This window comes from Pseudomonas neuropathica (assembly GCF_051174785.1).
GTDB lineage: Bacteria > Pseudomonadota > Gammaproteobacteria > Pseudomonadales > Pseudomonadaceae > Aquipseudomonas > Aquipseudomonas neuropathica_A.
The window spans coordinates 679,894-1,602,639 of sequence record NZ_CP195111.1 but is presented as its reverse complement, the minus strand read 5'-3'; the positions used below and the strand labels follow the sequence as shown (position 1 = coordinate 1,602,639).

The 922,746-nt window shown below is 59.2% G+C and carries 781 protein-coding genes, 6 tRNA genes, 3 rRNA genes and 5 pseudogenes (1 of these 795 only partly in view); 408 read left to right on the top strand and 387 right to left on the bottom strand.

From position 1 onward, the window contains the following. Positions 1–29 precede the first annotated feature (29 nt). Together ACRRSD_RS07195 and ACRRSD_RS07190 are read left to right on the top strand one after the other, a co-directional pair. Positions 30–1,340: an MFS transporter gene (locus tag ACRRSD_RS07195; protein WP_435037638.1), complete on the top strand. Its 1,311-nt coding sequence runs from the start codon at positions 30–32 to the stop codon at positions 1,338–1,340. A gap of 62 nt (positions 1,341–1,402) precedes the next feature. Then, the gene (locus tag ACRRSD_RS07190; RefSeq protein ID WP_311882384.1) at positions 1,403–2,206 is read left to right on the top strand and encodes an IclR family transcriptional regulator; all 804 of its coding nucleotides are present in this window, start codon (positions 1,403–1,405) and stop codon (positions 2,204–2,206) included. Here ACRRSD_RS07190 and ACRRSD_RS07185 read toward each other — a convergent pair. Next, on the bottom strand, positions 2,203–3,255 hold the full coding sequence (locus ACRRSD_RS07185) for an NAD(P)-dependent alcohol dehydrogenase (protein WP_435037637.1): 1,053 nt from the start codon (positions 3,253–3,255) through the stop codon (positions 2,203–2,205). The genes ACRRSD_RS07190 and ACRRSD_RS07185 overlap by 4 nt on opposite strands. A 192-nt stretch (positions 3,256–3,447) precedes the next feature. On the opposite strand from ACRRSD_RS07185, the gene ACRRSD_RS07180 reads away from it, so the two are divergent. Next, the gene (locus tag ACRRSD_RS07180) at positions 3,448–4,338 is read left to right on the top strand and encodes an AraC family transcriptional regulator (RefSeq protein WP_034155325.1); all 891 of its coding nucleotides are present in this window, start codon (positions 3,448–3,450) and stop codon (positions 4,336–4,338) included. Between the two features lie 183 nt (positions 4,339–4,521). Here ACRRSD_RS07180 and ACRRSD_RS07175 read toward each other — a convergent pair whose 3' ends face one another. Next, positions 4,522–6,186 (bottom strand): electron transfer flavoprotein-ubiquinone oxidoreductase, encoded by a 1,665-nt coding sequence (locus tag ACRRSD_RS07175; protein ID WP_064120345.1) that lies wholly within the window; start codon positions 6,184–6,186, stop codon positions 4,522–4,524. 552 nt (positions 6,187–6,738) lie between these two features. Between ACRRSD_RS07175 and ACRRSD_RS07170 the strand changes: the two genes are divergently transcribed. From ACRRSD_RS07170 to ACRRSD_RS07125, 10 genes are all read left to right on the top strand, one after another. Further along, positions 6,739–7,488, top strand: coding sequence for an electron transfer flavoprotein subunit beta/FixA family protein (locus tag ACRRSD_RS07170; protein WP_007908338.1), 750 nt, complete (start codon positions 6,739–6,741; stop codon positions 7,486–7,488). 2 nt (positions 7,489–7,490) lie between these two features. Continuing rightward, on the top strand, positions 7,491–8,420 hold the full coding sequence (locus tag ACRRSD_RS07165; RefSeq protein WP_034155324.1) for an electron transfer flavoprotein subunit alpha/FixB family protein: 930 nt from the start codon (positions 7,491–7,493) through the stop codon (positions 8,418–8,420). Between the two features lie 80 nt (positions 8,421–8,500). After that, complete coding sequence (locus ACRRSD_RS07160; RefSeq protein WP_435037636.1) at positions 8,501–9,322, top strand: substrate-binding periplasmic protein; 822 nt, start codon at positions 8,501–8,503, stop codon at positions 9,320–9,322. 9 nt (positions 9,323–9,331) lie between these two features. Then, on the top strand, positions 9,332–9,688 hold the full coding sequence (locus ACRRSD_RS07155; RefSeq protein WP_435037635.1) for a DUF4398 domain-containing protein: 357 nt from the start codon (positions 9,332–9,334) through the stop codon (positions 9,686–9,688). Then, positions 9,685–10,497, top strand: coding sequence for an OmpA family protein (locus tag ACRRSD_RS07150; protein ID WP_435037634.1), 813 nt, complete (start codon positions 9,685–9,687; stop codon positions 10,495–10,497). Before ACRRSD_RS07155 ends, ACRRSD_RS07150 begins: the two co-directional genes overlap by 4 nt. 202 nt (positions 10,498–10,699) lie before the next feature. After that, the gene (locus ACRRSD_RS07145) at positions 10,700–12,139 is read left to right on the top strand and encodes a PLP-dependent aminotransferase family protein (RefSeq protein WP_016985994.1); all 1,440 of its coding nucleotides are present in this window, start codon (positions 10,700–10,702) and stop codon (positions 12,137–12,139) included. 78 nt (positions 12,140–12,217) lie between these two features. Then, a complete protein-coding gene (locus ACRRSD_RS07140; protein WP_435037633.1) occupies positions 12,218–12,688 on the top strand; it encodes a translation initiation factor 2 in 471 nt (156 codons plus the stop codon). Positions 12,689–12,854: 166 nt separating this feature from the next. After that, a complete protein-coding gene (locus ACRRSD_RS07135) occupies positions 12,855–13,109 on the top strand; it encodes a YkgJ family cysteine cluster protein (RefSeq protein WP_435037632.1) in 255 nt (84 codons plus the stop codon). A gap of 41 nt (positions 13,110–13,150) precedes the next feature. Next, on the top strand, positions 13,151–13,756 hold the full coding sequence (locus tag ACRRSD_RS07130) for an START domain-containing protein (protein ID WP_122597194.1): 606 nt from the start codon (positions 13,151–13,153) through the stop codon (positions 13,754–13,756). A 301-nt stretch (positions 13,757–14,057) separates the two neighbouring features. Further along, positions 14,058–16,151, top strand: coding sequence for an LTA synthase family protein (locus tag ACRRSD_RS07125; protein WP_435037631.1), 2,094 nt, complete (start codon positions 14,058–14,060; stop codon positions 16,149–16,151). Positions 16,152–16,225: 74 nt separating this feature from the next. Here the strand turns inward: ACRRSD_RS07125 and ACRRSD_RS07120 are convergent, their stop codons facing one another. Then, positions 16,226–16,384, bottom strand: a complete 159-nt coding sequence (locus ACRRSD_RS07120) for a DUF3309 family protein (protein WP_169432680.1) — start codon at positions 16,382–16,384, stop codon at positions 16,226–16,228. A 323-nt stretch (positions 16,385–16,707) separates the two neighbouring features. Between ACRRSD_RS07120 and ACRRSD_RS07115 the strand changes: the two genes are divergently transcribed. The 3 genes from ACRRSD_RS07115 (at position 16,708) to csrA (ending at position 18,238) form a co-directional block, all read left to right on the top strand. Continuing rightward, a complete protein-coding gene (locus tag ACRRSD_RS07115) occupies positions 16,708–17,523 on the top strand; it encodes an SDR family oxidoreductase (RefSeq protein WP_077574042.1) in 816 nt (271 codons plus the stop codon). Positions 17,524–17,586: 63 nt separating this feature from the next. Then, complete coding sequence (locus ACRRSD_RS07110; protein ID WP_008088571.1) at positions 17,587–17,919, top strand: YnfA family protein; 333 nt, start codon at positions 17,587–17,589, stop codon at positions 17,917–17,919. A gap of 133 nt (positions 17,920–18,052) precedes the next feature. Beyond that, positions 18,053–18,238, top strand: coding sequence for a carbon storage regulator CsrA (gene csrA, locus ACRRSD_RS07105; protein ID WP_095120541.1), 186 nt, complete (start codon positions 18,053–18,055; stop codon positions 18,236–18,238). A 5-nt stretch (positions 18,239–18,243) separates the two neighbouring features. On the opposite strand, the gene ACRRSD_RS07100 is transcribed toward csrA, so the two are convergent. The 5 genes from ACRRSD_RS07100 to ACRRSD_RS07080 form a co-directional block, all read right to left on the bottom strand. Next, positions 18,244–18,471 carry a YheU family protein gene (locus ACRRSD_RS07100; protein ID WP_003199186.1) on the bottom strand — a complete coding sequence of 76 codons (228 nt, stop codon included), beginning with the start codon at positions 18,469–18,471 and terminating at the stop codon, positions 18,244–18,246. A 179-nt stretch (positions 18,472–18,650) separates the two neighbouring features. Further along, positions 18,651–19,841 (bottom strand): osmoprotectant NAGGN system M42 family peptidase, encoded by a 1,191-nt coding sequence (locus tag ACRRSD_RS07095; protein ID WP_038364408.1) that lies wholly within the window; start codon positions 19,839–19,841, stop codon positions 18,651–18,653. A gap of 175 nt (positions 19,842–20,016) precedes the next feature. Beyond that, positions 20,017–21,765 (bottom strand): N-acetylglutaminylglutamine synthetase, encoded by a 1,749-nt coding sequence (ngg, locus tag ACRRSD_RS07090; RefSeq protein WP_435037630.1) that lies wholly within the window; start codon positions 21,763–21,765, stop codon positions 20,017–20,019. A gap of 3 nt (positions 21,766–21,768) precedes the next feature. Next, a complete protein-coding gene (locus ACRRSD_RS07085) occupies positions 21,769–23,541 on the bottom strand; it encodes an N-acetylglutaminylglutamine amidotransferase (RefSeq protein ID WP_435037629.1) in 1,773 nt (590 codons plus the stop codon). A 142-nt stretch (positions 23,542–23,683) separates the two neighbouring features. Beyond that, positions 23,684–25,261, bottom strand: coding sequence for a dermonecrotic toxin domain-containing protein (locus ACRRSD_RS07080; RefSeq protein ID WP_435037628.1), 1,578 nt, complete (start codon positions 25,259–25,261; stop codon positions 23,684–23,686). A gap of 339 nt (positions 25,262–25,600) precedes the next feature. Here ACRRSD_RS07080 and ACRRSD_RS07075 point away from each other — a divergent pair, with 339 nt between their 5' ends. Then, positions 25,601–30,424, top strand: coding sequence for an NEL-type E3 ubiquitin ligase domain-containing protein (locus ACRRSD_RS07075; RefSeq protein ID WP_435037627.1), 4,824 nt, complete (start codon positions 25,601–25,603; stop codon positions 30,422–30,424). A 3-nt stretch (positions 30,425–30,427) separates the two neighbouring features. On the opposite strand, the gene mnmC is transcribed toward ACRRSD_RS07075, so the two are convergent. Continuing rightward, the gene (gene mnmC / locus ACRRSD_RS07070; protein ID WP_435037626.1) at positions 30,428–32,407 is read right to left on the bottom strand and encodes a bifunctional tRNA (5-methylaminomethyl-2-thiouridine)(34)-methyltransferase MnmD/FAD-dependent 5-carboxymethylaminomethyl-2-thiouridine(34) oxidoreductase MnmC; all 1,980 of its coding nucleotides are present in this window, start codon (positions 32,405–32,407) and stop codon (positions 30,428–30,430) included. 172 nt (positions 32,408–32,579) lie between these two features. Between mnmC and pap the strand changes: the two genes are divergently transcribed. Further along, complete coding sequence (pap, locus tag ACRRSD_RS07065; RefSeq protein ID WP_435037625.1) at positions 32,580–34,094, top strand: polyphosphate:AMP phosphotransferase; 1,515 nt, start codon at positions 32,580–32,582, stop codon at positions 34,092–34,094. 103 nt (positions 34,095–34,197) lie between these two features. Continuing rightward, positions 34,198–35,382, top strand: a complete 1,185-nt coding sequence (locus ACRRSD_RS07060; protein WP_435037624.1) for a thiolase family protein — start codon at positions 34,198–34,200, stop codon at positions 35,380–35,382. A 139-nt stretch (positions 35,383–35,521) separates the two neighbouring features. Here the strand turns inward: ACRRSD_RS07060 and ACRRSD_RS07055 are convergent, their stop codons facing one another. Beyond that, complete coding sequence (locus ACRRSD_RS07055) at positions 35,522–35,716, bottom strand: DUF6316 family protein (RefSeq protein ID WP_435037623.1); 195 nt, start codon at positions 35,714–35,716, stop codon at positions 35,522–35,524. Positions 35,717–35,926: 210 nt separating this feature from the next. On the opposite strand from ACRRSD_RS07055, the gene ACRRSD_RS07050 reads away from it, so the two are divergent. Beyond that, complete coding sequence (locus tag ACRRSD_RS07050; RefSeq protein WP_435037622.1) at positions 35,927–36,886, top strand: DMT family transporter; 960 nt, start codon at positions 35,927–35,929, stop codon at positions 36,884–36,886. A gap of 137 nt (positions 36,887–37,023) precedes the next feature. Here the strand turns inward: ACRRSD_RS07050 and ACRRSD_RS07045 are convergent, their stop codons facing one another. Beyond that, on the bottom strand, positions 37,024–38,418 hold the full coding sequence (locus tag ACRRSD_RS07045; protein WP_435037621.1) for a class II fumarate hydratase: 1,395 nt from the start codon (positions 38,416–38,418) through the stop codon (positions 37,024–37,026). A gap of 193 nt (positions 38,419–38,611) precedes the next feature. Here ACRRSD_RS07045 and ACRRSD_RS07040 point away from each other — a divergent pair, with 193 nt between their 5' ends. The 7 genes from ACRRSD_RS07040 (at position 38,612) to ACRRSD_RS07010 (ending at position 46,447) form a co-directional block, all read left to right on the top strand. Further along, positions 38,612–39,133: a DUF2059 domain-containing protein gene (locus tag ACRRSD_RS07040; protein ID WP_435037620.1), complete on the top strand. Its 522-nt coding sequence runs from the start codon at positions 38,612–38,614 to the stop codon at positions 39,131–39,133. Positions 39,134–39,145: 12 nt separating this feature from the next. Beyond that, positions 39,146–39,445, top strand: coding sequence for a BolA family protein (locus tag ACRRSD_RS07035; RefSeq protein ID WP_064391455.1), 300 nt, complete (start codon positions 39,146–39,148; stop codon positions 39,443–39,445). Positions 39,446–39,546: 101 nt separating this feature from the next. Continuing rightward, positions 39,547–40,488: a rhodanese-related sulfurtransferase gene (locus tag ACRRSD_RS07030; RefSeq protein WP_435037619.1), complete on the top strand. Its 942-nt coding sequence runs from the start codon at positions 39,547–39,549 to the stop codon at positions 40,486–40,488. A gap of 35 nt (positions 40,489–40,523) precedes the next feature. Continuing rightward, positions 40,524–41,126 carry a DsbA family protein gene (locus ACRRSD_RS07025; protein WP_435038481.1) on the top strand — a complete coding sequence of 201 codons (603 nt, stop codon included), beginning with the start codon at positions 40,524–40,526 and terminating at the stop codon, positions 41,124–41,126. Then, the gene (locus ACRRSD_RS07020) at positions 41,119–42,945 is read left to right on the top strand and encodes an ABC transporter ATP-binding protein (RefSeq protein WP_435037618.1); all 1,827 of its coding nucleotides are present in this window, start codon (positions 41,119–41,121) and stop codon (positions 42,943–42,945) included. Before ACRRSD_RS07025 ends, ACRRSD_RS07020 begins: the two co-directional genes overlap by 8 nt. 201 nt (positions 42,946–43,146) lie before the next feature. Next, a complete protein-coding gene (locus ACRRSD_RS07015; RefSeq protein WP_435037617.1) occupies positions 43,147–45,606 on the top strand; it encodes an EAL domain-containing protein in 2,460 nt (819 codons plus the stop codon). A 79-nt stretch (positions 45,607–45,685) separates the two neighbouring features. Then, complete coding sequence (locus ACRRSD_RS07010; protein ID WP_371857736.1) at positions 45,686–46,447, top strand: TenA family transcriptional regulator; 762 nt, start codon at positions 45,686–45,688, stop codon at positions 46,445–46,447. A 136-nt stretch (positions 46,448–46,583) separates the two neighbouring features. Here the strand turns inward: ACRRSD_RS07010 and ACRRSD_RS07005 are convergent, their stop codons facing one another. From ACRRSD_RS07005 to ACRRSD_RS06985, 5 genes are all read right to left on the bottom strand, one after another. After that, positions 46,584–47,510 (bottom strand): GGDEF domain-containing protein, encoded by a 927-nt coding sequence (locus tag ACRRSD_RS07005; protein WP_435037616.1) that lies wholly within the window; start codon positions 47,508–47,510, stop codon positions 46,584–46,586. Between the two features lie 361 nt (positions 47,511–47,871). After that, positions 47,872–48,612, bottom strand: a complete 741-nt coding sequence (locus ACRRSD_RS07000; RefSeq protein ID WP_025113079.1) for a YciK family oxidoreductase — start codon at positions 48,610–48,612, stop codon at positions 47,872–47,874. 76 nt (positions 48,613–48,688) lie between these two features. Further along, positions 48,689–49,360, bottom strand: a complete 672-nt coding sequence (mupP, locus tag ACRRSD_RS06995; protein ID WP_095048567.1) for an N-acetylmuramic acid 6-phosphate phosphatase MupP — start codon at positions 49,358–49,360, stop codon at positions 48,689–48,691. Between the two features lie 4 nt (positions 49,361–49,364). After that, on the bottom strand, positions 49,365–50,063 hold the full coding sequence (ubiG, locus tag ACRRSD_RS06990; protein ID WP_435037615.1) for a bifunctional 2-polyprenyl-6-hydroxyphenol methylase/3-demethylubiquinol 3-O-methyltransferase UbiG: 699 nt from the start codon (positions 50,061–50,063) through the stop codon (positions 49,365–49,367). A 56-nt stretch (positions 50,064–50,119) separates the two neighbouring features. After that, positions 50,120–51,454 carry a TRZ/ATZ family hydrolase gene (locus ACRRSD_RS06985; protein ID WP_435037614.1) on the bottom strand — a complete coding sequence of 445 codons (1,335 nt, stop codon included), beginning with the start codon at positions 51,452–51,454 and terminating at the stop codon, positions 50,120–50,122. Positions 51,455–51,562: 108 nt separating this feature from the next. On the opposite strand from ACRRSD_RS06985, the gene mtnA reads away from it, so the two are divergent. From mtnA to ACRRSD_RS06890, 19 genes are all read left to right on the top strand, one after another. Further along, the gene (gene mtnA, locus ACRRSD_RS06980; RefSeq protein WP_435037613.1) at positions 51,563–52,639 is read left to right on the top strand and encodes an S-methyl-5-thioribose-1-phosphate isomerase; all 1,077 of its coding nucleotides are present in this window, start codon (positions 51,563–51,565) and stop codon (positions 52,637–52,639) included. A 423-nt stretch (positions 52,640–53,062) separates the two neighbouring features. Next, positions 53,063–55,837 (top strand): DNA gyrase subunit A, encoded by a 2,775-nt coding sequence (gyrA, locus tag ACRRSD_RS06975; protein ID WP_435037612.1) that lies wholly within the window; start codon positions 53,063–53,065, stop codon positions 55,835–55,837. Between the two features lie 223 nt (positions 55,838–56,060). Beyond that, positions 56,061–57,146 (top strand): 3-phosphoserine/phosphohydroxythreonine transaminase, encoded by a 1,086-nt coding sequence (gene serC, locus ACRRSD_RS06970; protein ID WP_435037611.1) that lies wholly within the window; start codon positions 56,061–56,063, stop codon positions 57,144–57,146. Next, positions 57,146–58,240, top strand: coding sequence for a prephenate dehydratase (pheA, locus tag ACRRSD_RS06965; protein ID WP_007908404.1), 1,095 nt, complete (start codon positions 57,146–57,148; stop codon positions 58,238–58,240). The genes serC and pheA overlap by 1 nt, the downstream gene beginning before the upstream one ends. A gap of 13 nt (positions 58,241–58,253) precedes the next feature. Continuing rightward, a complete protein-coding gene (gene hisC / locus ACRRSD_RS06960) occupies positions 58,254–59,366 on the top strand; it encodes a histidinol-phosphate transaminase (protein ID WP_435037610.1) in 1,113 nt (370 codons plus the stop codon). 28 nt (positions 59,367–59,394) lie between these two features. Then, complete coding sequence (locus ACRRSD_RS06955) at positions 59,395–61,602, top strand: bifunctional prephenate dehydrogenase/3-phosphoshikimate 1-carboxyvinyltransferase (protein ID WP_435038480.1); 2,208 nt, start codon at positions 59,395–59,397, stop codon at positions 61,600–61,602. Next, positions 61,599–62,288 (top strand): (d)CMP kinase, encoded by a 690-nt coding sequence (cmk, locus tag ACRRSD_RS06950; RefSeq protein WP_435037609.1) that lies wholly within the window; start codon positions 61,599–61,601, stop codon positions 62,286–62,288. Before ACRRSD_RS06955 ends, cmk begins: the two co-directional genes overlap by 4 nt. Before the next feature lie 119 nt (positions 62,289–62,407). After that, entirely contained in the window at positions 62,408–64,090 is a 1,683-nt protein-coding gene (rpsA, locus tag ACRRSD_RS06945; protein WP_053122458.1) for a 30S ribosomal protein S1, read from the top strand. Between the two features lie 205 nt (positions 64,091–64,295). After that, positions 64,296–64,574, top strand: a complete 279-nt coding sequence (locus ACRRSD_RS06940) for a hypothetical protein (RefSeq protein ID WP_007908433.1) — start codon at positions 64,296–64,298, stop codon at positions 64,572–64,574. Positions 64,575–64,726: 152 nt separating this feature from the next. After that, entirely contained in the window at positions 64,727–65,023 is a 297-nt protein-coding gene (gene ihfB / locus ACRRSD_RS06935) for an integration host factor subunit beta (protein WP_003189779.1), read from the top strand. A gap of 30 nt (positions 65,024–65,053) precedes the next feature. Next, on the top strand, positions 65,054–65,293 hold the full coding sequence (locus ACRRSD_RS06930) for a lipopolysaccharide assembly protein LapA domain-containing protein (protein WP_435037608.1): 240 nt from the start codon (positions 65,054–65,056) through the stop codon (positions 65,291–65,293). A gap of 223 nt (positions 65,294–65,516) precedes the next feature. Further along, positions 65,517–66,593 carry a dTDP-glucose 4,6-dehydratase gene (rfbB, locus tag ACRRSD_RS06925; RefSeq protein WP_435037607.1) on the top strand — a complete coding sequence of 359 codons (1,077 nt, stop codon included), beginning with the start codon at positions 65,517–65,519 and terminating at the stop codon, positions 66,591–66,593. Further along, positions 66,590–67,483 carry a dTDP-4-dehydrorhamnose reductase gene (rfbD, locus tag ACRRSD_RS06920; RefSeq protein ID WP_435037606.1) on the top strand — a complete coding sequence of 298 codons (894 nt, stop codon included), beginning with the start codon at positions 66,590–66,592 and terminating at the stop codon, positions 67,481–67,483. Before rfbB ends, rfbD begins: the two co-directional genes overlap by 4 nt. Further along, positions 67,480–68,370 (top strand): glucose-1-phosphate thymidylyltransferase RfbA, encoded by an 891-nt coding sequence (gene rfbA, locus ACRRSD_RS06915; RefSeq protein ID WP_435037605.1) that lies wholly within the window; start codon positions 67,480–67,482, stop codon positions 68,368–68,370. The genes rfbD and rfbA overlap by 4 nt, the downstream gene beginning before the upstream one ends. A 55-nt stretch (positions 68,371–68,425) precedes the next feature. Further along, entirely contained in the window at positions 68,426–69,349 is a 924-nt protein-coding gene (locus ACRRSD_RS06910) for a glycosyltransferase (protein ID WP_435037604.1), read from the top strand. After that, positions 69,346–70,308 carry a UDP-glucose 4-epimerase family protein gene (locus ACRRSD_RS06905; protein WP_435037603.1) on the top strand — a complete coding sequence of 321 codons (963 nt, stop codon included), beginning with the start codon at positions 69,346–69,348 and terminating at the stop codon, positions 70,306–70,308. The genes ACRRSD_RS06910 and ACRRSD_RS06905 overlap by 4 nt, the downstream gene beginning before the upstream one ends. Then, positions 70,305–71,333 carry an MraY family glycosyltransferase gene (locus tag ACRRSD_RS06900; protein ID WP_435037602.1) on the top strand — a complete coding sequence of 343 codons (1,029 nt, stop codon included), beginning with the start codon at positions 70,305–70,307 and terminating at the stop codon, positions 71,331–71,333. Before ACRRSD_RS06905 ends, ACRRSD_RS06900 begins: the two co-directional genes overlap by 4 nt. A gap of 392 nt (positions 71,334–71,725) precedes the next feature. Beyond that, positions 71,726–72,880: a class I SAM-dependent methyltransferase gene (locus ACRRSD_RS06895; protein ID WP_435037601.1), complete on the top strand. Its 1,155-nt coding sequence runs from the start codon at positions 71,726–71,728 to the stop codon at positions 72,878–72,880. A gap of 648 nt (positions 72,881–73,528) precedes the next feature. Continuing rightward, entirely contained in the window at positions 73,529–74,605 is a 1,077-nt protein-coding gene (locus ACRRSD_RS06890) for an acyltransferase family protein (RefSeq protein ID WP_435037600.1), read from the top strand. 571 nt (positions 74,606–75,176) lie between these two features. On the opposite strand, the gene ACRRSD_RS06885 is transcribed toward ACRRSD_RS06890, so the two are convergent. The 5 genes from ACRRSD_RS06885 to ACRRSD_RS06865 form a co-directional block, all read right to left on the bottom strand. Further along, positions 75,177–76,274: a hypothetical protein gene (locus ACRRSD_RS06885; protein ID WP_435037599.1), complete on the bottom strand. Its 1,098-nt coding sequence runs from the start codon at positions 76,272–76,274 to the stop codon at positions 75,177–75,179. A gap of 2 nt (positions 76,275–76,276) precedes the next feature. Beyond that, positions 76,277–79,993: a GT99 family glycosyltransferase N-terminal domain-containing protein gene (locus ACRRSD_RS06880; RefSeq protein WP_435037598.1), complete on the bottom strand. Its 3,717-nt coding sequence runs from the start codon at positions 79,991–79,993 to the stop codon at positions 76,277–76,279. Further along, complete coding sequence (locus ACRRSD_RS06875) at positions 79,990–81,297, bottom strand: ABC transporter ATP-binding protein (RefSeq protein ID WP_435037597.1); 1,308 nt, start codon at positions 81,295–81,297, stop codon at positions 79,990–79,992. The genes ACRRSD_RS06880 and ACRRSD_RS06875 overlap by 4 nt, the downstream gene beginning before the upstream one ends. Further along, positions 81,287–82,105, bottom strand: coding sequence for an ABC transporter permease (locus ACRRSD_RS06870; protein WP_435037596.1), 819 nt, complete (start codon positions 82,103–82,105; stop codon positions 81,287–81,289). The genes ACRRSD_RS06875 and ACRRSD_RS06870 overlap by 11 nt, the downstream gene beginning before the upstream one ends. A 668-nt stretch (positions 82,106–82,773) precedes the next feature. Beyond that, positions 82,774–83,757, bottom strand: a complete 984-nt coding sequence (locus ACRRSD_RS06865) for a glycosyltransferase family 2 protein (protein WP_435037595.1) — start codon at positions 83,755–83,757, stop codon at positions 82,774–82,776. 436 nt (positions 83,758–84,193) lie between these two features. On the opposite strand from ACRRSD_RS06865, the gene ACRRSD_RS06860 reads away from it, so the two are divergent. The 4 genes from ACRRSD_RS06860 (at position 84,194) to fabF (ending at position 88,949) form a co-directional block, all read left to right on the top strand. After that, positions 84,194–86,188 (top strand): polysaccharide biosynthesis protein, encoded by a 1,995-nt coding sequence (locus ACRRSD_RS06860; RefSeq protein ID WP_435038479.1) that lies wholly within the window; start codon positions 84,194–84,196, stop codon positions 86,186–86,188. Between the two features lie 110 nt (positions 86,189–86,298). Further along, complete coding sequence (locus ACRRSD_RS06855) at positions 86,299–86,634, top strand: ComEA family DNA-binding protein (RefSeq protein WP_435037594.1); 336 nt, start codon at positions 86,299–86,301, stop codon at positions 86,632–86,634. 214 nt (positions 86,635–86,848) lie between these two features. Then, positions 86,849–87,652 (top strand): SDR family NAD(P)-dependent oxidoreductase, encoded by an 804-nt coding sequence (locus ACRRSD_RS06850; RefSeq protein ID WP_212621346.1) that lies wholly within the window; start codon positions 86,849–86,851, stop codon positions 87,650–87,652. A 22-nt stretch (positions 87,653–87,674) separates the two neighbouring features. Further along, positions 87,675–88,949, top strand: a complete 1,275-nt coding sequence (gene fabF / locus ACRRSD_RS06845; RefSeq protein WP_435037593.1) for a beta-ketoacyl-ACP synthase II — start codon at positions 87,675–87,677, stop codon at positions 88,947–88,949. Here fabF and ACRRSD_RS06840 read toward each other — a convergent pair. The 3 genes from ACRRSD_RS06840 to eat form a co-directional block, all read right to left on the bottom strand. Next, a complete protein-coding gene (locus tag ACRRSD_RS06840) occupies positions 88,946–89,500 on the bottom strand; it encodes a TetR/AcrR family transcriptional regulator (RefSeq protein WP_038364332.1) in 555 nt (184 codons plus the stop codon). The genes fabF and ACRRSD_RS06840 overlap by 4 nt on opposite strands. A gap of 137 nt (positions 89,501–89,637) precedes the next feature. Further along, a complete protein-coding gene (locus ACRRSD_RS06835) occupies positions 89,638–89,805 on the bottom strand; it encodes a DUF2897 family protein (RefSeq protein WP_095120497.1) in 168 nt (55 codons plus the stop codon). A 129-nt stretch (positions 89,806–89,934) separates the two neighbouring features. Further along, entirely contained in the window at positions 89,935–91,299 is a 1,365-nt protein-coding gene (eat, locus tag ACRRSD_RS06830) for an ethanolamine permease (RefSeq protein WP_110720399.1), read from the bottom strand. Positions 91,300–91,698: 399 nt separating this feature from the next. On the opposite strand from eat, the gene kdpF reads away from it, so the two are divergent. The 6 genes from kdpF (at position 91,699) to ACRRSD_RS06800 (ending at position 100,093) form a co-directional block, all read left to right on the top strand. Continuing rightward, the gene (gene kdpF, locus ACRRSD_RS06825) at positions 91,699–91,788 is read left to right on the top strand and encodes a K(+)-transporting ATPase subunit F (protein WP_007899818.1); all 90 of its coding nucleotides are present in this window, start codon (positions 91,699–91,701) and stop codon (positions 91,786–91,788) included. A gap of 8 nt (positions 91,789–91,796) precedes the next feature. Further along, positions 91,797–93,491 (top strand): potassium-transporting ATPase subunit KdpA, encoded by a 1,695-nt coding sequence (gene kdpA, locus ACRRSD_RS06820; RefSeq protein ID WP_122597149.1) that lies wholly within the window; start codon positions 91,797–91,799, stop codon positions 93,489–93,491. Between the two features lie 10 nt (positions 93,492–93,501). Further along, entirely contained in the window at positions 93,502–95,565 is a 2,064-nt protein-coding gene (gene kdpB / locus ACRRSD_RS06815) for a potassium-transporting ATPase subunit KdpB (RefSeq protein ID WP_435037592.1), read from the top strand. A gap of 456 nt (positions 95,566–96,021) precedes the next feature. Further along, positions 96,022–96,567 (top strand): potassium-transporting ATPase subunit KdpC, encoded by a 546-nt coding sequence (gene kdpC / locus ACRRSD_RS06810; RefSeq protein ID WP_435037591.1) that lies wholly within the window; start codon positions 96,022–96,024, stop codon positions 96,565–96,567. Between the two features lie 130 nt (positions 96,568–96,697). Beyond that, positions 96,698–99,349 (top strand): DUF4118 domain-containing protein, encoded by a 2,652-nt coding sequence (locus ACRRSD_RS06805; RefSeq protein WP_435037590.1) that lies wholly within the window; start codon positions 96,698–96,700, stop codon positions 99,347–99,349. Between the two features lie 48 nt (positions 99,350–99,397). After that, positions 99,398–100,093 (top strand): response regulator, encoded by a 696-nt coding sequence (locus ACRRSD_RS06800; RefSeq protein ID WP_127929259.1) that lies wholly within the window; start codon positions 99,398–99,400, stop codon positions 100,091–100,093. 119 nt (positions 100,094–100,212) lie between these two features. On the opposite strand, the gene ACRRSD_RS06795 is transcribed toward ACRRSD_RS06800, so the two are convergent. Next, positions 100,213–101,250, bottom strand: coding sequence for a patatin-like phospholipase family protein (locus tag ACRRSD_RS06795; protein WP_150793023.1), 1,038 nt, complete (start codon positions 101,248–101,250; stop codon positions 100,213–100,215). A gap of 216 nt (positions 101,251–101,466) precedes the next feature. Between ACRRSD_RS06795 and ACRRSD_RS06790 the strand changes: the two genes are divergently transcribed. The 3 genes from ACRRSD_RS06790 to ACRRSD_RS06780 all read left to right on the top strand — a co-directional run bounded on the left by ACRRSD_RS06790 (position 101,467) and on the right by ACRRSD_RS06780 (position 103,618). Continuing rightward, positions 101,467–101,745, top strand: a complete 279-nt coding sequence (locus tag ACRRSD_RS06790; RefSeq protein WP_016770894.1) for a hypothetical protein — start codon at positions 101,467–101,469, stop codon at positions 101,743–101,745. Positions 101,746–101,824: 79 nt separating this feature from the next. Next, positions 101,825–102,589 carry a CHAD domain-containing protein gene (locus ACRRSD_RS06785; RefSeq protein WP_435037589.1) on the top strand — a complete coding sequence of 255 codons (765 nt, stop codon included), beginning with the start codon at positions 101,825–101,827 and terminating at the stop codon, positions 102,587–102,589. A 234-nt stretch (positions 102,590–102,823) separates the two neighbouring features. Then, complete coding sequence (locus ACRRSD_RS06780) at positions 102,824–103,618, top strand: acyl-CoA thioesterase (protein ID WP_435037588.1); 795 nt, start codon at positions 102,824–102,826, stop codon at positions 103,616–103,618. 1 nt (position 103,619) lies between these two features. Here ACRRSD_RS06780 and ACRRSD_RS06775 read toward each other — a convergent pair whose 3' ends face one another. The 3 genes from ACRRSD_RS06775 to ACRRSD_RS06765 all read right to left on the bottom strand — a co-directional run bounded on the left by ACRRSD_RS06775 (position 103,620) and on the right by ACRRSD_RS06765 (position 106,698). Then, complete coding sequence (locus ACRRSD_RS06775; RefSeq protein WP_034155260.1) at positions 103,620–103,985, bottom strand: terminase; 366 nt, start codon at positions 103,983–103,985, stop codon at positions 103,620–103,622. A gap of 213 nt (positions 103,986–104,198) precedes the next feature. Next, positions 104,199–105,680, bottom strand: a complete 1,482-nt coding sequence (locus ACRRSD_RS06770) for a methyl-accepting chemotaxis protein (RefSeq protein WP_435037587.1) — start codon at positions 105,678–105,680, stop codon at positions 104,199–104,201. Between the two features lie 211 nt (positions 105,681–105,891). Then, positions 105,892–106,698, bottom strand: coding sequence for a TatD family hydrolase (locus ACRRSD_RS06765; protein ID WP_435037586.1), 807 nt, complete (start codon positions 106,696–106,698; stop codon positions 105,892–105,894). A 236-nt stretch (positions 106,699–106,934) separates the two neighbouring features. On the opposite strand from ACRRSD_RS06765, the gene ACRRSD_RS06760 reads away from it, so the two are divergent. The 3 genes from ACRRSD_RS06760 to ACRRSD_RS06750 all read left to right on the top strand — a co-directional run bounded on the left by ACRRSD_RS06760 (position 106,935) and on the right by ACRRSD_RS06750 (position 109,461). Continuing rightward, on the top strand, positions 106,935–108,356 hold the full coding sequence (locus ACRRSD_RS06760) for a transglycosylase SLT domain-containing protein (protein WP_435037585.1): 1,422 nt from the start codon (positions 106,935–106,937) through the stop codon (positions 108,354–108,356). 112 nt (positions 108,357–108,468) lie between these two features. Continuing rightward, positions 108,469–108,903 carry a DoxX family protein gene (locus ACRRSD_RS06755; RefSeq protein ID WP_435037584.1) on the top strand — a complete coding sequence of 145 codons (435 nt, stop codon included), beginning with the start codon at positions 108,469–108,471 and terminating at the stop codon, positions 108,901–108,903. Between the two features lie 249 nt (positions 108,904–109,152). Beyond that, positions 109,153–109,461, top strand: coding sequence for a class I SAM-dependent methyltransferase (locus ACRRSD_RS06750; RefSeq protein WP_435037583.1), 309 nt, complete (start codon positions 109,153–109,155; stop codon positions 109,459–109,461). Between the two features lie 6 nt (positions 109,462–109,467). Here the strand turns inward: ACRRSD_RS06750 and greB are convergent, their stop codons facing one another. Genes greB through ACRRSD_RS06735 form a run of 3 tightly spaced genes read right to left on the bottom strand, consistent with a single transcriptional unit; the run spans position 109,468 to position 113,187 of the window. After that, positions 109,468–109,965 (bottom strand): transcription elongation factor GreB, encoded by a 498-nt coding sequence (gene greB / locus ACRRSD_RS06745; RefSeq protein WP_003226818.1) that lies wholly within the window; start codon positions 109,963–109,965, stop codon positions 109,468–109,470. A 34-nt stretch (positions 109,966–109,999) separates the two neighbouring features. Further along, the gene (locus ACRRSD_RS06740; RefSeq protein ID WP_435037582.1) at positions 110,000–112,504 is read right to left on the bottom strand and encodes an ABC transporter permease; all 2,505 of its coding nucleotides are present in this window, start codon (positions 112,502–112,504) and stop codon (positions 110,000–110,002) included. After that, the gene (locus tag ACRRSD_RS06735) at positions 112,504–113,187 is read right to left on the bottom strand and encodes an ABC transporter ATP-binding protein (protein ID WP_007908572.1); all 684 of its coding nucleotides are present in this window, start codon (positions 113,185–113,187) and stop codon (positions 112,504–112,506) included. The genes ACRRSD_RS06740 and ACRRSD_RS06735 overlap by 1 nt, the downstream gene beginning before the upstream one ends. Positions 113,188–113,197: 10 nt before the next feature. On the opposite strand from ACRRSD_RS06735, the gene ACRRSD_RS06730 reads away from it, so the two are divergent. The 3 genes from ACRRSD_RS06730 (at position 113,198) to ACRRSD_RS06720 (ending at position 115,324) form a co-directional block, all read left to right on the top strand. Continuing rightward, on the top strand, positions 113,198–113,803 hold the full coding sequence (locus ACRRSD_RS06730; RefSeq protein ID WP_435037581.1) for an arylesterase: 606 nt from the start codon (positions 113,198–113,200) through the stop codon (positions 113,801–113,803). Between the two features lie 57 nt (positions 113,804–113,860). Then, the gene (locus tag ACRRSD_RS06725) at positions 113,861–114,154 is read left to right on the top strand and encodes a hypothetical protein (protein WP_007908575.1); all 294 of its coding nucleotides are present in this window, start codon (positions 113,861–113,863) and stop codon (positions 114,152–114,154) included. A gap of 198 nt (positions 114,155–114,352) precedes the next feature. After that, on the top strand, positions 114,353–115,324 hold the full coding sequence (locus ACRRSD_RS06720; RefSeq protein ID WP_435037580.1) for a L,D-transpeptidase family protein: 972 nt from the start codon (positions 114,353–114,355) through the stop codon (positions 115,322–115,324). A 126-nt stretch (positions 115,325–115,450) separates the two neighbouring features. Here the strand turns inward: ACRRSD_RS06720 and oprI are convergent, their stop codons facing one another. Beyond that, complete coding sequence (gene oprI / locus ACRRSD_RS06715) at positions 115,451–115,702, bottom strand: outer membrane lipoprotei OprI (protein ID WP_003199355.1); 252 nt, start codon at positions 115,700–115,702, stop codon at positions 115,451–115,453. 638 nt (positions 115,703–116,340) lie between these two features. Here oprI and ACRRSD_RS06710 point away from each other — a divergent pair. Further along, on the top strand, positions 116,341–116,622 hold the full coding sequence (locus ACRRSD_RS06710; RefSeq protein WP_003226804.1) for a GNAT family N-acetyltransferase: 282 nt from the start codon (positions 116,341–116,343) through the stop codon (positions 116,620–116,622). Positions 116,623–116,682: 60 nt separating this feature from the next. Here ACRRSD_RS06710 and ACRRSD_RS06705 read toward each other — a convergent pair whose 3' ends face one another. Together ACRRSD_RS06705 and ACRRSD_RS06700 are read right to left on the bottom strand one after the other, a co-directional pair. Beyond that, positions 116,683–117,759 carry a 3-deoxy-7-phosphoheptulonate synthase gene (locus ACRRSD_RS06705; protein WP_016985505.1) on the bottom strand — a complete coding sequence of 359 codons (1,077 nt, stop codon included), beginning with the start codon at positions 117,757–117,759 and terminating at the stop codon, positions 116,683–116,685. Positions 117,760–117,889: 130 nt separating this feature from the next. Then, positions 117,890–118,333 (bottom strand): PilZ domain-containing protein, encoded by a 444-nt coding sequence (locus tag ACRRSD_RS06700; RefSeq protein WP_102900378.1) that lies wholly within the window; start codon positions 118,331–118,333, stop codon positions 117,890–117,892. Here ACRRSD_RS06700 and ACRRSD_RS06695 point away from each other — a divergent pair. The 5 genes from ACRRSD_RS06695 (at position 118,332) to cysB (ending at position 122,303) form a co-directional block, all read left to right on the top strand. Then, a complete protein-coding gene (locus ACRRSD_RS06695) occupies positions 118,332–118,718 on the top strand; it encodes a thioredoxin family protein (protein ID WP_435037579.1) in 387 nt (128 codons plus the stop codon). The genes ACRRSD_RS06700 and ACRRSD_RS06695 overlap by 2 nt on opposite strands. Continuing rightward, complete coding sequence (locus tag ACRRSD_RS06690) at positions 118,718–119,686, top strand: putative 2-dehydropantoate 2-reductase (RefSeq protein ID WP_435037578.1); 969 nt, start codon at positions 118,718–118,720, stop codon at positions 119,684–119,686. Before ACRRSD_RS06695 ends, ACRRSD_RS06690 begins: the two co-directional genes overlap by 1 nt. 22 nt (positions 119,687–119,708) lie before the next feature. Further along, positions 119,709–120,614 carry a 5'-nucleotidase gene (locus ACRRSD_RS06685; RefSeq protein WP_038364294.1) on the top strand — a complete coding sequence of 302 codons (906 nt, stop codon included), beginning with the start codon at positions 119,709–119,711 and terminating at the stop codon, positions 120,612–120,614. 97 nt (positions 120,615–120,711) lie between these two features. After that, positions 120,712–121,215 (top strand): universal stress protein, encoded by a 504-nt coding sequence (locus ACRRSD_RS06680; protein ID WP_435037577.1) that lies wholly within the window; start codon positions 120,712–120,714, stop codon positions 121,213–121,215. Positions 121,216–121,328: 113 nt separating this feature from the next. Then, positions 121,329–122,303 (top strand): HTH-type transcriptional regulator CysB, encoded by a 975-nt coding sequence (gene cysB, locus ACRRSD_RS06675; RefSeq protein ID WP_007908591.1) that lies wholly within the window; start codon positions 121,329–121,331, stop codon positions 122,301–122,303. A gap of 10 nt (positions 122,304–122,313) precedes the next feature. Here the strand turns inward: cysB and ACRRSD_RS06670 are convergent, their stop codons facing one another. After that, positions 122,314–122,796, bottom strand: coding sequence for a GreA/GreB family elongation factor (locus ACRRSD_RS06670; protein ID WP_435037576.1), 483 nt, complete (start codon positions 122,794–122,796; stop codon positions 122,314–122,316). A 2-nt stretch (positions 122,797–122,798) separates the two neighbouring features. Then, positions 122,799–123,206, bottom strand: coding sequence for a hypothetical protein (locus tag ACRRSD_RS06665; protein WP_095120479.1), 408 nt, complete (start codon positions 123,204–123,206; stop codon positions 122,799–122,801). 124 nt (positions 123,207–123,330) lie between these two features. Here ACRRSD_RS06665 and earP point away from each other — a divergent pair, with 124 nt between their 5' ends. Together earP and ACRRSD_RS06655 are read left to right on the top strand one after the other, a co-directional pair. Then, the gene (earP, locus tag ACRRSD_RS06660) at positions 123,331–124,473 is read left to right on the top strand and encodes an elongation factor P maturation arginine rhamnosyltransferase EarP (RefSeq protein WP_435037575.1); all 1,143 of its coding nucleotides are present in this window, start codon (positions 123,331–123,333) and stop codon (positions 124,471–124,473) included. Positions 124,474–124,521: 48 nt separating this feature from the next. Then, positions 124,522–125,091: an elongation factor P gene (locus tag ACRRSD_RS06655; RefSeq protein ID WP_007908599.1), complete on the top strand. Its 570-nt coding sequence runs from the start codon at positions 124,522–124,524 to the stop codon at positions 125,089–125,091. Between the two features lie 183 nt (positions 125,092–125,274). On the opposite strand, the gene ACRRSD_RS06650 is transcribed toward ACRRSD_RS06655, so the two are convergent. The 4 genes from ACRRSD_RS06650 to ACRRSD_RS06635 all read right to left on the bottom strand — a co-directional run bounded on the left by ACRRSD_RS06650 (position 125,275) and on the right by ACRRSD_RS06635 (position 128,549). Beyond that, positions 125,275–126,285, bottom strand: coding sequence for an alpha/beta hydrolase (locus tag ACRRSD_RS06650; RefSeq protein WP_435037574.1), 1,011 nt, complete (start codon positions 126,283–126,285; stop codon positions 125,275–125,277). 34 nt (positions 126,286–126,319) lie between these two features. Continuing rightward, positions 126,320–126,739, bottom strand: coding sequence for an organic hydroperoxide resistance protein (locus ACRRSD_RS06645; protein ID WP_435037573.1), 420 nt, complete (start codon positions 126,737–126,739; stop codon positions 126,320–126,322). Between the two features lie 325 nt (positions 126,740–127,064). After that, positions 127,065–127,520 (bottom strand): MarR family winged helix-turn-helix transcriptional regulator, encoded by a 456-nt coding sequence (locus ACRRSD_RS06640; RefSeq protein WP_435038478.1) that lies wholly within the window; start codon positions 127,518–127,520, stop codon positions 127,065–127,067. A gap of 72 nt (positions 127,521–127,592) precedes the next feature. Next, positions 127,593–128,549, bottom strand: coding sequence for a LysR family transcriptional regulator (locus ACRRSD_RS06635; RefSeq protein WP_435037572.1), 957 nt, complete (start codon positions 128,547–128,549; stop codon positions 127,593–127,595). A 111-nt stretch (positions 128,550–128,660) separates the two neighbouring features. Here ACRRSD_RS06635 and ACRRSD_RS06630 point away from each other — a divergent pair, with 111 nt between their 5' ends. Continuing rightward, the gene (locus ACRRSD_RS06630) at positions 128,661–129,410 is read left to right on the top strand and encodes a sulfite exporter TauE/SafE family protein (RefSeq protein WP_435037571.1); all 750 of its coding nucleotides are present in this window, start codon (positions 128,661–128,663) and stop codon (positions 129,408–129,410) included. Here ACRRSD_RS06630 and ACRRSD_RS06625 read toward each other — a convergent pair. Beyond that, positions 129,400–130,254 carry a LysR substrate-binding domain-containing protein gene (locus ACRRSD_RS06625; protein WP_007908606.1) on the bottom strand — a complete coding sequence of 285 codons (855 nt, stop codon included), beginning with the start codon at positions 130,252–130,254 and terminating at the stop codon, positions 129,400–129,402. The two genes, ACRRSD_RS06630 and ACRRSD_RS06625, sit on opposite strands and share 11 nt — an antisense overlap. A 97-nt stretch (positions 130,255–130,351) precedes the next feature. Here ACRRSD_RS06625 and ACRRSD_RS06620 point away from each other — a divergent pair, with 97 nt between their 5' ends. Further along, positions 130,352–130,567, top strand: a complete 216-nt coding sequence (locus ACRRSD_RS06620) for a DUF1127 domain-containing protein (protein WP_038364272.1) — start codon at positions 130,352–130,354, stop codon at positions 130,565–130,567. Positions 130,568–130,631: 64 nt separating this feature from the next. Further along, on the top strand, positions 130,632–131,858 hold the full coding sequence (locus ACRRSD_RS06615; protein ID WP_435037570.1) for a winged helix-turn-helix domain-containing protein: 1,227 nt from the start codon (positions 130,632–130,634) through the stop codon (positions 131,856–131,858). A 98-nt stretch (positions 131,859–131,956) separates the two neighbouring features. Here the strand turns inward: ACRRSD_RS06615 and ACRRSD_RS06610 are convergent, their stop codons facing one another. Further along, positions 131,957–133,303: a class II 3-deoxy-7-phosphoheptulonate synthase gene (locus ACRRSD_RS06610; RefSeq protein ID WP_034155236.1), complete on the bottom strand. Its 1,347-nt coding sequence runs from the start codon at positions 133,301–133,303 to the stop codon at positions 131,957–131,959. A 153-nt stretch (positions 133,304–133,456) separates the two neighbouring features. Here ACRRSD_RS06610 and ACRRSD_RS06605 point away from each other — a divergent pair, with 153 nt between their 5' ends. Beyond that, a complete protein-coding gene (locus ACRRSD_RS06605; RefSeq protein ID WP_435037569.1) occupies positions 133,457–134,212 on the top strand; it encodes a spermidine synthase in 756 nt (251 codons plus the stop codon). 108 nt (positions 134,213–134,320) lie between these two features. Here ACRRSD_RS06605 and ACRRSD_RS06600 read toward each other — a convergent pair whose 3' ends face one another. After that, positions 134,321–135,112 (bottom strand): crotonase/enoyl-CoA hydratase family protein, encoded by a 792-nt coding sequence (locus ACRRSD_RS06600; RefSeq protein ID WP_435037568.1) that lies wholly within the window; start codon positions 135,110–135,112, stop codon positions 134,321–134,323. 423 nt (positions 135,113–135,535) lie between these two features. Here ACRRSD_RS06600 and ACRRSD_RS06595 point away from each other — a divergent pair, with 423 nt between their 5' ends. Beyond that, positions 135,536–137,209, top strand: coding sequence for a DEAD/DEAH box helicase (locus ACRRSD_RS06595; RefSeq protein ID WP_008088238.1), 1,674 nt, complete (start codon positions 135,536–135,538; stop codon positions 137,207–137,209). 105 nt (positions 137,210–137,314) lie between these two features. Here the strand turns inward: ACRRSD_RS06595 and ACRRSD_RS06590 are convergent, their stop codons facing one another. Next, on the bottom strand, positions 137,315–138,082 hold the full coding sequence (locus tag ACRRSD_RS06590; protein WP_435037567.1) for a DODA-type extradiol aromatic ring-opening family dioxygenase: 768 nt from the start codon (positions 138,080–138,082) through the stop codon (positions 137,315–137,317). Positions 138,083–138,185: 103 nt separating this feature from the next. On the opposite strand from ACRRSD_RS06590, the gene ACRRSD_RS06585 reads away from it, so the two are divergent. Next, a complete protein-coding gene (locus tag ACRRSD_RS06585) occupies positions 138,186–138,833 on the top strand; it encodes a thiopurine S-methyltransferase (protein WP_435037566.1) in 648 nt (215 codons plus the stop codon). 197 nt (positions 138,834–139,030) lie between these two features. Here the strand turns inward: ACRRSD_RS06585 and htpX are convergent, their stop codons facing one another. Both htpX and ACRRSD_RS06575 read right to left on the bottom strand, forming a co-directional pair. Continuing rightward, on the bottom strand, positions 139,031–139,918 hold the full coding sequence (gene htpX, locus ACRRSD_RS06580) for a protease HtpX (RefSeq protein ID WP_007908619.1): 888 nt from the start codon (positions 139,916–139,918) through the stop codon (positions 139,031–139,033). Positions 139,919–140,221: 303 nt separating this feature from the next. Continuing rightward, positions 140,222–141,433 carry a pyridoxal phosphate-dependent aminotransferase gene (locus tag ACRRSD_RS06575; RefSeq protein ID WP_007908620.1) on the bottom strand — a complete coding sequence of 404 codons (1,212 nt, stop codon included), beginning with the start codon at positions 141,431–141,433 and terminating at the stop codon, positions 140,222–140,224. Positions 141,434–141,657: 224 nt separating this feature from the next. Between ACRRSD_RS06575 and msrB the strand changes: the two genes are divergently transcribed. The 3 genes from msrB (at position 141,658) to ACRRSD_RS06560 (ending at position 143,107) form a co-directional block, all read left to right on the top strand. Then, entirely contained in the window at positions 141,658–142,053 is a 396-nt protein-coding gene (gene msrB, locus ACRRSD_RS06570) for a peptide-methionine (R)-S-oxide reductase MsrB (RefSeq protein WP_435037565.1), read from the top strand. Positions 142,054–142,163: 110 nt separating this feature from the next. Next, entirely contained in the window at positions 142,164–142,649 is a 486-nt protein-coding gene (locus tag ACRRSD_RS06565) for a glutathione peroxidase (RefSeq protein WP_007908624.1), read from the top strand. Then, on the top strand, positions 142,646–143,107 hold the full coding sequence (locus ACRRSD_RS06560; RefSeq protein WP_435037564.1) for a MarR family winged helix-turn-helix transcriptional regulator: 462 nt from the start codon (positions 142,646–142,648) through the stop codon (positions 143,105–143,107). The genes ACRRSD_RS06565 and ACRRSD_RS06560 overlap by 4 nt, the downstream gene beginning before the upstream one ends. Here the strand turns inward: ACRRSD_RS06560 and ACRRSD_RS06555 are convergent. After that, positions 143,091–145,412 (bottom strand): response regulator, encoded by a 2,322-nt coding sequence (locus ACRRSD_RS06555; protein ID WP_435037563.1) that lies wholly within the window; start codon positions 145,410–145,412, stop codon positions 143,091–143,093. The two genes, ACRRSD_RS06560 and ACRRSD_RS06555, sit on opposite strands and share 17 nt — an antisense overlap. A gap of 166 nt (positions 145,413–145,578) precedes the next feature. On the opposite strand from ACRRSD_RS06555, the gene ACRRSD_RS06550 reads away from it, so the two are divergent. Together ACRRSD_RS06550 and ACRRSD_RS06545 are read left to right on the top strand one after the other, a co-directional pair. Then, complete coding sequence (locus ACRRSD_RS06550) at positions 145,579–146,469, top strand: ATP-binding protein (RefSeq protein ID WP_038364248.1); 891 nt, start codon at positions 145,579–145,581, stop codon at positions 146,467–146,469. Continuing rightward, on the top strand, positions 146,466–146,948 hold the full coding sequence (locus ACRRSD_RS06545) for a GAF domain-containing protein (RefSeq protein WP_401044197.1): 483 nt from the start codon (positions 146,466–146,468) through the stop codon (positions 146,946–146,948). The genes ACRRSD_RS06550 and ACRRSD_RS06545 overlap by 4 nt, the downstream gene beginning before the upstream one ends. Here the strand turns inward: ACRRSD_RS06545 and ACRRSD_RS06540 are convergent, their stop codons facing one another. The 8 genes from ACRRSD_RS06540 to ACRRSD_RS06505 form a co-directional block, all read right to left on the bottom strand. Beyond that, positions 146,949–149,894, bottom strand: coding sequence for an HD domain-containing phosphohydrolase (locus ACRRSD_RS06540; RefSeq protein ID WP_435037562.1), 2,946 nt, complete (start codon positions 149,892–149,894; stop codon positions 146,949–146,951). A gap of 47 nt (positions 149,895–149,941) precedes the next feature. Continuing rightward, on the bottom strand, positions 149,942–153,586 hold the full coding sequence (locus ACRRSD_RS06535; protein ID WP_435037561.1) for a transporter substrate-binding domain-containing protein: 3,645 nt from the start codon (positions 153,584–153,586) through the stop codon (positions 149,942–149,944). Between the two features lie 8 nt (positions 153,587–153,594). After that, a complete protein-coding gene (locus ACRRSD_RS06530; RefSeq protein WP_038364238.1) occupies positions 153,595–154,221 on the bottom strand; it encodes a response regulator transcription factor in 627 nt (208 codons plus the stop codon). A 357-nt stretch (positions 154,222–154,578) separates the two neighbouring features. Beyond that, positions 154,579–155,907, bottom strand: coding sequence for a deoxyguanosinetriphosphate triphosphohydrolase (locus ACRRSD_RS06525; protein ID WP_077573918.1), 1,329 nt, complete (start codon positions 155,905–155,907; stop codon positions 154,579–154,581). A 76-nt stretch (positions 155,908–155,983) separates the two neighbouring features. Further along, the gene (locus ACRRSD_RS06520) at positions 155,984–157,147 is read right to left on the bottom strand and encodes an EAL domain-containing protein (protein WP_435037560.1); all 1,164 of its coding nucleotides are present in this window, start codon (positions 157,145–157,147) and stop codon (positions 155,984–155,986) included. 121 nt (positions 157,148–157,268) lie between these two features. Beyond that, positions 157,269–157,607, bottom strand: coding sequence for a hypothetical protein (locus ACRRSD_RS06515; RefSeq protein WP_435037559.1), 339 nt, complete (start codon positions 157,605–157,607; stop codon positions 157,269–157,271). Further along, positions 157,604–157,990, bottom strand: coding sequence for a phage holin family protein (locus tag ACRRSD_RS06510; protein ID WP_016985474.1), 387 nt, complete (start codon positions 157,988–157,990; stop codon positions 157,604–157,606). The genes ACRRSD_RS06515 and ACRRSD_RS06510 overlap by 4 nt, the downstream gene beginning before the upstream one ends. A 2-nt stretch (positions 157,991–157,992) precedes the next feature. Beyond that, positions 157,993–158,307: a DUF883 family protein gene (locus tag ACRRSD_RS06505; RefSeq protein ID WP_038364228.1), complete on the bottom strand. Its 315-nt coding sequence runs from the start codon at positions 158,305–158,307 to the stop codon at positions 157,993–157,995. Positions 158,308–158,610: 303 nt separating this feature from the next. Between ACRRSD_RS06505 and ACRRSD_RS06500 the strand changes: the two genes are divergently transcribed. After that, the gene (locus ACRRSD_RS06500) at positions 158,611–159,819 is read left to right on the top strand and encodes an ammonium transporter (RefSeq protein WP_435037558.1); all 1,209 of its coding nucleotides are present in this window, start codon (positions 158,611–158,613) and stop codon (positions 159,817–159,819) included. On the opposite strand, the gene ACRRSD_RS06495 is transcribed toward ACRRSD_RS06500, so the two are convergent. Next, positions 159,816–161,528 (bottom strand): cation:proton antiporter, encoded by a 1,713-nt coding sequence (locus ACRRSD_RS06495; protein WP_435037557.1) that lies wholly within the window; start codon positions 161,526–161,528, stop codon positions 159,816–159,818. The genes ACRRSD_RS06500 and ACRRSD_RS06495 overlap by 4 nt on opposite strands. A gap of 208 nt (positions 161,529–161,736) precedes the next feature. Between ACRRSD_RS06495 and ACRRSD_RS06490 the strand changes: the two genes are divergently transcribed. The 3 genes from ACRRSD_RS06490 (at position 161,737) to ACRRSD_RS06480 (ending at position 163,363) form a co-directional block, all read left to right on the top strand. Further along, a complete protein-coding gene (locus tag ACRRSD_RS06490) occupies positions 161,737–161,973 on the top strand; it encodes a glutaredoxin family protein (RefSeq protein ID WP_150792975.1) in 237 nt (78 codons plus the stop codon). A gap of 111 nt (positions 161,974–162,084) precedes the next feature. Next, positions 162,085–162,402 carry a transcriptional regulator gene (locus tag ACRRSD_RS06485; RefSeq protein WP_003226726.1) on the top strand — a complete coding sequence of 106 codons (318 nt, stop codon included), beginning with the start codon at positions 162,085–162,087 and terminating at the stop codon, positions 162,400–162,402. Positions 162,403–162,472: 70 nt separating this feature from the next. Next, positions 162,473–163,363, top strand: a complete 891-nt coding sequence (locus ACRRSD_RS06480) for a pseudouridine synthase (protein WP_435037556.1) — start codon at positions 162,473–162,475, stop codon at positions 163,361–163,363. 80 nt (positions 163,364–163,443) lie between these two features. On the opposite strand, the gene ACRRSD_RS06475 is transcribed toward ACRRSD_RS06480, so the two are convergent. Then, a complete protein-coding gene (locus tag ACRRSD_RS06475; protein ID WP_007908660.1) occupies positions 163,444–163,665 on the bottom strand; it encodes a YgdI/YgdR family lipoprotein in 222 nt (73 codons plus the stop codon). 78 nt (positions 163,666–163,743) lie between these two features. Continuing rightward, positions 163,744–164,346: a molybdenum cofactor guanylyltransferase MobA gene (gene mobA / locus ACRRSD_RS06470; protein ID WP_435037555.1), complete on the bottom strand. Its 603-nt coding sequence runs from the start codon at positions 164,344–164,346 to the stop codon at positions 163,744–163,746. A gap of 81 nt (positions 164,347–164,427) precedes the next feature. Between mobA and moaB (ACRRSD_RS06465) the strand changes: the two genes are divergently transcribed. Continuing rightward, complete coding sequence (gene moaB / locus ACRRSD_RS06465; RefSeq protein WP_007908664.1) at positions 164,428–164,967, top strand: molybdenum cofactor biosynthesis protein B; 540 nt, start codon at positions 164,428–164,430, stop codon at positions 164,965–164,967. Continuing rightward, positions 164,951–166,177, top strand: a complete 1,227-nt coding sequence (locus ACRRSD_RS06460) for a molybdopterin molybdotransferase MoeA (protein WP_435037554.1) — start codon at positions 164,951–164,953, stop codon at positions 166,175–166,177. The genes moaB (ACRRSD_RS06465) and ACRRSD_RS06460 overlap by 17 nt, the downstream gene beginning before the upstream one ends. 60 nt (positions 166,178–166,237) lie before the next feature. On the opposite strand, the gene ACRRSD_RS06455 is transcribed toward ACRRSD_RS06460, so the two are convergent. Continuing rightward, entirely contained in the window at positions 166,238–166,546 is a 309-nt protein-coding gene (locus ACRRSD_RS06455; protein WP_435037553.1) for a hypothetical protein, read from the bottom strand. Between the two features lie 313 nt (positions 166,547–166,859). Here ACRRSD_RS06455 and yegS point away from each other — a divergent pair, with 313 nt between their 5' ends. After that, positions 166,860–167,777, top strand: coding sequence for a lipid kinase YegS (gene yegS / locus ACRRSD_RS06450; RefSeq protein WP_435037552.1), 918 nt, complete (start codon positions 166,860–166,862; stop codon positions 167,775–167,777). On the opposite strand, the gene ACRRSD_RS06445 is transcribed toward yegS, so the two are convergent. From ACRRSD_RS06445 to ACRRSD_RS06435, 3 genes are all read right to left on the bottom strand, one after another. After that, a complete protein-coding gene (locus tag ACRRSD_RS06445) occupies positions 167,761–168,420 on the bottom strand; it encodes a response regulator (protein ID WP_435037551.1) in 660 nt (219 codons plus the stop codon). The genes yegS and ACRRSD_RS06445 overlap by 17 nt on opposite strands. Further along, the gene (locus ACRRSD_RS06440; RefSeq protein WP_435038477.1) at positions 168,417–169,310 is read right to left on the bottom strand and encodes a sensor histidine kinase; all 894 of its coding nucleotides are present in this window, start codon (positions 169,308–169,310) and stop codon (positions 168,417–168,419) included. Before ACRRSD_RS06440 ends, ACRRSD_RS06445 begins: the two co-directional genes overlap by 4 nt. 487 nt (positions 169,311–169,797) lie before the next feature. Next, positions 169,798–170,265, bottom strand: a complete 468-nt coding sequence (locus tag ACRRSD_RS06435) for a hypothetical protein (RefSeq protein WP_435037550.1) — start codon at positions 170,263–170,265, stop codon at positions 169,798–169,800. Between the two features lie 454 nt (positions 170,266–170,719). Between ACRRSD_RS06435 and ACRRSD_RS06430 the strand changes: the two genes are divergently transcribed. Continuing rightward, positions 170,720–171,655: a chemotaxis protein CheV gene (locus ACRRSD_RS06430; RefSeq protein WP_038364198.1), complete on the top strand. Its 936-nt coding sequence runs from the start codon at positions 170,720–170,722 to the stop codon at positions 171,653–171,655. Positions 171,656–171,844: 189 nt separating this feature from the next. Beyond that, on the top strand, positions 171,845–172,651 hold the full coding sequence (locus tag ACRRSD_RS06425) for an MOSC domain-containing protein (RefSeq protein ID WP_435037549.1): 807 nt from the start codon (positions 171,845–171,847) through the stop codon (positions 172,649–172,651). 73 nt (positions 172,652–172,724) lie between these two features. Here ACRRSD_RS06425 and ACRRSD_RS06420 read toward each other — a convergent pair whose 3' ends face one another. The 8 genes from ACRRSD_RS06420 to ACRRSD_RS06385 all read right to left on the bottom strand — a co-directional run bounded on the left by ACRRSD_RS06420 (position 172,725) and on the right by ACRRSD_RS06385 (position 182,075). Then, positions 172,725–173,009, bottom strand: coding sequence for a pyrimidine/purine nucleoside phosphorylase (locus ACRRSD_RS06420; RefSeq protein WP_003226701.1), 285 nt, complete (start codon positions 173,007–173,009; stop codon positions 172,725–172,727). A 105-nt stretch (positions 173,010–173,114) separates the two neighbouring features. Next, on the bottom strand, positions 173,115–173,657 hold the full coding sequence (locus ACRRSD_RS06415) for an exonuclease domain-containing protein (RefSeq protein WP_435037548.1): 543 nt from the start codon (positions 173,655–173,657) through the stop codon (positions 173,115–173,117). 70 nt (positions 173,658–173,727) lie between these two features. After that, positions 173,728–175,689 (bottom strand): acetyl/propionyl/methylcrotonyl-CoA carboxylase subunit alpha, encoded by a 1,962-nt coding sequence (locus ACRRSD_RS06410; RefSeq protein WP_435037547.1) that lies wholly within the window; start codon positions 175,687–175,689, stop codon positions 173,728–173,730. A 117-nt stretch (positions 175,690–175,806) separates the two neighbouring features. Then, positions 175,807–176,604 carry an enoyl-CoA hydratase/isomerase family protein gene (locus ACRRSD_RS06405; protein WP_435037546.1) on the bottom strand — a complete coding sequence of 266 codons (798 nt, stop codon included), beginning with the start codon at positions 176,602–176,604 and terminating at the stop codon, positions 175,807–175,809. Next, the gene (gene atuD, locus ACRRSD_RS06400) at positions 176,601–177,758 is read right to left on the bottom strand and encodes a citronellyl-CoA dehydrogenase (RefSeq protein ID WP_064120215.1); all 1,158 of its coding nucleotides are present in this window, start codon (positions 177,756–177,758) and stop codon (positions 176,601–176,603) included. Before atuD ends, ACRRSD_RS06405 begins: the two co-directional genes overlap by 4 nt. Positions 177,759–177,788: 30 nt before the next feature. After that, the gene (locus tag ACRRSD_RS06395) at positions 177,789–179,405 is read right to left on the bottom strand and encodes an acyl-CoA carboxylase subunit beta (protein WP_435037545.1); all 1,617 of its coding nucleotides are present in this window, start codon (positions 179,403–179,405) and stop codon (positions 177,789–177,791) included. A gap of 3 nt (positions 179,406–179,408) precedes the next feature. After that, positions 179,409–180,278, bottom strand: coding sequence for an SDR family oxidoreductase (locus tag ACRRSD_RS06390; protein ID WP_435037544.1), 870 nt, complete (start codon positions 180,276–180,278; stop codon positions 179,409–179,411). Positions 180,279–180,290: 12 nt separating this feature from the next. After that, positions 180,291–182,075, bottom strand: a complete 1,785-nt coding sequence (locus tag ACRRSD_RS06385; RefSeq protein ID WP_435037543.1) for an acyclic terpene utilization AtuA family protein — start codon at positions 182,073–182,075, stop codon at positions 180,291–180,293. A gap of 184 nt (positions 182,076–182,259) precedes the next feature. Between ACRRSD_RS06385 and ACRRSD_RS06380 the strand changes: the two genes are divergently transcribed. From ACRRSD_RS06380 to ACRRSD_RS06370, 3 genes are all read left to right on the top strand, one after another. Further along, on the top strand, positions 182,260–182,883 hold the full coding sequence (locus ACRRSD_RS06380; RefSeq protein WP_322844290.1) for a TetR/AcrR family transcriptional regulator: 624 nt from the start codon (positions 182,260–182,262) through the stop codon (positions 182,881–182,883). Between the two features lie 92 nt (positions 182,884–182,975). Further along, positions 182,976–183,773, top strand: coding sequence for a substrate-binding periplasmic protein (locus tag ACRRSD_RS06375; RefSeq protein ID WP_435037542.1), 798 nt, complete (start codon positions 182,976–182,978; stop codon positions 183,771–183,773). 86 nt (positions 183,774–183,859) lie between these two features. Beyond that, the gene (locus tag ACRRSD_RS06370; protein ID WP_435037541.1) at positions 183,860–184,873 is read left to right on the top strand and encodes a GNAT family N-acetyltransferase; all 1,014 of its coding nucleotides are present in this window, start codon (positions 183,860–183,862) and stop codon (positions 184,871–184,873) included. 135 nt (positions 184,874–185,008) lie between these two features. Here ACRRSD_RS06370 and ACRRSD_RS06365 read toward each other — a convergent pair whose 3' ends face one another. Beyond that, positions 185,009–185,563 (bottom strand): RNA polymerase factor sigma-70, encoded by a 555-nt coding sequence (locus ACRRSD_RS06365; protein WP_016985448.1) that lies wholly within the window; start codon positions 185,561–185,563, stop codon positions 185,009–185,011. Between the two features lie 371 nt (positions 185,564–185,934). Here ACRRSD_RS06365 and ACRRSD_RS06360 point away from each other — a divergent pair, with 371 nt between their 5' ends. Both ACRRSD_RS06360 and ACRRSD_RS06355 read left to right on the top strand, forming a co-directional pair. After that, entirely contained in the window at positions 185,935–198,933 is a 12,999-nt protein-coding gene (locus ACRRSD_RS06360; RefSeq protein WP_435037540.1) for a non-ribosomal peptide synthetase, read from the top strand. Positions 198,934–199,127: 194 nt separating this feature from the next. Next, on the top strand, positions 199,128–199,943 hold the full coding sequence (locus ACRRSD_RS06355) for an alpha/beta fold hydrolase (RefSeq protein ID WP_435037539.1): 816 nt from the start codon (positions 199,128–199,130) through the stop codon (positions 199,941–199,943). 103 nt (positions 199,944–200,046) lie between these two features. Here ACRRSD_RS06355 and dsbG read toward each other — a convergent pair whose 3' ends face one another. Genes dsbG through dsbD form a run of 3 tightly spaced genes read right to left on the bottom strand, consistent with a single transcriptional unit; the run spans position 200,047 to position 203,407 of the window. After that, a complete protein-coding gene (gene dsbG / locus ACRRSD_RS06350) occupies positions 200,047–200,817 on the bottom strand; it encodes a thiol:disulfide interchange protein DsbG (protein WP_435037538.1) in 771 nt (256 codons plus the stop codon). Next, positions 200,793–201,674 carry a prolipoprotein diacylglyceryl transferase family protein gene (locus ACRRSD_RS06345; protein ID WP_435037537.1) on the bottom strand — a complete coding sequence of 294 codons (882 nt, stop codon included), beginning with the start codon at positions 201,672–201,674 and terminating at the stop codon, positions 200,793–200,795. The genes dsbG and ACRRSD_RS06345 overlap by 25 nt, the downstream gene beginning before the upstream one ends. Then, entirely contained in the window at positions 201,674–203,407 is a 1,734-nt protein-coding gene (gene dsbD / locus ACRRSD_RS06340) for a protein-disulfide reductase DsbD (protein WP_435037536.1), read from the bottom strand. The genes ACRRSD_RS06345 and dsbD overlap by 1 nt, the downstream gene beginning before the upstream one ends. A gap of 153 nt (positions 203,408–203,560) precedes the next feature. Here dsbD and ACRRSD_RS06335 point away from each other — a divergent pair, with 153 nt between their 5' ends. The 5 genes from ACRRSD_RS06335 to ACRRSD_RS06315 all read left to right on the top strand — a co-directional run bounded on the left by ACRRSD_RS06335 (position 203,561) and on the right by ACRRSD_RS06315 (position 208,127). Next, positions 203,561–204,241: a response regulator gene (locus ACRRSD_RS06335; protein WP_007908710.1), complete on the top strand. Its 681-nt coding sequence runs from the start codon at positions 203,561–203,563 to the stop codon at positions 204,239–204,241. Beyond that, on the top strand, positions 204,241–205,563 hold the full coding sequence (locus tag ACRRSD_RS06330) for an ATP-binding protein (protein WP_435037535.1): 1,323 nt from the start codon (positions 204,241–204,243) through the stop codon (positions 205,561–205,563). The genes ACRRSD_RS06335 and ACRRSD_RS06330 overlap by 1 nt, the downstream gene beginning before the upstream one ends. Positions 205,564–205,778: 215 nt before the next feature. Beyond that, a complete protein-coding gene (locus tag ACRRSD_RS06325; RefSeq protein ID WP_435037534.1) occupies positions 205,779–206,264 on the top strand; it encodes a GNAT family N-acetyltransferase in 486 nt (161 codons plus the stop codon). 142 nt (positions 206,265–206,406) lie between these two features. Beyond that, positions 206,407–207,819, top strand: coding sequence for an aspartate aminotransferase family protein (locus ACRRSD_RS06320; protein ID WP_435037533.1), 1,413 nt, complete (start codon positions 206,407–206,409; stop codon positions 207,817–207,819). An 83-nt stretch (positions 207,820–207,902) separates the two neighbouring features. Then, complete coding sequence (locus ACRRSD_RS06315) at positions 207,903–208,127, top strand: MbtH family protein (protein WP_038364139.1); 225 nt, start codon at positions 207,903–207,905, stop codon at positions 208,125–208,127. 187 nt (positions 208,128–208,314) lie between these two features. Here the strand turns inward: ACRRSD_RS06315 and ACRRSD_RS06310 are convergent, their stop codons facing one another. The 8 genes from ACRRSD_RS06310 to ACRRSD_RS06275 all read right to left on the bottom strand — a co-directional run bounded on the left by ACRRSD_RS06310 (position 208,315) and on the right by ACRRSD_RS06275 (position 214,569). After that, positions 208,315–209,220 (bottom strand): metal ABC transporter substrate-binding protein, encoded by a 906-nt coding sequence (locus ACRRSD_RS06310; RefSeq protein ID WP_435037532.1) that lies wholly within the window; start codon positions 209,218–209,220, stop codon positions 208,315–208,317. Beyond that, positions 209,221–210,120: a metal ABC transporter permease gene (locus tag ACRRSD_RS06305; RefSeq protein WP_007917717.1), complete on the bottom strand. Its 900-nt coding sequence runs from the start codon at positions 210,118–210,120 to the stop codon at positions 209,221–209,223. Continuing rightward, positions 210,120–210,830, bottom strand: coding sequence for a metal ABC transporter ATP-binding protein (locus ACRRSD_RS06300; RefSeq protein WP_435038476.1), 711 nt, complete (start codon positions 210,828–210,830; stop codon positions 210,120–210,122). Before ACRRSD_RS06300 ends, ACRRSD_RS06305 begins: the two co-directional genes overlap by 1 nt. 134 nt (positions 210,831–210,964) lie before the next feature. Further along, positions 210,965–211,894 (bottom strand): metal ABC transporter substrate-binding protein, encoded by a 930-nt coding sequence (locus tag ACRRSD_RS06295; RefSeq protein WP_093435032.1) that lies wholly within the window; start codon positions 211,892–211,894, stop codon positions 210,965–210,967. Positions 211,895–211,929: 35 nt separating this feature from the next. Further along, entirely contained in the window at positions 211,930–212,505 is a 576-nt protein-coding gene (locus ACRRSD_RS06290) for a DUF6162 family protein (protein WP_435037531.1), read from the bottom strand. Then, positions 212,502–212,834 (bottom strand): hypothetical protein, encoded by a 333-nt coding sequence (locus ACRRSD_RS06285; RefSeq protein WP_102900422.1) that lies wholly within the window; start codon positions 212,832–212,834, stop codon positions 212,502–212,504. The genes ACRRSD_RS06290 and ACRRSD_RS06285 overlap by 4 nt, the downstream gene beginning before the upstream one ends. Further along, entirely contained in the window at positions 212,831–213,373 is a 543-nt protein-coding gene (locus tag ACRRSD_RS06280; protein WP_102900423.1) for a thiamine pyrophosphate-binding protein, read from the bottom strand. Before ACRRSD_RS06280 ends, ACRRSD_RS06285 begins: the two co-directional genes overlap by 4 nt. Continuing rightward, positions 213,370–214,569, bottom strand: coding sequence for a PepSY-associated TM helix domain-containing protein (locus ACRRSD_RS06275; RefSeq protein ID WP_435037530.1), 1,200 nt, complete (start codon positions 214,567–214,569; stop codon positions 213,370–213,372). The genes ACRRSD_RS06280 and ACRRSD_RS06275 overlap by 4 nt, the downstream gene beginning before the upstream one ends. Before the next feature lie 407 nt (positions 214,570–214,976). On the opposite strand from ACRRSD_RS06275, the gene leuC reads away from it, so the two are divergent. Then, positions 214,977–216,395, top strand: a complete 1,419-nt coding sequence (gene leuC, locus ACRRSD_RS06270; protein ID WP_435037529.1) for a 3-isopropylmalate dehydratase large subunit — start codon at positions 214,977–214,979, stop codon at positions 216,393–216,395. Continuing rightward, complete coding sequence (gene leuD / locus ACRRSD_RS06265; protein WP_435037528.1) at positions 216,392–217,006, top strand: 3-isopropylmalate dehydratase small subunit; 615 nt, start codon at positions 216,392–216,394, stop codon at positions 217,004–217,006. The genes leuC and leuD overlap by 4 nt, the downstream gene beginning before the upstream one ends. Positions 217,007–217,132: 126 nt before the next feature. Here leuD and ACRRSD_RS06260 read toward each other — a convergent pair whose 3' ends face one another. The 4 genes from ACRRSD_RS06260 to soxR all read right to left on the bottom strand — a co-directional run bounded on the left by ACRRSD_RS06260 (position 217,133) and on the right by soxR (position 220,247). Then, entirely contained in the window at positions 217,133–218,083 is a 951-nt protein-coding gene (locus tag ACRRSD_RS06260; protein WP_435037527.1) for a LysR substrate-binding domain-containing protein, read from the bottom strand. A 24-nt stretch (positions 218,084–218,107) separates the two neighbouring features. Further along, a complete protein-coding gene (locus ACRRSD_RS06255; protein WP_435037526.1) occupies positions 218,108–218,983 on the bottom strand; it encodes an alpha/beta fold hydrolase in 876 nt (291 codons plus the stop codon). Positions 218,984–219,232: 249 nt separating this feature from the next. Next, positions 219,233–219,691: a VOC family protein gene (locus tag ACRRSD_RS06250; RefSeq protein ID WP_435037525.1), complete on the bottom strand. Its 459-nt coding sequence runs from the start codon at positions 219,689–219,691 to the stop codon at positions 219,233–219,235. Between the two features lie 103 nt (positions 219,692–219,794). Then, positions 219,795–220,247 carry a redox-sensitive transcriptional activator SoxR gene (gene soxR / locus ACRRSD_RS06245; RefSeq protein ID WP_435037524.1) on the bottom strand — a complete coding sequence of 151 codons (453 nt, stop codon included), beginning with the start codon at positions 220,245–220,247 and terminating at the stop codon, positions 219,795–219,797. A gap of 93 nt (positions 220,248–220,340) precedes the next feature. Here soxR and ACRRSD_RS06240 point away from each other — a divergent pair, with 93 nt between their 5' ends. Further along, positions 220,341–220,694 (top strand): antibiotic biosynthesis monooxygenase, encoded by a 354-nt coding sequence (locus ACRRSD_RS06240; protein WP_435037523.1) that lies wholly within the window; start codon positions 220,341–220,343, stop codon positions 220,692–220,694. On the opposite strand, the gene ACRRSD_RS06235 is transcribed toward ACRRSD_RS06240, so the two are convergent. From ACRRSD_RS06235 to msuE, 4 genes are all read right to left on the bottom strand, one after another. After that, positions 220,691–221,794: a sigma-54 interaction domain-containing protein gene (locus ACRRSD_RS06235; protein ID WP_435037522.1), complete on the bottom strand. Its 1,104-nt coding sequence runs from the start codon at positions 221,792–221,794 to the stop codon at positions 220,691–220,693. The two genes, ACRRSD_RS06240 and ACRRSD_RS06235, sit on opposite strands and share 4 nt — an antisense overlap. 36 nt (positions 221,795–221,830) lie before the next feature. Beyond that, the gene (locus ACRRSD_RS06230) at positions 221,831–223,018 is read right to left on the bottom strand and encodes an acyl-CoA dehydrogenase family protein (RefSeq protein ID WP_435037521.1); all 1,188 of its coding nucleotides are present in this window, start codon (positions 223,016–223,018) and stop codon (positions 221,831–221,833) included. A 109-nt stretch (positions 223,019–223,127) separates the two neighbouring features. Further along, positions 223,128–224,273, bottom strand: a complete 1,146-nt coding sequence (ssuD, locus tag ACRRSD_RS06225) for an FMNH2-dependent alkanesulfonate monooxygenase (RefSeq protein ID WP_435037520.1) — start codon at positions 224,271–224,273, stop codon at positions 223,128–223,130. Between the two features lie 10 nt (positions 224,274–224,283). Next, positions 224,284–224,847, bottom strand: a complete 564-nt coding sequence (msuE, locus tag ACRRSD_RS06220) for an FMN reductase (protein ID WP_016985421.1) — start codon at positions 224,845–224,847, stop codon at positions 224,284–224,286. Positions 224,848–225,236: 389 nt separating this feature from the next. Here msuE and ACRRSD_RS06215 point away from each other — a divergent pair, with 389 nt between their 5' ends. The 4 genes from ACRRSD_RS06215 to ACRRSD_RS06200 all read left to right on the top strand — a co-directional run bounded on the left by ACRRSD_RS06215 (position 225,237) and on the right by ACRRSD_RS06200 (position 229,447). After that, on the top strand, positions 225,237–225,494 hold the full coding sequence (locus ACRRSD_RS06215; RefSeq protein ID WP_007917547.1) for a hypothetical protein: 258 nt from the start codon (positions 225,237–225,239) through the stop codon (positions 225,492–225,494). Positions 225,495–225,595: 101 nt separating this feature from the next. Further along, positions 225,596–226,210, top strand: a complete 615-nt coding sequence (locus ACRRSD_RS06210; protein ID WP_095113070.1) for a LysE family translocator — start codon at positions 225,596–225,598, stop codon at positions 226,208–226,210. Positions 226,211–226,415: 205 nt separating this feature from the next. After that, entirely contained in the window at positions 226,416–227,582 is a 1,167-nt protein-coding gene (locus ACRRSD_RS06205; RefSeq protein ID WP_435037519.1) for an aminotransferase class V-fold PLP-dependent enzyme, read from the top strand. A 56-nt stretch (positions 227,583–227,638) separates the two neighbouring features. Further along, complete coding sequence (locus ACRRSD_RS06200) at positions 227,639–229,447, top strand: M24 family metallopeptidase (protein ID WP_435037518.1); 1,809 nt, start codon at positions 227,639–227,641, stop codon at positions 229,445–229,447. 43 nt (positions 229,448–229,490) lie between these two features. On the opposite strand, the gene ACRRSD_RS06195 is transcribed toward ACRRSD_RS06200, so the two are convergent. Both ACRRSD_RS06195 and ACRRSD_RS06190 read right to left on the bottom strand, forming a co-directional pair. Beyond that, complete coding sequence (locus tag ACRRSD_RS06195) at positions 229,491–230,087, bottom strand: 2-hydroxychromene-2-carboxylate isomerase (protein ID WP_435037517.1); 597 nt, start codon at positions 230,085–230,087, stop codon at positions 229,491–229,493. Positions 230,088–230,122: 35 nt separating this feature from the next. Then, a complete protein-coding gene (locus ACRRSD_RS06190) occupies positions 230,123–230,851 on the bottom strand; it encodes an SDR family oxidoreductase (RefSeq protein WP_435037516.1) in 729 nt (242 codons plus the stop codon). 91 nt (positions 230,852–230,942) lie between these two features. Between ACRRSD_RS06190 and ACRRSD_RS06185 the strand changes: the two genes are divergently transcribed. Beyond that, positions 230,943–231,500: a TetR/AcrR family transcriptional regulator gene (locus ACRRSD_RS06185; RefSeq protein ID WP_435037515.1), complete on the top strand. Its 558-nt coding sequence runs from the start codon at positions 230,943–230,945 to the stop codon at positions 231,498–231,500. 7 nt (positions 231,501–231,507) lie between these two features. On the opposite strand, the gene ACRRSD_RS06180 is transcribed toward ACRRSD_RS06185, so the two are convergent. Then, entirely contained in the window at positions 231,508–231,789 is a 282-nt protein-coding gene (locus tag ACRRSD_RS06180; protein WP_007917561.1) for a hypothetical protein, read from the bottom strand. 168 nt (positions 231,790–231,957) lie between these two features. Beyond that, on the bottom strand, positions 231,958–232,845 hold the full coding sequence (gene rhtA / locus ACRRSD_RS06175; protein WP_435037514.1) for a threonine/homoserine exporter RhtA: 888 nt from the start codon (positions 232,843–232,845) through the stop codon (positions 231,958–231,960). A gap of 611 nt (positions 232,846–233,456) precedes the next feature. On the opposite strand from rhtA, the gene ACRRSD_RS06170 reads away from it, so the two are divergent. The 6 genes from ACRRSD_RS06170 (at position 233,457) to mrdA (ending at position 240,879) form a co-directional block, all read left to right on the top strand. Next, positions 233,457–234,993 (top strand): 16S ribosomal RNA (locus ACRRSD_RS06170). Between the two features lie 162 nt (positions 234,994–235,155). After that, positions 235,156–235,232, top strand: a tRNA-Ile gene (locus ACRRSD_RS06165). Between the two features lie 30 nt (positions 235,233–235,262). Further along, a tRNA-Ala gene (locus ACRRSD_RS06160) sits at positions 235,263–235,338 on the top strand. A gap of 247 nt (positions 235,339–235,585) precedes the next feature. Continuing rightward, positions 235,586–238,479: ribosomal RNA gene (locus ACRRSD_RS06155) — 23S ribosomal RNA — on the top strand. Positions 238,480–238,648: 169 nt separating this feature from the next. Continuing rightward, positions 238,649–238,764: ribosomal RNA gene (rrf, locus tag ACRRSD_RS06150) — 5S ribosomal RNA — on the top strand. Together the 16S, 23S and 5S rRNA genes with 2 tRNA genes alongside form the textbook arrangement of a ribosomal RNA operon. Before the next feature lie 222 nt (positions 238,765–238,986). Next, a complete protein-coding gene (gene mrdA, locus ACRRSD_RS06145; protein WP_435037513.1) occupies positions 238,987–240,879 on the top strand; it encodes a penicillin-binding protein 2 in 1,893 nt (630 codons plus the stop codon). A gap of 58 nt (positions 240,880–240,937) precedes the next feature. Here the strand turns inward: mrdA and ACRRSD_RS06140 are convergent, their stop codons facing one another. The 4 genes from ACRRSD_RS06140 to ACRRSD_RS06125 form a co-directional block, all read right to left on the bottom strand. After that, the gene (locus ACRRSD_RS06140) at positions 240,938–241,609 is read right to left on the bottom strand and encodes a hypothetical protein (RefSeq protein ID WP_435037512.1); all 672 of its coding nucleotides are present in this window, start codon (positions 241,607–241,609) and stop codon (positions 240,938–240,940) included. Between the two features lie 85 nt (positions 241,610–241,694). Beyond that, a complete protein-coding gene (locus ACRRSD_RS06135) occupies positions 241,695–241,901 on the bottom strand; it encodes a helix-turn-helix domain-containing protein (protein WP_016983714.1) in 207 nt (68 codons plus the stop codon). A 9-nt stretch (positions 241,902–241,910) separates the two neighbouring features. Beyond that, the gene (locus ACRRSD_RS06130; RefSeq protein WP_435037511.1) at positions 241,911–242,516 is read right to left on the bottom strand and encodes a hypothetical protein; all 606 of its coding nucleotides are present in this window, start codon (positions 242,514–242,516) and stop codon (positions 241,911–241,913) included. A gap of 303 nt (positions 242,517–242,819) precedes the next feature. Continuing rightward, entirely contained in the window at positions 242,820–243,458 is a 639-nt protein-coding gene (locus tag ACRRSD_RS06125; protein WP_435037510.1) for an NAD(P)H-dependent oxidoreductase, read from the bottom strand. A gap of 112 nt (positions 243,459–243,570) precedes the next feature. Between ACRRSD_RS06125 and ACRRSD_RS06120 the strand changes: the two genes are divergently transcribed. Beyond that, positions 243,571–244,011 (top strand): MerR family transcriptional regulator, encoded by a 441-nt coding sequence (locus ACRRSD_RS06120; protein WP_435037509.1) that lies wholly within the window; start codon positions 243,571–243,573, stop codon positions 244,009–244,011. 71 nt (positions 244,012–244,082) lie between these two features. Here ACRRSD_RS06120 and ACRRSD_RS06115 read toward each other — a convergent pair whose 3' ends face one another. Together ACRRSD_RS06115 and ACRRSD_RS06110 are read right to left on the bottom strand one after the other, a co-directional pair. Further along, positions 244,083–244,487, bottom strand: a complete 405-nt coding sequence (locus ACRRSD_RS06115; protein ID WP_435037508.1) for a lysozyme inhibitor LprI family protein — start codon at positions 244,485–244,487, stop codon at positions 244,083–244,085. Positions 244,488–244,544: 57 nt separating this feature from the next. Next, positions 244,545–245,465, bottom strand: coding sequence for an ADP-ribosylglycohydrolase family protein (locus ACRRSD_RS06110; RefSeq protein WP_435037507.1), 921 nt, complete (start codon positions 245,463–245,465; stop codon positions 244,545–244,547). A 196-nt stretch (positions 245,466–245,661) separates the two neighbouring features. On the opposite strand from ACRRSD_RS06110, the gene ACRRSD_RS06105 reads away from it, so the two are divergent. Next, the gene (locus ACRRSD_RS06105) at positions 245,662–246,150 is read left to right on the top strand and encodes an SRPBCC family protein (protein WP_093433632.1); all 489 of its coding nucleotides are present in this window, start codon (positions 245,662–245,664) and stop codon (positions 246,148–246,150) included. Then, the gene (locus ACRRSD_RS06100; protein ID WP_435037506.1) at positions 246,137–246,952 is read left to right on the top strand and encodes an aminoglycoside phosphotransferase family protein; all 816 of its coding nucleotides are present in this window, start codon (positions 246,137–246,139) and stop codon (positions 246,950–246,952) included. The genes ACRRSD_RS06105 and ACRRSD_RS06100 overlap by 14 nt, the downstream gene beginning before the upstream one ends. A 325-nt stretch (positions 246,953–247,277) precedes the next feature. On the opposite strand, the gene acnA is transcribed toward ACRRSD_RS06100, so the two are convergent. After that, positions 247,278–250,019, bottom strand: a complete 2,742-nt coding sequence (gene acnA / locus ACRRSD_RS06095) for an aconitate hydratase AcnA (RefSeq protein WP_435037505.1) — start codon at positions 250,017–250,019, stop codon at positions 247,278–247,280. Between the two features lie 222 nt (positions 250,020–250,241). Here acnA and rlmM point away from each other — a divergent pair, with 222 nt between their 5' ends. Together rlmM and tusA are read left to right on the top strand one after the other, a co-directional pair. Beyond that, positions 250,242–251,315: a 23S rRNA (cytidine(2498)-2'-O)-methyltransferase RlmM gene (rlmM, locus tag ACRRSD_RS06090; protein WP_435037504.1), complete on the top strand. Its 1,074-nt coding sequence runs from the start codon at positions 250,242–250,244 to the stop codon at positions 251,313–251,315. 182 nt (positions 251,316–251,497) lie between these two features. Further along, a complete protein-coding gene (gene tusA / locus ACRRSD_RS06085) occupies positions 251,498–251,749 on the top strand; it encodes a sulfurtransferase TusA (protein ID WP_007910424.1) in 252 nt (83 codons plus the stop codon). 133 nt (positions 251,750–251,882) lie between these two features. Here tusA and ACRRSD_RS06080 read toward each other — a convergent pair whose 3' ends face one another. After that, entirely contained in the window at positions 251,883–253,292 is a 1,410-nt protein-coding gene (locus ACRRSD_RS06080; protein ID WP_435037503.1) for an MATE family efflux transporter, read from the bottom strand. Between the two features lie 159 nt (positions 253,293–253,451). Here ACRRSD_RS06080 and pdxB point away from each other — a divergent pair, with 159 nt between their 5' ends. Next, the gene (pdxB, locus tag ACRRSD_RS06075) at positions 253,452–254,594 is read left to right on the top strand and encodes a 4-phosphoerythronate dehydrogenase PdxB (RefSeq protein WP_435037502.1); all 1,143 of its coding nucleotides are present in this window, start codon (positions 253,452–253,454) and stop codon (positions 254,592–254,594) included. Positions 254,595–254,761: 167 nt separating this feature from the next. Here the strand turns inward: pdxB and ACRRSD_RS06070 are convergent, their stop codons facing one another. After that, a complete protein-coding gene (locus ACRRSD_RS06070) occupies positions 254,762–254,941 on the bottom strand; it encodes a PA1571 family protein (RefSeq protein ID WP_435037501.1) in 180 nt (59 codons plus the stop codon). A 256-nt stretch (positions 254,942–255,197) separates the two neighbouring features. On the opposite strand from ACRRSD_RS06070, the gene ACRRSD_RS06065 reads away from it, so the two are divergent. Further along, positions 255,198–257,003 carry an ABC transporter transmembrane domain-containing protein gene (locus tag ACRRSD_RS06065; protein WP_435037500.1) on the top strand — a complete coding sequence of 602 codons (1,806 nt, stop codon included), beginning with the start codon at positions 255,198–255,200 and terminating at the stop codon, positions 257,001–257,003. Between the two features lie 81 nt (positions 257,004–257,084). Here ACRRSD_RS06065 and ACRRSD_RS06060 read toward each other — a convergent pair whose 3' ends face one another. After that, positions 257,085–259,013: a transglycosylase SLT domain-containing protein gene (locus ACRRSD_RS06060; RefSeq protein ID WP_435037499.1), complete on the bottom strand. Its 1,929-nt coding sequence runs from the start codon at positions 259,011–259,013 to the stop codon at positions 257,085–257,087. A gap of 214 nt (positions 259,014–259,227) precedes the next feature. Here ACRRSD_RS06060 and ACRRSD_RS06055 point away from each other — a divergent pair, with 214 nt between their 5' ends. Continuing rightward, entirely contained in the window at positions 259,228–261,150 is a 1,923-nt protein-coding gene (locus tag ACRRSD_RS06055) for an ATP-binding cassette domain-containing protein (protein ID WP_435037498.1), read from the top strand. A 174-nt stretch (positions 261,151–261,324) separates the two neighbouring features. On the opposite strand, the gene ACRRSD_RS06050 is transcribed toward ACRRSD_RS06055, so the two are convergent. Further along, positions 261,325–261,762 carry a universal stress protein gene (locus ACRRSD_RS06050; protein WP_435037497.1) on the bottom strand — a complete coding sequence of 146 codons (438 nt, stop codon included), beginning with the start codon at positions 261,760–261,762 and terminating at the stop codon, positions 261,325–261,327. 103 nt (positions 261,763–261,865) lie between these two features. On the opposite strand from ACRRSD_RS06050, the gene ACRRSD_RS06045 reads away from it, so the two are divergent. The 7 genes from ACRRSD_RS06045 (at position 261,866) to ACRRSD_RS06015 (ending at position 270,271) form a co-directional block, all read left to right on the top strand. Continuing rightward, entirely contained in the window at positions 261,866–262,303 is a 438-nt protein-coding gene (locus ACRRSD_RS06045) for a hypothetical protein (protein WP_435037496.1), read from the top strand. A gap of 527 nt (positions 262,304–262,830) precedes the next feature. Continuing rightward, entirely contained in the window at positions 262,831–264,978 is a 2,148-nt protein-coding gene (fadB, locus tag ACRRSD_RS06040) for a fatty acid oxidation complex subunit alpha FadB (protein WP_435037495.1), read from the top strand. 29 nt (positions 264,979–265,007) lie between these two features. Then, complete coding sequence (fadA, locus tag ACRRSD_RS06035) at positions 265,008–266,183, top strand: acetyl-CoA C-acyltransferase FadA (protein ID WP_007910465.1); 1,176 nt, start codon at positions 265,008–265,010, stop codon at positions 266,181–266,183. A 98-nt stretch (positions 266,184–266,281) separates the two neighbouring features. Continuing rightward, entirely contained in the window at positions 266,282–266,518 is a 237-nt protein-coding gene (locus ACRRSD_RS06030) for a DUF1653 domain-containing protein (protein ID WP_007910467.1), read from the top strand. Between the two features lie 114 nt (positions 266,519–266,632). Further along, on the top strand, positions 266,633–269,263 hold the full coding sequence (gene topA / locus ACRRSD_RS06025) for a type I DNA topoisomerase (RefSeq protein ID WP_435037494.1): 2,631 nt from the start codon (positions 266,633–266,635) through the stop codon (positions 269,261–269,263). Between the two features lie 143 nt (positions 269,264–269,406). Beyond that, positions 269,407–269,931: a DUF6586 family protein gene (locus ACRRSD_RS06020; RefSeq protein WP_435037493.1), complete on the top strand. Its 525-nt coding sequence runs from the start codon at positions 269,407–269,409 to the stop codon at positions 269,929–269,931. 106 nt (positions 269,932–270,037) lie between these two features. Continuing rightward, positions 270,038–270,271 carry a hypothetical protein gene (locus ACRRSD_RS06015; RefSeq protein WP_007910471.1) on the top strand — a complete coding sequence of 78 codons (234 nt, stop codon included), beginning with the start codon at positions 270,038–270,040 and terminating at the stop codon, positions 270,269–270,271. A gap of 90 nt (positions 270,272–270,361) precedes the next feature. On the opposite strand, the gene sulA is transcribed toward ACRRSD_RS06015, so the two are convergent. Beyond that, entirely contained in the window at positions 270,362–270,835 is a 474-nt protein-coding gene (gene sulA, locus ACRRSD_RS06010; RefSeq protein WP_038369380.1) for an SOS-induced cell division inhibitor SulA, read from the bottom strand. Positions 270,836–270,845: 10 nt separating this feature from the next. Next, on the bottom strand, positions 270,846–271,454 hold the full coding sequence (gene lexA, locus ACRRSD_RS06005; RefSeq protein ID WP_003226590.1) for a transcriptional repressor LexA: 609 nt from the start codon (positions 271,452–271,454) through the stop codon (positions 270,846–270,848). Between the two features lie 230 nt (positions 271,455–271,684). Between lexA and ACRRSD_RS06000 the strand changes: the two genes are divergently transcribed. The 4 genes from ACRRSD_RS06000 (at position 271,685) to ACRRSD_RS05985 (ending at position 277,614) form a co-directional block, all read left to right on the top strand. Next, positions 271,685–272,392 carry a TetR/AcrR family transcriptional regulator gene (locus tag ACRRSD_RS06000; RefSeq protein WP_016986747.1) on the top strand — a complete coding sequence of 236 codons (708 nt, stop codon included), beginning with the start codon at positions 271,685–271,687 and terminating at the stop codon, positions 272,390–272,392. A gap of 158 nt (positions 272,393–272,550) precedes the next feature. Next, positions 272,551–273,561: a beta-N-acetylhexosaminidase gene (nagZ, locus tag ACRRSD_RS05995; RefSeq protein WP_435037492.1), complete on the top strand. Its 1,011-nt coding sequence runs from the start codon at positions 272,551–272,553 to the stop codon at positions 273,559–273,561. 12 nt (positions 273,562–273,573) lie between these two features. Beyond that, entirely contained in the window at positions 273,574–274,311 is a 738-nt protein-coding gene (locus ACRRSD_RS05990; protein ID WP_007910483.1) for an S-methyl-5'-thioinosine phosphorylase, read from the top strand. A 9-nt stretch (positions 274,312–274,320) separates the two neighbouring features. Next, complete coding sequence (locus ACRRSD_RS05985) at positions 274,321–277,614, top strand: SNF2-related protein (protein WP_435037491.1); 3,294 nt, start codon at positions 274,321–274,323, stop codon at positions 277,612–277,614. A 169-nt stretch (positions 277,615–277,783) separates the two neighbouring features. Here ACRRSD_RS05985 and ACRRSD_RS05980 read toward each other — a convergent pair whose 3' ends face one another. The 3 genes from ACRRSD_RS05980 to mfd are packed head-to-tail and all read right to left on the bottom strand — an operon-like array spanning position 277,784 to position 284,527. Next, positions 277,784–280,474 carry a DEAD/DEAH box helicase gene (locus ACRRSD_RS05980; RefSeq protein WP_435037490.1) on the bottom strand — a complete coding sequence of 897 codons (2,691 nt, stop codon included), beginning with the start codon at positions 280,472–280,474 and terminating at the stop codon, positions 277,784–277,786. Between the two features lie 11 nt (positions 280,475–280,485). Then, positions 280,486–281,067, bottom strand: a complete 582-nt coding sequence (locus ACRRSD_RS05975) for a CsiV family protein (protein WP_435037489.1) — start codon at positions 281,065–281,067, stop codon at positions 280,486–280,488. A 10-nt stretch (positions 281,068–281,077) separates the two neighbouring features. After that, on the bottom strand, positions 281,078–284,527 hold the full coding sequence (mfd, locus tag ACRRSD_RS05970; RefSeq protein WP_435037488.1) for a transcription-repair coupling factor: 3,450 nt from the start codon (positions 284,525–284,527) through the stop codon (positions 281,078–281,080). Positions 284,528–284,881: 354 nt separating this feature from the next. Between mfd and ACRRSD_RS05965 the strand changes: the two genes are divergently transcribed. Continuing rightward, entirely contained in the window at positions 284,882–286,345 is a 1,464-nt protein-coding gene (locus ACRRSD_RS05965) for a glyceraldehyde-3-phosphate dehydrogenase (RefSeq protein ID WP_095189136.1), read from the top strand. Positions 286,346–286,516: 171 nt separating this feature from the next. Here ACRRSD_RS05965 and ACRRSD_RS05960 read toward each other — a convergent pair whose 3' ends face one another. After that, entirely contained in the window at positions 286,517–287,818 is a 1,302-nt protein-coding gene (locus tag ACRRSD_RS05960) for an MFS transporter (RefSeq protein WP_435037487.1), read from the bottom strand. Between the two features lie 116 nt (positions 287,819–287,934). Between ACRRSD_RS05960 and ACRRSD_RS05955 the strand changes: the two genes are divergently transcribed. Both ACRRSD_RS05955 and sthA read left to right on the top strand, forming a co-directional pair. Then, positions 287,935–288,921, top strand: a complete 987-nt coding sequence (locus ACRRSD_RS05955) for an FAD:protein FMN transferase (RefSeq protein ID WP_435037486.1) — start codon at positions 287,935–287,937, stop codon at positions 288,919–288,921. A gap of 197 nt (positions 288,922–289,118) precedes the next feature. After that, positions 289,119–290,513: a Si-specific NAD(P)(+) transhydrogenase gene (gene sthA / locus ACRRSD_RS05950; protein ID WP_016986738.1), complete on the top strand. Its 1,395-nt coding sequence runs from the start codon at positions 289,119–289,121 to the stop codon at positions 290,511–290,513. A 42-nt stretch (positions 290,514–290,555) separates the two neighbouring features. Here sthA and ACRRSD_RS05945 read toward each other — a convergent pair whose 3' ends face one another. Continuing rightward, positions 290,556–291,278 carry a glycerophosphodiester phosphodiesterase gene (locus ACRRSD_RS05945; RefSeq protein ID WP_435037485.1) on the bottom strand — a complete coding sequence of 241 codons (723 nt, stop codon included), beginning with the start codon at positions 291,276–291,278 and terminating at the stop codon, positions 290,556–290,558. Positions 291,279–291,292: 14 nt separating this feature from the next. Beyond that, the gene (locus tag ACRRSD_RS05940) at positions 291,293–291,874 is read right to left on the bottom strand and encodes a PilZ domain-containing protein (protein ID WP_038362242.1); all 582 of its coding nucleotides are present in this window, start codon (positions 291,872–291,874) and stop codon (positions 291,293–291,295) included. A gap of 94 nt (positions 291,875–291,968) precedes the next feature. Here ACRRSD_RS05940 and ACRRSD_RS05935 point away from each other — a divergent pair, with 94 nt between their 5' ends. From ACRRSD_RS05935 to ACRRSD_RS05925, 3 genes are all read left to right on the top strand, one after another. Then, positions 291,969–293,219, top strand: coding sequence for a lipoprotein-releasing ABC transporter permease subunit (locus ACRRSD_RS05935; protein ID WP_435037484.1), 1,251 nt, complete (start codon positions 291,969–291,971; stop codon positions 293,217–293,219). Beyond that, on the top strand, positions 293,212–293,910 hold the full coding sequence (lolD, locus tag ACRRSD_RS05930) for a lipoprotein-releasing ABC transporter ATP-binding protein LolD (protein ID WP_435037483.1): 699 nt from the start codon (positions 293,212–293,214) through the stop codon (positions 293,908–293,910). The genes ACRRSD_RS05935 and lolD overlap by 8 nt, the downstream gene beginning before the upstream one ends. Positions 293,911–293,973: 63 nt before the next feature. Next, positions 293,974–295,218, top strand: coding sequence for a lipoprotein-releasing ABC transporter permease subunit (locus ACRRSD_RS05925; RefSeq protein ID WP_077573828.1), 1,245 nt, complete (start codon positions 293,974–293,976; stop codon positions 295,216–295,218). Positions 295,219–295,340: 122 nt separating this feature from the next. On the opposite strand, the gene ACRRSD_RS05920 is transcribed toward ACRRSD_RS05925, so the two are convergent. Beyond that, positions 295,341–296,690 carry a heavy metal sensor histidine kinase gene (locus tag ACRRSD_RS05920; protein ID WP_435037482.1) on the bottom strand — a complete coding sequence of 450 codons (1,350 nt, stop codon included), beginning with the start codon at positions 296,688–296,690 and terminating at the stop codon, positions 295,341–295,343. Continuing rightward, the gene (locus ACRRSD_RS05915; protein WP_077573826.1) at positions 296,690–297,370 is read right to left on the bottom strand and encodes a heavy metal response regulator transcription factor; all 681 of its coding nucleotides are present in this window, start codon (positions 297,368–297,370) and stop codon (positions 296,690–296,692) included. The genes ACRRSD_RS05920 and ACRRSD_RS05915 overlap by 1 nt, the downstream gene beginning before the upstream one ends. 164 nt (positions 297,371–297,534) lie before the next feature. On the opposite strand from ACRRSD_RS05915, the gene copI reads away from it, so the two are divergent. Together copI and queF are read left to right on the top strand one after the other, a co-directional pair. After that, positions 297,535–298,062: a copper-resistant cuproprotein CopI gene (gene copI, locus ACRRSD_RS05910; protein WP_435037481.1), complete on the top strand. Its 528-nt coding sequence runs from the start codon at positions 297,535–297,537 to the stop codon at positions 298,060–298,062. A gap of 61 nt (positions 298,063–298,123) precedes the next feature. Further along, complete coding sequence (gene queF / locus ACRRSD_RS05905) at positions 298,124–298,954, top strand: NADPH-dependent 7-cyano-7-deazaguanine reductase QueF (protein WP_435037480.1); 831 nt, start codon at positions 298,124–298,126, stop codon at positions 298,952–298,954. Between the two features lie 188 nt (positions 298,955–299,142). Here queF and ACRRSD_RS05900 read toward each other — a convergent pair whose 3' ends face one another. Both ACRRSD_RS05900 and ACRRSD_RS05895 read right to left on the bottom strand, forming a co-directional pair. Further along, positions 299,143–299,406, bottom strand: coding sequence for a DUF4404 family protein (locus ACRRSD_RS05900; RefSeq protein WP_435037479.1), 264 nt, complete (start codon positions 299,404–299,406; stop codon positions 299,143–299,145). A gap of 108 nt (positions 299,407–299,514) precedes the next feature. Continuing rightward, on the bottom strand, positions 299,515–300,135 hold the full coding sequence (locus tag ACRRSD_RS05895) for an HAD family phosphatase (RefSeq protein WP_435037478.1): 621 nt from the start codon (positions 300,133–300,135) through the stop codon (positions 299,515–299,517). Between the two features lie 198 nt (positions 300,136–300,333). Between ACRRSD_RS05895 and ACRRSD_RS05890 the strand changes: the two genes are divergently transcribed. After that, the gene (locus tag ACRRSD_RS05890; protein ID WP_038362262.1) at positions 300,334–301,023 is read left to right on the top strand and encodes an MlaA family lipoprotein; all 690 of its coding nucleotides are present in this window, start codon (positions 300,334–300,336) and stop codon (positions 301,021–301,023) included. A gap of 52 nt (positions 301,024–301,075) precedes the next feature. Here the strand turns inward: ACRRSD_RS05890 and ACRRSD_RS05885 are convergent, their stop codons facing one another. Further along, positions 301,076–301,375, bottom strand: coding sequence for a PilZ domain-containing protein (locus tag ACRRSD_RS05885; RefSeq protein ID WP_435037477.1), 300 nt, complete (start codon positions 301,373–301,375; stop codon positions 301,076–301,078). Positions 301,376–301,649: 274 nt separating this feature from the next. Here ACRRSD_RS05885 and rssB point away from each other — a divergent pair, with 274 nt between their 5' ends. Further along, positions 301,650–302,831 (top strand): two-component system response regulator RssB, encoded by a 1,182-nt coding sequence (rssB, locus tag ACRRSD_RS05880; RefSeq protein ID WP_122842790.1) that lies wholly within the window; start codon positions 301,650–301,652, stop codon positions 302,829–302,831. Continuing rightward, positions 302,831–303,313: an anti-sigma factor antagonist RssC gene (gene rssC, locus ACRRSD_RS05875; RefSeq protein ID WP_003226553.1), complete on the top strand. Its 483-nt coding sequence runs from the start codon at positions 302,831–302,833 to the stop codon at positions 303,311–303,313. The genes rssB and rssC overlap by 1 nt, the downstream gene beginning before the upstream one ends. Before the next feature lie 191 nt (positions 303,314–303,504). Here rssC and tal read toward each other — a convergent pair whose 3' ends face one another. Next, the gene (gene tal / locus ACRRSD_RS05870; protein WP_038362268.1) at positions 303,505–304,431 is read right to left on the bottom strand and encodes a transaldolase; all 927 of its coding nucleotides are present in this window, start codon (positions 304,429–304,431) and stop codon (positions 303,505–303,507) included. A gap of 202 nt (positions 304,432–304,633) precedes the next feature. After that, a complete protein-coding gene (locus tag ACRRSD_RS05865) occupies positions 304,634–305,590 on the bottom strand; it encodes a cellulase family glycosylhydrolase (protein WP_435037476.1) in 957 nt (318 codons plus the stop codon). 293 nt (positions 305,591–305,883) lie between these two features. On the opposite strand from ACRRSD_RS05865, the gene ACRRSD_RS05860 reads away from it, so the two are divergent. From ACRRSD_RS05860 to ACRRSD_RS05825, 8 genes are all read left to right on the top strand, one after another. Beyond that, positions 305,884–306,324: a low molecular weight protein-tyrosine-phosphatase gene (locus tag ACRRSD_RS05860; RefSeq protein WP_435037475.1), complete on the top strand. Its 441-nt coding sequence runs from the start codon at positions 305,884–305,886 to the stop codon at positions 306,322–306,324. A gap of 39 nt (positions 306,325–306,363) precedes the next feature. Beyond that, positions 306,364–308,592 carry a polysaccharide biosynthesis tyrosine autokinase gene (locus tag ACRRSD_RS05855; RefSeq protein WP_435037474.1) on the top strand — a complete coding sequence of 743 codons (2,229 nt, stop codon included), beginning with the start codon at positions 306,364–306,366 and terminating at the stop codon, positions 308,590–308,592. A 40-nt stretch (positions 308,593–308,632) separates the two neighbouring features. After that, complete coding sequence (locus ACRRSD_RS05850) at positions 308,633–309,715, top strand: glycosyltransferase (RefSeq protein WP_435037473.1); 1,083 nt, start codon at positions 308,633–308,635, stop codon at positions 309,713–309,715. Between the two features lie 15 nt (positions 309,716–309,730). After that, positions 309,731–310,843, top strand: coding sequence for a polysaccharide pyruvyl transferase family protein (locus ACRRSD_RS05845; RefSeq protein WP_034156412.1), 1,113 nt, complete (start codon positions 309,731–309,733; stop codon positions 310,841–310,843). Next, positions 310,840–312,072 carry a phosphoribosylaminoimidazole carboxylase gene (locus tag ACRRSD_RS05840; protein ID WP_435037472.1) on the top strand — a complete coding sequence of 411 codons (1,233 nt, stop codon included), beginning with the start codon at positions 310,840–310,842 and terminating at the stop codon, positions 312,070–312,072. Before ACRRSD_RS05845 ends, ACRRSD_RS05840 begins: the two co-directional genes overlap by 4 nt. Continuing rightward, positions 312,063–313,166, top strand: a complete 1,104-nt coding sequence (locus ACRRSD_RS05835) for a hypothetical protein (RefSeq protein WP_007910541.1) — start codon at positions 312,063–312,065, stop codon at positions 313,164–313,166. Before ACRRSD_RS05840 ends, ACRRSD_RS05835 begins: the two co-directional genes overlap by 10 nt. 12 nt (positions 313,167–313,178) lie before the next feature. Further along, the gene (locus ACRRSD_RS05830; protein WP_435037471.1) at positions 313,179–314,225 is read left to right on the top strand and encodes an acyltransferase family protein; all 1,047 of its coding nucleotides are present in this window, start codon (positions 313,179–313,181) and stop codon (positions 314,223–314,225) included. A gap of 129 nt (positions 314,226–314,354) precedes the next feature. Beyond that, positions 314,355–315,485, top strand: a complete 1,131-nt coding sequence (locus ACRRSD_RS05825; RefSeq protein ID WP_435037470.1) for a GDSL-type esterase/lipase family protein — start codon at positions 314,355–314,357, stop codon at positions 315,483–315,485. Positions 315,486–315,613: 128 nt separating this feature from the next. Here ACRRSD_RS05825 and ACRRSD_RS05820 read toward each other — a convergent pair whose 3' ends face one another. Continuing rightward, positions 315,614–316,024 (bottom strand): mannose-1-phosphate guanylyltransferase, encoded by a 411-nt coding sequence (locus tag ACRRSD_RS05820; protein WP_435037469.1) that lies wholly within the window; start codon positions 316,022–316,024, stop codon positions 315,614–315,616. 29 nt (positions 316,025–316,053) lie between these two features. Continuing rightward, positions 316,054–316,887 carry a UTP--glucose-1-phosphate uridylyltransferase GalU gene (gene galU, locus ACRRSD_RS05815; protein ID WP_007910549.1) on the bottom strand — a complete coding sequence of 278 codons (834 nt, stop codon included), beginning with the start codon at positions 316,885–316,887 and terminating at the stop codon, positions 316,054–316,056. Positions 316,888–317,277: 390 nt separating this feature from the next. Between galU and galE the strand changes: the two genes are divergently transcribed. The 6 genes from galE to ACRRSD_RS05785 all read left to right on the top strand — a co-directional run bounded on the left by galE (position 317,278) and on the right by ACRRSD_RS05785 (position 323,477). Next, positions 317,278–318,294, top strand: a complete 1,017-nt coding sequence (galE, locus tag ACRRSD_RS05810) for a UDP-glucose 4-epimerase GalE (RefSeq protein ID WP_435037468.1) — start codon at positions 317,278–317,280, stop codon at positions 318,292–318,294. A 230-nt stretch (positions 318,295–318,524) separates the two neighbouring features. Beyond that, on the top strand, positions 318,525–318,761 hold the full coding sequence (locus tag ACRRSD_RS05805) for a hypothetical protein (RefSeq protein WP_007910552.1): 237 nt from the start codon (positions 318,525–318,527) through the stop codon (positions 318,759–318,761). A gap of 144 nt (positions 318,762–318,905) precedes the next feature. Beyond that, complete coding sequence (locus ACRRSD_RS05800; RefSeq protein ID WP_052178248.1) at positions 318,906–319,967, top strand: polysaccharide biosynthesis/export family protein; 1,062 nt, start codon at positions 318,906–318,908, stop codon at positions 319,965–319,967. An 11-nt stretch (positions 319,968–319,978) separates the two neighbouring features. After that, a complete protein-coding gene (locus ACRRSD_RS05795) occupies positions 319,979–320,644 on the top strand; it encodes a YjbF family lipoprotein (protein ID WP_435037467.1) in 666 nt (221 codons plus the stop codon). Next, positions 320,644–321,402, top strand: a complete 759-nt coding sequence (locus ACRRSD_RS05790) for a capsule biosynthesis GfcC family protein (protein ID WP_435038475.1) — start codon at positions 320,644–320,646, stop codon at positions 321,400–321,402. The genes ACRRSD_RS05795 and ACRRSD_RS05790 overlap by 1 nt, the downstream gene beginning before the upstream one ends. Further along, a complete protein-coding gene (locus ACRRSD_RS05785) occupies positions 321,399–323,477 on the top strand; it encodes a YjbH domain-containing protein (protein WP_435037466.1) in 2,079 nt (692 codons plus the stop codon). The genes ACRRSD_RS05790 and ACRRSD_RS05785 overlap by 4 nt, the downstream gene beginning before the upstream one ends. Before the next feature lie 753 nt (positions 323,478–324,230). Here the strand turns inward: ACRRSD_RS05785 and ACRRSD_RS05780 are convergent. From ACRRSD_RS05780 to ACRRSD_RS05770, 3 genes are all read right to left on the bottom strand, one after another. After that, entirely contained in the window at positions 324,231–325,625 is a 1,395-nt protein-coding gene (locus tag ACRRSD_RS05780; protein ID WP_435037465.1) for an undecaprenyl-phosphate glucose phosphotransferase, read from the bottom strand. Positions 325,626–326,014: 389 nt separating this feature from the next. Further along, on the bottom strand, positions 326,015–326,647 hold the full coding sequence (locus ACRRSD_RS05775) for a winged helix-turn-helix domain-containing protein (protein WP_435037464.1): 633 nt from the start codon (positions 326,645–326,647) through the stop codon (positions 326,015–326,017). Between the two features lie 279 nt (positions 326,648–326,926). Further along, on the bottom strand, positions 326,927–327,667 hold the full coding sequence (locus ACRRSD_RS05770; protein ID WP_435037463.1) for a winged helix-turn-helix domain-containing protein: 741 nt from the start codon (positions 327,665–327,667) through the stop codon (positions 326,927–326,929). A 505-nt stretch (positions 327,668–328,172) separates the two neighbouring features. Between ACRRSD_RS05770 and ACRRSD_RS05765 the strand changes: the two genes are divergently transcribed. After that, the gene (locus ACRRSD_RS05765; protein WP_435037462.1) at positions 328,173–329,006 is read left to right on the top strand and encodes an undecaprenyl-diphosphate phosphatase; all 834 of its coding nucleotides are present in this window, start codon (positions 328,173–328,175) and stop codon (positions 329,004–329,006) included. Here ACRRSD_RS05765 and ACRRSD_RS05760 read toward each other — a convergent pair whose 3' ends face one another. The 4 genes from ACRRSD_RS05760 to ACRRSD_RS05745 all read right to left on the bottom strand — a co-directional run bounded on the left by ACRRSD_RS05760 (position 329,007) and on the right by ACRRSD_RS05745 (position 333,844). Next, positions 329,007–329,429: a DUF2388 domain-containing protein gene (locus ACRRSD_RS05760; protein WP_435037461.1), complete on the bottom strand. Its 423-nt coding sequence runs from the start codon at positions 329,427–329,429 to the stop codon at positions 329,007–329,009. A 27-nt stretch (positions 329,430–329,456) separates the two neighbouring features. After that, on the bottom strand, positions 329,457–330,443 hold the full coding sequence (dusA, locus tag ACRRSD_RS05755) for a tRNA dihydrouridine(20/20a) synthase DusA (RefSeq protein WP_435037460.1): 987 nt from the start codon (positions 330,441–330,443) through the stop codon (positions 329,457–329,459). 327 nt (positions 330,444–330,770) lie between these two features. After that, positions 330,771–333,497: an nSTAND1 domain-containing NTPase gene (locus tag ACRRSD_RS05750; protein ID WP_435037459.1), complete on the bottom strand. Its 2,727-nt coding sequence runs from the start codon at positions 333,495–333,497 to the stop codon at positions 330,771–330,773. Between the two features lie 101 nt (positions 333,498–333,598). Further along, complete coding sequence (locus tag ACRRSD_RS05745) at positions 333,599–333,844, bottom strand: hypothetical protein (RefSeq protein ID WP_435037458.1); 246 nt, start codon at positions 333,842–333,844, stop codon at positions 333,599–333,601. A gap of 1,074 nt (positions 333,845–334,918) precedes the next feature. Here ACRRSD_RS05745 and ACRRSD_RS05740 point away from each other — a divergent pair. Next, entirely contained in the window at positions 334,919–335,281 is a 363-nt protein-coding gene (locus ACRRSD_RS05740; RefSeq protein ID WP_064120708.1) for a DUF6124 family protein, read from the top strand. Positions 335,282–335,365: 84 nt separating this feature from the next. Here the strand turns inward: ACRRSD_RS05740 and ACRRSD_RS05735 are convergent, their stop codons facing one another. The 3 genes from ACRRSD_RS05735 to ACRRSD_RS05725 form a co-directional block, all read right to left on the bottom strand. Further along, positions 335,366–336,781, bottom strand: coding sequence for an amino acid permease (locus tag ACRRSD_RS05735; RefSeq protein ID WP_435037457.1), 1,416 nt, complete (start codon positions 336,779–336,781; stop codon positions 335,366–335,368). A gap of 127 nt (positions 336,782–336,908) precedes the next feature. Beyond that, positions 336,909–337,961, bottom strand: a complete 1,053-nt coding sequence (locus ACRRSD_RS05730) for an ornithine cyclodeaminase (protein WP_435037456.1) — start codon at positions 337,959–337,961, stop codon at positions 336,909–336,911. 50 nt (positions 337,962–338,011) lie between these two features. Continuing rightward, a complete protein-coding gene (locus ACRRSD_RS05725; RefSeq protein WP_435037455.1) occupies positions 338,012–339,046 on the bottom strand; it encodes a histone deacetylase family protein in 1,035 nt (344 codons plus the stop codon). A gap of 119 nt (positions 339,047–339,165) precedes the next feature. On the opposite strand from ACRRSD_RS05725, the gene ACRRSD_RS05720 reads away from it, so the two are divergent. Continuing rightward, on the top strand, positions 339,166–339,666 hold the full coding sequence (locus tag ACRRSD_RS05720; protein ID WP_093433799.1) for an Lrp/AsnC family transcriptional regulator: 501 nt from the start codon (positions 339,166–339,168) through the stop codon (positions 339,664–339,666). A gap of 119 nt (positions 339,667–339,785) precedes the next feature. Further along, positions 339,786–339,998, top strand: a complete 213-nt coding sequence (locus tag ACRRSD_RS05715) for a hypothetical protein (RefSeq protein WP_435037454.1) — start codon at positions 339,786–339,788, stop codon at positions 339,996–339,998. Between the two features lie 3 nt (positions 339,999–340,001). Here ACRRSD_RS05715 and ACRRSD_RS05710 read toward each other — a convergent pair whose 3' ends face one another. The 6 genes from ACRRSD_RS05710 to ACRRSD_RS05685 are packed head-to-tail and all read right to left on the bottom strand — an operon-like array spanning position 340,002 to position 345,453. After that, positions 340,002–340,793, bottom strand: coding sequence for a transporter substrate-binding domain-containing protein (locus ACRRSD_RS05710; protein ID WP_435037453.1), 792 nt, complete (start codon positions 340,791–340,793; stop codon positions 340,002–340,004). Positions 340,794–340,852: 59 nt separating this feature from the next. Further along, on the bottom strand, positions 340,853–341,722 hold the full coding sequence (gene copD / locus ACRRSD_RS05705; protein WP_435037452.1) for a copper homeostasis membrane protein CopD: 870 nt from the start codon (positions 341,720–341,722) through the stop codon (positions 340,853–340,855). A 3-nt stretch (positions 341,723–341,725) separates the two neighbouring features. Then, entirely contained in the window at positions 341,726–342,100 is a 375-nt protein-coding gene (copC, locus tag ACRRSD_RS05700; protein ID WP_435037451.1) for a copper homeostasis periplasmic binding protein CopC, read from the bottom strand. Between the two features lie 31 nt (positions 342,101–342,131). Then, entirely contained in the window at positions 342,132–343,001 is an 870-nt protein-coding gene (locus tag ACRRSD_RS05695; protein WP_435037450.1) for a copper resistance protein B, read from the bottom strand. Between the two features lie 11 nt (positions 343,002–343,012). Beyond that, positions 343,013–344,719, bottom strand: coding sequence for a copper resistance system multicopper oxidase (locus ACRRSD_RS05690; RefSeq protein ID WP_435037449.1), 1,707 nt, complete (start codon positions 344,717–344,719; stop codon positions 343,013–343,015). Between the two features lie 53 nt (positions 344,720–344,772). Next, positions 344,773–345,453 carry an FMN-dependent NADH-azoreductase gene (locus ACRRSD_RS05685; RefSeq protein ID WP_435037448.1) on the bottom strand — a complete coding sequence of 227 codons (681 nt, stop codon included), beginning with the start codon at positions 345,451–345,453 and terminating at the stop codon, positions 344,773–344,775. A 99-nt stretch (positions 345,454–345,552) separates the two neighbouring features. Between ACRRSD_RS05685 and ACRRSD_RS05680 the strand changes: the two genes are divergently transcribed. Beyond that, on the top strand, positions 345,553–346,407 hold the full coding sequence (locus ACRRSD_RS05680) for a LysR family transcriptional regulator (RefSeq protein WP_435037447.1): 855 nt from the start codon (positions 345,553–345,555) through the stop codon (positions 346,405–346,407). Positions 346,408–346,413: 6 nt separating this feature from the next. Here ACRRSD_RS05680 and ACRRSD_RS05675 read toward each other — a convergent pair whose 3' ends face one another. After that, on the bottom strand, positions 346,414–346,884 hold the full coding sequence (locus ACRRSD_RS05675; protein ID WP_095114243.1) for a hypothetical protein: 471 nt from the start codon (positions 346,882–346,884) through the stop codon (positions 346,414–346,416). Positions 346,885–347,049: 165 nt separating this feature from the next. Here ACRRSD_RS05675 and ACRRSD_RS05670 point away from each other — a divergent pair, with 165 nt between their 5' ends. The 4 genes from ACRRSD_RS05670 to ACRRSD_RS05655 all read left to right on the top strand — a co-directional run bounded on the left by ACRRSD_RS05670 (position 347,050) and on the right by ACRRSD_RS05655 (position 349,607). Beyond that, a complete protein-coding gene (locus tag ACRRSD_RS05670) occupies positions 347,050–347,715 on the top strand; it encodes a ribonuclease T2 (RefSeq protein ID WP_435037446.1) in 666 nt (221 codons plus the stop codon). A gap of 136 nt (positions 347,716–347,851) precedes the next feature. Beyond that, positions 347,852–348,349 carry a PAAR domain-containing protein gene (locus ACRRSD_RS05665; RefSeq protein WP_435037445.1) on the top strand — a complete coding sequence of 166 codons (498 nt, stop codon included), beginning with the start codon at positions 347,852–347,854 and terminating at the stop codon, positions 348,347–348,349. 3 nt (positions 348,350–348,352) lie between these two features. Further along, positions 348,353–349,081: an alpha/beta hydrolase gene (locus ACRRSD_RS05660; protein ID WP_435037444.1), complete on the top strand. Its 729-nt coding sequence runs from the start codon at positions 348,353–348,355 to the stop codon at positions 349,079–349,081. A gap of 10 nt (positions 349,082–349,091) precedes the next feature. Continuing rightward, positions 349,092–349,607, top strand: coding sequence for a hypothetical protein (locus ACRRSD_RS05655; RefSeq protein WP_435037443.1), 516 nt, complete (start codon positions 349,092–349,094; stop codon positions 349,605–349,607). Positions 349,608–349,624: 17 nt separating this feature from the next. Here ACRRSD_RS05655 and ACRRSD_RS05650 read toward each other — a convergent pair whose 3' ends face one another. Continuing rightward, on the bottom strand, positions 349,625–350,482 hold the full coding sequence (locus ACRRSD_RS05650; protein WP_435037442.1) for a LysR substrate-binding domain-containing protein: 858 nt from the start codon (positions 350,480–350,482) through the stop codon (positions 349,625–349,627). Between the two features lie 109 nt (positions 350,483–350,591). Between ACRRSD_RS05650 and ACRRSD_RS05645 the strand changes: the two genes are divergently transcribed. The 3 genes from ACRRSD_RS05645 (at position 350,592) to ACRRSD_RS05635 (ending at position 353,830) form a co-directional block, all read left to right on the top strand. Continuing rightward, entirely contained in the window at positions 350,592–351,296 is a 705-nt protein-coding gene (locus ACRRSD_RS05645) for a haloacid dehalogenase type II (RefSeq protein ID WP_435037441.1), read from the top strand. Between the two features lie 12 nt (positions 351,297–351,308). After that, the gene (locus ACRRSD_RS05640) at positions 351,309–352,082 is read left to right on the top strand and encodes an aldolase (RefSeq protein ID WP_435037440.1); all 774 of its coding nucleotides are present in this window, start codon (positions 351,309–351,311) and stop codon (positions 352,080–352,082) included. Positions 352,083–352,258: 176 nt separating this feature from the next. Further along, positions 352,259–353,830, top strand: a complete 1,572-nt coding sequence (locus ACRRSD_RS05635) for a sensor domain-containing diguanylate cyclase (RefSeq protein WP_435037439.1) — start codon at positions 352,259–352,261, stop codon at positions 353,828–353,830. A 186-nt stretch (positions 353,831–354,016) separates the two neighbouring features. Here the strand turns inward: ACRRSD_RS05635 and ACRRSD_RS05630 are convergent, their stop codons facing one another. Next, entirely contained in the window at positions 354,017–354,316 is a 300-nt protein-coding gene (locus ACRRSD_RS05630; RefSeq protein ID WP_077573787.1) for a hypothetical protein, read from the bottom strand. Positions 354,317–354,502: 186 nt separating this feature from the next. Between ACRRSD_RS05630 and ACRRSD_RS05625 the strand changes: the two genes are divergently transcribed. Beyond that, positions 354,503–354,943, top strand: coding sequence for a carboxymuconolactone decarboxylase family protein (locus ACRRSD_RS05625; RefSeq protein WP_435037438.1), 441 nt, complete (start codon positions 354,503–354,505; stop codon positions 354,941–354,943). 136 nt (positions 354,944–355,079) lie between these two features. On the opposite strand, the gene ACRRSD_RS05620 is transcribed toward ACRRSD_RS05625, so the two are convergent. The 3 genes from ACRRSD_RS05620 to ACRRSD_RS05610 all read right to left on the bottom strand — a co-directional run bounded on the left by ACRRSD_RS05620 (position 355,080) and on the right by ACRRSD_RS05610 (position 358,639). Further along, positions 355,080–356,672 carry a DHA2 family efflux MFS transporter permease subunit gene (locus ACRRSD_RS05620; RefSeq protein WP_435037437.1) on the bottom strand — a complete coding sequence of 531 codons (1,593 nt, stop codon included), beginning with the start codon at positions 356,670–356,672 and terminating at the stop codon, positions 355,080–355,082. Further along, a complete protein-coding gene (locus tag ACRRSD_RS05615; protein ID WP_435037436.1) occupies positions 356,669–357,778 on the bottom strand; it encodes an HlyD family secretion protein in 1,110 nt (369 codons plus the stop codon). The genes ACRRSD_RS05620 and ACRRSD_RS05615 overlap by 4 nt, the downstream gene beginning before the upstream one ends. Positions 357,779–357,874: 96 nt before the next feature. Continuing rightward, entirely contained in the window at positions 357,875–358,639 is a 765-nt protein-coding gene (locus ACRRSD_RS05610; RefSeq protein WP_435037435.1) for an AraC family transcriptional regulator, read from the bottom strand. A gap of 99 nt (positions 358,640–358,738) precedes the next feature. Here ACRRSD_RS05610 and ACRRSD_RS05605 point away from each other — a divergent pair, with 99 nt between their 5' ends. The 3 genes from ACRRSD_RS05605 (at position 358,739) to ACRRSD_RS05595 (ending at position 366,276) form a co-directional block, all read left to right on the top strand. Beyond that, on the top strand, positions 358,739–359,872 hold the full coding sequence (locus ACRRSD_RS05605) for an MFS transporter (protein WP_435037434.1): 1,134 nt from the start codon (positions 358,739–358,741) through the stop codon (positions 359,870–359,872). A 108-nt stretch (positions 359,873–359,980) separates the two neighbouring features. Further along, positions 359,981–361,708, top strand: coding sequence for a ShlB/FhaC/HecB family hemolysin secretion/activation protein (locus tag ACRRSD_RS05600; protein WP_435037433.1), 1,728 nt, complete (start codon positions 359,981–359,983; stop codon positions 361,706–361,708). A gap of 98 nt (positions 361,709–361,806) precedes the next feature. Beyond that, a complete protein-coding gene (locus tag ACRRSD_RS05595; protein ID WP_435037432.1) occupies positions 361,807–366,276 on the top strand; it encodes a hemagglutinin repeat-containing protein in 4,470 nt (1,489 codons plus the stop codon). A gap of 158 nt (positions 366,277–366,434) precedes the next feature. Here ACRRSD_RS05595 and ACRRSD_RS05590 read toward each other — a convergent pair whose 3' ends face one another. Then, on the bottom strand, positions 366,435–370,328 hold the full coding sequence (locus tag ACRRSD_RS05590; RefSeq protein WP_435037431.1) for an amino acid adenylation domain-containing protein: 3,894 nt from the start codon (positions 370,326–370,328) through the stop codon (positions 366,435–366,437). A gap of 750 nt (positions 370,329–371,078) precedes the next feature. On the opposite strand from ACRRSD_RS05590, the gene ACRRSD_RS05585 reads away from it, so the two are divergent. From ACRRSD_RS05585 to ACRRSD_RS05535, 11 genes are all read left to right on the top strand, one after another. Then, the gene (locus ACRRSD_RS05585) at positions 371,079–371,453 is read left to right on the top strand and encodes a c-type cytochrome (protein ID WP_435037430.1); all 375 of its coding nucleotides are present in this window, start codon (positions 371,079–371,081) and stop codon (positions 371,451–371,453) included. A 117-nt stretch (positions 371,454–371,570) separates the two neighbouring features. After that, on the top strand, positions 371,571–372,749 hold the full coding sequence (locus ACRRSD_RS05580) for a 4-hydroxybenzoate 3-monooxygenase (RefSeq protein WP_435037429.1): 1,179 nt from the start codon (positions 371,571–371,573) through the stop codon (positions 372,747–372,749). A gap of 46 nt (positions 372,750–372,795) precedes the next feature. After that, positions 372,796–373,509, top strand: a complete 714-nt coding sequence (locus tag ACRRSD_RS05575; RefSeq protein WP_435037428.1) for a glutamine amidotransferase-related protein — start codon at positions 372,796–372,798, stop codon at positions 373,507–373,509. 89 nt (positions 373,510–373,598) lie between these two features. Next, positions 373,599–374,201, top strand: coding sequence for a LysE family translocator (locus tag ACRRSD_RS05570; RefSeq protein ID WP_435037427.1), 603 nt, complete (start codon positions 373,599–373,601; stop codon positions 374,199–374,201). A 29-nt stretch (positions 374,202–374,230) separates the two neighbouring features. Then, positions 374,231–375,043: a glutamate racemase gene (murI, locus tag ACRRSD_RS05565; RefSeq protein ID WP_435037426.1), complete on the top strand. Its 813-nt coding sequence runs from the start codon at positions 374,231–374,233 to the stop codon at positions 375,041–375,043. Between the two features lie 91 nt (positions 375,044–375,134). After that, positions 375,135–375,746 carry a glutathione S-transferase family protein gene (locus tag ACRRSD_RS05560; RefSeq protein WP_435037425.1) on the top strand — a complete coding sequence of 204 codons (612 nt, stop codon included), beginning with the start codon at positions 375,135–375,137 and terminating at the stop codon, positions 375,744–375,746. Positions 375,747–375,887: 141 nt separating this feature from the next. Beyond that, complete coding sequence (locus ACRRSD_RS05555) at positions 375,888–377,411, top strand: anthranilate synthase component I family protein (RefSeq protein WP_435037424.1); 1,524 nt, start codon at positions 375,888–375,890, stop codon at positions 377,409–377,411. Next, entirely contained in the window at positions 377,392–377,997 is a 606-nt protein-coding gene (locus tag ACRRSD_RS05550; protein WP_435037423.1) for an anthranilate synthase component II, read from the top strand. Before ACRRSD_RS05555 ends, ACRRSD_RS05550 begins: the two co-directional genes overlap by 20 nt. A 101-nt stretch (positions 377,998–378,098) precedes the next feature. After that, positions 378,099–378,590, top strand: a complete 492-nt coding sequence (locus tag ACRRSD_RS05545; RefSeq protein ID WP_134177000.1) for a sigma-70 family RNA polymerase sigma factor — start codon at positions 378,099–378,101, stop codon at positions 378,588–378,590. 40 nt (positions 378,591–378,630) lie between these two features. Next, positions 378,631–379,614, top strand: a complete 984-nt coding sequence (locus ACRRSD_RS05540; protein WP_435037422.1) for a FecR family protein — start codon at positions 378,631–378,633, stop codon at positions 379,612–379,614. 98 nt (positions 379,615–379,712) lie between these two features. Then, positions 379,713–382,139: a TonB-dependent siderophore receptor gene (locus ACRRSD_RS05535; RefSeq protein WP_435037421.1), complete on the top strand. Its 2,427-nt coding sequence runs from the start codon at positions 379,713–379,715 to the stop codon at positions 382,137–382,139. Positions 382,140–382,224: 85 nt separating this feature from the next. Here ACRRSD_RS05535 and ACRRSD_RS05530 read toward each other — a convergent pair whose 3' ends face one another. Then, a complete protein-coding gene (locus ACRRSD_RS05530; protein ID WP_435037420.1) occupies positions 382,225–383,376 on the bottom strand; it encodes an MFS transporter in 1,152 nt (383 codons plus the stop codon). Positions 383,377–383,748: 372 nt separating this feature from the next. Here ACRRSD_RS05530 and ACRRSD_RS05525 point away from each other — a divergent pair, with 372 nt between their 5' ends. Next, positions 383,749–384,729, top strand: a complete 981-nt coding sequence (locus ACRRSD_RS05525; protein ID WP_435037419.1) for a diaminopimelate epimerase — start codon at positions 383,749–383,751, stop codon at positions 384,727–384,729. Positions 384,730–384,918: 189 nt separating this feature from the next. Here ACRRSD_RS05525 and codA read toward each other — a convergent pair whose 3' ends face one another. The 5 genes and pseudogenes from codA to ACRRSD_RS05500 form a co-directional block, all read right to left on the bottom strand. Beyond that, entirely contained in the window at positions 384,919–386,166 is a 1,248-nt protein-coding gene (codA, locus tag ACRRSD_RS05520) for a cytosine deaminase (RefSeq protein WP_435037418.1), read from the bottom strand. Positions 386,167–386,182: 16 nt separating this feature from the next. Beyond that, positions 386,183–387,454 carry a cytosine permease gene (gene codB / locus ACRRSD_RS05515; RefSeq protein WP_435037417.1) on the bottom strand — a complete coding sequence of 424 codons (1,272 nt, stop codon included), beginning with the start codon at positions 387,452–387,454 and terminating at the stop codon, positions 386,183–386,185. Positions 387,455–387,698: 244 nt separating this feature from the next. Beyond that, positions 387,699–388,510: pseudogene (locus ACRRSD_RS05510) on the bottom strand (alpha/beta fold hydrolase). Between the two features lie 213 nt (positions 388,511–388,723). Further along, positions 388,724–389,080: a 6-carboxytetrahydropterin synthase QueD gene (gene queD, locus ACRRSD_RS05505; protein WP_007915588.1), complete on the bottom strand. Its 357-nt coding sequence runs from the start codon at positions 389,078–389,080 to the stop codon at positions 388,724–388,726. An 85-nt stretch (positions 389,081–389,165) separates the two neighbouring features. Then, on the bottom strand, positions 389,166–390,245 hold the full coding sequence (locus ACRRSD_RS05500) for a patatin-like phospholipase family protein (RefSeq protein WP_435037416.1): 1,080 nt from the start codon (positions 390,243–390,245) through the stop codon (positions 389,166–389,168). A gap of 243 nt (positions 390,246–390,488) precedes the next feature. Here ACRRSD_RS05500 and ACRRSD_RS05495 point away from each other — a divergent pair, with 243 nt between their 5' ends. Genes ACRRSD_RS05495 through ACRRSD_RS05480 form a run of 4 tightly spaced genes read left to right on the top strand, consistent with a single transcriptional unit; the run spans position 390,489 to position 393,090 of the window. Next, positions 390,489–390,797, top strand: a complete 309-nt coding sequence (locus ACRRSD_RS05495; protein WP_435037415.1) for a PepSY domain-containing protein — start codon at positions 390,489–390,491, stop codon at positions 390,795–390,797. After that, positions 390,797–391,108 (top strand): PepSY domain-containing protein, encoded by a 312-nt coding sequence (locus ACRRSD_RS05490; protein WP_038362521.1) that lies wholly within the window; start codon positions 390,797–390,799, stop codon positions 391,106–391,108. The genes ACRRSD_RS05495 and ACRRSD_RS05490 overlap by 1 nt, the downstream gene beginning before the upstream one ends. Before the next feature lie 3 nt (positions 391,109–391,111). After that, a complete protein-coding gene (locus ACRRSD_RS05485; protein WP_397482382.1) occupies positions 391,112–391,780 on the top strand; it encodes a response regulator transcription factor in 669 nt (222 codons plus the stop codon). Beyond that, entirely contained in the window at positions 391,777–393,090 is a 1,314-nt protein-coding gene (locus ACRRSD_RS05480) for a sensor histidine kinase (protein ID WP_435037414.1), read from the top strand. Before ACRRSD_RS05485 ends, ACRRSD_RS05480 begins: the two co-directional genes overlap by 4 nt. Positions 393,091–393,340: 250 nt before the next feature. Here ACRRSD_RS05480 and ACRRSD_RS05475 read toward each other — a convergent pair whose 3' ends face one another. After that, positions 393,341–394,096 carry a methyl-accepting chemotaxis protein gene (locus tag ACRRSD_RS05475; RefSeq protein WP_371262551.1) on the bottom strand — a complete coding sequence of 252 codons (756 nt, stop codon included), beginning with the start codon at positions 394,094–394,096 and terminating at the stop codon, positions 393,341–393,343. A 102-nt stretch (positions 394,097–394,198) separates the two neighbouring features. Continuing rightward, positions 394,199–394,345, bottom strand: a pseudogene (locus tag ACRRSD_RS05470) (HAMP domain-containing protein); the annotation flags it as partial. Between the two features lie 1,398 nt (positions 394,346–395,743). On the opposite strand from ACRRSD_RS05470, the gene ACRRSD_RS05465 reads away from it, so the two are divergent. The 3 genes and pseudogenes from ACRRSD_RS05465 to ACRRSD_RS05455 all read left to right on the top strand — a co-directional run bounded on the left by ACRRSD_RS05465 (position 395,744) and on the right by ACRRSD_RS05455 (position 398,941). Beyond that, on the top strand, positions 395,744–397,060 hold the full coding sequence (locus tag ACRRSD_RS05465) for a Na+/H+ antiporter family protein (protein ID WP_122598902.1): 1,317 nt from the start codon (positions 395,744–395,746) through the stop codon (positions 397,058–397,060). A 198-nt stretch (positions 397,061–397,258) separates the two neighbouring features. Then, positions 397,259–398,035 (top strand): annotated as a pseudogene (locus ACRRSD_RS05460) (cache domain-containing protein); the annotation flags it as partial. Positions 398,036–398,119: 84 nt separating this feature from the next. Then, positions 398,120–398,941, top strand: coding sequence for a methyl-accepting chemotaxis protein (locus ACRRSD_RS05455; RefSeq protein ID WP_409077500.1), 822 nt, complete (start codon positions 398,120–398,122; stop codon positions 398,939–398,941). Between the two features lie 238 nt (positions 398,942–399,179). On the opposite strand, the gene ACRRSD_RS05450 is transcribed toward ACRRSD_RS05455, so the two are convergent. Further along, complete coding sequence (locus ACRRSD_RS05450; RefSeq protein ID WP_435037413.1) at positions 399,180–400,115, bottom strand: LysR family transcriptional regulator; 936 nt, start codon at positions 400,113–400,115, stop codon at positions 399,180–399,182. 113 nt (positions 400,116–400,228) lie between these two features. Here ACRRSD_RS05450 and ACRRSD_RS05445 point away from each other — a divergent pair, with 113 nt between their 5' ends. The 3 genes from ACRRSD_RS05445 (at position 400,229) to ACRRSD_RS05435 (ending at position 402,484) form a co-directional block, all read left to right on the top strand. Next, positions 400,229–400,714, top strand: a complete 486-nt coding sequence (locus ACRRSD_RS05445) for a DMT family transporter (RefSeq protein WP_016987941.1) — start codon at positions 400,229–400,231, stop codon at positions 400,712–400,714. Between the two features lie 3 nt (positions 400,715–400,717). Further along, entirely contained in the window at positions 400,718–401,170 is a 453-nt protein-coding gene (locus ACRRSD_RS05440; protein ID WP_435037412.1) for a DMT family transporter, read from the top strand. 1,149 nt (positions 401,171–402,319) lie between these two features. Further along, on the top strand, positions 402,320–402,484 hold the full coding sequence (locus ACRRSD_RS05435; protein WP_007919030.1) for a metallothionein: 165 nt from the start codon (positions 402,320–402,322) through the stop codon (positions 402,482–402,484). Positions 402,485–402,509: 25 nt separating this feature from the next. Here the strand turns inward: ACRRSD_RS05435 and ACRRSD_RS05430 are convergent, their stop codons facing one another. Together ACRRSD_RS05430 and ACRRSD_RS05425 are read right to left on the bottom strand one after the other, a co-directional pair. Then, on the bottom strand, positions 402,510–402,782 hold the full coding sequence (locus ACRRSD_RS05430) for a hypothetical protein (protein WP_435037411.1): 273 nt from the start codon (positions 402,780–402,782) through the stop codon (positions 402,510–402,512). 39 nt (positions 402,783–402,821) lie between these two features. Beyond that, complete coding sequence (locus tag ACRRSD_RS05425; protein ID WP_007919026.1) at positions 402,822–403,049, bottom strand: DUF6555 family protein; 228 nt, start codon at positions 403,047–403,049, stop codon at positions 402,822–402,824. 136 nt (positions 403,050–403,185) lie between these two features. Between ACRRSD_RS05425 and ACRRSD_RS05420 the strand changes: the two genes are divergently transcribed. The 3 genes from ACRRSD_RS05420 to ACRRSD_RS05410 all read left to right on the top strand — a co-directional run bounded on the left by ACRRSD_RS05420 (position 403,186) and on the right by ACRRSD_RS05410 (position 405,353). Next, a complete protein-coding gene (locus ACRRSD_RS05420; protein ID WP_435037410.1) occupies positions 403,186–403,968 on the top strand; it encodes an AraC family transcriptional regulator in 783 nt (260 codons plus the stop codon). 225 nt (positions 403,969–404,193) lie between these two features. Continuing rightward, positions 404,194–404,367 (top strand): DUF1427 family protein, encoded by a 174-nt coding sequence (locus ACRRSD_RS05415; RefSeq protein WP_007969534.1) that lies wholly within the window; start codon positions 404,194–404,196, stop codon positions 404,365–404,367. 29 nt (positions 404,368–404,396) lie between these two features. Then, positions 404,397–405,353: a quinone oxidoreductase family protein gene (locus ACRRSD_RS05410; protein WP_435037409.1), complete on the top strand. Its 957-nt coding sequence runs from the start codon at positions 404,397–404,399 to the stop codon at positions 405,351–405,353. Between the two features lie 122 nt (positions 405,354–405,475). Here ACRRSD_RS05410 and ACRRSD_RS05405 read toward each other — a convergent pair whose 3' ends face one another. Together ACRRSD_RS05405 and ACRRSD_RS05400 are read right to left on the bottom strand one after the other, a co-directional pair. Continuing rightward, positions 405,476–406,498 carry a purine-nucleoside phosphorylase gene (locus ACRRSD_RS05405; protein WP_435037408.1) on the bottom strand — a complete coding sequence of 341 codons (1,023 nt, stop codon included), beginning with the start codon at positions 406,496–406,498 and terminating at the stop codon, positions 405,476–405,478. A 15-nt stretch (positions 406,499–406,513) separates the two neighbouring features. Then, on the bottom strand, positions 406,514–407,473 hold the full coding sequence (locus ACRRSD_RS05400) for a nucleoside-specific channel-forming protein Tsx (RefSeq protein WP_122598670.1): 960 nt from the start codon (positions 407,471–407,473) through the stop codon (positions 406,514–406,516). A 513-nt stretch (positions 407,474–407,986) separates the two neighbouring features. Here ACRRSD_RS05400 and ACRRSD_RS05395 point away from each other — a divergent pair. The 3 genes from ACRRSD_RS05395 to mnmH all read left to right on the top strand — a co-directional run bounded on the left by ACRRSD_RS05395 (position 407,987) and on the right by mnmH (position 420,841). Then, positions 407,987–418,510, top strand: coding sequence for an autotransporter-associated beta strand repeat-containing protein (locus ACRRSD_RS05395; RefSeq protein WP_435037407.1), 10,524 nt, complete (start codon positions 407,987–407,989; stop codon positions 418,508–418,510). Between the two features lie 193 nt (positions 418,511–418,703). Then, positions 418,704–419,738 carry a selenide, water dikinase SelD gene (gene selD, locus ACRRSD_RS05390; protein ID WP_435037406.1) on the top strand — a complete coding sequence of 345 codons (1,035 nt, stop codon included), beginning with the start codon at positions 418,704–418,706 and terminating at the stop codon, positions 419,736–419,738. Further along, positions 419,738–420,841 carry a tRNA 2-selenouridine(34) synthase MnmH gene (gene mnmH, locus ACRRSD_RS05385; RefSeq protein ID WP_435037405.1) on the top strand — a complete coding sequence of 368 codons (1,104 nt, stop codon included), beginning with the start codon at positions 419,738–419,740 and terminating at the stop codon, positions 420,839–420,841. The genes selD and mnmH overlap by 1 nt, the downstream gene beginning before the upstream one ends. A 119-nt stretch (positions 420,842–420,960) precedes the next feature. On the opposite strand, the gene ACRRSD_RS05380 is transcribed toward mnmH, so the two are convergent. Beyond that, complete coding sequence (locus tag ACRRSD_RS05380) at positions 420,961–421,635, bottom strand: hypothetical protein (protein WP_016985322.1); 675 nt, start codon at positions 421,633–421,635, stop codon at positions 420,961–420,963. A 344-nt stretch (positions 421,636–421,979) separates the two neighbouring features. Here ACRRSD_RS05380 and ACRRSD_RS05375 point away from each other — a divergent pair, with 344 nt between their 5' ends. After that, complete coding sequence (locus tag ACRRSD_RS05375; protein ID WP_435037404.1) at positions 421,980–422,678, top strand: glutathione binding-like protein; 699 nt, start codon at positions 421,980–421,982, stop codon at positions 422,676–422,678. Positions 422,679–422,838: 160 nt separating this feature from the next. Further along, the gene (gene hemB, locus ACRRSD_RS05370) at positions 422,839–423,813 is read left to right on the top strand and encodes a porphobilinogen synthase (RefSeq protein ID WP_435037403.1); all 975 of its coding nucleotides are present in this window, start codon (positions 422,839–422,841) and stop codon (positions 423,811–423,813) included. Positions 423,814–423,937: 124 nt separating this feature from the next. On the opposite strand, the gene ACRRSD_RS05365 is transcribed toward hemB, so the two are convergent. Both ACRRSD_RS05365 and ACRRSD_RS05360 read right to left on the bottom strand, forming a co-directional pair. Further along, a complete protein-coding gene (locus ACRRSD_RS05365; RefSeq protein ID WP_435037402.1) occupies positions 423,938–425,473 on the bottom strand; it encodes an FAD-dependent oxidoreductase in 1,536 nt (511 codons plus the stop codon). A 312-nt stretch (positions 425,474–425,785) separates the two neighbouring features. After that, a complete protein-coding gene (locus ACRRSD_RS05360; protein WP_435037401.1) occupies positions 425,786–427,990 on the bottom strand; it encodes a TonB-dependent receptor in 2,205 nt (734 codons plus the stop codon). A gap of 273 nt (positions 427,991–428,263) precedes the next feature. Here ACRRSD_RS05360 and ACRRSD_RS05355 point away from each other — a divergent pair, with 273 nt between their 5' ends. After that, the gene (locus tag ACRRSD_RS05355; RefSeq protein WP_435037400.1) at positions 428,264–429,355 is read left to right on the top strand and encodes a DUF1615 domain-containing protein; all 1,092 of its coding nucleotides are present in this window, start codon (positions 428,264–428,266) and stop codon (positions 429,353–429,355) included. 70 nt (positions 429,356–429,425) lie between these two features. Here the strand turns inward: ACRRSD_RS05355 and ACRRSD_RS05350 are convergent, their stop codons facing one another. From ACRRSD_RS05350 to ACRRSD_RS05295, 12 genes are all read right to left on the bottom strand, one after another. Then, positions 429,426–429,866, bottom strand: coding sequence for a phage infection protein (locus ACRRSD_RS05350; RefSeq protein WP_435037399.1), 441 nt, complete (start codon positions 429,864–429,866; stop codon positions 429,426–429,428). A gap of 133 nt (positions 429,867–429,999) precedes the next feature. Continuing rightward, on the bottom strand, positions 430,000–430,692 hold the full coding sequence (locus tag ACRRSD_RS05345) for an anti-sigma factor (protein WP_435037398.1): 693 nt from the start codon (positions 430,690–430,692) through the stop codon (positions 430,000–430,002). After that, positions 430,689–431,222, bottom strand: coding sequence for a sigma-70 family RNA polymerase sigma factor (locus ACRRSD_RS05340; protein ID WP_435037397.1), 534 nt, complete (start codon positions 431,220–431,222; stop codon positions 430,689–430,691). The genes ACRRSD_RS05345 and ACRRSD_RS05340 overlap by 4 nt, the downstream gene beginning before the upstream one ends. Before the next feature lie 165 nt (positions 431,223–431,387). Beyond that, on the bottom strand, positions 431,388–431,909 hold the full coding sequence (locus ACRRSD_RS05335; protein ID WP_435037396.1) for a DUF3455 domain-containing protein: 522 nt from the start codon (positions 431,907–431,909) through the stop codon (positions 431,388–431,390). 156 nt (positions 431,910–432,065) lie between these two features. After that, positions 432,066–433,712, bottom strand: coding sequence for an ABC transporter ATP-binding protein (locus ACRRSD_RS05330; RefSeq protein ID WP_435037395.1), 1,647 nt, complete (start codon positions 433,710–433,712; stop codon positions 432,066–432,068). Between the two features lies 1 nt (position 433,713). After that, complete coding sequence (locus ACRRSD_RS05325; protein ID WP_102902438.1) at positions 433,714–434,736, bottom strand: ABC transporter permease; 1,023 nt, start codon at positions 434,734–434,736, stop codon at positions 433,714–433,716. Next, positions 434,736–435,800 (bottom strand): microcin C ABC transporter permease YejB, encoded by a 1,065-nt coding sequence (locus ACRRSD_RS05320; protein ID WP_093433925.1) that lies wholly within the window; start codon positions 435,798–435,800, stop codon positions 434,736–434,738. Before ACRRSD_RS05320 ends, ACRRSD_RS05325 begins: the two co-directional genes overlap by 1 nt. A 1-nt stretch (position 435,801) precedes the next feature. Next, positions 435,802–437,667 carry an extracellular solute-binding protein gene (locus ACRRSD_RS05315; RefSeq protein ID WP_435037394.1) on the bottom strand — a complete coding sequence of 622 codons (1,866 nt, stop codon included), beginning with the start codon at positions 437,665–437,667 and terminating at the stop codon, positions 435,802–435,804. Between the two features lie 86 nt (positions 437,668–437,753). Continuing rightward, positions 437,754–440,465 (bottom strand): TonB-dependent receptor, encoded by a 2,712-nt coding sequence (locus ACRRSD_RS05310; protein ID WP_435037393.1) that lies wholly within the window; start codon positions 440,463–440,465, stop codon positions 437,754–437,756. A gap of 207 nt (positions 440,466–440,672) precedes the next feature. Next, entirely contained in the window at positions 440,673–441,074 is a 402-nt protein-coding gene (locus ACRRSD_RS05305) for an ExbD/TolR family protein (protein ID WP_007918272.1), read from the bottom strand. After that, positions 441,074–441,760, bottom strand: coding sequence for a MotA/TolQ/ExbB proton channel family protein (locus ACRRSD_RS05300; protein WP_371748312.1), 687 nt, complete (start codon positions 441,758–441,760; stop codon positions 441,074–441,076). The genes ACRRSD_RS05305 and ACRRSD_RS05300 overlap by 1 nt, the downstream gene beginning before the upstream one ends. A 67-nt stretch (positions 441,761–441,827) precedes the next feature. Further along, a complete protein-coding gene (locus ACRRSD_RS05295; protein ID WP_435037392.1) occupies positions 441,828–442,640 on the bottom strand; it encodes an energy transducer TonB in 813 nt (270 codons plus the stop codon). Between the two features lie 1,192 nt (positions 442,641–443,832). On the opposite strand from ACRRSD_RS05295, the gene ACRRSD_RS05290 reads away from it, so the two are divergent. After that, positions 443,833–444,456 carry a glutathione S-transferase N-terminal domain-containing protein gene (locus ACRRSD_RS05290; protein ID WP_435037391.1) on the top strand — a complete coding sequence of 208 codons (624 nt, stop codon included), beginning with the start codon at positions 443,833–443,835 and terminating at the stop codon, positions 444,454–444,456. A gap of 132 nt (positions 444,457–444,588) precedes the next feature. Here ACRRSD_RS05290 and ACRRSD_RS05285 read toward each other — a convergent pair whose 3' ends face one another. Continuing rightward, positions 444,589–445,029: a CBS domain-containing protein gene (locus tag ACRRSD_RS05285; protein ID WP_435037390.1), complete on the bottom strand. Its 441-nt coding sequence runs from the start codon at positions 445,027–445,029 to the stop codon at positions 444,589–444,591. Between the two features lie 198 nt (positions 445,030–445,227). On the opposite strand from ACRRSD_RS05285, the gene ACRRSD_RS05280 reads away from it, so the two are divergent. Beyond that, entirely contained in the window at positions 445,228–447,588 is a 2,361-nt protein-coding gene (locus ACRRSD_RS05280; protein ID WP_435037389.1) for a DNA polymerase II, read from the top strand. On the opposite strand, the gene ACRRSD_RS05275 is transcribed toward ACRRSD_RS05280, so the two are convergent. Further along, entirely contained in the window at positions 447,553–448,023 is a 471-nt protein-coding gene (locus tag ACRRSD_RS05275; protein WP_435037388.1) for a DUF1810 domain-containing protein, read from the bottom strand. The two genes, ACRRSD_RS05280 and ACRRSD_RS05275, sit on opposite strands and share 36 nt — an antisense overlap. Before the next feature lie 25 nt (positions 448,024–448,048). Continuing rightward, on the bottom strand, positions 448,049–448,870 hold the full coding sequence (locus ACRRSD_RS05270; RefSeq protein WP_435037387.1) for an aldo/keto reductase: 822 nt from the start codon (positions 448,868–448,870) through the stop codon (positions 448,049–448,051). Positions 448,871–449,183: 313 nt separating this feature from the next. Between ACRRSD_RS05270 and ACRRSD_RS05265 the strand changes: the two are divergent. The 8 genes and pseudogenes from ACRRSD_RS05265 to ACRRSD_RS05230 all read left to right on the top strand — a co-directional run. Then, positions 449,184–451,298 (top strand): annotated as a pseudogene (locus ACRRSD_RS05265) (RHS repeat-associated core domain-containing protein); the annotation flags it as partial. Next, positions 451,288–451,770: a DUF4265 domain-containing protein gene (locus ACRRSD_RS05260; protein WP_435037386.1), complete on the top strand. Its 483-nt coding sequence runs from the start codon at positions 451,288–451,290 to the stop codon at positions 451,768–451,770. The pseudogene ACRRSD_RS05265 and the gene ACRRSD_RS05260, both read left to right, overlap by 11 nt. 163 nt (positions 451,771–451,933) lie before the next feature. Further along, positions 451,934–452,299 carry an immunity protein Imm33 domain-containing protein gene (locus ACRRSD_RS05255; RefSeq protein ID WP_435037385.1) on the top strand — a complete coding sequence of 122 codons (366 nt, stop codon included), beginning with the start codon at positions 451,934–451,936 and terminating at the stop codon, positions 452,297–452,299. Positions 452,300–452,384: 85 nt separating this feature from the next. Further along, positions 452,385–452,630, top strand: coding sequence for a PAAR domain-containing protein (locus tag ACRRSD_RS05250; protein WP_435037384.1), 246 nt, complete (start codon positions 452,385–452,387; stop codon positions 452,628–452,630). 35 nt (positions 452,631–452,665) lie between these two features. Continuing rightward, positions 452,666–453,807 (top strand): IS3 family transposase gene (locus tag ACRRSD_RS05245; protein WP_435034309.1). Its coding sequence is split into 2 segments (ribosomal slippage): positions 452,666–452,927 and positions 452,927–453,807, totalling 1,143 coding nucleotides; the frame shifts between segments, so codons are not numbered across the junction. A gap of 220 nt (positions 453,808–454,027) precedes the next feature. Then, positions 454,028–458,728, top strand: a complete 4,701-nt coding sequence (locus ACRRSD_RS05240) for an RHS repeat-associated core domain-containing protein (RefSeq protein ID WP_435037383.1) — start codon at positions 454,028–454,030, stop codon at positions 458,726–458,728. Between the two features lie 8 nt (positions 458,729–458,736). After that, positions 458,737–459,369: a hypothetical protein gene (locus ACRRSD_RS05235; protein ID WP_435037382.1), complete on the top strand. Its 633-nt coding sequence runs from the start codon at positions 458,737–458,739 to the stop codon at positions 459,367–459,369. A gap of 494 nt (positions 459,370–459,863) precedes the next feature. After that, positions 459,864–460,310, top strand: a complete 447-nt coding sequence (locus ACRRSD_RS05230; RefSeq protein WP_435037381.1) for a hypothetical protein — start codon at positions 459,864–459,866, stop codon at positions 460,308–460,310. 217 nt (positions 460,311–460,527) lie between these two features. On the opposite strand, the gene ACRRSD_RS05225 is transcribed toward ACRRSD_RS05230, so the two are convergent. Continuing rightward, positions 460,528–461,676 carry an aldose epimerase family protein gene (locus ACRRSD_RS05225; RefSeq protein WP_435037380.1) on the bottom strand — a complete coding sequence of 383 codons (1,149 nt, stop codon included), beginning with the start codon at positions 461,674–461,676 and terminating at the stop codon, positions 460,528–460,530. A gap of 358 nt (positions 461,677–462,034) precedes the next feature. Between ACRRSD_RS05225 and ACRRSD_RS05220 the strand changes: the two genes are divergently transcribed. The 3 genes from ACRRSD_RS05220 (at position 462,035) to ACRRSD_RS05210 (ending at position 465,201) form a co-directional block, all read left to right on the top strand. Further along, positions 462,035–462,784, top strand: coding sequence for a hypothetical protein (locus ACRRSD_RS05220; protein WP_435037379.1), 750 nt, complete (start codon positions 462,035–462,037; stop codon positions 462,782–462,784). A gap of 197 nt (positions 462,785–462,981) precedes the next feature. Further along, on the top strand, positions 462,982–464,196 hold the full coding sequence (locus tag ACRRSD_RS05215) for an MFS transporter (RefSeq protein ID WP_435037378.1): 1,215 nt from the start codon (positions 462,982–462,984) through the stop codon (positions 464,194–464,196). A gap of 219 nt (positions 464,197–464,415) precedes the next feature. After that, on the top strand, positions 464,416–465,201 hold the full coding sequence (locus ACRRSD_RS05210; RefSeq protein WP_007918673.1) for a sulfite exporter TauE/SafE family protein: 786 nt from the start codon (positions 464,416–464,418) through the stop codon (positions 465,199–465,201). Here the strand turns inward: ACRRSD_RS05210 and ACRRSD_RS05205 are convergent. Continuing rightward, a complete protein-coding gene (locus tag ACRRSD_RS05205; RefSeq protein ID WP_435037377.1) occupies positions 465,183–465,656 on the bottom strand; it encodes a GNAT family N-acetyltransferase in 474 nt (157 codons plus the stop codon). The genes ACRRSD_RS05210 and ACRRSD_RS05205 overlap by 19 nt on opposite strands. Positions 465,657–465,865: 209 nt before the next feature. Between ACRRSD_RS05205 and ACRRSD_RS05200 the strand changes: the two genes are divergently transcribed. Next, positions 465,866–466,429, top strand: a complete 564-nt coding sequence (locus ACRRSD_RS05200; protein WP_435037376.1) for a DUF4174 domain-containing protein — start codon at positions 465,866–465,868, stop codon at positions 466,427–466,429. A gap of 176 nt (positions 466,430–466,605) precedes the next feature. Here the strand turns inward: ACRRSD_RS05200 and ACRRSD_RS05195 are convergent, their stop codons facing one another. Next, entirely contained in the window at positions 466,606–467,790 is a 1,185-nt protein-coding gene (locus ACRRSD_RS05195; protein WP_435037375.1) for an AAA family ATPase, read from the bottom strand. A gap of 423 nt (positions 467,791–468,213) precedes the next feature. Between ACRRSD_RS05195 and ACRRSD_RS05190 the strand changes: the two genes are divergently transcribed. Both ACRRSD_RS05190 and ACRRSD_RS05185 read left to right on the top strand, forming a co-directional pair. Next, positions 468,214–468,540 (top strand): DUF6124 family protein, encoded by a 327-nt coding sequence (locus tag ACRRSD_RS05190; protein ID WP_435037374.1) that lies wholly within the window; start codon positions 468,214–468,216, stop codon positions 468,538–468,540. A gap of 16 nt (positions 468,541–468,556) precedes the next feature. Next, complete coding sequence (locus tag ACRRSD_RS05185) at positions 468,557–468,823, top strand: hypothetical protein (RefSeq protein ID WP_141130127.1); 267 nt, start codon at positions 468,557–468,559, stop codon at positions 468,821–468,823. A 92-nt stretch (positions 468,824–468,915) separates the two neighbouring features. Here the strand turns inward: ACRRSD_RS05185 and ampC are convergent, their stop codons facing one another. Continuing rightward, positions 468,916–470,082, bottom strand: coding sequence for a class C beta-lactamase (gene ampC / locus ACRRSD_RS05180; protein ID WP_435037372.1), 1,167 nt, complete (start codon positions 470,080–470,082; stop codon positions 468,916–468,918). Positions 470,083–470,242: 160 nt separating this feature from the next. Between ampC and ACRRSD_RS05175 the strand changes: the two genes are divergently transcribed. Next, entirely contained in the window at positions 470,243–471,115 is an 873-nt protein-coding gene (locus ACRRSD_RS05175; protein ID WP_435037371.1) for a LysR family transcriptional regulator, read from the top strand. Positions 471,116–471,244: 129 nt separating this feature from the next. Here ACRRSD_RS05175 and gudD read toward each other — a convergent pair whose 3' ends face one another. Both gudD and ACRRSD_RS05165 read right to left on the bottom strand, forming a co-directional pair. Next, the gene (gene gudD / locus ACRRSD_RS05170; protein WP_435037369.1) at positions 471,245–472,588 is read right to left on the bottom strand and encodes a glucarate dehydratase; all 1,344 of its coding nucleotides are present in this window, start codon (positions 472,586–472,588) and stop codon (positions 471,245–471,247) included. A 36-nt stretch (positions 472,589–472,624) separates the two neighbouring features. Then, positions 472,625–473,971 carry an MFS transporter gene (locus ACRRSD_RS05165; protein WP_435037368.1) on the bottom strand — a complete coding sequence of 449 codons (1,347 nt, stop codon included), beginning with the start codon at positions 473,969–473,971 and terminating at the stop codon, positions 472,625–472,627. 346 nt (positions 473,972–474,317) lie between these two features. Here ACRRSD_RS05165 and ACRRSD_RS05160 point away from each other — a divergent pair, with 346 nt between their 5' ends. Together ACRRSD_RS05160 and ACRRSD_RS05155 are read left to right on the top strand one after the other, a co-directional pair. Further along, positions 474,318–475,031, top strand: coding sequence for a FadR/GntR family transcriptional regulator (locus tag ACRRSD_RS05160; RefSeq protein WP_435037366.1), 714 nt, complete (start codon positions 474,318–474,320; stop codon positions 475,029–475,031). A 92-nt stretch (positions 475,032–475,123) separates the two neighbouring features. Continuing rightward, on the top strand, positions 475,124–475,357 hold the full coding sequence (locus tag ACRRSD_RS05155; RefSeq protein WP_435037365.1) for a hypothetical protein: 234 nt from the start codon (positions 475,124–475,126) through the stop codon (positions 475,355–475,357). Between the two features lie 162 nt (positions 475,358–475,519). Here the strand turns inward: ACRRSD_RS05155 and ACRRSD_RS05150 are convergent, their stop codons facing one another. After that, positions 475,520–476,416: a DMT family transporter gene (locus ACRRSD_RS05150; RefSeq protein WP_435037364.1), complete on the bottom strand. Its 897-nt coding sequence runs from the start codon at positions 476,414–476,416 to the stop codon at positions 475,520–475,522. Positions 476,417–476,517: 101 nt separating this feature from the next. On the opposite strand from ACRRSD_RS05150, the gene ACRRSD_RS05145 reads away from it, so the two are divergent. Beyond that, positions 476,518–477,384: a LysR family transcriptional regulator gene (locus ACRRSD_RS05145; protein WP_435037362.1), complete on the top strand. Its 867-nt coding sequence runs from the start codon at positions 476,518–476,520 to the stop codon at positions 477,382–477,384. A gap of 83 nt (positions 477,385–477,467) precedes the next feature. Here ACRRSD_RS05145 and ACRRSD_RS05140 read toward each other — a convergent pair. Next, a protein-coding gene (locus ACRRSD_RS05140; protein WP_435037361.1) for an IS3 family transposase occupies positions 477,468–478,609 on the bottom strand; the annotation gives its coding sequence in 2 pieces (ribosomal slippage) (positions 477,468–478,348 and positions 478,348–478,609; 1,143 coding nt in all). Positions 478,610–478,961: 352 nt separating this feature from the next. Beyond that, a complete protein-coding gene (yegQ, locus tag ACRRSD_RS05135) occupies positions 478,962–480,293 on the bottom strand; it encodes a tRNA 5-hydroxyuridine modification protein YegQ (RefSeq protein WP_435037360.1) in 1,332 nt (443 codons plus the stop codon). Between the two features lie 200 nt (positions 480,294–480,493). Here yegQ and ACRRSD_RS05130 point away from each other — a divergent pair, with 200 nt between their 5' ends. Beyond that, on the top strand, positions 480,494–481,555 hold the full coding sequence (locus ACRRSD_RS05130) for an AI-2E family transporter (protein ID WP_435037359.1): 1,062 nt from the start codon (positions 480,494–480,496) through the stop codon (positions 481,553–481,555). Here ACRRSD_RS05130 and ACRRSD_RS05125 read toward each other — a convergent pair. From ACRRSD_RS05125 to ACRRSD_RS05115, 3 genes are all read right to left on the bottom strand, one after another. Continuing rightward, positions 481,552–481,734, bottom strand: coding sequence for a hypothetical protein (locus ACRRSD_RS05125; RefSeq protein WP_007917359.1), 183 nt, complete (start codon positions 481,732–481,734; stop codon positions 481,552–481,554). The genes ACRRSD_RS05130 and ACRRSD_RS05125 overlap by 4 nt on opposite strands. 102 nt (positions 481,735–481,836) lie before the next feature. Continuing rightward, entirely contained in the window at positions 481,837–482,031 is a 195-nt protein-coding gene (locus ACRRSD_RS05120) for a hypothetical protein (protein ID WP_016984641.1), read from the bottom strand. A gap of 230 nt (positions 482,032–482,261) precedes the next feature. Further along, positions 482,262–482,621, bottom strand: coding sequence for a hypothetical protein (locus ACRRSD_RS05115; RefSeq protein WP_007917357.1), 360 nt, complete (start codon positions 482,619–482,621; stop codon positions 482,262–482,264). A 256-nt stretch (positions 482,622–482,877) separates the two neighbouring features. Between ACRRSD_RS05115 and ACRRSD_RS05110 the strand changes: the two genes are divergently transcribed. Continuing rightward, positions 482,878–483,696: a shikimate 5-dehydrogenase gene (locus ACRRSD_RS05110; RefSeq protein WP_435037357.1), complete on the top strand. Its 819-nt coding sequence runs from the start codon at positions 482,878–482,880 to the stop codon at positions 483,694–483,696. Positions 483,697–483,884: 188 nt separating this feature from the next. Further along, on the top strand, positions 483,885–484,403 hold the full coding sequence (locus ACRRSD_RS05105) for a cupin domain-containing protein (RefSeq protein ID WP_368968038.1): 519 nt from the start codon (positions 483,885–483,887) through the stop codon (positions 484,401–484,403). Between the two features lie 135 nt (positions 484,404–484,538). Here the strand turns inward: ACRRSD_RS05105 and ACRRSD_RS05100 are convergent, their stop codons facing one another. Continuing rightward, positions 484,539–485,186 (bottom strand): YceH family protein, encoded by a 648-nt coding sequence (locus ACRRSD_RS05100; RefSeq protein WP_435037356.1) that lies wholly within the window; start codon positions 485,184–485,186, stop codon positions 484,539–484,541. 125 nt (positions 485,187–485,311) lie between these two features. On the opposite strand from ACRRSD_RS05100, the gene ACRRSD_RS05095 reads away from it, so the two are divergent. Further along, positions 485,312–485,821 (top strand): DUF1993 domain-containing protein, encoded by a 510-nt coding sequence (locus ACRRSD_RS05095; protein ID WP_435037355.1) that lies wholly within the window; start codon positions 485,312–485,314, stop codon positions 485,819–485,821. 337 nt (positions 485,822–486,158) lie between these two features. Here ACRRSD_RS05095 and sstT read toward each other — a convergent pair whose 3' ends face one another. Further along, entirely contained in the window at positions 486,159–487,391 is a 1,233-nt protein-coding gene (sstT, locus tag ACRRSD_RS05090; protein ID WP_435037354.1) for a serine/threonine transporter SstT, read from the bottom strand. A gap of 336 nt (positions 487,392–487,727) precedes the next feature. Between sstT and ACRRSD_RS05085 the strand changes: the two genes are divergently transcribed. Next, positions 487,728–488,891: an MFS transporter gene (locus tag ACRRSD_RS05085; protein WP_435037352.1), complete on the top strand. Its 1,164-nt coding sequence runs from the start codon at positions 487,728–487,730 to the stop codon at positions 488,889–488,891. Here ACRRSD_RS05085 and nhaR read toward each other — a convergent pair. Continuing rightward, a complete protein-coding gene (gene nhaR, locus ACRRSD_RS05080) occupies positions 488,886–489,785 on the bottom strand; it encodes a transcriptional activator NhaR (protein ID WP_435037351.1) in 900 nt (299 codons plus the stop codon). The two genes, ACRRSD_RS05085 and nhaR, sit on opposite strands and share 6 nt — an antisense overlap. A gap of 133 nt (positions 489,786–489,918) precedes the next feature. On the opposite strand from nhaR, the gene ACRRSD_RS05075 reads away from it, so the two are divergent. Then, complete coding sequence (locus ACRRSD_RS05075) at positions 489,919–490,161, top strand: hypothetical protein (RefSeq protein WP_122597351.1); 243 nt, start codon at positions 489,919–489,921, stop codon at positions 490,159–490,161. A gap of 29 nt (positions 490,162–490,190) precedes the next feature. Then, positions 490,191–490,940, top strand: a complete 750-nt coding sequence (locus ACRRSD_RS05070; protein WP_007917342.1) for a TerC family protein — start codon at positions 490,191–490,193, stop codon at positions 490,938–490,940. A gap of 263 nt (positions 490,941–491,203) precedes the next feature. On the opposite strand, the gene ACRRSD_RS05065 is transcribed toward ACRRSD_RS05070, so the two are convergent. After that, positions 491,204–491,374: a hypothetical protein gene (locus ACRRSD_RS05065; RefSeq protein ID WP_435037350.1), complete on the bottom strand. Its 171-nt coding sequence runs from the start codon at positions 491,372–491,374 to the stop codon at positions 491,204–491,206. Positions 491,375–491,608: 234 nt separating this feature from the next. Between ACRRSD_RS05065 and ACRRSD_RS05060 the strand changes: the two genes are divergently transcribed. From ACRRSD_RS05060 to ACRRSD_RS05050, 3 genes are all read left to right on the top strand, one after another. Then, on the top strand, positions 491,609–492,280 hold the full coding sequence (locus ACRRSD_RS05060; protein WP_435037349.1) for a peptidase C39 family protein: 672 nt from the start codon (positions 491,609–491,611) through the stop codon (positions 492,278–492,280). An 89-nt stretch (positions 492,281–492,369) separates the two neighbouring features. Further along, complete coding sequence (locus ACRRSD_RS05055) at positions 492,370–492,576, top strand: DUF6021 family protein (RefSeq protein ID WP_122597353.1); 207 nt, start codon at positions 492,370–492,372, stop codon at positions 492,574–492,576. A gap of 12 nt (positions 492,577–492,588) precedes the next feature. Beyond that, a complete protein-coding gene (locus tag ACRRSD_RS05050) occupies positions 492,589–492,795 on the top strand; it encodes a hypothetical protein (RefSeq protein WP_435037348.1) in 207 nt (68 codons plus the stop codon). 53 nt (positions 492,796–492,848) lie between these two features. Here ACRRSD_RS05050 and pbpG read toward each other — a convergent pair whose 3' ends face one another. Both pbpG and folD read right to left on the bottom strand, forming a co-directional pair. Further along, positions 492,849–493,787, bottom strand: a complete 939-nt coding sequence (gene pbpG, locus ACRRSD_RS05045) for a D-alanyl-D-alanine endopeptidase (protein ID WP_435037347.1) — start codon at positions 493,785–493,787, stop codon at positions 492,849–492,851. A gap of 231 nt (positions 493,788–494,018) precedes the next feature. Beyond that, a complete protein-coding gene (folD, locus tag ACRRSD_RS05040; RefSeq protein WP_038362797.1) occupies positions 494,019–494,873 on the bottom strand; it encodes a bifunctional methylenetetrahydrofolate dehydrogenase/methenyltetrahydrofolate cyclohydrolase FolD in 855 nt (284 codons plus the stop codon). Between the two features lie 275 nt (positions 494,874–495,148). Here folD and ACRRSD_RS05035 point away from each other — a divergent pair. From ACRRSD_RS05035 to ACRRSD_RS04990, 10 genes are all read left to right on the top strand, one after another. Continuing rightward, positions 495,149–495,225 (top strand) — tRNA-Arg (locus ACRRSD_RS05035). Between the two features lie 32 nt (positions 495,226–495,257). After that, positions 495,258–495,333: transfer RNA gene (locus tag ACRRSD_RS05030), tRNA-His, on the top strand. 56 nt (positions 495,334–495,389) lie between these two features. Then, positions 495,390–495,474 (top strand) — tRNA-Leu (locus ACRRSD_RS05025). Positions 495,475–495,551: 77 nt separating this feature from the next. Beyond that, a tRNA-His gene (locus ACRRSD_RS05020) sits at positions 495,552–495,627 on the top strand. 402 nt (positions 495,628–496,029) lie between these two features. Further along, complete coding sequence (tig, locus tag ACRRSD_RS05015; RefSeq protein WP_134178293.1) at positions 496,030–497,340, top strand: trigger factor; 1,311 nt, start codon at positions 496,030–496,032, stop codon at positions 497,338–497,340. 93 nt (positions 497,341–497,433) lie between these two features. Next, positions 497,434–498,069, top strand: a complete 636-nt coding sequence (clpP, locus tag ACRRSD_RS05010) for an ATP-dependent Clp endopeptidase proteolytic subunit ClpP (RefSeq protein WP_007951559.1) — start codon at positions 497,434–497,436, stop codon at positions 498,067–498,069. A 112-nt stretch (positions 498,070–498,181) separates the two neighbouring features. Next, positions 498,182–499,465, top strand: a complete 1,284-nt coding sequence (gene clpX, locus ACRRSD_RS05005; RefSeq protein WP_003223632.1) for an ATP-dependent Clp protease ATP-binding subunit ClpX — start codon at positions 498,182–498,184, stop codon at positions 499,463–499,465. 163 nt (positions 499,466–499,628) lie between these two features. Next, on the top strand, positions 499,629–502,025 hold the full coding sequence (lon, locus tag ACRRSD_RS05000) for an endopeptidase La (protein ID WP_435037346.1): 2,397 nt from the start codon (positions 499,629–499,631) through the stop codon (positions 502,023–502,025). A 148-nt stretch (positions 502,026–502,173) separates the two neighbouring features. Beyond that, positions 502,174–502,446 (top strand): HU family DNA-binding protein, encoded by a 273-nt coding sequence (locus tag ACRRSD_RS04995; RefSeq protein ID WP_003183171.1) that lies wholly within the window; start codon positions 502,174–502,176, stop codon positions 502,444–502,446. Between the two features lie 228 nt (positions 502,447–502,674). Further along, positions 502,675–504,546, top strand: coding sequence for a SurA N-terminal domain-containing protein (locus ACRRSD_RS04990; protein ID WP_435037345.1), 1,872 nt, complete (start codon positions 502,675–502,677; stop codon positions 504,544–504,546). 631 nt (positions 504,547–505,177) lie between these two features. On the opposite strand, the gene ACRRSD_RS04985 is transcribed toward ACRRSD_RS04990, so the two are convergent. Beyond that, on the bottom strand, positions 505,178–506,383 hold the full coding sequence (locus ACRRSD_RS04985) for an MFS transporter (protein WP_435037344.1): 1,206 nt from the start codon (positions 506,381–506,383) through the stop codon (positions 505,178–505,180). A 118-nt stretch (positions 506,384–506,501) separates the two neighbouring features. Here ACRRSD_RS04985 and ACRRSD_RS04980 point away from each other — a divergent pair, with 118 nt between their 5' ends. After that, complete coding sequence (locus ACRRSD_RS04980) at positions 506,502–507,401, top strand: LysR family transcriptional regulator (RefSeq protein WP_435037343.1); 900 nt, start codon at positions 506,502–506,504, stop codon at positions 507,399–507,401. Positions 507,402–507,493: 92 nt separating this feature from the next. Continuing rightward, on the top strand, positions 507,494–508,348 hold the full coding sequence (locus ACRRSD_RS04975; protein WP_435037342.1) for a DUF2242 domain-containing protein: 855 nt from the start codon (positions 507,494–507,496) through the stop codon (positions 508,346–508,348). A 410-nt stretch (positions 508,349–508,758) separates the two neighbouring features. Here the strand turns inward: ACRRSD_RS04975 and ACRRSD_RS04970 are convergent, their stop codons facing one another. Beyond that, positions 508,759–509,799 carry an AraC family transcriptional regulator gene (locus ACRRSD_RS04970; protein ID WP_435037341.1) on the bottom strand — a complete coding sequence of 347 codons (1,041 nt, stop codon included), beginning with the start codon at positions 509,797–509,799 and terminating at the stop codon, positions 508,759–508,761. A 3-nt stretch (positions 509,800–509,802) separates the two neighbouring features. Next, on the bottom strand, positions 509,803–510,933 hold the full coding sequence (locus ACRRSD_RS04965) for a carbon-nitrogen hydrolase family protein (RefSeq protein ID WP_435037340.1): 1,131 nt from the start codon (positions 510,931–510,933) through the stop codon (positions 509,803–509,805). Positions 510,934–511,141: 208 nt separating this feature from the next. Here ACRRSD_RS04965 and ACRRSD_RS04960 point away from each other — a divergent pair, with 208 nt between their 5' ends. Together ACRRSD_RS04960 and ACRRSD_RS04955 are read left to right on the top strand one after the other, a co-directional pair. Next, positions 511,142–513,181 carry an NADPH-dependent 2,4-dienoyl-CoA reductase gene (locus ACRRSD_RS04960; protein ID WP_242207563.1) on the top strand — a complete coding sequence of 680 codons (2,040 nt, stop codon included), beginning with the start codon at positions 511,142–511,144 and terminating at the stop codon, positions 513,179–513,181. Positions 513,182–513,406: 225 nt separating this feature from the next. After that, complete coding sequence (locus ACRRSD_RS04955) at positions 513,407–514,333, top strand: 1-aminocyclopropane-1-carboxylate deaminase/D-cysteine desulfhydrase (protein ID WP_435037339.1); 927 nt, start codon at positions 513,407–513,409, stop codon at positions 514,331–514,333. Between the two features lie 3 nt (positions 514,334–514,336). Here ACRRSD_RS04955 and ACRRSD_RS04950 read toward each other — a convergent pair whose 3' ends face one another. The 3 genes from ACRRSD_RS04950 to ACRRSD_RS04940 form a co-directional block, all read right to left on the bottom strand. Further along, entirely contained in the window at positions 514,337–514,885 is a 549-nt protein-coding gene (locus tag ACRRSD_RS04950; RefSeq protein ID WP_414869024.1) for a cytochrome b, read from the bottom strand. A 190-nt stretch (positions 514,886–515,075) separates the two neighbouring features. Then, positions 515,076–515,903, bottom strand: a complete 828-nt coding sequence (gene phnX / locus ACRRSD_RS04945; RefSeq protein WP_435037338.1) for a phosphonoacetaldehyde hydrolase — start codon at positions 515,901–515,903, stop codon at positions 515,076–515,078. A 145-nt stretch (positions 515,904–516,048) separates the two neighbouring features. Continuing rightward, complete coding sequence (locus ACRRSD_RS04940; RefSeq protein ID WP_435037337.1) at positions 516,049–517,158, bottom strand: 2-aminoethylphosphonate--pyruvate transaminase; 1,110 nt, start codon at positions 517,156–517,158, stop codon at positions 516,049–516,051. A 112-nt stretch (positions 517,159–517,270) separates the two neighbouring features. Between ACRRSD_RS04940 and ACRRSD_RS04935 the strand changes: the two genes are divergently transcribed. Next, positions 517,271–518,131 (top strand): LysR substrate-binding domain-containing protein, encoded by an 861-nt coding sequence (locus tag ACRRSD_RS04935; protein ID WP_435037336.1) that lies wholly within the window; start codon positions 517,271–517,273, stop codon positions 518,129–518,131. Between the two features lie 95 nt (positions 518,132–518,226). Here the strand turns inward: ACRRSD_RS04935 and ACRRSD_RS04930 are convergent, their stop codons facing one another. Continuing rightward, positions 518,227–519,099: a LysR family transcriptional regulator gene (locus ACRRSD_RS04930; RefSeq protein WP_122600513.1), complete on the bottom strand. Its 873-nt coding sequence runs from the start codon at positions 519,097–519,099 to the stop codon at positions 518,227–518,229. 282 nt (positions 519,100–519,381) lie between these two features. On the opposite strand from ACRRSD_RS04930, the gene ACRRSD_RS04925 reads away from it, so the two are divergent. Together ACRRSD_RS04925 and ACRRSD_RS04920 are read left to right on the top strand one after the other, a co-directional pair. Next, positions 519,382–520,707 carry an MFS transporter gene (locus ACRRSD_RS04925; RefSeq protein ID WP_435037335.1) on the top strand — a complete coding sequence of 442 codons (1,326 nt, stop codon included), beginning with the start codon at positions 519,382–519,384 and terminating at the stop codon, positions 520,705–520,707. A 72-nt stretch (positions 520,708–520,779) separates the two neighbouring features. After that, on the top strand, positions 520,780–522,171 hold the full coding sequence (locus ACRRSD_RS04920; protein ID WP_435037334.1) for an FAD-dependent oxidoreductase: 1,392 nt from the start codon (positions 520,780–520,782) through the stop codon (positions 522,169–522,171). Between the two features lie 47 nt (positions 522,172–522,218). On the opposite strand, the gene ACRRSD_RS04915 is transcribed toward ACRRSD_RS04920, so the two are convergent. Further along, positions 522,219–523,616: a type VI secretion system Vgr family protein gene (locus ACRRSD_RS04915; protein WP_435037333.1), complete on the bottom strand. Its 1,398-nt coding sequence runs from the start codon at positions 523,614–523,616 to the stop codon at positions 522,219–522,221. A 221-nt stretch (positions 523,617–523,837) separates the two neighbouring features. On the opposite strand from ACRRSD_RS04915, the gene ACRRSD_RS04910 reads away from it, so the two are divergent. Beyond that, positions 523,838–524,542, top strand: coding sequence for a YebC/PmpR family DNA-binding transcriptional regulator (locus ACRRSD_RS04910; RefSeq protein WP_007917279.1), 705 nt, complete (start codon positions 523,838–523,840; stop codon positions 524,540–524,542). A 111-nt stretch (positions 524,543–524,653) separates the two neighbouring features. Here ACRRSD_RS04910 and ACRRSD_RS04905 read toward each other — a convergent pair whose 3' ends face one another. Together ACRRSD_RS04905 and zapE are read right to left on the bottom strand one after the other, a co-directional pair. Further along, complete coding sequence (locus ACRRSD_RS04905) at positions 524,654–525,967, bottom strand: leucine-rich repeat-containing protein kinase family protein (protein ID WP_435037332.1); 1,314 nt, start codon at positions 525,965–525,967, stop codon at positions 524,654–524,656. Between the two features lie 213 nt (positions 525,968–526,180). Further along, entirely contained in the window at positions 526,181–527,311 is a 1,131-nt protein-coding gene (zapE, locus tag ACRRSD_RS04900) for a cell division protein ZapE (RefSeq protein WP_435037331.1), read from the bottom strand. 287 nt (positions 527,312–527,598) lie between these two features. Here zapE and ACRRSD_RS04895 point away from each other — a divergent pair, with 287 nt between their 5' ends. From ACRRSD_RS04895 to ACRRSD_RS04865, 7 genes are all read left to right on the top strand, one after another. Further along, on the top strand, positions 527,599–528,120 hold the full coding sequence (locus ACRRSD_RS04895) for a Csu type fimbrial protein (protein WP_435037330.1): 522 nt from the start codon (positions 527,599–527,601) through the stop codon (positions 528,118–528,120). Between the two features lie 100 nt (positions 528,121–528,220). Then, a complete protein-coding gene (locus tag ACRRSD_RS04890) occupies positions 528,221–528,754 on the top strand; it encodes a Csu type fimbrial protein (protein WP_435037329.1) in 534 nt (177 codons plus the stop codon). A gap of 20 nt (positions 528,755–528,774) precedes the next feature. Then, complete coding sequence (locus tag ACRRSD_RS04885; protein ID WP_034154702.1) at positions 528,775–529,311, top strand: Csu type fimbrial protein; 537 nt, start codon at positions 528,775–528,777, stop codon at positions 529,309–529,311. Between the two features lie 4 nt (positions 529,312–529,315). Then, positions 529,316–529,816 (top strand): Csu type fimbrial protein, encoded by a 501-nt coding sequence (locus ACRRSD_RS04880; protein ID WP_435037328.1) that lies wholly within the window; start codon positions 529,316–529,318, stop codon positions 529,814–529,816. 33 nt (positions 529,817–529,849) lie between these two features. Further along, entirely contained in the window at positions 529,850–530,638 is a 789-nt protein-coding gene (locus ACRRSD_RS04875; RefSeq protein ID WP_435037326.1) for a fimbrial biogenesis chaperone, read from the top strand. A gap of 80 nt (positions 530,639–530,718) precedes the next feature. Beyond that, on the top strand, positions 530,719–533,076 hold the full coding sequence (locus ACRRSD_RS04870) for a fimbria/pilus outer membrane usher protein (RefSeq protein ID WP_435037325.1): 2,358 nt from the start codon (positions 530,719–530,721) through the stop codon (positions 533,074–533,076). Next, a complete protein-coding gene (locus ACRRSD_RS04865) occupies positions 533,073–534,044 on the top strand; it encodes a Csu type fimbrial protein (RefSeq protein WP_435037324.1) in 972 nt (323 codons plus the stop codon). Before ACRRSD_RS04870 ends, ACRRSD_RS04865 begins: the two co-directional genes overlap by 4 nt. 123 nt (positions 534,045–534,167) lie before the next feature. Here ACRRSD_RS04865 and ACRRSD_RS04860 read toward each other — a convergent pair whose 3' ends face one another. Further along, a complete protein-coding gene (locus ACRRSD_RS04860; RefSeq protein WP_435037323.1) occupies positions 534,168–534,923 on the bottom strand; it encodes an anti-sigma factor family protein in 756 nt (251 codons plus the stop codon). Beyond that, entirely contained in the window at positions 534,920–535,426 is a 507-nt protein-coding gene (locus ACRRSD_RS04855) for a sigma-70 family RNA polymerase sigma factor (RefSeq protein WP_108225617.1), read from the bottom strand. The genes ACRRSD_RS04860 and ACRRSD_RS04855 overlap by 4 nt, the downstream gene beginning before the upstream one ends. Before the next feature lie 157 nt (positions 535,427–535,583). Here ACRRSD_RS04855 and ACRRSD_RS04850 point away from each other — a divergent pair, with 157 nt between their 5' ends. Together ACRRSD_RS04850 and ACRRSD_RS04845 are read left to right on the top strand one after the other, a co-directional pair. Then, positions 535,584–536,690 carry a catalase family peroxidase gene (locus ACRRSD_RS04850; RefSeq protein WP_435037322.1) on the top strand — a complete coding sequence of 369 codons (1,107 nt, stop codon included), beginning with the start codon at positions 535,584–535,586 and terminating at the stop codon, positions 536,688–536,690. Then, on the top strand, positions 536,687–537,232 hold the full coding sequence (locus tag ACRRSD_RS04845; RefSeq protein ID WP_435037320.1) for a cytochrome b: 546 nt from the start codon (positions 536,687–536,689) through the stop codon (positions 537,230–537,232). Before ACRRSD_RS04850 ends, ACRRSD_RS04845 begins: the two co-directional genes overlap by 4 nt. Here ACRRSD_RS04845 and ACRRSD_RS04840 read toward each other — a convergent pair. Together ACRRSD_RS04840 and ACRRSD_RS04835 are read right to left on the bottom strand one after the other, a co-directional pair. Beyond that, a complete protein-coding gene (locus tag ACRRSD_RS04840) occupies positions 537,229–538,422 on the bottom strand; it encodes an MFS transporter (protein ID WP_435037319.1) in 1,194 nt (397 codons plus the stop codon). The two genes, ACRRSD_RS04845 and ACRRSD_RS04840, sit on opposite strands and share 4 nt — an antisense overlap. Before the next feature lie 148 nt (positions 538,423–538,570). Beyond that, positions 538,571–539,722: a M14 family metallopeptidase gene (locus ACRRSD_RS04835; protein WP_435037318.1), complete on the bottom strand. Its 1,152-nt coding sequence runs from the start codon at positions 539,720–539,722 to the stop codon at positions 538,571–538,573. 96 nt (positions 539,723–539,818) lie between these two features. On the opposite strand from ACRRSD_RS04835, the gene ACRRSD_RS04830 reads away from it, so the two are divergent. Continuing rightward, entirely contained in the window at positions 539,819–540,037 is a 219-nt protein-coding gene (locus ACRRSD_RS04830; protein WP_435037317.1) for a hypothetical protein, read from the top strand. A gap of 164 nt (positions 540,038–540,201) precedes the next feature. Here the strand turns inward: ACRRSD_RS04830 and ACRRSD_RS04825 are convergent, their stop codons facing one another. Beyond that, the gene (locus tag ACRRSD_RS04825) at positions 540,202–540,540 is read right to left on the bottom strand and encodes a DUF6124 family protein (RefSeq protein WP_038362714.1); all 339 of its coding nucleotides are present in this window, start codon (positions 540,538–540,540) and stop codon (positions 540,202–540,204) included. A gap of 130 nt (positions 540,541–540,670) precedes the next feature. On the opposite strand from ACRRSD_RS04825, the gene ACRRSD_RS04820 reads away from it, so the two are divergent. Next, positions 540,671–541,330: a LexA family protein gene (locus ACRRSD_RS04820; protein ID WP_435037316.1), complete on the top strand. Its 660-nt coding sequence runs from the start codon at positions 540,671–540,673 to the stop codon at positions 541,328–541,330. A gap of 40 nt (positions 541,331–541,370) precedes the next feature. Here ACRRSD_RS04820 and ACRRSD_RS04815 read toward each other — a convergent pair whose 3' ends face one another. From ACRRSD_RS04815 to ACRRSD_RS04800, 4 genes are all read right to left on the bottom strand, one after another. Beyond that, complete coding sequence (locus ACRRSD_RS04815) at positions 541,371–543,320, bottom strand: acetyl/propionyl/methylcrotonyl-CoA carboxylase subunit alpha (RefSeq protein ID WP_435037315.1); 1,950 nt, start codon at positions 543,318–543,320, stop codon at positions 541,371–541,373. Then, positions 543,320–544,135 (bottom strand): gamma-carboxygeranoyl-CoA hydratase, encoded by an 816-nt coding sequence (locus ACRRSD_RS04810; protein WP_435037314.1) that lies wholly within the window; start codon positions 544,133–544,135, stop codon positions 543,320–543,322. Before ACRRSD_RS04810 ends, ACRRSD_RS04815 begins: the two co-directional genes overlap by 1 nt. 117 nt (positions 544,136–544,252) lie before the next feature. After that, positions 544,253–545,860, bottom strand: coding sequence for a carboxyl transferase domain-containing protein (locus ACRRSD_RS04805; protein WP_435037313.1), 1,608 nt, complete (start codon positions 545,858–545,860; stop codon positions 544,253–544,255). A gap of 12 nt (positions 545,861–545,872) precedes the next feature. Beyond that, a complete protein-coding gene (locus tag ACRRSD_RS04800; RefSeq protein WP_077573652.1) occupies positions 545,873–547,036 on the bottom strand; it encodes an isovaleryl-CoA dehydrogenase in 1,164 nt (387 codons plus the stop codon). 298 nt (positions 547,037–547,334) lie between these two features. On the opposite strand from ACRRSD_RS04800, the gene ACRRSD_RS04795 reads away from it, so the two are divergent. After that, a complete protein-coding gene (locus ACRRSD_RS04795) occupies positions 547,335–549,032 on the top strand; it encodes an AMP-binding protein (protein WP_435037312.1) in 1,698 nt (565 codons plus the stop codon). A gap of 667 nt (positions 549,033–549,699) precedes the next feature. Here ACRRSD_RS04795 and ACRRSD_RS04790 read toward each other — a convergent pair. From ACRRSD_RS04790 to ACRRSD_RS04780, 3 genes are all read right to left on the bottom strand, one after another. Further along, complete coding sequence (locus tag ACRRSD_RS04790) at positions 549,700–550,599, bottom strand: hydroxymethylglutaryl-CoA lyase (protein WP_435037311.1); 900 nt, start codon at positions 550,597–550,599, stop codon at positions 549,700–549,702. Positions 550,600–550,747: 148 nt separating this feature from the next. Then, positions 550,748–551,149 (bottom strand): MerR family transcriptional regulator, encoded by a 402-nt coding sequence (locus ACRRSD_RS04785; RefSeq protein WP_093434160.1) that lies wholly within the window; start codon positions 551,147–551,149, stop codon positions 550,748–550,750. 197 nt (positions 551,150–551,346) lie between these two features. Further along, on the bottom strand, positions 551,347–552,276 hold the full coding sequence (locus ACRRSD_RS04780; RefSeq protein ID WP_016986544.1) for a LysR family transcriptional regulator: 930 nt from the start codon (positions 552,274–552,276) through the stop codon (positions 551,347–551,349). Between the two features lie 157 nt (positions 552,277–552,433). Between ACRRSD_RS04780 and ACRRSD_RS04775 the strand changes: the two genes are divergently transcribed. Beyond that, positions 552,434–553,663 carry an acyl-CoA dehydrogenase gene (locus tag ACRRSD_RS04775; protein WP_093434163.1) on the top strand — a complete coding sequence of 410 codons (1,230 nt, stop codon included), beginning with the start codon at positions 552,434–552,436 and terminating at the stop codon, positions 553,661–553,663. A 130-nt stretch (positions 553,664–553,793) separates the two neighbouring features. On the opposite strand, the gene ACRRSD_RS04770 is transcribed toward ACRRSD_RS04775, so the two are convergent. Then, positions 553,794–555,128 carry a substrate-binding domain-containing protein gene (locus tag ACRRSD_RS04770; RefSeq protein ID WP_435037310.1) on the bottom strand — a complete coding sequence of 445 codons (1,335 nt, stop codon included), beginning with the start codon at positions 555,126–555,128 and terminating at the stop codon, positions 553,794–553,796. A gap of 189 nt (positions 555,129–555,317) precedes the next feature. Next, complete coding sequence (gene xthA, locus ACRRSD_RS04765; protein WP_435037309.1) at positions 555,318–556,130, bottom strand: exodeoxyribonuclease III; 813 nt, start codon at positions 556,128–556,130, stop codon at positions 555,318–555,320. 292 nt (positions 556,131–556,422) lie between these two features. Between xthA and ACRRSD_RS04760 the strand changes: the two genes are divergently transcribed. The 3 genes from ACRRSD_RS04760 to ACRRSD_RS04750 all read left to right on the top strand — a co-directional run bounded on the left by ACRRSD_RS04760 (position 556,423) and on the right by ACRRSD_RS04750 (position 562,538). Next, the gene (locus ACRRSD_RS04760; protein WP_435037308.1) at positions 556,423–557,073 is read left to right on the top strand and encodes a GNAT family N-acetyltransferase; all 651 of its coding nucleotides are present in this window, start codon (positions 556,423–556,425) and stop codon (positions 557,071–557,073) included. 66 nt (positions 557,074–557,139) lie between these two features. Then, positions 557,140–558,867 (top strand): autotransporter assembly complex protein TamA, encoded by a 1,728-nt coding sequence (locus ACRRSD_RS04755; RefSeq protein WP_435037307.1) that lies wholly within the window; start codon positions 557,140–557,142, stop codon positions 558,865–558,867. Then, complete coding sequence (locus ACRRSD_RS04750) at positions 558,864–562,538, top strand: translocation/assembly module TamB domain-containing protein (RefSeq protein WP_435037306.1); 3,675 nt, start codon at positions 558,864–558,866, stop codon at positions 562,536–562,538. The genes ACRRSD_RS04755 and ACRRSD_RS04750 overlap by 4 nt, the downstream gene beginning before the upstream one ends. 205 nt (positions 562,539–562,743) lie before the next feature. On the opposite strand, the gene ACRRSD_RS04745 is transcribed toward ACRRSD_RS04750, so the two are convergent. The 8 genes from ACRRSD_RS04745 to ACRRSD_RS04710 form a co-directional block, all read right to left on the bottom strand. Next, complete coding sequence (locus ACRRSD_RS04745; protein WP_435037305.1) at positions 562,744–565,230, bottom strand: fimbria/pilus outer membrane usher protein; 2,487 nt, start codon at positions 565,228–565,230, stop codon at positions 562,744–562,746. Between the two features lie 85 nt (positions 565,231–565,315). Further along, positions 565,316–566,065, bottom strand: a complete 750-nt coding sequence (locus ACRRSD_RS04740; protein WP_435037304.1) for a fimbrial biogenesis chaperone — start codon at positions 566,063–566,065, stop codon at positions 565,316–565,318. A gap of 74 nt (positions 566,066–566,139) precedes the next feature. Further along, the gene (locus ACRRSD_RS04735; RefSeq protein ID WP_435037303.1) at positions 566,140–566,727 is read right to left on the bottom strand and encodes a fimbrial protein; all 588 of its coding nucleotides are present in this window, start codon (positions 566,725–566,727) and stop codon (positions 566,140–566,142) included. A gap of 108 nt (positions 566,728–566,835) precedes the next feature. After that, the gene (locus ACRRSD_RS04730) at positions 566,836–567,483 is read right to left on the bottom strand and encodes a response regulator (RefSeq protein ID WP_435037302.1); all 648 of its coding nucleotides are present in this window, start codon (positions 567,481–567,483) and stop codon (positions 566,836–566,838) included. Positions 567,484–567,505: 22 nt separating this feature from the next. Next, positions 567,506–570,667: an ATP-binding protein gene (locus ACRRSD_RS04725; protein WP_435037301.1), complete on the bottom strand. Its 3,162-nt coding sequence runs from the start codon at positions 570,665–570,667 to the stop codon at positions 567,506–567,508. 87 nt (positions 570,668–570,754) lie between these two features. Then, a complete protein-coding gene (locus ACRRSD_RS04720; protein ID WP_435037300.1) occupies positions 570,755–571,942 on the bottom strand; it encodes an EAL domain-containing response regulator in 1,188 nt (395 codons plus the stop codon). Further along, complete coding sequence (locus ACRRSD_RS04715; protein WP_435037299.1) at positions 571,929–574,742, bottom strand: ATP-binding protein; 2,814 nt, start codon at positions 574,740–574,742, stop codon at positions 571,929–571,931. Before ACRRSD_RS04715 ends, ACRRSD_RS04720 begins: the two co-directional genes overlap by 14 nt. 91 nt (positions 574,743–574,833) lie before the next feature. Further along, positions 574,834–575,838, bottom strand: coding sequence for a fimbrial protein (locus ACRRSD_RS04710; protein WP_435037298.1), 1,005 nt, complete (start codon positions 575,836–575,838; stop codon positions 574,834–574,836). A gap of 312 nt (positions 575,839–576,150) precedes the next feature. Here ACRRSD_RS04710 and ACRRSD_RS04705 point away from each other — a divergent pair, with 312 nt between their 5' ends. The 4 genes from ACRRSD_RS04705 (at position 576,151) to ACRRSD_RS04690 (ending at position 581,006) form a co-directional block, all read left to right on the top strand. Further along, positions 576,151–576,633 (top strand): MarR family winged helix-turn-helix transcriptional regulator, encoded by a 483-nt coding sequence (locus tag ACRRSD_RS04705; protein ID WP_095189882.1) that lies wholly within the window; start codon positions 576,151–576,153, stop codon positions 576,631–576,633. Then, positions 576,623–578,092, top strand: coding sequence for an efflux transporter outer membrane subunit (locus tag ACRRSD_RS04700; protein ID WP_435037297.1), 1,470 nt, complete (start codon positions 576,623–576,625; stop codon positions 578,090–578,092). The genes ACRRSD_RS04705 and ACRRSD_RS04700 overlap by 11 nt, the downstream gene beginning before the upstream one ends. Before the next feature lie 15 nt (positions 578,093–578,107). Then, the gene (locus ACRRSD_RS04695) at positions 578,108–579,310 is read left to right on the top strand and encodes an efflux RND transporter periplasmic adaptor subunit (protein WP_123594175.1); all 1,203 of its coding nucleotides are present in this window, start codon (positions 578,108–578,110) and stop codon (positions 579,308–579,310) included. A 166-nt stretch (positions 579,311–579,476) separates the two neighbouring features. Next, on the top strand, positions 579,477–581,006 hold the full coding sequence (locus ACRRSD_RS04690) for a DHA2 family efflux MFS transporter permease subunit (protein WP_007912465.1): 1,530 nt from the start codon (positions 579,477–579,479) through the stop codon (positions 581,004–581,006). Positions 581,007–581,227: 221 nt separating this feature from the next. On the opposite strand, the gene lpxH is transcribed toward ACRRSD_RS04690, so the two are convergent. Both lpxH and ACRRSD_RS04680 read right to left on the bottom strand, forming a co-directional pair. Further along, a complete protein-coding gene (gene lpxH / locus ACRRSD_RS04685; RefSeq protein WP_034154735.1) occupies positions 581,228–581,974 on the bottom strand; it encodes a UDP-2,3-diacylglucosamine diphosphatase in 747 nt (248 codons plus the stop codon). Further along, the gene (locus ACRRSD_RS04680; protein ID WP_435037296.1) at positions 581,971–582,477 is read right to left on the bottom strand and encodes a peptidylprolyl isomerase; all 507 of its coding nucleotides are present in this window, start codon (positions 582,475–582,477) and stop codon (positions 581,971–581,973) included. Before ACRRSD_RS04680 ends, lpxH begins: the two co-directional genes overlap by 4 nt. Before the next feature lie 250 nt (positions 582,478–582,727). Between ACRRSD_RS04680 and ACRRSD_RS04675 the strand changes: the two genes are divergently transcribed. The 3 genes from ACRRSD_RS04675 (at position 582,728) to ACRRSD_RS04665 (ending at position 587,497) form a co-directional block, all read left to right on the top strand. Further along, on the top strand, positions 582,728–584,425 hold the full coding sequence (locus ACRRSD_RS04675; protein WP_435037295.1) for a glutamine--tRNA ligase/YqeY domain fusion protein: 1,698 nt from the start codon (positions 582,728–582,730) through the stop codon (positions 584,423–584,425). Between the two features lie 21 nt (positions 584,426–584,446). Further along, positions 584,447–585,829, top strand: a complete 1,383-nt coding sequence (cysS, locus tag ACRRSD_RS04670; protein WP_077573639.1) for a cysteine--tRNA ligase — start codon at positions 584,447–584,449, stop codon at positions 585,827–585,829. A 450-nt stretch (positions 585,830–586,279) separates the two neighbouring features. Further along, positions 586,280–587,497, top strand: coding sequence for an MFS transporter (locus ACRRSD_RS04665; RefSeq protein ID WP_435037294.1), 1,218 nt, complete (start codon positions 586,280–586,282; stop codon positions 587,495–587,497). Between the two features lie 305 nt (positions 587,498–587,802). Here the strand turns inward: ACRRSD_RS04665 and ACRRSD_RS04660 are convergent, their stop codons facing one another. Continuing rightward, positions 587,803–589,641: a sigma-54-dependent Fis family transcriptional regulator gene (locus ACRRSD_RS04660; RefSeq protein ID WP_435037293.1), complete on the bottom strand. Its 1,839-nt coding sequence runs from the start codon at positions 589,639–589,641 to the stop codon at positions 587,803–587,805. 381 nt (positions 589,642–590,022) lie between these two features. On the opposite strand from ACRRSD_RS04660, the gene ACRRSD_RS04655 reads away from it, so the two are divergent. Genes ACRRSD_RS04655 through ACRRSD_RS04630 form a run of 6 tightly spaced genes read left to right on the top strand, consistent with a single transcriptional unit; the run spans position 590,023 to position 595,987 of the window. After that, on the top strand, positions 590,023–591,117 hold the full coding sequence (locus ACRRSD_RS04655; RefSeq protein WP_007912480.1) for an ABC transporter ATP-binding protein: 1,095 nt from the start codon (positions 590,023–590,025) through the stop codon (positions 591,115–591,117). Further along, positions 591,117–592,226 (top strand): ABC transporter ATP-binding protein, encoded by a 1,110-nt coding sequence (locus ACRRSD_RS04650; protein ID WP_038362660.1) that lies wholly within the window; start codon positions 591,117–591,119, stop codon positions 592,224–592,226. Before ACRRSD_RS04655 ends, ACRRSD_RS04650 begins: the two co-directional genes overlap by 1 nt. Then, positions 592,223–593,089 carry a carbohydrate ABC transporter permease gene (locus ACRRSD_RS04645; RefSeq protein WP_007912484.1) on the top strand — a complete coding sequence of 289 codons (867 nt, stop codon included), beginning with the start codon at positions 592,223–592,225 and terminating at the stop codon, positions 593,087–593,089. The genes ACRRSD_RS04650 and ACRRSD_RS04645 overlap by 4 nt, the downstream gene beginning before the upstream one ends. Positions 593,090–593,119: 30 nt before the next feature. Then, the gene (locus tag ACRRSD_RS04640) at positions 593,120–593,914 is read left to right on the top strand and encodes a carbohydrate ABC transporter permease (protein ID WP_371042959.1); all 795 of its coding nucleotides are present in this window, start codon (positions 593,120–593,122) and stop codon (positions 593,912–593,914) included. A 10-nt stretch (positions 593,915–593,924) separates the two neighbouring features. Continuing rightward, positions 593,925–594,197 (top strand): DUF2160 domain-containing protein, encoded by a 273-nt coding sequence (locus ACRRSD_RS04635; RefSeq protein WP_007912485.1) that lies wholly within the window; start codon positions 593,925–593,927, stop codon positions 594,195–594,197. Between the two features lie 47 nt (positions 594,198–594,244). Next, positions 594,245–595,987: an ABC transporter substrate-binding protein gene (locus ACRRSD_RS04630; protein WP_064389298.1), complete on the top strand. Its 1,743-nt coding sequence runs from the start codon at positions 594,245–594,247 to the stop codon at positions 595,985–595,987. Positions 595,988–596,292: 305 nt separating this feature from the next. Here ACRRSD_RS04630 and ACRRSD_RS04625 read toward each other — a convergent pair whose 3' ends face one another. The 24 genes and pseudogenes from ACRRSD_RS04625 to ACRRSD_RS04510 all read right to left on the bottom strand — a co-directional run bounded on the left by ACRRSD_RS04625 (position 596,293) and on the right by ACRRSD_RS04510 (position 624,203). Next, the gene (locus ACRRSD_RS04625) at positions 596,293–596,496 is read right to left on the bottom strand and encodes a type II toxin-antitoxin system prevent-host-death family antitoxin (RefSeq protein ID WP_435037292.1); all 204 of its coding nucleotides are present in this window, start codon (positions 596,494–596,496) and stop codon (positions 596,293–596,295) included. Positions 596,497–596,892: 396 nt separating this feature from the next. Beyond that, positions 596,893–597,920: pseudogene (locus tag ACRRSD_RS04620) on the bottom strand (heavy metal sensor histidine kinase); the annotation flags it as partial. Between the two features lie 49 nt (positions 597,921–597,969). Further along, positions 597,970–599,433, bottom strand: a complete 1,464-nt coding sequence (gene nuoN / locus ACRRSD_RS04615) for an NADH-quinone oxidoreductase subunit NuoN (RefSeq protein ID WP_007920173.1) — start codon at positions 599,431–599,433, stop codon at positions 597,970–597,972. A gap of 7 nt (positions 599,434–599,440) precedes the next feature. Next, a complete protein-coding gene (nuoM, locus tag ACRRSD_RS04610) occupies positions 599,441–600,973 on the bottom strand; it encodes an NADH-quinone oxidoreductase subunit M (RefSeq protein WP_007920174.1) in 1,533 nt (510 codons plus the stop codon). A 39-nt stretch (positions 600,974–601,012) separates the two neighbouring features. Then, on the bottom strand, positions 601,013–602,866 hold the full coding sequence (gene nuoL, locus ACRRSD_RS04605; RefSeq protein WP_038362640.1) for an NADH-quinone oxidoreductase subunit L: 1,854 nt from the start codon (positions 602,864–602,866) through the stop codon (positions 601,013–601,015). After that, on the bottom strand, positions 602,863–603,171 hold the full coding sequence (gene nuoK, locus ACRRSD_RS04600; RefSeq protein ID WP_003223790.1) for an NADH-quinone oxidoreductase subunit NuoK: 309 nt from the start codon (positions 603,169–603,171) through the stop codon (positions 602,863–602,865). The genes nuoL and nuoK overlap by 4 nt, the downstream gene beginning before the upstream one ends. 3 nt (positions 603,172–603,174) lie before the next feature. Next, positions 603,175–603,675, bottom strand: coding sequence for an NADH-quinone oxidoreductase subunit J (gene nuoJ / locus ACRRSD_RS04595; protein ID WP_007920176.1), 501 nt, complete (start codon positions 603,673–603,675; stop codon positions 603,175–603,177). A 9-nt stretch (positions 603,676–603,684) separates the two neighbouring features. After that, positions 603,685–604,233: an NADH-quinone oxidoreductase subunit NuoI gene (gene nuoI, locus ACRRSD_RS04590; RefSeq protein WP_007920177.1), complete on the bottom strand. Its 549-nt coding sequence runs from the start codon at positions 604,231–604,233 to the stop codon at positions 603,685–603,687. Between the two features lie 11 nt (positions 604,234–604,244). Further along, entirely contained in the window at positions 604,245–605,252 is a 1,008-nt protein-coding gene (nuoH, locus tag ACRRSD_RS04585) for an NADH-quinone oxidoreductase subunit NuoH (RefSeq protein ID WP_007920179.1), read from the bottom strand. After that, positions 605,249–607,963, bottom strand: coding sequence for an NADH-quinone oxidoreductase subunit NuoG (gene nuoG / locus ACRRSD_RS04580; RefSeq protein ID WP_435037291.1), 2,715 nt, complete (start codon positions 607,961–607,963; stop codon positions 605,249–605,251). Before nuoG ends, nuoH begins: the two co-directional genes overlap by 4 nt. A 136-nt stretch (positions 607,964–608,099) precedes the next feature. Further along, a complete protein-coding gene (gene nuoF / locus ACRRSD_RS04575) occupies positions 608,100–609,455 on the bottom strand; it encodes an NADH-quinone oxidoreductase subunit NuoF (RefSeq protein ID WP_007920184.1) in 1,356 nt (451 codons plus the stop codon). Then, positions 609,452–609,949, bottom strand: coding sequence for an NADH-quinone oxidoreductase subunit NuoE (nuoE, locus tag ACRRSD_RS04570; protein WP_007920186.1), 498 nt, complete (start codon positions 609,947–609,949; stop codon positions 609,452–609,454). Before nuoE ends, nuoF begins: the two co-directional genes overlap by 4 nt. A gap of 2 nt (positions 609,950–609,951) precedes the next feature. After that, positions 609,952–611,736, bottom strand: coding sequence for an NADH-quinone oxidoreductase subunit C/D (gene nuoC / locus ACRRSD_RS04565; protein WP_007920189.1), 1,785 nt, complete (start codon positions 611,734–611,736; stop codon positions 609,952–609,954). Positions 611,737–611,810: 74 nt separating this feature from the next. After that, a complete protein-coding gene (locus ACRRSD_RS04560) occupies positions 611,811–612,485 on the bottom strand; it encodes a NuoB/complex I 20 kDa subunit family protein (RefSeq protein ID WP_003223809.1) in 675 nt (224 codons plus the stop codon). Between the two features lie 10 nt (positions 612,486–612,495). Beyond that, positions 612,496–612,909, bottom strand: coding sequence for an NADH-quinone oxidoreductase subunit A (locus ACRRSD_RS04555; protein WP_003223812.1), 414 nt, complete (start codon positions 612,907–612,909; stop codon positions 612,496–612,498). Between the two features lie 643 nt (positions 612,910–613,552). Further along, on the bottom strand, positions 613,553–614,878 hold the full coding sequence (gene aceA / locus ACRRSD_RS04550; RefSeq protein WP_007920195.1) for an isocitrate lyase: 1,326 nt from the start codon (positions 614,876–614,878) through the stop codon (positions 613,553–613,555). 473 nt (positions 614,879–615,351) lie between these two features. Further along, on the bottom strand, positions 615,352–616,113 hold the full coding sequence (locus ACRRSD_RS04545; protein ID WP_435037290.1) for a secretin N-terminal domain-containing protein: 762 nt from the start codon (positions 616,111–616,113) through the stop codon (positions 615,352–615,354). Between the two features lie 243 nt (positions 616,114–616,356). After that, on the bottom strand, positions 616,357–616,782 hold the full coding sequence (locus tag ACRRSD_RS04540; RefSeq protein ID WP_034155132.1) for a GNAT family N-acetyltransferase: 426 nt from the start codon (positions 616,780–616,782) through the stop codon (positions 616,357–616,359). Continuing rightward, positions 616,775–617,944: a JmjC domain-containing protein gene (locus tag ACRRSD_RS04535; protein ID WP_435037289.1), complete on the bottom strand. Its 1,170-nt coding sequence runs from the start codon at positions 617,942–617,944 to the stop codon at positions 616,775–616,777. The genes ACRRSD_RS04540 and ACRRSD_RS04535 overlap by 8 nt, the downstream gene beginning before the upstream one ends. A gap of 86 nt (positions 617,945–618,030) precedes the next feature. Continuing rightward, on the bottom strand, positions 618,031–619,401 hold the full coding sequence (gene purB / locus ACRRSD_RS04530; protein WP_016987412.1) for an adenylosuccinate lyase: 1,371 nt from the start codon (positions 619,399–619,401) through the stop codon (positions 618,031–618,033). Positions 619,402–619,528: 127 nt separating this feature from the next. Continuing rightward, positions 619,529–620,152 carry a high frequency lysogenization protein HflD gene (gene hflD / locus ACRRSD_RS04525; protein WP_435037288.1) on the bottom strand — a complete coding sequence of 208 codons (624 nt, stop codon included), beginning with the start codon at positions 620,150–620,152 and terminating at the stop codon, positions 619,529–619,531. Then, positions 620,149–621,273, bottom strand: coding sequence for a tRNA 2-thiouridine(34) synthase MnmA (mnmA, locus tag ACRRSD_RS04520; RefSeq protein ID WP_435037287.1), 1,125 nt, complete (start codon positions 621,271–621,273; stop codon positions 620,149–620,151). Before mnmA ends, hflD begins: the two co-directional genes overlap by 4 nt. Positions 621,274–621,332: 59 nt before the next feature. Continuing rightward, on the bottom strand, positions 621,333–621,779 hold the full coding sequence (locus ACRRSD_RS04515) for an NUDIX hydrolase (RefSeq protein ID WP_038362629.1): 447 nt from the start codon (positions 621,777–621,779) through the stop codon (positions 621,333–621,335). A 198-nt stretch (positions 621,780–621,977) separates the two neighbouring features. Then, positions 621,978–624,203: an NADP-dependent isocitrate dehydrogenase gene (locus ACRRSD_RS04510; protein ID WP_435037286.1), complete on the bottom strand. Its 2,226-nt coding sequence runs from the start codon at positions 624,201–624,203 to the stop codon at positions 621,978–621,980. A gap of 481 nt (positions 624,204–624,684) precedes the next feature. Between ACRRSD_RS04510 and icd the strand changes: the two genes are divergently transcribed. Then, positions 624,685–625,941: an NADP-dependent isocitrate dehydrogenase gene (gene icd, locus ACRRSD_RS04505; protein ID WP_034155137.1), complete on the top strand. Its 1,257-nt coding sequence runs from the start codon at positions 624,685–624,687 to the stop codon at positions 625,939–625,941. A gap of 77 nt (positions 625,942–626,018) precedes the next feature. Here icd and ACRRSD_RS04500 read toward each other — a convergent pair whose 3' ends face one another. Further along, positions 626,019–626,300, bottom strand: a complete 282-nt coding sequence (locus ACRRSD_RS04500; protein ID WP_435037285.1) for a cold shock domain-containing protein — start codon at positions 626,298–626,300, stop codon at positions 626,019–626,021. 224 nt (positions 626,301–626,524) lie between these two features. Between ACRRSD_RS04500 and clpS the strand changes: the two genes are divergently transcribed. Continuing rightward, complete coding sequence (gene clpS, locus ACRRSD_RS04495; protein WP_011334948.1) at positions 626,525–626,908, top strand: ATP-dependent Clp protease adapter ClpS; 384 nt, start codon at positions 626,525–626,527, stop codon at positions 626,906–626,908. Between the two features lie 30 nt (positions 626,909–626,938). Further along, positions 626,939–629,209, top strand: coding sequence for an ATP-dependent Clp protease ATP-binding subunit ClpA (clpA, locus tag ACRRSD_RS04490; RefSeq protein WP_016987404.1), 2,271 nt, complete (start codon positions 626,939–626,941; stop codon positions 629,207–629,209). A 1,086-nt stretch (positions 629,210–630,295) separates the two neighbouring features. Here the strand turns inward: clpA and infA are convergent. The 4 genes from infA to trxB form a co-directional block, all read right to left on the bottom strand. Further along, positions 630,296–630,514, bottom strand: coding sequence for a translation initiation factor IF-1 (infA, locus tag ACRRSD_RS04485; protein ID WP_002553999.1), 219 nt, complete (start codon positions 630,512–630,514; stop codon positions 630,296–630,298). Positions 630,515–630,626: 112 nt separating this feature from the next. Then, on the bottom strand, positions 630,627–631,334 hold the full coding sequence (locus tag ACRRSD_RS04480; protein WP_007908064.1) for an arginyltransferase: 708 nt from the start codon (positions 631,332–631,334) through the stop codon (positions 630,627–630,629). 57 nt (positions 631,335–631,391) lie between these two features. Continuing rightward, complete coding sequence (aat, locus tag ACRRSD_RS04475; RefSeq protein WP_435037284.1) at positions 631,392–632,072, bottom strand: leucyl/phenylalanyl-tRNA--protein transferase; 681 nt, start codon at positions 632,070–632,072, stop codon at positions 631,392–631,394. A gap of 63 nt (positions 632,073–632,135) precedes the next feature. Next, on the bottom strand, positions 632,136–633,095 hold the full coding sequence (gene trxB / locus ACRRSD_RS04470) for a thioredoxin-disulfide reductase (protein ID WP_435037283.1): 960 nt from the start codon (positions 633,093–633,095) through the stop codon (positions 632,136–632,138). Between the two features lie 297 nt (positions 633,096–633,392). On the opposite strand from trxB, the gene ACRRSD_RS04465 reads away from it, so the two are divergent. The 6 genes from ACRRSD_RS04465 to cysG all read left to right on the top strand — a co-directional run bounded on the left by ACRRSD_RS04465 (position 633,393) and on the right by cysG (position 641,024). Continuing rightward, a complete protein-coding gene (locus ACRRSD_RS04465) occupies positions 633,393–635,801 on the top strand; it encodes a DNA translocase FtsK (RefSeq protein ID WP_034155142.1) in 2,409 nt (802 codons plus the stop codon). A 66-nt stretch (positions 635,802–635,867) separates the two neighbouring features. Further along, on the top strand, positions 635,868–636,488 hold the full coding sequence (gene lolA, locus ACRRSD_RS04460) for an outer membrane lipoprotein chaperone LolA (protein ID WP_127928929.1): 621 nt from the start codon (positions 635,868–635,870) through the stop codon (positions 636,486–636,488). Positions 636,489–636,636: 148 nt separating this feature from the next. After that, positions 636,637–637,959, top strand: a complete 1,323-nt coding sequence (locus ACRRSD_RS04455) for a replication-associated recombination protein A (protein WP_435037282.1) — start codon at positions 636,637–636,639, stop codon at positions 637,957–637,959. Then, a complete protein-coding gene (crcB, locus tag ACRRSD_RS04450) occupies positions 637,959–638,333 on the top strand; it encodes a fluoride efflux transporter CrcB (RefSeq protein ID WP_095118232.1) in 375 nt (124 codons plus the stop codon). The genes ACRRSD_RS04455 and crcB overlap by 1 nt, the downstream gene beginning before the upstream one ends. Positions 638,334–638,348: 15 nt before the next feature. Beyond that, complete coding sequence (serS, locus tag ACRRSD_RS04445; protein WP_038369693.1) at positions 638,349–639,629, top strand: serine--tRNA ligase; 1,281 nt, start codon at positions 638,349–638,351, stop codon at positions 639,627–639,629. Then, positions 639,630–641,024, top strand: coding sequence for a siroheme synthase CysG (gene cysG, locus ACRRSD_RS04440; protein ID WP_435037281.1), 1,395 nt, complete (start codon positions 639,630–639,632; stop codon positions 641,022–641,024). Positions 641,025–641,141: 117 nt separating this feature from the next. Here cysG and ACRRSD_RS04435 read toward each other — a convergent pair whose 3' ends face one another. From ACRRSD_RS04435 to ACRRSD_RS04400, 8 genes are all read right to left on the bottom strand, one after another. After that, a complete protein-coding gene (locus ACRRSD_RS04435) occupies positions 641,142–642,143 on the bottom strand; it encodes a glutathione S-transferase family protein (RefSeq protein WP_435037280.1) in 1,002 nt (333 codons plus the stop codon). Between the two features lie 91 nt (positions 642,144–642,234). After that, on the bottom strand, positions 642,235–643,239 hold the full coding sequence (locus ACRRSD_RS04430; RefSeq protein ID WP_435037279.1) for a glycosyl transferase family protein: 1,005 nt from the start codon (positions 643,237–643,239) through the stop codon (positions 642,235–642,237). Further along, complete coding sequence (locus ACRRSD_RS04425; RefSeq protein WP_102899345.1) at positions 643,236–643,571, bottom strand: TusE/DsrC/DsvC family sulfur relay protein; 336 nt, start codon at positions 643,569–643,571, stop codon at positions 643,236–643,238. Before ACRRSD_RS04425 ends, ACRRSD_RS04430 begins: the two co-directional genes overlap by 4 nt. Continuing rightward, positions 643,568–643,861 (bottom strand): sulfurtransferase complex subunit TusB, encoded by a 294-nt coding sequence (gene tusB, locus ACRRSD_RS04420; protein ID WP_435037278.1) that lies wholly within the window; start codon positions 643,859–643,861, stop codon positions 643,568–643,570. Before tusB ends, ACRRSD_RS04425 begins: the two co-directional genes overlap by 4 nt. Beyond that, entirely contained in the window at positions 643,861–644,217 is a 357-nt protein-coding gene (gene tusC, locus ACRRSD_RS04415; RefSeq protein ID WP_435037277.1) for a sulfurtransferase complex subunit TusC, read from the bottom strand. Before tusC ends, tusB begins: the two co-directional genes overlap by 1 nt. 1 nt (position 644,218) lies before the next feature. Further along, positions 644,219–644,611, bottom strand: coding sequence for a sulfurtransferase complex subunit TusD (gene tusD, locus ACRRSD_RS04410; protein ID WP_435037276.1), 393 nt, complete (start codon positions 644,609–644,611; stop codon positions 644,219–644,221). A 200-nt stretch (positions 644,612–644,811) separates the two neighbouring features. Further along, on the bottom strand, positions 644,812–645,516 hold the full coding sequence (locus ACRRSD_RS04405; RefSeq protein WP_435037275.1) for a YoaK family protein: 705 nt from the start codon (positions 645,514–645,516) through the stop codon (positions 644,812–644,814). Between the two features lie 24 nt (positions 645,517–645,540). Further along, positions 645,541–645,870, bottom strand: coding sequence for a DUF6388 family protein (locus tag ACRRSD_RS04400; RefSeq protein WP_435037274.1), 330 nt, complete (start codon positions 645,868–645,870; stop codon positions 645,541–645,543). Between the two features lie 134 nt (positions 645,871–646,004). Between ACRRSD_RS04400 and ACRRSD_RS04395 the strand changes: the two genes are divergently transcribed. Then, on the top strand, positions 646,005–646,355 hold the full coding sequence (locus ACRRSD_RS04395; protein WP_435037273.1) for a hypothetical protein: 351 nt from the start codon (positions 646,005–646,007) through the stop codon (positions 646,353–646,355). A 116-nt stretch (positions 646,356–646,471) separates the two neighbouring features. Here the strand turns inward: ACRRSD_RS04395 and ACRRSD_RS04390 are convergent, their stop codons facing one another. Continuing rightward, positions 646,472–646,897: a GNAT family N-acetyltransferase gene (locus tag ACRRSD_RS04390; protein WP_137219238.1), complete on the bottom strand. Its 426-nt coding sequence runs from the start codon at positions 646,895–646,897 to the stop codon at positions 646,472–646,474. A gap of 148 nt (positions 646,898–647,045) precedes the next feature. On the opposite strand from ACRRSD_RS04390, the gene ACRRSD_RS04385 reads away from it, so the two are divergent. From ACRRSD_RS04385 to ACRRSD_RS04375, 3 genes are all read left to right on the top strand, one after another. Next, entirely contained in the window at positions 647,046–647,483 is a 438-nt protein-coding gene (locus tag ACRRSD_RS04385; RefSeq protein ID WP_435037272.1) for a hemerythrin domain-containing protein, read from the top strand. 221 nt (positions 647,484–647,704) lie between these two features. Further along, positions 647,705–648,334: a lytic polysaccharide monooxygenase auxiliary activity family 9 protein gene (locus ACRRSD_RS04380; RefSeq protein WP_435037271.1), complete on the top strand. Its 630-nt coding sequence runs from the start codon at positions 647,705–647,707 to the stop codon at positions 648,332–648,334. Between the two features lie 43 nt (positions 648,335–648,377). Then, positions 648,378–649,436, top strand: a complete 1,059-nt coding sequence (locus ACRRSD_RS04375; protein ID WP_435037270.1) for a chitinase — start codon at positions 648,378–648,380, stop codon at positions 649,434–649,436. A 69-nt stretch (positions 649,437–649,505) separates the two neighbouring features. Here ACRRSD_RS04375 and ACRRSD_RS04370 read toward each other — a convergent pair whose 3' ends face one another. Next, positions 649,506–649,925 (bottom strand): DUF6896 domain-containing protein, encoded by a 420-nt coding sequence (locus ACRRSD_RS04370; protein ID WP_435037269.1) that lies wholly within the window; start codon positions 649,923–649,925, stop codon positions 649,506–649,508. Further along, positions 649,922–654,700 (bottom strand): RHS repeat-associated core domain-containing protein, encoded by a 4,779-nt coding sequence (locus tag ACRRSD_RS04365; RefSeq protein ID WP_435037268.1) that lies wholly within the window; start codon positions 654,698–654,700, stop codon positions 649,922–649,924. Before ACRRSD_RS04365 ends, ACRRSD_RS04370 begins: the two co-directional genes overlap by 4 nt. A gap of 189 nt (positions 654,701–654,889) precedes the next feature. On the opposite strand from ACRRSD_RS04365, the gene ACRRSD_RS04360 reads away from it, so the two are divergent. Then, the gene (locus ACRRSD_RS04360; protein ID WP_435037267.1) at positions 654,890–655,477 is read left to right on the top strand and encodes an NUDIX domain-containing protein; all 588 of its coding nucleotides are present in this window, start codon (positions 654,890–654,892) and stop codon (positions 655,475–655,477) included. 97 nt (positions 655,478–655,574) lie between these two features. Here the strand turns inward: ACRRSD_RS04360 and ACRRSD_RS04355 are convergent, their stop codons facing one another. Beyond that, entirely contained in the window at positions 655,575–656,090 is a 516-nt protein-coding gene (locus ACRRSD_RS04355) for a methylated-DNA--[protein]-cysteine S-methyltransferase (RefSeq protein ID WP_435037266.1), read from the bottom strand. Positions 656,091–656,243: 153 nt separating this feature from the next. On the opposite strand from ACRRSD_RS04355, the gene ggt reads away from it, so the two are divergent. The 5 genes from ggt (at position 656,244) to ACRRSD_RS04330 (ending at position 661,126) form a co-directional block, all read left to right on the top strand. Next, a complete protein-coding gene (gene ggt, locus ACRRSD_RS04350) occupies positions 656,244–657,971 on the top strand; it encodes a gamma-glutamyltransferase (RefSeq protein WP_435037265.1) in 1,728 nt (575 codons plus the stop codon). Positions 657,972–658,037: 66 nt separating this feature from the next. After that, the gene (locus ACRRSD_RS04345) at positions 658,038–658,571 is read left to right on the top strand and encodes a cysteine hydrolase family protein (protein WP_435037264.1); all 534 of its coding nucleotides are present in this window, start codon (positions 658,038–658,040) and stop codon (positions 658,569–658,571) included. A gap of 198 nt (positions 658,572–658,769) precedes the next feature. Continuing rightward, on the top strand, positions 658,770–659,783 hold the full coding sequence (locus ACRRSD_RS04340; protein WP_435037263.1) for a lysozyme inhibitor LprI family protein: 1,014 nt from the start codon (positions 658,770–658,772) through the stop codon (positions 659,781–659,783). 120 nt (positions 659,784–659,903) lie between these two features. After that, positions 659,904–660,362: a GNAT family N-acetyltransferase gene (locus tag ACRRSD_RS04335; RefSeq protein WP_435037262.1), complete on the top strand. Its 459-nt coding sequence runs from the start codon at positions 659,904–659,906 to the stop codon at positions 660,360–660,362. Between the two features lie 128 nt (positions 660,363–660,490). Then, positions 660,491–661,126, top strand: coding sequence for a hypothetical protein (locus tag ACRRSD_RS04330; RefSeq protein WP_038365169.1), 636 nt, complete (start codon positions 660,491–660,493; stop codon positions 661,124–661,126). 41 nt (positions 661,127–661,167) lie between these two features. Here the strand turns inward: ACRRSD_RS04330 and ACRRSD_RS04325 are convergent, their stop codons facing one another. After that, positions 661,168–661,713: a hypothetical protein gene (locus ACRRSD_RS04325; RefSeq protein ID WP_435037261.1), complete on the bottom strand. Its 546-nt coding sequence runs from the start codon at positions 661,711–661,713 to the stop codon at positions 661,168–661,170. Between the two features lie 53 nt (positions 661,714–661,766). After that, positions 661,767–662,084: a DUF7693 family protein gene (locus ACRRSD_RS04320; RefSeq protein ID WP_435037260.1), complete on the bottom strand. Its 318-nt coding sequence runs from the start codon at positions 662,082–662,084 to the stop codon at positions 661,767–661,769. A gap of 157 nt (positions 662,085–662,241) precedes the next feature. Between ACRRSD_RS04320 and ACRRSD_RS04315 the strand changes: the two genes are divergently transcribed. Continuing rightward, the gene (locus tag ACRRSD_RS04315; RefSeq protein ID WP_435037259.1) at positions 662,242–663,687 is read left to right on the top strand and encodes a SulP family inorganic anion transporter; all 1,446 of its coding nucleotides are present in this window, start codon (positions 662,242–662,244) and stop codon (positions 663,685–663,687) included. 561 nt (positions 663,688–664,248) lie between these two features. Here the strand turns inward: ACRRSD_RS04315 and ACRRSD_RS04310 are convergent. Beyond that, positions 664,249–664,761, bottom strand: a complete 513-nt coding sequence (locus ACRRSD_RS04310; protein WP_435037257.1) for a carboxymuconolactone decarboxylase family protein — start codon at positions 664,759–664,761, stop codon at positions 664,249–664,251. Between the two features lie 281 nt (positions 664,762–665,042). Here ACRRSD_RS04310 and ACRRSD_RS04305 point away from each other — a divergent pair, with 281 nt between their 5' ends. Then, positions 665,043–665,858 carry a cupin domain-containing protein gene (locus ACRRSD_RS04305; RefSeq protein ID WP_435037256.1) on the top strand — a complete coding sequence of 272 codons (816 nt, stop codon included), beginning with the start codon at positions 665,043–665,045 and terminating at the stop codon, positions 665,856–665,858. Positions 665,859–665,861: 3 nt separating this feature from the next. Here the strand turns inward: ACRRSD_RS04305 and ACRRSD_RS04300 are convergent, their stop codons facing one another. Continuing rightward, entirely contained in the window at positions 665,862–666,755 is an 894-nt protein-coding gene (locus ACRRSD_RS04300) for a DMT family transporter (RefSeq protein ID WP_435037255.1), read from the bottom strand. 89 nt (positions 666,756–666,844) lie between these two features. Between ACRRSD_RS04300 and ACRRSD_RS04295 the strand changes: the two genes are divergently transcribed. From ACRRSD_RS04295 to ACRRSD_RS04285, 3 genes are all read left to right on the top strand, one after another. Continuing rightward, the gene (locus tag ACRRSD_RS04295; RefSeq protein ID WP_435038474.1) at positions 666,845–668,176 is read left to right on the top strand and encodes a PLP-dependent aminotransferase family protein; all 1,332 of its coding nucleotides are present in this window, start codon (positions 666,845–666,847) and stop codon (positions 668,174–668,176) included. 52 nt (positions 668,177–668,228) lie between these two features. Beyond that, positions 668,229–668,615 (top strand): c-type cytochrome, encoded by a 387-nt coding sequence (locus ACRRSD_RS04290; RefSeq protein ID WP_435037254.1) that lies wholly within the window; start codon positions 668,229–668,231, stop codon positions 668,613–668,615. An 82-nt stretch (positions 668,616–668,697) separates the two neighbouring features. Further along, positions 668,698–668,991: a hypothetical protein gene (locus ACRRSD_RS04285; RefSeq protein WP_435037253.1), complete on the top strand. Its 294-nt coding sequence runs from the start codon at positions 668,698–668,700 to the stop codon at positions 668,989–668,991. Here the strand turns inward: ACRRSD_RS04285 and ACRRSD_RS04280 are convergent, their stop codons facing one another. From ACRRSD_RS04280 to ACRRSD_RS04270, 3 genes are all read right to left on the bottom strand, one after another. Beyond that, the gene (locus ACRRSD_RS04280; RefSeq protein ID WP_435037252.1) at positions 668,992–670,635 is read right to left on the bottom strand and encodes a sensor domain-containing diguanylate cyclase; all 1,644 of its coding nucleotides are present in this window, start codon (positions 670,633–670,635) and stop codon (positions 668,992–668,994) included. A gap of 148 nt (positions 670,636–670,783) precedes the next feature. Beyond that, positions 670,784–671,185 carry a hypothetical protein gene (locus ACRRSD_RS04275; RefSeq protein WP_435037251.1) on the bottom strand — a complete coding sequence of 134 codons (402 nt, stop codon included), beginning with the start codon at positions 671,183–671,185 and terminating at the stop codon, positions 670,784–670,786. Positions 671,186–671,343: 158 nt separating this feature from the next. Then, the gene (locus ACRRSD_RS04270; protein ID WP_435037250.1) at positions 671,344–671,907 is read right to left on the bottom strand and encodes a chorismate mutase; all 564 of its coding nucleotides are present in this window, start codon (positions 671,905–671,907) and stop codon (positions 671,344–671,346) included. A 200-nt stretch (positions 671,908–672,107) separates the two neighbouring features. On the opposite strand from ACRRSD_RS04270, the gene ACRRSD_RS04265 reads away from it, so the two are divergent. Next, complete coding sequence (locus ACRRSD_RS04265) at positions 672,108–673,463, top strand: MATE family efflux transporter (protein WP_435037249.1); 1,356 nt, start codon at positions 672,108–672,110, stop codon at positions 673,461–673,463. A 73-nt stretch (positions 673,464–673,536) separates the two neighbouring features. Beyond that, positions 673,537–674,094: a YceI family protein gene (locus ACRRSD_RS04260; protein WP_435037248.1), complete on the top strand. Its 558-nt coding sequence runs from the start codon at positions 673,537–673,539 to the stop codon at positions 674,092–674,094. A 9-nt stretch (positions 674,095–674,103) separates the two neighbouring features. Here the strand turns inward: ACRRSD_RS04260 and ACRRSD_RS04255 are convergent, their stop codons facing one another. Further along, positions 674,104–674,589, bottom strand: coding sequence for a hypothetical protein (locus ACRRSD_RS04255; protein ID WP_435037247.1), 486 nt, complete (start codon positions 674,587–674,589; stop codon positions 674,104–674,106). Between the two features lie 151 nt (positions 674,590–674,740). Between ACRRSD_RS04255 and ACRRSD_RS04250 the strand changes: the two genes are divergently transcribed. Continuing rightward, entirely contained in the window at positions 674,741–675,427 is a 687-nt protein-coding gene (locus ACRRSD_RS04250; protein WP_435037246.1) for a GNAT family N-acetyltransferase, read from the top strand. Positions 675,428–675,490: 63 nt separating this feature from the next. On the opposite strand, the gene ACRRSD_RS04245 is transcribed toward ACRRSD_RS04250, so the two are convergent. Then, entirely contained in the window at positions 675,491–675,931 is a 441-nt protein-coding gene (locus tag ACRRSD_RS04245; RefSeq protein WP_435037245.1) for a hotdog fold domain-containing protein, read from the bottom strand. A gap of 163 nt (positions 675,932–676,094) precedes the next feature. Here ACRRSD_RS04245 and ACRRSD_RS04240 point away from each other — a divergent pair, with 163 nt between their 5' ends. Beyond that, positions 676,095–676,727, top strand: coding sequence for a TetR/AcrR family transcriptional regulator (locus ACRRSD_RS04240; RefSeq protein ID WP_435037244.1), 633 nt, complete (start codon positions 676,095–676,097; stop codon positions 676,725–676,727). Between the two features lie 182 nt (positions 676,728–676,909). Here ACRRSD_RS04240 and ACRRSD_RS04235 read toward each other — a convergent pair whose 3' ends face one another. After that, the gene (locus ACRRSD_RS04235; protein ID WP_435037243.1) at positions 676,910–677,545 is read right to left on the bottom strand and encodes a TetR/AcrR family transcriptional regulator; all 636 of its coding nucleotides are present in this window, start codon (positions 677,543–677,545) and stop codon (positions 676,910–676,912) included. An 86-nt stretch (positions 677,546–677,631) separates the two neighbouring features. Here ACRRSD_RS04235 and ACRRSD_RS04230 point away from each other — a divergent pair, with 86 nt between their 5' ends. After that, positions 677,632–678,219, top strand: coding sequence for an NAD(P)H-dependent oxidoreductase (locus ACRRSD_RS04230; protein ID WP_435037242.1), 588 nt, complete (start codon positions 677,632–677,634; stop codon positions 678,217–678,219). A 103-nt stretch (positions 678,220–678,322) separates the two neighbouring features. Here the strand turns inward: ACRRSD_RS04230 and ACRRSD_RS04225 are convergent, their stop codons facing one another. Together ACRRSD_RS04225 and ACRRSD_RS04220 are read right to left on the bottom strand one after the other, a co-directional pair. Further along, complete coding sequence (locus ACRRSD_RS04225) at positions 678,323–679,441, bottom strand: P1 family peptidase (protein ID WP_435037241.1); 1,119 nt, start codon at positions 679,439–679,441, stop codon at positions 678,323–678,325. A gap of 160 nt (positions 679,442–679,601) precedes the next feature. Beyond that, the gene (locus tag ACRRSD_RS04220; RefSeq protein ID WP_435037240.1) at positions 679,602–680,717 is read right to left on the bottom strand and encodes an extracellular solute-binding protein; all 1,116 of its coding nucleotides are present in this window, start codon (positions 680,715–680,717) and stop codon (positions 679,602–679,604) included. Between the two features lie 110 nt (positions 680,718–680,827). On the opposite strand from ACRRSD_RS04220, the gene ACRRSD_RS04215 reads away from it, so the two are divergent. Further along, positions 680,828–681,607, top strand: a complete 780-nt coding sequence (locus ACRRSD_RS04215) for a helix-turn-helix transcriptional regulator (RefSeq protein ID WP_435037239.1) — start codon at positions 680,828–680,830, stop codon at positions 681,605–681,607. Positions 681,608–681,745: 138 nt separating this feature from the next. Here ACRRSD_RS04215 and ACRRSD_RS04210 read toward each other — a convergent pair whose 3' ends face one another. Next, on the bottom strand, positions 681,746–682,687 hold the full coding sequence (locus ACRRSD_RS04210) for a class I SAM-dependent methyltransferase (protein WP_435037238.1): 942 nt from the start codon (positions 682,685–682,687) through the stop codon (positions 681,746–681,748). A gap of 199 nt (positions 682,688–682,886) precedes the next feature. On the opposite strand from ACRRSD_RS04210, the gene ACRRSD_RS04205 reads away from it, so the two are divergent. Then, positions 682,887–683,300: a response regulator gene (locus ACRRSD_RS04205; protein WP_435037237.1), complete on the top strand. Its 414-nt coding sequence runs from the start codon at positions 682,887–682,889 to the stop codon at positions 683,298–683,300. Between the two features lie 69 nt (positions 683,301–683,369). Further along, entirely contained in the window at positions 683,370–684,035 is a 666-nt protein-coding gene (locus ACRRSD_RS04200; RefSeq protein ID WP_435037236.1) for an HAD family hydrolase, read from the top strand. A gap of 126 nt (positions 684,036–684,161) precedes the next feature. Here ACRRSD_RS04200 and ACRRSD_RS04195 read toward each other — a convergent pair whose 3' ends face one another. After that, positions 684,162–684,821 carry a methyltransferase family protein gene (locus tag ACRRSD_RS04195; RefSeq protein ID WP_435037235.1) on the bottom strand — a complete coding sequence of 220 codons (660 nt, stop codon included), beginning with the start codon at positions 684,819–684,821 and terminating at the stop codon, positions 684,162–684,164. Between the two features lie 218 nt (positions 684,822–685,039). Further along, positions 685,040–685,936: a LysR substrate-binding domain-containing protein gene (locus ACRRSD_RS04190; RefSeq protein WP_435037234.1), complete on the bottom strand. Its 897-nt coding sequence runs from the start codon at positions 685,934–685,936 to the stop codon at positions 685,040–685,042. A 113-nt stretch (positions 685,937–686,049) separates the two neighbouring features. Here ACRRSD_RS04190 and ACRRSD_RS04185 point away from each other — a divergent pair, with 113 nt between their 5' ends. The 3 genes from ACRRSD_RS04185 to ACRRSD_RS04175 are packed head-to-tail and all read left to right on the top strand — an operon-like array spanning position 686,050 to position 688,298. Next, positions 686,050–687,072: an aldo/keto reductase gene (locus ACRRSD_RS04185; RefSeq protein ID WP_435037233.1), complete on the top strand. Its 1,023-nt coding sequence runs from the start codon at positions 686,050–686,052 to the stop codon at positions 687,070–687,072. Beyond that, positions 687,069–687,866 carry an SDR family NAD(P)-dependent oxidoreductase gene (locus ACRRSD_RS04180; protein WP_435037232.1) on the top strand — a complete coding sequence of 266 codons (798 nt, stop codon included), beginning with the start codon at positions 687,069–687,071 and terminating at the stop codon, positions 687,864–687,866. The genes ACRRSD_RS04185 and ACRRSD_RS04180 overlap by 4 nt, the downstream gene beginning before the upstream one ends. A gap of 21 nt (positions 687,867–687,887) precedes the next feature. After that, a complete protein-coding gene (locus ACRRSD_RS04175; protein ID WP_435037231.1) occupies positions 687,888–688,298 on the top strand; it encodes an SRPBCC family protein in 411 nt (136 codons plus the stop codon). Between the two features lie 131 nt (positions 688,299–688,429). Here the strand turns inward: ACRRSD_RS04175 and ACRRSD_RS04170 are convergent, their stop codons facing one another. Beyond that, entirely contained in the window at positions 688,430–689,824 is a 1,395-nt protein-coding gene (locus tag ACRRSD_RS04170; protein WP_150793667.1) for a sensor histidine kinase, read from the bottom strand. Continuing rightward, on the bottom strand, positions 689,802–690,485 hold the full coding sequence (locus ACRRSD_RS04165; protein WP_095118280.1) for a response regulator transcription factor: 684 nt from the start codon (positions 690,483–690,485) through the stop codon (positions 689,802–689,804). The genes ACRRSD_RS04170 and ACRRSD_RS04165 overlap by 23 nt, the downstream gene beginning before the upstream one ends. A 307-nt stretch (positions 690,486–690,792) precedes the next feature. Here ACRRSD_RS04165 and ACRRSD_RS04160 point away from each other — a divergent pair, with 307 nt between their 5' ends. The 6 genes from ACRRSD_RS04160 (at position 690,793) to hcnC (ending at position 697,254) form a co-directional block, all read left to right on the top strand. Further along, on the top strand, positions 690,793–691,722 hold the full coding sequence (locus ACRRSD_RS04160) for a hypothetical protein (RefSeq protein WP_435037230.1): 930 nt from the start codon (positions 690,793–690,795) through the stop codon (positions 691,720–691,722). A gap of 292 nt (positions 691,723–692,014) precedes the next feature. Next, on the top strand, positions 692,015–693,358 hold the full coding sequence (locus ACRRSD_RS04155; RefSeq protein ID WP_435037229.1) for a hypothetical protein: 1,344 nt from the start codon (positions 692,015–692,017) through the stop codon (positions 693,356–693,358). A 139-nt stretch (positions 693,359–693,497) separates the two neighbouring features. Beyond that, entirely contained in the window at positions 693,498–694,037 is a 540-nt protein-coding gene (locus ACRRSD_RS04150; RefSeq protein WP_435037228.1) for a hypothetical protein, read from the top strand. Positions 694,038–694,278: 241 nt separating this feature from the next. Further along, on the top strand, positions 694,279–694,596 hold the full coding sequence (gene hcnA / locus ACRRSD_RS04145) for a cyanide-forming glycine dehydrogenase subunit HcnA (RefSeq protein ID WP_435037227.1): 318 nt from the start codon (positions 694,279–694,281) through the stop codon (positions 694,594–694,596). Further along, on the top strand, positions 694,593–696,002 hold the full coding sequence (gene hcnB / locus ACRRSD_RS04140) for a cyanide-forming glycine dehydrogenase subunit HcnB (RefSeq protein WP_093441066.1): 1,410 nt from the start codon (positions 694,593–694,595) through the stop codon (positions 696,000–696,002). Before hcnA ends, hcnB begins: the two co-directional genes overlap by 4 nt. Then, a complete protein-coding gene (hcnC, locus tag ACRRSD_RS04135) occupies positions 695,995–697,254 on the top strand; it encodes a cyanide-forming glycine dehydrogenase subunit HcnC (RefSeq protein WP_435037226.1) in 1,260 nt (419 codons plus the stop codon). The genes hcnB and hcnC overlap by 8 nt, the downstream gene beginning before the upstream one ends. 146 nt (positions 697,255–697,400) lie before the next feature. On the opposite strand, the gene ACRRSD_RS04130 is transcribed toward hcnC, so the two are convergent. Continuing rightward, a complete protein-coding gene (locus ACRRSD_RS04130) occupies positions 697,401–699,209 on the bottom strand; it encodes a monovalent cation:proton antiporter-2 (CPA2) family protein (protein ID WP_435037225.1) in 1,809 nt (602 codons plus the stop codon). A gap of 250 nt (positions 699,210–699,459) precedes the next feature. On the opposite strand from ACRRSD_RS04130, the gene ACRRSD_RS04125 reads away from it, so the two are divergent. Beyond that, the gene (locus ACRRSD_RS04125; RefSeq protein ID WP_435037224.1) at positions 699,460–700,374 is read left to right on the top strand and encodes a LysR family transcriptional regulator; all 915 of its coding nucleotides are present in this window, start codon (positions 699,460–699,462) and stop codon (positions 700,372–700,374) included. Here the strand turns inward: ACRRSD_RS04125 and ACRRSD_RS04120 are convergent. Together ACRRSD_RS04120 and ACRRSD_RS04115 are read right to left on the bottom strand one after the other, a co-directional pair. Then, positions 700,364–701,134: a substrate-binding domain-containing protein gene (locus tag ACRRSD_RS04120; protein ID WP_175553900.1), complete on the bottom strand. Its 771-nt coding sequence runs from the start codon at positions 701,132–701,134 to the stop codon at positions 700,364–700,366. The two genes, ACRRSD_RS04125 and ACRRSD_RS04120, sit on opposite strands and share 11 nt — an antisense overlap. A 12-nt stretch (positions 701,135–701,146) precedes the next feature. Continuing rightward, positions 701,147–702,439 (bottom strand): MFS transporter, encoded by a 1,293-nt coding sequence (locus ACRRSD_RS04115; RefSeq protein ID WP_095048013.1) that lies wholly within the window; start codon positions 702,437–702,439, stop codon positions 701,147–701,149. A 486-nt stretch (positions 702,440–702,925) separates the two neighbouring features. On the opposite strand from ACRRSD_RS04115, the gene ACRRSD_RS04110 reads away from it, so the two are divergent. Beyond that, positions 702,926–703,234 carry an RcnB family protein gene (locus tag ACRRSD_RS04110; protein WP_435037223.1) on the top strand — a complete coding sequence of 103 codons (309 nt, stop codon included), beginning with the start codon at positions 702,926–702,928 and terminating at the stop codon, positions 703,232–703,234. 106 nt (positions 703,235–703,340) lie between these two features. Here the strand turns inward: ACRRSD_RS04110 and ACRRSD_RS04105 are convergent, their stop codons facing one another. After that, complete coding sequence (locus tag ACRRSD_RS04105) at positions 703,341–703,652, bottom strand: protealysin inhibitor emfourin (protein WP_435037222.1); 312 nt, start codon at positions 703,650–703,652, stop codon at positions 703,341–703,343. A gap of 14 nt (positions 703,653–703,666) precedes the next feature. Continuing rightward, positions 703,667–704,713, bottom strand: coding sequence for a M4 family metallopeptidase (locus ACRRSD_RS04100; protein ID WP_435037221.1), 1,047 nt, complete (start codon positions 704,711–704,713; stop codon positions 703,667–703,669). Between the two features lie 142 nt (positions 704,714–704,855). Between ACRRSD_RS04100 and ACRRSD_RS04095 the strand changes: the two genes are divergently transcribed. Further along, complete coding sequence (locus tag ACRRSD_RS04095; RefSeq protein WP_435037220.1) at positions 704,856–705,194, top strand: FKBP-type peptidyl-prolyl cis-trans isomerase; 339 nt, start codon at positions 704,856–704,858, stop codon at positions 705,192–705,194. 34 nt (positions 705,195–705,228) lie between these two features. Beyond that, positions 705,229–705,642, top strand: a complete 414-nt coding sequence (locus ACRRSD_RS04090) for a hypothetical protein (RefSeq protein WP_435037219.1) — start codon at positions 705,229–705,231, stop codon at positions 705,640–705,642. Between the two features lie 139 nt (positions 705,643–705,781). On the opposite strand, the gene ACRRSD_RS04085 is transcribed toward ACRRSD_RS04090, so the two are convergent. From ACRRSD_RS04085 to ftrA, 3 genes are all read right to left on the bottom strand, one after another. Beyond that, entirely contained in the window at positions 705,782–706,051 is a 270-nt protein-coding gene (locus tag ACRRSD_RS04085) for a hypothetical protein (protein ID WP_435037218.1), read from the bottom strand. A gap of 2 nt (positions 706,052–706,053) precedes the next feature. Beyond that, positions 706,054–706,434 (bottom strand): DUF6124 family protein, encoded by a 381-nt coding sequence (locus ACRRSD_RS04080; protein WP_016984247.1) that lies wholly within the window; start codon positions 706,432–706,434, stop codon positions 706,054–706,056. A gap of 438 nt (positions 706,435–706,872) precedes the next feature. Beyond that, positions 706,873–707,847: a transcriptional regulator FtrA gene (ftrA, locus tag ACRRSD_RS04075; protein ID WP_435037217.1), complete on the bottom strand. Its 975-nt coding sequence runs from the start codon at positions 707,845–707,847 to the stop codon at positions 706,873–706,875. Between the two features lie 101 nt (positions 707,848–707,948). Here ftrA and ACRRSD_RS04070 point away from each other — a divergent pair, with 101 nt between their 5' ends. The 4 genes from ACRRSD_RS04070 to ACRRSD_RS04055 all read left to right on the top strand — a co-directional run bounded on the left by ACRRSD_RS04070 (position 707,949) and on the right by ACRRSD_RS04055 (position 711,717). Continuing rightward, positions 707,949–708,377 carry a rhodanese-like domain-containing protein gene (locus ACRRSD_RS04070; RefSeq protein ID WP_007915056.1) on the top strand — a complete coding sequence of 143 codons (429 nt, stop codon included), beginning with the start codon at positions 707,949–707,951 and terminating at the stop codon, positions 708,375–708,377. Positions 708,378–708,727: 350 nt separating this feature from the next. Further along, the gene (locus ACRRSD_RS04065; RefSeq protein WP_414869155.1) at positions 708,728–709,507 is read left to right on the top strand and encodes an ABC transporter substrate-binding protein; all 780 of its coding nucleotides are present in this window, start codon (positions 708,728–708,730) and stop codon (positions 709,505–709,507) included. A 200-nt stretch (positions 709,508–709,707) separates the two neighbouring features. After that, the gene (locus ACRRSD_RS04060) at positions 709,708–710,820 is read left to right on the top strand and encodes a succinylglutamate desuccinylase/aspartoacylase family protein (RefSeq protein WP_435037216.1); all 1,113 of its coding nucleotides are present in this window, start codon (positions 709,708–709,710) and stop codon (positions 710,818–710,820) included. A gap of 180 nt (positions 710,821–711,000) precedes the next feature. Continuing rightward, positions 711,001–711,717, top strand: coding sequence for an alpha/beta hydrolase (locus ACRRSD_RS04055; RefSeq protein WP_435037215.1), 717 nt, complete (start codon positions 711,001–711,003; stop codon positions 711,715–711,717). On the opposite strand, the gene ACRRSD_RS04050 is transcribed toward ACRRSD_RS04055, so the two are convergent. Both ACRRSD_RS04050 and ACRRSD_RS04045 read right to left on the bottom strand, forming a co-directional pair. Beyond that, positions 711,707–712,264, bottom strand: a complete 558-nt coding sequence (locus ACRRSD_RS04050) for a hypothetical protein (protein ID WP_435037214.1) — start codon at positions 712,262–712,264, stop codon at positions 711,707–711,709. The genes ACRRSD_RS04055 and ACRRSD_RS04050 overlap by 11 nt on opposite strands. A gap of 84 nt (positions 712,265–712,348) precedes the next feature. Next, on the bottom strand, positions 712,349–713,122 hold the full coding sequence (locus tag ACRRSD_RS04045; protein ID WP_435037213.1) for a hypothetical protein: 774 nt from the start codon (positions 713,120–713,122) through the stop codon (positions 712,349–712,351). A 147-nt stretch (positions 713,123–713,269) separates the two neighbouring features. Between ACRRSD_RS04045 and ACRRSD_RS04040 the strand changes: the two genes are divergently transcribed. After that, a complete protein-coding gene (locus ACRRSD_RS04040; RefSeq protein WP_435037212.1) occupies positions 713,270–713,806 on the top strand; it encodes a chalcone isomerase family protein in 537 nt (178 codons plus the stop codon). Positions 713,807–713,878: 72 nt separating this feature from the next. Further along, on the top strand, positions 713,879–715,198 hold the full coding sequence (locus tag ACRRSD_RS04035; RefSeq protein ID WP_435037211.1) for an Nramp family divalent metal transporter: 1,320 nt from the start codon (positions 713,879–713,881) through the stop codon (positions 715,196–715,198). 128 nt (positions 715,199–715,326) lie between these two features. Here ACRRSD_RS04035 and ACRRSD_RS04030 read toward each other — a convergent pair whose 3' ends face one another. Further along, positions 715,327–716,430, bottom strand: a complete 1,104-nt coding sequence (locus ACRRSD_RS04030) for a cytochrome P450 (RefSeq protein WP_435037210.1) — start codon at positions 716,428–716,430, stop codon at positions 715,327–715,329. 79 nt (positions 716,431–716,509) lie between these two features. Between ACRRSD_RS04030 and ACRRSD_RS04025 the strand changes: the two genes are divergently transcribed. The 3 genes from ACRRSD_RS04025 to ACRRSD_RS04015 all read left to right on the top strand — a co-directional run bounded on the left by ACRRSD_RS04025 (position 716,510) and on the right by ACRRSD_RS04015 (position 719,536). Continuing rightward, positions 716,510–717,268 carry an ArsR/SmtB family transcription factor gene (locus ACRRSD_RS04025; protein WP_435037209.1) on the top strand — a complete coding sequence of 253 codons (759 nt, stop codon included), beginning with the start codon at positions 716,510–716,512 and terminating at the stop codon, positions 717,266–717,268. Between the two features lie 148 nt (positions 717,269–717,416). After that, positions 717,417–718,637, top strand: coding sequence for a putative DNA modification/repair radical SAM protein (locus tag ACRRSD_RS04020; protein ID WP_077573477.1), 1,221 nt, complete (start codon positions 717,417–717,419; stop codon positions 718,635–718,637). Then, positions 718,634–719,536 carry a TIGR03915 family putative DNA repair protein gene (locus ACRRSD_RS04015; protein WP_435037208.1) on the top strand — a complete coding sequence of 301 codons (903 nt, stop codon included), beginning with the start codon at positions 718,634–718,636 and terminating at the stop codon, positions 719,534–719,536. The genes ACRRSD_RS04020 and ACRRSD_RS04015 overlap by 4 nt, the downstream gene beginning before the upstream one ends. 208 nt (positions 719,537–719,744) lie before the next feature. Here ACRRSD_RS04015 and ACRRSD_RS04010 read toward each other — a convergent pair whose 3' ends face one another. From ACRRSD_RS04010 to ACRRSD_RS03990, 5 genes are all read right to left on the bottom strand, one after another. Continuing rightward, the gene (locus tag ACRRSD_RS04010; RefSeq protein WP_435037207.1) at positions 719,745–720,764 is read right to left on the bottom strand and encodes a branched-chain amino acid aminotransferase; all 1,020 of its coding nucleotides are present in this window, start codon (positions 720,762–720,764) and stop codon (positions 719,745–719,747) included. 255 nt (positions 720,765–721,019) lie between these two features. Next, the gene (lpdA, locus tag ACRRSD_RS04005; protein ID WP_435037206.1) at positions 721,020–722,393 is read right to left on the bottom strand and encodes a dihydrolipoyl dehydrogenase; all 1,374 of its coding nucleotides are present in this window, start codon (positions 722,391–722,393) and stop codon (positions 721,020–721,022) included. Between the two features lie 7 nt (positions 722,394–722,400). Further along, the gene (locus ACRRSD_RS04000; protein ID WP_435037205.1) at positions 722,401–723,669 is read right to left on the bottom strand and encodes a dihydrolipoamide acetyltransferase family protein; all 1,269 of its coding nucleotides are present in this window, start codon (positions 723,667–723,669) and stop codon (positions 722,401–722,403) included. Continuing rightward, complete coding sequence (locus ACRRSD_RS03995; protein ID WP_003224000.1) at positions 723,670–724,728, bottom strand: alpha-ketoacid dehydrogenase subunit beta; 1,059 nt, start codon at positions 724,726–724,728, stop codon at positions 723,670–723,672. A 1-nt stretch (position 724,729) separates the two neighbouring features. Beyond that, positions 724,730–725,965 carry a 3-methyl-2-oxobutanoate dehydrogenase (2-methylpropanoyl-transferring) subunit alpha gene (locus ACRRSD_RS03990; protein ID WP_435037204.1) on the bottom strand — a complete coding sequence of 412 codons (1,236 nt, stop codon included), beginning with the start codon at positions 725,963–725,965 and terminating at the stop codon, positions 724,730–724,732. A 185-nt stretch (positions 725,966–726,150) separates the two neighbouring features. Here ACRRSD_RS03990 and bkdR point away from each other — a divergent pair, with 185 nt between their 5' ends. Then, on the top strand, positions 726,151–726,639 hold the full coding sequence (bkdR, locus tag ACRRSD_RS03985) for a Bkd operon transcriptional regulator BkdR (protein WP_007915088.1): 489 nt from the start codon (positions 726,151–726,153) through the stop codon (positions 726,637–726,639). Positions 726,640–726,642: 3 nt separating this feature from the next. On the opposite strand, the gene ACRRSD_RS03980 is transcribed toward bkdR, so the two are convergent. Next, the gene (locus tag ACRRSD_RS03980) at positions 726,643–727,500 is read right to left on the bottom strand and encodes a tyrosinase family protein (protein ID WP_435037203.1); all 858 of its coding nucleotides are present in this window, start codon (positions 727,498–727,500) and stop codon (positions 726,643–726,645) included. A gap of 125 nt (positions 727,501–727,625) precedes the next feature. After that, positions 727,626–728,489 carry an MBL fold metallo-hydrolase gene (locus ACRRSD_RS03975; RefSeq protein WP_435037202.1) on the bottom strand — a complete coding sequence of 288 codons (864 nt, stop codon included), beginning with the start codon at positions 728,487–728,489 and terminating at the stop codon, positions 727,626–727,628. A 91-nt stretch (positions 728,490–728,580) separates the two neighbouring features. On the opposite strand from ACRRSD_RS03975, the gene ACRRSD_RS03970 reads away from it, so the two are divergent. The 3 genes from ACRRSD_RS03970 (at position 728,581) to ACRRSD_RS03960 (ending at position 731,057) form a co-directional block, all read left to right on the top strand. Further along, positions 728,581–728,922: an ArsR/SmtB family transcription factor gene (locus tag ACRRSD_RS03970; protein WP_007915092.1), complete on the top strand. Its 342-nt coding sequence runs from the start codon at positions 728,581–728,583 to the stop codon at positions 728,920–728,922. Positions 728,923–729,002: 80 nt separating this feature from the next. Beyond that, positions 729,003–730,247, top strand: coding sequence for an FAD-dependent oxidoreductase (locus tag ACRRSD_RS03965; RefSeq protein WP_435037201.1), 1,245 nt, complete (start codon positions 729,003–729,005; stop codon positions 730,245–730,247). Positions 730,248–730,256: 9 nt separating this feature from the next. Then, positions 730,257–731,057, top strand: coding sequence for a sulfite exporter TauE/SafE family protein (locus ACRRSD_RS03960; RefSeq protein WP_435037200.1), 801 nt, complete (start codon positions 730,257–730,259; stop codon positions 731,055–731,057). 116 nt (positions 731,058–731,173) lie between these two features. Here the strand turns inward: ACRRSD_RS03960 and ACRRSD_RS03955 are convergent, their stop codons facing one another. The 6 genes from ACRRSD_RS03955 to ACRRSD_RS03930 form a co-directional block, all read right to left on the bottom strand. Beyond that, the gene (locus ACRRSD_RS03955; RefSeq protein WP_127928758.1) at positions 731,174–732,454 is read right to left on the bottom strand and encodes a TRAP transporter large permease; all 1,281 of its coding nucleotides are present in this window, start codon (positions 732,452–732,454) and stop codon (positions 731,174–731,176) included. Beyond that, positions 732,454–732,981, bottom strand: coding sequence for a TRAP transporter small permease (locus tag ACRRSD_RS03950; RefSeq protein WP_102899272.1), 528 nt, complete (start codon positions 732,979–732,981; stop codon positions 732,454–732,456). The genes ACRRSD_RS03955 and ACRRSD_RS03950 overlap by 1 nt, the downstream gene beginning before the upstream one ends. Positions 732,982–733,057: 76 nt before the next feature. Beyond that, the gene (locus ACRRSD_RS03945) at positions 733,058–734,029 is read right to left on the bottom strand and encodes a TRAP transporter substrate-binding protein (RefSeq protein ID WP_435037199.1); all 972 of its coding nucleotides are present in this window, start codon (positions 734,027–734,029) and stop codon (positions 733,058–733,060) included. A 64-nt stretch (positions 734,030–734,093) separates the two neighbouring features. After that, positions 734,094–734,987 (bottom strand): SMP-30/gluconolactonase/LRE family protein, encoded by an 894-nt coding sequence (locus ACRRSD_RS03940; RefSeq protein ID WP_435037198.1) that lies wholly within the window; start codon positions 734,985–734,987, stop codon positions 734,094–734,096. 30 nt (positions 734,988–735,017) lie between these two features. Further along, on the bottom strand, positions 735,018–735,842 hold the full coding sequence (locus tag ACRRSD_RS03935) for an NAD-dependent epimerase/dehydratase family protein (RefSeq protein ID WP_435037197.1): 825 nt from the start codon (positions 735,840–735,842) through the stop codon (positions 735,018–735,020). Positions 735,843–736,124: 282 nt separating this feature from the next. Continuing rightward, positions 736,125–737,420 carry an OprD family porin gene (locus ACRRSD_RS03930; protein ID WP_435037196.1) on the bottom strand — a complete coding sequence of 432 codons (1,296 nt, stop codon included), beginning with the start codon at positions 737,418–737,420 and terminating at the stop codon, positions 736,125–736,127. A 294-nt stretch (positions 737,421–737,714) separates the two neighbouring features. Between ACRRSD_RS03930 and ACRRSD_RS03925 the strand changes: the two genes are divergently transcribed. Together ACRRSD_RS03925 and ACRRSD_RS03920 are read left to right on the top strand one after the other, a co-directional pair. Continuing rightward, on the top strand, positions 737,715–739,370 hold the full coding sequence (locus ACRRSD_RS03925; protein WP_435037195.1) for an MFS transporter: 1,656 nt from the start codon (positions 737,715–737,717) through the stop codon (positions 739,368–739,370). Next, positions 739,367–740,509: an HlyD family secretion protein gene (locus tag ACRRSD_RS03920; RefSeq protein ID WP_102899266.1), complete on the top strand. Its 1,143-nt coding sequence runs from the start codon at positions 739,367–739,369 to the stop codon at positions 740,507–740,509. The genes ACRRSD_RS03925 and ACRRSD_RS03920 overlap by 4 nt, the downstream gene beginning before the upstream one ends. Positions 740,510–740,624: 115 nt before the next feature. On the opposite strand, the gene copD (ACRRSD_RS03915) is transcribed toward ACRRSD_RS03920, so the two are convergent. Further along, positions 740,625–741,482: a copper homeostasis membrane protein CopD gene (gene copD, locus ACRRSD_RS03915; RefSeq protein WP_435037194.1), complete on the bottom strand. Its 858-nt coding sequence runs from the start codon at positions 741,480–741,482 to the stop codon at positions 740,625–740,627. 3 nt (positions 741,483–741,485) lie between these two features. Further along, on the bottom strand, positions 741,486–741,848 hold the full coding sequence (copC, locus tag ACRRSD_RS03910; protein ID WP_007950238.1) for a copper homeostasis periplasmic binding protein CopC: 363 nt from the start codon (positions 741,846–741,848) through the stop codon (positions 741,486–741,488). 139 nt (positions 741,849–741,987) lie between these two features. Between copC (ACRRSD_RS03910) and ACRRSD_RS03905 the strand changes: the two genes are divergently transcribed. Further along, entirely contained in the window at positions 741,988–742,608 is a 621-nt protein-coding gene (locus tag ACRRSD_RS03905) for a TetR/AcrR family transcriptional regulator (RefSeq protein WP_038365564.1), read from the top strand. Positions 742,609–742,818: 210 nt separating this feature from the next. On the opposite strand, the gene preA is transcribed toward ACRRSD_RS03905, so the two are convergent. From preA to hydA, 3 genes are all read right to left on the bottom strand, one after another. Continuing rightward, entirely contained in the window at positions 742,819–744,093 is a 1,275-nt protein-coding gene (preA, locus tag ACRRSD_RS03900) for an NAD-dependent dihydropyrimidine dehydrogenase subunit PreA (protein WP_435037193.1), read from the bottom strand. Next, positions 744,094–745,461 carry an NAD(P)-dependent oxidoreductase gene (locus ACRRSD_RS03895; RefSeq protein WP_435037192.1) on the bottom strand — a complete coding sequence of 456 codons (1,368 nt, stop codon included), beginning with the start codon at positions 745,459–745,461 and terminating at the stop codon, positions 744,094–744,096. Positions 745,462–745,617: 156 nt separating this feature from the next. Next, a complete protein-coding gene (gene hydA, locus ACRRSD_RS03890; protein WP_122843432.1) occupies positions 745,618–747,057 on the bottom strand; it encodes a dihydropyrimidinase in 1,440 nt (479 codons plus the stop codon). Positions 747,058–747,683: 626 nt separating this feature from the next. On the opposite strand from hydA, the gene ACRRSD_RS03885 reads away from it, so the two are divergent. Continuing rightward, a complete protein-coding gene (locus ACRRSD_RS03885; protein WP_435037191.1) occupies positions 747,684–749,168 on the top strand; it encodes an NCS1 family nucleobase:cation symporter-1 in 1,485 nt (494 codons plus the stop codon). A gap of 135 nt (positions 749,169–749,303) precedes the next feature. Continuing rightward, the gene (locus ACRRSD_RS03880) at positions 749,304–750,587 is read left to right on the top strand and encodes a Zn-dependent hydrolase (RefSeq protein ID WP_435037190.1); all 1,284 of its coding nucleotides are present in this window, start codon (positions 749,304–749,306) and stop codon (positions 750,585–750,587) included. 186 nt (positions 750,588–750,773) lie between these two features. On the opposite strand, the gene ACRRSD_RS03875 is transcribed toward ACRRSD_RS03880, so the two are convergent. Both ACRRSD_RS03875 and ACRRSD_RS03870 read right to left on the bottom strand, forming a co-directional pair. Beyond that, positions 750,774–751,640: a CAP domain-containing protein gene (locus tag ACRRSD_RS03875; RefSeq protein ID WP_435037189.1), complete on the bottom strand. Its 867-nt coding sequence runs from the start codon at positions 751,638–751,640 to the stop codon at positions 750,774–750,776. 88 nt (positions 751,641–751,728) lie between these two features. Next, positions 751,729–752,499: an alpha/beta hydrolase gene (locus tag ACRRSD_RS03870; RefSeq protein WP_435037188.1), complete on the bottom strand. Its 771-nt coding sequence runs from the start codon at positions 752,497–752,499 to the stop codon at positions 751,729–751,731. Positions 752,500–752,612: 113 nt separating this feature from the next. On the opposite strand from ACRRSD_RS03870, the gene ACRRSD_RS03865 reads away from it, so the two are divergent. Beyond that, positions 752,613–753,557, top strand: a complete 945-nt coding sequence (locus tag ACRRSD_RS03865) for an aldo/keto reductase (RefSeq protein ID WP_435037187.1) — start codon at positions 752,613–752,615, stop codon at positions 753,555–753,557. A 19-nt stretch (positions 753,558–753,576) separates the two neighbouring features. Here the strand turns inward: ACRRSD_RS03865 and ACRRSD_RS03860 are convergent, their stop codons facing one another. Next, positions 753,577–754,470, bottom strand: coding sequence for a LysR family transcriptional regulator (locus ACRRSD_RS03860; protein ID WP_435037186.1), 894 nt, complete (start codon positions 754,468–754,470; stop codon positions 753,577–753,579). A 97-nt stretch (positions 754,471–754,567) separates the two neighbouring features. Here ACRRSD_RS03860 and ACRRSD_RS03855 point away from each other — a divergent pair, with 97 nt between their 5' ends. Then, positions 754,568–755,044, top strand: coding sequence for a (R)-mandelonitrile lyase (locus ACRRSD_RS03855; protein ID WP_435037185.1), 477 nt, complete (start codon positions 754,568–754,570; stop codon positions 755,042–755,044). Positions 755,045–755,293: 249 nt separating this feature from the next. Here ACRRSD_RS03855 and paoC read toward each other — a convergent pair whose 3' ends face one another. The 4 genes from paoC to ACRRSD_RS03835 all read right to left on the bottom strand — a co-directional run bounded on the left by paoC (position 755,294) and on the right by ACRRSD_RS03835 (position 761,111). Next, entirely contained in the window at positions 755,294–757,492 is a 2,199-nt protein-coding gene (gene paoC / locus ACRRSD_RS03850) for an aldehyde oxidoreductase molybdenum-binding subunit PaoC (protein WP_435037184.1), read from the bottom strand. Next, positions 757,489–758,445, bottom strand: coding sequence for an FAD binding domain-containing protein (locus ACRRSD_RS03845; protein WP_435037183.1), 957 nt, complete (start codon positions 758,443–758,445; stop codon positions 757,489–757,491). Before ACRRSD_RS03845 ends, paoC begins: the two co-directional genes overlap by 4 nt. Beyond that, entirely contained in the window at positions 758,442–759,065 is a 624-nt protein-coding gene (gene paoA / locus ACRRSD_RS03840; RefSeq protein WP_435037182.1) for an aldehyde dehydrogenase iron-sulfur subunit PaoA, read from the bottom strand. Before paoA ends, ACRRSD_RS03845 begins: the two co-directional genes overlap by 4 nt. 291 nt (positions 759,066–759,356) lie before the next feature. Continuing rightward, entirely contained in the window at positions 759,357–761,111 is a 1,755-nt protein-coding gene (locus ACRRSD_RS03835; protein ID WP_435037181.1) for an L-lactate permease, read from the bottom strand. Between the two features lie 243 nt (positions 761,112–761,354). On the opposite strand from ACRRSD_RS03835, the gene ACRRSD_RS03830 reads away from it, so the two are divergent. Then, positions 761,355–761,558 (top strand): hypothetical protein, encoded by a 204-nt coding sequence (locus ACRRSD_RS03830; protein ID WP_007918829.1) that lies wholly within the window; start codon positions 761,355–761,357, stop codon positions 761,556–761,558. Between the two features lie 56 nt (positions 761,559–761,614). Here the strand turns inward: ACRRSD_RS03830 and ACRRSD_RS03825 are convergent, their stop codons facing one another. Beyond that, complete coding sequence (locus ACRRSD_RS03825) at positions 761,615–761,890, bottom strand: hypothetical protein (RefSeq protein ID WP_435037180.1); 276 nt, start codon at positions 761,888–761,890, stop codon at positions 761,615–761,617. 301 nt (positions 761,891–762,191) lie between these two features. Between ACRRSD_RS03825 and ACRRSD_RS03820 the strand changes: the two genes are divergently transcribed. Together ACRRSD_RS03820 and ACRRSD_RS03815 are read left to right on the top strand one after the other, a co-directional pair. Next, a complete protein-coding gene (locus ACRRSD_RS03820; RefSeq protein WP_435037179.1) occupies positions 762,192–763,274 on the top strand; it encodes a hypothetical protein in 1,083 nt (360 codons plus the stop codon). Positions 763,275–763,276: 2 nt separating this feature from the next. Then, positions 763,277–763,630, top strand: a complete 354-nt coding sequence (locus ACRRSD_RS03815; RefSeq protein ID WP_435037178.1) for a DUF1428 domain-containing protein — start codon at positions 763,277–763,279, stop codon at positions 763,628–763,630. Between the two features lie 163 nt (positions 763,631–763,793). Here ACRRSD_RS03815 and ACRRSD_RS03810 read toward each other — a convergent pair whose 3' ends face one another. Continuing rightward, on the bottom strand, positions 763,794–763,988 hold the full coding sequence (locus tag ACRRSD_RS03810) for a hypothetical protein (RefSeq protein ID WP_435037177.1): 195 nt from the start codon (positions 763,986–763,988) through the stop codon (positions 763,794–763,796). A gap of 107 nt (positions 763,989–764,095) precedes the next feature. On the opposite strand from ACRRSD_RS03810, the gene thpR reads away from it, so the two are divergent. Then, on the top strand, positions 764,096–764,617 hold the full coding sequence (gene thpR, locus ACRRSD_RS03805; RefSeq protein WP_435037176.1) for an RNA 2',3'-cyclic phosphodiesterase: 522 nt from the start codon (positions 764,096–764,098) through the stop codon (positions 764,615–764,617). A gap of 244 nt (positions 764,618–764,861) precedes the next feature. On the opposite strand, the gene ACRRSD_RS03800 is transcribed toward thpR, so the two are convergent. The 5 genes from ACRRSD_RS03800 to ACRRSD_RS03780 form a co-directional block, all read right to left on the bottom strand. Beyond that, positions 764,862–765,959 (bottom strand): polyamine ABC transporter substrate-binding protein, encoded by a 1,098-nt coding sequence (locus tag ACRRSD_RS03800; RefSeq protein ID WP_435037175.1) that lies wholly within the window; start codon positions 765,957–765,959, stop codon positions 764,862–764,864. A 98-nt stretch (positions 765,960–766,057) separates the two neighbouring features. Continuing rightward, the gene (locus ACRRSD_RS03795; RefSeq protein ID WP_038365610.1) at positions 766,058–766,933 is read right to left on the bottom strand and encodes an ABC transporter permease subunit; all 876 of its coding nucleotides are present in this window, start codon (positions 766,931–766,933) and stop codon (positions 766,058–766,060) included. After that, on the bottom strand, positions 766,930–767,811 hold the full coding sequence (locus tag ACRRSD_RS03790) for an ABC transporter permease subunit (protein ID WP_371042493.1): 882 nt from the start codon (positions 767,809–767,811) through the stop codon (positions 766,930–766,932). Before ACRRSD_RS03790 ends, ACRRSD_RS03795 begins: the two co-directional genes overlap by 4 nt. 29 nt (positions 767,812–767,840) lie before the next feature. After that, a complete protein-coding gene (locus ACRRSD_RS03785) occupies positions 767,841–768,983 on the bottom strand; it encodes an ABC transporter ATP-binding protein (RefSeq protein ID WP_007919249.1) in 1,143 nt (380 codons plus the stop codon). 366 nt (positions 768,984–769,349) lie between these two features. Further along, entirely contained in the window at positions 769,350–770,111 is a 762-nt protein-coding gene (locus tag ACRRSD_RS03780) for a gamma-glutamyl-gamma-aminobutyrate hydrolase family protein (protein WP_435037174.1), read from the bottom strand. A 282-nt stretch (positions 770,112–770,393) separates the two neighbouring features. On the opposite strand from ACRRSD_RS03780, the gene ACRRSD_RS03775 reads away from it, so the two are divergent. The 4 genes from ACRRSD_RS03775 (at position 770,394) to ACRRSD_RS03760 (ending at position 776,078) form a co-directional block, all read left to right on the top strand. Beyond that, positions 770,394–771,770, top strand: a complete 1,377-nt coding sequence (locus ACRRSD_RS03775; RefSeq protein WP_007918694.1) for a glutamine synthetase family protein — start codon at positions 770,394–770,396, stop codon at positions 771,768–771,770. 282 nt (positions 771,771–772,052) lie between these two features. Next, positions 772,053–773,543: an aldehyde dehydrogenase gene (locus ACRRSD_RS03770; protein ID WP_435037173.1), complete on the top strand. Its 1,491-nt coding sequence runs from the start codon at positions 772,053–772,055 to the stop codon at positions 773,541–773,543. Positions 773,544–773,592: 49 nt separating this feature from the next. Then, on the top strand, positions 773,593–774,876 hold the full coding sequence (locus ACRRSD_RS03765; protein ID WP_016987688.1) for an NAD(P)/FAD-dependent oxidoreductase: 1,284 nt from the start codon (positions 773,593–773,595) through the stop codon (positions 774,874–774,876). 653 nt (positions 774,877–775,529) lie between these two features. Then, a complete protein-coding gene (locus tag ACRRSD_RS03760; protein WP_007950154.1) occupies positions 775,530–776,078 on the top strand; it encodes a cupin domain-containing protein in 549 nt (182 codons plus the stop codon). Positions 776,079–776,228: 150 nt separating this feature from the next. Here ACRRSD_RS03760 and ACRRSD_RS03755 read toward each other — a convergent pair whose 3' ends face one another. After that, the gene (locus ACRRSD_RS03755) at positions 776,229–777,212 is read right to left on the bottom strand and encodes a hypothetical protein (RefSeq protein WP_435037172.1); all 984 of its coding nucleotides are present in this window, start codon (positions 777,210–777,212) and stop codon (positions 776,229–776,231) included. Between the two features lie 127 nt (positions 777,213–777,339). Next, on the bottom strand, positions 777,340–778,173 hold the full coding sequence (locus ACRRSD_RS03750; protein WP_435037171.1) for a hypothetical protein: 834 nt from the start codon (positions 778,171–778,173) through the stop codon (positions 777,340–777,342). A 378-nt stretch (positions 778,174–778,551) separates the two neighbouring features. On the opposite strand from ACRRSD_RS03750, the gene ACRRSD_RS03745 reads away from it, so the two are divergent. Beyond that, a complete protein-coding gene (locus ACRRSD_RS03745) occupies positions 778,552–778,836 on the top strand; it encodes a hypothetical protein (RefSeq protein ID WP_095113590.1) in 285 nt (94 codons plus the stop codon). A gap of 76 nt (positions 778,837–778,912) precedes the next feature. Here ACRRSD_RS03745 and ACRRSD_RS03740 read toward each other — a convergent pair whose 3' ends face one another. Further along, positions 778,913–779,344: a hypothetical protein gene (locus ACRRSD_RS03740; protein WP_435037170.1), complete on the bottom strand. Its 432-nt coding sequence runs from the start codon at positions 779,342–779,344 to the stop codon at positions 778,913–778,915. A 166-nt stretch (positions 779,345–779,510) separates the two neighbouring features. On the opposite strand from ACRRSD_RS03740, the gene ACRRSD_RS03735 reads away from it, so the two are divergent. The 3 genes from ACRRSD_RS03735 to ACRRSD_RS03725 all read left to right on the top strand — a co-directional run bounded on the left by ACRRSD_RS03735 (position 779,511) and on the right by ACRRSD_RS03725 (position 781,503). Next, positions 779,511–779,900, top strand: coding sequence for a hypothetical protein (locus ACRRSD_RS03735; RefSeq protein ID WP_435037169.1), 390 nt, complete (start codon positions 779,511–779,513; stop codon positions 779,898–779,900). Positions 779,901–779,915: 15 nt separating this feature from the next. Further along, positions 779,916–780,338 (top strand): HD domain-containing protein, encoded by a 423-nt coding sequence (locus tag ACRRSD_RS03730; protein ID WP_435037168.1) that lies wholly within the window; start codon positions 779,916–779,918, stop codon positions 780,336–780,338. A 142-nt stretch (positions 780,339–780,480) separates the two neighbouring features. Next, complete coding sequence (locus ACRRSD_RS03725; RefSeq protein ID WP_435037167.1) at positions 780,481–781,503, top strand: AbrB family transcriptional regulator; 1,023 nt, start codon at positions 780,481–780,483, stop codon at positions 781,501–781,503. A gap of 290 nt (positions 781,504–781,793) precedes the next feature. On the opposite strand, the gene ACRRSD_RS03720 is transcribed toward ACRRSD_RS03725, so the two are convergent. Beyond that, a complete protein-coding gene (locus ACRRSD_RS03720; protein ID WP_435037166.1) occupies positions 781,794–782,570 on the bottom strand; it encodes an NAD(P)H-dependent oxidoreductase in 777 nt (258 codons plus the stop codon). 85 nt (positions 782,571–782,655) lie between these two features. Here ACRRSD_RS03720 and ACRRSD_RS03715 point away from each other — a divergent pair, with 85 nt between their 5' ends. Continuing rightward, positions 782,656–783,549: a LysR family transcriptional regulator gene (locus ACRRSD_RS03715; RefSeq protein ID WP_435037165.1), complete on the top strand. Its 894-nt coding sequence runs from the start codon at positions 782,656–782,658 to the stop codon at positions 783,547–783,549. Positions 783,550–783,805: 256 nt separating this feature from the next. Then, positions 783,806–784,591 (top strand): DeoR/GlpR family DNA-binding transcription regulator, encoded by a 786-nt coding sequence (locus tag ACRRSD_RS03710; protein ID WP_435037164.1) that lies wholly within the window; start codon positions 783,806–783,808, stop codon positions 784,589–784,591. Positions 784,592–784,724: 133 nt separating this feature from the next. Here the strand turns inward: ACRRSD_RS03710 and ACRRSD_RS03705 are convergent, their stop codons facing one another. The 8 genes from ACRRSD_RS03705 to ACRRSD_RS03670 all read right to left on the bottom strand — a co-directional run bounded on the left by ACRRSD_RS03705 (position 784,725) and on the right by ACRRSD_RS03670 (position 792,811). After that, a complete protein-coding gene (locus ACRRSD_RS03705) occupies positions 784,725–786,008 on the bottom strand; it encodes an NAD(P)/FAD-dependent oxidoreductase (RefSeq protein ID WP_435037163.1) in 1,284 nt (427 codons plus the stop codon). Positions 786,009–786,157: 149 nt separating this feature from the next. Further along, entirely contained in the window at positions 786,158–787,522 is a 1,365-nt protein-coding gene (locus ACRRSD_RS03700) for a glutamine synthetase family protein (RefSeq protein WP_435037162.1), read from the bottom strand. A 409-nt stretch (positions 787,523–787,931) separates the two neighbouring features. Beyond that, positions 787,932–789,275, bottom strand: coding sequence for a chromate efflux transporter (chrA, locus tag ACRRSD_RS03695; protein WP_435037161.1), 1,344 nt, complete (start codon positions 789,273–789,275; stop codon positions 787,932–787,934). Between the two features lie 369 nt (positions 789,276–789,644). Then, entirely contained in the window at positions 789,645–790,106 is a 462-nt protein-coding gene (moaE, locus tag ACRRSD_RS03690) for a molybdopterin synthase catalytic subunit MoaE (protein ID WP_435037160.1), read from the bottom strand. 2 nt (positions 790,107–790,108) lie between these two features. Further along, positions 790,109–790,360 carry a MoaD/ThiS family protein gene (locus tag ACRRSD_RS03685; RefSeq protein ID WP_435037159.1) on the bottom strand — a complete coding sequence of 84 codons (252 nt, stop codon included), beginning with the start codon at positions 790,358–790,360 and terminating at the stop codon, positions 790,109–790,111. Further along, the gene (gene moaC, locus ACRRSD_RS03680; protein ID WP_435037158.1) at positions 790,357–790,842 is read right to left on the bottom strand and encodes a cyclic pyranopterin monophosphate synthase MoaC; all 486 of its coding nucleotides are present in this window, start codon (positions 790,840–790,842) and stop codon (positions 790,357–790,359) included. Before moaC ends, ACRRSD_RS03685 begins: the two co-directional genes overlap by 4 nt. Beyond that, positions 790,839–791,684 carry a formate dehydrogenase accessory sulfurtransferase FdhD gene (gene fdhD, locus ACRRSD_RS03675; protein WP_435037157.1) on the bottom strand — a complete coding sequence of 282 codons (846 nt, stop codon included), beginning with the start codon at positions 791,682–791,684 and terminating at the stop codon, positions 790,839–790,841. The genes moaC and fdhD overlap by 4 nt, the downstream gene beginning before the upstream one ends. A 227-nt stretch (positions 791,685–791,911) precedes the next feature. Then, positions 791,912–792,811 (bottom strand): LysR family transcriptional regulator, encoded by a 900-nt coding sequence (locus ACRRSD_RS03670; protein ID WP_435037156.1) that lies wholly within the window; start codon positions 792,809–792,811, stop codon positions 791,912–791,914. Between the two features lie 289 nt (positions 792,812–793,100). On the opposite strand from ACRRSD_RS03670, the gene moaB (ACRRSD_RS03665) reads away from it, so the two are divergent. Beyond that, the gene (gene moaB / locus ACRRSD_RS03665) at positions 793,101–793,640 is read left to right on the top strand and encodes a molybdenum cofactor biosynthesis protein B (protein WP_038365659.1); all 540 of its coding nucleotides are present in this window, start codon (positions 793,101–793,103) and stop codon (positions 793,638–793,640) included. Beyond that, positions 793,637–794,842: a molybdopterin molybdotransferase MoeA gene (locus ACRRSD_RS03660; protein WP_435037155.1), complete on the top strand. Its 1,206-nt coding sequence runs from the start codon at positions 793,637–793,639 to the stop codon at positions 794,840–794,842. The genes moaB (ACRRSD_RS03665) and ACRRSD_RS03660 overlap by 4 nt, the downstream gene beginning before the upstream one ends. A gap of 679 nt (positions 794,843–795,521) precedes the next feature. Here ACRRSD_RS03660 and ACRRSD_RS03655 read toward each other — a convergent pair. Together ACRRSD_RS03655 and moaA are read right to left on the bottom strand one after the other, a co-directional pair. After that, positions 795,522–796,418 (bottom strand): bestrophin family protein, encoded by an 897-nt coding sequence (locus ACRRSD_RS03655; protein ID WP_435037154.1) that lies wholly within the window; start codon positions 796,416–796,418, stop codon positions 795,522–795,524. A 35-nt stretch (positions 796,419–796,453) separates the two neighbouring features. Continuing rightward, positions 796,454–797,452, bottom strand: a complete 999-nt coding sequence (gene moaA / locus ACRRSD_RS03650; protein WP_435037153.1) for a GTP 3',8-cyclase MoaA — start codon at positions 797,450–797,452, stop codon at positions 796,454–796,456. Between the two features lie 354 nt (positions 797,453–797,806). Here moaA and ACRRSD_RS03645 point away from each other — a divergent pair, with 354 nt between their 5' ends. The 4 genes from ACRRSD_RS03645 to ACRRSD_RS03630 all read left to right on the top strand — a co-directional run bounded on the left by ACRRSD_RS03645 (position 797,807) and on the right by ACRRSD_RS03630 (position 802,829). Further along, a complete protein-coding gene (locus ACRRSD_RS03645; RefSeq protein WP_435037152.1) occupies positions 797,807–800,131 on the top strand; it encodes an FdhF/YdeP family oxidoreductase in 2,325 nt (774 codons plus the stop codon). Positions 800,132–800,237: 106 nt separating this feature from the next. Beyond that, positions 800,238–801,653: a cytochrome ubiquinol oxidase subunit I gene (locus tag ACRRSD_RS03640; protein WP_435037151.1), complete on the top strand. Its 1,416-nt coding sequence runs from the start codon at positions 800,238–800,240 to the stop codon at positions 801,651–801,653. Between the two features lie 17 nt (positions 801,654–801,670). Next, complete coding sequence (gene cydB, locus ACRRSD_RS03635; RefSeq protein WP_368969029.1) at positions 801,671–802,687, top strand: cytochrome d ubiquinol oxidase subunit II; 1,017 nt, start codon at positions 801,671–801,673, stop codon at positions 802,685–802,687. Then, positions 802,674–802,829, top strand: coding sequence for a DUF2474 domain-containing protein (locus ACRRSD_RS03630; RefSeq protein WP_081265204.1), 156 nt, complete (start codon positions 802,674–802,676; stop codon positions 802,827–802,829). Before cydB ends, ACRRSD_RS03630 begins: the two co-directional genes overlap by 14 nt. A 362-nt stretch (positions 802,830–803,191) precedes the next feature. On the opposite strand, the gene ACRRSD_RS03625 is transcribed toward ACRRSD_RS03630, so the two are convergent. Then, on the bottom strand, positions 803,192–804,043 hold the full coding sequence (locus tag ACRRSD_RS03625; RefSeq protein ID WP_435037150.1) for a CAP domain-containing protein: 852 nt from the start codon (positions 804,041–804,043) through the stop codon (positions 803,192–803,194). 199 nt (positions 804,044–804,242) lie between these two features. On the opposite strand from ACRRSD_RS03625, the gene ACRRSD_RS03620 reads away from it, so the two are divergent. Then, on the top strand, positions 804,243–804,863 hold the full coding sequence (locus tag ACRRSD_RS03620) for a cell wall hydrolase (RefSeq protein WP_435037149.1): 621 nt from the start codon (positions 804,243–804,245) through the stop codon (positions 804,861–804,863). Here the strand turns inward: ACRRSD_RS03620 and ACRRSD_RS03615 are convergent. Next, complete coding sequence (locus tag ACRRSD_RS03615) at positions 804,860–805,747, bottom strand: LysR family transcriptional regulator (RefSeq protein ID WP_435037148.1); 888 nt, start codon at positions 805,745–805,747, stop codon at positions 804,860–804,862. The two genes, ACRRSD_RS03620 and ACRRSD_RS03615, sit on opposite strands and share 4 nt — an antisense overlap. 103 nt (positions 805,748–805,850) lie before the next feature. Between ACRRSD_RS03615 and ACRRSD_RS03610 the strand changes: the two genes are divergently transcribed. Further along, on the top strand, positions 805,851–807,263 hold the full coding sequence (locus ACRRSD_RS03610; protein ID WP_435037147.1) for an MFS transporter: 1,413 nt from the start codon (positions 805,851–805,853) through the stop codon (positions 807,261–807,263). A 51-nt stretch (positions 807,264–807,314) separates the two neighbouring features. On the opposite strand, the gene ACRRSD_RS03605 is transcribed toward ACRRSD_RS03610, so the two are convergent. The 4 genes from ACRRSD_RS03605 to ACRRSD_RS03590 all read right to left on the bottom strand — a co-directional run bounded on the left by ACRRSD_RS03605 (position 807,315) and on the right by ACRRSD_RS03590 (position 810,622). Continuing rightward, a complete protein-coding gene (locus ACRRSD_RS03605; protein WP_435037146.1) occupies positions 807,315–808,721 on the bottom strand; it encodes a heavy metal sensor histidine kinase in 1,407 nt (468 codons plus the stop codon). Continuing rightward, positions 808,718–809,389: a heavy metal response regulator transcription factor gene (locus ACRRSD_RS03600; protein WP_016985270.1), complete on the bottom strand. Its 672-nt coding sequence runs from the start codon at positions 809,387–809,389 to the stop codon at positions 808,718–808,720. Before ACRRSD_RS03600 ends, ACRRSD_RS03605 begins: the two co-directional genes overlap by 4 nt. Before the next feature lie 9 nt (positions 809,390–809,398). After that, complete coding sequence (locus tag ACRRSD_RS03595) at positions 809,399–809,656, bottom strand: DUF2790 domain-containing protein (protein WP_435037145.1); 258 nt, start codon at positions 809,654–809,656, stop codon at positions 809,399–809,401. Between the two features lie 255 nt (positions 809,657–809,911). Continuing rightward, entirely contained in the window at positions 809,912–810,622 is a 711-nt protein-coding gene (locus ACRRSD_RS03590) for a murein L,D-transpeptidase catalytic domain family protein (RefSeq protein WP_122607626.1), read from the bottom strand. Between the two features lie 151 nt (positions 810,623–810,773). On the opposite strand from ACRRSD_RS03590, the gene ACRRSD_RS03585 reads away from it, so the two are divergent. Next, complete coding sequence (locus ACRRSD_RS03585) at positions 810,774–812,390, top strand: L,D-transpeptidase family protein (RefSeq protein ID WP_435037144.1); 1,617 nt, start codon at positions 810,774–810,776, stop codon at positions 812,388–812,390. Between the two features lie 3 nt (positions 812,391–812,393). Here the strand turns inward: ACRRSD_RS03585 and ACRRSD_RS03580 are convergent, their stop codons facing one another. The 4 genes from ACRRSD_RS03580 to ACRRSD_RS03565 all read right to left on the bottom strand — a co-directional run bounded on the left by ACRRSD_RS03580 (position 812,394) and on the right by ACRRSD_RS03565 (position 815,809). Then, on the bottom strand, positions 812,394–812,909 hold the full coding sequence (locus ACRRSD_RS03580; protein WP_435037143.1) for an HvfX family Cu-binding RiPP maturation protein: 516 nt from the start codon (positions 812,907–812,909) through the stop codon (positions 812,394–812,396). A 356-nt stretch (positions 812,910–813,265) separates the two neighbouring features. Then, a complete protein-coding gene (locus ACRRSD_RS03575) occupies positions 813,266–813,895 on the bottom strand; it encodes a DNA-3-methyladenine glycosylase family protein (RefSeq protein WP_435037142.1) in 630 nt (209 codons plus the stop codon). A 1-nt stretch (position 813,896) separates the two neighbouring features. Further along, complete coding sequence (locus ACRRSD_RS03570) at positions 813,897–814,694, bottom strand: isocitrate lyase/PEP mutase family protein (protein WP_435037141.1); 798 nt, start codon at positions 814,692–814,694, stop codon at positions 813,897–813,899. Between the two features lie 32 nt (positions 814,695–814,726). Next, positions 814,727–815,809 (bottom strand): bifunctional transcriptional activator/DNA repair enzyme AdaA, encoded by a 1,083-nt coding sequence (locus tag ACRRSD_RS03565; protein WP_435037140.1) that lies wholly within the window; start codon positions 815,807–815,809, stop codon positions 814,727–814,729. A 181-nt stretch (positions 815,810–815,990) separates the two neighbouring features. On the opposite strand from ACRRSD_RS03565, the gene ACRRSD_RS03560 reads away from it, so the two are divergent. Beyond that, positions 815,991–816,404 carry a VOC family protein gene (locus ACRRSD_RS03560; RefSeq protein ID WP_435037139.1) on the top strand — a complete coding sequence of 138 codons (414 nt, stop codon included), beginning with the start codon at positions 815,991–815,993 and terminating at the stop codon, positions 816,402–816,404. Here the strand turns inward: ACRRSD_RS03560 and ACRRSD_RS03555 are convergent. Continuing rightward, complete coding sequence (locus ACRRSD_RS03555; protein ID WP_435037138.1) at positions 816,401–817,021, bottom strand: LysE family translocator; 621 nt, start codon at positions 817,019–817,021, stop codon at positions 816,401–816,403. The genes ACRRSD_RS03560 and ACRRSD_RS03555 overlap by 4 nt on opposite strands. Before the next feature lie 275 nt (positions 817,022–817,296). Here ACRRSD_RS03555 and ACRRSD_RS03550 point away from each other — a divergent pair, with 275 nt between their 5' ends. From ACRRSD_RS03550 to ACRRSD_RS03540, 3 genes are all read left to right on the top strand, one after another. Next, entirely contained in the window at positions 817,297–817,911 is a 615-nt protein-coding gene (locus tag ACRRSD_RS03550; protein WP_435037137.1) for a biliverdin-producing heme oxygenase, read from the top strand. Next, complete coding sequence (locus tag ACRRSD_RS03545; protein WP_435037136.1) at positions 817,908–820,145, top strand: ATP-binding protein; 2,238 nt, start codon at positions 817,908–817,910, stop codon at positions 820,143–820,145. The genes ACRRSD_RS03550 and ACRRSD_RS03545 overlap by 4 nt, the downstream gene beginning before the upstream one ends. A gap of 197 nt (positions 820,146–820,342) precedes the next feature. After that, positions 820,343–820,930: a LysE family translocator gene (locus tag ACRRSD_RS03540; RefSeq protein WP_122600306.1), complete on the top strand. Its 588-nt coding sequence runs from the start codon at positions 820,343–820,345 to the stop codon at positions 820,928–820,930. 117 nt (positions 820,931–821,047) lie between these two features. Here ACRRSD_RS03540 and ACRRSD_RS03535 read toward each other — a convergent pair whose 3' ends face one another. The 8 genes from ACRRSD_RS03535 to ACRRSD_RS03500 form a co-directional block, all read right to left on the bottom strand. Further along, positions 821,048–821,356 (bottom strand): antibiotic biosynthesis monooxygenase family protein, encoded by a 309-nt coding sequence (locus tag ACRRSD_RS03535; protein ID WP_435037135.1) that lies wholly within the window; start codon positions 821,354–821,356, stop codon positions 821,048–821,050. 22 nt (positions 821,357–821,378) lie between these two features. After that, positions 821,379–822,362: a zinc-dependent alcohol dehydrogenase family protein gene (locus ACRRSD_RS03530; protein ID WP_435037134.1), complete on the bottom strand. Its 984-nt coding sequence runs from the start codon at positions 822,360–822,362 to the stop codon at positions 821,379–821,381. A 61-nt stretch (positions 822,363–822,423) separates the two neighbouring features. After that, positions 822,424–822,726 carry an ArsR/SmtB family transcription factor gene (locus tag ACRRSD_RS03525; RefSeq protein WP_007910618.1) on the bottom strand — a complete coding sequence of 101 codons (303 nt, stop codon included), beginning with the start codon at positions 822,724–822,726 and terminating at the stop codon, positions 822,424–822,426. Between the two features lie 191 nt (positions 822,727–822,917). Next, positions 822,918–823,751: a helix-turn-helix domain-containing protein gene (locus ACRRSD_RS03520; RefSeq protein WP_435037133.1), complete on the bottom strand. Its 834-nt coding sequence runs from the start codon at positions 823,749–823,751 to the stop codon at positions 822,918–822,920. Positions 823,752–823,786: 35 nt separating this feature from the next. Further along, a complete protein-coding gene (locus ACRRSD_RS03515; protein ID WP_435037132.1) occupies positions 823,787–824,290 on the bottom strand; it encodes a VOC family protein in 504 nt (167 codons plus the stop codon). 294 nt (positions 824,291–824,584) lie between these two features. Continuing rightward, complete coding sequence (locus ACRRSD_RS03510) at positions 824,585–825,253, bottom strand: class I SAM-dependent methyltransferase (protein ID WP_435037131.1); 669 nt, start codon at positions 825,251–825,253, stop codon at positions 824,585–824,587. A 103-nt stretch (positions 825,254–825,356) separates the two neighbouring features. Beyond that, positions 825,357–826,130: a carboxymuconolactone decarboxylase family protein gene (locus ACRRSD_RS03505; RefSeq protein ID WP_435038473.1), complete on the bottom strand. Its 774-nt coding sequence runs from the start codon at positions 826,128–826,130 to the stop codon at positions 825,357–825,359. A gap of 298 nt (positions 826,131–826,428) precedes the next feature. Further along, positions 826,429–826,794: a DUF6124 family protein gene (locus ACRRSD_RS03500; protein ID WP_435037130.1), complete on the bottom strand. Its 366-nt coding sequence runs from the start codon at positions 826,792–826,794 to the stop codon at positions 826,429–826,431. A gap of 553 nt (positions 826,795–827,347) precedes the next feature. Between ACRRSD_RS03500 and ACRRSD_RS03495 the strand changes: the two genes are divergently transcribed. The 3 genes from ACRRSD_RS03495 (at position 827,348) to ACRRSD_RS03485 (ending at position 828,340) form a co-directional block, all read left to right on the top strand. Next, positions 827,348–827,494 carry a hypothetical protein gene (locus ACRRSD_RS03495; protein WP_163004822.1) on the top strand — a complete coding sequence of 49 codons (147 nt, stop codon included), beginning with the start codon at positions 827,348–827,350 and terminating at the stop codon, positions 827,492–827,494. Between the two features lie 6 nt (positions 827,495–827,500). After that, positions 827,501–827,677, top strand: coding sequence for a hypothetical protein (locus ACRRSD_RS03490; RefSeq protein WP_435037129.1), 177 nt, complete (start codon positions 827,501–827,503; stop codon positions 827,675–827,677). A gap of 270 nt (positions 827,678–827,947) precedes the next feature. Further along, positions 827,948–828,340 carry a GFA family protein gene (locus ACRRSD_RS03485; RefSeq protein WP_435037128.1) on the top strand — a complete coding sequence of 131 codons (393 nt, stop codon included), beginning with the start codon at positions 827,948–827,950 and terminating at the stop codon, positions 828,338–828,340. Positions 828,341–828,482: 142 nt separating this feature from the next. Here the strand turns inward: ACRRSD_RS03485 and ACRRSD_RS03480 are convergent, their stop codons facing one another. Then, positions 828,483–829,313, bottom strand: coding sequence for an alpha/beta fold hydrolase (locus tag ACRRSD_RS03480; RefSeq protein ID WP_435037127.1), 831 nt, complete (start codon positions 829,311–829,313; stop codon positions 828,483–828,485). A 266-nt stretch (positions 829,314–829,579) separates the two neighbouring features. Here ACRRSD_RS03480 and ACRRSD_RS03475 point away from each other — a divergent pair, with 266 nt between their 5' ends. The 4 genes from ACRRSD_RS03475 to ACRRSD_RS03460 are packed head-to-tail and all read left to right on the top strand — an operon-like array spanning position 829,580 to position 833,821. Next, entirely contained in the window at positions 829,580–830,035 is a 456-nt protein-coding gene (locus tag ACRRSD_RS03475; RefSeq protein ID WP_003224136.1) for a (2Fe-2S)-binding protein, read from the top strand. Positions 830,036–830,057: 22 nt separating this feature from the next. Then, positions 830,058–832,220, top strand: a complete 2,163-nt coding sequence (locus tag ACRRSD_RS03470; protein ID WP_435037126.1) for a molybdopterin cofactor-binding domain-containing protein — start codon at positions 830,058–830,060, stop codon at positions 832,218–832,220. A gap of 1 nt (position 832,221) precedes the next feature. Beyond that, the gene (locus tag ACRRSD_RS03465) at positions 832,222–832,800 is read left to right on the top strand and encodes a hypothetical protein (protein WP_435037125.1); all 579 of its coding nucleotides are present in this window, start codon (positions 832,222–832,224) and stop codon (positions 832,798–832,800) included. A 55-nt stretch (positions 832,801–832,855) separates the two neighbouring features. Further along, positions 832,856–833,821 (top strand): diguanylate cyclase domain-containing protein, encoded by a 966-nt coding sequence (locus ACRRSD_RS03460; protein WP_435037124.1) that lies wholly within the window; start codon positions 832,856–832,858, stop codon positions 833,819–833,821. A gap of 201 nt (positions 833,822–834,022) precedes the next feature. Here the strand turns inward: ACRRSD_RS03460 and ACRRSD_RS03455 are convergent, their stop codons facing one another. Then, on the bottom strand, positions 834,023–834,448 hold the full coding sequence (locus ACRRSD_RS03455) for a VOC family protein (RefSeq protein ID WP_435037123.1): 426 nt from the start codon (positions 834,446–834,448) through the stop codon (positions 834,023–834,025). Positions 834,449–834,558: 110 nt separating this feature from the next. On the opposite strand from ACRRSD_RS03455, the gene ACRRSD_RS03450 reads away from it, so the two are divergent. Beyond that, the gene (locus tag ACRRSD_RS03450) at positions 834,559–835,413 is read left to right on the top strand and encodes a LysR family transcriptional regulator (RefSeq protein ID WP_435037122.1); all 855 of its coding nucleotides are present in this window, start codon (positions 834,559–834,561) and stop codon (positions 835,411–835,413) included. A 166-nt stretch (positions 835,414–835,579) separates the two neighbouring features. Here ACRRSD_RS03450 and fabI read toward each other — a convergent pair whose 3' ends face one another. From fabI to gloB, 9 genes are all read right to left on the bottom strand, one after another. Beyond that, positions 835,580–836,374 (bottom strand): enoyl-ACP reductase FabI, encoded by a 795-nt coding sequence (gene fabI / locus ACRRSD_RS03445; RefSeq protein ID WP_007910591.1) that lies wholly within the window; start codon positions 836,372–836,374, stop codon positions 835,580–835,582. Positions 836,375–836,393: 19 nt separating this feature from the next. Then, the gene (locus ACRRSD_RS03440) at positions 836,394–838,004 is read right to left on the bottom strand and encodes an ABC transporter ATP-binding protein (RefSeq protein WP_435037121.1); all 1,611 of its coding nucleotides are present in this window, start codon (positions 838,002–838,004) and stop codon (positions 836,394–836,396) included. Position 838,005: 1 nt separating this feature from the next. After that, positions 838,006–839,025, bottom strand: a complete 1,020-nt coding sequence (locus ACRRSD_RS03435) for an ABC transporter permease (protein ID WP_064587187.1) — start codon at positions 839,023–839,025, stop codon at positions 838,006–838,008. 1 nt (position 839,026) lies between these two features. Continuing rightward, positions 839,027–840,100: a microcin C ABC transporter permease YejB gene (locus tag ACRRSD_RS03430; RefSeq protein ID WP_435037120.1), complete on the bottom strand. Its 1,074-nt coding sequence runs from the start codon at positions 840,098–840,100 to the stop codon at positions 839,027–839,029. 4 nt (positions 840,101–840,104) lie between these two features. Continuing rightward, a complete protein-coding gene (locus ACRRSD_RS03425) occupies positions 840,105–841,946 on the bottom strand; it encodes an extracellular solute-binding protein (protein WP_435037119.1) in 1,842 nt (613 codons plus the stop codon). Beyond that, positions 841,943–843,775 (bottom strand): extracellular solute-binding protein, encoded by a 1,833-nt coding sequence (locus ACRRSD_RS03420; protein WP_435037118.1) that lies wholly within the window; start codon positions 843,773–843,775, stop codon positions 841,943–841,945. Before ACRRSD_RS03420 ends, ACRRSD_RS03425 begins: the two co-directional genes overlap by 4 nt. A gap of 414 nt (positions 843,776–844,189) precedes the next feature. Continuing rightward, a protein-coding gene (locus ACRRSD_RS03415) for an IS3 family transposase (protein ID WP_435034309.1) occupies positions 844,190–845,331 on the bottom strand; the annotation gives its coding sequence in 2 pieces (ribosomal slippage) (positions 844,190–845,070 and positions 845,070–845,331; 1,143 coding nt in all). A gap of 144 nt (positions 845,332–845,475) precedes the next feature. Next, on the bottom strand, positions 845,476–846,939 hold the full coding sequence (locus tag ACRRSD_RS03410; RefSeq protein WP_038366034.1) for a transglycosylase SLT domain-containing protein: 1,464 nt from the start codon (positions 846,937–846,939) through the stop codon (positions 845,476–845,478). Positions 846,940–847,038: 99 nt separating this feature from the next. Continuing rightward, on the bottom strand, positions 847,039–847,806 hold the full coding sequence (gene gloB, locus ACRRSD_RS03405) for a hydroxyacylglutathione hydrolase (protein WP_435037117.1): 768 nt from the start codon (positions 847,804–847,806) through the stop codon (positions 847,039–847,041). Positions 847,807–847,872: 66 nt separating this feature from the next. On the opposite strand from gloB, the gene ACRRSD_RS03400 reads away from it, so the two are divergent. The 5 genes from ACRRSD_RS03400 (at position 847,873) to ACRRSD_RS03380 (ending at position 853,196) form a co-directional block, all read left to right on the top strand. Next, on the top strand, positions 847,873–848,631 hold the full coding sequence (locus ACRRSD_RS03400) for a class I SAM-dependent methyltransferase (RefSeq protein ID WP_038366031.1): 759 nt from the start codon (positions 847,873–847,875) through the stop codon (positions 848,629–848,631). 91 nt (positions 848,632–848,722) lie between these two features. Continuing rightward, complete coding sequence (gene rnhA, locus ACRRSD_RS03395) at positions 848,723–849,193, top strand: ribonuclease HI (RefSeq protein WP_007910572.1); 471 nt, start codon at positions 848,723–848,725, stop codon at positions 849,191–849,193. A gap of 216 nt (positions 849,194–849,409) precedes the next feature. Continuing rightward, positions 849,410–850,168, top strand: a complete 759-nt coding sequence (gene dnaQ / locus ACRRSD_RS03390) for a DNA polymerase III subunit epsilon (protein WP_435037116.1) — start codon at positions 849,410–849,412, stop codon at positions 850,166–850,168. 143 nt (positions 850,169–850,311) lie between these two features. Then, positions 850,312–852,567: an Orn/Lys/Arg decarboxylase N-terminal domain-containing protein gene (locus ACRRSD_RS03385; protein ID WP_435037115.1), complete on the top strand. Its 2,256-nt coding sequence runs from the start codon at positions 850,312–850,314 to the stop codon at positions 852,565–852,567. Between the two features lie 14 nt (positions 852,568–852,581). Next, entirely contained in the window at positions 852,582–853,196 is a 615-nt protein-coding gene (locus ACRRSD_RS03380; protein ID WP_102899182.1) for a GNAT family N-acetyltransferase, read from the top strand. On the opposite strand, the gene ACRRSD_RS03375 is transcribed toward ACRRSD_RS03380, so the two are convergent. Next, positions 853,162–854,055 (bottom strand): LysR substrate-binding domain-containing protein, encoded by an 894-nt coding sequence (locus tag ACRRSD_RS03375; protein WP_435037114.1) that lies wholly within the window; start codon positions 854,053–854,055, stop codon positions 853,162–853,164. The two genes, ACRRSD_RS03380 and ACRRSD_RS03375, sit on opposite strands and share 35 nt — an antisense overlap. 85 nt (positions 854,056–854,140) lie before the next feature. Then, positions 854,141–854,371 (bottom strand): hypothetical protein, encoded by a 231-nt coding sequence (locus ACRRSD_RS03370; protein WP_007910567.1) that lies wholly within the window; start codon positions 854,369–854,371, stop codon positions 854,141–854,143. 184 nt (positions 854,372–854,555) lie between these two features. Between ACRRSD_RS03370 and ACRRSD_RS03365 the strand changes: the two genes are divergently transcribed. Together ACRRSD_RS03365 and ACRRSD_RS03360 are read left to right on the top strand one after the other, a co-directional pair. Beyond that, entirely contained in the window at positions 854,556–855,113 is a 558-nt protein-coding gene (locus tag ACRRSD_RS03365; protein WP_007910565.1) for an NADPH-dependent FMN reductase, read from the top strand. A 170-nt stretch (positions 855,114–855,283) separates the two neighbouring features. After that, positions 855,284–856,567 carry an arsenic transporter gene (locus ACRRSD_RS03360; protein ID WP_435037113.1) on the top strand — a complete coding sequence of 428 codons (1,284 nt, stop codon included), beginning with the start codon at positions 855,284–855,286 and terminating at the stop codon, positions 856,565–856,567. A gap of 129 nt (positions 856,568–856,696) precedes the next feature. Here the strand turns inward: ACRRSD_RS03360 and ACRRSD_RS03355 are convergent, their stop codons facing one another. Further along, positions 856,697–857,647, bottom strand: coding sequence for a DUF1853 family protein (locus tag ACRRSD_RS03355; protein WP_435037112.1), 951 nt, complete (start codon positions 857,645–857,647; stop codon positions 856,697–856,699). 115 nt (positions 857,648–857,762) lie between these two features. Between ACRRSD_RS03355 and ACRRSD_RS03350 the strand changes: the two genes are divergently transcribed. Genes ACRRSD_RS03350 through pepN form a run of 6 tightly spaced genes read left to right on the top strand, consistent with a single transcriptional unit; the run spans position 857,763 to position 864,280 of the window. After that, a complete protein-coding gene (locus tag ACRRSD_RS03350) occupies positions 857,763–858,653 on the top strand; it encodes an NAD(+) kinase (protein ID WP_003224174.1) in 891 nt (296 codons plus the stop codon). Next, a complete protein-coding gene (locus tag ACRRSD_RS03345) occupies positions 858,653–859,624 on the top strand; it encodes a metallophosphoesterase (protein ID WP_435037111.1) in 972 nt (323 codons plus the stop codon). Before ACRRSD_RS03350 ends, ACRRSD_RS03345 begins: the two co-directional genes overlap by 1 nt. Further along, a complete protein-coding gene (locus ACRRSD_RS03340) occupies positions 859,621–860,490 on the top strand; it encodes a rhomboid family intramembrane serine protease (protein WP_435037110.1) in 870 nt (289 codons plus the stop codon). Before ACRRSD_RS03345 ends, ACRRSD_RS03340 begins: the two co-directional genes overlap by 4 nt. Before the next feature lie 34 nt (positions 860,491–860,524). Then, positions 860,525–860,785: a YeaC family protein gene (locus ACRRSD_RS03335; protein ID WP_007919229.1), complete on the top strand. Its 261-nt coding sequence runs from the start codon at positions 860,525–860,527 to the stop codon at positions 860,783–860,785. Further along, entirely contained in the window at positions 860,782–861,612 is an 831-nt protein-coding gene (locus ACRRSD_RS03330) for a DUF2797 domain-containing protein (RefSeq protein ID WP_007919231.1), read from the top strand. The genes ACRRSD_RS03335 and ACRRSD_RS03330 overlap by 4 nt, the downstream gene beginning before the upstream one ends. Positions 861,613–861,622: 10 nt before the next feature. Beyond that, complete coding sequence (gene pepN, locus ACRRSD_RS03325) at positions 861,623–864,280, top strand: aminopeptidase N (RefSeq protein WP_435037109.1); 2,658 nt, start codon at positions 861,623–861,625, stop codon at positions 864,278–864,280. A gap of 260 nt (positions 864,281–864,540) precedes the next feature. On the opposite strand, the gene katG is transcribed toward pepN, so the two are convergent. Then, positions 864,541–866,811 carry a catalase/peroxidase HPI gene (katG, locus tag ACRRSD_RS03320; protein WP_435037108.1) on the bottom strand — a complete coding sequence of 757 codons (2,271 nt, stop codon included), beginning with the start codon at positions 866,809–866,811 and terminating at the stop codon, positions 864,541–864,543. A 334-nt stretch (positions 866,812–867,145) separates the two neighbouring features. Between katG and ACRRSD_RS03315 the strand changes: the two genes are divergently transcribed. Beyond that, entirely contained in the window at positions 867,146–869,182 is a 2,037-nt protein-coding gene (locus tag ACRRSD_RS03315; protein ID WP_435037107.1) for a TonB-dependent receptor, read from the top strand. Positions 869,183–869,308: 126 nt separating this feature from the next. On the opposite strand, the gene ACRRSD_RS03310 is transcribed toward ACRRSD_RS03315, so the two are convergent. Beyond that, the gene (locus ACRRSD_RS03310) at positions 869,309–871,519 is read right to left on the bottom strand and encodes an LTA synthase family protein (protein ID WP_435037106.1); all 2,211 of its coding nucleotides are present in this window, start codon (positions 871,517–871,519) and stop codon (positions 869,309–869,311) included. Between ACRRSD_RS03310 and ACRRSD_RS03305 the strand changes: the two genes are divergently transcribed. Beyond that, positions 871,484–871,663 (top strand): hypothetical protein, encoded by a 180-nt coding sequence (locus tag ACRRSD_RS03305; protein ID WP_435038572.1) that lies wholly within the window; start codon positions 871,484–871,486, stop codon positions 871,661–871,663. The genes ACRRSD_RS03310 and ACRRSD_RS03305 overlap by 36 nt on opposite strands. Before the next feature lie 268 nt (positions 871,664–871,931). Then, positions 871,932–872,948 carry an ABC transporter substrate-binding protein gene (locus tag ACRRSD_RS03300; RefSeq protein WP_435037105.1) on the top strand — a complete coding sequence of 339 codons (1,017 nt, stop codon included), beginning with the start codon at positions 871,932–871,934 and terminating at the stop codon, positions 872,946–872,948. Between the two features lie 36 nt (positions 872,949–872,984). Here ACRRSD_RS03300 and ACRRSD_RS03295 read toward each other — a convergent pair whose 3' ends face one another. Beyond that, on the bottom strand, positions 872,985–873,182 hold the full coding sequence (locus ACRRSD_RS03295) for a helix-turn-helix transcriptional regulator (protein ID WP_435037104.1): 198 nt from the start codon (positions 873,180–873,182) through the stop codon (positions 872,985–872,987). Next, a complete protein-coding gene (locus ACRRSD_RS03290) occupies positions 873,179–873,553 on the bottom strand; it encodes a hypothetical protein (protein ID WP_102899169.1) in 375 nt (124 codons plus the stop codon). Before ACRRSD_RS03290 ends, ACRRSD_RS03295 begins: the two co-directional genes overlap by 4 nt. Before the next feature lie 234 nt (positions 873,554–873,787). On the opposite strand from ACRRSD_RS03290, the gene ACRRSD_RS03285 reads away from it, so the two are divergent. Next, a complete protein-coding gene (locus tag ACRRSD_RS03285; RefSeq protein WP_435037103.1) occupies positions 873,788–874,282 on the top strand; it encodes a hypothetical protein in 495 nt (164 codons plus the stop codon). Between the two features lie 78 nt (positions 874,283–874,360). Here ACRRSD_RS03285 and ACRRSD_RS03280 read toward each other — a convergent pair whose 3' ends face one another. The 4 genes from ACRRSD_RS03280 to ACRRSD_RS03265 all read right to left on the bottom strand — a co-directional run bounded on the left by ACRRSD_RS03280 (position 874,361) and on the right by ACRRSD_RS03265 (position 877,825). Then, complete coding sequence (locus tag ACRRSD_RS03280) at positions 874,361–874,840, bottom strand: copper chaperone PCu(A)C (protein WP_435037102.1); 480 nt, start codon at positions 874,838–874,840, stop codon at positions 874,361–874,363. Next, the gene (locus ACRRSD_RS03275; RefSeq protein WP_008079652.1) at positions 874,840–875,445 is read right to left on the bottom strand and encodes an SCO family protein; all 606 of its coding nucleotides are present in this window, start codon (positions 875,443–875,445) and stop codon (positions 874,840–874,842) included. The genes ACRRSD_RS03280 and ACRRSD_RS03275 overlap by 1 nt, the downstream gene beginning before the upstream one ends. 157 nt (positions 875,446–875,602) lie before the next feature. Next, positions 875,603–876,997 carry an efflux transporter outer membrane subunit gene (locus tag ACRRSD_RS03270; RefSeq protein ID WP_435037101.1) on the bottom strand — a complete coding sequence of 465 codons (1,395 nt, stop codon included), beginning with the start codon at positions 876,995–876,997 and terminating at the stop codon, positions 875,603–875,605. Positions 876,998–877,030: 33 nt separating this feature from the next. Then, the gene (locus tag ACRRSD_RS03265) at positions 877,031–877,825 is read right to left on the bottom strand and encodes a helix-turn-helix transcriptional regulator (protein WP_435037100.1); all 795 of its coding nucleotides are present in this window, start codon (positions 877,823–877,825) and stop codon (positions 877,031–877,033) included. A gap of 478 nt (positions 877,826–878,303) precedes the next feature. On the opposite strand from ACRRSD_RS03265, the gene ACRRSD_RS03260 reads away from it, so the two are divergent. The 6 genes from ACRRSD_RS03260 (at position 878,304) to ACRRSD_RS03235 (ending at position 920,097) form a co-directional block, all read left to right on the top strand. Continuing rightward, the gene (locus tag ACRRSD_RS03260; RefSeq protein WP_435037099.1) at positions 878,304–884,714 is read left to right on the top strand and encodes an amino acid adenylation domain-containing protein; all 6,411 of its coding nucleotides are present in this window, start codon (positions 878,304–878,306) and stop codon (positions 884,712–884,714) included. Positions 884,715–884,971: 257 nt separating this feature from the next. Further along, the gene (locus ACRRSD_RS03255) at positions 884,972–897,988 is read left to right on the top strand and encodes an amino acid adenylation domain-containing protein (RefSeq protein WP_435037098.1); all 13,017 of its coding nucleotides are present in this window, start codon (positions 884,972–884,974) and stop codon (positions 897,986–897,988) included. Continuing rightward, entirely contained in the window at positions 897,985–915,813 is a 17,829-nt protein-coding gene (locus tag ACRRSD_RS03250) for a non-ribosomal peptide synthase/polyketide synthase (protein WP_435037097.1), read from the top strand. The genes ACRRSD_RS03255 and ACRRSD_RS03250 overlap by 4 nt, the downstream gene beginning before the upstream one ends. Before the next feature lie 66 nt (positions 915,814–915,879). Next, positions 915,880–917,028, top strand: a complete 1,149-nt coding sequence (gene macA, locus ACRRSD_RS03245; protein ID WP_435037096.1) for a macrolide transporter subunit MacA — start codon at positions 915,880–915,882, stop codon at positions 917,026–917,028. A gap of 2 nt (positions 917,029–917,030) precedes the next feature. Continuing rightward, positions 917,031–918,989, top strand: coding sequence for a MacB family efflux pump subunit (locus ACRRSD_RS03240; protein WP_435037095.1), 1,959 nt, complete (start codon positions 917,031–917,033; stop codon positions 918,987–918,989). A 631-nt stretch (positions 918,990–919,620) separates the two neighbouring features. Further along, positions 919,621–920,097 carry a DUF6124 family protein gene (locus ACRRSD_RS03235; protein WP_435037094.1) on the top strand — a complete coding sequence of 159 codons (477 nt, stop codon included), beginning with the start codon at positions 919,621–919,623 and terminating at the stop codon, positions 920,095–920,097. A gap of 201 nt (positions 920,098–920,298) precedes the next feature. On the opposite strand, the gene ACRRSD_RS03230 is transcribed toward ACRRSD_RS03235, so the two are convergent. Both ACRRSD_RS03230 and ACRRSD_RS03225 read right to left on the bottom strand, forming a co-directional pair. Beyond that, entirely contained in the window at positions 920,299–921,045 is a 747-nt protein-coding gene (locus ACRRSD_RS03230; RefSeq protein ID WP_435037093.1) for a response regulator transcription factor, read from the bottom strand. 135 nt (positions 921,046–921,180) lie between these two features. Next, positions 921,181–922,746, bottom strand: the 3' portion of a protein-coding gene (locus tag ACRRSD_RS03225; protein WP_435037092.1) for a sensor domain-containing diguanylate cyclase. It continues 21 nt past the right edge of the window; the window shows 1,566 of its 1,587 coding nt (coding positions 22–1,587); the start codon falls outside the window, past its right edge — the gene reads right to left on this strand; the stop codon is at positions 921,181–921,183.

Sequence of the window (922,746 nt, the reverse complement as noted above, 5' to 3'; positions counted from 1 at the left end):
CTCAATAAACATAAAAAGAGGCTCTCCCCATGCAACCGCAAACCCTCACCGGGCAGGCGTCTTTAGTCACGCCTAGCCGCAAGCGGTTTTTCATCATGGTGTTGCTGTTTATCACCGTGGTCATCAACTACCTCGACCGCAGCAACCTGTCGATTGCCGCACCGGCGCTGACCAGTGAGCTGGGCATCGATCCGATTCACGTCGGCCTGATCTTTTCCGCGTTTGGCTGGACCTACGCGGCCATGCAAATCCCCGGCGGCTGGCTGGTCGATCGCGTGCCGCCGCGCATTCTTTACAGCGTCGCATTGCTACTGTGGTCGCTGGCCACGGTGATGCTCGGTTTCGCTGCGAGTTTCATCGCGTTGTTTGTATTGCGCATGGCGGTCGGTGCGCTGGAAGCGCCGGCCTATCCGATCAACAGCCGTGTGGTGACAACATGGTTTCCCGAGCGTGAACGCGCCACGGCTATCGGTTTTTACACGTCGGGGCAGTTCGTCGGTCTGGCATTCCTGACCCCGGTGCTGGCCTGGTTGCAACATGAATTCGGCTGGCACATGGTGTTCGTCGTGACCGGTGCCGTCGGCATCATCTGGGCGGCAATCTGGTACGCGGTGTATCGCGAGCCACGGGATTTCAAAGGTGCCAACGAGGCGGAAATCGACCTGATCCGCGAGGGCGGTGGTCTGGTCGATATTCAGCAAGAGTCGGCCAAGGTCAAAGCCAAGTTCAGCTGGACCGATTTGGGCATCGTCCTGACCAAACGCAAGTTGTGGGGCATCTACCTCGGCCAGTTTTGCCTGAACTCGACGCTGTGGTTTTTCCTCACCTGGTTCCCGACCTATCTGGTGAAATATCGCGGCATGGACTTCATCAAGTCCGGCCTGTTGGCGTCGCTGCCGTTTCTCGCCGCGTTCATCGGTGTGCTGTGTTCGGGGTTCTTTTCCGACTTCTTGATTCGTCGCGGCTACACCGTCGGGTTCGCGCGCAAGTTGCCGATCATTGGCGGGCTGCTGATTTCCACCTCGATCATCGGTGCCAACTTCGTTGAGTCGACGCCGCTGGTGATTGCCTTTCTGGCGCTGGCCTTCTTCGGCAACGGTCTGGCCTCGATTACTTGGTCGCTGGTCTCGACGCTCGCGCCGGCGCGGCTGTTGGGGCTGACCGGCGGGGTGTTCAACTTCATCGGCAACCTGTCGGCGATTGCTACGCCGATCGTCATCGGTTTCCTTGCAAGCGGCGATTCGTTCGCCCCGGCGATCACCTATATCGCGGTTCTCGCCTTGATCGGTGCCTTGTCCTACGTGTTGCTGGTCGGCAAGGTCGAGCGTATCGAGTTGTAGTGGTCTGCGTCGGGCGACCATAATGCCGCCCGTTCCCTCGCTCAAACGGTAAAAGGCTGGATATGCAGGAAGACGCCCCGGAAAAAACCAAGGACGCCGCGCCCACCGGCACGCAAACGCTGTTGCGCGGCCTTGGTGTGGTGCAAGCGGTGGCCAGTGGCGCCCGTGATCTTAAAGAGATTGCCCGGCTGATCGGCACCACGCGCAGCACCACCCATCGTCTGGCCAGTTGTCTGGTTGATGAGCGCTACCTGCGCGTGGTGCCGCAAGTCGGTTATCTGCTGGGGCCGAAGCTGATCGAGCTGGGTTTTCAGGCCCGCGAAGAGTTGCCGCTGGTGACCTTGGCCGGGCCGTATCTGGACGAGTTGTCGGCGCTGACCGGCGATACGGTGCACTTGGGCATTCGTGAAGGCGACGAGGTGCTGTATCTGCTGAAGAATCCGGGGCGAAATGGCCCGGAAATGCGTTCGCGGGTCGGCCATCGCATGCCGTTGGCGCGCACCGGGATTGGCAAGGCGTTGATGCTCGATGACTCGCCGCAGGATTGGCAACGGCTGTACGACATCAGCCTGCCAGCGGGTGGGAAAAGTCAGTTCTGGCCTCAGCATCCCCAGCAGTCGTGGGAACAGCTTGAGCAGCGCATGACCGAGTACGTCGCCGGTGGCTATGCCTTCGATCTGGAGGACAACGAACCGTCGATCCGCTGCGTGGCGGCGCCGATTCGCGATGCGAGCAAGGGCATCGTGGCGGCGATCAGTATCGCCAGCACCGTGCCGTACATGCCGCTGGAAAAAATGGCCGAGCTGATTCCCCTGATTAAAGGGGTCACAGCCCGGTTGTCGGCAGAGCTAGGCCTGAAGGTTTAAACCTTGAGCGTCGCCATGTCGATCACGAAACGGTACTTCACGTCGCCGGCGATCATGCGCGCGTAAGCCTCGTTGATCTGGCGGATGTCGAGCATTTCGATGTCGCAGGTGATGTTGTGTTCGGCGCAGAAATCCAGCACTTCCTGGGTTTCAGCGACGCCACCGATCAACGAGCCGGCCAATACGCGACGGCTCATCACCAGTTTGCCGGCGTGTACCGGTGGATCAATCGGTTCGATCAGACCGACCAGAATGTGCACGCCGTCGAAACGCAGGGTGTCGAGGTACGGGTTGAGATCGTGCTGCACCGGAATGGTGTCGAGCAGGAAGTCGAAGTAACCGGCAGCGGCTTTCATCTGTTCGGCGTCGGTGGACACGATCACGTGATCGGCACCCTGACGACGACCTTCCTCAGCCTTGCTCGCCGAGCGGGTGAACAGCGTGACTTCGGCGCCCATGGCCTTGGCAAACTTGATGCCCATGTGGCCCAGACCGCCCATGCCGAGAACCCCGACCTTGTCGCCAGCCTTGACGCCGTAGTGCTTGAGCGGCGAGTAGGTGGTGATGCCGGCACAGAGAATCGGTGCGGCGCTGGCGAGGGCCAGTTTTTCCGGGATGCGCACGACGAAGTGTTCACTGACGACGATGCTGTCGGAATAACCGCCCATGGTGTTGCTACCGTCGACCCGATCCGGGGTTGCATAGGTCATGGTCGGGCCTTCGAGGCAATATTGCTCAAGGTTCGACTGGCACGCTTCGCAGGTGCGGCAAGAGTCGACCATGCAGCCAACGCCGACCAGATCGCCGACTTTGTGTTGAGTGACATTCGCACCGATCGCGGTGACTTTTCCGACGATCTCATGGCCAGGCATCAACGGGTAAACGGCGATGCCCCATTCGTTGCGCGCCTGGTGGATGTCGGAGTGGCAGACGCCGCAGTAGAGAATCTCGATGGCAACGTCGTCGGCGCGCGGGCTGCGACGTTCGAACTTCATCGGGGCGAGGGGAGTGGTGGCCGATTGGGCGGCGTAGCCGATGGCGGTGTACATATGAAACCTCGCAAAAGCAGTGACAGGTGAGGCGGCGCATTTTGGGCGTCGACTGACCGGTCGGCCATGACGATTCCTCCGGGTCTCATGCCTAATCCTCCGGCATACGGGTTTGATCGGTCGCATTGGCAAAAGGATCTGCGATGATGTTTTCATCCCCTGTTTCCGTGATTTTTTGTGAAGAACAATACGATGCAATTGACCCGTCATCTTGATGCCAATGCGCGCCTGGTTTCGCTGATCGAACCGCTGGCGCTGCGCGATGGTTACTCGCCGACCGGGTTGCCCGGTGTGCAAGTGTTGCGCGCCAGTTGCGACGTCGCCCGTGGCCCGCACATTTACGAGCCGAGCCTGATGATCATCGCCCAGGGCAGCAAACTGGCGTTTCTCGGGCCACGCACCATGGAGTATGGCGCCGGGCATTATCTGATTCAGGCGCTGCCGGTGCCGTTCGAGTGCGAGACATTTGCCTTGCCGGATGCGCCATTGCTCGGGGTGTCGGTGGCGATTGATCGGGTGTTGCTCGGTGAGTTGGTGCTGGCCATGGGGCTGGCGCCGGGGCGGCATATTCCAGCGCAGACACCGGAGTCGATGACCTCGGTGGTGCTTGACGATGCCATGCGTGGCTGTGTCGAGCGTTTGCTCAGTTGCCTGCACGATCCACTGGAATGCCAGATTCTCGGGCCGGCGCGGGTGCGTGAGTTGTTGTTCGTGGCGCTACGTGGACCGCAGGCGGATGTGCTGCGCGCGTTGGTGGAGCAGCAGGGACAATTTGCGCGGGTGGCGGCGTCGATCAGTCATCTGCACGCGCATTACACCGAGCCGTTGAATGTCGAGACCCTGGCCGGTTGCGCGAACATGAGCGTGTCGACCTTTCATGAGCATTTCAAACGCAGCACGCTGTTGTCGCCGGTGCAGTATTTGAAGCGTTTGCGCTTGTTGAAGGCGCAGACGTTGCTGGTCGCCGAAGGCTTGGGTGTGGCGCAGGTGGCGCATCGGGTGGGGTATCAGAGTACGTCGCAGTTCAGCCGTGAGTACAAACGCTACTTTGAGCGCAGCCCGGGTGACGAGCGCGCTGCCTGATTCGACGATAATCCCGTGTGGGAGCGAGCCTGCTCGCGAAGGCGGTGTATCAGTCGACATCATTGTTAATGACACACCGCTTTCGCGAGCAGGCTCGCTCCCACAGTTGTTTTGTGGTGTCAGAGGAATCGTGGGCAACAAAAAGGCCCCCGATGCGGGAGCCTCGTTGTTCAGCGGTTCGACTTACATATTCGGATAAGTCGGGCCGCCAGCGCCTTCCGGCGTGACCCAGGTGATGTTCTGCGAAGGGTCCTTGATATCACAGGTCTTGCAGTGCACGCAGTTCTGGGCGTTGATCTGGAAGCGCTTCTCGCCATCTTCCTTGGTGATCACTTCGTACACGCCGGCCGGGCAGTAGCGCTGCGCCGGCTCGTCGTACAGCGGCAGGTTCTTGCTGATCGGAATGCTCGGGTCGGTCAGCTTCAGGTGGCAAGGCTGTTCTTCCTCGTGGTTGGTGCCGGAGATGAATACCGAGCTCAGTTTGTCGAAGCTCAGTTTGCCGTCCGGCTTCGGATAATCGATCTTCTTGCAGTCGGCCGCGAGCTTGAGGCAAGCGTAGTCCGGCTTGGTGTCATGCAGGGTGAACGGCAGTTTGCCGCCGAAGATGTTCTGATCCAGCCAGTTGAAGCCACCACCGACGATGGCGCCGAACTTGTGGATTGCCGGGCCGAAGTTGCGGCTGGCGAACAGTTCGTCGTAGAGCCAGCTCTTCTTGAAAGCGTCCACATAAGTGGTCAGCTCTTCAGTGCCGTCCTTTTCCGCGAACAGTGCGTCAGCCACCGACTCAGCGGCGAGCATGCCGGACTTCATCGCGGTGTGGCTGCCTTTGATCTTGGCGAAGTTCAGGGTGCCGAGGTCGCAACCGATCAGTGCGCCGCCCTTGAAGACCATTTTCGGCAGCGAGTTCAGGCCACCCTTGCAGATGGCGCGAGCGCCGTAGCTGATGCGCTTGCCGCCTTCCAGGTACTGCGCCAGCACCGGGTGATGCTTGAGGCGCTGGAACTCGTCGAACGGCGACAGGTAAGTGTTGCTGTAGGAAAGATCGACGATCAGACCGACTACCACCTGGTTGTTTTCCAGGTGATAGAGGAACGAGCCGCCGGTGTTTTCGGTGCCCATGATGTCCAGCGGCCAACCGGCGGTGTGCACCACCAGGCCCGGTTGATGTTTGGCCGGGTCGATTTCCCAGATTTCTTTCAGGCCGATGCCGTAGTGCTGAGCGTCGGCATCGCTGTCGAGGTTGTAGCGCTTGATCAGTTGCTTGCCGATGTGGCCACGGCAGCCTTCGGCGAACAACGTGTACTTGCCACGCAATTCCATGCCCGGGGTGTACAGGCCTTCTTTCGGATTGCCTTCGCGGTCGACGCCCAGATCACCGGTGATGATCCCGCGCACCACGCCTTGCTCGTCGATCAGCGCTTCCTGAGCGGCGAAGCCCGGGTAGATTTCGACGCCAAGGTTCTCGGCCTGCTGGGCGAGCCAGCGGCACAGGTTGCCGAGGGAAATAATGTAGTTGCCTTCGTTGTGCATGGTCTTGGGCACAAAGAAGTCAGGAATCTTCTGCGCGCTGTCGGCGTTTTTCAGCACGAAAATATCGTCGCGGGTCACTGGTGTGTTCAGCGGTGCGCCGAGTTCTTTCCAGTCCGGGAACAACTCGTTCAGAGCGCGTGGTTCGAACACGGCACCGGACAGGATGTGTGCGCCGACTTCGGAGCCTTTTTCGACCACGCAGACGCTGATTTCCTTACCGGCTTCGGCGGCCTTCTGCTTCAGACGGCAGGCGGCGGACAGGCCAGCGGGGCCGGCACCGACGATGACCACGTCGAATTCCATGTATTCGCGTTCCACAGGCTATCTCCTACTCAAGGCTCAACAGTTTTTTTTCTAATTTGGAGGTTTGATGTCGCATCCGCTATTCCTTTACGTTAACGTCAAGGGGAATATTGGAGAACAGACCTTTCTCTCTAGGCGGCGCATTATATCTACACCACTCCGAGCGTCCAATACAAACGTTTGTTTGAATCGGCTCCAGCCCAGAGAAATCAAAGAAGCGCGGCTTATGAATGGTCATTTTGCTGTATTGACCGGAATAGGCGTTCCGGTCAAGATACGGGCGGTTTTGCGCTCGTCGTAGGCAGACTGGCGGTTTCAAGAGCACGTCTAAAGACAGGGCACAGGCGGTTGAGAGTGATGCGCAGCGCAGTCTGGCGCGCAGTTTACACAGCGTGAGGATCAATGACTTGTCGGTCACCACTGACGAACGGTCGCACCCCCCTTCACATCGTGGAATCACTTCGCACCCCGGTCGGCGTTTTTAGAGGTGCCCTTTTAGCCTGATGAGCATCAACCGCCAGGTTCGCCTAGGCGACTTTCTTTTCACCGGAGAGTAACGAGGAATCCATGAAGGTTCTTGTAGCTGTCAAACGCGTTGTGGATTACAACGTCAAGGTTCGCGTCAAGGCGGACAATTCCGGCGTCGATCTCGCCAACGTCAAGATGTCGATGAACCCGTTCTGCGAAATCGCAGTGGAAGAAGCCGTACGCCTGAAAGAGAAAGGTGTTGCGACTGAAATCGTCGTCGTCTCCATCGGCCCGACCACCGCTCAGGAGCAGCTGCGTACCGCACTGGCTCTGGGTGCCGACCGTGCCATCCTCGTCGAATCCGCTGAAGATCTGACCTCGCTCGCCGTGGCCAAGCTGCTCAAGGCTGTGGTCGACAAGGAACAGCCGCAGCTGGTGATCCTCGGCAAGCAGGCCATCGACAGCGACAACAACCAGACCGGCCAGATGCTCGCTGCACTGAGCGGCTACGGTCAGGGCACGTTCGCCTCGAAAGTCGAAGTCTCCGGCGACAGCGTTGCCGTGACCCGCGAAATCGACGGCGGGGCGCAGACTGTTTCGCTGAAACTGCCGGCAATCGTCACCACCGACCTGCGTTTGAACGAGCCGCGCTACGCGTCCCTGCCAAACATCATGAAAGCCAAGAAGAAGCCTCTTGAAGTGCTGACTCCGGACGCTTTGGGCGTTTCCACCGCCTCCACCAACAAGACCCTGAAAGTCGAAGCGCCGGCTGCACGCAGCGCAGGCATCAAGGTCAAGTCGGTGGCTGAACTGGTCGAGAAACTGAAAAACGAAGCGAAGGTAATCTAAAAATGACTATCTTGGTAATCGCTGAACACGACAACAAAGTGCTGGCCCCGGCCACACTGAACACCGTGGCTGCTGCTGCCAAAATCGGCGGCGACATCCACGTTCTGGTTGCTGGCCAAGGCGCTGGCGCCGTGGCTGAAGCCGCGGCGAAAATCGCTGGTGTGAGCAAAGTCCTCAACGCTGACAACGCCGCTTACGCGCATCAGCTGCCGGAAAACGTTGCTCCGCTAGTAGCCGAGCTGGGCGCTGGTTACAGCCACATCCTGGCTGCCGCTACCTCCAACGGCAAAAACATCCTGCCGCGCGTTGCTGCGCAGCTGGACGTTGACCAGATCTCCGAGATCATCTCGGTAGAAAGCGCTGACACCTTCAAGCGTCCGATCTACGCCGGTAACGCCATCGCTACCGTTCAGTCGACCGCTGCGATCAAAGTGATCACCGTGCGTGCCACCGGTTTCGACCCGGTTGCTGCTGAAGGTGGTTCGGCTGCTGTTGAAGCAGTTGCTGCTGCGCACAACGCCGGCACTTCGAGCTTCGTAGGCGAAGAACTGGCCAAATCCGACCGTCCGGAACTGACCGCTGCCAAGATCGTCGTTTCCGGCGGCCGCGGCATGCAGAACGGCGACAACTTCAAACACCTGTACGCTCTGGCCGACAAGCTGGGCGCTGCGGTGGGTGCTTCGCGCGCCGCCGTCGACGCAGGTTTCGTACCGAACGACATGCAGGTCGGTCAGACTGGCAAGATCGTTGCGCCACAGCTGTACATCGCCGTCGGTATCTCCGGCGCGATCCAGCACCTGGCCGGTATGAAAGACTCCAAAGTGATCGTTGCGATCAACAAGGACGAAGAAGCGCCGATCTTCCAGGTGGCCGATTACGGTCTCGTGGCGGATCTGTTCGAAGCAGTCCCTGAGCTGGAGAAGCTGGTCTAATCCAGCGGCTTCACTTATAAAGAGCCCGACCTTTTGGTCGGGCTTTTTTTTGTCTCGGATTTGAGTGGGAGCTTTTTGCCATGGATCTGCGCTGCGGATGGTTGTTGGGATTGGCTTTGTTGCCCGGTTTGGCCATGGCCGCTGGCAAGTGCGAGCGCCTCGTCGTGACCGGTAGCCCGGATGCACCGCCGTATCTGTGGCAGGACCCGCAGAATCCGAAACAGTTGATCGGTGCCAGCGCCGACCTGTTGCAACAAGTCGCCAAGGATCTCGGCATCAAAGTCGAGTTGCTGTACGCCGGCAAACGTTCGCAAGCCCTCGACGAAGTGCGCAGCGGACGCATGGACATGCTGGCGGATGCGCCGCTGACCTTCACCGAGCTGGAAAACCTCGACTACATCCATCCGCCGCTGTTGGAAAACGACTACCTGGTGTGGACGCGCAAAGGCTCGACCCTGGTCTACAGCGAAGCCAAAGACCTGCACGGCCACGCGGGTGCGCTGTCGGAAAAGTCTCGAATCACCCAGGCATTCGGCACTTTCGCCGAGCAGAATCTGACCCTGACCAAGACAGCCAACCTGACCCAGGCCCTGCAGAAATTGCTCCTCGGCGAAGTGGAATACGTACTCGCCGGGCGCTACTCGGGCATGGCCGCCGCGCAGGCATTGGGCATGGCCAATGACCTGCTGGCCTTCGAACAACCGATCGACCGCCCGGGCCTGTTCCTCGCGGTTTCCCACAACTCGGCGTGCAACGATCCGTGGTTGCGCGGACAGCTAGCCAAAAAGATGACAGAATTGCCCGCGTCCGGACTGACGGAAGCCGCGCTGCAACGCAACATCGAGCGCTGGAAGGCGCAGCAGCAACAGCCGCAACAACCTGTCAGTGCCCCAAAACAGTAGGGATTCTTAGTGAGTATTCGACCTCTTTTCGCGGCTGTGGCCGTTCTGGCTCTGGCCGGTTGCGCAACCGATCCGGCACCCATCGAACAAATGCGCCTGACCGAGCAAGCCATCTCCCAGGCCAAGGCTGTTGGCGCTACTGCCGACGAAGTGCCGGAAATGAAACTGGCCGAAACCAAATACAACCGCGCCAAAGGCAACATGGCTGACGAGTCCTACCGGAATGCGCGCATGCGCTCCGAGCAGGCGGAACTCGATGCACGTCTGGCCGAAGCCAAAGTGCTGACGCAAAAAAGTGAAGAGCAGGTGAATGTGCTCAATACCCGCATTGTCCGACTGCGCAAGCAACTGGGAGATGCCCGATGAGCCTCAAGTCAAAAGTCCTCGGCGGTCTGATTCTCGCCGGTTGCGCCAGCCTGTATGGCTGCGCCGGTCAACACAGCGAATCCGCGCTGCAAGAAGCCAGCGCCGACTTCCAGAAGGTCAAGGAAGACTCCAACGTGCTGCGCATCGCACCGAAAGATGTGATCCGCGCCGGTGAGTCGCTGGCCCGTGCCGATCGCCTGTCGACCTACTGGGGCAGCGGTTCGGACGTGGTGCATTACGCCTACCTGAGCCAGCGCTACAGCGAGATCGCCCGCGAGCATACCAATCAGGTACTTAACGAAGAGCGTGCGGCCAAGCTCGAACTGGAACGTCAGCGTCTGCAACTGGCCCTGCGTGAGTCGAAATTGCTGAGCGTGCAGCAGCAGGGTAAATGGCTCGAAGAGCAGATCGTCGCACTGGCCACCACGCAGACTGATCGCGGTCTGGTGATGACCCTCGGCGATGTGCTGTTCGACACCGGTGAAGCAGAGCTGAAAAACTCGGCCAATCGCGTGGTACTGAAGATTGTGCAGTTCCTGCAACTGAACCCGAAACGCGTGGTGCGCATCGAGGGCTACACCGACAGCACCGGCGGCAAACAGGAAAACCTCAAGCTGTCTCGTGACCGCGCGCAATCGGTCGCGGACGTGCTGATGGACCTGGGCATCGACGACAAACGCATTCAGGTCGAAGGCTACGGCGACGAATACCCGGTGGACGCCAACGCTTCCGAGCGCGGGCGAGCACAGAACCGTCGCGTGGAAATAGTCTTCTCCGACGAAAAAGGCCAGCTCGGCGCCGCCCGTTAAGGGTTGCGTCTCTGGAAAGCCCGGGCTGTCATGCAGTGCCGGGCTTTTTTACATCTGTCGAATGGCTCGCAAATCAGTACAGTCAGGGGCAGACACCGCACTGTATGGTCGAGTAATGTGGTAACTGTCCCAGTACACTTCTAAACTGTTCCGGTATTGTTTCACACAAGAATAAAATGCCCGTGAAATCGAGTGCTGCGTCATGACCAATCTCTTGCTCTATCAACGTATTGCTCAGCAACTGGCCGAAGACATCCGCCGTGGTGTCTATCAACCGGGGGAGCGCGTGCCTTCGGTGCGCAAGATGAGTTCGCAGCTCAACGTCAGCCATGCGACGGTGTTGCAGGCCTACGCCAATCTCGAAGATCAGGGCTTGATCCGCGCACGTCCGCAGTCTGGTTATTACGTACACCAGACGCCTGCGCTGACTGCGCCGACGCCGGACATTGCCCGGGTCGAGCGACCGGGTCTGGTCACGCGCAGCAGCATCATTCAACAGGTTCTGGTCGAATCGCGCCGTGAAGGCGTGTTCCCGCTCGGTGCCGCCGTGCCGAGTGTCGATTACCTGCCGGTGCGCGCACTGCATCAGCAATTGGCCAAAGTCACCCGTTTCCATAGCCCGCGCGCCTTCAGCTACATGTTCAGCCCCGGTTTTGAACCGCTGCGCCGCCAGGTGGCGATCCGCATGCGCGATGCTGGCGTGGTGGTCGATCCGTCAGAAGTGGTGATCACCCACGGTTGCGTCGATGCCCTGCAGATGTCGTTGCGCGTACTGACCCGCCCGGGCGATCTGATCGCCGCTGAGTCGCCGACGTATTACGGCCTGCTGCAACTGGCCGATCTGCTCGGCTTGAAGGTCATCGAAATTCCTAGTGATCCCGCCACCGGCATGAGCCTCGAAGCCCTGCAACTGGCGGCCAACCAATGGTCGATCAAAGCGCTGGTGCTGACCACGCGCCTGAGCAATCCGCTGGGCGGCACCATGCCCGAAGAGCGGCAGAAGCAGTTGCTGCGGCTGGCTTCGGATTTCGATATTCAGATTGTCGAAGATGATATCTATGGCGAACTGATGTTCGAGCAAGGCAAAACCAAAGCGCTCAAGGCTTATGACCGATTGGATCGGGTGATCTACTGCTCAAGTTTTTCCAAGACCTTGTCACCCGGTGTGCGCATCGGCTGGATGATCGCTGGCAAGTATCAGCAGGAAATCCAGCGCTTGCAGACCTTCAGTACGCATTCGGCGTGCAGCGTGACGCAAATGGCGATTGCCGCCTATCTGGAAAACGGCGGTTATGACCGGCATTTACGGTACATCCGCCAGGAATACCGGAAAAACCTCAGCGCCTTTCAGTTGGCGGTGCAGCAGTACTTCCCCGAAGGCACGCAAATGACCCGGCCCACGGGCGGTTTCATCCTTTGGGTGAGTCTGCCGGGCAGGGTCAATACACAAGAATTGCATGTGCGTGCGTTGCAGCAGGGCATCAGCATCGCGCCGGGGCTGATCTTCAGCAATACCGAGCAGTTCAACCACTGTATCCGCCTGAATTGCGGGATTCCGTGGAATCGCGAGGCGGAGCGGGCGTTGATGACGCTGGGTCTGTTGGCGACTCAACTGTGTCAGGAAACAGCTGGCGGATTCTGAACGGGCGGTGGGTGATGCTTGTCTTGTGGCGTTCAACAAGCGAGCATATGGCCCTCTGCCGTTAGTGTCGTTGGGTCCATGAAAGCGATTTTTGCTGCTGGTTGGGTTTTGCTGGGTTTGCTGATAATCGGGCATGCGCCTGTCGTCGTGGCCGCTGCCGTTCAGGAAAAACCGGCTGCGACGAGTCCCGCGAAAAAAGCCACGGTTGCGCAGAAGGCCGTTCCCGCCAAGAAAGCCCAGCAGAAAGTCATCAAGAAGCGCAAGCCAGTCGCCTCGAAATCGAAACCCGCCAGTGAAGTGGTAAAAACCAAGTTGCCGTCGGCCAAACTCGATTTGAGCCTGCCCAAGGACATGGTCGAGGAATTGAAGCCCCAGGGCACGGTTGAAATGCCCAAGCGCGAGCCGATCCTGCCGCAGATGTTTGGCGAGAAAAACAACGGATTCCAGCTCAACGGCCGCTTGCTCAGCAACGAAATGCAGTTGCAACTGCGCAACGAAGAACGTCGCGAAGTCGAAGGCGCGGCGCTGGATTTCGAATTCAAACAGTAAAACCAAGCCATCTGTGACCCGCAGACCAGACGCTTTGTCGGAGACTGGTCAGTCACATTGAGTTATCGCTAAAAACCCCGGTTCAGGCAATTTGAAACAGCCGTTTTAGCGGTTACTCTGTTCCGTGTCTCTTTTACACATCGCCCGTCGCGAGGAATTGTTCGTCATGAAATGCCGTGAAGGCTGTGGCGCTTGCTGCATTGCCCCTTCCATCAGCTCGCCGATTCCCGGCATGCCTGATGGCAAACCCGCCGGCGAACGTTGCGTGCAGCTCTCGGTCGAAAACCTGTGCAGCATTTTCGGCCGCCCGGAGCGCCCGGCAGTCTGTTCCGGCTTCTCGGCTGATGTCGAAGTCTGTGGCAGCAGCTCGGAAGAAGCGATCAGGTTGATCGGCTGGTGGGAGCAAATGACGGCGGCGTGATGTGTCAAACGAACGGAACTTCAACAATAAGGAATAAGACTATGGGTTCGCTGCATCGTATCGCTGTGTTGTGTGGTTTGACCGCTGTGCTGGCCACGTCCGTCGCTCAGGCTGAAGACTGGAAAGTCGCCAAGAACGAGGACGGCATCAAGGTTTCCCTGAGTGAAGTGCCGGGTTCGGACTACAAGTCCTATCAGGGCGTCGCACTGATGAAAACCACCGTCGCCAAACTGCGCGCACTGCAGGAAGACGTCGCTGGCGCCTGCGCCTGGATTCACGAGTGCAAGACCCAGAAACTGCTCAAGCACGAAGGCGACAAGAGCTGGACCTATAGCCAGTTCAATACGCCTTGGCCGGTAACTCCGCGTGACTCGGTGATCGAAGTCACCACCGTCGAAGGCGCCGACGGCAGCCTGACCCGCAACCTCAAAGGTCTGCCGACGTACGTTCCTGAAGAAAAAGGCTTTGTCCGCGTGCAGCAGGTCAAAGGCTTCTGGAAGTTCGTACCGAAGGGCGACCAGGTTGAAGTCACTTATCAAGTGCACACCGAACCAGGTGGCAGCGTGCCGGCAATGGTTGCCAACAAGTTTGTCGTCGATGCGCCGTTCAACACCCTCAAAGCTTTGAAAGAGCGCGCCGAGAAGTAATCGGCCGGCATTCAGAGAAGCGCCCCGACCGATTCGGGGCGTTTTGTTTTGTATCTATATTGTGTTTCCAGATATGCGTTGCACGAAATTTTCACAAAGTGTTCCCGACAATTCTCCCGCGCTGTTTGCCCGCTGCTGTAAATGAAAGTGTCTGGCGGCGGGGCAGTAATCAATGGCAATGGTGCGGGTGATCGTGCAACATTTGCGCACTGCGCAAGCCCCGGGGTCGGGAATGACCAATAGAGGGCATGGCGCCGCTGTATTTTTTGCAACTTCAACTTCCAATGGGTCCTAAAACGACATGGCAAACCCGGACGCCCTGAATCAGCAGCGATCTTCTGCTCGCCTGCTGCAACCGACCGTCAAATCGCATCTGGCCTACACGCTGCTTTGTGCACTGGTCATGATGGTGATGTTTTCCGTGCTGCGCCTCGCGCTGCTGGTCTACAACCGCGAGATGATCCTCGACACCCCGGCTTCGACCTTCCTCGAAGCCTTCGCCAACGGCCTGCGCTTCGACCTGCGCCTGGTGGTTTACCTGTGCATTCCGCTGGTGCTGGCACTGTTCAGTGCCCGCGCCATGGCTGCGCGCGGTTTCTTCCGTCTGTGGCTGACCATCGCTTCGAGCATCGCGCTGTTCCTCGGCCTGATGGAGATGGACTTCTACCGCGAGTTCCACCAGCGCCTCAACGGTCTGGTGTTCCAGTACGTGAAGGAAGACCCGAAAACCGTGATGAGCATGCTCTGGTACGGTTTCCCGGTGGTGCGCTACCTGCTGGCGTGGGTCATCGGCACTGTCATCCTGACCCTGGCGTTCAAGGGCGCTGACCGTGCCACCCGTCCGCGCGGGCCTTTCAGCGGCGGCAGCGTCAGCAGCCGTCAGGTCGCGCCGTGGTACACCCGTCTGGCGGTGTTCGTGGTCTGCCTGCTGATCTGCGTGGTTGCCGCTCGTGGCACCCTGCGTCAAGGCCCGCCGATGCGCTGGGGTGACGTGTACACCACCGATTCCAACTTCGCCAACCAGCTTGGCCTCAACGCCACGCTGTCGCTGATCGAGGCCGCCAAGTCGCGCATGGGCGAGGATCGCGACAACATCTGGAAAGCGACGTTGCCGCAAGAACAAGCGCAGAAAATCGTGCGCGACATGCTGCTGATGCCAGACGAAAAACTGGTCGATGCCGATATTGCCGCCGTGCGCCGTGATTACACGCCGCCGGCCGACAAGACCCTGCCGATCAAGAACGTCGTGGTGATCCTGATGGAAAGCATGGCCGGTCACTCGGTCGGTGCATTGGGCGCGCCAGGCAACATCACGCCATACCTGGACAAACTGTCGAAGGAAGGCCTGCTGTTCGACCGCTTCTTCTCCAACGGTACGCACACCCACCAGGGCATGTTCGCGACCATGGCCTGCTTCCCCAACCTGCCAGGTTTCGAATACCTGATGCAGACCCCGGAAGGCAGCCACAAGTTGTCCGGCCTGCCGCAGGTGCTCAGCGCCCGTGACTATGACGACGTGTACGTCTACAACGGCGACTTCGCCTGGGACAACCAGTCGGGCTTCTTCAGCAACCAGGGCATGACCAACTTCGTTGGCCGTAACGACTTCGTCAACCCGGTGTTCTCCGATCCGACCTGGGGTGTGTCCGACCAGGACATGTTCGACCGTGGTCTGCAGGAGCTCAAGGCGCGGGAAAACGGCAAGCCGTTCTATGCGTTGCTGCAAACCCTGTCCAACCACACGCCGTACGCCTTGCCGACGCCATTGCCGGTCGAGCGCGTGACCGATCGTGGCAGCCTCAACGAACACTTGACCGCCATGCGCTACTCCGACTGGGCGCTGGGTCAGTTCTTCGAGAAGGCACGCAAAGAGCCGTACTTCAAGGAAACCCTGTTCGTCATCGTTGGCGACCACGGTTTCGGCAACGAGCGCCAGATTACCGAAATGGACCTGGGCCGCTTCAACGTGCCGATGCTGATGATTGCGCCGGGCATCCAGGAGAAATTCGGTACCCGTGACCACACTGTGGGTACGCAGATCGACATCGTGCCGACCATCATGGGCCGTCTCGGTGGCGAAGTGCGTCATCAGTGCTGGGGCCGCGACTTGCTCAACCTGCCGGAAGGCGACACCGGTTTCGGTGTGATCAAACCGTCGGGCAGTGAGCAGACCACCGCCATCGTCACGGCCGACCAGATCCTGGTGTTGCCGAGAGACAAGGACATGGGGCCGAAGATGTGGCAGTACCAGTTGGGTGCCAACCCGCACGCCGAAGTCGTTCCGAATGCACCGCGCACCGCCGAGTTGAAACTCAAGCTGGAAGCGTTCCTGCAAACGGCGACCAAAAGCCTGATGGATAACACCGCGGGCGTCGTTCACGGCAAGCCGGATTGATCGCTAGCCGACAATAAAATCCGCGCAATAAAAAAGAGGCCCTGAACAGGGCCTCTTTTTTTACGCTTGAATCGTTATATCCGACCGAGTAACAGCAGGACCAACAGCACCACCAACACCACGCCGATAATGCCCGAAGGACCGTAACCCCAACTTCTGGAGTGCGGGAAGACCGGCAGACCACCGATCAGCAACAGGATCAGGATAATGATTAGAATTGTGCCCATGTCGATTTCCTTGTTGATAGTGTTCGAGAAGTCTTGGTATTCAAGGGCGACTGGAGACTAAGTAATTCCAGACGGCTTACAAATTCCGACTGGTGCGCATGAAAGAAAATTCAATGTTTTTTTAATGTATTTGGATTGCTCGCTTATTTCCTTTGCAGCGAAAAGATCGCAGCCTCGTTTCACTCGACAGCTCCTACACGAATCCAAGTTGGAGCTGCCAAAGGCTGCGATCTTTTGATCTTGCATTCAGCAACTTGATGGAGCGTGGGCGCGCGCCGATCCTTCGCTACACTCCGCGCATCTTCCCCGGAACAACAAGGCTGTGTGCTATGCAAAATCGCATGATGATCACTGGTGCGGGCTCGGGCCTGGGTCGCGAAATCGCGCTGCGCTGGGCGCGTGAAGGCTGGCAACTGGCCTTGTCCGATGTCAGCGAACCCGGTCTGCAGGAAACCTTGAAAATGGTCCGCGAGGCGGGCGGTGACGGTTTTGTTCAGCGCTGCGATGTGCGTGATTACAGCCAGCTCACTGCGTTCGCTCAGGCCTGCGAAGAGAAGCTCGGTGGCATCGACATCATCGTCAACAACGCCGGTGTTGCCTCGGGCGGTTTCTTCAGCGAGCTGTCGCTGGAAGACTGGGACTGGCAGATCGCGATCAACCTGATGGGCGTGGTCAAGGGCTGCAAGGCGTTCCTGCCGCTGCTCGAGCAAAGCAAAGGCAAGATCATCAACATCGCCTCCATGGCCGCATTGATGCAAGGCCCGGCGATGAGCAACTACAACGTGGCCAAGGCCGGCGTGGTAGCACTATCGGAAAGCCTGTTGATTGAACTGGCGCAGCAGGAAGTCGGCGTGCATGTGGTTTGTCCGTCATTCTTCCAGACCAATCTGCTCGACTCTTTCCGTGGCCCGACGCCGGCGATGAAAGCGCAGGTGGGCAAGTTGCTGGAAAGCTCGCCGATTACCGCGGCGGATATTGCCGATTACATTTATCAGCAAGTAGCGGCCGGCGAATTCATGATCCTGCCCCATGAACAAGGGCGCATGGCCTGGGCGATCAAGCAGAAGAACCCGCAACTGCTCTACAACGAAATGACCTCCATGGCGGAAAAAATGCGCGCCAAAGCCAAACAGAACAACGGCTGACCTTGCCCGTTGAAGACGGCGTCGTTAGGGTGGCCGCAATGGTCACCCTGTCGAGACGCGTCAATGCTCAATTACTTGTGGTTTTTCCTCGCGGCGCTGTTTGAAATCGCCGGTTGTTTTGCCTTCTTCATGTGGCTGCGTCAGGGCAAAAGTGCCTTGTGGGTGATTCCTGCGCTGCTCAGCTTGACCCTGTTCGCACTGTTGTTGACCCGTGTTGAAGCCAACTATGCCGGTCGGGCCTACGCCGCTTATGGCGGGATCTACATCGTCGCTTCGATTGGCTGGCTGATGGTGGTCGAGCGGGTGCGTCCGTTGGGTTCGGACTGGATCGGTGTGGCGTTGTGCGTGATCGGCGCCAGCGTGATTCTGTTCGGGCCGCGGTTTTCTGCGGCCTGATGGTTTTGTGGGAATCGTCTGACAGCTCCAGGCGAGAAGGGGTGTAAGGCAAAACTGATTTGCTCGGCGCGCATTGTAGAGCCACGGCAAGCCGCGCATCTTCAGGGTTCGCTAACCCTGAAGGACGAATCTCATGCTTGTACTCAGCCGTGTCGTTGGTGAGTTGATTTCAATCGGTGATGACATCACCTTGCGCGTTCTGTCAGTGAACGGTTCCAGCGTGCGTTTCGGCGTCGAGGCGCCACAGAAGGTCAACGTGCACCGCGCGGAGGTCTATGACCGGATCAAGCGCAAGCAGGCCACCGAAAAGCTGCGCTGAAGCATTCAATCGAACAGATGCTTGGGCACGTCGTGCTTGAGCATCAATTGGCATTGCTCGCTCTCGGGGTCGAAGACGATCAGCGCCTGGCCTTTGGTCAGTGCCTGTCGCACGCGCAGCACGCGGGTTTCCAGCGGCGTGTCATCGCCATTGTCGGTGCCGTCACGGGTGACGAAATCTTCGATGAGGCGGGTGAGGGTGTCGACTTCAAGTTGGTCGTGGGGAATGAGCATGGGCACCTCGGCTGAATCAATGGCGGGATGCTACGGCGATTGCGGTTTGCCTGCCAGTTTTGTGTTGCCTGAGCCGGCCTCTTCGCGAGCAAGCTCGCTCCCACATGGAACGCATTTCCCAATGTGGGAGCGACGGTGCGACGATTCGACTTGCTCGCGAAGGCGGCCTAAAGGTCACATCAACTATCGGAACGCTGCCCCACCAGGCTGTCTACCGATGGCACCCGCGTATCGCTTTCCATCTGCGTGTCATGTTCAATCTGATGACTGAAGCGATCCAGCGAGGCATTGGCCGGAGCCGCATCGCTGGCGAACACTGGCGGGCTCAAAATGTAAGCGCCAAGCAAACGACTCAGTGCCGCCAGACTATCGATGTGCGTACGCTCATAACCATGGGTCGCATCACAACCAAAAGCGAGCAGGGCCGTGCGGATATCGTGGCCCGCCGTCACCGCCGAGTGCGCATCGCTGAAGTAATAGCGAAACAGATCGCGGCGCACCGGCAATTCGTTCTCGCTGGCCAGTTTCAGCAAGTGCCGCGACAGATGATAGTCATACGGCCCGCCGGAATCCTGCATCGCCACACTCACCGCGTGTTCGCTGGAGTGCTGCCCCGGCGCAACGGGGGCGATGTCGATACCGACGAATTCGCTGACGTCCCACGGCAATGCCGCCGCCGCGCCGCTGCCGGTTTCTTCGGTGATGGTGAACAGCGGATGGCAGTCGATCATCAGTTCCTGACCGCTGTCGACAATGGCTTTGAGTGACGCCAGCAGCGCCGCAACCCCGGCCTTGTCATCCAGATGACGGGCGCTGATGTGGCCGCTTTCGGTGAATTCCGGCAGCGGATCGAACGCCACCACGTCACCGACGCTGATGCCCAGCGAATCGCAGTCAGCCTTGGTCGCGCAGTAGGCATCCAGGCGTAGTTCGACGTGATCCCAACTGATCGGCATCTCGTCCACGGCGGTGTTGAACGCGTGCCCGGAAGCCATCAGTGGTAACACACTGCCGCGAATCACTCCGTTGTCGGTAAACAGACTGACGCGGCTGCCCTCGGCAAAACGGCTCGACCAGCAGCCGACCGGGGCGAGGGTCAGGCGCCCGTTGTCTTTGATCGCACGAACGGCGGCGCCGATCGTATCCAGGTGCGCGGAAACCGCACGGTCGGGGCTGTTCTTCTTGCCTTTGAGCGTGGCCCGGATGGTGCCGCGCCGGGTCATTTCGAAGGGAATGCCGAGTTCTTCCAGACGCTCGGCGACGTAACGCACGATGGTGTCGGTGAACCCGGTAGGGCTGGGAATGGCGAGCATCTCCAGCAGGACTTTTTGCAGGTAGTTGAGATCCGGTTCGGGGATTTGGGTGGTCATGGAAACTCCTGATGGGTTGAGCACACCGATGGTTTCGATGAGGGAAAATGGGTGGTGGATTTAAGAGCCTCTTCGCGAGCAGGTCGAATCGTCGCACCGTCGCTCCCACATTTGGAATGCATTCCCCTGTGGGAGCGAGCCTGCTCGCGAAGGCGTCAGTCCTGACAAAGCAGATTCAAGAAATGGCCGGCTGACTGTGCGGAAACAACAAATCGACAAACCGCTCCGCCGTCGGTTGCGGCTCATGGTTGGCCAGCCCGGCGCGCTCGTTGGCCTCGATAAACACGTACTCCGGTTGATCCGCCGCTGGCACCATCAAGTCGAGGCCGACCATCGGAATATCCAGCGCCCGCGCCGCCCGTACTGCCGCATCGACCAGCGTCGGATGCAGAATCGCGGTGACATCTTCCAGCGTGCCGCCGGTGTGCAGGTTCGCCGTGCGCCGTACAAAGAGATGCTCGCCGGCCGGCAGAATACTGCTGTAGTCATAACCCGCCGCATGTAGGGTGCGTTGGGTTTCGTGATCCAGTGGAATCTTGCTTTCGCCACTGGTGGCCGCTTGCCGCCGCCGACTCTGCGCTTCGATCAACGCGCCGACCGAATGCTGACCATCGCCGACCACTTCCGCCGGTTTGCGAATCGCCGCCGCGACCACTTCAAAGCCAATCACCAGAATCCGCAGATCAAGGCCTTCGTGGAAGCTTTCCAACAGCACGCGGCTATCAAATTGTTTCGCCGTTTCGATGGCTTGCTGCACCTCTTCGATGCTCTGCAAATCCACCGCCACACCTTGGCCCTGTTCGCCGTCGAGCGGTTTCACCACCACCCGTTGGTGCTCATCGAGGAAGGCCAGATTGTCGTCGGCATTACCGGCCAGTTGCTGTGAGGGCAGGTTCAACCCGGCGCCTTTGAGCACTTTGTGCGTGAGGCTTTTGTCCTGACACAAACTCATGCTGATCGCGCTGGTCAGGTCGCTCAGCGATTCGCGGCAACGCACGCGACGCCCGCCGTGGCTGAGGGTGAACAGCCCGGCATCGGCGTCATCGACTTGCACATCAATACCGCGCCGATGGGCTTCTTCAACGATGATTCGCGCGTACGGGTTGAACTGCGCTTCTGGCCCCGGGCCGAGAAACAGCGGCTGATTGATGCCGTTCTTGCGTTTGATGGCGAAGGTCGACAGATTGCGAAAACCGAGCTTGGCGTAGAGATTTTTCGCCTGACGGTTGTCGTGCAACACCGACAGGTCGAGATAGCTCAGACCGCGGCTCATGAAGTGCTCGATCAGGTGCCGCACCAGCACTTCACCGACACCCGGGCGCGAGCATTGCGGATCAACCGCCAGGCACCACAGGCTGCTGCCGTTTTCCGGATCGTTGAAGGCTTTTTGATGGTTCAGGCCCATGACGCTGCCGATCACCGCGCCGCTGTCTTCATCCTCGGCCAGCCAGTACACCGGGCCGCCCTGATGGTGCGGTGTCAGCCGCGTGGCGTCGATCGGCAACATGCCGCGCGCCTGGTACAACTGATTGATCGCCTGCCAGTCCGCTTCACTTTGCGCGCGGCGAATACGAAAGCCGCGAAACACTCGAGTCGCCTGGCGGTAATCGCTGAACCACAGGCGCAAGGTGTCGGACGGGTCGAGAAACAGTTGCGTCGGCTCCAGGCCGAGAATCTGTTGCGGCGCAGCGACGTACAGCGCGATGTCGCGTTCGCCGGGCTGCTCTTTCAGCAATTCCTGCGCCAGTGATGCCGGGTCGGGAAACGTGTGGCCGATCAGCAACCGGCCCCAGCCGCAATGCAGCGCAATCGGCTCGGCGGCCAGCGTGCTGCCGTCTTCGGCCAGGCGCGCCTGCAAGCGTTCGTAGGACGGTGTCTGACCGCGTAGCAGCCGTTGGTTGATGGCCGTGGCGTGGGGTTTCATCGATCAGATTCCTTGTTCACTGAGCCACAGGTTCAGGGCCGCCAGTTGCCACAGCTTCGAACCGCGTAACGGCGTCAGTTGGCCTTGCGGGTCGGTCAGCAATTTGTCGAGCATGGCCGGGTTGAACAGGCCGCGATCCTGACTCGGATCAAGCAGCAGTTCGCGCACCCAGTTCAGCGTGTCGCCCTGCAAGTGCTTGAGACCGGGCACCGGGAAGTAGCCTTTCTTGCGGTCAATCACCTCGCTCGGGATGACTCGGCGTGCAGCTTCTTTGAGCACTTGTTTACCGCCATCCGGCAGCTTGAACTGGCCCGGCACACGCGCCGAGAGTTCAACCAGTCGATAGTCGAGAAACGGCGTGCGCGCCTCCAGGCCCCAGGCCATGGTCATGTTGTCGACGCGTTTGACCGGGTCATCGACCAGCATCACCGTGCTGTCCAGACGCAGGGCTTTGTCCACTGCCGCCTCGGCGCCAGGCTGTGCGAAATGTTCCTTGACGAAGTCGCCGGCAGCGTCATTCGCAGTCAGCCATTTCGGTTGCACGGTGGCGGCGTAGTCGTCGTAGCTGCGGTCGAAAAACGCGTTGCGATAGGCCGCGTAAGGATCGGCCGCACCATCGACTTGCGGGTACCAGTGATAACCGGCGAACAGCTCATCAGCGCCCTGGCCGCTCTGCACTACCTTGCAGTGTTTGGCCACTTCGCGCGACAGCAGATAGAAAGCGATGCAGTCATGGCTGACCATCGGCTCGCTCATCGCGCGGAAGGCGGCGGGCAGTTGCTCGATGATTTCTTTCTCGTCGATGCGCAATTGATGGTGTTGGGTGCCGTAATGCTTGGCGATCAGATCGGAATACTGGAACTCGTCACCGCGTTCGCCGCCGGCATCCTGGAAACCGATAGAAAAGGTCGAGAGGTTTTCCACGCCGACTTCACGCAACAGGCCGACGAGCATGCTCGAATCGACACCGCCAGACAGCAGCACACCGACATCCACAGCGGCACGTTGACGAATCGCCACCGCCTCGCGAGTGCTATCGAGCACGCGGTCGACCCAGTCTTCCAGCGTCAGGTTTTTCTCGTCGTCGTGTGGGCCGTAAGGCAGCGTCCACCAGGTTTTCTGCTCGGTGGTGCCATCGGCTTCAACGCGCATCCAGGTCGCCGGTGGCAGTTTTTCGATGCCGGCCAGCAGGGTGCGCGGCGCCGGGACCACAGCATGGAAATTCAGGTAGTGATTGAGCGCCACCGGATCGAGGATCGGGTTGATGTCGCCACCCTTGAGCAGCGCCGGCAAGGCCGAGGCAAAGCGCAGACGCTGGCCGGTGCGCGATAGGTACAGCGGCTTCACGCCGAGACGGTCGCGGGCGATGAACAGGCGTTGGGCGTCGCGTTCCCAAATGGCAAAGGCGAACATGCCGTTGAGTTTCGGCAGCAGCGCTTCGCCCCAGGCGTGGTAGCCCTTGAGCAACACTTCGGTGTCGCCACCGGAATAGAAGGCGTAACCCAGCGCTTCGAGTTCGGCGCGCAGTTCCGGGAAGTTGTAGATCGCGCCGTTGAAGGCCAGCGACAGGCCGAGTTGGCTGTCGATCATCGGCTGCGCCGAGCCATCCGACAGATCCATGATTTTCAGACGACGATGACCCAGGGCGATCGGCCCTTGGGCATGGAAGCCCCACGCGTCGGGGCCGCGAGGGGCCAAGTGATGGGTGATTCTCTCGATCGCTGCAAGGTCTGCAGGTTGTTGATCAAAACGTAACTCGCCAGCTAATCCGCACATAAAATCCTTACCGGTTTTTCCGTTGGGGAGGGTTCAAGCCATACCTCGCCAGAAGGGCGGGTACTCAGAAACTGACCCGCCTCGGTAAGTGGAGTTTTAGAACGATAAGTTATAAGTCCGGCGCTGGTTCAGTTCCTGACCCTCAGCCCTTAGGTGCTTTTTGTTGAATATGCTCTTGAGCATGTGAACTTTGCTTGATGGTCAGGTCGCGTTGCACGCTCTCAGGCACCGCCGATTTTTTCTGTAGATAGACCAATTGCCCGGTTGATTCTCTGGTCAATTCGAATTGGTCGAAATAATCAGGTTTCGTGCCTTCGTCCGCCTGCGGTCTGTCGCCATTGCCATCCGCGGGAGACGGTGTTTTTTTCAGATCCAGCAACCGAACCAAGGCTTGGTGTTTTTCGGTTACCGGCCAGGTATTCACGCGTTTGAATACGGTGCTCAGCATTTTATCTGTGGGATGAGTTCGCATGCGCTTGATGAAATCATCGGTCGGACTTTTGAGATGCGTTAAATACTTGCCCAAGGCTACATTTTTACGTCGGTTGGCATAGGCCGATTCATTGATATTGACGACTGGCACCGCAAACTCCCTGGCATCAGCAAAGAACTTGTCGACGTAACGATCAAATAGATGTTGGTACAAGCCTTTCTGGAGAGTGATGAATTTTATTTCCGAGCGGATGTTTTCCAGTTTTTTCAGAGAGAACTCATGTTGCTCGGCAATGGGTAGTTGAGATTTGATTAATTCCCGAAACTCCGCTTTTGGAAGAAACTCGTAAACAAACCGGTCTACGCATTCGATAGGGGTGTTGGATTTGTAGAAGCCGTCGCCGGAGTCGTTGGGTATATACAGGATAAAGCTGTCTTTTTTTGCCTCTGTAGAATGACGCCAGGTGATTAATATGGCGTCTGTCTCATACTTGCCAAACAGCTGTAAAGCGTGCAGCTGGATTTTGCCATTGTAGAAGGAGTCACCAGTTCGAATATCCTCTTTTCTGTAAACGAACTGCACAAGGGCATGAAGCTGATGGGGCGGGAATTCCGCACCTAGAAAATCTTTGCCAGTAGGCTTGGTGAAGTATTTTTCATAGGCGAAGAGTTCAAAGTTGTGCCTGTGCAGTTGTGCGCCGAGCTGTTTAATTCGCGCATCCTCCAATACGCTGGAAATGTATGTAAGGTAGGCGCCACCCAGATCAAGCTCGCGACTTAATGCTGCAAATTCCTCTGCGGTAATCCGGAGATCCGGTGACCCCGGCTCAGTCGATTTATGCGCCTGGGGCAGTGTCCCGCTGTCACTCGAAAAGTACCCGGCAGCTGCTTCAACGTCGGTGAAGTTCAGCATGGCCGCTTGTAGCAGAGTGAGGGTAAGGGGAGGTGAAGGCTGATCTTTCGTGCTCGCGGGTGTGAGCCTGATGAGGTCATCGACGCTGAAGCGCATTTCGTATTTTTGTTCAAGTTTTTGCTGAAGTTTGAGTCTGCAGAAGTGTTCCAGATTTACCAGCTTGTTTACCAATATCTCAAAGTAATGATGAAAGGGGATCGCTTGATCTATTGCCCTGCAAAAATCAGCAAGTTTTACGGGGTCATCTTTCTTGAAGAGCTGGATGAAACGATTCAGGGGGGCTGATGCGCTTGAATCGTTCGGCTGAACAGTTGATGTGCCCAGCTGTATTTCGACTGTTGCGGCAATGGGCTGTAGTTTCTGTGGCGTATTCATGGAGAAGTCTCATTTGGAAAAAGAGTCTCTATCGTAGTGTTTTTCAGTTGAGGGAAATAACGCAATTAGTTGATGGTTGAGAGCTTCATGAAAGCTATATTATGGTTGAGAGCTATATGTCTATACCACCGTCGCGATTCAAAAGTATGCGTCGGGCTGATTCTGGGGGCTGGGTTGCAGATGCCCGAAGTTTGCACGGTTTGGGTGCTGCAGGAATATTTTTATTAGTGATAAAAGTAGATGGTTTTTTTGGTTTTCCAATAGGTTTTTCATGTTTTTAATCTGCGTTCGATATCGATAAAGTCAAAAGTCCAAAACCGCAGTAAAGGACTATTGCTGATGACAACCCTGAAAAACCAAAAAACGCCGACTCAAGCCTCGATGTTGAGCGCATTACTAGAGGCCACCGGCGACCTCGACACCGCCGAAACCCTGGAAAAAACGCTCCCTGCATATTTGCTGCAGGCGTCGGCCACCAGCCTGGCCAGGCTGGATGAAATCAACCGTGAACTGCACGCCCGGCAACTGAAGGTCAATAAGGATCTGATCCGGTTAAAACCGTTGGACGATTTCTATATCAGCGAACTGAACGCGGCACTGAGCCAAAAATGGCCGGCGCTGTACGACGCAAGTGTGGATGTGGTCAGTCTGCCGGGTGTTGATTGTGGCTGCGAGACGACCGCGACCGATCAGGCCGGAATCGACCTCGTCAAACACGCCTCGCAAACGCTGTTGCAGGCTGCCATGCAGAACTTCACCGAAGACGAGGAGCAGGCTGACGCGTTTCCGGATGGCAGTCAGGTGCGTCTGAAAAGCGCGCCGCAGGGGGTGAGCGGCTTGACCCCGGCGACGTTTGCCGCGTTTTGCCGCGAGCTGGATCTGGGCCAGAAATACCAAGAGCATCTGCAGCAAGTGTTCGGTCTGCGTGACGAAAGCGGCAAAGTCGTGGCGACCAGTGCCATGACCCGCGATATCGCCGCATTGAAACAGTCGCTATTGGAACTGGATGCGCACCTGGCCATGCTCAAGGGCGATATCACAGCGACAGGCTTGCGCATGTTGCAGGACCTGATGTTGGCCGGGGGCGTGGCGTCGACGCGAACCCAGCGGTACGGCAAAGAACCGCTGATCATGCAGGGCATCAAGATACTCGACAGCTGCGTGTGGGGCGTCGTCGTTTTTTCCAAACGCTCGGTGGAACAACACCCTGAGGACGGATGCATCGTGTACATGGCCGGCGAACCTGAGCGGGCGGTGTACGAATACCCGAGTTTCAATGCGTTCAAGCGCTACCTGGTGCAGCAACTGAAAAGCGCGGATTATCAGGACTATTTTGCCCGCAGCCTTGACGAAGATGACAAGGCGGATTTCTTCAAGACGTTCGCTGAAAAAGGCGATCTGGGCCTGGTCAAACAATGGCCGATCAGCGTGCCGCTTTTTGATTTCATGGTGCAAAGCCATGTCGGCAAGTTGCAGATCGACGCACGCAAACTGGCAGTGCCTACTGCGGATATCGATGAAGATACACGCCGTCAGCGCCTGCTCGATTTCCTTCAACGCGGGGTGAACATTGCCTCAGTGGCCGGGCTCTTCGTGCCGGTGCTCGGGCAATTGATGATGGGCGTCGCAGTGGGGCAATTGCTTGGCGAAGTGTACGAAGGTATCGAAGACTGGCAGCGCGGTGATCATCAGCAAGCCCTGTCGCATTTGCTCAGCGTGGTCGAGAACATCGCGTTGATGGGCGTCTTCGCCGGCGGGCAAAAAGTGTTGGGGACACTGGGTCGCAAACTGCTGCGCACGCACCCGCAGTTTTTTGGGGAATTCACCGCCATTCTCAATCACGCCGGCAAAGCGCGCCTGTGGAAGCCCGATTTCGCGCCCTACGAGCATTCTCTCCCGGCAGGGTTCACAATCGATCCTGGCTCCAAGGAGTTTTATCAGATTGGCGCGAAAACCCTTGGCAATGTTGATCATCGTGTGTTCGCCGGCAGCTACGATATCGACGCCAACCTGTGGCGCCTGGAACACGCCGAACGAGCGCAAGCCTATACCCCGGAATTGGTCCGGCACGTCGAAGGCGGTTGGCGACTACCCGCTGAAGAGCCGGAGGAATGGGGCAGTTCCGCGTACGCGCTGAAACGCATCGACCCGCACTTGCGCGAATTCGTCGACAGCGACCTGGACATGATGCGTCGACTCAGCGACACCTCGCATCAGACCGTGCTCGACACCTTCAACGACAATCTGAGCCTGCCTGTGCGCCTGCGCGATACCGTCGAGCGTGTACGTATCGGGCGCCAGTTACGGGAACTGAGCGTGGAGCTGGAAAACGGCGAGACCCATTCCGGGCAATCCGGCGAGACGCTGATGCATGCCTTGCCGAAACTGCCGGGCTGGCCCACCGACCGCTATATTGAGGTGGTCGGAGAAGAAGAGGCCGTCGAAGCGACCTATCCTGCGAACAGCACGATTGACGAAGCGCTGGGTGTGGTCGTTACCCGGGACCAATTGTCCCGAGGCCAATTGTTGCAAACGGTGATCGATGGTCTGTACCAAAACGAGGTCGATGCGTTGCTTGGCGGCAAAGTCGCAAAAAGCAACGAGGTAACCGCACTGGCGAAAAAGCTTGGCGCGGCGCTCAGGTTAGATTATCGCGCGGTGTTCGAGCGTCTGTATCAACGCTATGACGAGAGTCAGGCGGATGAGCTGCGCAGTTTGCGCAAGGTTTTCGCCGACATCCCGGCGCGCTATGGACAACGGCTGATCGACCACGCACCCAGTGTCGAGCGCCAGCACCTGCGCACCACCGCACGGGTGCCATTACGGCTGGGACAGCGGACCCGGGCCGCTGCCGCCAAGGTGCGGCTCGACCGTGGGCTGACGGGATTTCACTGGCCACGGCTGGCGAATGCCGATACCGACAAACTGGCCATTCAGTTGCTGCCACGCCTTGGCGGCTGGAGTAAAAAACTGCGCCTGGAGGTGCGCGACAAGGCCTTGACCGGACCCGTGCTGGAAGCCATCGGCGATGCGTCCGCGACCGCCGACGATACCTGCTACCTGGTGAAATCCGCTGACGGTTATGAAGCATTTGGCGGCAACAAAAAATCCCTTGGCAAGGTGGCGTCGGCGCCCGACGCTTTGTACACCGCCATCCTGAAGGCGCTGCCGTCACGTCAGCGTGAGGCGAGCGGATTGATCGGTGCCGGGCAGGCCAGCAGACAGCGCTTGCGCAGCAAGTTGCTCGAGGCAGGGTTCGAAGACCGCGAAGCCACCGGGCGAACACTGGTCAGCGGCAAGTACGAAACGTCGGGCGTCGAGCCGGACTGCGTGCAAGGCGACCAGGCCCCAGCGACGAACCACTCACGCAAGTTGTTGCGCAAAGTGCACAAGCTCTATCCCCGCCTGGATGTCGCGCAGGCCAGTCAATTACTCGATGAGCTGGGCGACGATCCGCTGAGTCGGGCGATTCGGGTAAAAGCCTTGCGTCAGGATTTGAAAACCCTGCGTGACGTGCTCTTTATCTGGAGTGAAGACGGCGCCGGCCTGAAGGCGATGGGGGGGGATCTGGCCGAAGCGCGGCACAGCCGCAAGATGGCGGCCGAGCTGATCGAGAAGGCCTTTCGGCGGTTTGACTGGATCGAGGATGAACAGGGCAAACCGGTCTGTGCCCTCAATCTCGATCGAATGCGCATTGGCAAGTTGCCGAGCATGCCTGCGGGATTGAGCTTTGACCATATCCAGCGTTTGTCGATGAAAGACATGGCGCAGAATGATGATGTCACGTACTTCCTCAAATCCTTCAAACAGCTTGAGTCGCTGGAACTCGACAACAATAAAATCACCCGGCTCCCCGAAGTGCTGTCGCATATGCCCAACCTCAAGCGATTGAGCCTGGAGGGCAATCAGGTAAAGCTGACCGAGCAGACATTGACGAAGCTGAACCGGCTGCGCACGCTGACGAATCTTAATTTGAACGATAACCCGTTGGGCGCCACTCCGGATGTCAGTCAAATGAGCAACCTGCGTCTGTTGTTGCTGCGCCAAACGGGGATTACCGAACTGCCTCAAGGTCTGCAGAACAGCGCCCATATCGAATGGATGGATCTGAGCAAAAACAAGATCAAAGAGTTGCCCGATTGGCTGTTTCAAAAACCGCGACGATTTACCCGGGCGCTCAACCTGGCGCTCAACTCCTTTACTGAAACCAGCAAAACCTATCTGGATAACTATCGCAATAATTACGGTATAGGAATGGGTTACACCGAAGACGACATTGCTCGGCTCCACGAACAGACCGCACGCTCATTATGGCTCACCAAGACGACCGGTGAGGAATGGCAGACGCAGGTGCGAGTCTGGGAGGCATTTCGCGACGATCCCCGTGCCGACGGCCTGTTCCAGTTGCTGGCGCGACTGGGCGATACCGCCGACGGGACGAAGGGCAGTGCTGACATGCAGCGAAGGATCTGGGTGGTATTGAAGGCAGCAGAGGCTGATGGCCCGCTCTGCGATGAGTTGCTCGATCTGGCCGCCAACCCGATCAATTGCGATGACACGGCGGCGATCAATTTCAGTCATCTTGAAGTTGCTGTTCACGTCGATCATGTAACCAAGGGAGCCGGCGGCAAAGTCACTGCCAAGCCGCTGCTCGAACTCGGCCGCAGTCTGTTCCGGCTGAATCGACTGAACGCGATTGCCCGCGAACATGTGATCAAGGTCGGGAAACTGGATGAAGTCGAGGTGAACCTGGCTTATCGCATCGGGCTGGCGAAGACGCTGAACCTGCCAGGCCAGCCTCAGAACATGCTGTTCGGACCGAAGAGCGGCGTGACTGCCGCTGATCTGGAAAAGGCCCAGCAGCGGATCGCTACAGACGAACTCTCCCCCCGATGGCTCGAATTCATGCAGCAGCAGACATTCTGGCGTGATTACCTGAAACGTAGATTTACACGCAAATTTTCGCAGATTGAAGAGTCGTTCGCGCCGCGGATGACTGCTCTGGATGAGCAGGCGGACACATTGCCCAGCGCTGACTATCTGAGTCAGGGGCTTGCCCTCAAACTTCAAAAGGAGGAGGCGCAAGAAGCAGAGTTCAAACGCCTGACGCAAGAGTCTATCCGCCTGATAGACCTGGGCCTGTGCGTGATGCCAGACATGTGAGATTCACTTGCCGCGAATCAACTGACGCAGGGCGAAGCGGTTAGGGTGACAGGCTTCGGCGACACTGCGTGGCAGCGGCAGCGGCTCGTTGTCCAGCCACGCGGCAAGCAATTCGCCTGACAGCGGCGCGGTGATCAGCCCGCGAGAGCCGTGGCCGCTGTTGACGTACAAGCCGTCCAGCCAAGGGCAGGCGATGTCTGGCACCTGACGGGCATCCTTGCTCAGGACGGCATAGGTGGCGAGGAACGCTTGGCGGTCGGCGAGGGGGCCGACAATCGGCAAATAGTCAGGGCTGGTGCAGCGAAAGGCTGCGCGGCCCTGCAGATCTTCGACCGGCTGTACGCTGACGTGCAGACGCGCGACGAGGTCGGTGGAAATCTCTTCGAGCATCGCCAGATTGCCTGCGTGTTCAGCTGTGGTCGGGGTCAGGTCATCGCTGTTGAAATCGAAACTGGCGCCGAGGGTGTGTTCGCCCAAACGCGCCGGGGCAACGTAACCTTCAGCACAGACCACCGTGGCCAGCGCCTGACTTTCTGCGGTTTCGGCCAGACGAGTGATCTGCCCGCGAATGCGCTTTAGCGGTAATTCGGCGCTTTGCGCAAAGCGTTTGATCTCGGCGGCACCGGCCAGCACCACGATCGGCGCGCTGGCGAGCAAGCGCTCACCGTCGAGGGCTTGCCATTGATCATCGACTTTGCGCAGTTGCAGCGCTTCGCAATGGCTGAGCAGTTCGATGTTTGCCTGCGCCGCTTGCGCCTGACACAGCGCCGGCGGATGCACCCAGCCACCTTCGGGGTAGTACAAGCCGCCATGGGCCACGCCGACCCCGGCGCGGGCCTGCGCCGCGGGCTGCTCAAGCCATTGCAACAGGTCTTCCGGGAAGGCTTGGGCCAATTGCGCGTGGCGCTCGGCTTCTTTGGCATTGAACGCCAGTTGCAGCACGCCGCAGTCGTCCCAGTCAGTGCCGCGTTGCAGGGTTTCCAGCAGGCGTCGGGTGTAACCGAAACCGCTGACAATCAGTTGCGACAACGCCGTGCCGTGGGCGGATAACTTCAGGTACAGCACGCCTTGTGGATTGCCCGAGGCTTCTTGCGCCACGGCTGCATGGCGCTCCAGCAACGTGATCTGCCAGCCGCGTGCGGCCAGACTGGACGCCGTGGCACATCCGGCCAGACCGGCGCCGATCACCAGCGCACGCCGCTCAGTGGCGATCGGCGCGGGGCGCGCAAACCACGGCTTGTCCGGCACTGGCGGGGCAACTTCCGCCGGCCAGCCGAGAAACTCGCCACGGAGGATTTCCCACTTGTGGCCAATGCCCGGCGTGCGCTTCATTTTGAACCCGGCGGCATTCAGCAAACGGCGAACCCATCCGGTACTGGTGAAGGTGCTGATGGTCGCGCCGGGCGTAGCCAGCCGTGCCAGTTCGACAAACAGTTCGGCGGTCCACATGTCGGGGTTTTTCGCCGGGGCGAAACCGTCGAGAAACCACGCGTCGATCTGCGCGTCGAGCTGCGGCAGTTGTTCCAGTGCATCGCCGATCAACAGCGTTAGCGTCACGCGGCCGCTGGCCAGGGTGAGGCGCTGAAAGCCTGCGTGGATGGCCACGTAATGCGTCAGCAACTGATCGGCCAGCGGCTTGAGTTCTGGCCAGAGTGCCAAGGCACGCTTCAGATCGGCAGGGCTTAGCGGATATTTTTCGACGCTGACGAAATGCAGCCGCGCACCGGCCACTGCATGCTGCTCGAACAACTGCCAGGCGCAGAGAAAATTCAATCCGGTGCCAAAACCGGTTTCACCGATGACCAGTCGCCCACCCGCCGGCAACGCGGCAAATCGCTCGGCCAGGCGGTTTTGTTCGAGGAACACATAACGGGTTTCATCCAGACCTGATTTGTCGGAAAAATACACGTCATCGAACACCCGCGAACGCGGGCGTCCCTGGTCATCCCAGTCGAGTTGGGCGTGGGGCAATACAGGTTTCATGGCAGGCTCGGCAACGACAAGGCGGCCATTCTAGCCGATCGCGCAGGGGCTGCTTGATCCATGGCAAGGCTTGCGGCCGTTGACTCACGGACAATCCGCCACCCGCGGGAATTTCTGCGCCGCTGCTGTGCCCAATCCGCTAGTCTTGCTGAATCCTGGAAGGAGCCGTCCCATGTTTGAATCCGCTGAAATCGGTCACGCCATCGACAACGACACCTATGAGGCGGCCGTCCCGGCACTGCGTGAAGCCTTGCTCGAAGCCCAGTTCGAATTGCAGCAGCAGAAGCGTTTTCCGGTGATCATCCTGATCAACGGCATCGAGGGTGCGGGCAAGGGCGAGACGGTCAAGTTGCTCAACGAGTGGATGGACCCACGCCTGATCGAAGTGCGCACCTTCGATCAGCAGACCGATGAAGAGTTGTCGCGGCCACCGGCGTGGCGCTACTGGCGGATGCTCCCGGCCAAGGGCCGAATGGGGATTTTCTTCGGCAACTGGTACAGCCAGATGCTGCAGGGGCGGGTGCACGGCTTGTTCAAGGATCCGCGTCTGGATCAGGCCATCGCGGGTGCCGAGCGTTTGGAAAAGATGCTCTGCGATGAAGGCGCGCTGATCTTCAAGTTCTGGTTTCACCTGTCCAAGAAACAGATGAAGGCGCGACTCAAGGCGCTGGCTGATGACCCGCTACACAGTTGGCGCATCAGTCCGTTGGACTGGCAGCAGTCGGAGACCTACGACAAGTTCGTCAAATACGGCGAGCGCGTGCTGCGCCGTACCAGCCGTGATTACGCGCCGTGGCATGTGATCGAAGGCGCCGACGCCAACTACCGCAGCCTGGCGGTCGGCAAGATTCTCCTCGAGGGTTTGCAAAATGCGCTGAAACGCTCGGACGTACATCCCCACGATGTCAGCGCCGCGCCGCTGGGTACGCCAGTCGATCAGTTGAACCTGCTCGACAGCCTCGACCTGACCCAGCGTCTGGACAAGAAGGACTACGAGGAACAACTGATCACCGAACAGGCGCGCCTGTCCGGGTTGATGCGCGACAAACGCATGCGCCGCCACGCCTTGATCGCGGTGTTCGAAGGCAACGACGCGGCGGGCAAGGGCGGGGCGATCCGTCGGGTCGCGGCGGCGCTCGATCCACGTCAATACAACATCGTGCCGATTGCCGCACCGACTGAAGAGGAGCGCGCGCAGCCGTACTTGTGGCGTTTCTGGCGGCACATTCCGGCGCGCGGCAAGTTCACTGTGTTCGACCGCTCCTGGTACGGCCGGGTGTTGGTCGAGCGGGTCGAAGGCTTCTGCACGCCGGCCGACTGGCTGCGCGCCTATGGCGAGATCAATGATTTCGAAGAGCAACTGGCGGACGCCGGGGTGATCGTCGTCAAGTTCTGGCTGGCCATCGACAAGGACACGCAGATGGAGCGCTTCCAGGCGCGCGAAGAGATTCCGTTCAAACGCTTCAAGATCACCGAGGACGACTGGCGTAACCGCGACAAGTGGGACGCCTATAGGGCCGCCGTGGGCGATATGGTCGACCGCACCAGTTCCGAGATCTCGCCGTGGACCCTGGTCGAGGCCAATGACAAGCGCTGGGCCCGGGTCAAGGTGTTGCGCACGATCAACGTTGCACTGGAAGAAGCCTTCGAGAAATCCGACAAGCGCGCGAAGAAACACAAGGATTGAGCCGATGGGCGCGCATACGCGGGGTGAATGATTGTCGCGGTCGTTGATGCAGTGGACTTATGCTCAAGTCCACTCTCAACTGACAACAACAATGAGGTATGCCATGCGTGAAGTGGTGATCGTCGACAGCGTGCGGACTGGCCTGGCCAAATCCTTTCGCGGCAAGTTCAACCAGACCCGTCCCGATGACATGGCGGCTCATTGCGTCAACGCCCTGCTTGAGCGCAACGATATCGACCCGTCCAGCGTCGAGGATTGCATCGTTGGTGCTGGCTCCAACGAAGGTGCGCAGGGTTACAACATCGGCCGTAATGTCGCGGTGCTGTCGCGCTTGGGCATCGGCACCGCCGGCATGACCCTCAACCGTTTCTGTTCGTCGGGCTTGCAGGCAATCGCCATTGCCGCCAACCAGATTGCCTCGGGTTGCAGCGACATCATCGTTGCCGGCGGCGTCGAGTCGATCAGTCTGACGATGAAAAGCGTTAACACCGACCACCTGATCAATCCGCTGCTCAAGCAGCAGTCGCCGGGCATCTATTACACGATGGGCCAGACCGCCGAAGTGGTCGCGCGGCGTTATGGCGTCAGCCGTGAAGCGCAGGATCGTTATTCGCTGCAAAGTCAGATTCGCACCGCGCAAGCTCAAGCTGCGGGGCTGTTCAACGATGAAATCATGCCGATGGCGGTGAAGTATCGCGTCGAGGACAAGAACACCGGTGAAGTGCAGATTCTCGACGGCGTAGTGGATCGCGACGATTGCAACCGCCCCGACACCACTTATGAAAGCCTCGCCGGGCTGAAGCCGGTGTTCGCCGAGGACGGTTCGGTAACGGCGGGCAACTCGTCGCAACTGTCCGACGGTGCCTCCATGACCTTGGTCATGAGCCTGGAAAAAGCCCTGCAATTGGGGCTCAAGCCGAAAGCGTTTTTCCGTGGTTTTACCGTGGCCGGTTGCGAGCCGGACGAGATGGGCATCGGCCCGGTGTTCTCGGTGCCGAAACTGCTCAAGGCCAAAGGCTTGCAAGTGGCGGATATCGACTTGTGGGAGCTGAACGAGGCGTTTGCTTCGCAGTGCCTGTACAGCCGTGACCGGTTGGAGATCGATAACGACAAGTACAACGTCAATGGCGGCTCGATTTCCATTGGCCACCCGTTTGGCATGACCGGATCGCGGCAGGTCGGGCATCTGGTGCGTGAGTTGCAGCGGCGCAATTTGCGTTATGGCATCGTCACCATGTGTGTGGGCGGGGGTATGGGCGCTACCGGGTTATTTGAAGCGGTGCGCTGACCCTCAAGTTATTAGTTGTCTGTTCTGGCCTTTTCGCGAGCAAGCTCGCTCCCACAGTAGATCTTCAGTGAACACCTGTTTTGTGTACACCAGAGATCCAGTGTGGGAGCGAGCTTGCTCGCGAAGGGATCGACCGGGTTTACCTGCTGGAATCCTGCAGCTGCATCCGCGCGATATAAGCCTTTATTTCCTGCACAGCCTTCTCGGCACTCTCAAACGGCCCCTCAAGGGTATTTTCCCGGGTGCTGAAAAACAGTTCGCCATTGACCCGGCACACCCGGTCGCTGCGAAAGTGCATTTCGGGGGCGCTGTCGCGGGCGCGCATTCCTAACATGATCGGTCTCCTTGGCTGATACGCTGAAAGGGATTCGGTGAGCTTATGCCTGAAGCACTTGGCTCGCCCGCCCAGCCGATCAACGGCTCTGCGTCAATTTAATGCTGCGACCTGCACAGTTTCATTCGCGGCCTGACCGTAACTGTCCCTGTGATGCGCCCGGCGCCAAGCCTAGAATGGGCGCACTTGTCAGCAGGCTTTGGGGTTCGCATGCACATTTCATCCGGTCGCTGGGTCTACGGTCTGTTCCTGGCCCTGCTGACCGCGTTTCTGTGGGGCATCCTGCCGATCAAACTCAAACAGGTGTTACTGGTGATGGACCCGGTGACGGTGACCTGGTTTCGTCTGCTGGTGTCCGGCGGCTGTCTGTTCATCTACCTGGCGGCGGTAAAACGTCTGCCCAGCCGCAAAGTGCTGGGGCCGAAGGGTGGCTGGCTGGTGCTGATGGCGGTGCTCGGGCTGGTTGGCAACTATGTGTTGTACCTGATGGGCCTCAATCTGCTCAGCCCCGGCACCGCGCAATTGGTGGTGCAGATGGGCCCGATCATGTTGTTGATCGCCAGCCTGTTTGTGTTCAAGGAACGCTTCAGCATTGGCCAGGGCATTGGTCTGGCGGTGCTGTTGATCGGTTTTGTGCTGTTTTTCAATCAGCGCCTGGCGGAGTTGTTGACGTCATTGTCGGATTACACCGCAGGGGTTTTGCTGGTGCTGTTGGCATCGACGGTGTGGACCTTTTATGCACTGGGCCAGAAGCAATTGCTGACGGTGTGGAATTCGTTGCAGGTGATGATGGTGATCTACCTGTTCTGCGCGCTGTTGCTGACGCCGTGGGTGCATCCGCTCGAAGCGCTGAACCTGAGCCCGCTGCAGGGCTGGCTGCTGTTGGCGTGCTGCATGAACACGCTGATTGCCTATGGCGCGTTCGCTGAAGCGCTGGCGCATTGGGAGGCATCGCGGGTCAGTGCGACGTTGGCGATCACGCCGTTGGTGACGTTTGGCGCAGTGGCGATTGCGGCCGGGATCTGGCCCGAGTACGTACATGCCGAGCAGATCAATGCGCTGGGTTATGGCGGTGCAGTATTAGTGGTGTTGGGTTCGGCGCTGGTGGCGTTGGGGCCGTCGTTGATCGCCGGGCTCAAGGCGCGGCGGATGAAGATGGCGGCCAGTTAAATACAGTCGCTCCCATTCGCGAGCAAGTCGAATCGTCGCACCGTCGCTCCCACATTCGACTGCATTCTCCTGGTGGAAATGCGGTCCACTGTGGGAGCGAGCTTGCTCGCGAAGACGGATTTACAGCCGCTACAAAACTAGCCCTTGGCGCCAGCCTCAATCATATTCTCCGGCCGCACCCACGCATCAAACTCTTCATCGGTCAGATAGCCCAATGCCAACGCCGCCTCACGCAAGGTCAGCCCCTCGCTGTAAGCCTTCTTGGCAATCTCCGCTGATTTGTCATAACCAATGTGCGGGTTCAGCGCCGTCACCAGCATCAGCCCACGTTCCAGATGCCGGGCCATGACTTCGGCATCCGGCTCCAGCCCGGCAATGCAATGCTGCTGGAAGTTGCTGCAACCATCGCCGAGCAGACGAATCGATTGCAGCAGATTGTGAATGATCACCGGTTTGAACACGTTCAACTGCAAGTGACCCTGACTCGCCGCAATGCCGATGGTCACATCGTTGCCCAGCACCTGACAGGCGAGCATCGACAGCGCTTCGCACTGGGTCGGGTTGACCTTGCCGGGCATGATCGAGCTGCCCGGCTCGTTCGCCGGCAGCCGCACTTCGGCAAACCCTGCGCGTGGGCCGGAGCCTAGCAGGCGCAGGTCGTTGGCGATTTTCATCAGCGCCACGGCGAGGGTTTTCAGCGCGCCGGAGAGGTTGGTCAGCGGTTCGTGGCCGGCGAGGGCGGCGAACTTGTTCGGCGCAGTGACGAACGGCAGGCCTGAGAGCGCCGCCAGTTCGGCGGCAATCGCTTCACCAAAACCGTGCGGCGAATTCAGCCCGGTGCCGACCGCGGTGCCGCCCTGCGCCAGTTCACACACCGCCGGCAGTGCGGCGCGAATCGCCCGTTCGGCGTAATCCAGCTGCGCGATAAAACCCGACAGCTCCTGACCGAAAGTGATCGGCGTCGCGTCCATCATGTGCGTACGACCGGTTTTCACCAGTTTCATGTGCCGCGCCGCCAGTTCAGCGAGGCCGCCGGACAACTCGGCAATCGCCGGCAGCAGTTGTTCCTGCACGGCTTGCGCGGTGGCGATGCTCATGGCGGTAGGAAAGCAGTCGTTGGAGCTTTGCGAGCGGTTGACGTGATCGTTCGGGTGCACCGGTGTCTTGCCGCCGCGCGGGTTGCCGGCCAGTTCGTTGGCGCGACCGGCGATCACTTCGTTGACGTTCATGTTGCTCTGCGTGCCGCTGCCGGTCTGCCAGACCACCAGTGGGAACTGGTCATCGTGCTGGCCGTCGAGGACTTCGTCGGCGGCCTGTTCGATCAGCCGGGCGATGTCGGCAGGCAGATCACCGTTGCGATCGTTGACGCGGGCGGCGGCTTTCTTGATCAGGGCCAAGGCATGCAGTACCGGCAGCGGCATGCGTTCCTGACCAATGGCGAAGTTGATCAGCGAGCGTTGCGTCTGAGCACCCCAGTAAGCGTCGTCCGGGACTTCGATCTGGCCCAGGCTGTCGGTTTCGATACGGCTCATCGTGCACACTCCTGTTGGTCTGTTTGCGCAGTTTAGGCCCGGTCGGGCCCAGGTGGTTCCCTCGATCCGATTGTTGACCGGTAAAACCCCGCCAATCAAGCGCGGCAAGGCTCGGGGGTTGAGCGACGAGGTTTTTTAGGCGCAGAATGGTCGCCCTTGGGGTTTGACCTCGCTTTGCTTAAAAGGAAACTCGATGACTCGTCTTCGTGCCATCTGCGCCGCGGTTGCACTGGTTTGCGCCAGCGGCCAGGTGCTTGCCGATACCGCCAGCCACAACGCCAGTGCCGAAGCTTTCCTGACCCTGGCTCACGCTGACAAACTCGGCACTCCGGTGTACATGCAAGTACAGCAAATGTTCGCTCAGCGGTTTGAGCAGACCAAAGCCCCGGAAGCCAAGAAAGCCGTTCTGGAAACCTACCAGGCCAAGGCCAACGCCGCGCTGGACCAGGCCATTGGCTGGAACAAGCTGAAGCCTGACATGGTCAAGCTCTACACCAGCAACTTCAGCGAATCCGAGCTGAAAGACCTTGTTGCGTTCTACCAGTCGCCACTGGGCAAGAAAGTCCTGGAAAAAATGCCGCAGCTGACTCAGCAATCGGCCCAGATGACCCAGGCCAAACTGGAAAGCGCCGTACCGGTCGTCAACAAGCTGCTCGACGACATGACCAAAGAGCTGGACCCGAAAGGCGCTGCTGCGCCGGCCAAGAAAAAGTAAGCGGAGTTCGTGATGACCATGCAACAACGCATCGAATCGACGCTGGCCCTGCTTCAGCCTGAGCACCTGCAAGTGCTGGACGAAAGCCACATGCACAGTCGCGGGTTACAGACGCACTACAAGGCAGTGGTGGTCAGCGCGCAGTTCGACGGCTTGAACCGGGTCAAGCGCCACCAGAAAGTCTACGGCACGCTCGGCGAGCTGATGGGCGAGTTCCATGCGTTGGCGCTGCACACCTACACCCCGCAGGAATGGGCAGAGATCGGCGCCGCTCCGGCATCGCCGACCTGTGCTGGCGGCAGCAAGCATTAAGCTTCGGTTTTTTGCTAGAATCCGCAACGCGCCGCTAACCCGGCGCGTTTTTTTTGAATCCGGTTCACCCTTTGCGAGGGTAGCCACCTGGAGAAATACCCATGACACAACCAATTGTCGTGGCGGCACTGTATAAGTTCGTCACCCTCGAAGATTACGTTGACCTGCGCGAGCCCCTGCTGCAAGCGATGGTCGACAACCAGATCAAAGGCACTCTGCTGATCGCCGAAGAAGGCATCAACGGCACCGTGTCCGGCAGCCGCGAAGGCATCGATGGCCTGCTCGCCTGGCTGAAGAACGACCCACGCATGATCGACATTGATCACAAAGAGTCGTACTGCGACGAGCAGCCGTTCTACCGCACCAAAGTCAAACTGAAGAAAGAGATCGTCACCCTCGGTGTCGAAGGCGTCGACCCGAACAAGAAGGTCGGTACTTATGTTGATCCGCAAGACTGGAACGCGTTGATCAGCGACCCGGAAGTGCTGTTGATCGATACGCGCAACGATTACGAAGTGTCGATCGGTACCTTCGAAGGCGCCATCGATCCGAAAACCACCAGTTTTCGCGAATTCCCTGACTACATCAAAGAACACTTCGACCCGGCCGTGCACAAGAAGGTCGCGATGTTCTGCACCGGAGGCATTCGCTGCGAAAAAGCCTCGAGCTACATGCTCGGTGAGGGCTTCGAAGAGGTTTACCATCTCAAGGGCGGCATCCTGAAGTACCTTGAAGAGGTACCGCAGGAAGACACCAAGTGGCAGGGTGACTGCTTCGTGTTCGACAACCGTGTGACCGTGCGTCACGACCTCAGCGAAGGCGACTACGATCAATGTCATGCCTGCCGCACTCCGGTCAGTGTTGAAGACCGCGCTTCGGAGCATTATGTGGCTGGCATCAGCTGCCCGCATTGCTGGGACAAGCTCAGCGAGAAAACCCGCCGCAGCGCCATCGATCGGCAGAAGCAGATCGAACTGGCCAAGGCGCGCAACATGCCGCACCCGATCGGCTACAACTACAAGCAAGCATCCACCGAGGCTTAACCATGTCTGCGCGCCTGCTCTATGTGATGGATCCGATGTGTTCATGGTGCTGGGGTTTTGCTCCGGTGGCCAAGGCATTGGTCGAACAGGCGCACGCAGCCGGGGTCGAGTTGCATCTGGTGGTTGGCGGTTTGCGCACCGGCAGTGGTTCGGCGCTGGAACCGACCACGCGTCGCTACATTCTTGAGCACTGGCAAGCGGTCACTGAAGCCACCGGTCAACCGTTCAAGTTTGAAGGTGCGTTGCCCGACGGTTTTGTCTACGACACTGAGCCGGCCTGCCGCGCAATCGTCACCGCGCGCAGCCTGGCGCCGGATTGCGCATGGAAACTCGTCGGCCTGATCCAGCAAGCGTTTTACGCTGAAGGTCGCGATGTCACCCGGGCCAGTGTGCTGGTCGAGTTGGCGGAGCAGGCGGGCGTGCCGCGCATCGAATTCGCGGCGTTGTTCGATCATGCCGATCAGCACAAAGCGACTCAGGCCGATTTCAGTTGGGTGCAGGATCTCGGCATCGCTGGTTTTCCGACCCTGCTTGCCGAACGCAACGGTCAACTGGCTCTGCTAACCAACGGCTATCAACCGCTCAGCGAACTGTCGCCATTGCTCGGCCGCTGGCTGGAGCGCGCCGCCTGTGCCTGATCTGGCCGATGACACGCCAGCCGTAAAGCGTGTCGACCGGCTGAGCTGGGCAGAAGTCCGGCGATTGGCACTGACGCACAAAAAATCCCTGTGGATCGCCAACGGTGTGGCCGTGCTGGCAACGCTGTGCAGCGTGCCGATCCCATTGCTGTTGCCATTGCTGGTGGACGAAGTCCTGCTCGGCCACGGCGATGCCGCACTGAAACTCATGAACCATGTGCTGCCGACGATGTGGCAGCAAGCGGCGGGCTACATCGGCCTGATGTTGCTGGTGACGCTGACCCTGCGTTGCAGTTCGCTATGCTTCGGCGTGTTGCAGTCGCGACTGTTTGCACGGCTGGCCAAAGACATCGTTTATCGCATTCGTGTGCGTCTGATCGAACGACTCAAACGCATTTCCCTCGGCGAATACGAAAGCCTCGGCAGCGGCACGGTGACCACACATCTGGTCACCGACCTGGACACCCTCGACAAATTCGTCGGCGAAACCCTCAGCCGCTTTCTGGTGGCGATGCTGACGCTGGTCGGCACCGCGAGCATCCTGATGTGGATGCACTGGAAACTGGCGCTGCTGATTCTGCTGTTCAACCCGTTGGTGATCTACGCCACGATGCAGTTGGGAAAACGTGTCAAACACCTGAAGAAACTCGAGAACGACAGCACCTCGCGCTTCACTCAGGCGTTGAGCGAAACCCTCGATGCGATTCAGGAGATCCGTGCCGGCAATCGACAGGGATTCTTCCTCGGGCGACTCGGCCTGCGTGCGCAGGAAGTGCGCAACTACGCGGTCAACTCGCAGTGGAAAACCGACGCCTCCAATCGCGCCAGCGGTTTGCTCTTCCAGTTCGGCATCGACATTTTCCGCGCGGCGGCGATGCTCACGGTGTTGTTTTCCGACCTGTCGATCGGCCAGATGCTCGCGGTGTTCAGCTATCTGTGGTTCATGATTGGCCCGGTCGAACAACTGCTCAACCTGCAATACGCCTACTACGCGGCAGGCGGTGCGCTGACGCGGATCAACGAACTGCTGGCGCGTGCCGATGAACCGCAATATCCCGGCGGCATCGATCCATTCAAGGGCCGCGACACGGTCGGCATTCAGGTGCAAGGCCTGAGCTTCGGCTACGGTGATGAACTGGTGCTGGATCAGTTGAATCTGTCGATTGCCCCCGGTGAAAAAGTCGCGATTGTCGGCGCCAGCGGTGGTGGCAAAAGTACCCTCGTGCAATTGCTCCTCGGGCTGTATACGCCAGTCTCCGGCAGCATCCGTTTCGGCGGTTCGACCCAGCAGGAAATCGGCCTGGAAACGGTTCGCGAAAATGTCGCGGTGGTGTTGCAGCACCCGGCACTGTTCAACGATACCGTGCGCGCCAACCTGACCATGGGCCGCACCCGCAGTGATGAAGCATGCTGGCAGGCACTGGAAATCGCTCAGCTCGAAGCAACCATCCGTGCGTTGCCCAATGGTCTGGACAGTATTGTCGGCCGCTCCGGCGTGCGCCTGTCGGGTGGGCAGCGTCAACGTCTGGCCATCGCGCGGATGATCCTCGCCGAGCCGAAAGTCGTCATTCTCGACGAAGCCACTTCGGCCCTCGATGCCGCCACCGAGTACAACCTGCATCAGGCCATGGCGCGCTTTCTCAATGGCCGCACCACGCTGATCATCGCCCACCGACTGTCGGCGGTGAAACAGGCCGATCGCGTGCTGGTGTTCGATGGTGGTCAGGTCGCCGAAGACGGTGATCATCAGCAGTTGATTGCTGACGGTGGCCTGTATGCCAAGCTCTATGGTCATCTGCAGCAGATCCAGCGCCCTTGAGTTTCGCCCCCGTTTCTGTGCTTAGTGCTTGAATTGCATCGAGTAAAATCGATCGGAACGCTCAAGCAGACCAGGCATTTGCACAATCGACCTAGAGGACGGCAGAGCTGTCCCTTTGACTTGGCGAAAATTAGCCTAGGCTGAGCTGTCAGGAGCGGGATTTTTCGGTGTTCATCTGGCAGTGCTTGCGCAAGGGATCTCATGAAGCAAAAGCGGACTCTCGGAACGCCACGGTTGTTGGGCATCGTCTGGCCATTTATTGCCGTCGTGTTGTTCCAGGCGTTATTGGGCGGCGTGAGTCTTTACGTGCTCTCGGCCGTTCGCGGTTACGTTGCCGGCGAAAGTCTCTGGTCCAAGGGCCAGAAAGACGCGATCTATTACCTCAATCTGTACGCCGACAGCCGTGACGAGGCGATCTTCCTCAAATACCGCAACGCGATCGCCGTGCCACAAGGCGGGCATCAGTTGCGTCTGGCGCTGGATCATCAACCGCCGGATCTGGCCGCGGCGCGCGAAGGTATTCTCAAGGGTGGCAACCACCCGGATGACGTCTCCAGCCTGATCTGGCTGTACCTCAACTTCCGTCATTTCAGTTATCTGGAAACCGCCATCGATCGCTGGACCGTCGGTGATGCCTATCTGGTCGAACTGGATGACGTGGCGCAGGAGATGCACCGCAGTATTTCGCAAAACACCGCCAACAGCGCCGATATCCAGCGCTGGAAGGCACGGATTTTTGCCATCAACGATGGCGTGACCCCGGCGGCGAAAGCCTTCAGCGATGCCCTGGGCGAAGGCTCGCGGATGATTCTGCGGCTATTGTTGCTCACCAATCTGGCCACGGCGCTGGGGCTGATCGTGCTGGCCTTGTGGCGCACCCACAAATTGCTCAAGCAACGTCATGCCTTTGCCGAGGCACTGCAACTGGAGAAGGATCGGGCGCACGTCACGTTGCATTCGATCGGTGATGGCGTCATCACCACCGATGTCAGCGGTGCCATCGATTACATGAACCCTGCCGCCGAGGCCATGACCCACTGGAAGGCCGAGCAGGCGGCCGGCCTGCCGCTGGCCGCGCTGTTCAATTTGCTCGACGACAATGCCCAGGCCGAGGGGCTGACCCTGATCGAGCACATTCTCAGCGGCCAGCTCAGTGGCGGCAGTGAGCATTCGAAACTGATCCAGCGCCTCGATGGCACGACGTTATCGGTGACGCTGGTCGGCGCGCCGATCCGCAATGCCGGCAAGGTCAGCGGCACGGTGCTGGTGTTGCACGACATGACTCAGGAGCGGCAATACATTGCCAATCTGTCATGGCAGGCCACCCATGACGCGCTGACCGGGCTGGCCAACCGCCGCGAGTTCGAATATCGCTTGGAGCAGGCGCTGCACAATCTCACGCGCCACTCTGGGCGGCATGCGCTGATGTTCCTTGATCTCGATCAGTTCAAACTGGTCAACGACACCTGTGGCCACGCCGCCGGTGATGAGCTGTTGCGGCACATTTGCACGCTGCTGCAATCGGGGCTGCGCGAGGGCGATACGCTGGCGCGCTTGGGCGGTGATGAATTCGGCATTTTGCTGGAGAACTGCGCACCGGAAGCGGCGGAAAAGATTGCCGAGGCGTTGCGCCAGACGGTGCAGAATCTGCATTTTGTCTGGAAGGGGCGACCATTCCTGACCACGGTGAGCATTGGGCTTGTGCATATTACGCAGACCCCGACGACCCTTGAATCCTCATTACGCGCGGCCGATATGGCCTGTTACATGGCCAAGGAAAAGGGCCGCAATCGCGTGCAGATCTATCACGCCGACGATTCCGAGCTGTCGCTGCGCTTCGGTGAAATGGCCTGGGTGCAACGTCTGCACATGGCCCTGGAAGAAAACCGTTTTTGTCTATACGCCCAGGAAATCGCGCCGCTCAAGCCGGGTGACAACAAGGGTGGGCACATCGAGATTCTGCTGCGTCTGCATGATGAAGCCGGGCGGATGATTCTGCCGGACAGTTTCATTCCCGCTGCCGAACGTTATGGTTTGATGAGTCAACTGGATCGCTGGGTAGTTCAGAACGTATTCAAGGTTATTGCTCAATGTATTGCACAAGAACATCAAGAGCCTTTAGCAATGTGTGCGATTAATCTGTCAGGCATTACTATAGGAGATGACGCGTTTTTGCACTTTCTGCGCGAACAGTTTGTTAACTATGCAATACCGCCTGAAATGATTTGTTTTGAAATTACAGAAACCAGTGCAATTTCAAATCTGGGTAGCGCAATAAGATTTATTAATGAACTCAAAGGCTTAGGTTGCTATTTTTCCTTAGATGACTTTTGTGCCGGAATGTCTTCATTCGCTTATCTGAAACATTTGCCTGTAGACTTCCTGAAGATCGACGGGAGTTTCGTAAAGGATATGCTGGACGACCCGATTAACCGCGCAATGGTCGAAGTGATCAATCACATCGGGCATGTCATGGGTAAGCAGACAATTGCCGAGTTTGTTGAAACAACTCAGATCGAGCAGGCATTGCTTGAAATTGGTGTGGATTACGCTCAGGGTTATGTTATAGAGCGTCCACAGTTGTTTACCTGTGACAGTTTGCAAAGTCGGCCCGCCAGACCGCAACCGCTGTTATTCAAAGCGCCTGGCACGTTCCGTTGAAGTCTCTCGCCGATCCTTACAATCACAAATCAAAAGGAGCCGAACAGTGATCGACACATTCAACCGAACCGGACCACTCATGGAAGCTGCAAGTTATCCTGCCTGGGCGCAACAGCTCATTGAGGATTGCAGCGAGAGCAAGCGCCGGGTTGTCGAACATGAACTTTACCTGCGCATGCGTGATAACAAGCTCAGCGCCAGAACCATGCGTCAGTACCTGATCGGGGGCTGGCCGGTGGTTGAGCAATTCGCGTTGTACATGGCGCAGAACCTCACCAAAACCAGGTTTGCTCGTCACCCGGGCGAAGACATGGCGCGGCGCTGGCTGATGCGCAATATCCGCGTTGAACTCAATCACGCCGATTATTGGGTGCATTGGAGTCGTGCCCATGGCGTCAGTCTGGAAGACCTTCAGGCCCAGCATGTGCCGCCCGAACTGCATGCCTTGAGTCATTGGTGCTGGCACACCAGCTCAGCCGATTCGCTGATCGTGGCCATCGCCGCCACCAACTATGCCATTGAAGGCGCGACCGGGGAGTGGTCGGCGCTGGTCTGCTCCACCGGCGTGTACGCCGCAGCGTTTCCCGAAGAGGATCGCAAGCGCGCAATGAAGTGGCTGAAGATGCATGCCCAGTACGATGATGCTCACCCTTGGGAAGCGCTGGAAATCATCTGCACCCTGGCCGGGATGAACCCGAGCAAGGCCTTGCAGGCCGAACTACGTCAGGCGGTGTGCAAGAGCTATGACTACATGTATCTGTTTCTGGAGCGCTGCATGCAACTGGAGACGTCGGAACGCTTGTTGGTCAACCGAGAGCGCAGGGCGGTAGTCGAGAGCTGATTTTCGGCTTGATGCAAAACCAATGTGGGAGCGAGCTTGCTCGCGAAGGGGGCGTCTCAGTCAGCATTGTTTTGACTGGTACACCGCTTTCGCGAGCAAGCTCGCTCCCACACTGTCTTGTGTTGCCTGAAAGGCCTTAGCCCGCCATCGCCAATCGGTTACGACCCTCGCGCTTGGCCACATACAGCGCACTGTCGGCGCGGCGCAGCAAACTGTCAGCCGATTCGCCGGGCAGCAACGTCGAGCAGCCCAAGCTCACGGTCAGCTCGATCAACTGCCCGTCCGCATAGTATTCAGCTGCCTGCGTCGCATAACGCAACCGTTCGCCGACCATTGCGGCCGCATCCCGGCCGGTATTGGACAGCAGCACCAGAAACTCTTCGCCACCGTAACGAAATACCATGTCGACGTTGCGCAACTGCGCCTTGATGGTCGCGGCGATGGCTTTAAGTACGTCATCGCCGGCGCTGTGACCATGACTGTCGTTGACCCGTTTGAAGTGATCGATGTCGAGCATCAGCACCGAGAGCGGCTGCACATGCCGACGCGACATGTCGATCTCGCGCTGCAAGGTCTGCTCCATGGCGATGCGGTTGCCAGCGCCGGTCAACGGATCACGCAGGGCGCTCTGCGTGGCTGCGCGGTAGAGCAGGGCATTGCGCATCGGGTACAGCAGCGACGACAACAGCGATTCAAGGTTGCCCTGGTCCTGTTCGTTGAAGCGCTGATTGCGGCGGAACACCAGTTCGCCCATGTGCTCGCCTTCGTGGCTCAGGCTGTAGCTGATCGAATGGTGGCCGCGGGTACCGAATTCCAGACGCAGATCGCTGGCCTGGTGCACGTAGCTCAGCGCGTCCAGCGGTACAAGACGCTGAACTTCGCGGAAAAACAGACCGAGGATGCGTTGTGGTTCGAGGCTGGTTTGCAGTTGCAGGCTCATTTGCTGGCGCAATTGCACCAGACTGGCCGGTCGCTCCAGAAGGGGCGGCAGTTGACCAAAGCCCAGGCGTTGCAATTTGGCACTGTCAAAGTCAATTGCATTGGTCTGGGAGGGTGATTTCATATGGCGTGAACCCTTAGCGGTAAGTCTGTCTTACAGGCTGGGTGAGAGCGGCTATGGGCTGCGCGTCATACTGATCCATCAGTCCCGTAGGACGTTTGGCGTAAGTCTAGTCTGCCGGATGACGATTAGTAAGCTATCGAAATCGGCCTCGCCCCAATGCCTTCACGCGGCTTGTTTTGAGAAAATTTAGAGCGAAAGTCGTGCCATTCGGTTCGTTTTTATTTAAACCTTTTTGAATCAATGGCTTGGCTTGGGAGGTGGGAAGTGGGTGGTAGAAAATTGACTGAATTGTGACGCTCTAAAGCGGCAAATGCGTGCCGCGACAAGAATCTGCCGCGGCAACAAATGCGACGTATGGCAATTATTGCGCGTTGAATGCCTGGCCGTTGATGCCGGTACTGTCCGGTCCCATCAGATACAGGTACACGGGCATGATCTCCTCCGGCGTCGGATTGTTCAGCGGGTTTTCCCCCGGATAGGCTTGTGCGCGCATGCTGGTGCGCGTACCGCCCGGGTTGATGCTGTTGGAGCGCACTGGGGCGACGCCGTCTACTTCGTCGGCCAGGGTTTGCATCAGTCCTTCGGTGGCGAACTTCGACACGCCATAGGCGCCCCAGTACGCCCGGCCCTTGCGCCCGACGCTGCTGGAGGTGAACACCACCGAGGCATCCTGCGACAGCTTGAGCAACGGCAGCAGGGTGCTGGTCAGCATGAACATGGCGTTGACGTTGACCTGCATGACGCGCATGAAATTTTCGCCGGACAACTGCTCGATCGGCGTGCGCGGGCCAATGATCGATGCGTTGTGAAGCAGGCCGTCGAGGTGGCCGAACTCAGTCTCGATCATCGCCGCCAACTCATCGTACTGATGGGGCAGGGCGGTTTCGAGATTGAATGGAATCACCGCCGGTTGCGGGTGGCCAGCCGCTTCGATCTCGTCGTAGACCTGAGTCAGGTTGGCTTCAGTCTTGCCCAGCAGCAATACCGTAGCGCCATGAGCGGCGTAGGTTTTCGCGGCAGCCGCGCCGATGCCACGACCGGCACCGGTGACCAGAATGACCCGATCCTTGAGCAATTCGGGGCGAGCGGAATAATCAAACATAAAAACCTCATCATGGAGTCAGATCGTTCCCCACGCTCCGCGTGGGGATGCAGCCAATGACGCTCTGCGTCAGGTCTCAGCAGCTGCAAAGCGCGCTATCGAGTACCTTGCGCAATTCCGACGGATGATCCACCACCACATCCGCGCCCCAATGACGCGGATTATCGTCCGGGTGGATATAGCCAAACGTCACCGCAGCGGTTTTCGTCCCGGCATCGCGCCCCGATTCGATATCACGCAGATCATCGCCGACAAACAGAACCGTCGATGGATCCAGATCAAGCATCTTGCACGCAAGGATCAAAGGCTCCGGATCCGGTTTGCTGTTCTTCACGTGATCCGGGCAGATCAGCAGGGCCGAACGCTCGGCCAGCCCCAGTTGCTGCATGATCGGTTCGGCAAAGCGCAGCGGCTTGTTGGTCACCACGCCCCAGATCAGCTTGGCCTTTTCGATGTCGGCGAGCAGTTCGCCCATGCCGTCGAACAGTTTGCTGTGAACCGCGCAGCCGACCAGATAGCGCTCAAGGAACTCCAGACGCAGTTCTTCGAAGCCCGGCGATTCCGGGTCCATCGAGAACGTCACCGCGACCATGGCTTTGGCGCCGCCGGAGATCTCGTCGCGAATGTGCTTGTCATTGATCGGCGGCAAGCCGCGATCGGCGCGCATCGCCTGGCAGATGGCGATGAAGTCCGGCGCCGTGTCGAGCAGGGTGCCGTCCATGTCGAAGAGAACTGCTCTGATGGCCATCGGCTTATTCCTCGCGCAAGGTCTGGATCATGTAATTGACGTCAACGTCGTTGGCCAGCTTGTAGTGCTTGGTCAGCGGGTTGTAGGTCAGGCCGATGATGTCCTTGACGGTCAGGCCGGCCATGCGGCTCCACGCGCCGAGCTCGGACGGGCGAATGAATTTCTTGAAGTCGTGGGTGCCGCGCGGCAGCAGCTTCATGATGTATTCAGCGCCGATGATGGCGAACAGATACGCCTTCGGGTTGCGGTTGATGGTCGAGAAGAACACCTGACCGCCTGGCTTGACCATGCGGAAGCAGGCACGGATCACCGACGAAGGATCGGGTACGTGCTCGAGCATCTCGAGGCAAGTGACCACGTCGAACTGCTCGGGCATTTCTTCGGCCAGGGCTTCAGCGGTGATCTGGCGGTACTCGACGCTGACGCCGGATTCCAGCTGGTGCAGTTGCGCGACGGCCAGTGGGGCCTCGCCCATGTCGATGCCGATGACGGTGGCGCCACGCTGGGCCATGGCTTCGCTGAGGATGCCGCCGCCACAACCGACGTCGAGGACTTTCTTGCCGGCCAGATTGACCCGCTCGTCAATCCAGTTGACCCGCAGCGGGTTGATGTCGTGCAGCGGTTTGAATTCGCTTTCGCGGTCCCACCAGCGATGGGCCAGGGCTTCGAATTTGGCGATTTCGGCGTGGTCGACGTTGCTCATGTTAAATCCTCTGAAACTTGAAAAAGGCTGTAGCCCCGGCGTTAGCGCCGGGGTGTTTACGATTCGGTGTGGCCGCTGATGCGCTGGCCCCAGGCCCGGGCAATAGTGCCAAGCTGTTCTTCGTCCATGCGCGTCAGGCGCCGGTCGTCGAGCAGTTGCTTGCCGGCGACCCACAGGTGTTTCACACAATCGCGGCCGGTTGCATATATAAGCTGCGAAACCGGGTCATACACCGGTTGCTGGGCCAGACCGGACAGGTCGAAAGCAACGATATCGGCGGCTTTGCCGATCTCCAGCGAGCCGACTTGCGCTTCGATTCCCAGCGCCCGCGCGCCATTCAGAGTGGCCATGCGCAGTGCCCGATGGGCGTCCAGAGCAGTGGCGGAACCGGCGATGGCTTTGGCCAGCAGCGCAGCGGTGCGGGTTTCGCCGAGCAGATCGAGATCGTTATTGCTGGCGGCGCCATCGGTGCCGACCGCGACATTCACCCCAGCCTGCCACAAACGCTCGACCGGGCAGAAGCCGCTGGCCAGTTTGAGATTGGACTCCGGGCAATGAATGACGCTGGTGTTGCTTTCTACCAGCAACGCCAGGTCGTCATCGCTGATCTGGGTCATGTGCACAGCCTGGAAGCGCGGGCCGAGCAGACCCAGGCGATCGAGGCGAGCGAGCGGGCGTTCGCCACGCTGCTCCAGCGCTTGCTGGACTTCGAAAGCGGTTTCATGGACGTGCATGTGGATCGAGGCGTCCAGTTCTTCGGCAATCACGCGGATTTTTTCGAGGTTCTCGTCGCCAACGGTGTACGGTGCATGAGGACCGAAGGTGATCTTGATGCGTTCGTGATGCTTCAGATCACCGAACAACTCGACGCCCTGACGAATGGCTTCATCGGCGCTACTGGCGCCCGGGATCGGAAAATCAAGGATCGGAATGGCGATCTGTGCGCGAATGCCGCTGTTGTGCACGCGCTCGCTGGCGACTTTCGGGAAGAAATACATGTCCGAGAAGCAGGTGATGCCACCTTTGAGCTGCTCGGCGATGGCCAGATCAGTGCCGTCACGGACGAAATCTTCATCGACCCATTTGGCTTCGGCCGGCCAGATGTGATTTTCCAGCCAGGTCATCAGCGGCAGATCATCGGCCAGACCACGGAACAGCGTCATCGCCGCGTGGCCGTGCGCATTGATCAGGCCCGGAGCGAGCAAAACATCCGGCAATTCGCGGACTTCAGTGGCGTTACACTTCAATGCTTCGGCGCGCGGGCCGATAAACACGATGCGACCGTCGCGGATGCCCAGGCCGTGCTCCTTGAGCACAACGCCTGCAGGTTCGACGGGTACCAGCCAGGTCGGCAGCAATAATAAGTCGAGCGCAATGGCAGGTTTCGGCATCGAGGGTCGGTTCCAGTGCTTTTGTAAAGGATGGCGAAGTATACCCGAGCGTCTTCGCGGGGGGATCGCTATAATCGGCGGCTTTTGTTCATGAGTGCGGGGTGTGGGATGCGCGATCGACTGTTGGCTGCGGAGAAAGTGAAGGCCATCGATTGGCGAGATGGCGCGCTGCACCTGCTGGATCAGCGTATTTTGCCGTTCGAGGAAACCTGGATCGCCTACACCAGCGCCGCTGGCGTGGCTGAGGCGATTCGCTCGATGGTGGTGCGTGGCGCGCCGGCGATTGGCATCAGTGCGGCCTATGGCATTGTCCTTGCGGCACGTGCGCGGATCGCTGAGGGTGGCGATTGGTACGCCACGCTCGAAGAAGATTTCGCTTTGCTCGCCGATTCCCGTCCGACCGCGGTCAATCTGTTCTGGGCGCTCGGCCGTATGCACGATCGTCTGGATCGCCTGAAAGAAAACGCCGATCCGCTGGCGGCGCTGGAAGCTGAAGCCATCGCCATTCATGAAAGCGACCGCGAGGCCAATCTGACCATGGCGCAACTCGGCGTCGACCTGATCCGTAAACATCAAGGCAATGCCCAGGCGATTCTGACTCACTGCAATACCGGCGCACTGGCTACCGGTGGTTTCGGTACGGCATTGGGGGTGATTCGCGCGGCTTTTCTCGAAGGCATGGTCGAGCGCGTTTACGCCGATGAAACCCGTCCGTGGCTGCAAGGCTCGCGCCTGACTGCGTGGGAACTGGCCAACGAAGGCATTCCGGTGACCCTCAATGCCGACTCCGCCGCTGCCCACATCATGAAAACCAAAGGCGTGACCTGGGTGATCGTCGGCGCCGACCGCATCACGGCCAATGGTGACGTGGCGAACAAGATCGGCACCTATCAATTGGCGGTCAACGCCATGCACCACGGCGTGCGTTTCATGGTCGTGGCGCCGAGTTCGACCATCGACATGAATCTGGCCAGCGGTGACGATATTCCGATCGAGGAGCGTGACGGCGCTGAGCTGCTCGAAGTCGGCGGCAAGCGCGTTGGTGCGGATGTTGAGGCGTTCAACCCGGTGTTTGACGTGACGCCGGCGGATCTCATCGACGCGATCGTCACCGAAAAGGGCATCGTCGAGCGCCCGGATACCGCGAAAATGGCCCAGTTGATGTGCCGCAAGCGCCTGCATTGATTGACTTGATGTCTGCGTTGTCCTCTTCGCGAGCAAGCTCGCTCCCACAGGTTTTGTGATCACCATAGAACAATGTGGGAGCGAGCTTGCTCGCGAAGGGGCCTTAAAAGTCAATAAACATCGCTAAACCAAGCTCCAATTTCGCATTCAAAGAAGCTCTGAGCCTCTCTCGTCCCCGTTAAGCCTGTCACCGGTCAACTAACTATGCTCCATGCGCATCAGGGGGATAGGTGCGTGGCGGCTCTTGTGATAACATCCGGCGTTTTCCGAGGCAGCTCCACGGAGCTGTCTTTACTGCGCAAATCCGCGATCCAATGTTGATTTGTCGTAAGTCGGCGCATGGCACTCGGCCTGCCCCGACGAGCTTCGTTGCTCCCACATGGATATGACGAAGTTTCACCAGAAAAAGGAATCAGGCTTCTCATGGGCGAACTGGCCAAAGAAATCCTCCCGGTCAATATCGAAGACGAGCTGAAACAGTCCTACCTCGACTACGCGATGAGCGTGATCGTCGGCCGTGCACTGCCGGATGCGCGCGATGGCCTCAAGCCCGTGCACCGTCGCGTACTGTTCGCGATGAGCGAGCTGGGCAACGACTTCAACAAGCCGTACAAGAAATCTGCCCGTGTTGTCGGCGACGTGATCGGTAAGTATCACCCGCACGGTGATACCGCGGTGTACGACACCATCGTTCGTATGGCTCAGCCTTTCTCCCTGCGCTACCTGCTGGTAGACGGTCAGGGCAACTTCGGTTCGGTCGACGGCGACAACGCTGCGGCCATGCGATACACCGAAGTGCGCATGACCAAGCTGGCGCACGAGCTGCTGGCCGACCTGCACAAGGAAACCGTGGACTGGGTGCCGAACTACGACGGCACCGAAATGATCCCGGCAGTGATGCCGACCCGTATCCCCAACCTGCTGGTCAACGGCTCCAGCGGTATCGCCGTGGGCATGGCGACCAACATTCCGCCGCACAACCTCGGTGAAGTCATCGACGGTTGCCTGGCGCTCATCGACAATCCCGAGCTGACCGTCGATGAACTGATGCAATACATCCCCGGTCCGGACTTCCCGACCGCCGCGATCATCAACGGTCGCGCCGGCATCATCGAAGCCTACCGCACCGGTCGCGGGCGCATTTACATGCGCGCCCGCTCGATCATCGAAGACATCGACAAGGTCGGTGGCCGTCAGCAGATCGTCATCACCGAACTCCCTTACCAGCTGAACAAGGCGCGTCTGATCGAGAAGATCGCCGAGCTGGTCAAAGAGAAGAAGCTGGAAGGCATCACCGAGCTGCGCGACGAGTCCGACAAGGACGGTATGCGCGTCGTGATCGAACTGCGTCGCGGCGAAGTGCCTGAGGTGATCCTCAACAACCTCTACGCCCAGACTCAGCTGCAATCGGTATTCGGCATCAACATCGTTGCGCTGATCGACGGCCGCCCACGCATTCTGAACCTCAAGGATCTGCTGGAAGCCTTCGTCCGTCACCGTCGCGAAGTGGTTACCCGCCGTACCGTGTTCGAACTGCGCAAGGCGCGCGAGCGCGGGCACATCCTCGAAGGTCAGGCCGTTGCCCTGTCGAACATCGATCCGGTGATTGCCCTGATCAAGGCTTCGCCGACGCCGTCGGAAGCAAAAGAAGCACTGGTCAGCACGCCTTGGGAATCCTCGGCGGTGGTGGCGATGGTTGAGCGTGCCGGTGCCGATTCGTGCCGTCCGGAAAACCTCGACCCGCAATATGGTCTGCGCGAAGGCAAGTACTTCCTGTCGCCAGAACAGGCGCAAGCCATTCTGGAACTGCGTCTGCACCGTCTGACTGGTCTGGAACACGAAAAACTGCTGGCCGAGTATCAAGAGATCCTCAACCAGATCGGCGAGCTGATCCGCATCCTCAACAGCGCCGTGCGCCTGATGGAAGTGATCCGCGAAGAGCTGGAAGTGATCCGCGCCGAATACGGCGATCAGCGTCGCACCGAAATCCTCGATGCCCGTCTCGACCTGACCCTGGGTGACATGATCCCGGAAGAAGAGCGCGTCGTGACCATCTCTCACGGTGGCTACGCCAAGACCCAGCCACTGGCTGCGTACCAGGCTCAGCGTCGTGGCGGTAAAGGCAAGTCGGCCACCGGCGTCAAGGATGAGGACTACATCGCTCACCTGCTGGTTGCCAACAGCCACACCACGCTGCTGCTGTTCTCCAGCAAGGGCAAGGTGTACTGGCTCAAGACCTACGAGATTCCGGAAGCGTCCCGCGCCGCCCGTGGTCGTCCGCTGGTCAACCTTCTGCCATTGAGCGAAGGCGAGTACATCACCACCATGCTGCCGGTCGATCTCGAAGCCATGAAGCGTCAGGCTGATGAAGAAGAAGCCGAAGGCGTCGAGGCTGATGTAGAAGAAATCGAAAACAGCAACGAGACCGACGAAGAGCGCCGCGCCCGTATCAAGGCTGCCGACCGCAAGAAAGCGCCGTTCATCTTCATGTCGACCGCCAACGGTACCGTGAAGAAGACTCCGCTGGTGGCCTTCAGCCGTCAGCGCAGCGTTGGTCTGATCGCGCTGGAGCTGGACGAAGGCGACATCCTGATCTCCGCTGCCATCACCGATGGCGAGCAGGAAATCATGCTGTTCTCCGACGGCGGCAAAGTAACGCGCTTCAAGGAATCCGAAGTTCGCGCCATGGGCCGTACCGCCCGCGGTGTGCGTGGCATGCGTCTGCCGGAAGGGCAGAAGCTGATCTCCATGCTGATTCCGGAAGAAGGCAGCGAAATCCTCACCGCCTCCGAGCGCGGCTACGGCAAGCGCACGGCGATCACCGAGTTCCCTGAATACAAGCGTGGCGGTCAGGGCGTAATCGCCATGGTCAGCAACGAGCGTAACGGCCGTCTGGTCGGCGCAGTTCAGGTGCAGGATGGTGAAGAGATCATGCTGATTTCCGATCAGGGCACTCTGGTGCGTACCCGTGTCGACGAAGTGTCGAGCCTGGGTCGTAACACTCAGGGCGTGACGCTGATCAAGCTGGCCAAGGATGAAACCCTGGTCGGGCTGGAGCGGGTTCAGGAGCCTTCGGAAGTTGAGGGTGAAGAGCTTGAAGGTGAAGAGGGCGAGGAATTCGAAGGCACTGTCGTAAGCGACGATGCCGGTGAAGACCAGCAACTCGACGCCGCAGCAGACGAAGAACCGCAAGAATAAGCGGACAAACGAGGGGGCGGATGAGAATTCGCCCCCTTGTTATTTGTCCGGTATGAAATATCGGCGCCCATGGAGATCCTTGTGGGAGCGAGCTTGCTCGCGAAAGCGGAGTATCAGGCGACATCTTTGTTGAATGTCAGTCCGCCTTCGCGAGCAAGCTCGCTCCCACACACGATTGGCGCCGACTGATATGTGATACCACCAAATCAGAGCGAGATTGGATGTGAGCAAGCGAGCCTATAACTTCTGCGCCGGTCCTGCGGCGCTTCCTGAAGCTGTCCTGCAGCGCGCCCAGGGTGAACTCCTTGATTGGCATGGCAAGGGTCTGTCGGTAATGGAAATGAGCCATCGCAGTGATGAGTTCGTGTCCATCGCCACCCAGGCCGAACAGGATCTGCGTGACCTGCTGAATATCCCGTCGAACTATAAAGTGCTGTTTCTGCAAGGTGGCGCCAGCCAGCAATTCGCGCAGATCCCACTGAACCTGCTGCCTGAAGGCGGTTCTGCCGACTATATCGACACCGGTATCTGGTCGCAGAAAGCCATTGAAGAAGCCTCGCGCTACGGCCACGTCAACGTTGCCGCCACCGCCAAGCCTTACGACTATTTCGCCATTCCGGGCCAGAACGAGTGGAACCTGTCGAAAGACGCCGCTTACGTTCATTACGCGCCGAACGAAACCATCGGCGGTCTGGAATTCCAGTGGATCCCGGAAACCGGTGACGTACCGCTGGTGGCCGACATGTCCTCGGACATTCTGTCGCGTCCGGTCGATGTCTCGCGTTTCGGCATGATCTACGCCGGCGCACAGAAAAACATCGGCCCGAGCGGTATCGTCGTCAACATCATCCGCGAAGACTTGCTGGGCAAGGCGCGCTCGCTGTGCCCGACCATGCTCGACTACAAGGTCGCGGCCGATAACGGCTCGATGTACAACACCCCGCCGACGTTGGCCTGGTACTTGTCCGGTCTGGTGTTCCAGTGGCTGAAAGAGCAGGGCGGTGTCGAAGCGATCGCCAAACTGAATGACGTCAAGCAGCGCACGCTGTACGACTTCATCGACGCCAGCGGCCTCTACAGCAACCCGATCAACAAGTCGGACCGCTCGTGGATGAACGTGCCATTCCGTCTGGCCGATGATCGTCTGGACAAGCCGTTCCTCGCCGGCGCCGAAGAACGTGGCCTGCTCAATCTAAAAGGCCACCGCTCTGTGGGCGGCATGCGCGCCTCCATCTACAACGCCGTCGACATCACCGCGGTTAACGCGCTGGTGGCGTACATGGCTGAATTCGAGAAGGAACACGGCTGATGTCCGAGCAAGAACTCAAGGCACTGCGCGTTCGCATCGACGCTCTGGACACCAAAGTCATGGAGCTGATCAGTGAGCGTGCGCGTTGCGCCCAGGAAGTCGCGCGAGTAAAGATGGCCTCGCTGGCCGAAGGCGAAGTGCCGGTGTTCTATCGTCCTGAGCGCGAAGCTCAGGTGCTCAAGCGTGTGATGGAGCGCAATCAGGGGCCGCTGGGCAACGAAGAAATGGCGCGGTTGTTCCGCGAAATCATGTCCTCATGCCTGGCGCTGGAGCAGCCGCTGAAAGTGGCCTATCTGGGCCCTGAAGGCACCTTTACCCAAGCGGCAGCCATGAAGCATTTCGGTCACGCGGTGATCAGTAAGCCAATGGCGGCGATCGACGAAGTGTTCCGTGAGGTGGCGGCCGGCGCGGTGAATTTTGGCGTGGTGCCGGTGGAAAACTCCACCGAAGGCGCGGTCAATCACACGCTGGACAGCTTCCTTGAGCACGACATGGTCATCTGTGGCGAAGTCGAGCTGCGTATTCACCATCACCTGTTGGTCGGTGAGAACACCAAGACCGACAGCATCAGCCGCATCTATTCCCACGCGCAGTCGCTGGCTCAGTGCCGCAAGTGGCTGGACGCGCATTACCCGAATGTCGAGCGCGTGGCGGTTTCCAGTAATGCCGAAGCGGCCAAGCGGGTTAAAGGCGAGTGGAATTCGGCGGCGATTGCCGGTGACATGGCGGCAGGGTTGTATGGCCTGACCCGTTTGGCCGAGAAGATCGAAGACCGCCCGGACAACTCGACGCGCTTCCTGATGATCGGTAACCAGGAAGTGCCGCCGACCGGCGACGATAAGACCTCGATCATCGTGTCGATGAGCAACAAGCCCGGCGCGCTCCATGAGCTGCTGGTGCCGTTCCACGACAACGGGATCGACCTGACGCGCATCGAAACCCGTCCGTCGCGCAGCGGCAAATGGACTTATGTGTTCTTCATCGACTTCGTCGGCCATCACCGCGATCCGTTGATCAAAGGTGTATTGGAAAAGATCAGTCAGGAAGCAGTAGCACTCAAAGTGCTGGGTTCCTACCCGAAAGCAGTTCTCTAAGGGGCGGTAGCAAATGAGTGGCAACTTCCTCGCTCTGGCACAGCCGGGCGTGCAACAACTTTCGCCGTACATTCCGGGCAAGCCTGTGGACGAACTGGCGCGCGAGCTGGACCTGGATCCGGCCAAAATCGTCAAACTGGCGAGCAACGAAAACCCGCTGGGTGCCAGTCCGAAAGCCTTGGCGGCGATCCGCGAAGAGCTGGCCGAGCTGACCCGTTATCCGGATGGCAACGGTTTCGCGCTGAAATCGCTGCTGGCCGAGCAGTGCCGTGTCGAGCTGAACCAGGTCACGCTGGGCAACGGCTCCAACGACATTCTTGAGCTGGTCGCGCGCGCCTATCTGGCGCCGGGCCTGAATGCCGTGTTCAGTGAGCACGCTTTCGCTGTGTATCCGATCGCCACTCAGGCGGTCGGCGCGCAAGCCAAAGTCGTGCCGGCCAAGGATTGGGGGCATGACCTGCCTGCGATGCTTGCGGCAATCGATGCCAATACCCGCGTGGTGTTTATCGCCAACCCGAACAACCCGACCGGTACCTGGTTCGGTGCTGAGGCGCTGGACGAATTCCTGCAGGATGTTCCGGAGCACGTGCTGGTAGTGCTGGACGAGGCGTACATCGAGTACGCCGAAGGCAGCGATCTGCCGGACGGTCTGGATTTTCTTGCCGCTTACCCGAATCTGCTGGTTTCGCGCACCTTCTCCAAGGCCTATGGTCTGGCGGCATTGCGCGTCGGCTACGGTCTGTCGACTCCGGTTGTTGCTGACGTGCTGAACCGCGTTCGCCAGCCGTTCAACGTCAATAGTCTGGCCCTCGCGGCAGCCTGCGCAGCGCTGAAGGATGAGGAATATCTGGCGCAAAGCCGTCAGCTCAATGAATCGGGCATGCAGCAGTTGCAGGCCGGCTTCCGTGAGCTGGGTCTGAGCTGGATCGAATCCAAAGGCAATTTCATCTGCGTCGACCTCGGTCAGGTCGCGGCTCCGGTGTTCCAGGGCTTGCTGCGCGAAGGCGTGATCGTGCGTCCGGTGGCCAACTACGGCATGCCGAACCACCTGCGGGTGACCATCGGTCTGCCGGCGGAAAACAGCCGCTTCCTCGAAGCGCTGCGCAAGGTTCTGGCTCGTGGTTGATGTCACTGCACTGCAATCTGCTGCACCTATGATCGGGCGCCTTGTGGTGGTCGGTCTGGGATTGATCGGTGGTTCGTTTGCCAAAGGCTTGCGTGAAAGCGGCATCTGCCGCGAAGTGGTCGGGGTCGATCTCGACCCGCAATCGCGCAAGCTCGCGGTCGAGTTGGGTGTGGTTGATCGTTGTGAGGATGACTTGGCAGCTGCATGCCAGGGCGCTGATGTGATTCAGCTGGCGGTGCCGATTCTGGCCATGGAAAAAGTGCTCGCGCGTCTGGCTGGCATGGATCTGGGGCAGGCGATTCTGACCGATGTCGGCAGCGCCAAAGGCAACGTGGTGCGCGCGGCAACCGAAGCGTTCGGTGGTATGCCGGTGCGTTTCGTGCCGGGCCATCCGATTGCCGGTTCCGAGCAGAGCGGGGTGGAAGCCTCCAATGCCGAGCTGTTCCGTCGTCACAAGGTGATTCTCACGCCGCTCGAGCAAACCGATCCGGCTGCGCTGGCTGTGGTTGATCGTCTGTGGCGCGAATTGGGCGCCGACGTCGAGCACATGCAGGTCGAGCGTCACGACGAAGTGCTGGCTGCGACCAGTCATTTGCCGCACCTGCTGGCCTTCGGTCTGGTCGATTCGTTGGCCAAGCGCAATGAAAATCTTGAGATCTTCCGTTACGCTGCGGGCGGTTTCCGCGATTTCACAAGAATCGCCGGAAGCGACCCGGTGATGTGGCACGACATCTTCCTCGCCAATCGCGAGGCTGTCCTGCGCACACTCGATACATTTCGCAGCGACCTCGACGCCTTGCGCGACGCGGTCGATGCAGGGGATGGGCACCAATTGTTGGGCGTTTTCACTCGCGCCCGGGTTGCCCGCGAGCATTTCAGTAAAATCCTGGCCCGCAGGGCCTATGTGGACGCTATGAATTCCAACGATCTGATCTTCCTGGCTCAACCTGGTGGCCGCCTGTCCGGTCGGATTCGCGTACCGGGTGACAAATCGATTTCCCACCGCTCGATCATGCTCGGCTCGCTCGCCGAAGGCGTCACCGAAGTCGAAGGCTTCCTTGAGGGCGAAGACGCCCTGGCGACCTTGCAGGCATTCCGCGACATGGGCGTGGTCATCGAAGGCCCGCATCACGGCCGCGTGACCATTCACGGTGTCGGCCTGCACGGCTTGAAGCCGGCGCCCGGCCCGATCTATCTGGGCAATTCCGGCACGTCGATGCGTCTGCTGTCCGGCTTGCTGGCGGCGCAGAACTTCGACAGCACGCTGACTGGCGATGCGTCGCTGTCCAAGCGCCCGATGAATCGCGTGGCCAATCCACTGCGTGAAATGGGCGCCGTGATTGAAACCGCTGCTGAAGGTCGTCCGCCGATGACCATTCGTGGTGGTCACAAGCTTAAAGGCCTGACGTACACCATGCCGATGGCCAGTGCTCAGGTGAAATCCTGCCTGCTGCTCGCCGGTCTGTACGCTGAAGGCAAGACCACCGTGACCGAGCCAGCGCCGACTCGCGACCACACCGAGCGCATGCTGCGTGGTTTCGGCTACCCGGTCACCGTTGAAGGTGCTACGGCTTCGGTTGAGTCTGGCGGTAAGCTGACTGCAACGCACATTGAAGTGCCGGGCGACATCTCGTCGTCGGCGTTCTTCCTTGTAGCGGCCTCGATCGCCGAAGGTTCGGAGCTGGTGCTTGAGCACGTCGGCATCAACCCGACCCGTACCGGCGTGATCGACATCCTGCGTCTCATGGGCGCGGACATCACTTTGGAAAACCAGCGTGAAGTCGGCGGCGAGCCTGTGGCTGACCTGCGCGTGCGGGCAGCTAAACTCAAAGGTATCGAGATTCCCGAAGAGCTGGTTCCGCTGGCCATCGACGAATTCCCGGTGCTGTTCGTGGCGGCTGCCTGCGCCGAAGGGCGTACCGTGCTGACTGGCGCTGAAGAGCTGCGGGTCAAGGAGTCGGATCGTATTCAGGTGATGGCGGACGGTCTGTTGGCGCTGGGCGTGAAATGCCAGCCGACCCCGGACGGTATCATCATCGATGGCGGCCAGATCGGCGGCGGCGAAGTGCATGGTCATGGCGATCACCGTATTGCGATGGCGTTCAGCGTTGCCTCGTTGCGCGCCACTGCACCGATCCGCATCCATGACTGCGCCAACGTCGCGACGTCGTTCCCGAACTTCCTCGCGCTGTGCGGGCAAGTGGGTATTCGTGTGGCACAAGAGGCTCAGTCGTGAAAAACATTGCACCGGTCATCACCATTGATGGGCCAAGCGGCTCGGGCAAAGGCACCGTAGCCGGAATTCTGGCCAAGCGTCTGGGCTGGAACCTGCTGGATTCCGGTGCGTTGTACCGCTTGCTGGCATTTGCTGCGCACAACCATGGTGTTGATCTGACTAATGAAGAGCTGCTGAAGAAACTTGCCGCTCATCTGGATGTGCAGTTCTTTGCGGCGACCGAAGGTCAGTTGCAACGGATCATTCTGGAAGGTGACGAAGTCAGTGATGTGATCCGCACCGAAAGCGTCGGCTCCGGCGCTTCGCAAGTGGCTGCATTGCCCGCCGTACGCGAGGCCCTGCTGCAGCGCCAGCGCGCATTCCAGGAAGCGCCGGGCCTGGTGGCCGATGGTCGAGACATGGGCACGGTGGTTTTTCCGGATGCACCGCTGAAGATTTTCCTGACCGCCAGTGCCGAGGAGAGGGCGCGCCGTCGATATTTGCAGTTGAAGGGCAAAGTCGAGGGTGTTAGTCTGTCGAGTCTGCTAGATGAGATCCGTGCGCGCGACGAGCGTGACACCCAGCGAGCGGTAGCCCCGCTTAAGCCGGCGGCTGACGCCATACAGCTGGATTCCACGGAGTTGTCCATCGATCAGGTGCTTGAACGCATCATGAGCGAGATCGCCATTCGCGATATCGCCGGGTGACCAAGAAGGTTGCAGGGGACCAGTCATAGTCCTGCGGCGCTTCTTCTATATGAAACTAACCCACACCGTCTGGGGTGTGGAGATGGGCGTATCCTTCGCCCTCATTTACAGGAATTAAAATGAGCGAAAGCTTTGCGGAACTCTTTGAAGAAAGCCTAAAAACCCTGAACCTTCAGGCAGGCTCCATCATCACCGGTGTTATCGTTGATATCGATTACCAGGCTCGCTGGGTAACCGTTCACGCTGGCCTGAAGTCTGAAGCACTCATCCCGCTTGAGCAGTTCTACAACGACGCTGGCGATCTGACTATCAATGTCGGTGACGAAGTTCACGTTGCTCTGGACTCGGTTGAAGACGGTTTCGGTGAAACCAAGCTGTCCCGTGAAAAAGCCAAGCGCGCTGAGTGCTGGATCGTTCTGGAAGCGGCCTTCGCAGCTGAGGAAGTGGTCAAGGGCGTTATCAACGGTAAGGTTAAAGGCGGCTTCACTGTCGACGTTAACGGCATCCGTGCGTTCCTGCCAGGTTCCCTGGTTGACGTCCGTCCAGTGCGCGACACCACGCACCTGGAAGGCAAAGAGCTGGAATTCAAGGTCATCAAGCTGGACCAGAAGCGCAACAACGTTGTCGTTTCCCGTCGCAGCGTCCTGGAAGCCGAGAACTCCGCCGAGCGTGAAGCTCTGCTGGAATCCCTGCAGGAAGGCCAGCAAGTCAAAGGTATCGTCAAAAACCTCACCGATTACGGCGCATTCGTCGATCTGGGTGGCGTGGACGGCCTGCTGCACATCACCGACATGGCCTGGAAGCGCATCAAGCATCCTTCCGAGATCGTCAACGTTGGTGACGAAATCGACGTCAAGGTTCTGAAATACGATCGCGAACGCAACCGTGTTTCCCTGGGCCTGAAGCAACTGGGCGAAGATCCATGGGTTGCTATCAAAGCCCGTTACCCAGAAAGCACTCGCGTTACCGCTCGTGTAACCAACCTGACCGACTACGGCTGCTTCGCTGAGCTGGAAGAAGGCGTTGAAGGTCTGGTGCACGTTTCGGAAATGGACTGGACCAACAAGAACATCCACCCTTCGAAAGTCGTACAAGTCGGCGACGAAGTGGAAGTTATGGTTCTGGACATCGACGAAGAGCGTCGTCGTATCTCCCTGGGCATCAAGCAGTGCAAATCTAACCCATGGGAAGATTTCTCTGGCCAGTTCAACAAGGGCGATAAAATCTCCGGCACCATCAAGTCGATCACCGATTTCGGTATCTTCATTGGTCTGGACGGCGGCATCGACGGTCTGGTTCACCTGTCCGACATCTCCTGGAACGAAGTTGGCGAAGAAGCTGTTCGTCGTTTCAAGAAGGGCGACGAGCTGGACACCGTTATCCTGTCGGTTGACCCAGAGCGCGAGCGTATCTCCCTGGGCATCAAGCAACTGGAAAGCGATCCGTTCTCCGAGTACGTTCAAGAGAACGACAAAGGCGCCATCGTTAAAGGCACTGTGAAAGAAGTTGACGCCAAAGGCGCCATCATCGTTCTGGCCGACGATATCGAAGCGACTCTGAAAGCCTCCGAAATCAGCCGTGACCGCGTTGAAGACGCGCGCAACGTTCTGAAAGAAGGCCAGGAAGTAGAAGCCAAGATCATCAGCGTTGACCGCAAGAGCCGCGTGATCCAGCTCTCCATCAAGTCGAAAGACGATGCTGAAGAGAAAGAAGCTATCCAAAGCCTGAAGGCTGAAGAAGCTCCTACTGGCGACACCACCATGGCGGCACTGCTGCGCCAGGCAATGGCCAAACAGAACTAAGTTCTGCTTGATCATGAAAAAGGGCGACTTCGGTCGCCCTTTTTTGCGCCTGTGATTTGGTAACTCCAGGTTTTCGCGAGTGTTTCGGTGAAACCAATTCCACTTCAAGCTGGTCTGTTTCTTTAATCGGATCAATCGTCTATTCACGTCTAAGCTTGGTCTTAAGCGTGTAGTCGTCGGGCAGTTGCCTGGCATAAGGAAGTGGATGAACAAGTTTATTGTCCTCATGGCTGTACTGGTTCTGGCTGGCTGTACGACCAGTGCCAAGACTCATGCCGTGCGTGGTGTCAGTGGTATAGAGGTCGACTGCTCTGGGTTGGGCTCTGGCTGGGAGAAATGCCAGAAGCGCGCGGCAAAGGAGTGCAAGGGGGCGGGGTATAAGGTGATCACCCGATCGGATGATGCCAAGGATGAAGATGAGTTTCCTTTTGGCTTCAACCCCGCGGGCTACGTAACACGAACCATGCTGGTGATATGTCGTTAAGCATGTCGTGCCCTGTTTTTTGCTGGGATGCCCTGAAAACGGGCGTTTCGACGCGGTGGAAGATATGTCAATCCCTGGGCTGTTCAAAATCTTCCGGGCGTGCTAAAACCTTTCAAGCGCTGATCTAGCTGCTTGAAAAAGAAGGGAAAAATATGACGAAGTCGGAGTTGATCGAACGAATTGTCACCCATCAAGGGCTGCTCTCATCCAAGGATGTGGAGCTGGCCATCAAGACCATGCTTGAACAAATGTCCCAGTGCCTCGCCACCGGTGATCGTATCGAGATCCGTGGGTTTGGCAGCTTCTCCCTGCACTACCGTGCGCCGCGTGTTGGCCGCAATCCAAAGACCGGCCAGTCTGTCAGCCTTGACGGTAAATTCGTTCCGCATTTCAAGCCGGGTAAAGAACTGCGCGATCGGGTGAATGAGGAAGAGGAGGAGGGGGTTTGATCTTCGCTATTCAAAATCGAGGTGGCGTGAATGCGTAACCTGAAACGCATACTGCTTGGCGTATTTCTTCTGCTGATGGTCCTGATTGTCCTTGCTTTTGTGCTTGAGAATCAGCAGTCGGTTTCGCTTTTGTTTCTAGGTTTTTCCGGACCGCAGTTGCCAGTGTCGCTCATTGCAGTGTTGGCTTTGTTGATCGGAATGCTGATTGGCCCTGTATTGGGCTGGTTTCTGGGGCGTTCGTCCAGAGCCGCACGCAAGCGACTGGTCTGAAAACGACAGGCGAAGGGCATCTGTCGAAATTGCGCCTCAGTCTGTCTTTATCCATTAGTAAAACCATCATTAAGCTGTAAAATGCAGCCCTTGTTCGATCGTGCCTTATTGCATGACGATTCAGACTGACTCTGACGGATGCCAACTGTTGATGGCGTCTGCATTCATGGATTAGACCGCGCTCGCTGGCAGCGCTGTCCGCAGCTCAAGGGTATCGTTTCGCGTGAAAATTCTAGTAACCGGCGGCGCCGGCTTCATTGGCTCGGCAGTCATCCGTCACATCATCTCCAACACTTCCGATGCGGTCGTTAACGTCGATAAGCTGACTTACGCCGGCAATCTGGAGTCGCTGGCAGAAGTCAGCCAGAATTCGCGCTATGCATTTGAACGCGTCGATATCTGTGATCGTGATCAGATCGACCGTGTCCTGCGTGAACACCAACCGGATGCAATCATGCACCTGGCCGCAGAATCCCACGTCGATCGCTCGATCTCTGGTCCGTCCGAGTTTATCCAGACCAACATCATCGGCACCTACACGCTGCTCGAAGCCGCCCGCCACTATTGGGCCGCGCTGGATGATGCGCGTAAAGCCAGTTTCCGCTTCCACCACATTTCGACTGATGAAGTTTACGGTGATCTCGAGGGGCCGGAAGATCTCTTCACCGAAACCACGCCTTACCAGCCAAGCTCGCCTTACTCGGCAAGCAAGGCCAGCTCCGACCATCTGGTTCGTGCCTGGGCACGTACTTATGGTCTGCCGACACTGGTTACCAACTGCTCTAACAACTACGGCCCGTGCCACTTCCCAGAGAAGCTGATCCCTCTGATCATTCTCAATGCGCTGGAAGGCAAGCCGCTGCCGGTTTATGGCAAAGGTAACCAGGTTCGTGACTGGTTGTATGTCGAAGATCACGCGCGCGCGTTGTACAAAGTCGTCACCGAAGGTGTCATTGGTGAGACTTACAACATCGGCGGTCATAACGAAAAACAAAACATCGAAGTGGTGCATACCCTCTGTGCGTTGCTCGATGAGTTGCGCCCTGATTCTGCCCATCGTCCTCATGCCAGCCTGATTACCTATGTTCAGGATCGCCCTGGTCATGACGTGCGTTATGCAATCGATGCGAGCAAGATTCAGCGTGAGCTGGGCTGGACGCCGGAAGAAACTTTCGAGACCGGTATTCGTAAGACAGTCGAATGGTATCTGACCAACACCGAATGGGTAGAGCACGTGAAGAGCGGCAGCTACCAGCAGTGGATTGACCAGAATTATGCGGATCGTTCGAGCAAAGCATGAAGATCCTGCTTCTAGGAAAGAGCGGTCAGGTGGGCTGGGAGCTGCAGCGCTCACTGGCGCCGCTTGGCGAGGTGGTGGCTCTCGATCGTCATCCCGTTGATGGGCTCAGTGGTGATCTGTCCAATCTCGAATCCCTGCGCGCAACGATTCGTCAGGTAAAGCCTGACGTTATTGTTAACGCCGCGGCGTATACCGCGGTCGACAAGGCTGAATCTGAAACCGAGTTAGCAGATCACGTAAACGGCCTTGCGAGTGGCGTTATGGCGGAAGAAGCCGCAGCTTCGGGCGCATGGCTGGTTCACTACTCAACGGATTATGTTTTCAGTGGCCAAGGCGTGACGCCATGGCAGGAGACAGACGCTGTTGCGCCGGTGAACCATTACGGCGCCAGCAAGCTCGCCGGCGAGCAGGCAATTATCGCGTCGGGTTGCAAGCATCTGATTTTCCGCACCAGCTGGGTGTACGGTGCTCGCGGCAATAACTTCGCAAAGACCATGTTGCGCTTGGCGAAAGATCGCGAAACGTTGAGCGTTATCGCAGATCAGATCGGGGCACCTACCGGAGCTGATCTGATTGCTGACGTTACGGCGTTGGCCATCCAGCAAGTTCTCGGGCGTCCCGAGTTGGCCGGTCTCTATCACCTGGCCGCTGCGGGCGAAGTGTCTTGGCATGGCTATGCCAGTCATGTCATTGACTTCGCAAAAGTCCAAGGCGAGAAGCTCGCTGTGACGACGGTCAGTCCGATCGAAACAACGGCCTATCCAACACCTGCGCGACGCCCTTTGAATTCGCGATTGAATACTCAGAAGCTACGCGACAATTTTTCTCTACACTTGCCGGATTGGCAAAGTGGTGTAACCCGAATGCTTAGGGAAGTTCTGAACAAATGACCACGACAAATCGTAAAGGCATCATCCTCGCTGGTGGCTCGGGCACACGCTTGCATCCGTTGACTCTGGGTGTATCTAAGCAAATGCTCCCGATCTACGACAAGCCGATGATTTTTTATCCGCTGTCGGTATTGATGCTCGCGGGTATGCGGGAAATTTTGATTATCTCTACGCCTGATGATTTGCCGTGCTTCCGCAAGCTGCTGGGCGATGGCAGTCTGTACGGCATCAAGCTGACGTACGCCGAGCAACCTAGCCCGGACGGCTTGGCACAAGCCTTTATCATTGGCGAAGAGTTCATTGGTAAAGACCCTTGCTGCCTGATTCTGGGCGACAATATCTTTTACGGTCAGCATTTCTCGGAAAATCTGCGTTCCGCTAGCACTCAAGATCACGGCGCGACTGTATTCGGTTATCACGTGTCCGATCCAGAGCGTTTTGGTGTAGTCGAGTTTGACGCTGCCGGCCGGGCTTTAAGCATCGAAGAGAAGCCGCTGAAACCAAAATCCAGCTACGCGGTAACTGGCCTGTACTTCTACGACAACCAGGTCGTCGAGATTGCCAAGAACATCAAACCATCTCCGCGTGGCGAGCTGGAAATCACTGACGTTAACCGTGCGTACCTTGAGCAGAAGACTCTCAATGTCGAAATGCTCGGTCGCGGCTTCGCCTGGCTGGATACCGGCACCCATGATTCGCTTCTGGAAGCCAGTCATTTCGTGCACACCATCGAGCAGCGCCAAGGCCTGAAAGTAGCGTGCCTCGAAGAGATCGCTTATCACAATGGCTGGATCAGCGCCGAGCAGTTGGCTACTCAGGCTGACGCGCTGAAGAAGACGGGCTACGGTCAATACCTGCAGAAACTGCTGGATTCGCCTTCTCACTGACTCGAAGGCAAAACCTTTCGAACAGTAGCGTTTAACCGGTCCGGGCAGGAATGGCATGCCAGTAAAACATCTCAAGGTTGCGGTTTTACTGGCTGCCTTCAATGGCATGCAGTGGATCGAGGAGCAGTTGGCCTCGATCCTTAGCCAGGAAGGCGTCGACGTTACTATCTACATCAGCATTGACCCCTCAACCGACGGTACCGAAGATTGGTGCGCTGCTTATGCCGTGCAGCATTCCGAGGTCATCGTGTTGCCAATCGCCGGAAGTTTCGGCGGCGCCTCTCGTAACTTCTTTCGATTGATCCGTGATGTCGACTTTGAAGGCTATGACTTTGTCGCTTTCTGCGATCAGGATGACGTCTGGCATTCTGATAAGTTACAGCGTGCGACCCACACACTTTCAGATCTCCAGGTAGATGCCTACTCAAGCAACGTCACGGCTTTTTGGCCGGACGGAAAAGCCTGTGTGCTGGACAAGGCCCAGCCGCAAGTCGAGTGGGATTTTCTATTCGAAGCGGCAGGCCCTGGATGCACCTACGTCTTGAATGAGCGACTGGCGACTTCTATGAAAGGCGCGATGCTCAAAGAATGGCCGCGATTGCAAGGGGTCGGCCTCCACGACTGGTATTGCTATGCGTTCGCTCGCAGTCACGGTTATCGCTGGTATATCGACTCACTACCATCGATGGATTATCGCCAGCACGAAAACAACCAAGTCGGAGCCAATACAGGTTTGGGTTCATTGATATCTCGCTATAAAACCATTCACGATGGCTGGTGGTTCAATCAGGTTCAGTTGATCACCCAACTGGTCGGCCAGGCTGATGAAGCGTTTGTCCGGACCTGGCTACCGTTGGGACGCCGTCAGTTGATCAAATTGTCTTTCAGCGCAAATAAGTGTCGCCGCCGTGCACGTGACAAAGTGTTTTTCTTTTGTATTTGCTGGGCGACCGCATTGTTAGGAAAAAAAGTCAGATGACAGCCCTAAAGGTGTTGGTTACAGGGGCGAGCGGTTTCGTAGGGGAAGCGCTGGTCTTCCGGCTGTTAATCGACAATGCATTTGCGGTCACTGCCGCCGCCCGGGGTGCCACGCGTTTGCATGGCCTCTGCCCGGTGGAGTACTTTGACCTGACCCAGCCGATGATTTTGCCGTGTCTGAACACTGTCCAAGTCGTTATTCATGCCGCTGCCCGCGTGCATGTCATGAATGAGAATGCTGTAGACCCCCTCGCCGAGTTCCGCAAGGTCAATGTGGAAGGGACTCTGCGTCTGGCAAGACAAGCCGCTGCATCAGGAGTCAGGCGTTTTATTTTCATCAGCTCAATCAAGGTGAATGGCGAAAGTACCGAGCTGGGCAGGCCATTCACAGCCGATGATTGCTTGAATCCTTCTGATCCATATGGTTTGTCCAAATACGAAGCGGAAACAGCGCTACAGCAATTGGCGTGTGAAACCGGTATGGAAGTTGTCATCATCCGTCCGCCGCTGATCTATGGACCCGGAGTGAAGGCGAACTTCCTGAATATGCTTAGTTGGCTCGATAAAGGTGTCCCATTACCGCTCGGGGCGATCCGCAATCAGCGGAGCTTAGTCTGCATAGCAAACCTCGTGAGTCTGGTCATCACTTGTATTGATCACCCTGCGGCGGCCAATCAGACTTTTCTGGTGAGCGATGGTGAAGATTTATCCACCACTCAACTGTTGCGTCGCCTTTCCCGCGCGTTAGGCAAGCCAGCCCGACTGCTGCCCTTTCCCGAGGGACTATTGAAGCTAGCAGCCGCAATGTTGGGTAAACAAGTAATCGCCCAGCGCCTGTGCGGATCTCTCCAGGTCGATATCAGTAAAAATCTACATCTATTGGGGTGGGCGCCACCCGTCAACATGGACCGAGCCATGCTTCAGACCGCTGGCTGTTATCAGGAACTACAAACGAAATGACTGTTTGGTGGCTGTTGCTCTTAGTAATTGTTGCTTCCTGGGGATTGACCTTCATTTTGCGGCGCTACGCTTTGGCCAAGAGCTTGATCGACATCCCCAACGAGCGCAGCTCTCATACGGTGCCAACGCCGCGTGGAGGCGGGGTGGCTATTGTTGCATCCTTTCTGTTTGCGCTGCCTGTACTCACCAGCCTCGGCCTGCTCGATCTTGCATCATTTGTTGGACTGTTTGGCTCAGGCTTGCTCGTTGCGGTGATAGGGTTCGCCGATGACCATGGGCACATTGCCGCCAGGTGGCGCTTGCTGGGGCACTTCGTGGCTGCCGCATGGGCACTGTATTGGTTGAATGGTCTTCCCGCAGTTGATTTCTTCGGTATCGCTTTTGATTTAGGTTTGGTCGGAAACGCCCTGGCCGCGGTGTATCTGGTCTGGATGCTCAATCTCTATAACTTTATGGATGGAATTGATGGGTTGGCCAGCGCTGAAGCGATCAGTGCCTGCCTTGCTATGTGCGTAGTATATTGGTTGAGCGGACAAGTGGAACTTATTTGGCTAGCCTTGTTTTTAACAGGAGCAGTTTCGGGATTTACTTATTGGAATATTCCGCCTGCCCGGATATTTATGGGAGACGCAGGGAGCGGATTTCTTGGAATCACTCTCGGAGTATTTGTTCTTCACGCAGCATCAGTCGCCAGCGAGTTACTTTGGAGTTGGATAATAATTCTTGGGGTTTTTATTGTTGACGCCACATTCACGCTAGTTCGGCGGTTAGTGCGCGGAGAGAAAATTTATAACGCGCATAGATCGCATGCATATCAATATGCATCGAGGTTGTTCAAAAGCCACTCGCGGGTAACTTTGGTGGTGGTCGTCGTAAATTTGTTATGGCTGTTACCTTTGGCTTGTTTAGTTGGTGTCGGGAAGCTAGATGGTCCTTTGGGAGTATGCCTGGCTTACGCTCCAATCGTTGGGCTGGTGAAATATTTTAAAGCCGGCGAATCAGATAATAATCAAGCTATCGATTGATTTCTTGAGAGTTATAACGATTAGCCTGACCACAGGAGGTGGATTAACAGGCGAATGACAGGATTTGCGAGCGTTGGCTCGAAATTACATGCAAAGCTTCATTGATTTATGGCTCGCGGAGATAGCGGGTATTCCATCGCACTAGTGCATTAGCCACCGCTCGTACGATTAATCCCCTTCCCCCCCCCCCCCCCCCCCCCCCCCCTATCAAATTTATTAAATACCTTCGATATAAATTTAAGCATGGATGTCGCGTGTTTTTTTGCTTGCGGTCAGTATGTTTAAACGTTTATGGTGGTCAGGGCCTGGCAAGGTCTAGGTCGCTGTGGTAGCTTCAGTTGTACGGGATATATGAACAAACTGTAATAATATAAAAATTAGCAGAGGTTCGGATGGAGCGTCAGCAAAAAATCACTCAGTTTATTTCGTCTGGTGCTAAGGGTATTGAGATCGGTCCGTGGTGTAACCCTCTCACTCCCAAGCGCGCTGGTTACGACTGCACGGTCATAGATGTATTTGATACAACTACACTCCAAGCTCGAGCTCGAGCAGATAAGTCTATTACCCAGGAGCAAGAGAGCATTATCGAAAATGTCGATCTCGTGGGCTCATCTTCTCAAATCGCTGAACTGGTAAAAAGTGTTAATGCGCTGGGGGAGTTTGATTATGTCATCTCATCACATAATTTGGAGCATGTGCCTGATTTAATAAAATTTTTTCAAGGGTGTGAAGAGGTTTTGAAAATCGATGGTGTATTGAGCATGGCCATTCCGGATAGGCGCGGCTGTTTCGATTATTTTCGTCCAAATAGTTCGTTGGCTGACATATTGGAAGCTCATTACACAAATAGAGAACGCCCGAGCGCTGCCCAAATTTTTGAACATTGCTCGCTATACGCTCGGCAAGTGATAGATGGTGTCTCTCATAGTGGATTTCATACTGGTGTGATTGCGACCAATATCGAGCCATTTGAAACGCTCACTGAAACGTTTGATATCTGGAAGGCACGCCTTCTCTCTGATGATAAATTATATATTGATGTTCACTGTTGGACCTTTACTCCATCGTCTTTCGAATTGATCTTTACAGAGCTGAGCTTTTTGGGGTTGACCAAGCTAGAGCTTTTTAAGGTTGAGGCTATCGGTGGTGAGTTTCACGTGCATTTTCGAAATAGAGAAAACATCGCTCGTTGGGATAAAAAAGAATTTTATGAACGGCGTTTGAAGTTGCTACAAAATATCAATGATGAGAATTGCGTGACTTCCCCTCTGTTTCAGCGTTATGTTTCCGAAATTGAGCAACATAATCAGAATAGAGTTGCCGTGGAGGCTCAGCTTCAAGAACATCAGCAGAATCTGGAGTATCAGCGTCTGACACTGGAGAAGCATAAAAATCTAGTTGAACAACAGCTTGAGCGAGTTGAGCATGAGCTATCGAATAGTCAGATGGTGATTGCTGCTTTGAAAAATTCAAGCAGTTGGAAGTTTACTGCGCCGCTGCGTTATGCAATAGGAAAGCTAAGAACTGCTCTGCGAGCACCCGAATAATAATATGGAAAACGCGAAGTGCTCTGAAAAAAAACACTTGTAGCTCATACAGGGATAATTCTACAGGTTCAACCAAAGAACCCCGGCTTCTTCGGGGTACTTTATTTTCGAACAACAACGATTATTTTTCATGCTGTTATGTTATGAGGGAAGAGATAACTTGTTGAGTTTTCATGCGCTATTTTGTGATCGTCTCTCCGTCGTTTGTTAAGAGCTAAGCTGTAAACGCGTAGCCTCAAGTTTTCCATTATGTTAGGTAGGCAAGGTAGAAGTTTCAGAATACAGCTCGAATATATGTATCGGCAGTGCCGCTGCCAGCTACTTGCCGAAGGGCTTTAAGCTTCTAAGCGACAATTCGCAGGAAAGAATTTACTTTGCGTCACTCAACAAAAAATTGGATTTTCCAGTGCAAGGTGTTGAAGTGGTAGAATTACGGCCAAGGCATAAGAACCTGCACAGCGGCAGGAGTGTCTTGCCAGAAATAGGCAATAGCGAGGGTGGCTTAGACAGCGCGAACTCGTCGGATAGGTGTTCACGCCAGTGTCCCACCGTTGAATGGACGTGGGGAACATCGCAGTTTCTTTGCAGGTAACGGCAATCACTCAGAAATAATTGGGTGTTCTATAAACAGGATTAAACTCGTCGGCCATGAAAAACCTCGCGGATCTGATTGATGAAAAACAAACAAACAACAATATGTTGCTAATTAGGCTGCTCGCTGCCTCAGTTGTAATAGTGGGGCACTCTTTCCCGCTTTCTCCAAATCGCTGCCCGGAATGTCAAGACCCCGCGTTTATAGTAGGACTTCCAATTCCTTCACACGGACTTGGAGTCATTGTTTTCTTCATTCTGAGTGGATTTCTGATAACTGCTAGCGCGCAAAAACATTCTGTACTGCAATTCATCAAAGCGAGAGGACTGCGGATTATGCCTGCACTGGCAGTCTGCGTTATGTTTTTGGCGTTCGTTCTAGGTCCATCAATCTCCAACCTACAGTTATCAGAATACTTCTCAAATGACAGGACTTACAGCTATATCACAAACGCCGTAAGCATGGCGCGGACAATTCAAGTTGATCTGCCGGGTATTAAATTCTACGATGGACGTTATGGTGAGGTTGTGAATGGTAGTCTGTGGACCATTCCATTAGAGGTAAGGCTTTATGCTATCGTTTTGATTGTAGCCGTCATCGCTAAAGTCATGAGAGTCAAAATAATTATCCCTCTGACAATTCTCATAATTTGCACAATACTTTTTGATTTGAGCAGTGTAGTACCCAATGAGGATGACTATAGGCTTTCCATATACTTCGCGATAGGTTCCATAGCGTTTATTGCGCGTAGTTACATATTTATGCATTGGACGGTTGCAGTATCCCTTTGCTTAATTTGGTTATTTACAAAGTCAACGGTTGCCAACTCCTCAACCTTTGCAGTGGCGATCAGCTATGCGGTTTTATTATTTGCATATTCAAAAACGATAAGGCTTCCGGGTTTTTTAGGTGATTACTCTTACGGAATTTACCTGTATGCCTTTCCCATCCAACAAGCAGTTTGCTATCTGCTGCCGTCAATTACTCCTTACAAGCTAATGGCGATATCCTTGCCTGCTGCTTGGGTAGCAGGGGTGATTTCCTGGCATTTAATCGAAAAACCGGCGCTGAAGTTTAAGAGCGGCATACAGCTAAGGGGCAGGCACCCCAGTATTTCCAACCAAGCTGATTGACTATACTTGGAGCAGCCGAAAGTGCACGGATAGCTGCATATAAAAATATGCAGCCTAGTAATTACCTTGGCGCGGTTGACGCTCGGATATTCGATAGGGGAGTTGGCAAGAGATTTTCGAGCTTTGCCTGATTATCCTCATCCCGGATCAGCGCTTGAGTCGGCTAATCATCGGCTGAATGGGCAATAGGCGACGTTAAGCGTTGCTTAGTTCGTCGACGCACTAGATTAGGAAGGCTTTACGCTGAACAACCGTCGCGGCAATTGCAGATCGCTGCATGTGCTGCCGACCACCAAAAATACTCCTCAACGTTCTGAACTCTGCTTGGTTCAGGCCAGCACACCGTATTATAAGAAACGCTGAACTGCTTAAATGTAGGGCAAGAGCAGGTTTGCACGCGGTCTACCGGATGTTTGGAATGCAGGTAAAGACTCAAACCATACCTGGTGGTTTACCCTAAGCTTGCATGGAGTATATTTTTCCAGCTAAATACGAAACTCCGCTCACAAAAAGATTGCCCTGTACTTTTTGATACAGGGCAGCGTCAGAATACCGCACCAATCTTCAGACTTTAAACCGTATGCGAGCGTGCTTCGTGTTCTCGTGACTTAGCATTCTGGATTTTTTTAATGGCGTCCAGGAAGTTTACAGCATTGGTTCTCAGAGTTCTGTATGTATTTGTATGTTCATAAGCAGCATCAGATAGCGAAGATATTAAATCTGGTGATGAAATCAGTTTTTCGATTTGCTCCGTCCATTGATCCACTGAATTGTCACACAAAAGTCCTGTGATATTGTTTTGTACCGTATCTGCATAGGCTGGCACGTTTGAATATATACCTGGAATGCCTACAAGCGAGTAGTCAAGAAACTTTATATCCGATTTTGAATCTGAAAATTCAGATTGAAGAAGTGGCGCAATGCCAAAGTCCCATTGCAGATTTTCAGACATCCACTGGCAGAACCGTTCGTAGGGTACATCTTTTTCTGGGACTCGTTTGATTGATACTGGGGCGTCTCCAAAAATCTTCCGAATGGTGTATTCATCACCTATCCCTACGATTTCGAATTCAACATGGGGTGAGAATTTTACTAGAGCACTTTTGATGGCTGCCGAAACAAAAATCAGATCCTCAAGATGGGTGAATGTCCCCATATAGCCAAATTTTATTTTGCTGTCCGCTCTCCGAGCGAGTTTTCTAATAAATAACGTTTCATCCAGTGAGTTTTCAACTACTTGGATATTGGTATTTAGCACAGAGAACATTTTGGCAAGGTTCTGCGTGGAAACTATGATCCCGTGAGCCTCCCGGGCCAACAAGCGGATGATATTTTTCTGGTGGGCGCTAGGCCATTCTCGATCGCCGACGCGTGAGTTCACGTTCAGCAAATCATCGTCGGTTTCGTAAATTATCGTAGTGCCGCGTGCTCTCAGATTGTCGAGCTGCAGCAGTAGTTCAATCGTATTGAACTGGTGCACCCACAACCTTTCGATTATCACAACGTCTACTGAATGCTCGGGAATTTTAATTCCGTAAGTCAGCTCAATGCGATCGCTAATTGAAGGGTGTGATAATGGGCGCAGTAAGCGAATGACGCTACAGCCATGTGGTTCGGCGCCATTCGAGCTTTCGTAAAGGACATGCACTTTGATAGGAGACTCAGGCATCATCACTGTACCTCCGAGGTATCACTGTTGAAAAGAACCGACATCAAGTTGAGAGCAACTTTTTCGGGATAATATTTTGTAATGCCTAAAGAGTTTTTCCCAATAGTGATTCGTCGTTGAGCATCGCGAATAATGTCACATGTCTTTGCAAAACAAACCTCTTCATCAAGGGTGTCAACCAAAACGCCGGTTTCTTGTTCAACGATGACTTCAGAAAGCCCGCCGTTGATTGGTCCAACATTCACCGCGCCACTTGCAGCGGCCTCCATTGCGGTCAGCCCCATTGCCTGAAATGCAGAATAGTCTAAGAATACGTCGGTCGTCCTAAGTAAGCGGGATACTTCGGTAGAATTCAGTTCCCCTAAACACTCGTGTTCAAAGCCATTCGACAAATTTTGATATTCAGAGCTCGAAGCATCAGCGCCAAAAGTTTTTATCGTAATGACGCTACCAAAGGTCGATTTCAATCGGCTAAGTATTCGCATCGTCAGATCTGGAGAGCGACGTGGTGTTGCAGGACGAACCATTGCCGCAATTACAAGTGGCTGACTATTTTTCCGGGATATTGAATCAGGACGGAATTCACTGTCATCAAAATCGGCACCGATCAATGAGCATTCAATGTTTAGACGTTGTTTTAAAATGTTCTGATTCCATTCAGTTTTTGTTACTAGTTTCATTTCATCGATCAATGTATAGCTATTCCATGCGCGCACATATTCCGTTGATCCGTCTGGAAAGAAATCCGGCTCGAAATCCTGAATATAATAAGCCAGCGTTTGTTTACTATCCAGTTTGGATAATGGAAGCAACCATTCAACGGTCAGGTAGAGAGTAGCGATGACGGCATCAAAATGTTTTGAGATATCCATCAGTGCACTAGGTGTGCTTATATAATGAACGGGTACCGTATTGTTCGGGTGATTAGCTTCAAATATTTCCTTGTTTGAGCGTAGGTTTACTATCTGGGCATCCACGCCGTTCTCTATGAGTTTGGATGCCTCCAGTAACACGATGTTTCCGCCACCGCCAGCGGTCCTTGCAGGCAGTACAAACAATACTCTTTTTCCTTGAAAGCATTGCAGGGATTTTCGCGTTTCTATCTTCTCTATAATGAGAGAAGTGCGCTGTCTTATATATTCAAGTGCCGGGTGGTTCGCGGTTATATTTAATTGTTGATCAATTATAGCTTGGCCGTGTTTGTTTGCGAGGTTAACGCCGGCAGCCTTAGAAAGCTCCATTCGTCTTTCATGCGAATAGCTTTTGGATTGAGCGTGATATACATAAGTATCGTCAGCTATTGCTAGTTGCCAATTTGCTTTAGCGGCGCGCAAGCAAAAGTCGTTTTCTTCACCGTAACCACGGCCAAAAACGTCCTCATCGAAAATTCCGATTTCAGTAATCAGTTCGCGTTTTATCAAAAAGCAGAAACCGTTGATGAATCCGACTTTGGGATAGATACGCAAAGATTCTTTGGCTATTTCGTCAGCGTAGCTCTGAATAGTAAGTCCCGGTGGAAGAGGATTGTCCGTCCAGTCGCCATTAACATCAAAAATTTCAGGTACGGACTGCCAAGATGCTGTATTGCTAAGTGGGCCCACAATTCCAATTCTGTCATCGCTATTAACGCAGGCCAGCATCCGTTCCAGCCAGTACGGGGTCACAATAGTATCGCTGTTCAGAAGAACCGAAAAGTCTGCATCCGAGAGTCTTAGGCCGCAGTTAGCTGCTTTAGTGTAGCCCCCGGCTATATTATTTCTATGTAGGACGCAGCCCTGTTTCTTTGCGTAATCGGCTAAAAAATCTTGAGTTTCTTTGGAGCTGCCATCATCTACTACAATCAGTCGGAACGGAGGTAGCGTGTAGCAGTTAATGGACTCCAAGCAGTTTTTAACATCCGCGAGTGCGTTGTGAACACAGACAATGATATCTACTGAAGATGTGTGACGCTGTATTTCGCGTGATTTACTGCGTTCGATATGGGAGGGCGCAACATTAGGCACAGTACTACTTTCCAGTAGGTGTCTAACTCGAGCTCGCAGGCCGCGAATTCCTTCTCTCCGGTAAATGGTGATAGCTTTCTTGGTGAGTGTTGCAGGAGAACCAAAGTGCAGGCGTGCGATTGATAGCGCTTTTCCAAGTTGGCTCACTCGATATAACTGATTACGAACGGCGCGCAGAGGGCGAGTAAGTCTCCAAGAGCTGCTTGCTAGCAGTCCGTCGACACGAGATTCGGAGATGAATAGTAGTCGCTCCGCAGCTTTGAGGTCTTGCAGAGCAGTTTTGAGGTCTTGCAGCGCAGTTTTGAGCTGGCGGCCAAGCTCCTCGTTCTCTTTGCCCAGAGCCAATGATATTTCCAAGATTTTTTGGTTTGCAGTTATCAGGTCTTGCTTGGTGTCACGAAGATCTGTGGCATGACGTTCGATTACCCCATTGAACTCCAGCAACTTTTTATTGAGATTTTCTACGACTTGGTTACGTTCATCGAGATTTTTCTGTAGGGTATCGATCCGCTGGGCGTTGACTTCAGTTTCTATCATGTCTTTTATTGATTCTTTGCGTGTCGAAATTTGGCTGTTAGGTGAGAAAGAGCTAATGTGGTAATTTATTATTTGTGCTTCGTCTTTGCATCGAATACGAAATCTTAGATAGCTGAAGTCGAACCCAAGTTTCGCGGGGACTAAGTAGGAAAACAAGTAGAAAACTAATCTGTCAGCCTGTTCTTCAGATGAGTTTACTTCTGTAATGAATTTATACGAACACTCGCCGAGTACTTTTACAGGTTTAGACTGTAAAATAGCCTCGAGTCCAACGCTCGAATTTATTGTTATGATGCTTTCGCATTTTTGTATAAATTTTATACTGTTGTCCGAATCGTCGACTGCATATCCATTAGGTTTCACTTGGAATAAGCTGCCCGGATGGCTGCGGACTAGTAAAGCACTGGAAGGGGCATTCAACTGAGCATACGAAAGTACAGCTCGGTTGTCGAAACCGTTCCCAAAAGCAATGAGGTTAGAATCGTCTTCTACTTGAAGGACAACGCCTGCTTCAAATTTCTTTCCATTATATGATTCTGAGGACGGTAACTGTTGAGCTGTTGAAAAATAATTAAATAGCTCGCGTGCAGAAAGTTTTGTATTAATTGGCGTTTCAAGTGATTCATAACGGCGTCTTGCTTCAGTGTTACCGTTGACACCGCTGAAATCTACATACATTGTTGGCTGATAGTCAGGGTAACGTAGTGGTCCAAGCTCAAGATGTAATACAGGAATGCCGAATCGCTGCGCTGCTGTCAAAAGAGATGGGCAATTACACCAGGTGATGATTGATTCAATAGTTTCAGTTGTGGATTGCAAAAAATCTTCAATTTCTGACGTGAGGTCGGGGATCGAGTTGGTCAGAAGTTGTTCAAAAGTTGCGCTAGGGTTTCCGTTGTTGTTCAATAAAAGTTTATTGAATAACTCGGGTGATAGTAGGCGAAGGTCATGTTTAGATACGACATCATTGGTCGGAATCGTATAGCCTAATCTCTCTTGCGAACTCTCCAGAAACTCCCAGCGATCAGCCGTTGTGTTGTTGGTGCGATCAGGTAGGTATTCTTCGCCTATGATGAACATGACTTTCTCATCGGCGACTGTGAGCAGTTTGTAAAATACCCACAGATAGGGCGCTGGGACGCCTCTAAATGCGTAAGGCGGAAGAAAGGCTGCAATCATTTTTCTACTCCTTGTAGAACTTTGATTGGAGCGAAGACAACGCCTACTTGATTGCGCGCAGACCAAAACTTAATTTGCTCCATGGGCCGGCGTTGATCAAGCTCTTCGCGTTCGCCATTAACATTGCAAGAAAGTCCACAATGCACTAGATACTCTCCAGGGCTTATAGGCAGTTTGACTTGGTATTCAAAAAATTGGGTTCCGGTCTTCAGGTGAAGAGGTTGCGACGCATTAAGGTTGTTATCCCCCCAAACATCACTCCCTTGAGCTTTGGAAAGTGAGATTCCCAGTATCACATCATTGATATCTTCGGATGACGTAACTTCTAGTCTGAAAGTTATTTCTTCCCCGCATCGTATCACCGGGCTTTCATTGAAATAGCTACCATCAGATTTGATAATTTCGAGTTTGCGAATAATCGCGCGAGCTGTCCCGAAACGTTTTTCATTAAAGTTTATATTCTGCTCGGAATGTTGCAGGTTTTTTAAATCTAAATTGTCGTGAGCCAAGTCGTCGGGTCGCTTTTTTCTTTCAGTTTCAACAGCGACTTGGGACTTTAGCATACCTTTTTCATATGCAAGTACGGCAGCTAATACATCAGTTGTGTCGATGCTGATTTTTCCACGATCCACAACGATGCAACGATCTGCATACTCCAGAATACTTCCAGTAGAGTGAGTTACCATGATTATGGTTACGCCCCTCTTTTTAAGCAACTCCATTCGTTTGAAGCATTTATACTGGAATCCGATGTCGCCTACTGAAAGTGCTTCATCGACGATGAGGATTTCGGGGTCAACGCAAGCCTGGACGGCGAAAGCCAACCTTACATACATTCCGCTTGAATATGACTTTACCGGTTGATCGATAAAGTCTCCTATGTCAGCAAACTTTTCGATCTCATCAAAACGATTATCGATTTCGGTTTTTGACAAACCAAGAACACTACCATTCAGATAAACGTTTTCTCGTCCAGTAAAATCAGGGTTGAATCCTGCGCCCAGTTCTAATAGCGCAGCAATTCGTCCACGCACTACTACGTCGCCGGTAGATGCGGATAAAGTGCCACATATGATCTGTAATAGTGTGGATTTGCCCGCCCCATTGCGGCCGATAATACCTATGGTCTCACCACGTTTTATGTCAAATGAGAGATCTTGTAGAGCCCAGAATTCTCTGTAGTATTTTTTTTTGGATGAGCTGAATCGAGGAAGCAAGAACTGCTTTAGTCTGTCCCTAGGGGTATCATAAATCTGAAAGCATTTGCTCAGATTTTTTACACTGACAACTGTTTCAGAGCACATCAGAGAACCCCTTGCGCGTTTTTTGGAACCAGGCGAACCCAAGCATTAAAATGATTAACGAGATGATCATTGAAATTCCTAGCATTCTCCAGTCTGGTAAATTCCCATAGATGAGTATCGTTCTGGACTGCTCGATGGCAGAAGTTAAAGGATTGAGTAGAAATAATCCTTGGTATTCTTTCGGTAGAGAAGAAAGAGGATAAAAAATCGGAGAGAGGAACATAAGAGCAGTGGTCAGGATGCCAATAATCTGGGAAACGTCCCTGAGATAGACGCCCATAGAAGCCAGGAACCATGAAAGTCCAAGTGTCATAAATACGAGCGGAAGCAATACCACGGGCAGGAGCAGGCTGGTCACCGGGGGTAGACCCAGAACGGCTATATGGAATAATAACCAGACGATAAGGCTAATGAACAGATGGAACAGGGCCGCGCCCATAGAGATTATTGGAAGTATCTCAAGAGGAAAGACAATTTTTTTCACATAATTGGCATTATGCAGGATGGTGCTTGGAGCCCGTGTAAAGCACTCGGCAAACATGTTGAAGATAATAAGGCCTGAAAATAGAATTAGTGCAAATTCACCTTTGGAGCTCTCGGTATTGTTCCAGCGTGCTTTGAATACTACGCTGAATACGAATGTGTAAACTGTTAACATCAAAATCGGGTTAAAAAACGACCAGAAAGTGCCCAGGAATGATCCCTTGTATTTTCCGGCAACTTCACGTTTTATAAGTTCGTAGATCAGCCCCAAGTGCCTCCAGGCACTTTTCGGTATTTCCAGCGGGTTTGAACTATACGATCGCATTAATTTGATATCTCCGTTATGCAAACTTTTTCGGTATGGTATTTTTTACAGTTTCATGTCGGAATAAGCAGGGGCTTCAGGGAATTCTTTCAGTAGGTTTATACCGGCGTCCATGATCAACATGATCTAACTCGTTTGGGTAGCGCTTTTAACGGCATGAGGAAACCGTTCTGCAGTAAAGACATCAAAGTTTTTACGTAAAGGGAAAAGCTGAGATAGCGCTTCAGGGCGTGGGAATTTGTCTTTGAGGGAAATGAAAATGATGCCTTCACTCTCATACACAGCTGATCCCGACCAGATTGCGTAATGGAGGTCACACCACCTCGGCTCATCTTGATACCTCAATCTCTCGTGCTCTGATCTGGTCAGTGCTGAAGCGAGGATGGCGATGGCAACGACATCCGATTTCCCGGCATTCAAACACTTTACGTGGGTCTAGAAGTTTACCGGCTGTGTTTTGCCATGATTGTCTTCCACTCAAGTGGCCTTCCATGCGATTTTCAACAAGCGCAGAATCCTGCGGCACTCATATCAGTGACTGTGGACATTTGATCCCTGCCGTCCGCAGCGTAACCTTATCATATGTGAGGTCTGGGGGCATCCGTGTCTGCTGACGCAAATCTTGACTAGCGCCTTTGCAGGCTTAGCCAGGAGGCGCAGGAGGGAGATTAGATTCTGTTCAGACATGCAGCTATCAAAAGGCTGACGTTGCCCTGTGGCGTCTGACGGTAGACCCCGGATTTTTTCATCAATCGAAGCCTTTCCAATAAACGGCTCTGTCTAGCAGTCTTAAAGCTGTCAAGACTGGATCGGCTCTCCGTTGTCAGGCTTGACTCAAAGCTCTCGAGAATCCGCAGGTTTTGATCGCTCCATTCCCTAAATCGGCCTGAACACATTTTGGCTAACCGAATGAGTCGCTGTTTAATCCCCGCATTCGCACCTATCAAGTTGCCGCTGTGTTGGCGGTAATCGAGGGTAGGAAGCGGATCGTATACAACTCGACCGCCACAACCGGTGACAAGAAGGTAGGTCAACCAATCGTGCGCAGCGATTCTCATATTTTTTGGCGTCTGGGCAAGCAATGCTCGTGCTTGAGCGTTGATCAACATCGTATTGGCTCCCGCGATACTTTGTACCAGAGCGTTACGGAAATGTGGTGGTGCCGAGAATAATGGGGAAAAGCCCAGAATCCGTTTGTCAGCAGAAATTAGTCGAGTTCTGGAACAGTAGAGTGCAGGAGTCTCTGTGGCACTGCTCAATTGGGCAATGCCGCGCGCTAACCTGTCCTCGAACCAGATGTCGTCTTGATCACTGAACGCGAAATAGTCAGCAGTGATCGACTCGTTTTGAATGAGTGAAAGAAAATTTTTGGCAAAACCATCATTTGGCCCCTGCAGAATGACCAGACGATCCTCTCCGAGTGTTCGCTGCAAAGTCCAAAGCAAATCTAGCGTTTCGTCATTCGAACCATCGTCCGAGGCGTAGATGACCCAGTCTCTATGGGTTTGCCGAAGGAATGAGTGCAGTTGCTCGTTCAAGAACTCAGCGCCATTGTAAGTGCAGAGTAATATTGCGACTCTCGCATCGACCTGAGCTTTGGCGTCTCCTTGGTTGAATGGGGGACTTGTCCTGTAGGGAGGCTGCGTGTTCATTTTAATCTCAAAACATTACCGGGTGATTCAACCCCAGTAGAGGAACCAAATGTGTAACTTCCATGTCTCGACAGCAAGCGTGCAATGACTTGCTACCGTTTGAGTCGCGGTGGAGGGGCACACAACGTTTTGCGCAATCTTGGATGTTGGCGAGTCTGCATTTTAGAGGGATTTACACAAAATGTCTGTCTGGAATCTGATTCGGATCATAGCTGGTACTCGCCTTTGACTGTATTCCTGTTGACCCTGGGGGATTCAGCGTTGGACCATTGAATTGGTGTCGCTGTTGATATTCTGATCGCGTCCCCGTCCAGAGTTGACCTTAAGGCGTTCCGGGGCGCTGTCCCACGGGTAAACTCCTGTTCCAAGCAAGCCCTTACCGGTACAATGCGGTCGCATTCACGTGAGAGGACGAGCCACGGTGTTCGATGATGTTATGGAGAGACTGAGAACCTTATTGCTTGGTCTGCCGCGTCGGAAAAAGCGACTTATTCAGGTCACTACCGACGTGGTACTGGTGTGGGTCGCGCTTTGGCTCGCATTCATCGTCCGGCTTGGTATTGATGATATGTATAACCCGCTCAGAGCTCACTTCTGGCTCTTTGCGTTCGCTCCTATTATTGGTATTCCTCTTTTTATTCGTTTCGGTATGTACCGCGCGGTCATGCGCTACTTCGGCAATGACGCGCTCATTGCCATCATCAAAGCTGTCAGCCTGTCATCGCTGATCCTTGCGGTGGTTGTGTACTGGTACAGCAACCACCAAGCTGTAGTCCCTCGCTCCATCATCTTCAACTACTGGTGGCTCAGCCTCGTCATCATCGGTGGTCTTCGCCTGTGCATGCGCCAATACTTTATGGGCGACTGGTTCACCGCCGCCCAACACGTGCCTTTCACCAACCGAGACGATGGTCTCACCAAAGTCGCCATTTATGGTGCCGGCGTCGCCGGAAACCAGTTGGTAGCCGCGCTGCGCATGGGACGCGTACTACGCCCGGTGGCATTCCTCGACGATGATCCGGGCATATCGGATCGTTCGATCTCCGGCCTGCAGGTCTATAAACCCAAACACATCCAGCAAATGATCGACGTGACCGGTGCTCAGGAAATCTTGCTCGCACTACCTTCCTCGACTCGTGCGCGCCGTCGGGAAATTCTAAATCTTCTGGAAGGTTTTCCCCTCCATGTGCGCAGTGTTCCCAACTTCACTGATCTGGCCAGCGGCCGCGTGAAAGTCGAAGATATTCAGGAGGTCGACATCGCTGACCTGCTAGGTCGTGATTCGGTACCGGCTCAGTCAGATTTGCTGGAGCGGTGTATCAAGGGCAAGACTGTGATGGTTACCGGTGCAGGAGGCTCCATCGGTTCTGAATTGTGCCGGCAGATCTTTTCCTTGCAGCCGACCACTCTGTTGCTTTTCGAACACAGTGAATTCAACCTCTACAGCATTCTTTCCGAGCTGGAGCAGAGGAGTTCTCGAGAGTCGATACCTGCTCGGTTGCTGCCAATACTCGGTTCAATTCGGCATCCGGACAAGCTGTTGGATGTGATGAAAACCTGGCGAGTCGACACTGTTTATCATGCTGCAGCTTACAAGCACGTGCCCATGGTCGAGCACAACATCGCTGAAGGTGTGCTAAATAATGTGATCGGTACGCTCAATACTGCTCAGGCCGCGCTGCAGTCTGGGGTATCGAACTTTGTGCTGATCTCTACCGACAAGGCCGTCCGTCCGACCAATGTCATGGGTAGCACTAAACGTATGGCCGAGTTGACTTTGCAGGCTTTGAGCCGCGAGGTTGCGCCTGTGCTGTTTGGCGACAAGTCCAATGTTTCCCGGGTCAACAAAACCCGTTTCACCATGGTGCGGTTCGGCAATGTACTGGGTTCGTCCGGCTCTGTGATTCCGCTGTTCCACAGTCAGATCAAGTCCGGTGGACCGCTGACGGTGACGCATCCGAAGATCACTCGCTATTTCATGACCATCCCCGAAGCCGCGCAGTTGGTCATTCAGGCAGGCTCAATGGGGCAGGGCGGCGATGTGTTCGTTCTCGATATGGGCGAGCCGGTGCGGATTGTGGAATTGGCAGAGAAGATGATCCATCTGTCAGGTTTGAGTATTCGTTCCGAGCGTAATCCTCAAGGCGACATATCCATCGAGTTCACCGGATTGCGGCCGGGTGAAAAGCTCTACGAAGAGCTTTTGATCGGTGACAACGTGGCGGCGACGTCTCATCCGATGATCATGTCCGCCAATGAAGATCACTTGCCTTGGGATGTATTGAAGGGCAGGTTGAGCGAACTGCTGAACGCGGTCGAAGAAGATGACTATTCCCGAGTGCGCCAACTCCTCCGCGAAACCGTCAGCGGTTACACCCCCGACGGCGAAATCGTCGACTGGATCTACCAGCAGCGTCGTCTCGAACCCTGATTGTTTCACATTCTGTAACGCACGCATTTTTGACATCCTTCCACCATGACCTAAGTTTGGAGAGCAGCTTCGGAAAAGCTGCTTTCTCAAACGATGATGGAGCGTCACTAATGCGTACCGGTTACTTCTATTCTCTGATTTTTGCTTTCCTCACCAGCGCCTCGATCGCCGCTATTGCCGCACCTGTTGCGCCAGCGGAGTCGCCTAAAGCGCCTTTGGTCATGGATACAGCGGCACCTTCCCAAAGCGCAAAAGTCGATCTCAACGGTGCCGACGCGGCGACGCTGCAAAAGGAACTGGCTGGAGTCGGTGAGGCCAAGGCCAAAGCGATTGTTACGTATCGTGAAACAAACGGGCCGTTTGCGTCGGTCGATGAATTGCTGGAAGTGAAGGGTATTGGCAAGGCGATCCTGGATCGCAATCGCGACAAGCTGGAAGTCAACTAAGCTGATAGTTCTGCGCCAAGGGGCCGGTCATTGACCGGCCTTTTTTGTTTGATGCAGTCCACGGCACGTGATTGCGGTGAAGACGTTACTCATCGGAGGACTGAAAATTATGGCTATCATATTGCTTGGAGATTATGCCTATAATAATTTGCCGGATCGTTGAGCTGACATGACTCAATGACACGTTTCCATCAAGCATTCCTGGAGCATTCAAATGAATTCCGCACAATCCAAAGGTACCGCTCTCGTCACCGGCGCTTCGTCGGGTATTGGTGCGATCTACGCTCAACGCCTCGCGGCGCGTGGTTTTGATCTGCTGCTGGTTGCCCGTGACAAGGATCGTCTGGAGAGTGCTGCGAGCCAGTTGCGTGATGCCCATGGCGTTCAGGTTGAAGTGCTCAAGGCCGATCTCACGCAAAAGGATGACGTACTCAAACTCGAACAACGCCTGCGCAGCGATTCCAGCATCAGCTTGCTGGTCAATAACGCCGGTGTGGCGTCGGACGGATTGCTGGCCAACGCCGACATGGACCAGTTGGAGCGCCTGATCCAGTTGAACATCACCGCCGTCACACGCCTGGCTTCGGCGGCCGCCGCCAGTTTCGCCAAGGCGGGACGTGGCACGATCATCAATATCGCCTCGGTGGTGGCGTTGTTTCCGGAGCGCTTCAACGCCACCTACAGCGCCAGCAAAGCTTATGTACTGAGCCTGACGCAGTCGCTGAACACTGAACTCGAAGGCACCGGCGTGCAGATCCAGGCCGTGCTGCCGGGCGTGACTCGCACCGAAATCTGGGAGCGCTCCGGTATTGACGCCAGTGGCATTCCGGCAGAAATGGTCATGGACGCAGGCGAGATGGTCGATGCGGCGCTGGCCGGTCTTGATCAGGGCGAGTTGATCACCATTCCTTCGCTGCCTGATGCAGGCGAGTGGCACGCCTTTGTTGCGGCTCGCCATGTCATGGCGCCGAACCTTTCCCGCAGTTCCGCAGCCCAACGCTACAAGTCCGGCAATTGAATTGATCAGAGGTCACCACGGTATGGATTCGCGTCGAATAGTCGTCACGGGCATGGGCCTGGTTTCACCCTTGGGCAGCGATCTCGAAGTCGTATGGCAGCGTTTGCTGGCCGGGCGTTCCGGTCTGCGCAACCTGCCTGAAGCAGTGGTTGCTGATTTGCCGACACGAGTCGGCGGCGCGGTGCCGACACTGGAAGAGGACGCTGAGGCAGGTTTCGATCCGGATCGCGCCACGCCACCCAAAGAACAGAAGAAAATGGACCGCTTCATTCTGTTCGCCATGGAGGCTGCCCGGCAGGCGCTGGAGCAGGCTGACTGGCACCCATCTGAAAGCAAAAGCCAGGAGCGTACCGCGACAATCATCGGCTCCGGTGTCGGTGGTTTCGGCGCGATTGCCGACGCTGTGCGCACGACCGACAGTCGCGGTCCTCGGCGTTTGTCACCGTTTACCATTCCGTCTTTTCTGGTCAATCTCGCGGCAGGCCACGTGTCCATTCAACACGGCCTCAAAGGTCCTTTGGGCGCACCAGTGACAGCGTGTGCTGCGGGCGTTCAGGCGATTGGCGACGCGGCGCGATTGATCCGTGCGGGCGAAGCGGATATTGCCGTGTGTGGCGGCGCGGAAGCTTGCATCGACCGCGTCAGTCTCGCCGGTTTTGCGGCAGCACGTGCACTGTCGAGCGGTTACAACGACACCCCCGAGCGCGCGTCTCGACCGTTCGACAGCGGTCGTGACGGTTTCGTGATGGGCGAGGGCGCTGGCCTGTTAGTGATCGAATCCCTGGAGCATGCCTTGGCCCGAGGCGCGAAGCCGTTGGCGGAACTGGTCGGCTACGGCACCACGGCCGATGCCTACCACCTGACCGCCGGGCCGGAAGACGGCAGTGGTGCGCGGCGGGCGATGACGCTGGCACTGGCGCAGGCAGGTATCGAGCCGGATCAGGTGCAGCACCTCAACGCTCACGCAACCTCGACCCCGGTGGGCGATCTCGGCGAACTGGCGGCGATCAAAGCGTTGTTCGGTACGCAGAATAAAATCGCCGTGACCTCGACCAAGTCCGCCACTGGGCATTTGCTCGGCGCTGCCGGCGGGCTTGAAGCGATCTTCACGCTGCTCGCGATTCGTGATCAGGTGGTACCGCCGACGCTGAATTTCGACAATCCGGATCCAGCGAGCGCAGGCGTGGATATTGTCCATGGCCAGGCGCGGCAAATGTCGATCGAATATGCACTGTCCAACGGTTTCGGGTTCGGCGGGGTCAATGCCAGCGTGTTGTTCAAACGCTGGCAGGTTTAGTCGCGGTTCTTGAGGTGATCGCGGGTGACATCGAGGATGCGTTGCGCAAACTCGGCATCCGCGACGCTGCGTGACAGCAGCAGCGCACCGACCAGTGTCGACATGATGACGATGGCGCGGTCAGCGCTGTTTTCGCCTTCGAGGCTGTTCTCGATCTGCTCCAGTCGTGCATTGAGGACCACGTCACTGGTGGGACTGGGTTGGCCGCGCAGGCCCAGCTCCGAAGAAATGGTCAGTAACGGGCAGCCTTCATGGGGCGACGTTTGATGCCATTCGGACAGGTACGTCTCGATGAAGGCATCAAGCGGATTATCCTGGGAAAAAATCTCGGCACATAACCCGTCGACCTGATTGCCGGCCTCTTGCAAAGCCTTCTCCACCAACTCGTCCTTGGATTTGAAATGTGAGTAGAAACCGCCATGGGTCAGACCCAGCGCTTTCATTAGGGGTTGCAGACCGGTAGCGCCGATTCCGTCCTTGCGAAAGCGTGCCGAAGCCTCCTTGATGATGCGCTGATGGGTCTGGGCTTTATGGTCCTGCGAATAACGCATCTGGAACTCTCCGCAACAATATCCCCATCTTAACCAAGGAAAATTAGATGGTGACTGTACTTCTACTTCTTAAAAGCGTGCGGATAGGTCCAATGGCTATAAAAAGCACAAACCCCGCCGATCAGGCGGGGTTGTGTTCAACGGTCTTGGGCGTCTTTGGCGTCCGCTTCGGCATTGCGTTGGGCAACGCGCTTGCGTTCTTCATCGGTCAGATCGACCTTGTTGGCGGTGTCGCGCAACATCATCAATCCCCCCACGATCGAGCCGATTGCAACGACCAGAATCAACCAGGCATACCAAGGCATAACGGCTCTCCTTAATGGCAGGTCGACGGACGAGGATTTCGCCGTGCAACGCTGCATACCACTTTTGAGCGAAGTGAACTCGCAGTGGTTCCATTCTAGGCCGCTTGTACCCGATACACCCGAAATCCCTCAATTGCCCGTCAGCATCGCATCGGCCGGCGCGTCGGCACGCAGCTGTCCGGTAAGCAGGAAGTAACCGAAACCGACTGCCATGAAGCCGAGGAAAATCAAGCCGATCAGCGCGTTGAACCAGGCCATCGCCACCAGACACACCACCGCCAGCACCAAAGCAATCAGCGGAATCAGCGGATAGCACGGCGCGCGGAAAGTACGCTCCAGATTCGGTTCCGATTTACGCAGTTTGAACAGGCTGAGCATGCTCATGATGTACATCACGATCGCACCGAACACGGCCATGGTGATCATCGCGGCGGTGAGGGTCATGCCGCCAAGATTGATCAGACCGTCGCTGTAAATCGCGGCAATGCCAATGATGCCGCCGACAATGATTGCGCGGTGCGGCGTCTGGAAACGCGAGAGTTTCGCCAGCGAGGCCGGAAGATAACCGGCGCGGGCGAGGGCAAAGAACTGACGTGAGTAGCCGAGAATGATCCCGTGGAAACTCGCCACCAGGCCGAACAGGCCGATCCACACCAGCATGTGCAGCCAGCCGGAGTTGTCGCCGACCACGGTTTTCATCGCTTGCGGTAGCGGGTCGTTGATGTTGGCCAGGGTACGCCAGTCGCCAACGCCGCCGGCAAAGAACATCACTCCCATCGCCAGCAACACCAGGGTCAGAATGCCGCTGATGTAGGCCTTGGGAATCGTGCGCTTCGGATCCTTGGCTTCCTCGGCGGCCATCGCCGCGCCTTCGATGGCGAGGAAGAACCAGATCGCAAACGGAATCGCCGCGAACATCCCGGCAATCGCTGGCGCGCCAAACACATCCGATCCCGCCCAGCCATTGAGGGCGAAGTTGCTGAAGCTGAACGCCGGCGCGACCACACCCATGAACACCAGCAACTCGGCAACGGCCAGCACGCAAACAATCAGCTCGAAAGTAGCCGCCAGTTTCACACCGAGGATGTTCAAGCCCATAAAGACGATATAGGCGCCGACTGCTGCGTGTTTCGGGTCGAGCGCCGGAAACTGCACATTGAGGTACGCGCCAATTGCCAGGGCTATGGCCGGCGGAGCGAAAACGAATTCGATCAACGTCGCCAGGCCTGCAATCAATCCACCTTTTTCACCGAAGGCGCGACGGCTGTAGGCAAACGGCCCACCCGCATGGGGAATCGCGGTGGTGAGTTCGGTGAAACTGAAGATAAAGCATGTGTACATGGTCGCGACCATGAACGAGGTCACCAGGAAGCCCAGTGTTCCGGCCACGCCCCAGCCGTAACTCCAGCCGAAGTACTCCCCGGAAATCACCAGCCCGACGGCGATACCCCACAGATGCAAGGTGCCCAGCGTGGGTTTGAGTTGTGTGTTCATGCGTTTGCTCCCTGAACGGTTTGGAAAGCTCGGGGAAGGGCATTTGCAGTGGGCGTGCCATTGCGCTGAAACAAGTCGTAATGAGTTGAAAGCTGTCGTATCGGGGATGTTCGCGGCTGGATGAGCGTTTTTTGTGCGCCAGTTGGGTGCGATGTTGGCGGTTATGCCGTCTTCGCGAGCGGGCTCGCTCCCACAGGGGAATGCATTTCAAATTGTGGGAGCGAGCCTGCTCGCGAAGAGGCCCGGCCTGACGGCGCAAAAACCTGCTGTAACGCCCGCATAAACCCACTCTTTACGCTTTCTTTATGCACAGCCAACACCCTCGCTCTCGTTCCTTTACAGCCTCCTTTCCGACAATGCCTGCACACACGGCAATACGCCGTAACACGGAGATCTTCCATGAGCGTTCTGGACGGGGTGTCACTGCTATTGGCAGTGGGGCTGTTCATTTATCTGTTGGTTGCGCTGTTGCGCGCGGATCGGAACTAGGAGCGGCTATGCACAGTTATGACTATTGGCTGATCCTCGCGTTTTTTGCGCTGGTCTTGCTGCCGGCGCCGTTCCTCGGGCGCTTCTACTACAAGGTGATGGAAGGCCAGCGCACTTGGCTGACGCCGGTTCTCGGCCCGGTCGAGCGCGGTTGCTACCGCATCGCCGGGGTCGATCCACAGGCGGAACAGAGCTGGCAGAAGTACACGCTGGCGCTCCTGGCGTTTAACCTCGCCGGTTTCCTGCTGCTGTTCGCGATCCTGTTGTTCCAGGATCACTTGCCGCTGAATCCGCAGAACCTGCCGGGCCAGGAATGGACCCAGGCGTTCAACACCGCGGTCAGTTTCATGACCAATACCAACTGGCAGTCCTACAGCGGTGAAGCGACCCTCAGCTACCTGAGCCAGATGGTCGGCCTCACCGTGCAGAACTTCGTCAGCGCCGCCACCGGCCTCGCCGTGCTGGTTGCGTTGTGCCGTGGCATCGGCCGCAAATCGACGAAAACCCTCGGCAACTTTTGGGTCGACATGACCCGCGCCACCCTCTACGGCTTGCTGCCGCTGTGCCTGTTGCTGGCGCTGTATCTGGTCTGGCAGGGCGTGCCACAAACTTTCGCGCAGTATGTGAACGCAGTGACGATGCAGGGCGTTGATCAAGTGATCCCGCTCGGCCCGGCCGCCAGTCAGATTGCGATCAAACAACTGGGCACCAACGGTGGCGGCTTCTTCGGCGTCAACTCGGCGCATCCGTTCGAGAACCCGACGGCGTGGAGCAACCTGTTCGAAGTCGCTTCGATCATTCTGATCCCGGTGGCGCTGGTATTCACCTTTGGCCACTACGTCAAGGACCTGCGTCAGAGCCGCGCGATCATCGCCTGCATGCTCGCGCTGTTCCTGATCGGCGGCGCGACGTCGCTGTGGGCCGAGTATCAGCCGAACCCGACGCTGAACAACGCTGCGGTTGAACAGACCGCGCCGCTGGAAGGTAAGGAAGCGCGCTTCGGCACCACCGCCACGGTGCTGTGGTCGGTGACGACGACGGCAGCCTCGAACGGCTCGGTCAACGGCATGCACGACAGCCTCAACCCGCTCAGCGGCATGGTTGCACTGGTCAACATGATGGTTGGCGAAGTGATCTTCGGCGGCGTCGGCGCCGGGCTCTACGGCATGTTGCTCAACGTGCTGATCGCGGTGTTCCTCGCCGGTCTGATGATTGGTCGAACCCCGGAATACCTCGGCAAGAAACTCCAGGCGCGGGAAGTGCAATTGCTGGTGGTGACCCTGCTGGTGATGCCGGTTGGCGTGCTGGTCCTCGGTGCGATTGCCGCAGCGGTTCCCAGTGCTGCGGCGACCATCAGCAACCCTGGCCCGCACGGTTTCAGCCAGTTGCTTTATGCCTACACCTCCGCCAGTGCCAACAACGGTTCGGCGTTCGGTGGCCTGAGCGCGAACACACCGTTCCACAACCTGATGCTCGGTCTGGGCATGTTGATCGGCCGCTTCGGTTACATCCTGCCGGTTCTGGCCCTGGCCGGCAGCCTGGCGATGAAGAAAACCGCACCGATCGGGCAGAACAGCTTCCCGACTCACGGCCCGCTGTTCGTGACCCTGTTGACCGTGACCATTTTGTTGGTGGGCGGCCTGACCTTTCTGCCGACACTGGCGCTCGGCCCGATCGCCGAACATTTAAGTATGGGCTTCTAAGGAATCCATCATGAATATGCATGTTCCTGCAAAACCTGCAGCGCCGACCCAGTCGGCAGAGGCACCGAAAACCGCGATATCGGCCCTGTGGCGTCCGGCGCTGCTGCAAGCCTTCGTCAAGCTCGACCCTCGGCAACTGAAGCGTTCGCCAGTGATGCTGGTGGTCGAACTGACGGCGATCTTCACCACCGTGCTGTGCTTCATTCCCGATGCTGATGTACCGGCCTTCGTCGCCGCGCAAATTGCCCTGTGGCTGTGGTTCACCGTGCTGTTCGCCAACTTCGCCGAAGCCTTGGCCGAAGGTCGCGGCAAGGCCCGCGCCGATAGCCTCAAGGCCGGCAGCGAAGGCCTCAGCGCACGGCGCAAACAGGCCAACGGCAGCTTTCAGGTAGTGCCGGCGGCAAGTCTGCGCAAGGGCGATGTGGTGCGCGTCGAAGCAGGGGAAATGATCCCCGGTGACGGCGAGGTCATCGAAGGCATCGCGGCAGTCAACGAAGCGGCGATCACCGGTGAATCGGCGCCGGTGATTCGCGAATCCGGCGGCGACCGCTCGGCTGTCACAGGCAACACGCGACTGGTGTCCGACTGGTTGCTGGTGCAGATCACCGCCAACCCCGGTGAGTCGACGCTCGACCGCATGATCGCGCTGGTCGAAGGCGCCAAACGCCAGAAGACGCCCAACGAAGTAGCACTGGATATTCTGCTGATCGGCCTGACGTTGATCTTTCTGCTGGTGGTGGTGACCCTGCAACCGTTCGCTCATTTCGCCAACGGCAGCCTGCCGCTGGTGTTTCTGGTGGCGCTGCTGGTTACGTTGATCCCGACCACCATTGGCGGTCTGCTGTCGGCGATCGGTATTGCCGGGATGGATCGTCTCGTTCGCCTCAACGTGATCGCCAAATCCGGCCGAGCGGTGGAAGCAGCGGGTGACGTGCATGTGCTGCTGCTGGACAAGACCGGCACCATCACCTTCGGTAACCGTCGTTGCAGCGCGGTGTATGCCGCGCCCGGTGTGAATGGTCGTGAACTGTCCGAAGGTGCGTTGTTCGCTTCGCTGGCCGACGAAACCGCTGAAGGTAAATCTATCGTTGAATACCTGCGCGGTCTGCATCCGCAGCCTGAGCCGGCGCTGGAAACCCTGACCGCCGTACCGTTCAGCGCTGAAACCCGTTTGTCCGGTGTCGACTATCAGGGTCGTGTCTACCGCAAAGGCGCGGTGGATTCGCTGCTGAGTTTCCTCGGCCAGAAACGCTCGGATCTGGCTCCGGCGTTGTCGCGGGAAATCGACAAGATCGCGCAGAGTGGCGGCACCCCGTTGCTGGTCTGTGCCGACGGCAAATTGCTCGGCGCGATCCACCTCAAGGACGTGGTCAAACCGGGCATCCGCGAGCGCTTTGCCGAACTGCGCAAACTGGGCATTCGCACCGTGATGGTCACCGGCGACAACCCGCTGACTGCCGCCGCCATCGCCGCTGAAGCAGGCGTCGATGACGTCCTCGCCGAAGCCACGCCGGAGAAAAAACTCGCGCGCATTCGTCATGAGCAGAACGACGGTCGTCTGGTGGCGATGTGCGGCGACGGCGCCAACGATGCCCCGGCGCTGGCCCAGGCTGACGTCGGCATGGCGATGAACGACGGCACCCAGGCTGCCCGCGAAGCGGCGAACATGGTCGACCTCGACAGCGATCCGACCAAGCTGCTCGACGTGGTGCAGATCGGCAAGGAATTGCTGGTGACCCGTGGTGCGCTGACGACCTTTTCCATCGCCAACGATGTGGCCAAATACTTCGCGATTTTGCCGGCGCTGTTTGCCTCGATTTATCCGCAACTGGGCGTGCTCAACATCATGCAGCTGACCAGTCCGCAGAGCGCGATTCTTTCGGCCATTGTCTTCAACGCCTTGATCATCGTTGTGCTGATTCCGCTGGCGCTGCGTGGTGTAAGGGTGCAGGCGGCGAGTGCGGCGGCGTTGCTGCGGCGCAATCTGTTGATCTATGGACTGGGCGGGATTCTGGTGCCGTTTGTGGGGATCAAGGCGATCGACATGTTGCTTACGGCGATGCATCTGGTGTGAGGCGGAAAAGAGCCCCTCACCCTAACCCTCTCCCGGAGGGAGAGGGGACTGACCGAGGTGTTTACGAGAGTTGCACCGACCTGAGATACCGAGCCGAACCCAGGTTTTGAAAAGCACATAAATCGTCTCCCTTTCTCCTAAGCGATATGGGGGAGAGGGGACTGACCGAGTGGTTTATCAGAGCTTCACAAACTTGAGATACCGAGCCGAACCCAGGTTTTGAAAAGCACATAAATCGGCTCCCTTTCTCCTTAGCGACATGGGGGAGAGGGGACTGACCGAGTGGTTTATCAGAGCTTCACAAACTTGAGATACCGAGCCGAACCCAGGTTTTGAAAAGCACATAAATCGGCTCCCTTTCCCCCTCGCCCCCTTGGGGGAGAGGGCTGGGGTGAGGGGGAAAAGATCTCCCTGACACCCCACCAAAGTTTGCCCAACGAATTCGAGGATCTTGCAATGTCCACAATGATACGTCCGGCCCTGAGCCTGCTGGTGCTGATGACCCTGGTCACCGGCGTCGCCTATCCACTGGTGGTAACCGGTGTCGCGCAAGTCGCATTCCCCGCTCAAGCCAACGGCAGCCTGGTGCATGACGCCGATGGCAAAGTCCGTGGCTCGTCGCTGATCGCCCAGGATTTCGTCGGCGATGCGTGGTTTCACCCACGTCCCTCCGCCGGTACGTTTGCTACCGTTTCCAGCAGCGCGAGCAACCTGGCGCCGAGCAATCCGGCACTCGCCACGCGGGTGATCGATGACGCCAACAAACTGCAGGTGCCCGGCCAGGGCCCGGTGCCATTGGCCCTGCTGACCACCTCCGGCAGCGGCCTCGATCCGCACTTGCCACCGGCCGCAATTGCCTATCAACTGGCGCGTGTCTCGGCAGCGCGAAATCTGCCGGTATCGACTCTGCAGCAACTGCTCGATGCGCATATCGAACAGCCGCTGGTGGGGCCGCCGGTGGTGAATGTGCTTGAGCTGAATATGGCGCTGGAAAAACTCTGAATCAGCGGCGCGGCCATTCGCGAGCAGGCTCGCTTCCACAGTGGAATGCATACTCCTTGTGGGAGCGAGCCTGCTCGCGAATAGGGCCGAAAGAACACCGCATAACTATCAGCAAGAGAGAACTTCAAGCATGAGCGACTCCGGCCGCGCCGACGCGCTGTTAGCAGACCTGCCCCGTGACGGCCGTGGCCGGCTCAAGGTTTTTCTTGGCGCCGCCCCCGGTGTCGGCAAGACCTACGCCATGCTTCAGGCTGCGCACACACAACTGCGCCAAGGCGTGAAAGTTATTGCGGGCGTCGTCGAAACCCACGGCCGCGCTGAAACCGAAGCGCTGCTCGGCGGCCTGCCGCAGCAACCGTTGGTGCGCTCGGAATATCGTGGCGTGATGCTCGAAGAAATGGACCTCGACGGCATTCTCGCGGCCAAGCCGAAGCTTGTGCTGGTGGATGAACTCGCCCACAGCAATGCGCCCGGCAGCCGTCACACCAAGCGTTGGCAAGACATTCAGGAATTGCTCGCCGCCGGTATCGACGTGTTCACCACGGTCAACGTCCAGCACCTGGAAAGCCTCAACGATCAGGTGCGCGGCATCACCGGTGTGCAGGTGCGCGAAACCCTGCCGGACTGGGTGCTGCAAGAAGCCTACGAACTGCTGCTGATCGACCTGCCGCCGCGCGAATTGCTCGAGCGCTTGCGCGAAGGCAAGGTCTACGTGCCCGAGCAGGCGCGCGCCGCGATCGATGCGTTTTTCACCCAGACCAACCTCACCGCATTGCGCGAACTGGCGATGCAAACGGCTGCCGCGCAGGTCGATAACGATCTCGCCCAAGGCTATCGCCAGCTCGGTCAGGCCGCGCCGGCGGTACGTGGCCGATTACTGGTCGGCGTTGATGGTGATGCGCAAGCCGAACGCCTGGTGCGCCACGCCAGTCGCGTCGCTCAGCGCCGGCATCTGCCGTGGAGTCTGGTGCACGTCGACAACGGCAGCGTGCGCGACGAGCAATCGCGCCTGCGTCTGCAAAGCGCTCAGCAATTGGCGGAGCGCCTCGGGGGGGAAGTGGTTTTATTGCGCGCCGGTGAAGTGGCGAAAACCTTGGTCCAGCATGCTGCCGAGCGCCGTGCGAGTCTGGTGTTGGTCGGCCAGTCTCGGCCTAGTTGGCGTCGTCGACTGTTCGGCGGTGGCTTGGCGGCGCGTCTGTTGCGTCAGGCCCATGGGCTGGAAATCAACGTCCTCGACAACGATCATGAACACCCGCAGTCGCGCCCGCGAAACCCGCTGACGCTGGTGTGGTTCGACTATGCGCTGGCGCTGGTCGCCACGGTGTTGGCCAGTGCTTTGGCGTGGGCGGTGTCGAGTGTGTTGCCGTTGCCGAATATCTCGCTGGTGTTTCTTGCAGCCGTGTTGCTGGTGGCGGTGCGCAGCAGTCTCGGCCCGGCGCTGGCCTGTGCGGCGCTATCGTTTCTGACCTACGACTTTCTGTTCATCCCGCCGAATTTTTCCTTCAGCATTCAGCGCGAAGAAGACGTGTTGACCTTGCTGTTTTTCCTGCTGATGGCGGCGCTCACCGGTAATCTCGCGGCGCGTCAGCGTCGGCAGTTGCAGGCGTTGCGCGACACCCAGGAGGAGACCAGCGAACTGCTCGATCTGTCGCGCAAACTCACCGCCGCCACCGATCGCCAAGCGGTGGTCAGCGCCGCCGCGCAACACCTCAACGGCTGGAGCGATCTGCAACTGTGCCTGCTCAATCGCGACGGCCAGGGCGGCTGGAAAGTCGAGACCGGCGGGCCGCTGGAGTTTACCGAGTCCGAACGCGCCGCCGCCGACTGGGCCTGGCAACACGATCAACCGGCAGGTATGGGCACTGGCACGCTGCCGTTTGGACGCTGGTGGTGGTGGCCGCTGTCGGTCGAGGACGGGCCGCTGGCGCTGCTCGGTGTCTGCGCCAAAGAAGGCCAGACCTTGAGTGGCCAGCGTCGCCGCTTGCTCACCGCGTTGAGTCAGCCGCTCGCCCAGGCGCTGGCGCGCGCGCAGTTGGCCGATGATCTGGAAGCCGCGCGCCTGCACGGTGAGACCGAACAATTGCGCAGCGCCTTGCTGGCGTCGGTGTCCCACGACTTGCGCACGCCGCTGACCGCCATGCGCGGCAGCATCGACAGTCTGTTGGCCCTCGGCGAAGCGATCCCGCTGGAGGACCGTCGCGAGTTGCTCGAAGGCACCCGCGACGAAGCCGAACGCCTCGACCGCTACATCCAGAATCTGCTCGACATGACCCGGCTCGGCCACGGTGCGCTGAAGCTGGCGCGGGACTGGGTGTCGCCGGCCGACATCGTCGGCAGTTCGCTCAATCGTCTGCGCGCAGTGCTGGCGCCGTTGCAGGTCAGCACCGATGTGCCGGCGGCGTTGCCGTTGCTGTTCGTGCATGCGGCGTTGATCGAGCAGGCGTTGGTCAATGTGCTGGAAAACGCTGCGCGCTTCTCGCCCATTCACGGCCGTTTGGAGCTGAACGCGGGAGCGAATGACCAAGAGATTTTCTTCTCGGTCAGCGACGAGGGCCCGGGGATCCCCGAGGATGAACGGGCGAAGATTTTCGATATGTTCTACACCGCTGCCCGGGGCGATCGCGGCGGCCAGGGCACCGGCCTGGGCCTGGCGATCTGTCAGGGCATGGTCGGTGCACACGGCGGTCGCATCAGTGTCGCCGACGGCATCGACGGACGCGGCACTTGCATCACCTTGCACTTGCCGTTGCAGACGCAACCGGGGATGGACGATGAAGGCTGAAGCCGACTGCGCTACTCTCTTGCCAATCATTTGTGTTGATGTGAATTCATGAGCCAGACCGCGACCATTTTGGTCATCGACGACGAACCGCAGATTCGCAAGTTCCTGCGCATCAGCCTCGCTTCCCAAGGCTACAAAGTGCTCGAGGCCGGCACCGGTGCCGAGGGTCTGGCGCAAGCGGCGCTGAACAAACCGGATTTGCTGGTGCTCGATTTAGGCCTGCCGGACATGGACGGCCAGCAAGTGCTGCGCGAGTTTCGCGAATGGGCCACGGCGCCGGTGCTGGTGTTGTCGGTGCGTGCCAGCGAAGGGCAGAAAGTCCAGGCGCTGGACGGCGGCGCCAATGACTACGTGACCAAGCCCTTTGGCATTCAGGAATTTCTCGCGCGGGTCCGCGCTTTGTTGCGTCAGGCACCGGCGGGGGAGGCGCAGCAGGCAGCGTTGAGTTTCGGCCCGTTGACCGTGGATCTGGCCTATCGGCGGGTGCTGCTCGATGGCGTCGAAGTGGCGCTGACCCGCAAGGAATACGCGGTGCTGGCGCAACTGGCGCGGCATCCTGGGCGGGTGATTACCCAGCAGCAATTGCTCAAGGATATCTGGGGGCCGACCCACACCGAGGACAGCCATTATCTGCGGATTGTGGTGGGGCATTTGCGCCAGAAACTCGCGGATGATCCGACGCGGCCGCGGTTTATTGTTACTGAAGCCGGGGTTGGCTATCGTCTGTTGAGTGATGTTGGCTGATCTGGCCTCTTCGCGAGCAGGCTCGCTCCCACACTGGATCTGCGTCGTTCACAAATCCCCTGTGGGAGCGAGCCTGCTCGCGAAGATGTCATCAAACACACCCGAGAAATCAGGCCCGATCAACCCTGCTCACTCTCATACCGATCCAGCGTATCCCGCGCAATCTCGCGCCCCAACGCGATCAATTCGGGCGCCTTGTAAAACTCGAAAAACCGGCACACCCGCTTCGGCACGTTGATCAGGATATCCGGCGGATACCCGGCGATCTTGTATTGCGCCAGCGAGGTCTGCATCACCTCGAAACTCTGGTTGATCAAGTCCAGCAACGAGGCCGGCCCGACGTTGTCGATGATGAACGAACCGGTCGCCGATTTCGGTGCGCCTTCACGCTCGGGCGCGGCGGCCGGTTGCTGACTCTCCGGCTCGGCGCCTTCCAGCCAAGGGTTGATGTCTGCTGCTTCGGCGCGCAGCGCTTCTTGCTCGAGCCGCAACAGTTGCTCGGCCTGTGTCCGGCGGAACGGCATCTTCGACCCCAGCGATCTGATCAGGTTGTCAAAGCGTGAGCGGAATGCGGCGGGGCGCTGGATCACCGGCAATTTGTAGTGACGCTGGTTGGTCGAGTTGAGATTGACCGCGATGATCAGATCACAGTGGCTCGACACCACCGGCACGATCGGCAACGGGTTGAGAATGCCGCCATCGACCAGCATGCGATTGCCCTGCATCACCGGGGTGAACAGGCTGGGAATCGCCGCCGAGGCGCGCATCGCCTGATGCAGACAGCCTTCCTGAAACCAGATTTCCTGTTGATTGGTGAGGTCCGCGGCGACGGCGGTGTAGGGGATGCGCAAGTCTTCGATGTTGATCTCGCCGACGATCTTGCGGATCTGGCCGAAGACCTTTTCGCCGCGAATCGCACCGAGGCGAAAACTCACGTCGACCAGGCGCAAGACGTCGAGGTAATCGAGGCTTTCGATCCAGTTCTTGTAAACGTCGAGTTTGCCGGCGGCGTAGATCCCGCCGACCACCGCGCCCATCGAACACCCGGCAATGCAGGCGATGTCGTAACCACGTCGTTCGATCTCTTCAATGACCCCGATATGGGCATAGCCCCGGGCGCCACCGGAGCCCAGCACCAGTGCGACTCGTTTTTTCATCCAGCTTCCTCCCGACAAGGTTCCACAATGCACCCATCGCCGGGCTGGCTCAATCGCCTAGGTCGTTGAGTGCGCCGGTGACGTCGTTTTTTCGATACTGCATGACTCTTCGGCGCTATCCTTCTCAGTTGCGCGGTTTCACCCGCCGGCAAGGCACTTTTTCCAAGCCTTACCGTCTTACCTGCACGACTGTTGACCTATTTTGAGGTGTGAGTGATGAAAGCCTGGATCTGTGTGCCGTTGATGGCCTTGGTATTGGCCGGTTGCGCCGGTAAAACCGCTTATCGCGACAGCTGCGGCAGCCAGCTCGACGCGGCCTGGCATGAGCTGGATCTGGCCAAGGCCGAAGGCTTTGCCGGCACTGTCAGCTACTCCAAAGCGTTGTCGCTGCTGACCGCCGCCAAGACCCAGCAACAATTCGAGGGTTTCGAAGGTTGCAGCAAGAAAGCCGAGAAGGCGCGTTTCTACATTCGCGAATCCCGCGCTGGCCGCTAAGCTGCTGACGTGAAGCAAGGACGCTGCGTTCACTGGGCGGCAGCATGTTCTACAGAGCCATTTGAATCAGGAGCAAGTGATGTCTGCGTTGGTTGACCGGTTGGTGGCTCATGTCCTGAGTCTGGAGGTGCGGCTGCTGGCCTGTCAGGCGCGATTGACGGCACGTACCGACCCCGAAGCGCTGCACGATCTGCGCACTACGGTGCGGCGCTTGCGCAGCCTGTTGCGGCCATTGCGTGGTTTGCCGGGTGTCGAGCAACTGGAAGACGCCGCTTCGGCAGTCGGCCAATTGACCACCCCGTGGCGCGATCGCGAGGTGTTGGCGGCGTACCTGCTCGCGCATGATCAGCCCGAAGCCGCGCAACGCCGCATGGCGCAGATGGCCGAGGCTTATCCGGCGCTGGCGGCGAGTGCCGAAGTGGCTTCGCTGCTGATGATTCTCGACGCTTTCCCGCGATTCCTGCGCGCTTCCCAGCGTCAGGGCTTGCTCAAAGGCTTGGACAAACGCATCGAAAAACGCCTCGGCAAGCAATGGCAGAAACTCGACGAGGCGCTGCACGATCCCGCTCACGACCGTCATCGCCTGCGCTTGCTGATCAAGCGCGTGCGCTACGGCATCGAAGCCTATCCTGAACTGGATCGCTTGCCCGAAGCGGCGCTGGCGCGATTGAAGTCAGCCCAAGGTGCGCTGGGTGACTGGCACGATTGCTGGCAGTGGCTGGCAAAGGCGGAGCTTGAGACGGACCTTCAACCGTGCGTCGCCACTTGGCAGACGACCATGATCAAAGCCGAAAGCAAGGCTGATCGAGTACTGGAAAAACTCAGTTCAGCCTGTTTCAAATAACCTTAGCCCCGCGATAGCCCCTGTAGGAGCTGCCGAAGGCTGCGATCTTTTGATCTTGTTGTTAAAAATCAAAATCAAAAGATCGCAGCCTTCGGCAGCTCCTACAGGGTTTTGTGTCTGTATTTGAAATACGCTAAGGCCTTTCTGTCAGCCCATTTGACCGGAATAGACGCTGCGGCGCTGTGCAGCTCTGGTTAAGATCGCTGCATTCCTTTCTCGTTTTCTGAGGTTGCCATGCGCTTTAGCGATCTGCTCGAGGCGGTCCGCCGCCAACCGGAACTGACCATTCCTGCCGAATGGGGCCAGGGTCGCGCCAGTTTCGGTGGCTTGGTGGCGGCGCTGCAATACGAAGCCATGCGTGCGCAAGTGCCAGCGGATCGCCCGGTGCGTTCGCTGGCGATCACCTTTGTCGGTCCTGTCGAACCCGAAGTCCCGGTGCGTTTCGAAGTGGACGTACTGCGCGAAGGCAAAGCCGTCAGCCAGGTCATGGGCCGGGCGATGCAGAATGGCCAGGTGGTGACCATCGTCCAAGGCAGTTTTGGCGCTTCGCGGCCATCGGAGGTGGCAGTCGAAGCGTATCCGGCGCCGTCTATGAAACATTGGGACGAATGCCAGGAGTTGCCGTATATCAAAGGCGTAACCCCGGAGTTCATGCGTCATCTGGCGATGCGTTGGAGTGTCGGTGGGATGCCGTTCACCGGCAATCAATCGCGGTTGATGGGAGGCTGGGTGCGCTTGCGTGGGGATGTCAAAGAAGAACCGGTCAACGAGGCGCATCTGCTGGCCTTGGTGGATGCGTGGCCACCCGCGTTGTTGCCGTATCTGAAGAAGCCTGCACCGGGCAGCACGCTGACCTGGACCATCGAATTCGTTCAGCCGCTACGCGACTTGAGCACACTGGACTGGTGCCAATATCTGGCCGATATCGAGTACGCCGCCGACGGCTACGGCCATGTGGCCGCCAAGCTGTGGAGCTCAGAAGGCGAGTTGATTGCGATGAGTCGCCAGACCGTGACGATCTTCGCCTGACTTAATGCCGACGGTGGCGCTCACGCCAGGCGCGCCACCAGCCGCCGCTGAGGAAGAAGCGCGGGAAGGTCAGGAACTGCTCGACCAGTAAACGCGACACTGCATCTTTTCGATCACTGAACGGCTCGGAGGCTTGCGCCTCCAGGCTGTGGCCGTGGCGCTGCAAACCCAGCGCCGCGATGATGCCAATCACGCCGATGGCGACGCTGGCCAGACTCAGGCTGAACACCCCGGAGACGATCAGCAGAAACGCGACGATAAACAACGGCACGGCAATCAGGTGCAACACCAGATTGGTCGGATGCTGATGATTGCCCGGGTACGCGCGCCATTGCCACGCGGGAAGGTTGGGGTGACGTTTGCCCATGTTTTCTACTCCTCGATCCATGTTGAACTCTTGGTTGAAGAATAGGCCCGGGCGCGGAGGGCGGCGAATCAAGGTTGGCTATTGAAGCGATAGGCGTCATCGTCGGATTCGATGCTGAATGGGCTGACGCCTTCGCGAGCAAGCTCGCTCCCACAGAGGATTTATGAGCGCCCTAGATCCAATGTGGGAGCGAGCTTGCTCGCGAAAGGGCCTTCAGAGTTTCAACTGACCAATAGCCTTGTTGAGTTCCCCGGCCAATGTCGCCAGCTCATTACTGGTCGTCGCCGAATCCACAGTCTGCTGCACCGTGTTCTCGGTCACATCACGAATACTCACCACCGCCCGGTTCATCTCTTCGGCGACCTGGCTTTGCTGCTCCGCCGCCACGGCAATCTGCGTATTGCTCTCACGCATCTGCGCCACCGCTCCGGTGATCTCCGCCAGCGCCTCGCCGGCCTCTTGCGCCTGCTGCACGCAATCGTCGGCCTTGTACGAACTCTCCTGCATAAAATCCACCGCGTCGCGGGTGCCAGCCTGCAAGGCCGAGACCATGGTGGTGATCTCGTCGGTCGAGGTCTGCACGCGTTTGGCGAGGTTACGCACTTCATCGGCGACCACCGCAAATCCCCGGCCCATCTCGCCGGCGCGGGCGGCTTCGATGGCAGCATTCAGCGCCAGCAGGTTGGTCTGCTCGGCAATGCTGTGAATCACGCTGACCACGCCGTTGATCTTCTGACTGTCTTCGGCCAGCCGTTGAATCATCTCGGCCGTCTGCTGCACGCCGCTGGATAACCCGGCAATCGAATGCTGCACGCGCGCGACCACTTGCTGACCGCTGCCGGCGAGACCATCGGCGGTCTGCGACAGGTCGCGGGTAGCGCCGGCGTGTTGGGCGATGTGATAAACCGTGGCGGTCATTTCATTGATCGCGGTAGCGGCCTGATCGGTTTCGCTCTGCTGACCGAGCATGCCGTGGCGCACCTCGTTCATACTCGACGCCAGCCGTGCCGCGCCGACATCCAGTTGCCGTGCGGTGTTGGCCACCGTGGTGACGACGCGCTGATAACCGGCCTGCATCGCGTTGAACGCATTGGCCATCTGCCCGACCTCATCTTTGCCGGCCAGCGGTACACGAGCCGAGAGATCGCCGCTTTTCTCAACGTGCAGCATCACATCTTTCAGCGTATTGAGCTGGCTGAGCAGGAAGCGGATCAAGAGTTGCGAGGCACACAGCATGGCGAACATCAGGATGAACACCGCCACCGCGTAATTGGCGAAACGCTCGCTGAACACCTGACTCAGGCTCGGGCCGTAGGCAATGACCGCAACCTGCTGGCCATCGGCACGACTGAACAGCTCGGCACCCATCAACGGATTTTCGCCGAACAGCGGCAGGTGATTGATCGCATTCCAGCCGTCGCTTTCAGTGATTTCCAGCAAGGGTTGATCGTTCAGGCGCGGTGCCTCACCGCGTTTGAAGGTCAGCACTTGATCAGCCTTCGGCAGCGGCTGCCCGGCCGGCCAGGCCTTGAGCAGTTGCGCCTGGGCTTGCGCCGATGCCTGTGATGCGTGACTGCGCGCCTGTTGTTCGAGCTGCACGGCGTACAGCACCAGCAGCAGGGTAGTGACGAAGGCGACCGCATTGACCGCCCAGAATTTGTATTTCAGCGAGATATTGCTAAGCCAGGCACCCATGGAGGTCTTCTCTGATAGCGGAAACAGTTTTGGCAAGGTGCCATTATTGTGCCGCTATGCAGATCTGCGGATCTTGATGCACATCAACAGAACACATCGCCCCCCTGTGGGAGCGAGCCTGCTCGCGAAGAGGGCGTGTCAGCCAACATCATTGCCATCTGAACCACCGCTTTCGCGAGCAGGCTCGCTCCCACAAGGAAATTCTGGGGTGTCAGGAGAGGGCGGGGAGGTTGTAGAACGCGCGGGCACACGCGGTGGTATGCGCCGCCAGATCTTCCTCGGTTTCACCGCGATGCAACGCCACTTCGCGCAGGACTTCGGTCAGATACGCCGGCTCATTGCGGCCGTTTTTCGGTTTTGGTCGCAGGGTGCGCGGCAGCAGATACGGCGCGTCGCTTTCCAGCATCAAGCGCCCACGCTTGATCTCTTTCACCAGCGGATGCAAATGAGTGCCACGGCGCTCGTCGCAGATCCAGCCGGTGATACCGATGTGCAGATCCAGATCGAGGTAGCTGAACAGAGCTTTTTGCTCGCCGGTGAAGCAGTGCACCACAGTGGCCGGCAGTCGATCGCGGAAGTCTTTCAATATCTCCAGCAAACGCTGGCTGGCATCGCGCTCGTGCAGGAACACCGGCAGTTGTAGCTCGACGGCCATGGCCAGGTGTTCTTCGAGGACTTTTTCCTGCTGTGGGCGTGGCGAGAAATCACGGTTGAAATCCAGCCCGCATTCACCCACGGCGACTACGTTTTTTTCGTGCAACAGACTGCGCAAACGGCGCGCGCTATCAGCGTTCCAGTCACTGGCCGAATGCGGGTGAATACCGGCGGTGGCGAACAGTCGCTGGCCACCTTCATCGAGTTGCTGGCACAGCTCCAGAGCTTGCTCGCTGCCCTCGACGCTGGTGCCGGTCAGCACCAGTTGGCAGACCCCGGCGGCATAGGCGCGCTCGAGCACGGCCTGGTGTTTGTCGGCGAAACTGGGGTTGGTCAGGTTGACGCCGATATCGATGAGTTGCATGGTTGATACCTCGGGCCGAAGGCCGGAAAGCATACCAGAGCTGTAGATTCATAAGAAAAGCCAAGAACTACAACGAGTTATAGCTGTCTGTTGATGCCGCGACGCAGACCGTTTTGGTAGCAGTGCCATTACTGTGCCAGTCTCTCGCACGTTGCCAGCGCTCATGGCGCTCTGTTTTCGTCGGTAATTTCGTCTTTTTCAAGATGAAATCGCCCCGTATTCTTTCCGGAGAGTGGATGGTTCGTCCCTCGGTTTTGCTGCTGTTGTGTGGATCGTTGCTACTGCCGATGACGGCGGTCGCGCGCCTGCCCGGGCCACTGCAAGCCGTGCCGGCCGCCAAGGTGCGTGACTTGTCCGAGATTCGCAGCAGCCGCGTGTTGCGCGTGCTGGTCAATCAGAGCCGCAACAGCTCCGGTGAAGTTCAGGGTCAGGCCATCGGCGTCGAATACCATCGCCTGCGTGCCTTCGAGCAATACCTCAATGGCCACGCCCGCGATGGTCAGGAGGTCACCCTCAAGATCATTCCCAAAGCCAAGGATCAACTGCTCGGCGCCTTGCAGCGTGGCGAAGGTGATCTGGTCGCGCCGGGCGAATTGCTCGATCTGCAACCGGGCTACGCGGTGGCCAGCAGCGAACCGATCGCCAGCAACGTGCCGCTGGTGTTGGTCGGGATCAAGGGCGAGCGGCGCTACACCAAGGTCGAGCAGCTTTCCGGCAAAACCCTGGCGTTGCCTACCGGCAGTGCGGCGGGGGAGGCGGTCAGTCAGCTCAATCAGAAACTGGCGTTGCACAAACTGGCGCCGATCAAGATCGAATGGGTCGATCCGACCCTGGCGGTAGAAGATGTGCTGGAGATGGTGCAGGGCGGGATATTTCATCTGACCATCGTCGAGCAACCCATCGCCGAGCGCTGGGGCAAGATCCTGCCCAAGTTGCGCTTCGACCGGCAACTGATGATCAGCGAGCCGGGCGAGGAATATTGGTTCGTACGCCGCGATGCTGCGATGTTGCGCGCGAGCATTGACCGCTTTCTCGGCGGTTACAAGAAGCCGTCCAACGAAGATGTCGCGTTTCTGCGCATCTATCGGCGTCTTTATCAAGTCCACTATCCATTGGCCAAGGCTGATCGCCAACGTCTGGAAAAACTGCGCCCGACCCTGCAAAAGCACGCCCAGGCGCAGAACATGGACTGGCTCAATCTGGCCGCACTGGCGTTCAAGGAATCACGCCTGCAACCCAATGCCCGCAGCGGCAGTGGCCCGACCGGGCTGATGCAGATCACGCCTTCCGCCGCTCAGCGAGTCGGCGTGAACAACATTCAAAATCTCGATGCGAATGTGCAGGCCGGGGCCAAATATCTGGCGATGATCCGCCGCAAGTTCTTCAACAGCCCCAAACTCAATGAGCGCGAACGCATGGCCTTTACGCTGGCGGCGTACAACATCGGCCCCGAACGCGTGCAGGGCATGCGCGCCGAGGCCCGGCGCCGCGGCTTGAATCCCAACCAATGGTTCTTTCAGGTCGAGCGCATCGCTATGGAGCAGGTAGGAATGGGGCCGGTCAGCTATGTTAATAGCGTGAACAAGTATTACTTGGCGTTCGACCGGGAGCGCGAGTCGTTGGAGCCCGGGGCGCAAAAAGTCGTCTCACGGAAATGATCTAATAATTTGATGGTAATGGCGGAATATTTGCGCTTTTAACATGAAATTAACTGATTAATATAGCGGCCAACCAACACACACAACTTCTCGCAAAAACAAGGAATGCCCCATGAGCTCTCTGATCAACAAAGTACTGTTCACCCGCGCTGGCTACGGTCTGACCATCCTGCGCATCGCTGTCGGCGTGATCTTCGCGGCCCACGGTGCGCAAAAACTCTTCGGTCTGTTCGGTGGTTACGGTCTGGCGGGCACCGCGCAATACATGGACAGCATTGGCCTGCACCCGGGCTACCTGATGGCCATGCTGGCTGGCGGTACTGAATTCTTCGCTGGCCTGGCCTTGATCATCGGCCTGCTGGTGCGCCCGGCAGCACTCGGTCTGACCTTCCTGTCGCTGGTGGCAATCTTCACCGTACACATCAGTAACGGTCTGTTTATGGCCAACAACGGTTACGAGTTCGCACTGGCTCTGCTCGGTGGCAGCCTTGCCGTCATGATCGAAGGTGCCGGCAAGCTCTCGGTGGACCGCGCCATCGCCGGTTAAGCGCTCTGGCTCAAGGAAAAGGCCCGCATTGTGCGGGCCTTTTTTGTTGTGGCTGATTCTTGACACTGATCGGTCACGTTCTCTAGGATGTTGCCCATGCGCCGATTTAAACAGCTACTTGCGGGGCGCCAGGTGACTTTCAACAGTCGCCGTCAGAAGCCGGAACAGGGCTTCGAAATACCGCTAAAGCGCTGGTTCGGTGTTGCCTCTCACCTGCCATGCAGACTTTTGAGGCAGAGACACGACACGATGAATGCACTACGCCCTCCAGCACGTCCCGCGCCGATCACGGCTCATATCACCCAGCGCAACCCGAAAATTCTTCTTGGCGGCAAACATCAGCCGACGCTGTTGCGTTATCTCGATGGCTGGCCACGTCGCAGCGGCGGTCCTGCCGCGTTCCTGATCCAGTTTGTCGAAGACGGCGAGTCGCTGGCGCGTTTTGCCACTGACAGTTTTGATCTGGCGGTGATTCAGGCGCCAAGTGCGGAAGATGCGCCTGAGATGATCAAGCAACTGACTCGCGTTGCACGCCAGGGTTTGATCACTCGCCGCTGATACGCTTTACGGATAGTCGATGGCGACGATGTAAACGAACTGCTCACCCGTCGGTGTCTGCACCCTGACTTCTGCATCCAGCGCCTTGCCGATCAAGGCGCGAGCGAGTGGCGAGTCGATGCTGATCAGACCCAGTTTCAGGTCCAGTTCATCGGGGCCGACGATGCGGTAGCGCGATTGTTTGCCATCTTCGTCTTCGATGGTCACCCATGCGCCGAAGTAGACCTTGTTCGGGTCACTGGGTTTTTCACTGACGACTTTCAATGCTTCCAGGCGTTTGGTGAGAAAGCGCACGCGACTGTCGATCTCGCGCAGCATCTTCTTGCCGTAGGTGTATTCGGCGTTCTCCGAGCGATCGCCCTGAGCCGCCGCCTCGCTGACCGATTGCGTGACTTGCGGGCGACGCACATGCCACAACTCATGGAATTCGGCGCGCATCCGCGCTTCACCTTCGGGGGTGATCAGCGCGGTGCCGGCGGTGCGGGGAGGGCGATAACGGCTCATGGCAACTTCTTGTGATTAAGACCGCTTGAGTTTATCAACCCTCACGCAACACTGTCAGTGGACTTGCGTTGAGTGCCCGGCGCGTACCGAAAACGCCGGCACCACCAATCAGCGCCGCGCCAATAAGCGGCAGCACCAACAACCACGGATGAGGATGCCATGGCAGATCGAACGCGTAGCGATACAGCACCAGACTCACCACTTCCGAACCGATCGCCGCGAGTAAGCCGCTGACCGCGCCGAGTAAACCGAACTCGATGCGCCGCGCCTTGATCAGCAACTGCCGCTCCGCACCCAGTGCTCGCAACAGCGCGCCTTGGCGAATGCGTTCATCGAGCGTCGCCTGCAAGCCGGAAAACAGCACGGCCATGCCCGCTGCCAAAACAAACAACAACACATATTCCACGGCCAGGGTGACTTGGGCGAGGATGCTGCGCAGCTGTTCGAGCAGCGCTTCGACCTGAAGAATGGTCACAGCGGGGAAGGTTCGCGACAGTTCGACGATCTGCTGATCATGACCCGGAGCCAGATAGAAACTGGTCAAGTAGGTCGCGGGCAGATCCTTCAACGTGCCGGGCTGGAAGATCATGAAGAAGTTCGGCTGGAAGTTGTCCCAGTTGATTTCGCGCAGGCTGGTGACCTTCGCCTCGCGATTGACCCCGCCGACACTGAACACCATGTGATCGCCGAGTTTGAGCTTGAGGCTTTCGGCGACTTTGCCTTCCACCGAGACACCGGGAACGTCGTCGGTGGGCTGATCTTTCCACCACTCGCCGGCGGTGAGCTTGTTGCCCGCCGGTAAATCAGCGGCCCAGGTCAGACTCAAGTCGCGTTGCACGGCGCGGTCGCCCGCCGAATCCTTGCTGACGATTTGCTGCACGGCTTCGCCGTTGATGCTGATCAGTCGGCCGGGCACTACCGGATACAGTGGCGCGGCTTGCGCGGACACTTTGATCAGATGATCGGTGAACGCCTGTTTGTCTGCTGGCAGGATGTTCAGAGCAAAGTAGTTCGGCGCATTTTTCGGCAACTGGTTTTGCCAGGTGTCGAGCAGTTCGCCGCGCAGCAGGGCGATCAAGGCCATCGACAGCAGAATCAGACCGAATGCCAGCGACTGACCGGCCGCAGCCAAGGGGTGGCGCAACAACTGGCCCAAGCCCAGGCGCCACGGCAGCGAAGCACGGGCGAGCATCCGCCGCAGGCTTTGCAGCAGCAACAACAGCAGACCGCCCAACACCAACGCGGCAACTACGCCACCGCCCAGCAAGGCGAACGTCAGCAGCAGATCGAGGCTCAGGCGCCACATGATCAGGCCGAGCGCACCCAAGGCTGCGCCGTAAACCATCCAGGTACTCGACGGAATCGGCAGCATGTCGCGGCGCAGCACACGCAGCGGCGGCACGCGGCCCAGCGCAGCCAGTGGCGGCAAGGCGAAACCGGCCAATGCGACCAGCCCGGTGCCGATCCCGGCGATAGCTGGAAACAGACCGCCCGGCGGGACGTCGGTTGGCAACAAATCATGCAGCAGCGCGAACAGGCCCAGTTGCGCCAACCAGCCGAGCAGGGCACCGCCAAGAGCGGCGAGCAAACCAAGCACGGTCAGCTGCAAACTGAACAGCACCATGGTTTCCCGGCGCGACAATCCAAGGCAGCGCAGCAAGGCACTGGCATCGAAACGTCGACTGGCAAAACGGTTGGCCGACAACGCCACCGCGACCCCGGCCAACAGCACGGCGACCAGACTGGCCATGTTCAGATAGCGCTCGGCCTTGCCCAGTGCACCGCCAATCTGCCGGTTGCCATCGCGGGCATCCTGGATCCGCTGATTCGCGGCGAGCCCGGGTTTGATCAGTTGCCGATACGTTTCCAGCGCCTGCGGTTCACCGCGCCACAGTTCGCGGTAACTTACGCGGCTGCCGGGTTGCACGACACCGGTGGCGGCGAGGTCATCGAGGTTGATCATCACCCGGGGCGTGAGGCTGTAGAAGTTGCCGGCACGATCCGGTTCGTAGGTCAGCACGCGGGTCATTTTCAATGTCTTCATGCCGACATCGATGCTGTCGCCGATCTTCAGATCCAGTGCGGTCAGCAGGCGTGCCTCGACCCAAGCTTCACCGGGTTGCGGTTCGCCACCGGATTCTTCGGTGGCGAACGGGGCTGGCGCGCTCTTCAGTTCGCCGCGTAGCGGATAGGCGCGGTCGACGGCTTTGATGCTCGACAGCTGGATGCCGTTGTCGGTGGCAATGACGCTGGAAAACTCCACCACTTGCGCATGCTTCAGAAGCAGCTCGGTGCCGCTTCTGATCTGTTCTTCACGGGCCGGAGAACTGCCTTCCAGCACCAGGTCTGCACCGAGAAATTCGGTGGCGCGCAGCATCATTGCGCCATTCAGGCGGGCGCCGAAGTAACCGATGGCAGTACTCGCCGCCACCGCCACGACCAACGCGAAAAACAATACGCGCAATTCACCGGCGCGGGCATCGCGCATGAGTTGGCGTATGGCGAGACTGAACAGACGCAACAGCGGCAAACGTGCCATCAAGGCTCCAGAGGGGCGACCAACAGCCCGGCTTCAAGACGGATCAGGCGCCGGCAGCGATGGGCCAGGCGTTCGTCGTGGGTCACCAGCACCAGGGTGGTGCCGCGTTCCTTGTTCAATTCGAAAAGCAGATCGCTGATGCGCTCGCCGGTGTGGCTGTCGAGGTTGCCGGTCGGTTCGTCGGCAAACAGCACATCGGGCTCGGCGGCAAAGGCTCGGGCAATCGCTACACGTTGTTGTTCGCCACCGGAGAGCTGGCGCGGCGAGTGCGTCAGACGCTGGCCGAGGCCGACGCGCTGGAGCAACTCCGTCGCCCGTTCACGGGCGTCTTTGCGGCCATCGAGTTCCAGTGGCAACATGACGTTTTCCAGTGCGTTGAGACTGTCGAGCAACTGAAAGGACTGGAAGACGAAACCGACATGTTCGGCACGAATGCGTGCGCGCTGGTCTTCGTCGAGATTGCTCAGGCCCTGGCCGGCCAGAATGACTTCGCCACTGCTCGGCAGATCGAGGCCGGCGAGCAAACCGAGGAGGGTGGATTTGCCCGAACCGGACGCGCCGACGATGGCCAGGCTGTCGCCCTTGTTCAGTTCCAGGCTGAGTTCGTGCAGGATAGTCAGTTCACCTTCCGCGCTGGGAACCACTTTGCTGAGGTTCTTCGCGGTGAGAATGCTTGCGCCCATGGAGAATCCGATGCGTGTGTGGTTTTTGAGTGCTGGCCTGGCCTTGATGTGCATGGCCCAGAACGCAGCGGCGGGTACTGTCCTGATCGTTGGCGATAGTATCAGCGCCGGTTTCGGACTGGATACCCGCTTGGGGTGGGTGTCGTTGCTCGAACAACGGCTCAAACAGGAGGGTTTCGACGACAAAGTGGTCAATGCCTCCATCAGCGGCGATACCAGTGCCGGAGGCCAGGCACGGCTGCCGGCGCTGCTTGCAGAGCATAAGCCGGAACTGGTGATCCTCGAACTGGGTGGCAACGATGGCTTGCGCGGAATGCCGCCAAATCAATTGCAACAAAATCTTGCCTCGATGATCGACAGCTCTCGTCAGAGTGGGGCCAAGGTGCTGCTGCTCGGCATGCAACTGCCGCCCAATTATGGCAAGCGTTACACCGATGCCTTCGCCGAGGTCTACGGCAAACTCGCCGACGATAAAAACATCCCGCTGGTACCGTTTTTCCTCGACGGCGTGGGCGGTCATCCGGACCTGATGCAGGCCGATGGTCTGCACCCGGCAGTCGGGGCTCAGGGCAAGTTGCTGGAAAATGTCTGGCCGACGCTAAAACCGCTGTTATGAGGCTTTTCTAAGGGCAGGCTTTCGGCTAATGTGGCGCCCCCTTATTTGGAGCCCCCGATGTCGCGTTCTGCCTGGTCCCTGTTTGCCTACCAACTGATCGAGCCTGACGAGCAGCTGGATCTGTTCGCCTGCCAGGAAGTGCGGGTGCATCTGGTGACCCGTCAACTCGAACTCGGTGGCTCGGCCGATCGCACCCTGTGCGGCAGTCTGCTGCCGGCGCAACCGCGCTGGTCGAGCGTGGATCGCCGGGTGTTTCAGGATCAGCGTCTGTGTTCGCTGTGCCGGGCGATTCTTGAGTCGCAGAAGCGCGGCACCTCGCCGATCTGGCCGGAATTGCGGTTCGAGCTCTGATTCTGTGGGAGCCGAGCTTGCTCGCGAAGAAGCCATGTCAGTTAACATTTTTGGCGACTGACCCACCGCTTTCGCGAGCAAGCTCGCTCCCACCAAGAACACCTTGTCGCCTGCAATGGGGTGATCTCCCCGAATATTCAAAGTGCGGTGTACAATCGCGCCCTTATACCCTTGTTGATCATGCGAAGGATTTTCCGGATGTTGCCGCGCTTTCCTGCCGTCACCCGCTGCCTGTCACTTGCCGCCCTGTGTGTGGCGGGTCCCGTTGCTGCATTGGAGTTTCCCCTGCCACCACCCGGTGAAGACATCATCGGTCAGGTGCAGGTGATCAAAGCCAAGTACGAAGACACCTTCGCCGATCTGGGTACGAAGTACGATCTGGGTTACTCGGAAATGGTCGCGGCCAACCCGGGCGTCGATGCCTGGTTGCCGGGCGCCGGCACCGAAATCGTCTTGCCGACCCGTTTCATTCTGCCGCCGGGCCCGCGTGAAGGCATCGTCATCAACCTTGCCGAATACCGCCTCTACTATTTCCCGAAAGGCCGCAACGTGGTGTACACGTTCCCGCTGGGTATCGGTCGTGAGGGTTGGGGGTCGCCGATCGCGCACACCTCGATCACCGCCAAGACGCCCAACCCGACCTGGACGCCTCCGGCGTCGATCAAGGCTGAACACGCTGCCGATGGCGATCCGCTGCCAAACGTAGTGCCGGCCGGCCCGGACAACCCATTGGGCCCGTTCAAGTTCACGTTGGGAACGCCGGGTTACCTGATTCACGGTTCGAACAAGAAATTCGGTATTGGCATGCGCACCAGTCACGGCTGCTTCCGCATGTTCAACAATAACGTGCTGGAAATGGCCGGCATGGTCCCGGTCGGTACGTCGGTACGCATCCTCAACGATGCCTACAAGTTCGGCAGCAGTGGCGGCAAGGTTTATCTGGAAGCGCACACGCCGATCGACGACAAGGGCAACCCGTCGGTGGTCGACAAGCACACAGCAGTGATCAACGCGATGCTCAAGCGTGAAGACGTGACCAGCAACCTGCGCGTGAACTGGGATGTGGTGCGGGATGTGGTCGCGGCTGAAGATGGCCTGCCAACGGAAATCGGCACACCGAGTACTTCGGCACCGATTGTTGCCAATACACCGATCGACCTGCAGCAGTAAGTCGAAGTCCGGAACCCGTCGATGCGTGCAGCGTCGGCGGGTTTTTTATTGCCTGAACAAAACCGCGGGCAATAAAAAAGCCGACCCGAAAAATCGGGTCGGCTCGATAACAATCCCGAAGGATTATTACTTGCGGCTAGCTTTGTCCAGCATGCGCAGAGCACGCTCGTTAGCTTCGTCAGCAGTCTGTTGTGCTTTTTGAGCAGCAGCCAGAGCTTCATCAGCTTTACGGTAAGCTTCGTCTGCACGAGCCTGGGAGCGAGCAGCTGCGTCTTCAGTAGCGGTCAGACGTGCTTCGGTTTCTTTCGATGCGCTGCTGCAACCGGTAGCCAGAACTGCGGCCAGAGCCAGAGCAGAGAATTTCAGAACGTTGTTCATCGTGTTCCCCTTCAAGGACTTTCAATTAAGTGGCTGTCTCCTCACGATTGAGGAAATAGCCGGCGTACATACTACCCATTACTTGTAGTAAGTAAACTGACGTAAGGCAAGAAGCAAAAAAAATTGTAGGCGTTGATTCTTTTTCGAGCAACTTTTAACTGCGTTGTTTAAAAAACACCCAGCTGCAAGCCCCGAGCTGAGCGAGTTAATGAGAAAAAGTTCCCGATGCCGCGTGCTGTTTTTGCAGTCTTGGCTAAAGTCTTTCTAGATGAATACGTCCACACTTTTGTTCCGAATTTGCGTGCTGCTTCGCTTATCTTTGTGCATGTTGAGGTGACTTTAAAAAAGGCTGCACGTCTTAAGTCTCAACATCCGGCAATGTTCAGGTGATCGGCCCGGGAAGATCTTCTCCCAGGCTCACCCTGCGTCCATCGGAGCAACCCCCGCCGACTCGCTTGATGACGAGCGTACCTTGAGCATTTTTGCCAATGGTGCCTACTATTTATCAGGTGCCAGGTTGCGCGAGATCGGTGTGGCTCTTCTCGGTGCCCATCAGGCACGGGGTGGCGTAGATGTTCCTTCGCCGGAAAAACATCGGTAAGGTAGGGGTCAGAATTCAAGACCCGCGAGGAGTAGTGATGAGCGAGGCGTTGTCCATCCACCATGACCAGGCTGGTCATCAGTTCGAGACCAATGTGGACGGTCATCGTGCCTACCTGACTTATATGGATCTGGGGAAACAGACCCTGGATATCTATCGCACGTTTGTGCCCAACGCCCTGCGTGGCCGTGGCATTGCCGCAGCGCTGACCGAGAGCGCGCTGCAGTACGCCGAAGAAATGGGTTACACGGTGATTCCGTCGTGCTCTTACGTCGAGCGCTACATGGAGCGTCATCAGCGTCGCGCCGCCAAGATCTGAATCGCACACACAAAAACGCCGGGCAATGCCCGGCGTTTTTTTATGCCTCTAAAACGCGTATCAGCTGCGCTGGCGTTTCGGCAACACGTCCTTGAGCTTGGCGTGCATACTGCGCAGGGTGTTCTCGGTGGCGGACCAATCGATGCAGGCATCGGTGATCGACACGCCGTATTGCAGGTCGGCGAGGTCCTTTGGAATCGCCTGGCAGCCCCAGTTCAGGTGACTTTCGACCATCAGGCCGATGATCGACTGGTTGCCTTCGAGGATCTGGTTGGCGACGTTCTCCATCACCAGCGGTTGCAGGGCCGGGTCCTTGTTGGAGTTGGCGTGGCTGCAGTCGACCATGATGTTCGGCTTGATCTTCGCTTTGTCCAGCGCCTGCTCGCACAGGGCAACGCTGACCGAATCGTAGTTCGGCTTGCCGTTACCGCCGCGCAGCACCACGTGACCGTAGGCGTTGCCTTTGGTAGTGACGATCGACACGCCACCTTCCTGGTTGATGCCGAGGAAACGGTGCGGGCTGGACACCGACTGCAAGGCGTTGATCGCCACAGTCAGGCCGCCGTCGGTGCCGTTTTTGAAACCGACGGCCGAGGACAGGCCGGAAGCCATTTCCCGGTGGGTCTGCGATTCAGTGGTACGCGCGCCGATCGCCGACCAGCTGATCAGGTCCTGCAGATACTGCGGGGAGATCGGATCGAGGGCTTCGGTGGCGGTTGGCAGGCCTTTTTCGGCCAGATCCAGCAGCAACTGACGACCGATGTGCAGACCGTCCTGGATCTTGAACGAGTCGTCCAGGTACGGATCGTTGATCAGACCTTTCCAGCCGACGGTGGTCCGTGGCTTCTCGAAATACACGCGCATGACCAGATACAGTGTGTCGGAGACTTCCGCCGCCAGCACCTTGAGGCGATCGGCGTATTCGTGGGCAGCCTTGATATCGTGGATCGAGCACGGGCCGATCACTACGAACAGACGGTGGTCGGTGCCATCAAGAATGTTGCGAATGACTTCGCGGCCCTTGGTGACGGTGCGCAGGGCAGCATCGCTAAGAGGGATATCACGCTTGAGCTGATCGGGAGTGATCAGGGTCTCGTTAGAGGCGACGTTTAGGTCGTTGATCGGTAAATCAGCCATCGTTTACTCGTCAGGTCACGGGTGCCGGCCGCCAGCGATCCCCGCGCGGCGGAGCACAGCAGATTTAAGCGCGTCGGGGAGCGGAACCTTAGCGCGTAAAGCGCCTGCTCGACAATGGGCAAAAGGTGCTTTAGTCCAGCGCTGGCTGCGCAAAAGCCTTGCGCACGCTGTCGTGGGAGAACTCGTCGGCATGTTGCTCGACCCATTGCAGGGCTACCGCCTGAATTTCTTGCAGGTCATCGTGGGTTTCGTGCATGCGGCAGTAGCGCTCGATCTGACACACTTGCTCACCCATTCGCGCGCTGAACAGCGTCTGCTCATCGGTAAACGCGATGCCCACCAGATAGCCTCTTTTACGGCGCAGACACCACGCGACATAGCCCGGATAACAGATGTCGGCATTGAGTGTCGGCATGCGTACTTGCAGGGCGGTGCCATGGCGCCAGGCGCGGTGGTAATTGCAAGCGATGCCGCCGAGGCTGATAGTGTGCAGCTGTTGCCTGGAAATACACTCAGGCTTGAGCAAGGTTAATTCAACCGGCACCTCGTCCGGATGAGGAATGAAACGTCCCATGAGCACAGACTCCCTGTGTCGGCCATTTGACATTGTTTCCCCCAGTATAGTGGTCGAATCCGAACTGACCGATTTCGACGCCGATCAACGGCTGTTGGCGATGAGCGGCGTTTCCCTGGTGATTTTCACCAGTGTCGGCTGCGCCAGTTGCCGTTATGCCCGCGAGGTGTTGCCGGATATGGTGCTGGGGATTGATCACCTGTGCTGGATCGATGCCGGCGACAACGGCGGGTTGGTCGAGCGCTATCAGGTCTTTCATTTGCCGGCGCTGTTTGTGGTGCGCGACGGCGAGTTCTTTGGGGCATTGCACACGCGCCTGACCGCCGATGCGTTGAACGTAGCGCTGGCGCAGGCACTGGGTCGAATTGCAGAGGAGTTGCCATGATGGCGGCAGAGAATAAACCGGGCTTTGATAAACCGGTCGCAGGGATTATCGGTACCGGCGCAATTGGTGGTTTCTACGGAGTGATGCTGGCGCGTGCCGGTTTCGATGTGCACTTTCTGTTGCGCAGCGAGTTTTCGGCGGTGGCTGAGCGCGGTTTGCAAATCAACAGCGCGGTGCATGGCCAACTGACGTTGCATCCGGCGCAGGCCTATTCGTCGGCCGAAGACATGCCCAAGTGCGACTGGCTTTTGGTGGGGGCGAAAACCACCAGCAACGCCGGTCTCGCGCCTTCAATCATTCAAGCGGCCAAACCGGATGCGAAAGTGCTGGTGCTGCAAAACGGTCTCGACGTCGAAGACAGCTTGCGTGAATTGCTCCCCGATTCCCTGCATCTGCTGGGCGGTTTGTGTCTGATTTGCGTACACCGCGAAGGTCCCGGGCAAGTCACCCATCAGGCACTTGGCGCAGTCAACGTTGGCTATCACAGCGGCCCGGCCATGGATGATGGCGCGCGCATGGCGATTGTCGAGGAGGGCAGCGGGTTGTTCCGCGCTGCCGGCATCGATTCCCAGGCAATGCCCAATCTGCAACAGGCGCGCTGGCAGAAACTGGTGTGGAATATTCCCTACAACGGACTCTCGGTGTTGCTCGGCGCCAGCACCACGCCGCTGATGGCCGATGCCGACAGCCGCGCGTTGATCCAGGCGTTGATGGCCGAAGTGGTGCAGGGCGCCAAGGCCTGCGGCCACGACGTGCCGCCGGGATACGCCGAGTATCTGTTCATGATGACCGAGAAAATGCCCGACTACTGGCCGAGCATGTACCACGATTTTTTACATAAACGACCGCTGGAGCTGGAAGCGATCTACGCTCGGCCATTGACGGCTGCGAAAGCAGCGGGTTGTGAGTTGCCGCGCATCGAAGCGTTGTATCGCAATTTGAGTTTTATCGACCGGCGCAACGTTTAAGCCGGTCGCTCTGGGGGAAGGCATGGCCAAGAACATCGATGACAAACTGGTGCTGGCGATTTCGTCGCGCGCCTTGTTCGACCTGAGCGAGAGCCACAAGGTCTATCTGTCGAGCGGCGTTGAAGCCTATCGGCAATATCAGATCGAGCACGAAGACGAAATTCTTGCGCCCGGCGATGCTTTCCCGCTGGTGGAAAAACTTTTGGCACTCAACAGTCGCCTCGGCCGCGCACGGGTCGAGGTGATTCTGGTCTCGCGCAACAGCGCTGACACTGGCCTGCGCGTATTCAACTCGATTCATCATTACGGTCTGGCGATTTCCCGCGCGGCGTTTGTCGGTGGGCGCAGTCCGTATCCGTATCTCAAAGCCTTTGGTTGTGACCTGTTTCTGTCGACCCACGCCGAAGATGTGCGTGCGGCGCTGGATGCCGGTTTCGCCGCTGCGACGATTCTTTCCGGCGGAGCGAGCCGTGCGGCCAGCGATGAATTGCGCATCGCCTTCGACGGCGATGCGGTGATCTTTTCCGATGAGTCGGAGCGCGTCTATCAGTCCGGCGGGCTGGAAGCGTTTCAGGCCAAGGAGCGCGAAGCCGCGCGCGAGCCGTTGCGTGGCGGGCCGTTCAAAGGCTTTCTGGCGGCGCTCAATCTGTTGCAGCGCGAGTTTCCCGATGACGATTGCCCGATCCGTACGGCACTGGTCACCGCACGTTCGGCTCCGGCCCATGAACGGGTGATCCGTACCTTGCGCGAGTGGGACATCCGTCTCGACGAATCACTGTTCCTCGGTGGCCTGACCAAATCGGCGTTTCTCGAAGCGTTTGCCGCCGACGTGTTTTTCGACGATCAGGCTGGCCATTGCGAACTCGCCCGCGAAGTGGTCGCCACTGGCCACGTACCGCACGGCATCAGCAACGAACCGCCGGTCTAAAGCCCTTTGGTTCAAGACGTTGCGTCACACGTCGTAGTCGCCAAGGCACTGCTAAGCTGAATCAAATCTCCGCCATGTTGGCACGCGAGGAGGTCATATGATTCGTTCGATGCTGTATGCCACTGACCTCGGTCTGTACGCACCGTTAGTGATGCAGCATGCCTTGGCATTGGCGCGAACGTTCAATGCCGATCTGTACGTGGTGCATGCGGTGGAGCCGATGGGGCTGTTTGCCGAATCGGTATTGCAGAGCTATCTCGACGAGCAGGCATTGAACGAATTTCACAGCCAGGGTCTGAAAACTGTCATCGCCAATATCGAGCAGCGGGTGCTGGAAAGCTTTCGCGAAGAACTCGGGGATGAAGGCGAGCAGGATCTGCAGCGTATTCGCGCCGTGCGCGTGCTGCAGGGCGATCCGTCGCAGGTGATTCTCGACCAGGTGCAGAAACTCTCTGTCGATCTGCTGATCGTAGGCAGTCACAGCCACGGGGTGGGCGCGGAAACGCCGTTGGGGCGCACGGCAGCGCGGCTCCTGCAATTGGCCAAAGTACCGGTTTACATGGTGCCGCTGGTGGAGCGGAGGCGACGCGGAGATCGCTGAAGCACGAATAATGGCGCTTTGATAAAAAAGTTCTAGATTTATTATTCAAACCATTAATATAGTTATATACCGTCGCTGATGCCCGTGGCGTCTACCTGCTTTGAGGGATTCATATGAAGCTTCAACAATTGCGCTACATCTGGGAAGTGGCGCACCACGACCTCAACGTTTCCGCTACGGCCCAAAGCCTCTACACCTCGCAACCGGGCATCAGTAAGCAAATTCGCCTGTTGGAAGATGAACTCGGCGTTGAAGTATTTGCCCGCAGCGGCAAGCACCTGACCCGCGTGACCCCGGCCGGCGAGCGCATCATCACCACCGCCGGTGAGATTCTGCGCAAGGTCGAAAGCATCAAGCAGATCGCCCAGGAATTCTCCAACGAGAAGAAAGGTACCCTGTCGATCGCCACCACCCACACCCAGGCACGTTACGCACTGCCGCCGGTGATCAGCAATTTCATCAAGCAATACCCGGACGTGGCGCTGCACATGCACCAGGGTTCGCCGATGCAGATCGCCGAAATGGCCGCTGACGGCACCGTCGATTTCGCCATCGCTACCGAAGCGCTGGAGCTGTTCGGCGATCTGGTGATGATGCCGTGCTACCGCTGGAACCGTTGCGTGGTCGTGCCGCAGGGCCACCCGCTGACCAAGTTGCCGAAGCTGACTCTGGAAGCCCTGGCGGAATACCCGATCGTGACTTACGTATTCGGTTTCACCGGCCGTTCCAAGCTCGACGAAGCCTTCAGCCATCGCGGCCTGACGCCGAAAGTGGTGTTCACCGCCGCTGACGCCGACGTGATCAAGACTTACGTGCGCCTGGGGCTGGGTGTGGGCATCGTCGCTAAAATGGCGGTCGACACCAAACTTGATAACGACCTGGTAGTGCTGGATGCCAGCGAGCTGTTCGAATCGAGCATCACCAAGATCGGTTTCCGTCGCGGCACCTTCTTGCGCGGCTTTATGTGCGACTTCATCGAAAAGTTCGCCCCGCACTTGACTCGCGAAGTCATGGCCAAAGCCATTCAGTGCCACAACAAGCAGGAACTGGAAGAGCTGTTCGACGGCGTCGAACTGCCGGTTCACTGATCAAACTGCCTCAGAGCACCTCGGTGACAGCGAACTGTTGCCGGGTGCCCGCCACCAGAATCTCCACCTCATCACCTTCGAACCTGCCCAGCAGGCTTTTGCCCAGCGGCGAGCGCGGCGTGATGACGGTAATCGGCTGACCGACCACATCGACTTTCAGTCCTGCCGCATCCGGCGCGAGAAACAGCCATTGCTCGCGACCCTTTGCGTCTTCCAGACCGAGCAGGGCGCCGATTTCGATGCCCCGATTTTCATCGTAGGCGCGCAGCGTCAGGTTTTGACACAGCGCCAGTGACTGGCGGATTTCCTCGACCCGTTTTGCTTGCCCGGCCGCCAGATACGACGCTTCCAGGCCCAGCGTGTCGTACTTGTTTTCGGCGATGTTCTCTTCGTGAGTCGCGGTTTCGTAAGCGGTTTGCGCGGCACGTTCGGCGATGTCGAGGTCGATGCGCAATTTGTCGAGAATCAGTTGGTGGACGGCGTGCTTGTTCATGATCAATCGCAGAATTGCAAAACGTTGGCGCGGCTCTTTTCGCTTGGAGCGGTCTGATCCTGTTGCAGCCAGAACTGGCACTTCGGATTTGACTGATTGCGAATGCTGCTGCGGGCCTGATCCATGCGCACCTGCTGCTCGCTCTTGCGCAGGTTTTCTTCGTACTGCTGGAACAGCGGGCTCTGCGGCGGAATATCCGGCTGCACCTGCACGGCCGGTGGATTAGCCAGTTGCTGCACAGCCTGGGCAACCGGTGCCAGTTGTTCTTTGAACAGCAAATGCGACAGCAGCCAGCACGTCAGCGCAATGGCGACAAAGCCCAGCCACATGCCCAAGGCAATACTGCCGGTCAAATGCAGCGCGCTAAGCTGAACAGGCAGCGGGCGACGCGGGTTGGGACGGTAGGGCATGGCTGCCTCCTGGCGGGTGATTGCGGGCAAGTGGCGATTGTCGCACGAAGATTAATCGCCGTCGGCTCTTCTGCGCGAGGTCATTTATGCGGACAATTGCTGCTTTTGCCAACGGGAGTCTTGAATGCCGGAATTGAAACCCCGCTGGGATATTTTCTGCACGGTTGTCGACAACTTTGGCGACATCGGCGTGACCTGGCGTCTGGCCCGGCAATTGGCGGCCGAGCACGGTTTGGCGGTGCGCTTGTGGGTCGATGATCTGCGCGCATTCGAGCGCATTTGCCCCGAAATCGATATCGGTGCAGCACAGCAATGGCAGCAGGGTGTCGAAGTGCGGCAGTGGCCGGCCGAATGGTTGCACACTGACGCCGCTGATGTGGTGATCGCCGCGTTCGCCTGTCAGTTACCCACTGATTACATGGACGCGATGGCCGGGCGGGAACAGCCGCCGCTGTGGATGAACCTCGACTATCTGAGTGCTGAAGACTGGGTCACTGGCTGTCATGGGTTGCCGTCGGTCAAATACAAATCGGTGCAGAAGTTCTTCTTCTTTCCTGGATTCCAGCCGGGCACTGGCGGGCTGTTGCGTGAGCGAGGATTGCTCGGGCAGCGTCGGCAATTTCAGCAGGATGCCGAGGCGCAACGCCAATTCCTGCAAGGTCTGGGGGTCGATCGTGCAGCGGATGCACAGCTGATTTCGTTGTTTGCCTACGAGAATGCCGGATTGGCCAGTTGGCTGGACGTGTTGGCGGCGGACGTTGCACCGACTCATTTGCTGGTGCCGGAGGGACGGATTCTGGGCGATGTGGCGCGCTGGCTCGGAGTGGAGACTTTGGCGGTCGGTGCGATTCATGTGCGTCAGTCGCTCACCGTACAGGTGCTGCCGTTCGTCCGACAGGATCAATATGATCACTTGCTCTGGTGCTGCGATTTCAACGCGGTGCGCGGTGAAGATTCGTTTGTCCGGGCGCAATGGGCGGGGCGGCCAATGCTCTGGCACATCTATCAGCAGGACGAAGACATCCATCTGGACAAGCTCGATGCCTTCCTTGCGCTCTACACAAAAGGCTTGTCGCCAGCCGCCGCTGAGGCGATGAACGGTCTGTGGCGGGCGTGGAGTGCCAGTCAACCGATCGGTGAACATTGGCTGGCAACCCGCAAACACTGGCCGGAACTGCAGGAAAATGCTGAAAAATGGTGTCTGGAACAAGGCTTGCAGGCCGATCTTGCCGCAGCGCTGGTACAGTTTTACCTAAATTGGATATGATACGCGGCCTAGATTTTTGTAAATCCCATCCAAATTCGGATATTCGCAATGAAAACTGGTAAAGAACTGAAACCCGGTACCGTGATCCGTCTCGAGAACGATCCTTGGCTGGTTCAGAAAGCTGAATTCACCAAGTCGGGCCGTAACAGCGCGATCATGAAGACCAAGCTGAAAAACCTGCTGACCGGTTACAAGACCGAGATCGTTTACAGCGCTGACGACAAACTGGACGACGTAATCCTCGACCGCAAAGAAGCGACCCTGTCCTTCATCAGCGGCGACACCTACACGTTCATGGACACCACCGACTACACCATGTACGAGCTGAACGCTGAAGACATCGAAGCTGTTCTGCCTTTCGTTGAAGAAGGCATGACCGATGTTTGCGAAGCGATCTTCTTCGAAGAGCGTCTGGTTTCCGTAGAGCTGCCGACCACTATCGTGCGCGTAGTTGACTACACCGAAGGTTCGGCTCGTGGCGACACTTCCGGCAAAGTCATGAAACCAGCCAAGCTGGCCAACGGTACTGAGCTGCAAGTTGCTGACTTCATCGAAATCGGTGACAAGATCGAAATCGACACCCGTGAAGGCGGTTCCTACAAAGGCCGTGCCAAATAAGCACTGCTTTTCGCGGAAAGAAAAAGCCCGACCATTGAGTCGGGCTTTTTTGTGCCTGCGATTTGAGCTTCACGCAATTCCCTGTGGGAGCGAGCCTGCTCGCGAATGCATTCTGTCAGCCAGCACATCACCGGATGACACACCGCTTTCGCGAGCAGGCTCGCTCCCACAATGGGATTGTGGTTACTTCAAGTGTTGCTTGAGCTCTTCAGATGCCTGCAGCATCGCCGAACGCACCGCCGGCACTTGGCTCACCACGTTAAGCAAACCGTAATCGTGAATCATGCCGTTGTACCGCACCGACGTCACCGCCACACCGGCCTCGTCGAGTTTGCGCGCATACGCTTCACCCTCATCACGCAACACATCGGCGCCGGCGGTCTGCACCAGCGCGGGCGGCAGGCCCTTCAGTTGCGCGGTGGTTGCCCGCAACGGCGAGGCGTAGATCTCGTTTCGCTGCTTGGCGCCGGTGGTGTAGTTGTCCCAGAACCACTTCATCATGTTACGCGTGAGGAAGTGTCCTTCGGCGTACTGATTGTAGGAGCCGGTATCGAAATTGGCGTCCGTCACTGGCCACAGCAGCACTTGGAATTTGATCGCCGGAGTGCCTTTGTCTTTGGCCATCAGTGCAACCACAGCCGCCATGTTGCCGCCGACACTGTTGCCCGCCACAGCCAGACGCTTGCCGTCGACATTGATCTCTTTGCCGTGCTCTGCGACCCACTTCGTTGCGGCGTAGGCTTGGTTGATCGCCACCGGGTAATGCGCTTCCGGGGAAGGCGTGTAATTGACGAACACCGCCGCCGCTCCCGAACCGACCACCAGATCCCGCACCAGCCGCTCGTGCGTCGGGAAATCGCCCAGCACCCAGCCACCGCCGTGGAAGAACATGAACACTGGCAGCTCGCCCTTGACCCCGGCCGGCCGGACGATGGTCAGGCTCAACGGTTGGCCATCGACCTGGATGGTTTTCTCGCTGACGTCCGCTGTGGGCAGCGTCAACTTGACCCCGGACTGCGCGCCGACCAGCACGGCGCGGGCCTCTTTGGGTGTCAGTTGTTCCATCGGTTTGCCGGTGCCGGCATTCAGCACATCGAGAAAGGCCTGAGTGCTGTGTTCGACATCACCGGCGAAAGCGCTGTGGATGGACAGGGCGAGAAGGGTACCGGTCAAGACTTTGCTGAAAGTGTGCATGTTCATTTCCTGTTCGGGCCTGGGGCGTCAGCAGTTAAACGATGACGTGCAGACGCACATCGACGTTGCCACGAGTGGCGTTGGAGTACGGGCAGACCTGATGGGCCGCATCGACCAGCGCTTGTGCGTCGGCTTGTTCCAGGCCAGGCAGGCTGATGTGCAGATCGATGTCCAGACCGAAGCCGCCGGGAATCTGGCCGATACCGACGTGGGCGGTGATCGAGGCGTCGTCCGGGATTTTGCGTTTGGTCTGGCTGGCGACGAATTTCAGTGCGCCGATGAAGCAGGCCGAGTAGCCGGCAGCGAACAGTTGCTCAGGGTTGGTCGCCGCGCCGCCAGCACCACCGAGTTCTTTCGGGGTGGCCAGTTTGACGTCGAGGATGTTGTCGCTGGAGATCGCACGACCATCACGGCCGCCAGTGGAGGTTGCGATTGCGGTGTAGAGAGTTTGCATGGTGTGAGCCTCATTAAGTGTGGTTTGTGTGTGAATTGTTTGCGCGCTAAGTAAGTGCGAAGTAAATGTATCGCGCGAATATATTGCGCGCAAGATAAATTTTTAAAAAAGCTGCACTTCCACGAAGGGGCGGGTATGAAAGGGGTGCTGTGAGGCTTGAGTTAGAGCGGATTGCGCGGTAGATCAGGTGGTGAAAATATTTTGCTGTCGATGAAATCAATGTGGGAGCGAGCCTGCTCGCGAATGTGGTGTATCAGTCACCATTCATATCGACTGACACTACGCATTCGCGAGCAGGCTCGCTCCCACAGGGACTGTGTGGAAGTCAGATCAGGCTTTCTTGCAAGTGACCGCGTAGTGCCTGCAACTCTGATTGCAGCTTCTGCAGGCGTTCCAGAGAAAAGCCGCTGGCGCCGAGGATGCACTGCGGAACGGTCTGCGCTTGTTCTTTCAATGCGCGGCCTTGTTCGGTCAGTTCGACAATCACCACGCGCTCATCCTCACGGCTGCGGGTGCGGCTGAGCAAGCCTTCACCTTCCAGTCGTTTGAGCAGCGGGGTCAGTGAGCCGGGATCAGTCAGCAGTCGAGCGCTGATTTCTCCCACGGTCAAACCATCCTTCTCCCACAGCACCATCATCGCCAGATATTGCGGATAGGTCAGACCCAGCGCTTGCAACAATGGCTTGTAGACCTTGGTCATCATCAGCGAAGTGGAATGCAGGGCGAAGCACGCCTGATTGTCGAGGAGCAGGTCGTCACAGGTGTCGCGTTCGGAAGTCATGTCAAAGCCTTGTTCGATGATGGTCATGAATCTAGCGCTCGAACCTTTAATGCGCCAGATAATTCTCCGGATTCAATGTCTGCCCAGATCGCGCTGCAACGCCAGATCCCAAGGTGGCACCGGACTGAAACGGGTCTTGAGATATTCAAGCAACAAGCGGCTGCGCGAGTTGGTCTGCTGTTCCATGCGCAGTGCGTAGATGCCCGTCGATTCCGGTGCCGGCAGGCCGTTTTCGCAGAACAGCGGCAGCAGTTCACCGCGCAACAGGTATTCGCTGGCCAGCCACGTCGGCAGATGCGCGATGCCCAAGCCAGCCAAGGCGCCGCAGACCAAGGCTTCAGCATTGTTGGCGCTCATGCGGATCCGCGCCGGGCGGTGCAATTGCATCTGGCCGTCTTGCTCGAACCGCCAGGCGAAGGGCGGAGCGAGGCCGTCCCAATCCAGACCATCATGCTCGTTCAGTTGGGCTGGATTGACGGGCACGCCTCGGCGTTTGAGATAGTCGGGGCTGGCACAGGCAATACGCACCATGCTCGCCAACGGCGTGGCCACCAGTCGGGTATCAGCCATTTGCCCGGCACGTAACACCAGGTCGACTTTGCCCAGATTCGCGCCGCTCATGTCGACGAAGCTGTCGATCAGGTGCAGTTGCACATCCAGTCCCGGGTACAAAACGAGAAAGTCGGCGATCACCGGTGCCAGATGTCGCCGCCCGAAAGCCGCTGGAGCGTCGATGCGGATCAAACCTTCCGGCGCACTGCTCAAAGACACCGCCTCGGCGCGGGCTAGTTGTAACTCGGCAACAATTCGCCGCGCCCGCTCGGCAAAGGCCAGGCCTGCCGGCGTTGCGCGCACGGCATGCGTACTGCGGACAAACAATTGACTGCCGATAGCACTTTCGAGGTTGTCGATCCGTCGGGCGACGGCCGAAGGAGTCAGCGGATGACGACGGGAAGCAGCAGAAAAACTGCCACTTTCCAGCACGTCGAGAAACAGTCCGAGTTGTTCGGTCAATTGATTGGGATTCATGGTCAGCTTCACGCTTGTGCGAAATCGGCATAGCCATTGTGCGTTGCTGTGCGTTTCCCCGCCAGCCACGACTGCGTAGGATGCATTGCCTGACGTAAGAGGAATTCAGCTGTGATGGAGTTTTTGTTGTACCTGCTGTTCGGCGCCGCCCTCGGCACACTCGGCGGCATTTTCGGCATTGGCGGCGGCTTGATCGCCATTCCGTTGCTCGGCGTGTGGTTTGGTCTCGATCAGCAGATTGCCCAAGGCACCGCGCTGGTCATGGTCGTACCGAATGTGATGCTGGCGCTGTGGCGTTATCACCAGCGCAATCGCATCGAACTACGGCATGCGCTGCCCTTGGCGGTGATGGGCTTCTGCTTTGCGTGGATCGGTTCGATCTGGGCAGTAGGCATCGATGCGCAAACCATGCGTATCGGCTTTGTCGCCTTCCTAGTGGCACTCTCGGCGTACAACCTGCTGAAGATGTTCGGCAAGCCACCCGCTGCGACTTCTGAAATGCGTTATTCATGGCCTTGGCTCGGCGTGCTTGGCGCGGCGTCCGGAACCATGGGCGGTTTGTTCGGAGTAGGTGGGGCCGTGGTGGCAACGCCAGTGCTGACCAGCCTGTTCGGCACTACACAGGTCGTCGCCCAAGGCCTGTCGCTGGCGCTGGCTTTGCCAAGCACCGGCGTAACCCTGGTGACCTACGCGGTGCACCAAGAAGTGGACTGGATGATTGGCCTGCCGTTGGCCATCGGCGGTCTGGCGAGCATCAGCTGGGGGGTGAAAGTCGCCCACGCCATGCCGGAAAAACTCCTGCGCGGGCTGTTCTGCGGTTTCCTGGTGCTGTGTGCGGTGATGCTCGCGTTTAAAGTTTAAAGCCTTCGACAATGTGCTCGGCCAGGCACTCGGTGATCGGCGACGGATTGTTCAGGTTGCGGATCAGCATGATGCTGGCCTCAGGCAACAAGGGCAGATCTTCGGCGGCACCGAGAATGCGCATGTCCGGGGTGATCAGGCTTTCCAGCTGCGCGGTGATCGCCAGACCGGCGCTCACCACCGCCATCAGCGCAGAAAGGCTGGTGCTGTTGTAGGCAATACGGTATTCGCGGCCCATCGCATCCAGCGCATTACACGCCCACAAGCGGCAGAAGCAATCACTGTTGAACATCGCCAGGGGCAACGGCGTCTGTTCGTGGGCGCTGAAATTCTGCGCCTCGGCCCAGACGAAACGCTCCTTGCGCAGCAACTGGCCGATCTCGTTGCCCGGCTCGCGGGTGACGATCGACAAATCAAGGTCGGTGCGCTGCAGCAACTGCTTGGTCGATTCGCAATGCACTTCGATCTGGATCAGCGGATAGAACTGCGCAAACCGCGACAGAATCCCCGGCAGAAACCGCATCACATAGTCATCCGGCGTGCCTATGCGCACCGTGCCGACCATGTGCGGCTCGCGCAAAGTGTTGAACACCTCGCTGTGCAACTTGAGAATGCGCCGCGCGTAACCGAGCAGCACCTGGCCTTCAGCGGTCAGGCGCACCTGGCGTCCGTCGCGCTCGAACAACTGCCGCTGCAACACGTCTTCTTCCAGGCGCTTCATCTGCATGCTCACCGCCGATTGCGTGCGGTTGACCATTTCGCCGGCGCGGGTGAACCCGCCCTGATCGGCAATCGCGACAAAGGTGCGCAGGACATCGGTATCGATACTGGGGTAGGCCGACAATTGATGAATCTCCGTGATGCATGCCATCAGAAACATTCGTTGGATTGATCGTAGCGCGGAGAAGAGACTGGAGCTATCCCACAAGGAGGGCGATGCGATGAAAGGTCAAAAAGTCTATGTAAGCGATGAAAAGTTTTCGGTCCATCTCGTTTCCGACCTGCTGCACAAGTTTAGCCGCTGGTACGAACTGCACCGTGAACGCGAGTTGCTCGCCAGTCTGAGCGACGAAGCGTTGAAGGACATTGGCGTCAGTCGCGCCGACGTTGAACACGAAGCCGTGCGGCCGTTCTGGGATGACCCGATGCATAAATGATGAGCAGAGTGCTACACAAGCCAACTTCAAGTGAGGTAGGTTGCGAGCAGACAAGGAGATGCTCATGCCCGCGACTCTGGCCTTTTCCCTCAAACAGGCGCGACGACTGGCGCTGGCTGCCCAAGGATTCAACGGGCGCCAGCCGCCGACCGTCAAAGCCGCGCACGTCAACCGGCTGATCGAACGGCTGGGCCTGCTGCAAATCGACTCCGTCAATGCCGTGGTGCGCTCGCACTACCTGCCACTGTTTTCCCGTCTCGGTTTTTATTCCTCTGACTTGCTCGACCAGGCTGCCTGGAGTTCGGGGCGACGTCGTACGCTTTTTGAATACTGGGGGCACGAAGCCTCGTTGCTGCCGCTGTCGATGTACCCGCTGATGCGCTGGCGCATGCAGCGGGCCAAACGCGGCGAGGATATCTATCAACAACTGGCAAAGTTCGGCCGTGAGCAGCAAGACGTTGTTCGCCGGGTTTTAAACTCGGTTGAAGACCAGGGCGCGTTGGGCGCCGGCAGTCTGTCGACCCGCGAAGACAAGGCCGGGCCGTGGTGGGACTGGAGCGCGGAAAAGCATGCGTTGGAATGGTTGTTTGCCGCCGGTGAAGTAACGGTGGCGGGGCGGCGTGGTTTTGAGCGTTTGTATGATTTGCCTGAGCGGGTGATCCCCTCTTCAATTCTGCAGCAGGCGTTGCCAGACGAAGCCGAGGCGCAGCGTGGGTTGTTGTTGCATGCGGCTCAGGCGTTGGGCGTCGGCAGCGAAAAAGACCTGCGCGATTACTTTCGCCTGAATCCGGTGGATGCGCGTCCACGTTTGGCGGAGCTGGTCGAGGCCGGGCAATTGCAGCTGTGCGAGGTTGCCGGTTGGCGGCAGATCGCCTATTGCCTGCCGGAGCCGAAAGTCCCGCGCAAGGTCGTTGCCAGTGCACTGTTGTCGCCCTTCGATTCGTTGATCTGGGAGCGCAGCCGCACTGAGCGCTTGTTCGATTTCCGTTATCGGCTGGAGATTTATACGCCGCAGGACAAACGGGTTTACGGCTATTACGTGTTGCCGTTTTTGCACAACGAGCGAATTGCCGCGCGGGTGGATTTGCGCGCCGAGCGGGCGGCGGGACAGTTGGCGGTGCATGCGGTGCACGAGGAAGAGCCGGGGCTGGATGAGCAGGGGATGCTAGCGTTGGCGCTGAATTTGCGGCAGATGGCGGACTGGTTGGGGCTTGATCGGGTGCAGCTCAATTGTCAGCGAGAGAGTGCGGCGCGGTTACGGGTGGCATTGGCGAAAATTGAGGGCGTCTGAGCGGACGCCTTCGCGAGCAGGCTCGCTCCCACATGGGTTTTGTATACGACACAAATCCAGTGTGGGAGCAAGCCTGCTCGCGAAAGAGGCGACGCGGTCTAGCGGCGGACTTGTTTCAGCGTTTCGGCTATGAGGAACGCCAACTCCAGCGACTGATCAGCATTCATCCGCGGATCACAGTGCGTGTGATAGCGATCCGACAAGCCGTCTTCAGTAATCGGCCGCGCGCCACCGATGCACTCGGTGACATTCTGGCCGGTCATCTCGATGTGAATGCCGCCGGCATAACTGCCTTCCGCCTCGTGTACCTGGAAGAACTGTTTCACCTCGCCGAGGATCTGCGCGAAGTCGCGGGTCTTGTAGCCGCTGCTGGCCTTGATGGTGTTGCCGTGCATCGGATCGGAACTCCACAGCACTTGCTTGCCTTCACGCTGCACCGCGCGGATCAGCGCTGGCAGGTGATCGCCGACCTTGTTGGCGCCCATCCGCGCAATCAGGTTCAGGCGCCCCGGATCGTTGTCCGGGTTGAGCACGTCGATCAGGCGGATCAGATCGTCGGGGTCCATGCTTGGGCCGACTTTGACGCCGATCGGATTATTCACGCCACGGAGGAATTCGACGTGCGCGCCGTCGAGCTGACGGGTGCGATCGCCGATCCACAGCATGTGCGCCGAGCAATCGTAATAATCGTTGGTCAGGCTGTCGCGGCGCACGAAGGCTTCTTCGTAGTTCAGCAGCAACGCTTCGTGGGCGGTGAAGAAACTGGTTTCGCGCAGTTGCGGCGAGCTGTCCATGCCGCAGGCGCGCATGAACGCCAGGGTTTCATCGATGCGGTCGGCAAGGTGGCTGTACTTCTCGGCCAGCGCTGAATTGGCGATGAAATCGAGGTTCCACTTGTGCACTTGATGCAGATCGGCAAAACCGCCCTGAGCAAACGCGCGCAAAAGGTTCAGCGTCGCGGTGGACTGGTGGTAGGACTGCAGCAGGCGTTCCGGATCCGGCACGCGGCTCTTTTCGTCGAAACCGATGCCGTTGACGATGTCGCCGCGATAAGCCGGCAGGGTCACGCCGTTGATGGTCTCGTCGTTGGCCGAGCGCGGTTTGGCGAACTGACCGGCCATGCGCCCGACCTTGACCACCGGGCAACCGGCGGCGAAGGTCATGACGATCGCCATTTGCAGCAATACTTTAAAAGTGTCGCGAATTTTTGCCGCGGAGAATTCAGCGAAGCTTTCCGCGCAATCGCCCCCCTGCAGCAGGAATGCCCGGCCCTGAGTGACTTCGGCAAACTGCCGGCGCAGTTCGCGCGCCTCACCGGCAAACACCAGCGGTGGATAACTGGCCAGGGTTTGCTCGACCTGGCGCAGGTGCGCGGCGTCGGGGTATTGCGGTTGTTGCTGGATCGGCAGGGCGCGCCAGCTGTCAGGGCTCCACGGTTGGCTCATCACGGTCTCTAATTGGTTCTACGCACGGGAAGCCCATGGTAGCAGCAATTAGTGCGTGACCTGCTCCCGCCCCATCACCGACAATCGCCGCTTTGCCACGGCACCACAGCGGTGCCATCGCGTCACCGCGCCCGGTGACCATCAGGAGACGAAATGACTGAGGAGCGCGTCGAGCATCTGCTCGCCGAAGTACAGGATGAGTTCGGCGTGATTCGCGTGCTGGAAGTGGCCGATTACCGCTTTCTCGAATTTGGCGATGCGATCGAGCAGAGCTGCGTGTTCACCGCAGATCCGAGCTGGCTGGAATACGACTACACCCGGGCGATGCTGATCGGCGCGTTGTGCCATGAGCATCCGGAGAGCGCGCTGTTTCTTGGACTCGGCGCCGGTACGCTGACTCAGGCCTGCCTCAAGTTCCTGCCGCTGGAAGATGTCGAAGCGATTGAATTGCGCCCGGATGTGCCGCGTCTGGCCATCGAGTATCTAGGGCTCGACGATGATCCACGGTTGTATATCCGCGTCGGCGATGCGCTTGAATTGCTGCCAACGGCAGAGCCTGCGGATCTGATTTTCGTCGACCTGTACACCGATGTCGGCCCGGGCGTCGGGCATCTGGCCTGGAGTTTTCTCGGTGATTGCCAGAAACGTCTGAATCCGGGTGGCTGGCTGGTGATCAATCAGTGGGCCACCGATGATGGCAAGCCGTTGGGCGCGGCGTTGTTGCGCGGGCTCTATCACCGGCATTACTGGGAGCTGCCGGTGAAGGAGGGCAATGTGATTCTGATTGTGCCGGCGGACCTCGATCAGGCGCTGGACATGCAGGCGCTGACCGCCCGGGCTGAAGCGCTGGCGCCGCGGTTGGGGTATTCGTTGCAGTCGTTGATCAACAGTATTCGCCCGGCCACCTGAGTTGTCAGTGATGGCCTCTTCGCGAGCAGGCTCGCTCCCACATTGGAATGCATTTTCCCTGTGGGAGCGAGCCTGCTCGCGAAGAGGACCTGATAACCAGCAAATATTTCAGATCCCTTTGAAAACTCCGGGCCGCCGCTCCACCAGCGACCTCACCCCCTCCTGGGCATCCTCACTCGCCAACAACTTCTTCACCAGCGCCGGCAACCCCTGCGCTGCCGCTGTCTCACCCTCATACCGCGCCTGCCGCGCCGACAGCAACGTCGCCTGCACTCCCAACGGCGCCTGCCGGGCAATCCGTTCAGCCAACTCAATCGCCCTCGGCATCAGGTCCTCACTGGCCATGACTTCCTGCACCAGGCCCAGATGCAACGCCTCGTGCGCATCGAACTCATCGCCGGTCAGCAGCCAGCGCATCGCGTTGCCCCAACCGGCGATCTGCTGAAAACGTAAAGTCGCGCCACCAAAAGGAAAAATCCCACGCTGCACTTCCATTTGCGCGAAACGGGTATTGCTCGCGCACAGATTAATGTCGGCGGCCAGCATCAACTCGATACCAATGGTCAGGCAGTAGCCCTGCGCGGCGACAATCACCGGTTTGCTCACCCGTGGCCCGACGAAAACACCCCACGGGTCGCAACCGCCGGTCGGAACCTGCCAGCCTTGGGCGAGGGCGGAGCTGGCATTGACCAGATCCAGACCGGCGGTGAAGTGCTCGCCGTGACCAAACACCACCGCCACCCGCGCTTCGCTGTCGGCCTCGAACTCACCGTAGGCCAGGCTCAGGTCATTCAGCAGGTCGAGGTCGAAAGCGTTGCGCTTGGCCGCTCGATCAAGGCCGATCAGGTGGACATGACCACGACGTTCACGGCTGACGCGGCCGGGGCAGAGCTGATTCATGGCTGGATCCTCGGGCGGGAAGGGCGGGTGCAGCGACGGAATGCCGCACGTCGATGAATCGTTTTAGCGTCATCGCCCGCAGGGCCGGGCCTTTGAAAAATAGACCTTGGCGCGATTATCCGCAAAACCCCGTTACACAGCGGTGACACAGGTATTTTGACGATAAAAAAAGCTCCCTTTTTGGGCAAAATCCGGTATAGTGCGCGCCGGCCTTTAACCGGGCCGCGTTTAGGTAGCGCAATTTCCCGAAGTCAGCTTCGGCTGCACGTCCGCATTGCGGGCTCTTCCCGGACGATTCTTTTTTTCATTCATTCGTTTTCGCAAATCCCCGCCGACAAAGCTGCCAGGGCGACTCTTGAGTCTCAACACGGCATGCGCAGCTTTGGAGCATGGGTCTTTGCGGATGCACTTAGAGGCAGACCCATGACCCAGGAAACCGGCGGATTCGCCGCTTTTAATCTTAACCCGAATATTCTTGCAGCCGTCGCAGCGACCGGCTACGAAGAGCCTTCGGCGATTCAGCAGCAATCGATCCCGATCATCATGGCCGGCCAGGACATGATTGGCCAAGCGCAAACCGGTACCGGTAAAACCGCCGCGTTCGCACTGCCTATCCTGCACCGCATCGATCCTGCCAAGCGCGAACCGCAAGCCCTGATCCTGGCGCCAACTCGTGAGTTGGCGCTGCAAGTAGCAACCGCTTTCGAAACCTACGCCAAGCAAATGCCGGGCGTTACCGTTGTGGCCGTTTACGGCGGCGCGCCGATGGGCCCACAACTGAAAGCAATCCGTAATGGCGCACAGATCGTTGTCGCCACTCCGGGCCGTCTGTGCGACCACCTGCGTCGCGACGAAAAAGTTCTGTCGACCGTGAACCACCTGGTTCTCGACGAAGCTGACGAAATGTTGAAGCTGGGCTTCATGGATGACCTGGAAGTCATCTTCAAGGCTCTGCCAGCGACCCGTCAGACCGTTTTGTTCTCGGCGACCCTGCCGCAGTCGATCCGCGCCATTGCCGAACGCCATCTGCGCGATCCGCAACACGTGAAGATCCAGACCAAGACCCAGACCGTTACCGCGATCGAACAGGCTCACCTGTTGGTTCACGCTGACCAGAAGACTTCGGCCGTTCTCAGTTTGCTGGAAGTGGAAGATTTCGACGCGCTGATCATGTTCGTGCGCACCAAGCAAGCGACCCTGGATCTGGCCAGCGCCCTCGACGCCAAAGGCTACAAAGCTGCGGCGCTGAACGGTGACATCGCCCAGAACCAGCGTGAGCGCGTTATCGACTCGCTCAAAGATGGCCGTCTGGACATCGTTGTTGCGACCGACGTTGCTGCTCGTGGTCTGGACGTTCCGCGCATCACTCACGTGTTCAACGTTGACATGCCGTACGACCCAGAGTCCTACGTTCACCGTATCGGCCGTACCGGCCGTGCCGGTCGCGAAGGTCGTGCACTGCTGCTGGTGACTCCACGTGAGCGCCGCATGCTGCAAGTGATCGAGCGTGTAACCGGTCAGAAAGTCGCTGAAGTTCGCCTGCCGGACGCTCAGGCTGTTCTCGATGCACGCATCAAAAAACTGACCAACAGCTTGTCGCCGCTGGTCGCTGATGCCGAATCGACTCACGGTGAGCTGCTCGATCGTCTGACTGCAGACATCGGTTGCACCCCGCGTGCTCTGGCTGCTGCGCTGCTGCGCAAAGCCACCAACGGTCAAGCGCTGAACCTGGCCGCGATCGAGAAGGAACGTCCACTGGTGCCGAACAATGCACCGCGTGGCGACCGTCCTGAGCGCACCGGTGATCGTCCTGATCGTGGTGACCGCGAGCGTCGCGCGCCAATGCCTCTGGGCGAAGGCCGTGCTCGTTGCCGTACCGCGCTGGGTGCGCGTGACGGTATCGCCGCGAAAAACCTGCTGGGCGCCATCCTCAACGAAGGCGGTCTGGCCCGTGAAGCGATCGGTCGCATCCAGGTGCGTGACAGCTTCAGCCTCGTCGAGCTGCCGGAAGATGGTCTGGACAAACTCCTGACCAAACTGAAGGACACTCGCGTTGCCGGTAAGCAGCTGAAACTGCGTCGCTATCGCGAAGATTGATCCGCCCTTGGGCTGATTGATCGAACATAAAAAATCCCCGACTGGTTCGGGGATTTTTTATGCCTGTTTTTTGCCTTTGTGGGAGCGAGCCTGCTCGCGAAGACGTCAACCGAAACGATAGATATCCATGCCCAGCGCACCCATCGTGAATCCCTTGTGCGCCACGCTGAACTCACCCCCCGCGCCTCTGGCAAAATATAGCGGCAACAAATGCTCATCACTCGGATGGCTACGCACCGCATGTGGTGCCTGCTGGCGATAATCGTGCAGCGCCGCCTCATCGTCAGTCGCCAGTTTCTCGATCACCCAGTCACGAAAGTCCCGTGCCCACGGCTCGACACTTTCCGGGCCGGCGTGCCAGTCCAGTTCGCGCAGGTTGTGGGTGATGCTGCCGGAGCCGATCAGCAAAATCCCCTGATCGCGCAGACTCGCCAGCGCTTGCCCGACCCGGGTTTGCAGCGCCGGGCCGCCACGGCTCGGGAGGGAGACCTGCACCACCGGGATATCCGCCTGAGGGTACATCAACGACAACGGCACCCAGACACCATGATCAAACGGACGCTGTGGATCGAGGCGCGCAGGCAGGTTGTTGGCATTCAACAAATCAGCCACTTCGGCAGCCAGCTGCGGATTGCCGGGTGCCGGGTATTGCACTTCAAACAATTCGCGGGGAAAGCCACCGAAGTCGTGCCAGGTTTCCGGTTGTGCATGGCTGCTGACCAGCAGCTCGTGGCTTTCCCAATGCGCGGAGACGATGACGATGGCTTTGGGTTTCGGCAGTTCGGCGGCCAGGCGCGCCAGGGCCGGGCCACTGGCGCCGGGCTCCAGTGCGAGCATGGGTGAACCATGGGAGATAAACAGGCTGGGAAACATGGACGGGTTCCTGAGCGTTAAGATGATTCATCTTCAGTCAGTTCATTGATCTAAATCTAATATAAGTTTTAACGCTTTTTGATCGAATTATTGGGAGTGAGGCATGCAGCCTGAGTTTTGGCACAAGAAGTGGGTTTCGGGCCAGATCGGTTTCCATCTACCCGAGGTGAACCCGTATCTGCAGCGGCACTGGGCGGTACCTGAGACGGCGAGAGTGCTCGTGCCTTTGTGTGGGAAAAGTCTGGATCTGGCGTGGCTGGCAGGCCACGGTCATCAGGTGCTCGGGATCGAACTGTCGGAAAAGGCTATCGAGGACTTTTTCAGTGAGCATCAGATACAGCCACAGATCAGCGAGAACGGCGCATTCAAAGTCTATCGCGGTGACGCTATCGAGTTGTGGTGCGGGGATATCTTTGCGCTGACAGCGAGTGATGTGGCCGATTGCGCGGCGATATACGACCGTGCCGCGCTGATTGCCTTGCCGGCGCCGATGCGTGAGCGCTATGCGGCGCATCTTCAGCAGATTCTGCCACCGGGTGTACACGGGTTGCTGATTACGCTGGATTACGATCAGGCGCAGATGCCGGGGCCGCCGTTTGCAGTGGGGGACGATGAAGTGCAGCGGTTGCTGGGAGGTGTCTGGCAGGTGGAGGTGTTGGAAGAGCAGGATGTGCTGAGTGAGAGCGGGAAGTTCCTGCAGGCGGGCGTGACGCGGCTGGAGGAGCGGGTTTACCGGGTTTCCAACCGATAGCTTTTTGTTGCACTTACTGGCCTCTTCGCGAGCAAGCTCGCTCCCACAGTGATTTGTGCTGTGTCAACGATTGTATAAACACCGCATAACCTGTGGGAGCGAGCTTGCTCGCGAAAGGGCCGGCACTGTCGACGCATAATCCAGAGGAACAAAAAAGGCCCGCATCACTGCGGGCCTTTTCATTGTTACCGGTCAGATCAACCGCGACGACGCAACGCGTCGATACGCTCTTCCAGTGGCGGGTGGCTCATGAACATGCGGGCAAAGCCCTGCTTGATGCCACCGTTGATGCCAAAGGCGTTCAGGGTGTCCGGCATGTGCACCGGCAGGCCTTGCTCGGCGCGCAGGCGTTGCAGTGCGCCGATCATCGCGCTGGTGCCGGCCAGGCGTGCGCCGGCTTCGTCGGCACGGAATTCGCGCTTGCGCGAGAACCACATGACAATCGCACTGGCGAGAATGCCCAATACCAGTTCAGCGAAGATGGTCGCCACGTAGTAGGCAATGCCCTGGCCTTCTTCGTTCTTGAAAATCACTTTGTCGACGAAATTGCCGATGATCCGCGCAAAGAACATCACGAAGGTGTTCACCACGCCTTGAATCAACGCCAGCGTGACCATGTCGCCATTGGCGACGTGACCGATTTCGTGGGCCAGCACGGCTTTCACTTCATCGGGCGAAAAACGCTCGAGCAGGCCCTGGCTGACCGCGACCAGAGCGTCGTTCTTGTTCCAGCCGGTGGCGAAGGCGTTTGCTTCGTAGGCCGGGAAAATACCGACTTCGGGCATCTTGATCCCGGCTTCGCGGGACAGTTGCTCGACGGTTTGCAGCAGCCATTGCTCATGCCGGGTACGTGGCTGGCTGATGATCTGGGTACCGGTGCTCATCTTCGCCATCCACTTGGAGATGAACAGCGAGAACAGCGAGCCGGCGAAACCAAAGACTGCACAGAAAACCAGCAGCTGACTAAGGTCGAGATCAACCCCGTTGGCCGCCATGAACCCGTTGAAGCCGAAAAGGCTCAGGGTGATGCTGGCTATCAGCACGACCGCCAGGTTAGTGGCCAAAAACAGCAGGATGCGCATCATGGTTGTAGAAATCTCCTCAAGCTAAAGATGTAGCGTACTGCGGGGTATATAAGGTGCTGCACCGGGGTATTCAACTGAGTGACTATTTCAAACTGTGTCCTACAGCAGATTCTTCGGTGCACGGCACATTTCCCACGACAGATACCGATAGGGATGACGGCCAGCCGCGACCCGTCGCCATTACGCCCGACGCAGGTAACCGGTATGAATCGCAAGTGTAGAAGGCGTGCGCGGAGGTGGAACGCAGAAGTGTTGCTGAATCAGACAGTGCGCAACGTTTGACCGTTACGCACTGCTGGCCAGTTACTGGCGGTAGGACTTGAGGAAGTTGCCGATACGACCGATGGCCATTTCCAGATCATCGACGCGAGGCAGCGTGACCACGCGGAAGTGATCCGGCCACGGCCAGTTGAACGCCGTGCCTTGGACCACCAGCAACTTCTCGGAGAGCAGCAGGTCGAGGACGAACTTCTCGTCGTTGTGGATCGGGCAGACCTTCGGGTCGATTTTCGGGAACGCATACAGTGCGCCCATCGGTTTGACGCAGCTCACGCCCGGAATGTCGTTGAGCAATTCCCAGGTGCGGTTACGCTGTTCGAGCAGACGACCCTGCGGCAGCACCAGATCATTGATGCTCTGGTAGCCGCCCAATGCGGTCTGGATCGCATGCTGGCTCGGCACGTTGGCACACAGGCGCATGTTGGCCAGCATGTCGATGCCTTCGATGTAGCTCTGCGCATTGTGCTTCGGCCCGGAGATCGCGATCCAGCCGGAGCGGAAACCCGCCACGCGGTACGATTTCGACAGACCGTTGAAGGTCAGGCAGAGCAGGTCCGGGGCCAGCGACGCGGTGCAGATGTGCACGGCATCGTCGTACAGAATCTTGTCGTAGATCTCGTCGGAGAATACCACCAGATTGTGCGCACGGGCGATTTCCAGCATGCCCAGCAACACTTCCTTCGAATACACCGCGCCGGTCGGGTTGTTCGGGTTGATGATCACCATGGCCTTGGTGTTCGGGGTGATCTTGGCCTTGATGTCGGCCAGATCCGGGAACCAGTCGGCGCCTTCGTCGCACAGGTAATGCACGGCATTGCCACCGGCGAGGCTGACGGCGGCGGTCCACAGCGGATAGTCCGGGGCTGGCACCAGCACTTCGTCGCCGTTGTTGAGCAGTGCCTGCAGCGACATCACGATCAGTTCGGATACACCGTTGCCCAGATAGATGTCTTCGATGCCGACACCTTCGACATTCTTCTGCTGGTAGTACTGCATCACCGCTTTACGCGCGCTGAACAAGCCTTTGGAGTCGCTGTAGCCTTGCGCGGTCGGCAGGTTGCGGATCACATCCTGAAGGATTTCGTCCGGCGCTTCGAAACCAAACGGCGCCGGGTTGCCGATGTTCAGCTTGAGGATGCGCTGGCCTTCCTCTTCCAGTCGTTTGGCGTGCTTGAGCACCGGGCCGCGAATGTCGTAGCAGACGTTGGCGAGCTTGTTCGATTTGCTGAACTGCATGGCGATGTGATCCCGAAAATGAACGATCCAGACGGCGGGTGGACAACCGTACTGGGATTCCTGCGTCTTCGCACAGGCGGATGTCTTGAGCCGCGGCTCCCAGAATCCGTTTGAATGCGCCCGGTCTGGCTGCCAGACTGGTGCGTGACGAGGCGCAATCATACGTGCCGCCCGATCCGTGGAAAAGGTACAGATCGGGCTTTTTCAGCCGCTGAGGTGTGATGATGGAAAAGTTGGAAAAAACCCTGGAAGAATGGCGGGCCATGCTCGACCCCGAGCAATACAACGTTTGTCGTCTGAGTGCGACCGAGCGTCCGTTCTCGGGCAAATACAACGACACCAAGACCGACGGTGTCTACCACTGCGTTTGCTGCAACAAAGCGCTGTTCGATTCCAAGGCCAAATTCGATTCCGGCTGCGGCTGGCCGAGCTTCTACGAACCGATTGGCGAAAGCGCGATGACCGAAATCCGTGACACCAGCCACGGCATGATCCGCACGGAAGTGAAGTGCGCGCGCTGCGATGCGCATCTGGGTCATGTGTTTCCCGACGGCCCGCCCCCGACCGGCCTGCGTTATTGCATCAATTCGGTGTGCCTGAACCTCGAACCGCGCGCATAAACGATCGAAGGCGACCTTTGGGTCGCCTTGTTATTCGATAATTAAATTGCACACAATTTAATTGCTCGCTATGTTTGGCCTTTCCCGACTTTTCTGCGGAGCCCAACGCCATGAGCGACAACCTGCTGAACATTCCTTGCACCACGATCAAAGGTGAGCAAAAGACCCTGGCTGATTTCGCCGGCAAAGCGGTGTTGGTGGTCAACACCGCCAGCAAATGCGGTTTCACCCCGCAGTACAAAGGCCTCGAAGAACTGTGGCAGACCTACAAGGATCAGGGCCTGGTGGTATTGGGTTTCCCGTGCAATCAGTTCGGCAAGCAGGAGCCGGGCAACGAGGGTGCGATCAGTGAATTCTGTGAGTTGAACTTCGGTGTCAGCTTCCCTTTGTTCAAGAAAATCGACGTTAACGGTGCCGACGCGCATCCGCTATTCGTGCAACTGAAAAAACGCGCGCCGGGTCTGCTTGGCTCCCAGGGCATCAAGTGGAACTTCACCAAGTTCCTGATTGGCAAGGACGGAAAACTGGTCAAGCGTTTTGCCCCGACCACCAAGCCGCAGGAGCTGAGCGGCGAGATCGAAGCCCTGCTCAAATGAACAGCCTGCCGGTCGATTCGCTAAAGCTCGACAACCAGTTGTGCTTCAAGTTGTACGCCGCCTCCCGAGCGGTGATTCGCGCCTACAAGCCGATGCTCGATCAGCTCGGTCTGACCTACCCGCAATATCTGGCGATGCTGGTGTTGTGGGAATGGCAGGACACCGCGCCCGAGCAACCGACTGTCAAGGCGTTGGGCGAGCGCCTGGCACTGGACTCGGGCACGCTGACGCCATTGCTCAAGCGCCTCGAGCAGTTGCAGTGGGTGCAGCGCCAGCGTTCGACGCGTGACGAGCGCGAAGTGCACCTGAGCCTGACACCGGCAGGGCAAGCCTTGCGCGAGCAGGTCGGGCCGCTCAAGGCCCGGTTACTGTGCGACAGCGGGGTCGATCTGGACCGGCTCAATGACCTGCGTGACGGCCTCGATCACTTGCTGGGGAAGATCAAAGCGCTGTCGTAGTCGGGATCCACTGATCGAGCAGGGCCGCTAACTCTTCACGGCGGAAAGGCTTGGCCAGATAGTCGCTCATACCCGCCGCGCGGCAGCGTTCGCGTTCCTCGGACATCGCATTGGCAGTCAGGGCGACGATAGGCAGGTTCGGCCAGCGCCCGCTTTGCCGAATCTGCCGGCTGGCTTCGTAGCCGTCCATCACCGGCATGTTGCAGTCCATCAGCACCAGATCGAATTCGTGATACTCCAACTGATCGAGCGCTTCGGCACCGTGGGCTGCGACGATGACCTCGCAGCCCAGTTTGCCGAGCATGCCTTTGGCCACCAGTTGATTGACCGGGTTGTCTTCGACCAGCAACACTCGCCCGCGTCGCACCGAGGGAGCGGTTTCGAGCTGCGCATCGTTAATGGCAACGACGTCCGGTTGCAGGGTGCGCCGCAGGTTCTGGTAGAGCGCGTTACGCGCCAACGGTCGTGCCTGTTGTTGCAGAGGGGCGAGCGCAGCCGCTTCTTCGCTCGGCAGAAAGCTGCCGTAGGCGGTCACCAGCAAAATCGGCGCACCTTGGGTCGGGCGTAATCCGAACAGGCATTCCGGGCAATCGGTAATCACCACGTCCGGTGTCAGGCCCAGCAGTGAGTCATCGATGGTGCGCTGCTCATACGCCAGGCCCCAGACCGGCAGCAGACTCTGCAACAGTTCCGCCAGACCACTGCTGGCCGCGGTAATGGCGAGCACTTTTCCGTGCAGAGGGGCCGGGACCAACGCTCGGGTATGACACGGCAGCGGCAACTCGGCACAGAACTGACTGCCAAAACCGGTCTCGGAACTGATGGTCAGGCGCCCCTGCATGGCTTCGCAGAGGTTGTACGTCAGCGCCAGTCCCAGCCCGGTGCCGCCGTACTGGCGAGTGATACCGGCGCCTGCCTGAGTGAATGGCTGGAAGATTTTCAGCTGCGCGTCCTGGGCGATACCGATGCCGGTGTCGCAGACCTCGATGCGCACGCCATCCTTGTAGGTCGACAAGCGCACGTCTACCCGGCCGAAGCGGGTGAACTTCAGGGCGTTGGACAGCAGGTTGCTGACGATCTGCCGCACGCGAGTCGGATCGCCGAGCACCAGTGCCGGGAAGTGCGGATCGATCAGGCAGGTCAGCTCGACGCTCGGCGCCGCGTTCTGCGACAGCAGGTTGGCGGTGTCTTCGATCAATGAGCCGAGATCGAACGGAATGTGCTCAAGCTCCAGTTGCCCGGCATCGAATTTCGACAGGTCGAGGATATCGTTGAGCAATTCCACCAGCACCTTGCCCGAATCGTGGGCGATCGACAGCTGTTGCTGCTGCTCGGCATTCAACGGGCCATCGAGCGACAGCGCGATCATCCCCAGCAGCCCGTTGAGCGGCGTGCGGATCTCATGGCTCATGTTGGCAAGGAAGGCCGAACGGGCCTCGGCCATTTCCAGGGCGGTGCTGCGGGCGACTTCGAGTTCCTGATTGGACTGGCTGAGCCGGGCGTTGATTGCCTTGAGTTCGGCGGTGCGCGCCGAGACGATGTTTTCCAGTTGCCCGAGGTAGTCGGTCAGGCGGTTTTCGGCGTTGCGTCGTTGCTGGATCTCGGTGGCAATGTTCTCGAATTGCTGATTGGCGACTTTGACCAGCACGCCGATTTCATCGTTGCCGTGGCCGGACGGGCACTCCAGTGTGGTCGGCTCGGCGCTGCGCGGGTCGCGCCCGCTGAGTTCGCGGATCACCCGCACCAGCGGTTTGGTCAGCATCACGTAGAACAGCGCCAAGAGGATGCCGGTGAGAATCAGGCTGCGGGCGAAACCATTGAGCAGGGTGACCTCGGCCCGGCGCAGGAAACGGCTGCCGAAGGCATAGGTGTCGACCTCGAGGCTCAACACCCCCAGCGATTCATTGGGCAGATGATCCAGGTACAGACGATCCTCGAACTGGCGCTTGGCGCCAAACAGGAAGTCGCTGATCACCCGATAGCCGCTTTGCAGCTCCGGGCGTTTGACGCTGGCCAGCACCGTACTGTTGTTGTCGATCAGTTGCGCTGAAATGATCGCCGGTGAGCGCAACAGGCCCAGGGTCAGTTCCTGCGCCAGCTCGGCGTCGATGTTGTAGGCGATCCGCGAGGCCGGGTTATGGCTGATTTCCAGCAAAGACAGGATTTCACGGTTGATGGAGGCGTCTTCGCTGGCATAATCGATGCCGATTTGCAGCAGGCTGAGCAGCGTGCCCAGAATGAACCCGACCAGCACAGTAAGCCTGGCTTGCTTGTACGACAGCCGGTGGGTGAATTTGATATCCATGGGGTGTTGAACCACTTCCGTTTCCCTTCGCTGCTCAAGCATAGTCGATCATGTATGGATACCGAGGTTCCCGAATCGCCTTGTAACAAGGCTTGGTAGGGTGATTTTTATCTGTGTGTCGTCGCTGGATCGTCATCATCACTGTGAATGTGCCCGAGGAGAAGACGTGGATTCCCGATTGAATGCTTTTCTTGAACGCGCCGAGTCGGTTCTGGCGCGGATCGAACCGCTGTTGCCGGCACCACGGCCGGTGATCGACTGGGGAACTTGTCTGGCGGCGCGCTGGCAGCGTGACGGGCGCAGCGGCTACCTGTTGCCGTTGGAGGTCAGCCTCGACATGCGTCTGTCCGACCTGATCGGTGTTGACCGTCAGCTCGAACAACTGGGGCGCAACACCCAGCAATTTCTTGATGGCATGCCGGCCAACCATGCGTTGCTGTGGGGCTCGCGCGGTACCGGCAAGTCTTCGCTGGTGCGGGCGTTGCTGGCGGAACACGCGGCTGCGGGCCTGCGCCTGATCGAGATCGAGCGCGATCATCTGGCGGATCTGCCGCGGGTGGTCGAGCAGATCGGTAAACTGCCGCAACGTTTCGTGCTGTTTTGCGATGACTTGTCGTTCGAATCCGGAGAAGGCGATTATCGCGTGCTCAAAAGCGTACTCGACGGTTCGCTTGAGCAGGCCCCGGATAACGTCTTGCTGTACGCCACCTCCAACCGTCGCCACTTGGTGCCGGAGAAGGAAAGCGACAACGAAAACTGGAAACGCGTCGACGGCGAACTGCACCCCAGCGAAGCCGTTGAAGACAAGATCGCGCTGTCGGACCGTTTCGGTCTGTGGCTGTCGTTCTACCCGTTTACCCAAGAACACTTCCTCAACGTCGTTGAACACTGGATTGGCCAATTGGCCGCGAAGGCCGGGCTGAACTGGCAGCGCGACGAAGAGCTGGACATCCTTGCCGTGCGTTGGGCCACCGGCCGCGGTAATCGCAACGGACGTTGCGCGTACCAATTCGCCCGTTACTGGGTGGGACTGAAATTGTTGGAGCACAAGGCATGATTGATTTGCAACAAAGCGGCCAAGGCCTCGAAGGCTATGGCATGTTGGCCGCACAACTGGAATCGCTGCTGGCGGACGAGCGCGATTTCATCGCCAACGCCGCGCAGTTTTCGGCGTTTCTGTTCAACCAGCTCGATGACTTGAACTGGGCGGGTTTTTACCTCAACCGTAACGAAGAACTGGTGCTCGGGCCGTTTCAGGGGCAGATCGCTTGCGTACGCATTCCGTTTGGGCGGGGTGTGTGCGGTGCGGCGGCGGCCACTCTGCAAACCCAGCGCGTTGAAGATGTGCACGCGTTCCCCGGGCATATCGCCTGCGACAGCGCTTCGAACAGTGAACTGGTCGTGCCGTTGGTCAAGGATGGTCGCCTGATCGGTGTACTGGATCTCGACAGCCCGAAGCTGGCGCGTTTTGCTGCGCAGGATCAGGCCGGTATCGAGCAACTGGCGGCAATTTTCCTGCGTTTGACCGACTGCTGATCACGCGGTAAGGCCAGCCTTGTGCAACAGGCTGGCCGGGTCCACGTTGTCGATCTGCCCGGGATCGAGAAAACGCACGGCGTACTGCATGTACACGCCTTCGTTGATGAACAAACCGAACAGCTGCGCATCGATGTGCGCTTCGCGGCACATGGTGGCCATGATCGCCAACGCCTCACTCAAGGTTTTCGCTTTCTTGTACGGGCGGTCGGCTGCGGTCAGCGCCTCGAAGATATCGGCAATCGCCATCATCCGCGCCGGCAGGCTCATGTCCTCACGCTTCAGGCGTTTCGGGTAACCGGTGCCGTCCATTTTTTCATGATGACCGCCGGCGATTTCGGCAATGCTGTCGAGGTGGCCGGGGAAGGGCAGGTGGCTGAGCATCATGATCGTCTGCACCATGTGGTGATTGATCACGTAACGCTCTTCGCGGGTCAGGGTGCCGCGGCTGATGCTCAGGTTATACAGCTCGCCGCGATTGTATTTGTAGCGCGGTACATCCAGCTTGAAGCCCCATGGATTGTCTTCGGGAATCAACTCGCTCGGGTTACGTTCGAGCAAGTGCTCGGGCTTGTCTGCCAGAAGCTTTTCACTGACCGGCAAACTCGGTGCCGAAGTGCGCGCCTGGCGCCGGTTTTCTTCCCATGACACCCCCAGTCGGTCGTCAAGGGTGCGCATCCAGGTGCGTTGCGCCAATTGATCAAGACGTTGCAGATCCGCTTCGGCCATGGCCTCACTGCCCAGATTGCAGCGCGCGACAAACGCAAAGTCGTCATCGAGCGCCGCCAGCGTGGCGTCGCGCAATTGCGCCAGTGCTGGCTCATCGCCGCCCAAGGCCCGCGCCTGCCAAAAGCTGATCCAGGCATCACGCTTGAGCACTTCGAAGCGGGTGCGGATTTCATGAATACGGTCGTTGATGGTTTCCAGTTTGGTCGCCTTGTCGACCACGTACTCCGGCGTCGTCACCTTGCCGCAATCGTGCAGCCACGCGGCAATGTGCAAGGCTTCCCATTCATCTTCGCTCGGCTGGTAGGCACTGAAGGCGGGCGCCTGACTGGCCGCCGCTGCCTGGGCGAGCATCAGCGTCAGCTCTGGCACGCGCTGACAATGCCCGCCGGTGTACGGACTTTTGGCGTCGATGGCGCCGGCGAGCAATTGAATAAAGGCGTCGAGCAACTGCTTCTGGCGGGCTTGCAGGCGTTGGCTCTCGATACTCACCGCCGCCGCACCGGAAACAGCCTGCAGGAACGCGATGCGGTCGGGCCGCAGTTTTTCCATGTCCGCCGCCGCGCCGCTGTCGTTGACCAGTAGAATCAACAGGCCGATGGTCTCGTCGTGACGATTGTGCAAGCGGATGCCGATCAAATGGACCCGTGGCGATTGCATCGCCAGCAGGACTTTCTGCAGATCCCCGGCCTGATCGACGCCGAAGTTGCTCACCACGTTATTGGCGCTGACCAATTGTTCGAACCATTCCGGGCCTTTGTTGAGTTGCAGGTCGTGGCCCTGAATGTCGAACGCTTCCAGCGCCTGAGGCGTGTCATCGATCACCAGTCCGTAAGGTTCCATGCGGCTACTGTCACTTTCACGCAGATAGATCAGGCCTGCCTGCGCCTGGGCAATCTGCACCGTTTCGAACAGCACCCGTTGCAGCAGGGGGGCGAAGCGGGTTTCGGCGCCGAGGGTATCGGTGATCCGGAAGAAACTGGCCAAGGTGTCTTTCATGCGCGCCATCGACACGCTCAACTGGTCGACTTCCAGCACCGGTGAGCGGCGTGCCAGCGGAAAATTGAAATCGAAACTGCGGATTGCATCGGCTTCCCTGACCAGCGCATGCAGCGGCTTGACCAGAATCCGCGAAATCACCCAGCCCAGCGGCAGGCACAACAGCAGAGTCGCGAGGGTGATCAGCGCGCCTTGCCAGCGCAAGCGGTAGGCATCGACCAGTAATTCGTCTTCCGGCACCAGCAGCGCCAACTGCAAGCCTTTCGGGCCACCCTCCTGAATGCTGGTGCGAGCGACGATCCACTGGCGACCATCTGCTTGCAGGCGATTGCCCGTGTGAGTGCCGGACAAGAGGGCGTGCAGGCCCGGGCTCAGATCCGCTGCTTTGGCCAGATGCGCCGTGCTGCCATCGACGATCAGACGCTGGCTGTCGGGGTAGGCCACGGCGTTGCCGTCGGCATCGAACAGGGCGATGTCGGTGGACGGTGTGACGACATGCTTGCTCAGCGCGGCCGACAGGGCGACCAGCGTCAGGTCAGCGCCGATGACGGCGTTCTCGCCGCTGCGTCGGGCCAGCGTGGTGCCGACGTTGTGCGTGGAGAAGAATACATAGGGCTCGGTGGTGATCTGTTGATTTTGCTGGCGAGCATCGTTGAACCACGCACGGCTGCGCGGATCGTAGCGGTCCTCAGGGTTGTCCTGACCGCCGATCGGCGTCAGTGCCTGATCGAAGAACAGTGACTGCGAGTGCGCCGCGCCCTGCGGGTCATGCTCGATACTCCAGACCTGGTACGCCGCCGCATCCGGGGCCTTGAGCAGCGTCTTCAAAGCGGCGCTGCGCAACGGTCGCACCATGAAAAAATCGCCATTGGCATAGCCCAGATACAGCGAGGCCAGATTCGGGTTGTCGACGAGCGACTGGCTGAACGGTCGGAGCAAAGGCAAGCGTTGCTCAAGGCGAGCGGCCTGAGTGGCGGGATTGTCGGCCAGCAAACTCAGCAGGTGGCGGATCGGCTGATAGGTGGCGGACATGTCCAGTCGAACGTCCTGTTCGATCCGCTCGAACAGCTTCTCGCTGCTCGACAGGATGATCTGCGTGGTCTGGCGGTAATTGAACAGCCCCAGCACGACCCCGGTGAGCAGCAGGAGGAATGTGAACATGACGCTGATGTGCACATGCAGCGGGAACCGGCGTTGCTCCGGGCGCAGTGGGCTGGGCATTTCTGGTTCTCCATGATGTTTAACTCACTGCTCAGCGCCAAGCATAGTTAAGGCAAGCTCATCGTGCTTTGATCCGACACCGCCAATTGTTGCTGCAAGGCCTGCTCGAGATCGAGCATCGCCTGGTTACTCGCCTCGCAACGGCGAGCGATTTCATCTGTCGACATTGCCTCGGCGCAAGCCTGCTCAAGGGCATCGCAACACTCGATTACACGCGATGCCTGAGCGATACGCGCGGCCCCTTTGATTTTGTGAGCGACCACCGCCAGCGCGCCGTGGTCATTTTCGGGCGACAGCGCGAGCAGTTCCTGGCGGTCCAGGCGGCTGCTTTTGAGCAACTCGGCCAACAGACGGCGAGCCTGCGCAGGGTTGCCACCGGTCAGCATGTTCATGTTCTGCAGGTTGAAGGCCGGTGGCGCTGCCGTCGGCGTGATGCCATCGACGCACTGGCTGAGCAGGCTCAGGCTCAGGGGTTTGAACAGGCAATCGTTCATGCCGGCCTGTTTGCAGCGCTGGATTTCCTCGGGTTGCGCATTGGCCGTGAAGCCCAGCACGGTGCAGGGCGGGCAGCGCGCCTGCAGTTCATGCTGACGAATGGCGCGGGTCAGTTCATAGCCATTCATCAACGGCATGTTGCAGTCGGCAATCACCAGATCGAAGTGGCCGGCCTTCCAAAGCTTCAGCCCATCACAGCCGTTCTCGGCAATGCTGAAGTCATGACCGAGAAACTCCAGTTGCTGACACATCAACAAGCGATTGGCGGGATGGTCATCGACCACCAGCACACGCAGAGGTGCCTGTGATGTCTTGATCGCGGGTTCACTTTTCACCGTGCTCACCTGTATCGGCAGTGTTTCCAGGGCCAGAGAGATGCAGACCTGCGTGCCGATGCCCGGCTGACTGCTCAATTGCAGTTGTCCGCCCATCATTTCGCACAGGTTGCGACTGATCACCAGCCCCAGGCCGGCGCCGCTTCTGCCTTGCTGGCTACTGTTTTCCGCTTGGGCAAACGGTTCGAACAAGCGCTGCTGATCCTCGGCACTGATGCCGACGCCGCTGTCCTGTACGGTCAGTTGCATCAGGGCGCGGGCAGGCACATCGGTGTTCATCAGATCCAGGGTGATCCGTACCTGTCCTTGTTCGGTGAACTTGATGGCATTGCTGACCAGATTCGACAGTACCTGCTTGAAACGCAGTGGATCCAGATACACATCGACGGCCAGATCCGGCGGATTGAAGATGACTTGCAGGCTGAGGTTTTTCTGCCGGGCGAGGCCGTCGAAGATCCTTGCCACTGACGCTACGGTGTCGACCAGATTGACCCGTTCCGGACAAAGGCTCAGGCGTCCGGATTCGATCCGGGCGATATCGAGAATATCGCCGATCAAGCCCAGCAAGTCCTTGGCCGAATGGTAGGCGGTGTCGATCGAAGAGCGGTCCGGGTGGTGTTGATCCATGCGTTTGAGCGTCAGTTCGAGCATGCCGATCACCGCATTCATCGGTGTACGGATTTCGTGACTCATGGTCGCCAGAAAGGTGCTTTTCGCCCGGTTGGCCTCATCCGCGCGTTCTTTGGCCGTACGCAGTTCATCGAACAACTGGCGGCGCTCGCTGATGTCGATCCAGCCGCCGATGATGCCTTTGACCTCGCCGCTGGAGTCGCGGTACGGCAGTATCCAGTGATAGATCGTCAGCCTTCGGTTGCCGATGTGCAGAGGCCGGTCGACGACCATCGGCGTGCCTTCGGCAACGACGCGCTGGTAATCGGCCTGAAAGGCCTGGGCCTCGAAGGCGTTACTCAGGGTGCCTTCAATGACGCTCTTGCCGATCACATCCTCGCGCCGGGCACTGAATGCTTCGAGATAGCTTTCATTGCAACTTTGCAACAGGCCCCGGCGGTCGCGCACATAAATCGGATGGGGTGTGCCGTCGACCAGCGAACGCATGAATTCGAACTGGTCGTTCAGCGCCCGTTCGGCCGCCTGGCGTTGTTTGATCTGGTGGCGCATGTAGGCGTTCCACGCCAATAGCAGCAGCAGTAACAGGCACGCGCCGATGATCACTTGATAGAACAGGCGCTGGTAGTTGTGCCAGATGTTCTGCGATGCCGTGGAGTAACCGCGCCAGCGGCCATTGATCACGCCCAGTTCATCCGGCGCGATGCTCAACAGGGCCTTGTTGATGATCGACGCCAGCTCCGTGCTGTCGCTGGCGGTCGCCAGGGAAAACGCAGCCTGGCTGGTGCCGATGGTGGTGGTGATTTGCAACGGCTGGTTAAAAATCCGCGATGAAATGAAGTAGTTGGCAATCACCAGCGAGTTGACCGCGCCATCGACCTGGCCTTCCGCGAGCAGCGACACCGCGCTGAAGGTATCCGCCGTTTCGATCAAATGGATGCGTGGATACTCGCGGCGCAGGTACTCGACCATCGGATTGCCCTGAGCAATCGCCAGTTGTTTGTCTCTGAGCTGGCCCAGATTGGTCGGGCCATCGGCGCTTTTGCGGGTCAGCAGAACGTAGGAGTTTTCCAGGTAAGGACGACTGAAATTGAGGGTTTTTTCGCGCTCCGTCGTCGGCAGTAAAGCGGCGATCAGATCGGCTTGATGACGGTCTATCTGCTGGATCATTTCCGCGTCGTTGCGGCTGCGGCGGATCTCGAAACGCAGGCCGGTGCGCAGACGGATCAGCTCGAGCAGGTCGGCACTGATGCCGCGAAAATTGCCGTCGTTGTCAAAGAACGTCAGCGGCGCGAACGCTTCATTGACCACCACGCTGACCACCGGGTGTTGTTTGAGCCAGGATTCTTCGCGCTGGGTCAGTTGCAGTTTCTGGTCGGTGAGCAACAGGTCGCTGCCGGCGCTCCAGCGCTTGGCGATATTCTCGCGTTCGCTGGCCGGCACAGCCTTGAGTACGGAGTCGATGACGTCCAGCAGTTGTGGGTTGTCGCGGCGCACGGCGAAGCTGAAACCCTGGGCTTCCTGCTTGCCGAAATTGGCCATGCGCACGTTGTTCAGGTAGCCCTTATTGATCATGTAGTGCGTGGACAGGGTGTCGCCGAGAAAGACATCGGCCTGATCGAATGCAACGGCGTTGATCGCATTCTGGTAGGAGGGGTAGCAGGTGATGAGTGCTTTGGGATACAGCGCCTTGACTTCGGGCAGCGGCAAGTAGTGATACACCATGCTCAATCGCAGTCCGGCGAGGCCTTCGGTGAGGGAGCGGGTTTCGTCTTCGCGGGTGACCAGCACCGGCTGGTCAATGGCATAGGGCATCGATAGCGCCAGGTTGGCATTGCTCGCCTCGAACCCGTTCGCAGTACCCAGCAGGTCGACCTGGCCATCGAGGAGCGCGCGAATCGCCGCATCCCGGGAGGGGAAACGCTGCACCCGGATCAGCAAGCCGGTGGCTTGGCCGAGGAGTCCGGCGTAGTCGGCCGTCAGGCCTTCGTAATCCTTGCCACTGACCGTCATGTCAAAAGGCGGATAGTCGGGCGCGGAGGTGCCCAGAACCAGTTCGTTACGCTCAAGCAGCCACTGCCGTTGGGACTGTTCGAAGGTGACCGGCACCGATTCGCTCGCCGACCGGCTGAGTAAGGCATAGTCCGGTGAAGTGCCGGGCATGGCGAACACGTTGCTGCTCAGGTAAAGACCTGCGCTCAACGCAATTAAATAGTCCTTTAAACGGCTGGGCATGCGGGCTCTCACACGAGTGCGTTTCGTTTGGCCATCTCGATAAGTTCTACAAGGGATTTGGCCTTGAGTTTTTGCATCAGGCGTTTTTTGTAAGTGCTGACGGTTTTATTACTCAGGAACATGCCTTTGGCGATTTCCTTGTTGGTGCGACCCTGGGCGAACAGTTGCAAGACCATCAATTCGCGATCATTGACGGATTTGAAAAGTTCCAGCTCGGCAAAACGGATATCGTCGCTGCGAACCGGATTCAATGCTTGACTGGGGAAATAGTTGTAACCGGAAAGTACCGCTTTTATCGCGCTGACCAGTTCGCTCAATTCCTCCTGTTTACAGACATAACCCGATGCGCCGGATTGCATGCAGCGAATGCCGAACAGTGTCGGGCACTGGGCCGTCAGAATCAGGATTTTCAGGGGGGAGCCCATGGCATTGAAGCGGGCCAGCACTTCCAGCCCGTCCAGCTTGGGAATGCTCACATCGAGAATGACCAGGTCGGGCATGCACTCGCGCACCATTTGCATGGCGTCGACGCCGTTATCGGTTTCACCAACGACCTTGTAACCTTCATGCTCCAGTAGCATTCGAACGGCGAGACGGATGACCGGGTGATCGTCGACAATAAAAACGGAGTTCATAATCAAATCCCATGCAAGCACGAATAAAGCGCGCACCTTAGCTCAGATGAATGAGCACTCGCATGGAGTGACATGGCTCCAGTCGCGTTATCGGATTATTCCTACAATTAATAAGGAAGCGGACTACGTTCAAACTAGGTTTGACGTAAGGAAGTGCAGGATTTGAACGGCCTTATAGTTTGACTTTATTGATTTGCAAGTGCTGGTTGTAAATGGGGTTTTATAGATGTTTAAAGTTGCTGATCCGACCGTGGGCAATAGTGGCTTTCCCGGTGATATCAGTCATTTGTCAAAAGCATGCGGATCGACGTGAGACATGCGGGTGACCAATGTCATGGCCGCCCGCATGTACCTGGGTCAGTGACTGGAGCGGCCGGTCATTTCCAGTGCCATGTCGCTGGCGTAGCTGTCGGTCATGCCGGCAATGAAATCGATCATGCGCAGAAACGAGGTGTGTAACGAACCTTGCGGATCCGGTGCGTTACTGCCCAACAGATCGAGAATGCGCCGGCTCTTGAACGACGGTGTGCGACCATTGTGTTGTTCCAGTGCCGCGCCGCAAAACGAGTTGAGCAGGATCTCCAGCGTCGTATACGCGCCGATCTCATGCAGGGTTTTGCGTTTGTCCTGAAAGATTTTCTTGCGGGCGATGTCCTTGGCATTCAACACGCAACGCTTGGCCGGACCGTGCATGTGTTCGACCAGATCGCCATGCAGCGTGCCGGCAAGCAGCGCGTCCTGTTGCTCGACAAATGCGCGTGCGGCGGCGTTGGTCAAATGCTCGATGGCCTTGCCGCGCAGGATTGCCAGTTTGCGTCGGCGCGAATCCTGCGGGCCGAGCTGACGATAGGTTTCCGGCAGATCATCGCCCACCAGCCCGAGCAGCAGCGATTCGACTTCGGCGTACTCCAGCAGCTCCATTTCGAGACCGTCTTCGAGATCAATCAGCGCGTAGCAGATGTCGTCGGCCGCTTCCATCAGGTACACCAGCGGATGGCGAGCCCAGCGCTGGTCTTCGATTTGCGGCAGGCCCAGTTTATGGGCGATCTGCTCAAGCAACGGCAACTCGCTCTGATAGCAGCCGAACTTGTGTTTCTTGTAACCCAACGAATCGGCGTGGCGCGCAGTCCACGGGTACTTCAGGTAGGTGCCGAGCGTGGCGTAGGTCAGCCGTGTGCCGCCATCGAACTGGTGGTATTCAAGCTGAGTCAGTACCCGAAAGCCTTGGGCATTACCTTCGAAATTGAGGAAGTCAGCCCGTTCGGCTTCACTCATGCCGTCGAGCCAGCCACGCCCGGCGGCCTGTTGGAACCAGTGGCGAATGGCATCTTCACCGGAATGGCCGAACGGCGGATTGCCGATGTCGTGAGCCAGACACGCCGACTGCACCACCATGCCGAGATCGGCCGGGTCGCACCATTCGGGCAAGGCACTGCGCAGGGTCTCGCCCACCCGCATGCCCAACGAACGGCCGACGCAACTGACTTCCAGCGAATGAGTCAGGCGCGTGTGGATGTGGTCGTTGCTGGTGACCGGGTGAACCTGGGTCTTGCGCCCGAGACGGCGGAAGGCACCGGAGAAAATGATGCGGTCATGGTCTTTGTGAAAAGGGCTGCGGCCAAGTTCTTGCGGGCTGTGCAGCGGCTTGCCGAGGCGTTCGCGGTTGAGCAGGGTGTGCCAATCCAAGGCTGATTCTCTCCGTCAGGTGACTGGGGGCGTTGGCGCCTAGCTTCCCGGTTCACGCCCGCCCCTGCAAGTGGAACTACAGTCCCGCCGCGTCGATGTCGATCAGCAGCAAACGCTCACCGTTGTCGAAAAATTGCCCGGCCGTCAGGCAGTACTGATTGCTGGTGGCATCGCGGTAGGTATTGGAGAGCGTCAGACGCCGCTCCTCCCAGCCTTCGGCGAGCAAATGATAGAAGTACGGACGCCAGGACCAGTTGTGCCCCAGATAACGATTGTCGGCGACCCAGCCGTGCTGCCGCCATTCCAGATTGGGCGTCAGTTGCGTGCCGTGACGATCGCATTGATAGAACCGTAACAGCCATGGGAAGGCGTCCAGTTGTGGCAATGCGCTCAACGGGGCATGAGCCTGAGCCCAGGCTTGCAGGATCGACATCAGTTCAGCCAGTTGCTGGCGCATTTGCATCAGCCGCCCACGCTCAGCGAGTTTCTGCCGAACATAGCGCTGGCGCAGTTCGGCAAAGCGTTGCACAAACGCATCGGTGGGAAAAAACGCCTCCTGCGCCCGCGCGAACAGGAAACCCTGCACATAGCGCGATCCGCATTCCAGAGCAAAATTCAATTGCGCTTCGGTCTCGACACCCTCGGCGATGATCCAGCAGCCGGTTTTCTCGGCCATCTGTGCGAGTGCCTTGACCACATCACTGCTCGGCCCGCCCAGTGCCGCGGCCTGAAACAGACGCATATCGAGTTTGAGAATGTCCGGTTGCAGCGCCAGCACCCGATCCAGTTGCGAGTAGCCGGCGCCAAAGTCATCGATGGCGATTCTCGCCCCGGCTTCGCGATAGCGCGCGACGACTTCGGCCAGGCGTTGACCATTGCCACCCAGTTCGGTGATCTCGAAGACGATGCGTTGCGGATCGATAGCGTAGCGCGCCAATTGTTTGAGGCTGGGCAGGGCTTGATCGGCGCGCAAGCGACTGATCCAGCGCGGCGACATGTTCAGGCTGAGAAACCAGTCTGCCGGTGCTTCATGCAGGCGGCTCAAGGCGTTGTCGCGGATCTGCCGGTCGAGGCGGCGCAGGGCAATGGCGGGTGTGCGCGGGTCGGCGAACAACGGCCCGACCGAAGTCAGTTGACCGTCGGCCTGGCGCAGGCGGCCCAGCGCTTCGACGCCAGCGATGCGTCCCGTGGCGGTATCGATAAAAGGTTGAAAGCAGGCGAGCGGTTGCCCGTCGATCACGGGGCCTCCTTGGTTCTTGTTTTGGTTGAACCCCGCCAGCCGGATAGGCGTACGGGATTGAACCTCCGGATAAAGAGGTTCATCCCGCCGCTACTGCAAGAATGTAGCCAGATGTATCTGCTTAGCGTTTTGCCGAACTCTGCATTACCAGTTTGATCAGCGGCCCAAGACTGGTGCCGAGTCGGATCAAGCGAGTCAATCCGCCAACGCCGCCGCTTTTCGCGCCTTTGCCGGTGATAAAGCCCAGCAGCGTAATGGCAGCCACGCCCCACAACGGCGCGTGTTTGATGCCGAAGCCACCTTGCAGGTTTTGCGACATGCCGCGCATGCGATGCAGAGGCTGCAGCACTTGCCCGGCTTCATGGCGGATCTCCTGACGATGCATTTCCATGCGCAGGCGGATCAACGCCTTGCGCATTTCCCGACGCGAGCTGTTGTGTGGCAGTTCAGGCAGGCTCATGGCAGCAGGCGCTCCCGGTCGTTGGCCAGCTCTTCGAGCGTGCCGTGGAAAGGTGAGGACTCATCGAAGATCGCCGCCTTGAGGCGCAGCCCGCAGAAGATCGAGGCAAGGGTATAGAAAACGCACAGGCCAATGATCGCGGCAAGCCGGTAAGTGTCCCAGAACACGATCATCACCAAGGTCGATAAGCCCACCAGCAACAACAGGGCAAAGACCAGGGCCAGGCCGGCGAACAGCAACAGGCTGACGGTACGGGATTTCTGCTCCTGCAATTCGATGCCGAACAATTCGACATGGCTGTGCAGCAGACCCAGAACAGCGGCGCCCAAGCGTCGCGTGGAAGAGGCGGTGCCCGCAGTCGGGCCGGATTCACCGATCGACATAATCAGCGCCGAGTGGCCAGCAGGCCGATCAGAAAGCCGACACCGGCGGCGATACCGACAGACTGCCATGGGTTGGCCGAGACGTAATCTTCAGTGGCGGTGACCGCAGCCTGACCGCGATCACGCAGGGTTTCTTCGGTCAGTTTCAGGGTCTCGCGAGCACGCAGCAGGCTGTCGTGGATCTGCCCGCGCAGCTCATCAGCCTGATCGCCGGCCAAGGTAGCGGTGTGCTCGAGCAACCGCTCGGTGTCGGCGACCAAAGTCTGGAAGTCGTTCATGAGGATTTCTTGAGCAGTCTTTGCCTTGATGCTGGCCATGGTGGATCTCCGTAAGTGACGTCTGAAGCGTTCGAGTATGAGCCTTGCGTGAAGGTTCAGTACAAATGACTGGTACAACTTTTGCTGTGTCGTGGTGCGTCGCCCGACTGTTGTGCGCTGTTGCCGGGCGTATGCCTTGAAAAACCTTATCCCGAACAATCTGGTTCGTGTCAGCACATCGACCTTGTGCGCCAGAACAGTTCGCCGGACCTGCGGATCGGTGACTGCGTGGTCGCAACTTGGTGCATGAAATGTGCGTATGAACCGCTTTGGTGCCTTTTTCGCCTTTAGGTCTGCCTGCTTATGGAAAATCTGCAAAGCGCTGTGGACACCTTGGTTCACAGCTCCAATACCTTGTTCATTCTGATCGGTGCGGTGATGGTGCTGGCAATGCATGCCGGTTTCGCCTTTCTGGAGGTCGGCACGGTCCGTCAAAAAAACCAGGTCAATGCGCTGTCGAAAATTCTCAGTGACTTCGCCGTCTCGACGCTGGCCTATTTCTTTATAGGCTATTGGATCTCCTATGGCGTGACCTTCATACAACCGGCGGCGGTGCTGAGTGCCGATCACGGTTATGGACTGGTGAAGTTTTTCTTCCTGCTGACGTTTGCCGCTGCGATCCCGGCGATCATTTCCGGCGGCATCGCCGAGCGCGCGCGTTTCGTGCCGCAGTTGTGCGCCACGGCCTTGATTGTCGCGTTCATCTACCCGTTTTTCGAAGGCATGATCTGGAACGGCAACTACGGTCTGCAAGCGTGGCTGAAGGTGCAGTTCGGCGCCGCTTTCCATGATTTCGCCGGTTCCGTGGTGGTGCACGCCATGGGCGGTTGGCTGGCGCTGGCAGCGGTATTGTTGCTCGGGCCGCGCAATGGCCGTTACCGCGACGGGCGTCTGGTGGCGTTCGCACCCTCGAGCATTCCTTTCCTGGCCCTGGGTTCGTGGATTCTGATTGTCGGCTGGTTCGGCTTCAACGTGATGAGCGCGCAGACGCTGCAAGGCGTCAGTGGTCTGGTAGCGGTCAATTCGTTGATGGCGATGGTCGGCGGCACCATGGCAGCGCTGCTCGTCGGGCGCAATGACCCGGGCTTCCTGCACAACGGCCCATTGGCCGGTCTGGTGGCGATCTGTGCCGGGTCCGATCTGATGCATCCGGTCGGTGCGCTGGTGACCGGTGCAATTGCCGGCGCGCTGTTCGTCTGGTGCTTTACCGCCGCGCAGGTGAAATGGCGCATCGACGATGTCTTGGGCGTGTGGCCATTGCACGGTTTGTGCGGCGTCTGGGGCGGGATTGCCTGCGGGATCTTCGGCCAGACCGCGCTCGGCGGGATCGGTGGCGTCAGCCTGATCAGTCAGTTGATCGGCACCGCACTCGGCGTCGCTGTGGCGCTGCTCGGTGGCTTCGTCGTATACGGCGCGATCAAAGCGCTGCACGGGCTGCGCCTGAGTCAGGAACAAGAGTATTACGGCGCCGACTTGTCGCTGCACAAGATCGGCGCGGTAAGCCAGGACTAAGTTTCGGCATCATCGCTACCGGGATAAAAACCGTGAAGCAGGCGATAGCGGTCGATGCGCACCTGATCGACTTTCTCCTGCACCTGATGCGCCGGCAGACCGAGCATGATCAAGGCGTGAGAGGCGAGCATCAGGCTTGACTCCAATAGCTCCGGCACCACTTCGTTGGCGCCGGCGGCTTTCAATTCGGCCCATTGGCTGTCGTCGCGGGTGCGAACCAGGATCGGCACATGGGCGTTGAGCCGACGCGCTTCCTTGAGGATGCGCAGGGCAATGTCACTCTGATCCACGGCGACCACCAGCAGTTTTGCGCGCAGCAGGCCAACGGCGTTCAGCAGATCGCCGCGCGACGAGTCGCCGTAATGCACGTCACTTTCTCCACTGGCAGCTTCCTGCACCCGGACCGGGTCATTGTCCAGTGCGATATAGGGCTGTTTGGCATTGCGCATGAAACGACCGATGGATTGGCCGACGCGGCCGTAGCCGCAAATCACCACATGCTGGTTGAGGTCGGCGTTGAGTGCGCTGATCTCTTCGATCTGCGCTTCCTCATTGGGTTTGCGGTGCAGGACTGCCGCAATACGTGGCGCGGCACGTAGCAACAGCGGCGTCAGCAGCATCGAGCAGAATGTCGCCGCAAGCAGCAGGTTGCCAAGACCTTCGGGCATCATGCTGTGTTGCTGCATCTGCGCCATCAGTGCGAAGCAGAACTCGCCCCCCTGGGCCAGCGCCAGACCGCTGCGCCACGCCGTTTCGCTGTCACTGCCGCGCCACTTCACCAGCAATGCCACGACGATGCCCTTGATCACCATCAACCCGACGGTGAGTCCGAGGATCAGCAGGCTGTGACTGAGGAACAGTTGCAGGTCGATGAGCATGCCGATGCTGACGAAAAACACCCCGAGCAGGATGTCGCGAAATGGCCGGATGTCGGCTTCGATCTGGTGCCGATAGTGGCTTTCACCGAGCAACATGCCGGCCAGAAATGCACCGAGGGCAGGGGACAGGCCCAGCAGGTGAGTCAGCCAGGCGGTCAGCAGCACAATCACTAGCGCCAGCAGCACGAACAACTCTGCCGAGCGTGACGCGGCCACTTCATGAAACAGCCGCGGCAGTAACCAGCGACTGGCTAGCAGTAGACCGACAAACAGCACCCCGGTTTTTGCCAGGGTCAGTGGCAACGCCCAGTACCAGGCCTGCTCGCTGCTGCCGGCAAACACCGGCACCAACGTCAGCAGCAACACCGCGACCACGTCCTGAAACAGCAACACGCCAACGGCATTCTGGCCGTGGCTGCTGAACACCTCGCCGAGGCTGCCCAATTCTTTGGTCACAATCGCCGTAGATGACAGCGAAAGCCCGGCGCCGAGCAACAGCGCTGGCGTCATTGGCATGCCGAGCAGCATCAGCAGCAGGCCCAGCAGCGCGGTGCTGATCAGCACCTGCTGACTGCCGAGACGGAACACCACTTGGCGCAGAGCGATCATCTTCGACAGGGAGAACTCCAGGCCTAGTGAAAACAACAGAAACACCACGCCCAGCTCGGCGACATCCGGCAAGTGTTCGCTTTCGTTGACCCAGTCGAATGCGCTCGGTCCGACCAGCAGTCCCACGCACAGATAACCCAGAACCGGCGGCAATCGAAGGCGCCGGAACAGGGCAATCACCACGAGGGATGAGGCGAGGATGATCAACAGATTGGCAAACACTGGACACTCCGATGTCAGATTCAGGCTTTTCAAGCGTAGAGGCAAAAAGGCCGGGAGGATCGCGTAATTGGGTTTTGTACAGACTGATTTGCGTCAGGGTTTTGCCTGTGAGCCTTTGTAGGGGGGCTGGAGCCTTTGGGCGGCGGTGGCTCGACGGGTTTTCAGGTGCGGCCTAGAATAGGCCCACTCATTTTTTGGTTGAGCAATCATGCCTCCTGAATGTCAGCTGTTCGGCACCCTTGGATGCCATTTGTGTGAAGTCGCCGAGGCCGAGCTGATGCCTCTTGTCGAGCATGGCCTGTTGGTTGAATTGGTCGATATTGCTGAGGATGAGTCTTGGTATGCGGCTTACAGCCTGCGAATTCCGGTGTTGCGCCGCATCGACACCGGGGCAGAACTGGACTGGCCATTCAGTGCTGATGAAGTCGTCGCGTTTCTGGGTTAATCCGCTTTTGTGGTTCATCCCGCCGGTCGCCGCTGCCATCCATTCCTTGGCATTTTGCGGATTGTTCGGTTACTGTATGGGCATACAGTAAATGCGTCAGAGGGATGAACCGTGGTCAATGTCGAACAGTTGAAGAACAGCGTGAACCGGATGTCGGTTGACGTGGTGCGTGAGGCCGTTCTCGAATTGCGCCTGGACGGGCTGGTCACGGAAGGCAAGACGCCGTTCAACAAGCTGCATTTCAACACTTGCTTTGCCGAAATCGAGGCCTTGTTTCAGCGTGCCGGTTACCACAAACAACTGGATGTGGTCGGTTACCAGGGTTTGCTCTACGCCTTGTATGACCCGGGCCGCTGGGAGGCCGTCGATGTGCTGCGCTGGCTCAAGGAGTTCACAGAAGCTGCAGCGCTCAAGTCGATCCCGGCCTGAGCATTCTGCGCTAGGTTCGTCTCACTCAGTGTTGGATAATGCCGAGCTGTATTGAGGGTCCGAATCTCGTATGTCCACATCTACATTCTCTGCCGCTCAGAATCAGGCGAGCACGCTTTATCTGCCGCCCGGTGCGTGGCTGACCGTACTCGATTGTCTGTGCGAGCATTTCCGCGCGATTGACCGCGAACAATGGCTGGACCGGATCGCCCGGGGACGGGTGCTGGATGGTCATGGCCAGCCGATCTCGGTGGATCTGGCTTACAAGGAAGGTTTGCGGATTCATTATTTTCGCGAAGTGCCGGACGAGAAGCCGATTCCGGTGGTCGAGTCGATTCTGTATGCGGACGAACATCTGGTGGTGGCTGACAAACCGCATTTTCTGCCGGTGACGCCCGCCGGAGAATACGTTGAGCAAACCTTGTTGCGCAGGCTGATTCGTCGCTTGGACAATCCCCACCTGGTGCCTTTGCACCGCATCGACCGGCACACGGCGGGACTGGTGATTTTCTCGGCCAATCCGCAAACCCGCTCGGCCTATCAGTCACTATTCCCCACGCGACAGATCGACAAGCGTTATGAGGCTATCGCGCCGGCGCTGCCTGATCTGGATTTCCCATTGGTACACAAAAGCCGTCTGGTGGATGGCGAACCGTTTTTCCGCATGCAGGAAGGCGCGGGTGCCAGCAATACCGAAACGGCGGTAGAGGTCCGGGAAAAACATGGCGATCTGTGGCGTTATGGGTTGTTTCCGGTGACCGGCAAGAAACATCAACTGCGCGTCCACATGACAGCGTTGGGCGCGAGCATCTGTAACGATCCTTTTTATCCGGTTGTGTTGAAAGACGCCGAGGACGACTACGCCAATCCGTTGAAGTTGCTGGCGCAAGGTCTGCGGTTTATCGACCCGGTGACCGGTGACGAGCGCGAATTCGAGAGCCGGATCACGCTGCAGTGGTGATACCGACTTCACTTTTCGAGCGCCCATGAAAAAGCCCGCAATCACTGCGGGCTTTTCTGTATCCGGTGTCGACCCAGAGCTTACAGCTCTTTAACGGTACGAACCTGATCCTTGTTGATGCGGGTTTCTTTGCCGTCCAGCTGTTTGAACTCGTAGAAGCCCGAATCGTCATCGTATTTCGGGGTGTCGACGGCCTGGATTTCGCGACCGTCATTCAAGGTGATCACTGTAGGCGACGAGCAACCGGCGAGGGTGGCAAGGCCCAGTGCGAGCATGAAAGTGGCGAGGGTCCGTTGAGTCATGGGTGTGTCTCCGAATGGGAATTCTTTTGGTTACTGAGCTTGAGACGTATACAAGGCGTGAGAGTTCCTTGAATGCTGTCAGTCTGACACAGTGTTGTGGGAATTTAACAGTTCGGGGGTGTTCAGGTTGGCCAGTCGCGGGTCGTTGTCCGGGCATTGCAGGGCAGTGGCGCCAAGGTTGCGCATGACGCGGCCGGGGCTGCGTTCACCGGCGCTCCAGGCTTCTTCGAAGGCCGGTAGAAGTGCCACCGGAATCACGCACAGCAACGGTTCCCAATGTTCGTCATGGCGCAACATTAAAGGTTTTTCAGGATTGTGATTGGCCGTCTCGCGCATGCTTTGCAGCAACGCTGCGTCAATGCGTGGGACATCACAGGGCAAGACCAGCAGGTGCGAATGGCGCGCAGCTTTCAGCCCCGCACGAATGCCGGCCAATGGCCCCGGAAAATCGCCCTCGTCATCGACCACCAATTGATCGGCAAACGGCGCATAACGCTCGCGATTGCGGTTGCAGGAGATGATCAGGTCGTCAGTCAGTGCACGGACCTTGCGCTGCAAATGCGCGATCAACGGCTCGCCCTGCCACTCGACCAGGCCTTTGTCCTGACCGCCCATGCGTTGGCCGCGTCCACCTGCCAGGAGCAGAATGGAGCAGAGGGGCAGTTGCGTATTCAGGGGCATGGCAGCTCTCCAGAGGGGCGGCGAAAAAATGAGGCGCTGTGATATAACACCGGGCTGTTTCTCCTACAACTGGACGAGCCTATGAAAGCCAAGGCTGATGTACCTTTCGTGCCGCTCAATATTGCGGTGCTGACAGTCAGTGACACCCGCACCCTGGAAACCGACACCTCAGGTCAGGTCTTTGTCGACCGCTTGACGGCGGCGGGCCATTTTCTGGCGCAGCGGGTCTTGCTTAAAGATGACCTCTACAAAATTCGCGCGCAAGTCGCCACCTGGATTGCCGACGATGTCGTACAGGTCGTGCTGATCACCGGCGGTACAGGATTTACTGGCCGCGACAGTACACCTGAAGCGGTCGCCTGCCTGCTCGACAAGCAAGTCGACGGGTTTGGAGAGTTGTTCCGGCAGATTTCGGTAGCCGATATCGGCACCTCAACAGTTCAGTCCCGTGCGCTGGCCGGTCTGGCCAATGGCACGCTGGTCTGCTGCTTGCCGGGGTCGACCAATGCCGTACGTACCGGTTGGGATGGCATTCTGGGTGAGCAGTTGGACGCACGTCATCGCCCGTGCAATTTCGTGACTCATTTGAAGCAGGCGGCGCCTTGTGAATCCCGTGGGTAAGCCTGGCAAGACCGGGGCACTGATGCCGGTCGAGGTGGCGTTAGCTCGCCTGCTCGACATGGCCGAAGCCTCGCCCATTGTCGAGCATGAGTACTTACCGCTGGTTCAGGTTCAGGGGCGTGTGCTGAGTGAAGACTTGATTTCGACGCTGGATTTGCCGCCCTGGCCTAACAGTGCCATGGATGGTTATGCGCTGAACCTGGCGGACTGGACCGGCGAATCCATGCCGGTCAGTCAGAAGGTGTTCGCCGGGCAATCTCCCGAACCGCTGAAGCCGGGCACCTGTGCACGGATTTTCACCGGAGCTCCGGTGCCTGCGGGCGCTGACTGCGTGGAAATGCAGGAAAATGCAGAGGTTCAAACCGATGACATGGTGCGCTTCCTCGAACCAATGAAGGTCGGGCAGAACATACGCCCGCATGGCCAGGAAACCACCGTCGGTGAGTTGATCCTGCCTGCCGGAACCCGGCTGGGTCCGATCGAGCAGGGGCTGGCGGCATCGTTGGGCTGCGCCGGGCTTAAGGTCGTACGCAAGGTTCGGGTGGCGGTGATTTCCACCGGCGATGAATTGGTCGAACCGGGACAGGCATTGGGGCCGGGTCAGATATTCAACAGTAATCGGGTATTGCTGTGCAGTTGGCTGCAGCGTTTGGGTTGTGAGGTGATCGACGCCGGTATTCTTCCGGATAATCTGGCCACGACCCGTGCCCGCCTGGGCGAGTTGCAGGATGTTGATCTGATTCTTTCCACCGGTGGCGTGTCGGTGGGTGAGGCGGACTTTCTCGGTATCGCTTTGCGAGAAGAGGGCGAGCTTGCCCTTTGGAAGCTGGCGATAAAACCCGGTAAACCGCTCACGTTTGGCTATTTCCGCAACGTGCCCGTCCTTGGCTTGCCAGGCAATCCGGCGTCGACACTGGTGACCTTTGCGCTGCTCACTCGACCTTACCTGTTGCGCCGGCAGGGCGTGCGGGACGTCGAGCCGCTGAAGTTCACCGTACCGGCTGGTTTTGACTGGCCGGTGGCAGGCAATCGGCGTGAGTACCTGCGGGGCCGTCTGGAGCAAGGACGGGCGACTGTTTACCGCAACCAGAGCTCAGGCGTGCTACGTAGCGCGGCGTGGGCGGATGGATTGGTCGAAGTGCTGGAAGGTCGTACGCTGAGCGCAGGAGACCCCGTACTCTTCATTCCGCTGAGCGAACTGCTGGGCTGATACTGTCGTGCAAATGCAGGCGTCGGCTGACTCAGGCGGCGCCTGCAATGACTCATTCACTTAATTGCTGATCAATGTCACAAGCTGGTCGAATCGGCTATTGGCCACCCAGCCCAGCAGACCCAGCACCACCGCTGTTGCACCCGCCGAGTAGGCGAGCCGGTGTTTGATCGTTCTGACATCACCGCGGACTTCGTCCATGTCCCGCCGAAGGTATTTGAGATGGGTTTCCAGCTCGGTCACTCGGGGTTCCATATCAACTTCTCCAGTGGTTCTGGCGCTGTTTTTGAAATCGGATTTGTGATTCGCGCGACTTTCGACGAGGGGGCCAACCGGACTCACTGGCATTCTGGCTTCATGGCTTGGCATGGAAGCATCCACCAGTTGATTCAAATGTTTGTTTGCAGCCTTTTCCAGCTCTGGAACTGACATGAGCCTTGGGGGTGTATCCACTCATTACATGCACGTCCTTGTGTGTTGGATTGAAGATCAATACCGCGAGCACACGGTGCCCCAATGCTCGGACCGGGTCAATTAAGCCGATTCCGCATGTTTTGTAAGAAAAAATACCGCTGTGTAGGACGCCCGCGCCAAAAGGTTGAATTAATTAGGGGGCTGACGGCTTTTTTGCCTGCCGCTGCGGTCAAGATGTCTCAATCGATTCGATTTTGGGAGTGACGTGATGAGTGAACGCCGGGCGCTGTTGATACTGCATGGCAAGCAGGCACTCAACGAGGCGGTTCGCACCGCCGTCGAGGACAAGCGCAAGCAAGGCTGGGAGCTGGCCGTGCGTCTGACCTGGGAGGCAGGGGACGCTCAGCGTTGGGTGGAGCAAGCCTTGGCGGACGGCTACACAAAGATTATCGCCGGCGGTGGAGATGGCACGTTGCGCGACATCGCCGAAGCGCTCGCGGCGCATCCGGGCAAAGCCAGCCTGGTGCTTTTACCTTTGGGCACCGCTAACGACTTTTCCCGCGCCGCCGGTGTGCCACTGGAGCCTGCCGAAGCGCTTGAGCTGCTTGATGTGCCGCCGCGCGACATCGATCTGGGCGAGGTTGGCGGGCAGATTTTCCTGAATATGGCCACGGGTGGTTTCGGTAGTCAGGTCACGGCCAATACGTCCGAGGACCTGAAAAAAGTACTCGGTGGTGCAGCCTATCTGTTCACCGGTTTGTCACGATTCAGCGAGCTGCATGCCGCTTATGGCGAACTTCAGGGGCCGGACTTTCACTGGAGTGGCGAAATGCTCGCGCTGGGTATCGGCAATGGCCGTCAGGCCGGTGGCGGGCACGTACTGTGCCCGGAAGCGCTGGCCGATGACGGTTTGCTTGATATCAGCATCCTGCCGGCGCCACAGGAGCTGGTGGGCACGTTGAAGACGCTGCTCAGCGATGGTTTCGGCATCGATAACATGTTTGTCCGAGCCCGTTTGCCATGGGTCGAAATCAAAGTGGCCGAGGGGCTCTGCATCAATCTGGATGGCGAACCACTGGAAGGTGACAGCTTGCGATTTGAAGCGCGTCCGGCAGCGTTGCGCGTGCATTTACCGGAGCATTCTCCATTGTTGAGCGGCACCGGATCGGTCAGTCGTCCAGGCTGATGATCTGTTCGCGTACGGCGAAAAGCACCAGGCCCGCTACGTCGTAGATTTGCAGGCGCTTCATGATCTGTGAACGGTGGGTCTCGACAGTCTTGATGCTCAGCCCCAGGCCATTGGCGATTTCCCGGGTGGATTTGCCCCGCACGATCAAGCGCAGGATTTCCAGTTGGCGCGCGGTCAGATTGTGCGAGTCGGCGACCTCCGGCTGCTGCTTCTGATTACGGGTCAGGGCCTGATTGATCACTGTGTGGGCGATGGCCGGGCTCAGGTAGCGCTCGTTGTTGCGCAAGGCTTCCAGTGCATGTTCGAGTTCGGTGGCCGTGGTGTCTTTGAGCAGGTAGCCGTGGGCGCCGGACTCCAGTGCCTGCATGATCAGCGCCGGATCGGTATGCATCGACAGGATCAGCACCTTGCTCTGCGGACGGACTCGCTTGAGTCGCTGCAAAGCTTCCAGGCCACCGGTTTCTTTCATGGAGATATCCAGCAATACGATATCCGGACTCAGTTGCTCGACCATCTCGAGCAGCTGCGAGCCGTCATTGGCCTCGCCAATCACCGCGTAACCGGGAATATCCAGCACCAGAGCGCGCACGCCGGCCCTGATCAGCGAGTGGTCATCCACCAGAAGTAAGTTGCAAGTCAACGCATAACCTTATTCGTACTGGCCCGCTCGAGTGCGCGAGGCGCCCAGGGGAAGAGTGCTTCGATTTGAGTGCCTTTGCCCGGTTCGCTGATGACGTTCAGGGTGCCACCCAGTTGCTCGATTCGTTCGGCCATCCCGGCCATGCCTCGTTGTCCTTCTCGACCCGGATTGGCCGACGGGGCGAACCCCAGGCCGTCATCGCTGATCAGCAACGTCAGACCTTTGGGCAGACGTTGCACGCGTATCACCAGGTTTTTCGCCTGGGCGTGACGCAGAATATTGGTAACAGCCTCTTGGGTAATACGAAAGGCCGCGACCGCCATTTCTTCCGGAATACCGTTAAGTCGCTGCTGGCAATCGAGGCTCCAGTGCACGCTGGTGTTGGTCAATGTCTTGAGCAGATGCGCGCGCAGGCTGGCTTCAAGCCCCAGGCTGGTCAACTGGCGTGGATTGAGAATCGCCGAAACGTCGCGCACCTTGTTGAGGGTTTCTTCCAGGGTGTCGCACAACGCCGTGCACTGTTCCTGCAATTCATCCGGCATGCGTCGTTTGAGCCACTCGCTTTGCAGTTTGGCAGCCGTCAGCAATTGGCCGATATCGTCGTGCAGTTCGCGGCTGAGGCGATGACGCTCGTTTTCCTGGACTTCCAGCAGGCGGTCAGCAAGTTCTTGTGGCTGGAACTTGATCGATTTGCGTGACAACCGATATTGCACCCAGACGCACGCGGTGGCGGCCATGTCGAGCAGTAGCAAACCCAGGCTAAGTGGTGTCGACAGACCATAGGTCAGCAGACTGCCGAGCGTTGCCGCGATACACAGTATGAGTGTGAACCGGCGTGCATTTTCCCGGGAGGGTGGCCATGTGGTGATTGACTTGAGACTGGCGTACATAACGGATGGAGCCAATGGATGTTCGCTGCGGGCAGACCGGCCGGAGGCTGGCGGGTCTCTGTCTGAAAATGCTGTCAATTATGTTATTGATTTCAATGCGTTCAGTGAACGTATTGACTGCCGACTTCAGTGGATGGCTCTCTCTGAAATCACTGTGCCACTAATTTGAAAGCAACTAATGGGCGGCATAATACCACTTAAGATACCGTTGGTCGCGCTCGCTATATATGTCCATTGAGTCAGGAAATACGTGATATTGGACGTAAGTTCCATAATGGAAAACAGACGGATTATTGTCTTCGATAGATGTCGGTGTTGCCCGAAGTTGTGCTTCTTAACACACAGGCAAACCCTGAGGCCGGCAGGAAACATTTATGTCTGTCAGAGGTGATTATTTAATTCGACTTGTCGCTGGCAGGTATGAACGCTTTCAATTACGACATGCAACGCTTGCGTCCCGAGTGGCCATGCGTGTGCAGACTGATGATCAGGCTTGTCCTGAATACGGCCGTTGGGGCAAACGTTTGCCCGCGAGTGCCGGCTGAAGCTGACTTTGGCCGACCTGGAAGGCGAATGCTTCGATCAGCGAAGCCTGTTCGCTTTCGTCCAGACTCAGTTGCCCGGTCTTCTGATCAATCAGTTCGAGTTGCCAGGCCATCAGCGTGAAGCAATCCTGCAGTGCTTGCAGAGCCTGTTCGTGGAGGTCGATACGGTCCTGGGGCAGGTTGAGCAAGCTGTAAATGTGCAGCGAGAATTCGGAGATCGCCTCCAGCGCCAGGGCTTCAGCCCTGCGTGCAAGTTTGAGGAGGGTGCCGAGCATGCACTCGATGGCGTCCTTGTCATTGCTGATCAGTTGCAAATGGCTGAGGCATTCTTCGGACTTGGCCAAGAGTTTTTCGGCCTCGGCAAGGAACTCGGGGAAGCGTTCTGCCCACTCTTTGCGGTCCATTGGCATGCTTATCTCCACCACGTCATGTCTGATGAGGGAATGCCGTGTGTGGCGACGATCATGAATCGTCGGGAGATCGCGCCCAGACGTGCAGGTGCACAGACTGAGAGGTTCCAGAGGGCTTGTTTCCGCTGAATTGCGATCGCACACAATAGCCTGACTCCGTTCATGCAATGAGAATGGCGTCACATTAATGGCTATTGGATATTGCGAATATCAGGTTGGGCCTGATTGTTACTAGGGGAATCCCTTAGGCACGGGAACCTACCGTGCAAACCGAGGTCGCGCAGCAGAGAATGTAGCAGATGAAAATCACCGGGTCAGTAAAGCATGATGTTAATGTGACATCAATGCCTGTTCGTGGCATTTTTGACGGGGTCTGGCTTGGCAATCAAGAACCGCGATTCGCCGCCGATAACCTCACATAGTGAATTCATCAGAACAAGCCCAGGAGTCATTGATGGCCGGCATTCTCGACACGGTAGACCAACGCACGCAACTAGTGGGTGAGAATCGCCTGGAAATTCTCATGTTTCGACTGGCCGGGCGTCAGTTGTTCGCGATCAACGTGTTCAAGGTTCAGGAAGTGCTGCAACTGCCAAAGCTGACTTTGATGCCGCAGCGTCACCCGTTTGTGTGCGGAGTGGTCAATCTGCGCGGTCAGACCTTGCCGGTGATCGATCTGTCGCAGGCGATCGGCATGCGTCCGTTGGTGCCGGGGCCGAACAGCACCATCATCGTCACCGAGTACAACCGTTCGGTGCAGGCCTTCCTCGTCGGTGGTGTAGACCGCATCGTCAACATGAACTGGGAAGCCATTCTGCCGCCGCCGACCAGCGCAGGGCGTCAACATTACCTGACCGCGATCAGCAAGGTCGACGATCAACTGGTGGAAATCATCGACGTCGAGAAAGTCCTCGCCGAAATCGTCCCGTACAACGCCAAGGTCTCGCGCGACAAGCTTGATGATCCGGTGCTGGAGCGCGCCCGTGGCCGCGAAGTGCTGCTGGTGGACGATTCCAATGTGGCGCTTTCGCAATTGCGCGACACCCTCGGCCAGCTCGGCGTGAAAATGCACATTGCCAGCGATGGCCTGAAGGCGTTGAACATGCTCAAGGGCTGGGCTGATACCGGCGTGAACATGACCGACAAGCTGCTGATGATTTTCACCGATGCGGAAATGCCGGAAATGGACGGCTATCGTCTGACCACCGAAATTCGCAATGACCCGCGTCTGCGTGGTTTGTACGTGGTGCTGCACACTTCACTGTCCGGCAGTTTCAACGACTCGATGGTGAAGAAGGTCGGTTGCGACAACTTCCTCTCCAAGTTTCAGCCGGACAAACTGGTCGACGTGGTGCGCCAGCGCCTGATGCTCGACGAAGTCCCGGCCTGACCCAAACGCTTCGGCCTCCTGTGGGAGCGAGCTTGCTCGCGAAGGCGGATTCCCTGTCGACACATGTGTTGAATGAATTTCCGCTTTCGCGAGCAAGCTCGCTCCCACAAGGTTTGCAGCGCACAAACTCCTTTGATTCGCGGATAAAGCTCGTATAGGGTGGCGTTTTTATCCTCCAGGGAGCTGGCCATGTTGCGTCTGAGCGCGCTTTATCGTTACCCGTTGAAATCCGGCAAAGTCGATGTGCTGCAAAGCGTCGACCTCGACAAGCTGGGGCTTGATGGCGACCGACGCTGGATGCTCGTCGATGAAGCCAGCGGCCGTTTCCTGACCCAGCGCGCCGAAGCGAAGATGAGTCAGTTGTCGGCACTCTGGAATGCGCAAGGCGGTCTGACCCTGAGCGCACCTGAACAGTCCTCCATCGATATTGCCTTGCCGGACAATGACGCCGAACTGCGTGGTGTGACGATCTGGCGCGACACCTTGCGCGTGCCGGATGCCGGTAATGAGGCCGCGCGCTGGGTCAGCGATTTCATCGGCAAGCCGACCCGTCTCGTGCAGGTACCGCTGGATCGTGCCCGCATGACTCAGGCAGGTTTCGGCAAGGATGATGATCAGGTCGCCTTCGCCGACGGATTCCCCCTGCTGTTGATCGGCGAGGCGTCCCGGCAGGATCTCTCGCAAAAGGTCGGTCGTCCGCTGGAAATGCTGCGCTTTCGGCCGAATCTGGTGATTGAAGGTAGCGAGGCTTACGCCGAAGACAATTGGAAGCGCATTCGCATTGGCGAAGTCGAGTTCCGTGTGGTCAAGCCGTGTTCGCGCTGCATCCTCACCACGATCGACCCGAAAACCGGTGAGCGCAGTGCCGATCGTGAGCCGCTGGCCACCTTGCAGAAATATCGTGCTGAAGCCGATGGTGCGATGTTTGGCCAGAATCTGGTGAATGACAGCAATGGTCGACTCGAAGTCGGCATGCCGGTGGAGATTCTCGAGTAGTCTGTCACTGAAACGAAAAATGCCCGTGTCCTTGGACACGGGCATTTTTGTTGGTGCAGTGAAACCGTTGCTTTTAGCCGCGGTATTCGCACAGGTAAGCGGTGTCGACCGCAACCTTCAGCTGGAACTTGCTGTTGGCCGGGACATTGAACTGGCTGCCAGCAGCGAAGGTTTCCCAGTCGCTGCTGTCGGGCAGTTTGACGGTCAGTGCGCCGGACACCACATGCATGATTTCACGCTGAGCGGTGCCGAATTCGTATTCGCCCGGGGCCATGACGCCGATGGTCGCCGGACCCTCAGCGGTGCCAAAGGCGATCGACTTGACGGTGCCGTCGAAGTACTCGTTGACTTTAAACATGGGCGATTCCTCGAAAAGGGTTAAAAATTGGAGGCGGCCAGTATGCACAAGGCGTTTGGCGCCGTCACCTGCCCGGCGTCTGTCCGCTGAGTTCTCGAATTGACCCTAGAGTGGCAATACCAGCGGCAACAGTCGCGCAGTGTTACGCGCATCCTCCAGCGCCCGATGCTGCTGACCGCTGAACTGCATGCCAGCCAGTTGCAGTGCACCGTTGAGCCCCAGTGGCCGTTCCAGGCGCCGGGCCTTGGCAAAGCGTTGTTTGAGGTTCATGTGCGGCACCCGGCTCAAGCCGCTGTCGATTTGCAGGCGCTGCCATTCCTGGAGCAATTGCTTGCGGTCGTAGTCGCCCCAACTGGCCCAGCCTTCGAGACGTGTCTGATGTTGCGCGAGCCAGCGTTCGAACGCCGGCCAGACCTCGGTCAGCAGTTGTGCCGAATCGATATTGGCCTGGGTGATGTGCGTCAGTTCACGACAAAAAGGCGTGAGCAACGGCCGCCGCGCCGGTTTGACGAAGCGCTGGAAGTGATCCTGCTCGCGCCCGGCGCGATCGACCAAGGTGGCGCCGATCTCGATAATTTCCATCTCGGTGACCGGCCAGCCACCCTCATCGGTGGTGGCTTCCAGATCTATGACCAGCCAGTGGGGCATCGCAGGGTTCCTGATTTCCGCGTTCTGATAACTCAGAGCGTAGTCAAAACCCGCATGGGTGTGTGGGTGACTACTCGACCTGCAACAGAACCTGACGATTTTTTACCTGATCGCCGACTTTGACCTGCACCCGCTTGAGCACGCCGTCGATGCCGGCCTTGAGCGGGTGCTCCATTTTCATTGCCTCCAGTACCACCAGCAACTGACCCTTACTGACCGGGCTGCCTTCGCTGACGAGAACGTCGATGATGGCACCGTCCATCGGCGCTTTCAGGGTGCCGGAGCTGACGCTGGTCTGACTGTCGATCACCGCGTGAGTTCGATCCTCCAGGCGCAGACTGCCGGGATCTGTGCACAGCCAGAGGTGCCCGCTATCAAGTCGATACGCGTGACGCTGGCGCAAACCGTCGATTTCCAGCGTCAGCGACTGCGTGTCGTGGTCGATGAGTGTTAACTCGAGCGTGCGCTCGGCAACCTGTACGGTGAAGGCACCTTGCGCTTGAGCGAGCAGTTGCACCGTCCAGTTCTGATCATCAAGCCCGAGTCGATAATGCAGCGGCACACTGGCGTTGTTGCGCCAGCCAGTCAGTGGCGCGCGATGGGCAAGGGCGCTTGCTTGATAGAAAAGCATCGCTGCAATCGCCAGTTCCTCGGCATCCGGAATGTAACGTTGCAAACAAGGATGTTCGCGGAAGTGCCGGGCAATGAAACCGGTACTGAATTCGCCACTGATGAACTGCGGATGTTGCAACAGGCTGGCCAGCAAGCGCTGATTGCTTTGCACGCCCAATAACACCGTGTCCTGTACCGCGCGCAAGAGTTTGCGCCGGGCTTCTTCGCGGGTGGCGCCAAAGGCGATCACTTTGCCCAGCATCGGATCGTAGAACGGGCTGATCGATTGTCCTTCCAGTAAGCCATGATCGATTCGCGCACCATGCTGCAGCGCCGGTTCCCAGGCTTCGACACGGCCGGTTTGCGGGAGGAAGTCTTGCGCGGGATCTTCGGCGTAAAGCCGCACTTCCATGGCATGCCCGTTGAGCTGCACCTGGTCTTGGGTCAGTGGCAACGGCTGCCCCTCGGCGACCAGCAATTGCCACGCGACCAGATCCAGCCCGGTGATCAATTCAGTCACCGGATGCTCGACTTGCAGGCGCGTGTTCATCTCCAGAAAGTAGAACTGCCCGCGCGCATCGAGCAAAAACTCCACGGTGCCGGCGCCGACATAATTGACTGCGCGGCCAGCCTTCAATGCCGCCTCACCCATGGCCTGGCGCAGTTCGGCGGTCATCACCGGGCAGGGCGCTTCCTCGACGACTTTCTGGTGGCGACGCTGGATCGAGCAGTCGCGTTCGCCGAGATAGATCAGGTTGCCGTGATGATCGCCGAACAGCTGCACTTCGACATGCCGTGGTTCGATCAATGCCTGTTCGAGGATCAATTCGTCGCTGCCGAAACCATTCAGTGCTTCGGAGCGCGCGGTGCGCAGTTGCGCCGGCAAGTCAGCGGCGTTGTGCAGTAGACGCATGCCGCGCCCACCCCCGCCGGCACTGGCCTTGATCATCAGTGGATAGCCGATGCGGTCGGCTTCACGCAGCAGAGTGGCGTCGTCCTGTTCGGCACCTTGATAACCGGCGATGCACGGCACGCCGGCTTCGAGCATGGCGATTTTCGAGCGGCGTTTGCTGCCCATCAATTCGATGGCTGCGACGCTGGGGCCGATGAAGATCAGCCCCGCTTGTTCGCAGGCGCGGGCGAACTCGGCGTTTTCCGAGAGAAAACCGTAGCCGGGATGGATGGCGTCGGCGCCGCTGCGGCGGGCGGCGTTGAGGATCGCCGGGATGTTCAGATACGACTGCTGCACGGGGGCGGGGCCGATGTGTACGGCTTGGTCGGCCATTTTGACGTGCAGGGCATCGGCGTCGGCGTCGGAGAAAACGGCAACGGTGCGGTAACCCAAAGCTTGCGCGGTGCGCTGGATGCGGCAGGCGATTTCACCGCGGTTGGCGATCAGGATTTTGCGGATGGCGGGCATGGTGATCTTCCTGAGTATTTGGCGGTGGGTTGGCTGGCCTCTTCGCGAGCAGGCTCGCTCCCACAGGAATTTGCATCGTTCACAAAACCTGTGGGAGCGAGCCTGCTCGCGAAGCTTTTAGCTGGCCCACCGCGGTTTACGCTTTTGCACGAAAGCCATGGTGCCCTCGATCCCTTCGTCGCCAGTCACCGCTTCGCTAAACCACTGCGCCGCCTCATCAAGCAATTCACTCGAAGGCTGCCCGGCACTCGCCAACAACAATTTCTTGGTCATTGCATTCGCCTCCGGCGCGCAACACAGCACATGCTGCAACACCTCATCGAGCCGCTCGGCCAGCGCTTGGGCATCCTGCTCGACAAAATGCACCAGCCCCAGACGCCGTGCCTGATGCCCGTCAAAACGCGCAGCGGTCAGCGCCAGTCGGCGGGTTTCGGTCAGGCCGATGCGCTGCACCACAAACGGCGCAATCTGCGCTGGCAGCAAGCCGAGGCTGGTTTCCGGCAGGCCGAATTGCGCCTGGTGATCGGCAATCGCGATATCGCTGACACACGCCAGCCCGAAACCGCCGCCAAGCACCGCGCCTTGCAACACCGTGATCAGCACTTGCGGCGCGTGCTGTGCTTCTTCCAGCAGGGCGCCGAACGCGCGGTTCAGATCGCGATATGCCTGCGCACCCTGAGCGCGAGCGCTGGCCATGTCCTTGATATCGCCACCGGCACAGAAATGCCCACCGGCACCGCTGAGCACCAACGCCCGAACTGATCGGTCATTTCGAACTGCGCTCAACACTGTGCGTAATTCGCAGACCATCTGCAGGCTCATCGCATTGCGGCTGTCCGGGCGATTGAGGGTGATGTGCAGCACGCCGCCATGCAGTTCCAGCAACAGCGTCTGGCAATCCGGCAGGCTGCTCATTTCTTTTTCCCCGGGAGGATGCCCATCAGTTTGCAGATGATCCCCAGCATGATTTCATCGGCGCCGCCGCCAATTGATACCAGCCGCACATCGCGATAGGCGCGGGCCACCGGGTTGTCCCACATGAAGCCCATGCCACCCCAATATTGCAGGCAGCTGTCGCTGACTTCGCGACCGAGGCGTCCGGCCTTGAGCTTGGCCATCGAGGCCAATCGCGTAACGTCCTGGCCTTTCACGTACTGCTCGGTGGCCTGATAGACCAGCGCGCGCAGGCATTCGATTTCGGTCTGCAATTCGGCGAGGCGGAAGTGGATCACCTGATTGTCGATCAGTGCATTGCCGAAGGTCTTGCGCTCCTTGCAGTACTCGATGGTGCTGTCGACGCAATATTCCAGGCCTTTGATCATGTTCGCCGCGCCGAACAGACGTTCCTCCTGAAACTGCAGCATCTGCATCATGAACCCGGCGCCTTCATGGCCGATGCGATTGCGCTGCGGCACGCGCACGTTGTCGAAAAACACCTGGGCGGTTTCCGAACTGCGCATGCCGAGCTTGTCCAGGTGCGAGCTGAGGCTGATCCCCGGCGTGTTCATCGGCACCATGATCAGCGACTTGTTGATGTGCGGCTTATCGTCCGAGGTATTAGCCAGCAGACAGATGAAGTCGGCGCTCGGCGAATTGGTGATCCACATCTTGCTGCCATTGATCACATAGTCGTCGCCATCCTTGCGCGCGGTGGTTTTCAGCCCGGCCACATCAGATCCGGCGCCAACTTCGGAGACGCCGATGCAGCCGACCTGCTCGCCGCTGATCGCCGGGCGCAGGAACTCTTCGCGTAATTCATCGGAGCCGAAGCGGGCGAGGGCGGGCGTACACATGTCGGTCTGCACGCCGATCGACATCGGAATGCCGCCGCAATGGATGGTGCCGAACTCTTCGGCGGCGACAATCGAATAGCTGTAGTCGAGGCCCATGCCGCCGAATTTCTCCGGTTTGGAAATGCCCAGCAAACCGAGGTCGCCAGCCTTGCGGAAAATTTCGTGAATGGGAAAGCGACCGGCCTTTTCCCATTCATCAACGTGCGGGTTGATTTCATGCTCGACGAACTGGCGGACGGTGCGGCGCAGTGCTTCGTGTTCCGGGGTGAAGATCATTGTTATTGTTCTCCGTAAGATCCGTGGCGGTCAGAACCGGCTGACGCCGAAGCTGTTGGGTTGCAGCGTACGAATGTCGGCTTCGTGGCAAATGTCCAGCAAATAGCCGAGCAGGGTGCGCGTGTCACGCGGGTCAATCAGCCCGTCGTCCCACAGGTTGGCGCTGCCGTAAAGCGCGGTGGACTGGCTGTCGAGTTTCTGCGCGGTGACCTGTTCGAGCATGTCGAGCATTTTCGGCTCCGGCGTGAGGCCGTCCTTGAGCTGTTTGGCTTCAGTCACAATGCGCAGCACTTTGCCGGCCTGCGCGCCACCCATCACCGCCGTGCGGCTGTTCGGCCAGGCGAAGATAAAGCGCGGATCGAGACCGCGGCCGCACATCGCATAGTTGCCGGCGCCGTAGGAGCCGCCGACGACGATGGTCAGTTTAGGCACCCGTGCATTGGCTACCGCTTGAATCAGTTTCGAGCCGTGTTTGATTATCCCTTGCTGCTCGGATTCGGTGCCGACCATGAAACCGGTGGTGTTGTGGAAAAACAGCAGCGGGGTCTGGCTCTGGTCGCACAACTGGATGAACTGCGCTGCCTTGCTCGCACCGTTCGGGGTGATCGGGCCATTGTTGCCGATGAACCCGCAGGCGCGGCCCTGAATCTTCAATTGGCCGCAAATGGTTTGCTGATCAAACTCGCCTTTGAATTCGACGAAACAGGATTCATCGGCAATGCGCGCGATGATTTCGCGCACGTCATAGGGCTTTTTCGGATCGTCGGGGATGAGCCCGAGCAATTCATCGATGGGGTAGAGCGGCTCTTTGTATTGCGGCTCCGGCAGCCACGGCAGTTGCTCGTTCCACGGCAGCATACGGAGGATTTCGCGGACCTGACGCACGCCGTCGGCATCGTTTTCCGCGAGGTATTCAGCCGTCCCGGCGATCTGCGCGTGCATCTCGGCACCGCCGAGCTCTTCATCGGTGGCGACTTCGCCGGTGGCGGCTTTGAGCAATGGCGGGCCGGCCAAAAACAGCTTGGCCTTGCCGCGTACCACCACCACGTAATCCGACAGTCCCGGCTGGTAAGCGCCGCCCGCCGTGGCCGAGCCGTGCACCACGGTGATCTGCGGCAAACCCATTGCCGACATCCGCGCCTGATTGGCAAAACTGCGTGCGCCTTCGACGAAAATCTCCGCGGCGTAATTGAGGTTGGCACCACCGCTCTCGGCAAGGGTGATCACCGGGAGTTTGTTTTCCTGAGCGATCTGTTGCAGGCGCAGGGATTTTTTCAGGCCGCTGGGCGAGATCGTCCCGCCCTTGATCGCGCTGTTGTTCGCCACGATCATCGCGCGGATGCCGCAGACGTAACCGATACCGGCGATCAGCCCGCCACCGGCGGAGCTGCCGTCCTTGTCGTCATGCAATTTGTAGCCGGCGAGGCTGGCCAGTTCGAGGAACGGCGCGCCGGGATCGAGCAACAGGTTCAGGCGTTCGCGCGGCAGTAATTGCCCGCGCTTGTCGAATTTCGCCTTGGCTTCGGCGGCTTTGTTCAGCAGGTTCTGTTCGAGTTGCTGGACTTGCTCGATGGCCGTGAGCATGGCCGCACGGTTGCGGGCGAACGTTTCGCTGTGCGGATCGAGTCGGGACTGAATCTGCGGCATGGCTTACTCCTTGTCCTTGAGGACATCGGGAAGGTACGCCCGGTGGAACCCGTTGAACGACTCGCTGTGAGTGGCCTTGTGCAACGGCCATGCACGACTGCCGAGGCTGGCTGCGCCATCGATTTTCAAGGTGCTGCCACTGATGAACGCCGCCGCCGGGCTGAGCAGAAACACGATGGCCGCACTGACTTCCGATTCGGTGCCAATACGCTTGAGCGGTACATGTTCACGCAGGGTTGGAATCACCGCTTTGAACGCGCCTTCGTAAGTGTCCATGCCGCTGGAGGCAATCCAGCCCGGCGCCACCGCGTTGACCCGCACCCCGGCATAGCCCCATTCGAACGCGGCGGTCTTGGTGAAGTTGTCCATGCCCGAACGCGCCGCGCCCGAGTGGCCCATGCCGGGCATGCCGCCCCACATGTCGGCGAGCATGTTGACGATGTTGCCGCCGTGTTTGCTCATCGACTGGTTGAACACTTCCCGCGCCATCAGAAATCCGCCGACCAGATTGGTGCGCAGTACGGTTTCGAAACCTTTCTGATTGATCGAGGCCAAGGGCGACGGGTACTGACCGCCGGCATTGTTGACCAGACCATGGATCGGCCCATGCTCGGCGATCAGCTCCTTGACCAGTTGTTTCACCGCTTCTTCATCGCGGATATCGCAGGCCTGCCAGTGTGCGTGGCCACCGTCCTCGGCAATTTCCGCGGCGACCTTTTGCAGTTTCTCCGGTTTGCGCCCGACCAGCAGCACACGGGCACCGAGGGCTGCCAGTTCATGCGCGGTGCAACGGCCGATGCCGCTACCGCCGCCGGTGACGATGATGGTCTGGCCGCTGAATAGATCGGCGTTGAAAATCGACGCGTAAGCCATGCAAACCATCCTCTAGTCGAGCTGTTCGGCGATGCTCTGCGGCACCGGGATCTGGATTTCCAACAGTTGTTGGGCGAAGGCTTTGCCTTGCGGATCGATGCGCAGACTGGCCACGCCACCACCGCCAAGAGCGTTTTCCAAGAGAAAATTGAGGCTGTGGGTACCGGGCAGATACCAGCGTTCGACCCGGCCGTGAATCGGGTCGAGCACATGACTCATCCAGTCGACGATGACGGCCGGGGTCAGCGCTTCGGCGATCCACGGCAGGTATTCGGGCTTGCGCGGCATGACGCCGATGTTGCTGTGATTGCCTTTGTCGCCGGAGCGCGCCACGGCCAGTTTCACCAACGCCACACTGGCATCGGCGCGGCCCTGGGGTTTCGGCGGATGCTGGGCAATCGGCAAATCTTCGCTGTCGAGCGCTGCCAATGAAGGCAGGGTACAAGGATGGCGAACGCCGGCCAGATCAATCTGCAAGGTGCAGGCACTTTTCTCGATCAGGAATGAAAACAGGCGAATCAGCGGATACACCGTCGGCCGGCCGCCGACGATGCCGGTCAGGCCCGGCGCCATGCCGGTCGCGGCCTGGGCGATTTCCCGGGAGAACAAAATCAGTGCCTGTTTGTTCGGGTGGCGCACGGCGAGTTTGATCACCACCTCACGGCTATCGTTACGCTGACCGTGGGGGCCGTAGGTGGCTTCGCTGCCGAGCAGCTCGATGTTGGTTTCGGTGTAAGGCGGCCAACCACGCTGACTGAACATCTCTGCGGTTTTGGCGATGATCGCCTGACTGACGCGCTGCGCTTTTTCCACTGCATCGATGCCAGCGATCAGGCAACTGGCGGTGCAGCGAAAACCGTCCGGATACGTGGCGCTGACCTTGTATTTATCACTGGGCGGCAGGCCTTTGGCGCCGTGGACATGAACGAGGTTTTTGCCTTGCTGCTGCAGTTTGACCTGGCTGAAATCGCAGACCACGTCAGGCAGCAGATACGCCTGCGGATCGCCGATTTCATACAGCATCTGCTCGCCGACGGTCAGCGGTGTGATCAGCCCGCCAGAGCCTTCGGGTTTGCTGACAATGAATTGGCCATCAGCACTGACCTCGACGATGGGAAAACCGATGTGTTCGTAATCCGGCACGTCGCGCCAATCGGTGAAGTTGCCACCCGTGCACTGCGCGCCGCATTCGATGATGTGCCCGGCCAGCGCGGCCTGGGCGAGTTTGTCGTAATCGTGCCACGACCAGCCGAATTCATGCACCAGCGCGGCGCTGACCACGGCGCTGTCGACCACCCGTCCGGTGATGACAATGTCGGCGCCCAGGCGCAGGGCTTCGACGATACCCGGCGCGCCGAGGTAGGCGTTGGTCGATAAGCACATCGGCGGCAGCGGGGCGCCGCTGAACATCTCGGTGATGCCGCTGAGTTGTTTGAATTGTGGTTGCAGGTCATCGCCGAGTAACACGGCGATTTTCAGCGCGATGCCGGCCTTGTCGCATGCCGCTTGCAGGGCGTTGGCACAGGCTTGTGGGTTGACCCCGCCGGCGTTGCTGATCACGCGGATGTTCTGCTCGGCCAACTGCGGCAACAGGGGCGTGAGCACTTCGATGAAGTCGCCGGCAAACCCCGCCTGCGGATCCTTCATGCGTGCGCCGGCCATTATCGACATGGTGATCTCGGCGAGGTAGTCGAAGACCAGATAATCCAGTTTGCCGCCTTCTACTAACTGTGCGGCGGCGCTCGACGTGTCACCCCAGAAGGCACTGGCACATCCGATACGGACGGTGGTGGGCATTTTTATCTCCGACTCAGCAACCTGCGACAGAAGTGTCTGGAGGCTACCAAGCAAGCGCTTGGTTTGTAAACAGTTGAAACTATCTTCTGCCCAAGCGCTTGCTTGGTTGCCGCTGGCGGCTTAAATTGCGCGCAACCCTGCGGTTTCAGGGGGCAACAGACTGATCGACTGTAGGAGAGAACGGGTGGACGAGCAAAAAGCCCTGAGGGTCATGCGCGATTTGGTCGACGAGGGTCAGTTGACCGACCCCGATAGCGCCCGTGGCAAATTGCTGCAAGTGGCCGCTCACCTGTTTCGCAACAAAGGCTACGAACGCACCACCGTGCGCGATCTGGCCGGCGCCGTCGGTATTCAGTCGGGAAGCATTTTTCATCACTTCAAAAGCAAGGATGAAATCCTCCGCGCGGTGATGGAAGAAACCATCCGCTACAACACTGCGTTGATGCGTGCAGCGCTCGCCGATGCGGCTGATGTGCGCGAGCGCGTGCTGGCGCTGATCCGCTGCGAATTGCAGTCGATCATGGGCGGCAGCGGTGAAGCCATGGCGGTGCTGGTCTACGAATGGCGCTCGCTGTCCGAAGAGGGCCAGGCCAAAGTGCTGGCGCTGCGCGATGTTTACGAAGAGATCTGGCTGCAAGTGCTGGGTGAAGCCAAGGACGCCGGGTTTATACGTGGCGATGTATTTATTACCCGACGTTTCCTCACCGGCGCACTGTCATGGACGACCACCTGGTTCCGTGCTGGCGGCAGTTTGAGCCTTGATCAACTGGCCGATGAGGCGTTGATTCTGGTCCTCGAAGAGCGTTGAAGCACTTTCTATCCGGCCGGGAAACTGGCTAACTGGGCGAAACCGCCTAGCTTGAATGCATTGATCGGTATTTTTTCGGGGAGTGGGGTGTTTTGAAGTCTTTGCCAATTCGGACGGCCGCGGGGTTGATGCTCGCAGCGCTGGCTGCATTTTGGGTATTGCCCGCTCAGGCAGCGCAATTGGTTCGGGTCGGCGCGGCGCATTTTCCGCCCTACACCATTCGTCCGGAAAACGGTGCCGATACAGGCCTCTTGCCGCAATTGGTCGAGGCTCTCAATCGCCTGCAGAGCGACTATCAGTTCGTCCTGGTGCCGACCTCGATTCCCCGGCGTTTCGGGGATTTCAAGCAGGGCCGGATCGACATGGCGATTTTCGAGAATCCCGATTGGGGCTGGAAGGAAATTCCCCACACGGATGTCGACATGGGCCTTGAGGATGCAGAGATTTTCGTCGCGCAACGCGAAGACGGTCGTCAGCAGAACTATTTTGCCGACCTCACTGGCAAGCGACTGGCGTTGTTTAGCGGTTATCACTACGAATTCGCTAACTTCAACGCCGACCCAAAATTCCTCGCGCAGAATTTCAACGCCACGCTGACCTATTCCCACGACAGTAACCTGCTGATGGTGCTGCGCTCGCGTGCGGATATTGCCTTGGTGACCCGCTCCTACCTCAGCGATTACCTGCTGCGCAACGAGAAGGTGCGCAACGAGTTGCTGGTGTCGCAACGTATCGATCAGGTTTATCACCATTACGCGATCCTGCGCCCGACCGCACCTATCACTGGCGAGGCGTTTGGCAAACTGCTGCAAGGGTTGCGCGACAATGGCGAGATGCTGAAAATTTTCGATCCATACAAGATTGCGGTGGTGCCGATACCTCATCGCTGAGGCACTGATTTTCCGCAAAGCCTAAATTTCCCCTTTCGGCTCACGTCACATCGTTGAACTGTCGACGATTATCGTGAGCCCGACCCATGTCCAATCTGAATGACCTGACTGCCCTGGCCTTGCCTTCGGGCAGTCAACTGATCGCTGATGCAACTGAAAGCCGTCTGAGCCTGAGCCTGGACGGGCAACCGCTGATCCGCTTGCGCCTTGATCGGGAGGTGAAGGGACCGATCCAGATCGATGAACGTTTTGCGCTGCCGCCTGGGCAGGCGTTGTGGGCAGCCTGTTATTGGCTGTTCGCCCGCGATCCGGGGTGCCAGCAATTGACCTGGCAACTGGATCAGCCACCGACCGAAGCTCTGCTCACTGGCTTGCTGGTGAGCACCGAAGTGGCTGGCGAATATCGCTGCGAGCGCACGCTGTTCTGGCAGTTGCCGCAACCGTGGCTCGGCACTTCGCTGACCGGCAGCTATCCGCAGCAAATGGTCATCAGCCAGGGCAAGCGTCATCCGCTGCGCCCGGTGAAGCCGCGCGGTGAAGTGTATCGGCGTTTCGATGCGCGTCTTGGTGCGTGGATTTCCCTGCGCACGGTCGAGATCGAAGAAGACCTGCCGCGCTTCAACCGCTGGCAGAACAGCCCGCGCGTTGCCAGTTTCTGGCAGGAAGAGGGCAGTCTCGAGAAGCACCGCGAATACCTGAGCAACCTCGATGCCGATCCGCACACGCTGACGTTGATTGGTTGTTTCGATGATCAGCCGTTTGCCTATTTCGAAGCCTACTGGGCCAAGGAAGATCGCATCGCGCCGTTCTACGACGCCGACAATTACGATCGCGGCATTCACATGCTCGTGGGTGAGGAAGATCATCGCGGCCCGCACAAGGTGGCGAGCTGGTTATCGGCGCTGGTGCATTATCTGTTTCTGGATGATCCGCGTACGCAACGCGTGGTCGCCGAACCGCGCGCCGACAACGCGAAGATGATCGGCCATATGCAGAATCAGTGCTTCCACTGCGAGAAGGAATTCGATTTCCCGCACAAACGCGCGGCGCTGATGATGCTGGGGCGTGAGCGGTTTTTTGATCGGTGCAAATTGGCCTGAGGCAGTCGGGCTTGAGATTCATTGCGGTCTCAAGTCCGCCTTCGCGAGCAGGCTCGCTCCCACATTTGATCTCTGTGCGCAGAAACAGTGTGGGAGCGAGCCTGCTCGCGAATGGCTTGACGTCGAATTCAGATCTTAACGACGACCGGCAATCACCGCATCCCGACGACTGCCCGAGACCTTGCGGCAGTGCACCAGCGCATCACGAATCATGAAGTTGACCAGGGTCGGCGAAACGCCGAGTTCCTTGGCGATGTCCTTTTGCGGCACGCCGTGCAGGCGGTACATCTCGAACGCATAGCGAGTGCGGCTGGGCAGCTCGGTCAGCGCATCGGCGATGTTTTCCAGGGTCGAGAAGTTGATGTGCGAGGTTTCCGGCGAAGCACCCTGAATGACCACATTCAGCCCTTCCTCTTCAGGGCCGGAGTACTTTTGCTCAAGCGCCTGTTTGCGGTAATGATCGATGGCGAGGTTGCGCACGATCTGGAACAGATAGCTCAGTTGAGCCTTGATCGACGACGTGATCGGTGGCGCCGATTGCAGGCGGAAAAACGCATCCTGCACCACATCTTCGGCACGTGACCGGCAGCCGGTAATACGGGCTGCAATCTTGACCAGAATCAGTCGATTGTCGACGAATGCCTGAAGTAGCGGTGAATCGCACCTGCTTGTGGATACTTGTTCCGTCATGGAAATCACCTTGCTGCCAAATAGGTTAGTGGGACGCCTGGGGGGACGGGGCCGTCCTACACATCGAGCGACAAATTATGTTGAATGATAATGATTGTCAATTGAGAAAGAGAACTAATGATCCACAACAGTGCATTCTGAGAACTGCGACACGCCGCCACACCCCAGCCCCATTGGCGATCCAGCCTGCCGACTAATTATTTCAAGACGTCATCCGTTCTCATTGGTGAATGGTTCCGGGTGCACATCCCCGGCCAGACAGCATTCCGATGCCTTGCGCGGTCGGCACAGACCGCGCCCTGCATGCCCTTCGAGGGGTGTGACGCAGTAACCCGATTCCATTAGCAAGCCGAATTCAGGCAGGAAACCTCATGACCGACGCGTTCGAACTCCCCAGCACCCTGGTCCAAGCCCTCCAGCGCCGCGCGGCCCTGACGCCGGATCGACTGGCTTTGCGTTTTCTCGCTGAAACCGAGGAGCAGGGTGTGGTGCTCAGTTACCGCGAACTGGATGAGCGTGCGCGCACGATAGCGGCGGCGTTGCAGGCCCAAGCGGAATTCGGCGATCGCGCGGTGCTGCTGTTTCCCAGTGGCCCGGATTACGTTGCCGCGTTCTTTGGTTGCCTGTACGCGGGCGTGATTGCAGTGCCGGCCTATCCGCCGGAATCGGCGCGCCGTCATCACCAGGAGCGCCTGCTGTCGATCATCGCCGATGCCGAGCCGCGCCTGCTGCTGACCAGTGCCGACCTGGGCGACGCCTTGCAACAGATCGAAGGTGCGCCGCCGCTGTTGTGCGTCGACACGCTCGACAGCGCTCAAGCCGAAAACTGGGTCGAACCGAGCCTGCCGCAAGATCACATCGCTTTCCTGCAATACACCTCCGGCTCCACCGCGCTGCCCAAGGGTGTGCAGGTCAGTCACGGCAATCTGGTCGCGAACGAACTGTTGATCCGTCACGGTTTCGGCATCGATGTAAACCCGGACGATGTGATCGTCAGCTGGCTACCGCTGTATCACGACATGGGCCTGATCGGCGGTCTGCTGCAGCCGATATTCAGTGGCGTGCCGTGCATTCTGATGTCGCCGGCGTACTTCCTCGGTCGACCTCTGCGCTGGCTGGAAGCGATCAGCCAATACGGCGGCACTATCAGCGGCGGGCCAGACTTCGCCTATCGTTTGTGCAGCGAGCGGGTCAGTGAGTCAGCGCTGGAGCGTCTCGATCTGAGCCGTTGGCGCGTGGCGTATTCCGGTTCCGAGCCGATCCGTCTCGACACCCTTGAGCGCTTCGCCGAGAAGTTCACCGCATGCGGTTTCAGCGCAGACAATTTCATGGCCTCCTACGGTCTGGCCGAGGCGACGCTGTTCGTTGCTGGCACTCCGCGTGGCACCGGCATTCCGGCATTGCGCGTGGATGATCAGGCGCTGGCACAAAACCGCGCCGAACCGGGCGAGGGCAGCCCGATCATGAGTTGCGGCATCAGCCAACCCGAGCATGCGGTGCTGATCGTCGAACCCAATTCACTGGAAGAACTCGCCGATAACGTTGTCGGAGAAGTCTGGGCCACCGGCCCGAGCATCGCCCTCGGTTACTGGCGCAACTCTGAGGCCAGCGCCAAGACCTTCGTCCAGCACGCCGGCCGCACCTGGTTGCGCACCGGTGATTTGGGCTTCACGCGCGACGGTGAACTGTTCATCACCGGTCGCCTGAAAGACATGCTCATCGTGCGCGGTCACAACCTCTATCCGCAGGACATCGAGAAGACCGTCGAGAACGAAGTGGAAGTGGTGCGCAAGGGCCGCGTTGCTGCATTCGCGGTCAGTCAGGGCGGCGAAGAGGGCATCGGCATCGCCGCGGAAATCAGCCGCAGCGTGCAGAAAATCCTGCCGCCGGAAGCGCTGATCAAAGCCATTCGTCAAGCGGTGGCCGAGGCTTGTCAGGAAGCGCCGAGCGTGGTGGTGTTGCTCAACCCGGGCGCGCTGCCGAAAACCTCCAGCGGAAAGTTGCAGCGCTCGGCGTGCCGCAATCGTCTGGCCGATGGCAGCCTCGACAGCTACGCGGTGTTCCCGTCGACAACGTCCGAAAGCCTGGAAGCAACCACCAGTGTTTCGGAACTCGAAGCCTTGATCGGCAAGATCTGGGCCGAGCAACTCAACGTCAAACAGGTCAACGCCGACGATCATTTCTTCCTGCTCGGCGGCAACTCGATCGCCGCTACGCAAGTCATCGCCCGCGTTCGCGAAGAACTCGCTCTCGAGCTGAATCTGCGCCTGCTGTTCGAAGCCCCGACGCTGTCCGCGTTCGCCGCTGCCGTTGCGCAACAGCAGCAGGACGGCGGCAGCGCCCAAGGTGAAATCACCGCATTGTCGCGCTCCGAGCCGATGCCGCAGTCGCTGGCACAAAATCGTCTGTGGATCACCTGGCAACTCGACCCGCACAGCAGCGCCTACAACATTCCCGGCGCTCTGCGTTTGCGCGGCGAACTCGATGAAGACGCCTTGCGCACCAGCTTCCAGCGACTGATCGAGCGCCACCAATCCCTGCGCACGCGTTTCTTCGAACGTGATGGCGTGGCCCTGCAGCAAGTCGATCCTGCCGCCGAATTCAATCTGCAACTGATCGACATCAGCGACTTGCCGGCGCCTGAGCGCGAAGCCCGCGCCCAGCAAATCCGCGAAGACGAAGCGCGCACCCGGTTCGACCTGGAAAAAGGCCCGCTGCTGTGGGTGACGCTGGTGCGCCTCGATGACGAAGATCACCAACTGCTGGTGACGATGCACCACATCATTGCCGACGGCTGGTCGCTGAACGTATTGATCGACGAATTCTCACGCCTGTACGCCGCCGCTTCGCAAGGCGCGACGGCCAGCCTTGCACCACTGCCAACCCAGTACGCCGACTACGGCAGCTGGCAGCGCCAATGGCTGGCGCAAGGCGAGGGCGAGCGACAACTGGCCTACTGGAAAACGCAGTTGGGCGACGAGCATCCAGTGCTGGAATTGGCCACCGATCATCCGCGTTCGGCTCAAAAAATTCACAGCGCAGCACGCCACACTGTGCGTCTGGGCGCTAGCCTCAGCGATGCGATCCGCCACACGGCGCAGGCTCACCAATCGACGCCGTTCATGCTGTTGCTTTCGGCATTGCAGAGCCTGCTGCATCGCTACAGCGGTCAGCGCGATATCCGCATCGGCGTACCGAACGCCAACCGTCCACGCCTGGAAACCCAAGGCCTGATCGGCTTCTTCATCAACACCCAAGTACTGCGTGCAGAGATCGATTCGCGCCTGTCGTTTATTGAACTGCTGGCCCAGACCCGCCAAGCCGCACTCGGTGCCCAGGCGCATCAGGATCTGCCGTTCGAACAACTCCTCGAAGCCTTCCCGCAAGCCCGTGAACAAGGTTTGTTCCAGGTCATGTTCAACCACCAGCAACGCGATCTGAGTGCGCTCAAGCGCTTGCCGGGTCTGCTTGCCGAAGAACTGCCGTGGCACAGCCGCGAAGCCAAGTTCGACCTGCAACTGCACAGCGAAGAAGACCGCAACGGGCGCCTGACGCTGTCGTTCGACTACGCCAGCGAACTGTTCGACGCCACGACCATCGAGCGTCTGGCCGAGCATTTCAGCAACCTGTTGCGCGACGTCTGCGAACGTCCGGAGCAAGCCATCGGCGATCTGCAATTGCTCACCGGCGGCGAACACGATCAGCAAAAAAACTGGGGCGTCGCACCGTGCACCCCGGCGCAACAATGGCTGCCGGAACTGCTCAACGAACAGGCGCGCCTGACCCCTGAGCGCACCGCGCTGGTATGGGACGGCGGCAGCCTCGATTTCGCCGGATTGAACAGCCAATCCAATCGTCTCGCGCACTACCTGCGCGACAAAGGCGTTGGCCCGGATGTCTGCGTGGCCATCGCCGCCGAGCGTTCGCCCCAACTGCTGATTGGCCTGTTGGCGATCATCAAGGCCGGCGGCGCCTATGTACCGCTGGACCCGGATTACCCGGCGGATCGTCTGGCTTATATGCTCAGTGACAGCGGCGTCGAATTGCTCCTGACCCAGACTGAATTGCTCGAGCGTTTGCCGGCCAGCGATGGCGTCAGCGTGATCGCCATGGACGCGTTGCACCTGGAAAACTGGCCGAGCCAGGCACCGGGTCTGCACCTGCACGGCGACAACCTCGCCTATGTGATTTACACCTCGGGTTCCACCGGCCAGCCGAAAGGCGTCGGCAATACTCATGGGGCACTGGCCGAACGTCTGCAATGGATGCAGAACGCTTACGCGCTCAATGAAACCGACGTGCTGATGCAAAAGGCACCGATCAGTTTCGACGTGTCGGTGTGGGAATGCTTCTGGCCGCTGATCACTGGCGCGCGTCTGCTGATTGCCGGCCCCGGCGAACACCGCGATCCGCAGCGCATCGCGCAACTGGTTCAAGAACATGGTGTGACCACGCTGCACTTTGTGCCGCCGCTGCTCTCGCTGTTCATTGATGAACCGCTGAGCGCCGAATGCACCAGCCTGCGCCGAGTATTCTCCGGCGGTGAAGCCCTGCCTGCCGAATTGCGCAATCGCGTGTTGGCGCAACTACCGGCGGTGCAATTGCACAACCGTTACGGCCCGACTGAAACCGCGATCAACGTTACCCACTGGCATTGCACCACCGCCGATGGCGAGCGCTCGCCGATTGGCCGTCCGCTGGGCAATGTGATTTGCCGTGTGCTCGATGCCGATCTCAATCCAGTGCCGGCCGGTGTGCCGGGTGAACTGTGCATCAGCGGCATCGGTCTGGCTCGCGGCTACCTCGGCCGTCCATCGTTGACCGCAGAGCGTTTTGTCGTCGATCCGCTGGGCGAGCAGGGCGCCCGTCTGTACCGCACTGGCGACCGTGCGCGCTGGACCTCCGATGGCGTGATCGAATACCTCGGCCGTCTCGATCAGCAGGTCAAGCTGCGTGGCTTCCGTGTCGAACCGGAAGAAATCGAAGCGCGTCTGCTCGCCCAGGACGGCGTCGCCCAAGCCGTGGTGCTGGTGCGCGAAACCGCTGCCGGCGCGCAGCTGATCGGTTACTTCACCGCGACCGATGCGAGCGAAGTTGCAGACGAACAAATCACCCGTCTGAAAGCCGCGCTGGCCGCCGAGCTGCCGGAATACATGGTCCCGGCGCAACTGATGCGTCTGGATGCAATGCCGCTAAGCCCAAGCGGCAAACTCGACCGCCGCGCCTTGCCGGAACCGCAATGGCAAGTGCGCGAGCACGTCGAACCGGTGACCGAGCTGGAACAGCAAATCGCAGCGATCTGGCGCGAAGTCCTCGGTCTGGCGCAAGTTGGCCTGCGCGACGACTTCTTCGCCCTCGGCGGTCACTCGCTGCTGGCCACGCAAATCATCTCGCGCAGCCGTCAAGCCTGCGACGTCGAACTGCCGTTGCGCGCCTTGTTCGAACACAGCGAACTCGGCGATTTCGCCGAGCAGATCCGCCTGATCCAGGCCAGCGGCCGGACCAACAAACAGCCGCCAATCGACAAGGTTGATCGCAGCAAACCGGTGCCGTTGTCCTACTCGCAACAGCGCATGTGGTTCCTCTGGCAGATGGAGCCGGACAGCCCGGCGTACAACGTCGGCGGCATGGCGCGCTTGCGTGGTGTGTTGCATGTCGAGCGTTTCGAGGCCGCACTGCAAGCGCTGATCCTGCGCCACGAAACCCTGCGCACCACGTTCCCGAGCGTTGATGGTGTTGCCCGTCAACAGGTACACGCCGAGACGGGCGTGCGCATGGGCTGGAAGGATTTCTCCAGACTCGCCGCCGATGTGCGCGAGCAAAAGGTTCAGCAACTGGCCGATGAAGAAGCGCATCTGCCGTTCGACCTGGAAACAGGCCCGCTGCTGCGCGCCTGCCTGGTGAAGACCGCCGAGCAGGAGCATTACTTTGTCCTGACTCTGCATCACATCGTCACCGAAGGCTGGGCGATGGACATCTTCGCCCGCGAACTCAGCGCGCTATACGAAGCGTTTGTCGATGACCGCGATTCGCCGCTGGAGGCGCTGCCGGTGCAGTACCTCGACTACAGCGTCTGGCAGCGCAACTGGCTGGAGTCCGGCGAGCGTCAGCGTCAGCTCGACTACTGGACTGCACAACTGGGCCGTGAGCATCCGCTGCTGGAATTGCCCGGCGACCGTCCGCGTCCGCCGGTGCAAAGTCATCAGGGCGAACTGTTCCGTTTCGATCTGAGCGACGATCTTGCCGCGCGGGTTCGTGCGTTCAACGCGCAAAACGGTCTGACCTTGTTCATGACGATGACCGCCGCACTCGCCACACTGCTTTACCGCTACAGCGGCCAGACCGACCTGCGCATCGGCGCGCCAGTGGCCAATCGCATTCGCCCGGAAAGCGAAGGGCTGATCGGGGCGTTCCTCAATACGCAAGTGCTGCGTTGCCAGCTCGACGGCATGATGTCGGTCGGCGAACTGTTCGAGCAGGTGCGCCACACCGTGATCGAAGGCCAGTCCCATCAGGACCTGCCATTCGATCATCTGGTTGAAGCGTTGCAGCCGCCGCGCAGCGCCGCGTACAACCCGTTGTTCCAGGTGATGTGCAACGTGCAGCGCTGGGAATTCCAGCAGAGCCGCATGCTCGCCGGCATGACCGTCGAGTACTTGGCCAACGATGCGCGGGCGACCAAGTTCGACCTCAACCTGGAAGTCACCGACCTCGACCATCGCCTCGGTTGCTGCCTGACTTACAGCACCGATTTGTTCGACGAACCGACCATCGCGCGCATGGCCAAACATTGGCGCAATCTGCTCGAGGCGTTGATCGCTGATCCGCAAAAGCGTCTAAGTGAACTGCCGCTGTTGGATGCGCCGGAGCAACAGCACTTGCTCGACAACCTCGGCATCGAGCCGGGTGAGCATCGTCTCGACCAGTGCATTCATCACCTGTTCGCCGAGCAGGCGCTGGCACGCAAAGACGCGCCGGCACTGACCTTCGCCGGGCAGACCCTGAGCTACGCCGAACTCGATGCCCGCGCCAATCGTCTGGCCTGGGCCTTGCGAGAGCGTGGTGTCGGCCCGCAAGTGCGCGTTGGTCTGGCGCTGGAGCGTTCGCTGGAAATGGTCATCGGCCTGCTGGCGATTCTCAAGGCTGGCGGCGCGTACGTGCCGCTCGACCCGGAATACCCGCTCGACCGTCTGCACTACATGATCGAAGACAGCCGCATTGGTCTGCTGCTCAGCGATCGCGCGATGTTCACAGCCCTCGGCGATCTGCCGCCGAGCGTGGCGCGCTGGTGCCTCGAAGAAGACAGCGCAGCACTCGCTGATTATCCAGCTACCGAGCTGCCATTTATCAGCCTGCCGCAGCATCAGGCCTACCTGATTTACACCTCGGGCTCGACCGGCAAGCCGAAAGGCGTAGTGGTTTCCCACGGCGAAATCGCCATGCACTGCCAGGCGGTGATCGAGCGTTTCGGCATGCGCCCGGACGACTGCGAACTGCACTTCTATTCGATCAACTTCGATGCCGCGACTGAGCGTCTGCTGGTGCCGTTGCTCAGCGGCGCGCAAGTGGTGTTGCGTGCGCAAGGTCAGTGGGACGCGGAAGAAATCTGCGGCTTGATCCGTACTCATCAGATCAACGTGCTCGGTTTTACCCCGAGCTACGGCAGCCAGTTGGCGCAGTTCCTGTCCACGCAAAACGAAATCCTCCCGGTGCGGATGATCATCACCGGTGGCGAAGCGTTGACCGGTGAACACCTGCAACGGATTCGCGCGGCGTTCAAACCGGCGACGTTCTTCAACGCCTATGGCCCGACCGAAACCGTGGTCATGCCACTGGCCAGTCTGGCGCCGGAGGTGCTGGAAGAGGGCGCTGGCAGTGTGCCGATCGGCAGCGTGATCGGTGCGCGCGTGGCGTACATTCTCGACGCCGATCTGGCGCTGGTGCCGCAAGGCGCGACCGGTGAATTGTTCGTCGGTGGCGCCGGTCTGGCCCAGGCTTATCACGATCGCCCGGGCATTACCGCCGAACGTTTTGTCGCTGACCCGTTTGCCACTGACGGCGGGCGCATGTATCGCACCGGCGACCTGGTGCGCCAGCGCACCGATGGTTTGGTGGAATACCTGGGCCGGATCGACCATCAGGTGAAGATCCGTGGTTTCCGTATCGAACTGGGCGAAATCGAAACCCGTCTGCTCGATCACGATTCGATCCGCGAAGCCGTGGTGCTCGCCCTCGATGCGCCAAGCGGCAAACAACTGGTCGGCTATCTGGTGACTGAAGTCGCCGAGCAAAGCGAAGCCAGACAGGCTGAACTGCGCGACGCGCTCAAGGCGCACCTCAAGGCACAATTGCCGGATTACATGGTGCCGACCCACCTGATACTGCTGGCGAGCATGCCGCTGACTGCCAACGGCAAACTCGACCGCCGCGCTTTGCCGGCGCCAGATCCGGAACTCAATCGTCAGGACTACATTGCGCCGAGCAACGAGCTCGAGCAGACCCTGGCGCAGATCTGGTGCGAAGTGCTCAACGTCGAACAGGTCGGCCTCAACGACAACTTCTTTGAACTGGGCGGCGACTCGATTCTGTCGATTCAAGTGGTCAGTCGCGCACGGCAGCAAGGCATTCATTTCAGCCCGCGTGATCTGTTCCAGCATCAAACTGTGCAGACTTTGGCCGCTGTGGCCAGCCGCACTGAACAGGTCACGGCCGAGCAGGGTCTGGTGGCCGGTGAATCGCGCCTGACGCCGATTCAGCACTGGTTCTTCGACACTGAAATCCCTGAGCGTCAGCACTGGAACCAGGCGCTGTTGCTGGAACCCACCGCGACTCTCGATGCGCATCGTCTGGAGCAGGCGTTGTTGGCGGTGATCGAGCAGCACGATGCCCTGCGTCTGCGCTTTACCGAGGCCAACGGCGAGTGGCAAGCCACGCACCAAGCGGTGTCCGATACCGCCGTGCTGTGGCAAGTGCGCGTGACCTCGATGAACCAGTGCGAAGTGCTGTTCGCCGACGCCCAACGCAGCCTCGATCTTGCGCAAGGCCCGTTAATGCGTGCCGTGCTGGTCGATGGCCCGCAAGGTCAACAACGCCTGTTTATCGCGATCCATCACTTGGTGGTCGACGGCGTGTCGTGGCGTGTCTTGCTCGATGATGTGCAAACGGTCTATCGCCAACTCGACGCCGACCAAGCGGTGAAACTGCCGGCGAAAACCAGCGCCTTCAAGGATTGGGCGGCGCGCTTGCAGGCCTACGCCGGCAGCGAATCGCTGCGCGAGGAACTCAACTGGTGGCAGACGCAACTGGCCGGTCAGAACGCCGATTTGCCGTGCGAAAACCCGCAGGGTGGCCAGCAGAATTGCCATGCGCAAACCGTCAGCGTGCGCCTCGATGCCGAGCGCACCAAACAACTGCTGCAACAGGCGCCAGCCGCATACCGCACGCAAGTCAACGACTTGCTGCTGACCGCACTGGCGCGCGTGCTGTGCCGCTGGAGCGGTCAGCCGTCGGCACTGATTCAACTGGAGGGTCACGGCCGCGAAACCCTGTTCGACGAGATCGACCTGACCCGCACCGTCGGCTGGTTCACCAGTGCTTACCCGCTGCGCCTGACCCCGCACAACATCGAAGAGGCTGCCGGGCAGGGCGCTTCGATCAAGGCAATCAAAGAGCAGCTGCGCGCCGTGCCGCACAAAGGTCTGGGTTATGGCGTGCTGCGTTATCTCGCCGATGACCTCAGCCAGCGCAGCATGGCCGCGCTGCCGCATGCGCCGGTCACGTTCAACTACCTCGGTCAGTTCGACCAGAGCTTCGGCAGCGATGCGCTGTTCCGTCCGCTGGATGAAGCGGTCGGTGCCGCCCACGATCCGCAGGCGCCATTGCCGAACGAACTGAGCATCGACAGTCAGGTCTACGGCGGTGAATTGCTATTGCGCTGGACTTTCAGCGGCGAGCGTTATGAGGCGCAAACCATCAACGATCTGGCCGATGCCTACCTCGGCGAGCTGCAAAGCCTGATCGCCCATTGCCTGCAAGACGAGGCCGGTGGCCTGACGCCGTCGGACTTCCCGTTGGCCAGGCTGACTCAGGCGCAACTGGATGCCTTGCCGGTGCCGGCCGCGCACATTGAAGACGTCTATCCGCTGACGCCGATGCAGGAAGGCATGTTGCTGCACACTTTGCTCGAACCGGGCACCGGTCTGTACTACATGCAGGATCGCTACCGCATCAACAGCGAACTCGACCCTGAGCGTTTCGCCCAGGCTTGGCAAGCAGTGGTCGCCCGTCACGAAGCACTGCGCGCGTCGTTCTGCTGGAACGTCGGCGAAGACATGCTGCAAGTGATCCACACCCCGGGTCGCACGCCGATCGAGTATCTGGACTGGAGCGCCATCGCCGAAACCGAGCAGGAGCCGCAGCTGCAAGCGCTGCTGAAAAACGAGCGCGAGGCCGGGTTCGATCTGCTCAATCAGGCGCCGTTCCACCTGCGTCTGATCAAGGTCGGCGCAGCGCGTTACTGGTTCATGATGAGCAACCACCACATCCTTATCGATGCCTGGTGCCGCTCGTTGCTGATGAACGACTTCTTCGAGATTTACACCGCGCTGGGTGAGGGTCGTGAAGCGCAACTCGCCGTGCCACCGCGTTATCGCGATTACATTGGCTGGCTGCAACGTCAGAGCCTGGCCGAAGCGCGGCAGTGGTGGCAGCAGAACCTGCAAGGATTCGAGCGCACTACACCGATCCCGAGCGATCGTCCGTTCCTGCGTGAACACGCCGGTGAAAGCGGCGGCATGGTCGTCGGCGACCGCTACACCCGCCTCAATGTCGAGGACGGTGCACGTCTGCGGGAACTGGCGCAGGCGCATCAACTGACCATCAACACCTTCGCTCAAGCAGCGTGGGCCTTGGTGCTGCGGCGTATGAGCGGCGATCGTGACGTGCTCTTCGGTGTCACCGTGGCCGGGCGCCCGGTGGAAATGCCGGAAATGCAGCGCACCGTCGGCCTGTTCATCAACAGCATCGCGTTGCGGGTGAAAATGCCCGAGGATGATCAGCGCAGCAGCGTGCGTCAGTGGCTCAGCGCTTTGCTCGACAGCAACATGCAACTGCGCGAGTACGAATACCTGCCGCTGGTGAACATCCAGGAACAAAGCGAACTGCCGAAAGGCCAGCCGCTGTTCGACAGCCTGTTCGTCTTCGAAAACGCCCCGGTTGAAGTCTCGGTACTTGATCGAGCGCAGAGCTTGAATGCGACCTCGGACTCTGGCCGGACCCACACCAACTTCCCGCTGACGGCGGTGTGCTACCCCGGCGATGATCTCGGTCTGCACCTGTCGTATGACCAGCGTTACTTCGACGAATCGACCATCGAGCGCATGCTCGGCGAGTTCAAGCGTCTGCTGTTGGCGCTGGTCGATGGCTTCCATGGCGAGATGGCCGATCTGCCGCTGCTGGGCGCCGAGGAACAGGACTTCCTGCTGCACGGCTGCAACCAGAGCGCCCACGACTATCCGATGGAGCAGAGCTACGTTGCGCTGTTCGAAGCGCAGGTTGCCGCGCATCCGCAGCGTATTGCAGCCACGTGTCTTGATCAGCAGCAGAGTTATGAAGAACTGAATCACAACGCCAACCGTCTCGGCCATGCACTGGTCGCGGCCGGGGTGCAGATGGATCAACCGGTGGCATTGCTCGCAGAACGAAATATCGATCTGCTCGGCATGATCATCGGCAGCTTCAAGGCTGGCGCGGGTTATCTGCCGCTGGATCCGGGTCTGCCGAGCCAGCGTCTGCAACGCATTATCGAATTGAGCCGCACGCCGGTGCTGGTCTGCTCTAAAGCATGCTTTGAACAGGCACAGACGTTGCTGGATGAATTCAGCTGCGCCAATCGCCCGCGCTTGCTGGTGTGGGAAGAGATTCAAGCGGCGGTAACCTCGGCGCAGAACCTCGACATTTACAGCGGCCCGGACAACCTCGCCTACGTGATCTACACCTCGGGTTCGACCGGCCTGCCGAAAGGCGTAATGGTCGAGCAGCGCGGTATGCTCAACAATCAGTTGAGCAAGGTGCCGTATCTGCAACTGAGCGACGCCGACGTGATCGCCCAGACCGCGTCGCAAAGCTTCGACATTTCGGTCTGGCAGTTCCTCGCCGCGCCGTTGTTCGGCGCGCGGGTGGACATCGTGCCGAACACCATCGCCCACGATCCGCAAGGGTTGCTGGTGCATGTGCAGGCGCAGGGCATCACCGTGCTGGAGAGTGTGCCTTCGTTGATTCAGGGCATGCTCGCTTCGGATCGCCTGAGTCTGGATGGCCTGCGCTGGATGTTGCCGACTGGTGAAGCGATGCCGCCGGAGCTGGCGCACCAATGGCTGCTGCGTTACCCGGACATCGGGCTGGTCAATGCTTATGGCCCGGCGGAATGCTCGGATGACGTGGCGTTCTTCCGTGTCGACCTGGCGTCGACGCGCGGCAGTTATTTGCCGATCGGCACGCCAACCGACAACAACTTGTTGTACTTGGTCGATGGTGCGCTGGAACTGGTGCCGTTGGGCGCGGTGGGTGAGTTGTGCGTGGCGGGGACGGGCGTTGGCCGCGGTTATGTCAGCGATCCGCTGCGCACCGCGCCGGTGTTTGTGCCGAACCCGTTCGGCGCGCCGGGCGAGCGTCTGTATCGCACCGGGGATCTGGCGCGGCGTCGCAGTGACGGCGTGCTGGAGTACGTGGGCCGGGTCGATCATCAGGTGAAGATTCGCGGTTACCGCATCGAACTGGGTGAAATTGAAGCGCGTCTGCATGAACAACCGGAAGTGCGTGATGGCGCGGTCGGTGTGCAGGAAGGCGTCAATGGCAAGCACTTGGTCGGCTATCTGGTTGCGGCCGATTCGGCACTTAATCCGAGCGAACGTCTGGAGCGGATCAAGCAGCGCCTGCGCGCCGAACTGCCGGAATACATGGTGCCGCTGCACTGGTTGTGGCTCGATCAGCTGCCGCTGAATGCCAACGGAAAACTCGATCGTAAAGCCTTGCCGGCGCTGGAGATCGGTCAGTTGCAGAGTCAGGATTATCTGGCGCCGCGCAATGATCTTGAGCAGACCCTCGCCGACATTTGGGCGGAAGTGTTAAAGGTCGAGCAGGTCGGTGTACGCGACAACTTCTTCGAGCTCGGCGGGCATTCATTGCTGGCCACGCAGATCGCCTCGCGCGTGCAGAAAACCCTGCAACGTGATGTGCCACTGCGGGCCATGTTCGAATGCAGCACGGTGGAGGAATTGGCCGAGTACATCGATGGACTGGCGGCGAGTGATATCACTGAGGAGAAAGCCGATCGGTTGAATGATCTGATGGCGGAGCTGGAGGGGCTTTGATTCTCTAGCGACTGTACCGGCCCTTTCGCGAGCAAGCTCGCCCCCACAAGGGATTTTGTGAACGCCAATAATCCAGTGTGGGGGCGAGCTTGCTCGCGAATGGCGACGGTACAAACGCGTACATTTCCAAGGTTGACGACAAGCAACCGGCAGCTCAGTCTGCCGGTTCTCTTTTTTTGTCGCGGGGGTGGTCGATGCCTTTTTTCACGGTGGACGGACAAGCGCTGCATTACATTGATCAAGGCACAGGCCCGGCGGTGTTGCTGGCCGGCAGCTATCTGTGGGATCAGGCCATGTGGGCACCGCAGATTACCGCGTTATCGCCGCATTATCGGGTGATTGCGCTGGATCTGTGGGGCCACGGTGAGTCAGGGCGGTTGCCTGAAGGCACGACGTCTCTGGATGACATTGCCCGACAGGCGCAGGCCTTGCTCGATCATCTGGATATCGACCGCGCCACACTGGTTGGCCTGTCGGTCGGCGGCATGTGGGGCGTGCGCCTGGCATTGGCGGCACCGCAGCGCATCAACGGTCTGGTATTGATGGACACCTACGTTGGCGTCGAACCTGAACCCACCCGTCAGTACTACTTCTCGCTGTTCAAACAGATCGAAGAAACCGGCGAAATCTCCGAGCAATTACTGGATATCGTCGTACCGATCTTCTTCCGCCCGGGCATCGATCCGCAGTCGGCGCTGTATCAGGATTTTCGCGCGAAACTGGCGGCGTACTCGTCCGATCGGTTACGCGAAAGCATCGTACCGATGGGGCGCATCACGTTTGGCCGGGATGATTTGTTGCCACGCCTGGGTGAGTTGAATGCGGCGACCACGCTGGTAATGTGCGGCGATCAGGACAAGCCGCGACCACCGTCAGAGGCTAAAGAAATGGCCGAGCTGATCGGTTGCCCGTGGGTACTGGTGCCGGAGGCGGGGCATATCTCCAATCTGGAGAATCCGCAGTTTGTCACCGAGGCGTTGTTGACCTTCCTCGGCGAACGCAACCGTTAGACCAAGTGTCCGTTCTTCGCGAGCAGGCTCGCTCCCACATTTGGAATGCATTCCCCTGTAGGAGTGAGCCTGCTCGCGATGGGGCCAGTCCAAGCACCGTAAATTACTTAGGCCCGAGAATCTTCACCAACTTGTCCGGCGAAGGCGCGCCTTGCTGCTGTTGCAGCTCGCCCTTGTCATCCAGATAGAAAATCGCCGGCGTCGCCTGCAACTCCAGGTCTTCCATCAACTGCATGTTCGCCGCCAGTTTGCTCTGCACGGCCACCGGAATCTCCTTCAAGGCTTTGAGCGAGCTGCCCTTGCCAGCCTTTTCGTGATCTTCCAGCGCCTTGGCCGGATCCTTCGCGGCCAGCAACGCCGCCGATTTGCCCGGGCTGTCTTCACGAATAATGCCGACCATGATGTGCCGCAGTTGCACCTTGCCGGCCTTGACCCATGGCCGCGCCTGTTCCCAGAACATGTTGCAGTAAGGGCAGTTCGGGTCGCTGAACAGGTACACGGTGCGCGGTGCGTCCTTGTTGCCGTCCTGAATCCAGTTGCTCGCCTCGAACTTGGCCCAGGTTTCCTTGGCCATTGGTGCGTAGACCAGTTTTTGCAGGGGTTCGCTGCTCAGGTCTTTACCGTCAGCGTCGTACAGATTACCCAGCAACACGTGTTTGCCATCCGGAGTCAGGTACAGCGCCATGCCACGGTTCTGATACTGCGCCGCGTAACCGCGCAAGCCATCAGGGGCGTCGAACTGGCCGACGATTTTCGCGCCTTTGGCTTCGATCTGCTTGATCGCCGCAGGCAATTCTTCAGCGGCCTGTACCGACGGCAAGTGCAGCAGGGCGCTGCCCAGAGTCAGCGTCAGCAGGTGGCGGAGGCGGGGCATGGCAGTTTCCTTGCAGAGGTGGCCGGTGCGGTGGCCGGGTTCGAATTCGGGTTCGGGGTGGCGAAGTTTTCCAGCGCGCGCGCCAGGCTGGCGTTGGATAACTCGCCCAGGTGGCTGCTCAGCAGGCGACCGTCAGGGCTATAGAACAGCGTAGTCGGCAAGGCCATCGAACCGACGGCCTGACCCAGCCGACCGCTGCGGTCGAACAGCACGTTGTTGAGGCTCAGGCCTTGAGTTTCGAGAAACGTCGCCACGCTTTGCATGCTTTCGGCCTGATTGACGAACAGGAAGGTCAGGTCGGGTCGTTGCTGCTGGGCGTTTTCCAGCACCGGCATCTCGCGCCGGCACGGTGGACACCAGGTCGCCCACAGATTGATCACCAGCGGGCCGCCCTGATAGTCGCTGAGCTGGATGGTTTCCCCCGCCGCATTGCGCAGGGAGATGTCCGGCAGTCGGGTGCCTTGTTCATAGATGTTCAACGACAACGTTGCCAACAACCAGAACGCCACGCCGCTGGCCACGCCAAAACCCAACGGGCGCCGAAGGCCCGGACGCCGCCAGCCGCGATACAGCGCCGCGAGCAGCAACACGATCACCCCCGGCCAGGCGAGGAAACCGCCGTCACGCAAGTCGATGATCTGCCACGGGTCATTGCGATAGTGCGACCAGTACAGCACCACGAAGGCAATCCGCGCCGCGAGCATGCCCAGCAGAAACAGACTGAACAATGCCGACTCGGGGTTATCGCCGCCACGTTTGGCCACCCGCCAGCCGACAAAGGTCGCCAGCGCCAGGGCACTGATCAGCAGCAGGTGGTTGAGGGCGATGGCGAATGTGCCGAGGGTCAAAGTCAGCATTAATTAGCTTCCCGGGTGGTAGCCCAGCGTTGCAGGAACGTCTCGGCATCGACTTCGCCGGTGATGCGCTGGCTGCGGCGTTCTTCGCCATCCGTGCCGATCCAGACGAAGCTCGGTGGCCCCGGCACTTTGTAGCGGCTGAGCAGTTCACGGCTGGCGGCATTGTCGGCGGTGACATCAAGCCTGAGCAGGCGCACGTCATTCAACGCCTGCATGACCTTGTCCTTGCCGAACACCTGTTTCTCCATGACTTTGCACGACACGCACCAGTCCGCGTAGTAATCGAGCAGCACCCACTGGCCCTGGGCCTTGGCGGCATCGAGTTCGCGTTGCAGCGCCGCCGGCTCCTTGATGGTGGTGAACGCATCATGCGCCGATGGCGCCGCCGTACTCGCACGGCCGGCACTGTAGACCTGCAACGGCTGATACGGGTCATCGCTGCCGCCCGCCGCACCAATCACCAGCAAACTGCCCCACAGCCCAAGTAACAGCGAGGTTGCGCCGAACAACTGGGCAACGCGGCCAAAACCTTCGGACTGTTTCCACGCGCAGAACGCGGCGATCAACAGCAGTGCGCCGCACAGGCCCAGCCACAACGAAGCGTCCAGTACCGGGCGCAGCATCAACAGCGCGGTGGCAAGGAAAAGGAAGCCGAACACACCTTTGAGCAGGTTCATCCAGGCGCCAGGTTTGGGCAGGAAGCGATTGCCCACGGTGACCAGCAACAGCAACGGCACACCAATGCCGATGCCCAGCGAAAACAGGATCAAGCCACCGTGCAGCGCATTGCCGCTCTGCGCGATATACAACAATGCACCGGCCAGCGGCGCGGTCATGCACGGGCCGACCAGCAGGCCGGACAAGGCACCGAGCACCCCGGCGCCGATCAGGCTGCCACCGCTGCGACTGCGCGAGGCGTGCTCCAGGCGATCACGCAGGGCCACCGGCAGTTGCAGTTCAAAGAAACCGAACATCGGCAAGGCCAGCACCACAAAGATCGCGGCAAACGTGCCGAGCAGCCATGGGTTCTGTAACCACGCTTGCAGGTTCGCGCCGAGCAGCGCCGCAATCACTCCCATCGCCGCATATACCAGCGCCATGCAGATCACATAGCTGCCGGCCAGCGCAAAACCGCGACGCGGGGTGGCACCACTGCCGACCACCATGCCGGCCAGAATCGGCAGCATCGGCAATGTGCAAGGCGTGAACGCCAGCAACAGACCGAGGCCGAAAAATACCAGCAAGCTCCAGCCCAGCGCCCGTTGTTGCAGGCTGCTGGCCAAGGCCTGATCCGGCGCTTCAGCGTTTGCGGCCACTGCCGCTTTACCTCCCAGGTCAATGACCCGGGTTTGCGGCGGATAGCACAGACCCGCATCAGCACAGCCCTGATAGCTGACCTTGATCTGGCCGGTGGCGGTTGCCGGGATTTTAATTTCCAGCCCTTGGCGATAGACCGGTTGCTCACCGAAAAACTCGTCGCTGTGGGATTCGCCTTCAGGCAGCGCGGGCTGCTGCTGTGCGCTCAGTCCATCGAATTTCAGGCGTTTCTGATACAGGTAATAGCCGTCGGTGATTTGCCAGAACAACTGGGTTTCACCGGATTCCAGACGTTCGGAGGTGAGCACAAACGCCTTATCGACCGGTAGAAACTCCGGTTTGGTATCAAACGGATTGTTCCCGGCCTGGGCCAGGCTGGAGATCAGCAGAGCAAACAAAAGAAAAAAATGACGCATGGAGGAGCCTTGTCCCAGTGCAAGTGAGGTGCACAATGGGCGGCGGCGATTAACCGATGATTAACCGCCACGCCCTTGTCGCTGTGACGTTCGGGGCATAATGTCAGCTTAATCGGCCAACTGCCTAATCGGCTTTTTTCTACGGGACTCACCATGCACGTACTGGTTTGCGAAGACGATGAGCTGATCGCCAGCGGCATCGTTGCCGGTCTCACGGCTCAAGGTTTGACCGTTGAGCACGTCAACACTGCCTCGAAGGCGCGGGCGATGCTCAAGGTCGCCGAATTCGACGTGATGGTGCTCGATCTCGGCCTGCCCGACGAAGATGGCCTCAAACTGCTGCAACAATTGCGTCAGAGTGGTCTGGAGATTCCAGTGCTGATTCTGACCGCGCGCGACTCGGTCACCGACCGTGTCGACGGTTTGCAGGCCGGGGCCGACGATTACCTGCTCAAGCCGTTCGATCTGCGTGAACTGTTCGCCCGCCTGCAAACCCTGTTGCGCCGGGTCGCCGGGCGCAGCGTCAACCTGATAGAGCACGGCGCGCTGACCTACGATCCGAGCAGTCGCGAAACCACCCTGGCCGGGCAACCGGTCGATTTGTCGCGCCGTGAGCAATCGCTGTTGCAGGCGCTGTTGCACAATCGTGGCCGGGTGCTATCCACCGAACAGTTGAAAGACAGTGTCTACGGCTTCAACGATGAGCTGGAAAGCAACGCGCTGAACGTGCACATCCATCACCTGCGCAGCAAACTGGGTAAAGGTATCGTCGAAACCGTGCGCGGACTGGGTTATCGCCTAGGCCCGGCCGACGGTGGAGATCAAGGCAAGTGATGAGCCTGCGACTGCGCCTGAGCCTGACCCTCGGCGCTGCATTTGCGCTGATCTGGGCGCTGGCGGCGGCCTGGATGCTCAGTGACCTGCGCAATCAGATGATGTTTTCCCTCGACCAGCGTCTGGTGGCGTCGGCGCGGATGGTTGCCGGGCTGCTGGAACAGTTGCCGACACTGCCGAGCAAAGGCGAGGGCACCCATTTCAGTGCCGAACAACTGAACATCCCCGGCGGCATGGCCTGTCAGGTCAGCTCCTTGCGCGGGGAAATTCTCGCGCGCAGCCACAACAATCCCGAACAAGCGCTGGAAGCCGAGAAAATGGGCTTCCATGACCAGATGATCGACGGTGCACCGTGGCGCAGTTTCACCCTGGCCCGGGGCGATGTGCGCATTACCACCGCCGACCGGCAGATCGAGCGCGAAGCCCTGAACATGTCGATCCTGCTGGCGGCGTCGGTGCCGGTGGGTGTGGCGTTGCTCGGTTGTCTGTGCCTGTTGTGGCTGGGCATTGGCCAAGGTCTGGCACCGCTCAACCGCCTGCGTGAAGCGTTGATGCGGCGCAATGCTGATTCGCTCGAGCCGTTGCAGATCCAGACCTTTCCCAGCGAATTGAAACCGCTGCTCGAAACCCAGAATCAATTGTTCCAGCGTATCGGCAAAACCATCGAGCGCGAGCGGCGCCTGACCGGTGACGCGGCGCATGAACTGCGCAGCCCGCTGACGGCGATCAAGACCCACCTGCAAGTTGCGCGCATGACCGACGGCAACGCCCGCGATCAGTCGCTGGCGCGGGCCGAGGAGGGCGCCGATCGCTTGCATCGCACGCTCGAACAACTGCTGTTGCTGGCGCGGGTCGAAGGCAGCCTGTCGTTCGATGACGGTTCGCAATGCAGCGCCGAGCAAGTGGCACGTCTGGCCATTCAGGACGCCACGGGTGGCGAGCGCCTGCGCATCAAACTGCAACTGCCGACCGAGCTTTCCGCTGCTCCACTGCAGATGCCGGCCGTGCTGTCGATTGCGGCGCTACGCAATCTGCTCGACAACGCCTTGCGCCATACGCCCGAAGACTGTGCGGTTGAGCTGAGCCTGGAAACCATTGGCAACCGCGTGCGGTTTATCGTGCGCGACCACGGGCCGGGAATTGCGCCGGATGATCTGCAGCACCTGACCCAACGCTTCTGGCGCAACGGCCAAAGCACCGGTTGCGGCCTCGGTCTGGCGATTGTTCAGGCGATCGTCCAGCGTTGCGACTGTGCCCTGCATTTCGACAGCCGCCCGGATGGCCTGCGGGTCGAGCTGACCATGCCGTTGCAACCCATCTGAATCCACCGCACATCCCCTGTGGGAGCGAGCCTGCTCGCGAAGACGGCGGCACATTCAACATCAATGTGGCTGCCAAATCGCTTTCGCGAGCAGGCTCGCTCCCACAGGGAAAGGTGTTTTGGCACATCAAATGTAACCTCTCGGCGTTCGCTATCCGCTTGGCCTGAGCGTAAGGTCAACGCAGCTTTGACTCAATGGATTGAGGGAACTGCGCCATGGAAGCACCCATCTGCATTCGTCCGGCCATCCTGGCCGACGCCGGTATCATCAGCCGCATCATCGAACGTTCGATCCGCATCGGTTGTGCACTCGATCACCGTAACCACCCGCCACTGGTCAGTGACTGGATCGGCCAGCAGTCCGCCGATTTCATCAGTGCCCGGCTCGCCGACCCGCACTGCTATCTGTGTATCGCCTTGCTGGCGGACAAACCGGTCGGTGTCGGCATGGTTCAGGCCAGTGGCGACATTTCGTTGTGTTACGTGCAGCCGGAGTCCTTTCGGCGTGGCGTCGGGCGGGCGCTGATGCAGGATCTGGAGGGCTGGTTGCGGATTCGCGGTGTTGTTCTCGTAAACCTCAACAGCACGCGCACCGGCCGCGCGTTCTATCAGCATCTGGGTTATCGGGAATCGCCGCCACCCTTCGAATACCGAGGCTTGCAGACCCTGCCCATGCAAAAGCCGTTGGCATCGCCGGTCTGACAATTCGATCACAGGCTAAATCCTCAAGCCCCTTAAGCGTTTCCAGAACAGGAAAACCTGCAAGTGCGCCCCGCAATCGGAATGCGCACCTGTCCGGTGTGCTGTTTTGGTCACTATCCATAGCCAATTGAGGGGTCGAGAGATGTCAGTCGCCACCAGCCTTATCGAAGAGTCGTCGGCCCGGGTTAACTCGGCGCCGGCCGAAACGCTGTACCAGTTCAATGAATCGCCATTGCTGGCCCGTCAGGCTCAACAGGAATCCAACGCGCGCAGCTATCCACGGCGCATACCACTGGCCCTGAAACGCGCCAAAGGCCTGTACGTCGAAGATGTCGAAGGCCGCACCTTCATCGACTGCCTGGCCGGTGCCGGCACGCTGGCGCTGGGGCATAACCACCCGGTGGTGATTGAAGCGATCCAGCAGGTGCTGGCCGATGAGTTGCCGCTGCATACCCTCGACCTGACCACGCCGGTCAAGGATCAGTTTGTCCAGGATCTGTTCGGTCTGCTGCCATCGGCCCTGGCGGCTGAAGCGAAAATCCAGTTCTGTGGCCCGACCGGCACCGATGCCGTGGAAGCGGCATTGAAGCTGGTGCGCACGGCGACCGGACGCAGCACCGTGCTGTCGTTCTCCGGCGGTTATCACGGCATGAGCCAGGGCGCATTGAGCCTGATGGGTAGCCTGGGGCCGAAAAAGCCGCTGGGCGCCTTGCTCAGTAATGGCGTGCAGTTCATGCCGTTCCCGTATGACTACCGTTGCCCGTTCGGCCTCGGTGGCGCGGCGGGCGTAAAGGCCAACCTGAATTACCTGGAAAACCTGCTGAACGATCCGGAAGCCGGCGTGCAACTGCCCGCAGCGGTGATCGTCGAAGCGGTGCAGGGCGAGGGCGGCGTGATTCCGGCGGACATCGAGTGGTTGCGCGGCTTGCGTCGAATCACCGAGAAGGCTGGTGTGGCGCTGATCGTCGACGAGATCCAAAGCGGTTTCGCCCGCACCGGCAAGATGTTTGCCTTCGAACACGCTGACATCACCCCGGATGTGGTGGTGTTGTCCAAAGCCATCGGCGGCAGCTTGCCTTTGGCCGTAGTGGTCTACCGTGACTGGCTCGACACCTGGCAGCCGGGGGCGCATGCCGGCACCTTCCGTGGCAATCAGATGGCCATGGCGGCAGGTTCCGCGGTGATGCGTTACCTGGTTGAACACAAGGTCTGCGAACACGCTGCTGCCATGGGCGAGCGTCTGAGCGAGCACCTGCACATCCTGCAACGTGACTTCCCGCAACTAGGCGATATTCGTGGTCGTGGCCTGATGCTCGGGGTCGAACTGGTCGAGCCGAACGGCACGCCGGATGCGCTCGGTCATCCGCCGGCGTTTGCGCGACTGGCGCCGCTGGTGCAGCGCGAATGCCTCAAGCGTGGGCTGATTCTGGAACTGGGCGGTCGGCATGGCGCGGTGGTGCGTTTCCTGCCGCCGCTGGTGATTACCGCTGCCGAAATCGACCGCGTCGCGGAGATTTTCGGTCGCGCTTTGGCCGCCGCCACCGCCGCGCTGTAAATTTTTCGCCGCGTCGAACGTTCTTTCTACATACCCGGCTGCACCCCTCGTGCAGCCTACCCTTACAACGATGGAGAACCAGCATGACGTCAGTATTCGACCGCGAGGACATCCTCTTTCAGGTCGTGGTCAACCACGAAGAGCAATACTCGATCTGGCCGGACTACAAAGCCGTGCCGCAAGGCTGGCGTACCGTGGGCAAGAGCGGCCTGAAAAAGGAATGCCTGGCCTACATCGAAGAAGTCTGGACTGACATGCGTCCACTGAGCCTGCGCCAGAAGATGGAAGCCCAGGCCGCCGCGCAATAAACGGCCGGGCAAAAAGAAACCCGCTGGACTGATAACAGTCAGCGGGTTTTTTTATGGCTGGAGTTTGTGTTGTCAGGTCAGGCCTCTTCGCGAGCAAGCTCGCTCCCACAGGTAAATTGTGAACGACACAGACCCAATGTGGGAGCGAGCTTGCTCGCGAAGAACGATAACGCGGTTTCGACTGAAATCAAGCCCCGCTCAAACCCTTCAACACCAGATCCACATTGCCTTCCAGCTCCGCCACCGGATCCGCCGCATCCGTGCTCAACACCAGCAGATGACTGCCGGACTCGGCGATCGCCGCTTTCACCGGCTCCGACGGCTGGCGATGATGCAGGACCACCGCGACATCATTGTCCTTGAGCGTTGCCGTCAGTTTTTTCAGATCCTCCGGCGTCCATTCGGCATCCGGCCGTGAATCCTCGCCGATCAGTTCCAGATTCAAGCTGCCGATCAGATAACCAAAGTGATCGCTGAGACTCATCACACTGAGATTGTCGGCACGGGCCAGTCGCGCTTCGCTATCGGCGCTGAGCTTCAGCAAACGCTGCTTCAACGTCGCCAGGTTGGCCTCGATTTTCGGCTTGGCGCTCGGTGCCAGACGCACCAGATCCGCCGCCATTACATCCGCCATGCGCCCCATGTTGTTGCTTGCCAGCCATGGCTGACTGCTCAAGCCATCGACCTTCAGATCCGGTTGTACGGCAATGCCCGGCAGGGCGCCGTCGACCGGGCGCGCCGCATCGACTTCAACGATGCGGATGTTGCTGCGGCGGGCGATCGGGTACAGCGGATCATCGGCCCACAGCGAGCGCACACCGATCACCGCATCGGCGCTGGTCGCCAGTTTGCTCAGTGCCGGGGCGCCGCGACCGGTGAAATAGGCGGTCTGACGACTGCCGGGCAGGTTTGCCGGTGCTGCACGTTCAAGGTTGACGTCAGTGCCTTTGAGCAGCACTTCGCCCAAGCCATAAGTGATCGGCAACGAGGCCAGCACTCGCAGCGGTTTGACGTTTTCGGCCGCCATTAACGGCGTGCAGACCACGCCGCACAGGGTCATGGCCAAGGTCAGTTTTCGCAGTGAAAAAGTCATTTATCCAAGATTCCCTTTCAGACTCGGGACAACCCCGCGCGCAATGGCGGCGAGGGCGAAGGCAATGCCGGCGACCAGAATGATCGCGGCGCCGGATGGAATCGGCAGATCGAACACGATCGGCGCCAGGATCCCGCACAGCGTGCTGACCGTGGCGATCAGCACCGAGCACCAGAAAAAGCCCTTGAGCGACTGGCTGAGCAAACGCGCCGCCGCTGCTGGAATCACCAGCAGTGCGCCAACCAGAATCGCGCCGATGACTTTCACCGCGGCCACGGTGATCAGCGTCACCAGAATCACGAACAGATAATCCAGAGTCTTCACCGCCACCCCGCGTACTGCCGCCAGTTGCGGATTGAAGCTGGCGAGCATGATGCGGTTGTACAGCGGCAAGGCCAGGGCCATGACCAGCGAACCGACGATCGCCAATACCGCCAGATCGTTACCGTTGACGGTCAGCACCGAACCGAACAGCACGTTCTCGAGAATGTGCACGTTAATCTTGCCCGCAAGAATCAGTAGCAGACTCGCGCCCAGTGCCAGCGACACCGAGAGGAATACGCCGATCAAGGTGTCCGGCGCCAGGCCGGTGCGGTTGCGCAGGTAATTGAGCAGAATGCCGAACAGCAGGCAGTAACCGAACAGGCTGCCATAGGGGCCGGTGTAGGGTTCGCCGAGCAGGATACCGATGGCCACACCGGTCAGCGCCGCGTGGCCCACCGCTTCGGAGAAAAACGCGAAGCGCTTGACCACCACCAGCGTGCCGAGGCCGCCGAGTACCGGGCCGATCAGCAGGCCGGCGAGCAATGCATTTACGACAAAACCGTAGGCCAGCGCTTCCGGCAGATATCCGGACGAGGCCCAGCCTTGCACCATCAAACGAAAGGCTTCGTAACTCATCAGACAGCGCTCCGTGGATGGGTCGAGAACAGGGTGAGCAGGCGTTCCGGGGTCAGCGCCTGTTGTGGCGTGGCGTCGAACAGCACGCGACGGTTAAGACCGGTGACCCGATTGGCCAGGCGTCCGACCGCTTCCAGATCGTGCTCGATCCACAGCACGGTGATGCCCGCCGCGCGCCAGTCATTGAGCAGGCGCTCGAACACCTGAATCCCGGCTTCATCGAGGGCCGACATTGGCTCATCCAGCACCAGCAATTGCGGCGCCGGAATCAAACCTTGTGCGAGCAGAACCCGCTGCCGCTCACCGCCAGACAGCGCGCCCATGCGCCGCTTGCGTTTGTCCTGCATGCCGACGCGTTCCAGCGCTTCACCAATAGCACCGGCGTAACGCTTGCTCAAACCAAGAAACGCCGGGCGTCGCTGGCACATGGCAGCCATGAAGTCGTCGACGGTCATTGGCAGGCCGCGATCGAACTCCAGCGCCTGCGGCACATAACCGATGGTGCCGGGTTCGCCGGGCCATTGCAGGCTGAGCCGGCCCTGGTGGGGCATTTGCCCGAGCAGGGTTTTGATCAGCGAACTCTTGCCGCCACCGTTGGGGCCGACCAGCGCGTGTACGCTGCCGGGCCGTACTTGGAAGGTGACGTTATCCAAAATCGTCGTGCGCCCCAGCGTCAGACAAACCTCCGCAAAGTCCAGCGTCGGCCCCATAACCTGTAGGAGTGAGCCTGCTCGCGATAGCGGTGTGTCATTCAACAAAGATGTCGGCTGATCCGGCGCCTTCGCGAGCAAGCTCGCTCCCACAGGGGACTCGGTGTTTTCGGGGGAAAGGGTTTCTCTGGAAGTCATGCGCCAGACTCCTGAATCGCCCGTACCACGGTGTTGAGGTTGCCGGTCATTTCCTTTTCGTACTTGTCGGCGGTGTATTCACCGTAGGAAATGTGCGACAGCGGATACAGCTTGACGCCGGACTCACGCTGAATGGTATCGACGTAAGTGGAAGGGAAGTCCATCTCCGAGAAGATCACTTTCACATCGAGTTCGCGCAGTTGATCGATGGTCTTCTTCAACTGGCTCGGGCTTGGCTCGATACCGTGGGCCGGTTCAACCACGGCGGTCACTTCCAGGCCGAACTCACGCAGCAGATAGTCGTAAGCCGCGTGCACCGTGGCCACGCGCAGTTCGGCGTTCGGCGCTTGAGTCAGTTTGGCCAGGGCATCGGCGCGCATCTGCCGCAGGCGTTTGCCGTAGGCGCGGGCGTTCTGGGTGTAGGTCTTGGCATTGTCCGGATCGAGTTTGCCCAGTTCGCGGGCAATGTTGTTGACCTGAGCAATGGAGGCGCTGATCGACAGGAACGTGTGCGGGTTCACCACTTTGCCGGCGCCGCGTGCGGCAACGCCGGTGGCGGCCAGCAGCGGCACGTTCTCGTTGGCTTCGATGGTTTTGATGTTTGGCGTTTCGCTGGCGGCTATCATGCGGTCGGCGAAGTCGTCATGGCCGACACCGTTGAGCACGATCACGTCGAGGCCGCTGATGCGCTTGATGTCCTCGGCCCTTGGCTCATAAGCGTGCGGGTTGAAACCGGCAGGGATTAGTGGGACGACTTCGGCCTTGTCGCCGACGATGTTCGCCACATAGCTGTAATAAGGGTGCAGGGTGATGCCGATGCGCAGGCGTTTGGCCTGATCGGCGCTGGCCAGTGGGCTCAGCAGGCAGGCGCAGAGGCCGAGCAGGAACAGACGCAACAATGGACGGCGAGGCGATGAAATAGACATGGGCAAACGGTCTTCTCTCGGATGAGTGCGAGGAATCAATGGCGATGTTCGCGGGTAACCCCGGCATCGTATTGCGCGACGATCTGTTTCCAGCCAGAGGCGGACAGGGCGGCTGCGGTCAATTCGGTCGGCGCTTGCAGATTTGCATCGCGGTTGAGCCAGATGTCCGGCGCAGCCTTGTCGTCAGCGCTGAGCAACATCACGAATGAGCCGGCGATGGCCGTGCTCTGGCTTTGGCCGAAATAGGCGGTATTCGCCAGCAACTGCCAGGCATGACCGCCTCGGCTGACCGAACTCGCATCCTGGGCAAACGGCGCGAAGCCTTCGTCCGCCAGATTCTGCGGTGTCGGCAGGGCTTGCTGTTCTTCGCGCAGCAAACGGATTTCGTCGAGGGTCACCCGCAGGTCGGCGTAGATGCCTTGCTCTGAAGCGCTGAGGTCGCGGCGCGCGTCGAGTTGATTGGTCGCCACCGGCTCCGGTTCATGGGAAACCCCGCGCCAGGCGACGACTGAACCGGCGACCGCAAGGATCAACAGGCACAACAGCAGCACATTGAGGGTTTCATGACCGGCACCGGCCGGGCGCACAACGTGTGTGGTGGGCGTACTCATGGGGCTTCGATATCCGCTTGGTCGATTTCCACAACGTGGCCCGGACCTGCGTCGAACAGCACGTAGAACTCGGCGCCGGGTTTCTTGAAGGTCAGGGTCGAGTCACTGCCGAGTTTGCCCGGCACCAGAATGGTTTCGTCATAGCCGATCACATCCAGGGTCACCCCCGGCGCACCGCTGCCGTCGGAGAAACCGCCGGTGCATTTGATCTGCTCGGCGTCGATGGCTTTGCACTCGCACATCGGGTTGTGGGCCAGCGCACTGGCACTGAAGCCGGCGCCGAGCACCAGCAGCACGGCGCTCAGCCGCAGGCGGAAAGGGCGGGTCATGGTTTGGCTCCTTGTTGGTTCAACCAGGCAATGGTGGCGGGGGAGGCCTGACTCAGAGGGATCGAAGCCTGGTGCATGCTGCCGTCCCAGCCTTCCATGGTGATCCACAGTTCGGCATCGGTTTTGGTTTTTTCCGGCACTGGCAATTGCGCGCCCATGCGGTAGGGCGTGCCGAAGAAAATCACCCCGGCGGCGCGCAGGCTGCGGGGTTTGCCGATTCGCAGGTAGGTGGCTTTGACCTGGTCGATGCAGGCATCGCAGAGGGCGGCGTTGAAACCTTTCATATGGCCCGCCGGGCCTTCGAGGCGCGGCGCTTCGTTGCGCAGCTCGGCCAGGCGCAGGCTCCAGGGACCGACCGTGACTTCGCCGACTTCTCGTTCACCGAGGCCGATATCACCCCGAAACAGCGCGGCATCGGCGAAGTATTTGGGCATGAAACCCAGCGGGATCAGCAGCAACAGCACGTTGATGTGAAAGCGCCATTTGTGCCAGAACAGGCTCAGGCGCGACGGCTGCGGCGCAGCAGTGGACTTGCTCACAGGTTGACCTCCGACGCTTCACGATTCATGGCCGGTTGCGCCTGAACGCGGGATTTCTTCGACTCACGCTTGAGTGCATTGGCTGTCGCCAGCGCAGTGCGTTTGGTCCAGATCAACAAACCGCTGAGCACCATCATGCTCAGTACCAGGCCGAAGAAGAACCAGATCAGCTTGATCCACAGCCCGCCGAAGTCGCCGGTGTGCAAGGGGCGCATGGATTCGGTGACAAATTCCAGTGAGGTGCGATCGGACAACAGGCGCGAAGCGGCGACGTCACCGTTGAACGGGTTGAGGGTCGCGGTCTGGAACATCAGCGGATACCAGCCGCGGCCGCCAAGGCTCATATGGCTGTAGGCATTGCCCGGCAAGCTGACGAAGCTGACTTCCAGACCGGGAATTTTCTCCTGGGCGACTTCGATCGCGCGATCCAGGCTGATGCGCGGCGGTGGCGTGCCATCGGCCGAGATCGGCACGGCGTCACGGGCCATCGCCGGAATGACCGGCTCGCTGGAGATGGAGATGTGGTTATCGAACAGCATCGCCTCGATCAGGAACCAGGTGCCGGTGACCGAAATCACCGCAATAAACCAGATCGACCAGATACCGCTCAGACGGTGGAAGTCGCCCCAGAAAATCCGCGCGCCGTGGCGAAAACGCAGGGTCGGACTAAAGAAACCCTTCCAGAAGCGTTTATAGACCACCAGTCCGGTGATCAACGAGGCCAGCAGCGGCAGACCGAGGAACGACACCAGGTACCAGCCCCAGCTGTAGCCATTGGTGAACGGCACCAGCCACCAGCCATGCAGGGCGCGGGTGAAGGCTTTGAAGTTGAAATCCGGTGCGCCGCCCTGAATCACGCCGGTGTACGGGTTGACGTAAACAGTCTGCGTGCGCCCGTCGGGGTAGCTGACAGCGACGTCCAGGGCGAAATGCGATTCGTCGGGGCGACTGATGCTCTGCACGACCGTTTGCGGTTCGGCTTTCTTGATGGCGGCGAGAATCTGGTCATAGCTGAGCAACGGTGCATCGTCCGCAGGCTGGCTGGCGCGCATCTGCGGGTTGGCCAGCCAGACGATTTCCTGGCTGACCACCGCCAGAGTCCCGGTCACGCAGACGATCAGAACAAAAAACCAGATCGGTAAAGCGAGCCAGCTATGCACCAGGAACCACAGTTTGGAACGGGATTTCTTCGACATGATTGTGCGTCTTGATAGCGGTGAAAGGGCGCGTGGCTACGGGCTTCGCAGCACGGGATCCCCGAAAGACCGGACTTGGCTTTTGCCTACACGAACGGCCTGCATCTATATAGGACGGATGAGCGGGGCAAATCCCGAAAGGTGATATGAAAGCAAATGTTTCCCAGTTCGCAGGGTGTGAGAGATTCCACTGTAGGAGCTGCGGCACGCTGCGATCTTTTGATCTTGATCTTTAAAAACAAGATCAAAAGATCGCAGCCTCGTTGCACTCGACAGCTCCTACAGGGTTTTGCTGCTTACAGGGGATCACACACGATTCATGGATGACGCCATCACTCTCTGCCAATTGATGACCGACCCGCGCTCCCTATGATGGGAATCACCTGATTTCCCGAGTGAGCGCCTTGATGACCGCCAGAACCCTCTACGACAAACACATCGATTCGCACACGGTGTGCCGCCTCGACGATCAGGGCCATGTTCTGTTGTATATCGATCGCCAGGTAATCAACGAGTACACCAGTCCGCAGGCATTCAGCGGTTTGCGCGCGGCCGGGCGCGATGTCTGGCGGCCGGGCACGGCGCTGGCGGTAGTCGACCACGTCAACCCGACCGCGCCTGTGCGCATCGCGACGATGCCCGACGCGGGCGGCGCCCGGCAAGTGTCGTATCTGGCGGAAAATTGCCGCGATTTCGGCATCGAATTGCTGGACATCCTCGACAAGCGTCAGGGCATCGAACATGTGATCGCTCCGGAGCAGGGTTTCATTCTGCCCGGCATGGTCATCGCCGCCGGCGACAGTCATACCACCACTTATGGCGCGTTGGGCGCGTTCGGTTTCGGCATCGGCACCTCCGAGATCGAGCATCTGCTGGCTTCGCAGACCCTGGTCTATAAACGCCTGAAAAGTCTGCGCGTGACGGTGGATGGCGAACTCTTGCCGGGGGTGACCTCCAAAGACGTGATCATGGCGCTGATCGGCAAGATCGGCGCGGCCGGTGCCAGTGGTTTCGCCATTGAATTCTGTGGCTCAACCATCGACGCGCTGAGCGTCGAGGCCCGTATGACCATTTGCAACATGGCCGTCGAGGCCGGCGCGCGCGGCGCATTCATGGCCCCGGACGAAAAAGTCTTCGCCTATCTCAAGGGCAAGCCACGTGCGCCGCAAGGTGAGTTGTGGGAACAAGGCCTGAAGACATGGCGCGAGCTGCGCAGCGATCCCGGCGCGGTGTTTGATCGTGAGATTCGCCTCGATGCCAGCCTTCTGGAGCCGATGGTCACTTGGGGTACCAGCCCCGATCAGGCTGCTGCTATCGGTGCACGGGTGCCGGATCCGCAAGCGATCAGCGACCCGATCCTGCGCCAGGACATGCGCCGCGCCCTCGACTACATGGGCCTCGAAGCGGGCATGGCGCTCAGCGACATCGTTATCAGCCACGCCTTTATCGGTTCGTGCACCAACGCGCGAATCGAAGACCTGCGGGATGCCGCCAGCGTCGTGCGCGGTCAGCACGTGGCCGGACATGTACGGGCGATGATCGTCCCCGGTTCCAGCGAAGTTCGCGCTCAGGCCGAAGCCGAAGGGCTGGCGCAGATCTTTATCGACGCCGGTTTCGAGTGGCGTCAGTCCGGCTGCTCGATGTGCCTGGCGATGAACGACGACGTACTCGCGCCCGGCGACCGCTGCGCGTCCAGCACCAATCGCAATTTCGAAGGCCGTCAGGGCGCCGGTGCGCGCACTCACCTGATGAGCCCGGCGATGGTCGCCGCCGCTGCGATCAGCGGTCGACTCACCGATATCCGCCACTTTGGAGAACGCCCATGAGCCTGCAACCTTTCACGCAAATCAGCGGTCAGGCCGCGGCGTTACTGGCGGCCAATGTCGACACTGACGTGATCATGCCCAAGCAGTTTCTCAAAGGCATTGACCGGCAGGGACTCGATCGCGGGTTGTTTTTCGATCTGCGGTTTCTGCGCGATGGCAGCCCAAACCCCGATTTCGTGTTGAACAAGCCGGCATGGCAGGGCGCGAGTTTTCTGCTGGTCGGGCCGAACTTCGGCTGCGGCTCCAGCCGTGAACATGCGGTCTGGGGCTTGCAGCAGATGGGCATCCGCGCCTTGATCGGCAGCAGTTTTGCCGGGATCTTCTACGACAATTGCCAGCGCAACGGGGTGCTGTTGATCACCCTGGAAGAGGCTCAGGTGCAACGCATTGGGCAGCTTGTCGGTGAGCCCGAAACGGCGCGGATCAGTATTGATCTGGAGGCCCAACACATTGGCCTGGCGGATGGCAGCGTAATCGACTTTCAGATCGACACCCTGCGCAAAACCGCGCTGCTGCTCGGCCTGGATGCCATCGGCAGCACCCTGCAACGGCGCGAACTGATCAAGGCTTTCGAGCGCGAACATCTGGCCAACAACCCGTGGCTCTCCTGACCCACCGCTGATCCCCTGTGGGAGCGAGCCTGCTCGCGAAAGCGGTCGTTCAGTCGAGATCAATGCTGACTGACTGGACGCATTCGCGAGCAGGCTCGCTCCCACATTTGATATCGGGTGTTTCAGCTAAAGGGAAAGCCCTTTGAAATGCGCCTGCAAAAATTCCACACACGCGCGCAATTTCCCCGAATGCGCCAGCCGTGTCGGGTACACCGCCCAGACATTGGCACTCTGGCTGTAATCGTCCAGCACCTGCACCAGGCGTCCTTGCTCCAGCAACGGTTTCACATCCCACAGCGAGCGCAGCAGCACCCCACGCCCATCCAGCGCCCATTGCAAAACGATCTCGCCGTTGTTTGACGACAGCGGCCCGCTGACCCGAACGCTCTCTTGCCCGCCATCATGATCCAGATGCCAGACACCGAAGGCGTTGTCGCGCTCCTTGATTACCAGGCAATCGTGCTGTTGCAGCTCGTCCAGCGTCTGCGGCGTGCCGCGGCGTTGCAGATAACCGGGAGCCGCGCACAGCACTCGTCGATTACTGACCAGGCGTCGACCGATGTGCTGGCCGGGCAGGTCATTGCCAACGCGGATCTCCAGATCGAAGCCTTCATTGATGATGTCTACCACGCGGTCAAACAGGTCGAGGCGAATCTCCAGTTCTGGATAACGTTCGGCCAGCAACGACACTGCCGGCGCCACATGATTGCGCCCGAACCCGAAACTGCTGCAAATGTGCAAACGCCCACGCGGGCAGTCGTGGGCGTCGGACAGTTCGTCGTGCAGTTGCTGAAAGTCATCGAGAATGCGCAACGCCCAGCGCTGCACGCGTTCGCCATCCTCGGTCAGCGCGACGCGGCGACTGGTGCGGTGCAACAGGCGAGTGCCGAGGGTGGTTTCGAGAATCTGGATGCGTTTGCTGACATAGGCCGGAGACAGGCCCAACTCATCGGCTGCGGCGGCAAAGCCGTTCTTGCGGATCACGGTGAGCAGCACACGCAGGTCTTCGGGCAGGGGCACGGTGTCTTTCTTCTGGGACATGGCAACACGAACACTGGCGGCACAAGCCGCCAGCATAGCACCGAGATCCGGCTGCCCGGCTCAGCGCAAAAAGGCCAGTGCTTCGGCGAGCAACAGTTCGGGAATTTCTTCGGCAATGTAATGGCCGGCGGGCAAGGCCTGACCGCTGACGCTGGTCGCCACTTGCTGCCATTCCTTGAGCGGATCGAAGCAACGTCCAACGGTGCCTTCGCCACCCCACAACACGCGCAGTGGCAGTCTCAGGTGGTGCCCGGCAGCGATGTCGGCGCGATCGTGCGCAAGATCGATGCTGGCGCTGGCGCGATAATCTTCGCAGATGCCGCGCGCGCTGCCCGGTTGTTGCAGGCAGCGCAGGTATTCGCTGAAGGCTTCATCGGTAAACGGCTTGAGCCCGGCGCTGCGGCTGCCCATCACGCTGCGCAGATACCCTTCGGGATCGCCTTCGAGCAGGGTTTCCGGCAATGGCGCCGGGCGGATCAGAAAGAACCAGTGCCAATATGCACGGGCAAAGGCTTCGTTGGTTTGTGCGTACATCGACAGGGTCGGGGCGATGTCGAGCAGCATCATGCGCTGCACGGCGGCGGGGTGGTCGAGCGCGAGGCGATGGCCGACTCGTGCGCCACGGTCGTGGGCGAGGATCGAAAACTGCTCGAAGCCCAGCGACTGCATCAGCTCGACATTGTCGCGGGCCATTTCGCGTTTCGAGTAATTGATGTGCAACTCATCCGCAGCCGGGCGACTGCTGTCACCGTAACCGCGCAGGTCGGCGGCGACCACGGTAAAGTGCGCGGCCAATTGTTCGGCAATCTTGTGCCAGATGACGTGGGTCTGCGGGTGGCCGTGCAACAGCAACAGGCCGGGGCCGCTGCCGCCGAGGCGGTAGGCGATCTCGACGCCGTTGACGTGGCGCTGGTCTTTGCGGAATCCGGCAAACATCGGGGTGATCCTTGTTCAGGGTTCTTGTTGGCTGCATCCTGAAATTGTCCGGCGTTTGCGGCAAGGGGCAAAGCGTGGTGGGCCGGTTCATGAAGTGTGTTCATGAGGTTCTTCGTTGTCTTTAGCGGCCCCTTCGCGAGCAAGCTCGCTCCCACAGGAGTCTTCGGTGTGACCACTATCTATGCCACCCAACGAAACCCTGTGGGAGTGAGCTTGCTCGCGAAGAGGCCAGTCCAGACGCTGAAATGCTCAACCCTGCTGAAACATCTTCATCGCCCGCTGTTTGATCTGCTCTTCAGTCAGATCCTCCTTGCGCGAGGCGAGAAACCACAGATGCCCATACGGGTCCTTCAACGTCCCGCTGCGATCACCATAAAACTGATCCTTGACCTCGGACACCGTCGTCGCCCCGGCATCCAGCGCCCGTTGAAACGATTTGTCGACATCGGTCACATACAGATGCAAACCAACTGACACTGCTTGATCCGGATTGCTCAGTGGCCCCTGATCGCACGGCGAACCGAGCATGATCGCGCTGTCGCCAATGCGCAGTTCGGCATGGCCGATGCCGCCGTCGGGCATGTCCAGGCGCATGACTTCGGTGGCGCCGAAGGCTTTTTTATAGAAGTCGATGGCCTCGGCGGCTTTATGGATGCCGAGATACGGGGTGATGCTGTGATACCCCTCGGGAATGGGTTTGACGCTCATGACGTTCTCCCTGATTTTTGTTCTATGAGATGTGGCTCCACCGGATTTGTGGAAAGCCCACTATAGAACTGTCCTCGCCTTGCAGATTTTTGCCCGACGAGCGTCAGTCTTCGGGAAAGTGCGGCCCTGGGCCCTGTCCACCCAGCACATCACCCTGATTGCGCAGCGGGCAGGCCTCCATCGACAAACACCCGCAACCGATGCAGCCATTGAGCCGGTCGCGCAGTAGCGTCAATTGGTCGATCCGCTCATCCAGTTCCCGACGCCATTGCTGCGAGAGGATTTTCCAGTCCGCTGCGGTGGGCGCACGATCATCCGGGAGAATTTTCAGTGCCTGGCCAATCTCCGCAAGCGGAATCCCCAGCCGCTGCGCGACTTTGATCAACGCCACCCGGCGCAGCACTTCACGCGGATAGCGTCGCTGGTTACCGGCGTTGCGCTGGCTCTTGATCAATCCTTTGGATTCATAAAAGTGCAGGGCGGTGACCGCCACGCCACTGCGCGCCGCAACTTCGCCAACCGTTAACTGTTTGTGCACATTTTCTTTGCTGATCATTTGAAGACAGCTCTTGACCTTGACTTAACTGGAGGTTTTACCCTGCAGGTCTTCGAGTCGCAAGGCTCGTCTTACGCTGAGTGGGGGCTTTTCATGAACAATCGCAGTTTTACCCAATTGATCGAATTTGAAATCGAACCACGCCAACAACCTGCGCTGGTCACCGCACTGTCGAGGCAAACCGAGCGTCTGGCTCAGCGTTACGACGGTTTCGTCAGCGCCAGTGTGCAGGCCAGCGATGACGGCCGGCGTGTGCTGGGTTTTCTCCAATGGCAGTCCCGCGAGGCGGGAGAGGCGGCGTTTCGCAGCTTCGAAAGCGGCGAGCAGGATTTCTGGCAACTGATTCACACGCATCAGGCGAAAACCATCACCTTTAACTCGTTTCAGGTGCTGAGCAGCATCGCCCGCAGTCACGACGATGCGCTGCACTGCCACCTGGTTGGCTAGATCGACAACTGGATCAAGCGCTCGCCCTGCAGGTTTTCCGAGACTCGCCGCTTGTTCACCGCCAGTTCGCCGATCTTGATCAGTCGCGTGCGGGTGACGTTGCGGCTCAAGCCGAGCAACGCGGCGGTGTGCACCTGGTTGTAATGGCAAAAGCGATACGCTGCACGCAGCAAGGCGTCTTCGACTTTCTCGTGCAACGCGCCGGCCTGTTGTGCGAACAGTTTTTGAAAGGCCTGTTCCAGCAATGCCTCCGGTGAATCGTCGGCACTGCTGTGATGATCGTCCGGGCGGTCGATGCGCAGGTTCGACAGGCGCAAATCATCGCGTTCGATCACGCCGTTGCGGCAAATCAGCAAGGTGTGATGGATGACGTTTTCCAGTTCGCGAATGTTGCCTGGCCAACTGTAAGCACGCAGCTTGTGCTCGGCGCCGGGGCTGATGCTGACACGGCCGTAACCGAGGCGCTGGCTGTAGGCTTCGATGAAATGTCGAGTGAGAGGGAGGATGTCGCCGGGACGCTCGCGCAGTGGGTTCAATTCCAGATTGACCACGTTGAGGCGGTAATACAGATCCTCGCGGAAATGGCCGGCATTGATGGCTTTTTCCAGCTGCACGTTGGTCGCCGCCAGCACCCGCACATCGATAGGAATGCTTTTGCGCGAGCCCAGTCGCACCACTTCGCGTTCCTGCAACACCCGCAACAACTTCACCTGAATCGCCATCGGCAGATCGCCGATCTCATCGAGAAACAACGTGCCGCCGTCCGCTTCCTCGAACCAGCCGGCCTTGGCGCTGAGCGCACCGGTGAACGCGCCTTTTTCATGACCGAACAATTCCGCCTCTACCAGCGATTCGGAAAACGCCCCGCAATTGACCGCGATAAACGGTCGATGACGACGGTTGCTGAGATTATGAATATGCCGCGCCACCAGCTCTTTGCCGGTGCCGGTCTCGCCGATGATCAGCACACTGGCTTCACTCGGCGCGACCTGCTGCAAATGCGCGAGCAAGGCCTGGGACTTCGGGTCTTCGAAGACCTGCGCAGTGGCGCGGATCGACGTGGCGAGCGCGGGGGAGGGCGGTAGGGTCAGCAGTTGCATGGGCTCGTCCTTCTCTTTAGTTCAAATGCAGGCAGGTCAGGAATAGAAGGTCGGCACCGGCAGCGACTGATTCAGCGCCCAGTCGCCCAATTCATGGAGTTTGTAGTCCAGCGGGTCGTGCAGGGTTTGCGTGCGCAGGTTGCGCCAGTGGCGATCGAGGCGCAGGGAGGCGTGGGTCGAACGCGCGCCGGTCACTTCGAACAAACGGCTGCAAATGTCCAGGCCCTGTCGGCTGGCGGCGACTTTTGCGGTGGCAATCGCTGTCGCGACTTGGCCGCGCTCTTCGGCGCTGAGATTCGCGCCTTTGGCCCAGGCCTCATCGAGCAACGCCGCCGCGCGTTCGACCAACAGGCGAATGCCTTCCAGCGCCACCCAGAACTCGCCGTAATGCGCGAGCACGTACGGGTCTTCACGCACATCGCGCGCCGAGGATTTATGCCAGAGCCGGGTTTCGCTGAGGGTGTATTGCCGCGCCTCTTCGAAAGCGCCTTCGGCAATCCCGAGAAACATATGCGTGAACGTCAGTTGCGCGATCAATGGCCGCAAGCAGGCGAACGGCGTGCTCAGCGGACCGGGATCGAGCAACAATTCCGACTCCTCGACCCGCACCCGTTCAAACGTGGCGCTGCCGCTGTCGGTCTGGCGCTGGCCGATGTTGTTCCAGTCATCGTGCAGGGTGATGCCACTGCGTCCGCTGGGAATCGCCGCGATCAGCAACTTGCCGCCGGCGCTTTCATCGACCGCCGAGGCGATCAGCATTTGTGAGTCGCTGGCGCCGGAACAGAAGCTCTTCTTCCCGGAAAACTCGCGCCAGCCACCGAGATTCTTGACCACGGTACGGGTGTCGAGCGGGTTCAGTGCGTTGCCCCAGAACCAGTTCTGCCGCGCGGTCTGTTCGAACCACGGCTGCCATTGTTCCGGCCGGGAAAACAGGCGCACGGTGGCGAGCATCAAGTGGTGAAAACCGAAAACGTGGGCAATCGAGCTGTCGACCTTGGCGAATTCGCGGACGACCTGCAGGGTTTCGCTCCAGCTCGCGCCGAGGCCGCCGTAGCGGGTGGGAATGCTCAGGGCCAGCAGGCCACTGTCACGCAGGGCGTCACGCTCGACTTTCGGCGTGCCACCACGCTCGTCACGTTCGACGGCGGTCAGGGCAAACTCGGCGGCCAGTTGGCGCGCGGTCTGCAGCGGGGATAACAAAGTACTTTGCGGTTTGGCGGTCACACCAACACTCCTGAATTCAAACTGCCTATGTAGGAGCTGCCGCAGGCTGCGATCTTTTTTAAGATCAAAAGATCGCAGCCTGCGGCAGCTCCTACACAAGAGATCCGGTTTATGCCGAGGCTTTTGTGGGCAGCACATCGTTGGCAATCATTTCGCCAAACGGCCCGGTCAGATTGGTCACGCCACGCCCGGCCAGACTCGCGTAAGGCTCGGGCAACAGCGGGAACACCAGCTCGGCAAAGCGGTAAGCCTCTTCCAGATGCGGATAACCGGAGAAGATGAAACTCTCGATGCCCAGATCCGCGTATTCCTTGATCCGCGCCGCCACTTGCTGCGGATCGCCAACCAGCGCCGTACCGGCACCGCCGCGCACCAGACCGACGCCGGCCCAGAGGTTCGGGGCGATCTCGAGGTTGTCGCGACGGCCATCATGCAAGGCCGCCATGCGCCGCTGACCTTCGGAGTCGAAACGCGAAAAGGATTTCTGCGCCGCTTCAATGGTTTCGTCGCTGATGTGTTCGATCAGTTTGTCCGCGGCTTTCCACGCCTCTTCGGCGGTCTCGCGCACGATCACATGCAAGCGGATGCCGAACTTGACCTTGCGCCCATGCCGCGCCGCGCGTTCGCGTACATCGGCGAGTTTTTCCGCGACAGCGGCCGGTGGTTCGCCCCAGGTCAGATAGACATCGACCTGTTCGGCGGCCAGATCATGCGCGGCATCGGAAGAGCCGCCGAAGTACAGCGGTGGATAAGGTTTCTGCACCGGCGGATACAACGCTTTGGCGTTCTGCACCTTCAGGTGTTTGCCGTCGAAATCCACCGCTTCGCCTTGCAACACACGGCGCCAGATCTGCAGGAATTCATCGGTGACTTCATAGCGCTCGGCGTGACTGAGAAAGTTGCCGTCGCCCCGGTTCTCGTCCGGATCGCCGCCGGTCACCACGTTGATCAGCAAGCGTCCATTGGACAGTCGATCGAGGGTCGCGGCCATCCGCGCCGAAACCGTCGGGGAAATGATCCCCGGACGGATCGCCACCAGATAGCGCAGGTGCTCGGTCAGCGGCACCAGTGCCGAAGCGATTACCCACGAGTCTTCGCAGGAGCGCCCGGTGGGAATCAGCACGCCGTGGTAGCCGAGACTGTCAGCGGCCTGCGCCACCTGTTTCAGATAATTGAGAGTGACCGGGCGCGCGCCTTGGGTGGTGCCCAGATAGTGGCCATCACCGTGGGTCGGCAGGAACCAGAAAACATCCATGAACGGCTCCTCAGGCGATTTTCAGCAAGGGTTTGATTTGGGTGGCGAACAGCGGCGCTGCGCGTTCGGCCGCGAGGCGGATGCGCGCTTTCAACAATTCGCTGGTGATCTGGTAATCGGCGAAGTCGGCTTCGGTGGCGTACACGCCGATTGGCAAGGTCATGGCCTGAAAGAAGCTGAACAGCGGGCGCAACTGGTGATCGAGCACCAGCGCATGGCGTTCGCTGCCGCCGGTAGCAGCGAGCAGCACCGGCGTGTCGATCAGTGCATTGAGGTCAATCAGGTCGAACAGATGCTTGAGCAGGCCCGGGTAGGAACCGCGATAAACCGGCGCGGCAACAATCAGCAGATCGGCCTGTTCAATGGCCTGTAGCTCGGCTTCAACTTCCGCACTGAGCTCCTGACGCGATAGCGCACCGCCGAGCGGGCGAGCGATATCACCGAGTTCGATCAAATGGCTTTCGATGGTCAGGTGGCCGGCCAGTTCGGCGAGCAAGGCTTGGGTCAGCACCAGAGTACGGGACGGACGCCAGGTGCCGCCGGAGAGGGCGACGACTTTCAGGGGACGCGACATGATCAGTTCCTTTTTCAACAGTTGCTCAGCGAGCAGTGAGTAAGTCACCGAGTCTGAGCAAGCGCTGTACCAATTCCTGTAAGCCCCGGTTTACAAGGCGTTGAGCGTTAGCGTGGCGATCGCCCCTGTGAGTAACGAGGCGCTTTGTTGAATCGGTGTTGGCTGAGCAACAGTTGCTGGAGCAACAGTGCTCAGCGCATGGATGAAGTTATAAAGGCAGTTTGTTATTCCGCAAAAGAACGTTAATCGATATTTATAGATCGTTTGGAGATATATGCCGATCTGTGTCGATTTCCTGATAGCCACTATTGAGAGCGTTGATTTCTGCGCGAGCGCACCCGGGCGTAGCCTTTGTCCATCGACTCCCCATTGTTCGCCAGGACGCTCCCATGAATCGTTTACTGACTGTTTCCCTGTTGCTCGCTGTCTCCGTACTCGCCGGTTGTGCCGGACATGTTTCGCCGGAGCTGCGCCCTTACACCGATGAAGAATCCCGTGAATTAGCGATGGAAGCATTGAATCGCAGCGGCCTGTCCTTCGACGAATACCACGCGAAAAAAGCGCAATTGCTCGGTCAGACCCAGTTCGACAAGAAAGCTGAAATGAGTGCCGAGCGTGCCGTACAGCTGCACGGTCGTCCTAGCTGAAAACAAACTGTACTGGTGGAAGTTTTACCCAACTGTCCGTGGGCTTGCCGGGCGGCGTGGGATAGGGTCAACACCTGAATGACCCTGATGGATTGCCTGCCATGACCCTCTCGCTTGACCTGCTGTTGGGCTTTGCCCTGTTTGCCCTTGTCACCTCGATTACGCCGGGGCCGAACAACACCATGTTGCTGGCATCGGGGGTGAATTTCGGTTTTAACCGCACCATCCCGCATATGCTCGGAATTACCTGTGGCTTCTTCGTTCTGGTTGTCGCGGTGGGCTTTGGCCTGGGCGCGGTGTTTCAGAACTATCCGATTCTCTATACGGTTCTGCGCTATGTCGGCGCGGCGTATCTGTTGTATCTGGCGTGGAAAATCGCCCACTCGGGGCCGGTCGGCGATAGCGCCGAAGGCGAAGCGAAGCCGATCAGCTACCTTGGCGCCGCCGCGTTTCAGTGGGTCAATCCCAAGGCGTGGATCATGGCCATCGGCGCCATCAGCACCTACACGCCGATGCAGGGCTATTTCACCAATGTCGTGGTGATTGCCGCGGTGTTTGCCATCATCAATCTGCCGAGTGTCGGCGTCTGGGCAGCCTGCGGCACGTTGTTGCGCAATGTGCTGAAGGATCCGCGCTGGTTGCGCGTGTTCAACTGGGGCATGGCGGCGCTGTTGGTGATTTCACTGTACCCGTTACTTCTTGAAAGCTTTAGCTGACGCATCGCTTCAACCGCAGGCCGGATGCCTGTTAAGCTCGACTTCAGGAGCGTTCCTACGCACTTTTAAATGAAGTTGTTCTTCTTTAACGGCATCCGATCAGGTATTGATGACGCTCTCGAACCGACGCGCAGCTCACAAGGCTGCGCGATGCCGTTTGCAGACACGAGCCTCCTGATCCCGGAACACGCTCTGCGAGTCTTTTATGAACACACGTCCGTTGTATTTCGATTACGCCGCCACCACCCCGGTCGACGAGCGAGTCATCCAGGTGATGATCGAGTGTCTGGGGTTTCACGGTAACTTTGGCAACCCGGCTTCCAGTTCCCACGCGTTCGGCCAGCAGGCCCGACACACGGTCGAGCAGGCCCGCCGGCAAGTTGCCGAACTGGTCGGCGCTAATGCCGAACAGATTGTCTGGACCTCCGGTGCCACCGAGTCCAATAACCTCGCCCTTAAAGGTGTGGCCCAGGCGCGTGGTGTGTCTGGCGGCCATATCATCACCAGCCAGATTGAACACAAAGCCATTCTCGATACCGCCCGCCAATTGCAGGACGCCGGCATCGCCGTGACTTATCTGGTGCCGGACGCCGATGGCCTGATCACGCCGCAAGCGGTCAGTGAAGCCATGCGTGAGGACACCTTTCTGGTGTCGCTGATGCTGGTCAACAACGAGTTGGGCACGGTCAACGATGTTCAAGCGATTGGCGCAGTCGTGCGTAGCCGAGAGGCGTTGTTCCATGTCGACGCGGCGCAAGGCGCCGGCAAAGTGGCCATCGATCTGGGGCAATGGCCGGTGGATCTGATGTCGTTCTCTGCACACAAACTTTACGGCCCCAAAGGCATCGGCGCGTTGTACGTCGGCCCGCGGGCGCAGCAGCGGTTGCAGGCGCAGATTCACGGCGGCGGTCACGAAGGCGGTTTGCGTTCCGGAACCTTGGCCACGCACCAGATTGCCGGGATGGGCGCAGCGTTTGCCTTGGCCGCCGAGGCGTTCGATGCCGAGAAAAAAACCATCGTCGCACTGCGCGAACGCTTGCTCGAACAACTGCTGAGTTTGCCGGGTGTGCGCTTGAACGGCTGCGCCACTCAACGTATTCCGCACACCTTGAGCCTGACCTTCAGCGAAGGCGAATTCAACAGCGCGGCGTTGAGTCATTCGATTGCCTTTTCCGCGACCTCGGCCTGCAATTCAGCGAGTAACGCGCCGTCCCACGTGCTATTGGCGTTGGGGCATGACGCGCATCTGGCCGGTCGCACCATTCGCTTGAGCCTCGGCCGCTTCACCACCGCCGAAGATGTCGACAAGGCCGTTCAACTGATCAAGACCGCCTGCGCCAATGCTCCGGCATTCTGGGCGACAGGGCTTTAAACGAGCCGACCTAACGGCTACGAACAATAACGATGAAGTGATTAGCAGGAGACATGATGAGTACCCAGACCTCGACCGAAGGATCGGTGCCCCAGCGCCTGGCGCACACCCGTGAACTGATGCGCCGCGAAGGCATTCATGCGTTGTTGGTGCCGTCCGCCGACCCGCATTTGTCGGAATATCTGCCGGGTTACTGGCAGGGCCGGCAGTGGTTGTCGGGCTTCCATGGTTCGGTTGGCACTTTGATTGTCACCGCTGATTTCGCCGGTGTCTGGGCCGACAGTCGTTACTGGGAACAGGCGACCAAAGAACTCAAGGGCAGTGGCATCGAACTGGTCAAGTTGCAACCGGGTCAACCGAGCCCGCTGGACTGGCTTTCCGAGCAGACACCGGAAGGTGGCGTGGTCGTGGTTGACGGTGCGGTGATGGCCGTGGCTTCGGCGCGTACGCTGAGCAGCAAACTGGAAGCACGCGGTGCACGTCTGCGCACCGACATCGATTTGCTGCAGGAAGTCTGGAGTGATCGCCCGAGCTTGCCGAATGCACCGATCTATCAGCATCTGCCACCGCAGGCGACCGTCAGCCGTGGCGAAAAACTCGCCAAACTGCGCGAAACCCTGCAAGAGCGCGGCGCTGACTGGCATTTCATCGCCACCCTCGACGACATTGCCTGGCTGTTCAACCTGCGCGGCGGCGACGTGTCGTTCAACCCGGTGTTTGTATCGTTTGCCTTGATCGGTCAGCACCAGGCCACGTTGTTCGTGGCGCTGAGCAAGGTCGACGCAGATTTGCGCGCGGTGCTGGAGACGGACGGCGTGACGCTGCGCGATTACAGCGAAGTCACCGATGCGCTGCGCGCCGTGCCGAGCGGCGCGAGCCTGCTGGTCGATCCGGCGCGCGTTACCAGCGGCTTGCTGGATAATCTCGACAGCACGGTGAAGCTTGTCGAAGGCCTGAACCCGACCACATTGGCCAAGTCGCAGAAAAGTGAAGCGGACGCTGAACATATCCGCAAAGCGATGGAGCAGGATGGCGCGGCGCTGTGCGAGTTTTTCGCCTGGCTGGAATCGGCCTGGGGGCGCGAGCGCATTACCGAATTGACCATCGACGAGAAGCTCACCGCCGCCCGCGAACGTCGTCCGGATTATGTCTCGCTGAGTTTCAACACGATTGCCGCGTTCAACGCCAATGGTGCCATGCCGCATTACCACGCCACTGAAGAAGAGCACGCGGTAATTGAGGGGGATGGCTTGCTGCTGATCGACTCGGGCGGTCAATACCTGGGCGGCACCACGGATATCACGCGGATGGTGCCGGTCGGTACGCCGAGCGAAGAACAGAAACGCGATTGCACGCGCGTGTTGAAGGGCGTGATTGCCCTGTCGCGAGCACAGTTCCCGAAAGGCATTCTTTCGCCGCTGCTCGATGCCATTGCCCGTGCGCCGATCTGGGCAGAAAGTGTGGATTATGGTCACGGCACGGGGCACGGCGTTGGCTATTTCCTCAACGTCCATGAAGGTCCGCAGGTGATCGCCTATCAGGCCGCGCCTGCACCGCAAACGGCCATGCAACCGGGAATGATTACCTCGATCGAGCCGGGCACTTATCGTCCGGGCCGTTGGGGTGTGCGTATCGAGAACCTGGCGATGAACCGCGAGGCGGGCAGCAGCGAGTTCGGTGAATTCCTCAAGTTCGAAACCTTGACGCTGTGCCCGATCGACACGCGTTGCCTGCTGCCGGCGCTGCTGACTGAGGAAGAGAAGCAATGGTTCAACACCTACCACGCAGAAGTGCGTGAGCGCGTGAGTCCGTTGCTTGAGGGTGCTGCGCTGGAATGGCTGAACACCCGTACTGCGGCGATCTGATTGGCTGGGATTCAGGCGCTGTGTTCAGCGCCTGAATGATCGCTTAGCCTTGGCGCAAGGCTTCCTCAACAAAGTCGAGCCGATCCTGGCCGAAGAAGAGCTGATTGCCGATAAACATACTGGGTGCCCCGAACACACCGCGTTTAACCGCGCTCTCGGTGTTGTCCTTGAGTACCGCTTTGACGGACTCGTCGTTAGTCAGTGCTAGCACTTCAAGCGGATCGAAGCCGTGTTCACTCAGCACAGCGGCGACCGTCGCCGGTTCGTCCAGGCTGCGTCCTTCAACCCACAGCGCCTTGAACAGACAATCGATAAACACTTGAAAGCATTCTGGCCGCCGCAGCTGGATGCCAGTGACCGCACGCATCAACATCAGTGTGTTGATCGGGAAATGCGGATTGAATTTCAGCGGCACTCCGTAGCGTTTCGCGTAGCGATCCAGATCCTCAAACATGTACCGACCCTTCGCCGGAATCATCGCCGGCGATGCGTTGCCGGTTGCCTTGAAGACGCCCCCGAGCAGCATCGGAATGTAGATCAGTTCACTGTTCGTTTCGGCGCAAATCTTCGGCAGTTGGGTGTAGGCCAGATAGGTGGCAGGGCTGCCGAGGTCGAAATAGAACTCCACGGTTTTCGTCATTATTGCTTCTCTCTATTTATTGTTATGGCGCGGGCTTACCAGCGTTCGTTCCACGGGCGCAGATCCAGCTCGAACGTCCAAGCATCCCGTGGCTGACTGTGCAGATACCAGTAGTTCTCGGCAATGTGCTCGGGGTTGAGGATGCCATCCTGATCTTTCGTGGCGTACTTCTCGGGGAAACTGTTGCGAATGAAATCGGTGTCGATCGCACCATCAACCACCACATGGGCGACATGGATATTAATCGGCCCCAGTTCCCGCGCCATGCTTTGCGCCAGTGCGCGGATACCGTGCTTGGCGCCGGCGAATGCGGCGAACCCGGATGCGCCGCGCAGTCCGGCGGTGGCTCCGGTGAACAGAATCGTGCCGCGCTGGCGAGTGACCATGCGTCTGGCCACTTCACGGGCATTGAGGAAACCCGAGAAACAGGCCATCTCCCAGATCTTGAAATATTTGCGGGCGGTTTCTTCAAGGATGCTGCACGGTACGTTGGCGCCGATATTGAACACAAAGGCTTCGATCGGACCGAGGCGGGTTTCGATGTCTTCAATCAGGGCGATGACGTCTTCTTCCTTGCGCGCATCGCAGGCAAACCCATGGGCTTCGCCGCCTTCAGCGTTGATTGCGTCCACCAGCGGTTGCAATTTTTCGGCGCTGCGCCGGGTGACGCAGGCGATGAATCCTTCACTGGCAAAACGCTTGGCAATCGCTCCGCCCGTGGCATCGCCGGCGCCGACAACCAATACGACCTTCTTGTTATTCATGGGTGAGTCCCTTTATTAAACGATCGTTAAGTGAACGAACGTTATGCTAGGATCCGGACAACGTCAAGGCAGTCGAATCGAGGGCAAACACATGCGTTACTCCGCCAGTCACAAGCTGGAAACCCGGGAAAAGCTCTTGCAGAGCAGCGCGCTGTCGGCAAAGCGCAGCGGTTTTTCCACGGTAGGCGTGGATGGTTTGATGAAGGCGATCGGATTGAGTGGCGCGGCGTTCTATAGCCACTTCTCGTCGAAAGATGCGTTGTTTACGGCCATCGTCGAGCGTGAGTTGGGTCAAAGCCTTGAACGACTGGGAGGCGCGGGCGCGCAGGATCGTGAACGACTGAAACGCTGTCTCAAGCACTATCTGAGCATGGCCCACGTCGAACAGCCTGAGGCCGGTTGCGCGTTGCCGGCATTGGGCGCAGAAATCGCCCGATCGGATGTCCAGGTGCGCGAGCAGGCGCAATTATGGATCTGCCGGCTCCATGAGCGCTGGGCGCAGATACTCGAGAGCGAGACCCTGGCGTGGTCGGTGCTGTCGCAATGCGTCGGAGCATTGGTAGTGGCGCGTATGCTGGCTACACCGGACGTTCAGCAAGCGGTGCTGAAGTCCAGCCATGAAGAGATTGGCCGGCAGATTGCCGGATAGCGCTGAGCTATTTACAGATGACGATCATGCTGCGACTGGTGTAACCCGCAGGATTCAGACCAAACGGGTAATCGCCGGGTTCTTCCACCGCGTCACCGGATTTGGCGATGACCTTGTAGCCTTTTGGCAAACAGGCGTTGGCGGCACTGGCGTAGCACTTGTCCCAGGAGGACGATAGCCCCGAACAGTTGATGTGCAGTCCTTTTTTACCGCGTTTGACCTGAGTTTCCGAAGTCGCCGCACAACCCGCAACCGCCAGTATGGCGATCAATATCAAAATTCGTTTCATTACCGTCCTTATAGCGGCCACGAGTCTAACGCTCGGGTTTGCCTGTGTTCGCTTGCGCTCTAAGCGTTTTGAAATCCCTGTCCGAAAAAATCCATGTCTGGCATTGGGTTACAGATCTAAACATGGCCTAAATGCGCGCCAATTGCCAGACCTTCGTCAAATCCTCTTTCAGTCAGCCGCAATTGCGGGCTTTGCGGCGCTGCCCATAGTCAAGGTTGCGCCGACGGAAGCCAGAATAATGCACAAGATCGCCATCCATTGTGACAGTGTGAGGAATTCATGCAGGAACAACAGCCCCGATAAAGCTCCGAACGCAGGCTCGATGCTCATCAATGTGCCGAAAGTGCGTGCTGGCAAGCGGGTAAGGGCGACCATTTCCAGTGTGTAGGGCAGGGCGGTGGACAGAATGGCGACGCCAATGGCAATCGGAATCAAGGAGGGGGTCAACAGGGCCGCACCTGCATGCACGATGCCGATAGGGGCCACGAACAGCGCGGCGATCATTACCCCTAATGCAGCAGTCGTCACTCCGTTATCGGCGCCAGCCTTCTGACCAAACAGAATATACAGTGCCCAGCATGCACCAGCTCCCAGTGCATAGCCGGCCCCTACCAGATCGATTCCGGCACTGGTTGCTCCTGTGGGAATCAACAACAACAGGCCGGCGGCGGCCAGCGCAATCCAGAGAAAGTCGATGGCGCGCCGGGACGCATAAATGGCTACTGCCAGTGGCCCGGTAAATTCCAGAGCAACGGCGATTCCCAGTGGAACCGTGCGCAATGACATATAGAAGAGGAAGTTCATACCGCCCAATGCCATGCCATAGACGATGACCGTGCGCAGTGATTTGGCGGTTAGCCTGGCTCGCCAGGGGCGCAGTATTAGCAACATGATTACACTGGCGAAGATCAGCCGCAGCGTGGTGGTTCCCTGAGCACCAATGATGGGGAACATGCTTTTGGCCAGCGAGGCGCCGGACTGGATCGACGCCATGGCTATTAATAGCAGGCCAACCGGGAACAGCATTGAGGCAAGAGAGCGTGGCTGGTCATTCATTGCGCGGCATCGTCCAAGGTAAGGGCAAGGTATTGTTCTGTTATTGGGCAATATATTGCGCATTCGTTGAGTGTACGTCTATATAGAGAGGGCTTTTTCCCAGCATCGATAGAAAACTGAAATTAATCGTTGACGGCAGATTCAGAGTGTCTATAATTCGCCCCACTTCCGGCGCAGTCGAAACGGAAAACTCCTTGAGATTCAATGAGTTATGTAGGTTTCGGCAGCGGGGCGCTTCAGTTCATCGAAGCCAGAAAGGAAGTTGAAAAAGAGGTGTTGACAGCAGCGTGTAACGCTGTAGAATTCGCCTCCCGCTGACGAGAGATCGGAAGCGCAAGTGGTTGAAGTTGTTGAAGAATTCTTCGAAAACTTCTGAAAATAATCACTTGACAGCAAATGAGGCTGCTGTAGAATGCGCGCCTCGGTTGAGACGAAAGATCTTAACCAACCGCTCTTTAACAACTGAATCAAGCAATTCGTGTGGGTGCTTGTGGAATCAGACTGATAGTCAACAAGATTATCAGCATCACAAGTTACTCCGCGAGAAATCAAAGATGTAACCAACGATTGCTGAGCCAAGTTTAGGGTTTCTTAAAAACCCAAAGATGTTTGAACTGAAGAGTTTGATCATGGCTCAGATTGAACGCTGGCGGCAGGCCTAACACATGCAAGTCGAGCGGATGAGAGGAGCTTGCTCCTGGATTCAGCGGCGGACGGGTGAGTAATGCCTAGGAATCTGCCTGGTAGTGGGGGACAACGTTTCGAAAGGAACGCTAATACCGCATACGTCCTACGGGAGAAAGCAGGGGACCTTCGGGCCTTGCGCTATCAGATGAGCCTAGGTCGGATTAGCTAGTTGGTGAGGTAATGGCTCACCAAGGCGACGATCCGTAACTGGTCTGAGAGGATGATCAGTCACACTGGAACTGAGACACGGTCCAGACTCCTACGGGAGGCAGCAGTGGGGAATATTGGACAATGGGCGAAAGCCTGATCCAGCCATGCCGCGTGTGTGAAGAAGGTCTTCGGATTGTAAAGCACTTTAAGTTGGGAGGAAGGGCAGTAAATTAATACTTTGCTGTTTTGACGTTACCGACAGAATAAGCACCGGCTAACTCTGTGCCAGCAGCCGCGGTAATACAGAGGGTGCAAGCGTTAATCGGAATTACTGGGCGTAAAGCGCGCGTAGGTGGTTCGTTAAGTTGGATGTGAAATCCCCGGGCTCAACCTGGGAACTGCATTCAAAACTGTCGAGCTAGAGTATGGTAGAGGGTGGTGGAATTTCCTGTGTAGCGGTGAAATGCGTAGATATAGGAAGGAACACCAGTGGCGAAGGCGACCACCTGGACTGATACTGACACTGAGGTGCGAAAGCGTGGGGAGCAAACAGGATTAGATACCCTGGTAGTCCACGCCGTAAACGATGTCAACTAGCCGTTGGGAGCCTTGAGCTCTTAGTGGCGCAGCTAACGCATTAAGTTGACCGCCTGGGGAGTACGGCCGCAAGGTTAAAACTCAAATGAATTGACGGGGGCCCGCACAAGCGGTGGAGCATGTGGTTTAATTCGAAGCAACGCGAAGAACCTTACCAGGCCTTGACATCCAATGAACTTTCCAGAGATGGATTGGTGCCTTCGGGAACATTGAGACAGGTGCTGCATGGCTGTCGTCAGCTCGTGTCGTGAGATGTTGGGTTAAGTCCCGTAACGAGCGCAACCCTTGTCCTTAGTTACCAGCACGTTATGGTGGGCACTCTAAGGAGACTGCCGGTGACAAACCGGAGGAAGGTGGGGATGACGTCAAGTCATCATGGCCCTTACGGCCTGGGCTACACACGTGCTACAATGGTCGGTACAAAGGGTTGCCAAGCCGCGAGGTGGAGCTAATCCCATAAAACCGATCGTAGTCCGGATCGCAGTCTGCAACTCGACTGCGTGAAGTCGGAATCGCTAGTAATCGTGAATCAGAATGTCACGGTGAATACGTTCCCGGGCCTTGTACACACCGCCCGTCACACCATGGGAGTGGGTTGCACCAGAAGTAGCTAGTCTAACCTTCGGGAGGACGGTTACCACGGTGTGATTCATGACTGGGGTGAAGTCGTAACAAGGTAGCCGTAGGGGAACCTGCGGCTGGATCACCTCCTTAATCGACGACATCAGCTGCTCCATAAGTTCCCACACGAATTGCTTGATTCATTGAAGAAGACGAAAGAAGCAGCCTGTATCGGTTTGTAGCTGAGTTGGTTAGAGCGTACCCCATGCTTTGTGGTTAAGAGCATGGTGAGGTCGGCCTTAGTAGCTCGAAATTGGGTCTGTAGCTCAGTTGGTTAGAGCGCACCCCTGATAAGGGTGAGGTCGGCAGTTCGAATCTGCCCAGACCCACCAATTTTGTGTGGGAAACGCCTGTAGAAATACGGGGCCATAGCTCAGCTGGGAGAGCGCCTGCCTTGCACGCAGGAGGTCAGCGGTTCGATCCCGCTTGGCTCCACCACTACTGCTTCTAAAGTTTGAAAGCTTAGAAATGAGCATTCCATCAAGATGATGATGAATGTTGATTTCTAGTCTTTGACTAGTTCGTTCTTTAAAAATTTGGGTATGTGATAGAAAGATAGACTGAACGTTACTTTCACTGGTAACGGATCAGGCTAAGGTAAAATTTGTGAGTTCTCTTAGTTGAGAAATTCGAATTTTCGGCGAATGTCGTCTTCACAGTATAACCAGATTGCTTGGGGTTATATGGTCAAGTGAAGAAGCGCATACGGTGGATGCCTTGGCAGTCAGAGGCGATGAAAGACGTGGTAGCCTGCGAAAAGCTTCGGGGAGTCGGCAAACAGACTTTGATCCGGAGATGTCTGAATGGGGGAACCCAGCCATCATAAGATGGTTATCTTGTACTGAATACATAGGTGCAAGAGGCGAACCAGGGGAACTGAAACATCTAAGTACCCTGAGGAAAAGAAATCAACCGAGATTCCCTTAGTAGTGGCGAGCGAACGGGGACTAGCCCTTAAGTGGCTTTGAGATTAGCGGAACGCTCTGGAAAGTGCGGCCATAGTGGGTGATAGCCCTGTACGCGAAAATCTCTTAGTCATGAAATCGAGTAGGACGGAGCACGAGAAACTTTGTCTGAATATGGGGGGACCATCCTCCAAGGCTAAATACTACTGACTGACCGATAGTGAACTAGTACCGTGAGGGAAAGGCGAAAAGAACCCCGGAGAGGGGAGTGAAATAGATCCTGAAACCGTATGCGTACAAGCAGTGGGAGCAGACTTTGTTCTGTGACTGCGTACCTTTTGTATAATGGGTCAGCGACTTATTTTCAGTGGCGAGCTTAACCGAATAGGGGAGGCGTAGCGAAAGCGAGTCTTAATAGGGCGTCTAGTCGCTGGGAATAGACCCGAAACCGGGCGATCTATCCATGGGCAGGTTGAAGGTTGGGTAACACTAACTGGAGGACCGAACCGACTACCGTTGAAAAGTTAGCGGATGACCTGTGGATCGGAGTGAAAGGCTAATCAAGCTCGGAGATAGCTGGTTCTCCTCGAAAGCTATTTAGGTAGCGCCTCATGTATCACTGTAGGGGGTAGAGCACTGTTTCGGCTAGGGGGTCATCCCGACTTACCAAACCGATGCAAACTCCGAATACCTACAAGTGCCGAGCATGGGAGACACACGGCGGGTGCTAACGTCCGTCGTGAAAAGGGAAACAACCCAGACCGTCAGCTAAGGTCCCAAAGTTATGGTTAAGTGGGAAACGATGTGGGAAGGCTTAGACAGCTAGGAGGTTGGCTTAGAAGCAGCCACCCTTTAAAGAAAGCGTAATAGCTCACTAGTCGAGTCGGCCTGCGCGGAAGATGTAACGGGGCTCAAACCATACACCGAAGCTACGGGTATCATCTTCGGATGATGCGGTAGAGGAGCGTTCTGTAAGCCTGTGAAGGTGAGTTGAGAAGCTTGCTGGAGGTATCAGAAGTGCGAATGCTGACATGAGTAACGACAATGGGTGTGAAAAACACCCACGCCGAAAGACCAAGGTTTCCTGCGCAACGTTAATCGACGCAGGGTTAGTCGGTCCCTAAGGCGAGGCTGAAAAGCGTAGTCGATGGAAAACAGGTTAATATTCCTGTACTTCTGGTTATTGCGATGGAGGGACGGAGAAGGCTAGGCCAGCTTGGCGTTGGTTGTCCAAGTTTAAGGTGGTAGGCTGAGATCTTAGGTAAATCCGGGATCTTAAGGCCGAGAGCTGATGACGAGTGTTCTTTTAGAACACGAAGTGGTTGATGCCATGCTTCCAAGAAAAGCTTCTAAGCTTCAGGTAACCAGGAACCGTACCCCAAACCGACACAGGTGGTTGGGTAGAGAATACCAAGGCGCTTGAGAGAACTCGGGTGAAGGAACTAGGCAAAATGGCACCGTAACTTCGGGAGAAGGTGCGCCGGTGAGGGTGAAGGACTTGCTCCGTAAGCTCATGCCGGTCGAAGATACCAGGCCGCTGCGACTGTTTATTAAAAACACAGCACTCTGCAAACACGAAAGTGGACGTATAGGGTGTGACGCCTGCCCGGTGCCGGAAGGTTAATTGATGGGGTTAGCTAACGCGAAGCTCTTGATCGAAGCCCCGGTAAACGGCGGCCGTAACTATAACGGTCCTAAGGTAGCGAAATTCCTTGTCGGGTAAGTTCCGACCTGCACGAATGGCGTAACGATGGCGGCGCTGTCTCCACCCGAGACTCAGTGAAATTGAAATCGCTGTGAAGATGCAGTGTATCCGCGGCTAGACGGAAAGACCCCGTGAACCTTTACTATAGCTTTGCACTGGACTTTGAATTTGCTTGTGTAGGATAGGTGGGAGGCTTTGAAGCGTGGACGCCAGTTCGCGTGGAGCCATCCTTGAAATACCACCCTGGCAACTTTGAGGTTCTAACTCAGGTCCGTTATCCGGATCGAGGACAGTGTATGGTGGGTAGTTTGACTGGGGCGGTCTCCTCCTAAAGAGTAACGGAGGAGTACGAAGGTGCGCTCAGACCGGTCGGAAATCGGTCGTAGAGTATAAAGGCAAAAGCGCGCTTGACTGCGAGACAGACACGTCGAGCAGGTACGAAAGTAGGTCTTAGTGATCCGGTGGTTCTGTATGGAAGGGCCATCGCTCAACGGATAAAAGGTACTCCGGGGATAACAGGCTGATACCGCCCAAGAGTTCATATCGACGGCGGTGTTTGGCACCTCGATGTCGGCTCATCACATCCTGGGGCTGAAGCCGGTCCCAAGGGTATGGCTGTTCGCCATTTAAAGTGGTACGCGAGCTGGGTTTAGAACGTCGTGAGACAGTTCGGTCCCTATCTGCCGTGGACGTTTGAGATTTGAGAGGGGCTGCTCCTAGTACGAGAGGACCGGAGTGGACGAACCTCTGGTGTTCCGGTTGTCACGCCAGTGGCATTGCCGGGTAGCTATGTTCGGGAAAGATAACCGCTGAAAGCATCTAAGCGGGAAACTTGCCTCAAGATGAGATCTCACTGGAACCTTGAGTTCCCTGAAGGGCCGTCGAAGACTACGACGTTGATAGGTTGGGTGTGTAAGCGCTGTGAGGCGTTGAGCTAACCAATACTAATTGCCCGTGAGGCTTGACCATATAACACCCAAGCAATTTGCATGCTTCAAGCTGAAAAGCGGGAGAGCACCAGATTGCGGTGTGTGAAGACGAAATGAACCGAAAGTTCGAAAGACTCACAAAACACCAGCTGTCACATACCCAATTTGCTGAAGCGAGGCCATCTGGTCACGACTCGGTACCCGAATTTCTTGACGACCATAGAGCGTTGGAACCACCTGATCCCATCCCGAACTCAGCAGTGAAACGATGCATCGCCGATGGTAGTGTGGGGTTTCCCCATGTGAGAGTAGGTCATCGTCAAGATTAAATTCCGAAACCCCAATTGCGAAAGCAGTTGGGGTTTTGTTTTGCCTGTAGAAAAGTTTTTCCAGCGCATTGCCTGTCCCCAACCGTTGCAAGAGGTGCCATTAGGGAAATTCCTTCTGAGTGACCGGGCAGTTTTTGGTATGGTGCAGCTCGTTTTTTAACGGACTGATGTCCTGCCCAAGGATCGGCACTCAATTATGTCGAAGAGTTGCTGTAGAAATGCCTGAACCCATCCCGATCAAGGATCACGAAAAAGAGACGCGTCTGGTCAACAAACGGTTGATCGCCTGCGCAATGTTCGTCTTCGCCGTCAGCTGCGCCCTGGTCGTGCGCCTGTACATCCTGCAAGTGGTGGAATTCGACTACCACTCGACCATCTCCGAAAACAATCGCGTCCACGTCTTGCCGATCCCGCCGACACGCGGCTTGATCTACGACCGCAATGGTGTGCTGCTCGCGGATAACCGTCCCAGTTTCAACCTGACCATCACCCGCGAACGCGCCACCGACGTCAATCAAGAACTGGACGAAGTCATCAATCTCCTGCACCTGCCTGCAGAAGATCGCACAGTCTTCGATAAAGCGATGAAGCAGTCCCGCCACCCGTTTACGCCGGTGACGCTGTTCTATGAGCTGACGGAAGAGCAAATTGCCGTACTGGCCGTCAACGAGTTCCGCCTTCCGGGCCTGGATGTCGAGCCGCAGTTCGTTCGCCATTACCCGCTCGGCGCGCACTTCGCCCACTCGATCGGTTACGTCGGCCGGATCAACGAAAAAGAATCCAAGGCCCTCGACTCGGTCGAATATCGCGGTACCCAATCCATTGGCAAAACCGGCATCGAACGTTTCTATGAAGCGCAGCTACACGGCCACGTGGGTTACGAAGAGGTGGAAACCAACGCCCAAGGACGCGTACTTCGAGTGCTCAAACACACCGACCCGGTCCCCGGCCAGAACATCGTCCTGAGCCTCGACATCAAGCTGCAGGAAGCCGCCGAAGCCGCGCTGGGCGATCGCCGTGGTTCAGTGGTAGCGCTCGATCCGTCGACCGGTGAAGTGTTGGCCATGGTCAGCAATCCCAGCTTCGATCCGAATCTGTTCGTCACCGGTATCAGCTCCAAGGAATACTCGGCACTGCGAGATTCGATCGACCGGCCGCTGTTCAACCGTGTACTGCGCGGACTCTACGCACCGGGGTCGACCATCAAGCCAGAAGTGGCTATCGCCGGCCTCGATGCCGGTGTGGTGACGCCGCAAACCCGCGTCTTCGACCCCGGTTATTACCAGCTCCCGGACTTCGATCACAAGTACCGCAACTGGAATCACAGCGGCGACGGTTGGGTAGACATGGACGCGGCAATCATGCGTTCCAATGACACCTATTTCTATGATCTGGCCCACAAGCTCGGTATCGATCGTTTGCACGATTACATGGCGATGTTCGGCCTCGGCGAGAAAGTCTCGCTGGACATGTTCGAAGAGTCGCCCGGCCTGATGCCGTCGCAAGCCTGGAAGCGCGCAACCCGCCGGCAAGCCTGGTTCCCCGGCGAAACGGTCATCCTCGGCATCGGTCAGGGCTACATGCAGGTCACGCCGCTGCAACTGGCTCAGGCCACGGCATTGATCGCCAACAAAGGTGTATGGAACCGGCCACACTTGGCCAAGACTGTCGACGGAGTCGCTCCGGTCGATGAGCATCCGATGCCGAACATCCTGCTCAAGGATCCGCGAGATTGGGAGCAGGTCAACCACGGCATGCAAATGGTGATGCACGATGCCCGAGGCATCGCGCGTGCGGCCGCGGCCGGTGCGCAATACCGTATCGCTGGCAAAAGTGGTACGGCGCAAGTGGTGGCGATCAAGCAGGGCGAGCGCTATAACCGCGAGAAAACCCTCGAGCGCCACCGCGATAACGCCTTGTTCGTTGGCTTCGCGCCGGCGGAGCATCCAAAGATTGCGATTTCGGTGATGATCGAAAACGGCGAGGCCGGTGGTCGTGTCGCCGGTCCTGTGGTGCGGCAGATCATGGATGCCTGGCTACTTGATCAGGACGGCCATCTCAAGCCGCAATACGCGGCGCCTACCAAGGCGCCTGGAGACCCGCACGTCTAACGGTTCGCAGCCTCGGCTCATGCTGGTTGAGCCGAGGCTGAGAGTTGCACTGGAGTGCCTATTTGCAGCGGTAGCCCTCGGGCATCGTGACGGTGTAGTTGCGCTGCACGCGGTCCTCGAAGTTCAGGTTCTGCAAGCCTTGCTCCACCAGAAAGTCTTCAACCTTGGAGGATTGGCAGTCTTCGTTATAGGACGAAGCGCGAAGCAGGTAGACCGGGCGCTTACTGACTTCATCGCGGGCAGTGGCAACGAAGGTGCTAAGCGTGGTGTAACCGGTGCGCTCCGAGGTCCCTACCGGTCCATAGGTAGTGTTCGGTTTACTCGTGCACGTCAGCCGGTCGTCTTTTTTCTTGCTGGTCTTGCACACGGTAGAGGTGCTGGTCGGCACTTGCCCGTACTCGGTGGCGGTATAACGGTAAGTCACCTGTCGGCTGCCGACATCGAGGCTGACGGTCATTTTTATTGGCGCGTGGTTCTTCGGCAGACTGGCGTCGGTATAAACCTCTTGGAAGCCCTTGTCTTTCAACGCATTAACCATGTCGCGAAGATAGTAACGGGCATTCAGTGCGTTTTCGTCACTGCCGCCTTTAGACGTCACCAGTACAGTCGCCTTTCGATCAAAATGATAATCCGGATCAGGTGTGGCATGTAGCGCCACGTCCATTTGCGTGGCGCAGCCGCTGATCAACGCTGTCAGTAAAAACAGCGCGCAGAATAAAAACCGGGTCATGACAAAGCCGCCTTACAAACTAAGGATTGAATAAGAGTTAAACGCTGTGGACTGGCGACAATTAACTCGCGCAGATGCGCAAGGCTCAGTCCTTCTGGAATTCCAGCAAATCGCCTGGCTGGCAATCGAGTGCTGCGCAGAGCTTGTCCAGGGTGGCCATTTTCACGCCCTTGACCTTGCCATTTTTCAGTAATGACAGATTGGCCTCGGTAATGCCCAGCAGGCTGGCCAACTCTTTCGAGCGAATTTTTTGCGTGGCCATGACAACGTCAAGGCGGACGATAATGGTCATTGTATTGTTCTATATGTATTGGCTTTGCTCATCGCTGAGTACTTTTGCATCGCGCATGATAATTGAAAACAAACAGAGCAATACGCCTTTGACAATCTCGTAGGCAGAAGTGGAAGACAGGCCGACCGAGAACTGAAAAATACGATCCCCTGGCGGCAGATCAATAGACAGGGCCAAACCTTGCAACGTCTCTACCAGCGGGTAGGCGGCCGGGGAAATGATGCACAGAATCCCCACTCGCCACAGCACCTTGATGTTGCGCTCGGTCCAGGTTTCGCCGCGGGACAAGCGCAGGAAAAACAACCCTGTCAGCCAGAGCACGTAGGTCGAAAGCAGAACGGGCAGGAAGTCCAGAACGACGAGCAGTGCAGTGGCCAGTGGCGAGAGCCATGTGTCGGGGGCAAGCAGCGCACCTTCGACAAACGGGTCGAGCAATTGCGGCGAGTTTTCGGCGAAGGCGTAGAGCAGCGCCGCGAGCATTTCATCCGTTTTGAAGAACCAGATCGAAGCGTTGCCACCGACCTCGGTCACCCCCAAAACCCAGACAAGAATTGCTGCCAGTAGGCCGACCCAATGCATGCGCTGCAGTGCCAATCCGTTGTTACGAGTACTCATGAAAAATCCTTGCGGTGTCATTGGGAATGACTAATTCTCGATGTTAAATTATCGAATGGCAATAATAAATTGTTCTTCTTTTGTGAAGGACGCTGCTGGCATCGGATGCAGGGCGAGAGAATGAACCTCAGTTCAATTGTTTTGCGGGGATTTCAATGTCGATAGGCTCTCGAATTCGAAACTAGTCGAGAGCGCGGGAGGGACGCGTTCCACTCGGTGGCCGCTGGTATCGATGACGGGTCTGGGATCGATTGGAGCGGGACACACGCCAAGGCATGTTTGAGTCGCCCGCTCTTACCGGGTTTACTTGATCTCGGTAATGAAGTTTTCCCGCGAGCGGCGAACCTTTTTCAAGTTGACCAGCCAGTCTCCCTCAGTGGCTCTATGCCCCAACGGCAGAATCACCACGCTGCGCAGGTTGCGGGCCGCGAGTCCGAGGATTTCATCGATGGCTGCCGGGTCGAAACCTTCCATCGGTGTGGCATCGACTTCTTCAAACGCCGCGGCGATCAACGCCGAGCCCAAACCGATGTAAGCCTGCCGCGCAGCCGCCTGATAATTAGCCTCCTTGCCACGTCCAGCGACAATGCCCAAGAGCATCTGACGGTAATTTTCCCATCCTTCGTTAACGGTTCCGCGAACTTCGTTAGTCAGGTCAAACATCATGTTGACCCGCTCGGAAGTGATGTCATCCCACGCGGCGAACACCAACAAATGAGAGCAGTCGGTAACCTGCTGCTGATTCCAGCTGACGGCTTTAATCTTTTCGCGAATCTCTGCATTGGTCACTACGAGCAATTCAAAAGGCTGCAGTCCACTTGATGTCGGCGTTAACCGTACCGCCTCCAGAATGCGCTCGATTTTTTCATCGGACACTGTCCGGGATGGATCGAACTTTTTCGTCGCGTAGCGCCATTTCAGCAGTTCTGTCAGTTTGCTCATCATCAAATTCCGAAGGTGAAAGTTGTCCAGGTTGGTCAAGAACGACTGGCTGTCGTGCCGAACCCGGGCTTATGCTAACGATTAAAGCCAACTTGAAGGTCAAGCAGTTTTTATGAAGATTGGGGAAGTTTCCAAGCGCACAGGTGTGGCCGCTTCGGCGATACGCTATTACGAGGAACAGGGTTTACTGGAGCCTTCTACCCGTGACGCCAATGGATATCGACACTATGGCGAGGCGGCTATCGCGCGATTGATCCTGGTGCGCGATGCTCAGCGGCTGGGATTTTCTCTCGACACCATTCGGGGCCTGTTCTTGCAGGACGGGAGTTGTTCCAAATCGCTGACCATCGAGCAAATCGATATTCGTATGGATGAGATACGTCAGATCGAGGCGAATCTGGCGCTACAACGAGAGGGCTTGTCGCGGCTACGGCAGGTGCTTGAGGAAAGTCTACGCAGCGGTGCTCCTGTCGTATGCGCCAGTGTGCACAGGGCAGAGTCGTATCGGCCTGAGCAGAACATGATCACGCGCAACTCATTGCACGGGCGTTGACCCACATTGAAATGCATTCCAATGTGGGAGCGAGCCTGCTCGCGAAAGATCCCTCAACACTGCCGAAAAAATCAGGCCCCAGGCACCGGGCAGCTCATGTCACCTTCTTCACACTTCAAATACTGTTTCAGCGCCTCGACCCGCACTTTGGTCACCCCGGTCAGACAACTGCTGTAAACCCACGGATAAACGCTCCCGCCCGTTACCCCGGACGATGAGAACTTGCACTCGGCGTCCCGAAAACCCAGCCACGCCCGTTGCGCACTGACCAACAGCTTCTTGCCATCCGGGTTGTCCTTCAAGCGCCCGGTGACTTGCTGATACACCGTGTTCAACTCGTTGTCCGCCGCTTTGAAGTCCTGCCCGGCGCACTGGTTCATTGTCGCCTGATCGCTGGCATTGGCGCAGTCGACGGCCGCGTGGGCGAGGGGAGTGAACAGGAAGGGTGTCAGGGCCAGAAGCAGGCGTAGGGACATGGTCAATTCTCGCTGTATCGAAGATAAGTGCCGAGCAGTGTAGCGTCTGCTTCGCGCTTATTCAGGCAGGCGCAGTCGGGAGGCGTCGAGCAAACGATCGGCGATGGCTGCAATCTCTTCACCATCGTGCAGTCTTTCCAGCCAATGTGCAGGAATGCCCCGCACGCCGTAATAGGCGCCGGCCAACTGACCGGTGATCGCGGCGGTGGTATCGGCGTCGTCACCCAGGTTGGCCGCTCGCAAAATGGCCGCTTCGAAGCTGTCCGTCTGGTGAAAGCACCACAACGCCGCTTCCAGTGACTGCACGCTGTAGCCATTGCCTTTGATGTTCGTCTCGGATAGACCGAGGTAATCGCCGCGCGCAATGGCGGCGACCTTGGGTTGCGAGAAGCTGGCGAAGGGCAGTTGACGCAGTTCTGCTTTGCCTGCGCCTTCAAGCGCTCTGGCAATCAACCCGGCCAACAATTGGCAACATTCGATGGCTTCCGGTGCTGCGTGGGTTGTTCGCGAACTGTCGGCGGCAAAGCTCTGGATTTGCCTTGCGTCGGGAAAGTAGAACAGCACCACCGGAGCCAGGCGCATCAGTGAACCGTTGCCGGCGCTATAAGGGTCGGTAGAGCCAGCGAAGGGGTCCGCGGTTTGCTGATATTGCGCGAGCGCTTGGCTGACGGTCATGCCGATATCGAAACACTCACCGGTCGAGCTGAGATAGCCCCATTGCCACCAGTTGAGGTAGCGGCCCATCTGATCGGCAGCATTGAATCCATTCTTGTCCAGCAGGCTTTCGGCCAGACACAGGGCCATGGAGGTGTCATCGGTCCACTGCCCTGGCTTGAGGTGGAACGGGCCACCGCCGACCATATCGGTCAACGGTTGGAATGATCCCCGTGGTTTGAACTCAACCGTAGTACCGACAGCGTCGCCGCATGCCAGACCAAGCAGGGCACCGCGGTAACGTTCGGCGAGGGATGGCGGCATGATTCGTCCTTGTTGATTCAAATTCGCTGGAAAAGGTAACAGTTTCATTGGGCTTAGGATGCCTGGATCCATCACAGCACCGGTCAAAAAGTGCAGCTTGATGTGTCCTTGCGGATGAATGACTGCACCGCTCTGATACAACTTCACATTGGACATGTGGTCATACAGGCCTAGTGTTCAGAACAGGAGGTGACGTATGAAACCAGTACCCAATAGTTTCGAACGCAAGATCACGCTCAAGGCGCCGCGTTCGCATGTCTGGCGTGCATTGGTCGATGCCGAGGCGTTTGGCCAGTGGTTTGGCGTAGCGCTGGAGGGCCGCCGGTTTATTGCCGGTGAATGGACGCAGGGGCAGGTCACGTATCCGGGTTATGAACATGTGTTGTGGAATGTACTGATCGAGCGGGTCGAGCCGCAGCAGTTGTTCTCGTTTCGCTGGCATCCGTATGCGGTCAATCCGAAGATCGACTATTCCCAGGAACCGACCACGCTGGTCAGGTTCGAGCTGGAAGACTTCGAGAGCGGTACGTTGCTGAAAGTGTCCGAATCGGGCTTCGCGCACATTCCCGACATTCGCCAGAAAGAGGCGTATTACATGGACAGCCGTGGCTGGGAGGAGCAGTTGAGCCGGCTCGAACAGTTTCTTGCCGAGAGCGCCAAGGCCCGCGAGCGTGACGGTGGCTGATATTTTCGAACCTTGGCTGAAGCGCTGGTCACTGGTTCCGGACGGCGCGCCGATCATCACGCCCGGCAGCCGTCTGCTGCCGGTACGCCTGACCGACAGGCCGGCCATGCTCAAGATTGCGCTGGATATCGACGAGAAGTACGGCAATCGGCTGATGACCTGGTGGGATGGTGACGGTGCGGCGCGGGTGCTGGCGCATCACGAAGATGGCCTGCTGATGGAGCGCGCCATGGGCAACCGCTCGCTGATGCACATGGCTGTGAATGGCGAAGACGACAAGGCGAGCCGGATCCTGTGCGCGGCCCTGGCGCGGTTGCATGCGCCGCGCGTAACGCCACCGCCGCCGCTGGTGGAGTTGGGGCCATGGTTTGCCTCGCTGCGAGTCGCTGCTGCCCAACATGACGATCTCTACAGCCTGAGCCTGCAAACCGCCGAAACCCTGCTCGCCGACCCACAGGATGTGGTGGTGCTGCACGGCGACATGCATCACGACAACGTTCTGGATTTCGAATCGCGGGGCTGGCTGGCAATCGATCCGAAACGGGTGAGGGGCGAGCGTGGGTTTGACTACGCTAACCTGATTTGTAATCCGGACTTGCCAACGGCCACGGATCCCGCGCGTTTTCGCCGACAGCTGGATGTGATTGTCGAGGCTGCCGGGCTTGATCGCCGCAGGCTGCTGCAGTGGGTGCTGGCGTTCGCCGGTTTGTCGGCTGCGTGGTTTCTGGAGGATGACGCGCTGGAGCAAGCCTCAGGGCAGCTGAAAGTCGCACAGATCGCCGCTTCCATGCTTGATACCTGACACGGCTAGGGGTTTTCGGAAGGGTTGCTATGGCGAATGTCTTACACGCGCTGGTAGCTTTTACGACTATTGCCGATTGGATCCACTGCGTAATCTACACACATCAACTGAGACACAGGGAGTGTTTCAGGATCACGGATGATCGACCATTTGCAAGGATCGCTGCCGACAGGGAGTCGATAATGGTCTTGGGAAAAACCCGCTTCGGCGGGTTTTTTTTCGTCTGTATGTAGGAGCTGCCGCAGGCTGCGATCTTTTGACTTTGGCTTTTAACAGCAAGATCAAAAGATCGCAACCTGCGGCAGCTCCTCCATTGGTTTGTGCGTTACGAGGCGATCAACTGGCGCAAGACGTAATGCAAAATTCCGCCCGACTTGAAGTACTCCACCTCATTCAACGTATCGATGCGGCACAACACTTCGATTTTCTCCTGCTTGCCATCCTCACGGGTAATCACCAACGGCAAGTTCATTCGCGGTGTCAGCTCGACGCCGGTCAGACCCTGGATTTCAAAGGTTTCCTTGCCGGTGAGGTTGAGGCTCTTGCGGTTCTGATCAAGCTTGAACTGCAGCGGCAGCACACCCATACCCACCAGGTTGGAACGGTGAATCCGCTCGAAGCTTTCTGCGATCACTGCTTTCACGCCCAGCAGATTGGTGCCCTTGGCCGCCCAGTCACGGCTGGAACCGGTGCCGTATTCTTGCCCGGCGACCACCACCAGCGGCGTGCCCGAAGCCTGGTACTTCATCGCCGCATCATAGATCGCCAGTTTCTCGCCGGTCGGAATGTAGATCGTGTTGCCACCTTCTTCACCGCCGAGCATTTCATTGCGGATACGGATGTTGGCGAAGGTGCCGCGCATCATCACTTCATGGTTACCGCGACGTGAGCCGTAAGAGTTGAAGTCCCGTGGTTCCACGCCTTTTTCGCGCAGATAACGCCCGGCCGGGCTTTCAGCCTTGATGTTGCCAGCAGGGGAGATATGGTCGGTGGTCACCGAATCACCCAGCAGGGCCAAAACCCGCGCACCTTTGACATCCTTGATTTCCGGCAACGGGCCGGAAATATCGTCGAAGAACGGCGGATGCTGGATGTAGGTCGAATCGTCCTGCCACACGTAAGTCGCCGCTTGCGGCACCTCGATGGCCTGCCACTGTTCATCACCGGCGAACACCTCGGCGTATTCCTTGTGGAACATTGCCGTGCTGACCTGATTCACCGCATCGGCGATCTCTTTGCTGCTTGGCCAGATATCCCGCAGATACACCGGATTGCCTTGCTGATCTTCGCCCAGCGGTTCGCTGCTGATGTCGCTGCGCACGCTGCCGGCTAAAGCGTAGGCGACCACCAAAGGCGGCGAGGCCAGCCAGTTGGTTTTCACCAACGGGTGCACGCGGCCTTCGAAGTTGCGGTTACCGGAGAGCACGGATGCCACGGTGAGATCGGCTTTCTGGATGGCTTTCTCGATCGGCTCGGGCAGCGGTCCGGAGTTGCCGATGCAGGTGGTGCAGCCGTAGCCGACCAGTGAAAACCCGAGCTGATCGAGGTATTGCGTCAACCCCGCAGCCTTGTAGTAGTCGGTGACCACTTTCGAGCCCGGCGCCAGCGAACTCTTCACCCACGGTTTGCGGGCCAGGCCTTTCTCAACTGCTTTTTTTGCCAGCAGCCCGGCAGCCATCATCACGCTCGGGTTGGAGGTGTTGGTGCAGGAAGTGATCGCGGCGATGACCACTGCGCCGTTCTTCAGGCGATAGGTGCGGCCTTCATATTCGTATTCGGTTTCCCCAACCAGATCGGCATTGCCTACCGCGACGCCGCCACCGCCCTCACTTTCCAGGCGTCCTTCTTCCTTGCTGGTAGGTTTGAATTGCAGATCGATGAAGTCGCTGAAAGCTTGCGGCACATTCGGCAGCGACACGCGATCCTGCGGGCGCTTCGGCCCGGCCAGACTCGCTTCGACGCTGCCCATGTCCAGTGCCAGGCTGTCGGTGAACACCGGCTCCTGACCGGGCAGACGCCACAAGCCCTGAGCCTTGGTGTAGGCCTCGACCAGTTTGACCACTTCCGGCGGCCGCCCGGACAGGCGCAGATATTCCAAAGTCACGTCATCAACCGGGAAGAAGCCGCACGTCGCGCCATATTCCGGGGCCATGTTGGCGATCGTCGCACGGTCGGCCAGCGGCAGATCAGCGAGACCGTCGCCGTAGAACTCGACGAATTTGCCGACCACGCCTTTCTTGCGCAGCATCTGCGTGACGGTCAGCACCAAGTCGGTGGCGGTGATGCCTTCCTTCAGTTTGCCGGTCAGTTTGAAGCCGATCACTTCCGGAATCAGCATCGACACCGGTTGCCCGAGCATCGCCGCTTCGGCTTCGATGCCGCCGACGCCCCAGCCGAGTACGCCGAGGCCGTTGATCATCGTTGTGTGCGAATCGGTACCGACCAGCGTGTCGGGGAACGCATAGGTGCGGCCGTCTTCATCCTTGGTCCACACGGTGCGGCCGAGGTATTCGAGGTTGACCTGGTGGCAGATGCCGGTGCCCGGCGGCACCACGCTGAAATTGTCGAAAGCGCTCTGGCCCCAACGGAGGAACGCATAACGTTCGCCGTTGCGCTGCATTTCGATGTCGACGTTCTGTTCGAAAGCGCTGGCGGTGGCGAACTTGTCGACCATTACCGAGTGGTCGATCACCAGATCCACGGGCGACAACGGATTGATTCGCTGTGGATCGCCGCCGGCCTTGGCCATCGCCGCGCGCATCGCGGCTAGGTCGACCACGGCGGGGACGCCGGTAAAGTCTTGCATCAAGACGCGGGCAGGGCGGTATTGGATTTCGCGGTCGGAGCGGCGCTCCTTTAGCCACGCGGCAATGGCCTTGAGGTCGGCGCCGGTGACAGTTTTTTCATCTTCCCAGCGCAGCAGGTTTTCCAGCAGGACTTTCAGCGACATTGGCAGCTTGTCGAGATCGCCCAGGCTTTTGGCGGCATCCGGCAAACTGAAATAGTGGTAGGTCTTGTCGTCGATTTGCAGGGTTTTGAGCGTTTTCAGGCTATCGAGGGACGGCATTACAATCACTCCTTTGAATCCGCACGGCTACGGATTGAGGGGACGGGCAGAGCTATCAACGTAGCCCTGTTTTCATTAGCTGGCTAATAACTGGACTCTATGAGCGGAACCAAGGTTCCGACATCGGCTATCATGCGCCGGTTTTCGTGACAGGCTTTGCTTCAACGCAAGGCCTGAGCATCGCGCAGCGGCCGAATGATCGCCCGCTGCCCAGGAGTAAGAATGAACACTCTATTCATGCATTGCCGGCCCGGCTTCGAAGGCGAAGTCTGTTCGGAGATTTCCGACCTCGCCGCCCAACTCAATGTGGCCGGCTACGCCAAGGCCAAAGCGGCCACCGCGTGCGCCGAGTTTGTCTGCACCGAAGAAGACGGCGCCGAGCGCTTGATGCGCGGTCAGCGCTTTGCCGAACTGATTTTTCCGCGTCAGTGGGCGCGCGGCGTATTTATCGATCTGCCGGAAAACGACCGCATCAGCGTGATCCTCGCGCACATGGCCGATTTCCCGATATGCGGCAGCCTGTGGCTGGAAGTCGTCGACACCAATGACGGCAAAGAACTGTCGAACTTTTGCAAGAAATTCGAAGGTCCGCTGCGCAAGGCCCTGACCGGCGCCGGCAAACTGGTGGATGACGCAAACAAACCGCGTCTGCTGCTGACCTTCAAGAGCGGTCGTGAAGTGTTTCTGGGGATGGCCGATGCCGGTAACTCGGCGATGTGGCCAATGGGCATTCCGCGCCTGAAGTTCCCGCGTGAAGCGCCGAGCCGTTCGACGCTGAAACTGGAAGAGGCGTGGCACCACTTCATCCCGCGTGATCAGTGGGAAGATCGCCTGCACAGCGACATGACCGGCGTCGACCTCGGCGCCGCGCCGGGCGGCTGGACCTGGCAACTGGTCAATCGCGGCATGCTGGTGACCGCCATCGACAACGGCCCGATGGCCGAAAGCCTGATGGACACCGGTCTGGTCCAGCATTTGATGGCCGACGGTTTCACTTTCAAGCCCAAGCAACCGGTGGACTGGATGGTCTGCGACATCGTCGAGAAACCGGCGCGTAACGCCGCGATGCTCGAAGAGTGGATCGGCGAGGGGCATTGCCGCGAGGCCGTGGTTAATCTGAAGTTGCCGATGAAGCAGCGTTACGCCGAAGTGAAGCGTTTGCTCGAACGCATTGCCGATGGTTTCAAGGCGCGCGGTATCAAGGTCGATATCGGCTGCAAGCAGCTTTATCACGACCGCGAGGAAGTGACCTGCCATTTGCGTCGTCACGACACCAAGAAAGCCAAATCCCGCTGACACACTGCAAAACCCTGTGGGAGCGAGCCTGCTCGCGAAAGCGCAATCCAATCCAGCAATGATGTTGGCTGATACGACGCCTTCGCGAGCAGGCTCGCTACCACAGGGGGTGTGGCGTAACGCCACAGATGACCGAATACCCGGCAATGCGCGACAATGCCGGCCAGTTTCAGGAGTGAATCATGAGTGAAATGATCGATACCCCGGTCGACGGCACCCTTGACGCCACCGGCCTCAATTGCCCGGAGCCAGTGATGATGCTGCACCAGCACATCCGTGACCTGGTACCTGGCGGCCTGCTCAAGGTGATCGCCACCGATCCGTCAACCAAACGCGATATCCCCAAATTCTGCGTGTTTCTCGACCATGAGTTGGTGAGCCAGCACGAAGAGGCCGGTACTTATCTGTACTGGATCCGCAAGAAACACGCTTAACAGGGGCTGCACATAAAACAACTGTGGGAGCGAGCTTGCTCGCGAAAGCGGAGTGTCAGTCACGGTAAATGTCGACTGAATCACCGCAATCGCGAGCAAGCTCGCTCCCACTTTTTTGTCCTGTGTTAATGGTTTAGCCTGCGCTGCGACTGATCCGAATACGCTTGCGTGCACTGCGCGTCAGGCGGATCGACAGCATCAACGCCGCACAGCTCAGGCCAACGATCAAACCCTGCCACAAGCCGCTCGGGCCACGTGGCTCGCCGAGCCAGTCGGTCAGGCCGAGGGCGTAACCCACCGGCAAACCAATGCCCCAATAGGCGAACAGGGTCAGGATCATCGTCACCCGAGTGTCCTGATAACCGCGCAGTGCGCCGGCAGCGGTCACCTGGATCGCGTCGGAAAACTGGAACAGCGCCGAGTACACAATCAGCATCGCCGCAATGTGAATCACTGTCGGGTCAGCGGTGTAGATCGCCGCAATCGGCTCGCGCAGCAACAGCATCATGCTCGCCGACAGGCAGGCGTAGGCCAGCGCGGTGCCCATGCCGACGCCCGCGGCAAAGCGTGCCTCGCGCGGTTCTTCACGGCCCAATGCCTGACCGACGCGCACAGTAACGGCCATTCCCAGCGAGTACGGAATCATGAACACCAACGAACTGATGTTCAGCGCAATCTGATGCCCGGCCACCACGGTAGCGCCGAGGCTGCCAATCAACAGCGCGATCACGGCAAAAATGCTCGACTCGGCAAACACCGCGATGCCGATCGGCAGACCAATCGCCAGCAGACGCTTGATCACCGCCCATTGCGGCCAGTCGAAGCGGCTGAAAATTTCACTCGAACGATACGCTGGCGCCCAGCGTTCATAACCGGCCAGCCCCAGGGCCATCACCCACATCACGATGGCCGTGGCCCAGCCGCAGCCAACGCCGCCCATGGCTGGCACGCCGAAGTGGCCATAGATGAAGACGTAGTTCAGCGGAATATTCAGCGCCAGACCGCACAGGCCCAGCACCATTGCCGGACGCGTGCGGCCGATGCCGTCACTGGTGCAGCGCAGCACGTGATAGAACGCCACTGCTGGCAGCCCGCTGGCGATGCCGTGCAGGTATTGCATGCACGGGCCGATCAGCTCGGGATCGACCTTCATCAGGTGCAGCACTGGCTCGGCGGCGACCAGCATCGCCGTCGCGATCAGCCCGACCACCAGTGCCAGCCACAACGCCTGACGGACGATCGGGCCGATCTCGCTGTGGGTGCCGGCGCCAAAGCGCTGGGCGACTTTCGGCGTGGTTGCCAGCAGGGTGCCGGTCATCAGCAGAAACACCGGCACCCAGATCGAGTTGCCCAGCGCCACGGCCGCCAGATCTTTTGGCCCGACGCGGCCGGCCATCACCGCATCGACGAAGCCCATGGCTGTGGTTGCCAGTTGCGCGATGATGATCGGCAACGCCAGGGCGAGCAGGTTCTTGAACTCCAGGCGAATCCGCGCGGGGCGGGTGAGGGAGACGGCGACAGGTTGATCAGTTACAGAATTCACGGGCAAAACGTCCACAGGTGTTGATGCGCAAGGCGCCGCATTCTACGCCGCTGACGCCTTGGTCAGGAAAAATCCTCTGTTGCGGATTTGTAAGCGCAAAGCCTGCTGGCCCGGCGACCGATCTGCACCTAAACTGCCGATCCGCCAAAGGAGCCCGCCATGCTGATTGTTGCCGACGAAAATATCCCGCTGCTCGATGCCTTTTTTGCCGGTTTCGGCGAGATCCGCCGGGTGCCGGGCCGTTCCATCGACCGTGCGACGGTTGAGGAGGCTGACGTTTTGCTCGTACGTTCGGTGACCAACGTCAACCGCGCGTTGCTTGAAGGCAGCAAGGTGCGCTTTGTCGGCACCTGCACCATTGGCACTGATCATCTGGACCTCGAGTACTTCAATGAGGCTGGCATTACCTGGTCGAGTGCGCCCGGTTGCAATGCCCGCGGCGTGGTCGATTACGTGCTGGGCAGTCTGATGACGCTTGCCGAAATCGAAGGTGTCGATCTCACTCAACGAACCTACGGTGTCGTTGGTGCCGGCGAGGTAGGCGGGCGCCTGATCAAGGTCCTGAAGGGCCTGGGCTGGAACGTCAAAGTCTGCGATCCGCCGCGTCAGGCCGCCGAGGGCGGTGATTACGTCAGCCTCGAGCAAATCATTGAGCAGTGCGACGTGATCAGTCTGCACACACCGCTGACGCGCAGCGGCGAAGGCGCGACCTGGCATCTGTTCGATCAGCAGCGGTTGCAGCAACTCAAGCCCGGTGCGTGGCTGATCAATGCGGCGCGTGGTCCGGTGGTGGATAACGCGGCTTTGCGTGAAGTGCTGCTGGAGCGTGAAGACCTGCAAGCGGTGCTCGATGTCTGGGAAGCCGAACCCGAAGTCGATGTCGCGCTGGCGGATCTCTGCGTGTTGGCCACGCCGCACATTGCCGGTTACAGCCTCGATGGCAAACAGCGCGGAACTGCGCAGATCTATCAGGCCTATTACGAGTTCACCGGTCAGCCGGCGAGCATTCAACTCAGTGAGTTGCTGCCGGTGCCGTGGTTGTCGCAAGTGACCTTGCATGGCGACAGCGATCCTGCCTGGGCACTGGCGATGTTGTGTCGTGGTGTGTACGACCCGCGCCGCGATGATGCGGATTTTCGCCGTAGCCTGGTAGGCACGGTCGGCGAGCAGCGGGCGGCGTTCGATGTGTTGCGCAAGCAATATCCGGTGCGACGCGAGATTGAAGGGCTGAAGGTGCGGATTGAAGGGGATTCACCGGCGTTGGCGAAGATAGTCGCGGCACTGGGTGCGGTAGCTGTCTAGAAACCGGGTCGGCCCTTTCGCGAGCAGGCTCGCTCCCACAGGATCTCGCACTCACTGACGATCTCCTGTGGGAGCGAGCCTGCTCGCAAAGGGCGCGCCACAAATACCTGATCTGCAGACAGAAAAAACCCGGTCAAAAGGACCGGGTCATGAAGACGGTGGCTATATCACTCTTGTTCGGCAGGCTTGACCAATCGCTTCTCCAGCTCGCTGCATGCTTGCTGGATCATTTCTTCAGTGATCGGTACTTCATGCCCATCCTCATTCAGTATCGAGCAACCCAGAGATTGGCCGGGCTTGGTGCGGATCACTTCAATTTTGTCTTCGCTGCTGTGTTGCAAGGACATGGCCTGTCTCCTCATCAGGTTGTGTGCCTAGGGTAAAACCGCCACGTGACCGGGCTGTGACAACTCCCTGCGGTCTGTCAGTGGGGGCATCTCCACTCAAACAGAAACGACCGCTCGTCTCAACCGGGACTTTAGACCAATAGTAACTATGGCCTAGTCTTTGGGGGCATATTTAACCTGACTCATTGTGATTTACAGAGTTCCAACCCAAAGAAGGTTTACGCTAGCCCTTTCATCAACACGGATGCGTACCTGAATGACCCCGAAGCTTTCTTCAAGGCACCGGCGCGCCCTGCGTCTGACCACTCGATTTCTGGCCCCTTACCGCTGGCAAGTCATCGCTGCGCTGCTGGCGTTGATCGTCACCGCCGCCGTCACGCTGTCGATGGGGCAGGGGATCAAACTGTTGGTCGACCGTGGCTTCATGACTCAGTCGCCGCATCAGCTCAACCAGAGCATCGGCATCTTCATGCTGATGGTGCTGGGCCTGGCGGTCGGCACGTTTGCCCGCTTCTACTGGGTTTCGTGGATCGGCGAGCGCTGTGTGGCCGACATCCGCCGCGAGGTGTTCAACCATCTGGTCTATCTGCATCCGGGCTTTTACGAGAACAACCGCAGTTCGGAAATCCAGTCGCGGCTGACCGCCGACACGACGCTGCTGCAGTCGGTGATCGGCTCGTCGCTGTCGATGTTCCTGCGCAACCTGCTGATGGTGATTGGCGGTGTCATCCTACTGTTCGTGACCAATGCGAAACTCACCAGCATTGTGGTGATTGCGCTGCCGTTCGTGGTCGCACCGATCCTGATTTTTGGCCGGCGCGTCCGCAATCTGTCGCGATTGAGCCAGGACCGCGTCGCCGATATCGGCAGCTATGTCTCGGAAACCCTCGGCCAGATCAAAACCGTGCAGGCCTACAACCATCAGGTCCAGGACGAGCGTCGTTTTGCGACGACGGTCGAGGACGCGTTCGACACGGCGCGCAAACGCATCTTCCAGCGCTCATGGATGATCACCATGGTGATCGTGCTGGTGCTCGGCGCGGTGGCGGTGATGTTATGGGTCGGCGGCATGGACGTAATCGCCGGGCGCATCACCGGTGGTGAACTGGCGGCGTTTGTTTTTTACAGCCTGATTGTTGGCAGTGCGATAGGTACTTTGAGTGAGGTCATCGGCGAACTGCAGCGCGCCGCAGGCGCTGCCGAGCGCATCGCTGAACTGCTCGGTTCGGAAAACATCATCCAGCCGCCCACCACCGGACTGGTGAGCTTGCCTGAGCGCGTAAGGGGAGAGCTGCAACTACAGGAAGTACGCTTTTCTTATCCTTCGCGTCCTGAAAGCTATGCAGTCAACGGCTTGAATCTGACCATTCGCGCGGGCGAGACGCTGGCGCTGGTGGGGCCGTCAGGCGCCGGCAAGTCCACGGTGTATGACTTGCTGTTACGCTTTTATGACCCACTAGAAGGGCGGATCCTGATTGACGGTGTGCCACTGACCAGCCTCGACCCGCTGGATCTGCGTCGTCACTTTGCTTTGGTCTCGCAGTCGCCGGCGCTGTTTTTCGGCAGCGTTGAAGAAAATATTCGTTACGGCAATCCGGGGGCGACGCTGGAGCAAGTCAAGGACGCGGCAAAAATTGCTCACGCCCACGACTTCATCGAGAAAATGCCCAACGGTTACCAGACTCATCTCGGCGATGGTGGTCTTGGCCTTTCCGGTGGCCAGCGTCAGCGTCTGGCGATTGCCCGGGCGTTACTGGTCGACGCACCGATCCTGCTACTGGACGAAGCCACCAGCGCCCTCGATGCGCAGAGCGAACACCTGATTCAGGAAGCGCTGCCGAGCCTGATGCAGAACCGCACCACGCTGGTGATCGCGCATCGACTGGCCACGGTGAAAAACGCTGACCGGATTGCGGTAATGGATCAGGGCAAGCTTGTGGCCATTGGTACTCATCAGGAGCTGATTGCCAGCAATCCGCTGTATGCGCGGTTGGCGGCGTTGCAGTTCAATGATGGCAAGAGCGCTTCAACGAATACTGTCAGCGACCCTGCAATTCACTAAGTCACCAGTCAGGTTGCACAATAAAAAATGCCCGTATCTCGCGATACGGGCATTTTTCGTTACTTGGCGTCAGTCGCGTGATCACTGATCGTCAAAGTAACGCTCATGCCAGTCCACCAGCGGTTGCGGCGAGTTGAGCTTCTGGCCGTAGATCACCGAGTACGACAGCACGTTCTGCACGTACTGACGGGTTTCATCGAACGGAATGCTTTCCACCCAGACATCGAAACTCAGGTGATCGGCGCCACGCAGCCATTGGCGCACTCGGCCAGGGCCTGCGTTGTAGGCGGCGGAGGCGAGGACGCGGTTGCCGTTGAACTGGCTGTGCACCTGGCTCAGGTAAGCGGCGCCGAGCTGGATGTTCTTGTCCGGATCAAGCACCTGCTGCGGTGAAGCCAACGGGATGCTGAACTTGCGTGCGGTTTCCTTGGCTGTGCCGGGCATCAGTTGCATCAGGCCGCTGGCGCCAACGCCGGAGCGGGCGTCGTCCATGAAAGCGCTTTCCTGGCGGGTAATGGCAAATACCCAACTCGAATGCAGGCCACGCACCTTGGCTTCACGCACGAGGGTTTCGCGGTGGGCCATTGGGAAGCGGATGTCCAGATCGTCCCAGTACTGCGCCTGGCTGATGGTACGGATCGCCGGAAAGTACCATTTCAAGTCATAGGCGAGTTTCGCCTGGGCAACCATTTCATCGCGATTGAAATGGCGGCTGACGTGATACCACTCGCGACGACCGTCGACGATCTGCCCGCGGGCGTGGAATTCCAGCGCGCGGCGAACACCCGGCGTGTTGCGCACCTTGTTGATCAGCGCTTGGCTGAGGACCAACGGCTTGTTGTTCAGCGAGTAAGGCGATTGCGAGCGGTCGGCGGCGAGGAAACCGTAGAAGTCACGTTCGCGCGCTAGGTTTTTGTACAGGGTCTGCGCTTCCGGGTTCTGCGGCTGGGCCAGTTCCAGGCTGCGCGCCTGCCAGTAGCGCCAGCGGTTGGTGGTGGCCAGGTCCTGCGGCAGACGGCGAGTCAACTGATACGCATCGTCCCAGCGCGCCAGACGCAATAGCAAGCGCAGGCGCCATTCCGAAACGGTGTTGTCGCGCAGCTCCGGGTCGTACTTGGTCATTACGTCCAGCGCGCGGCTGTCGAAACGCCGGGCGAGGGTCAGGCCGATTTCCCGGGCGATCGCGACTTTTTCATCGCGGGAGAAATGCATGCTGCTGGCATAACCGTCGAGCAGCGCCATGGCCTTGTCCGGATCCTGACGGGCGAGGCGGCGCAGGCCGAGGCTGACTACGTCGGACATCGGTTCATCGGCCGGGGTGAAGCGCGAAGGCTGATTGAGCAGTTCCGGCTTTTGCGCCACATCCACCAGTAAACGGCCGCGCGAGGCGAGGGTGGTCAGGCCGTTGACCAGGCTATTGGCCAGTGGATAGTTGCGCGACTGAGCGGCGAGCTTGGTTCGCTCCCAGCGCTTCTGCTCGGTGAGCTGACCATCGGCGGCCCAGATCCCGAACAGCGCGTCACACGCGGCGGGTTGCGATTTGCCGGTCAGCCAGAGCTTGTCGGCGTTGGCGTAACCCTCGGCTTTCTTGTCGTGGGTGATCTGGTATTGCGCATTGAGGCAATCCAGCTCGGTGAAGTTGAGTTTCGGGTCGTAATACTTGACGAAGGTCGACCAGTCGCCACGGTCGGCGAGCCAGCGCAACCAGCGCAGTTTCATCCAGTTGGCCTGGGGCAGGTCACCGTGCTCGGCGAGAAACTTCTCGATCTCGGCGTTGCTCGCGGTCTTCAGGCGCGCGGTCAGTTCGTCGTAGGCCAGATACGGTTCCAGCGGATAATCGGCCAGCGCCTGGCTGTAGCGGAAATACGGGCCGGTATCACCCTTGGCCAAGGCGCGCTTGGCTTCATCGTAATACTGGCGTTGGGTGGACAGGTCCACCGCCTGGGCGGATTGAGCGGCAGCGGCGGTAAGTAGCAAGCAGGACAAGACACTGAAAAGGCGACTGCGCATGAGACATCCGGGCAGAGAAATCATGACAAGTGCCAACCTCGGTCAGCACTGAATTGTCTGTAGCTTAGCCTTTTGCCAGCAAGCGGCGAAAGCTTTGCCGGCCTCGCAGCACAAGTTCGCAACAAATGTTGTGCAGAGTGCTTCGACAGACAAATTGCCGGCCTGTTGAAGCCCTAAGTCAGGTAGAATGCGCGCCCGGTTTTTGGAGAAGCTCATGACCCTGCTCAAATTCAGCGATGTGTCCCTTGCGTTCGGCGCTATGCCGTTGTTGGACAAGGTGTCCTGGCAGATCGCCCGTGGTGAGCGGGTGTGCATCATCGGCCGCAACGGCACTGGCAAGTCCAGCATGATGAAACTGGTCAAGGGCGACCAGAAGCCCGATGAAGGCTCGGTGTGGCGTGCACCCGGTCTGAAAATCGGCGAATTGCCGCAAGAATTGCCGGTGGCCGACGATCGGACGGTGTTCGACGTGGTCGCTGAAGGCCTCGATGGCGTGGGTGCGTTGCTCGCCGAGTACCATCACCTCGCGCAGAACTGCGTCACTGAAGAAGACCTGAACAAGCTGATGCATGTTCAGCAAGACCTCGAAGCCCGTGATGGCTGGCGCTTGCAGACTCTGGTCGAAAGCACCTTGAGCCGTCTGCAACTGCCGGCGGACAAGACCCTCGCCCAGTTGTCTGGTGGCTGGCGTCGTCGCGTGCTGCTGGCACAGGCGCTGGTGTCCGAGCCGGATCTGCTGCTGCTCGACGAACCAACCAACCACCTGGACATCGGTGCAATTGCCTGGCTCGAAGAAGCGCTGAAAGATTTCCAGGGCGCAGTACTGTTCATCACGCACGACCGTTCGTTCCTGCAAAACCTTGCTACGCGCATTCTCGAACTGGATCGCGGCGGCCTGATCGACTGGAACGGCGACTACGCCAGTTTCCTCGTGCACAAAGAAGCCGCGCTGGCCGCTGAAGAAACCGCCAACGCGCTGTTCGACAAGAAACTGGCCCAGGAAGAAGTCTGGATCCGCCAAGGCATCAAGGCGCGCCGCACCCGTAACGAGGGCCGCGTCCGCGCCCTGAAAGCGTTGCGCGTCGAGCGTAGCGAACGTCGTGAACGTACTGGCAAGGCCAACATTCAGTTGGACACTGCCGACAAGTCCGGCAAGCAGGTGATGGTCCTCGAAAACGTGAGTTTCGCTCACCCGGGCGGCCCGTTCCTGATCAAGGATTTCTCGATGGTCCTGACGCGCGGCGACCGTATCGGTCTGCTCGGCGCCAACGGTACCGGCAAGACCACCCTGCTGAAACTGATGCTCAGCGGTCTGCAACCGACCAGCGGCAAAGTGGAAGAGGGCACGCGGATCGACGTGGCGTACTTTGACCAACTGCGTCATCAGCTGGATCTGGAAAAAACCGTGATCGATAACGTCGCCGAAGGTCGCGACTTCATCGATATCGACGGTCAGAGCCGCCATGTGCTGAGCTACCTCGGTGACTTCCTGTTCAGCCCGCAGCGTGCCCGCACGCCGGTCAAGGCGCTGTCGGGTGGTGAGCGTGCGCGACTGTTGCTGGCCAAACTGTTCAGCAAACCGGCGAACCTGCTGGTGCTCGACGAACCAACCAACGACCTCGACGTGGAAACCCTCGAGCTGCTCGAAGAAGTGCTGCTGACCTTCAACGGCACCGTGCTGATGGTCAGCCACGACCGGGCATTCCTCGACAACGTGGTTACCAGCACGCTGGTCTTCGAAGGTGAAGGCAAGGTGCGTGAATACGTCGGCGGCTATCAGGACTGGATTCGTCAGGGCGGTTCGCCGCGTCTGTTGGGCGTGACTGAAAGCAAGTCGGGCAAGGCTGACCTGAATTCGGCGGTGGTTACTGCCGAGCCTGCAGTAGTTGCTGCGCCTGCCGCCGCTGCCCCGGCTGCCAAGAAAAAGCTAAGCTATAAATTGCAGCGCGAGCTGGAAGCGCTGCCGGGCGATATCGACGCCAAGGAACAGCAGATTGCTGCGGTGGAAGCTGAAATGGCTGAATCTGGCTTCTATCAGCGCCCTGCGGTTGAAACGGCCAAGGTGATTGCTTCGCTGGAGCAGTTGCAGGCTGAGCTGGATGCGTTGGTGGAGCGTTGGGCCGAGCTGGATGCCTGATTGATCCGGATGTGAAAAAGCCCGGCGTTCAGTGATGAACGCCGGGCTTTTCATATGCGGGTGGAGACCCAATGTGGGAGCGAGCCTGCTCGCGAATGCGGTGTGTCAGGCGGCATTAATGCTGAATGTGCCGACGCCTTCGCGAGCAGGCTCGCTCCCACAATGATCAGTGTTTCAACGTTTGACCAGGTGGACGGCGAGGACATCGCAAGGCGCACCGTGCAGCACGTCATTCGCGGTCGAGCCGAGCAGCAGCGCCAGGCCATGACGGCCATGACTGCCGACTACGATCAGATCGCACTTCTGTTCCTTGGCGAAGTGATGGATTTCCTGACGTGGCTGGCCATAGTTAAGGTGGCAATCCGCGCTTTCAAGTTCCGCGTATTTGGCTTTCAGGCGTTCAAGGCGCTCCTTGGCTTGATCGAACTGCTGTTGTTGCAGTTGTGACAGATCCATCGGCACGTCGCCACCGAACGCCATGGCCATCGGCTCGACGATATGCACCAGTGACAGTTTGGCGCTATTGCTCGCCGACAGCTCTCGGGCGCGGTGAATCACAGGGTCGCACTCTTCGGTCAGGTCAACGGCGACCAGGATATGGGTGTAGGGCATGAGGTGCTCCTCGTGACGGTTCAATATTGGTAAGTATGGCTGGTTTCAAGCGCATTGGTTCCAAAGTGACACAATGGGCTCATCAAGAATTGGGAATAGAGATATGACGGTCTGGTTGGTGGTGTCAATCCTGCTGGTGGTTTTAAGTCCGCTGGCGTGGCTGCGCCCATCGCGCGCGCAAAGCGGTCGCATCGCCCTGCGCATGGAGGCTCGCCGCATCGGTCTGGCCATGCAGCTGGCGCCTCAGGAGTGGCCGCACTGGCTGGCGCAGGAGCCACCGAACCCGTGTGCGCAATATCATCGACCGCGCCGCAGCAAGCAGCCTGTCTGCTGGACTTACTGGCAGAAGTCGCCGGGTGTGTGGGTCAATCAATGGCAGGAAGTCTGCGATGACCCTGCGCTGCTTAATCATTTCGAAAAGTTGCCGAGCAACGTTTTCAAAGTCGAGGCAGACAAGCAGATGATCGCCTTGTATTGGGGTGAGAAGGGCGAAGCCAGCGTTTTGCAGGATATTGACGCCACTCTGAAAGCGCTGGCGTGAGGCGGGGACTTTTCCCACTGCAACGGTGGGGAAGGTCCGGCAGACGCGCAATAAAAAGCCCGACATGATTCATCGGGCGGGGTTGGCCAGGCAGGCCGGAAACTTTTTTGATGCTGATGGCGCCTGGAGCGCTCAGCGCATTTCCCTGTAGTCCTCCCAGCGTAGCCCTTTAAACAAGGGCCGCCGCGAATTAGGGCGACTTTTCTAACTATTGATTCTATGAATGGCTTCACATGCAGACGCGTGTTGCGGGTCTTTGTCTTACGGAAATGACCGCAAAGTCGCATTTCAACCCGTATTTTGGGCGATTGACAATTGTTGGAAATTCCGTGAAGGTGACGTACCCAAATCAAACGGGCGTATGAATTGAGCGTTTGTCTTACAGACTGCTCCTACAGAATCCCGACTATCGCGTTGGCGGGTGTGCCGGGTGGATTGGCGTCAGCATCGACGAAAAAGCGTCCTGCCGAGCCATTCGCCTGCGTCCGACGTGTACTGTTCAGCTTCCATATCGTGGAGATCAGTTGATGATTTACGAAGGTAAAGCCATCACGGTTAAAGCTCTTGAAAGTGGCATCGTCGAATTGAAATTCGACCTCAAGGGTGAGTCCGTCAACAAGTTCAACCGTCTAACCCTGAACGAACTGCGTCAGGCCGTAGACACCATCAAGGCAGATGCTTCGATCAAGGGCGTGATCGTCAGCAGTGGCAAGGACGTGTTCATCGTCGGCGCCGACATCACCGAATTTGTCGACAACTTCAAGCTGCCGGATGCCGAGCTGGTTGCTGGCAATCTCGAAGCCAACAAGATCTTCAGCGATTTCGAAGACCTCAACGTTCCGACCGTCGCGGCCATCAACGGCATCGCCTTGGGCGGCGGTCTGGAAATGTGCCTGGCGGCTGACTATCGCGTCATGTCGACCAAGGCCAAGATCGGCCTGCCGGAAGTCAAACTGGGCATCTACCCAGGCTTCGGCGGTACTGTGCGTCTGCCACGTCTGATCGGTGTCGACAACGCCATCGAATGGATTGCCTCCGGTAAGGAAAACCGCCCTGAAGACGCTCTGAAAGTCAGCGCCGTCGACGCCGTGGTTGCTCCTGAGAAACTGCAAGAAGCGGCCCTTGAGCTGATCAAGCGCGCCATCTCCGGCGAGTTCGACTTCAAGGCCAAGCGTCAGCCGAAACTTGAAAAACTCAAGCTGAACGCCATTGAACAGATGATGGCTTTCGAAACCGCCAAAGGTTTCGTCGCCGGTCAGGCTGGCCCGAACTACCCGGCGCCGGTCGAAGCGATCAAGACCATCCAGAAAGCCGCGAACTTCGGTCGTGACAAGGCGCTGGAAGTCGAAGCCGCCGGTTTCGTCAAACTGGCCAAGACCTCTGCCGCGCAGAGCTTGATCGGTCTGTTCCTGAACGATCAGGAACTGAAGAAAAAGGCCAAGGCCTACGACGAAATCGCCAAAGACGTGAAGCAGGCTGCCGTACTGGGCGCCGGCATCATGGGTGGCGGTATCGCCTATCAGTCGGCCTCCAAAGGTACGCCGATCCTGATGAAGGACATCAACGAGCACGGTATCGAGCAGGGTCTGGCCGAAGCCGCCAAACTGCTGGTTGGCCGCGTTGATAAAGGTCGCATGACCGCTGCGAAAATGGCTGAAGTGCTCAACGGCATTCGTCCGACCCTGTCCTACGGCGACTTCGGTCACGTCGATCTGGTGGTCGAAGCTGTGGTCGAGAACCCGAAGGTCAAACAAGCCGTACTGGCTGAAGTCGAAGGCCAGGTCAAAGAGGACACCATCCTCGCGTCCAATACCTCGACCATTTCCATCAGCCTGCTGGCCAAGGCCCTCAAGCGTCCGGAAAACTTCGTCGGCATGCACTTCTTCAACCCGGTGCACATGATGCCGCTGGTGGAAGTGATCCGTGGCGAGAAGTCGAGTGAACTGGCTGTTGCCACCACCGTTGCCTACGCCAAGAAAATGGGCAAGAACCCGATCGTCGTCAACGACTGCCCGGGCTTCCTCGTTAACCGTGTACTGTTCCCGTACTTCGGCGGTTTCGCCAAGCTGGTCAGCGCCGGTGTGGACTTCGTGCGTATCGACAAGGTCATGGAAAAATTCGGCTGGCCGATGGGCCCGGCGTACCTGATGGACGTGGTCGGCATCGACACCGGTCACCACGGTCGCGACGTAATGGCTGAAGGCTTCCCGGATCGCATGAAGGATGACCGTCGCTCGGCCATCGACGTGCTGTACGAAGCCAAGCGCCTGGGTCAGAAAAACGGCAAGGGCTTCTACGCCTACGAGGCCGACAAGAAAGGCAAGCAGAAGAAAGTCGCCGATCCATCGGTACTTGAAGTGCTGAAGCCGATCGTTTACGAGCAGCGCGAAGTCACTGACGAAGACATCATCAACTGGATGATGATCCCGCTGTGCCTGGAAACCGTGCGTTGCCTGGAAGACGGCATCGTTGAAACCGCCGCCGAAGCCGACATGGGTCTGGTCTACGGTATCGGTTTCCCTCCATTCCGTGGCGGTGCGCTGCGCTACATCGATTCGATCGGTGTTGCCGAGTTCGTTGCCCTGGCTGACCAGTACGCTGATTTGGGCGCGCTGTACCACCCGACCGCGAAGCTGCGCGAAATGGCCAAAAACGGCCAGAGCTTCTTCGGTTAAGCGCCCCCAACTAGAGTGAGAGTGAACTTATGAGCTTGAATCCTAGAGACGTCGTGATTGTCGACTTCGGTCGTACTCCGATGGGCCGCTCCAAGGGCGGCATGCACCGCAACACCCGCGCCGAAGATATGTCGGCGCACCTGATCAGCAAATTGCTGGAACGCAACGCCAAGGTCGATCCTGCTGAAGTCGAGGACGTGATCTGGGGCTGCGTCAACCAGACCCTGGAGCAGGGCTGGAACATCGCGCGCATGGCGTCGCTGATGACCCAGATCCCGCATACCTCGGCCGGTCAGACCGTCAGCCGTCTGTGTGGCTCGTCGATGAGCGCCCTGCACACCGCTGCGCAAGCGATCATGACTGGCAATGGTGACGTGTTCGTGGTGGGCGGCGTCGAGCATATGGGCCACGTGAGCATGATGCACGGTGTCGATCCCAACCCGCACATGTCGCTGTACGCGGCGAAAGCCTCGGGCATGATGGGCCTGACCGCGGAAATGCTCGGCAAAATGCACGGCATCACTCGCGAACAGCAAGACGCTTTCGGCGTGCGCTCCCACCAGTTGGCCCACAAGGCAACTGTGGAAGGCAAGTTCAAAGACGAAATCATCCCGATGCAGGGCTACGACGAGAACGGTTTCCTGAAACTGTTCGACTACGACGAAACCATTCGTCCGGAAACCACCCTGGAAAGTCTGGCGGCCCTCAAGCCTGCCTTCAATCCAAAGGGCGGCACCGTGACTGCCGGTACTTCGTCGCAGATCACCGATGGTGCTTCGTGCATGATCGTGATGTCGGCGCAGCGTGCACAGGATCTGGGTATCCAGCCAATGGCGGTTATTCGTTCGATGGCAGTGGCGGGTGTGGATCCGGCAATCATGGGCTATGGTCCAGTTCCGGCAACACAAAAAGCCCTGAAGCGTGCGGGCCTTGGCATCAACGATATCGACTTCTTCGAACTCAACGAAGCTTTCGCCGCACAGGCCCTGCCAGTGCTGAAAGATCTGAAAGTGCTCGACAAGATGAACGAGAAGGTTAACCTGCACGGCGGCGCGATCGCCCTGGGTCACCCGTTCGGTTGCTCCGGTGCCCGTATTTCCGGCACCTTGCTGAACGTGATGAAGCAGAATAGCGGCACCTTCGGGGTGGCTACTATGTGCATTGGTCTCGGCCAAGGCATCTCCACCGTCTTCGAACGCGTCTAAGCGTCTCGTCGATGGAAGCCGGGGCCAAGTGCCCCGGTTTTTGTTTTTGTCGATTTATTTTGTTTTTATTTTGAAAAAATTTGAGTGAGGGCCGAAGCATGCCGATACAACCTGGGCTCTACCAACATTACAAAGGTCCGCAGTACCGCGTATTCAGTGTTGCGCGGCATTCCGAGACCGAAGAAGAAGTGGTCTTTTACCAAGCCCTGTATGGCGATTACGGCTTTTGGGTACGCCCTCTGAGCATGTTTCTCGAGTCAGTCGAGGTTGACGGCGAGCAGGTGCCACGCTTTGCTTTGGTGCAAGCCGAACCGAGCCTTTTTTCCAAGGCATGAGGCGAGTGCGCACGGAACCCTGTGCTTGACCTCACCTTGTATCAACTATATATAGCGGTGCCGCGTCAGGCGCCAACCGCCTTTCACTTCTAGAATTCAGGAATTTTCTGATCCATGGGCAAATCGCTGGTCATTGTGGAATCCCCGGCTAAGGCCAAGACCATCAACAAGTATCTGGGTAACCAATACGTGGTGAAGTCGAGTATCGGCCATATCCGAGACCTGCCCACCAGCGGTTCGGTTAGCGCCAGCAAAGAGCCAGCCGCCAAGCGCGGCAAGGCAGCCGCGGGCGAAGGTCCGGTGCTCTCGCCGAAAGAGAAAGCGCGCAAGCAGCTCGTCTCGCGTATGGGTGTCGATCCCGATCATGGCTGGAAAGCCCAGTACGAGATCCTCCCGGGTAAAGAGAAGGTCATCGAAGAGCTGCGCCGGCTCGCCAAAGATGCTGACACCATCTATCTCGCAACCGACTTGGATCGCGAGGGGGAAGCCATTGCCTGGCACCTGCGCGAAGCCATCGGTGGTGACGACAGCCGCTACAAGCGCGTGGTGTTCAACGAAATCACCAAGAAGGCGATTCAGGAGGCCTTCTCGGAACCTGGCGAGTTGGACATCGATCGTGTCAACGCTCAACAGGCGCGTCGCTTCCTCGACCGCGTTGTGGGTTACATGGTCTCGCCACTGTTGTGGGCGAAGATCGCTCGCGGCCTGTCCGCGGGTCGTGTGCAATCGGTTGCCGTGAAGCTGGTCGTTGAGCGTGAGCGCGAAATCCGTGCATTCAACCCGGAAGAGTACTGGGAAGTGCATGCCGATCTCGGCACCACCAAAGGCTCGACCGTGCGTTTCGAAGTGGCTCGCGAGAAAGGCGAGGCCTTCAAGCCGCTCAACGAAGCCCAGGCCATGGCTGCGCTGGAGAAGCTCAAGTCTTCCAGCTACAGCATCGTCAAACGCGAAGACAAGCCGACCAGCAGCAAGCCTTCGGCACCGTTCATCACATCGACCCTGCAACAGGCTGCGAGCAACCGCCTGGGCTTCGGCGTGAAGAAAACCATGATGATGGCCCAGCGTCTGTACGAAGCCGGCTACATCACTTATATGCGTACCGACTCGACCAACCTCTCGGCTGATGCCGTGGCGATGGCGCGCACTTACATCGAAGACGAGTTCGGCAAGAAGTACTTGCCGGAAACGCCGAACGTTTACAGCAGCAAGGAAGGCGCACAAGAGGCTCACGAAGCGATTCGTCCGTCTGACGCCAACACCATTCCGAGCAAGTTGGCGGGCATGGAGCGTGACGCTGAGCGTCTCTACGAGCTGATCTGGCGCCAGTTCCTCGCTTGCCAGATGCTGCCGGCGCAATACTTGTCGACCACCGTCAGCGTAGGCGCTGGCGACTTCGAGCTGCGTGCCAAGGGCCGTATCCTCAAGTTCGACGGTTACACCCGCGTTATGCCGCAGATTGCCAAGCCGGGCGATGATGACGTGCTGCCTGATATGGCGCAGGGCGACGTGATGAAACTGATCAAGCTCGATCCGTCGCAACACTTCACCAAGCCACCGGCGCGTTACTCGGAAGCCAGTCTGGTGAAGGAAATGGAAAAACGCGGCATCGGTCGTCCTTCGACTTACGCTGCGATCATTTCGACCATTCAGGATCGCGGCTACGTGACCCTGCACAACCGTCGTTTCTACTCGGAAAAGATGGGTGACATCGTCACCGAGCGTCTGTCGGAAAGCTTCTCCAATCTCATGGACTACGGCTTCACCGCCGGCATGGAAGAGAACCTTGATGACGTTGCGCAGGGCGAACGCGACTGGAAAAACGTGCTGGACGAGTTCTACGGCGACTTCAAAAAGAAACTCGAAGTAGCCGAAAACCCGGACAGCGGCATGCGTGCCAACCAACCGGTCATGACCGACATTCCGTGCACCACTTGTGGCCGCCCGATGCAGATTCGTACTGCGTCGACCGGTGTGTTCCTCGGTTGCTCGGGCTACAGCCTGCCGCCGAAAGAACGCTGCAAGGCCACCGTCAATCTGGTGCCGGGCGATGAAATCGCTGCGGACGACGAAGGTGAGTCGGAATCGCTGGTGCTGCGTGGCAAGCATCGCTGCCCGATCTGCAGCACGGCGATGGACGCCTACCTGCTGGACGAGAAGCGCAAGCTGCACATCTGCGGTAACAATCCGGATTGCGCGGGCTACGAAATCGAAGAAGGCAGCTATCGCATCAAGGGCTACGAAGGTCCGAGCCTGGAATGCGACAAGTGCGGCAGCGAGATGCAGCTCAAGACCGGCCGTTTCGGCAAGTTCTTCGGTTGCACCAACCCTGAGTGCAAGAACACCCGCAAACTGCTGAAAAGCGGGGACGCGGCGCCGCCGAAGATGGATCCGGTGAAGATGCCTGAGCTGAAATGCGAAAAGGTCAACGACACCTACATCCTGCGCGACGGTGCGTCCGGTCTGTTCCTGGCCGCCAGTCAGTTCCCGAAAAACCGCGAAACCCGTGCTCCGCTGGTGATCGAGATTCTGCCGCACAAGGACGAGATTGATCCTAAATACCACTTCCTGTGCGAAGCTCCACAGAAGGATCCTGATGGTCTGCCGGCGGTGATCCGCTACAGCCGCAAGACCAAGGAGCAATACGTGCAGACCGAGGTCGATGGCAAACCTACCGGTTGGAAGGCGTACTTCGACGGTGGTAAGTGGACGGTTGAAGACAAGCGTACGAAGGCCAAAGCCGAGTAAGCGTTAGCCTGATACTGAAAGGCCGCATGAGAACCCTTGGGTTTACATGCGGCCTTTTTGTTTTGTGCTTGCGGTGGGATCGGCTGATCCACGACACTGTCCGGCCTGTGTGAAGCAATTATTTCGTTGTGGAGAGCGCCGTCATGGCTCACGAACTCTATACCCGCACCAACCAGAAGATCTATTTCGCCGGCTTATCGCTCGAAGCCCTGGCTCGTGCTGAAGAAGGGCGAGCAATGAATTCTCTGGCGCTGATTCAGGCCGGTCGTGAATCGGCCTTGTTTCACCTGTACGGCGCCTTGCTGGGGCTTTGTCATGAGATCGCGGGATTCTATCGTCTGCCTCAGGCCAATGCGCCGCGCGCCGAGATGCTGCTGACGCGTGAAGTGCTGGAGTCGATCGCGATTCCCGAATTGGCCGAAATGGTCGAGCTGGCGGGTAATTCGGAAACCTGGCTGGCGAAACTGCTGGCTGCGCATTCGGCGCTGTTTCAGCCGCCACGGGTGCCACACAAGCCCAAAGGGGATGTGACACAGCCGTTGATTCAGGCGATTAATCTGGATGAAGAAGACGCGCCAGAAGAGTTGAGTCGAGAGGAGCTGGAGAGCTGGCGGCAGAATCTGAAAGGCTTGGCGATTCGCTTTCGCGAAGGCTTGAACGAGTGCTGAGGGTGATTGACACGGTGGCAATCTGAAACATGCTGCTGGTCAAGATCCCGAGCGAAGCCTGAATGATGTCTATATAATCCCTGCCTTTCGTGGAGAACAGACCTATATGCCAACGTCCTTTCTAGAAATTGTCGAGTTACCAGACGGCCGAATCGAGCTGCGCAGGGCTGAGGACGAAGGTTCTCTGGTGACGCTGGATTTCTCCGACGATGCCAAGGCGTTCCTGCAAGGTCAGCATGTGGAGATCGCCAAGGCGATGTTAAGCGTCGGCGTGCAAATGGCCGGTCGTATGGTCGAAGGCGAATTTGATAAGGAAGAGGGGCCGCGGGTTCTTCATTGATCCCCGTCTTTTTTTTGATGTAACCGCTTCAGATCGGCTTCTCTGTCCTTGGAGAAGCCCTGCGCTTCACACAGCGCTTATTACCAATCTTCAACCCAAACGAATGTTCAGGCTCTGAGCGTCGCCTGTGCGTGCAGCGCTGATCAGTTGTTGCCGCGAGTGGGTGTTTAACGGGTTGAGCCAGGTGACCACCGTGTGACTGCGACCCAACCGTAGAGCTTCGCACGCCAGTTGCTGAGCGCTTTGAGCGCCACGTGGTTGCAGCAGCAAAATGCGTTCGCGGTTCAGGCCGGCATCCCGCAACCAGGTTTGGGTCAGGCTGGCAGGCGGTGCAATCAGTGTCAGCCAGCGCGCGTCCTGATCTTCGCTGAGTTCGCGAAGGATTGGCGCGAGCAGGTTCAGGCAGTTCCCGGTAGCCCCACGCAGTGACAGCTCACTGAATACTTCGGGTTCGGCAATCCACGGGCGCTCGACGACTTCTTTGAGGATCGGCGCCATCGGTTGCGCCAGAAACGCTTCGAATAAAGGCAGTTGTGTTTGCTGAGGGGTGTGTGGGAACTGCATAAAGCCTCCTTTAGCGGCGAATGACGCCGACACTCAAGCCTTCGATCACCAGTTCCTGATCTTTCAGGTCGACTTCGATAGGGGCGAACTCAGGGTTTTCGGCAATCAGCCAGACCTTGCTGCCTTCACGCTTGAAGCGTTTGACCGTTACTTCATCGCCGATACGGGCAACGACGACCTGACCATTACGTGCTTCGCGGGTGGTGTGCACGGCGAGAAGGTCACCGTCGAAAATGCCGATGTCCTTCATGCTCATTCCATGCACGCGCAACAGATAGTCGGCACGCGGATGAAAGAAGGCCGGATTGATGTTGCAGGATTCTTCGATGTGTTGCTGGGCGAGAATTGGCGCGCCGGCAGCCACGCGGCCGATGATCGGCAGGGTGGAGTCGTCAGCCTTGGCTTCGAAGCCAGGGATGCGAATGCCGCGAGAGGCGCCGGGGGTCATCTCGATTGCACCCTTGCGAGCCAGTGCCTTGAGGTGTTCTTCGGCCGCGTTCGGCGACTTGAAACCCAGTTCCTGAGCGATTTCCGCGCGGGTTGGCGGGTAGCCGTTGTCTTCGAGGCAGCGTTTGATAAAGGCCAGAATCTCGGCTTGGCGTGGCGTCAGCTTTAGCATATTGATCGCTCTGTCTTTTTATACAGTGACTGGGATTATATACAGTGAAGCGGCCTTGGCAATGGCCGTTTTTTTTGCCTGCCGCCGAACGGTCGGAAGAAGCGTTTATTAAAGCGTCTGCCTTGTGTGGTTAAATAGCTGACCGACCATTCCCAAAACGAACCGGCAGGCTTGACAAGGCACAGGCTGAAACGTATGTTTCAAACAAGTGTTTGTCAGGCGGAGTAGCCATGGCCCAGTCGGAAACCGTTGAACGCATTCTTGATGCTGCCGAGCAGTTGTTCGCGGAGAAAGGTTTCGCTGAAACCTCATTGCGTTTGATCACCAGCAAGGCTGGCGTCAACCTGGCAGCAGTGAACTATCATTTCGGTTCGAAGAAAGCCCTGATCCAGGCGGTGTTTTCGCGCTTCCTCGGGCCGTTCTGCATCAGTCTCGATAAAGAGCTGGAGCGGCGTCAGGCCAAGCCTGAAAACAAGCCGACGCTTGAAGAGCTGCTGGAAATCCTTGTCGAGCAAGCCTTGGTGGTCCAGCCACGCAGTGGCAATGACCTGTCGATCTTCATGCGTTTGCTCGGTCTCGCGTTCAGTCAGAGCCAGGGCCACTTGCGCCGTTATCTGGAAGATATGTACGGCAAGGTTTTCCGTCGCTACATGTTGCTGGTCAACGAAGCCGCACCACGCATTCCGCCGATCGAGCTGTTCTGGCGCGTGCACTTCATGCTCGGTGCTGCAGCGTTCAGCATGTCCGGCATCAAGGCCTTGCGTGCGATTGCCGAGACTGATTTCGGCGTCAATACCTCCATCGAACAAGTGATGCGTCTGATGGTGCCGTTTCTCGCCGCGGGTATGCGCGCTGAAACCGGCGTCACTGATACGGCCATGGCCACCGCGCAACTGCGTCCGCGCAGCAAATCAACGCCGGTCGCCGCCAAGGTTTAACCGCGCACGGGTGGGCGCGGCAGCTTGTATCCGCTAAGCTAGCCGCCCATGCCGACTCTCGTTCTGAAACCGAAATCCATAGATATTGCCGACCTGCCGAGCATCGCTCACGGCGGCGATTTGCTGTGGATCGGGTTTTTCGTTTTCAAGGAATCTCTATGACTGCTGGCCTGCAAGGCTCGTTGATGGTGGACGTCGCCGGTACCTGGCTGACGGCCGAAGATCGCCAATTGTTGCGTCAGCCCGAAGTGGGCGGCCTGATCATTTTCGCGCGCAATATCGAGCATCCGCGCCAGGTGCGTGAACTCAGCGCCGCGATTCGCGCGATTCGTCCGGATCTGCTGCTGGCGGTGGATCAGGAGGGCGGTCGCGTGCAGCGTCTGCGCCAAGGTTTCGTGCGCCTGCCAGCCATGCGCGCCATCGCCGACAATCCGAATGCCGAATACCTCGCTGAACAATGTGGCTGGATCATGGCCACCGAAGTGCTGGCGGTCGGGCTCGACCTGAGCTTCGCCCCGGTGCTCGATCTGGATTACCAGCGCAGTGCAGTCGTCGGCACCCGTTCATTTGAAGGCGATCCCGAGCGCGCCGCGCTGCTAGCCGGCGCATTCATTTGCGGCATGAACAGCGCAGGCATGGCCGCGACCGGTAAGCATTTCCCCGGCCATGGTTGGGCCGAAGCCGATTCCCACGTCGCGATCCCCAACGACGAGCGCAGCCTCGACGAGATCCGCGCCAACGATCTTGTGCCGTTCGCCAGACTGAGCAAACAATTGGCCGCGATCATGCCGGCGCACGTCATCTATCCGCAGGTTGACTCGCAGCCAGCCGGCTTCTCCCGCCGCTGGTTGCAGGACATCCTGCGCGGCGAATTGCAGTTCGACGGCGTGATCTTCAGCGATGACCTGTCGATGGCCGGAGCCCATGTGGTCGGTGACGCCGCCAGTCGTATCGAAGCCGCACTGACTGCCGGTTGCGACATGGGCTTGGTGTGCAACGACCGCGCTGCCGCAGAACTCGCCTTGAGCGCCGCGCAACGCATGAAGGTCAAACCATCGGCCCGAATTGCCCGTATGCGCGGCCAAGCATTCGCCAGCACCGATTACCGTCAGGATCCGCGCTGGCTTACCGCCATCGGCGCGCTCAAAGACGCTCAACTGATCGATTAAGGATTTTTCGCTATGACGGTTTACGCAATCATCGGTGGCACCGGCCTGACTCAACTCGAAGGTTTGACCATTCGCCAGTCACTGGCGGTGGATACGCCCTACGGCGCGCCCTCGGCCGACGTGCAGATCGGCGAATACGCTGGCAAGGAAGTGTTGTTCCTCGCCCGTCACGGCCACCCGCATCGCTTCCCGCCGCACAAGGTCAACTACCGCGCCAATCTGTGGGCGTTGAAGCAGGCCGGCGCCGAAGCGATCATCGCGGTGAACGCCGTGGGCGGGATTCATTCGGCCATGGGCACCGGGCATTTCTGCGTGCCACACCAGATCGTCGACTACACCAGCGGACGCGAACACACCTTTTTCGCCGATGATCTGGAGCATGTCACCCACATCGACTTCAGCTTTCCTTACAGCGAACCACTGCGTCAGCAATTGATTGCTGCGGTGGCTGCCGAAGGCTGTGAGTACAGCGATCAGGGCGTGTATGCCTGCACCCAGGGCCCGCGTCTGGAAACAGTCGCCGAGATCGTGCGTCTGGAACGCGATGGCTGCGACATTGTCGGCATGACCGGCATGCCCGAAGCGGCACTGGCCCGTGAGCTGGATCTGGATTACGCCTGTCTGGCGCTGGTGGTGAATCCGGCGGCGGGCAAGACCACCGAAGTGATCACCATGGCCGAAATCGAGCAGGCGCTGCATGACGGCATGGGTAAGGTGAAATCGGCATTGGCGCGGGTGTTGGCCGGCTAAGGATTGCCCATGAGCATTCTCATCGAACAGCTCAAGTCGTTGACCTGGACTCAGGCATTCAGTAGCAAGGCGCTGGCCAAGGCTCGCGCTTATGCCGCCGAGGACCGGGTAGAGATCATCGAAATCAATGACAGAAAGATCGAGGCGTTCTGCGTCGGTTCGGAATGTCAGGCGTATGAACAAAGCATTTACCTGTCCGAAGATCGGCTGGGTTCCGTCAACTTGCGTTGCCTGTGCAGCTGTCCTGTCGTAATCGACTGCAAGCACTGCGCTGCGGTGCTTTATCACTTGCAGGGCAGTGCTGATGATGCGTCTGAAAGTGACGCACAAATCCCTTTGGGGCGGGCGCTGGAGCATTGGCTTTCGACCATTCCCGTGCCGGCCAAACCCGCTGAAGAAGGCGCGCAAACCGCAGGCACGCGCCTGTTTTACAAGCTCAAGCCAACGCCTGTGAGCGGTAAGTGGCTGCTCGATATTTTCAAGGTTTCCCAGCTCAAGAGTGGCGAGTTACGCGAAGTCAAACCGATGTACTCGCTGGCGGAAATGCTCATGCGTCAGCCCGGCTACCTGTCCGAGCTGGATCTGCGTGTCGCCAGGCTGCTGGTTGCCATGCACTCCCACCACGCCTATTACAGCGGCTATCCGCTGGAAGGCAGCAGCGGCGCCGAACTGCTGGAAATGCTCCTGCGCACTTCGCGGCTGTTCCTCGATTTCGAGGACCTGCAACCGTTGGTGGCGGGCGCGAAACGTATCGGTCAGTTCGCTTGGGCCGAGCAGGCCGACGGCGGGTTCCGCGCGCAGTGGAGCAGTGCCGAGGCGGCGCAGGAAACCGTGCTGGCGCTGGAGCCGCTTTACTACCTGGATCGTGAACAGCGGCAGATTGGCCCTCTGTTCAATGAACTGGAAGAAAAACTGGCCAGCCATTTGACTCTGGCGCCGGACATCCCGGCGCGTCAGGCCATGCAGTTCAGCCATCGCATGAGCGCCGCGACGAGAATCCCGCCGCCACACCAACTGACCGAACGAGTCATCGACGACGTACTTCCGCAGCCGCAACTCACCCTCGTCAGCGGTCGGGAGCGCTCGCGCTGGGAATACGTTCTGGAGCACCGCGCCGCTCTGGTATTTACCTACAACGGTCAGCCGACGGTGGATCGCAACCCGGAAGTGATGATTCTCAACGGTACTGAAACCCAGCGCATTCAGCGCCAGCCTGCGGTGGAAAAGAAGCTGCGCCAGATCCTGCAAAAGCACGGCTTCAAGAAAGCCACGCGCAAGAGCTCGCTGGATCGTCCCGGTGAGATGTTCACGTTGCCGGATGATTCCGCCTGGCTCGGGTTTATGCACGAAGGGCTTGCCACGCTGCGCGCCTCGAACTGGGAAGTGGAGATCAGTCCCGGCTTTCATTTCAATGTGCAACCGGTTGAGCATTGGTACGCCGAGGTCGAAGAAGAGGCTGGGCATCAGTGGTTTGATTTGCAGTTGGGTATCGTCGTCAATGGCCAGCGCTATAGTTTGCTACCGATCCTTCTGCACTTGTTGCGCACTCAGCCGCGCTTGCTTGACCCGGTCAATCTGGCACAACGCAGCGATGACGAAAAACTCCTGATCGAACTGAAACCCAGCGTTTTTGGCGACCCATCGGGCGCCAAGGTCGCGCTGCCGCTGAGTCGGGTCAAGCCGCTGATGGCCACGCTGGGCGAGTTGTACCTGGGCGGTCATCAGGGCGATGCATTGCGCTTGAGTGTCCCGGACGCCGCGCGCTTGAGTATGCTTGATGGCGTACCGCTGGATTGGCAGGGTGGCGAGCGGCTGCGTACCTTTGCCAAGCGCCTGCAGAATTCCAGTCACACCCACGTCGCTGCGCCGGCCGGCCTTAACGCGCAACTGCGCCCGTATCAGCTCGAAGGCCTGAACTGGATGCAGACCCTGCGCGAGCTTGAAGTCGGCGGTATTTTGGGCGATGACATGGGGCTGGGCAAAACGCTGCAAACCCTGGCGCATCTGCTCACGGAAAAACACGCCGGTCGCCTCGATTGCCCGGCACTGGCGGTGATGCCGACCAGCCTGATTCCCAACTGGCTCGACGAGGCCGAGCGTTTCACCCCCCAGTTGAAAGTATTGGCGCTGCACGGCTCTGGGCGACAAAAGGATTTCGCTGATCTGGCTGAGTACGATCTGGTGCTGACCACTTACGCGTTGCTGCCGAGGGATCTGGAGACCTTGCAGCCGCAGTTGTGGAGCGTGCTGATTCTCGACGAAGCGCAGAACATCAAAAATCCGCTCAGCAAAGCCGCGCAAGCGGCCCGTGATCTGCAGGCCCGCCAGCGCTTGTGCCTGAGCGGCACGCCATTGGAAAACCACTTGGGCGAGCTTTGGTCGCAGTTTCATTTCCTCATGCCCGGTTGGCTCGGCGACAGCAAGTCTTTCAATCGCGATTACCGCACGCCAATCGAGAAGCACGGCAATGTTCAGCGCATGCAGCACCTGACGGCGCGGATCAAGCCGTTTTTGCTGCGCCGCAAAAAGGATCAGGTGGCCACTGAGTTGCCGCCGAAAACCGAAATCATCCATTGGGTGGATCTCAGTGACGGCCAGCGCGATGTCTATGAAACCGTTCGCGTGGCGATGGACAAAAAAGTCCGCGACGAAATTGCCCGCAGTGGCGTGGCGCGCAGTCAGATCATTATTCTGGATGCCTTGCTCAAACTGCGGCAGGTCTGTTGCGATTTGCGTCTGATCAACATGCCGCTGACGGCGAAGGCGCTGCGCTCCGGCAGTGGCAAGTTGGTCAGCCTGATGGAGATGCTTGAAGAGCTGCTCGGCGAAGGTCGCAGGATCCTGCTGTTCTCGCAGTTCACCTCAATGCTCGCCTTGATCGAGGAAGAATTGCAGCAACGTGACATTGCCTATTCGCTGCTGACCGGTGACACCACGGATCGACGTACGCCGGTGAAGGATTTTCAGGGCGGCAAGGTGCCGCTGTTTCTGATCAGTCTGAAAGCCGGGGGCACCGGTTTGAACCTGACCGCTGCGGACACGGTGATCCACTTCGACCCTTGGTGGAACCCGGCAGTGGAGAATCAGGCCACCGATCGCGCGTATCGAATCGGGCAAAACAACCCGGTGTTTGTTTACAAGCTGATTGCCCGTGGCACTGTAGAGGAAAAAATACAGGCGCTGCAGCAGGAGAAAGCAGCGTTGGCCGGGGCGGTGCTTGAGGGTGGGACGACGGGTGGCTGGAAGCTGGAGCAGGGGGACATTGAGGCGCTGTTTGCGCCGTTGCCTGTATCCAAGGTTTGAGCTTGGGTTTTAACCGTTATACCGAGGTGAGCCATTCGCGAGCAGGCTCGCTCCCACACTGGATCTGTGGCATTCACCAATCCAGTGTTCACAGGGATCTTGTGAATCACACAAATCTAATGTGGGAGCGAGCCTGCTCGCGAAAGCTATTTAACAGGCGACAAATATCTCAACGCTTGTCGAGCTTGTCCGGCAACGGCGCAAACAACGCTTCAATATCATCACTCTGCAACTTCCAGTCCCCGGCCTTGCGCCCATCCAGCACGCCTGCCGCCAAGTCGGACTTTTCCTTCTGCAGGTGCTGAATTTTCTCTTCCACCGTGCCCCGGGCAATCATTTTGTAGACGAATACCGGTTTCTCCTGACCGATTCGATACGCTCGATCGGTCGCCTGATTCTCGGTCGCCGGGTTCCACCATGGGTCGTAGTGAATCACCGTATCCGCCTCGGTCAGGTTCAAGCCGACACCGCCAGCCTTCAGGCTGATCAGAAAGATCTGACGCTTGCCACTCTGGAATTCCTTCACTGGCGTACGCCGATCGCGGGTCTGGCCGGTCAGCAGTGCATAGGCGACATTGCGTTTTTTCAGCTCGTCTTCGATCAATGACAGCATCGAGGTGAACTGCGAAAACAGCAGAATTCGCCGACCCTCCTCAAACAATTCCTCGAGCATTTCCATCAGGCTGTCGAGCTTGCCCGAAGTGCTGCCGCGAGCGGGCAGGGTGGCGTCGTTGACCAAGCGCAGATCGCAGCAGACCTGACGCAGTTTGAGCAGCGCTTCAAGAATGATGATCTGACTGCGCGCGACGCCTTTGCGGGTGATCTCGTCGCGGACTTTCTTGTCCATCGCCAGACGCATGGTTTCGTACACATCGCGCTGCGCTTCGTTGAGATCGACCCAATGGATGATTTCGGTTTTCGGCGGCAGTTCGGTGGCCACTTGTTCCTTGGTTCGGCGCAGCAGAAACGGTTTTATCCGACCGTTCAGGTGCTGAAGTCTGACTTCGCTGCCGCGCTTTTCAATCGGCACGCGGTAATCGGCGTTGAAGCTTTTCACGTCGCCGAGCCAGCCCGGCAGCAGGAAGTGGAACAGCGACCACAGCTCGCCCAAGTGGTTTTCCAGCGGTGTACCGCTCAGACACAGGCGCTGGCGTGCATTCAGTTCGCGGGCGGCCTGTGCGGCTTTGCTGTTGGGGTTTTTGATGTACTGCGCCTCATCCAGCACCAACACATGCAGCGGCTGCTTGGCCAGACGCTCGACGTCCTTGGGCAGCAGTGCGTAAGTGGTGAGGATCAGGTCGTAATCCGCCAGATTGTCGAAGTGCTTTTTGCGCGTGGCGCCGTACAGGGCAACCACTTTCAGTTGCGGCGTGAAGTGCGCCGCCTCATCGAGCCAGTTCGGAATCAGGCTGGTCGGCATCACCACCATGCACGGGCGATCCAGGCGTCCGGCGTTTTTCTCGCTGAGAATATGCGCCAGGGTCTGTAAGGTTTTACCCAGGCCCATGTCATCCGCGAGAATCCCGCCAACCTCCAGTTGCCGTAGTGATTGCATCCAGCTCAAGCCTTCAAGCTGATACGGGCGCAGCGTCGCATTCAAGCCTTCCGGCGCTTCAACGCTGAAATCACGAATGTCGCGCAGGCGTTGAGCGAACGTACGGATCTGCTCACCGCCCTCCCACAGCAGCGGGAGGCCTTCCAGAGAATTAAGTCGTGTTGCGTCGGCCTTGCTCAGGCGCAGGGTGGTTTCGCCCGGCTCCTGCAAATAGAACTCGCCGAGCGTCATCAATACCGGCTTCAACCGGCCCAACGGCAAAGCCACTTGCAACGGCCCATGCTCGCTGGTGCGTTGCGGAATGTTGACCAGAATCAGTTCATCATCGCGGCGCCGGGCGAGGCGTTCCGGGTTGAGGATTTCCGCGTGCGAACGCATCAGATTGAGCAGGATCGGCAACAGGCTCAGGCGCTCACCGTTGACGATGATCCCCAACTCCAGATCAAACCAGTCGCGCTCCGGTACCTGTTCTACGGTGGCGTACCAGTCATCCACCGCGGTCAGGTCGAAGCCGAATTCCTCATCGATCTGCAGCTCCCAGCCTTGGCTGCGCAGCTTCGGCAAATCGTTGAGGGTGAAGGTCAGCCAGGCGCTGTCATTGACCATCTCGTACAGCTCGCCGGCGCTTTCCGGCAGGGCTTTGCTCTGGCGCGTGGCGATGCGGAAGCCGAGAATGCGTAACTGTTCGCGGTAGGACTGTTCGACTTCAGGGTGACGTTTTATTCGCAGCGTCTGGGTTTCCTGACGAATCAGGATGTCGCTGTTCTTCTGCCCGCTGACGTATTCATCCAGATAGCTGAACGACAGCGCCGCGCGATGCTGGATGTAGCGCTGCATCTTGCCGTTGCGCGGTTCGAAGGCGCTGAATTCGACACTGGCCAGCCACAGGCGCGGCAATGGCTGCACGTTGTCTACCAGCACTTGTGGCGGTGCTTTCGGGCTGCGGTTTTCCAGCACGGCCTGGAGCTTTTCCAGTAATTCGGCGTCTTTGGCAGCGGCGGGGTAATCGAGGGTTTCCTGCACTTTCAGCAACACCGCCGCGCAGTGTTTGCAGTTGGTGCGCACCGGGCAGGTGCAGCCGGCATCGACCAGCAGCAAGGTGCCTTTGGCTGACTCGCGCAGGTGAATGGTCTGACGGTAGACGTTGCCGCCAGAGCCTTCGCAACTGGCGGTGATGGTCGCGTCACCGACTTGGGCGATGCGTACCCGGTTTTCCAGGGCGTAGCGGCGGCCACGCTCCAGGCTCTGTTCCTTGAATCGGCTGACCCAAGAGGGCGCCAACGGTTTACTCAGCGGCGGGTTCATAAGGACTTCGATCAGTCCGGAATCGCTTCAGGCGCTTCCCGTGGCGCAGGCGCGGTCAGGGATGTGATCTTGATCAGCAGGGCCAGATGGCCGTTGTCGAGATAGTTGAGTTGGCCGTTCTTGGTGTGGCTGTCCTGTTTCAGGCGCTCGCTGGCGGTGACTAGGCCATTGGCGTCGATCTGATTGACCCAGAAGTCGGCCGTCACGTCGGTGAAGCGCCCGAGCTTCATCTCCAGCGTGCCCTCGATCGGGAACTGACCGAACTGCTCCTCACCGTCGCTGACCGCAACTTTTGCCGGTGCTTCGCCGAGGGTTTGCTGCCAGGCTTTGTGCATCAGCACGCTGTAGTCGCCGCTGGTCGTTAGCTTGGTGACAACGTCATTCAGTGCAGGCGTGCGCTTGCTGTCATCGGGCAAGCGTTGGGCGCCAGCGGCCCAGTCTTCCGGCGCGGCACGGCTGACGATGGCCGGCACGGCGTTCTGGCGCACCAGAATCATTTCGACCTGATACAGGTCATCGGCGAAAACCGAGGGTGCTGACACTGTTATCAAAAGCGAGGTCAGCAGCAAAGTCAGCGAACGAAACAGGCGCATTGGGCGTCCTTCAAACAGATTTCGGGAGAAGGCGCTCAAACAGCGCCTCTACAGTATTAAAGCGCTCTTCCGGGCGTTCCATCGGTACCTGGAACTTGAACATCGTCGCGCCTTCGAATTTGTAGCGTTTCGGCTGGCTCTGGATCAGCTTGATCAGCGTCATCGGGTCGACCGGCGTCTGTGCGGCGAACTCGATACGCCCACCTTGCGGACCGCCATCGACCTTCTTGATGCCCAATTGCTCGGCCTGCAACTTCAATGCAGTGATGCGCACCAGGTTCTTGGTCGGCTCGGGCAACAAGCCGAAGCGGTCGATCATCTCGACTTGCAGATCCTTCAGGCCTTCTTCATCGGTCGCCGAAGCAATGCGCTTGTACAGGATCAGGCGCGCGTGAACGTCCGGCAGATAGTCTTCCGGAATCAGCGCCGGCACCCGCAGGTTGACTTCCGGGCCACCGCCGAGCGGCTGATCGAGGTTCGGTTGCTCGCCCTTGCGGATCGACTTCACCGCGCGTTCGAGCATCTCCATGTACAGCGTGAAACCCACCGCCTGAATCTGCCCGCTCTGGCCATCGCCGAGCAACTCGCCGGCGCCACGGATTTCCAGGTCGTTGGTCGCCAATACGAAACCGGCACCGAGATCCTGAGTGTTAGCGATCGCCTCAAGACGCTTTTCCGCGTCCGAAGTGATTTGCTGGCGCGGCGGCGTCAGCAGGTAGGCGTAAGCCTGGTGGTGACTACGGCCGACACGACCACGCAACTGGTGCAGTTGCGCCAGGCCGAACTTGTCGGCGCGCTCGATGATGATGGTGTTGGCGCTTGGCACGTCGATGCCGGTCTCGATAATGGTCGAGGCGATCAACACATTGAAACGCTTGTGATAGAAGTCGCTCATCACCTGTTCGAGTTCGCGTTCGCGCATCTGTCCGTGACCGATGCCGATACGAGCTTCCGGCACCAGTTCGGCGAGATCGGCGGCGCACTTCTCGATGGTTTTCACATCGTTGTGCAGGTAGTAAACCTGACCGCCGCGCAGCAGTTCCCGCAGCAGGGCTTCTTTGACCGTGCTTTTGTTCTGCTCCATGACGAAGGTGCGCACCGACAGGCGTCGCGCCGGCGGCGTGGCGATGATCGACAGGTCGCGCATGCCCGACACCGCCATGTTCAGCGTGCGTGGAATCGGCGTGGCGGTCAGGGTCAGAATGTCGACTTCGCTGCGCAGGGCCTTGAGCTGTTCTTTCTGACGCACACCGAAGCGGTGTTCTTCGTCGATGATCACCAGCCCGAGGTTTTTGATCTTGACGTCGTCGGACAGCAACTTGTGCGTGCCGATGACAATATCGATCTTGCCTTCCGCCAGATCGGCGATCGCTGCGTTGACTTCCTTGGCCGATTTGAAGCGGCTCATCACTTCCACGGTCACCGGCCAGTCGGCGAAGCGGTCGCGGAAGCTGTTGTAGTGCTGCTGGGCGAGCAGGGTGGTCGGCACCAGAATTGCCACTTGGCGACCGCCGTGCACGGCGATGAATGCGGCGCGCATGGCCACTTCAGTCTTGCCGAAACCGACGTCGCCGCAGACCAGTCGATCCATCGGTTTCGGCGCGAGCATGTCTTCGCGCACGGCTTCGATGGTCGATTGTTGATCCGGAGTTTCTTCGAACGGGAAACCGGCGCTGAACGTTGCGTAATCGGCTTTCGGGTCGGCGAATGCGTAGCCTTCGCGAGCGGCGCGACGAGCATAGATGTCGAGCAATTCAGCGGCGACATCACGCACCTGTTCGGCGGCTTTGCGCTTGGCCTTCTGCCAGGTTTCCGAGCCGAGGCGGTGCAGCGGGGCCAGGGCATCGTCGCTGCCGGTGTAACGCGCGATCAAATGCAGGTTGGCCACCGGCACGTACAGCTTGGCGTTCTCGGCGTATTCGAGGGTGAGGAATTCAGCCGCCTGATTGTCGATTTCCAGAATCGTCAGGCCCAGATAGCGACCGACACCGTGATCGATGTGCACCACCGGTGCGCCTTCGCGCAGCTCGGTAAGGTTCTTGATCACCGCGTCATTGCTGACGTCGCTGCGTTTTTCGCGGCGACGACGTTGCATCACACGCTGGCCGAACAGCGGACTTTCCGCGACCAGGGCCAGCGCCGGGTCATCCAGCATCAGGCCTTCGTCGAGCGGGGCAATGGTGATCGCCAGACGATCCTTGCTCGCGACGAAGTCCGGCCAGCTGTCGACGGTTTTCGGCCGCAGCTTCAGGCGTTCGAGCAACTCCAGCAACACTTCACGACGGCCGGCAGATTCGGCGGTAAACAGCACGCGACCGGGGAATTCATCGAGAAATGCCGACAGCGCTGCCAGCGGTTGCGTGGCTTTGGCTTCGATTGCCAGATTCGGCAGTGCCTGTGCCGGGAAGCGCTCGCGGCCGACACCGCTTTCCACGTCCTGCTGACTGGCAACCACGCGTGGCCAACTCTTCAAGCGAGCGAAACAATCTTCCACCGGCAGGAACAATTCCGCTGGTGGCAATAAAGGACGCGAAGGATCGACGCGGCGCTCTTCATAACGATTGCGCACGTCGTTCCAGAAGTTTTCCGCCGCTTGCTCGATGCCCGGCAACGAGAACACTTGGGTGTCCTGCGGCAGGTAATCGAACAGGGTCGAGGTTTCGTCGAAGAACAGCGGCAGGTAGTACTCGATACCGGCCGGAGTGATGCCGCTGCTCAGATCCTGAAAGATCGGGCAGCGCCGGAAGTCGACGTCGAAACGCTCACGGAAGCGCGCCTTGAAACGGGTAACCGCGTCTTTCTGCAGCGGGAACTCACGAGCCGGCAGCAGCTTGACCGAATCGACCTTGTCGATGGAGCGCTGGTTTTCCGGATCGAAGGTGCGCAGGGTCTCGATTTCATCATCGAACAGGTCGATGCGATACGGCAGTTTGCTGCCCATCGGGAACAGGTCGATCAACGCACCGCGCACGGTGAACTCGCCGTGCTCATACACCGTGTCGACGTAGCGATAGCCGCTGGCTTCAAGCCGCGAACGCATTTGTTCGACATCGAGCTTCTGTCCGACATCCAGCACCAGACTGCTGCCAAGCAGGAATTTGGTCGGCGCCAACCGGTGCAACGCTGTGGTGATCGGCACCACCAGCACGCCATGCGCCAGTTCCGGCAGCCTATAGAGGCTGGCAATGCGCTGGGAAATGATGTCCTGGTGCGGCGAGAACAGGTCGTACGGCAGGGTTTCCCAGTCGGGGAAATGCAGCACGGGCAAATCCGGGGCGAAGAAACTCAGCTCCTGTTCCAGTCGTTCAGCACTTTGGCTGTCGGCGGTCAGTAGCAGGGTGAAGCGCTTGGCAGCGCTGGCAGCCTCGGCAATCGCCAGGCTGAGGGCAGCACCGGGCAGATTGCCCCAATGCTGTTTACCTGCCTCGGCAGGGAGTTGCGGTAGACGCAGAACGGGCACGGAAGGTTGAGCTCCAGGCTTTGCGACAAAGTCGGTAATTGTAGCGGCGTCCGGTGTCGCCTGTCAGTTGCAGACTACGTCTATCTTCGATGTTTGCGAGAAATGTAGTGGTAACCATAAAAACCAGCGCTTTTTTAGCGATTATGTAGTGCCAAAAGTGGTTGGTGTTACGGAGGGTTACAGACATCGTCTAACAGTCGTCGAAAAATTGACATCGCTGGAAGCCACGTATTTACTGGGCTGGCGCGAGGTGTGATTTTTTTGAAAGGAATTTTGTTACCGATTTCGCGACAAGCGCGCATTGCTGAATGAGGTTGTGAGCGGCATAATGTAGCCCCTTTTTTCTGCCCCTACATGTGGAAGGTTACCGTGACTCAGAAGCCCGACCAGTGTCTTGGTGAATGGATCGACCGTGAAGCACTCGCAGAAGCGATGATTCCGCTTATCGGTCAGCTCTACCGCAATAACAACGTGGTGAGCTCGATCTATGGCCGCAGCCTGATCAACCAGTCTGTCATCGCGATTCTCAAAGCTCACCGCTTTGCGCGCCACCGTTCTTCCGACGACAGCGAACTCTCCGTCCACGAAACATTCCCACTGCTCAAAGCCATGAGCGAGCTCAAGCTCGGTGCGGCTTCGGTGGATCTGGGCAAGTTGGCGTTCAAATTCCGTAACGAAGGCAATGGCCGCAGCGCCGAGCAGTTCGTTCGTGAAGAAATGGCTGACGTGGTTGGCCAGCAAAACGCTTCCGCACGTAAAGGCACTGACGTTGTGCTGTACGGCTTCGGTCGTATCGGCCGTCTGCTGGCGCGCATCCTGATCGAGAAAACCGGTGGTGGCGACGGTCTGCGTCTGCGTGCCATCGTCGTGCGCAAAGGCGCCGACAACGACCTGACCAAACGCGCCAGCCTGCTGCGTCGCGATTCGGTACACGGTTCGTTCAACGGCACCATTACCATCGACGAAGAAAACAACACCATCACCGCCAACGGTAACCTGATCCAGGTCATCTACGCGAAGAACCCGACTGAAGTGGATTACACCCAGTACGGCATCAAAGACGCGCTGCTGGTGGACAACACCGGTGTATGGCGTGACGCCGATGGCCTGGGTCAGCACCTGGCCTGCCCGGGTATCGACCGCGTTGTTCTGACCGCACCTGGCAAGGGCAAGCTGAAGAACATTGTTCACGGCATCAACCACGGTGAAATCACCGCTGATGACAAGATCGTCTCCGCTGCTTCCTGCACCACCAACGCCATCGTGCCGGTGCTGAAGGCTGTGAATGACAAGTTCGGCATCATCAACGGTCACGTCGAAACCGTTCACTCGTACACCAACGACCAGAACCTGATCGACAACTTCCACAAGGGCGATCGCCGTGGTCGTAGCGCCGCACTGAACATGGTAATCACCGAGACCGGTGCTGCCACCGCTGCTGCCAAGGCCCTGCCTGAGCTGGCCGGCAAGCTGACCGGTAACGCGATCCGTGTTCCAACACCGAACGTGTCGATGGCCATTCTCAACCTCAACCTTGAGAAAGCCGCCACCCGTGAAGAGATGAACGAGTACCTGCGCTACATGGCGCTGCACTCCGATCTGCACAAGCAAATCGACTTCGTCAATTCGCAGGAAGTGGTTTCGACCGACTTCGTCGGCTCGCGCCACGCCGGTGTGGTCGACGCTGAGGCGACCATCGTTCAGGACAACCGCGTTGTTCTGTACGTCTGGTACGACAACGAGTTCGGCTACAGCTGCCAGGTGGTTCGCGTGATGGAAGACATGGCCGGTGTTAACCCGCCAGCGTTCCCGCGCTAAGCGATAGCTGCACATGAAAACGCCCCGGCTTTGGTCGGGGCGTTTTTGTTTGTGGGCCTTTTTTGAGCTGTGTTGTCAGTATCGGCCCCTTCGCGAGCAAGCTCGCTCCCACACTGGATCTATGTCGCTCAGAAAATCCCCTGTGGGAGCGAGCTTGCTCGCGAAGGCGATTTATCGGGCGCCGCCAGGGATGGCCGCCTGCGCCGTGCGCAGTTCATGCTTATTGCCCCGGAACAACACCAGCGTCGCAATCAACCCCAACACCGCCGCGCCACTGAGCCAGATCCCCGGCGCAGCCTTGTTATCCAGCACATGAATCAGATACGTGCACGCCGCCGGGGTAAACCCGCCGAACGTCGCTGTCGCCAGGCTGTAAGCCAGCGAGAAACCAGTCGTACGCACCTCTACCGGCATGATCTCGGTCAGCGCCACCACCATCGCGCCGTTGTACGAGCCGTAGAGGAACGACAACCACAACTCGACGATCAGCAAATGGCTGAAGCTCGGGTTCGCCACCAGCCACGACAGCGCCGGATATGCGGTGAGAATCGCCAGAATCGTCGCCGCCAGCAGTAGGGGTTTGCGTCCGATCTTGTCGGATACCGAGCCCATCACCGGCAACCAGAAGAAGTTCGACAGGCCGATGCACACCGTGACCAGCAACGCATCGAAGTCCGACAGGTGCAATTCAGCCTTGCCGAAGGTCGGGGTGTACGCGGTGATCAGGTAGAACGACACCGTGGTCATCACCACCAGCGCCATTCCAGCGATGACGATGCCAAAGTTCTGACCGATCGAGCGGACGATTTCCCGCAGGGTAGGGCGATGTTTTCTGGCCTGGAACTCCGGCGTTTCCTCCAGCGAGCGGCGAATGACAAAGATCACCGGCACAATCATGCAGCCGATCAGGAACGGCACGCGCCAGCCCCACTCACCCATTTGTTCCGGGCTCAGCCAGTGGTTGAGGCCGACCCCAAGAAGGCCGGCGAAGACCACTGCCGCTTGCTGACTCGCCGACTGCCAACTGACGAAGAAGCCCTTGCGGCCCGGTGTCGCGATCTCTGCCAGATACACCGATACACCGCCCAGCTCCACGCCGGCCGAGAAGCCTTGCAGCAAACGGCCAAACAGTACGAGCAGCGGTGCGGCAACGCCGAGGGTGGCGTAGCCCGGAACGCAGGCAATCAGTACCGTACCGGCGGCCATCAAGGCCAGCGTGATGATCAGCCCTTGGCGGCGGCCATGGCGGTCAATGTAAGCGCCGAGGAAAATCGCCCCCAATGGACGCATCAGAAAACCGGCACCGAAGGTCGCCAGCGCCAGCATCAGAGAAGCGAAGGCACTGTCCGTCGGGAAGAAGGTCTTGGCGATGGCCGTGGCGTAGAAGCCGTAGACCATGAAGTCGAACATTTCGAGAAAGTTGCCGCTGACAACGCGAAAGATCGCTTTGCCTTTGCCGGTCGTGGAGGACATTTCTAAGTACTCACTTTAAATCTTGTAAGAAAGCGTTTCGCTCGTGTCCCATAATGGCCGTCGCGGTTTTGCAGGGAGATGAATAATTGTTCACTGGACGATGGCGTGGGGTCGTGATGCTGGCTGGCTTTTTGGCCGGCTGCGGCAATGGCGATTCACTGGAAAGTTTCGGTGGTCCAACCATGGGCAGCACGTATTCGATCAAATACTTACGGCATGTGGGTGATCCCGACTCGTCGCAAGTTCGCAGCGAAGTGGAAGGCATCCTCGGCGAAGTCGACCAGCAGCTGTCCACCTATCGCAATGATTCAGACATCGAACGCTTCAACGCTTTGCCCGCCAATAGCTGTCAGAAGATGCCCGCGTCGGTGCTTGAATTGATCCGCGTTGGCGAACAACTCTCAGCGCAAAGCGAAGGTTCCTACGACCTCACCGTCGAACCGCTGATGAATCTCTGGGGCTTCGGCCCGCAAGGTCGTGAAGAGAAAGTCCCTGATGCCGCTGCGCTGGCCGAGGTGATGCATCGTGTCGGTCATCAGCATCTGCATATCAATGGTGATCAGTTGTGCAAGGACGCCGCCGTCGAGGTCGACTTCAACAGCATCGCCGCCGGTTATGCCGTCGACACTATTGCGGCACGGCTCGATGCCATGGGCATCCACGACTACCTCGCTGAAGCCACGGGTGAGTTAAAGGCAAAGGGTCGCAAGCTTGACGGCTCATCGTGGCGCATTGCTCTGGAAGAGCCCCGCGACGATCAGCAGGTCGCCGAGCGAATCATCAATGTCGACGGCAACAGCGTTTCCACCTCCGGCGATTACCGCAACTATTTCCTGCAGGACGGTCGGCGCTATTCCCACACCTTCGATGCCCGCACCGGTGCACCGGTCCTACACGATCTGGCGTCAGTCACGGTGATTCATCCTTCAGCGTTGATGGCCGATGGACTATCGACGCTGTTGCTGATTCTCGGCCCCGAAAGGGCGTGGGACTATGCCGAAAAACATGAGATTGGTGCATTCTTTGTTATTCGTGCCGATACAGGTTTTGTCATCCGCACCAGTCAGGCGTTCGAGCGCCTCAGTGGCGCAAAAACTGACTGAGAACAATACGAAAGCTGGCGTTGTAGTGCAGGCAAAAGTAGCCTACGACGCGACCAAGGGTTAATGTGCGCGGCGTTGACGCTTCTATAGACTGTGTCCGGGTTCTTGATTGACCCCCAATTGTTCCTTCGCGCCGCCGTTCGGCGTGATTTAGCCGCCGGTGCTGCTGGCATCGCGGCCTGTTCTGAGGAGTACGCATGGCTGTCTACAACTACGACGTGGTGGTGCTGGGTTCCGGCCCGGCGGGAGAAGGCGCGGCAATGAACGCCGCCAAAGCAGGGCGCAAGGTCGCGATGGTCGACAGCCGTCGCCAGGTCGGCGGCAACTGCACCCACCTCGGCACCATTCCGTCCAAGGCACTGCGTCACTCGGTGCGGCAGATCATGCAGTTCAACACTAATCCTATGTTCCGGGCGATCGGCGAGCCACGCTGGTTCTCCTTCCCGGACGTATTGAAAAGCGCCGAGAAAGTCATTTCCAAACAAGTCGCTTCGCGCACTGGCTACTACGCCCGTAACCGCGTCGACGTGTTCTTCGGCACCGGCAGCTTCGCCGACGAGCAAACCATCGAAGTGGTCTGCGCCAACGGTGTGGTCGAGAAACTGGTGGCCAAGCACATCATCATCGCCACCGGTTCGCGCCCGTATCGCCCGGCGGACATCGATTTTCACCACCCGCGTATCTACGATAGCGACACTATCCTCAGCCTCAACCACACCCCGCGCAAACTGATTGTTTACGGTGCCGGCGTGATCGGTTGCGAATACGCGTCGATCTTCAGCGGTCTGGGTGTGCTGGTTGAGCTGGTCGATAACCGTGGTCAGTTGCTGAGCTTCCTCGACTCGGAAATCTCCCAGGCGTTGAGCTATCACTTCAGCAACAACAACATCACCGTGCGCCACAACGAAGATTACGATCGCGTTGAAGGCGTCGACAACGGCGTGATTCTGCACCTCAAGTCTGGCAAGAAGATCAAGGCCGACGCCTTGCTCTGGTGCAATGGTCGTACCGGTAACACCGACCAGTTGGGCCTGGAAAACATCGGCGTCAAGGTCAACAGTCGTGGCCAGATCGAAGTCGACGAGGCTTACCGCACCTGCGTGCCGAACATCTACGGCGCCGGTGACGTGATCGGCTGGCCGAGCCTGGCCAGTGCCGCCCACGACCAGGGTCGTTCGGCTGCTGGCAGCATTGTTGATAACGGTAGCTGGCGCTTTGTGAATGACGTGCCGACCGGCATCTACACCATTCCGGAGATCAGCTCGATCGGTAAGAATGAGCAGGAACTGACCCAGGCCAAAGTGCCGTATGAAGTGGGCAAGGCGTTCTTCAAGAGCATGGCCCGAGCGCAGATCGCCGGCGAGCCGCAAGGCATGCTGAAGATCCTGTTCCACCGTGAAACCCTGGAAGTGCTGGGCGTTCATTGCTTCGGTTATCAGGCGTCGGAGATCGTCCACATCGGTCAGGCGATCATGAGCCAGCCGGGTGAACTGAACACGCTGAAGTACTTCGTCAACACGACGTTCAACTACCCGACCATGGCTGAAGCCTATCGGGTAGCGGCGTACGACGGCCTCAACCGGCTTTTTTGACGGGCTCCGGCCGGTGGCCTGAGCCGGCCGGGGAGACCGATTTCAGCAATTCTCGAGGGTGGCAGTGGCCAAACCGGGAAAGTCTGTAATCAGGCTGTCAACGCCGAAGTCGGCGAGTCTGCGCATCAGCGCAGGCTCGTTGACGGTCCACACCGACACATGCAGGCCCTGACGCTGCGCCTTCTGCAGGCGTTCCGGCGTACACAGCGTCCAGTTCAGCGCAAGAATCTCACAGCCATAGCTGGCCGCGACCTTCAACGGGTCGAGCCAGGCGTACTCGGCGACCAGCCCGCGCGACACATCCGGCACCAGCTCCAGCGCTGCTTTCAGCACTTCCCGCGAACTCGAGGTGATCGTCACCTTGTCGAGCAGGCCATGCCGTTGGGCCATTTCACGAATCGCCAGCACCGTGGTTGCCGCGCGAGTGCGTGAAGCGCTTTTGACCTCCAGCTGCCAGTGATCGAAATCACATTTCTCGAACAGTTCTTCCAGCGTCGGAATCGGGCACGGTTTGATCCAGCCAGGACCGCCCTTGCGCGCGTCGTAAGTCACCAGCTCGGCCGCAGTGTGCTCGACGACCTTGCCACGCCGTTCCGTGGTGCGCTTCAGGGTCGGGTCGTGGATGACCATCAGCTCGCCGTCCTTGGACAGGTGCAGATCCAGTTCGCAACGGCGCACGCCGTGCTTGAGACATTCCTGAAAACTGCTCAGGGTGTTTTCCGGTGCTTCGCCCTTGGCGCCGCGGTGGCCGTAGATGAGGGTCACGGTTCTTCCTTAAATTAAATGCCTGATTCGTTCTGTTCGCGGGCCAGACGTCGTTCCTGTGCCTGCTTCTGCAAGATATAGCGGGCGAGCAACTGGCGCTGGGCGTCGGTCAAGTGTTCGAACTCGGTGCCGATGTCGTAGCCTTCGCCCTTGCGGTCGCAATGGGTCACGCGGGCGCGCAGCAGCAGGCCGAGCGCTTGCGGCATCAGCACCAGTTTCACCGACAGGTGTGCGCCGGTGGCAATCGGCGTCGGGTACTGAAAGTCGATCCCGCCTTCGGAGATGATCACCGGTTGCGGCTCGCCGATATGGCCGAGCACGGTCAGGGCGACCACCTGGCTGAGCAGGTCGATGCGTTTGTTCTGCGATTTCAGAAACGCAGCAATGGCCCGATCGCGCTCGCTGATCTGGCGCAACAGGTGCTGCGACTCGAATTCGCTCAGGTGCAGTTCGCTGAGCAGGTTGAACAGTGGAGAAGCATCCTGCAACACTTCCTGGCCTGCGGCTTCGGGAGCAGACAGGGGCCGAATTTCCAGTGCGATCGTGTCCTCGATACGGTAGTATTCGCGGCGATCTTCTTCATCTAATGTCGACATGGCGAACCCATGGTAGCGGCGGTGGTCTGAGTGTAAAGCTGGTTATCGACCCCCGCCACAAGGACGTTCCTTTTCCCTCCGAACAAGCCCCGACATGTTCAGACCTCTCTTCGTATTTATCGGCACGCGTTATACCCGTGCAAAGCGTCGCAATCATTTTGTGTCATTCATTTCCCTGACTTCGATGATCGGGCTCGCCCTTGGCGTGGTCGTGATGATCGTCGTGCTGTCGGTGATGAATGGCTTCGATCATGAGATGCGCACCCGCGTGCTGGGCATGGTGCCCCACGCGACCATTGAATCCACTGAGCCGATCAACGATTGGCAAAGCCTCGCGACCCAGGTCAAGCAGAACCCACAGGTGACGGCGGTTGCGCCGTTTACGCAGATGCAGGGCCTGCTGACCAATAACGGTCAGGTGTCCAAGGTGTTGCTCAACGCCATCGACCCTGCGCTCGAGCGCAACGTGTCGATCATCGACAACTTCATGAAGCAGGGCAAACTCGACGATCTGACGCCGGGCAGCTTCGGCATCGTCATCGGCGACAAGGCCGCGACCAAGCTCGGCGTGGGCATCGGTGACAAAGTCACCTTCGTCGCGCCGGAGGTCAGCGTGACCCCGGCCGGGATGTTTCCGCGCATGAAGCGCTTCACCGTGGTCGGCATTTTCCATGTCGGCGCTGGCGAACTCGACGGCTATCTGGGCGTGACCAACCTGCAGGATCTGGCGAAGATGCACCGCTGGAAGCCTGATCAGGTGCAGGGCATCCGCCTGAAGTTCGACGACCTGTTCCAGGCGCCGCGCGTAGCATGGAACATCGCCCAGCAACTCGGCGAAGACCATTACTACGCCCGCGACTGGACGCGCACCCACGGCAATCTGTATCAGGCGATCCGCATGGAAAAAGCCATGATCGGTCTGCTGTTGCTGCTGATTGTCGCCGTGGCGGCGTTCAACATCATTTCCACGCTGGTAATGGTGGTGAACGACAAGAAGGGTGACATCGCCATTCTGCGCACCTTGGGCGCGACGCCGGGCACGATCATGCGCACGTTCATGGTGCAGGGCACGGTGATTGGCGTGGTCGGCACGGCGATTGGCGCGGTGGCCGGTATTTTCGCCGCGCTCAACGTCAGCGCTGCGATCTCGGCACTGGAAGGCCTGATCGGCCACAAATTCCTTAATGCTGACGTGTATTTCATTGATTATCTTCCGTCGCAGGTGCAGAGCCAGGATGTCGTCATGGTCTGCGCCGCTGCGTTGGTCCTGAGTTTCCTCGCCACCCTGTATCCCGCCTGGCGTGCCGCGCGCACCCAGCCGGCGGAGGCGCTACGTTATGAGTGAGTCGGGCATGAGTGAACAAGCAATCTTGAGCTGCCGCAACCTGGGCAAATCCTACGAGGAAGGCCCGGAATCGGTAGAAGTACTGTCCGGCCTGCAACTGGAGTTGCACCCGGGCGAGCGTGTCGCGATCGTCGGCACCTCGGGTTCGGGCAAAAGTACATTGCTCAACCTGTTGGGCGGTCTTGATACGCCGACCAAGGGCAGCGTCTGGCTCGACGGTGAAGAGCTGTCGGCACTGAGCGAGAAGAAGCGTGGTCTGCTGCGTAACCGTGCGCTCGGTTTCGTGTATCAGTTTCACCACTTGCTGCCGGAATTCACTGCGCTGGAAAACGTCTGCATGCCGCTGTTGATCGGCAAGACGCCGATCCCGGAAGCCCGTCAGCGTGCCACGGCACTGCTGGAGCGCGTCGGCCTCGGCCATCGCCTGGAACACAAACCGGCGGAACTGTCCGGTGGTGAACGTCAGCGTGTGGCCATCGCCCGTGCGCTGGTGAACAAGCCAGGCCTGGTGATGCTCGACGAGCCGACCGGCAACCTCGACTCGCACACCGCGCAAGGCATTCAGGATTTGATGCTGGAACTCAGCACCTCGATGCGCACGGCGTTCCTGGTGGTGACCCACGACATGAACCTGGCCCGCCAGATGGATCGCGTACTGCACCTGCAAGAAGGTTGCCTCACGCCTATCTGATTGGCTGAAACCCGGCGCCTGCAAAGGCGTCGGGTCTTTTATTTTTATACGGTGCCCCAGCGAATGTTCAGACCGTTATCGATCTTTATCGGCACGCGCTATACCCGCGCCAAGCGCCGCAATCGCTTTGTTTCGTTTATCTCGATGACCTCGATGATCGGCCTCGCCCTCGGCGTGCTGGCGATGATTGTGGTGTTGTCGGTGATGAACGGCTTCCAGCGCGAAATGAGCTCGCGCATCCTCGGCATGGTGCCGCACGCGACCATCGTTGGCGTCAAGCCGATCGATGACTGGCAGCCAGTGGCCGCCGCCGCAATGAAAAATCCTGAAGTGACTGCCGCCGTGCCGTTCACTGAGATGGAAGGCATGCTGTCCTACAAGGGCTTGATGCAGCCGATTCAGATCAGCGGCGTCGATCCGGCGCAGGAAGGCAAGGTCTCCATCGTTGCCCAGCACATTGTGCAGGGCCGTCTGGATGCCTTGAAGCCGGGCGAGTTCGGCGTGGTGATTGGCGAAATCACCGCGCGACGTTTCCGCCTCAACGTCGGCGACAAGATCACCCTGATCGTCCCGGAAGTCAGCACCGCGCCGGGTGGCATCACCCCGCGTATGCAGCGACTGAACGTGGTCGGCGTGTTCAAGGTTGGCGCTGAACTTGACGGCTCGATGGGGCTGATCCACGTCGCCGATGCCGCGACCATGCAGCACTGGGAGCCGAATCAGGTGCAGAGCGTGCGTCTGGCGGTGAAAGACCTGTACGCCGCACCGAAAGTCTCCTCGGACATCGCCGCCGGGTTGGGCGCCGAGTTCAAGGCTGACGACTGGACCCACACTCAGGGCAGTCTGTTCAGCGCGATGAAAATGGAAAAAACCATGATCGGCCTGCTGTTGCTGATGATCGTCGCGGTGGCGGCGTTCAACATCATCGCGACCCTGATCATGGTAGTGAACGACAAGGGCGCGGACATCGCGATCCTGCGCACCATTGGCGCCACGCCACGGCAGATCATGGCGATCTTCATGGTGCAGGGCACGGTGATCGGTATTGTCGGCACGATCATTGGCGGCGTGCTGGGCGTGATCGCCGCGCTTAATGTCAGTCAGATCGTCGGCTGGATCGAGCGAGTCAGCGGGCAGCACATCTTCAGTTCGGATGTGTATTTCGTCAGCAATTTGCCGTCGGAATTGCAGGCTGGGGATGTGCTGTTGATCTGCTCGGCGGGCTTTATTCTGAGCTTCCTGGCGACGGTATATCCGGCCTGGCGGGCGGCGAAGATCGAGCCGGCTCACGCGCTGAGATATTCCTGAGTTTCAAGTCCGTCTTCGCGAGCAAGCTCGCTCCCACAGGGTTTTGGGTCGTTCACAAATTGTGGTTCAACTCGATACCTGTGGGAGCGAGCTTGCTCGCGAAGGGGCCTGTATGGCTGGCCTCAATCTCCCTTGGGCAGCTCGATTACAAACCGCGTCCATCCCGCTTCGGATTCGCAATGAATCTGCCCACCATGGGCCCGGACAATCGACTGCGTAATCGCCAATCCCAACCCCGCATGCTCACTGCTACCTTCCTGCCGCGCCGGATCAGCCCGATAAAAGCGGTCGAACAAGCGTGGTAGCAACTCCGCAGAAATCCCTTCGCCACTGTTCTCGACTGAAATACGCACAGCGCTCGCTTGATCAACGATCCGCAAGCTCACATAGCCCTCAGCCGGGGTAAACCGCAGCGCGTTATCCAGCAGATTCGATAAGGCCCGGCGCAACATACTGCGATCACCCTCGATCCGCGCAGTGCCCTCACGACTCAGCTTGACCCTGGCGTCCTCCGCCAGTGGCGCAAAAAACTCCAGCAGCACATCGGTCTCATCCGCCAACGCCAAGGGTTCACGCTTGGGCATCAGCAAACCGTGATCAGCCTTGGCCAGGTACAACATGTCGTTGACCAGTTGCGCCATCCATTGCAGCTCTTCGAGGTTGCTGTGCAGCGCTTCACGGTAATCCTCGATCGGCCGTGGGCGGGTGAGGGTGACCTGTGTGTGGGTCAGCAGGTTCGAGAGCGGGGTGCGCAGTTCATGGGCGATGTCAGCGGAAAACGCCGAGAGCCGCTGAAACGAGTCATCCAGGCGTGCGAGCATGGCGTTGAAGCTGTGAGCCATTTCCGCAAGCTCGGGCGGAATTTGCGCTTCCGGCAGTCGGGCATTCAACGATTGAGCGGAGATCCCACGGGCGACTGCACTCATGCGTCGCAATGGCCGCAAGCCGCTGCGTGCGGCCCAGGCACCGAGCAAAGCGGTGGCCAGTGCTGACAGCCCGACCGTCAGCCAGATCAGATGCTGCATGCGTTGCAGGAAATGCTGGTGATGGGTGATGTCCAGCAGCAAGGTCAATCGCGGCGAGTCGGTTTGGTCCGGGTAGAGCGGGGCGTTGAGCACGCGATAGTCGGTGCCGGCATGACTCACGGTCGACAGGCCGGATTGTGGCGGCAAATCCTCGGGAATCTGCGTCGAACTGTCGTACCAGCGTTGGCCGTCGCCGCCAGTGATGCGCAGCGACAGATCGGCCTGACGGCTCAGCTCATCTGCCAGCCGCGCCTCACGTTGAGCGGGTTGAAGATTCTGCAAGGCGCGGCGCAGGCCGATCAGTTTGCCGTCCAGTTGCTGTTGGTCGAGTTCGATAAAGTGCGCTTCGCTGGCGCGGTTGAACAATACCCCGGCGAACAGCGAAACCACGGCGGTGCAGGCGGCAAACAACAGGGCCAGGCGCGAACTCAGAGACAAACGACGCATCAGGCGCCACGCTCTTCGAGCACGTAACCCATGCCGCGCACGGTGTGGATCAGTTTATTGGGAAATTCGTCGTCGATCTTCAGGCGCAAACGGCGGATCGCGACTTCGATGACGTTGGTATCGCTGTCGAAATTCATGTCCCAGACTTGCGAAGCGATCAGCGATTTCGGCAGCACTTCGCCCTGGCGACGCAGGAGCATCTCCAATAGTGCGAATTCCTTGGCGGTCAGGTCGATGCGCTGGCCGCTGCGTTCGACCCGACGGCGAATCAGATCCAGACGCAAGTCAGCCAATTGCAGGCTGGTTTCCTGCGGCGTGGCGCTGCCACGACGCAACAGGCTGCGCACCCGCGCCAGCAACTCGGAGAAAGCGAAAGGCTTGACCAGATAGTCGTCGGCGCCGAGTTCGAGGCCATGAACCCTGTCTTCCACGGCGTCTTTGGCCGTGAGAAAAAGTACCGGCGTATCCAGCCCGGCGCTGCGCACCGCGTGCAGAATCTGCCAGCCACTGCGACCGGGCAACATCACGTCAAGGATCAGCAGCGCGTAATCACCGCTCAGCGCCAGTTGTTGACCGCTGTTGCCGTCGGCCACCAGTTCCGTGTTGAACCCGGCCTCGGTCAGGCCTTGGCGCAGGTATTGGCCGGTTTTCGCTTGGTCTTCGACGATCAACAGTTTCATGGGCAACTCGGGTTTGTTCGGGGGGTAGAAACGAAAGCTTTATACCGTGAGCGCAGGCGACAAACGCCAACCTGACAAAGTTGTAATCTGCCTGTCAGGTAGATGCCAGCGCAGGCCGGCTAAAGTTTCCCACAGGCTGAACCTTATCTTGTTGGAGAACGACCATGTTTTTACGCCAATCGCTGGCCATCTGTTTTTTGGCAATGAGTTCGACGGCGTTTGCAGCTCCCGCGCACACCTATGATTTCGGCCAGCCAGCACCGGCCGCCAAAGCCTCGCGCAGCATTGAAGTGGTGATGGGCGATATGTCCTTCGATCCCAAGGCGATTCAGATCAAGGCCGGTGAGACCGTTCGCTTTGTGCTGGTGAATAAAGGCCAGTTGTTGCACGAATTCAACCTCGGTGACGCGGCAATGCACGCCAGACACCAGCAGGAAATGTTGCAGATGCAGCAAAGCGGCATGCTTACGCCTACCGGCATGAAGGAAATGTCCCACGATATGGCCGGCATGGATCACGCAGCAATGGGCCATGGCATGAAGCACGATGATCCGAACAGCGTGTTGGTCGAGCCGGGCAAAACTGCCGAGTTGACCTGGACCTTCAGCAAGGCCACCAGTCTGGAATTTGCCTGCAATATTCCCGGGCATTATCAGGCGGGCATGGTCGGCAAACTGACGGTCAGTCAGTAAGCACTCAAAGGCGCGGGCAAAGGCTGGTAGAATCCGCTGATTATTCAGTCAGGTTTCCGCCATGCATCCCGCAGCCGAACATTCGCCGCTGGGCAAATCCAGCGAATACATCGCCACTTACACGCCGTCCCTGCTGTTCCCGATTCCGCGCACCGCGAAATGGGCCGAGCTGGGCCTGACCGCCGAAACCCTGCCGTATAAAGGTGTGGATTTCTGGAACTGCTTCGAGCTGTCGTGGCTGCTGCCGTCGGGTAAGCCGGTGGTGGCGATCGGCGAATTCAGCATTCCGGCGGATTCGCCGAACATCATCGAATCGAAGTCGTTCAAGCTGTATTTGAACTCGCTGAACCAGACCGCGTTTGCCGACGTCACTTCTTTGGAAGCAACGCTGGTCAAGGACCTTTCTGCTGCTGCCGGCAAACCGGTGGGCGTGCGGGTACGCAGTCTGAAAGACGTGGAAGCGGAAGGCGTCGTGGCGCTGCCCGGCGTGTGCATCGACGATCTGGATATCAGCGTCAGCAACTATGAGCATCCGCGCCCGGAATTGCTGCGTTGCGATGAATCGCGGATTGTTGAGGAGACGGTGTATAGCCATCTGCTCAAATCCAACTGCCCGGTGACCAGTCAGCCGGACTGGGGCAGCGTTGTGGTGGAGTACCGTGGTTCGGCGCTGGATCATGCGAGTCTGCTCGAATACATCGTCAGCTTCCGCCAGCACTCGGACTTCCATGAGCAGTGTGTGGAGCGGATTTTCCTCGACTTGCAGCGCTTGTTGAAACCAGAAAAGCTCACCGTATTTGCACGTTACGTGCGTCGCGGTGGTCTGGATATCAATCCGTATCGCAGCACCGAAAACGTACAGCTGCCGAACCATCGGCTCGTGCGTCAATAAATATCCAGAATGTGCGATATCCAATGTGGGAGCGAGCCTGCTCGCGAATACGGTGTGTCATTCAAGGATGATGTCGACTGAAACGACGCCTCCGCGAGCAAGCTCGCTCCCACAGGGACTGTGTTTCAAGCACCGGAAATGAAAAAGCCCTGCCAGTGATGGCAGGGCTTTTTTGTATTTCGGAAATCTTAAATTCCCATGCTGACCAGCGACTGCACAATGTTGCGCAGGGTGCCGGCAATGGCCGGATGTTCGAGTTCGAAGCGATCAACAGCCAGATTGACGCCATCGGCGAGGCTGGCATCTTTGGTCTTGGTTTCGAGTTCAAGTTCCAGTTCAATCTGCGCCATCAGCGCATGCAAATCCTCACGCTCGGCTTCCGACAGCGGCGGATTCTGCTCCAGTTGCTCGCGCAGGGCATTCAGCTGTTTTTGCAGTTCTTGGGCGGGCATGGTGTTTTCCTTTTATCAATAGGCACTGGCATTGACCGCAGCCGCGCGCCAAAGGTCTATGGCTGACCTTTAGATTAATCCACTCCCGGTAAACCTGCATGATCCCGATCAGGGCTTTTCGCCTTTGAGGCGGCGCAGGCTGATGTCGGCCAGGCAAGTGTCGAGTTCGCCCAGATGATCGATCACCGAATGCACGCCCAGCCCGAATAACTGCACGGTCGCCTTGCCACGCAGTTGTTCGCGTTCTCTCTGGCTCAAGGCTTGCCATTCGCCCGGTGCCAGGCCGCACAGCGATCCGCAGGAGGCGAGGCCGATAGTCCACAGCCCGGCGTTCAGGCCGGCCTGCAGCAGGCGCGGTTCGCCACTGACCAGCACGCAGCCGTCCAGACAACCGACGTCCAGGTCCATCAAGGCTTGCCAGCAGGCATTCGGCGCAGGCCACGGATTGAGTGTTGCCGAATGTTGCGCGGGTTTGATTGACGCCGGCAGTGAGGCCGACAACGATTGGGCGAGGGCAGGGGGCAGTTCATCCAGCCAGGCGCAGGGAATCTGCTGGCGCTGCAAACTTCGCAGACTGTCGAGCGCGCCCGGCGTGGCCTCGGCATATTCGGGGCGGGCGACGGTATTTAGACGAGCGCGAGCACCGAAATCCACCAGACAACCGCTGAGTCCAAACAGTACGGCGGTCAGGCTGGACGCGGCGACGGGCAAGGTTTCGGCGTGTGTCATGGCAGCGTCCCTGAAATAGCGACAAGGCTAGTCATTGCAGGTGACAGTTGCGTGACGGCTATGTGAACCGCTGCGTGGGAGGGGTCCTACAACTTTGCACAATTGGCCGACTGCCCAAACGGGCTTTTGCGCTTATACTAGCGGCCTTAATGCCCGGGCCCCGATGTCCGCGACAGTACAAATCCAAGGAGTTTTTCTATGCGCTGGAGCTATCCGCTCGCTCAGCTAAGTGTATGTGCCGGCCTGTTGCTGGCGCCGTTCGCCACTCAGGCGGCAACGGAAGAAGACCCTTGGGAAAGCGTCAACCGCCCGATTTTCCAGTTCAACGACTTCGTTGACACCTACGCTCTGAAGCCATTGGCGCAGGGCTATGAGTTTGTCACGCCGCAGTTCCTTGAAGATGGCATCCACAACATGTTCCGCAACGTCGGTGACGTCACCAACCTTGCCAACAACATCCTGCAAGCCAAACCGGCTGCCGCGGGTGTCGACACGGCGCGCCTGATCTTCAACACCACGTTCGGTCTGCTCGGCTTCTTCGATGTCGGCACCAAGATGGGCCTGAACCGTAGCGACGAAGACTTCGGTCAGACCCTCGGTTACTGGGGCGTAGGTAGCGGTCCGTACGTGATGCTGCCACTTATGGGTCCAAGCACGTTGCGCGATGCGCCGTCCAAGTACGTCGACAGCTACACCGGTATGTACCGCTACATCGACCACGTGCCTACGCGTAACTCGATCTTCGGTCTGAACATCGTCGACACCCGCGCCAGCCTGCTGTCGAGCGAGAAGCTGATCAGCGGCGACAAGTACACCTTCATCCGCAACGCTTACTTGCAGAACCGCGAGTTCAAAGTGAAGGATGGCCAGGTCGAAGATGATTTTTAATCTCGACCGGTAAAAAGACAGGCGACCTCCGGGTCGCCTTTTTTGTGTGTAGCTATTTCATCTTCAGAATGGTCAGACCGAGCTTCTGGCCGCCACCGTCCTGTGACCTGACCCAGACCACTTCAGTGTCGGCTTCAAGCCCACTGAGCGCAGCGTGTTCGGAGTCGATGCGAACGCTCAAACGGTCGCCGACCGCGAACTGGCGCGGCGCTTCGACTTGCATGCCACTGCTGGAGAGATCGATGCACACCCCTGAAATCTGATCGCCTTCATGAATCAGCACGACATCGGCATCGACCCGCATGCGGATGAAATCGCGCTTTTCACTGTAGTCCCGACTGGTTTGGCTCATAGGTTCGTCCTTCCATTGGGTTACGGTTTGAGCTGTTCTTATAACTCTCGGTGATTTGACAAGTAAAGTCGTCAAGCGACCATCGGCGCATGCTTGAAACGCTCTGCGGATGGGAGTACCGTCTGCGCCTTAGAAGGGCACCTCTGGTGTAACCGCGTTTGCAGCCAATGCTCGAAAGCGGTGCAGCAGAGAGGCTAGAAAGCGAATCCAGTAGTCTGCGCAGGGCCCGATGCCCCGCAACTACGCCAACCTAATTCTGGCGCCGTTTGCCCACATGCCAAAAACCAGTGCCACGCTGCTGATAATCGATGATGACGAAGTAGTGCGCGCGAGCCTCGCGGCCTATTTGGAAGACAGTGGTTTCAGCGTCCTGCAGGCCAGTAATGGTCAACAGGGTCTTCAGGTATTCGAGCAAGACACGCCCGACCTGGTCATCTGCGATCTGCGCATGCCGCAGATGGGCGGTCTCGAACTGATCCGTCAGGTCACCGAGCGGTCACCGCAGACGCCGGTCATCGTGGTGTCGGGTGCCGGCGTGATGAACGACGCGGTCGAGGCCCTGCGCCTGGGCGCGGCGGATTACCTGATCAAGCCTCTCGAAGATCTGGCTGTGCTCGAGCACTCTGTGCGCCGGGCCCTGGATCGTGCGCGCCTGCTGGTGGAAAACCAGCGCTACCGCGAGAAGCTGGAAAAGGCCAACCGCGAGCTTGAGGCCAGCCTCAACCTGCTCCAGGAAGACCAGAATGCCGGTCGCCAGGTGCAGATGAACATGCTGCCGGAAAGCCCGTGGAGCATCGACGAGTTCAGGTTTGCGCATCAGATCATCCCGTCGCTGTATCTGTCGGGTGATTTTGTCGACTATTTCCGTGTCGATGATCGCCGGGTCGCCTTTTACCTGGCGGACGTATCCGGTCATGGCGCCTCTTCAGCATTCGTTACCGTGCTGTTGAAGTTCATGACCACGCGCCTGCTGTTCGAATCCAAGCGCAACGGCACCTTGCCGGAATTCAAGCCTTCGGAAGTCCTTGGTCATATCAACCGGGGGCTGATCAGTTGTAAGCTGGGTAAACACGTCACAATGGTCGGTGGAGTCATCGACGAGGAGACCGGTTTGTTGACCTATAGCATCGGCGGCCATCTGCCGTTGCCAGTGTTGTACACGCCTGACAGTGTTCGTTATCTCGAAGGGCGTGGTCTGCCGGTGGGGCTCTTCAATGAAGCCACCTACGAAGATCACGTGCTTGAGCTGCCGCCGACGTTCAGCCTGACGCTGATGTCCGATGGCATTCTGGATCTTTTGCCAGAACCTACGCTCAAAGAAAAAGAAGCCGCTTTGCCTCAACGGGTGAAGTCGGCGGGCGGCAGCCTGGATGGTCTGCGGCAAGTGTTTGGATTGGCCACGCTAGGGGAGATGCCGGATGATATCGCCCTGTTGGTGTTGAGCAGGAATCTTTAATGAGTACCGGTAGAATCCAGTTCGCCGAGCAGGACGGCACCTTTGTCCTGAAGTTCGTCGGTGAAGTTCGCCTGACCCTGTGTTCGGCGTTGGATGCGACTATTGAGAAAATCTTCACCGCGCTGAATTTCAACGCGATCGTGATCGATTTGACCGAAACCCGCAGCATCGACAGCACGACGTTGGGCCTGTTGGCCAAACTGTCGATCCTGTCGCGGCAGAAGGTCGGCCTGCTGCCGACCGTCGTCACCACCCACGAAGACATCACCCGTCTGTTGCAATCTATGGGTTTCGAGCAGGTGTTCAACATCGTCAACCACCCGGTGCCGTGCCCGGAGTGCCTGGACGACCTGCCGGATCAGGACCAGTCGGAAGAAGTAGTGCGGATCAAGGTGCTCGAAGCGCACAAGATCCTCATGGGTCTGAACGATTCCAATCGTGAAGCGTTCCATGATCTGGTGAATGCCCTCGAGCGGCATTAAGTGATGCCGACCGGACGGGCCTCATCGCGAGCAGGCTCGCTCCCACACTGACGCGGCGTCGATCACAAATCCCCCTTGTGGGAGCGAGCCTGCTCGCGAAAGCGGCCGCAAGATCACCAAAGATTTTCCAGCAGCCATAAAAAAGGGCGAACCCTCACAGGTTCGCCCTTTTTGCATTTCCCTGACTCAAATCACAGCTTGGCCTGCAACAGCGCCTCAAGCTTTTCCTGGTCGCGAGCAAACTGACGAATGCCCTCAGCCAGTTTCTCGGTGGCCATCGCGTCTTCGTTGGACAACCAGCGGAACTGCGCTTCGTTGAGGCTCAGACGGGCTTCACCGGCATTGCCCGGTGCCAGTTTGCGCTCCAGCTTGCCGGTATCGGCCGCCAGCTTGTCGATCAGGTCCGGGCTGATGGTCAGGCGGTCGCAGCCGGCCAGTTGCTCGATCTGGTTGAGGTTGCGGAAGCTCGCGCCCATGACCACGGTCTTGTAGTCATTGGCCTTGTAGTAGTTGTAGATGCGCGTCACCGACTGCACGCCTGGATCATCAGCACCGGTGTAGTCGTTGCCGTTGGCCTTTTTGTACCAGTCGTAGATGCGGCCCACGAATGGCGAAATCAGGAACACGCCGGCGTCGGCGCACGCGGCGGCCTGAGCGAAGGAGAACAGCAGGGTCAGGTTGGTCTGAATGCCTTCCTTCTCCAGCACTTCAGCGGCGCGGATGCCTTCCCAGGTCGAGGCGATCTTGATCAGTACGCGATCACGACCGATACCGGCCTTGTCGTACAGCTCGATCAAGCGGTGCGCGCGTTTGAGCACGGCGTCTTTGTCGAACGACAGGCGCGCATCCACTTCGGTGGAGATACGGCCCGGGATCACTTTGAGAATTTCCTGGCCGACTGCAACGCCAAAGCGGTCGCTGGCCAGGCCGACATCACCCTTGCAGTCGCTGACGCAGGCATTCAGCAGCTCGGCGTAGGCTGGAATGGCAGCGGCTTTGAGCAGCAGGGAAGGGTTGGTGGTGGCGTCGACCGGTTTGACCCGGGAGATCGCTTCGAAGTCGCCAGTGTCGGCAACAACGGTGGTGAATTGTTTGAGTTGTTCCAGCTTGGAAGTCATGGGTGTGCTCTGTCCTATGGGTCTGATGACATTACCCGAGCGCTGACAGCCACTCAAGGGCGGGTGCGTGTATCGATAGCCCCTGCGGCAACAACCTGAAAACGATTGTTTGAAAGGTGGGGCGGGTTATCGATGAATACGATGCCAAAACGGCCAACAGGTTCAAAGCAACCGACCTGCGTACAGGCCGGTCGTACAGGGACTACTGAGCGTTCAACAACGCTTCGACCGACATGCGCGCCGGTTTCGGCTGACCATCCGAGGTCAGCAGGCCGAAGTTCTTCTCACGATCGTTGCTGCCGGAATCACTGTTCCTCCATTCGTAAATGGACGTCAGCGGAATATTGAGCTTTTTAACATCGCCAATAAACGCGTTGATCTTGCTCGCCTGGCCTTCAGGCCCGCCATTGGAGGCGAGCGCCGAGATACCCCACTCACTGATGATCCCTGGCACATGAAAGTTCTGCTGAATGAAGTTTTGCGCGTTGCTGATCTGCGTGGCAGTCATGCCGTAGGGGTGATAGGACACCGCGCTCAGGCATTTGGGGTATTCGCTGACGATGCGATTCAGCGCCACGGTTGAAGCAGAACCTGCGCTAGGCGGGCGCGCGAACCCGTAACCGACCACTGGCGTCGACAGGGGTTGTTGTTGCAGCGCCTTGCACACGCCGCTCATGAACGGCACAAACGTGGTGTCGAAATTGCGCGTCGGCCAGTAGGTTTCCAGGTCCGGTTCATTCCATAGCTCAATCGCTACCAGTTGTGCGCCGTATGACTGTTGCAGCCCCGTCACGGCTTTTGCAAAGCCTTCACCAGCAGTGGTCAACTCGGTGCTCGATGTGGCGGGCAATGCCTTGATCGCGCGCACCGTCAGCAACACCGGCAGACCAGCAGACTGGGCCGCTGCGAAGGCATCGCTGACCTGTTTCTGATAAGCCTTGGCCGTCAGGCTGTCGCTCCACACCCCGAAGCGGACAAAGCCGAAGCCTGCTGATTTGATCTGCGCGGCGTCGGCGGCGGTGAAGCTCTGAATCTTCACCTGCACACCGATGTTCCTGGCTGGAAGGTTGGGAAACAGCTCGCTGGCGTGAAGCTGAGTCGTAGCCCCCGCTATCACCAGTGCCAACGCGCCGAGCTTTTTGAGATGTGTTGATTTCATGTCTGCTCTCCCGAAGAGAAGTGACAACTGCGAATAAATGATCTCGTTTCTCAATTTTCGAGTGAGGTAATGGAACTTAGTGCACGAATGTTATTTTTTGTCAGAAAACAATCACCCGAAAATCACAGTTATTTTTAGTCCGTTAATAGTGGTTGGGGGGCTTTTAAACGCTGTGGTACTTAATACTTCGGTACTAACAGGGCGAATCTATTTCCGAGTGAAGAAAGATCTTAGGGTTCATTAAATTGCTCTCGGGATGTTGGCCGTTTGACATTACACAGGAAAGTAAAACCTTGTTCAGAAAGATCCTTGTCGTTTGCGTGGGCAATATATGCCGTAGTCCGACGGCAGAACTGATGCTGCGTAACGCGCTGGCCCCCTCAGCGATCACCGTCTCCTCCGCAGGCCTTTCGGCGCGGGTGGGTGAGGGTGTAGAAGCGTCCGCCCGGCAAGTGCTCGAAGAGCATGGCCATAACGCCGAAGGCTTCATGGCACGGCAACTGACCGCAGACATCGTTAATGAATCAGACCTGATTCTGGTCATGGAAAAACAGCATGTTAATCAAGTACTGAAGATTGCCTCTCACGCCAGAGGCAAAGTGTTTCTGCTCGGCAAGTGGCAGAGCGAGCGCGAAATACAAGACCCGTATCGTCAAGGCAAGGCCGCTTTTATTCATGCCCATGCATTGATTGAAGATGCTGTTAGCTCATGGGCGCAACGCCTCGCGCGTTGATGAATATTCTTCAGATCAATGAATGGTAAGAACAGACTTATGCAGTTACCGTCCGTCATCGGCACCCGCGACAATGATCAAGACAGTATTGATCTTCTCGGCATATTCGGCAGTTTGATCGATCAGAAATGGTTGATCGGCGCGCTCACCGGCGCCTTCATGGTGACCGGTGTGGCCTACGCAGTGTTGGCCACGCCCGTGTACCTGGCGAATGCGCTGGTGCAGGTCGAACCGAAAAAGAACGACATGCTCGGGTTCTCCGACCTCAACAGCATGCTCGGCGGGCAATCGCCGTCGGTGACCGAAATCGGCATCATCAAATCCCGCGCGGTGATCGGCAAAACCGTCGACGACTTGCGCCTGGACATCGATGTCACCCCCAACACCTTCCCGATGATTGGCGGCTTTCTCGCCCGGCGTTATCGCGGCGAGACCGAGACCAGCGTCGCCGCACCGCGTTTCGGTCTGAGCAGCTACGCCTGGGGCGGTGAGCGTCTGGAGTTCGCCCGGCTCAATCTGCCCAAAGAACTGTTGGGCAAGAAACTCACCCTGATCGCCGGCGAACAGAAGCACTTCCAGTTACTCGATGACAACGACAACCTGCTGGTCGAAGGCGTCGCCGGCGAAGCGTTCGCTCAGGACGGTGTAGAAGGGCAGATCAGCCAGTTGCTGGCCAACCCCGGCACGCGTTTCGAAGTGGTGCGCAATCCGCGAATCGTGACCATTCAGGGCTATCAGGACGCGCTGGATATCTCCGAGCAGGGCAAGGAATCGGGGATTATCAAACTGGCGCTGGCCAGCAGCGACGCCGCTGAAGCGGTGAAGATTCTCAACAAGATCGCCGCGCTGTACGTCGATCAGAACGTGCGCCGCACCTCGGCGGAAGCGGCGCAAAGTCTGGCTTTCCTGCAAAGCCAGTTGCCGCAGGTCAAGCGTGATCTGGCCAAGGCCAGCGATGCGTTGAACGCCTATCAGACCCACGGCAAGACTGTGAACATCTCGCTGGAAACCCAGTCGGTGCTCGGTCAGTCGGTGGCGCTGGAAACGCGGATCTCCGAGCTGAAAATGCAGCAGGCGGAGATGGACCGCAAGTTCACCAGACAGCACCCGGCCTATCGCGCGTTGATGAGCCAGATTGGCGAACTGACCCAGCAACAGAAATCGCTGGAAGGCAAAGTCGGCGATCTGCCCGCGACCCAACAAGAGTTGCTCAACCTGACCCGCGATGTCGAAGTGGCCTCGCAGATCTACACGCAGTTGCTGAACAAATCCCAGGAACTGGACATCGTTCGCGCCGGTGCCGTGGGTAACGTGCGTCTGGTCGACGCGGCGGATGTCGACTTGACCAGCCCGGTCAAACCGAAAAAAGCCCTGATCGTTCTCATCGCCACATTCCTCGGTGCCTTCGTCGGTGTGGCGCTGGTGCTGCTGCGCAAATCCCTGAGCCGCGGTCTGGAAGGTCCGGAAGCCATCGAACAACTCGGTTTGCCGGTGTACGCGTCGATTCCGTACAGCGCCTTGCAGGATGAAGAAGACAACAAAAAAGGTCGCGCCCGCGACGGCGTCGACAAACCGGCGTACCTGCTGGCCCTGCGCAATCCGACGGATCTGTCGATCGAATCAATCCGCAGCCTGCGCACCTGCCTGCACTTCGCCGGGCTCGATTCGACCAACAACCGCATCATGATTTCCGGGCCGAGCCCGCAAGTCGGCAAGACTTTCGTCTCGTCCAACCTCGCCGCCGTCATGGCCCTGAGCGGTCAGCGTGTGGTGCTGATCGATGCCGACATGCGCAAAGGGCACCTGCACAAAACCCTCAACACGCCGATCACCAACGGTTTGTCCGACCTGCTGGTCAAGCGCTGCAGCATCGATCAGGCGATCAACAAAGTCGAAATCGACAACCTGCATTTCATCAGTCGCGGCCAGGTACCGCCGAATCCTTCCGAGCTGTTGATGCACGCCAACTTCCGCGAATTGCTGGCGGAACTGAGCGAGCGCTACGACCTGGTGATCATCGATACGCCGCCGCTGCTGGCGGTGACCGATGCCGCGATTGTCGGCCGTGAAGCCGGGATCAGCCTGATCGTCACGCGCTTCGGGGTGAACCCGGCCAAAGAGATCGAACTGACCATTCGCCGCTTCGCGCAGAACGGCATCGAGCTCAAAGGCGCGGTGTTCAACGGCGTCGAGAAGCGTGCCGCCAGCTACTACGGCAACGGCGGCGCCGGTTATTACAACTACGAATACGCGTCCGACAAATCCTGACTGTCAGCGACTGTTTTTTCCTGTTTGAAGTGGGTGATTTGTGAAGAAAATACTGCACGTGGCAGAGACGATCAAAGGTGGCGTCGCGACGGTGATCCGGACGATTTCGGCTTCGCCTGAAGGCGATGCGGCGAACTACGAGCTGGTGTATCTGGTGCCGGATGATCAGGCCAAAGAACTGCACGGCATCGGCGCGCAACAGATCCGCACCTTTCCCCGCACCGGGCGCAATGTGCCGTCGTTGCTGCGTTTCGCCTGGCGCCTGACCCAGGTGATGCTCAAGGAAAAACCCGACGTGGTGCATTTGCACAGCACCTTTTCCGGGGTGATCGGTCGTTGTGTGTGTGTGCTGCTGCGACCGTGGCGCAAGCCGAAAATCGTCTACTGCCCACACGCGTTTTCGTTCCTGATGGAAAGCTCGCCGACCAAGCAGAAAGTCTATGCGTGGATCGAGCGAGTATTGCAGAAAGTCACTGACGTGATCATCTGCGTCAGCCAGTACGAACTCGATAAAGCCGCGCGCTTCGGCATCGAGCGCAAGCGCATGAAGCTGATCTACAACGGCATTCACCGCAAGGATGACGCGCCGAAAGCGGCGAGTCCCGAGCCGATTCATCTGCTCTTCGTCGGTCGCCTCGATTATCAGAAAGGCTTCGACGTGCTGCTCAAGGCCTTCGCCAACGTGCAGCGCAAAGACTTGAAACTGACCGTGGTCGGCAGCGCGGTGAACGAGGACTCGGTGGAGTGCCCACCGATGGACGCCGTGGAATATTTGCCATGGGTCACGCCGAGCGAGGTGCAGGCGCTGTACCAGAAAGCCGATGCGTTGATTGTGCCGAGTCGCTGGGAAGGTTTCGCCATGGTGCCGCTGGAAGGCATGGCCATGGGCTTGCCGGTGATCGCCAGCAATTGCACCTCGCTGCCGGAACTGGTCACCAATGAAGTCTCCGGTTATGTCTTCCCGTCCGGTGATCACCAGGCATTGACCGACGTGCTGACGATCATCCAGAAACCGCGCCTGCTCGACCTCGGCAACGAAGGTCGGAGCATCGTCCGCGAGCGTTTCAGCGCCGCGTTGATGATTCGTCAGACCTACGACTTGTATCGCGCTCCCACTTTCTAAGTAGAACTCAAGCATATGAACGTAACGATTTTGCATGGCTACAGCGCCTCCAACTCCGGTGACGGCTTGCTCGTCGATCTGGCCATCGCGCTGGTGCAGCGCAACTTTGGCGAAGACACGGCGATCAGTGTTGTTGCGTCCGATCCGGACTCCTTCAGCTACTTGCCGCACCCGCGTTTCGACGCGCCGGTAATGGCGGCCAAAGGGCTTGGCCGGGTCAAACAAGCGGTGTTCCTTAATCAGTCCTACGCGGGGCTGGCGGATCTGCTGAAGAAAACCGACCTGATTGTCGGCGTTGGCGGCGGCTACATGCGTTCCAAAAGTGCTTTCGAGCACATCAAGTTAAAGCTCGGCCACGCCAAGCAACTGGAAACCGCGATCCTCAGCAAAGTGCCCTCGGTGTACCTGCCGCAAAGCATCGGCCCGTTTCACGGCGAGAGCAGCAAGATTGTCGAGCACTACGCCAGCGCCGATGCGGTGTTCGTGCGCGACAATCGCTCTTCGGCGATTTTCGATGCCTGCGCCAACGTCTACCGCGCGCCGGATCTTGCGGTGCAGTCGCTGGCGAGCAAAATCCTCCAGCAAGCTAAGTTCACCCGCTGCGCGTCGTCGCCAGCTACGGTGTGCGTGGTACTGCGCAAGCCGCCGGAGTGGAGCAAGGAAAAGAAAGTCGCTTACGTGGCTAATCTGAAGTTGCTGCTGCAGCGTTTGAAGAACAAAAGCAAAGTGGTCTGCGCCGTACAGAGCGCCGTGCGTGGCAACGATGACGGCGCGTTTTATCGCGAGCTGGGCATCACTGAAGACCTGTTGTCGCTGAAGGCAACGATTGCCAAATACCAACCGGACCTGGTGATTTCCGTGCGCTTGCACGGCGCTATCGAGTCGCTGCTCTCCGGCGTGCCGGCGTATCACATCAGCTACGAACGCAAAGGCTTCGGCGCCTATCAGGACATGGGTGTCGAGGACTGGGTGATCAACGGCGGCGACATCAATGTCGACACCATCATCGACACGGTTTACGCGCCGAATGCGTTGTCGAATTTCGGCAAACGCCTGACCGACACCTGCCGTGAAATCGAAGCGAAAACCGTGGCCATGGACGAGATTATCAAAGGTGTCGTTCGATGATATTTCGGCTGCTGCTTCGCGGCGGAGCATTGGGCGCGAAGTTTTTGCTGGTGTTGGCGATCACCCATTACCTCGGGTATGAGGCGCTGGGCTTTTACGGCGTGGTGGTCGCAGCGTCGCTGATTGCGTCGAAGTTCTACAGCGTCGGTTTCAGTTCCGAGATCAATCGCTTGATCAGCGTCGGCGGCAGTTCGCGCCGCGTGGTCGACAAGGTTCTGCTGCTGTATCTGGCGGTGGGGCTGGTGCTGTCGGTGGTGACGGTGCTGATTTATTCACTGTTCCAGACAGTCGAAGCGACCGCCGCGCTGATTCTCTGCGTGACGCTGGTGTTGCTCACTGAACACCTGTCGTTCGAGATCAACTCGTTCGTGTTTTCCGCGCAGAAAGCCACGGCGGGCGCATTGCTGTTCTTTATCAAGACCGGCCTGTGGGCGGTGTTGGCGGTAGGCGGGATGATGCTCGGTTGGGTCGCGGGAATCGCCAGTGTGTTGTGGCTGTGGGTCGCCGCCAACGTGCTGGTGATCATCGCCGGTTACCTGATCGTGGTGAACGTGCACAAGGGACGCGTCGCCGGCACGTTGGCCACGGCCACGGTGTGGAAGGCCGGTTTGCCGTTCTACCTCGGCACCGGGCTGATCGCCCTGAGTCAGTACGCCGAACGCTTTCTGATCATCGACCTGGAGCCCTACGCCAGCCTCGGTAAATACGTGTATGCGTGGTCGGCGGCGAACACTTTGCAGGCATTGTCGTATGCGGTGGTGGCGGTGGTCGGGATTCCGCTGCTGGCCAAGCGTTTTCAGGCTGATCAGCAGGCGTTCACGGTCAAGCAGTTGTTCATCAACAAGTGGGTGATGCGCTCGCTGGTGGTGTCGGCGGCGGTGGCAGTGGCGATCTATGTGTTTTTCAACGTGGTGCTCGATTACGTCGCCACCAGCGTGCCGCGTCCGGACAATGCGATCCTCGGCGTGCTGATTTTTTCCTTCGCCTTGCGTGCGATTGGCGACATTGTCTGGGGTGGTTTGATTGCCTCGAAAAACAGTCGCGTATCACTGGCCAGCGCGGCGATTTGCTTGCTGGTGTCAGTGCCGGTCAGCTATCTGCTGATCAAGCATTATTCGATTTACGGTGCGGCATGGGGCAATGTCTTCGCGATCATCGTGCAGCTTGTGGTGATTGCTGTGCTGACCCGTGCGACCCAGGCGAAAAAGGCCGCATTGTCATGGGCCTGAAACTGCCGTGCATCGAGTTTCGTGGCAAGCGACTCGATTCGTATGTCTCGTTCCTGATCCTCTTCACCGGCCTGTTTCTTTCGGTGGCCATGCCGCTGCTGATCCCGCGTGATCCGGGGCCGGATGCGATGACCTTGTGGTCGTCCTACGCGCGTGCCGACAACTGTAATTTCTGGAACCCGTTCTCGCCCGATCGCTCGTCCTACGAATGTTCGGCATTCCTGCTACGGCCCACCGGGATCAACCTGACCAATGCCTGGGCCTATGGCATGTTCTGCAATTTTTTCCTCACGGCGATACCGGTGGTGGTGTTTCGGCGCATGCCGTTGGCGATCTTCGGCACCCTGTGTTTGTGGGGCATCGTGCGTTCGTTTTTCCTCGAGAACCTGACCAAGGAAATCATTGTGTCGGTGGCGGTGTTGAGCATTCTGCTCAGCTCGCTGACGCGCAAATATCGCGGCGGTTTCTTTCTCTCGGCGGTGATCTACGGCGTGCTGATCCGGCCTTACTGGATTCTGTTTTCGCTGTCGTGGGTCGGCGTCTGCGTGATGAAAAAGTACGTGTCGCGTACGACCTTCTTTCTGATGCTGTTCCTGTTTTACCTCGCGGTAGCGATGTCGATCCAGATCGCCCTGGGCTTTCCGGTGTCATCGATTCGCGCCAGCAACAACGAACTGCGCACGGCGGGCGAGGAGGGTTCCAAATCGTTGATCGTGTCGTGGCTCAGCGGCAGCGATTTTGTTTCGCAGGCGCTGGACTCGATGATCATCTTCTTCCGCTTGTCGTTCCCGGTGGAGCTGATTCTGCTCTCAGGGCCGGGGCAGGTGATCTTCGTCGCGTTGATGATCATGACCGCGTTGCTGCTGTTCAAAGTCATCACCTCGACCGATTACAAAGGCGCGCCGATCCAGACCAAACCCAAGGAACTGATCGCGATCCCGCTGGCGTTTCTGCTGGTGCAAGGCCTGTTCGAGCCGGACTTCGGCTCCTTCGCCCGGCACTTCTCGATGGTGGTGCCGGTGTTGTTCGTTGGTCTGGGCTTGATGCTGCGGGCGAACAAACCGGTGCAGGTCGAATCACGAATTCTGAATTGAGGCAGGTGCTTTATGTCGAGCAAGAAAAAGTCCCTGGAGATTGAAACCCTGCGCGGGCTGGCGTGCCTGTTGCTGGTGCTCTATCACGTCATCGGGCCGCTGGGCGGTGGCTTGAAAATCGATATCGGCTCGCCGTTCCGGGTGATCGCCGACTCGATGGTGTACGTGCGCATGCCGCTGTTCACCTTTATTTCCGGGTACATCTATTCCATCTACAAAATTCGCGGCAATGACTTTTCCACGTTCTTCAGCGGCAAGGTGCGGCGCTTGATCGTGCCGCTGTTTTGCGTGGGGGTGCCGTTTTCGGTATTGCAAGCGGTGGGGCCGGGGGTGAACAAGGACGTTGGCGTGATCGATGCGTTGTTGTCGTTCTGGGTGCCGATCAACCACTTCTGGTTCCTGCAGGCGGTGTTCATCATTTTCATGTTCGTCGGCTTGCTGGAGTGGCGCGGGATGCTGCGCTCGGCAACGCGGTTGTATGGGCTGTTTGCGTTTGCGGCGCTGTTGTTTTTGTTGCCGCCGTTCAAGTTCGATGCATTCGGGATTAACGGCGCGATTTATCTGTTGCCGTTTTTTGTCGCCGGGATGATTGGCCAGGAGAATGTCGACGCGTTGAAACAACGCTTGAAGGTGATCGGGCCGCTGGTGTTTGTGTTGATCTCGCTGACGTTGCTGTACGTCGCGGCGATTGATCGTGAATTGATTGTTGATCGTCGCAGTTTGATTGGTCTGACCGTGGGTTGCGTGTCGTGCATCGCCTTGCTGTCGAGTGATATGCGCTCGAAGGCGCTGACCTGGCTCGGTGGTTATTCCTATGCGATCTTCCTGTTCCATGTGTTGTTTGCGGCGACGTCGCGGTTTGTGCTGGGGCGCTTGGGGGTGAAGGATGAGAGCCTGCTGGTGCTCGGTGGTTTGAGTTGTGGCTTGCTCGGGCCGGTGGTGTTGTCGATGATTTTCAGCCGGTTCAATTTCACCTCTGTGTTGTTTCTTGGGGAGCGGGCGGCGAAGAAGAAAGCGGCGGCGCCCATTGCGCCTGTGGTCCAACCCCAAAGCAGCTAAAAGCTTCGCGAGCAGGCTCGCTCCCACAGTGGATCTCTGCAAGTCATAGCATCCCTGTGGATGACCACAATCCCTGTGGGAGCGAGCCTGCTCGCGAAGGGGCCATTTCAGACTGAAGGAAAATTTTGCATGTTGGCAGTAGATGACGCGCAACCCGTCGCAGCGTCGGTGGTTCAGGTAGGCGATGCCCGCGAGCGTTTTGCGCAGTGGCGTGAAGGCAAGGCCGGTAAGGTGCTGTCGGTCTCGGTGATCGGCGACAGCTACAGCGCCGGGCAGGATTTCTACCTGAACAAACTGGTGCAGCGCGTGGCCGGAGAGGTGGGCTTTGCCGGGCCGGGTTATGTCGGTTTCAACCACGGTGCGGCGCTGGGCGGCACGCATTTCAAATACACCCGCAGCAGTGACAAGTACTTTGGCGGCGATTGGAAGGTTTCAGACCTGGGGCAGGCGAGTCCGGACAGCCGCACGGTGACAGGCCGGCCCGGTGCATGGTTGCAAGTGGATGCGAGTCCGACGCCGCGTATCGATACCGCTGTCACGCAGGCGAAACTGCTTTACCTCGGCACTGGCCAATCCTCTGAGATCCGTTACCGCTGGTCACCTTCAGAAGATTGGCGGCCGATGACGCTGACAGGCGCCGGGGTTCAGGAAGTGCCATTGGCAGGCCTGTCTGCAGCGAAAGACTGGTCCTTCAAACTGGAAGTGGTGAAGGGCGCGCCGACGTTGTTCGGCCTGTGGATGAGCAACGAACAGAACGGCGTTCGCGTCTCGAAACTGGCGGCCTCTGGTGCGGCGTCTGCGGACTTCTATCACAAGGACCCGCAATGGCAAGTGCAGTGGAAAGCTGCCGTGTCGAAGATCCCCGCTGACGTTTACCTGATCATGCTCGGCGGTAACGATCAGGGGTTTGGCGTGAAGCCTGCGCAGTATCTGCAGAACGTTCAGGGGCTGGTGGGCATGCTGCGCGAGATTCAACCGCAGGCGAGCATCAACCTGATCATGCGTCAGGACACCACGCGCTCCAGTGCGTATCCGATGTCGGCGTACGCGCAGGTGCTTGAACCGTGGGCGCGTGAGCAGCATCTGGGGTACGCCAATCTTCAGTGCGCGTTCGGACCGGACGTCAAACGCTACGCGGCGGCGATGATCGGCCCGGACAAGATTCACCCGGTGCCGGCCACGGGCGGGAAGGTGATTGCCGATTACTTTTATGGCTGGATCATGGGCGCCAAGGATCGTTGCGACGCCGCCCCAAATTGATACGCAAACCTCTGAGCGGTGATCGTTCCCACGCTCCGCGTGGGAATGCCGCCCGGGACGCTCCGCGTCTTTTCGCTGGGTGACGCAGAGCGTCGCTGGATGCATTCCCACGCAGAGCGTGGGAACGATCAAGCCTCTTCGAAGGCGTCGACTTGTTCGAGCAACTCCGCAATCTTCTGCGGCATCAACCGCGTATCACAACGGGTTTCCACGTTGATGATGATCGCCGGGTCGTTACAGCAAATCCGCACCCGGAACCGCCAGTCGCTGAAGATCACTTTCAGACCATCACGGTCATCCATTTCCAGCGCCTGCTCGCCATACAGTTTTTTCAAATGCGCGAGTAGCGGATAGGGATCGCGCAGCGGCCGGCGGATATCACCGGACGCGGGAAATACGCCAATCCGCTCCACCAGCAGAATCGTGCCCAGCCAGGTTTCGTTGGCGCTGGGCAACGGTTGATGGCGGGACAGCCAGCTCATCACCCTGAGGTTACCCACCTCGCGTTCAATCTCTACGGAATGTTGTGCAATGTTCATGGTGGCCTCGTTGGGTGAAGGGAGCCGTCTCAGCGGCCCTTGAGGTAAACGTTTTCGTAGCAGAAATTGGTCGCCTGCAAATAGCCCTCGGCGTCACCGCAGTCAAAGCGCAGACCTTTGAATTTGTAGGCCAATACGCAACCGTTCTGTGCCTGTTTCATCAGCGCGTCGGTGATCTGGATCTCGCCGCCCTTGCCCGGTTGGGTGTCGGCGATCAGGTCGAAGATGTCCGGGGTGAGGATGTAGCGACCGATGATCGCCAGGTTCGACGGCGCATCTTGCGGGGCCGGTTTTTCCACCATGTTGTTGACGCGGTAGATGCCGTCGGACATCAGCTCGCCGGCAATCACCCCGTACTTGTGGGTCTGGTCGGCCGGGACTTCCTGGATGGCGACGATCGAGCAGCGGAATTTCTTGTACAGCTCAATCATCTGGGTGAGCACGCCGTCACCTTCGAGGTTCAGGCACAGGTCATCGGCCAGTACCACGGCGAACGGCTCGTCGCCGATCAGTGGACGACCGCTGAGAATCGCGTGGCCCAGGCCCTTCATTTCCACCTGACGGGTGTAGGAGAAGGTGCAGGTGTCGATCAGCTCGCGGGTGCCGGCGAGAAACTTCTCTTTCTCGGTACCACGGATCTGGTGTTCGAGTTCGTAGCTGATGTCGAAATGGTCTTCCAGCGCACGCTTGCCGCGACCGGTGACGATGGCCATGTGTTGCAGACCGGCGTCCCGCGCTTCTTCAACGGCGTATTCGATCAACGGCTTGTTGACGATCGGCAGCATCTCTTTCGGCATGGCTTTGGTGGCCGGCAAGAAGCGCGTGCCATAGCCGGCAGCGGGGAACAAACATTTACGAATCATAAAAGTATCCTGGACAGTCATGGAACACAGGCGACAGATGCGCGCACTAATAAAGGGCGTGCAAGTTCAATGTTGGATTGAAGGCTTACTTTAATACCTGAGTCAGGTTATTAATGGCAAATGCCAGTGGCGGTAAAATACGACAATGTTATGAGATGTCGGTAAGTGCGTTATTAGTTATTTTTAGTCGGTATCTGTTGATAGTGATGAGTGCACAGGGAGTGCTAATAAGTACCAAGCAATACAGTGTGACCTGCAAAAATATTTATTGCCAGTCATTGAACTAGTTTTGTTTTCGGTTGTTGTCGCCTGTTTGTGTGGATTGTGACACATCTTCAATAAAACAGGCTTGACACGCTACTTGTCACTCATCCAAAGACGGATAGCACTATGAAGATTCTGGTAACGGGTGGTGCCGGCTATATCGGCTCGCATACCACACTTGCATTGCTTGAAGCAGGTTATGAAGTTGTCGTACTGGATAATCTTTGTAACAGCAGCGAAGCATCGTTGCACGCCGTTGAGGGCATTTGCGGCAAGAGTGCCTGGATGATCCGCGGCGATGTCTGTGACCGGGCATTGCTCGACCGGATTTTCCGCGAGCACAACATCGAAGCGGTGCTGCATTTTGCCGGCCTGAAGGCAGTGGGCGAGAGCGTGCGCAAGCCGCTCGAGTATTACGAGACCAACGTCAGCGGCAGCATCAACCTGTGCCAGGCGATGGCGGCGGCGGGGGTGTTCCGGCTGGTGTTCAGTTCGTCGGCCACGGTGTATGGCGAGCCCGAGCAGATGCCGATTCGCGAAGATTTCCCCACCGGTAATCCGACCAATCCTTACGGCCAGTCCAAGCTGATCGTCGAGAACGTCCTGCGCGACCTGAGCCAGGCCGAGTCGCGCTGGAGCATCGCCTTGCTGCGCTACTTCAACCCGATTGGCGCCCACGCCAGCGGGCATATGGGCGAAGACCCCAACGGCATCCCGAATAATCTGGTGCCTTACATCAGTCAGGTGGCGGTCGGCAGCCTGCAAGAGTTGTCGATCTTCGGTAACGATTACCCGACGGTGGATGGCACCGGCGTGCGCGATTACATCCACGTCGTCGATCTGGCGGACGGCCACTTGAAGGCCTTGCAGTCGATCTCCGAGCGCACTGGCATTCATACCTGGAACCTCGGCACCGGCGACGGCTATAGCGTGCTGCAGGTGCTCCACGCCTTCGAGCAGGCCTGCGGGCAACCGGTGCCATATCGCATGATGCCGCGCCGTTCCGGGGATATCGCCGAGAGCTGGGCCGACGCTTCCAAGGCTGCGAAGGAACTTGGCTGGAAAGCCACGCGCAACTTGCAGGACATGGTCACTGATACTTGGCGCTGGCAATCGAATCATCCACAAGGCTACTCGCGATGATGGCCATTTAGTCCAATGTTATTTTCAGTCAGGTTGTTAGATAACGTCGGGAAATTACACTGGCAATGCCTTTTGCAAGTCCGTAGATATAAACCTGCCGTTCGACTTTTATCAGTTGGGTAAGACTGTGAAAGAACAACGGATCTTGTTCGCGCTTTTTGCGGACTTGAACTCACCACCGCTAACTCAGGCCAGTTTTATAACAGGTCGAATGTTAGAAAGGAGTTGATATGAAAAAAGTGATGGCAGTTGCCCTGTTGACGATGTTGAGCAACTGGGCTGCCGCCGCTGAAGCACCGCTGACAGCGGTAACCAATGTAGGTGGCAACGTGGCGGCTTCTCAAGCGCCCGCAGCCAGTACTGCAATGGTTGCCAGTGCTGTAGCGGCGTCTAACAGCGGTGGCAGTGCCAACGGCGGTACCACCGGTACGACGGGTACCACCGGTACAACCGGCACGCATAACTAACAGGAAGTTCTGTTAGTGCAGTACAAGGTCGCCCGACGCAAGTCGGGTGACTTTGTTTTTGGATTCGCCCTTGAATAGCGTAGTGCCATTATGACTCGTAGTGTTTATCTTTTAATGTTGGCAAGTCTCGCTTTGCAAGGTTGCATGTTTTCCCCCGGTCAATACCTCAGCACCAGTGACATCACCCGTCAGGGTGCCAGCGAAAGCAGCCGGGTCGAGCTGATTCCGATCACGCCCAAGCTGATCGCCATGAACCGCGCCACGCAAAAGCGTGAGTCGCTGCCGCCGGAACTGTTGGCGACCCCGGCCGAATACCGCATCGGCAACAACGATGTTCTGTACATCACCGTGTGGGATCACCCTGAGCTGACGGCCCCCTCCGGCGCGCAGCAACAGATCGATGCCAACGGCCGACTGGTGCGTTCCGACGGCACGCTCTACTACCCGTTCATCAAGGAAGTCCAGGCCACCGGCCGGACCATCCAGCAACTGCGCTCTGACATTGAACAGCGGCTGTCGGCATTCATTGCCGAGCCGCAGGTGGATGTCGCGGTGTTGCGTTTCGCCAGCCAGAAAGTCGTGGTGACCGGCGCGGTAACCAAGGCCGGCCCGCAAGCGATTTCCACCAATCCGCTGAGCGTGGTCGAAGCCCTCGGCTCGGCCGGCATCGATACCAACAACGCCGATCTGTCCGGGCTGTTGCTGACGCGCAAGGGGCGCACTTATCCGCTCAATCTCGACTCGCTCAATCAGCAGGACTCCGAGTTGCAGAACGTCTACCTCAAGGGCGGTGATCAGCTGTATCTGCCGTACAACGACAACAAGCGCATCTACGTGATGGGCGAGGTCAACCAACCGCGTGCGCTGAGTTTCAAGACCGCGACGATGAACCTCACCGACGTGCTTGGTTCGGTCGGTGGCCTGGCCCAGACCACCTCCAATGGCAACGCGGTCTATGTCATTCGTGGCGTGGAAAACCTTGATGTCGAACCAGCCAAGATCTACCAGTTGGAAGCCGAGTCGCCGACCGCCATGGCGCTCGCTTCGCACTTCGAAGTCCGCCCGCAGGACGTGGTGTATGTCGGGCCTGCCAACGTGACTCGCTGGAACCGTCTGATCAGCCAATTGGTGCCGTCGGCATCGATTGTCGGCACCGGGGCTTCCGCTGCGAAGAACTGGAGCGAATACAGTAACAACAGCAAATAAGGCCGCCGACTTTGAACATTTTGAAAGTTGGCCTGTGCCTGATGGCGGCCTCGTTGCTGTGCGGCTGTAACCCGTTGATGAGCGCTTCGTTGAACAACCTCAAGGCCGCGGTCGTCGGCCCGGATGAAGTGGACGTGTCGGCGGCTGAAGTGGCCGGGGTCAACTACCCGCAACTGAAACTGACCACGCCTTCCGGCTCCGGGGTGCTGGCGCTGGTGCGCGAGCGCGAAGACCTGCAGTTCTGGGTCGCCTCCGGTAAACAGGTGCTGCTACTGCGCAATGGCCTCGCTGTGCGCACTATTGGCCTGGGCCTGGAAGGCGATCTCGATGGCACGCGGCTGGCCGATGACGCGCCGTTCAAACAAGGCCTGCATCACGTCGCGGACGGTTTCACCACGCGGCGCTGGATCGACCTCTACAAGGGGCAGGAAGTCGGGGTGATCGTCAACAGCCGCTTCTCGCGCCACTCCGAACAGACCCTGCAGATTCTCGACAAGGAATACACCGTGCTGCGTGTCGATGAACAGATTGACGCCCCGGCCATCGGCCTGAGCGCGACCAATCGTTACTGGGTCGACCCGCGTGACGGTTTCATCTTGCAGAGCGAGCAGCAACTGACGTCGCAGTTGCGCGTCAAGGTTGTGCAACTGACACCAGATCGCAGGCACCTGCCGTGATGCGCCTGAAAATGTTGTCGGCGAGCTTGTTGCTGGTCGCGAGTGTGAGTCAGGCGGCCGTCACGGTGTCGGGCGATGTCGCCAATCCCGGGCCGGTCCCGTTGCCACCGGGCGGACGCTTGCTCGATGTGATCAGCGAAGCCGTGCCGAATGCCGAAGGTTATTGGCTGGCGGGCGGATTGCTGCGGCAGTCGCTGATTGAGGAGCAGACACGGCTGAAGGTTGGCGTGCTGTTCGATCTGGATGTGCTGCAACGCATGTCGATGCTGTTCGACCGGCCGAGTCGTGCGGCACTGGCGCAGCGCATTGCCGAACAAGTGCGGCAGATGCCGGTGACGGGACGGCAGATCGCCGATCTCGATCCGGTCGCGTTGGAAGTCGGCTTCGCGCGCAACATTCGTCTCGATGACGGCGATCGTTTGGTTTATCCGAAGCGCGTCGATGAAGTGCAAGTGCTCGGTGCGGTCGCCGAGCCGTGCCACTTGCCGTATCAGCCGTTGCAGGAGGCGCGTGAATACCTGCAAGGCTGTTCGATTCTGGCCGATGCCGAAGCCGATTACCTGTGGCTGATCCAGCCCAACGGCGCTTCGCAACGTGTCGGCATCGCCCACTGGAATCGCGAGAGCGGGCACTTTCCCGTGGCCGGCAGCAAGATTCTGGTGCCGGTGAAAAATGATGATCTTGATCCGCCTCTTCCTGAACTGAATCAGCAGTTGGCCGAATTCATTGCCACGCAGCTGGCCGAGGTGGTTCGTTGAAGTTACGTTTTGCAGCTGTGTTGTTATTGCCCTGCGGTCTGGCCCATGCCGAGCCGCGCATTACCCAGAATGATTTCGGTGGCACCGGTCTGTTGCAGACGCCGACCGCGCGCATGGCCCCGGCCGGCGAGTTGAGCGTCAACGCCAACCGCACCGATCCGTACAGTCGCTACAGCGTTTCGCTGCAGCCGCTGGACTGGCTTGAAGGCTCGTTTCGCTACACCGCGATCACCAACCGGCCGTACGGCTCGGAGGCCCTCAGCGGTAGTCAAAGCTATAAGGACAAGGCGGTCGACGTCAAAGTCCGGCTGTGGCAGGAAAGTCACTGGTTGCCCGACGTGGCGCTGGGCTTCCGAGATATCGGTGGTACCGGTTTGTTCTCCAGTGAATTTTTCGTCGCTAACAAGCGCTACGACAACTTCGATTTCAGCGCCGGAATTGCCTGGGGTTATCTCGGTAATCGCGGCGATATCGACAACCCGTTGGGCTACGTCAGCGATCGCTTCGATACCCGTCCGGCCCTCGAAGGCACCGGTGACGTCAACTCGGGTTCGTACTTTCGTGGCCGGCCGTCGTTCTTCGGTGGCGTGAGTTACCAGACGCCGTGGGATCGCCTCAGCCTGAAACTCGAATTCGAAGGCAACGACTACAAGCACGAGCCGAAGGACAACGAGATCAAACAGGACTCGCCGATCAACCTCGGCGCGGTGTTCAAAGTCACCGATTCGGTCGATGTCAGCGCGGCGTGGGAGCGCGGTAATACGGCGATGTTCGGCGTGACCTTTCACACCAATTTCGTCAGCCGCAAGGCACCGGCGAAAACTTACGATCCGACCCCGGAACCGCTGCCGGCGAAGGCACCGACCACGGCGATGGAACAGGTCAACTGGGCCAACGTCTCGCAGCGTCTGCAGCAGAATGCCGGCTACAAAGTCGAGCGCATCACCCAGCGTGATTCCGAGCTGATCGTGTATGGCGAGCAGCAGCGTTACTTTCATTCGTCCAAGGCTGTCGGGCGGGCGAGCCGAATTCTCGACAACAGCGTTAACGACGACATCGACTGGTTCACCGTGGTCAATAAGCGCTACGACTTGCCACTGGAAGAAACCAGTTTGCCGCGCCAGACGTTCCGCGAAGTGATCAACAACGAAGAGCCACTTGAGTCGCTGCACCGCACCACCGAGATCAACCCGGCGATGCCGCACAACGAGAAGACCCTCTACAGCGAAGCACCGCAGCATTTCAGTTATGGCGTGGGGCTGGGCTTCAAGCAGAACGTTGGTGGTCCGGATGGCTTGCTCTATCAATTGAGCGCCGATGCCGACGCTGAATACCGTTTCAATCGCAACACCTGGTGGAGCGGGTTGCTCAGTGCCAACCTGGCTAACAACTTCGACAAGTTCACCTACGACGCGCCGAGCGGTTTGCCGCGCGTGCGCACGGATTTGCGTCAGTACCTGACCACGTCCAACACGACCATGCCGTTGTTCCAGGTGAGTCATGCCGAGCAATTGGATAAAGACTGGTACGGCATGGTGTATGGCGGTTATCTGGAGTCGATGTTTGCCGGTGTCGGCGGTGAAGTGCTGTTCCGCCCGACCGGCGAGCGCTGGTCGGTGGGTGCGGATCTGAACTGGGTGCGTCAGCGTGATTTCGATCAAGGCTTTGCCTTGCGTGATTACTCGGTAGTGACAGGGCATGTCACGGCTTATACGGATTTGCCGTTCGATACGTTGGCGGCGGTTAGCGTCGGGCGTTATCTCGCCGGGGATTGGGGCGGCACGCTGGACATCTCGCGCGAGTTTTTCAATGGTGTGCGCTTTGGCGCGTGGGCGACGATCACCACGGCGGGTAGCGCGGAGTACGGCGAAGGTAGTTTCGACAAAGGCATCTACCTGTCGATCCCGTTCGACGAAATGATGAGCATGTCGACCATGCGCCGCGCCAACCTGGTCTGGGCCCCGTTGACCCGTGACGGTGGTGCGCGACTCAGCCGCAGCTACCAACTGCACTCGATGACCGATAGCCGGGAAGGGGATATGTTTTATCGGAATTTCGAGAAGATCACGGAGTAAACGCGGATCTCCGAAGCACCGCATAAACCTGTGGGAGCGAGCCTGCTCGCGAAGGCGTCGGCACAGTCAGCATCATCGTTGCCTGACCCACCGCTTTCGCGAGCAGGCTCGCTCCCACATTGGATTCTCATCACGCCAAAAATCCCGAGCCAACCAAAAAACCCTGTGGGAGCGAGCCTGCTCGCGAAAGCGTCAGCACATCCAACATCAATGTCGCTTGACCCACCGCTTTCGCGAGCAAGCTCGCTCCCACATTGGATATTTGTCACGCCACAAATCCCGAGCCATTCCCGAATCCCTGTGGGAGCGAGCTTGCTCGCGAAGGCGTCAGCACAGTCAGCATCATCATTGCCTGACCCACCGCTTTCGCGAGCAAGCTCGCTCCCACATTGTTATTCGTCACACCACAAATCCCGACCCAACCACAAATCCCCTGTAGGAGTGAGCCTGCTCGCGATAGCGTCCGACCAGCCGACATCCCTGTTGCCTGACCCACCGCCATCGCGAGCAGGCTCACTCCTACATTGGATATTTGTCACGCCATAAATCCCGAACCAATCCCAAATCCCTTGTGGGAGCGAGCTTGCTCGCGAAGGCGTCAGCCCAGTCAACATCATCATTGCCTGACCCACCGCTTTCGCGAGCAGGCTCGCTCCCACAGATCCTTCTATCCCTCCACAATCCACTCCCGCCGCCAAATCCCAAGCACAAAAAAGGGGACTTTCGTCCCCTTGCGGTATCCAGCTTCGAACCTCAGTAAATATCCTTCGACAGCAACGTAAACGGCGTCTTCACCAGGATCTTCAGATCCAGCCACAACGACCAGTTGTTGATGTACTGCAGGTCAATCTCCACACGCTTCTGCATCTTGTCGATGGTGTCTGTCTCGCCGCGGCAGCCGCTGATCTGGGCCAGGCCGGTGATCCCCGGTTTAATCCGGTGACGCGCCATGTACGCGAGGATTTTCCCCGAGTAGTAGTTGTTGTGCGCGACGGCATGCGGGCGTGGGCCGACCAGGGCCATGTGCCCCTGCAACACGTTGAACAGTTGCGGCAACTCATCCAGCGAAGTGCGGCGAATAAAGCGGCCGACTGCGGTAATGCGCGAGTCATTACGGCTGGCCTGCTTCACGTCACGGTCATCGTGAACACGCATCGAGCGGAACTTCCAGACCTTGATCACCTTGCCGTTCCAGCCATGGCGATCCTGTTTAAAGAACACCGGGCCAGGCGAGTTGATCTTCACCGCCAGAGCGATGATCAGCAGGATCGGACTCAGCGCGATGATCGCCAGAAACGCCACGGTTTTCTCTGCCAGACTCTTGCTCAAAGCAGCGGTAGGGCGGCTGGTTAGCGGGCTCTCGTTCAAGTAGATCGCCGGCAGACCGTCCACGACTTTCACCGAGTGATTGAGCAGGGTCAGACTGTTCAGATCCGGCACCCACACCACGTCGACGTTGGCGCCCAGCAAATCGCCATAAATTGCCTCGATTTTCGCTGCTTCACACAAGGGCAGGGTGATGTACAAGCGACGGATGTCATGCGCCTCGATCAGCTTCAGCAACTGTTCCTGATCGCCAACCACGCGCGGTGCATCCGAACCCAGCGCAGACACATCGCCATTGCTGACCAAACCTACCAACGGCAGATTTTCAAGTTGGCTGAGCTTCTTTGCCAGACCCAGCGCCAGTTCGCCGGTGCCGACGATCAGCGTCTTGTGCTCGCTTTTCCGCGAGCGCTGGTAGTACTTGGAAAACGCATGCAGCGGAGCGTACAGAAACGCCTGACCGAGGAAGCCATACACCGCCCAGCTCAGAATCACCTGCCGTGAAAACAGCTCATCGGCCTGGCAGACAAAGGCGATGCACGCCAACGCCGCCATGGTCATCGACCAACCCATAAACAGTCGACCGAGACCGGTCAGGTAGTTGTCACGTTTGCGATAAACACCGCTAAACGTATAAGCCGGCACCGACGCCAGTACCGCCAGCGTGGCACACATCCGGTAGTAGAACGCGACCGTCCCGGTGTGCTGCTCAGCGAGTATGAACAACAGCGTCACCACAAAGCCTTGTGCCAGCGCCCATTGGCCCCAAAAGGTCAGTCCCTTGAGGCCTGTGCTTCGATTGATACTTAAAGAAAGATCCATACGGTATCCCCAAAAGACGTCCATTCAGGTTTCAACAGTTGAAAACCGATTTGTTATGCAGACTTATTGTTTTTGTTCTAACGAGTGTCCTGAGGTAACAACATCGATATGCCGAACTGTCGTCAGTCAATAGACTAAGTTATTGGCTGGAATGGTGTCTGACGAGTTCTAACAAGATGGCACAGTGCCAACTTTTTAATAATTAAATAGAAGGGTGTTAGAAAAGGTCGTAGAGCGAGGGGTGAATAAAGTATGTTGCTTTTGTTACTGTTGGAGGGTGGAGGCAGGGAATGTTTAATTCAGGGAGGAGGATCTAGCCAAACAGAGTGCTCTTGTTGTTTTTGTAATCGCACTTTTTCTGTTTGTTCTGTTCGTGGAGGTCTTGCGGGTTACGCGACGATTTCCTGAATCAGGCAATAACCGCGATTTCTGACGGCACGAAACAGTCGCTCACCATTACTGGCGCTTTTGAATTTATCTTGCAGGCGACTCAGGCACATTTCCAGGCCGCGATATTGTTCCGGTTCTCGACCGATGCTGAGAATCAGCTCGTCACGACTGACAACGCGCTCTTCATGGCTGAGCATTTTCCTGACCAGTGCTGTTTCCAGGCCAGTCAGGCTGATTTCGACACCTTCTTTGACCAGTGCACCCTGATCAGGGTGGAGATGCCAGGTTTCATTGCCGGGCATATCACCTTCAACGGCAGGCGGCATATTGCGGGTTTCCCCGGTAATGGCCGGGACATTCTGGAAAGGATTGACCGATTGCGCTGCCCGCCATTCGGACTCAAGTGTGGCCAATATTCGCTGAGTATCATGTTCGATACTGCGCGGGGCGTTTTTGCGACTGATGCTTGGATATGTGAACTCCATCACCATTGGAGCGGAAGAGGGCGAATCAACCCCTTCAAACGAATTGAAACGTTCACTGGACAGCATGCTCTCCAGTTCGCGTTGCGACGTTGTACTGTGAGTCACGACAACAAAATATTTCCTTGGGAGGGTTGTACTAGTTTCCATGTCTCTCTCCTAAATACACACCAAAATTGGCTAAAAGAAAAATCGGCAGGCGAGCAATGACTTCCTCGGAAGTAATCGATAGGCAGGGTCTGGGCCCAAGATTGGCCCTCGATAAATTCCACTCGATCTGCTGCTATGTTATGGAGTTTTATTGTTATGGGTCGTGTTGTCGCGCTCATTCAATTGCTTGATTTCAAACAGGCGTGAAGCAGAACGGGAGCTATATGGTTGCATCAGACGATCCTTCGTACGTATGCAAAAGGGAAGACTGCCCGAGAGTCAGGCAGTCGATATCAGACCCCGCAGCAGGCGATAGCCATAGCCGCGGATGCTCTGAATCGCGTTTGTACCATACATGTCCTTGATTTTTCCACGCAAGCGACTGATTGATTTTTCCAGTGCTCGAGGGTCGTAGAAATTGGTGTTGAGGCCCATGATGCTGGCGATTTCATCATGGCTCAGAATGTGATTACCGGTTTGCGCAAAGGCTTCGAGGATCTTCATTTCGGCAAACGAGATGTCGAGTTTCTTGTTGGTGCCCATCAGGCAGATACGCGTCGGATCAAGCGTCAGATCGATATCGCGTTGCCATTCTTCACTGTTGAAGAACTCGCCCAGCAACTCGGCGCCATCGTCGGAAAGGGTATTGAGCTTGATACAAACATCCGCGCCAGCCAGATAATATTTGATCTTGTTGAAGGCGCCGCGACCGGTGATGACCGCGCAAATGATCGGTTTCAAGTTGTCGCTGCGCAGATTTTCGACCAGCGCAAGATTGTCTTCGAGGGCCTGGGGGCTGTCGATTACAAGGAAGATGGCTCGATACGAACCAGACTGTTCATTCAACTGATATGAACTAGTGTACGCATCGGCTTCGAGCGCCATATCAGTGCGTAAATGCTGGGCGACTAGCGCTTTGAAATGTTCAGCCACGCCACGGGTACGACCCAGAGTAAGAACACCAGGTTCGTCGTTTGTCGGGCGCGGACTTCTAGTCGCTAAGTTCCCTGAGAGCATCATGCATTGACTCGAATTAAGTGCTGACATCGGGATGTTAAAGCACCGGTTCTCATCTGTGACTGACAATTGGTAACATTTGCGCGGATTTTAGACGTGTCTCCCGAGTTTTCTAACAATAATTAAGCTTTTCAAGCTTTTAGTTGATTTTCTCGGAGGGGTGAACTACTGCTTAGATGGTGGCGATATGCAATGGTGCCACTATTTTGAGCTTATTGCGATGGCTTTGTCTATGTCCATCTGCCACTGTCTGGCCATCTCTGCATAATGTGATATTGATCACACTTTATTGCCGGAGCAACTTTTTTCTGCAAAAAGGCCTAAATATTTTTCGTGTAGTTCGTCGGCCGACGATTACTAACATGGCTTGAGTGTGTCTTTTAATAAGACGTAATCTTTATGGCTGATGAGCTTTTGCGTTTATGTATGTCAATGGTCTCACTGCAGATACTCAACCCCTGAGTGTTATTACCCGGTCGCTCATCAAAAGCGCTCTGACGGAGGATTAATGGATTTCTGGACCCTTTTCCAGGTGTTGATATTAGGTGCGGTAGAAGGCCTGACCGAGTTCTTGCCGATCTCGAGTACCGGTCACCAGATCATCGTCGCCGACTTGCTGGAATTCGGCGGCGAACGCGCCATGGCCTTCAACATCATTATTCAACTGGGGGCCATCCTTGCCGTCGTCTGGGAGTTTCGACCGAAGATCTTCGAAATCGTCAAAGGCCTGCCCACCGAACGTAATGCACAACGCTTCACCCTCAACTTGCTGATCGCCTTTCTGCCCGCCGTGGTCTTGGGCGTGTTGTTCGCCGACGCGATCCACGAATACCTGTTTAATCCGATCACTGTCGCCGTGGCACTGGTCGTCGGCGGCATCATCATGCTGTGGGCTGAACAGCGCAACCACGTGATCAGCGTCGAACACGTAGACGACATGCGCTGGTCTCACGCACTGAAAGTCGGTTTCGTACAATGCCTGGCGATGATTCCCGGCACCTCACGCTCCGGCTCGACCATCATCGGCGGCCTGCTGTTCGGCCTGTCGCGCAAAGCCGCCACCGAGTTCTCGTTCTTCCTCGCCATGCCGACCATGGTCGGCGCTGCCGTGTACTCCGGCTACAAATACCGCGACCTGTTCCAGCCCAACGACCTGCCAGTCTTCGCCCTCGGCTTCGTCACTGCCTTCATATTCGCGATGATCGCCGTGCGTGGCTTGCTCAAGTTTATTGCCAACCACAGCTACGCCGCGTTCGCCTGGTATCGGATCGCCTTTGGTTTGTTGATTCTGGCGACGTGGGTGTTTGGCTGGGTCAACTGGACCGCAGCAGCGGCAGCCTGATCACTGAGCGCTGATCAACGCCGCAACGGCGAGATCGTTTAACGCCGAATCCGGCGACTCCAGGCGATAGCGCTGCAGGACCGACGTGAAATACGCGGCCTGCAGCATGCCGTCGCTGGCGAGGAAATATCGCGCTGCTTCGATTTCCTCCACCGAGTAAACACGTTTATTAAGCCCCGACACTTCCGACGTTGCATAGAACGGCGACAGCACCGTCGTGGCGACGAGCAATCCGGTGAACTGAGTGATTTGCAGAGGGCTTTCCTCACCGGCACCGCAAATGAAATCGCAGTGTGCAGAGCTGCTGGCAGAGGCGGTCGAGAAAACAGCGAAGAGGGCAAAACGCTTGAACAAAACGCAACTAAACGCGGGCATAAACAAAAGACATCCTGTCAGTACAACAAAACAGCGGGGAACGCTCATGCGTCGCCCGCACACTCAAACCATCAATCAACGGCCTTCAAGCAACTCAGCCGCCTGATCCAGCAACGCCAACGGATCCTTGGCCTTGTGAATATCCACCGACAACAACTGACGAAATTTCCGCGCCCCCGGGAACCCAGTGCCCAGGCCCAAAACATGCCGCGTGATATGGTGCATCGCACCACCCGCCAGCAAATGCTCGGCTATATAAGGACGCAACTGCGCCAACGCCTCAGCCCGACTGATCACCGGCGCCGAACTGCCGAACAACTGCTGATCCACCTCCGCCAGCAAATACGGATTGTGATAAGCCTCACGCCCCAACATCACACCGTCGAACGTCTGCAAATGCTCATGGCAAGCCTCCATCGTCTTGATCCCGCCATTCAGCACAATCTCCAACTCCGGAAAATCCGCCTTCAGCTGCGCCGCCACGTCATAGCGCAACGGCGGAATGTCACGATTCTCCTTCGGCGACAACCCCTCCAGAATCGCAATCCGCGCATGCACGGTAAAACTGGTGCACCCGGCATCGCGGACGGTACCGACGAAATCACACAGCTCCGCGTAACTGTCCCGACCGTTGATGCCGATGCGATGCTTTACCGTCACCGGGATTGTCACTGCGTCTTGCATTGCCTTCACACAATCCGCCACCAGCTGCGGATGCCCCATCAGGCAGGCGCCGATCATATTGTTTTGCACACGATCGCTTGGGCAGCCGACGTTCAGGTTTACTTCGTCGTAGCCGTGTTCCTGAGCCATGTGCGCGCAGGCTGCCAGATCCAACGGAACGCTACCGCCCAATTGCAAGGCGAGAGGGTGTTCAGCTTCGTTGTGACGGAGGAAACGTTCGTGATCGCCGTTGAGGAGCGCGCCGGTGGTGACCATTTCGGTGTAGAGGAGGGCGTTCTTTGATAGGAGGCGTAGGAAGAAACGGCAATGGCGGTCAGTCCAATCCATCATCGGGGCGACGGAGAAGCGGCGGGAGAGTGGGGCGAGTTGTAGGGGCATTGGGGGAATCTGGATCAGAGGGGCGAGGGTGGGAGAGTTTATCAGGATTGGGATAGGACGGAGGCTTACGCGTAGTTACTACGTGCTCTTGCTTGCTGATGAGGCGAGAAAAATTGACTGAGTATTGTGGTCTGGCTCCTATTTTCCATGCCCAAAATGGGTGTCTACGAAGTTTTTGAACTTCCACGGTGAGCGAGCGAGAGAGATCTCGAACGCCCCCGGCTGAGACGTAGCTCTGCTGAAAGGCGCACGGTTGGCATGCTTAGAGGATTGGCCGCCTTTCAAAAATGATCAATCCCCTGCGCCAGCTATGAGCCTAATAAAGCCCTATGGTTTCCTATTTTCCGTCACCCATTTTGTCCATGCCAGCAATTCACGCCCATTGCGCAGCGCCGATCCTTCACTCCAACCCAGAGCGTATTTATCAGAAAGCAATTCGCCTAACTCCTTGCTTTTAATTGTTGGGTTGTTTTTCAGGATTTTCTCATTCTCTAAAATTATAGGTTCAGCTGCAGCCATCGAGAAAATCGCGTCGAAATGGGATGCGTATTTTGAAAGTTTTGATTTGTTAAATAAATAATGAGTCAAGTCCTGTGTGGCAAAATCAAAGCGCACTAGGATTCTTAGAGTATTTATATATCCTGTGGGAAGTTTATCCTTTTTCCCTACGCTGTTAATTTTTTCGAGCCATTTCAAACCTTCAATTGTGAGCGATGGAGACGCGAGTGGGGCGAATGTTTTCAAAGAGCGGCGGCGGCGGGATGATTTTAGTCCATCTTTCAGAACCGATCCTTGGTCTCTATAAATCCATCCGCTCATTGAACTAACTAAGAATCCGCATAGCTCCAGCCATTTACAAATGCGAAGAGTATAAACGTGCCAAGTTTTTTCCGCGTAAGTGCTATTTGGAAATATCTCTTGTAGGATCGATATCGCATCGCCCAAAGTCATGATTGAACTTGATGTACGATCTTGGATGGCTAACGTAAATGCGTGTTTTTTAAATTTTTCCCGGACTGCTTCAAAAATAGCTGTTTCATCACCTTCAATTAGGCCAGGGTTAAGTTGGTAGGCGCCACCGTCCCGAGTTGCAACGCCGAACATATTTATATCTGTGCCGATATTTTGAATTGAGCCTTCAGTTAAGCCGGAACTAGTGACAAGTTCCTGAATGGATACAGGTTTTCCCAATTTTAGCATTTTTGCAATTTTAATTACTGATGCAGGCTCAGTCGACGGGAGATAGCGTAAAGGAATTATCGGGACCTTTTTAGTGAGTAAATATTCTCTAAAAATATCCCAATAGACGTTTAGCCTGTCACCGCTTTTGATAACAAGTCTGTGATGCATTAAAGAATCCAATGCCTCGGAACTTGACGACTCGGTAACTTCAAACCAATCCACCGGTGCACGCTCTGCGACTATCTGAAGACATGCTCTATCAGCTTTGCCGAGTTGATTTAAATCTGTATCGAACAGACTTGCTATATCCAGTTTGTTTGCTAACAGGTTTTCTTGGTCAATCCCGGATTTTATTTTTCCGTAAATGTGAATGCATAATTTTTTAAGCAGCCAAGGGTACCCTTGGCTACTTATAATTAGGTTGTGCCTTAGATCGCTATGTAGTTTTTGGCCGAGCTCTTTCTCAAAAATATTTATCGCTGTGTTTGATTCGCTGTCCGAAAAGGGGGAAAGCTTTCGAGTGATGCGATAGTCAGATAATTGGTGCCAGAAAAAGTAGGCTGGATGATCTCCCTGTGTTGTACTATCGCTTTTCCAAGCGAAACCCAGGCATAGGCAACCGCAAGCGCTTGCCGCGTTAAGTAAGAGTGCTTTGGCTCGATTAAACACTTCAAAGAGTTCAGGTTTCGAATATAGCTCTTCGAATTGATCAAATATTAATATGATTATTTTTTTTTGAATGGCAACGCTTGTTAGGTAATTCTTTAAGGATGAAGAGTTTAACGGGTTGCTTACATCAGAGATCACTAGATTTATATTGTTGTCGCCGAACCCCTGAAGCTGAGCAGTGCTTAAGCAATTGAGTAGCGCCGAATATACATAAGAGGGGTTTGTGGCGGCGCGAACATCGACTGGAAAAATAAAATACTTATTCTTGTTTTGTGAGTTTTTAGATTTGTCTGTTAACTTCGCTATCAGTGAGCTTTTTCCCATGCCGGAGTCTCCGGTAAGAGCAAATATTCGAGTGCTCGTAGATTGCGCTAAAACTTGTTTGAAAAAATCAAATACAAATGTGATATCTTTTGCTCGACCTACAAAATCTTGAGGCCTTGCAGGCCGGTAGTCGCTCCACTCCAAACCTGTTTGTACCTGAGCAACTTCTCCAATATCTTCAGCTGCGGGAGATATCGGTTTTAAAGTATTCGCAGTTTGAGCCTCAAATTCTAGAGGGGCTAGAGATGTATCCGTACTCTGTAGATTTGTTATCAATTTTGAGTCTGTTACAGGTTCATTATTTGAGGCGTGATAAAAAATAACTTTGTTAGGGATTCCGCCCGCTAAAATAGTTACAGCCCAAAGGTTTCCGAAGGGTGTTATTAGAAGAATCCAACCACCTAACAAATTCTGGCTTTTACAATATTCCGTTGCTTTATCCTGAGGTGGTTTTTTTATAACGCCTGCTGAAATTAATGAATTAATTACATCGTGGGGTTCGTAAAAGCTCAATTTCGATGCTTTTTCGATCGGTTTCTGTTGCCACGTATTAATAAAGCCTTTGGCTTCCTTTCCATACTCGGCCGTGCTGATTAGCCAAGCTTCTGGGTATTCCATAAAGTCTCTCGTGCCAGCAAGATTTTTTAATATATTTGCATCAATAGGCTTGTCTCGATACGCTTTGCATTCTACATAAATTTCTTTGCCGCTAATTTTGTGTTTGCAAAGAAGGTCGAGCTCTACAGCTGTAAGTCGTATTTCTTTTACTACCTCGTACGACTGGGCAGCTAAAAGTTTTGCCGTTAAGTCCTCTAAAAGATCGCCCTTGTCTTTAGTAGATGCAGAGCTCGGAACGGCTACTTCAATTTTAATATCCATTTAAAACGACTCTCTTAGCTGCTCTTGTATTTGGAATGTCGCGCATGATAGGCATAGGGAGTGGCTTTTTGCCACTGTTTTGGGCGGTGGGTGACCGCTTGTTATTGACCGATACCTATCATCGCAGAACCTATTTTTTTGCCCGTTCTATGCAAGCGGGCTATCCCCTGTTTGATGAAGCCTGCGTTTTCCCCGGTGCGTTCCAAAGCAACGCGGGCGTTTTCGCCGATCGTTTCGTTCCCCTGACTTTCTATCAACGGTACCAGCTCCATGAGCGCAGCTTCGAGGCCGAGTTGATTTTCGTACATCTTTTCGAGAACGACGGTAAGGGAATATTCGCTAGCCATGCATTCGACTCCGTTCGCAAATCAGGAAGCATAGCAGGGCACTTGACGGGCTGATCTCAGTTCAAGGCTGGGAAAAGGTAATTTTGGTAATCCGATGCAGAAAATTGCCTACACGCCTTATAGAACGTGGCTTTGACGTATTACCTTTGAAGGTAATATTTGGTAAGGCAGAAGGTAATATTTTTATAAATCATTGATTATAAAGGGATTTATTGGTGGCTAAAATTACTACGGCTGAAGGTGATTTTCTAACCTTTCTCTTACCCTATTATTACCTTTGTAGAATATCGGTAACTCGTTGAATTTATTGTATTTTTTCTGCTGCAAAAAATAATATTACCAATATTACCTTTTTCCCAGGGGGCAACCTGAAAACGGGGGAATCATAGGGGGGAGGTTGGCCAACCTCTCACAGTCGCGGTTTTAACGCTCATAAAACTCGATAGACAGTGCCAGGATTGGAGCTGAGAACCGATGCTTAAAATTTGTTAAAGCAGTCGGTAGAAGGGGGGCAGGGCTGGAGGGAGTGAAGCAGAGCTGGTACGCAACTGGTACGCGGGTTAGCAGGGAGCGGTTTGGGCTTTTATTTACGGGGGGCAGGAGTCAAGTCAGTCCGATCCATCATCGGAACGACGGAAGGTGCTTGGAAAAGGACCGCGGTGTTCGATGCACTGATGACAGTATTAAGTCGATCCGCGTGCTCGTAGAGCCTTTCCAAACGGAAAAAACGTGGTTGTTTAAATGAAACCTGTTGCTGCAGTCCTTAGCCTACACCACCTTGCGCCACCCCCTACACCTAAGACAGAATCCGCCGGCTTGTGCGTCTAGCTAGCGGGTTCTATCGTTCCTGGGTCACTGAAAACCAGTGAACGGGTTTGGTAGACCCGCAGCACTGATGCATCGCGTCACCCCATGCAGTCGCATTCTTGCGCCTGGATTATGGTGGCCATGCTCAGGGCTTCTTCGGAAGCGCCGGTTCCAGTGCTCCGGTCTACCAACCTGTGTATGGTCACCACCCTTCGTTTGGTAGCGAGAGTGGATGACTCCCATTTTGTAAGTGCTGGAGTTCCATCTATGTTCAAAGTAACGCCCAACCCGCCAGAAACCGATCCCGCATCCCCCTACGAATCCCTCAACCCCAAAAAACTCCACGAAGCCGCCGAGCGCGCGCTCGATCACTATCTCCTTCCCGCCGGCCACATCATGGCCAGCGTCAACGAGCCCGAGCGCATGTACCTCGCCAACCCCAAGTACGACTCGGAATCCCTGCTGGCCAACGCCAGTGAGACGCTGAGTTCCGCCTCGGAAATGCTCAACAACTTCGCCGCCGCACTCGACCCCTCACACCGCAAAACCGCTTTGGGCATTGCGCAGGTGGTGATGCTGGGGGAGTTGGCGGTGAATCAGGCGTTGGATAACGTTGAGGTGAAGGCGTAAAGCCTGTCGCCATGGGCAGGTGAAATGCTCGTTCACTGATAACAAAAAGCCGTCACTTCAAGGTGACGGCTTTTTCTCGCAGATCTAACCAAACTGACCCGCCGACTCAACCGCAGATTTCGGCTTCCTCAACCGCGTCAACTGATAAGCAATCGCCAACCAGACAAACCACCCCGGCATGACCATCAGCGCAATCCGCGTATCAGGCCTCAACGCCAGCAAACCCAGCACAAAGCCCAAAAACGCCAACGAAAACCAAGCCATCGGCACGCCGCCCGGCATCTTGTAAGCCGACTTCGCATGCAGATCCGGACGTTTTTTCCGGTAGGCGATGTAAGACGCAAGGATGGTCGACCAGGTGAAGATCACCAGAATCGCCGACACGGTGGAGACGATGGTGAACGCGGTCATGACTTCCGGCACGATGAACAGCACCAGCACGCCGACCAGCATCAACAGCGTGGTGAACGCCAGGCTCAGCAGCGGCACGCTGTTGCTCGACAGTCGGCGGAATATGCCGGGCGCGTTGTCTTGGTTGGCCAGCCCGAACAGCATGCGGCTTGATGAAAACACGCCGCTGTTGGCCGAGGAGGCGGCCGAGGTCAGGACCACGAAGTTGACGATGCCGGCCGCTGCGGGGAAACCGGCGACGAGGAACAGTTCGACAAAGGGGCTTTTGACGGGGGAAACCTGTTGCCACGAGGTCACGGCGATAATGCAGGTCAGTGCCAGCACGTAGAACAGGATGATCCGCAGCGGAATCGAGTTGATCGCTTTGGGCAGGGTCTTCTCTGGCGAGCGGGTTTCGGCGGCGGCGGTGCCGATCAGCTCGGTGCCGGCGAAGGAGAAGATCGCCATTTGAAATCCGGCGAAGAAGCCGAACAAGCCGTTGGGGAACGCTGCCTGTTTGTCCACCAGGTGACTCAGGGACGCGGTGACGCCACTGGGTGAGACGAAGGAGCTGGCGATCAGCACGCTGCTGACGCCGATCAGGGTCACGACGGCAATGATCTTGATGATCGCGAACCAGAATTCCACCTCACCGAACAGCCTGACGGTCAGCACGTTTAGCGCGAACAGGGTCGCCAGCATGCCGACGGCGGGTATCCACGCCGGTACGTCGGGGAACCAGTACTGGAAGAATCCGCCGACCACGACGGCGTCGCCGATCACCGCCACGCTCCAGCTCAGCCAGTACGACCAGCCGAGGAAGAACGCCGCGCGCGGGCCGAGGTAGGCGCCGGCGAAGTCGGCGAAGGTTTTGAAGTTGAGGTTGGACAGGAGCATTTCGCCCATGGCGCGCATGACGAAAAACACGAACAGGCCGATGATCATGTAGATGAGGATGATCGACGTCCCGGAGAGGGCGATGATCTTCCCGGAGCCCATAAACAGGCCGGTTCCGATGGCACCGCCCATGGCCATTAGCTGGATGTGACGATTGCTGAGCGTGCGCTGCAGCGCGGGCTGTTCAGGCAGCCCGGAAGGGGTCGATTTCATTGCAAAACCTCTTGATTTTATGTTTTTGAGTTTTGGCAGAAAGTAGGTGTCGAGCGTTCTTGTTAGAGGTGCAGCGGCTAATCACAAGGTGAGTCGCCCCCTGTGGCTTGGGGGCGGCGGTTAGCGATCAACTGACGGTGCGCAGACGCGAGGCTTTGGCCGGTTGCGGATCGAGCAACTGGAAGAGGTTTTTGATGTTGGCCGGCGTCGGCACCAGGTGGATGCGCTGGCCGATTTGCTGTGCCTGCGCCAGGTCTTTCAGGTAGCGCAGGGAGGAAAAATCTTCCAGAGCAAAACCCACCGAATCGAACACCGTCACCTGCGCATCGTTTTCGCGTCCGGCGACTTCGCCCAGCACAATGCGGAAAAACTCGATCACCGGGGAATCGGTCTCCAGTTGCTGAATGTCGCCTTCAATGCGCGTCTGCGGCTCGAACTCGACGATGACCCGGGCATTGCGCAGGATGTCGGCGTGCAGTTCGGTTTTACCCGGGCAGTCACCGCCGACCGCATTGATGTGCATGCCGGGCTCGATCATCTCCGGCGTCAGAATCGTTGCGTAGGCTTTGTCGGCGGTAACCGTGGTGACGATATCCGCGCCCTTGACCGCGTCCTTCACCGAGCTGGCCAGAATCACTTCGATGTCCGGGAACGCGGCGAGGTTGTGCTTCAACTTGAGGGACGCGTCGCGATCAATATCGAAGATGCGGATTTCGTTGATGCCCAACATTTCATGAAAGGCCAGCACCTGGAATTCACTCTGCGCACCGTTGCCGATCAGCGCCATCGAGGTCGCACCCGGGCGAGCCAGCGATTGCGCCACCAGCGCGGAGGTTGCTGCGGTGCGCACGGCGGTGGTCAAGGTCAGTTCGCTGAGTAGGGTGGGGTAGCCACTCTGCACATCGGCCAGCAGACCGAAAGCCATGACCGTGAGCAAATTCTGCTGGCCGTTGTTCGGGTGGCCATTCACGTATTTGAACGAGTACTGCTGGCCGTCGTCGGTGGGCATCAACTCGATCACGCCGTCCGCCGAGTGATTGGCCGTGCGCGGCGATTTATCAAACTGCGCCCAGCGTGCGTAGTCCGCTTCGATGTAGCCGGCCATTTCGCGAATGGCGCGGCGGATACCGACTTGGGTGAACAGGCGTGCAGCATCATCGACATCAATAAAAAGCGTCATGTTCTTGTTCTCCGATCCAGTCATTGAAAGGTTGTAGAGCGCGGGATGGTTCAGCCGCGTTTGCTCTCGAAACCGTGCAGCACGTTGACTGCATTGATGCCGATCTCATCGACCATGTAGCCGCCCTCCATCACGAACAGGGTCGGGCAGCCGACGCTGGCGATCAGTTCGCCGATGCCAATGAAATCATCGCTTTCCAGCAGGAAGTGGCTGATGGGGTCGTCCTTGAACGTGTCGACACCGAGGGAAATCACCAGCACTTCAGGCGCGAACTGCTGGAGTTTTTTGCAGGCGTGGAGCAGAGCGTTGCGGTAGCTCTCCCAGGTGGTGTTTTTCGGCAGGGGATAGTTGAGGTTGTAACCCTCGCCGACACCCGAGCCGACTTCGTGGCTGTAGCCCGAGAAGTACGGATAGGACACCGCCGGTTCGCCGTGCAATGACACGAACATCACGTCGCTGCGCTGGTAAAAGATGTTCTGCGTGCCGTTGCCGTGGTGGAAGTCGACGTCGAGCACCGCGACACGTTTGGCGCCCTGAGTGATGGCTTGTTGCGCGGCAATGGCGGCGTTGTTGAGGTAGCAATAACCGCCCATGTATTCGCGCGCGGCGTGATGGCCGGGCGGACGGCACAGGGCGAAGGCACTGTCGTGGCCTTCATCAAGCAGGGCCAGGCCAGTGAGGGCGATGTCGGCGCTGGTTTTCACCGCTTGCCAGGTCGTGGCGGTGATCGGCGAGCCGGCATCCATCGCATAGAAACCGAGTTTGCCGTCGATGAACGTCGGCACCTCTTCGCCGGCCAGATCGCGCACCGGCCAGACCAGCGGCAAGGCGTCGTGAGTGCGACCGGTTGCGCACCATTCGCCCCAGGCACTTTCGAGAAAACTGACGTAGCGCTCGCTGTGCGCGTTGACGTAGCACGAGCGATCAAACGCGCGCGGTTCGACGATCTGCCCGAGGCCGACCTGTTTGACGCGGTTGTGCACGGTGTCGGCCCGACTCGGTTGTTCGAACGACGGTTTGAGCACGCCGTCTTTCAATTCGGTGCCGTGGTGCAACCGGTGGGAATCACTGAAAACTGTAAACATTCTGCGCATCCGTTATTGTTAGCCAGTGCAAATATTCTGTTCCGGCTGGGCTGCGCTTTCTTTGCTTTGTGTTCGTGATTCAGTGAATTATTCGGGCGTTTTTACTCAGGAATGGCGTCATGCAGAAAAAAATATCCAAACGCATCAGCCTCGACGAGACCGACCTGGCGATTCTCGAGTTGTTGCAGGAAGACGCCAGCATTTCCAACGCTGAACTCAGTGAGCGGCTGTCGCTGAGCCTTACGCCGTGCTGGCGACGGCGCAAGCGCATGGAGGAGGCGGGGGTCATCAAGGGCTATCAGGCCAACCTTGATCGGCGAATGCTCGGGCTGGATATCATGGCGTTCGTGCACATTCGTTTTTCCACCCATGCCGACCACGCACCGGACGCTTTCGAGGCGGTGATTGCGCAATTGCCGCAGGTGGTGGCCTGCCACAAGATCACCGGCGATGCCGATTATGTGTTGCAGGTGTTGGCGGAGGATCTTGATAGCTACAGCGACTTTATCGAGCAGGTGCTCCGGCGTCAGGTGGGGATTGCCTCGATTCAGTCGAGTCTGGCGTTGCGTGAGGTCAAGACTGGTAGCCGGATTGCGATTCCTAAACCGGGAAAGGACTGAACGGGCAAGCGATGCTGAACCGCCGCTGTCGATCAGCAAAGTTTCATCTTGCCGCGTGCGAAGCAGGCCTAGTCTGTTGAGACAAGATCGTCGCTGTTCATCCCGAGGGGAATCGTGCCATGCGCCTTAATGTCGTCAAAGTGCTGTTGATTGCTGCTGCAGTATCGGTATTGAGTGCCTGTTCCGGCGCGGGTGGTTTGACCACCACCAGTTGTTTCTCCAGCGACTGTCAGTCGCCGGAGGGGCGCAACGCCAATACGTTGAAGTTCGGCGGCAACAATATCGGCAGCAGCCTCAATCAGTACAGCTCCGGCATGCTGCATGACGATTAAGGATTACTGCGCGGCAGGTACGGCAATCCATTCGCTCAGGGTTTGCTGATATTTGCCGGTGACTTTGCTCAAGTGCAGCCACTGATCAACGTACAGTTTCCAACTGATGTCATCGCGCGGCAACAAGTAAGCCTTCTCGCCGTACTGCATGTACTGATGCGGATTCACCGCGCACAAGCCCGGTTTGAGTTTCTGCTGATACAGCGCTTCCGAGGCGTCGGTGATCATCACGTCGGCCTGGTTGTCGAGCAGTTGCTGGAAGATCGTCACGTTATCGTGCAGGGCCAGTTGCGCCTTGGGCAGGAAGGCGTGGACGAAGGCTTCGTTGGTGCCGCCGGCGGGTTCGACCAGGCGCACGCCGGGCTGGTTGATCTGCTCGACCGTCTGGTACTTGCTGACATCGGCGCAGCGCACCAGCGGGATCTTGCCGTCGGTGTCGAGGGTGTTGCTGAAGTAGGCTTTTTTCTGCCTTTCGAGGGTCACCGAAATGCCGCCCATGCCGATGTCGCACTTGCCGGCCTGCATGTCCGGCATCAGGGTTTTCCAGGTGGTTTGCACCCATTGGACTTTGACGCCGAGGCTGTCGGCCAGCGAGCGGGCCATGGCGATGTCGATGCCTTCGAAATCGCCGTCGGGGCGTTTGAAGGTATAGGGCTTGTAGTCGCCGGTGGTGCACACGCGCAACTGGCCTTGTTGCTGGATGCTGTCGAGGTGTGAAGGGGTTTGCTCGGCATGGGCGCCGGCGGCCAGGGTCAGCAGGCCGCAGAGGATCATCGTGCTTTTTAGTGTTGTCATTGCGATCGGGGCTTCTGAGAAGGACGGTGGCCCAGTGTAGTGAAAGGCTTTCCCGGGTGTCACCCTGCTTCCGGGCTTAACGTGCCTAGCCACGCCACCAGCGCCACGATCAGCAATGCGATTGCCAGTTCAACGACAACGCTGCGTCTTAGCGCATTTGCCGCGATGACATAGTGTCCATTGCGCAACGCTTGCGCCAACGCCGGACCAAGATGAAAGCGGTTCAACGCCGCCAACACCAACATCCCGGCAAACAGTAAAACCTTGATCGCCAGCAGTATCCCGTAGGTACCGAGCAAGACTTCATCCAGCCTCGGGCCGACGATGAACAGATAATTCACCACGCCAGTAATCGACAGCGTCAGCACAATCACTGCACCGATCCACTCAAAGCGCCGAACCGCAAACGCCAGCGAACGAATGCGAGCTTCATCGAGCGGCCCCCGCGCCATCAACACCAGCGCCAGCATCGCACCCAGCCACGCGCCCGCCGCGAGCAGGTGCAGAATATCGCTGAGAAAATGCCAGAAGCGCAGTGTTCCTTCATCCATCGCCCCGTGTCCGCTCCAGGCCAAAGAGGCGAGGGCGACGGCGCCAGCCACCGATGCGAGCCACGCGCCCGGCCTGATCAACACCACGATCAGCGCGATAATCCGCACTGCCCACGCCAGACCGACATCGGTTTCCAGCAGAATCATTTGCAGGTGTGGCCATAGCGCCGCGAGCGCGGTTTCGCCACTCATGGCGCGGGTCATCAGCACCAATCCCGCCACTGACAACAACGCCCCGATCAATGCCATCCCGCGCAGCATCGGCCGAAACCGTAGCAGCGTCCCAATGCTGTACAGCGCAAACAACGCCAGCCCGAACAACAGCAGCAAATCCACATACAACGCAAACCGCAGCACGATGTTGATCAGTTCAGCCATCGCTCACTTCACTTTGAACGTGACGTTGCCGGTGATCGGGTGCGTGTCGGAAGACACCGCGCGCCATTGGACTTGGTAAGTGCCGGCGGGCAGCGGCGCGAGCGGGGTGATCAGCATGCTTTTCGGGTCGCTGCCGGCGCTGACTTTGGCTTTCATTGGCATCGGCGAATGAGCCATGCCGGGCATTTCGGTCATGACCAGTTTGGCGCCGGAGAATTTTGGCAGCAGGTTCTCGGAAAAATGCAGTTCGATCTTGCCGGGCGCGGCGCCGTCGGCACCTTCGGCCGGGCTCGACGAGAGCAATTTCGGGTGGGCTTGAGCGAGGCTGCTGAGGAGCAAGCTGCTGGCGAGTACAAGGGTGATTTTCAAGGTGCGCATGCAAGAGCTCCGGGTTGTTTTTTTAGGGAATTCAGAACCACATCCGCACGCCAAGCACGAGCCGCGCTTCGCTGCGCTTCTCGCCTTCTTCGCGGGCGTAATCGGCGGTGTTGCCGTAAGTGCGGTTCCACGTCACGCCGATGTACGGCGCAAATTCGCGGCGGATTTCATAGCGCAAGCGCAAGCCGACTTCGCTGTTGGAAAGCCCGGAACCGATACGCCGTTGCGCATCGTTTTTGCCGTAGATATTGAGTTCAGCGGTGGGCTGCAGGATCAGGCGATTGGTCAGCAGAATGTCGTAGTCACCCTCGAACCGCAGCGCGCTCTGGCCACCTTCACCGATAAACGCCGTGGCCTCGGCTTCGAAGTTGTACAGCGCCATGCCCTGCACACCGAACGCGGCCCAAGTCTGCGGCGCGCCGGGTTTGAAGTCCTGACGCACGCCGCTGACCACGTCCCACCACGGCGATATCGCATGGCCCCAGAGCGCCTGAATCTCGGCGTCTTCGGTCTTGCCGTTGCTGCGTTCACCTTCGGAGCGCAGCCACAGACGATCGATGTCACCACCGATCCAGCCGGACAGATCCCAGGCCAACGTGCTTCCGTCATCGGCGCCCTGCCATTCAAGTTTGTCGGCGAGGAAGTAGCTGTTGATCGCGCTGTCATGCACCTGATGGCCGCCAGCGCTGGTGAACACGGCGGCGCGGTCGGCGTCGGTCAGTTGCGGGATCGGCGTGCGGCTTTCGGTCGGCGCGGCGGGCTGCATCATGCCGTCGTCCATACTTTGCATCGCGGAATGATCCATGCCCGCCATCTGGCTGTGATCCATGCCCGGCATGTCGCCGGCGGCCATTGCTGAGCTGCCGACCAGCAGCAAGGAAAATGCGGTGAGTCGAGTCATCAGCGGCCCCTTCATTCTTCCACCCGCACTTCGCGGAACATGCCCATTTCCATGTGGTACAGCAGGTGGCAGTGATAGGCCCAGCGGCCGAGTGCGTCGGCGGTCACGCGGTAGGTGCGGCGTGTGCCGGGCGGCATGTCGATGGTGTGTTTGCGCACCTGGAAGTCGCCGTTTTCGTCTTCCAGATCGCTCCACATGCCGTGCAAGTGAATCGGGTGGGTCATCATCGTGTCGTTGACCAGCACCAGGCGAATGCGCTCGCCGTACTTCAGGCGCAAAGGCTCGGCGTCGGAGAATTTGATGCCGTTGAACGACCAGGCGAATTTCTCCATGTGACCGGTCAGGTGCAGTTCGACCGTGCGGCTCGGATCGCGGCCATCCGGGTCTGCGAAGGTGCTGCGCAGGTCGGCGTAGGTCAGCACGCGACGGCCGTTGTTGCGCAGACCGAGGCCGGGGTCGTTGAGTTTCGGCGCGGTGCTCATGGCTTGCATGTCCACCAGCGGATTGTCTTTTTCGCTGTCGGGATGGGATTGCATCGGGCCCATCGCCGAGTGATCCATGCCCGCCATATCGCTCATGCCCATTGAACCGTGATCCATGCCGCCCATGCCCATGTCGTCCATGGTCACCAGTGGGCGCGGGTCCAGACCCGGTACGGGCGCAGATAACCCGGCGCGAGTGGCGAGGGTGCCACGGGCAAAACCGGTACGATCCATGGCCTGGGCAAACAGGGTGTACGCCTCGGCGTCCGGCTCAACGATGACGTCGTAAGTCTCGGCCACGGCGATGCGCAGTTCATCGACGCTGACCGGTTTGACGTGCAAGCCATCCGCCGCGACCACGGTCATTTTCAGCCCGGGAATGCGCACGTCGAAGTAGGTCATCGCCGAGCCGTTGATCAGGCGCAGACGCAGTTTTTCACCGGGACGAAACAGGCCGGTCCAGTTGTTATCCGGCGCGTGGCCATTCATGAGGAAGGTGTAAGTGGCGCCACTGACGTCGGCAATGTCGGTGGGATTCATGTTCATTTCTGCCCACATCTTGCGATCGGCCACGGTGGCGCCCCAGCCTTTTTCGCTGACGTCGTGGATGAAATCGCCGACGGTGCGTTTGTGCAAGTTGAAGTAGTCGGACTGCTTTTTCAGCGTCTTCATCAGGCTGGCCGGGTCTTCGTCGCTCCAGTCGCTGAGCATCACCACGAACTCGCGGTCGTAGTGGAACGGCTCCGGTTCCTTGGCGTCGATCACCAGCGGGCCGTAGACGCCAGCCTGTTCCTGCAAGCCGGAATGGCTGTGATACCAGTAAGTGCCGTTCTGCCGCACCTTGAATTGATAGACGTACACGCCGCCCGGTTCGATGCCGTGAAAGCTCAGGCCCGGCACGCCGTCCATGTTCGCCGGCAGCAGAATGCCGTGCCAGTGAATCGAGGTGCTGGCGCTGAGCCGGTTGCGCACCCGCAGCGTCACGGTGTCGCCCTCGCGCCAGCGCAGCAACGGGCCGGGCAGGCTGCCGTTGATGGTCATCGCCGTGCGTGGGCTGCCGGTGAAGTTGACCGGGGTTTCTCCGATGAACAACTCGAAGTCGCTGCCGCTCAGTTCAGGCAATTGACCGGACGCATTCAGCGCCCAGACTGGCGTGCGCCACAGGCCGAGGCCACCGAGCAGGCCACCGGCGGCGAGGCCTTTGACGAAGGTGCGTCGTGATGGGTTGGAAGGCATGCGCTGGAAATCCCCGTTTGACTCATGACGGGGAGGCTAACCAGCGCCGGCTTTCAGTTGGCTGAGGCGGGGATTACAGTTTTGTCAGCTTCAGTTGCAGCGAGTTGATCGGCCAGATCCCGCGCCTGTTCCGACGCCGCGAGCCGCGACTCACGATCAATGTCTTCGCCGAGAATGGTCTTCTCGACGCGCAACTCATGCACATCGCTGATGCCGATAAAGTCGAGCCATGCAGCGACGTAGGGTTTCTGAAAGTCGAAGCGTTCGGCGGGCATGGCCGACTGCGCCGAGAAATCCATCCCGCAGGCATAGGCGCCCACGGCGGTTTTGTTTTTCAACAAACCTTGCAGGCCGCGTTCCGGATCGAAGCTGAAGAGGATGTCCTTCTGCGACACCAGGTCGATGAAGTGCTTGAGCTTGTAGGGAATGCTGAAATTCCACAGCGGTACTGACAGCACAATCAGGTCGGCACGATGCAGGTATGCGGCGAGGTGCTTGAGTTCATTCCACGCCGATTGCTGGGCGGGGGTCAGCGGCGTACCGCTGAGGCCGGCGTATTTGGCGTTCATTGCCTCTTCGCCGAACTCCGGCAGCGGCGTGTCCCACAGGTCGAGGGTTTCGACGTGGGTCTGCGGATGATGCTGCAGATAGCGATCGATAAAGCTGCGGGCCACTTGCAGTGACGCGGAGCGTTGTTTGCGCGGTGAGCATTCGATGTGCAGAAGAGTGGTCACGTGAAGCCTCGGCAGTCGGGGGGAATGCGAGGCATTGCAACATAGCGTGCTTCAAACTATAAATCGTGAATAAATTGACCATTGATCACGTATCTCACTATGTTTGACGCCCTGTTGCTCAAGACCTTTGTCACCGTTGTCGATGAGGACGGCTTCAGTCGTGCCGCGGAAAAACTGCATCTGACCCAATCGGCGGTCAGCGGTCATCTGCGCCGGCTCGAAGAGCAAATCGGCAAACCGCTGCTCAAGCGCACCACTCGTTCTCAGCAACTCACCGCCGACGGCGAGCGTTTGATCGCCTATGCGCGGACGATTCTGGCGCTGAACCGCGATGCCTGGGCGCAGCTCACGCGCACGCCGTTTCAGGGGCGGGTGCGGATTGGCGTGTCCGAGGATTTTGTCGAGGCGCGATTGTTGCGCGCGTTGCAGGATTGCGCGGCGCAGCATCCCGGTATGCAGATCGATGTGCAGGTGAACATTCCGGGGACACTCCTGGGCCAGATGCAGCAGGGGGATCTGGAGATGGTCATCGGCTCGCTGTGCGAAACCGGTGCGTCGGGGCGTTTGCTTTGGCAGGAGCCACTGGTGTGGGCGTGGGCCGCGCAACCCGTGATTCAACTGCCGACGCCATTGCCGCTGGCGCTGTTTCCCGAACCGTGTCCGTATCGTGAGGCGGCGCTGACGCGTTTGGCTCAGGCGGGCATTTCCCAGCGCACCGCGATGCTGTGCTCGAGCACCGCCGGGTTACGCGCGGCGGCGCAGTCAGGATTTGCCGTGGCGCCGATGCCGGCGAGTCAGGTGGGGCAGGGGTTGACCGCGCTGGGCGCGGAACAGGGCTTGCCGGATTTGCCGGATGCGCAGTTCCGCTTGTTTGTCGCGCCTCACGCTGATCCGCAAATGATCGATGCGGTGTCGCAGGTGATCGTCGAATTTTGCTCCGCGCGGCGGCAGTGACGCGGTTTACAGGCCAAGACCTTCCTGCACCGCCAGCAACAGATTGTTTTCCGTCAGTGCGATGGCATCCAACTGCTGGCCTGTTTCAATCGACTGCATCCACCAATGGCTTTCACCGTGCTCATCCACGGTACGCAGCAGATAAGTGTCTGTGGCTGACGGGCTGATCTGCACCCGGCCGGCGCCATCCTCGGTAAACCGCGCAATGGGATCGAATGTCAGGCTTTGATGGTTGGCCTCGATCACCAGTTGGTCGATGGCGTAATCGTGGGATTCACCATCGGGTGACGTTTCGCAAACGTGGGTCGGATTGCGCCGAATCTTCAAACCTACCTCGGTGACCGGTTGCAGCCACGCTTCAATGCGGTGGTACAAGTCATACACCTGCGCCGGCCAGCAATCGATCTCCAGCGCGGCATCCGCGTGGGTGTGCCGGGTTTGCTTGAGTTTGGCGGCGAGTTCGTCTGCTTTACTCATTTCGGATCCCTTGGTTTGATGTCTGCCTGTTAATCGTAGACCTTTCAACGGCGTACGGCGTTGCCTTGCGTCATGCGCCTGCAACACAAGCGTGTCGAAATCAACGCTGGCCAAGTCGGGTCAGGATCGAAAACCACGAACGCAGGCGTCCCAAGGAGCGGGTAGATGAAAAAGCTGTTTACAATTTTGGCGGTAATTGCGCTGACGGCCGGTAGCATCGGATTGAGTTCGGCGCGGCAATCGCAGTCGAGCAAGGCCCAGGCTGAATCGGTGGCGGGGGTATTCGATTACTACCTGCTGGCGTTGTCCTGGTCGCCGACGTTCTGTCTGACCCACAAAGATGACGCGCAGTGCACGGGCAAGGGCTACGGTTTCGTGCTGCACGGTTTGTGGCCGCAATACGCCAAGGGCGGCTGGCCTGAATCCTGCCCACCGCTGACCACGCTGAACGCGGCGCAAACCAGCCAGGGCCTGACGCTGTTCCCGACCAAGAAACTGCTCGACCACGAATGGTCCAAACACGGCACCTGCAGCGGCCTCGGCGCGATGGGTTATCTGGATGAAGCGGATAAAGCCGTTGGCGCGGTGAAAATCCCGCAGGAACTGCAACCGTTCAGCTCCTCGTATTACTTCGAGGCGCAGGAAATTGCCGATCTGTTCCGCAAGGCCAACCCGGGGATTCCGGCGGATGGCATCGCGGTCATTTGCAGCGGCCCGGAACTCTCGGAAGTGCGCGTGTGCATGGGCAAGGATTTGCAGTTCGGTGCGTGTGGCAAGGGTGTGAAAACCCAGTGCCGGGCGGGGGATATTCGGGTGCCGCCGTCGCGTTGAGGTGAGCGGTTTCCACGTATTGAATAGGCGCCCGACCGGGCGCCTTTTTTTCGCCTGAAGGTTTGAAGCACCTGGAAAATTCGCGCATGCTTGCGCCCCCCAAAAGGATGACCCGCAACATTGCAAGGAGCTGTTCATGAGCGGAAAACCCGCCGCCCGCGTCACCGATCCAACCGCCTGCCCATTGCCGGGACATGGCACCAATCCCATTGTCAGTGGCTCCCCGAATGTGAATTTCGACGGCTTGGCCGCTGCGCGGATGACTGACAAATCCGCCTGCGGTAGCCCGATTACCGGCGCTGTGGCTTCGACGGTGTTCATCAATGGCTTGAACGCCGCGACGCTGGACAGCACGGGCGGGCACGGCAACGTCGTCATCGGCGGCTCCGGCACGGTCATCATCGGAGACACGGTGACGACGGCTCCCTTCAGTGGTTTGCTGCCGATGCCGGTGCATTTCACTGACCGGTTGAAACTGGTCAATGACGTGACCGGTGAGCCCATGCCTGATCATCCTTACGTTATTCAGCGCGCTGACGGGCGTCTGGAGCATGGGGTGTCTGACGCGAACGGATTCACCCACCAAGTCAGCTCGCATCTGCCCGAAACCATCAAGTTGTTTTTGGAGGAATAAGGCATGCCTGCTGAAACGGTAACGTGCGCGAAGGGCAACAATTACAGGCTGCACAAGGAACATGCGCTGACGGACAAGAAGGATGTCAGTGACAAGCCTGTGCCGGTGGAGAGTACCAAGGCGATTGTTCTATTTGTTGGTGGGGCTGGCGATAAAGAGAGTTATTACTTTTCCGGACCATTTGGCAACGTTAACGAGGCAATGACCGGTTTTGATAATCGCAATCTGGACCTGACCAAGCTAGGCAAGTACAAATCTCAATGGCTTGGGTATAACGAGGTGCGGGGAAAGAAAGATATCCAGAAAAATGTTCTGAACATAATTCCCTACAAATCATGCCCTATCTACATTGTGGGGCACAGCTTGGGGGGATGGAACGGCGCGCATTTGACCAGCGTCATGTCTGAGTGGGGCTACAGGATTAACATGCTGGTCACACTCGACCCAGTAGGTGAAGGTGCTTTGGTGTGGCTGGGATCCGATATTTATGGCGATCAACCGACACCGGTGGCTGACTTTTGGATAAATATTAAAGCTATGCCCTCCAAGCCTGACCAATCCGACTCGGTGGCGGATTTTGGTGAGAAATGGGAAGTACTGTGTGGGCCTGACATTAATGCAACCATGGACACAAACCATGCTAATGCTCCAGCGATGTTTACCCGTCCTGTTGCTGAAGGAAAATCGGCGAGCGATCTCATGTTCGAAGCCATTCGCAAAGGCAATCGCTGAAATGAAAAGAATGTCTGTTCTTCTGCTGGCCATATTGTGTTCGTCATGTGCCAAAGACCATTCAGTGCCCCCAGCGAATCTCGACTTTCTGTCAATAGAAAGGTCAAGTATTGGTCTGCTCTACAAAATTCATTATGACTCTGATGTAAATCTCCTGGATTTGTTCGGGAGAGGTATGGGGGTGGGCGCAGCATCGACGATGCTCGAGTGTGCGCTGGGGGATGATCAGAACTTTTCCATCACTAACCGATTCAGATACTCGGCGTATGGACTGATTGAGGTGGATGAGGCCAGTCATGCAGGCGGTAAATTCAACTACATGACGAGTGCTTTTCTGCGGCAGACCCAAAATAACGGTACTTCGCGCGAGGATCTCTCCGTACAGGAGTTGAATGGCCTTCTGTCTGGTAAACAACAAATCCCCTGCAAAGTCGTCGTCACCGCCTACGGCTACAAACCCTACTACTCCAACACCATGAACATACCCGTCGCGGATCTGCTGCGGGAAATCAACAAACCCCAATGATAAAAACGGGGGGGATTTCAGGCGAATCCCCCCGCATCCACCCCCAACTCCCCACGCAAAAACTCCACCAGGCCACGTTGCAACCCGCTCAAAACCCCATCACGACTGACCAACGCCAATTCCGTCGGCGCCAGTTCCGGCAAATCCGTACACACCTGATGCTCGGGCAACACCGCCGACACCGGTAGCACCGACACCCCCAACCCCGACGCCACCGCCGCTTGAATCCCGGTCAGGCTATGGCTGCCGAACGCCACCCGCCAAGGGCGCTGGGCGACATCGAGCAAACGAATGGCGCGCTGCCGATACAGACAGCCTTGCGGAAACAACGCCAACGGCAACACGCCAGTGGACGAATCAAACTCCGCACCTTTGACCCACACCAGTCGTTCCGGCCAGGTCGCCCACGCCGGGCCGCTGTCGGGTTCGCGTTTGATCAGGGCGATGTCGATGTCGCCGGCATTGAGGCGCTGGCGCAGATCGAGGCTCATGCCGCTGATAGTCTCCAGCCGCGCCTGCGGATGACTGCGGGTGAAGCCGGCGAGGATCAGCGCCATGCGCCGCGCGTCGAAGTCTTCCGGCATGCCGATCCGCAGGATTTCCAGGTCGAGGTCGCTGGCCAGGGCTTCGGTGGCTTCGGCGGACAGCGCCAGTAAACGCCGTGCGTAGTGGATCAACAATTCGCCGTGTTCGGTGACGGCGACATTAAGGCCGGTGCGGTCGCGCAGCAGTAGGGCGTGGCCGACCAGCTCTTCGAGTTTGCGCACCTGCTGACTGACCGTCGACTGGGTGCGATGCACGCGCTCGGCGGCGCGGGTGAAGCTGCCTTCGTCAACCACGCAGACAAAGGTTTTCAGCAATTCCAGGTCCAGCATGGCGGCGCTCTCGATAGTGGTTTTTCAACTGACGATTGGCGATTTATTTAATTTCACACTATCACCGGGCGCTCATAAGCTGAAGTCCTCACGACGGAGGATTCGACCAATGACACTCATCCACACACCGCGCCCGCAATGGCTGACCTTCGATTGCTACGGCACTTTGATCCAATGGGACGAAGGCCTCAAAGCTGTGGTCGGGGACATTCTCAGCGAGAAGGGCGAACATCAGGTCGATGTCGGGCACCTGATCGAAGTCTATGATCGCCATGAACATCGCCTCGAACAAACGCCGCCGCACCGTTCGTTCCGCGAACTGAGCACCCTCGGTCTGCAATTGGCCTTGGAGGAATTGGGTCTGCCCAGCCTGCCCGAAGACAGCCAGCGTCTGGCCGCCGCGATTCCGAAGATGCCGCCGTTTGCCGAGGTGATCGAGACTCTGCGTGATTTGAAAACCATGGGTTTCAAACTGTGCATCGTCTCCAACACCGACGACGACATCATTGCCGGTAACGTCGCGCAACTTGGCGGCTACATCGATCGGGTGATCACCGCGCAGCAGGCCGGTGCGTACAAACCGGCGCCGCGGCTGTTCGACTACGCTCATGAACAATTGGGCGTCAGCCGCGCAGAGGTGGTGCACATCTGCGCAAGCCCGATGCTCGACCATACGGCGGCGCGGGACATGGGCTTTCGTTGTGTCTGGATCGATCGCGGCACCGGTCGCCAATTGTTGCCGGACTATCGCCCCGACGCGATCCTCAACACCCTCGATCAAGTGCTGCCGCTGTTCAAATCCCTCGGTTGGTAACGGAGAATCGTCATGGCTCACACCCTGACCGCCAGTACGCGGACTGCTCGCCCGACAGCGCTGAACCTCGATACCGAGGCGATCATCACCGCGCGCAACGAACTGGCGGCGTGCTTGCAACTGGCCGCGCTGCACGGTTTGGAGGAGGGCATCTGCAATCACTTTTCGGCGATGGTGCCGGGGCATGATGATCTGTTTCTGGTCAATCCCTACGGTTATGCGTTTGCCGAAGTGACCGCGCAGAATCTGCTGGTCTGCGACTTCGACGGCAATGTGGTTGAAGGCGAAGGCCTGCCGGAAGCCACGGCGTTTTACATTCATGCGCGGCTGCACAAACAACTGCCGCGAGTGAAAGTCGCCTTCCACACCCACATGCCTCACGCCACGGCGTTGTGCTTGTTACAAGGGCCGCCACTGTTATGGCTGGGGCAGACCGCGCTGAAGTTCTATGGGCGCACGGCGGTGGACGAGGACTACAACGGCCTGGCGCTGGACGCGTCCGAAGGCGACCGCATCGCCAGTGTCATGGGCGACGCCGATATTCTGTTCCTGAAAAACCACGGCGTGATTGTCGGCGCTCCAACCATCGCCGAAGCCTGGGACGACCTCTATTACCTGGAGCGCGCCGCCCACGTGCAACTGCTGGCGATGGCCACGCAACGCGAGCTGAAACCGGTGCCACACGCCATCGCGCAACGGGCTTATGAGCAGATGCGCGAGGGCGATGCGCAAAGTGCGCGGGCGCATCTGCACAGTGCGATGCGGCGCCTGGCCCTTCACAACTGACTAACCCTAAGAGGCAATCGAAAATAAATCTGCGAACAGCGATCATCCAAACTCGTTGTGCGCCGATATACCTGGGCGGGACCGGGGCGTTTGCCCCGTAGATTCCGGTGGGCTACGCTCACAAACATAAGGGTTTCCCCGCTGGCGCCCTTGTCGTACCTGCCCAGGACTTGCTTTTGCCTATCCCCATTCACGATCCGCATCAGGCCCCCGGAGGCACCCTTAAACGCCTGCCGCTGCGCAAAGCGGCGGTGCTGTTTATCGTTGCGGTGGGGTTGTGCCTGTCCGGTTTGCTTTATCTGCAACTGGAGCAGTCGCGTCGTCAGGATCTGGCCGTGGCGAAAATGGCCTCGAACAACCTGACCCGGGCGATGGCGCAGCAAGCGGAGGACACTTTCCTCGCCGCCGATCTGGTGATGACCAGCCTGGTCGACTGGATTCAGGATGACGGTTACGGCGCCGCGCAGAAGCCGCGTTTGCAGAGAACCTTTGCCCGGCGCGTGCAGCAACTCGATCAGTTGCACGGCATTTTTCTCTTCGACACGCAGGGCCAGTGGGTGATTACTTCATTCACCGATCTGCCCCGTGGCAACGGCGTGGCCGATCGCGAGTACTTCAAGTTCCACCAGCAGAACGCCTCGACGCTGGCGCACATCGGCCCGGCGATTCGTAGCCGTGAGAACGGTGAGTGGATTATCCCGATTTCCAAACGCGTCAATGATCACGCGGGCAATTTTCAGGGGGTGTTGCTGGCCGGGATCAAGATGTCGTACTTCGACCGCTTCTTCGAAAGCTTCAGCCTCGATGACCAAGGCATCATGTTTCTCGGTCTGAGCGACGGCACCTTGCTCGCCCGCCGTCCGTTCGATGAAAACCTGATCGGCACGTCGCTGGCGCAAGGGCGGATTTATCGCACGTTGCTGCCCGAAGCGGCGGCCGGCACGGCGATGATCAACTCGGTGGTCGATGGCGTGGTGCGTTTGTACGGTTATCGACGCTTGTCGGCGTACCCGTTGGTGGTGTCGGCGGCGACCTCGCGCGACACGATTCTCGAGGGTTGGTACGCACGCGCATTCCAGTCGAGTGTGATTGTCGCCTTGGTGATTCTTGGCGTCGGCCTGTTTGGCTGGGTGTTCATTCATCAGGTGCGCGATGGTGAACGGATCGAAAAAAACCTGCGCAAGGCCCAACGCGCCCTGGAGCAGATTGCGACCCACGACAGCCTGACCGGGTTGGCCAACCGACGTTTGTTCGAGCGCTCTCTGGAAGTCGAATTCGCCCGTGGCGCGCGGCAGGTCAGCCCGGTCAGTCTGATCATGCTCGATATCGATTTCTTCAAGCGCTACAACGACGCCTATGGTCATGTCGCCGGCGATCATTGTCTGACTCAGGTCGCCCAAGTGCTGCAGACGTGCTGCCAGCGCAAGTCTGATTTGGCGGTACGTTATGGTGGCGAGGAGTTTGCGGTGCTGTTGCCGGACACCGACATCAACGGCGCACTGGCGATTGCCGGGCAGATCCGCCGCAGTGTGATCGACAAGCACATCATCCACAGCGGCTCGCCGACCGGATATCTGACGGTGAGTCTGGGCTGTTATTCGTTTATCCCCAGCGGCAATGACAGCCTGGAAGTGTTTATCCAGCGTGCCGATGCGGCGCTGTATCAGGCGAAAAATGCCGGGCGCAATCGCGCGGCGGTGTTGTCGCTGGACAGCGGCCTGGCCGAGCTGATGCGCTCCGATCGCTAGCCCAAACGCTGACACAAATCCTGTGGGAGCGAGCCTGCTCGCGAAAGCGCAGTGTCAGGCGATGAAAATGTTGGCTGATCTACCGCCTTCGCGAGCAAGCTCGCTCCCACAGGGATTTTCATCAGGCCAAGGTTATGTGAATACCCAAACAATCAAGGGTCTTCACCACGGATGGCTCTTGTTCGTTCAGCCGCCAGTGCCTCCGCCCGCGCCGCCAGTCCCGCCGCCGGCCGAACCAGTGCCGCCGCCAGCCCCCGAGCCCGAACCGCTGGCCCCGCCATTGGTGCCAGTCCCGGATCCCATACCCGAAGAACCGCTACCACCGGAAGGCGCGCCCGGCGTGTTGTCTGGCGGCGTAGTTGTGCTGGTCGGGCCTCCGGATTTGGTGCCGGTAGCGTCAGCGCCGTCATTGGCGGCGAAGCTGGCGGCCGATGCCGTGGCCAGCAGGCCGGCGAGCAATAACGAGGTGAGTTTGCGCGTGATCATGATCCGTCTCCACAAAGGGTCTGTACCTGATATTGGTCTGATACGCAGAACCGTTGGTGCCGGACGGCTGACGAGCGGTCAACGGTGCAACCGAGTGGCCTACTGATCTTCTGGAATATTGGCTATTTGTCGAACCGGGTGTGAGGGCTAACGTAGCCACACATTCACTTGCTACCCGGAGCTACCATGCAACCTCGTACCGATTTCTACACCGCCTCCCCAGATGCCTTGAAAGCGATGATGGCCCTGGAAACTGCCGTTTCCAGACTGCCGCTGGAAAAGACCCTGATCGAGCTGGTCAAGCTGCGCGCTTCGCAAATCAACGGCTGCGCATTTTGCATCGACATGCACACCACCGATGCGATCAAGGGCGGCGAAACCCCGCGCCGGCTGTTCGCGGTCACCGCTTGGCGTGAAGCGCCGTTCTTCAGCGACCGCGAACGCGCCGCGCTGTTGTGGACTGAATCGCTGACGCAACTGAGCCTGACCCACGCCCCGGACGAAGATTACGACGTGGTCGCGGCGCAGTTCACGCCGAAAGAAATGGTCGACCTGAGCATGGCGATCAACACCATCAACAGCTGGAATCGCCTGGCGGTGGGCTTCCGCAAAGTCCCACAGGCTTAAGCCTCAACGCATAACCCCTGTGGGAGCGAGCTTGCTCGCGAAAGCGATGTATCAGTCGCTAAATTGTTGCCTGATACACCGTATTCGCGAGCAAGCTCGCTCCCACAGGGGGCGGTGGATAGTTTCAGAATAGGCATCAATGCCCATCCGCACTCGGCGCCGCCGGTGGTTGCACCTTGCGCATCAAGGGCACCATCGCGGTGGCGATGACGAAGCACGCCCCGATCATCAAAAAGGTATCGCCGTAGGTCTGGGTTTGCGCCTCGCGGTAAGTCAGCAGCCACAACTGGCGCAGGCTGGCGGTAACTCCAACGTCGCCGCTCTGGCCCAGCGTTGCAAGGTTGCCGCCGACCTGCGCCAGCCACTGATTCATCGCTTCATTGCTGCTGTTCAAGTGTTCCGCCAACCGCGTGAAGTGCAGGTTGGTGCGGTCATTGAGAATCGTCGCGCACGCCGCAATACCAATCGCCCCGCCGAGATTGCGCATCAGGTTGAACAACCCTGACGCATGCTTCAAACGTGCCGGTGCCAGCCCTCCGAGGGTCAACGTCACCGCTGGCGGCACCGCCAGTTGCTGGGCAATCCCGCGCAACGCTTGCGGCAGCATCAACTCGCCGGCACCCCAGTCGTGGGTGATCGGGCTGAATTCCCACATCGACACCGCGAACAACCCCAGACCGATCATCATGATCCAGCGCAGGTCCATGCGATTGGCCAGAAAGGCATACAGCGGAATCGCCATGATCTGGAACACGCCGGTGGAGAAAACCGCCAGACCAATGTCGAGTGCGCTGTAGCCGCGCACCCGGCCGAGGAATAGCGGCGTCAGGTAAATCGTTGCGAACAGGCCAATACCGGTGACGAACGAAAAGAAGCAGCCGAGGGCGAAGTTGCGATCCTTCAAGGCACGCAGATCGACGATCGGATTGGCCACGTGCAAGGTGCGGCCAATGAAAGCCAATCCGGCGAGGCCGCTGATCCACGCGGTGGTCAGAATGGTCTGATCGCTGAACCAGTTCCAGCGCGGGCCTTCTTCGAGGGTGTATTCCAGGCAGCCGAGAAACAGCGCCAGAAAGACCATGCTCAGATAGTCCGCGCCTTTGAGCAGCGACAGTTCCGGCTGGTCGATTTTCACCAGCATCGGCACTGCCACGGCAACGAAAATCCCCGGCACCAGGTTGATATAGAACAGCCAGTGCCACGAGGAAATATCAGTGATCCAGCCGCCGATCACCGGCCCCAATGTCGGCGCGAGTGACGCGACTGCGCCGATGGTCGCGGCGGCAATCACCCGTTGTTTGCCGGTGAAGAAAAAGAACGCCGTGGTGAACACCAGCGGGATCATCGAGCCGCCGAGAAAACCTTGCAGGGCCCGAAAGGCAATCATGCTCTGGATGTTCCAGGCCACGCCGCAGAGCAAACTGGCGAGGGTAAAACCGACCGCCGAAGCACAGAACAACCAGCGTGTGGAAAACACCCGCGACAGCCAGCCCGACAGTGGAATCACGATGATTTCGGCGATCAGGTAACTGGTCTGCACCCACGCGGTTTCGTCGGTGCCGGCGGACAGTCCGCCGCCGATATCGCGCAGCGACGCCGAGACGATCTGGATATCCAGCAGCGCGATGAACATGCCGATGCACATGGTCGCGAAGGCGAACACCTTGGTCGCGGTGGCCATGTCCGCCGCGTTGAACGGCTGCGCCGGGGCGGCGAGGGTAGCGCTCATGGCGCAACGGCCACGGCACTGATTTCAGGTTGTGCGCGGGTGTCGACTTCTGCCGTCACCGACAGGCCCGGACGCAAGTGACCGAGCACGCCGTCGGCCGGATCTAGGAGGATCCGTACCGGCACGCGCTGGACGATTTTGGTGAAGTTGCCGGTGGCGTTTTCCGGCGGCAAAACGCTGAACTGCGAGCCGGTCGCGGGGGCGAGGCTGTCGAGGCGGCCGTGGAATTCCTGACCGGAAAGGACGTCGGCGCGGATGCTCACGCGTTGCCCGGGTTTCATCCGCGCTAATTGGTCTTCCTTGAAATTGGCATCGACCCACAAACCACTGGCCGGCACCACCGACAACTGTTGTGAACCGGCCTGCGCATAGGCGCCGACCCGTGCGCGACGGTTGCCGATCACGCCATCGATCGGTGCGCGCAGTTCGGTGTAGCCGAGGTTCAATTGAGCCAGATCGCGTTCGGCGCGGGCTTGCTGAAGGGCGGCGCGGGCCTGTTGTTTCTGCGTGTCGATCACCGCCAGTTGGCGTTGCGCGGCCAGCAGTTCGGCCTGGGCGCGGGCGCTGAGGGCTTGCGCGGTTTTGAAGGTGGCGTCGGCGCGTTGTGCGCTTTCTACGGACACGGCATTGGTCGTCACCAGGTGTTTGTAGCGTGCGTTGTCGTCCCGTGAACGTGCGGTTTCCGCCCCGGCGGCGTCGATGCCGGCGCGGGCCTGACCGATCACCGCCTGTTGCAATTGTTCGGTGGCGTCGAGGTTGGCCAGCAGCGCCTCTTCGGCGGCGACGGCGCCTTCGGCCTTGGCGAGGTTGGCGCGATAGTCGCGGGCGTCGAGTCGAATCAACACATCGCCGGCCTTCACATGCTGGTTGTCGGCGACCAGCACTTCGTCGATGTAACCGGCGACCTTCGGCCCGATCACCGTGACGTCGCCACCAATATAGGCATCGTCGGTTTCTTCGAGAAAGCGCCCGGTGCCCCACCAATGTGCGGCGTAAACGCCGACAAAAATCAGCGCGAGCAAGCCCGCACCGGGAAGCAACAGACGTTTAAGCAGGGGCGGCTTGGTCTTCACCACAACAGGTTCGAGGGGAGGCATGCTGGTCATGGCGGTTTACCTGAGTAAGCGGATCGTTATTACCGCTGTAATATGACGTAGGTAATATTTGGTCGCAAATGATTTCTGACGCCGATCGTCAGTTACTCACGTGAGCCAGCGGCCCGGTGTACTGCCGGTCATGGATTTGAAGAAGGCGATGAAGGCGCTGTCGCTGGCAAAATCCGTTTCGAAAGCGCAGTAACTCAGGCTGCGTCCGGTGGCGAGCAATTCCATCGCGCGCATCAAGCGCCACTGCTGGCGCCATTGCTGATAACTCATGCCGGTTTCGCGCTGGAAGATCCGCCCGATGGTGCGACTGCTGGCGCCGATCTGCTGCTCCAGCACTTGCAGCTCCGGCGGCAGCCGTCCGGGCGTTTTCAGCAATGGCGCCAGACGTTTGTCCTGAGGTAACGGCAACAACAGCGGTTGCTGCGCCGCTTCCGCGATTTCGCTCAGGCACAGGCCGAGCAGGTGGGCGAATTTGCCCTGCTGCCAATCGCTGGCGAAATCGGCCAGCGCCATCGGTTCGAGCACGGCGCGCAACAAAGGGCTGACTTCGATCACGCAGACTTGTTGCGGCAGCTTGGCGCACAGCTCGGGGATCAAGTAGATGGAGCGGTAATCGACACTCTGCTGCATCACCGCGCGATGGCTGACACCCGGCGGAATCCACGCCGCCCGCGACGGCGGCAGCAGGCACAGTTGCTGCGCCAGGGTAATCCGCGTGCAACCCTGTCGCGTGTACAGCAGCTGCCCGCGTTGATGTCGGTGCAAACCGGAGTCGTGATCGCCCAGGGTCGAGGCGATACCGATTACCGGTGCCTGAAAGCGATCAGCGTCAAATGTTGCGTGGGTATCGAGCCAAGCCATGGGTTGTCCGATTTCATCGATAAATTGGCAGGATTCGGATAATACGCCACTCACCGATTATTAAACTCCTCGGCGGCTTAATGCGAGGAGTGATGACGAATGAACAACAGACATTTTCTGTGGCTGGCGATTGCGCTGCTGATGTTTCCGCAGATCGCACAAACCCTCTACAGCCCGGCGCTCGGTGATATCGGGCGGGTGTTTAACGTTGGCCCGCAAGCCGCCGCGCAGACCTTGTCGGTGTATTTCCTCGCGTTTGCCGTCGGGGTGGTGGTGTGGGGGCGTTTGTGTGATCGCATCGGTCGACGCCCGGCGATGCTCGCGGGTCTGGTGATCTACGTCGCTGCAACACTTATCGGCCTGCGGGTCAGCAGTTTCAACGGCTTGTTACTGGCGCAGATGTTGGCGGCTTTCGGTGCGGCGGTGGGCTCGGTGGTCACACAAACGGTGCTGCGCGACCGCTTCAAAGGCACAGAACTGGCGCAGGTGTTTTCCCTGGTGGGCATGGCGCTGGCGGCCAGTCCGGCGATTGGTTTGTTCACTGGAGCCAGTCTGGTTCAGGCCTTCGGCTATCGCGGTGTGCTTGCTGCGTTGCTGGTGCTGGCAACGCTGTTGTGGCTATGGAGTTGGTACAACCTGGCGGAAACCCGGACAGCGCCAACCGGCCATGTCGGTCTGTTCGAAACCCTCGGGCGCATGCTGCGTGACCTGGGTATCTGGCGCTCGGCGCTGTGGATTGCCTCGTTCAACGTCGCGCTGTTCAGCTATTACAGCCTCGCTCCATTCATGTTTCAGCGATTGGGCGTAAGCGCCAGCGTGTTCGGTTTCAGCGGCGTCATCCTCGCGCTGGGCTCAGGTTTTGGAGCATGGCTCAACCGGCGTTTAATAACGGCCGGCTTCAACCCCATGCAATTGATTCGCTTCGCGGGCGGTAGCGCGTTGTTCGGTGGTATGGGCGTGTGGTCGCTGCAAAACAGTGTCGCGTTCGTCCTGCCGATGCTGTTGGTGGTGTTGGCGTTTGGCCTGGCTATTCCGAACGTGCTCGGTTCGGCGTTAGCGAATTACGCGGATCGGTTGGGCACCGCCGGGGCGTTGTTGGGATTGATGTATTACCTGCTGATCGGCGCGGGGCTGATGCTCGCCGGCTGGTTTCAAGCTCTCGGGGAAACCCTGATAGCGTGCAGTGCCGTGGCCTTGCTGCTGACAATAAAGCCAGGCAAAGCAATTGTTTAAGAAATGTAAGCGCTGTAGGAAGCGTCTTGCATTTGTGTAGGAGGGCTCCGACTATCACGATCATTGATGACATGGCATTACGCCATTTGATGATCGCAAGGATGTTGCGTGCCGTTTCCGTTTCGCGCTGTTTTTCGTCGTTGTTCCACGCGTTGCCCGCTGTTGTCGGCCTTTGTGTTGAGTGTCTGTGCCTCCTCGATTGAAGCCGCCGAATCTGTCGCGCCGGGCCAGGAAGTGCTGCGCCAGCAACAACAGCAGCAACGCGATCTGCAACAACTGCAACTTGAGCAAAGGAAGCGGCAGTTAGAGCGCGGCGCGTTCGGTTCGGCGCCGCTCACCCCGGCCATCCCGCAAACCGTTGCCCCCGATGAACGTTGCTGGCCGCTGAGCGGCACGCGCGTCGGCGGCGTCACGCTGATCGACAGCGACAAGCTCAATGCGCGGATCAAACCGCTGCTGGCGCCGTGCATGGGCGTCGGCCAGATCAATCATCTGCTGGCGACCATCACCGCGAGCTATGTCGACAAGGGCTACATTGCCAGCCGTCCATACTTGGTCAGCGCTCCGGCAGCGGGGCAGTCACTGGATATCCGCGTTGACGAAGGCTACATCGAGTCCATCGAACTGGCCGATCAGAGCTTGCCGGTTTCCCTCGGCGGCGCGTTTCCGGGAATGCTCGGCGAGCCGCTGAACCTGCGCGATCTGGAGCAAGGCCTCGATCAATTGAATCGCCTGCGCTCGGTCGATCTCACCGCCGACATCGCTCCCGGCAGCCAGCCCGGCGCCTCGCGAATCATCCTGCGCTCACGCACCTCCGCGCATTCGCGGTGGGCCTTGAATGCCGGTTTCGACAACCTCGGCAGCGCCAGCACCGGGCGTGACCGCGACACCGTCAGCCTCAGTCTCGACAGCCCGCTGCAACTCAACGACCTGTTGAGCATCAGCGCCAGTGACACGCTCAATCAGGGTGACCGCTACAGCCGCAATGCCAGCCTGTATTACGCGATCCCCTACGGCTACTGGACCTACAGCGTGTTCGCCAGCCACGCCGAATACCGCGCGCCGTTCAAACTGCCGAGCGTGACCTTCCACAGCACCGGCATCACCGACCAAGTCAGCCTGCGCGCCGACCGTGTGTTGTGGCGCGACCAGAGCCGACAGCTCAGCGCCAACCTGCAACTGGCGCACAAGGATGTCGACAGCTATCTGCAAGACGTTCGCCTCGGTATTCAGAGCCCGACCCTGACCGTGGCCGAGGCCGGGCTCAATCTGTTCTGGCTCGACCGCGCGGTGTGGAACCTCGACGTCAATTACGCCCAAGGCCTGCGCTGGTTTGGCGCTGACGACGATTCACAGCAGCAGATCAACAATCTGCCCAAGGCGCAGTTCCGCAAGTACCGTGCGGGCCTCAGCCAATGGCGCAATGGTCAGCTTGGCGCGCAGATCTGGCAGTGGCAGAGCCAGCTTAATTTGCAATACAGCCCGGACCCGTTGCCAGCGATTGAACAGTTGCTCGGCACCGACGATTCGGCGGTGCGTGGCTATCGGGTCAGCAGTGCTTCCGGCGCCAGCGGCGCGATCTGGCGCAACACCTTGCGCTTGCCTTTGCGCACTGAATGGCCGCTGCAGATCACCCCGCGCGCGGGCCTCGACCACGGCTGGATCAAGGCTGATCACGGCGCGCAGGGTCAGCGCTTGAGTGGTGCCAGTGTCGGTCTGAATCTGGGCTGGAAAAACCTGCAAGTGGATGTCGATTACCAACGCGCGCTCAACACGCCGAGCGGTCTGCAGCACGAGCCTGAAACCTGGCTGATGCGAGTCGGCCTGCAAATCTGAACAACGCAGTGAACAAACAGCCGTCGGATCTGAGCGCGTCAGCCACGGCCCAAGACTAAACGCGCAACGTGATGCCGTACTCACATGGAGACGTTTTTATGCCAGCACACACCTTTGCATTTCATCTTTCGCCTCGGGGCAAATTGCGCTGGGCGATTGCCAGCCTGTTCTTCGCCGTGCACCTGCCGAGCGCGCTCGCCGGCGGCGTCGTGGTCGCACCAGGCCCCGGCGGCACTGCGCAATTGCAGACCCAGGGCGGTGTGCCCATCGTCAACATCGTCGCGCCCAACGGTTCGGGCCTGTCGCACAACCAGTTTCTCGACTACAACGTCGACCGTCAGGGCCTGGTACTGAACAACGCCTTGCAGGCCGGGCAATCGCAACTGGCCGGGCAACTGGCGGCCAACCCGCAACTGCAAGGCCAGGCGGCGAGTGTGATCCTCAACGAAGTGATCAGCCGCAACCCGTCCGCCATCAATGGCGCGCAGGAAATCTTCGGACGGCCTGCCGATTACGTGCTGGCCAACCCTAACGGCATCTCGGTCAACGGCGGCAGTTTCATCAACACGCCGAACGCCAATCTGCTGGTCGGTCGTCCGGAATTGCATGACGGCAAACTGCAAAGCCTGAACAGCCGCGATGCCAACGGTCAGTTGCAGATTCACAGCGGCGGCCTGCGCAACGGCGAGGGCTCGATCAACCTGATCGCGCCGCGTATCGACAGCCAGGGCGCAATTACTGCGCGCGATCAACTGAATCTCACAGTCGGGCGCAATCAGGTTGACTACGCCAGCGGTCAGGTGAAAACCGTTGACCCTGCTGGCAACACGGGTGATCAACGCATCGACGCCAGCCTGTTCGGCGCGATGCAGGCCGGGCGCATCAACATTGTCAGCACCGCCGAAGGTGCCGGCGTGCGGGTGGGCGCGGTGCAAGTGGCCGGGCGTGACGGCGTGCAGATTCGTTCCGCCGGTGACCTCAGCGTCAGCGGTGAAGCGGTGGCCAACAGCCTCGACGCGACCCGTGCCGGTATCCGCAGCAGTCAGGGCGATGTTGGTTTGCACAGCGGCAAGGATCTGACGTTGGCGGCTACTGATGTCAGCGCTCGCGACGTCACGCTCGACGCCAAACGCAACCTGACCCTGTCGACGGTCGAAAGCCGCAAGCTTCAGGAAAAGCGCGAAAACTGGAACAACAGCACCATCGGCATCACTTGGGAAACTTACGATCGCACCCAGACCGACAGCGAATCGCGGCAGCATGGCAGCCAGATTATCGCCGGTCGCGACGCCAAGTTGTCGTCCGGTAAAGCCACCGAGCTGAAAGCCGCCAAGGTCGAAGCGGCGAAAAATCTCGACGTGCAAAGCAGCGGCGATCTGCGCCTGACCGCCGTCACTGAAAGCCACACCCAGACTGATCAAGGCAACCACCGCAAACACCTGTGGAAAGCCGATTGGAACAGCAGCAGCGAAGAGCAGCGCAGCATCACCAGCCAATTGAAGGCCGGTAATATCGCCCTGCAAACCGCCGCGTTGTTGCGCTCCGAAGGCGCCGAATTGAGCAGCGCCGGCGATGTGCAACTGGCCGGTAAACAGGTGGAAATCACCACGGCCACGCGGACCAATCGCAGCAGCGACAACAGCTATTCAGGTGACCTGGTTGGCGGTGGTTTCTTCGGCAAGACCGGCGATGCCGACAAGGGCAAGACCCAGCATCAGGGCAGCAAGGTCAACGCCAGCGGCAGACTGATCGTCAAGGCTGACGATGTGCGCATCAGCGGCAGTCAGGTGCGTGGCGGCAGCGACGCCAGCGTGATCAGCGACAAGGGTTCGCTGGTGATTGACGGCGTGCAGGACACCTCGCACAGCAACAACCACGACAAGGACAGCAAGTTCTTCGGCATCACCAAGGACGAGTCGCGGCAGAACAGCCAAGACAGCAGCACCGTGCGCAGCGAGTTGGTTTCCGACAGCAACCTCAAGCTCAAGAGTGCCAAGGACATTGCAGTGGCTGGCTCGACGGTCAAGGCTGACGGTGCGTTGACCGCCGACGCGGCGGGTGACATCAAGGTGCATTCTGCGCAGAACACTCACGACAGCACTGACACCACGCAAACCCGTGGCTTCGATGCTTACGCCAAAGAGCAGACGCCAGAGCAGTATCGCGCCGGGATTCACTACGAAGACAAACAGCAAACCGTGACCCGCAACGACGTCACCCAGCAAGGCTCCAGCCTCAGCGGCGGCAGTGTGCAGGTGAAGGCGGGCGGTGACGTCACGCTCAAAGGCGCGGAAGTGAAATCCACCGCTGGTGACACGACGTTGAGCGGCAAAAACGTCTCGCTGCTGGCCGAAGCAGACAGCCACAAAACCTCCACCGACACCTCCAGCACCGGCGGTGGTTTCTACTACACCGGCGGCCTCGACCGTGCCGGCAGTGGCGTCGATTTCGCCCACAGTACGGCGCAGGATTCGACCAGCAAAACCACCGCACAGACCACGAGTGTACAGAGCAGCGGTGGCCTGACCATCAATGCCGACAAACTCGCCACCGAAGGCGCACAACTCAAGGCTGGCAACGGTCTGAATGTTGCCGCCAACGAGATCGACAATCGCGCGGCCAGCAACAGCGAAAGCAGCACGCACAACGACAGCAATTGGTCGGCGGACATCGGCGCCAACGTCGAGTACAAGGACATCGCCCGGCCGATCGCGGGCGCGGTCAAGGACGTGCTCAACGGCAAGGTGCCGGACAAGGACTCACTGGCCAATCTCGGTCAGCCGAATGTCGGTATCGACGTTGCAGTCGGTCATGGCAGTGCCAGCAAAACCGAGCAAAACAACAACGCTGTGGTCAGCCGTTTTGATGGCGGCAATGTCGATGTGAAAACCACTGGCACGCTGCACGACCAAGGCACGCAATACAACGCCAGCGCCGGCCAAGTGAACATCAGCGCTGACAAACTGCTTGCCGATGCTGCGAGCAACACGCGCAACAGTAGCGCTAGCGCGGTGGATGCCAAGGTTGATGTGCGCGTCTACACCAAGACCGGCGAAGACGTGAACGTCGCCGGCAGTGGCGCGGGTGGCAGCAGTGCGTCGAGCAAGGACAACTCCAGCGCCCTGGTCGGCGGATATGCCGGTAGCCAGGGTGTGAACATCAAGGTCGGCGGCGATGCGCAGTTTGAAGGCAGCCGTTTCGACGGCGGGCAGGGCGGTGTGAGCATTAACACTGGCGGTGATCTGGCGCTGAATCAGGCCAGCGATCGCCAGACCAGCAATGACAGCAGCCTGCGCGGCAATGGCTCGCTGACGGTCGGCACCTTGCCGGGCACCGATGGTACCAATCTCGACCTCGGCGCCGGGTTTCAGCTCGATCACACCGGCAAGCAAACCACTGACTCGCAGGCCCATGTGGCGAACATCAGCGGCAACGGTCCGGTGCAACTCAGCAGCGGCGGCAATCAAGTCCAGCAAGGCAGCAAGATCGACAGCGCTGGCGCCATCGATCTGCACGCTGACGGCAAGCTCGATCTGCAAGCCGCAACCGACACTCACACCGCGACCGGCAGTAATCTCGGCGGCGGCTTGAAGGGCGGTGGCAGCAAAACCAGCAGCGAGAAGAGCCGTGATCAGGGCGGCAATCTGAGTGGCAACTTCAATATCGGTCGGGTCAACGAGGATTCGAAAACCCTCACCGGTGGCCAACTCAACAGCCAGAACGGCATCGTTTTGAGCGGTGATTCGATTCATCTGCAAGGCACGCAAGTCAGCGCACCGACCGTCAGCATCGACGCGCAGAAGGGCGGCTATGTGCAGGAATCGGCGCAGTCCACCGACCACCGCAATAACTGGAATGTCGCGCTGAATGCCGGCGGCAACCTGAGCAGCAAAACCCCGACTGCCGAGGATGAGAAGTCCAGCAGCGATCACGGCTTCAATGCCGGGGCCAAGGTTGGTGTGGATTACCTGCAAGGCAGCACCCAGCAGAACAGCCAGATCAAGGCTGACCATGTGATGTTGAACAGTGCCGGTGATGCGCAGCTGGCGGGTGCGCGGATCGACGCTAAAGATCTCAGCGGCAAGGTCGCGAGTGATCTGAGCGTCGAAAGCCGTCGGGACTCTAGCAGCCACGCCAAGGTCGATGTCGAACTGGGCCTGACCGCGAAGAAAAATCCACCGAGCGATAAAGAGAAACTCGCCGGCACTGATTACAAGCCAACACTGAAAGCGCAGGGTGAGTACGCGCACAAGGACGGCGTTGCTCAGGCGTCCGGGATCAGTGCCAGCCAAGGCGTGAACCTAGCGGTTGGCGGCGCTACACAACTGACCGGCGCGCGGGTTTCGGCGGCGCAAGGGAAGGTCGATCTGGATGGTTCGAAGGTCAGCAGCACTGATCTGAGCAACCGTGACTACGGCGTGAAAGCGGGCCTTGATCTGCCGCACAAAACCGAGGAAAACGCACCGAAGGTTTCCGTGGACAACGGCAACCTGAAAGTAGGCCCGGTCACCTTGAGCGGGCATCTGGACACCCGGATCCTGCAAGCCGGGATTGACGAAAAAGGCTGATCCAATGGCCCGTGGTGGGTGCACTTGAACCTGCATCCACCACCAAACCCTGTGGGAGCGGGCTTGCCCGCGAAAGCGTCCGCTCAGTCAATGCAGTAAGTGACTGATGTAGCGCCTTCGCGAGCAAGCTCGCTCCCACATTGGTTTTGCGTTAGAGGTTAGACCTCGGTCAGCTTCTGAGTCTTAGAGACTGGGCTGGCCTGGCGTTTGAGCAACGCCTCGACAAACACCTTCCCGAACTGCTCCAGATACTGCCGTTGCAGCAGGCACTCATGCGGCGCTTCAACGTCATGCTGGATCAACTCACCGCTGATATACGGCGCCCACAAGCCTGGCTGCTGTTCGTCTTGACGCAGTATGTCGGTGGTCGCGCGGATGAACAGCAAGTCACCGTTGAACACCTCGTACTGCGTACGTCCGAGCAATTCCAGCATCAACTTCGAATCGTCGACCAGACGGGTCAGGAATTCATCGCCGATCTGCCGGCTGCCGAGCACTTCTTCCATCGCACTCTTCAGCCCCTTGAGTCCCGCGCGTGGCGTGCCGACGATGGCGCGGGTCATGCGGCTGATGATCATCGCGTCGTCGAGTTTCAGCGAGGCCGGGCCACCTTGCAGCGGGTAGCTGTCGAACATGCACAGGAAGCTCACCTCACGCCCGCGCGCCTGCAACATCGCGCCAATACGCAACGCGAGGTTGCCGCCCACCGACCAACCGGCCAATTGATACGGCCCCTCGGGGTGCAGATCGACGATGCGTTGCAGGTACTCAGCGGCCAACTCATCCAGTGACTCGATGACCCGCGTCGGATCGCGCAGGATCGGCGATTGCAGCGCATACAGCGGTTGATCTTCAGGCAGAAACGGCAGCAGAGCGGCGTAAGGCCAGGCAATCCCGCCGCCCGGATGGATGCAGAACAGCGGCGGCCGCGACCCTTCGCTGCGCAGCGTCAGCACGGCGTCGAACGGATCGCTGGCACCGCGATTGTCGTGCAGGCGCTGGGCCAATTGGCGTGGGGTCGGCGCAGCGAGGAAGTCAGCGATGCCCAGGGCAATGCCGAACTGCTCCTTGATGCGGCTGACCAGTTGCAGCCCCAGCAGTGAATGGCCACCGAGGTCGAAGAAGCTCTGGTTGGCGAACACTTCGTTGCAGTCCAGCGCTTCGGCGAACAGTTTGCACATCGCCGCTTCTTCGGCATTTTGTGCGGGTGATAGTTCGGCGGCGTCGTACAGCGCCGGCGCCGGCAGGCGATCCACCGCCAGTTTGCCATTCGGTGTCAGCGGGAATTCGCTGACGCACATGATCACGCTCGGCACCATGTGCTGCGGCAGATGCCGGCCCAGCGCCTGTTTCAACTGCGGACCGGCGAGGCTGCCATCCTTGCTCGCGACATAACCGACAATGGCCGGGCCGTGGGCAAGCTCACGCAGCATCACCGTGGCGTCGTCGACCCCAGCGCAACCGAGCAGAACGTTTTTGATCTCGTCCAGTTCGATGCGCAGACCGCGCAATTTGATCTGGTTGTCCTGCCGACCAAGGTAATGAATGCGCCCGGCATGATCGAAGAACACCCGGTCACCGGCGCGGTACATGGTAGCGGCGCTGTCAAGCAGATCGGCGACAAAGCCCTTGGCAGTGAGGTCGGCACGGTTGCGATAACCGCGCGCCACCCCCGGGCCGCCGATGAACAGATCTCCCCAGGCGCCAGGTGGCAGCAAGCGCTGCTGGCCGTCGACCACGTACAAACGCGTGTTGGCGGTGGCCGGCCCGATCGACAAGTCGCCCGCGCCGTAACAGGCATTGATCGAGGTGGCGAACGAGGTTTCCGTCGGGCCGTAGACGTTGAGCAAGCGGCAATGCGCGAAGCGTGCGAGCAACGCCGGCGTGCAGGGTTCACCGCCGAGCATGAGTACGGTGTCCTGCGGGAAGTCTTCGGTCTGATGGCAGGCCAACAGGCTCGGGGTCATCACCAGCAAATTGATGCCTTCGCGTTTGACCAGTGTGGCCAAAGCTTTACCGGGAGCACTGCTGACTTTGTCGGTGATCACCAGTTCGGCGCCAGCGAGCAAGGTCATCATGATTTCCAGCACCGACATGTCGAACCCGGCGGCGATGAATTGCAGGACCCGAGCGCCGGGCTGCAACTGCGCGGCATCAATGGCGGTGCGGGCAATCGGCACCAGATTACGCTGGGTGACTTCGACACCTTTGGGCTTGCCGGTGGAGCCGGAGGTGTAGATCAGATAGCCCGGCAGGCCCGCATCGAATGCCGACAATGGCTGGATCACTGTCGGTAATTGCGCGAAGGTTTCGGCGCTCAGTCGCAGCAGCTTGTCGGCGGCGACGTCAACCTTGAGCTGACTGCCCGGGGCAACGATCACCACGGCCGGGTCGGCATCGCTGAAGATGTGTTCGATGCGCGCCTCGGGCAGGTCCGGGTCCACCGGCACATAGCAGGCACCGAGTTTGAACAGGGCCACGGCCGCCACCGCCCATTCGAGGCTGCGCGAGAACATCACCACCACACAGTCACCGGCGCGCACGCCGCGCTCACGCAAGTGCGCGGCGAGGCGCGTGGCGTCATCGTCGAGGCGGGCATAGCTCAAGCTCCGCGCTCCTTGCGACAGCGCCGGGCGCTCGGCGTAATCGTGCACGGCCTCGGCAAAGGCGGCGGCGAATATCGGGAGTTCGTCCTGCTGTTTCGGCAGTGCGTAGTGGCGTTGCTGTTCGTGGGGCAAGAACAGGTCGTAATCGGCGGCCAGGGTTTGCGGCGCCTTGGCGAAACGTTCGAACAGCGCAGTCAGGCGCTGATAGTGCAGCTCCAGCGCTTCGGGCGAGTACAGGTCAGCGTTGGCATTGAAACCGATCTCCAGCCGACCATCGCCGTGGCGGTCGAAAATATCGATGCCCAGGTGATCGGCCGGGCCATTGGCGACGTTCTGGATCGTCGTGTCACACCCGGCAAATCCCGGCCCCTGATCGTAAGCGACAATGTTCAGCAACGTGTTGAACAGCGGCTTGTTACCGCGCTCGGCGTGCAAGTCGCGGATCATGCTTTCGCTGCGATAGCTCTGGTGCAGCAGGTGATGGCGCAGTTGACGCTGCAGGTTCGCCGCCACCGTCAGTACGCTGCTCTCAGGCGTGAACGACAAGTGCAGCGGCAGGATGTTGGCGACCATCGACGGCACATTGCGCAAGGCCTTGAGCTGACGCGCCGCGACCGGCATGCCCAGGGCCAGTTCGTTCTGCCCGGTCATGCGTTGCAGGTAGGTCGCGCACAGCGCCAGCAGAATGCTCGACAGGCGCAGTTGATGTTCGCCAGCCGCTGCGCGCAGTTGCAGCAGGGTTTCGCCGCCGAATACTTTGCGCAGACGATTGAGTTTGAGCAGCGGCGCATCGCCGGGCACCAGTTGTGTCGGCTCGGGCATCTTCAGGCAGTACTGGCGCCAGTAAGTGCGGTCCTTGGTGTGCATGTCGCTGTGGCGATAGTCCTCCTGCGCGTCGAATACGCTGGACAGCGGCGCCAGTGCCAGCGCTTCGACCGCTTCGCCACGGCTGAGCGCGTTGTAATGGGCGGTGATGTTGCCGAACAGAATGCCGTGGCCGAAACCGTCGACCACCAGGTGCGAGGCCAGCTCGATCATGCGGTAGTGTTGCGGTGCGAGGCGGATCAGCACGTAGCGGATCAATGGCCCGTGCTGCAGATCCATGTCCTGGTGCAGCAGGTGTTCGAGCAATTCGTTGTAAGCCTGCTCGGGATCCGCTTGCTCACTGACATCCAGAGATTCAAAAGCCTTGGCGGGCAGGCCATCGGCCGTCTGAATGTATTGCGCGTAGGTGCCGGTTGTCGGGTCGATATCGAAAGTGGCGCGCAGGGTATCGGTTTGCAGGAACTGCGCGCGAATGGCGGCTTCGAGCCAAGTCAGATTCAGCTCGCCGCATAGCTCGATAACGTCGCACAAGTGGTAGTTGAGATTGCTGTGGCTCTGGCTGATCGCCAGACAGACTTCCTGTTGCGCCGTGGAAAGCGGGCACGGCTGTACGTCACGCATAAGAGTCATCCTTTCTTCCGTTGCGTCGGGTTTTCGGCAGGCAATACCGTGCCCATTCCACGTGGCGCAAAAGCGACAGAGGTGGAATTGACGGCAAGCGCCGTTTCAGTTTTTTCAGGGGTGCGCCAGGTGAGTCAGGCGGGGCTGGAACCTTTGCTTGACGCCAATCCTTGGCGGTGTTTCTTGTTTTTGTTTCGAAGCATTTGGTAACACTTCGGCGCTTAACCTAGGTGCAGAAAATGCCGCTGTCAACTAACTGATTTGTGAGTTTTGACAGAGGTCATTCTTCTCTGGGCGAAGCCAAGTGGTTGATCGCCAGTTCATGAATCGCGCATGGGACTGTCAAATTTAATTTTTGAATATTGACATATTCAGAAACAAGTGTGAGATTACCGGCCATGAGTAAGGATGTACTCGTGGTAATAAAAATTATAAGCGCACAAGGGATTGGCATGCTTCATACCTCCGCTAACAATACGTCTTCACCTCCGCTTGCCTTTTCCTCCAAGGCACTCCGCGCATTATTTATTTTTCCTCGACGGCGTTTCCGCGACGGATTTTATTACGTCATGGGTACGAGATAGTTTTTCTCCCGTTTACCATTGCTCGATATAAAAGTACCTACGACATAACTGTTCGTTGTGTGCGTAGTTGTGTGTCGTTTGTTTGTCTTTGAATTGATGGTTGTTGGAAGATTTCAGGGAATAGCGGTAAATCAAAGCTGATGTGTTCAGCAAGGCCAGAGTCAAAATGAAAAAACCATTTATCGCTTTATTCGCTGTCTTGACACTGGTTCAAACGTCACTTTCCTTTGCGGATATTGGTAACGGCAAGAACCTTTATTCACAACGATGTGCTGTATGCCACGGAGCAGATATCAAGGGGACAGGGCCACTGGCCAGGAAAAGCACACCTCCAACACCTGATCTGACAACTGCCGCTTTCAAGAAGCGACTCAATGATTATCCGGGCGTTATTGTCTCTTCGATCATCCTTCGGCCCAGCGGAAGTCTGATCCCAAAAACCTTGCGAGAAAATGGTGTGAAGATCCCGCCACACGCCTGGACTGTTAATGATCTGCGCGATCTGAACCAGTACATGAGTGGATTGATTTCAAAGAAATGACAATCTTCAAGTGAACAATGGACAGATCAATCCAAGAGCCGCTTCAAGATGTTTGCGAACACGTTATTCAGTGAAAAGCTTTTCGCTTCAAACCTTATAACTCAGAGGGACAAACCCATGCGGACAAAGGTTGCAATCGTTGGAGCAGGCCCGGCCGGATTGATGTTGGGGCAGCTTCTTACGCTTATGAATATCAGCAACGTCATTGTTGAGAGTCGATCAAAAGAATACGTAGAAGGCCGCAGTCGCGCAGGCCAGATAACCCCTGCCACGGTGCAGATTCTCACTGAAAGTGGTGTCGGTTCGAGGATTGCTTCTGAAGGAATGGTGCATTCTGCGCTGCAGTTCCATTATGACGGAGCGACGCGCGAGCTGGATTTCCAGGCGCTCACCGGGCGCACGGTGACCATTTATGGCCAGCAGGAAATTATCAAGGACCTGGTCGCCGCCCGTTTGAAAAGCGAGTCGCCGCTGCTGTTCGATGCTGCCGATGTTCAGGTTCACAATACCGATGGAAACGCGCCTTCCGTTTCCTTCAGGCACGACGGCAGACAACAGACGCTTGAGTGCGATTTTGTTGTTGGCTGTGACGGTTTTCATGGCATTTGCCGCCCACACATCGCTGACGCGCTGACCTGTTTTTCGCACACCTATCCTTTTGCCTGGCTGGCGGTTCTCGCTGAGATGTCGCCCATTTCAGCGGATGTTATTTTTTCCAGCCATGAAACCGGGTTGGCATTGTTCACCATGCGCTCCCCGAGTATTTCCAGAATTTATCTGCAGTGTTCTCCGGATGAAGATCCCAGTGAGTGGTCTGCCGCGCGTATCTGGGAGCTTTTGCAATCACGGATTGAAGGGCGGCCGGAGAAAGTTAACGGCGGGGCAATCATCGAAAAAAGTATTGTGCAGCTGAGAAGTTTTGTTGCCGAAAAAATGCAAAAGGGCAGGTTGTTTCTGGCCGGTGATGCCGCACACATCGTGCCACCTTCTGCGGCCAAGGGACTTAACCTCGCCGTTTCCGATGCCAACATCCTTGCTCGCGCCTTTGAGCATTTTTATGCCAACGACAAGGACGATCTCTTGCTGTCGTATTCCGATATCGCCTTGAAGCAGGTGTGGCGCGATGTGCAATTTTCCCACTCGATGGCGATGTTGCTGCATCGTTATGACGACAACGCTAAATTCCACAGACGACTTCAGATCGCTGAACTTGATCGCATTCTCGGCTCAGGCCCGGCGGCGCAGAATTTCGCCGAACTGTGGGTGGGCAATCCTCCCTTCGCCGCGTCGGTTTAAATCAGACCGGGATCAAGTTGATCAACTGAACACAGGGAGTTGTGCTATGGATCAAACTCGCAAGGTCCTGATTATTTTGCATCAGGAACACTCTACGCCCGGCCGGGTTGGCGACCTCCTGAATCAAATGGGATTTGAGCTGGATGTCCGCCGACCGCGATTCGGTGATCCGCTTCCGCAGTGCATGGCAGAGCACGCCGGCGTGGCCATTTACGGCGGCCCGATGAGCGCCAATGACAACGACACGTATATTCGCGACGAGATCGACTGGTTGGCCAAGCCATTGAAGGAAGGCAAGCCGTTGCTGGGTCTTTGTCTGGGCGGGCAAATGCTGACCCGACACTTGGGGTCACGCGTCTACCGCCTGGATTGCGGGACAACCGAGGCCGGTTATTACCCGATAACACCGCTGGCTGCTGCTCACGAAATAACGGCTGACGCCTGCGCGCCTTTTCCCGACCATGTCTATCAATGGCACAGTGAAGGCTTCGATTTGCCGACAGGCGCTACGCAACTTGCCGGCGGTTTGACCTTTCCGGTTCAAGCCTATCGATATGCAACTAACGCCTATGCGTTGCAGTTTCACCCGGAAGTGACTTACGAGACGATTGATCGTTGGTCAACGCTGGGCACCGAACGCCTCAAGGCGCCGGGTACCAAGCCTGCGGCCGAGCATACTGCGGGTTGGCATCAATATGACTCCGCAGTGGCGACCTGGATCAAAGCGTTTCTTCCCAAATGGATTGACTCGCCTGCTTAAGTCCTGAGCGTCCGAGTATCAAAACCCGGATGAATAACTTCAGTAACTATTAATTCTGGAATTTGCCACGTGTGCGGGGATTGCGCAGTATGGACTTGCAACTTTGGATATTGTTTTGCGTGGTATTTCTTTCGGCCGCGATACTTCCGGGGCCGAATGTGGCCTTTTCCATGGCACAGGCACTTGATCACGGCTTCAAGGAATCATTTCCGGGTGCCATTGGGTTCGGCCTGGCCAGTGGCGGGCACGCCGTTATTGTTCTATCCGGTCTGGGGATATTGGTAAGGGATAACCCCGGTATTTTGTTCTGGCTGAAATGGGTTGGCGTTGTATATCTGCTCTACCTCGCTTTTAAAGCGTTGCGTTCGCACTCCCAGGTTGCAGTTGCCACTTCGCGCAAGCGTACCCCTTTGCAAATGTTTACCGGGGCCATGATCGTTTCATTTACCAATCCCAAGGGGATTCTGACCAACATCATCTTGTTTCCGACGTTCATTGATAAAACCTTGCCCTATATCCCGCAGTGCATTGCATTGGTGGCCACGGCAATATTCATCTCTACCTCGGTATATGCCCTTTACATGCTGATGGCGGGGCATGCGGCGAAGATTCTGCGCACAAAACGCCAAATGAGTGTGGTGACGGGCGTTTTATATGTCGGCGTCGCTGCGGCCATTGCGACAACCATCTGAAAACTCAAGAGCATTCAAGGAGGGATTCATTGATTGGCGTATTTGATTTCGGCAGCGGTGGCTTAACGGTGATGCGCGTGTTTGAGGCGGTTTTGCCCAATGAGCAGTTCGTCTATTTGGGCGATCATGGCAACGCACCCTATGGCAATGATGCTGCCGACGATATCTACGATCTGACCCAGGCCGCCATTACGCGCCTTTTCAATTATGGCTGCTCAGTGGTGGTCATCGCCTGTAACACGGCGGTAGCCACCAGTCTGCAAAGATTGCAGCAGGCGTGGCTGCCAAAGGTTTTTCCCGAGCGCAGGGTGATCGGCGTTGTTGCACCTGTCGCCGAAGAGATCGCGAAGGCTACTGGTGATTATCCGGTGCAGAGCGTTGCGGTTTTCGCGACTCAGCACACGGTTCAGTCAAATATCTTTGCACTGCAAATCAATAACCGGCGTCCGGCTATAAAAGTTTATCAACAAGCCTGTCAGGGCCTGGCGTTGCTCATTGAGCAAGGTGCGCCAGAGGACGTACTGCGAACGGAGATTCGTAAACATATCAATGCGCTGCTGAGTGCTGCTCCACATGTTCCGGACGTTTGCGTACTGGGTTGCACGCATTATCCGATTGTTGAACACCTGTGGCGCAGTGAACTGCCGGATTCCATGCAGCTGATTTCCCAGTCCAATGCCGCCGCTGAGAGCCTGGTTGAGTACTTGAAAAGCAACCCTCACCTTTCCAGCGCAAGAGCGGGCGGCAACACGTTCTTGACGACAGGCGACATTAAAACCGTTTCAGAGCGAGCCTCTTTGTTCTACGGGGCGAGGGTGGCGTTTGCAAACATTGATGCATAGCTGATTGCAGCAAGTTTCGCTCTTTGTTCACCAGTGGCACACAGAGTGGAAGGGTCGATAAAACGGATAGTCAATACTTCAGGAGAAAGCGATGGAACTGGTTGGCATGATGGGATCACCCTATGTTCGGCGCGTGGCCGTTTCGATGCGGCTGATGGGGCTGGAACATGAACATCGGCAGATCTCGGTGTTTCGCGATACAGATGAGTTTCGATCCATCAATCCGGTGGTCAAGGCGCCGACGCTGATTTGCGAAAACGGCGAAATGATCATGGATTCATCGATGATCCTTGATTATCTGGAGTCACGGGTCGCACCGGACCGCAGTCTGATGCCAAAAGATTCGGCGGAGCATCGAAAGGTGCTGTCGCTCATTGGGCTGGGTCTCGCGGTTTGCGAAAAAGCGGTCCAGCTTGAATATGAATACAACAAACCGGTCGCGTATCACTATGAACCTTGGCAAACGCGCGTCACCGAGCAATTGCATGCCGCGCTGGTGCTTCTGGAAAAGGCTGCCGCCAGCGCCAATCCCTGGCTTGCAACGGCGCAACTGTCTCAGGCCGATGTAACCGTGGCCGCGGCCTGGCGCTTCACTCAGTTCAGGGTGTCCCACCTGGTCGAGGTCGAAAGCTACACCGCGCTTGCCGCTTACGCTGACCAGGTCGAGAAACTGCCGGAGTTTGTTGCTACACCGCTGAAATAAGCCCTTTGCCTGCCCCGGTGTCGGGGCAGGCCGCATCACCGAACCGTACAAGATCCCTCTCAATCGCAATGGCTGATCTGATCGCAGGGCTTTGACGCTCTTGGCCGATCGGTTACTGCGTGAACAACCGGAGACACAAGGATGTTGAGCCTAGAAGATTTTTTTGCCTGTGGCGAAGCGGGGTATACCCACGTTCCGCTTTGGCAGAGCCTGCCGTTGCCGACAGGGGTCGAAGCCATTGCGCTGTACCAGGTTTTGGCCAACTGCGGGCAAGATTATCTGTTCGAAACCGGGCACTGGCACGAGGACGTGTTCGAGCAGGCGTACTCGGTGATTGGCCTGCCTTGCAGTCAACGCGTCGAACTCGATGAGGGCGTCATGCGTGTGTACCGCGACGGGCAGATTTCGGCAACGATTGACTGCGCTGATCCGCTGGCAGAACTGGGCAAGTTGCAGAAAGAATTTCGTATACCGCAATGCCCGGGGCTGCCCGATTTCAGCGGTGGGTTCTTTGGCTATTTCGGTTTCGAAACGACTCGGCTGATCGAGCCGCGTCTGCGTCGAGTGCCGCGCAAGCCTTCTGGTTTTCAACTGCCTGATGTATTGCAATTGGTCAGCATGGATCTGCTCGTGCTGGATCACCGCGCACATCTGGCCTATTGCATCGTGCATGAGCGCCCGAAGGCGCTGGGCGATTATCAAGGTGGACAGGACCGGCTCAACCGCCTCGTCGCACATGTGCGCCCACTGCTCGTACCGCCCGCACCCGGCGGCCACGTGTTTGAGGTGACAACGCCTGCCGCCGAGTCGGCGTTCCCGCAGTCTGCGTTCGTGGAGGCCGTGGCACGGATCAAGGACTACATCGCGGCGGGCGATGTGATGCAGGTGGTTTTATCCCAACGCATGAGCCTGCCTTTCGAGGAGGACGCCGTTGCACTGTACCGATCCCTGACTGATCTGGGCCACACACCTTATCGCTACTTGTTGAATCTGGGTGACTGCCAGGTGGTCGGCGCCTCTCCGGAAATGTTGTTCCGTCAGGACCTGCAAACGGTGACCACCCGGCCAATGGCAGGTACACGCCGGCGGGGCAGTGGGGTGGTCGAAGACCATCGACTCAGGGATGAACTGCTCGCTGATCCGAAGGAAATTGCCGAGCACATGATGCTCGTCGATCTGTCGCGCAATGACCTCGGCCGGTTGGTCCGCGTGGGCAGTGTGCAGGTGACGCAGTTGCTGAATGTGGAATATTTCTCCCATGTCATGCACATCGTCTCAACCGTGACCGGCGACGTACCTGACCACGTCTCGGGGCTGGATCTGCTCAAGAGCATTTTCCCCGCAGGCACGCTGAGCGGCGCGTCGAAGGTGCGTGCGCTGGAAATCATTGCCGAACTGGAACCGCATTCTCGCGGGGTGTATGGCGGCGCGATCGGTTATCTGGACTGGAGCGGACGCGCCGACCTGGCGATCGCCATTCGAACCGGGCTGCTGCAAGACGCTCGACTCTACATTCAGGCCGGCGCCGGCGTGGTGCAGGATTCGGTGGCCGATCGCGAGTGGCAGGAAACGCTGGAGAAAAGCCAGTTGCTGCGGGTTGCCGCCGGCCGCTGTCAATCGATCGCCCAGTGCCAGGAGGTGGCGTATGCACTTAATGATCGATAACTACGACTCCTTCACCTACAACATCGTGCAGTACCTGGGCATGCTCGGGGCGCAGGTTGAAGTGCGTCGTAATGACGAAATGACCTTGGCCGACATCGAAGCGCTCGCGCCTGAGTCTTTGATTATCTCCCCTGGGCCGTGCTCTCCAACTGAAGCGGGCATTTCCCTTGCGGCGATCCATCGTTTCGCCGGCCGTTTGCCGATATTGGGCGTCTGTCTGGGTCATCAATGCATCACCGCTGCTTTCGGCGGCGAGGTGCACAGGGCGCGGCAGGTCCTGCATGGCAAGGTTTCCCGTATCAGTCACGACAGTCGTGACCTGTTCGACGGCTTGCCTGACGGCTTGCAAGTCGCGCGGTATCACTCTCTGGTGGCCGGTGCCTTGCCCGGCGATTTGCTGGCTACCGCGCACGTGCTGGATGACGACGGCATGCCGGGCGAAATCATGGCGCTGCGGCACCGCGAACTGCCGATCTATGGCGTGCAGTTTCACCCGGAGTCATTGATGACGCCGCAAGGTCTGGCGATGTTGGCCAACTACCTGCAACTGGTTGAGCGAGCTCGTCTGGCCAGGGACGCGCCCTGAGCGCTCGCTGCCCGGAAGTTCGGTTCGAGGAATCCATTGCTTCGCTTTAATAGGAAGCATTACTATTCACACCCCTTTCCTCAGCACGCCGCCAACCCCCCATGCGTCCCCGCAGACCCGGCTTTTTCGAGCATTACGAAGAGTTGATCGGCACCTGGACTCGTCGCCTGCGCAATCGCGCGCAGGCCGAGGATCTGGCGCACGACACCTTTGTGCGGGTGCTTGAGTCCGATTCGGCAGCGGTGCAGCAGCCACGGGCGTATTTGCACCAGACCGCGCGCAATATCGCGGTGGACGGCTATCGGCGCGAGGATCGGCGCGGCGCCATGGAGTTGCAGGCCATCGATCACAGTGAGTCGTCGTCCGGCGACCCGGAGCATTACATGCAGGCGATCCAGCTGGCCGACTCCATCGAGCGGGCGCTCAGCGAGCTGCCGGTCAATTGCCGGAAGATTTTCGTCTGGCAGAAGATCGAAGGCCTGACCCAGGCGGAAATCGCCGAACGCCTGGGCCTGTCCAAGAACATGGTCGAAAAGTATATGATCCGCACCCTGCGGCATCTGCGTGATCGCCTCGACGGGTTGCAGTCATGAGCCGCCGCAGCTTTTCATCCCCAGCCCAACAGGACATTCCATGATGGATACGCGTGATTGCGCGTGCGGGCAAACAACGGTGCGCGATGACGCGGCTCGCTGGTTTGTGCGTTTGCAGGAGTCGGCCGTCAGTGCCGACGAGCAGCAGCGCTTCGACGCGTGGCTGAATCAACATCCGCAGCACCGTGATGAGTTCCAGTTGCTGCAGGGCTTGTGGTCTGCGGCGGATTTGCTGCCGGCGCCACGCCTCAAAGCCCTTGCTGAAACGCCGCCAACACGCCGCGAACGTCGTCCGTTGTTGCGTTATGCCGTGGCTGCCAGTGTGCTGGCGGTAGCGCTCGGACTGGGTTTGTTCAGCGGTTTGAATCATCCGGGCGGTTACCGCGCCGAGTTCGCCACGGCGTTGGGCGAGCGCAAACATGTGGCGCTGCCGGACGGTTCGGTGATCGATCTGAACAGCCGCAGCCGCTTGCAGGTGCGCTATGAAAAGGATCGCCGCGTCATCGAGTTGAGCGAAGGCGAGGCGATGTTCAGCGTCGAGCACGATATTGCGCGACCGTTTGTGGTCGAAGCCGGGCATGGCAAAGTCACGGTCACCGGCACGCGTTTCGATGTGCGCCGCGATGCTGCGCAAACCCGCGTGGCGGTGGAGCAGGGCACGGTGAAAGTGCAGGGACGCGATGCGCCGGACAATCAATTCATCAACCTGACCGCCGGTCTTGGCAGCTCTGTCGACGCACACGGTAAAGTCGCCGCCGCCTACGCGGTCAATCCAGCAGAACTGACGGCGTGGCGCAGCGGCAAACTGGTGTTCAACAATGCCAGCCTCAGTGAGGTCGCCGCCGAAGTGTCGCGCTATCGCGACAAGCCGCTGACCGTTGCCAACCCGACGGTGGCCAATCTACGCCTGACCAGCGTATTCAAATCCGACAACACCGACGCCTTGCTCAAAGCCTTGCCGAGCATCCTGCCGGTGGCCGTTCGCACCCTCGCGGATGGCAGCCAGGAAATAATCGCAAAATAAAATTCAGGTTTTTTTCGAGTTCATCGTCTTCCTGTTCAACTGCAACTGGTTTGCATTAACAGCCGCACACTCTTGCGATCCACAGGACTACGTACGACGTGAAAAACACCACTGCCAACAACAAAAAGTCCCTTTGGTTACCGCTGGCTCTCGCGCTGGCGGTCAACGCGGCGATGCCGCTGGCGTTTGCCGGCGAAGCCATTCATATCCGCGCGCAGCCGTTGGGTCAGGCCCTGAGCGAACTGGGCCAGCAGACGTCGCTGCAAGTATTTTTCAGCCCCGATCTGGTCGCAGGTAAACAGGCCCCGGCGGTCGACGGTGATATCTCGCCTGAGCAGGCACTGCGGCAATTGCTGCAGGGCAGCGGTCTGGACTATCAGATCAATGAAGGTTCGGTGACGCTGTCGCCCGCCGTGAGTTCCGCCGCCGGCAACGGCCCGCTGGAGCTGGGCGTGACCGACATCAAGGTTGTCGGCGACTGGCTCGGTGATGCCAACGCTGCCGTGGTGCAGAACCACCCCGGTGCGCGTACGGTGATCCGCCGCGAAGCGATGGTCGAACAAGGCGCGATGAACGTCAGCGACGTGCTCAAGCGTGTGCCGGGCGTGCAGGTGCAGGACTCCAACGGCACCGGCGGCAGCGATATTTCCCTGAACGTCGGTGTGCGCGGTCTGACCTCGCGTCTATCGCCGCGCTCCACCGTATTGATCGACGGCGTACCGGCGGCATTCGCCCCGTACGGTCAACCGCAACTGTCGATGGCGCCGATTTCCTCGGGCAACCTCGACAGCATCGACGTCGTGCGTGGCGCCGGCTCGGTGCGTTATGGGCCGCAAAACGTCGGCGGGGTGATCAACTTCGTCACCCGGGCGATTCCGGAAAAAACCACCGGTGAAATCGGCACCACGCTGGAAACCACCCGGTACGGTGGCTGGAAACACATCGACACCGCGTTCCTCGGCGGCACTGCCGACAACGGCATGGGCGTGGCGTTGCTGTATTCGGGTGTCAACGGTAACGGCTACCGCGAGCGCAACAACGGCAACGACATCGACGACGTGCTGCTCAAGACCCACTGGGCGCCGACCGATCAGGACGATTTCAGCCTCAACTTCCACTACTACGACGCCACGGCCGACATGCCCGGCGGTCTGACCCAGAAGCAGTACGACGATAAACCGTACGACTCGGTGCGTGACTACGACCAGTTCACCGGGCGGCGCAAAGACGTGTCGTTCAAATGGATCCGTCAGATCGACGAGCGCACTCAAGCGGAAATTCTGACGTATTACACCGACAGTTTCCGTGGCAGCACCATCGCCGCCCGCGACCAGAAAACCCTCAGCTCCTACCCGCGTTCCTATTACACCCTGGGCATCGAGCCACGGGTGTCGCGGGTTTTCGATGTCGGCCCGACCACCCAGGAAGTCAGCGTCGGTTATCGCTACCTGAAAGAGGCGATGCACGAATCGTCTAGCCGCGTGGCGCTGATCAACAACCAGCCAGTGCTCACGCCGACGTCTGATGGTCATGTATTTCAGGATCGTACCGGCGGCACCGAGGCCAACTCGGTCTACATCGACAACAAAATCGACGTTGGCAACTGGACCATCACCCCCGGCATTCGCTTCGAACACATCAGCACCGACTGGCATGACCGCGCGGTGCTCGACACGGCCGGTAAACCGGTGCAGGCGAAAAATCGCAGCATCGAGAGCAACGAACCGCTGCCGGCGCTGAGCGTGATGTATCACCTGTCGGATGCGTGGAAACTGTTCGCCAATTACGAAACCTCGTTCGGCAGCCTGCAGTATTTCCAGCTCGGCCAGGGCGGCTCGGGTGATCAGACCGCCAATGGTCTGGAGCCGGAGAAGGCCAAGACCTACGAGATCGGCACGCGCTACAACGATGATGTGTGGGGCGGGGAAGTGACGCTGTTCTACATCGACTTCGACGACGAACTGCAATACATCAGTAATGACGTGGGCTGGACCAACCTCGGTGCGACCAAGCACCAGGGCATCGAAGCGTCGGTGCACTACGACATGGCGGCGCTGGATCCGCGGCTTGACGGTTTGACTGCCAACGCCGGCTTCACTTACACCCGCGCTACTTACGAAGGCGAAATTCCGGGCTTCAAGGGCCGTGATCTGCCGTTCTATTCGCGTCAGGTGGCAACGGTTGGTTTGCGTTACGACATCAACCGCTGGACCTACAACCTCGACGGTTTCGCCCAATCGAAACAGCGCTCGCCAGGCACTGGTGTGAACGCCGATGGCAGCTTCAACGGCAACTACATCACCGATGGCACGGCGGACGGGCAGTACGGCGATATCCCGGGTTACGTGACCTGGAACGTACGTGGTGGCTATGACTTCGGGCCGCAGGTGTCGAACCTGAAGCTGGGCGCCGGGGTGAAAAACATCTTCGACAAGCAGTACTTCACTCGCTCCAGCGACAACAACTCAGGGATGTATGTCGGCGCGCCGAGGACGTTCTTTGTGCAGGCCAGTGTAGGTTTCTGAAAGACCGCGTCAGCTTCTTCGCGAGCAGGCTCGCTCCCACATGGATCACTGAGATCCTGTGGGAGCGAGCCTGCTCGCGAAGCTTTCAGACTTTCAAGACTTTACCGCCGATGGCTACTGCAACCAGCAGCACCGCCATCAAGCCAAAGGCAAAACTCAAACTGCTGGCATGGGCGACAAAGCCGATTACCGCCGGCCCCGCCAGAATCCCTGCATAACCCAGCGTGGTGATCGCCGGCACCGCGATGCTTTCCGGCATCACCGTCTGCTTGCCCACCGCCGTGTATAGCACCGGCACGATGTTCGAACAGCCGGCGCCGACCAGCGCGTAACCGACCAGCGCCGCTTCCCAGCTCGGTGCAAAAGTCGCCAGAAACAGACCTGCCGCGGCCAACAGGCCGCCAAACAGAATGATCCGCGTTGCCCCGACAATCCGCACAATGCGGTCACCCATCAGACGCCCGGCGGTCATGGTCAGGGCAAACGCCGCGTAGCCCAATCCCGCATAGGCGGTGTCGATCCCGCGTTCCTGCGCGAGAAACACCGCGCTCCAGTCCAGGGCTGCGCCTTCGGTGAGAAAAACGATGAAGCACATGCCGCCGATAAACAGCACGATGCCGTGAGGGATGGCGAATGCCGGACCCGAGCTTTCACTGCCGTAGGGCAACATGTGCGGCACGCACTTGCACAGCGCTGCGATCAACACCACGACCACCACCAGCATGGCGGCGAGCGGTGACAGGCCGAGACCCAGCAGCGCGCTGACACCTGCGGCGCCGACAATCCCGCCGAGACTGAACAAACCATGGAAACCCGACATCATGTTCTTGCCGCTGGCGCGTTCGACAATCACCGCTTGCAGGTTCACCGTCGAATCCACCGTGCCCAGGCCCGCACCGAACATGAACAGTGTGGCGATCAGCGCCGGTATCGACGACACCGTCGCCAGTAACGGCAGCGCTGCGCAGATCAACAACGTGCCGCCGGTGGCGACGCGGCGACAGCCGAAGCGTGTGGCCAGAATCCCCGCCAGTGGCATCGCCAGAATCGAGCCGACGCCGAGGCACAACAGCAACAACCCCAATGTGCCTTCGTCGAGCCCGGCGCGTGCCTTGGCGTACGGCACCAAGGGTGCCCACGCGGCGATGCCGAGCCCAGCGATGAAAAAGGCGATGCGCGTGGACATCTGTTGCAGGCGTCCGGGGACGAAAGTGTCTTGGGGGTTGAGGCTGGTCATATCGATCCTTGGCAAAAAACTTCGCGTCCCCGAAGGACAGTGATTCAGCGACGAGGTTCGATCGCCGGCCATTCGGGGAAGTACAGGCAACATCCTAACCTGTAGGAGTGAGCCTGCTCGCGATAGCGGCGTGTCAGCTAAAAATATATCGACTGACCCACCGCTTTCGCGAGCAAGCTCGCTCCCACATTGAATGGAGCGGGCTCACTAATCAGCGGTCATGCACCGATTCCTGTGGGAGCGAGCTTGCTCGCGAAGGCGGTGTGTCGGATAAAGAAAATATCGGCTGACACACTGCATTCGCGAGCAGGCTCGCTCCCACAAGGGATTGCGATTTACAGTGACCTTCTTCGATAACAGGGACAAACACTGATGACGCAATTCTACGATGCACGGGGCAATATTTATGGCGTCATCTCGCCCACCGAATTACGCGAGGCGGGCATTGATTTGCCGGCCACCGCCACCGAATGCGCATCTTCGCGTCAGACATGGAGCGAAGCAGCAATCAAACTCTGCTGTGACTGGCCCGAAGACCAACGCCCTGCGAACAGCAAATCCCACCGCAGCGACGGCCTGCTGATTGGTCCTTTCCAGACGTCGCCACCGTTTGACGTATTGATCGTCAACACCGACGGTACGCTCGCCGAGCGCAGTGGCAACGGCCTGACGATTTTCTCGCAGGCGCTGACCAAGCAAGGCTTGATGCCGGAGGCGGGCGGGGTGTTGCGCGTGCATCACGACAAGGGTGACGCCGTGGAGACCACGGTGAAACCGGCTGTTGTCGACGGTGTTCAAGGCTTCTGGCTTGATCTCGGCCAACCCGGTTTCGGGCCGGATGCCGTCGCTGCGCAGACGGTTCAGGGCATTGAGTTCAACGCTCGAGACGTGAGCCACGTCCAACCCCTGGCACAACTTGATCCCGACTGGTCGCACAGCCAATTCGTGCGCATTGGCAATCCGCATTGCGTCACACTGCTCGGTGATGCAGCGGCGTTGCCAAGTAATGAACAGATGCGTGAATCGCCACTGAGCGACGGCCTGACCCAAATTGCCTACGCCACACCCGTCGGTGCCGGTGATCCATGCCCGGCGGGGGTCAATCTGCAATGGGCAGTGCTGGAGTCACCGCAGAGGATCCTCGCCCGGGTGTTCGAGCGTGGCGAAGGGCCGACGGCCTCATCCGGCACCAGCGCCAGTGCCGTGGCATCGGCGGCGTGGCGGGTAGGTTGGGTTGTAGCGGGAGAAGTGCAGGTGGTCATGCCGGGCGGTACGGCGCCGATTTTGCTCGAAGCAGCAGACGGTGAATTGCGGCGGGTCAGGCTGTTTGGTACGGCGCGGTTGATGGGCTGAATTCGACGACGCCATCGTTGGCAAGTCAGGCTCCCACAGGGTTTTGTGTGAGCACAAATATCATGTTCAAACACCGAACCTGTGGGAGCGAGCCTGCTCGCGAAAACGGTATGTCTGAGGCGATGATGCCGGATGTGCCAGCCTCTTCGCGAGCAGGCTCGCTCCCACATTGGATTTACGGGGCGCCTCTCAGCTCAGCTCACCACTGAACTCCACCACCGGCATCTGCCGCTTCATCAACACCTTGCCGCCGCGAATCGAATACAACGGCAAGCCTTGGCTGCGGATGACCTCGTAATCACTGTCCGCCGACAAAATCAGCAGGTTCGCCGGGCGCCCCTGTTCCAGTCCATAGCGCTCGCCCAGGTGCATGGCTTTGGCGCTGTTGTCGGTCACCAGATCCAGTGCACTTTGCAGGTTGCGGTAACCGAGCATGTGGCAGATGTGCAGCCCGGCTTCGAGCACGCGCAGGATGTTGCCGTTGCCCAGCGGATACCACGGATCAACGATGGAGTCCTGGCCGAAACACACGTTCATGCCGGCTTCGAGCAGTTCATTCACGCGGGTCACGCCACGGCGTTTGGGGAAGTTGTCGAAGCGTCCTTGCAGGTGAATGCTCTCGGTCGGGCATGAGACAAAACTGATCCCGGAATGGCCCAGCAAACGGAACAGTTTCGCGCAGTAGGCATTGTCGTAAGAACCCATCGCCGTGGTGTGGCTGGCGGTGACGAGGGCGCCCATGTCGCGGCTGCGCGCCTCTTCGGCAAGCACTTCGAGAAAACGCGAATGCGGGTCGTCGGTTTCATCACAGTGCACGTCGACCAGGCAACCGGTGCGCTCGGCCAGGTCCATCAGGTACTTCACCGAACTGACGCCCTGATCGCGGGTGTATTCGAAATGCGGAATGCCGCCGACCACGTCCGCGCCCATGCGAATCGACTCTTCCATCAACTCGCGACCGTTGCGGAACGACTCGATGCCTTCCTGCGGAAACGCGACGATTTGCAGGTCGATCAGGTGGCGGCTTTCTTCGCGCACTTCAAGCATGGCTTTGAGCGCGGTGAGTTGCGGGTCGGTGACGTCGACGTGGGTGCGCACGTGCTGAATCCCGTGGGCAGCCAGGGCCTGAATGGTTTTCTTCGCGCGAGTCTTGGTGTCTTCTTCGGTAATGGTGACCTTGCGCTCGCCCCAGCACTCGATGCCTTCGAACAGCGTGCCGCTCATGTTCCAGCGCGGCTCGCCGGCGGTCAGCGTGGCGTCGAGGTGAATGTGCGGTTCGACGAAGGGCGGCACCACCAGATTGCCGCCGGCGTCGAGGTCATCCGGGCCAAGAGTGGGCGCTTCGGTCTGCCGGGCGATGCTGCGGATCAGGCCGTCTTCAAGGTGCAATTCGTGCAAACCTTCCTGGTTGCGCAGTCGGGCGTTGATGATGTGCATCAGGCGAATCCTTTTTTTATAAGTCTTGTAGTGGCGCGCTGGCGCTGCGAGCGCCAAGCACACCAGTGACGATGACATACGTTAGCGCGGCAGCGGCGATCCCTACCAGCGGCGCGACCCACGGCGAGTTGAACGCGGCGACGGTGCCGACCGCATAGGCCCCTAGCCCCGGCCAGTTGAACGCCGGCAACCGTGCGTCGGCCAGACGCGGGTAATGCCCACGCCAACGGAAGAAAAAGTCCGCCATGATCACCCCGCCAATCGGTGGAATCACCGTGCCGAGCAGAATCAGATACGGCACTAACATGTCGTACATGCCCAGCAAGGCGAGCAGGGTGCCGATCACCGCACCGGCGAGGGTCACGGTCTTGCGCCGGCTGGTGCGCAGCAGGTTGCAACCGGCGACGGCGAAGTTGTAGATGGTGTTGTCCTGGGTGCTCCAGATGTTCAGCAACAGCATGGCCATCGCCGCCATGGCGAAACCTTGCAACAGCAGCACCTCAACCACGTCCGGTTGCTGATAAACGATGGCGCCGTATGCGCCGATCAGCACCATCAGGCCGTTGCCGATGAAAAAACCGATCAGGCTGGCCAGCACCGCCACCCGGGCCGAGCGCGAGAAGCGTGTCCAGTTGGTCGCTTGCGTGGCGCCGCTGACGAAGGTGCCGAACACCAGCGTAATGGCCGTCGACCAGTCCAGCGAACCGCTTGGCACGACGCTGAGCAAGCCTTCGAAACCGCCGACTTTCACCGTGGCGACCCACATCGACAGCATCAGCAGCAACATCATCGCCGGCACGGCGATGTACGAGAGAATCTCCAGCCCGCGATAACCGACATACGCCGTGGCACAGAACACCAGCCCGAACAGCACCATCAAGCCAAGAACCGTGCCTTCGTTAAGATCGAAGTATTTGCCGAGCACCACTGCGGCGGTCGCGGTGCCCCAGGCGTACCAGCCGATCTGGGTGAAACCGAGAATCAGGTCGCTGAGCTTGCTGCCGACTTCGCCGAAGCAGAAGCGGCCCATCAGTACCGAATTGAGGCCGCTTTTGAACGCGATATAGCCCAAGCCTGCCGCGTAGAGACCGAGCAGCAGATTACCGACGATGATCACCGCCATCATCTCGCCGAAACTGAACGCCACGCCCAGCTTGCCGCCGGCAAACATGGTCGCGGTAAAAAACGTGAAGCCCAGCAGCACCATGGCTGTGGAGGCCAGGCCTTTGCGCGCGTGCATCGGGACTTCACTGAGGGGGTAATCGTTGCCGGGATCGTTCTGCGTCATGGGGCGGTCCTTGCTGGATAGAGGAGACGCGGGGAAGGGTTGCAGTGGTCGTGCCAAATGCCGGAGGGCGCGGGTTATGTATAGACGAGTCACGCGGATTGGCGCGAAAGCGGTGCACCTGAATACACCCAAGCCCAATGTGGGAGCGAGCCTGCTCGCGAAGGCGGTGTGTCAGACGATATTTGCTGTGACTGATGAACCGCTTTCGCGAGCAGGCTCGCTCCCACAGGGGATTTGTGTTGGTTTATAGGAAGCGCAGCAGGGCGGCGACGATGGCTTCGGGGGCATCTTCCTGGACAAGGTGGCCGGCGTTGGCAATCGGGTGGAATTGTGATCCCGGGATCATTTGATGTAACGCTCGGCCACGCTCGATGGAATCCACTGGTCTTCTTCGCCCCAGAGAATCTGTACCGGACAGCGGATCGTCGGGTACAAACTTTCGGCCTCACGGGTATAGCGCTCGTCCATCTGCGCAATCTGCCGATAGAACGCCGCTTGCCCCGGATCGCCGAGCCACGGCTGCACGTAGGGTGCGAGTTCGTCGTCGGGGATATTCCGGTGAATCGCCCCGCGAATATAGGTCGGCACGATCGCGCGCTGGATGTAACCAGGCAGGCCGCTGAACGCCGCTTCATGCTGACGCACATGCTGCACGAACGGCGAACCCCATGGCGACAAAGCCACCGGATCGATCAGGGTCAGGCTGCGGTAATCCTTGCCGTTGAGCAGGTGTGCACGCAGCACGGTGGCGCCGCCAAAATCGTGAGCGACGACGTCGGGGTGTTGGATATTCCAGTGGTCGAGTAACTGCGCCAGCAGGTGGTTTTGCACGCCGAGGGAGACGTCGGCGTCGGGCTGTTCAGAGCGTCCATAACCCAGCAGGTCGAAGTAATGCACGCGATGCGTGGCGAAAAAATGCGGCGCGATCCGATGCCATACGTACGACGAAAACGGTGTGCCATGCACGAACAGCAGCGGCGGGCCGTCGCCGTGTACGGCGTAACGCACCTGTCGGCCGTTGAAGTCAAAGACCTGATCCAGCAGCCAGTCCGTCATGGGCCTGTCCTCTTGGCGGGGGAGCCAAAAAGCATAGGCGGAAAAAAACAGCCGTGAAGGCTGTTCTCTGGCAAAACACTGTTTCCTTGTGGGAGCGAGCCTGCTCGCGAAGAGGGCGTGTCAGTCGATATCAATGTCGGCTGACAAACCGCTTTCGTCGGAACGCCGCCCGGAGCAGGCTCACTCCCCCAGGGATAGTTGGGGTGTCAGAGGTTATTCACCGCGATAGATACAACCGCTGGTGCAGGTCTCGTGAATACGGATCGCGCTCAGTTCCGGCAGCAACGGCTTCATTTCATTCCAGATGAATTTGGCCAGCACTTCGCTGGTCGGGTTTTCCAGGCCGGGAATGTCGTTCAGGTAGTTGTGATCGAGACGCTCGTACAGCGGCTTGAAAATCGCCTTGATCTCGGAGAAGTCGCGAATCCAGCCAGTGTGCGGATCGAGGTCGCCGCTGAGGTGCAGCGCCACTTTGAACGAGTGACCGTGCAGACGCCCGCATTTGTGGCCGTCCGGGACGTGCGGCAGGCGGTGGGCGGATTCGAAGGTAAACTCTTTGAAGATTTCCACGGTATTTTCAGCTCTGTTCAGATGGCGTTCGCCGCAGCGATTCGGGCAGGCGGCGAGTTTACCAGCTTGTCTTTGGCCGTGCTGACTAAAGGGTCAGCAAGCGCTCGGCGAGGCGACCATTGGCAGTCAGTTCAAGGAATTCATCGCCGAGGCGACGGCTCTCATCCATCGCTGCGTGCCAGTATTTCTGCCGGCTCGCTGCATCGCCCATAAAGCGTTTGAAGTCGTTACGGTCGGGCAGTTTGCCGTAGGGCAGGCGCGCCAGATACTCCTTCGAAGGGGCGAGCAGCAGCACGTCCTGCAAACGCTCCACCGAGGCCTTGCGCCACGGCAAGGTCTTGTCGAACCAGCCGGGAATCACCCGATCAGTGAAGTGCGGATAGAGCACGATGCCGTCGCCGCTGTAGGGCAGGTCGAGGTGATAGTCGAGCAGGCCGCCATCGCGGAACGTGCCGGCGCCAGCACCCGGCAAGTCGCGTACGCCTTCCATGACCATCGGGATCGAGCCTGAGGCGAGCAAGGCCTGACGCAGGTTGCCGGCATTCAGGGCGACGAAACGCGACGGGAAGTCGCTCAGCGTATTCACCGGCGGGGCGAGGCGCGGGTCGTGGATGATCAGCCGTTCGAAGTGTCGCGACAGCCGTGCGCGGCCGCGCAGGTTGTCGGCGATCACCGAACCCAGCGCCAGGCCCAGTCGCCCGCGATGGTCATCGGCCAGACGCCCCTGACTTTTCACCACCATGATGTTCAGCCGGTAATGCGCGTTGTCGAGGATGCTCGCGTCGCGGCCGTCGAGCAGGTCGTTGAGCATGCGCTGCGAACTCTGGCTGATCTCGGCCATGGTCACGCCTTTATTGAAATTCTGCTCGGCGTACAGATGCCCGAGGCGCCGGATGCCTTCGGCGGCGTCCGGTAGGCAGGCGCTGGCGAAGCGCCAGGAACCGACCGAGGCGCCGATCAATGAGCGTTCACGCGGTGCGCTCGGCAGCCATTCGCCGAACAACGCCAGATCCAGCCCCTGAATCCCCAACGCCTTCGGCCCACCGGCGGCGCCGGGCAGGGTGCCGACGTCTGCGGCGTTCAGGCCTTGGGCACGAATACGCGCCATGGCGCGCGGGCCGGCCTTGAGGGTGAGGGCGGGGAATTTTATGTGGATGGCGGTCATACCGGTCTCGATCGTTAGCAAGCGAAGCATTATAGAACGATGATGTCCCCTGTGGGAGCGAGCTTGCTCGCGAAAGCGTAGGGTCAGTCAACGATGATGTGTCTGATACACCGCATTCGCGAGCAAGCTCGCTCCCACAGGGGGGGATATGTTGAGCTGGGGCAATGATGGCAATTCAGTTTCAGTTAAGTTCATCCCGCTAAGGTGCCCACCGTAAGCAACACATAAAAATACGGAGACTCCATGAAAACCCTGACTGCCCTGTCCATTGCCTCGATCATCGGCTGCACCGCCAGCCTCGCCCACGCCCGCGATCTCGGCCCTGACGAAGCCCTGCGTCTGCGCGACGCTGGTACTATCGTCTCCTTCGAGAAGCTCAACGCCAAGGCGCTGGAAAAACACCCGGGTTCGACGATCACTGAAACCGAGTTGGAAGAAGAGTACGGCAAGTACATCTACCAGGTTGAAATGCGTGATCCGCAGGGGCTGGAGTGGGATCTGGAATTAGACGCGGTGACTGGGCAGGTTCTCAAGGATCATCAGGATACGTAATGAAGGTTAATGTTCGCGCCACCAGCCGTACGGCATTGGCGCTGGTGATTTTTTGCTCGGCAGCAATGGCCCGCGACCTCGATCAGGACGAGGCCCTGAGTTTGCGGGAGAAGGGCGTGATCCTGCCGCTGGAGCAAGTGCTGCAGCAGGCAATGGACCGCTATCCCGGCGCAAAACTGCTGGAAGTCGAGCTGGAAGAAAAACACGACGTCTACATTTATGAAGTCGAGTTGCTCACCGTCGAAGGTGTCGCCCGTGAGCTGCACTTGAAGGCCGATACCGGTGAACTTGTGAAAGACAAGGAAGATTGATCGATGCGTTTGCTATTGGTGGAAGACCACGTACCGTTGGCTGACGAATTGCTCGCCGGCCTGCAACGGCAGGGCTATGCGGTCGATTGGCTGGCGGACGGTCGTGATGCGCTGTATCAGGGCAGCAGCGAACCGTATGACCTGATCATTCTCGACCTCGGCCTGCCGGGTGTGCCGGGGCTTGAAGTGCTGGCGCAGTGGCGCGCCGGCGGTCTGGCGATACCGGTGCTGATACTCACGGCGCGCGATTCCTGGGCCGAGCGCATCGAAGGCCTGAAGGCCGGCGCCGACGATTACCTGACCAAACCGTTCCATCCGGAAGAGCTGCAACTGCGCATTCAATCGCTGTTGCGCCGCTCCAAAGGCCAGGCCAATCAGCCGACGTTGAAGGCCGCCGGGTTGCACCTGGATGAGGGCCGTCAGTGCGTGGTGCGCGATGGCGCCGACATTCAACTGACCGCCGCCGAATTCCGTCTGCTGCGGTATTTCATGCTGCACCCGGAGCAGATCCTCTCCAAAAGCCACCTCGCCGAACACCTCTACGACGGTGAAACCGAGCGTGACTCCAACGTCCTTGAAGTGCACGTCAATCACCTGCGGCGCAAGCTCGGCAAAAGCGTGATCGAAACCCGTCGCGGCCAGGGTTACCTGTTCGGCGGGCAAGCTTCGTGAGGTCGATCCAGCGCCGCTTGAGCCTGGGTTTGATCAGCGTGATGGTGGTTGTCGGTGTGGTGGTGGCGCAAACCAGTCTGTGGTTGTTCGAAGTGGGGTTGCAGCGCTACCTCGAAGCGGGTCTGCGCAACGACAGCGAAAGTCTGCTGGTGGCATTGGTGCGCGGGCCGCAAGGCTTGCAACTGGATGAGCGGCATCTGTCGCCGGCCTATCAGCGACCGTTTTCCGGGCATTACTTCCGTATCGATTTCGCCGACAGCCATTGGCGGTCGCGCTCGTTGTGGGATCAGGACCTGCCGCTGCTCGAACACCCCGGTCTGCACAGCAACCTGCAACTGGGCCCGGACGGCCAGCAATTGTTGGTGCTGCGTTCGGACTATCGACGCCTGGGCCAATCAATTTCGATCAGCGTCGCGCAGGATTACACGCCGGTGCGCGAGAGCTTTCAGCGCATGCGCCAGATCGGCCTCGGCATGGGGCTGGCGGCATTGTTGCTGATTCTGTTCTTGCAGCGTTTGACCGTGCGCCGCGCCTTGAAACCGCTGGAAAGGGCTCGCGAGCAGATCGCGCAATTGCAGCAGGGCCAGCGTTCGCAACTGGATGATCAGGTGCCGGTGGAGCTGGAGCCGCTGGTGGCGCAGATCAACCATTTGCTCGCGCACACCGAAGACAGCCTCAAGCGTTCACGCAATGCCTTGGGCAATCTCGGGCACGCGTTGAAAACGCCGCTGGCGGTGCTGTTGAGCCTGGCGTCCAGTGAAAAACTCGATGCGCATCCCGAGCTGCGCAAGGTGCTCAAGGAACAGTTGGAGCAAGTGCAGCAGCGGCTCAATCGCGAATTGAACCGGGCACGGCTGTCCGGTGATGCGTTACCGGGGGCGCTGTTTGATTGCGATGCGGAACTGCCGGGGTTGCTGGCGACGTTGAACATGATTCATGGCGAGCATCTGGCGTTGAGCTACGTCGCGCCGACGGGGTTGCAGTTGCCGTGGGATCGTGAGGATTTGCTCGAGTTGCTCGGCAATCTTTTGGACAACGCTTGCAAGTGGGCGGATGCCGAAGTACGCCTGAGCGTGATCGAGCGTACGGACGGCTTTGCCCTGAGCGTGGAAGATGACGGCCCGGGGATTCCCGAAGAGCAGCGCACCGAAGTGTTCAGCCGGGGCACGCGGCTGGATGAGCAGACCCACGGGCATGGTCTGGGATTGGGGATTGTCCGCGATATTGTCGAGACCTGGGGCGGGTTGCTGGTGTTGGGCGAGAGTGAGTGGGGCGGGTTGAAGGTAGTGATTGAGTTGCCTCGGCGGTGATTCTTTAGAAGCCCCTCACCCTAACCCTCTCCCATAGGGAGAGGGGACTGACCGAGGTGTTTGTTAGAGGTACACCGACGTGAGATACCGAGCCGAACTCAGGTTTTGAAAACCTTCCCGTGATCTGAAATGTCGAGTCGAACTCAGGTTTTGAATGGCGTGGAGATCGGCTCCCTTTCCCCCTCGCCCCCTTGGGGGAGAGGGCTGGGGTGAGGGGGTAAGGATTTACCTGACACCCTCCAATCTTGAATCAAACCCTAAACTGATCCATCAAACTCTGCTGCTGATTCGCCAGGCTATTGAGCGACTGACTCACCCGCGCCGACTCATTCGCCTGCCCGGACAACGATTCCGTCACATCACGGATCGTCGCCACGTTGTTGTTGATCTCCTCGGCCACCGCACTCTGCTCTTCCGCCGCGCTGGCAATCTGCAGATTCATGTCACTGATCACCGTCACCGCATCGCCAATCTGGCGCAGCGCCGTCACGGCCTGGCCCACCTGCTCGACACTGCCCTGAGCCTGACGATGACTGTTGCCCATCGAACCGACCACATCCTGCGTACCGGTTTGCAGTTGCTCGATGACCTGGCGGGTTTCCTCCACCGATTCTTGCGTGCGGCGGGCGAGGTTACGCACCTCGTCGGCGACCACGGCAAAACCACGTCCGGCTTCACCGGCACGCGCCGCTTCGATGGCGGCGTTCAGCGCGAGCAGGTTGGTTTGTTCGGCGATGGCGCGGATGGTTTCCAGCACCGTGCCGATCTTCTCGCTATTGGCGGCCAGCCCTTCGACTTGCACCATCGCCGCGCTCATGTCGGCGGCGAGGGTGTCGATGCTCGCGGTGGTGCGGTCGATCACGGTCAGGCCCTGACGGGTCGCGCGATCAGCATCCTTGGCGGCTTCGGCAGCCTGCGCGGCGCTGCGCGCGACGTCTTGCGCGGTGGCGCTCATTTCGTGGGAGGCAGTGGCGACCTGATCGACCTGGCGGTATTGCTGCTCCATGCCGGCGCTGGTTTGCGTGGCGATGGCCGAGGACTGGTCGGCGGTGTTGCGCGCATCCTGCACCGAACGTTTCACTTCGGCGATGATCGGCTGCAACTTGTCGAGGAACTTGTTGAACCAGCCGGCCAACTGACCGAGTTCGTCCTTTTTGTCGTAGGCCAAGCGACGGGTCAGATCACCTTCGCCGCTGGCGATGTCTTCGAGCATGTGCGCCACGCCGAGGATCGGTCTGGTCACGCTGCGCGCCATCAGCCACACCAGCAGCAAACCGATCAATGCCGCCAACACGCCGAGGCTCAGTTCGATCAAAGTGCCCGAGTTATTGCTGGCATCCAGTTGTTGCTTGAGCGCTTCGGCGCGGCTGACCAGGACTTTCTCCGGTACATCGAGCAAAACGCCCCACGACGGGCCGCCGGGAATCGGCGGGAACGGCGACAGCACTTTCAACTGGCCGTTGCTGTGCAGGCTGCTCACGCTGCTGGTGGACGCGAGTTTGCTCAGCAGTTCGGCGCCGCTGATTTTGTCCACGGCATCCAGACGCTGGCTGAGTTTGCCGGCATCCGGGCTGTAACCGGCGAGCAGGCCGGCGGGGCTGATGATGCTCACGGCGGTCTGGCCGTCATAGAGCTTCTTGCTCGCGCCTTGGCTGATCGCTTGCAGGCTGTTGAGGTTGATGTCGACCGACAGCGAAGCGATGACTTTGCCATTGACCTGCAGCGGGAAGACGATGCTGGTCATCAGCACTTTGTGCCCGTCGATCACATAAAAGTACGGTTCGATCACGCACGGTTTGAGTGTGGTGCGCGGGCAGGTGAACCAGGCATTGGCCGCCTGACCGCTAGGGCCGGTGCTGGTGTCGGCCATGTCGCTTTCCGGCAGGGCCATCGAGGTGACTTTGCCTGGGGTCGGTTGCGACCAGTACAGGGCGAAGCGGCCCTTGTCGTTGCTGCCCAGTTCAGCTTGGCCGGCGAACAGTTCGTCCTTGCCGTCCAGTGCGTTGGCTTCGAACACCAGTGACAGGCCGAGCAGGTCCGGGTTGGCTTGCAGCGCCGATTTGACCTGCCGGGTCATGTCTTCGCGCAGATCGAAAGCATCGAGAAAACGCTTCTCGGCCTGTTCGCGCAGGAATAAAACCTGCCGCGAGAAACCATGGCCGTACTGATAGGCGTCCATGAACTGCTGGCGAATGCCGGCGGCCTGTACTTCACCTTGCGACTCGATGCGCGCTTGCGCCGACTCGGTGAGCATTTCCATGCTCGAAGCTTTCACCAGTGCAGAACTGTGCTCCATGCGATACAGCGAAAGACCCACCAACAGGGTCACGATACCGGCCAGGCACAGGCCGGCGAGCAGGGTGATTTTCCATTGGATGGAAAGTTGTCTGAGCGACATGGAGACGTCCTTATTCGATAAATATCTGAGACTTTGCACTGTAACGGCCGCAAATCGGCTTTCTTTATTCTTGAAACACAATATGGCGGATTGCCGCACCCGAAATCGCCCGCTCGCTTTGACACTGCGGCCACTCTGCGGCACAGTGCGCGCCCTTCTAATAAGACCCTCTTTGCAAATCCGCCGGTATTCCGTTGGCGGACTCATCCTGTCTGGCGGTCGGTTTTCCACCGCAGTGTTTTTTGAGGTAGTGAAATGAATGCAGTCATAGCGGCGGTCGGCGTCATGCTGATTCTCAGCCTGTCCCGCGTGCACGTGGTGATCGCCTTGATCGTTGGCGCGCTGGTCGGCGGCCTGACCGGTGGTCTGGGCATCGATGCCACGCTCAAGGCGTTCAACAGCGGTCTCGGCGGCGGGGCGACGGTGGCATTGTCCTACGCGTTGCTCGGCGCTTTCGCCGTGGCGATTGCCAAGTCCGGCCTGGCCCATGCGCTGGCCGACAAGGCCCTGGCCATGGTCGATCGCCAGCATGCGACCGGCGGTGGCAGCGTCAAATGGCTGCTGATCGGCCTGTTGTGGGTGGTGGCGATCGCTTCGCAGAACATCCTGCCGATCCACATCGCGTTCATTCCGCTGCTGGTGCCGCCGCTTTTATATGTACTGACCAAGCTGCAACTCGACCGTCGCTTGATCGCCTGCGTCATGACGTTCGGTCTGATCACCCCGTACATGTTCCTGCCGGTAGGCTTCGGTAACATCTTCCTCAATGAAATTCTGTTGGCCAATGTGGCGCGCAGTGGCGTCGACATCAGTGGCATCAACGTCACCCACGCCATGGGCATTCCGGCGCTGGGCATGTTGGTGGGGCTGGGCATTGCCTTTATCAGCTACCGCAAAAAGCGCGTTTATGACTTGGCGAAAATCGAGCAAGTCGAACAGGTGGCGGTGCAGTACAACCCGCTGAGCCTGGCGATTGCCGGGGTGGCGATTGCCGCTGCGTTCATTGTGCAGTTGCTGCTGGACTCGATGATTATCGGGGCGCTGGTCGGGTTTCTGATCTTCTCGGCGTCCGGCATCGTCAAGTGGCGCGAGACCGATGATCTGTTCACCGAAGGCATGAAGATGATGGCGATGATCGGCTTCATCATGATTGCCTCCTCCGGTTTTGGTGAGGTGATCAAGGCCACCGGGGAAGTGCAGACGCTGGTGCAAACGTCGGCGGCGTGGATCGATCACAGCAAGGGCATCGGCGCCTTGATGATGTTGCTGGTGGGGCTGCTGGTGACCATGGGCATCGGCTCGTCCTTCTCGACCGTACCGATTCTGGCGGTGATTTTCGTGCCGCTGTGCGTGCAACTGGGCTTCAGCCCGATCGCTATCGTGTGCATCGTCGGTACCGCCGGTGCGCTGGGCGATGCCGGTTCGCCAGCCTCGGACTCGACCCTCGGCCCGACCTCCGGCCTGAATATCGACGGCCAGCATCACCATATCTGGGACACCGTGGTGCCGACGTTCCTGCACTACAACCTGCCGTTGCTGGCGTTCGGCTGGGTGGCCGCGATGGTTCTCTGATCTGCAAAATTCCAATTGTGGAAGCGAGCCTGCTCGCGAAAGCGGTGGGTCATTCACAATTACAGTGACTGAGCCGGCCCATTCGCGAGCAGGCTCGCTCCCACAGGGGATTGGGGAAATCCCTGACTCAACTTTTGCTTGCGCGTGCCGTTAAAGCCTTTAACCACGCCAATAAAACCAAAAGAGTGAGCTCCCACAATGCGCCTGAGCCTCAAGGCTAAAGTCCTCTCCCTCGCCGTTCTCCCGGTGTTGCTCTTTGCCCTGGTCATCAGCCTGACCACGCTGTTCATCCTTCAGGAACAGGCGCACAAAGAGGTCGAACAGACCAGCGAACGCCTGCTCGGCGACGCCAAAGCCACTCTGCAAAGTTACGTCGCCGTGGCCATGACCACGATCAAGCCGCTGTACGACGCGGCCGCGCCGGGTGACAACGAGGCACGGGCGCAGGCGATCAAATTGCTCTCGGGCATTCGCTACGGCAAGGACGGCTACTTCTTCGGCTACGACTCCGAGACCGTGCGCCTGTTCAAGGCCAACGATCCCGAAGGCGTGGGCAAAAGTTTCAAGGACAATCGCGACCCGAATGGCGTTTACGTCAACCTAGGCCTGGTGAAAGTGGCGAAGGACGGCACGCACTATCTGCAATACAGCTCGCCGTTGCCGGGTAATGCCAAGGTGCTGGTGCCGAAACTCGGTTACACCGAATACCTGGCCAAGTGGGACATGGCGGTCGGTACGTCGGTCAACCTCGACGGCATCGAAGCGCAAGTAGCGTTGGTCGAAGCGCAGGTGCAGGAACGCATGCAAGGCGTGGTGCTGAGCATCGTCGGCGTGGCGGTGGTGGTGTTGTTGGTGATCGCGGCGGCGGGGATGTTGCTGGCCAACACCATTCTGCGTCCGTTGACCCTGATGAAAGCCAACCTCGATGACATCGCGGCGGGCGAGGGCGATCTGACCCGTCGCCTGAACATCACCAGTCAGGACGAACTCGGCGAACTGGCCGGCTCGTTCAATCGCTTCGTCGACAAGATCCATGGCCTGGTGCGGCAGATCACCGAGATGACCACGCAACTGACCGGTCTGGTGACGCAGGTGTCCGATCAGGCCCAGCGTTCGGATCAGGCGATGGAGCGTCAGCGCCACGAAACCGATCAGGTCGCCACAGCGATCAATGAAATGTCCGCCGCCGCACAGGAAGTGGCGAAAAGCGCGCAGAACGCCGCTGTCGCTGCTCAGCAGACCGACGAAGAAGGCCAGAGCGCCAAGCGCGTGGTGGCCGGCAGCATCAAGCAGATTCATGCGTTGGTCGATGACATCCGTAGCAGCGGTGTGTCGCTCGATAGCCTGCAGCAGGACGTGACGTCGATTGTTGGTGTGCTCGGGGTGATCCGTTCGATTGCCGAGCAGACCAACCTGCTGGCACTGAACGCAGCGATTGAGGCGGCGCGCGCCGGTGAGGCCGGGCGCGGCTTTGCCGTGGTAGCGGATGAGGTGCGGGCGTTGGCCAGTCGCACGCAGATCAGCACCCAGGAAATTCAGGGCATGATCGACCGCTTGCAGGCCGGTACGCAGTCGGCGGTCGAGGCGATGCGTCGCTCCAGTGAGGCGGGTGACGGTACTTCGCAACAGGCTAATCAGGCCGGGGCTTCGCTGGATGCGATGGCGGAGCTGATCGCGACGATCAACTCGATGAACGCGCAAATCGCCAGTGCGGCGGAGGAGCAAACGGCGGTGGCGGAAGAGATCAACCGCAGCGTGCATCAGATTGCGGTGGCGGTGGACAGCGTGGCTGATGAAACGCAGCTGGGCGCGCAGACTTCGCGCAGTCTGGCCGAGCTGGGGCAGCGCTTGGGCAAACTCGTGGGCCAGTTCCGGATCTGACAGCTTGAAAAGCCCCTCACCCTAGCCCTCCCGAAACGTCGGACCGCCCGTAGGGAGAGGGGACTGACCGAGGTGTCTTGCGTCATACATCGACCTGAAAGATTCAGTCGATTATGGATTCGGTAAAGCTGTTTCAGGTCGGCGTAGTTCCACAGCATCCCCCAATCAGTTCCCTCTCCCTACGGGCGGTCCGACGTTTCGGGAGGGCTAGGGTGAGGGGCTCTTGATCTTCAAAGACTCAAGGCCTGTCCCAGTAGGGCACTTCACCAAAGCATTCGACAAAGAAATCAATCACCGTCCGCACCTTCACCGACAATCGTCGGCTCCCCGGCCACAACACCGCAATCTGCTGCGGCTCCAGACTGTTCGACACCTGATATTCCCCCAACACCGGCACCAACGTACCGTCGCGCACCGCTTCACCAATCAGCCACGACGGAAACATCACCAGCCCCAAACCTTGCTCGGCCGCTTGGGTAAGGGTGTCGGCGTGGTTGCCAGTGATCGGGCCTTTCACCGAGTACGGCGTCCAGTCTTCGCCATCACGACGGAAAAACCAGCGCTGCTGGCCGGTCGCGCCTTTGTAAGCCAGGCATTGGTGTTGCGCCAGATCTTCGGGTTTCTGCGGTGTACCGTGGCGCTGGAGATACGCCGGGCTGGCCGCGACCTGAAAGCGATGCGGCGCCAGAATCCGCGCCTGCATGCTCGAGTCGTGCAGCGGGCCGATGCGGAACAGCAAATCCGCGCCTTCCTGTAACGGGTCGACGTAATGGTCGGTCTGCTGGATATCCAGTTGCAGCTTCGGATAGCGCGCGCACAACTGGCCCAGCCACGGCGTCAGATGCCGCTGACCGAACACCACCGGGGCGTTGATGCGCACCAGGCCGGTGGGTTCGCTTTGCTGCTCCTGCAACGCTTGTTCAGCTTCCTCCAGTTGCACCAGAACCAGCCGCGCATGATGACCGAGCATGCGCCCGGCTTCGGTGGGCGTGACGGCGCGGGTGTGGCGGTAGAGCAATTGCTGGTTCAGCGCCTGTTCCATCAACTGGATCTGCCGGGAGATCGAGGAGGGCGCCACACCTTCGCGGCGGGCCACCTCGGAGAAACTGCCGTGGTCGAGCACCGCGACAAATAGCCTTAGCGCTTTGAATCCGAGTTCGTTTAGCCCGTGCATTGTTTGTCCTGCTGTGCAAGTTGCGCAAAAGTGTTGTCCGGATGCTCCCATTTATCGCACAGCTGCGCCAGCCGATAATCCGCGCCATCGTTTACTTGAGTGGAAAGTTGTTTATGCAGACGTTGGATGAGGTGAGTGTCAGCGCACCGGCGACGAAATCCGGATTGCGCTTGTTGTTGCTGCCGCTGGTGATTCTCGCGGGCATGGGCTTGTCGGTGGAGGCCGGGTTGCTCGGGCCATTGGGTGTGCAGGTCGGGCATCTGTGGGCAACATTGAGCATCTTCGGGGTCGGCTCGGCGATTCTGTTTTTGCTGTTGTTGTTCGCTGGGCCACAGAAGGGGCCGGCGCTGACTGATCTGCCGCGCTGGCAGTTGATTGGCGGGTTTCTGGGGCCGATGTATGTGGTGGTGCTGACCCTGGCGACGCCGCATATCGGTATTGCCATGACCATGATCGCGATTCTGTCCGGTCAGGTCGGCAAGAGTGTGCTGATCGACCATTTCGGCTGGTTCGGGGCGACGCGCAAGAAGGTCAATGCCGAGCGTTGGCTGGCGTTGGGGTTGATTGTGGTGGCACTTGTTTTGATTGCGCGGGGGTGAGTGATGAGTCTGGTTATTTTGTTGGCGGTGGTGGTGTTGGCCGGTGCGGTGTTGAGTGTGCAGGCGGCGATCAATGGGCGTCTGGGCGAGAGCGTCGGGGTGTTGCGCAGTAGTTTGCTGACATTCGTTGTGGGTGCGGTTTCGACCGGGTTGTTGATTTTGTTTTTTGAGCCGGCGCATGCGGTGAGTCTTTTGGATGTGCCGAAGTGGCAGTTGACCGGGGCGCTGTTTGGCGTGGTGTACATGATGGTGATGGTCGGGGCAGTGCCGGTGGTGGGGACGGCTGTGGCGACGGTGGCGGTGATTGTCGGGCAGTTGGGGATGGGGATGTTGATTGATAATTTTGGCTGGTTGGGGAATCCGGCGATTGAGCTGTCTGGTTCGCGGATTTTGGCGATGGTGTGTTTGGGGGGGGCTTTGGTATTTATGTATAGGAGTTCGCGTCAGGCTGAGTGAGTTGGGTTGGGTTGGGTTGAGTGCATATCCGTTGCTGCGGTCATGGCTACTTAGGGTTCCGCCCTTACGGCGGGTCACTTTTTCCAGACGCCGAAAAAGTAACCAAAAAGGCTTGCTCCTACGTGCGGCCCGCTCGCTGGGGCTCGGGGTTCCTTCGCTGCGGGATCGATCCGGGCGCAGCGTCTCCGGTTTGCTTCGCTGCACCTACTCCCGCTGTGTTTGGCTGCGCCAAACGGTCGCTGCGCTCCCACGCCCGGATCAATCCCTCCACTCAGCCTTCCGACGTCGCCTTACAGATCAAGAGCTGCAGCCGAGCTAACGCTCATCCTGTTGAGTGGTGAGGAGCAACAGCGTGCTCGGCTTTGGATTGGTTGTGGATTCGCCCCTCGCCCCAGCCCTCTCCCGAGGGAGAGGGAGCGGATTTGTGGGCTTTTCAGAATTTGAGTTCGACTCGGTATTTCACGTCGGCGTACCTCCCCGAAACACCACGGTCAGTCCCCTCTCTCTGGGAAGGTGAGGCGCCGATTTGTTCGCTTTTTAGATTCTGAGTTCAACGCGGTATTGCACGTCGGTGTAGCTCTCCCAAACACCTCAATCAGTCCCCTCTCTGGGGAGGTGAGGCGCCGATTTGTTCGCTTTTTAGATTCTGAGTTCGACTCGGTATTTCACGTCGGCGTACCTCTCCCAAACACCGCGGTCAGTCCCCTCTCCCTCCGGGAGAGGGCTAGGGTGAGGGACTCTTGATCTGGCTTGTGATCCTGCTTTTGATCTTGCTTCGGCTTTTGATCTTTTGCCCCATCGGCAGGCCGAGCGGAGGTGTTCATCCGGGGGTAGGCGCGCAGCGCCGTGCGGCGTAGCCGCATTCATCGAGAGGAGGTGCAGCGAAGCAAACCGTAGGCGATGCCCCCGGATGGACACCGTAGCGAGGGAACACTGAGCCTCAGCGAAGTGCCGTACGCCGGGGGAAGCCTTTTTGGTTACTTTTTCGGCGTCTGGAAAAAGTGACCCGCCGTAAGGGCGGAACCCTAAGCAGCCGTTACCGCAGCAACGGATATGCCCCCAACCCCCCAAACCCCCGACAGCTTCTACACTGGTTATCACGGCTTGCCCCTCAAGCCCCAGACAACCACTACCCAAGGAGTCTGCCCCATGCCCGATAGAAAATGCGATTGTCCCAACTGCAAGTGCACAATCAAGGAAGGCGAGCATGCTTACGCCGTGCACGGCAAACACTATTGCTGCGAAGCCTGCGCTCACCACCACAAGAGTGGCGAGGAATGTTCAACCAAAGGCTGTAAATGCGCCCACGGATGACAAGCGACGCATAAAAAAGTGGAGCCTAATCAGGCTCCACTTCCAGTTTCAGACTCTCATCATCCAGCCGCTCCGCATGCCGCACCGTGCCTTGCAGCCGTCGGCCCTCAACCCTGACCACCACGGTTTTCGCCTGATCGAGGTCTTCCGGCAGCGGTGCCGGCACTCGCAGGGCAAAGCGGAATGGATCATCCTCGACCGCCTCCAGCCCAACGCGACAGTCCACGCTTTTGGTAACACGCCCGAACAGCGTATCGAGGCCGTAGTCCAGATGCGCCGGGCTGATGATGTTGCTCATGGTGCATTCCCCCGAATGATGCCGATCGATGGGCAGAGCTTAGCTGGTCGGTCGCCACACAACGTTTTCCACGCCGAATTTTTCCGCCATCGGTTTGCTGGTCTTCTGCACTTTTTCACGGCCAAAGCGCGGGATGCGACCAACGCCTGCGTCGCAGCTAGCCCAGTGCCACGCCTCGGTGTTGTCCATTTTGTCCGAGCGGATAATGAACGACTTGGGCGTACCGTGAAGGGTGTATTCGATGACATAGAGTTTTGCGTTGTTCATAAAGCCCGTATTCCTCCCTGTGGTAATAGAGGGATCGCGGCGCACCGGGAAAATTCACTCGGATTGTCCGACGGTATCTATCGTTGGCGACGCCGTTTCGCACTGGTTACCATGGCGTTTCCACCAAGCCCAATGAATGCCCGCCATGGCCCTTGCCGCACCCCCCGATCTCAGCGATACCGATGTGCCCGTGCAACCGCTGGCACGCACGTACCCGCGAGGGTTGTTTATCGAGCCGCACGAGCATGTCTGGGGCCAGTTGCTGTATGCCATGAGCGGGGTGATGTGGGTAGAAACCCCACACGAGGCGTTGGTGGTGCCGCCGCAACGCGCAGTGTGGTTGCCGCCGGGCGTGCCGCACGGGATTCGCGTGGTGTCGGATCTGCAGATGCGCAATATCTACCTGCGCCCGGCGTTGGCGGCGACGCTGGATCAGACGGTGCAGGTGATCGAGGTCGGCGGTTTGTTGCGCGAGTTGATCGTCGGCCTGGTGGAGCAGGGCGACAGCGGGGAACCGGCTTACTACGAGGCACTGGTCGGGTTGGCCTTGCTGGAGCTGAAACGCGCAAGACGTTCGCAGTTGAAAATCCCGATGCCGGATGACACCGACCGGCGCTTGATGAATCTGTGTCAGGCGGTAATGGCGGCGCCGTCGCTGGAGATTCCATTTGAGCAGCATGCGGAAAACGCCGGGGCCAGCGTGCGCACGTTGGCGCGGTTGTTCAAGGACAGCCTCGGCATGGGCTTCGCCGAATGGCGCCGGCAGGTACAACTGGCGACGGCGGTGGCGGCGTTGATTCAGGGCGTGGCGGTGAGTGTGATTGCTCGGGAGCTCGGCTATTCACCCAGTAGTTTCAGCGACATGTTTCGCCGCGAATTGGGTGTCGCCCCTTCGCAATTTGCTGTGGAACGCGACTAACCAAACCTGCATGGATCCACTGTGGGAGCGAGCCTGCTCGCGAATGCGGTGTACCAGTGAATGGAGAGTGGACTGACACACCGCTTTTCGCGAGCAAGCTCGCTCCCACAGAGTTCTGCGGTGTGCATCCGATACTTGTCCGAAATTCAGAAGTCCTTGGCCGATGCCATCCCCGCCGACTCCCTAAACTTTGCCCATTCCTTTCCACGGGCGGAGTTGCTCCCCATGAATTATCTGATTTCGCTGGCCATCGGTCTGGGCGTCGGCCTGTTGTACGGCGCGCTGGATTTCCGTTCTCCGGCGCCACCGGCCATCGCGTTGGTCGGTTTACTCGGCATGTTGGCCGGTGAGCAGTTGTGGCCGATGGGCCGGCAACTGGTCGCGGGCTGGTTGTCCTGAATTCCTTTTTTCCTTCGGTGGATGTCCCCATGAAAGCTTTGCAATTCGATAAAACCGGCGACCTGTCTTCCTTGCGCTACGTCGATGTACCGACCCCGGTACCCGGCGTTGACGAAGTGCTGGTGCAGATCAAGGCTGCCGGCCTGAATCCCAGCGATGTGAAAAACGTCCTCGGTCGCTTCCCCTACACCACGCTGCCGCGAATTCCCGGTCGCGATTTCGCCGGTGTCGTCGTCGAAGGCCCGCAAGCGTTGATCGGTCAGGAAGTCTGGGGTACCGGCCGTGAGCTGGGCTTTTTCGCCGACGGCTCCCACGCCGAGTTCGTCAAACTGCCAGCCAATGGCGTCGCACACAAACCTTCGCACCTGAGTTTCGCCCAGGCCGCCAGCCTTGGCGTGCCCTACACCACGGCGTGGGATGCTTTGGAGCGTAGCCTCGTCACGGCTGACACTCGTTTGCTGGTGATCGGCGGCGGAGCGGTGGCGACCGCTGCTTTGGCGCTGGCGAAAGTGCGCGGTGCGCAGTTGCTGGCGGCGGTGCGGCGCTCGGAGCAGGTGGCGGAACTGCAAGCGCAGGGTTATCAGACGATTCAGCTGGATAAGCCGGAAGACCTCGGCGCGCAGGTCAACGCGGTGTATCGCGGTGGCGCCGATGTGATCTTCGACACCACCGGTTTCTGGTTGCCAGCGTCGGTGGCGGCATTGGCCACGTTCGGACGGATCGCGATCATCGCCGCGCCGGTGGACGGGCATGTGCAACTGCCGGCACTGGCGCTGTATCGCAAGGGCGGTTCGGTGGTCGGGATCAATTCGTTGTTGTATGGCGTTGAAGCGTGTGCGGTGATGCTCGAGCAGTTCGGGCGGTTCTTCGATGAAGGCTCGCTGCCGTTGCCGCAGGGGTTGGTCGAGGCGCCATTGGCCGAGGGACTACAGCGTTATGCGGATGTGAATCAGGGCAGCGGTGACAAGGTCATCCTCATTCCCTGATACACCGCAAAACCCCTGTAGGAGTGAGCCTGCTCGCGATAGCGGTGTGTCAGTCACTCATGATTAAACTGACACACCGCTATCGCGCGCAGGCTCACTCCTACAGTAGATCGGTGTTGGGCTCAGGATTGCGGGACGCCGTTTTCCCACGCCGACCAGTTTTTCAGGATGTCCTGCACCAGCGGATTACCCGCGCGATAGAGGTTCTCCAGCGCCGGCACGAAGCCGCCCTGATCGGCGTATTTGAGCAAGTTGTCCACTTCACTGCCGCCCGGTTCCGGGCGGTCAAAGTCGGAGCCTGCACGCACCACGGCGAGGCGTTGTACATCGACCAGACCTTCACGACCGGCACGCAGCAAGGCCTCATAGGTGGAGTTGTCTTCCTGCTGCGTCGTGCAGTATTCGCCCTTGTTGTCGGTCAGTAACTTGGTCCAGACTTCGGCCCGTTCGCTCAGGCGCGTGCCGGAAAACCAGGTGTTGCCGGCCAGCGTATCGCAGCGCGTCACCACCGGTGGTTGATTGGCCGGTGCCGACGGATATTTCAGGCGCCACGCGGCGGACTCCTTGCTTTCGCTCAGCTCGACCTTGTGGCTCAGGGCGAACGCCTTGGCCTGCAACTTCGAGTTAAGTTCAAAGACTTCGGTCTTGTAGTCCAGCGGCGGTTTTTCGTTCGGACTCTTGGTGTTGATGCCCAGGTAGCCGGTCGGCCAGGTCGACGGCGCATCACGCGAATCGATCTCCCATTGCGTGCCGAATTCCACCAGATAGTGCGCCCATGCAGCGGTGCCGATGGTGCCGTGTTTCGGGCTGATCCCGGCAATGCCGGCGATCAAAAAGTAGCTTTTGCGCAGGTCGAATTTCGGCGACAGCGCCAACGCTAATGTCGAGGCGGCGGCGTTGGTCTGCCCCATGCCGGTGGTCAACAGGCACACCTGCTGCGCGTTGCAGCGGATGCTCGGGTACTCGGCCGACAGGCCCGGCACGCGGATTTCCTGTTTCAGCTCGAGGCGGTCGATCCAATGCTGCGCCTCGGGGGCGAACATGGTGATCAGCACGACTTTCGGTTGTATCGGTGCCTCGGCCGCCCACGCGGTAGAGGAGAGCAGGGCCGCACCGGCCAAGGTCAAACGCATCATTGCTTGCATGGAAAACTCCTTGATTCAGAACTGATAACCGACGCCGGCGTAGTAACCCCAGCCGTTGGAACGCGCACGGAAATTACCGTCGCCAAAATTCAGCTCGCTACCGTCTTCCCAGTTGCCGCCGTTGTGGAAATAACGGCCGACCAGAGTGAAGCGCAAGTGGGTGAACGAGTAGAGCAGGACGTTGGTCGCCACCGTCGCATTGGCCGTGCGCGCCGGGTTGTCCTTATGGATGTCCGAGCCGAAATCGAAGTTGGTGAAGCCGATGTAAGTCAGCGATGCGCCGTTGCTGAATTTGTCGATCGGCACGATGTACTTGAGCTGCGCTCGGTAGCCGTCCCAGGAATATTCATTGCTGGCGCCGTAGTTTTCCCACTGATAGCGACCGTAGAGGTTGGCCGAAAGATTGACCCGCGAGTGCGTGTCGATGTCGGTGCCGAAACCGCTGTACAGGGTGTTGGCGCGGTTCTCTTTGCGGCTGCCGTGGTCGTAGATCCAGTCGAACGCCACATACCATTCCTTGAACGGACCGATCGCCAGGCTGCGGCCGGCGAGGTAGTCGATGGAGATGCGCGGTTCGTGTTCCATGAACACCGGCGAGCCGTGATCCCACACGCCTTTGTCGTGGCTGTTGCCGATATTGAAGATCTTCGGGATGTCGATGTAGCCGTACAACTCGAACGGACCTTTGCGGCCGAAGTACTCGTATTCCAGATAGATGTCGTCGGCCGGTTGCGGGCCGAAGCTGATGTCTTTGCTGCCGATCAGCATCAGGTCCTGGTTGTACCAGTCGGACAGATAGGCGCCTTTTTTTGGCGGGCTGGCTTCGGGGCTGAGCGCTTCGCCCTGGGCGGATTCTTCTTTGCTTGGCGGTTGCGCCAGCGCGCTATGGCTGAGAAGTCCGGTAACGCCGGTCAGTAGCAAGGAAACAGCAAACGTGCACGAGAAAGGTGCGCGAAAAGGGCATGCAATGGCCATTCAAAGTCCTTTTTTGCGGATCGAGGCCCGTGTTCCGTGGGCTTGTACGGTTTTGTTACGAAAACGTTGGTATTGACGTTACGCAAACGTTTGCACAAGGCGTACCAGTTTTTTCAATGCTCTGAAATGTCGAAGGTTTCAGTGCATTTGTTGATAGGGCGGTCAGGTACGGTTTTGCACACCCCAATTCCCCTGTGGGAGCGAGCCTGCTCGCGAAGGCTGCATATCTGAAAAGTAGTTCTCAGCTGACCCACCGCTTTCGCGAGCAGGCTCGCTCCCACAGGTGTTGTATCGCCTTCAAGAGCAGTGCTGGCTGGCTGAAACGCTTATTCCAGACCCCTCTAGTATTAAAGTATTAACACCATTTAATCCGTGCCCCATTGCCGGGCGTCTACTAGCTTTGTCCCCAGTTAAGCGGTTTTGTGATGACCGTCGCAGTCTTGATTCGCGTGTGGAATAAGCACGGCTCCGCGCGCCCTCAAGGAAGAAATTGGCCACGACAAGGAGTAGCCCGTGGAAGCAAGGTTTGGTGTCGCCCTCGTTTCGCGCTTTTCCCCTCTTTCACTTGCTGTGCATCTAAGTGTTGCCGGGCTGTTGTTCGGCGGCGTCAGCGCACCTGCGTTGGCCACGTGCTCCACGTCGGGTTCAACGGTGACCTGTACCGGCGTGCCGAGCCTGCCGCTGTTTCTCAATAGTTTTTCCAGCGCCACCAGTGGCCTGACGGTTAACGTCAACAGTGGGGCGCAGATGAACGCGACCCTCGGCGGCCATGTAATGGACCTGACCGGGGTGAACATTTCCCTGAACAACTCCGGCACCATTGACCCGGCGCTACTCGGCCTGGTCTCGGTGTTGAGCGGCGGTGCGTTCATCGGCACTGGTGCTACGAGCACGGTCAGCGTGCTCAACAACGCCAGCGGGATCATCCGTGGTACGGGCATGCTGCTCGGGCTCAACCTGACCAGCATCGACGGTCTGGCGATCGGCGTGAACAACGCCGCAGCCGGCACCACCAGCATCACCAACAACGGCACCATCACCTCGACCGGACTCTCGATCGGCGGCATCACCCTGGCCGACACTCCGGTAGTCGGCGTTTACGGTGGCTCGCAGGTCAACATGACCAACAGCAGCACCGGTGTGATCAACGGTCGGATCGCCTTCGAGACCTCGGCGGCGGGCAACACCTTCACCAACGCCGGTGCGATTACCGGCGGCGTGTCGATGGGCGCGGCCAGCACCAACACCTTCACTGCGGTGACCGGCTCCAGCGTCAACGTCGGTGACGGCGTGCAGATCAGCGTCGGCCTCGGCGGTCTGGTCAATATCAACCTGACGTTCGCCCCGACCGGTACGGTCGATGGCGGCGCGGGCGGCACCAACAGCCTGATCCTGCAAAACCCTAGCGGTGTCGGCGGCGGTATCACCGGGACTGGCACGGCATCGAGCGCGACCTACGTCAACTTCAACAACCTGACCCTCAACAGCGGTACCTGGACCTTGCAGGGGCCACTGGTCAGCGGCGCGACCACGCTCAATGGCGGTGTCGCCCAGTTCAACAACAACGCCACTTTCGGCAGCGGTGTCTTGACCTCCAACGGCGGGATTCTGCAGGCCAGCAATGCCGGGCTGAACATCAGTAACCTGATCTCCCTCGGCGCTGGCGGCGTCACAGTGCAAGGCACCAACGCGACCACGTTGAGCGGGGTGATTTCCGGCAGCGGCGGCCTGACCAAACTCGGCACCAGCCAGTTGAATCTCAGCGCTGCCAACACCTATCTGGGCAACACCACGCTCAATGGCGGCACGGTTCAGATCAGTAACAATCAGGCATTCAGCACCGGAACCCTCAATGTCACCGGTGCGACAACACTGAGCGCACCCGGCACGATCAGCCTGAACAACGCCATCAACCTCGGCGGCACATTGACCGCCGGCGGCACCGGCGCGCTGACCCTCGGCGGTTTGATCAGCGGCAGCAGCGGCCTGACCAAAACCGGCAGCGGCAGCCTGACCGTCAGCGGCGCCAACAGCGGCTTCACCGGCACTACCACCCTGAGCGCCGGCAGCCTGCTTGTGACTAATAACAACTCGCTGGGCAGCGGCGCGCTGAACACCGCCGCCGGTACCAGTCTCGACAGCACCGCTAACGTCACTCTGGCCAACAACATCGCGATGACTGGTGCGCTCAACGTGCTCGGCAGCAATGCCCTGACCCTTGGCGGCGTGTTGTCCGGAACCGGCGCGATTACCAAATCCGGCAGCGCCAGCCTGACCCTCAGCGGCAACAACACCAACAGCGGCAACACGCTGCTCAATGCCGGCAGCCTGTTCGTTGGCAGCAACACCGCGCTGGGGACCGGCGCGCTGAATGCGGCGGCTGGCACCACACTGGATGCGACCACCGCGGTGACCCTGGCCAACGCCGTCGCGCTGGCGGCGGATCTGACCCTCGGCGGCACACAGGCGCTGGGCCTGAGCGGTGTCATCAGCGGCACCGGCAACCTGATCAAGAACGGCACCGCGAACCTCAGCCTCAGCGGCAATAACACCTTCTCCGGCGGCACCGCGCTGAATGCCGGCACGCTGATTGTCGGCTCCAACACCGCGCTGGGCACTGGTACCTTGACCACGGCAGCCGGAACTACGCTGGACGCCAGCACCGCAGTTGCGTTGACTAACGCCGTCTCACTCGGCGGCAACCTCAACGTCGGTGGCAGCGCCAACCTGACCCTTGGCGGGATTGTCAGCGGCAGCGGTGGGCTGACCAAAAACGGCGCGGCCAACCTGATTCTCAACGGCGCCAACACCTTCCTCGGCGCGATTGCGTTGAACGCGGGCACGATCACGGCCGGTGCCAACGCGGCGCTCGGCAGCGGCAATATCACCGTTGGCGGCGTGGCCAGTCTCGACAGCAATGCGGCGGTGACCCTCAACAACGCGGTCATTCTCAACAACAGCCTGGGCATTGGCGGCAGCAACGCATTGACCCTCGGCGGGGTAATCAGCGGCGCCAGCCAACTGGTGAAAAACGGCGCCGCCAATCTTACGCTCAACGGCACCAACACCTACAGCGGCGGCACCACGCTGAATGCCGGCAGCCTTACTGTTGGCAACGGTGCTGCACTGGGCACTGGCGCCTTGTCGGTGGAAGGTGCGGGCACGCTCAACAGCAGTACGGCGATGACGCTGAACAACAATGTGATCCTCAACGCCAACCTTACCGCTGGCGGCGCCAATGCGCTGACCCTTGGCGGCGTGATCAGTGGCGGCAACGGGCTGATCAAAACCGGCGCTTCGAGCCTGACCCTCAACGGCAACAACACCTACACCGGCACCACGGCGCTGAATGCCGGTTCGCTGATTGTCGGCTCCAGCACAGCCCTTGGTACCGGCACACTGAACGCCTCGAACGGCACCTCCCTCGATGCCAGCGCCGCCGCGACGCTGGCCAACAACGTCAACCTCGCCGGCACTCTGACCTTGGGCGGCACCAATGCGCTGACCTTGGGCGGCGTAGTCGCCGGTATCGGTGGGCTGACCAAGAACGGCGCTGCCGACCTGACCCTCAACGGCGCCAACAGTTATTTCGGCAACACCGTGTTGAACACCGGCAAACTGACCGTCGGCAGCAACACCGCGTTGGGTTCCGGCACGTTGAATGCGGCGGCCAACACCACGCTGGACGCCAACACGGCCGTCAGCCTGAATAACGCGGTGGCGCTGGCCGGTGCCTTGAACATCGGCGGCACGGCGAATATGACCCTGACCGGTCTGGTCAGCGGCGCCGGCAGTCTGGTGAAAGACGGCGCGGCCAATCTGATTCTCAACGCCGCCAACAACTACCTCGGCGGCACCACGCTGAACGCCGGCACCCTGACCGTTGGCAACAGTTCGGCGCTGGGTTCCGGTGCGCTGACCGTCGCTGGCGCGGCAACGCTGGACAGCAACTCGCCGCTGGTCAGCCTCAACAACGCCGTCGCCCTCAATGCGGCGCTGACCGTGGGCGGCACGCAGAATCTCACCCTCGGCGGCGTCACCAGCGGCACCGGCCAGTTGATCAAGGACGGCGCGGGCAATCTGACGCTCAACGGCAACAACAGCTTCAGCGGCGGCACTACGCTCAATGCCGGCACGCTGACCCTGGGCAATGCCAACAGTCTGGGCAGTGGCGGATTGATCGTCGGCGGTGCGGCGACGCTGGATAACAGCGCCTCGTTCGGTATCGGCAACGCGATCACTTTGAACGCCGGGCTGACGGTTGCCGGTAACAACGATTTGAGCCTGAACGGCATCATCGACGGTGCCGGCAGCCTGACCAAGAACGGATTGTCCGACCTGACTCTGGCGGGCAACAACACTTTTACCGGTGCACTGAATATCGTGTCCGGCAGCGTCACCACACTTAACACCAATGCGCTGGGCAATACCTCCGGCGTCAACATCAGTGCCGGCGCCGGGTTGAATCTGGGCAGTGACGCCAGCCTCGGCGCACTGACCGGCAGCGGCAGTGTGCAACTGACCGGCAGCAACTTGCTGACCGTCGGCAGCGGCAACGTCACCAGCACCTTCGACGGCGATCTCAGCGGCAGCGGCAGCCTGGTCAAAGTCGGCACCGGCACCTTGAACCTCACTGGCATCAACGGCATTACCGGCAACACCGCGATCGATGGCGGTATCGTGAATCTCACTGGTTCGCTGGGCAGTGCGCAAGTCAACGTCAATACCGGCGGCACCCTGACCGGTACCGGCTCGGCGCTCGGCGCGGTCAACATCAACAACGGTGGGCATCTGGCGTTGGCGTCGGGTAACACCTTGTCGGCGAGTGCTCTGACGCTCGGCGCCGGCAGCAACGTCGATGTGGCGCTGGGCACGCCGTCGACCGCGTCGCTGATGAACGTCGGCGGCAACCTCACCCTCGACGGCAATCTCAACGTCAGCGATGCCGGCGGTTTCGGCGTTGGCGTGTATCGCCTGTTCAACTACACCGGCGCCCTGACCAATCTCGGTCTGGACGTGGCCAGCGTGCCGGTCGGTTACGGCCTCGGCGACCTGGTGGTGCAGACCGGCGTGGCCAATCAGATCAACATTCAAGTGTCGGCGCCGAACGTCAACATCCGTTACTGGGACGGCAGCCAGACCATTGCCAACGGTGTGGTCGATGGCGGCAGCGGTACGTGGAACGCGGTCGGCACCAACTGGACCGACGCCAACGGTTTGGTCAACCAACCGTGGGCCGGCGACTTCGCGGTGTTCCAAGGCACCGCCGGCACGGTGACGGTGAACGGCACGCAAGCGTTCACCGGCATGCAATTCCTCACCGACGGTTACAACGTGGTCAATGGTGCGGCGGGACAACTCACGGCGGTCAACGGCACCGGCGGCACCACTTCGTTGCGCGTCGATCCGGGCGTGACGGCGACCATCAATGCCAATATCGATGGCAGCGGCATCCTCAATAAACTCGATGCAGGCACCTTGGTGCTCGGTGGTGCCAACACTTATACCGGCGGCACGCAACTGGACGGCGGCAAGATCATCGTCGGCAGCAACACCGCACTCGGCACCGGAACGTTGACGGCGAATGCCGGCACGCAGCTGGACAGCAACGCGGCGGTGACACTGGCCAACGCCGCGACACTGAACGGCAACCTCACCGTGGTCGGCAGCAATGCACTGACTCTCAACGGTGTGATTGGCGGCACTGGTGGCCTGATCAAAACCGGCACGGCGAACCTGACCCTCGGTGGCAACAACGCCTTCCTCGGCCCGGTAGCGTTGAATGCCGGCGGACTGATTCTGGCGTCGAACTCGGCGCTGGGTTCCGGCACCTTGAACGCGGCGGGCGGCACTACGCTGGATGCGAGCACTGCGGTGTCGCTGAACAACGCGGTCAACCTTGCGGGCAATCTCGGCATCGGCGGCACGGCGGATCTGACCCTGGCCGGCACGATCAACGGTGCCGGCAGTCTGAGCAAAAACGGCGCAGCCAACCTGACCCTCAGCGGCAATAACAACTTCCTCGGCGGCACCACCCTGAACGCCGGCACCCTGACCGCCGGTAGCAACTCGGCGCTGGGCCTGGGCAACCTCACCGTAGCCGGCGCGTCGGCGCTGGACAGCAACAGCGCGCTGAGCCTGGGCAACAACGTCGTGCTCAATGCCAATCTGAGCAACGTCGGCAGCAACAACCTGACCCTTGCTGGCGTCGTCAGCGGCGCGGGCGGGCTGATCAAGAACGGTGCGTCGAACCTGACGCTTAACGGCATCAATACTTACTCCGGCGGCACCACACTGAACGCCGGTACGCTGACGCTCGGCACTGGCGGGTCGCTGGGCAGCGGCGCGCTGACCGTGGCCGGCGCTTCCACCCTCGATAACTCAGCACCGCTGGTGCTGGCCAACAACCTCAACGTCAATGCCAATCTGACCTTGGCCGGAAATAACAATCTGACCCTCGGCGGTGTCATCGCCGGTGCCGGCACGCTGAGCAAAAACGGTCTGGCCGACGTGACCCTGAGCGGCAACAACACCTTCAGCGGCACCTTCGATGTCGCGTCCGGCAGCCTGACCACGCTCAGTGGCGCGGCGCTGGGCAACAACGCCACGGTCAATCTCGCTAGCGGCGCAGCGCTCAATCTCGGTGCCTCGGGCAGCCTTGCCGGTCTCACTGGCAGCGGCACTGCGCTGATCGGCACCGGCAATACGTTGAGCCTCGGTGGCAACAATGTCAGCAGCACCTTCGCCGGCATCCTCAGCGGTGACGGTGGCCTGAGCAAACTCGGCAGCGGCACGCTGACCCTCAGCGGCATCAGCGACCTGACTGGCGACACCAACGTCAACGCCGGCACCTTGCAGGTCAACGGCTCGCTGGCCAGCGGCAATGTGCTGGTCAACAACGGCGGCACCCTCGGCGGCAGCGGCACCCTGACCGGTGCCGTGACGGTGGCCGATGGCGGTCATCTGGCGGGCGTCACCGGCAGTACGCTGAGCGCCAGTTCGCTGCTGTTCAACGGCAACTCCAACTTCGACGTCGGCCTCGGCACACCGGTGTCCGGTGGCGGCAATGCACTGGTTAATGTCGGCGGCAACCTGACCCTCGACGGCACCCTCAACGTCAGCGACATCGGTGGTTTTGGCAGCGGCGTCTATCGCCTGATCGACTACACCGGCGGCCTGACCGACAACGGCATGCTCTTCGGCACACTGCCGGGCAGCGTGACGCCGGGTGATCTGACACTGCAAACCGCAGTGGCCAATCAGATCAACCTGTTGGTGACTGCACCGGGCGTCACCGTGCAGTTCTGGGACGGCAATCAGCTGGTGGCCAACGGTTCGGTCGAAGGCGGCAGCGGTACCTGGGGCACCGGCACCACCAACTGGACCGACGTCAACGGCACCACCAATCAGGCCTGGACCAACAATTTCGCGGTGTTCCAGGGCGCGGCCGGCACAGTGACCGTTAACGGCGCACAAACCATCACCGGCATGCAGTTCGTCACCGACGGCTACAGCCTGGTGAATGGCACGACGGGTTCGCTGAACCTGGTCAACGGTTCGCTGGGCAATGCCACGGTGCGGGTCGATCCGAACGCTACGGCAACCATTGGTGTTGCGCTCAACGGCAGTGGCACATTGGGCAAATACGACACGGGTACGCTGGTGCTCAACGCGGCCAACGGCTACACCGGCGGCACCGCGCTGAACGGCGGCAAGATCGTGGTCGGTAACAATGCGGCGCTTGGCACGGGTGTGTTGACCGCTGCTGACGGCACGGCGCTGGACAGCAATGCGGCCGTCAGCCTGGGTAACGATGTGGTCGTCAACGGTGGTTTGACCGTTTCCGGTTCCAACGCCTTGACCCTCGGCGGTGTGGTCAGCGGCAGCGGCAGCCTGATCAAGGCCGGCGCGTCGAGCCTGACCCTTAACGGCAGCAATACCTACAGCGGTGGCACTCAGCTCGCTGGCGGCACGCTGATTCTCGGCAACAACAGTGCAATCAGCAGCGGCGCGCTCAACGTGACTGGCAATGGCACCCTCGACAGCACCTCGGCGCTGCAACTGGCCAACGCCGTCAACCTTGGCGCGCAACTGACCCTGGCCGGCAATCAGAACACCACGCTGATCGGTGCGGTGACCGGCACCGGTAGTCTGGTAAAAAACGGTGCCGGTGACCTTGTGCTCAGCGGTGCCAACACCTACAGCGGCGGGACCACCCTGAACGGCGGCACGACGCGCGGCGATACCAGCAGCCTGCAAGGTGCAATCGTCAACAACGCGACGCTGACCTTCGAGCAAAATGCCGATGGCAGCTACACCGGCAACCTCACCGGCGTCGGTACGCTGAACAAAACCGGCACGGGTGAACTCCTGCTGGCCGGCAACAACACCTTTACCGGCAACACCTCGGTGCAGGCCGGTAACCTGATCGTCAACGGTGTGCTCAACAGTGCCAACGTCAATGTCGCCAGCGGCGCAAGCATCGGCGGTGGCGGTCAGCTCGGTGGCGCTGTGCAACTGGCCGACGGTGCGACGCTGGCCGGTGGCGGCATCGCGACGCCATTGTCGGTCGGTTCGCTGGCACTGTCCTCGGGGACCAATCTGGACTTCAGCCTCGGTTCGGCGACCAGTTCGACCACCGTGGTCAACGTCGCCGGTAACCTGACCCTCGACGGCACGCTGAATGTCAGCAACGCCGGCGGCTTCGGCACCGGGGTTTATCAACTGTTCAGCTATGGCGGCAGCCTGACCGACAACGGTCTGGTGTATGGCAGCCTGCCGGTGTCGGCGGCCAATCTGACCCTGCAAACCGCCATCGCCAATCAGATCAACCTGCTGGTGCAAGGCACGCCGGGTGAGGTGCAGTTCTGGAACGGTGGCACCACCAATCCGGACGGCAGCATCGGTGGCGGCAGTGGTGTATGGGGTCCAGGCACCAACTGGACAGATCCGAGCGGTACTCAGGCCTTGGCTGCAAATGGTCAGTTCGCGGTGTTCGGTGGTCAGGCGGGTACGGTTACCGTGCAGGGCAATCAGAACTTCACCGGCCTGCAATTCCTCTCCGGCGGCTACAGCCTGGTTCCGGGGGCTGGCGGTACGCTGACGCCAGTCAACGGCGTGGATGGCAGTCTCGCGCCAGTGCGGGTCAATGCCGGCGCAAGTGCGGAAATCTCCGTACCGCTGGTGGGCACGGGCGGGATCGAGAAACTCGATTCCGGCACGCTGGTGCTCAGTGGCGCCAACACCTACAGCGGTGGCACCACGGTCAGCGGCGGTACGCTGGTCGGTAACACCACCAGCCTGCAGGGCAATATCCTCAACAATGCTTCGCTGCTCTTCTTGCAGAACTTCAATGGTCAGTTCAACGGATCGCTGCGCGGACTTGGCGCGATGCTCAAACGCGGCACCGGCACCTTGCTGTTGACCGGTGATAATCCGTTCAGCGGTACGGTTGCGGTCGATCAAGGCGTGCTGCAAGTCGGCAGCCTCGCGGCGCGCGCCTCGCTGGGCGGGCAAGTCACCGTGGCCAACGGTGCGGGGTTGAGCGGTAACGGCAGCGTCGGCTCGGTGGTCAACCATGGCGTTGTCGCCTCGGGCTCCGAAGCGGGCACCCTGAGTGTGGCCGGTAACCTGACCAACGCCAGCGATGGTGTGCTGGCGCTGACGGTCAGCTCGCCAACCGCGACTCCATTGGCAGTCGGCGGCACGGCGACACTGGGCGGTGGCCTGCAGGTCAACTCGCTGGCACCGTTCACCGGCAACACCACGTACTCGCTGATCACGGCGGGCGGTGGCGTGAATGGCACCTTCAGCGCAGCGGACCTGCCGCAATACGCGTTCCTCAACACGGCACTGGTGTATGACGCCAACGCAGTGAATCTGGTGGTCAGTCGCAACGGCAATTCCTTCGCGGATGTCGCCGCCACTGGCAATCAGTTCAGAACCGCCACCGCGCTGTCGAACAACGGCCCGGCGGGCGCGGCGTTGCAGAACGAAATCGTCAACCTCAGTGTCGCCGGTGCGCGTAATGCCTTCGACAGTCTGTCCGGTGAGATCCACGCCAGTACCGCCAGCGCCATCCTTGAGGATTCGCGTTACGTACGTGACGCGGTCAACGATCGCATGCGCCAACCGTCGTGCAGCGCGGCGGATGATCCACGCCGTGCCTTGGCGCCAAGTGGCAACCAACTGAGCAGCAACGGTTGCCACGGCGAAATGGTCGGCTGGGCGCGGGCACTTGGCGCGTGGGGTGAGTCGGATGGTGACAGCAACGCGGCGAAACTCGACCGTAACCTCAGCGGTTTCATGCTCGGCACCGACAAGCAACTCGATGACCAGTGGCGCGTGGGCATGGCCGCCGGTTACACCCGCAGCGACCTCGATGCGCATGATCGTCGCTCGGATGCCACCGTCGAAAGCTACCACCTGGCGGCGTACCTCAACTCGCAGTTCGATGCCCTGGCGGTGCGCCTCGGCGCGGCTTACAGCTGGCACGACATCGAAACCAAGCGCAACGTCAGCGTCGGCAGCTACAACGACCGTCTGAAAGCCAACTACGACGCACGCAGCGCCCAGGTGTTCGGTGAAGTCGGTTACGCGATCGATGTCGGCGGCATTGCCCTCGAGCCGTTCGCAGGTTTGGCCTACGTCAACTACGACACCGACAAGGCCAAAGAGAAAGGCGGAGTAGGGCGCCTGGAGGCCGATGCCGATCAAGACATCACCTTCTCGACCCTCGGTGTGCGCGCCGGCAAAGTCATCACCCTGGCCAACGGCGGGCAATTCACCCCGCGCGCGGCGCTCGGCTGGCGACATGCATTTGGTGACACCAAGCCTGACGCTGATCTGACCTTCATCGATGGCGGCGCTTCGTTCAGCACCCAGGGCGTACCGATCGCCAAGGACAGCGCCATTGTTGAAGCGGGGGTCGACTTCCAGATCAGCCCGACCGGCAAACTCGGGATCGGCTACTCGGGCCAACTGTCGAACGACAGCAACGACCATGCAATGACCATCAGCTTCAGCCTTGGCTTCTGATTTAGGGTCGAAGTACTTTTAGCCGCCCGTAAGGGCGGTTTTTTTAAGATCAAAAGATCGCAGCCTTCGGCAGCTCCTACATTTCGATTTGTGTAGGAGCTGCCGAAGGCTGCGATCTTTTGAACTGTTGGCTTTCGGTCCGGCCGTCCGTGCTCTGCTAGAATCCGCCCCATCAACAGCCTGAGACTCCCCCATGAGCGAGCCGATTCGTCTGACCCAATACAGCCACGGCGCCGGTTGCGGCTGCAAGATTTCCCCGCAGGTGCTGGAAGTGATTCTGGCCGGTAGCGGTGCCCAGAACCTTGATCCGAAACTGTGGGTCGGCAATGCCTCACGCGATGACGCGGCGGTGTACGAGATCGATGCCGAGCGCGGTGTGGTCTCGACTACGGACTTTTTCATGCCGATCGTCGATGACCCGTTCGACTTCGGCCGCATCGCCGCGACCAACGCGATCAGCGACATCTATGCGATGGGCGGTGATCCGTTGATGGCGATTGCGATCCTCGGCTGGCCGGTCAATGTGCTGGCGCCGGAAGTGGCGCGCGAAGTGATTCGCGGTGGCCGTGCCGTGTGCGACGCCGCGGGCATTACGCTGGCCGGCGGGCATTCGATCGATGCGCCGGAGCCGATCTTCGGCCTCGCCGTGACCGGTCTCGTCGAAAAACGCCACATGAAGCGCAACGACACCGCTACCGCCGGTTGCCTGCTGTACCTGACCAAACCGCTGGGCATTGGCATCCTCACCACCGCCGAGAAGAAGGGCAAATTGCGCGCCGCCGACGTCGGTGTGGCCCGCGACTGGATGTGCACCCTGAACAAACCCGGCAGCCGTTTCGGCAAACTCGCCGGTGTTACCGCCATGACCGATGTCACCGGTTTTGGTCTGCTCGGGCATCTGGTGGAAATGGCCGATGGCAGCAAGCTCACCGCACGCATCGCCTATGACCGCGTACCGCGTCTGGACAGCGTCGAGTATTACCTCGATCAGGGCTGCGTGCCCGGCGGTACGCTGCGCAACTTCGACAGCTACGCGAGCAAGGTCGGTCGCGTGCAGGAGCTGCATAAACGCGTGCTCTGCGACCCGCAAACCAGCGGTGGTCTGCTGATCGCCGTCACGCCTGAAGGCAATGAAGAGTTTCTTGCCGTCGCCGCCGAACTGGGCCTGAACCTTGAGCCAATCGGCGAACTGGTTGAGCGACAGACGAACGCAGTCGAGGTGATTTGATGCTCCGCGACTGCACTGACTACCGTGACATTTTTCTCAACGACCGGCCGCTGATGGATGCCCGCGCGCCGATCGAGTTTCACAAGGGTGCGTTTCCCGGCGTGATCAATCTGCCGCTGATGAACGACGTCGAACGGCAGAAGATCGGTACCTGCTACAAACAGCACGGTCAGCAGGCCGCCATCGAATTGGGTCATCAATTGGTGTCTGGCGCGGTGAAGGCTGAGCGCATCCAGACCTGGGCCGAATTTGCCCGCGCCCATCCTGATGGATATCTCTATTGTTTTCGCGGCGGCCTGCGTTCGCAGATCACTCAGCAATGGCTGCGTGACGAGGCCGGCATCGACTATCCGCGTGTCGGCGGTGGTTACAAGGCGATGCGCAACTTCCTCATCGACACCCTTGAGCAAGCGATCGCGCAATGTGATTTCGTCTTGCTGGGTGGCATGACCGGCACTGGCAAGACCGAAGTGCTAGTGCAGTTGCGCAATGGTCTGGACCTGGAAGGGCACGCCAATCATCGCGGCTCCAGCTTCGGCAAACGCGCTACCGGGCAGCCGTCGAACATCGATTTTGAGAACCGCCTGGCCATCGACATCCTCAAGAAACGGGACGCGGGTTTCGCGCAGTTTGTGCTGGAGGACGAGAGCCGGGTGGTCGGCAGTTGCGCCTTGCCGCTGCCGCTGTATCAGGGTATGCAGCAGTACCCGATGGTCTGGCTGGAAGACAGTTTTGCCGATCGCGTCGAGCGGATCCTGCGGGATTATGTGGTGGACCTGTCGGCGGAGTTCTCCGCGGTGCATGGCGAGGAGGGTTTTACGCTGTTCGCTGAACGCCTGCTGGAAAGTCTCAATAACGTGCAGAAACGCCTGGGTGGCGAACGCCATCGACGCATGCTGATTTTGATGGAAGATGCGTTGGCGGAGCAGGGCCGAAGCGGCGCGGTGGATTTGCATCGTGGCTGGATCGAAGGATTGCTGCGTGAGTATTACGACCCGATGTATGTGTTTCAGCGCGAGAAGAAGGGCGGGCGGATCGAGTTCGCCGGGGAGCGTGGGGCGGTGCTTGAGTATCTGCGTGAGCGGGTGAATCAGAAGGTTTGAGGTTGTTGCGGCTGGCCTCTTCGCGAGCAGGCTCGCTCCCACAGGGGATTTGTATTTCACGCCGATCCAATGTGGGAGCGAGCCTGCTCGCGAAGGGGCCGGGCCAGGCCACACAACACTCAGGTCGGGCAGGTTTCCTTGCCATGATCCAGTCCCTGCTTGTAACTGTGGCTCTGCAAACTGGCCTTGCCGTTGTGCCAGGTCAGGGTCAGCACATACAGCGAGTCAAAGTCGTTGCCCGCCCAGTCCTCGGTGATGTTCTGCTTCTCGCCGACCGCTTTACCGGCCACCTTGTTGATCAGCTCCGGCAGATAGCCGTGGGACCAGGCGGTGTAGATCGTCGAGTTGTGATACTTGTCTTCGAGCAGTTCGCGGGCCAGATCGCTGGTGTCGTTGGCCGAAAACTCGATGTTCACCGGCAGGCCTAGCTTGATCGCGGCGGGGCTGATGGTCATCAGTGGGCGGATGTAGCTGTAGGAGTTATCCAGCTCACCTTCTTCGACATTGCGCGTCGGATTGGCGGCGAACACGTAATCGGCCTTGCCGAATTTTTCCGGCAGCAGCGTCGACAGGTCGATGGCGCGGTTCAGGCCCTGGCAGTTGAGCTGGCCGAGACCGCCCTCGGGCTTCTCGGCGTGGCGCAGGAACACCAGGGTCTGGGTGCCGTCCGCCGGTTGTGCGCGGCTCTCGCTGGACTCAAGCGACAGGAACAGCGCACTGACGGCCAGCAGGGAAGGCAGGGCCACATACGCGCGGTGTTTGAAGCGTTTGGCGAAACGCATAAGGTTCGTCATGTAGTAAGAAGATTCTTCAGCTGATTCAGTTAAGGCTGACAAACCTTTACACCGCGAGCTCCCAGCACCGGGTGTTTTCCATGTCGTGAAGCGCTTCCTCTGCAACAAAGGCATAGCTCAGAGTCCCCTGAGGGCCGTTTGGTTCGATCGTCAGAGTGCGCAGCACTCTAACGGCAACCTTCAACGGTCTGGCCGCAGGTTAGCGACAGGATGTTACGGGTTCATGTAGGCGCTGCCGCAGGCTGCGATCTTTTGCTGTTGCCGGAGGCTCAAGATCAAAAGATCGCAGCCTGCTGCAGCGTCTACATTATGATCAGGCTTTAATTTGTGACTGGATGCTTCCCATGACCGATCTGTCCGCGTTCCCGATCACCCAGAAGTGGCCGGCGCAGTACCCTGACTGGATTCAGCTCTATTCCTTGCCGACGCCCAACGGCGTCAAAGTCTCGATCATGCTCGAGGAAATCGGCCTGCCGTATGAGCCGCACAAGGTCGCTTTCGACGCCAATGATCAATTGTCCGCCGAGTTCCTGTCGCTGAACCCGAACAACAAGATCCCGGCAATCCTTGACCCGCATGGTCCCGATGATCAGCCGCTGCCACTGTTCGAGTCCGGTGCGATCCTGATTTATCTGGCCGACAAAAGCGGCCAGTTGCTGGCCCAGGAAGGCGCGCTGCGCTACGAAACCATCCAGTGGCTGATGTTCCAGATGGGCGGCATCGGCCCGATGTTCGGCCAACTCGGCTTCTTCAACAAATTTGCTGGCAAGGATTACGAGGACAAGCGCCCGCGTGATCGCTATGTCGATGAAAGCAAACGTCTGCTCAAGGTGCTCGACGGTCGGCTCGAGGACCGGGACTGGATCATGGGCGAGCGCTACACCATCGCCGATATCGCCACGTTTCCGTGGGTGCGTAACTTGATCGGCTTCTACGAGGCGGGTGATCTGGTTGGCATTCAGAACTTCCCCAACGTCACTCGCGTGCTGGAACGCTTCCTCGCCCGCCCAGCGGTGGTTCGCGGCCTGACCATTCCCTCCTGACACCACACATCCCCTGTAGGAGATTTGGGTACTCTCTGGGATTATTACACCCCCGGTAATGCACTCTTGATTGATCCAGGTTTGTACGCCAACCCCCGCAAGGCATAAGCTTCGCCCCCTACGACTTTCGTCTCATCTGCCGTTTTCAGGAAAGGCCCTCATGTCCAGTCAGTTCCCCGAAGCACGTCCCCGCCGTCTGCGCCGCAATGCGAGCCTGCGCAGTCTGTTCCAGGAAACCGAATTCAGCCTGAACGATCTGGTCCTGCCGATTTTCGTTGAAGAAGAGATCGACGACTTCGTGCCAATCAACAGCATGCCCGGGGTGATGCGCATTCCCGAGCGCAAACTGGCCAGCGAGATCGAGCGCTATGCCCGCGCCGGCATCAAATCGGTGATGACCTTCGGCGTGTCCCACCATCTGGACAGCAATGGCAGCGACACCTGGCGCGAAGAGGGGCTGGTCTCGCGCATGTCGCGCATCGCTAAAGATGCCGTGCCGGAAATGATCGTGATGTCCGACACCTGCTTCTGCGAATACACCGATCACGGCCACTGCGGCGTGATGCACAACCATGAAGTCGACAACGACCAGACCCTGATCAACCTCGGCAAACAAGCCGTGGCAGCGGCCCGCGCCGGTGCCGACGTGATCGCGCCATCGGCAGCGATGGACGGTCAGGTGCGGGCGATTCGTCAGGCCCTGGATGCGGCCGGATTTACTCAAATTCCGATCATGGCCTATTCGACCAAATTCGCTTCCGCGCTGTACGGCCCGTTCCGCGAGGCCGGTGGCAGCGCGCTGAAGGGCGACCGCAAAAGCTATCAGATGAACCCGATGAACCGCCGTGAAGCCCTGCGTGAATCGCTATTGGATGAACAGGAAGGCGCCGATGCGCTGATGGTCAAACCGGCCGGCGCGTATCTCGACATCATCCGCGACATCCGTGAGGCTTCGAACCTGCCGCTGGCGGCGTATCAGGTCAGCGGCGAGTACGCGATGATCAAGTTCGGCGCACAGGCCGGGGCGATCGATGAGGATCGCGTGGTGCGCGAGAGCCTGGGCACGATCAAGCGGGCGGGGGCGGATTTGATCTTCACTTACTTTGCGATGGATCTGGCACTGGCCGGGATCTAAAGACCAACGCGTTACCCCTGTGGGAGCGAGCCTGCTCGCGAAAGCGGTTTATCAGCTGACATTAGTGTTGACTGACACGACGCTTTCGCGAGCAGGCTCGCTCCCACATTTGATTTGTGCTGGGTCAGGGGCAGTTGAAGTAAGGCCGGATCCCGTGATCGCGGAAGTAGCGTTCGATGACTTTTGGGTCGGCGCTATTGTCGGCAATCGCCACATAGGTATCCGGGCGCAACAGATAAAAGCCGTTACGCCCCAACCCAGCCGTTTCAAACGCCGGACGCCAGTCGAACACATGCAGCGGCAAGTGATGTTCATGGCACCAGGCAATCATCTCGTCGCTGGTGTCGCCGTAGACATGCACCTGCCAGCACGATTGCCGTAGCGGTTCGTAGTTATCCCCCTCACCATCATGCGCCCACGGCAAACGGTCGCCACCGTGGACGTGGCCGGCCGCGCCCTGGCTCAGCGGCATGCCGCGGTAGTTGAGGGTGACCTGCGACACCGTGCGAAAAAGGAACTCGCGACTAGCCTCGAACGAGGCCATTTTCGGGATCAGAAACGGTGCCACGCGCATGCGCAGCAGATCGGCCATACGCCCTTCGGCGGTGACGAAACTGAAGACTTTGTCGGTGGTCGACACCAGCCGACGGGCGAAGGCCTTGCGTTCGGTTTCGTAGCTGTCGAGCAGGCTGGGTTCGGCGCCGCCGCTGAGCACTGCGGCGAGTTTCCACGCCAGATTGATCGCGTCGCCAATGCCGGTGTTCATGCCCTGACCGCCCGCCGGGCTGTGCACATGGGCGGCATCACCAAGCAGAAACGTGCGGCCGCTGCGAAAATGTTCAGCCACGCGGTGATGCACGCGGTAGGTCGAGAACCAGTGGACGTCTTCGATATGCACTTTCAGGTGTTCGATGGCACGGCTGCTGACATCGGAAAACTCCAGGGTTTCGGCGCGATCTGCGCGTTCGTCGCGCACGGTGCCGATCAACCGTGCCCGGCCTTCGCCGGCCAGTGGGAACACCGCGAGAAAGTCCGCTTCATCCAGATCCAGGTGCAGCTCGCCGTTCATCGCCGGGCCGCTGGCCTTGACGTCCGCCACGTAGAAAATCTGCTGATAGGTGCCGCCGGGAAATCCGCTGTCGAGGCTTTTGCGCACCACTGAGCGGGCGCCATCACATCCCGCCAGATAACAGGCCTGGCAGATTTCCTGTTCGCCATCGGCCAGGCGCAAATGCGCGGTGAGGCCATCACCGGTTTCCTCGAAGCTTTCCAGCGTGGTGTCGCGTTCGACCATGACGCCGTAATCTTCGAGGCGCTCGATCAGCAGTCGTTCGTGCTCATCCTGCGGGAAGATTTCGACGAACGCGTAGGGCGTCAGGCCTTCGCCGATGCGGTTCAGTGGCAATTGCGCGACAGGTTTGCCATTGACCCAGAAATTCGCTGCCGCCACCCGATGGCCGTTGCGCACCACGGTGTCGGCCAGATCCAGTTGGCGATACAACTCAAGGGTGCGCGCCTGCACTGCCAGCGCTCGCGAAGTGGTGCCGGGCGCGGAGGTTTTATCGATGATGCGTACGCGTACGCCGAGTTTGCTCAGCCACAGGGCCAGCACCAGACCGGTCGGGCCGGCGCCGATGATCAGAACGTCGCTGCGGTTCATGGGGCTGTCCTCCGGTTACTGTGCAGCAAGTATGGATCAGCAGGAGAGGGTGGCCAGTTGATCGGCCAGACGGAAAAAGGCCCCGCAGCGGTGAGGCTGTGGGGCCTTTTTTGGGTGTTCGGCGGGAGGGCTGTTGTGCTGCGTAGATCCGGGCCCCTCACCCAAGCCCTCTCCCGAGGGAGAGGGAGCCGATTTGTGTATTTTTTAAGACTTGAGTTCGACTCGATATTTCAGGTCGGTGTAACTTGCAAGAACACCTCGGTCAGTCCCCTCTCCCTCCGGGAGAGGGCTAGGGTGAGGGGCTTCTCAGCTTTAGAAATCGATAGTGCCGGACAACTTGGCAACCCGCGGTTCACCCTGAGTCAGATAACCACCCTGAGCCGATTCCCAATACTTCTTGTTCGCCAGATTCTCCACGCCCAGACGCACGGTCACGTCCTTCTCCGAAACCTTGAACGCATAACGCGCACCCGCATCAAAACGGTTCCAGGTCGGCAGGCTGAGGTTGTTAGCCGCATCCGCATATTGACCGCCGGTACGCAGCATCCGCGCATTCAGCGCTACGCCTTGCAGGCCCGGTACATCCCAGTCGGCGCCGGCGTTGAACTGGAAGGTTGGCACGCCGATCGCACGATTGCCGTCGTTGGCACCGTTGAGAGTGTTCTTCAGTTCGGTGTCCATCAGGGTCAGACCGCTGATCAGACGCAAGCCCTGGATCGGCTCGCCGAACACGTTCATTTCCACGCCTTTGTTGATCTGCTCGCCTTCACGCACATAGGTGCAGGTAGTGGCGCTGTCGATTTCGCAGTAACCATCGCTCGGCTGCTCGATGCGATAGACACCAAGGCTCGCGCCGTAAGTGCCCATGTCGACTTTCACCCCGACTTCGGTCTGCTTGGAGCGTTTCGGCGCATAGACTTCGTTGCCGTTGGTCACGCGGAAGCCGCCGGAGCTGGTCGGCGAAGTCGGGCCCTGGGCCAGGCCTTCGATGTGGTTGGCGTAGAACGACACATGTTCCCACGGTTTGAACACCACGCCGTACACCGGTGTGGTGATCGATTCGTCGTAGCTCGACTTGCGGTCGCCGCTGCCCCAGCTGGCGTAGTTGTAGCCTTGCACCACCAGTTGCTGGCGACGCAGGCCGGCGGTGACCAACAGGCGATCATCGAAGAAACCGAGGGTGTCGGAAATCGCGATGCTGCGGTTGAAGGTCTTGCCGGTGATGCCCGGATCATTCAAGTTGCCGCCGGCAAAGTTGCCCACCGGCGACGGTGTTTGCACCGGGTGATAGATGTTGTTGGCGTACTTGGTCAGGTCGAAGTCATAGGCGCTGCGTTGTTCGGCCCAGATCCCGGTCAAGCCGAAGTTGAGCTTGTGGCTGACCGGGCCGGTGTTGAATTTACCGTTGAGACCTGCCATCACGCTGGTGTTGTCTTCATCGTGGGGAATGAACGAGCCGGTGGTGAACGACGCGCCGCTATTACCTACCAGGGTGGTCGAGTTGTAATTCCCGACTTCACGGGTGTGCTTGGCGCCACCAGCGGCGTAGGCGGTCCAGTTGTCGTTCAGGTCGTACTCGGCGCGGAGCATGCCGAAGGTATCTTCGATGTCGGTGTAGCCCCACTTCGGCGCGTAGTTGGTGTCGGCCGATGGCGCGTCCGGAATGTGTGTGGCGGTGCCGAGGTTGACCGAGTTGCGGCCACCGTTGACGCGCTCTTTCTGGTAGGCGAAGTCGCCGGAAATACGCAGGGCATCGCCGCGATAGTCGAGGCCGATGGCGAACAGTTTCGAGCGCTGGTTCTCGTGGTCGATACCGGTGTCGCCTTCACGCTGGGACAGGTTGATCCGTGCGCCGAAACGGTTGTCCTCACCGAAACGCTGGCCGATGTCGAAGTGATGACCGATGCGCCCTTCGCTGTTGATGTCGGTGGTGTAACGACGCAGCGGCACATCGCCGGCGCGCTTCGGCTGCAGGTTGACGCCGCCGCCGATGCCGGAGCCGGTCGGGGTTACGCCGTTGATGAAGGCGTTCGGGCCTTTGAATACTTCCACGCGCTCCAGGGCGTCGGTGGAAATGATCTGCCGGGGCAGCACGCCGTACAGGCCGTTATAGGAAATGTCGTCGCCGTTCAGTGGCAAGCCACGGATCATGAAGACCTGCGCCTGGTTGCCGTAACCGGACGCCTGACGTACTGACGAATCGTTGAGCAGCACGTCGGCGACGTCTTCGGCCTGCTGATCCTGAATCAATTGTTCGGTGTAGGAGGCGGCGCTGAATGGCACGTCCATCATGTCCTGATTGCCCAGCACGCCGAGTTGACCACCACGGGCGACCTGACCACCCGCGTAAACCGGGGGCAAGGCGTTGGGCGTTGGGGCCTGGGCATTGACGTTGACGTCGTCCAGCACCAGCGCCTGGTTATCGCCTTCAGCGGCGTGAGCGGTGACGGTCAAGGAGCACAGCAGGGCGAGAAGCGTCGGGCGAAACGGGACGGCGAGTCGAGCTGAAACGGGCATGTAAAGGACCTGAGGCGCACGGCCGGTGAGAAAAATAAGGGCGGCGCGGGAACTCCTTGCGCAAATGCGACTCCAGGCACAAATGATAGATTTTCTCAGTAACGTTTTGCAATCAGTTTGTCATCACCCTCTCAAAACACACATCACCTGTAGGAGCTGCCGCAGGCTGCGATCTTTTGATCTTTTTTTTTAAAATCAAAAGAACGCAGCCTGCGGCAGCTCCTACACGGATTGTGTATGGTGGTTCGGGCTTAACGGACTGGATAAAGCTTCATGCAAAACTTTCGATTACCGATCACCCTCGCCGCACTGCTGGTGCTCGCCGGGTGCGCGGGGCAGCGCAGCCAGGAACCGGTGCCCCGCGCACCCGCTGAAGTGAAGGCCGAGATCGTGCGGCTGATGCCGGCCAAGACCGCTGACCGGCAAGGTTGGGCCACCGACATCTACGCCGCGTTTGCCGCGCAGAACATCAGCCCGACCACGCAGAATCTGTGTTCGGTGCTGGCCGTTGCCGAACAGGAATCCACCTTCCAGGCCGACCCCACCGTGCCCGGCCTGGGCAAGATCGCCCGCGACGAAATCGACCGTCGCGCCGCGAAAGTGCACATCCCCAGCCTGTTGGTCAGCGGCGCATTGCAAGTGCGTTCAACCAACGGCAAGACCTACAGCGAACGCCTGAATGCGGCACGCAGTGAAAAAGAACTCAGCGCGATCTTCGACGACTTCATCGGTCGTGTGCCGATGGGCCGCACGTTGTTCGGCGGCTTCAACCCGGTGCACACCGGCGGGCCGATGCAGGTCAGCATCGAGTTTGCCGAGCAACACGCCAAGGATTATCCGTATCCGGTGGACGGCACGATCCGCCGTGAAGTGTTCAGTCGACGCGGTGGCATGTATTTCGGTATCGCGCACTTGCTCGGCTATCCAGTGAGTTATCGCGAGCCGCTGTATAGGTTTGCCGATTTCAACGCAGGCTGGTACGCCAGTCGCAATGCCGCGTTTCAGAATGCGGTCAGCCGCGCCTCGGGCATTCCACTGGCGCTCGATGGCGACCTGATCCGCTACGACTCGATCATGCCCGGCGGCACGGAGCTGGCGGTACGCACCCTCGGCAAGTCCTTGGGCATGCGCAACCCGACCATTCGCGATCAACTGGAAAAGGGTAAAACCCTGGAATTCGAAGAGACCAGACTCTATCAGCGGGTGTTCGAACTGGCGGAGCAAGCGGAGAGGAAAAAGCTGCCGCGTGCGGTGTTGCCAGGGATCGTGCTGCAGAGCCCGAAGATCACCCGCAAACTGACGACGGCGTGGTTTGCCAAGCGTGTGGACGAGCGCTACAAGCGCTGCATGGCCAAGGCCGGGTAAATCAGACAGACATAAAAAACCCGGCCAAGGGAGCCGGGTTTCTCTGGGTTGTTGCGCTTGCAGCCATTCATCAGGCAACGCGACGTTCGATCAGACGATCCGAGCCACCTTCAGCAACGCGACGTTCGATCAGACGATCCGAACCACCTTCAGCAACGCGACGTTCGATCAGACGATCCGAGCCACCTTCAGCAACGCGACGTTCGATCAGACGATCCGAGCCACCTTCAGCAACGCGGCGTTCGATCAGACGATCCGAGCCACCTTCGGCAACGCGGCGTTCGATCAGACGATCCGAACCACCTTCGGCAACGCGACGTTCGATCAGACGATCCGAACCACCTTCGGCAACGCGACGTTCGATTAGACGATCCGAACCACCTTCAGCCACACGGCTTTCGATCAGTTTGTCCGAGCCGCCTTCAGCGATCATGGTGTGGGCCGGGGTAGCGGCGAAAGCGTTGATAGCGAAGACCGAAAAAGCGATACCGAGAAGAGTCTGGCGTTTCATGATTGTGTGCTCCGGGGGTGTTGTTGGTTGGTATGGAGCAGATGTTACGCCGGAGATTTTTTATGAGAACTTCACAGCCGTGATGGTGAACATCGACGCCGATGATGGTTGCCGAAACCCGCAGATCAGAGCCTTACAACACCTTCACAGCGCGCCCGATCGCCTGAATCGGCCCGGTCGGTTTGCCGATTGGCGAGCCATTGGCGCCTTCCAGCGTCAGCTCGAACAACTGGTTCGGTTGCAACGGCGGCAGCTTGTCCAACGGCACCGACAAGGCCTGCCCGGGTTTGACCAACCCTAGCGATACCGGCCCTTGCCAGCCATCAGCCTTGGTCCAGAATTCCAGCGCCTTGTCCGCCGGCACCTCAACCACGCCCAACGGAATCAGCTGAATTTCCCGCGAGTTGCTCGCCTGAATCACCCAGCCCGGCGCTTTGTCCTGCGGCGCCACCAGCACCACCAGAAAGCTTGGTTTCGGCGTGGTTTGGGTCAGCAGGATCGAACCCAGAATCAACGTGGCGGCCAATCCGATAGCACTCAACCCGCGCCAGAGTGGCAGCAGGTTCCACCATGAGAGGGCAGGATTATTGTGCGTCAGCCGTTCGACACTGCGCTCAATGCGCTGCCACAGTTGCGCCGAAGGTTGTTGCGGTTCGGCCAGCTCGGTCAGTTCCAGCAGACGCCGTTCCCAGGCATCCACCGCTGCACGCAATTCAGGATCATTCGGCAAGCGCCGTTGCACCTCGATCCGCTGTTCAAAAGAAAGCGTGCCGAGCACATATTCGCCGGCCAGTTCATCGCGGTCTTGCGCTGATTCGCTGGTCATCCCATGCACTCCCGCAAGGCGTTGAGGCTGCGTTTGATCCACGCTTTGACGGTGCCCAGTGGCGTGTCGAGACGCGCGGCAATCTGCGCGTGGCTGTAGCCGTCGACATAGGCATGCAGGATGCAGTGACGGCGTTGCGGCTCCAGTTGCTCCAGACAACGGTGGATGCGCGCCGAATGCACGTGGGCGTCGAAACCATCATCGTCCACCGCCACTTCGTGAGCTTCGTCGAATGGCGTTTCCCGGCCATGATCGCGCAGCAGATTCAGCGCCAGATGCCGGGTCACGCTGAACATCCAGCCACGCGCCGAACCGCGTGCCGGGTCAAACCCCGCCGCGCCGTTCCAGATCTTGATGAAGGTCTCATGAACGATGTCCTCCGCCAGCGCCGTGTCGCGCACCAGACGCTTGGCCACGCCGAGCAGACGCGGACCTTCCTGCACATACAAATCGCGCAGGGCCGACCGCTCGCCGCGGGCACAGGCAGCGAGGCGGGCTTCGTAATCGAAAACGGATTCGGCTAAAGGCATGGCGTGCAATCTAGCTCACATTCCGCAAACATCCACACAATCCAATTCCACCCTGTGGGAGCGAGCCTGCTCGCGAAGGCGGCGTGTCAGCCGATACATCCTTCTCTGACCCACCGCCTTCGCGAGCAGGCTCGCTCCCACATTGGATCTCGGTAAGTCCGGAGATCAGTTCGCCGCCCAGAAAATGTAATCGGCCTGATACTTCACCACTTCCTGCTTGCCCTTGTTCGCCGCCGTGCACTCGCTGCCCGGCGCCACGCCGCCCTTGAGTGCGACGCGCTGGATGTAACTCACGCCGCTCATAGCGCCTTTGCCCTCGGCCGGATTGGCCTTGACCAGTTGATAGGGCAGGTTGCCCGGGCTTGATGGCGCCACGGCCAATTGCGTGCCGGTGACTTTCGAACCGTCCTTGGCCTGCCAGGTCGCTGGCGGTCCGAAGTAGGTGCCGACCTGTTTGCCGCTGCGATCATTGAGCACCGCTTTCGGGCCGACGAAGGTCCACTCGGTCTGCCCTGGAGTATTGGCTTTGTCACGGCATTCGTAAGTGATCTCGCCGACCCCAGTGGTTTCCATCGCGATCTTGTGGCCATCAGGGACTTTGATCGCGTCGGGGTAACTGGTTTGGGCGAAGGTTGTCGAGGACAAGGCGAGCAAACCGGTGAAGCCAATCAGCTGGGTGATGTTCATCAGTGTTATCTCCGAAAAGGGTAGACCGCTGACAGCCGAAGAGGGCTGTTACAGGGACTACCCGTGGCGGAGGCGTTTGGATGCAGTGGCCGACAAATAAATTTCAAACCTGACAATAACCCCTGTGGGAGTGAGCTTGCTCGCGAAGGCGGCCTTTCAGCTAATAGAGGTGGTGACTGACCCACCGCTTTCGCGAGCAAGCTCGCTCCCACAGGGTTTTGTGTCGGACTTGAGGCCGGAGGCTTTCAGTAGTTCCTGGGTGTAGGGGTGTTTGGGCGCGGCGAAAATCTCCCGCGACGAACCCTGCTCAACCACCTTGCCATCCTTGATCACCATCAAGTCATGCGCCAACGCATGCACCACCGCCAGATCATGACTGATGAACAAATAGGTCAGCCCATGCCTGATCTGCAATTGCCGCAACAACTCCACCACCTGCTTCTGCACGGTGCGATCCAGCGCCGAGGTCGGCTCATCGAGCAAAATCAGCGCCGGTTCCAGCACCAGCGCACGGGCGATGGAAATGCGCTGGCGCTGGCCGCCGGAAAATTCGTGGGGATAACGATGACGGCTCTGCGGATCGAGGCCGACTTCCTCCAGTACCCGAATCACCGCCGCCTCACGCTCAGCCTCGGTGCCGATGCCATGGGTCAGCAACCCTTCGGCAATGATCTGCTGCACCGACATCCGTGGGCTGAGGCTGCCGAACGGATCCTGGAACACCACTTGAATCTGCCGGCGCAGCGGCCGCATCAAGCGCTGATTGAGCAGACTCAGTTGCTTGTTGCCGAAGCGGATATTGCCCTCCGATTCGACCAGCCGCAGGATCGCCTGACCCAGGGTCGACTTGCCCGAACCCGACTCACCGACAATCCCCAACGTCTTGCCGCGTTGCAGGGTGAAACTCACGCCATCCACCGCTTTGATGTAATCCTGCTGGCGACTGAACAACGCTTTGGGCAACGGGAACCAGACCTTCAGATCATCGACTTCGAGCAGGTTGTGATCGTACTCACTCGGCACCGGCGCACCGCTGGGTTCCGCCTCGATCAACAAGCGGCTGTAAGGATGCTGCGGCGCACCAAACAACGTTTCGCAATCGGCCTCCTCGACAATCTCGCCCTGGCGCATCACGCACACTCGTTGCGCGATGCGCCGTACCAGATTGAGGTCATGGCTGATCAGCAACAGCGACATGCCCAGCCGTTGCTGCAACTCGATCAGCAACTCGAGAATCTTCTGCTGCACCGTGACGTCGAGCGCTGTGGTCGGCTCATCGGCGATCAACAGCTCCGGCTCATTGGCCAGCGCCATGGCAATCATCACCCGTTGCCGCTGACCGCCGGAGAGTTGATGTGGATAGGCTTTCAAACGCTGCAAAGGCTGGCGGATGCCGACCAGCTCCAGCAGCTCCAACGTCCGCTCGCGGGCAGCACGGCCCTTGAGGCCTTTGTGAATTTCCAGTACTTCGCTGACTTGTTTTTCCACCGTGTGCAACGGATTGAGCGAAGTCATCGGCTCCTGAAAAATCATCGCAATGCGGTTGCCGCGCAAGCCGCGCATCTGCTGCTCGCTGGCGTGCAATAAGTCAACGCCGTTATAGCGGATCGCGCCGCTGCTGCTGACGTTCTTGCCCGGCAATAAACGCAGAATCGAATGCGCGGTCACCGACTTGCCTGAGCCGGACTCTCCGACCAGTGCCAGGCATTCGCCACGGCGAATATCCAGGTTCAAACCGTGCACCACTGCCTGCCCGGCGAATGCGACGCGCAGGTCGCGAATTTCAATCAGGTTGTCGTTCATGTCAGCTCCGGGGATCAAACGCATCACGGCAAGCCTCACCAATAAAAACCAACAAGGACAGAATCAGTGCCAACGCGAAAAACGCCGTCAGCCCCAGCCACGGCGCTTGCAAGTTGCGCTTGGCTTGACCGATCAGTTCGCCCAGCGACGCGGTGCCGGCGGGCATGCCGAAGCCGAGAAAATCCAGCGCAGTCAGGGTGGCGATGGCGCCGGTCAGAATGAACGGCAGGTAGGTGAGGGTGGAGGTCATCGCGTTGGGCAGAATGTGCCGGCACATCAGTTCGTTGTCGGTCAGGCCCAGCGCTCGCGCGGCTTTGACGTATTCCAGATTGCGTCCCCGCAGGAACTCGGCGCGCACCACATCAACCAGCGCCAGCCAGGAAAACAGCGCCATGATCCCCAGCAACCACCAGAAACTCGGTGAGACGAACCCGGACAGAATGATCAGCAGGTACAGCACCGGCAACCCCGACCAGATCTCCAGCACCCGTTGCCCGAGCAAGTCGACCCAACCGCCATAATAACCCTGCAACGCCCCGGCAACGATGCCGATCAACGCACTGATGCCGGTAAGAATCAGCGCAAACAGAATCGAAATCCGCGTGCCGAAAATCACCCGCGCCAGCACATCGCGCGCCTGATCATCGGTGCCCAGCCAGTTGCTCGATGACGGCGGACTCGGCGCCGGTTCGCTGAGGTCGTAATTGACCGTGTCGTAGCTGAACGGGATCGGCGGAAACAGCATCCAGCCGCCCTGATCCTCGATCAGTTTGTGCACGTAACCGCTGGCGTAATCCGGCTGAAACGGCAGCTCGCCACCGAAATCGGTTTCCAGGTAATCGCTGAGGATCGGGAAGTAGAAAGCGTCGTGATAACGAATCACCAGCGGTTTGTCGTTGGCGATCAGCTCACCGCCCAGACAAATCAGGCACAGACCGATAAACAACCACAGCGACCAGCGTCCGCGCCGGTTGGCCTTGAACTGCGCCACGCGGCGCTGGCCGAGAGGGGAAAGTGTGAACATCAGGCAGTCCTCGCCGAGAAGTCGATGCGCGGGTCGAGCAGGGTGTAGCAGAGGTCGCCGATCAGCTTGATCAACAGGCCGAACAGGGTGAACAGAAACAGCGCGCCGAACACCACCGGATAGTCGCGCGACACCGCCGCCTCGTAGCTCATGCGCCCGAGGCCGTCGAGGTTGAAGATGGTTTCGATCAGCAGGGAACCGGCGAAAAACACCTCGATCAGCGCCGACGGCACACCGGCCACCACCAACAACATCGCGTTGCGAAACACGTGGCCATAGAGCACGCGGCGCTCGGTCAAACCCTTGGCCCGTGCGGTAATCACGTACTGGCGGCTGATCTCGTTGAGGAAGCTGTTCTTGGTCAGGATCGTCAGCGTGGCAAAGCCGCCGATCACCAGCGCCGTCACCGGCAGCACCAAGTGCCAGAGGTAGTCGCCGACCTTGCCCAACGTGCTCAGGCTGTCGAAGTTATCCGAGACCAGCCCCTGCACCGGAAACCAGTTGACGTAGCTGCCACCGGCGAACACCACGATCAACAGAATCGCGAAGAGGAACGCCGGCATCGCATAGCCGATGATGATCGCCGTACTGCTCCAGACATCAAACGCGCTGCCGTTCTTGATCGCTTTGCGAATGCCCAGCGGAATGGAAATCAGGTAAGTGATCAACGTCGCCCACAAGCCCAGCGACAGCGATACCGGCAACTTCTGCACGATCAGATCAGTGACCTTGGCGCCGCGAAAGAAACTGCTGCCCAGATCCAGCTGCGCGTAGTTTTTCAGCATCAGCCACAGGCGTTCGTGCATGGGTTTGTCGAAGCCGTAGTGGTGTTTGATTTCCTCGATCAACGCCGGATCGAGACCACGGCTACTGCGTCCCGCGCCGCCAACCGCAGCAACCTCGCCACCACCGCCCATGCTGTGCCCGCCGAAGCCTTGCAAGCGGGCGATGGCTTGCTCCACCGGCCCACCTGGCGCGGCCTGCACAATCAGAAAATTCACCACCAGAATGCACAACAGCGTGGGGATGATCAGCAGCAAACGTCGACTCAGATAACGCAACATGTCACTGGCCCCCCGCAAGCTGAGTGTGCATCTGTTGCGTGGTCAACGCCTTGGCCGATACCTCCCACCAGGTGTTAAGGCCTTCGTCGTAGGCCGGTTGCACCGGCGGCATGCCAAAGCGGTTCTGATACACCGTCGGCGTGCCTTTGGAGTAGTAGTTGGGAATCATGTAGTAACCCCATTGCAGTACCCGGTCGAGGGCGCGGGCGTAATGCACCATGGCCTCGCGGGTGTTGGCCTGGACCAGCCCGTCGATCAGTTGATCGACCGCCGGGTTGGCCAGCACCATCGAGTTGGAACTGCCAACTTGCGTGGCGCTTTGCGAAGCGTACAGGCTATAAAGCTCACGGCCGGGAGAGACGATCGGATCGCCGCTACGCGGGAAAGCGACGACGATCATGTCGTAGTCACGGACGTTGAGGCGGTTGACGTACTGCGCCGAATCGATCCGCCGCAGATTGAGGGTGATGCCGATCTGCGCGAGGGTGCGTTTGAACGGCAACAGCATGCGATCGAAGCCGCCCTGGCCGTCGAGGAAAGTGAACTCCAATGGCTCGCCAGCAGCGTTGACCAAGCGATTGTGTTGCGGCGTCCAGCCGGCTTCGGCGAGCAGCTTCAGCGCTTGCAGTTGTTTGTCGCGGATGTAGCCACTGCCATCGGTTTTCGGCGCTTCATACACGGTTGTGAACACCTCGTCAGGGATCTGCCCGCGTAAAGGTTCGAGGATCTTCAATTCCTCGGCATCAGGCAGCGCGGTGGCGGCCATTTCACTCTTCGGCCAGAAGCTGTTCTGGCGCACGTAGAAGCCGCGCATCATCTGCTTGTTGGTCCACTCGAAATCCCACAGCAGGCTGATCGCCTGACGCACGCGGCGATCCTTGAAGAACGGGTTCTGCAGGTTGAACACGAAGCCCTGAGCGGCGGTGGGTTTGTCCGGGGCGAGGATCGCCTGTTGCAAGCGACCATCACGCAGTGCCGGGCTGTCGTAGCCGACCACATAACCGGACGAGGAGAACTCGCGGTTGTAGTCGAACGCGCCGGCCTGCAACAGTTGCCGGGCGACGTCGGTGTCGCCGTAGAAATTCACCGTGAGGGTGTCGAAGTTGTACATGCCGCGACTGACCGGCAGGTCCTTGCCCCACCAGTCCGGATCGCGTTGAAAACTGATGCTGCGCCCGGCATCGACCTTGCTCACCCGATACGGGCCGCTGCCCAGCGGTGGCTCGAATCCGCCGCCATTGGCGAAGTCGCGGGTTTTCCACCAGTGTTCGGGGACCACACGCATGGTCGCCAGGTCGAGCGCCAACGTGCGGTTGAGGTTGTTCTTGAAGGTGAAGCGCACCTGCCGTGGGCCTTCGATCAGCACGTCCTGCACGTCGGCGTATTGCTGGCGATAACTCAGGCTGCCTTTGGTCATCAGCAGGTTGAAGGTGTAGCGCACGTCTTCGGCAGTGATCGGCGTGCCGTCGGCGAAACGTGCTTTTGGATTGAGGATGAAGCGCACCCAGAGTCCATCGGGATCGCGCTCGATCTGTTGCGCGACCAGTGCGTAAACGGTGTAGGGCTCGTCGAGCGAACGGAACGCCAATGGCGAGTACACCCAGTCGTTGACCTGCACCACGGAAATACCCTGATCGGCATACGGGCTGATGTAGTTGTACTGGCCGATCTCCATCGACGCACGGCTGAGCGAACCGCCCTTGGGCGCCTTGGGATCGACGAAATCGAAGTGCTGGAAGTTCGCCGGATACTTCGGCGCCTCGCCGTACACCGTCAGCGCATAACTGCCGCCGGCCAGCGCCGAAGTGCCAGTGCACAGCAGCGCACTGCCGAGCAGCAGGCCAGCCATGTTGCGCAAAAAACTCATGAAGTCACTCCTGAAAATCCCTGAAGGAACCCGGTCCCCCCTGTGGGAGCAAGCTCGCTCCCACATTGGGGTTGTGGTGTTTCCGGTTAGAAGTGGTAAGTCATGCGCGCAAACAAGGTGCGGCCCAGCGGATCGGTGTAGCGTGGGTCATAGCCGCTCTGGAAGTTGTAAGCCTGGTTGGAGAACGGCGGGTTGCGGTCGAACACGTTCTTCATCCCGGCATCGACATCCAGCACCTTGTTGAAGGTGTAACCGGCCGACAGGTCCCACACCGAATACGACGCCACGCGCGCGTGGGTGTCGCGGTCGTAGTCGTTGTAGCCGGTGGTGAAGCGGTTGGTCAGCGCCGCCCGCGCCGCGCCGAGGGTCCAGCTGCCGGTGAGGTTGTGCTTCCAGCGCGCGATCACGCCGTCACCCTGAAAGTCGCCGACCTTGTCGGTGAATGGGCCTTTGATGGTGCTCTGGAAGTCGTACTCGTCAACGTAAGTGCCTTGCAGCCCCAGACCGAACTGACCGTACGGCGTGTTCGGGAAGCGGTAATCCAGCGACACATCGACACCGTTGGTTTCGACGATGCCGAGGTTGGCGTTACCGGTGACGATGTAGTTGAGCGTGCCGTCGGCGTTGCGCACGAAGCGGTCCGGGTAGGAACCGGCCTGATCAAACACGGTGGATTCCGGGAACGGCTGGATCTGGTTGGAGATGTGAATCCACCAGAAATCCAGACCTACCGACAGGTTGTTGATCGGCTGGTAAACGAAGCCCAGCGTCACGTTGCGTGCCTTCTCCGGGGCCAAGTCTTCGTTGCCGCCGATCTGGTTGAGGAACTGCTGACCGCAATCGCGGCCGCCATTGCCGCCCGGTTGCACGACGCCGCCGGTACACAGTACCGGGTCGTTGTAGTAACCCTGAGTGAAGGTGATGCTGCGCGGCGAATACAGCTCGTACAGCGACGGCGCACGGAAACCTTCGCTGTACGCGCCACGTACCACCAGCTCTTTCAACGGCTGATAACGGAACGAGTATTTCGGGTTGGTGGTGCTGCCGAAGTCGCTGTATTTGTCGTGCCGTACGGCGGCGGACAGTTCGAGGCTGTCGAGCACCGGCACGTTGATTTCCGCGTAGGCGGCTTTCACGCTGCGGTCGCCCTCGACACTGCCGGCCGGGTCGATACCGAGGCTCTGGATGTCGCCGGCGAACGACTCGAAATCCTGGTGGAATTTCTCTTTGCGGTACTCGCCGCCCAGCGCCAGACCTGATGGGCCAGCGCCGAACCAATCGCCGATTTCACGGCTGATACGTCCATCAAAACCGGCCACGCGGCCAACGGCAGTGGAGTAGGCGCCGTGGTACGCCGCATCGTCAATGTACTGCTGACCGGCCGCCGACTGCGGGCCGAACGGGTTGAGCAGACCGCTGGCCAGACCATTGATCATCGCCTGATCGCTGACAAAACCGCTAGTGACGCTGGAGACGATTTTGTTCTGGTTGTACGAGGCGCCGACGTTGTAATCCCAGCCGCCAACCAGACCATCGAAACTGAGCAGGAAGCGCTGGCTGGTGTTCTGGTCTTTCGATTCACGCGGGCCTGCTGCCGTTTCGCGCCAGTTAACGTCCACCGGTTGGGTCGGGTCGAGGGTGAAGTCGGTTGGCGCCGGGGTGATGCCGTTGCCGGGATAGTAGGGCGACGAAGAATCGAGGCTCAGGCCGGTCAGTGGCGCCGGGCCGATCGCCGTGGCGTTGTTGTTGCGCGACCAGAAATATTCGAGGTTGACGTTGTGATCGTCGCCGAGTTTGCCGGTGGTCTTGCCGAAGAACGAGGTCTTTTCGGTTTGCGGCACCAGATCGATGTATTCGCGGGTGCTGAAGCGGCACAAGCCGTCACGGGCGATCAGGTTGGGGCCGTTGCAATTGCTGTTGGCCAATGGGTTGGTGGCGTTGCCGTTCTGGCTGTAGTTGCCGGGGAATGCGGTGCCGGAAGTTTGATCGAGACCGCGACCGGGCGCGTAGTCGGTGGCGAACGAGCGGTCGTTGGCGTCGAGGTTCTGCTGCTTGTTGTAGTTGAACACGCCGAGCACGTTGAAGCGGTCTTCTTCCAGATCGCCATAGCCCCAACTGGCGCTCATGTCTTTGGTTTGGCCGCCGCCGCTGTGGGTCGGGGTTTCGCCGCCGAGGGTCAACTGGCCGTCGGTCAGGGATTTCTTGGTGATGAAGTTGATCACGCCGCCGATGGCGTCGGTGCCGTACAGGGCCGAGGCGCCGTCACGCAGCACTTCGACGCGCTCGATGGCGGCAAACGGGATCATGTTCAGATCCACCGCGCCACCGGCCGAGTTGGTCCCCGACAAGGCGTTGTTGGCCAGGCGTCGACCGTTGAGCAGCACCAGCGTCTTGTTCGCGCCGATGCCGCGCATGTCGGCGAACGAGGCGCCGCCAGTGGCTGCGCCCACGGAGCCTGCGCTGTTGTTGATCGACTGGCTGCCGGTGATGCGCTGCACCAGTTCGGCGGTGGTGGTCACGCCCTGTTTGCGCAGCTCATCGGCCTTGAGAATGGTGATCGGCACCGCCGTTTCCGCATCGACCCGGCGAATCGCCGAACCGGTCACTTCGACCCGTTGCAGTTGCGTGGTCGGCGCAACCACCGCTGCAGCCGCCGGGACGCTGGTGTTGTCGTCCTCGGCCGCCTGCACAGTCCCGGCGCCCATCCCCATGGCCACCAGATACAACGGAACAAAACGGTGGCGAGAAATCGTTGCCACCAAGGGTTTGAGCGTGAAGCGTGGAGTGTTCATCAGCATGGTTATTTCCGACTTTTTAGACGTTATCGAATTGGCCTTGTGAGCCCCTCATTGCTCCGCTATCGGTGATACCGCGTGCGGAAAACCACTTTCTTCAAGCAAGCCGATCCCCTCCGAAGACGCGTGGCGTTTTTTCGGTCGGCTGGTTGCGACGGGAGTCAGCGAACGGTGGCGGGCGTGTCCCTCAATGCGCGCCCGCCACCGCACTCAATGGGTGGTCATCACCGAAATCTTGGTAATGCCCGAGCGTTCGATCGACGCCATGGCTTTCGCCACCTGGCCGTAATTGACGGCGGAGTCGGCCTGTAACTGCACGCGGACTTCGGCGTCCTTGGCCTTGACCTCCTTGAGGCTGGCTTCCAGTGATTCCGGGGCCAACTCGGTCTTGGCCAGATAGAACTTGCCGTCCTGATCGACGCTGACCACCACCGGGTCTTTCTTTTCGGCGGGGGCGACGGCGTCGGTTTTCGGCAGGTTGACCTTGATCGCGTTGGTCATCAGCGGCGCGGTGACGATGAACACCACCAGCAGCACGAGCATCACGTCGACCAGTGGCGTGACGTTCATTTCGCTGAGCACTTCATCGCTGTCTTGAGTGGAGAACGACATCAGCTGGCCTCCCGCACGGCGGCTGTGGTTTTGCTGGCGATGGCCTGACGGCTGATGGAAAATGCACTGCGCGAGGCGAGGGCGTCGAAGTCGTGGGCGAAGTCATCCATGTCTGCCGAAGCCAGTTTCAAGCGGCGCAGGAAGAAGTTGTAAATCAGCACCGCCGGCACCGCGACGGCGATACCCACACCGGTGGCGATCAGTGCGTGGCCGATGGGCCCGGCGACCGCTTCCAGGCTGGCCGAACCGGTTTCGCCGATGCTCTTCAGCGCTTCCATGATTCCCCACACGGTGCCGAACAGACCAATGAACGGCGCGGTGCTGCCGATACTGGCGAGGATCGCCTGGCCGTTTTCCAGCGAGCGCCGTTCTTTCTGGATCTGCTGGCGCAGGTTGCGTTCCAGACGATCCGAACGGTTAATCGTGTGCGCCAGTTGTTGCGTGGTGCGCGGCGAGTCTTCCACCAGCAGCGCTTCGAAACCGCTGCTGGCAATGCGCGCCAGCGAGCCCGGATACTGGCTGGCGTGTTCGGCGGCGGTGAGTAGATCCGGCGCGCCCCAGAAGGCTTTGCTGAACTGTTTGTTCTGCGCTTTCTGCCGCAGGTACTGCGCCGACTTGACCAGCAGGATCGCCCAGCTGACCACGGAGAACAGCACCAGACCCCAGAGCACGCCGGGGACAATCATCGAAGACAAATCGTTCATGGTTACACCTCGCTTGCGTTATTCGGTTGTGCGTTGATTGAGCGTTTGGTTACTGCGGCAATTTGAAATCGATGGTCTGCGTGGCGAAGCCGTCGATCGGCGTGTCACCGCGTTTGGCCGGGATAAATTTCCAGTTCTTCACGGCAGCGACAGCGGCGTCATCCAGTTGCGGCTTGCCGCTGGACTTGGTCACCGTCACCGAGCCGGCACGACCGTTGGCCAGCACCTGAATGCGCAGCACCACGCTGCCTTCCCAGTTGCGCCGCAGGGCCAGCGACGGGTATTCCGGCGGCGGGTTGCCGAGGCTGGCGAGGCCCGAGATCGCTGCTGATTCCTTGACCGGACCCGGCGCGGCGGCAGGGGCCGGGGGCGCGCTCGGTGTTGCCGGCGCAGCGGGTGCAGCCGGTTGTGCCGGGGCGGCTGGAGCTTTTGGTGGCTCGACCTTTTTCACCGGTTTCGGCTTCTCGAGCGGTTTCGGTTTTTCGATCGGCTTGGGTTTCTCCACCGGTTTCGGCGGTGGCTTGACCGCGTCTTCGTCTTCCACCGGTTGTTCAGGTTCCGGTGGCGGTGGCGGCGGCGGTTCCGGTGTGGGCGGTGCCGGAGGCGTCGGGCTGGTCAGCTCAACGGTCATTTCCGGAATCTGCGGTGGCGTTGGCAATGGCTCTGTCTTTGACTGCTGAAGAAACCACCAGGCGCCACCATGTATCAGCGCTGACACCGCCACCAGCAACACTATTTGCTGTTTATTCAGACCACCGGGTTGCGAGGTATTGGCTTTAAACGCCGGCCCGCCCGAAACCGGCGGGATTGGCGCTTCCCGTAACGGCCCCGGCAGGGTTCTGTGCTTTACCGCATCGTTCATTAAAGCTCCCTCGGGTTGATGAAGGGCAATAAGGTGCCGTCCGAACATCCAGGGGATGTTCGAGTGGGTGGGTGCAACTTTCTTCAAGGTGTGCAGAAGCCGATAGTTGAACTATCCGGTTAACAAGGCTTGTGCAAACTTACTGGCTTAGCGTCATCGACTTCGAGTGTTCATTGGCCATTCCCTGGTGTTGTTCTATGTAGGAGCTGCCGCAGGCTGCGATCTTTTGATTCTGCCTTTAAAGATCAAGATCAAAAGATCGTCCGATTGCGGCCCGAGCCTTCGGCAGCTCCTACAATTGATTACTCGAATTCTGTTTTGCAACGGCTGTGCCAGATGTTGCCGAAATGTAGAACGGTTATTTCATCACTGTTACCCATGTCGCATTTATATAAGTTTTGCCATCGCTGTGGTTTTTCTCTGGCACACGGATTCCCGTTACTCCGGTTAACGGAGCTTTTTCAGAGGCGAGTCAGGCTTTACGCGCTATCACGCTGGTCGGCGGGATAGAGCGGCGGCGTGGCTGGCAGCCAAGGCACTTGCTGGTGCGCGGCGGACTGATTTGGTGCGGGCCAATGTTTTAGCGGGTCACGGCGTATGTTCCTTGTTCTTGTTTAAATGAAATCAATGATTGCTGTGCTGCGTAGTTCAAGGCGCTGGAGCTGTTTTGGTGCACTTGTAGAATCGTTGAAAGTTATTGTTCGACAATCCTGCTTGCGTTCAATTAATCAGTCAGTTGTGCAATAAAGTTTTGGGTTGTATTTAAAAAATAAATAGCACGCCATTGCCGGCAAATAAGTCATTGCCGATCACAGGGCGCGTTCGTGGAGTCAGGTAATAAAGTAAAGGCCTTGGTCGCCGGGACTGTTCGAGTGAACTCGGCGTTGTGCACAAAGGGGCGAACAGAGGTTGATGCGGCAAAGCGTTTGAAGATTCACGCGGTGAACTCCTTGTTGCCAGCTCGGATACGCGAACTTTTGGTTCGGTATCGCACCTTACAAGAACGCGGATAGCGTTCGATGATTGCTCTTGGTGCGGGATGGGCACCGCAAGCGCTGTTTTGCGAGGTTTGAATTCGCAAGTCGCGAGTGCATGGGAAAACCGTGCCAAAACCGATACACAGACAGATTTTTTCTACACCCACGCTACAGCCATCTACCCTGTGGCAATGGTCTTTTCGGGGGGATTGGATATGTACCAGCTCTACGGGCACAGAAACTCAGGCGCAGCTGCCATCGAAGCGGCGCTGGAGCTGTGCCAGATCGCTTACCGATTCATTGATATCGAAGCCAGCAGCGAAGCCGCCGAGGCGCTGGCTCAGCTCAATCCACTCAAGCAGATACCGACCTTGCAACTGCCCGACGGCAGCGCCATCACCGAGAGCGCGGCGATCCTGATTCATCTGGGCCTGACGTTTCCCAAGTCCGGCCTGCTGCCAGCCAAGGCGAATGATCGTGATCAGGCGATTCGCGGTCTGGTCTACATCGTCAGCAATTGCTACGCAGCGATCGGCGTCATCGATTATCCGGAGCGCTGGCTGCTGGTGCCTGACGAAGCCTCGCGGCAGAATCTGGTCGCCGGCGCGCGCGAGCGTTTGCACTGGAGTTGGGAGGTGTTTGCCGACCAGTTTTCCGCCGAGCTGTATCTGGATGACGAAACCCCGGGGGCGCTGGATGTGTTGGCGGCGGTGGTGACGCGCTGGGCGGGCAGCCGCAAGCATTTGCGCCAGACGCGACCGGGGTTTTATGCGTGGTTGCAGCGGATTGACCGGCATCCGGTGCTGGCGCCGGTGTTTGCCCGGCATTGGCCGTCCTGAATCCACCACAAAACCAAAATTTGGGAGCGAGCCTGCTCGCGAAAGCGTCTTGTCAGTCGTAACATTTTTTACTGACAGACCGCTTTCGCGAGCAGGCTCGCTCCCACAGGGGATTGGGGGATGTTGAGGGATTTATTCCCCGCGGATGTACTGCTCCAGTTGCTTGATCAGCTCTGCCTGTTCGGCAATCGCTTCCTTGACCAGGTCACCGATCGACAGCAAACCGATCAACTTGCCGTTCTCTACCACCGGCAAGTGCCGCAGGCGTTTGTCGGACATGATCCCCAGGCAGGTGTCGACGGTTTGATGGGTATCGACGGTGATCACGTTCGCCACCATGATGTCGCGTACCGGCGTGCCCACGGAGGAGCGGCCGTGCAGCACCAGTTTGCGCGCGTAGTCGCGTTCGCTGATGATGCCGACCACTTGCTCGTCTTCGACCACCAGCAAGGCGCCGACGTTTTTCTCGGCCATCTTCATCAGCGCTTCGAGCACCATGTGATCAGGCTTGATCTGGTGTACTTCCTGATTCTTCTGATCTTTGAGCTTGAGCAGTTGGGCGACGGTCTTCATGGCGGTTACTCAGGTGTTGTCGTTGTTCTCCAAGCATCGTAGACGCAAGCGCGCAGGGCAAGGTGGCAAAGCGGCAGATAACACGCAAAAAACGTCATTTGCCGGGTTTTTCCGTGGCTGATGGCGATTTATCGCCAGAGTCATCCCAGGCAATGCCGCGTAGAATGCCTCTCTGATTCAATTCCTGAGGTTGCAGTGGTGGATTTACCGCAGGGCTTCGTCCTGACCCGGCATTGGCGCGATACCCCGGCCGGCACCGAAGTCGAGTTCTGGCTGGCGACCGACGCCGGGCCGCGCCGTGTGCGCCTGCCGCATCAGCCGTCGGTGGCGTTTATTCCCGCCGAGCAGCGTGCCGTGGCCGAACGCCTGCTGCACGACGAAAAGAATGTCGAGCTGCGGCCCTTGGCCCTGCAGGATTTCGAACATCGCCCGGTACTCGGTCTGTATTGCCAGCAACACGGCCAGTTGATGCGCCTGGAAACCGCGCTCAACCGCAACGGGGTCGACGTCTACGAAGCCGACGTACGCCCGCCGGAACGCTATCTGATGGAGCGTTTCATCACCGCGCCGGTGCGGTTCAGCGGCACGCCCGATGCCGACGGCGTATTGCTCAACGCCCAGCTCAAACCCGATCCCAAATATCGACCGACGCTACGGCTGGTCTCGCTCGACATCGAAACCACCGAAACCGGCGAGTTGTATTCCATCGCCCTCGAAGGTTGTGGCGAACGTCAGGTGTACATGCTCGGTGCGCCGAACGGCGATAACAGCATCGTCGACTTCGACCTCGAATATTGCGACTCGCGCACTGTCATTCTGAAGAAACTCAACGACTGGTTCGCCCGCCACGACCCCGACGCGATCATTGGCTGGAACGTCGTGCAGTTCGATTTGCGCATCCTCCACGAACACGCACGGCGCCTCGGCGTGCCGCTGAAGATCGGCCGTGGCGGGGAAGAAATGCAATGGCGTGAACACGGCAGCCGCAATCACTACTTCGCCTCGGCGGCGGGGCGACTGATCATCGACGGCATCGAATCCCTGCGTTCGGCGACCTGGAGTTTCCCTTCGTTCAGCCTGGAAAACGTCGCCCAGACTCTGCTCGGCGAAGGCAAGTCGATCGACAACCCGTACCAGCGCATGGACGAGATCAACCGCATGTTCGCCGAGGACAAACCGGCGCTGGCCAAGTACAACCTCAAGGACTGCGAATTGGTCACGCGGATCTTCGCCAAAACCGAGCTGCTGACCTTTTTGCTCGAGCGCGCCAGCGTCACCGGATTGCCGGCCGATCGCAGTGGCGGCTCGGTGGCAGCGTTCACGCATTTGTACATGCCGTTGATGCACCGACAGGGTTTTGTCGCGCCGAACCTCGGCACCAATCCACCGCAGGCCAGCCCCGGCGGATTTGTCATGGACTCGCAACCGGGGCTTTACGAATCGGTGCTGGTGCTCGATTACAAGAGTCTGTATCCGTCGATCATTCGTACCTTTCTGATCGACCCGGTGGGGCTGATTGAAGGTTTGCAACACCCGGACGACGCCGACTCCGTGCCGGGTTTCCGTGGTGCACGGTTTTCGCGTACCCGACATTGCCTGCCGTCGATCGTTTCGCGAGTGGCCGAAGGTCGGGAGACTGCCAAACGTGAACACAACGCGCCGCTGTCGCAGGCACTGAAAATCATCATGAATGCCTTCTACGGCGTACTCGGTTCCAGCGGTTGCCGCTTCTTCGATACGCGGCTGGCCTCATCGATCACCCTGCGCGGCCACGAAATCATGCTGCGCACGCGCAAGTTGATCGAAGAGCAGGGCCACGCGGTGATCTACGGCGACACTGACTCGACCTTCGTCTGGCTGCGTCGTCCGCACGGGCAGGAAGAAGCGGCGAGCATCGGTCATGCGCTGGTCAAACACGTCAACGACTGGTGGCGCGCGCATGTGCGTGATGAATATGGCCTGGAAAGCGCCCTCGAACTGCAGTTCGAAATTCACTACAAACGCTTCCTGATGCCGACCATTCGCGGCGCGGAGGAGGGCAGCAAAAAGCGTTATGCCGGTCTGGTTACCCGTGCCGACGGCAGCGAAGAAATGGTCTACAAAGGCCTGGAAACCGTGCGTACCGACTGGTCGCTGCTGGCCCGGCAATTCCAGCAGGAACTCTACGAGCGGATCTTCCAGCGCAAGCCGTATCAGGATTACGTGCGCGACTACGTGCGCAAAACCCTCGCCGGCGAATTCGATGAACGCCTGGTCTACCGCAAGCGCCTGCGCCGCACCCTCGACGATTACGAACGCAATGTCCCGCCGCACGTGCGTGCGGCGCGTTTGGCCGACGATTACAACGCGCAACACGGGCGCCCACGGCAATACCAGAATGGCGGCTGGATCAGTTACGTCATCACCCTGGCAGGTCCCGAGCCGCTGGAAGTGCGCCGCGCCGCCATCGACTATGACCACTACATCACCCGGCAACTGCAACCGGTGGCAGATGCGATTCTGCCGTTTGTCGACGACGATTTCTCAACCTTGATCGGGGGGCAACTGGGCCTGTTTTGAGTCGAGCAACTGCAGCGTCCATTCATCGAGAATGCCGTGAAAGTAGCGTTCCAGCGCCTGATTGAACACGCTGTCTTCAGCGGCAAACTGTGCGAACAGGGTCATCGAGGAATGAAATTTCAGGTCATCGGGATGGCCGAAAATCTCCGCAATCGAGCGCTGTTGCACCTTCAGCACTAGCTGCGTGCAAGTATGCAGCCGTGCGCCGAGCAGTTCGTGAGCCAGATAAGCCCGGGCTTCCTCGGCCGAACCGATGGCGTAGCGCCGGGACATTTCACTGCCGCCCAGACCGGCGAACTGCGGGAACACAAACCACATCCAGTGGCTGCGTTTGCGGCCCTCATCGAGTTCGCGTTGCACGCGCTCGAATACCGAATCCTGGGCCTGGACAAAACGTTGCAGGTAGAACGGGTCGTACTGATCAGTGCTTCTCATCGCGAAGCCCTCGCCAGCCGCTGGCTCAGACCATGGCCAGCCGCTGCTTGCGTTGTGGCGCTTGAAACACCTGGTCCAGCGCCGCCAGATCCCCGGCCTCCAGTTGCAGTTGCGCGGCTTGTGCATTGAGTTGCACGTGTTCCGGTCGCACAGCCTTGGGAATCGCAATCACACCATCCTGACGCAGAATCCACGCCAGCGAAACCTGTGCCGGGGTTACACCATGACGAGCGGCAATCTCATTCAGCAGCGGTTCAGCCAGCATCGCGCCGCCCTGGCCGATTGGACAGTAGGCCATCAGCGGCATGCGCTGATGTTGGCACCACGGCAGCAGATCGAATTCGATGCCGCGCTCTTCGAGGTTGTAGAGCACCTGATTGGTCGCGCAGACGGAACTGGAGAGTTCTTCGAGATCGTCGACATCGAAATTCGACACGCCCCAACGACCGATCTTGCCTTCCTCGCGCAGACGCTCGAAGGCCTCGACGGTTTCTTCCAGCGGATACTGGCCACGCCAATGCAACAGATAGAGGTCGATGTAGTCGGTGTCGAGCCGCCGCAGGCTGCGCTCGCAAGCTTGCGGGATGCCTTTGCGGCTGGCGTTGTGCGGGTAGACCTTGCTCACCAGAAACACCTGATCGCGCAGGCCGGCAATGGCTTCGCCGACCACGGTTTCGGCACCGCCCTCGGCGTACATTTCGGCGCTGTCGATCAGGGTCATGCCCAGCTCGATACCCATGCGCAGCGCCGCCACTTCACGCTTGTGCGCCGAGCGGTCTTCACCCATGCGCCAGGTGCCCTGACCGATGACTGGAACCTGGACGCCGGCCAATTCGAGGGTACGCATGCAAACCTCCTTGCTGAATGTGTCGATACCTTTTAGTGGGCAGCAGGATAGCTCAGGGGTTCAAAAAGCAAAGAGATCGCGGCCTTCGGCAGCGCTTTCCTTATGGGTACCGGTTTCCCATGTAGGAGCTGCCGAAGGCTGCGATCTTTTGATCTGGCGCTCTTTCTTTATCCACCCACGTACAAGTGCGCAAGAAGTTGCGCAGTGCCTTGCCTGTTTTGACCCGGATAAGTCTCTACAGGCCTCGTAGCTCGTGGCCTCCAGCCAAGTTCGCAACTTCTTGCACACCACTGCGCAAAAAGTTGCGCACTTAACGCTTCGTTACCGTTGGGACCGGCTAGGCCGTCTTATAGCGCTGGAAAACGAAAACGAGCAGCGCACCCAATTTAACTATGATCCTGTCGGAAGGTTGCTTGAGGAAAAAGGATTCGATGGCGTTGCTACGCGCTATCAGTACGATTCTGAGAGCGGACGTTTGGCGAGAGCCATCAGCGGTGAGCGCGTCATTTCGATGTCGTTCGACCCCATGGGACGGCTTGTCGAACGCCACGCGAGCTTGGGCAATACGTCTCAGAGTGAATCCTTTGCGTATGACGGTAACGGCAACATGGTTTTGGCCACGAATGACCAAAGCCGATTGCTGTGGTTCTATGATTTGGCCGGTAATCTGATCAAAGAGCATCAGCATTATCAGAGTCTGGATGCACCGCTCGTAGCAATCTGGAGGCATGAGTACGACCCCCTCAACCAGTGTGTCGCTACGACCCGCCCGGATGGTCACCGGGTGAGCTGGTTGACGTACGGCAGTGGGCATTTGCTTGCGTTAAAACTGGATGATCACGAGTTGGTCGGTTATGAACGAGATGATTTACATCGTGAGGTCGTTCGTCATCAAGGCAATCGGTTGCGCCAGACTCAAAAGTGGGACCCGGCAGGTCGCCTGCAGGAGCAATTGCTAAGCCGAAGTGATGACAACTCCACTTTGCTGAAGCGCGAATACAAATACGATGCGGTCGGCCAGTTGACCGAGCTAAACGACACGCGTCGCGGACCGCTGACCTATCGTTACGATCCAGTAGGACGGCTGATCAGTGCAGCAAGCCGGCTCGGGGTTGAAAAATTCGCTTTCGATCCTGCCAGTAACCTGCTCGATGAAAAGGTGACAGAAGTACGCCGGCCTCTTGATCAGGCCCCAATACGTAGCCGGTTGGTAGACAATCTTCTACGTGAATACGTCGGCACCCATTACGAGTACGACGATCGTGGCAATCAGACGCTGCGTTGGCAGAATGGTCAACGCAGTCGATTGCAATGGGACCTGTTCGATAGGTTGGTTCATTTCGAGGATGATCGTCTCTCGGTCAAATATGCCTACGACGCCTTGGGTCGCCGGCTGTATAAGCATTCAACCGCCCATTATACAAATCGTCCTGAGGCAGGTTCCCACTGGAATAAAAATGAGCAGGGGCGTGTTCAGCGTTTGCTTGGCTGTGGCCTGACTTTGTACGGTTGGGACGGAGATAATTTCTCTTGGGAAAGCAGTCCTGCGCCTGTCGATGGGGGGACTGGGCGCACAGTCCATTACGTTTATGAACCCGGCACGTTTGTTCCGGTGGCTCAAGCGATCAGGCACGCCTCGATTGATCTGTTAAATCAGCCTGAATATGTCGCTGGCGAGAATCTTGAAGATGACCCGCTTTGGAGCCACGCTCCTAAAGCACAACCGTTTGATGTCTTGGCCTGGTATCAGTGTGACCATTTAGGCACACCGTTAGAGCTAACTGATCAGGATGGTCAGGTCGCCTGGAGCGCTCAGTACAAGGCTTGGGGCCAAGTAAAAGAACACACATCAGCCTCAGCAGTACAGCAGGGGCTGAGCAATCCAATTCGTTTCCAAGGTCAGTACCATGATCATGAAACAGGCTTGCACTACAACCGATACAGGTACTACGACCCTCAAGTAGGTCGCTTCATCTCTAAAGACCCGATAGGTCTGATGGGTGGCATAAACCTTCATCAATACGCGCCTAACCCAACCCAATGGGTAGACCCTTTAGGGTTGGTGAAGAAACCGCCATCTAAGCGCGCGCTGAAAGACGGCGCTGGAGCCTCGCCTCAAGATATTGCTGCGAGTAAAGTCGGCGGAGGCAGTCGAAAAGGGCAGGCGGCATGTCGCAAAAAACTCATCGATAAAAGTAAGCCGGTGGGCGTTTACAAGTGCTGGCGGTGTGGGCATACCTCTAATAATCCTGATGACATGCACTTGGGGCATAAAAATGTGGCCACCTCAAATGGCGGCAACCTGGCTGATGTCAACGTAGATCTTGAGGGCGCATCGTGTAACCTGAGTGCGGGAAATAGCGGTTATGTGAAAGAAGGCATGTCGTGTGTCGAACGTGGAAGTTGTGGAGCGCCATATGGACGATAAAGAATTGCCTGTTCTGATTCAGGTGTTTGTATCGAATGACGATAGCCCTGTATTCGAGGAACTCCCTGCTATTGCGATGGGGGCGGATACTTATGAGCTGCTGTCTTCACCTGGTCTTGCGTTGAATTTGGCTCGAGGCGACGTCATCTCGATCAAGAACAAAAACACCCACGCCGAAGTCCTGACGCGCGGAGGGAATTTTTGTATTCATATCTACGCTGACTACATTCCCGAGGAGGTCATTGCACAACTCGAAACTGATGTTGGCCGTGAGCTGGGTGGAACGCTTGATGGTGTTTTCGAAGGCAATCTCTCGTTGGCTGTGCCTTCAAGCAACGGCATGGACAAAATCAATGAGTTTTTTGATCGGTTTCGCGAGAAAACGGGGCTCGAATGGTATTACGCCAATATCTATAAAAATATTGATGACGAAGATGATGAAACGCTTCTGAATTGGTGGCTGCAGAGCTGACTGGTTCGAGGGGAGTTCTGGTTGGCTGCTTTCAACGCTTGGGAGAGTGAGCTTTCAGTCAACGGTACTCGATCGACCATGGACCCGCGGACCGATGTGTGAAGTCGGTGGGTGCTTGGTCGATCGACGTTGGGCACGGTGTGCTATCTCGGATATTCAAGTCATGAGTGAGAAATCGTGGATCAAAATGCCGAAGGTTGATGCGATTTTTCCCAACGCCTCTCAGAAAGAGGTCTGCGATAAGTTCGGAATGCCTGCGCAGGTACCTGAACCGATCGTGGCCTTGGCCACAGAGTCAGTAGGTCAATCACCGATCTACGGCACTCGAGTGCAGATATCCGAGGGATGCAATGTCAGCTGGTTCATACATTGCGGTGAATACTCGGAAGCGGACGATTTCTATAAACCGGTTCACATCAGCCATGTCATCGAAACGTTGCCCCAGGTGTTGAATTATTTATGCCTACCGGTCGGGGCCAAATTCATCATCGATGACTCAGGGTATGAAGATGTTTGGAAAGCCGAGTAAGTGTTAAGAGGTTCAGCGATGGCCAACCTGTTTTCATTGTTCGACGGCCGACATGTAACCAAGATTTAGTCAAAGGAGTGACACCATGAAAGATGTAATCCGTTTGGGCGACGCCACCACTCACGGTGGCAAGGTGCTCGAAGCATTCTCTCGAACCGACCTCAACGGCAAGCCCATTGCAGGTGTCGGTCACAAGGTGAGCTGTCCACTTTGCAAGGGGGTTTTCCCTATTGCTGAAGGCAGCAGCACCTACACCGTTGATGGCACGCCTATCGCTCTGGACGGCATGAAAACCGCTTTGATCTGGCTTAATGATTCTGGACACCCCTAAAGGGCGGTAATCTACGCCCAACGACGAGGTGTGATTTGACCAGACGCTATTTTTCGACAGATTTCAAACGGGACGCGGCTTGCCTGGTTTTGGATAAAGACTATTCGGTGAGCGAAGCCTGTGAAGCAATGGGCGTGGGCCCTACAGCTCTGCGCCGCTGGGTTGAGCAACTGCGTGCGGAGCGCAGCGGCAAGACGCCTGAGAAGTCCAAGGCCATGACCGTTGACCAACAACGCATTCAGGAGCTGGAAACAACAATCCGACGGATTGAGCGCGAAAAGGAAATTTTAAAAAAGGCTACAGCTCTCTTGATGTCGGATTCCCTCGATCGGTAAGGCTGGTCGAGGAGTTAAGCGAGCAATATCCAAGATCCGAGTTGTGCGTCGTATTTGGAATCAGCCGCAGCAGTTATTACGAGCGTCTGAAACAGCGGGCGAAAGTGGATGTCGAGCGCGATCGCCTAAAGATCAAGGCTGCTGAATTACATGAGCAAAGTCGCGGCTCAATGGGCGCGCGCAGCCTGTCAAAAGCGCTGTGTAACGAAAAAGAGTCGGTAGGTCGTTACATGGCTCGTAGCCTGATGCGCGAGCTCGGTTTGAAGAGCCAGCAACGGCGCAGGCATCGTTACAAACCTAGCGGCGCGGAGGCTCAATACGCCCCCAATCATCTGGAGCGTAAATTCAATGTCGAGGCCCCCAATCGAGTGTGGTGTGGCGACGTGACTTACATTTGGGCCGGTACTTACTGGGTTTATCTGGCTGCTGTACTTGATCTGCATGCCCGCCGCATCGTCGGCTGGGCGATGTCCAGAAGTCCGGATTCAGCTCTGACCTGTCGAGCGTTAAAGATGGCTTTCGAGTCGCGAGGACGCCCTGAAAACCTAATGTTCCATTCGGATCAGGGCTGTCATTACAGCAGTAAAATGTTTCGTGAAACGCTGGCGGACATGCGCATAAAACAAAGCATGAGTCGACGAGGAAACTGCTGGGATAACGCCCCGATGGAGCGTTTCTTTGGCAGTTTGAAATCTGAATGGATACCCAAGGCTGGCTACCGAAACGAAGATGAGGCCAGTACCGATGTGTTGCGCTACCTGACCCATTATTACAATCGGATCAGGCTGCACAGTTACAACGGATATCGGACTCCGGTAGCAATGGAAGCCTTGGCAGCATGAGAAATGACCTAAACCCTATAACTTTGTCCAGTATCGTTTGACCAGATCACTTGCGGAGCTGCGCTCATTGCGAGCGGTCCGAAGGGCGCAGTGATCAGCTGATCCACCTAACTAGACCCGGGCTCAATTGCTAACGAGAGGCGACTTTCTGTCGGCTCCTCAAAGGCGATAGGTCTCGTGACATTCCGAATTTCCAAGCCTGCTCGCTGAAGACGCTCCCATGACGACCAATACCGCTGTCGCAACCAAACGTGAACCCCAAGTCGCCGTTGTTCCCCTGAATTTGATCATGGTCGAAGACGTCGGGCGCAGTGCGGCTCAATTCGATGCCTGGTTGCGAGAGATCAGTGGTGATCTTGTCACCTTGGAGCGCATTAAAACGGTGGCAGGGGCTCTACCTGTTGTCGGCAACATCATGGCATTGGTCGATGCGCTGAATGATGTCGTAACGCTTTCCAACAGTCCGAGACAAGACCCTCTAAATTGGGTCAGCTTGGGGATCAACCTGATCGGTGTTTTGCCCATGCCGCCGAACATGGCCGCCGCGCGCATGAGCTTGCGACCGACGCTGTTCCTTGTTCGACAGGAAGTCGCCAAGGTCGGAAAGCTGGTCTTGGGTGATGCGTTGATCAACGTGGTGGTTGGTCATCTGAACGCTGACATCGTGGGCGTGATCGATGATTTCGTTAAGCAGGCACAAGCCAAACTCAAAGAGTTGCTCAATGATGCAGGAGAACTGGGCGAGAAAATTCTCAACGAAATTGCCATCGGCTTAGAGAGAGTTGTAAACGGACAACTCGACGCCAAAGGTAATTTGAAAGCCGCACAGCAGATGGCAAGTGCTGCCAGCAGCCAGTTGCTCCATGATCCTTTGAGCGCAATTAGCAACATTTTCGGCGCCGCGGCGAACGTTTACACAGCGGCCGGCAAAGGTGTTGCCAACAGTGCGGCCGAGCATCTCCTGCCAGAGCAAGCGAAGAAGAAAGTTCTTGTTCATACGAAATCGCTGCGCGCGATGGGACCTGAGTTGCGTACGCAGTTGAACAAGTTGAGTGACCCGGCCGTTCAAAGCTCGATTGGCGCGCTGTTGGTAGTGCTGGCCAGCGCCGTTGCAGCGTGGCGTATGCGCAATGCACACGGGCAGGGCGGCAACGTCAAACCAGGCATGACCAGTCAGTCCCGACGCGTTGCTAGCGACGGCAAGGTTGAAGTCAGCCGGGGTGAATCAAAGCCGAAGTCGCGCCCCAATGACGAGAAAAACGAAGTGTGTCCTGCGACCTGTAAGCGCATCAACTTTGCCATGGGTACAGAGACGTTTGATCACTCGGATTTCAGCCTGCCCGGCGCATTTCCCATTGATTGGACACGCACGTACTGCTCAGACCTTGGCGCCTATGATTCGGGCATCTTGGGAGCGCGCTGGATCACATCGTTTACGACGCGCATCGATGAGCAGGACGAAGGCCTGGTGTTCCACGATGCAGACGGTCGAAGTCATACCTATCCGCTACCCAAGATCGGCCAATTCCATTACGACGCGATAGAGAACATTACCCTCCTGCACGTTAGCGAGGGTCGGTTACTCCTATGCCGTGGTTTCGAGCGCAAGGAAACCTACAGCCGTCATGGGCGCAGTTACATGCTGGTCAGTGTCGAGTTACGCAATGGCGCCGGAATCATGTTGCATCATGAGCATCGCCACGGCGATGTGCCGGTCTTGTCGGACCTGATCACCTATCAGGAACATGACATCACCAAGGTTCACCGCCACATCGGCACCATGGTTGATGGCTATGGCAGGTTGATTGGGCTGTGGGAGATCTGTGATGGTGTCCCACAGCGTCAGCTGTGTGCTTATGAATTTGACGGGCAGGGTGACCTGGTTCAGGCGCAGGATGAAAATGGCGCCGCTTGGTCGTACCAGTACGAGTACCACCTGATTATTCGCTACACCGACCGGAGCGGTCGTGGTATGAACCTGCAATGGCAGGGCACGGGCGCCGATGCCAAAGCCGTGCGTGAATGGGCAGATGACGGGAGCTTTGATACTCGTCTGGAATGGGACGAAAACATTCGTCTGACCTATGTCACCGATGCTCATGGCAATGAGACATGGCATTACTACGACTGCCTGGGATACACCTATCGCATACGTCATGCGGACGGCCTTTCGCAATGGCTGTTCCGTGATGAGGCCAAAAACGTTGTGCGGCATATTCATCCTGACGGCACGACAGATCGCTACAGCTACGACGAACGCAGTAATCGACTTGAGCATATTCGTGCCGATAACAGCGTGGTGCACTTCGCTTACGACGATCAGGATCAACTGATAAAAATCATGGATGCAGAGGGTGGACTTTGGCTTAGAGCTTACGACGACGTTGGCAATTTGACTGAAACGGTCGATCCCCTCGGTAACAAAACCGAGTACGCCTATGACAAGAAAGGTTTGCCGATTGCGATCAAGGATGCCAACGGCAACGAGAAAACGCTTGAGTACAACGATGCCGGCCAGTTGCTTAAATACGTTGATTGCTCGGGCAAGACTACTGCATGGGAGTATGACGGTCGGGGGCTGATGATCTGTGCAACCGATGCTGCTGGGCAGAGCACCGAGTATGAATACAAATCTGGACAAGTGGCGCTGATCAAGCACCCTGACAAAACGCAAGAGCGCTTCGAGCACGATGCAGAAGGTCGGCTGTTGGCGCATGTCGATGGATTGGATCGCTGTACGACCTGGAGCTATACGGCGGCGGGTTTCATCGCTGAACGGGTGGATGCTGCCGAACAGACTTTGCGTTATCGCTGGGATCGCCTGGGCCGCTTGCAAGCGTTAGAAAACCAGAATGAGCGCTCAGCACAATTTCTCTATGACCCAGTTGGACGTTTATTGACTGAGACAGGATTTGATGGTCGCCTGACTCGCTATCAATACGACATAGCGACCGGGCGCCTATCGAAGATCGCGACCGGTGAGCGAGTTGTAACGCTTGCGTACGACGAAATGGGACGTGTGACGGAGCGACTGGCCACCCTTGGTGATCAGTCTCAGACGGAACATTACGCTTATGACGGCAGGGGTAAGATGATCCTTGCAAGCAACGCCGATAGTCGTGTGCAGTGGTTCTACGATCCTGCCGGCAACATGGTGCGTGAGCATCAACATTATCTCGGCTTGGAAAAACCACTCGTTGCTGTCTGGCAACATGAATATGACGTGCTCAATCAGCGCGTCGCTACGATTCGCCCTGACGGGCATCGTGTCAGTTGGTTGGCCTACGGCAGCGGCCATCTCTTGGCACTGCGTTTTAACGAGCACGAGCTGCTTGGATACGAGCGCGATGACATGCACCGCGAGGTGGCTCGGCATCAAGGCAACCGTTTAATACAAACTCAGAAATGGGATCCGGCCGGGCGGTTGCAGGAGCAAGTGCTGGGGCGCAGCGATGACAATTCGGTTGTGCTCAAGCGTGAGTACGCCTACGACTCAGCCGGACAACTGAGCGAAATCAACGACACGCGTCGTGGCCAACTGTCTTACCGTTATGACCCGGTCAACAGGTTACTGAGTGCGGTCAGTCGTTTGGGTGTCGAGACGTTCGACTTCGACCCAGCGGGTAACCTGCTAGATGAGAAAACAGCTGAGAGCCGACGGCCACTGGAGCTGACCCCAGCACGCAGCAAGCGCGTCGATAACTTGCTGCGTGAATACGCTGGTACTCATTACGAATACGACGAGCGCGGTAATCAGATAAAACGCTGGCGGGATGGTGCTTTCAGCCAAATGCGTTGGGATCTGTTTGATCGGTTGGTGCATTTTGAGGACGCCAGACTGTCGGTGGAATATGCCTACGATGCACTCGGGCGGCGACTACTGAAAAACTCAAGTGTGCATTACAAGCAGCGACCTGCAGCAGGCTCACTGTGGAATAGCGCTGAGCACGCACGTTTGCAGCGCGAGCATGGGTGTGGATTCACGTTGTACGGTTGGGATGGCGATAACCTCGCTTGGGAAAGTCGTGCTGCACAGCAACATGGCGAGGCGGGGCGCACGATTCACTATGTGTTTGAGCCGGGAACATTCATTCCGGTGGCGCAGGCTATGTCGAATCATTCCATCAATCTGATGGGGCTACCCAGCTATGGCGATGACTATAGTGTGGAGGAGGATCCGCTTTGGAATCACTCAGCAGTATCGCCATCCATTGATGTGCTGGCGTGGTACCAGTGCGACCACCTTGGCACGCCTCAAGAGCTGACCGATCAGCACGGCGAGCTCGTATGGCGTGCCCAGTACAGGGCTTGGGGAGAGATCAGAGAGCAATGGTCGGAATGGGCGAGGCAGCAGGGCATTGCTAACCCTATTCGATTCCAAGGGCAGTACCATGATCATGAAACGGGTCTGCATTACAATCGGCATAGATATTACGATCCAGGTGTAGGTCGCTTTATCAGCCAGGATCCCATTAGCTATGCGGGTGGGCTGAATCTGTATTTTTACGGGGATAACCCCGTTCTGCTCATCGACCCTCTAGGTCTCGCAGGCCATAAAATAGGGGCGAATACTGCCGGACAAGACGTGCTGGCGCGAGGTGTTCACGTTAACGTGAATGGGGCTGGTTTGCCTCCAGCCGGTGGTCACATCGCTCTAAAACCGAACGCTGAAGGAACCCATGTGGTGCTTGAACCGGCCGACAAGGCAACGCGAGCGATGCCCAACTCCCAATGGGGTAAGGCATGTGAATGTGTTCTACGATACCTCGACAAACCGAGCAATGTGGATCGGCTGAATAAAGCCGCGCAGGCTGGCGTCGATGCAAATCCAAACTCTGCACGTGTGCCCGAACTGAAACAGGTGGGTACCATTCTGAGTGGACACCATGCCGCGGGTACGAACCCTGTAGCGCGTAAATAAGGGAATATATGATTTCTACTGATTTCCATAAGCTGATTGAACTGTTCATCGCTGGGGCGGGTAGTCTTCAGCCAGGCATTTTTGGATTGAACAGCTTTTCCAAGGCAGAATTTATAAAAGCCGATTTTGAGCTCGTCGGTGACCTTGGTGATTTTCATTTTTTTGAGAAAGCATACGACGTTCCTTATTTTCGCCGAAAAATAACAGTTGTGTTTAAGCAGTATTTTTTTGCAGAGGAGAGTTTAGGGGGAGGGCTTGGCGTTGCGAATGGAGTAAGGCTGACCTCGCTTTTAAGAAGTCAACCATTTGCGTCTGCTGCCAGGTCTGTAGATCAGCGTGGGATTGCATTATTTTTGTCTGAAGATCAAAGCGAGGGGGCATTGATTTTCGACGAAAAAATCGTAATAAGATTTAATCGGTGGTCCTCGCGAAGTTCTTATGTGATCTCAACAGTAGAGTGCGATTTTGATAATGAGCGTTTCGGTGACTTGGCAAAGAAAGCAGTACATGACGCGTACGAGTTTTGTGATCACAAATCGATGATAAATGGTGCCGGATTCAAAGGCGGCTCGAGTGCTTTTAATCGCTTGATTCGAAAGCTTGAATTGTTCGTGAACAGACCGAGTTTTTTGAATCTTTGAGAGATATTACCCAAAGTTCAACGTCTAGCACGGTAATGAATGGCCATCCGGACTCGGTATCAATACGACATAGCGACCGGGCGCCTATCGAAGATTTCGATCAGACATGGAGTGGTTGAACTATCCCGGATGAGTATTCCTTAAATGAAGCTGGCCGAAATTTATAATGGGAGACAATCTTTCGTGGTTTTTTGAGGCGTTGGGATTCTTGAAAGTGGATATGACGACACCGCTCAGGACAATGATTGAATATTTTGAATTTAAATAAATTTAAGATTGCAAAGGGCCGAGTAGTGCGATGGAGTTGTGAGGCAGAGTTTGTCGCTGATTGCAAAGGAAGGAAGAGTAATCAGGAGAGGCCTATTTTTAGAGATAATCAATCGAGGTTCTCTCTAATTATCTATGAAGGCTAGAAGTGAAAATGGTTAGTTTGCCCTTCTCTGTTTACAAGGGGTAGGCAATAATGCCCGTACTCACAATGCTTGGAGCTCACCATGGTTAGTCATGAGCAAATTGTTGATTTTTCAAATCGCTTAACCAACGGTAAGGATGAAGCTGAAGCGTCTCGGGACGTGATGAAGTTCTTGTGCGCGGGCATCGGCATGGTTCTTCAAGACGAACCAGTGTCCACTATTGTGAGAGACGCGTTTGCAGTCGCGCACAGATACTGGTTTGAGGGTGCAGAGAACGAGCACGAATTGAATGCTGCCAGAATTAAATGTTGGGATTTTCTGGAAGCGAAAGGGCGTGATGTAGAGATTGAAGACAATGAAGACGCTGCAGTCAGAGCCTTATTTTGCGTGATGTATCCCGACAGAGTCTCTGATGAGGATTTCGTGCAGGAGTCTTTTGATTGGTTTTTCGAAATGGTCAATAGGATTGGCGATTTCGGGCATGCATTTGAGCAGGCCGCCGCAAGAGTAACCCGCACCGCAGAGTAACGTTCAAGAGGAGGCCAATCTGCCGCCGAGTCTGACGATGAAGCAGTGGTGCGAGCAGGCGGATCAAGGCATTCGCCAGGGATTGGAGCGTGTGGGTCTGTAATCTCCTTGGTGATTGATCGTTCCCAGGCGCAGCAATGGAATGCCTCAAGGGACGCAGAGCGTCCCGGGCTTCATGCCTTTGCTGCGCGTGGGAACGATCAGGTGCACGGGCGAGTTATTTTGCGGAGAACTTCAACACCACGCTGTGGCTATAAGTCTGCCCCGGATCAAGGCGTGTACTCGGGAAATTAGGCTGATTCGGTGAATCCGGATAATGCTGAGTCTCCAGGGTAAACGCGCCCCAGTGCGGATAGACCTTGCCACCCTTGCCCTTGACCGTGCCGTCGAGGAAGTTGCTGGTATAGAACTGCACGCCCGGCTCCGTGGTGAACAACTGCAGCACACGACCGGACTGCGGATCACTCACTTCAGTCGCAACTTTGCCGATGTCACCCTTGGTATCCAGCGCCCAGTTGAAATCAAACCCACCCTGTTTCGGCTCGGCAAATTTCAACTGCGGATGATCCGCCTTGATGTGCGTGCCGATTGCGGTCGGTTTGCTGAAGTCCATCGGCGTGCCGGCCACGGGTGCCAGTTCGCCGGTCGGGATCAGTTTGGCGGTGACCGGGGTGTAATGGCTGGCGTGCAGGGTCGCGACCTGTTTGAGGATGTCGCCATTGCCGGCGCCGGCGAGGTTGAAGTAGCTGTGGTTGGTCAGGTTGAGCACCGTCGGTTTGTCGGTGCTGGCCTTGTAGTCGATGCGCAGTTCGTTGTTGTCGGTGAGGCGATAGGTCACTTCGGTGGTGAGGTTGCCGGGGAAGCCCATTTCGCCGTCCGCCGACAGATAAGTCAGGGTCACGCCGACTGAGTCCTTGTCCTTGGTTTCCTGTGCCTTCCAGACTTTCTTGTCGAAGCCCTGCGGGCCGCCGTGCAGCGCGTTGGTCTTGTCGTTCTGCGGCACTTGATAGCGCTTGCCGTCGAGTTCGAACGCACCTTCGGCGAGGCGATTGCCGAAGCGGCCGATGGTTGCGCCGAAGTAGGCGGTGCCTTTCTGGTAACCCTGCACATCGTCGAAGCCGAGCACAACGTCGTCGAACTTGCCGTGCTTGTCCGCCACTTTCAGTGATTGCAGGGTCGCGCCGTAGGTGATGACGGTGGCTTGCATGCCGTGGCTGTTGCGCAAGATGTATTGCTCGACGGGTGTGCCGTCATTGGTTTTACCGAAGGCTTTGTGTTCGGCGCTGAGGCCGGCCGCGTTGGCGGAAAGGGTGGCGATCATCAGGGACAGTCCGAGGCCGGAGAGCAGGTGACGGGATTGAAGCATGGTTGACCTTCCTTTTTGTTGTTGTTTTCAAAATGGCGCCGATGCCGTGTAGGAGCTGCCGCAGGCTGCGATCTTTTGATTTTGGTTTTCAAAGGCAAGGTCAAAAGATCGTCCGAACGCGGCCCGAGCCTGCGGCAGCTCCTACAGGGTAACTAGTCATGCTATTTGTATTTGCAATCAAGATTTATAGTTGATTAATCGTTTATTTCAACAATAAAGACAGACTAATTGGTTAGGCAGGCATTGCCGAAGGTCGGCTGGTCGTGCGCACCACTGCACTTTTTCGCAATCGGCGGCTCTATCCATGGCCAGGATGCGGTGACTCCCGCCGCACAGGAATGTGCCTGTTCGAGACTTCATGCCGAGAGCTTTTGCCCTGATCACTGCTTTTTTCCGCCGCCCGTGCCTGTTGCTGACGTGTCTGTCGTCGCTGCTGTTCAGCGGTTGCAGCCACCAGGACGGTAACGGCTTCTTCAATCAGATGCGTGAAGGGAAGCCGCAGGAGTTCCTGCAGACCAGCGTCGACCGCATGGCCACGCTGGCGATGCGCGACAACCTCAGCAGTCTCTATCGCTTGCAAGCCAAGCTGTACCTGCGCAACCCGGACGAGCTGCGCAAGTCAGGGTTTCTCAACATCCATGCCGCTGTGAAGCAGGTGCGGATGGCCGTAGAGCAGCAACAGCCGCTGCCGGTGCTGGGTGGTCGCAAGGATCTGGCGGCGCTGAGCTATGCGATGAGTCCGGAGTTTCTCGGTGACCGCGTCGGCGCGTTCATCTATGCCATCGGCAGCATGCTGGTCACCGCCCATGGCCATCGCACCGAGTTCTACATGACGGACGCGATCAACCCGACGTTCGTTCACAACGCTGCACGCAATATCGAAAAAGCCACGTGGATTTTGTCCCAGCGACAGAACAAGGAAGGTCAGCCGCTGCTGTTTTCCAATGAGATCTCGGAGGAGGGCAGCAACCTGAGCTTCGCCACCGAGTTCGGCAAAATCGTTGCGCGACTGGACCTGATCACGCAGATGCTTGATGAGCGCTACCGGCGGATCGGCCTTAACTACGCGCAGAGTTTGCTGTTCCTGAATTTCTTGCCGGTGCAGTGAGTTCCACGAAAACCTGTGGCCGTGCAGAGATCAAATGTGGGAGCGAGCTTGCTCGCGAAAGCGGTAGATCAATCAACACTTCCACGCCTGAGAGACCGCATTCGCGAGCAAGCTCACTCCCACATTGACTCAATAGTGGAGGTTGTTTTTGTATACAATCCGTCTCCGCTATTGATAAAAATGGAGCCGCACCCGTCATGACCGACCCTGCAAGCGCCGATTTCAGCCGCGTCGACCGCACCGCCCGTGCGGACAAACTGCCCTATGCCGCGTTGCTGGCGTTCGCCATGACCGGTTTCATCGCCATCCTTACCGAAACCCTGCCCGCCGGGTTGCTGCCGCAAATCGGCGCCGGGCTCAACGTCAGTGAAGTACTCGCCGGGCAACTGGTGACGCTGTATGCGCTGGGTTCGATTGTCGCGGCGATTCCGCTGACCGTCGCCACGCGTGGCTGGCCTCGGCGCCGGGTGTTATTGATGACGGTCGGCGGGTTTCTGCTATTCAACACTGTCACCACATTCTCCAGTCATTACGGCCTGACCCTGGCCTCGCGCTTCCTCGCCGGGATGGCGGCGGGGTTGTCGTGGGGGATCATGGCCGGTTATGCGCGCGGCATCGTGCCGGTGCATCAACAGGGGCGGGCGCTGGCGATTGCCATGCTCGGCACGCCGGTGGCGCTGTCACTGGGCACGCCGGCAGGGACGTGGCTGGGCAATCTGATCGGCTGGCGTGCTTCGTTCGGGATCATGTCGGCGCTGGCCCTGGTGTTAGCGGCGTGGATTGTCATCGCCGTGCCGGATCGTCCGGGGCGGACCAGTGATGAGCGTCTGCCGCTGCTCGAATCGCTGCGCTTGCCGGGTGTGCGGCCGGTGTTGTTCGTGGTGCTGACGTGGATGCTCGGGCACAACATTCTCTACACCTACATTTCACCGTTTCTGATGCAGGCGGGGCTGGCTGACCGGGTCGATCTGGTGCTGCTGGTATTTGGCCTGTGCTCGCTGGTGGGGATCTGGATCATCGGCATGCTGGTGGATCGCTGGTTGCGCTGGCTAACGCTGATCAGCCTCGCGGTGTTTGCGCTGACGGCATTGGTGTTGGCGCTGGCTGCGCCTTCACCGCTGGTCATTTATGCCTGCATGGCGGTGTGGGGATTGTCGTTTGGCGGCTCGGCCACGTTGCTGCTGACCTCGGCGGCGGACTCGGCCGGTGATCACGTCGACGTGGTGCAGGCGATGCTCACCACCTCGTGGAACGTAGCGATTGCCGGGGGCGGGTTGTTTGGTGGCTTGTTGCTGGACCGGGCCGGGGCGATGTCGTTTCCGTGGGCGCTGCTGATTCTGTCGCTGATCGCGCTGGCCACGGTGTGGATCAACAAGACCCATAGCTTCAAACCGGGCCGGCGAGTGCATTAACTCTGGAAACCACCGCTACACCCTGTGGGAGCGAGCTTGCTCGCGAATGCGGTGGATCATTCAACTCATGTGCCGACTGACACAACGTATTCGCGAGCAGGCTCGCTCCCACAGTGAGTTCGATATGGCATAACGATAGACCGCATCGATATATGTGGTTATAAGAAAAATCGCTATGCTGCGGGCCAGATTTTTCCTGTCGTTTTTCTGGACGTGTTAATGGAATTGGCGAATTTCGGCCTGGTGATTGCCGGGCTGGTGGTGGGGTTTATTGTCGGCATGACCGGTGTCGGCGGTGGTTCGTTGATGACGCCGATCCTGCTGTGGTTCGGCATCAACCCGGCAACGGCGGTGGGCACTGACCTGCTGTACGCCGCCATTACCAAATCCAGTGGCGTCCTCGTTCATCGCAAAAACAAAAACATCGACTGGGCCATCACCGGCTGGCTGACCCTCGGCAGCGTGCCGGCGGTAGCGATGACCTTGTGGTTCCTCAGCACGTTGCACACCGCGCCGGACGCGATGAACGCCATCATCAAACAGGCGCTCGGCTTCGTCCTGTTCGCCACGGCGCTGGCGATCTTCTTCAAGAAACGCTTGCTCGAATTCGCCCACAAACGCGCCGGTGGCAACTACAACCCGAGCGGTTCGCGGTTGAACGTGATGACCGTGATCACTGGTCTGATCCTCGGCACCATGGTTGCCCTGACTTCAATCGGCGCAGGCGCCCTGGGCACCGTTGCGCTGTTCATCCTCTATCCGCTGCTGCCGACCCGCCGTCTGGTCGGCACTGAAATCGCTCACGCCGTGCCGCTGACCCTGGTTGCAGGCCTTGGCCACGCGAGCATGGGCAATATGGATTGGGGTGTGCTGGGCTTCTTGCTGGTCGGCTCGTTGCCGGGCATCTGGCTCGGCAGCCACCTGACCGGGCGCATCTCCGATGAAGTCTTGCGCCCGTGCCTGGCGACGATGCTGGTGCTGATCGGTTACAAACTCGCGTTCTGAGTGGTGTATTTCATCACCGTCACCGGCAAGTCTTCGTACACCAGCTCTTCAACCACCACCCAACCCAGTCGCGCATACAGCGACTGCGACGTGTCGGTATACAGATACAACTCGGGCACGCCCAGCGCCGCCGCTTCTGCAACCACTCGAATGACCAGTTGCGAAGCAATTCCGCGACCGCGTTCCTCAGCCTTGACGTAAACCCCCGCCAGCCATGGCGTCAGATTCGGGCGTAGCTTCAGATCACTTTCGATCAGCAGCGCGCCGCCCAGCAGTCGCGAACCCTCTAGCGCTACCACAACACTCGGCACCGCACCTTTGCCGCAAGACTCGCGCATGTGTTCGATACGGTCCTCGACGGTTTGTCCGGGACGAAACTCGCCCCACTCCTCGAAGTTGAGCGTGGCCAGTTCTTCGATCAATTCGGGGTGATCGCACAGGTAATCGATGTGCATGCGGGTGAACTCCATTTCATGGGCAGAACTGCCACCCTAATGCGCTCATAAAAGGTAAATCAAATCCGGGTTGCGATCACGTCGGCGATGTTGCGCAATGTCGTGCCTGTCCTAAGCTTCTGTACAGGCGATACCTATTTGCCGGGTTGTCCCGGAACAATCGCCACGATGCGCAATCAGTAGTGCGTGGATATCAAAAGGAGATGCGCATGCTCATCAGGTCACTGACCCTGACACTCTTGCTGGCGATTGCCGGCCCCTTGTTCGCCGCTGACAACGATTCGCCCATCGCCGGGGACATGGGCCGCGCCCGACCGCTCATCGTGATCGCACAAAGCACCGTGGACCCCGTGTGGGTGGCCCTGAAAAAGTCGCTGGAGGATCCCGCCAACAAAAAGGGCGTCACCGACCGCAACATCAAGGTCTACACCATCCTCAACATGTCCGGGCAACTCGACGGCAAGGACCTGGGCCAGCAAGACACCATGGCGCTGCTGCGCTCGCTCAAGCTCGGTGCCGGGGCGTATCCGAAAGTGTTCCTGGTGGGCAAGGACGGCGAGACCAAGCTTTCAGCGTCGGGGGATGAAGCAAAGGCAGTGGACTTGAAGAAGATCTTTGACACCATCGATGCCATGCCAATGGCTGAGAAGGAAGCGGCCGCTGCGGCTCAGGCACCGGTTGCTGCTACCCCGGAACCGGCAAAAGGCACGAAGAACGCCAAACCCGCCAAGCCTGCGAAACCAGCCAAGCCGCCGGAAATGCCGGATGACTGATCGCACACTCACTGGATAAAACGCGTCCCCTGTAGGAGTGAGCCTGCTCGCGATAGCGGTGTATCAGTCACCATCAGCGTTGACTGATACACCGCTATCGCGAGCAGGCTCACTCCTACAATGTTTATTCCGTTACCTGCATATTTGCTGGCACTGATGCCCTCGCAGCAACTTGTCTACCCACGGCTATCGCCCTCATCAAGCAGGTAAACCAGCACACCTTTGGTATTACCTACGACCAGTGGAGAATGCGTGGTCAACACGAACTGGCAATTGGGAAAGGTCGTACTTAACTGTGCAATCAGACCAAGCTGCCATTGTGGATCCATGCGCAATTCCACCTCGTCGATCAGAACAATGCCGTCGCCGTGCAGCGGGTTGTCCATCGACGGGTTCATCATCGCCAGACGCCTGGCCATGTCACCCACCAACGCAATCAGCGACTTTTCGCCAAGCGAGAGCTGAGTGACATTGAATGTTGCGCCATGTTTGTCGACTGCCATATGCAGATGTGGTTTGCGCTGCACACGCAGGTTGGAGAAATCCGGCATGAACGCGGCGATGGCCGAACGCACGGCAGTCAACTGGCGGTCGCGGGAGGAGGCTTTCACGTTGGCGAGCGTTTTATAAACGTCGCTGTCAGTACCGAATTTTTCCGCGACTTCGGCCAGTGCGGTATCGGAAATCCCGTCCTCGTTTTCGCTGTCCTCACGTTCACGAAACCATTCGAAAAAACCGCGAAAGTCGGCGCCACCGTTGAAGCTGGTGTCGTAGCCGTCGAGTTGATCAGAGGCTTGTTTGCTGGTCATTTTAAGCGGGATGTCGAGAACGCAACGTTCGGCTGGGTAATAAGCGATCAGCGGGAGTGAGGCGCTATCGTCGGCGGTGAGTTGAGTGCGGTAGTGGTCTGCAAGCAGTCTGACTTCGTTTAAATATCCACGGTCCGAGACTGCACCTTCCTGGCGACTTCGGGCTGCGCCCCATACGAATAATTCGTTTTCGGAACCCGCATCACTGTCAGTTGCGCGCGGGTGTGAAAGGTCGGTGATGCCAATCGAAAGGACGGCGCCTGAGGCGCCGTTGCGAATGTCTTCATCGACAAGGTATTTGCCATTGCCTTTATTGGAGCGAATTTTTGCGATCAGCCAGCTCAGACAAATATTCAGTGATTTCAGAATGGTGGTTTTTCCGCTGCCGTTGTTTCCCACCAGCACCGTGATGTTCGAGCGGTGTGTCAGGGTAGGGGCAAACTGAATATCCATGTCTCCAAAGTGTCCGACATCCGTAAGCTTCAAACTTTTAATTTCCATCACTGCGCCCTTCGAATGACTGTTTCTTTGCTCGACGCCATCCTCGTCCAAAGATTGACTCGATGCAGTGTAGATACAACAAGTTCATTCGCTAACCCAAAGTCGTTGCAGCATGTGCCTGCCGAAATGTCTGACACAAATCCCCTTCAGACCCCGCGGATTTTTCCTGCAAGTCGCGGCGGCGGTGGTGAACTGGTGGGTTTTGGAGAGGAGGGATAGTCTTCTTTGGCCGCTGCAAAACACAGTGGTCGGGTGTGGAAGTCCGGTGTTGGTCGTGAGCGCATGTGCGCCTGTGAACACATGTTGGCGGTTTTTATGCCAACATTGTTTGCTTATGGCAGCTATGCGCAGGAGCACTCTCGAGTGCACCGGGTCTCTCGACCTCCCCGGACTTCCACCCCTGCGCAAAGCTGCCACCCTCTCGTGGAAGTGAGTTTGGCAGTTTTTTCTCCCATGTTTAGAGGTCATTTACTTATGAAAAAACACACGCCAAACCCTCCCGAATCCCCCATAGATTCGGGATCCTTCGACGCCAACAACCCTCGCTTACGCAACCCCCATCACCCTGATCCCATCAGTCATCTCTTCACCATCCTCCCCGATATCGATACCCCCACGCTGCTCTGCCACGCTTGCGAAACCCTCGCTTCACTTAACGTCCTGACCACCGACCTGGCCGATGAACTGCAGGGTTCACCGCGCAGCCGTGCCTTGTCGATTCAGCAATTGGCGGTGCTCGGCGAGTTGCTGGTCAACCGAGCGCTGGACAATCTCGATCCACCGGCGGCGACGCAACATTGAACAGGGAGGTTCAAACATGACGCGATACATTCCGCTGACCGGGATTGACTGCAAGATTCCCGCTCTGCTGATCGACCGCGAAGCACCGGTAGATGTGCTGCACGGCACAGCGGCTTACCGTTTGCGCTGTGTGACGCAATTGATGGAGACCCTGGCGCTGGGGGATGGCAAGGGACATGACACCTTGCTGCTGCAGGATTTCGCCCGGGTGATGGCGATCCCGTTGCGCGATAGCTGCGACTTGATGGATGTCATCGGCTGGAAGTTGCAGGCGCAGCTTTAAAGACAAAAGATCGCAGCCTGCGGCAGCTCCTACATTGACCGAGTGAAAACCCGATCCTGTAGGAGCTGCCGCAGGCTGCGATCTTTTGATTTTCAGTCAGTGACAGCGCTGAGGATTTTGTGGGCGATTTTCACCCGCTCAGGAATCGGGAAGTTCTTGTTGGCCATGATCACGATGCCAATGTCCTTGCTCGGCACAAACGCCACGTAGGTCCCGAACCCACCGGTAGAGCCAGTCTTGTTGATCAACACATCATGCGGCTGCGGTTGCGGCGGATTCAGCCACTGCACCTTGTGTGCCTGCATGGCCATTTCCGTCGAGTTGCCCGCCAGCAAACGATCGAGGCTGATCGGGTAGCGGTACATTTCCCAACCCAAACCCTGAGTCATATCGCCGACGGTGTAGTAACCGGTGTGGGTGTTGGCGATGGTTTTTTGCAGTACCGCTTCAAGCGTTTCAGGTTTCAGATTGGCCTGTACGTAACGCAGCATGTCCACCGCGCTGGTTTTCACGCCATAGGCCTGCGCGTCCAGCGCACCGGGCGTGACGCGCACCGGTTTGCCGTTCTTGTCATAGCCCTGTGCATACAGATCCATTTGCGCGGCAGGCACACTGAGGTAGGTGTGCTGCAAACCGAGTTTCGGCAGCAGGGTGTGTGTCATCGCCTGATCAAACGGCTGGCCGAGGCTTTTCGCGGCCAGATAGCCGAACAGGCCCAGACTCGGGTTGGAGTACTGGCGATGGCTGCCGGCGGGATATACCGGTTTCCACTGTTGGAAATAGCCGAGCATCTTGTCAGACGAATCCGCACTGTCCGGGAATTGCAGCGGCAAACCGCCGGCACTGTACGTACCCAGTTGCAGCACGCTGATAGTGTCGAAAGCGCTGCCTTTCAACTCGGGCCAGAGCTGACTGGCCTTGGTCGACAGATCGAGTTTGCCGGTCGCTTGGGCGTAGCCGGCGAGGGTAGCGGTGAAGGTTTTGCTCACAGAACCGATTTCGAACAGTGTGTTTTCGCTGACTTTCTTACCGGTGTCTTTGCTGGCGACGCCGTAGTTAAAGTAATGCGCCTTGCCGTTGATGGTCAGCGCCACGCTCAGGCCGGGAATGTTCTGCTGCTGCATCACGGGCGTTACCGCGTCGTTGACCAACGCTTGCAACTGCACAGCGTCGGGCGCGGCGGCGAGACAGGATGTGGCGCCGAAAAACAAGCCGAAAGCGGCGCAGGAAATGACTTTGCTCGATTGAATGGATGACATGAGTGAACCACTCTCCATGAGTGTTGATGACGTTATCCCGCTACACTGCGGGCGATTTCTGTGTTGGGCGACTGATCAGCGCCGCCAATCTAGTCAGCGCGATGCCAATCGACAAACGACGAAAACTCGCACGAGCCATTAGAAAAATTTGGGACTGGGCATGATTCGACCGCAATTGCCGCTCAACGCACTGCGCGCCTTTGAAGCGTCCGCACGTCATTTGAGCTTCACCCGCGCCGCCGTGGAACTGTGCGTCACCCAGGCTGCCGTCAGCCACCAGGTCAAAAGCCTTGAGGCGCAACTTAACGTAACCCTGTTCAAACGCCTGCCCCGTGGGCTGATGCTGACCAGCGAGGGCGAAACTTTGCTGCCCGTGCTGAGCACCTCGTTCGATCACATCGCGCAGATTCTTGAGCGTCTCGCCGGAGGACAGTATCGCGAAATGTTGACCGTCGGTGCGGTGGGCACCTTCGCCGTAGGTTGGTTGTTACCGAGGCTGGCGGACTTCCGGGCGAAACATCCGCTCATGGATTTGCGGCTGTCGACGAACAATAATCGTGTGGATGTGGCGGCGGAAGGGCTGGATTACGCGATCCGTTTTGGCGCCGGGGCGTGGCATGGCATCGAGGCGACGCATTTGCTCGAGGCGCCGCTGTCGGTGTTGTGCGTGCCGGAGATCGCCCGGCAATTGCATTCGCCGGGGGATTTGTTGCAGCAGACGTTGTTGCGTTCGTATCGCACCGATGAATGGCCGGAATGGTTTCAGGCTGCCGGTCTGGCAACTCAGGCGGCACCGCCGCAGAGCATTGTGTTTGATTCGTCGTTGGCGATGATGGAAGCGGCTTTGCAGGGCAGCGGGGTGGCATTGGCGCCGCCGCTGATGTTCGCCCGGCAACTGGCAGCGGATGCGATTTGTCAGCCGTTTGCGATTGAGATTACGACGGGGAGTTACTGGTTGACGCGGTTGCAGTCACGGCCTGAAACGGCGGCGATGCTCGCCTTCAAAAACTGGCTGCTGCAACTCCCTGGTTAAACATAGCCCCTGTGGGAGCGAGCCTGCTCGCGAAAGCGGTGCTTCAGTCGACAAAAATGTTGGCTGTTACACCGCATTCGCGAGCAGGCTCGCTCCCACAGGGGAGGGTGGTGGGTTCAAGAGCGCGTGTCAGCGCACCAGACACGGCCGCTTGTTATCGAACTTCCACCCCGGAATCAGAAACTGCATCGCCACGCTGTCGTCCCGCGCGCCGAGGCCCATGCCTTTATACAGTTCATGAGCCTTGGCCACCTGATCCATATCCAGCTCGACGCCCAGCCCCGGCTTCTTCGGCACCTGCACCAGACCGTCGACAATTTGCAGCGGCGCCTTGGTCAACCGCTGACCGTCCTGCCAGATCCAGTGGGTGTCGATCGCGGTGATCTCACCCGGCGCAGCAGCGGCGACATGGGTGAACATCGCCAGCGAGATATCGAAGTGGTTGTTGGAATGCGAACCCCAGGTCAGGCCCCATTCATGGCACATCTGCGCCACGCGAACCGAACCCTGCATGGTCCAGAAGTGCGGGTCGGCCAGCGGAATGTCCACCGACTGCAACTGGATCGCATGGCCCATTTCGCGCCAGTCCGTGGCGATCATGTTGGTGGCGGTTTTCAGTCCAGTGGCGCGACGGAATTCGGCCATCACTTCGCGGCCGGAATAACCGTTTTCTGCGCCGCACGGGTCTTCGGCGTAGGCGAGCACCTGATGCTGGTCGCGGCACAAGCGAATGGCTTCTTTCAGTGACCAGGCGCCGTTCGGATCGAGGGTGATGCGCGCATCAGGAAAGCGTTCGGCCAGTGCTGTGACCGCTTCGATTTCCGCATCGCCACTGAGCACGCCGCCCTTGAGCTTGAAGTCCTTGAAACCGTACTTCGCGTGGGCCGCTTCGGCGAGGCGCACCACGGCTTCGGCAGTCATGGCTTTCTCGTGACGCACGCGAAACCAGTCATTGTCAGCGTCCGGCTCGCTACGATAGGCGAGGTCGGTTTCGCGCTGATCGCCAACGTAGAACAGATAACCGAGCATCTTCACTTCATCGCGTTGCTGACCTTCGCCGAGCAATGCCGCCACCGGTACATCGAGGTGCTGGCCGAGCAGATCGAGCAACGCGGCTTCGAGGCCGGTGACCGCGTGAATGGTGATGCGCAGGTCAAAAGTCTGCACGCCACGGCCGCCAGCATCGCGGTCGGCGAAGGTCTGGCGCACTTGATTGAGAATCTTCTGATAAGTGCCGATCGGGCTGCCGACCACCAGGCTGCGCGCGTCTTCCAGGGTCTGGCGAATACGCTCGCCACCGGGCACTTCACCGACGCCGGTGTGACCGGCGTTGTCCTTGAGAATGACGATGTTGCGGGTGAAAAACGGCCCGTGGGCGCCACTCAGATTGAGCAGCATGCCGTCATGGCCGGCCACCGGGATGACTTGCATGTCGGTGATGAACGGGGCTTTGGCGGTGTCGTGTGCGGTCATGTTCTTATCCTTAATACGCAATCTTAAAAATGGACGTCAGGCGTGTTTCGGCGCGGTCTCGACCACGGCGATGTCGGCAGCAGGTTTCGGCGTGGTGCGTGCAAAGAAGACAATGATCGCGGCGATGATCGAGGTCGCCGCCAGGCCATAGAGGCCGCCCTGAATCGAGCCGGTGTGTTCTTCGAGCAGGCCGAACGTGGTCGGCGCCACAAAGCCGCCAAGGTTGCCCACCGAGTTGATCAACGCGATCACCGCCGCAGCGATGCGGGCATCCAGATACGCCTGCGGAATCGGCCAGAACAGCGACGATGCGGATTTGAAGCCCAGCGCGGCAAAACAGATCGCGACGAAAGCGAAGATCGGCCCGCCGGTGGTGGACATGAACATCCCCGCAGCGGCGATCAACAGGGCGGTGGCGACCCACGCCTGCTGGTGTTTCCACTTGGCCGAGAACGAAGCGAAGGCGTACATGCCGATGATCGACAGCAACCACGGAATCGAGTTGAACAGGCCGACCTGGAAGTCGCCCATCTCGCCCATTTTCTTGATGATGCTCGGCAGCCAGAAGGTTGCCGCGTAGATGGTCAACTGAATGAAGAAGTAGATCAGGCAGAACAGGATGATCTGACGGTCCTTGAGCAGTTTGCCCATCGATGGCCGGATCGGCGTCGCGGCTTCGCGGGCCTTCTGTTCAGCGTCGATGGCGTTGACCAATGCGTCCTGTTCGGCGCGGCTCAGCCATTTCGCGTCGTGGGGTTTGGCGTCGAGCCAGAACCAGACGAAGACGCACAGGCACACGGAGAACATTCCTTCAATGAAGTACATCCATTGCCAGCCGTGCATGCCCAGCCCGTTGATCTGCAGGAGCAGACCGGACAATGGGCCGGAGATCAGCGAGGCCACGGCAGAGCCGCTGAGGAAGATCGCAATCGCCTTGCCGCGTTCGGCGCCGGGCAGCCAACGGGTGAAGTAATAGATCACCCCGGGAAAGAAGCCGGCCTCGGCCACGCCGAGCAAAAAGCGCAACACGTAGAAGTGGGTTTCGTTCTGGATGAACGCCATGCCGGCGGCGACCAGTCCCCAGGTGAACATGATGCGGGTCAGCCAGATGCGTGCGCCGACTTTCTGCAGCAGCATGTTCGACGGGACTTCGAACAGCGCGTATCCGATGAAGAACAGCCCGGCGCCGAAGCCATAAGCGGCGGCACCGATGCCGAGGTCGTGTTCCATGTGGGTGCGGACGAAACCGATGTTCACCCGGTCAATGTAATTGACGATGAACATGATCACGAAGAGCGGCAGGACGTGGCGTTTCACTTTCGAGATGGCGGACGCGAGTGTCGAATCGACGCCCTCGTTCATCCCGGAGACGGAGGTTTTCACTTGGTTTTCTCCCACTGATTATTTTTATGCGGGGTAGGGCAGGTGCTGCGTTGTTGCTAGACATCATACAACTGAGAATTTTTGTCCTACAAGTGGGGGGGAGTGATTAATTTTCTCTGAAAGGTCGTTTTTTTATGCTTTTTCGTATTTTTATCCAGTATTTTCTAGAGGTTGTGGCGGGCGGTGGGTGATTTGTTTTTACGGTATACCGGTTCAAATTGGCAGAAAGGCATGAAGCTATCGTGCTCTGATTTAAGTGTTGTCATACAAGTTGTGACGCTAGAATCAATCTCGTCAGTGCTCGCACAGTGCTACGATCCGCAAGCCCCGATCACCGGAACCGACCATGCAAGAAGACCTCGACGCTCCCGCTCGCAAACGTGCGCACAACCTCGCCCATGATCTGGTGGAGAAGCTCACCCAGAGCATCCTGCTCGGTCAGTTGTCCCCTGGCGACAAACTGCCGTCGGAGAATTCCATCGTTCAGGAACACGGCGTCAGCCGCACCGTGGTGCGCGAGGCGATTTCCAAGTTGCAGGCTTCGGGACTGGTGGAGACCCGCCATGGCATCGGCACGTTCGTCATCGAGCGCGCGCCGGAGCAGGGCTTGCGCCTGAATGTCGATACCGCGCTCGGTGTGCGCAGCATTCTTGAACTGCGCCTGGGCCTGGAAACCCAGGCAGCGGCACTGGCGGCGCAGCGGCGGAGCGAGCAGCAATTGCTGCAAATGCGTCAGGCGCTGGATGACTACCAGCGGTTACTGGACAACAACGACAGTTGCGTCGAGGCCGATCGGCGCTTTCATCTGCTGATCGCCGAAGCCACCGGCAACATCTGCTTCAGCGAAATCATGCAGCACTTGGGCAGTGCGATGATTCCGCGTAACCGGCTCAATGCAGCTGAACGCGGTGCGGCGGATTTGAGCAAGCTCGGGCAACTGGCTCATCTGGAGCACGAGGCGATCTTGAACGCGATCAAACGTCAGGATGCGGATGCCGCACGAGCGGCCATGTGGCTGCACCTGACCAACAGCCGCGACCGATTTTCCGCGCAGGGTTGAACACCGTTGGTCTGTTCGATAGCACGCCGTACACAGGCCTGATTCCAAGTGGTACGGCCCGGGTATTCCGGACCTCCTTGGTGAGGTGTGTCATGGCTAATGATTTGCTGTTTCAGGGTGGTGTGCTGCCAACCGATCCAACCCGGCCGATGCCTGGTTCCGATGAACCGACCTTGGCCGATCACGATGCACCGCCGGGGATGAATCCGGGGCGTGATCCGTTAAGCGATGCTGATCGGCCGGAGGACTGGCAGGATCCGCCGGCGGAAGATGAGGACGTGCCGCCGGCGGATGAGCCGACGCCGTTGTCGGATGATCGGCGCTGATCGGTGGCTTTGATTAATGTGTTGTCTGTGCTGGCCCCTTCGCGAGCAGGTCGAGTCGTCGCACCGTCGCTCCCACATTGAAACGCTTTTCCCTGTGGGAGCGACGGTGCGACGACTCGACCTGCTCGCGAAGACGGCATACGCTTCAAAACAGATTTCAGATCAGATCCCGGCTGTCCTGACTAAACCAACCCGCCGCTCCAGATTCAACGCCAACACACTGATCAACACCACCACCGACCCCACCAGCACCAGCAACGTCGGTCGCTCACCCAACCCGACCGACGCAATCCCCATCGCCGTCGGCGGAATCAAATACAACGTCATCGTCGCCCGACTCAGATCCACATGCTTGAGCACAAAGCCCCACGTCAGATAGGCCAGCGCACTGGGAAAAACGCCCAACGCCAACACCGCCGACTGCACCCGCAACGGCGCATTCAGCACGGCTTGACCCAGCCCCGGTAGATAGATCAGCAGCATCAACGTCCCCGACCACACCGCGTAGCACGCCAGATTGAAACCGTCGTAACGCCGTGCATGATGCTTCTGCAGAGCGAAATAAACGCTCCATGAAATTGCCGCCAACAGGATCAGCAGCGCATGCGCATCAATGTCGCCCAAACCTTTGTCACCGCTGACCACGATCACCACACCGACAAACCCGAGCAACACACAACCCCAGCGCCAGGCGCTGACCTGATCTTTGAACACGAAGCGCGCCAGCAACGTGCTGAACAGCGGACTCGATTGCGCCAACACACTGGAAGCGCCGGCACTGACGCTTTGCTGGCCGATGTTCAGCGCAACGTGATGCAGGCTGACGGCGAAGAAGCCCAGGGCGAATAACAGCGGTACATCCCGCCAATGCGGCAGGCGAATGCCTTTGAAAACGGCGATCACGGCCATGAACAACGATGCCAGGAGAAACCGCAGCAACGCCAGATGCCCGGGTTCGTAGGCTTGCAATCCGATGTGAATGCCGGTCGGCGAATACGCCCAGCAAGCAACGACGAAGGCCATCGCCAAGAGGATTTTCAGTGGGGAAGGGGGCGGCATGATCAAGCGCTCGGTGGTGTTGATGCGCCGAGTATCCGGGTCGCCAATCATTCGCCACAACTGACTTATACTGCGCAGAATGTTCACTCAGAGTGATGGGTATGGAGCTGGCACAAATCCGTATGTTCAAGACCGTGGCCGAGGTTGGCAGCATCGCGCGAGCGGCGCAAAAGCTGTTCTGCGTGCCGTCGAACATCACCGCGCGGATCAAGGCGCTCGAGGCGGAACTGGGTGTCGCGCTGTTCCTGCGTGAGGGGCGCGGGTTGCGCATCAGTCCGGCGGGCCAGACGTTTCTCGCCTATGCGGAAAAGATTCTGGCGCTGACCGCTGAAGCGAAGCGTGCGGTTGATCCTTCGGCCGAGCCGTCCGGGCCGTTGCGCATCGGTGCAATCGAGTCCTCGGCGACCGGGCGCTTGCCGCGCTTGCTGGCGAAGTTTCACCAGCGCTATCCGCAAGTGGCGCTGGAACTCACCACGGGCACTTGGGCGCAATTGCTCGACGATACCGTTGGTCATCGCCTCGATGGCGCGATTGTCGCGGTGGACGTCGAACGTTCGCAGCTCAGGCGCACGCCGATGTATCGCGAGGAATTGCTGTTGATTGCGTCGACCTCGTTCGGGCCAGTGCGCGGCATCGAAGATCTGCAGGACAAAACCGTGTTCATGTGGCCGCAGGGTTGTCCGTATCGGGCGGCGCTGGAGCATTGGTTGTTGCGTCAGGGGCTGTCGCTGCCGATTGTAAGCCTGGCCAGTTATGGCGCGATTGTCGGTTGTGTGAGCGCCGGGGCGGGAGTGGCGCTGGTGCCCAAGGGCGTGTTTGAGCAGTACGCGAAAGGGGCCGGGTGTGTGGGTTATGAGTTTGCTGAATTGACCGCCGTCGACAATTTGTTTTACTGGCATGAAAACGCCGGGGTGCATCCGGCGCGGGAGGCGTTTGTGGCGATGTTGCGGGAGGAGTTTGTTGCGTAGGAAAAGCTACCCTCATCGGAACGCCGCCCGCCCATGATCTGGTCAAACGATACTGGACAAAGTTATAGGGTTTAGGTCATTTCTCATGCTGCCAAGGCTTCCATTGCTACCGGAGTCCGATATCCGTTGTAACTGTGCAGCCTGATCCGATTGTAATAATGGGTCAGGTAGCGCAACACATCGGTACTGGCCTCATCTTCGTTTCGGTAGCCAGCCTTGGGTATCCATTCAGATTTCAAACTGCCAAAGAAACGCTCCATCGGGGCGTTATCCCAGCAGTTTCCTCGTCGACTCATGCTTTGTTTTATGCGCATGTCCGCCAGCGTTTCACGAAACATTTTACTGCTGTAATGACAGCCCTGATCCGAATGGAACATTAGGTTTTCAGGGCGTCCTCGCGACTCGAAAGCCATCTTTAACGCTCGACAGGTCAGAGCTGAATCCGGACTTCTGGACATCGCCCAGCCGACGATGCGGCGGGCATGCAGATCAAGTACAGCAGCCAGATAAACCCAGTAAGTACCGGCCCAAATGTAAGTCACGTCGCCACACCACACTCGATTGGGGGCCTCGACATTGAATTTACGCTCCAGATGATTGGGGGCGTATTGAGCCTCCGCGCCGCTAGGTTTGTAACGATGCCTGCGCCGTTGCTGGCTCTTCAAACCGAGCTCGCGCATCAGGCTACGAGCCATGTAACGACCTACCGACTCTTTTTCGTTACACAGCGCTTTTGACAGGCTGCGCGCGCCCATTGAGCCGCGACTTTGCTCATGTAATTCAGCAGCCTTGATCTTTAGGCGATCGCGCTCGACATCCACTTTCGCCCGCTGTTTCAGACGCTCGTAATAACTGCTGCGGCTGATTCCAAATACGACGCACAACTCGGATCTTGGATATTGCTCGCTTAACTCCTCGACCAGCCTTACCGATCGAGGGAATCCGACATCAAGAGAGCTGTAGCCTTTTTTAAAATTTCCTTTTCGCGCTCAATCCGTCGGATTGTTGCTTCCAGCTCCTGAATGCGTTGTTGGTCAATGGTCATGGCCTTGGACTTCTCAGGCGTCTTGCCGCTGCGCTCCGCACGCAGTTGCTCAACCCAGCGGCGCAGAGCTGTAGGGCCCACGCCCATTGCTTCACAGGCTTCGCTCACCGAATAGTCTTTATCCAAAACCAGGCAAGCTGCGTCCCGTTTGAAATCTGTCGAAAAATAGCGTCTGGTCAAATCACACCTCGTCGTTGGGCGTAGATTACCGCCCTTTAGGGGTGTCCAGAATCATTAAGCCAGATCACCAGCCCTCTCCCGGAGGGAGAGGGGGCCGACCGAGGTGTCTCGGGTTATACGCCGACCTGAACAATCGAGTCGATTATGGATTCAGCCAAGCTGAACGACCGAGTCGATTATGGATTCAGCCAAGCTGAACGACCGAGTCGATTATGGATTCAGCCAAGTCCAATGTGCTTGATCGGAAGAGTCGATTATGGATTCGGCGCAGTACGTTCAGGTCGGTGGATCTCTCCAATATCCCCCAATCAGTCCCCTCTCCCTCTGGGAGAGGGCTAGGGTGAGGGGCTTTTCAGACACCACCGATATCCCGCATCAACAACCCAAACGGCAAACCCACCCCCTCCGGAATCGGCACATAAACCGTATGCCCATCCCCCGGCGCTACCTCGATGGCCTCACCCTTAACACTCTGCAGCTCACGCAGATCAAAATGAAAATTGCCCTTCGGCGTCATCAATTCCAGATGATCGCCAAGACCAAAACGGTTCTTCACTTTGACCTCGGCCAGCCCCTCACGCCGCTCTCCAGTCAACTCGCCAACAAACTGCTGACGCTCCGACACCGAGCTGCCGTGCTGATAATTCTGATACTCGTCATGCACATGCCGACGCAGAAAACCCTCGGTGTAGCCGCGCTGGGCCAGTGACTCCAGGTCCGTCATCAGGCTGCGATCGAACTCACGCCCGGCCACCGCATCATCAATTGCCCGGCGATACACCTGGGTGGTGCGCGCGCAATAGAAGTGCGATTTGGTCCGGCCCTCGATCTTCAACGAATGCACGCCCATGCGCGTCAGGCGCTCGACGTGCTGCACCGCGCGCAGGTCCTTGGCGTTCATGATGTAGGTGCCGTGTTCGTCCTCGAACGCCGGCATCAATTCATCGGGGCGATTGGCCTCCTGTAGCAGGAACACCTGATCGGTAGGTGCGCCGAGGCCCAGGGTCGGCTCGGGCTGGAAAGTCTGGACGATCTCGCCAAGCTGGTTCTCCGTGGCTTGCTGCGCCGAGTATTTCCAGCGACAGGCGTTGGTGCAGGTGCCCTGATTGGCGTCGCGCTTGTTCATGTAGCCCGACAGCAGGCAGCGCCCGGAATAGGCCATGCACAAGGCGCCGTGGACGAACACTTCCAGTTCCATGCCCGGCACCTGTTCGCGGATTTCGCCGATTTCTTCCAGCGACAACTCCCGCGACAGGATGATCCGGCTCACACCCTGCTGCTGCCAGAACTCGACACTCGCCCAGTTCACCGTGTTGGCCTGCACCGAGAGATGGATCGGCATGTGCGGGAAATGCCGGCGCACGAGCATGATCAGGCCCGGGTCGGACATGATCAGCGCGTCCGGCGCCATCTCGATGACCGGCGCCAGATCCTTGAGGAAGGTCTTCAGCTTGGCGTTGTGCGGGGCGATGTTGACCACCACGTAGAAGCGTTTGCCCTGCGCCTGCGCTTCGCGGATACCCAGCGCCAGGTTGGCGTGATCGAACTCGTTGTTGCGTACCCGCAGGCTGTATCGCGGCTGACCGGCATAGACCGCATCGGCGCCATAGGCGAATGCGTAGCGCATGTTTTTCAGGGTGCCGGCGGGGGCGAGCAGTTCGGGAGCGGCGAGGGTCGGGGTCATGGCAGTGTCGGTCGCAAAAGCGCGGCAGGGTAAAGCAGATCCGGACGGGATTTATTGATCTGGATCTATGCCCAGTTGCCGGTTTGATAACCGGCTCGCGCGATCCGCAACTATGCTCCATGAATAAAGATGGCACTCGTGCACGCCACGGCTGACTAAGGAGCGGGGCGTGCATGACGCCTGACTGACATGGACCGGACATGAACGAAAAGAGTCTGCAATTCAAATCCCTGACCGTGCTGCTGGTGCTGGTCACGGTGGCCTTTATCTGGATCCTGTTGCCGTTCTACGGTGCAGTGTTCTGGGCGGTGATCCTCGGCATCCTGTTTGCGCCGATGCAACGCAAGTTGCAGGCGAAATTCGGCTGGCAACGCAACCTGACCTCGCTGTGCACATTGAGCATCTGTCTGGTCATCGCGATTTTGCCGGTGATCATCATCAGCGTGTTGCTGGTACAGGAGGGGGCGACGGTTTACAAGAATATCGAAAGCGGTGAGCTGGACATTGCCGCGTATATGGCGCAGTTCAAGCACAGCTTGCCGCCATACTTTCAGCACTTGCTCGACCGTTTCGGCATGGGCGAACTCAATGGCCTGCGCGAGAAAATCGTCAAATCGGCGATGCAGGGCAGTCAGGTCCTGGCCACTCAAGCGTTCAGTTTTGGTCAGGGTACGTTCGAGTTCGTGGTGAGTTTTTTCATCATGCTGTATCTGCTGTTTTTCTTTCTGCGTGACGGCGCCGAACTGGCGCGCAAGGTGCGGACCGCCGTGCCACTGGAGGAAGGCCACAAGCGGCGCTTGCAGTTGAAGTTCAACCGCGTGGTTCGGGCGACGGTGAAGGGCAATCTCGTAGTCGCGGTGACTCAAGGCGCGTTGGGCGGAGCGATTTTCTGGTTTCTCGACATACCCAGCGCATTGCTGTGGGCGGTCTTGATGGGATTTTTATCATTGCTGCCAGCAGTGGGCGCGGGGATTGTCTGGGCGCCGGTGGCGGTGTATTTCCTGCTCAGCGGGATGATCTGGCAGGGCGTGGTGCTGGGCTTGTTCGGGGTGTTCGTGATCGGTCTGGTGGACAACGTGCTGCGACCGATTCTGGTGGGCAAGGATACCAAAATGCCCGATTACCTGATTCTGATCTCGACCCTTGGCGGTCTGGCAGTGTTCGGCCTCAACGGCTTTGTGATCGGCCCGCTGATCGCGGCATTGTTCATGTCGAGCTGGGCGCTGTTCGCCGAGACCAAGCCCAAGGTGCAACTGCCTTAAGCGTGGAACGGCTCGCTGACGATCTTCTGCGACAGTGCCTGCGCAGCGGGCAGCGAAGTCAGCGGGCCGCTGATCGCTTCGCCGTCGCGCATCAGATACCAGCAGGCGAGCAGGCCCGAGGCCCTGAGCGAGGCGGGAACGGCGCTGCCGATAACGGACATGATTTGAACCTGAGCCATGACGAGTACCTCCATCTATCAATGGAGCTACCTTAGAGATTCGCCGGTTCTACGGACAATCAACGCTTTCGATAGTGGTCATTGACGCCGTTGAGGGCTGGCTCAGTCGACCACTTGATCGAGCATGTGCATGACTTCGCGCTCATTGAGCAAACCCTTGTGCACCAGGTTTTCTGCCAGCAGCGAGAGAAATTTCGCGCAGCGATGGCCTTCCAGGTGCTTGAGTTCGGTCAGCGCGCTGTACACCTTGCTGGAGGTGCACAGGCCGACGATGCGGTGCGGGTTTTGTGTTGGCATACAGTCGTCCTTGTTGTTATCAACCTGTTGTTTACGGACGGATTCAGATTGCAGCTCCGTCATGACAAAAAAGTGACCGTTTTGTGCAAATGTACATAACGGTCAATCAATCATGCCGACTTTAGCCGGTGAAACTGTCCTCACAGCGACCTTGGCGAGATTTTTTCAGACGCTCGCCGACCAACGGTCATAAAAAAGCCCCGCTATAAAAGCGGGGCCTTGTGTTTCGGTTACCAGCGCGGACCGCCGTAGTAGCCATGTGGCCGACCGTAATAACCGCGAGGCGGACCGTAGTAGACGGGGGCCTGTTGAATGTACACCGGTTGCTGCACATACACCGGTGCCGGCTGGTAGTAGACCGGTGGTGGCGGCTGCTGCACGTAGACCGGTTGCGGCTGAACATAAACCGGCTGTTGTTGCACATACACCGGCCGATCCTGGTTGATCAGTGCCGAGCCGATGATGGCCGAGCCGACGATCGCGCCAAACACCGCAGGGCCTTGCCAGCCGTGGCCACCACCGGCTTCTGCCTGACCTGTGACAGCGAGTGCGCCAATCAACAAGGCCAGAATGGGGAGTTTACGAATCATGATAAGTCCTCGGTTCTTCGACCCGGCGGCAGGGCCTGCACCAGGCCCACAGTTGTCGCGGGGATACTTCTAAGACAGCGAAATTCTGAAAATCAGCACAGCCGTTGGGTAAATTTTGTGTAAGGTCTGTACCGGCTTCTTTACCGGGCCAGGCAAGGGCCAAAAGACACCTTTAAAACAGGCCTCAATGATCGTTCAGAACCCGATAGGCTGGCTAATCCCGTCTATCCGAAAGTGCGTTTGAAGGAGAAGTTTCATGCAGATGAACCCGAACAAAGACACCCAACTGTGCATGTCCCTGTCAGGGCGCCCAGGCAATTTCGGTCTGCGTTTTCATAACCATTTGTATGAACAACTGGGCCTGAATTTCTACTACAAAGCATTCAGCAGTAAAGACCTGACCGGCGCGGTCGGCGGTATTCGCGCCTTGGGCATCCGTGGTTGCGGCGTGTCGATGCCGTTCAAGGAAGCGTGCATCGCGCTGGTCGACGAGCTGGATGCGTCCGCGGCGGCGATCCAGTCGATCAACACCATCGTCAACACCGCCGGCCATCTCAAGGCTTACAACACCGATTACATCGCTGTCGCGCAGTTGCTGGAAACCCACGCGGTGCCCAAGGACTCGACCTTCGCCCTGCGAGGCAGCGGCGGCATGGCCAAAGCGGTGGCCAGTGCCCTGCGTGATGGTGGTTACAAAAACGGTTTGATCGTCGCCCGCAACGAGCGCGCCGGGCGTGCACTGGCGGATTCGCTGGGCTATCGCTGGCAGGCTGAATTGGGCGATGAGCGGCCGCAGATGCTGATCAATGTGACGCCGGTGGGTATGGATAGCGGGCCGGAGGCGGGGCAGTTGGCGTTCGAGCCTCAAGTTATTGCTGCGGCTGAGACGGTATTTGATGTGGTCGCGATTCCGTCGGAGACGCCGCTGATCGTGTGCGCACGGGCCGAAGGCAAAAAGGTGATTACCGGGCTTGAGGTGATTGCGATTCAGGCGCTGGAGCAGTTTGTCCTGTACACCGGCGTGCGCCCGACTGAAGAGCAATTTGCGGCGGCGGTGGCGTTTGCCCGGAGCTGATTCTTTGGTTTTGTGTTGATCTGGCGGGCCTCTTCGCGAGCAAGCTCGCTCCCACATTAGAATGCGTTCCCCTGTGGGAGCGAGCTTGCTCGCGAAGGCCGCGACTCGGTTTCAAACTTCGATTGCCTATACTGCCTCCCCAGCAAGCACAGACTTGCCCACCACAAAAACCGTGACCGAGGCCCCCCATGCACCCACCCATCCTCAACCTGCATCAGGTCGAACTCGAACCCCTGCCCGAAGCCCTGGCTCCGGAAGGCGAAACCGCCGGACGCTATCAGCAGCGCATGGCGCGGATTGGCCAGCAACTGGGTTCGCAGAAACTCGGTTATCGCCTGTACGCGTTGCCACCGGGCATGCGCGGCAGTCCGTTTCACAGTCATCGGGTCAATGAAGAGATGTTTTATGTGGTAGCCGGGGAGGGTGAGGTGCGCCTCGGTGCCGAGCGTTTTCCGATTCGCGAAGGTGACGTGATCGCCTGCCCGCCGGGCGGACCGGAGAAGGCGCATCAGATCATCAATACCAGCTCGGGCGAATTGCGATATCTGGCCGTAAGTACTCAACAGCAGCCGGAAATTTGTGAGTACCCGGATTCGAACAAATACGCGGTGATGGATAATTTTCAGGTGGATGCTGAGGGCAATGCCTCAGGCTTCGTTGCAGTGGCGCGGCAGGCAGATGGTGTTGACTACTGGGATGGTGAATAACCCCAGATTCTGAAACCTGATGAATAACCCCTGTGGGAGCGAGCTTGCTCGCGAATAGGCCGTGTCAGTTACATCATCGTTGAATGACACACCGCATTCGCGAGCGAGCTCGCTCCCACAATGTATTTGTGGTGGTTATTCGAGGCGGGCCAGGCGTTCTTCCAACGCCGCAATCCGCGCCTCCAGCTCTTCGATGCGCTCAACCGAAACGCCATTGCTGGCACCGCGCTCCTGCGGATTCTGCCGCGCCGCCATAACTGCCTCGATATCCGCCGGATCACCCAGCGCATGGGTATAACGATCTTCACGCTGCCCGGCCTGGCGCGGAATCAACACCGCCAACCCCCGCGCAATCAAGCGCTCAAGCTGATGCACCACTTGCTCGGCATCTTCGAAATCATGCATGCGTCCGCTGCGGGTCAGCAGTTCATTGACGGTTTGCGGGCCGCGCAGAAACATCAATCCACTGAGAATCACCTGCGCCGGCACCAGCTCCAGCGCCTTGTCGACCTTGTGCTCCCAGCGGTCAGCACGACTGCCCATCACCAGTTTGGCGAAACCGCGACCTTCCAGCGCACGCAAACTCTGCCCGACCTGACCCTGGGTCAGGTTCATCACCGGTTCGCGGCTGGTTTTCTGATTGCAGGCCAACACCAGCGCATTGAGGGTCAGCGGATAGGTTTCCGGGCTGGTCGCCTGTTTCTCGATCAGCGAACCGAGAATGCGGATGTCCGTGGCGTTGAGCCGTGGCTCGTCGAAGGTGGTTTCTGTCTCTGTGGTCATCGCGCGTTCCCTCTGCAGTCGAAGGCGCCTAGCCTAATCCTTGCCAAACAAAAGGCAAGCCGTGTGGTCATCAAGCATGGCTATAATCGCCTCCTTGTTCCACCCAGCCACTACACGAGACTGCCATGACCATTTCCCTGTACGCCGCATCCGTCCCGGTTTTTCAACAAATGCTCAACGCTTTGAGTGATGTGCTGAAAAAGGCTGAAGCCCACGCCACCGAGAAAAACATCGACCCGAACGCTTTCCTGCAGGCCCGTCTGTACCCGGACATGTTCCCGCTGACCCGTCAGGTGCAGATCGCCGTCGACTTCGCCAAAGGTGTTTCGGCGCGTCTGGCTGAAGTTGAACTGCCGAAATACGACGACACAGAAACCACGTTCTCCGAGCTGCAAGCGCTGATCGCCAAGGTTCTGGCCTTTATCGGCGAGATCAAGCCAGAGCAGATCGATGGCAAGGAAGGCATCGAAATCGTTACCCGTCCGGGCACGCCGAAAGAGAAGCGCTTCAGCGGTCAGTCGTACCTGCTGACTTACGGTCTGCCGCAGTTCTTCTTCCACGTCACCACGACTTATGCGCTGCTGCGTCATAACGGGGTTGAAGTGGGCAAGCGTGATTACATGGGCGCGTTCTAAACCGTCAGAAGCCCTTACCCTAGCCCTCTCCCAGAGGGAGAGGGGACTGGCCGCGTTGTTTGTTCGGGATACGCCGACGTGAAATATCAAGTCGAACTCAGGTTTTGAACAGCACACAAATCAGCTCCCTTTCCCCCTCGTCCCCCTTGGGGGGAGAGGGTTGGGGTGAGGGGGGAAAAGATCTCAGCCACAAAAAAGCCCGCCAGGTTCACACCTCGGCGGGCTTTTTGTATCCATTGTGGGAGCGAGCCTGCTCGCGAATGCAGTGTGTCAGGCGACATCGATGTCGACTGACCCACCCCTTCGCGAGCAGGCTCGCTCCCACAGGGTAAGGCGGTTACGCAGTACGTTGGGCTTTCGCTTCTTCACCCAAACACGCCGCAGCGGTAAACAACACGTCAGTCGACGAGTTCAGCGCCGTCTCCGCCGAATCCTGCAACACGCCAATAATGAAACCGACCGCCACCACCTGCATGGCAATCTCACTCGGAATGCCAAACAGGCTGCACGCCAACGGAATCAACAGCAATGAACCACCGGCCACACCCGAAGCGCCACACGCGCAAATGGCGGCGACAACGCTGAGCAGAATCGCCGTCGGAATATCCACGGCAATACCCAATGTATGCACGGCCGCCAGCGTCAACACAGTAATGGTGATCGCCGCGCCGGCCATATTGATGGTCGCGCCCAGCGGGATCGACACCGAATAGGTGTCTTCATGCAGGCCCAGACGCTTACTCAACTCCAGATTGACCGGAATGTTCGCCGCCGAACTGCGGGTGAAAAATGCAGTGATACCACTTTCACGCAGGCACTTGAGGGTCAGTGGATATGGGTTGCGACGCAGTTTCCAGAACACGATCAGCGGGTTCATCACCAGCGCGACGAACAGCATGCAGCCGAGCAGCACGGCCAGCAGGTGCGCGTAACCGATCAGCGCGCCGAAGCCGGACGTAGCCAGCGTCGAAGCCACCAGACCGAAAATACCCAACGGCGCGAAGCGAATCACCACACGCACGATCAAGGTCACGCCGTTGGACAGATCCCCCAGCACTTCGCGCGTGGTGTCACCGGCATGGCGAATCGCGACGCCCATGCCAATCGCCCAGGCCAGAATGCCAATGAAGTTGGCCTCGATCAGCGCCTTGACCGGATTGTCGACCACGCTCAGCAACAGACTTTGCAGCACTTCACCAATGCCGCCCGGTGCAGTGACCGCAACGTTCTCGGTGGACAGCACCAAGTGCGACGGGAACGCCATGCTGGCGATGACGGCCACCACTGCCGCGGCGAAGGTGCCCAGCAAATAGAGGAACAGAATCGGGCGGATGTGGGTTTCCTGGCCGTGCATGTGGTTGGCAATCGAGGCCATTACCAGCACGAACACCAGAATCGGCGCGACGGCTTTCAACGCCGACACGAACACTTTGCCAATGAACGCGGTGTCTTTTGCCACTTGCGGGGCGAACAACGCCAGAGCGATACCGGCAATCAGGCCGATCAGGATCTGGGCGACCAGGCTCAGGTTCTTCAAGCGCTGCAATAGAGAAGGGGATGAAGCGGTCATAGCGGCATCTCTGATTTTTTATAGGGTGCAAGGTTGCGTAAAGCGATGGCAGAACAGGGGCAGACCACCGCCACGAACCGAAAGTGTTGACGCGACATCAACGCCAATAAACCGGTCGTTGAACAGGCTGTACGTTTTTCAGGGCGCGGACTTTATCACAGCGTAGGCCTTATCCTTCAGGCATGTGACGATCTGCCACCGGATCAGGCAACAAAGTCGGCAGGTTTGTGCAAGTCAGCCCGGACACACTCTGTTAAGATTGCGCATCCTTATTTTCAAACTCTGCCAGCGGGCCTCCGGGTCAACGCTGGTGTCGTCGTTTTGCTGGAGTTGCGCATGCTGTTGCCCATTCTTCTGTTGTCCGCTGCCGGTTTCACGGTGCTGACCACGGAATTCGTCATCGTCGGCCTGTTGCCGGCGATTGCCCGAGACCTCGCCGTCACCATCCCGCAGGCCGGGTTGCTGGTGACTTTGTTCGCCTTCACGGTGGCGATGTTCGGGCCTTTCCTGACCGCGTATTTTGCCCGCTTCGAACGGCGCAAGCTGTTTATCAGCATCCTGATCATGTTTGGCCTGGCCAATACCGTGGCCGCGCTGGCGCCGAATATCTGGGTAATGGCGATTGCCCGATTGATTCCGGCGCTCGGTCTGCCGGTGTTTTGGGCCTTGGCCAGTGAGACGGCAGTGGACATCGTCGGCCCGGATTTCGCCGGTCGGGCGATTGCCAAGATCGGTTTCGGGATTGTTTGCGCCACGGTGTTCGGCATTCCGGTTGGCACTCTGATTTCCGACGCGTTCGGCTGGCGCAGTGCCTTTGGCATTCTGGCGGTGATCGCCTTTGCCAAGGCTTTGCTGCTGTTTGTCTACTTGCCGAAAACCAGTCTTCACCAGCATCAGGTCAGCTTCCGCTCGCAGTTCAAGATCCTGCGCAGCCCGTTGATGATCGGCCACATCGTGCTTTCGATTCTGGTGTTCAGCGGCATGTTTACCGCTTACACGTATCTGGCCGACATTCTTGAGCGCCTCGCCGGGTTCAACGGTACCGTGGTCGGTTGGTGCCTGATGGCCTTCGGTGCGGTCGGGCTGATTGGTAACTCGCTGGGTGGTCGCGCGGTAGATCGTCATCCGTTGGGGGCGTCGGTGTTGTTCTCCGCGTTCATGATTGCCGGCATGGTCTCGCTGGTGCCGAACATTCATTCGCCGCTGGGGCTGGCGGTGGCGATGGGGATCTGGGGCGTGACCCAGGCTGCGTTGTTCCTGGTCAGCCATGTGCGCCTGATGAAGGCCGCGCCAGAAGCGCCGGCTTTCGCCGCTTCGTTGAACATTGCTGGGGCCAATCTGGGGATCGGCCTGGGCGCTATTGTCGGTGGCCGGGTCATCGACAGCGCGGGTCTGGGTTTCCTCGGCTTTGCCGCCGCCGGGTTCATTTTGCTGTCGGTGTTCCTCGCCATGGTGCTGATGACGCTCAAACCGCGCGAAATCTGCGCCGAGGCCTCATAACGCGGTAAACAACTCGCGTCGGGCACCTTCGGTAATCGCAACGATGCCGGGGTGCTTGACCTTGCGCTCCACTGAAATGGCATAGAACGACTCGGTCACCGCGTCAGTCTGGCCAATCAGCTCGACGCCGTACTGGCGCTTCACTTCATCGGCAATCACGCTCGGGCCGATAAAAATCCCGCTGCCGGATTGGCCGAACGCCTGCATCAACGCACTGTCATCAAACTCGCCGACGATTTGCGGCTGGATCTGCTGCTCGGCAAACCAGCGCTGCAAGCGGCTGCGCACCACGGTTTCCGCGCCGGGAATCAACAGCGGTGCGCCATGCAGGCTTTGCGGAAAATCCTGACCATATCTGGCTGCGAGTTCAGGAGTGGCGAAGAAGCTGATCCCGCATTCGCCGAGTTTCTGGCTGTAGCCCTTGATGTCGAGGTGCGAGGGCATCGGGCTGTCGGAAATCACCAGATCCAGGCGCTGGATGGCCAGATCGGCCAGCAAGCGCTCGAGTTTGTCTTCGCGGCAGGTGATGCGCAGCGGCTCGTTCAGCTCCATGGTCGGCGCAATCAGGCGATAAACGATGGATTTTGGTACCACGTCGGCGACTCCTACGCGGAACAGGATCTGCTGTTCGTTGGGTTGTGCGCGCAGCATCAGTTCCAGTTCGCCGCCCAGTTGAAACATTTGCTCGGCGTAGGGCAGGGCTTGTCGCCCGGCTTCGGTCAATTCGAGTTGCCGGCCGACCCGTCTGAACAACTCGATGCCGTAAGTCTGTTCGAGCAGGGAAATCTGCCCGCTGATGGTTTGTGGGGTCAGGTTAAGCTGCTCGCAGGCGCGCACGATGCTGCCGGTCTTGGCTACGACCCAGAAGTAATGCAGTTGTCGGTAATTGAGCATGACGGTCTACACTTCGTGAAAACCGAAGTATAGCCGCTAAAAATACGAATTTTCCTGAAGTGTTCATCTCCCTAGAATGCCCAGCCATCGACGGCTGGTCTGTGAGCCTGTCTGTTCATTCGAAGGAAACCTTATGAAATACACAATCCCAGCATTGATGTTTACGTCTTTACTGCTTCTGGCCGGTTGCGATCAGGCCGAGAAAAGCGCCCAGCAATTGATGGGCAAGGCTGCCGAAAGCGCCAAGCAAGCGATCGACGATACGCATAAAGCCGCTGAACAAGCGCTGAGCGATGCCACCGGCGGCTTGATCGAGAAAAAAGAAACACCGGAAAAAGACGCGGAACAATCCGAATCTTCCTCCAAGACCATCTAATTCGTCTTACACAGAGTCAGGACTGACCCATGGAATATCTGTTACAGCTCGCCGCCAGCCCCACCGCCTGGGTTGCTTTGGCCACATTGGTGGTGATGGAAATCGTGCTCGGCATCGATAACCTGATCTTTATCTCGATCCTGACCAACAAATTGCCCAAGCAGTACCAGCAGAAGGCACGCCGCATCGGTATCGGCATGGCGTTGATCCTGCGTCTGGCGCTGTTGAGTACCATCGCCTTCATCGTGCAGCTGACCGCGCCGGTGATCGAGATCCTGGGTCAGGCTTTCTCCTGGAAAGACATGATCCTGATTGCCGGTGGTCTGTTCCTGGTCTGGAAGGCCACGACCGAGATCCATCACAGCATGGACCCGGCCCCGGAAGATCCGAAGTCGGCGACCTCCACGGTTACCTTGGGTTTTGCCGCCGCCATTGGTCAGATCCTGATGCTCGACATGGTGTTCTCGATCGACAGCATCATTACTGCGGTCGGCATGACTGAACACTTGCCGATCATGATCATCGCGGTGGTGGTGTCGGTACTGGTGATGTTGTTTGCTGCTGAGCCGCTGGCCAAGTTCATCAACGACAACCCGACGGTGGTGATGCTGGCTCTGGGCTTCCTGATCATGATCGGTATGACCCTGATCGCCGAAGGCTTCGGCGCCCATGTACCGAAAGGTTATGTGTATGCGGCGATGGCGTTCTCGGCAGCGATTGAAGTGCTGAACATGATGTCTCGTCGGGCGAGGCAGAAGAAGCTGGCTGAGCAGGCGTAACTGCTGAAAGTACAAAAAACCGCCTGAACTCTTAGAGAACAGGCGGTTTTTTTGAATCAAGATTTGCAGTGCGGGATAGAACCAGCCCCTCACCCCAGCCCTCTCCCAAGGGAGAGGGGGAAAGGGAGCCGATCTGCGTGGTTTTTAAACCTGAGTTCGGCTCGATATCTCAGGTCGATGTACTTCTCAATAGCGACTCGGTCAGTCCCCTCTCCCTCTGGGAGAGGGCTAGGGTGAGGGGCTTTTGCTTTTAAAGTTTGGCCTCAGTGCGCAGCTGCGTGACGCGGGCTGTGCTTCTCGGTCTTCTCAACCGCAGCAGGCTGAACCGGATAATGATGGTGGCGCCGCGAAATCCGCAGCACGCCCCACAACATGGCAGCGGCCACGGCCAGCCAGCCGGCAATCAACATCACAATGGTCATGGTCAGGCTCATCAGTGCCTCCTCTTTGCCCTGCATCGGGCGCACACTTTTTCAATTCGCTCTGTTTCAGTGACAGTCTAGACAATGGGGTGTTTCAGACTATTGACCAAAGGTCGATTGCGACCAATCAGTTTGCTCTATGCAATCGATGAGTCTGCCGTTTAAGGCTATACCGCAGCCGGGCACGGCCCTATGATCACAGGCGTTGCCGGAACACGATGACCGGCGTCTGAACAGTGAGTGATGATGGTGCAGGTATTTTCTCGAATTCGTGCGGCGTTGCTGGTGGCGGGTTGTGCGGCCGTGTTGGGCGGATGTGCAGGCAGTGTCGCGCCCGAGGTCAAGCGTCTGCCGGAGCGAGTCGAACTCAGCGGCACGTTCTATCGCGGCGAGGCCAATCAGAGCGGCCCGCAAGTGCTGGCCAGCCTGTTGTCGCAGCAGGGCATCGTGATCACCCCGGGCTTGCTGGAAAAACCCCTGCATCTGCCGGGTGCCGAAGACAAATTGCAGCAGAACCTGCAGAACCTGGCCCGTGAATACGGCATGGTGGTTTATCCGCTGGACAGCAACCTGCCCGCGCTGTTGACCCAGGTGGCGGCGGGTTATCCGGTGATGGTCCGGTTCAGCGAGGGTTCGGCATTTTGGGCCGAGCCGCGTTACGCCATCCTGTCCGGCTACGATCGCAACAAGCAGAAGGTCTTGCTGCGTGCCGGGATGAACCGTCGCGAACTGATGAGTTTCAGTGCCTTCGAGTCGGCACTGGAGAAATCCGGCGGCTGGGCCGTGCTGATTCAGAAGCCGTCGCAGATACCTGCTGCCGTCGACCGTCAGCGCTGGTTCAAAGCGGCCGATGAACTGGCACAGGCCGGTCAGGAAAACGAAGCGGCGCAGGCGAGGAAGGCGCTGGCAGTCCACTGAGTTTCCGTTCGTCATTTGCCGGGCACGACTGCGCCCGGCAAGCCTCCTACGAATAGAGCCCGTGTTCTGCGGGTGAATCAGGAGGAGACATGACCAATTCCCAAGCACCGAAAGGCCCGCACTCGTCCGAGCATTCTTCGGGGGATGATCTGGGGTTTGATCCGGACTCGCCCGACCTCGATGATCCGCAAGTCGATCCTGTCGGTCCCGCCAAGGCGCCCCTCGATGTTGAGCCGGGCGAGGACGCTAAGAAGCCCGCTAAACCCTATGATCCACTGGCTAATCTGAAACCTTGATGGGAGGTGCGTATGAGTACCGATTCAAGCTTCGATGACCATAAACCGGACAGCGTGCCTACTACGCCAGAGCCGGAGATTGATCCGGTGCTGGACCCGGACAGCCCGCTGCGCGACCCAATGGCCCGGCCTAATGTGCTGACCCCCGAGCCTTCGCGCGATCCGAGTGCAGGCGATGGCATTCCCGATGACGACAAGATGCCGCTGCCCAATGACTGATTCGCAGATGAAAAAAAGCCCCGAAGGTTCGGGGCTTTTTCTTCTGCGATGAGTTACTTGGACGCTTCAACCACGCCGCTCTGGCGCGATTTGAGGTTTTTTTGCGCCTTGTATTGCTGAGCCACCGCTGGAACGTTGGCGCTTCGGCCGGTTTCCACCCAGCTGCGGATGCGGCTGGCATCGGCAAAATGGGTGTACTTGCCGAATGCGTCGAGAATCACCAAAGCGACCGGGCGATTGCCCATTTTCGTCACCAGCACCAGGCAATGCCCGGCGGGGTTAGTGAAGCCGGTTTTAGTGATCTTGATGTCCCAGTCGGCTTTATTGACCAAGTGATCGGTATTACGGAAACCCAGGGTGTAATTGGGTTTACGGAACGACACGGTTTTTTCCTTGGTGGTGGTCAGTTCGCTGAGGAGCGGGTACTTGTGCGCGGCCACCAGCAGCTTGCTCAGGTCGCGGGCGGTGGAAACGTTACGCTCCGACAGGCCTGTCGGCTCGACGAAGTGCGTGCTGGTCATGCCCAGTGCCTTGGCCTTGGCGTTCATCGCCGCGATAAAGGCGGCGTAGCCTCCCGGATAGTGGTGCGCGAGGCTGGCGGCTGCGCGGTTCTCCGAAGACATCAAGGCGATCAGCAGCATCTCGCGACGCGGCAGTTCACTCTTGAGTTTGACTCGGGAGAACACACCGCGCATTTCCGGTGTGTTGCTGATATCGACATTGATCCATTCGTCCATGTTCTGCCGGGCTTCAACCACAATAAGTCCGGTCATCAACTTGCTGACAGAAGCGATCGGCACGATCACGTCAGGGTTGCTGGAGTAGATGACTTTATTGGTCTGCATATCCATGAGCAGGGCGCTGCCGGAGGCGATCTTCAGGCTCGAAGCGTCACGGGGGGCAGCGGTGGTCTCCGCAGCGTTGATCGTTGGCGTGATGAATGTGCCTGTAAAAGCAAAAAACAGGCTCAGAATCGAAAGACGAATTTTCACGCGGGCGAACTCATAAAAGTTGGATATTCCGTTAGTTTGTAACGGGTTATTTCTTCAAAGCGTCGCATTCTAGGAGTATGGCTGAAGATCTGTCGATGGTTGTTTGAGTGACCTGAAAATCTCGTGAAAAGGCCTGTAAAAATAGGGGTTTCCGGCGAACGGTTACAGTTTTTTCTCAGGCATGAAAAAACCCGCACAAGGCGGGTTTCTTCTTGGCGCTGAGAGTACCGATCAGGCGTGCAGGGTTTCTGCCGCATAGAGGGTGTTTTCCAGCAGGCAGGCGCGGGTCATCGGACCGACGCCGCCCGGTACCGGCGTGATCCAGCCGGCGCGGGGCAGGGCGGTTTCGTAGACAACGTCACCGACCAGTTTGCCGTCGTCCTGACGGTTGATGCCGACGTCGATCACGATCGCGCCTTCCTTGATCCACTCGCCTTTGACCAGGCCCGGCTTGCCGGCGGCCACCACCACCAGATCGGCACGACCGACGTGGCCGGCCAGATCCTTGGTGAAGCGGTGGGTCACGGTCACGGTGCAACCGGCCAGCAGCAGTTCCATGGCCATCGGGCGACCGACGATGTTGGAAGCGCCGACCACCACTGCGTCCATGCCGTAAAGATCAGCGCCAGTGCTTTCCAGCAGCGTCATGATGCCTTTAGGGGTGCATGGGCGCAGCAGCGGAATGCGTTGGGCCAGACGACCGACGTTATAAGGATGGAAACCGTCGACGTCTTTGTCCGGACGGATGCGCTCCAGAAGTTTGGAGGCATCCAGATGCTCGGGCAGCGGCAATTGAAGCAGGATGCCGTCGATTGCAGGGTCGTCGTTGAGGCGATCGATCAGATCGGTCAACGCGTCTTGCGTGGTGTCAGAGGGCAGGTCGTAGGCTTGAGAGAGGAAGCCAACCTCTTCACAGTCTTTACGCTTGTGCGAGACATAAACCTGAGAGGCAGGATCGCTGCCGACCAGGATCACCGCGAGGCCGGGAGTGCGCAGGCCTTGCTGGCGACGCTCGGCAACTCGTTGGGCGATCTGCTGGCGCAGGCTGGCGGCGATCGATTTGCCGTCGATTAGTTGTGCAGTCATTGCGCGTGATTAACCATCGAGAGGGGAAAAAAAGAGAACGCATTCTCGCATGTCGAGCGGTGAGGGCAAAGGCGCTTGGTCAGCAAATTCCTCTAACTCCTTTAATTAAATGAATTTTTTTCAAAAAGGATTTGACGACCTTCGGAGCGCTCTATACTATTCGTCGCACTTGTCGGGCACAGCCTAGCACTGGTTAAGAAGGTGAAGCGGAATCAAGGTTCTGCGACACTGGAAAGCACTTAGTTTGTAGTCCTTTAAGAGTACAGATTAACAAGGCGCCCGTAGCTCAGCTGGATAGAGCATCCGCCTTCTAAGCGGATGGTCGCAGGTTCGAGTCCTGCCGGGTGCGCCATTAGGCAGCTTTGGCACAAGTAACGCGATATGGTGGGCGTAGCTCAGTTGGTAGAGCACGGGATTGTGACTCCCGTTGTCGTGGGTTCGATCCCCATCGTCCACCCCATATTTCGAAAGGCGCCAGATGTAACAGTCTGGCGCCTTTGCTTTAAAGCTTCACCTGCGGATGTGGTGGAATTGGTAGACACACTGGATTTAGGTTCCAGCGCCGCGAGGCGTAAGAGTTCGAGTCTCTTCATCCGCACCAATTAAAGCTTCATTCATGTCTTCGGGCTGGTGAGGTTTCAACAAAGAAGTTGTTTGGCTTTTTTGTTACGCAATATGGTGGGCGTAGCTCAGTTGGTAGAGCACGGGATTGTGACTCCCGTTGTCGTGGGTTCGATCCCCATCGTCCACCCCATATTTCGAAAGGCGCCAGATTTAACAGTCTGGCGCCTTTTTTGTTTTAGCGGTTCTGAAAACCGGCGATTGCCGGTTTCGGAGCGCAGGGGCAGGGCGCTTCATCGTATTTATGTTGCTCGATGCTGCTGCGCTGCTCGCCGAGCTTGCTTGCAAGAACGGTCGTCAGGGACTGATTGGCAGTCTCTTCTATATATAGAAGCGGTTGGCGCAGAGCCCTGGCGTGATTGGTTGTATTCGCCTGTGGGGCGCGCTGCACTGGTGTGGCGGCCTCTATTAAATGCCTGCTGTTTTTTTACCCGTTTTCAGTAGGGTGACTTCTTGAGTTTGACCCACTAGAATGCATGCCCTTGATTCTGGGGTCGGAAACGGCCGGCTAACGTCTGTGCAACGAGGAATATCCATGCAAGTTTCTGTTGAAAATACTACTGCTCTCGAGCGCCGCATGAGCGTCACCGTGCCGGCAGAGCGCATCGAGACTCAGGTCAACAAGCGTCTGCAGCAGACTGCCCAAAAGGCCAAGATTGCTGGCTTCCGTCCAGGCAAAGTGCCAATGAGCGAAATCAAGCGCCGTTTCGGTGCTGATGCTCGTCAGGAAGCGGTAGGCGACGTGATCCAGTCCTCCTTCTACGAAGCTGTGGTTGAGCAGAAGCTGAACCCTGCTGGTTCGCCATCGATCGAGCCGAAGTCGCTCGAAGCTGGCAAAGACCTGGAATACGTTGCTGTATTCGAAGTGTTCCCTGAGTTCACCGTTGCCGGTTTCGAAGGCATCACTGTTGAGCGCCTGAGCGCTGACGTGGCTGACGCTGACCTGGACAAAATGCTCGACATCCTGCGCAAGCAGAACACCCGTTTTGAAGTGGCCGATCGTGCTGCCCAGAACGAAGACCAGCTGAACATCGATTTCGTTGGCAAGGTTGACGGCGAAGTATTCGCTGGCGGCTCCGCCAAAGGCACTCAGCTGGTACTGGGTTCCGGCCGCATGATCCCAGGCTTCGAAGAAGGTCTGGTGGGTGCAAAGGCCGGCGAAGAACGCGTTCTGAACCTGACCTTCCCAGAGGACTATCAGAACCTCGACCTGGCTGGCAAAACCGCCGAGTTCACCGTGACTGTGAACACTGTTTCCGAGCCTAAGCTGCCTGAGCTGAACGAAGAGTTCTTCGCTCAATTCGGCATCAAGGAAAGCGGCATCGACGGTTTCCGCACCGAAGTTCGCAAGAACATGGAGCGTGAACTGCGTCAGGCGATCAAATCCAAGGTAAAAAATCAGGTTATGGATGGTCTGCTGGCCACCAACCCGATCGAAGTACCAAAGGCTCTGCTGTCCAACGAAGTTGACCGTCTGCGCGTGCAGGCCGTTCAGCAGTTCGGCGGCAACATCAAGCCTGATCAACTGCCGGCCGAGCTGTTCGAAGAGCAAGCCAAGCGCCGCGTTGTGCTGGGTCTGATCGTCGCTGAAGTGGTCAAGCAGTTCGACCTCAAGCCTGACGAAGCTCGCGTTCGCGAAATGATTCAGGAAATGGCTTCCGCTTACCAGGAGCCTGAGCAGGTCGTGTCGTGGTACTACAAAAACGAGCAGCAGCTGAACGAAGTGCGTTCGGTTGTGCTGGAAGAACAAGTTGTGGATACTGTTCTGCAGAAAGCTAGTGTGACCGACAAAGCGGTCTCTTACGAAGAAGCAGTCAAGCCGGTAGAAGCTCCAACAGCCGACTGATTGATTTTGCGTTAAGAAGTACACACCATAAGCCAGCTCTCGAGCTGGCTTATGCGTATTCAAGACATAACTATTTGGGAGCGACTGCAGAGCATGTTCCGTAATTCTTATATTCAGCAGAACTCTGATATCCAGGCCGCCGGCGGCCTGGTCCCGATGGTTGTCGAGCAATCTGCTCGTGGCGAACGCGCCTATGACATCTATTCGCGCCTGCTCAAGGAGCGAGTGATCTTTCTGGTTGGTCCGGTAGAGGACTACATGGCCAACCTGATCTGCGCGCAACTGCTGTTCCTTGAAGCGGAAAACCCGGACAAGGACATCCATCTCTACATCAACTCCCCGGGCGGTTCGGTGACAGCGGGCATGTCGATCTACGACACTATGCAGTTCATCAAACCGAACGTATCGACCACCTGCATCGGCCAGGCCTGCAGCATGGGTGCATTCCTGCTGACCGCAGGTGCCCCGGGCAAGCGTTTCTGCCTGCCGAACTCGCGCGTGATGATTCACCAGCCACTGGGCGGTTTCCAGGGCCAGGCATCGGACATCGAAATCCACGCCAAGGAAATCCTTTTCATTCGCGAGCGCCTGAACACGCTGATGGCCAAGCACAGCGGGCGTACTCTGGAAGAAATCGAGCGCGATACCAATCGCGACAACTTCATGAGTGCAGAAGCTGCGAAGGAATATGGCCTGATCGACGAAGTGATCAACCAGCGCCCAGCTTAAAATAAGCAGCTCAAAATAGGCTTGGTCGGCTTGTCTGATCAGCGGCGGGCTTGAAAAAGCCCGCAATAGCCTTCATCTTGTGTTGCAAGCCTATCGGATTTGGATCGAACGAATGACTGACACCCGCAACGGCGAGGACAACGGCAAGCTGCTCTATTGCTCCTTCTGTGGCAAAAGCCAGCATGAAGTGCGCAAATTGATTGCCGGCCCCTCGGTCTTTATCTGCGACGAGTGCGTCGACCTGTGCAATGACATCATCCGTGAGGAGGTGCAGGAAGCCCAGGCCGAAAGCAGCGCGCATAAATTGCCTTCGCCTAAAGAAATCAGCGGCATCCTTGACCAGTACGTCATTGGTCAGGAGCGTGCGAAAAAGGTTTTGGCCGTAGCGGTGTACAACCACTACAAGCGCCTGAACCAGCGTGACAAGAAGGCTGACGACGTCGAACTCGGCAAGAGCAACATCCTGCTGATCGGCCCGACAGGCTCCGGTAAAACCCTGCTGGCCGAAACACTGGCCCGCTTGCTGAACGTTCCGTTCACCATCGCCGACGCAACCACCCTCACCGAGGCGGGTTACGTGGGTGAAGATGTCGAGAACATCATTCAGAAGCTGCTGCAGAAGTGCGATTACGACGTAGAGAAGGCCCAGATGGGTATTGTCTACATCGACGAAATCGACAAGATTTCCCGCAAGTCCGACAACCCGTCGATCACCCGGGACGTTTCCGGTGAAGGCGTGCAACAGGCCTTGCTGAAGTTGATCGAAGGCACGGTCGCTTCCGTACCACCGCAAGGTGGTCGCAAGCACCCGCAGCAGGAATTCCTGCAGGTCGACACCCGTAACATCCTGTTCATCTGCGGTGGTGCGTTCTCTGGTCTGGAAAAGGTTATTCAAAACCGTTCCACCAAAGGCGGCATCGGTTTCAACGCAGAAGTGCGCAGCAAGGAAGAAGGCAAGAAAGTCGGTGAATCCCTGCGTGAAGTCGAGCCTGACGATCTGGTCAAGTTCGGTCTGATCCCGGAATTTGTCGGTCGTCTGCCGGTCCTCGCGACGCTGGACGAGCTGGATGAGGCTGCGCTGATGCAGATCCTCACCGAGCCGAAAAATGCTCTGACCAAACAGTATGCCAAGCTGTTCGAGATGGAAGGCGTGGATCTGGAGTTCCGCACAGACGCGCTGAAGTCGGTCGCCAAGCGTGCCCTGGAACGTAAAACCGGTGCCCGTGGTCTGCGTTCGATTCTCGAAGGTGTACTGCTCGACACGATGTATGAAATCCCCTCGCAGTCCGAGGTGAGCAAAGTCGTGATCGATGAAAGCGTGATCGAAGGCAAGTCCAAGCCACTGTATATCTACGAAAACAGTGAGCCGACGGCCAAGGCAGCGCCGGACGCTTAAGCGTCCAGTCTGCTGGAATAAAGAAGGGGCCTTCGGGCCTCTTTTTTTTTATGTCATTTTTTACATCCGCTTTGCGCTTGTTTTTTTTCAAGGCTGCCCCCATCTTGGTTTCAAGCTCAATTCCATCTGATTACGGCCATATGGCCGCCGTAGAGGCGAAATCATGAAGACAACCATCGAATTGCCTCTCCTGCCATTGCGTGATGTCGTGGTTTATCCGCACATGGTTATCCCGCTGTTCGTGGGGCGCGAGAAATCCATCGAAGCCCTCGAGGCCGCGATGACGGGCGACAAGCAGATCCTCCTGCTGGCCCAGAGAAACCCGGCTGACGACGATCCCGGTGAAGACGCTCTCTATCGCGTAGGTACCATCGCCACTGTTCTACAACTGCTCAAGCTGCCTGACGGCACCGTCAAGGTTCTGGTCGAGGGTGAGCAACGCGGCACCGTCGAGCGCTTCAGCGAAGTCGACGGCCACTGCCGTGCCGAAGTCTCGTTGATCGAAGAAGTCGACGCTGCCGAGCGCGAATCCGAAGTGTTCGTGCGCACATTGCTGTCGCAGTTCGAACAATACGTACAGCTGGGCAAGAAAGTCCCGGCTGAAGTCCTGTCGTCGCTCAACAGCATCGATGAGCCGGGTCGCCTGGTCGACACCATGGCGGCGCACATGGCGCTGAAAATCGAGCAGAAGCAGGAAATTCTCGAAATCATCGATTTGTCGGCTCGTGTTGAACACGTGCTGGCCTTGCTGGACGCCGAGATCGACCTGCTGCAAGTCGAAAAACGCATTCGTGGTCGCGTCAAAAAACAAATGGAGCGCAGTCAGCGCGAGTACTACCTGAATGAGCAGATGAAGGCCATTCAGAAAGAGCTCGGCGACAGCGACGAAGGCCACAACGAAATCGAAGACTTGAAGAAGCGTATCGACGCTGCCGGTCTGCCGAAAGACGCGTTGGCCAAAGCCACTGCCGAGCTGAACAAGCTCAAGCAAATGTCGCCGATGTCCGCTGAGGCCACCGTGGTGCGCTCGTACATCGACTGGCTGGTGCAAGTGCCGTGGAAGGCGCAGAGCAAAGTACGTCTGGACCTGGCGCGCGCAGAAGACATTCTCGATGCCGATCACTACGGGCTCGAAGAGGTCAAGGAACGTATCCTTGAATACCTCGCGGTGCAAAAACGCGTGAAAAAAATCCGTGGCCCGGTGTTGTGCCTGGTCGGTCCTCCGGGCGTAGGTAAAACCTCGCTGGCAGAGTCGATTGCACACGCTACCAACCGCAAATTCGTACGCATGGCCCTCGGTGGCGTGCGTGATGAAGCGGAAATTCGCGGTCACCGTCGGACTTACATCGGTTCGATGCCGGGAAGATTGATTCAAAAGATGACAAAAGTGGGTGTGCGCAACCCGCTGTTCCTGCTCGATGAAATCGACAAAATGGGCAGCGACATGCGTGGCGACCCGGCGTCGGCGTTGCTCGAAGTACTCGATCCTGAGCAGAACCACAACTTCAACGACCATTATCTGGAAGTCGATTACGACCTCTCGGATGTGATGTTCCTGTGCACCTCGAACTCGATGAACATTCCGCCGGCGCTGCTCGACCGGATGGAAGTGATCCGTCTGCCGGGCTACACCGAAGACGAGAAGATCAACATCGCGGTCAAATACCTCTCGCCAAAACAGATCACCGCTAACGGTCTGAAAAAGGGCGAGCTGGAATTCGACGCTGAAGCGATCCGCGACATCATCCGTTACTACACCCGTGAAGCCGGTGTGCGTGGCCTCGAACGTCAGATCGCCAAGGTCTGCCGCAAGGCCGTTAAAGAGCACGCGCTGGAAAAACGCTTCTCGGTGAAAGTGACAGCTGATCTGCTCGAGCACTTCCTCGGAGTGCGCAAATTCCGCTACGGTCTGGCCGAACAGCAGGATCAGATCGGTCAGGTGACCGGCCTTGCCTGGACGCAGGTGGGCGGCGAATTGCTGACCATCGAAGCCGCGGTTGTGCCGGGTAAAGGGCAATTGATCAAGACCGGTTCGCTGGGCGACGTGATGGTCGAATCGATCACTGCCGCATTGACCGTAGTCCGCAGCCGTGCCAAAAGCCTGGGCATTCCCCTGGACTTCCACGAGAAGCGCGACACGCACATCCACATGCCGGAAGGGGCGACCCCGAAGGACGGCCCTAGCGCTGGTGTAGGCATGTGCACGGCGCTGGTGTCGGCATTGACCGGGATTCCGGTGCGCGCTGATGTGGCCATGACCGGCGAAATTACTTTGCGTGGTCAGGTGCTGGCGATTGGCGGTCTGAAGGAAAAACTGCTGGCGGCTCACCGCGGCGGAATCAAGATTGTGATTATTCCGGAAGAGAACGTGCGTGATCTGAAGGAGATTCCTGACAATATCAAGCAGGATCTGCAGATTAAACCGGTTAAATGGATTGACGAGGTCCTGCAAATTGCGCTGCAATACGCGCCGGAGCCCTTGCCGGATGTGGCTCCGGAGATAGTTGCCAAGGACGAAAAACGTGAGTCTGACTCTAAGGAAAGAATTAGCACGCATTAATACGCTTTTGCCTGGGGGGCTTCCTTGACAGTTTTTTAGAGCCCTTGTTATAAAGCGGCTCTTAAGTGTCTGTAGGCCATTCAGCACTCGTTTTTGCTTTCACCAAAAAACTTAGAATCATCTCAAAATAGATATAAGGGGACTTAGAGTGAACAAGTCGGAACTGATTGATGCTATCGCTGCATCCGCTGATATCCCGAAAGCTGCTGCTGGCCGTGCGCTGGACGCTGTAATCGAATCCGTCACTGGCGCTCTGAAGGCTGGCGACTCCGTTGTTCTGGTTGGTTTCGGTACTTTCTCCGTGACGGACCGCCCGGCTCGTACCGGTCGTAACCCTCAGACCGGCAAGACTCTGGAAATCCCGGCTGCCAAGAAGCCAGGTTTCAAAGCCGGTAAAGCACTGAAAGAAGCTGTTAACTAAGTTTTCAGGTTTTTACCCATCCGGGTCGGGGTCATGCCTGACTTGGCAGCGGAGCGGTAGAGCAGGTAGCTGAAACAGTTGCCTGTAACGCCGGGATCGAGGGTTCGAGCCCTGTCCGCTCCGCCAGTTACGAGAAGGCGCATCCTCGGATGCGCCTTTCTTCTATCCGGATTCTACCCACGCTCCACGGTTGCCTAATTTTGAAGTTCAACCGTTTCTGGGGGACGCATGCTGCAGAATATCAGGGACAATTCACAAGGCTGGATTGCCAAGACCATTATCGGGGTCATCGTTGCACTGATGGCTCTGACCGGTTTCGACGCCATTTTCCAGGCCACGACTCACAAGAATGAGGCGGCCAAGGTCAACGGTGAAGAAATCAGCCAGAACGAGCTGAGCCAGGCCGTTGATATGCAACGCCGTCAGCTGATGCAACAGCTGGGCAAAGACTTCGATGCTTCTTTGCTCGACGAAAAAATGCTCCGCGAATCGGCTCTCAAGGGCCTGATCGATCGCAAGTTGCTGCTGCAAGGCGCCGAACAAGCGAAATTCGCTTTTTCCGAAGGCGCACTGGATCAAGTGATCCTGCAGACGCCTGAATTCCAGGTGGACGGCAAGTTCAGCTCCGAGCGCTTCGACCAGGTGATCCGTCAACTGGGTTACAGCCGTATGCAATTCCGCCAGATGCTGGCTCAGGAAATGCTGATCGGCCAACTGCGTGCCGGTGTGGCGGGTAGCGGTTTCGTCACCGACGTCGAAGTGCTGGCGTTCGCCCGTCTGGAAAAACAGACCCGCGATTTCGCTACCCTGAACGTCAAGGCTGACCCAGCGGCGGTCAAACTGACCGACGACGAAGTCAAGGCTTACTACGACGAACACGCCAAGGAGTTCATGACTCCGGATCAAGTGATCATCGATTATGTAGAGCTGAAGAAGTCCTCGTTCTTCGATCAGGTCGCGGTGAAGGACGAAGACCTGCAGGCGGCGTATCAGAAAGAGATCGCCAACCTGTCGGAACAGCGTCGTGCCGCGCACATTCTCATTGAAGTGAACGACAAGACCACCGAGGCTCAGGCCAAAGCGAAGATCGACGAAATCCAGGCGCGTCTGGCCAAGGGCGAGAAGTTCGAAGCGCTGGCCAAAGAGTTCTCGCAGGATCCGGGTTCGGCCAACAATGGCGGTGACCTCGGTTATGCAGGCCCGGGCGTTTACGACCCGGCGTTCGAAAAAGCCTTGTACTCCCTGTCGAAAGACCAGGTGTCCGAGCCGATTCGTACTGACTTCGGTTACCACTTGATCAAGCTGTTGGGTGTGGAAGCGCCTGAAGTGCCGACTCTGGCCAGCCTGAAAGACAAGCTGACCCGCGAGCTGAAAGCCGCACAGGTCGAGCAGCGTTTCGTCGAGGCGACCAAGCAACTGGAAGACTCCGCGTTCGAAGCGTCTGACCTGGCTCAGCCAGCGGCGGATCTGAAGCTGACCGTGCACACCTCCAAGCCGTTCGGCCGTGAGGGTGGCGAAGGTGTTGCGGCCAACCGTGCCGTGGTCACCGCTGCGTTCAGCACTGAAGTGATCGACGAAGGTGCCAACAGCACCGCCATCGAGCTGGATCCGGAAACCGTGATCGTGCTGCGTTCCAAGGAGCACCTCAAGCCTGCGCAATTGCCGCTGGAAAGCGTGAATGCGGCGATCCGCACTCAGTTGACCAAAGAGCACGCCAGCGCGGCTGCCAAGACCAAGGCCGAGAAGCTGATTGCTGATCTGCGTGATGGCAAGGCGCCGTTGGACAAGGCAGTCGAGGGTCAGAACTGGAAAACCACTGAAGCGGCCACCCGTGGTCAGGAAGGTGTTGATCCGGCGGTGCTGCAAGCGTTGTTCCGTATGCCGAAGCCGGCTGCCAAGGACAAGCCGACGTTCACCAGCGTGACGTTGGCGGATGGCAGCCTGATGATTGTGCGTCTGAACGGCGTTAACGAAGCGGCTGCGCCGACGGATGAAGAGAAGGTTCAGTATCGTCGTTTCCTTGCTTCGCGTGAGGGGCAGCAGGACTTTGCGGCGTATCGCAAGCAGTTGGAAGCTCAGGCTGAGATCAAGCGGTTTTGATGTCTGATTGAGCTGTGATGTGATGTGATGTGAAAGCCCTGGCCTGTATAGGTCGGGGCTTTTTTTTGGGCGTTGGGGCGTGGTGGCCTTTGGGCCGACCATGTTTTTGGGGTTTTGGGTGAATATCCGTTGTTTTGGGTGCGGCCGCTGGCGGTTTCGCTCTTACAGCGAGTCACCTTTTCCAAACGCCGAAAAGGTAACCGAAAAGGCTTTGCCCTGACGTTCGGCCCGCTCGCTGGGGCTCGGGGTTCCTTCGCTCCGGGATTGATCCGGTGGGCATCGCCTACGGTTTGCTTCGCTGCACCTCCTCTCGATGTGTTCGACTTCGTCGAACGGTCGTTCCGCCCCCGGATCAATCCCTCCACTCAGCCTGCCGACGGGCCTTCAGATCAAGATCAAGAGCTGCAGCCGAGCTAACGCTCATCCTGTTGAGTGGTGAGGAGCAAAAGCAGAATGCGTTCTGCTCTTGCTCTTCTGTGGGAGCGAGCCTGCTCGCGAAGGCGGCCAGACAGCCGACCTGTTTTTTGCGGATGTACTCATTCCAATTGTAGGAGTGAGCCTGCTCGCGATAGCGGTCTGCCAATCAACCCATTTCCTGCAGGCCGGAGCTGATTCAGCCGGGTATTCGGTCTCATCCCGCTCTTGGAAAACCGTGGCTCCTAGCGTTGACCGCCACAGACAATGTCAAAACCAACAAGCCTGCAACAATCCACGGGAATACCCCCACACCAAGGTTTTCCAGCAACAACCCACCCACCAACCCCCCGCCAGCAATCCCGACATTCCACAGCGTAACCAGCATCGATTGCGCCGTATCGGCAGCCCCTTTCGCAGCTTTCGCCGAGGCGGTTTGCAGCAGCGAGGGCATTGCACCAAACGCCAGTCCCCACACAGCGGTAGCGATGTAGATGACGCTCGGCGATTCGCGCCACAGGCCCAGTGCTATCGCGGACAGCATGAACAACCCGGCACTGATCAACACCAGTTCGCGCAACCAATGATCAATCAGGCTGCCGACGATCCACAGGCTCAGCACTGAAGCGAGGCCGAATACCAGTAGAACGCGGTCGACACTCGCATCTAGCCCGGAGGGTTGCAGGAAAGGCGCGATGTAGGTGTACAGCAGATTGTGCGCAACGACGTAGGTAAGGGTGACCAACAATACCGAGCGCACGCCCGGCAAGGTAAACACCTGACGCAGTGGCAAGCGCTTTCCCACGCGTTCGCCGGCGAAGTCTGGCACTTGCCAGCGTACCCAGATCACTAGCACAACGGTCAGCGCGGTCATGATGGCAAAGCTCAGGCGCCAGCCGACCAGGGCGCCGAGCAGGGTGCCTGCCGGTATTCCCAATGACAGTGCAATTGGCGCGCCGAGCATGGCCACGGTGATGGCGCGGCCTTGCAGGTGTGGGGCGACCATGCGGCTGGCGTAACCGGCCAGCAGCGCCCACAGCAAACCGGCAAATACGCCGGCGATAAAGCGTGCGATCAGGGTCAGCCAGTACAGCTCCGACAGGGCGGTGATGCTGTTGGCGATGGCAAAGCCGCCGATGGCGGACAGCAGCAGCGGTCTGCGGCGCCAGCCGCGGGTGGCGATCGTCAGGGGAATCGCTGCCAGTATCGAGCCGATCGCGTACAGCGTGACCAGTTGCCCGATCAGCGCCTGGGACACATTCAGGCTATTGCTCATCTGCGGCAACAGGCCGGCCGGCATGGCTTCGGTCATGACCGTAATGAATCCGGCGGTGGCCAGTGCCAAAAGGGCACCGAGGGGTAATCGCTCGTGGCGATCGACAGGGTGTTCAAGTGCGGGGCAACCGAGTTGGGCATCATTCATGAGCCGGCATCCATGTGCAAAGTTGACGAGGAGCACAGGGTAGGGCGCTGCACATCAGCGAAAAACGGGTTAAGGTTCCGAACATATCGGACACGGATGTCGTTAATGGGAGATTGGTATGGATAGCCTGGGCAGTATTTCGGTGTTTGTTCAGGTCGCTGAGACGCGCAGTTTCACTGAGGCTGGCCGACTGCAAGGGGTGTCATCGTCGGCGGTTGGCAAAAGTATCGCGCGGCTGGAAGCGCGACTCGGCGTGCGGTTGTTTCAACGCACCACTCGCAGCGTCACGCTGACTAGCGAAGGGGCGCTGTTTCTGGAGCGCTGTCGCAAGATCCTCGCGGAGGTCGAGGCGGCGGAGTTCGAGTTGTGCGATGCGGCGGCGAAACCCCATGGCAAGCTGCGCATCAGCCTGCCGCAGGTGCATGGCCTGGTAATGCCGGTCATGACCGAGTTCATGGCGTTGTACCCGCAGATTGAACTGGATCTGGATTTGACCGATCGTATGGTCGATGTGGTTGAAGAAGGTTTCGACGCCGTGATCCGCACCGGCAAGCCGCGGGATTCACGACTGATGGCGCGACCGTTGGGCGAGTTTCATATGGTGCTGGTGGCCAGTCCGGCTTATTTGCAGCAACACGGTGTGCCGCAAATGCCCGGCGATCTGGCGACTCACGCGTGCCTGCGGCATACGTTTCATGCCACCGGCAAACTGGAATCCTGGCCACTGATTCGCGTGGAGGGCGCCGCCGAGCCGACATTGCCGACCCGGCTGGTCAGTACGTCGATCGAGGCGGTGAGCCATGCGGTGCTGGCCGGTATGGGCATTGCCTGTCTGCCGGATTTCATGACCCGTGAGGCGGAGATGCAAGGTCGCTTGCAACGGGTGCTCGATGCGCATCTGCAGCACACGGGGCAGTTCTGGGTGCTATGGCCATCCAGTCGTCACGCCACGGCGAAATTGCGCGTGTTCATCGATCATCTGGCGTTGCGACTTTTTCCCGCAACTGACGGTCGATAGAGTTGTAACTGCTTTAAGACACTAATCCATGCGCCGCGGGGGCGTGATCTGTTGCACAATACGCCCCGGACTGTTTTCTCTCAGGATGTTCAATGTTGATTTCCACTCCCATGCGTGTTGTCGGGCTGGCGCTGTTGTTTACCGCTGTTGCCGGCTGTTCGAAAGACAAGCCGATGTATGAGCATGAGAACTTTGATGACTCCGGTACGTTTTCGCGCAATTACCCGGTAACCGACTCGGTCAGCTGCGAAGCGGCCCGGCGTGCGTTGCTCAGCCAGGGTTACATCATCACCAGCAGCGACCCGAAACTGGTCAGCGGCCACAAGAGTTTTCAGCAAACCGGCGATACCCACATGGAGATCAGCTTCAACGTGGTCTGCGCCGATGACGGCAGTGCCGGGCATCATGCGACGATGTTCGCCAACGCCTTGCAGGATCGCTACGCGCTGAAGAAAACCAACAACTCGGCCAGTCTCGGCGTGGGCGTGTTGGGTTCGGTGTCGATGCCGATCGGCTCGTCCGACGATTCGATGGTCAAGGTCGCCAGCGAGACGGTGACGTCGCAGAAGTTCTATGAGCGTTTTTTCACGTTAGTGGAATTGTTCCTGCCGGCGGATGCGAAGAAAGCGGCGCATATCGAAGAGAAGCCAAAGGCTGATCTGGGAGTGCCTGAGGTGAAGGCTGCTCCGGCTGCGCTGGTGCCGACTCCAATGCCTGCGCCCGCCGCAACCCCAGCACCTGCGGCGGAGCCCGCTCCCGCACCTGCCGAGGTCGCGCCAGTGACGTCTGAACCGGTTGCGCCACCGGCAGAGGCCGCGCCGATCACTCCGGCCCCGAGCGCAGAACCGGCGCCAGCATCGACGACCGAAACCATCACGCCACCGGCCAATCCGGATATTCCGCCGCCATCCGAGCCGATTCCGGCGATGCCAGCGTCCGGCCAATAACCAGCCTGACCCCAAATCCCTGTGGGAGCGAGCCTGCTCGCGAAGACGGACTTTCAGTCACCTATGTGCTGAATGGTCCGACGCCTTCGCGAGCAAGCTCGCTCCCACAGTGGTTTTTGGATTGCCTTAAATTTCGTTACATTCCCCTGACAAAATTCCCGCGATAAATTCCTGACCACCTGCTACGTTTTATTGATGAAGGCCGGGTTTCACTTTTCCTTCACACGAGCACGTTAAGCTCGAGGCACTGGGCATTTGCTCAGGCCCATTCAAGAGAGCAGCAGGGGGATTACACGATGGATGAATATCAAGAAGAGCTGCTCGAGTACCAGGCTTTTGAACTGGATCAACCCGAGCCCGCCGAAGACGCCACCGAGCTTTGACTTGCAGCTTGTAGCTCGCAGCTGCTGTTATGCCGTTTTGCGGTGACTGCGGCGGAATTCGCCCGGCGTCTGACCGCTCCAGCGTTTGAAGGCTCGCTGGAACGCTTCGGCTGAGGCAAACCCCAGCAGGTAAGCGATCTCGCCGAATGCCAGTTCGGTGTCGCGGATGTAGGTCATCGCCAGATCCCGGCGCGTGTCGTTGAGGATCGCGCGAAACTGCGTGCCTTCCTCGGCCAGTTTGCGCCGCAAGGTCCAGGTCGGCAGCTTCAGGCGTGCGGCCACTTCTTCCAGGTCGGGCTCCCGACCACCATTGAGCAACGGCCCCAATAGCTGAGTGATGCGTTCGCGCAGGCTGCGGGTTCGGGTCAACTGCTCCAGTTCCCGCTCACACAGTTGCAGCAGATGCCGCCAGGTACTCGGGCAATGCTCGGGGTTACGCAGTGCGAGGCTGTTGAGGTTCAGGCGCAGTTGATTGCGCTCGGCGCCGAACTGGATCGGGCAATCACCCAGCAAGCTATAAGACTCGCGGTAATCCGGCGCCTCGAATTCGATGTCGATGCGTTCAGCGCGCAGCGGTTCACGGCTGACACTGGAGAGCTGATGAAGCCACCCGGCGATGATCGAGTCCACCACAAAACGGTTATAGGCGTTGTACGGGCTGATCGAATAGAAACGCAGCCACGCGCCATGGGCGTCTTCGTGGAAACTGGACTGGCCACGATAGTTGGAACCGTATAGCGCCTCGAAACGGATCAGACAGCGCGCCGCCTCGCGCACGGTTGGCGCCTGTGCGGCGGTAACGCCGGCCAGCCCGGCCTGGCTGAGGCGACTGAGCTGGCCCATGCGCAAGCCCAGCGCCGAATCACCGGTCAACTGGATCGCCGCGTGGCCCAGGCGCATATAGCGCGGAATCGACAAGCGTGCCCCGGCCTCAGCCAGTCGCGCGGCGTCCAGCCCATATTGCTCCAGCAGCGGCTGCGGATCGACCGCATGACTGCGCACAGCATCGGCGAGACTGTGCACGAAGCCCACCGACAGATCCCCAAGACGCATCGGCAGCGGCTTCATGGCTTACAACCAGATGTTCAGCAAACGCGCGCCACGGGCCTCGCCATCGGCGAACTGCTGACCGTTGCTGCTGAGGAAACTCTGACCGGAACTGGCCTTGTCCCAGAACTGCCCGCGCAGAAACACGCTGATGCCGGCAATCGCCCGACTGCTTGGCGGCTGAGCGGTCAGCGTCAACCGATGCCAAGCCTGTCCTTCGGTGACTTCACCAGGTTTGAGGCTGACCGAGCCCGGCGTACTTGAACCCTTGTAGCCGCGCCACGGTTGGTTCCACGCACCCTGACCGAGCACCTGTGCCGGTACCGCGACCAGTTGTGCGCGTTGCTCGTCGAGTTGGCGGTAGTTGTCCGGATACCAACTGTCGCTGCCAATCAGCACGCCAAGGCGTCCGGCCGGAGTATCGACCACGTTGAGCAAGTGTTTGTCTGCGGCTTCGATCACTTCACGTTGATCGAACACCGGGTGCATCTGTCGCTGTGGCTGGCCAAGCGGCACACCATCGCGACCGAACACCACGCTGCTGTTGAACAGCGCGCCGCTGCCGGGCTTGAGCTGGCCGTCGCGGATGCTCGGTTCCGGCAGCACGATCGAACCCGCTACCAGCGTTACGTGAAACTCCTTGGCCAAGCCGCCGAACAGGGCTTGGTAATCCTTGGCCATCGCCTTGGATTTCATGCGCAGATACGCGTCATTGAGGCGGTCGCTGCCGGTGGCACTGAGCCAGGCGCGGGCGAACAACAACGGATTGCTCGCCGCCAGCCAGTTCATCGCCTCGGCGAAGGTCGGGGCCTGATACAGCTCGTCTTTCTCGCCGCTGAGCAGCAGCCAGGTGCCGACGTTCTCCGGCAACACCACGACGGTTTTATCGTTCAGCAGGCCTTGATCCTGGGCTTGCTGCAGATAAGCCGCGAGTTTGCGGTGCAAACGCTCGGTGTTTTGATAGTCGGTGGGAAACAGTTCGGGCTGGATGCCCAGCAGATTGCCGCGGTCGGCGGGGCTGCCCAGATCGACCGCGACATTAATGCGTAAGTCCGACAGGTAATGCCCCGCCGGCCGGTCCGCCGCCCACATGGCGTAGGTGGTCAGGGCGGCGACAAGGGCCATGGAGAAGAACAGGTACAAAAGTTTGCGCATGAAAACCAACAGCTACCGGGTACAGGGTATGGCGACTAGGGTAGGGCGCATGGCTCCGGTTGCCAAGGGGCGCTGCGCATTTCGATCAATAAGTTGTCAGTTACGGTCATTGAGTGACAGCGATGCGACTCTTAGTCTGTCGAACATGACTGACGGGGGCCGCAGAGCGCCCGCAACTTTTCCGTGATTGCTCGTTGTGGAGTTACCGATGACCGCCGCTCATTACCCGCACCTGTTGGCCCCGCTGGACCTGGGATTCACCACGCTGCGCAACCGCACCCTGATGGGTTCGATGCACACGGGCCTGGAAGAAAAACCGGGCGGGTTCGAGCGCATGGCGGCGTACTTCGCCGAACGTGCCCGTGGCGGTGTCGGCCTGATGGTCACTGGCGGTATCGGCCCGAACGACGAGGGCGGTGTGTACTCCGGCGCGGCCAAGCTGACAACCGAAGAAGAAGCGCTCAAGCACCGCATCGTGACCCGCGCGGTGCACGATGCGGGCGGCAAGATCTGCATGCAGATTCTCCACGCCGGGCGTTATGCCTATAGCCCGAAACAGGTTGCGCCGAGTGCGATTCAGGCGCCGATCAACCCGTTCAAGCCCAAGGAGCTGGACGAGGAAGGTATCGAGAAGCAGATCAGCGATTTCGTTACCTGTTCGGTACTGGCGCAGACCGCCGAATACGACGGCGTCGAGATCATGGGTTCGGAAGGTTATTTCATTAACCAGTTCCTCGCCGCGCACACCAACCACCGCACCGACCGCTGGGGCGGCAGCTACGAAAACCGTATGCGCCTGCCGGTAGAGATCGTGCGTCGCGTGCGTGAAGCGGTGGGGCCGAACTTCATCATTATTTTCCGGTTGTCGATGCTCGATCTGGTCGAGGGCGGCAGCACCTGGGACGAGATCGTCACCCTGGCCAAAGCCATCGAGCAGGCCGGTGCGACCATCATCAACACCGGTATCGGCTGGCACGAAGCGCGGATTCCGACCATCGCCACCAAAGTGCCGCGTGCGGCATTCAGCAAGGTTACGGCCAAGCTGCGTGGCTCGGTGAAGATCCCGCTGATCACCACTAACCGTATCAACACCCCGGAAATCGCCGAGCAGATTCTCGCTGAAGGCGATGCCGACATGGTCTCGATGGCGCGGCCGTTCCTTGCCGACCCGGACTTCGTCAACAAGGCCGCTGAAGGTCGTGCGGACGAAATCAACACCTGCATCGGCTGCAACCAGGCGTGCCTCGATCACACCTTTGGCGGCAAGCTGACCAGTTGCCTGGTCAACCCGCGTGCCTGCCACGAAACCGAACTCAACTACTTGCCAGTGCAGCAGATCAAGAAGATTGCTGTGGTCGGTGCCGGCCCTGCCGGTTTATCCGCCGCCACTGTAGCTGCCGAGCGCGGCCACCAGGTGACGTTGTTCGATTCGGCCAGTGAAATCGGCGGCCAGTTCAACATCGCCAAACGCGTGCCGGGCAAGGAAGAATTCTTCGAAACCCTGCGCTACTTCAAGCGCAAGCTGCAGACCACCCACGTTGAGGTGTGCCTGAATACCCGCGTTGATGTGGCGAAACTGGTTGAAGGCGGTTACGACGAAATCATCCTCGCCACCGGTATTGCGCCGCGTGTGCCGGCGATTCCGGGTGTCGACAATGCCAAGGTGCTGAGCTACCTGGACGTGATCCTTGAGCGCAAACCGGTCGGTAAGCGTGTCGCGGTGATCGGCGCCGGCGGTATCGGTTTTGACGTGTCGGAATTCCTTGTGCACGAAGGCGTGGCCACCAGTCAAGATCGTGCGGCGTTCTGGAAAGAGTGGGGCATCGACACGCAACTCGAAGCCCGTGGTGGCGTGGCCGGGATCAAAGCCGCACCGCATGCACCGGCCCGTGAAGTGTTTCTGCTGCAGCGCAAGAAAACCAAGGTCGGCGATGGCTTGGGTAAAACCACTGGCTGGATCCACCGCACCGGTCTGAAGAACAAGCAGGTGCAGATGCTCAACAGCGTTGAATACCTGAGCATCGACGACCAAGGCCTGCACATTCGAATCGGTGAAACCGGCGAGCCACAATTGCTGGCGGTGGACAACATCGTGATTTGCGCGGGTCAGGATCCGCTGCGTGAACTGCACGACGGTCTGGTTGAAGCGGGGCAGAATGTGCACCTGATCGGCGGTGCGGATGTCGCGGCGGAGCTGGATGCCAAGCGCGCGATCAATCAGGGTTCGCGCCTCGCCGCTGAACTTTAAGCTCCGCGCTGAACCTGTGGGAGCGAGCCTGCTCGCGAAGGCGTGGTGTCAGTCGACATATATATTGGCTGACACTCCGCTTTCGCGAGCAGGCTCGCTCCCACAGGGATTGTGTTGTTCACAGATTCGGTGAGCACCACCAAACCATCGTAGGAATGAGCCTGCTCGCGATGGCTGCTGATGAGCGACTAGAATGCTGGCTCTGTCCAGATCGAATCGCCATCCATGCTTTTGCCTCCCTCCGATTGGCTACCCCAAGCCCCTCTCGAACACCTTCACCTCGACTGGCTGACATCCGCCGGTATTGAAGTGGCCATCCTGCGCCTCGACCAGATCGACCCGCTGATCAGCGGCAACAAGTGGTTCAAACTCGTCGAACACCTCAAAGCCGCCGACCGTGCGGGTGCCGAAGGCATCGTCAGCCTCGGTGGTGCGCATTCCAATCATCTGCACGCGTTGGCGGCGGCGGGGAAACGGCTGGGGTTCACAACCGTGGGCCTGTTGCGCGGGCACGCGCAGGAAACGCCGACGGTGCTGGATCTGCAGGCGTTCGGCATGCAGTTGCATTGGATGGGTTACGGCGGCTATCGCGCACGAAACGAGCCAGGCTTCTGGGAGCCTTGGCACGTGCAGTATCCGCATTTGTATGCGGTGCCCGAGGGCGGTGGCGGTTTGTCGGGGGCGCTCGGTTGTGCCGCGATCAAGCAACAGGCGCAAGCGCAATTGGCCACGCTCGGCTGGAGCGATTACCACGGATGGTGGCTGGCTTGCGGCACCGGCACGACACTCGCCGGGTTGGCCCTCGCCGAGGCGGGAGCGCATCCGGTCTTTGGCGCGCTGGCGGTACCTGAAGATCATGGCGTGGCGCCGCAGGTCGAGGCGATTGTTCAGTCAGCTGGTCAGGGCGCCGGTGGCTATGAACTGATCGACGCCAGCCGCGGCGGTTTTGCCAAGGTCGATCCGGCGTTGCTTGAGTTCATCGAACAAACCGAGCAGGCCAGCGGTGTTCCTTTGGAGCCGTTGTACACCGGCAAGGCGTTGCTGGCGCTCAAACAGCAAGTCGAGGCGGGCAGATTCGCAGCTGGCACGCGGTTGATCTTCATTCATACCGGTGGCTTGCAGGGCCGGCGCGGTTTTATCGCCAGCCCCTGACGGTCAACCGCGTTTGGGCATCATCCGCAGCAGGGTGTTATCGCGCACCACATAGTGATGATAGATCCCCGCCAGCGCATGCAGGCCGATCAGCCAGTAACCCACAGTGGCGATCAGTACATGCCAGCCCTCAACCTGTTTGGCGAAATCCTTGTTCTCCGCGACCAGCAGCGGCAGATCAAAGCCATAGAACATCACCTGATGTCCTTCGGCGCTGGTGATCAGCCAGCCCAGAATCGGCATGCTGATCATGAACAGGTACAAGGCCCAGTGCATCAGCCGCGCCAGCACGGTCTGCCATTGCGGCGAGGCGGGGAAGATCTTCGGTGCCGGGCCAATGCTGCGCGCGAGCAGGCGAAACCACACCAGCACAAACACGGTCAGGCCGAGCATGTAATGCACTTCGCGGATCAGCGTGCGCCCGCCACTGCCTTTGGGAAACAGGCCGCGCAACTCCATGCTGGCGTATACCAGCACCAACAACACCAGCATCAGCCAGTGCAGCAACACCGATACGGTGCTGTAGCGTGATTCGGAACTTGTCCACGGCATACGGTATTTCCTCACAGATCAGGGTCAAAACCTGCCGTTCTTGGGCGACGGCATGCTTTAACTGTAATCCGCTTTGGCGGATTTGCCTGAGGCTGATCGGCCTTTCAATGCTCTGAATCAGGGCTTTGCCAATTAAAAACGCCAGCGTCGTGCAGACGCTGGCGTTTTTGTTTGCAGCAAGCGGCAGGAATCAGCTCGATTGCGGCATCTCGCCGTTCTCCAGACGTTTGTTGATGTCGGCAATCACTTCCGGCAAATCGGTGATGGTGTCGATCATGTAATGCGGGCGCGAGCCTTCGAACAGCGCGTGAATACGCTTGCGTTCGCTGGCCAGTTCATCGCTGCCCAAAGCGCGGAAACCGGCGTAATCCAGCCCCAGCGCATTGCCCGAGCAGATCAACGCCACCGTCCACATCCCGGCGCGGCGGCCTTCGAGAATGCCCGGCACGGTGTCGTCGATCTTCACGCAGGCGCCGACGTCGTCGATGCCCAGCGCGATCACGTTGGCCAGGGCCTGCGCCGGCCATGGGCGACCATTCGGCACTTCGTCGGTGGCAACCACGTGATCGGCGACGTAGCCGTTGGTGGCGGCCAGCTCGACGACCTTGTCCATCACTTGTTTCGGATAACCGGAGCAGGAACCGATCTTGATCCCTTGTTGACGCAGGTTGGCGATGGTTTCCAGTGCGCCGGGGATCAGCGCCGAGTGCTCGGCGATCTTCTCGATCTGCAGCGGCATGAAACGCTCGTAGATTGCGGTGACGTCGTCATCGGTCGGCGTGCGGCCGAACGCATTGCGATAACGCTCGGCCACTTGTGGCTGATCGCAGAGGGTGCGGATGTGGTCCCACTTGCCCATGCCCATCGGGCCACGGGCTTCTTCGATGGAGACCTGCACGTCGAACTCGGCGAAGGCTTCGACGAAAATCTGCGTCGGCGCGAACGAGCCGAAATCGACCACGGTGCCGGCCCAGTCGAGGATCGCGGCTTGCAGCTTGTTTGGATTGACGTAGTTCATGGCAATTAAATTCCTGATTTGGCAATGCAATTCAAACTGTGGGAGCGAGCTTGCTCGCGAATGCGGTCTGACAGTCACCATTGATGTCGCCTGAGACGACGCATTCGCGAGCAAGCTCGCTCCCACAGGGGATTAAGGGTGGGTTTTAGATTTCTAGCACTTCCATTTCGCGCAGCACTTCGCCGACCGCCGCCACGGCCTGGCGCATCTGGTCCGGGCTGACATGGCCGATGCAGCCGACACGGAAGGTTTCGACCTGGGTCAATTTGCCCGGATAGAGGATGTAACCCTTGGCCTTGACCCGCTCGTAGAAATCCTTGAACTGATAGCGCGGGTCTTGCGGCGCATGGAACGTGGCAATGATCGGCGCCTGAATCGCCGCCGGCAGGAAACTGCGCAAACCGAGTTTGCCCATCTCATCCATCAGCGCCTGACAGTTGGCGGCATAGCGCGCATGCCGCGCCGGCAGGCCACCTTCTTCGTTGTATTGCAGCAGTGCTTCGTGCAGCGCCGCGACGACGTGGGTTGGCGGGGTGAAGCGCCATTGCCCGGTTTTCATCATGTAGGCGTGCTGGTCGTACAGGTCCATCGCCAGCGAGTGAGAATTGCCAGCGGCTGCGGCCAAAGACTCTTTGCGAGCAAACACGAAGCCCATACCCGGTACGCCTTCCAGGCATTTGCCGGAGGCGGCGATCAGCGCGTCGAACGGCACCTGCTGCGCATCTACCGGCAATGCGCCGAAGGAACTCATGGCGTCGATGATCAGGCGTTTGCCGTGTTGCGCAATGACCTGGGCAATCTCCGCCAGCGGATTGAGAATGCCGGTGCTGGTTTCGCAATGGATCAGCGCGACGTGAGTGATGTCGCTGTCGGCGCGCAGCAGACGGTCGACGTCGGCGGCGGTGGTCGGTTCGTCTTCAGCGGTTTCGAAGGTGCTGAACGAACGGCCAAGCACCTCGCAGATTTTCGCCAGCCGCTTGCCATACGCACCATTGATCAGCACCAGCACTTTGCCGTCACGCGGCACCAAGGTGCCGATCGCCGCTTCGACGGCGAAGGTGCCGCTGCCCTGCAATGGCACGCAGTGGTGAGTCGCGGCGCCGTTGAGGATCGCCAGCAATTGTTCGCAAAGGCTGGCGGTCAGTTGGTTGAAGCGGTCATCCCATGACCCCCAGTCGACCATCATCGCCTGGCGGGTGCGGGCCGAAGTGGTCAACGGGCCGGGAGTGAGCAGGATGGGTTCGGCGATACTCATTCGTGTGTCCTCGGATAGCGCTGTGGGATGAAGCTACGGGGCATACGTTGCAATTCGCCGCTGCATCAATCAAATTGTTTGTTGTTATGCCAGCCATCAGTGAGAGTTATTCATGAACCTGTTCCAGCTCCGCGCCTTCGATGCCGTGGCCCGCGAAGGCAGCTTCACCCGCGCGGCCGCGCGGTTGTTTATCAGCCAGCCGGCAGTCACCGGGCATATCAAGGCGTTGGAGGAGCACTATCAGATCACCCTGTTGCGGCGCACCGCGCGTCGGGTGGAACTGACCGAGGAGGGCACCAGACTCGCCGCGATTACCCGCGCGATGTTTGGCCTCGCGGAAGAGGCGCAGACCATGCTCGAGGCCAACCGGCAGTTGTTGACCGGACGACTGGAGGTGGCGGCGGACGGGCCGCACATGGTCATGCCGATGCTCGCCAGCCTCCGCGCCCGATATCCGGGGATCACGGTGAATCTGCGCTTGGGCAATGCTCAGGAAACCCTCGCGGCGTTGTTGTCGGAACACGCCGATGTGGCGGTGTTGACCGAAGTGAAACCGCGCAAAGGTCTGCATCTGCAAGCGTTGAGCGAATCACGGATTTGCGCGTTGGTGCCGGCAGGGCACCCGTGGGCGATGCGCTCCGGTGAGGTCAAACTCAAGGAGCTGGATCAAGTGATCATGGTGCTGCGTGAGCCGAGTTCGATCACCCGGCGTACGTTTGATCAGGCGTGCGCGCAGGCGTCGATTCATCCGCGGGTGTTATTGGAGCTTGATAGTCGAGAGGCGGTGACCGAGGCCGTCGCTGCCGAGTTGGGCGTTGGTGTGGTGTCCTCGGTGGAGGTCAGTCATGACCCGAGGGTGGTGGCGATTCCGATTGTCGGCGACGGGCTGATGAACCGGCACATGATCGGTTGCATGGAGCGGCGGCGGGAGTTGCGCCTGATTCAGGCGTTCTTTGGTCTTGCGCCAGCCTGATACACCGAGTCGCCCCCTTCGCGAGCAGGCTCGCTCCCACATTGGAATGCAATCTCCTGTGGGAGCGAGCCTGCTCGCGAAGGAGCCATCATGGTTCACACAAGACTCTGGCGGACCATATCGAGGAAGGTCGCCACCACCCGTCGATTGCTTTGTTCACGCAAACACACCAACGTCTCCGTCAGCCGTCGCGTGCAATCGACAATCGGCAACGCACACACCCGCGAATCCGCACCAAATTCCGCCGCCGAAACAACACCCACGCCAATCCCGACCACCACCGCCTCACGCGCCGCTTCCCGTCCCTCGACCTGAATCGCCGGGCGAATACGAAACCCCGCCCGGGCCATTTCCTCTTCCAGCGTCTGTCTTGTCACCGAACCGTGTTCTCGCAGCACCAGCGGCGTGTCATCCAGGTCTGCCAGGCAGATCGATTCACGTTCGGCCCATGGATGATTGCGCGAAACGAACGCCACCATCGGATCGTTACGCAATGGCACGCACAGCAAGCGTTCATCGCTGACATCACGCCCGAGCAGGGCCAAATCCGCCTGATAGTTGAACAGGCGAAACAGTGATTCGTCGGTGTTGCCGGTTTCGATCTTCACGCTGATCCCCGGATAGCGCTCGCAGAACCGCGCGATCTGCGGCAACACGTGCACCGGCGCATCCACTGCGAGAATCAGGCTGCCGGTCTGCAGGGCCTGGGATTCCTGCAGCAGTTCCTGCGCTTCGGCTTCAATTACAAACAGGCGCTGGGTGATCGCCAGTAAGCGCTCGCCCAGGTCGGTCAGGCGCACGGAACGTTTATTGCGGTGAAACAGCAAAACGCCGAAACGCTCTTCGAGCTTGCGCACTTGGTCGGATATCGCCGGTTGCGTGAGAAAAAGGCGCTCGGCGGCTTTGGTGAAGCTTCCATGCACCGCCACGGCGTGGAAGGCTTTGAGTTGGGCGTGGGACACCGACATGAAGTCACCTGATCGATAAGTCAGTAACAAGCTGAGCTTATGTGTGAAATACGATAAATCGATTTTATTTATTAAACAGTAATTGCTTTGATCGGCTCACGCCATCGCTGACTGCCCGTTCGGGCAGCACGGTTGGCCATGAGCCTGGGCGTGCAACAGCAGGACTCATCTGACCGGTATCGCCGTAGGGAAGGGGTGATACCGCAGTGCTCAACAATAAAAACACAGGCGTTTTTCTTAACGATTCTGCCGGCACACTCACACCCTGAGGTCAGAACCACCATGAACAAGCACATCGGCACCATTGCGCGTTGGCGCGTGCAGATTTTCGCGATTACCTGGCTGGCGTACGCGGCTTTCTACTTCACCCGCAAAGCGTTTTCGGTGGCCAAACTGGGTATCGCCGAAGACCCGACCTTCATGCTCGACAAGATGGCCATGGCCAACCTCGATGCGATTTATCTGGCGGCTTATGCCCTCGGCCAGTTCACCTGGGGCATGCTCGCCGACCGCTTTGGCCCAAGGGTTGTGGTGCTCGGCGGTTTGCTGATTTCCGCCGCCGCAGCGCTGGTGATGGGCAGTTTTGCCACGCTGCCGATCTTCGCCACTTGTATGTTGATTCAGGGTTTGGCGCAGTCCACCGGATGGTCGGGGCTGTGCAAAAACCTCGGCAGTTTTTTCCCTTCGCAACAACGTGGGCGGGTGCTCGGGTTATGGAGTTCCTGCTACGCATTTGGTGGTCTGGTGGCGTCGCCGTTCGCCGGTTGGTGGGCGTATACCTTGATGGGCACCTGGCACGCGGCGTTCATTTCCAGTGCGGTGGTGGTCGCCGTGGTGGCGGTGTTGTTCTTTATCTTCCAGCGCAACAAGCCGGAAGACGTCGGCTTGCCGGCGGTAGAGCCGGAACCTGAACTGACGGCGGAAGAAACCGAAGCCAACAGCAAGCTCAGCGTTTGGGAGCCGTTGAAGGAAATCCTGCGTAACCACACGGTGCTGGTGCTGGGCCTGGCGTATTTCATGTTGAAACCGGCGCGTTACGCGATTCTGTTGTGGGGCCCGGTGATTGTCTTTGAACAGATGCCCAGTGTCGGCAAGGTCGGCGCGGCGATCATTCCCACTTCGTTCGAACTGGCCGGGTTGCTCGGGCCGATCCTGATCGGCCTGGCCTCGGACAAACTCTTCGGTGCCCGTCGGATGCCGGCCTGCGTATTGAGCTTGCTGGCGCTGACCGTGACGCTGGCGCTGTTCATGGCCGCGTTGCAGAGCGGCAGCGTCTTGCTGGTGGTCGCGCTGCTGTTCGTCATGGGCCTGACCCTGTACGGCCCGGATTCGATGATCAGCGGCGCCGCCGCGATCGACTTCGGCAAAGCCAAGGCCGGTGCCACGGCGGCCGGTTTCGTCAACGGCTGCGGCTCGGTCGGCGCGGTGCTCGGTGGTCTGCTGCCGGGGTACTTCGACTCGGTGACGGTGTTTATCGTCTTTGCCGGTTGCGCGTTGTTCTCGGCGCTGGTGCTGATTCCACACTGGAACAGTCGCCCGGTTGGCGTGATGGAGCCGCGTGCCTCGATCCCCAATTGCCCGCTGACGATCAAACCCCTGCGTTCCTGAAACCCTGTGCCTCGCGGCCTGCTGCGGCGCTCGCGGCAGGCTGTGGCGTGGCCAACTGACTGGAGAAAACCCATGAGACCGTTTTGGCTGGAGCAGGCCTTGCAGGCCGATACCTCTGAAACCTGCGCGCCGTTGCACGGCGAAGTCCGCGCCGATGTGTGCATTGTCGGCGGCGGCTATACCGGGTTGTGGACGGCAATCATGCTCAAGCAACAGAACCCCGAACTCGACGTGTTGCTGATCGAAGCAGACATCTGCGGCGCTGGCGCCAGTGGGCGAAACGGTGGTTGTGCGCTGTCGTGGTCGGCGAAATATTTCACCCTTGAACGCCTGTTTGGCGTCGAGGAAGCGGTGCGTCTGGTCAAGGAGTCGGAACGTAGCATCCATGCGATCGGCGAGTTCTGTGAGCAGTACGGCGTCGATGCCGACTACCGCCTCGACGGCACGCTGTACACCGCGACCAACCGCGCTCAGGTCGGTTCGACCGACGCGGTGATCACCGCACTGGAGCGTAATGGCATCAACTCGTTCACTCAGCGTCCAGTGGCTGATGTGCAGCGCATGGCCGGTTCGAACAAACATCTGGAAGGCTGGTTCTCGCCGGCGGCGGCCAGTGTGCAACCGGGCAAACTGGTGCGGGGCTTGCGTCGGGTGGCGTTGCAATTGGGCGTGAAGATTCACGAAAACACGGCAATGACCGGGCTGGAGGAGGGACGCCCGGCACGCCTGCAGACACCAAGCGGCAGCATCGTTGCCGACCGCGTGGTGCTGGCGATGAACGCCTGGATGGCCCGTGCCTTCCCGCAATTCGAACGCAGCGTGGCGATTGTTTCCAGCGACATGCTGATCACCGAACCGCGCCCGGATCTGTTGCAGGAAATCGGCCTGACCAGTGGCGTGACTGTGCTTGATTCGCGGATTTTCGTGCACTACTACCACAACACCCCGGACGGCCGGATCATGCTCGGCAAGGGCGGCAACACCTTCGCATTTGGCGGGCGAATGCTATCAGTGTTCGATCAGCCATCGCCCTATGCCGGCCTGCTGAAAAACAGCCTCGCCGACTTCTTCCCGGCGTTTGCCGATGTCAAAGTCGATGCCACCTGGAACGGCCCGTCGGATCGCTCGGTCACCGGTTTGCCGTTCTTCGGCCAGATGAGCAGTGCCGGCAACGTGTTTTACGGTTTCGGCTATTCGGGCAGTGGCGTGGGACCGTGCCACATGGGCGGGCAGATTCTCGCTTCGCTGGTGCAAGGCCTGGACAACCCATGGACGCGTTCGCCGCTGGTCAACGGGCCGCTGGGCTACTTTCCGCCGGAGCCGATCCGTTACCTCGGCTCGCTGATGGTGCGCAACGCCATCCGCCGCAAGGAGCGCGCCGAGGATCACGGGCGACGTCCTCGGCATCTCGACGTGCGCCTGGCGAAATTCGCTGCAGCGGCCGGCAAGGCCGACAAAGCCTGAAGCACTGCTTGCTGATGCAGGCGCTACCGCAGGCTCCTGCAAAAAGATCAGCGGACGTCACTGTCGAGCAGCCAGTCGAGCAACAAGCTGCTGTCGCACGTGGACGCTGGCTCGCGAGGCGTGGGCTTGCGTGAGTTGCCCAAGCAAAGAATCGGCCGGTCGGGGTCGCTGTCGAGGAAACTCACCCACACTTCGCTGCCGGCGCAGGGCAGTTCTTCGACTGCGATCCGGCCATTGGCCCGCGTCATGGCGATGGGCAGCCAGATCGCGTCGTCATCAAGGGTTTGCAGGTGTTGCGAAGGCCACAGCCTGACGGCAACTCGACCCTGTTCATCGAGCTGCGCCGGTTGCCCGGCAGGCCCGAACACCTGCGCCAGGTGATACCCGGCAATGCTTGGGCGGGCTTGTCTGAGCGCTGGACGAAAGTCGCTGGACCACGGCTGGGCGGTGAAGTCGTTGTGGTAGCGGTGCAGGGGCGGCGTCGGGTCAAGAATCGACGGATGTTGCCCGTGATGGCGTAGGGCGGTGAGTCGCCATTGTTCGTTGAAGTGGCTGACCGGATGTGCCGACACTTGCAGCAAATGCCCACTGAGCAAGCCGATCCGGTCGCTGCGGCCGTTGATCGTGCGATGTTGGCAGCGTTGCCGCTCCAGGTGCCGACGGCTGCGCTGTTCGTGGTGACGCTGTTCAAGAGAGGATATCGGCGGCAGGGGATTGGCTGTGATGTGGTTGGCGGCGTGGTCGCGGATCGCCTGCTGCCCTCGATTACGCACGGCATGCAGCGTGGCAATCGGTGCGGCGTGGTGATGCTGGTAAAGCTCACTGACGCAGGGTGATGGTGTTTGCTCGCAGGCCTTGAACGCAACCAGCACCGGCATTTGCGGCAAGCTCAGGCTGTCATCGGCAAACACGACAATGTGCCCGTCCACCCGGTGCTCGAAGTGATAGTGAATGCCTTCCTCTTCGCAAAGCCTGTCCAGCAGCGCCAGATCGCTTTCTTCGTACTGGATGCAAAACGGCCGGATCGGGTACTGCCCGACGCTCATTTCAATCCGGTAGCCGTCAACGGGCAAGGCATTTTCCGTGAGCAATTGCTCAAGGATCTGCGGCACGCTCAATTGCACGAACACGCGCCGTTTGCTCGGCTGGGCCAGCCTCTGCAGGCGCGGCACAACCGTCAGTCGATAGCCGATCCGGTGTGTGCCTCGATGTTCGCAACTGGCGCTGTCGATCATGCCGTGAACCCCATGCTGATCGTCCAGACGCAGAAAGGCCGGTTGGTGCAGAAAGGTACCCGGCGTCACGGCGGGGGCCAGGCCGATCAGCTCGATGTCGAAACGGTAGGGCTGGTTGAGTGCTTCCGCGCCGTGAAAGCGCACCACCGGCAGGCACAGACCGCTGTCGGTCAGGGTCAGGGTAAAAGGACTTTCCTTGTCATTGAGCATTCGAACAGGCTCTGTCAGGCAATACGGGCTTGAGAGGGTACGAAACCACAGCGCTGAATGGTCATGTCAAAGGCGTTTTTCAGAATCCCCCTACAAGCACTGGTGAAGATGTCGATTCTGCATTGTGTTTTTTTGGTCGATTGCCGACTTTAGGCCGTATAAACTTGGCGCCACGCGTCGGCCAATAGATGTCTCGGCGCCACAGATCAAGAGAGTGAGTAATGGGCGCACAGTGGAAGGTTAAACACAAAGAAGCGGCAGCCAACGCCAAGGGCAAGATCTTCGGCAAACTGGTGAAGGAAATCACCATCGCTGCCCGCAACGGTGCCGATACCACCACCAACGCACACCTGCGTCTGGTGGTCGAACAGGCCAAGAAAGCCTCGATGCCAAAAGAAACCCTGGACCGCGCAATCAAGAAAGGCGCCGGTCTGCTGGGTGAAACCGTGCAATACCATCGCGTGACCTACGAAGGCTTCGCCCCGCACCAGGTGCCGCTGATCGTCGAGTGCGTGACCGACAACATCAACCGTACCGTCGCGGAAATCCGCGTGGCGTTCCGTAAAGGCCAACTGGGGGCTTCCGGCTCCGTGGCCTGGGACTTCAACCACGTCGGCATGATCGAAGCTTCGCCGGACACCCCGGACGCCGACCCGGAAATGGCCGCGATCGAAGCCGGTGCTCAGGATTTCGAGCCGGGCGAAGAGGGCGCGACGCTGTTCCTGACCGATCCTACTGACCTCGACGCAGTGCAGAAAGCGCTGCCAGAGCAAGGTTTCACTGTGCTGTCGGCCAAGCTCGGCTACCAGCCGAAGAACCCGGTCAGTGGTTTGAGCGACGAGCAGATGGCTGAGGTTGAAGCATTTCTCGAAGGCCTCGACAACCATGATGACGTGCAGGACATGTTTGTTGGTCTGGCGGGCTGATCGGCTTCGTCAGTGATGGCCTCATCGCTGGCAGGCTAGCTCCCACAGGAGATTTGTGAACGCCACAGATCCAATGTGGGAGCTAGCCTGCTAGCGATTGACCGCGCAGCGTCACAGATCTTCAAGTTGCTTCATGACCTCTCCGAACCCCGGCCGCGCCAGCACATCCGCCTGACAGCAACGCCGCTCCAGCTCTTCAAGCACCGCTCGCTGTTCATCACTCAACCCCGAGTCGATGCGCGCCAGCAATTCCCCCAGCAAAACCCCGAACGCACGCACTTCGATGCGTTGCAATGCGCGGGTTTGGGCAGTATCGGCAATGGCGTGGAACGACGCTCCGCCAAAATCCCCAAGCAGGCAATCGCCGCGCTCATTCAACAGAATGTTGTGCCCGTAGAGATCGCCGTGGGTAATGCCTTGCTGGTGCAGGTGCTCCGCTGCCGAGGCGATGCCTTTGGCAATGTTCAGCGCGACCTCGGCACTGAAACGACAGTCGTCGGCATAAACATCGCGCGAGCAGGACGCCAGGCTCGGCAGATCGGCGAGGTTGCGGAACGACGGATCGATCAACTGCATCACCAATCCTTGCTGGCCGTCGGGATGACCACTGATGCGGCCTTCGATGCGGATCAGATTGGCATGCAGGCCTGCGGTGATGCACGCATTCATTTCGTGCAGCGGCGAGCCGTCGCTGGTCATTTCACCTTTGTACAGTTTCACCGCAACCGGCGTCACTGCGCCATCGTCGCGTTGCCAGCTCGCCCGGGAAATCACCCCCGAGGCGCCTTCACCCAGTCGTTGTTCCAGATGCAGCGCCGACCAAGGGATTTGCGGCGTCGCCTCGAGTGCGGCTGCGTCGGCCTCTGTTTCCAGCGGGTTACCGGCGTAAGCCAGCCAGGTCAGGCTCGGCAGCGCGAGCAGCCACTGCGGCAGCTCGGTCAGGCGGTTGGCGGAGACGCGCAGCAGCTCCATTCGATGGCAGTTGCTCAGGGAGGGCGGCAGCGTTTGCAGGCGGTTGCCGGACAGCATGAGTTTTTGCAGGGCCGGGCGTTCGCCAAGCTCGCTCGGCAGGCTTTCGATACAGTTGTCGGTCAGGATCAGCCAGCGCAACTGTGGCGGCAGGGCGGCACCGGGTACGTTGACGATGCGATTGGCCCTGAAGCCGATCATCGTCAACGCCGCGCATTGGCCGAGGCAGGTCGGCAGTTCGGTGAACGGGTTGTCGGAACAGAACAGCACGCGCAGGCGCGTCAGACGGTACAAATCATCCGGCAGACTGCTCAATTGGTTGCCGCTGAGGTTGAGGATTTCCAGGGTGTCGGCCAGCTCGAAAATCTCGACCGGGAACTCGGTCAGGCCGCAGGACAGATCCAGCCGCGTGATGCCCGACAACTCGCCGGCGCGTAATTGAGCAAGGGTGTGCATGTTGGTGTTCGCTATTGATCAGTGGCGCGCCGCTGAGGCGCTGAGGATGGGCGACATGATAACGGCAAAGTCCGGGTTTGAATTGGACAGGTGGCGAAACTTCAGATGCCTTTGGTGGGAGCGAGCCTGCTCGCGAAAGCGGAGTGTCAGCCGCCGATGTTTTGACTGATAGGGCACTTCGCGAGCAGACTCGCTCCCACTGAAACTGTGTGGTCAGGCGGGTTCGTGCACTTCCTGCAATTGCCCCAACCGGCTGCGTGTGCGTGCCAGATCAATGGCATGGCCGTCGAGGCTTTCGCGCAAGGGCAGGCGACCAATCAACGTCAGATGCTTGTCCTGGTCGTACAACACGTCGATCAGGTTGATGAAGCGCTGTTGCGCGGCGATCGAGCACTCCGCCAGTTCCGGCAGATCATCAATGATCCAGCGATCGAAACGTCGACACAGCTCCAGATAATCCATCACCGCCGTCGGCTGTTCACACAGATCGTTGAAGGTAAAACCGACCCGCCGTTCCTCGCAAAACCGCGCCTGAAACTGCCGGGTGCCGACCGTTAGCGCAACGGTCGGTGCATTTGCAGCTGGCAGATCCAGGGCCGCGCGTTGTGCTGGCGTGGCCGGCCACACGTAATGCCCCTGAGTGAATATCTGCTGCGCAGAGTGGCGTGTATGACTGCGGTAATCATGCGGGCCGCCGACTTCCATCACCTGCATGCGCGTGTTGATCAGTTCGATCACCGGTTTGAACCGGGCGTGATAGAGCGGGTTGGGCAGCAGGCCTTCCGGCGCATAGTTGGAGGTCACCAGCAGCAGAATCCGCCGTTTGAACAACGCTTTGAACAGCCGGGTGATGAGCATGGCATCGCCGATGTCATGCACATGAAACTCGTCGAAACACAGCACCCGACAATCCTCCAGCAGTTCGTCGAGAGTCACTTCGAGGGCATCGTCCTGCTGGCGATGGCTGAACATACCCTGATGCAATTGCGCGAAGAACTGATGGAAATGCAGGCGCCGTTTCTGGGTGATCGGCAAGGCTTGAAAGAAACCGTCGAGCAACCAGCTCTTGCCGCGGCCGACAGCGCCGAACAGATACAGGCTCTGTGGTGTGTGAGCGCTTGCGCCAAGCAAAAGACTCGCCTGCTGCGCCATGCAATCGATGACGCGCTGCTGGCTGTGGCTGAGGGTGTAACCCTGACCGCCGGCCTTGTGCCGGAAGTAATCGCGGATCGACTGACCACTGGCATCATGCCCGGCGCTGGCTGTTAAACCCTTGCCGAACCAGCGCCGCAACGCCGGCCAGCGCTGGATCAGTCGTGATCGTTTCGGCAGGTGGGCAGGCACTGTGGGCGTCTCCGTGTTCGTCAAAACCGGCTCCCGGGAGCACGGCGACACAGTGTAACCAGACGCCGGGCTGGCCAGCCACCACGGCGGATCGACATTGGGCGGTTATTGAACAAGTTTGTCCGGCACGTACAGCTATTTTCAGCGACTTGGCCTGACCACTTGCCAACCTTTCGAAACATATCCCGGGCGATCCCTGGATCCAATCGACTGGCGGAATCGTCGACCGTTGCTAACCTCAATCACAGAAACGACGTCGCAAGCGATCACTGACAAGGAACGGCGCAGTGAATATACGGGTGGTCATGAGCCTGCTGGGGGTATTCGCTGCACCTGTTCATGCGGCGGATCTTCAGGTCGAAGTGCGCGTTGACGTGCAGCGCGGCTGCCAGTTGATCGGCCAACAGCGGGATGCCGGCATCGAGCAATTGGGTGTGCTCGACTTCGGCAGCACCGCACGCCTCGATGATCCCGCCGGGCCGTTGGCTGCCGCGTTGACCAATCAGCGCCTGCCACGGCTGGAGTGCAACCCCGACACGCCGTACCAGATGCGCGTCGATGGCGGCTTGCATGGCGGTGTCGGTGAGGTCCGCTACATGGCCGGTGCGGTCGGCAGCAAACCTGTTCCGTATCGCTTGTATCAGGACGCGGCGCGCCGGGTACCGCTGGTGGTGGATGTGCCTGTCAGCGGGCGGGTGCCGGACAGCGGCACGGTGGAATTACCGCTGTACGCGCGCATCGAGCGCTTGGCTGAGGTGCCGCGAGTCAGCCGTTATTCGGATCTGGTCAAGGTAACGGTGACCTGGTGATCGCGATGGCAACAGGCATCCCGTGGACGCGGGTGCGCAAGGAAGGCGTTCAATGATGAGCGCGGTGATTGAGTCAGCGTAAAGGAGCAGGGACGGCGCAATGACAGGCAAACACTGGATGGTGGTGGCGGCAGGGACGCTGGCAATGCTTGCTGACGACGCGCAAGCGGCAGTCAGCGGGCAGATCAATGCGCGGCTGATCCTGATTGCCGGCTGTGAAGTCACCAACACCAGCACTCCCGCCAGCCCGGTCAGCGACCTCGGCACCCTCGATTTCGGCCTTCAGGGCCCGACCTGGAACGCGCCGATCAAGGCCAGCCTCGGCGGCGACAGCAGTGGCAAACTCAACGTCGCCTGCAATCCTTCGGTCACCGGTTTCACCGTCACCATTGACGGCGGCGCCCACGGTGACGGCAACACCCGGCGCCTGAGCAACGGCCGCCAGACCCTTCCCTATCAGCTGTTTGTCGATCCCTCCGGCGCCCGGAGCTACAGCATCGGCCAGCAACACAATTTCGCTGTCACCAGCGCTGCACAGATACCCATTCCGGTGTTTGGCTCGGTGGTGGCGAATACCCGCGCGGTACCGGCAGGTGTCTATACCGACACCCTGACGGTGACGCTCGACTGGTAACCCCGTAGAGGACGGACACCATGCGTACGTTTGCATCAAGGATAGGTTTGTCGTTGCTTGGCCTGGCGCTGGTTTCCAGTGCCAACGCCGCCACCACGGTCACCGGCCAGATCACCTCCAGCCTGATTCTGATCAGCAGTTGTCAGGTCAACGGTGCTGGCGGCTCCACCGGGCTGAACTTCGGTGCGTTGAACTTCGGCACCGCCAACAGCCTGTTCACCACGGCCACCGGGCAAGTGTTGGGCGGTGGTGGCGGGGCGCTGTCGATTCTCTGCTCCAGCGGCACCACGCCGACGGTCAAGGTGCGCGCGGGTTCCCATGACGGCATGTCACCGGGCGGCACGCGGGCGCTGTACGACGGTGTCGCCAATTACGTGCCGTACGACTTGTACACCGACGCCGGGCACTCGCAACTGCTGGCGATCGACGGGACCATCAACCTTGCTGCCAGCACCGGGGTCGCGCAGACGGTGAACATCTACGGTCAGGCGGTGGGCAAGGCCGGTTTGCCGGCGGGGACTTACACCGATACCGTCGCTGTTGAACTGACGTTCTGATGCCATGCGCCGCCATGGCTGTGCCGCGCTGCTCCTGTTCTGTGCGGGCAGTGCGCCGCCACCGCTGACCGCAGCGACAAGCCAGAGCTTTCAGGTCAGTGCCACGGTCACTGCCGGGTGTCTGGTGGTCGGCGGGGTGTCGAACTATGGCGGGCTGAATTTCGGCTCGCGTTCGGCACTGGCCACCGGCACCGTGCAGGTCGCGCTGACCGGCGGGGTGCAATTGCAATGCACGCCGGGCGTAACGCTGAACATGAGCGTCGATGGCGGCCAGTACAACAACAGCGGCCGGCACATGCAGGTCAACAGCGGCAGCGCGCGGGTGGCGTATGCACTGTTTCGTGATGCGGCGTACAGCCAGAGCCTGGGCATTGGCCAGAGTGTGGCGGTGGCTTACAGCGATGCGAACAACATCAGCCTGCCGATTTACGGTCAGGTGCAATTGCCGGGCAATCAGCCTGGGGGGACGTACAGCGACGTGTTGCAGGTGCAACTGTCGTGGTAAGGCGAAGTTGAATGGCCGACAAGGAGCAGTTTTATGGGGGCAGTTACGTCACGGCATTCGTTCGTGCGTTGCACGATGTGGGCGTTGGTCATACTCGGGGCAAGCAATGCACACGCAGCCAGTTCGGTGCTGATCTGGCCGATCGATCCGGTGCTGGAGGCTGATCAGCAGGCCAGTGCGCTGTGGCTGGAGAACCGTGGCAGCGAAACCGCCAATCTGCAGATCCGCGTGTTCGGCTGGAGCCAGAGTGGGTTCGCCGAGCAATACCAGAACCAGCGCGACGTGATCGGCAGCCCGCCGGTGGCGAAAATCGAGCCGGGGCAAAGACAATTGGTGCGCCTGACCCGAACCAAGGACGTACCGCCGGGCCAGGAGCTGGCCTACCGGATCATCATCGACGAAATTCCTTCCGCACAACCCGCGACCGCTGACGGAGGCAAAACCGCCGCAGCGATCCGCTTCCAGATGCGTTATTCGGTGCCGCTGTTTGCCTACGGCGCGGGGCTGTGGAGCAAGGAGGACAGCAGTCGCGCGCGGGATCCCAAGGGTGTCGGCCTGCCGCAATTGAGCTGGCGCACGGTGGCCGTGGACGGCAAGCCTTATGTCGAAGTGCGCAATCAAGGCGCGGTGCATGCGCGACTGACCGATGTCGCAATCAAGCAGGCCGGGCAGAGCAAACCGTTGGCCGAAGGGCTGCTGGGTTACGTGCTACCCGGCGCAGTGATGCGCTGGCCGGCACCCACGCCGCTGACCAATGAGTCGGCGCTGCAGGTGCGGGTCAATGGCGCGCCGCAGGTGCAGAGCATTACACCTGCCAAGTGAGTGAGTCGTAGCGCTGGCATCTGACGTCGGCGATAGCGGAATCAGGGAGGATTCAGTCCATTGACGGACGTAAAGCGCGTATGAACCCGGGACGGGTTCGCCGTATTCAGCGTCCGTTGTGGCTCATCACCGGCGCTTGTTGCCTGATGTTCGTTCAACCATCCGGGGCCGGCGATCTGCCGCCGCCACCGAGCGGCATGGAGGCCGTGAGTGATGCACAGTTGTTTCTGGAACTGGTGGTCAACCAGATGAATACCGGACGCGTAGTGGCGGTGCAGCAGCGCGACGGGCGCCTGTTTGTGCCGGCGACCGCGTTGCGCGAAACCGGCATGAAGTTGCCCGACAGCCTCGGCGCCGAGGTCGACCTCGACAGTCTGGCGGGGTTGCACAGTGATTACGACAGCGTCGGTCAGCGCTTGCTGCTGGACGTGCCGCCGGACTGGCTGCCGGAACAGTTCATTGGCAATCGCCAGGCTTACCCGCGCACCCCGGCGCTGAGCAGTTTTGGCGCGCTGTTCAACTATGACCTGTACCTCAACGACACCGACGATGCTGGCACTTACCTGGCGGCGTGGAACGAAGTGCGGCTGTTCGACAACTGGGGCACGCTGTCCAACACCGGGCAATACCGGCGCACCTTGTCCGGTGATTCGCTCAACACGCTGGACAACGGCTACCTGCGTTACGACACCACCTGGCGTTACTCCGATGACGAGCGGATGCTCACCTACGAGGCCGGTGACGTGATCAGCGGTGCGTTGCCGTGGAGCAGTTCGGTGCGTTTGGGCGGCGTGCAGTTGTCTCGGGACTTTGCCGTACGCCCGGATCTGGTGACCTATCCGCTGCCGCAATTTGCCGGTGAAGCGGCGGTGCCGTCCTCGGTGGATCTGTTCATCAATGGCTACAAGTCCAGCAGCGCAGACTTGCAGCCCGGGCCGTACACACTGACCAATATTCCGTTCATCAACGGCGCTGGCGAAGCCGTCGTAGTGACTACTGATGCGCTCGGTCGGCAGGTGTCGACCACGGTGCCGTTCTATGTCACCAGCACTTTGCTGCAAAAAGGCTTGAGCGATTTTTCCGTGGCCGCCGGTACGTTGCGTCGCGACTACGGTTTGAAGGATTTCAATTACGGGCCGGGAGTCACCTCCGGCAGCCTGCGCTATGGCGTCAGCGACAGTTTCACTCTGGAAAGCCATGCCGAAGCGGCCGACTCGCTGACGTTGGGCGGCCTCGGTGGCAACCTGCGTCTGGGCAATTTCGGCGTACTCAACAGTGCCATGAGTCAAAGCCGTTTCGACGGCGAGGGCGGTCAGCAATTAAGCCTGGGCTATCAGTACAGCAATCAGCGCTTCAGCTTTTCGTACCAACGGCTGCAACGCCATGATCAATACGCCGACCTCAGCGTGGTCGACAGCCCCTACATCAGCCTTAGCCGGCGCAGCGAGCAGGCGACTCTGAGCCTGAACCTTGATCGCTGGGGCAGCCTCGGCGCCGGTTATTTCGATGTGCGCGCGGCGGACGACTCGCGCACACGGCTGCTCAACCTGAGCTGGAGCAAACCGCTGTGGCGCAACAGCAGTTTCTACCTGTCGGCCAACCGCGAGATCGGCGACAGCAACTGGGCGGTGCAGGCGCAACTGGTGATCCCGTTCGATCTGCGTGGCAGCCTGGCGATCAGCAGCGAGCGCAGCAAAACCGGGCAGAGCCAGCAGCGGGTCAACTACAGTCGCGCGGTGCCGAGCGAGGGCGGCGTGGGTTTCAACTTGGGCTACGCCAAGGGTGACGGCGCTGATTATCGTCAGGCCGACGTCACCTGGCGGCTGCAATCGGTGCAGCTGCAGGCCGGTGTCTACGGTACTTCCGACGCCGAAACCCGTTGGGCCGATGCCAGTGGTTCGCTGGTGTGGATGGACCGTCAGGTGTTCGCCGCCAACCGCATTGACGATGCTTTTGTAGTGGTCAGCACCGAGGGGTTCGCTGATATTCCGGTGCGCTACGAAAACCAGCAGGTTGGCCAGACCGACAAGAACGGTCATCTGCTGGTGCCCTGGAGCAGCGCTTATTACCGGGGCAAGTATGAAATCGATCCACTGAATCTACCGGCCAATGTGCGCAGTCCCAATGTCGAACAACGCATCGCTGTACGGCGTGGCAGCGGTTATTTGCTGGAGTTTCCACTGACCCGGGTGATTGCTGCGAGCATCGTGCTGGTTGATGCGCAGCAACGCGAATTGCCATTGGGCGTGGGCGTGCTGCATGAGCAGAGCGGCGCGCGAACAGTGGTCGGTTGGGACGGGCTGGTGTATCTGGAAAACCTGCAGGCGCAGAACTCGCTGCAAGTGACGCTGGCCGACGGCAAGACCTGTCAGGCGCAGTTCAGCGTCGACCTGAATCAGGACCAGGTGCCGTTGATTGGCCCGTTGGTGTGCCAATGATGTTCCGGCGATGGTTGTTATGTCTGGCACTGCTTATACCCGGGGCGGTGCAGGCCGCGTGTTCGGTGGTCAGCACCACGCCAGCGGCTTTCGGCACGCTCAGTTCGATCGCCGTACGCACGACTTCGCAGCCCAGTTCCACACTGAATGCGGGTTTGAGCTGTACCGGCTCGCTGCTGTCCCTGTTGACCAGCAACGATCACTTCTGGGGCACCGTTTCATCGACTCAGAGTGGTCTGGTCGGGCCGACCGGCGATGTCATCAATTACACGATCTACGCCAACAACAGCACCAGCTACCCGCTTACCCGCGGCACGGCCTACGACTTTGCGCGCAACGGCATCATCGATGCCTTGGGCCTGCTCAACGGTACGACGCCGAAAACGGTGCCGGTCTACCTCGGCACAACCATTGGCAGCAACGTCGCCGCCGGGGTGTATACCGAGACCCTGAGTATTTTCTGGAACTGGAATTACTGTTCGGGGATCGGCATCGGTGCCATCTGCATCGGGCGCGATATCGCCAGCGGCACGACCTCGTTGACGGTGAATCTGACGGTGTCCAACGACTGCACGATTACTGCGCCGAACATTGCCTTCGGCAGCGCGCCGGTGGTCAGCGCTTTTACGCCGGTAACCGGACAGACGATCAATCTGGCCTGCACCAAGGGCAGCGCTTACACCGTGGGGCTGAGCGACGGGCAGAACGCGGTGAGTGTCGGCGGCCGGCGCCGGATGATTTCCGGGAGCAATTATCTGGCCTACGACATTTTCAAAAGTGCCGGCACCACGCGTTGGGGCAGTGTCGGCGCGGCACGGCGGGCCAGTACCGACGCCGAGGTCAATCCGGGTAACGGGTTGGGCACGGGCAGTCAGATCTTCAACTACAACGCGAAGATCTACACTGATCAGACCACGCCGCCGGCGGGCACCTATCTGGATAATGTGGTGCTCGACGTAGGTTTCTGAGCCTGACGCTGATCCCTTGTGGGAGCGAGCCTGCTCGCGAATGCGGTGTGTCATTCAGCAACGATGCGACTGATCCAGCGCCTTCGCGAGCAGGCTCGCTCCCTCAGGGGAAAGGTGGTGTTTTCAGAATTGCAGTGATTGCTTGAGCTGTTGCGCCGCTGGCGTATCGACCGGGCTGACCATGGCGTAGTTGTACCCGCCGCCCGACCAGTACTCGGCCTGCAGGTCGCCGTCACTGCGGCTTCCGCGAGGCAAAAAGGTGTTCTTCGGCCCCGGTGGGCGCACGTAGAAACTCACCTTGTGCCCGCTGCCATCCTCATACATCACCATCGCCGCCGGACCTTCATCAGTGCTGAGCAGGCGTCCGCTGACCGGTTCGAACCCGGCCGCCTTCAGATCCGGTAAACGACTGGCCCGGTTGAAATAACGATCGAGCCAGCGCTGCATGTCGCCATCACTGTTGACCTTGTAATCGGCTGGCAGCATGCCTTGCTGGGCAATCAGGCGATAGGCTTGCAAGGCGTCGGTCATCGGCAACATCGACGAGCGCACAAGGGTCATTTCCCGCGCCTGCCAGCCACTGAATCCGCCGACGCTGACCGCGATCAGCAACACCGCCGCACTGGCCAGATGGCGACGCGACTGACGCTGGCGGCGCTGGCGGATCATGGCCGGATCAAGCGCTGGATTGGCCGGTTGCTGCAACGCACCGCTGAGTGCTGCGCGCAATTGTTGGGCATCCTGTTGCCAGGCGCGAACCTGCGCCGCTTCATCGGGGTGACTGGCCAGCCAGGTCTCCAGCACACGCCGGTCGGCGTCGCTGAGCTGGTGGTCGACATAAGCGTGCAGGTCACGCTCGCTGGGAGGCAGGCTGATCATTTGAGTATCCGTAAAGAAGGGCTGCTGATTTCGCCGTCGCTGAGTTGGCGCAAGGCCTGGCGGGCGCGGGACAGGCGCGACATCACGGTGCCGATCGGGGCGCCGAGAATCTCGGCGACCTCTTTATAGGAAAGGCCTTCCACCGAGACCATCAGCAACAAGGCGCGCTGTTCGGTGGGCAGACGGTCGAAGGCTTGCAGGGTCGACTGGGCAATGACGGTGCGCTCCGCCGAGGGCTCGGCGTCGTCGCGACCGGTGAAGAATTCGAGCATGCGCGCATAGCGTCGGGAGCGACGATGGGCGTCGAGAAACTGCCGATACAGGATCGCAAACAGCCAGGCACGCAAGTCGCCGTCGGCGCGTTTATCGCCCCAACTCGACAGGGCCCGCTCAAGGCTGGCCTGCACCAGATCGTCGGCGCTGCTGCTGTTGCGTGTCAGTGACACGGCAAAGCGGCGCAATCTGGGAATGATTTCTCTCAACTGTTCGTCGAATTCGCTCATGAAATTCTGCTAGTCACTACGCTGTGGACTAGGGAGACGCCTGTCGCTGAAGGTTATTCCACGTTCGGAAAAATAAATACCGTCGTGTGGAATAAACCCGGACGAGGTGCGTCTTGCTGATTCTTCCTACTTGTGGCCGATGGCCCTGGAGTTGTTCATGGTTGATCGTTCATCACCCGATACTGCACCGCCCGGCAGGCCACAGCGCCCGCCACTGAGTGCGGCGAGCCTGGTTCTGCGTCTGGGCGGCATTGCCGTGGTAGTCGCCGCAGTGGCCGGAGCATTCGCCTACGTTCACGGCAACTTTGACCCACAACGCCTGACGCCAAAAGCGCTGGTCGATGTGCTGGAGAAAAACAACGGCGTGCACCCCGGGTTTCGCCGTAATCACGCCAAAGGCGTGTGCGTGATCGGCCATTTCGAGAGCAATGGCGAGGCGCGGGTGTTCTCCACCGCGCAGGTGTTCAACGAGCCGCAGACTCCGGTGGTCGGGCGTTTCGCGCTGCCGGCGGGTAATCCGTATGCACCGGACAGCAGCGTGCCGATTCGCAGTCTGGCGTTGCGGTTTACCCAGGCCAACGGGCAGCAGTGGCGTACGGGGATGAACAGCATGCCGGTGTTCCCGGTCGGTACGCCTGAGGCGTTTTATCAATTGCAGCAGGCGCAGTCGCCAGATCCGGCCACCGGTAAACCTGATCCGGCGAAGGTTCCGGCGTTCTTCGCTTCGCACCCGGAAGCCGTGCCATTTCTGACCTGGGTGAAGACCGCCAAACCGTCGGCCAGTTACGCCACCGAAACCTACAACAGTGTCAATGCGTTCTATCTGGTCGACGCCAGCGGTAAAAAGCAGGCCGTGCGCTGGAGCATGACGCCGTTGGCGCGCGATGCTGCGGGCGCCAGTGCGCCTGAAGGCGGCGATTTTCTCGAGAAGGATCTGGTGCAACGGTTGGCGTCTGCGCCGTTGCGTTTTCAGTTGAACATCACCCTGGCCAATCCTGAGGATCCGGTGAATGACGCCAGCAAGACCTGGCCTGAGGGGCGCAAAGTATTGAACGCTGGCATGCTGGTGCTGGAAAAAACCCAGCCACAACTGAGCGGCGAATGCCGTGACATCAACTATGACCCGCTAGTGCTGCCGGCCGGGATTCAAGGTTCCGACGACCCGTTGCTCGCGGCGCGTTCCGCCGGTTACGCCAATTCTTATCTGCGTCGCACCAGCGAAGTCAGTCAGTTGCCCGCCGCCAAACAGGAGGCTCGTCCATGAGAGCTCAACCGACGCATTTCGCCCTGTTGGCGCGGCTGCTGCACTGGCTGATGGCGCTGATGATCATCGCCATGCTGTTTATCGGCGCCGGCATGGTCACCTCGGTTTCCGAACGGCATGAATGGCTGATCCATCTGCACAAACCGCTGGGCATTGCGATTCTGGCGCTGGTGATTGTGCGTTTGCTGGTGCGACTCACCACTCGCCAGCCGCCGCTGCCAGCGGATTTGCCAAGTTGGCAAGAGCTGGCGGCGAAGGCTTCGCATCTATTGCTGTACGCGTTGATGCTGGTGTTGCCGTTGCTCGGTTGGGCGATGATCAGTGCTTCGGGTGAACCGGTGATGCTCAGCACAACGTTGCAGTTGCCAGCGATCGTTCCGGCTGATGCGCAGCTGTTTGCGCTGCTGCGCAAGGCTCACGGGTACTTGGCCTATCTGCTGTTCCTGACGGTGCTGTTGCATCTGGCGGCGGCGCTGTTTCATGGCTGGATCCGCCGAGACGAGGTGCTCGACAGTATGTTGCGCGGTCGCGACCGCGGTTAACTCGCTTGAGTGGCGCATCGTGCCGGTGCGCCGCTTTTCAGGGTCAGCCACCAATACGCCAGCGCCACGACGTTGATGCCCGCACCGAGCAGACACACGCCGATCCAGCCGGCCCACGCATATATCGCGGTCGAGCCGATGGAACCGAGCGCGCTGCCGATTGAGTAAAACAGCATGTAACCGGCGGTGAGACGGCTTTGCGCTTCGGGGCGCACACTGTAGATCATGCTCTGGCTGGTGACGTGCACGGCTTGCAAGCCCAGATCCAGGGTGATTACGCCGAGCAGCAAGGCCCACAGCGAGGATTGGGTGAGGGCAATCGGCAGCCACGAAGCGAGCATCAACAACAGCGAAAGACCACTGACCCATTGTCCGAGACCGCGATCGGCCAGATGCCCGGCGCGTGCAGCGGCCAGAGCACCCGCTGCGCCAGCCAGTCCGAACAGACCGATTTCACTGTGCGACAACGACAGTGGCGGCGCGGCCAGGGGCAATACCATCGGCGTCCACAGCACCATCGCACTGGCGAAGGTCAACAATGCGAGGATCGCGCGTTGGCGCAATACCTGTTCTTCCTTGAACAGGCTGAATACAGAGGCGATCAGTGCGATGTAGCCAGTCGCCGGCTGCGGGGATTCATCCTTTGGCAGCACGCGAAACAGCAGCAATGCCATCAACAGTGTCAGCCCGGCTGACAGGAAGTAGATCGCTCGCCACCCGGCCAAATCGGCCATGCCGCCAGCGACCGTGCGCGCCAGCAAGATGCCGACGACGATACCGCTGGTGACCACTCCGACCACGCGCCCGCGTTGGGCCGGGATTGCCAGCGTCGCGGCGTAAGCCACCAACACTTGCGTGACCACGGCGAGCAGCCCGGTCAATGACATGCCGAGCAACAACCAGACACTGCTGGGCGCCAACGCGATCATCAACAACGCTGCGGCCGACAGCAGGGTTTGAGTGACGATCAATCGACGCCGGTTGAGTAGATCGCCGAGGGGCACCAGTAGCACCAGACCGATGCCATAGCCGATTTGCGTCAGGGTGATCACGACCCCGATGGTTACCGGCGACATCGCAAACGCTTCAGCCATCGCGTCCAGCAGCGGCTGGGCGTAGTACACGTTACCCACGGCCAGCCCACAGGCCACAGAAAAAAGCAAAACGACGCTGCTTTTGAGAGGTTTCATATCCCGCATCCTTTTAGGTTTCAAAATAAAACCTTGATCAAGGTATTGATTCGGGTTTTATTTTGCAACCTGTTTGCGCGAAAGTAGCAATGGCAGAAAGCAGAAGATCGCAGACAAGCTGCGATCTTTTCAGGAACGGAGGAGGGGATCAGCGCAGGGTATCAACCATGTCAGCGATGGTTGTAAGCACGTCTTTGCCCAACTGTTTGGAGCGTTTGCCCGACCAGCCGGTTTCTTTGTCGGGATGGTCGTCGTGATCCTTGAACGGCATTTCCAGGGTCAGCGACAGGCAGTCGTATTTCTGACCGACGCTGTTGCACGCCAAAGTCATGTTGGCCTGGCCCGGTTCGTCGCGGGTGTAGCCGTACTTGGTCTGGAAGTCTTTGGTGGTGTGTTTCAAGTGATTGCGGAAGTGCTCTTCGAGCTTCTCGATACGCGGCGTGTAGCCCGGATTGCCTTCGCAACCGGCGGTGAACACGTGGGGGATTTCTTCGTCGCCATGTACGTCGAGGAACAGATCGACGCCATACTTTTCCATTTGCTGCTGTACGAAAAGTACCTCGGGGCTGACTTCCTGACTGGCGTTCTGCCAAGCGCGGTTCAAGTCCTGGCCCATCGCGTTGGTGCGCAGGTGACCGTGGAAGGCACCGTCCGGATTCATGTTCGGCACCAGGTACAAATCAGCGCTGGCCAGCAGTTTGTTCAGCACGGGATCGTCGTGTCTTTCCAGACGTTCGATTACGCCTTCCATGAACCATTCAGCCATGTGCTCGCCCGGATGCTGTTGAGCAATGATCCAGATTTTGCGCTGGCCTTCGGCGCCGGTGCCTTTGCGCAGCAGTTGAATATCGCGACCTTCGATACTCTTGCCGGTGGCCAGCAGTTCGGTGCCAGCCTTGCTCAACGCCTGATCGATCAGCCAGTCGTGACGGCCACGGCTGTAGGGTTCGAAATAGGCAAACCAGGCATGGGTTTGCTCGGCTTCGAGGCAAAAGCGCAGGCTGTCACCTTCAAAACTGGTTGGAATGCGGAACCAATTGACGTGGTCGTAGGAGGCGACTGCCTGATAGCCGGTCCAGGCTTTGTTATAGGAGGACTGGCTGGCATTGACCAGGCGGAACCAGTGTTCCTGATGAACATGCAGGCCGCTGGCCTTGAAGTGGAACCACTGAAAGTGAGCGCTGCGGGTGTCCGGGCGAATGGCCAGAACCGGATTGAGCGGATTGCTGATGTCGATGACTTGGATGTTGCCGCTGTCGAAGTTGGCGCTGATGTCGAACGAAGATTTGGCCACGGTCATAATCGATTCCTGAATATGATTTTTATGGCCGTTACTGTACACGCAGGCAGGGCTGAAACCGAGGGGAATTGCGGGGTGTGGCGGGGGGCGTCCTCCATGACGCGGATGCAGCTTAGAGAGTGTGCGATTGATTCTCAAGTGCTAATTGTCATTAGTTTGCCCCAATGTGGCCGGGCCTGGCTTGTCATTCGATATTCTTTTGATATTATCCGCGCCATCGAATTTGCAGTACCTAAAGACTTCATTAGCCTGAAGCCACAAGCCCGAAAAACGGGCAAAAAAAGACCCGGCAAAAAGCCGGGTCAAAAACCGTGATTAGCCTGATGAGGAGATAGTCCAGAAGACCGACCTAAGGTCTCTGGTCCATCGACTGATCTCGCGACCAGCTGTATGCAATAATAATCATTATCATTTGCAAGTCAAATGTTTTTATCTCCGCGATTGGAGAATTCTTTCCCGTCCGTTTGCGTTTCCGTTCCTCAGACTTCATCGCCATCGAGCGAATGGTCGACCATCGCCCGCGCCATATCCACCATGTGCACCACTGAAAAAGCCAGATCGCGACTCGCGCCTTGCAGGTTTTCGGCTGCCTTGAATGCAGTGGCCGCTGCACAGCGCAGCAAGTCTGACGCATGCACCAAGGCTTCTTCGCCACTGAGATGGCGCCTGACATCGAAAAAACGTTCGTCGACCGCCGGTTCTGACACAGCTGGTTTCAAGTAATAGTCCAGCGCTCGCTGCGCTGCCGCGTTGCCCTGGGGCGAGGTGAACGTGGTGTCCATTTGCAGATCGGGCAAGTCTTTGCTGCTGATATTCATGATGAAGAGGCACTCCTTGGGCGATTGAAAATCCGTGCCTTCAGAATAGTACGCTGCGTAGTTGTGACGAGAATTTAAATACTACAATATGTGTTTTGCCGGCCGAAGGCGTCGACGTAAGGTGCTGCACATGGATAAATGGATTGAGTTGGTCAAGGCCAAGATGAGTGAACTCAAAATCACTCAAACAGAGCTCGGAGAGCGCGTCGGCATGTCCCAGGGCGGGATCGGCCATTGGCTGAACAAGCGTCGCGAACCCGGTATCACGGAAATGAACCGCGTGCTGCAGGCGCTGGGCATGGACTTCCTTGAAGTGGTGCTGGTCATCCGTGAACCGCAACCCACAGTGGACGACGAGATGCCACTGGCGCAGAAGTACAACCCGTACTTCCGTTACCCGGTCAGCGATTGGCAGACGACCTGCGAGGTGCGCGAGAGCGATGCGGCGTCTTACGCCAAGACGTCAGGCAAGCAGCGCTTCGAACTGACGGATTACCACGCGCGCGGCCCGGCGTTCTGGTTGACGGTGACGGGAGATTCGATGACCGCTCCCAGTGGCCAGAGCATTGCCGAAGGCATGCTGATTCTGGTCGACCCGGCGGCCGAGGCGGTGCCCGGCAAACTGGTGATCGCCCAGTGGCCCGACAGCCCTGAAGCGATTTTTCGCAAACTCGACGAAGAGGGCGGCCAGCGTTACCTGGTGCCGCTCAATCCGACCTGGCCGAAAGCCCTGCTGACCGATGAGTGCCGAATCATCGGCGTTGTGGTTCAGGCAACGGCGCGTTACTAGTCAGATCGATCCTCGCCAGGCGTAGGATCGATCCTCGCGTTCACACGGCTTCCAGTTCAACCAAAGCGCTGCCTTCGCCAACCATTTCACCTTCCTGGCAATACAGCGCTTTGATTACCCCGGCATGCGGCGCACGGATGCTGTGCTCCATCTTCATCGCTTCCAGCACCACCAGTTGCGCACCGGCCTCGACCGATTGCCCGGCCTCGACCAGCACGCGGACAATGCTCCCATTCATCGGCGCGGTCAGGCCGCCCTGATGGCTGTGGCTGGCTTCGACGGCGCTGATAGGGTCGTACGTCTCGACATACCGCAGTTCACCCTCCCATTGCAGGAACAGCGAATCGCCCTGGCGAATGGCACGCAACGTACGACGAACGCCCTCGTGTTCGACGATGAGCGCTTCGCCGGACAGTTCGGCGTGCTCAGCGGTGCTCAGTGTCAATGCGCGATCCTGTCCCTCGCAGCTTAAGTGCAGAGTGATTTCCCGCGGCAGCCCCGCACGCAAACCGCTGTTGAGTGACCACGGCGAAGCAGGGTCATCCTGGCGTGCCGACTGCGGCAGACTCTGCGCCACCGCTTGCGCCGCTGCGTTCCAGAACGCATCGCTCAACGTGCCCGGAGCGGGTAACAATTGCTCCTGATAACGCGGGATGAACCCGGTATCCAGCTCCGCCGCCGCAAACGCCGGGTGCGCGATGATCCGCCGCAAGAAGTTGATGTTGGTTTTCAAGCCGCCAATCGCGAACTCGTCGAGCATGCTCAACAGACGCAGGCGCGCCTGCTCACGATCCTCGCCCCAGGCAATCAGCTTGCCGAGCATCGGGTCGTAGAACGGCGAAATTTCATCGCCTTCTTCAACCCCGCTATCCACCCGGCGCCCTGGTCCTTCGGCCGATTCGCGATACAACGCCAAACGCCCGGTCGCCGGCAAGAAGTCATTCGCAGGATCCTCTGCGTACAAGCGCACTTCGATCGCATGGCCGTTCAAAGGCACCTGTTCCTGAGTGATCGGCAGCGCTTCACCACGGGCAACGCGGATCTGCCACGCCACCAGATCGAGACCGGTGATAGCTTCGGTCACCGGGTGCTCCACCTGCAGGCGCGTGTTCATCTCCATAAAGAAAAACTCACCGCGCGCATCCAGCAGAAACTCCACCGTACCGGCGCCGACATAACCGATCGCCTGCGCCGAACGCACCGCCGCTTCGCCCATGGCGCGACGCAGCTCCGGGGACAAGCCCGGTGCCGGCGCTTCTTCGACGACTTTCTGGTGGCGCCGTTGAATCGAGCAATCCCGTTCATTGAGGTACAGGCAATTGCCATGCTGATCGGCGAACACCTGGATCTCCACGTGACGCGGCTTGAGCAGATATTTTTCCACCAGCATCCGCGAATCGCCAAACGACGACTGTGCTTCACGCTGAGCCGAGGCGAGGGCTTCGGCCAACTGGCTGACGTCCTCGACCACTTTCATGCCTTTGCCACCGCCACCGGCCGTGGCCTTGAGCAGCACTGGATAACCGATGCGTTCGCAGGCATCGCGGAAGGTGTCGATATCCTGTGCTTCGCCGTGATAGCCCGGCACCAAAGGCACACCGGCGGTTTCCATCAGCGCTTTGGCGGCAGACTTGCTGCCCATCGCATCGATGGCCGAGGCAGGTGGGCCGAGGAAAATCAGCCCGGCGGCTTCGATGGCTCGAGCGAATCCGGCGTTTTCCGAGAGAAACCCGTAGCCTGGATGAATCGCCTGCGCGCCGCTGGCCTTGGCCGCCGCGATCAGTTTGTCGATTTGCAGATAACTCTCGGCCGCTTTGCTGCCGCCGAGGTCAACGCGTATGTCCGCTTCACGGCTGTGGCGCGCTGCGCGGTCGGTGGCGCTGTGTACGGCGACCGTGGTCAGGCCCAAGGCTTTGGCAGTGCGCATCACGCGGCAAGCGATTTCGCCACGGTTGGCCACCAGCAGGGTGGTGAGAACAGGTGCGCTCATCAACGCGGCTCCTTGGTGGTGGTTGCGGCTTGCCAGCTCGGCGGACGCTTTTGCAGAAAGGCGCGCAAGCCTTCCTGGCCTTCAGGGCTGACGCGGATACGGGCGATGGCGTTTTCGGTGTAGCGGCGCAGCGCCGGGGTCAGTGAGCCGTTGCCGACTTCACGCAGCAAGTCCTTGCTGGCGCGCATCGCCGCGGGGCTGTTGAGCAGCAAGTTGTTGATCCAGTGCTCGACTTGCTGATCAAGTTCAGCGGCCGGATAGCTCTCGGACAACAAACCTATTTCGCGCGCACGTTGCCCGCCGAAACGCTCGGCGGTCAGGGCATATCGACGCGCAGCGCGCTCGCCGATAGCCTGTACAACGAACGGGCTGATCACCGCCGGTGCCAGGCCGATGCGAACTTCCGACAGGCAGAATTGCGCGTCATCGGCGCCAATCGCCATGTCACAGCAACTGATCAACCCCAGCGCGCCGCCGAACGCCGCACCTTGCACCACGGCCACGGTGGGGATTTTCAGTTTGGCAAGGTTGTACATCAGCTCCGCCAGTTCACGGGCGTCGTCGAGGTTGGTGTGGTAATCGAGTTCGGCCGATTGCTGCATCCACGCCAGATCGGCGCCGGCGCTGAAGTGTTTGCCACGGCCACGCACCAGCAGAAAGCGCAGGCTGGCGTCGCTGGCAACTTTGTCCAGCGCGAGGATCAGCTCGCGGATCATCTCGGCGTTGAAAGCGTTGTTCTTTTCCGCACGGTTGAGCCACAGCGTCGCGAAACCGCGAGGATCGCTTTGCAGTTCGAGGGTGTTGAAATCGCTCATATTCATCCGTCTCCACGGTTCCTGAGGGAGCGAGCCTGCTCGCGAAAGCGATGTATCAGTCGACGTATCCGCTACCTGACAAACCGTATTCGCGAGCAGGCTCGCTCCCACAAAAAATCACATCCGGAACACGCCGAAGCGGCTCGGTTCGATTGGCGCGTTCAGCGACGCGGACAAGGCCAGAGCCAGCACATCGCGGGTCTGCGCCGGGTCAATGACGCCGTCATCCCACAGCCGTGCGCTGGAATAATAGGGGTGACTCTGCTCTTCGTACTGGTCGAGGATCGGTTGCTTGATTTCGGCTTCCTGCTCGGCACTGAAGCTTTGGCCACTGCGTTCAGCCTGCTCACGCTTGACCTGAACCAGCACGCCGGCTGCCTGTTCTGCGCCCATTACGCCGATCCGCGCATTCGGCCACATCCACAGGAACCGCGGGTCATAAGCACGCCCACACATCCCGTAGTTCCCGGCGCCGAAGCTGCCGCCGATGATTACGGTGAATTTTGGTACCTTGGCGCAAGCCACCGCCGTTACCAGTTTCGCGCCGTGTTTGGCGATGCCGCCGGCCTCGTATTTCTGGCCGACCATGAAGCCGGTGATGTTCTGCAAAAACAGCAACGGAATACCGCGCTGACAAGCCAGTTCAATGAAGTGCGCGCCTTTCTGCGCGGCTTCGGCGAAGAGAATGCCGTTGTTCGCCAGAATCGCGATCGGGTAACCGTGCAGATGGGCAAAGCCGCAGACCAGCGTGGTGCCGAACAGCGCTTTGAATTCATCGAACACCGAACCGTCGACCAGTCGTGCAATCACTTCGCGCACGTCGAACGGCTGCTTGGCATCCGCCGAAACCACACCGTATAACTCATCGCTGGCGTACAGCGGCGCAATCGGTGCGCGCTGCTGCACTTCGCCGAGTTTGCGCCAGTTAAGGTTGGCGACGCTGCGGCGGGCGAGGGCGAGGGCATGTTCGTCGCTCTCGGCGTAATGGTCGGCGACCCCGGAAATCTTGCAGTGCACATCGGCACCACCCAGGTCTTCAGCGCTGACCACTTCACCGGTCGCGGCTTTTACCAGTGGCGGGCCGGCGAGGAAAATCGTCGCCTGATTGCGCACCATGATCGCTTCGTCGGCCATCGCCGGCACATAAGCACCACCAGCAGTACAGGAGCCCATGACCACGGCGATCTGCGGAATGCCCATCGCGCTCATGTTGGCCTGGTTGAAGAAGATCCGCCCGAAGTGCTCGCGGTCCGGAAACACTTCGTCCTGGCGCGGCAGGTTGGCGCCGCCGGAGTCCACCAGATAAATGCACGGCAAGCGGTTCTGTTGAGCGATGGTTTGTGCGCGCAGGTGTTTCTTCACGGTCAGCGGGTAATACGAACCACCCTTAACGGTCGCGTCGTTAGCGACGATCATGCATTCGACGCCTTCGACCCGGCCGATACCGGCGATCACACCCGCAGCCGGGACATCTTCGCCATAGACCGCGTGGGCGGCCAATTGACTGATTTCCAGAAACGCCGAGCCCGGATCGAGCAGGCGGTTAATGCGCTCACGCGGCAGCAGTTTGCCGCGCGAGGTGTGACGTTCCTGGGCTTTCGCGCCGCCGCCCTGCGCCACTTGGGCGAGCAGGGTGTGCAGGGCGTCGACCTGTTTGAGCATCGCCGCGCTGTTGGCGGCGAACTCTGCTGATCGGGGATTGAGCTGAGTATGCAGGGTAGCCATGGCCAGCTCCGTTTAGCGGGTTTCGTTGAACAGTTCGCGACCGATCAGCATGCGACGGATCTCACTGGTACCGGCGCCGATTTCGTACAGCTTGGCGTCACGCAGCAGGCGGCCCGCCGGGAATTCGTTGATGTAACCGTTACCGCCAAGAATCTGGATGGCGTCGAGGGCCATTTGTGTGGCGCGTTCGGCGGTGTAGAGAATCACCCCGGCGGCGTCTTTGCGGGTGGTTTCGCCACGCTCGCAAGCCTGTGCCACCGCATACAAGTAGGCGCGGCTGGCGTTGAGTTGGGTGTACATGTCAGCGACTTTGCCCTGGATCAGCTGGAATTCGCCGATGCTTTGGCCGAACTGTTTGCGGTCGTGGATGTACGGCACGATCAGGTCCATGCACGACTGCATGATCCCGGTCGGGCCGCCGGACAGCACGACGCGCTCGTAATCGAGGCCGCTCATCAACACTTTGACGCCGCCATTGAGCACGCCGAGGATGTTTTCTTCCGGCACTTCGACGTCATCGAAAAACAGTTCGCAGGTGTTGGAACCGCGCATGCCGAGCTTGTCGAACTTGTTGCTGCGGCTGAAGCCTTTCCAGTCGCGCTCGACAATGAATGCGGTGATGCCGTGCGGGCCTTTCTCCAGATCAGTCTTGGCGTAGATCACGTAGGTGTTGGCGTCAGGGCCGTTGGTGATCCAGGTTTTGCTGCCGTTGAGGACGTAACGGTCGCCGCGTTTGTCGGCGCGCAGTTTCATCGAAACCACATCGGAGCCGGCGTTCGGTTCGCTCATGGCGAGGGCGCCGACGTGTTCGCCGCTGATCAGTTTCGGCAGGTATTTGCTTTTCTGTTCGTGGTTGCCGTTACGGTTGATCTGATTGACGCAAAGGTTCGAGTGCGCGCCGTAAGACAACGCTACCGAGGCCGAGCCACGGCTGATTTCTTCCATGGCCACGACGTGCGCCAGGTAACCCAGGCCAGCGCCACCGTACTCTTCCGGCACAGTGATGCCGAGCAGGCCCATGTCACCGAACTTGCGCCACATGTCGGCGGGGAACAGGTTGTCGCTGTCGATCTGCGCCGCGCGCGGGGCGATCTCCTTGGCGACAAAGGACTGAACCTGATCGCGCAGCATGTCGATGGTTTCACCGAGGGCGAAATTCAGGGATGGATAGCTCATGGGTCACCTTTTGGCTTTTTTGTAGGGTGGGGAGGGCGGTCACTCGGCTCTCACCTTTACGTTAACGTAAGCCTGTGATGAATGGCTGTCAATCACCCTTTACGTTAACGTCAACTTGAGCGAGAGTAGAGGCAGTTCAAGATTGAAACGGAGCGGACCTTGTGGGAGCGAGCTTGCTCGCGAAAGCGTCAGATCAGTCAACATGGATGTTGAATCCGCTGGCCTCGTCGCGAGCAAGCCCGCTCCCACAGGGATTGAATCCGGCAAAACCCACTAAATAAAGACAATAGGGGTCGTCATGGATCAACCCAGTGCAAACCCGCAGCGCAGCTACAGCCGTGGCTCTCAGGACAAAGCCTTGCTGGCGATGACCATCGGGGAGAAGTTCGATCAGACTGTCGCGCAGTATCCTGACGGTGAGGCGCTTGTCGTGCGCCATCAGCAGCTGCGCTATTCCTGGCGACAACTGGCCGACACAGTGGACCTGCACGCCAGAGCGCTGCTCGCTTTGGGTTTGCAAGCGGGGGATCGCCTCGGCATCTGGGCGCCAAACTGCGCGCAGTGGTGCATCACCCAAGTCGCCACCGCAAAAATCGGCGTGATCCTGGTCAACATCAACCCGGCCTACCGCAGCTCCGAACTCGAATACGTGCTCAAGCAATCCGGCTGCCAATGGCTGGTCTGCGCCGGGGCGTTCAAGTCCTCCAACTACCACGGCATGCTGCAAGGCCTGGTGCCGGAACTGGCCGGGCAATCCGTCGGCCAGTTACGCAGCGAACGTCTGCCGGACTTGCGCGGGGTGATCAGCCTCGATGCGCAGCCACCCTCAGGTTTCCTGCCGTGGTCGCAATTGTCCGACGTGGCAACCAGTGTCTCTAAAGAACAACTAAACGAACGCAGCGACAGCCTGCACTTCGATCAACCGGTGAACATTCAGTACACCTCCGGCACCACCGGTTTCCCCAAGGGCGCGACCCTCAGCCACTACAACATCCTAAATAACGGTTACATGGTCGGCGAAAGCATCCGCCTGACCCCGCGTGACCGCCTGGTGATCCCGGTGCCGCTGTATCACTGCTTCGGCATGGTCATGGGCAACCTCGGCTGTATCACCCACGGCAGCACGATGATTTACCCCAACGATGCCTTCGATCCGTTGCTGACTCTGCAAACCGTCGCCGAAGAAAAAGCCACTGGCCTTTATGGCGTACCGACCATGTTCATCGCCATGCTCGACCAGCCACAGCGCGGCGAATTCGATCTGTCGAGCCTGCGCACCGGGATCATGGCCGGCGCGACGTGCCCGATCGAAGTAATGCGCCGGGTCATCAGCGAGATGCACATGAGCGAAGTGCAGATCGCTTACGGCATGACGGAAACCAGCCCGGTGTCGCTGCAAACCGGCCCGAACGACGAGCTGGAATTGCGCGTGACCACCGTTGGACGCACCCAGCCACAGCTGGAAAGCAAGATCATCGACGAAGCCGGCAACCTCGTGCCGCGCGGCACCATCGGCGAATTGTGTACCCGTGGTTACAGCGTGATGCTCGGCTACTGGAGCAATCCGCAAGCCACCGCCGAAGCCATCGATGAGGCGGGCTGGATGCACACCGGCGACCTGGCAAGCATGAACGAGGAGGGTTACGTCAACATCGCCGGACGTAACAAGGACATGATCATCCGTGGCGGCGAGAACGTTTATCCGCGTGAGCTGGAAGAGTTTTTCTTCACCCATCCGGCGGTGGCGGATGTGCAGGTGATCGGCATTCCGTGTTCGCGCTACGGTGAGGAGATTGTCGCCTGGATCAAGTTCCACCCCGGCCACAGCGCTTCCGAACTGGAACTGCAAACCTGGTGCAAGGAGCGTATCGCGCACTTCAAGACGCCACGACACTTCAAGTTCGTCGAAGAGTTTCCGATGACGGTCACGGGCAAGATTCAGAAATTCAGAATGCGTGAAATAAGCATCGAAGAACTTCGCGAAAAGCACGCCTGACGAGGATTCAATGTGGGAGCGAGCCTGCTCGCGAATGCAGTGTGTCATTCAGCGCAGATGTGTCTGATACACCGCTTTCGCGAGCAGGCTCGCTCCCACAAGGGATACGCAGTGAAAACAGGAATCACAGAAAGCACAAAGGGGAGCCGAGGCTCCCCTTTAATTTTGTCGTCGCGTGCTCTTTTTTATTATTGAGGGTCGGTCTGTTGTTGTTTTTGGCAACCGTGGCCCTTTACCGCTGTTTTTGGCGACCCCCATCCGGGGTCAAGAGCAAACGTATTTTTTTGAGCGCTGATCTACTTTCTCGCTAAGCGATCCAACCGATTCGGGAGCTACCTGAAGGTAGTTTTATTGTTCTCTGCCCGGTTGCGGGTCACTCCTGAGAGCACCCTGAAAAGCACACCTTCTCCAAAAAAATCTGTTAGCTGCGTCTCTGCCGTGTTGTTTTTGTTATGTCAGAGTCGGTACGTCTTGTTTTTATTGGTTTGCTGCTTTTTATTCTTGTTATGCCATAGAGATAGCAGAAGCCGTGCCAACTTTTAAAAATCCTTATAAATCAAAGATATGAAAATTTCGGCAAATTTTCACGCCAACGAAACCAGACAATTTGTTTCCGTGTTACTCGCTTACGCCCCACATTCCAGACATAGCGGTAACACCTTCCCCCTCACTGTGCGCTACGAGCCTTGGCCACGCGCGAACCGCTCGGGCGGCCGAGCACCGCACTGATCTGTCGACCCGCAGTAATCAAGGCGTCCAGGTCGATACCGGTCTCGATTCCCAAACCGTTGAGCAGGTAAACAACGTCTTCGGTGGCAACGTTACCACTCGCACCTTTGGCGTACGGGCAGCCGCCAAGCCCCGCAATAGAGCTGTCGAACACCGCGATGCCTTCGAGCAGGCTGGCATAGATATTGGCCATGGCCTGACCATAAGTGTCGTGGAAATGCCCGGCGAGCTTGTCCCGTGGCACATGCGCTGAAACCACTTCGAACAGGCGGCGAGTCGCGCCCGCAGTGCCAGTGCCGATAGTGTCGCCCAGCGAAACCTCGTAGCAGCCCATCGCATACAACTCGCGGGCGACTATCGCCACTTGCTCTGGCGCGACCGTGCCCTCGTACGGGCAACCGAGCACACAGGACACGTAACCGCGCACGGTAACGCCGTGCTGTTGCGCTGCTTCCATGATCGGTGCGAAACGCGCCAGGCTTTCGCTGATCGAGCAGTTGATGTTGCGCTGTGAGAAGGCTTCAGAGGCGGCAGCGAACACCGCGACTTCCTTGACCCCGGCGGCTATGGCGTCTTCGAAGCCGCGCAGGTTTGGCGCCAGTGCACCGTAAGTCACGCCGGGTTTGCGCTGAATCTGCGCGAACACTTCGGCGGAACCGGCCATTTGCGGTACCCATTTCGGCGAAACGAAACTGCCGACTTCTATATAGCCAAGGCCGGCGGCGCTGAGGGCGTCGACCAATTGCACTTTGTCGGCGACGCTGATCGGTTGGGCTTCATTCTGCAGGCCATCGCGCGGGCCGACTTCGATCAGGCGTACTTGGGAGGGGAGGGGCATGATGGTTGACCTGTTGTAGTTATCTGAAGTCTGCGGATATCCCTCTGTGGGAGCGAGCCTGCTCGCGAATGCGCCGGGTCAATCACTATAGATGTCGAATGACAAATTGCATTCGCGAGCAGGCTCGCTCCCACAGGGAATGGGGTTGTTACTGAATGGCCTGCTGGCTCTTGAGCGTCTGCTCCAGCGCCTGCACACAGCGCTCTTCAGCGGTATCAAGTTCCAGTTTCATCTGTTCGATATCCAGCAACTGCTGCTCCAGCTGCTCGCGGCGCTCAGTGATTTTTGCCAGCATGCTGTTGAGCTGTTTGGTGTTACCGCTGGAGGGGTCGTAAAGCTCGATCAGTTCGCGGCATTCGGCCAGCGAGAAACCAATGCGCTTGCCACGCAGGATCAGCTTCAGGCTGACCTTGTCGCGCGGTGAATAGATACGTTCCTGGCCGCGGCGCTCAGGGCTGAGCAGGCCTTGCTCTTCATAAAAGCGGATCGCCCGGGTGGTGATGTCTAGCTCGCGGGCGAGGTCGGAGATGCTGTAAGTCTGGCTGCTCATGGAAGCGCTCGAAAAAAGGTCTTGGCGCTAAGCTAATGGCAGGTTGACGTTTACGTCAAGCGGGATGATTTGTGGTGTATTTGATGGCCCCTTCGCGAGCAGGCTCGCTCCCACATTCGACCGCGTTTCTCCAGCTGAAATGCGATTCAATGTGGGAGCGAGCCTGCTCGCGAAGAACGATAACGCGGTGTAATTTCTTACACCTTATCCAGCTTCTTCTCCTGCGCCGTCACCTGCTGGCACAACTCGATCATCTGCTCACGCATCCAGCGATTCGCCGGGTCCTGGTCAGTACTCTCATGCCAATACAGATGCGTCTCCACCGGCGGCACATCATTCACCGGCAGATTAAACGCCTGCAATTCATGCCGACGGGCAAAACGCTCCGGCACGGTCATGACCATGTCGGTCTGCTGCATCACCTGCGACGCCATCAAATAGTGCTGTGAACGCAGGGCAATCTTGCGCTGAATGCCCATTTTGCCCAGCGCCAGATCGACATAACCCAAACCACTGCGGCGGCTGGAAATATGGATATGGGTCAGCGACAGGTAATCATCCAGCGAGAGCTTTTCCTTGCCCGCCATCGGATGGCCCTTGCGCATCGCACAGACGTAACGGTCTTCCATCAACTTGACGTGGCGCACTTGAGGGTCGGTGTTGAGCGGTGCGTCCACGGCAAAATCCAGACGCCCGGCGGCCAGCTCTTTAGTGGTCTCGCGGCGCTTGGACAGAAAACTTTCGATGATCACCGTCGGCGCCAAACGGCGCAAACGCTGGAACAGCGGCGGCAGAATCACCGCTTCGGTGAGGTCGGTCATGCTGATGCGGTAAGTCTTGACCGCTTGCGCCGGGTTGAAGATGCGACTTTCCTGAACCGACACGCGCAGCAGCGACAGTGCGTTGCGCACCGGACCAATGATGTTCTGCGCCATCGGCGTCGGCACCATGCCCTGAGCAGTACGCACGAACAACGGATCGTTGAAGGTTTCGCGCAATCGCGCGAGGGCGTTGGACACCGCTGGCTGAGTGATGCCGACAATCTGCCCGGCGCGGGTCAGGTTGGCTTCGGTATAGATCGCGTCAAAGACGATGAAAAGGTTGAGGTCGACCTTGCTCAGATTCATAACGCGGCTTCTCTTGTTTTTAAGGGCTGACGATCACTGGATCATATATCGGTGATGAATGTTTATACACGCCGAGAATAGGCTAGGTAAATTATCAACGCTGTTCTAGCATCGATTGCATGACTTGAACAACCTCTGCCCAAGAAGGTAATTGATCATGGATTTCGCTTATTCGCCCAAGGTGCAAGAACTGCGTGAGCGCGTGACCGCGTTCATGGACACTTACGTTTACCCGGCCGAAGCCGTGTTCGAGCGCCAGGTTGCCGAAGGCGATCGCTGGCAGCCGACCGCGATCATGGAAGAGCTCAAAGCCAAGGCCAAAGCCGAAGGTTTGTGGAATTTGTTCCTGCCGGAGTCGGAACTCGGTGCCGGCCTGACCAACCTTGAATACGCGCCGCTCGCGGAAATCATGGGTCGCTCGCTGCTCGGGCCGGAGCCGTTCAACTGCTCGGCACCGGACACCGGCAACATGGAAGTGCTGGTGCGCTACGCCAACGAAGAACAGAAACAGCGCTGGCTCGAACCGTTGCTGCGCGGCGAGATCCGCTCGGCATTCGCCATGACCGAACCGGACGTCGCCTCTTCGGACGCGACCAACATGGCCGCCCGCGCCGTGCGTGATGGTGACGAGTGGGTGATCAACGGCAAAAAATGGTGGACCTCCGGCGCCTGCGACCCGCGATGCAAGATCCTGATCTTCATGGGCCTGAGCAATCCTGATGCACCGCGCCATGCGCAGCACTCGATGATCCTCGTGCCGGTCGATACCCCAGGGGTGAAAATCGTCCGTCCATTGCCGGTATTCGGTTATGACGATGCACCACACGGCCACGCCGAAGTGCTGTTCGACAACGTACGTGTGCCGTACGAAAACGTCCTGTTGGGTGAAGGACGCGGCTTTGAAATTGCGCAGGGTCGCCTTGGCCCAGGCCGCATTCACCACTGCATGCGTTCGATTGGCATGGCTGAACGGGCCCTGGAGTTGATGTGCAAACGTGCGGTGAGCCGCACTGCCTTCGGTAAACCGCTGGCGCGTCTGGGCGGTAACGTCGACAAGATCGCCGACTCGCGGATGGAAATCGACATGGCGCGCCTGCTGACATTGAAAGCGGCGTACATGATGGACACCGTCGGTAACAAAGTGGCGAAGAGCGAAATCGCGCAAATCAAGGTTGTTGCGCCGAACGTCGCGTTGCGGGTGATCGACCGGGCGATCCAGATGCATGGCGGGGCCGGCGTGTCGAACGATTTCCCGCTGGCCTATATGTACGCAATGCAACGTACTTTGCGCCTGGCCGACGGCCCGGACGAAGTGCACCGCGCGGCGATCGGCAAGTTCGAGATCGGCAAGTATGTGCCGAAGGAAATGCTGCGTAGCGGTCATTAAGACTTAAGACCGCGTCGCCCCCTTCGCGAGCAGGCTCGCTCCCACATTGGATCTGTGGCGTTCACAAATCGAATGTGGGAGCGAGCTTGCTCGCGAAGGGGCCTGAACATTCAGTACATAACCATCAGGCTCAATACACCCAAACCTCAACCCGCCGATTCTTGATCCTGCCCTCATCCGCATTGTTTGCCGCCACCGGCATCAATGCACCAAAGCCACGAACCTCACGCAACACCACGCCGTTCTTCACCAACTCGCGCCGCACCGCCATCGCCCGCAGCTTCGACAGCAGATCCGCCCGTGCCGGGTCGTCCTTGGCATCACCAAACCCCACCAGCGTCACCGCGCGCTCGGTCTTGTCATGGCGCTTTATATAGTCGCTCACCCGCGCCAGATCCTGACGCGCCTTGTTATCGAGCTTCGCGCTGCCTTCCTCGAAACGGAAGTTCACCGTCAGACGCTGGGCATGACGGCTGAGGGATTGATAACCCTCGGGCATCAGCGCATTCGGCGCGACGCTCATGGCGTGCACGGTCTGACTGATAAAACTGTTGGCCGCCACGATCGCCTGGCCCTGACGACTTTGCGCAAATGTCACCAAGGCCTGCGCCCATGGATTGTTGCTGTTGGGCGGCAGATAGAAGAACAAGCGCCGCGACAGTGGATAGTCTTCGGTAGCGATCAGGCTGTTGAGCGGCAGCATCGATTGCGACGCGCCATCGGCAATCGCCACGGCTTTGGCCTGGCGCACGTAGGGCAAACCGATGAAACCGATGCCTTGCGGATCCGCGCTGACGGCGTCGGATAATTGTTCGCTGGACTCAAACCTTTTCGCGGCGCTGTTCAGAATTTTCCCACGCCGGCTCAGGACGAGTTCCTTAAACGTGTCGTACGTGCCGGACTGATCATCGCGTGCATATAAATGAATCGCACCGCCACGTCCGCCGAGGTCTTCCCAGGTTTTCACTTCGCCACTAAAGATTCGCGCCAGTTGCTCGGTGTCCAGTTGTTGCAGTGGATTGTCGGGATGCAGAATGATCGCCAGGCCGTCGATGGCGATGACTTGTTCGGCGGCGGGGCTTTTCAGATCGCCCAGTGATTGCAAGGTCTGCAACTCGCTGTCCTTGATCTCGCGGGAAGACGCGGCCAGATCGGCGCTGGCGTTTTTCAACGCGGTGAAACCGGTGCTGGAACCGTGGGCGGCGACTTCAACGATCACGCGTTTGCCTTGAGCGGTCTGCCCAACGATGCGCAGCTCGTTGGCGGTGTCCGGGGTTTCGCGGTGGATTTTCAGCAAACCCTGTTCCTGCAACAGGCCTTCAACCAGCGCCGGGCCGAGTTCGGCACCGATGGTGTTGGAGCCTTGAATGCGCAGCGCCGGGCCGTTTTCAGGAAGGGGCAGGGCAGCGGCAGAAACCGACAGCCACGCACTCAAGAGAAAAACGCACAGAACACGCAGGGTCATGCCGGCACCGAATCAAGCCAAGGGGATTGCCGGGGAGATTAAGTCAGGCGCATGACCGAAAGATGACAGAGATCGAGTGTGGGAGCGAGCTTGCTCGCGAATGCGCTGTATCAGAAACATATCTGGTTACTGACACTCCGCTTTCGCGAGCAAGCTCGCTCCCACAGGGGATTTCAAGAGATTCGAAGATCAGGCCAGTTCAAGCCAGATCGGCGCATGATCGGACGGTTTTTCCATCCCGCGCAATTCATAGTCGACACCCGCGGCTTTCACTCGCGGCAACAAACCATGGGACGCCAGAATCACGTCAATGCGCAGGCCACGCTTGGGCTCATCCTCAAAGCCACGGCTACGGTAATCGAACCAGCTGAACATGTCGGTCACATCCGGGTTCAGGTGGCGATAGCTGTCAGTCAGACCCCAGTTCTTCAGACGGGCCATCCACTCGCGTTCTTCCGGCAGGAAGCTGCATTTGCCGGTTTTCAGCCAGCGCTTCATGTTGTCCGGGCCGATGCCGATGTCGCAGTCTTCCGGAGAAATGTTCACATCGCCCATCACCACCAGCGGCTGTTCGTTGTGGAACTGGCTTTCCAGCAGTGCTTGCAGATCGTTGTAGAAGCGCTGCTTGGCGGGGAATTTGGTCGGGTGGTCGCGGCTTTCACCTTGTGGGAAATAGCCGTTCATGATCGTCACCGGCACGCCATTGGCGTCGGCGAACGTGCCCCAGATAAAGCGACGCTGGGCGTCTTCTTCATCGGTGGCGAAACCCTTGTGAATGGCGATCGGTTCCTGACGCGAGAGCATCGCCACGCCGTAATGGCCTTTCTGGCCATGGAAGTACACGTGGTAGCCGAGGGCGCGGACTTCTTCGAGCGGGAACTGATCGTCGTGGACTTTGGTTTCCTGCAGGCCGATGACGTCTGGCTGGTGTTTTTCGATCAGCGCTGCCAGCTGATGCGGACGGGCGCGCAGTCCGTTGATGTTGAAGGAAACGATCTTCATGGTCGGCAGTCCTGGCAAAAGGGCGATGCTAGCTGACAGGGGGGAAATGGGCCAGTGTGGGAGAAATCATTTTGGCCTGTGGGATTTGTATTGTGTGTGAGGTCTTCGCGAGCAGGCTCGCTCCCACGGGGTACGTGATCTAAATGTGGGAGCGAGCCTGCTCGCGAAGAGGCCAGCAAAATCGATGAAGATCCAAGGTTGGTCTATATCTGTGGGGAACCACGCCACCCGCAAAAGGTTCGTACCAACAAGAGCGCCGCCATTTGCACGCGCCCCGGGGAGAATTACCGTTATGCCTGAAACCCAGACCGCCATCGCCGACATTCATATGCTCGACCGCGGTTATTCCCGCGAAGCCCGCTCGCTGCTGTATCAGGCGTATCGCCATGAGCCGACCTTCGGTTACCTGTTCGAAGCCGAACGCCCCGGTTACGAACAGCGCGTGCGGGCGACGGTGCGGGAACTGGTCAAGCAACACTTTCTGCAGGATCTGCCCGCCATCGGCCTGTTGGTCAACGACCGTTTGATCGGCATCGCCCTGATCGCGCCACCACAACGCCGTTTGGGCATCACCGAAAGCTGGGCGTGGCGCCTGCGCATGGTGCTCAGCACCGGTTTCCGCTGCACCCGCCGCTACCTCGAATATCACGACGCCGTTGCCGCCTGTGTGCCCGGCGATTCGGTGCACATGCTGCCGCTGCTGGGCATTCACCCACAATTTCAGGGCAAGCACTTTGGCGAGCAACTGCTGAGCGCCGTGCACAACTGGTGTGCGGTCGATGAAACCTCGCAAGGCGTGGTGCTCGACACTGGTAACCCGCGCTATCTGGAATTCTATAAAAGGCAGGGTTACCAAGAGATCGGCGAAGTTGCCGTCGGCCCGGTGCGCGAACATGTGTTTTTCCACGCCAATCCGCAGGTGTTACAAACTGCAACAGCATGACAATCGAACTTCTTGGGAAATTTCCTGTTCTATCACGCTCCCAAGCCCGTGATAGCATCCGCGCCTATGAAGTTTCCAGGAAGATTTACCAGTGGCGTGCTCCTGCTGTTAACCAGCTGCGCGGCGCTGGCGCAAAGTGAATTGGATGTGCGGATCAAACCGTCCAACGATGAACTCAAGGCCAATATAGAAGGCTATATCGGCAGCCTCGGCGATCGTGACGAAGAAGCCCTGCAGCGCTTCAGTCGCGGTGCCGAAGAGCAGGCGCGCAAAGCGGCTCAGGCGTTGGGCTACTACCAGCCGCAGATCGAAAGTGACGTCAAGGGCGGCAAAAAACCGCGTCTGGTGCTGAACATCGATCCCGGCGAGCCGATCCGCCTGCGCAACGTCACCATCCGTGTTGACGGTCCGGCTGCCTCCCTCAAATCCTTTCGTGTACCGAAAAGCGACGTGCTCAAGTCCGGCGCGGTGCTCAATCATGGCCGTTACGAAGACGCCAAAAGACTTATTCAGAATCAGGCCTCGCGCTTCGGTTTCTTCAGTGGCCATTTCACCAGTCAGAAACTCATGGTCGACCCACGCGCCGGTGTGGCCGACGTCGAACTGATCTACGAAAGCGGCCCGCGTTATGCGCTGGGCAAAGTCAAATTCGAAGGCGACACGCCGTTCGACGAAGACCTGCTGCAACGCATGGTGCCGTTCAAGGAAGGCGAGCCGTACGACTCCGAGCTGATCGCCGAACTCAACCGCGATCTGCAATCGAGCGGCTATTTTGAAGGCATACGCGTCGATGCCGCACCGACCGCCGCGAAAAACGACGTGATCCCGGTGGAGGTCAAACTCGACACGCGCAAGCCGCGCACCATGGGTCTGGGCCTCGGTTATTCGACCGACGTCGGCCCGCGCATCAAAGCCAACTGGACCCGCCACTGGGTCAACCCACAAGGCGACAGCTATGGCTGGGAAGCCGAACTCTCGGCGCCACGGCAAAACGTCGGCTTGTTCTATGACATCCCGCTCGACCCGCCACTGACCGACAAACTGCGTTGGGCCGGCGGTTATCAATTCGAAGACATCGACGGTTCCGACACGCTCAGCAAACTGCTGACCTTCGGCCCGGAATGGCACAGCAAATTACCGAGCGGCTGGCAGCGAGTGATCTCGCTGAAATGGCAGCGCGAAGAATATGAACTCGGCGACGACTCCGGCCTGAGTACCTTGCTGATGCCCGGTATCAGCTATTCCTACCTGAAAAGCGACAACCGCATCGACCCGCACAACGGCTATCGCCTGAGCTTCGAAAGCAAAGTGGCCAAGGAAGGCCTTGGCTCGGACAACAACCTTTTATATGGCACCGCGCTGGTCAAAGGCCTGACCACGGTGTTCGACAAGCACCGCTTCCTTGGTCGCGTGCAGGTCGGCGGCAGCGCCACCAACGGCTACAACTCGATTCCGCCGTCGCTGCGTTTCTTCGCCGGTGGCGATCAGAGCGTGCGCGGTTACGACTATCAGAGCCTGTCGCCGAAAAACTCCGACGGTGACCGGATCGGCGGCCGCTACATGGTCGCCGGCAGCGTTGAGTATCAATACTCGATCGCCGAAAAATGGCGCGTCGCGACTTTCGTCGATCAGGGCAACTCCTTCAACAAACTCGAACTGCCGAACCTCAAGACCGGGGTCGGTATTGGTGTGCGCTGGGTCTCGCCGGTGGGGCCGATCCGCCTCGATCTGGCCCACGCACTCGACGACGATGGCGGCATCCGGCTGCACTTTTCCATGGGGCCTGAGCTGTGAAGCGTGGTTTGAAAATTACGGCACTGGCGTTGTTGGCGCTGGTGTTGTTGATTGTATTGAGTGTCACCGCCGTACTCGGCACGGCGGCCGGCAGCCGCTGGGTGCTGGGCCTCGTGCCGGGCTTGAGCGTGGAAAATTTTCAGGGCCGCCTCGGTGGGCAATGGAGTGCCGATCATCTGCTGTGGCAGCAGGACAGCAGCCGCGTCGAACTGAACAAGGCAATCTTCGCCTGGTCGCCGCTGTGCCTGACGCGCATGACCCTGTGCATCGAACAGCTCAAGGCAGATCAGGTCATTCTGCAATTCCCGCCGAGCGAAGAGACGACCGAGAGCGGCCCGATCAAACTGCCGGATCTGCAATTGCCGGTGGCCATCGAACTGGGCGACGTGCAGGTCGGCAGCCTGCTGTTCAACGGCAGCGAACAGCTCAAGGGCTTGCAACTGGCGGCGCACTGGACCGCGCAGGGCATGCAGATCGACAGCGTGAAATTGCAGCGCGACAAGCTCAGCCTGAACCTGTCCGGCACACTTACGCCGACCGGCAACTGGCCGCTGAACATCGCCGGTGACCTGACATTGCCGTCGCCGGGCACTGGGCCGTGGACACTGGCGTTGAAGGTTGATGGCGACCTGTTGAAAACCCTCAACCTGCATGCCGACAGTCATGGCTACCTCGACGGCCAGTTGAGCGGCGAATTGCAACCGCTGGCGGAAAACCTGCCGGCCAAGGTGCGCATCACTTCCGACGCGTTCAAGCCGAGCGCCGATCTGCCCGACACTCTGCAACTCAATCAACTGCTGTTGACCGGCGAAGGCGATCTGAAAAACGGTTATCAGTTAAACGGCAACGCCACGTTGCCCGCCGATAAAGGCCCGGTGGCGCTGCTGCTCAAAGGCAAAGTCGACGCCAGCGGTGCGCAGATTGCCGGCCTCGACCTGACGGCCAACGACAAACAAAGCCTGAAACTCACTGGCAGCGTCGACTGGAGCAAAGGCCTTACCGCGCAAGCCAACATCAACTGGCAGGATTTCCCGTGGCACCGGCTCTATAACGAAATCGACGAGCCAGAGGTCGCCTTGCGTACGTTTACTGGTGAAGTCTCCTACACCGACGGTCAGTACCTCGGTAACTTCGCCGCCGCGCTGGATGGCCCGGCGGGCGCGTTCACCCTCAGCAGTCCGTTCAGCGGCAGCCTTGAACAGATCGCTTTGCCGCAGTTGAAAATGGAAGCCGGGCAGGGCAAGGCTGAAGGTCACGTCAACGTCCAGTTCGCCGATGGCATCGCCTGGGATACTGCGCTGGAGCTGTCGGCGCTCAATCCGGCGTACTGGGTCGCCGAGTTGCCGGGCACCCTGGCCGGGCCGCTGAAAAGCCAAGGCGAAATGAAGAACGAACGCCTTAGCCTCACCGCCGATCTCGACTTGAAAGGCAAACTGCGCGGGCAACCGGCGATCCTCCAAGCCAAGGCTGACGGCGCTGGCGAACAGTGGAACCTCAACGCCCTGCAAATCCGCCTCGGCGACAACAGCATCAACGGCAAGGGCAGCCTGCAACAGAAACTCACCGGGCAGATCGAAATCAAGTTGTCGCGTCTGGCCCAGCTCTGGCCGCAACTGCGCGGGCAGGTCACCGGTCAGGTCAATGTGGCCGGTACGTTGAAGGCGCCGCAGGGCAAACTCGACCTGCAAGGTTCGCAACTGGCGTTCCAGGACAATCGCCTGCAAAGCCTCAACCTCGATGCGACTCTCGACAGCGCGCAACGGGCGAAGATCGATCTGAAAGGCAGCGGGATTCAGGCGGGTGACACCAACCTGGGCGTGTTGACCGCCAGCGCTCAAGGCGACATCAAGAACCAGAAACTCAACCTCGACCTGATCGGACCAAAATTGAAGCTGGCCCTCGGTCTGGACGGCAATCTGGACAAGGGCAACTGGCGCGGACGCCTGGCCAGCGGCGACATTCAGGCCGGTGGCCAGGACTGGAAACTGCAAAGCCCGGCCAAGCTCGAACGACTAGCGGATGGCAAAATCAACTTCGGCGCGCATTGCTGGATGTCCGGCGATGCCAGCCTGTGCGGTGAAGATCAACGGCTGATGCCGGAGCCGAAACTGCGCTACCACCTAAAGCAATTCCCGATCGAAAGCCTCGCGCAATGGATGCCCAAAGACTTTGCCTGGAAGGGTAAGCTCAACGCCGACCTGCAACTGGATCTGCCGGCCAGCGGCCCGAACGGCGTGGTCAGCATCGACGCCAGCGGCGGTACCTTGCGCATGCGAGAAAAAGATCAGTGGCTGGATTTCCCCTACCAGACGCTGAAACTCACCAGCAAACTCACACCGAAGCGCGTCGACACCGAACTCAATTTCGTCGGCGGCAAACTCGGTGAGCTGATGGTGCAAGCACAGCTCAATCCACTGCCGAAAAACAAACCGCTGAGCGGCTCGTTCCGTCTGAGCGGGCTGGATCTGTCGGTGGCGCGGCCGTTTGTACCGATGGTCGAAAAACTCACCGGACGCTTGAATGGCAGCGGAACGATTTCCGGCGGGCTATTGGCGCCGCTGGTCAACGGCACCGTGCAACTGAGCGACGGCGAAGTGTCCGGCGCTGAGTTGCCGATGGAGCTGCAGAACCTGCAACTCACCGCCCTGATTGCCGGCGAGTCGGTGCGCCTCGACGGCGGCTGGAAAAGCGGCAAAAGCGGGCAGGGCAGCCTCAACGGCAACGTTGCCTGGGGTCAGGCGCTGGTGGTCGATCTGGCGTTGAAAGGCACGCAATTGCCGGTCACCGTCGAGCCGTATGCCAAGCTGGAAGTGGCCCCGGATCTGAAGATCTCCATGGCCGGTGACGAGCTGAAAATCGCCGGCAAAGTGCAGGTGCCCAAAGGCGAAATCACCGTGCGCGAACTGCCGCCGTCAACGGTGAAAGTCTCCGACGACACGATCATCGTCGGCGCGCAGACCGAAGAGGGCAAACCACCGCTGGCGATGAAAATGGACATTGACGTGGTGGTTGGCGAAGACAAACTGGCCTTCGCCGGTTTTGGCCTGACCGCCAATGTGCAAGGTCATGTGCACATCGGCGACAACATGGACACCCGTGGCGAGCTGTGGCTCAACGACGGCCGCTACAGCGCCTACGGCCAGCGTCTGCAAGTGCGCCGTGCGCGGCTGTTGTTCGCCGGCCCCCTCGATCAGCCGTATCTGGACATCGAAGCGATTCGCCAGACCGACGACGTGATTGCCGGCATTCGCCTGAGCGGCAGCGCCGAGCAGCCGACCACGCAGATCTTCTCCGAGCCGGCGATGAGTCAGGAACAGGCGCTGTCCTATCTGGTGTTGGGCCGTCCGCTGAGCACCAATGGCGAAGACAACAACATGCTTGCGCAAGCGGCGTTGGGGCTCGGTTTGATGGGCAGTTCCGGGGTCACCAGCGGGCTGGCCAAGGATCTGGGGATTCAGGACTTCCAGCTCGATACCGCAGGCAGCGGCGATGCCACCAGCGTGGTGGCCAGCGGCAATATTACCGAGAAGCTCAGTTTGCGTTATGGCGTCGGCGTGTTTGAACCGGCCAGCACCATTGCGCTGCGCTACAAGCTGAGCAAGAAGGTCTATGTCGAGGCTGCGAGTGGTGTGGCGAGTTCGCTGGATATTTTCTACAAGCGCGATTTCTAGACCGTAACTGGTTATTTGAACCGAGGCGCGGCCTTCGCGAGCAGGCTCGCTCCCACATTCGATCTGTGCCAGGCATGGATTTGAATTCGCTCGAAATCCCCCTGAGGGAGCGAGCCTGCTCGCGAAGGCGTCTTCTCATTCATCGATGATGCTGAGGTTACCGACCTCTTCGCGAGCCGGCTCGTTGCTGATTTGATCTTTGGATTTACTGGGGCGGGCGGCACACCAGCGAGGCCCGCTCGTAGTTCAACGCCTTGTCACGTTCAGGTAACGCATACGGTGCCTCACAACGCTGGCCTTGCCAGTTGATGGTCAGGGTGCCGGCGTCGTCCGCGACCAGCGCCAGAGCCTTGCCGCTCGGGTCGGAGATCGCCAGTTGCTTGCCCGCGGCATCTTCCAGCGACGCACCAAACGGGATTGGCTGGTGCTGCGCATCGAACAAGGCAAATTGCACCCGGCGTCCGGTTTTGCTCGCGTAGCGTGCCAGCACCACGGCCCCGCGGCGCGGCACCACTTGCTGGGTGGCGTTTTCAATTTCAAAGTCGCCGCCCAGGTCGCGGGTGTCGAGGCTGATCCAGTTGACCCGATACGGCTGCGCATTGGATACCACGGCAAAGCCATTACCGGCGGTTTTCGCGCCCGAGAAACTGGCGATCTTCACACCTTTGACCCCGTCGACCTGCGCCAGCGCAAAGGTCTCGCCGACGGTCTGCCCCAGGTTGATCCCGCCTGCGTGGCCGACGACCGAACCGGCAACATTGAGACTCTGTGAATTGTATCCGCGACCCTGGCTGTAACCGGCGCTGATGTCCATCACTGACGTTCGCGTGCTGAGGTTGGCCGATCCGGTGCTGCCGCCGGTGTTGCTATTGCCACCTTGCACCGAGTAATAGGTGTCGCTGTCTTCGGACAGGTAACCATTGATGCCGACCTGCGTGCTGCTGTTGTCCTTCTGTGTGCTGGCCGAGACAAAAGCGCGCGGCGCTCGGGGTTTGGAACCCAGCGGGAAAGACAGCGACAGGTTGAGCAACGTGTCGTTGTTCGCCGGGCCATAGTTGCCGACATCCTTGGTGTAGGTAGCGCTGAGGTTGTAGCTGACGTCGCCCCAATAGTTGCTGTATCCGGCCGACAGAGTTTGCGAGCCACCGCGTCCCCAGTAGCGCTGGTCGGAGGCGTTGAGGTAGAGGCTGCCGAATTCCTGATTGCGTCCCAGGCTCTGGTTGATGGTCAGGTCGGTGCGGGTTTTCGAATTGCCGGTGCGCTGCTCACCCTCACGGCTCAGTTCTTCGACGTGTTCGCTCAAGGTGCGATAGCCCTCGGTCGAATAGCGATAAGCGGCGAGGGTGAAGTTGGTGTCAGTACCGGTGAACGTCTTGGCGTATAGCGCGCGCAGGCTGTTGCCCTTGAGCGTCTGGCCGAAGGTGCGACTGCTGGAGTGAGTCAGGTCGAGCGAGATCGCGCCGATGGCGGTGTTGCGACCGGCACCGACCGACAGCGCCTGAAAATCCTCGGTGGCCTGGGTGCCGACAATCGCCGACAGGTTACTGCTGACGCCATAAGCCACAGTGCTGCTGATAAATTCCGGCGTTTGCTGGTCATCGCTGTTGCTGTTGTAGCGGCCCGCCGAAACGCTGTACTTCAACTGGCCTTCGCGCACCATGATCGGCAGGCTTGAAAAAGCCTGCACGGTCACCCGGCGCCGGCCATCGGCTTCGATTACGGTGATTTCCAGATCGCCGTTGGAGCCGCTGGGGTAGATGTCGCTAATCTCGAACGGCCCGGGCGGCACGTTGGCGGTGTACAGAATGTAATTGTTCTGGCGAATTTCCACGGTGGCGCTGGATTGCGCAATCCCGCGAATCACCGGTGCATAGCCGCGCTCGCTGTCGGCGCGCATGCCGTCGTCAGAGGCCAGTTTCAAGCCGCGATAGCGCACGCTGTCGAACAGGTCGGCGTCGGAGAATATATCCCCGGCACTGAACTGGCCTTTCAGCGCGGTGACGTCATGTTGCAGATAGCTGCGGTTGCTCTTGAAGGTACTCGGCCGGCCGGTGCTGCTGTTGAAGTTGGATTCGTTGCGCAGGCGCCAGCCGCCGAGGTTGATGCCATTGCGCAGGCCAATGTTATTGGCAAATGTGGTGTCGGTATCGGTGCTGTTGCGATTGCTGCTCAGTTGATAGTTGATGAACGCCGCTGGCACGCCTTCGTCCCACAGCGCCGGATCGACGTAGCCGCGGCGACCGCGCTCCATGGCGCTTTGCGGCACGCTGACCAGCAAACGCAGGCGCGGCACGTCATAACGCACGGTGGCGTGGTCGATCAACGCGGGCAGGTCGAGGCAGGTATCCGCGTCAACCTCGCCGAGTTTGCCGTGAGCCTGCAGCTTCGCGAGGTCAACGCCCACTTGCTGGAGCATGTCCAGGGTCAGGCAGGCTTCAACCTTGTTGCGCTCGGGATGACGGTGGAAATCGATATCGCGGCGGCCCACCAACATGTCGTTGCCGTAGAGGTCGACCCGGTAAGTACCGGGGAGTACGCGACTGCCGGCGAGCAGCGACTGCAGATCGACCGAGGAGGGTGCGCCTTGCAGAAACGAAGTATTGAACTGTTCATCGGCGTCGGCCAGACACGTCGTGCTGAACACCAGGGCAACCGAAAGCGGCGCCAGGCCATCGCGCTTGATTAGAAACATTCAGGAACCCTATATCACCTCCGATACGAACTAACGGAGCGAAGAGAAATACAGTGAAAGTGCGGCTGTTAAAGCGGCACGCGAGTTATGGCGATTCTTTATCGAGGTTTGCGCTAACTTCGGCGCTGCTGGAAAGTTGCGCGACATAACGGTCTCGGGCGCCATAGTCGTTGATGCTGCTGAATAAAAGGCGTGGCGCATTGATTGCGTGAAGTTGTTTGAGCTCGAACTCTTTTTGTTCCCCCGGGGCAATCATCATTGAATCAAAGGGATGCTCGCTGGTTGCGCCGGATTGCACGGTGATATCGGCGATCGACACGTGATACAGCCCCGGATTTTTTACCAGCAGCACATGTTTGCCGGCGCGCTCGACCAGGCGCCAGGTCAGCTCGGTCGGAGCTTGATAGGCATTATTTTTCAAACCGGCAGGGCGGAAGAACACCTTGATGCGCTGACGCACCGCCAACTGCAAGGTATTGGCGGTTTTTGCCGATTGCGGGATTTCCTGCACGTTCAGCCACACCACCGACTCTCGGTCTGTGGGCATGCCGGTGCCTTCGTAAATAACCCGCAAAATCTGTTGCTCATCACCACTGACGCGCACCAGCGGCGGGGTTACGGCGAAAGGCACCGTGCCGGTTTCGTTGCTGTCGGTATCGACCCAGGACTGAATCAACACGTCTGCACCGTTGTTGCGCACGGTGATGCCGGCTTCCTTATGCTTGCCGTCGAAAATCAACCGGGTGCTGCTCAAGGAAATACCGGCCATGGCCTGATCGACGGCAAACAGGCCCAGAAGGCCGACGCAAAGGGACAGGGAAGAACGTAAAGACATGAAGAGTTTCCGCGCAGAGTGAAGGAAAGTGCAGGGCCGTCAGGCCCCGCACAGTGTTCGCTGAATCGCGCGGTTTATTCGTATTGCAGGGTGAACGGCAGGGTCGCATCACCGCGACCGGCTACCGCCAGTTTCGGGTCAACGGTGGTGACGTAGGCCGCAGAGAATTTCAGTGTGGTGTTGCTGTCCTGCAGGGTGTTTTCGATGCGTGCGGTGGTCGGCGAAGTCAGGTCGATCACAGCGCCGTTGGCATCCAGCAAAGCGATGCCGATGCCTTTCGCAGCGCCCAGACCGTCGATCAGTTTCAGGACCTTGGTACCGGTTTCGATCCCCGAGCCTGCGCCCTTGGTCGGTTCAAAGATCATTGCCACTTTGGTCCCGGCGTTGCAGTTGATCTTCATGTCGAAGTTCTCGACGCTCAGCGTGCCGTTGCCTTTCGGTGCGGTGGCGGTGCCCATGTCCTTGATCGACACCTCCCCCATATTTACCGAAATGGTTTTGTCCTTGCCGGCGCCTTCCACCGAGCAGGCATCGTTGTTGATGGTGCCGGTGAAGTTGATGGTGCCACTGCCAGCCTTGGTAGGTACAACCGGATCGGCCGCCAGAACATTACCGGCAGCGAAGATCGATAGGGCGAGAAGCGTGCGAGACAGTTTTTTCATGTTGCTTTTCCATTGGTGGGGTTAAAGCAACACAATAAAACCCGGGCTCGCGGTGGAACATCAGACGATTCCTAGATGCGCGGATGTTACGCGAAAGTGCACAGTTGTTTATTTGAACAAGTTGCGTTCGATGCAATAAGCCAGTAACTCTTGATCGCTATTGACTTCAAGTTTGCGCATCGCTGAAATTTTCTGCGTACTGATGGTTTTGGCACTTCTGTTCAATCCCCTGGCAATTTCGTTAACGCCCTGGCCTTGAACGAACAGTCGCAAAATTTCATGTTCCTTGGGCGACAGTCGGGAAAAGCGTTCATCCAGATCGGCGCCATCGTTCAGCACGGACGTGGGGGCTGGTCCTTTACGGCGTACCCGGGAGCCTTTGGCAATGGCTTTGAGCGCCACTTCTATTTCAGCGTGCAACTGGCTTTTCTGAATCACCGCCAGCACACCGAGTTCCTGCAGGCGGATCAAGATCAGAGGATTGGAAATCATGGTCAGGACCAGCACCCTCACCTCGGGAAAATGCCGGGTCACGTATTCCACCAGCTTCAGGCCGTCACCGTAAGGCGAGTCACCGGGCATATTGAAATCGGTGATCAACAGGTCCACCGCTTGGGACTTCAGTAACTCGATCAAACCATCGGAACACACCGCTTCGCCCACCACGTTGAAGCGTCGGTCACGCTCAACCAGCTCCCGTACTCCCAGCAGGACGATGGGATGATCATCGGCGATGACAACGTTGAAGGTTTCCATGGGTGCTTTATCCAGAGTGAAATTATTCAAGGGTGTCGAGCAGGTCAGTCAGACGCGCCAGCTGTTGGCGCACTTCCAGGGCCAGCGCCGGGGTGATCGCCATGCCGGTCAGGCGACATTCCAGTTCGACAAACGCACTGGCCAGGGCTTCGACCCGCACGGCGCCCAGTGCCCCGGCCATGCTGTGCAGTTGCTGTGCGACGCTGCTGGCGTCGGCCGCATCCAGCGCGGTGAGGGTGGTCTGGACATCGCCGCGCAGGGTCGAGACAAACAGCTCGCGCATTTTTGGTGAGAGGGGCGGTGCAGCGTCAGCGACTGGCGCGATCGCTGTCTGGCAGTGGCTTTGCAGCTGCGTGCGCAGCGTCGTCAGGTTCAACGGCTTGACCATCCACGCGTTCATGCCGACGGCGGCGCAACGTTCGCCTTCTTCACGCAGGGCATTGGCGGTAACGCCGATAATCGGCAGCGTCGCATCCTGCTCGCGCAGTGCGGCGGCCAGTTGGTACCCGTTCATGACCGGCATGTTGACGTCGGTCAGCAGCAGATCGAACCGTCCGGGTGCCCATTGCACCAGCGCCTGTTCGCCATTGGCGGCGACCACGACCGAACAGCCCAGCGCCTCCAGTTGTTCCTTGATGATCGCCGCGTTGATCGTATTGTCTTCGGCCACGAGCACGCGCAGATTCAGCGCTAGGCTGTTTTGCGCCTGCGCAGTCACACGTGGGTGACTGGCGCCGTGTCGGGCCAGCGCAATCGCCCAGCCAATGGCGCGTACATCGTCGGCATCGACCTGCCAGCCACTGCCACTTACCTGCGCCGGATTGGGACCGCCCGCAATGGCGACGATTCGCGGGCCATCGAAGACTGTGGCGTTGGCCAGCGGCGCCAGGTCCACCAGCAGCGCTGCAGGCGGTGGCAACTCGTGCGTCACCAGACGACAATCGAGGCCAAAGCGGTTAAGCCAGGCGCTCAGATGCTGCGCCAGTTCGGCCACCGGTGCCCGTACATAAACGGCGGCGCCGCCGGCCATGAAGGATGGGCAATCGGCGAGGCTGCCCGGCGCGCAATCCAGCGTGAGCGAAAAGTTGAAGCGGCTGCCCAGTCCCGGTTCGCTGACCACGTTCAACTGGCCATGCATCAGCTCACACAGCCACTTGCAAATGGCCAGCCCCAAACCCGCGCCCGCATGACTGTCGGCTTCGTTGACTTGATAGAACGGGTCGAACAACTGCTGTTGCTGCGCCCGGGAAATGCCCACGCCCGAATCGCTGACCTGCCACTGCACCTCCGCGCGACCGCCAGTGCTTTGCAGCACACGAACGCGCATGACCACGCGGCCGTTGTCAGTGAACTTGATCGCGTTGCTCAGCAGGTTGTTGAGGATCTGCCGAATGCGCTGCGCATCACCGAGCAGTTGATCCGGCAGTGCCGCATCGATGCAGGCATACAGCTGCAACCCTTTGCCACGGGCAAACGCGCCGTAGCTGCGCACGACGTCTTCGGTCAGCTCCAGCGGACAGAACGGCTGAAGTTCGAGATTCATTTGCCCGGCCTCGATCTTCGACACGTCCAGCACGTCGCTGATCAGCTTGAACAAACTGGCCGACGAGCGCTGGATGGTATCCAGATAAGCCTGTTGACGCGGGTTCAGCGTGGTCAGACCGAGCAGTTCCAGAGTGCCGAGCACGCCATACAGCGGCGTGCGGATTTCATGGCTCATCGTCGCCAGAAACCGGCTCTTGGCCTGATTGGCCGAATCGGCGGCCTGGCGCGCGACCTCAAGCGCCGCCGCGTCTTCGACATGCCGTGTCACATCGTGCAGTGCACATAGCCAGGCGTCCTGGCCCTGATAACGGGTGGCGACGAAGGCGACATGCAAATGCCGACCTTCAATCTCCAGTTCGGCATGGCCATGGCCGGTCGCTGTCTGTCGGTCGAGCAGGTTGATCAGTTCGCGGGTGTCGTGCCATTGCTGGGCGCGCTGGTTCTCCAGCAGCACATGATGATCGCGGCGGCTGATCACGCACAGGCCGGTGGGCGCGGTGTCGATGACCGCGCGGCTGAACGCTTCGCTTTCGGCGATGCTCGCGTGGGCACTTTGCGCAGGAAGGATAACGCGCTGGGTGTACCAGCGATTCAGGGCGCGGCCACTGCCGAGCAGGGCGAGTACAAGGACCGAAAGGCACATCAACGGCCACAGCGCGTAATCGAGAAAGCTCTGCACACTGATGACATAGATCGCCGTCCAGTGCCGTTCACCGGGACTGGTCAGCTTGAACACCAGGCCATCTGTAGTCAGATTCGCGCCTTCCTTGAGCACTTGACCGGGCTTGAGCGCACCGATCAACACGGTATCGTGGGGCGTGATCAAGGTGAAGTCGTCGTAAATCGACCACGCCATCAAACGCTCTATGTTGTTGACCTGGGACAGTTTCAGCAGCGAGCCGACTACCGCCCAGGAGTTGGCGCCTTCGATGGCCTGCGTTGGTTTGCTCAGATTGATCCGCACGTAGGCCAGCAGAGTCGGGGTAACGTTGTCCTCCTCGGCGAACGCGTAGGGCACCCAGTGAACCTGCGCTGAAGTCTGCGTGCGCCGTTGCATGTTCATCCGGGTCATGAGCTCGACGAAGGTGCTTATCTGCGTCGGCCCTGCACCACGCAAACGGCCGGCAGCGGGCACGGCGATATCGAAATTGTCCGGCCCGTTGAGCAGGATCACCTGCGGCGACTGGTAATGCGAGGCTGCCCAGAAGGCGCTGTAATAAGCCGCCAGATAGCTGCCAAGGGCAAACACCTTGGGGTACTGGTCGGGGGCGATTCGCTCCGGATCGATCTTTACGCTGAACGGCAGTGAAAACGCCAGGCCTCGACCTTCATAAATGTTCGGTCCTTCTTCGGGCAAGCGCTTTTGTACAACAGGCGGCGTCGCAGTTTCGGGAAAGTACTCACCCTTGGCGCTGGCCCTTGAGATATCGTCGAGAAAGGCTTCCTGCTCGCGAATGTTTTCCATCAGTCGGGCGAAGTGGAACTGCAGGGTATCGCGCTGTTCATCCACCATGCGCTGCACGCCCAGATAACTGACGCCCAGCAACAGCAGGACTAGCGCACCGAGAATCAGCAAGCCCTTGTTCAGGCGCAGCGAGCTGCTGGCAAGTTTTTCCAGAAAGGCATTGGGGTGCGACATCAAAACGCCCGGTCAGTGAAAGTGGTCAAGTGTGCAGACAAGGATGACATCCATGGCCAGTGGCGGTCCTCCTTCGCATGCTGCGGGTCACCAGACATTCGCCGGCCCGTCATGTCTGAGCAACTGCTGGAACTGCTCCGAAGACACCGCGTGGGAGATCAGGAAACCCTGGACCTGAGTGCAGTCGATTTTACGCAACAGAGCAAGTTCTTGCGCGGTTTCCACGCCTTCGGCGACCACCGTCAGGCCCAGTTGGCGACCCAACGTGACAATGCTGGTCAGCGCCTGCGCGAGTTCGGCGTTGCTGTTGCAACCCTGCACCAGCGCGCGGTCGATTTTCAGCTCGGTGAAAGGCGCCGACACCAGGTTCATGTAAGAACTGTAGCCCTTGCCGAAATCATCCTGAGACAACCCGAAACCCTTGATCCGCAAGCGGCAGGCGCCGGCGTAGAAATTACTGATGTCATCGGGCACCGAGCATTCCATCAACTCGAAACAGATCCGCGCCGGCAGGCCTTCATGTTGCAGCACGAAAGCGAGGATGCGGTCGGGCAGATCATGGCTGTTAAGCAGGTGCGTCGGCAGATTGATCGACACCGGGATGTCATAGCCCTGCTGGCGCCATACGGTTTGCGCGGCAATCGCCTGCTCCAGCATTCGCCAGAGCAGACGCTCTTCGAGGTCGTAAGCAATCAGCGCCGGTAGAAATGCCCCCGGCAACAGCGTGCCATGTGCGGGGTGCTCCCAGCGCACCAAGGCTTCGGCGGCGACGATGCGGCCATTGTCCAGCGCCTTTTTGGGTTGGAACCAGGCCTGTAATTCACCCTTGTCCAAGGCGTGCAGAATACTTTGCCGATCAATACCGGGCTGCGTTGCGACCGGGGCGGCCTGGCGCAGCGTCTGCAACTGCTCGATCAGACAGCGCAAGGCAGCGCTATTGACCGGTTTGGAAATCAGCCCGATGACTTTGACTTGCAGGTTGCTCGCCACCAGGCTCGCGCCCATCAGCATGCGCCGCGAGGCAGCGCTCATGATCGCCAGTGCCGGGCGCGAGGACTGCGCGGCCAGGCCCTGGATGAACTGCACGCCGTCCATGCCTGGCATCAGCAAATCGGTGAGGACCAGATCGAATTTCCGGTTTTTCAGGCACCGCAAGGCTTCTTCGCCATCCCGGGCAAACTCCAGATCGAAGACGCCCAGCTCATTGAACAGATTCTGCAAGTACAGGTGCTGGAACGGGTGATCTTCGACAATCAGCAGGCTACAGGACTTCATCGGCGACTCGTTGGTAGGGAGCCAGGACGATCGACAAGGCTCTTAGCGTAAAAGGTTTGACCAGGCAATGGTTCATGCCGGCTGCCAGGCACAGGGCTTCTTCACCGCGCAAGGCGTTGGCGGTGGCGCCGATGATCGGCGTGGTGCACCCCAAACGGCGCAAGGCTTTGGCCAGTTCATAGCCGTTGAGTCGCGGCATGTTGACGTCGCTGAGCACGACGTCGAAGGTGTCGTCCTGCCACAGTGACAACGCCTCTTCGCCGTCGCTGGCCAACGTCACCGTGCAGCCCAGCTCTTGCAACTGGTCGCGCAGGATCAACTGGTTGATGGCATTGTCTTCGGCCACGAGGATGTGCAGGTGTAATGGCGCCAGCATCTGGGTTTCTGTCTGTTGTGGATGCTCAACGATCTGTCCGCCCTGAGCCTGACGCACGGCCTGGCGGATCGCGGCCAGATCATTCAGATTCGCCATCCAGCCTCTGCCCGTGCATTGCGGCTCACAGGCAGCATCACCGCTGGCCAGTACGCGCGGTCCTGACCAGTGCAGTTCGCTGCGTTGCTCCATTGGCGCCGGGTACAGCTCCAGCAACACACCAGCGTCGGCTGGTGCAGGGTTGGCCGGCGCGCCGAGGTGCGGTCGAGCACCCCAACGGCGCAGCCAGCCCGCGAGGCTTTCGGCCAGTTCGCGCACCGGCGACACCACGTAAACGGTTTCACCCGTCAGCTTTGGCGTTGCTGCGGGTAATCCGCTGCCCGCGCGTTGCTCCAGCGGCAAAGTCAGGGAAAAACTGCTGCCCAGCCCCGGTTCGCTGACCATGCGCAGCGTGCCGTTCATCAAATTCGTCAGCCGCAGGCAGATCGGCAGGCCCAATCCCGTGCCCGCGACCGCGTGGCTACTGCCTTGGGTCTGATAAAACGGCTCGAAGATAAATGCCTGATCATCGTGGGCAATGCCGCGACCGGTGTCCGACACCTGCCATTGCACGCAGACGCGCTCGCCCTCGCGGGACAACGCTTTGACCCGCAACACCACGCGACCGGAGTCGGTGAATTTGACCGCGTTGCTCAACAGATTATTGAGAATCTGCCGCAGCCGGCTGACATCGCCGATCAGGCTGTCGGGCAGTTGCGGATCAAAACAGGCATACAGTTGCAAACCTTTGCTCTGCGCCGCCGCCGCGTATCCCTGCACCACCTCCTGCGCCAGTGCCACGATGGAAAAATCGCTCAGTTCCAGCGCCAGTTGCCCGGCCTCGATTTTCGACACATCGAGCACATCGCAGATCAATTGCAGCAGCGTCGCGGACGAGCCTTCGATCGCGCGCAAATAGCTTTGCTGCTGGCTGTCGAGCCGAGTGCGGGCGAGCAGTTCGAGGGTGCCGAGCACGCCATACAGCGGCGTGCGGATTTCGTGACTCATGGTCGCGAGAAACAGGGTTTTCGCTTCATTGGCGGCATCCGCCGACTGGCGCGCCTGCTCCAGCGCCGCTTCGATTTGCCGGCGCGCGCTGATGTCGCTGAAAGCGCAGAGCAACACGTCTTCGCCTTTGTAGCGGGTCGGCGCGCAGCTCAGGTACAGGTGCCGGCCATCAGCGGTGTCGAAATAGTCGGTCAGGCTGGGCGCCTTTTCGTCAAACGCAGCACGGATCCAGCCGGGGCCCAGTTGCTGGCTGCACGTGCCCAGCCATTGTTGGGCAAGGGTATTTTCCAGCACCACCTGGCCATCGCTGCGGCGCAATACGCACAGCGCCACTGGCGCGGTCTGGATCACGTCGCGGCTGAACAACTCGCTTTCCACCAGCGCCTGAATCCGGTGCAGGGTCGGGGTGATAAAGCGGTGTTCCAGGCGTCGGGTCAGCAGGCACACCAGACTGATGCTCGCCAGACAGAACAGCAGCGCGCCGAGCATCTGCGGCCACAAGGCCCAAAGCACCGCCAGCAAGTCGATGGAGTAGGTGAGTTGCCAGTCCGATGACTTGAGCTGTTTGCGCAAAACCAGTTGTTCGGGCAGCCAGCCGTCACCGACGAAACCGAAGAAATCCTGCTGCCGCAGCAATGGCTGAGGCTGCCCCGGTGGCGGCTTGTGGCTGTTGCTGAAGAGCGGCATCCCTTGCGAGTTGAACATGGTGAACTCGCCGGCGCTGTGGTCACTCAAGGCATTGGAGACTTCACGGTCGTCCATTTCCAGACCGAGCCAGCCGGAATCGAGGTCGCGGTCATCCAGGCGAATGAAAATGTACAGCTGCGAGTGCCCTTGCGCGTTGTGCGTCAGCCAGATTTCTTTCAGGGCATCGGTGTTGTCGCGCTTGAAGGTTTCCAGGCGGTCAAGCATCGCACGCGGAAAATCGCCGGCCATCGGCGTTGTGTTGTACAGGCGCCAGACCTGTGTGTCGGCACCGCTGCTGACGTAGAGCAAATTCAGTTTGCGCAGTTGCAGAAAGTCGCGCATGCGCTGGGTCAGCCAGATGCTCCATTGCTTGCCCGGGGTCTGGCCCAGCAGCAGACGAATCTCTTCTTCGGACAGCGGCGCGCTCAATGCGGTCTGGCGAGTCGCCGACAAACTGAGGCTTTCCAACAGTGCTTCGCGGGTGGTGAAAAAGGTGTGCGCCTCGGCGATAGCGCTGCTCATGTAGCTGCGCCGCTGGGAGATCTCGTTGTTGAAAGTGAACAGCAGAAAGCTGTACACGCCGCCGAGAATCCCCACCAGCAACACCAACGCGAATATGCGCAACAGGCGCCGCGCAGCATGAGGCGTCGACAGGAACGGGCTGATCTGGTGGAGGTAATTCTTCAATCGCATGCCGGCACAGTAGAGGCGGCCGGATGTGGCGAAAATCAGACGATTCTTAAAGAGGGTGCGGACAATTGGCTAAGCGAACGTATCAATGGATTCAAAGGTAACTCATGACAAACGCAATGGTTGCGTTAGCTGTTCCGGCGCGCATTCCCTTGTCAAACCCACCATTCCCACCCGTTTCAGCAATGCGAAAGTATCGAGCACTCAGCGGGATCTTCAAGTTGCCTCCAGCAGAGGGATAGTCCGTGAATACATAGCTTTGATGAAAAACGAACGGGTTTCCATCGCTGTTGAGTACTTGCAGAGCCACGCCCTGAGCTGTCGAATCGGCACTCAGCTTGACGATGCCGTTCGTGGAGTTCTGCGCGGGGGAAGTTGAGGTCGGCAGTAGGGTGTAAGTTACTTTGTTTATGCCTATCGGGCAGTTGTTAAGGCTGATGTTAAACCTGACGGATTCAGAATAGGTGCCGTTACTGGAAAATGCACTTATGTCATGTGAACCCATGTCTACTTTGATGTCAGGTGTTTCGCATGATTGAGGGACGATGGTTGTGCCGTTGGTCGCCATTGCTAGTGGTGATACACCGTCTGCATGGAAAACCCCTAGTGTTCCTGCCGGGATTGTCTGTGCATCGATTACATCCGCTATTTTGATTATTCGTAGCACATGACTTGTGGTGTCCCATCCGTATCCGCCCGCCTCTCGGCGAATGCCCGGATAAATGGGTATGGTTATATTGTCTTTGAAGGACCACTGCCATGCGAGCCCGGTGTTTCCGATTGCGTAAACAAGGTCACCCGATTTAGACACACCAACGTTGTTCTGAACACCATATGAAAACTCGTTAGTGCATTTATACGAGCTGGGCGTAGGTCCAAGTCTTAATGGAGGACTTTCATAGATTACGGTGCCGTTAGGGGTGTCACGAGGAATCGAAAGCGTAGCGGGTACTTGCATAGTGAGAGTTGTTTGATGATGGCCCGGATAGAACGAGCAATTAGCCGCGTCCGCGTAGCTGGACACGAAGAGTAACGACAGACATAGCGTGTGAATCAATTTAGTTAGCTGGAGCGGGCGCTGGAGTTTGAAACGTTTCATGGAAAGGGTTTACGTATCGGCCAATGAACGGCGTACGTTAGCCACAGCACTCAAGCCTGAACATCAGGCGATTCCTAGAAAGCGATCATCCCTGGCACCGTGTCGCTGCATTCGCGAGCAGGCTCGCTCCCACATTGGAACGCGTTTTCCCTGTGGGAGCGAGCCTGCTTGCGAATGGGGTCGCCCGTGCAATAAATCCCAGCCCATTGGTCAACTAATTACCAAGCCACCTAACTATTCCGTTGACATTCGCTGCCTAGGCAGTAACATCTCGACATACATTCACTGCCTAGGCAGTTATTAGGTGAGCAAATGAAGCATTTCACCCCGGACGAATTCAAACATTGCCATCTCGGCCTGTTGCTTGGCCGTGCTGCGCTGCTCAAGGACCGGATCATCGACACCCACATGGAACCCCACGGCATCACCGCCGCGCAGTTCAAGGTGTTGATCATCATGGCCCAGTTCGGCGTCGATACCCCGGCCGAGCTGTGCCGGCATCTGTCGCTCGACAGCGGTTCGATGACACGCATGCTCGACCGTCTGGAGCAGAAAGGCTTTCTGGCTCGCCACCGCAGCGAAGGCGATCGCCGTCAGGTGCAGTTGAAACTGACCGAACAGGGCCAGCAACTGGCCGATCGCCTGCCGCACATCGGCGCCGACGCGATGAATGAACTGGCCGGCGCCGTCACTCCGGACGAGTTGAAAACCCTGGAATACATCCTCAAGAAAATCCTGCTGGCAGCCGGTGACCCGATCACCATCCAGCGCTTAGGTGAACACAATGAGCGGTAAAACCTTGCGCAGTAGCCTGACGCTGGTGCTGTCGGCGATGATCCTCGCCGGCTGCGCCAATTACAGCGGGCTCGACACTTCCGCTGCGAGCCTCGATGCGAAGAACCTGAAAGTCGGCCAATCCCTCAACGGCGTGACCCTGTCGCCGGCCGCGTGGCCGAAAAGCGACTGGTGGACCAGCCTCGGCGATCCGCAACTCGACGGTCTGATCCGCGAAGCGCTGCACGACAGCCCGGACATGCAGATCGCTGAGGCCCGCGCGCATCAGGCCAGCGCCGCTGCGTACGCCGCCGATGCCGAGCGTTATCCGACCCTCGACGCCAGCGCCGGCATCAGCCGTTCGCGCCTGGCTCGCGATCAGGATCCGCTGGGGCAGGGTGGGGCTTATTCGACGGTGCGCAATGTCAGCGCCGGTTTCAATTACAACTTCGACCTCTGGGGCGGTCAGCGTGATGCCTGGGAAGCGGCACTCGGTGAGGCCCGCGCCGCCGAAGTCGATCGTCAGGCTGCACAGTTGACCCTCGCCGCTGACGTCGCTCGTGCCTATAGCGATCTCGGTCAGGCGCACATCGTTTATGACCTGGCGAACGAAGACCTCAAACGCACTAAACAAATGCTCGACCTGAGCCAGCGTCGCCTGAGTTCCGGGATCGATAGCCAGTACCAGTTCCAGCAAACCCAGAGTCTGGAAGCCAGTTCCGAGGCCAGCCTGATCGACGCAGAAAAACGCTTGAACAGCGCCAAGATTGCCTTGGCCGTACTGCTCGGCAAAGGTCCGGATCGCGGTAGCGAAATCGTCCGACCGAAAGTCCTGCAAGCCAGCGCTGTCGCTGTGCCGTCGGTGTTGCCGGCGGAACTGCTCGGTCGGCGCCCGGATCTGGTCGCTGCGCGTTGGCGCGTCGAGGCGGCGAGCAAAGACATCGACTCGGCGAAAACCCGCTTCTATCCCAACTTGAACCTCACGGCTTCGGCCGGTGCCGAGTCCTTGTTGGGTGATGCGATGTTCGGTTCGGCCAGTCGCTTCTTCAACATTGCCCCGACCATTTCGCTGCCGATCTTCGACGGCGGACGCCTGCGCGCCAACCTCGATGCGCGCGACGCCGATTACGACCTGGCGGTGGCGCAGTACAACAAAAGCCTGGTGAAAGCACTGGGCGACGTCAGCGACACGATCAACCAGTTGCGTGACATCGGCCGGCAGATCGGTGCGCAGCAACACGCCACCGACATTGCTCAGGATTCTTACAACACCGTCGTCCAGCGTTACGGTTCCGGCATCGGCAACTACCTGGACGTGCTCAGCATCGAGCAGCAATTGCTCCAGGCCCAGCGTCAACTGGCCAACCTCAATGCCGAGCAGATCGACCTGTCGATTCAACTGATGCAAGCGCTGGGCGGCGGCTTCCAGGGTGACACCCTGACCGCAGCCAACGCCAGCCCAGCCACGCCGCACAACTAATTCAAGGTACTTGTCATGGCCACTGCCGAAAACACCCAAGCTCAAGGCAACACCCCGGACACCGGCAACCCGCGCAAACGCAAAGTGATGCTGTTGGCGCTGGCGGTTGTCGTCGCTCTCGCCTGCGCCGGCGTCTGGGCGTATCACGAGTTCATCGGGCGCTTTAACGAAAGCACCGACGACGCCTACGTCAACGGTAACGTCGTCGAAATCACCCCGCTGGTGACCGGCACCGTGGTCAGCATTGGTGCTGACGATGGTGATCTGGTTCACGAAGGTCAGGTGCTGATCAACTTCGACCCGAACGATGCTGAAGTCGGCCTGCAAAGTGCCCAGGCGAAACTGGCGCGCACTGTGCGTCAGGTACGCGGCCTCTACAGCAACGTTGACGGCATGAAAGCCCAGGTCAACGCGCAGCAGGCCGAAGTGCAGAAAGCCCAGGACAACTACAACCGCCGGAAAAACCTGGCGCAGGGCGGGGCGATTTCCCAGGAAGAACTGTCCCACGCTCGCGATGACCTGACCTCGGCGCAAAACGCCCTGGCCAACGCCAAGCAGCAACTGAAAACCACCAGCGCACTGGTCGATGACACCGTGGTGTCGTCGCATCCGGACGTGATGTCGGCCGCCGCCGATCTGCGTCAGGCCTACCTGACCAATGCCCGCAGCACCTTGATCGCTCCGGTCACCGGTTACGTGGCCAAGCGCACCGTGCAACTCGGTCAGCGTGTGCAGCCGGGCACGGCGTTGATGGCGGTGATTCCGCTGGATCAACTGTGGATCGACGCCAATTTCAAGGAAACCCAACTGCGTGACATGCGCATCGGTCAGCCGGTCGATATCGAATCCGACATCTACGGCAGCGATGTGAAATACAGCGGCACCGTCGACAGCCTCGGCGCCGGCACCGGTAGCGCGTTCGCTCTGCTGCCAGCGCAGAACGCCACCGGTAACTGGATCAAGATCGTTCAGCGTGTGCCGGTGAGGATTCACATCAATGCTGAAGAACTGGCCAAGCATCCGCTGCGCGTCGGTCTGTCGACCAATGTTGAAGTGAACCTGCACGACCAGAGCGGCCCGGTGCTGGCTCAGCAGCCGCCACAGAAAGCCTCGTTCAGCACCAACGTCTACGACCGCCAACTGGCCGAAGCCGACGCGATGATCGCGCAGCTGATCCACGACAACAGCGCTGCGGTCAGCAAAACCGCGCAACGCTGAATCGAGACTTTGGCACTGCCCCTTGTGGGAGCGAGCTTGCTCGCGAAAGCGGAGTGTCATTCGCCGTTGATTTGTCTGGTACACCGCCTTCGCGAGCAAGCTCGCTCCCACAGGGGGGGCGGTGTTCATCAGCACGCGGCGCCAACCCGGTTCCAAAGGATTCACAATGAGCAATAACGCCTCTTTCACGCCGCCCAGCCTGTTGCTCAGCACCATCGGCCTGTCGCTGGCGACGTTCATGCAAGTGCTCGACACCACCATCGCCAACGTGGCGCTGCCGACCATTTCCGGCAACCTCGGGGTGAGTTCGGAGCAGGGCACCTGGGTGATCACCTCGTTCGCGGTGAGCAACGCGATTGCGCTGCCACTGACCGGATGGCTCAGCCGCCGCTTCGGTGAGGTGAAGCTTTTTTTGTGGGCCACCATCCTGTTTGTGCTGGCCTCGTTCCTCTGCGGTATTTCGACCTCGATGCCTGAGCTGATCGGCTTCCGTGTGCTGCAAGGCCTGGTCGCCGGGCCGCTGTACCCGATGACGCAAACCCTGTTGATCGCGGTGTATCCGCCGGCGAGGCGCGGCATGGCCCTGGCATTGCTGGCGATGGTCACGGTGGTTGCGCCGATTGCCGGGCCGATTCTCGGTGGCTGGATTACCGACAGTTATAGCTGGCCGTGGATCTTCTTCATCAACGTGCCGATTGGCATCTTTGCGGTGATGGTGGTGCGTTCGCAACTGGCCAAACGTCCGGTGGAAACCAGCCGTCAGCCGATGGATTACGTCGGCCTGATCACGCTGATCATTGGCGTCGGCGCGTTGCAGGTGATCCTCGACAAGGGTAATGATCTGGATTGGTTCGAGTCGAACTTCATCATCATCGGCGCGGCGATTTCGGTGATTGCGCTGGCGGTGTTCGTTATCTGGGAAATGACCGACCAGCATCCGGTGGTGAATCTGCGGCTGTTTGCCTACCGCAACTTCCGCATCGGCACACTGGTGTTGGTGCTGGGTTATGCCGGGTTCTTCGGCATCAACCTGATCCTGCCGCAGTGGTTGCAGACGCAAATGGGCTACACCGCAACCTGGGCCGGTCTGGCCGTGGCGCCGATCGGCATTCTGCCGGTGTTGCTGTCGCCGTTTGTCGGCAAGTACGCGAACAAGTTCGACCTGCGTTTACTGGCCGGGCTGGCGTTTCTGGCGATTGGTTTGAGTTGCTTCATGCGCGCCGGATTCACCAATGAGGTGGACTTCCAGCACATCGCGTTGGTGCAACTGTTCATGGGCATTGGCGTGGCGCTGTTCTTCATGCCGACCTTGAGCATTCTGATGTCGGACTTGCCGCCGAGTCAGATTGCCGATGGTGCGGGTCTTGCGACTTTTCTGCGGACGTTGGGCGGTAGCTTTGCGGCGTCGCTGACCACGTGGATCTGGATTCGCCGGGCGGATCAGCATCATGCGTATATGAGTGAGAGCATCAGCACCTTTGAGCCGGCGACGCGCGAGACCTTGAATCAGTTGGGCGGGGCGAGCCAATCGGCTTATGCGCAGATGGATCAGATCCTGACCAGCCAGGCGTACATGCTGTCCACTGTGGATTACTTCACGTTGCTAGGCTGGGGTTTTATGGGGTTGATTCTGATTGTCTGGCTGGCGAAACCGCCGTTTGCTGCCAAGGCAGGGCCTGCTGCTTCAGGGCACTAAAGGTCAAAAGCCCCTCACCCTAACCCTCTCCCGGAGGGAGAGGGGACTGACCGTGGTTTGCTTTCGAGGTACGCCGACGTGAGCCACCGAGTTGAGCTCCGGTTTGGGGGAAAGCATGATTTGAGATTGTGAGTCGAACGCGGGTTTTGAACTGCTCTCGGTCGGCTCCCTTTCCCCCTCGCCCCCCTGGGGGAGAGGGCTGGGGTGAGGGGGTAAAGCTTTCAGCCGTGCGGCAAAGCCAGCGGCGGGGCGAAGTCGAACGGCGCCAACGCGTAGCCGCTCTCATCCACCTGCAACGCCCAACCCTGCCGATCCCAATCCCCCAGCACAATCCGCTTCGCCGCCTGTTCACCAAGTTGCAACTTGTGAATCGCCGGGCGGTGGGTGTGCCCGTGAATCAGGGTTTTCACACCGTATTCCTGCATGATCCGCGGAATCTCTTCTGGCGTGACATCGACAATGTCATTGGCCTTCATCCGCGTCTGTGCCTTGCTTTCGCTGCGCAGTTTGCGCGCCAGTTTATGGCGGCTGCTCAGCGGCAGATTGCGCAGGATAAACAGCGTGATCGGGTTACGTAGATAACGACGCAGCTTCATATAGCCGACGTCGCGGGTGCAGAGGCTGTCGCCGTGCATCAACAGCACCGGCTCGCCATAAAACTGCACGACACTCGGGTCCTTCAACAACGTACAGCCGGCCTGCTTGCAGAAGGCCTTGCCGAGCATGAAGTCGCGATTGCCGTGCATCAGAAAGATGGCCGTGCCGCTGTCGCTGAGTTCGCGCAGGGCCTGGCAGATGGAACGCTGGAAGGGTGTCATGGCGTCATCGCCAATCCACGCTTCGAAAAAGTCGCCGAGAATGTACAACGCACTCGCCGAGCGGGCGCGTCCGGCGAGCAAATCCAGAAACGCCCGGGTAATGTCCGGGCGCTCCTCTTCCAGATGCAAGTCTGAAATCAGCAATATCACGCTTCGATGATCTCGGCTTTCTCGATGATCACGTCGTCTGCTGGTACGTCCTGGTGGCCGGCCTTGGAAGTGGTCGACACGCCTTCAATCTTGTCGACAACGTCAGTGCCTGCAACGACTTTACCGAACACTGCATAGCCCCAGCCCTGAGCGGTCTTGGCGGTGTGGTTGAGGAAGCTGTTGTTGGTGGCGTTGATGAAGAACTGCGCCGATGCCGAATGCGGGTCCATGGTGCGAGCCATGGCCAGGGTGTACTTCTCGTTCTTCAGGCCGTTGTCGGCTTCGTTCTGGATGCTCGGGCGCTTGTCTTTCTTTTCCTGCATGCCAGGCTGGAAGCCACCGCCCTGGATCATGAAACCCTTGATCACACGGTGGAAAACCACGTTTTCGTAGTGGCCGGCCTTAACGTATTCGAGAAAGTTGGCAACGGTGATTGGCGCTTTTTCCGCGTCCAGTTCGATGACAATGTCGCCGTAGTTGGTGGTCAGTTTGACTTGAGTCATGATCGCTACTCTTTATAAGGAATTCGTGGGTAAAGGGACATTTCGGCCCGTTACCGGTTCAGCCCGTGGGCCAAGGTGCGCAGTTTAGCGTGACAGGCGCGAATTTCGAGGCTGTTTTTCCAAATCCCTGCGATTAAATGCGCTCCTTTATAGGCCGTGCTCTGTCAGCCCCTTGACAGCATCGGCTATGATAGCGGCTTTGTTTTGTCTGGCCCCCTCTGCGGCCGCGCACATGTAAGTCAAGGATCCTATGAGCAAGCCCACTGTCGACCCTACCTCGAATGCCAAGTCCGGCCCTGCCGTGCCGGTCAATTTCCTGCGGCCGATCATCCAGGCAGACCTGGACTCGGGCAAGCACACGCAGATCGTCACCCGTTTCCCGCCTGAGCCCAACGGCTACCTGCACATCGGCCACGCCAAGTCGATCTGCGTGAACTTCGGCCTGGCCCAGGAGTTCGGCGGCGTCACGCACCTGCGTTTCGACGACACCAACCCGGCCAAGGAAGACCAGGAATACATCGACGCGATCGAAAGCGACGTCAAATGGCTGGGCTTCGAATGGTCCGGCGAAGTGCGCTACGCCTCGCAGTATTTCGACCAGTTGCACGACTGGGCCGTCGAGCTGATCAAGGCCGGCAAGGCTTATGTCGACGACCTGACCCCTGAGCAGGCCAAGGAATACCGTGGCAGCCTGACCGAGCCGGGCAAGAACAGCCCGTTCCGCGACCGTTCGGTTGAAGAGAACCTCGACTGGTTTGCGCGCATGCGCGCCGGTGAGTTCGCGGACGGCGCCCGCGTGCTGCGTGCGAAGATCGACATGGCCTCGCCGAACATGAACCTGCGCGACCCGATCATGTATCGCATCCGCCACGCGCATCACCACCAGACCGGTGACAAGTGGTGCATTTACCCGAACTATGACTTCACCCACGGGCAGTCGGACGCCATCGAAGGCATCACCCACTCGATCTGCACCCTCGAGTTCGAAAGCCATCGTCCGCTGTACGAGTGGTTCCTCGACGCATTGCCAGTGCCGGCGCATCCGCGTCAGTACGAGTTCAGCCGTCTGAACCTCAACTACACCATCACCAGCAAGCGCAAGCTCAAGCAACTGGTCGATGAAAAGCACGTCAACGGCTGGGACGATCCGCGGATGTCCACGCTGTCGGGCTTCCGCCGCCGTGGCTACACGCCAAAATCGATCCGCAACTTCTGCGAAATGATCGGCACCAACCGTTCCGACGGCGTGGTTGACTTCGGCATGCTCGAATTCAGCATCCGTGACGACCTTGACCAGACCGCACCGCGCGCCATGTGCGTGCTGCGTCCGCTGAAAGTGGTGATCACCAACTACCCGGAAGGTCAGGTCGAAAACCTCGAACTGCCGCGCCACCCGAAAGAAGACATGGGCGTACGCGCACTGCCATTCGCCCGGGAAATCTACATCGACCGTGACGACTTCATGGAAGAGCCGCCAAAGGGCTACAAGCGCCTGGAACCGGCCGGTGAAGTGCGTCTGCGCGGCAGCTACGTGATCCGTGCCGACGAAGCGATCAAGGACGCCGATGGCAACATCGTCGAACTGCGTTGCTCGTACGACCCGGAAACCCTCGGCAAGAACCCGGAAGGGCGCAAGGTCAAAGGCGTGATCCACTGGGTGCCGGCCGCCGCCAGCATCGAGTGCGAAGTGCGTCTGTACGATCGCCTGTTCCGTTCGGCCAACCCTGAGAAGGCCGAAGACAGCGCGAGTTTCCTCGACAACATCAACCCTGATTCGCTGCAGGTACTCACCGGTTGTCGTGCTGAGCCATCGCTTGGCAATGCACAGCCGGAAGACCGTTTCCAGTTCGAGCGCGAAGGCTACTTCGTCGCTGATTTGAAGGACTCGAAACCAGGTCAGCCGGTATTCAACCGTACCGTGACCCTGCGTGATTCGTGGGGCCAGTGATTCAGCGTCAAGGGAAATAACGTGCTAACGATCTACAACACGCTCACCAAGAGCAAAGAAGTCTTCAAGCCGCTGGATGGCAACAAGGTGCGCATGTACGTCTGCGGGATGACCGTGTACGACTACTGCCACCTTGGCCACGGCCGCAGCATGGTCGCGTTCGACCTGGTGACCCGCTGGTTGCGCTTCAGCGGTTACGACCTGACCTACGTGCGCAATATCACCGACATCGACGACAAGATCATCAACCGCGCCAACGAGAACGGTGAATCGTTCGAAGCGTTGACCGAGCGCATGATCGCCGCGATGCACGAAGACGAAGCGCGCCTGAACATCAAGAAGCCGGACATGGAACCGCGCGCCACGGATCACATTCCTGGCATGCACGCGATGATCCAGACCTTGATCGACAAGGGTTACGCCTACGCTCCGGGCAATGGTGACGTGTACTACCGCGTCGCCAAGTTCATGGGCTACGGCAAGCTGTCGCGCAAGAAAATCGAAGACCTGCGCATCGGCGCCCGCATCGAAGTCGACGAGTCGAAACAGGACCCGCTCGACTTCGTCCTGTGGAAAGCCGCCAAACCGGGCGAGCCAAGTTGGGAATCGCCGTGGGGCGCCGGGCGTCCGGGCTGGCACATCGAGTGCTCGGTGATGTCGACCTGCTGCCTGGGCGAGACTTTCGACATTCACGGTGGCGGCAGCGACCTCGAGTTCCCGCACCATGAAAACGAAATCGCCCAGAGCGAAGCGGCCACCGGCAAGACCTACGCCAACGCGTGGATGCATTGCGGCATGATTCGCATCAACGGCGAGAAGATGTCCAAGTCCTTGAACAACTTCTTCACCATTCGCGACGTGCTGGAAAAGTACCACCCGGAAGTCGTGCGTTACCTGCTGGTGTCGAGCCACTACCGCAGCGCGATCAACTACTCGGAAGACAACCTCAAGGACGCCAAAGGCGCGCTGGAGCGTTTCTACCACGCGTTGAAAGGTCTGCCGAACGTCGCTCCGGCGGGTGGCGAAGCGTTCGTCGAGCGTTTCACCACGGTGATGAACGACGACTTCGGTACGCCGGAAGCCTGTGCCGTGCTGTTTGAGATGGTGCGTGAGATCAACCGTCTGCGCGAGAGCGATCTCGATGCGGCGGCAGGTCTGGCGGCACGTCTGAAAGAGCTGGCGAGCGTGTTGGGTGTGTTGCAGTTGGAGGCGGATGACTTCCTGCAGGCGGGCGCTGAAGGGCGTGTCGATGCGGCAGAGGTTGATGCGCTGATCGCGGCGCGTCTGGCAGCACGTGCGGGTAAGGATTGGGCTGAGTCGGATCGGATTCGTGATCAGCTCACTGCGATGGGCGTTGTGTTGGAAGACGGCAAGGGTGGGACTACCTGGCGTCTGGCTGACTGATAGCTGTGTTTAGCTTCAAAACAAAACCCGCCTTGTGCGGGTTTTTGTTTGGGCGCAAGAAAAGCCCCTCACCCTAGCCCTCTCCCAGGGGGAGAGGGGACCGAATGGGGGATGCTCAGGAAATACGCCGACTTGAACGTGCTGCTTTGAATCCATAATCGACTGGTTTTTTCAGGTCGATGTACAACGCCAGACACCTCGGTCAGCTCCCTCGGGGAGAGGAGACTGAATGGGGGATACTCAAGAGATACGCCGACTTGAAAGTTTTTCTCCGAATCCATAATCGACACAATTTTTCAGGTCGATGTACAACGCCAGACACCTCGGTCAGCTCCCTCTCCTCCGGGAGAGGGCTGGGGTGAGGGTTGCTTTTGACGTTCGCGTAGGTCTTGATGTCGGCAACGCGTTCAGCAGGATGCTGAGCGGCGACGAATATCGAATGGAGACACCATGGCCAATCACTATCGCGAACTGCTAACCACCCCCGGCGCCACCGGGCTAGTGCTCGCGAGTTCCATCGCCCGATTGCCTCAGGCAATGATCGGCATCGGCATCATCACCATGCTCGTGCAGCAAACCGGCGTTTACTGGCTGGCCGGCACAGTCGCCGGTACGTTCACCCTGGCCAATGCGCTGCTCGGCCCGCACATCTCCAGACTGGTTGATCAGCGTGGTCAGAGTCGCGTGCTGCCCGTCGTCACGGCGTTCAGCATTGCCATGTTGTTGGCACTGATCATCGCCGTCTACTTGCGCGCTCCAGCCGCACTGCTGTTTGTGCTGGCGGCACTGGCGGGGACGATGCCGAGCATGCCGTCGATGATCCGTGCGCGATGGTCGCAGCTGTTCCGAGGCAAGCCGCAACTGCACACGGCGTTCTCGCTGGACACGGTCTTGACCGAACTCGCTTACATCATCGGCCCGCCACTGGCGATCGGTTTGAGCGTGAGTTTTTTCGCCGAAGCCGGACCGCTGGTCGCGGTCGGGCTGCTGGCCGTCGGGGTGACGGCGTTTCTCCTGCAACGCGAGACTGAACCCAAGGTTGTTGTGGGCCACGCCAGCCATAGCGGCTCAACCCTGCTGATTCCCGGCGTGCGCACCATTGTCCTCGCGTTGCTGGCGATGGGGGTTATTGGCGGAGCAATCGATGTTGCTGTTGTGGCTTTCGCCAATGCGCAGGGCTGGCCGGGGGCGGCAACCTTCATCCTCGCCGCTTATGCGTTCGGCTCACTGGTGGCGGGCCTGACGTTCGGTGCGATGAGGGTTTCGCTGGCGATCGAAAAACAGTTCCTGATCGGGATCCTGGTCACGGCGTTCACCGGTGTGCTGCCTGTTTTTGCAACGGATGTTTATGTGCTGACTGCGGCGCTGTTTATCGCGGGCATCTCGTTTGCTCCGACGATGGTCGTGGTCATGAAAATGGGGACGATCATTATTCCTCCTTCGCGGATCACGGAAGGACTAACGTGGATGACTACCGGTATCAGCGTGGGTGTTGCACTCGGCGGCATGCTGGCGGGGTTGGTTATTGATGCCTTTGGCGCGCGCGCGGGATTTGCGGTGGCTATTGGTGCAGGTTTGATGATGGTGGTGGTTGTGCTGGTCGGGTTGCGCACATTGGAGGCGGCTTCGGCTGTGCATGTTGAGCCGGAATTTTCGCCCTCACCCTAACCCTCTCCCCCAGGAGAGGGGACTGAATGGGGGATGTTCAGGAAATACACCGACCTGAGCGATTTGCGCTGAATCCATAATCGCCAGGATGTTTCAGGTCGATGTCCGGTGCCAGACACCTCGGTCAGCTCCCTCTCCCTCCGGGAGAGGGGACTGAATGGGGGATGCTCACGAGATACGCCGACCTGAACGCGCTGCTTTGAATCCATAATCGACTGGTTTTTTCAGGTCGATGTACAACGTCAGACACCTCGGTCGGCTCCCTCTCCTGGGGGAGAGGGCTGGGGTGAGGGGAAGGGATTCACTCAACCTTCAATCTGCCGCAACCGTTTGTAGAGCGTATTTCGGCTAACACCCAACCGTCGCGCCAAATGCGAAATATTCCCCCCAGCCGCTTTCAACTCCCGGTTCAACGCCTCCACATCATTCAGATCAACCCCCAACGGTGCCGCGCTCTCCACGGGCTCCATCTCCAGATCCACAAAAAAATCATCAGGCAAATGCTCCAGCCTCACCGGCTGCTCCTCAGCCATGGCCAACGCCACCTGCATCACGCTACTGACCTGACGCAAATTCCCCGGCCACGGATGACGACTGAACAGCTCCAACACTTCCTGGCTCAACCCCGCCCACTGCGTCGGCTCACGATGCTGCTCCCACAGTCGTTTAAACAACGCTTCCTTATCACTGCGCTCCCGCAGCGGCGGCAGCTCCAGCGTCAGCCCACCAATGCGGTAATACAAATCCTCCCTAAACCGTCCCAACTGCACCTGTTCTCGCAGAGAGCGGTTAGTCGCCGAGATAATCCGCAGATCCACCGCAAACAACTCGCTGCTACCCACCGGTTGCACACAACGCTCTTGCAAAACCCGCAACAACCGCGCCTGGGTCGGCAGCGGCATATCGCCGATTTCATCAAGGAACAACGTGCCTTTGTCCGCCTTGCGAATCAGCCCGATGCTGCCTTTCTGGTTGGCGCCGGTGAACGCGCCTTTCTCGTAACCGAACAGTTCGGACTCGACCAGTTCGGCGGGGATCGCCGCGCAGTTGACGGCAATGAATGCCTGTTTACTACGAGAACTCGCCTGATGCAGGGCTTTGACGAAGACCTCTTTGCCTACGCCGGTTTCGCCATGGATCAGCAACGGAATGTCTTTCTCCAGCAAACGCTCAGCCTGACGCACGGCTTTTTCCACGCGGCTGTCGCCGAAGTGCAGGGTGTTGAGACTGATGGCGGTGGGCGCGGCGGTTTTGGGTTCAGCAGCAAAAACGCGCGGCTGAACCGACGCCTGTTTCGGCCGCTTCAACAAGCATTGAAAACGGTTGCGACCAGAGGTCTGCAAGGCAAACGGCAACCCGTCGGGCTGATTGATCAACTCCAGCAACGACACCTTGAACAGACTCTCAACGCTGACCCGCGACAAACGCACACCGAGCAGATTGTCGGCCCGACGATTCGCCGACAACACCTGTCCACTCTCATCAAAGATCAACAACCCGGCCCACTGACTGTCGAGGTTGTTCAACCCGGTGTTGAAGGTCAGTTGAAAATGCTGGCCATGGAACAGGTTGAGAATCAGCCGGTTCTCCACGGTCTGGCTCATCATCTTGACCATGCCCAGGGTGTGCGAGGGCGGCAGATAGCTGTCGCTGGACACGTCGAGCACCGCAATGACCTTGCGTTCGGCGTCGAAAATCGGCGCGGCAGAACCGGTCATGAAGCGGTTGGCCTTGAGAAAGTGTTCATCGTGTTCGATATGCACCGCTTGTTCACACGCCAGTGCCGTGCCGATCGCATTGGTGCCGCTGCAGCGCTCCATCCAGCTCGCCCCAGCCTGAAAACCCCGGGCCAGATTCGGCTCGATAAAGCGTTGAGTGCCCCACGAGGTCAGCACCTGGCCCTGATTGTCGGCGAGCATGATCAGACAGTTGGAATTGCTCAGGATGTTTTCGTAATAGGGCAAGACTTCCTGGTGTGTGGTCTGCACCAGCGAATGATGGCTGTCGAGCAACTGCGCAATGCCGGCGGCGGGCAGTTGATCGAAGGCCGGCGTGCTTTGGTGGTCAAGACCGAACGCGCGGCAACGTTGCCAGGAAGTCTGGACGATCGCGTCGTGGGACAGCGGCGGGGCAGGTGCGGCCATGGCAGTGGGCCTCTGATGCAGCGATTTTATTGTTGTTATGAACCCAAATCCCGAGCAAAACACCAATCCCATGTGGGAGCGAGCCTGCTCGCGAAAGCGGTCTATCAGACACAATTGCATCGACTGACACACCGCTTTCGCGAGCAGGCTCGCTCCCACAGGGGGTCTCTATCGCATCCAAGATCGGGCAAAAAGCGTTCATAGAGTGTTGTTCACTATTGTTCATTGTCAATCGCCCAACTGTTCAAATGTGTTCAGCAATGAACGCCGTTTCCCCACGCTTTCACCGATTTTCGCGACAAATCAATCACTTAATATTTCTGGCACGAAACTCGCTCCCGTGCACAGGTCGCTTGACTCCAATAATAAAAAGGCCGAGCCATGTCACTCACCCTGGAGCACGTCAGCCGTACCGTCGAGGGCCAGACCTGGATCGACGATGCGTGCCTGAAATTCGAACCCGGTTCGTTCAACGTTTTGCTTGGCCGCACGCTGTCCGGCAAAACCAGCCTCATGCGGTTAATGGCCGGGCTCGATAAGCCCGACAGCGGTCGCATCCTGATGAACGGCGTCGACGTCACCCAACGCCCGGTGCGTCTGCGCAACGTATCGATGGTCTATCAGCAGTTCATCAATTACCCGACCATGACCGTGTTCGAGAACATCGCCTCGCCGTTGCGTCAGGCTGGGGTCTCGAAAGAGATCATTCATAGCAAAGTGCAGGAAACCGCGAAGATGCTGCGCATCGAGAAGTTTCTGCAGCGCTATCCGCTGGAACTCTCCGGCGGTCAGCAGCAGCGTACGGCCATGGCCCGTGCGCTGGTCAAGGACGCTGAGCTGATCCTCTTCGATGAACCGCTGGTCAACCTCGACTACAAACTGCGTGAAGAACTGCGCCAGGAAATGCGCGAGCTGTTCAAGGCGCGCCACACCATCGCGATCTACGCCACCACCGAACCCAATGAAGCGCTGGCACTCGGCGGCACCACGACGATTCTTCACGAAGGCCGGGTGATTCAGAGCGGCCCGTCGACTTCGGTCTATCACCAGCCGCAAACCGTGCTCGCCGCCGAGTTGTTCTCCGAACCGCCGATCAATCTGATGCCGGGACGCATTGCCGGTAACGAAGTGAGTTTTGCCAACTTCGTACACTTCCCGTTGAACGTTGATCTGCGCCCGGTGGGTGAGGGCGAGTTCCGTTTTGGCGTGCGCCCCAGCCATATCTCGCTGGTGCCGAGCAACGATGATGACCTCGAATTGGCGGTCACCGTCGAAGTCGCCGAGATCAGCGGTTCGGAAACCTTCCTGCACGTGCGCAACGAGCATTTCCTGTTGGTGCTGCACCTGCCCGGCGTTCACGAATACGACGTCGATGCGCCGATCCGCATTTACATCCCGACCCACAAACTGTTCGTTTTCGATGCGCAGGGCCGTCTGGTGCAAGCACCGGGCCGGCGTGTCGCGAGGGTTGCCTGATGGCCGAAATCCGTTTGCAGCACCTCGCCCACAGCTACAGCAAAACCCCGAGCGGCGCCGAGGACTACGCGATCCGCGAGATGGATCACGTCTGGGAGCAGGGCGGCGCTTACGCTTTGCTCGGGCCGTCGGGTTGCGGCAAGTCGACCCTGCTCAACATCATTTCCGGGCTGCTCAGTCCCTCGCAGGGTCACGTGTTGTTCGACGGCAAAGCGGTCAACGACCTGACGCCGGAGAAGCGCAACATCGCTCAGGTTTTCCAGTTTCCGGTGGTTTACGACACCATGACCGTGTTCGACAACCTCGCTTTCCCCCTGCGAAATCAGGGCATGGCCGAGGCGAAAGTACACAGCAAGGTGCAGGAAATTGCCGAAGTCCTCGACCTGCAAAACCTGCTGAGCAAAAAGGCGCGCAACCTCACCGCCGACGAAAAACAGAAAGTCTCGATGGGCCGCGGTCTGGTCCGTGACGATGTTTCAGCGATCCTCTTCGACGAACCGCTGACGGTGATCGACCCGCACCTGAAATGGAAACTGCGGCGCAAGCTCAAGCAGATCCACGAGCAGTTCAACATCACCATGGTCTACGTCACCCACGATCAACTGGAGGCCTCGACCTTCGCCGACAAGATCGCGGTGATGTACGGCGGCCAGATCGTCCAGTTCGGCACGCCACGGGAATTGTTCGAGCGGCCGAGCCACACCTTTGTCGGCTATTTCATCGGCAGCCCGGGGATGAACCTGATCGACGTGCAGCCGCAGCCCGGCGGCGTTGGTTTCGCCTCGACGCATTTGCCGTTGTCCGACGCCATGCAGCGACATATCGAACACGGTCAGTGGAAGAATCTGAAGGTCGGCATCCGCCCTGAGTTCATTCATGTGTGGGACGAGCCGTTTGATGACGCGATGCAGGCCAGGGTCGTACACGTCGAAGACCTCGGCACCTACAAGATCATGACCCTCGACCTCGACGGCGCGCCGCTGAAAGTGCGTTTGGCCGAAGACAAACCGGTGCCGCAGGGCACGGCGTACATCAGTTTTCCGGCGCAGTGGCTGATGGTCTATGCCGACGAGTTTCTGCTTGAAGCCGATGAAGAGGTGCAGCCATGAACAAGGTGCAGAACAACAAGGCCTGGTGGCTGGTGTTGCCGGTGTTCCTGCTGGTGGCGTTCAGTGCGGTGATCCCGATGATGACCGTGGTCAACTATTCGGTGCAGGACATCTTCGACCAGTCCAGCCGCTACTTCGTCGGCGCCGACTGGTACAAGCAAGTGCTGCTCGATCCGCGTTTGCACGACTCGCTGCTGCGTCAGTTCATCTATTCGGCGTGCGTGTTGCTGATTGAAATCCCGCTGGGTATTGCCGTCGCCCTGACCATGCCGACCAAGGGTCGCTGGTCATCAGTCGTGCTGATCATTCTGGCGATTCCGCTGCTGATCCCGTGGAACGTGGTCGGCACCATTTGGCAGATCTTCGGCCGTGCCGACATTGGTTTGCTCGGTTCCAGCCTCAACGCGATGGGCATCAGTTACAACTATGCGGCCAACACCATGGACGCCTGGGTGACGGTGCTGGTGATGGACGTCTGGCACTGGACTTCTTTGGTGGCGCTGCTGTGTTTCTCCGGATTGCGCGCGATTCCCGATGTGTACTACCAGGCCGCGCGCATCGATCGCGCCTCGGCCTGGGCGGTGTTCAGGCACATTCAGTTGCCCAAGCTGAAGAGCGTGCTGCTGATCGCGGTGATGCTGCGCTTCATGGACAGTTTCATGATCTACACCGAGCCGTTCGTGCTCACCGGCGGCGGGCCGGGTAACGCCACGACCTTCCTGAGTCAGACGTTGACCCAGATGGCCGTAGGGCAATTCGACCTCGGTCCGGCAGCGGCGTTTTCGCTGGTGTACTTCCTGATCATCCTGTTGGTGTCCTGGCTGTTCTACACCGCCATGACGCACTCCGACGCCAACCGCTGAGGCCCGGCCATGAGCAAACGGCTTACCCCTATGAAAAAAGTTATTCCACTGCTGGTATACATCCTGTTCCTGCTGGTGCCGATCTACTGGCTGCTGAACATGTCCTTCAAGAGCAACACCGAAATCCTCGGCGGCCTGACACTTTTCCCACAGGACTTCACGCTGGCGAATTACAAGGTGATCTTCACCGATCCGAGCTGGTACACCGGTTATCTGAACTCGCTGTATTACGTAAGTTTGAACACGGTGATCTCGCTAAGCGTGGCGTTGCCGGCGGCGTATGCGTTTTCGCGTTATCGCTTTCTTGGCGACAAGCACCTGTTCTTTTGGCTGCTGACCAACCGCATGGCGCCGCCGGCGGTGTTTCTGCTGCCGTTCTTCCAGCTGTATTCGTCGATTGGCCTGTTCGATACGCATATCGCCGTAGCCTTGGCGCATTGCCTGTTTAACGTGCCATTGGCGGTGTGGATTCTGGAGGGCTTCATGTCCGGTGTGCCGAAAGAAATCGACGAAACCGCCTACATCGACGGCTACAGTTTCCCCAAGTTCTTCGTGAAGATTTTCATCCCGCTGATCGGCTCCGGCATCGGGGTCACGGCGTTTTTCTGCTTTATGTTTTCCTGGGTCGAACTGCTGCTCGCACGCACGTTGACCTCGGTGAACGCCAAGCCGATCGCCGCTGTGATGACGCGCACGGTGTCGGCGTCGGGTATCGATTGGGGTGTGCTGGCAGCGGCGGGGGTGTTGACCATTCTGCCGGGCATGCTGGTGATCTGGTTTGTTCGCAACCACGTGGCCAAGGGCTTTGCCCTCGGTCGGGTCTGAGGAGCTGATGATGGAATGGATGAGCTGGACCACGCCTACCGCAGCATTCTTCATCGTCATCGGCCTGATTCTGGTCGGCATGACCACCTGGGAGTTGCGTTCGCCGAGCATCCTGCGGCGAGGTTTTCTACCGATTGCCACCACCCGTGGTGATCGTTTGTTTATCGGTCTTCTCGGCAGCGCCTACCTGCATTTGCTGGTGATCGGCGCCACCGACTGGAGCATCTGGGTGGCGTCCGCGTTGTCCCTGGTGTGGCTGTTGGCTGTGATGCGTTGGGGCTAGTCGAGTCGTTCGGCAACGCGGCTCCACAACTTAAACAGGAGGTCTCTATGTTCGACAAAAACAATAAGCTGCGACATAGCATTTCATTGGCAGCCATGCTGGCACTCAGCGGTTTGAGCGCATCCGCCTGGGCCGATGCTTACGAGGACGCGGCGAAAAAATGGATCGGCAGTGAATTCAAACCGTCGACCCTGACGGCCGAGCAGCAACTCGAAGAGCTGAAGTGGTTCATCAAAGCGGCTGAACCGTTTCGCGGCATGGACATCAAGGTCGTTTCCGAGACCCTGACCACCCACGAATACGAGTCGAAAGTGCTCGCCAAGGCCTTCAGCGAAATCACCGGGATCAAGCTCACCCACGACCTGCTGCAAGAAGGCGACGTGGTGGAAAAAATGCAGACGGTGATGCAGTCGGACAAGAATATCTATGACGGCTGGGTCAACGACTCGGACCTGATCGGTACGCACTTTCGCTACGGCAAGACCGAATCGATCACCGACCTGATGGCCAACGAGGGCAAGAACTTCACCTCGCCAACCCTCGACATCAAGGACTTCATCGGCATCTCGTTCACCACCGCGCCGGACGGCAAGATTTATCAACTGCCCGACCAGCAATTCGCCAACCTGTACTGGTTCCGCGCAGACTGGTTCGAGCGCGCCGATCTGAAAGCCAAGTTCAAGGAAAAGTACGGCTACGAATTGGGCGTGCCGGTGAACTGGTCGGCGTATGAAGACATCGCCAAATTCTTCAGCGAAGACGTCAAGGAAATCGACGGCAAACGCGTTTACGGCCACATGGACTACGGCAAGAAAGACCCTTCGCTGGGCTGGCGTTTCACCGATGCCTGGTTCTCCATGGCCGGTGGCGGCGACAAAGGCATCCCCAACGGCTTGCCGGTGGACGAGTGGGGGATTCGTGTTGAGGACTGCCACCCGGTCGGCTCCAGCGTGACCCGTGGCGGCGACACCAATGGTCCGGCCGCCGTGTTCGCCACCACCAAGTACGTCGACTGGCTGAAGAAGTACGCGCCACCGGAAGCGGCGGGCATGACCTTCTCCGAGTCCGGTCCGGTGCCGTCGCAGGGCAACATTGCTCAGCAGATCTTCTGGTACACCGCGTTCACCGCCGACATGACCAAACCGGGCCTGCCGGTGGTCAACGCCGACGGAACGCCGAAATGGCGCATGGCGCCGTCGCCGCGCGGGCCGTATTGGGAAGAGGGCATGAAGCTCGGCTATCAGGACGTGGGTTCGTGGACGTTCATGAAATCCACGCCTGAGAAGCAGAAGCTGGCAGCGTGGCTGTACGCGCAGTTCGTCACCTCGAAAACTGTCTCGCTGAAGAAAACCATCGTCGGTCTGACGCCGATTCGTGAGTCGGACATCAACTCGCAAGCGATGACCGATCTGGCGCCGAAACTCGGTGGTCTGGTCGAGTTCTACCGCAGCCCGGCCCGCGTGCAATGGACCCCGACCGGGACCAACGTGCCGGACTATCCGCGTCTGGCGCAATTGTGGTGGAGCCACATCGCCGAAGCGGCGAGCGGCGAGAAGACCCCGCAACAGGCGCTCGACGGTTTGGCCAAGGATCAGGACGCGATCATGACGCGCCTTGAACGCTCCAAGGCCCAGGCTGTTTGTGCTCCGAAGATGAACCCGGAGCGCGACGCGCAGTACTGGTTCGATCAACCGGGCGCACCGAAACCGAAACTGGCCAACGAGAAGCCGAAGGGCGAGACCGTGAGCTACAACGAACTGCTGAAATCGTGGGCGGATGCGCGCAAATAACAGCTGAAATGTGAAAGGCGAACGGCACCGGAAGGTGCCGTTTTTTTTGCTGCCTGACCTACCGCAATCGCGAGCAGGCTCACTCCCACATTGGATCTGTATCGTTCATAAATTCCGATCACAATCGAGATTACTGTGGGAGCGAGCTTGCTCGCGAATACGGTCTGCCATTCAGCATGGATAATGACTGACACGCCGCCATCGCTTGCAGGCAAGCAATCCCACAGATTGCAGTGGTGTTCACAATACTCAAAAAAAACCTGCCCACAGCAGCAACAACTAAAGGACATCGGTCAATGCCAGCTTCATGCTTGAATCTCTTCAAAGGTATCAAGCATGGCGTCAGGCAATGGCGAATCGAAATCTTCAGGCAGCACCAGCTTGCCTTTCATAGCGCCAATTCGTGGTGTGCCGGTTTTTCCTTTGTGAGCGAGAATGCGCTGCGCCCGACCTTGGACTGCCAGAGTCTCGATTCCTGCTACCAACTCACGAAACAAGTCACTGCTCATAGTTTGCCCCGCATCGTTCTTCAACCTGCATAGACATTAACCATAGAGCTCCACACTCAAGGCTGGCTGTAGGACGAAACGGATGTTAGGGCGGGAGCTTTCGGAGTTTGTGCGGAGACGAGAGCGTATCGGTAAGAAATCGTACAAAACTCCCGATTCCCATTCTGACATTCAACGTGGATATCGCCTGATCCGACGCTTTCGCGAGCAAGCTCGCTCCCACAGGTTTTGGCGGTGTCCACACATTTTGTGGATGACTACTGTCCCTGTGGGAGCGAGCTTGCTCGCAAAGGCTAAGTATCAGGCAGTGCAGATGTTGAAGGGCCCACCGCCATCGCAAGCAGGCTCACTTCTACAGGTTTCAGTGGTGCTCACAAAAACTGAGTACCCCGCAAATCACTGTGGGAGCTTGCCTGCAAGCGAAGGGGCCATTGGCGGCACCGCAGGAAACCCAAGCCTGAACACGGTCATCGCCCCCGGCAAACTCTTAACCTCCGCCACCCCCTGATGCAGGCTCATGATCGAGCGCACGATCGCCAGGCCCAACCCGGTGCTGCCCTGCGAGCGCGAGCGGCTGCTGTCGACGCGGTAGAAGCGGTCGAACAGATGTGGCAAATGCTGCGCTTCAATCCCGGTGCCGGGGTTGCTGACCAGCAGGGAGGCCTGCGTCGCACTCTGTTCAATCAGCAGCGTCACGGTTTTTCCGTTCGGGCAATGACGCAGCGCATTCGACAGCAGATTGGAAATCGCTCGCTGAATCATCAACCGGTCGCCCAGCAACGAGGCACTGCCAAGCACATTCAAATGAATATCCTTATCCTGCGCCGACAACGAAAACATCTCCGCGACCTTCGCCACTTCAACCTCCAGCGCCACCGCTTCAAACGGCGCCAGCGCCGACGGATGACTGACCTGCGCCAGAAACAGCATGTCCGAAACAATCCGCGCCACGCGCTCCAGTTCCTCGGTGCACGACACCAGCACGTCCTTGTATTCCTCGGTCGTGCGCTCGCGGGACAAGGTCACCTGCGCCTTGCCCATCAGGTTATTGATCGGCGTACGCAGCTCATGCGCTAGGTCATCGGAAAATTGCGACAACTGCTGCACCCCGGCATCCAGCCGATGCAGCATGAAGTTGATGCCTTGCGCCAGTTCGCTCAGCTCCTGCGGCATGTTCATCACGGACAATCGGTGTTCCAGATCCTGAGTCGAAACCATCGCCGCGACTTTGCGAAACTCGCGCAGCGGCGCCAACCCGCGTTGCACCGCGCCCCACGCGGTCAGGCCGATAAACACCAGCAACAGTGCGGTTTACCGCTGATTTCATTGGCATCGACGTACAGCGACAGGCTGTGTTCGACCTGCGCCATCTTCTTTTCCAGACTGTCGCGCGACAGCGCGTTCAGTTCCCGCAAAAACAAAAACGGCACCCGAAGGTGCCGTTTCTATTTGTAGCTAAAAGCGACGGAGCAATCAGCCCGCCAGACCCGCCTGCTGAACCAGAGTCAGCAATGGCTGCGGGTACACACCCAGGAAGAACGCGACCAGGGCGATGGCCAGCAGCATTACGCCGCCTGCCTTCTGTTCCCAGTGCAGCTGGGCGTCGTGGCGACGCAGGTTTGGCTCGATCAGGTACAGGGTGACCATCACGCGCAGGTAGTAGAAGACGCCGATGGCGCTGCCCAGTACCAGCGAACCGACCAGCCACCATTGATGCGATTCAACACCGGTAGCGATGATGTAGAACTTGCCGATGAAGCCAGCGGTCAGCGGGATACCCGCCAGCGACAGCATCATCACGGTCAGCACGGCGGTCAGGTACGGACGGCGCCAGAACAGGCCGCGGTATTCGTACAGGGCATCCGCATCACGGCCGTTGTACGGCGAGGACATCAGAGTGATCACGCCGAAGGCGCCGAGGCTGGTGATCACGTAGGTGACCAGGTACACGCCGATGGCTTCCACCGCCAGACCCTTGCTCGCCACCAGTGCGATCAGCAGGTAGCCGAAGTGCGCGATGGACGAGTAACCGAGCAGACGCTTGAGGTTGCTCTGCGTCAGGGCCAACAGGTTACCGAACAGGATCGAGGCGATGGCGATGACGGTCAGCACGTCGCTCAGCACGCCACTGCTCGCGGCAGGGGAGATCTGGAACAGACGCACCATCACCGCAAACACCGCAACCTTCGAAGCGGTCGCGAGGAACGCCGCCACTGGTGCCGGAGCACCTTCGTAGACGTCCGGCGTCCACAGGTGGAACGGTACCAGCGACAGCTTGAACGCCAGACCGATCAGCATCATGCCCAGGCCCAGTTGCGCCAGCGAGCTAGGCAGACCAGTCGCAGCCAGAGCCTGACCGATACCAACGAAGCTCAGCGAACCCGAATCGGCGTAGAGCAGCGCCATACCGAACAACAGGAATGCGGAACCGGCCGCCGACAGCACCATGTACTTGATGCCGGCTTCCAGCGAACGCTTGTTGAAGAAGGCGTAAGCCACCAGACCGTAAACCGGTACCGACAACAGTTCCAGACCGATGAACAAACCGGCCAGGTGCTGCGCGCTGACCAGAACCAGACCACCGGCGGCGGCCATCAGGATCAGCAGGTACAGTTCTTCACGGTTGCCCGGGTAACCCGAACCGCCATCACCCAAGTAGGCGTGGGCGAGGGTCACACAGGCGAGGGTGGCGACCAGGATCAGCGCCATATACAGGCAAGCGAAGGTGTCGATTTGCAGCAATGGGGTCACGGCCAGAGGCGCGACTTTCAGGGCTGGGAGGATCGACAGCAAGGCCAGGTTCAGACCGGCGACCGAAATCAGGAAGGTCTGCGAGTGGTTGCGGCGCCAGGCGATTGCCAGCATCACCACGATAATGGTGAGGCTGGTGATCAACAGTGGCGCAAGCGCAATAAAGTGTTGAATCGTGAATTCCATAGCGCTCTTACCGGGCCGAAGCGAGTTGAGTGAAGGCGGTGCCGAGCCACTGCTGCACGCCATGCATCGTGGCGGCAGAAGTGTCGAGGAACGGTTGCGGGTAGACGCCGATGTAGATCAGCAACACCGCAAGGCCTAGCACCATGATCAGTTCGCGAGCGTCCATACCGTGCAGGATCGAATCCGATTTCGCCGGACCGAAGTAGGCACGGTGGATCATGATCAGCGAGTAGACCGAACCGAACACCAGACCGGAAGTGGCAATCGCGGTGATCCACGGCCAGCTTGCGAAGGAGCCGATCAGGATCAGGAACTCACCGACAAAGTTACCGGTACCCGGCAGACCCAAGGACGCGGCTGCAAAGAACAGGCTGATCGCCGGCAGGTAAGCGATACGCGACCACACACCGCCCATCTCACGCATGTCACGAGTATGCAGACGCTCGTACAACTGACCGCTGAGGATAAACAGTGCCGCCGCCGACACACCGTGTGCCAACATCTGGATCACTGCACCTTGCAGGGCCAGTTGGCTGCCGGAGTAGATGCCGATCAACACGAAACCCATGTGGGAAACGGACGAGAAGGCGATCAGACGCTTGATGTCGGTTTGTGCGAAAGCGAGGAACGCACCGTAGAAGATCCCGATCAGGCCGAGGGTCATGGCAATCGGCGCAAACTCGGCCGACGCATTCGGGAACAGCGGCAGGGCGAAACGCAGCAGACCGTAGGCAGCGGTTTTCAGCAAGATACCGGCGAGGTCGACGGAACCGGCAGTCGGCGCCTGGGCGTGGGCATCCGGCAACCAGGAGTGGAACGGAACCACGGGCAGCTTGACCGCGAAGGCGATGAAGAAACCGAGCATCAGGATGTACTCGGTGGTCATCGACATCTTGGTTTTCAACAGGTCGGCGTAGTTGAAGGTAATCACGCCAGTGTTGTTGAAGTTGACCAGCACCAGACCGAGGATCGCCACCAGCATGATCAGGCCGGAAGCCTGAGTGAAGATGAAGAACTTGGTCGCTGCGTAGATCCGGGTTTTCTTGCCGTCCGAAGAACTGTGACCCCAGAGCGCGATGAGGAAGTACATCGGCACCAGCATCATTTCCCAGAAGAAGAAGAACATGAACAGGTCGAGGGCGAGGAACACGCCGACCACGCCGCCCAGGATCCACATCAGGTTCAGGTGGAAGAAGCCAACGTGACGTTGAATCTCTTTCCACGAGCAGAGTACCGAGAGGATACCCAGCAGACCGGTCAGCAGGATCATCAACAGCGACAGGCCGTCGAGGGCCAGGTGCACGTTGATGCCGAAGCGCTGGATCCAGACATGCTTGAACTCAAGTGCCCAGGTCGGATCGGCGCCAGGCGCCGGCGCAAATGAATAGTCACCGTGGGCCCACAGCCAGAGGCCGAGGGCGAGTTCCAGGGTCATGGTCAACAGCGCAATCCAGCGCGGGAGGGTAGCGCCGAAGCGCTCACCCATCCAGCACAGCAGGCCGCCGATGAAGGGGATCAGGATTAGCCAAGGCAGAATCATGACGGGCTCGTTTCCTTTCGCAAATTCGCAAGGTTCATATCAGACCGCTACCAGCACGATGGCGCCGATAACCAGCACGGCACCAGCAGCCATCGAAGCAGCGTACCAACGCAGTTGACCGGTCTCGGTGCGGCTCAGGGCAGTGTGACCACCCTTGGCCATACGCGGGATCAGACCGATGGTCTGGTCGAGCGGGTCTTTGCGCAGTACGTGGCTGATCGCCAGGTAAGGCTTGACGAACAGTTTGTCGTAGATCCAGTCGAAGCCCCAGGCAGCGAACCACCAGGCCGAGAGGAAACGGCCGATGCCGCTGTTGGCGATGGCCGTGACGAAGCGACGCTTGCCGAGGAACAGCAGCGCTGCCAGCAGGATACCGGCCAGGGCGATGGCGCCCGAAGCGATTTCCAGACTGTGCTTGGCTTCGCCGCCGGCATGGCCAACGCTTTCTGGCAGCACGCCGTGCAGTGGCGGAACGATCATCGCGCCGATGGCGGTGGACAATACGATCAGCACCGACAGCGGCAGCCAGTGAGCGATGCCGTGACCGGCGTGGGCTTCGGTCTTGGCTTCACCGTGGAACGTGATGAAGATCAGGCGGAAGGTGTACAGCGACGTCATGAACGCGCCGACCAGACCTGCGTAAAGCAGACCGTGGTTGCCGCTGGCGAACGCTTCCCAAAGGATTTCGTCCTTGGAGTAGAAGCCTGCGGTGACCAGTGGCAGAGCGGCGAGGGCAGCACCACCGACGATGAAGCTGGCGTAGGCCAGTGGCAGTTTTTTCCACAGACCGCCCATCTTGAAGATGTTCTGCTCGTGGTGGCAGGCAACGATCACCGCACCGGAAGCAAGGAACAGCAGGGCCTTGAAGAAGGCGTGGGTCATCAGGTGGAAAATCGCGCCATCCCATGCACCAACGCCCAGCGCCAGGAACATGTAGCCGATCTGGCTCATGGTCGAGTAGGCGAGGATACGTTTGATGTCGGTTTGAACCAGTGCCGCGAAACCTGCCAGCACCAGGGTCACACCACCAACGATGCCGACGAGGTGGAGGATTTCCGGTGCCAGGGTGAACAGACCGTGGGTACGGGCGATCAGGTAAACACCGGCGGTCACCATGGTGGCGGCGTGGATCAGTGCCGAAACCGGAGTCGGGCCGGCCATCGCGTCCGCGAGCCAGGTTTGCAGCGGCAGTTGTGCCGATTTACCGACCGCACCACCCAGCAGCATCAGCGTCGCCAGGGTGATCCAGAAGTCACCGACCTGGAATTTCTGCGGTGCCAGCACCAGCAGTTCCTGGATGTTCAGCGTGCCCACTTGCTGGAACAGGATGAACAGGCCGATGGCCATGAACACGTCGCCGATCCGGGTCACGATGAAGGCCTTGAGTGCGGCGTTACCGTTGTTGCGGTTGCTGTAGTAGAAACCGATCAACAGGTACGAGCACAGGCCCACGCCTTCCCAGCCGAAGTACAGGAACAACAGGTTATCGCCGAGCACCAGGAACAGCATGCTGGCGATAAACAGGTTGGTGTACGAGAAGAAGCGCGAGTAACCCGCTTCGCCGCGCATGTACCAGGACGCGAACAGATGGATCAGGAAACCCACGCCAACGACCACGCCAAGCATGGTGATCGACAGGCCGTCGACGTAGAGGGCGAAGTCAGGCTTGAAGCCTTCGACCGCCATCCACTTCCACAGCACCAGGGTGTAGTGACCGCCTTCGGGAGGTGCGACGTTGAATTGCCAGATGACGTAGGCGGCGACAATCGCCGACAAGCCAATGGAACCCACGCCGATCAGCGCCGAGAGGTTTTCCGACCAGCGTCCACGGGAGAACGACAGCAGCAGGAAACCGATCAGAGGGAATACGAAAGTCAGAAAGATCAGGTTCATCCGCGCATCTCACTGGCAGCGTCGATATCGAGCGTGTGGAAGCGGCGATACAGTTGCAGCAGGATCGCCAGACCAATACTGGCCTCGGCGGCTGCAAGGCTGATCACCAGGATGAACATGATCTGTCCATCCGGCTGGCCCCAACGGGCGCCTGCAACAATGAACGCCAGTGCAGAGGCGTTCATCATTACTTCCAGACTCATCAACACGAACAAAATGTTGCGGCGGACCATCAGGCCGACCAGACCAAGGCAGAACAGGATGCCGGCAACCGCCAGACCATGTTCGAGAGGGATAGCAGGCATGTCTTACTCCTTCGCCTCGTTACGGCCCAAATGGAACGCCGTGACGGCTGCAGCAAGCAGCAGCATCGAGGCGAGTTCGACCACCAACAGGTACGGACCGAACAGGCTGATGCCCACGGCTTTCGCGTCTACGGTGGTGTGGCCGATGGCCTGACCGCTCTGGTGAGCGAACAGCACATACAGCAGTTCGGCCAGCAGCAGCGCGGCGAGAATCACCGGTCCTGCCCAGATGCCGGGCTTGAGCCAGACGCGTTCTTGCTGAACCGAGGCCGGGCCGAGGTTGAGCATCATCACCACGAACACGAACAGCACCATGATGGCGCCAGCATAAGCGATCACTTCCAGCACGCCGGCGAACGGTGCGCCGAGTGCGAAGAAGGTCATGGCCACGGCGATCAACGAGATGATCAGGTAGAGCAGGGCGTGCACAGGGTTGGTGTTGGTGACTACGCGAAGCGTGGACACAACAGCGATACCCGATGCGAAATAGAAAGCGAATTCCATCGTTCTTCCTTAAGGCAGCAAGCTCTTCACGTTGATCGGTTCGGCTTCGTTCTGCGCGGAGCCTTTCGGCTTGCCAGCGATTGCCATACCTGCAACACGATAGAAGTTGTAATCAGGGTTTTTGCCGGGGCCGGAGATCAACAGATCTTCTTTCTCGTACACCAGGTCCTGACGTTTGAACTCGGCCATCTCGAAATCCGGGGTCAGCTGGATTGCGGTGGTCGGACAGGCTTCCTCGCAGAGACCGCAGAAAATGCAGCGCGAGAAGTTGATACGGAAGAAGTCCGGGTACCAGCGACCGTCTTCGGTTTCCGCTTTCTGCAGTGAGATGCAACCCACCGGGCAAGCCACGGCGCACAGGTTGCAGGCTACGCAGCGCTCTTCGCCATCGGGGTCACGGGTCAGGACGATGCGACCACGGTAGCGTGGTGGCAGGTAGACCGCTTCTTCCGGGTATTGCAGGGTGTCGCGCTTGCGAAAGCCATGGCCGAAGACCATGACCAGGCTGCGCAACTGGGTACCAGTACCCTTAACGATGTCGCCAATATATTTGAACATGGGTCAAATCCTCACTGAACCGCGACTGCAGGCGTGTTCCACAACACGACCGCAGCGGTCACCAGCAAATTGATCAGGGTCAGTGGCAGGCAGAATTTCCAGCTGAAATCCATCACCTGGTCATAACGCGGACGCGGAATGGAAGCGCGCAGCAGGATGAACAGCATGATGAAGAACGCGGTCTTCAGTGCGAACCAGACGAAAGCCAGTTGCGGCAGGATGCCGAACGGACCGTGCCAGCCACCGAAGAACAGGGTGACCAGCAGCGCCGAGATCAGGATGATGCCGATGTATTCACCGACGAAGAACATGCCCCATTTCATACCGGCGTATTCAATGTGGTAACCGTCGGCCAGTTCCTGTTCCGCTTCCGGCTGGTCGAACGGGTGACGGTGAGTCACGGCGACGCCAGCGATGAAGAAGGTACAGAAGCCGAAGAACTGCGGAATGATGAACCACAGGTTCTGCGCCTGGTACTCGACGATGTCGCGCATGTTGAACGAGCCGACCTGAACCACGATGCCCATCAGGGCCAGGCCCATGAACACTTCGTAGGACACGGTCTGCGCCGACGCACGCAAGCTGCCGAGCAGGGCGAACTTGTTGTTGCTCGACCAGCCGGCGAACAACACCGCGTAGACCGACAGACCGGCCATGGCGAAGAAGAACAGCAGGCCGATGTTCAGATCCGCGACGCCCCAGGTCGGGGTGATCGGGATGATCGCGAAGGCGATCAGCAGGGCCGACATGGCCACCACCGGTGCCAAAGTGAAAATCACTTTATCGGCAAACGGCGGAGTCCAGTCTTCCTTGAAGAACATCTTCAGCATGTCGGCGGCGATCTGGAACATGCCGAACGGGCCAACGCGGTTCGGACCGTAACGGTCCTGCCACCAGCCCAGCAGGCGACGTTCGACAAAGCTGAGCAACGCGCCTGCGACCACAACGGCCAGCAGAATCACGATGGCTTTGACGACCGAGAGGATCACATCGATCACTTCAGGGGTGAACCAGGTCATTGCGCTGCCTCCTGCAGACCGTCGACGGATACGCCGGCGAATGCCGGTGGAATGCCGGCGATGCCCGCAGGCAATGCCACCAGACCGGCGCCCAGTTCTTCATTGATGCGCAGCGGCAGACGCAGGGTCTGACCGGCCACGTTCAGGCTCAGCAGGGCACCGTCGTTGACGCCGAGACGATCCGCTTCCGACTTGGCCAGCGCCACGTACGGAGCCGGAATGCGCTCTTGCACCGGTGCAGCTTTCGAAGAGTTCTCTTCGCTGCCGAACAGGTGGAAGAACGGCACGGCTTGCCAGGTACCCGGCGCCGGATTGAATGCACGCGGTGCTGTAGCGAACCAGTTCAGCGAGTCGCCAGTGCTTTCGATCAGGCGGGTGCCCGGGTCGCCGGCACGGATGTGACCACCGACTTCGTCCTGGAACTTGTTCCACGCTTGTGGCGAGTTCCAGCCCGGCGACCATGCAAATGGCACCTGCTGACGCGGTTCGGCAGAGCCCGAGTAACCTTCCATGGAGAAGGCAAACGCGGTGTCTTTGTCTTGCGGGGTGCGCGGTTCGTGAACGCTGATGTCGGCGCGCATCGCGGTGCGACCGGAATAACGCAGCGGCTCACGCGCCAGTTTCAGACCTTTGATGCGGAACGCGGCGGACGGTGCAGCGTCGACGATGCGCGCCAGTTGCTCGGTGCTCGAAGCAACGGCAGCGGTGACGTGGTCGAGTTGCGTCCAGTCGATCGGCTGGTTCAGCAGGGTCGCGCGCAGGGCGTGCAGCCAGCGCCAGCCTTCGTGAACCAGGATGCTCGCGTCCATGTATTGCGGGTCGAAAACCTGGAAGAAGCGCTGGGCGCGACCTTCCTGGCTGACCAGCGTACCGTCGCCTTCGGCGAAGCTCGCCGCTGGCAGAACCAGATGCGCGCGATCGCTGGTAGCAGTCTTCTGATGGTCAGCAACGATCACTACTTGCGCAGCGTTCAGTGCCGCATCGACCTTGTCTTTGCCGGTGCGGGTGTACAGATCGTTTTCCAGCACGACGATCGCGTCAGCGTTACCGTTGATGACGGCTTGCAGCGCCGCGTCGACCGATTCGCCACCGAGCATGGCCAGGCCAAGGCTGTTGGCTTCCGGCACGATCAGGCTGATCGAACCGTTCTTCTCGCGCAGCTTCAGCGCTTTGGCGATGTTCGCCGCGGCTTCGATCAGCGCTTTGGAACCCAGCGAAGTACCGGCGATGATCAGCGGACGTTTGGCCGCGAGCAGGGCGTCGGCGATACGTTGAGCCAGTTCCAGTGCTTCAGCGTCCAGACCTTCAACGGCCGGCGCGCTGGCGTCCAGTGCGTGAGCAACGGCGAAACCGATGCGCGCCAGATCGTCCGGAGCGGCGTGTACGCATTCTTCAGCGATGTCGTCGAGCTTGGTTTCAGCGAGGCTGGCGATGAACAGTGGGTTCAGCGCGTGCTGGCCGATGTTCTTCACCGCAGCGTCGAGCCAAGGCTGAACGCGCATGGCTTCGGCCATGTCTTCAGCTTTGCCTTTGACCGATTGACGCAGCGACAACGCCACACGGGCGGCGGTCTGGGTCAGGTCTTCACCGAGGACGAAAATCGCGTCGTGGTCTTCGATGTCGCGCATGTTCGGCACTGGCAGCGGGCTGTCTTTCAGCACTTGCAGGACCAGACGGATACGCTCCAGTTCGGAGGCTTCGATACCCGAGTAGAAGTGCTCGGCACCGACCAGTTCGCGCAACGCGTAGTTGCTTTCGAGGCTGGCACGCGGCGAACCGATACCGACGATGTTGCGACCGCGCAGCAGGTCAGCGGCTTTATCCAGTGCAGCATCCAGACCGAGCTTGGTGCCGTCGGCCAGCAGCGGCTGACGTGGACGGTCGGTGCGGTTGACGTAGCCATAACCGAAACGGCCACGGTCGCAGAGGAAGTACTGGTTCACCGAACCGTTGAAGCGGTTTTCGATGCGACGCAGTTCACCGTAACGCTCGCCCGGGGAAATGTTGCAACCGCTCGAGCAGCCATGGCAGATGCTCGGCGCGAACTGCATGTCCCACTTGCGGTTGTAGCGCTCGGAGTGAGTCTTGTCGGTGAACACACCGGTCGGGCAGACCTCGGTGAGGTTGCCGGAGAATTCGCTTTCGAGGGTGCCGTCTTCAACGCGACCGAAGTACACGTTGTCGTGGGCGCCGAACACACCGAGGTCGGTGCCGCCAGCGTAATCCTTGTAGAAACGCACGCAGCGGTAGCAAGCGATGCAGCGGTTCATTTCGTGGGAAATGAACGGCCCCAGTTGCTGGTTCTGGTGGGTGCGTTTGGTGAAGCGATAACGGCGCTCGTTGTGGCCGGTCATCACGGTCATGTCTTGCAGGTGGCAATGACCGCCTTCTTCGCACACAGGGCAGTCGTGCGGGTGGTTGGTCATCAGCCATTCGACAACACTGGCGCGGAACGCCTTGGATTCTTCATCTTCGATGGAGATCCAGGTGTTATCGGTGGCAGGAGTCATGCAGGACATGACGATGCGACCACGGGTGTCGTTCTCGTCGGTGTACTGCTTGACCGCGCACTGGCGGCAAGCCCCGACGCTACCGAGTGCGGGGTGCCAGCAGAAATAAGGGATGTCGAGGCCCAGCGACAGACATGCCTGTAACAGGTTGTCTGCCCCGTCGACTTCGAGCGCTTTGCCGTCTACGTGGATAGTGGCCATGGTTCAAAGGTCTTCGTTGGCCCGGTGTCAGCGGGCGTGGCTAATGGAATCTTGTTATCCGTCCGAATCCAGTCAGCCCCGAAAGGCGTCATCGGACGAAAGGCGAAGGGCACGGACCCTTCGCCTTTTTAAGCGTTTACGCGCCGATTACGATCGGCCTTGCCAGAGGCGGGACGGCGGCGCTGACTGGCGCGATACCGGCTTCGAACTCTGGACGGAAGTATTTGATGGCACTGCCCAACGGCTCCACGGCACCCGGTGCGTGAGCACAGAAGGTTTTGCCTGGGCCGAGGAAGTTGACCAGACCCAGCAGGGTCTCGATGTCGCCTGGCTGACCGCGGCCTTGTTCGATGGCCATCAGCAGCTTGACGCTCCATGGCAAGCCATCGCGGCATGGGGTGCAGAAGCCGCACGACTCGCGAGCGAAGAACTGCTCCATGTTGCGCAGCAACGAGACCATGTTGACGCTGTCATCCACCGCCATGGCCAGGCCGGTACCCATACGGGTGCCCACTTTGGCGATGCCGCCGGCGTACATTTGTGCGTCGAGGTGTTCAGGCAGGAGGAAACCGGTACCGGCGCCGCCTGGCTGCCAGGCCTTGAGTTTGAAGCCGTCGCGCATGCCGCCGGCGTAGTCTTCGAACAACTCGCGACCGGTGACGCCGAATGGCAGCTCCCAGAGGCCCGGGTTTTTGACTTTGCCGGAGAAGCCCATGAGCTTGGTGCCCATGTCTTCGCTGCCTTCGCGCGCCAACGATTTGTACCAGTCAACGCCGTCGGCAATGATCGCCGGCACGTTGCACAGGGTTTCCACGTTGTTCACGCAGGTCGGCTTGCCCCACACGCCGACGGCGGCAGGGAAGGGCGGCTTGGAGCGCGGGTTGGCGCGGCGACCTTCGAGGGAGTTGATCAGTGCGGTTTCTTCACCGCAGATGTAACGCCCTGCGCCGGTGTGGACGAACAGCTCGAAATCAAAGCCGCTGCCGAGAATGTTCTTGCCCAGCAGGCCAGCAGCCTTGGCTTCTTCCACGGCACGGTTGAGGTGCTTGGCGGCGGTGGTGTATTCGCCACGCAGGAAGATGTAGCCACGGTAGGTTTTCAGCGCGCGCGCACTGATCAGCATGCCTTCGATCAGCAGATGGGGCAGTTGCTCCATCAGCATGCGGTCTTTCCAGGTGTTCGGCTCCATTTCATCCGCGTTGCACAGCAGGTAGCGGATGTTGATGGATTCGTCTTTGGGCATCAGGCCCCACTTCACACCCGTGGGGAAGCCTGCACCGCCGCGACCTTTCAAGCCTGCGTCTTTCACGGTCTGGACGATGGCGTCCTGATCCATGTCAGCGAAGGCTTTGCGCGCAGCGGCGTAGCCGTTCTTGGCCTGGTACTCGTCGAGCCACACGGCTTCGCCGTCGTCACGCAGACGCCAGGTCAGCGGGTGAGTCTCGGCCGAACGCTGGATGCGGTTGGCAGGACCGAAAGATGTCAGGGTCATACGTAGCCCTCGAGCAGTTTGGCGACGCCAGCAGGCTGCACATCACCAAAGGTGTCGTCGTCGATCATCAGCGCCGGTGCCTTGTCGCAGTTGCCGAGGCAGCAGACCGGCAGCAGAGTGAAACGACCGTCGGTGGTGGTCTGACCCAGGCCGATGCCCAGATTGTTCTGGATTTCGCTGACCACCGACTCGTGGCCGCCGATGTAGCAGACCATGCTGTCGCAAACGCGAATGATGTGACGGCCAACCGGCTGACGGAAAATCTGGCTATAGAAAGTAGCCACACCTTCAACGTCGCTGGCCGGGATGCCGAGGATCTCGCCGATTGCGTACAAGGCGCCATCCGGCACCCAGCCACGTTCTTTCTGAACGATCTTCAGGGCTTCGATCGACGCCGCGCGCGGGTCTTCGTAGTGATGCAGCTCGTGCTCGATGGCCGAGCGCTCGGTTTCACTGAGGGTGAAACGGTCTGTCTGGATAAGCGTGCTGTTCATGCTTAGCGGTCCACGTCGGCCATAACGAAATCGATACTACCCAGGTACGCAATCATGTCCGCGACCATGCTGCCTTTGATCACCGAAGGGATCTGTTGCAGATGCGGGAAGCTTGGAGTGCGGATCCGGGTACGGTAGCTCATGGTGCCGCCGTCGCTCGTCAGGTAATAACTGTTGATGCCCTTGGTCGCTTCGATCATCTGGAAGGATTCGTTGGCCGGCATCACCGGGCCCCACGAAACTTGCAGGAAGTGCGTGATCAAGGTTTCGATATGCTGCAGCGTGCGTTCTTTCGGCGGCGGCGTGGTCAGCGGGTGATCCGCCTTGTACGGGCCTTCCGGCATGTTGCGCATGCACTGGTCGATGATCTTGATGCTCTGGCGCATTTCTTCGACGCGAACCATGCAGCGGTCGTAGGCATCGCCGTTGGCGGCCAGCGGCACTTCGAACTCGAAGTTCTCGTAGCCGGAGTACGGGCGCGCTTTACGCAGGTCGAAATCGCAACCGGTCGAACGCAGGCCGGCACCGGTGACACCCCATTCCAGGGCTTCTTTGGTGTTGTACTGGGCGACGCCGATGGTACGGCCCTTGAGGATGCTGTTCTGCAGGGCAGCCTTGGTGTATTCGTCGAGGCGTTTTGGCAGCCATTCAACGAAGTCTTTCACCAGTTTTTCCCAGCCGCGCGGCAGGTCGTGGGCGACGCCACCGATGCGGTACCAGGCCGGGTGCAGACGGAAACCGGTAATGGCTTCAATCACCGTGTACGCCTTCTGGCGGTCGGTGAAGGTGAAGAACACCGGGGTCATGGCGCCGACGTCCTGGATGTAAGTCCCGAGGAACAGCAGGTGGCTGGTGATCCGGAAGAACTCGGCCATCATGATGCGGATGACGTCGACCTTCTCAGGCACCTTGATGCCGGCCAGCTTCTCGACCGAGAGCACGTACGGCAGGTTGTTCATCACGCCGCCGAGGTAGTCGATACGGTCGGTGTACGGAATGAAGCTGTGCCACGACTGACGCTCGGCCATCTTCTCGGCACCACGGTGGTGGTAACCGATGTCCGGCACGCAGTCGACGATCTCTTCACCGTCCAGTTGCAGAATGATGCGGAACGCACCGTGCGCAGAAGGGTGGTTCGGGCCGAGGTTGAGGAACATGTAGTCCTCGTTCGGGCCGGAACGCTTCATGCCCCAGTCTTCCGGACGGAAACGCGCGGCTTCTTCCTCGAGCTGTTGCTTGGCGAGGTTGAGGCTGTACGGATCGAATTCGGTGGCGCGCGCCGGGAAGTCCTTGCGCAGCGGGTGACCTTCCCAGGTCGGCGGCATCATGATGCGCGACAGGTGCGGGTGACCTTTGAAGTCGATGCCGAACATGTCCCAGACTTCACGCTCGTACCAGTTGGCGTTCGGCCAGATGCTGGTGACGGTCGGCAAGCTGAGGTCGCTCTCGGACAAGGCGACCTTGATCATCACGTCACTATTACGTTCCAGCGACATGAGGTGATAGAACACGGTGAACTCAGCGTCGCTCGGCAGCCCTTGACGCTTGGTGCGCAGACGCTCGTCCACGCCGTGCAGGTCATAGAGCATGACGTACGGCTTGGGCAGGTTGCGCAGGAAAGTCAGGACTTCAACGAGCCTGGCGCGCGCGACCCACAGCACCGGCATGCCGGTGCGGGTCGACTGAGCGGTGAACGCTTCGGCGCCAAAACGGTTGTTCAATTCAACGACCACATCCTGGTCGTCTGCCTTATAAGGCGGGATGTACAGAGCGCTGCCTGTAGTCATGGTTATTTTTTCGCTTTCGGTCAACGTAAAGAATGAAGCCAGCTTCTCGTTTCTTTTGTAAGAACAGATCTGGATCAGACTTCGTCAGGGCTGCGCAGATTGGTGACTGCGATTCGCTGTTCGCGGCGCTGTTCCTTCTGCGAAGGCATGTCGGCGCGATACACGCCTTGATCACCAACGACCCAGGAAAGCGGACGACGCTCCTGTCCAATCGATTCCTGCAACAGCATCAAGCCTTGCAGAAATGCTTCCGGACGGGGCGGGCAGCCAGGTACGTAGACGTCCACGGGCAGGAACTTGTCCACCCCTTGAACCACGGAGTAGATGTCGTACATGCCACCGGAGTTAGCGCACGAACCCATGGATATAACCCATTTTGGTTCGAGCATCTGCTCGTAGAGACGCTGGATGATCGGCGCCATCTTGATGAAGCAGGTACCGGCGATAACCATGAAGTCGGCCTGACGCGGCGATGCCCGGATAACTTCGGCGCCAAAGCGCGCGATGTCGTGGGGCGCCGTGAAGGCGGTGGTCATTTCCACGTAGCAGCACGACAAGCCGAAGTTGTACGGCCACAGGGAGTTCTTACGTCCCCAGTTGACCGCGCCACTCAGCACGTCTTCCAGCTTGCCCATGAAAATGTTTTTGTGGACTTGATCTTCTAACGGATCGGAAACGGTTTCCCGTTCGCCAATCGGATACTGCTCGTTAGGAGCATCGGGGTCGATCCTGGTGAGATTGTATTGCATTGCCAAAGCCTCATTGTTTCAGCTTCGCCTGCCGCTTGCGACGAGCTTCCGGAGCCCAGTCAAGGGCGCCCACTCGGAACAGGTAGACAAGACCTGCCAACAGAATTGCTATGAAAACGAGAGCTTCGACGAATCCGGTCCAGCCGCTTTCGCGGACGGACACAGACCATGCAAAGAGAAAGAGGGCTTCAATATCGAAGATCACGAAGAGCATCGCGACCAGATAGAATTTGGCTGAGAGCCGCAAGCGGGCGCCACCGGTAGGTAGCATGCCGGACTCGAACGGTTCGTTTTTGCTGCGACCCCAGGCTTTTGACCCAAGGAGGCTGGAGACGCCAAGCATGAAGGCACACAGGCCGACGACACCCAGAAGGAAAATGGCAAAGCCCCAGTTGTGGGCCATGAGTCCTGTCGCTTCGGGCATGCTGGTAATCCTTAACAGAGAGCAAAGGTCTCTGAGCTTGATAAAGAAATAGGCAGTGACGATATGTCGCAGCAATCAATCGCGCTGATTTTATGGCTAAACACCCTGCAAGTAAAATTCCTATAGCGAAATTATTTATTGGAATAAGGACATAGCGCATCTCCAATGCCCTGCAGCCCATGCGTTGCGGGCATTAGGCGGGTTTATGCAAATAATGTTTTGTAGGGAATGTAACGAACATAGTTGTGGCTAAATGATAATTGATATCGTTTGCAGGGTTTTTGTAACTGTTTAGCGGGTTGTTAGTTGGGAAGTTGTCTTACTTGCACGTTACTGCAAGTAGCGACGGCGCCCGTTTTAGCGGATTTTTCTGACGGTTGTACCGCTCTGGATCAATGTTTTGTCTCGCGGCTGAGGCTTTCCTGTGGGAGCGAGCTTGCTCGCGAATGCGGTTCATCATTCGACATGGATAGTGACTGGCAGGACGCCTTCGCGAGCAAGCTCGCTCCCACAGGGGGTTGGTGGTGTCTGGGAGATTATCTCGGGCAAAAAAACGCCCCGAACCAGTCGGGGCGTCAGTTTTGCGGCTCTGCGGTTAGCTTTCTATACGATCCGCAAAGGCCGTTTGTTCAGCGAAGCCGAATCAGTGGAACTGTTCTTCTTCGGTCGAACCGGTCAGTGCGGTTACCGAGGACGAGCCACCTTGAATCACGGTGGTCATGTCGTCGAAGTAGCCGGTGCCCACTTCCTGCTGGTGAGCCACGAAGGTGTAACCCTTGGCGGCGTCAGCGAATTCCTGCTCTTGCAGCTTCACGTAGGCAGTCATGTCGTTGCGGGCGTAGTCGTGTGCCAGGTTGAACATGCTGTGCCACATGTTGTGAATGCCGGCCAGGGTGATGAACTGGTGCTTGTAACCCATGGCGGACAGTTCGCGCTGGAACTTGGCGATGGTCGCGTCGTCCAGGTTTTTCTTCCAGTTGAAGGAAGGCGAGCAGTTGTACGACAGCAGTTGGTCCGGGTATTCCTTTTTGATCGCTTCGGCGAAGCGACGAGCTTCGTCCAGATCCGGCTTGGCGGTTTCGCACCAGATCAGGTCGGCGTACGGCGCATAAGCCAAGCCACGGGCGATGGCTTGGTCGAGGCCAGCGCGAACCTTGTAGAAACCTTCCTGAGTGCGCTCGCCAGTCACGAACGGCTGGTCGTACGGGTCGCAATCGGAAGTCAGCAGGTCAGCAGCGTTGGCGTCGGTACGGGCCAGAATGATGGTCGGGGTGCCGGCAACGTCAGCAGCCAGACGCGCAGCGGTCAGCTTCTGTACGGCTTCCTGAGTCGGAACCAGTACTTTGCCGCCCATGTGACCACACTTCTTCACGGAAGCCAGTTGGTCTTCGAAGTGAACGCCAGCGGCGCCTGCTTCGATCATGCTCTTCATCAGCTCGTAAGCGTTCAGAACGCCGCCGAAACCGGCTTCAGCGTCAGCCACGATCGGCGCGAAATAGTCGATGTAGCCATCGTCGCCCGGGTTCTTGCCGGCTTTCCACTGGATCTGGTCAGCACGGCGGAATGAGTTGTTGATGCGCTTGACCACGGTTGGCACCGAGTCCACCGGGTACAGCGACTGGTCCGGGTACATGGATTCTGCGGAGTTGTTGTCCGCAGCCACTTGCCAGCCCGACAGGTAGATCGCCTGGATACCGGCTTTAACCTGTTGAACAGCCTGGCCACCGGTCAGGGCGCCCATGCAGTTGACGAAATCTTTCTCAGGACGGAAGGACGGCTTGGCACCCTGGGTGACCAGGTTCCACAGCTTGTCGGCGCCCATTTTTGCAAAGGTGTGCTCAGGTTGAACCGAGCCACGCAGACGGACGACGTCAGCAGCGGAGTAAGTGCGTGTCACGCCTTTCCAGCGCGGGTTTTCAGCCCAGTCTTTTTCGAGGGCTGCAATTTGCTGTTCGCGTGTCAGTGCCATGGAGATAAACCTCGTCGCGTCTTTATGAAAAGTTGTTCTGCGGTGGAAAATTCCTGCGCTCGCTGACCAGAAGCTTAGGTGGTCAAGTCGGATTCGGCGGGGTAGGCGACGGGATGAACGATGGGCTCGAGGGGAAGTGAGCAGGTAGTGGCGGACTGCGGGCGCATTCGGGCGTCGTGGGCCTTTATACGGTCTACAGTGTGAAGCCGGGTTACCTAATTACGCTTCCGTCCCTCGGGACAACTTCGTTCCAGTCGGCAACCTCGTCAAACACACCTTGTGGGCGGTACAGACACGAAGCGGTTCGCGGGGTAGGTGCGAACGTCGCTTCGAAGGCCCTTGCCAGGGCCTCTGATTAGCGGGAGCGAGGCCATCATGCCTTCGCTTTTTTACCCCGTCAAACGTTTTGTAGTGCTTTTTTTAAAGCACTACATCTTTCGTCTAATACGACTAATCAGTCAGTTTTCGGTGCTTTAGTCCAAGGCGTCGACTTTCACCCGCAAGGTCATGTCATCCCGGCCTTGAGTCGAGTAGCTGCGGGTCAGGCCCTGTTTGTCGGCCTGGGTCTGGCGATTGACGCCGGCAAGGGTGATCCACTCGCCGAGACGTCCGCTGACAGTTGTGTCGGTGCTTTGCACGTTCACTACATCGGGACGTTCCTGGCTCATGCGGTCACGGTTGGTACTGATCGCCAGGTGAACGATGTCGCCGGTGACGCTCGCGGTGACGTAGAAACCTTGAGTGACGTTGCGGTATTGCGTCTGGCTGTTGTAACCGCCGTAGGAGTCGCTCTGAACATTGGTGATCGGCACGCTCTGGCCAACCTGAATCAGTGCCGGCATGCCGTCGGTGGCCTGAACTTGCTGGACGCCGCCTTCACGACTGGTGGTGCTGCGGCTGATGATACGGGTCTGGTTCGGCTGCGCGCCGTTGACCGAATAACCTTCGTCGCCACGGCCGTTGTTTTCATTGGTATCGACGCTGATCAGCAAGCGCTTGGGCGCCGTGTCCAGTTGCGTGATCAGTGCCTTGAGTTCCTGAATCTTGTCCGGCTCGGCCTTGATGATCAGTTGGTTGCCGTAGGCGCTGACCTGACCGTCCTTGCCGAGGAAGTCTTGCGCCATCGGCAGCATGTCAGTGCTGGTGCGGTAATTGAGAGGCACGATTTCTGTGGCTGCCATCACCGTAAAACTGCAACCGAGCAGCAGGGTGGTGAGCAGGGTGCGTAGGGACATGTCCGTTATCTCCGCTTTCGAAAGGCTTGATATTGCCAGTTTGTCGGCCTGGGGTGGGGCAAGTTGAATCGTAGACAGCAAAACGCCCCGGCATCCGAGAATGGCGGGGCGTTTTGTGGTGTGCTTGCGGGCCTCTTCGCGAGCAGGCTCGCTCCCACAGGGGATCTCCAGCGGACACGACTTTTGTGTCAGAAAGAGATCCAATGTGGGAGCGAGCCTGCTCGCGAAAGCCGCACCTCGGTCTTAAGCCGAATGGCGAACCATGTCGACATGCGGAATCCCGGCTTCAAGGAATTCCTCGCTGACCAGGCTGAAGCCCAGGCGCTCATAGAACGCCGTGGCCTGCACCTGCGCGCTGAGCATCTGCTGCTTCAGGCCGCGCTCTTCCGCTTCAGCAATGACTGCTTGCATCAGCGCATCACCGACCTTCATACCGCGCCAGTCTTTCAGCACCGAAACGCGGCCAATGTGCCCGTCGGGCAACAAGCGCGCAGTGCCAATCGGAAAGTCGCCTTCAAACGCCAGAAAGTGCACGGCGGTCGCGTCATCCGCGTCCCATTCCAGCTCAGGTGGCACCGATTGCTCGGCGATGAACACCGTTTCACGAATGCGCCGGATCTCGGCGATGTCCTTCTGCCAGTCTGCGACACGTACGCGAATCTTATTCATCGGCGAACCCCAGGCTCCCTTGCTTGACCAACTGGCACAGCAGGCCGCAAGCGTCTTCGTCGTTCAGCCACTCACCGAGGTTGTCGGTGTGCAGGGCGTCAGCGGCGCAGATCAGCTTCAGCAGTTCGCGCAGCTTGCCCGGCAGGTAACGGCTCTGGCCGCTGGCGAACAGCAGCAGGTCGTCATCGACTTCCGACCAAGCCAGGCGCGCACTCGGGTTGCGGATCAGTATGGCGCCATCCTGCAGGGCGGCGAGGAAGTCTTCTTCTTCGATTTCTTCCGGGCCGGCCACCAGTTCTGGATAGCGCGGTTCGGTCATGTACTGGCCGAACCAGGTCAGCAGCAGGCGCTCGTCGCTCATGTGCTCGGCGAGCAGGGCTTTCAGGCGATCCAGTGCATCGTGTTGAATCTGGTGTGGATCGGCTGCTGGCTGTGCGTCGGCATCGGTGTAGCGCTCTTCGTCAGTCAGGAACTGGCTGAGGAAGTCGGTGAAGTGCGTCAGCACTTCGGAAGCGCTTGGTGCGCGGAAACCGACCGAGTAGGTCATGCAGTTGTCGACCGCGACACCGCAGTGAGCCAGACGTGGCGGCAGGTAGAGCATGTCGCCCGGTTCCAGCACCCACTCTTCGGTTTCGTGGAATTCAGCGAGGATGCGCAGATCCGCGTGTTGCAGCAGCGGGCTCTCGGAATCGCACATCTGGCCGATTTTCCAGTTGCGCTTGCCGTGGCCTTGCAGCAGGAACACGTCGTAGTTGTCGAAGTGCGGACCGACACTGCCACCCGGGGTGGCGAAGCTGATCATCACGTCGTCGACGCGCCAGCTCGGCAGGAAGCGGAAGTTTTCCAGCAGTTCGCTGACTTCCGGCACGAATTGGTCGACGGCCTGAACCAGCAGGGTCCACTCTTTTTCCGGCAGCTTGCTGAATTCGTCTTCAGCGAACGGGCCGCGACGCAGTTCCCATGGGCGCTCGCCGTGCTCGATCACCAGGCGCGATTCGACTTCTTCTTCCAGGGCCAGGCCGGCCAGTTCGTCGGCGTCGATCGGACTTTCGAAGTCAGGAATTGCCTGACGGATCAGTAGTGGCTTTTTCTGCCAGTAGTCGCGCAGGAATTCGCGTGCTGTGAGGCCGCCCAGAAGTTGAAGAGGAATATCGGAATTCATATGTAACCTATTGAAAAAAAGCACTTTTCAGACGGGAATAAAAACGCCCGGCGCGGCCGGGCGTCTCAAACGGATCAAGCGGTCGATCAGATGCGTTTGGCTTGCGCTACAGCGTTGCCGATGTAGTTGGCCGGGGTCAGTTGCTTGAGCTCGGCTTTCGCTTGCGCTGGCATGTCCAGGCCGTCGATGAAAGTCTGCAGCGCTTCAGGGCTGATGCCCTTGCCGCGGGTCAGTTCTTTCAGCTTCTCGTACGGGTTTTCGATGTTGTAGCGGCGCATCACGGTCTGGATCGGCTCAGCCAACACTTCCCAGCAAGCGTCGAGGTCAGCGGCAATCTTCTGCTCGTTGAGCTCCAGTTTGCTGATGCCTTTGAGGCTGGCTTCGTACGCGATCACGCTGTGGGCGAAGCCGACACCGAGGTTGCGCAGTACGGTGGAGTCGGTCAGGTCGCGCTGCCAGCGGGAGATCGGCAGTTTGCTCGCCAGGTGCTGGAACAGTGCGTTGGCGATGCCCAGGTTGCCTTCGGAGTTTTCGAAGTCGATCGGGTTGACCTTGTGCGGCATGGTCGACGAACCGATTTCACCAGCGATGGTGCGCTGTTTGAAATAACCCAGGGAGATGTAGCCCCAGATGTCGCGGTCGAAGTCGATCAAAATGGTATTGAAGCGCGCGATCGCGTCGAACAGCTCGGCGATGTAGTCGTGCGGTTCGATCTGCGTGGTGTACGGGTTGAAGCCCAGGCCCAGCTCGTCTTCGATGAAGGCGCGGGCGTTGGCTTCCCAGTCGATCTGCGGGTAGGCCGACAGGTGCGCGTTGTAGTTGCCGACAGCGCCGTTGATCTTGCCCAGCAGCGGCACGGCAGCGACTTGAGCGATCTGACGCTCGAGACGGTAAACCACGTTCGCCAGCTCTTTACCCAAAGTAGTCGGGGAGGCCGGTTGACCGTGGGTGCGCGACAGCATCGGCACGTCAGCGAAACGGATGGCCAGTTCGCGGATGGCGTTGGCAGTCTGGCGCATCAGCGGCAGCATCACATCGTCACGGCCTTCGCGCAGCATCAGGGCGTGGGACAGGTTGTTGATGTCTTCGCTGGTGCAGGCAAAGTGGATGAACTCGCTGACCTTGGCCAGCTCCGGCAGCTTGGCCGCTTGCTCTTTGAGCAAGTACTCGATCGCTTTGACGTCGTGGTTGGTGGTGCGCTCGATCTCTTTGACGCGCTCGGCGTGCTCCAGCGAGAAGTTTTCAGCCAGTTCATTGAGAACGGCGTTGGCCTCGGCGGAGAAGGCTGGCACTTCAGGAATACCAGCGTGGGCGGCCAGGCGCTGGAGCCAGCGCACTTCAACCAGAACACGGGCACGGATCAGGCCGTACTCGCTGAAAATCGGGCGCAGGGCCTGGGTTTTGCCGGCGTAGCGGCCGTCAACAGGGGAAACCGCAGTGAGCGAAGAAAGCTGCATGGGGTGTTCTCGGACAGTCGGGCAACGAAATGGGGCGCGTATCATACATGAAAAAATCCGCCGGTCCGTTGCCAACTGACCGGCGTATTACGCGTTACAGATTACAAAGCTTTTATTGCAGGGCGAATTACTCGCTGCGCATCAACGGATACAGCTCTTTGAGCAGCTTGCGTCGGCTGATCACCAACTGCCAGCGATGGCCGCCGAGCTGTCGCCACAGGCGCGCCGAACGAATGCCGGCAAGCAGCAGGGCGCGGATCTTCGAGGCATTGCTCGGCTGCTGCAGATTGCGCATGTCGCCATGCACCTGGATGCGTTGGCGCAGGGTGCTCAGGGTGTCCTGATACAGCGCGCCGCAAGCCGCGACCACGTTCTCGTGGGCCGGGCCGAAATGCTCGACCTGCGACTGGATCTGCGGCAAACGCTTACCGATGGTGTCGAGCATGTCGTTGCGCTTGGCCAGTTGACGCTCCAGACCGAGCATCGACAGGGCATAACGCAGTGGTTCGCGCTGCAAGGTGCTCGGGTCGCGCTCGAGGGCGCCGATCAGCGCGCGGTAACCCTCGCGCAGATTAATGTCATCGCCGCCGTACACATCCAGCGTGTCCTTCGGGTCGCGTACCAACAGGCTGCCGAGCATGCAGGTCAGTCCGGCTTCGTTGGTCTGGCCGGTCTTGGCGATCCGGTCGACCAGCACGGCGGCGAGAAACACGCCGCCGAGCGCGGTCAGTTGCTCCTGAGTCGGGCTCATGCCTGGCCGCTCCACGGCTCGGCCACTTCGATCACGCCGCCACCGAGGCAGATTTCTCCGTCGTAGAACACCACTGACTGGCCCGGCGTGACCGCACGTTGCGGCTCGTCGAACACAGCGCGGTAGCCGCTGGCGGTTTTTTCCAGGGTGCAGGCCTGATCGCTCTGGCGATAACGCACTTTCGCGGTCAGGCGCAGCGGCTGGCTCAGGTCGATCGGGTTGACCCAATAAATTTCCGAAGCGAGCAGGGCGCTGGAAAACAGCCACGGATGGTTGTTGCCCTGGCCGACGATCAGCTCGTTGGTATCGAGATCCTTGCGCAGCACGTACCACGGCTCATCGCCAGCGTCTTTCAAGCCGCCGATGCCGAGGCCCTGGCGCTGACCGATGGTGTGGTACATCAAGCCGTGGTGACGGCCGATGACGTCGCCTTCGGTGGTTTTGATCTCGCCCGGTTGCGCCGGCAGGTATTGTTTGAGGAAATCGCTGAAGCGACGCTCGCCGATGAAGCAGATCCCGGTGGAATCCTTCTTCTTGGCGGTCGCCAGCTCGTATTTCTCGGCAATCGCCCGAACTTGCGGCTTTTCCAGTTCGCCGACCGGGAACAGAGTCTTGGCGATCTGTTCGCCGCCAACGGCGTGCAGGAAGTAGCTTTGATCCTTGTTCGGATCGAGACCTTTGAGCAGTTCGGTGCGGCCATCGATGTCGCGGCGGCGCACGTAGTGGCCGGTGGCGATCAGGTCGGCGCCAAGCATCATGGCGTAATCAAGGAATGCCTTGAACTTGATCTCGCGGTTGCAGAGGATGTCCGGGTTCGGCGTACGACCGGCCTTGTATTCGGCGAGGAAGTGCTCGAACACGTTGTCCCAGTATTCGGCGGCGAAGTTGGCGGTGTGCAGCTTGATGCCGATCTTGTCGCAGACAGCCTGAGCATCCGCCAGGTCGTCCATGGCGGTGCAGTATTCCGTTCCGTCGTCTTCTTCCCAGTTCTTCATGAACAGGCCTTCCACCTCGTAACCCTGCTCGATCAGCAGGAGAGCGGAAACGGAAGAGTCCACGCCGCCGGACATGCCGACAATGACGCGCTTCTTGGATGTGTCAGAAGGGGCTGGATCACGCATAGGGATTCAATGAGTGTCTTGAAAAAGGACGCGATTCTAGCAGGCTCGCGGCCTCAAGGCTAAAGAGAAGGGCGGATCAGTTCGAGGCTGAAGTGATGACCGGCCAGATAATCGTCGATGCAACGGATGATCAGCTCGCTGCGCCAGTTGTCGCGTTGAGCGATTAATTCGTCGCGGGTCAGCCACTTGGCGCCGACAATGCCGTCATCGAGCTGGTAATCCGCGTTGTGTTTTACCGCTTTGGCGCTGAAGCAAACACGCTGATAGGTCACGCCGTTGCTCGGCGCGGTGTACAGGTAAATGCCGATGACGCCGGTGGGCTCGACGTCCCAGCCGGTTTCTTCGAGGGTCTCGCGGATGGCGGCGTCGATCAGGGTTTCGTCCGGGTCGAGATGGCCGGCGGGCTGGTTGAGTACGTTACGACCGGCTTTGTGTTCTTCAACCATCAGGAAGCGACCGTTGTCCTCGACGATGGTGGCGACGGTGATGTGGGGGAGCCATTCCATAGGATGTCCTCAAATATAGAATTGAAACCCAATCCCCCTGTGGGAGCGAGCCTGCTCGCGAAAGCGGTGTGTCAGTCAATGCAGATGCTGAATGATAAACCGCTTTCGCGAGCAGGCTCGCTCCCACAGGGTATTTGTATGCACTCTGAAAACACAAACCCCGGCACAAGGCCGGGGTTTGTTTACCGCGCTACAACCTTAAACCAGCGCAGCAATCGCCGCGTTGAGGGTTGCGCTTGGGCGCATCGCCTTGCTGATCAGCTCGGCATTGGCGTGGTAGTAACCGCCGATGTCGACTGGCTTGCCCTGAACGGCGTTGAGTTCGGCAACGATGGTTGCTTCGTTCTCGGTCAGGGTTTTCGCCAGAGTCGCGAACTGCGCTTGCAGTGCAGCGTCTTCAGTCTGGGCCGCCAGGGCCTGAGCCCAGTACATCGCCAGGTAGAAGTGGCTGCCGCGGTTGTCGATGTTGCCGACTTTGCGCGATGGCGACTTGTTGTTGTCGAGGAACTGGCCAGTGGCCTGATCCAGAGTCTTCGACAGTACCAGCGCTTTCGGGTTGTTGTAGTTCACACCCAGATGCTCAAGGGATGCTGCCAGTGCGAGGAACTCGCCCAGCGAATCCCAGCGCAGGAAGTTCTCTTCAACCAGTTGCTGCACGTGCTTCGGAGCCGAACCGCCAGCGCCGGTTTCGAACAGGCCGCCGCCGTTCATCAGCGGCACGATCGACAGCATCTTGGCGCTGGTGCCCAGTTCCATGATCGGGAACAGGTCGGTCAGGTAGTCGCGCAGTACGTTGCCGGTCACCGAAATGGTGTCCTTGCCTTCGCGGGTGCGCTGCAGGGTGTACTTCATGGCGTCGACCGGCGCCATGATCTGGATGTCCAGACCGGCAGTGTCGTGATCCTTCAGGTAGGCCTGAACTTTCTCGATCACTACGCCGTCGTGAGCGCGCATCGGGTCCAGCCAGAAGATCGCTGGCGTGCTGCTGGCGCGAGCGCGGTTGACGGCCAGTTTGACCCAGTCCTGGATCGGCGCGTCTTTGGTCTGGCACATGCGGAAGATGTCGCCGGCTTCAACAGCCTGTTCCATCAGCAGCTTGCCCTTGCTGTCGGTGACGCGAACCACGCCGTCAGTCTTGATCTGGAAGGTCTTGTCGTGCGAGCCGTACTCTTCGGCTTTTTTCGCCATTAGGCCAACGTTTGGCACGCTGCCCATAGTGGTCGGGTCGAAAGCGCCGTTGGCTTTGCAATCTTCGATCACGGCCTGGTAGATGGTCGCGTAGCAACGATCCGGGATGACTGCCTTGGTGTCGTGCAGCTGGCCGTCGGTGCCCCACATCTTGCCGGAGTCACGGATCATCGCTGGCATCGAGGCGTCGACGATCACGTCGCTCGGCACGTGCAGGTTGGTGATGCCTTTGTCGGAGTTGACCATCGCCAGCGATGGGCGAGCAGCGTAGACCGCTGCCATGTCAGCTTCGATCTGAGCTTGCTGCTCAGCCGGCAGGGCCTTGATGCGCGCGTACAGATCGCCGATGCCGTTGTTCAGGTTGAAACCGATCTCGGCCAGCACGGCAGCGTGCTTGGTCAGCGCGTCTTTATAGAACTCGGCAACGATCTGGCCGAACATGATCGGGTCGGAGACTTTCATCATGGTCGCTTTCAGGTGCACCGAGAGCAGCACGCCTTGCGCCTTGGCGCTTTCGATTTCAGCAGCGATGAACGCGCGCAGGGCGTTTTTGCTCATCACGGCGCAGTCGAGGATCTCGCCGGCCTGAACGGTGGTTTTTTCTTTCAGAACGGTAGCGGTACCGTCCTTGGCGATCAGCTCGATCTTCACAGCGTCAGCGGCGTCGATCAGGGCTGCTTTTTCGCTGCCGTAGAAATCGCCGGTGCTCATGTGAGCGACGTGGGACTTGGAGTCTTTGGCCCAGGCGCCCATTTTGTGCGGGTGCTTGCGCGCATAGTTCTTCACCGACAGCGGTGCGCGACGGTCGGAGTTGCCTTCACGCAGAACCGGATTCACGGCGCTGCCCTTGACCTTGTCGTAACGCGCCTTGGCGTCTTTGTCGGCGTCGCTGGTCACGGTTTCCGGGTAGTCCGGCAGGTTGTAACCCTGAGCTTGCAGCTCTTTGATCGCGGCTTGCAGCTGTGGCACCGAAGCGCTGATGTTCGGCAGCTTGATGATGTTGGCTTCAGGCGTAACGGCCAGGTCGCCCAGTTCGGCGAGGTGGTCGGCTACGGCTTTGTCGCCCAGTTGCTCGGGGAAGCTGGCCAGAATGCGCGCTGCAAGAGAGATATCGCGGGTTTCCACGGCGATATCGGCCGAGGCGGTGTAAGCCTCGATGATCGGCAGCAGGGAATAGGTGGCGAGGGCTGGAGCTTCGTCGGTGAAGGTATAGATGATCTTCGAGCGGGTGGGCATATTCGGATTAACTCTCTCTTCTTTGCTAAAGCGTGCGCAGAAACTCGAGGGGCGCCGGGTAAGCGCGTTCGTTCAAAGTCATCCATGAACCGAATGTCGAGATTCTTCGCGGTGATGTTGGGTGCATCAGTAGAGCGTCAAGCAGTCAGGCTGCGGTAACAACCCGACCAATCAGGCGGAAAGTCTCGTGCTAGAGAGGCCAGCCGTCGTGACCCTGTGGTCAGCGGGCGGCATTATACATAGGTAGCTGGCAATCTGCCGATGGTTCATATGCAACGATTCTCGTCCATTGGTCTAAAGGTAGCAGGGCAGGGTGGGGCGTAGAGTCGTCGGGAATGCTTGAGTTTGGCGCTTTTCCCTTTGCTTTCAGGCTTGTACGAAACGAGATGCAGGCGCGCCACGAACAGAGGGTTTGCGTGTTGATTTAACTGGGTTACGCTCGAACCAAGCCAGATGTTCAATCCAAACAATGGAGTTCAGCATGGGTTACAAGAAGATTCAGGTTCCAGCCGTCGGCGACAAAATCACCGTCAATGCAGACCATTCTCTCAATGTTCCTGATAACCCGATCATCCCCTTCATCGAAGGTGACGGCATTGGTGTCGACATCAGCCCGGTGATGATCAAGGTTGTCGATGCTGCAGTTCAAAAGGCATACGGCGGTAAACGCAAGATTTCCTGGATGGAAGTCTACGCCGGGGAAAAAGCCACTCAGGTTTACGATCAGGACACCTGGCTGCCTCAGGAAACCCTGGACGCAGTCAAGGATTACGTGGTTTCCATCAAAGGCCCGCTGACCACCCCGGTCGGTGGCGGCATCCGCTCGCTGAACGTGGCCCTGCGTCAGCAACTCGACCTGTACGTCTGCCTGCGCCCGGTGCGCTGGTTCGAAGGCGTGCCAAGCCCGGTGAAAAAGCCCGGCGACGTCGACATGACCATTTTCCGCGAGAACTCCGAAGACATCTATGCCGGCATTGAGTGGAAGGCCGGTTCGCCGGAAGCCACCAAGGTCATCAAATTCCTTAAAGAAGAAATGGGCGTCACCAAGATCCGTTTCGACGAAAACTGCGGCATCGGCGTCAAGCCGGTTTCGCTGGAAGGCACCAAACGTCTGGCGCGCAAGGCCCTGCAATATGTGGTCGATAACGACCGCGATTCGCTGACCATCGTGCACAAAGGCAACATCATGAAGTTCACCGAAGGTGCCTTCAAAGAGTGGGCCTACGAAGTGGCCGCTGAAGAATTCGGCGCGACCCTGCTCGACGGCGGCCCGTGGATGCAGTTCAAAAACCCGAAAACCGGTAAGAACGTTGTGGTCAAAGATGCCATCGCCGACGCCATGCTTCAGCAGATCCTGCTGCGCCCGGCTGAATACGATGTAATCGCGACGCTTAACCTGAACGGTGACTACCTTTCCGACGCTCTGGCGGCGGAAGTGGGCGGTATCGGTATCGCGCCGGGCGCCAACCTGTCCGACACCGTGGCGATGTTCGAAGCCACTCACGGTACGGCACCGAAGTACGCCGGCAAGGATCAGGTGAATCCGGGTTCGCTGATTCTGTCGGCCGAGATGATGCTGCGCCACATGGGCTGGACTGAGGCGGCGGATCTGATCATCAAAGGCACCAACGGCGCCATCGGTGCCAAGACCGTGACCTATGACTTCGAGCGTCTGATGGATGGAGCGAAGCTGGTTTCGTCTTCGGGCTTCGGGGATGCGTTGATTTCGCATATGTAAGAAATGCAGGCACATAAAAACCGCCTGACTCGTTGAATTGAGTCAGGCGGTTTTTTATGGCTGAAAATTCAGTGGCGTCAGTTGGTCACTTTTTCTTCGTGGGTGGCGACCGGGGTCGCTTCTTTGGCCACGTCTGCCGAGCAGATCTTCACTGCGTGAAGGCCTTTGGGGCCTTGAACAATATCGAAACTCACCACTTGTCCGGCCTTGAGGGTTTTATACCCGTCCATCTCAATGGCGGAGTAGTGCGCAAAGAAATCAATCTCTTTGCCATCCTCATCGCGGCCTTCACGGGCGTCGGTATTGATAAAGCCGAATCCCTTGGCATTGTTGAACCATTTCACCTTGCCGACAGCCATGCTCAAATCCCTCTGCAACAGACTCCATCGCTGGAGTATCATCCAATTCATCCGCAATCTTATTCGTTAAAAGAATTGACTCCGCGGATCTTTTTTACCCACTGTGGGCTCTATTGGTTGTAACACCGTTTTCCCGATAGTCAAGGTGACCGGGCAGTCGGAGTTGAAAACGTGGACAACCGCCCCCACCACTGTAATTGCACAACTGACGAACCTTTCTTTCCATGCATGCAATCAGCCAGATTCGACTAACATTCAATCAGGATCGCCCGCTTCTCCAAAAGGATCTTCCACAGGAGCACGACGACGATTCGGCAGGCGTTGCTGTTCAGGAAGCAAAGCCTGCGTTACAGGCGCCGCCGATGTACAAGGTGGTTTTGTTCAACGATGACTACACACCGATGGATTTCGTCGTCGAAGTGCTCGAGGTGTTTTTTAACCTGAATCGCGAGCTGGCGACCAAGGTCATGCTGGCCGTCCACACAGAAGGACGGGCAGTATGTGGAGTGTTTACCCGCGACATCGCCGAGACAAAGGCCATGCAGGTCAACCAGTACGCCAGGGAAAGCCAGCATCCGCTACTCTGTGAAATCGAGAAGGACGGTTAATCGCCGACCACTTGGGTATGAGGTGAAGCTATGTTAAACCGCGAGCTCGAAGTCACCCTCAATCTAGCCTTCAAGGAGGCTCGTTCGAAACGTCATGAATTCATGACCGTCGAACACCTTTTGCTGGCCCTATTGGACAATGAGGCTGCCGCCACCGTTTTGCGTGCCTGCGGCGCAAACCTCGACAAACTCAAGCATGACCTGCAGGAGTTCATCGACTCCACCACGCCATTGATCCCCGTTCATGACGAAGATCGTGAAACCCAGCCAACCCTGGGCTTCCAGCGTGTACTGCAACGTGCTGTTTTCCACGTACAGAGCTCGGGCAAACGCGAAGTGACTGGCGCCAACGTGCTGGTTGCAATCTTCAGTGAGCAAGAGAGTCAGGCAGTGTTCCTGCTGAAACAGCAGAGCGTTGCGCGCATTGATGTCGTCAACTACATCGCACACGGCATCTCGAAAGTGCCGGGGCATGGCGATCACTCTGAAGGTGAACAAGATATGCAGGACGACGAGGGCGGTGAGTCTTCTTCTTCAGGCAATCCTCTGGATGCTTATGCCAGCAACCTCAACGAACTCGCGCGTCAGGGTCGAATAGATCCGCTGGTCGGCCGTGAGTCGGAAGTCGAGCGTGTCGCGCAGATTCTCGCGCGCCGGCGTAAAAATAATCCGCTGCTGGTTGGCGAAGCAGGCGTGGGTAAAACCGCGATTGCCGAAGGCCTGGCCAAGCGCATTGTCGACAACCAGGTGCCGGATCTGTTGGCCAACAGCGTTGTTTACTCTCTTGACCTCGGTGCTCTGCTCGCGGGCACCAAGTATCGCGGTGATTTCGAGAAGCGCTTCAAGGCGTTGCTCAATGAACTGAAAAAACGTCCGCAGGCGATTCTGTTTATCGATGAGATCCACACCATCATCGGTGCCGGCGCTGCGTCCGGTGGCGTGATGGACGCTTCGAATCTGCTCAAACCGCTGCTGTCGTCTGGCGACATTCGCTGCATCGGCTCAACCACGTTCCAGGAATTCCGTGGCATCTTCGAGAAGGATCGTGCCTTGGCGCGTCGCTTTCAGAAGGTCGATGTCGTCGAGCCGTCGGTGGAAGACACCATCGGCATCCTGCGCGGCCTGAAAGGGCGTTTCGAGCAGCACCACAACATCGAGTACAGCGATGAGTCGTTGCGTGCCGCTGCTGAACTGGCGTCGCGCTACATCAATGACCGGCATATGCCGGACAAGGCCATCGACGTGATCGACGAGGCGGGCGCCTACCAGCGTCTGCAACCGGTCGAAAAACGTGTGAAGCGCATTGAAGTGCCGCAGGTTGAAGACATTGTCGCGAAAATCGCGCGGATTCCACCTAAACACGTCACCAGTTCCGACAAGGAGCTGCTGCGCAACCTGGAACGTGATCTGAAGCTGACGGTGTTTGGTCAGGACGCGGCGATCGATTCGCTGTCGACTGCGATCAAACTATCGCGTGCGGGTCTTAAGTCGCCTGACAAGCCAGTCGGTTCGTTCCTGTTCGCAGGTCCGACCGGTGTTGGTAAAACCGAGGCTGCGCGGCAACTGGCCAAGGCGTTGGGGATCGAGCTGGTGCGCTTCGACATGTCCGAGTACATGGAACGTCACACCGTCTCGCGTCTGATCGGTGCGCCTCCAGGTTATGTCGGTTTCGACCAGGGCGGCCTGTTGACCGAAGCGATCACCAAGCAGCCGCACTGCGTATTGCTGCTCGATGAAATCGAGAAGGCGCACCCGGAAGTCTTCAACCTGCTGCTGCAGGTGATGGACCACGGTACGCTGACCGACAACAACGGGCGCAAGGCTGACTTCCGCAACGTGATTGTGATCATGACCACTAACGCCGGTGCCGAAACGGCTGCTCGGGCTTCGATCGGTTTCACCCATCAGGACCACTCGTCTGATGCGATGGAAGTGATCAAGAAGAGCTTCACGCCGGAGTTCCGTAACCGTCTGGACACCATTATCCAGTTTGGTCGCCTCAGTCATGAGGTCATCAAAAGTGTGGTGGACAAGTTCCTTACCGAGCTTCAGGCGCAGTTGGAAGACAAGCGTGTGCTGCTTGAGGTCACTGATGCCGCGCGTAGCTGGCTGGCGGCGGGAGGTTATGACTCGGCAATGGGCGCACGTCCGATGGCGCGTCTGATCCAGGACAAGATCAAGCGTCCGTTGGCGGAGGAGATTCTGTTTGGCGAGCTGGCCGAGCATGGCGGTGTGGTGCACATCGACATCAAGGATGGTGAGTTGACGTTTGACTTCGAGACCACTGCTGAGATGGCCTGACGGCTTGATGTTGATTGGGAAGGCGCCTTCGGGCGCCTTTTTGTTGTCTGGTGTTTTTGTGTGAATATCCGTTGCTGCGGTGATGGCTTATTACGGTTTCGCCCTTACGGCGACTCACTTTTTTTCAAACGCCAAAAAAAGTAAGCAAAAAACGCTTGCTCCTACGTGCGGCCCGCTCGCTGGGGCTCGGGGTCCCTTCGCTGCGGGATCGATCCGGGCGCAGCGTCTACGGTTTGCTTCGCTGCACCTCCTCCCGCTGTGTTTGGCTGCGCCAAACGGTCGCTGCGCTCCCACGCCCGGATCAATCCCTCCACTCAGCCTTCCGACGTCGCCCGTGGATCAAGATCAAGAGCAGGCGAGCTGGCACTCGGCCTATTGAGTGGTGAAGAGCGGGTGTTCGGCTTTGGTTTTGTGGTGGATTCACCCCTCATCGGAACGCCGCCCGCCCAGCCCTCTCCCCGAGGAGGGGGAGCCGATTTGTGGGCCTTTCAGAATCTGAGTTCGACTCGATATCGCACGTCGGCGTAGCTCTCCCAAACACCCTGGTCAGTCCTCTCTATATCCCGGAGTGGAGGGAGAGGGGCCGATTTGTGTGTTTTTCAAAACCTGAGTTCAACGCGGTATCGCACGTCGGCGCAGCTCTCCCAAACACCGCGATCAGTCCCCTCTCCCTCCGGGAGAGGGCTAGGGTGAGGGGCTCTTGATCTGGCTCTTGATCTTGCTTTGGTTTTTGATTTTTTGCCCCTTCGGCAGGCCGAGCGAAGGTGTTCATCCGGGGGTAGGCGCGCAGCGCCGTGCGGCGAAGCCGCATTCATCGAGAGGAGGTGCAGCGAAGCAAACCGTAGGCGATGCCCCCGGATGGACACCGTAGCTCGGGAACCCCGAGCCCCAGCGAGCGGGCCGTACGCCAGGGGCAAAGCCTTTTGGTTCCTTTTTGGCGTTTGAAAAAGGGACTCGCTGTAAGAGCGAAACCGCCAGCGGCAGCACCCGAGAAAACGGATATGCCCCCAAACCCCAAACCCCAAACCCCAAAACGCAGACAAACAAAAACGCCCGGCATAAACCGGGCGTTCTGTATTGACTTGATTAACGAGCGCGGTAAGTGATGCGCCCTTTGCTCAAGTCATAGGGCGTCAGCTCGACGCGCACTTTGTCACCGGTAAGAATACGAATGTAGTTCTTGCGCATCTTGCCGGAAATATGCGCGGTTACGACGTGCCCATTTTCCAACTCCACACGAAACATGGTGTTGGGCAGGGTGTCGACGACAGTGCCTTCCATTTCGAAGCTGTCTTCTTTCGACATGCAGTAAAGCCCTCGGTATCCAATGAATGGCCCGGTGCAACTGCGCCAGGCAAAAGCGGCGTGCATTGTGCCCGAAAAATGGGGTTTACGCCAAGGGGTTTACGGCTTGGGTTTAGTTGAGGATGACCCAGCGCTGATTAATCAGCAATTCGATGGGGCGATATTGCGTCTTGTAGTTCATCTTTTTGCAGTTCTTGATCCAGTAACCGAGGTACACCGCTTCAAGCCCGAGACGCTGTGCCTCGGCGATTTGCCAGAGGATGGCAAATCGGCCAAGACTACGGCGTTCTTCGGCAGGTTCGTAGAAGGTGTACACCGCTGACAACCCGTTCGGCAGTAAATCGGTCACCGCCACGGCGAGCAACCGTCCGTCGAGTCGGAATTCGTAAAATCGCGAGAAGGGCAGATCGCGTACCAGAAAAGTCGAGAATTGATCACGGCTCGGCGGGTACATGTCGCCGTCGGCGTGACGTTGTTCGATATAACGCTGGTACAGATCGAAATATTCTTCGCTGAACTGCGGTTTGGCCGGGCGCACCTGCAAATCCGTGTTGCGTTTGAAAATCCGCTTCTGCTGACGATTGGGTGTGAACTGCGCCACCGGAATGCGCGCAGGCACGCACGCATTGCAGTTCTGGCAATGCGGGCGGTACAGATGATCGCCGCTGCGACGAAAGCCCATTTCCGACAGGTCTGCGTAGACATGCACATCCATGGGCTGGCTCGGATCGAGGAACAGGGTCGTGGCCTGCTCCTCGGGCAGATAACTGCAAGAGTGAGGCTGAGTGGCATAGAACTTCAAGCGCGCCAACTCGGTCATGATCAACCCTCGGGATAAGCTGGTGAATTAAGTGTAAGCCACGCGCGCAAAAGTCGCTCAGCAAACCCAGGTGGCACGATTGGGTTGATCCAGGTGATTTGCCAGATAGTCGGCGAATTGCTGACGAGGAATCGCCCGCGCGCCGAGGCTGTGCAGATGATCGGTCGGCATCTGGCAATCGATCAGCACGAATCCCGAGTCTTTCAGATGGCGCACCAGGGTGGCAAAGCCGAATTTCGAGGCATTGTCGGCGCGGCTGAACATCGATTCGCCGAAAAACAGTTGGCCCATCGCCAGGCCGTACAGGCCGCCGACCAGTTCGCCCTGATCCCAGACCTCCACCGAATGCGCGAAGCCGCGACGATGCAGTTCAACGTAAGCGTCCTGCATGGCTTCGGTGATCCAGGTGCCGTCGGCGTAATCCCGTGGCGCGGCGCAGGCGCGGATCACAGCGTCGAAGTCTCGATCGAAGGTCACTTGGTAGCGTTCCTGGCGCAGCAGTTTGCCAAGGCTGCGCGAGACATGCAGTTCGTCGGGAAACAACACCGTGCGCGGATCCGGCGACCACCAGAGAATCGGCTGGCCTTCGGAAAACCATGGAAAACAGCCATGGTGATAAGCCTGAATCAGTCGATCGGCCGACAGATCGCCACCTGCGGCGAGCAGTCCGTTGGGGTCGCGCATGGCCTTTTCCAGTGGTGGAAAAGTCAGGGAATTACGTTGTAACCAAGTCAGCATGGCATCCAGGCTTGCAGAAGGGGAGGGCGGTGCGGGTTGTCTGGCCCGCGATAAAGTGTGCCGTTAAATGACCGGAATGTCGTCCAGATACTTCTCGGCATCGAGTGCGGCCATGCAGCCGGCGCCCGCCGACGTCACCGCCTGGCGGTAAACGTGGTCGGCTACATCACCGGCGGCAAACACCCCGGGAATCCCGGTGGAGGTCGCGTCGCCGTCGCTGCCACCCTTTACCTGCAAGTAACCGTCGCGCATCGGCAGTTGCCCTTGAAACAGGTCGGTGTTGGGTTTGTGGCCGATGGCGATGAACACGCCGGCCAGCGCCAGTTCAGCGGTTTCACCCGTGTGGCTGTCACGCAATCGCGCGCCGGTGACGCCGCTGGCATCGCCCAGCACTTCGTCGAGATTCTGATTCCAGTGCAGGCGCACATTGCCGTTCGCGGCTTTCTCGAACAGTTTGTCCTGTAGGATTTTCTCCGAACGCAGTTTGTCGCGGCGGTGGATCAGGTGTACCTCCTTGGCGATGTTCGACAGGTACAGTGCTTCCTCGACGGCGGTATTGCCGCCGCCCACGACCGCGACCACCTGATTGCGATAGAAAAAGCCGTCACAGGTCGCACAAGCAGAAACACCTCGACCGGCAAAGGCTTCTTCCGAGGGCAGGCCCAGGTATTGCGCCGAGGCGCCTGTAGCAATGATCAGCGCATCGCAGGTGTAAGTGCCGCTGTCGCCAGTGAGCTCGAACGGTCGCTGCTGCAACTTGGCGGTGTGGATGTGGTCGTAAACGATCTCTGTGGCAAAGCGTTCGGCGTGCTTCTGCATGCGTTCCATCAGCACCGGGCCGGTAAGGCCTTCGACGTCACCGGGCCAGTTGTCGACTTCAACGGTGGTGGTGAGCTGGCCACCTGCCTGCAAGCCGGTAATGACCACGGGTTTGAGGTTGGCGCGAGCGGCATACACGGCGGCGCTGTAACCGGCCGGACCGGAGCCGAGGATGATCAGGCGTGAATGCTTCGCTACGTTCATCAAATACACCTCATAAGCCTTTGTCACAAAAGGTAATGCATGCTCAAATTGAGTCGCGGGTTCTGTGTGCTTGACTATGCTCAGTCCTGAGGCTTGAAGCATGGCATCAGACGCACAAACCCGTACAATGCCTGGCTGTTACAGAATATTCGCGGTGCGTTGTGTTTATAAAAAGCGCGACGCAGTGTTAAAAGTAGTCTCAGTTGCGCTCGTTCACTTTTTTACCTGCCTGGATTGGGCAGTTTTTTATCGTCATTCAATAGATGGACGCGCCTCGGGCGCAGGAAAAGAAGCGTTTTGAAGAAATCCACCGAAGCACCAAAAACAGTCGTTCCGCTCTGGCGCCAACAGTTGCACTACCGGCTCAAGGAAGGTGCATTGATCGCCATCGGTGCCTTGTGCCTGTTCCTGATGATGGCTTTGCTGACCTACGGCAAGGACGATCCAGGCTGGAGCCACAACAGCAAGATCGACGATGTACAGAATTTCGGCGGCCCGGCGGGCTCGTACAGCGCCGACATCCTGTTCATGGTGCTCGGTTACTTCGCATACATCTTCCCGTTGCTGCTGGCGATCAAGGCCTATCAGATCTTCCGCCAGCGCCACGAGCCGTGGCAATGGAGCGGCTGGCTGTTCTCCTGGCGTCTGATCGGTCTGGTGTTCCTGGTACTTTCCGGCGCGGCGCTGGCGCATCTGCATTTCCACGCAGCGTCGGGTCTGCCGGCAGGTGCGGGCGGCGCGCTGGGCGAAAGCCTCGGCAATCTGGCGAAGAACGCGTTGAACATTCAGGGCAGCACGCTGTTGTTCATTGCTCTGTTCCTGTTTGGCCTGACGGTGTTCACTGACCTGTCGTGGTTCAAGGTGATGGACATCACCGGCAAGATCACCCTCGATCTATTCGAACTGTTCCAGGGCGCCCTCAACCGCTGGTGGTCGGCGCGTACCGAACGCAAGCAACTGGTCGCGCAACTGCGTGAAGTCGACGATCGCGTGCATGACGTGGTCGCTCCGACGGTCACCGACAAGCGCGAGCAGGCCAAAGTCAAAGAACGCCTGATCGAACGTGAGCAAGCCCTGAGCAAGCACATGTCCGATCGCGAGAAACAAGTGCCGCCGGTTATCGCCCCGGCCCCGGCCAAGGCGCCTGAGCCAAGCAAGCGCGTGCAGAAAGAGAAACAGGTGCCGTTGTTCGTCGACAGCGCCGTGGAAGGCACCTTGCCGCCGATCTCGATTCTCGATCCTGCAGAAAAGAAACAACTCAATTACTCACCGGAATCCCTGGCGGCGGTCGGCCACTTGCTGGAGATCAAGCTCAAGGAGTTCGGTGTCGAGGTCACGGTGGATTCGATCCACCCGGGCCCGGTGATTACCCGTTACGAAATTCAGCCTGCCGCCGGCGTAAAAGTCAGCCGCATCGCCAACCTCGCCAAAGACCTTGCGCGTTCTCTGGCGGTGACCAGTGTGCGGGTGGTCGAGGTGATTCCCGGCAAGACCACCGTCGGTATCGAGATCCCCAACGAAGACCGGCAGATCGTGCGCTTCTCCGAAGTGCTGTCGACGCCTGAGTACGATAATTTCAAATCGCCGGTCACCCTGGCACTCGGTCATGACATCGGCGGCAAACCGGTCATCACCGACCTGGCGAAGATGCCGCACTTGCTGGTGGCTGGTACCACCGGTTCCGGTAAGTCGGTGGGTGTGAACGCGATGATCCTGTCGATCCTGTTCAAGTCCGGCCCGGAAGACGCCAAGCTGATCATGATCGACCCGAAAATGCTGGAACTGTCGATCTACGAAGGCATTCCGCATTTGCTGTGCCCGGTCGTGACCGACATGAAGGACGCTGCCAACGCCCTGCGCTGGAGCGTTGCCGAGATGGAGCGCCGCTACAAGCTGATGGCGAAGATGGGCGTGCGTAACCTCTCTGGCTTCAACGCCAAGGTCAAGGAAGCCCAGGACGCCGGCGAGCCGTTGAGCGACCCGCTGTACAAACGCGAAAGCATCCACGACGAAGCGCCATTGCTGCAAAAGCTGCCGACCATCGTTGTGGTGGTCGACGAATTCGCCGACATGATGATGATCGTCGGCAAGAAAGTTGAAGAACTGATCGCCCGTATCGCCCAGAAGGCGCGTGCCGCCGGTATTCACTTGATCCTTGCAACCCAGCGGCCGTCGGTGGACGTGATCACCGGTCTGATCAAGGCCAACATTCCAACCCGTATGGCGTTCCAGGTGTCGAGCAAGATCGACTCGCGGACCATCATCGACCAGGGCGGCGCCGAACAACTGCTCGGCCACGGTGACATGCTCTACATGCCGCCGGGCACCAGCCTGCCGATCCGGGTTCACGGTGCATTCGTATCCGACGATGAGGTACACCGTGTGGTCGAAGCGTGGAAACTGCGCGGCGCACCGGAATACAACGACGACATCCTCAACGGTGTCGAAGAAGCCGGCAGCGGTTTTGAAGGCAGCAGCGGTGGTGGCGACGGCGATGATCCGGAAGCCGACGCGCTGTATGACGAAGCGGTACAGTTCGTACTCGAAAGCCGTCGCGCCTCGATTTCCGCGGTACAGCGCAAGCTGAAGATCGGCTACAACCGCGCCGCACGGATGATCGAAGCCATGGAAATGGCCGGGGTCGTCACGTCAATGAACACCAACGGTTCGCGTGAAGTCCTGGCCCCGGGCCCGGTACGCGACTGATTCCAAAGCAAGAGGCGGGACAATGATGTGCCGCCGCTCTCCCAACGAGTATTCAAGAGGACTCCCATGCGTCTTATCCGCATGTTGCTGCCAGTACTGGCGCTGACCACTCTCACGGCCCACGCCGATGACAAGGACGTGGCGCGTCTGACCCAATTGCTGGAAACATCCAAGACCCTGAGTGCGAACTTCTCGCAGCTGACCCTCGACGGCAGCGGCACGCAGTTGCAGGAAACCACCGGCAACATGACCCTGCAGCGTCCAGGCCTGTTCTACTGGCACACCAATGCGCCAGCCGAGCAGACCATGGTGTCTGATGGCAAGAAGGTCACCCTGTGGGACCCGGATCTGGAACAGGCGACCATCAAGAAGCTTGATGAGCGTCTGACCCAGACCCCGGCGCTGCTGCTGTCCGGTGATGTGTCAAAGATCAGCCAGAGCTTCGACATCAGCGCGAAAGAGGCGGGCGGTGTGATCGACTTCACTTTGAAGCCGAAAACAAAGGACACCCTGTTCGACAATCTCCGTCTGTCGTTCCGCAACGGTCTGCTCAATGATATGCAACTGATCGACAGTGTCGGCCAGCGCACCAACATCCTGTTTACCGGGGTCAAGGCCAACGAACCGGTATCGCCGTCCAAGTTCAAGTTCGACATCCCCAAGGGTGCGGACGTGATCCAAGAATAAACCCAAAGCCCCTGTGGGAGCGAGCCTGCTCGCGAAAGCGATATTTCATCCAGCATTAATAGTGACTGATACACCGCTTTCGCGAGCAGGCTCGCTCCCACAAGGGCAAATGATCGACTTGATCAAATAGAGGTTTCAACGCTACGTGATGGATCTGTTTCGCAGTGCACCGATTGCCCAGCCACTGGCCGCGCGTTTGCGTGCGGCCAATCTGGATGAGTACGTCGGTCAGGAGCACGTGCTTGCTCGCGGCAAGCCTCTGCGTGAGGCGCTGGAGCAGGGTGCCCTGCATTCGATGATCTTCTGGGGCCCGCCGGGTGTGGGTAAAACCACGCTGGCGCGGTTGCTTGCGGAAGTCTCTGATGCGCATTTTGAAACGGTCTCGGCGGTGCTCGCCGGGGTCAAGGAAATCCGTCAGGCCGTCGAGATCGCCAAGCAGCAGGCCGGCCAGTACGGCAAGCGCACGATTCTGTTTGTCGATGAAGTGCACCGTTTCAACAAATCCCAGCAGGACGCATTCCTGCCGTACGTTGAAGACGGCACGCTGATCTTCATCGGCGCCACCACCGAAAACCCTTCGTTCGAACTCAACAACGCTCTGTTGTCGCGCGCGCGAGTCTACGTGCTGAAAAGCCTCGACGAAGCGGCGCTGCGCAAACTGGTGCACCGTGCACTTACTGAAGAGCGCGGTCTGGGTAAGCGCAATCTGACGCTGAACGACGAAGGCTTCCAGATGTTGCTGTCGGCCGCCGATGGCGATGGCCGGCGTTTGCTCAATCTGCTGGAAAACGCCTCGGATCTGGCCGAAGACAACAGCGAAATCGGCACCGAGCTGCTGCAAAGCCTGCTCGGCGACACGCGTCGGCGTTTCGACAAGGGTGGCGAAGCGTTCTACGACCAGATCTCGGCGCTGCACAAATCGGTGCGCGGCTCCAACCCTGACGGCGCGCTGTACTGGTTTGCGCGGATGATCGACGGTGGTTGCGATCCGCTGTACCTGGCGCGGCGTGTGGTGCGCATGGCCAGCGAAGACATCGGCAATGCTGATCCGCGCGCGCTGAGCCTGTGCCTCGCGGCGTGGGAAGTGCAGGAACGTCTCGGCAGCCCGGAAGGCGAGTTGGCGGTGGCCCAGGCCATTACTTATCTGGCCTGCGCGCCGAAAAGCAACGCGGTGTACATGGGCTTCAAGACCGCTCTGCGTGCCGCTGCCGAGAACGGCTCGCTGGAAGTGCCGCTGCACCTGCGCAATGCGCCAACCAAACTGATGAAACAATTGGGCTACGGTGACGAATACCGCTACGCCCACGACGAACCGGACGCCTACGCTGCCGGCGAAGACTATTTCCCGGAAGAGCTCGAACCGATTCCGTTCTACCAACCGGTGCCGCGCGGCCTGGAATTGAAGATCGGCGAGAAGCTCAACCACCTCGCCCAACTCGACCGTTTAAGCCCTCGGCAGCGGAGAAAATAGTGCTTCCATTGATTGTTGCGGTCTCCGTCGGCGGTGTCGCTGGCACCTTGTTGCGCTTCGCCACCGGCAATTGGGTCAACGCCAATTGGCCGCGGCACTTCTATACCGCGACGCTGGCCGTTAATATCGTGGGCTGTCTGCTGATTGGCGTGTTGTACGGCCTGTTTTTGATACGCCCGGAAGTGCCGATCGAGGTACGCGCCGGGTTGATGGTCGGCTTCCTCGGGGGGCTGACGACTTTTTCATCCTTTTCACTGGATACGGTGCGCCTGCTGGAAAGCGGGCAAGTGCTGCTGGCCCTGGGCTATGCGGCACTCAGCGTATTCGGCGGGCTGCTCGCGACATGGGCTGGCCTGTCTCTGACCAAACTTTGATAACGAGAAACCGACATGCTCGATTCCAAACTGTTACGTAGCAACCTTCAGGACGTAGCGGACCGCCTGGCTTCCCGTGGCTTTGCCCTGGATACCGCGCGCATCGAAGCGCTGGAAGAACAGCGCAAGACCGTCCAGACCCGCACCGAAGCACTGCAGGCTGAGCGTAACGCGCGTTCCAAATCCATCGGTCAGGCCAAGCAACGCGGCGAAGACATCGCGCCGTTGATGGCGGACGTCGAGCGCATGGCGGGCGAACTGAGTGCCGGTAAAGTCGAGCTGGACGCGATCCAGACCGAACTGGACTCGATCCTGCTCGGCATTCCGAACCTGCCACATGAATCCGTGCCGGTCGGCAAAGACGAAGACGACAACGTTGAAGTGCGCCGCTGGGGCACGCCGACCGCTTTCGATTTCGAAGTGAAAGACCACGTGGCGCTGGGCGAGAAGTTCGGCTGGCTGGATTTCGAAACCGCCGCCAAGCTGTCCGGCGCCCGTTTTGCCCTGCTGCGTGGCCCGATCGCGCGTCTGCACCGCGCACTGGCGCAGTTCATGATCAACCTGCACGTTAACGAGCACGGCTACGAAGAGGCTTACACGCCTTATCTGGTCCAGGCGCCGGCGCTGCAAGGCACCGGTCAACTGCCGAAGTTCGAAGAAGACCTGTTCAAGATCGCCCGTGAAGGCGAAGCCGATCTGTACCTGATTCCGACCGCCGAAGTGTCGCTGACCAACATCGTTGCCGGCGAAATCGTCGATTCGAAACTGCTGCCGATCAAGTTCGTGGCGCACACCCCGTGCTTCCGCAGCGAAGCCGGCGCATCGGGCCGCGACACTCGCGGCATGATCCGTCAGCACCAGTTCGACAAAGTTGAAATGGTCCAGATCGTTGAGCCATCGCAATCGATGGAAGCGCTGGAGGGCCTGACCGCCAACGCCGAAAAAGTTCTGCAACTGCTCGGTCTGCCTTACCGCACCCTGGCGCTGTGCACCGGCGACATGGGCTTCAGCGCGGTCAAGACTTACGACCTCGAAGTGTGGATCCCGAGCCAGGACAAGTACCGCGAAATCTCCTCGTGCTCGAACTGCGGAGACTTCCAGGCGCGTCGTATGCAAGCGCGTTTCCGCAACCCGGAAACAGGCAAGCCTGAGCTGGTGCACACCTTGAACGGTTCGGGTCTGGCTGTTGGCCGTACGCTGGTTGCCGTGCTGGAAAACTACCAGCAGGCCGATGGTTCGATCCGTGTGCCGGACGTGCTGAAGCCGTACATGGGTGGCCTTGAGGTCATCGGCTAAATGAAATATCTGCCGCTGTTTCACAACCTGCGCGGCAGTCGTGTGTTGGTCGTCGGTGGGGGGGAAATTGCCTTGCGCAAATCCCGCCTGCTGGCCGATGCCGGTGCGCTGCTGCGGGTGGTCGCACCTGAAGTCGAAACGCAACTGCGTGAGCTGGTCACCGCTTCTGGTGGTGAATGCCTGTTACGCGGTTACGTTGAGGCGGATCTGGACGGTTGCGGGCTGATTATCGCCGCCACCGACGATGAGACGCTCAACGCACAAGTCTCCACCGATGCTCACAAGCGCTGCGTGCCGGTCAACGTGGTCGACGCGCCGGCCTTGTGCAGCGTGATCTTCCCGGCGATCGTCGATCGTTCGCCGCTGATCATTGCGGTGTCCAGTGGCGGTGACGCACCGGTACTGGCGCGGTTGATTCGCGCCAAGATCGAAACCTGGATTCCTTCGACTTACGGTCAGTTGGCCGGGCTGGCGGCGCGTTTCCGCAATCAGGTGAAAGGCCTGTTTCCGGATGTGCAGCAGCGTCGTGGTTTCTGGGAAGACGTGTTTCAGGGGCCGATTGCCGACCGGCAACTGGCCGGACAGGGCGCTGAAGCCGAGCGTCTGCTGCAAGCCAAGATCGATGGTGAAGCCATGGTCACGACCGGTGAGGTGTATCTGGTCGGCGCGGGCCCGGGCGATCCGGATCTGCTGACGTTCAAGGCTTTGCGTCTGATGCAGCAAGCCGACGTGGTGCTCTACGACCGTTTGGTTGCACCTGCGATTCTTGAGCTGTGCCGTCGCGATGCCGAGCGGGTTTATGTCGGCAAACGTCGTGCTGATCACGCCGTGCCGCAGGATCAGATCAACCAGCAACTGGTCGATCTGGCCAAGGCCGGCAAACGCGTGGTCCGGTTGAAAGGCGGTGATCCGTTTATCTTCGGCCGTGGCGGCGAAGAGATCGAAGAGCTGGCCGCTCACGGCATTCCATTTCAGGTGGTGCCCGGTATTACGGCGGCCAGTGGTTGCGCGGCGTATGCCGGGATTCCGCTGACGCACCGTGATTACGCGCAGTCGGTGCGCTTTGTCACCGGCCATTTGAAGGACGGTTCCACTGATCTGCCATGGGTCGACCTTGTCGCCCCGGCGCAGACGCTGGTGTTTTACATGGGCCTGGTCGGCTTGCCGGTTATCTGCGAACAATTGATCAAGCATGGTCGTTCAGCCGATACCCCGGCGGCATTGATTCAGCAGGGCACCACGGTCAATCAGCGAGTCTTTACCGGCACGCTGGCCGATCTGCCGCGATTGGTGGCGGAGCATGAAGTGCATGCGCCGACACTGGTGATCGTGGGAGAAGTTGTGCAACTACGCGAGAAACTGGCGTGGTTCGAAGGGGCTCAGGCGCAGGTCTGAAAAACCGAGTTGACCCATTCGCGAGCAAGCTCGCTCCCACCGGGGATTTGTGAACGACACAGATCCAATGTGGGAGCGAGCTTGCTCGCGAAGAGGCCTTCCAAAACCCTATAAATGTCAGCCTCTGCGCCAAACCCCTTTGCCGCTCAACCGCGTCCGATCATGCGCCACGGCGAAATCCTGCTCCGGCCCCTTCGGCACAATGCCCGTCGGGTTAATCGTCTTGTGACTGCCGTAGTAGTGATTCTTGATGTGCTGAAAATCCACCGTCTCGGCAATCCCCGGCCACTGATACACCTCACGCAGCCAGTTCGACAGATTCGGGTAATCGGCAATCCGCTGCAGGTTGCACTTGAAGTGCCCGTGATACACCGCGTCAAACCGGATGATCGTAGTGAACAGGCGCACGTCAGCTTCAGTGAGGTATTCGCCGCTCAGATAGCGGTTTGCGCTTAAAACGCCTTCAAGGTGATCGAGTTCGGCAAACACCTCATCGAACGCTTCTTCATAAGCCTGTTGCGACGTCGCAAAGCCTGCGCGGTACACGCCGTTGTTCACCGCCGGATAGATTCGCTCGTTCAGCGCATCGATCTCGCCGCGTAACGGCGCCGGGTAGAAATCCAGATCATTGCCGGTCAGATCATCAAACGCGCTGTTGAACATGCGGATGATTTCCGCCGATTCATTGCTGACGATGCGTTTGAGCTTCTTGTCCCACAGCACCGGCACAGTAACGCGGCCGGTGTAATCGGTCGTGTCGGCGGTATAGCGTTGGTGCATGAAGTCGAAGCCGTCGAGTTTGTCGCCCGTCGAGCCGAGCGCCGTGTCGAAGGTCCAGCCGTGTTCCAGCATCAACCAACTGACCACCGAAACGTCGATCAGATTTTCCAGGCCTTTGAGCTTGCGCAGGATCAACGTGCGATGCGCCCATGGACAGGCGAGGGAAACGTAGAGGTGATAGCGCCCGGCTTCAGCGGCAAAACCGCCTTCACCGCTGGGGCCCGGTTCGCCGTTGGCGGTGACCCAATTGCGGCGCTTGGCCTGTTCGCGCTGGAACGCGCCGTCCTTGCTGCTTTCGTACCACTTGTCTTGCCAGTGGCCGTCGACGAGTAAACCCATGATCAAGACTCCGTAAACCAATAATCGTTGGAGTCGAGTCTATTCCGATGAGTTCGAACAAAAAGCGCAAAGATCGGGCGTGAATGATCGGTTAAATCGATTTGTTCCGCGCGGCCCAGTATTGCTCGGCGGTGGCGAAGGCTTGCTCACGGCTTTGTTGGCCGAGTCCGCGCAAGGCCAGAGCCATGGTCGCAATCAAGGCCATTTGTGGGTAGCTGTCGATCACGTCGCCACGCCATACGGCTTTCAGATGCTCAACGTCCAGGGTTGCGGGTTTGACGTGGCGCTGAGCTGACAACTGCGGCCATTCCTCGTCCCAGCTCTCGCCGCCGGTGGTGCCGTAGAGGTGGCTGTCGGCATCCGGGTTGATCTCGATTTCGCCGCCATCACCCTTGACCACAATCGCCGTGTCGCCGAGCAGGCCGCTGGCATCGCGGTGCACGGCCTGATAGCCAGGATGGAAAATACTTTGCAGCCCGCAACGCGCGCCCAGCGGATTGAGAATCCGCGCCAGGGAGTGAATCGGTGAACGCAGGCCAAGGGTGTTGCGCAGGTCGATCATCTTTTGCAGTGGCGGCGCCCAGTCAACCAGCGGCATGAACGCCAGGCCACCGTTATCCAGCGCCGTGCCGACCTGCTGCCAGTTGCGGCACAACGGAATGTTCAAGTCGCCGAGCAGTTGCTCGCTGTACATCCGCCCGGCCGTGTGCGCGCCGCCGCCGTGCATGAAAATGCGCACGCCGTTCTGTGCCAGACACTTGGCCGCCAGCAGATACCACGGCAGATGGCGCTTCTTGCCAGCGTAAGTCGGCCAGTCCAGATCGACGTTCAACGTGGGTGCCTGCAAACGTGCGCGCAGGGCTTCGGTGAAACCGGCCATTTCCTCGGCGCTTTCTTCCTTGTGTCGTAGCAACATCAAAAACGCGCCGAGCTGAGTGTCCTCAACCTTGTCGTCGAGCACCATACCCATGGCTTCCCGGGCTTCTTCGCGAGTCAGGTCGCGCGCACCGCGTTTGCCCTTGCCGAGAATGCGCACGAATTGGGCGAACGGGTGTTCGGCAGGCGTTTCGAGGGTCAGCGCTGGAAAGTCGGTCATAGGCAATTCGTCGGTTTGGGCAGGCCCGCCAGTTTCGCGGCGAGTTTGGCAGGGGTGCCTTTGAACAGTCGGTTCAGGTGCAGGCTGTTGCCTTTGTCCGGGCCGAGTTTCAACGCGGTGTACTTGATCAGCGGCCGGGTGGCCGGGGACAGCTGGAATTCCTCGTAGAAGCTGCGCAGCAGTTCGAGGACTTCCCAGTGCTCGGGGGTCAACTCGATCTCTTCGGCGGCAGCGAGGGCACTGGCGACGTCTGCCGACCAGTCACTCAGGTCGACGAGAAAGCCGTCCTTGTCCAGTTCGATGGCGCGGGCGCCGACGGTCATGGAATTCATAGCCAGCTGTTGACCTTGTCGTGGTGGATCGACAGCTCGACGAAGGCCGGGTAATCGATGCCTTCGGCCCATTCCGGAACTTTGATGGCGCGAGCCTGTGCATCTTCGGCCAGAACCCACAGTTTGATCTGGCGGCTTTGCAGATCGGTGAGTGGCGCTGTGCCCGGTTGCAATGCATAGACGGCATCGCCGGACAGCAGCAGGGCATCAGCGCTGCCGATCAGGCGCAGGCAACTGGTCAGGCGATCGTCGCCGAACGGGGAATGAGACAACACATGCAAAGTCGACATCAGAGGGTGATCACCTGGTCGTAACGGTCAATAAGGGCGGTGATTTGTTCGGCGGCCAGCGGCTGCGCTTCGGCCAGCGACAGATTGCCGAGACCGCGTGTCCTGGCGCTGTCGGCGCAATAGAACAATTCTTCTACACCAAACATTGGCAGCGCCTGCAGGTTGGCGCTGAGGTCTTTCTGTTGCAGGACCTTGGCGTTCTGCCCGGCGGCGAGTTGCAGCACGCCATCATCGAGAAACAACAGGCCGATCGGCAGATCGAACGCGCCACCGGCCAGCACGATATCCAGCGCTTCGCGGGCAGCAGGGCCTGACCACGGCGACTGGCGGCTGATGATCAACAGGGACTTGGCCATCTCACGCACCTCCGAAGCAGATCAAGCGGTCAGCGTCTTGCACCGCGTCATGCAACTGACCGAGGCCGGACAATTCCCACGGCGCGCTGACCGAAATCGCTTCGCGCTGGTAGCGCTTGGCTTCTTCGCTGTTCAGCGCGCCGCGACGCAGGGCGGCGGCGATGCACACCACGCCGTCCAGTTGCTGCTCGCTGATGAAGGTGCGCCATTGTTTGGGCAGGTCCAGTTCGTCCTGCGGCGTGACCACCGCGTCCGAAGCGTTATAGACGCCATCCTGGTAGAAAAACAGCCGGACAATCTCATGCCCTCCGGCCAGTGCAGCCTGTGCAAACAGCAGGGCGCGGCGCGAGGAGGGCGCATGGGCGGCGGAAAACAGCACAATGGCGAACTTCATGACGGACTCGATCAGCAGAACTGCGGCCATGATAAAGCATTGCAGACCGCAAAGGATCGCAGCGCTTACAGGGAAGCACGATCTCTGTAGGAGCTGCGGCACGCTGCGATCTGTTGATCTTGATTCTGAAAAACAAGATCAAAAGATCGCAGCCTCGTTTCACTCGACAGCTCCTACAGGGAAACCGGGGAAGGCGTTGATTAGCGAGGCATGTAACCCAACTGCCAGCGCCGCGGGATTTTCAGCGAGAGCAGTCCGATCATCGCGGCCAGCAACCCGCTGACAAACATCGCCTTGAGCCCCAAATGATGTTCCAGCACCGCGCCCAGAATCGCGCCGATAAACATCCCGCTCCAGGGCACCAGTTGCACTCGCCAGCCGCTGCGTCGTTCTCCGAGCATCCAACGGCCCAATCCACGGCCGAACCGCGACAATGCGCCGGTCACGTAAGTCAGCCCGACCGGCAGGCCATTCACCTCTTCGACCGCCGCGTTGAGCATGCCCATCGCTATGATCGCCCCCAGCAGCGCTGGCAGTTGTGTGTCGAAAGGCCAGGCCGCCGCCGCGCACAGCAGGGTGGCGATACACAGCAGCAGAGGCAGCGCCCGGCGTCCGCCGAAGCGTGCAACTACAACCCCCAAAGCATTACCGACAACGAACATTGCGACGAGAATCACCAGACGCACGGTCAACCCGACATCGCCATCACTGATCGCCACGGCAAGTCGAGTGGTGTTGCCGCTCATGAACGAGACAAAGTCGCCGCTGGCCATAAATCCTATGGCGTCGGTCATGCCGGCCAGTACCGAGAGGCTGGCCACCAGCGCCAGTCCAATCCGCCCGCGCCACTTCTGTGTGTGCAGGTGGCCGGGGCTGGCACGGTGAGTCGAGGCGGATGGCAGCATGATTGCGGTGTCCTTGGGCGCCAGTTACGGTTCTATGCCATACAGATCGCAATATTCCAGCCAATCCATACCGGCCATTTCTGCGACTTCACGGTGCACTTCCAGACGTTGCGCCTGATACGCCTCAGGCGAATCAGCGGTCAGTTGCAAGGTCAATTCCCAGGCGAACAACCCGCGCCTTTCAGCTTCCTCTTCAAACGCTTCATGCAGTCGTTCTTCACGATACTCCGCCTGCGTTTCTCCCTTGGCCTGGGCCAACAACGGGTTGAGGTGATCGAGGGTTTCGCGCAGTTCGGGACGCGCGTCGAGAAATACTTTCAGGGCATGTTCATGTCGCTGGTCGGTAGGCGCCATGTGTTTTCCTTGTGAGGCTGATGAGCTTAGGTTGCCGCAGCGGCCTGCGTGTGTCGCGCTATAAATGCAGTAAAGCAGAACGATTCTTGCTGCTGCGATGATACAGTCCGCTTTTTTCTGAATGAGCGAATGCAATGCGAATTCTGATGGTAGCGCTGGCGGCGACGCTGCTGGCCGGTTGCGCAGGCTCGGTGATGGACGATGCTCGCACGAAACCCCCCTACAAGGTGTTGACGTCGGACAAGGCTGAAAAAGTTGTGGCGCAATGTGTGCAGTTTGGCTGGCAGGACGAAGCGGTGTTCGGTGTGGATGCGGCGGCGTATCTGGAACCGCGCAAGTCGGGCGGTACCACGGTGTACACCCGTTCGGCGGAGTCGTTTGTCGACGTGATTACCGAGGCATCGGGTACGACGTTGAATTACTACGCGCAGAAGGATGACTTTGTCGCCAAGCGCCGGCTGGCGGCGTTGGCGACCTGCCTCTGATCATGCGTTGAGGTGGCTGCCGCCATCGTGAGCGGGCTCGCTCCCACAGTGGAATTCATTCCAAATGTGGGAGCGAGCTTGCTCCGGGCGGCGTTCCGACGAAGGGGGCGGTACATTCAACCTACAAGTCGCTTCTGGAAAAAATGCCGTTTGTGCCCCGGCGGATAATCGACGATCTCACCAAACTGGCTATACCCCAGCTTCTTGTAAAACTCTGGCGCCTGAAAGTCGAACGTGTCGAGCCATGCGCCGATGCAGCCTTTCTCCCGCGCGAGCTCTTCGGCCATGTGCATCAGCTTCGAGCCAATTCCCTGACCCCGGCCTGCTTCAGGCACTGACAGCAAATCGATGAACAACCACTGGCAGACCAGTCGGCCATAAAGTCCGCCCAGAATCTTGTCGTGATCATCGCGCACCAGCAGGGTGAGCGGCTCTGATACCGCGATCCCGGCCTTGGCCACGTTATAAGCATGCAGGGGCGCCAAAATGGCCTGGCGTTCCTCTTCTGTGGAATGTTGCGACAGCTCGATGCGCAAGTTCATGCATGACTTCCTTGTTGTTTGAATTCGCAGCCTATCCTGCCCCGAGGCCATCTTCCAAGCCCTTCCTCAACCCGGTGGAACTGCCGCTCTCACGTCGGGGTCTAGCCTTCACAGCGTCACTCCAGGACGCGGTTGATGAGGATCCCCTATGAACATTTTCGAAGCCCTTCGCGAAAGCCATGACCGCCAGCGTAGCTACGCCAAAACCCTGATCGAAACCAGCGGCGATACGCCGGAGCGGGTTGAAGCCTACAAACAGCTCAAGGCAGAACTCCAGGCCCATGAAACTGCTGAAGAGCGCCATTTCTACATTCCGTTGATGGAGTTCGATAACGGCGTCGACCTGAGCCGCCATGCCATCTCCGAACACCATGAAATGGACGAGATGATGGAAGAACTCGATGAGACCGAGATGTCTAGCCCGGCCTGGCTGGCCACCGCCAAAAAGCTTTCTGACAAAGTTCACCATCACCTGAAGGAAGAAGAGCAGAAGTTCTTCCAGATGGCCGGAAAACTGCTCAACGAAAAACAGAAAATACAACTGGCCGGGCAGTACGAAAAGGAGTTCCAGGCACAGCTCTCGTGAGTACTGAATGGCAGTTTTTGCAGCATCGGCGTGTAATCTTTTGGCGCTATCTCGGGTGGGAGTTATCGTAGGATGCTGTATATCCATCCAGTATTTACGCTGTTTTGCTGGATTTCCTCCGCTGACTGCGACAAAACCGCCGATGGACAAAAAATTCGTCTCCGTTAGCTTGAAGGCCTCTCCTCGGAAAGGAGAGTTCTTAAATCAACGGAGTGAAAAACATGAATCAACCACAAACCCAACTGCGACACGGTCGTGTCATTTCCCCTGCAAGCCGCGGTGCGGTTGCCATTGAGCAAGGATTGCTCGGCGCCTGGCAGGTCAATGAAATGGAAGGCGGGAAGAATTTCCCGGCGCTGGCAGCGGGGCCATTTCCGGCGCCTTACCAGAGTGATTCCGACAGCGTCATGCCACCGGCCGACGGCTACATTCTCAGCGGTGGCAAGACCGATGCTCGCGATTGCGTGAACTTCACCAGTGAGGAAATGAGCAAGAAGCTCGCTCGTCCGTTCACCTGGCCGCTGCTTAACGTCACCCCGGGGCAGACCCTCGAAATCAAATGGGAATACACCGCGCCGCACACCACCCGTGGTTACCGCTGGCTGATCACCAAGGATGGCTGGGACCCGAAACAGCGTATTACCCGTGCGCAACTGGAAGCGCAACCGTTCTTCGAGGACTTCTACACTCAGGTGCCTTATTACAGCTACCCGAATGAGCTGAAGGCCAAGGTCAATCACACGGTGAAACTGCCAGCCAACAAGAAGGGCCATCACGTGATCGTGCTGATGTGGATCGTCGCCAACACCGGCAACGCCTTCTACCAGGCCTTCGACGTCGACTTCAAATAACGGCGCTGCGTCGCCAAACCCACACGTTCTGAAGGATTAGAACATGTCAAAAATCGATTTCTCTTTAGTGCAAAACGCCGCGAGCGATGCCGCCTCGCTGATGCCGAGCATTGCCGGCAAAAAGATCCTCATGGGCTTCTGGCACAACTGGCCCGCAGGCCCGAGCGATGGTTACCGCCAGGGCCGCTTCGCCAGCCTGTCGCTGGAAGAAGTGCCAAAGGAGTACAACGTTGTTGCGGTCGCTTTCATGAAGGGCAGCGGGATTCCGACCTTCAAGCCGTTCAACGTTTCCGATGCCGAGTTCCGCCGTCAGGTCGGCGTGCTCAACAGCCAGGGGCGGGCGGTGCTGATCTCCCTGGGCGGCGCCGATGCGCACATCGAGTTGCGCAGTGGTCAGGAACAACCGCTGGCCAATGAAATCATCCGCCTGGTGGAAACCTATGGTTTCGACGGACTGGACATCGATCTTGAACAGAGCGCGATTGACTTCGCTGCCAACAAGACCGTCCTGCCGGCCGCACTGAAACTGGTCAAGGATCACTACGCAGGCCAAGGCAAACATTTCATCATCAGCATGGCCCCAGAGTTTCCTTATCTGACCAGCACCGGCAAATACGTGAGCTATCTGCAGGCACTGGAAGGCTACTACGACTTTATCGCCCCGCAGTTCTACAACCAGGGTGGGGATGGAGTCTGGGTGCCGGAAGCCAATAATGGCGCGGGTGCGTGGATTGCGCAGAACAACGATGCGCTGAAGGAGGATTTCCTTTACTACCTGACCGAAAGTCTGGTGACCGGCACTCGCGGCTTCACGCGGATCCCGGCGGACAAGTTCGTCATCGGCCTGCCGGCCAACAACGATGCGGCGGCCACCGGTTATGTGATCGACAAAACCGTGGTCGGGAATGTCCTAAAGCGTCTGGCGATCAAAGGGCTGCCGATCAAAGGCCTGATGACCTGGTCGGTGAACTGGGACAACGGCACCAGCAAGGATGGCGTGCCGTACAACTGGGAGTTCAGTCGGCATTATGGGCCATTGATTCACGGGGTTCCTGCCTCTGAGCAGGCTGTCGGTGACATGCAGTCGCTCATCGCTCGTTAGTTGCAAATAAAGAAGCCCGGTAGCGCTGCCGGGCTTCTTTGTTGGTTTGGAATGCGTGCGGGTATGTTTTTATTCGGTTTTAACCAAGACATAAAGATTGTCATTGATCGACATTTTTTCGATTCTGTTTAAAGAGATCAGCTCTTTGAATTCTTTTTCGAGTGTTTTCTTGTCGCAGTATTTTTCATATATAAGTGGCCTGTCCGAAGCGTAAATGTAGAGGCGCCATACGTCAAAGCCGTCGATTCTGCTATTCGAGCCGTAATCGAAGTCCACTGATTCTGATGGGAAATGAATGGCGCACCCTACGCCGTGCAGTTCATATTGAATTTCATCAGTTACTCCACCGCAGCGTTCGATTTGCTTGCTCCGCCAGAGTCTTAAAATATTCCGAGTGCCAAATTTTCTTTGTAGTAACTCTGTTCCACTCTCAACTTTTGAAAGAAAGTCGGTTATTAGGTCCTCAAGATTTTTATCGGCTGTTTTCATCTTCGTCTGTGATGCTCCAATCGATCGTGTCCGACATTGTTAGCTGATTCAATGACTTCTTCGATCGTATTAAGTTGTCCTTTGTGCTCTCTGATGTTCGTGATCAAATTTATAGTTATTGGCGTTGCTGTTTGTTTTGCAGCTGCTGCACGGTGATGTCCATCTAGAATATAGAAGGTGCCCTGATGTTCTGCTACGTCTATGGGATAGCTGACATCGTAGCCACCTGCTCGCATCTGATCTCTTATTTTTTCGACGCGTTTAGTTGAATTTTTTCCCATAATTGCATGCGTTCGCTTCACTGAATGTGGGTCAACGCCATGAATCAAGTCCGGTAATTGTGGCTCACCCTCATCAACCTTAGCCCCACTAATCCCACCCGGCACCTCACACCCAGGCTTATTCGGCGGCGGGCAGTTGGAGTTCAACCCCAACGGATCCACCCACCCCGTCGGATTCGGCACGTACAGGTACTGATTCAAGCCACCGGCCAACTTGATCGGATCCGGCGTCAGATATCGCCCCAGCCTCGGGTCGTAATACCGATGCCGGTTGTAATGCAGGCCGCTTTCGCCGTCGAAGTACTGCCCTTGAAAGCGCAGCGGCTGGTTCAGGTAGTCCTCGCCGGCGAGGGTCAGCGTGGCGACTTTGCCGTAGGCGTCGTATTGCGCGGACCAGACGATGTCGCCGCTGTAGTCGGTGAGTTCTTGCGGGGTGCCGAGGTGGTCGAGTTGGTAGTAGAACGGGCAGGCCTTTTTCGGGCCTTTGCCGTCGAGCAGCGCGAGCGGGCGGAAGGTGCCGGGTTCGTAGACGTAGCTGCGGTACTCGCTTTCGCTGCTTTCGGCGACGAGGTGGTCGCCTTGCCAGAAGAATTCGGTGGTCTCGCCGTTGACGGTTTTGCTGATGCGTCGACCGAAAGCGTCGTACTTGTAAGAGGCGGTCTGGCCGTCCGGGCGGGTCAGGCCGATCAGGCGGTGCTGGCTGTCGTAGCGGTATTCGGTGACGAGGGTCTGCGCGCGGCCACGGCGTTCGCGGATCAGGTTGCCGAAGGCGTCGTAGTCGTAATGACGATCGCCCTGCATCAGCAGGCGGTTGCCCTTGATCTGACTCGGGCCGGGGCGGTCCTGCATCAGCAGGTTGCCGGCCGGGTCGTGGGCGAAGCTTTCCGGCAGTTCGTCGCGTGAGTGGCGTACGCGGATCAGCCGGTCGAGGGCGTCGTAACCGTAGGTGCGCTGGCCGTGGCGGCTGTCGGCAATGTGCGCGAGATTACCGTTGGCGCTGTAGGCATAATCGCGGCGGTACAAGGCATCGCGCTGATGGCCTACGGCGTGGGCGAGTAATCGTCCCTGATCGTCGTAGGAATATTCGCTGAGCAGCAGGCCCTGCTGGCGTTGTTGTTCACGCCCGGACTGGTAGACGTGACGAGTCAGCGGCGCGCCGTTGAGGTCGATGCCGGTCAGCGCGCCGCCCTTGGCGTGGCGGTAGTCGAGCAGGCTGTTGTCCGGCATACGCATGCGTTTGAGCTGGCCGCAGGCGTCGTAGCGGTAGCGCAGGGTGCCCCAGCCTTGATGCTCGGTGATCAAGCGGTTCTGGCGGTCGTACTCGAAGGCCAGCGGGTGGTTCTGGCCGTCGTCGACACTGATCAAACGACCGAGGCGGTCGTATTGATAGGTGACCTTGATCCCGTCCGGCAGAGTTTTGACCAGCAGACGCCCGGCAGCATCGCGTGCATACGCAGTGACTAACTGAGAGCCGTCATCACCGAACTCGGTCTTCTCCAGCAGATGGCCGTTGAGGTCATAGGCGTACGCCGTGCGCCGGCCATCAAAACCGCTTTCCTGACGAATCAGCCCGGTCGGCGTGTAGTCCAGCCGATACTTTTCCCCAGACTCGTTTTCGATCTCGGTGAGCAGCAGTTGCGCATGGTCGTAGCGGTACTGCACCCGCGTGCCGTCGGGGTTGATCCGCCGCGAGACCAGGTGCAGATCGTCGTCGTATTCATAACGGGTGATGCGCCCGAGTTCATCGCGCTCGGCGGTGACCTGACCGTAGGCGCCGTAGCTGTAAGCACGGGTATTGCCGGTAGGAGATGTCGTCTGGATCAGTCGGCCAACGGCGTCCCAATGCTGACGGGTGACCGCACCGTGTTCGTCGGCGGTGGTGGTCCGCCGCCCCAGTGCGTCGTAGGAAAAGCGCCGTACGCCACCGTCGGGCAGGGTTTCCTCGGTCAACTGGCCAAGGTTGTTCCACACCAGCCGATGCCGGCTGCTGTCCGGGTAGCGGATCGACAGCAACTGACCACGGGTGTCGTAGTAGTAATGGGTGACATGGCCGTCGGGATCGACCGCTTCGGTGACATCGCCCTCGGCATTGCGCCGGTAGATCCACACGGCATCGCCGCGCGAACGGCGGTGCAGGAAACCGTTGCGATACTCGTAGGACGTGGGCGCCTCATCCGGCGGAATCAGCGCGATCAGCCGTCCGACCTCGTCGTAGCGGTATTCGGTTACCGCGCCCAAGGCATCCTGCTCGGCGATCAAGCGACCCGAGGAGTCATAGGCCTTGAGCTGTTCGCCGCCATCCGCCGAGACTTTACGCACGAGCCGCGCACGTTCGTCGTGGACGTAAACCTCTTCGGTGCCATCGACGTAATGCACTGCGACACTGCCGTCGTCGTTCCAGACGTAGCGCGTGTCCATCTGCGAGAACGATGCCCAGTGCCTGACACACCGAGCGGCTTTTCCCGACCGCTCCCACTCCCAAAAGAAACTCGCGCCACCGGCCAGTTGCCGCTGCAGAATCACGTGGGCGTCGTCGTAGTCGTAACGCTCGCTGTCGCCGACGGCGTTAGTGGCTTCGATCAGCTGCTGATAAGCGTCGTAGCGGTAACTGACCAGCGCCTGTTCGGTGCTCCAGGCACCGTCGCGAAACACCTGGTAATCGACCCCGAGTAACTGCGCGCGGTCATAGCGCAACAGCAGTGAGCGCCCGGCGCCGTTGTCCAGGCGCTGCACCCGGTCAGACCGATCGCGCTGCACCGTCAGGCGATTGCCATAGGCATCGCTGATCGCCGTCAGCCGTCCTGCACGAAAGTGATAAAAGCGCGCCGTGTCCCCGGCCAGCGCGAGGATAAGCTCTTCCGGCTCATCACCCAGAAAAATCGCCGCCCGCGACAAACTGTTGTGAATCGCCGGCCGTTCAACGCTCGGCAACGGAAAACGGGTATGCCGGTTTTCGTGGTCGACCCAAACCACAAAGTCGCCTTCAAAGACCAGCCGATGCGCCAGCGAATGGCTCCAGCCAAACCCCAGCCCGAGATCGATCTCGGCGGCACTGCTGCGATACAGGCGGGTGAACTCAAACGGCAACACCCCATCGAGCAGCGCATCGGTCAGGGTCAGCAGTTCCTCGCCGGTGACCATCGACACCGGGCAGCCGTTGGTGCAGGTGCGTGGCACGCAATCGGCGCTGTCGCCGTTAGGATTTTTCGCCTGATCCGGCGAGTCGTCGTGCGGCTCGTGTCGCTCGATCCGGCTCGAAGCGCCAGACTTGTCCCGCACAACAGGCGCCGGATTCGGCACGGTCAACACCAGCGAGTCGGCCTGACGAATGTTCAGCGGTATCGCCGGTGTCGGTTTCAACTCAACGTCACGCACATTGAGCATCAGCGGCTTCAAAACGCTGGCATGCCGCGTCAAATCCGCCGAGGACGTCAGTTCGGCCAAGCGCAACGCCGAGGCCGCCAGCCATTCCCGCGCGCGCGGCGACTTGATCTTCGCCAGCACCTTGCTGCTCAAGCGCACCGGCACGCCGACGCCACCCGACAACCCCATCAGCAGAAAACTGACCAGCAGTTCGGCCCGAACCTCGGCCACCACTTCGGCCAGATACTGCGGCGGCAGCATCTTCAACCAACTGGTAAACGCGGCCAGATGAATAAACAGCAGCGGTTCGTCACTGAGGATCAGCAGACCGTTGGCAATGGCGTCGCTGGAGGCAGTCAATAACGCCTCAAGCTCGGCCTCGCTGAGGTATTCCAGCAATTTTTCGCTGTTGGCCTGCAAGTCGGCGAGCAGGGCGAATACCTGTTTGATGTCGTCCCAGACGCCATTCAGGGCTTTCTCGAACCCGCGCCAGTCGGCCTGTTGCAACTGACCGTAACGGTCCAGAAAACCGGCGCTGGAAAACTCCGTCCACTGCGGCTGAAACCCGGCCCATTCAGCGCGCAACCAGCCCTCCAGGCCTGCAATGACACCTTCATAAGAGGCATACAGCGCACGCACATGGTCGGTGGACACATCGGGAAAGAAGGTGATGCGATAACGCTGGCCCCGATCGCAGTCGGTCACCTGCAGAATGCCGCTGGGGCCGATGGTGTAATGCAGCGCTTCGCCGAAAGTCAGCACACCGCCGACATCGGCAAGCACCGGTTCGAGCGTCACCGGCGTGTCGCCGATCGGCACAAATCGCGCGGCCTCGAACATATGCACCAGCGTCAACTCCCCGCTGGCCGAGCACATGACCACCGATGAACTGAGCGGTTGGCGCGACTTGATCGGCGCACTGAGGCGCACGTCGTTGCCGACGGTGAAGACCTGCTCGACATCCAGCGCCGTCCCGGTCCAGAACTGCTCGGCCCAGGCGTCGTAGTGGTTCAGACACAGGCGGAACTCGCGGATCAGGTTGTCAAAATCCGGTTCATCGGGATTCAAAGCAGCAACAACGAGCAGGCCGATGCTGTTGTTCAGGGCCAGAAGCCGATCGGTTGGAAGCATTCGCAGTCTCTCGCGCACATCAAAAAGGTGCGGGGACTTTGCGGGGGATCAATCAGGAAAGAAGTCGGGCGAGTAGGCGATATCTGTAGGATGTTTCGACATGGTTTGTAGGGCGGTATAGGGTTTCGTATTTTCGTTCACAAAAAAGGACCTACCCGGGTGCCTTCAATGACAAAAGGATCAAGCGTCATGTCCAACACAGCCGAGCGGGTCAACATCGTCGACACTCAGGTGTTGTCTCATGACTGGTATCTACTCAAGAAAATCACCTTCGACTATCACCGCAACAACGGCGAGTGGCAGCGTCAGACCCGTGAGGTCTACGACCGCGGCAACGGTGCAGCGATTTTGCTGTTCAACCGCGAACAGCGCACGGTGGTGCTGACCCGGCAGTTCCGCTTGCCGGTGTTCGTCAATGGTCATGATGGTTTGCTGATCGAAGTAGCGGCCGGGCTGCTCGAAGGTGCTGCACCGGAGCAACGGATTCGCGATGAAGCGGAGGAAGAAACCGGTTATCGCGTGCACGATGTGAAGAAGGTGTTCGAGGCCTACATGAGTCCCGGTTCGGTGACCGAGAAGCTGCATTTTTTCATTGCCGAATACGACGCGGCATCGAAGGTCAGTGAGGGTGGCGGTCTGGAAGAGGAGACCGAAGAGCTGGAAGTGCTGGAGTGGCGATTCGATGACGCGTTGGCAGCGTTTCAGCGCGGTGAGATCTGCGACGCCAAGACCATCATGCTGTTGCAGTATGCGGCGATGAATAACTTGTTTACCTGATAAATCAAAAGATCGCAGCCTTCGGCAGCTCCTACAGGAAAACGCATTCCAGGTAGGAGCTGCCGAAGGCTGCGATCTCTTGATCTGTATTGACTGACTAAAACAGATCCCCGGTTTTGCCAACCGTCGACCAGTTGCCACCCTCCAGAGTCAGCAAGCGCTCTTTCGCCTCGAGCCCACCGGCAAACCCGGTCAGCTTTCCCGACGCGCCGATCACCCGATGACACGGCGCGACGATGGAAATCGGGTTGCGTCCGTTCGCTGCGCCCACTGCCCGCACGGCGCTGGGATTGCCTATTTGTTCGGCAATCTGGCTGTAGGTGCGAGTCTCGCCAAACGGGATGGTCAATAGCGCCGCCCAGACCTTTTTCTGAAAGTCGGTGCCGGCGAAATCCAGTTCCAGATCAAAACAGTCACGCGTTCCGGAAAAATATTCTTCAAGTTGTCGAGCGGTTCGAATCAGGATCGGATTGTCATGTGCCTCGCTCATCGGCCCGAGACGCACGCGGTTCGGTTTGTCGTTTTCCCAGAGGATGGCCGCCAGTCGTGAGCCGTTCGCGACCAGCTTCAGCTCGCCGACGGGCGAGGGCAGGGTGATGAACGTATAAGACATGAAGGCAGACTCCGGATCAGGGCGGCAACAGCGCCCAGCATACTGCCTGATCGGGGAGGCGCAATACGCAAAGCCGACCATACTGCTTGGTGCTCTTGCAGCGTTCCCCCTCTGTTTTGCACAGACCCTGAAAACAAAAAAAGAGATCGACTCATGAAGTACGAACCTTTGGCCAAATCGCTGATAGCGACCTCACTGGCACTCAGCTGTCTCATGGCTCACGCGGCGTCAGTCGCACCGGTTGCCGCCGAAAACGGCATGGTGGTCACCGCGCAACATCTGGCGACCCATGTGGGCGTCGACGTATTGAAAAGTGGCGGCAATGCCGTCGATGCGGCGGTCGCCGTGGGCTACGCGCTGGCGGTGGTTTATCCCGCAGCCGGCAACCTTGGCGGTGGCGGTTTCATGACTATTCAACTGGCGGACGGACGCAAGACCTTCCTCGATTTCCGCGAAAAAGCGCCGCTGGCGGCCACCGCCAATATGTACCTCGACAAGGAAGGCAACGTCATTCCCGAACTGAGTACACGCGGCCATTTGGCGGTGGGCGTGCCTGGCACGGTCTCGGGCATGGAGCTGGCACTGAGCAAATACGGGACCAAACCGCGCAAAGAGATGATTGCCCCGGCGATCAAACTGGCTGAGGAGGGCTTCGCACTGGAGCAGGGTGACGTCGAGCTGCTGGAGTACGCCACCGATGTGTTCAAGAAGGACATGCGTGATTCCGGCTCGATCTTCCTGCACAACGGCGAGCCGATGCAGGTCGGGCAGAAACTGGTGCAGAAGGATCTCGGCAAAACCCTGCGAACCATTTCCGAGAAAGGCGCCGACGGCTTTTATAAAGGCTGGGTAGCCGATGCCATCGTGACGTCGAGTCAGGCCAACAAAGGCATCATCACCCAGGCCGACCTCGACAGATACAAGACCCGCGAACTGGCGCCGGTGGAGTGTGACTACCGTGGCTATCACGTGGTCTCGGCGCCACCGCCAAGCTCTGGCGGGGTGGTGATCTGCCAGATCATGAACATACTCGAAGGCTATCCGATGAAGGATCTGGGCTTCCATTCGGCCCAAGGCATGCACTACCAGATCGAAGCCATGCGCCACGCCTATGTCGATCGCAACAGCTACCTTGGCGATCCGGATTTCGTCAAAAACCCGATCGAGCATCTGCTGGACAAGAACTACGCGACCAAACTGCGCGACGCCATCCAGCCGCAAAAGGCCGGCGTGTCAGCTGAACTCAAGCCCGGCGTGGCGCCCCATGAAGGCAGCAACACCACCCACTATTCGATCGTCGACAAGTGGGGCAATGCGGTGTCGGTCACCTACACCCTCAACGACTGGTTCGGCGCAGGGGTGATGGCGAGCAAAACCGGGGTGATCCTCAACGACGAAATGGACGACTTCACTTCCAAGGTCGGCGTGCCGAACATGTACGGTCTGGTGCAGGGCGAAGCCAATGCCATTGCTCCGGGCAAGGCACCGTTGTCATCGATGAGCCCGACCATCGTCACCAAGGACGGCAAAGTGGTGATGGTAGTCGGTACACCGGGTGGCAGCCGCATCATCACGGCGACTTTGCTGACCATGCTCAACGTTATCGACTACGGCATGGGCCTGCAGGAGGCTGTCGATGCGCCACGCTTCCACCAGCAATGGATGCCGGAGGAAACCAACCTCGAAGACTTCGCCGCCAGCCCTGACACGAAGAAAATTCTCGAGAGCTGGGGCCACAAGTTCGCCGGCCCGCAGGACGCCAACCACATCGCTGCGATTCTGGTCGGTGCGCCATCGCTGGGCGGTAAGCCGGTCGGCAAAAACCGCTTCTATGGCGCTAACGATCCACGTCGCAATACTGGCTTGTCACTGGGTTACTGAGGGGCGTAAAAAGGGGGCGGGCTTACGTCCGCCCCTGTCTCAAGGACTGATCAAGGAAGGCTCATCATGACCACCGCATTACTGATCATCGACGTCCAGCGCGCCCTCTGCTCGGGCGAATACGAGTGCTACGACATTCAGCGCGTGATCGACACCATCAACGGTCTCAGCACCCGCGCTCGCGAGGCAGGTGTGCCAGTGGTGCTGATCCAGCACGACGAAAAGGACAGTCCGTTGGCCCATGGCGCCGAAGGCTGGCAACTGGCTAAAGAGCTTCAGATATCGCCCAAAGACCTGCGTGTACGCAAGACCACTCCGGATTCGTTTTACCAGACGGACCTGGGTGAATTACTGCCGAGCGAAGACTTCGAACGCCTGGTTATCTGTGGTCTGCAAACCGACTACTGCGTCAACGCCACCGTACGCCAAGCCCATAAACTGGGTTATGACGTGGTGCTCGCCGCCGATGCGCATTCCACCGTCGACAACGGCAATATGAGCGCCGAAGACATCATCGCCGAACACAACAAAGACCTGGCGCACCTGACTGGCGCGACTGGCCGAATTGATGTCAAACCCGCAGCCGGCATCACGTTCTGACAGCGCATACAAAGCCCTGTGGGAGCGAGCCTGCTCGCGAAGGCAGTGTGTCAGTCGACATTTATAGTGGCTGAGCCACCGCTTTCGCGAGCAGGCTCGCTCCCACAGTGATTGAACAAACCTGATTGCTATGTACATCAAGGATTTCCGCTGGCAGCACTGGCATACTGCGCGCCGTCCGAAGAATGGAATCTCTCGATGTTCGCGATCTCCCTGCGTCACGCCTTGCTGCTGACGTCCCTTGCGTTTGCCGCTGTTACCCAGGCCAGCAGTTTCGATTGCGCCAGCGCCGCCAGCAAGACTGAAAAGGCCATTTGCGGCGATCCGTATCTTTCGCAGCTTGATGAGCAGCTTGCAGAGCGTTGGCGCTCGACCCTCGCCAACGTCCCCGATCCCAAGGCACTCAAGACCGATCAACGGCAATGGTTGAAAAGTCGTAACGCCTGTGGCGCCCTGACGGCTTGCTTGCGCCGCCAGTACCTGATGCGTCTGGCCGAACTGGAGCACGCTACTCAGTCCTTCAGTTGGGACGCGACCTGGCAGCTCATTCCTGCGAATACTTCAACGGCGGCAACGCTGACAACCCATCGTCGCGATGCGGCGCACATCACTTTTGATATTGCAGCGGGCGAGGGTGCCAACTCGGGGAATCTCGATGGCGTCGCCGTATTTCAAGGCAAAGAAGCGCATTACGCCGAAGGTGAGTGCGCGTTGACTTTTACCCCCATCAATGGCGTTCTGAATGTCTCGCAAGTCGGCGCAGATGCCGATTGCGGTGGCGGAATGGGCGTGTATTACGCCGGCACTTACATCGCCTCGGAACAACCGCTGACACTTGATTACGACATGCTCAGCCTTGGCCTGGCGCGAACGCCAGAGGAAAACCAGGCCCTGCATGGATTGCTCAAGGACGATTATGCAAGGCTCGTTGAGCTTTCGGGCACCTTGCACATCGGTGATCCCTCCGCCGACGTGCCGGGCAGTCAGGTCGTGGAAATGTGGATGCGTGGCCTGGGGGGCACCGGCATCATCATGAGCACAACCGACCAGCGTTTCTGGATCATCCTGCTGACCTACGATGGGCAAGGTGATCAGCGTGCGCGTTATTACACCAACGCAGCGAAATGGAAAGGACGTCTGCCCGATGTTCTGCAAGCCTGGTACCAACGCACAAATGGAAATCGCTCGATCCCTCTGGATTTCATGCCTTGATCCGAAAATCCTTAGGTCGCAAACAAAATCCCACGAATCTCACCCTCCAGCGGCGTCACCACCACGCTCGAAGGGTAGCGCTATGCTGTTTCGATCATTGATTGGACGCGGAGCAGAAACATGACCCTGCAGGCAGTGCGAGCCGACGCAACACATCTGGATGCGCTGGCGCCGTTGTTCGACGCTTATCGAAGTTTTTACCAGCAGCCGTCGAACCTTGTGCAATCGCGAGCCTTCATCGCTGAACGCATGGCTGCGAGCGAATCGGCAATTTTTCTCGCGCAGGATGAACACGGCGAGGCGCTGGGTTTCGTGCAGCTGTATCCGACGTTCTCGTCCATCGATGCCCACCGCACCTGGCTGCTCAGTGATCTGTTCACCACGCCCATCGCACGTGGGCGCGGGGTGGGTCGATTGCTGATGAACACGGCGCGTGACTTTGCCTTGGCGAGCGGCGCCAAGGGCCTGGTGCTGGAAACCGCTAACGACAACCTTACGGCGCAAGGCTTGTACGAATCCCTCGGCTACGTACGCGACAGTGGGTATTACACCTACGTCCTCGACTTGCGGCAGGGCTGAGCAAGTTTTTTTGCCGATTTCCTCAATTCAGGCTTTCGCCCGGGGCCCGCTCTCTCTAGAATCCGCCCGGCCTTCGCAATGAAGGCTCAATGCCATCATTTGGTCTTGTACACATAGGGACGGACATCATGCAATTCGGGAAAATTCTGGCGCTGGGGCTGGTACTTGCGCTGGGCGGTTGTGCCAGTTTCACCAAAGACGAAGTAGCGCCAGTGACGATGCCGTCGATGGCCAACTATGCCAACAAGCCAAACGTCTACGTGGATTTCGATTTTTATCAGGGCGAACCGAAAAGCGGCTCCGCCGTGGAAGTGCCGCAAGCGCGCGATCAACTGAAACCGCAGCTGCAAAAAATTCTCACCGATTCGGGCCTGTTCGGCCGTGTCACCCTGGACGAGTTCCAGAAGCAGCCGGGCGACTACAGCCTGCGTCTGAAAATGTACAACCATCCGCCGAATGCCGGTTCCATGGTGTTGGCCTTCATCAGCGGCTTCAGCATGATGGTGATCCCGGCGTATGGCACCGATCAGTACACCTTGAGCCTGGAAGGCATGGATGGCCAAGGTCAGGCCCTGACCACCGCGAGCAATCACGATGCGGTTGGCACCTGGTTCGGCATCTGGTTTATCCCGCTGATGGCCAACACGCCTAAAGAAGCGGTGAATGACACCTTCACCCGTCAGGTCAACGCGCTGCTCAAGCAGATGGTTGATAGCAAGAACCTCAAGTACTCGGCACTTGAAACTCGTATTCCTCGGGCTTGATGCGAAAAAAAAGAGCCGCGATTGCGGCTCTTTTTTTGCCCTTACTTCAGGGCCTGAATGAACTGTGGATCGCTGTACAGTTCTTTCAGCAAGTCACGCACCATCGGGTTGTAAGCGTTGACCGCGTTCGGAATCGCAATGAAACCGAAAAAGCTGCTGCTCCACTGGCTGCTGACGTTCTTGGTCGCGTCGTACACCACATCGTTACCGTTGAACAGGGTGAAGCGTGCGGCCAGTTTGCCGTCGCCCGTGCCCATGCCGGCGGACAGTTCGTTTTTCACCACCAACACTTTCAACTGACGCTGCGCCTGCGGATCGAGCAGACCGGCCTTGCGCAGTTCTTCAGTGATCGCGTCCTGAATGTGTGCCGGGATGCTGCCGGACGGCGAGCGCACCGGGTTGGCGCGGACCACCAGCGAACCTTCACCGGATTCGGCGGTGACCTGAGGATTGCTGATCGCATGCAGCGGCGGGGTTTGCTTGAGCTTCTGGACGTTCTCGAAGCTCGGCTCGTAGCGGGTCATGGTCATGCCACAGCCTTGCAACAGCAGGGCCAGCATCGGGATCAACAACAGCGACTTCTTCACGGCAGTTCCTTGCGTGGAAATAGAGGAGGGCGCGAATTATGGGCAGAGTGCCATCATTGGGCAACCTCGTTCGTTTGCGCGTTGAGCAATTGTTCGATCTGCGCCAATTCCCAGGTACTGAGCAAGCTCACCGGGTCGGTGCCGTAACGCTGCCAACGCTCTAGCGAGCCTTCTTGTCCATCGCCGCTGCGGGCGGATTCACAGTGATGTAATCGCCCCTCGGCAAAATCCAGCAGCAGACACCAGCCGTCGATATCGACTGTGACCAGTCCGGTCTCGGCAGGTGCTTCGCAGACTTTGAACGGGAGCACACCGAGCGCCGCTTCACGCAAACGCTGGCACACTTCGCGGGACGTCAGAAATGCAGACATGTCGAACTCGATGAATACAGGAGCGCGCCAGCATAAAGGCCGGGCCGACAAGTGTCAGCGTTCACTGGCTCGATCCGGAACAATTCCGTAACATCCGCAACCCTCTTTTTCCCGAACACCTGCTGCCGCGCTCGACGGCCGCTCAATCAGGTAAGCCATGAAACCGATTCGTCTGCGCGCCGATGTCCTGGCCGGACTCACCACCTCGTTTGCCCTGTTGCCCGAATGCATTGCGTTCGCGCTGGTGGCGCACCTCAATCCGCTGATGGGCCTGTACGGCGCTTTCATCATCTGCACGCTGACGGCGTTGTTCGGCGGGCGGCCGGGCATGGTCTCCGGCGCGGCGGGTTCGATGGCCGTGGTCATCGTCGCGCTGGTGGTGCAGCACGGCGTGCAGTATTTGCTGGCGACGGTGTTGCTAGGTGGTTTGATCATGATGGCGTTCGGGCTGCTGCGTCTGGGCAAACTGGTGCGCATGGTGCCGCACCCAGTGATGCTCGGCTTCGTCAACGGTCTGGCGATCATCATTGCGCTGGCGCAACTGGAACATTTCAAGAACGGTGAGGACTGGCTCAGCGGCACGCCGTTGTACCTGATGACCGGGCTGGTGCTGCTGACCATGGCCATCGTCTACATTCTGCCGCGTCTGACAAAAACGGTGCCGCCGGCACTGGTGGCGATTCTCGGTGTCGGCCTGTTGGTCTACCTGTTCGGCCTGCCGACCCGTACCCTTGGCGACATGGCGCACATTGCCGGCGGTTTGCCGACTTTCGCTTTGCCGGACATCCCGTGGAATGTCGAAACCCTGCGCATCATTGCGCCTTACGCGATTTTGATGGCGCTGGTCGGTTTGCTGGAAACCCTGCTGACGTTGAACCTCACCGATGAAATCACTGAAACCCGTGGCTATCCGGATCGCGAGTGCGTGGCGCTTGGTGCGGCGAATATGGTCTCGGGTGCGTTCGGCGGTATGGGCGGTTGCGCGATGATCGGTCAGACGGTGATCAATCTTAGCTCCGGTGGGCGCGGGCGTTTGTCCGGTGTGGTCGCGGGCGTGCTGATTCTTTTGTTCATTCTGTTTCTGTCGCCGCTGATCGAGCGTATTCCGCTGGCGGCGCTGGTGGGTGTGATGTTTGTGGTGTCGCAGCAGACTTTTGCCTGGGCGTCGTTGCGGGTGGTGAACAAAGTGCCGCTTAACGATGTGCTGGTGATCATTGCTGTGACCACTATCACGGTGTTCACTGATCTGGCCACTGCGGTGCTGTGCGGCATCATTATCGCTGCGCTTAACTTTGCCTGGCAGCAGGCCCGTGAGCTGTATGCCGATGAGCATCTGGAGGCTGACGGCAGTAAGCTTTATCGTTTGCATGGCACGTTGTTTTTTGCCTCGACTGCGCCGTTTCTCAATCAGTTCGATCCGGCTAATGATCCGGCTCGGGTGACTTTGGATTGTCGGCATTTGAGTTTTGTTGATTATTCGGCGATTGCGGCGTTGAAGACTTTGCGTGAGCGTTATGCCAAGGCGGGTAAGCATTTGCAGGTGTTTCATTTGTCTGAGCGGTGCAAGAAACTGCTGAAGCGGGCGGGTGAGGAGCATCACTGATTAACTGGCTTACTGGGTACATATCCGTTGCTGCGGTCACGGCGACTTAGGGTTCCGCCCTTACGGCGGGTCACCTTTTCCAAACGCCGAAAAGGTAACCCAAAAGGCTTGCTCCTACGTGCGGCCCGCTCGCTGGGGCTCGGGGTTCCTTCGCTCCGGGATCCATCCGGGCGCATCGCCTACGGTTTGCTTCGCTGCACCTCCTCTCGATGCATTTGGCTGCGCCAAACGGTCGCTGCGCTCCCACCCCCGGATGAATCCCTCCACTCAGCCTTCCGACGTCGCCCGTGGATCAAGATCAAGATCAAAAGCTGCAGCCGAGCTAACGCTCATCCTGTTGAGTGGGGCGGCTTTGCCGCTTGGGTTGTACGCACGTTAAAACTGTGGGAGCGAGCCTGCTCGCGAAGGCGGCCTGCCAGCCGACCTGTTTCTGGCGGGTTGTAGGCGGTCCAATTGTAGGAGTGAGCCTGCTCGCGATAGCGGTGTGTCATTCAAAGATGCTTTGAATGACACACCGCTATCGCGAGCAGGTCAGCTCCCACAGGTTTTGTGTGGCCGGATTCAGATGGCCGGGAAGTCGATGTCGGTCAGCGCCGCGTTGTTCAGGTAGTTGGTCAGGCTCTGCACGGCCACCAGTGCAATCACTTCAATGATCTTCACGTCGTCGATACCGGCGGTGCGGGCGGTGGTGATCTGTTCATCAGTCAAATGGCCGCGGCTTTCGGTCAACTGGCGGGCGAGGGTGGCGTAGGCGTTGAGTTCGCCTTGGCGGGCGGCGGCGATGTCTTGCGCCGAGAGTCCGGCCTTGCCGGCAAACAGGGTGTGTGCGGCCAGGCAGTAGTCGCAACCGTTGACCTGCGACGTGGCGAGGTACACCGCTTCTTTTTCCTGGGCGCTCAGCGAGGTCTTGCCGAGGATTGCTGAGGCTTGCACGTAGGTTTCCAGGGCCACCGGCGCTTTGGCCAGGGTGGTGAAGACGTTGGGCAGGAAACCGATTTTCTTTTTCACGCCTTCCAGCACTGGGCGGCTGGCGTCGGCGGCGTTTTCGAGGCTGATAGCGTGGATGCGGCTCATGGTGATTCTCCGAAAGTCCGGTGCGAAGTGCACCGGGGATGGAGCCATGTTATTAAGTGAGGCTGGTGGATTGGCGGCAAATCGTCGAGGATATGCGGCAGATCGTCCAGATCTGGCGTTCGCTGACAGATTTGTGGTGACTGGACGGGCGTCTTCGCGAGCAGGCTCACTCCCACAGGGGAATGTATTTCAAATGTGGGAGCGAGTTTGCTCGCGAAGGTCGCGGCGCAGTCTCAGCGCTGAAAAGAATACAAGCCGCCCGATAACTGTTGGAGCCGTCCATGGATCGCCTGTCTACCTTGCTCAGCCATTTCGGTGTCAATGCCGGGACCTTTCACAGCGGCACGTTTTGCGGCCTCAGCGTTCACGACGGCGAGCCATGCGGCCATGTGCATCTGTTGCAGGCCGGCGAGTTGCTGCTCAAGCCGGGCAGCGAACGCGAGATCCGCCTCAGTGAGCCGTCGCTGATTTTCTTCCCCCGACCTTTTGCCCATCGCATGTTCGCCGACGAGGCGATGGACACCCAAGTAGTCTGCGCAACGTTGACGTTTGATGGCGGTTCCGGCAATGCGCTGGCGGCAGCGCTGCCGGATTATCTGGTGCTGAAACTGACGGATATTCCGGAGCTGGGCAACACCGTGGAATGGTTGTTCAAGGAAGCGTTCGAAGGGCATTGCGGGCGCGTGGCGGTGATGGATCGCCTGTTCGAGCTGCTGGTGATTCTGCTGTTGCGGCACCTGATCGGCAGCCGCGAACAACAACCGGGGATGATCGCCGGGCTGGCCGATCCACGTTTGTCGCGCGCCTTGAACCTGATGCACGAGCAACCGCAAAAGCCATGGAGCGTGGCGGATCTGGCGTCTGTCGCCAACCTGTCCCGCGCCGGGTTCGCCGAGCAGTTTCGCCGGGTTGTGGGGCAGACGCCGGCCGATTATCTGCTGAGCTGGCGCGTCAGTCTGGCGCAGAAGCGTCTGCGCGAAGGCAAGCCGATTGCGCTGATTGCCGAGGAGGTCGGTTATGAAAGTCCGTCGGCGCTGGCCCGGGCGTTTCGGCGCAAGACCGGGCTCAGTCCGCGCGAGTGGAAGGCGGGCGCCTGAAGATCATTTGGCGAATTTCTTCGCCCCGGCCACACACAGAATCACGCCCAATGTCACGGCGAGCATGCCAATGCTGACGTGTTCATGCAGCAGTGTCGTGGCCAGCGCCAGACCAAAAAACGGCTGGAGTAATTGCAACTGACCGACCGCGGCAATCCCGCCCTGAGCCAGGCCGCGATACCAGAACACAAAGCCGATCAGCATGCTGAACAGCGACACATAGCCCAGACACAGCCACGCCGACAGGCTGATCGTGCTGAACGAGGCGGGCGCCAGCCACAGACTCAACACCGCCATGAGCGGTAGCGAAAGCACCAGTGCCCAGCAAATCACCTGCCAGCCGCCGAGGGTTCGCGACAGTTTCGCGCCTTCGGCATAACCGAGGCCGCAGGCCAGAATGGCCGCGAGCATCAGCAGGTCACCGATGGGCGAGGCCGTCAGCCCTTGCGCGAGGGCGAAGCCGACCACCAGCGCGCTGCCGAGCATCGAGAACATCCAGAACACCGGTCGCGGTCGCTCACCGCCGCGCAGCACGGCAAAAATCGCCGTGGCCAGTGGCAGCAAACCGACAAACACAATCGAATGTGCTGACGTCACGTGTTGCAGCGCCAGTGCGGTCAGCAGCGGGAAACCGAGCACCACGCCCATCGCGACGGTAAACAGCCCCAGCCACTGATGACGCGCCGGGCGCCGTTGGCGAAACAGCCACAGCAGCGCCACCGCCAACACCCCGGCAATCGCGGCGCGCAGCACTGTGAGAAACACCGGATCGAACTCCAGCACTGCCAGGCGCGTGGCCGGCAGCGAACCGCTGAAGATCACCACGCCGATAAAGCCATTGATCCAGCCGCTGGTTTTTTCCACTGCCGGGGTCGTCAGGTTCGAGGTTCGTTCCATAGCAGATCACGCTCAGAAGTGGGTTGCGTTGCGGTCATGCTAGGGCCGAGAATCAGCACAATCAAAGAATTGTCATGGATACATCCGGCATGCCACGTTCGCGCTACAAGACCATCGTCGATGCCTATGCGGCCGACATTCGTTCGGGGCAGTTGCCGCCGGGTACGCGGTTGCCGACCCACCGGCAACTGGCTGCTGAGGAAGGGCTGGCGCTGGTCACGGCTTCGCGGGTGTACGCGGAGCTGGAGGCCATGGGCCTGGTCAGCGGCGAAACCGGGCGCGGCACGTTTGTCCGCGAAACATCGTTGTCAGCGGGGCAGGGCATCGACCAGAAGCAGATCGCGGTCGGCATGATCGACCTTAACTTCAACTACCCGTCGTTACCCGGTCAGGCAGATTTGTTGCGCACGGCGTTACGGCAATTGGCATTGTCGGGCGATCTGGAGGCGTTGCTGCGTTATCAGCCACACGCCGGTCGTGCGCACGAGCGCGCGTCCGTCGCTCGGCATCTGCTGACGCGCGGCGTGCAGGTCCAGGCCGAGCAGGTGCTGATCGTCAACGGCGCCCAGCAAGGCTTGGCGGTGACACTGATGGCGCTGCTCAAACCCGGCGATGTGATTGCCGCCGACGCGCTGACCTATTCCGGTTTCAAAGTGCTGGCCGACGCGCTGCATCTGGAAGTCGTGGCGATTCCGTTCAGTGCGCAGGGGCCGGATCTCGCAGCGCTGGACAAACTCTGCCGCGGCCGCTCGGTGCGCGCGGTGTACAGCATGCCGACGCTGCACAATCCGCTGGGTTGGGTGATGCCTTTGGCGCAACGGGAACAGTTGGTGGCGATTGCCCGTCGGCATGATCTGACCCTCATCGAAGACGCGGCCTACGCGTTTCTGGTGGAAAACCCACCTCCGGCGCTGGTCGATCTGGCGCCGGAGCGCACGGTGTACGTCTCGGGCCTGTCGAAAAACATCGCCACTGGCCTGCGCGTCGGTTTCATCGCCGCCCCGACCGACGTGGTGCCAGCACTTGAGCGCATCATTCGCGCCACGACCTGGAACACGCCGGGCGTCATGACTGCCATCGCCTGTGGCTGGCTCGATGACGGCACGGTGACGCTGCTTGAGGAGCAGAAGCGCAACGACGCCAAGGCGCGCCAGGCGCTGGCGGCCGAAGTGTTGAAAGGACTGCCGGGTATTGGCCATCCGGCGTCGTATTTCTTGTGGCTACCGTTGCCGGAAGACGTGCGTGCCGATCAGATTGTCGTGGAGCTGATGCACGAGCAGATTTCCGTCACCACCGCCGAGCCGTTTTCGGTGTCAGGCCATGCGCCGCATGCGATTCGGCTGGCATTAGGCTCGGTGGACATGGACGTGTTGCGTCACGCATTGATTAAAATCAGAAAGGTCGTTGGCGCTTACCTGTAAAAACAAAATGCTACCCTTGCGCCGCCCGATGCAGACCGACCCGGAACCCTCGATGAAAAACACCGCTGCACTGTCACTCGCCGTGATTCTCGGCACCAGCCTGTTCACTACGTTCAGCCATGCCGCAGGCGACCCCGAAGCCGGCGCGAAAATCTTCCCGCGTTTGTGTGGTGGCTGCCATCAGGTCGGCGAATCGGCCCGCCCGGGGTTTGGCCCGCAGCTCAATGGCATCATTGGTCGGCCTGCCGGGACGTCGGCCAACTATGTGTATTCCGAGGCGATGAAGAACTCGGGGGTGACCTGGGATCGTGACACGCTGATCGCTTATCTGAAGGATCCGAAAGGCGTGGTGCCGGGTACGCGGATGATTTTCTGGGGGCTGAGCGACGAAGAAAAACTCGACAACCTGTTGGCTTATCTTCAGACCTTCTCGCAATAACGGCAGGAGCTGCCGAAGTCCCTGATTGAAAAATGACATGAAAAAGCTATTCGGCGTTTTTGCCGCCTTCAAGGAACCCACCATGAAATCTTTGCTATTGGCAGCGCCGCTGTTGCTTGCCACCGGACTGGCCCACGCCGGCATCCCCCTGCTCAACGCTACGTGCCCGGGCAAGATCGAAGTGCACGCCGATGAGGGCGGTCCGATCTACATCAATGGCAAGGAAGGCCAGTTGAAGAAATTCAACGACAACTACTTCGAAGCCAAAGGCGCTGGCGTGACCATTTCCCTGAGCATCAATCCCGACGGTTCGCCTGCGGTGTCGTACACCGGGAAGAACAGGGCCAACGGCATTTGTGAAGTGAAGCAGGACTGATCACGCGACCTGATTACGGCCCGCTGCTTTGGCTTGATAGAGCTGCTGATCGGCGCGCTTGATCAATGCGTTGTGGCTGTTGTCGGCCGGATCCGCCAAGCCGACACCGATGCTCACCGTTACATTCCCGACCACCGGAAAATCGGCCTCGGCAACCGCCGCGCGAATTTTCTCGGCGACAACTTCCGGCGTGTCGGGTTTGGCAATTTCCGGCAACAGCACAGCGAACTCTTCGCCGCCGTAGCGGGCGACGAAATCGGTGGTGCGCAAGCTGCTCTGAATCAATTGCGCCAACTGTTGCAGCACATCATCGCCCACAGAGTGGCCGTGGCTGTCATTGATTTGTTTGAAGTGATCAGCATCGATCAACAGCAGGGAAAACGGGCGCCCGGTGCGGCGGAACAGCAGTGTGTATTCGGTGAGTTTCTCGTCGAAACGGCGACGGTTGTAAACGCCGGTCAAACCATCGTGTGTCGCCAGGCTCAACAGTTCGGCGTTGGCCTGCGTCAGCGCTGCGGTGCGTTGCGCCACGGTGGCTTCCAGCGAGGCATTGGCCTCTTGCAGTTCGCGCTCTTTACCGAGCAGCGATTGCGTCATCGCATCAATGGATTGCCCGAGCTGGGCAATTTCCCGCACCGGGTGTTGCAGCGGAAATTGCGCACCGGGTTCCTTGTTCTGCACCTGTCGGGCGGAACGGGCGAGCTGTTCGATCGGGCGGCTCAGATACAGCGCCAAATAGTAGGCGACGAGGCCGAACAGCACCGCTGCGACCACACCCAGAATCAGCAATTTGTACATCAGCAGGCGCGCCGGTTGCAGCGCGGTTTCCAATGGCTGGCGCACGGCAATCGACCACGACAGCGCCGTGCTCGATGGCGTCGGGACGCTGACCATGCTGGTGAGGAAGCCGTTACCCGCCGTCCAGCCCTGCAATTTCGAATCAGTCGCCGCCAGTTGCTGGCCCATCAGTGCTTCGGGATAGAGAATCTTGCCATCGTGATCGATGATCAACGCTTCGATATCCGGCATTGAGCTTTTATGTGAAAACGCCGCCGATTCGACAATGCGCGTCACCCAGCTCCAGTGTGCGTGAGCGCCCAGTACACCAATCACCTGACCGTCGGCGTTATGGATCGGCGCGGCGAAATCGATGAAACGCAGCGGTTCACCGTTCGGCAGCCCCGGCAGCATTTTCGCCAGCAGCACCGCTTCATGAGGGTCGCCGGTGTACTCACTGCGTAACCCGGCCTGGAACCACGGCCGTTGTTGCACCGATAGGCCGACCAGCAAGTCGTTCACCGCTTGATGCACCTTGCCCTCGGCGTCGGTGACGCCCATCCACGCATACTCAGTACGCGCCTGAGTGCGCAGCTGCATCGATTTGAGAATCGCCGGGTTGTCCAGATCGCCACGCTCCAGATGCGGTGCGCGGCTGAGCAGATAAACCTCCAACTGGCGTTCGCGCAGTTGTTCACCCAGCAACGATGCCGCCGAGCGCGCCGTGTTGAGCAGCGCATTGCCGCTGGCCTGTTTCATTTGTTCAGTGGCAATGTGACCCACGTAGAAGCCCACGCTGAGCAGCGTCAACAAAGATAAACCGGCAAACCAAAGGGTTAGGTGGCTACGCAGACTGGCTTTGAGCATGGACAGGGCAAGGTCTGTTTTGGAGTTGTGGCCGCATGGTATGCGCAATGGGCGGTGGGTGGCCAGTCGGGGAATGGATGGTTGCGGGCAGGAAAACGCCCGGCTGATCAGGCCGGGCTTTTCAGGGGATTGCGATGAAGCCAGTGATTTATGCGACGCGGCGTTCGATCAGGCGATCGGAACCACCTTCGGCAACGCGGCGTTCGATCAGGCGATCGGAACCACCTTCGGCGACGCGGCGTTCGATCAGACGATCGGAACCGCCTTCGGCAACGCGGCGTTCGATCAAGCGATCGGAACCACCTTCAGCGACGCGGCGCTCGATCAGACGATCGGAACCACCTTCGGCAACGCGGCGTTCGATCAGGCGATCGGAACCACCTTCAGCGACGCGGCGCTCGATCAGACGATCGGAACCGCCTTCAGCAACACGACTTTCAATCAACTTGTCCGAGCCGCCTTCAGCGACCTGGGTGTGTGCCGGGGTGGCGGCAAAAGCGTTAATGGCGAAAACCGAGAAAGCGATGCTGAGAAGGGTCTGGCGTTTCATGATCGTGTGCTCCGGGGTGTTGTTGGTTTGTCTGGAGCCGATGTTACGCCGTGGATTTTTTATGAGAACTTCATTGCCGTGATGGTGAACATCGACCGCAATGATGGTTCACCAATCCCCTGTAGGAGCTGCCGCAGGCTGCGATCCTTTGATCTTTCTCAGAGCGACTTCGCCGCCCGAACACACAGCTCGCCGGTCGCCCGCGTCAAAGCCAGTTCATGCAGCGCGTCGTGTGTCAGTTCTTTGCGCGCCTTGGCCAGCCACACCGGGCAATTCGCATCATGGCGATACGGCGCAAAATCGGCGTATTGCTGCAACAGCCGGGTTTGCAATTCATCCAGACGCGGGCGGATCTGCTTGCCCAGGTCGGGGCGCGGAGTATCCGGCGCAGTACCGGCCGCTTGCCATTGCGCGAGCAAACCGTACTGCACCAGTTTGTTCGCCTCCATTTGCGCAGCAATCAGTTGCGCCACCTCTTCAGCGTCGAGCTGACGCTCGGCGGCCAGCGTTCGGGCATTGGCGATGACCTGCGCCTCACGAGGGCTATCCTGAATCGGCTTGCCGCTGTCCCATTTGGTCAGGGCGACGAGATCGCCGATGTTCAGGCGTTCGTTGAGTGTTTCCAGCAACGGCTTCAAAGTTTCGGCGGGCGCGGCGGCGTGAACAGTGGTGGCGAGCAGAGCGAGGAGGGTGCCGGTCAACAGATTGGCAAAGGGCGGCATGAACAGAGCCTCAATGGGAGCAATGGGAGTGGGCAGTTGTTTACCACAGCGCTGAACCGACACCTATAGGTCCGTGCCAATTACACAGGCGTAAGCACCGGCAATAAACACCGATTTGAAATGTTAATTGCGCCCCGCGTGCAACTCGCCGAAGCTATCCTCCATCAGCCCTCCCGCCGTTCGAGATGGACCTCTATTCAATGCAAGCCGCCGCCCAACGCCCACTCTGGCACACCTATCTGCTGTTCCTCGCGCCGATGGTGCTGTCGAATTTTCTGCAATCGATGTCGGGCACGGTCAACAGCATCTACATCGGCCAAATGCTCGGCACCCAGGCGTTGGCGGCTGTGTCGGGGATGTTTCCCGTGGTGTTCTTTTTTATTGCCTTGGTGATCGGCCTTGGCGCAGGTGCCGGTGTGTTGATCGGTCAGGCCTGGGGCGCGCGTGAGCCGCACATGGTCAAGGCGATCGCCGGGGCGACACTGTTGCTGGGCGTATTGATCGGTCTGGTCGCTGCGGTGTTGGGCAGCGTATTCGCGCGCCAGGCGTTGGCGGGGTTGGGGACGCCGGCGGATGTGCTCGACGATGCCGTAGCGTATGCCCATGTGATGATGTGGATCTTGCCGTCGCTGCTGGTGTTCGTGTTGTTCACGCAGCTTTTGCGCGGGGTCAGCGATACGCTGTCGCCGTTGCTGGCGCTGGTGGTCTCGACCTGCGTCGGGCTGGCGCTGACGCCGGCGCTGATTCGCGGCTGGTTCGGCTTGCCGCAACTGGGCATTCAGAGTGCGGCGTACGCGGGGCTGGCCGGTAACCTGGCAGCGATGGCGTGGCTGGCGTGGCGTCTGATTCGCAAGGGTCATCCATTGGCGCCGGATCGCGAGTTCTTTGCCGCGCTGCGCCTCGACGGGGCGATTCTCGGCAAAGTGTTGCGCATCGGCCTGCCGACCGGCGTGCAGATGATCGTGCTGTCGCTGTCGGAGCTGGTGATCCTGGCGCTGGTCAACCAGCACGGCTCGCAAGCGACGGCGGCGTATGGCGCGGTGACGCAGATCGTTAACTACGTGCAGTTCCCGGCGTTGTCGATTGCGATCACCGCGTCGATTCTCGGCGCACAGGCCATCGGCGCCGGACGGCTGGAGCGCATGGGGCCGATTCTGCGCACCGGGCTGTTGATCAACGTGTGCCTGACCGGCGGTTTGATTGTGCTCGGCTATCTGTTGTCGCACTGGTTGCTGGGCTTGTTCCTGACCGAGGACTCGACCCGGGCAATGGCCGAGCACCTGCTGCACATCATGCTGTGGAGCCTGTTGGTGTTTGGCTTCCAGGCCATCATCGGCGGGATCATGCGCGCCAGCGGCACGGTGTTGGTACCGGTGATCATTGCGATCATTTGTGTGGTCGGTGTGCAACTGCCGGCGGCGTACTGGCTGGACGGGCAATATGGTTTGCAGGGCGTGTGGATGGCGTTTCCGGTGGCGTATCTGAGCATGCTGGTGTTGCAGACCCTTTATTACAAACTGGTCTGGCAGCATCAGAAAATCGAGCGCTTGGTGTAGGCGCTGGCACAACGCCCGGATGTTTGCTTAAGTCAATCGAGGCCTTTTACGGCAAGCCCGCCTGGAGAATCCGATGTCGATCCGATTGCTGCTGGCTGCCGCGTGTTCGCTGTGCGTCGTCTGTGCTGCGCAGGCTGTCGAATACACCCGGGTCAACACCACCGCCAGTCAAATCAGCTTTACCTACAACCAGATGGGCTCGCGAATGTACGGCACCTTCGGCAAGTTCGAGGCGACGCTGGACTTTGACACCGACAACCTCGCCAACGCCCACACCACCTTGCATATCGACCTCACCAGCATCGATGCCGGCAGCGAGGACGCCAACACCGAGCTGGTGAAACCGGCGTGGTTCGACACCGCCAGATTCCCCGTCGCGGTTTTCGAATCGAAGCGTTTTACTCAAAAAGCCGAACATCGCTACTTGATCGAAGGCCAGCTCACCCTCAAAGGCATCACCCGCGCAGTGCAGGTGCCGGTGGAGTTGAAACCGGACAATGCCATTGGCATCTTCGACGGTGAATTGGTGCTCAAACGCGACGAGTTTGGCCTCGGCGCGGGCGAGTGGGCAGACACCGTGGTGTCCAGAGACATCGCCATCAAATTCAAAGTGGTGGCGCCGCAGCGGTGACCTGGTCAGTCAATAAAACCGGTCCTGTTCTTTCATCGCCTGAATCTGCCAGAACGTTCTGCCTGAGATCAGCAGAAACAGCAACGCGAGCAACACACCGCCGGTCATGATGTAGAAGCTCGTGCGGTAACTGTGCAACTGGCTGGCGATGCAGCTTTTATCCGGCATCCACGGCGACACCAGCAGGGTGATGGGGCCATCGACTTCATACCGGGTATGCTCGACGTAGCGTTCGTCAGCGTGTTGCCCTTCATGGGGCTGGCCTTGGGCATCGGTGTATTGATAGTGAATGACCTTGCCATTGGCGTTCATTGGAATCTGTTCCAGTGCCGTGACACTGCCACGGGTTTCCACACCGTTGAAACTCAGCGCCCCATACAACATGCCCGACTTGTGTGCCATTGCAGCGAGCAGCAAAACCACGCAGCAAGCGACGGTTAGCATGACGATGCGGTTGTAGAGATGATCCTTGGCAGCTTCGCGCGGGTAGTACATGGCCGATCCTTGGTGATGTCATTTGCAGGAGACCGTTACATCGGCGCTCGGAAAAGGAACTTTAGGTGTCCGCCGGGCCGGTCACGGTATGATGTCGCGGCTCGTCGACCGCTGCGGCTGTCGGCAACGCTTTTTACCGTCGGAGTTCGTCATGCCACGCATCACCCACTACAAATCCCCATGCCCCGAAGGCGTCAACAGCCAGATTTTGCAACTGGTCGTCGACTACCTGACCGACATCAGCGCGGTCGGTCTCGGCCCGAGCAACCTGCTGTACAACGTCTATCAGTACGCAGTCGGTTATGAGGTGCATCTGTATCTGGAAGCGTTGAATGGCGAGAAGGGCATCGACGTCGAGTTGCTGGTCGCCACCGACGACGATGATCCGGAGCAAGTGATCGGTTTTCTGTTGTACCTGCCGGTGCAGGGCGATTGGGAAGCCTGCAGCGTGGCTTATATGGCCGTGCGCGAGGGGCATCGGCGTCAGGGTGTGGCGCGGGCGATGATCGGCGAAATGCTCGGGCGTTATCCCCACGCGGAACTGGCCTGCACGGTCGGCAAAGTCCCGCACTTCGAAGCGTTGGGCTTTGAGGTGATTGGCCAGCGTGAAACCCAGGTGTTGATGAGCACCCGGCATTACCGCAGCAACGGTTTGCGCGGATTTATCGACACCACGCCGATTTACCGGTCGCTGGAAGTGCAGCAGATCCACACCTATCTGCTGCAGAAAAACGGCAAGCGCGCGATGCTCGACGCTGAAAAACAACGCGATCGACACCTGGATCAGACCAGCCGCCATGTCGAGGAATTTGTCCGCCAGCGCCTGACCGTGCACTGACCTCACATCGCTGAAAAGCCCTTGCTGTGAATGGCGCAGCAAGGGCTTTTTTGTGTCCGCGATTCAGCCGAGTTTGACGTTCATGGTGATCCGCGCCGTGAACACCTGCTTGCCCTCGGTATCGCGAATATCCACGGTGACGATCTTGTCGCCTGCGCTCTGCCAATCCACGCCCTCACCACTGGCCACCGCCGTCACATCGGTTTTCGCCTTGGCCAGATATTCCACGGTCATGCCTTTGGGGATCCAGCGTGCGCCGGCCGGGATCGACACATCGGTCATCATCCCGGCGGCGAGTTCTGCGGCGTTGCACATGGCAATCGCATGCACGCTGCCGAGGTGATTGGTGATCTCTCGACGGAACGGCACTTGTACCGTCGCCGCGTTGGCGCGCAACTCGGTCACCAGTGGGTTGATGGTGCTGAAATATGGCGCGACCTGGCAGGCCATCTGGCTGAAGGCTTGCGGACCTGCGCTGTTGAACATGCTGAGAAACTGACTCATGGAAACGCCTCGCGGAAAGTGATTTGCAGAATGATGTTCCGTTACAGAATAAAATTCTGTAACGGAACGGTATTCTGTCTGCGGGAAATCTGTCAACCTGTGCGTGCTTTCTCAGGGGACACGCTGTGGCCCTTCCAACCTCTACTTTCTGGCCGTGAGCAACATGGACACCGCAGATCTACTTGAACGCAGCTACCCCGGCCGCCGTGCCGAACTCAAGCGCGATATCTTTCGCAAGGCGCTGAGCCTGTTCAACGAGCAGGGGATCGAGGCCACCACCATCGAGATGATTCGCGCCGAATGCGACACCAGCGTCGGGGCGATCTATCACCATTTTGGCAACAAGGAGGGCTTGGTCGCCGCGTTGTTTTTCACCGCGCTGGAGGATCAGGCGCGCCTGCGCGATGCCTATCTGGATGCAGCGCAAACCACCGAGGAGGGTGTGCAGGCGCTGGTGTTCAGCTACGTCGATTGGGTCGAGCGTCAACCGGAGTGGGCGCGTTTCCAGTACCACGCGCGGTTTGCCGTGACCAAAGGGCCGTTCAAGGACGAACTGGCCGAACGCAACAAGACCCGCAATCTGCGTCTGCGTGACTGGCTGGCCGAATCAGGGCGCGCAGCCGAACTCAAGACCTTGCCCGCCGAACTGTTGCCGTCGTTGATCATTGGCCAGGCCGACAGTTACTGCCGTGCCTGGCTGGCGGGGCGGGTGAAGGGCAGTCCGGCGGATTATCGCGAGTTGCTGGCGCAGGCGGCCTGGCGCTCGATTTGCGCCGACGCGCCGCCGGACAGCTGATTTGCGCAGACAAAAAAAGAGCCTCAAAGCTCTTTGATGGGGAGGAAGTGGAGCCCGTGAGGCTCAAAGTGCGCATGAAGCAAGGCACGGGCTTGATTGGGGTTCAGAGCACCCGTGCCTGCGCAGCGCTCGAAGAGCGGAGCCACTGCGTGATTCCATCGTAGGAGTGTGCAAGTGGCGGCTCAAGTACCGCCAGTCGCCGGGGCGGCGGCGCGTTCGACCATGGCCAGGATGGTCGCAAACAGTTCGTCACTGGCCTCTTGCGCGCTGATTTCACCGTTGGCGGCCGCGTGCGACAGCGCTTCGGCCGCGCCGAGCATGGCGCGCAATCCGGCCTGTGTGATCTGCCCGCCGCTGGCGTGCGGTGTCAGATCACGGCGGCATTTTTCGAGGAAGATCGCCTCGTACTCGCGCTTTATCTTCTCCAGTTCCGGGGAGCTCGCCAGCGCGGCGATGATCCCCGGAATTTCGTTGCCCTGCAGCATCACGCACTCAACGTACGCCTTGGCAATGACCGAGGCGATGCCGGTCAGTGTCGGTTCGCTCTGGGCGATGGCGGCGTCCATCAGTACCGTCTGTCGTGCATCGAAATCCCGATAGAGCGCTGCGAGCAATCCGGAGCGCGTGACGAAATGATCGTACACCACCGGTTTAGTCACCCCGGCCATTTCGGCGAGATAACCGAGGGTCAGGGCGTCGGTGCCTTCGGCGCGAATGATTAGCCAGGCGACATCGAGCAATTGGCGCAGACGATCTTCACGGGACAGGCGCCGCCGCGGAGCGGGGGAGTCGGGTTCGCTGATTTCGGTGGTTGACATCGGTTATATACCAAACGTAACTTACTGTTCGTAACTTACCAAGAGTATATAAGCCTTGGTGAACAATCACCAACCGGAGAATTGCCATGCACGCCTTGATCGTCGTCGCGCATCACGACCCACGCTCGCTGACCCACAGCGTCGCCGCGCAAATTGCCGCAAGCCTTGTTCAAGCCAACCCGGCCAACACCTTTGAAATCGCCGATCTCTATGCCGAGGGCTTCGAGCCACGTTTCGGCGCGGCCGATTTCGCCGTGCATCACCGAGAGTCCGCGCCGCCCGCCGATGTAATGGCCGAGCAGGCACGCATCGACCGCGCCGATACCTTGGTGCTGGTGTACCCGGTGTACTGGTGGTCGATGCCGGCGTTGCTCAAAGGCTGGATCGATCGGGTGTTCAGCAATGGCTGGGCCTTCGATTTCAGTGGTGGCCTCAAGCATGTCAAGCTGCTGCAGCGCCTGCGTGTGCATCTGGTCGGCCTCGCCGGCGCGGATGCGCGGACCTATGAACGCCATGGCTATGGCGCGGCGATGAAAGCGCAGATCGACCACGGGATTTTCGATTACTGCGGGGCGACGGTGTTGAGTTCGACGTTGTTGCCGGAATCGGAGTTGCGCGATCCACGGGAGCAGTTGGCGGTTGCAAGGGAGCTCGGTAGCCAAATCTTCACATAACCCCTGTAGGAGCTGCCGAAGGCTGCGATCTTTTGATCTTGTCTTTTAAAAGCAAAATCAAAAGATCGCAGCCTTCAGCAACTCCTACAGTGTTTTTACGGTGTCAGCGGGCGCCGGGCCAGCCTGATTTTTCGAGGGCGGCGAGCAGGGTTTCGGCATCCAGTCCCGGTACTGAATGCCCGTTACCTTCGGTGCTGTCACTGGCCAGCAACGCATTGATGATCGCTTCTTCAACCGCCTCGGTCGCGGCCAGAAACAGCTCGCTGATGTGGTCATTGTTGACCATGCGCAAGCCGTCGCAGGTCGGCGCACCTTTGCCTTCGTAGGCTGCCGGCGGAACGTGAGCATTGCCGGTGGCAAAAGCGATAAAGATGTCGCCGCTGTGATCCTCGTTGCCACCGCCGGTGCGCGCCAGACCGAGGCTCGCACGCTGCGCCAGACGCGTGCATTGATGAGGCAACAGCGGCGCATCGGTGGCCAGGCAGACGACGATCGAACCCATGCCCGGATGGGGCAACGATGCCCGCAAGAACGGCGAATCTTTCTGTTCCATATAGCGCCCGACCGGGTAACCGTCGACCCGCAACTCGTTGCGAATGCCGTGATTGGCCTGCACGATCGCACCGACGGTCCAGCCGCCCTGAGCAGCGTTCAAGCGGCGCGACGCGGTGCCGATGCCACCTTTGAATTCATGGCAGATCATGCCGCTGCCGCCGCCGATGGCGCCTTCCGTCACTGGACCGTCGGCGGCCGCAGCCAGCGCTTCGGCGACGTGTTCAGGCTGGACGTGAAAACCGTTGATGTCATTGAGCAAACCGTCGAAGGTTTCCAGCACCACCGGCATGTTCCAGTAGAGGCGACCGTCGTCGGGTTGCTGCTGGCGATCCAGTGCAATCAATGCATCGCGCACTACACCAAGGCTGTGGGTGTTGGTGAACGCAATCGGGCTGGTCAGCAGACCCGCCTCGCGAATCCACTCAAGTCCAGTGGCGTCACCGTTGCCGTTGAGCACATGCACGCCGGCAAAACACGGTTGCTGGTTGGTCGAACCCGGGCGCGGTTCGATCAGCGTGACGCCGGTGCAGATGTCACGCCCGGCGCTGCTGCGCCCGCGCACATTGCTGTGGCCGACGCGCACGCCGGGGACGTCGGTGATGGCGTTGAGCGGGCCGGGATGCAGTTGGCCGATGCGGATGTTGAGGTCACGGGCGCGAGGTTTCATTGATTTCTGTCTCTCTAAAAAATGCAGGGTTGTGCACTGACCCTGTGGGAGCGAGCCTGCTCGCGAAGGCGTCGGCACTTTCAACACATCAGTGCCTGACCCACCGCTTTCGCGAGCAGGCTCGCTCCCACAGGGTTTTGTGAAATGTTCAAAAACGTATTTATTGGCCGTTCTTGACCTTGCTCCACACTCGCGTGCGCACGCGCTCGGTGGCTTTCGGCAGCGGTTCAAGGGTGTACAGCGTGGCCATCGCTGCGGCGGAGGGATAAACCGCCGGGTTGTCCCGAGTCGCTGCGGCCACCAGCGCTGTCGCCGCGCGGTTGCCATTGGGATACGACAGATGATCACTGACCGGCGCGATCACTTCGGGCCGCAGCAGATAGTCGATAAAGGCCAGACCCTGAGGACGATTCGGCGCGTCCTTGAGCAGTACCAACGTGTCGAACCACACCGGCGCGCCTTCCTTGGGCAGGCTGTAGGCGATCTTCACGCCGTTGTTGGCCTGCTCGGCATTGGTCTTGGCCTCCAGCATCGCGCCCGACCAGCCCACCGCCACGCAGATGTTGCCGTTGGACAGGTCGCTGATGAATTTCGACGAATTGAAATAAGCGATATGCGGACGCAATTTCAGCAGCAGCGCTTCGGCTTTTTTATAGTCTTCAGGATCGGTGCTGTTTGGTGGCAGCCCCAGATAATGCAGGGCGACCGGCAGCATCTCCGACGGCGAATCGAGCATCGCCACTCCGCACTGGCCGAGTTTGGCAAGGTTGTCTTCGTTGAACACCAGATCCCACGAGTCCACCGGCGCCTTGTCGCCCAGCGCCGCGTGCACTTTATCGATGTTGTAACCGATGCCGTTGGTGCCCCACAGGTACGGCACCGCGTATTGATTGCCGGGATCGTTGTTGGCCAGTTTCGCCAGCAGGTCGTTGTCGAGATTCTTCCAGCCCGGCAATTGATCGCGCGGCAGCGGGGCGAGGGCGCCGGCCTTGATCAGCGTCGGCAGGCTGAAGTTGCTCGCCACTACCACGTCGTAGCCGCTGCGGCTGGTCATCAGTTTGCCTTCGAGGACTTCGGCACTGTCGAAGGTGTCGTAGACCGGCTGGATACCGCTGTCGCGCTGGAAATCGTGGAGGGTGTTCGGGCCGATGTAGTCGTACCAGTTGTAGACGTGCACGCTCGGTGCGTCGGCGGCCATGGCGATCGAGCTGGCGCTGAGACCGGCCAGCAGGCCCAGTTTTATGCTGAGGTTGATACAGCCACGGTGACGACGCATGATGCGGCACTCCTGGCCTGTGCAGGCCGGTGATGAACAGGAGTGCTCAGCCTATCGGGCCGGTCACGCCTGACCCATTCCCATCATGGGTTACTCAAAAGGGGTAGTGCGTGGACGCGTTGTTGCAGGAACTGCCAGTGCATCAAAGCCTGGCGCGGGTATTTGCCGGTGTCGGTCAGGACAGTTTCTGGCGTGCGCTGGTGGACACGTTGCGGCTGCTGGTGCCGCTGGACAACGCGCTGGTGGCGCTGATGAAAGCCGGTCAGGCGCCGCAGTTGCTGATCGACTTCGACAGCCAGGGCCGCGCCGACGAGCAGGAAGAGCTGGCTGGTTACAGCGCCGGTATGTACCTGCTCGATCCGTTTTATCAAACCGCCTCGACCGGCATTGCCGACGGCTTGCACAGCCTCGCCTCGGTGGCGCCGGACCAGTTTCTGCACAGCGAGTACTACCAGAGCTATTTTCGTTCAGTGGTGGGCGAGGACGAGTTGCAGTTCATGATCAACGTCGAGGGCGGCGTGCTCGGTTTGTCATTGGGCCGTTCGACGCCGTTCGACATGGCCGAGCAGGGCAGGTTGCTGTGCGTGCGCGATTGGGTGTTGGCGGCGATGCGTCGGCATGTGCAGTTGTTGCCGCCGCAGGGCACAGTGGCGGAAACGCCGGTCGGTGATCTGGCAACATTGCTCGACCGTTTCGATGCGCGGCTGACGGTGCGTGAGGTCGATACGGCGCGGCTGATACTGCAGGGCTTCTCCAGCAAGGCGATGGCCCAGCAGATGGGCATCTCGCCGGAGACGGTCAAGGTGCATCGGCGCAATCTGTATCACAAGCTCAATGTCACCGGGCATGGTGAGTTGTTTGCGCTGGTGTTGCGCCCACCGGTTATCTGAAGAACACCGATAACCTTGTGGGAGCGAGCCTGCTCGCGAATGCGATGCATCAGTCAACATCACGGGGACTGGCAAACCGCTTTCGCGAGCAGGCTCGCTCCCACAGGGGATACGGGGGGTTCAGGGGATCGTAGGGTGTCAGGGGGTGCGCTGGAAGACGAGGGCTTTGAGTCCGCTTTCAGGATCAATGTCCGGGAACTCCGGCGGATTTTCCAGCCGCTCTACAAAACGCAGACTCGGCGCTTCCTGGGTTACGCCATCAATCAGAAAGTCCGAACCAAACGCCGGATCATTCATGCACGCCAGCACGGTACCTTGCGCCGTAAGCAATTCCGGCAAACGACGCAGCACGCGCTGGTAATCCTTGGTCAGCAGGAAACTGCCTTTCTGGAACGACGGTGGATCGATGATCACCAGATCATACGGGCCGCTGTTGATCACCTTGCCCCAGGACTTGAACAGGTCGTGGCCGAGGAAGCTGACTTTGCTCAGGTCATGGCCGTTCAAGCGATGGTTGTCGCGGCCACGGCTCAGGGCCGCGCGGGACATGTCCAGATTGACCACATGACTGGCGCCACCCTCAATGGCCGCCACGGAAAAACCACAGGTGTAGGCAAACAGATTCAATACGCGTTTGCCGCTGGCCTGTTCGCGCACCCAATTGCGCCCGTAACGCATGTCGAGAAACAGCCCGGCGTTCTGCTTGCGCCCCAGATCGACGCGATACTGCAAGCCGCCCTCGACGATGCTCATTTCGTCGATCTCTTCACCCAGCAGCCATTCGGCGGTGCTCTGCGGCAGATAGCGATGCTGGATCAACAGCGTGTGCGCGCCAGCCTGTTTCCATTCGGCGGAATCGGTGAGCTCCAGCAGCAACGCTTTGAGATTGTCCAGTTGCTCAGGCACCGGTTCCTTGAACAGCGACACCAGCACCACGCCTTGCAGCCAGTCCACGGTCAACTGCTCCAGCCCGGCCCAGCAGCGCCCGCGCCCGTGGAACAGGCGACGGGTTTCGCTTGGTGCTGCAGCGAGGGCCGGCAGCAGATGGGCGTGGAGAATGGCGAGGGCTTCAGGGTTCATCAGTCAGGATCGGCAAGCAAAAGGGCCGGCATTTTAACCACAAATACGCCGTCGCGAACGATTGCCTGCGACGGGCAAAAATGGCCTTTCGCAAAAGACCTGTATCAAAAATGAATTTCTGCAGAGCCCGCTGCTCATACCAGTTAAGCAGCGGATTCAAGCCGCTAAATCGTTAATGCAATTCAGGGAGTGCAGTTCCATGTGCCCAACACCTACGGCGAGCGCGCACCTTCCTGACGGATTGATTCTGGTGGTTGAGGACGATCCGTTGATTCTGGAGTTTCTCTGCGAAATTCTTCAGGAGGAAGGTTTCAAGGTCGAGCCGCAGAACAGTGCCGACGCCGCATCACTTTACCTTGAGAAACATGCCCCGAACGTGGCGTTGCTACTGACCGACATCACCATGCCCGGCACCCTCAATGGCGCAGATCTGGCCAACCTGGTCGGCGACCGCTGGCCGGAAAAACCGGTGATGGTCATGTCCGGCTATGAAACGCCCGAGTCCTCCGGGGTCAAGCATTCGGTGGCGTTCATCAAGAAGCCATGGGCTATTGGGCAATTGCTCGACTGCGTCGACAGCGCTTTCAAATCCAAGGCACCGCGTCTGCACTGACACGCTGGGTGAATCGGCCGGGCAAGTGCTACATTGCCCGCCCGGTCTTTTGCCAGAGGATGCGAACCTTTGTCTGCTCACGATGCTGTATTCGATCGCGCGTTCGGCGCGTTTCTGTTCGACATGGACGGCACTGTCCTCAATTCCATCGCCGCCGCCGAGCGGATCTGGGCAGCCTGGGCCGTGCGCCATGGCGTCGATGTGGAAGTCTTTTTGCCGACCATTCATGGCGTGCGCGCCATTGACACCATCACCCGTCTGAACCTGCCGGGGGTGGATGCCGAGGCACAAGCGGCATTCATCACCGAGGCGGAAATCGAAGACGTTGAAGGCATTGTCGAGATCCCGGGCGCGGCGAAGTTTCTCAACAGCCTGCCGAAAGATCGCTGGGCGATGGTGACATCGGCGCCAAGGGATCTGGCCTTGCGGCGGATGGCGGCGGCGGGGATTCCAGAGCCTGCGGTGATGATCACCGCTGAAGATGTGAAGGCCGGCAAACCTGATCCGTCCGGCTATTTACTGGCGGCCAAACGTCTTGGTCTGGAAGCGCGTGATTGCCTGATCTTCGAGGACGCCACTGTCGGCATTCAGGCTGCCGAAGCGGCCGGTGCACCGCTGATGATCATCACTACGACGCATCAGCATCCGCTGGAAACGGCCCATGCGACGTTGGCCAGTTATGCTGCGGTCAGCGTTGAAGTCGACAGTAACGGCCTGCACCTGCAACGCAACTGACACAACACAATCTCTGTGGGAGCGAGCCTGCTCGCGAAAGCATTGTCATAGCCAATATTGATCTTGGCTGACCCACCGCTTTCGCGAGCAGGCTCGCTCCCACATTTTTCCAGTGTGGATTGAAGATCAATAAACCCCCGGCACCAACCGCCAACTCCGCGCGCAATAAGCCTCATACTCCGCCCCAAACTGCGCTCGCAGCAGCGCCTCCTCCGAATGAATCCGGGCAATCAACGGGATCAAGGTCAGCGCCGCCAGCAACAGCCCGACCACCGAACGAAACGCCAGCGCCCAGCCCACGGCATTGATCACCAGCCCCAGATAGCTTGGATTGCGCAGGTGCTGGTAGATGCCATCGGTGACCAGCCGATGCCCCGGCTGAATCGCCACCAGTCCACTGAAACGCCGCCCCAGCACAAACACCGGCCACAGCCTTAACGCGCCGCCGATGATGAACAGCAGTGCGCCGAGCCAGCGCACGCCTTCGCCGCCAAACGTCCAGAAATTTACCCGGTCGCAATAGGCCGGCAAGAATCCACTGACCAGCCCGATCGCCCCAAACGCTGGAATCACCCAGCGATTGGCGCGGTCTTCACGTTCGCCGGAACTAAGGTTGACCTCGCTGAACAGTGAAGCGATCACCATGGCCACCGTCGCCAGTGCGACGATCACCAGCGAACCTTGGGAAAAGAACATCGCCACGCCGCCAATGCCCCACACGGCCAGACCCAGATAAGCGAGGGTGGCGAGTACCGCGACGACGGTCATTTGTGCGGACATTTTCATGGTCACCTCACGGCTGGGGGCGTATCCGATGAGTGTAGATCCACCGCAAAACCTGTGGGAGCGAGCCTGCTCGCGAAGGCGTTGGCTCAGTCAAATTCGATGTTGGATGAGCCGGCCCGTTCGCGAGCAAGCTCGCTCCCACAGGGATCTGCGTCGTACAGAGAATGCGAGATCACTTCTGAACCTGTGGGAGCGAGCCTGCTCGCGAAGAGGGCATGTCAGTCAGCAGATACCTTGTCGTCAGTCAGGACTTTGCGGAAGGTCTCGACCAACGGCCGCAAATTGATCCGGTGCCACGCCGCCCACAACGGCGTGGTCAATGTCAGCCATGGTAATTCACGCAACACCACACCCGGCGGGGCGTTGTGGCTCAGGCCTTTCTGAATCATCGCAATCCCCAGCCCCGATGCGACCAGCCCCAGTGCCGTAAACGGCTCGCTCGCCTGCATGCGCACATCCGGGGTGAAGCCGGCGCGGATGCACGCGCTGACAAACTCATCGTTGGCATCCTGACGCGGCTGCACGCCGATCCACTCCTGAGCGGCCAGATCCTCCGGCTTCAACGCAGCCTGCTGCGCTAACGGATGATGTTCCGGCAACGCCAGCAGCATCGGCTCATCCAGCACCTGAAAGCCCAATAGATCAGGATCGTCATCGGTCGGCGGTTCGCTCACCAAGGCAATATCGAGGCTACGCTGACGCAGGCCCTCCAATTGCTCGGCGGAACTGAGGTTGTACAGCGCGACGTGTACGTTGGGACGATCCGCGCGCAACACGCGCAAGGCATTGGGCAGCACGCCGGCATGCATGGCGTTTTCGATATAGCCAATGCACAAGCCACCTTCTTCGCCGCGACCGAGGCGTTTGCCGAGGGATTCGAGGCGATTGGCGTGGGTCAGCAGGGCGCGGGTTTCGGCAAGAAAAGTCTGGCCGTCGCGGGTCAGGCGAATGCGTTGCTGGCTGCGCTCGAACAGCGTCAGGCCCAAGCGCTCTTCGAGCTGGGCGATCTGCCGGCTCAGTGGCGACTGGGAAATATGCAGCCGTTCGGCGGCGCGGCCGACGTGTTCTTCCTCGGCGACTACAACGAAGTAGCGCAATTGGCGGATATCGATCATGTCAGACCTGTAGGGACTCAAGTGCTGCGTATTATGTCTTGGACGGTCTCGGTGTCGCAATCTAGGATCTGCTCAACGGTCACACAGACCCAGAACCTATCGAGGAAAAACCCATGAGCTTGAAAGACAAACTGCCCGGCCAGCTGGGCTTCGGCACCGCACCACTGGGCAACATGTTCCGCGCCATCCCCGAAGAAGAAGCGCAGGCCACCGTGCATGCCGCGTGGGATGCCGGCGTGCGTTACTTCGACACTGCGCCGTTCTACGGCTCCGGTCTGTCGGAGATCCGCCTCGGTGAAGCGCTGAAGCAATACAGGCGTGACGACTATGTGCTCAGCAGCAAGGTCGGTCGGGTCATCCTCGATGAAGTCGAAGACACCGCCGCCCGTGATCTCGGCGAAAAAAGTGGTGTATTCGAACACGGTCGCCCGAACAAAATCGTCAACGATTACAGCGCCGACGCAACGCTGCGCTCGATCGAGGACAGCCTCAAACGCCTGCAAACCGATCGCCTCGATATCGTCTGGGTGCACGACATCGCGCAGGATTTCTACGGTGATCAGTGGCTGGAATACTTCAACCAGGCCCGCACTGGCGCGTTCAGAGTCCTCAGCCGGTTGCGCGAAGAAGGCGTGATCAAGGGCTGGGGTCTGGGCGTGAACAAGGTCGAGCCGTGCGAACTGACCCTCGACCTCAGCGAAGCGCAGCCGGATGGTTTCCTGTTGGCCGGTCGCTACACGCTGCTCGACCACGAACGCCCGTTGCAACGCCTGATGGAAGCGGCCCGGGCGCAGAACGTTGAAATCGTCGTCGGTGGCCCTTATAGCTCGGGCATCCTCGCCGGTGGCTCGCACTTCGAATACCAGCAGGCCAGCCCCGAGGTCATCGCCAGGGTCGAGCAGATCAAACGCATCGCCGCAGCCTACAACGTTGATGTCAAAGCCGCTGCGCTACAGTTCTCGCTGGCTAACCCTGCTGTTGCGGCGGTCATTCCCGGCGCAAGCAAACCCGGCCGAATTGCTGAAGACGTCGCCGCATTGTCAGCCGTTATTCCTGCCGGTTTCTGGCAGGCGATGCGCGACGCCCGACTGGTTTCCGAACGTGCACCATTGCCAATCGATGAGGTGAAAGCATGAAGATTGATCTGAGTGGAAAACTGGCCATCGTCAGCGGCAGCACCGCCGGCATTGGACTGGGGATCAGCCAGTCGTTGGCCGAATCTGGCGCCACAGTGGTGGTGATCGGTCGCGATACCGCCAAGGTCGAGCAGGCGCTCGCGAGCATTCGCGAGAAGGTGCCGGGCGCGCAATTGCGTGGTTTGACGGCGGATCTGGGCACCGCTGAAGGTGCGCAAAAACTGTTCGCCGCTGAACCGCGTGCCGACATTCTGGTGAACAACCTCGGCATCTTCAATGATGTGGATTTCTTCGAAGCGCCGGACAGCGAGTGGACGCGCTTCTATGAGGTCAACGTGATTTCCGGCGTGCGTCTGTCCCGGCATTACGTGCCGGCGATGGTCGAGCAGGGCTGGGGACGAGTGATCTTTTTGTCTTCGGAATCCGGCGTGGCAACGCCAGCGGACATGATCAACTATGGCGTGACCAAAAGCGCCAATCTGGCGGTGTCCCACGGCTTGGCCAAACGTCTGGCTGGCACCGGAGTGACGGTCAATGCGATCCTGCCGGGGCCGACCTTCACCGACGGCCTGGGGGACATGCTCAAGGAGGCCGCTGCCGAATCCGGGCGCAACCTGCGCGATGAAGCCGACGCCTTTGTACGCAAGGCCCGCCCGACCTCGATCATCCAGCGCGTGGCGGATGTTGAAGAGGTCGCGCATCTGGTGACCTACATTGCTTCGCCGCTGTCCTCGGCCACCACCGGCGCTGCTTTGCGCGTCGATGGCGGCGTGGTCGACAGCCTGACCATCTGAATTCTGGAGAGACGTTTATTTATGCCTACAGCATCCGCAACCATCGACATCCCGGCCTCGGCCGATCAGGTCTGGCAATTGATCGGCGGCTTCAACACGCTGCCCGATTGGCTGCCCTTTATTCCCAACAGTGAACTGAGCGACGGCGGCCGCGTGCGCACCCTGCAAACCGCTGACGGCGGGGTGGTGGTCGAGCGCCTGCAAGTGTTCGATAACGCGGCGAGAACCTACAGCTATTCGATTGAGCAGGCGCCGTTTCCGGCGACTGATTACCTGGCGACGATCAAGGTTGAAGCCCAGGGGCAGGGCGCGCGGGTGACTTGGTCGGGGCGTTTCAACGCCAAAGGCGTGAGTGATGAGGAAGTGGTGGCGTTGTTCAGCGGCATCTATCAGGGTGGCCTCGAAGCGCTGCGCGCCAATTACCCCGGTTAATCATCCACCACGATAACCTGTGGGAGCGAGCTTGCTCGCGAAGAGGGACTGTCAGGCAACATCTTTGTTGAATGACACACCGCTTTCGCGAGCAGGCTCGCTCCCACATTGATTGCATTCCAAGGTGGGAATCAGGAATTTTCGATCAGGCTCTGCCGGCAATCGAGCACCAGTTTCGCCCCACCGAGATCACTGCTGCCGACTTCAAGACTGAAGCCATGCAAGCTGACAATCGCCGCCACAATCGACAGCCCCAAGCCAAAGCCACCTTGCGGCTGCCCACCCTCGGCACGATAAAAACGTTGGAACACCGCCTCGCGCTCAGCCTCGGGAATCCCCGGTCCTGAGTCGTGCACTTCAATCCGCGTCTGCCCACCCGCGTTGACCCCACGCAACATCACCGTGCCGCCGACCGGGGTGAACTTGATCGAGTTGCTGAGCAGATTCGCCAGCGCCTCGAACAGCAATGCCCGATCACCGTTTAGCGCCGGTAATGTTTCCGGCATGTTCAAGTCGAAACGCAGCTCGCCTTCCTCAGCCAATGGCAAATAAAACTCGTGCAGTTCTTCCAGCAGTTGCACCGGGTCGAGTTCGACAAAACCTGAACGGCGTTGGCGATCTTCCAGTTCGGAAATCCGCAGCAACCCGCGAAACCGCGCCATCAGCGTGTCTGCTTCGGCCAGTACCAGATCCAGTTGCGCCGCTTCCTGCGAGCCTTCGCCGGCCTGTTGCTGCATGCGATACAACTGCGCGCGCAGGCGCGTCAGCGGCGTGCGCAAGTCATGGGCGATGTTGTCGCAGACGCCTTTGACTTCGTTCATCAAACGCTCGATGCGCTCCAGCATGGCGTTGACGATGGCGGCGAGCATGTCCAGTTCATCGCGGCGATTGGACAGCGGCAAACGGTGGGTCAGGTCGCCGGCAACAATCGCCTGAGCGCTGTCCTGAATCGCCCGGATGCGCCGCAACGGCCGACGCCGCAGTAAATGCCAACCGGCAATCCCCGGCAAAATGGTCAGCGACACGCCCCAGAACAACGCATGCAAAATGATCCGCGTCACCGCAAACAGCGAGCCGTTGTCGCGCAGCAACACCAGCCAGCGGCCGTCGCGGGTTTGCGTGGCGACCGCGTCGCAGCTGTCATTGGGCAGGGTCGGGTCGTCGGAGTCGGCGCATTCGGCGAGCATATGGATCTTGCCGTCCAGCGGCAGCCCTTCGGGGATCTGCTGCAACGCGCCACCAAGATAGACGCCTTGCGCGTCGAACAGGCCATAAGCGTCGATGCCGCGAATGTCGAAGGTCATGCTGGCGGCGAGGGCGTCTTCCAGTTGCTCGCCGCGAAAGTGCGAAAACAGGTGCTGACGTTGCATCAGCGAATGTTTGGCGAGGTTGTCGAGGTAGCCGGAGACCTCGTAATACATGACCCCCATGAGGATCGCGCTCCAGGCCACGAACAGCGAACTGTACAGCGCCAGCAAACGGCTGCTGGAGGAGCGCCAGCCGTCAGACGGGTTCGGCAATGACATAACCCGAACCCCGTACGGTGCGGATCAGCGGCACATGGCCGGCCGCGTCGATCTTCTTGCGCAGACGGCCGATGTGCACGTCGATCAGGTTGGTGCCAGGGTCGAAGTGATAGCCCCAGACCTCTTCGAAAATCATCATCCGCGAGAGGATCTGGCCGCTGTTGCGCATCAGGAATTCCAGCAGTTTGTATTCGGTCGGCAGCAGCGTCAGCACCTGCTCGGCGCGGCGCGCTTCGTGACTGATCAAGTCGAGTTCCAGGTCGGCCACCTGCAACGTTGTTGCCTGGGTGGCGCCGCTGTTCTGCCGACGCAGCAACACTTCAACCCGCGCGGCCATTTCATCGGTGGCGAACGGTTTGGTCAGGTAATCATCGCCGCCGGCGCGCAGACCGCGTACGCGCTCATCGACATCGGAGAGGGCGCTGATCATCAGAATCGGTGTGGCCACGCCCATGGTGCGCAGGGTGGTGACGATGGCCAGGCCATCGAGTTCGGGCAGCATGCGGTCGAGGGTGATCAGGTCGTAGTTGCCGCTCACGGCGCGGTCGAGGCCTTCGCGGCCATTGTCGACCCAGTCGACGTCGAGCCCGTGGCTGCTCAGTTCGGCGACGATCTCCCGGGCGGTCACGGCGTCGTCTTCGATGGTCAAGATACGAGTCATAGGCAGGCCTGCTGATCGGTTCAAACGGAATGGCAGCATTTTGCCAAGAAAATCCGACGACGCTTTAAATTAACTTTCATGTTCACCTGTCACAAACGCAAATTTCGAGCGCTATTGGTAATCGAGGCCAATGCATAAAACCCGCTGTTATGTGGCTGTTGTTGCAATTTGCATGGTCTGAGGAAGTTCATTCTTTCTAAGCGATTGAAACTAAAGGGTTTATTTAATTTCCGCGAATGGCACGGTCGCTGCAATTCCTCTGATGACGAGTTGTAACACCATTTTTCATGCCTGGAGCAGAACAACAATGAATAGATCCCCTGATGGGTTTTATCCCGCCGTTGAAGAGTCGAGCAGCGTTTCGGGCGTGTCCTGGGGCGCGATCTTCGCAGGTGCTGCGGCTGCCGCTGCACTGTCGATGATTCTGGTCCTGCTCGGGTTCGGTTTGGGTTTCTCTGCCGTTTCACCGTGGGCCGGAGAGGGCGTCAGCGCCAAGGGCCTGGGCATTTCGACAATCGTCTGGCTGGCGGCGACGCAGATCATCGCTTCCGGCATGGGTGGCTACATCGCCGGTCGCCTGCGGGTGAAGTGGGCGAACATGCACGGTGACGAGGTGTATTTCCGCGACACCGCGCATGGCTTCCTTGCCTGGTGTGTGGCTACGTTGGTTACCGCAGTGCTGGTGGTCGGTTCGGTCAGCAGCGTCATCAGTGGTGGTGTGCAGGCCGGTGCCAGTGTTGCTGGCGGTGCCGCCGGTGCCATGACTCAAGCAGCCGGTACCGCAGCGGCGAACACTGACAGTAACCAGTATGGTTATTACATCGACAGCCTGTTCCGCGATGACCGTCCAGCCTCCGTCAGCGATGACGCCGCGCATGGCGCCGTGGCCCGAATCTTTGCGCAAAGTCTGGCCAACGGTCAGCTGAGTGCCGAAGACCGTACCTACCTTGCGCAACTGGTCGCCCAACGGACCAACCTGACTCAGGCCGATGCCGAGCGCCGCGTCGATGAAATCTACGCCCGCACCCAGAAAGCCCTGGCCGACGCCAAGCTGAAAGCTCAACAAGCCGCCGACACCGCCGCGAAGGTCGCTGCCTGGACCTCGCTGTGGATGTTCATCTCGCTGTTGGCCGGTGCGTTCTTCGCCAGCCTCGCGGCTACCTATGGCGGTCGTCGTCGGGATGCCGTCGAGTACGTTGAAGTCGACACCTACACCACGACCACTCCGGTCCGTTAAACAAGGAGAACCACCATGCGCTCACTACTGCTGTTTTTCCTCGGCGTACCGATCCCGATCATCATCCTGATCGCTCTGTTCGTGCACTGATTGCTCCATTGAGGCCCATGCCTCGGCCGCTTTCACCTTCGGGTGAAGGCGGCTTTTTCATTTATGGCTCAGAGAGTCATCAGTACGGCTTGCAAGGATATTCGAACTAGTATTTCTGACAGGTGTCGTCGCGAAAGGTAAGTGCTGGAATCGGGGCAGAAATGAACACGATGTTTATTCACGTTTGCTTCGAGGGACTGACATGAACACGCGATTGAAACTAGAGGGCGCAGGAACGCCCGATCCGGCTTTTTCCGATCTCGGGGTATTAAAGTTTCCATTCAATGGATTGCCTGATATTCGATCAGCAGCAGTCTTGGCATTGCCTGACAAAAAGACCCTTGTCGGATTTTACCCGCTTGAATTATATGGGCGTGCCACAGTTGCACGGTTCCACGAGGATGGAGCGCTGGATACGGCATTTGGCGAGGGAAAGGGATTTGTAGAGATCACCTTGGAAAAAGCGACCATGGCGCATGTGATGAAGCTCAGCCTTCTGAAAGATGGCGCCTGGTTGTTACAGGGCACCTATGAGCAGGAAGGCTATGTAGAAGGTATTGCGCTCGTACGTTGTCTCCCTGACGGGAAGCAAGATCAGTCTTTCGGTGAGAAAGGTGTTCGTTACCTTCGTTTTGATCAAATGGACAAACCTGAATCACGTACAACCGGCAACTCGAAGTCAGCCTCGCGACATTGGAAAAGAGCCTTTTCTTCGGGGGGGAGTGCGGGCTCCGGCATGTCCATGGCTCAGCAATCCGACGGCAAATTGGTCGTGATCTTCTATCTCTATAACGATGAGTCCGCAAAGTGGCGTGGCATCGTGCTGCGACTGAACGCGGACGGAACCAGCGACAAGACGTTCAACGATCACGGATTCGCCCTGATCGACTTCGACAACAGTTCCAATTATGCCTTGGGTGTCGCCGTTCAGTCAGACGGGAAGATCCTTGTCTGTGGCCGATACTTTGACGCTGCGCCGGGACAAGGCGGCTATCTAGTGCGTTTCGATGCGTTCGGGCGTATCGATACCACATTCAACGGTGGTGAAGTATTCAAACTGAAGACTCACTATGAGGAATTCAACGCTGTATCGGTCAGAGACAGCGATGGCCTTATCGTCGTCGCTGGTGCTGCCGCCGCTGAGGGCAAACGGCAAGGTGCACTGGTCGTTTTGAACGCTAATGGCAGCTACAACCGGGTCTTTAACCAAGGGAAACCCTTGTACTCGCCATTGCTGAAGTCGGGCATTCATTGGAAAAATTGCGTGGTCCAGACCGATGGGTCGATTGTTGTCGGTGGGCATGGCAGCGGCGCATTCATCAACGGTAGCGATTTGTGCGTGGTTGGTCGTTTTCTGGTTGATGGGTCTCTGGACAAGACGTTCAATAATGAAGGCTTTGCCGTTTTCGGGATTGAAGGAAAGCAGTGTTATTACAAGGACATGAGCTTGATGGAAGATGGACGAATTATTGCGTGCGGTGAACAGTGGCTCGATTACGGTTGGGGACATTTGATCGGCGGGTGGGTCATACGCTTTCTGGTTTGACACAGTGGAAAGTTGATTCTCTGCCTTGGTCGCTTCCATCTTCGGGTGGAAGCGGCTTTTTGCTTTCTGCGGAGGCAACGGCGAGAATCGCCGCCGGAAGCGGATTGGCCGCTTTTACAGCTTTTTAAGGATGAACACGTTGGACAAGAAGGAAATCAAACGCCAGTTGGTGGAAATGCTCGAAGCCGGGCGCTCGAAAACCGAAACGTTCAAGGCGTTGTCGGGCGGAGCGGTCAAGGATCGCGTGTTGGCGGCCTGGATCGGGGGGCGTCCGGATCCGGCCCTCAGAGCAAAGCATTCACTCAAAGTCACTTTGCTGGTCGTGTTGACCTGCATCCAGGCATTGATCGGCGCAGTCTTCGGTTTCTTCCTGTTCTATGACGCAAGCGCCGGCCTGGCACTGACCATGTTGCTGATCGCTGGCGGCATTCCGTTGTTGTTTGCATGGGGTTTCTACAAGAACGTTGCGGCGGCTTACACCGTTTACGTCCTGCTCACCATCAGTCAGGTTTCACGCATGTTCAAGGGCTATGAGGAGGATCCGCTGTCGACCGTGATCGCCGTCGGCATCACCCTGGCCATCGTGTTCTACGCCGCCTGGATCAAATCCCTGCTGTTCCCGGACCTCGGTTTCATCGGCGCGAAGAAGATCAAAGGGCAGTTCGTCTTCTCCAATTGATCGTTGGACAATCCAACCGCTTTCACTGGCCTGGATCAATATTTTCTGTGGCGAGATCGCCTAACGTAAATGATCCCGGCCTTTGCTGAGGTATGAACTACAGTGCTTCACGCGCACCTTGTTGCGCTGACGAAGTACCCGCGTCGACGCCCCCTCATAGCCACAATAAACGCGTCGACACGGTGTAGTGCAGCAAGGAGCTGACACCACCTCAACCGAACTTTCACGGATGAACATCGTAATGCACTGCCAAGAAAGAACTTTCGATATCCAGCCGTTGGCGCAGGCGGATATGACCGTCCACATCAACGGTCAAGCTGTCACCGCTGCTATCGGCGAAACCGTGCTCAGCGTTATTCAATCCCTCGGCGTACGCCAGATTGCCCGCAACGATCACAACCAGATCACGGGCGCCTACTGCGGCATGGGCGTGTGCCAGTGCTGTCTGGTGAAAATCAATGGCCGGCACAAACGCCGTGCCTGTCAGACCGTCGTGCGCGACGGCATGCAGATCGAAACCCAGGTCAACCGCATCACCACGCAAGAGGTGATCGTATGAGCCAGCAACCGGTAATCGTCGGCGGTGGCCCGGCGGGGATGGCAGCAGCCATCGAACTGGCACGCCACGGTGTGCGCTGCACCTTGCTCGAAGAAGCTTCGCGCCTCGGCGGGGTGGTCTATCGCGGTCCGCTGCGTGACGGCGTGCAACTGGATTATCTCGGCCCGCGCTACTCCGAAGCACTGGGCAAACTGCACGGTGATTTTCAGGAGCAGGCCGGGCTGATCGACGTGCGCCTCAACCATCGCGTGGTCGGCGCCGAAGGCACCCGCGCTTTGGTAGTGCTGGATGGCGACGAGCAGTTGCACGAAATCGAGTATCCGCAATTGCTCTTGGCCGCCGGTTGCCATGAACGCAGCGTGCCGTTTCCCGGCTGGACCTTGCCGGGGGTGATCATGCTCGGCGGTCTGCAACTGCAAATCAAAAGCGGTGTGGTCAAGCCACAAGGGCCGGTGATCATCGCCGGTACCGGGCCGTTGTTGCCGTTGGTGGCGACGCAGTTGCATGCCTCGGGCGTCAGCGTCGCGGGCGTGTATGAGGCGTGTGCGTTCGGCAAGATCGCCCGTGAGAGCCTGGCATTGCTGAACAAGCCGCAACTGTTCCTCGATGGCTTGAGCATGCTCGCCTACCTGAAACTGCACGGCATCCCGATGAACTACGGCTGGGGCGTGGTCGAAGCGCACGGCGAAGGCGAGCTGAAAAGCGTCAGCGTCGCGCCGTACTCGGCCACCTGGGAACCGGACATGAGCCGCGTCGAGCGCTTCGAAGCCAAGACCCTCGCGGTCGGTTACGGCTTTATTCCGCGCACCCAACTGAGTCAGCAGATGGGCCTGGATCACGGCTTCAGCGACGACGGTTATCTGCGCGCCAACGCCAACGTCTGGCAGCAAAGCAACGAACCTCACGTGCATCTAGCCGGCGACATGGGCGGAATTCGCGGCGGTGAAGCGGCGATGCTCGCTGGCAAGATCGCGGCGACCTCGATTCTGCTGCAACGCGGTGTGCTCGAAGAGGAACTGGCGCGGGTTCGTCGTGACCGTTACCTGAGCAAACTCAAAGCCATCGTGCGTTTCCGCGCTGCCGTGGATCGCTACACCGAACGCGGCGTTGGCCAGACCGCATTGCCTGCCGCGGATACGGTGATCTGCCGTTGCGAACACGCCACCCGCGCCGACATCGACCTGGCGCTGGAGCAGGGCGTGCAAGACATCGCCAGCCTGAAAATGCGCACCCGCGTGAGCATGGGCGATTGTCAGGGGCGGATGTGCGTCGGCTACTGCAGCGATCGCCTGCGTCAAGCGACCGGCCGCAAGGACGTTGGGTGGCTGCGCCCGCGTTTCCCGATCGATCCGATTCCTTTTTCCGCGTTCCAGTCTGTCGGCACGGAGGCCGCTGCCCATGAGTAAGTTCTATGACGTGGTCATTGCCGGTGGTGGCGTGATCGGGGCGTCCTGCGCCTATCAATTGTCCAAACGCAAAAATCTCAAGGTCGCACTGATCGACGCCAAGCGTCCGGGCAACGCGACCCGGGCGTCGGCCGGTGGTTTGTGGGCGATCGGTGAGTCGGTCGGCCTCGGCTGCGGGGTGATTTTCTTCCGCATGATGTCGGCCAACCGCAAGCGCGAAACCCAGGGCGCAGCCGTGGCCGTGGACGCCAGTACGCCGCACATTCTGCCGGAGTCGTTTTTCGATTTTGCCCTGCAGTCCAACGCGTTGTACCCGGCGCTGCACCGTGAGCTGAAAGACAATCACGGGATGGATTTCAAGTTCGAAAAGACCGGGTTGAAATTCGTCATCTACGACGACGAAGACCGGCTCTACGCCGAGCACATCGTCGGTTGCATTCCGCATCTGGCCGATCAGGTGCGCTGGCTCGATCAGGCGGCGCTGCGCGAGGCTGAACCGAGCGTCAGCCATGAAGCACGCGGGGCGCTGGAGTTTCTCTGCGACCATCAGGTCAGCCCGTTCCGCCTCGCCGATGCCTACATGGAAGGCGCGCGGCAGAACGGCGTCGATATCTTCGTCAACACCAATGTCACTGGCGTGTTGCATCACGGCAGTCGCGTCACTGGTGTGCAGACGGCCGAGGAGGGTGTGTTCCACTGCAAGACGCTGATCAACGCCAGCGGCGCGTGGGCGGCGGATTTGAGTGAGTGGGCCACGGGCATTCGCATCCCGGTGAAACCGGTGAAAGGTCAGATTCTGTTGACCGAGCGCATGCCGAAAATCCTCAACGGCTGCCTGACCACCAGCGATTGCTACGTGGCGCAGAAGGATAACGGCGAGATCCTGATCGGTAGCACCACCGAAGACAAAGGCTTCGACGTCACCACCACCTACCCGGAAATAGCCGGACTGGTGCAGGGCGCGGTGCGGTGTCTGCCGGAACTCAAGGACGTGAATCTGAAACGCACGTGGGCGGGGTTGCGTCCGGGCTCGCCGGATGAGTTGCCGATTCTCGGGCCGATGCGCGGGGTGGAGGGTTATCTGAATGCCTGCGGACATTTCCGCACCGGGATTCTGACCTCGGCGATTACCGGTGTGTTGCTGGACAAACTGGTCAACGATGAACCGCTGCCGCTGGATATCTCGCCGTTTCTGGCGGATCGCTTTGAAACAGCCCAGGTCAAGCAATCACTGGAATTAGAACTGGCTTAGGCCTTGGCTATCACAGGTTTTGTGAGCACCGAAAATCACTGTGGGAGCGAGCTTGCTCGCGAAAGCGGTCTGTCAGTCAACATCTCAATGACTGACAGATTGCATTCGCGAGCAAGCTCGCTCCCACATGGGATTTTGCGTGTGGCTCAGGATTTGCGGGATTCTTCTTCCAGTTGATCCGACTCAAACAACCGCGCCAGTTCCGCCCGGGCTTCCTGGGCGGTTTGCAGGACTTTGGCGGCGTCGTCGTAGATCGCGTGTTGCGCCTCCAGCACTTGTTCGTCGTGGTGCTTGAAGCGCTTGATCCGCGCATCGGCCTGGGCCTGGGTCAAACCAAGTCCCACCAAGGTGCGCCGGCTCATTTCCAGACTCGAGTAATACGTCTCACGAATCGCCTCCGCGCCAACATCCACCAAGCGGTGCACATGCTGACGGTTGCGTGCCCGGGCGATGATTTTCATATGCGGGTAAAGCTTGCGCACCACCTCGGCGGTCTTGATGTTGGTCTCCGGATCATCCGTGGCAATCACGAAATATTCCGCCTCGCCGACCTTGGCCGCATTGAGGATTTCCGGGCGCATCGGGTCGCCGTAGAACACCGGCACACCGCCGAAACTGCGCGACAGTTCGATGGTTTCCACCGAGGTGTCCAGCGCGACGAATTTGATGTTCTGCGCACGCAGGATCCGCGCGACGATCTGGCCCATCCGGCCCATGCCAGCGATCACTACACGGGGTGTGTCAGTGTCGATCTCACGGTATTTTTCCGGCACTTCCACCGGCTGCACTTTCGGGCTGACCAACCGCGCGCAGAGCAACAGCAACAACGGCGTCACCGCCATCGACAGAGTGATGGTCAGCACCAGCAGGTCATACAAGCGCGGTTCGAACAGGCCCTGATCACGACCGATCTTGAACACCACAAAGGCGAATTCACCACCGGCCGCCAAGACGATACCGAGACGAATCGCACTGACCTTGTTCAAGCCACCGGCCAGACGCCCGACGACAAACAGCAACGGCAATTTCAGACCGATCAACAGCAGCGTCAACCCCAGCACGGTGATCGGCGCACTCAGCAGCAAGCTGAGGTTGGCGCCCATGCCGACGCTGATGAAAAACAACCCGAGCAGCAGCCCTTTGAATGGCTCGATCTGCGCTTCCAGTTCATGGCGATATTCCGAATCCGCCAACAGCAGGCCGGCGAGAAACGCCCCCAGCGCCATCGACACCCCGACCAGATCCATCAACCACGCCGTGCCGATCACCACCAGCAACGCCGTGGCCGTCGACACTTCCGGCAAACCGGTTTTCGCCACCACGCGGAACACCGGACGCAGCAGATAACGCCCGCCGATCACCACCACGGCAATGCCGCCGAGTACCTGCAGGCTGTGCCGAATATCGTCGGCGGTACTGGTGTGGTGATCGACACCGGCGAGCATCGGCACCAGCGCAATCAACGGAATTGCAGCGATGTCCTGAAACAGCAGAATCGCAAATGCCAGCCGCCCGTGAGGGCTGGTCAGTTCCTTGCGCTCGGCGAGACTTTGCAGGCCGAACGCCGTCGAGGAAAGCGCCAGGCCGAGGCCGAGCACAATCGCGCTGTTCAGCGGTTGGCCAAACACCGACAAGGCCAGCACGCCAATCACCGAAGCCGTCAGCAGCACCTGCGCCAGACCGACGCCGAACACCGATTTGCGCATCACCCACAAACGTCGTGGCGACAGCTCAAGACCAATGATGAACAGCAGCAACACCACGCCCAGTTCGGAAATATGCGCGACGCTTTGCGGATTGCCGATCAGGCCCAAAACCGATGGGCCGATGATCACCCCGGCAAACAGATAACCGAGCACGGCGCCCAGTTGCAGACGTTTGGCCAAAGGCACGGTGAGCACGGCCGCGAACAGAAAGACGACGGCGGCTTGCAACAGATTGCCTTCATGGGGCATGGGGGGTTACTCCTGACAACGGTACGGCGGGGGGACAAGGATAAGGGCTACAGCGACTTTTCATCCACCGAAGATCCCCTGTGGGAGCGAGCCTGCTCGCGAATGCGGAGTGTCAGCCAGCATAGTTGTCACTGACAGAACGCATTCGCGAGCAGGCTCGCTCCCACAGGGATTTTGGTTTTAACGTGTAATAATTTGCATCAATTGGTTACATTTATAGCCTAAGCAAATCAATCTCCCGAGTCCCGCCATGGCCATCAACTTCGACCTCAACGACCTGCAAGCCTTTCGCGCGGTGGTCGAGCAGGGCAGTTTCCGCAAGGCCGCCGACACCGTGCGCCTGTCGCAACCGGCGTTGAGCCGGCGTATCGAAAAGCTCGAAGACGCCCTCGGTGTCAAACTCTTCGAACGCACCACACGCAAGGTCAGCCTGACCCAGGCCGGACGCGGTTTCATGCCCAGTGTCGAGCGTTTGCTCGATGATCTCGACGTTGCGTTATTGGGCATCAGCGAGGTCGCATCGACCCGTCTGGGCCATGTCACCGTCGCCTGCGTGCCTTCGGCGGCGTACTACTTCATGCCCAGAGTGGTGGCGCGGTATCACCAGCAATTTCCGCGGATCAAAGTCAAAGTGCTCGACTCCAGCGCGCACGATGTCTTGAGTGCGGTGGTCAACGGCGAGGCGGATTTCGGTTTGAGTTTTCTCGGCACGCAGGATGCCAAAGTCGAGTTCGAACCGCTTGTGCAGGAGTGCTACGTCGTGGCTTGTCGTCGCGATCATCCGCTGGCCGGGCGCAGCAGCGTGACGTGGGATGAGTTTTATCAGCAGGATTACATCTCGCTCGACAAGACCTCCGGCAACCGCTTTCTGCTCGATCAGGCGTTGAGCAGCGTGGCGCCGCAGCGTCCGAGCATCTGCGAAACCCGGCATGTGACGACGATGATCGGTCTGGTGGAAGCGGGGTTGGGCGTGGCGGCGGTGCCGCTGATGGCGATGCCCGGGCCGGATCATCCGATCCTGACGCGGGTGCCGCTGACCGACCCGCAAGTGATGCGCAGTGTCGGCATCATCAAGCGCCGGGGTCGCACGTTGACCCCGGCGGCATTGGAACTGGAGCGGCTGGTGGTGGAAATGAAGGTCCAGCCGCCTACGATCAGCGCTTGACCGAATCCAGTCCGGTGGCCTGCACATCAGCTTGCGCGGCCGGCGCGGCGAGGTAGGCGAGCAGGGCTTTGGCCTCTTCTGGATGCTGCGCGCCGACTGGAATCCCGGCAGCAAAACGCGTCACCGACTGCACCGATTCCGGAATCTTCGCGACGAAACTCACCCCTGGCACTGGCAGCAATTCGCTGACCTGCTGGAAGCCCAATTGATAGTCGCCGGTAGCAACCACCGAGCCGACCGGGACTTTCGGGATCATTTTGGCCTTCGGTTTCAGCTGATCTTCGATGCCCAGTTTCTTGAACAACTGCTGCTCGATGTACACGCCGCTAGCGCTGTCGGAGTAGGCCACCGATTGTGCGTCGAGCAGGGTTTTCTTCAAGGCGTCGACGCTGCTGATGTCCGGTTTCGGCGCGCCTTCACGCACCACCAGGCCGATCCGCGAGTCAGCCAGTTCCACGCGTGAGGCCGGGTCGACCTTGCCTTGTTTGATCAAGTCGTCGAGGGCGTAGCCGACCATGATCACCACGTCGGCATGCTCACCGCGCGCGAGGCGATTGGGGATCGCCTCGGGTGCTTTGCCCATCGACGGGCCGAGGCTGGTGGTCAATGTGTTGCCGCTGGTGGCGGCGAATTTCGGCCCGAGAATCTTGTAGGCGGCAGTGAAGCCGCCGGAGGTCATCACGCTCAATTCTTCGGCCTGCGCCGCGAGGTTGAACGCGAGACCGGCGAGCAGGGCGGTGACAGTAAACAGTTTTTTCATGGCAAGTTTTCCTCAGGCCGCGACAGGTTGCAGACGACCACCGGCACGGCGGTACAGATAAAGAGTGGCGCACAAGGCACACAGTGCACCGATGCTCATCCAGTAACCCGGCGCGGCTTTGTCGCCGGTGTACTGGATCAGGAAGGTCGACATCGCCGGGGTGAAACCACCGAAAATCGCCGTGGCCAGGCTGTAGGCGAGGGAGAAACCGGCAACGCGCACTTCCACCGGCATGATCTCGGTCAGCGCTGGAATCATTGCGCCGTTGTACAAGCCGTAGATAAACGACAGCCACAACAGCGACAGCAACATGTGGCTGAAGCTCGGCGCCTGCACCAGGTACGACAGCGCCGGATAAGTCGTGGCCAGGGCCAGCAGCGACATGGCGATCAGCACCGGGCGACGGCCGATACGGTCGGACAACAGGCCACCAATCGGCAGCCAGAAGAAGTTCGACACACCGACCAGCAGCGTCACCAACAGCGCGTCGGACGTGCTCAGGTGCAGCACGGTTTTACCGAAGGTCGGCGCATACACGGTGATCAGGTAAAACGCGGTGGTGGTCAACGCGACCATCAACATCCCGCCGAGTACCACGCCCCAGTTCTGGCCGAGGGTGCGGAACACTTCGCCCATGCTCGGGCGGTGTTTGCGTGCAGCGAACTCTTCGGTTTCCGCCAGGTTACGGCGCAGGAAAAAGATGAACGGCACGATCATGCAGCCGACGAAAAACGGAATCCGCCAGCCCCAATCGGCCACCACATCCGGCGCCATCCACGCGTTCAGCGCATAGCCCAAAGCCGCGGCGACAATGATCGCCACTTGCTGACTGGCCGACTGCCAAGCGGTGAAGAAACCTTTGCGACCCGGCGTGGCGATCTCGGCGAGATACACCGACACACCGCCCAACTCCGCACCGGCCGAGAAGCCCTGCAGCAAGCGCCCGATCAACACCAGTGCCGGCGCAAACAGGCCAATGCTTTCGTAACCGGGCACCAGCACAATCAAGATCGTGCCGCTGGCCATGATCGACAGCGTGACGATCAAACCTTTGCGCCGACCGACATCATCGATGTACGCACCGAGCACAATGGCGCCCAGTGGACGCATCAAGAAGCCTGCGCCGAACACTGCAAAGGTCATCATCAGGGAGGCGAATTCACTGCTCGCCGGAAAGAACACCGCCGCGATCTGTGTGGCATAGAAGCCGAACAGAAAGAAGTCGAACTGTTCGAGGAAGTTGCCCGAGGTCACCCGGAAAATGGCACCGGCCCGCGAGCCGTTATGTGGGATTGAGGCTGTCATAGAAAAGTACTCCACCGCTTTTATGACGTGCGCGACGGGAGGGCGGCGCACGGTTTTTATTGAGGTGGATGGTGGCGCAGATGTAACAATCTGTTAATTGCATTGTTGGCATGGATTGATGTGCAAAGTGGATCAATGGTTTTTTGGTACAAATCCATTGCTGCGGTAACGGCTGCTTATGGTTTCTCCCTCACCCCAGCCCTCTCCCGAGGGAGAGGGAGAGGGAGAGGGAGAGGGAGCCGATTTCGGTTGGTTTTGAAACTTGCATTCGACTCGGTATCGCACGTCGGCGCATTTTGCCAAACACCTCGGTCAGTCCCCTCTCCCTCAGGGAGAGGGTTAGGGTGAGGGGGGCTCTTGATTTTGCTTTTGTCTCCAGGACACCAAAATTCCAATGACCTCTAGCGCCCACCCCCGGAAAAAAAGGAATGATTCCCGCCCCACGCAGTCGGAGTTGAGGTACTACCCAATTCAGGAGGTTCACCGATGAACAGCAAAACCCTAATCGCCAGCCTGGCCCTCGTCGCCGGCTTTGCCGGGATCAGCCCACTTGTTCAAGCGGCGCAAACCTCAAATGAACAGGCCGTGCAATCGCCGACCAGCGACCGGGAGTTGAAGGTCAACGACCGTGCGCCCGAGATGTATCAGCGCAAGGAGAAGGCCCTGCAAAACTGGAAAGCCAAGGGCCTGAAAGCACCGATCGAGCAGGCCCAATGGGTGCAGATCAACGACAAGTACGTGATGGTGATGATTACCAACGGGACAATTGTCGAGATGCAACCGGTCGAGCGTTAACCCCGGTCATGATTGGCCACGGATGGCCGATTGCATTTCGGCCAAACGGAAGGCTTTGGCCCACGCAAATTGTCAGGTGCCGGTGCAGAAGACTCGCCTGCATGAATCACAGCAACTCCCCCTTGTCCCACAAATGCACCAGATCCCCCGGCGCCCGATCCTCCGGCACTTTCAACACCATTTCCCCGGACTGATAGCGCACTTCAATCTGATAGAAGCGTTGATCCCCACGTCCGGATTCGCTGCTGTCCAATGGCAGACAGCCCTCCAGCACCGAACAGATCCTCGAACGCTGACTGATGTTGCATTGCGCAAATTCGATTTCACGTGGGCGGCTCAGGCTGTGAGTCGCTGCAACGCCACCCTGGCGAGATACGCGCAAAACGGAATCGTCATCCAGCTCGGGTAGCGTTTTCATACAGCCTCCTCGAATTATTCGATGCCGACCTGCGCCCAGGCTTGCAGCACTGCGTCGGCTGCTTCGGCGCCAAAGCGCTGGCCCGCGTGGTCGATGGTCAATTTTGCGAACGCGTCAAACGTTGCGTCCTGGCTCAAGCGGTCATCGCAAAGCGTGTCGTACCAGATTCGTCCGGCCTTTTCCCAGGCGAAGCCGCCAAACGCTCGGGCTGCCAGATAAAACGCACGGTTGGGAATGCCCGAATTGATGTGCACGCCGCCATTGTCTTCGCTGGTGATGACAAACTTGCGCATGTGCTCCGGTTGCGGATCCTTGCCCAGCAGCGGGTCGTCATACGCCGTACCGGGGTGTGACATCGAGCGCAGGCCCTTGCCCTGGATCTTCGGCATCAGCAGGTCGGCACCGATCAACCAGTCTGCCTGCCCGGCTGTCTGGCCAAGCATGTATTGCTTGGTCAAGACGCCGAACACATCCGAGAGCGACTCGTTCAACGCGCCGGACTGGTTGGCATAAATCAGCCCGGCCTCGCTTTCGGTAACACCGTGGGCCAGTTCATGGCCGATGACGTCGAGCGAGCGGGTGAAGCGCTGGAAGATTTCGCCATCGCCGTCGCCAAACACCATTTGCGCGCCATTCCAGAAAGCGTTTTCGTAACCTTGGCCGTAATGCACGCTGCCGATCAGGGCAAAGCCCTGATTGTCGATCGAGTCGCGACCGAACACTTTCCAGAAGAAATCATAGCTGGCCCCCAGCGCCTCGTAAGCCTCGTCGACCGCCGCATCACCACTCGGCGGCTGGCCTTCGAGGCGCACGAGCTTGCCCGGCAAGAGCATTTTGTTCTGCGCATCATGCACGCTGCGTTCGGCCAGACCGGGCTTGCTCTTCTCGGGCAGGATCGCCCGTGCCGGTGGTTGTGCGGGTGCGCCTGGATTGGGCAACAGGCTGCGTACATGATTGAGCGTGAGCATCGCTGCCGAACGTTGCGGCGCTGAACCGTGAGCGATGATGCGGTTGAGGATGTAGGGTGGAATAAAACTGCGCAGCAATTGTGAGTCGGTCATCAGAGCTTCCCTGGCTTAATACGATGTCGATAAACATGTGAGCAGCGACGCGAGTTTCGGTTCCATGGATTGCCATTGGCACCGGATTCTGCGAAAAACGCCCTCCGCGCCCGACCAGGCCAACCACAAAGAGTCCACGAACATGACAAATGAACTGCAGGTAATCGATCTTCAGGTCGGCGAAGGCAAAGCCGCCGTCAAAGGCGCACTGATCACCACCCAATACACCGGCTGGCTGGAAGACGGCAGCGAGTTCGATTCTTCCTACAGCCGTGGCAAACCTTTTCAGTGCGTGATTGGCACCGGGCGGGTGATCAAGGGTTGGGATCAGGGCTTGATGGGCATGCAGGTGGGGGGCAAGCGCAAATTGCTGGTGCCGGCGCATCTGGGATATGGCGAGCGGACGATGGGCAAGATCCCGCCGAATTCGAATCTGGTGTTTGAGATTGAGTTGTTGGAAGTGTTGACGCGGGAGGATTGAAACCGGGTCTTTTTTACGCTTGGGAATAAATGCGATGGATGTGTGGCAGGTGGTTTCACAAGTTGCCGATTGGCTGGTTGAGAGGCATGCGACTCGTAGGGGATCGACCTACAACTATATGTTGTTCGTTTCCGCTGCCGCTGCAGTTGGCAGCTGGGTAGTCGCGAAAGAACTGCTCGCCAAACGCAAGGCTCTCAAAGCAAACGTGTCTGAAGCTCTGCAAAATGAAACGTTACGTGCGATGTCCTTTGCCCAGGAGGATGGGCGGCCAGTCAAACGCACTGCGACGTTGGTCCGGCAGGAAGAAACCTTTTTCGTCACGGTCATTCGTCATGACGATGAAGAACGCGTGGAGTCATCCAGTGAAGCGTTGCACTCGCTGGACGATGTCGACGTTTACTTGCGTGACCGCACACCCTTTATCCTCGCGGATTTTCGAGCGTCGTGACTCACGCGTCCGACGCAGAAAGAACGCTTTCGCGAGCAGGCTCACTCCCACATTGGGACGGCGGTGTACTCGAATGCCGCGAGTAACCGCGAACAACTGTGGGAGCGAGCCTGCTCGCGAAGAACGATCACGCGGTCAATCAGGCTGCGTGGGCCATTTCGGCCAGTGTGTCGGCCACGGTTTTTTGCAGTGAGGGGAACCGGCGTGTCACGCGGCGCAGTGCGGGTAGGACGGCGTCGATTTCCAGTTCATCGAGTTGGGGAAGGGCGGTGACGGCGGAGGCGACGATGGTTTCGCGTTCGCTTTCGAAGAGCACCAGGCAGGCGTTCTGTGCCCAGCGTCCGTCCCGCTCGTTGAAACCCATGGCCACCAGTGCCGCGACGACTTGTGCATCTGTTTTGTGGGTCATGATTATTGCCTCAGGGCGGGGTCGATTTTGTCGAGGGCGCGGTTGACTGCGAGTTCGCCGAGCATGACCACTTGCTGGATGCCGAGCACGGTGTTGCGGTAGGGCGAGTCGAGCAGGGCGGCGAAGTCGCTGAGCATGATGCTGGCCGAGGCCATGGATTCGCAGGCGTGGGCCATGAGGTCTTCGGCGCCGGTGTTCGGGTCGACGAGGAACATGGTGCTGGGTCTGCGTGGTGGTGAAGGCGGTGTGGGTTTCAGGTAGTGATCGAGGGCGCGTTCGGCGGCTTCGTGGAGTTTTCTGGAGCCCGGTGCGGAGTAGGGGGACGTTGGATTTGGATCGATTTCCGCGTCTGTTTCGGGCGGATTCGGCGTAATTTTGAACATGGTGTAGTTTTCCAAAGTGATGCTGACACCACCTCGCGACTAAACGAAAAGGTGGCAGCTATACGCAGGTTAGTCGACCGGAAACTCCACCAAAACCGGCGCACCCGAAGGCGCCCTGCGCACAGCTACCATTGAGTGAGGTATCGAAATACCTACTGTCTGGAACGTTGTGCAGTTTAAGTAGATTACCGAGCGACTAAACCCGATCACTGAACATTCAGTGACGCGAACCAAGTTACCGGCAGCCCCCAAGCCGCACAAGCCGGCGGATTCTGGCGTAGTTGTAGGCAAAGGCGCAAGGCGCTGTAGCCTTGTGGCTGATGTCTAAATGATGCTGCGTTTTACCCGGCGCTTTCGCGAGCAAGCTCGCTCCCACAGGGGAAACGCATTCCAAACTGTGGGAGCGAGCTTGCTCGCGAAGGCGCCTTCAAAATCACCTCAGGATTCAACCCTCACGCCGCGCCCAAACCGCTCCCGATAAACCGACGGCGGCACTCCCACCACCCCGCGAAACGCCACACGAAAACTCTCCACCGACCGATAACCGCAACGCTCGGCGATCTGCTCGGTATTGTCCGGCGTGCTCTCCAGCAACTCCCGCGCCCGCGCCAACCGTTCGTGCTGCAACCACGCCTTGGGCGACTGCCCACTGGCCTCGGTAAAACGCCGCAGAAACGTACGCTCACTCATCGCCGCTTCACTGGCCAGATCACGCACTTCCAGCGGTTCATGCAAACGCTCGCGCGCCCACTGCATCACCCGTGACAGATCATTGCGCGGCGTCGGGCTGACCGGGGTCGGAATGAACTGCGCCTGACCGCCAGTGCGTTGCGGCGACATCACCAGTCGCCGCGCCACCGAGTTGGCGACTTGCGTGCCGAAGTCCCGCGCCACCAGATGCAGGCAGGCATCGATCCCGGCGGCGCTGCCGGCCGAGGTGATCAACTGACCGGAGTCGACATAAAGCACATCAGCATCGACGGCAATGGCCGGGAAGCGCTGCGCCAGTTCCGCCGTGTAACGCCAATGCGTGGTGGCGCCGTGGCCGTCGAGCAGGCCGGTGGCCGCCAGCACAAATACTCCGGAGCAGATCGACAGCAATCGCGCACCTCGGGCATGGGCCTGGCACAGCGCGTCGATCAATGCTGGAGGCACCGCCGCGTTGCGGTCGCGCCAGCCGGGAATGATGATGGTGCGCGCTTCGGCCAACAATTCCAGACCGCCATCGGCGAGCACCTGAATCCCGCCCAAGGCGCGCATCGGGCCTTGATCGACCGCCGCGATGGCGTGGGTGTACCACGGGAAATCGAACTCCGGCCGGGTCAGGCCGAAGATCTCCACGGCGATGCCGAATTCGAATGTGCAGAGGCCGTCGTAGGCCAGAATCGCAACCAGACCTGGTGATGTCGGCATTTGGCGGAAAATTCCCGGTGAGTGTCTTGTGCGCCACTGTAGCCGCAAGCGGCCGCTCGATAAAGTCTGCTCACACCCGTTCAGACAAAGGAGTAACACCCATGACCAGCCTGGTTCGCGACATCCCTGCCGCTCCGTCGGCGATCGCCCTGATGCACTTCAGCAATCGTCTGACCTTTGAAACCGATTGTTCCGACGTCTTCAGTAGCCAGGAGGCCGGCGAGATTGATTTTGTCCTGGTCGACGTGCGCGGGCCGCTGGCTTTTGAGCGCGGGCATGTGCCGGGCGCGATCAATATTCCGAACCGGTTGCTGACAGCGGCGGAGCTGGCGAGCTACCCGAAAACCACGCTGTTTGTGGTTTATTGCGCCGGCCCGCACTGCAACGGCGCGAACAAGGCAGCGGTGAAACTGGCGGCGCTGGGTTACCCGGTCAAGGAGATGATCGGCGGTGTTACCGGATGGCTGGATGAAGGTTTTCAACTGAGCGTTGAGCAAGCCGCCAAAACCGCAATCGGCTGCGAATGCTGATCCCCTTGTAGGAGCTGCCGCAGGCTCGGGCCGCGTTCGGACGATCTTTTGATCTTGATGTTTAAAAAGCCAGATCAAAAGATCGCAGCCTGCGGCAGCTCCTACAGGGAATTCAGCGTTTTTTGCTCTGAAAACAGTCTTGTCCTACAGCCTTTGCACCACGACGGCGCACCCGTTGACCCCGGTCAATCGGTGCGCCGATCTTTCATAAGTATTTGTCGCTTAAACACAATTTACCCTGTGCGCGCCGCCATAGACTGCCGGCCACTTCGGTTTTTGCAGCCAATTGGCCATGACCGAACGCTGAATCGAAAGCTGCCAATAAAAGCCTCCGCACACAGGAGTTATAAATGAAGAAGCTAGTGATGTTCGGTGCCCTGGCACTGTCGATGTTGTCCCTGACCGCCGTGGCCGAAGACGCCAAGCCGATCCGCATCGGTATCGAAGCCGGTTACCCACCATTCTCGATGAAAACCCCTGACGGCAAACTCACCGGTTTTGACGTCGATATCGGCGATGCGCTGTGCGCGCAAATGAAAGTCAAATGCACCTGGGTCGAGCAGGAATTCGATGGCCTGATCCCGGCGCTGAAAGTGAAAAAGATCGACGCCATTCTCTCGTCGATGACCATCACCGATGATCGCAAGAAGAACGTCGATTTCACCATCAAGTACTACCACACCCCGGCGCGCTTCGTGATGAAGGCAGGCTCCGGTGTCAAAGACCCGCTGACCGAGCTCAAAGGCAAGAAAGTCGGCGTGCTGCGTGCCAGTACCCACGACCGTTACGCCACCGAAGTGCTGGTGCCGGCTGGGATCGACCTGGTGCGTTACGGCTCGCAACAGGAAGCCAACCTCGACATGGTTTCCGGGCGTATCGACGCGATGCTAGCCGACTCGGTTAACCTGAGCGACGGTTTCCTGAAAACCGACGCCGGTAAAGGTTTTGAATTCGTTGGCCCGACCTACGAAGACGCCAAGTACTTCGGCGGCGGCGCCGGCATTGCGGTGCGCAAGGGCGATACCGCGCTGGCCGAGCAATTCAACAAAGCCATCACCGAAATTCGCGCCAATGGCGAGTACAAGAAAGTCCAGGACAAGTACTTCGACTTTGATGTGTACGGCCATTAATACGCTGTAGAAAAAAGTGGCCCCGTTTGCGCGGTGGCCACTTTTTTTGCGCTCTGATAAAACCACAGAACCTTGTGGGAGCGAGCCTGCTCGCGAAAGCGGTTTAACATTCAACATCTTTGTTGTCTGACACCCCGCCTTCGCGAGCAGGCTCGCTCCCACAGGGGATCAGTGTGATCCGGAAATTGAGGAGTTTTCCCATGCAACGCATCGACCATGTTCTGCCCTGGAGCCACTTGGGCAGCGAGCGCTCCCTCAGCGTGTTCCGCTACGGCGCGGGCCCCCGCAAGGTCTACATCCAGGCCAGCCTGCACGCCGATGAACTGCCGGGCATGCGCACCGCGTGGGAACTCAAGCAACGCCTCAATGAGCTGGAACAGCAAGGCCGTTTGCAGGGTGTGATCGAGCTGGTGCCAGTCGCCAACCCGATCGGCCTCGATCAACACGTGCAAGGTGCGCACATGGGCCGCTTCGAATTGGGTAGCGGCAAGAACTTCAACCGCGCCTTCGTCGAACTCAGCGCGCCGGTCGGGGCGTTGATCGGTGAGCGTCTGGGCGCGGATGCCGAGGCCAACGTCGCACTGATCCGTCAAACCATGGGCCAGGTATTTGATGAACTGCCGGCACCGGCGTCGCAACTGGAGGCGTTGCACCGCTTGTTGCTGCGCCATGCCTGCGATGCCGACATTACCCTCGATCTGCATTGTGATTTCGACGCGGCGATTCATTTGTATGCGCTACCGCAGCACTGGCCACAGTGGCAATCACTGGCGGCACGATTGAAGGCCGGCGTGGCGCTGCTTTGTGAAGATTCCGGCGGCAGTTCGTTCGATGAATCCTGCTCGACGCCGTGGCTGCGTCTGGCGCGGGCGTTCCCGAATGCCGCGATTCCGGCGGCAAACCTGGCGACCACGCTGGAGCTGGGAAGCATGGGCGACACCCGGGTCGATCAGGCGCAGGCCAATTGTGAGGCGATCCTCGGTTTTCTCGCCGAGCAGGGTTTTATCGGCGGTGAGTGGCCGGCGGCGCCGGGTGAGTGCTGTGAAGGTCTGCCGTTCGAGGGCACCGAATATCTGTTCGCACCGCACCATGGTGTGGTCAGCTTCCTGCGCAATGCCGGCGAGTGGGTGGAGAAGGGGGATGCGCTGTTTGAGGTGGTGGATCCGTTGCAGGATCGCGTGACCACTGTTCGTGCCGGCACCAGTGGTGTGCTGTTTGCGCTGGATCGCGGGCGCTATACCGAGCCGGGGATCTGGCAGGCGAAAGTGGCGGGGCGGGTGCCATTTCGTACAGGGAAATTGACCAACGACTGACGGATCTTCGTTGGATTCACTGGCCCTTTCGCGAGCAAGCTCGCTCCCACATGGGAATGCATTTCCAATGTGGGAGCGAGCTTGCTCGCGAAGGGGCCATCAGCAGCACCCAACATGTTGATCCTCGCCGCAGGATGTTAGGCTCCCCCCCGAACCCGACACTCCGTGAAGGATGGCTCTATGTTGAAGGTCTTTGCTCTTTTGACCCTGCTGGCGTCCAGCGCCGTGCAGGCGCAAACCACGCTGCAGTCCGATCTGCCGCTCAAGTACATCGAGCAGGTGCACGCCGACGCCGAGGCGCGTCCGCTGGTGATTTTCCTGCACGGCTACGGCAGTAACGAAGCCGATCTGATCGGCATGAAGTTTCAGCTCCCGAAGCAATACAACTACCTGTCGGTGCAGGCGCCGCTGTCTTTGGGGGAAGGGCGTTTCCAGTGGTTTCGCAAGAAGGGCGAAGGCGCCTACAACGGCGAGACCGATGATCTGAAGGTCAGTGGCCAGAAACTTCGCGACTTTATCGCGCAAGCGGCGCAGAAATATCACACCACCCCGGACAAGGTGTACCTGATCGGTTTCAGTCAGGGCGCGATGATGACCTACGAGGTAGGGCTGCGGCCGCCAGTGGCGGTCGGTGGGATTGCGGCATTGAGCGGGCGCTTATTGCCAGTGTTGAAGGCTGAACTCAAAAGCGAACAGCAGCCGTTGCCGCTGAACATCTTCATCGGCCACGGCACCGCCGATGATCCGGTGCCGTATAAAAACGGCACCGAGGCCAACGCGCAACTACAGAAACTCGGCTACAAACCGCAGTTTCACGCCTATCCCGGCGTCGGCCACAGTATCAGTGCGGCCGAGCTGCGCGACTTGAACGGCTGGTTGCAGCAGCTCAATCCTTGAGGATGGTTTTCACCAGCGCATCGTGACCTTTCTTGTCGCTGGCGCGGGAGATCACCTGCACCAGCGCCATCTTCGTGCCGGAACCGGCCATCAGCGTGGTGTTGAGGGTCTGGCCGCCGCCCTGGGTCGCGGTGCTGTCGACCTGACGCAAGCCAAGGCCGGTGCCTTTCTGGGTCAGGCTCTTCTCGCTGAGTTTGTTGAAGTCCGGCAGGGCCTTGCGTTGGTCTTCGATGAAGCTTGAGACGGTGCCGTCGAGGAACTGGCCGTCGTTGTCCTTGACGTGCTGGCCTTCGGGAATTTTGTTTTCAGCGGTAATGACGACGGTCTTCGTCGCTTCATTGGTGTACATCGTGCCCTTCGTCCCGCTCGGGCTCGGCGGCAGCGGGTCGGCGACGAAACCTTTAGGCAACACAAAGGTGAACTTGCCATCGAGCATCGAGACTTTCTCGGTGCTGGCTTTTCCCTTGGCGGCTTGCGCGTGGAGGGCGCCGAAACCGGCGAGGGCCGCCACCAGCAGGACGACGGCTTTTTTGCTCAACAATGACATGTGAATCTCCGGTGGATGGTCGCGCGAGGCGGGCGATCATCCCACGGAGGGGGCCAGGCGTTCCAGCGCGAATCATCCGAGCGGTTATTGCGTCTGCGCTTTCGCCAATGGGCGCGCCAACAGCCGCTTGGTTACCCCGAGCATCGCCACCGACACCGCAACACCCACGACGAATCCACTCAGCCCCATGGTCGGTAAGGTCAGCGCCGAGACCAGACAGAACGCCGAAAACGAATACATGCCGGTCGCCGTCGCCCTTAACAGTGCGGCGGTAAACGCCGGGCCGCGGGTCTGCTGCGAGAACACCGCCATTACACTGCCGAGCACCGGGAACACCGCAAGCAAACCGCTCCAGCGCTCGCCGACGGTGCTGGCGAGCATCGTTACCACCAGGGTCAACGCGGCGCCGGCGATCATTCGCCAGATCAGTTTGTCCGACTTCGGCGCCGGGCCGCTGAGTACCGGTTGCACCGTGGGAAACAGGTACGGCGATGCCAATAGCGCAATCGCCGCCGCCGCCACCGAAAACGGCAGCGACGGCGGAATCAGCGACAACACTCCAGCGATGACGGCCCACACCGACAGTGATGCCGCCAACGCCAACGGCCAGTTTGCCCGTTGCGCCACCTGCGCGTAGGTGATGCAGAACGCAATCATCGCGAACATCGCTGATAACGCGGCCACCGCCGACTGCGCGGCAAACGCCGGACCTTGCTCGATGGCGAGGAAAAACAGAATCGGCCCGACCACCACCGGCAATCCCGACAGCCACCCGGCCACGCTCGGCCCCCAGCGTTTGCCCGCCAGGGAAATGAGCAGCAGAAAACCGGGAATCAGCAGCAGTTTGAGGATCAGCACGCAAGAGTCTCCATCCGTTGAAGGTGCGCCACGTTAGCATTGTCGTTCGGCGATTGCTGCCTATGTGCGCAGTTTTTGTATACAAAGTGCCGGCGACGATACCCGGCTATGCTTTGACCATCAGGGCTTGCCGGAGTCGATGCCGCGATGAACAAAACACCGAAGGTGTTGCGGGGATGCTGCGGCATCGGCTTGTGGGCACTGCTGCTGACGCCGACCTGGGCCAATTGGCAAGACGCCGTGCCCGGCGCGCAGATCATTGGCAGCGGCGATTACAGCGTGTGGGGTTTCGATGTTTACAACGCGCGCTTGTGGAGCGCCGCGCGGCCCTTGGCCGACGGCCAGCCGTTTGCGCTGGAGCTGATTTATCGCCGCAACATTTCCCGCGATGATCTGGTCAAGGCCAGCGTCGATGAAATCAAACGCCTGGGCGGTGCCCGCGTCAGCCCGGCGCAATTGGCCGGGTGGCAGATACAGATGCAGCAATCGTTCGTTGATGTGCAGGCCGGTACGCGGATTACTGGTGTTTATCTGCCGGGGCAGGGCGCGCGCTTTTTTGTCGGTCAGCAGTTGCAGCATGAGATCGATGACCCGCTGTTTGCCCAGGCGTTTTTTGCTATCTGGCTTGATCCGCGCACGCGCAGTCCTGAGTTGCGCGAGCAGTTGTTAGGAATGAATCGATAGATTTTTTTGCGCTTCAAGGCTCAGGCGGAAACCTCTAAGCTGCGTCTTTCCGACTTGTTTCTGGATGTGTGCGTGAAATTCAGTTTGCCCAAAATCGCCACCGCGCCGTTTTGCCCGCCGGAAGTGGCCGGCAGTGTTGCGGTGGATCCCAACGCCTCGTTCTTCAAACGCGTGCTGCGTTTCGCCGGTCCCGGTTTGCTGGTCTCGATCGGTTACATGGATCCCGGTAACTGGGCCACGGCCATCGAGGCCGGTTCACGCTTTGGCTACAGCCTGTTGTTTGTGGTGTTGCTGGCAAGTCTGGCCGGCATGGTCGTGCAATGCCTGTGTTCGCGATTGGGCATTGCCACCGGGCGCGATCTGGCACAACTTTCCCGCGAGCGCTACAGCACACCGACCGCGCGCCTGCAGTGGCTGTTGGCGGAAATCTCGATCATCGCCACCGACCTCGCCGAAGTACTCGGCTGCGCGCTGGCGTTCCACTTGCTGCTCGGCTGCTCGCTGACCTTCGGCATCGCCCTGACCGCGTTCGACACCTTGCTGGTGCTGGCCCTGCAAAATCGCGGTTTCCGCCGGCTGGAAGCGATCATGCTGGTATTGGTCGCGACCATCGGTGTGTGTTTCTTCGTTGAACTGCTGCTGATCAAACCCTACTGGCCTGACGTCGCCCAAGGTTTCAAACCGTCGCTGGCGGCAATTGGTGAAGCGGCGCCGTTGTACCTGGCGATCGGTATTCTCGGCGCGACGGTGATGCCGCATAACCTCTATCTGCACACCTCGATCGTGCAGACGCGGATGATCGGCAAGGACCTGGCGAGCAAGCAGGACGCGGTGAAACTGGCGCGCATCGACACCATCGGTTCGCTGGCGCTGGCGTTGCTGGTCAACGCGGCGATCCTGATTCTCGCGGCGGCAGCGTTCCACCAGTCCGGGCACACCGATGTGGTGGACATTCAGGACGCTTACCACTTGCTTGATCCGCTGGTCGGGGGCGCGCTGGCCAGTGTGTTGTTCGGCGTGGCGTTGCTTGCATCGGGGCAGAGTTCGACGTTTACCGGCACCATCGCCGGCCAGGTGATCATGGAGGGTTACCTGAACCTGCGGATCCCGTGCTGGCAGCGACGCTTGATTACTCGCGGGCTGGCGTTGATTCCGGCCTTTATCGGCGTGTGGCTGATGGGCGATAACGCGATTGGCAAATTGCTGGTGCTGAGTCAGGTGGTGTTGAGTCTGCAGTTGCCGTTTGCCTTGTACCCATTGATCCGCATGACCAATGATAAAAAGCTGATGGGGCCGTTTGTGAATCGCTGGCCAACCCGGGTGTTGGCGTGGGGGTTGTTTGTGGTGATCAGTGGCGCTAACAGCTGGCTGATTTTGCAGTGGGCGGTTTGAGCCAGCATTTGTAGTGGCTGGGCTGGCCTCTTCGCGAGCAGGCTCGCTCCCACAATGTTCGAGGTGATCACAACAGCGTGTACACCCCATAACCCTGTGGGAGCGAGCCTGCTCGCGAATACGGCCTGTCAGGCGCCCAAGTCACTGAACACTGGAATGCGCCCATTCAGCGAAGGTTTGTAGTGCCAGTTCAGGCGATTCAGGTCGATCTCATGCCTGAGTATTTCCCGCACCGTCGCTCCGGCAATACTCATCGCCAACGCTTGCCCCGGACACTGATGCCGACCACTGCCAAAACTGAAACTGCGGCGATTGGCGCGCTGCGGCAGAAACTGCTCCGGCTGTTCATTAAGTGCTGGATCACGATTGGCCGAAGCCAGCAGCACCAGAATCACATCGCCCGCCTCGACACGCACACCGGCAATCTCACAGGGCGCGGCGACAAAGCGCCGGGTGTTCTGCACGGGCGGGTCGAAGCGCTGGACTTCGTTGAGCAGCGCTTCGATGGATTCGCCGCGCAACGCCGGCTGACGACGTAACGCCAACAGCGTATTGCCGATCAGTCCGGCACAGGCTTCGAATGTCTGCGAACAGAGGCCGATCAGGTTGGCGATCAGGGTATCTTCATCGCCGGCAAAGCGCTGTTGGATCGCGCTGAGGACGTCGCTGGCGGGTTCGGCGAGCAGCTCGATGAAGTAGCCGCGCAGTTGCTCGGCCGCCGTATCCGCCGCGGCCAATTGCAGGTCATTGCTCAACGGCGACAGGCAGGCGACGAAGTCCGCCGTCAGCTCGCTGACTGCCCGGGCCTGTGCTGGCGTGAATCCCAGCAGCGCCGCGACCACGCACACCGGGCCACGAAACATTGCCTTGTACACACCGTCGGCGTCCGCTGTGATCAGCCGCGCGGCGACCAATGTGTTTACCGCCTCAAGGTCGAGTGAGGTCAACTCAGGCTCAATCGCAGAGCGCGGGCAGCGCTGGCGTTCACCGTCATTCATGCGCATCAATTGGCCGAAGACTTTGCCGGCCATGCCTTTTGCAATCGCTTTGGGCACGGGTTCTTGCGCCGGACGCACCCGACAATCGGCGTGGGCCAGCACCGCACACGCCGCTCGGGCGCTGCTGGCGACCCACAGTTTCAGATCCGGATGAAACGTCAGTCCACCTGCCGCGCGCAGTTCGGCGTAGTAGGGATATGGATCGGCGTGCGTTGCGGCGCTGATCGGGTTCATGGTTTGCATCCTTGTCGGCGGGGAAAGTGTTGCTACTATCTCCACTGCGCAACGACGATGATTCGTCCGGGAGCGAACCATGCACGCAGAACATCAAGACATCGGCGTTTCCCAAGTGGCCGCCGCCATCGCCGAGCCGGCGCGAACGAAAATGCTCTGCTCGCTGATGGACGGCCATGCCCGCACCAGCACGGAGCTGGCGACCATCGCCGAAGTCAGCGCCTCGACCGCCAGTGTGCACCTGGCGAAACTCAAGGACCTGGCCCTGGTGCGTCTGCATGTGCAGGGCCGCCATCGTTATTACAGCCTCGCCGATCAGCGCGTGGCGCAGGCGCTGGAAGCGTTGATGGTGATTGGCCAGAACGCCGCGCCGACGTTCAAAGCGCATACTCCGGATCGCCTGCAATTCGCCCGAACCTGTTACGACCACATGGCCGGGACGCTGGCGGTGTTGCTGCATGACCGCTTGATCGAGGGCGGTTGGTTGGTGGCAACCGACGAGCAGGCGTATCGCTTGAGTGAAAGCGGGGAGGCGTTGTTTCTCGGGCTGGGCATCGACGTGCAGGATTTGACCACCCTGCGCCGCAAGTTTGCCTGTCCGTGCCTGGACTGGAGCATGCGCCGGCCGCATCTCGGGGGTTCGCTGGGCGCGGCGTTGTTGCAAAAGGCGCTGAAGTGCAAGTGGGTGACACAGGATCTCGACAGTCGGGCGCTGGCGTTGACGGCGGTGGGGCGCAAGGAGATCAGTGCGCGGTTTGGTGTTGAGTGGCCGGTAGACGGGAAGATCAAAAGATCGCAGCCTTCGGCAGCTCCTACAGGAGTCGTGTACACCCGATAAATCGCGACCCTACCCAATCCATGTTGGAGCTGCCGAAGGCTGCGATCTTTTGATTTTCAGCTTCTGACCGACGAGGGGCGCATCTGCCACCTTGTATCACCGCAAACGACTCTATACTGTATATGCAAACAGTACAGAGTCCCGCGCCATGCAAATCATCGACAAGCTGAGCATTCTCGCCGACGCCGCCAAGTACGACGCCTCCTGCGCGAGCAGCGGTGCGCCCAAGCGCAGTTCCGAGGGCAAGAGCGGCTTGGGTTCGACCGATGGCATGGGCATTTGCCACAGCTACACGCCGGACGGGCGCTGCGTGTCGTTGCTGAAGATTCTGCTGACCAACTTCTGTCTTTACGATTGCCAGTATTGCGTCAACCGCCGCTCCAGCGATGTCCCGCGTGCGCGCTTTACGCCTGAAGAGGTCGTCGCGCTGACTATGGATTTCTACCGGCGCAACTGCGTCAGTGGGCTGTTTCTCAGTTCGGGGATCATTCGTTCGGCGGACTACACCATGGAACAACTGGTGCGGGTGGCGAAGCTGCTGCGCGAAGAGCATGAGTTTCGCGGGTACATCCATCTCAAGACCATCCCCGAAGCCGATCCGGCATTGATCGAGGAGGCGGGGCGCTACGCCGATCGCCTGAGCGTCAACATCGAGCTGCCGACCGATGCCAGCCTGCAAGTGTTGGCGCCGGAGAAGGACATCGCGTCGATCAAGCAGGCGATGAATACCATCTACACCGGCGTGCAGACTGTTCTGAACGAACCGCGCTCGGCGAAGTTCGCCCCGGCCGGGCAGAGCACGCAGTTGATTGTCGGCGCCGACGACACCGACGACAGCACCATCCTTCACAGTGCCCAGGCCTTGTACGGCAATTTCCGTCTGCGCCGGGTCTACTATTCGGCCTTTAGCCCGATCCCCGACAGCCCGAAAAGTGTGCCGCTGGCCGCGCCGCCGCTGATGCGCGAACACCGTTTGTATCAGGCTGATTTTCTCCTGCGCAGCTACGGCTACAGCGCTGATGAATTGCTCAAGGGGCCGGGCAATCTGGCGTTGGACATCGATCCGAAACTGGCCTGGGCGTTGCAGAATCGCGAGGTGTTCCCGCTCGATCTAAACCGAGCCGAAGCGTCCCTGATCGCGCGTATTCCCGGGATCGGCTTGCGCACCACCGAACGTCTGGTCGAGCTGCGCCGACAGCGGCGCATTCGCTACGAAGACGTCGCACGCATGCGCTGCGTGCTGGCCAAGGCCAAGCCTTTCATCATTACCAGCGACTACCATCCGCAGCAGGCCGAGGTCACCAGCCATTTGCTCTATCAGCAATTGCGCGACCGGCCGATGCCGCAACAGATGGGGCTGTGGGGATGATCAATCTCGATTGCGATGATCTGTTCGACACCTGGCGCCAGCAGGCACGCTGGCTGCTGAGCCATGAAGTCGATCCGAGTCTGGTGAGCTGGGCTTCGCAAGGCTTGGGTGATTTGTTTGCCAATGATGATCCGGTGCCTGAAGGGCAGGGGCCGTTTATGGCGAGAATCCCGCGCGCGCTGATCGATACCCTGGAACAAGCCTCGCGCTATCGCGGTGATCAACGCTGGAGCCTGTTGTATGAAGTGTTGTGGCGCGTCAGCCACGGCGACCGTACTGCGATGATGGCCGGGGACAAACTCGGCAGCGAACTGCAGCGACGTATCAAACAAGTGAATCGAGAAGCCCATCACCTGCACGCATTTGTACGTTTCATCGAGCGGCCATCATCCAGCGCAGGCCCGCAATATGTGGCTTGGCATGAACCGGCCCATGACATTCTGCACAGCGCCAGTGAGCATTTTATTGGTCGGATGGGCCGCTACCGCTGGTTGATCGCCACGCCGCGCGATGGGGTTTATTACGATGGCGAGCAATTGATCCATCAGCGTCAATGCCCGCTGGAATGGCAGCAGTTGGCGCAGAACGTCGAGGATCCCCATGGTGATCTGTGGCTGACGTATTACAGTCACATCTTTAATCCAGCGCGGTTGAACGAGAAGGTCATGCAGGGGCATTTGCCGACGCGGTTCTGGAAGAATCTGCCGGAGGGGGAGTTGATACCCGGGTTGATTACGCAGGCGCGGATGGGTAAGCAGCAGAATGGGCAGGCGAGCGGGATTGCTGAGCGACTTGGTAAACGGATTGCCTTGAAGAGCGAAAAGCCTACCCTCACCCCAGCCCTCTCCCGGAGGGAGAGGGAGCCGACCGAGGTGTTCTCGCGTACTACATCGACCTGAAAGATCAAGTCGAACTCAGGTTTTGAACGGCACAACGATCGGCTCCCTTTCCCCCTCGCCCCCCCTGTGGGCGGTCCGACGTTTCGGGAGGGCTGGGGTGAGGGGGAAAAGATCTCCAGCCTTACACAAAAAAAACCAACAAACACAATCAAAAAAGCCCCCCACCAATCACTCGGTGGAGGGCTTTTCTACATCAGCAGCCGTCAAATCAAACCTTGACGATCCAGCCCGCTGGCGCTTCGATGTCGCCGGTCTGCACGCCAGTCAGCTCTTTGTAGAGCTTCTGGGTCACAGGACCCACTTCGGTCTCGCTATGGAACACATGCAGATGGTCGTTGTAGCTGATGCCACCGATCGGCGTGATCACCGCTGCAGTACCGCAAGCGCCGGCTTCCTTGAAGTCCGACAGCTTGTCGATCAGCACATCACCTTCAACCACTTCCAGGCCCAGACGGGTCTTGGCCAGTTCGATCAGCGACAGACGGGTGATGCCTGGCAGAACGGACGGCGAGTTCGGGGTGACGAACTTGTTGTCGTGGGTGATCCCGAAGAAGTTGGCCGAACCGACTTCTTCGATCTTGGTGTGGGTCATCGGGTCCAGGTAGATCGCGTCGGCGAAGTTGGCTTTCTTGGCTTTCGAGCCTGGCATCAGGCTGGCCGCGTAGTTGCCACCGACCTTGGCTGCGCCGGTGCCTTGTGGGGCCGCACGGTCGTAGCTGGAGATCTGGAAGTTGTGCGGGGTCAGGCCACCCTTGAAGTAAGCGCCGACCGGAATGCAGAAGATCGAGAAGATGAACTCGGGTGCGGTGCGCACACCGATATTGTCACCCACGCCGATCACGAACGGGCGCAGATACAGCGCGCCGCCAGTGCCGTACGGCGGGATAAAGCGCTCGTTGGCGCGAACCACGGCTTTGCACGCTTCGATGAACTGCTCGGTGTCGACCGTCGGCATCAGCAGACGCGCGCAGCTGCGTTGCATGCGCAGGGCGTTCTGGTCGGGGCGGAACAGGTTGATCGAGCCGTCCTTGCAACGATAGGCCTTCATGCCTTCGAAGCACTGCTGGCCATAGTGAAGGGCAGTCGAGCCTTCGCTGATGTGCAGCACGTTATCTTCGGTCAGGGTGCCTTTGTCCCACTCGCCATCGCGAAAGTACGACAGATAGCGTTTGTCGGTCTTGATGTAGTCAAAACCCAGCTTGTCCCAATTGATGCTCTCGTTACCCATGACACCCTCTATCACTGAACAACCGTCGAAACGGTTCAAGGCTTCTGACGTTTTTTGGATGGGCACAACAATACTTCATTCTTGAGCGGTTTCGCAGCCCGGACGATGGAGGGATGAGCAGATTTATTAGCCTGCTTATGAAAAATCCTCGTTCATCGCTGAAAAGATCGCAGCCTGCGGCAGCTCCTACAGAATAGGCGAACCCCTGTAGGAGCTGCCGAAGGCTCGGGCCGCGATCGGACGATCTTTTGATCTTTACAGGTGCAACGCATGCCCGAGGGCACGCAACGCCGCCTCCTGCACCGCTTCACCCAAGGTCGGATGCGCATGAATGGTGCCGCCGATGTCTTCCAGCCGCGCGCCCATTTCCAGGCTTTGCGCAAACGCTGTCGACAACTCGGACACGCCAACGCCTACTGCTTGCCAGCCAACAATCACATGGTTATCCCGACGAGCGACCACGCGCACAAAGCCGCTTTTCGATTCCAGCGTCATCGCCCGGCCATTGGCGGCGAACGGGAAACTGGAAACGATGCAGTCCAGACCTGTAGCCGTGGCCTCGTCCGGCGTCTTGCCGACCACCACCAGTTCCGGGTCGGTGAAGCACACGGCAGCAATGGCAGTCGGGTTGAATTCACGGGTTTTGCCGCTGATCAACTCGGCAACCATTTCGCCTTGGGCCATGGCGCGGTGGGCCAGCATCGGCTCGCCGCTCAGGTCGCCAATCGCGTAGACGTTGCGCATGCTGGTCTGGCAACGGCTGTCGATCTTGATCGCCGAACCGTTCATGTCCAGATTCAGTGCTTCAAGGTTCCAGCCCTGGGTATTCGGTTTGCGACCGACGGCAACCAGCACCTGATCGGTTTCCAGGTTGAGGGTTTCGCCCTCGGGATCGCGCACCTGCAAGGTGCCGTCGAAACCCAGTACGCTGTGTTTCAAATACAAATTAACGCCCAGTTGCTTCAACGCGTCATGCACCGGTTGCGTCAGCTCCGCATCATAGGCCGGCAGGATGCGATCCTGCGCCTCGACCACGCTGACCTCGGCACCGAGCTTGCGATAGGCAATGCCCAGTTCCAGACCAATGTAACCACCGCCGACCACCACCAGACGTTTCGGCACGGATTTCGGCGCCAGCGCTTCGGTGGAGGAGATGATCGGCCCGCCAATCGGCAGGATCGGCAGATTGACGCTGGTCGAACCGGTGGCCAGCACCAGATGCTCGCACTGGATGCGCGTGTCGCCGACATCCACGGTTTTACCGTCGATGACTTTGGCCCAGCCATTGATGACCTGAACCTTGTTCTTCTTCAACAGTGCAGCGACGCCAGTGGTCAGGCGATCAACGATGCCGTCCTTCCACTCGACGCTTTTAGTGATGTCGAGGCTCGGTGCAGACACGGTGATGCCCAGCGCCGAATGCTGACTGTGATGTTGGGTCTGGTGAAACTGCTCAGCCACGTGAATCAGCGCTTTCGACGGGATGCAGCCGATGTTCAGACAGGTGCCGCCAAGTGATTGGCCTTCGACCAGAATGGTCGAAATGCCCAGTTGCCCGGCGCGGATCGCCGTGACATAACCGCCGGGGCCGCCGCCGATAATCAGAAGCGTAGTGTTCAGAGATTGCATGCGCGCCTTACTCCACAAACAAAGTGGCAGGTTGTTCGATCAAGCCACGAATGGCTTGGATGAAGAGGGCTGCGTCCATGCCGTCGACCACGCGGTGATCGAACGAGCTGGAGAGGTTCATCATCTTGCGGATTACCACCTGGCCTTTGACGACCATCGGCCGTTCGACGATTTTGTTGACGCCGATGATCGCCACTTCCGGCAGGTTCAACACCGGCGTGCTGACGATGCCGCCCAGTGCACCGAGGCTGGTCAGGGTGATGGTCGAGCCGGACAACTCATCGCGGCTGGCCTTGCCATTGCGTGCGGCGTTGGCCAGACGCGAGATTTCCGTGGCGCTGTCCCACAGGCTGCGCGCTTCGGCGTGACGCACCACCGGCACCATCAGGCCAACATCGCTTTGCGTAGCGACGCCGACATGTACAGCGCCGAGGCGAGTGATGACCTGAGCTTCGTCGTCGTAACGGGCGTTCATCTGCGGGAAGTCGCGCAGGGCGACGACAAGAGCGCGGACGAGGAACGGCAGCAAGGTCAACTTGCCACGGCTGGCGCCGTGTTTTTCATTCAGGTGCGCACGCAGCTCTTCAATCGCGGTGACGTCAATTTCCTCAATGTAGCTGAAGTGTGCGGCGCGCTGGGTGGCGTCCTGCATACGCTGGGCGATCTTGCGGCGCATGCCGATGACTTGAATCTGTTCTTCGTCATTACGCTGGGCGTAAGCGGCAGCCACCGGCGCCGAGGCATTCGACTGACCTTGCGCCAGATAGGCTTCAAGGTCTTCGTGCAGCACACGACCGGCCGGGCCGGAACCGCGTACCAGACGCAACTGAATCCCCAGATCCAGCGCGTGTTTGCGTACGGCTGGGGAGGCCAGCGGGCGTTCGTCCGCTTCGCGAGCAACCATCGGGCCGTGGCAAACCGCAGCCGGACGCGGGGCGGCTGGAGCAGGTTTGCTCTCAACAACGGCCTCAACTTTTGGCGCGCCAGGCTCTTTCGTAACAACAGGAGCGGTGGACTCTTTCAAGTTACCGGCGCCTTCAACCTCAATGCTGATCAGCACACTGCCTACCGCCATCACTTCACCCGGCTGACCGCCGAGGGCAATCACCTTGCCATGCACAGGCGATGGAATATCGACCATCGCCTTGTCGGTCATCACGTCCGCCAGCACCTGGTCTTCAACGACCAGATCGCCAACCTTGACGTGCCACTGCGACAGTTCTACTTCTGCGATGCCTTCGCCGATGTCCGGCATCTTGATAACGTGCGTGCCCATTCAGACCTCCATGACCCGTTTCAACGCCGCGCCCACTCGGGACGGCCCTGGGAAATACGCCCACTCCTGCGCGTGCGGGTAGGGGGTGTCCCAACCGGTGACGCGTTCGATCGGCGCTTCCAGGTGATGGAAGCAATGCTCTTGCACCAGCGACACCAGTTCGGCGCCGAAACCGCAGGTGCGCGTGGCTTCGTGTACCACCACGCAACGGCCGGTTTTCTTCACCGACTTGACGATGGTTTCCAGATCCAGCGGCCACAGGCTGCGCAGGTCGATGACTTCGGCATCGACGCCGGATTCTTCGGCCGCGACTTGCGAGACATATACGGTGGTGCCGTAAGTCAGCACGGTCACGTCCTTGCCCGGACGGGTAATCGCAGCAACGTCCAGCGGCACGGTGTAGTAACCGTCCGGAACCTGGGCTTGCGGGTGTTTCGACCACGGCGTTACCGGGCGGTCGTGGTGACCGTCGAAAGGGCCGTTGTACAGGCGTTTCGGCTCAAGGAAGATCACCGGGTCATCGTTTTCGATGGAGGCGATCAGCAGGCCTTTGGCGTCATACGGGTTGGATGGCATGACGGTGCGCAGACCGCAGACTTGGGTGAACATCGCCTCGATGCTCTGGCTGTGGGTCTGCCCGCCATAGATGCCGCCGCCGCATGGCATGCGCAGGGTCATCGGCGCGGTGAACTCGCCGGCCGAGCGATAACGCAGGCGCGCCGCTTCGGAAATGATCTGGTCCGAGGCGGGGTAGACGTAGTCGGCGAACTGAATCTCGGCGACCGGACGCAGACCGTAAGCGCCCATACCGACGGCAACGCCGACGATGCCGCTTTCGGAGATCGGTGCGTCGAATACGCGGGAGGTGCCGTACTTGGTCTGCAGGCCTTCGGTGCAACGGAACACGCCGCCGAAGTAGCCAACGTCCTGACCGAACACGACGACGTTGTCATCACGCTCAAGCATCACATCCATGGCCGAGCGCAGGGCCTGGATCATGGTCATGGTGGTCGTGGTCATGGCGGTTTCCAACTGAATATTGTTGTTGTGATCGTTCATGTCAGATCCCTAACTGCTGACGCTGGCGCTTCAAGTGCTCCGGCATCTCTTTGTAGACGTCTTCGAACATGGTTGCGGCGCTTGGTATCTGGCCGCCGGCGAGGGTGCCGTACTGTTCGGCCTGTTTCTGCGCGGCAATCACTTCGGCTTCAAGCTCGGCGCTGACGGCGGCGTGCTCTTCTTCCGACCAGTGACCGACCTTGATAAGGTGCTGTTTCAGGCGGGCGATCGGGTCGCCGAGCGGGAAGTGGCTCCAGTCATCGGCCGGACGATATTTCGACGGATCGTCGGAGGTCGAGTGCGGGCCGGCGCGGTAGGTGACCCATTCGATCATGGTCGGGCCGAGATTGCGCCGGGCGCGTTCGGCAGCCCAGGCAGAGGCGGCGTAGACCGCGTAGAAGTCGTTGCCATCCACGCGCAGCGAAGCGATGCCGCAACCGACGCCGCGTCCGGCGAAGGTGGTGGCTTCACCACCGGCGATGGCCTGGAAGGTCGAAATCGCCCATTGGTTATTCACGACGTTGAGGATCACCGGCGCACGATAAACGTGAGCGAAGGTGAGGGCGGTGTGGAAGTCCGATTCGGCGGTAGCGCCGTCGCCGATCCACGCCGAGGCGATTTTGGTGTCGCCCTTGATCGCCGAGGCCATGCCCCAGCCCACGCCCTGAATGAACTGGGTCGCGAGGTTGCCGGAGATGGTGAAGAAACCCGCTTCCTTGACCGAATACATGATCGGCAACTGGCGGCCTTTGAGCGGATCGCGCTCGTTGGACAGCAGTTGACAGATCAGGTCGACCAAAGGCACTTCGCGGGCCATCAGGATGCTTTGCTGGCGGTAGGTCGGGAAGCACATGTCGTCGATGTTCAAGGCCAGTGCCTGAGCACTGCCGATGGCTTCTTCGCCGAGGCTCTGCATGTAGAACGACATTTTTTTCTGACGCTGGGCGACCACCATGCGGTTGTCGTAGATCCGCGTCTTGAGCATGGCGCGCATGCCTTTTCGCAGGATCTCGACCGGCACGTTTTCAGCCCAAGGGCCGAGAGCGTTGCCCTGATCGTCGAGCACGCGAATAAGCCCACGCGCCAGGTCGGCGGTGTCGGCAGGTTCTACATCGACGGGAGGTTTGCGCACCGTACCGGCATCGGTCAGATGCAGGTAGGAAAAATCGGTTTTGCAGCCTGGACGGCCCGAGGGTTCAGGGACGTGCAGGCGCAGCGGTTCGTACGCTTGGGTCATGGCTTCTACGCTCGATCTTGTGAATTTCTTGTAGTGAGCTGGCAGTCATTCTTCGGTAGAAGAAATCTTGTCCTACAACAATCATAGGCCCGGCCAAGAAGAATATTTATCTCTGTTTCGTTGCGCTGGAGATGATTTGCAGATAGAAATTCTGCATAAACATAAAAAACAGGTGGTTTTGTCTCATGCGCAAACTTGACCGTACCGACATTGGCATTCTCAACAGCCTTCAGGAGAATGCGCGCATTACCAATGCCGACCTGGCACGCTCGGTGAATCTGTCGCCGACGCCGTGCTTTAACCGGGTCAAGGCAATGGAGGAATTAGGGCTGATTCGCGAGCAGGTGACGTTGCTCGATGCCGACCTGCTGGGGCTGCACGTGAACGTGTTCATTCACGTCAGCCTGGAGAAGCAGGTCGAGGAAGCGCTGCAGCATTTTGAGGAGGCGATTTCCGATCGTCCGGAGGTGATGGAGTGCTACCTCATGGCCGGAGACCCGGATTACCTCATCCGGGTCCTGGTCCCTACCATTCAGTCGCTCGAACGCTTCATGATGGACTTCCTGACCAAAGTGCCGGGTGTGGCGAACATCCGTTCCAGCTTTGCGCTCAAGCAGGTTCGCTACAAGACTGCGTTGCCCTTGCCAGCGAACGGCCTGACGCTGGGTAACTGAAAGTCAGATGTAGTCATACCGGTAATCGAGCTCTGCCGTGAACAGTGTTTGCTGGACGGTATAGGTTTGTTCCCAGGGAGCGGGTTCATTCGCGGGATGAAAGACCAGCACGGTGTCGTTCATGTCCGGCGAACCTGCCTCGTTGGTAAACCCCGCAGTGCCAGAATGCTGATGCTTCCAGCGTTCCCACAACAAATCGAGGTAACAATGGTGCAGGAAAAATATTGGGTCATTGGGTGAGGAGGCTTGCGCCATCGTGCCGCCAATCCAGGCATGTACCGGATTGTGCAAAAGGCTTTCCGAAATGTTTTCCCAGCCGCTTGCTTCCATCCAGTAAGGCGTTCTGTTCAGGGTCGAAATAACATCCTGCGGGGTGGGCAGTGCGCCGCTTGCTCCCAGATCTCGACGAATGCCGATGTTGCCAATGCCCTCGTCCCAGACCCTGACATCGAATTGCGAATGTTCTCTGGAGAACGGGCCGCTGGTGACGCGCTGATCTTGCAGGCTGTCACCGTTTGAACCCATGAAGTCCGAGGTGAAGGGGTTGTCGGCGCCGGTCAGTTGCCAGTTCCAGTAGGGCAAAGTGATGCTCGGGTCATTGGTCGCTGATTGCAGGGCCAGTTCGAACTGGCGGATCAGAATTCGGTGCCATGGATAAAACAGGGGACTCATATGCGGATTGGGTGTCAGCAGATTGCCCCGGCCCATCGAATTTTTGTGGATCTGCACAAAGTCATCGTAGCGGCTTTGCTGTCCGGGTCGCAGTACGCTGTCGACGTTGTTTTTCAGCCTCAGGATGGCATCGATGAAGGCGGATTTCTGTTGCGCGGTCATGTCACGGTGATTACGACGGATATCCATATTGCGAAAACTCCATTGAATGTTTGCCCAATGGAGTCTGCTCGCTCAGAGAATTTTCACCAGTTCATCACTGTCGCCAGCGTTCGTAGGAAAAATAATCCGGCGACGCCCCGAGCGACTTTTTCCTATAGAGAATTGAGCGGAATCTTCAGGTACACCACACCGTTTTCCTCCGCCGGTGGCAGATTTCCCGCCCGCACATTCACCTGAATCGCCGGCAGCAGCAACGTCGGCATACCCAGCCCGGCATCACGTTTTGTACGCATCTCGACGAACGCGGCCTCATCAATCCCGTCATGCACATGAATATTGTTTTTGCGCTGCTCGCCGACGGTGGTCTGGCACTGCGACTCACGGCCCTCGGGCGGGTAATCGTGGCAAACGTAGAGTTTCACACTGGCGGGGAAGGCCAGCAGTTTGTGAATCGAGTTGAACAATTGGTGGGCATTGCCTCCGGGAAAGTCGCAACGCGCGGTGCCGACATCCGGCATGAACAACGTATCGCCCACCAGAATCTGCTCGCCATCGATCAAATAGGCCATGTCCGCCGGGGTATGACCGGGGACGTGCAGGGCGGTGGCCTTGAGGTTGCCGATGCGGAACGATTCGTTCGGCGCAAACAGGTGATCGAACTGCGAGCCATCAACGCAGAACTCCGGCTCCAGATTGAACAGCGCCTTGAACACGTTCTGCACTTTGCTGATCGATTCGCCAATGGCGATTTTCCCGCCCAGTTCCCGCCGCAGATACGGCGCGGCAGACAGGTGATCGGCGTGGGCGTGGGTTTCCAGCAGCCACTGCACTTGCAGGTTGTGGGCGCGAACGAAGGCGATGATTTTGTCGGCCTGGGCGGTGCAGGTGCGCCCGGCGGCGCCGTCGTAATCGAGCACCGGATCGACGATTGCACATTGCCCGCCGTCGGCTTCATAGACCACATAGCTGTAGGTCGAGGAGGCGGGGTCGAGGAAAGCTTCAATCTGCGCGGGCATGGACACCAACCTGAACGAGGAAAATGGGTTGCAACACTTTATCTAAAAACATAATGTTCGCAGCTTAAGTGACCTTGAAGGCATCGTGCAAATGCAATCCAGTCTGACCGAATGTGAAGTCGCCCAACTGCGCGCTTCGGCCTCCAAGGCCTGCGCGCTGCTCAAGGCTATGGCCAATGAGGATCGCCTGCTGATCCTCTGTCAACTGACTCAGGGCGAACGCAACGTTGGCGAACTGGAAAAGATGACCGGCGTGCGCCAGCCGACGCTGTCCCAGCAACTGGGCATCCTGCGCGATGAAGGTCTGGTCGCGACCCGTCGTGAAGGCAAGTACATTTTTTATGGGCTCGCCAGTCCGGAAGTCATTCAGGTGATGAAAACTCTCTCCGGGTTGTATTGCGGAGCCGTGCTGAAAAGTCTGGGCCATCAATAAATGCCAGCCATGGCACTGGTTCAATGTGGGATTTGTGGTTTGGCTCGAACAATCCTTGCGTGCAGCAAAAGGAACAAGCAATGAACGATCAACACTGGGGCCCATCCATCAGTGCAGACATCGTGGTTATCGGCGGTGGTACGGCCGGTATCGGTTTTGTCGCCAGTCTGCTCAAGCGTGATCCGAGCCTGAACATCACGGTCATCGAGTCGAGCACTCACCATTACTACCAACCGGCGTGGACGCTGGTCGGCGGTGGCGCTTACGACGTGAAAGACACGGTCAGGCCGATGGCCAAAGTACTGCCGCGCCAAGCCACTTGGATACAAGCCGCCGTCACTGGCATCGATCCCGACAAAAAACAACTCACCCTCAACGACGAGCGCACGGTCAGCTACCAGAACCTGATCGTCTGCCCCGGCCTGCGTCTGGCCTGGGAGAAGATCGAAGGCTTGCAGGAAAGCCTCGGCCAGCACGGCGTCACCTCTAATTACAGCTACCAGCACGCGCAGTACACCTGGGATCAGGTGCAGAAACTGCGCGGCGGCAAAGCGCTGTTCACTCAACCGGCGATGCCGATCAAATGCGCCGGCGCGCCGCAAAAAGCGCTGTATCTGTCTTGCGATCACTGGCTTAAAAGGGGTGTGCTGGACACCATCAATGTCGAATTCAACCTGGCCGGCGCCGCCCTGTTCGGTGTGGCGACGTTTGTTCCGCCGTTGATGAAGTACATCGAAAAATACAACGCACAGTTGGCGTTCAATTCGAATCTGGTCAAGGTCGACGGCCCGGCGAAAACCGCGTGGTTCGAAGTCAAAGATGCTGGCGGCAATATAAGCCTCGAAGCGAAAACGTTCGATCTGCTGCACGTGGTGCCGCCGCAGGTTTCGCCGGATTTCATCGCCCAAAGCCCGTTGGCCGACGCCGCCGGCTGGTGTGAAGTCAATCCGCACAGCCTGCAGCATCCGCGTTTTCCCGAGGTATTCGCACTCGGCGATATCTGCGGCACCAGCAACGCGAAAACCGCCGCAGCGGTGCGCAAGCAAGTGGTGGTGGTCGCGGAAAACCTGCTGGCGCTGCGCAAGCAACAACCACTGCCACTGAAGTACGACGGTTATGGTTCCTGCCCGCTGACCGTGGAGAAGGGCAAGGTGATACTTGCCGAGTTCGGTTACGCCGGTAAGTTGCTACCGACCTTCCCTATGGACCCGACCGTGGCGCGGCGTTCGGCGTGGTTTCTCAAGGCGACGCTGCTGCCGTGGTTCTACTGGAATGGCATGCTCAAGGGCCGCGAGTGGCTGACTGGTCTGTCAAAGGTCGACTGAGAAAACCCTATGTTGCTGGCAAGTCTGTTTGGCATGGTGATGGGGTTGATCCTCGGTTTGACCGGGGCCGGAGGCGGGATTCTGGCGGTGCCGGCGCTGGTGCTCGGCCTTGGCTGGACGATGACGCAAGCGGCGCCAGTGGCGCTGTTTGCGGTCGGCAGTGCGGCGGCGGTCGGGGCTATCGACGGTTTGCGTCATGGTCTGGTGCGCTATCGCGCGGCGTTGTTGATTGCGGCGTTGGGGGCGGTGTTTTCGCCGTTGGGTATTTACTTCGCGCACCAGTTGCCGGAGAAAATCTTGATGATCCTGTTCAGTCTGCTGATGGTCATGGTGGCCTGGCGCATGCTGCGTCGCGAGCGTCAGCAGGAGGGGCCGAGCGACCATGGTCACGCCAGTTGGGGTCAGAAGAATTGCATGCTCAACGAGGAAACCGGACGCTTCGACTGGACTGCCAAATGCACCGCGACGTTGGCGGCACTGGGCGCCATTACCGGAGTGGTGTCTGGTTTGCTAGGCGTCGGTGGCGGCTTCTTGATCGTGCCGGCGTTCAAGCAACTGACCGATGTGCAGATGCGCGGGATTGTTGCCACGTCGTTGATGGTGATCAGTCTGATTTCGGCAATCGGGGTGATCGGCTCGTTTCACGCCGGTGTGCGGATTGATGCGCAGGGTGGGGCGTTCATCGTCGCCAGCATTGTCGGCATGATCATCGGGCGCAAGCTCTGTGCGCGGGTGCCGGCGCGGGCGTTGCAGGTGGGGTTTGCCAGCGTGTGCCTGGTGGTGGCGGGGTATATGTTGTTGCGGGCTTGAGTATTGGAAGATCAAAAGATCGTCCGATCGCGGCCCGAGCCTTCGGCAGCTCCTACAGGGATTGCGTTTCCCTGTAGGAGCTGTCGAGTGAAACGAGGCTGCGATCTTTCAGGTTGTTACAACACCAGATGCGGCAACCACAGCGAAAGTGCCGGCACGTAAGTCACCAGCATCAACACCAGGAACAGCACGGCATAGAACGGCAGCAACGCTTTAACAGTGCTTTCAATACTCACTTTGCCCACCGCTGACCCGACAAACAGCACCGCACCTACCGGCGGCGTTATCAATCCGATCCCCAGGTTCACCAGCATGATCATGCCAAACTGCACCGGATCGACGCCGATGCCGAGAATCACCGGCATCAGGATCGGCGTGAGGATCAGGATCAGCGGCGCCATGTCCATCACCGTGCCGAGCAACAGCAGCATGACGTTGATACACATCAGGATCACGTAGCGGTTGTCCGACAGGGTCAGAAACGCCGTGGTGATCTTCGCCGGAATTTGCATCAGGGTCATGATGTAGCCGAAGCTCGCGGCGAAACCGATCAGGATCATCACGATCGAAATCGTCCGCACCGTGCGGTGCATCAGTTTCGGCAGTTCGCTCCACTTGTAGTCGCGGTAGATGAACATGGTCACGAAGAACGACCACAGCACCGCGATGGCCGCCGATTCGGTCGCGGTGAAGATGCCGGACAGGATGCCGCCGAGGATGATCACCATCGCCATCAGGCCCCAGAGGGCTTCGCCGACGATTTTCAATGCCTGGCGCATCGGGATCACTTCACCCTTGGGATAGTCGCGTTTTCTCGCGAAAATCAGGCATAGCACCATCAGGCAGGCGCTCATCAGCAAGCCCGGCACGATGCCCGCCATGAACAGCGAGGCAATCGAAACCGTGCCACCGGCGGCGAGGGAGTAAAGCACCGAGTTATGGCTGGGCGGGGTCAGCAGGGCTTGCACCGAACCGCTTACAGTCACGGCGGTGGAGAAATCCCGTGGATAGCCCTTGCGTTCCATTTCCGGAATCAGCACCGAACCCACCGACGCGGTGTCGGCCACCGAGGAGCCGGAGATCGCGCCGAAAAAGGTCGAGGCGACAATGTTGACCAGTGACAGGCCACCGCGGACAAAACCCACCAGTACCCCGGCACACGCCACCAAGCGACGGGACATGCCGCCCTCGGCCATGATCGCACCGGCCAGCACGAAGAACGGAATGGCCAGCAGCGAGAATTTGTTCACCCCCGAGGCGACCTGAATCATCACCGCCTGGAACGGAATGTCGATCCACCATGCACCGATCAGCGCGGCGGCGCCCAGCGCGTAGGCGACCGGCATGCCGATCAGGATCAAAGCGATAAAACTGCCTAGCAGTATCAGAGCGTCCATTAAGCGGCACCTTCACTTTCTTCAACCAGGTCGAACTGCACCACGCGCCGTTTGCTCTGGTCACCGAGCAAGAGTTTTTCCAGCACGAAAATAAGCGTCAGCAAGCCGCCCACGGGAATTGGCAGATAGGTCACGCCAACGCGCAGATCGGGCAGGGCTGCCATGAACTGGTTCCAGGTGGACATGCACAGCTTGGCGCCCCAGATCGTCATGAAGATGCAGATCGCCGCCATCAGCAGTTGGGAAAAAATCGCCGCCGCGGATCTCACGTGCGGAGGCATGCGATCGGTGAGCATGGCCACGGCCATGTGCGCGCCGGCGCGGTAACTGGCGGCGGCGCCGATGAAGGTAAACACCATCATCAGCAGGATCGCCGTGGGCTCGGGCCAGCTCGAACCGGTACCCAGCACGTAGCGGGCGAACACGCCCCAGGGAATCATCAGGGAAATCGCCAGGACGGAAAGACCGGCGACCCAGATGCACGTCATGTAGATCTTGTCGTTGATACGCAGCAGTAGATTCTTCATCGGGTTCCACCGTAACCGGGCGCGCCGCAGTCATCGGGCGCACCGGGCCTTGTTCATGAGGACGGAGCGGGAGGCGTTACTGAACGGCTTCGATTTTCTTGATCAGGTCGGCATACTTCGCGCCGTACTTTTCCCGCACCGGTGCGGTGGCGTCGTAGAAGGGTTTCTTGTCGACCTGGATGAACTCGACGCCGGCGGCCTTGAGTTTTTCTTCACTGGCAGCGGACTTCTTGTCCCACAGCACACGCTCTTCGGCCTGGGCAGTCTTGGCGGCAGTCTTGACCAGCGCCTGCTGATCCGGGGTCAGTTTTTCCCAGGTGATTTTCGACATCACGATCGGCTCTGGCAGAATCAGGTGACCGGTCAGGCTGTAGTACTTCGCATTCTGGAAGTGGTTGTGTTCGAGCAGGGTTGGCGGGTTGTTTTCCGCGCCGTCGATCACGCCGGTCTGCAGGGCACTGAAGATCTCGCCGGTATCCATCGCGATGCCGTTGCCGCCCATGGCGTTCATCATGTCGATGAACATCGGGTTGCCTTGCACGCGGATTTTCATGCCCTTGAGGTCTTCGAGCTTGCGTACCGGTTTCTTGGTGTAGACGTTGCGCGTGCCGCCGTCCATCCAGGCCAGGGCCACCAGGCCGAATTCGGAGTTGGTGATTTTGTCGAGGATCTCGTCGCCCACTGCGCCGTCGATGACGTTACGCATGTGTTGGTGATCGCGGAAGATGAACGGCATGTTGAACACGTTCACGTCCGGAACCACGGGGCCGACGATACCCAGGCTGACGCGAGACAGCTGTACGGCGCCGACTTGCATCTGCTCGATGACTTCTTTTTCGGAGCCCAGCACACCGCCGGGGAAGTATTGGAAGGTCAGTTCGCCGTTGGTCTCCTTGGTCAGCGTCTTGCCCATGTTTTCTTCGGCCACCACGGTGGGATAACCGGCGGGGTGAATGTCAGCGAATTTGAGTTGCAGTGCCTGAGCGGCGCCAGTGAAGGTAAACATCAGCGGGAGTGCAGCGGCCAGCAAGGTGCGTTTGAAGTTCATGGGGGTGAGTCTCCAGTCTTGTTATTTTTGTGTTCAAGGCGCAGCGGTGCAGCAGAAGCGGGTATTACAGGGAACTGTCGAACAGCGGCTCCGGCAGGCCTTTGACGTTGGGGTTGAGGGCGAACACGCCACCGGCCAGGGATTGCGGATCGTGGTCGTCGCCGGGACGAATCGAGGTGACGAACAGGGTGTCCATGGCGCTACCGCCGAAGGCACACATGGTCGGTTTTTTCACCGGCACCTCCAGTGAGAAATCAAGACGACCGTCCGGGGCAAAGCGGTGGATGAGGCCGGCATCGTTGGCGCAGATCCAGTAGCAACCCTCGGCATCCACAGCAGCACCGTCGGGACGTCCGGGAAAATGGTTCATGTCGACGAATACGCGGCGGTTCGACGGTGTGCCGGTCTCGGTGTCGTAATCGAACGCCCAGATCAGTTGCACATCGGGGTGCGAATCGGACAGGTACATCGTCTTGCCGTCGGGGCTGAAGCCGAGGCCGTTGGGCACGATAAAACTGTCGAGCTGCGCTTCGATCACGCCAGACTGCCCGGCACCGTAGCGGTAGAGCCGGCCTTCGGGCGCACTCAGGCCCATGTTCAGCACCATGCTGCCGGCCCAGAAGCGGCCCTGACGGTCGCAGCGACCATCGTTGAGACGCATGTCTTTGCGGCCGTGCTCGACGCTGGCAAGCAGTTGGTTGTCGAGGCTGCCGTCGCTGTGCGGATGCAGATGAAAGAAGCCGCTTTCCATCCCGGCAACCCAGCCGCCACGGCTGTGGCGGGCGATGCAGGCAAGCATCTCAGGGGTTTTCCAGGCATGCACATGGCCGGTCTCGGCGCTCCAGCGTCGCAGCCCGCCGTTGGCAATATCCACCCAGTACAGCGCGTTTTCCTCTGCCACCCAGACCGGGCTTTCGCCCACGGCGTTGCGGGCATCGACGATCAATTCGGCTTGCATACTCATTCCTTTGCGTCGTTGTCAGGGTGATCAGTCGCCGAACGGTCCGGCCGCGACAAACGCGCCGCCCTGATAGATCCGCGCCGGGTCATCAGCGACCGGCATTGGCTGCGCTTCGACCTTTTCGCGGAACACTTCGGAGCTGTCTTTTGCCTCGAAGCCGAGGTGGCTGGCGAATTTGTTGTCCCACCAGACGTCCTTGTTGGCGGACATGCCATAGACCACGGTGTGGCCGACGTTCGGCGTGTACAGCGCGCGTTCGAGCAGTTGCGTGAGGTCATCGAAGCTCAGCCAGGTGTGCATCATTCGACGGTTCTGCGGCTCGGGGAACGAGGAGCCGATGCGGATGCTGACAGTCTCGATGCCGTAGCGATCGAAGTAGAAACTGGCCATGTCTTCGCCGTAGGACTTGGACAAGCCGTAGTAACCGTCGGGGCGGCGGGCGGAGCTGGCGTCGAGCGGTTCGTCCTGTTTGTAGAAGCCGATGACGTGGTTGGAACTGGCGAAGATCACTCGCTTGACGCCATGCCGACGCGCGGCTTCGTAGATGTGGAAGACACCGCAGATGTTGGCGCCGAGGATTTCTTCGAATGGGCGCTCCACGGAGACGCCGCCGAAATGCAGGATCGCATCGACGCCTTCGACCAGTTGATGCACGGCGTGTTTGTCGGCCAGATCGCAGAGGACGATTTCTTCGCGGTCATCGACAGCCGGGGCGAGGGCGGCAATGTCTGACAGGCGCAGGACATTGGTATAAGGGCGCATACGTTCGCGCAAAACTTTGCCCAGGCCACCGGCAGCGCCGGTCAGCAGCAGACGGTTGAACGGAGCACGGGGAGTAGAGGTAGACGTCATGGCAATCCCTTACACGTTGTTATTAGGGTTGTTGTAGGTTGTCGTATGACTGCGCTGAAGTATCGGTAGGGTTTCCGGAACTTGTCAACGCGACTTTTGGTGTAGATGACGGAAGGCCTAATCCAGTCTTAACCACCCCCAATTGCCTGTTTGGCAATGCAACTCCCCTGTGGGAGTGAGCTTGCTCGCGAAAGCGGTGTGTCATTGAAAGATGAATTGACTGACCCGACGCCTTCGCGAGCAAGCTCGCTCCCACAGGGAAACTCGGTGTGGCGACTGGCATTACAACAACGAAATCGGGTAACTGATAAAGATCCGGTTCTCGTCAAACTCGTTGGTGCTGAAGTCCCGGCGAATCGTCGCGTTGCGCCATTTCACGTTGAGATTTTTCAGTGGCCCGCTCTGCACGGTGTAGGCCAGCTCCGACTCACGGCCCCATTCCTTGCCGTCAGTGATCGTCCCGGTATGCACGTTATCGCCGCTGATGTAGCGGTTCATCAGGGTCAGACCGGGAACGCCGAGAGCTACGAAGTTGTAGTCATGGCGCAGCTGCCATGAGCGCTCTTGGGCGTTGTCGTAACTTGCGTTGTAACTGTCGTTGGCCAAGGTACCGCCGCTGGTGCCGTTGACCCGCATCCACGCGTCGTCGCCGCTGAGCTTTTGCAGGCCGACATAGAAGGTGTTGCCGCCGTAGCGGGCCGACAGCAGGGCGAACGCGGTCTTGTTGTCGAGGTCGCCAGCCTGGGCGCTGCCGTCTTCCTTGCCGGTAAAGAAACCGAGGTTGGCGCCCAGCGTCCAGTCGCCCAACGGCTGGCTATGGCTGAGGTTGAAATACTGCTGCTGGTAGATGTCGCTGAGTTCGGCGTACCAGACGCCGACCAGGGTGCGCTTGCCGTTGAAGCTGTACTCGCCGCCACCGAAGTTGAAACGATCAGAGGTGAACGCGCCGCGGCCGTTCATCGACATGTCTTCCATGCTCGCGTCGTTGCGCGGGCTGTTGCCGCGGAACTGGCCGCCGTAGACGGTCAAGCCATTGATCTCGGTGGAAGTGATCTGGCCGCCACGAAAGGTCTGCGGCAGCGAGCGGCCATCGTCAGAGCGCAGGATCGGCAGCACCGGCATCCATTCGCCGACCTTCAGTTCAGTCTTCGATACCTTGGCTTTCAGCGCCACGCCGAGCCGTCCAAAATTGTCCGCCGGGCGTCCGTCATCGTGGATCGGCAACAGCTGCGTGCCGCCCGTGCCTTTGCCGCCATCGAGCTTCTGCGAATACATTCCCAGCAGATCAAGGCCGAAACCGACGGTGCCCTGAGTGAAACCGGATTTGGCATCGAGGATGAAGTTTTGCGTCCACTCCTCAGCCTTGCCCTGCGGGTAGGCCGGATTGACGAAGTTGCGGTTGAAGTAGGCGTTGCGCAGGTTCAGCGTGGCTTTGCTGTCTTCGAGAAAACCTTCGGCATCGGCGCTCATCGGCAAGGCCAAGGCCAGGCTGCTGCAACCGATCAGGCCGAGGGTGGAACGCGGGCGAAGCGTGGTCAGGCGGGAAGGGCGGACGGAATTGCGGACGAGTGTGCTCACTGTGACGCTCCCTGTTTCGTTTGTTGTTTTTATTATTTGTCATACGTCGTCGTACAACATGGTTGCGGATATTTCCTAGGTTTTCCGGGAATGTCAACAGCAAGTTGTGCGATGACTTCCTGCCATCACCCAGATCCCTTGTGGGAGCGAGCTTGCTCGCGAATGCGGACTTTCATCCGACGATGTTGTCGACGGACACACCGCATTCGCGAGCAAGCTCGCTCCCACAGGGGAAAAGTGTGTTAACCGTGAATTTGCGGCAAACTTCACCCACCTTCGACACAAGGTCTTGCAATGGATCAATACGCCCCGCGCAACTGGCAGCCCCACGAAAAGCCCAGTCTGCCCGGTTCCCCCTCGACGCCGTTGCACTCCCCCCCCAAACGCCTGGCCTATGCGCTGGTGGGTGTGCTGGTGGCGGTGACCGGTGGTCTGGGCAACTCGCTGGTGGTCGCCAATCTGCCTTATCTGCAAGGCGCACTCGGTGCGACCACGGCGGAAATGGCCTGGCTGCCGGCGGCGTACGTGATGACCAACGTGTCGATGAACCTGCTGCTGGTGAAATTTCGCCAGCAATTTGGTTTGCGCGCGTTCACCGAGGTGTTTCTGGTGCTGTATGCGCTGGTGACCTTCGGCCATCTGTTCGTCAATGATCTGAACTCGGCGGTGGCGGTGCGGGCGGCGCACGGCATGGTCGGCGCAGCGCTGAGTTCGCTGGGTCTGTATTACATGGTTCAGGCGTTCCCGGCGAAGTGGCGGATGAAAGCGCTGGTGCTCGGCCTCGGCACCTCACAACTGGCCTTGCCATTGGCGCGATTATTCTCCGAAGACTTGCTGCAGATCGCCGAATGGCGGGGTTTGTACCTGTTCGAATTGGGTATGGCGCTGCTGTCGCTGGGCTGCGTGTTGATGCTCAAGTTGCCGCCCGGCGACCGCTTCAAGACCTTCGAAAAGCTCGACTTTCTAACCTTCGCCATTCTCGCCACGGGCGTGGCGTTGTTGTGCGCGGTGTTGTCGCTGGGACGGATCGATTGGTGGCTGGAGGCCAACTGGATCGGCTATGCACTGGCCGCCTCGATTGCCTTGATCCTCGCCGGTCTGGCCATCGAACATAACCGCAGCAACCCGCTGCTGATGACCCGCTGGCTGGGCAGTGGAACGATGATCCGCCTGGCGCTGGCGGTGACCCTGATTCGCATGGTCACCTCGGAGCAGTCCACCGGTGCGGTCGGTTTCATGCAGAACCTGAACATGGGCTATGAGCAGTTGCACAGCCTGTACGTGGTGATGCTGATCGGCAGTGTCGCCGGGTTGTTGACCAGCGCACTGACCATCGACCCCAAACACCTGCTGATGCCGTTGATCATCTCGCTGGGCCTGATGGCTACCGGGTCGGTGATGGACAGTTTTTCCAACAACCTGACGCGCCCGGAAAACCTCTATTTCAGTCAATTCCTGCTGGCCTTCGGCAGCACGTTTTTCCTCGGCCCGACCATGGTTTTCGGTACTCGTAACGTGCTGACCAATCCGCGTAATCTGGTGAGCTTTTCCGTGCTGTTCGGGATCTGCAACAACCTCGGTGGCCTGCTTGGCGCAGCGCTTCTGGGCACCTTCCAGATTGTCCGGGAAAAATTTCATTCCAGTCACATCGTTGAGCACCTGACGCTGTCTGACCCCTTGGTGGCTGCGCGCGTGCAGAGCGGCGGCTCGGCGTATGGCTCGTTGCTGGCCGACCCGAGTCTGCGCAACCTGGCGGGGATTCGCAGCCTGGCCAACGCCGCCACCCGTGAAGCCAACGTGCTGGCCTATAACGATGTGTTCATGCTGATCGCCGTGATTGCGGTGCTGACCATGATCTGGCTGTCCATTCGTGCGCTGTGGCTGATGAGCACCACCAAAGCCGTCGCCCCTGCGCCATCCACACCTTCGAGCGGTGCCACTTCTTCATGACCGAACCGACCACCACGACCACCAATGCCATTGCCGCCACGCCTGAAGGTGTGGCGCCGCCGTCATCACCGAACACCGAGCCGCGCTCGCTGCGGGTGCGGATCATTTCTTCGCTGGGCTTCGCGGCGATTGCCATCGTCGGCGTGCTGATCGTGCTCTATGCCTGGCAATTACCGCCGTTCAGCAGTGCGGTCGAGACCACCGAAAACGCCTTGGTGCGCGGGCAGGTGACGATCATCGGCCCGCAACTCGCCGGTTATGTGTATGAAGTGCCGGTGCAGGATTTCCAGTACGTGAAGGCCGGGGATTTGCTGGTGCGCCTGGATGACCGTATCTATCAGCAGCGCCTCGACCAGTCGCTGGCGCAACTGGCGGTACAGAAAGCCGCATTGGCCAATGTGGTGCAGCAACGCAACAGCGCCGAGGCGACGATCAAATTGCGTCAGGCCGTACAGGCCGACAGCGAAGCGCAGTTGCGCAAAAGCGAGGCCGATCTGCGCCGTAACCAGGAATTGGTACGCGACGGTTCGGTGTCCAAGCGTGAGATGGATGTAGCACTGGCGGCGAATGCGCAAAGTGTTGCGGGGGTGGCGCAGGCCAAAGCCAATCTGGAAATCGCCCGCCAAGATCTGCAAACGGTGATCGTCAATCGTGGCTCGCTGGAAGCGGCGGTGGCCAGCGCCGAAGCGGCGGTGCAACTGGCGCGGATCGATCTGTCGAACACCCGCATCGTTGCCCCGCGTGACGGTCAGCTCGGGCAGATCGGCGTGCGTCTCGGCGCCTACGTCAACTCCGGGGCGCAGTTGATGGCGTTGGTGCCGAACCAGAAATGGGTGATCGCCAACATGAAGGAAACCCAGATGGACAATGTGCGTGTCGGGCAACCGGTGCGCTTCACCGTCGATGCGCTGAACCACCGCAAATTCACCGGGCATGTGCAGCATATTTCCCCGGGGACGGGGTCGGAATTTGCCTTGTTGCAGGCGGATAACGCGACCGGCAACTTCGTCAAAATTGCTCAGCGGGTGCCGGTGCGAATCACCATCGATCCGGATCAGCAGGAAGAAGAGCGGTTGCGGCCGGGGATGTCGGTGGTGGTCAGCATCGACACCGCAGCGGGCGACACCCAGCCCCACTGACACAATGCATAACCCTGTGGGAGCGAGCTTGCTCGCGAAAGCGATGTATCAGTGACATTTCTTTATCTGACACAGCGCCTTCGCGAGCAAGCTCGCTCCCACAGTTGAACGGTGTTTATCTAGCAATCATCGGGGGCAGGGTACCGAGTAGCGAGACCGCCGCCACGGCGCCAATGCCGAGCAGCCACTCCAGCAACACACTGCGCCTGAGCGCGCCCATCCGCTGTTCGCAATCATCAATGCGCAAGCGATTGAACAGCGCCAATCCGAGCATGGCCAACACCAGCAGCGCCTTGATCAACAGAATCAACGCAAACCCGCTGAACAGCGGCGTCGGCCACCATTGGCCGGTCAGCACACGCACATTGATCAACCCGGTGATCAGCAACCCCGCGACCAAGGCATAACCGACTCCGCTGAAGCGCCGCAAAATTTCACGCATCGGCTCCGTCGGCTGACGCAGAATCTGCACCAGCAACAACAACCCGCCGAGCCACGCGGCCACGCAGGTCAGATGAACGATCTGGTTGAGAATCAGCAATTGCCCGCTCACGCCATCAAGCATGGCGCCATGCCCAACCGGTGCGAGGGTCGCCAACAGCAAAGCGCTCAAGCCCAGTCGCAACGGCATGCTTGAACGCCAAGGTGTCAACAACAGCGCCAACAGCGCGGCATTGATCAGCAGATGCCAACGCCACACCTGACCAAAAAACGTATGACCCAGCACCAGCGCAACCGTGTCCGGATCAAACGCCGCAGCAGTCGAACCGGCCATGCTCGCGGTGATCAACAACGCCCAGGCAATTCCGCTGAGCAGTGCCACAGCAGCCAGCCAACGCGCCAGTCGTGCCAGGTGCCGGTCCACTTGCAGCGCTTCATCCTTGAGGAGCACCGGCCTGAACAGCCAGGCTCCGAACAGCAACAACACCACGCTGAAATGCACAAAACGGCACAGCACCAGCGCTTCACTCATGAATTACTGACCCACCTTGAACTGATAAGCACCTTCGCTTTTGTGCGTGTCGACCGACACCGCGTGCCATTCGACTTTGTACTCGCCGGCGGTCAGCGGAGCGGCGGGAGTGACGATCAGGGTTTTCTTGTCGCCTTCGGTGGTCAGTGGCTTGACCGCGACCGGTGCGCCATCCTTGGTCACGGTAACTTTGGTGAAACTGGCTTCAACACCCTCGGAAAAGGTCAGGCGCAAATCGGCGGGAGCAGCGACGGTGCTGTCGGCGGCCGGGGTCTGGCTTTTCAGGTGGGCGTGGGCGAATACGGAAGATGCGGCGAACAGCGAAGCGAGCAGGGCAGTGGTGGTCAGGACGTTCTTGAACAGCATCGCGAATACCTCTGAGGCAGGAGTGAAGAGGCGTCAGTTTAGCCATCCGCTCACGCCAGTACGAAGTTTTGTTTACAGCGGTCGCCCGCGGACCAGAGCGGATGCTAGTCTTGGGCAACGCTGTTGTCAGGGAGCCCTCATGGGCAATCACAAGATCGAGATTCGTCGCAGTAACGTCGAGAAAATCCTCCTGGCGGCGGAAAAAGTCTTCGCCGAAAAAGGCTTCGGCGGCACGGCCATGGCCGACATCGCCGCCGAGGTGCAACTGCCGCGTTCCAACCTGCATTACTACTTCAGTACCAAGAGCGAGCTGTACAGCGCGGTGCTGTTCGACCTGCTGGAAGTGTGGAAACAGGACGCGCTGTGCTTCGAGATGTTCGACGATCCGCGTGTGGTGCTGAGCAGCTACATCCGCGCCAAGATGAACCACTCGCGCAGTCGCCCGTACGGCTCGAAAGTCTGGGCCAACGAAATCATCCACGGCGCGCCGACGCTGGGCGAGGCGCTGGATGTCAGCCTGTATGACTGGGCGAAGATGAAGGAAGCGAAGATTCGCCAGTGGGTCGAGGACAAGCGGATTTTGCCGGTGGAGCCGTCGAGTTTGCTGTACATGATCTGGGCGTCGACTCAGCACTATGCTGACTTTGATCATCAGGTGAATATTCTGAATGAACATCAGCCGTTGTCGGATATGCAGTTTGAGCGGGCGGTGCAGACGGTGACGAGTGTGATCTTGCGTGGGATCGGGTTGGAGCCCTGAAGCAAAAGCTGACCCTCACCCCAGCCCTCTCCCAGAGGGAGAGGGGGCCGACCGAGGTGTCTTGTGAGGTACATCGACCTGAAAGACCGGGTCGATTATGGATTCAAAGCAAATCGTTCACGTCGGTGGATTTCTGAAGCATCCCCCAATCAGTCCCCTCTCCCTATGGGAGAGGGTTAGGGTGAGGGGGCTGTTGGATCAGTCGGTGATCTAGACCGCAACGTGATACGGATTCCGCGGATCATGATTCCAGTCCAGAAACGGCTTCCCAGTCTCCATCGGCACCATCTCGATGCAATCCGCCACCGGACAAGTGATCTGGCACAAGTTGCAACCCACACACTCCTCATCAATCACTTCATATTTATGCGTCCCGTCCGCCTGCTTCAGACTGCCGATCGCCTGGTGTGAAGTGTCCTCGCAAGCAATGTGGCAACGTCCGCAACCAATGCACGCCTCCTGATCAATCTTCGCGATCACCTGATAATTGATATCGAGGTACTTCCAGTCCGTGGTATTGCCCACCGCACGCCCGGAAAACTCGCTGATGCTGGCGTAACCCTGACTGTCCATCCACCGCGACAGCCCATCCTTCATTTCCTCGACAATACGAAAGCCATGCAGCATCGCCGCCGTGCACACCTGCACCGCACCGCTGCCCAGCGCCATGAATTCTGCGGCATCGCGCCAACTGCTGATGCCGCCAATCCCGCAGATCGGCAAGCCTTGAGTCTCTGGATCGCGGGCAATCTCCGCAACCATGTTCAGCGCAATCGGCTTCACCGCCGAGCCACAGTAACCACCGTGGGTGCTTTTGCTGCCGACGGTGGGCAGGGCGACCATGTGCTCCAGATCGACGCTGGTGATCGAGTTGATCGTATTGATCAGCGACACCGCGTCCGCACCACCGCGATGGGCGGCGCGGGCGGCGACACGGATGTCGGTGATGTTCGGCGTCAGTTTGACGATCACCGGTAGCGAGCAATAGGTTTTGCACCAGCGCGTGACCTGTTCGACATACTCCGGCACCTGACCGACCGCCGCGCCCATGCCACGTTCGGGCATGCCGTGCGGGCAGCCGAAATTCAGCTCGATACCGTCAGCACCCGTGGCTTCGACCAGCGGCAGGATGTGTTTCCACGATTCCTCGACGCACGGCACCATCAGCGAAACGATCAATGCGCGATCCGGCCAGTCCTTCTTCACCTGAGTGATTTCGCGCAGGTTGATCTCCAGCGAACGGTCGGTGATCAGCTCGATATTGTTGATGCCCAACACTTCACGGTTATTGCCGTAATGCGCTGAGTAACGCGATGAAACGTTGACCGCCGCCGGATCCTCACCGAGGGTTTTCCAGACCACGCCGCCCCAGCCCGCTTCAAAAGCGCGGACGACGTTGTAGGCTTTGTCGGTCGGTGGCGCGGAGGCCAGCCAGAAAGGATTCGGCGCTTTGATGCCAGCGAAGACAATCGACAGATCGGCCATTTACGCAGCCTCCACGTTAAGCATCAGTTGAGCGTTGATCGCCTCGGCGGCGCGTTTGCCGTGCTGCACGGCTTGCACGGTGAGGTCTTGATCGAGGCTGGTGCAGTCACCGCCGGCATACACGCCGGGGATGCTGGTGCGCAGGTTTTCATCGACGTAGATGCGTTCGCCCTGACGCTTGAGTTCTCGGGCCAGCGGGTCGGCGAGGGCACTGCCGTCGAAGGCCTGGCCGATGGCTTTGAAGATCGCGTCAGCAGCCAGCTCGAAAGTTTCGCCGGTGGTTTGCAGGCGTCCTTCGACCAGATCGGTGCGGGCGAAACGCATGCCGCGCACATGGCCCTGAGCATCGAGCAGCACCTCTTCCGGTTGCGCCCAGGTCAGCAGGCGTACCTGATTGGCTTTGGCGATGTCTTGTTCATGACTGGTGGCGCCCATGTCGGCGGCGCCACGGCGATACACCAGATTGACGTCGCGAGCACCGAGGCGGGCCATTTGCACGGCCATGTCGATCGCGGTGTTACCGGCGCCGAGGACGATGCAGCGTTCGGCCAGCGGCAGTTGCGTGAGGTCATCGGCCTGGCGCAATTCGCGGATGTAATCGGTGGCGGCAAGCAGGCCCGGGGCATCTTCGTGAGGCAGGCCGAGTTGCTTGCTGGCGTTGAGACCGAGGCCGAGGAACACCGCGTCGAACTGTTGATGCAGTTCGCTGAGGGTCAGATTCTCGCCCAGCTTCTGCCCATGACGAATCTCGATGCCGCCGATCTGCAGGAGGAAATCCAGTTCCTTCTGCGCGTAATCGTCGACCAGTTTGTATTTGGCGATCCCGTATTCATTGAGGCCGCCAGCCTTCTCCCGTGCTTCGAAAATCACCACGTCGTGGCCGTGCATGGCGCTGCGATGGGCACAGGACAAACCGGCCGGCCCGGCGCCGACCACGGCAATGCGTTTGCCGGTGGTAGCGGCGCGCTGGAACGGGTGCTCGCTGAAGTGTGCATTGTCGACGGCGTAGCGTTGCAGCAGACCGATCAGCACCGGCGCGCATTCGTGAGCGTTGTTGCGCACGCAGGCTTGCTGACAGAGGATTTCGGTTGGACAGACTCGTGCGCAACTGCCGCCAAGGATGTTCGCCGAGAGAATTTTCTGCGCCGCGCCGGGCACGTTGTCTTGATGGATGTTACGGATGAACGACGGAATATCGATCTCGCTCGGGCAGGCATTCACGCACGGCGCGTCGTAGCAATACAGGCAGCGCGAGGCTTCCAGATGCGCCTGCCGGTCATTGAGCGGCGGCGCCAGATCGGTGAAATGCCCGGCGAGGGCGGCCGCGCTTTCGTGCGGATGGGGGAGGTGGTTCAGGGTCTCGATCACGGTTTATGGCCTCACGGTTATTTGAGGTGCTGCCTCTGATGGGCATTGGTTTTTGTGTTGCCTGGACTGGCCTCTTCGCGAGCAGGCTCGCTCCCACAGGGGAATGCATTTCAAATGTGGGAGCGAGCTTGCTCGCGAAGGCCGAAGGCCTGGATTTCAGCGTTTCACAGCAACTGGCTTATGTTGCTCAGCCCGTTTGCTCAGCAAATCAAACACCGCCGGATACGCCGGCCGCTCGATATACCGCCCGGCACCGCGCTCGGCGCGCAGGTCGCCGTCGGCCCAGACCACCCGGCCCTGGCTGACGGTATGGCTGGGCACGCCGCGCACGGTCTTGCCTTCGAAGATGTTGAAGTCCACCTGCTGATGGTGGGTCTTGGCGGAAATGGTCCGGGTGCCTTGCGGATCCCACAGCACCAGATCGGCATCGGCACCGACGCGAATCGCGCCTTTACGCGGATAGAGATTGAAGATCTTCGCGGTGTTGGTGGAGGTGAGGGCGACGAAATCCTGCATCGACAAACGACCACTGTTGACGCCTTCGTCCCACAACACCGCCATGCGATCTTCGATGCCGGCGGTGCCATTGGGAATCTTGCTGAAGTCATCGCGCCCGGCGGCTTTTTGCTCGGCGCAGAAGCAGCAGTGGTCAGTCGCGGTGGTGTGCAGATTGCCGTTTTGCAATCCGTGCCACAGCGCCTCTTGATGACCACGCGGACGGAACGGCGGGCTCATCACGTAACCGGCAGCGGTCTGCCAGTCCGGGTGTTGATAGACGCTGTCGTCGAGCAGCAAATGCCCGGCCAGCACTTCGCCGTACACCGGTTGGCCCTTGCTGCGCGCATAGGTGATTTCGTCGAGGGCTTCCTTGGTCGAGACGTGCACCAGGTACAACGGCGTGCCAATGGTTTCAGCGATACGAATCGCTCGGCTCGCCGCCTCACCTTCAACCTGCGACGGCCGCGACAGCGGATGCGCTTCCGGCCCGGTGATGCCCTGGGCCATCAACTTGCGTTGCAGGTGATAGACCAGTTCGCCGTTTTCCGCATGCACGGTCGGCACCGCACCGAGTTCCAGGCAGCGCTCGAAACTCGCCACCAGCGTGTCGTCGGCGGCCATGATCGCATTCTTGTAAGCCATGAAATGCTTGAAGCTGTTGATGCCGTGATGGCTGACCAGCTCGGCCATTTCCTCACGCACCTGCTCGCTCCACCAGGTGATCGCGACGTGGAAGCCATAGTCGGATGCGGATTTTTCCGCCCAGCCGCGCCACTGATGAAAGGCTTCCATCAGCGACTGCTGCGGATTGGGAATCACGAAATCAATGATCGACGTGGTGCCGCCGGCCAGACCCGCCGCCGTGCCACTGTAAAAGTCCTCACTGGCCACAGTGCCCATGAACGGTAGTTGCATGTGGGTGTGCGGATCGATGCCGCCGGGCATCAGGTATTGGCCACTGCCGTCGAGGACTTCGGCGCCGGCGGGAATATCAAGGTTTTCACCGATGGCTTTGATCACGCCGTCGGCGCAATAGACGTCGGCGCGATAACTTTCATCATGGGTAACAACGGTGGCGCCACGGATCAACAGAGACATTCCGAGTTCCTCGCAGGCATTGACCGACTTGTGCCGGTTCTAGATGTTTTATTGATGTACGGCGTTGCAAGGTGTATTCCTGTCAGCGCTGTCAGGAATAGAAACTAGTCGCAGATTTGCAATAGAGCAAGATTATTTTTTATAAGCTTATGACTGTTTTAAGTGTATGAAAAATATAGAAAAAAAATGAAAATCACCAAAATGGTGAGGTCGTTCACCATTTTGACGCACTTGACAGGATGGAAATATGAGCAAGATTTCCTATGTGAAATCAGCCGCTTGAAGTTGAGCTGCGGTTGCTCGCTCACGATGAAAATAAATGCAGTGCACCAGATTGAGTCCTGTCTGTTCGGACAACTTGCCAGGTGTTTAGCCTGAACACCCAGACAAGTTTCCGCGAACTCCTCCGGTGAATAATTAAAACTGATAAATATCAGAAAGTTGCAAAGCGTTTGAAACACTGGCCGATGCGCAAGCGGGTCACCCGGCACGTTTATTGATGCCGCCGCTGACACCATGGCCGGTGCACGAAAGTTGTCAGTTCCTCCGGCCATCGTCCGGCTCGCACCCTCGTGTGCAAGCCGCCTGATGAGCAAAAAAATAATCAGAAGAACAGTGGAGCGGCCATGCAACAGAACAGATCGCAAGTGACCGAGCGCGACGGCTTGTTCGAACTCGAAGCCGGTAGCGACGTCCTCGACAGTCCCCGTTACAACCACGACATGGCACCGACCAAGGTGCGCGAACGAACCTGGAACAAATGGCACATCACCGCGCTGTGGGTCGGCATGTCGATCTGCGTGCCGACCTACACCCTCGGCGGCGTGCTCACCGCTTACTTTGGCTTGACCGTTGGTGAAGCGTTGCTGGCGATTCTGTTCGCCAACGTCATCGTGCTGATTCCGCTTACGCTCAACGCCTTTCCCGGCACCAAGTACGGCATCCCGTTTCCGGTGTTGCTGCGCTCATCGTTCGGCATTCTCGGTTCCAACGTGCCGTGTCTGATTCGCGCACTGGTGGCGTGTGGCTGGTTCGGTATTCAAACGATGTTCGGCGGGCTGGCGATTCACCTGTTTCTCGGCTCGGTGTTCGAGGACTGGAAATCCCTCGGCGGAACGGGGGAGGTGATCGGTTTCATGATCTTCTGGGCGCTGAATCTGTGGGTGGTGATTCGTGGCGCCGAGTCGATCAAGTGGCTGGAAACCTTATCGGCGCCGTTGCTGGTAGCGGTCGGCATTGGCCTGCTGGTGTGGGCCATGCCCAATGTCTCGATGACCGAACTGCTGGCGATTCCAGCGAAACGTCCGGAAGGCGCCAGCGTGGTGAGTTACTTCGCTGCCGGGCTGACGGCGATGGTCGGTTTCTGGGCGACGTTGTCGCTGAACATTCCCGACTTCAGCCGTTATGCCAAGAGCCAGAAGGATCAGATCCTCGGGCAGATTTTCGGCCTGCCGCTGACGATGTTTTTGTTTGCATCGCTGGGCGTGATCATGACTGCCGCGTCGGTGAAACTGGTCGGTGTGAGCGTCTCCGATCCGGTCACTCTGATCGGGCATATTCAGAGCCCGGTGTGGGTGGCGGTGGCGATGGCGTTGATCATCATCGCCACGCTGTCGACCAACACCGCCGCGAACATCGTCTCGCCGACCAACGACTTTCAGAACATCGCGCCTAAAGTGATCAACCGCACCAAAGCGGTGTTGCTGACCGGGTTGGTCGGGCTGTTGTTGATGGGCCATGAGCTGCTGAAAAAACTCGGTTTGATTGTCTCCGATGTCAGCCTGGAAACCGTGTATTCCAATTGGCTGCTGGGTTATTCGAGCCTGCTCGGGCCGATCGCCGGGATCATGGTGGTGGACTATTTCCTGATCAAGAAACAGCAATTGGACCTGGCCGGGTTGTACCGCGATGACGTCTATCCGGCGTGGAACTGGGCCGGGTTTCTCGCGTTCGGGGTGCCGGTGGTGCTGACCTTGTTGTCGCTGGGTAGCGATGCGTTCAGCTGGTTCTACAGCTATGGCTGGTTCACCGGCTCGGCGCTGGGCGGGATTATTTATTACGGGTTGTGCGTGATGCGCGCTAGTCCGTCAGTAGTGAAATCTGCGGTGTAGCGTATGGCCCTTTCGCGAGCAGGCTCGCTCCCACATTTGAAGTGCGTTTCCCCTGTGGGAGCGAGCCTGCTCGCGAAGGCGATCTACCCGACACCAGAGAAATATTCATAAGAAAAGCAGCCTGAGGAGATCCCCATGAACGCAGCCGTAGACGTTCTGCAATCGAGCCATCAGCACATCAACCGCGATCGCCTGTGGGCCTCGCTCATGGAGCTGGCCAAGCTTGGCGCCACGGTCAAGGGCGGGGTCTGTCGCCTGGCCCTGACCGATCTCGACCGCCAGGCCCGCGACCTGTTCGTGCAATGGTGCAAGGACGCCGGATGCAGCGTCACGGTCGATGCCGTCGGCAACATCTTCGCCCGTCGCCCCGGGCGCAATCCCAACCTGCCACCAGTAATGACCGGCAGTCACATCGATACCCAGCCCACCGGCGGCAAGTTCGACGGCTGCTTCGGCGTGCTCGCCGGTGTCGAAGTCCTGCGCACCCTCAACGATCTCGGTGTAGAAACCGAAGCACCGCTGGAAGTGGTGGTCTGGACCAACGAAGAGGGCTCGCGCTTCGCCCCGTGCATGATGGGCTCCGGCGTGTTCGCGGAGAAATTCACCCTCGAAGAAACCCTCGCCAAAGTCGATGCCGACGGCGTGACCGTGGGTGAGGCGCTCAATGCCATCGGCTACGCCGGTCCGCGCAAAGTCAGCGGGCACAAAGTCGGCGCCTATTTCGAGGCACACATCGAACAAGGCCCAATCCTCGAAGACGAGCAGAAAACCATCGGCGTGGTGCTGGGCGCGCTGGGGCAGAAGTGGTTCGACCTCAAGCTGCGCGGGGTCGAAGCGCATGCCGGCCCGACGCCGATGCACTTGCGTAAAGACGCGCTGGTCGGCGCCTCGGTGATCGTCGGCGGGGTCAACCGCGCCGCCCTCGGTCATCAACCCCACGCCTGCGGCACCGTCGGCTGCCTGCAAGCCTATCCCGGCTCGCGCAACGTCATCCCTGGCGAAGTGCGCATGACCCTCGACTTCCGTCATCTGGAACCGGCGCGGCTGGACTCGATGATCGCTGAAGTCAAGCAAGTCATCGACGCCACCTGTGAAGAACACGGCCTGACCTATGAACTGACGCCGACCGCCGACTTCCCGCCGCTGTACTTCGAAAAAGGTTGCGTGGAAGCGGTGCGCGGCGCAGCGAAAGGGCTTGGCTTGTCGAATATGGACATCGTCAGCGGCGCCGGGCATGACGCGATTTTCCTCGCCGAACTCGGCCCGGCCGGGATGATCTTTGTGCCGTGCGAAGGCGGCATCAGCCACAACGAAATCGAAAACGCCGCGCCAGATGATCTGGCGGCGGGGTGTGCGGTGTTGTTGCGGGCGATGCTGGCGGCTTCGGCGATGGTCGCGGGAGGGCAGCGGGCGGCTTGAAGATCAAAAGATCGTAGCCTTCGGCAACTCCTACAGGGAAACCATAAAACCTGTGTAGGAGCTGCCGGAGGCTGCGATCTTTTTGCCGTCACCACAGCGTCATGAAAATGTGATGGGCCGCGATAGCCGTTGTATCGCCGTCAATATTGCGCAAGGAAGACCTGAAACCGGAGCTTGTGCGACCAATCACTGCGCACCAAACACCATCGTCCAGTAAACCCCTTCATCACTGCGCGCCTCACTGGCAAACCCGGCGCCCACTTGGGTAAACATCGGGTTCATCAGATTGGCGCAGTGCCCGGGACTGGCCAGCCATCCGGCCATGGCCTTGCCCGGTGAACTCTGCCCGGCCGCAATGTTTTCGCCAATTTGCCGACCACGATAACCCGCCGCACGGGCGCGATCGGCGGGCAGGTCACCGTCCGGATCACGGTGGGCGAAGTAGTTGCCGTAAGCCATGGCTTTGCTGTGCCCCTGTGCGGCGGCGCCCAGCGCGGCGTTCCAGCTCAATGGCCGGGCGGCGGCGAAGCGCTGGCGTCCACACATCCGGGGCCGGGCGCGCGCGGCGTTGACCTCTGCCAGCAGCGCCTTGCCGACGCTGCGGTTATCGCCGACGCGGCTGTCGAGCACCGGTTGCGCCAACACCACTTGCCACTCATTGCGCGAACGGCTGACACCGATGTCGGCGTAGCTCGCATCCAGCAGCGCGGCGCAGTGCTGGTCTTGCAGCAGGTCGAACGCCTCTTCGGCGTCCTCGGCCCCGATCACGCGAATACTGCGCACCGCAATGGCGGAATAACCGGACGACTTCAACGCTTCGCGCATGCTCCCGGCGTAGCGATAACCGATCGGCAGGGCCAGGTTCGACTTCAGCGCCAACGGTGCCAGCCGTTGTGCCGGGCGCCGATCACAGCGTTGCGGATGGGCGCGATAGTCGTTGATGGCGGCCACCAGTTGTCGCTCCGCACCGGCATGGGCGGTTTCAACGAACAGCGGCGAAAGGATCAGCAGACACAGCGAAACGAAGCGAGACGAGCGAACGGCGTGGCGCATGAGACGGGCAACTCTGAAGGAGGACAGCGCAACAGTTGAGTGAACCGCAGAAAGCGGCGCGGGTAGGACTGGGGAATCGGGACTTGGTTCACCGATTCAACACATCCCCCATCCACTGCAAATACTGCGCACGGTCGGAAATCGAGTTATGCCCCGAATCCGGCACCACCCTGAGCACCGCCACGCCTTGAGGGAAGTTTTCCAGCAAGCGCTGGGTGCTGGCGCGCGGTATCACCTCATCGTCACTGGCCGCCAGCAGCAACGTCGGCACGCGGAGATGCGCGGCGTACTTGCCTGATTCAAAACGATCCTTGAGTAACCACTTCACCGGCACCCACGGATAGTGCCGCGCGGCGATTTCCTCAAGGCTGTTGTAAGGCGTCACCAGAATCAGCTGTTGTACCGGTCGCTGACTGGCCAGACGCACGGCGACGCCCGATCCCAGGCTGCGGCCTATTAGCGAAACCTGCGGGTGGCTGGCGTACACCTGATCAAACAGCGCCAAGGCATCTTCGGCAATCGCCGCCTCTGACGGTGAGCCGCCGCTGCCACCGAAGCCGCGGTAGTTGAGCAGGTACACCGCGTATTCGGGAAACGCCTCGGCAAACGCCGGCAGATTGCGCGACACATCTTCGGCATTGCCGCCGAAATAGATCAGCGCCCGCGACCCGACCCGCTCGCGGGTGAGCACTGAAACCTGCGCGTCCGGCATCGACAAGGTCAGTCGTGATGCGGTGCCTGTGACGGCATTGGGCTGCGGAAAATAGATCAGCGAACGCTGAAAAAAGAACAGCGCCGCGCACAGCACCAGGTACACGGCAACGATCAATGCGACGAGTGACATCAGGGTTCGGGACATTCGGCTACTTTTAACGGGGTGTGGAGGCTTCGCTGTCGCAGTGTAGTCCAGCGCTGCCAACGGACGAGCCATACACACAACGTGCAACAGATCCACGCAGCAGGGGAACCAGCATGAGCCACACTGAGGGTTACTCCCGTCGCCGATTGCTCACGCTGGCTGCCGGGGTTTCGGCGGTCTTCACCTTTGATCGGGCGTTGGCCACAACCACCACGCCCGCAACTTCCGGAGGCCACGCCATGCAGACCCGCGCCATCCCGTCCAGCTCCGAGTCGCTGCCCATCGTGGGTCTGGGCACCTATCGCGGTTTCGATGTCGCTCCGGGTGATCCGGCCTACCGGCAATTGCCGGCGGTGCTGGATAAGCTGTTCAGCAAGGGCGGCACGCTGATCGACAGTTCACCGATGTATGGCCGCGCCGAACAGACTACCGGCGAACTGCTGTCGATCCATGAACCGCGTTCGCCGGCGTTTCTGGCGACCAAGGTGTGGACACGCGGACGCGAGGAAGGCATCGCGCAGATGGAACAGTCATTCAGCCTTCTACGCACCGAACGTATCGACCTGATGCAGATCCACAACCTGCTCGACTGGCAGACCCACCTGCCAACCCTGCGTGAATGGAAAGCGCAAGGGCGCATCCGCTACATCGGCATCACCCATTACACGCCCTCGGCCTACGACGAAGTTGAAGCAGTGCTGAAGGCCGAACAACTGGATTTTCTGCAAATCAACTACGCCCTCGATGACCGAGGCGTGGAGAAGCGTATTTTGCCTTTGTGCCGTGAGCGCGGCGTTGCGGTGATCTGTAATCGGCCGTTCGGTGGCGGGGGATTGCTGGCGCGGCTCAAAGGCAAGCCGCTGCCTGGATGGGTGTCGGACGTGCAGGTCAACAGCTGGCCGCAACTGGCGCTGAAGTTTCTGCTCTCACATTCGGCGGTGACTTGCGTGATACCCGGCACGGGCAATCCACGTTACATGGCCGATAACGCCAAGGCCGGGTTCGGGCCGATGCTCACCGATGCGCAGCGCCATCAGTTGCTTGCGTTGCTGGGTTAATCGATCTCGTGGACGGCGCTCAACCGCGAAAGCGCAACGCCTCCAGCAACAACGCAAACGCCGGTGCCGCCTGGCGTCGGCTCGGATAGTAGAGGTGATAGCCGGCAAACGTCGGGCACCAGTCTTCCAGCACTTGCAGCAACCGGCCGTCGGCCAGATACGGCGCGACGACGTTTTCCGGGATGTAGCTCAAGCCGAAACCGTCCAGCGCAGCGTCGAGCAACGGGTAGACGCCATTCAGGGTGATCTGCCCGGAAACCCGAACTTTCAGGCTTTCACCATCCTTCTCGAATTCCCAGCTGTACAACCCGCCGTTGGTCGGCAGGCGCAGGTTGTTGCAGGCGTGGTCGGTCAGATCGCGTGGCGTTTGCGGCGGGGTGCGTTTGGCGAAATAGGCGGGTGAGCCAACCACCGCCATGCGCATGTCGGGGCCGATGCGGGTGGCGATCATGCCTTGTGCGACGTCTTCGCCCAAGCGCACGCCAGCGTCGAAACCCTGGCCGGCAATGTCGACGAAACCGTAATCGCAGCAGACCTCGATGGCGATGTCCGGGTACTGCGGCAGAAAGTCCTTGAGCACCGGGCGCAGCAGCCAGTTCAGCGAGTGGTCGGTGGCGCTGATGCGGATCTTGCCCGCCGGGGTGTCGCGCAGGTTGCTCAGCGCCGCCAGTTCCAGTTCGATTTCTTCGAAGCGTGGGCCGATGGTTTGCAGCAGGTGGGCGCCGGCTTCGGTGGGCGAGACGCTGCGGGTGGTGCGGGTCAGCAAGCGCAGGCCCAAACGCGCTTCAAGTGCGCGAATCGTGTGACTGAGCGCCGATTGCGAAACGCCGAGTTTGGCCGCCGCTTTGGTGAAGCTGCGCTCGCGGGCGACGGCGAGGAAGGCGAGGAGGTCGGTGGCATTTTCACGCAGCATTGATGAGTGCCCTGCATAAGTTTTTTTGAATTCTAGTCGATTATCTGAAGAGTGGGTGTCGGTAGAGTGGTGGCATTGTTTATCTGGAGGAATTTCCATGAACCCGATCGCCGCTTCTGCGTTGACCCTTTCCCTATTGGCGGGTGAGGTGCAGGCCGATGAAACTCCGCGTGTGACGGTCACGCCCAATGGCTCGCAACCTTCGGCCAAAGGCCCGACGGATTGGTTCACGGGCACTGTGCGTGTCGATGCGCCGTTCAAAGGCACCGACGCAGCGCGGGTCAGTGGTGCAACGGTGACGTTTGAGCCGGGCGCGCGTACTGCTTGGCACACTCATCCGTTGGGGCAGACCTTGATCGTCACGGCCGGTTCCGGGTTTGTGCAGGAGTGGGGGCAGCCGGTTCGTGAGATTCGTCCAGGGGATACGGTATGGATTGCGCCGGGGGCCAAGCATTGGCACGGGGCGGCGCCTGGCACGGCGATGACGCATATCGCGATTGCTGAAGTATTGGATGGCAAAGTAGCGGATTGGATGGAGCAGGTGAGTGATGAGCAATATCCGCGTTCCGAGTGAAGCACTTCCCTCACCCCAGCCCTCTCCCGGAGGGAGAGGGAGCCGACCGCAGTGTCTTGCGTCATACATCGACCTGGGAGACCGAGGCGATTACGGATTCACAGCAAAGCGTTATCCATCGACCTGAGAATGCTCTATCGATTATGGATTCACAGCAAAACGTTCAGGTCGGCGCAGCTCCCGAATATCCCCGGATCGGTCCCCTCTCCCTCTGGGAGAGGGTTAGGGTGAGGGGCTTTTAAGGGACGTTCAGATCATCTCCGGCAACGACGACAAAATCTTGTCCAGCGTAACCGGATACTCCCGCACCCGCGCCCCCGTGGCGTTGTAGATCGCATTCGCCACCGCCGCACTGACCCCGCAAATCCCCAACTCACCAACACCCTTGGCCTTCATCGGTGAAGAAACCGGATCAGTCTCATCGAGGAAAATCACCTCCTGATGCGGTATGTCGGCATGTACCGGCACCTCATACCCGGCCAGGTCATGGTTGACGAAAAACCCCAGCTTCTTGTCCACCGCCAGCTCTTCCATCAACGCCGCACCGACGCCCATGGTCATCGCGCCGATCACCTGACTGCGCGCCGACGTCGGGTTGAGAATCCGCCCGGCCGCGCACACCGCCAACATGCGCCGCACGCGGACTTCACCCGTGGCCGCATCGACAGCGACTTCGACGAAATGTGCACCGAACGTCGACTGCTGATACTTCTCGGCCAGATCACCGAACTCGATGCTGTCCTCGCCGACCAGCGCGCCGCCTTCAGCCGCGTTGCGCAATGGCACACTCTTGCTGCCGACGCGCACCTGACCGTCGACGAATTCAGCCTGATCCACCGCCAGCCCCAGTTTAGTCGCCACCGCTTCGCGCAGTTTTACGCACGCGGCATAGACGCCGGCGGTCGAGCAGTTACCGCCGAACTGGCCGCCGGAGCCGGCCGACACCGGGAAGTCTGAGTCACCTAGCCGCACTTCCACAGCATCGAGGCCGACGCCCATCATCTCGGCCGCAGTCTGCGCGATGATCGTGTAGCTGCCGGTGCCGATATCGGTCATGTCGGTTTCCACAATGATCTTGCCGTCACGCTCCAGGCGCACGCGGGCGCCGGACTTGACCAGCAGGTTGTTGCGAAACGCGGCCGCTACGCCCATGCCGATCAGCCAGCGACCTTCACGCCGGCTGCCCGGTTGAGCCTTGCGCTGATCCCAGCCGAATTTCTCCGCCCCCGTCTGCAGGCACTTGATCAACTGGCGTTGGGAAAACGGCCGTTCGGTCTTCACCGGATCAACCTGGGTATCGTTGAGAATGCGGAACTGCACCGGATCCATTTTCAGTTGCTCGGCCATCTCGTCCATGGCGATTTCCAACACCATCAAACCTGGTGCTTCACCCGGCGCACGCATGGCGTTGCCCTCGGGCAAATCGAGCGGCGCCAGGCGCATGCTCACGCGACGGTTTTCAGCGGCGTAAAGTAACTGGCTCGGTTGTGCGGCGAGTTCGACCTTGCCGTCCGCGAGGTTGCCCGACCAGCCTTCGTGGGCGATGGCGGTGAGCTTGCCGTCGGCCGTGGCGCCCATGCGGATGCGCTGAATCGTCGCCGGACGGTGCGTGGTGTTGTTGGCCATCTGCGGGCGGGCGAGGGCCACCTTCACCGGGCGGCCAGCCATGCGCGCACCAAGGGCGGCGAGGATCACATCGGCGCGGATGAACAGTTTGCCGCCGAAACCGCCACCGATGTATGGCGAGACCAGACGCACGTTTTCCTTCGGTAAACCGAGGGTTTTCGCAATGTCGCCGACACTCCAGGCGACCATCTGGTTGGAGGTCCACACGGTCAGTTGATCGCCTTTCCACGCCGCCAATGTCGCGTGGGGTTCCATCATCGCGTGGGACTGGTCCGGGGTGGTGTACGTCTGATCGAACTGCACCGGCGCGGCGGTGAAGGCCTTATCGAAATCACCATGATTGACGTCGGGCAACTCGTCTTTCGGCTCGACGCCCAGGTCTTTCACGCTGGCCAGATCGAACTTGCCTTCGACGGTTTCGTAATCGACCTTGACCCGTTGCGCGGCGGCGCGGGCCTGTTCGAAGGTCTCTGCGACCACTAGCGCGACGGCCTGCTGATAATGCTGCACGTCGGGACCGGCGAGCAGGTGTGCGGCGTTGTATTGACCCTTGTCGAGCTTGCCGGCGTTTTCGGCGGTGACAATCGCCAGCACGCCCGGCGCAGCTTTCGCATCATCCAGATGAATGGCTTTGATCCGTCCCTTGGCGATGGCCGCATCGACCATGACACCGTAAGCCTGGTTGGCGGCCGCTTCATGTTGCTCGTAGGCATAAGTGGCCTGACCGCTGGTTTTCAGCGGGCCTTCGATGCGTTCGGTGGGTTGACCGATGACCTTCAACTGGTCGATCGGGTTGGTGGTGGCGGGCGTGTCGAATTTCATGCTTCATCCCTCGCTTGCGCCAACACCGAGCCGAGCGTGCGCTCGACCAGAGTCAGTTTGAATTGGTTGTCGTGAGTCGGCGTGGCGCCGTCGAGCAGACGTGCGCTGACGGCTTTGGCGCCCTTGGGCAGCAGCGCTTCGGCGGCTTCAACCCGCCACGGTTTCGGCGCGATACCGCCGACGGCAACGCGGCCGCTGCCGTCCTTTTGCAGGATCAGACCGACTGACACCAGCGCGAATGCGTAGGACGAACGATCACGTACCTTGTGATAAACGTGGGTGCCGCCGACCGGCGCGGGGAGTGTTACCGAGGTAATGAACTCGCCGGGCGTGAGGCTGGTTTCGATATTTGGCGTGTTGCCAGGCAACTGATGAAAATCAGCCATGGCGATGCTGCGGGTGCTGCCGTCGGGTTTGACCGTTTCAATTTGCGCATCGAGGGCCCGCATCGCGATGGCCATGTCGCTCGGATGGGTGGCAATGCAGGCATCGCTGACGCCGATAATCCCCAATTGTCGGGTGACGCCACCGATGGCTGCGCAGCCGCTGCCGGGGTTGCGTTTGTTGCAGGCTTGATGGGTGTCGTAGAAGTACGGGCAGCGTGTGCGTTGCAGCAGGTTGCCGGCGGTGCTTGCCATGTTGCGCAGCTGTCCGGAAGCCCCGGCGAGCAAGGCGCGTGAGAGCAGGGCGTAGTCCTTGCGCACGCGCGCATCGGCAGCCAGATCGGTGTTGCGCACCAGCGCGCCGATGCGCAAACCGCCCTCGGGCGTGGCTTCGATCTGATCCAGGCCAAGGTGATTGACGTCGATCAGGTGCAGTGGGGTCTCGATGTCGAGTTTCATCAAGTCCAGCAGGTTGGTACCGCCGGCGATGAACTTGGCGCCTTCGACCTGTGCGGCTTGCGCAGCGGCAGCGGCGGGGGAGTCTGCGCGGCTGTAATTGAACGGTCTCATGCCGGTACCTCCGCGACTTCAGTGATCGCCTCTATGATGTTCGAGTAGGCGCCGCAGCGGCAGATATTGCCGCTCATGCGTTCCTGCAATTCGGCGGCAACAAGCTTCGGCGGTTCGGTAAGGCTGGGGCTGACGTGACTGGGGATGCCGTCGCGGATCTCTTTGATCACCGCCACCGCCGAGCAGATTTGCCCCGGCGTGCAATAGCCACACTGATAACCGTCGTGCTTGATGAACGCGGCCTGCATCGGGTGCAGATGGTCGGGCATGCCGAGGCCCTCGATGGTGGTGATCTCACTGCCTTCGTGCATCACCGCCAGGGTCAGGCAAGAGTTGATGCGTCGGCCATCGGCGATCACCGTACAGGCGCCGCACTGGCCATGGTCGCAGCCTTTTTTAGTGCCGGTCAGTTGCAGGTGCTCGCGCAGGGCATCGAGCAGCGTGGTGCGGGTGTCGACGTCAAGCGCACGCGGCTTGCCGTTGATGTTGATCGTCACTTTGCTCATGGCCGGTTGCTCCAGATTGGCCGCGTAGGCCTTGAGGCTGATAAACGGCGGCATCGCGAAGGCGGTGGCGGTCACGGCACCGAGGATCAGAAATCCGCGTCGGGAAATCGTCATGGTTCGATTCCTTTTCTCTCTTCATCAGGGCAGCAGGGTCGTGGATGGCCCAAACGGGCAGCCAGCGTCATCGCCGGTCTCGTTAAGAAGTGACTGCCGGATAGAGGAAAAGGTTTTGTCGGATTTGCGCTATAGAGTTATGCGTGTGGCTCATCAATTGCCTGACCCGGCACAAATCCCTGTGGGAGCGAGCCTGCTCGCGATGGGGCCGGCATAGCCAATATCTTCACTGGCAGACCGGACGCCTTCGCGAGCAGGCTCGCTCCCACATTGGATAGGTGTATGGCCGCCCTAATGCCCGCCCACCACCATCGAGGTAAACGGCGCCACATACGCCTGCAACGTCACCAGTCCGCCGACCAGAATCGCCAGCACAATCGAGTGGAAAAACACATAGCGCAGAATCTCGCCCTCATGCCCATACCAACGGGTGGCGGTGGAGGCGACCACGATCGATTGCGCATCGACCATTTTGCCCATCACCCCGCCAGAGCTGTTGGCCGCCGCCATCAATACCGGGCTGATCCCGAGCTGTTCCGAGGTCACCCGCTGCAAGCCGCCAAACAATACGTTTGACGCCGTATCGGAACCGGTCAACGCCACGCCCAGCCAGCCGAGCAAGGTGCCAAACATCGGATAGAAAATCCCCGTCGCCGCAAATGCCAGGCCCATGGTTGCGTCGAGTCCCGAGTAGCGCGTGAGAAACCCCAGCGCCAGCATCGCCGCAATGGTGATCAGCGAAAACCGCACCACCCACAATGTGCGCAGGTATTGTTTGATCAGTTGCGGAATCGAATAGCCCATCAGTAAACCGCCGACAATTGCTGCCAGCAAAATCCCGCTGCCGGTAGCGGTGAGCCAGGTGAATTTGTACACCGCTTCTTCCGCTTTCGGCGCGGCAACCACGGGCGGGACCTTTTCGATTTGCAGGTGCAGGCTGGTAAACGTCACCGCCGGGGCGAAAATCGGGTTGGCCTCGCGCAGTGGTTTGCCGGCGGGATCAAGCTTGGCCGACTGGGTGACCGGATCAATCGCCGGACGGGTGTCGAACATATTCTTGAAGCCCTGCGTGCCCCAGGCGAATACGAACACGGTGAGGATGATCCACGGCATCCACGCGCGCATCACCGCCGGACGCGCCTGATCGCTGAACGCGGCGCTGGCAGTGATTTTTTCTTCATCGACCCTGGAGTTGTCTACGCGCCCCGAAAGCGCAGCGGAGGTGTGAATGGTCGCCGGTTTCCACACCTTCAAAAACAGCGTCAGACAGGCCATGGAAATCAGCGCGGCGATCACGTCCACCAGCATCGGCCCGTGGTAGTTCGACACCAGAAACTGCGGCACGGCGAAACTCACCCCGGCCACCAGAATCGCCGGCCAGATCTCGAGCATCTTGCGCCACCCGGCGAAGGCCCAGATCAGCCAGAACGGCACCAGCACCGAGAAAAACGGCAATTGCCGACCGACCATCATCGACAGTTCCATTTCATCCAGCCCGGTAACTTTGGCCAGGGTAATGATCGGCGTGCCCAATGCGCCGAATGCCACCGGCGCGGTGTTGGCGATCAGCGCCAGACCGGACGCGGCCAGTGGCGAAAAACCGAGACCGATCAGAATCGCCCCGGTCACCGCCACCGGCGTACCGAACCCGGCCGCGCCTTCGAAAAACGCACCGAAGCAGAACGCGATCAGCAGCAACTGCAAGCGGCGGTCATCAGTGATCCGCGCAAGGGAATCCTGCAGCACTTTGAACGAGCCGTTCTCGGTGGTCAGGCGATGCAGAAAGATGATGTTGAGGACGATCCAGCCGATCGGCAACAAGCCATTGGCCGCGCCAAACAACGCCGCAGAGCCAGCCATGCTCGCCGGCATGCCGAAGGCAAAAATCGATATGAGCAGGGCGGAAGCCAGCGCCAATAGCGCTGCCAGATGTGCCTTGACGTGGAAAAACGCCAGTGCCGCGAGCATCACCACCACCGGTACGGCGGCCATGAGCGTGGAGATCACCGGGTTGCCGAACGGGTCGTAAATTTGCTGCCAAACCATGGTCCACCTCTGCTTGTTGTTATTGAGGGCGCAGATCCATTGCGTGGTGCTTGGTTGCAAGCAGTATAGGTGGCATTTCGCCGCCGCTCGGGCAGCGCGGGCGGGGCGACAAACGGTCGATAGTGGCCACTGAATCAACGGCGTTTTGCCCGGTCGTATCTGCGGCTGCGCGCACCGCGTCCTGAAGGCGCGGGCAGCGTCGCCGACTCCGTCGTCAAGACCTTGGTTTTAGGGAAGTATTGAATGAAGCGCGCTACAACAATGCTGCTGACCGTGACCGCCGCCGTATTGCTCGGCGGCTGTGTGGCGGATTTTGATGATGACCACCGCCATGGCCGGCATTACGACCGCGATCATGGCCGTAATTACGACCACGACCGGCGCTGGGATGATCGCGATGATCGTCGCGACGGGCGTCGTTACTATCGTGATCGGGATGATGACTGATTGAACAGAAAGAGGGCGTTCCCCAAAAAGGAACGCCCTCTGTCATTAGCCCTCAATTAAAAGTGAGCGCTCGCCCGGACGCTGGATCGCGCAGGCACGGAGGCCTCGATGTCCAGCAAATGGGTGGCGAGAATGTCGCTCAGAAAACGGAACTGATCGTTGATGCCGACTACTTCATTACTGAAATGATTAGTCGCGGCGGGCATCAGCAGATCTTCGAAATCTTCGTTGAACACCAGTGCCTGCGCCTTGTGCGACACGGCGTGCTGTTCGTAGTAGTTGCTGCCGAACACCGGGAAACTCACGGAGAGTGTGACGTGGGTGTGAATCATGTTGTGAACTCCTCGTTGTGTTTCGGATGGCTTTATCGTGCCTTTCATGGACGGCGGGCGGAAGGCAATCGTGGCGATGGTGAATATCGATGGCAGTGATGGTTGTCGCAGACCATTGTGGGAGCGAGCTTGCTCGCGAAGGCGTCGAACCAGTCGATTCATATGTGTCTGATACACCGCATTCGCGAGCAAGCTCGCTCCCACAGGGGATCTACAGTGTTTTCGCGATAGCGGACAAATGGTCCGACGCCCACACCTATACTCAAATCTGACTCCTCCTTGTTGAAAGGAAACCTCAACCGTGAACCCCCGTGCGCTGCTCGTCGCCGCACTGTTGCTGCTGGCCGGCTGCGCCACCTCGGCGCGGGCGCCGGTGGCAGCGCCGCAGGCGGTGTTTGTCTCGCCGCAGACCTGGCAGCAGATCGACCGGGAAATCGTCAGCGCCTCGCAGCAATCCACCGAACAGGTCAAAGTCTTTGCCCGTGGCTCGATGGAACATTGGCGCACTCGGGTCTATCAGCAAACTGAAGAAAATTTCATCCCGTGGTTCAGCAGCTACTGGACCCAGGAATGGCTGTCGATGAAGGTCAGTTGGTACACGATCAATGCCGGTGGTGAGCAGGATGCGTCGGCCAAGCGGCTGGCGGCGTATCTGCTTGAGCAATATCAGGAAAGGGTGCTGGCCCCGGTCGCGGTGGAGATTGATCCGGATGCCATTCTTGGCCAGGCGACGGCGTTCTATGCGCAGTTGATGGCGCAGCAGATGCCGCTTATCGCCCAACGCCATGGTGTGCCCGTTGGTCAGCTCAACGGGCATTTGCAGAAAGTCCCGGCCATCGCGCTGGGCCCGCCACCGGCGCGGGATGCTTCGCTGTTTCAGGTCATCAGTACCGAACCGTTGAATACGCTGCCGGCCTACGCCGCGTTGATCGACAAGATCCACACTGAGGGCGGCGCAAAGGGGATTGCCTCGACGGATGCCGGCATGGCCCCGGTGGCCAAACGCGCCAGCCAACGGATGGAGGCGGAAATGGCCCCGCGCGGGGCTGCCAGCGCAGTGGCCGCAGCGGCCGGGAAACTGGCTGGCGGACTGATTTCGGTCGGTGTGGCCGGCATTCGCGCGATCATTCAGGCCAATGACCGGCCGGACAGTGAAGCGCTGATCCGCAGCAGTCTTGGCAGCACCTTCGACAAGGCCTGGCTGAAACTGGTGCAGAACCCGACCACCGGCGTCATGGCCGGCACGCTGCACATGGCCGGGCAGGTCGAGCGCAATCTGGGTGGGGACGATGAGCCGTCGGTCGGCTTGGGCGTGAATCCTGTCGAATGGCGGCCACCGCAATCGACCAATCAGCAGATCGAACCCAACGTGCAAGGAGAGTGATCATGGCTTACATCGATATTTTCGTAGCGCCGGTGCCGAATGCCAATCGTGAGCAGTACAAAAAACACTGTGAAATCGCGGCGAAACTGTTCAAGGAATACGGCGCACAGGACGTGGTTCAGTGCTGGGGCGATGACGTGCCGGACGGCAAGGTCACGTCATTCCCCATGGCGGTAAAACTAAAGGAAGGCGAAACAGTTTCATCTGGTTGGCTGATCTGGCCGGACAAAGCCACCCGTGATGCCGGCATGGCAAAAATGATGGAAGACCCGCGCATGCAACCAGACGTCAACCCGATGGGGTTTGACGGTCAACGCATGATCTTTGGTGGCTTCAAGAACATTCTTGAACCCTGAACTCCTGCCAATTTTAATATGGGCAAAAATTCATGGTTCACCACAAAACCCTGTGCGAGCGAGCCTGCTCGCGAATGCAGTGTGTCAGTCGACAAAAAGGTCACTGATACTCCGCTTTCGCGAGCAGGCTCGCTCCCACAGGATTAGTCCTCACTGGCTGTGTTCACTCGGATGAGGGGGTGATGCGGCAGCTCTTGCGGTTGCGGATCTGCTCGTCAGTCGGGCGTTCACGGACGAATTCGAAACGCGGCTCGCCTTCGCTGTAATGCACCAGCCAGCCCCATTCGAGCTCCTTCTCATCCTGCCCGGGTTCCGGTGGCCGCGCCCACCAGGGTTCTTTGCTGAGGATCGCGCGCATGGCGGTCTCCGGTTGATGGCAATCCTTGAACTATAGCTTCCTGTCACGAGTCGTCAGATCAGGCTGTGTAGAATCCGGCGGATCACGACGAACAGGGGTGCAGGGCCATGACCGAAGAAGCGAAGCGACTGTTTTTCGCGCTCGATTGCCCGGCGGCGCAACGCAAGGCGATTGCTCAGTGGCGCGGGGAGTTGGGGGTGCGAACCGGTAAGCCGGTGCCGGCGGACAATTTTCATCTGACGCTGCTGTTTCTCGGCGCAGTGCCATTGGCGCAGATCAACGACGTCTGCGAGGCGGCCGGACAAGTGCGCACGCCGGGAGAGGCGTTGAAGATTTCGCTGGATCGTTTGCAGGTCTGGCACCGCGCCGGGGTATTGTCATTGGCTCCAGAGCAGGCACCACCAGCGTTGTTGCGGCTGGTCTATGCGCTGGAGCAGGCCATGTTGCCCTTTGCCTTTGAAGAGACAATCCGCGAATTTCGCCCGCATCTGACCCTGGCCCGTGAGTACCGTGCGCCGGAGCCGGAAGCCGCTACGCCGCCGGAGTTTTTCCTGCGCGCTGAACGCTTCGCCCTGTTCGAATCACACAAGGGCCGCTATCGGGTTCTGCAAGATTGGTCGCTGATTTGAAGGCACAAAAAAAGGCGCCCGAGGGCGCCTGAGAATTCACCTGAGCCGAGGGAGCCAGGTGAGGCCGTTCATAGCAGGGTGCAGCGGTGGTAAGGCGCTGCGTGAACGGGAAATTTTCAGCACTGCATTGCTTTACTGTGGGAGCGAGCCTGCTCGCGAAGGCGTCGGCACATCCAACATTTCATCGCCTGTCATACCGCTTTCGCGAGCAGGCTCGCTCCCACATTTTTGATCATCGGTGTTTTTATTTACCGAGCTTCACCCGGGTCCAGCCGCGGGTCATGATTCGCTGCGTAGCAATCGGCTGATCCGGCACCGCATACAGCGTTGCCATCACCGCTTGCGACGGGTACGAACCCGGGTCGTTGCGGATCGCTTCATCCACCAATGGCGTGGCCGCCGCGTTGGCGTTGCTGTAGCCGTTGCTGTTAGTGATCTCGGCGATGATGTCCGGACGCATGAGAAAGTCCATGAACAGGTAAGCGTTCTTGACGTTGGCGGCATCACGCGGGATCGCGACCATGTCGTAGAAGCTGCCGGCGCCTTCCTTGGGAATGCTGTAGTCGATCACCACGTTGTTGCCCGATTCCACGGCGCGCGCCTTGGCCTGCAGCACGTCACCGGAGTAACCGACCGCCACGCAGATGTTGCCGTTGGCCAGATCGGAGATGTATTTCGAGGAATGGAAATACGCCACGTTCGGGCGAATCTTCATGAACAGCGCCTCGGCTTCCTTGATGTGCGCGGTGTCCTTGTCGTTCACCGGATAGCCCAGGTAGTGCAGGGCGGCCGGGATCATTTCCGTCGGCGAGTCGAGGAAACTGATGCCGCAGGCTTTGAGTTTTTCAGCGTTTTCCGGTTTGAACAGCAAGTCCCAGGAATTGGTCGGGGCATTGGCGCCGAGCACTTCCTTGACCTTGGCCGGATTGAAACCGATGCCGATCGAGCCCCACATGTACGGGAACGCGTGGGCGTTGTCCGGATCACTGGCGGCGGCGTTTTTCAGCAGCACCGGGTTGAGATTCTTCCAGTTCGGCAGCTTCGATTTGTCCAGTGTCTGATACACGCCAGCCTTGATCTGCTTGGCCAGGAAACTGTTCGACGGCACGACAAGGTCGTAGCCGGATTTGCCCGCCAGCAAGCGCGCTTCAAGGGTTTCGTTGCTGTCGAAGACGTCGTAGGTCACGCGGATGCCGGTCTCGTCTTCGAACTTCTTGACGGTGTCCGGCGCGATGTAATCGGACCAGTTGTAAACACGCAGCACCTTGTCGTTGGCCTGGGCGCCCATGACCATTGCGCCCATTAAGGACAGTGTCAGCAGAGTCCTGCCAAACATTTTCATCGGTACAACTCCATTCTTTTTATTCATTTTACGCAAAGCCCCCTCACCCTAACCCTCTCCCGGAGGGAGAGGGGACTGACCGAGGAGCTGACTACAGGTTAAGCGGTTGCTGCGGATTGCTGTGGTTGCCACGACTCGTTCGCCGTCTGATCCATCGCTTCCTGAATCGCCCGCTTGCGGTTGGCTTCTGCCTTGCGGCCGAAGTACCAGACCAGGAAGGTCACCAGCGACACCGCCAGCAGAATCAGGCTGGCCACAGCGTTGATCTCAGGCTTCACGCCCAGACGCACCGCCGAGAACACTTCCATCGGCAGGGTCGTCGAACCCGGTCCCGAAACGAAGCTGGCCAACACCAGGTCATCCAGCGACAAGGCAAACGACATCATCCCGCCCGCCGCCAGCGACGGCGCGATCATTGGAATGGTGATCAGGAAAAATACCTTGAACGGCTTCGCTCCCAGATCCATCGCCGCTTCTTCGATCGACAGGTCCAGTTCCCGCAAGCGCGCGGAGACTACCACCGCCACATAAGCGGCACAAAACGTGGTGTGGGCGATCCAGATCGTGACGATGCCACGCTCCTGCGGCCAGCCGATCAGTTGCGCCATGGCCACGAACAGCAGCAGCAGCGACAGACCGGTGATCACTTCCGGCATCACCAACGGCGCGGTCACCAGACCACCAAACAGCGTGCGACCTTTGAAGCGCGTGACGCGAGTCAGCACGAAAGCGGCGAGGGTGCCCAACGCCACTGCAGCAATCGCCGTGTAGCAAGCGATTTCCAGCGAGCGCACCACCGAGCCCATCAGTTGTGTGTTGTCGAGCAGGCCGACATACCACTTCACCGACCAGCCACCCCACACCGTCACCAGTTTGGAGGCGTTGAACGAGTAGATCACCAGAATCAGCATCGGCAGATAAATGAACATCAGGCCGAAGATCAGCATGAACTTGGAAAAACCGAAGCGTTTCATCCCCGTGCCTCCATCTCTTTGGCCTGGCTGCGGTTGAACAGCAGAATCGGCACAATCAGGATCAACAGCATCACCACCGCCAGCGCAGACGCCACCGGCCAGTCGCGGTTATTGAAGAACTCTTGCCACAGCACGCGACCGATCATCAGCGTCTCCGGGCCACCCAACAGTTCAGGGATGACGAACTCGCCGACCACCGGAATGAACACCAGCATGCAGCCGGCAATAATTCCGTTCTTGGCCAGCGGCACGGTGATTTTCCAGAAGTTGTTGAAGTTGCTTGAACCCAGGTCCTGCGCGGCTTCCAGCAAGCTGCCGTCGTGCTTGACGAGGTTGGCGTAGAGCGGCAACACCATGAACGGCAAATACGCGTACACGACCCCTATATAGACGGCCGTGTTGGTGTTGAGGATCTCGATCGGGTGATCGGTCAGCCCCGTCCACATCAGAAACGCATTGAGCAACCCGTTGTTGCTGAGGATGCCCATCCACGCGTAAACGCGGATCAGGATCGCGGTCCAGGTCGGCATCATGATCAACAGCAGCAGGACGTTTTGCGTTTCCTTGCCGGTCTTGGTGATCGCGTAGGCCATCGGAAAACCGATCAGCAAACACATCATCGTGCTCAGCGCCGCCACCTTCAGTGAACCGAGGTAGGCCGACAGGTACAGCTCGTCTTCGCCGAGCATGGTGTAGTTGCCGATGTTGAGCAGCAGCTGGAATTTCTGTTCGGCGTAGGTGTAGATCTCCGAGTACGGCGGGATCGACAGCGCGGCTTCCGAGAAACTGATCTTCATCACCAGAAAGAACGGCAGCATGAAGAACAGGAACAGCCAGATGAACGGAATGCCGATCACCAGTTTTCGCCCGCTGGGCACCAGGCGCAGGAATTGCTGATTGAAGGTTCTCATGAGCGCAGTACCACGCCGCTGTCGTCTTCCCACCAGACGTAGACCTTGTCGTCCCAGGTCGGCCGTGCGCCACGGCGTTCGGCGTTGGCCATGAACGACTGAACGATTTTGCCGCCGGGCAATTCGACGTAGAACACCGAGTGACCGCCGAGGTAGGCGATGTCATGCACCTTGCCTTCGGACCAGTTGTAGCGGAACTCGGGTTGGGTGGTGCTGACGAGCATTTTTTCCGGACGGATCGCGTAGGTGACCGACTTGTCCTGCACCGAGGTGCTGACGCCGTGACCGACGTAGATCTTCTGCTGCAAGTCCGGGCTGTGGATGATCGCGTGACCTTCAAGGTCTTCCACCACGGTGCCGTCGAAGGCGTTCACATTGCCGATGAACTCGCAGACCATGCGGCTGACCGGCGCTTCATAGATATCGACCGGGCTGCCGATCTGCGCGATCCAACCGAGGTGCATGATCGCGATGCGCTCGGCCATGGTCATGGCCTCTTCCTGATCGTGAGTCACCATCACGCAGGTCACGCCGACGCGTTCGATGATCTGCACCAGCTCCAGTTGCATCTGCGAACGCAGCTTTTTATCCAGCGCACCCATTGGCTCGTCGAGCAGCAACAGCTTCGGACGCTTGGCCAGCGAGCGGGCGAGGGCGACGCGCTGGCGCTGACCACCGGACAACTGGTGCGGACGGCGTTTGGCGTATTGGGTCATGTGCACCAGGCGCAGCATTTCATCGACACGGGCGTCGATTTCGCTGGCGGGCAAACGGTCTTGCTTGAGGCCGAAGGCGATGTTCTGCGCGACGGTCATGTGTGGGAACAGCGCGTAGGACTGGAACATCATGTTGATCGGCCGCTCGTACGGCGGCATGTCGGTGATGTCCACGCCGTCGAGCAGAATCCGCCCCTCAGTCGGGCGCTCGAAACCGGCGAGCATGCGCAGCAGGGTCGATTTGCCCGAACCGGAGCCACCGAGCAGAGCGAATATTTCGCCCTGATGGATCTCCAGGGACACATCGTCCACGGCCACGGTTTCGTCGAACTTCTTGGTGACACGATCGACTTTCACCAGCACCTTTTTCGGTTGCTGATGACCTTCAAGTGCCTTCCTGTAAGTGCTGGAGGCGTTTGCCATGTGAAACTCCCAACAGGTTTCGTTCGCCTGGCCAATGTGGCCGGGCTTAAGTGGATTGCAAGCCTGCAGATACATCCCCGGTTGGATCACATCCCCCTGTGGGAGCGAGCTTGCTCGCGAAGACGTCGTGTCAGCCGACATCGTTGTTACCTGACACACCGCTTTCGCGAGCAAGCTCGCTCCCACAGGGTTTTGCATTGATCCGCCGGTCTTGCTCCTGCCATCCGGCTTGTTCGGCGCCGCCGTCCTGGCTGCCTGGGTCGTACTTGTTGTTATTACGGGTGTTGCTGTTCACGGATGACGGATGTGCGCAGGCACACCCGACGTCCGTGGGGGCAGTAAATCGTTATGTATTCCTGGGTTGTGTCAGCGCTGGTTGCGCCGCGCCGCCCGTTGCCGGCAAGCCGCGCCGAATGCCTGGAAAATCTTCAGGTAGTTCGGGTTGTCGAGCACTTGCCATTCCGGGTGCCATTGCACGCCGAGGGCGAAGGTCGGGCTGTGCTCGACCGAGATCGCCTCGATCAGGCCGTCCGGCGCCACCGCTTCGGCGCGCAGGCCGGGCGCGAGGCGGTCGATGCCCTGGCTGTGAATCGAGTTCACCTGAAACTCGCCCGGCAATTCCAGCGCCTCGAACACACCGCCACCAAGCACGGTCACCGCATGGGCCGGTGCGTATTGCACGGCCACATCCGGGCTATCGGCTTCACGGTGATCGAGCATGCCCGGCAGCTCATGCACCTTCTGATGCAGGCTGCCGCCGAACGCCACGTTCATTTCCTGGAAACCACGGCAAATGCCGAGCACTGGAACGCCCGCCGCGATGGCTGCACGTAATAAAGGAAGGGTGGTGGCATCCCGCGCCGGATCGTGATCCGTGCCGGGTGCGCTGGCCGGGCCTTGATAGTGGAAAGGTTCCACATTCGAGGGCGAGCCGGTCAGCAGCAGACCGTCGAGTTGACCGAGCAGGTCTTCGATTTCGGTCAGCTTGCCAAGGGAAGGAATGACCACTGGCAACCCGTTAGCGCCAACGCTGACAGCACGTACGTACTTGTCGCCGCTGATGTGATAGGGGTGCAGGCCAATCTGTTTGACGCACGCAGTAACGCCGATCAATGGCTTGAATGCCATTTTTATTCACCTCGAAGTTTGACACTTGAACGAGCTTTTCCGGAGCTTAGCCTCGTTGATTTTAATTAACAACTGCCATGTAAAAAATTCTAAACGCCGTTCATCATATCTTCATGATTCTCGGGGCTGTGGCGCCTGCATTGGCACGCAAGTGTTAAAAAAAGCCCGAAAAATAAACCCTGAGCGGCCATCTGTTCGCTATTGACTTCACTTTGCCGTTCGGGTTGACTGGCTCGGCGAAACAGCAGTGAACATAATAATTAACAGCTAAATAGGTGCATCATGTCGGTCCCTCTGCGTACCGTTCAACTCAACGAAGCAAACGCATTCCTTAAGAAATATCCTGAGGTTTTGTACGTCGACCTTCTGATTGCGGATATGAACGGTGTGGTGCGCGGCAAGCGTATCGAACGCACCAGTCTTCATAAGGTTTACGAGAAAGGCATCAACCTGCCGGCCTCGCTTTTCGCCCTCGACATCAATGGCTCCACGGTGGAAAGCACCGGCCTGGGTCTGGACATCGGCGACGCTGATCGCATCTGCTACCCGATCCCCGGCACCCTGAGTATCGAGCCGTGGCAGAAGCGCCCAACCGCACAACTACTAATGACCATGCATGAGATCGAAGGCCAGCCGTTCTTCGCTGACCCGCGCGAAGTGCTGGCCAACGTCGTGCGCAAATTCGACGACCTCGGTCTGACCATCTGCGCTGCGTTCGAACTCGAGTTCTATCTGATCGACCAAGACAATGTGAATGGCCGTCCACAGTCGCCACGTTCGCCGGTCTCCGGCAAGCGTCCGGTGTCGACTCAGGTGTATCTGATCGACGATCTCGACGAATACGTCGATTGCCTGCAAGACATCCTCGAAGGCGCGAAAGAGCAGGGCATCCCGGCTGACGCAATCGTCAAGGAAAGCGCCCCGGCGCAGTTCGAAGTCAACCTGCATCACGTCTCCGATCCGATCAAGGCGTGCGATTACGCGGTCCTGCTCAAGCGTCTGGTGAAGAACATCGCCTACGACCACGAGATGGACACCACCTTCATGGCCAAGCCGTATCCGGGCCAGGCGGGCAACGGTCTGCACGTGCACATTTCGATCCTGGACAAAGAAGGCAACAACATCTTCGCCAGCGAGGATCCCGAGCAGAACGCCGCACTGCGTCACGCGATCGGCGGTGTGCTGGAGACCCTGCCTGCGCAAATGGCGTTCCTCTGCCCGAACGTCAACTCGTACCGCCGCTTCGGCGCGCAGTTCTACGTACCGAACTCGCCGAGCTGGGGCATCGACAACCGCACCGTTGCGGTCCGTGTGCCAACCGGTTCGGCCGACGCTGTGCGTATCGAGCATCGCGTTGCTGGCGCTGACGCCAACCCGTACCTGCTGATGGCTTCGGTGCTGGCCGGTATTCACCACGGTCTGACCAACCAGATCGAGCCGGGCGCCCCGGTGGAAGGCAACAGCTACGAGCAGAACGAACAGAGCCTGCCGAACAACCTGCGTGACGCACTGCGCGAGCTGGACGACAGTGAGGTCATGGCCCGCTACATCGACCCGATGTACATCGACGTGTTTGTCGCGTGTAAAGAGAGCGAGCTGGCCGAGTTCGAGAACTCGATTTCTGATCTTGAGTACAACTGGTATCTGCATACGGTGTGAGTGTTTGAAGGCCCCAAAAGCCAAAAGCCCCTCACCCTAACCCTCCCGAAACGTCGGACCGCCCCGAGGGAGAGGGGACTGATCCGGGGATGCTTGGGAAATCCAGCGACCTGAACCTGCTTTACCGAATCCATAATCGACTCGGTCGTTCAGGTCGGTGCAAATCCCGAGACAACTCGGTCGCTCCCCTCTCCCTCCGGGAGAGGGCTAGGGTGAGGGCAGCCATCTCAAGCCAGACACAACACCCCGACACCCCCAATCCCCCCTTGTCGAGCCACAACAATGACAACGACCCGCAACGACTGGGAACAACGCTTCCAGTCCCTGACCATCGAAGCCCGCGCGTTCATCAACGGTGAATACCGCCCGGCCATCAGTGGCGACACCTTCGAATGCCTGAGCCCCGTCGACGGCCGTTTCCTCGCCTCCGTGGCCAGCACCGATGAAGCCGACGCCAACCTCGCCGTTGAAGTCGCGCACCAGTCTTTCGAGTCCGGCATCTGGGCGAAAAAAGCCCCGGCCGAGCGCAAGCGCATCCTGATCCGCTTCGCCGATCTGATCCTGCAGAACCAGGAAGAACTGGCGCTGCTGGAAACCCTCGACATGGGTAAACCGATCAGCGATTCGATGAGCATCGACATCCCGGCGACCGCCAACGCGATCCGCTGGAGCGCCGAAGCCATCGACAAGATATACGACGAAGTCGCCGCCACCCCTCACGATCAACTCGGCCTTGTCACCCGCGAACCTTCCGGCGTGGTTGCGGCCATCGTGCCGTGGAACTTCCCGTTGATCATGGCCAGCTGGAAATTCGCCCCGGCGCTGGCCGCGGGCAATTCGTTCATTCTCAAACCTTCGGAAAAATCGCCGCTGACGGCGATCCGTATCGCGCAGTTGGCGCTGGATGCCGGCATTCCGAAAGGCGTGTTCAACGTGCTGCCAGGCTTCGGCCACACCGTCGGCAAGGCGCTAGCGTTGCACATGGACGTTGACGTGCTGGCCTTCACCGGCTCCACGGCGATTGCCAAGCAACTGATGATTTATGCCGGCCAAAGCAATATGAAACGCGTCTGGCTCGAAGCCGGGGGCAAGAGCCCGAACGTGGTGTTTGCCGACGCACCGGATTTGCGCGCGGCAGCACAAGCGGCGGCCGGCGCCATTGCCTTCAATCAGGGCGAAGTGTGCACTGCCGGCTCGCGCTTGCTGGTCGAGCGTTCGATCCGCGAGCAGTTCATTCCGCTGTTGCTGGAAGCGCTGCAAGCGTGGAAACCCGGTCACTCACTGGATCCAGCCACCACCGTTGGCGCTGTGGTCGATCAGCGTCAACTCGACAACGTGCTGCGCTACATCAGCATCGGTCGCGAGCAGGGCGCCGAGCTGATTGCCGGTGGCCAACGCACCCTCGAAGAAACCGGCGGCCTCTATGTGCAACCGGCGCTCTTCGACGGTGTGACCAACGCAATGACCATCGCCCAGGAAGAAATCTTTGGCCCAGTGCTGTCGCTGATCACCTTCGACACCGCTGAAGAAGCGCTACAGATCGCCAACGACAGCATCTTCGGCCTCGCCGCCGGCGTCTGGACCAGCAACCTCAGCAAGGCGCACACCTTCGCTCGCGGCCTGCGTGCCGGCAGCGTCTGGGTCAACCAGTACGACGGCGGCGACATGACCGCGCCGTTCGGTGGCTTCAAGCAGTCGGGCAACGGTCGCGATAAATCGCTGCACGCGTTCGACAAATACACCGAGCTGAAAGCGACCTGGATCAAGCTCTGACTCTATTACAGCGGTGGTCGCCTTTTATTGGCGGCCCTCGGAGAAACCTATGAAACAGCAACACGTAAACAGCTACTACGCCGCCACCCGCAACGAAGTCATCGACTTTCCGGTTCTGGAAGAGTCGGTCGAGTGCGACGTCTGCATCATCGGCGCCGGTTACACCGGCCTGTCCTCGGCGCTGTTCCTCACCGAAGCCGGCTACAAAGTGACGGTGCTGGAAGCGGCGAAAGTCGGCTACGGCGCCAGCGGTCGCAATGGCGGTCAACTGGTCAACTCGTACAGCCGCGACGTCGACGTGATCGAAGAGCGCTACGGCGACAAGACTGCGGAAATCCTCGGCAGCATGATCTTCGAAGGCGCCGACATCATCCGTTCGCGCATCAAGGAATACGACATCCAATGCGACTACCGCCCGGGCGGCATCTTCGCAGCGATGAACAAGAAACAACTCAACGGTCTGGCTGAGCAGAAACGCGGCTGGGAGCGTTACGGCAACCGCAATCTGAAGATGCTCGACGCGGCTGAGATTCGTCGCGAAGTCGGCTCCGATGCATACGTCGGCGGCCTGCTCGACATGCAGGGCGGCCACGTTCACCCGCTGAACCTGGCGCTCGGTGAGGCGGCTGCGATCACACGTTTGGGTGGCAAGATCTACGAGCAATCGGCAGCCGTGGAAATCAAATACGGCGAGCCAAACGTCGTGCGCACTGCCAAAGGCCAGGTCCGCGCCAAGTACTTGCTGATCGCCGGCAACGCCTACTTGCCGCAAGGTCTCGACAACCGCGTCACCGCGAAAAGCATGCCGTGCGGCTCGCAGATCGTCGTCACCGAACCGTTGACCGAAAAGCAGGCGCGCAGCCTGATCACCAACAATTACTGCGTCGAAGACTGCAACTACCTGCTGGATTACTACCGTCTGACTGCAGACAACCGACTGCTTTACGGCGGCGGCGTGGTCTACGGCGCGCGTGAACCGGACGACATCGAACAACTGATCCGCCCGAAGATCCTCAAAACCTTCCCGCAGCTCAAAGACGTCAAGATCGACTACCGCTGGACCGGCAACTTCCTGCTGACCATGTCGCGCATGCCGCAATTCGGCCGCATCGAGAAAAACGCCTACTACATGCAAGGCTATAGCGGCCACGGCGTTACCTGCTCGCACCTCGCCGGCAAGCTGATCTCGGAAATGATCCGCGGCGACGCTGAGCGTTTCGACGCTTTCGCGTCCTTGCCGCACATGCCAATGCTCGGTGGCCGCACCTTCTCCGCGCCACTCACCGCCCTCGGCGCCGTCTACTACTCACTGCGCGACCGTTTCGGCATCTAAGTTACCTCCCCGGCGGCGGCCCCCAAGACCCCGCCGGTTTTTTAATGCTGCAGCAACACCACCGATGTCACTGACACCCAGATGTCCAACTGTGGGAGCGAGCCTGCTCGCGAAGAGGCCAGCAAAGGCAAAATCAATCCTGCTGAAATACCAAAGATCAAATTGTAGGAGTGAGCCTGCTCGCGATAAGGCCAACCCAGCCAATATCCCTCCCACAGAAACACCAAAAACCCTGTGGGAGCGAGCTTGCTCGCGAAGGCGGCCATCCAGTCAAAAATAATGTTGAATGTGCCACCCAATCGCGAGCAGGCTCACTCCTTCAGATCCGTATTACCAAGGCAAGAAGGACTTTTGCCCCACCGTCCATCGAACCTGCTGAGCAACACCGGCAAACGTGATTTAATAGCCGCCTTTCACGGTTCCGGGACACGGGAGCAACGTGATCCGCGCCCCTCGCGCGGCACCCGCCACCCACCCCCATTACCCGTGGGTCTGCGCGAGAACCGCCGAGCGGCGATCAGGCAAGGCAAAAACAGGCGAGGAAGCGGAGTGTAGGGCCCTACATGAGCATTCCGAGCCTGTTTTTAACGCAGGATGATCGTCGCGCAGGCAGTTTTCGCGCAGAGCCTAAGTACTTCTCACATAAGGCAGTCATGGATACGGGTTCTCGACTCAAACTAGTACGCGAAAGCTACAAACTCTCCCAGCGCGAGCTGGCCCGGCGTAGCGGCGTGACCAATGCCACCATCTCCCTGATCGAACAGAATCGCGTCAGCCCCTCCGTCAGCTCCCTGAAAAAGCTGCTCGAAGGCATACCGATGTCCCTGGCCGACTTCTTCACCTTCGACCAACCCCCGCGCGAACACCAATACGTCTTCCGCGCCAACGAACAACCCGACCTCGGCCGCCACGGCCTGCGCCTGCTGCTGATCGGCGCCTCGGTGCCCAGCCGGCAGATGCGCCTGCTGCGCGAGCAATACGCACCGGGCGCGAGTTCCGGGGAAGAGCCGATTGTGCATGCTGAGGGCGAGGAGTGTGGGCTTGTCACCCGTGGCACGGTGGAGTTGACCGTGGATGGGTCGGTGAGTGTGTTGAATGCGGGGGATGGGTATTATTTTCCGACTACGCTGCCGCATAAGTTTCGGAATATCGGGGCGGATGAGGCGGAAATTATTAGTGCGAATACGCCGGCGAATTTTTGACGGGGTCTAAGCGATATAGCGAACACATGCTTAAAGTTTCGTTGAGCCTTCCCACTGATTTAATATTTTGGATGAGCTCGCGGTTTGATAAAAAATCGGCGCTGCGCGAAATGCTTCAGTCATGGTTTTAGGTTGTTTGAGATGGCGTATTTAGTTCGGAATATCGTCGCTCGGCTGATTTTTTGTATGTGGAAGAATTTCGTTGATTCTTTTCTCAATTTCGTCGTGCTCGGAATAAGAGGGTTTGTAAAACGTGCGCCAGTTGTTGAATAGGTCGCTTGCTATATTTTTGTCAGGATTTAACGTTTCGATTGAATCGATTTCGCCTATTAGTGTGGTGAGAAAACTGGTTTGGTATTTATAGTCCTTGCCTTGTTGGTTTATTCCATAGTAGAACGTTTTTTTCAAATCCTCTCTGATTGTCTGGCTTTTTTTGAAGATGGATTTAGTTTTATTAAAGCAGTAGGCCGTATCAGCTTGAACAAGGAGCAGTATGTGTTCTACCATTCTTAAAGCTTCGATGCCCTCTTCTATGTTGTAGTCATTTTCTAGTTGCATTAGTTTTTTGAATGAATCTTGTAGCTGCTTTAGTCTGGTTCTCGTGATTTCTTTGAATTCTTCGCTCCTTGGCATGACGCCAACGTGTATAGAGCTTTCTGGATAATATTTTCGGTAAAGCTCAGGCTTGTTGATGATAGGGGCTGTATCATCGATAAGTAGTTCTGAATACCTAGTTTTAAGTGAGTGCTCTATGAAATCGACGTTTTTGCAAAAGTGTTCGAAATGGGAAATGTAGAGTTTGGTATTATTGTCTCTCTCTGTGTTTTTAATCTGTCTTCTCGTATTTTCAATTTGAACGGCGACCTGTTTTGCTCCGTGAAGCTTGCCAATTAGAACTCCAAGAGGGATGGCTAGAGAGATTACGCCAATGGGAAGTTTACTTATCCGAAGGAACGTGGCATATCCAGTTTCCGTGAATTCAAATGAGTGCGTGATCCACAAGGGGAGGCCAAGTAAAATTGCGAGAAGCACGGGGATTGCGATGGTAAGCCAGAATAAGGGCTGTCTTTCGAGGCCGTGGTCTGGGTTTAAGGATAAGAAATATAAGAGCGTTGATGGTTTTATTTTTGCCATAAAATGTGTTCGCTTAACTGTTTCAATGAGAAGTTATGGTTTTTTCTTTGCTGGAGAACTATCGTCTTGCGAAAATTTGAAGTTTTGGTATTCATTTTGTTGCGAGTTTTCAGGCTGGCGGCGGTTGTTAGCTGCCCACAATGTAAAACGCCTTCCAGTTCTTTGGGTATTGTTTTTCTTTCCAGATTGCATTGAATTTTTCAAGGCCAATAAAGTCTTGGGTAACATAGAATACGGCGTAAAATAGCCTATAGTCATATTCGTTAGAGTAGCCGTGAATATCATCGGACAGTTGTGCAATGGTTGCCTTAAGTTTTTCAGCGGTCGTTGCGAACTTGTATTCCACAGCTGCGAAGAGTTCTGGGATCAAAATATCAGGTTTATATTCTTGAGCTTGTTTTATAAAATTTGATTTCGGATGAAGAGATGTCGGAAATATAGCTTGTATGACATGTTTTACGCATTTATATACTTCGGTTTCTGATTTTACGGTTTTACCACTGTTGTGCACTATTGCTGCAGTGTTTTTAAGTATTGTCTCTAGGTATTTTATTCCAGCTTGGGTGTAGTATAACTCTGATTCTGTGCTAATTCCGAGTATCTTCAGGAATCTATGAATTTTTATCAGGAAAGTGTTGTAGGGATGACCAGTTTCGTTGTCGATTTCGTATTCTTCAGCGGCGCGAATTGCGTTGAAGTCTAACCCAAAGCGGTTTTTGAATTGGTCCTGGTAGTCGGTTAGCTTGAGTACGCTAAGTAGTGCTAAGGTTGAAAGGTAAATTGAGTCGACAATGTCAATTAATGGCTTGGTGAGTGTCTCTTCGTTGTCAATAAATGCTTGTGGTAGTTCGGTATCAGGGTTTCTTGAATGCCAGTCTCCTAGGTCAAGCTGGTGTTGGGCAACTTTTATTGATAGTTGGTTAGCTTCTTTCAGTAATGTTATTAGTTGTGCTTCCAGCATGTTCTGATTCAATTTGTGTTGGTCTCTTCATTGTAAGTAGTAATTTTTGACGCTCAAGAAATTGTTGACTTTACAGGTGCATCCAGCGGGTATTGGGTCGCTCCCGCAACCAATATCTTGCTAGGCTATATTTGGTCGGACTCACAGTCGGGTGTCAGAGTGCCATCAGATTGCGGTTATTGGAAGTGTTGAATAAAAAACCGATATTTCGTCAGGGAAAACCGAGGAGGGCGTTAAAAGTCTGAAATATTCCGATTAGAAATCGACTGCGTTTTCTACCCATGACTAAACGCCCATAACCATTCGTCCGACACACCGCACCTTCGTCGCACACCTTCTTCCAATGCTGTAACTCCCCCACGCAAAGGAAGAGCCACCATGCTGAACCATAAAATCGCGGTGCTTACGCTCGCGGCGTTGCTGTCCGGCAGTTCGCTGTACGCGATCGCGGCCGGCGAAACGCCAACCCCTACGGCCAACGACGGAAATAGCCAGACGCGTGAACCGGCGTCTCCAGCCACCAATGCCGACCCGGATGCCAATTCGCTGCCCAAGGGTGGTGATGGTGGCAAGACCGATAATGGGCCGGTGCCTTCTGCCTCCAAGCCTAGCCCTGCGGGTCAACCGTCCGGTAGCAGCAGCGGTGGTAACGGCGGTGGTTAATGGATATCGCGCACTAAGAAGCCCGGTTTTTTAAGCCGGGCTTTTTCTTTGTCTGTCGCAAGCATGGATCAGCCGTTTACTTCGTTTTCCAATGCCCGCCACCATTCTCACAATCAATCCGCGCCTGAGCCAAATGCTCAACGTCGTAGTAATACGTGGTCACTTGCGCGTTATTGGGGATGTTCAACGCTTCGGCGTTTTTGTCCTTGCTGGTGGAGTGCGGGTTGGCCAGGGATTCCTGGGTAATCGTGGCGATACACGTGGCCTGATAGTGGTCGGCGCAGTGTTCGACCTTGGTTTTTTTGCTGTTGAGCATGTCTTTGCTTTCGTTGCTGCATGACCAGTCGATGGAGCCGACGGGCATGCCTTCGTATTCGTAGCAGCTGTGGTTTTCCACCGCTGGCACCGAGGCGCTGGAGGATTGGGTCTGGACGTCGCAGCCTTCGGCCATGACGCAGGTGGGGATTACGGCGAAGGTGGCGATCAGAAGCAGGAAGCGAATGTTCATCGGGGTTTCCTCTTCAAAGGCGCCGGGTCTGATCGATGATGTTGGCGCTTTAAAGTTTCGAGACGGCATGGAGGAGGGAGGTTCCATCGGGTTTTTGATTTGCTCCTATCGCGTACACTGCGAAACAATCGGAAACATTCAGCGCCCAAGGATTGGAACATTGCCCATGATCGAAATCGGCAGCCGCAACAACGCGCTCCCCTCGCAGCATCCATTCCACGACATCTATCTGTTTCACATTGACCCCGCAAAGCCAGAAACACCGTTCTGTTTCGAGCAGTCGATGTCCGGCGGGCATATGGAGCATGGCGGTGCGCGGTGGTTGGCGCTGGATGAGCTGGACGCCTGGCCCGGTGAGTGGCGCGAGCATCTGAAAATGGCCGATTGCGCATGGGTTGCCGAGTTGATCGATGCCCATCCGAAAGCCGATCAGGCCACATTGGTGTCGCTGATTCTTCAGCGTCATTCCGGGCCAGCCAAACCAGTCGGACGGCTGAAGGCAATCGGCAACTGGCTCAAACGCAACATCCATGTCGGCGGCCGCTACGGCGTCTAACCCTCGGAGACTTCCATGACCCAGACCCTCGAACGTGCTATCGCCATCGCCGCCACGGCCCACGCCGGGCAGGTCGACAAGGGCGGTGCGCCGTACATTCTGCATCCGCTGAAAGTCATGTTACGCATGACCACGCTGGAACAACGCATCGTCGCCGTGCTGCATGACGTGGTTGAGGATTGCGGTGTCAGCCTCGATGATTTGCGCAAGGAAGGTTTCAGCGAAGAGGTGCTGACGGCGATTGAGTCGGTGAGCAAAGTGCCGGGCGAGTCCTACGAGGATTTTGTCGAGCGCGCCGCACAAAACCCGATCGGTCGGGTGGTGAAACTGGCGGATCTGGAAGAGAACAGCGACCTGTCGCGAATTGCCTCGCCGAGTTGGGAGGATCTCGAACGAATCGAAAAATACCGCCGGGCGATTGCACGGCTGCGCGGCTGAAAACGAATACATCTCCTGTAGGAGCTGCCGAAGGCTGCGATCTTTTGATCTTGATCTTCAAAAACAAAGTCAAAAGATCGCAGCCTTCGGCAGCTCCTACACGGGGTTGTGGTGTGTCAGGTAAATAGCCAGGAAGGCGACTATGAAATCCATTCTCTGTTTGTTGATTGCGGCTGGTTTCGGCGCACTGTTGCAGTTCGAAGGTGTGCCCCATGGGCTGCTGTTGGGTTCGATTGTGGTTACCGCATTGTTCGCCAGTAAAACCGGAATCGCCCCGGCAACTCCCTATGGACTCGGCTACATCCAGGTCACGCTGGGCATCGCCACCGGGCTGATGTTCGAGGCGTGGGACAGCGAGACGGCCTCGACGATGTTGCCGAGCCTCGGCGTGTTGCTGATTTGCCTGACGGTGCAAATCGCGTTGGCCGGATGGTGGCTGACGCGTGGTGCAGGCTGGAATCGTACTGATGCCCTGTTGGCGGTTTATCCCGGTGCACTGGCGGCGGTGTTTGATTTGCTTGAATCGGAAAAGGCATCGAGCAAGGTCATCATCGTGCATCTGATGCGCTTGCTGTTGATCACCGTGCTGGTGAGTTTCCTGATTCCCGGCCAGGCCGCTGCAGTGGCGGTTGCCGATGGTGATCCACTGACCACAGGCATGGCGTTGACTGCGTTTTCGGTCATTGCGCTAAGCGTACTGCTCGGACGCTTGCTGCTGGTGATCGGCGTACCGGCGCCGTTCATGCTCACCGCGATCATTATCACTGCGGTGTTTGTGAAATCGGGATGGCTGCACGGTTTTCACATGCCGGACTGGAGTTTGAATCTGGCAGCGCTGATTCTCGGCGTGCGGATCGGCTCAAGGTTTCAGGGGCTTGGCGTAGCGGAGCTGGGACGTCATGGCCGCACGGCGTTGGTCTCGGTCGGTTTGATGATCGTGGTAGCCGCAGTATTTGCTGAGGTGGCGGCGCGCTGGTTGGGCAGTGATCCGCTGTCGCTGTGGCTGGCGTACATGCCGGGCGCGATTGAAACGATTGCAATTGTCGCGTTTGGTGGTGGGCTGAATGTGGTGTTTATCCTGACTCATCATTTGAGCCGGATGGTGTTGCTGCATTTTGCGCCGGCGTTGTTGGTGCAGGTGAGGCGGGCGCGGGAGGAAATCTGACCGGAGCCACTGATGCCTGCATGTTGCGTCGTGTCAGTTAGATCCATCCCCCTCACCCCAGCCCTCTCCCCAGGGGGGCGAGGGGGAAGGGAGCCGATTGTGGGCTGTTCAAAACTTGAGTTCGGCTCGATATACCAGGTCGGTGTAGCTCGAAAAGTGCAGTGTTCAAAACTTGAGTTCGGATCGATATCACAGGTCGGCGTAGCTCGAAAAAACAACTCGGTCAGTCCCCTCTCCCTCTGGGAGAGGGTTAGGGTGAGGGGCTTTTGCTCTACGTGGTCGATGCGGCGCTAGCGGATGTGTGCGTCGAAGCCTTCGCTATCCGGCGCGATATCGCTCTTCAAGGTCAAAGCAGGGATTTCGTAGTCGCCGGCATTCTGCTGCCGAAACCCAATCGGCCTTGCACTCCACAACTCATCCAGCCGCCGCCCCAACTCATCACAAGTCTCGGCATACCGCGCCGCATCCATCCGACTGGTCCGATACACCACAAACGGTGGCACTACTTCAAACCCCGGGTAGTACAAAATCCCGTGCTGAATCGGAAACAGCAAATCATCCATCGGCCCGTTAATCCCACGCGGTGCATAGTGCGACTCCCAGCCACCGGTGGTGACCATCAACATCGCCCGTTTGCCTTTCATTTTCCCTTCGCCATAACGCTCGCCCCAACGACTGTCGGAATGTTCGCCGACGCCGTAGGCAAAACCATAGGCGTACACCCGATCGACCCAGCCTTTGAGAATGGCGGGCATGGTGAACCACCAGAGTGGAAACTGCAGAATCAACGCATCCGCCCACAACAGTTTTTCCTGCTCGCGGGCGATGTCGGCAGCCTGGGTGCCTTCGGCGTACGCGACTTTCGAGTCGAGGGAGGCGTGAAACGGTTTCGTCGCATCGCGCTGCGGGGCATCGTCAGCGTCGAGGGTGGCTTTCCAGTTCATCGCGTAGAGGTCGGAGACCTGCACGGTGTGGCCGGCGGCTTGCAGGCGCTGCACGCTGAAGTCGCGCAGCGAGCCGTTGAGGGAAGTCGGTTCTGGATGGGCGTAAACCAGTAGCACTTTCATGTTGAAGCTCCGTTAGCTGAGTGACTGCAGGATCAGCGTTCAACCGGTATATTGGAAATGAATGTCTGATATGTCTGGTATAGCCATGAATAATTTGAGACGGCTGGATATCAACCTGCTGCTGACCCTCGACGTGTTGCTGTCGGAGCACAACGTCACCCGAGCGGCGCAGCGCCTGAACCTGTCGCAGCCTTCGGTGAGTGTGCATCTGGCCAAGTTGCGCGACATCTTTGCTGATCCGCTGCTGTTGCCCGGGCCACGCGGCATGCGCCCGACGGCACGCGCCGATGAACTGCGTGAGCCGTTGCGCGAGGCATTGGAAGCGTTGGAGAGGGCAGTGGCGCCCGCCAGTGCGTTCGACCCGGCGCAGGCGACGCACACCTGGAAGATCGCCGCGACCGATTACGGCGAGTCGACGGTGGTGTTGCCGGCCCTCAGCAGTTTGCGCGAACAAGCGCCGGGCACGCGTCTGGCGGTGATCGATCTGACGCCGGCGCATTTGGTCAAACAGGCCGAGCAGGGCGTGTTCGATCTGGCGCTGCACATCAGCGAAGACGCGCCGCCGGAGTTGCACCGACGGCCGCTGTTTACCGAGCGTTATGTGTTGGCCGGCCGTGTCGGGCATCCGGGATTGCAGTCTGCACCCACGCGCAAACAGTTCTGCGCGCTGGAGCACGTGATGGTGTCGCGCGAGGGCGGGGGCTTTTTCGGGGTGACTGACCGGGCTTTGGCCGATGTCGGATTGATGCGCAAAGTGGTGCTGTCGGTGCCGCACTTTCTGATGGCGATGTCGGTGTTGGCCAGCACCGATCTGGTGGCGATGCTGCCGTCACGCCTGGTGCGCGGCAACCCGGCCTTGCTAGTGGTCGATGCACCGCTGGAAGTGCCGGGCTACGAGATGGCGATGTTCTGGGGTGAACGTTCGCACCGCGATCCGGCGCACAAATGGTTGCGTGAGCATTTGTTGGCGTCGGTCTGAGGCGCTGTCAGGCGTGGCCGAGGGCAATCGCAAACGACACGACGATCATGCACGCAAACGCAAAATTGAGATTCATGAGGTGTTTATCCTGAGCCTTTTAGAAGTGCGGCCATTCTGAACAGGTTGAAAGCAAAGAAAAAATTCGCCTTGTTGATTCCAAAGATCGAAATAATTGATAGCCCGCCAGTTTGTGTTTGTTTAAAGGTTTCGCTAGTCTCGCATAAACCTGCAACTGCAAGCACAAACAGGCATAACCATGCACGACCATTCCGCAGCTGAACTGCCTTCTCTGCGCCGGCAGAAAATCCTTTTGCTCCTCGAACGTGACGGCAAGGTCATGGCCTCCGAGTTGAGCCAGCACTTCGCGGTCTCCGAAGACACCATCCGCCGCGACCTCGCCGAACTGGACAATGCCGGGCTGGTGCAACGCGTGCACGGCGGGGCGTTACCGCGACCAAAGGACTCCGGCAAGGACTACTTCACCCGGCTGGACGAGACGGATGAGGTGAAGATTCGTCTGGCGCAACGGGCGGCGCAGGAGATTGAAGACGGGCAGATTGTGTTGTTCGATTCCGGCTCGACCACCTTGCAGGTAGCGCGCTCATTGCATGCCGATATCAGCATCACGGCGGTGACCGCTTCGCCGATGACGGCGATTGCGCTCTCGGAATTCAAGGGTGTGAAAGTGATTCTCGCTGGCGGGCAATTGAACCCGCGAACGATGGCAGCGGGTGGGCATGAGGCGCTAAGGCTGCTCGCCGGGATCAGGGCGGATCTGGCGATTACCGGGGTCTGTGCGATTCACCCGGAAGTGGGCATCACTTCGCTGCATTTTGATGAAGTGCCGGTGAAGCAGGCGATGCTCGATGGCGCCGCGAGGGTGATTGCGGTGACCACGGCGGACAAGCTCGGGGCGGTGGAGCCGTTTGTGGTGGCGCCGTGTTCGCGCCTGCATACGCTGATTACCGAGCGGCATGTGGCGTCGGGGAGTGTCGAGGATTACCGGCGGTTGGGGATTGTGGTCGAGCAGTTGCCGGATTGAGGTTTTGCGGTGGTTTTGATGGCGCCTTCGCGAGCAAGCTCGCTCCCACATTCGAACGCGTTTCTGAGATAGAACTCGGTCAACTGTGGGAGCGAGCTTGCTCGCGAAGGGGTCGGTACATTCAACACATGTTTCAGCGCAGGCGCTCAAGCATCTGGTAGTACCACATCCCGGCGGCAAGCAGTGGATTGCCGAGCAAATCCCCCATCGGCACGCGTATGTGCTGGCACTGGGCAAACGTATCGAACTGCTCCATCTGTCCGGTGATCGCGCGGCTCATGATTTCGCCCATGATGTGCGTGGTCGCGATGCCGTGCCCCGAGTAGCCCTGGCAATACCAGACGTTGTCCGAGAGCTTGCCCAGTTGCGGGATGCGGTTGATCACGATGCCCATCGCGCAGCTCCACTGGTAGTCGATCTGCACGCCTTTGAGCGCCGGGAAGGTTTGCTCGATGCACGGGCGCAGTTCGGCGGCGATGTCCCGTGAATCCTTGCCGCTGTAGTTGGCACCGCCACCGAACAGCAGGCGGCCGTCGGCGGTGAGGCGGTAATAGTCGAGGACGAAACGGCAGTCGTAGACCGCAAGATCTTCGGGGTTGATCTGTTTTGCCAGATCACCCAGCGGCGCGGTGGTGACGATGCCGCCCATCGCCGGGAAAATCTTGCCCTTGAGTTGCCCTGGTTCGAGCTTGTGGTAGACGTCGCCGGCGAGCATCACCTGATTGGCGTCGATCTGCCCGTGAGCCGTGCGCACACCGGGCGCAGTGCCGTGAATGATCTCCAGCACTTCGCTGTTTTCAAAGATCAGCGCGCCAAGACTTTCCGCCGCCCGCGCTTCACCGATGCACAGGTTGAGCGGGTGCAGATGCATGTTGCGGGTATTCTTGATTGCGCCGTGGTAGAGGTCGCTTTGCAGCAGATCACGCACCTGGCTACGGTCGAGCAGACTGACTTCATCACCTAATCCGCGCCGTACGGCTTCTTCATAATCCTTGCGCAAGTCGGTCATGTGGCTGGGCTTGTACGCCGCGTGCAAATGGCCGTGCTTGAGGTCGCACTGAATGCCATATTTCTCGACGCGTTGCTGGATGATTTCATGCCCGCGCCAACGCAGGTGCCAGATGAAGTCATCGACCTCATCGCCGAGTTTCCCGCGCATCTGTTTGCGCATCGCGCCGTCGCCGGAAAGGCTGCCGGTGACTTGACCGCCATTGCGCCCGGTGGCGCCCCAGCCGATCTTGTGGCTTTCGACGATGGCGACTTTCAGGCCTTTTTCGGCGAGTTCGACAGCGGTAGCGACGCCAGTGAAGCCGCCGCCGATGATCACCACGTCGACCTTGTGCCGGCCTTGCAGGGTCGGGTAGTCGGTGTCGTGGTTAAGGGTGGCGGTGTAGTAGGAATTGCAGCGTTCGGTCATGTCAGTGTCCACACAAAATTCGGGAGTCGGAGCGCAATCCCCTGTGGGAGCGAGCTTGCTCGTGAAAGCGGTGTGTCAGTCACCCAAACCGTTGAATGTGACGATGCCTTCGCGAGCAAGCTCGCTCCCACAGGTTCGGTGTCGGATCGTTAGGCTTCGGTGAGATACCAACGCCAATCCTGCTCACCCACCTCGGCCATGAACTGCCGATACTCGGCACGCTTCACCGCCAGATACACCCCGAGAAATTCCTGCCCCAAGGCATCCCGCGCCCACACCGAATTCTCCAGCGCCTGCAGCGACGTCAACCAATCCGTCGGCAGCAACTCTTTCGCCTGCGCATAGCCATTGCCCTCGACCGGCGCTCCCGGATCAAGGTCCTCACGAATGCCGCGATGAATGCCAGCAAGGATCGCCGCCGCCGCCAGATACGGGTTGGCATCGGCGCCGCAGATGCGGTGTTCGATGTGCCGGGTGTTGGCCGGGCCACCGGGTACGCGCAGGCTGACAGTACGATTGTCGACGCCCCAGGTCGGCGCCAGTGGCGCGTAGCTGTTGGCCTGAAAGCGCCGGTACGAGTTGGCATTCGGGCAGAACAGCAGCAGCGAATCGAGCAATGACGCGAGCATGCCGCCAATCGCCGTGTGCAGCAGCGGGGTGCCGGCCGGGTCTTCCGAGGCGAACAGATTGTGTCCCGCGCCATCGGCAAGACTGACGTGCATGTGCATGCCGGTGCCGGCCAGATCATCGAACGGCTTGGCCATGAAGGTCGCCTGCATGCCGTGCTTATGGGCGATGGCTTTGACCAGACGTTTGTAGCGCACCGCCTGATCCATCGCCTCCAGCGCGTCGCCATGTTCGAGGGTGATTTCGACCTGGCCCGGCGCGTATTCGGAGATCGCCGTGCGCGCCGGAATACCGTGCAGTTTGCAGGCACTGTAGAGGTCGGCGAGGAATGGTTCGATCTGCTCCAGTTCACGCAAACCGTAAACCTGCGTATGTCGCGGTCGACCGCCATCGGCATCCAGCGCCGGTTGTGGACGGCCGTTGTGATCGCGTTTAGCGTCGAGCAGATAGAACTCCAGTTCACACGCCATCACCGGGTGATAACCCTCGGCTTTGAGGCCGTCGATGACCTTGATCAGCAGGTGGCGTGGGTCGGCGATGCTCGCCGGCATGCCCTCGGTCGGGTGCATGCTGACCTGCACGGCAGCGGTCGGAATCTGCCGCCATGGCAGGCGCACCAGACTGCCTTCCAGCGGATAGGCGCGGCAGTCGATATCGCCGACGTCCCAGACCAGACCGGAGTTCTCGACGTCTTCACCCTGCACGGTCAGACCGAGAATGGTGCTCGGCAGCGGGCGGCCGCTTTCGTATACGGCGAGCAGTTCCTCACGATGCAACAGCTTGCCGCGCGGCACGCCGTTGGCGTCGAGGATAAACAACTCGATCATGTCGATATCGGGGTTCTGTTCAAGGAACAGGCGTGCGTCTTCGATGGCTGCGAATTTCATAATCAATCACTCACGATGGCGCCGCACAGGCGCGCAGATTCGGGCCGGACACGACGCGGCAAAAAGGCGTGGGTGTCCTGGCAGGGATATCAAGAAGTAGGGGACTGTCGCGGTTTTTTAGCGGACGCGATCAGACAGACCGGGCGATATCCGGCGGGCGTGCGGAGTGACGCAGCTTGGAACGGCGCAGGGCCATGGGGAGATTGACGATACGATTCATACGCCGCCCCTGTGAGAAAGGGCGAGCAGGGTAGAGACGTTCAACGATTCTGCTTGTTGTAGTGACGTACTCATAACGCGTGTTTCCGTTGGCGGAAAACGTCGGTGGCGGGGATGCCCGCCGACCGGTGTGCCCGGATAGTAAGGGGGAATTCCCGGGCGTGTAAACGGGAGATTCGCCGGCCAGGGTTCAGCGCATCAGCTCAAAGCCCAGCCCGGCGAGGGCGCAAACGATCAACACACTGATCACACCGCGTTTGAAAACGAACAAGGCCAATGCCGCCGCAACGGCCAGCGCGACTGAAAAAACATCTGGCGTCCCGTTAAAGCCATTCGGCCAGAACACGTGATAAGCGAAGAAACACGCCAGATTCACAATCACCCCGACCACGGCGGCGGTGATTGCCGTCAGCGGTGCGGTGAACTTCAGTTCGTTGTGCGTCGACTCCACCAATGGCCCGCCAGCAAGGATGAACAGAAACGAGGGGAGGAAGGTGAACCAGGTCACCAGCGTCGCCGCCAGCGCGCCGGCGGCAAAGGCATGTTCTGGACCGAACGCCGGTTGCACGTACGCACCGACGAAGCCGACAAATGCCACCACCATGATCAGCGGGCCTGGCGTGGTTTCGCCGAGCGCGAGGCCGTCGATCATCTGTGTCGGCGTCAACCAGCCGTAATGCCCGACGGCGCCCTGATAGACGTAAGGCAGCACCGCGTAGGCGCCGCCAAACGTGAGCAGGGCGGCTTTGGTGAAGAACCAGGCCATTTGCGTGAACGTGCCGTCCCAGCCAAATAGCGCGGTCAACAACGCCATGGGCAAACACCAGAGCAGCACGCCGACCGACAACAGACCCAGCAGCTTCCGCAGGCTGAAACGGGCATGTTCGGGCGCTGGCGTATCGTCATCGATCAATGCCGGGCCGAAGGATTTCTCGCTGTTGCGCGCACCTGCGTTGCTGAACCGCTGAGGGGCGAATCGTCCGCTCAGATAGCCGATCAACGCGGCCCCGAGGACGATCAAGGGGAAGGGCACATTGAAGGCGAAAATCGCCACGAACGACGCCCCGGCAATCGCCCACAGCCACGCATTCTTCAATGCGCGTGAGCCGATGCGATGCGCGGCGTGCAGCACTATTGCCGTGATCGCCGGTTTGATCCCGTAAAACACTCCGGCGACCGCTGGCACGTCACCGAAGGCGACGTACAGCCAGGACAACGCGATCAGAATGAACAACGACGGCAGCACAAACAGCGTCCCGGCAATGACACCGCCCCAGGTGCGATGCAGCAGCCAGCCGATGTACGTCGCCAATTGCTGCGCCTCCGGGCCGGGCAGCAGCATGCAGTAGTTGAGTGCGTGCAGAAAACGCTTTTCGGAGATCCAGCGCCGACGTTCGACCAACTCCTGATGCATGATCGCGATCTGCCCGGCCGGCCCGCCGAAACCGATGCAGCCGAGTTTCAGCCAGAAGCGCCAGGCCTGGCGCAGGGTGACGGGGTCGGGGCGGGGCAGGTTGTTCGGCGCTGTGCTCAAGCGAGACTCCGGGTTGAATCCTGGCGGAGTGGCTATCTAATCAGACTTTGCACCCTCACCCCAGCCCTCTCCCAGAGGGAGAGGGGGCCGACCGAGGTGTCTTGCGTTATCCATCGACCTGAAAAATCGAGTCGATTATGGATTGGTCATCAGCCAAATGCTCGAGGAAGAGGGGCCGGCCAGCTACGCAGGAAGAGATAGCGGACCGGGGTTATGTGCGTTTCACATCGAGCTGAAAGGGTTTGATCAATTATGGATTCACCGCAACTCCTTAACGTCGGCGTACTTCTGCAATATCCCCCAATCAGTCCCCTCTCCCTCGGGGCGGTCCGACGTTTCGGGAGGGCTAGGGTGAGGGGCTTTTGCTTTTCAGGCGTGCGCCAAACTCCAGCGCAACGCCGCATCCCGATCGCTCTTACGGCCCTCGACCCAGCGAGAACCCTCAGGCGTAGTCTCCCGCTTCCAGAACGGCGCGCGAGTCTTGAGCACGTCCATGATGAACGCGCAGGCTTCAAACGCCATGTGCCGATGCTTGCTGCTAACCCCGACAAACACAATCGGCTCACTCACCGACAACGCACCGACCCGATGCACAATCTCCACGCCCAACAGCGGCCAACGCTCGCGGGCTTCTTCGGCAATTTGTTCAAGGGCTTTTTCGGTCATGCCCGGATAGTGTTCAAGAAACAGCTCATTCACGCTCTGGCCAATATTCAGATCACGCACATAACCAATAAAATTCACCACCGCACCCACCCGCGGATTGCGCGCGTGCAGATCGGCGGTCAACTGGCCGACATCAAAGCTTTTGTACTGGACTCGAATCGTCATCATCAACCCCCGGTGACCGGTGGGAAAAACGCGATCTCATCGAAATCCTCAATCACCTGACTCGGCTGACACAGCTCCTGATTCACCGCGCACATCAGGTTGCCAGCACCCAGCACTTCGCGCCAAAGATCACCACGCTGCATCAGCATTTGCCGCACATCTTCGACGCTGCTCAATGCATCAGTCAGCGGGATTTTTTCTCCGCCCAGATTGAGCCGGTCACGGTAGCTGGCGAAGTAGTTGATCAGGATCATTGCGCGTCCTCCCATTGAAAGTGGCCCGAACGGCCGCCCTGTTTGCTGAGCAGGCGGATATCGCCAATCACCATGGCCCGGTCCACCGCTTTGCACATGTCGTAAATGGTCAGCGCGGCGACGCTGGCGGCGGTCAACGCTTCGAGTTCGACGCCGGTCTGGCCGGTGAGGCGGCAGGTGCTGGTGATCTGCACCCGGTCCGGTTCGCAGGCCTTGAGTTCGACGTGAATCGAGCTGAGCAGCAACGCGTGGCACAGCGGAATCAGTTCGTGAGTGCGCTTGGCGGCCTGGATGCCGGCAATCCGCGCCACAGCGAAGACATCGCCTTTCGGGTGACCGTTGGCCTGAATCATCTGCAAGGTTTCCGGGCGCATCTGCACCCAGGCTTGCGCCGTGGCTTCGCGGCGGGTCGCAGCTTTGTCGCTCACGTCGACCATGTTGGCGCGGCCCTGATCGTCGAGGTGGGTGAGGGTGTCGTTCATACAGAAAACTCCTGGATCGGGCTGTAAATTCGCGGGGCGTTGCGGTGCGGCACGTGGATCAGATTGAGTCGGTGCTTGAGCGCCCAACGCACGGTCAACGCGGTCGGCGCGGACAGGCTGACGAGGGTGCCGAGGCGGGCGCGCACGGCTTTGTGGATCAGTTCGAGGCTGCAACGGCTGGTGACCACGACGAAGCCTGCAGCGGCGTCGATGGCATCGAGTTGCATCGCGCCGATCAGCTTGTCGAGGGCGTTGTGGCGGCCGATGTCTTCGCGGCACAGCAGCGCTTCACCGTCGACGTCGAAGTACAGTGCGGCGTGCAGAGCACCGCTGCTGCGCGCCAGTTGTTGAGCGGCTTCGATACGTTGGCGAATGCCGTCGAAATGCTCGGCCGGCGGCAGTGCTGAAGGTTGCAGGATCTGCAGTTGCGGCAGCGCCTGCTCCAGCGCTTCGACGCCACAGATGCCGCAGCCACTGGTGCCGGTCATTTGCCGACGATGATCTTTCAAGGCCCAGAACGCCCGGCTGGAAATCTGCACTTCGGCCTGACAGGCCTGATCGAAATGCGTGAGGCGGATGTCGTAGATCTCGTCGACACTGTCGATGATCGCGTTGCTCAGGCTGAAGCCACGGATGAAGTCTTCAAGGTTGCCGGGCGAGACCATCATCACCGCTTGGTTCAGGCCGTTGTAGGTGATGGCGAGGGCGATTTCCGAGGCCAGCGCTGCGTGGGAAATGGCGGCGTCGGGCAGGTATTCGCGAAACGCCACCTGCGCCGGTTGCGGTGCTGGGGCGTTGGGTTCGGTGGTCGATTCTGTGAGGGTTTCGGCGTGGCAGAGCATCTTGAAAGTCCCGAAGCGCTGAAGAGTGTTCAGGCTACGGGGGCGTTAAAAATGCGTCCAATCGCTTGTTCCGATGTGGTGATTGCTTTGGTCGATCAACGCCGTCACATCCGAAATTTTTGCTGTCTGGTCGGGCCTCTTCGCGAGCAGGCTCGCTCCCACAGGGGAATGCATTTCAACTGTGGGAGTGAGCCTGCTCGCGATGAGGGCCTGATGTTCGACATGGATTATTCGGCAGACACTTCAACCCCAAACAACTTCCGCGCCTCGGCAAAACACTTCTCGGCAATCGCCGAGCGCGGCTCGGTCTTGCGCATCACCAGGCCCAGCGGTGCGAGCACGCTGGCATCAGGCAGTTGCATGAACGACAGGTGCTCGATCGGCTCTTCCAGGCCACTGTCCAGCGGCATGATCGCGCAGCAGAAGCCTTGGTGAATCGCCTGCAACAGCTGATAGGTCGAGTCGCTTTCCATGATCGGCTGCGGGCTGAGGCCACGGCTGCGGAAGCTCAAGTCGATGGATTTGCGGTAATGCATGCCGGCGGTGATCATCCCCAGCGGCAATTCGGCGGCGTCTTCCCAGCTCATTTCGGAGCCTTCGAACTGGAAGTGGCGGTTGTCGTAGAGCAGGCCGACACGGGTTTCGCCGATCTCGAAAAACTCGAAATAGTTCGGGTTGACGTGGTCCAGATAGCACACACCCAAGTCCAGTTGGTTATTGCCCAGCCCGGCAATGATCTCGTCAGAACTGAGCGACGACAGGCTGAACTTCAACTCCGGATACGTCGCCGACAGGCCCTGAATGTAATTGACCGGGTTGAAGCTACTGAGCGGCACCAGACCCAAACGCAGACTACCGACCAGTTGCCCGCGACACGCCGCCGCTTCGGCGAACAAACCGTCATGCGCGGCCAGCAAGGTGCGCGCCCAGGCCAGCACGCGCTCGCCGGCCTGAGTGAAACCTTCAAAGCGCTGGCCACGGTTGACCAGCACCAGATCCAGCTCGTCTTCGAGGTTGCGCAGGCGCATCGACAGCGTCGGTTGAGTGATGTGGCAGCGTGCGGCGGCCTGGCCGAAGTGGCGGGTTTCGTCCAGCGCGATCAGGAACTTGAGTTGTTTGATGTCCACGATGGCACCTGCTCGATGGGGATTTTTTGATTGAGTATTGACGCGGATGCGCGAGACGCACGAAAAGCGCAGGGTGCGACGATCTCATTTGAACGGTTGCTCGTCCAATCGGAAGTATTTAAGGCACTATCGATCAGCTCTATCAGGCCCGTTTTTTTTGGCCTTGAGCAACCTGAAAGGCACCGATAGAGCTGGTCGATAATGTGGTTGGCCAGAGTGATTAGACAGTACTGATAAGTGGCACTTAGGCTGCTCGGCAATGTTGATTGACTGCTGCCGGAGAACTGCCATGAGTGCCAAAGCCGATGCCCTGTTTGTCCCCCTGAATATCGCCGTGCTGACGGTCAGCGATACGCGCGATTACGCCAGCGATACGTCGGGCCAGTTGCTGGTCAGTCGTTTGCTCGAGGCCGGTCACACCCTGAGTGAGCGCAACTTGCTCAAGGATGATCTGTACAAGATCCGCGCTCAGGTAGCGAACTGGATCGCCGACGAAGGCATTCAGGTGGTGCTGATCACTGGCGGCACGGGTTTCACCGGTCGCGACAGCACGCCGGAAGCGGTGGCTTGCTTGTTTGATAAGCAGATTGACGGCTTCGGCGAGTTGTTCCGGGCGATTTCGATTTTGGATATCGGCACGTCCACCGTGCAAAGCCGCGCGCTGGCCGGGCTGTCGAACGGCACGCTGGTGTGTTGCCTGCCGGGTTCGACCGGCGCCTGTCGCACAGCGTGGGAAGGCATTCTTGCCGAGCAACTCGACAACCGTCATCGCCCGTGCAACTTCGTCCCGCACCTGAAAGCGGTGCAAGCCTGCGGGCCACGCGGATGAGCAAGGCACCATTGATGCCGGTCGAGGACGCCCTCGACCAATTGCTCGGCATGGCCCATGAGCAACGTCTGGCCGACAGCGAACTGCTGGCGCTCGACGATGCCCGTGGGCGGATGCTGGCCAGTGATCTGGTGGCGACACTCGACCTGCCGCCGTGGCCGAACAGCGCCATGGACGGTTACGCGCTCAATCTCACCGATCTGCACCGACAGCCGCTGAAGGTCTCGCAGAAGGTTTACGCCGGGCTGGCGCCGGATACATTGCTGCCCGGCACCTGTGCACGGATTTTTACCGGCGCGCCACTGCCGCCCGGCGCTACCTGCGTCGAAATGCAGGAGAACGTCGAAGTGCTGGAGGACGGCCGCGTGCGCTTCTTGCAGCCGCTGAAGGCGGGGCAGAACATCCGCGCGCAAGGTCAGGAAAATCGCCTTGGCGATATCCTGCTGCGGGCCGGCAAACGCCTTGGGCCGTTCGAACTGGCGGTCGCCGCCGGGCAAGGGCTGGCGCAATTGCACGTGGTGCGCCGCCCGCGTGTAGCGCTGTTGTCGACCGGTGATGAACTGGTCGAACCGGGTCAGCCGTTGCGCCCCGGTAGCATCTACAACAGCAACCGCGTGTTGCTCGGCCACTGGTTGCGGGAGCTGGGCTGCGAAGTGATCGACGCCGGCATCCTCCCGGATCGCCCGGCCCAGACGCGGCTCAAACTTGAGCAACTGCAAGTAAGCGCTGATCTGATTCTGACCACCGGCGGGGTGTCTGCCGGCGATGCCGATTGCCTCGGGCAGGTGCTGCGCGACAGCGGCAAACCGCTGTTGTGGAAACTGGCGATCAAGCCTGGCAAACCGCTGACGGTCGGGCATTTCGGCACCGTGCCGGTGATCGGTTTGCCGGGCAATCCGACCTCGGCGCTGGTGACGTTCGGGTTGCTGGCGCGGCCGTATCTGCTGCGTATTCAGGGTGTGGAAGATGTCATGCCGCTGAGCTTCACAGTCAACGCAGGCTTCGATTGGCACAAGGCTGGCAGCCGTCGTGAATACCTGCGGGTGAAGCTGGAAGCGGGGCGAGCGGTGCTCTATCCGAATCAAAGCTCCGGCGTCCTGCTCGGCGCAACTTGGGCCGATGGGTTGGTGGAAATCCCCGAGAACAGTACGCACAACCTCGGCGATCCGCTGCGCTTTATCCCGTTCAACGAACTCTTCTAAACCGACAACACAAATCAAAACTGTGGGAGCGAGCCTGCTCGCGAAGGCGGAGTGTCAGTCAACATCGATGTTGGCTGACAGAGCCTCTTCGCGAGCAGGCTCGCTCCCACAATGGCTTTATGGCGCTCATCAATATCCGGGTGTGAATGCAAAACCTGTGGGAGCGAGCTTGCTCGCGAAAGCGGAGTGTCAGTCAACATCGATGTTGGCTGACAGAGCCTCTTCGCGAGCAGGCTCGCTCCCACAATGGCTTTATGGCGCTCATCAATATCCGGGTGTGAATGCAAAACCTGTGGGAGCGAGCCTGCTCGCGAAGGCGGAGTGTCAGCAACATCGATGTTGGCTGACAGAGCCCCTTCGCGAGCAGGCTCGCTCCCACAATGGCTTTATGGCGCTCATCAATATCCGGGTGTGAATGCAAAACCTGTGGGAGCGAGCCTGCTCGCGAAAGCGGAGTGTCAGTCAACATTGATGTTGGCTGGTAGGGCCTCTTCGCGAGCAAGCTCGCTCCCACAGTGGTTTTGTGGTGGTCATCAATATCGGCGGTGTACGCGAACCCTGTGGGAGCGAGCCTGCTCGCGAAGGCGGAGTGTCAGTCAACATCGATGTTGGCTGACAGAGCCTCTTCGCGAGCAGGCTCGCTCCCACAGGGTTTTTGGGGCGTCTGGAGAGCTAAGGATCAGCTCAGCACATAGTCCACTGGCTTCAGCGCCAGCGGTACTTCTGCGCCGAGTTCGCTGAGGATGTCGCGTTCTATGGTGCGCACCAGCGCATCGGTGGGCAGGTCGTTTTCGTCGCGTCCAAACGGGTCTTCCAGTTCATCGGCAATCGCATCGAGGCCAAAAAACGTGTAGCTGACAATCGCCGTGAACAGCGGCGTCAGCCAGCCCAACGGCTCGGCCATGGCGAACGGCAGCAGGATGCAGAACAGATAAATCGTTCGGTGCAGCAACAGCGTGTAAGGAAACGGCAGTGGCGTGGTCTTGATCCGTTCGCACACGGCTTGCGCCTGGGTCAGGCTGGTCAAATGGTTGGCCAGCAACATGTAGCGCCACTCAGTCAGCTCACCGTTCTGATGCAAATCGGAACACTGCTGGCCAACCGTTTGCAGAATGCGCCCACTGTAATCCGGCGTCTGCGGATCAGGTTTCGGCATGATCCATTGGCTGCTCGCATCGGCCTCGCTTTCCTTGCGCAACCGTGCGTTCAACGCATGGGCGAAACCACACAGGTTAAGCAGCAACGGCTTGCGCTCAGCCGATTCACGAATCACATGGGTTTCGCGAATCACCGAGCGAATATGCACGATCACTTCGCCCCAGGCTTTACGCGCCTCATACCAGCGGTCATAGCAAGCGTTGTTGCGAAAATTCATGAAGATCGACAGCGACAAACCGAGCAAGGTAAACGGCGTGGCATTGACCTTGGTGAAGTTGCTCGGATGGAGGATTTCCACCAGCACGATAGCCGAAGCGAGCAGGGTGACCATCAACGTGCGCATGGCGATGCGCTTGGCGATCGAACCCTTGAGGGTGAAGAGAATGGCGAACTGGTTGACCTTGGGTCTGATGATCATGCTGTGCGGTTCCGATAACCCTTGGAAGGGGCGGTCTAGCCGCCCGTCATGTTCATGAAGCGCACGACCTGAACATCGTCGTTCACTTCGAAATTATGTCGATAGGGCTTGAGTTTCATCGCCTCGATAATGGCTTTCTCCAGCCGCTGCGGTTGCCCCGGATGCGCACGCAGCAGCGCTTTCAGATCCACTGAATGCTCGTTACCCAGACACAGTAGCAGGCGTCCCTCGACGGTGAGGCGTACGCGGTTGCAGGTGCCGCAAAAATTGTGGCTATGCGGTGAGATAAAGCCCAGGCGAATCTCCGGCGCCTCGGCCAGCCGCCAGTAGCGTGACGGGCCTTGCGTCGACTCGGCAGAGTCAATCAGGGTATAGCGTTCGGCAATCTTTTCGCGCACCTGCGCGCTGGAGAAAAACGACTCGGCACGGCTGTGTTCGCTGATGATCCCCAGCGGCATCTCTTCGATGAAGGAGACGTCGAGCTGACGGTCGATTGCGAAGCTGACCAGATCATTGATTTCCTGATCGTTGCGGCCCTGCATCACCACCACATTGAGTTTAGTGCGGGTGAAACCGGCCTTGCGCGCGGCATCAATGCCGTTGATCACCTGCGCCAGATCACCGGTGCGAGTCATCTGCTTGAAGCGCTGCGGGTCGAGGCTGTCGAGGCTGATGTTCAGGCGCTTGACCCCGGCGTCGAACAGCGGCGCGGCGAGTTTGCCCAGTTGCGAGCCGTTGGTGGTCATGCACAGTTCGCGCAGACCGGGCAGGGCGGCGATCTGCTCACACAACTTGACCACGCCCGGACGGATCAGCGGCTCGCCACCCGTGAGGCGAATCTTGCGCGTGCCGAGCGCTACAAAGCTCTGCGCCAGTTGATAGATCTCCTCCAGCGTCAGCACCTGCTGGCGCGGCAGAAACTGCATGTCTTCGGCCATGCAATAGACGCAGCGGAAGTCGCAGCGGTCGGTCACCGACATGCGCAGATAGTCGACGCGGCGGTTGTAACCATCGATCAAGACACGCTCTGACATGACAGCCTCGCAGGAATGAAAACCACTGTGGAAGGGGTTTGGTCAGCGCAGGTTATGGGCAACTTTCAGTGCCGTCCAATCACTGTTTATGAACAGCTGATTGATCCCGTCGATGATGAAATATTTTTCGCCGAAAGTTGCTTCCTTAGTTTCGCAAGGCCTCGTAAATAAAGGGTTTTAATCCGTGATAGATGCTTTCGATAAGACGGTCATTAATAGCGATTAGACAATGTTTTGTAACGGTTCATATCCTTGCCCCGGCAAATCCAACGACCACTTTGCAACCTTGAAAGTCGGCCGTCGCTGTTTAACCGAATCAGGTTCATGCCTGTGTGCATCGTCATGGAGAGTCCCATGTCACAAGTCGACCGTTACAAACCCTACAAAGGCGCCGCTGCCGGTTGGGGCGCTGTCATCAGCCTGACCAAGAGCTGGCTGGGCAGTGAAAACGCCCTGAAAAACATTCGCGCCATGCTCAAGACCAACCAGAACGGTGGCTTCGACTGCCCGGGTTGTGCCTGGGGCGAAGCGCCGGGCGCGAGCATGTTGAAGTTCTGCGAGAACGGCGCGAAAGCGGTGAACTGGGAAGCGACCGGGCGTCTGGTCGACCCGGCGTTCTTCAACAAGTACACGGTGTCGAGCCTGGCCGAACAGAGCGACTACTGGCTGGAATATCAAGGTCGCCTGACCCATCCGATGCGCTACGACGCGCGGATCGACCGCTACGTGGAAATCAGCTGGGCAGAAGCTTTTGCGCTGATCGCCGATCACCTGAAAAATCTCAAGTCGCCGCACGAGGCCGAGTTCTACACCTCGGGCCGCGCCAGCAATGAAGCGGCGTTTCTCTATCAGTTGTTCGTCCGTGCGTTTGGCACCAACAACTTCCCTGACTGCTCGAACATGTGCCACGAAGCCAGTGCGGTGAGCATGATCGAGACCTTGGGCGTCGGCAAAGGCACCGTGGTCTACGAAGACTTGCACCATGCCGACGCGATTTTCGTCATTGGCCAGAACCCCGGCACCAACCACCCGCGCATGCTCGAGCCGTTGCGTGAAGCGGTGAAACGTGGCGCCCAAGTGGTGTGTATCAATCCGCTGAAAGAGCGTGGCCTGGAGCGTTTCCAGAACCCGCAGAACCCGCTCGAAATGCTCAGCAACGGCTGGGAAGCGACCAACACCGCGTACTTCCGCCCGGCGCTTGGCGGCGACATGGCGATGATTCGCGGCATGGTCAAATTCCTGTTGCAGTGGGAACGCGAAGCACAGGCGACTGGCGGCGAACCAGTGTTCGATCACGCGTTCATCGCCGAGCACACTACGGGTCTGGACAGCTATCTGGCTGAAGTCGAGGCAACCAGCTGGGAGCATATTCTTGAGCAGTCCGGCGTGCCGCTGCATGACATCGAACTGGCCGCGCGCATGTATGGCCGCGCCAAGAGCGTGATCATGTGCTGGGCCATGGGCCTGACCCAGCACGTGCATTCGGTGGCGACCTTGCAGGAAGTCATCAACCTGCAACTGCTGCGCGGCAACGTCGGCCGGCCGGGCGCCGGGCTTTCCCCGGTTCGCGGCCACAGTAATGTGCAGGGCGACCGCACCATGGGCATCAACGAACTGGCGCCGAAAGACTTGATGGACGCGCTGGAAAAGCGTTTCAACTTCGACGTGCCGCGCATGCACGGGCACAACACGGTGATGGCGATCGGCGCCATGGAACGTGGCGAAGCCAAGGTGTTCATCGGTTTGGGCGGCAACTTCGCCCAAGCCACGCCGGACACCCCGCGCACCCACGCGGCGATGCGCAAACTCGACCTGACCGTGCACATCGCGACCAAGCTCAACCGCAGCCATTTGGTCACCGGTCGCGACGCGCTGATTCTGCCGTGCCTCGGGCGTACCGACATCGACATCCAGGCCGAAGGTCCGCAAGGCGTGACCGTGGAAGACACTTTCAGCATGGTGCATTTGTCGTTCGGCCAGTTGAAGCCGAAGTCGGCGCAGTTGAAGTCCGAGCCGGCGATCATTGCCGGGATCGCCGCCGCGACGCTGGGCAAGCATCCGATCGATTGGGAATGGGTGGTGGGCGACTACGGGCGCATCCGCAACCTGATTGCCGACGTGATTCCGGGCTTCGAGAACTTCAATGAAAAACTGCTGACTCCGGGTGGCTTCCACCTCGGCAACGACGCCTCGGACCGGGTCTGGAACACCGAAAGCGGCAAGGCCCAGTTCACCCCGTGCGTACTGCCGGAACACTTGATCAGCGAAGGCGTGCGCAACTTGCCGGTCAAGCCGCATCTGATTCTGCAAACCATGCGTTCCCACGATCAGTACAACACCACGCTGTACGGCCTCGATGACCGTTATCGCGGGGTTTACGGCATGCGCGATGTGATCTTCGCCAACGAGCAGGACATCCAGCGCCTGGGTTTCGAACCGGGGCAGAAGGTCGATCTGGTGGCGCTGTGGGATGACGAGCGTGAGCGTCGGGTCAGCGGTTTTACCCTGATTGCCTACGACATTCCCGCAGGGCAAGCAGCGGCTTACTACCCGGAGACCAATCCGCTGGTGCCTCTGGAAAGCTACGGCGACCGGACCTACACGCCGACCTCCAAGTTCGTGGCGATCCGCCTCGAAGCCGCTAAGGTCAGCAACCTGATCCCGTCGTCGGTGGCGTAACCCGCCACTCATAAAAATCATAGCAATTTGACTGGCTGCAGGCGTTCGCGTCTGGCGGTGGCCCGGGTTCGTGCTGCCGCTTTTCAGCCCTGATGAGGACATCATCATGTTCAATCTGGAGGCACTGGACCTGGCGCGAATTCAATTCGCGTTCACGGTTTCGTTCCACATTATTTTCCCGGCGATCACCATTGGCCTGGCGAGTTTCCTCGCGGTACTCGAAGGCCTGTGGCTGAAAACCCGCAACGACACGTACCGCGATCTCTACCATTTCTGGTCGAAGATTTTCGCGGTCAACTTTGGCATGGGTGTGGTTTCGGGGCTGGTCATGGCGTACCAGTTCGGCACCAACTGGAGTGGCTTTTCGGACTTCGCCGGGAGCATCACCGGGCCGCTGCTGACCTATGAAGTGCTGACCGCGTTCTTCCTTGAGGCCGGGTTCCTTGGGGTGATGTTGTTTGGCTGGAATCGCGTCGGCCGTGGTTTGCACTTCTTCGCCACGGTGATGGTCGCCATCGGCACGTTGATTTCGACGTTCTGGATTCTTGCGTCGAACAGCTGGATGCAGACCCCGCAAGGCTTTGAGATCGTCGATGGGCGGGTGATGCCGCTGGACTGGCTGGCGATTGTGTTCAATCCGTCGTTCCCGTTCCGTCTGGCGCACATGGCGATTGCCGCGTTTGTCGCGACGTCGTTCTTCGTCGGTGCGTCGGCTGCCTGGCATTTGCTGCGCGGCAATAACACGGCGCCGGTGCGCAAGATGTTTTCCATGGCGTTGTGGATGGCGCTGATCGTTGCGCCGATTCAGGCAGTGGTCGGTGACGCCCATGGTTTGAACACGCTGGAGCATCAACCGGCGAAGATCGCCGCCATCGAAGGCCATTGGGAAAACGCCGACAACGGGCCGACGCCGCTGGTGCTGTTCGGTATTCCTGATATGGAGGCGGAGAAGACCAAATACGCATTGGAAATTCCGTACCTCGGTAGCCTGATTCTCACTCACAGCCTCGACAAGCAGATCCCGGCGCTGAAGAGTTTCCCGAAGGAAGACCGGCCGAATTCGACCGTGATCTTCTGGAGCTTTCGCGTCATGGCCGGGTTGGGGATGTTGATGATCCTCGTTGGTTTGCTCGGTCTGGCGTTGCGCCGGGGCGGCAAGCTCTACGCTCATCGCGGCTTCCAGCGTCTGGTGTTGTTGATGGGGCCGAGCGGTTTGATTGCGCTGCTGGCCGGGTGGATAACCACGGAAGTCGGGCGTCAGCCGTGGGTGGTTTATGGCTTGCTGCGCACTCACGACGCGGCATCGCATCACTCGGTGGCGCAGATGAGCACGTCGCTGGCGCTGTTCGTGGTGATCTATTTCACGGTGTTCAGCGTGGGCATCGGCTACATGATGAAACTGGTGAAAAAAGGCCCGCAGCCGCACCACGAGCATCCGCCTGAAGGCGACCATACGCAGGCACCGCGCCGACCACTTTCGGCGGCGACCACACCCCTCGAATCCGCGACCTCGGTCCACTGATAAAGGAGCATTGAGTCATGGGTATTCAAGGTATCGATCTCTCGTTGATCTGGGGAGTGATCATCGCCTTCGGGGTGATGATGTACGTGATCATGGATGGCTTCGATCTGGGCTTGGGAATCCTGTTTCCGCTGATCCCGGATGAGCAGGAACGTGATGTGATGATGAACACCGTCGCCCCGGTCTGGGACGGTAACGAGACCTGGCTGGTGCTCGGTGGCGCGGCGTTGTACGGGGCGTTTCCGCTGGCGTACGGGGTGATTCTCGAGGCGCTGTATCTGCCGCTGATCCTGATGCTGTGCGGGCTGATTTTCCGTGGCGTGGCGTTTGAGTTTCGCTTCAAGTCTTCGCCGCAAAAACGCCATTGGTGGGACAAGGCGTTTATCGGTGGTTCGCTGCTGGCGACGTTCTCGCAAGGTGTGGTGATCGGCGCGTATGTGTCCGGAATTCCGGTGGTCGATCGGCAGTTTGCCGGTGGCGGTCTGGACTGGTTGGCGCCGTTTCCGCTGGTGTGTGGCGTGGGTCTGGTGATCGCGTATGCGTTACTCGGCAGTACGTGGTTGCTGGTCAAGACTGAGGGCATGCTCGAATCGCGGATGCGTCTGTTCACCCGGCCGCTGGCCTTGCTGTTGATGGCGATGGTGCTGGTGATTGGCGTGTGGACACTGCAACTGCATCCGGAACTGGCGGCGCGTTGGTCGACGCACGGGCATCTGCAGGTGTTCGCCGGGTTGGTGGTGTTGGCGTTGCTGGCGGTGTTCGGGCTGTTGCGCACGTTGCGTCAGCGGCATACGCACTGGCCGTTCGTGTTCACCCTGGTGCTGATGTTGCTCGGTTACATCGGCCTGGCGCTGAGCATCTGGCCGAACATCATCCCGCCGTCGGTGAGCATCTGGGCTGCAGCGTCACCGCCGTCGAGCCAGTTGTTTGCGTTGATTGGTGCACTGTTCATCCTGCCGGTGATCCTGATGTACACCTTCTGGAGCTACTACGTATTCCGCGGCAAAGTGAGGATTGGCGATGGCTACCATTGATTCCCGTGAAGTGAAGAGCAGCCGCTGGTACAAGCGTCTGGGCTGGCTGTTGTTGATCTGGCTGGGCAGCGTGGTGTCACTGGCGGTGGTGGCGAGCCTGCTGAAACTGGCGATGTATGCGGCGGGAATGAGGACCCACTGAGCCTGAAAAACCGCAGCCAGGCTGCGGTTTTTTATTGCCTCAATCTTCCGAGCGACTGCTGACCCTGTGGGAGCTGGCTTGCCAGCGATAGCGGTGGGTCAGTCGACATCAATGTTGAAGGGGCGGGCCTCATCGCTGGCAAGCCAGCTCCCACAGGGTTTTGTGTTGTTCAGGGATGATGAGCATTACACCGATCATTGTGGGAGCGAGCTTGCTCGCGAAGGCGTCAGTTCAGACAGCATTGATGTTGAATGTAATGGCCTCTTCGCGAGCAAGCTCGCTCCCACATTTGATCTCGGTTCGGCCGAAGATCTAATGATCAACCCGCTCCCACAGGGGAGGGTGGTGAACTTGAGAGCGGCTTACTGGGCGCCAAACATCGCGGTCCAGTAGATGCCTGCACTGCTTTTCGGGTCGGTCGCGTAAGCGGCGCCGAGCTCCTTGTATTGCGGGTTCATCAGGTTGGCGCAGTGGCCGGGGCTGGCGAGCCAGCCTTCGACGACTTTGTGCACGGTGTCTTGTCCGGCGGCGATGTTTTCGCCGACTTGTTGGCCGCTGTACCCGGCGAGTTCCGCGCGGTCGCCCGGGGTGCGGCCGTCGCGGTCCTTGTGGTCGAGGTAATTGTTGTTAGCCATGTCGCGGCTGTGATCCTGGGCGACCGTGCCCAGCGTCGCGTTCCAGGCGAGCGGAGCCGCTGCGGTAAAAGCCTGACCGCCACACTGACGTGCCTGACTGCGGGCGACATTGAGTTCACTGAGCAATTTCTGCCCCTCACTTTGCGCGTCACCGAGCTTGGCCGACAGCAGCGGCCGCGCCAGCACGATGCGCCAGTCACGGTCGTCGCGGCTGACACCGACATCGACGAACTGTGGATCGAGCACCACCTGACAGAAACTTTCCTGAATCGCCTGCATCGCCGACGCCGCATCACGCGGGCCATTGAGCGTGATCGCCTGCACATTGACCATCGGATAACTTGCGCTGGCCATGGCTTGTTGCAGATCGACAGCACCGGTGGCACGTAATCTCAGCCGTGGATCAGCCGACAACGGTGGCAGTTCATTCGACGCCTGACTGCCGCAACGCTGCGGCTGGCTGCGGTAGCTGTTGATCGACTCGATCAATTGCGATTCATCGCCGGCCAGCGCCGGGATGGCAAACACAACGCCCACGGACAACGCGGCAAGACGCAAAACGGATGGCATGAAGCGCATGGAAATCTCCCTTGAGCTGAATGCGCCCATGATGCGCGAAAGGCCCCCGGTGAGTGCAATGTCTTTTTTCTTCATTCAGCCGTTTTTCTGCGCAACTTTGCCTCTGGTTTTGCCGTCTACACTCACCGAAGAGCCCGCAAACCGGGTGTCTCCCCGACGTAACACCTTGCCCGCATCGGGCGCTGCCGGAAGAACAGACATGGGATTGAAAGGCTGGGCGGGTTGTCTCGTATTCACCCTGTTGGCAGGCTCTGCATGGGCCACCGATCAGGCCCCGATCAAAGCGAAGGCTGAAGAAAAAGCCCAAGTGCTGGAAGAGAAAGCGGCGGACAAAGTCAGCGCCGCACCGGCACCGAAAGCCGAAGCCATCACCCCGACCGAAGTGCAAGCGGTTGACCCCGCCGGCGCCGCGCCGCTGGATGATCCGATCACTTGCCTGGCGCGCAGTATCTACTGGGAAGCCAAAGGCAAAGACACGCCGGAAATGGAAGCCGTAGCCAGTGTGGTGATGAATCGCCTCGGCCACGAAGGCTTCCCCGACACGGTCTGCGCGGTCGTCAAACAAGGTTCGGAAACCAGGAGCTGCCAGTTTTCCTGGTGGTGCGACGGGCGTCCGGATGAGGTCAAGGAAGATGCCGAATATTCGCTGGCCAAGGATATCGCCCGCAAAGCGCTGAACCGCCAGCTCAAGGATCGCACCAACGGCGCGTTGTATTTCCACGACCGCAATGTGCATCCGAGCTGGGCCAAGGAATACCGCAGAACCGCTGAAACAAAAAAATTCCTCTTCTACAAACCTGCCGGCGGCGACGCGCGTTAAGCGCAGACCTGCCGCACACACTCGCGCAACCAGCGATGCGCCGGGTCGGCGTCCATGCGCGGATGCCAGAGCATCGACACGCTGATGTCCGGCATCGCAAAGGGCAGGGCGAAACTGTGCAGGCCGGTGCGCAGTTTGCTCGTATGCCTTTGCGGGACCGTGGCGATCAGCTCTGATTCACGCACCAGCGTCAGCGCCGCCGAGAATCCACCGAATGATGTGACGATGTCCCGTGTCAGACCGAGCTCGAGTAACGCTTCGTCCACCGGGCCGCTGCTGCGCCCGCGTCTTGAGATCAGAATGTGCTGGCCGCCTGCAAAACGTTTGCTGGTTATTTTCCCCGCGCTCAAGGCATGCCCCTCGCGCACCACACCGATCCACTGATCCTGAAACAGAATGCGGCTATGCAGCGTCGGGTCGGTGCTGTCATCGACCACGCCGGTTTCCAGATCGACGCGACCTTCGCGCAACGGCGTGCTGTCCTTGTCGGCTTTCTGCACAAAACGCAGGCGTACGCCGGGCGCCTCTTCGGCGATACGCGCGAGCAGGGCGGCGGCAAAGGTTTCGACAAAGCCGTCGGTGTTGCGCAGGGTGAAGGTGCGTTGCAAGCGTCCGGGGTCGAGCACTTCGGCAGGTCGTAAAACCGCCTCGGCGTCCTGCACCAGATGACTGACCCGTTCGCGCAACTCCAATGCGCGGGGTGTTGGCACCAAGCCACGACCCGCGCGCACCAGCAACGGATCGCCAGTGGTTTCGCGCAGACGGGCGAGGGCGCGACTCATGGCTGACGGGCTCAACCGCAGACATTTGGCGGCGCGGGCGACGCTGCCTTCGCGCAGCAAGACATCGAGGGTGATCAGCAGGTTCAGGTCCGGCGCAGTCATGACATGGCGTTCCATGCAGGTATCGAGTGCAAAGCATGCGTCTTGCGCCGCGTGTTGTCGAGGCTCAGGCTATGACGCATTACCTTTGCGTTGCGAGCTGTCCATGCCCCGAGAACCCTTGAGCACTCCCGCCCGATGGGCGCTGACCAGTCTGGCCTTGTCGATGTTGATGCCGTCGCTGGATACCAGCATTGCCAACGCGGGTTTGCCGATCCTGGCGACGGCGTTTGATGCGACGTTTCAACAGGTGCAATGGATCGTGCTGGCTTATCTGCTCGCGGTCACCACATTGATTGTCAGCGTTGGGCGTCTGGGCGATGGCTTCGGTCGGCGTCGTTTGCTGTTGATCGGGATCGGCATTTTCACCTGCGCTTCGCTGGCCTGCGCGCTGGCACCGGGACTGGGCTGGCTGATCGCTGCGCGGGCGGTGCAAGGTGTGGGCGCGGCGATCATGTTTGCCTTGACGGTGGCGTTGGTGGCCGATGCGGTGCCGAAGGCGCGGGCGGGCAGTGCGATGGGTTTGTTGGCGACGATGTCGGCGACTGGCACCAGTCTTGGGCCGTCGCTGGGCGGGTTGTTGATGACGCATGTCGGCTGGCAGGCGATTTTTCTGCTCAACGTGCCGCTGGGCTTGCTCAATGCGTGGCTGGTGTACCGCTATTTGCCGGCGGATCGGGCCGCAGGGCCGCGTGTCGCGTTCGATTATTCTGGCAGTGCGGTGCTGGTATTCACGCTGGCAGCCTATGCGCTGGCAATGACGCTGGAAGGTTTGATGTTGCCGTTGCTGCTGGCCAGCCTGTGCGGTGTCGGGTTGTTCGTCGTGGTCGAGAAGAAGGCCAAAGCGCCGCTGATTCGCTTGTCACTGTTTAGCGACGCGCGATTGAGCAGCAGTCTGACGCTGACGTTGCTGGTGACGACGGTGATGATGACCACGCTGGTGGTCGGTCCGTTTTACCTGCATCGCGGATTGGGCCTGAGCAGTGCCGTGGTTGGCCTGGTGTTGTCGGTCGGGCCGTTGTTGTCTGCGTTTGGCGGTGTGCCGGCCGGACGTCTGGTGGATCGCTTCGGTGCGCGACGGATCGTGCCGGGAGCTTTGTTCGCCATGGCTTGCGGCTGTGCTTTGTTGGCGCTGTTGCCAATGAGTCTGGGGCTGCCTGGGTATCTGTTGCCGATCACCATGGTCGCCATCAGTTATGCGTTGTTTCAGGCAGCCAACAACACCGGATTGATGGCCGAGGTTCGTCAGGATCAGCGCGGCGTGGTCTCGGCGATGCTCGGGTTGGCGCGCAACCTCGGTTTGATTACTGGCGCAGCGGTCATGGGCGCGGTGTTCGCGCTGGCGGCCGGGGATCCGACGCAGGCGCCGGCAACGGCGATTGCCAGTGGATTGCACACCACTTTCGGCGTAGCGGTGGCATTGATGCTTATGGCGTTGATCATCAGCCGAGCGCAGTTCAAATGTGGGAGCGAGCCTGCTCGCGAAGAGGTCGGCACAGGCAACATCTCCAGTGATTGATACACCGCTTTCGCGAGCAGGCTCGCTCCCACAAGGGAAAATTGGTGATGTTCAGTCCCGAGATTGCCGGGCGGGGAAGAACAGTTCGAAGCAGGTGATGCCATCGGCACTGCTGGCGCTGTAGCGGCCTTGATGCAATTGCATGATGGTTGCCACGATCGACAAGCCCAAACCATTGGATTGCGCCGAGCGTTCACGGGACTGGTCGACCCGGTAGAAGCGTTCGAACAACCGCGCCAAGTGTTCAGGGGCAATGGTTGCGCCCTGATTTCTCACTCGCAGATAACTGCCATCCGGTTCAGCAATCGCTTCCACTTGCACCGTCGAATCCGCCGCACCGTACTTGATCGCATTGGCGCACAGGTTGGCCAATGCCCGCCGTAATAACATCGGCTCGGCCCAGATCACACCGCTACCACGGGCCTCGATACTCACCCCGACATCCGCCGCCAGGCCTTCAAAGTAATCGGCAATGCGCTGCATCTCATCCGCCGCATCCAGCTCCTGGCGCTGACTCAAGGCACTGGCCGGATCGGTGCGCGCCAGAAACAGCATGTTGTCGAGCATCCGCGTCAGGCGTTCCAGTTCTTCGACGTTGGAGGCGAGCAATTGCTGATAGGCCTCGATGCTACGGTGCTGCTGCAGCGCGACCTGGGTTTCGCCGAGCAGATTGTTGATCGGCGTGCGCAACTCATGGGCCATGTCGGTGGACACCTGACTCAACTGCGCAAAGCCCTTGGCGAGCCGATCGAGCATGGCATTGAACGCCTCGATCATCGGCTGCAATTCTCGTGGCGCACCGCTGCTGGCGAGGCGCTCGCCAAGGTTGCCGACACCGATGCCATGAGCGTGCTTCGCCAGTCGCCGCAACGGCAACAACCCGCGATACACCAGCAAGCAACCCACCACCGCCAGTAACAGCGCCGCCAGCGAGGCCAGGCCATAAACACTCAAGCGGTAATTGGCGAGCATCGCTGTGCGCTCGCTCATCAGGCGCCCGGTGGTGACTTGCAAACTACCCAGCTCACCGGAATCGATACTCGCCGCCACCGCCGAAAACGGTACGCCATCGACATTCGGCAAATGCTGCACGTCTTTCAGCGTCATCGCATGATCGACGGGGACTGCTGGCAACGTCGGCGTGTTCAGATTGCCCGGATTGACCACCAGCAGCGGCGGTTGCCCCGGCGCGCCAATGGTCAGCAGTGCTTCGCGGTTGCCGAGCATGTTCTGGAACAGTGCCGGTTTGTTCTTGATCAGCTCCAGGGTGTTGCTGTCATTAAGGAACGTGCGCAATTGATCGACACGGCTGACCAGCGCTGTGTCATCACGGCGGATCAACTGTTGCTCCAGTTCGTTGTACAGCGCGGCACCGAGGCCAGCCAGCGAAGCAAACGCAAGCAGGGCGAACACCAGCGCCAGGCGCAGGGTCAGCGAATGTGCGCGATGGCTGCTCATGGTTGCGTATCGAAGCGATAACCGATGCCGCGCACGCTGTGGATCAGCTTGAGCTGGAACGGGTCATCGATCTTCGCCCGCAAGCGGCGTACGGCGACATCGACGACGTTGGTGTCGCTGTCGAAATTCATGTCCCAGACCCGCGAGGCAATCAGCGAACGGGCGAGGACCTGCCCGGTATGCGTGGCGAACAACTGCAGCAACGCGAACTCTTTGTTGGTCAGGGTGATGCGCACCCCGGCGCGCGTCACGCGGCGCTTGAGCACGTCGATCTGCAGGTCGGCCACTTGCAACTGTTCGTCTTCATGGATCGGCCCGCGCCGGGTCAGGGTGCGCAGGCGCGCCACCAGTTCAGCAAAGGAAAACGGCTTGATCAGGTAATCATCAGCGCCCAGTTCCAGGCCTTTGACGCGGTCAGCGATATCGTCGCGGGCGGTGAGGAACAGCACCGGCGTGTCGGCCTCCTTGCGCAACCGGCGCAGCACTTCCCAGCCATCCATTTTCGGCATCATCACATCGAGCACGATCACATCGAAACTGTGTTCCAGCGCCAGGTGCAACCCGTCGGCACCGTCACGGGCGAGGCTGACGCTGTAACCCAGTTCCTGCAAACCGTTGAGCAGGTAGTTGCCCGCCTTGGGTTCGTCTTCGACAACCAGAATATTCATCGATCAGTCTCAATGGTCATTGATGCAGCCGCTGCCTTGTACCTGATAGTCCAGCACATGTTCGCGACCCTGGTGGTCGAGGTAATTCAATTGCGCCGGGACCACGCCACACGCTTGTGAAATATCGGTGCTGGACAGGACTTTGTCGACATCCAGATTGACGTAGAAAGCGGATTTGTCGTGAATCACGGCGGTGTCGGGCATGTTCGCGGCGAACACGCTGCCGGTGGCGAGGAGGGCGGTGAAGGCGAGCAGTAGGCTTTTCATGGTCAGTCACTCAGTGGTCACAGTTGATCGGCATTGGCGCCGGGACAACTTCAGGCTACCGAGCGATCCGCACGGCAAACCGACAGCTGAATGACAAAGTTGTAATGAAACGGATGAAAACGGTTTAACTGAAGGAACACTATCCCTGTGGGAGCGAGCCTGCTCGCGAATGCGGTATGTCAGCACACATTTAAAGTGTCTGACCCAGCGCATTCGCGAGCAGGCTCGCTCCCACAAGGGAGTTGGGGTGCTCTGTCAGCTCGCATGGGTATTGAGAATGCTCGCCACCTGCTGCGGCTGGCAGTTCAGGTACGGCGACGACTTCAGCCAGCGCTGATCCGGATACCACGAAAACATGAACTGACCATTCTTCAACCGGTCGATCACCTGCTTGGCAATCTGTGGCCTTACCGCCGGGCAGCCCTGGCTGCGGCCGATGCGCCCCTGTTTCTTGCTCCACAACGGGTTCACGTAGCTGGCGGCGTGAATGACGATCGCGCGATCGCGGGCCATGTCATTGAAGCCCGGTTCCAGACCGTCCATGCGCAGCGAGTAACCGTGGGTGCCGCTGTAGCTTTCCTGGGTACGGAACAGGCCGAGGCTGGATTGATAACTGCCTTCGACATTGGAAAATTGCGTGGCGAAGTTTTCCCCGGAATTCGAACCGTGGGCGACCAGATCGCGCAGCACCAATTTTTGTTTGCTGAGGTCGAAGATCCACAGGCGGCGTTCGGTGGACGGTTGCGAATAGTCGATGATCGCCAGATGGCGGGACGGCTTCGCACCGTTGTTGACCGCGCACTGCATGGCGTTCAACGCACCTTTCAGCGCCTGGGGATTGAGTTCTGGCGCGGCGTGCGCGAGGCTGGTGTAGAGAACCGGCGAGGGTTTGCCGGCGGCAAAAACGGGACTGGTCACGACGAGAGCGGTGGCAGTCAGCAGAAGTCGGCGCAAAAACGTCAACATTTTATAAAGTGTCCTCACTTGCTACTTATCTGGCACTTTGGCTCCTGACTCCCAGTCGTTACCCGCAAGCCCGTCGATCGAGCCTGACTGTTCAGCGCACCTGATGTAAGGTTGGCCATCATATGGACGGCCATGGATTGGAGTAAAGCAGTTGTTCAAAAAGTATGCATGCTACTTGAGCATTTGTTTGCTCGCTGCGCCGTTTGTCGCTTGTGCCGATGAGCCGTTGCCGCCGCTGGAGACCCTGCCAACGCCACCGGCCGAAATGCCGGTCGAGCCGCAAAGTCCATTGCAGGCGGTGTTGATCAGTCTGGCGCAGTCGTGTCCGGCGATTGCCACGCACCTCAACGGCCCGGCGCTGACGCAATTGCAGGCCTTCTATCAGCAGCAGGACTGGATGCCGGTATGGGCGAATGAGTCCGCACGATTGCCGGTTTTACAGGCGCAATTGCTGCTATTGGCCGATGATGGCCTCAATCCAAAACGCTACCCGATTGCAACCACGGCGCCGCAGGACGGCGAGTTGTGTGCCGACATCGACATCACTCGCAATTACCTGCAAGCCCTGCAAGACCTGCACTATGGTCGCCTGCTGCAATCACACTTCGAACCGCTGTGGCATGCCGACGACAGCCCGCGTGACCGTCAGGCGGAATTATTGGCCATCGCCGTTCCCGGCCTGCACGACATTCCCGCTGCGTTCGACCTGGCGCGTCCGCGTCTGGCGCAATATCAGGACCTGCGTCAGCTCTATGCCGCGCAACGGCTCAAAGCCTTGCCGCAGTGGCAAGCGGTCGGCAGCGGGCCGCTGCTACGCCCGGACATGGAAGACAAACGCGTACCGGAACTGGCTCAGCGTCTGTACAACGAAGGTTATCTGACCCACGTCACTGGCACGCCCGGCAACGCTTATGACGGCGTGCTGGTCGATGCCGTGAAGAGTTTTCAGGCCAACCATTCCTTGCAGGCTGACGGTGTGGTCGGGCCGGGAACGATTGCCGAACTCAACATCAGCCCGCTGAGCCGCCGCGAACAGTTGCGGGTCAATCTTGAACGTTTCCGCTGGATGTCCCAGGACATGGAACCCAACGGCCTGCTGGTCAATGTCGCCGCTGCCGAGCTGACGTTGTATCAGGGCGGCGTGCCAGTGTGGCAAACGCGCACTCAGGTCGGCCGTGCCGAGCGCCAGACGCCGCTGCTCAAATCGCGGGTTACGCGCCTGACCCTCAATCCGACCTGGACCGTGCCGCCGACCATCTGGAAGGAAGACAAGCTGCCGGCAATCCGCAAGGATCAGACCTTCCTCAGTCGGCAGAACCTGCAAGTGCTCGATGCCAACGGTCAGCCGCTGGCGGCGGCGGACATCGATTGGGACAACCCCGGCAACATAATGCTGCGCCAGGACGCCGGGCCGCGTAATCCGCTAGGGCAAATGGTCATCCGCTTCCCCAACCCTTTCTCGGTGTACTTGCACGACACGCCAAGCAAGGCGCTGTTCGAAAAAGGCCCGCGCGCCTTCAGCTCCGGTTGCGTGCGCGTCGAGCACCCGATGCAACTGCGTGATCTGCTGCTGACCCCGGCGGAAAAGGCCCGCACCGAAACCTTGCTGGCCACCGGCACCACTCACGAATTTCGTCTGTCGGCGCCGGTGCCGATCCTGATGACTTACTGGACGGCACAGGTCGATAGCAGCGGCCGCGTGCGTTACTCACCGGACATCTACAGCCGTGACAGAGCCTTGCTGGCCGGGCTTGATCGCGCGCATTGAACCTCAGCGGGTGTTTCTGTTCCAGAACACCCGCGCCAGCCACGCATCGACACTCAACTTGCCCGCCCCGGCGAACACCAGCGGCAGCAGCGCGGCCAGGTAAATCGCCGGCAGCTTGAAGTTGCCGAAGCCTTTGTTGGTGATCGCATAACCCTGCGCCAACTCGCTCAGCGACGACCAATCGGCAGGCCAGTGCACAGCAGCGGTGGCCACGACCGTTACCACGATCAGCGAAATCGCCGAGATACGCGTGCCGAAGCCCACCAGAATCGCCAGCGCGCAGATCAGCTCGGCCCACATCGACAGTTCCCAGTTCAGCGTCGCCGGCAGGTGATCGAACGGGAAGGGGAATCTGTCCTGGATGTCTTCAAACCAGTTCTGCCCGTTGAATTTCTCCAGCCCGGACTCGAAGAACTCCCAGGCGATAAACAGGCGCAGGGTCAGTGGCGCCAGCCAGGTGCCGGCGCGGTCGAGGTTCAGGTGCAGGTGTTTGACGGTGGTTGAAAGGGTGGTGGTCATGATGCAGCTCCGGTGGGTTGGGCAAGTTGGATCGACCGGGGTATTTCAGCGTCGGGGTGTATCGGGGATGTGTCGGCGGGGTGGTGGATTGGGCGTTGGGTGTGTCTGAGGCTTCGGGGTATACAGTGCGATACAGTCAAAAGCCCCTCACCCTAGCCCTCTCCCGGAGGGAGAGGGGACTGACCGAGGTGTCTTGTGCCATCCATCGACCTGAAAAATCCAGTCGATTATGGATCCGGGTTTTGGCGATCATGGATTCACAGACGCTATTTCGATCATGGATTCACAGGCGCAATTTCAAGTCGGCGTAAATCTCCAATCTCCCCCAATCGGTCCCCTCTACCTCCGGGAGAGGGCTAGGGTGAGGGCAGCAGTTTCGGCACCCGCCACAAATACCAAGCCGCCACCGTCCGAAAAGGACTCCAAGCCACCCCGATCTCAACCATCTGCCTGCGCGTCGGCTGCACCTCCAAGCCCTTCAAACGCCGATAACCCTCACGCACACCAAAGTCATCCGCCGGCAAAATATCCATGCGCTCCAGGCTGTAGATCAGCAACATCTCCACGGTCCAGCGACCCACCCCGCGCAAACTGACCAAACGGTCGATCAACGCCTCATCGTCCATCGCCAGCGCCGTGGCGTAATCCGGCACCACGCCGTCCAGCGTCGCTTGGGCAATCCCTTGAATCGTCGCAATCTTGCCAGCGGAAAACCCGCAACCGCGCATGCGCTCGAAATCCGTCGCAAGAATCTGCTCGGGACGCGGAAACGTCTGACCGGGAAACAACCCCACCAGCCGCCCGACAATCGCATCGCCGGCCTTGGCATGCAGTTGCTGATAAGCAATCGCCCGCACCAGAGACTCATACGGATCACGCGCCGGATGCGGTTGATGCAGGCACGGGCCGAGCGCTGCGATATGGCGCTGCCAGTCCGCATCAAACGCGGCCAGAAACGCGCTGGCCGCTTGATAGGTGTCAGGCATGCTATTTCAGCAAACCGTTGACTTCGCCGTAGCTGAACGCCTTGAGGTCATGGGTATCGAGTTTGCCGCTGGCCAGAAAGCTTTTCACCAGCCCACCCATCGCGCCATAGAGGAATTCGGCAATGCCAGAGCCGGCGCTCAAGCGGCGTACGCCCAGTGCTTGCAGTTCTTCAGGCGAAGGCAGGCAAGCGAAGCCCAGCACATTGACCGGCAGCGTCGTGCCTTTGCAGATCGCCTCGATTTCATAGGCCGCCGTGACACCTGCCGCGAACAAGCCATCGGCCCCAGCCGCTTGATACAGCGCCGCGCGACGCAGGGTTTCGGCAACGCGATCTTCCGCCGGTACAAGGCTTTTCAGATAAACGTCAGTGCGTGCATTGATGAACAGGTGCACATTGCGCTTGTTGGCAACCTGTCGCGCCACTTCGATCTTGCGCGCAAGCAATTCAGGGGCCGCCGAACCGTCCTCGATATTGATGCCCACGGCCCCCGCCGCGATCACCGCATCCAGCACTTCCTCCACGCGCCCGAGGTCATCGGAATAGCCGGCCTCGACATCCACGGTCAACGGAATGCTGATCACCCGCGCGATCGATTCCACCGTCGCCACCAGCCGTTCAAGGGGCAGGGCGTTGCCGTCCGGATACCCGTGGGCCCAGGCCACCGCGGCGCTGCTGGTGGCCACCGCTTTACCGCCCAAGTGCTCGACCAGTCGCGCACCGGTGGCGTCGGCGACGTTGGTCAGAATCAACAGGCCCTGCTGGTGCAACTGGTGAAACTGCGTAGCGAGCGCGTTCATCAAAAATCCTTCTTCTCAGTTGATCGAATTGGTCAGAATGCCAGTTGTTGGGTGAGCTGCACGGCGGCGTTTTCCAGCCGCAGCAGAAACGCTTTGCGTGGCTGTCCACCACCATAGCCGGTCAGCGAGCCATCCGCGCCGATCACCCGATGGCAGGGCACCACGATCGACAGCCGATTGTGCCCGTTGGCCAGACCGACCGCGCGACTGGCGCCGGGCTTGCCTAAACCGGCCGCGATGGCGCCGTAGGTGCTGGTGTGGCCGTAAGGGATTTGCAGCAGCGCCGACCAGACCTGCCGGGCGAACTCGCTGCCGGGCAAGTGCAGCGGCACAGTAAAGGTGTTCAGCTTGCCGGCGAAGTACTGCGCCAGTTGCTCCTCGATCTGCTGCAAATGCGCGTTGTGCCCCGGCGCGATCGCATAGCCATAGCGGCTCTGCAGTTCTTCGACTTCGCGGGTCAGCGCCGGACGATCGAGAAACTCCAGCAACACCAACCCACGCCGTTCAGCCATGGCGATCATCGGCCCCAGCGGTGTGGTCAGCCGGGTGAACAACAGCGGCTCGCTGTGTTCGGCGCGGCCCGGGGTGATGTGAAAGGATTTCTGAAAGGCATCGCGAAAACCGCTGAGCGATTCATAACCCGAATCAAACGCGGCATGATCAATCGAGGTGCCTTGCTTGATCCCGCCCAGCGCCATGCCCAGTCGACGTGTGCGCAGCCACGCGTGGAAGGTCATGCCGAAATGCTGCTTGAACCAGCGCCGCAGCTTCAGCGGTTCGATACCTTCGGCGAGCAGTTGCGCATCGCTCCAGCGCACCTCCGGATCGGCCTCCACGGCGGTGAGCAGGCGCTGCACCCAGTCCGGCGCGATGGCGGCGGCGTCCAGCGGCTTGCAACGCAGGCAGGCGCGATAGCCGGCAGACATGCATTCGTCGGCATGGGCGAAGAACTCGACATTCTCCGGTTTCGGCTTGCGCGCCGTGCAACTGGGGCGGCAGAAGATCCCGGTGGTTTTCACGGCCGTGAAGAACACGCCTTCGTAGGCAGTGTCGCGTTCGAGCATGGCGCGAACCATCTCGGCGTGGGGCGGCAGGACAGCGGTTTGTATGTTCATGGGCTGAGAGTAAAACCAGTTTGTCGATGGCTCCACCGAAAAATCGACAGTGAATTTTCAAATCCCCTGAACTACCGTGTAGGAGCTGCCGCAGGCTGCGATCTTTTGACGTTGATCCTCAAAAACAAGATCAAAAGATCGCAGCCTGCGGCAGCTCCTACCGTTTGTTGAGGTGTGCCCGATGCATCCGTTTTCCATCCAACACATTGATCACATCGTCCTGCGCGTCGCGGATCTTGCGCGCAGCATCGACTTCTACAGGCAGGTGTTCGGCGCAGAGGTGGTCAAACGCAACGAACCGCTGGGCCTGATACACCTGCGCGCCGGCACTTCGATGATCGACCTCGTCGACCTGCAAGGCGAACTCGGCCGCAAGGGCGGCGGGGCGGCCGGGGCCGAGCGACGCAACGTCGATCACTTTTGCCTGCGCATCGAACCATTTGACGAGGCTGCACTGATTGCACATCTGCAGACCTTCGGCCTCACCGCCGCTAAAGCCGAATCACGCTTCGGCGCCGAAGGCAAAGGGCTGTCGCTGTACTGCTTCGACCCGGACGGCAATCAGGTCGAACTCAAAGGCCCGTCCGAGGCTTAAGCGCGTTTGGCCATCAACAACACCGAAGCCGCCGCCGACAGCAGGCCTGCGCAGCAACGATTGAAAGTCCGCTTGCCGCGCGGCTCGGCGAACCAACGACGCATGTGCAGGCCCATCCAGGCGTAGGCGCTGATGGCGATCCACTCCAGCAGCAGAAACAGCACGCCCAGCACCGCAAATTGCGCCGGCACCGGGCGCGCCGGGTCGACGAACTGCGGCAGAAACGCGGTGAACAACAGGATCGCCTTCGGATTGCCCGCCGCCACCAGAAACTCCTGCCGCGCCAAGGCAAAAAATCCACCCGCTGCGCCGCTCAGCTGTTGCTCGGTCTCGGGGTTGGCCCGCCATAACTGCCAGGCCAGGTACAGCAGATAAGCCGCGCCAATGATCTTGATCGCATGGAACAGCCATTCCGAGGTCTGCAACACCACCGACAGCCCCGCGCCTGCCAGCGCGATCATCCCGGCGAACGCCAGAATCCGCCCGATGCCCGCCGTGCAGGCGCGGCGAAAGCCATAGCGCGTGGCATTGCTGACCGACAGCAGATTGTTCGGCCCGGGGGCCATGTTCAGGGCGAAGCAGGCCGGGAGAAACAGGGTGAGGGTGGCGAGATCCATAACGGCACTCCAGAAACCAGAGCGATATTTTTATCACAGCCCCCACGCGTCCAGACCCATACAGTCACGCAGTGCTGTCGCGGTACAGCGCCCGGCGCTGTTGGGCAACGCGGTCGAACTTTTTGCAGATGCCTTCACTCTGAATGGCTCAGAGGGTGATGGTTTCGGCAGAAATAACTATCCATCCGGTCAGAAACGGCGATAGCCGTGTAAGATTTCGCCGACGCTGCACTCACCCCGTTTGGCCCCAGGCGGCCCCACCAAGAGCGATCTACATGCAAGCAAAGGCCCGTGAAGTTTATGTGCCACCGGTGCTGCAAGATCTGCGGGCCGGCACTGCCGAGCTGCACATCGCGCTGGAAAAACGCCTTCCCTTTTTCTCCGATACCCTCGATACCCAGGCTTTTGTGTGGTTGATGCAGGCTTATTACGGCTTCTATATGCCGCTGGAAAACGCCTTGCTACGCAGCGATGCAATTCCTGCCGATTTTGAACTGACGCCTCGTCTCAAAGCGCCAACCTTGCGCGCTGATTTGCGCGCGCTGGGCATATCCGCCGCCGCGCTGCAAAACCTGCCGCACTGCCAGCAGTTGCCGATCATCGACTCAAGCGCTGCCTGCCTTGGCGTCCTCTACGTCCTCGAGGGCGCGACGCTCGGCGGGCAAATCCTGCGCCGCGAAATCTCTTCACGATTAGGCCTGGAAGCCGATAACGGCGCGGCCTTTCTTGATATCTATGGCGCCGCCACGGGCCGGCGCTGGCGTGACTTCATCGAATACCTCGGCAGTCGGCCAATGAGCGCCGCCGGGCGTGCCGCTGTCGTCACGGCAGCACAAACCACATTCAGTTGTTTCGAGCGCTGGCTCGAAAGCCGGGAGGTACTGGCATGAACCCGCAAGACAAAGAAGCCTTTGAAGAATTGCTGGCCAACTGTGCCGACGAGCCGATTCGTTTCCCTGGTGCGATCCAGCCCCACGGTTTGTTGCTGACCCTGAGCGAGCCTGAACTGGCGATCATTCAGGTCAGCGCCAACGTCGAAACCCTGCTGGCCCGGGCGCCGCAGAGCCTGATCGGCCAGCCACTGGAAAACCTGATCGGTAATGCCGAAGCGGCAAAAGTGCGCGAAGCCTTGCTGCAACCGTCGCTGTCCGACTTGCAGCCGCTGCGCTTCAGGCTCAACGGCACGGCATTCGAGGGCTTGCTGCATCGCCATCAGGGCATATTGATCCTGGAGCTGGAAGTCCACGTCGAAAACTTCCAGCCGCGCAACGTCGCCGGCAACCAGACTCATCTGGGGCGCATGCTTCAGCGTCTGCAAGCGGCCACCACGTTGCAGGCGCTGTACGACATCAGCGTCAAGGAAATTCAAGCCATGACCGGTTACGACCGGGTGTTGATCTATCGTTTCGAGGAGGAGGGCCACGGCCAGGTCATCGCTGAAGCCTCCGACCCGTCGATGGAAGTGTTCAATGGCTTGTTCTTCCCGGCATCGGACATTCCCGAACAGGCACGCGAGCTGTATCGCACCAATTGGCTGCGGATCATCCCCAATGCCGACTACCAACCGGTGCCGCTGCTGCCAAAGCTGCGCCCGGACACCGATACGCCGCTGGACCTGAGTTTTGCCACGTTGCGCAGCGTGTCGCCGATCCACTGTCAGTACATGAAGAACATGGGCGTGCTGTCGTCGATGAGCATTTCCCTGCTCAAGGGTGACAAGCTCTGGGGCCTGATCAGTTGCGGCAATCGTCAGCCACTGCACGTGCCGCACGAATTGCGCGCGGCGTGTCAGACCATCGGCCAGGTGCTGTCGCTGCAGATCAGCGCCATGGAAGCGCTGGAAATCAGCCGCCAGCGTGAAGAGAAAGTCGAGGCGTTGGCGCTGCTCAATCAAGCGATGATCGACTCGCCGCAAAATGTCTTCGACGGTCTGGCCAATCAGCCGCAGATCCTGATGGCGCTGACCAATGCCGGCGGTATCGCGATCATCGAAGACAAACAATTGCATCGCTACGGCAACTGCCCGGAGCCGGAAGAAATCCGCGCCTTGCACAAGTGGTTGCAGGACAGCGGCGAGGCGGTGTTTGCCAGTCATCACCTGGCCAGCGTCTATCCGCCGGCCGCGCAGTATCAACAGGTGGCCAGCGGCGTGCTCGCCATGAGCCTGCCGAAACCGGTGGACAACGGCGTGTTCTGGTTCCGCCCCGAGGTCAAGGAAAACATCAACTGGAGCGGTGATCCGCGCAAGCCGCTGGACCTGGAAAACTCCGACGCCGGCCTGCGCTTGCGCCCGCGCACCTCGTTTGAAATCTGGAAAGTCGAGATGGCCGGGATCTCCACCAAGTGGAGCCACGGTGATCTGTTTGCTGCCAACGACCTGCGCCGTTCAGCGCTGGAAAACGATCTGGCCCGGCAAGTGCGCCGCGAGCAGGAGGCGGTGCGCGCCCGTGATGAACTGGTGGCGGTGGTTTCCCACGATCTGCGCAACCCGATGACGGTCATCTCGATGCTCTGCGGCATGATGCAGAAGGCCTTCAGCTCGGACGGCCCGCACACTTCGCGGCGCATTTCCACGGCCATCGACACCATGCAACAGGCTGCCGGACGCATGAACACGCTGCTGGAAGATTTGCTCGACACCTCGAAAATCGATGCCGGGCGCTACTCCATCACCCCGCAGAAACTCGACGTCGGGCAGATGTTCGAGGAAGCGCAGGCACTGCTCGCGCCGCTGGCGCTGGACAAGGACATCAGCATTTCCTTCGACGCCGATCCTGATCTGCGCATTCATGCCGACCCGGAGCGGCTGTTTCAGGTGCTGTCGAATCTGGTCGGCAACGCGATCAAGTTCACCCCGCGTATGGGCAAGGTGGGCGTGCATGCGACGTCGGTCGGCGATGACATTGTCTTCACCGTGCGCGATAGCGGCGAGGGCATCCCCAAGGAGCACTTGCCGCACGTGTTCGACCGTTACTGGACAGTGAAAGAGGGCAATCCGACCGGTACGGGTCTGGGCTTGTATATCACCCAAGGCATCGTCGAAGCCCACGGCGGACGGATCTTCGCCGAGAGCGAACCGGGGCAGGGCAGTGAGTTCCGCTTCACCGTGCCGCGTTTGGACTGAACACAGCGTTTTTGTGGGAGCGAGCCTGCTCGCGAATGGGGTAGGTCAGGCAGCGTTGATGTTGAATGTGCTGACGACTTCGCGAGCAGGCTCGCTCCCACAGGGAATTTGTGTCGTCAGGGGCATTTTCTTCAATACCGGGGATCGGGCGCTCGATACCGTGAGCACCTTGTTCCCCGATTTGAAGCAGGTGTGTGATGAGTCTGATTGTTTCCATGGCGGCGTTTGCGCTGGCGGCGTCCATCACGCCGGGGCCGGTGAACATTGTGGCGTTGAGTTCCGGGGCGCAGTTCGGCTTTCGTGCCAGTCAACGGCATGTCGCCGGGGCCACGCTGGGGTTTGTGTTGCTGCTGGTGCTGATGGGGTTGGGTCTGCACGAGGTGCTCAAGCTCTGGCCATTCATGACACGCGTGGTGCAACTGGCCGGCGTGGCGTTTCTGCTGTTCATGGCGTGGAAACTGGCCGTGGATGATGGACAGTTGAACGCCAAGGATTCCGGACGAGCGCCATCGATGCTCTATGGCGCGGTGATGCAATGGCTCAACCCGAAAGCCTGGCTGGCATGCGTCGCAGGGATGGGCGCATTTGTCGCCGATGGCGAGGCGCGGTTGGTGTGGCAGTTTGCGGCGGTGTATCTGGTGATCTGTTATCTATCGGTCGGTTGCTGGGCGTATGCCGGGACGTTTTTGCGTGGGTATTTGAGCAATGCTGCGGGAATGCGTTGGTTCAATCGGAGCATGGCAGGGTTGTTGGCACTGAGCGCTATCTACTTGTTGTTCACTTGACCCTGTGGGAGCGAGCTTGCTCGCGAAAGCGGTGTGTCAGTCAATGGATGTGCTGACTGTTCCACCGCATTCGCGAGCAAGCTCGCTCCCACATTGATCGGACGTCACTGCCGCAGGTTAGTCGAACGGCTGCTGAAAAGCGCCGCCCTCAATGTGATAAACCTTCGGCTCTTCAGCAAAATATTCCTCCAGCCCCAGCATGAACAGCCGATGGTCTTCACTCGCTTCAAACCCCGGCGTGTGATCCTCAAGGGATTGCCAGCGCACAATCAGATTGAACACCTCAGGCGTTTCGATGCCTTGCGCGAGCAGGTGCCCGCCGTAACCCTTGGCGCGTTTGAGCAACGGCTCGACCTCGGCAAATGCACGCCGAAACGCTGCAGTTTGTGCTTTGTGAACGGGCAGTAAAGCGATCTCATAAATCATGGTGGTCTCCTTGGGACTGGGTTCAGCGATTGGCAAGTTCGGGCGACGGCACGACAGCAATCGCAATTTTCCCTTGAACGCCGTTGTTGGGCGTTTCCAGCAAGGCATGGGCGAGGCCGATGTCGGCCAGCGGATAGACTGCGCCAACATGTGGGCGCAACTGACCGTTGGCGATCAATGCGCTCAGCTCATCGAGTTTGCCGCGATTCTGTCGGGTGAACACGAAGTGATAACTGGCGTTCTTGCCCCAGGCCTGAATCAGGTTCTGTGGCTGGGCAATGTCGACGATCGATACCACGCGGCCCAGTTGTGCGAGGGTGTCGGCGCTACGTGCCAGGGTGTTGCCGCCGATCGTGTCGAAGACGACATCGACGCCGCGACCCTCGGTTTCCCGCAGGATCGCGTCGACGTAATCCTCCTTTTCGTAATCGATCAACACATCGGCGCCCATCTGCCTGGCGAACTCGAAATTACCTTCACGCACGGTGGTGAAGACCTTCGCGCCGATGGCTTTGGCCAACTGAATGGCGACATGACCGACGCCACCCGCACCGCCGTGGATCAGAATGCTCTCGCCGACTCTGAGTGCCGCCCGCACGACCAGCGCTTCCCATGCCGTGCCGCCAACCAGACTCAGGCTCGCCGCCTCAAGATGGCTCAGTGCGGGCGGCTTCTTGCCGATAATATTTGCGGCCGCGACGTGGTACTCGGCATAACTGCCTGACCCGCCGAAAATCTGCGGGGTGTACCAGACTTCGTCACCCGGCACGAACGCCGTCACCCCCGGCCCGAGCGCTTCGACGACGCCGGAGACGTCATGACCGGTGATTGCTGGAAGCGGCACCAGATCGGCATAGTCGCCACGGCGCACCTGATAATCCAGCGGATTGATGGAGGTGGCGTGCACCCGCACCAGCACTTCGCCCGCTTGTGGCACTGGCTTGGGCACGTCACAAAGTTCAAACGATTGCGCGCCGCCAAATGAAGTAAGGATCATCGCTTTCATTGCATTTCCTCGTTTCGGTAAAAAGGGATATCGGGAATTCTCGATATCATGGGGCAAAAAATTACAGCTCGCTACCAATGATCTCGGCCAGCGCACTGATCGCTGCTTCGTTACGTTTGTAATAGGTCCACTGCCCAATGCGCCTGACTTCGACCAGGCCGGCGCGTTGCAGCGTCGCCAGGTAATCGGACACCGTCGACTGCGACAGCCCGACGCCTTCCTGAATACTGCTGACGCAAACGCCCACCGTGTGCACGTCACCCTCATCCTGGGGAGGAAAGTGTTTCTCGGGATCCTTCAGGCCTTTAAGGATCTCCAGGCGTGTGCGGTTCGAGAGGGCTTTGAAGATTTCGAGTAGGTCCATGCCGCGACGATATCGGAATTTACCGATATGTCAATATCTGAATGTGAGACCGATCAGGCAATCACTCTGACCCTGTGGGAGCGAGCCTGCTCGCGAAGGCGGTGTATCAGTCGATGAATGAGCTGACTGAACCAACGCTTTCGCGAGCAGGCTCGCTCCCACAGGGGAGGTGTTGAGTTTCAGATGAAGTGTCAGCCGCGATACTGGCCGGGCGTGGCCGCCAGATGTTGCTTGAACGCTCGCTGAAAATGCGCCTGATCGGCAAACCCTGCCTCAAGCGCTACATCCGCAATCAACTGGCCACTGCGCAGGCGCTCGCGGGCGAACTGGATGCGCTGGTTGACCAGAAACGCGTGGGGCGTCATGCCGTAATGCTGTTTGAACGCGCGGATCAGGTATGACGGTGACAGTTGTGCTGCCGTACAGATTTCGTCGAGGTTGAGCAGATCGGTGCAGTGTTCGCGGATGAAATCGGCAGCGCGTTCCAGTTTGAAATTCGGCTCGCGCAGAGAGGGGCCGGCGGGGTTCAAACGCAGTTGCAGATCGCTGAAAAATTCCACCGCCGCGCTTTGCTTGCGCAGCACATCCTGTTGCTCGTCAACCAGTACGTCGTAAAGCGCGATCAGGTCGCGAAACAATTCTGCGTCTTGTAGATGTGTGTCGGAAAACCGCCGAAACTCGAGTTCGGCACTGAACCCCATCTGATGCTGCAAATCCGTCAGCCACGGCGTCTCGACGTACAGCATCACATACGACCAAGGCTGGTCATCAATCGGATTGCACGCATGCACATCGCCTGGATTCATCAGCACCACCGTGCCTGCCGCGACTTCGAACTGAGCTTGCTCATGCACATAGGTGCTGCGCCCGGCGGTGATCGCACCGATGGAAAAGTGCGCGTGAGAATGCCGGGCGTAGCAGACCTCGCGGCCATCGGCGATGGCCCGCGCTTCAATAAATGGCAGCGCCGCGTCGCGCCAGAAACGCGGGGCTTTTTCAGGGTTTTTGGCGGCAGCGTGTTTCATCGTTGTTTTTCCCGGCAGGCCAGGGCGCCAGTGTATTAGCTCTGGCCGGCAAAGGCCCGTTCCAGTTCGGCAATGTCGAGTTTTTTCATCGTGAACATGGCCTGCATCGCGCGCTGCGACTTGGCGGTGTCCGGGTCCAGCATCATGTGCATGAAGGCCACGGGGACGATCTGCCACGACACGCCGAACTTGTCCTTGAGCCACCCGCATTGCTGGGCTTCGACGGGACCACCCTCGGACAGGTTGCCCCAGAAATGGTCGACTTCTTCCTGATTCTGGCAGTTGACCTGAAACGAGATCGCCTCACTGAACTTGAACATCGGCCCGCCGTTGAGTCCGGTGAAGGTCTGGCCATCGAGTTCGAAACTGACGGTCATCACCGCACCTTCCGGCTTGCCGTGAAATTCCTGACCGACCTTGCTGTAGTGGGTCAGGCCGGTGATTTTCGAGTGATCGAAGATCGAGCAATAGAACTTCGCCGCAGCTTCGGCCTGATCGTCGAACCACAGGCAGGGCGTGAGTTTCTGAAAGCGTTGCATGGCAGTCATCCTGCAGGTTAGACACGCTGGATTAACAGCGTAGTCAGTCCTTGGTCGATTGCCGGTGCCGTAGATCGACAAGTTAGCGGGCGTCAGAAATCGTAGTCATAACGACTAAAGGTTGAGTCAAATTGACATTAATGTTCCTGTGTCAAATTGACTCTGCTGTGCTCAAGCGACTGAATTTGCTTGATTTTTGATATGGCACGGGAATTGAGGTCAGGGTCGGGCCGAGGATGGTCAGGGCGTGCATCGCCACCAGCAGTGCAATCGGCATCTGGTGATTGTGGAAGCTCAGTGGCGCTCGGCAACCATCAGCAACGACTGCGGCAGCGGACTTTGCGGGTGTTGTGGCTCTTGAAGGCTGACCAGTTGGAACCCGGCCATAGCGAGTGCATTCAGCCAACTCGACAAGGTGCGGAAATACCATGGCATCGGCTGCCACTGGCCTTTGAACCCGGCGAAGGTTTCTTCGCGCCAGCCATCCTGGTAATCGCCTGCCGCGACAGACCATGGATGCAGTGTCTGAATGACCACGACACCTCCGGGAACAAGCAAGGCATTCATCGCGGCAAGCAGCGGAATTATGTCTTGATGCAGTAGCGAGAAATTCGCGCACACCAGGTCGTAGTCGCGACCGATATCGACCTTGCCATCGACCAGTGCTTCATAGCTCGAGACATGCACCCGCGCCGCCCCCGCCAGACGCGCCGCCTCGATCAGACGCGCATCGCCATCCACACCGACGGCATCAATCCCGCGATCCGCCAGCGCCCGCAACAACCAGCCTTCGCCGCAGCCAAGATCAAGCACACGCTGCGGCTGCCGGCCCATGATCGCCAGCACAATTGCCTGATCGGTGACCTGCTGACGGCTTTCAATGGCGCCGCTGCGGATCGTTTCGATCCAGGCATCAGCGTTGTCGTGCCAGCTCTGCAAAAGGCTGGATTCGGAGGAGGGCATGGCGGTGTCCCAATTATTGAAAAGCCACAGTATGGACGCTGATCGCAGAAGCGGCCCATCAGGGTTTGTAGATCAGCGCATCCGCCACAACCCCGAACGCCGATCATTTTTTCGACGCCGCCACAACCTCTTTCAGCGCTGCATTCGCACGTTCGGCAGTTTGCGCATCACGATGCTTTTTCAGCAGCTCAGTGACCTCGCCCAACTGTGCCGCGCTGAGCCCGACGCGCAGGCTTGCCGCCATATGCGCGCGCAGTTGCGACTCCACGCCCGGCGTCGCTGCCAGCGCTCCGACAGTGGCCAGTTCGCGGCTTTGCCAGTCGAGGTTGTCGCGCTCGAAGATGTCGCCGAACAGGTGGGTTTGCAGGAACCGGTTGATCACTGGGGCGAACTCGAACACCGGGCCTTTGACCGGAGCGCCCGAGATCTTGGTTTGATTCGCCGTGCCAGCGGCCAGCAGTTCATCTCCTACTGGAATCGCCCGGCTCGGGTCGCGCCCCGGCGCATCTTCGATGCCGCGTTGTTTGCGCGCCTGCACCACAGTCATCAGCTCGTTCAAGGCGTTGAGGCTGCGTGGGAAGCCGACGTAAGCGTAGAGCTGCACGAGAATTTCCCGGGTTTCGCTGATCGTCAGGCCGGCGTCGAGTCCTTGGTTGAGAGCCGCGTTGAGGTTGGGAATGTCGCTGGTCGCCATGTACGCAGCAATCAGTGGAATCGTCTGTTGTTTGCTCGAAAGGGCTTGTGCGGTGGTTTGCGGGGTGGTCATGGATTTCGGTGCCTCGACTGCTTGGGTGGTAAGACTGAACATCGCGCCAACGCTCAGGCAGAGCGCCATGAGTGCGGGGAGGGCAGCGCTGCTGCGTGTATCAGTGGTCATCGTGGAAGGCTCCGTCCACTGCGGTTCTGCGATTCTCTGAGTATCCGTGGTCGGGTCATAACCATGGCTCAGGCCCATACAGCCAAAGCCGAGGGCGGATGCTTCGAGTGAACGGATGCCGAGTGTGCGCTTGTGCATGTCGATCTCCCATTGGCGTGGGGAGAAGACTAAGCGAGGTGACTGGTGGGGACTAGACGGTTAAATCGGGATGGCTTGATGAGCTCTGCTCATCAATCGATCGAAGCGTAAAGCGAAAGCGAAAGTGAGGGGAATACCCCTCACTCATCCCGATTGGTGATTATTGCGGGATGCGCAGCTTGTCCAGCAGTCGGTTGACCAACAGCTCGTTCAGCATGATCACCTGTTGCAGCGCCAGCAGCGGTTTGCGCTCCGGGCCGCCTATTGAGTTGGCGATGTTGCCGGCCATGGAGTGGGCGTACGAAAGTGATTCGCAAGCTTCGATCAACAGGGTTTCTTCATCCAGCGTGGGGTCGACCAGATAAACCGGGCGAAACGGGGGCGAGCTTGGTGGAGCGCCCAGTGCTTCGGGTCGCAGGTAGTAGTCGAGGGCGCGGTCGGTTGCCTCTTTGACTTTTTGCGGGTTGAGCGCGGGGTCGTGAGGGATTGGGTCGGTGATCGGTGGGTTGGGCGTGATTTTGAACATGGATGAAACTCCTATCGCAGTTTAAGGAGCCATCACTCTCGCTACCAAACGAGTGGGTGGTGGCCATACGCGGGTTGGTAGACCGGCTGCAATAGGAACCCGGCGCTCACGAGTGAGCCCCACGCATGACTACCATTGAACTGAGCCTCCACAAAGAGACAGTACAGGGTGTTGTCACACGGCTATTACAGACGGGCTACCAAACCCGATCACTGTTTTGCAGTGACAGGCCAACGATATAGCCCGGCCCATAGCCGTGTAAGCCGGCGGATTCTGGCGTACGCGTAGGTAACGACGCAAGGTGTTGTAGGGAGGATGGCGTAACGGTTTGTGTGCTTTAAACGCGATAACCGGATGACGTTTACCAATGGGCATTGCCGAGCAATGAGATCTAAATTCAGGAGTTTTACGGACTACAATTTTGGGTGTAATGACCTACAGATCTGCAAGAATCCGCCGACTTGTCTGCCTTGAAACAAGATCCTATCGTTTGCCGGTCAAAACTTAATCACTTAAGCTGGTCAGCATGAATACACATCCTTCGGAGGCTCCGATGGCCACCACCAGAAAGACCGACAAACCTAACAAAAAGGAAGTTCGTGATGAGCTGACATTCCTTGATGTTCGGCAAGCCGCGCGTGATGGGCAGAAAGTGTTCGATAAATTTGTGATCACTGGCAGGCTACCTATTACAAAGTAGGCCTGAATGCCAGCCATCAAGATTTCTGCGCTTTTTGAAAAAATCACTAACTGGCAAAACTTCGCTGCACATTTTTATAACTACAAGGTGTGCGGTGAATTACCCGGGATTTTCGGGCGTGACGAACGACTCGATCTGACCGATATGCACCATATCCACCTTGCCAGTACTTCGTCACTGTAAGCTCGATGGGCAAAAATAAATCGTCAGTATTACCGCACTGTATTGGTTGACGACGCTGATAATGACTTTTGGCTGATCTATGCCTATGGCGCGTTTCGGGATGAATATCTGTTACTGACGGTCACCGGCCCGGATGCCCATAACCGAAGCGAGTGGGGCTCATTTCTGCGCAATGTGCATTGCCGGATTGTTGAGCCTTGGACGCTGGGCAGGATTGCCTTTCCCGATTTGGACGATCTGTAATTTGCAGTCGAGCAGAGGAGGTGTCATATGAATCGATTGACTGGCGGCTGCCTGTGCGGCGATGTCCGTTTTGAAGTGGCAGGTCAGCCTTATCGCGTCGGTATCTGCCACTGCCTCGACTGCCGCAAGCGCCACGGCGCGCTGTTCGGCACCTCGGCCATATTTCCCGAGGATGCGTTGAAGGTCACCGGCGAAACCCGCGACTATAACGGGCGCTTTTTCTGCCCGCGCTGTGGCTCACCGGTGTTCACGCGTTCGGCAGATGAAGTAGAGGTCAACGTTGGATCGCTCGATGAGCCTAATCAGTTCAAACCCACCTACGAACTCTGGACCATTCGCCGCGAGTCGTGGCTACCGGCGCTGCCACTGGCTCACCACTACGGGCGTGATCGTGAAAGCACAAGTCGCACAGAGGAATAATGGACGTTAGCCCAATCACATCCCCCTTGTGGGAGCGAGCCTGCTCGCGAAAGCGGTGGGTCATTCAGCTCAAGTTCAACTGACAGATTGCTTTCGCGAGCAGGCTCGCTCCCACAGGGGAAGTGTAAGGCTGCTGCTCAACTCAGCTGCGAATAAAGGCCAACAGATCAGCGTTAATCGTCTCGGCCTCCGTCGTCGGCATCCCGTGCGGGAACCCCGGGTACGACTTCAATGTGCCATTGGGCAACAACTTGGCCGACAACGGCCCCGAGTCCGCATACGGCACAATCTGATCATCCTCGCCATGCATCACCAACACCGGCACCGTGACCTTCTTCAAGTCCTCGGTGAAGTCTGTCTGCGAAAACGCGACGATCCCGTCGTAATGCGCCTTCGCCCCACCGATCATGCCCTGACGCCACCAGTTGGCAATAATCCCTTCCGAAGGCGTGGCCCCCGGCCGGTTGTAGCCGTAGAAAGGCCCGGTCGGAATATCCCGATAGAACTGCGCCCGGTTCGCCGCGAGTTGCGCCTGAAAGTCATCGAATACCGATTTCGGCAGCCCACCCGGATTGCTCTCGGTCTGCACCATCAACGGCGGCACCGCACTGATCAGCACGCCTTTGGCGACGTTGGCCTGACCATGCCGGGCGATGTAATGGATCACCTCACCGCCACCGGTCGAGTGGCCAACGTGAACAACATTCTTCAGGCCCAGATGATTGACCACCGCCAGCGTATCGTCGGCGTAATGATCCATATCGTGGCCATCCCAGACCTGGCTCGAACGCCCGTGCCCACGGCGATCATGGGCAACCACCCGGAAGCCTTTGCCGAGGAAGAACAGCATCTGCGCATCCCAGTCGTCCGAGCTGAGCGGCCAGCCGTGGTGGAAGTGGATCACCGGCGCGTCTTTCGGGCCCCAATCCTTGTAGAAAATCTCGACGCCGTCTTTGCTGGTGACAAATCCCATGTTCGCAACTCCAGACCAATGTGATGGGTAACCCGCGCGGTCAGCGCGGACCGGTTTCGCTCATGACGAGTTTTCCACTGCGATGGCTCAGTGCGAGCCGTTATCAACTGTAGGATTAAAGTCGACATCTGCATGACCGGTGGTCGCAACGTCTGGCTTCACGCGCAAATTAGGCTTTGCTGAAAGGGATAAGCCGAGGCGCGCGTAGGCATTGATGGCCACAGCGACGCCCCTTCAGAACACCGTGAGTCTGAGGAATTTCCCCGATGCTGACCTTGAATATCAATGGCAAGGATCAGGAGCTCGATGTCCCCGCGGACATGCCGTTGCTCTGGGTCCTGCGCGATGTCGCGCACCTGACCGGTACCAAATTCGGCTGCGGCATGGCCCAGTGCGGGGCCTGCACCGTGCACGTTGACGGCGCGCCGTTGCGCGCCTGTATCACCCCCGCAACCGCCGTAGCCCACGGCCAGAAAATTCTCACCATCGAAGGCCTGTCCACCGACGGCTCGCACCCGGTGCAACAAGCCTGGGCCGAACTCGACGTGGTGCAGTGCGGTTACTGCCAGTCGGGGCAGATCATGTCTGCGGCGGCACTGCTGGCGAAAATCCCCAAACCCACCGACAGCGATATCGATCAGGCGCTCTCCGGCAACATCTGCCGTTGCGGCACCTATCCCCGCATTCGCGCAGCAGTTAAACGCGCATCGGAAATCGGCTGATTCAATCTGTGGGAGATAGGTGATGAACAGTCCTGTATCGCGTCGGGGTTTTCTCAAGGGCAGTGCCGTGTTGGGCGGCGGGTTAGTGGTGGCGTTTGTCGTCCCCGGCGGCCACAAGTTTGCCTATGCGGCCGAGAATGAAGGCAAGGTTTTCGCGCCCAACGCGTTCCTGCGCATTGCCGCTGACAACAGCGTCACCGTGTTGCTCGGCCATTCAGAGATGGGCCAGGGCATCTGGACCGGCCTGACCATGTTGATTGCCGAAGAGCTGGACGCGGACTGGTCGAAGATCCGCGTCGAGCACTCGCCGGCGTCAGCGGCGGATTACGGCATGCCGGGGTTTGGCGGCATGCAGATTACCGGCGGTTCGACGTCGACGTGGATGGAGTTCGACCGTTATCGGCTGGCAGGCGCAACGGCGCGGCAAATGCTGGTAGAGGCAGCGGCGAAACGCTTTGAAGTGGCACCGTCGGCGATTCGCACTGAATCGGGTGTGGTGATCGCCGGCGACAAACGCGCAACTTACGGCGAGCTGGCGGACGCTGCCGGGCAATTACCGGTGCCTGATCCGAAGTCGATCACCTTCAAGGAAGCCAAGGACTGGAAGGTCATTGGCAAACCGACCAAGCGCCTCGACACGCCGGAGAAAATCACCGGCCGCGCCAAATTCGGCATGGACGTGCAGTTCGACGGTTTGATGACGGCGCTGGTCGCGCGCCCACCGGTATTCGGTGCCAGCGTTAAATCCTTCGAAGGTGCTGAGGCGCTGGCGGTGCCGGGCGTGCACAAAGTGGTGCAGGTGCCGAGCGGGGTCGCGGTGATTGCTGATCATTACTGGGCGGCGAAACTGGGCCGTGATGCGCTGAAGATAGATTGGGATCTAGGCCCGCATGCCGATCTGAGCAGTGAAAAGCTGCTGGAAAGTTTCCGCAAACTGGCCGCCACGCAAGGCACTTCAGCCAGTCAGGCCGGAGATGCCAAGGGCAGTTTTGGCAAAGCGGTGAAGAAGATCGACGTCGAATACAGCGTGCCGTATCTGGCCCATGCGCCGATGGAACCGCTCAATTGCACGGTGAAGATCAGCGCCGAGAAATGCGAGATCTGGACCGGTACGCAGTTTCAGACACTGGATCAAATGGTCGCCGGCAAGATCACCGGGCTGAAACCGGAACAGGTCGAGATTCACACCGAATTCCTCGGCGGCGGTTTTGGTCGCCGTGCCAACCCGACTTCAGACTTCGTCGCCGAAGCGGTGCAAGTGGCGAAAGTTGCCGCAATGCCGGTGAAAACCGTGTGGTCGCGGGAAGACGATATTCGTGGCGGTTACTACCGCTCGATGTTCCTGCATCAGGCGCGGATCGGGCTCGGTGCCGATGGCCTGCCATCGAGTTGGCAACACGTATTGGTCGGGCAATCGATCATGACCGGCACGCTGATGGAGGCGATGATGGTCAAGAACGGCATCGATCCGACTTCGGTCGAGGGCGTCTCCGACAGCCCTTACGTCAAAGGCCTGGCCAATCATCAGGTCGATCTGCATTCGCCGCAAACCGGCATCAATGTGTTGTGGCTGCGCTCGGTGGGCCATAGCCACACAGCGTTTGTCATGGAATCGCTGATCGATGAAATGGCCACGGCGGCAGGCAAGGATCCGGTCGAGTACCGACGAACCTTGCTCAAGGAGCATCCTCGGCATTTGGGCGTGCTCAATCTGGCGGTGGAAAAGGCCAACTGGAAAGCCCCGTTGCCGGACGGCCATGCGCTGGGCGTGGCGGTGCACGAGTCATTCGGCAGTTACGTGGCGCAGGTCGCCGAAGTGTCACAGGACAATCTGACGATTCGCGTGCATCGGGTGGTCTGTGCGGTGGACTGCGGGATTGCGGTGAATCCGCAGAGCATCGCGGCGCAGATGGAGTCATGCATCACGTTCGGTCTGGGCATGGCGCTGCACAGCAAGCTGACGCTCAAGGACGGCGCGGTCGTGCAATCCAACTATCACGATTATCAGGTGCTGCGGCTCAACGAGATGCCGGTGGTCGAGGTGCACATCGTGCCCAGCAGCGACAAACCCGGTGGCATCGGCGAGGCCGGTGTGCCGCCGACTGCGCCAGCCGTGGCCAACGCGGTGTTCGCCCTGACCGGGCAGCGCCTGCGCGAGTTGCCGCTGCAACTGTCGGGGGTGTGAGATGAAACGACATCTAGTGTTGGGCACGGTGATTTTGCTGGGGCTGGGCGGTTATGCCTCGGACCTGTTTGCCGATGATCAGGAGGCCTTGAAGGCCTTCGGCACGGTGCAGAAAGTTTTCCAGAGCCCGCGTTGCCAGAACTGTCATATTCCCGGGGATTCGCCGTTGCAGTTCGACGCCGGTATTCCCCATGCGATGAACGTGGTGCGCGGCATGGATGGCAAGGGTGCGGCCGGTTTGCCCTGTGCAACCTGTCATGCGGAAAACAATCCGCCGGCCAGTTACGGCCCGCATGCGCCGCCGGGGGCGCCGCACTGGAGCTTGCCGCCGGCGGCGCACAAAATGGCCTGGATTGGCCTGCCTCCGGACAAACTCTGCGCAATGATCAAGGACCGCTCGAGCAACGGCGATCGCGACTTTGCCGCGCTGATCAAGCACGTCAGCGAAGACAAACTGGTGCTGTGGGGCTGGAGTCCCGGGGCAGGGCGCGCGCCGGTGCCGGTGCCGCACGATATTTTTGTCGCGCAATTCAAGCTCTGGGCCGATGCGGGCGGGCCGTGTCCGGTGGCGCAAATGTGAGCCATTGCCAAATTAACGCTACGCTTGAAAGCATTGTTGCCAATGGAGTGTGCTGATGCTGGTTCCAGGAAAACCTGCGAATGAAACGGCGCGCGTTCAAGCGCTGCACGGTCTTGAGCTGCTCGATTCCGCCCCTGAAGAGCGTTTCGACCGACTGACACGCTTGGCGAAACGCCTGTTCAATGTGCCGATTGCACTGGTGACGCTGGTCGACACCAATCGGCAGTGGTTCAAGTCGTGCGTAGGCCTGGATGTCAGCGAGACGTCGAGAGATGTCTCGTTCTGCGGCCACGCGATTCTTAACGACGGCCTGCTGTTGGTGCCGGACGCCCGCGAAGATGTGCGCTTCCATGACAACCCGCTGGTCACCGGCGCGCCGAACATTCGCTTCTACGCCGGTTACCCGCTGACGGTGCCCAACGGCAATAAAATGGGCACGCTGTGCCTGATCGATACCAAGCCCCGCGACCTCGACGAGGAAGAGCGTGCGTTGTTGCGGGATCTGGCCGAGATGGCCGAGCAAGAGTTGGCCGCTGTGCAGATCGCGAGCATGGACGAGTTGACGTTGCTGTCCAACCGTCGCGGCTTCAAACAGTTGGCGCAGCACGCCTTGGACGCCTGCGCGCGGCTGGAACGGCCGGCAACCTTGCTGTTTTTTGATCTGAATGATTTCAAGCAGATCAACGATCTGTATGGACATGCCGAGGGCGACAGTGCGCTGAAGACCTTTGCCGATGTGCTGCGCATTGCCTTTCGCGAGAGTGATGTGGTCGGACGCTTGGGCGGGGATGAGTTTGTCGCACTTCTCACAGGTTCAAGCCATGTCGAAACCACGGCGATCATGGCGCGGCTCAAGGATATTCTTGAAGAGCGCAATGCCACGTTGCACCGAGGCTATGCGATTCGCTTCAGCGTGGGCCAGATCGAATACGACGCCAAGCGCCATGAGACCGTGGATCGGCTGTTGGCGGATGCCGATGGCGCTATGTATGCGCACAAGCAGGCCCTGAAGCGTTGTTAGCGAATGCACCGCAAATCCCCTGTAAGAGTGAGCCTGCTCGCGATGGCGTCCGTTCATTCAACATCTTCATTGCCTGATCCGCCGCCATCGCGAGCAGGCTCACTCCTACAATGGCGTCGGGTGTTCACAAAATCCCGGTTCACCGCAGATCCCGGTGGGAGCTAGCCTGCTAGCGAATGCGTCAACCCGAACAATACAAATCTATTTGGCAAACAATTGCCCAATGTCTTTAAACGCCTTGAACTCCAGCGCATTGCCGCACGGGTCAAACAAAAACATCGTCACCTGTTCCCCGACCAAACCCTGAAACCGAATCCCCGGCTCAATCACAAACGTCGTTTCCAGTGACTGCAAGCGCTCGGCCAACGCCTCCCATTCCTGCATCCCCAACACCACGCCAAAATGTGGCACCGGTACGTCATGCCCGTCGACGGCGTTGGTGTGCGCAGCTTCCTGCGAGGCGTTTTTCGGTGCCAGGTGAATTACCAGTTGATGACCAAAAAAATTGAAATCGACCCAGTGATCACTGGAGCGACCTTCCTCCAGACCAAACACCTCGCGATAAAAGTGCCGTGCGGCTGCGAGGTCATACACCGGAATGGCCAGATGAAAAGGGCTGAGCTGCATAGTGGGATTCTCGATCAGGTTGGGTTGACTGAGTTTAGTGCTGTGAAATGTGATTGAAAGACGATAGTTTTTGTGCCGAGCTCAAATTATTTCGATCAGTCGAGGTGTGCATGCTGCGTGAACTGAGGACCTTTCTTGCCGTGGCACGGCATGGCACTTTTGCAGCTGCGGGGTTGCACATTGGCCTGACGCAATCGGCAGTCAGCGCGCAAATCCGCAATCTTGAACAGGCGTTGGGGATTCGCCTGTTCGACCGCACTGGCCGGCAGGCGATGCTCAATCCGGCGGGGCAGCGGGCGGTGCCGATGGCGCAGGAGATGCTGGCGATTTTCGGCCGGATGGCGATCAGCGAGGACGTCAGTGGGTTTCGTGGCGAGCTGAAAATCGGTGCCGTGGCCACTGCGCAAACCGGGTTGTTGCCTCAGGCGTTGTTGCGCTTGCGTCAACAGGCACCGGGGCTTGAGCCAAAACTGGTGCCGGGCGTGTCGTTGAACCTGCTCAGTCAGGTGGATGCCGGCGAAGTTGATCTGGCAATCATGATCAAGCCGCCGTTCGAACTGCCCAAAGAGCTGTCGGCGCAGGTGATCCGGCGTGAGCCGTTTGTGTTGATCGTGCCGCCGCAGGTCGATGGCGACGATCCGCTGCGGTTACTCGCCGAACTGCCACATGTGCGCTACGACCGCAATTCGTTTGGCGGGCGATTGGTGACGCGGTTTCTGCGCGAGCAGCGCATAGAGGTCAACGTAGCGCTGGAGCTGGATGAACTGGAAGCGATCGTGAAAATGGTCGAGTCGGGGCTGGGTGTTTCACTGTTACCGAAAGCAGGGCTGTGGCTGGAGCATCCGCTCAAGGTCAGAGTGATCGAGTTAGGCGAATTGACGTTCTATCGCGAGATGGTTTTGTTGCAGCGTTACAGCCAACGCAATCAGCCGATTCAAAAGCTGTTCGCACATTGTCTGGGATAACCCCAATCCCCTGTGGGAGCGAGCCTGCTCGCGAAAGCGCTGTGTCAGGCAGTGAGCAGGTGACTGAATGGACGCCTTCGCGAGCAGGCTCGCTCCCACAGGGGGCAATGTTGCGGACAATAAAAAACCCGCCAGATCGGCGGGTTTTTTATTGGCTAAGCGAAGATCACTCTTCGATGTTGCCCATGGCGGTGGTGTTGAAGCCGCCGTCGACGTACATGATTTCGCCGCTGATGCCCGACGCCAGGTCGGAGCACAGGAAGGCGCCGGCGTTGCCGACTTCGTCGATGGTGACGTTGCGACGCAGCGGGGTTTGCGCTTCGTTGGCGGCCAGCATCTTGCGGAAGTTCTTGATGCCCGAGGCAGCCAGAGTACGGATCGGGCCAGCCGATACGCAGTTGACGCGGGTGCCGTCCGGGCCCAGGGAGCCGGCCAGGTAACGCACGCCAGCTTCCAGCGAAGCCTTGGCCATGCCCATGACGTTGTAGTTAGGCATGGTGCGCTCGGCGCCCAGGTACGACAGGGTCAGCAGGCTGCCATTGCGGCCTTTCATCATTTCGCGGCCGGCTTTGGCCAGGGCCACGAAGCTGTAGGCGCTGATGTCGTGAGCGATGCGGAAACCGTCACGGGTGGTGGCTTCGGTGAAGTCGCCGTCCAGTTGGTCGCCCGGGGCGAAGCCTACGGAGTGGACGATGCAGTCCAGGCCGTCCCACTTCTTGCTCAGTGCTTCGAAGACCTTGGCGATTTCTTCATCGCTGGCCACGTCGCACGGGAAGCACAGCTCAGGGCTCGAACCCCAGCCTTGGGCGAATTCTTCAACACGACCTTTCAGTTTGTCGTTCTGATAAGTGAAGGCAAGCTCAGCGCCCTCGCGATGCATGGCGGCAGCGATGCCGGATGCGATGGACAGCTTGCTGGCGACACCGACGATCAGTACGCGCTTACCGGCGAGAAAACCCATGTGTTGCTCCTCTTTCAGGTTATTGCGCAGTGGCTGGTGCCAAAAAAGCGGCTTCCAGCAACTGCTGTGTATACGGATGTTGGGGGGCGGCAAAAATACGTTGCGCGTCTCCCTGTTCGACCACTTGGCCATGCTTGACCACCATCAACTGGTGGCTCAGCGCTTTGACGACAGCCAGGTCATGGCTGATAAACAAATACGTCAGGTTGTACTTGGCTTGCAGTGAACGCAACAGCTCCACCACTTGCCGCTGCACCGTCCGGTCGAGCGCCGACGTCGGCTCGTCCAGCAGGATCAGCGCCGGTTTCAGCACCAAAGCCCGGGCAATGGCGATTCGTTGCCGTTGCCCACCGGAAAATTCGTGGGGGTAGCGGTGCCGGGTTTCCGGATCCAGACCTACCTCCTTCAATGCCGCAATAATCGCCGTCTCTTGTTCCTCGGCGCTGCCCATCTTGTGAATCCGCAGGCCTTCGCCAACGATGTCGCTGACACACATGCGCGGGCTCAGGCTGCCAAACGGGTCCTGAAACACCACCTGCATCTCCCGACGCAACGGGCGAACCTCGTTCTGCGTCAGGCAGTCTAGCTGCTTGCCTTCAAAGCGGATCGCGCCTTTGCTGCCAATCAGCCGCAAAATCGCCAGACCCAGCGTGGACTTGCCGGAACCGCTTTCCCCGACAATCCCCAAGGTCTGACCCTGCGGCAGGCTGAAATTGATGCCGTCCACTGCCTTGACGTGATCCACCGTGCGCTTGAGCAGGCCTTTCTTGATCGGGAACCAGACTTTCAGGTCCTCGACTTCCAGCAGCGGCGCGCCGATTTTATTGCTCGCCGGGCCTCCGCTGGGCTCAGCGCCGAGCAATTCCCGAGTGTACGGATGCTGCGGCGAACGGAACAGCTCTGCGCACGATGCCTGTTCGACGATGCAACCGCGCTGCATGACACATACGCGATGCGCAATTCTTCGCACCAGGTTCAAATCGTGACTGATCAGTAACAGCGACATGCCCAATCTGGCCTGCAATTCCTTGAGCAAATCGAGGATTTTCAGCTGAACGGTCACGTCCAGAGCGGTGGTCGGCTCGTCGGCAATCAGCAGTTCCGGCTCATTGGCCAGGGCCATGGCGATCATCACCCGCTGACGCTGGCCGCCGGACAATTCATGGGGCAGGGCTTTGAGGCGCTTGTGCGGCTCAGGGATGCCGACCATCTCCAGCAGCTCCAGCGTGCGCTTGGTCGCGACTTTGCCGGTCAGGCCTTTGTGGATGCCGAGGACTTCGTTGATCTGCTTCTCGATCGAGTGCAGCGGGTTCAGCGAAGTCATCGGCTCCTGAAAGATCATCGCGATGCGGTTGCCGCGAATGTGGCGGATGGTCTTTTCACTAAGGCCCAGCAGGTTTTGCCCGGCATAGTTGATGCTGCCGGCCGGATGGCGGGCCATCGGATAGGGCAGCAGGCGCAGGATCGAATGCGCGGTCACCGATTTGCCCGAGCCGGATTCGCCCACCAGCGCGAGGGTTTCACCGCGCTTGATGTCGAAACTCACGCCTTCGACGACCCGGTGCACGCGCTCGCCGAAACCGAACTCGACGGCGAGGTCGCGCACTTCGATCAGATTGTCCTGATTCATTTCACTTCCTCGGGTCGAAGGCATCGCGAGCGGACTCGCCGATAAACACCAGCAAACTCAACATCAGCGCCAACACGGCGAAGGCACTCATGCCCAGCCACGGCGCTTGCAGGTTGGATTTGCCCTGGGCGACCAGTTCACCCAGCGATGGACTGCCGGCCGGCAAGCCGAAACCGAGGAAGTCCAGCGCGGTGAGGGTGCCGATGGCGCCGGTGAGGATGAACGGCATAAACGTCATGGTCGAGACCATCGCGTTGGGCAGAATATGGCGGAACATGATCGCGCCGTTCTGCATGCCCAACGCCCGCGCCGCACGTACGTATTCGAGGTTGCGGCCACGGAGGAACTCGGCGCGCACCACGTCAACCAGGCTCATCCACGAGAACAGCAGCATGATCCCCAGCAGCCACCAGAAATTCGGCTGGACGAAACTGGCAAGGATGATCAGCAGATAAAGCACCGGCAGCCCTGACCAGATCTCCAGAAAACGCTGCCCGGCCAAATCGACCCAGCCGCCATAGAAACCCTGCAACGCCCCGGCAATCACGCCGATGATCGAACTCAAAACGGTCAGCGTCAGCGCGAACAGCACCGAAATCCGGAAGCCGTAAATCACCCGCGCCAGCACATCGCGACCCTGATCGTCAGTGCCCAGTAAATTGTCCGCCGAGGGCGGCGCCGGGGCCGGGACTTTCAGGTCGTAGTTGATGCTCTGGTAGCTGTAGGGAATCGGCGCCCACAACACCCACGCATCCTTGGCCTTGAGCAGTTCGCGGATGTACGGGCTCTTGTAGTTGGCTTCCAGTGGGAACTCGCCGCCGAAGGTGGTTTCCGGGTAACGCTTGATCGCCGGGAAGTACCAGTTGTTGTCGTAATGCACCACCAGCGGCTTGTCGTTGGCGATCAACTCGGCGCCGAGGCTCAGCCCGAACAGGATCAGAAACAGCCACAGCGACCACCAGCCACGCTTGTTGGCCTTGAACAGTTCGAAGCGGCGGCGGTTGAGAGGGGACAGGTTCATCTCAATGCTCCCGGCTTTCGAAGTCGATACGCGGATCGACCAGGGTGTAGGTGAGGTCGCCGATCAGTTTCACCACCAGCCCCAGCAGGGTGAAGATGAACAGGGTGCCGAACACCACCGGGTAGTCGCGGTTGATCGCCGCTTCGAAACTCATCAGCCCGAGGCCGTCGAGGGAGAAAATCACTTCCACCAGCAAGGAGCCGGTGAAGAAGATGCCGATGAACGCCGACGGGAAACCGGCAATCACCAGCAGCATGGCGTTGCGGAATACATGGCAGTAGAGCACGCGATGGCGGGTCAGGCCTTTGGCCTTGGCGGTGACCACGTATTGCTTGTTGATCTCGTCGAGAAAGCTGTTTTTGGTCAGCAGGGTCATGGTCGCGAAGTTGCCGATCACCAGCGCGGTCACGGGCAGCGCCAGGTGCCAGAAGTAATCGAGGATCTTGCCGCCCATGCTCAGCTCATCGAAGTTGTTCGAGGTCAGGCCTCTTAGCGGGAACCAGTCGAGATAACTGCCGCCGGCGAACACTACGATCAGCAGGATTGCGAAGAGGAACGCCGGGATCGCATAGCCGACGATGATTGCCGAACTGGTCCACACATCGAAGTGGCTGCCGTGCCGCGTGGCTTTGGCGATCCCCAGCGGGATCGACACCAGGTACATGATCAGCGTGCTCCACAGCCCCAGCGAGATCGACACCGGCATCTTTTCCTTGATCAGGTCGATGACCTTGGCGTCGCGGAAGAAACTGTCGCCGAAGTCCAGTTGCGCGTAGTTCTTGACCATGATCCACAAGCGTTCCGGGGCCGACTTGTCGAACCCGTACATGTGCTCGATTTCCTTGATCAGCGCGGGGTCCAGGCCTTGCGCGCCGCGATACGAAGAGCCGGCCACCGACACCTCGGCACCGCCGCCGGCAATGCGGCTGGTGGCGCCTTCGAAGCCTTCGAGCTTGGCGATCATCTGTTCCACCGGGCCACCGGGCGCGGCCTGGATGATCACGAAGTTGATCAGCAGGATGCCGAACAGGGTCGGGATGATCAGCAGCAGTCGCCGAAAAATATACGCCAGCATCTGATTACTCCGTGCCCACAGGGTCGGCTTGCAGTTTGGTTTCGACTTCTATCGCCGGTTTTGCATCTGGCTTGACCCACCAGGTGTTAATCCCGATGTCGTACTTTGGCGAGACTTTCGGGTGACCGATGTGGTTCCAGTACGCTACGCGCCAGGTCTTGATGTGCCAGTTGGGGATCACGTAATAACCCCATTGCAGCACACGATCCAGCGCACGGGCGTGGGCTACCAGGCTTTTGCGCGAGTCGGCGTTGATCAGATTCTCGACCAGTTGATCGACGATCGGGTCTTTCAAACCCAAGGAATTGCGGCTGCTCGGTTTATCGGCGGCGGCGCTCATCCAGTATTCGCGCTGCTCGTTACCCGGCGAGTTGGACTGCGGGAAGCTGCCGACCATCATGTCGAAGTCCCGCGAACGCACGCGGTTGATGTACTGCGAAACGTCAACGCGGCGAATCACCAGGTCGATGCCGAGGTCGCTGAGGTTGCGTTTGAACGGCAGCAGAACCCGTTCGAATTCGGTCTGTGCGAGGAGGAATTCGATCACCACCGGTTTACCGGTGGCGTCGACCATTTTGTCGTCGACGATTTTCCAGCCGGCCTCTTGCAGCAGTTGATAGGCCTCGCGCTGCTGGGTGCGGATCATGCCGCTGGCGTCAGTCTTCGGATTTTCGAATGCTTCACTGAACACCTGCGCCGGCAGTTTGCTGCGGAACGGCTCGAGGATCGCTCGTTGATCGGCGTCGGGCAGTCCGGTGGCGGCCATTTCCGAGTTTTCGAAATAGCTGCGGGTGCGGAAATAAGCAGCGTTGAACAGTTGTTTGTTGGTCCACTCGAAATCGAACAGCAGGCCGAGCGCCTGACGCACGCGCGCGTCCTGGAACACCGGGCGGCGCAGGTTGTAGACGAAGCCTTGCATGCCGGTCGGGTTGCTGTTGGCGATCTGTTCCTTGATCAAGCGGCCTTCGGTGACGGCCGGGATGTTGTAGGCGTTGGCCCAATTCTTTGCGGTCATTTCCAGCCAGTAATCGAACTGCCCGGCCTTCAAGGCTTCGAGGGCGACGGTGTTGTCGCGGTAGTAATCGGTGGTCATCGTGTCGAAGTTGTAGAAGCCACGGTTGACCGGCAGGTCCTTGCCCCAGTAATCCTTGACCCGCTCGTAACGCACCGAGCGCCCGGCCTTCACTTCGGCGACCTTGTACGGGCCGCTGCCCAGCGGGATTTCCAGGTTGCCCTTGTTGAAGTCGCGATCGGCCCACCAGTGTTTTGGCAGCACCGGCAACTGGCCGAGAATCAGCGGCAACTCGCGGTTGTTGCTGTGCTTGAACTTGAACAGCACCTTGAGCGGGTCTTCAGCGATGACTTCGGAAACGTCGCTGTAGTAGCCGCGAAACATCGGCGAGCCTTCTTTGGTCAGCGTGTTGAAGCTGAACACCACGTCGTCGGCGCGCACCGGATGACCGTCGTGGAAGCGTGCTTCGGGGCGCAGGTAGAAGCGCACCCAGCTGTTGTCCGGGGCCTTTTCGATTTTGCCGGCGATCAGGCCGTATTCGGTGAACGGCTCGTCAAGGCTGTGCTTGGTCAGAGTGTCGTAGATCTGCCCAATGTCATCGGCGGGCACGCCTTTGCTGATAAACGGGTTGAGGCTGTCGAAGCCGCCGAAGCCGGCCTGACGGAAAATGCCGCCCTTGGGCGCATCGGGGTTCACGTAATCGAATTGCTTGAAGTCGGCTGGGTATTTCGGCGGCTCGTTGTACAGGGTCACGGCGTGTTGCGGGGCGGCAAAGGCCAGCCCGGCGAACAGCAAGCCGCTGGCCTGGACGAGCAGGGCGCGGATAGGGTTCATCGATCTTTCTCCGAAGACTTCAGCCACCACGCGCTCAGGCCCAGGGTGTAGGGCGGCGTGGTAACAAAGGCCAACCGGTTGCGGTAGGCCAAACGGTGATAATTGAGGTACCAGTTGGGAATGCTGTAGTGCTGCCAGAGCAGCACGCGGTCGAGCGCCTTGCCGGCGGCGACCTGCTCGTCGCGGGTGCGCGCGGCGAGCAATTGTTCGAGCAGGTGATCGACCACTGGATTGGCGATGCCCGCGTAATTCTTGCTGCCCTTGACGTTCACCTGACTGGAGTGAAAGTACTGCCACTGCTCAAGCCCCGGGCTTAGGGTCTGGTTGAGCGTCATCGAGATCATGTCGAAATCAAATTGATCGAGGCGCTGTTTGTACTGCGCCCGATCCACGGTACGCAGGCGTGCGTCGATGCCGATGCTGTTGAGGTTCTCGATGTAGGGCTGATACAGGCGCTCCAGGTTCGGATTGACCAGCAGCAGCTCGAATCGCAGCGGTTGGCCGGCAGCGTTTTGCAGACGCTGACCATTGAGCTTCCAGCCAGCTTCGGCGAGCAATGCCAATGCCTTGCGCATGGTTTCCCGGGGAATACCGCGACCGTCGGTTTTTGGCAGAGTGAACGGCTCGGTGAACAGCCTGGCCGGCAGTTGATCCTTGTACGGCTTGAGCATCAGCCATTCATGCCCGACCGGCAGGCCGGAGGTTGTGAACTCACTGTTGGGGTAGTAACTGGTGGTGCGCTTGTAGGCATCGCTGAACAGTGCGCGATTGGTCCACTCGAAATCGAACATCAGGCCCAGCGCTTCGCGGGTTTTCACGTCCGAGAACGTCGCCCGGCGGGTGTTCATGAACAGACCCTGACTCTGGGTCGGGATCTGATGCGGGATCTGTGCCTTGATCACATCGCCACGGCGCACGGCAGGGAAGTTGTAGCCGTTGGTCCAGTTCTTCGCCTGATGCTCGATGTAGATGTCGAACTCGCCGGCCTTGAACGCTTCGAAGGCGACATCGCTGTCGCGGTAGAACTCGACTTCCATGCGATCGAAGTTGTACTTGCCGCGATTGACCGGCAGGTCCTTGCCCCAGTAATCCTTGACCCGCTCGAAGATCAACTGCCGGCCCGGCGTCACCGAGGTGATGCGGTAAGGGCCGCTGCCCAGTGGCGGTTCGAAGGTGGTGGCCTTGAAGTCGCGATCTTTCCAGTAATGCTGCGGCAGCACCGGCAATTCGCCGAGGCGCAGGATCAACAGCGGATTGCCCGAGCGCTTGAGCACAAAGCGAATCCGCTGTTTGTTGAGAATGTCGACGCGCAGCACTTCCTGCAGGGCGGTGCGGTACAGCGGGTGACCATCCTTGAGCAACGTTCGATAGGAGAACGCCACGTCGTATGCGGTGATCGGCGTGCCGTCGTGAAAACGCGCCTCGGGACGCAGGTTGAAGACGACCCAGCTGCGATCTTCGCTGTACTCCACCGATTGCGCGATCAAGCCGTAACTCGACGCTGGCTCGTCACCGGATGGCGAATATTGACCGGTGCCGACCATCAACGGCTCGTTCAGCTCATTGATGCCGTACTGGAGGAAATTCGCTGTGGTGACCGGGCTGCTGCCCTTGAACGTGTACGGGTTGACCGTATCGAAGGTGCCGAACGCCATCACCCGCAACGTACCGCCCTTGGGCGCTTGCGGGTTGACCCAGTCGAAGTGGGTAAATCTGGCCGGGTACTTGAGCGTGCCGAACTGCGCATAACCGTGACTTTCGGTAATCGTCGCGCTTGCGGTTGAGCTCAAGGCCAGGCTGATCAGGAGCAGGAGGAGGGGACGCTTCAAGTCAGATCCGATCCAGGCGGCTTGGGCTTTGTGGGCCGTACAGTAACAGCTTGTCTGGACAGGAAAAAGATGCGGGTTAATGCGGGGTTAATCGTTTGCGCGAAGAGCCCCTCACCCTAACCCTCTCCCGGGGGGAGAGGGGACTGACTGTGGTGTCTGGGCGAATTGCACCGACGTGCTGCATCGAGTCGAACTCAAGTTTTCAAAAGCCCCTCACCCTAACCCTCTCCCGGAGGGAGAGGGGGCTGACCGTGGTGTTTGCGAGAGCTGCGCCGACGTGCGATACCGAGTCGAACTCGGATGTTGAACAGCACGGAGATCGGCTCCCTTTCCCCCTCGCCCCCCGTGGGGGAGAGGGCTGGGGTTGATCTGGTCAAACGATACTGGACAAAGTTATAGGGTTTAGGTCATTTCTCATGCTGCCAAGGCTTCCATTGCTACCGGAGTCCGATATCCGTTGTAACTGTGCAGCCTGATCCGATTGTAATAATGGGTCAGGTAGCGCAACACATCGGTACTGGCCTCATCTTCGTTTCGGTAGCCAGCCTTGGGTATCCATTCAGATTTCAAACTGCCAAAGAAACGCTCCATCGGGGCGTTATCCCAGCAGTTTCCTCGTCGACTCATGCTTTGTTTTATGCGCATGTCCGCCAGCGTTTCACGAAACATTTTACTGCTGTAATGACAGCCCTGATCCGAATGGAACATTAGGTTTTCAGGGCGTCCTCGCGACTCGAAAGCCATCTTTAACGCTCGACAGGTCAGAGCTGAATCCGGACTTCTGGACATCGCCCAGCCGACGATGCGGCGGGCATGCAGATCAAGTACAGCAGCCAGATAAACCCAGTAAGTACCGGCCCAAATGTAAGTCACGTCGCCACACCACACTCGATTGGGGGCCTCGACATTGAATTTACGCTCCAGATGATTGGGGGCGTATTGAGCCTCCGCGCCGCTAGGTTTGTAACGATGCCTGCGCCGTTGCTGGCTCTTCAAACCGAGCTCGCGCATCAGGCTACGAGCCATGTAACGACCTACCGACTCTTTTTCGTTACACAGCGCTTTTGACAGGCTGCGCGCGCCCATTGAGCCGCGACTTTGCTCATGTAATTCAGCAGCCTTGATCTTTAGGCGATCGCGCTCGACATCCACTTTCGCCCGCTGTTTCAGACGCTCGTAATAACTGCTGCGGCTGATTCCAAATACGACGCACAACTCGGATCTTGGATATTGCTCGCTTAACTCCTCGACCAGCCTTACCGATCGAGGGAATCCGACATCAAGAGAGCTGTAGCCTTTTTTAAAATTTCCTTTTCGCGCTCAATCCGTCGGATTGTTGTTTCCAGCTCCTGAATGCGTTGTTGGTCAACGGTCATGGCCTTGGACTTCTCAGGCGTCTTGCCGCTGCGCTCCGCACGCAGTTGCTCAACCCAGCGGCGCAGAGCTGTAGGGCCCACGCCCATTGCTTCACAGGCTTCGCTCACCGAATAGTCTTTATCCAAAACCAGGCAAGCCGCGTCCCGTTTGAAATCTGTCGAAAAATAGCGTCTGGTCAAATCACACCTCGTCGTTGGGCGTAGATTACCGCCCTTTAGGGGTGTCCAGAATCATTAAGCCAGATCAGGTGAGGGGGATCGATCTAAAGCACACCACAAAAGCGTGATCCAAAAAAAAGCCCCCGAAAACTCAGGGGCTCTTCATCAGTGCGGCTGATAAACCGTGAGCATCTGCCCAGGCTTGAGTGCCTTGCCCGCACCCGGATTCCAGCGCTTGAGATGCTGCATCTCAACGTTGAAGCGCTTGGCCACGACGTACAGCGTGTCGCCGCGTTTGACCTTGTACTGAGTCTGCTGCGCGCTGTCGTCCTTGCCTTTGCTCTTGCTGTTGGCCGCCACCACCGTGTTGACCCGGCCAGACTTGCGAGCCGGAGCGCGCTTGGTGGTGTCCTGCATCACCAACGTCTGGCCAACCTTGAGGTTCTTGCCAGTCAGCTTGTTCCAGCGTTGCAGATCCTTTACTTCGACCTTGTTGGCCTTGGCAATGGAACCGAGGTTGTCGCCACGCTTCACGCGATAAGCCCGCTTGAGCTTGGCCACTTCCGATGGGTCAGCACCTTCGAACACCGGTTTCAGCGAACGCGGGCTGATCAGCTCGTCAGGCCGCATGGTCTGCAGGCTGGCGGTCAGCAGTTGCGCCTTCGACGTTGGTACCAGCAAATGCTGGGGGCCGTCGATGGTGGTGCGTTGCTTGAAGGCAGGGTTGAGCTGGAACAGTTCGTCTTCGTCGATGTTGGCAACCGCAGCGACCTTGGACAAATCCATGCGCTGGTTGATTTCGACGACCTGGAAGTAGGGTTCGTTGGCGATCGGGTTGAGGTTGACGCCGTAGGCTTCCGGCGCCAGTACCACTTGCGACAATGCCAGCAACTTCGGCACGTAGGCCTGGGTTTCCGCTGGCAGCGGCAGGTTCCAGTAGTCGGTGGGCAGGCCAAGCTTTTCGTTGCGCTCGATGGCGCGGCTGACCGTGCCTTCACCGGCGTTGTACGCGGCCAGAGCCAGCAGCCAGTCGCCGTTGAACATGTCGTGCAGGCGGGTCAGGTAGTCCATCGCTGCCGTGGTCGAAGCGGTGATATCGCGACGGCCATCGTAAAAACGCGTTTGACGCAGGTTGAAGTAACGCCCGGTGGACGGAATGAATTGCCACAGCCCCACTGCATCGGCCCGGGAATAGGCCATCGGGTTGTAGGCGCTTTCAATCACTGGCAGCAGGGCCAGTTCCAGCGGCATGTTGCGTTCTTCGAGGCGTTCGACGATGTAGTGAATATAGAGACTGCCGCGTTCGCCGGCGTTCTCGAGGAAAGAGGGATTGCTGGCGAACCACAGGCGCTGTTGCTCGATGCGCGGGTTGACGCCGAGACCTTCCTGCAACTGAAAGCCCTGGCGCATGCGTTCCCAGATGTCCTGGGGAACCTGTGGGCTGGGCTTTTCGGTCAGCCAGATCGGCTTCTGCTTGGCTCGCGCAGCAATGTTCGGCGTATGGGTCGCTTCAGTCTGCGGAGCATGGCTGGAACAGCCCGCCAGCGTGGCGGACACAGCCACCGCGATGGCTTGCGCCAGGCGGGTCAATGCGTCTGAATTGACGGACTTACGTATGGATGACGACATTGGCTGGAAGTAAGTTCCGGGCAAAAATGTCGGGCGATTCTAGAAAGCGCACCCCCCTAGGTCAACCACTCAGAATTTTTGTACCAAGTGGCGGGGCACTTAGAACTTATCTTTCCAGGCCCGCAGAGCCGCAAATACCTCACTCGGCGCCCGGTTTTGAGCGCCTGCCCGTTCGTCCACTTTTTGTGTAACCAATGTTTCAGAGGTACGCAAAAACGGGTTTGTGAGCTTTTCCAAGGCCAGGGTCGAGGGCAGGGTCATCACGCCGTTTTGCCGTTGCTGGCTGACTTTTTCCAGACGGGCGGCAATGTCCGGGTTGCCCGGTTCGACGGCAGCGGCAAACTTGAGATTGCTCAGGGTGTATTCATGCGTGCAGTAGACCAGCGTATCTTCGGGCAAAGCGGCGAGGCGGCTGAGCGAGTGGTGCATTTGCTCCGGCGTGCCTTCGAACAAACGGCCGCAACCGGCAGCGAACAGCGTGTCGCCGCAGAACAGCAGGCCGTGGTGGTAATAGGCAATGTGTCCCAAGGTGTGACCGGGCACCGCATAGACGTCGAAGTCCCAGCCGAGCACGCTGACCGTGTCGTTGTCCTTGAGCGCCACATCGCGCGCCGGAATGTTTTCGCTGGCCGGGCCGTAGACCTTGGCGCCGGTCGCCGCTTTCAGGCGTTCGACGCCGCCGACATGATCATGATGGTGGTGGGTGATCAGAATATCGCTCAACACCCAGCCCGGATGCGCTTTGAGCCACGCCTGTACCGGTGCGGCATCGCCCGGATCGACCACCGCGCAGCGCTGGGTGCGGTGATCCTGTAACAACCAGATGTAGTTATCGGTGAACGCGGGCAGGGCACTGATCTGTATCATCGTCGGAATTCGCCAAGCGGAAAACATTGGCGCATCTTAGTAGTTCCTGGCGCTTTGGAGAATGCGATGAGTGATAAAGCGTTCGCACAGGCTGATCCTGACTGGCTGGCCCTGATCGGCGCAGCCCGTGAATGGCTGTCCGGCCCGCTCGGGCAATTTCTGCTCGATGAAGAGCGGCGCATGCTCGAAGACGAGTTGGGCCGGTTCTTCGGCGGTTATCTGGTGCATTACGGCCCCTCGGCCGAAACTCCGCCGGCGGCGCCGCAAGTGCAGCGCAACGTTCGCCTCGGTGCGCCGTTACCGGGGGTCGAGATTGTCTGCGAAGAGCAAGCCTGGCCGCTGAGCGAGCATGCTGCCGATGTGGTGGTGATGCAGCACGGTCTGGATTTCTGCCTGTCGCCCCACGGATTGCTGCGTGAAGCGGCGAGTAGCGTGCGCCCCGGCGGGCATTTGCTGATCATCGGCATCAACCCGTGGAGCACCTGGGGTCTGCGCCATGTTTTCGCCCACGACGCCCTGCGAAAGGCACGCTGTATCTCGCCGTCGCGGGTCGCCGACTGGCTCAATCTGCTGGGCTTTGCGCTGGAGAAACGCCGCTTCGGGTGCTATCGTCCGCCGCTCGCGTCACCCAAGTGGCAGGCCCGTCTGGCTGGCTGGGAGCGTAAGGCCGGTGACTGGCAACTGTCGGGTGGCGGCTTCTATTTACTGGTCGCGCGCAAGATAGTGGTCGGGCTGCGGCCGTTGCGTCAGGAACGTCGCGAGCCGATGGGCAAGCTGATTCCGCTGCCGATGGCCAAGGTCAACCGTCGCCGCATCGAACCGTAAACCTTCTTTTTATAAGTGGCCGGACTTGTTCCGGCCTCGGTCATTGTCGATCCGTGATCGGCAAGACAGGTATTTTTCTGGATAGAGTGGCATGAGCGAAAGCGTTGAAAGCGTCGACACCGTAGAGCTGTTCACCGACGGTGCCTGCAAAGGCAATCCCGGCCCGGGCGGCTGGGGCGCCTTGTTGGTGTGCAAGGGCGTCGAAAAGGAACTGTGGGGCGGCGAAGCCAACACCACCAACAACCGCATGGAACTGCTCGGCGCCATCCGTGGCCTCGAAGCCTTGAAGCGTCCGTGCGAAGTGCTGCTGGTGACTGACTCGCAGTATGTGATGAAGGGCATCAACGAGTGGATGGCCAACTGGAAGAAGCGCGGCTGGAAAACCGCGGCCAAAGAGCCGGTGAAGAACGCTGATCTGTGGAAAGAGCTGGATGAGCAGGTCAACCGCCACAAGGTCACCTGGAAATGGGTGCGTGGGCATATTGGCCATCATGGTAACGAGCGGGCGGACCAGTTAGCTAACCGTGGGGTGGATGAGGTTCGCGGTTACAAGCAGAGCTGAATTTGTCGTTACACCGTGGCGCGGCCTTCGCGAGCAGGCTCGCTCCCACAGGGAAATGTATTCCAAATCTGATGCCCCTTCCCTGAATTGGGATGCATTCCAATGTGGGAGCGAGCCTGCTCGCGAATGGGGCGCCACGGTCTGACTGAAACACCCCGCCGAGCGTGTTAACATCCGCGTTTTTTGCAAGATCGACCCGTTGAGAGCTGAACACTGATGGCCACCAGATCCGTTGTACTCGATACCGAAACCACCGGCATGCCGGTGACCGATGGTCACCGGATCATTGAAATCGGTTGCGTCGAACTGATGGGGCGGCGTCTGACCGGCCGGCATTTTCACGTTTATCTGCAGCCGGATCGCGAGAGTGATGAAGGCGCCATCGGTGTTCACGGCATCACCAACGAATTCCTGGTCGGCAAGCCGCGCTTTGCCGAAGTCGCCGATGAGTTTTTCGAGTTCATCAAAGGCGCGCAGCTGATCATCCACAACGCGGCGTTCGACGTTGGCTTCATCAACAACGAATTCGCGCTGATGGGCCAGCATGATCGCGCCGACATCACCCAGCACTGCTCGATCCTCGACACCCTGATGATGGCCCGGGAACGTCACCCGGGGCAGCGCAACAGCCTCGATGCGTTGTGCAAACGTTATGGCGTCGACAACTCCGGCCGTGAACTGCACGGCGCTTTGCTCGACTCGGAGATTCTCGCCGACGTCTACCTGACCATGACCGGTGGCCAGACCAGTCTGTCGCTGGCGGGCAATGCGTCTGACGGCAATGGTACGGGCGATGGCGCGGACAACTCGGCGACCGAGATTCGTCGTCTGCCGGCGGATCGCCAACCAGCGCGAATCATTCGTGCGACGGAAGAGGAGCTGGCAGCGCATCTGGTGCGGCTGGAAATTATTGCCAAGTCGGCGGGTGGGCCGGCGATGTGGACGCAGATCGCCGAAGCTGACGCCCAGGCTTGAGAGACCAAAAGATCGCAGCCCAGGCTGCGATCTTTGCTTTTGGCGCCATGAAGCCAACTGGCCACCCTCGCCACATTCGCTGCAACCCTCTACCCTGAGTGCATTGGCAGATTCAAACCTGCCGCCTCGGGACACTGAGCCTCATGTACAAAGATTTGAAGTTTCCGGTGTTGATCGTTCATCGCGATATCAAGGCCGACACGGTCGCCGGTGATCGTATCCGTGGCATCGCCCGGGAGTTGGAGCAGGAAGGTTTCAATATCGTTTCGGCCATCGACTACGCCGAAGGGCGGCTGGTGGCATCGACCCACCACGGTCTCGCGTGCATGTTGATTGCCGCCGAGGACGCCAGCACCAATTCGCATCTGTTGCAGAACATGGCCGAACTGATCGGCCTGGCGCGGGTGCGTGCGCCGGATCTACCGATCTTCGCCCTCGGTGAGCAAGTCACCCTGGAAAACGCCCCGGCCGACGCCATGGCCGAGCTCAATCAGTTGCGCGGCATTCTCTATCTGTTCGAGGACACCGTGCCGTTTCTGGCGCGGCAAGTGGCGCGGGCGGCGCGCAAATATCTGGATGGCTTGCTGCCACCGTTTTTCAAGGCGCTGGTGCAGCACACCGCCGATTCCAACTATTCCTGGCACACGCCCGGGCATGGCGGCGGTGTGGCGTATCACAAAAGTCCGGTAGGGCAGGCGTTTCACCAGTTCTTTGGTGAAAACACTTTGCGTTCGGATTTGTCGGTGTCGGTGCCAGAGCTTGGTTCGCTGCTCGATCACACCGGGCCGCTCGCCGAAGCCGAAGCGCGTGCAGCACGCAATTTCGGCGCCGATCACACCTTTTTCGTGATCAATGGCACCTCGACCGCCAACAAGATTGTCTGGCATTCGATGGTTGCGCGCGATGATCTGGTGCTGGTCGATCGCAACTGCCACAAGTCGGTATTGCACGCGATCATCATGACCGGTGCGATTCCCCTGTACCTGTGCCCGGAGCGCAATGAGCTGGGAATTATCGGGCCGATTCCGCTGAGCGAATTCAGCCGCGAATCGATTCAAGCGAAGATCGATGCCAGCCCGCTGACCAAGGGCCGTGCGCCGAAAGTCAAACTCGCCGTGGTCACCAATTCGACCTACGACGGCCTCTGCTACAACGCCGAGCTGATCAAGCAAAGCCTCGGCAACAGCGTCGAAGTGCTGCATTTCGACGAAGCCTGGTACGCCTATGCGGCGTTTCATGAGTTCTTCGCCGGTCGCTACGGCATGGCCACCTCACGCAGCGCAGACAGCCCGCTGGTGTTCACCACGCATTCCACGCACAAACTGCTGGCGGCGTTCAGTCAGGCGTCGATGATTCATGTACAGGACGGCGGCGCGCGGCAACTCGACCGCGACCGTTTCAATGAAGCGTTCATGATGCACATCTCGACCTCGCCGCAGTACAGCATCATCGCTTCGCTGGATGTGGCCTCGGCAATGATGGAAGGCCCGGCCGGACGTTCACTGTTGCAGGAAACCTTTGATGAAGCGCTGAGCTTCCGCCGCGCGCTGGCAAATCTGCGTCAGCACATCGCCGCTGATGATTGGTGGTTTTCGATCTGGCAGCCGCCGGGTGTCGAAGGTATTGATCGTGTGCAAACCGAGGACTGGTTATTGCAACCTGATGCCGAATGGCACGGTTTTGGCGAAGTCAGTGACGATTACGTCTTGCTCGACCCGATCAAGGTCACGCTGGTGATGCCGGGGCTAAACGCCGGCGGTGCGCTGAGCGAGAAGGGCATCCCGGCGGCGGTGGTCAGCAAGTTCCTCTGGGAGCGTGGGCTGGTGGTGGAGAAAACCGGGTTGTATTCGTTCCTGGTGCTGTTCTCGATGGGCATCACCAAAGGCAAATGGAGCACGCTGCTCACCGAATTGCTGGAATTCAAACGCAGCTACGACGCCAACGTGCGTTTGGAAACTTGCCTGCCGTGTGTGGCACAGCAAGACACCGCACGTTATCGCGGCATGGGTCTGCGCGATTTGTGCGATCAGTTGCACGCCTGCTACCGCAGCAACGCCACGGCCAAACACCTCAAGCGCATGTACACCGTGCTACCGGAAATCGCCATGAAACCTGCTCACGCTTACGATCATCTGGTGCGCGGCGAAGTCGAGGCAGTGCCCATTGATGAGTTGGAGGGGCGCATCGCCGCGGTGATGCTGGTGCCGTATCCGCCGGGGATTCCGCTGATCATGCCCGGCGAACGCTTTACCGAATCGACCCGCTCGATTATTGATTACCTGAAATTTGCTCGCACGTTCGATAGCAGCTTCCCCGGTTTTGTCGCGGATGTGCATGGATTGCAGCACGAAGATGAGGGCAATGGACGGCAGTACACCGTCGATTGCGTCAAGGAATGAGGACTTTTCCCAGTATGCAACCGGTCATGAATCCGAAATACCCCGGGCTGTCGGTGCGCGTCGCCGATGAAGGCTTTGCGCCGTATATCTGGGGCAGCGACTTCAGTTTCGAGGTCGCCGCCTATGGCGCCGCCGTGATTGGCCAGCCTGTCGAGCAGTGGCGGGTGACGCCGATCGTGCCGTACCGCAAATGCTACGGCATCGACCCCGAGGAGTTCAGTGCTTTCCACAACGCGCCGGATAGCGCGATTTTCATGGCCTATCTCGACGATGAGCCGGTCGGCCATCTGGTGATCAGCACCAACTGGAACGGCTTCGCGCATATCGATGAGCTAGCGGTGCATGCGCCGGCCCGGCGCCATGGTGTGGCTAAAGCGCTGCTTGATGTGGCGCAGTTCTGGAGTCGCAAGAAGAAACTGCCGGGGATCATGCTCGAAACCCAGAACAACAACCTCGGCGCCTGTCGATTGTATGAGCGTTGCGGCTACGTGATTGGCGGTGTTGACCAGTTGCGCTATCGCGGCATTGATCCGAACACCGCCGAAGTGGCGCTGTTCTGGTATCGATTGTTCGATAACCCGCTGGAGAACTCGCTCAGCTCGCCAGCATCGCCTCGGCTTGTTCCGTGATGATCGCCAGTAACGTCTGAATCGCCGATGCTGGCGCAGCGTGCTTGAAGGTCAGGGCGTAGAGGCTGATCGGCACGGCCGGCGACAGCGGGCAGACATCCAGCCCGGCGGCGCGCGCGCCCAGTGCGGTAAACGGGTCGACGATGGCCAGGCCTTCGCCGGCCTCGACCATGCTGCGCATCATCTGATGGGTTTGCACGCGGGTCTGGATGTTTGGTGCCGGGCGCAGCGCGTGGAGTTTGTTTTCCAGTGCCGGGCTCAACGGGTCCTGGCCTTCGAGGCCGACCATCGCTTGACCGGCCAGATCCGGCAGGGAAATGTATTTCTGTTTCGGTTGCAGCCAGCCGTGAGGCGCGAGCAGTTGCAGCTTGCCCTGGGCCAGTGGCCGGCAATCAATGTCGGGATGTTCGGGATCGTGCAGGCTCAAGCCCAGATCGCTGTCGCGCAATAACAGGCTGCGGACGATATCGCGGGTCGGCGCACTGAGCAGGCTGCACGGTGCATCCGGCAGACGTCGGCGCAGGGCGGCGAGACTTTGTGGCAGTAATTGCTGCGCCAGCGGCGGGGTGCCGATGATGCGCACAGGTGGGGCGAGGTATTGCTTGAGGCTGCTGGCCAGCCGTTGCACGGGTTCCAGCGCTTCATAAACGTGGGCGATTTCCACCTGCAACGCACGTGCTTCGGGCGTCGATTGCAAGCGTCCACGCACGCTGGCGAACAGCATGAACCCCAACTGACTCTCGGCTTCGCGCAAACGCTCTTCGACCTCGGTCACCGGCAACTGCAACCATTCGGCGGCGGTGCCAAGGTGACCGGTCTGCAAGAGCGCCTGAATCACTTCGATATGACGTAAACGCATGCGTGAAGTCCATGTTCAGCAGGTGGGGTCAGTGGCTGAATCCTACCCCAAGTCTGCGCATATGACTTCTGCTCATAACGGTCAGTTATGAAGCGACGGTTGGCTCGGGTTCACGCGTCAGGGTGATACCTGACTGGACCAGGAGAAACTCGTTCTCGCTGACCTTGTTGACGCGATCGCCAATCGCCAGTTTGTAAATCGGCTCCGAGCCAGTGGAACCGTCTGCCGACGGGTTGGATTCCTGGAACTCATGCACGGAATAAACGCGGCCTTCCGCATCTCTTGCATGGAACTGACCGACGAGTACTGCTGCCATCTGCTTAGAACCTCTGGAGATAAAACGCTTGATTTGCGGCTTGGTAGACCGCCATCAAGGCCTGTAAGTTTTCCTACAGGAAAAAAATAATCAGCTCGCGGGAATTTCCCATCGTGTGCTGGTGGAATCGCCACCGGATCATCTATAACTACGGGCTCCTCCCACGGACCATCGAGAGTCTTCCATGAGCAATGTCTACAACGTCGCTGTAGTGGTCGGTAGCCTGCGTAAAGCATCGATCAATCGTAAAGTCGCCCTGGCACTGGCGGAGCTGGCCCCGGCCAACCTCAAGCTTGAGATTGTCGAAATTGGCGATCTGCCTCTTTATAACGAAGACATCGACGGTGATTCACCGCCGGCAGCCTACAGCACTTTCCGGGAAAAAGTGGGTTCATCCGACGCGGTGCTGTTTGTTACGCCTGAATACAACCGTTCGGTGCCCGCACCGTTGAAGAATGCCATTGACGTCGGTTCGCGGCCTTACGGCAAAGCTGTCTGGAGTGGTAAGCCGGGCGCGGTGATCAGTGTATCGCCCGGCGCGATCGGTGGTTTTGGTGCAAATCAGCATCTGCGTCAGTCGTTCGTGTTTCTCAATGTGCCGTGCATGCAGCAGCCTGAAGCGTATCTGGGTGGCGCGGGTTCGGCGTTTGATGAGGCGGGCAAGTTGAGTGAGTCGGTGAAACCTTTTCTGCAAAGTTTTATCAATGCCTACGGTCAATTCGTAGAGCAACACAAGAAGTAACTTCACCGAAATCCCCTGTGGGAGCGAGCCTGCTCGCGAAGGCGTCGTCAGCCTTTGCATCAATGGCGACTGACAGTGCGCTTTCGCGAGCAGGCTCGCTCCCACAGGTTATCTTTCTGGCTCGGCACTCGTCGTGGCCTTTTTACCTCACTCTTTGAAGGCTGTTGCGGATGCTCGCTGCGTCACTGATTTTCCTGCTGACCATTACCCTTGTCATCTGGCAACCCAAAGGCCTCGGCGTCGGCTGGAGTGCGACGCTGGGCGCCGTGCTGGCGCTGATCTTCGGCGTTGTGCACCTGAGCGATATCCCGCTGGTGTGGCAGATCATCTGGAATGCCACCGGCACCTTCGTCGCGCTGATCATCATCAGCCTGCTGCTCGACGAAGCCGGTTTCTTCAATTGGGCCGCATTGCACGTGGCGCGCTGGGGGCGCGGCAGTGGGCGCAAGCTGTTTGCCTTTATGGTGCTGCTCGGCGCTCTGGTGTCGGCGTTGTTCGCCAATGACGGTGCGGCGCTGATTCTCACCCCGATCGTGATTTCGATGTTGCTGGCGCTACGGTTTTCCCCGGCGGCGACGTTGGCGTTCGTCATGGGCGCGGGGTTTATCGCGGACACCGCGAGCCTGCCGCTGGTGGTGTCGAATCTGGTCAACATCGTTTCGGCGGACTTCTTTCACATCGGCTTCAATCGCTACGCGGCGGTGATGGTGCCGGTGAACTTCGTCAGCGTCGCGGCAACGCTGGGTATGTTGCTGTGGTTTTTCCGTCGCGACATTCTAGCGTCGTACGACCCTGAGCAACTCGAACATCCCGAAACCGCGATCCACGATAAAGCCACGTTTTACGCCGGTTGGGTGGTGTTGGTGATTCTGCTGATCGGTTGTTTCGCGCTAGAACCCTTGGGCATTCCGATCAGTGCGATTTCCGCCGTGTGCGCCGCGCTGTTGCTGGGCATCGCCGCCCGTGGCCACAAGATTTCCACGCGCAAGGTGATGAAAGAAGCGCCGTGGCAGATCGTGATTTTCTCGTTGGGCATGTATCTGGTGGTGTATGGCCTGCGTAACGCCGGGCTGACCGGGTATCTGGCCGGTTGGCTGGATGTCTTCGCAGGTCACGGCGTGTGGGGCGCGGCCATGGGCACGGGGGTGCTGACGGCGTTGCTGTCGTCGATCATGAATAACTTGCCGACGGTGTTGATTGGTTTGTTGTCGATTGATGCCAGTCAGGCGAGCGGGGTGGTCAAGGAGGCGATGATTTATGCCAACGTGATCGGCAGTGACCTGGGGCCGAAGATCACGCCGATTGGCAGCCTGGCCACGTTGTTGTGGCTGCATGTGCTGGAGCGCAAGGGGATACACATTGGCTGGGGGTATTACTTCAGGGTCGGGATTGTGCTGACGGTGCCAGTGTTATTGGTGACGTTGGCGGCTTTGGCTGTGCGGCTTTCCCTATAAACCGAGTCGGCTCATTCGCGAGCAGGCTCGCTCCCACAGGGGAATGTGTTACCTCTCCCATATTTGAAATGCGGTCCAAATGTGGGAGCGAGCCTGCTCGCGAAGAGGCCGGGTCTGGCACTAAAAACTTCAGGCCTGGCCGGGGACATTCGGCCAAAGATCCGATACCAGAAACAACCGCTCCGCCTCTTCCCATTCCCCCCGCGCATTCTCGGTCAGGCGCACCATCAGCTGTGCCGGTGCCAGCGGCTCCAGGTCTTCCAGCCACATCCGTAAATGTTCCAAAGTCCACGTCTGATCCGCCGGATAATGCGCCGGCGCCAGCCAGGCATGGCGGGGCAGGGGTTGCCAGCGCCCGGCCGGGCGTTGCGCGACAAACGCCGGCCAATCCTTCTGATGCAACCAGCTACCGCGCAAATGCTGCGGATGTGCGCCGCTCGGTGATTCAGCCTGTCCCGGCCACGGGTACAACAAATAACCACCCAGCCACAGCTGCGCGCTAAACACTTCGATATCCAGTGCCGCCAGCACTTCGCGGCTTTCCGGACGTGCCGAGATCGGCAACTGATGTTCGGCCAGGTGCGCCAGTTTGCGATCGAGCCGATCATGACAACCCGGTCCCAGCCACTGCGCCGGATCACGGCCGTCGCCATTCTGCGGGCCGAGGTAGAGCTTGATCGCCAGTTCGAGGTGATGCACGCCATCGCGGTCACGCAGCAGCATATCCAGTTCACCGAGAGTGTGGCCTTCGCGGCGGATCGGCAGGTTGGCGGCGATCAGTTCGATGCCCGGCGCATGCTCTACGGCAAACTGCCACAGCCGTTCGTAATACAGGCCCAGACGCCGCGTGCGCGCCTGCGACAACCAATGCAGCAAGCCATAACTGTCGCGATCCAACTGACGCAGCCAGAGTTCCAGACGTTCAGGATCGTGCACCCATTCACTACCCGCCAGCGGATGGCGCTGCGGCCACGGTGTGGTGGCGAGCATCGGCGGGGCGAGGATCACCCACGCCAGATCGCGCACTTCCGGGTGGCGTAATTGGTGGGGCAACTGCAGCAAGTCAGGAAATAGGATCATCTTGCGAGCATAGCCGCAAACTCGAGCACACCCTTGAGGCTGAAAGGATTTTGTCTATCGCAGGCTTTCGCCCATAATCGTGCTTTTCGCGTTTTCGATTGTCCGCAGAGGTCCCATGGAGCAATTTCGTAATATCGGCATCATCGGTCGCCTGGGCAGTTCCCAGGTGCTGGATACCGTCCGCCGACTGAAACGGTTTCTGCTCGATCGTCACCTGCATGTGATCCTCGAAGACACCATCGCCGAAGTTCTGCCGGGCCACGGCCTGCAAACCTCGTCGCGCAAGATGCTCGGCGAAGTCTGCGACATGGTCATCGTCGTCGGCGGTGACGGCAGCTTGCTCGGCGCCGCGCGGGCGCTGGCCAAACACAATATTCCGGTGCTCGGTATCAACCGTGGCAGCCTCGGTTTCCTCACCGATATTCGCCCGGACGAGCTGGAAGTCGAAGTCGCCAAGGTGCTCGACGGCCATTATCTGGTGGAAAACCGCTTCCTGCTGCAAGCCGAAGTGCGCCGGCATGCCGAGGCTATCGGCCAAGGCGATGCGCTCAATGATGTGGTGCTGCACCCGGGCAAATCGACGCGGATGATCGAGTTCGAACTGTATATCGACGGCCAGTTCGTCTGCAGCCAGAAGGCCGACGGCCTGATCGTCGCCACGCCGACCGGTTCCACCGCGTACGCGCTGTCTGCCGGCGGGCCGATCATGCATCCCAAGCTCGATGCCATTGTGATCGTGCCGATGTACCCCCATATGTTGTCCAGTAGGCCAATTGTGGTCGATGGCAACAGTGAGCTGAAAATCGTCGTGTCGAAAAACATGCAGATTTACCCGCAAGTCTCCTGCGACGGGCAGAACCATTTCACCTGCGCGCCGGGCGACACCATCACCGTCAGCAAAAAAGCGCAGAAGCTGCGGCTGATTCATCCGCTCGACCACAACTACTACGAAGTCTGCCGGACCAAGCTCGGCTGGGGCAGCAAGCTGGGCGGTGGAGGCGACTGATGCTCGATCCCGCGCGCAGTTATGACCTGATTGGTGACGTGCACGGATGCGCTCTGACCCTCGAACACTTGCTGGACCGTCTCGGTTATCACAAGCAAGGCGGGGTCTGGCGGCATCCATCGCGCATGGCCGTGTTCGTCGGCGACATCATCGACCGTGGCCCGCGCATTCGCGAAGCGCTGCACATCGTCCACGACATGGTCGAGGCCGGTCAGGCCTTGTGCATCATGGGCAACCACGAATTCAACGCGTTGGGCTGGAGCACCCCGGCGCTACCGGGCAGCGGCAAGCAGTTCGTGCGCGAACACACGCCGCGCCACGCACGCCTGCTGCACGAAACCCTGACCCAATTCGAAGATCATCCCGGCGACTGGCATGATTTCCAGCGCTGGTTCTATGAGCTGCCGCTGTTTGTCGACGCCGGGCGCTTCCGGGTGGTGCATGCCTGTTGGGATGCCGGTCTGATCGAACCGCTGCGCGCGCTGTTCCCCAATGGCTGCATCGATGAACACTTCCTGCAGGCCTCGGCGGTGCCGGACAGTTTCGCCTGCACCGTGTTCGACCGTCTGCTGCGCGGCACCGACATGCGCCTTCCCGATGGTCTGACCATGACCAGTGGTGACGGTCTGGTGCGCTCGTTCTTCCGCACCAAGTTCTGGGAAGACGACCCGAAAACCTACGGCGACATCGTCTTCCAGCCCGATGCATTGCCGGAACCGGTCGCCCAGACTCCGCTGACGTCCAGCGAAAAAAACAACCTGCTGCGCTACGGCGTCGACGAGCCGTTGCTGTTCGTCGGCCACTATTGGCGCAGCGGCAAACCGGCGCCGATCCGCCCGAATCTCGCGTGTCTGGATTACAGCGCGGTGCTCTACGGCAAACTGGTCGCCTATCGTCTGGATCAGGAAACACGTCTGGATCCGCATAAATTTGTCTGGGTCGATGTCGAGCGGCCGGAGGTGCTGCAATGAGTGCGGTAGCGGTATTGCGTCTGCCGTTGGCAGTCGATCTGAGCGGTTTCGTCAAACTGCTGCAACGCATGCAGGTGCCGCATCGCGTCAGCGAAGAGGCGGGCGAGCAAGTGTTGTGGGCGCCGGCGGAAATCAGCGAAGACGTGCGCTCCTTGTACGAACGCTTCCCGGCGGGCGATCCCGATCAGCAAATGGACATCCCCGTCGCGCCGACCTTCAAGCGGCCGAGCTTTGCCGAGCAACTGAAATACGCCAAGGCCACAGGGTTCATCCTGTTGCTCTGCCTGATCGTTGGCGGATTGACGTACCTCGGTGAGAACCTGCAAACCCTGCGCTGGCTGACTTTCCTCGATTTTCAGGTAGTCGGCGAATACATTCGTTTCACACCGTTGGCCGACAGTCTGGCGGCGGGGCAGTGGTGGCGGCTGGTCACGCCGATGCTGATCCACTTCGGCATCCTCCACCTGGCCATGAACGGCATGTGGTATTGGGAGCTGGGCCGGCGTATCGAGTCGCGCCAGGGCAGTATCAACCTGATCGGCCTGACGCTGCTGTTCAGCCTCGTTTCCAACTATGCGCAGTTTGTCTGGAGCGGCGCGACCTTGTTCGGTGGTCTGTCCGGCGTACTTTACGGTTTGCTCGGGCATTGCTGGATCTTCCAGCTGCTGGCGCCGAACCCGGCCTATCGTCTGCCGCGTGGCGTGCTGGTGATGATGCTGGTGTGGTTGCTGGTGTGCATGTCCGGGCTGATCTCGATGATCGGTTTCGGCGAAATCGCCAACGCCGCCCACGTCGGCGGGTTACTCATCGGATGCTTCACCGGTTTGTTGGGCGGTTTGTATAACCGCCGTAAACTGGCGGCCTGACATTTTTCTGCAGATAAAGAGCACGGAGACCCTGATGTCCTCTTTTAACGACATGATCAACAACATCACCCCGGACATCTACGAGAGTCTGAAACTGGCCGTGGAAATCGGCAAATGGTCCGACGGTGGCAAGCTCACAGCCGAGCAGCGCGAGCTGTCGTTGCAGGCGATGATCGCTTGGGAAATCCAGAACCTGCCTGAAGATCAGCGCACCGGTTACATGGGCCCGCAGGAATGTGCGTCGAAGTCGATCGAAGTGCCGAACATCCTGTTCAAGTCGGATGCCATCCATTGATCGAGATTGGCCGCGGTGCAATCAGCAAAATGTCGGCGCGCCTGGACGGGCCAAACGTGCAATACGCGTTTCGTCTGGATGATGTCGAGGTGCCGGTCAACCCGTTGATCGGCACCACGGTGCGTCTGGAGTATCTGGGGGCGATCCACTGCACCCATTGCGGGCGCAAGACCAAAACCAGTTTCAGTCAGGGCTATTGCTACCCGTGCATGACCAAACTGGCGCAGTGCGATCTGTGCATCATGAGCCCGGAGCGCTGCCACTATGACGCCGGCACGTGCCGCGACCCTGCTTGGGGCGAGCAGTTCTGCATGACCGATCACGTGGTTTACCTGTCCAATTCGTCGGGCATCAAGGTTGGCATCACTCGTGCTACGCAACTGCCGACTCGCTGGATCGATCAGGGTGCGTGTCAGGCATTGCCGATCATGCGCGTGTCGACACGTCAGCAATCGGGCTTCGTCGAAGATTTGTTCCGTAGCCAGGTGGCTGATAAAACCAACTGGCGCGCGTTGCTCAAGGGCGATGCGGCGGCGGTCGATCTGGCGCAGGTACGTGACCAGTTATTCGAAAGCTGCGCCGAAGGCCTGCAAGGTTTGCAGGAGCGATTCGGCCTACAAGCCATTCAGACGATTGCCGATGTCGAACCGCTGGAAATCCGCTACCCGGTCGAGCAATACCCGGCCAAGATCGTCAGCTTCAACCTGGACAAGAACCCGATTGCCGAAGGCACGCTGCTGGGGATCAAGGGCCAGTACCTGATCTTCGACACCGGCGTGATCAACATTCGCAAGTACACGGCCTATCAGCTCGCCGTGCATCAATAAGGACGCCAGCATGCGCACCGAACAACCGAAGATGATTTACCTGAAGGACTATCAGGCGCCCGAATACCTGATCGATGAAACACACCTGACCTTCGAGTTGTTCGAGGATCACAGCCTGGTGCACGCGCAATTGGTCATGCGCCGCAACCCGGCGCGTGGCCCGGGCCTGCCGCCGTTGGTACTCGATGGCCAGCAGCTGGAATTGTTGTCTGTGAGTCTGGCCGATCAGGCGCTGTCTGACGGTGAGTATCAGTTGACCGAAAACCACCTGACCCTGCAACCGGCCAGCGAGACCTTCACGCTCGACACCAGCGTCAGGATCCACCCGGAAACCAACACCGCACTGGAAGGCCTGTACAAGTCCGGCACGATGTTCTGCACCCAGTGCGAGGCCGAAGGTTTCCGCAAGATCACTTATTACCTCGACCGCCCGGACGTGATGAGCAAGTTCACCACCACCGTGGTCGCCGAGCAGCACAGCTATCCGGTGCTGCTGTCCAACGGCAACCCGATCGCCTCGGGCCCGGGCGAAGACGGCCGGCACTGGGCTACGTGGGAAGACCCGTTCATGAAACCGGCGTACCTGTTCGCGCTGGTGGCCGGTGATTTGTGGTGCGTTGAAGACACCTTTACCACCATGACCCAGCGCAACGTCGCGCTGCGCATTTACGTCGAGCCGGAAAACATCGACAAGTGCCAGCACGCGATGAACAGCCTGAAGAAGTCGATGCGCTGGGACGAAGAGGTCTACGGTCGCGAGTACGATCTGGACATCTTCATGATCGTCGCCGTGAATGACTTCAACATGGGCGCGATGGAGAACAAAGGCCTCAACATCTTCAACTCCAGTGCCGTACTGGCCCGTGCCGAAACCGCGACCGACGCTGCGCACCAGCGCGTTGAAGCAATCGTCGCCCACGAATACTTCCACAACTGGTCGGGCAACCGCGTGACTTGCCGCGACTGGTTCCAGCTGTCGCTGAAAGAAGGCTTCACGGTGTTCCGTGATTCCGGCTTCTCTGCTGACATGAACTCGGCCACGGTCAAGCGCATTCAGGACGTGGCTTATCTTCGCACCCACCAGTTCGCCGAAGATGCCGGCCCGATGGCTCACGCCGTGCGCCCGGACAGCTTCATCGAAATCTCCAACTTCTACACCCTGACCGTTTATGAGAAGGGTTCGGAAGTGGTTGGCATGATCCACACCTTGCTCGGCGCCGAAGGCTTCCGTAAGGGCAGCGATCTGTACTTCGAACGTCATGACGGTCAAGCGGTGACCTGCGACGACTTCATCAAGGCCATGGAAGATGCCAACGGCGTCGATCTGACCCAGTTCAAGCGCTGGTACAGCCAGGCTGGCACGCCGCGTCTGGCGGTGAACGAGTCTTACGATGCCGCTGCGAAAACCTACAGCCTGACCTTCCGCCAGAGCTGCCCGGAAACCCCGGACAAAGTTGAAAAACTGCCGTTCGTGATTCCGGTCGAACTCGGCCTGCTCGACAGCCAAGGCAACGAGATTGCCCTGCGCCTGAGCGGTGAAGCTTCGGCACAAGGCACCACCCGCGTGATCTCGGTGACTGAAGCCGAGCAGACCTTCACTTTCGTTGACATCGCTGAACAGCCGCTGCCATCGCTGCTGCGCGGTTTCTCGGCACCGGTGAAGCTGAGCTTCCCGTACAACCGCGATCAGTTGATGTTCCTGATGCAGCACGACAGCGACGGCTTCAATCGTTGGGATGCCGGTCAGCAACTGTCGGTGCAGGTCCTGCAAGAGTTGATCGGCCAGCAGCAGAAGGGCGAGAGCCTGAAGCTCGACCCGCGCCTGGTGTCGGCGCTGCGCACGGTGCTCTCGGACGAATCGCTCGATCAGGCCATGGTCGCCGAAATGCTCTCGCTGCCGGGTGAGGCGTACCTCACTGAAATCAGCGAAGTGGCTGACGTCGATGCGATCCATATCGCTCGCGAGTTCGCTCGCCAGCAATTGGCTGAAGGTTTGTTCGAGGCGCTGTGGCTGCGTTATCAGGCCAACCGTGATTTGTCGAAGAAGACTCCGTACGTGGCCGAAGCCGAGCATTTCGCCCGTCGCGCGCTGCAGAACATTGCGCTGTCGTACCTGATGCTCAGCGGCAAGCCGGAAGTCCTCGCGGCGGCGCTGGAGCAGTTCGAAGCGGCCGACAACATGACCGAGCGGCTGACCGCGCTGGCGGTGTTGGTCAACTCGCCGTTCGAAGAGCAGAAAGCTCTGGCGCTGGCCAGTTTCGCCGAGCACTTCAAGGACAACCCGCTGGTCATGGATCAGTGGTTCAGCGTGCAGGCCGGCAGCACTTTGCCGGGCGGCCTGGAACGTGTGAAGGCGTTGATGCAGCACCCGGCGTTCAACATCAAGAACCCGAACAAGGTGCGTGCATTGGTCGGCGCGTTTGCCGGGCAGAACCTGATCAACTTCCACGCGGCCGATGGCTCGGGTTATCGCTTCCTCGCGGATCTGGTGATCGAGCTGAACGGCTTCAACCCGCAGATCGCTTCGCGCCAACTGGCGCCGCTGACCCGCTGGCGCAAATACGACAGCGCGCGGCAGGCGCTGATGAAGGGCGAGCTGGAGCGGATTCGGGCTTCGGGGCAGTTGTCGAGTGATGTGTATGAGGTGGTGAGCAAGAGCCTGGCTTGATACCTGTGGTGGGGCTTTCCCTAACCCTCTCCCGGAGGGAGAGGGAACTGACCGGGTTGGATAGACGAGTTACGCCGACCTGAAAGTCCTGAGTCGAACTCAGGATCTGAAAGGCCCCCAATCTGCTCCCTTTCCCCCTCTACCCCTTGGCGGAGAGGGCTGGGGTGAGGGGGTAGGATTTCAGCACCACCACACCCCCCAAACCATACACACAAAAAAACGCCGCATTAAAAAATGCGGCGTTTTCACTTCCCAAAAAATTACTTCAGGTCAAACCGGTCCAGGTTGGTGACCTTCGTCCAGGCCGCGACGAAGTCTTTGACGAACTGCTCCTTCGCATCCGAACTGGCATACACCTCAGCCAACGCCCTTAATTGCGCGTTGGAACCAAACACCAGATCCACCCGCGTCGCCGTCCATTTCACGCTACCGGTTTTACGATCACGCCCCTCGAACTCATCGGCATCCCTTGAAGTCGGCTTCCACTCCACCCCCATGTCCAACAGGTTGGTGAAGAAGTCATTGGTCAGCGCCTCGGTCTGCGAGGTGAACACGCCATGCCGGGTCTGCCCGACGTTGGTATTCAACACCCGCAAACCACCTAGCAACACAGTCATTTCCGGTGCGGTGAGGGTCAGCAATTGCGCCTTGTCGATCAGCAGCGCCTCGGCCGACACGGTGTATTTGCCTTTGCTGTAGTTGCGGAAGCCATCGGCAATCGGTTCAAGGAAACCGAACGAGTCGACATCGGTTTGCTCTTGGCTGGCATCCGTACGTCCCGGAGTGAACGGCACCGTGACCGAATGGCCGGCATTTTTCGCTGCTTGTTCGACGCCGGCATTCCCGGCCAACACGATCAGGTCTGCCAGCGAGACTTTCTTGCCAGCGGCTCCGCCATTGAACTCGTTCTGAATGCCTTCAAGGGTTTGCAGCACCTGGGCCAGTTGTTCAGGCTGGTTGGCCTGCCAGAACTTCTGCGGTGCCAGACGCAGACGACCACCGTTGGCGCCGCCGCGCTTGTCTGAACCACGGAACGTCGAGGCCGCTGCCCACGCGGTCGAGACCAGTTGCGACACCGACAGTCCCGAAGCGAGGACTTTGCTTTTCAGTGCAGCAGCATCGCTGTCGTCGATCAACGGGTGAGTGACATCAGGAATCGGGTCCTGCCACAGCAGCTCTTCGTTCGGCAGTTCCGGGCCGAGGTAGCGCGACAGCGGGCCCATGTCGCGGTGGATCAGTTTGTACCAGGCACGGGCGAAGGCGTCGGCCAGTTGATCCGGGTTGGCGAGGAAGCGCCGGGAGATCTGCTCGTAGGCCGGGTCGAAACGCAACGCCAGGTCAGACGTCAGCATGGTTGGATCAATGCGTTTGTTCGGGTCGTGGGCGTGGGGAATCGTCCCGGCGCCGGCGCCGTTTTTCGGTTTCCACTGATGCGCACCGGCCGGACTCTTGCTTAGCTCCCACTCGAAGCCGAACAGGTTTTCCAGGTAATTGTTGCTCCACTTTGTCGGTGTGGTGGTCCAGGTTACTTCCAGGCCGCTGGTAATGGTGTCGCCACCCTTGCCGGTGCCGAAGGCGTTACGCCAGCCGAGGCCTTGTTCTTCGAGGCCGGCCGCTTCCGGCTCTGGCCCGACGTTATCGGCAGGGCCGGCGCCGTGGGTTTTCCCGAAGGCGTGACCGCCAGCGATCAACGCTACGGTTTCTTCATCGTTCATGGCCATGCGGCCAAAGGTTTCGCGGATGTCACGGGCTGAGGCGACCGGGTCCGGATTGCCTTCAGGACCTTCAGGGTTCACATAGATCAGGCCCATTTGCACCGCAGCCAGCGGGTTTTCCAGATTGCGTTCGCCCTGATCGGTGCGGCTCTCTTCTTTGCCATGCAAATCCGGTTCAGCCACCAGCGTGCCGTCGCCGGGCTCCTGCATGGCGGACTTGTCTTTGCCGTAACGGCTGTCGCCGCCCAGCCATTCGTGTTCCGAACCCCAGTAGACATCTTCGTCCGGCTCCCACACATCGGGGCGGCCACCGGAGAAGCCAAAGGTTTTGAAACCCATGGATTCCAGCGCGACGTTACCCGTGAGAACGATCAGGTCGGCCCAGGAAATGTTGCGGCCATATTTCTGCTTGATCGGCCACAGCAGGCGCCGGGCCTTGTCGAGGCTGACGTTGTCCGGCCAGCTGTTCAGTGGCGCAAAACGTTGCTGACCGGAGCCGGCGCCACCACGGCCATCGGCGGTGCGATAAGTGCCAGCGCTGTGCCAGGCCATGCGGATGAAGAGGGGGCCGTAGTGGCCGAAGTCGGCTGGCCACCAGTCCTGAGAGTCGGTCATCAGCGCATTGAGATCTTGTTTCAGGGCTTGAAAGTCGAGGCTTTTGAAGGCTTTGGCGTAGTCGAAGTCCTTGCCCAACGGATCGGACTTGGGCGAGTGCTGACTCAGAATTTTCAGGTTGAGTTGATTCGGCCACCAGTCACGGTTCGTCGTACCACCACCGGCTGCGTGGTTGAACGGGCATTTCGATTCGTTTGCCATGTTCGGGTCCTTATCAGGTCTGCTACGGCCGGCTCGTGCCGACTTCGGACTAGTAAGGCTAGACCCGACTTGGGGAGTCAGCTAATAGGCCGACTATTGGAGGCTGATAGGCAAAGTCTTTCAGCTTCTTTCGGAGCGCTTCACGGATGAGCCGAAAGTGGCTGCCTGCTTGAAACATGCGTTGTTGAGCCTCTGCAAAAAACAAAATGTGAAAATCGGGATGACAGGAAGAAATGTTATTGTATAACATAAAATTCGTTTCATTCTGTTTCTACCAGCGTTAGAGCAAAACGCTGGCAGCGACCTTCACATTTCAGCGCATGGAAATTTTGCAATGCCTGCCCGTTCCCACCCCCTGCAACGACGCCTCAATCCGTTGGCCGCCGCGCTGCTTTTTGCGTCGCCGGTGTTCGCCGCCGATACCCTCGAACTGCAACCGCAAGTCATCACCGGCAATCCGCTCGGCAGCCAGACACTTGCTTCGCCATCGACTGTGCTCAGTGGCGATGACCTCACGTTTCAACAAAAGGGTAGCCTTGGCGAAACCCTGAACAAGCAACCCGGCGTGTCCTCGTCGTACTTCGGTCCGGGGGCCAGCCGGCCGATCATTCGCGGTCAGGACGGTGATCGCATCCGTATTCTGCGCAACGGTGTCGGCGCGCTGGATGCCTCGTCGCTGTCTTACGATCACGCGGTGCCGCTGGACCCGGTCAACGTCGAACGCGTGGAAGTCATCCGTGGCCCGGCGGCGCTGCTGTACGGCGGCAGTGCCATTGGCGGCGTGGTCAACACCTTCGATAACCGCATTCCGACCGAAGCTATTGAAGGTATCCAGGGCGCTGGGGAGTTGCGCTACGGCGGTGCCGACACCACGCGTAGCAGCGCCGGCAAACTGGAGGCCGGTAACGGACAATTCGCCTTGCATCTGGACGCTAGCGCCCGCGAGTTCAATGACCTGAAAATCCCCGGTTACGCGAAAACCGCTCGCGAACGCGCAAACGACGACGGCGACTCAAAAAAGCATCGCCTGGCCAACAGCGATGGTCGCCAGGATGGAGGCGCGGTCGGCGGGTCTTACACCTGGGATGATGGATACGCCGGCCTGTCCTACAGCAACTACGATTCCAACTACGGCTCGCCCGCGGAACAAGACGTGCGCATCCGCATGCAACAGGAGCACTACGCGTTCGCCTCGGAGATCCGTAATCTCGACGGGCCGTTCAGTTCGATCAAACTGGATGCCGGTTACACCGATTACGAACATCGTGAAATCGAAGGCGGCGAGGTCGGCACGACGTTCAAGAACAAAGGTTACGAGGCGCGTGTCGAGGCGCGGCACCAGCCATTGGGGCCGTTCAACGGGGTGGTCGGTGCGCAGGTCAGCCGCAACGAGTTCTCGGCCCTCGGCGAAGAAGCGTTCGTGCCGCAGACCGATACCGATGCCGCTGCGCTGTTCATTCTTGAAGAGTTGCAAGCCACCGACCGACTGCTGTTCACCCTGGGTGGACGCCTTGAGCACACCACAGTTGACCCGGACGCCAAGGGTAATGAGCGCTTCGCCAACGCCGACCGCTCCAGCAGTTTCACCGCTGGCAGTCTTTCCTCTGGCGCGGTGTACACGCTGACGCCGATCTGGTCGGTGGCCGCGACGCTGGGCTACACCGAGCGCGCACCGACGTTCTATGAGCTGTACGCCAACGGTGCCCACGTCGCGACCGGTACCTATGAGGTCGGCGATGCCGGGCTGTCGAAGGAAAAGGCCGTGTCCAGCGACCTCGCATTGCGTTTCGATAACGGCACGCACAAGGGCAGTGTGGGTGTGTTCTACAGCCACTTCTCCAATTACATCGGCTTGCTCGGCACGGGCCGGACGTTGAATGACGAAGGCGAGGAGGACGCCGACGGCATCCCGGAATACACCTACTCCGGCGTGCGGGCACGTTTCAGCGGCATTGAAGCGCAGGATCGCTGGAGCCTCGGCGAAAGTGCCTACGGCAAATTTGCCCTGGAACTGTCCGGCGACTACACCCGCGCGAAGAATCTCGACACCGGTGAAGACTTGCCACGCATCGCGCCGCTGCGGCTGAACAGCGGGCTGCTGTGGGAACTGGACAAGTGGCAGGCGCGCATTGATGTCGAACACGCCAGTTCACAACATCGCGTGCCGGACAATGAAAGCGCCACCGACGGCTACACCACGCTGGGCGCCAATGTCGCGTATCACTTCGATGTCGGCCAGAGCCAATGGCTGGCCTTCGTCAATGCCGAGAATCTGACCAATCAAACCGTGCGTTATGCCAGTTCGATCCTGCGCGACATTGCGCCGGCAGAAGGGCGCAGCATTCAGGTCGGGTTGCGCACGACGTTCTGATAATCGCTTTCGGACGATTGCCACTGTAGGAGCTGCCGCAGGCTGAGATCTTTTGATCTCTATTTTAAAAGCCAAAGATCGTCCGATCGCGGCCCCGAGCCTGCGGCAGCTCCTGCACGGGCGTGATCAGGTGGATTGGGCCGTGTCGTCCTCCGGCACGTCGTCAAGAATGTCCTCTTGCCCCGGCAACTCAGTAATCACACTGAAATCCGTCACTTCAACCGCACCCAATCCATACCCCAGCAAATGGAAAGAAAACGCTTTGCGCTCTTGCGGGTTGTCGAAGCTGAAGTTCATTTCCAGTGGCTGGTCGGCGGTTGCCACCATCTCCTGTGGCAAACCGATCTGCACGTCCTGTTCAAACTCCTTGGCCTTGAGTTGAATGTACGCCGCTTGTTGCGGATCGACTGAACGCACGGTCAGGCGCACGCGAGTGTGCGAACCTTTGGGCATTTCCAGGTATTGCGCTCCGATCAAGTTGTCGGCCCAGTCATCGTTGATCTGCGCTTGCAGCGGGATGACGTTGGTGCTGCCGAATTGATAGCGATGATTGAGCGGTGTGCGCAGCAACGAAAGGTCGAGGGCATTGGCGCGGGCGGCGATCTGCCGGGCCGGGTGGCCGCTGTAGTTGCCTTTGTACGTGGCGCTGTCGGCGATGAAACCGGCGCTTTCGTAATAGCGGCAGCGACGTGGCATGTCGCACTCGGAGAAGATCCCCTGACCGTTGTGATAGCGCAGCTTGCCGTTGGTGAAAGACATGATTTCGCGGCCGCTGTCGTAGTCGCGAAACAGCGAGCGACCGCTCAGGGCGGAAGGCACCGGCAAGTCGAAGTAATCGAGAATCGAGGTACTCAGATCGACGTGGCCATACACGCCTTTGTTCAGCCGTGGCAGTTGTTCATGTTCCGGCGCCAGGGTCAGATTGAAGCCCCACGAAGAGGCCAGGCGCACGCCGTCGATGCCGTGGGATTCGTCCGAGGTGATCACCACCAGCGTGTCTTTCAATACGCCCTGACGTTCGAGGCCGTTGAGAAACTGCTCCAGTGCATCGTCGAGATAACCGACGGCCGCCTGTTTTGGCGTTTCGTAGCGCTCCAGGTATTCCTCGGGCGCGGAGTAGGGCTGATGGGTGCCGACGGTCAGCAGCGTCAGCATCCACGGCTGTTTCTGCTTTTTCAGTTGGCCGACATAGTCCAGCGCGCCTTCGAAAAACGCCTTGTCATCCTTGCCCCACGGAAACTCCAGATAGTTGCTGTTGGTGAACCACTCCAGACCGTGCGTCGCATCGAAACCGATGTGCGGCATGATCTTGTCTTTGGCCATGAAGCGCAGGCCGGCACCTTGCAGATAGTGCGTGCTGAAGCCGTGTTCACGCAGTTGCGCCGGCAGGCACGCCTGATTGCGCTCGTTGAGGGTGAGCATTTCTACGCCCTTGGGCGTGCCGTTGTTGAGTTTGTCGTAGTCGCCGCAAAGCATCGCGTACAAACCGCGAATGGTCTGATGGGTATGCAGCACGTAATCCGGGGTGTTCATGCCGCGCTCGGCCCAACGGCTGAGGTTGGGCATCAGGTCTTCCTGATAGTGGCTGCCGATGGCCTCGCGGTTGGCGCGGATATAGGCGCCGGGAATACCTTCCAGGGCGATGACCAGCACATTGCGCGCTTGTCCCGGTGCGGCCAGCAGTTTCTGCCCATTGAGGTCGACGTCGGTGAGCCCGGCCATGGCCGGCGCGGGTTCTTCAACGTCACCGTCCAGCCATTCTTCGGCCTGGATCTGCAAATCGGCGACTTCGGTGGCCAGCAACTGGTGCGGCAGGTTGTACTGGCGCCACGGATCGGCTTCGCTCGGCCACAGGTTTTGCGCGCCCCAGTGCGCGGCGAACAGTACCAGCGGCGCACCCCAGACCGCTCGGGGCAGGGGCGGACGCGGCATGCCACGGCCAGCAAATTGGGACAGCAGCCAGAACAGCAGGGCCAACAACAAAGTGATGCCCAGCCCCGGGTGCGCCAGCCCGCCACCTGTGGAGTTCTCGACGAACTGCGGATCGATCAGATAATGAATATCCGAAGGCGTCGGCAGACGCCCGACGGCGCTGACCAGTTCAGCGGTCGCCACGGCCAGCAAGCCCCAGAACAGCAATACCGGCAAGGCCAGCCACCACGCCCGGCGATGCAGCAACACCACCAACAGGCTGCCAATGGCCAGGTCCGACACATAGCCCAGGGGCGTTGACCAGCCCAGTGCCGCACGCAGGCACACCGGCACAATCAGCACGAGCAAGATCAACGAAAAGAGGCGGGCATGCGGCTGCCGCAACCGGCTAAAAAGAGCGCTCACAAAAAAGACCTTCCAAAGTCATCAAAACGTCAAAAAAGTGTGGGCGATGATACCAAGGGTGGGCTGTCTGATCGCCCTTTTAAACGCTCGGGTGATGCGCTGGCGTGCGGGCTAATCAAGGTGACGGTGCGTCTGCAGGCCTGACCGGCCCTCGTGTTGCACGGCAATTGACGATATTGCTGCCGACGGATTTATTGTTTCAGGCTGTTTAAGGTGCCAAACCATCACCGGCATCCAATGTAGGAGCTGCGGGACGCTGCGATCTTTTTTAAATCTCACAATCCAGAAGCCTGCAGCCTGATTTCGCTCAACAACCCGTGCTATCGATATGCGATAAAGATATTTAATTTCTGTTTTTTATAGCGATAAAGTCAGGCCTTTCAGCAAACCACCCCCATGCTGCGAGGTTGTCATGGCCACACCGTTCAAACGTTCCGCACTGACTCTGTTGGCCGCTTCTGTGGCCGCGAGTGCGTTGTTCAGCACCGGCGCTCAGGCTGAAGGCAAGATCAGCATCGCCCAGCAATTCGGCATCGGTTACCTGATTCTCGATGTGGTGCGCGACCAGAGCCTCATCGAAAAACACGGTAGGGAGCAGGGGCTCGACATCAAGGTCGACTGGAACAGCATTTCCGGCGCCACCGCGATGAACGAAGCACTGCTGACCGGTTCGCTCGATGTAGTGTCTGCCGGTGTACCGCCGATGCTCACCGTGTGGGATCGCACCAAAGGCAAACAGAACGTCAAAGCCATCGCCGCACTGGGCTCGATGCCCAACTATTTGCTGACCAACAACCCGAACATCAAAACGCTCAAGGACTTCACCGACAAGGACCGGATTGCTGTGCCGGCCGCCGGTGTCGGCTTCCAGTCGCGCACCTTGCAGATCGAAACCGCCAAGCAGTTCGGCGACGCGCAGTACAAGAAGTTCGACGACATTTCAGTCAGCCTGCCGCACCCCGATGCCACAGCCGCGCTGATTGCTGGCGGCTCGGAAATCAACTCGCACTTTTCCAGCCCGCCGTTCCAGTACCAGGCCCTGCAGAATCCCAACGTGCACAAAGTGCTGAGTTCCTATGACGTGCTCGGTGGGCAGGCGACGTTCAACGTGCTGTACACCACGGAAAAATTCCACGACGAAAACCCGAAAACCTACAAGGCGTTCTACGACGCTTTGGCCGAGGCCGAAAAAATCATCAAGGCTGATAAGCCGGCAGCGGCTCAGGCGTATATTCGTGTCGAACAGTCGAAGTTGCCGCTGGCCCTGGTCGAGCAAATCGTCAAAGACCCGGAAATCGATTTCACCGTGGTGCCGCAACGTACGTTCATCTACGCCGAGAAGTTGCAGGAACTGGGCGTGCTGAAGAACAAGGCTGACAGCTGGAAGGATTATTTCTTTGAAGAGGCACATGGTGGCGCGGGGAGTTGAAGAACAGGGGGCAACGTGTGTTGCCCCTTTTTTCATTCAAGCTTCGCCATCATCAAAAATGCTTTCGATCGGCATCTCGAACGCCCGGGCAATCTGAAACGCCAATGGCAGGCTCGGGTCGTAGCGTTCGTTTTCGATGGCGTTGATGGTCTGGCGCGACACGTTCAGGCGTTGTGCCAGGTCGACCTGCGACCATTTGCGCTCGGCGCGCAATTCCTTGAGACGGTTTTTCATTGGTAGCGGCGTCGCGCAATTTGCAGGCCGACAATCCACATCAGCCCCATCACCGGCCACACACACGTCCACGGAATGTGCGGAGCGCCGACGTTTTCCAGAAAACCGTAGCTGAAGGTCAGCAGTGCTGAGGCGGCAAAGGCAAAACCCAAAGCTTCGAACTGAATGCGCAGATGCATTTCGTCCATGCGCCGCATGTTGCGCACGATGGCCCAGCACATCAGTCCCGCCGGAATGATCGGCGTCAGTGCGACGGCCGAACGCAGCACGATGGGGGCGTCCATCAGGTATTGCGAGGCAATCAATGAGGCTGTCAGTACCAGCATGTAGATGATTAATGCTGCGCCCAATTCGAGGTAATACCGGTTCATTCTTCACTTCCTATGTAAAAGACCCTTTACATAGTCGCCGAAGACTTGTCCGATGTAAAGCATGCTTTCCATCATGGCTGGTAGCCTCGAATAGACTCATGCCGGAGGATTTTCGCGTAGGTCTGCAGCTAAGGGTCACGCTTTCTGGACAGCGTAATAACCACTCAGTAGCATTCGAGCCCAACGGATTATCCCTTCGCACGTCGTCCGACGTGGAACGCTCAAGGAATTGACATGCGCGACACCCGCATTGACCAAAAACGAACGGTCGTGACCCAGGTCAACGGCGAGATTCACTATGAAACCCAGGTCAGTTTCAGCTCCACGTCGCTCGTCAATGGCGAAATTCGCGTGCATCGTGCTGAAGGCAATCAGCTAGACATTCCGGTGGCCGGGGCGGACTTCGCTTGGCGCATTGATCTGGACGGGGTGCATAGAATGCCGGTGACAAAGGCAGCGGTTGAACCGGAGGAACCGCTGCCTGTCGATAACAGCTTGAAGTTATTCACCTCGAAAAACGTATGGATCACCCTCGGGCTGTGGTTCTTCGTCAGTTCGGTGTTCGGTTGGCTGGGGATTGTGGCGGCAGGCGGATATCTCGGTTACCAGTGGCGTGAGGTGGAAAAGCGCAAGGAACAGGCCAAGGCAACCGTCGTTGAAGCCGTGCCCCGTTCCGGCTCGCGGATGTCACGGGAAAGCGTGCGCAGGGCTTTGGCTCGCAATCGTTAATTCGGCACAGATCAAAAACAAAAAAGGGGCGGCCTGATCATCGATCAGGCCGCCCCTTTTTATCGCCGCTCAGTCAGATCAGTGCATTTTGCTGTGATCGTGACCTTCCATGTTGGTCAGCGCGCGAACCGGCGCTTTCACTTCGATGGTCTCTCTCTCGCCCTTGGCGTTTTCCACGGTCAGGGTCAGCGGCACGGCTTCGCCTTCTTTCAACTGACCGGTCAGACCCATCAGCATCACGTGGTAGCCGTTCGGATCAAGCTTGACGGCTTTGCCGGCCGGCAGCTCGACGAACTTCACCGGGCCCATGCTCATGACATCATTTTTCATGGTCATTTCGTGGATCTGCACGTCTTTGGCCGCTGGCGTCGCGACGCTGAGCAACTTGCTGTCGCTATCGGCGGTCAGGGTCATGAACGCGCCGCTGGCGGACTGGGTCGGCACGGTGGCACGAACCCAGGCGTCGTCGACTTTGGTCGCTGCGGTCGCCTGGAATGCCAGACCCAGCAGAGAAAGACCGATGACAGCGCGTTTGATGTGGTTCAGAACAGGTTGCATCAGCAAACCTCCATAACAGTAAGCAAATCTTCCGTGCATTGTTCTGCCGAAAGCGAGGTGGACAGACCCAGGCGCAAGCCGCCGTTGGAGTCGTAAACGTAGCTGGTGGCGGTGTGCGAGATGGTGTACGTGTCGCCGGCCGGGACTTTTTCGTAGAACACGTCGAATTCCTTGGCCGTGGCTGCCGTTTCCTCGAGCGTGCCGTACAGCGCAACGAAGGTCGGGTCGAAAGCCTTCATGTAGGCGTCGAGGATTTCCGGGGTGTCGCGCTCGGGATCGAGGCTGATGAAGATCACCTGCAAGCGATCGCCATCGGCGCCCATCAGTTTCTTGATTTTTGCTGCGCGGGCGAGGGTGGTCGGGCAGACCGCCGGGCACTGGGTGAAACCGAAGAAGACCATCGGCATCATGCCGCGAAAGCTCGACAGCGTCATGGTTTCGCCGTCGGTGTTCTTCAGTTTGAAGGTGCGCCCCATGATCTTGTTACTCAGATCCTTGCCGTACTTGTACGACAGTTGGCCGCGGGTGTCGCAGCCGGCGAGCAGGCCTAGCCCGAGCACGCCCATTCCCGCAAGCACCTTGCGGCGAGTCAACAAAGCCGTCATCTAATACCGCCTTTTGCAGCCCGTCAGTCAGCAGGACTGGCGGGGGGTTAACCGTAAAAGCGGCGCATGATACCAAACTGAGGGCAGAGGCCGGCCACGGATCGCCACACGGTGCAGGATCGAGCGACAAAAGGTGTAAGAAAAAGTGACGGCAGCCTCACTGCACGCGCGATTCTTCAACGCTCCAGCCACCGCCCAGCGCGGTGTACAGATTGACCTCAGCGACCAGTTGCGCCAGGCGATCAGTGATCAGGCCTTGCTGCGAACTGAACAGCGAACGCTGCGCATCGAGGAACGTCAGGCTGCTGTCGACGCCATTCTGATAACGGTTCTGCGCCAAGTTGTAGTAGGTCTGCGTGGCCTCGACCAGATCGCGTTGCGCCTGCAATTGCTGCTGATACGTACTGCGCGCGGCGAGGCCGTCGGCGACTTCCTGAAAGGCGGTCTGAATGGATTTTTCGTATTCGGCCACTGCCACATCTTTCTGCAGCTTTGAATAATCCAGGCTGGCGCGCAGGCTGCCGGCATTGAAAATCGGCAGACTGATCTGCGGCTGAAAGGTCCACGCCCCGGAACCGGCGCCGAACAAACCGGAAAGGTCTCGACTGGAGGTGCCGGCATTCGCCGTCAGGCTGACGCTGGGGAAAAACGCCGCGCGCGCTGCGCCGATATTGGCGTTGGCCGCTTTCAGTTTGTACTCCGCCTGAAGAATGTCCGGACGCCGTTGCAGTAGATCCGATGGCAGCCCGGCCGGCAGTTGTTGCACCAGATCGCTGGCCAGCGGTCGAGCGGGCAGTGAGTCCGGCACCGGTGCGCCGACCAGCAAGGTCAGGCTGTTCAGGTCCTGAGCGACCTGACGCTGATAACGCGCCAGATTGGCCCGAGAGCTATCGACGCTGGTCTTCGCTTGCGCCTGTTCCAGCGCCGAAGACTTGCCGGCCTCGCGGTTGCGCGTGGTCAGGTGCAGGCTCTGTTCATCGGCGGCGAGGGTCTCGCGAGTGAGAACCAGCAGCTCCTGATCGGCGCGCCAGGTCAGGTAGGCGTTGGCGACGTTGGCCACCAGACTCAGCTCGGCACTGCGTCGCGCTTGTTCAGTCGCAAGCCAGGTCTGCAAGGCCTCCTCGCTGAGGCTGCGCACGCGACCGAAGAAGTCCAGCTCATAAGCGCTGATGCCGAGGTTGACCGAGTACGTCGAGTTGATCAGCGCTTTGCCTTGGGTCACGCTCGGCGGCATGCGCTGGCGCAGCTCATTGGCATTGGCCGACACCGCCGGCAGCAGGTCGGCGCGCTGGATGCGGTATTGCGCCTGGAACGCCTCAACGTTGAGTGCCGCCACGCGCAGGTCACGGTTGTTAACCAGTGCGCTTTCAATCAGTTGTTGCAACGCCGGATCAGTGAACAGCGTGCGCCAGTCCTCGCTGCCCGTTGCTGCCTGTGTCGCTGTCGGATACTGCGCAGCGGTGGGTGAAGCGGGGCGCTGATACTCGGGAATCAATGAACAACCGCCCATAAGCACCGCTATGGACAGCAGGGAAAGTCGCAACGTCAACATCGTACTGCCTCATGCAAAAAAAGAGCGTTTTGCTCAGGCCCCGGCCATCCATTTCGCCAGACCATGCCGACCACTGACCCCGAGTTTGGCCGTGGCGCGTTTCAGGTACGTCTCGATCGAACTGTTCTTGACCCGCAGCTTTTCGGCCATTTGCGGCACGGTGCCGCCGGTCAACAAACCGAGGCAGACTTCTTTCTCGCGCACCGACAAAGCGATGTCGCTTAACGCCAGCCGCTCATCGAACACCTGCGCCAGCGGCGCCTGATCCAGCTCGGCCAAGGGTTGGCGTGGTTGCCGGGCGAGGATTTGCCGGCTGATCTGCGCATGGCGTTCGATCAGCGGCAGCAAGGTGTCGGACAGGCGCTTGAGAAACGACAGCTCGGGCAGGGAAAACACCCGCTGGGTATGCGGTCGGTAAAACGAAATGACGCAACGGCGGTTGGAGGTGCGCGAGACCAGATTGCATTGATGGACGCTGTGTTGCGGGTGGCGAGGCTGGAGCGAGGCTTTCAGTTGAATCAGCAGCGAGTCGTTCATCTCGATCATCTTCTGCAACAGCGGATGATCGTCGGGGCTTTCCAGCGGGTCGGCCGGTGCACAGGTCGGCGTCAGACCGGCACTGCCCAACGGCTTGATCTCGACCACGCTGGCCTGCCGCTCATCCAGCGTCCACTCGCTGAGATCCAGGCGGTTGACCGGCACCAGCGTGTCGACCAACTGGAACATGTTCGTGGCAAAGTGATCATTGCCCGTGCTTGCAATCAGCTCACCCAGTTGCCAGTAGAAGTGCGGGTTTTCCATATTGCGAATACTGCCGGTCAGATTCATATCCTTGTCATCCCTGGTTCAGAACCTTCACTGAATCGTCTGCCGTTTATGCAAAAGCCGCCCACGCCGTCCTTTCTCCTTGAACACGATCTGGAGCGGGATTTAAGCCTATGGATTTGTCCTACGTCTGTAGGGGAAAACAGGGACACAAAGTGCCACTATTTCTGAATGTTGGCGCCGGGGTTCTGACGGCATAAATGTCAGAAGTGTCGTCATCAGTGACTGTTCAGTCACGCCGCAGGCCCGGTAAACCGGAAGATGCTGATTTTTTGATAGGCAGCGCTCGAGCAAATGGCGGCGCTGGTGTGTGGTTTTTTTCCTACAAACTTTTCAGTCTTTCCTCTCCGAATTTTTAGACAGTGCCTGCGATAACCACGCCCATAGCGCATATCAGGGTGGTGATTGTCCGGGTTTCAGGTGTCATGTCGGTGGCGGGGCCGATGCTTGAATACCGGCAAAATTTCATGAGAAGGACCTTATGCAGCCTACTTCTGCCAACGTGGCGGACGATGTGTCCGTGCCTGTCGAAACATTCGCGCTGACCGCTGCCCAGCGGGATATCTGGCTGGACCAACTGAGCCGTGGAGATTCGCCGCTGTATAACATTGGCGGTTACGTCGAACTGAGCGGGCCGCTGGATCCGGCATTGCTGCAATCGGCGCTTGAATCTCTGGTGGCAGCGAATGATGCCTTGCGCATTGTTCTGCTCTCGGACGTTGGTCACGATGGGCTGCCGTTGCAAGGGTTTGCTCAGGCGCTGCCGGTGGTGATGTCGCTGCACGATGTCAGTGGCCAACCTGATCCACAGTCGGCAGCCCGGACGCTGGTCGAAGCGCAGATGGCGCAGGCCTTTGTGTTGAGCGGGCAAGCGTTGTTCCGCTTCAGCCTGATCCGCCTCGACCACCAGCGCCACTGGTTGGCGGCGCAGGCCCATCACTTGATCATCGATGGCTGGGCTTTCGCGCTGCTGTTCAAGTCGGTGGGCGAGATCTACAGCGCGTTGTACCGTGGCGAGCGACTATTTACGGCGGCACCGTCCTATCTCGGCTTTATCGAAGATGACGCACGCTACCATCAATCACCTCGCTATGAGCGTGATCAACGCTACTGGCTGGACAAGTACCGCCGCTTGCCCGAGCCCTTGTTGACGCCCCGTCATCGTGAATCCCTCGACGCTGAAGCAGCGCCAGGTCGCATCCACGTCGAGGCTTTTCCAGCCGTGCTGCACGAGCGCATGAAAGACTGCGCGCGACAATTCGGTGGCTCGGCGTTTCACGTGTTGCTGGCGGCACTGCATGTGTATTTCAGTCGCACCGCCCAACGTGACGAGTGGGTGGTCGGCTTGCCGATTCTCAATCGCTCCGGCGCCCGGTTCAAAAGCACTTTGGGTTTGTTCACCCAGGTCAGTGCAATGCGCATGGACTTTGGCCGAGCGTTGTCATTCGCTGAGTTGATCAAGGCAATCGGCGATAGCCTGAAGCAGGATTTTCGCCATCAACGCTACCCGCTGAGCGAGATGAACCGCGCGCTGGGCCTGTTGCGTGAAGACCGTGCGCAACTGTTCGAGCTGTCGGTGTCCTACGAACAGGACGACCATGACTACCGTTACGGTGAGGCGTCGGGACACGCGGTCAAGGTCTCCAACCAGCACGAGGCGACTCCGCTGGCCCTTCACCTGCGCAGCAATCGTTACACCGACAAGGCCTGGTTGCATCTGGTGTACTCGCCGGGCTATTTCGCGGTCGATGAGATTGCGGCTTTCACCGAGCGCTTGTTGTTGATTCTGCAGCAAGGCCTGGAGCGTCCGCAGCTGTCCATCGCTGATTTCAACCTCAATAGCCCGGCAGAACTGGCTCTGCTCAATGAGTGGAACGACACCCGCGTCAATTATCCGCAGGCGCAGCTGATTCATCAGCGATTCGAGTCGCGGGTGACCGAACAGCCGAACGCCGTGGTCGCGACGTATCAGGGGCGAACCCTGAGTTATGCCGAACTGAATCGGCAAGCCAATGCGCTGGCTCATCATCTACTGGGCCTAGGCGTAAGGCCGGATGATCGGGTGGCGATTGTTGCGCGAAGGGGCCTGGAGACATTGGTCGGGCTGCTGGCGATTCTCAAGGCTGGCGCCGCTTATGTGCCGATTGACCCGGCGCATCCGCCCGAGCGCCTGAGTTATCTGCTCAGCGACAGCACTCCGGTGGCGCTGCTGACGCAAAGCGATCTGCGTGACCGAATTCCCGCCACAGCGCTGCCGGTGATCGAGCTTGATCGGCGCGAATGGTCGCTCGACAACTTGACCGATCCCGACCTGCCGGAGTTGCACACGAGCAACCTTGCTTATGTGATTTACACCTCCGGCTCAACCGGGTTGCCTAAGGGCGTGATGGTCGAGCACCGCACGCTTGGCAATCTGGTCGATTGGCATTGCGCGGCGTTTGGACTCGGCGCCGGGCAGCACACCTCAAGCCTCGCCGGCTTCGGTTTTGACGCGATGGCCTGGGAAGTTTGGCCGGCATTGTGCGCCGGGGCAACGCTGCATTTGTCGCCTGCAAGCGAAGGCAACGAAGACATCGATGCACTACTCGCATGGTGGCGGGCGCAGCCGCTGGACGTCAGCTTCCTGCCAACGCCAATTGCCGAATATGCCTTCAGCAAACAACTCGATCATCCGACCTTGCGCACCTTGCTGATCGGCGGCGATCGCCTGCGCCAGTTCAATCGTGCGCAGGGGTTTGCCGTGGTCAACAACTACGGGCCGACCGAAGCGACGGTGGTCGCCACCTCGGGGCTGATCACTCCGGGACAGCCGTTGCACATCGGCAAACCCGTGAGCAATGCCACCGCCTACCTGCTCGATGATCGGCAGCGCCCGGTGCCGATCGGCATCATTGGCGAGCTGTATGTCGGTGGCGCCGGGGTCGCTCGGGGTTATCTGAATCGCCCGGAGCTGACGGCCGAACGCTTCCTCGACGACCCGTTCAGTGCGCAGCCGGATGCGCGTATGTACCGCACCGGCGACCTTGCCCGTTGGCGTGCCGACGGCAACCTTGAGTACATCGGCCGTAACGATGATCAGGTGAAAGTCCGCGGTGTGCGTGTCGAGCTGGGCGAAATCGAAGCCGCTCTCGCCAGTCATCACGCGGTGCAGGAAGCCGTGGTGCTGGTGCGCGACGGCCAGCTGTTGGCGTGGTTCACCGAGCGTGAAGCGCTGGACATCCTGCAACTGCACGCGCACCTGACCTCGCGTTTGCCAGCCGCCATGCTGCCGGCCGCATACATTCAATTGGCGAGTTTGCCGCTGACGGCGAACGGCAAGCTTGATCGCCAAGCGTTGCCGGCACCGGGGCCGGAAGCATTGATCCGGCGGCAATACGAGGCGCCACAAGGTGACGTTGAAATCGCCCTGGCGCAGATCTGGGCCGAGGTTTTGCAGGTCGACCGGGTAGGGCGTCACGACCATTTCTTCGAGCTGGGCGGCCACTCTTTGCTGGCCGTAGGCCTGATCGAACGCATGCGCCAGATTGGCATGAGCAGCGATGTTCGCGTGCTGTTCAGCCAACCGACACTGGCGGCGCTGGCGGCGGCGGAGGGCAGCGGCCGCGAAGTCGAGGTACCGGCCAACCGCATTGCGTCCGATTGCACGCACATCACGCCTGACCTGCTGCCACTGGTGCAACTGGATCAGGCGATGATCGAGCGTATCGTCGCGACGGTGCCGGGCGGTGCCGCCAATGTGCAGGACATCTACCCGTTGGCACCGTTGCAGGAAGGCATTCTCTATCACCACATTACTGCTGCGCAGGGCGATCCGTACCTGCTGCAATCGCTGCTGGCATTCGACAGCCTCGAGCGGGTCGAGGCCTTCGCCGCTGCGCTGCGTCAGGTCATGGCGCGGCACGACATCCTGCGCACGGCGGTGGTCTGGGAGGGGCTGACGTCACCGGTTCAGGTCGTTTGGCGCGAGGCCATTTTGCCTGTGCAGGAAGTCGAACTTGATCCTGCTGGCGGCGCAATCATCGATCAGTTGCACCAGCGCTTCGACGCGCGGCGTTATCGCCTCGATGTCAGTCAGGCGCCGCTGCTGCGCCTGATGTATGCCCGAGACCCGGCGCATAATCGGGTGGTCGGCATCTTGTTGTTCCATCATTTGGCGATGGATCACATTGCGCTGGAGGCGATGCGCGAAGAAATTCACGCCAGCCTGTCCGGGCACAGCGAACCGCTGGCGGCACCGGTGCCGTACCGCAACTATGTGGCGCAGACGCGATTCGGCGTCAGCGAGCAGGAGCATGAAGCGTTCTTCCGGCAGATGCTCGGCGACATCGACGAGCCGACCTTGCCGTTCGCTTTGCAGAACGTAAAAGGCGACGGCAGCAACATCGAAGAAGCCGAGCAAACCCTGGCCAGCGATTTCTATCAGCGCTTGCAGCAGCAGGCGCGTCAGGCCGGCGTGAGTGTCGCCAGCCTGATCCACCTCGCCTGGGCGCAAGTATTGGCGGCGACATCCGGCCAGCAAAGTGTCGTATTCGGCACTGTGTTGATGGGGCGCATGCAGGGCGGCGCGGGTGCCGACCGGGCGTTGGGGGTGTTTATCAACACCTTGCCGCTGCGGGTCGATGTCGGCGAGGGCGCGCGTGCAGCGGTGAAATCCACCCATGCCCGCCTGACCGCTTTGCTCGCCCATGAACACGCCTCGTTGGCGCTGGCCCAGAGGTGCAGCGGCGTTGCTGCGCCGGCGCCACTGTTCAGCGCCTTGCTCAACTATCGGCACAGCGATGATGTCGAGCAAAAAACCTCCCGGCAAACCTGGCAGGGCATCGAAACCCTGGCCAACGAGGAACGCACCAATTACCCGTTTACCCTGAGCGTCGATGACCTCGGCACGGGCTTGCGTCTGACCACCCGAACCCTGTCGAGCATCGGCGCGCAACGGATTTGCGCTTATGTGCAATCTGCGTTGAAAGGCTTGGTCGAGGCGCTGGAAAACACGCCGCAGCAGCCGTTGAATCGCCTGCCGCTGTTGCCGCAGGAAGAGTTGCAGCGGTTGCTGATCGAGTTCAACACAACAGCAGTCGACTGCCCGCTGGACCAGCCGCTTCACACACTGTTCGAACAACAGGTGAAGCGCAAACCGAATGCCATCGCCGTGCAATTCGCCGGGCAAAGCCTGACCTATCGCGAGTTGAACGAGCAGGCCAACCGCTTGGCCCATCATCTGCGCGGACTGGGCGTACAACCGGATTCGCGGGTCGCGATCTGCGTCGAGCGCGGGCCTGAATTGGTGATCGGTCTGCTGGGCATTCTCAAGGCTGGCGGTGCTTATGTGCCGCTCGATCCGGATTATCCGCTGCAACGCCTGAATTACATGTTGCAGGACAGCGCGCCGGTCGCGCTGCTGGTGCATGCCGCAACGCGTGATCTGCTTGGTGAACAGGGCGTGCCGCTGATCGATCTCGATCTCGGTGCATGGCAGGACCAACCGCACGAGAATCCGCAGGTGCCAGGTCTCGGCGCGACAAATCTGGCCTACATGATCTACACCTCTGGCTCCACCGGCACACCCAAAGGCGTGATGATCGAACACCGTAGCGCCTGCAACATGGTGCACTGGGGCTCGCAGTTGTCGCCGCCCACGGAACATGGGGCGTTGCTGCAAAAGGCCCCGTACAGTTTCGACAGTTCGGTGTGGGAGATCTTCTGGCCGCTGTGCTCGGGCATGCGCCTGGTGCTGGCGCGGGCGGATGGCAATCGCGATTCGGCCTATGTGACGCAAGTGATCCGCGAACAGAACATTACGGTGGTCAAGTTCGTGCCGGCGTTGTTGCAGCAGTTCATCGAGCAGGGTGATGTCAGCCAGTGCACCAGCCTTACTGACGTGCTCAACGGTGGCGGCGAGTTGACCGTCGCATTGGCCCGGCAAGTGCGCGAGCGGCTGCCGTGGGTGCGCCTGCATAACGTCTACGGGCCGACCGAAACCACGGTCGACAGCAGTGGCTGGACGCTGCAACCCGGCGAGCCGGTGCCGCAAACACTGGTGCCGATCGGCAAGGCGCTGAGCAACACGCGCCTGTATGTCCTCGATGCCAGCGATCAATCCGTGCCGCTTGGCGTCAGTGGTCATCTGCACATTGGTGGAGTGGGCGTGGCGCGTGGGTATCTGGGCCTGCCGCAATTGCAGGCCGAACGCTTTATCGACAGTCCGTTCGTGGCCGGTGATCGCTTGTATCGCACCGGGGATCTGGTGCGTTACGGCGCTGACGGCAATCTCGAGTTTCTCGGTCGCAACGACTTTCAGGTCAAGCTGCGCGGGGTGCGCCTTGAGCTGGGCGAGATCGAAGCGCGGCTGCTGGAACATCCGGCGATTCGTGAAGCGGTGGTGCTGGTACGCGATGAGCGACTGGTGGCGTATTACAGCGTGCGCGCCGAGCACGCTGCGCCCACGCTTGAAGCGTTGCGCGCGCATGTTTTGGCGCGATTGCCGGAGTTCATGGTGCCCGCTGCCTACGTGATGTTGGCGGCATTGCCGTTGACGCCCAACGACAAAATCGACCGCAAGGCGTTGCCGGAGCCGGGAGCAGAGGCGCTGCTCAGTCGTCCTTACGCGGCCCCCGAAGGCGACGTGGAAAGTGCCTTGGCGCAGATCTGGGCGCAGGTGCTCAAGGTCGAGCAGGTGGGGCGCCACGACAACTTCTTCGAGCTGGGCGGGCATTCGTTGCTGGCGGTCAGTCTGGTTGCGCGCATGCGTCTGGCTGGGCTGCATGTTGATGCGCGCACGCTGTTCAGCCAGCCGACGCTGGCCGCGCTGGCGGCGCAGACCTCGCGGCAGGCCAAGCACGTCGAGATCGCCCAGACCACCATCCCGAACCTCAACCGCAAGCGCCGTCTCTGACTACCGGACACAAAACCTGTGGGAGCGAGCCTGCTCGCGAAAGCGGTGTATCAGTCGCCATCAACATTGACTGAACCAGCGTATTCGCGAGCAAGCTCGCTCCCACAGGGGGCTTGCGGTGCTCAAGCCGGCGGCTTGTCCCCGCTTCCCATGTCAGACAGCCACGCCCCGATGTTTTAGTTTTTCCAGGCTGCGCGCCGCGTGCACGGACTTGCTGCTGCGCGCTCCTTTTTTCCGCATTTACAGCAGGTTACCTCATGCATTTCAGCGAACTGATGGCTGTCATTTCCACCCATGCGATCCGCCTTCAACAGGAAGATGAAGACCTGGTCATTCTGGGCAGCGACGACGCGCTGGATGATGCCTTGTGGGACAGCCTCTCGGCGCACAAGGCGCAACTGCTGGAGCTGGTCGCCCAACATGGCGGCGACTGGCTGAGCCCGGCCTTTCGCATCACCCCGGACATGCTGCCGCTGGTGACGCTGAATCAGGACACCCTTGACCGCATCGTTGCCACGGTGCCGGGTGGCGCTGCCAACGTGCAGGACATTTATCCGTTATCCGCGTTGCAGGAGGGCATGCTCTATCACCATCTCTCGGCTGCTGCCGGTGACCCTTACATCTCGCAGGCGCGCTTCGTGTTCGACAGCCCGCAACGGCTGGACGCTTTCGCCGACGCGCTGCGTTGGGTGGTCAAACGTCACGATATTCTGCGCACCTCGTTCGTTTGGGAATACCTCGACGAGGCGGTGCAAGTGGTCTGGCGCGAGGCGCCGCTGGTGTGTGAAGAAGTCAGTGTCGACAGCGGCGCCGATGTGCTGACGCAACTGCTCGAACGCCACGACCCGCAGCACTTCCGTCTCGACATGCAGCAAGCGCCGTTGCTGCGTCTGGTCTATGCGCAGGATCCCGCTCAGGGCCGCGTGGTCGCACTGTTGCTGTTTCATCACATGATCATGGATCACGTGGCGCTGGACGTACTGCGTCGGGAAATTCAGGCCTGCCTGCTCGGGCAGACCGCGCAAGTGGCCGCGCCGGTGCCGTATCGCGATCACTTGGCCAAGGCGCGCAGTGCCGGCAATGAACCGGCGCAGGAAGCGTTTTTCCGCGACATGCTCGCCGACATCGACGAGCCGACGCTGCCATGTGGCTTGCAGGATGTGCAGGGCGATGGCCACGCCATCGAGGAAGCCACGCTGATGCTCGACAGCCGCTTGAGCCGGCAGTTGCGCGAGCAGGCGCGGCAGCTCGGCGTGAGCGTCGCGAGCCTGACGCATCTGGCCCTGGCGCGGGTACTGGGGCAATTGTCCGGGCGCACGGCAGTAGTATTCGGCACGGTCCTGCTGGGGCGGATGGACGCGGGCGAGGGCGGCGAGCAGGCGTTGGGCATGTTCATCAACACCTTGCCGCTGCGCGTTGATGTCGGTGAGCAAAGCGTGCGTGCCGGCGTGTTGGCGACCCACCGGCGCCTGACCGCGTTGTTGGCCCACGAGCAAGCCTCGTTGGCTTTGGCGCAACGCTGCAGCGCCGTCGCGGTGCCGACGCCGCTGTTCAGCGCGATCCTCAACTACCGACACAGCAGCGTCGAAGAAGTCGCGGACGAGGTCGATATTGCCCCCGGTGTGCAGGTGCTCGGCGCCCGCGAGCGCACCAATTATCCGCTGACCATCAACATCGACGACCTAGGTGCGGACTTGCGCATCACCGCGCTGGCGGATCCGGCATTGGGCGCCGAGCGCATGGCGGCTTATCTGAATACGGCGCTGGAGAGTCTGGCTGCTGCCCTGCAATCCAGCGCCGATGTGGCGCTGCAAGAGCTGAAAATCCTCCCCGCCAGCGAACGCGAACACCTGCTGCACGGCCGCAATTTGCCGCTGTCGCAGTTCCCCGACACCCCGCTGATCCACCAGCAATTCGAAGCCCATGCACAGGCCCGCCCGGACGCCACGGCGCTGATCTTCGAAGGGCAGACGCTCAGCTACGGCGAACTCAATCGTCGCGCCAATCAGGTCGCCCACCATTTGCTGGCGCTGAACATTCGCCCTGACGACCGTGTCGCCATCTGCGTCGAACGCGGCCCGCAAATGCTCATCGGCCTGCTGGGTGTACTCAAGGCGGGCGCCGGTTACGTACCGATCGATCCGGCCTATCCGCTGGACAGAATCAGCTTCACCTTGCAGGACAGCGCCCCGGTGGCGCTGCTGATGCAGGCAGCGACCCGCGATCGCGTGGCCGATCTCGACGTGCCGCACATTGACCTCGACAGCGCTCACCTCACGGCCGAACTCGACAGCAATCCGCAGATCCCCGAGCTGCGCCCGGCGCATCTGGCGTACGTGATCTACACCTCCGGCTCCACCGGTCTGCCCAAAGGCGTGATGGTCGAGCATCGCAACGTGGCGCGGCTGTTTTCTGCCACCCACGACTGGTTCCAGTTCAACCAGCAAGACATCGGGGTGCTGTTCCATTCCTTCGCATTCGACTTCTCGGTCTGGGAAATCTGGGGCGCGCTGGCGTTCGGCGGGCAATTGCTGCTGGTCCCGCAAACTGTCAGCCGCTCGCCGGACGACTGCTATGCATTGCTCTGCGAAACCGGGGTGACCGTGCTCAATCAGACGCCGAGCGCATTCCGCCAACTGATCGCCGCGCAGGGTCGCGGCACGTTGCAGCACTCCTTGCGCGAAGTGATCTTCGGTGGCGAAGCATTGGAACCGGGCCTGCTCAAACCGTGGTACGCGCGGGTCGGCAATGCCGGCACACGACTGGTGAACATGTATGGCATCACCGAAACCACGGTGCACGTGACTTATCGACCACTGCAAGCCGCCGACGCACAGTTGGTCGGCGTCAGCCCGATTGGCGTGCGCATTCCCGACCTGCAACTGTATGTCCTCGATGCGCAGCGCGAACCGGTCCCCGTCGGCGTAATTGGCGAGTTGTACGTCGGTGGCGCGGGTGTGGCGCGCGGTTATCTGAATCGCGAAGCACTGACTGCCGAGCGTTTTATCAATGATTCATTCGGCGACAACGCAGAGGCGCGGTTGTATAAAACCGGTGATCTCGCGCGCTGGGCCGCCGATGGCAGCCTCGAATACCTGGGGCGCAATGACGACCAGGTGAAGATTCGCGGTTTCCGCATCGAACTGGGCGAAATCGAAGCGCGCCTGTGCGCTTGCGCGGGTGTGCGCGAAGCCGTAGTCATCGCCCGTGAGGACAGCCCCGGCGATCAGCGTCTGGTTGCCTATTGGCTGGCGGAGGAAAGCGCCGCGCCTGATGTGGCGCAATTGCGTGATCATCTGTTGGCGGGGTTGGCTGACTACATGGTGCCGAGTGCCTTCGTGCGCCTGGAGACCTTCCCGCTGACCACCAACGGCAAGCTCGACCGCAAAGCCCTGCCGGCACCGGACAGCGAGGCATTCGCCCGGCGTGGTTTCGAAGCGCCGGTCGGAGCTGTCGAGCATCTGATCGCCGGTCTCTGGCAGACATTGCTCGGTGTCGAGCAGGTCGGTCGCCACGACAATTTCTTTGAACTCGGTGGTCATTCGCTATTGGCGGTGAAGCTGATCGAACGCATGCGCCAACAGGATCTGCACTGTGACGTGCGCGTACTGTTCGGCCAGCCGAGCGTGGCAGCGCTGGCGGCGACCTTGAGCAGCGAACGCGCCATTGTCGTTCCCGACAACCTGATCGAGCCGGGTTGCACGCGCATTACTCCGGCGATGCTGCCGCTGGCCAATCTCGATCAAACCGCCATCGACCGTGTCGTTGAAACGGTGCCGGGCGGCATCGCCAATGTGCAGGACATCTATGCGTTGGCCCCGTTGCAGGCGGGGATTCTCTATCACCATCTGGCCACCAGCGTCGGTGATCCGTATGTGTTGCAGGCGCAATTCGCTTTCGACGGTCTGGCGCAGATCAAAGACTTCGTCCGTGCCTTGAATGGTGTGATCGAGCGCCATGACATTCTGCGTACCGGCATTGTCTGGGAAGGGTTGGAAGAGGCGGTGCAAGTGGTCTGGCGTAAGGCGCCACTGGCGCTGGAGCGCGTTGATGCCGATGAACTCGACGGCGACGTGCTGGAGCAGATGCAGGCGCGTTTCGATCCACGTCACTATCGTCTGGACCTCAATCGCGCGCCGCTGATGCGCTTTGTCTACACCGAAGATCAGTCGCACAACCGCTGGATCGGCATTCTCCTGATGCACCATATCGTCCTCGATCACACCGCACTTGAAGTGCTGGTCGCGGAAATGAACGACGTCATGCTGGGCCGAAGCAGCGACCTGCCGCCGCCGGTGCAATACCGCCACTTTGTCGCGCAGGCGCGGCTCGGTGCTGATGATCAGGCCCACGAAGCGTTCTTCCGCGAGATGCTCGCCGACATCGACGAGCCAACCGTGGCTTTCGGTCTGCAGGACGTGCACGGCAACGGCAGCGCCATCCTCGACAGCCAATCAGAACTGGACGCGGGCCTCGGCCAACGTCTGCGCGAGCAGGCGCGGCGCCTGGGTGTCAGCGTGGCGAGTCTGGTGCATCAGGCCTGGGCTCAGGTGTTGGCGCAGGTGTCCGGCCAGCAAGACGTGGTGTTCGGCACCGTATTGCTCGGACGCATGCAAGGTGGGGAGGGCGCTGATCGGGCGCTGGGCATGTTCATCAACACCTTGCCGTTACGCGTCAGCGTCGGTACGGATTCGGTAGAGAGCGGCGTGCGTGCGACCCATGCACGCCTGGCGCAGTTGCTCGGCCATGAGCAAGCCTCGCTGGCGCTGGCCCAGCGTTGCAGCGCTGTCGTCGGCTCGCAGGCGCTGTTCAGCACTTTGCTCAACTACCGCCACAGTGCGCCCGAGTCGGCCGCCGTAGCGTGGGATGGCGTGCAGATTCTCAGCTCGCGCGAGCGCAGCAATTATCCGCTGGTGGTCAGTGTCGATGACCTCGGCGAGGGGTTCCGCCTGAACGTGCAAGCCGTGCCGCAGGTGGACGGTGCGCGGGTCTGCGATTACTTGCAAACCGCTTTGCACAGCCTGGTGACGGCGCTGGAGTACACGCCGCAGGCGCCGTTGCAGCAGCTGTCGATCGTGTCGCCGGGCGAGCGGCAACGGGTGCTGGTTGGCTTCAATATCAGCGGTCGTGAATATCCGCCTGCGCAGACCATACTGCGTTTGTTTGAAGCGCAAGCGGCGGCACATCCCGAGGTGCTGGCGGTGGTGCAGGGCGAGCAACAGCTCAGCTACCGCGAACTGAATCAGCGTGCTAATCGTCTCGCCCATCACTTGATTGGCCTCGGCGTGCAAAGCGATGACCGTGTTGCGCTGTGCCTGCGTCGCGGCCCGGACATGCTGGTTGCGCTGTTGGCGATTCTCAAGGCCGGCGCCGGTTATGTGCCGATCGATGCGGACTATCCGGCTGAACGCATCGCCTACCTGTTGCAGGACAGCGACCCGATCGCGGTGCTGGCGCAGACGTCGACACGCGACCTGTTGGGCGCTGTACCGGTGATTGATCTGGACGCCAGCGAATGGCGGCACCTGCCTGACAACAACCCGGCAGTGTTGAGGCTGACCCCGGCGAATCTGGCCTACGTGATCTACACCTCGGGCTCTACCGGGCAACCGAAAGGTGTAATGGTCGAGCATCGCACGCTGGAAAACCTTGTGCACTGGCATGCCGAAGCCTTCGATCTGCACGCCGGCAGCCACACCGCCAGCGTCGCCGGTTGCGGTTTCGATGCCATGGCCTGGGAAGTCTGGCCCGCGCTGTGCGTTGGTGCGACCGTGCATCTGCCACCGCCCTCGATCAAAAATGAACACCTCGACGAACTGCTCGAATGGTGGCGCGCGCAGCCCTTGCAGGTGAGTTTCCTGCCGACCCCGGTTGCCGAATACGCATTCAGTCGTGAGCTGGGCCATCCGACCTTGCGCACGCTGCTGATCGGTGGCGACAAGTTGCGCCAGTTCCCGCGTAACCAGACGTTTGACGTGATCAATAACTACGGCCCCACCGAAGCCACGGTGGTAGCGACTTCCGGGCGCATCGAATCCGAGCAGGTTCTGCACATCGGCCGGCCAATTGCCAATGCGCGGATTTACCTGCTGGACCGTCAGCAACAGCCAGTGCCGACTGGCGTGCAAGGCGAGTTGTATATCGGCGGCGCCGGGGTTGCACGGGGTTATCTGAATCGCCCGGAACTGACTGCCACACAGTTCCTCGACGACCCGTTCAGCGACGAACCGCACGCGCGGATGTACCGCACCGGCGACCTTGCGCGCTGGCTGGATGACGGCAATATCGAATACCTGGGACGCAACGACGACCAGGTGAAACTGCGCGGTGTACGGATTGAGCTGGGCGAAATCGAGGCGGCGCTGAGCGCACATGATGCGGTTCGCGAGTGCGTGGTACTGGTGCGTGACGGGCGTCTGGTCGCTTGGTTCACCGTAAGCGAATCTGTCGAGATCGGCGACTTGCACCAGCATCTGCAAGCACTCTTGCCGGAGACGTTGGTACCGGCCGCTTACGTGCGCCTGGACAGCCTGCCGCTGACGGCCCACGGCAAACTTGATCGCAAGGCCTTGCCCGAGCCGGATCAGGACGCGTGGCTCAGCCGTGAATATGAGGCGCCGCAAGGCCCGGTTGAAGTAGCGCTGGCACAGATCTGGGCCGACGTACTGAACATCGAACAGATCGGTCGTCACGATAACTTCTTCGAACTCGGCGGCCATTCGCTGTTGGCGGTGAGCCTGATCGAGCGTATGCGTCAGGCCGGACTGAGCGCCGATGTGCGCGTGCTGTTCAACCAGCCGAGCCTCGCCGCGCTGGCGCGTGCCTTGGGCAGTGGTCGGGAAATCGCAGTGCCGGCCAATCTGATTGCGGCCGATTGCACGCACATCACCCCGGACATGCTGACCCTGACCACGCTGGATCAGGCCAGCATTGATCGTATTGTTGCGACGGTGCCGGGCGGTGCCGCCAATGTGCAAGACATCTACCCGCTGGCACCGTTGCAGGAAGGCATTCTTTATCACCACCTCAGTGCCGAACAGGGCGATCCGTACTTGCTGCAATCGCGCTTGGCTTTCGACAGTCTTGAACGTCTGCACAGTTTCGCTGAGCACTTGCAGCAGGTCATCGCCCGCCACGACATTCTGCGCACCAGCGTGGTCTGGCAAGGCTTGCCGAGCCCGCAGCAAGTGGTCTGGCGTCAGGCGCAGATGGTTGTGCAAAAGGTGCCGCTGGACGCGCAGGACGGCGACATTCTCGAGCAGTTGCACGCGCGTTTCGATGCCCGGCATTACCGCCTCGACCTGACGCAGGCGCCGTTGATCCGCATGGTCTACGCCGAGGATCCGTTGCACCAGCAAGTGGTCGCCATCGTGCTGTTCCATCACTCGATTCTCGACCACACCGCCATGGACGTGATCGGTCGGGAAATGCACGCGTTGATGTTCGATCAGGTCGACACGCTGACGCCACCGATGCCGTACCGCAATTACGTGGCGCAGGCACGTCTGGGTGCCAATGAGCAGGAACACGAAGCGTTCTTCCGCGAGATGCTCGGCGATATCGACGAACCGACCTTGCCCTTCGGTCTGCAGGATGTTCAGGGCGACGGGCGTGGCATCGAAGAAGCGCTGCAAGCGGTCGATGCCGGGCTCAATCGGCGCCTGCGTGAACAGGCCCGGCAGTTGGGTGTCAGCCCGGCGAGCCTGATGCACATGGCTTGGGCGCAGGTGCTGGGCGTGGTCTCCGGGCGCCGCGACGTGGTCTTCGGCACGGTGTTGATGGGGCGGATGCAGGGCGGCGAGGGTGCCGACCGTACGCTGGGGGTGTTCATCAATACCTTGCCGCTGCGGGTTGATCTCGCTGAAGGCGTACGCGCCGGGGTGAAAACCACCCATGCGCGGCTGACAGCGCTGCTCGGCCATGAACACGCGTCACTGGCGCTGGCCCAGCGGTGCAGTGCCATGGCCGGTTCGGCGCCGCTGTTCAGCGCGCTGCTTAACTATCGACACAGTGCCGCCGAGCAGCAGCTGCGCGACGGCCAGGGTATCTGGCAGGGCGTGCGCATGCTTGGCGGTGAGGAGCGCAGCAATTATCCGCTGACCCTGTCGGTGGATGATCTGGGCGAAGGGTTTGCCCTCGACGTGCTGGCAGTCGCCGAGATCGGTGCGCAACGGATTTGCAGTTACATGCACACCGCACTGGAACATCTGGTAACGGCACTGGAAGAGGCGCCGCAACGTCCGCTCAACCGGCTGCCGGTGCTCTCGGTGGCGGAATACGAACACTTGCTGGTCGGCTTCAACCAGTATTCGGCGGCCTATCCGCGTGGTGCGACGATTCAGCGTTTGGTCGAGGTTCAAGCCGAGCAGCAACCGGACGCACTGGCTGTGGTTCAGGGCGCGCAGCAACTGACCTACGCTCAGCTCAATCAGCGTGCCAATCGCCTGGCCCATCACTTGCTCGGCCTCGGCGTGCAGCCCGATGACCGCATCGCCGTGTGTCTGCGCCGTGGCCCGGACATGCTCGTCGCGTTGCTGGCGATCCTCAAGGCTGGCGCCGGTTATGTGCCGGTCGATCCGGCGTACCCGGCGGAGCGCATCGCCTATCTGTTGCAGGACAGCGCGCCGATAGCGGTGCTGGCGCAGGCTGCAACGGCTGATTTGCTCGGCGCAGTGCCGCTGATTGATCTGGACCACCCCGCCTGGCAACAGCTGTCCGACAGCAATCCGCATTTGCCGACGCTGACCCCGGCGCATCTGGCCTATGTGATCTACACCTCCGGCTCCACCGGCCAGCCGAAAGGCGTGATAGTCGAACACGCGACGCTGGAGAACCTGGTGCACTGGCACTGCGAGGCCTTTGACCTGCGCGCCGGCAGTCACACCTCGAGCGTGGCCGGCTTCGGCTTCGACGCCATGGCGTGGGAAGTCTGGCCGGCGTTGTGTGTCGGCGCGACCCTGCATCTGCCGCCGCAATCGGTGAGCAACGAAAACCTCGACGAGTTGCTGGCATGGTGGCGCGCGCAGCCGCTGCAGGTGAGTTTCCTGCCGACGCCGGTCGCCGAATATGCGTTCAGTCGCGACCTCGGTCATCCGACCTTGCGCACGCTGTTGATCGGTGGCGACAAACTGCGCCAGTTGCCGGGCGAGCAGACGTTCGCGGTGATCAATAACTACGGCCCGACCGAAGCCACGGTGGTCGCCACCTCCGGCGCAGTCGAGGTCGGGCAGGTGCTGCACATCGGTCGGCCAATGGCCAACGCGAAGATTTACCTGCTCGACGACCAGCAGCGCCCGGTACCGGTCGGCGTCGCCGGCGAGTTGTACGTCGGCGGTGCCGGTGTAGCGCGCGGTTATCTGCATCGGCCCGAGCTGACTGCCGAGCGCTTCCTCGACGATCCGTTCAGCGACGAACCGCAGGCGCGCATGTACCGCACCGGTGACCTCGCACGCTGGCTCGCCGACGGCACCATCGAATACCTGGGGCGCAACGATGATCAGGTCAAACTGCGCGGCGTGCGCATCGAGCTGGGCGAAATCGAAGCGGCGTTGAGTCGTCACGCGGCCGTGCAGGATTGCGTGGTGCTGGTGCGCGACGGGCAGTTGCTGGCGTGGTTTACCGAACGCCTGAACGTCGACATCGAGGATTTGCGCAGTCATCTGCAAGCGCAGTTGCCGCAAGCGCTGGTGCCCGCCGCTTACGTGCGTCTGTCAGCACTGCCGCTGACCGCTAACGGCAAACTCGACCGCAAGGCGTTGCCGGAGCCGGATCAAACGGCGTGGCTGAGCCGCGAATATGCCGCCCCGCAAGGTTCGGTGGAAATCGCCCTGGCGCAGATCTGGTCGGACGTCCTCAAGGTCGAACAGGTCGGCCGTCACGACAACTTCTTTGAACTGGGCGGGCATTCATTGCTGGCGGTGACCTTGATCGAACGCATGCGTCAGGTCGATCTGAGCACCGACGTGCGCGTGCTGTTCAGCCAGCCGACCCTGGCCGCGCTGGCGGCGGCGGTGGGTAGTGGTCGCGAGGTTGTAGTGCCGGACAATCTGATTCCCGCCGATTGCACACAGATCACCCCGGAAATGTTGACGCTGGTACAACTGGATGAGGCCAGCCTCGAGCGCATCGTCGCCACGGTGCCGGGTGGCGCGGCCAACGTGCAGGACATTTATCCGCTGGCGCCGTTGCAGGAAGGGATTCTGTATCACCACCTCAGCGCCGTAAAAGGCGATCCGTACCTGCTGCAATCGTGTATGGCGTTTGACAGTATTGAACGTTTTCAAGGGTTCGCTGCGGCGCTGCGTCAGGTCATGGCGCGGCACGATATCCTGCGCACGTCGATTGTCTGGCAAGGGCTGGCGGCGCCGGTGCAAGTGGTCTGGCGTCAGGCCGAGCTGCCGGTTCAAGCCGTGGCGCTGGAGCCCGCGCAGGGCGAAGCCATCGATCAGTTGCGGGCGCGCTTCGATGCGCGGCACTGGCGTCTGGACTTGGATCAGGCACCGCTGCTGCGTTTGGTGTATGCCCTCGACCCGGATAATCAGCGCGTGGTTGCCATGCTGTTGTTCCACCACATCGCCATGGACCACACCGCACTGGCGGTGGTCAGCGCAGAAATGCAGGCGATTTTGCAGGGTGATGAGCAACTGCCGGTGGCCGCTGTGCCGTACCGCAATTATGTCGCGCAGACTCGCCTTGGCGTCAGCGAACAAGAGCACGAAGCATTCTTCCGCGAGATGCTCGGCGACATCGACGAACCGACACTGCCGTTCGGTTTGCAGGATGTGCACGGCGACGGCAATGACATCGAGGAAGTCTGCCAGCCGCTGCCAATAGCGGTGGCGCAGCGTTTGCGCAGTCAGGCGCGATTGCTCGGTGTCAGCGTTGCCAGCCTGTTCCATCTCGCTTGGGCACGGGTGCTGGCGGCAACGTCCGCTCAGGATCGGGTGGTGTTCGGCACGGTGCTACTGGGCCGCATGCAGGGCGGGGCGGGCGCGGATCGCGGGCTAGGCATGTTCATCAACACCTTGCCATTGCGTGTGGATGTTGACGAAAGCAACGTGCGCGCCGGGGTCAAGGCCACCCATGCGCGGCTCAGTGCGCTGTTGGCCCACGAACATGCGTCGCTGGCATTGGCCCAGCGTTGCAGCGGTGTCGCGGCGCCGTCGCCGCTGTTCAGTGCAATGCTCAACTACCGGCACAGCGACAATGAGGCCCGAAAAAACGCCAAGCTTGAATCCTGGCAGGGCATCGAGTCCCTTGCCGGCGAGGAACGCACCAATTACCCGTTGACCCTCAACGTCGACGATTTCGGCAGCGGCTTCCAACTGACGGTGATGACCCCGTCGCGTATCGGCGCAGCACGCATCAGCCAGTTCATGCAGAACGCGCTGGTTGCGCTGGCTGAGGCGTTGGAGCAGACACCACAGCAACCGTTGAATCGTTTGACGGTGTTGCCGGACGAGGAGCGGCAGGCGTTGTTGTTCGGCCTCAACGCCACCGGCGTCGATTACGATTTGCAGCAGACGCTGCACGGTTTATTCGAAGCGCAAGTGCAGCGTACGCCGCAGGCTGTGGCCGTCGTCGCCGGCGAACAGGCATTGAGCTACACGCAGCTGAACGAGCGCGCCAACCGCTTGGCCCGGCACTTGATCAGCCTTGGTGTGCAGGTAGATTCGCGCGTGGCGATCTGCGTCGAACGCAGCCTGGAGATGGTCATCGGCCTGCTGGCGATCAACAAGGCCGGCGCCGCGTATGTGCCGCTGGACCCGGCCTATCCGCCGGAGCGCCTCGCTTACATGCTCGAGGACAGCGCACCGGCCGTGGTGCTGGTACACGGGACTATCAGCGGGCTGCTAGGGGATGTCAAAGCGGCAGTGGTCGATCTTGACGAGAACACCTGGCAATCCTTGCCTGCCGACAATCCGCAAATCGCGACGCTGACGCCCCAACACAGTGCCTACGTGATCTACACCTCCGGTTCGACCGGCCAACCCAAAGGCGTGGTCAACGAGCATGCCGGTGTGGTCAACCGCTTGCTGTGGATGCAGGACGCCTATCAGCTGACGGCGGCCGATGCGGTGTTGCAGAAAACCCCGTTCAGCTTTGACGTGTCGGTGTGGGAGTTCTTCTGGCCGCTGATGACCGGCGCGCGACTGGTCATGGCGCAGCCTGGCGGACACAAGGATCCGCAGTATCTGAGCGAAGTCATCGAGCGCGAACACATCACCACACTGCACTTTGTGCCGTCGATGCTCGACGTGTTCCTCGCCAACAGCGACACTACACGCTGCGACGGTGTGCGTCAGGTGATGTGCAGCGGCGAGGCGTTACCGGGCAGTCTGGTGCGGCGCTTCAAGCTGCAATTGCCCGGCAGCAAGTTGCATAACCTCTACGGCCCGACCGAGGCCGCCGTCGACGTCACCGCTTGGGATTGCGCCGGATCGATCGAGCAGACCCCGGACAACACGCCAATCGGCAAACCGATCGCCAACACCCGGATGTACATCCTCGATGCGCATCAACAGCCGGTGCCGCAAGGTGTGATCGGCGAGTTGTACATCGCTGGCGTGCAGGTGGCGCGTGGTTATCTGAACCGGCCGCAACTGACGGCCGAACGCTTCCTCGATGATCCGTTTCATCCGCACGAGCGCATGTACCGCACAGGCGACGTCGCCCGTTATCGGTCGGACGGCAATATCGAGTATCTGGGGCGTAACGATGATCAGGTGAAGATCCGCGGTCTGCGAATTGAACTGGGCGAAATTCAGGCGCGGCTTGCCCGGATCGAAGGTGTGCAGGAGGCCGTGGTGGTCGCCCGAGAAGACGTGCCCGGCGACAAACGTCTGGTCGCGTATTACACCGGCGAGCGCTTGGATATCGACCTGCTGCGCAGTCATTTTCTCGAGCATTTGCCGGACTACATGGTACCCGCCGTGTTCGTGCATCTCGCCGCTTTGCCGCTGAGCCCCAACGGCAAGCTCGACCGCAAGGCGCTGCCGGCGCCGGATCAGCAAGCGCTGAAAATACGCGAATACGAAGCCCCGGTCGGCGACGTCGAAATCACCCTCGCACGGCTCTGGGCCGAACTGCTCAACGTCGAACGGGTAGGGCGTCACGATCACTTTTTTGAGCTGGGTGGTCACTCGCTGCTGGCGGTCAGTCTGATCGGCCGGTTGCGTCAGGAAGGCATGGAAGCCGATGTCAGGTCGCTGTTCGAACATCCGACCCTGGCCGGCTACGCCGCAATTACCGAACGAATGGAGATCGTCCTGTGAACGTGATCGAACTGTTGGCCACATTGAAGGCTAAAGACATCCACCTAGCGGTCACCGATGATCAGCTGCGGGTGAACGGCAACAAGCAGGCCTTGAGCGATCCGGCGTTGCTGGCGCTGTTGCGCGAACACAAACCGGCGCTGATAGAGCTGATCAAGGCCGGGCAATACACGGCGACCAAGGCCGGTCAGGTCGAGGTGCCGGTCAACGGCATCGCTGCCGACGCCACGCAGATCACCCCGTCGATGCTGACCCTGGTCGAGCTGGATCAGGCCAGCATCGACCACCTCGTGGCGCAAGTGCCCGGTGGCGCGGCGAATGTGCAGGACATCTACCCGCTGGCGCCGTTGCAGGAAGGCATTCTTTATCACCACGTCAGTGGCGGTGAAGGCGATCCGTATGTCATGCAGTCGCAGTTCGCTTTCGCCAGCCGTGAACGTTTTCAAGCGTTCGCGCAAGCATTGCAAACGGTGATCGATCGTCATGACATTCTCCGCACCTCGGTGCATTGGCAAGGCCTCGACGCCCCGGTGCAGGTGGTCTGGCGCCGCGCCGAATTGCCGGTGGAAGAAATCGAGGTGCCTGATGCTGACAGCGATGTGCTGGCATCCCTGCACGAGCGGTTCGACGCCCGACACTTTCGCCTCGACGTCAGCCGCGCACCGCTTTTGCGCCTGGCCCATGCCTGGGACGCCGCCGGGCAACGGGTGATTGCGACGTTGCTGTTCCACCACATGGCCCTCGACCACTCGGCCCTCGACGTGGTGCGGCATGAAATGCGCGCCTGCCTCAGCGGCCAGCGCGAGTCGTTGGGGCGGCCGGTGCCGTTCCGCAATTACGTGGCGCAGGCGCGTCTGGGGATTAGCGAAGCCGAACACGAGGCGTTTTTCCGCGACATGCTCAGCGACATCGACGAGCCGACGTTGCCGTACGGCTTGCAAGATGTGCAGGGTGATGGCAGCGAGATTGCCGAATTGAGCCAGCCCATCGAACCGCTGTTGGGCCAGCGTTTGCGCGCCCAGGCACGCCAGCTCGGGGTAAGCGTCGCGAGCCTGTTTCACCTCGGTTGGGCCCAGGTATTGGCAGCGTTGACCGGTAAGCAACAGGTGGTGTTCGGCACGGTGCTGATGGGGCGCATGCAAGGCGCCGAAGCGGTCGACCGAGCGCTGGGGATCTTCATCAACACCTTGCCGTTGCGGGTAAATGTCGACAGCACCGACGTGCGCGCCGCCGTCAACGCCACCCATGCGCGGCTGACCACGTTGATGCGCCATGAATACGCGCCGCTGGCACTGGCCCAGCGCTGCAGCAACGTGGTCGCGCCGACGCCGCTGTTCAGCACCCTGCTCAATTACCGCCACAGCCACAATGTCAGCACGGCCAGCGCTGAAACGCTGGCGGCGTGGGAGGGCATTGCCACCCTGCACTCTGAGGAGCGCACCAACTATCCGCTGACCCTGAGCGTCGATGACCTCGGCGATGCGTTCAGTCTGACCTTGCTGGCGAGCACGCAAATCGACCCGCAGCGGATTTGCGCCTACATGCACTGCGCACTGGAACATCTGCTGCTGGCACTGGAGCAGGCGCCGCAAACGCCGGTCAATCAGTTACCGGTTCTGCCGGCAGCGGAGCTTGAGCACGTGCTGGTCGGTTTCAACGCGACGCAAATGAGTTTTGCGCCGGCTCAGACTCTGCAGCAACGCTTTGAAGCTCAAGTCGCGCAGCGGCCGGAAGCGTTGGCGGCAGTGTTTGCCGACGCGCAGTTGACCTACGCCGAACTCAACCGTCACGCCAATGCCCTGGCGCATCACCTGATCGAGCGCGGGGTCAAACCCGATGATCGCGTGGCCATCGTCGCCCGCCGCGGGCTCGATACGCTGATCGGGCTGGTGGCGATTCTCAAGGCCGGTGCCGGTTACGTGCCGGTCGATCCGGCGCACCCGGCCGAGCGCTTGCACTATCTGCTGGGCGACAGCGCCCCGGTGGTGGTCCTCACCCAGACCGATCTGCGTGAGCGCTTGCCGGCGCTGGACGTGCCGGTGATCGACCTCGACCGCTGCACCTGGCCACTGAACTGCACGCTCAATCCGCAGGTGCCGGGCCTGACCGCCGCACATCTCGCGTACGTGATCTACACCTCCGGCTCAACCGGCCTGCCCAAAGGCGTAATGGTCGAGCATCACACCTTGAACAATCTGGTCGATTGGCACTGCACGGCCTTCGACCTGTGCGCCGGTCGCCACACCTCCAGCCTTGCCGGTTTCGGTTTCGACGCGATGGCCTGGGAAGTCTGGCCGGCCCTGTGCGCCGGCGCGACGCTGCATCTGGCGCCAACCCACGACGGCAACGAAGACATCGACGCGTTATTGGCGTGGTGGCGGGCGCAACCGCTGGACGTGAGCTTTCTGCCGACGCCGGTGGCTGAATACGCCTTCAGCCAGAACCTCGAACACCCGACCCTGCGCACGCTGCTGATCGGCGGCGACCGCTTGCGCCAGTTCAATCGCAATCAGCATTTCGACGTGATCAACAACTATGGCCCGACCGAGGCCACGGTCGTTGCCACGTCTGGATTGATCGAGGCCGGGCACGTGCTGCACATCGGAAAACCGATAAGCAACGCCACGGTGTACCTGCTCGATGAACACCAGCGCCCGGTGCCGATGGGCGTGGCGGGCGAGCTGTACGTCGGCGGCGCGGGTGTTGCCTGTGGTTACCTCAATCGAGCGGAAATGACCGCCGAGCGTTTTCTGCGTGACCCGTTCAGTCGCGTGCCGAACGCGCGCATGTACCGCACCGGTGACCTCGCACGCTGGCGCGAGGACGGCACGCTCGACTACCTGGGGCGTAACGACGATCAGGTGAAAATCCGTGGCGTGCGCATTGAGCTGGGCGAAATCGAGACCTGCCTCAATCAGTTGCCGGGGATTCAGGAAGCCGTGCTGCTGGCCCGCGAGGACCAACCCGGCCAGGCGCGCCTGGTAGCGTATTTCACAGAACAGGCGCAGGTCGAAGCGCTGCCGGTCGGTGAGCTGCGCGCGCAATTGCTGAGTCGCTTGCCGGAGTACATGGTGCCGGTGGCGTTCGTCAAACTCGCCGCGTTGCCGTTGACCGCCAATGGCAAAGTTGACCGCAAAGCCTTGCCGGTGCCGGAGCTGTCGGCGTTGTTCACCCGCGAATATGCGGCGCCCGAAGGCGAGGTGGAAGTCGCGCTGGCGCAGATCTGGGCCGATGTGTTGCAGGTCGAGCGGGTCGGGCGTCAGGATCACTTTTTCGAACTCGGCGGCCATTCGCTGCTGGCGATGCGCATGGTCTCGCAAGTGCGGCAACGGCTTGGCGTCGAACTGGCGCTGGCTGAGCTGTTCGCCAACGCCGAACTGGCGGCGGTCGCTGCGGTACTGAGCGCGGCCGGGCGCTGCACGCAACCAGCGATTGTGCCGGTGCCGCGTGACGGCGCCTTGCCGCTGTCGTTCGCCCAGCAACGCCTGTGGTTCCTGGCGCAAATGGAAGGCGCCAACACCGCGTACAACATTCCCGTGGCCCTGCGCTTGCGCGGTCGCCTCGACGACGATGCCCTGCAGCGCGCACTGGCGCGGATCGTGGCCCGCCATGAAAGCCTGCGCAGCCGTTTCGCCCAGTTCAATGATCAGGCACAGGTGCTGATCGCTCCGGTCGACAGCGGCCTGTTACTGCGCGTCGAAGACCTGCGCCACCACCCGCAACCCGAGCAAGCCTTGCAGGCATTGATTCAGGGCGAAGCGTCCGGGCCGTTCGATTTGCAGGATGACGCGCTGATTCGCGGACGACTGGTGCGCCTGGCCGACGATCATCATGTGCTGCTGCTGACCCTGCACCACATCATCTCCGACGGCTGGTCGATGGGGGTTCTGACCCGTGAACTGATGGCGCTGTATCAGGCGTTCAGTCAGGGGCAGCCGGATCCACTGCCGCCGCTAGCACTGCAATACACCGATTACGCGGTGTGGCAGCGGCGCTGGCTCAGTGGCGAGGTGTTGCAGCGCCAGAGCGAATACTGGCAGCAGACGCTGGCGGGCGCTCCGGCGTTGTTGATGTTGCCGACCGATCGTGCTCGACCGGCGCAGCAGGACTACGCCGGCAGCAGCGTCGACGTGGTGCTCGATGAACGCTTGAGTGCCGGCCTCAGGGCGCTGGGCCAGCGCCATGGCGTGACGCTGTACATGACGCTGATGAGCGCTTGGGCGATGCTGCTCGGTCGTTTGTCCGGTCAGTCGGAAGTAGTGATCGGTTCGCCCGTGGCCAACCGCACCCGCGCCGAGATCGAAGGTTTGATCGGCATGTTCGTCAACACCCTGGCCCTGCGCATCGACACCTCGGGCGAACTCAGCGTCGAAGCGCTGCTGGCGCGGGTCAAGGCCCTGACGCTGCAAGCCCAGGCGCATCAGGATCTGCCGTTCGAGCAAGTGGTGGAAATCACCCGGCCACTGCGCAGTCTGGCGCACAGCCCGGTGTTCCAGACGTTGCTCAGTTGGGACGGGCTGCAAGGCCCGGCGCTGGCCCTCGGTGATTTGACCCTGGAAGGCGTGGCCGAGCCGAGTCACTTCGCCAAGTTTGATCTGTCATTGAACCTGAGTGAGTCCAACGGTGTGATTCGTGGTTCGCTGGAGTACGCCACGGCGCTGTTCGACGAGGCCACGGTGCTGCGTTTCGCCGGTTATTTCCAGCGTCTGTTGCAGGCGATGGTGGCCAATGATCAAACGGTGCTGGAACACGTGCCGCTGCTGGCAGAGGACGAACAGCAACGCCTGTTGAATGATTTCAATGCCACGACGGTGGATTACAACCTTGAGCAGACCCTCCACGGTCTGTTCGAGGCGCAAGTGGCCCGCACGCCACAGGCTCCGGCGGTGCTCGCCGGGGAGCAGCGCCTGAGCTATGCCGAGCTGAACGCCAAGGCCAACCAGCTGGCGCGGCACCTGCGCGGCTTGGGCGTGCAGGCGGATTCGCGGGTGGCGATCTGTGTCGAGCGCGGTCTGGACATGGTCATCGGCCTGCTGGCGATCCTCAAGGCTGGCGGTGGTTATGTGCCGCTGGACCCGGCATATCCGCTGGAACGTCTGGCCTACATGCTGGACGACAGCGCGCCGCTGGCGGTGCTGGTGCAAGGTTCTACTCGCGGGCTGCTTGGTGACGTCGCCGTGCCGCTGATCGATCTCGATCAACCGCACTGGCAGTCGCTGCCGAGCGATACGCTGCCCATCGCCGAGCTGACCCCGCAACATATGGCGTACGTGATCTACACCTCCGGTTCGACCGGCCAGCCAAAAGGCGTGATCAACGAACATGCCGCGGTGGTCAACCGTTTGCTGTGGATGCAGGACGCCTATCCACTGACGGCGGCAGACACGGTGTTGCAGAAGACGCCGTTCAGCTTCGACGTGTCGGTGTGGGAGTTTTTCTGGCCGCTGATGACCGGCGCACGTCTGGTCATGGCGCAACCCGGTGGGCACAAGGACCCGCTCTATCTCAGCGAAATTATCGAAAAAGAACGGATTACCACGCTGCACTTCGTGCCATCGATGCTCGACGTGTTCCTTGCCCATGGCGACACCGTGCGCTGCTCGGGACTGCGTCAGGTGATGTGCAGCGGCGAAGCATTGCCGGGCAGTCTGGTGCGGCGGTTCAAACGGCAATTGCCGGGCAGTGCGTTGCACAACCTATACGGCCCGACCGAAGCCGCCGTCGACGTGACCGCGTGGAATTGCGCCGGGCCGCTGGAGCAAACCCCGGACAACACGCCGATCGGCAAACCGATCGCCAACACCCGCATGTACATCCTCGATGGCCAACAACAACCGGTGCCGCTAGGCGTTGTCGGTGAGTTGTACATCGGTGGCGTGCAGGTGGCCCGTGGTTACCTCAATCGACCAGAACTGAGCGCGGAACGCTTCCTCGACAATCCGTTCCAGGCCAACGGCCGTATGTACCGCACTGGCGACGTTGCCCGCTATCTGGCTGACGGCAACATTGAATACCTGGGCCGTAACGACGATCAGGTGAAAATCCGTGGCTTGCGCATCGAGCTGGGGGAAATCCAGGCGCGCCTGACCCAGATCGAGGGGGTGCAGGAAGCGGTGGTGCTGGCCCGCGAAGACGTGCCCGGCGACAAGCGTCTGGTCGCGTATTACACCGGCGAACGGCTGGACATCGAAGTGCTGCGCAGCCATCTGCTGGAGCACCTGCCGGACTACATGGTGCCTGGCGTATTCGTGCATCTCGATGCATTGCCGCTAAGCGCTAACGGCAAACTCGAACGCAAGGCGCTGCCAGCACCGGATCTGACGGCGCTGGTCACGCGTGAATACGAGGCGCCGGTCGGCGAAGTGGAAACCCTGCTCGCCGCGCTCTGGGCGCAATTGCTCAACGTGGAACGGGTGGGGCGTCACGACCACTTCTTTGAACTGGGCGGGCACTCGCTGCTGGCGGTGAATCTGCTGGCGAAGATGCGTCGTGCCGGTCTCAGCGCCGACATTCGCGTGCTGTTCAATCAGCCGACGCTCGCCGCGCTGGCGGCGGCCGTCGGTGGCGAGCCGCAAGCCGCGGTCCCGGCCAATCGCATTACGCCGGACTGCACGCGTATCACGCCGCAACTGCTGCCACTGGTAACGCTCGATCAAGCAAGCCTTGACCGCATCGTTGCCAGCATCCCCGGCGGCGCGGCTAATGTGCAGGACATCTACCCGCTGGCGCCGTTGCAGACGGGCATTCTGTTCCATCACCTGTCGGCCGCTCAGGGCGACCCCTACGTGTTGCAGGCACAGTTTGCGTTTGCCGATGAACAGCGCCTGAACGCCTTCACCGAGGCCTTGCAGAAAGTCATCCAACGCCATGACATCCTGCGCACTTCGCTTTTCTGGGAAGGCCTCGAAGACCCGGTGCAAGTGGTTTGGCGTCAGGCGTCGCTGGTCTGCGAGACTATTGTGCTGGAGGGCGCGAGCGGCGATGCACTGGCGCAGTTGCGCGCTCGCTTCGATGCCGGTCATTACCGCATGGCCGTCAATCAGGCGCCGCTGATGCGCGTGGTTCACGCGTGGGACGCGGTCAATCAGCGGGTTGTCGCGTTGCTGCTGTTCCATCATCTGGTGATGGATCACGTCGCGCTGGAGGTACTGCAACACGAAATGCAGGCCTTCCTCAGCGGCCAGCCACAACGTCTCGCCGAGTCGGTGCCATACAGAAACTACGTGGCGCAGACCCTGGCCGGGATGCGCGATGAGCAGCATGAAAGCTTCTTCCGCGACATGCTCGGCGACGTCGATGAGCCAACCTTGCCCTACGGCCAGACCCCGGCAAAGGATGGGCTGGTCGAGCAGGCCCGGTTGACCATCGACCTCGGTCTGAGCCGCGACATCCGCCAGCAGGCGCGGCGCCTGGGTGTCAGCGCCGCAAGTCTGATGCACCTGGCCTGGGCGCAGGTGCTCGGGCAATTGTCGGGCCGCGCCGATGTGGTGTTCGGCACGGTCCTGCTCGGCCGTTTGCACGGCGGCGAGGGTGCCGAGCGTGCGCTCGGGGTGTTTATCAATACCTTGCCGATGCGCATCGATCTGGCCGCGCACAGCGTCAAAGGCGCAGCTTTGGCCACCCATCAACGGCTGAGCCAATTGCTCCAGCACGAACACGCACAACTGGCGCGCATCCAGCATTGCAGCGCGATGGCGCCGACCACGCCGCTGTTCAGCACTTTGTTCAATTATCGTCACGGGGCTTCGGCGTCTTCGAGTTCGGCCGAGGCTGCGGCGGCGTGGCAGGGCATGCAATTGCTGCAAGCCGAGGAACACAGCAACTATCGCCTGACCCTTAGCGTCGACGATCTCGGCGAAGGCTTCAGCCTGAGCGCATTGGCCGGTGCCGGCATCGACGCACGGCGCACCTGCGACTATCTGCAACGTGCCTTGCACAGCCTTGTGCAGGCATTGGAACAGGCACCGCATCAAGGCTTCGAACGCTTGTCGATCCTGCCGGCCGCTGAGCGCGAGCAGCTGTTGATCGCCTTTAACAGCACCTACGCCGATTACCCTCAAGGGTTGACCATCGTTCAGCGTTTCGAGCAGCAAGTGGCTGAGCGACCGCACGCACCGGCAGCGTTTTTTGCTGGCGCGAGCCTGAGTTATGCCGAACTCGACCACCAGGCCAACGCCTTGGCGCATCACCTGATCGAAGCGGGTGTGCGGCCTGATGATCGTGTGGCCATCGTGGCCCGTCGCGGGCTCGATACGCTGGTCGGATTGGTGGCGATTCTCAAGGCGGGCGCCGGTTATGTGCCGGTGGACCCGGCGCATCCAACCGAGCGGCTGAACTATCTGCTGGAGGACAGCGCGCCGGTTGCAGTGTTGACCCAAAGCGCACTGCGCGCACGCCTGCCCGAGCTGCCAGTGCCGTTGATCGACCTCGATTTGCGCCAGTGGCCAAGCAGCAGAATCGACACGCCGTCAGTGCCGGCGCTGACGCCGCAACACCTGGCGTATGTGATCTACACCTCCGGCTCCACCGGACTGCCCAAAGGCGTGATGGTCGAGCACCGCACCCTGAGCAATCTGCTCGACTGGCATTGTGCGGCGTTCGATCTGCGCGCCGGCAGCCACACTTCAAGCCTGGCCGGGTTCGGTTTCGACGCCATGGCCTGGGAAGTCTGGCCGGCGTTGTGTGTCGGCGCGACCCTGCATCTGGCGCCGGCCCACGATGGCAACGAGGACATCGATGCGCTGCTCGACTGGTGGCGCGCGCAGCCGCTGGACGTGAGCTTCCTGCCGACCCCGGTGGCCGAGTACGCCTTCAGCCAGGAGCAGGCGCATCCAACCCTGAAAACCTTGCTGATCGGTGGTGACCGACTGCGCCAGTTCAGCCGCGAGCAGCCTTTCAAGGTGATCAACAACTACGGTCCGACCGAGGCCACGGTGGTTGCCACGTCCGGGTTGATCGAGGCCGGGCAAGTGCTGCACATCGGCAAACCGCTGAGCAATGCCAGTGTTTACCTGCTCGATGAGCAGCAGCGTCCTGTGCCACTGGGGGTGATGGGCGAGTTGTACGTTGGCGGTGCCGGCGTCGCCCGTGGCTATTTGAACCGCCCGAAACTGACCGCCGAGCGTTTTTTGCGCGACCCGTTCAGCCCTATGCCGAACGCGCGTATGTATCGCACCGGTGACCTCGCACGCTGGCGCGAGGACGGTACGCTGGAATACCTGGGGCGCAATGACGATCAAGTGAAAATCCGTGGCGTGCGCATCGAACTGGGCGAGATCGAAACCTGCCTCAATCAGTTGCCGGGGATTCAGGACGCCGTGCTGTTGGCCCGTGAAGACCAACCCGGCCAGGCGCGACTGGTGGCGTATTTCACCGAAACCGCGCAAGGCGAGTCGCTGAACGTCGGCGAGCTGCGTGCGCATCTGCTGGCGCAACTGCCGGAATACATGGTGCCGGGCGCTTTTGTGCGGCTCGACGCATTACCGCTGACGGCCAACGGCAAAGTCGACCGCAGGGCGTTGCCGAAACCGGATCTGGCTGCGCTGTTCACCCGCGACTACGCCGCGCCGCAGGGCGAGACCGAAACCATCCTGGCGCAGATCTGGGCCGAGGTGCTGCAGGTCGAACGGGTAGGGCGCCATGATCATTTCTTCGAACTCGGCGGGCATTCGTTGTTGGCAATGCGCATGGTCGCGCAGGTCCGGCAACGGTTGGGGCTGGAGTTGGCGTTGGCGGATCTGTTCGCCAATGCTGAACTGGCGGCGGTCGCCGAGTGCCTGGCGGGTGCCGAGCGCAGCGCCCAGCCGTCGATTGTCCCGGTAACGCGCGACGGCACCTTGTCCTTCGCCCAGCAACGCCTGTGGTTCCTGGCGCAAATGGCGGGCGGCAACTCGGCGTACAACATCCCCATCGCCCTGCGCCTGCGCGGTGACCTCGACGTCGATGCACTGCAAGCAGCGCTGGCGCGCATCGTGGCCCGCCACGAAACCCTGCGCAGCCGTTTCATCTCCCACGACGACACCGCGCAGGTGTCGATTGCGCCGGTCGATAACGGTTTGCTGTTGCGCGTAGAAGATCTGCGCCAACTGCCGCAGGCCGAACACACCTTGCAGCGGTTGATGACCCAGGAAACTTCGACCGCGTTTGATCTGCAGAACGATTCGCTGATTCGTGGACAGTTGCTGCGTCTGGCCGACAACCACCATGTGCTGCTGTTGACCGTGCATCACATCGTCGCTGACGGTTGGTCAATGGGCGTGCTGACCCGCGAGTTGATGGCGTTGTATCAGGCGTTCAGCCAGGGTCAGCCCGATCCGCTGCCGGAACTGACGCTGCAATATGGCGACTATGCCGTGTGGCAACGACGCTGGCTCAGCGGTGCAGTGCTGCAACGGCAAAGCGAATACTGGCAGCAGACCCTCGACGGCGCGCCGGCGTTGTTGACGCTGCCTACCGATCGTCCGCGCCCGGCGCAACAGGACTATGCCGGCAGCCACCTCGAAGTCGTGCTGGACTCAAACCTGAGCGCCGAACTCAAAACCCTGAGCCAGCGCCATGGCGTGACCCTGTTCATGACCCTGACGAGTGCCTGGGCACTGCTGATGAGTCGCCTGTCCGGACAAGCCGATGTGGTGGTCGGCGCGCCCGTGGCCAACCGCTCCCGCGCGGAAATCGAAGGCTTGATCGGCATGTTCGTCAACACCCTGGCGCTACGCATCGATACCTCGGGCGCGCCGAGCGTCGAAGCGCTGCTGGCGCGGGTCAAGGCGCGGACACTGGAGGCGCAGGCATATCAGGATCTGCCGTTCGAGCAGGTGGTGGAAATCACCCGGCCGGTGCGCAGCCTGGCCCATAGCCCGTTGTTCCAGACCTCGCTGAGCTGGGACAGCAGCGTCGGCCCGCAACTGGCGCTGGGCGAGTTGGCGCTGGAAGGCGTCGCCGCGCCGGACGATGTCGCCAAGTTCGACCTGACGCTGACCCTGGGCGAGGTCAACGGCGTGATTCGCGGCTCGCTGAACTACGCCACGGCGTTGTTCGACGAATCGACCATCCGCCGCTTTGTCGGTTACTTCCAGCGTCTGTTGCAGACGATGGTCAGCGATGATCACGCAGTCCTCGAACATGTGCCGTTACTGGCGGCGGAGGAACGTCAGCGCTTGCTCGTCGAGTTCAACGCCACCACGCGCGATTACCCCCAGACCCTGACCGTGCACGGGATTTTCCAGCAACAAGCGGCGGCGCATCCAAAGGCTGTGGCGGCGGTGCATGGCGCGCAAGCGCTGAGTTATTTCGAACTGAACGCGCAGGCTAACCGTCTGGCTCATCATCTGATCGGCCAAGGCGTGCAACCGGGGGATCATGTGGCGATCCTACTGCCACGTTCGCTGGAACTGCTGGTGGCGCAACTGGCGATTGCCAAGTGCGCGGCGGCTTATGTGCCGCTGGACATCCATGCGCCGAGCGAACGTCAGGCGTTCATGGTCGAGGATTGCCGGGCGGCCGCGCTGCTGACCCTCAGCGGCGAAGTCATCGATTACGCCGCGTCGCGTATCGATCTGGACAGGCTGAAACTCAGCGATCAACCCACGCATAACCCCAATCTTGTGCAGTCCTCGGAGTCGCTGGCGTACATCATGTACACCTCCGGTTCCACCGGCACGCCGAAGGGCGTGATGGTGCCGCACCGTGGCATTGGCCGTTTGGTGCTCAACAACGGTTACGCTGATTTCAATGCGCAGGATCGCGTGGTGTTCGCCTCAAACCCGGCGTTCGACGCCAGCACCATGGACATCTGGGGCCCGCTGCTCAACGGTGGTCGCGTGGTGATCATTGACCATCAGACCCTGCTCGAACCGCAGGCCTTTGGCCGCGAACTGAGTGCCACTGGCGCGACAATCCTGTTCGTCACCACCGCGCTGTTCAACCAGTACGTGCAGTTGATTCCGCAGGCGCTCAAAGGCCTGCGCATTCTGCTCTGCGGTGGCGAGCGCGGGGATCCGGCGGCGTTCCGTACGCTACTGGCCGAGGCGCCGCAACTGCGCATCGTGCATTGCTACGGCCCGACCGAAACCACCACTTACGCCACGACGTTCGAAGTGCAAGCGGTGGCGGAAAACGCCGAGAGCGTGCCGATTGGCGGGCCGATTTCCAACACCCAGGTGTATGTGCTCGATGCGCATCAGCAACCCGTGCCGATGGGCGTGACCGGCGAGCTGTATATCGGCGGGCAGGGCGTGGCGCTGGGTTACCTGAACCGCGCGGATCTGACTGCCGAGAAATTCCTCCGTGATCCGTTCAGCGATAAACCCGACGCGTTGCTGTATCGCACCGGCGACCTCGCGCGCTGGCTGGCGCCGGGGCAACTCGATTGCGTCGGGCGCAACGACGATCAGGTGAAAATCCGTGGTTTCCGCATCGAGCTGGGCGAGATCGAAAACCGTTTGCTGAACTGTGCGGGGATCAAGGAGGCCGTGGTTTTGGCACGCCGCGACGCTCCGGAGGCCCCGCGTCTGGTCGCCTATTACACCGCGCACGCAGGGCAACTCGACAGCGTTGAGCTGCACGCTCAACTGTCGGCGCGCTTGCCGGAGTACATGGTGCCGACGGCGTGGGTGCAACTGGAGGCATTGCCGCTGAACAACAACGGCAAGATCGACCGCAAGGCGCTGCCGCCGCCGACACAGGCCGCCATGCTCAGCCGGGTCTATGTGGCGCCGGTCACGGCGCTGGAGGAAAACCTGGCACGCATCTGGGCCGGGTTGTTGCAGGTTGAGCAGGTGGGCCGACACGACAACTTCTTCGAGTTGGGCGGGCATTCGTTATTGGCGATGCGCATGCTGTCGCAGGTCCGCCAACAGCTGGACGTCGAGCTGACCCTGGCCGAGCTGTTCGCCAATCCAGAGTTGGCGGCCGTGGCGCAAGTGTTGAGCCGGGCCGCGCGCAGCACGTTACCGGAGATTGTGCCGGCAGCGCGTGATCAAGCGCTGCCGCTGTCGTTCGCGCAACAGCGCCTGTGGTTCCTCGCGCAAATGGACGGTGGCAACACGGCGTACAACATCCCGCTGGGCCTGCGTCTGCGCGGGCGTCTGGACGAAGACGCGCTGCAACGGGCACTGGCGCGCATTGTCGAGCGCCACGAAACCCTGCGCAGTCGCTTCACTCAGATCGACGACCAAGCGCAAGTGCTGATCTTGCCGGCCGATACGGGTCTGTTGCTGCCAGTTGAAGATTTGCGCCAGCACCCACAGGCCGACAACGCCTTGCGTGGGCTGATCGAGGAGCAAGCCAGTGCACCGTTCAATCTTGCTCGCGATTCGCTGATTCGCGGACGCCTGGTGCGTCTGGCCGACGATCACCATGTGCTGTTGCTGACCCTGCATCACATCGTCTCCGACGGCTGGTCGATGGGCGTGCTGACCCGTGAGCTGGCGGCGTTGTATCAGGCTTTCAGCCAGGACCAGCAAGACCCGCTGCCAGCGCTGGCGCTGCAGTACAGCGATTACGCGGTGTGGCAACGCCGTTGGCTCAGCGGTGAGGTTTTGCAACAGCAGAGCGATTACTGGCAGCGGAACCTCGCTGGTGCGCCGGCATTGCTCACGCTGCCGACCGATCGCCCGCGTCCGGCACAACAGGATTTTGCCGGCAGCCATGTCGACGTGGTGCTGGGCGCGCCGCTGAGTCGCGGACTGAAAGCGCTTTGCCAACGTCGCGCTGTCACGCCTTACATGGTGATCCTCAGCGCCTGGGCAATGCTGCTCAGTCGCCTGTCCGGGCAGACCGACGTGGTCATCGGCTCACCAGTGGCCAACCGCACCCGCGCCGAGATCGAAGGCTTGATCGGTATGTTCGTCAACACCCTGGCGCTGCGCATCGACACCTCTGGCGCACTCAGCGGCGAAGCGTTGCTGGCGCGGGTCAAGGCGCAAACCCTGGCGGCGCAGGCGCATCAGGATCTGCCGTTCGAACACGTGGTGGACATCAGCAAACCGCTGCGCAGTCTGGCCCACAGCGCGTTGTTCCAGACCCTGCTGAGCTGGGACAACAATGACGGCCCGAGCCTGCAACTTGGCGACCTGACGCTGGAAGGCGTGGCGGGGGAAAGCCACTTTGTGAAGTTCGACCTGTCGCTGAGTCTCGGCGATAGCGCCGATGGCGTTCGCGGTTCGCTGCGTTATGCCACGGCGTTGTTCGATGAATCGACGGTGCGCCGTTTCGTCGGCTACTTCCAGCGCTTGCTCGCTGCGCTGGTGAGCGATGAGCAAACGCTGCTGGAGCAGGTGCCGTTGCTGGCGCAGGACGAACGTCAGCGCCTGTTGCACGACTTCAACGCGAGCGAAGTCGATTGCCCACTCGAACAGCCGTTGCACTGCTTGTTTGAAGCGCAGGTACGGGCTAAACCCGAGGCCATTGCCGTGCAGTCCGAAGCCGGGTGCCTCACCTATCGCCAACTCAATACGCGGGCCAATCAACTGGCGCATCACTTGCGCGAACACGGTGTGCAACCGGATTCACAGGTGGCGATCTGCGTCGAGCGCGGGCTGGATCTGGTGGTCGGTCTGCTCGGTATTCTCAAGGCGGGCGGGGCGTATGTGCCGCTGGATCCGGGGTACCCGGCGGAACGTCTGGCCTACATGCTCAAGGACAGCGCGCCGGTTGCGCTGCTGGTGCAAGCGTCGACGCGTTCGCTGTTCGACTCGCCTGCAACGACCTTGATCGACCTCGATCGAGGTCATTGGCAACAGCTGCCTGATCATGATTTGCAGGTGCCGGGCCTGAGCGCCTCGAACCTCGCCTACATGATCTACACCTCCGGCTCCACCGGCCTGCCGAAAGGCGTGATGATCGAGCATCGCAGCGCTTGCAACATGGTGCATTGGGGTTCGCAGATCAGCGCGCCGACCGAGCACGGTGCGTTGCTGCAAAAGGCCCCGTTCAGCTTCGACAGCTCGGTGTGGGAGATCTTCTGGCCGCTGTGTTCCGGCCTGCGTCTGGTATTGGCGCGGCCAGATGGCAACCGCGATTCAGCTTATGTGGTGCAGGCGATCCGCGAGCACAACGTAACTGTGGTCAAGTTCGTGCCGGCGCTGCTGCAGGACTTCATTGAGCAGGCCGACGTTAGCCAGTGCACCAGCCTCACCGATGTGCTCAACGGTGGCGGCGAACTCAGCGCGGCGCTGGCGCGGCAGGTGCGCGATCGCCTGCCGTGGGTGCGTTTGCACAACGTTTACGGCCCTACCGAAACCACGGTCGACAGCAGCGGCTGGACGCTTGAACCGGATCAGCCGGTGCCGCACAGCGTGGTGCCGATCGGCAAGGCGCTGAGCAACACGCGCTTGTACGTCCTCGATGCTTACGATCAACCGGTACCGCAAGGTGTCAGCGGCCAGTTGCACATTGGCGGCGTGGGTGTGGCGCGCGGGTATCACGGCTTGCCGCAGATGCAGGCCGAGCGTTTCATCGACAGCCCGTTCGTGGCCGGTGACCGGCTGTACCGCACCGGCGATCTGGCGCGCTACAACAACGACGGCGATCTGGAATTTCTCGGGCGCAACGACTTCCAGATCAAGCTGCGCGGCTTGCGTCTGGAGCCGGGTGAAATCGAAGCGCGACTGATCGAGCATCCGGCGCTCCGCGAAGTGGTGGTGATGGTGCGCGACGAGCGTCTGGTCGCCTGGTACACCGTGCGCGCCGGGGTGCAAGCGCCGGGCCTGGAGGTCCTGCGCGCGCATGTGCTGCAGCGTTTGCCGGAATACATGGTGCCCGGCGCCTTCGTCTTGCTCGACGCATTGCCGCTGACCCCCAACGACAAGGTCGACCGCAAGGCCTTGCCGGAGCCGGGTGCAGACGCGGTGATCAACCGGCCTTATGTGGCGCCGCAAGGCGAGGTGGAAACCGCGATGGCGCGGATCTGGGCGGACGTGCTTGGCGTCGAGCAGGTCGGGCGTCACGACAACTTCTTCGAATTGGGCGGGCATTCGTTGCTCGCGGTGCGGCTGGTCAATCTGCTGCAACGGGGCGGAATTCAGGTGTCCCTGGCCGAGCTGTTCCAGCACCCGACCATCGAGTCGACGGCGGCGTTGCTCGCTCAGGACGAAATGGCCGGGCTGCCGGAAGGGCTGGTCGTGGTGCGTGCCGGGGAGCGTGGTACGCCGCTGTTTCTGGTGCATGAATTCAGTGGTCGCGACGTGTATTTCCCGACGCTGGCGCAGCATATTGGCGGCGAGTTTGCGATTTACGGCCTGCCCGGCGTGCCGCTGGGCCAGCCACAGCTACGCACGATCGAATGCATGGCCACGCGGATGGCCGGGATCATCCGATCAGTGCAGCCACTCGGGCCGTATCGTCTGGCGGGCTGGTCGTTCGGCGGGGTGCTGGCCCATGAGGTCGCCCAGCAATTGCTGGGTCAGGATCAAGCAGTGGAGTTCATCGGCCTGCTCGACAGCTACGCGCCCAACTCACTGGCTCAGGACAAGGCGATGTGGAGCGGCAAGGATCTCGACAAGCGCCAGTTGCTCGGGCATTGCCGGGGGCGTGCGCTGATGCTCGGTGCTGAGGGCGCCGCCGCGCTGGCGTCGGTTGAGGCACTGGAAGGCGAGATGGAACAGCTGGATTTCCACGCGTTGTTCCAGCGTTGCCAGGCGCAGCAACTGACCGATCCGGAACTGGCCACGGTGAGCGCGGCCGATGCCTGGCATTACTTCGATCGTGAAGCGGCGCATCGCTTGGCCCTGGCGCATTACCGGGTCAGCCCGGCGAACCAGACGATTCATCTGTTCCGCGCTCAGGGGCTGATGGACGGGCAGTCTGTGCCAAGTCCGACACGGGGTTGGGAGGAGCGCTTCGACAGCCATCTGTTGCAGTGCATCGACATTCCCGGGGATCACCGCAGCATGATGAAAAAACCGCATATTCAGGCGTTGGGGCAGGCCATCACTCAGGCACTTGAGGCGGTAGTCGCGCCAGCCACGGCGGTGTATCAGCCGCTGCTGACGATCCAGAGCGGACACGTGGGGCATGCGCCGATTTTCTGCGTGCCGGGGGCGGGTGACAGCGTCACCGGGTTCATTCATCTGACCGAAGCGATTGGCCCGGAGTGGCCGATCATCGGCCTGCAACCGCGCGGGCTGGACGGCAGCAGTGTGCCGCACAGTCAGGTCGAGGCCGCTGCCGCTTTTTATCTGCAGGCGATCGCGCAGGCTTACCCGCAAGGCCCGGTGCACCTGATCGGCCATTCCTTTGGCGGTTGGGTGGCGCATGCCATGGCGGCGCAGTTGCAAGCGGTCGGGCGCGAGGTGGCTTCGCTGACGTTGATCGACAGCGAAGCGCCGGGCGGCAACGGCACGGCGGGCAAACCGTACACCGGCACGGCGGCGCTGGAGCGCTTGATCGACACCCTGCAACTGTCCAGTGGCAAGTCGCTGGAGATCGACCCGCAGGTGTTCGCCGACGCTGATGACACCACCCAAATGCGCCTGCTGCATGCCGGGATGGTGCACGCGGGCGTGCTGTCGGAGCGCGCCGCACCGGATGCGATGCATGGCCCGGTCCGCACCTTCGCCACAGCCTTGCGCACGGTCTATCAACCAAAACTGGCCTACACGGGCCCGGTGCGGCTGGCGCTGGTCGATGACCCGACGCTGGATGCGTGGGGCAATCAGCGCGAGCAAGCGGCGATGGTCGAGGGCTGGCAGCACCAGGTTGCGGATCTGGCGGTGTGGTACGGGCCGGGCAACCACTTCACGATTCTCAAGGCGCCCAACGTCTTCAGTCTCGCGGCGTGGTGGCATGACGGCCTGAAAGTGCCGGCCGGCCAAGTGGTTTCCTGATTGTTGTTTATCTACCAGAGCCCGGCCGCTGGCCGGGCTCACCCCTGAACGGACTTGTGGTCATTTATGGAAAAGTCGAAGTTGCGCAAAGTCGGTATGGGTCTGGCGTTGGTGGCAGTCGCGGGATTGGCGTTCTATGCGGTGCGGGCACCGGCCGAGGCGCCGCAATACCTGACCGCCCCGGTTGAACGCAGTGACATTGAAAACGCGGTGCTCGCCACCGGGTTGCTCGAAGGCATCAAGCAAGTGGACGTCGGCGCGCAAGTGTCCGGGCAATTGAAGTCGCTCAAGGTCAAGGTCGGCGACAAGGTAAAGAAGGGCCAGTGGCTGGCGGAAATCGATCCGCTGGTATTGCAGAACACCCTGCGTCAGGCCCAGGTGGATGAGGAAAACCTGCAGGCGCAAAAACGCGCCACCCAGGCTCAACTGAGGCAGACCAAAGCGATTTACGAGCGCTACAAGAACTTGCAGGACGACGCCTCGATCTCGCGCCAGGATTTCGAAACCGCCGAGTCGGATTATCAGGTGCAGCAGGCCAATCTGATGTCGCTGGATGCGCAGATCAAAAGTGCGCATATCCAGATCGACACGGCCAAGGTCAATCTGGCGTACACGCGCATCGTCGCGCCGATTGATGGCGATGTGGTGGGCGTGGTGACGCAGGAAGGTCAGACCGTGATCGCCAACCAACTGGCGCCGATCCTGCTGAAGCTGGCGGATCTGGACACCATGACGGTCAAGGCGCAGGTTTCCGAAGCGGATGTGATTCACATCACGCCGGGGCAAGAGGTGTATTTCACCATTCTCGGCGAGGACAAACGCTACTACGCAAAGTTGCGCGGCACGGACCCGGCGCCGCAGAACTTTCTCGAAACGCCGCCCGCCGGTACACCGAAGCAAAGCAGCGCGGTGTTCTATAACGCCTTGTTCGAAGTGCCCAATCCCGACCATCGTTTGCGCATTTCGATGACCGCGCAGGTGCGCATTATCCTCGACACCGCCAAGTCGGTGCTGACCGTACCGGTGGCGGCGCTCGGGCCGCGCAATGCCGATGGCAGTTTTCCGGTACGGGTGCTGGACGCCAAGGGCCACGCGCAGTCGCGCAATGTACAGACAGGGATCAACAACAACGTCAAAGTACAGATCAATGATGGCTTGGCGGAAGGCGATCGTGTGGTGATCGGTGATCCACTGACCAATGTGGCGGGGGCCTGAGCATGACTGAGCCACTGCTACAGCTCACCGGCATCACCCGCAGTTTCACCGCCGGTGACCGCGAGTTTCTGGCGCTGAAGAACATCAACCTGACGATCAATGCCGGGGAAATGGTCGCGATCATCGGCGCCTCGGGTTCGGGCAAATCGACCTTGATGAACATCCTCGGCTGCCTCGATTACGCCACCGCCGGCAGCTACAAAATCAACGGCCAGGAAACCCGCGATCTGGACAATCAGGCCCTGGCCGAGCTGCGCCGCGACTACTTCGGTTTCATCTTTCAGCGTTACCACTTGCTGCCGCATTTGAGCGCGATGCATAACGTCGAGATGCCAGCGATTTACGCCGGTACGCCGCAGCTTCAGCGCCATGCCCGTGCCCGTGAGTTGTTGGCGCGGCTGGGTCTGGAAGGGCATTTGACGCATCGACCGAGCCAGCTCTCCGGCGGTCAGCAACAGCGGGTGAGTATCGCCCGGGCGTTGATGAATGGCGGCGAGGTGATCCTCGCCGACGAGCCGACCGGCGCTCTCGACACGGCCAGCGGCAAAGAGGTGATGCGCATCCTGCTGGAACTGCACGCGGCGGGGCACACGGTGATTCTGGTGACCCACGACCCGAAAGTCGCGGCCAACGCCGAGCGCATCATCGAAGTCAGCGACGGCGAAATCCTCAGCGACCGCGCCAACGAACGCGACACCACGCACCTGCTCAGCGATGAACCGGTGACACCGAAAGCCACCGCCTCTCGACGTCTTGTTGCCAGTCTCGGTTTGTTCAAAGAGGCGTTCGCCATGGCCTGGGTAGCATTGATCTCGCACCGCATGCGCACCTTGCTGACCATGCTTGGCATCGTCATCGGCATCACCTCGGTGGTGTCGATTTCGGCGGTCGGGGAGGGCGCGAAGAACTACGTGCTCAAGGACATCGCCGCCATTGGCAGCAATACCATCGATGTCTATCCGGGCAGCAGTTATGGCGACAAACGTGCCGCCGCCATCGAAACCCTGACGCCGGCCGATGTCACCGCGCTGAATCAGTTGTATTACGTCGACAGCGCCACGCCGATGATCGGCCGCAGCCTGTTGTTGCGTTATCGCAATATCGACCTGGATGCGCAGGTCAACGGCGTCAGCGATCAGTACTTCAAAGTGCGCGGGATCAAGATGGCCGCCGGCATCCCGTTCAGCGAAAGCGATGCGCGACGCCAGGCGCAGGTGGTCGTCATTGATCACAACACCCGCCAACGTTTGTTCGGGCAAGACGTGGATCCGTTGGGTCAGGTGATCCTGATCGGCAACCTGCCGTGCACAGTGATCGGCGTGGCCGCGCAGGATAAAAGCCTGTTCGCCTCGGGCAAGACCCTCAACGTCTGGGTGCCCTACGAAACGGCCGCCGGGCGGGTGTTGGGTCAGCGTTATCTGGACAGCATCAGCGTGCGCATGAAGGACGGCCAGCCGAGCAAAGTGGTGGAAGAGCACGTCACCCAACTGCTGCTGCAACGCCACGGCACCAAGGATTTCTTCACCAACAACCTCGACAGCGTCCTGCAGACCGTGCAGAAAACCAGCCGCTCGCTGGCGTTGTTGCTGTCGCTGATTGCGGTGATTTCTTTGGTGGTCGGTGGTATCGGCGTGATGAACATCATGCTGGTGTCGGTGACCGAGCGAACCCGCGAGATCGGTATTCGCATGGCGGTGGGCGCGCGGCAGTCGGACATTCGTCAGCAGTTTCTGGTGGAGGCGGTGATGGTGTGCTTGTTGGGCGGGGCGATCGGGATTTCCCTGTCGTATGCGATCGGGCATCTGTTTTCGGTGTTTATCAAGGAGTGGGAGATGGTGTTTTCGCTGGCGTCGGTGCTGACGGCGGTGGTGTGCTCGACGTTGATCGGGATTGTGTTTGGCTTTGTGCCGGCGCGGAATGCTTCGCGGCTTGATCCGATTGAGGCGTTGGCGCGGGATTAAAAGCTGACCCTCACCCTAGCCCTCTCCCGGAGGGAGAGGGGACTGACCGGGGTGTTTGCTGAAGATGCACCGACGTGAACTACCGAGTCGAACTCAGGTTTGAAAAGCACAAAGATCGGCTCCCAAGCCAAACTCAGGCTCGAACCCAACCAAGATCGGCCCCCTTTCCCCCTCGCCCCCTTGGGGGAGAGGGCTGGGGTGAGGGGGTGAACCCCACTGACACACCGCAAAACCCTGACCCACCGCCATCCAGTTTTTCCATCAATAAACACCACGCCGTGAGCGCGTTTAAATTACACGACCCGTTACGTCATACCGCCTACAACACCTTGCGTCGTTACCTACGCGTACGCCAGAATCCGCCGGCTTACGCGGCTATGGGTCGGGATATATCGTTTGCCTGGCACTGCAAATCAGTGATCGGGTTTGGTAGCCCGCTTCGGTACCGCCGTATGGCGCCACCTTATGCAGTCTCTTTTTGCGGCTGCGTTTTATATGGTGGACATGCGTGGGGCTCATTCATGAGCGCCGGGTTTCCGTATCGACCGGTCTACCAACCCGCGCATGGCCGCCACCTTCGTTTGGTAGCGAAAGTGATGGCTCCGGTTAATTTCGATACGAGACTTTATCTATGTTCAAAGCCACACCCAACCCACCAGATACCGATCCGATCCCCTACGACGCCGCGCTCGAACCTCAAAACATCAAAGAGGCCACAGAGCGGGCGATCAATTTCTATCTCTATCCTTCCGCGCTCAAAACCTCAAAACCCACCCGCAAAACCGGCAAGATCTACCTGATCGACCCCACCGTTGATGACGAAACCCTGCTCGTTGAAGCCTACGAATCGTTGTCATCGGCCAGTGACATGGCCACGCCCTATACGCCCAACGCTATGTTCCGGGTCAACCCGCAAACCGATACCGAATCCCTGCTGGCAAACGCCTGTGAATCGCTGGCCTCGGCCTCGGTCATGTTGTGTGATTTTGCCGGGATGCTGGAGGGGCTGCATCGCCAGACCTTGCTGGGCATCGCGCAAGTGGTGATGTTGGGGGAATTGGCGGTGAATCAGGCTTTGGAGCACGTCGCGGGAGTGCCCTCACCCTAACCCTCTCCCAGGGGGAGAGGGGACTGACCGAGATGTTCTTTCGAGCTACGCCGACCTGAAAAATCGAGTCGAACTCAGGGTTTGAAAAGCTCAAAGATCGGCTCCCTTTCCAGATCGCCCCCTTGGGGGGAGAGGGCTGGGGTGAGGGGGGAGATCTCACTGACACACCCAAAAAACCGAAACGCTCACTATCCCTGCGTATCAAGCCGCACTCGACGCCAACGCCTCCAACGGCGAATACATCCAGCGCATCAACGAATGCCGCCCGCTGATGCCCAACTTGATCGCCGCCCGTTTCAGATAACTCTCCACAGTATTGACCTTCAACGCCAACTGTTCAGCCAGTTCCGGCGCCGTGCGCCCGGCGAGCAGGCCGACACACACTTCGGTTTCGCGGTTCGACAGACTCAGCCCCAGTTGCTCCAGACGCTCGTCAAAGCGCAGGCGCAAGGTTTCCAGGCCGTTGCCTTCGGCTGACTCGGGTGGGCTTTGTGGATCAGGGCTGGCCGGTTGCAGGGCGTTGATGTGCTTTTCCACCATCGGCAGCAGCACCGGGGAGATGTCCTGCAACAGGCTGCGTTCCTGCGCGGAAAAGCGCTGCGACTCGTCGTTGCGATACACCGAAATCACGTAGCGGTAGCCGTCCTTGCGCCGGGTCAGGTGCAGTTGCGAGGCGTCCGCGCTGGTCCCGGTCGGCGGATTCTGTAAATGGTGGGCCGCCGCACTGTGTTCGGAAAACACCGTTTCGGCTAGCAGGGCCGGCTCTTTCAGCGGCTCAGGCTCGCTGCGGCTCGACGCGCGGCCCACCGGTTCGACACGCATCTGCCGGATGTGCGTGGCGTCTACCGCCAGTTGCGTCAGGATCAGGTCATGCAGCATGCGCGGAAAATGCCGGCTGCCGGTGCTGGCAATGACCTTGCCGATGTGGGGGAACAAGTGTGAGTTCATATACGTGTCATCCCTGAGAGGCGTTAATTCAAAAACGTCTGCAGCACTGTCGACGATCTCCTTGGTCGACGAAATACCGCAGACTTGGATCCTATCCTAGTACAACGTTTGAGCGACGGTTTAATGAAGGTGTTATTAGCTCATAACCGCGATGTCGGGTTGCTTGCCCTGTGAGCACCAGCGATTGCGGCCTTGCTGCTTGGCTTGATACAGGCAGGTATCGGCTGCTTTCAACAGGGTCGCCGGGGTTACCGTGTCATCGACTGGATGCCAAGTGGTAATCCCGGCGCTGGCGGTGACATAGCCCAATGGATGCCCGGCGTGCTCCAGTTTCAGTGCGCGGATAGCCTGCAGTATGTCTTCGGTAACCTGAATGGCGCCGGCATTGTCGGTGTTGGGCAACAGCACGGTGAATTCTTCGCCGCCGTAGCGCACCGCGAGGTCACTCGGTCGTTTGACCGCTTGCTGGATCGCCTGCCCGACAGCGCTCAGGCAATCATCGCCCGCCGCATGGCCATACTGGTCGTTGTAGCGTTTGAAGTGGTCGACATCGAGCATGATCAATGACAGCGCCGAACCCTGTCGCCGCGCCAGACGGATTTCGTCCATCAGCGCGTTGTCCAGGCGTCGGCGGTTGCCCAGCCCGGTGAGGCTGTCAGTCAGCGCCATGTCGCGCATGGTCTGGTGCGCGTAGCGAATTTCCCGCTCCATGGCCATGCGCTGGCGCAACTGGTGCAGCACCACCAGGCCGAAGCCGCTGAGTACCAAAATCAGAAACACCAGAACGAAGCCGTTTTTCAGCAAATCCTGCTGCCACGGTTCGATGATCGAATCCCGTGAAAGCCCGGCCTCGACCACCAGCGGATAGGTGGTGAGCGCGCGATAGCCATACAACCGCTCAGTGTCGTCGACCACCGCGCGGACTTGCGCGATACCGGCGTTGGCGTTGGGCAGGTAGACCTTGAAGATCTCGCTGTTGGCCAGGCTTTTGCCGATCACCGACGCGATGAACGGCCGGCGCACGAGGATGGTGCCGTCGCGTCTGGCCAGCACCAGTGCGCCTTTGTCATCGATCCTGAAGTCGCCGTAATAGTCGACAAAGTAGCTGACCTTGACCGTGCCCAGCAGCACCCCGGCGAACGAGCCATCGGGATTGTTCAGGCGGCGGGAGACGGGAATGATCAAGTCATGGGTCGACCGGCTTTCGACCACCTCACCGATGCGCACTTGCCGATCATCATGGCTGCGGTGGTACTGAAAGTAATCGCGATCGGCATTGTTGGCGGTCTCGGGCGTGACCTCCTTGTCGGTGACGATCCACTGCCCATCCGCCCCGTAGATAAACAAGCCATGCAGCTGCGGCATGATTTTCGATTGCTGCACCAGCAATTTGTGAATACGGGGCACGTCGAGGTTCTGCAGTCCATCGCCTTCGATCCGCTCACTCAGGGCGGCGGTCAGCACATCCATTTGGCGGATGGTGTCTTCGGCATGCTGTGCAGTGGCGCGGGCCAGGTTGGTCACTGAATCGCGCGCGGAGGCGAATGCAGCACGATAGTCGCGCCAGGTGCGCCAGCTCTCGACCGTCAAAAAGGCCAGTACCACCACCAGCATAAAGCTGACCGTAAGGCGGAATGTCGAGCCGGCGCGCACGGCGTTACGGGCAGAAGCGGCTCTGCTCGGGTCTTCGGTGTTCGGCTC

Coding starts and splice junctions, on each gene's coding strand:
- ACRRSD_RS07195 (WP_435037638.1), top strand. CDS start 30: ATGCAACCGCAAACCCTCACCGGGCAGGCGTCTTTAGTCACGCCTAGC.
- ACRRSD_RS07190 (WP_311882384.1), top strand. CDS start 1,403: ATGCAGGAAGACGCCCCGGAAAAAACCAAGGACGCCGCGCCCACCGGC.
- ACRRSD_RS07185 (WP_435037637.1), bottom strand. CDS start 3,255: ATGTACACCGCCATCGGCTACGCCGCCCAATCGGCCACCACTCCCCTC.
- ACRRSD_RS07180 (WP_034155325.1), top strand. CDS start 3,448: ATGCAATTGACCCGTCATCTTGATGCCAATGCGCGCCTGGTTTCGCTG.
- ACRRSD_RS07170 (WP_007908338.1), top strand. CDS start 6,739: ATGAAGGTTCTTGTAGCTGTCAAACGCGTTGTGGATTACAACGTCAAG.
- ACRRSD_RS07165 (WP_034155324.1), top strand. CDS start 7,491: ATGACTATCTTGGTAATCGCTGAACACGACAACAAAGTGCTGGCCCCG.
- ACRRSD_RS07160 (WP_435037636.1), top strand. CDS start 8,501: ATGGATCTGCGCTGCGGATGGTTGTTGGGATTGGCTTTGTTGCCCGGT.
- ACRRSD_RS07150 (WP_435037634.1), top strand. CDS start 9,685: ATGAGCCTCAAGTCAAAAGTCCTCGGCGGTCTGATTCTCGCCGGTTGC.
- ACRRSD_RS07145 (WP_016985994.1), top strand. CDS start 10,700: ATGACCAATCTCTTGCTCTATCAACGTATTGCTCAGCAACTGGCCGAA.
- ACRRSD_RS07140 (WP_435037633.1), top strand. CDS start 12,218: ATGAAAGCGATTTTTGCTGCTGGTTGGGTTTTGCTGGGTTTGCTGATA.
- ACRRSD_RS07135 (WP_435037632.1), top strand. CDS start 12,855: ATGAAATGCCGTGAAGGCTGTGGCGCTTGCTGCATTGCCCCTTCCATC.
- ACRRSD_RS07130 (WP_122597194.1), top strand. CDS start 13,151: ATGGGTTCGCTGCATCGTATCGCTGTGTTGTGTGGTTTGACCGCTGTG.
- ACRRSD_RS07125 (WP_435037631.1), top strand. CDS start 14,058: ATGGCAAACCCGGACGCCCTGAATCAGCAGCGATCTTCTGCTCGCCTG.
- ACRRSD_RS07115 (WP_077574042.1), top strand. CDS start 16,708: ATGCAAAATCGCATGATGATCACTGGTGCGGGCTCGGGCCTGGGTCGC.
- ACRRSD_RS07110 (WP_008088571.1), top strand. CDS start 17,587: ATGCTCAATTACTTGTGGTTTTTCCTCGCGGCGCTGTTTGAAATCGCC.
- csrA (WP_095120541.1), top strand. CDS start 18,053: ATGCTTGTACTCAGCCGTGTCGTTGGTGAGTTGATTTCAATCGGTGAT.
- ACRRSD_RS07100 (WP_003199186.1), bottom strand. CDS start 18,471: ATGCTCATTCCCCACGACCAACTTGAAGTCGACACCCTCACCCGCCTC.
- ACRRSD_RS07095 (WP_038364408.1), bottom strand. CDS start 19,841: ATGACCACCCAAATCCCCGAACCGGATCTCAACTACCTGCAAAAAGTC.
- ngg (WP_435037630.1), bottom strand. CDS start 21,765: ATGAAACCCCACGCCACGGCCATCAACCAACGGCTGCTACGCGGTCAG.
- ACRRSD_RS07085 (WP_435037629.1), bottom strand. CDS start 23,541: ATGTGCGGATTAGCTGGCGAGTTACGTTTTGATCAACAACCTGCAGAC.
- ACRRSD_RS07080 (WP_435037628.1), bottom strand. CDS start 25,261: ATGAATACGCCACAGAAACTACAGCCCATTGCCGCAACAGTCGAAATA.
- ACRRSD_RS07075 (WP_435037627.1), top strand. CDS start 25,601: ATGACAACCCTGAAAAACCAAAAAACGCCGACTCAAGCCTCGATGTTG.
- mnmC (WP_435037626.1), bottom strand. CDS start 32,407: ATGAAACCTGTATTGCCCCACGCCCAACTCGACTGGGATGACCAGGGA.
- pap (WP_435037625.1), top strand. CDS start 32,580: ATGTTTGAATCCGCTGAAATCGGTCACGCCATCGACAACGACACCTAT.
- ACRRSD_RS07060 (WP_435037624.1), top strand. CDS start 34,198: ATGCGTGAAGTGGTGATCGTCGACAGCGTGCGGACTGGCCTGGCCAAA.
- ACRRSD_RS07055 (WP_435037623.1), bottom strand. CDS start 35,716: ATGTTAGGAATGCGCGCCCGCGACAGCGCCCCCGAAATGCACTTTCGC.
- ACRRSD_RS07050 (WP_435037622.1), top strand. CDS start 35,927: ATGCACATTTCATCCGGTCGCTGGGTCTACGGTCTGTTCCTGGCCCTG.
- ACRRSD_RS07045 (WP_435037621.1), bottom strand. CDS start 38,418: ATGAGCCGTATCGAAACCGACAGCCTGGGCCAGATCGAAGTCCCGGAC.
- ACRRSD_RS07040 (WP_435037620.1), top strand. CDS start 38,612: ATGACTCGTCTTCGTGCCATCTGCGCCGCGGTTGCACTGGTTTGCGCC.
- ACRRSD_RS07035 (WP_064391455.1), top strand. CDS start 39,146: ATGACCATGCAACAACGCATCGAATCGACGCTGGCCCTGCTTCAGCCT.
- ACRRSD_RS07030 (WP_435037619.1), top strand. CDS start 39,547: ATGACACAACCAATTGTCGTGGCGGCACTGTATAAGTTCGTCACCCTC.
- ACRRSD_RS07025 (WP_435038481.1), top strand. CDS start 40,524: ATGTGTTCATGGTGCTGGGGTTTTGCTCCGGTGGCCAAGGCATTGGTC.
- ACRRSD_RS07015 (WP_435037617.1), top strand. CDS start 43,147: ATGAAGCAAAAGCGGACTCTCGGAACGCCACGGTTGTTGGGCATCGTC.
- ACRRSD_RS07010 (WP_371857736.1), top strand. CDS start 45,686: ATGGAAGCTGCAAGTTATCCTGCCTGGGCGCAACAGCTCATTGAGGAT.
- ACRRSD_RS07005 (WP_435037616.1), bottom strand. CDS start 47,510: ATGAAATCACCCTCCCAGACCAATGCAATTGACTTTGACAGTGCCAAA.
- ACRRSD_RS07000 (WP_025113079.1), bottom strand. CDS start 48,612: ATGTTTGATTATTCCGCTCGCCCCGAATTGCTCAAGGATCGGGTCATT.
- mupP (WP_095048567.1), bottom strand. CDS start 49,360: ATGGCCATCAGAGCAGTTCTCTTCGACATGGACGGCACCCTGCTCGAC.
- ubiG (WP_435037615.1), bottom strand. CDS start 50,063: ATGAGCAACGTCGACCACGCCGAAATCGCCAAATTCGAAGCCCTGGCC.
- ACRRSD_RS06985 (WP_435037614.1), bottom strand. CDS start 51,454: ATGCCGAAACCTGCCATTGCGCTCGACTTATTATTGCTGCCGACCTGG.
- mtnA (WP_435037613.1), top strand. CDS start 51,563: ATGCGCGATCGACTGTTGGCTGCGGAGAAAGTGAAGGCCATCGATTGG.
- gyrA (WP_435037612.1), top strand. CDS start 53,063: ATGGGCGAACTGGCCAAAGAAATCCTCCCGGTCAATATCGAAGACGAG.
- pheA (WP_007908404.1), top strand. CDS start 57,146: ATGTCCGAGCAAGAACTCAAGGCACTGCGCGTTCGCATCGACGCTCTG.
- hisC (WP_435037610.1), top strand. CDS start 58,254: ATGAGTGGCAACTTCCTCGCTCTGGCACAGCCGGGCGTGCAACAACTT.
- ACRRSD_RS06955 (WP_435038480.1), top strand. CDS start 59,395: ATGATCGGGCGCCTTGTGGTGGTCGGTCTGGGATTGATCGGTGGTTCG.
- rpsA (WP_053122458.1), top strand. CDS start 62,408: ATGAGCGAAAGCTTTGCGGAACTCTTTGAAGAAAGCCTAAAAACCCTG.
- ACRRSD_RS06940 (WP_007908433.1), top strand. CDS start 64,296: ATGAACAAGTTTATTGTCCTCATGGCTGTACTGGTTCTGGCTGGCTGT.
- ihfB (WP_003189779.1), top strand. CDS start 64,727: ATGACGAAGTCGGAGTTGATCGAACGAATTGTCACCCATCAAGGGCTG.
- ACRRSD_RS06930 (WP_435037608.1), top strand. CDS start 65,054: ATGCGTAACCTGAAACGCATACTGCTTGGCGTATTTCTTCTGCTGATG.
- rfbD (WP_435037606.1), top strand. CDS start 66,590: ATGAAGATCCTGCTTCTAGGAAAGAGCGGTCAGGTGGGCTGGGAGCTG.
- rfbA (WP_435037605.1), top strand. CDS start 67,480: ATGACCACGACAAATCGTAAAGGCATCATCCTCGCTGGTGGCTCGGGC.
- ACRRSD_RS06910 (WP_435037604.1), top strand. CDS start 68,426: ATGCCAGTAAAACATCTCAAGGTTGCGGTTTTACTGGCTGCCTTCAAT.
- ACRRSD_RS06905 (WP_435037603.1), top strand. CDS start 69,346: ATGACAGCCCTAAAGGTGTTGGTTACAGGGGCGAGCGGTTTCGTAGGG.
- ACRRSD_RS06900 (WP_435037602.1), top strand. CDS start 70,305: ATGACTGTTTGGTGGCTGTTGCTCTTAGTAATTGTTGCTTCCTGGGGA.
- ACRRSD_RS06895 (WP_435037601.1), top strand. CDS start 71,726: ATGGAGCGTCAGCAAAAAATCACTCAGTTTATTTCGTCTGGTGCTAAG.
- ACRRSD_RS06890 (WP_435037600.1), top strand. CDS start 73,529: ATGAAAAACCTCGCGGATCTGATTGATGAAAAACAAACAAACAACAAT.
- ACRRSD_RS06885 (WP_435037599.1), bottom strand. CDS start 76,274: ATGCCTGAGTCTCCTATCAAAGTGCATGTCCTTTACGAAAGCTCGAAT.
- ACRRSD_RS06880 (WP_435037598.1), bottom strand. CDS start 79,993: ATGATTGCAGCCTTTCTTCCGCCTTACGCATTTAGAGGCGTCCCAGCG.
- ACRRSD_RS06875 (WP_435037597.1), bottom strand. CDS start 81,297: ATGTGCTCTGAAACAGTTGTCAGTGTAAAAAATCTGAGCAAATGCTTT.
- ACRRSD_RS06870 (WP_435037596.1), bottom strand. CDS start 82,105: ATGCGATCGTATAGTTCAAACCCGCTGGAAATACCGAAAAGTGCCTGG.
- ACRRSD_RS06865 (WP_435037595.1), bottom strand. CDS start 83,757: ATGAACACGCAGCCTCCCTACAGGACAAGTCCCCCATTCAACCAAGGA.
- ACRRSD_RS06860 (WP_435038479.1), top strand. CDS start 84,194: ATGGAGAGACTGAGAACCTTATTGCTTGGTCTGCCGCGTCGGAAAAAG.
- ACRRSD_RS06855 (WP_435037594.1), top strand. CDS start 86,299: ATGCGTACCGGTTACTTCTATTCTCTGATTTTTGCTTTCCTCACCAGC.
- ACRRSD_RS06850 (WP_212621346.1), top strand. CDS start 86,849: ATGAATTCCGCACAATCCAAAGGTACCGCTCTCGTCACCGGCGCTTCG.
- fabF (WP_435037593.1), top strand. CDS start 87,675: ATGGATTCGCGTCGAATAGTCGTCACGGGCATGGGCCTGGTTTCACCC.
- ACRRSD_RS06840 (WP_038364332.1), bottom strand. CDS start 89,500: ATGCGTTATTCGCAGGACCATAAAGCCCAGACCCATCAGCGCATCATC.
- ACRRSD_RS06835 (WP_095120497.1), bottom strand. CDS start 89,805: ATGCCTTGGTATGCCTGGTTGATTCTGGTCGTTGCAATCGGCTCGATC.
- eat (WP_110720399.1), bottom strand. CDS start 91,299: ATGAACACACAACTCAAACCCACGCTGGGCACCTTGCATCTGTGGGGT.
- kdpF (WP_007899818.1), top strand. CDS start 91,699: ATGAGCGTTCTGGACGGGGTGTCACTGCTATTGGCAGTGGGGCTGTTC.
- kdpA (WP_122597149.1), top strand. CDS start 91,797: ATGCACAGTTATGACTATTGGCTGATCCTCGCGTTTTTTGCGCTGGTC.
- kdpB (WP_435037592.1), top strand. CDS start 93,502: ATGAATATGCATGTTCCTGCAAAACCTGCAGCGCCGACCCAGTCGGCA.
- kdpC (WP_435037591.1), top strand. CDS start 96,022: ATGTCCACAATGATACGTCCGGCCCTGAGCCTGCTGGTGCTGATGACC.
- ACRRSD_RS06805 (WP_435037590.1), top strand. CDS start 96,698: ATGAGCGACTCCGGCCGCGCCGACGCGCTGTTAGCAGACCTGCCCCGT.
- ACRRSD_RS06800 (WP_127929259.1), top strand. CDS start 99,398: ATGAGCCAGACCGCGACCATTTTGGTCATCGACGACGAACCGCAGATT.
- ACRRSD_RS06795 (WP_150793023.1), bottom strand. CDS start 101,250: ATGAAAAAACGAGTCGCACTGGTGCTGGGCTCCGGTGGCGCCCGGGGC.
- ACRRSD_RS06790 (WP_016770894.1), top strand. CDS start 101,467: ATGAAAGCCTGGATCTGTGTGCCGTTGATGGCCTTGGTATTGGCCGGT.
- ACRRSD_RS06785 (WP_435037589.1), top strand. CDS start 101,825: ATGTCTGCGTTGGTTGACCGGTTGGTGGCTCATGTCCTGAGTCTGGAG.
- ACRRSD_RS06780 (WP_435037588.1), top strand. CDS start 102,824: ATGCGCTTTAGCGATCTGCTCGAGGCGGTCCGCCGCCAACCGGAACTG.
- ACRRSD_RS06775 (WP_034155260.1), bottom strand. CDS start 103,985: ATGGGCAAACGTCACCCCAACCTTCCCGCGTGGCAATGGCGCGCGTAC.
- ACRRSD_RS06770 (WP_435037587.1), bottom strand. CDS start 105,680: ATGGGTGCCTGGCTTAGCAATATCTCGCTGAAATACAAATTCTGGGCG.
- ACRRSD_RS06765 (WP_435037586.1), bottom strand. CDS start 106,698: ATGCAACTCATCGATATCGGCGTCAACCTGACCAACCCCAGTTTCGCC.
- ACRRSD_RS06760 (WP_435037585.1), top strand. CDS start 106,935: ATGGTTCGTCCCTCGGTTTTGCTGCTGTTGTGTGGATCGTTGCTACTG.
- ACRRSD_RS06755 (WP_435037584.1), top strand. CDS start 108,469: ATGAGCTCTCTGATCAACAAAGTACTGTTCACCCGCGCTGGCTACGGT.
- ACRRSD_RS06750 (WP_435037583.1), top strand. CDS start 109,153: ATGAATGCACTACGCCCTCCAGCACGTCCCGCGCCGATCACGGCTCAT.
- greB (WP_003226818.1), bottom strand. CDS start 109,965: ATGAGCCGTTATCGCCCTCCCCGCACCGCCGGCACCGCGCTGATCACC.
- ACRRSD_RS06740 (WP_435037582.1), bottom strand. CDS start 112,504: ATGGCACGTTTGCCGCTGTTGCGTCTGTTCAGTCTCGCCATACGCCAA.
- ACRRSD_RS06735 (WP_007908572.1), bottom strand. CDS start 113,187: ATGGGCGCAAGCATTCTCACCGCGAAGAACCTCAGCAAAGTGGTTCCC.
- ACRRSD_RS06730 (WP_435037581.1), top strand. CDS start 113,198: ATGCGTGTGTGGTTTTTGAGTGCTGGCCTGGCCTTGATGTGCATGGCC.
- ACRRSD_RS06725 (WP_007908575.1), top strand. CDS start 113,861: ATGTCGCGTTCTGCCTGGTCCCTGTTTGCCTACCAACTGATCGAGCCT.
- ACRRSD_RS06720 (WP_435037580.1), top strand. CDS start 114,353: ATGTTGCCGCGCTTTCCTGCCGTCACCCGCTGCCTGTCACTTGCCGCC.
- oprI (WP_003199355.1), bottom strand. CDS start 115,702: ATGAACAACGTTCTGAAATTCTCTGCTCTGGCTCTGGCCGCAGTTCTG.
- ACRRSD_RS06710 (WP_003226804.1), top strand. CDS start 116,341: ATGAGCGAGGCGTTGTCCATCCACCATGACCAGGCTGGTCATCAGTTC.
- ACRRSD_RS06705 (WP_016985505.1), bottom strand. CDS start 117,759: ATGGCTGATTTACCGATCAACGACCTAAACGTCGCCTCTAACGAGACC.
- ACRRSD_RS06695 (WP_435037579.1), top strand. CDS start 118,332: ATGAGCACAGACTCCCTGTGTCGGCCATTTGACATTGTTTCCCCCAGT.
- ACRRSD_RS06700 (WP_102900378.1), bottom strand. CDS start 118,333: ATGGGACGTTTCATTCCTCATCCGGACGAGGTGCCGGTTGAATTAACC.
- ACRRSD_RS06690 (WP_435037578.1), top strand. CDS start 118,718: ATGGCGGCAGAGAATAAACCGGGCTTTGATAAACCGGTCGCAGGGATT.
- ACRRSD_RS06685 (WP_038364294.1), top strand. CDS start 119,709: ATGGCCAAGAACATCGATGACAAACTGGTGCTGGCGATTTCGTCGCGC.
- ACRRSD_RS06680 (WP_435037577.1), top strand. CDS start 120,712: ATGATTCGTTCGATGCTGTATGCCACTGACCTCGGTCTGTACGCACCG.
- cysB (WP_007908591.1), top strand. CDS start 121,329: ATGAAGCTTCAACAATTGCGCTACATCTGGGAAGTGGCGCACCACGAC.
- ACRRSD_RS06670 (WP_435037576.1), bottom strand. CDS start 122,796: ATGAACAAGCACGCCGTCCACCAACTGATTCTCGACAAATTGCGCATC.
- ACRRSD_RS06665 (WP_095120479.1), bottom strand. CDS start 123,206: ATGCCCTACCGTCCCAACCCGCGTCGCCCGCTGCCTGTTCAGCTTAGC.
- earP (WP_435037575.1), top strand. CDS start 123,331: ATGCCGGAATTGAAACCCCGCTGGGATATTTTCTGCACGGTTGTCGAC.
- ACRRSD_RS06655 (WP_007908599.1), top strand. CDS start 124,522: ATGAAAACTGGTAAAGAACTGAAACCCGGTACCGTGATCCGTCTCGAG.
- ACRRSD_RS06650 (WP_435037574.1), bottom strand. CDS start 126,285: ATGCACACTTTCAGCAAAGTCTTGACCGGTACCCTTCTCGCCCTGTCC.
- ACRRSD_RS06645 (WP_435037573.1), bottom strand. CDS start 126,739: ATGCAAACTCTCTACACCGCAATCGCAACCTCCACTGGCGGCCGTGAT.
- ACRRSD_RS06640 (WP_435038478.1), bottom strand. CDS start 127,520: ATGACTTCCGAACGCGACACCTGTGACGACCTGCTCCTCGACAATCAG.
- ACRRSD_RS06635 (WP_435037572.1), bottom strand. CDS start 128,549: ATGAATCCCAATCAATTGACCGAACAACTCGGACTGTTTCTCGACGTG.
- ACRRSD_RS06620 (WP_038364272.1), top strand. CDS start 130,352: ATGAAAGGTCAAAAAGTCTATGTAAGCGATGAAAAGTTTTCGGTCCAT.
- ACRRSD_RS06615 (WP_435037570.1), top strand. CDS start 130,632: ATGCCCGCGACTCTGGCCTTTTCCCTCAAACAGGCGCGACGACTGGCG.
- ACRRSD_RS06610 (WP_034155236.1), bottom strand. CDS start 133,303: ATGAGCCAACCGTGGAGCCCTGACAGCTGGCGCGCCCTGCCGATCCAG.
- ACRRSD_RS06605 (WP_435037569.1), top strand. CDS start 133,457: ATGACTGAGGAGCGCGTCGAGCATCTGCTCGCCGAAGTACAGGATGAG.
- ACRRSD_RS06600 (WP_435037568.1), bottom strand. CDS start 135,112: ATGAATCAGCTCTGCCCCGGCCGCGTCAGCCGTGAACGTCGTGGTCAT.
- ACRRSD_RS06595 (WP_008088238.1), top strand. CDS start 135,536: ATGACCCAGGAAACCGGCGGATTCGCCGCTTTTAATCTTAACCCGAAT.
- ACRRSD_RS06590 (WP_435037567.1), bottom strand. CDS start 138,082: ATGTTTCCCAGCCTGTTTATCTCCCATGGTTCACCCATGCTCGCACTG.
- ACRRSD_RS06585 (WP_435037566.1), top strand. CDS start 138,186: ATGCAGCCTGAGTTTTGGCACAAGAAGTGGGTTTCGGGCCAGATCGGT.
- htpX (WP_007908619.1), bottom strand. CDS start 139,918: ATGATGCGCATCCTGCTGTTTTTGGCCACTAACCTGGCGGTCGTGCTG.
- ACRRSD_RS06575 (WP_007908620.1), bottom strand. CDS start 141,433: ATGCAGTTCAGCAAATCGAACAAGCTCGCCAACGTCTGCTACGACATT.
- msrB (WP_435037565.1), top strand. CDS start 141,658: ATGGAAAAGTTGGAAAAAACCCTGGAAGAATGGCGGGCCATGCTCGAC.
- ACRRSD_RS06565 (WP_007908624.1), top strand. CDS start 142,164: ATGAGCGACAACCTGCTGAACATTCCTTGCACCACGATCAAAGGTGAG.
- ACRRSD_RS06560 (WP_435037564.1), top strand. CDS start 142,646: ATGAACAGCCTGCCGGTCGATTCGCTAAAGCTCGACAACCAGTTGTGC.
- ACRRSD_RS06555 (WP_435037563.1), bottom strand. CDS start 145,412: ATGGATATCAAATTCACCCACCGGCTGTCGTACAAGCAAGCCAGGCTT.
- ACRRSD_RS06545 (WP_401044197.1), top strand. CDS start 146,466: ATGATTGATTTGCAACAAAGCGGCCAAGGCCTCGAAGGCTATGGCATG.
- ACRRSD_RS06540 (WP_435037562.1), bottom strand. CDS start 149,894: ATGCCCAGCCCACTGCGCCCGGAGCAACGCCGGTTCCCGCTGCATGTG.
- ACRRSD_RS06535 (WP_435037561.1), bottom strand. CDS start 153,586: ATGCCCAGCCGTTTAAAGGACTATTTAATTGCGTTGAGCGCAGGTCTT.
- ACRRSD_RS06530 (WP_038364238.1), bottom strand. CDS start 154,221: ATGAACTCCGTTTTTATTGTCGACGATCACCCGGTCATCCGTCTCGCC.
- ACRRSD_RS06515 (WP_435037559.1), bottom strand. CDS start 157,607: ATGAGCCTGCCTGAACTGCCACACAACAGCTCGCGTCGGGAAATGCGC.
- ACRRSD_RS06510 (WP_016985474.1), bottom strand. CDS start 157,990: ATGTCGATCGGTGAATCCGGCCCGACTGCGGGCACCGCCTCTTCCACG.
- ACRRSD_RS06505 (WP_038364228.1), bottom strand. CDS start 158,307: ATGGCCAGCATCAAGGCAAAGACTGCTCAAGAAATCCTCATGAACGAC.
- ACRRSD_RS06500 (WP_435037558.1), top strand. CDS start 158,611: ATGGAAAATCTGCAAAGCGCTGTGGACACCTTGGTTCACAGCTCCAAT.
- ACRRSD_RS06490 (WP_150792975.1), top strand. CDS start 161,737: ATGCCTCCTGAATGTCAGCTGTTCGGCACCCTTGGATGCCATTTGTGT.
- ACRRSD_RS06480 (WP_435037556.1), top strand. CDS start 162,473: ATGTCCACATCTACATTCTCTGCCGCTCAGAATCAGGCGAGCACGCTT.
- ACRRSD_RS06475 (WP_007908660.1), bottom strand. CDS start 163,665: ATGACTCAACGGACCCTCGCCACTTTCATGCTCGCACTGGGCCTTGCC.
- mobA (WP_435037555.1), bottom strand. CDS start 164,346: ATGCCCCTGAATACGCAACTGCCCCTCTGCTCCATTCTGCTCCTGGCA.
- moaB (WP_007908664.1), top strand. CDS start 164,428: ATGAAAGCCAAGGCTGATGTACCTTTCGTGCCGCTCAATATTGCGGTG.
- ACRRSD_RS06455 (WP_435037553.1), bottom strand. CDS start 166,546: ATGCCAAGCCATGAAGCCAGAATGCCAGTGAGTCCGGTTGGCCCCCTC.
- yegS (WP_435037552.1), top strand. CDS start 166,860: ATGAGTGAACGCCGGGCGCTGTTGATACTGCATGGCAAGCAGGCACTC.
- ACRRSD_RS06440 (WP_435038477.1), bottom strand. CDS start 169,310: ATGTACGCCAGTCTCAAGTCAATCACCACATGGCCACCCTCCCGGGAA.
- ACRRSD_RS06435 (WP_435037550.1), bottom strand. CDS start 170,265: ATGCCAATGGACCGCAAAGAGTGGGCAGAACGCTTCCCCGAGTTCCTT.
- ACRRSD_RS06430 (WP_038364198.1), top strand. CDS start 170,720: ATGGCCGGCATTCTCGACACGGTAGACCAACGCACGCAACTAGTGGGT.
- ACRRSD_RS06425 (WP_435037549.1), top strand. CDS start 171,845: ATGTTGCGTCTGAGCGCGCTTTATCGTTACCCGTTGAAATCCGGCAAA.
- ACRRSD_RS06420 (WP_003226701.1), bottom strand. CDS start 173,009: ATGTTTAAAGTCAACGAGTACTTCGACGGCACCGTCAAGTCGATCGCC.
- ACRRSD_RS06415 (WP_435037548.1), bottom strand. CDS start 173,657: ATGCCCCACTGGCTGGTCATAGATCTGGAAGCCACCACCGATGAGGGT.
- ACRRSD_RS06410 (WP_435037547.1), bottom strand. CDS start 175,689: ATGCCCGCCATCCGCAAAATCCTGATCGCCAACCGCGGTGAAATCGCC.
- ACRRSD_RS06405 (WP_435037546.1), bottom strand. CDS start 176,604: ATGAGCAGCCTGCCGGATTGCCAGACGCTGTTGCTGGAACTGCATGGC.
- atuD (WP_064120215.1), bottom strand. CDS start 177,758: ATGATCTTCACCCCGGAACACGAAGCACTGCGCCGCACCGTCCGCCAG.
- ACRRSD_RS06395 (WP_435037545.1), bottom strand. CDS start 179,405: ATGCCGCAGATTCAGTCCCGACTCGATCCGCACAGCGAAACGTTCGCC.
- ACRRSD_RS06390 (WP_435037544.1), bottom strand. CDS start 180,278: ATGGCTTACGCGTCGATTTTCAACGCCGATCTATTCAGCGGCCAGACC.
- ACRRSD_RS06385 (WP_435037543.1), bottom strand. CDS start 182,075: ATGCCCACCACCGTCCGTATCGGATGTGCCAGTGCCTTCTGGGGTGAC.
- ACRRSD_RS06370 (WP_435037541.1), top strand. CDS start 183,860: ATGTCCAATCTGAATGACCTGACTGCCCTGGCCTTGCCTTCGGGCAGT.
- ACRRSD_RS06365 (WP_016985448.1), bottom strand. CDS start 185,563: ATGACGGAACAAGTATCCACAAGCAGGTGCGATTCACCGCTACTTCAG.
- ACRRSD_RS06360 (WP_435037540.1), top strand. CDS start 185,935: ATGACCGACGCGTTCGAACTCCCCAGCACCCTGGTCCAAGCCCTCCAG.
- ACRRSD_RS06355 (WP_435037539.1), top strand. CDS start 199,128: ATGCCTTTTTTCACGGTGGACGGACAAGCGCTGCATTACATTGATCAA.
- dsbG (WP_435037538.1), bottom strand. CDS start 200,817: ATGCCCCGCCTCCGCCACCTGCTGACGCTGACTCTGGGCAGCGCCCTG.
- ACRRSD_RS06345 (WP_435037537.1), bottom strand. CDS start 201,674: ATGCTGACTTTGACCCTCGGCACATTCGCCATCGCCCTCAACCACCTG.
- dsbD (WP_435037536.1), bottom strand. CDS start 203,407: ATGCGTCATTTTTTTCTTTTGTTTGCTCTGCTGATCTCCAGCCTGGCC.
- ACRRSD_RS06335 (WP_007908710.1), top strand. CDS start 203,561: ATGCACGTACTGGTTTGCGAAGACGATGAGCTGATCGCCAGCGGCATC.
- ACRRSD_RS06330 (WP_435037535.1), top strand. CDS start 204,241: ATGAGCCTGCGACTGCGCCTGAGCCTGACCCTCGGCGCTGCATTTGCG.
- ACRRSD_RS06325 (WP_435037534.1), top strand. CDS start 205,779: ATGGAAGCACCCATCTGCATTCGTCCGGCCATCCTGGCCGACGCCGGT.
- ACRRSD_RS06320 (WP_435037533.1), top strand. CDS start 206,407: ATGTCAGTCGCCACCAGCCTTATCGAAGAGTCGTCGGCCCGGGTTAAC.
- ACRRSD_RS06315 (WP_038364139.1), top strand. CDS start 207,903: ATGACGTCAGTATTCGACCGCGAGGACATCCTCTTTCAGGTCGTGGTC.
- ACRRSD_RS06310 (WP_435037532.1), bottom strand. CDS start 209,220: ATGACTTTTTCACTGCGAAAACTGACCTTGGCCATGACCCTGTGCGGC.
- ACRRSD_RS06305 (WP_007917717.1), bottom strand. CDS start 210,120: ATGAGTTACGAAGCCTTTCGTTTGATGGTGCAAGGCTGGGCCTCGTCC.
- ACRRSD_RS06300 (WP_435038476.1), bottom strand. CDS start 210,830: ATGGGGCCGACGCTGGACTTTGCGGAGGTTTGTCTGACGCTGGGGCGC.
- ACRRSD_RS06295 (WP_093435032.1), bottom strand. CDS start 211,894: ATGTCTATTTCATCGCCTCGCCGTCCATTGTTGCGTCTGTTCCTGCTC.
- ACRRSD_RS06290 (WP_435037531.1), bottom strand. CDS start 212,505: ATGAGTACGCCCACCACACACGTTGTGCGCCCGGCCGGTGCCGGTCAT.
- ACRRSD_RS06285 (WP_102900422.1), bottom strand. CDS start 212,834: ATGACCCGCCCTTTCCGCCTGCGGCTGAGCGCCGTGCTGCTGGTGCTC.
- ACRRSD_RS06275 (WP_435037530.1), bottom strand. CDS start 214,569: ATGTCGAAGAAATCCCGTTCCAAACTGTGGTTCCTGGTGCATAGCTGG.
- leuC (WP_435037529.1), top strand. CDS start 214,977: ATGACCGCCAGAACCCTCTACGACAAACACATCGATTCGCACACGGTG.
- leuD (WP_435037528.1), top strand. CDS start 216,392: ATGAGCCTGCAACCTTTCACGCAAATCAGCGGTCAGGCCGCGGCGTTA.
- ACRRSD_RS06260 (WP_435037527.1), bottom strand. CDS start 218,083: ATGCTGGCGGCTTGTGCCGCCAGTGTTCGTGTTGCCATGTCCCAGAAG.
- ACRRSD_RS06255 (WP_435037526.1), bottom strand. CDS start 218,983: ATGTTTGCCGGATTCCGCAAAGACCAGCGCCACGTCAACGGCGTCGAG.
- ACRRSD_RS06250 (WP_435037525.1), bottom strand. CDS start 219,691: ATGAGCGTCAAACCCATTCCCGAGGGGTATCACAGCATCACCCCGTAT.
- soxR (WP_435037524.1), bottom strand. CDS start 220,247: ATGATCAGCAAAGAAAATGTGCACAAACAGTTAACGGTTGGCGAAGTT.
- ACRRSD_RS06240 (WP_435037523.1), top strand. CDS start 220,341: ATGAACAATCGCAGTTTTACCCAATTGATCGAATTTGAAATCGAACCA.
- ACRRSD_RS06235 (WP_435037522.1), bottom strand. CDS start 221,794: ATGCAACTGCTGACCCTACCGCCCTCCCCCGCGCTCGCCACGTCGATC.
- ssuD (WP_435037520.1), bottom strand. CDS start 224,273: ATGGATGTTTTCTGGTTCCTGCCGACCCACGGTGATGGCCACTATCTG.
- msuE (WP_016985421.1), bottom strand. CDS start 224,847: ATGTCGCGTCCCCTGAAAGTCGTCGCCCTCTCCGGCGGCACCTGGCGT.
- ACRRSD_RS06215 (WP_007917547.1), top strand. CDS start 225,237: ATGAATCGTTTACTGACTGTTTCCCTGTTGCTCGCTGTCTCCGTACTC.
- ACRRSD_RS06210 (WP_095113070.1), top strand. CDS start 225,596: ATGACCCTCTCGCTTGACCTGCTGTTGGGCTTTGCCCTGTTTGCCCTT.
- ACRRSD_RS06205 (WP_435037519.1), top strand. CDS start 226,416: ATGAACACACGTCCGTTGTATTTCGATTACGCCGCCACCACCCCGGTC.
- ACRRSD_RS06200 (WP_435037518.1), top strand. CDS start 227,639: ATGAGTACCCAGACCTCGACCGAAGGATCGGTGCCCCAGCGCCTGGCG.
- ACRRSD_RS06195 (WP_435037517.1), bottom strand. CDS start 230,087: ATGACGAAAACCGTGGAGTTCTATTTCGACCTCGGCAGCCCTGCCACC.
- ACRRSD_RS06190 (WP_435037516.1), bottom strand. CDS start 230,851: ATGAATAACAAGAAGGTCGTATTGGTTGTCGGCGCCGGCGATGCCACG.
- ACRRSD_RS06185 (WP_435037515.1), top strand. CDS start 230,943: ATGCGTTACTCCGCCAGTCACAAGCTGGAAACCCGGGAAAAGCTCTTG.
- ACRRSD_RS06180 (WP_007917561.1), bottom strand. CDS start 231,789: ATGAAACGAATTTTGATATTGATCGCCATACTGGCGGTTGCGGGTTGT.
- rhtA (WP_435037514.1), bottom strand. CDS start 232,845: ATGAATGACCAGCCACGCTCTCTTGCCTCAATGCTGTTCCCGGTTGGC.
- mrdA (WP_435037513.1), top strand. CDS start 238,987: ATGCCTGAACCCATCCCGATCAAGGATCACGAAAAAGAGACGCGTCTG.
- ACRRSD_RS06140 (WP_435037512.1), bottom strand. CDS start 241,609: ATGACCCGGTTTTTATTCTGCGCGCTGTTTTTACTGACAGCGTTGATC.
- ACRRSD_RS06135 (WP_016983714.1), bottom strand. CDS start 241,901: ATGACCATTATCGTCCGCCTTGACGTTGTCATGGCCACGCAAAAAATT.
- ACRRSD_RS06130 (WP_435037511.1), bottom strand. CDS start 242,516: ATGAGTACTCGTAACAACGGATTGGCACTGCAGCGCATGCATTGGGTC.
- ACRRSD_RS06125 (WP_435037510.1), bottom strand. CDS start 243,458: ATGAGCAAACTGACAGAACTGCTGAAATGGCGCTACGCGACGAAAAAG.
- ACRRSD_RS06120 (WP_435037509.1), top strand. CDS start 243,571: ATGAAGATTGGGGAAGTTTCCAAGCGCACAGGTGTGGCCGCTTCGGCG.
- ACRRSD_RS06115 (WP_435037508.1), bottom strand. CDS start 244,487: ATGTCCCTACGCCTGCTTCTGGCCCTGACACCCTTCCTGTTCACTCCC.
- ACRRSD_RS06110 (WP_435037507.1), bottom strand. CDS start 245,465: ATGCCGCCATCCCTCGCCGAACGTTACCGCGGTGCCCTGCTTGGTCTG.
- ACRRSD_RS06105 (WP_093433632.1), top strand. CDS start 245,662: ATGAAACCAGTACCCAATAGTTTCGAACGCAAGATCACGCTCAAGGCG.
- acnA (WP_435037505.1), bottom strand. CDS start 250,019: ATGCCGTCCCTCGATAGCCTGAAAACGCTCAAAACCCTGCAAATCGAC.
- rlmM (WP_435037504.1), top strand. CDS start 250,242: ATGAACACTCTATTCATGCATTGCCGGCCCGGCTTCGAAGGCGAAGTC.
- tusA (WP_007910424.1), top strand. CDS start 251,498: ATGAGTGAAATGATCGATACCCCGGTCGACGGCACCCTTGACGCCACC.
- pdxB (WP_435037502.1), top strand. CDS start 253,452: ATGCTGATTGTTGCCGACGAAAATATCCCGCTGCTCGATGCCTTTTTT.
- ACRRSD_RS06070 (WP_435037501.1), bottom strand. CDS start 254,941: ATGTCCTTGCAACACAGCAGCGAAGACAAAATTGAAGTGATCCGCACC.
- ACRRSD_RS06065 (WP_435037500.1), top strand. CDS start 255,198: ATGACCCCGAAGCTTTCTTCAAGGCACCGGCGCGCCCTGCGTCTGACC.
- ACRRSD_RS06060 (WP_435037499.1), bottom strand. CDS start 259,013: ATGCGCAGTCGCCTTTTCAGTGTCTTGTCCTGCTTGCTACTTACCGCC.
- ACRRSD_RS06055 (WP_435037498.1), top strand. CDS start 259,228: ATGACCCTGCTCAAATTCAGCGATGTGTCCCTTGCGTTCGGCGCTATG.
- ACRRSD_RS06050 (WP_435037497.1), bottom strand. CDS start 261,762: ATGCCCTACACCCATATCCTGGTCGCCGTTGACCTGACCGAAGAGTGC.
- ACRRSD_RS06045 (WP_435037496.1), top strand. CDS start 261,866: ATGACGGTCTGGTTGGTGGTGTCAATCCTGCTGGTGGTTTTAAGTCCG.
- fadB (WP_435037495.1), top strand. CDS start 262,831: ATGATTTACGAAGGTAAAGCCATCACGGTTAAAGCTCTTGAAAGTGGC.
- fadA (WP_007910465.1), top strand. CDS start 265,008: ATGAGCTTGAATCCTAGAGACGTCGTGATTGTCGACTTCGGTCGTACT.
- ACRRSD_RS06030 (WP_007910467.1), top strand. CDS start 266,282: ATGCCGATACAACCTGGGCTCTACCAACATTACAAAGGTCCGCAGTAC.
- topA (WP_435037494.1), top strand. CDS start 266,633: ATGGGCAAATCGCTGGTCATTGTGGAATCCCCGGCTAAGGCCAAGACC.
- ACRRSD_RS06020 (WP_435037493.1), top strand. CDS start 269,407: ATGGCTCACGAACTCTATACCCGCACCAACCAGAAGATCTATTTCGCC.
- ACRRSD_RS06015 (WP_007910471.1), top strand. CDS start 270,038: ATGCCAACGTCCTTTCTAGAAATTGTCGAGTTACCAGACGGCCGAATC.
- sulA (WP_038369380.1), bottom strand. CDS start 270,835: ATGCAGTTCCCACACACCCCTCAGCAAACACAACTGCCTTTATTCGAA.
- lexA (WP_003226590.1), bottom strand. CDS start 271,454: ATGCTAAAGCTGACGCCACGCCAAGCCGAGATTCTGGCCTTTATCAAA.
- ACRRSD_RS06000 (WP_016986747.1), top strand. CDS start 271,685: ATGGCCCAGTCGGAAACCGTTGAACGCATTCTTGATGCTGCCGAGCAG.
- nagZ (WP_435037492.1), top strand. CDS start 272,551: ATGACTGCTGGCCTGCAAGGCTCGTTGATGGTGGACGTCGCCGGTACC.
- ACRRSD_RS05990 (WP_007910483.1), top strand. CDS start 273,574: ATGACGGTTTACGCAATCATCGGTGGCACCGGCCTGACTCAACTCGAA.
- ACRRSD_RS05985 (WP_435037491.1), top strand. CDS start 274,321: ATGAGCATTCTCATCGAACAGCTCAAGTCGTTGACCTGGACTCAGGCA.
- ACRRSD_RS05980 (WP_435037490.1), bottom strand. CDS start 280,474: ATGAACCCGCCGCTGAGTAAACCGTTGGCGCCCTCTTGGGTCAGCCGA.
- ACRRSD_RS05975 (WP_435037489.1), bottom strand. CDS start 281,067: ATGCGCCTGTTTCGTTCGCTGACTTTGCTGCTGACCTCGCTTTTGATA.
- ACRRSD_RS05965 (WP_095189136.1), top strand. CDS start 284,882: ATGTGGAAGGTTACCGTGACTCAGAAGCCCGACCAGTGTCTTGGTGAA.
- ACRRSD_RS05960 (WP_435037487.1), bottom strand. CDS start 287,818: ATGTCCTCCACGACCGGCAAAGGCAAAGCGATCTTTCGCGTTGTCAGC.
- ACRRSD_RS05955 (WP_435037486.1), top strand. CDS start 287,935: ATGCTGGCTGGCTTTTTGGCCGGCTGCGGCAATGGCGATTCACTGGAA.
- sthA (WP_016986738.1), top strand. CDS start 289,119: ATGGCTGTCTACAACTACGACGTGGTGGTGCTGGGTTCCGGCCCGGCG.
- ACRRSD_RS05940 (WP_038362242.1), bottom strand. CDS start 291,874: ATGTCGACATTAGATGAAGAAGATCGCCGCGAATACTACCGTATCGAG.
- ACRRSD_RS05935 (WP_435037484.1), top strand. CDS start 291,969: ATGTTCAGACCTCTCTTCGTATTTATCGGCACGCGTTATACCCGTGCA.
- lolD (WP_435037483.1), top strand. CDS start 293,212: ATGAGTGAGTCGGGCATGAGTGAACAAGCAATCTTGAGCTGCCGCAAC.
- ACRRSD_RS05925 (WP_077573828.1), top strand. CDS start 293,974: ATGTTCAGACCGTTATCGATCTTTATCGGCACGCGCTATACCCGCGCC.
- ACRRSD_RS05920 (WP_435037482.1), bottom strand. CDS start 296,690: ATGCGTCGTTTGTCTCTGAGTTCGCGCCTGGCCCTGTTGTTTGCCGCC.
- ACRRSD_RS05915 (WP_077573826.1), bottom strand. CDS start 297,370: ATGAAACTGTTGATCGTCGAAGACCAAGCGAAAACCGGCCAATACCTG.
- copI (WP_435037481.1), top strand. CDS start 297,535: ATGTTTTTACGCCAATCGCTGGCCATCTGTTTTTTGGCAATGAGTTCG.
- queF (WP_435037480.1), top strand. CDS start 298,124: ATGCATCCCGCAGCCGAACATTCGCCGCTGGGCAAATCCAGCGAATAC.
- ACRRSD_RS05900 (WP_435037479.1), bottom strand. CDS start 299,406: ATGCCCGCCCAAGAACTGCAAAAACAGCTGAATGCCCTGCGCGAGCAA.
- ACRRSD_RS05895 (WP_435037478.1), bottom strand. CDS start 300,135: ATGACACACGCCGAAACCTTGCCCGTCGCCGCGTCCAGCCTGACCGCC.
- ACRRSD_RS05890 (WP_038362262.1), top strand. CDS start 300,334: ATGCGCTGGAGCTATCCGCTCGCTCAGCTAAGTGTATGTGCCGGCCTG.
- ACRRSD_RS05885 (WP_435037477.1), bottom strand. CDS start 301,375: ATGAGCCAAACCAGTCGGGACTACAGTGAAAAGCGCGATTTCATCCGC.
- rssB (WP_122842790.1), top strand. CDS start 301,650: ATGCCAAAAACCAGTGCCACGCTGCTGATAATCGATGATGACGAAGTA.
- rssC (WP_003226553.1), top strand. CDS start 302,831: ATGAGTACCGGTAGAATCCAGTTCGCCGAGCAGGACGGCACCTTTGTC.
- tal (WP_038362268.1), bottom strand. CDS start 304,431: ATGACTTCCAAGCTGGAACAACTCAAACAATTCACCACCGTTGTTGCC.
- ACRRSD_RS05865 (WP_435037476.1), bottom strand. CDS start 305,590: ATGAAATCAACACATCTCAAAAAGCTCGGCGCGTTGGCACTGGTGATA.
- ACRRSD_RS05855 (WP_435037474.1), top strand. CDS start 306,364: ATGCAGTTACCGTCCGTCATCGGCACCCGCGACAATGATCAAGACAGT.
- ACRRSD_RS05845 (WP_034156412.1), top strand. CDS start 309,731: ATGAACGTAACGATTTTGCATGGCTACAGCGCCTCCAACTCCGGTGAC.
- ACRRSD_RS05840 (WP_435037472.1), top strand. CDS start 310,840: ATGATATTTCGGCTGCTGCTTCGCGGCGGAGCATTGGGCGCGAAGTTT.
- ACRRSD_RS05835 (WP_007910541.1), top strand. CDS start 312,063: ATGGGCCTGAAACTGCCGTGCATCGAGTTTCGTGGCAAGCGACTCGAT.
- ACRRSD_RS05830 (WP_435037471.1), top strand. CDS start 313,179: ATGTCGAGCAAGAAAAAGTCCCTGGAGATTGAAACCCTGCGCGGGCTG.
- ACRRSD_RS05825 (WP_435037470.1), top strand. CDS start 314,355: ATGTTGGCAGTAGATGACGCGCAACCCGTCGCAGCGTCGGTGGTTCAG.
- ACRRSD_RS05820 (WP_435037469.1), bottom strand. CDS start 316,024: ATGAACATTGCACAACATTCCGTAGAGATTGAACGCGAGGTGGGTAAC.
- galU (WP_007910549.1), bottom strand. CDS start 316,887: ATGATTCGTAAATGTTTGTTCCCCGCTGCCGGCTATGGCACGCGCTTC.
- galE (WP_435037468.1), top strand. CDS start 317,278: ATGAAGATTCTGGTAACGGGTGGTGCCGGCTATATCGGCTCGCATACC.
- ACRRSD_RS05805 (WP_007910552.1), top strand. CDS start 318,525: ATGAAAAAAGTGATGGCAGTTGCCCTGTTGACGATGTTGAGCAACTGG.
- ACRRSD_RS05800 (WP_052178248.1), top strand. CDS start 318,906: ATGTTTTCCCCCGGTCAATACCTCAGCACCAGTGACATCACCCGTCAG.
- ACRRSD_RS05790 (WP_435038475.1), top strand. CDS start 320,644: ATGCGCCTGAAAATGTTGTCGGCGAGCTTGTTGCTGGTCGCGAGTGTG.
- ACRRSD_RS05780 (WP_435037465.1), bottom strand. CDS start 325,625: ATGGATCTTTCTTTAAGTATCAATCGAAGCACAGGCCTCAAGGGACTG.
- ACRRSD_RS05775 (WP_435037464.1), bottom strand. CDS start 326,647: ATGGAAACTAGTACAACCCTCCCAAGGAAATATTTTGTTGTCGTGACT.
- ACRRSD_RS05770 (WP_435037463.1), bottom strand. CDS start 327,667: ATGATGCTCTCAGGGAACTTAGCGACTAGAAGTCCGCGCCCGACAAAC.
- ACRRSD_RS05765 (WP_435037462.1), top strand. CDS start 328,173: ATGGATTTCTGGACCCTTTTCCAGGTGTTGATATTAGGTGCGGTAGAA.
- ACRRSD_RS05760 (WP_435037461.1), bottom strand. CDS start 329,429: ATGAGCGTTCCCCGCTGTTTTGTTGTACTGACAGGATGTCTTTTGTTT.
- dusA (WP_435037460.1), bottom strand. CDS start 330,443: ATGCCCCTACAACTCGCCCCACTCTCCCGCCGCTTCTCCGTCGCCCCG.
- ACRRSD_RS05750 (WP_435037459.1), bottom strand. CDS start 333,497: ATGGATATTAAAATTGAAGTAGCCGTTCCGAGCTCTGCATCTACTAAA.
- ACRRSD_RS05745 (WP_435037458.1), bottom strand. CDS start 333,844: ATGGCTAGCGAATATTCCCTTACCGTCGTTCTCGAAAAGATGTACGAA.
- ACRRSD_RS05740 (WP_064120708.1), top strand. CDS start 334,919: ATGTTCAAAGTAACGCCCAACCCGCCAGAAACCGATCCCGCATCCCCC.
- ACRRSD_RS05735 (WP_435037457.1), bottom strand. CDS start 336,781: ATGAAATCGACCCCTTCCGGGCTGCCTGAACAGCCCGCGCTGCAGCGC.
- ACRRSD_RS05730 (WP_435037456.1), bottom strand. CDS start 337,961: ATGACGCTTTTTATTGATGTCGATGATGCTGCACGCCTGTTCACCCAA.
- ACRRSD_RS05725 (WP_435037455.1), bottom strand. CDS start 339,046: ATGTTTACAGTTTTCAGTGATTCCCACCGGTTGCACCACGGCACCGAA.
- ACRRSD_RS05720 (WP_093433799.1), top strand. CDS start 339,166: ATGCAGAAAAAAATATCCAAACGCATCAGCCTCGACGAGACCGACCTG.
- ACRRSD_RS05715 (WP_435037454.1), top strand. CDS start 339,786: ATGCGCCTTAATGTCGTCAAAGTGCTGTTGATTGCTGCTGCAGTATCG.
- ACRRSD_RS05710 (WP_435037453.1), bottom strand. CDS start 340,793: ATGACAACACTAAAAAGCACGATGATCCTCTGCGGCCTGCTGACCCTG.
- copD (WP_435037452.1), bottom strand. CDS start 341,722: ATGGCTGAACTGATCAACATCGTGCTGCGGTTTGCGTTGTATGTGGAT.
- copC (WP_435037451.1), bottom strand. CDS start 342,100: ATGCGCACCTTGAAAATCACCCTTGTACTCGCCAGCAGCTTGCTCCTC.
- ACRRSD_RS05695 (WP_435037450.1), bottom strand. CDS start 343,001: ATGACTCGACTCACCGCATTTTCCTTGCTGCTGGTCGGCAGCTCAGCA.
- ACRRSD_RS05690 (WP_435037449.1), bottom strand. CDS start 344,719: ATGCCTTCCAACCCATCACGACGCACCTTCGTCAAAGGCCTCGCCGCC.
- ACRRSD_RS05680 (WP_435037447.1), top strand. CDS start 345,553: ATGTTTGACGCCCTGTTGCTCAAGACCTTTGTCACCGTTGTCGATGAG.
- ACRRSD_RS05675 (WP_095114243.1), bottom strand. CDS start 346,884: ATGAGTAAAGCAGACGAACTCGCCGCCAAACTCAAGCAAACCCGGCAC.
- ACRRSD_RS05670 (WP_435037446.1), top strand. CDS start 347,050: ATGAAAAAGCTGTTTACAATTTTGGCGGTAATTGCGCTGACGGCCGGT.
- ACRRSD_RS05665 (WP_435037445.1), top strand. CDS start 347,852: ATGAGCGGAAAACCCGCCGCCCGCGTCACCGATCCAACCGCCTGCCCA.
- ACRRSD_RS05660 (WP_435037444.1), top strand. CDS start 348,353: ATGCCTGCTGAAACGGTAACGTGCGCGAAGGGCAACAATTACAGGCTG.
- ACRRSD_RS05655 (WP_435037443.1), top strand. CDS start 349,092: ATGTCTGTTCTTCTGCTGGCCATATTGTGTTCGTCATGTGCCAAAGAC.
- ACRRSD_RS05650 (WP_435037442.1), bottom strand. CDS start 350,482: ATGCTGGACCTGGAATTGCTGAAAACCTTTGTCTGCGTGGTTGACGAA.
- ACRRSD_RS05645 (WP_435037441.1), top strand. CDS start 350,592: ATGACACTCATCCACACACCGCGCCCGCAATGGCTGACCTTCGATTGC.
- ACRRSD_RS05640 (WP_435037440.1), top strand. CDS start 351,309: ATGGCTCACACCCTGACCGCCAGTACGCGGACTGCTCGCCCGACAGCG.
- ACRRSD_RS05630 (WP_077573787.1), bottom strand. CDS start 354,316: ATGATCACGCGCAAACTCACCTCGTTATTGCTCGCCGGCCTGCTGGCC.
- ACRRSD_RS05625 (WP_435037438.1), top strand. CDS start 354,503: ATGCAACCTCGTACCGATTTCTACACCGCCTCCCCAGATGCCTTGAAA.
- ACRRSD_RS05620 (WP_435037437.1), bottom strand. CDS start 356,672: ATGAGCGCTACCCTCGCCGCCCCGGCGCAGCCGTTCAACGCGGCGGAC.
- ACRRSD_RS05615 (WP_435037436.1), bottom strand. CDS start 357,778: ATGACCAGCATGCCTCCCCTCGAACCTGTTGTGGTGAAGACCAAGCCG.
- ACRRSD_RS05610 (WP_435037435.1), bottom strand. CDS start 358,639: ATGGCTTGGCTCGATACCCACGCAACATTTGACGCTGATCGCTTTCAG.
- ACRRSD_RS05605 (WP_435037434.1), top strand. CDS start 358,739: ATGAACAACAGACATTTTCTGTGGCTGGCGATTGCGCTGCTGATGTTT.
- ACRRSD_RS05595 (WP_435037432.1), top strand. CDS start 361,807: ATGCCAGCACACACCTTTGCATTTCATCTTTCGCCTCGGGGCAAATTG.
- ACRRSD_RS05590 (WP_435037431.1), bottom strand. CDS start 370,328: ATGCGTGACGTACAGCCGTGCCCGCTTTCCACGGCGCAACAGGAAGTC.
- ACRRSD_RS05585 (WP_435037430.1), top strand. CDS start 371,079: ATGAAAAAACCATTTATCGCTTTATTCGCTGTCTTGACACTGGTTCAA.
- ACRRSD_RS05580 (WP_435037429.1), top strand. CDS start 371,571: ATGCGGACAAAGGTTGCAATCGTTGGAGCAGGCCCGGCCGGATTGATG.
- ACRRSD_RS05575 (WP_435037428.1), top strand. CDS start 372,796: ATGGATCAAACTCGCAAGGTCCTGATTATTTTGCATCAGGAACACTCT.
- ACRRSD_RS05570 (WP_435037427.1), top strand. CDS start 373,599: ATGGACTTGCAACTTTGGATATTGTTTTGCGTGGTATTTCTTTCGGCC.
- ACRRSD_RS05560 (WP_435037425.1), top strand. CDS start 375,135: ATGGAACTGGTTGGCATGATGGGATCACCCTATGTTCGGCGCGTGGCC.
- ACRRSD_RS05555 (WP_435037424.1), top strand. CDS start 375,888: ATGTTGAGCCTAGAAGATTTTTTTGCCTGTGGCGAAGCGGGGTATACC.
- ACRRSD_RS05550 (WP_435037423.1), top strand. CDS start 377,392: ATGCACTTAATGATCGATAACTACGACTCCTTCACCTACAACATCGTG.
- ACRRSD_RS05545 (WP_134177000.1), top strand. CDS start 378,099: ATGCGTCCCCGCAGACCCGGCTTTTTCGAGCATTACGAAGAGTTGATC.
- ACRRSD_RS05540 (WP_435037422.1), top strand. CDS start 378,631: ATGATGGATACGCGTGATTGCGCGTGCGGGCAAACAACGGTGCGCGAT.
- ACRRSD_RS05530 (WP_435037420.1), bottom strand. CDS start 383,376: ATGACCAGCCTCAACCCCCAAGACACTTTCGTCCCCGGACGCCTGCAA.
- ACRRSD_RS05525 (WP_435037419.1), top strand. CDS start 383,749: ATGACGCAATTCTACGATGCACGGGGCAATATTTATGGCGTCATCTCG.
- codA (WP_435037418.1), bottom strand. CDS start 386,166: ATGCACATCATCAACGCCCGACTGCGCAACCAGGAAGGTTTGCACGAA.
- codB (WP_435037417.1), bottom strand. CDS start 387,454: ATGACGCAGAACGATCCCGGCAACGATTACCCCCTCAGTGAAGTCCCG.
- ACRRSD_RS05500 (WP_435037416.1), bottom strand. CDS start 390,245: ATGACCGCCATCCACATAAAATTCCCCGCCCTCACCCTCAAGGCCGGC.
- ACRRSD_RS05495 (WP_435037415.1), top strand. CDS start 390,489: ATGAAAACCCTGACTGCCCTGTCCATTGCCTCGATCATCGGCTGCACC.
- ACRRSD_RS05490 (WP_038362521.1), top strand. CDS start 390,797: ATGAAGGTTAATGTTCGCGCCACCAGCCGTACGGCATTGGCGCTGGTG.
- ACRRSD_RS05485 (WP_397482382.1), top strand. CDS start 391,112: ATGCGTTTGCTATTGGTGGAAGACCACGTACCGTTGGCTGACGAATTG.
- ACRRSD_RS05475 (WP_371262551.1), bottom strand. CDS start 394,096: ATGGAGCAGCAATACCGCCAGGTCGATCAGGTCGCCACTGCCTCCCAC.
- ACRRSD_RS05465 (WP_122598902.1), top strand. CDS start 395,744: ATGAATGCAGTCATAGCGGCGGTCGGCGTCATGCTGATTCTCAGCCTG.
- ACRRSD_RS05455 (WP_409077500.1), top strand. CDS start 398,120: ATGACCACGCAACTGACCGGTCTGGTGACGCAGGTGTCCGATCAGGCC.
- ACRRSD_RS05450 (WP_435037413.1), bottom strand. CDS start 400,115: ATGCACGGGCTAAACGAACTCGGATTCAAAGCGCTAAGGCTATTTGTC.
- ACRRSD_RS05445 (WP_016987941.1), top strand. CDS start 400,229: ATGCAGACGTTGGATGAGGTGAGTGTCAGCGCACCGGCGACGAAATCC.
- ACRRSD_RS05440 (WP_435037412.1), top strand. CDS start 400,718: ATGAGTCTGGTTATTTTGTTGGCGGTGGTGGTGTTGGCCGGTGCGGTG.
- ACRRSD_RS05435 (WP_007919030.1), top strand. CDS start 402,320: ATGCCCGATAGAAAATGCGATTGTCCCAACTGCAAGTGCACAATCAAG.
- ACRRSD_RS05430 (WP_435037411.1), bottom strand. CDS start 402,782: ATGAGCAACATCATCAGCCCGGCGCATCTGGACTACGGCCTCGATACG.
- ACRRSD_RS05425 (WP_007919026.1), bottom strand. CDS start 403,049: ATGAACAACGCAAAACTCTATGTCATCGAATACACCCTTCACGGTACG.
- ACRRSD_RS05420 (WP_435037410.1), top strand. CDS start 403,186: ATGCCCGCCATGGCCCTTGCCGCACCCCCCGATCTCAGCGATACCGAT.
- ACRRSD_RS05415 (WP_007969534.1), top strand. CDS start 404,194: ATGAATTATCTGATTTCGCTGGCCATCGGTCTGGGCGTCGGCCTGTTG.
- ACRRSD_RS05410 (WP_435037409.1), top strand. CDS start 404,397: ATGAAAGCTTTGCAATTCGATAAAACCGGCGACCTGTCTTCCTTGCGC.
- ACRRSD_RS05405 (WP_435037408.1), bottom strand. CDS start 406,498: ATGCAAGCAATGATGCGTTTGACCTTGGCCGGTGCGGCCCTGCTCTCC.
- ACRRSD_RS05400 (WP_122598670.1), bottom strand. CDS start 407,473: ATGGCCATTGCATGCCCTTTTCGCGCACCTTTCTCGTGCACGTTTGCT.
- selD (WP_435037406.1), top strand. CDS start 418,704: ATGAGCGAGCCGATTCGTCTGACCCAATACAGCCACGGCGCCGGTTGC.
- mnmH (WP_435037405.1), top strand. CDS start 419,738: ATGCTCCGCGACTGCACTGACTACCGTGACATTTTTCTCAACGACCGG.
- ACRRSD_RS05380 (WP_016985322.1), bottom strand. CDS start 421,635: ATGACGAACCTTATGCGTTTCGCCAAACGCTTCAAACACCGCGCGTAT.
- ACRRSD_RS05375 (WP_435037404.1), top strand. CDS start 421,980: ATGACCGATCTGTCCGCGTTCCCGATCACCCAGAAGTGGCCGGCGCAG.
- hemB (WP_435037403.1), top strand. CDS start 422,839: ATGTCCAGTCAGTTCCCCGAAGCACGTCCCCGCCGTCTGCGCCGCAAT.
- ACRRSD_RS05365 (WP_435037402.1), bottom strand. CDS start 425,473: ATGAACCGCAGCGACGTTCTGATCATCGGCGCCGGCCCGACCGGTCTG.
- ACRRSD_RS05360 (WP_435037401.1), bottom strand. CDS start 427,990: ATGCCCGTTTCAGCTCGACTCGCCGTCCCGTTTCGCCCGACGCTTCTC.
- ACRRSD_RS05355 (WP_435037400.1), top strand. CDS start 428,264: ATGCAAAACTTTCGATTACCGATCACCCTCGCCGCACTGCTGGTGCTC.
- ACRRSD_RS05350 (WP_435037399.1), bottom strand. CDS start 429,866: ATGAAACGCCAGACTCTTCTCGGTATCGCTTTTTCGGTCTTCGCTATC.
- ACRRSD_RS05345 (WP_435037398.1), bottom strand. CDS start 430,692: ATGACCAGCGAATCAGCGCAAGACCGCGATGAACTGGCCGGCGAATAT.
- ACRRSD_RS05340 (WP_435037397.1), bottom strand. CDS start 431,222: ATGCCTTTAGCCGAATCCGTTTTCGATTACGAAGCCCGCCTCGCTGCC.
- ACRRSD_RS05335 (WP_435037396.1), bottom strand. CDS start 431,909: ATGAACATCACCCAGCTGATTGGCTTCACCGGTTTGCTCGCCTTGTCC.
- ACRRSD_RS05330 (WP_435037395.1), bottom strand. CDS start 433,712: ATGAACGACAACCTGATTGAAATTCGCGACCTGCGCGTCGCATTCGCC.
- ACRRSD_RS05325 (WP_102902438.1), bottom strand. CDS start 434,736: ATGTTCACACTTTCCCCTCTCGGCCAGCGCCGCGTGGCGCAGTTCAAG.
- ACRRSD_RS05320 (WP_093433925.1), bottom strand. CDS start 435,800: ATGTTGCGTTATCTGAGTCGACGTTTGCTGCTGATCATCCCCACGCTG.
- ACRRSD_RS05315 (WP_435037394.1), bottom strand. CDS start 437,667: ATGAGTTTTTTGCGCAACATGGCTGGCCTGCTGCTCGGCAGTGCGCTG.
- ACRRSD_RS05310 (WP_435037393.1), bottom strand. CDS start 440,465: ATGCTGATGAACACTCCACGCTTCACGCTCAAACCCTTGGTGGCAACG.
- ACRRSD_RS05305 (WP_007918272.1), bottom strand. CDS start 441,074: ATGTCGTTCTCCACTCAAGACAGCGATGAAGTGCTCAGCGAAATGAAC.
- ACRRSD_RS05300 (WP_371748312.1), bottom strand. CDS start 441,760: ATGATTGTCCCCGGCGTGCTCTGGGGTCTGGTGCTGTTCTCCGTGGTC.
- ACRRSD_RS05295 (WP_435037392.1), bottom strand. CDS start 442,640: ATGAACGATGCGGTAAAGCACAGAACCCTGCCGGGGCCGTTACGGGAA.
- ACRRSD_RS05290 (WP_435037391.1), top strand. CDS start 443,833: ATGTACCAGCTCTACGGGCACAGAAACTCAGGCGCAGCTGCCATCGAA.
- ACRRSD_RS05285 (WP_435037390.1), bottom strand. CDS start 445,029: ATGAAGACCGTCGCCCAACTGCTCAAGCTCAAAGATCAGAAGAATCAG.
- ACRRSD_RS05275 (WP_435037388.1), bottom strand. CDS start 448,023: ATGAGAAGCACTGATCAGTACGACCCGTTCTACCTGCAACGTTTTGTC.
- ACRRSD_RS05270 (WP_435037387.1), bottom strand. CDS start 448,870: ATGCGTACCCTCGAATTGGCCGGCGTCCAGGTTCCAGTCATCGGTCAG.
- ACRRSD_RS05260 (WP_435037386.1), top strand. CDS start 451,288: ATGGACGATAAAGAATTGCCTGTTCTGATTCAGGTGTTTGTATCGAAT.
- ACRRSD_RS05255 (WP_435037385.1), top strand. CDS start 451,934: ATGAGTGAGAAATCGTGGATCAAAATGCCGAAGGTTGATGCGATTTTT.
- ACRRSD_RS05250 (WP_435037384.1), top strand. CDS start 452,385: ATGAAAGATGTAATCCGTTTGGGCGACGCCACCACTCACGGTGGCAAG.
- ACRRSD_RS05240 (WP_435037383.1), top strand. CDS start 454,028: ATGACGACCAATACCGCTGTCGCAACCAAACGTGAACCCCAAGTCGCC.
- ACRRSD_RS05235 (WP_435037382.1), top strand. CDS start 458,737: ATGATTTCTACTGATTTCCATAAGCTGATTGAACTGTTCATCGCTGGG.
- ACRRSD_RS05230 (WP_435037381.1), top strand. CDS start 459,864: ATGGTTAGTCATGAGCAAATTGTTGATTTTTCAAATCGCTTAACCAAC.
- ACRRSD_RS05225 (WP_435037380.1), bottom strand. CDS start 461,676: ATGCTTCAATCCCGTCACCTGCTCTCCGGCCTCGGACTGTCCCTGATG.
- ACRRSD_RS05220 (WP_435037379.1), top strand. CDS start 462,035: ATGCCGAGAGCTTTTGCCCTGATCACTGCTTTTTTCCGCCGCCCGTGC.
- ACRRSD_RS05215 (WP_435037378.1), top strand. CDS start 462,982: ATGACCGACCCTGCAAGCGCCGATTTCAGCCGCGTCGACCGCACCGCC.
- ACRRSD_RS05210 (WP_007918673.1), top strand. CDS start 464,416: ATGGAATTGGCGAATTTCGGCCTGGTGATTGCCGGGCTGGTGGTGGGG.
- ACRRSD_RS05205 (WP_435037377.1), bottom strand. CDS start 465,656: ATGCACATCGATTACCTGTGCGATCACCCCGAATTGATCGAAGAACTG.
- ACRRSD_RS05200 (WP_435037376.1), top strand. CDS start 465,866: ATGCTCATCAGGTCACTGACCCTGACACTCTTGCTGGCGATTGCCGGC.
- ACRRSD_RS05190 (WP_435037374.1), top strand. CDS start 468,214: ATGAAAAAACACACGCCAAACCCTCCCGAATCCCCCATAGATTCGGGA.
- ACRRSD_RS05185 (WP_141130127.1), top strand. CDS start 468,557: ATGACGCGATACATTCCGCTGACCGGGATTGACTGCAAGATTCCCGCT.
- ampC (WP_435037372.1), bottom strand. CDS start 470,082: ATGTCATCCATTCAATCGAGCAAAGTCATTTCCTGCGCCGCTTTCGGC.
- ACRRSD_RS05175 (WP_435037371.1), top strand. CDS start 470,243: ATGATTCGACCGCAATTGCCGCTCAACGCACTGCGCGCCTTTGAAGCG.
- gudD (WP_435037369.1), bottom strand. CDS start 472,588: ATGACCGCACACGACACCGCCAAAGCCCCGTTCATCACCGACATGCAA.
- ACRRSD_RS05160 (WP_435037366.1), top strand. CDS start 474,318: ATGCAAGAAGACCTCGACGCTCCCGCTCGCAAACGTGCGCACAACCTC.
- ACRRSD_RS05155 (WP_435037365.1), top strand. CDS start 475,124: ATGGCTAATGATTTGCTGTTTCAGGGTGGTGTGCTGCCAACCGATCCA.
- ACRRSD_RS05150 (WP_435037364.1), bottom strand. CDS start 476,416: ATGCCGCCCCCTTCCCCACTGAAAATCCTCTTGGCGATGGCCTTCGTC.
- ACRRSD_RS05145 (WP_435037362.1), top strand. CDS start 476,518: ATGGAGCTGGCACAAATCCGTATGTTCAAGACCGTGGCCGAGGTTGGC.
- yegQ (WP_435037360.1), bottom strand. CDS start 480,293: ATGACCCCGACCCTCGCCGCTCCCGAACTGCTCGCCCCCGCCGGCACC.
- ACRRSD_RS05130 (WP_435037359.1), top strand. CDS start 480,494: ATGAACGAAAAGAGTCTGCAATTCAAATCCCTGACCGTGCTGCTGGTG.
- ACRRSD_RS05125 (WP_007917359.1), bottom strand. CDS start 481,734: ATGGCTCAGGTTCAAATCATGTCCGTTATCGGCAGCGCCGTTCCCGCC.
- ACRRSD_RS05120 (WP_016984641.1), bottom strand. CDS start 482,031: ATGCCAACACAAAACCCGCACCGCATCGTCGGCCTGTGCACCTCCAGC.
- ACRRSD_RS05115 (WP_007917357.1), bottom strand. CDS start 482,621: ATGATTCGTAAACTCCCCATTCTGGCCTTGTTGATTGGCGCACTCGCT.
- ACRRSD_RS05110 (WP_435037357.1), top strand. CDS start 482,878: ATGCAGATGAACCCGAACAAAGACACCCAACTGTGCATGTCCCTGTCA.
- ACRRSD_RS05105 (WP_368968038.1), top strand. CDS start 483,885: ATGCACCCACCCATCCTCAACCTGCATCAGGTCGAACTCGAACCCCTG.
- ACRRSD_RS05100 (WP_435037356.1), bottom strand. CDS start 485,186: ATGACCACAGAGACAGAAACCACCTTCGACGAGCCACGGCTCAACGCC.
- ACRRSD_RS05095 (WP_435037355.1), top strand. CDS start 485,312: ATGACCATTTCCCTGTACGCCGCATCCGTCCCGGTTTTTCAACAAATG.
- sstT (WP_435037354.1), bottom strand. CDS start 487,391: ATGACCGCTTCATCCCCTTCTCTATTGCAGCGCTTGAAGAACCTGAGC.
- ACRRSD_RS05085 (WP_435037352.1), top strand. CDS start 487,728: ATGCTGTTGCCCATTCTTCTGTTGTCCGCTGCCGGTTTCACGGTGCTG.
- nhaR (WP_435037351.1), bottom strand. CDS start 489,785: ATGCTCAATTACCGACAACTGCATTACTTCTGGGTCGTAGCCAAGACC.
- ACRRSD_RS05075 (WP_122597351.1), top strand. CDS start 489,919: ATGAAATACACAATCCCAGCATTGATGTTTACGTCTTTACTGCTTCTG.
- ACRRSD_RS05070 (WP_007917342.1), top strand. CDS start 490,191: ATGGAATATCTGTTACAGCTCGCCGCCAGCCCCACCGCCTGGGTTGCT.
- ACRRSD_RS05065 (WP_435037350.1), bottom strand. CDS start 491,374: ATGAGCCTGACCATGACCATTGTGATGTTGATTGCCGGCTGGCTGGCC.
- ACRRSD_RS05060 (WP_435037349.1), top strand. CDS start 491,609: ATGGTGCAGGTATTTTCTCGAATTCGTGCGGCGTTGCTGGTGGCGGGT.
- ACRRSD_RS05055 (WP_122597353.1), top strand. CDS start 492,370: ATGACCAATTCCCAAGCACCGAAAGGCCCGCACTCGTCCGAGCATTCT.
- ACRRSD_RS05050 (WP_435037348.1), top strand. CDS start 492,589: ATGAGTACCGATTCAAGCTTCGATGACCATAAACCGGACAGCGTGCCT.
- folD (WP_038362797.1), bottom strand. CDS start 494,873: ATGACTGCACAACTAATCGACGGCAAATCGATCGCCGCCAGCCTGCGC.
- tig (WP_134178293.1), top strand. CDS start 496,030: ATGCAAGTTTCTGTTGAAAATACTACTGCTCTCGAGCGCCGCATGAGC.
- clpP (WP_007951559.1), top strand. CDS start 497,434: ATGTTCCGTAATTCTTATATTCAGCAGAACTCTGATATCCAGGCCGCC.
- clpX (WP_003223632.1), top strand. CDS start 498,182: ATGACTGACACCCGCAACGGCGAGGACAACGGCAAGCTGCTCTATTGC.
- lon (WP_435037346.1), top strand. CDS start 499,629: ATGAAGACAACCATCGAATTGCCTCTCCTGCCATTGCGTGATGTCGTG.
- ACRRSD_RS04990 (WP_435037345.1), top strand. CDS start 502,675: ATGCTGCAGAATATCAGGGACAATTCACAAGGCTGGATTGCCAAGACC.
- ACRRSD_RS04985 (WP_435037344.1), bottom strand. CDS start 506,383: ATGAATGATGCCCAACTCGGTTGCCCCGCACTTGAACACCCTGTCGAT.
- ACRRSD_RS04980 (WP_435037343.1), top strand. CDS start 506,502: ATGGATAGCCTGGGCAGTATTTCGGTGTTTGTTCAGGTCGCTGAGACG.
- ACRRSD_RS04975 (WP_435037342.1), top strand. CDS start 507,494: ATGTTGATTTCCACTCCCATGCGTGTTGTCGGGCTGGCGCTGTTGTTT.
- ACRRSD_RS04970 (WP_435037341.1), bottom strand. CDS start 509,799: ATGAAGCCGCTGCCGATGCGTCTTGGGGATCTGTCGGTGGGCTTCGTG.
- ACRRSD_RS04965 (WP_435037340.1), bottom strand. CDS start 510,933: ATGCGCAAACTTTTGTACCTGTTCTTCTCCATGGCCCTTGTCGCCGCC.
- ACRRSD_RS04960 (WP_242207563.1), top strand. CDS start 511,142: ATGACCGCCGCTCATTACCCGCACCTGTTGGCCCCGCTGGACCTGGGA.
- ACRRSD_RS04955 (WP_435037339.1), top strand. CDS start 513,407: ATGCTTTTGCCTCCCTCCGATTGGCTACCCCAAGCCCCTCTCGAACAC.
- ACRRSD_RS04950 (WP_414869024.1), bottom strand. CDS start 514,885: ATGCCGTGGACAAGTTCCGAATCACGCTACAGCACCGTATCGGTGTTG.
- phnX (WP_435037338.1), bottom strand. CDS start 515,903: ATGAACTACGTCAATCCAAACAAGCTGCAAGCCGCGATCCTCGACTGG.
- ACRRSD_RS04940 (WP_435037337.1), bottom strand. CDS start 517,158: ATGAGTATCGCCGAACCCATCCTGCTCACTCCCGGCCCGTTGACCACT.
- ACRRSD_RS04935 (WP_435037336.1), top strand. CDS start 517,271: ATGAACCTGTTCCAGCTCCGCGCCTTCGATGCCGTGGCCCGCGAAGGC.
- ACRRSD_RS04930 (WP_122600513.1), bottom strand. CDS start 519,099: ATGTCGGTGTCCCACGCCCAACTCAAAGCCTTCCACGCCGTGGCGGTG.
- ACRRSD_RS04925 (WP_435037335.1), top strand. CDS start 519,382: ATGAACAAGCACATCGGCACCATTGCGCGTTGGCGCGTGCAGATTTTC.
- ACRRSD_RS04920 (WP_435037334.1), top strand. CDS start 520,780: ATGAGACCGTTTTGGCTGGAGCAGGCCTTGCAGGCCGATACCTCTGAA.
- ACRRSD_RS04915 (WP_435037333.1), bottom strand. CDS start 523,616: ATGCTCAATGACAAGGAAAGTCCTTTTACCCTGACCCTGACCGACAGC.
- ACRRSD_RS04910 (WP_007917279.1), top strand. CDS start 523,838: ATGGGCGCACAGTGGAAGGTTAAACACAAAGAAGCGGCAGCCAACGCC.
- ACRRSD_RS04905 (WP_435037332.1), bottom strand. CDS start 525,967: ATGCACACCCTTGCTCAATTACGCGCCGGCGAGTTGTCGGGCATCACG.
- ACRRSD_RS04890 (WP_435037329.1), top strand. CDS start 528,221: ATGACAGGCAAACACTGGATGGTGGTGGCGGCAGGGACGCTGGCAATG.
- ACRRSD_RS04885 (WP_034154702.1), top strand. CDS start 528,775: ATGCGTACGTTTGCATCAAGGATAGGTTTGTCGTTGCTTGGCCTGGCG.
- ACRRSD_RS04880 (WP_435037328.1), top strand. CDS start 529,316: ATGCGCCGCCATGGCTGTGCCGCGCTGCTCCTGTTCTGTGCGGGCAGT.
- ACRRSD_RS04875 (WP_435037326.1), top strand. CDS start 529,850: ATGGGGGCAGTTACGTCACGGCATTCGTTCGTGCGTTGCACGATGTGG.
- ACRRSD_RS04870 (WP_435037325.1), top strand. CDS start 530,719: ATGAACCCGGGACGGGTTCGCCGTATTCAGCGTCCGTTGTGGCTCATC.
- ACRRSD_RS04865 (WP_435037324.1), top strand. CDS start 533,073: ATGATGTTCCGGCGATGGTTGTTATGTCTGGCACTGCTTATACCCGGG.
- ACRRSD_RS04860 (WP_435037323.1), bottom strand. CDS start 534,923: ATGATCAGCCTGCCTCCCAGCGAGCGTGACCTGCACGCTTATGTCGAC.
- ACRRSD_RS04855 (WP_108225617.1), bottom strand. CDS start 535,426: ATGAGCGAATTCGACGAACAGTTGAGAGAAATCATTCCCAGATTGCGC.
- ACRRSD_RS04850 (WP_435037322.1), top strand. CDS start 535,584: ATGGTTGATCGTTCATCACCCGATACTGCACCGCCCGGCAGGCCACAG.
- ACRRSD_RS04845 (WP_435037320.1), top strand. CDS start 536,687: ATGAGAGCTCAACCGACGCATTTCGCCCTGTTGGCGCGGCTGCTGCAC.
- ACRRSD_RS04840 (WP_435037319.1), bottom strand. CDS start 538,422: ATGAAACCTCTCAAAAGCAGCGTCGTTTTGCTTTTTTCTGTGGCCTGT.
- ACRRSD_RS04835 (WP_435037318.1), bottom strand. CDS start 539,722: ATGACCGTGGCCAAATCTTCGTTCGACATCAGCGCCAACTTCGACAGC.
- ACRRSD_RS04830 (WP_435037317.1), top strand. CDS start 539,819: ATGACGCGGATGCAGCTTAGAGAGTGTGCGATTGATTCTCAAGTGCTA.
- ACRRSD_RS04825 (WP_038362714.1), bottom strand. CDS start 540,540: ATGAATATCAGCAGCAAAGACTTGCCCGATCTGCAAATGGACACCACG.
- ACRRSD_RS04820 (WP_435037316.1), top strand. CDS start 540,671: ATGGATAAATGGATTGAGTTGGTCAAGGCCAAGATGAGTGAACTCAAA.
- ACRRSD_RS04815 (WP_435037315.1), bottom strand. CDS start 543,320: ATGAGCGCACCTGTTCTCACCACCCTGCTGGTGGCCAACCGTGGCGAA.
- ACRRSD_RS04810 (WP_435037314.1), bottom strand. CDS start 544,135: ATGAGCGATTTCAACACCCTCGAACTGCAAAGCGATCCTCGCGGTTTC.
- ACRRSD_RS04805 (WP_435037313.1), bottom strand. CDS start 545,860: ATGGCTACCCTGCATACTCAGCTCAATCCCCGATCAGCAGAGTTCGCC.
- ACRRSD_RS04800 (WP_077573652.1), bottom strand. CDS start 547,036: ATGAGCTATCCATCCCTGAATTTCGCCCTCGGTGAAACCATCGACATG.
- ACRRSD_RS04795 (WP_435037312.1), top strand. CDS start 547,335: ATGGATCAACCCAGTGCAAACCCGCAGCGCAGCTACAGCCGTGGCTCT.
- ACRRSD_RS04790 (WP_435037311.1), bottom strand. CDS start 550,599: ATGCCCCTCCCCTCCCAAGTACGCCTGATCGAAGTCGGCCCGCGCGAT.
- ACRRSD_RS04785 (WP_093434160.1), bottom strand. CDS start 551,149: ATGAGCAGCCAGACTTACAGCATCTCCGACCTCGCCCGCGAGCTAGAC.
- ACRRSD_RS04780 (WP_016986544.1), bottom strand. CDS start 552,276: ATGAATCTGAGCAAGGTCGACCTCAACCTTTTCATCGTCTTTGACGCG.
- ACRRSD_RS04775 (WP_093434163.1), top strand. CDS start 552,434: ATGGATTTCGCTTATTCGCCCAAGGTGCAAGAACTGCGTGAGCGCGTG.
- ACRRSD_RS04770 (WP_435037310.1), bottom strand. CDS start 555,128: ATGACCCTGCGTGTTCTGTGCGTTTTTCTCTTGAGTGCGTGGCTGTCG.
- xthA (WP_435037309.1), bottom strand. CDS start 556,130: ATGAAGATCGTTTCCTTCAACATCAACGGACTGCGCGCCCGTCCGCAT.
- ACRRSD_RS04760 (WP_435037308.1), top strand. CDS start 556,423: ATGCCTGAAACCCAGACCGCCATCGCCGACATTCATATGCTCGACCGC.
- ACRRSD_RS04755 (WP_435037307.1), top strand. CDS start 557,140: ATGAAGTTTCCAGGAAGATTTACCAGTGGCGTGCTCCTGCTGTTAACC.
- ACRRSD_RS04745 (WP_435037305.1), bottom strand. CDS start 565,230: ATGTTTCTAATCAAGCGCGATGGCCTGGCGCCGCTTTCGGTTGCCCTG.
- ACRRSD_RS04740 (WP_435037304.1), bottom strand. CDS start 566,065: ATGTCTTTACGTTCTTCCCTGTCCCTTTGCGTCGGCCTTCTGGGCCTG.
- ACRRSD_RS04735 (WP_435037303.1), bottom strand. CDS start 566,727: ATGAAAAAACTGTCTCGCACGCTTCTCGCCCTATCGATCTTCGCTGCC.
- ACRRSD_RS04730 (WP_435037302.1), bottom strand. CDS start 567,483: ATGGAAACCTTCAACGTTGTCATCGCCGATGATCATCCCATCGTCCTG.
- ACRRSD_RS04725 (WP_435037301.1), bottom strand. CDS start 570,667: ATGTCGCACCCCAATGCCTTTCTGGAAAAACTTGCCAGCAGCTCGCTG.
- ACRRSD_RS04720 (WP_435037300.1), bottom strand. CDS start 571,942: ATGAAGTCCTGTAGCCTGCTGATTGTCGAAGATCACCCGTTCCAGCAC.
- ACRRSD_RS04715 (WP_435037299.1), bottom strand. CDS start 574,742: ATGCGATTGAAGAATTACCTCCACCAGATCAGCCCGTTCCTGTCGACG.
- ACRRSD_RS04710 (WP_435037298.1), bottom strand. CDS start 575,838: ATGAAACGTTTCAAACTCCAGCGCCCGCTCCAGCTAACTAAATTGATT.
- ACRRSD_RS04705 (WP_095189882.1), top strand. CDS start 576,151: ATGAAGCATTTCACCCCGGACGAATTCAAACATTGCCATCTCGGCCTG.
- ACRRSD_RS04700 (WP_435037297.1), top strand. CDS start 576,623: ATGAGCGGTAAAACCTTGCGCAGTAGCCTGACGCTGGTGCTGTCGGCG.
- ACRRSD_RS04695 (WP_123594175.1), top strand. CDS start 578,108: ATGGCCACTGCCGAAAACACCCAAGCTCAAGGCAACACCCCGGACACC.
- ACRRSD_RS04690 (WP_007912465.1), top strand. CDS start 579,477: ATGAGCAATAACGCCTCTTTCACGCCGCCCAGCCTGTTGCTCAGCACC.
- ACRRSD_RS04680 (WP_435037296.1), bottom strand. CDS start 582,477: ATGACTCAAGTCAAACTGACCACCAACTACGGCGACATTGTCATCGAA.
- ACRRSD_RS04675 (WP_435037295.1), top strand. CDS start 582,728: ATGAGCAAGCCCACTGTCGACCCTACCTCGAATGCCAAGTCCGGCCCT.
- ACRRSD_RS04665 (WP_435037294.1), top strand. CDS start 586,280: ATGGCCAATCACTATCGCGAACTGCTAACCACCCCCGGCGCCACCGGG.
- ACRRSD_RS04660 (WP_435037293.1), bottom strand. CDS start 589,641: ATGGCCGCACCTGCCCCGCCGCTGTCCCACGACGCGATCGTCCAGACT.
- ACRRSD_RS04655 (WP_007912480.1), top strand. CDS start 590,023: ATGTCACTCACCCTGGAGCACGTCAGCCGTACCGTCGAGGGCCAGACC.
- ACRRSD_RS04650 (WP_038362660.1), top strand. CDS start 591,117: ATGGCCGAAATCCGTTTGCAGCACCTCGCCCACAGCTACAGCAAAACC.
- ACRRSD_RS04645 (WP_007912484.1), top strand. CDS start 592,223: ATGAACAAGGTGCAGAACAACAAGGCCTGGTGGCTGGTGTTGCCGGTG.
- ACRRSD_RS04640 (WP_371042959.1), top strand. CDS start 593,120: ATGAAAAAAGTTATTCCACTGCTGGTATACATCCTGTTCCTGCTGGTG.
- ACRRSD_RS04635 (WP_007912485.1), top strand. CDS start 593,925: ATGGAATGGATGAGCTGGACCACGCCTACCGCAGCATTCTTCATCGTC.
- ACRRSD_RS04630 (WP_064389298.1), top strand. CDS start 594,245: ATGTTCGACAAAAACAATAAGCTGCGACATAGCATTTCATTGGCAGCC.
- ACRRSD_RS04625 (WP_435037292.1), bottom strand. CDS start 596,496: ATGAGCAGTGACTTGTTTCGTGAGTTGGTAGCAGGAATCGAGACTCTG.
- nuoN (WP_007920173.1), bottom strand. CDS start 599,433: ATGGAATTCACGATTCAACACTTTATTGCGCTTGCGCCACTGTTGATC.
- nuoM (WP_007920174.1), bottom strand. CDS start 600,973: ATGATTCTGCCTTGGCTAATCCTGATCCCCTTCATCGGCGGCCTGCTG.
- nuoL (WP_038362640.1), bottom strand. CDS start 602,866: ATGAACCTGATCTTTCTGACTTTCGTATTCCCTCTGATCGGTTTCCTG.
- nuoK (WP_003223790.1), bottom strand. CDS start 603,171: ATGCCTGCTATCCCTCTCGAACATGGTCTGGCGGTTGCCGGCATCCTG.
- nuoJ (WP_007920176.1), bottom strand. CDS start 603,675: ATGGAATTCGCTTTCTATTTCGCATCGGGTATCGCTGTTGTGTCCACG.
- nuoI (WP_007920177.1), bottom strand. CDS start 604,233: ATGTTCAAATATATTGGCGACATCGTTAAGGGTACTGGTACCCAGTTG.
- nuoH (WP_007920179.1), bottom strand. CDS start 605,252: ATGACCTGGTTCACCCCTGAAGTGATCGATGTGATCCTCTCGGTCGTC.
- nuoG (WP_435037291.1), bottom strand. CDS start 607,963: ATGGCCACTATCCACGTAGACGGCAAAGCGCTCGAAGTCGACGGGGCA.
- nuoF (WP_007920184.1), bottom strand. CDS start 609,455: ATGACCCTGACATCTTTCGGTCCTGCCAACCGCATCCAGCGTTCGGCC.
- nuoE (WP_007920186.1), bottom strand. CDS start 609,949: ATGAACAGCACGCTTATCCAGACAGACCGTTTCACCCTCAGTGAAACC.
- nuoC (WP_007920189.1), bottom strand. CDS start 611,736: ATGACTACAGGCAGCGCTCTGTACATCCCGCCTTATAAGGCAGACGAC.
- ACRRSD_RS04560 (WP_003223809.1), bottom strand. CDS start 612,485: ATGCAATACAATCTCACCAGGATCGACCCCGATGCTCCTAACGAGCAG.
- ACRRSD_RS04555 (WP_003223812.1), bottom strand. CDS start 612,909: ATGCCCGAAGCGACAGGACTCATGGCCCACAACTGGGGCTTTGCCATT.
- aceA (WP_007920195.1), bottom strand. CDS start 614,878: ATGGCACTGACACGCGAACAGCAAATTGCAGCCCTCGAAAAAGACTGG.
- ACRRSD_RS04545 (WP_435037290.1), bottom strand. CDS start 616,113: ATGTCCCTACGCACCCTGCTCACCACCCTGCTGCTCGGTTGCAGTTTT.
- ACRRSD_RS04540 (WP_034155132.1), bottom strand. CDS start 616,782: ATGAATAAGATTCGCGTACGTGTCGCAGACTGGCAGAAGGACATCGCC.
- ACRRSD_RS04535 (WP_435037289.1), bottom strand. CDS start 617,944: ATGAATTCCGATATTCCTCTTCAACTTCTGGGCGGCCTCACAGCACGC.
- purB (WP_016987412.1), bottom strand. CDS start 619,401: ATGCAGCTTTCTTCGCTCACTGCGGTTTCCCCTGTTGACGGCCGCTAC.
- hflD (WP_435037288.1), bottom strand. CDS start 620,152: ATGAGCCCGACTCAGGAGCAACTGACCGCGCTCGGCGGCGTGTTTCTC.
- mnmA (WP_435037287.1), bottom strand. CDS start 621,273: ATGCGTGATCCAGCCCCTTCTGACACATCCAAGAAGCGCGTCATTGTC.
- ACRRSD_RS04515 (WP_038362629.1), bottom strand. CDS start 621,779: ATGGAATGGCTCCCCCACATCACCGTCGCCACCATCGTCGAGGACAAC.
- ACRRSD_RS04510 (WP_435037286.1), bottom strand. CDS start 624,203: ATGCCCACCCGCTCGAAGATCATCTATACCTTCACCGACGAAGCTCCA.
- icd (WP_034155137.1), top strand. CDS start 624,685: ATGGGTTACAAGAAGATTCAGGTTCCAGCCGTCGGCGACAAAATCACC.
- ACRRSD_RS04500 (WP_435037285.1), bottom strand. CDS start 626,300: ATGGCTGTCGGCAAGGTGAAATGGTTCAACAATGCCAAGGGATTCGGC.
- clpS (WP_011334948.1), top strand. CDS start 626,525: ATGCATGCAATCAGCCAGATTCGACTAACATTCAATCAGGATCGCCCG.
- clpA (WP_016987404.1), top strand. CDS start 626,939: ATGTTAAACCGCGAGCTCGAAGTCACCCTCAATCTAGCCTTCAAGGAG.
- infA (WP_002553999.1), bottom strand. CDS start 630,514: ATGTCGAAAGAAGACAGCTTCGAAATGGAAGGCACTGTCGTCGACACC.
- ACRRSD_RS04480 (WP_007908064.1), bottom strand. CDS start 631,334: ATGACCGAGTTGGCGCGCTTGAAGTTCTATGCCACTCAGCCTCACTCT.
- aat (WP_435037284.1), bottom strand. CDS start 632,072: ATGCTGACTTGGTTACAACGTAATTCCCTGACTTTTCCACCACTGGAA.
- trxB (WP_435037283.1), bottom strand. CDS start 633,095: ATGAACGTAGCGAAGCATTCACGCCTGATCATCCTCGGCTCCGGTCCG.
- lolA (WP_127928929.1), top strand. CDS start 635,868: ATGCGTCTTATCCGCATGTTGCTGCCAGTACTGGCGCTGACCACTCTC.
- ACRRSD_RS04455 (WP_435037282.1), top strand. CDS start 636,637: ATGGATCTGTTTCGCAGTGCACCGATTGCCCAGCCACTGGCCGCGCGT.
- serS (WP_038369693.1), top strand. CDS start 638,349: ATGCTCGATTCCAAACTGTTACGTAGCAACCTTCAGGACGTAGCGGAC.
- cysG (WP_435037281.1), top strand. CDS start 639,630: ATGAAATATCTGCCGCTGTTTCACAACCTGCGCGGCAGTCGTGTGTTG.
- ACRRSD_RS04435 (WP_435037280.1), bottom strand. CDS start 642,143: ATGGGTTTACTCGTCGACGGCCACTGGCAAGACAAGTGGTACGAAAGC.
- ACRRSD_RS04430 (WP_435037279.1), bottom strand. CDS start 643,239: ATGACCGACTTTCCAGCGCTGACCCTCGAAACGCCTGCCGAACACCCG.
- ACRRSD_RS04425 (WP_102899345.1), bottom strand. CDS start 643,571: ATGAATTCCATGACCGTCGGCGCCCGCGCCATCGAACTGGACAAGGAC.
- tusB (WP_435037278.1), bottom strand. CDS start 643,861: ATGTCGACTTTGCATGTGTTGTCTCATTCCCCGTTCGGCGACGATCGC.
- tusC (WP_435037277.1), bottom strand. CDS start 644,217: ATGGCCAAGTCCCTGTTGATCATCAGCCGCCAGTCGCCGTGGTCAGGC.
- tusD (WP_435037276.1), bottom strand. CDS start 644,611: ATGAAGTTCGCCATTGTGCTGTTTTCCGCCGCCCATGCGCCCTCCTCG.
- ACRRSD_RS04405 (WP_435037275.1), bottom strand. CDS start 645,516: ATGCTGCCATCCGCCTCGACTCACCGTGCCAGCCCCGGCCACCTGCAC.
- ACRRSD_RS04400 (WP_435037274.1), bottom strand. CDS start 645,870: ATGGCGCCTACCGACCAGCGACATGAACATGCCCTGAAAGTATTTCTC.
- ACRRSD_RS04395 (WP_435037273.1), top strand. CDS start 646,005: ATGCGAATTCTGATGGTAGCGCTGGCGGCGACGCTGCTGGCCGGTTGC.
- ACRRSD_RS04390 (WP_137219238.1), bottom strand. CDS start 646,897: ATGAACTTGCGCATCGAGCTGTCGCAACATTCCACAGAAGAGGAACGC.
- ACRRSD_RS04385 (WP_435037272.1), top strand. CDS start 647,046: ATGAACATTTTCGAAGCCCTTCGCGAAAGCCATGACCGCCAGCGTAGC.
- ACRRSD_RS04380 (WP_435037271.1), top strand. CDS start 647,705: ATGAATCAACCACAAACCCAACTGCGACACGGTCGTGTCATTTCCCCT.
- ACRRSD_RS04375 (WP_435037270.1), top strand. CDS start 648,378: ATGTCAAAAATCGATTTCTCTTTAGTGCAAAACGCCGCGAGCGATGCC.
- ACRRSD_RS04370 (WP_435037269.1), bottom strand. CDS start 649,925: ATGAAAACAGCCGATAAAAATCTTGAGGACCTAATAACCGACTTTCTT.
- ACRRSD_RS04365 (WP_435037268.1), bottom strand. CDS start 654,700: ATGCTTCCAACCGATCGGCTTCTGGCCCTGAACAACAGCATCGGCCTG.
- ACRRSD_RS04360 (WP_435037267.1), top strand. CDS start 654,890: ATGTCCAACACAGCCGAGCGGGTCAACATCGTCGACACTCAGGTGTTG.
- ACRRSD_RS04355 (WP_435037266.1), bottom strand. CDS start 656,090: ATGTCTTATACGTTCATCACCCTGCCCTCGCCCGTCGGCGAGCTGAAG.
- ggt (WP_435037265.1), top strand. CDS start 656,244: ATGAAGTACGAACCTTTGGCCAAATCGCTGATAGCGACCTCACTGGCA.
- ACRRSD_RS04345 (WP_435037264.1), top strand. CDS start 658,038: ATGACCACCGCATTACTGATCATCGACGTCCAGCGCGCCCTCTGCTCG.
- ACRRSD_RS04340 (WP_435037263.1), top strand. CDS start 658,770: ATGTTCGCGATCTCCCTGCGTCACGCCTTGCTGCTGACGTCCCTTGCG.
- ACRRSD_RS04335 (WP_435037262.1), top strand. CDS start 659,904: ATGACCCTGCAGGCAGTGCGAGCCGACGCAACACATCTGGATGCGCTG.
- ACRRSD_RS04330 (WP_038365169.1), top strand. CDS start 660,491: ATGCAATTCGGGAAAATTCTGGCGCTGGGGCTGGTACTTGCGCTGGGC.
- ACRRSD_RS04320 (WP_435037260.1), bottom strand. CDS start 662,084: ATGTCTGCATTTCTGACGTCCCGCGAAGTGTGCCAGCGTTTGCGTGAA.
- ACRRSD_RS04315 (WP_435037259.1), top strand. CDS start 662,242: ATGAAACCGATTCGTCTGCGCGCCGATGTCCTGGCCGGACTCACCACC.
- ACRRSD_RS04310 (WP_435037257.1), bottom strand. CDS start 664,761: ATGAGCCGCATCCACGCTATCAGCCTCGAAAACGCCGCCGACGCCAGC.
- ACRRSD_RS04305 (WP_435037256.1), top strand. CDS start 665,043: ATGGATCGCCTGTCTACCTTGCTCAGCCATTTCGGTGTCAATGCCGGG.
- ACRRSD_RS04300 (WP_435037255.1), bottom strand. CDS start 666,755: ATGGAACGAACCTCGAACCTGACGACCCCGGCAGTGGAAAAAACCAGC.
- ACRRSD_RS04295 (WP_435038474.1), top strand. CDS start 666,845: ATGCCACGTTCGCGCTACAAGACCATCGTCGATGCCTATGCGGCCGAC.
- ACRRSD_RS04290 (WP_435037254.1), top strand. CDS start 668,229: ATGAAAAACACCGCTGCACTGTCACTCGCCGTGATTCTCGGCACCAGC.
- ACRRSD_RS04285 (WP_435037253.1), top strand. CDS start 668,698: ATGAAATCTTTGCTATTGGCAGCGCCGCTGTTGCTTGCCACCGGACTG.
- ACRRSD_RS04280 (WP_435037252.1), bottom strand. CDS start 670,635: ATGCTCAAAGCCAGTCTGCGTAGCCACCTAACCCTTTGGTTTGCCGGT.
- ACRRSD_RS04275 (WP_435037251.1), bottom strand. CDS start 671,185: ATGAAACGCCAGACCCTTCTCAGCATCGCTTTCTCGGTTTTCGCCATT.
- ACRRSD_RS04270 (WP_435037250.1), bottom strand. CDS start 671,907: ATGCCGCCCTTTGCCAATCTGTTGACCGGCACCCTCCTCGCTCTGCTC.
- ACRRSD_RS04265 (WP_435037249.1), top strand. CDS start 672,108: ATGCAAGCCGCCGCCCAACGCCCACTCTGGCACACCTATCTGCTGTTC.
- ACRRSD_RS04260 (WP_435037248.1), top strand. CDS start 673,537: ATGTCGATCCGATTGCTGCTGGCTGCCGCGTGTTCGCTGTGCGTCGTC.
- ACRRSD_RS04255 (WP_435037247.1), bottom strand. CDS start 674,589: ATGTACTACCCGCGCGAAGCTGCCAAGGATCATCTCTACAACCGCATC.
- ACRRSD_RS04250 (WP_435037246.1), top strand. CDS start 674,741: ATGCCACGCATCACCCACTACAAATCCCCATGCCCCGAAGGCGTCAAC.
- ACRRSD_RS04245 (WP_435037245.1), bottom strand. CDS start 675,931: ATGAGTCAGTTTCTCAGCATGTTCAACAGCGCAGGTCCGCAAGCCTTC.
- ACRRSD_RS04240 (WP_435037244.1), top strand. CDS start 676,095: ATGGACACCGCAGATCTACTTGAACGCAGCTACCCCGGCCGCCGTGCC.
- ACRRSD_RS04235 (WP_435037243.1), bottom strand. CDS start 677,545: ATGTCAACCACCGAAATCAGCGAACCCGACTCCCCCGCTCCGCGGCGG.
- ACRRSD_RS04230 (WP_435037242.1), top strand. CDS start 677,632: ATGCACGCCTTGATCGTCGTCGCGCATCACGACCCACGCTCGCTGACC.
- ACRRSD_RS04225 (WP_435037241.1), bottom strand. CDS start 679,441: ATGAAACCTCGCGCCCGTGACCTCAACATCCGCATCGGCCAACTGCAT.
- ACRRSD_RS04220 (WP_435037240.1), bottom strand. CDS start 680,717: ATGCGTCGTCACCGTGGCTGTATCAACCTCAGCATAAAACTGGGCCTG.
- ACRRSD_RS04210 (WP_435037238.1), bottom strand. CDS start 682,687: ATGAACCCTGAAGCCCTCGCCATTCTCCACGCCCATCTGCTGCCGGCC.
- ACRRSD_RS04205 (WP_435037237.1), top strand. CDS start 682,887: ATGTGCCCAACACCTACGGCGAGCGCGCACCTTCCTGACGGATTGATT.
- ACRRSD_RS04195 (WP_435037235.1), bottom strand. CDS start 684,821: ATGAAAATGTCCGCACAAATGACCGTCGTCGCGGTACTCGCCACCCTC.
- ACRRSD_RS04190 (WP_435037234.1), bottom strand. CDS start 685,936: ATGATCGATATCCGCCAATTGCGCTACTTCGTTGTAGTCGCCGAGGAA.
- ACRRSD_RS04185 (WP_435037233.1), top strand. CDS start 686,050: ATGAGCTTGAAAGACAAACTGCCCGGCCAGCTGGGCTTCGGCACCGCA.
- ACRRSD_RS04180 (WP_435037232.1), top strand. CDS start 687,069: ATGAAGATTGATCTGAGTGGAAAACTGGCCATCGTCAGCGGCAGCACC.
- ACRRSD_RS04175 (WP_435037231.1), top strand. CDS start 687,888: ATGCCTACAGCATCCGCAACCATCGACATCCCGGCCTCGGCCGATCAG.
- ACRRSD_RS04170 (WP_150793667.1), bottom strand. CDS start 689,824: ATGTCATTGCCGAACCCGTCTGACGGCTGGCGCTCCTCCAGCAGCCGT.
- ACRRSD_RS04165 (WP_095118280.1), bottom strand. CDS start 690,485: ATGACTCGTATCTTGACCATCGAAGACGACGCCGTGACCGCCCGGGAG.
- ACRRSD_RS04160 (WP_435037230.1), top strand. CDS start 690,793: ATGAATAGATCCCCTGATGGGTTTTATCCCGCCGTTGAAGAGTCGAGC.
- ACRRSD_RS04155 (WP_435037229.1), top strand. CDS start 692,015: ATGAACACGCGATTGAAACTAGAGGGCGCAGGAACGCCCGATCCGGCT.
- hcnA (WP_435037227.1), top strand. CDS start 694,279: ATGCACTGCCAAGAAAGAACTTTCGATATCCAGCCGTTGGCGCAGGCG.
- hcnB (WP_093441066.1), top strand. CDS start 694,593: ATGAGCCAGCAACCGGTAATCGTCGGCGGTGGCCCGGCGGGGATGGCA.
- hcnC (WP_435037226.1), top strand. CDS start 695,995: ATGAGTAAGTTCTATGACGTGGTCATTGCCGGTGGTGGCGTGATCGGG.
- ACRRSD_RS04130 (WP_435037225.1), bottom strand. CDS start 699,209: ATGCCCCATGAAGGCAATCTGTTGCAAGCCGCCGTCGTCTTTCTGTTC.
- ACRRSD_RS04125 (WP_435037224.1), top strand. CDS start 699,460: ATGGCCATCAACTTCGACCTCAACGACCTGCAAGCCTTTCGCGCGGTG.
- ACRRSD_RS04120 (WP_175553900.1), bottom strand. CDS start 701,134: ATGAAAAAACTGTTTACTGTCACCGCCCTGCTCGCCGGTCTCGCGTTC.
- ACRRSD_RS04115 (WP_095048013.1), bottom strand. CDS start 702,439: ATGACAGCCTCAATCCCACATAACGGCTCGCGGGCCGGTGCCATTTTC.
- ACRRSD_RS04110 (WP_435037223.1), top strand. CDS start 702,926: ATGAACAGCAAAACCCTAATCGCCAGCCTGGCCCTCGTCGCCGGCTTT.
- ACRRSD_RS04105 (WP_435037222.1), bottom strand. CDS start 703,652: ATGAAAACGCTACCCGAGCTGGATGACGATTCCGTTTTGCGCGTATCT.
- ACRRSD_RS04100 (WP_435037221.1), bottom strand. CDS start 704,713: ATGACCGACTCACAATTGCTGCGCAGTTTTATTCCACCCTACATCCTC.
- ACRRSD_RS04095 (WP_435037220.1), top strand. CDS start 704,856: ATGACAAATGAACTGCAGGTAATCGATCTTCAGGTCGGCGAAGGCAAA.
- ACRRSD_RS04090 (WP_435037219.1), top strand. CDS start 705,229: ATGGATGTGTGGCAGGTGGTTTCACAAGTTGCCGATTGGCTGGTTGAG.
- ACRRSD_RS04085 (WP_435037218.1), bottom strand. CDS start 706,051: ATGACCCACAAAACAGATGCACAAGTCGTCGCGGCACTGGTGGCCATG.
- ACRRSD_RS04080 (WP_016984247.1), bottom strand. CDS start 706,434: ATGTTCAAAATTACGCCGAATCCGCCCGAAACAGACGCGGAAATCGAT.
- ftrA (WP_435037217.1), bottom strand. CDS start 707,847: ATGCCGACATCACCAGGTCTGGTTGCGATTCTGGCCTACGACGGCCTC.
- ACRRSD_RS04070 (WP_007915056.1), top strand. CDS start 707,949: ATGACCAGCCTGGTTCGCGACATCCCTGCCGCTCCGTCGGCGATCGCC.
- ACRRSD_RS04065 (WP_414869155.1), top strand. CDS start 708,728: ATGAAGAAGCTAGTGATGTTCGGTGCCCTGGCACTGTCGATGTTGTCC.
- ACRRSD_RS04060 (WP_435037216.1), top strand. CDS start 709,708: ATGCAACGCATCGACCATGTTCTGCCCTGGAGCCACTTGGGCAGCGAG.
- ACRRSD_RS04055 (WP_435037215.1), top strand. CDS start 711,001: ATGTTGAAGGTCTTTGCTCTTTTGACCCTGCTGGCGTCCAGCGCCGTG.
- ACRRSD_RS04050 (WP_435037214.1), bottom strand. CDS start 712,264: ATGTCATTGTTGAGCAAAAAAGCCGTCGTCCTGCTGGTGGCGGCCCTC.
- ACRRSD_RS04040 (WP_435037212.1), top strand. CDS start 713,270: ATGAACAAAACACCGAAGGTGTTGCGGGGATGCTGCGGCATCGGCTTG.
- ACRRSD_RS04030 (WP_435037210.1), bottom strand. CDS start 716,430: ATGAACCCGATCAGCGCCGCAACGCACGCCGATCCATATCCCTACTAC.
- ACRRSD_RS04025 (WP_435037209.1), top strand. CDS start 716,510: ATGCACGCAGAACATCAAGACATCGGCGTTTCCCAAGTGGCCGCCGCC.
- ACRRSD_RS04020 (WP_077573477.1), top strand. CDS start 717,417: ATGCAAATCATCGACAAGCTGAGCATTCTCGCCGACGCCGCCAAGTAC.
- ACRRSD_RS04015 (WP_435037208.1), top strand. CDS start 718,634: ATGATCAATCTCGATTGCGATGATCTGTTCGACACCTGGCGCCAGCAG.
- ACRRSD_RS04010 (WP_435037207.1), bottom strand. CDS start 720,764: ATGGGTAACGAGAGCATCAATTGGGACAAGCTGGGTTTTGACTACATC.
- lpdA (WP_435037206.1), bottom strand. CDS start 722,393: ATGCAATCTCTGAACACTACGCTTCTGATTATCGGCGGCGGCCCCGGC.
- ACRRSD_RS04000 (WP_435037205.1), bottom strand. CDS start 723,669: ATGGGCACGCACGTTATCAAGATGCCGGACATCGGCGAAGGCATCGCA.
- ACRRSD_RS03995 (WP_003224000.1), bottom strand. CDS start 724,728: ATGAACGATCACAACAACAATATTCAGTTGGAAACCGCCATGACCACG.
- ACRRSD_RS03990 (WP_435037204.1), bottom strand. CDS start 725,965: ATGACCCAAGCGTACGAACCGCTGCGCCTGCACGTCCCTGAACCCTCG.
- bkdR (WP_007915088.1), top strand. CDS start 726,151: ATGCGCAAACTTGACCGTACCGACATTGGCATTCTCAACAGCCTTCAG.
- ACRRSD_RS03980 (WP_435037203.1), bottom strand. CDS start 727,500: ATGGATATCCGTCGTAATCACCGTGACATGACCGCGCAACAGAAATCC.
- ACRRSD_RS03975 (WP_435037202.1), bottom strand. CDS start 728,489: ATGCCCGCGCAGATTGAAGCTTTCCTCGACCCCGCCTCCTCGACCTAC.
- ACRRSD_RS03970 (WP_007915092.1), top strand. CDS start 728,581: ATGCAATCCAGTCTGACCGAATGTGAAGTCGCCCAACTGCGCGCTTCG.
- ACRRSD_RS03965 (WP_435037201.1), top strand. CDS start 729,003: ATGAACGATCAACACTGGGGCCCATCCATCAGTGCAGACATCGTGGTT.
- ACRRSD_RS03960 (WP_435037200.1), top strand. CDS start 730,257: ATGTTGCTGGCAAGTCTGTTTGGCATGGTGATGGGGTTGATCCTCGGT.
- ACRRSD_RS03955 (WP_127928758.1), bottom strand. CDS start 732,454: ATGGACGCTCTGATACTGCTAGGCAGTTTTATCGCTTTGATCCTGATC.
- ACRRSD_RS03950 (WP_102899272.1), bottom strand. CDS start 732,981: ATGAAGAATCTACTGCTGCGTATCAACGACAAGATCTACATGACGTGC.
- ACRRSD_RS03945 (WP_435037199.1), bottom strand. CDS start 734,029: ATGAACTTCAAACGCACCTTGCTGGCCGCTGCACTCCCGCTGATGTTT.
- ACRRSD_RS03940 (WP_435037198.1), bottom strand. CDS start 734,987: ATGCAAGCCGAATTGATCGTCGATGCCCGCAACGCCGTGGGCGAAAGC.
- ACRRSD_RS03935 (WP_435037197.1), bottom strand. CDS start 735,842: ATGACGTCTACCTCTACTCCCCGTGCTCCGTTCAACCGTCTGCTGCTG.
- ACRRSD_RS03925 (WP_435037195.1), top strand. CDS start 737,715: ATGGATCAATACGCCCCGCGCAACTGGCAGCCCCACGAAAAGCCCAGT.
- ACRRSD_RS03920 (WP_102899266.1), top strand. CDS start 739,367: ATGACCGAACCGACCACCACGACCACCAATGCCATTGCCGCCACGCCT.
- copD (WP_435037194.1), bottom strand. CDS start 741,482: ATGAGTGAAGCGCTGGTGCTGTGCCGTTTTGTGCATTTCAGCGTGGTG.
- copC (WP_007950238.1), bottom strand. CDS start 741,848: ATGCTGTTCAAGAACGTCCTGACCACCACTGCCCTGCTCGCTTCGCTG.
- ACRRSD_RS03905 (WP_038365564.1), top strand. CDS start 741,988: ATGGGCAATCACAAGATCGAGATTCGTCGCAGTAACGTCGAGAAAATC.
- preA (WP_435037193.1), bottom strand. CDS start 744,093: ATGGCCGATCTGTCGATTGTCTTCGCTGGCATCAAAGCGCCGAATCCT.
- hydA (WP_122843432.1), bottom strand. CDS start 747,057: ATGTCTCTGTTGATCCGTGGCGCCACCGTTGTTACCCATGATGAAAGT.
- ACRRSD_RS03885 (WP_435037191.1), top strand. CDS start 747,684: ATGCAACAGAACAGATCGCAAGTGACCGAGCGCGACGGCTTGTTCGAA.
- ACRRSD_RS03880 (WP_435037190.1), top strand. CDS start 749,304: ATGAACGCAGCCGTAGACGTTCTGCAATCGAGCCATCAGCACATCAAC.
- ACRRSD_RS03875 (WP_435037189.1), bottom strand. CDS start 751,640: ATGCGCCACGCCGTTCGCTCGTCTCGCTTCGTTTCGCTGTGTCTGCTG.
- ACRRSD_RS03870 (WP_435037188.1), bottom strand. CDS start 752,499: ATGTCCCGAACCCTGATGTCACTCGTCGCATTGATCGTTGCCGTGTAC.
- ACRRSD_RS03865 (WP_435037187.1), top strand. CDS start 752,613: ATGAGCCACACTGAGGGTTACTCCCGTCGCCGATTGCTCACGCTGGCT.
- ACRRSD_RS03860 (WP_435037186.1), bottom strand. CDS start 754,470: ATGCTGCGTGAAAATGCCACCGACCTCCTCGCCTTCCTCGCCGTCGCC.
- ACRRSD_RS03855 (WP_435037185.1), top strand. CDS start 754,568: ATGAACCCGATCGCCGCTTCTGCGTTGACCCTTTCCCTATTGGCGGGT.
- paoC (WP_435037184.1), bottom strand. CDS start 757,492: ATGAAATTCGACACGCCCGCCACCACCAACCCGATCGACCAGTTGAAG.
- ACRRSD_RS03845 (WP_435037183.1), bottom strand. CDS start 758,445: ATGAGACCGTTCAATTACAGCCGCGCAGACTCCCCCGCCGCTGCCGCT.
- paoA (WP_435037182.1), bottom strand. CDS start 759,065: ATGACGATTTCCCGACGCGGATTTCTGATCCTCGGTGCCGTGACCGCC.
- ACRRSD_RS03835 (WP_435037181.1), bottom strand. CDS start 761,111: ATGGTTTGGCAGCAAATTTACGACCCGTTCGGCAACCCGGTGATCTCC.
- ACRRSD_RS03830 (WP_007918829.1), top strand. CDS start 761,355: ATGAAGCGCGCTACAACAATGCTGCTGACCGTGACCGCCGCCGTATTG.
- ACRRSD_RS03825 (WP_435037180.1), bottom strand. CDS start 761,890: ATGATTCACACCCACGTCACACTCTCCGTGAGTTTCCCGGTGTTCGGC.
- ACRRSD_RS03815 (WP_435037178.1), top strand. CDS start 763,277: ATGGCTTACATCGATATTTTCGTAGCGCCGGTGCCGAATGCCAATCGT.
- ACRRSD_RS03810 (WP_435037177.1), bottom strand. CDS start 763,988: ATGCGCGCGATCCTCAGCAAAGAACCCTGGTGGGCGCGGCCACCGGAA.
- thpR (WP_435037176.1), top strand. CDS start 764,096: ATGACCGAAGAAGCGAAGCGACTGTTTTTCGCGCTCGATTGCCCGGCG.
- ACRRSD_RS03800 (WP_435037175.1), bottom strand. CDS start 765,959: ATGAAAATGTTTGGCAGGACTCTGCTGACACTGTCCTTAATGGGCGCA.
- ACRRSD_RS03795 (WP_038365610.1), bottom strand. CDS start 766,933: ATGAAACGCTTCGGTTTTTCCAAGTTCATGCTGATCTTCGGCCTGATG.
- ACRRSD_RS03785 (WP_007919249.1), bottom strand. CDS start 768,983: ATGGCAAACGCCTCCAGCACTTACAGGAAGGCACTTGAAGGTCATCAG.
- ACRRSD_RS03780 (WP_435037174.1), bottom strand. CDS start 770,111: ATGGCATTCAAGCCATTGATCGGCGTTACTGCGTGCGTCAAACAGATT.
- ACRRSD_RS03775 (WP_007918694.1), top strand. CDS start 770,394: ATGTCGGTCCCTCTGCGTACCGTTCAACTCAACGAAGCAAACGCATTC.
- ACRRSD_RS03770 (WP_435037173.1), top strand. CDS start 772,053: ATGACAACGACCCGCAACGACTGGGAACAACGCTTCCAGTCCCTGACC.
- ACRRSD_RS03765 (WP_016987688.1), top strand. CDS start 773,593: ATGAAACAGCAACACGTAAACAGCTACTACGCCGCCACCCGCAACGAA.
- ACRRSD_RS03760 (WP_007950154.1), top strand. CDS start 775,530: ATGGATACGGGTTCTCGACTCAAACTAGTACGCGAAAGCTACAAACTC.
- ACRRSD_RS03755 (WP_435037172.1), bottom strand. CDS start 777,212: ATGGCAAAAATAAAACCATCAACGCTCTTATATTTCTTATCCTTAAAC.
- ACRRSD_RS03750 (WP_435037171.1), bottom strand. CDS start 778,173: ATGCTGGAAGCACAACTAATAACATTACTGAAAGAAGCTAACCAACTA.
- ACRRSD_RS03745 (WP_095113590.1), top strand. CDS start 778,552: ATGCTGAACCATAAAATCGCGGTGCTTACGCTCGCGGCGTTGCTGTCC.
- ACRRSD_RS03740 (WP_435037170.1), bottom strand. CDS start 779,344: ATGAACATTCGCTTCCTGCTTCTGATCGCCACCTTCGCCGTAATCCCC.
- ACRRSD_RS03735 (WP_435037169.1), top strand. CDS start 779,511: ATGATCGAAATCGGCAGCCGCAACAACGCGCTCCCCTCGCAGCATCCA.
- ACRRSD_RS03730 (WP_435037168.1), top strand. CDS start 779,916: ATGACCCAGACCCTCGAACGTGCTATCGCCATCGCCGCCACGGCCCAC.
- ACRRSD_RS03725 (WP_435037167.1), top strand. CDS start 780,481: ATGAAATCCATTCTCTGTTTGTTGATTGCGGCTGGTTTCGGCGCACTG.
- ACRRSD_RS03720 (WP_435037166.1), bottom strand. CDS start 782,570: ATGAAAGTGCTACTGGTTTACGCCCATCCAGAACCGACTTCCCTCAAC.
- ACRRSD_RS03715 (WP_435037165.1), top strand. CDS start 782,656: ATGAATAATTTGAGACGGCTGGATATCAACCTGCTGCTGACCCTCGAC.
- ACRRSD_RS03710 (WP_435037164.1), top strand. CDS start 783,806: ATGCACGACCATTCCGCAGCTGAACTGCCTTCTCTGCGCCGGCAGAAA.
- ACRRSD_RS03705 (WP_435037163.1), bottom strand. CDS start 786,008: ATGACCGAACGCTGCAATTCCTACTACACCGCCACCCTTAACCACGAC.
- ACRRSD_RS03700 (WP_435037162.1), bottom strand. CDS start 787,522: ATGAAATTCGCAGCCATCGAAGACGCACGCCTGTTCCTTGAACAGAAC.
- moaE (WP_435037160.1), bottom strand. CDS start 790,106: ATGACGATTCGAGTCCAGTACAAAAGCTTTGATGTCGGCCAGTTGACC.
- ACRRSD_RS03685 (WP_435037159.1), bottom strand. CDS start 790,360: ATGATCCTGATCAACTACTTCGCCAGCTACCGTGACCGGCTCAATCTG.
- moaC (WP_435037158.1), bottom strand. CDS start 790,842: ATGAACGACACCCTCACCCACCTCGACGATCAGGGCCGCGCCAACATG.
- fdhD (WP_435037157.1), bottom strand. CDS start 791,684: ATGCTCTGCCACGCCGAAACCCTCACAGAATCGACCACCGAACCCAAC.
- moaB (WP_038365659.1), top strand. CDS start 793,101: ATGAGTGCCAAAGCCGATGCCCTGTTTGTCCCCCTGAATATCGCCGTG.
- ACRRSD_RS03660 (WP_435037155.1), top strand. CDS start 793,637: ATGAGCAAGGCACCATTGATGCCGGTCGAGGACGCCCTCGACCAATTG.
- ACRRSD_RS03655 (WP_435037154.1), bottom strand. CDS start 796,418: ATGATCATCAGACCCAAGGTCAACCAGTTCGCCATTCTCTTCACCCTC.
- moaA (WP_435037153.1), bottom strand. CDS start 797,452: ATGTCAGAGCGTGTCTTGATCGATGGTTACAACCGCCGCGTCGACTAT.
- ACRRSD_RS03645 (WP_435037152.1), top strand. CDS start 797,807: ATGTCACAAGTCGACCGTTACAAACCCTACAAAGGCGCCGCTGCCGGT.
- ACRRSD_RS03640 (WP_435037151.1), top strand. CDS start 800,238: ATGTTCAATCTGGAGGCACTGGACCTGGCGCGAATTCAATTCGCGTTC.
- cydB (WP_368969029.1), top strand. CDS start 801,671: ATGGGTATTCAAGGTATCGATCTCTCGTTGATCTGGGGAGTGATCATC.
- ACRRSD_RS03630 (WP_081265204.1), top strand. CDS start 802,674: ATGGCTACCATTGATTCCCGTGAAGTGAAGAGCAGCCGCTGGTACAAG.
- ACRRSD_RS03625 (WP_435037150.1), bottom strand. CDS start 804,043: ATGCGCTTCATGCCATCCGTTTTGCGTCTTGCCGCGTTGTCCGTGGGC.
- ACRRSD_RS03620 (WP_435037149.1), top strand. CDS start 804,243: ATGGGATTGAAAGGCTGGGCGGGTTGTCTCGTATTCACCCTGTTGGCA.
- ACRRSD_RS03615 (WP_435037148.1), bottom strand. CDS start 805,747: ATGACTGCGCCGGACCTGAACCTGCTGATCACCCTCGATGTCTTGCTG.
- ACRRSD_RS03610 (WP_435037147.1), top strand. CDS start 805,851: ATGCCCCGAGAACCCTTGAGCACTCCCGCCCGATGGGCGCTGACCAGT.
- ACRRSD_RS03605 (WP_435037146.1), bottom strand. CDS start 808,721: ATGAGCAGCCATCGCGCACATTCGCTGACCCTGCGCCTGGCGCTGGTG.
- ACRRSD_RS03600 (WP_016985270.1), bottom strand. CDS start 809,389: ATGAATATTCTGGTTGTCGAAGACGAACCCAAGGCGGGCAACTACCTG.
- ACRRSD_RS03595 (WP_435037145.1), bottom strand. CDS start 809,656: ATGAAAAGCCTACTGCTCGCCTTCACCGCCCTCCTCGCCACCGGCAGC.
- ACRRSD_RS03590 (WP_122607626.1), bottom strand. CDS start 810,622: ATGTTGACGTTTTTGCGCCGACTTCTGCTGACTGCCACCGCTCTCGTC.
- ACRRSD_RS03580 (WP_435037143.1), bottom strand. CDS start 812,909: ATGACCACCACCCTTTCAACCACCGTCAAACACCTGCACCTGAACCTC.
- ACRRSD_RS03575 (WP_435037142.1), bottom strand. CDS start 813,895: ATGCCTGACACCTATCAAGCGGCCAGCGCGTTTCTGGCCGCGTTTGAT.
- ACRRSD_RS03570 (WP_435037141.1), bottom strand. CDS start 814,694: ATGAACGCGCTCGCTACGCAGTTTCACCAGTTGCACCAGCAGGGCCTG.
- ACRRSD_RS03565 (WP_435037140.1), bottom strand. CDS start 815,809: ATGAACATACAAACCGCTGTCCTGCCGCCCCACGCCGAGATGGTTCGC.
- ACRRSD_RS03560 (WP_435037139.1), top strand. CDS start 815,991: ATGCATCCGTTTTCCATCCAACACATTGATCACATCGTCCTGCGCGTC.
- ACRRSD_RS03555 (WP_435037138.1), bottom strand. CDS start 817,021: ATGGATCTCGCCACCCTCACCCTGTTTCTCCCGGCCTGCTTCGCCCTG.
- ACRRSD_RS03550 (WP_435037137.1), top strand. CDS start 817,297: ATGCAAGCAAAGGCCCGTGAAGTTTATGTGCCACCGGTGCTGCAAGAT.
- ACRRSD_RS03545 (WP_435037136.1), top strand. CDS start 817,908: ATGAACCCGCAAGACAAAGAAGCCTTTGAAGAATTGCTGGCCAACTGT.
- ACRRSD_RS03540 (WP_122600306.1), top strand. CDS start 820,343: ATGAGTCTGATTGTTTCCATGGCGGCGTTTGCGCTGGCGGCGTCCATC.
- ACRRSD_RS03535 (WP_435037135.1), bottom strand. CDS start 821,356: ATGATTTATGAGATCGCTTTACTGCCCGTTCACAAAGCACAAACTGCA.
- ACRRSD_RS03530 (WP_435037134.1), bottom strand. CDS start 822,362: ATGAAAGCGATGATCCTTACTTCATTTGGCGGCGCGCAATCGTTTGAA.
- ACRRSD_RS03525 (WP_007910618.1), bottom strand. CDS start 822,726: ATGGACCTACTCGAAATCTTCAAAGCCCTCTCGAACCGCACACGCCTG.
- ACRRSD_RS03520 (WP_435037133.1), bottom strand. CDS start 823,751: ATGAAACACGCTGCCGCCAAAAACCCTGAAAAAGCCCCGCGTTTCTGG.
- ACRRSD_RS03515 (WP_435037132.1), bottom strand. CDS start 824,290: ATGCAACGCTTTCAGAAACTCACGCCCTGCCTGTGGTTCGACGATCAG.
- ACRRSD_RS03510 (WP_435037131.1), bottom strand. CDS start 825,253: ATGCCCTCCTCCGAATCCAGCCTTTTGCAGAGCTGGCACGACAACGCT.
- ACRRSD_RS03505 (WP_435038473.1), bottom strand. CDS start 826,130: ATGACCACTGATACACGCAGCAGCGCTGCCCTCCCCGCACTCATGGCG.
- ACRRSD_RS03500 (WP_435037130.1), bottom strand. CDS start 826,794: ATGTTCAAAATCACGCCCAACCCACCGATCACCGACCCAATCCCTCAC.
- ACRRSD_RS03495 (WP_163004822.1), top strand. CDS start 827,348: ATGGCCACCACCAGAAAGACCGACAAACCTAACAAAAAGGAAGTTCGT.
- ACRRSD_RS03490 (WP_435037129.1), top strand. CDS start 827,501: ATGCCAGCCATCAAGATTTCTGCGCTTTTTGAAAAAATCACTAACTGG.
- ACRRSD_RS03485 (WP_435037128.1), top strand. CDS start 827,948: ATGAATCGATTGACTGGCGGCTGCCTGTGCGGCGATGTCCGTTTTGAA.
- ACRRSD_RS03480 (WP_435037127.1), bottom strand. CDS start 829,313: ATGGGATTTGTCACCAGCAAAGACGGCGTCGAGATTTTCTACAAGGAT.
- ACRRSD_RS03475 (WP_003224136.1), top strand. CDS start 829,580: ATGCTGACCTTGAATATCAATGGCAAGGATCAGGAGCTCGATGTCCCC.
- ACRRSD_RS03470 (WP_435037126.1), top strand. CDS start 830,058: ATGAACAGTCCTGTATCGCGTCGGGGTTTTCTCAAGGGCAGTGCCGTG.
- ACRRSD_RS03465 (WP_435037125.1), top strand. CDS start 832,222: ATGAAACGACATCTAGTGTTGGGCACGGTGATTTTGCTGGGGCTGGGC.
- ACRRSD_RS03460 (WP_435037124.1), top strand. CDS start 832,856: ATGCTGGTTCCAGGAAAACCTGCGAATGAAACGGCGCGCGTTCAAGCG.
- ACRRSD_RS03455 (WP_435037123.1), bottom strand. CDS start 834,448: ATGCAGCTCAGCCCTTTTCATCTGGCCATTCCGGTGTATGACCTCGCA.
- ACRRSD_RS03450 (WP_435037122.1), top strand. CDS start 834,559: ATGCTGCGTGAACTGAGGACCTTTCTTGCCGTGGCACGGCATGGCACT.
- fabI (WP_007910591.1), bottom strand. CDS start 836,374: ATGGGTTTTCTCGCCGGTAAGCGCGTACTGATCGTCGGTGTCGCCAGC.
- ACRRSD_RS03440 (WP_435037121.1), bottom strand. CDS start 838,004: ATGAATCAGGACAATCTGATCGAAGTGCGCGACCTCGCCGTCGAGTTC.
- ACRRSD_RS03435 (WP_064587187.1), bottom strand. CDS start 839,025: ATGAACCTGTCCCCTCTCAACCGCCGCCGCTTCGAACTGTTCAAGGCC.
- ACRRSD_RS03430 (WP_435037120.1), bottom strand. CDS start 840,100: ATGCTGGCGTATATTTTTCGGCGACTGCTGCTGATCATCCCGACCCTG.
- ACRRSD_RS03425 (WP_435037119.1), bottom strand. CDS start 841,946: ATGAACCCTATCCGCGCCCTGCTCGTCCAGGCCAGCGGCTTGCTGTTC.
- ACRRSD_RS03410 (WP_038366034.1), bottom strand. CDS start 846,939: ATGTCGTCATCCATACGTAAGTCCGTCAATTCAGACGCATTGACCCGC.
- gloB (WP_435037117.1), bottom strand. CDS start 847,806: ATGATACAGATCAGTGCCCTGCCCGCGTTCACCGATAACTACATCTGG.
- ACRRSD_RS03400 (WP_038366031.1), top strand. CDS start 847,873: ATGAGTGATAAAGCGTTCGCACAGGCTGATCCTGACTGGCTGGCCCTG.
- rnhA (WP_007910572.1), top strand. CDS start 848,723: ATGAGCGAAAGCGTTGAAAGCGTCGACACCGTAGAGCTGTTCACCGAC.
- dnaQ (WP_435037116.1), top strand. CDS start 849,410: ATGGCCACCAGATCCGTTGTACTCGATACCGAAACCACCGGCATGCCG.
- ACRRSD_RS03385 (WP_435037115.1), top strand. CDS start 850,312: ATGTACAAAGATTTGAAGTTTCCGGTGTTGATCGTTCATCGCGATATC.
- ACRRSD_RS03380 (WP_102899182.1), top strand. CDS start 852,582: ATGCAACCGGTCATGAATCCGAAATACCCCGGGCTGTCGGTGCGCGTC.
- ACRRSD_RS03375 (WP_435037114.1), bottom strand. CDS start 854,055: ATGCGTTTACGTCATATCGAAGTGATTCAGGCGCTCTTGCAGACCGGT.
- ACRRSD_RS03370 (WP_007910567.1), bottom strand. CDS start 854,371: ATGGCAGCAGTACTCGTCGGTCAGTTCCATGCAAGAGATGCGGAAGGC.
- ACRRSD_RS03365 (WP_007910565.1), top strand. CDS start 854,556: ATGAGCAATGTCTACAACGTCGCTGTAGTGGTCGGTAGCCTGCGTAAA.
- ACRRSD_RS03360 (WP_435037113.1), top strand. CDS start 855,284: ATGCTCGCTGCGTCACTGATTTTCCTGCTGACCATTACCCTTGTCATC.
- ACRRSD_RS03355 (WP_435037112.1), bottom strand. CDS start 857,647: ATGATCCTATTTCCTGACTTGCTGCAGTTGCCCCACCAATTACGCCAC.
- ACRRSD_RS03350 (WP_003224174.1), top strand. CDS start 857,763: ATGGAGCAATTTCGTAATATCGGCATCATCGGTCGCCTGGGCAGTTCC.
- ACRRSD_RS03345 (WP_435037111.1), top strand. CDS start 858,653: ATGCTCGATCCCGCGCGCAGTTATGACCTGATTGGTGACGTGCACGGA.
- ACRRSD_RS03340 (WP_435037110.1), top strand. CDS start 859,621: ATGAGTGCGGTAGCGGTATTGCGTCTGCCGTTGGCAGTCGATCTGAGC.
- ACRRSD_RS03335 (WP_007919229.1), top strand. CDS start 860,525: ATGTCCTCTTTTAACGACATGATCAACAACATCACCCCGGACATCTAC.
- pepN (WP_435037109.1), top strand. CDS start 861,623: ATGCGCACCGAACAACCGAAGATGATTTACCTGAAGGACTATCAGGCG.
- katG (WP_435037108.1), bottom strand. CDS start 866,811: ATGGCAAACGAATCGAAATGCCCGTTCAACCACGCAGCCGGTGGTGGT.
- ACRRSD_RS03315 (WP_435037107.1), top strand. CDS start 867,146: ATGCCTGCCCGTTCCCACCCCCTGCAACGACGCCTCAATCCGTTGGCC.
- ACRRSD_RS03305 (WP_435038572.1), top strand. CDS start 871,484: ATGCGGCTGCCGCAACCGGCTAAAAAGAGCGCTCACAAAAAAGACCTT.
- ACRRSD_RS03300 (WP_435037105.1), top strand. CDS start 871,932: ATGGCCACACCGTTCAAACGTTCCGCACTGACTCTGTTGGCCGCTTCT.
- ACRRSD_RS03295 (WP_435037104.1), bottom strand. CDS start 873,182: ATGAAAAACCGTCTCAAGGAATTGCGCGCCGAGCGCAAATGGTCGCAG.
- ACRRSD_RS03290 (WP_102899169.1), bottom strand. CDS start 873,553: ATGAACCGGTATTACCTCGAATTGGGCGCAGCATTAATCATCTACATG.
- ACRRSD_RS03285 (WP_435037103.1), top strand. CDS start 873,788: ATGCGCGACACCCGCATTGACCAAAAACGAACGGTCGTGACCCAGGTC.
- ACRRSD_RS03280 (WP_435037102.1), bottom strand. CDS start 874,840: ATGCAACCTGTTCTGAACCACATCAAACGCGCTGTCATCGGTCTTTCT.
- ACRRSD_RS03275 (WP_008079652.1), bottom strand. CDS start 875,445: ATGACGGCTTTGTTGACTCGCCGCAAGGTGCTTGCGGGAATGGGCGTG.
- ACRRSD_RS03270 (WP_435037101.1), bottom strand. CDS start 876,997: ATGTTGACGTTGCGACTTTCCCTGCTGTCCATAGCGGTGCTTATGGGC.
- ACRRSD_RS03265 (WP_435037100.1), bottom strand. CDS start 877,825: ATGAATCTGACCGGCAGTATTCGCAATATGGAAAACCCGCACTTCTAC.
- ACRRSD_RS03260 (WP_435037099.1), top strand. CDS start 878,304: ATGCAGCCTACTTCTGCCAACGTGGCGGACGATGTGTCCGTGCCTGTC.
- ACRRSD_RS03255 (WP_435037098.1), top strand. CDS start 884,972: ATGCATTTCAGCGAACTGATGGCTGTCATTTCCACCCATGCGATCCGC.
- macA (WP_435037096.1), top strand. CDS start 915,880: ATGGAAAAGTCGAAGTTGCGCAAAGTCGGTATGGGTCTGGCGTTGGTG.
- ACRRSD_RS03240 (WP_435037095.1), top strand. CDS start 917,031: ATGACTGAGCCACTGCTACAGCTCACCGGCATCACCCGCAGTTTCACC.
- ACRRSD_RS03235 (WP_435037094.1), top strand. CDS start 919,621: ATGTTCAAAGCCACACCCAACCCACCAGATACCGATCCGATCCCCTAC.
- ACRRSD_RS03230 (WP_435037093.1), bottom strand. CDS start 921,045: ATGAACTCACACTTGTTCCCCCACATCGGCAAGGTCATTGCCAGCACC.